Consider the following 912,553-nt stretch of genomic DNA (forward strand, 5'->3'; position numbering starts at 1 on the left):
GCCCTTCAAGAACAGCGCCGCCGGCTTCGAGCGGTGCGAGGCCTGGCTCGAGGGGGTGGCCGAGAGGCCCTCGGACGTCCTCGTCGGCATGGAGGCCACCGGGCACTACTGGATGGCGCTCTACGCCTTCCTGGTCTCGAGGGGCTACTCGGTCGCGGTGATCGACCCCGTGCAGGTGCGCGCCGTGCGCAGGCTGAAGGGGCTCGACAGGGTGAAGAACGACCGCGTGGACGCGGGCCTCATCGCCGAGACGCTGCGCATCGGCCAGTACGACCCGACGAGGCTCGCCACCGACGAGGTCCAGTCGCTGCGCTCGCTCACGCGATACCGGCAGTCGCTCAAGGCCGAGCTCGCCGAGGCGAAGACGCAGTGCCTGTGCCTGCTGGACTCCTACTTCCCGGAGCTCCCCGGGGCGTTCTCCGACGTGTTCGGGGCCGCCGGGCGCGCCGTGCTCTCCAGGAGCCCGCTGCCCTCCGAGCTCGCGCGCAGGCGCACGGACTCGCTGCAGCGCGACATCTCCGAGGCCGCGCGCGGCAGCAGGCGCATGGACGGCAAGGCCGCCGAGCTCAGGGCGCTCGCGAAGGGCTCCGTCGGCATCAGGCTCGGCGAGGCGGCGGCGTCGATGCAGGTGAGGTCGCTCGTGCGCCAGATGGACTTCCTCGACGCGGAGTGCGCCAAGTTCGACGCGCTCATCAGGGAGCTGCTGGAGAGGGTGGAGCCGCTCGTGCTCACCATCCCCGGCGTCTCCTACGCCACCGGCGCCCAGATCGTCGCCGAGATAGGCGACATCTCGCGCTTCCGCAACGCCCCCGCGCTCGTGAGCTACGCCGGGCTGAACTCCGGGGTGAACCAGTCCGGGAAGTTCGACAGCGGGGGCGGGCCCATCACCAAGCACGGGTCGCCCTACCTGAGGAGGGCCCTCTGGCTCGCGGCCAGCAGGGCCCGGCAGTACGACCCGTCCCTGCGCGCCTTCTACGAGAGGAAGCGCGCGGAGGGCAAGTGCCACCGGGTGGCCGTGACCGCCGTGGCGCGCAAGCTATGCCACATCGTGTTCGCGGTGATGCGGGACGGGGTCCCGTACGACCCGGCGAGGCCGGGCAGGGACCCCTCAAAGCATTCGGTATCCGGTTCTCAAGGTGCTGGTTCCGATGAATCTGGAAACGAGAAAAGCTAGCCCTCGGGTCTTGACTTCATATAGCTGGTCTCCCCTTTCTTCGGGAAATCGTGCAAAAGTGCCTGTCCCTTTTGCACTACAGGCTCGCGCGGAGGACCGACACGATCTCGTCGCGCGTGAGCGGGTGGTAGCCGCCCTGCATCACGAGCGTGGAGTCGGCGATGCCCTCGACCATGTCCTCGGTGGCGCCGAGCTCGGAGATGCTCATCACGCAGCCGATCTCGCGCATCCAGGCCTCCATGGCGTCGAGGCCGGCGGCGGCGAGCTCCTCGCTCGTGCGACCCTCCGGCGAGACGCCCCACACGGCGGTCGCAAAGCGCGCGAACTTCTCCACCCCATAGGGCATGACCAGGCGGTAGTACGGCAGCGCCACGGCGGAGAGCGTCATGCCGTGCGTTGCGTCGGTGTGGGCGCCCACGGCCTGGCCGAGCATGTGGACCTCCCAGTCGGTGGACTTTCCGCAGGCCACGAGCGTGTTCAGCGCCCAGGTCGCGCACCACATGATGTTGGAGCGCGCCTCGTAGTCGTGCGCGTCCGCCACGGCGGCACGGCTCGCGGCCACAAGGCTGCGCATGAGGCCCTCGGAGAGATAGTCGCTCGTGTTGTCATCGGTGCCCGAGAAGTACTGCTCGGTGATGTGGTTCATGATGTCGAAGATGCCGGCGACCATCTGGTAGCGCGGGAGCGTGTAGGTGAACTCGGGGTTGAGCACGGCGAAGCGCGGGAACACGCGTGAGTCGGCGAAGACGTGGCCGACCTTCATCTTGGTCGCGTGGTTGGTGATGACCGAGCCACAGTTCATCTCGGACCCGGTGCCCACCATCGTGAGCACGCTGCCCACGGGAATCACCTCGAGATCCGCGGCGGGCTCGTCGAAGTCGACCCAGTACCTCTGCCAGGGGTCCACGTCCTCCGGGAGGTTGGCCGAGACGGCCACGCCCTTCGCGTAGTCGATGCACGAGCCGCCGCCCACGGCGAGGATGAGATCGACGTGGTTCTCGCGCGCGATGCGAACGCCCTCGTAGAGCTTCTCGACCGTGGGGTTGGGCATGACGCCCGCATCCTCGACGACGGTCTTGCCCGCCGCCGCGAGGGCCGCCATGACCTTGTCGTAGACGCCGTTGCGCTTGATGGAGCCACCGCCGTAGACGAGCTGAACCACGGGGCCGAACGAGGCGAGCTCATCGGCGAGCGCGTCCATGGAGTCTGCGCCAAAGATGAGCTTGGTGGGGTTGTGATAGGTGAAGTTGCCGAGCATTGCCTCTCCTCTCGCCGGGTGCGGGGCGGGCGCCCCGTTCTTCTCGCCGTTTAGATTACGCGACGTCACGTAATTTGTAAAGGGTTAAGTGACGTTATTTTTTCTACAAAGCGGTTCTCTGCGCTATACTTCACCTAACGAGACATACGGAGGAGCCATGGCAGAGTTCATTCGCGCGCGCAGCCCCGAGCAGAAGGGGCAGCGCCTCGACCAGATCAAGGGGGCCGTCCGCAGCCAGTTCGCGGAACGCCCCTACCACGAGATCACCCTCACCACGATCGCGGACGAGCTCGGCTGGTCGCGTGCCAACCTCTACAAGTACGTGAGCACCAAGGAGGAGGTCTTCCTGCTGCTCACGCAGGACGAGATGGCGGCCTACTTCGACGCCCTGCTCACCGCGCTCCCCGAGGGCTGCGGGTTCTCTCGCGAGACGGTCGCAGAGGTCTGGGCCGGCATCGCGGGCGCCCACCAGGAGTACTTCCGCCTCGGGGACATCCTCTCCACCATCATCGAGACCAACGTCACGGTGGAGCGACTCTCCGAGTTCAAGCAGGCCTACTACGGTCACGTCGCACGCATGGCCGAGCGCCTCCCGCCCATCCTGGGAATGCGCACGGAGCGCGTCGACGCGCTGCTCATGGCCATCTACTACCACGCCGTGGGATTCGTGAGCGGGTGCTGGAGCAACCCCCTCATCACGCAGGCGCTCGAGCTCGCCGGCATCGAGCGCCCCGCAATCGACTTCCGCGCCGAGATGCGCGACTTCATCGGCATGTGCCTCGGGCACTACTGCGCATAGGCCGCGGGCGGGGGCCGGGCCGTCCCGCGCCTCGGAATCTGGGGCCGTCCCGTGCCTCGGAACCGTGCCGTTCCGAGGCAGTCGCCCTGTTGTATGCAGATTTCGCGAGACGACCCGATACACTCGCCAACGCGCTCGCAAAAGCGCAGGTATGACGTATAGCCTCCGGAGCGATACCCGGCACCGTCCCAAAAACTGCATACAACAGAGCGGCGCCGCCCAATCTTTGCCCGGGCGGCGCCCCCTCAGCAGCCGAAGAGCCCCGCCGCCCGCGCCATGCGGTCGGCAACGCGCACCCCGAAGGGGCAGCGCCCCTCGCACGCGCGGCACGCGACGCAGTCGGCGGCGGTGGCGCCGAGCGCGCGATAGTGCTCGCGCAGCGAGTCCGGCACCTCGTCATAGGCGCTCGCGAGGTCGAAGAACTTGTTCACCGCGGCGATGTCGATCCCCTTGGGGCAGGGGGCGCAGTGGCCGCAGTAGGTGCACTGCCCCACGAAGGCGTGGCGCGGCGCGCCCGCGAGCACGCGCGCGTAGTCCCGCTCGTCGTCCGACGCCGTCTCGTAGGCAACCGCCTCGGCGACGTGCGCCGGCTCGCCGAAGCCCACCATCACGCTCGCCACGGCGGGGCGCGTGAGGGCGTAGTGCAGGCACTGGACCGGCGTGAGCGCCGTGCCGAAGGGCGACTGCGCCGCGTCGAGGAGCCGGCCGCCCATGTAGCCCTTCATGACCGTGATGCCCGTGCCCGTCTCCTCCGCGAGCGCGTAGAGCTCCGCGCGCTCGGGCGTCACGCCGTCCGTCGCCGCCGACTCGCCGCGCTCGTCGAAGTAGGCCTCGAGGTCGTCGGTCGCGGGCATCATGTCAAAGGCGGGGTTCACCGAGAACAGTATCATCTCGATCTCCGGGCTCAGCACCGCGAGACGCGCGACCTCGGGATTGTGCGTCGAGAGGCCCACGTGCCGAATCGTCCCCGCACGGCGCAGCTCGCGCACGTAGCCCATGAAGGGGCTTCCCGCCATGAGCTCCTCGAACTCCGCGGGGCGATCGACGTAGTGAATCATGCCCAGGTCAACGTAGCTGGTGTGGAACCGAGCGAGAAGGTCCTCGAAGGCGGGGCGCACGTGGGCGAGCTCGCGCGTGCGAACGTACTGGCCATCCTGCCAGGTGGACCCCAGGTGCCCCTGGATGACCCACCGCTCGCGACTCCCGTTGGCGGCGAGGGCGTCGCCGAGGTTGGAGCGGCGCGTCGGGTCGGGCATCCAGCAGTCCAGGATGTTGATGCCCGCATCCTCGGCGGCATCCACCACGGCGCGCGCCTGGTCGGGCGTGCCGTCCATCCACTCCCCGCCAAAGCCGATCTCGCTCACCTCGAGCCCCGTGCCGCCCAGCTGCCGATAGCGCATCTCCGCTCCCCTCCTCGCGTCGTGGCCCCATGGTAGCGCAGCCAGGCGTCAGCGGGGGCGCGATGCCCTGTCGGCGGCAGAGACAGCCGCGCTCCCCGCGGGCAGGGCCCCTACTCCCCCTCGCGCGGGGAGCGCCCCAGCCACGCGGCGACCACGGCGACGGCGATCGCCGCAAGGGCGCCCACCGCCCAAGGCGCCACGTGGTCGAAGGCGACACCATAGATGAGCTGGCCCACCGGTGTGGCGAAGTTGGCGAGCATCACCGCGAGCGCCATCACCTTGCCCACCAGCGTTCCGGGCGTTCTCATCTGCAGGTAGGACGTCGCCACGATGGACATGGCCACGCACGCGCCCATGGTGGCGAGAAGGACCACGACGAGCCCCGCATACGTCCCGAGAGCGCCGAGCGGCAGGGCGAGCACCACAGCGCTCGCCGCGATGCCGGCAGCCACGCCCGCGAGCAGGCCCGGCACCCGCGCGATACCCAGGCCTCCGGGGCGCAGCGCCACCACCGCCCCGCCGGCGAGCCCTCCCACCGCGATCGCCCCCTGGAGCGCGCCCATGTGCTGGTTGGTGAGGCCGAGCGACTCGGTCACGACGTAGGGGGCGCCCACGTTGAAGTACGACGAGCCGAAGAGGTTGGCGAGCGTCGCCGCCACGATCACGCGCAGGAAGAAGAGGTGGGACCGCAGGAAGCCGAGCGCCTCGGAGAGGTCGCCGCGGACGGTCTCGAGAGGACCCGCCGTGCGCGCGGGGGGCTCGTAGGGAACGCGGACGAAGGCGGCCGCGAGCGCGGCGGCCACGGCGAAGGAGCCCGCCGACAGGGCGACGATGGGGCCTATCCCCCAGAAGCCGAGCGCCAGCCCGCCCGCGACGGGACCGGCGATGCTCGTGACCATGCCGACCTGGTTGGCCACGGCAACGGCCTGCTCCAGGTGCCGCGGAGACACCACGTGCGGCATCGCGGACTGGACGCACGGCTGGTACAGCGCCTGCACGGCAAAGGCGACCATGAGGACGGCGATGGTGATCGCCACGATGCCCGAGGAGCCCTCGAGCGCGAGGTAGGCAGCCATCACCGCGGCGAGCGTCGCGTCGGCCGCCACCATGACGCCGCGCTTGCGCGTGCGGTCCGCGACGACCCCGCCCACCGGGGCGAGCAGCGTGTAGGGCACGAAGCCCGCCGCCAGCACCCCGCCGTAGAGCGTTCCCGACCCGGTGAGGTTGAGCAGGTGCAGCGGCAGGACGAACTGCAGGATCTCCATGCCGAGGAGCGAGAAGACCTGCGCCGCGAGGATGGCGACGAAGCGCGGGTTGAGCAGGCGGTCGGAGGCGTCGGCCGCGGTGGGTGCCGTTCTCCCCTTCATCGTGGTTCCTTTCATACGTACGGTTGGTATGTATCTTGGCTCGAGAGAAGGCCGCGCGCGGCGGCCCCTCCCCTCACGTATCCTGACGTCGCGCGACGGTTGCCTCAACCAACCGGCGGTTGCATCTCGGGCGCGCAACCGTCGGTCGCGTCGTCCGACGAGGCGTGGTCGCACTCCTCGAGGTGCCCCCAGGCCTCAGCGACCAGACGCGCCCGGTCCACGGAGTCCCACTCGACGACGTCGACGCCCAGGGCGTGCGTCACGGCGAGAAATACCTCCACCCGCCTTGCGAACTCCTCCCGTGACCTGACCGGACCCACCCGGGCTCCACCCTCCTCTGCCTCGAAAAAGCTGCGGTCTCCTTGTTGCTCCCGGCGCTCGCCGTGGCGGCCATCTTCTCTGGGGCGCTCGTGGGCCTCAAGGCCATGGCGTCCGTTGCCGCCACGCCGGTCTTTCTCTCCCTGGCGTCGCTCGTCGTGAAGATTCGCTTTCTGCCTCTCCCTCCTCGGGGCCGAGGCGGAGTAGAGTGGTCGCAGCGGGCCCGACACGCGAGATTGGAGCACCCATGGACGAGGTCCTCGCCTACCTCAAGGCAAACCCCACGTACTTCCTGGCAACCGTCGACGAGGCGGGCAACCCGCAGGTGCGCCCCTTCGGCACCATCGCGAAGTTCGAGGGAAGGCTCTACATCCAGACGGGGCGCGTGAAGAGCGTCTCCTACCAGATGCTCGCGCACCCACGCGTCGCCCTCTGCGCGACGGGGGCGGACGGGACGTGGCTGCGCATCGAGGCCGACGCGGTGCTCGACGACCGGCTCGAGGCGCGCGAGGCCGTCCTCGCCGAGTACCCCGAGCTGAGGCCCATGTACGCCGCGGACGACGGCAACTGCGAGGTCTTCGCCCTCGAGAACGTCACCGCGACGTTCTGCTCGTTCACCGAGGCGCCCTACGTCGTTCGCTGGTAGCCGCGACGACCCGGGCGCGGGCGCGCGCCTACTCCCCCTGCGAGAAGAGCGCCGCCCCCGCGCCCGCCGCGCGCCACGCGGCGACGACCGCCATCCGCTCCCTCGTCGAGGCGGAGAGCGGCTCGGGGAGGGCATCCGGCTCGAACCACCCCACCTCGAGCGACTCGTCGTCCGCCACGCGCGGCTCGGAGCGCCCACCGCGGGCGAGGCGGCACACGAAGGTGAGGTCGAGGTACTGCGTGCGGTCCCCGTTGGCGTAGACCGTGAGGTGCTGGGCCGCCTTCACGCGCACGAGGGCCGTGGGCTCGACGTCAACGCCCGTTTCCTCGGCGACCTCGCGCGCCACCGTGTCGGCGGGCTCCTCCCCGGGCTCGTTGATTCCGCAGACGAGCGCCCACTCTCCCGTGTCGGCGCGCCGGCCCAGCAGGAGGCGCCCCTCGTCGTCCTCGACGTAGGCGCTCACGCCCACGAGCCAGAGCAGGTCGTGGCCGATCTTCTCCCGCAGCCGAACGATGAACTCGGGCGTTGCCATGGCCGCCCCCTACTCGCGGTCGCGGCGGTCGGGGAACTCAACGTGAATCCTCCCGCCGCGCACGAAAAACCAGATGACCAGGAGCACGAGCACCACCGGCAGGAGGCTGAGTGCCCCGGCGATGACGTTCACCACGAACGAGATGACGAGCGCCACCACCATGGCAATGGCAATGAGCGCGAGAAACGCGACGAGCAGCTCGGGCATGGGACCTCCGATCACACGTGTCTGCTGGAAGTATACCCGGGCGCCGCGCGCGGCCCGGGGTCGGCATCAGGCCTCGACGCGACTCCCGACGTGGAGGTAGCCCACGCGCGCGCCAAGCTCGTCGCGCAGCAGCGCGAAGGCGTCCGTGCCGGTGCAGTGGAACGTGAGGTAGCGCGCCCGCCGGGAGGCGAGCTCAGTCGCGAGCGCACGCGTGAGCGCCTCGTCCTCCACCGTGCCGCCACTCGGGTCCATGAGGTGAAAGCCCGCCACCACCGCATCGAGCGGGGCGCCGGCGAGCTCCTCCGCGGCGTCCATGATGTTAAGGATGCCGCCGTGCGAGCAGCCCGAGACCAGCAGGCGCCTCCCCTCCTCGGAGACGAGCAGGCTCTGCTCGTGGCGGAAGCGGTCCGGAACCAGCTCGCCCCCCACCCGCTCCATGAGGCGCGCGTTCGAGCGCGCCGCGGGGTGGTCCCGCCGGCCCGTCGAGAGGAGCGTGAGCCCCGGGGCGACCTCGCGCGTCCCGCGCAGCATGACCACGCGCGGGTCGGCGGCGAGCGCAGGGTCGATCCCGATGGCATGGTGCGCCGCCGGCGTTCCCGACGCATGCTCGTCGAAGGCGCCGTCGCGCACGTAGACGGGCACGTCGCGCCCCGCCTCTGAGCATGCGTCCAGAAACGCCCGAAGCCCGCCGCCGTGGTCGTAGTGCCCGTGCGAGACGACCGCCAGCTCCGCAGAGGTCACGTCTATGCCAAGCGCGCGGGCGTTGGCGAGAAATCCCTCGTCCGGCCCCATGTCAAACAGGACGCGCCTCCCGTCGGCGAGCTCGAGCCACAGGGAGAGCCCGTGCCGGGCCAGCAGGCGGCTCGACGGGGTGCAGTTCTCCATCAGCACCGTGACGCGCATGTGCCTCTCGCCTCCCCGACCGCCGGACACGGCCCCGATGGCCCGTCCCCACCCGATCATCATACGCCCACGGGCAACTCCGCAGCGCTTGCCGACGGCGCGACCGCCCGTCCCGGGGACGGGTATAACGCGGATAGGCGTCGACTTCGGCAAGGAGGCAACCATGTACTTCAAGAACATCCTGGTCCCCTACGACGAGTCCGACCACGCGAAGAGCGCCCTGCACATCGCACTCGGCCTGGCCGGCCCCTACGAGACCGCAACGGTCCACGTGGTGACCGTCATCCCCTCCGCGTCTCTGCCCAACCCCACGCTGCTCGGGGACATCGGCCTCGACACGCCCTATGCCATGGGCGACCCCACCACCTACGAGCGCATCATGGAGTCGACGGTCCAGCGCGCGGTCTCTGACGTCCAGAGCGCCGTCGACGAGTCGCGCGACGACGCGCGGTGCAAGATCGTGGCCGACGCGGTGATCTCAAACTCGCCGCTCGAGGGCATCGTCGACTACGTCACGAGCCGCGACATCGACCTCGTGGTCATGGGCCGTCGCGGCCTGGGCGCCCTGCGCGGCATGCTCGGAAGCGTGAGCTTCGGCGTACTGCGCTCGGTCGACGTGCCCGTTCTCACGGTGAAGTAGCGTGACGGGCGCAACCGTGGACAGACGGGCTCGCCGCACCCCTCGGCGAGCCCGTTTTTCGTCGGGACGCTAGTCCAGGAGCTCGGAGACCCCTCCCTCGACGAGGAGCCCCGCGCGCCGCGTGACCTCCTCGAGCGGGATCGAGCGATCCGAGAGGAACCACCACCGGTAGAGCGAGAAGAGCCCTCCGAGGCCAAACGAGAGGAGCATCTCGAGGTCGTCTCCCGTGAGGGCCCCGCTCGCGAGGCCGCGGTCCACGATCTGCCGCATGAGCGGGCGAGAGAGACGCTCGAAGAGCAGCTCCGAGGGGATGTGCTCGTAGTAGCGCTGCTCGAGGATGAGGTCCTCGCTGAGGTTTCTCATGAGCGCGTCGAAGAAGGCGTGGAGCCGCGCGCGGTCGCCGGGCGGGACGTCGTCGCCGACCGCCTGCTCGACCTCGTCGAGGATCTCCGAGACCGTCTGCTCCGCTATGGCGTCGAGAAGCCCGTCGATGGTCCCAAAGTGCTGGTAGAACGTCTTGCGGTCGACGTCTGCCTCGCGCGCGAGGGCGCTCACGGTGATCTCGTCGAGCTCGTAGCTCATGATGAGCCGCTCGAAGGCCTCGATGATGGCCCTGCGGCTCCTGCGGACGCGCCGATCGACGCCCCGCGCGCTCTTCTCGCCCATCCCGACCCCCGTGTCCCGTCGTCGCGTCCCGTGGCAAGAGTATCTCACGAGCGCGCCGCGCCACAGGCGACGGCGCCGCGGGACCTCGCCCGCCCGTCGCAAGGCCACCGACGCCCCCGCGCGGAGGAGGCGTCGCGACAGCAAGAGGGGGCGAGAGCCGCGCGTCCGGCCCTCGCCCCCCAGGGGGTTCTCGTGCGTGGGTGCTAGGCGATGGGAAGCCTGGGGGCGCCGGAGCGAACGTCGACCTCGGCGCGAGCGAGCGAGAAGCTCTTGTCGCCCTGGTGACGGCGGGCGGCCTGGGACTTGCTTCCGGAGAAGATGTGCGCGAACAGGTTGTTGAGCTTGCGGCCCATGATGTCCTCCCTGAGACGTCGCGCCCCGTGGCGGGTGGCGCATCTGCTTTCCGAGCAAAGAAATCTACTCGAAACAGAAGGGCAAATCTAGAGTGACTAGCATATTATCGACTGATTCACACCAATTACATATTGTGTTCAAATTACGGCAATCTTAGGGTGTGAACGGAAGAAAAACGTCGGCAAGCGGTAGGGCGAATCCGCCCTGACAGGATACGTCCCCAGACCCGCGCCGATCTGTGGAATATGCCGCGAACCGCTCGCTTTCACGGAAGAGACACCTCTGCATTTCCACGTTTGTTGATTTTTCCCAATCTGGGTATAACGACTGGGTACCATTCGAGGCTGTCAGACGGAGGAGACACCCATGACGCTCACCCAGACGGCGGAACGCGCCGCGCTCTACAAGCTCATCGACTACGTGAACGAGGACCCCGAGGCGCGCATCCCCAAGATCATGGACGCGATCGACCGCTACACGCCCAAGGGCGTCTTCCCCACGCAGCGCGAGGCGTTCAGGAGGGCCATCGACAGCCGGAGCAACTGGTACGAGCTCATCCTGAGGGCGTTTCACCTCAACCCCGAGGTCCGCGCTCGGCTGCTCAAGGCCCTCATCGTGGACGCCAACATCCTCGCCTGGCCGGTCCAGGAGAGGGCGCGCGACGCCTACGGATGCAACATCCCGTGGGCGATCCTGCTCGACCCCACGAGCGCCTGCAACCTGCGCTGCACCGGATGCTGGGCGGCGGAGTACGGGCACGCGCTCAACCTCAGCTACGAGGACATCTGCTCGATCGTCGACCAGGGGCGCGCGCTCGGGTGCCACGTCTACATCTACACCGGGGGCGAGCCGCTCGTGCGCAAGGCCGACCTCGTGCGCATCTGCGAGCGCTACCCCGACTGCGTCTTTCTCTGCTTCACCAACGCCACGCTCATCGACGAGGGCTTCTGCCAGGAGATGATCCGCGTGGCCAACTTCGTGCCCGCCATCTCGGCCGAGGGCAACGAGCACACCACGGACGCGCGCCGCGGCACCGGCACCTACGCCAAGATCGAGCGCGCGATGGACCTCCTGCGCGAGCACGGCCTCCCCTTCGGCATCTCCTGCTGCTGGACGCGCGCCAACGCGGACGCCGTCGCCACCGAGGAGAACATGGACTGGATGATCGAGAAGGGCGCGCTGTTCTGCTGGTACTTCCACTTCATGCCCGTCGGCCGCTCGAGCACCCCCGACCTCATGCCCACGCCCGAGCAGCGCGAGCGCATGTACCGCTTCGTGCGCGAGATGCGCGGGGTCAAGCCGATCTTCACGCTCGACTTCCAGAACGACGGCGAGTACGTGGGCGGCTGCATCGCGGGAGGCCGGCGCTACCTGCACATCAACGCCGCGGGAGACGTCGAGCCGTGCGTCTTCATACACTACTCCAACGCCAACATCCATGACGTGAGCCTGCTCGACGCCCTGCGCTCCCCGCTCTTCATGAAGTACTACGAGGCCCAGCCGTTCAACACCAACCACCTGCGCCCCTGCCCCATGCTCGAGAACCCGGACGACCTGCCGCGCATGGTGGCCGAGACGGGAGCCCGCTCCACCGACCTCGTCGAGCAGGAGACGCCCGAGCAGCTGCGCGAGAAGACCGCCCCGGCGGCGGCCGCCTGGGCACCGGTGGCGGAGCGGCTCTGGTCGGACCCCGAGGATCCGGAGCACGCCAAGCGAGGGGACTGGCACGAGGGGCAGGCCGTGACCGACGTCACCCGCCTCGCGCGCGTGGGACGCGACCTCGCGACCGAGCCGGAGCCGCGGCTGTAGGTCTTTCTCGGCCTCGGGTCCTTCTCGGCCTCGGGTCCTTCTCGGCCCTCGCCCTTCTCACAGGCGAGAAGAACGTGCGGGTTGCGGTCGAAATACGGTCCCAATCCGTCCGCAACCAGCACGCACCGAAAGGACGTGCGGATTGCGGTCGGTTCTCGACTAAATTCCGTCCGCAACCCGCACGCAGTTGGAAGGCGCGCCGACCGGTCGCCCTACCCCCAGACGCGACGCCCCTCGGGCGCCTGTCCCGCATGCCACTCGACCGCCAGGTCGAGCCAGCACGCGGCGTGGGCGTTCACGCAATCCGGGTAGCGCGCCGACTCCTCGGTGGCGAGCGACAGCCCGTGTCGGCCCTCGTGGAAGACGTGCAGCTCATGATCGACGCCGTGGGCGGCGAGGGCCTCCGCGTAGACGTAGGCGTTGCGCACCGGCACCGTCGCGTCCGACGCCGTGTGCCAGACGAAGGTGGGCGGCGTCCCCGCGTCAACGAGGCCTTGGGCGCGCCGCAGGGGCGAGCCCTCGGCGCAGAGGCGCGCGGCGTGGGCGGCGTCGGGCGGCCAGCCGGCGCCGAGGTCGATCACCGGGTAGCAGAGCACCTGCCAGTCGACGCGCGCCTCGTCAGCCGTCAGGCCGGCACGAGAGAGAAACGCCTCGTCGCGCGCGAGCGCCTCGTACGTGGCGCAGAGGTGCCCGCCCGCCGAGCAGCCGAGGACGCCCACGTCGCGCGGGTCCACGTGCCAGGCGTCGGCGCGGGCGCGCACGAGCGCCACGGCATGGGCGAGGTCGAGCTGCGGGAGCGGGAGCAGCGGCGCGGCCTCCGACGCGTCGAGCACCGTGTAGTCCAGAACAAAGGCCTGGCACCCCCGAGCGACGAACGCGAGCGCGACGGGCTCGGCCTCGAGGTCCGAGCAGAACTCGTACCCGCCCCCGGGGCACACGACCACCGCCGGCCGCAGGCGCGACGACTGGGCCTCCACGTTGTCGCGCACATAGGCCGTGAGCGCGGGCACGCGGTGCCCGTAGCCGCTCGACGGCAGCTCGACCCTCTCGATGCGCATGACAGCCTCCTCTTTGTGGAAATCGGGGACGGACACCATTTTACAGACGCGGGGAGGGCGAGCACGTCCCGGGACGAGCGGTGACCCGGCACCCCGGGGGCACGGGGCATCCCTCCGGCTCGCGGGCGTATGATGGGAGCGCCCTGAAGATGGTGACGCCCGCCGTGAAAGGGGACCCATGCCCGACACCTCAATCTCGCGCCGCTCCCTCCTGGCGGGCGCCCTGCTCGCCCTCCCCGGCCTCGCCCCGCTTGCGCTCGGGGGCTGCTCCGAGCCCGACCCCGTCTCACCGGGCGAGGAGGACGAGGAGAAGGGCCTCGCCACGCTCGGCGCGCCCGCGACCGTCCCGCTCGCCCACGCGACGCAGTTCTCCCTCGAGTCCTACGAGGGGGGCCACCGGCTCGCGAGCCTCGCAAACGGCGACCGCTTCCTCATCGTCCCCGAGGGCGCCGACGCACCGGCCGACCTGCCCGGGGACGTGGCGGCGATCCGGCTCCCGATCGAGGGCGTCTACCTGGTCTCGACCGCCATGATCTGCCTCGTGGACGCCATCGGCGCGCTCGACGCCGTTGCGGTGTCGTCCGTGCGCGCCGAGGACTCGCCCGTCGAGGACTTCGCCGCGCGGCTCGAGGACGGCCGCATCAGCTACGGGGGCATCTACCGCTCGCCCGACTACGAGCTCGTCGCCGCCACGGGCTGCCCGCTCGCCATCGAGAACACCAACATCGACCACGTCCCCGAGGTTCGCGCGAAGCTCGAGGAGCTCGGCGTGACCGTCCTCATGGAGCAGTCGAGCCGCGAGGGGGACATGCTCGGCAGGCTTGAGTGGATCAAGCTCATGGGGGCGCTCTTCGGCCGCGACGAGGAGGCCGCCGCCGTCTTCGACGACGTCGCGGCGCGCGTCGACGAGGTCTCGCGGGAGGCCCCGACGGGCAGGAGCGTGGCCTTCTTCTACGTCAACGAGGACGGCGCCGCGGTCACGCGCCGCGCGGGCGACTACTTCTGCCAGATGATCGAGGCCGCGGGCGGCGAGTACGTGAGCTTCTCCGAGGAGGGCGCCGCGGACTCCTCCCCCACCACCGTCACGGTGGAGATGGAGGCCTTCTACGCAGGGGCGCGCGACGCCGACGTCATCATCTACAACGGCACGATCGACGACGGCGTGGCCTCCCTCGACGCCCTCGTCAAGAAGAACGAGCTGCTCGCGGACTTCAGGGCGGTGCGCGAGGGACGCGTCTGGGCCTGCGACTCGAACCTCTACCAGCAGATCACCAGCATGGCGGACATCATCGAGGACGTGCGCCGCGCGCTCACCGACTCCGGCGAGCCCACGACCTACGTCTGGAGGCTCGAGTAGCATGGGGGGCGAAGGCGGCCTCGGCACGACGGGGCCTCGCCGCGCGCGGGGCGTGACGAGGGCGGCGGCCTTCGACCTCGTCGTCCTTCTCGCCCTGTGCGCGCTCTTCGCGGCGAGCCTGTGCCTGGGGAGCGTGGACACCGCGCCCGCCGAGGTGGCCCGCATCCTCGCGGCGGGGCCCGCCGACACGGGCACCGCAAGCCAGGTGATCTGGCAGATTCGCCTGCCGCGCGCCGTCGAGGCGCTGCTTCTGGGGGGCGGCCTCTCGCTCTCGGGGTTCCTGCTGCAGACCTTCTTCGCCAACCCCATCGCGGACCCCTTCGTCCTGGGCATATCCTCGGGGGCGAAGCTCGTGGTGGCCGTGGTGATGATCGTGGTGCTGGGCGCGGGACAGGTCATGAGCCCGGCTGCATCCGTGGGGTCGGCGTTCGCCGGGTCGCTCGCCACGATGGGGCTCGTGCTGCTCATCTCGCGGCGCGTGCGCACGCAGAGCATGCTCATCGTCGCCGGCGTGATGGTGGGCTACATCTGCTCGGCCGCCACCAACTTCCTCGTGGCCTTTGCCGACGACCAGAGCATCGTGAACCTCGACAACTGGTCCCGGGGGAGCTTCTCGGGTGCCACCTGGGGCGACGTGGCGATCGTCGCGGTCGCGGTGCTCGCGATGACGACCGCCGTGTTCGCGCTCTCGAAGCCCCTCGGCGCCTTCCAGCTCGGAGAGCCGCACGCCCAGAGCGTGGGCGTCAACGTCACCGGGCTGCGCATGCTCATCGTGGCCGTCTCGAGCCTGCTCTCGGCGTGCGTGGCCGCGTTCGCGGGACCGGTCTCGTTCGTCGGCATCGCGGCGCCCCACCTCGCCAGGCGCGGCGTGGGCTCGTCGCGGCCGATCCTCGTGACGCCCGCGTGCTTCCTCACGGGCGCGGCCTTCTGCTGCGGGTGCGACCTCCTGGCACGCACGCTCTTCTCGCCCGTCGAGCTCTCCGTGAGCGCGGTGACGGCGGTCTTCGGCGCGCCCGTCGTGATCGCCCTCATGCTGCGCGGAAGGGTCCCCCGATGACTGCGAGACCCGTGCTCGAGCTACAGGACCTGGCGGTGGGCCACGGCGCGCGGGCCCTCGTGCGCGACGTCTGCCTCGCCGTGCGCCCCGGACAGATCGTGGCGCTCGTCGGGCCCAACGGGTCCGGCAAGACCACGATCTTGCGCACCGTCGCCGGGCAGCTCCGCGCGCTCGGCGGGACCGTGGAGCTCGTCGGGCGCCCCCTGGGCGACGTCGCGGACCTGGAGCGGGCGCGCACGATGTCGGTCATGCTCACCGGACGGCCGCGCACCGAGCTGCTCACCTGCCGCGACGTGGTCGAGGCGGGGCGCTACCCCTTCACCGGGCGCCTGGGCATCCTCGGCGAGGCGGACCGCGAGGCGGTGCGGGCCGCCATGGAGGCGACGGGTGTCGCGGGGCTCGCCGAGCGCGACTTCGGCCACGTGAGCGACGGCCAGCGCCAGCGGGTCCTGCTCGCCCGCGCGCTCTGCCAGGAGCCGCGCGTGCTGCTGCTCGACGAGCCGACCTCCTACCTCGACGTCCGCTCCCAGCTCGACGTGCTGTCGCTGCTCCGTCGCGAGGCGCGCGAGCGGGGCGTCGCCGTGGTGGCGTCCCTGCACGAGATCGAGCTCGCGCAGAAGGCGGCCGACCACGTCATCTGCATCCGCGACGGCGGCGTCCTCTTCCAGGGGTCGCCCGACGAGGTCTTCACCGAGGGTCGGGTGGCAGAGCTCTACGGCCTCGAGCCGGGGACGTACGACCCCGCGTTCGGCAGCGTCGAGCTCCCGCGGCCCAGCGGCGACCCCGAGGTCTTCGTGGTCGCGGGGGGCGGGACGGGGGCGCCATGCCTCCGCGCGCTCGCCCGTGCCGGCACCCCCTTCGCCGCGGGGGTGCTCCACGAGCACGACGCCGACGGCCTGCTCGCGCGGCGGCTCGCCGTCCGCACGGTGACCGAGCGGGACTTCGAGCCCGTGAGCGCACGGGCGCTCGCCGAGGCGCGCGAGGTCCTTCTCGGCTGCCGCGAGCTCGTCTGCTGCGTCGACGGGTTCGGGACCGGGAACGCCCGCAACGCCGAGCTGCTCGAGTGCGCGCGCGAGGCCGGCATCCCCGTGCGCAGGTGGCGCGACGGCGGGGCGCCGGACCCCTCAATGAGCGGTTGAGGGGCGACGACGGCACGAGCGGTAGACTGGGTCCGTCACATCCCGTCGACGAGGCCCGCCATGAACATCCGACAGCTGAAGTTCTTCTGCCAGACCTCCCTCACGGGGACGTTCTCTGCCACGGCGCGAGACGAGGGCGTCACGGTCCAGGCGGTCTCGAAGTCGATACACGAGCTCGAGGGCGAGGTCGGCGGCCCCCTCTTCGACCGGTCGGCACCGCCTCGTGCGAGAATGAGGGTGTCGCCGACCCCGGGCGAGCGCACAAAGCGGCGCCCGAGGGCGGCCCGGTCGTCAAGCCGTCACACGGAGGCAGCCATGACTCGCATCGCCATCGTCACCGGAGCGTCGTCTGGGCTCGGGGCCGAGCTCGTCCGGCAGCTCGCCGAGGGGACCTTCGGGCCGCTCGACCAGATTTGGACCGTGTCGCGACACGCCAGGCAGACGAGCCCGCTCGTGCGCCCGTTCGCGCTCGACCTCACGGACCCCGCATCGTTCGACGCGCTCGAGGACGCCCTGCGCGAGACGCCCGGGGCCCGCGTCGTCCTTCTCGCCAACAACGCCGGGTTCGGGACCTTCGGGGACTTCGCCGACATGCCGGCGCCCGACAACGCCGCCATGGCCCGCCTGCTCATGCTCGCCCCCGTGGAGCTCACGTATCGGACGCTGCCCTTCATGGGGCCGGGGTCGCGCGTCCTCAACGTCTCGAGCGTAGCCGCCTTCATGCCGCAGCCGCAGCTCGCCACCTACTCGGCGGCCAAGCGGTTCGTGCTCGACTTCTCCCGCGCGCTCGACGCCGAGCTCGGGGACGTCGACATCCACGTGACCGCGCTCTGCCCCCGGTTCATGCGCACGGCGTTTCTCGACCACGCCGGCGCGAACGACGTGGCGGCGCGGATGTCGAGGCTCACCGGCTTCGAGGACGCCGGGCGCGTCGCCGAGCGCGGCCTCGCCGCGGCTCGCGCCGGACGGGCCCTGTGCATCCCGTCGGCGAGCATGCGGGCGCTCTACCTCGCAACCAAGCTGCTGCCCTACCCGCTCGCGCTCGCGGCGGAGCGCGCCCTCATGGGATAGCGCCCGCGCCCGGCAACGGACCCGGGGTCCGCGCGGAAGCAGCGTCGTCAGATTGGAGCCTCCATATGACAGAGAAGGACGTGCGCTGGGGCATCGTCGGCGCCGGGAAAATCGCGCATCGCTTCGCACGGAGCCTCGCGCTCGAGCCGCGCTCCGAGCTCGTGGCGATCAGCTGCCGCTCGTCCGCGCGTGCCGCGGCGTTCGCGGCGCAGCACGGCGTGCCGGAGGAGGGGACCCTCTCCGACGAGGCCCTCGGCGGCGTGGCGGGGTCGGCGCACGCGGCCCTGCTCGCCCGGCCCGACGTCGACGCCGTCTACCTCGCGCTGCCGCACTCCATGCACCTCGAGTGGGCGGTGGCGGCCCTGCGCGCGGGCAAGGCGGTCCTCTGCGAGAAGCCCCTGTGCGCCGACGCGGCGCAGACACGCTCGCTCGTCGACGCGGCGCGCGGCGGCACCACCCTGCTCATGGAGGCCATGAAGACGCGCTTCACCCCGCTCTACCGGCGCGTTCGGGAGCTGGTGGCCGAGGGTGCCATCGGCGGGCTCCTGCGCGTGGAGGCCCTCCTGGAGAATGACATGGGAGACCGCATCGCCCGCGGAGGGGACTACCTGTCCGACCCGGACGGCGGGGGCATCCTGCTGGACTCGGGCATCTACTGCGCCTCGTGGGTCGAGGACTACCTTCCCGGCCCCCTCGGGGTCGTGCGCGCGCGGGCGCGCTGGGACCACGGCGTCGACTGCTTCGTGGACGCCGAGATCGCCTCGGCCGGCGGGGACGGCGCGCCCACCGCGCGCCTCGTCACCGCGGCGGACGAGGGCGGCCCGCGCACGGCGCGCCTCGTCGGGACGACGGGGGAGATCGTCGTGGATGACATGCACCGCCCGCAGCGCGCCCGGCTCGAGCGGGCGGGGGCCGCGCCGGTCGGGCTCGACCTCCCCTACCCCGTCGACGACTTCCACGACGAGATCGAGCACTTCGTGGACCTGCTGCTGGCCGGGCGCGCGGAGTCGGACGTCATGCCGCTCGCGGCGTCGCTGCGCTGCGCCGAGCTGCTCGACGCCGTGCGCCGGGAGATGCTCGCGGGACGGCGCTCCCCGCAGCGCTAGAATCACAGAAAATGCCACAGGAGGGAGCAACCGCCATGAGCGTCAGCCTCGATCGCGTCCGCGTGTTCACCCAGAGCGCCATTCGCCTGGAGGGCGCAGCGGGGACGGTCGCCTACCTCGACCCCTTCTCGCTCACCGACGACGAGGCCGCGCACGACGCGGACTACGTGCTCCTCACGCACGCGCACTACGACCACCTGTCGCCGAGGGACTACGCGCGCGTCGCCGGTGAGCGCACCGTGGTCGTGGCGCCCGCGAGCATGGCGGACGAGGTCCGAGGGCTCGGGGCCGCCGCCACGCACCTCATGGCCGCCGGCGAGAGGCTCGAGCTCCCGGAGCTCGTCGTCGAGGCCGTGCCCGCCTACAACGTGGAGCCCGAGCGCCTGGGCATGCACCCCAGGGACAACGGCTGGCTCGGCTACGTGCTCTCGGTCGACGGAGACCCGACGCGCTACTACGTCGCCGGGGACACGGATCAGAACCGAGACAACGAGACCGTGAGCTGCGACGTCGCGCTCGTGCCCATCGGCGGGACCTACACGATGGACGCCCGGCAGGCCGCCGCCTTCGTGAACGCGCTGCGCCCGCGCCTCGCGGTGCCCACGCACTACGGCAGCATCGTCGGGACGTACGCGGACTTCGACGCCTTCTCCGCCGAGGTCGACCCCGCGATCGCGGTCGCCAGGAAGCTCGAGCGCTGACGCCGCGAGGAACGGCTCAGCCCTCGATGCGGCGGATGCTGGGGACGGCCCAGGTCGCCGCGGCGAGAAGCACCATGGCGGCCCCGGCCCCCACAAACCACGCCGGAGCGCCGACGGCGTCGGCGAAGAGCGACGACGCCGCCAGCCCAAGCGGCAAGGCCCACGACATAATCGCCCCGTAGAGCCCGAAGACGCGACCCAGGTACTCGGGCGGGACCTTCTCCTGCATGAGGGCGACCTGCGGGCCGGAGTAGAGCGGCGAGCTCAGCCCCATCACGAAGCTCGCGCCGAGAAACGCCGCAAAGCCGTCCGAGCCGAGCAGCCCCGCCACGAGCGTCGCCACGCCGTAGAGCGCCGTTGCCGCGACCACGGTGAGGGCGCGGTTCCTGAAGCCGCCCGTCGCCGTGAGCAGCGCCGAGCCCGCGATCATGCCCACCGAGAAGACGATCTCCGCGGTGGCCGCGTCGCCCGTCGTGCCCCCGAAGTGGTCGAGCGTCATGATGGGAAAGAGCGCCGATATGGGCGAGAAGACCAGCGTGAAGGCGAAGCCGCACCAGAGCAGCGCGAAGAGGCCCCTGTATCCCCGCAGCACGCGATAGCCGCCCGCGGTCTCGGCGACCAGCGAGCGCAGCTGGGCGAGCAGCCCGAGGGAGGCCCCGTCACCATCGGGGACGGCCAGCGCGGCGGACGACCCGCCGACGTCGAGCCGCGCCGCCAGCACCGCGGCCGTGGCGAGGAGCGCTCCCCCGACGTCGAGCGCGATCATCGCCGTGAGGCCCCAGAGCGGGTAGATAACCGCGGCGACGGCCGTTCCGAGGATGTAGCCGCCCGACTGGACCGCCTGCGTCACCCCCGCGAGGCGCGTGAGGTGCTCCGCCGGCGCGACGAGCGGCGTGAGCGCCTGGAAAGCCGGGGTGTGGAAGGCGCTCCCGACGGCGCGCGCAAAGAGCGCGACCATGATCACCCACACGGGGAGCGAGCCCGTCAGCGAGACGGCAGCGACGGCGGCGCTCACCGCGGCGATGAGCAGGTCCGCCCCCACGAGCGTCCTGCGCAGCGGGAGTCGGTCGACGACGGTCCCCGCGAAGGTGCCGAAGAGCGCCAGCGGCAGGAAGCCCGCGAGCGACGCCAGCGAGAGCATGCTCGCCGACCCCGTCGTGAGCGTGATGTGCCAGACGAACCCCATCTGCAGGATGGAGCTCGTGAGCACAGAGACGAGCTCGCCGCCCCACACGAGGGCGAGCTTTGCCTGCCAGAGGTCACCGGTCCTTGCGCCCAAGGTGAGGCCATCCCTTCTCGCGTCACGGGCGAACCTGCGCACCCGCCCGCACCAGGTAACGTACAATTTCTTGCGCACTTTGACAGCGGAATAGCGTCCAGGTAAGGAAGGAGGGCACGGCCCGCCCCGGTATGATTCGAGTTGCCTAGACAAGAAACATGCTGGAGGTGGACCATGCCCGATCCCATTGTATCTTTGAACGAGGAGTCGCTGAGGGCCGACCTCGGCGAGCTCGTCAGGAAGACCGTCGAGGACACGCTGAACGGGCTCCTCGAGGAGGAGGCCGGCGACCTCGTGGGCGCCGAGCGCTACGAGCGCACCGCCGACCGCGAGGCCTACCGCGCCGGGCACTACGAGCGGAAGCTCGCGACGACGTCAGGGGAGGTCACCATCCGCATGCCCAAGCTCAAGGGCGTGCGGTTCACGACGGCCATCATCGAGCGCTACCGGCGCCGGGAGACCTCGGTCGAGGAGGCGATGATCGAGATGTACCTCGCCGGGGTCTCCACCAGGCGCATCGAGGACGTGAGCGAGATCCTCTGGGGCTCGAGCGTCTCGGCCTCCACCGTCTCGAACCTCAACGAGAAGGCCTTCGCGTCCGTCGAGGAGTGGCGCAACCGTCCCCTCGAGCGCGCCTACCCCTACGTCTACGTCGACGGCATCTACCTGAAGCGCAGCTGGGGCGGCTCCTACGAGAACGTCGCCGTGATGGTCGCCATCGGCGTGAACGACGACGGCTACCGCGAGGTCATAGGCGCGGCCGAGGGGTTCACCGAGTCGGCCGAGTGCTGGCGGGAGTTCCTCTCGTGGCTCAAGTCGCGCGGGCTGCGCGGGGTACGCATGTTCACGGGGGACAAGGCGGCCGGCATGGTCGGCTCGATCGCCGAGGTGTTCCCGGGGGCCGCCTACCAGAGGTGCACGGTGCACTTCTACCGCAACGTGCTGGCCAGGGTGCCCAAGTCGAAGAGGCCGAAGGTCGCGGCCATGCTCAAGGCCGTCCACGCCATGGAGTCGCGCGAGGCCTCCGAGGCCAAGGCGCTCGAGGTCGCATCCGAGCTGGAGGCGTCGAGGCTCGGGGAGGCCGCGAAGGCCGTGCGCGAGGGGTACGCGGAGACCCTGACCTACACGCGATTCCCGCGCGAGCACTGGCGGAGGATCAGGACCAACAACGCCATCGAGCGGCTCAACCGCGAGATACGCAGGCGAACCCGCGTTGTCGGCACTTTCCCTGACGGGAGGAGCGCGCTCATGCTCGTGACCGCGAGGCTCAAGTACGTCGCCGAGAGCGAGTGGGGCTCCCGCCGCTACCTGGACGTGACGCTGCTGGACGAGTAGCCGCACCGGATGGCGGGCCTATGGGGCTGTCGGAAAGTGCGCAAGAATCTTGACGGTACCCCCGCACCAAGCCGTAGATTCCCAGCCCACATGCCCCGTCAGGAACATTTGACAGGTCGTTGCGCCCATGCGGGGCGCCGTGTCGGCTACCTTTGATGGTACGCCATCTCCTCCCGTGGCACGCGTCGGGGAGCGTCGGCCGGGAGGGGCGTTTGACGTGCGGGGCTGGCGCGAGCGGCTGGTACGGTCCCCTCCCGCGGGTTGACACTATACCCTGACACCATTGTCAGAGCTGCCGAATGGCCCGTCACGGCGACGCCGTGCTGCGCCTTGCCGTCGAGGGGGCCGCCTCGGCGAGGGCGTTTGCGTGGGACGTCGCGTGACCGAGGGCCCCTGACGGGGCGCGCGCAGGGCGCGCCGCCGCGCTGGGGCGACCGCCGGCCGCGCCCGCCCCGGCGGCATCGCGTTATCTCCCGCTCAAATGGGTACGATTGAGCCATTGCAGAGCCGCCCGATGGGAGACCCCATGAACGAAGCCCCCGTACCCGCAGAGAGCCGTCGGATCTCCGTCGTCCTCAAGCTCTACGCCGTCTACTGCCTCGTCACGGCAGCGGCGGTGCTCGCCATAATCGCCATCATAGCCGTGCCGCTCGCCCAATACGGAGCCACCCTCTTCAGGGAGAGCCATGACGTCACGCTCACGATGGGCCTCAGCGTCCTGCAGATCGTCATGCTCGTGGTCGGCGCCGTCGGGTACGTGCTCTTCGGCGTGCTCGTGCTCAGGAACCGCAGGAGACACGTGGCCCAGATCGCCTACGCGCTCATCGGCGTGGGCGTGGTGAACCTGCTGCTGGAGATCATGCTCAACGGCTTTGGTGACAACCTCATCTACGATGGCGTGCGCCTGCTCGTCCTGGTGGTCATCTCGGCGACCATCGACCCCACGCTCGTCACCGAGCGCCGCCTTCAGCGCAAGCTGCGCGACATGGAGACCGAGGAGGCGGCCGAGGAGGGCACGCTCGGTCGTGCCAAGGGAGACCGGGGCTTCATCGAGCTCGACTTCTTCAACCTGTTCTGGGTCTTCGTGGTCTGCAGCGTGCTCGGCCTCGCCATAGAGGTCGTGTACCACATGGTCGTCGTCGACCCGGGAGTCTACCAGGACCGCGCCGGCATGCTCTTCGGCCCGTTCTCGCCCATCTACGGGGTGGGGGCCGTCCTCATGACGGTGGCGCTCAACCGCTTCTACCGCGCCAACCCCATCGTCATCTTCCTGGTGTCCGCGGTGATCGGCGGCCTCTTCGAGGCGTCCGTCTCGTGGTTCATGCAGGTGGGATTCGGCGCCGTCGCCTGGGACTACTCGGGCTCCACGATCTTCGGGCTCTTCCCCGACCCGGTGGCGGTCCTCTTCGCGGGGCGCACCTCGACCCTGTTCATGTGCATGTGGGGCGCCCTGGGCTTCGTGTGGATCAAGCTGTGCCTGCCGTGGCTGCTCAAGCTCATCAACCTCATCCCCTGGCAGGCACGCTACTCCGTCACGACCGTCTGCGCCGCCCTCATGCTCGTGAACGCCGTGATGACGCTCCAGTCGCTCGAGTGCTGGTACCAGCGCGAGAGCGGGCTCGCGCCGAGCTCTCCCGTCGAGGAGTTCTACGCGGAGCACTACGACAACGAGTACATGGCCAACCGCTTCCAGTCCATGACCATCACGCCCGAGAACAGCGCTCGCGCGTAGCCGTCGCGGGGCCGGGCTCCGCGGACAGCGCGGTGCCCGCTGGGCGGACATGCTGGGATGCGACGTGATTTGGTTGCTTGGGTTCAGCGATGTCCGCTCGCTGCCTGAAAGACGGTGCGATTGGGTAATTCCGCCTCGGCCCCAGGGCCGGAAGAGGGCATGATTGGGTAGTTGCCTTCATGCACGTCAACAGTAGAGGGCAATTCTGTCACGAAGCCCGCACGATTGGGTGGCGACCTTTTTTCGCGTCCGTTCCAAGGGACCCAAGAGCACCCAATCGTCCGGCATGCGTGGCATCCAGCCCCCCCCATAGGGCCCCGTGGGCTTCTCGGGTGGATTGAACATAAAAAACGCTACCCAATCGCTGGGAGTTTCGGCAGGCCACCAGAACCCCGGCGCCAGGCCACCGGCGCCGCCGTCAGGCCACCGGGACCCCGGCGCCGCCGTCAGGCCACCGGCGCTTCCGCCCGCGGGCTCACGGGGTCGCGACGCGACGCGTGCGCTCGAGGAGCGCCGCGAGCTCGCGCGGGCTCATGCCGAGCACGTCGGCGACGCGGCGCACGAGCCAGAGGTGCCGCTCGTGGACGAAGGCAATCGACGCGCGGCGCTTGGACGCGGTCGACGCGCGCGCCCGCGACAGCATCCCGATCGTCCCGCCGACCGCGTACTCGAGCTGCGCCACGACCTCGTCCGGCAGCGGCGCGCCGTCCGGGCTCAGCGCCGTCGACCAGAGGCCCAGCATCGCATCGAGGGTCACCTCGTAGACGCTGCTCATCCCGCCGCGGTCGAGCAGCAGGCACACGCGCTCGAGGCTGCGCGAGACCGCGGGGGTCTCGTCCGGGAGCTCCTCCTGCGCGGCGAGCGCCACGAAGGAGTGCCCCGCGCGATCCGAGTTGAGCAGCTCCTGCCGAAGCGCCCACGCGACGAGCGCGTCGATGTCGGGGAAGTGGTAGTAGAACGAGCCCCTGCTCACGCCAGCCGCGTCAATGACGTCCCCCACCCCGACCTCGGTGAGCCGGCGCGACTCGAGGCAGCTCCACAGCGCGTCCGCGAGCCGCGCCCGCATGCGGCCAGCCGCCCGCGAGCCCTCGCGCGACGACGCGCTCATCGCTCGCCCGCCTCGGGCTCGGCGTCGGGGCGCATGTCCATGACGAGCATCTGCAGGCGGTTCTCGATGTTGGCCTGGCTCACGTCGGGGTCGTAGTCGAGCGGGAGCACCTGCGCGTCGGGATAGAGCTCCTTCACCCGCTTGATGATGCCGCGTCCCACCACGTGGTTGGGCAGGCACCCAAAGGGCTGCAGGATCACGAAGTTGCGCACCCCACGCGCCGCCTGCTCCAGGATCTCCGCGGGGATGAGGATGCCCTCGCCCGCGTCGAAGGTGTGATGGATGATCGGGTCGCTCCTCCGGGCGAGCTCGGCCATGCTCGCCGGGCGCTCGTAGAGCGGGCAGCCGCGCGCGAGGCGGTCGGTCAGCGCGAGCGTCGCCTGGAAGATGTCGTCCACGAGGGCGTTCCACGCGCGCTCGCGCGGAGGGATGCCCGCGTGGAACTCGCTCGCCTGGGCGTGCCTGTAGGAGTAGCTCTTACGGATGACGTCGGTCATGCGCGCCTCCACGATCTCGAGGCCGTTGCGCTCGAGATAGCGCTCGATCTCGTGGTTGGCCCCGGGGTGGAAGTTGAGCAGGTACTCCCCGACTATCAGGACGCGCGGCCTCGGCCGGGAGCGGTCGTGCGGCACGCTGGCCAGCAGGTCGAGCCCGCTTCTGAACGCACCCGTCGCGCCGCGCGCGCCGTGCCGCTCGATGGCGGCGACGAGGCCGTCCATGGCCTGGTCGAAGGCCTCGTCGGCGGACCCGCTCACAAGCTCGTAGGGACGCACCCTGCGCAGGACGGCCTCGTAGACGTCAATCATGGGGAGGCCGAGCGCGATGTCCACCGAGGCGCCCACGCCCAGCCTGAAGCCGGGATGCAGGTCGTGGGAGTCCTCGGCGTCGTTGGTGATGATGGGGACCTGCCCGTAGCCCGCGTCGTCGAGCGCCTTGCGCAGGAGGGCGCCGTAGTGCGTGAGGCGGCAGTCGCCCACGTACTTCGCCATCATCACGGCCGTCCGATCCGGGTCGTGGCCGCCGCGCTCGAGCTCGGCGAGCACCTCGCCTATCACGATCTGCGCCGGGAAGCAGATGTCGTTGTGCACGTAGCGCTTGCCGAGGGCGATGGCGCGCTCGCGTCCGAGCTCGAGGGGAACGGCGCGGACGCCCTGCCGGCTCGCCGCCGCTGCCATGAGGCGAGAGAACGCGTGCGAGGTGTTGGGAACGATCACCTCGTAGGTCCGCTCGTCCCCGCGGGCAAACTTGACGGGGTAGGGCTCCGGGAGCTCGCGCGGGGCGACGGGGGCCGAGGCCCGCTCGGACGCGCGGCGCTCGCGCACCGTCTCCACGAAGGAGCGCACGCGGATGCCGAGAGGCCCGGTGGCGTCGGACTCGTCGAGCTTGAGGATGAGCGGGACCTTGTCGCCGATCTCGTGCATGAGGCGGACGACCTCGTCGGAGAGGTAGGCGTCGTGGCCGCAGCCAAAGCTCACGAGCTGCACGTACTCGAGGCGGGGGTCGCGCGCGGCGATGACCGCCGACCCGAGCACGCGCTCGTGGAAGTTGTTCACGACGTCGATGCGGCTACGCGAGAGGTCGACCTCGCGGACGCCCGGCACGGCGTCCGCCGTGAGCACCGGAACGCCCGCGCGCACGAACATCTCGGGGAGCTCGTGGTTGACGAGGGCGTCGTTCTGATACGGGCGCGAGGCGAGAACCACCGCGCAGCCGCCGTCCCTCTCCACCCCGGCGAGCACCTCTTGGCCGCGACGCTCCAGCTCCTCGGTGAACGACCTCTGCGCGGCGGTCGCCTGGCGCACGGCAGAGCGCGCCTGCACGCGCGTGAGGCCCGCCCACGAGCGCAGCCACGCCATGAGCTGCGTCTCGCGGTCGGCGTCGGTGTACCAGTGGAAGAGCGGCGCGTCGAACGGGATGCCCCAGCGCCGCTCGGGGTTGTCGGAGTTCCTCACCACGAGCGGGTAGCCCTTGACCACCGCGCACATGGACTGGCTCGTCCTCGAGGCGTTGTCGGAGGGCACCGTGGTGACCGACGGCATGAGGATGCGGTCGACCCCCTGGTCACGCAGGTCGCGCAGGTGCCCGTGGACGAGCTTGGCGGGGAAGCACACCGTGTCGGACGTGACCGCGGGCAGCCCCCGCTCGAACATCGCGCGCGTGCTGCGGCGCGAGAGCCGCACCCGGTAGCCCGCGGCGCGCAGGAGCGTGGTCCAGAAGGGCGCCCACTCCCAGAGGGAGAGCACGCGCGGCAGGCCGATCACCGGGGCGTCGTCACCGAGGTCGCGCACGGGGGTGACGGGGTACTCGCGGAAGAGCATGCGCTCGCGCTCGGCGAAGAGGTTGGGCACGCGCGCGGTCCGCTCGCGGACCTTGCGCTCGCGGGCGCGAACCTCCGCGTCGCGCGGGTCGCCCACGACCTCGCCGCGCGGGCAGCGGTTGCCCGTCACCCACGACGCGCCGCTCGAGAACGTGATGCGCGTGCGGCTGCAGTGGTTCTGGCAGAAGGGACAGGAGAGACCCGCCTCGGTGTCGTACGAGAAGTCCCTGAGCGCGTCGAAGCCCACGAAGTCGGTGCGCGGAACGTGCCCGGTGGCGCGAAGCCCCTCCTGGGCGTGCTCGCGAACGAGCTGGGCCACGCCAATCGCCCCCATGAGCCCCGCGTGCGGGGAGCGCGTGACGGGACGCCCCACGCGCTGCTCGAAGGCGCGCAGGACGGCGTCGTTCAGAAACGTTCCCCCCTGCACCACGATCTTCTCGCCCAGCGCGTCCATGCTGGGGACGCGCACCACCTTGGTGAAGACGTTCTCGATGATCGAGCGGCACAGGCCGGCCATGATGTCGTCCGGAGACCTTCCGTTTCGCTGCTCAGTCACGATGGAGCTCGTCATGAAGACGGTGCAGCGGCTGCCCAGGTGGGCGGGCGCGTCCGAGCGAAAGGCCGCTTCCGCGATCTTCTCGACCGGGATGCCGAGGGAGCCGGCGAAGGTCTCGAGGAACGAGCCGCAGCCCGAGGAGCAGGCCTCATTCACCACCACGTTGGTAATGATGCCGTGGTCGAGCCAGATGGCCTTCATGTCCTGGCCGCCGATGTCGAGCACGAAGGTGGCGTCCGGGACCACGTCGCGAACGGCACGGGCGTGCGCGACGGTCTCGACCACGTGGTAGTCGGCCCCGAACGCCTTGGCGAACATGAGCTCCCCGTACCCGGTGGTGCCCACTCCCAGGACGTCGAGGCGCTCCCCCGCCGCGCGGTGGCGAGCCTCCAGGTCGCGAAGGGCGCGCGCGGCCACGTCGAGCGGCTGGCCCTCGTTGGACGCGTAGAAGGAGTCGACGAGGGCGCCCCCCTCGTCGACGAGGGCGAACTTGGTGGTCGTCGACCCCGAGTCGATGCCGAGGTAGACCCCGAGGGAGCCGCCCGCGCCCCTCCGGGCGACGGGGTCGGTCGGGACGGCGTGGCGCGCCTCGAAGTCGCGTCGCTCGTCCTCGGTCGAGAAGAACGGCTGGTCCGGCTCCGCCCGCTCAGCGCGCGGGTGTCGGTCGAGCTCCTCGAGCGCGCGCACGGCCTCGCTCACGTCAAGGTCGGTCGGGCGGTCCGAGAAAAGCTGGTCGACGGCGAGCGCAGTGCCGAGCGCCATGATGGTCTCCGCGTGCGCGGGCACGAGCGCCTCGCCCTCGCCGAGCCCCAGACGCTCGGAGAACACGCGCACGAGGGCGGGGTTGAAGGTGAGCGGGCCGCCCTCGAAGACGACCGGAGCGACGATGTCGAGACCCTGGGCGAGGCCGCCGATGGTCTGCTTGGCGATGGCGTGCAGAGAGGAGAGCGCGATGTCCGACTTGGGGACGCCCTGGTTGATGAGCGGTTGGATGTCCGTCTTCGCGTAGACGCCGCAGCGACCCGAGATGTCGTAGACCGTGGACCCGGCGGAGGCGAGCGCGTTGAAGTCGCGCGGCTCGACCTTGAGCAGCGTGGCGATCTCGTCGAGGAAGGCCCCCGTGCCGCCCGCGCACGATCCGTTCATGCGCATGTTGGAGACGCTCAGCTCGCCGGTGCGCGCGTCGCGCTCGAAGAAGACGATCTTGGCGTCCTGGCCGCCCAGCTCGATCGCCGTTCGCGCGTGCGGGTAGAGCTCGCGGACCGCGATGGAGTTGGCCACGACCTCCTGCACGTAGGGCAGGCGCAGGGCCTCGGCGAGCGTGGGGGCGCCCGAGCCGGTGAGGGCGGCGCGGAGGCGCGCGTCCGGGAAGGAGCGCTCGAGCTCGGAGAGGACCCGCGAGGCCGTGAGGGCCTGGCGGGCGCCGTGGCGGACGTAGCGCGAGAAGAGCGTGCGCCCGTCACGGTCCAGGGCCACGACCTTGACCGTCGTGGACCCCACGTCGATGCCGACCCTGAGCTCGCCTGCCGCTGCTGCCATGTGTCACCTGCCCCGTTGCGATTTCGACGTAGGTGAGTGTACCTGCGCAGGCTGATTTTTAGACAGTCTGTCTAAAAATCCACAGTGCCGACGCGTATGTGACAGCGGGGACGGGGGGGCGTGTCACCCCTCCGTCCCCGCTGTCACACGCAGCATTCCCTCAGCGCCCCTCCACGTAGCCCGCCTGCGGGCGGCCAAGCCGGTGCGCCGCCACCAGCACGACGATGCCCAGCACCACGAGCGGCAGACTCAGGAGCTGGCCCATCGTGATGGGCCCGAAGAGGTAGCCGAGCTGGGCGTCGGGCACGCGAACGAACTCGACGAGGAAGCGGAACACGCCGTAGAGCGTGAGGAACCAGCCCATGAAGGTGCCCTGCGGCCGGGGCGGCACGCGCCGCGACAGCGCGTAGAGCACCGCGAAGATCACGAGACCCTCGAGCACGGCCTCGTAGAGCTGGGAGGGGTGGCGGTAGACGCCGCCCCCCGTCTCGAACATGACGCCCCAGGGCAGGTCCGTGGGCTTGCCCCAGAGCTCCCCGTTCACGAAGTTGGCGCAGCGGCCGAAGAAGAGGCCCAGCGGGGCCCCGATGACGCCGAGGTCGCACACCGTGGGGATGGAGATGCGATAGTGGCGGCACACGAGCGCCCCGCCCACGACGGCGCCCACGAGACCGCCGTGGAAGCTCATGCCGCCCTCCCAGGTGGCGAAGATCTCGAGCGGGCTCGACAGCGACTCCCCCGCCCCGTAGACGTAGAAGATCACATAGAACAGGCGGGCGCCTATGATCACGCCAAAGACGACGCCGATCACGATGGAGAAGACGTCGTCGACCGTGAGGCCGAGCTTCCAGCGGCGCGCGGTCCGGTACATGACGACACCCGCGCAGATGAAGCCGAGCAGGTAGGCTATGCCGTACCAGCGCACCGCAATCGGCCCCAGCGTGAAGGCCACCGGGTCGAGGGCGTGGTAGAGCGTATCGAGAAACACGTTCTTCTCGCCGCCCAGGCTAGAACGCGGCGGGCTGGACGCGCGTCACGCCGGGGACGTGCTCCATGAGGATGCGCTCGATGCCCTCGGACATGTCGAGGCTCGAGAGCGGGCACCCGGCGCAGGCGCCCTGCATCTCGAGCGTCACGACGCCGTCGTCGGTGCAGTCGATGAGGGCGACGTCGCCGCCGTCGGCCTGGAGGCTCTGACGGATGACGTCGAGGGTTGCGTCAAGAAGTGCGCGGTCAACTGCCATGAGAGTTCCTTTCGCGATGCCCCGCGCGCTGCGAGGCGTCTTTCGGTCCACAGACCATGTTACCCAATGCCCTGGAAAAGATGCCCGGAAGTGGCCCCGCTCGCGCGCGGGGCGGCCCTGCGCCCGGAGCGGGCGGCCTCGAGCGCGCGGACCGCGCGCTCCACGGCGAGGCGCGTCTCCCGCGCGTCCATGAGCTGGGCGTCGACCAGGAGGCGGGACACGCCGGCGGCCACGAGCTCCGCCGTCTGCGGCGTCGCGTCGAGCGGACGGGAGAAGAAGATGCGCGAGCGCCCGTTGACGTCGGTTCGGACGGGGAGCTCCCGTCCGTCGATGTCGCGCAGCGAGAGCCGGCGGCGGCGCAGCGCGCAACGGCGGCAGTCGTGGACGCAGCGGTCGAGCGCCTGCAGGACGCAGTGCTCGCTCGTCATCACGCGCTCGCGGCCGAAGACGGAGAGCCCCACGGGGACGCTCGCGGCACGGGCGAGCGCGCAGACCTCCTCGAGCGTGAGCTCCGGAGAGAGCCAGACCCCCGCCGCGCCGGCGCCCTCCAGCGCACGCAGGGCGGAGACGTTGTGGACGGGGACGCAGGAGCGCACCTCCGCCAGGGCGCCGCGCTCGACGGCGAGGGCGAGCTCGGAGACGTTGCCCACCGCGACGGGCTCCCCCTCGCGCACCCAGCGGTCGAGGCGCGCGTGATCCGCCTCTCGGCAGACCTCGTCGAGCCAGGCGACCGCGCCGTCGGGCCAGGAGCCCTCCGCGAGCTCGTCCGCCGGGACGTAAACGCGCGTCGCCCCCGCGGCGAGCGCGGCCTCCGCGCACTCGGGCTCGGTCACGAGCGCGCACACCTTGGCGTCCGGGCGCTCGCGGGGGGCCTCGGGAGCGGGGTGTGCGCGGTCGGCCGCGGGTAGGGCACGCGAGGCAAACGGCGCGAGCAGGGCGTCCTCGAGCCCGCGGCACGCCTCGGCGCGCACCGCGTGCACCGCCGAGAACGACATGCCGCACCCGGGGTCGAGCTCGACCTCCCAGCTCACCGGCTCGAACGGGCTCTGGCCCATGCGGCCGACGTGCTCCATGAGGTCCTCGGGGCCGACCGCCCTCGTGCGCGCCGCCTCCACGACGAAGCCCTCCGCCCGCGCGGCCGCGGCGCCGTCCGCGCACTCGAGCTCCACCGAGAAGGGCCGCCCCATGCGAGCCACCACGCGCACGTGCACGGGGCGCCGCCGCACGACGTCCTTGTCGGCCACGCGGGCCGCGCCGTCGAGCGCGCGCTGCGAGCGAATCACGCGGACGAGCGAGCCCTCGGGCATCTCGCGCGCCGCGCGACAGGTGATGGTCCGACCAGCCGCCGCGTCCTCCGACGCGTTGACGGTCAGGAACTGCGTCGGATCGTCGACGGGGCGCACCTCGAGCAGGTCGCCCGCGCCGACCGGGGCATCGAGCGCGATCGAGACGTCCGCCCTCGTGTGGCGGCGCATCCGCGCGCGCCCCCCGTTGCCGCCGCCGCGGCGCACCACGCTGTCCTCGAGCGCGCGCGAGCCCACGACGCGCCCCACGACCTCGCCGCGGTTGTTGGAGCGCTCGTAGCTCATCATGTCGTTGTCGGAGCGGCCCCAGAGGTAGGAGTCGGTGAAGTCGCGGTTGAACGCGCGCTTGAGCCGACGGCGGCGCGCGGCGGCGCGGCCCTCGTCGTCGGCGCCCGCCGCCAGCGCGTCGAGCGCGTCGCGGTAGGACCCCACGACCGAGAGCACGTAGTCGGGGGCCTTCATGCGCCCCTCGATCTTGAGCGAGCCCACGCCCGCGTCGCGCATCTCGGCGAGGTGGTCCACCGTGCAGTAGTCCTTGGGGCACAGCAGGCGCGTCCCGCCCACCCCCCGCATGGTCTCGGGCATGCCGGCAGTTGCCACGCCCGGCACCTCCATGACGCGTCCCCGCTCGTCCACGAGGTCGTAGGGAAGCCGGCACGGCTGGGCGCAGAGCCCCCGGTTGGCGGAGCGCCCGCCCGTCAGCGAGCTCAGGAGACACACGCCCGAGTAGCAGAAGCAGAGCGCCCCGTGACCGAAGCACTCCAGCTCGACGCCCTCCTCGGCGATGCGGGAGATCTCGGCGAGCGAGAGCTCGCGCGAGAGCGTGACGCGCTCGACCCCCCAGACGTCCCGGCACCACGCCACCCCGCGCGCGTCCTGCACGTTCGCCTGCGTGGAGACGTGGGTCTCGATCTCGGGCCAGGTGCCGCGAATCTCCGCCATGAGGCCCCAGTCCTGAATGATGAAGGCGTCGGCGCCGAGCTGCCACGCGCGGCGCACGAGCTCCAGCACGCGCGGCATCTCCTCGGTGGAGACGGCCACGTTGACCGTCACGTAGACGCGCGCGCCCGCGAGGTGCGCGCGCCGGCACGCGGCGGCGAAGGACTCGTCGTCGAAGTTGCGCGCGCCGCGGCGGGCGTTGAAGTCGTTGCCGAGGCCGCAGTAGATGGCGTCCGCCCCAGCCGCGAGCGCGGCGTTGAAGGGCTCGGGCCCGCCCGCGGGCGCCAGCAGCTCGGGCACGCCGTGCGTCTCAAGGAACGTGGGCCTTCCGGACATCGAAACCTCCTTCGCAGACGCTTGGGCAGCGTCAAGAAGAACGTGCGGGTTGCGGACGGATTTGGGCCTCGGAACGTCCGGAACCAGCACGTAGCCAAAGAACGTGCGGGTTGCGGACGGTCCCCGTCCGAAGACCGTCCACAACCCGCACTTACGTCATGCCGCGCGCAGGGGCCGCGCTACACCAGGCGCGCCCAGCGCTTCTTGCCCGACTGGACCGTCGTCCCGGCCGAGAAGAGCGAGGGGTCGACGTTGTAGCACTTGGGCGCAACGGCCTCCCCGTTGATCTTGACGCCCCCGCCGTCCACGAGGCGGCGCGCCTCGCCGGCGGACTTGGCGATGCCCACCTCGACGAGCAGCTTGCCGAGGTAGACCTTGCCCTCGTCGTTGACCTCGGCGACGCTCACGGGGAACTCCGGCATGTCCTCGGGGGCCTCGGCGCGCTTGAACTGCGCGTCGAAGGCCTCGCCCGCCGCGACGCCCGCACCCTCGCCGTGATAGAGGTCGACGATGTTGGCGGCGAGCTCGCGCTTGAGCGCGTAGGGATCGGCGGAGCCGCCCGCGAAGGCGGCGTCGATCTCGTCGAGCTTGCCCATGTCAGCCGTGGAGCACAGGCGCCAGTAGAGCGGCACGAGCTCGTCGGTGATGGACATGACCTTGCCGTACATGTCGGCCGGCTCGTCGGTGAGGCCGACGTAGTTGCCGTAGCTCTTGGACATCTTCTTGTGGCCGTCGGTGCCCACCAGAAGCGGCATCGTGAGGGCGACCTGCGGCTCCATGCCCATGGCGCGCATGAGGTCGCGACCCGCGAGCAGGTTGAAGATCTGGTCGTTGCCGCCCATCTCGAGGTCGGCCTTGACCACGACGGAGTCGTAGGCCTGCAGCACCGGGTAGATGAACTCGTGCAGGGCGATGGACTTGCCCTCGGTGTAGCGGTTGTGGAAGTCCTCGCGCTCGAGGATGCGCGCCACGTTGAACTGGCTCATGAGCTTCAGCATCTCGGCGAGGTTGAGGCCCTTGAGCCAGTCGCCGTTGTGCACGATTGTGGTCCGCTCGGGGTCGAGTACCTTCATGGCCTGCTCGACATAGGTCTGGGCGTTGGCCTCGACCTGCTCCTCGGTGAGCGGCGGGCGGGTGGAGTCGCGGCCGGACGGGTCGCCGATGAGCGCGGTGCCGTTGCCGATGATGAGCGTCACGTTGTGGCCGAGGTCCTGGAACTGGCGCATCTTGCGCAGCGGGACGGCGTGGCCGAGGTGCAGGTCGGGGCTCGTGGGGTCGACGCCCAGCTTGATGTTGAGGGGCGTGCCCTTCTCGAGCTTCTTCTTGAGCTCGTCGAGCGGCACGATCTGCATCGTGCCGGAAGTAATCACCTTGAGTTGCTCGTCAACTGGCAGCACCGATCTCTCCTCCATCTCTCGTGGGGCGGCCTCCGCCGCCGCATAGCGCACCCAAGCATACCGCAGGACGGCGCAAGGCTCGCAGGTCGCTTGCGGAAGTCTGATGCGCGTACACGGTCTCACCACGTCAGGAGCTCCCCGGGAGGAAGAGCCCGGGCGCATCCCTATAATGGGGAAGACTGTGGACGAACGCCCCACGAACAGGAGGACACGATGGGGATCAGAACCCGCAGGGCACGCTCGCACTCGAAGACGCACTTCGTCGGCTTTGGCATCGCGGGCGCGTTCGGATTCATCGCTCTTCTGTGCGTGACGCTCGCGCTCTCGCTCGGCGCGCTCGTCACCACGTGGCTCGAGGACCTTCCCGACTACACCTCGGCCGACGCCTACCTGGTCGCCGAGCCCACGCGCGTCTACGACGCCGACGGCAACGAGATCGCCGCCTACTACCTCCAGAACCGCCGCTCGGTCACGCTCGACGAGATCTCCGACTACGTCCTCAAGGGCGTCGTCGACACCGAGGACAGGCGCTTCTACGAGCACAACGGAGTCGACCCCCAGGGCGTCATGCGCGCCGTCGTCGGCCAGCTCACCGGAAACGACGACGCGGGCGGCGGCTCCACGATCACGCAGCAGCTCGTGCGCAACACCGTGCTCTCGGACGAGCAGTTCGAGCAGTCGCTCAAGCGCAAGGTCCGCGAGGCCTACATCGCCATCCAGATGGAGAAGGTCTACACCAAGGACCAGATCCTCAACATGTACCTCAACACGATCTTCTACGGCAACGGCGCCTGGGGCATCGAGGCCGCGAGCATCACCTACTTCAACAAGCACGCGAGCGAGCTGACGCTCGCCGAGGCAGCGACCCTCGTGGGCCTGCCCAACGCGCCCTCCATGTACGACCCCTTCCTCTACCCCGACGCCTGCAAGGAGCGCCGCAACCTCGTCCTGTCCCGCATGCTCGAGGCGGGCGACATCACACAGGAGGAGTACGACAGCGCCTGCGCCGAGGACATCGTCTTGAACCCCGGCTCGCTCACCGACTCCGTGGGCTCCTACCCCTACTTCACCGACTACGTCCGCAACCTGCTGCTCCAGGACTTCTCGTCCGATACGATCATGCAGGGCGGCCTCAAGGTCTACACCACCCTCGAGCCCGAAAAGCAGCAGGTCGCCGAGCAGGCCGCGGCGGAGCGCGTGGCGGCGATGAGCGACCCTGACGTCGGCGCCGCGCTCGTCTCGATCGACAACTCCAACGGCCACATCGTCGCCATGGTGGGCGGGCAGAACTACGGTTACGACACCGAGGCGGGCCAATACTCCTTCAACCTCGCGCTCGCGCAACGCCAGGCGGGCTCGAGCTTCAAGACCTTTACCCTGCTCGCGGCCATGCTCGACGGCATGAGCCCGACCGTCATGCTCGACTGCAACTCCCCCATCCGCATCAACTCCTCCTGGGAGCCGCACAACTACAACAACAACCAATACGGCTACATCTCGCTCGCCCGCGCCACCGAGCTCTCGTCCAACACCGCCTACGCCCAGGTCATCGAGGCGATCGGCGTCGACAAGCTCGTCGAGACCGCCGCGCTTGTGGGCATCGACTCCCAGATCAAGTACGAGCTCGCCTCCACCCTCGGCGCCTCCGAGGTCACCCCTCTCGAGATGTGCGAGGCCTACTCCACCGTCGCCACGGGCGGCGTGCACAGGAACCCCGTCGCCATCACCAGGATCGAGGACCGCAACGGCAACGTCGTCTACGAGCACCAGGACGACGCCGAGCAGGTCTACGACTCCGCGGTGGGCGAGGACCTCATCGAGGTGCTCGAGGGCGTCTTCGACGCGGGCTACACCACGAGCTACGTCAACGCGTACTTCAACGCCAACCAGCCCGTCGCCGGCAAGACCGGCACCGCCGACGACGCGGCCGACCTCTGGTTCTGCGGGTTCACGCCGCAGCTGACCACCGTCGTGTGGATGGGCAACCGCCTCACCAACGACCCGGTGTACCTCAACGGGGGCTATGCTGGCACCGAGCGCACCGCCCAGCCCATCTGGGTCGAGTACATGAACGCCGTGCTCGAGGGCGTGCCGCGCGAGGAGTTCCCGACCTCCGACCACTCCGCCACCTACAAGCCCAACAGCTCCTGGACCTTCGTGGGCACCTCCTCCCCCGAGACCTACCTCGAGGACGAGGAGGAGGAGACGACCGACGAGGGCACGGACGACACCACCGTCGACGAGCCCACCGTCGACGAGCCCGGCACGGGCGACGGGACGGGCGACGGCACCGGTGACAACACCGGCGACGGCGGCAACACCGGAGGCGGCGGCACCGTCCGACGCCGGGGACGAAAGAGGGCCCGGACGCGCCTCTCCGAGCGGCGTCCGGGCCCCGTGGAAGTGCTATGTCGTGGGCGTTGTCGGAGGCACCGGGTCGGTTCCGCCGCCCCCGCTGGAGTCGCCCNAGGAGTGGTTGTACTGGCGCGACGAGGAGCCCGTGCGCTCGGAGCCCGAGCGCAGCCTTCCGTTGCGATCGTTGTATGCCATGGGACCCCCTGGGACAGGGCACGTGCGTGCGGCGTTTTCCTTATCGCATGATACGCCCGGTTCGCCCCGTGGTTCTTCTCTGCCCGAGGGGGTATTCGGGGAGCGGCGGGGCACCGTCCGACGCCGGGGACGAAAGAGGGCCCGGACGCGCCTCTCCGAGCGGCGTCCGGGCCCCGTGGAAGTGCTATGTCGTGGGCGTTGTCGGAGGCACCGGGTCGGTTCCGCCGCCCCCGCTGGAGTCGCCGACCCGGTGCCTCCGACAACGCCCACGACATAGCACTTCCACGGGGCCCGGACGCCGCTCGGAGAGGCGCGTCCGGGCCCTCTTTCGTCCCCGGCGTCGGACGGTGCCCCGCCGCTCCCCGAATACCCCCTCGGGCAGAGAAGAACCACGGGGCGAACCGGGCGTATCATGCGATAAGGAAAACGCCGCACGCACGTGCCCTGTCCCAGGGGGTCCCATGGCATACAACGATCGCAACGGAAGGCTGCGCTCGGGCTCCGAGCGCACGGGCTCCTCGTCGCGCCAGTACAACCACTCCTCCCGCCCGCCCATCACCCCGCAGGGCTCCTACCACGGCCCGCGCGGCACGCGGCAGCGCGGCGGCGGCCTCAAGGGCCCGGGACGCGGGGGCCCCGGCTACCCGGTTCGAGCGCGCTCCATCAACTTCCAGGGCGGTCGCAACCGCATCCTCGGCGTCGACCGCCGCCTGCTCATCCTGGGCGCGCTGGCCGTCGTGCTCGTGGTCCTTCTCGTCGTGGGCATCTCGAGCTGCGTGAGGGGCTGCTCCTCGAGCCAGGGTTCCGGCGAGACCAACCCCGTCGACGCCCGCGTCGCCTCGGGCGTCTCGGAGGAGCTCACCACCCAGTTCGCGACCGAGCTCGACCGCGGCGAGAGGCTCGCGCAGATCGCCGCCAACGCGAGCAGCTACTCCGACCAGGCGCTGCTCGAGCTCGCCCTCGAGGTTCCCGAGGCCATCGACTTCGTGGCGTCCTACCCCGAGGCCGAGAAGACCGCGCAGCCCTACGACGAGGCCGTCACCCAGGGGAGCGCCCCGCAGCTCTGGTGCTGGGACGCGCGCTGGGGCGCCGTCGACTACGCCGGCCACCCGCTCGCCGTGAGCGGCTCGGGACCCACCGCGGTCTCGATGGCCTACATGGGCCTCACCGGCAGAAACGACCGCTCCCCCGCCGACATCGCCCAGGCGGTGACCGACGCCGGCCTCGCGAGCGGCGACGCCGCCATGTCGGGCGACTACCTCACGAGCGGCTCCGCGGAGCTCGGCCTCACGTGCGAGACCTACACGTCCAACGGCGACAACCTCTCCCAGATGCTCGACTCCGGGGCCTACCTGCTCATCCAGGCCAAGGCCGGCACGCTCACCAGCATGGAGCACTGGGTGCTGCTCGTGACCGAGAACGAGGACGGCACCGTGGTGGTCTACGACCCCACCTCCCCCGACGTGAGCGCCCATCCCTGGGCGCCCGCGACCCTTGCCTCGACGTGCGACACCCTCTACGTGCTGCGCGCCGCGGACGCGGGCACCGAGGGCGACGCCGCCGAGTAGCCCGGCCACACACCTCCACGAAGAGGGGCCCACCCGGTTCCACGAGGGAGCGCTTCGCGAAGCCTCCTCTCGGGAGCCGGGTGGGCCCCTTCGCACGGGAGCCCCGCCGGACCCTCGCGCAGAGGCTTCGCGAAGCGCGCCTCTGCATGAGGTCCGGCGGGGCTCACCGCCGCGCACTGACGTGCCTAGGACAGAATCTCCTTGGACGCGGCCTCGAGCTTGGCGCGCACGGCCTCGGACTCGGCGCGCGTGGCACCCTTCGAGAACAGGTACGCCTTCACCTTGGGCTCGGTGCCGGACGGACGGAAGATGACCTTGTTGTCGTCCTCGAGGCGGAACTCAATGACGTTTGCGGTCGGCAGGACCTGCGGCTCCTCCTTCTGAAGACCGGAGACGCGCGGCATCTCGGGGCCGGTGGCGTAGTCGGTCACGCCGGTGACCTTGTAGCCGGCGATCTCGACGGGCGGGTTGGTGCGCAGCCCGTCCATGATGGCGGCCATCTTGTCGGCGCCGGCGGCACCCGGGAAGGAGGCGTTGACGGTGCCGTTGAGGTAGTAGCCGTACTTCTGGTAGAGGGCGTCCATGGCCTCGTAGAGGTCCATGCCCTTCTCGGCGTAGTAGGAGGCCATCTCGACGCAGAGCATCGTGGCGACGATGGCGTCCTTGTCACGGGCGTGCGTGCCCACGAGATATCCGTAGGACTCCTCGAAGCCCATGAGGAAGCGGTCCTCCTCGCCCTCGTCCTTGAGCTGGTCGATCTGGTCGCCGATGTACTTGAAGCCGGTGAGCACGCGCCTCATCTCGAAGCCCCAGTCGCGCGCGAGGGCGTCGGGCATGGAGGACGAGACGATCGTGGAGACGGCGACCTTGCGGCTCACGTCCTCGCCGCGGTCGCGGGCCATCGTGGCGAGCCAGTCCATGAGCAGGACGCCCATCTCGTTGCCGGAGAGAAGGACGTAGTCGCCGTCGTGCGGGATGGCGGTGCCCATGCGGTCGGCGTCGGGGTCGGTGGCAACGACGAGGTTGGGCTTGACCTCCTCCGCGAGGTTGAGCGCCAGCTCGAGGGCCTCGCGGAACTCGGGGTTGGGATAGGTGCAGGTGGGGAAGTTGCCGTCCGGGTTGGCCTGCTCGGGGACCACGGAGACCTTCTCGACGCCGATCTCCTTGAGGATGCGGGTCACGAGCTCCATGCCGGTGCCGTTGAGCGGGGTGTAGACCACCGAGTAGTCGTCCGACGCCTTGAAGCCGGGGACGGAGACCTTCTTGATGCTGTCGATGAAGGAGTCGAGGACCTCCTCGGGCGTCCACTCGATCAGGCCCTTCTCGACGCCCTCGTCGAAGTCCATGATCTTGACGCCGAACGGGTCGGCCTTGGCGATGTTCGCCGAGATCTCGGCAGCGGCCTCATCGGTGATCTGGCCGCCGTTGTCGTTGTAGACCTTGTAGCCGTTGTAGGGAGCCGGGTTGTGGGAGGCGGTCAGGACGATGCCCGCGGAGGTGTGCAGGTAGCGCACCGCGAAGGAGAGCGTGGGAACGGGCTCGATGCGCGGGTACACGTAGACGTGCACGCCGTTGGCGGCGAGCACGCCGGCGGCGACGCGCTGGAAGTCCTCGCCCTTGTTGCGCGAGTCGCGCGCGAGCGCGAGCGTGGGGTTGTCGTAGTGCGCGTTCAGATAGTCCGCGACGCCCTGGGTGGCCTGGGCGACCACGTAGACGTTCATGCGGTTGGTGCCGACGCCGAGGGTGCCGCGAAGTCCCGCGGTGCCGAAGGCGAGGGTGCGGTAGAAGGCGTCGAAGAGCTTGTCCTCGTTGCCGTCCTTGACGAGCTCGGCGAGCTCGGCGGCGAGGTCGGGATCGGTGACGTTGTCCTGCCAGGTCTTGACCGTGGCCTCGATGCGTGCGTCCATTGCGTGTTCCCCCAATTGCTCTGGGCGCGAGCCGGTGCCCGCGCCATACCCACACGTGTAGGTAGATTCTACGCGCGTGCGCCTCGGGGTCGGGCCTCCCCTACGCGGACGGACGCCGAGCGGCGGCGGGCGGAGCGCCCCGACCTACGCCCGCTCCACGAGGTAGGCGTGGTGAATCTTGCGGTTTCGCGCGAAGTCCTCGGGGATGGTCTCGTCGGTTATGTCGGTGAGGCGCACGCCGGCGCGCCCGAGCTTCTCGACGTCCGGCTTGAAGCCGCGCAGGTTGCACGAGAAGATCGCCGATCCGCCACGCACGAGCAGACGCGAGACGCCGATGATGAGCTCGACGTGATCTCTCTGCACGTCGAACGAGGCCTTGCGCATGCGCGCGGAGTTGGAGAACGTGGGCACGTCGCAGAAGATCAGGTCCCAGCGGTTGCGCGTGTGGCGCTGCTCGCTCACCCAGGCGAGCACGTCCGCCTGCACGAACTCGTGCTCCGGGCCCGTGAAGCCGTTGCGCGCCATGTTGCGCCGCGCCCAGTCGAGCGAGGGGCGGGAGAGGTCCACGGTGGTGGTGAACTTGGCGCCGCCGTCTGCCGCGTAGCAGGTGGCCGTGCCGGTGTAGGCAAACAGGTTGAGGAAGCGCCTGGAGCCCTGGGTCCGCTTCATCATCTCGCGGATGCGCGAGCGCGTCTCGCGGTGGTCGAGGAAGATGCCGCAGTCGTGGCGCGCGTCGAAGTTGACCTCGAAGGTGAGGCCACCCTCATCCACCAGGTGCGCCCCCGCGGGCAGCTCCACGCGCCCCGGACGGTCGCGGCGGGCCCCGCGCGCGGCGCGCTCGGGGGCGCGCCCCTCGTCGGCGTACTGAGAACCGCCGCGGGCGCGCGTGCGAACGCGCACGCTCACGTCGCGCGGTGCGACGCCCAGCGCGCGCGGCGCGATGGCGAGCACGTCGAGCAGCCTGCGGCGGGCGAGCTCCGGGTCCACCCCGCGCGGGGCGGCGTACTCGGAGACCTGCAGCCAGCGCCCCGGGGTCTCGGAGCCCTCGTAGAGCTCGATCGCCACGGCGTAGTCGGGGAGGTCCGCGTCGTAGACGCGGTAGCAGCTCACGTCCTCGCGACGCGCCCACCTCGCGCGCAGGCGCGCGACCTTGGCGAGGCGCCGGGCGAACTGGTCCGACGCCGGCACGAGCACGGGCACGCGCTCGCCGGCGACCTCCACGGTCGCGGGGGGCTCCACGTCCCGACGGGGTGCGTAGACGCGGACCTGTGCCGGGTCGCGCCCCACGATGACCTCGGTCACCTCGGGCTCGGAGCGCAGGGCGGCGTCGAGCGCGGCGGTGCGCGCCAGCGCCGCGACGCGCAGGCCGGCCGCCCCCGACGAGGCGGCGAGCGCGGCGGCCTCGCGGGCGGGGGCGCCGTCGGAGATCCACGAGAGGTCGCAGGTCACCAGGGCCGACGCGGCCGCACGGGCGGCACCGGTCGCCTCGTCGGGCGAGACGACCCTCGGCTCAAGTGCCACCCCGGCGGCGCGCAGGGCCTGGCGGCACGACGCGACCGCCCCGGGGCGATCGTCGGCGACGAGCAGCGAGCACGGCCTTCCCTCGCCCGCGACGGAGCGCGCCCGCGCCTCCTCGAGGAGCGAGAGCCAGGCGGGCTCGTCGTGACCAGCCCACCCCGTGAAGCCCCAGCGCGCCCGCAGCATGCCCGGCGCCCGGTCGAGCGCCTCCCCGGCCGCCTCCACGAGCACGCTGCCCTGCCCGGGCCAGAGCGCCGCGAGCACGGGGCCCTCGGGGCCGGCTCCGTCGCAGACCTCCCGCCAGCCCCCCGCGGCGAGCAGCGCCGCTGCGTAGTCGGGACGCAGCGGCGCGACGCCGTCCGCCCCGCGCGAGTCATAGCCCCTCCGGAAGAGCGGCTCCCCCGCGAGGTCGATCGACACCGTGGCGTGACCGCCCGTGAGGCGGACGTCGACGGTGAGGTCGGGGCGCGCCGTGTCCGTGACGGGGCGGACGCCGCGCTCGGCGACCAGGCGGTCCGAGATGGCGTCCTTGACGCGAAGGGCGACGAACTGGGTGTTCCTGAGCTGGGCGTTGGTGCCATGGGCGTCGACGGCCAGCGTCGCCCCCGCGGCGAGCTGACCCTCCCAGGGGATGGCGGAGACGCCCTCGTAGAGCGCGTCCGCGTCGTGCGCGCCCACGCGCGCGAGCACGACCAGCACGCGCGACGCGAGGCGCGACCACAGGCACGCGCGGTAGGCGTCCTCGATCCGGTCCCCAAACGAGACCTGGCCCGCGAGCGGGCGCACGCGCCCGGAGCCCATGCGCCTCAGCTCGTCGGCCAGCAGTCGCTCGAAGCCCTTGGGGCACGTCGCCACAAACTCCATCGGGTCACCTCTCGCCCGTCGTTTCCCGTCCGGCGAACATTCTCACACGAAACCGCGGGGCTCCCCGCCACTTCCCGGCCTCGCCACTGTTCTTTCGCACGCGCGACGACAGGGCGAGAAGGACCACGGCACCTAGCGCTTCCCGTAGAACTCGTGAACGTCGCGCCCCATCGCGGCGAGCGCGTCCGCGTCGACGTAGGCCATGTGGCCGCAGCCGTAGCGGTACCAGCTCACGCGCCCCTTGAGCTCGTCGGAGAGGAACTGGTGGCTCATGTCGTGCACGACGTTCCACCACGTGGTCGCCGCGTCGTAGCGACCACCGATGATCGCGAGCTTGCAGGTCGGGTTGCGCCGCAGCGCCACGGCGACGTCGAGGGCCATGTTGGGCGTGGCCACGCGCCCCAGGCCCGGCTCCTCGTGGCCCCAGTCCCAGGACGCGTTGACCTTGTCGTAGTTGTTGGAGAGGTAGCGCGCCGGCCCGCGGTAGCCCAGCTCGTCCGCGCAGAAGCGGCGGAACGCCCGCACCCACGCCCCCTCGAGCGCGTCGTCGGCGGCGTCCTCGCCGGCAAGCCACGTGTCGAAGGACTGCATCGGGGAGGGGCCGTCAGACGAGAAGCGCGTGTCGAGGCGCCCGCACACGCGTCCCTCGTCGGCGAGCAGGTGACGCCGGAAGTCGAGCAGGTCGACGCGCAGGCGGCGGGACAGGATGTGCTCGGCGTCCAGCCCGATGAACTCGGACATGCGCCGCGCGACCGCGCGCTCGCGCTCCTCGCCGAGTCGGTCGCCGCGCAGCAGCGCGCCGGCGAGCTCGTCCTCGGCGAAGGCCATGGCACGGTCGAACCACTCGTCCTCGTCCACCCCCGCCCCGGCCTTGCCGAAGAACTGTGCCGTGGCGGCAAAGGTGGGCATCATTCCCAGGTAGTAGAGGTCGTCCCCGGGGTTGATCAGACCCGCGATGTTGAAGACGGCGGAGAGCATGACCACACCCGTGAGCTGCACGCCCCGCTCGCCGAGCAGCCGCATGAGCGCGGCGTTGCGGACGGTGCCGTAGGACTCGCCGTAGAGGTACAGCGGGCTCGACCAGCGACCGTTCTCCGTGAGCCACGCGCAGATGGCGCGCGCGAAGGCGTCGGCGTCGCCGTCGGTGCAGAAGACCTTCTTGGGGTCGGCATCCTCCGCGAGCACCGACCAGCCCGTGCCGAGCGCGTCGAGAAACACCACGTCGGAGTCGACGAGCAGCGTGTGCGGGTTGTCCTCGACGGGGGCGTCGGCGCGCACGTGACGCATGCCGTCGGGCCTCACGCGGCGCGGCCCGATGCCCCCGAAGTTGATGGGCACCGAGCTCGAGCCCGGGCCGCCGTTGTAGGCAAAGGTCACGGGGCGCGCCGGGTCGGGCCGCCCGTCCTCCCCGAGGGCCACGTACGAGAGCGAGAACATCTGCCCGACCAGCGTGCCCGCGTCGTCGCGAACCTCGACGTGGGCGGCACGGGCCTCGTAGTCGATCGGGGCGTCTCCGCCCGACCACGTGAGGCGCGCCGAGGCGCCCTCGGGAACCTCGCGGGCGCGCTGCGCCGACACGACGGCGTAGTCCCTCGTCTGCTCGGGCGCGCCCGTCGTCGCCGCGCCCCTCTCCTCGTCGGCCATCTCTCCCCTTTCGTCCGAATGCCTGTCCAAAGGCCAATTCTACTCTGACGACAAAGTGATAGGCTAGGCTGCTAGGCTCACGGCCGGTCGGGCCGTGCCTCATCTACTGGCTTTCGAGTTTGGAGTGTCATGACAGCGAAAAAGACCGCGCTGGCATCCACCGGACGCAAGGCAAAGAGCGCCGGCATCCCCCTCTCCGCGGCTATGATCCTCGTCACCCTGGGCGTCGTGTACGGAGACATCGGCACGAGCCCCATGTACACCCTCAAGGCGATCATCGCCGGCAACGGCGGCCTCGCCACGATGTCGGAGGACGTCGTCCTGGGCGCGCTCTCCCTCATCATCTGGACCCTCACCCTCATCACCACCGTCAAGTACGTCCTCGTGGCCATGAAGGCCGACAACCACAACGAGGGCGGAATCTTCGCCCTCTTCAGCCTGGTCAAGCGCTGCGGCCGCTGGCTCATCATCCCGGCCATGATCGGCGGCGCCGCGCTTCTCGCCGACGGCATCCTCACCCCCGCCGTCACCGTCACCACGGCCATCGAGGGCCTGAGGACCGTTGACTTCTTCTACGGCGTCATAGGTGACAACCAGCACATCGTCGTGGCCATCGTCATCTGCATCCTGTGCGTGCTCTTCTTCCTCCAGAAGGCCGGCACCTCGAAGATCGGCAAGGCCTTCGGCCCCATCATGACCCTGTGGTTCCTCTTCCTGGCGGTGGCGGGCCTGCCGCACATCTTCGAGAACTTCGGCGTCCTGCGCGCGCTCAACCCCGTGCGCGGCGTCATGTTCCTCTTTGACGGCAACCTCAACGCCGCCGGCGTCATGGTCCTCGGCAACGTCTTCCTCTGCACCACCGGCGCCGAGGCCCTCTACTCGGATATGGGGCACGTCGGAAAGCCCAACATCTATGCCACCTGGCCGTTCGTGAAGGTCTGCCTCATCCTCAACTACCTTGGGCAGGGCGCCTGGATCCTCGCCAGCAACGGCTCCGCCGACCTCGCCGCCATCCCCGACCTCAACCCCTTCTTCCAGATGCTGCCCGAGCAGGTCCGCGTGTTCGCCGTGGTCCTCTCCACCTTCGCGGCCATCATCGCGTCGCAGGCCCTCATCACCGGGTCCTTCTCCATCGTCTCCGAGGCCGTCCGCCTCGACCTCATGCCGCACATGCGCATCAACTACCCGTCGGAGACCAAGGGCCAGATCTACATCCCCATGGTCAACAACGTCATGTGGGTCGCCTGCATCTGCGTGGTGCTGCTCTTCCAGACCTCCGCGCACATGGAGGCCGCCTACGGCCTGGCCATCACCGTGACCATGCTCATGACCACGGTGCTGCTCTTCACGTACCTCTCGCGCATCTGCCACAAGCCCGCGCTCGCCGTCCCGTTCGCGGTCTTCTTCGGCGCCATCGAGTTCATGTTCTTCTTCTCGAGCCTGACGAAGTTCTTCCACGGCGGCTACGTCACCGTGGTCATCGCCGCCGCCATCTTCCTGGTCATGTACGTGTGGCGCCGCGGCACCGCCATCGAGCGCACCCAGACCCTCTACCTGCCCATCAGCAAGTACCTCGACCAGATCTTCGACCTCAGCCACGACGAGGACTACCCGCTGCTCGCCGACAACCTGGTCTTCCTGACCAACGACTCGTCGTTCGACAAGCTCGACCGCGACATCCTCTACTCAATCCTCGACAAGCAGCCCAAGCGCGCCCGCGCCTACTACTTCCTCAACGTGCAGGTGACCGAGGAGCCCTTCACGCACGAGTACATCGTCGAGGACTTCGGCACCGACTTCCTCTTCAAGATCCAGCTCCGCCTGGGCTTCAAGGTCAACCAGCGCGTCAACACCTACCTCTACCAGATCGTCTCGGGCCTCGTGGAGCGCGGCCAGCTCGCCCCGCAGGAGCACAAGTACTCGATCTACCTCGAGCCGAGCGTGGTGGGCGACTTCCGCTTCTGCCTCATCCGCAAGACGCTCTCCCCCGAGACCGAGATCTCCGGCATCAACCGCCGCTGCATGGAGATCAAGTACTTCATCCGCAGCCTGTGCGGCACGCCGGCGCGCTGGTACGGCCTCGAGAACTCGAGCCTCATCTACGAGTACGTCCCGCTCTTCTCGCGCACCAAGCGCCAGCACAAGCTCACCCGCGTCGAGCGGCCCGTGGGCGAGCCCGCGGTCTCGGCGCCCCTCACCACCGCCGAGGCGGAGGCGCGCGAGGAGGAGGACGAGGACATCTTCTCCGTCCGCATGCGCGAGGACCGCGAGCGCTCCGTCGAGGAGGCGAACAAGAACGTCGTCGGCGGCGACACCGCCAGCTTCCGGCCCCTGCGCCTCGACGAGGAGGACGAGGAGGAGGGTCAGGAGTAGCCTCCGCGCGCCCACGCTCACGCAGCAGGGGGAGAAGGACCGGCGAGGTCCTTCTCCCCCTTTTGTTGTCCCTCCATTCGGTGGTGCGTGGCACGTGAGCTGCCAGGAAATGTCAGCCATTGGGTAATGAGGGCCCGTCGCGTCACCGAGAGAAGTCAAATCTGTCGGAAAGCCCGGCGATTGGGTAGTGCTCCCATCCCCCACCGTGTCTCGGGGGCGACAAGAGCACCCAATCGTCTGGCAAACGTGGCACGAGCGGCCCGAATCGGGTCATTCAATGCTGTCCTGGCGGCCTCAACATAAAAAGTGATACCCAATGACAGGGGTTTCGTGAGAAAAAAGCGCGTTGGGAGGACAGGGTATTCCCCGCGCGCAGCCGTCCGCGACCCACGCCGCCGCGCCGACAGACGCCGGCGCGGCGGCGTCTCGCTAGCGCTCGTCTATGGGCACGTAGTCGCCCGAGTTGGGCATGACGGAGTTGTAGGCCGGGCGGATGATGCGACCCGCGCCGTAGAGCTCCTCCATGCGGTGCGCGGTCCAGCCCGCAAGGCGCGCCATCGCGAAGATCGGCGTGTAGAGGTCCTGCGGGATCCCGAGCATGGAGTAGACGAAGCCGGTGTACATGTCGATGTTGGTGCTGATGGGCTTGGTGATGCCGCGGACGTCGCGCATGACCTGGGGGCCGAGCCGCTCGATGCTCGCGATGAGGTCGAGCTTGTCGACCTGCCCCTTCTGCTCGGCGATGCGGCGCGCGAAGCCGCGGATGATCTCGGCGCGCGGGTCGGTCTTGGTGTAGACCGCGTGGCCCAGGCCGTAGAGCAGCCCCGCCCCGTCAAAGGCCTCCTTGCGCAGGATCTTGGCAAGGTAGCCCGCCACCTCGTCGTCGTTCGACCAGTCGCGAACGTGAGCCGCGACGTCCTCGATCATGTCGTTCGCCTTGTAGTTTGCGCCGCCGTGCTTGGGGCCCTTGAGCGAGCCGATGGCCGCGGCGTAGGCCGAGTAGGCGTCCGTGCCCGAGGACGAGAGCACGCGGGTGGTGAAGGTCGAGTTGTTGCCGCCGCCGTGCTCCGCGTGGAGGATGAGCATGACGTCGAGCAGCATGGCCTCCTCGTGCGTGAAGCCCTCGTCGCTCCTGAGGACGTCGAGGACGGTCTCGGCCATCGAGTAGCCCTCGCGCACCGGCGGCACCATGAGCTTGGTGTCGTTCTGCTCGGCGACGTGCGCCGCGTGCGCCACGGCCGCGGTGCGCGGCCAGCGCCCGAGCAGCGAGAGCGCGACGTCGACCTCGTGGGTGGGCGAGGTGTCGTCCGGGTTGGGGTCGAAGGCGTAGAGCAGCAGCGTGGCGCGCTGCAGGACGTTCATGATGGAGTGGCTGTAGGTCGCGCGCGGGAAGAGGCCGAGGTAGCCCTCGGGGAGCTGCTTGCGCGCGTCGACGCGGGCGCGGAAGTCGTCGAGCTCGGCGCGGGTGGGGAGCCGCCCCGAGATGAGCAGGTAGGCGACCTCCTCGTAGCCGAAGCGGTCCTCGGCCTGCGAGGCGCCGATGAGGTCCGCGACGTGGTAGCCGCGGTAGATCAGGTCGCCGTCGTCGGGCACGACGCCGTGGTCGGTCTTGATGTAGCCGTGCACGTTGGAGATGGTGGTGAGGCCCACGAGCACGCCCGACCCGTCGGCGTTGCGCAGGCCGCGCTTGACGTCGTACTTCTGGTAGAGCTCGGGCTCCACCACGTCCACGCGCTCGTAGCCGTGGTAGAGCCCGTCAGAGACCGCAGGGAGGCCGAGCGCGACCGAGGGCATGGGGTAGGCGTCCGCCACATGGTCGAACGCGGGCGTCTCGCGTGGGGTGAGGATGGGCCACCCCGCCCCCTTTGCAATGCGAATCATGGGCTACCTCCTGTGGTCGTGGCCTGCGCGGCCGGGCGCCCCTATTGCTAGAGGCGATACATGTACTTGAAGACCTCCTCGCGCTGCATCATGATCTGGACGCCGAGCGAGCCCGAGAGCTCCTCGAGGCGCTCCTTGAGCTCCGAGAAGCCGGCGCCGCCCAGGTCGACGAGCATCGTCATGGTGAAGATGCCCTGCAGGATGGTCTGCGAGATGTCGAGGATGTTGGCGCTGCGCTCGCTCAGGGCGCCGGCCACCGCCGCGACGATGCCCGGGCGGTCGCTGCCCAGAACGGTGATGATCGCACGCCCCTCGGGGGCGCCCGCCTGTGCCAGGTCCTTCTCTGCCATGTCTCTCCTTGGGTAGATGGCGGTTCGGATATCCTGCCCATTCTACCGACAGCTCAAGCATCCGTCACACCAAGCACATGCAACGGTGGCACAGACGTAACCTCGCGCGGCGGCGCGCCGCGGGGTCAGTTGTCCTCTGTCTCCCCCATGCGCTCCTGGAAGAGCACCGCGACGTCCTCGGGCGTGCAGCCGAGCGCGACGGCGAGCTCCGAGCAGGAGCGCTCGCGCGCCTCCCTGAGGATGCGCTCGTAGGCGACCGGGGGCTTCTTGTTGCGCGCGGAGAGGTCGGCTATGCGCCGGCGGAACGTCTTCACGATCCGCACCGAGTCGAGGCACGAGCCCTGGCGCATCTCCATGCGGTAGTGCTCCTCCTCGAGCGAGTTGTTGCGCGCCCGGAACTCCTCGACGTCGAGCTCGGGGTAGCCCTCGATGATGCGCTCGGCCTCGTCGCGCGTGAGGACGGGGCGCAGGCGCGCCTCGTTCGCAACGGGAAAGCTGATGTGGACCGGGTGGCGAGCGCCAACGGGCAGCAGCCGGTACACCGCCTGGGGACCCTCCGTCACTTCCTCGACCCGACAGACTCCCTGACCGGGATGGACGAGGTACTCCCCAATGGCATACATAGGCCACTCCTTTCACGTTGGCCAAGTATAGCACGCAAATTGGGATTTTTCTGCCGTTTGCGGAAATTATATTGAAACCTTACACGGTCCTCAGTAAGTTAGTGCATTTACCTTTGTGGGAATGTTAGCTAGTCAACAAGCGTAATGCTCGTGATGACGGGCTGGTCCTCGGCTGCCACCAGCCCGCTCTGCTGGTCTGCCACGGGAACGTCCTCGCAGATGGCGTCGACGACCTCCATGCCGGACGTGACGCTCCCGAACGCGGCGTACTGGCCGTCGAGCGAGGACGTGGTCTCCTGCATGATGAAGAACTGCGAGCTCGCGGAGTCGTAGTCGCTCGAGCGGGCCATCGAGATGGTGCCGCGCACGTGGAGCAGTCCGTTGGGAATGCCGTTGTCGGCGAACTCCCCGATAATCGTCGCCTCCGAGCCCCCGGTGCCGTCGCCGGCGGGGTCGCCGCCCTGGATCATGAAGCCGGGCACCACGCGGTGAAACGTCAGGCCGTCATAGAAGCCCTCCTCGACGAGGTGGCAGAAGTTCGAGACGGTGAGCGGCGCCACGTTGGCGTTGAGGGCCACCTCGATGGTGCCGTACCCCTCGACCTCGATGACGGCGTGGTGGATGCCCGAGGCGTACGGGTCGTCGGGGTCGAGCGCGGCGTCTCGGGCCTCGAGCGCCTCGGAGGACGCGTCCTGCGCGGCGTCGTCGGTGCCCTGCTGGGACTCCTGGGAGTCCTGGGAGCCCGTCTGCCCCGCGCCCGAGCACCCCGTGATCGCCACGACGCAGCAGACGAGCACGAGGGCGAGGGCACCGAGGAGGATGCGGGGGAGCTGGCTGGTTCGCTTCATGGGAGATCCTTTCTGACGGAGGGCGCGAGGCGCCGGTCACGCTGAGGCGCGGCGGCGGGCCGCCAGCGTCACCGCGGCGCTCGCGGCGGCCGTGACGAGCGCGGGGACGAGCCACCCGAGGCCGAGGTCGGCCAGTGGGAGGGAATCGAGGGGCAGGGGGAGGCCGGGAGCCAGCGCGTCGCGCGCGCCCGTCACCGCGCTCACGGCAACGGTCACGCCGACGGTCCAGGGCCACACGGGCGCCACGGCGTCGCAGGCGCGGCGCGCGAGGCCCAGGGCGACCAGGACGATAGCGGGCGGGTAGAGCACGCCGAGCAGCGTGGACGAGAAGGCGATGATGGCATCGAGGCCGAGGTTGGAGACGGCGCACGAGAAGACGGCGAAGGCGAGGGCGCAGGCGCGGTACGACACGCCTGGGAGCTCCTGCGAGAAGTACGTCCCGCAGCAGCTGATGAGCCCGATGCAGACGTTCAGGCACGCGAGCAGGAAGATGGCGGCCACCACCACGGTGCCCGCGACGCCGAAGTGCAGGGTCGCAGACGCGGTGATGACGGCGGCCCCGTTGGTCGCGTCGGGCATGGCGGCACTGAGCTCGAGGCCGACGGCGGCAAGCCCGCCGTAGACCGCCACCATGAGGACGCCCGCCACCGCCCCGGCACGGCACACCTCGCGCATGACGCCGCGGTCGTCGGTCACGCCGAGGGAGCGGATGTTGGTGGCGATCACGAGGCCGAAGGTGAGCGACGCGAGCAGGTCCATGGTCTGGTAGCCCGTGAGGAAGCCCTGGGCCGCGGCGTTGCCGTCGTAGGGCGCCACCGGCGCGACGTCCGGCAGGGCGGGCGCGCCGAGCAGCGCGGCGAGCGAGGCCGCCACCACCGCGACGATGAGCAGGATGAGCGCCGGTCCCGTGACGCGGCCGAGCAGGCGGGTCAGGCGGCCCGGGCGCATGGCGAGGACGTACGCCACCGCGAAGAAGGCGACCGAGAAGACCAGTCGCGCCGCCTCGAGGGAAACGCCCCCTCCCAGCAGCGGGGCGAGCATCTCGAAGGCCGTCGACGCCGTGCGCGGGATGGCCAGGCACGGCCCGATCGCCAGGTAGACGAGCGCGACGAAGACGCGCGCGAACGTCGGGTGGACGCGCCCCGCGAGGTCGCGCAGGGTTCCCGCGAGGGCGACCGCCACGATGCCCATGACGGGCAGGCCCACCCCCGCCACGAGGAACCCCGCGAGGGCAGGCGGGCAGGCGCTCGCGGCCTGGACGCCCAGCAGCGGAGGGAGGATGAGGTTCCCCGCGCCGAAGAACATCGAGAAGAGCGTCACGCCGACGGCGAGCGACTGCCGCGGCGCCAGCGCGCCGCGGGCCGCGGGCACAGCGTTCCTATCGCCCTCCCCCATCGCGATCACCGCCTAGGCCGAGCAGCAGGACGTGACCCAGGAGATCAGGTTGGAGGTCGCCGACCCGCTGCGCTCGGCGAGGACGTGGCCCTGCCCCCAGACGGGCGTGTGGGAGACGCTGGCGACGCCGTCGTACTTGCGCAGGGCGAACACGATGTTCGCCGCCGTGCACAGCGGGGCGTCGGTGTCGAACAGGCCCTCGTTGATGCGCCAGTGGGGCGCGACGGAGGCCTGGCCGTAGCCGTCGTAGTGGCCGCTCAGCCAGAACAGCGGGTTCATGAGGGACACGCGCGTCGCCATGTCCGTCTCGAGCGCGTCCACCTTCTCGAGGTCCTCCTGCCAGGCGACCTCCTCCTCGGCGGGCCAGTCGGCGCACGCCGCGTAGGTGTCGAGGTTGGCGTCGATGAGGCCGGCGGCGATGGCGTCGAAGTGCAGGGTCGACTCCTCGCCGATGCCAAAGAGCTGGTTGACGCGCGAGCTGCGGTCAGGGAGGTCGAAGGGCGAGGCGGGCTGCGCGGCGGGGCGCATGCGCGTGACGAAGTCGCGGAGGCTCGAGACGGTGACGCTCATGGAGCGGTGGTTGTAGTTGATCCACCAGGAGTCCGCGTTGAGCGCTGCGAAGTAGCTCTGGGCGCTGTCATAGATCGTCGACTGCACCTGCGCGACGCCCGCGAGCGTCTTGGACGCGTCCTCCTGCGCGGTGGCGTCCCCCGTCGCGGGCGCCTCTCCCGTCCCGTCGGCGGGCGCCTCCGACGCGGGCGTCGACGACGCGACGTCGGCCTCGCGCGTGGCGGCGAGGTTGGGGTCGCCGGGGAAGGTCGGGTCCTCGAGGCGCTGCGGGGTGTAGGCGTAGGGGAACGCCGTGCCCTGCACGAAGGTGGTCGCGGCCTCGTTGACGCAGTCGAGCAGGGCGTCGGCGTACGAGCCCTGGGCGTAGACGCCGGTCTCGGTCTCGTCGAGGGTGAGCTGGGCGTCGTCCGCGTCGCGCAGGTCCATCTCGTTGACCCATGCCCCGTAGGCGGCCGCGAGGTCCTGCGAGAGCAGGCGCGTCCACGAGCCCTCGGCGCGCGTGCCGTCGGTGGCGTACTGGCCCTGGCACCACTCGTAGGCCGCGTCGGCGGTGTCGAACGAGGTGACGGGGCACCACGAGGCGCTGCCCGCGATGGCGTCCGAGACGGCGGCTCCCTCGGCGTCGTGCGTGATCGCCCCGATCGAGGTGAGGTAGGGCTCGAAGAGCTCGGAGTCGCCCGAGGCGCCGAGCACCGCGCTCGCCCCGCCGCCCCCTCCGAAGCCGAACACGAAGACGCGGCTCGCGTCGCAGGGGAGGCGGGAGGCGTTGTAGCGCAGGTAGCGAACAGCCGCCTTGAGGTCCACGACCGGCCACGGGGAGCCGCCCGGGAAGAGCTCGTCGGAGCCCGAGGCGGTGTCGTAGCCCGCCGATCGGCCGCGGAAGCCCGCGTAGACGTAGACGCAGCCGGCGTCCATGTAGGGCCCGAGCCCGTCGAAAGCGTAGGAGGTGGGGCTCGACTGCGCGGCGAGCGAGCCGGTGTTGATGGGCATGAGAACGGGCGCCGTCGCCGCGGTGAAGGCCCCGACCACCGCCTTGTCGTTGACGGTGCAGGTGTAGGTGTCACCGTTCTTCTCGGCGCTGAAGTAGGCGCCGGGCACGAAGACGGCGAGCGACTCGTAGGTGTCGGTCGCGGGCGAGAGGCAGTAGGTCAGGCCGAGCTGGTAGTAGACGTCGTTGTCCTCGTCGTAGCGCCACGCCGACGCGTCGAGCGCCAGAGACTCGAACTCCGAGAGGTCGACGGAGGGGTCCGGGGAGGACGTGTCGTCAGAGGGGGTCTGCGGCGTCTGCCGCGAGGGGACGCAACCGGCGAGCCCGGCGACGGTGCCGGCGGACGCAAGCGCGAGGAACTCTCTTCTTGTGCAGCCCATCGAGCCTCCTAAGCACACGGACGCGCGGGCGACCGCTCGCCGCCCGCGCGTCGCGGAACATCTCAACGCAGCTAGTATTGTACGCGTAGGCACCCCACGGGACCCGGCGGCGCGGCTCGACCATCATAAGCCAACAGCGCCGGGGCGGGCCCGGCGTGCGCGCGCTGCTGACGGACGGCGCGGGCAAGATCGGAGGCGCGGATGTTCTGGCACAGGCGCAGGGAGACGGGCGCGGACGACGCGCCCAGGCCGCTTCCGGACGACGCGCGGCGGCTGCGGCTGCGCTTCGTCGGACAGGTCCAGGGCGTGGGATTCCGGTGGACCTCGATGGGCGTGGCGCGAGACCTCGGCCTCACCGGATGGGTGAGAAACGAGCGCGACGGCTCGGTCAGTGCGGAGATCCAGGGGGAGGCCTCGCACGTCGGGGCGTTCTTCTCGCAGATGCTCGACGCCTATCGGCACCACCCCATCCGCTACACCGTTGACGAGCGCGAGGACATCCCCCTCGTCGAGGGCGAGCGCGACTTCGAGGTTCGCTACTAGGCTCGCCGGGGCCCGTGCCCGCCGGGCCGGCCTCCCGATGTCGCGGGCGGCGCGGGCCCATGTCGCTCGGAGGCGCCAAAAAGTCGAAAAAAGTCTTTGACTCCCCCGTCGAGTTTGGTATAGTAATTCCCGCACCAAATGGCTGGGTAGCTCAGTTGGTAGAGCAGGGGACTGAAAATCCCCGTGTCAGGGGTTCGACTCCCTTCCCCGCCACCAGAACTTTCGCAGGTCGGAGGCCTTGTGCTTCCGGCCTGCTTTTTGTTGGAACGAGCTCGGCGCAGGTCGGGCAAGACGCGCGAGGGGGCGACGCGCTGCCGCCCCCTCGCGCGTGCGCCGGGCCCGTGCCTAGAACGCGCCGCCGCCACCGCCACCGCCGAACCCTCCACCGCCGCCGGAGGAGAAGCCCCCGCCACCGCCCGACCCCATGCTGTCGTCGGACTCGGCGAGCGCCGCGGTCGACACCTCGTGCGCGGCCGCCGCGGAGGCGGCGAGCGCCGCAGCGGGGGTGCGTCCGTCACGCCCGTGCCAGATGAGCCACCCGTACGTGGGCATGAGATAGGGGTCGTCGAGCACCTCGGGCACGCTGACCCTCAGCTGCTCGATCACCTCGTCCGCGACGCCGAGGGCAACGGCCATCACGAGCAGGCGCCTCCAGAGCACCACGTCGGTCGGCACCGCCTCCTCCAGGCGCGTGAAGTCGCGCAGCCAGCGCTCGAGCGCCTCGAGCTCGGCCCTGACCTCTATGGCCTCGGGGCTGAGGTCCCTCATGGTGGACGCCGCCCACATCAGGGCTCCCCCGGCGACGGCGAGCGCGACGGGCGCGCCGAGGACCGCGGCAGGGTGCGCCCCCATGTCCAGGAGCGCGACCAGCGCGATCACGGCGAGCACCCAGTCGGCGATCGCGAGCGCAATGAGCGCGCCCTTGCCCCGAACGTGCTCTCCCGTTCCCGAGAAGCGCTCGAGGCAGGCCCCCTCAACGGCACCCTTCCAGGCGTCGTAGGCGTCCGAGTAGGCCTGGGGGTGCGCCTTGGCGTAGTCCTTGAGCTCGGAGAATAGCACCGCGTCTCCGGCGCCCCCGTCCGCTGCCGCGAACACGAGCTCGAGGGCGCGCCGGTCGATGAGCGCGGACGCCGCGTCGGAGCCGGACGCGTCGACGTCGCGGCGCACCCGAACGAGACGGCAGGTCTCCTCGGCGCGCTCGCCGAGGATGCCGCGACGCGTCGTCCGCTCGCGCTCCAGGCGCACGACCCCGTCATCGGTGAGGTGCATGAGCGTCGCGGAGAGGTCCTTCTCGCCCGCGTCTCCCCCGCCGATCAGCGCCCCGAGGACGGCGGGGTGGTCGGTCGTCGGGACGTCGCGGAAGTAGGTGTCGGCGAAGCGCGGGGTGCACGCGCTCCGGTAGCGGGCGCGGCGCCACAGCGCGACGCCCGCCGACGCCGCGGCGAGGGCGAGGGCCCCACCGACCGCGGCGGCGATGGCGAGGCGCGCCCGGTCCCTGCGAGCGTTCGCCTCGTCGGCCCAGGCCTGCTCCTCCGAGAGCACCTGCGGCAGGCGCTCCCCCGCGGTCGCCTCAAGCCCGCCGACCCAGTCGCGCGGGAAGGTCACGCGCATCTCGGCGAACTCGTCGGTCCCCACGCCCGGGACCGTGAAGACGATCTCGTCCCCCGAGAACTCGACCGACGCGTCGAGCGGGCCGTGCCCCCAGGCGCGCACGCTCTCCCCCGCCGCGAGCGCCGCCCCCTCGGGAACGGGGAGGTGCAGCACGCACGTGACGTCCTGCGACTCGACGTCCCACCCGTCCGAGACGAACTTCCAGTAGAGCTCCGCCACGTCGTCCCAGCGCGTGACCACGCCGGATGCCTCGTAGGAGAGCGTGAACGACGCGCGCTCGTCCTCGTGCGGGGCGTAGAGCTTGACGCGGAGCACGTCACCTTCGACCTCGCTCACCTCGAAGGTCCCGTCAAGGCCAGCCGTCGAGGGCTCGAAGGCGACGAGCGACCCGGGGAGGCCCTCTCCCGCCAAGACGATCCTCACGCTCACGTCGCGCCCGCTCGCCTCGTTGCGGCCCGCGGGGACGTCCCAGTAGACGCCGCTGAAGCTTCCGTCGAAGTCGAACGTGCGGGTCTCCGTCACCGCGAGGACACCGTCCTCGGAGACCGTTGCGTCGATGCGCACGGAGTCTATCTGGTAGTCGCGGGCGAGCGCCCGCGCGGGAAGAGCGAGCATGACCGCGGCCACGAGGAGCAGCGCGGCAACGAGCGGACGGACGGGACGACGGTCGGGCGCACAGGCGGCCATCGGGACCTCCAAGCACGGGGGACGGGCGGTCGTGGCTGCAAGCATAGCAGAGGCCACCCGGGGCCCGACTAGGTGGTCGCGGGAGGGCCGGTCATGACGAGTCGGCACCCGCACACGTCGATGGCGTCGCCGTACGGCACGACGACCCGCCCCGCGACCTCCCTTCCCCGATACGTCGCCGGGTTGGTCGACCCGAGGTCGGCGACCTCCATGCCGTCGGGGGTCGGGAGCAGACGGAGGTGGCGCCTCGAGACGGCGGGCGAGTGAAGGACGACATCGTTGGATGGGTCGCGGCCGAGGGACGACCCGCCCGGCGCGACGGGCGTCCAGAGGCTCGCGAGCGGGGTCATCACGAACATACCGGGCTCCGCCGTCCCGACGCGCTCCACGGGTCCCGCCGCGAGGAGCTCCGCGGTGTCCCCCGCAGGCGCGCCGGCCCCCCGCCCCTCGTGAAGTCGTACAGGCACCCGTAGCAGATGCTCATGTCGGCATAGAGCTCCGCGCCGCAGCGCGGGCACAGCTTGGTCTCGTACCTCATGGTCCCTCCGTCTCTCATGTCGCGCCGACCCCGTCCGCGCTCAGGGCGACCACCCAGAGGTGCTCCCCCTCCTCGACCCACTCCCCCGGGCGCGAGGGGCGCTCGATGACGCACGAGGCGTCGGGGTGGGAGCAGAACCGCCCCGGCTCGACGGAGCGGCAGACGCGCACGACCTCCCCCCGCTCTCCGACGAGGGCGACGTCGATCGGGTAGCGCATGCCAAAGGTGTGGACTGAGCCGCAGCGGACGAGCACGACCGGGGAGGCCTCCGGCCCCGTGCCGAGCAGGCCGCGCATGCGCTCGACCCAGCCGCTCAGCGCCCTGAGCTCCAGGGTCACCCACGGCCGCTCGTCCGAGCGCAGCCTGACCGTCGCCATCTCACATCACCACCCCGGGGCGGTAGCGGTCGACCACGAGCTGCCGCTCGTGGCGCAGCGCGAAGGGGGCCTCGAGCGTGATCCCGGGCATCCTGAGCAGGCGCGGCCAAGGTCGGTAGACGAGCGTGCAGGTGAAGCGGATGAGCAGGGGCGAGGCGGAGAAGATCGCCCGTCCGTCACTCTCCGAGAGCTGCTCGGCGCTCACCTCGACCTCGCAGACTCCCTCCCTCCCGACCGCCTCGGCGAGCGCCTCGCGCACCGAGTCGACCGCGACGACCCTCGTCTGCTCCCCCGAGGGGGCGACGCCATGGGAGATGACGGCGTCGGGTGCCGCCTGGTCGAACGCGGCGCAGGCCTCGATGAAGCCCAGCAGGTTGAGAAGGACGAGGGCGACGACGATGACCACGGGCGTCACCACCGCGAGCTCAACCGTCATCTGCCCGCCCGACCCGCGGGCCAGCTCCGCGGGCCTCATGGCACGACCCCGAGCTCGGAGAGGTCGACCGTGAGCGGGACCGACCGATCGGTCCCGGGAATCGGGAGCTCGGCGATGGTGAGGCGCCAACCCCCGGCCTCGTCGACGAGCGCGTAGCCGAGGGAGGCGGCGAAGTCGCGCGCCGAGGATGCCTCGGGAAGGGACCCCACGAGCTCCCGCACCGTCGAGACCTGCTCGAAGCCGCCCTGGTCGAGAACGTCCTGGGTGTTCACGAGCACCGGCTTTCTCAGGCGCACGTCGACCGGCTCCAGGCCCGTCGCCGCCATGACCTGCTTGAGGCGCCCCTTGAGCCAAGCGCCCACCGTCCCACCGAGGACGCCGTCGAGGTCGTCGAGAAACGCCCCGCCCGCCTCCGCCACGCCCCCATATGCGGAGGAGTATCCCGTGAGCAGGTCGCCCCAGAGCCCCATGACGCCATCGAGCGCCCCGCCGAGGCCGGACCCCTCCTCCGAGACCGCGTCAAAGAAGCTCGAGAGGACGTTGTTCTCGTCGGTCGAGGGGTCGGGGGCGAGCGCAGCGGCGGAGACCGCGGCGCCCTCGGGCAGCTCGGCCGAGGAGAGGAACGCCTCCGTGAGCTCTCCGGGCACGGCGCGCGCCTCCCCGCGCGCCACCACCGCCACGCAGCCCCATGCCCCGGGCGGGCAGAGCGAGGGACGGGCAACGCCAAGCTGCTCGAGGACGCGCGAGAACGCCCCCTCGCCCTCCTCGGCGAGCTCGCGCAGGGCGCTGCGGGCCTCCGCCTCGTCCGCCCGGGCGCGCTCGTAGTCCTCCGACGCCTCGACGATGATGCGCCAGTGGTGCTCGAACCCGTTGGAGATCGACGTGGACGCCGCGGCGACGCGCCCCATGTCCCCGATGTCCATGCGGCACTCCTCGCAGACGGCCACAGACCCGGCGTCGACGGCAGAGAGCGCCGCCGTGCCGGACGCCGGCCCCGTCGCACCCGGACACAGCGTCGAGGAGTGCAGCGTCCTGACCCCGCCCTCGGACGTGCAGGGCCACCTTGAGTCCGTGTAGAGCTCGGTCTCGCGCGCCTGGGCGGCGTTGCTCGGCAGCGGGGGCAGGTCCGCGCTCACGCGCCCGTCCGTCAGCTCGCGATAGGACCCCGACCGAACCCTCTCAAGGGCGTACTCGTAGAACGCCCTCCGGCACGCCGCGTCGGTGATCTCCTCGGCGCTCGAGCCCGTCACGATCGCCGCGGAGAGGCGGGCGGCGTAGTAGTGCCGGGCCCGCTCGAGCGGGGCCCCGAACGTCCACCCTTCCGGGGCGGCGAAGTGGGGGTTCCGGGCGGTCGGCAGGCCCGCCAGCGTCGACGCGCGCTCCCACAGGCAGTACGGGGAGGAGCCGCAGTCCGCCTCCCACCCCCGCTCGAGAGCCTCCCGCGCGCGCCGCCCGGCCTCCTCCATCCTGTCGGAGAGCTCCCCCATCTCGCCGGAGAGCTCGCGGAGACGCTCGTCGTCGAGCTCTGCGCCGAGCGCCGAGAAGTCCGAGCGGGACTCCGCGGGAAACGGGAGGGCGCACCCGCTGTAGGTCATCCCGCCCACCGAGTTCGCCTCGACGCAGGACGCCGAGTTCGCGACGATGAGCAGCGGAAGCGTCGCCTCGAGGCGCTCCAGCCCCTCGGCGGCCCGCTGCGCGAAGGTCCTTCTCGCGTCGAGGATCCTCCCGCCCGCCTGCGATATGCTCGCCCCCGTCGCCGAGAGGCCCGGGACGCACGACACGACGAGCCCCGCGCCGAGCACCACGACGCCCGTGACCCCCATGCTGAGCACGCACGCGTCCACCACCTGCGCCACCGTCGAGAATGACGCGACGACGTTCTGGCCGGCCATCGCGCCCGCGTCCGCCACGCGCTGGACCTCGGCGGAGCGCCCGCCCACCCAGGCCGCGCCCGCCGCGGCAAAGACCAGCGACAGGCTCAGCACGAGCGCCACGGCGATGCCGACCGTCGTGAACCCGCCCTCGTCGTCGCGAAACCGCGAGAGCACGGGCGCGACGCGCGACGCGTCAGTCCCAGACCCCGATCCATTCCGCATACGCTCCCCCAATCCAGTCCGCCCTGACCTCTCGCGTCACCTCGACCCTGAGGCGCACGCCGCCGCCCCCGGGCTCCCCGAGCGCCGCGACGATGGCCCCGAGGATGGGAAGCGGTCGCACCGATCCCTGCACCACCGCCCTGACGCGCCCATCGTCGCCCGGACCCGCCACCTCGACCTCCCATGCCTCCGGGCCGCCCTCGTGGAAGACGGGGACGTCGGGAACCGCAGCGAGGCGACGAAGGGCGAAGGCCCGATGGTCCCCCTCCCCGTCGCGCGTCGTCGCCGCGAGCCTCGTCAGCTCGGCGGCGGTCGCCGCCATCACCGACCTCGTGTAGAGGACGCACGCCGGCTGGGCGAGAAGCGCCACGAGCACGAGGGTCACGGGCACGAGCAGCGCCGCCTCGACGCTCGCCTGGCCGCCCCGGTCGCGGGCCAGCCGCGCCAGCATGCCCTCAGTACCCGACGACGTCCTTGAGCAGCGCCACCGTTCCTGACCCCGAACCGTGCGAAGCCGCCTCGGAGGCGAGGTCGAGCAGTCTGCCGTCCCTCGCCGCGTGCCACAGCGACCCGAGGGCAAGCACCATGGCCATGAACGCCGCGAGGAGCAGCAGGTACTCGAGGGTCGCCTGCCCCCGCTCCGGCTCTCGCCCCCCGTCACGCGACCCGCGAGCGTGGCCGCCTCGCCTCCCCTCTCGCGCCCTCGCTCCGCGAGCTCGCCCTCCCCGCGCGCGACGCCGGCGCCGCGCGCGGCAGTGTTCAGCCCTCTTTCCATCGCGCATCACGCACCTCCCCCAGAGCCCGGGGCGAGCGCCCCCGCCGCCCGGCGGGGGCGCCGCGACCTCACAGCGAGTTGATGCCGCTGGCTATCGCGTCCCAGAGCTCCGACACCCTGTCGCGAAACGCCAGAATCGCGACGATGGCAATGACCACCAGCACGCGCGTGAGTGAGGGATAGCCAACCAACCGATAGTAAAAAAGGGGCACCCCGAAGGGTGCCCCTGTGAATGACCGCGCTCGGCGGAAAGGAGATGAAAGCTCCGGGCGCGGAGCATCACCTAGAGAAGGTTGGCCAGCATGGCAGCGGCCTCGGCTCGGCTGCACGCCGAGTTGGGGAGCAGCTTGCCGTCGCTGCCGCCGATGACGCCCTTCTCGACGGCCCATGCCATGGCGTCCTTGGCCCAATCGGGAACCTCGGCCCAGTCCGGGTAGCCGGTCGGCTCGCCAGCAGGAGCGGGGTTGCCGCGCCAGTTGTGAAGCATGCACGCGAACTCTGCGCGGGTCGCCGCGTCATCCGGGCGGAAGTTGTCCTGCTCGGAGACGATGCCCTTATCGACCGCCCAGCAAAGCGCGGTGTAGTAGTAGGGGCCGGGGGCCACGTCCTCGAAGGGCTCAAGGTAGTCCGTGAGGTCTTCGCGCGAGGCGTTGGCGATGACCACGACGCCCTGGGCGCGGGTGAGCGGGTTGGAAGGGCCGAAGTGCTCGTGGTCGTACCCGTTGATGTAACCCTCCCTGACGCACTCCTCGATGGGTGCGATGTACCAGGAGTCGGGGTCGAGGTCCACGAAACGCTTGAGCACGTCGGGAAGCGGGGTGACCGGCTCGGGCTCGGGCTCAGGCTCGGGCTGGATGGCACCCGTCATCATGTCGTACCAGTACTGAGCCCTCTGGATGTACGCCTCCTTCTGCGAGCCGTAGATCTCGCCAGGGCAGGACGTCGGGCTGATAGCCTTGTGCGGGATGACGTTGACGCCCCACTCTGGGCGGCCGAGGCCGTAGAGGATGCAGTAGCCCGCCACGATGTGGGCACCGACGTCGAGCGCCTGCTCGGTGATCGTGCCGTCGGCCATGTTGGCATGCTCAATATTGATGGACCTCTGGTTCTTATCGAAGTTCCCGAGCGCCCAAGCGGTATCCCTGTCCCAGACTAGCTGGCCGGAGCGGCCGGAGGACTCGACTTGGATGTGGGCCGACGCCTCACGGGTCTGCCACACGCTGTAGCACCCCTCAACGGTCAGGTTGCCAGCGTTGTAGTGGATGCCGACGAATCCGACCGGCTTCCCACCTCGGCCCTCGGAGAAGTGCTTGTCAAGGATAAGGTTAACATCCATGTCGAGGGTCTCGAAATTCATTACTCCTCACCGTCCTTGTACGGCTCCTCGTAGCCGAGCGCGCGGATGGAATCGCCCACGCCTTCGGTGGTGGGGTCGGTCACGACGCCCAGGATGACGAGCACCGCGAAGACGGCATTGACCACATCCAGCAGGCGGTTGCCAAGCTCGCCGAGGTCGATGGTGATGCCGAAGACTGCGGCCACCACCTGCACGAGCAGGAGCACCGCCGGGATGAGGGTGAGCCAGAACTGCTTGTTCTTGATTCGTACCTGCCAGTTAATCATGTCGTTTCCTTCCTACTTGACGATTACGTGATGGATTTCCGTGACGAGCCGGTTGGTGTCCTCCACCGTCTCGCCCATCTTCGCGGAGCCGCTGCGGCTGCCCTCAAGGAGCGCGTTGCTGCGCTCCTGCGTCGCCCGCATGGCGTCGATGGACGTCTTCAGGCCCTCCATGGTCACGGCGTTCCTGCCGTCGATTTCGGCGCGCTCCTTGTTCATCTGGGCCTGCCGCTCCGATTCGGCCGCCTTGCGCTCCTCGCGCTTCTTCTCAAGCTCGATCTGCGCCTCGGCCTTCATCCGCTCGATGGCCTGCTGCGCTTCGAGGTTCTTGCGCCAAGTCGGCAAAATGAAGGCGCACAGCACGGCAACGACGGCGATTCCGACGCCCACGATGAAGAGTGCGAAGGGACCGTAAGGCTCCACCGCCTCGACAAAGGCCGCTCCGGTCTGGTCCATTAGGCGGCCTCCTCAACGAGCTTCCAGTGCTGCGGGTAGGAGTCAGGGCTGTAGCTCGTGTTTTCAAGCGCCTCGTACACCGGTCCGCTTGCGTCCGAGTAGTGCCGCTTCTCGCCCTTGTGGACCATGTTGTACTCGCCGCCGACGTCGTACCAGTTGATGATGCCGTCGGGCGCGATCGTGACCTCGTAGTACTCGCTCTCGGCGGTTCCGGGCGGGTAGATTGCCTGGGACGTGAGATCCTTAGACGTGCGGAAGTAGCGTCCCTGGTACATGAGCGGCTGATTGTGCTTGTACTCCGTGTCGGGCTGCCACTCGGGCCAGTAGTCGCGGAAGGCCACCACCTCGTCGCACGTGGCCTCGGATAGGTCCATCGTCGCGACCTGCGCCTTTGCGAGCGCCTTAAGCTGTGGGTCGGTTCCTCCCTGCTCGGCGATGCCCTTTGCCTCGTCGGCGGTCTGCTTAGCCTCGGTCGCTGCGGCACCTGCCGCCTCGGCGGCCTGCGTCACCTCGCCGATCTTGGCCACGACCTGGGTGATGGTCTGCGCGACGTCGCCCGTGGCAGCGGCGCACCGCAGCGTCACCTGCTTGGTCTCGGCGTCAACACTGGCGCACACCTTGATGAAGTTGACGTACCGCTCGGCAAGGTCTCCGTCATCCGTGGTGATGTCGATTGCCAGCGTGTCCATCTCCAGTGCCTCGTCAGCCGTGCAGTCGAGCACGAGCATGAGCGCACCGTCGCCCTCGACCCAGGTGTCGAGGCACGTGATGCCGTTCGCCTTCATGGCTTGGCCTCCTATTCAGTTGTGTTTTGGCTTGCTATGAGAACGTCTCGTCCACCAGCCAGGTGAGGTCTTCGTCTCCGCGATTCAGGTAGCCCTCCATGGCCGCGCGCACCGGCTCAAGGTCGATTCCCCTCTCGGGGCACCGCTCGGCGAGGGCCCTCACGTTCTTGGCGTGCTTCGCGCTGCGCCGCGACTGCTGCTTGCGCACGACCATGCGCACCGACCCGTCAGGCTGCTTCTCGTAGCGCATCTTGCAGAAGATGAACGGGTGCTCGATGCGGTTGATGTGCGTCTTGCGCGGGTTCGGCACGAGCCGCAGGCGCTTGGCCATGCGGCCGAACTCCTCCCTGGCCGCAATGGCGGCGTCACGGTCCTCGCAGAGCGCAACGCCGTCATCCATGTAGCGGTGATAGCCAACGACGCCGGGAAGAGACTCGATGGCTCGGTCTATGGGCGTCGGGTAGGCACCGGCGAGGAGCTGCGAGACGTGACTGCCAAGCTCTAATCCACCCTGCCATCCGGTCATGACGGCGATTAGCCACCGCATGCGGTCATCGTCGGTGAGCTTGGCCACGAGGGCGTTGAGCAACCTGCGGTCGATGCTGGCGAAGTAATCGTGGAAGTCGAACTGGAAGACCCAGCCATCGACGGGGCAACGCTCCGCGTGCTGCCTCACCCTGTCGTGCGCGTAGGCGAGGCCGCGCCCCACGATGCAGGCGCTGCTGTCCTCGGAGATGTAGTCCTCCACCCTCTCGTACAGATAGTTGTCGCACAGGCACCGCTGCGCCACGCGGTCGCGGAAGTCAACGGGCAGGATGTCGCGCTGCTTGCCCCGCTCCATGATGGTGAACCGCCTCGGCTCCACCGGTCGGTACGTCCCGCTCAGCAGCTCGTCATGGAGCTGCTTGCACTGCGTGAGCGTCCGGTTGGTGAAGCCTTGCGGTTGCCGCTTCCACGTGACGTTCTTGTAGCAGATCTTGGCGGCGTCCATGAGGTTGAACAGGGAGAAGCAGGCGGCGTAGATGTCTTGGTTTTTATCCACGGTGCGGATGGGAAGCGCCCTCCTTCTATCTTCTTACAAAGCAGTCTTCGCCCTTGCGGGTTACTAGGTCAGGATGCCGTCTGTGAGAAGACGGAATCAGGGGCAAACCCCATTGGCGTTCGAGGCGTTGTTGTTGTTGAGCGAGCCGTCCGAGTTCACGTTGCGGAAGTTCGTGGACGAGTTGACGGAGCGCAGCCACCAGTTCGTGGCAGAACCACACCAACCCAGAACGGCCATCAGCATCAGGTCGCTCCCCCGCCTGCCTGCTTCTCCCGCATCCTATTGTACATGCGCTCGAACTCCGCCGCCTTTCGCTCCTCCTCTTTCGGCTGAACGACCTCCTTGTACTTCGCGGTGTCGTTCTTCTTCACGCCGCCGATGAGGCTGCGCTCGCTCGCAATCAGCTCCGCGAACTCGGCGTATACGTTTTCGTTCGGCGCTTTCGGAAGCTTCTTCAGCGCGTCGCGCACGTCGGCGTTGTCAACGTCATGCACGCTCAGGCCGACCTCTGCCAGCTTTGCGTCTAGTCGGTGCAGCTCCTCGTCGTGCAGCTGCTGCGTGACCTCACGCAGTATGTCCAGATAGCTCTCCACGTGCTGCAGGTGCGCCTGCGCCTCGTTAAGGTGCATGCGCCTCTGCTCGAATCCCGCTCGGTCGTTAACGTACGTCTGGTTGGCGGCGTTTACGTGAAAGACCACTTCTTGCGCGTGCTCGAACAACGGGTTGCCCAGCCTGAATGCGTAACGCTTCGGCAGGCCGTTGCTGTAGCGGAACACTTTGGCCGCGAGCTTCCTTGCCGTGGCGATGTACTCCATGGTCGAGGTCTTGCGCTCGCTTTTCGGTACTGACATTTTTCTCCTTGCCCCCCCCCCCCCAAGCCCAAGTATGGGCTTGGGGTGCAGATTATCAGATGCAGAAGCAGGGGCAAACCCCATAGGCGCTCGAGGCGTTGTAGCTGCCGAGCGAGCCGTCCGAGGTCACGCTGCGGAAGTACGCGGACGAGTCGACGGAGCGCAGCCACCAGTACGTGGCAGAACCACCGTTCTTGCGGATGCGGTCACTGTTGCTGTTGAAGATCCCGTACTTGTTCCCCTCGGCATTGCCGCTTGTAAGGCCGACTTCTGTCCAGGAGGGAATCCAGAGCTTGTCGCTCGTTGTTGCCGCGCCGTATCCGCTTGTGTTCTTCTTGGAGACCGACTTGATGACATTGCGAAGCTCTGCAGGGAAGTTGTTGATGAGCGTTCCGTTGAGCCACGAGCGCATCTCGCAACGCTCCCATCCGCCGGATGTCGTGTTGCTTGCGTTCATGCGGTGCGTGCCAACAAGGTCGGTGCAGATGAAGGTGAAGCCCGCCCCATCCATTCCGACGCCCGCGACCTCGAAGCTGTGCGTGCCGTTGCTCGTGATTGCAACGTTTCTCGTCTTTCCCTGGTACGAGGAGAACGCCGAAGGATTGGATTTTGCGACGTCGGCAATCTTGGCGAGCGTTGCCCAGGATTCCGAAGCGAATGTGCTGGCATAGGTTGTAGCCACAAGACTTGCGAACTGCGCCACGGAAGCAAGCGCGGATCGTGCGGCGTCATTATCGAATGCCGCCTTCATCAGCTTGTCCGACTTCTCAAGCATGGGGAACAGCGTGCTCGCATTGGACGGAATCGCTGCGATGAACGTCTCCGTCGCATCTGGCGAACCATCAATAGTTTCGACGGCCTTGTCGGACGCGACCAGGGCTGAAACCGCCACGCTGCTTGAGAACAGCTTGCCTGCGGCATCGTCGTTCTCAAGGATTGCCGTCAGGCACTTCTCCGATTCCGCGACGATTGCCATTGCGGAAGAGGAGGCAACGACCGCGCTGATGGCGGAGCCGTTTGTGACGAGCGTTGCAATCGAGTCGATTCCACCTGAATCGAAGTCGGCGAGTGATGCGAGCGCCTTAGCGAGCCACTTGTCTGATTCCGCAAGAGCGGGCGCAGTCGTTGAGCCTCCCATGACCGCAGCGAGCAGAGTATCGTCGGATACGATCTCCTCTGCTGTGTGCCCAGGGAACACCAGCGGAAACCAGTGCTCGATAGCAAAATCGACGTACGTGCTTCCGAGGATAAGCTCACGCAGTTGCTCGCTGTTGGCGTCCGGGTGGTCGGGATCGTGCCCGAGCACAAGAGCCATGGCGCCTGCATTGCTGCAGAACTCCTGCGCTTGCCCCGGAGTCCCCATAATCTCGCGGAGGCGGTGAACGCCTTTCCGGTAGTTGCCCTTAAGCAGGTAAGCCCAGTTAATGTAGTCGGTAGATTCTGCGCTGATGCTCACTTGTCCCCTCCAAACTCGATTGCGATGCACATGATTCGCGCCGCGTCACCGGAAGCCGAGCCTCCGCCACTGAGCGAGCCGCCCGTGACGAGGCTGACGTTCTGCATGTTCCCGGTGCTTGTCGATTGAGCCGTGTGCACCCAGTAGCTGGCCTTCGTCAGGTTTAGCGACGCAGCCGAATCCTTGACCAGCCGGTACTGAAACTTGGTCGTAGAGACCTGCTGCACCTGGACGCTGTACTCGCCCTCTGCGAGGCACAGAACCTGTGGCGTGCCCTCGAACGGGTCTGGGAACGTGAACGTGTTCCACCCTGACCCGGCATTAGCGAAGCTGTACGTGCGGATGGTCAGGTCTTCCAGCTCACCCGTCGAGCTGCCGCCGCCCTGAATCATGCCGATTAGCTTTATGGGCGTGATGGTCTCGTCGGCAATCTTGTCGCCGGTGACCTCCCCTGGCTTCAGCACGCGGTCAGCCCTGATGACCTTGAGGGCATGCGGCAGGAGCTTCGAGTTGAATAGCTTGTAGATCTCTGTCACGTCAGGCATCCGGCGCGGCCTCCTCCCATGCCAAATCGAACTCCTCTTCCGTGATTCCGAGGGTGTTGAGGTACGTGCCGATGAGCGGGCCAAGCTCGCCGCTAAGGGCCTCCTCGACCGCATCTGCGGCGGCGTTCGCGCGGTCCGTTGCGGCATCAGCCTTGGCCACGGCGTCATCGACCTTCTGGTCGCGCTCTGCCTCGTTGGCGAGGAAGGTGTCATGGCACCACTTCAGCATCTCCTCGATGCGGCTTGCGTAAGCCTCGGCGATGCCGTCACCGTCGGTCTGCGCGTTAGGCAGGATGACGATGGCGAAAGCCTGCGTCGTGGCGTGCGTGGTGGCCTCAATCGTCTCGCCGTCCATGAAGGCGAAGTAGGCGACGGAGCACGTTCCGACCTCCTGCGCGGCCTGCGGGATTACCTCGTAGGTAACGACGTTCCCGCTCGCCTGCGCGCACTTGTCCTCAAGCAGCGCGCCCTTCGGGTGCCGCATGGTGAAGTACGGCGTGACGCCCGAAAGGTCCGCCTCCTCGCCGTGGTCGTAGATGTGGGCCTCGATGACCGTAGCCCTCTTCTCGCCCTGGCGCAGGAAGACCACCTGCTGCTCTTCCGGCTCCTTGGAGAGGTCTAGATACAGCTTGATGGGCTGCACGTCCATTCGGCCACCTCCTCTGCGTGCATCTCGATTTCCTGCGTTGTGATGACGGACCAGCCGCCTGAAAGCTCGACGTATGCCGCCAGGAGCCTTCCGGGCACGGGGACGGCTGGCATGGTCCACGAGACCTCGCTGCCGTCCACCGTGCAGGCCGCCTCGCCGTGGCCGCCGCGCCACATCGCGCGGAAGGTCGCGGTCATGCCTGTGAGGTCTGCCGGGACGCCCTGGTCAACGATCTCTGCGCTCATTGCCACGCCGGACTCGCCGGAGCGGATGTAGACGGGACCGGCGTCCGGCATTGACTTGTCGATGTCTAGGATCATTCGGCCACCACCAGCTCCTTCCCGTCGAGGTAGATCTTTCCGTCCACGACGGAAAGCACGGAGCCGCCGATTGACAGGGCTCCGGTCGTGAGCATCTGGTCGATGCTCGTGACCTTCTGCTCGGCCTCCTGCGCGGCCTGGGCGGCGTTGTTCGCCGCTATCTGCGCCTGCGTAAGCGCGGGCGTGACCGACGTGACCTGCGAGTAGATGCGCGTGAGCACGTCTGGCAGCAGCGATACGATGGTGCCGAACGTGGCGCTCTTGGTGTCGCCGGTCAGAACGTCGCGCTTCATCTCGCCGACGCGCGCCTCAAGGCGCAGCTCGGGGATGAACTCGCGGTCGATGGTCTGGATGACGTCACCCAGCTCGACGCCTCGGAGCTGCAGCGCCATTGCGTCGCTGACCTTGTACTGGACCGATGGAGCGGAGTGCTGCGCCATGTAGGCCCGCGTCGCGTCCTCAAGCTCGTCGGCGTCCTCGATGTTGGCGTCCTCGTACATGCCCACGCTGTGCTTGATGCCGCCGTTTCCGTCCGGCTGGCCCCAACGCTGCTTCTGCTCGTCGGTGCCCTCCACGAAGCACCAGAGGCGGTCCTTCACGCCGTCTGTCTCCGTGTCGAGCGTCTTTCCGTAGCCATAGCAGGCCGTGATGACGTCATCCTTCAGCACGCTCTTCTCGACGCCGCCGATGTCGCGGCCGTACTCGAAGCGCGCCCCTCGGGACTCGCCGCGCTGGTGCACGAGGCTGATTGCCCGCTTGGTGACGCCGCCGTGGGAGACGGTTATCTCGGGCCGGATCTCGCAGCCCCACGTCCCTGCGATCTCAAGCAGCGCCTTGTAGGTGTCCGTCTGGGACAGCGCGAGGTCGTGGCGGCCGAAGTCCTCGACCGTGCCGACCTCCCACGTGGTCTGCTCAAGGATGTGCGTCAGCGCCTCCTCGGCGGTGACGTTGGTCATGACGAATAGCCTGATGTGGTCGTAGCGCAGCCATTGGTGAACGCCCTCGCACTTGTAGCTCATCGTCTGCGAGCCCTCGTGCTCCTGGTCCTGCTCGTTGACCACGTGCTCGTGCCATGTCTCGTCGCGCCACAGGATATGATCTCCCTTTGAAAGCGCGACCGGGACGGTGATGTCCAGCTCGTCCGTGCTGTTGATCTCCTGCGAAAGCGTCGCCTCCGCGATGCCGGTGAGGTCTTGCTGGTAGCGCCCCCAGCGGTCGAAGACCATGAAGCGAAGCCGTCTCATAGCCACATCTCCCGCCACTCTACCTCGAACGGGTAGTCGCACTGCAGCGTGTGCACGCCAGGTGACCACTCGGCGTAATCGTCAAGGGCGTCGAGCATCACAGTGTCATCCCCGACCGTGCAGGCGTGCTGCAGGTTGTCGATGACAACGGGCTCGGTGACCGTCTCGTCCCCGAGCACCCTCATGGTCGCGCCGTCGTTCATGACGGTGAGGTTCGCCGTACCCGCCGTCACCTTGATGATCGGTGCCGTCGGGTAGGAGCCGCCGACGTTGACGCGCAGCGCGGACGTGCCGCCCTGGCTGGAACGACGTCTGACGGCTCCGTACCCGCGAGGGTCGGCGCAGTAGAAGTTGAGCGTGCCGGTTCCGTTCCAGGCGATGCGCTCTAGCTCCGTGGAGCCTTCGAGCACCGCGAGGTTGTACATGTCCGGCGCGTCTGGGAGGACGAGCTTGCACGGGGAGCGGCGGAGCAGGCGGCGCTGCAGCAGCCGCCTCGCCCGCTCGAAGCCCTCGCGCGTGCCAACCTCCTCGAAAGGGCGGTAGAGGCGCACATCGACCTCGATCTCTGCGGCCTCAAGCCGCACGCCGCCGAGGCGCGCCCCGTCGCCCGAAAGGTCATCGGACTTGACGTCCACGTCCGGCATGACGGGGCGGTGGATTCCGTCGATGCGCAGGATGTGGCCGAAGTCGTATCCGTCGTAGATCATTCCGCTCATGCGAGTCCCACCGCCCTCATCTTCCGTTCCTGGTTCCTGTTCATGTCCTTCTGCAGCGCGTCGAGGTCTCGGTCGTCGCGCACGTAGACGTTCCACGTGTCTCCGCCGTAGCTGTAGTAGCCGCCGCCCTCCGCGTACTCGCCCGCCCTCGTAGTGCCGAGGCCGTAGCTGTACCCGCCCGCAGGTGCGAGCGAAAGCGCGCTGGCGGCGTCTATCGCGCCGCTCGTGACGTCCTCCATGGCCTCTGCGGCCATGTAGCCCGTCTTCTCGATGCCGACCGCGAGACCGGCCGACATCATTGCGCCCACCTGGTCGCGCATGACCTTGGAGGGCGATGCCACCGCAGCCTCTGCGCGTGCCGCAGCGATTGCCGCGCGCACGACCGCAGCGGCGGCAGCGGCGATTTCGTTGATCTTGCTCTGGATGCCAGCCGCGATGCCCATGGCGAGCTGCTGGCCCGTGCCATAGAAGGCGTCATAGAAGCTGGCCGCCGTCGCGTTGCCCTGCTCGGACACGGTTGCCACGCTGTCGGTGACTAGCGCCTGGTTGCTGAGCAGTCCCTGCCCCATGTTGGCCACGACGCCCTGCATGGCGGTAGCGGTCTGCTCAAGTACCTCGTCAGACGCGAAGGCGTTGGTCAGGGCCTGCCCGATGGACGTTGCGAAGGTCTCCGCCTGGTCGCCCTCGGCCACCATGGCCATGCTGTCCGTGAGCAGGCCGCCCATGGACTCGGCAAGCTGCTCCTTGCCCGCCTCGATTCCGGCGATGAGGCTGTTCACCACATCGTCACCGGGGCTGAGCGCCTGGAACTGCTCGATTGCCGACTGCTGGCCCTCGATGAGCGCGTCGTTGTAGAGCTGGATGTACTCGCCGATCTCATCCGAGGACTTCTCGGCCATGTCGGCGATTACCTGGCCCCACTGGTCGAAGCCGCCCTCGTAGACCGCCTTGCGGAAAGCCTCCGTGTCGATTCCCTCGGGAATCTTGTTGAAGACCTCAACGAGGTTGTCTGCGTAAGCCTGGGACTCGGCCATGTTGAGCCGGAGGTTCTGCTCCCACTCGTCCAGGCCGGTCTTGCCGTAGGCGGTCATCTGGTCGAAGCCGTTTGCGACGGTGCTGGTGAAGTCCTGCATGCCGCTAACGAAGTCCTCCATGGTGACGTCCATGCCGCGCAGGGAGCTTGCGAAGCTCTCCACGGACACGCCCGCCATCTGGAAGGCGTTGCTCAGGCCGCTGTCGCTGTAGATGGCCTCCTTGACGTCGAGGCAGGTCTCTCGGAAGTCGAGCAGCCAGTCCTTCGGGTCGGTCATATCGAAGCACTGCAGGCTGTTGATGTAGAGCGACCGCTGGTTAAGCTCCTGCTCCCTCTCCGCTCTGGCGAGGTCATCGAAGCTGTCCACCATGGCCTGAACCTGCTCGTCGGTCATGTCGGCCATCTGGGCGAGGGCGTCCTTGTAGTCGTCCCCGCCCTCCATGACGCGCTCCACGAAGTTCTTGGAGTAGCGCACGCCGGTCTTGTTGAAGAGCTTGCCCAGCGTGTCGGACCACGAGGTCGCGGCGTCCATGTCCGTGATGAGGTCGTCCTTCATCTTGTACAGGGACTGCCAGTGCTCCATGTCGCCCACGGAAGCCGTGAGCTTGTCCTGCATGGCGATGAACTCGTTCGCCTCGGAAAGCCACTCGTCGTAGCTCTCCTTCTCGGTGTCGCTGAGGTCGCCCTTGGCGATCTTCTTCTCCCAGTCTGCGCGCTCCTCGGCGATCTCCTGAATCTTGTCCTTGTAGCTGTCGAGGTTGTAGCCTGCGGCCTCAAGAACCTTCATGGAGTCGTAGACCTCGCCCGTCTCGGGCTTGGCGTAGCCGAGCGCCTTGATGTTTGGCATCAGCGCGCCCCAGATGACGTCTCCAAGCTCTGAGGAGACCTGCTGCAGCTCGTGGCTGCGCTCGCGGTACCCCTCGATCATCTTGTCGATGTACGCCTGCATCTCGGCGTCGGCGTCCTCCATGGCACCGGTGGCGGCGTCGCCCATGGAGCCCGCCGCGTCCGCCACGAGGCTCGTGCCGCTGGAAAGTCCGTCGCTGTAGCTGACGGCGGCGTGGTAGCCGTACTCCCATGCGGTGTCGGACACGTGCTGGCCGACCTCTCGGACGGCCTTGACGGGTGCGTCCGCCCCGTCCTCGATGCCCTCGGCGAAGCCCTCCATAAGCGCCTCGCCCGAGTACGTGGTGTAGCCTCGGCCGGACAGAGGGCCCTTCTTCGCGGGCGAGAAGGGGAAGTACGCGCGGATCTGCGACATCCCTGCGGAGACCGCCGCGACGGCCTGGGACATGCCCTGCTGGATGCCGCGCACGAAGCCCTGCATCATCGCGAGGCCGGAACTGTAGAGCGCGCCCGAAAGGCCGCTCAGGATGGATACGATCTGGCTGCGCAGCGTCGCGAAGAGCGCGACCGCCTGCGCGATGCCCTGCTGGATGGCGATGATGAACATCTGCATCGCGAGCACGGACTGCTGGCTCATCTCGCGTGTGAAGATGGCCATGGAGGACTGCACCACTGCCACCAGTGCGGCGAACTGCGCCGTGGTCATGGTCGTGAACATCGTCACCGAGGCGGTGGCGAGGGTCATGGCCGCCACGACCGCCGTGGATGCCGCCGTGAATCCCGTGGCCATGGCGGTCGCGGACACGACCGCCGCCGCGAACGAGACGGCGAGCGCGGCTGCGGCAGCCGCTGCCGTGGTGAACCCGGACGCCGCCTGTGCCGATGCCGACGCCGCCGCAATCAGCGACGGGGCTGCGGACGCCAGGGACGGCGCTGCGGATGCGGCGGCCATGGCCAGGGCGGTGAGCCCAGCGGCCGCCATCGGTGCGGCGGACGCCACCACAGTGATGCCGGTGCCGAGGAGCACCGTGCCTGCGGCTGCTGCCGTGACGCCGGTTGCGGCCGTCGATGCCGCAGTCGCGTAGGCGACGAGCGCCGGTGTGCCAGCGAGCAGGCCGACCGTTGCCGCAGCCGCTGCTGCGGCGAACGCCGCGATTCCTGCCGCCGCCGTGGGGGCGGACTCCGCGATGGTCGGGAGCGCCGCGCCCATTGCCGTGATGCCAGCGGCGGCGATCACGACGCCGGTTGCGAGCAGGATGACCGCAGCGGCGAGCACCGTCATGCCCGCGCCGAGCAGCGTCACGCCTGCTGCCGCCACGGTGACCGCAGCGCCGAAGGCGATGATTCCTGCGGACGCCACGAGGACGCCAGCGCCGAGCACCGCGACGCCAGCACCTGCCACAAGAGCGCCAGCGCCGAGGAGCGCCATGCCTGCGGCGAGCGCGGTCATGGCCGCACCTGCGGACGCGCCTCCCGCCGTGATGGTCGGGAGCGTAGCGCCGAGCATGGCCACGCCAGCGGCGGCGATCATGATTGCCGCGCCGAAGAGCGTGACCGCTGCGGCCGCGACGGTGATTGCCGCCGCCGCAGCCACGACGCCGACGGACGCGGCCGTCATGCCCACGCCGAAGACGGTTGCCGCAGCACCTGCGGCCAGGAGGCCGGGAGACGCCACGAGCGCCGCCGCTCCGAGCGCGGCGAGACCGACCGCTGCCGTGGTGCCGAGCGATGCGATGATGGGTAGCTGCGCGCTCATGAGCGCCATGCCAGCGGCCGCGAGCGTGATGCCCGCGCCGATGACCACGACAGCCGCGCCGAGCACGAGGGCTGCTGCGCCAGCCGCCAGGAGACCGGCGGAAAGCACTAGCACCGCCGCGCCAGCCGCGATGGCACCGGGCGCGAAGGCGAGCATGCCCGCCCCGAGCGCCGCGATTCCGACCGCTGCGGACGCGCCGTAAGTGGCGATCATGGGGAGCTGCGTGGAAAGCAGCGTGATGCCAGCCGTGGCCAGCAGGATGCCAGCACCGACCATGAGCACCGCAGCGCCGAACGCCGCGATGCCGACAGCGCCAGCCGTGAGCGCGGGGCCCACGACGGAGGCACCCGCCGCGAGGCCGACGATTGCCGCCACGAGCGCGACCATGGCGACGGCGGCCATGGGGCCAGCCGCCGCGATCTGGATTGCGGCCTGGGCGAGCACGTACAGCCCCGCCGAGGCCGCGAGGACTCCCACGCCGACGAGCGCGATTGCGGCTCCGAGCGCGAGAATCTGCGGCGCGCTCATGCTCGCAGCGCCGCCGATCTGACCGAGCGCGGTGGTCGCGGGGGCAGCGGCCGAGCCGATGCCGCCGAGCGCGGACTGGAAGGACGTGACGAATCCGACGATGCCCTGAACGACGCGGAAGCCGAGGAACGCCGCCACGAGCCCCGCCACGATGGGCGCGACCTCCGAGGCGTTGTCCTTCAGCCACGCGCAGGCGTCGCCGATTCCCTCGACAATGGGCTTCGCCGCCTCAAGGGCGGCCTTCAGGGCGTCAGCCGCAGCGACTGCGGGGTCGGTGCCCTCGGGGATGCCGAGCAGCGAGCCGACTATGCCGCCCACAGCGCCGCCCACGTCGCTCGCTGCCTGAGCGAGTGTCCCGAAGATCTCGGATGCGGTCTGCACCGCGCCGTTGTCCTGAATCTGCCCGACGAAGGTCTGCACGGCACCTGCAGCGGCGTTGAAGCCGTCCGTGATGCCGGTCTTTATCGTGTTGATAACGCCGACGATGTTCTCGACGCCGACTCCCTCGATGATGGACGCGACGCCCTTGGTGACGGCGTTCGATGCGTTGGCCATCGCCGTGCTGATACCGGCTACGCCGTCCTCCGCCTGCTGCTGGAAGCTCGCGAAGCCCTCGCCACCAACGGTGTCCAGCTCGACAAGCTTGTTGAGGAACTGGTCCATCGTGATGTCGCCGTTCTTCATGGCCTCGTAGAGATCCTGCTGTCCGGCGGTCGCGCCGAGCAGGGACTTGGCCATCTGGTCCATCTGACCGGGCATGGCCGTGCAGATGGAGCGCCATTCCTCAAGCTCGAACTTGCCCTTGCTCACGGACTGGCTGAACTGCTCAAGCGCAGCGTTCTGTACCTCGATGGGCGCTCCGCCCGCGAGAACCGCGTCATTGAAGGCGAGCATGATGTCCGTGGCCTTGCCGACGTCCTGAACGGACGGGACGAGGCGCTGGACGCCGCTCGTCATGCTGTCGAGGGTCGTGGGCAGCCCGCTCAGACGGTCGCTCATCTTCTGGATGGCGGCCGAGGCGTCCTCGGAGCTGTAGCCGAGGTTGGACATGACCTTCGGGAAGTTGCGCATGGTGTCCACGCGCGAGACGGCCTTGTCAACGGACGCGCTCACGACCTCGACTGCCTTGCCGAAGCCCTGGGCGAGTACGTTGCCGACGGCGATTGAGATGGCCGAGCACTTCGACTTGAAGCTGTCCAGGGCGCTCTCGCTGCCCTTAATGCCCTTGTCGAAATTGGAGCCGTCAAAGGTGGCCTTGGCTGAGAGTGTGTAGTCGGCCATCCCAACCACCTCCTGCTATTCAGTTGTTATTCGGTTGTGATCCGCTGCCGCTTCCCGTACTTGCTGGCAAACGCCTTCTTGAGCAGGTCGAACTCACTCTTGGTGACGGGGGGAGCGGAGTGCTCGGGCTGAACCTTCTTCCACAGCTCAAGCAGCTTGCGGCCCTTCTTTCTGAGGACGTTGGCCACGGCCACCTCGGTCGCGTGCTGCATGATCTCGGAGTCGCGCACGGTGCGCGTCTCAAGCTCCTTGCGGACGAAGGAAAGCTGCACGGGCGTTAGCGAGCCGTACTGCTCGGGCGTCCATCCCAAGCGGGCCGCGAAGTACGCGTAGTCGATCTCTCGGCGGAACATCCCCGCCGCGTGCTCCCTCTCGGGGGATAGCTGACCCGCCTTGAAGTACTCGTAGCGGGTCAGCTCCCGGAGGGCCTTTACGCGCTCTGGGTCTTGAAGAAAAAACCGCAGTCGCGGGTCAGGGCCTCGGTGACGGCGGTGAAGACGTCGAGGTAGCCGTTCTCCTCGATGAGCTTCTGGCCCATCTCGCGGCCCTGCTGCGGCGAGACGTAGTTGCCGCCCTCGTGCTTGATGCCGTAGGCCACGAGGTCGCGCAGCTCGCCGAGCGAGAAGGAGCCGCCGTTCTGGGCGAAGGACGCCATGATGGGTCGGTGGCTCTGCTCGTACATGTCGATGCGGGCGAAGATGAACTTGATCTCGTACTTCTTGCCCTCAACCTCGAAAGTCCTGGTGTCTGCCATTGATGGTCTCCTTTCCATCGTTTACTGACTTGTCGCTAGGGCCTAGCCCTCGGAGTCGGTGGTCGTGATGGTGATGGTCGCGGCCGTGATCTCGGGCTCCTCGGCGGCCTCGCGCATCCAGCACGGGCCGGAGCCGGTGAACTCGGCGCTGTAGGTGGTGTTGTCGTCGTTGGGTGCCTCAAGCTCGTCGGAGGTGATGATGGCGAGGCCCTTGCGGATGGGGATGTACTTGACGCCGTTGGAGATGGTCTCGCGCTCGTACATGCCGACGCAGACGTAGGTGCCGTCCTTGAGCGCCTTGATGATGGTCTTGCGGCCCTCGTCGTCGGCCATCCACAGGCCGTCGGTGCTGGCGCTCCAAGACTTGACGCCTGCGGTCACGACCTGCCAGTCGCCGGTGCCGTCCTTGGTGGCGGTCTCGGAGTTCTCGGCCTCGACGGTCCACGTCAGGCCCTGCTGTCCGGCGAGGGCGAGCAGGTTGGTGCAGGTGGCGTCGAGGACGGCGAGGACGATGTTCTTGCCGTGCACGGCCTGGGCGGTCTGCGCGTCGAAGTCGCAGCCGGTGGTCAGGGTGCCGGAAACCTGGGGTTCAGCCATTGCCTTTTCCCTTCTATTCAGTTGTTCGTTCGGATTGCTACTTGCAAAGGAGGCCGTAGCAGACCTCGATGCGATAGCTGAGGATTGCGTGGCCCTCGCCCGACTGGTCGCGGGTCACGGCGCGCAGCCCCATGAAGTCCTGCGTGTTGAGCAGGAAGGGCTTGGGCAGCTCAAGCTCGCTCTCCATGGCCTCCTCGACCTGCTGGACGAGGCGGTACACGGGAGCGGTTGAGAAAGGCTCAACGGGCTCGGAGATGCAGTGGATGAGGACGTTGAACACGTCGAGGCACATGGTCTTGGTGCGCGCGTCCTCTGTGGTCTCGATCTCCGCGCTGAAGAGCGGGGAGGGCTTGTCCTCCGGGAAGTCGTAGCAGGTGATGCCGGTGTGCTCCGTTATGTGGTCGATGAGGCACCCCAGGAACTCCCCGATGCTCATGCGTCGAATCATGTGCCAGCCCTCCTAAGCTCGCGCTTGAGCGCGCTGTGGAGCTTCGGCCCCTGCGCCGCCACGTTCGCGGCCAGATAGTGCTGGCCGGGAACGTAGGACGCCTTGAGGCGCTTGCCGAGCTTCGGCACGAACTGGCCGACGTTCTGGCGGTGGCCGTACTCGACGTGCGGCGCGTACTCCTTGGTGTAGCCCACCTCGGATTCGCCTCCGTCGGGCGTGAAGCCCAGCGAGGCAACCAGCTCGCCGGAATCGACTGGCGTTCCGCCGCGCTTGCCACGGTTGTAGATCTGGCGCATGTTGTCCTGGACAACCTTGTCGAAGTCTGCCTGCGACAGCCTGCGCAGGGCGGCGGCGAGCTGCCTATCGCCCTGCAATGTGATCGTCCCAGCCATCCTTCGTGCACCTCCTCACGTTCACCGCGACCGTCGGCGCCTCGTGGGTCACGCTCTCGACGGAATAGAGGACGCCGCGAACCTTGATGGCCGCGACGCCCTCTAGAAGCTCCGGTTTCGATTTGGTCAGGAATGTGCGCTCGACCATGTTGAAGCGGTTGCCCTCGGTCTCGTCCAGGACTGGCATCCAGGGCGGCGTGCGCACCAGGATGTGCTCCCCCGTCTCCACTAGCTCGAAGACGGGGTTCCTCGTCTCGTCCTTGCCGGTCTGCTCCCGCTTGTATGTGAGCGCGCGGTACCAGCGCATGGGCACCACCTACCTGAAGAAGCGGATGCCGCTGCGCCCTCGGTTCATCGTCCGCTTCAGCGACGCAAGCTCCTCGTCGTACTCGCCGAGGATGTCATCGATGAAGCTGTTCGACACCGACCCGCCCTCCGCTGCCGATTCGGAGGTGCTTCCCTCGAAGCCTCGCAGGCGCAGTGCCTTCACGGCCGCATCGACCACGATGGAGCCGACCATGGCTGGCAGCTCGTCTGCGGTTTCCATGCGGATCGTGATTCTGTCGATGACCGTGCGCAGCATCTCCTCGATGGCGGCGTCGCTCGGAAGCTCCTCGCCGTCGAGGTAGCGCGTCTTGACGCGGGCGCTGAGCGCGCCGACGTCCATTAGCCCTCGCTGTCGTCGGCAGTGGTGACGGTCGCGATGACGTGGCCGTACGGGTTGGGCAGGACGGGGACGAAGAGGCCGCTCGCCTTGGTCCAGGTGGCCACAGGGTCGGGCGTGTCCCACGTGGTGACGGTCACGAACTGGCTCTGGCGCTTGCTGTCGAACGCGCCGCCCTGCTCGCGCTCCTCGGGCGTGACGCCCCAGAGGCCGGTGCCGAGAGTGCCGTCAGCGCCGGTGGCGGTGACCACGAAAGCCTCGTCGGGGAAGAAGTTGCGCTGCTCGACGTAGGGCTCGCCCTTCTCGTTGGTCTTCAGCACGCCGTACTTGTCGGTGTCGGTCACGATGGTGATGCCGAACTGGTCGAAGAAGAGGGCGTTGATCTGGGCCATGGTTGGCAGGATGCCGACGCCGCTGGTGCCGAAGATGGCCTTCTGGATGGTCTGGTTGGCCTTGATTTTCTGGACGATGGCCTTGGAGGTGATGGCGATGTTGGGCGTGGAGCCGTTCTTCTCGGCGGTGTCCACCCAGCCGTTGACGTCGCCCAGGACGTCGGCGGTGGCGTCGCTCCAATCGCCGGAGACGCGGTTCTCGTCGGGGACGTCGTAATCGACCACGAAGTCGAGGCCGTTCTCCTGGATGACCGCCTTGCCCTTGGCGATGGCATCGACCTTGGCCATCTCGGCGCGGGTCACGACCATCTCAGCCATGCGGGCGATGTCATCGAAGACGTAGTTGCGCGTGGAGTCCATGTCCATCGCCATGCCCTGGGTGAGCTTCGCAACGTTCTCGGTGAGGTTGATCTTCTCCTTGATCAGAAGCTCCTCGACGCTGACGCGCTCGAAGGGCACGCGGGACGCGATGTGCGCCTCGGTGTCGTAGGCGTGGACCATGGCCACCTGCGGCAGGTTGCCGTTGGCGCACAGGCGCGTGTACTCCTGCTTGATGTACTGGGTCTTGCGGTCGGGGAAGTAGCGGCTGCCGGTGTAGTTGCGGGCGACCGCGAAGTTCTGGCTAAAGTCCAGAAGCTCCTTCTCGGTGATGAGGCCGGAGAGGGTGTTAGGCATTTTGCTCGCTCCTTTCTGTTAGACGAGGTGGAGGCCCTGCTTGGCGAAGGTCTCCTTCTGCGCAAGCGCCTCACTGGAAACGCGGTCGGCGCGGACGCGGCCAGCGACGACCACGGCCACGGGGTAGGCCGCGTCTGCGGTCATGTCGTAGTCCTCAAGGACGACGCCCTCGACCGGAGCCGTGCTCTTTGCGTAGTAGGTGGCGTCGGGCTGGGGGCTGCTGTCCTCGGAGAGGGTGTACTCCCCGTCGGCAAGCTCGTACCAGCCCTTGGCGCTGGGGTTCTCGCTGCCGGGTTCCGCGACGGGCGTGTAGACGTCGCCGCCGCCGAAGAGCGTGCCCGCCTTGACGATGCCGTCATCGTCGGCCATGTCTGCGGTGGCCTGCTTCGTCTTGGTGACGAGGCCGACCTCGCTCTCAAGGATGTTCAGGCTCTCGCCGAACTGCTCGGAAGTGTAGAAAGGCATTATTCCTTCCCTCCGTTCTGGTTGGCTGTCTTTGTCTGGCTGTACTTCTGTGCGAATGCGGCACCGAAGCTGACCTCGTTGGGCTTCGGGTCGGCCTTGGGGATCTCGCGCTTGAGCTGACGCTGAACCGCCTCGTTGACCGCCTTGGGCCACAGCTCCTTGAGCTGGTCGATGGCCGCGCCGGTCTTGTCGGCGTCCGCGCTCACGAACATCGCGAGCAGGTCATCGCCGAGGTTGATGTCGGCGGCCGCAAGCTCGCGGCGCGCGATTGCGGTCTGCTGCGTGAGGTCGCGCTCCTGCTCAAGCGCCTCCTTCTCGGCGCGGAGCTTCTTGGCCTCGTACTTGGCGCGCTGAAGCTCGGTCATGTTCTCAAGCTTCTGGGCCTCGGTCTGCTTGCCAGCGGCCTCGTCCTCGATCTGCTTGCGAATCTCGCGCTCCATCTTTGCGCGCTCGCGTGCGAGGCGCTTCTGGATGATCTCGTCAAGGTCGTCATCCGTGTACTTGGCCTCGCCGGTCGCGGCGTCTCCGCCCTCGCCGGTAGTGCCTTCGCCCTCGCCGCCGTCACCAGCGGGTTCGGTTCCCTGCGGGTCGATGCCCGTGGGCTCGACGTCGTTGGGGTCGATTCCGAGCTGTGCCTTGGTCATCGGTGTCTCCTTCGCTTCCATAGGGTTTTTCGTGGCCCATGCCTGCACGAGCCGTAGCTTTTTACGTGGTCCACGCCTGCACGCTCCGTGGCTTTTAACGTCGTCAACGCTCGGACGGCATGAAAAAGGCCCCTTGCCGGGGCCGTCTCATTGCTTGGATATGCGCTTCTTCTTCCACTTGAAGTGCCGCTCGATGAGGTAGAGCGATATGTCCTGCACGACGTAGGCAAGCAGCTCCTCGCCGGGGCTCTCCTCGCCGAAGCTCTTCAGGTAGTGGCGCGCCACGTGCACCGACTCATGGGCGAGCAGCGACGCGTCTACTGCGGCGTCGTAGTCTGTGCATGGGGTCATCCACACGAGGTAGATGGTCTCCTCGCTGCCGGGGACGCGGAGGAACGAGGTCGTGGCCTGCCTGCCGACGAGGCTCTTCCAGTCCTCCTCGTATTCCCTGCCCTCAAGCCTGCGAATGGCCTTGCGCGCCTTCTTCTCGGAGTGCACGAGCCTTATCTCAAGCTCGGGAAGCGCGCCGCCGCCTATGACGTCGAACTTCATGCAATCACGTCCTCAAGGGTCAGAACTTCGCCCTCGTGCGTGATGATGGCCTCAAGCTGCTCCTCGTCAATCATGGCCGAGAAGCGGAACTCCTCCTTGCCGTTGTGCTCCACGATGATCGTGGGCACCTTGGTCACGGGGATGAGCGCGTTCGCCTGGGCGAAGCGCGCGTCGTAGCGCGCGTGCACCTCGATTGCGTCAGGGTAGCTCTCGATGAGCGGGTCGATGACGCGCTCCTTGTAGTCCCGGCAAGGCTGGCAGTTCGCGTTGCCGAGGTATACGAGATGTCGCAACTGGCACCTCCTTTCGGCATGAAAAAGGCCCCTTGCGGGGCCTGACTTGGTTATTCGTCCTCTTCCGTCGGATAGAGGCTGTCGAGAACTGCGAACGCTTCGTCCGGAGTTGACATCCTTGCGTCATCGCCGGATACGAGAATCACGAGCGGCGGTCCGGTGCACACGAACTCTCCGGGCGGGATGTCGGCGATTGTCGGCTCGTACACGTCGAACCCATTCCACTCTCCGGCATGCTCGCATCCGTCGTAGCCCTGCGACCTTGCGTACCTCTCGACCTCTCGCAGCGTCATCTCTCCACCCCCCTCATGATCTTGTTCGCGGTGTCGATGTCAATCTCCATGTTATCGACCCGCAGCGCCTTCGGTGCACATGAGTATTTTCTCCCATGCCACGTCTCAGTATACTTCAGGCGCTCAAGATACTCTAGCAGGGCGTTTCTGGTCTCCGTGGTCTTCCTGCCTCGGACGGACCGTTCTCCGTAGATGAGCTTGCGACGCTCGATCTCCTCTGCGGTGTAGACCTTCGTCACGATGTCCTCGCCGCGATACGACCGGTCGCATTGGGGGTCGTACATCACGAGGGTTCCCGAGCTGTCCTTGGATATGCACACGATGTGGCCTATCCTGCTCCGGCCCTTCCAGTTGAACCGGATCTCGTATCGGTTTCCCTTCTCTATGACCTTCTCAAGCCACTTGTAGCACTGCTTCGCCGTCTTGACGGACGTGTCCTGCATGAACTCTGGGCGCTCCCCGGTCTCGGGGTTCTTCCATGCGATTCTCGCGTCGCGCGCAAGCTCGTCCATGCCGCCGTACCGGGACCGGACCTCGACGTCGTAGCCCCTGCGCCGCGCCTCGTACGTAACGACGCACGACTGGCAGTTCGTCTGCCACTCCCTTCCTTCCAGGAAGTGCGGATTCACCCTTCCGCTGTCCGCGTCATCGTGGCTCATCGGCGCTCCCGGATTGATTCCGGCTATCTCGGGCATGGACCTTCCGCGCTCGACCTTCGCGCTCTCCGGCGGCGTCGAGCCGTGACGCGAGGCGTACTCGGCCTCCCATTCCTCGTAGTCGGGAACCTCGATGGTGTAGCCACAGCGGCACCACGGGTGCATGGGCGGGAAGTTCACACCGGGCTCGCGCTCATCGAAGCGCGCCGGGTGCGCAAGCTGCTCGCGCTCAAGCGCCTTGCAGACCTCGCACGCCCTTGCGTCGGCGCACGCCAGCGCGTAGTACTCGTACTCGCTCTGGTGCACCTGCGCCTGCGCCTCGTTGGTGAGGAACGTGCCCTCGGTGAAGACGAGGCGGCGGATGTCGCGCTCGGACACTCCCTCGAACCGCTCCTTGAGCGCCTTGACTGCCTTCTCGTAGGAGTCGCCGCGCGCGACCATCTGCGCGAAGTCATCGTTAAGGTAGGCGGCAAGCTTCTCACGGTTGTTCCAGATCTTTTCGCTGTAGCTCTCGCCCTTGGACCATCGGCGTCCGACGGTCGCGGATACGAGCTGCGAGTCGATGCTGTAGAACTCCTTGCCGAAGCCCATCTCCTCGGCGGTCAGGTTGGCCGACCGCTGGGCGAGCTTCTTGAAGTGCTCGTCAAGCTCCTCCTGCTCGATGGCCCCGATCTCAAGCTGCTGCAAGCGGATGGCCGTCTGGATGCCCTCAAGCCGGTTCAGCTTGTAGATGGACTCGCGCACCGGCATGAGGTCGGCGTACTGCGGGTACTTCTCCGCGAAGTCGTCCATGCGCTCCATGAGCAGCTTGCGGTCGGTGTCGGACAGGTCGTGCAGGAGGTCTCGGTAGCGGATGACGTTCTGCTCGCCGTACTGCTGGTAGTAGGCCGCTATCTCCCGCTCAAGCTGCCGCGCCTGCCTGTCGTAGACCTTGGCGAGGCGCTTGTTAAGGCGCTCCTCGTCGGCCTCCATCTGCGCAAGCAGCTCCTTGCGGCGGCCTGCCCAGTAGTCGGCGTCCCTAGTCATCGGCCCCCGCGAGGATGGCGTCGATCAGCTCGGCCTTGGTGCTGCCTTTGGCCACGTGGATGCCGCTCTGCTCCGCGAGGTCGTAGAGCTGCGGATTGGTCATCTTCTTCAGCGCGGCGCGCTCGTCATCGTCGGCGGCGGGCTTCTCGGCCTCCTTCGGCTCCTCGATGGGCTTTCGCTCGTCAGCGTCGATGGCATGCCTCCCGTCAGTCACGACGAGGAAGCGCGCGTCGGCGTAGCCGTCGGCGAACCTGACCCAGCCGTGCTCGACGGTCTCAGCGTCGTAGTCGCCCGCCGAGATCTGGCGCACGACCTTAGAGCCGGGGACCGGCTCCTTGCGGACGTTGAGCTTCATGCCCTCCTTGTCAGGGCTGTACGTTGCCTTCATCTGTCTCCTCCGTTTCCGTCATGGCCTGCTCAGGCAGGCGGTTGGTCGGGAAGCCCTCCACCACAGAGGACTGAACCCGCTGCTCCTTCTCATCTGCCATGCGCTCGATCTCCTTCTTGGGCTCGTCCACGCACGACAGCAGCCCGAGCAGCGTCTCCTGGGAGACGATGCCGGACAGGGACTGAACGACGCTCGCCTCGGCCTCGACGTCCTGCGGCATGTTGCGGTGCATCGTGATCTCCACCGCCTGCCAGTCATCGCCCTCGAAGGGCTTGTCGGGGTAGTTGGCGAGCAGGCGCAGGCGCTCCTGGATGCCGAGCACGAACTTGCGCTCCTTGTTACGGGCGAGGTTGTTCATCGGCATCATGCGCATCTTGAGCGCCGTGCCCGATGCCGTTGAGAAGGATTCGTCCGTGATGTCGGGCACCATGGAAAGCTTGAAGATGAGGTTTTCCAGGCGAGTGACGAGGTTTTCCTGCGCGGTGTCGGCGTCCGGCTTCTGCAGGAAGTAGACCTTCGGCGCGCCGCCGCCCTCGCCCGAGTCCCACAGGTTGATGAGCTTGTACTCACGGAGATCGGCCTTCCAGTCCTCATCGAGCTTCGTGCCCTCGACCACCATGTAGGCGTCTGAGAAGTACTCGACGTCGTTGGCCTTCTCGGAAAGCACGCGGTTGTAAGCCTCGATGAGGTTCAGAACTCCCTCATAGAGTCCGCGCCGCTCGCCATTCTGCACGAACTGGACGGCGGGCACGTCGCCGAAGTAGTGGTCCTCAGCCTCGCCGATTTCGAGCGTGCCGCTCGCGCTGTCGAAGTGGTAGACCTTCGTGGCGTCCGAGAAGCTGCCGACGATGCGGCTCTCCTCGTCGTATGCGTAGCGCACGAAGTAGATCTTGCGGTGCAGCACGGAGTCATCGAAGACCATGAACGACGTGAGCGGGCTCACCGCGACGCTGCGCGGGCGGCCCTCGTCATCCTGGTAGAACATCTCGTAGCTGACGCCGAACTTCGAGCACATCTTGCTCAGCTCGGCGTCGGTGTCCTCCTGGTGGTTCCGCGCCATGTAGTCGGCCAGGTAGGCGTCCTTCGCGTCCTCCTCGTGCCTCACGTCCACGGGGACGCCGATGAAGTAGCCCTCGAAGGTCTCGGTGATGTCGTATGCCATGTCGGCCGCGAGGCGGTTGTCGGGCTTGTACGGCTCCTTCTTGGGACGCCCGAAGATCTCGTAGTGCGTCTCGTACGCCTCGCCGAGGTACCGCAGGCGCGGCAGGTGGTTCTCGCGGTGGGCGTCGATTAGGCGCTGCAGGAGCGTAGCGTCCATCACCGTCCCGGCAGGGAGCGTGAAGTCGTCGCTTACGGGCTCCTGGCCGAGCTGGTCGTAGTAGAAGCTGTGGAACTCGTGGGTCATGTCACACCCCCTCCTTGAATCCCCTGATCTGCGGGCGCTGGCCGTACGCCCTTATCGCCGATGCCAGCGAGTCGGGCATGTCGTCGTGCTCCGCGTTCTCGTTGTAGTCGAGCACCTGGTTCACAGCCTCCGCGTCGAGCGGGTACGCGTCGCAGTCGAGCAGGCGCAGGCCCGCCCACTCGGCGCGCAGGTAGGTGCTCACCTTGATGAACTTGTTCTGGTTCTCCGTGTAGCCACGGCACGGGTGGCCCATGCGGATGATTCGCTTGCGCAGGTAGCCCTTGTCGGCGTTCTTCTCGCAGAAGATCGTGCCGATGCGAAGCTCCTTGCACAGGCGCAGAATCTCGGGCAGGCAGTCATCGACATGCCTCTCGGGCCAAAGCCTGATGTAGGCGCGCCAGCCGTCCGGCGTCTTGGCGAGCGCCGTGAATGCCGTGCCGTCCTTGCCGCCGTAGGCGGCGTCGATGTGGCCGATGCCGTCGTGCAGCTCGCGCGGGTCGCCGAAGTAGCGCGGCTCCTTGAACATGGCCTCCTCGTCCGCGATGTGCTTGAGCTTGTAGTTCGCGGCGAAGAGCGACACGCTCATGCTGCGCTCTATCTTCGCCAGCTCGTCGCGGTCGATGAGGCCCGTGCTGTAGCAGTCGTACTTGACGATGTTCGGCATGAGCGAGAAGGCATCGTCCTTGTGCCAGGGCGTGCCCGTGTTGAAGATGCGGCCGCCACGGTTCTTGATGTTCTGCAGCTCCTGGTAGATGAGCTTGATTCTGTTGCGCTCGGCCGCGCTCACGCGGTCCTTGATGTTGATGATGTCGTCGGTGAAAACCCGGTCGGCGTGCTTGCCCGTGAGCGAGCCGCCGCAGCCGAGGCCGAGGAGCTGCGCCGCGCCGGAGACGCCAAGAACGAGGTTCGTGCTCACCTCGGTCGTGGTGTCCTTGGTGAGCGCGAGGTCGATGCCGTAGAGCGTCTGGCACATCGAGCGGAAGTAGGCGCTCTTGAGCACGTTGGACGTTGCGGCAAGCACCTCCGCGACGTCCGTGTCCGTCTTGCGCATGAAGATCGTGCGCTGCTCCGGGAACAGCAGGATGATGAGCGCCAGCGAGATAGCGATGCACGTGGTCTTGTAGGAGCCACGGTGCGCCTGCAGCGTCTCGTCATCGTCGCCGAAGACCATGGCTCGAATCCACGCGTCGTGCAGCTCGGTCAGCTTGTCGTAGCCGAGCCTTCTAGCAATCTCTGTCGGGTGGAGGTAGATGAGGTCGATGAGGTCTTGGCGCTCATCGGCCATCTGCCTTCTCCTTGGCGGACGCGATCATCTGCTGGATGTCGCTTGCCGCAGCGGCCACCTCGCCGGACACCTCCACCTTGTCGGCGGGCTTCTCGCCAGCTGTGTCACGGAGGAAGGTGAGCGCCACGACGTCGCCCTCGACGGCCTTCCTGGCCACGGCGAGCACCGCCTTCTGGCCAACGGTTAGGTTAGCCTCCAGCGTCTCGTCCATGGACAGCGCCTCGATGTCGGCGAGCTTTCCCTTACCCGCTGGCATGTCGAGCACGATTCGAGCCATCTCTCGCATGGCCTTGCGCTCCCTGCGCTTGGCAGCGGAAGCCTTGCCCGCCTTTCGCGCGCTCTCTCGTCGTTGCTTCGCCGTTCGGTCGCGCGTCGGCTTGATCAGGTTCTGCTCGTTCGCCACGTCGCTCACCTCCCCCTGTCCATCGGGCTGCCGTGGTTCTCGAAGCACCAGCGGAGGCCGCGCATGCGGCGCTCCTCGGCCACGAGCGCGGCGTTACCGCGCTTTGCCGTGCTGCGCTTCGGCTTGATGCCGAGGGCCTTGCAGAAGGCGCGGCCCACGACTGTGTGAGAGTGGGCAAGCGCGCTTGCCCTGATGTAGTCGAGCGTTACCATGCGCTCACCCCCTGAGTTGTCTAGATCGGCGCGGCGGGACTCGAACCCGCGACACTGCGGCTCTACCGACTGAGCTACATGCGAATATGGCTCCCCCTCGTGGAATCGAACCACGGTCGCCGGAACCAGACTCCGGAGTTCTACCTCTGAACTAAGGGGAAGTGGCAGGCCATGAAGGTGTCGAGCCTCCGTCTGCGGTTTTGGAGACCGCCGCTCTGCCGTTGAGCTAATGGCCTGTGTGGCGGATGGGGAGGGATTCGCACCCCCAAGTGCTTTCGCACAGCCGGTTTTCGGGACCGGTGCCTTTGCTGCTCGGCCACCCATCCGGGGAGGCACCTGCGGGACTTGAACCCGCGACCTTCGGATTAGGAATCCGACGCTCTATCCGCTGAGCTACGATGCCTTCTGGCGGAGGATGCAGGATTTGCACCTGCGGGACGCGTTTGCGCCCTACGGGTTAGCAACCCGCCGCATTCGTCTGCTCTGCCAATCCTCCGTTGCTCCGCCATTGAAGGGCGGGGTTGCGTGTCTCCCGCCCGCGCATGACAGCTTGCGCAGTATCGAGCGCCTTCCCACGAGGCGCATGAAAAATGGCCACCGCGCGTTCGACGCGCAGCGGCCAAGTTCCACCGATATGAAAAAAGGACTTGCGGTGCCCTGCTGCCCCTCAAATCCCTCGTTTACACCATATCAGGAAAGTTTTTACCTTTTGTTACCTTGCGAGGTTCACACATCTTCCACACTTGAAGACGGGCCGTCCTCTCCGATGACGAGCGCCGATTCCGGCATGTCCTGGATGGGCACGAGCGCGAGTCCGTAGCCGCACACGCCCGCCATCTTGGCCATGGTGTCGCAGCGGGGGCTGCTACCTCTCGTTATGCCGTTGCTGACGTAGCTGTCGGGCTTTCCGAGGGCGCGCCCGATCTTGTACATCGGAACGCCAACCCTGTTCCCCGCCTCTTTCAGCGCCTCGTATGCCTCCATGCGACCTCCTTGCTCTCCGCCGCAGTATACACCTTATTGCGTTGCTTGCAGTTGTGTGCAATCCGTGTGCATGTCTACACCTAATTGTGTGTACACCTAATTGTGTGTAATCTGAGGTCATCAGCTTGGCGGCTAATAAGGAGGACACAATGAAGAACACCAGCTCGCATGTGCTTGACGAGGCTCAGGCGCTCCCCGTGTGGGAGTTCATGGCCGACGCAACGCCCGAGAAAATCGGGTACGTCATGTCCTGCTACATCGACAGCCTCATCCAGAAGGGCATGACCGCTGGCGATGCGGCATTCGAGGCCATGAACGTCACGATGGAGGCCATCGCGTCCGCCGCATCCGACGTTACCGGCGAAAGCCCGCTGAGGGCTGGCGCGCTGGCCATCCCCGACACGACCGGGGAGGTCCAGTACGACTTCGAGTACTGCTACAACGAGGACGGAGCTTGGCACACCGTGCTGTTCGAGGATCTTGACGATGCGCGCGACTTCGCCACGGCGGCGCTCTCGCGCAACGAGTCGAACGAGCGGTTCATGAGCTACGCGCGCAGAATCGTCCAGGTGGACACCTGCGACTTCTACGACCACTCGATTCCCCCGACGAAAGTCAGAGTCATCCAGAACCACGAGGACTTGTAGACGAGAGGGGCGGCAACCAGCCGCCCCTCTTCTTGCGTCAGCAGATCTCCCTGATGCTGCCGTCCGGCTCACCCTTCCTGAGCTTGCACACGTCGCAGTGCGTGCAATCGACCTGCACCATCACGCCGAGCCTCGTTCCGTCGAAGGTCGGCGAGATCTCGTTCACGGCGTAATTGAGGTCGAAGTTCCTGCAGTGCTCCGGGCAGCCGTCGAGCGACGTCTGAAGCATGACTTTCACCGCTACTCCTCCTCCCTGCTCAGCAGGATGAACGTAAGGTCGAGGCCCTTCTTCAGGTACTCGTAGACCGTCTTCTTGGCGCAATCCTCGTCGGCCGCCGCCTCCTTGGCGGAAAGTCCCTCGATGTACACCTTGCGCAGCGCCTTGCCCGCCTGCGGGTCGATGCGCTGCACCGCGCTCACGTAGCCCTCGACCTCCTTGAACTGCTCGCTGTAGCCGTCCGCAAGCTCGCCGATCTCATCGATGGCCGAGTCCATGCGCAGCATGGCGTTGAGCATCTTGTCGTGCTGCTCGCCGGAAAAGCTCATCGCGCCGATGCTCGCCGAGATGGACGTGCGCGCGGACTCCGCCCGCTCAAGGCACTCGATGGACGAGTCCATCCTGTCGGCCACCATGTGGAAGCTGCTCAGGAACCTATGCGCGATCTTCTGCTCGCGCGACAGCTTCAGCCTCACGGAACCACCTCCCGTCGAAAACGTATCCGCCGCCCACGTACGGCAACTCCTTGCCAAGCTCCTCGAAAGCCGATACCGGCATGGACTTCCTCCCCGAATCGGCCTTGAAGTCGAGCCACTTCACGATGGGTAGGAGGAACATCCGGTGCGCCCTTCGGTACGTCTCCTTGTCGTAGAACTCCACCGCGAGCATCCCGTGACAACGCTCGCCTATGGCATCGAAGTCCGCCAGCGCCGCCTCCTGGTGCGGCTTGACGTTGCCGTAGTCGAGGCGTGGGCGGTTCGCCGCCTTGCACTCCACGAGATAGGAGTCCTCGCCGGTGACCACGAGGAAATCTGCGTCAGTCTCCTCGCCTATCATGTGTCCGCCGACGAAGCGCACGCTGTCAGGAATGCGGAGCACGTAGGCGTGCGGCTCCATGCACTCGCGGAACTTCTGCTCGAACCGCTTTCCCGCCTTGATTCCGCCGCTCATTTCTCCTCCTCCCATGGCCACTTGCCGGTGATTGCGCGGCTCAGGTAGTTGCACGCCTTGGCAAGGTCTTTCAGCGTCGATTCGTGCGGCTTGTCGCCCGCCCTGTCGAAGTACTTCAGGGCGGTCACTGCGGAGAACGCTCTGCACGGGTCGATTCCATGCTGAATGAGACCCTTCATCACGATCTCCTGCTTGTCGATGGTGTGCTTGCCCTTGTAGTGCTCAGGAGTCACGACGCCACCCCCTAACCCTGTCCTCTACGTAGATTCCGACGCCGAGGACCACGCACAGCGACAGCAGAATCGGAAGGTAGACTGGGGCGAGCACGACGAACAGCGCGGACTTGACCCGCTCGGATGCCCTACTCATCGGCACCAGCCTCCGCCTCGCGCAGCGGCTCGCCATCGACGTCCAGGAGCGGGCAGATGCCATCCGGTGTTCGCAGGTACTCGACGCCTGTCTGGTGGTCAACGACCACGGTCACAGCTTCGAAGTTCGTCTCGTGCTCGGAGAATCTGTCCTGTCCGGTAGAAAGCTGATAGAACTCTGCGGACTTCGGCCACGTGCTGTACTTGGTCGTAGCGAAGTGGCTTCCTCCGTTCCACATCAGGCTGATGACCGCAAACGCTAGTTCAACGACGAGAACGCCTATTCCGAGCTTAATGCCGTCACGGATGCTCATTCGACCACCCCGCACAGCTCTCGGATGCGGCTGCACACAGCCATGAGATCCCTCGCATGCTCCCGTCGAGCCGATTTCCTCTGCCTGCTATGGTCCAGATAGTTCAGCTTCAGCAAGTCGGTTGCCCTGGCATCAAGCTTCTTTGCCAGATACAGCAGCTCCTCGCGGTCGCATGCCAGACTTAGAGCTGCTATTCGGTCGATAGCCTGAGACGGAGTGTGTCCATCCCACTCGGGCGCGCGTTCGAGTTCCGCGCAGTCGAACAGCGCCCAGTAAGGATCAACATCGTAGTGATACGTCGCCTGTCCGTCCGGTGTCTCGACGCCAACGATGAACATCCCGTCGTACATCGTGCCGTCGTGGTGAAGCATAGACTTCCACGCAATCTCTCGGTGGTCTCGCACTATCACGGAGAAGAGCTTCGCGCGATGGTCATAGAGCTCGTCAAACGTGTGGTATCCGTCGCTGGTCTCTCCGGTGATTTTCTCCGGCTCGATGAGGCTGGCTAGGCGGTCCCAGATGCTCGATAACCTATCGGCACGAACGAAGCATGCGAGCGTCGGCTCGGTGTACGGCTGACCCTGCTCTGCTGCCATGCGCAGGTCTGCAGCAATCTCGCGGCGCTCATCACCGGCCACCATGTCGGAAGACATCTACCTCACCCCCGTCGAGCCGTAGCCGTCCGCGCCTCGCTCGCTGTCAGAAAGCTCGGCGCGCTCCACGACCTCACAACGCTCGTAGGGCATGATGACGAGCTGGCAAACCCTGTCACCGGGCGCGACCTCGAAGGGCTTGTCCGTGGTGTTCCACAGCGGGCAAAGAACCTCGCCACGGAAGCCGCTGTCGATGACGCCGACCGCGTTGCGCATGGTGATGCCCCTGCTGCCGAGGCCGCTGCGCGGGAACTCAAGGCCGACGTATCCCTCGGGGATCTCAACGCGCAGGCCGGTGCGAACCATGGCGCTCTTGCCTGCGGGGATCAGGTAGCCCTCCACGGCGCGGAGGTCGAGCCCCGCATCGCCCTCGTGCGCGTACTCCGGTACGTACCCGGCGTCCTCGGTCATGCTCACGTTCAGAATCGTCATTGCTGTCTCCTATCCGTTGATCCACTCGTCAACCGTCTTGTGCGGGATTCCAAGCTGCTCGCAGATGCCGCGCTCGCATCGCGCGCCCTTTGACGTGAAGACTCCGGGAAGCTCCGCAACGCCCTCGTAGCGCGGCTCTCCCTTCCACAGCGAAAGCAGCTCGCGGATGCTCATGCGCATGGCCTGCCGCCAGGGCGTGCCTGCGGGGATCTTCTCGTGCGGTATGGTCGCCTTGTGGCCCGCCGCCTTGAGCCTGTCCCGCGCCTCCTCGAAGGTGTCAACGTTGTCGTTCTCGTGGCCCGATACCGGGCCGATGATGTAGAGCCTCAAAGCCCTCTCCTTCCAATAAAGTTCGGGCATGCCTGCCTGTAGCAGCCAGTCGTTGCTCCGGTAGCGCCGCACTTGCCGCGCGGCTCCGGCTCGTACCCGTTCCAGATCTCGGAGCACTCGCGCTCGTACTCGAAGTCCCTGTCCCAGCGCCCGCACTCGAAGCAGTAGTGGCGGAACTGGGCGAACCTCGGCCTCTTGATGCACCTCACCTCATGGCCTCCTTGTAGAGACGCCTCGCCTCGGCGGTGCTCACGCGCATCGCCCTGGCTATCTCTCCGTAGGTGCACCCCGACTTCTCGCGCATGCGCCAGACGTGGTGGGCGAGCTGTTCCCTCGTGTAGGTGCGCTCCGCGCCGCCGGTCTCTTTCTTCCTGGCCATGTCCGATGCCATGTAGCACTCATCGAAGAAGATGCAGCCCTTGCATTCGCTGATGTCCCACTCGGCTCCGAAGCACTGGGGCATGCCCTCGTATCCGCTCATCTCACGCCTCGTCCGACGCGTAGAGCGCGCGGTACCGCCGGTTGCCGACAATCTGGTCGATGGTCGTGTCCTTGCGGCTTGCCGCGTAGCCGAGGCAGATTCCCTCGTCTTTCGCTATCTGGCGGAGCTGCTTGACGGTCAGCTTTTGCAGGTCTGCGCGCATGGCGTCCCATCTGTCCTCGCTCACTGCTTCGCCCTCCTCTCAGCCTTCGAGATGGCGGAGCGCACCCTGGCGAGTTCCCTGGCAGCTTCCGCCGTCTCCCTGTCTGACCACCCGGCTCCCTCCCAGTTCATCCGCATAAGCTCCTCGTCCGTGACAAGCAGCAGGTTCTCTGGGTCGAAGTTGCGCCTGTTGCCGTCGCAGAAGATGACCTTGCACCCCTCGGGCACGGGCATGCCGTGGTGCTGCTCCCAGACGAGCCTCTGCTTGAGAACCCACTGGTCGTTATGCTTCTCGCGTCGGCACTGCGCGACGTGGACCTCGACGTAACCGTCCACGGTCACGCGCTCCTCGCCGACCTCCCGCGTGTTGTGCGGGATGTTGCCCTTCTTGAAGCGCGTCGCCCTCGTGCGCTCGATGGCCTCCGCGCTCATCCACTCGCTCTGCGGGCGGCCCTTGGTCTCGGACTTGCGTCCCTTCTGGAAGCGTCCGCCGTGGGTGCCTGACTTGATGCCGAACCGTGTCTTGAAGTTGGCTATCTGTCCCTCTGTCAGCTCGATTCCGAACCTTGCAAGGAACTCGGCGCGGATCTCAGGCTCGGTGTGGCCGGGGATGAAGGAGCGCATGAACTCAAACATATCGGGTCGCTTCCGCCACTCGATGACCGTGGTTGTAGGAAGCGCGACCATCAGGCATCGCCCCCGCTGAACATCCTCGGTAGGCGGGCGTTGGCGTCCATGGCCTCGTCCTTCATCTTGAAAGCCTTGAGCGCGACGTTAGCGTTCGCGATGACCTGAGCGGAGACGTTGGCCACGGCCTTCGCGCGGTCGATCTCGTCCCTCAGCTCGTCGCCCTTGAGGTTCTTGTCGCTGAGCCTTTCGAGCTGGGCGAGCAGGTGGGTGTTCAGGTCGCTGCAGACTCCCTTCCCCATCACAGATTCCCCTCGCTGACGCGCCTCTGCAGGCTCTTGACCCTCTCGGCAATGTCCGGGCCGTCGGCGTCAAGCTCCATGACCGCGATCTTCAGGTCGGTGAGCTGCCGCCTGTCCTCTTGGGCACCGAGCGCGACGCGCAGCGCATCGGCGATGGCCTCGTTCCGCTCCCACGCCCTCTGCGAAGAGGGCTTTCCGTTGTCCTGGTACTCGTAGGCCCACTTGGCGGCAAGCTCGTCGTAGTGGTCGATGAGCTTCTTGATCTTGTCCGTCAGGAGCGCCATCACTCATCACCCCCGTAGACGCGGCACTCGGTCACGTGCGTCTTGCGGTAGTCGCTCATGAGCAGCGCGAGAACGGCCTCGCTGCTCGTCATGTCAACCTCGTCGCTGTGCTCCGTGCAGAGACCGTTGCTGAGAGGGCAGACGTTGCAGTTCTCGTAGCCGAAGCACGCAACGCCGACATGGGTGCCTGTGCACGCCCGCTCACGCTCCGCAAGCGTCTCGGCGGCGCGCTCGGGCGTCCCGAAGAGCGCCTGCCAGACGGTCTCCGCAGGCTTGGCGTCATCGTCGTTCTCCCAGTCCCCGATGCCGCTCATCGCGTCCCACAGCTCGGGGGCAGCCTCGTTGATGAAGCTCGCTGCCTCGGTCGGCGTCATTCCGTAGCGGTCCTTCAGGAGGCCGTAGATACCCCATCCGCACGTGACGATCTTGTCGGCCAGGGCGTTGAGCGCCGTGGTGATTCCTGCCTTTATGACGTTCACTTCTCGTCCTTTCCGTTGAGGTCGCGCTCGACCTGGTTGATGAACTCCCGCGCCTCGCGGTCATCGAGCACCTTAATTGCGCGCTCCATGTAGTCGGCCCTATTGACGAACTCGGCGATGAGCATGGTGGCCTTGAGGTTGTTCTGCGGTCCCGGCTTGAACGTCGAGAAGAACGCGACGAACTTCTTCATGCACCCAAGCGCGGTGAGCGCGAGGTCTCGGTAGCTGATCTGCTCGTTCACAGCACGTCTCCGTTCCTGTCGATGTAGGGCATCACGTCGCGCGCGGCACCGAGATGTGCGCTTGCCGCCACGAAGTCGGGCTCGGGGACGCTCATGTCCCTCATCGCCTCGTCAAGCATCTTTCGGGTCTCCTCGATGCGGATGCGGACGACCCTTGCGACGTCCTTCTCGCTCATCCTCTGCAGCTCGCTCATTTCGTCTCCCTTCCGGTCAGGGCAACCTGCTCGGCCAGTCTCTCGGTCTCCTCGATGCACTCCTCGTCGGTGCGGATGGGAACCATGCCAACCATGTCGCCCGCGTGGGCCATGTCGAATCCGACCCACCGCGAATCGTCTGAAAGCTCGTGAAGCTTCCCCAGGAACGTCACGCCTCCGTGGACGTTGATTAGCTCGTCAAGCTCTGATTCCTTCAGGTAGTGCCACGGGTGCTCTTCCGGCAGCATCACGTAGCCGCACGGACACCAGAACGCGCCGTGGCGCAGCGCGCAGCGCATGCCCATGAACCACCACTCACGCACGATCATCAGAGCCTCCCCTCTCGTTCCAGGCTTCCGCAGCCTGCTCGATGAACTTGGTGTCGCGGTCTCGCGTGTTCTGCGAGAAGCATTTGGTCGCGAGCCCGCACTTACGGCACGTCACGTAGGCGATGATTCCGTCTCGCGAATAGCTCTGGATGTTCACCACCATGCGTGCCTCGCCCTTGCAAATTGGGCATCCCTTGAGGTCGTAGTGCATCTAGACCGCCGCCTTCTTGGCAATGGCAATGGCGCGGCGGATGAACTCGTCCTTTTCGATGCCGTTCATGCGGTCATCGCCGTCGGCGACGCCCATGTCGAACCACAGCCGCTCCCAGCTATCGGGAAGCTTCGCAACGAGACGCTTGGCGGGGAGGAGTCGTGTGTCGCATTTGCTCTTGCAGAGAACTGCATCGGTGTCGTGGTCAATCCGCACGACCGTGACCCTCAAGTCGTAGTAGTCGGGATAGAAGACCTCGCACCCCTCAACGATGCGAAATCCGTCCCGCGTATAGACGGGCTTCTCGTGGACGAACCTCGTCGCAGGCCCGTGGACGATACCCTCGTTTACGTTGACGATGATGACGTCCCCAAATACCTCAGAGACGGTTCCCTTAGCATCGGTCGCGAGATCCCAAACCATGTCTCCTGCCGTGGTCTTTGTGCCGTCCGCATCGAGCGTCCACGGACGCCTCACCGCCTCGCCGTAGCGGTAGCGGCGCAGGCCCTTGCGGTGCGAAGAGTTGAAGTAGAAGCCCTTCTTGGTGAAGCAGATGCGCGTGACGCACCTGCAGTCCTCCGTGGCGTCTCCAAGGGCGACGGCCTTGCCGTCCTCGAACATGGGCCAGCTCATGCCCTCGGGAACGGTGCGCTCGCGAACGCCGCGCTGGAACTCGTTGACCTCGTTCTTAGTGATCTCCATTGCTACTCCTCGTACGGGCGCTTTACCTCGCGCCCGCTGTTGTCGATGTACCAAACCCAGGCCGGTGCCCCCGTGTACGGGTCGTGCCGGTAGTTGTAGTGCCAGAACTTGACCTCCATCGCCTCGCGCAGGGGAATCCACCTGGCGGCCCAGCACCTGTCCCACAGCGTGTGGTAGTCGATGCTCGGGTCGAACATCCCCATGAGGGCCGGAGGGCAGGCAGAAAGCCTCGGTGCCGCGTGCCTCCCGTAGAAGTGCTCAAGCTCCCTGGCTCGGTCGAACGCCTCGGCCCTGCCGAACGTCGCGTAGCACTGCTCGACCAATGGCCTGACGCGCCCCTCGTCGCATCCGCGCTCTTCGGTGAGCCATGCGATGCAGCCTTCGAGCGGGCTCTGCTCGACCTCACGCTCCTCCGGAAACAGGTCGAGCACCATCTGGCCCTGAAGCACCTTGCCCATCCGGCTACCTCCAAGGCTCGAAGGTCGTTCCGGTGTTGCGGTCGTGGATGACCCACCTGCCGTAGGCGAAGAGTCCGGGGTCGTGCGGCTCGTACGTCTTGAGCAGGTCGCCGCTCCACCACGCCTCCTGGTAGTCGAGGAACCAGACCCACTCGGGCTGATACCTCGCGCCGCCGTGGAAGAGGTTGTGGCATCCCGTCGTGCCGCTGCCGCACAGGGCGAAGAGCGCGGGCCTCAGCTCCCACTCGCCCTGCGGAGTGCGCAGCGTGAACAGGCCCTTTGAGACCGGCGGCACGTGGTGGACGTTCGTGGCCATCCGGCGGCACACGGCGCACGTCGCGCCATCGTCCATGCGGTGCGTCCTGACGCCCTTCCCTGCGTAGTGCGCGTGAAGGTGAGGCTTGCCGTAAAGCTCGGCAACCTGCAGCGAGAGGCCGCAGAGCTGGCCGCTGTCGGGGACGAAGCTCATTGCAGCCTCCTATCCCCGCCGTCGGTGGCCACCGTCTCGCAAATCCCGGCGAGGCGCGACCCGATGGCCTTGGCGGTCGATTCGTCGCACGCCGCCATGCGCGCCGCCAGCTCGCTGACGCGAAAGTTGCTCGTGATGACCGTGGGCAACATCGCGCCGTCGCGGGCGTTGACGATCGAGTAGAGTCGGGAGACCGTCCACGCCGTCTGCTGCTCCTTGCCGAGGTCATCGAGGATGAGGAACGGCACCTTGGAGTACTTGGCCAGCACGTCGCTCTCGGCGAGGGGCGTGCCGTAGGTGCTCTGAACATCGATGAGCAGATCAACGGCGTTGACCATGCGGACGCGCTTGCCGTGGTAGACGAGGCGGCGAGCGATGGCGCTGGCGAGCGTGGTCTTGAGCGTGCCGTTGTCTCCCCACACGTAGAGCGACTGGCCGCCCTCGACCTTGGCCGCGAGATCCTTGGCCATGGGGTGCGAAGCCTTGTGGTAGCGCCTGGGCACGCCCGCCTGCTCAAGCTTGCGGTAGAAGGCATCCTGCTCGGCCTTGCGCTCGCGCTCGGCCTCGGCGGCCGCCTCCTTCTCGCGGGCCTTGACCGCCTCGGCGCAGTCGCACTCGGCGTATCCGACGAACATCTTGCGCTTGGCCCCGTCCTTGGAGAACGGCATGTCGATGTAGCGGGCCTCAAGCTCCTTCCCGCAGAACTCGCAGGTCTTAGCGGTCGTACTGGGCATATGAACCTCCTCCCATGGGTTTGCAGTCGTTACGGCACCAGTTGCGCACTGTGGCCTTCCAGTCCTTCATCGGCGTCCTGCCAACGCGCCAGCCGTTTGCCGTGTAGTGGTCGATGAATCGCTCGGCGGAGAACCCGGAGAGGTCGAGCCTCTGCTTCGCGCAGTACTCGGAGGCGTAGGCGGCCACCTCTTCGAGGGCGGGGGCGCGGAATCGCGCCCGCTTCTCCCCTGCTTCCTCCTTCCTGATTCCTCTTCCTAATTCCTCTTCCTCTTCGCTTGGCGCTTTGCTTGCCGCGTCGCTTGCGCCGTTGCTTCCTGTTTTGCTTGCCGTTTTGCTTGCCTGTTTGCTTGGCGCTTTGCTTCCGCCGTTGCTTCCAGCTACGATTCGCGCCCTGCTCTTGGCGAGCACCGGCATGACGGACGTGATGACAGCCTCCTGGGCGTCGGTGCGCGGCTCCGGCTCGTCCCCGGTCGCCAGGTAGCGCACGATCATCCCGATGAGCTCGTCGCCCTCGCGCCGGTTGCGGAGCCTGAGCGGCCCCTCGATGAGTGAGTCGAGCACCTGCATGAGCAGTCCTTCCATCTGGGCCGCCCTAGAAGGGGATGTCCTCGTCGTACATGTCGGCAGCGGGCGGCTGCTGCATGGGCTGCTGGGGCATCTGAGGGGCGGGCTGCTGCACCACGGGCGCGGGCTGCGCGGGCATGGCCTGCGGCTGCTGAACGGGCTGCTGGTACGCCTGAGCGGGCTGCTGGTAGCCCTGCTGCGGGTAGGCTGGCTGCTGCGGGTAGGTCGGCTGCTGGTAAGCCTGCTGCGGCTGCTGCATGGGCTGCTGGTAGCCCTGCTGCTGGTTGCTGTGGAAGTTGACCTCGGATGCCGCGACCTCGATCTTGGAGCGGTTCTTGCCCGTCTCCTTGTCCTGCCACGAGCTGTAGGCGAGGCGGCCGTGGACAACGACGAAGGTTCCCTTGGTCATGTACTGGGCGATGCCCTGGGCGCGATTGCCGAACATCACGCAGTCGATGTAATCGGGGCGGTCCTCCCATTCGCCCGTCTGCTGGTTCTTGACGGAGCGGTTGCAGGCCACGCCGAAGCTGAGAACCGGCGTGCCGCTCTGGGTCATGCGAAGCTCGGCGTTGCGGGTGAGGTTTCCGCTGATGACAGCCGTGTTGACGTTACTCGCCATATCCTGTTCCTCCTGAGTTCCAAATCCTCTGAATCTCTGCGTCTACCATGCGGAGGCGCAGCTTGTGCACGTTGATTGCCTCCTGCGAGGTCTTGTAGAGGGCTTCCGCCGCGTCGCGCGCCTGCTTCAGGTCGGCGATGTGCTCCATGCCACGGCAGATGTCGCTCGTGACCGTCACTGGCGTCCCCTTGCGTCGCTCGGCCATGATCTCGACCCGCAGGGCCTTGCGGTACTCGGCCTCGTGCTCGGCGTACTGGAAGCCGCTCTTCCGGCACTCCTCCAAGTCCTCCTCAAGAAGGGCCTCAAGCTCGTCGCGCTTGGCGTAGAGGTCTTGGAGCGTGCCGACCATTACTGGACCACCCTGAACGTGCGGCAGCCGCAGGAGCAGGAGCACTGCTCCATCTGCTCGCGGTTCTGGAACTGCCACTGGGTGCCGCAGGCGGTGCAGGCAGCGATGAACGGGCCGCTCTGCGGGACGCTGTTGTCGTAGCCGTCGCTGTCCTTGGTGTCATCGATGGAGAAGAGGTTGCCCAGGGCGCGCTTCCCCGCGTAGCTCGACGCGGTTCCGGTGATCTGGCTCTCGTCCATGCCCTTCTTGTCCTCCGGCTCGCGCGCCCAGCCGGTTGCCGACACCTTGTCTCCGGTCTCGACGTCGGTGAGGCTGGCGGTGGTCTTCACGTAGACCCAGCCGTCATCGACCTTCACGATGTCATCGTCGCAGGTGAGCAGCAGGCCCTTCTGGTAGCAGAGCGGCTTGGCGGCCTCAAGGATGTCCTCCTTGCTGCGGTACTTGTACTTGCCGAAGGCGTTGTACTGGCCCTTCTCGACCTTCAGCGTCTGCTGGATCTCAAGAAGGCTTTCGAGGATTGCGTTAGCCATTGATTGCCCCCATTCCGTAGGTGCGCTGGCAGACCTCGGCGAGGGTGCCGCGCTTGAAGACGCCGGTCACGCCGACGAGGCCGCAGAGCTTGCCGACCGCCTGCATCTGCTCGGTGGTGGCGGAGTCGATGACCATGACGCACGGCACCGGAGCGTTCGCGGGCGTGGCCTTGGCGAGGCGCACGGCCTCAAGCACCTTCGACTGCAGGGCGGGCTCGAAGCTCTCAAGCTCGTTCGCAATCTGCCAGCCCATGCTCGGCTCGACCGTGACCTGGGCAGGTTGCGGCACGGGGATGGGGGCGGGCTGCACGGGAACGGGCGCGGCGACGGGCTGCGGGGCGCTGACGGCCTCTGCGGGCTGGTAGTCGCAGGGCTGCGGCTCGTCCTCCTGCTGGTAGGACGAAAGCTCGCTCTTCATGGCGTCGAGGCGCTTCTTGTCCTCCGCCAGCTTGTGCGCCCACGCGATGGCCTCGCCGAGGTCGAGCGACTGGAAGAAGCGAAGCTCGGCCTGCTCGCCGAAGTCGCCGAGATCCTGCGCCTTGAGCGCGTCCCAGTCCTTCGCGACCTTGCGGCAGCGGTCCTCAAGCTCCTTCTTGCAGTTCTCCACGTGCGGAGACTTGTTCAGCCACTTGGGGTCCGCGATGGCCTCGTAGGGAACGACGTCCGCGAGAAGCCCAGCGACCTCCTGGTAGTGCTCGCGCAGCGCGTTCTCCTTCTCGCGCTTGCGGGCCTCGTCGGCCTCCTTCTCGACCGCCTGGATTCGCGCGACGGCGCTCTTGATCTTGTCGCGGATGGCGTTGCTGCGGCCCTCGAAGGCGTTGAGCGGGCGCAGGTACTCGTTCTTCACGGCCTTTCGGCGCTCGTCAATCTGCTTGGCCAAGCCGTTCAGGTACTTGCGCGCATCGGCGCAGGCCCTGACGTCCTCGGCGCTGTCCGCCGACGGCTGCCAGCCCTCGTAGTCCTTGAGGATGGAATCGACGTGCGCCTCAAGGGCGTCGAAGTTGGCGCTGATCTGGCCGGGAAGCGTGTGGACGGAGAGGTCTTGCTCGTCCTCCTCGATGACCTCCGCATCGACCTCAAGCGGCTCCTCCTTCTCAAGGAGGGCGATGATGTCGGCCTTCTTCATGCCCTTGTAGACGTTGACCCCGCGCGCCTTGGCCTCGGCCGTGAGCTGCGCGACGGTCATGCTCTTGTAGTCCATTAGCTCACCTCGATGTTCGGCTCGATCTCGGGCAGGTAGCTCACCGGAAGCAGTCCGTGGCAGTCGATGTCCGAGTCTCTGAATCTGATTGGGTCATCCAAGAGCGACGGGTCGAAGAGCACCAGATAGCGGCTGATGCCAGCCCACCACGTGTTGTTGAAGGTGTAAGGCTCGTCCCCGACCTCGATGCTCTGGTCAACACAGAACGCCGCTACGCGGTCTCGCACGCGGCCCTTTCCACCGGTGCGCTGCATGTCCTTGACGAACCCGTAGATCTTGCGGAAAGCAGGCTCGTTCGCCTCCATCCAGCGGTGCACCTTCGATGCCATATCGCGTCCGCTCTCGATGTGTGCCGCGCTGTAGGTGCGCGTCGGCTGGTACGGACTTCTTATCGCCCTCATAGGCCCGCCGCCTGCCTTGCCATGGCAACTGCCCCATCCATGGTCGGAATCACCCAGAGGAAGAGCACCGCGCAGAAGACGAGCGCGGAGACGGTGATTCCCAGGAACAGCCCAGCCTTGAAATCGTTGCTGAGCGCGAAGCGGCTATAATGCTTCGCAGGCACATCGTGCCTGTACTGTCGGGTCTGCGCGGTCTTCTGGCGACCAACCATTTCGGGCCGCGCAGCCCTTTGATTCGTGTGCATCGAGCACCATCCTTTCGATTCCCAGATGCTTGAGGCGTATCGGCGTCTTGGCCACGATTTCCACGTCGGTATTTCCGATGTGGAGTAGCCGTATCCCCGCCTCGAAGACAACCGGGTTTTCAGAACTCGCATTCGTTGTCCTCATTCGTGAACTCACCTTCCGCGCTGCACCATCCGTAGCTGCACCCGCACGGGCACCGCTCCCATTCGTCGCAGTCACGGCATGCGACGATTCGCGGAGGGTCTGGGTCAACCCAGTCCTTGTCATGCAGTCCGAAGCTCACAACCGCCCCTCCTAAACACGTGCTTCTTCCTCTTCCTGGTCCTGGCTGAAGAAATCCGCAGACACACCGAGCGCATTGCAGATGGCTACGTACTCGTCCGCAGTAAGACGTCGGTTGCCGCGAAGAGACTCAGACATGGCAACCTTCGTCATCCCTGCGTTCTTCGCGACAACCGACTGCGTGAAACCCATGCGTTCCATGTATGCGCGGATCCTCTGGTAAATCAAAATCGGTACCTCCTCTCTGTGTACAGGATTGCTGTACACCATAGTACACAGGTGCTGTACATTGTCAAGGAATTATTTACAGGTGTTTTTGTTCTCTGTACAATTGGGAAAGGAGGTGGAGACCATGACAGTACGCAGCAATGTGCTGAAGTCGATACAGGCCCTCATCGATAGAGAGGGAAGCAAGGCGGCGTTCGCGAAAAAGGTAGGGGTTTCCCGCGCCGCAGTAACTAATTGGACTTCCGGTATAAACGCCCCGGATATAGAGACGATTGCAACCATTGCAAGCGCCTATGGCGTCACACTCTCGGCCATCCTGGAAGGAAGAGTCGCCACAGGCGGAAAAGCTGGCGAGGCTTGGGTGAGTGTCCCCTTGTACGGGTCCATCGCTGCTGGTACGCCCATCGAGATGCTTCCCATCGACGCGACGTTCGTAGTCCCTTCTGAGCTGATCGGCAAATTCCCCGATGCGTTCCTGCTGAAGGTCGTTGGCGAGTCGATGAACCGCGTCCTTCCAAACGGGTGCTATGCGTTGATAAACCCGACGAATGAGACGGTTGACGGCAGGGCTTATGCCGTGTGCGTTAATGGATATGACGCAACGATCAAGCGCGTGCGAACCCTTGCCAACGGCATAGAGCTTTACCCCGACAGCACCGACCCGACAATCAAGTCAATGGTCTTCGATTACGCCGACCCGGACGCCGAGACGGTCACGGTTATTGGCGAGGTCGTGTGGTACGTGATTCCGTTCGATTACGTCATCTAGGGGGCAAGGATGAGGCCCATCTCCTGGCACATCGGAAAGGCAATCGGCAAGCTCGTCGGTGGCAAAGCCAACTCAACCGACAGGAAGGCTCCCAATCAGCAGGTAGCTTCGGTCGAGTGGCGTATGGTGAACCCGATTCCGGAGGCAGCTGGCAAGGCGGACTTCGGCGAGATTTGCGGGGTCAACCTTGGAACCTGCCGCTACTTCCTATCGGGCGAAAAGAGGGTTCCGATCCTGACCGGGAGCAAACTCTCGACTGTGATGATCGACTGCGTTGCCCTTTCATCCATCGTTGAAGAGGCGCGTAGGGTCGAGCCGTCCATCCCGTCCAGACTCGACGTCTGGTTCGATGACGCAAAGTTCGCCACCGCCGAGATTGCTGGGAAGACAAAGACCGGCAGATCTCCCAAGTATCCGCTGACGATAAGCGTTGACATCTCGTCTCCGAGGTATGAGCCTGTCGATTACACGGCATGGATTCAAGCGTGCCTGGATGCAGGCCATGAGCTTCCGAAGCCGGAGCAAGGCGATGACTCCCTAATCGCTCACATCAGGTATCTCCCTGATGGAACCGTAGGGGCCGCAGACGTCTACATGTGGTCAGGCGCGTGCGGATACCACGTTGCTGCAGGAGGCGGGGACGGTCAGCTCCACCTCACTATGGTCGAGAGGAAGCTCAGGGATGACAACAACTTCGTTGTGACGTACAGCGTCATACCGGGGAGCGTCGGCGGAGTCACGAAAGACGAGCGCAGGGAAAAGCTCGCTGGATTAGGCGTTGACGTCCGCCAGTTCACGACAGCGAAGGTATCCGATGATGCCGCCTGGGTCATTGAGGAGTTTCTTTCCGGAGTCGGCGTTGACCTTCTCAGTGCACATATCGACTTGGACTTCTCGAATCCGACCAAGAGCGGGAAGGCACCGAAGAACGTTGCGATTGCACAGTTTTCCGCAAGTCCGAAGAAGGGCGCCCCGCTTTCCGGCAAGGTGACCATCGACATCAAGTATCTGAAGGACGGCTCGATGAACATGGCGGACATCGAGTTCGAGCGCAAGGGCATAACGCTCATCATCGCCATAAGGAAGTCTGCTGATGGCTATGCGCCCACATGGGTCTGCATGGAGACGGACGATATGCGAGGGGATCTCTTCTCTTCGCAGACCAGGAACGTTGACGCGAGGAGGGCGATAGCGAAGGCGCTGAAGAGGATGCAGTAAAAGGAAGGCCCCGCCCGACAGCTTGGCGGCAGGTGGGCGAGGCCGGCGTATTGGGCTTCATCGAAGCCCGCTACAGGGGTGATTCTACCATGGCAGGGTACTATCTGATGTACCTGCGCAAGTCTCGCGCAGACGCCGAGAAGGAGAAGTACGGCAAGTACGAGACCCTTGCCGTCCACGAGGAGCAGCTTACGAAGCTCGCACGTCTCGAACACCTGCGGGTGGCAGAGGTATACCGCGAGCTGGTGAGCGGCGAGACCATCGAAGCCCGAACCGAATTCAAGAAGGTCATGGAACGAATAGCGGACGAGGACTGCGAGGGCGTCATCGTCCATGCCATCGACCGTCTGGGACGAGGCGATCCGGTTGAGTATGGCTGGATTCTGTCATGCTTCCGCTTCACGCACACGCTGATCGTCACTCCGGGACGCACCTACGACCCGGACAACGCGAGCGACCTGCAGCAGCTCAAGCTGCAGATGTTCGTGAGCAACATCGAGTTCGACCACATACGCGAGAGGCTTACCGGAGGGTCTTACGCATCTGCGGAGCGAGGAAACTACCTCGGATCGAAGCCTCCATACGGCTACGACAAGGTGGCCGGGAAGAGCGCCATAGTCCCAAACAGCCGCGAGGCACCCGTTGTACGCCGCATTTTCTCGATGGCGGCTGACGGGGCGAACAAGGGGGAAATCGCCCGCTCCCTCAACGACTCCGGCATCCTGACCCGACACGGTAAGCTGTGGTGCTCGTCTCGAATCGGCACGATCATATCCAACCCCGTTTACAAAGGATACGTACGCTATGGCTACAGGCGTCAGAGGGTCGTGAGCCGTGAGGGCATGACGTTCGTCAAGCAGACGAAAGTGAGCCGTGATGGCGAATACGTGTTGACCAAGGGCGTCCACGAGCCGCTTGTGTCTGAGAGGGAATGGAGGCGCGCGCAAGGGGCGTTCGAGGCCGTTCCGGTACAGAGGGACCGCACGATGAAGAACCCGCTCTCAGGACTCATCGTGTGCGGAGACTGCGGGCGCGCGCTCGTGAGGCAGGTTGTGAAGAACAGGTACGGCAGCAAGTACGAGCGTCTGCACCATGCCTACAACTCAGAATGCAGGTGCCGAAGCGCGGATCTAGGGGACATCATCGATGCGCTGTGCGAGGCGCTTGCACAAATTGCCAAGGACGTCGAGCTTGGCGTCAAGTGCTGCGGCGCAGACCCGAACGAACTTGAGTCATTGGAGCGCGCAATCGAGGAGGAGGACCGCAAGCTCGACAAGCTTCTTGAGCTGTACTATGCGGAGGCCATCACCGTCGGCGAGTTCAAGCAACGGCGCGACGCATCGGAAGAGCTTTCCAGGAGGCTGCGCGAGCGGCACGACGATCTTGCCGCCCGCGCAGCCGAACCAGCGGAAATCGTGACCACGACGCGCGGGGCAATACGATTGCTTGCCGATGACTCCGTAAGTGCGGAAGCCAAGAACAGCTTCTTGCGCCGCATCATCGAGCGCATAGACTACTGGCGCGAGGACAGGCGCGGCGGACGCATCAGGCTGGTAGTGCACATGCGCGGCATGGACCCCCCTCAGCCTCCTCCCACACCGTCATGAGGTCGCGCTCCACTGCGCCGAGGACGTATACCGCGAGCATGACGTCGCGCGCGTAGACCTCCGCGCAGTGCTCCTCTAGGATTTCGCGCACATTCTGAACTGCGCAAACGACTGAAGCCAAAGAATCGGTGTTCATTAGCTATCCCTCACTTACCAGCACGCCGACGAGGATCGCGTACTCCGTCGTGCCCTGACCTCCCCTGTCAGCGAGCGTCGCCCCGAGCGCGCGGGCGACCCCCGATCCGCTCTTCCTTCCCATCCCACAGCTCCTCTCTTCCACGGCCCGCAGGCCTAGCCAACCACGAGCGCCGACCCGAGCAGCGGCCCCAAGATCGCAAGGAACATCGCCGGGACGATGAGCGTCCCCAGGGGGACGAGCATCTTGACCGGCACCTTCTCGATTGCCTCCTCGACCTGGGCGCGCTGCTCCTCGCGCATGACCTGGGCCTGTCGCTCGAGCGCCTCGGCGAGCGGGGAGCCGAAGGCGAGCGCCTCCGCGACCACCGTCGCGAAGCGACCGAGGGCCGTCACCCCGAGCTCTTCCGCAAGGAGCGCGAGCGCCTCCTCCCTCGTCCGCGCCCCGATGCGCCAGCTCAGCATCGCCTCGTCGAACGCCCGGGAGAGGTCGTTGCGGTAGCGCTCGCAGTAGAGCTCGAGCGACGAGTCGAAGGAGAGCCCCGCAGAGAGGCCCAGCGTCACGATGTCGAGAAGGACCGGCAGCTCGGAGAGGCACGCTGCCCTCCTTCGGGCGAGCAGCTCGGTGTCGCGCGCCCGGCGCACGGGGGGCAGGGCCGCCACCGCCGCGACAACTACGGAGACGAGACGTGACCGGGACCGGCCGCCGCCCGAGGGCGGCGGGGCGCCGAGCGCAAGGAGGCACGCGGCCCCCGCGAGCGCGCAGACCAGGGCGGCCACCATGGCATCGCCCATCACCCCACCCCCCTCATGATCCTCCTGATGAGCGCGAGCGCCACCCCGTCGAGCCCCATGGCAACCGCCACGCACCCCATGCCCGCAGGCGTCAGCAGCCCCTGCTGGAAGTCCGGCGAGACGAGCGTGAGGGTCCCCACCATGACCACCGGCAGCAGGCACACGATCCTCACCGAGAGCCTGACCTGGGCGGTCCTTACCACGAGCATCCGCTCGAACTCCCCCTGCCGCTCAGCGAGACGAGCTGAGCGGAGCAGGAGGTCGCGCAGCGGGCTGCCGGTCCTGTGCGAGATCACGAGCGCCGCAGCGAGGAGCTGCGAGCCCGGGACGTCGAGCTCGCCGGCGAGCAGGGCGACCGCATCCTCGGTCGAGACCCCGCACCTCAGGCGAAGCGACATCCGAGCGAACACCTCCGCCGCCGGCCCACGCTCGTGCGCCCCCACGTACTCGACCGCCTGCGCGAGCGTCTGCCCCGACGCCATCGCGACGGAGAGCGTCCGATAGATTCCCGGCATCTCGGCGAGCGTCTCCCTGCGCCGGCGCCGCCTGCCCGCCGCGTCTCGCGCGGCGACGAGCGCGCAGAGCGCCGCCCCCACGACGATCGAGGCGAGCGGGGTGAGAAAGAGCAGGCCGGCGAGGGCGGAGGACAGGAGCACCCCCGCGACGAGCGCCGCTGCCGCCGCATCTGGGGCGACCCCCAGCCCCCGCGCGAGCGGGGCGGAACACATCTCGCGGGCGGCGGCGGAGCCCGGACCGGTCGAGAGCACCCAGTCCACGAGCCTCGTGCGGCTCAGCGCGCGCAGGGCGGCGAGCGCCCGACGCGTCGCGAGGCGCGCGACGCGCCCCGCCGCCCCGGGGGGCGTCTCGGACGCGCTCCGCAGGGCGAGGCTCGACGAGACAAGCGCCAGGCAGCACACCGCTAGCGGAAGCAGGCCCTCCATCGCTCCACCTCCCCCGCATCCAGCACCCCGTTGGCGAGCGCCTCACCCACGAAGCGCGGCTCGCAGGCGAGCTCCCACGAGCGTCGTCCCAGGTCAAACGAGACGCACTTCGTCAGCAGCGCTCGCCCTCCCTCCCCGCGCGAGACCTCCGACATCGAGGCGACCACGCGACGCCCGTCCGCGAGGCGCCGCGTGACGACGATGATGTCGACGGCCGTCGCGATCTGCTCCTCTATGAGATCGGTCGGCAGGTCCATGCCAAAGCGCGCCATGAGGATCAGGCGCAGCACCGCCTCCTCCGCGCTGCCGGCGTGCAGCGTCGTGAGCGAGCCGTCGTGGCCGGTGCTGAGCGCGTTGAGCATGTCGATGCACTCCTCCCCGCGCACCTCCCCCACGACGATCCTGTCCGGCCGCATGCGCAGGGCGTTCTTCACCAGGTCCCTGATGCTCACCTCGCCGGACCCCTCTATCGAGGACCCGCGCGCCTCGAGGCGCACCACGTTGGGGTGGGCGTCAAAGCGCAGCTCTGCGGAGTCCTCAATCGTGACGATGCGCTCGCCGAGGGGAATCTCGCAGGACAGGGCGTTGAGCAGGGTCGTCTTTCCCGATCCCGTTCCCCCCGCCACGGCTATGGAGCGGCGCGCGCGAACAGCCCATGACAGCAGCGTCGCGTACCACGGAGCGACCGACGAGAGCTCCACGAGCCTCTCGAGCGTCCTGATCGCATCCGAGAACTTCCTGATGGTGACCGCAGGCCCGTCGATGGCGACGGGGGCCGCCACGGCGTTCACGCGGTCGCCGTTGGCGAGCCTCGCGCTCACGATCGGGCTCGAGCGGTCCAGGCGGCGGCCGAGGGGCGCGAGGATGCGATCCATGACGATCATGATCTGCTCGGGAGAGTCGAAGACGGTCTCCGCCGCAAAGATCTCCCCTCCGCGCTCGTAGAAGAGCGCCTGGCACCCGTTGATCATCACCTCGGTAATCTCGTCATCCTCGAGCAGGCGCTGAATGGGCCCCAGCCCGCACACCTCGTCGAGCACCTGGTCGACCAGGAGCGAGCGCTCGTCGGCGAGCAGCGTCTCGAAGCCCTGCGTGTTGAGGATTGCGTCGAGCGCAACGGCGAGCTCCGTGCGCGCACGGGGCGCATCCTGCTCCGAGAGCATTCTCGCGATGACCGCCAGCCCCATCCTCTCGACGAGAGCCCCCTTGAGACGCTCCCGCGCCGCCCGAAGGTCAACCGCCGCGGGCTCCCCCGCCCCGCGCCCGGCCTCCGCCTCTCGCACCCTCTCGAGAACGGACACCTACCTCACCTCCCTCCGGCGCCCGAAGATCCCCGGACGCCGCCTCGTCGTCGACTCCCCCGCAAGCCGCTCGGCCTCGTCGCACCCGGGCAGACGCCCGAGCTCCGCGAGAACCTGCGCGACCACCGCACCCACCGACTCCGAGAAGGGCGAGTCCAGCTCCGCGAGCTCGAGCGCCCTCCCCTCGGCAAGCAGGTCGCGCACCTCGGCTCCGCCCTCGAACGTGCGAAACACGCGGGCGGCCTCGAGCCCCACCTCGGCGCGACCGAGCAGGAAGTTGGTCCGCTCGCGCGGGTTCGCCCTGTTGTCGAGCCGGGCAACCCTCGTGCGCGCGACCCCCAGGCGCACCGCGAGGCCACTCGTCCGCGCGAGCGCGGCCGTCGTCGCCGGCCCGCCGTCGGAGACGACCAGCAGCCTGTCCGCGAGCTGGGCCACCTGTGCCACAGCGTCCGTGAAGGTCGTCGACGTGTCGACGACCACGAGGTCGCGCTCGAGCGCGAGCATCCGGACGAGCTCCCCCGTCCCCGCCATCGCAAGCTCGGAAGACTCTGGTCGCTCGCACGGCCCGACGACGTCGAGCTCAGCGGTGACGGGAACACAGAGGTGCCCGAGGAGCTCGGGTGTCACCGCAGGCGCGTCCGCGAGGCGCGCGAGGTCGCTTCCCCGCGGAAGGCCGAAGCAGCTGTAGAGGTTTCCGCAGGAGAGGTCCAGGTCGAGCGCGCACACGCGCATTCCCCAGCCCGCCGCCCGTGCCGCCGCAACGGCCGCGACCGCCGTCTTCCCGACCCCGCCGCGTCCGGAGCACACCACGATGACCGGGGCCCGGCCCGCGACGTCCCCCGTCGGCTCGCTCGCGGGCATGCCCGGCGCCGCGAGCGCGTCGGCACGGCGCGGGGGCGGTGGCGGGACCGAACGAGGCGCTCCACCGAGGCGACCCCCATCACCCCGAGGCGCGCCGACGTCCGGTCCCCCGCCCAGGTCGTCGAGGTCGAGGACGTGGTCGACCCCCGCCCGCGCGGCGCGCGAGCGAAGCGACCCCGAGACGCCGCGCGCCGCGAGCGCAACGCAGCGCGCGTTGCCGTCGCGCGCCACCGCCGCGGCGAGGTTCACGTCGGTAACCCCGCCGCGCACCGGACCCGCAACGGCGCCGAGGGCGCCGGGGGCGGCCTCGAGCACCGCGCGCCTCAGGGCGTCCGCGGTCCCGACCGCCTCGACGTCGGGCGCGGGGTCGATCGTTCTTATCGCCCGCTCGACGGATGCGAGCTCCCGCTCGTCGCACAGCACGACCCACTCGCTCATGATGCGTCTCCCTCCCCTTCGCTCCCGGCCCCCGCGGCCTCGTCCGAGGACCCCTCCGCGGGCACGTCGACCGGGGCGGTCGCCCCCGCGTCCTCGCCCGCGACGTCGGGCGCGGGAAGCGCGAGCCGGAGGCTGCCATCGGCCCCCGACGCCAGCACGCTCGGGACGTTCGTCGGCTCGACGGCGAGGGTCACGCTCCCGCGGGAGCCGATCCCGCCCTGTTCGGAGGGGGAGCGCAGCACCTGGACCTCGGGAGCGATCAGGCTGACACCGGTGTCGCTCACCCGATAGGCAACCAGCTCGGTCCCCTCGGCGGCGGACGGCGGCAGGCCCAGGTCGTCAGTGACGGGAACGGCGAGCGCCACGTGCCCAGCGGGGACCTCGACCGCGTCCTCGCTGTCGCGGAAGTTGAGCGAGGTCAGTGGTGCGCCCGGCGCCGCGGGAATGGTCACCTCCTCCCCCTCGACGCTCTCCATGCCCACGATGGCGCCCTCGGGAGCGAGGTCCGCGAGCCAGTCGCGCTCGATGACGTTGCGTCGGTCCACCACCTCGCCCGCCTCGAGGCCGTCGGGGGCCACGAGCAGGCTCACGACCTCCCCGCCGTAGCGCTCGAGCGCCTCGGCTCGCACGCGCTCCGCCTCGTCGCGGACGTGCTGGCCGTATGCGAGGCAGAACGTCGTGGCGAGCAGTGCGCACGCGCCGGAGAGCATGAGCCTGAATCTACGCGTCATGGATACCGTGACCCCCTCTCGTTCCGCCGCCGGGGCGGCTCGGTGTGAGGGGCATTGTCCCCCGGCGATCAGCCGGTCACGGCAACAAGTTCAGAAAGCTCGACACGAGTCTTCCTGAGCGCACGCACGAATCTCCGCAGAATCAAATAAGCGCAGGTTATAAGCTATAAGTCGTATTGATGGACTGCGATCGGCCGCCGTTTCGGCATCGCTTCTCCACATCACATGAGATATGAGAATTTATTTTTGGTCGAGGAGTCGGCAACCATTCCGCCGCAAGCCTCCGGGGCCGGTGGCGGCGACGCCGACACAACCCTACAGCACGACGTCGGGGTCGAGCGAGGCAGCGCTCTCGCGCATCTCCGTCGCAAGCGCCACGTAGCACGTCAGGCGACCCTCCGAGAAGGCGCCCTCGGCCTGTCGCGCGCGGACCTCGCACCCCGGCTCGTGCGTGTGCGTGCAATCGCGGAAGCGGCACATCGTCGCGGCCTCGGATATCTCGGGAAAGACCTTGGCGAGGCCTCGCTCGTGACCCACGATCGGGAGGCTCCTGAGCCCCGGCTCGTCCACGATCACGCCCGCGCCGGGCAGGGAGACCATGCGCCTCGCCACCGTGGTGTGCCGACCCATGTCGTCGACCTCCCGCACGGCACCCGTCTCGAGCACGTCACGCCCCAGCAGCGCGTTGAGCAGCGTCGACTTGCCCGCCCCCGACTCCCCGAGCACGATGGCGACCCTCCCGCGCGGAACGAGCGAGCGCACGGACTCGGTGCCCCACGCGACCCCGAGGCGCTCGGCGCACGCGCGCACGCGGGCCTCCTCGCCCCCGGAGGCGGCCGATGCCGTGAGGACGAGCCCGCACCCCTCGCCGAGGATGTCGCGCACGGCCGCCACGTCCCGCGCCAGCACGTCATCGTCGGCGCGGTCGGCCTTGGTGAGCACCACGGCGACGTCGGACCCGCAGTCGCGCGCGATCACCGCCGAGCGCGCGATGCGGTCGCAGGACACGGGGCGCTCGCCGAGCTGCTGGACCACGAGTACCAGGTCGACGTTCGCCGCGAGGGTCTGCCGCTCCCCGCGCGCCTTGCCGCGCCAGCGCGCGATGTCGCTCTCGCGGGGGAGAATCTCCTCGATGAGGCCCATGTCATGTCCCTGGGGCCGACGGGCGCACACCCAGTCCCCCACGGCGACGCGCGCCTCCTTCCTCCCGGAGAGCCCGCCCTTGGTGAGGCGCGCCGAGAACTCGGCGCGAAAGGTCGCGTCAGCACACAGCACGGCCGGGAAGCCGCGGTCGAGCCGAACGACGCAGCCCATGACGAGCTCGTCGACGGAGGCGCCGGCCTCGACCGCCCGGGAACGGGCGGCGACGTAGGCTCCACGCTGACGGTCGCTCGCGGACAGCTCGTCGAACGTCGGCAGCTCCGTGAGCGCCGAGAGCGCGGGCAGCGCCTCGTCGACGCCGCGCGACCCGTCGACGCCGCGCGCACGGCGCCTCTTTGGAGCCCTCTTTGCCACGGTGCCCTTTCTCCAAGGTAACGGACCACGTCAGTATAGCGTGTCCGCCGCGCGGATCGGGCCGACCAGACGCCCGCGCGACCCGCGAGACGCCCTTCACAGGCACAGCCTCACTGCCCCACGCGGGACCGGCACGCCAAACAGCGCCCGCTCGATGCCCACCCCGTAGCGCGTCGCCCTGAGAAGGCGCCCGTGCAGCTCCTCGACCTTGTCGGGAGGAGCGGGGCCGCACGCCTGCCGCGGAATCGCATTCTCGAAGAGGGCGACGCCCCTCATGAGCTCGTCGTGGTCGACCATTTGGTCGAGCTTTATGGTGTTGATGGTCCACCCCATGTGCTCGAGGGCCTCCCTGCGCCTCAGGTCGCGCGCCGGATCGATGTGAAACAATTTGCTGTCGTACTCCACGCCGCGCCTCTGACCGGGCCATGCGACGTCAACGAAGCAGCTCTGCGTCCCGGCGATTGCCGAGGCGGCGGCATCAAGCCGGACCTCATGGTTGAGCTCGGGCCTGATAAAGGCGAGGCCACCGTAACGCGCCGGAAGATGGAGCTCTGCAACGGAAACGCTCTCCATGGGCGACCGTGAGCCGTCGCACACCCAGCGGACCGCCTCCCGGGCGTGGCTCAGCCCGTACATCCCCACGAGCGCGGCAATGGCCTCATTGATCCGCGCGACGCACGTCAGCGGGGGTCGCTCGTAGTACCCGGAGATCATCTCCGAAAAGTGAGAGTAGCGACCGCACAGCTCGCTGCCGAGCATCACTGATCCGACAAGCGAGGTGCACGCGCACATCTGCATAAAGCACAGCTCCGGACCGACGGAGTAGACGTCGGGAGCGAGCTCGAGCAGCAACCCTCCGGGCATGACCTCGCGTCCGAGCCAGTGGCACCTGACCCCGTCGACCCTCGGGGCCCGTCCGCCCTTCCCGAGCAGCACGTGCAGGGGCGAGCGACGAATGCCGAGCTCGCGGAAGTTCACGGAGCGAATGAAGCGCCCGTCCGTTGAGATCTGCCCGAGCTCGAGGGGCTCTTCGACCGCCGAATACCGTCTGACCTGCGGAGGGACGGACCGAAGCAGCTCCAGGGCAGAATTGTGGGAAAGAAGAACCGGCATAGGACCCCCTCATCCGAAGAAGATGGGGGTCGCCTCGGTGGAACGACTCTACCACAAGGGCGACATCGGTGGCGCAGAGCGCCCTGGCATCGCGGGAACACGATGCGCGTCGCCCGCGGACCGCCTGTCCCGCCGACCTCCCAAACAATCGCGCGCCATCTCGTCACACAGCCGAATCGGCACCATAGTTTCATTTTTCATCTACCACAAAAGTGAGAAGAACTTGGGTATGAGAACGATTTCACACCCGAGTTTGGCCGAGTTGTTGCCAATTTAGTGGTAAATAAAATATCAAATCGAATTTTGGCCGTGGGACAACACCCACTCGTCCCCTCCCACGGGACGACCCAGCCCGCCAGCCAGCCCTCCAGCGAGCCGTGCGCGAACCCCGCCGTTCACGAGAAGACCCCGGCCACCGCAAGGGCGACCGGGGTCGGGCGCATCGGGACGCGCGAAAATCCGTTAGGGGGCATGCCCCCGCGTGGCCCGCTAGTCCTGGTTCTTCTCGACCGCGCGCATGACGGCCTTGTAGACCTCCATGATCGGGATGATCAGGAACGCCAGGCCGATGGCCGTGAGCACGGCCTCGGGGTTGAGCGTCATGAAGCCGAAGATCTCGGCAAGGAAGTCAACCTCGACGGGGATGACGGTGAGCACCACGGCGAGAAGCGCTGCACCCCACAGCCACTTGTTCTGGTGCTTGATCGTGAAGATCGAGGCGCGGCGGCTGCGCATGTTGAAGGAGTGGAAGATCTCCACCATGGAGAGCGTGATGAACGCCATGGTGACTCCCTCGGGGTCGGGCTGGCCGTCGAGCAGCAGGCTCATGTCGATGGCGCCGTTGTGGAAGAACATGCCGGCGAAGAACGAGGCCATCACGAGCACCGTGATAATGACGCCCTGGAAGGCGATGTCGACGCCCATGCCGCCCGCGAAGACGCCGTCGGTCGCCTTGCGCGGCTTGCGCTTCATGATGTCGCCCTCTGCCTCCTCCATGCCGAGCGCAAGCGCGGGCAGGGAGTCGGTGATGAGGTTGATCCAGAGCAGCTGGACCGGCTGGAAGATGGTGAAGCCGATGAGCGTGGCGGTGAAGACCGAGAGCACCTCGGCGATGTTGGCGGAGAGCAGGAACTGGATGACCTTGCGGATGTTGTCGTAGATCCTGCGGCCCTCTTCGCACGCGTTGATGATGGTGGCGAAGTTGTCGTCGGCGAGGACCATGTCCGCCACGTTCTTGGTGACGTCGGTGCCGGTGATGCCCATGCCGACGCCGATGTCGGCGCGCTTGATGGACGGGGCGTCGTTCACGCCGTCGCCGGTCATGGCCACGATCATGCCGCGGCCCTTCCAGGCGTCGACGATGCGCGCCTTGTGCTCGGGCTGGACGCGCGCATAGACGCTGTACTGGGTGACCTGCTCCTTGAAGTCCTCGTCGGAGATCTTGTCGAGCTGGGCGCCGGTGATGGCGTGGCTCGCGTCCTCGCAGATGCCGAGGTTCTTGGCGATCGCCACGGCGGTGTCGATGTGGTCGCCGGTGATCATGACCGGGCGGATGCCGGCCTCCTTGGCCTCGGCGATGGCCGCGGCGACCTCGGGGCGCTCGGGATCGATCATGCCGGAGAGGCCAACGAAGGTGAGGTCGTGCTCGAGCGCCTCGGGGCTGCAGTCGTCGGGCAGGGACTTGTGCATGCGCACGGCGCTGGCGAGCACGCGCAGGGCCTCGCTGGCCATGCCCTTGTTCGCCGCCATGATCTTGTCGCGACGCGCCTCGGTCATGGGCTCGACGGAGCCGTCGGGGTTCATGACCTGGGTGCAGCGGGCGAGCACCACGTCGGGGCCACCCTTGGTGTACTGCTCGAAGGTGCCCTCGGGGGTCTTGACGACGACGGACATCATCTTGCGGCCGGAGTCGAACGGGGCCTCGCCCACGCGCTCGTAGCGCTCGGCGTTCCCGTTCTCGTAGAAGCCGGCCTTGGCGGCGTCGTTGACCAGGGCGCACTCGGTGGGCTCGCCCACGGACTCGCCCTTCTCGGCGTCCCACTTGGCGTCGGAGCACAGCGCCATGGCGCGCACGTGCAGCTCCTCGGGGCCGGCGCACTCGTGCTTGACGACGGTCATCTTGTTCTGGGTGAGCGTGCCGGTCTTGTCCGAGCAGATGATCTGCGTGCAGCCGAGGGTCTCGACGGCGGTCATCTTGCGGATGATGGCCTGGCGCCTGGACATCTTGGTGACGCCCATCGAGAGCACGATCGTGACCACGGCCACGAGACCCTCGGGGATGGCGGCGACAGCCAGCGACACGGCGACCATGAAGGTGTCGAGGATCATGCCGGGGTTCTCGCCGAGCTGGGAGCCGTGACGGATGAGGTCGACGGCGAAGATGATCACGCAGATCGCGAGCACCAGCTTGGTGAGGATGCCCGAGAGCTCGTTGAGCTTGATCTGGAGCGGCGTGAGCTCCTTCTTGGCGGTGGTGAGGGCGTCGGCGATCTTGCCCATCTCGGTCTTCATGCCGGTGCCGACGACGACGGCGCGACCGCGGCCGTAGACCACGGTGGAGCCCATGTAGCACATGTTCTTGCGGTCGCCCAGGGGGACGTCGTCGGTGCCCTCGGCGAGCTCGATCGCCTCCACGTGCTTCTCCACCGGGACGGACTCGCCGGTGAGGGCAGCTTCCTCGATCTTCATCGAGGCGCTCTCGAGGATGCGGCAGTCGGCGGGCACGGAGTCGCCGGCCTCGAGAAGGACGACGTCACCGGGGACGAGCTCAGAGCTCGGCAGGTGGCTCATCTTGCCGTCGCGCACGACCTTGGACTGGGCGGCGCTCATCTCCTGGAGGGCCTCGAGGGCCTGCTCGCTCTTGGCCTCCTGGACCACGCCAAGCACGGAGTTGAGGACAACGACGAACAGGATGATCGCCGCGTCGGCCCACTCGGGCTCGCCCTGCAGGAAGCCGGCGCCGACCGAGATGGCGGCGGCCACGAGCAGCATGATGACCATCGGGTCGCCCATCTGCTCAAAGAAGCGCTTCCAGAGCGGGGTCTTCTCCTCCTTCTCGAGCTCGTTGGGCCCGTACTGGGCCAGGCGCGACGAGGCCTCTCCCGCGCTGAGGCCGCTCTCCTCGTTTGAGGAAAGCTCCCCCAGCACCTCGTCCTTGGACTCTAGGTACTCCTTCATTCAGTTCCCCTCCTGGGAAGTCGGCGCCCGGCAGATTGATGCCCGATCGTAATTCCCCAGGGGAGGGGCAAGGGCCCATCAAGGCTGCCATGCCGGACGCATGGATAAAAACACGACGCATATTCTACCCGACGGCGGACCTACGATTCAGTCTCCCTTCCGTTGTCCCCTCCACATACCGCACGTCTCCGCGAGACGGCGCAGACCAGCCAGGCCGCGGGCACCGTGACCATGAGCGCGGGGTAGAACCACGCCGGGTCAAAGGCGCCGAACAGGGCGCCGCCGATCACGGGCCCAAGCGTCATCCCCACGTCGAAGCCCATGCAGTACGTGCTGTTGGCGAGCCCCACGCTCCCGGGGCCGGCCTCGCGGACTGCCGCGGACTGGCAGACCGAGCACATGACGCCGTAGCCGCCTGCCATGAAGGGGGCCGCGAGCAGCAGCCCGACGGCATCGGTCATGGTGGCGAGAAGGGCGAGCGAGGTCGCCGCGGAGACTCCCGACGCCACGACGAACTCTCGATTATGTGGCTCTGCCATGAACTGATTCCGAATACAAGCCTTTTTCGGCGAGCGCGGCGCTTACAGATAGCTTGCCTGCGCTAAACTTGGGGGCTGTAGATTGTTGGCGTACGTGCGCCTCGCGCACACAGAAAGGACCTCGCGATGAACATTCTCTTCTACGGAACCGCCAGCTACGACAAGGCTTCCTTCACCAAGGAGCTCGCGGACTACCCCGAGATCAAGATTGACTTCACCGAGACCAACCTCACCCCCATGACCGCCGCCCTCGCCCGCGGCTATGACGCCGTCTGCGCCTTCGTCAACGCCGACTGCGGCGCCATGACGCTCGAGATTCTCGCCGGCTTTGGCGTCAAGCTCCTCCTCATGCGTTGCGCCGGCTTCGACGCCGTCAACGTCGCCGTGGCCAAGGACCTTGGCATGAAGGTCACCCGCGTCCCGGCCTACTCGCCTGAGGCAATCGCCGAGCACGCCATGGCGCTTGCCCTCGCCGCCAACCGCCGCATCTGCAAGGGCTACATCCGCGTCCGCGAGAACGACTTCTCCCTCGACGGCCTGGTGGGCGACACGCTCCACGGCAAGACCGCCGGCATCATCGGCACCGGCCGCATCGGCGCCGCCCTCTGCCGCATCTGCAAGGGCTTCGGCATGAAGGTCCTGGGCTCCGACCTCTACCCCAACCAGAAGCTCGTCGACGAGGAGCACGTCGTCGACGAGTACGTCGACTACGACGAGCTCTATCGCCGCTCCGACCTCATCTCGCTGCACGCCTTCCTCAACGAGGAGAGCCGTCACATGATCAACGACGAGTCCATCTCCAAGATGAAGGACGGCGTCATCTTCGTGAACACCGGTCGTGGCGGCCTCGTTGACACCCAGGCGCTCATCCGCGGCATCCTCTCCGGCAAGATCGGCGCCGCGGGCATCGACGTCTACGACGAGGAGGGCCCGAACGTCTACCAGAACCGCGCCGGCCAGGTCATCGACTCCGTCACCGCGCGCCTGTGCTCCTTCCCCAACGTCGTCATGACGAGCCACCAGGCGTTCTTCACCCACGAGGCCCTCGGCGAGATCGCCCGCGTCACCCTCGACAACGCGCGCGCCTTCGCCAACGGCACCGACTTTGTTGACCGCAGCGTCGTCTGCTAGGCACGCTGAACGTAGACCCCATGCGAAGAAAGGGATCTGATGGCATTTAACAAGAAGAAGACCAAGATCGTTTGCACGATGGGACCCGCCACCGAGGACGAGGAGGTGCTGCGCCAGCTCATCCTTCACGGCATGAACGTCGCGCGCTTCAACTTCTCCCACGGCAGCCACGAGTACCACCGCAAGAACATCGAGCGTGTTCGCCGTCTTTCCCAGGAGCTGTCCATCCCCGTCGCCATCATGCTCGACACCAAGGGCCCCGAGGTCCGCACGGGCATGCTCGAGGGCGGCAAGAAGGTCTCGCTCGAGACGGGCAAGACCTGTGTCGTCACCACCGACGATGATGTCATCGGCACCGCCGAGCGCTTCTCGCTCGACTACAAGACCCTTCCTGCCGAGGTCGAGAAGGGCACCGTCATCCTGATCGACGACGGCCTCATCGGCCTCGAGGTCGACCACGTCGAGGGCAACGACATCCACTGCGTCATCACCAACGGCGGCGAGCTCGGCGAGAAGAAGGGCGTCAACTTCCCCAACCTCAACATCAACCTGCCGTCCGTCACCGCCCAGGACCGCGCGGACATCATGTTTGGCTGCGAGCTCGGCATCGACGCCATCGCCGCCTCCTTCATCCGCGACGGCGCCGCGGTCGAGGAGATCCGCAAGATCTGCATCGAGATGGGCACCCCTGACGTCCTCATCTTCCCCAAGATCGAGAGCGCGCTGGGCGTCAAGAACTTCGACGAGATCCTCCACGTGTCCGACGGCTGCATGGTCGCCCGTGGCGACCTGGGCGTCGAGGTTCCCGCCGCGCAGGTCCCGCACATCCAGAAGACCATCATCCGGAAGTGCAAGGAGCACTACAAGCCCGTCATCACGGCCACGCAGATGCTCGACTCCATGCAGCGCAACCCTCGCCCCACGCGCGCCGAGGTCAACGACGTCGCCAACGCCGTCTACGACGGCACGGACTGCGTGATGCTCTCCGGCGAGACCGCTGCCGGCAAGTACCCCATCGACGCCGTCAAGACCATGTCCGAGATCTGCAAGGAGACCGAGAAGTACCTGCCCGAGCGGCGTGAGTACTTCGACCGTGGCGGCGTGCGCAACGTCAACGGCGCGACCGGCTTCGCCGCGCTCGAGATGGCCGACCACGTGGGCGCCAAGTGCATCCTTGCCCCCACCAACTCCGGCCGCTCCGCTCGCCTCATCTCCACCTTCCGTCCGAAGATGCCGCTGTTCGCGACGTCCCCGAACGAGAAGACCATCCGTCGCACCTGCTTCTACTGGGGCGTCTACGCATACCGCACCACCGAGCAGGGCTCGCTCTCGAGCACGCTCTACGACGCGCTGCTCACCGCCAAGCGCAACGGCCTCGTCGACACCGGCGACATCGTGGTCATCACCGCCGGCGACCCGCAGACCTCCCCGCGCCTCGGCGACTACACCACCTCCACCAACGTGGCGATGGTGGCCCAGGTCCAGTAAGGGCGCGCACACGCACGCACGGGCCCCGAGGGACGTCCCCCGGGGCCCTTTCTTGTGTCGCTGGAATCGCTTTCGCCGGGACCGTCGGGCCTAGGCCGAAAGGGTGACCATCTCCGTGGCTGCCGAGACGATGTCCGGGCCGTTGGTGTCGAGGTCGCCGGTGACAAGAAACGGGTCGGCGCCACCGTCCTTCTCGAGGTCGCCCCCCCGGTTGACGTGGAAGCGGTACGAGATCCGGTCCGCGCGGATGACGGACTTCGAGTAGTGCAGCGGATGCCCGTCGGCACGCAGCACGAGCTTGCGCAGCACGAACAGCGGAGCGCCCACCATGCACCTGAGCAGGCGCGCCTCGTCGCCGCGCGTGCTCGACGCCTCGAGGGTGAGGTCCTCCTCGCCAAAGCGGTAGCCGTAGACGCGCGTCACGAGCGAGTAGAACGAGACGTCCTCGCCTATGCGCTCGAGCAGGCCCGGAAACGCCGCCGCGGACACGAAGAGGTCGTCGATGGCGAGGGGGACCTCGCCCTCGAGCACGAGCCTCCTCAGGTAGGTGACGTCGTCGCCCAGAGTGACCCCCAGCCGCTCGGCGATGGACTCGTTGGCGGGTATCTCCTTGCCCTCGATGATCTGGTAGCTGGTCTGCATGCCCTGGCGGGAGAGCTCGTCAAAGCCCCGGTCCCGCCCGCTGCCGATGCCCACCACGTACTTGGGCACTGCCACGAACGTCCCGCGGCCGCGCACCTTTTTGAGCAGCCCCTCCTCCACGAGGTCCTGGACGGCGCGACGCACGGTGATGCGGCTCACCCCGTACTCCTCGCAGAGCTCGGGCTCGGTGGGGATGCGCTCCCCCACCGCGTACTCGCCCGAGATCATCTTCTGCTTGAGTTCGGTCTCCAGCTGGAGATACAGCAGCCCGTTGGTATAGGAGTCGAGCACGAGGTCCTTCTGCTTGGCGGTCACAGGCCCCTCCGGAACAAGGGCGCCCCCGTCCTCAGTCGACCCAAGCCTCGAGCTGCTGATCTGTGGCCAGGACGGAATGGGTGCCGGATACGATATGGTAGCTTCCCTCATCATAACGAATCCCCTGGGCCTTGGCATCATAAACAAGCGGGTGACGGTCGCGCTCGACCTGCGGGTTGAAGCGTGGAATCGCCGAGATGAGCGAGCGGGTGTAGGGGTGCACGGGATGCGAGAAGATCTCGTCGGTGCGCCCAGACTCCACGATGTGGCCGAGGTGCATGACTGCGATGTGGTCGGAGATGTAGCGGACCATCGAGAGGTCGTGGGCGATGAACAGGTACGCCGCGCCCGTCTCCTGCTGGATGTCGCGCATGAGGTTGACGACCTGCGCCTGGATGGACACGTCAAGGGCCGAGATGGCCTCGTCGGCGATGACGAGCTTGGGGTTCATGATAAGCGCCCGCGCCAGGCCTACGCGCTGGCGCTGTCCGCCGGAGAACTGGCTCGGGTAGCGGTTGGCCTGCGACCGAGAGAGGCCCACACGGTCCATCATCTGGTAGACGAGCTCCTCTCGCTCGCGCCGGTCCATGTGCGGCCGATGGGCGTCCAGGCCGGTGGCGATGGTGTCGATGACCTTGCGGTAGGGGTTGAGCGACGCCATGGGATCCTGGAAGACCATGGACATGTTGGTCCGCAGCCGCTGAGCGACCTCCTTGGAGAGCTTGCCGGAGATGTCGTCCCCGTCGAACACGATCGAGCCGGAGGTGATGTCGTCGAGGCGGATGACCGCCCGGCCCGTGGTCGACTTGCCCGAGCCGGACTCGCCGACCAGGCCAAACGTCTCTCCTGGCATGATGTCAAAGGAGACGTCGTCGACGGCCTTCACGACGTTGCCACCCGGGATCTTGAAGTACTGCCTGAGGTTCCTCACGCTCAGGAGCGGACCGCCCTGCTCGACGACGCCCGCGGCGCCCATCTGTGCTGACCTGCTCACCTGGCCTCGCCCCCATCCTGTCTCATCTGGGCAATCCTGCTGCGGAGCTGCGCGGGCATCTCGACCTTCGGCGCGCGCGGGTCGAGCAGCCACGTGGCGGCCCAGTGGTGGTCGTTCACCTCAAAGCGCGGAGGCTCCTTGACGAAGTCGATCTCCAGCGCGAAGGGGTTCCTCGGCGCGAAGGCGTCGCCGACGATCTCGTTGAGCATGTTCGGCGGGTTGCCCTTGATGGTAAAGAGGCGCTCCTCGCGGCTCACGGAGACGGACGGCATCGACGAGAGCAGGCCCCAGGTGTAGGGGTGGCGCGGGTCGAAGAACACGTCCTCGGTGGTGCCCGCCTCGACGATCTTGCCGGCGTACATGACGTTGACGTAGTCGGCCACCTTGGCCACGACGCCGAGGTTGTGCGTGATGAAGATGACCGAGATGCCGAGCTTGCGCTGGAGCTCGATGATGAGGTCGAGGATGCGCGCCTGGATCGTCACGTCGAGGGCCGTCGTGGGCTCGTCGCAGATGAGCAGGTCCGGGTTGCACGACAGCGCGATGGCGATCACCACGCGCTGGCGCATGCCGCCCGAGAGCTGGTGCGGGTAGCTCCTGAGGCGCGCCTCGGGGTCGGTGATGCCCACGAGCTCGAGCAGCTCGACGCAGCGGGCGTGCAGCTTGGCGCCCGCGAAGTCGGTGTGCTCGCGGATGCCCTCGGCGAGCTGGCGCTCGATCGTCATCGTGGGGTCGAGGGAGGTCAGCGGGTCCTGGAAGACCATCGCGATGTGGTTGCCCTTGAGCAGCGACATCTGCTTGTCGGTGAGCCTCATGAGGTCGACGGTGCGCGTGAGGCCGTCGGAGGCGACGAAGGTGAACTCGGCCGACCCCGCCTCCACCACCTCGTTGCGCGTGCGAATGCCCATGACCTGCTTGGCCGTCACGGACTTTCCCGAGCCAGACTCACCCACGATGGCGACCGTCTCGCCGCGATACACGTCGAGGTCGACGCCGCGCACGGCGTGGACGAGGCCGTTGGCCGTCTTGAAGGAGATGCGCAGGTCGCGGATCTTGAGGATTCTCTTGCGTTCGGCTGCCATGGGAATCACCTAGGACCTCTCTGGGTCGAGGGCGTCGCGCAGGCCGTCACCAAACAGGTTGAAGCCCAGCATGAGGACGGCCAGAACCATGACCGGGGCGAGCACCTGGTAGGGGTAAATCATCGCGGCGTTGTAGCCGTCGTTGATCATGGTCCCGAGAGACGCCGTGGGGGCCGGGATACCCAGGCCTATGAAGGCGAGAAACGCCTCGAGGAAGATGGCGTTGGGGATGGAGAACATGAAGGTCACCACCACCTGCGGCATCGTGTTGGGCAAGATCTCCTTGAAGATGATGTCGCGCGCGCTCACCCCGAGCGTCCGCGCCGCGAGCGTGAACTCCTGCGTCTTGCACTTGAGCACCTGCGCGCGCACGATGCGGCTCATGTCGATCCAGCCCGTGATGAACAGCACGATCACGATGTTGGCCAGGCCGGGCTGGAGCACCACGATGAGCAGCGTCGTGATGACGAGCTGCGGGATCGAGCTCAGCACCTCCGTGAAGCGCTGCATCACGATGTCGACCTTACCGCCGAAGTATCCCGAGACCAGGCCGTAGACGATGCCGATGAGCACGCCCACGACAACCGCGATCAGCGCGATGATCAGCGAGATGCGGGTTCCCTCCCACACGCGGGTCCACACGTCGCGCCCCAGGCCGTCCGTGCCAAAGAGGTGGTACTCGTTCGGGATGCCCGCCGCGCCATAGAGGTCCACGCCGTTTTGCGTCCCGTCGCAGATACCGAGCTGCTCGAGCCCGGGGATGCGCGGGGGCAGGTTGGTGATCTGGGAGTTGACGTCCGAGTAGGAGTAGGGGCTCACGATGGGCGCCACGATGGCCACGAGCACGATCAGCGCGATGACCACGAGGCTCACGACCGCGCCCTTGTTGGCGAGAAAGCGGTTGACGGTCTCGCGCGCGTAGGAGTAGTTTGCGTACTCACGCTCGTCGGTGTCGGCGTGCGCGGCGAGGTCGGCGGGTGCAAACAGGGCGTCCTCGCCCACCGTGGGGGCGGCGTTGTGTGTCGTCATGGCTAGTCCTTCCCCCCTGCGATCCTGATGCGGGGGTCGATGACCACGTAAGCAATGTCGACCAGAAGCATCGCGAGGATGAACATTACGCTGTAGATGAAGCTGATGGTGAGCACGACGTTGTAGTCGTTTTGCTGGATGGCCTGGATGTAGAGGCTGCCGAGCCCAGGGATCGAGAAGACCTTCTCCATGACCAAAGATCCGCTCATGAGGCTCACCAGCAGCGGCACGAGCACGGTGATGACGCTGATGAGGGTGTTGCGCAGCGCGTGGCGCAGCACGAGCTTGGTCTTGGAGACTCCCTTCGATGACGCGAGCAGCATGAAGTCCGAGTTCATAATGCTAATCATCTCGGAGCGGGTGTAGCGCTCCACGCTCGCCATGGGAAACATCGCGAGCGCCAGCACGGGCAGCACCGTCGAGATGGTAGGCTCGGTCGAGCTGTAGAGGATCGGGAACAGCTTGAGCTGGAAGCCCAGGAAGTACGAGAGGAACAGCGCGACAACAAACGACGGAAGGCTCACGCCCACGACCGCGATGATCGTGGCGGCGGTGTCCCAGACGGAGCGCTCGCGCAGCGCGGCAACGATGCCCAGGATGACGCCGACCACAGCTCCCAGGATACCCGCCTCGAGGCCGATGGTGAGGGTGAGCGCGATCCTCGGTCCCACCATCTGGGAGATGGGCATGTTGGTCATGATGTTGTACGATACGCCAAAGTCGCCGTGGAGCATGTTCCACACGTAGAGGAAGAAGCGCTCGAGGACGGGCTTGTCGAGACCGTAGTGGGCGCGCAGGGCGGCAACCTGGTCGGGCGTCAGCTTCTCCTCGTTGTTGAACGGGGAGCCCGGCATAAACGAGAGGAGCATGAAGAGGACGAACATGATCACGAAGAGGGTGACCAGGGCGATGGCGACGCGTTTGAGAATGTAGCGCGCCATCGGGCTGAGCCTCGGACCGGTCCTTCCTTCTCCCTTCGCGAGCAGTTTCATGATGGTCCTCCGATCTGTGAGAGGGGTGCCGCGCCCCGGCCTTAGACATGGGAGGAAGAGCCGGGGCGCGACGTGTGGGGAGCTACGCCTTGTCCATGTACTTGCAGAAGTACATGGTTCCCGTGATGTGGTGGCCCATGCCGGTGACCTCCGGCCTCGTCAGGGTGCACAGACCCGTCTGGAAGATGGGGATGCTCACCGCGCGCGTGGAGCAGATCTCGTTGCAGCGCATGAGCTCCTCCCAGCGCGCGTCGGCATTGCCAGCGTCGGTGGAGTTGGCCGTCTCGTAGAGGGCGTCGAACTCCTCGTCGACCCAGCGGGAGTAGTTGGACGGGTGGTCCGACTCGTACATGGCGAGAATGGCCGTCGGGTCGGCATAGTCCGGCCCCCAGCCCCACAGGCAGACGTCGAAGTCGCCGGACTGGGCGCGGTCGGTGCGGCTCTTCTTGGGCGTGGCCTCAAGGTTGATGGTGAGGCCCGGCAGCGCCTTCTGGACGGTGTCCTGGATGTAGGCGCACACGTCCTGTATGAAGTCCTTGTCCTGGTCAAACAGGAGCGTGAACTCGCGGACGTCCGTCTCGGCCTGCGCGGCCTCCCAGTACTGCTGCGCCTGCTCGAGGTCGTAGCCGTTGGGCTGCGGGCTCGCCTCGGCGAAGTCCTCGCCAGCCTCGTTGGCGAAGAGCCCCTTCATGATCATCTGCTGGACAGGCTCGGAGCCGTCCTTGAGGATGGAGTCGCAGATGTCCTCGCGGTTGATGGCGCAGGCGATGGCGCGACGGAAGTTCTCGTTGTTCATGCCCTCGCGGGTGGTGTTCATCATCAGGTAGTAGTTGAACTGGCCGTCCCAGGTGGAGAAGGCCTCGTCGTCCTGGTACTGGGACACGAGGTCGCCCGTGAGCTCCACGTAGTCGACGGTGCCGCTCTCGTAGGCCATGACCGCCTGCTGCGTCTCGGGGATGACCTGGAAGGTGACCGTGTCGAGGGTGACGCTGTCGGCATCCCAGTAGTCCGCGTTCTTGGTGAGGACGAAGGTGTTGGCGGCGCTGTCGTACTGCGTCACCGTGAACGGGCCGTTGTAGATCTGGTCGTCCTTGGTGATGCCGAACATGTCGCCCTTCTCCTCGCGGAACGCACGGTTCACCGGTGCCCACGGCGTGAACGAGAGCAGGTCGAGCATGAAGGGCACGGGGTGCTCGAGCTCGATGACGATGGTCTTCTCGTCGGGCGCGGAGATGCCCAGCTCGGAGATGTCGGCAGAGCCGTCGAGGACGGCGGCGTAGTTCTTGATGGCCGCCATCTCGATCTGGTACTGGAAGTCGGCCACGCCCGAGTCGGCCTGGGCGTTGCGCTGCCAGGAGCAGATGAAGTCGTCGGCCACGACGGGTTCGCCGTTGCTCCACGTAGCGTCGCGCAGCGTGAAGGTCCAGGTGAGCTGGTCGTCGGAGACCTCGTAGGTCTCGCAGGCGGCGGGCTTGATCTCACCCTCTGCGTCCTTCTCGAACAGGCACTCCAGGCCCTGGGAGATGAAGGTCATCGAGACCGTGTCGAGCGCTGCGAGCGGGTCGAGGGTGATTGGGGCGGTGGAGACGGCGATGCCGACGTTCTTGCCGTCGTCGGTCACCGACGCCTGCTCGCCGCCGTTGTCGCACCCGGCGAGGGTGGCGGCGCCGGCGAGCGCGAGGCCGAGGGTCCCGCCCTTCAGGAAGTCGCGTCGAGATACCGTGGGGATTCCGTACTTGAAGTTCATATCTGCCTCCTTGCTTGCCGTTCTCGTTATCTGATCTTGCTCGGGCACCCAAAGGCGCCGTGTACCATGCAGGTGTGGGCAGCGCGCTCCGCGGCAAAGGCCATGGCGACGTCGACGTCGCGGGTGTCGAAGTAGCGAACGAGGAAACCCGCGGCGTAGGAGTCGCCCGCTCCCATCGTGTCTAGGGCCTCGACCGCAACGACGCCCAGCTCGTGCACGCGCTCACCGTCGAGGCAGAGGCTTCCGCGCGCACCCATCGTGACCACGACGAGCGAGCAGCCCAGCCCGCGCACCTCCCGCATGAGCTCCTCCGCCTCCGCGCGCCCCAGGCCCTCGCCCGAGAGAAACGCGATGTCGACGTGCGGGCAGATGCGCGCGAGGTAGGCCTCGTCGCGGCTGGTGGAGAAGTCATAGGACACCGGGACGACCCTGTGGATCTGCGGGAGGAACTCGTCCACACCGGCCTCGTTGGTGGTGTGGCACACGTCGTAGCGCGCCAGCAGCTCGAGGTCCTCGCGCGCGACGCGCATCCGGAGCAGGTGGGCCACCGAGTCGCGCTCCCCGGCGAGGAACACGCGCTCGCCGTCGACCAGGCGCACCCCGGGGCTCGGCGTGGTCCCATGTGCCACGCGGCAGCGCGGGGTGTCGACCCCCTCCTGCGCGAGAACGGAGCGGATGTGCTCGGCACGGTAGTCGTCGCCGAATATGCCCAGGAAGGCGGTCTCCTCGGCGCCGTCACGACGCGCGTTCACGGCAACGTTGACGGCCTGGCCGCCCGGATAGAACACGCCGTCGTCGACGTAGCTGTCGGCCACACAGTCTCCCAGGGAAATAAGGCGCATCTTCTCCTCCAGCGCTGCTTCCGGGGCCCGCGCCCGACGCGCGGGCCCCGGGACGTCTCCTAGTACTCCATCTGCCACATGTAGCGGCGCACCGAGAGGGCGTGGCCGCGGTCGTGCGCGAGCGCCTCGACCATCACGCGGATGACGGCGCCGAGGACCTCGGGGGCGAGGTACTCGCGAACGCGGGCGTCGAGGTCGCCAAAGTCGAAGTCGTTCTCGTCGATGACAAAGAGGCGCTCGGAGAACTTCTGCGCAAACGCCAGGGCGCGCTCGTCGAGGAAGCGGGTGGCGCCGTTGCCCACCGTGATCACGAACGGGACGTCGAAGTCGGTCACCTCGAACGGGCCGTGGAAGTACTCACCGGAGTGGATGCAGTTGGAGTGGATCCACTGCATCTCCATGAACAGGCAGATGGCAAGGGAGTACATCTCGCCGTAGTTGGCGCCGGAGCCCATCGTGTAGATGACGGGGGCGCGCTTGTTGTCGCTGGCAAACTTGGTCGCGACCTCGCGGTACTTCTCGGCGGCGGCGTTCTTGACGTCGGCGAGGCCGTCGATGGCGTCGGCGCCGCTCTGCCAGACGTCGGCGTCGGCGGGATCGAGGACGCGCAGCAGCTCAAACCAGAGCCGCGACATAACCGAGCCGCTCTTGTCGCTGTCCGCGGCCTCGGGGCCGTGGTCATAGTGAATGGGGTACTGGGCGGCCTTCCACAGCGGGGAGTCGACCTCGTTGGAGAAGGCGATGGAGACGGCGCCGGCGTCGGTGGCCTTCTGGGCGGCCGCGACGGTCTCGGGGGTGGTGCCGGAGTGGGAGCAGGTGATGACCACGGACTGGGGGCCAAAGCCCTTGGGCGTGGCGTAGTTGAACTCGTTAGAGGTGTAGATCGCCGCCGGGATGTCAAGCTCGCGGTCGAACATGTACTGAGCGGGCATCATGTTCGCCTGAGAGCCGCCGCACGCGACGAAGTAGACGTTGCTGACCTCCCCCTTCTCGAGACGTTCGGCAACAGCCGCAACAGCCGCCGACACTTGGTCAATGTGCTCCTGCTTCATGTCCAACCCTCTCTCTCGCTGTGTGTACTTGACGTTATATAACGTCATATCCTGAAGATAATCACACATGATCTATCGTCAAGAAGCGACGGGAAAATAGAAACGTTGGGAAACAAAGAGGCCGGTAAACGGAAACATGTGACCCGTCAACGGCTGCTTGGGGGCTAGCGCATCGCGCGTCCTTGTCGACGCTACATCGGGACAGAAAAACGCGCCCGCCCCCAGGGGGGCGGGCGCGCCTGCGCTCCTTTGTTGGGCGGGGCCTGACGGTCCGCCTCGTTGTATGCAGTTTTCGGACAAGACAGGAAGTATCACCTCATCGGTAGCAATTCGCCACCTGCTGTTTTGCCCTCCGGGCACGGGCGATACCCGGCGCCCCCTCAAAAACTGCATACAATGCGAAGTTCCCTACCGCTCGCAGCGCCAGTAGCGCACGGAGTACGGCTTGAGCTCGGATCCGCCGCCAAAGTCGTGCTCCTCGCCCGTGATGAGGTCCACGGCGCGCCCGCACTGGGCGTCGAAGTGCACCGTCGCGGGACTGCCGCTCGCGTTGATTGCCACGATCACGCGCTCCTGCTCGCTTCTCCGCTGGAAGACGAGCTGCTCGGGCTGGCACTGAAGCTGGGTGTAGTCGCCCCACACCAGGGCGTCGCTCTGGGATCGCGCCGAAGCCAGCGCGCAGATCCAGTCGGTGAGCGCGTTCCACTCGGGCGCGTCGAGCGCGGGCCTGATCTCGTGGTCGCCGGGCAGCTGCTCGCCCTCGATGCCCCACTCGGAGCCGTAGTAGACCGCCGGCACGCCGGACATGGCGAAGAGCAGGCCGTACAGCGGCACGAGCTGGTTCTTGTCGTCGAGCTTGGTCGCGATGCGCGGCACGTCATGGTTGTCAACGAAGTCGAGCATGTGACGACCGGTGTAGAGGTCCCACGGGTGGCTACCGCTCTGGCGCTCGAGGGCGTAGGCGATCTCGTGCATGTTGGCGGAGTTCATCGACGACCACAGTCCCTTGTACGCCTCGTAGTTGGTGACCGAGTCGCAGAGGTCCTCCCCCATCCACTGGTTGTAGTCGCCGAACATGGTCTCGCCAACGAGCGGGAACTTCTCGCCCCGCTCCTCGCCGATCTGGTTGGCGAGGGTTCGCAGGGAGCGCAGGTAGCCCTGGTCGAGGCAGTAGGCAACGTCGAGGCGCAGGCCGTCGATGTCAAACTCGCGCACCCAGCCGCGGATGACGTCGGCCAGGTAGTCGTTGAGCTGCTGGTTCCAGTGGTTGAGCTTCACGAGGTTCTGCGCGCCCTCCCAGCAGGTATAGGAGAACCCGTCGTTCCACTGGTTGTTGCCGTTCCAGTCGATCTCGAACCAACCGGCATAGGGGCTCTCTCCGCGACGGGAGAGCACGTCCTGGAAGGCCCAGAAGCCGCGCCCCACGTGGTTGAAGACCCCGTCCAGAAGGACCTTGATGCCGGCGGCGTGGCAGGCGTCCACGACGGCGCGCAGGTCCTCGTTGGTACCCAGGCGGCAGTCGACCTTGGTGTAGTCGCGCGTGTCGTAGCCGTGCGCATCCGACTCGAAGACCGGGTTGAGCAGCAGACAGGTGGCGCCGAGCCGTGCCATGTGGTCAATCCAGCCGTTGTCGACGAGCTGCAGGATGCGGTGCTCGAGCACACCGTCGTTCTCGTACGGGGCACCGGTGAGGCCCAACGGATACACCTGATAGACAAGGGACGGCTCGTACCAGCTCATGGGGGTATCTCCTCTCGTCGACGGCGCGCGGGCACCGGTGTCGGCAGGCCCTCCCCATTCTAGCTGCGCGCCGTTCGCCTATTTTTCTGCTGGCGAGCGGTCGGGGCACGCGATCCGACGCGACGGGGCCGACCGCCCCCCGGGGCGGTCGGCCCGAAACGCCCGATGCGGTGTCGATCAGCGCTCGTAGACGCTGCGACCCCCCACGATCGTGCGCGCGACCTCGTACGACCCGTCGACGAGGACGATGTCCGCCCGCGCCCCCACGGCGATGCGGCCGCGGTCGTTCCAGCCGAACATGCGCGCGGGGTTCTGGGAGAGCGGCTTCGCGGCAAGCTCGACTGGGGCGCCCGTGAACTTCATGAAGTTGCGCAGCGCCGTGGCCTGCGTCAGCGTGGAGCCTGCGCGCACGCCCGTGGAGGCGAGCTTGGCGTCGCCGTCCTCCACCACCACGTCGTTGACGCCGAGCTTGTAGTTGCCGTCGGGCAGACCCGCGGCCATGATGGAGTCGGTGATCCCGAGGATCTTGTCCCAGCCCTTCGCCTTGACGTAGAGGCGCACCGTGCCCGGCACGAGGTGGCGGCCGTCGCAGATGGTCTCCGCGTAGATGTCGCTCTCGAGCGCCACGCCGAAGATGGCGGGCTCGTGCTGGTGGAAGAGGCGCATGGCGTTGCCCACGTGCGTGGCCGCCTTCGCGCCCGCTCGCACGCACTGCCAGGAGAGGTCGTACCCGGCGCCGCTGTGGCCGATCGCGCTCGTGATGCCGAGCTCGGCGAGCTGCGGGATGAGCTCGGGAACGCCGGGAACCTCGGGCGCGAGCGTGGTGTAGAGGATGTGCCCGCCCGCAGCCTCCTGATAGCGGCGGAACAGGTCGACGGACGCCTCGTGCATGAGCAGGTGCTCGGGCATGGCGCCCTTGTACTCGCTCGACAGGCACGGGCCCTCGAGGTGAATGCCGAGAAGCGCGGCGCCGTCGTAGGGGCCGCCCTCGATGACCTGGCGCGCCTGCTCGATGCACCAGAGGGTCTGCTCGGGCGTGTCGGTGAGGATGGAGCAGAGCCACCCGGTGGTGCCCTGGGACGCAAAGAAGCGCCCGATGGCACGCAGGCCCTCGACGTCTGCGGCGTTCACGTCGAAGCCGGCGGCGCCGTGGGTGTGCACGTCAATGAAGCCGGGCAGGGCGAGCAGCCCGCTCGCATCGATGACGGGCAGGTCGCCCGGGTTCTCGAAGGCGGACGAGAGGCGCGTCACGACCCCGTCCTCAACGGTGACGTTGAGCCGCGCGACCTCGTCCCCCACCAGGACGCGCGCCCCGGTGATGTAGCAGCCTGAGAGCATGCTGGCCTCCCTAGTACGCCTGCTGGCGCGCGACGTCGTTCACGTAGATCGCGGCGTCGGGGTGCCCCTGCAGCAGCGTCGCGGGGAACGCCGCGGTGGGCTCGCCGTAGGCAGCGCGGCGCACGACGCCACGGTGCCAGTCGCGGAACACGCCGAGACGGACCTTGCGGGCGCCGAGGATCTCGCGCATGCCGATGGTCACGGCGCGGTGCGGCATGTCCTCGAGGGCGCCGCCGAGGTCGCCGACCGAGTTGGTGGCGCGGGTCTCCGGGTGGATGTCGAGCGCGCGCGTCTCGAGCGCGGCGAACTCCTCGCAGGTCAGCTCGGGCTGCGGCTCGTTGAAGGCGAGGTGCCCGGTGATGCCGATGCCGCCGAAGGCGATGTCGACGCCGCCCAGCTCGTCGATCACGCGCCCGACCCTGGCGGGGTCGTGCGGGTCGGGGAAGACGCGCTGCTCCTCGGGCATGACGAGCTCCGGGTCGATCTTTCCGTAGACGGTGCGGTTCATGAAGCCGCGGAACGACAGCGGGCTCTCCTCGTCGATCCACTCGTCGTCATCGTCGAGGTACTCGTCCATGTTGATAAACCAGCAGTCCCTGAGCGAGATGCGCTGGTCGTTGACCATCTTCACGAAGTAGGGGTAGTGGCCCACGGGCCCCACCGGGCAGATGAAGACGGTCTTCTCGCCGCGGGCGTTGTGCTCGCGAATGGTGCTCACCATCTCGAGCGCCAGGTCGAAGAAGACCTCGGCCGAGTCGTCCGCGATCACGAGCGGGACGCGCGCGTCGCGCCCCAGGTCCTCGGCGGAGATGTGATAGTAGTCCATGCTTCCTCCTTGTCTCGCTTGCGCGAAGCGGCCTCCCCGCGCGGATGGGGAGGGTCACCCTGCTGCGGAGAGGCCGTTGGTCGGGGGTGGTTGAACCCCGTGGAAAGACGCGGTCGGGCGCTACTTGATGGTCTCGTAGAGCTCGTCGGACTCGGTGATGACGTCGGTCAGGACGTAGTCCTCGACGGGCACCTCGGCGTCGATCTGGCCGCCGTCCAGGAAGACCTTCTGCTGGGCCTCGTAGTAGCCGGTGATGACGTCGGTGTGGCCGATGGCGTCGACGGCGCCCTGCCAGTCGCCCTCGCCCGTGGACTGAAGCAGCGTGTCCTCGGGGACGCCGAGCTCGGCGGCGAGAAGCTTGGCGACGTCGTCGATGTGCTCGGCACGGTACACCTTGCCCTTGTCGAGAGCGGCGCCAAAGCGCACGAGGATGTCGTGGTTCTCCTCGGCGTAGTCGGGCAGGCAGACGAAGGAGCCGGGGAAGGCGACCTCGTCGGAGTAGTCGGTGTTGGTGCCGAGAACCAGGTAGTCGTCACCGAGCTGCTCCTCGAGGGTGACCGTGTTGGGCGACCAGGTGGCGGCGGCGTCGATCTGGCCGGAGATGAGGGCGGTGGTCATGCCCGAGACGTCCATCTCGACGGTGCTGATGTCGTCGACGGTCAGGCCGGCGTCGCGCAGCACGTACTGGAGGATGATCTCGGAGGAGGTGCCGGAAGCGACGCCCACCGTCTTGCCGGCGAGGTCGGCGCCGGTCTCGATGCCGTGGGACTTGTTGGCGACGACGCAGTCCGCCTGGGAGAGCTGGTCGAAGGCGAAGATCTTGGCCTGGCCCTGGATGGCGAGGGAGTGGGCGCCGTGGCCGATTTGGGAGATGTCGACGCTGCCGGACTGCATGGCCGTGATCTCGGCGGGGCCGGCCTGGAACTGCTCGGTCTCGACGGTGATGCCGACCTCGTCGAAGTAGCCCTGGTCGATGGCCGAGAAGAGCGTGGCGGCGGAGCCCAGGTTGGGCATGAAGGCGACGTGGAGGGTGACGGGCTCGTACTCGGTCGAGGCGCTGTCGCCCTCGCCCTCGGAGCTGTCTGCGGCGGGCTGCTCGGTGTTGGAGTCGCACCCGGCGAGCACCATGCCGGAGCCCACGACGCCGGCGGCGCCGGCGACCTTGAGGAACGAGCGGCGGGTGAGCTGGTTCATGTCGTGCTTCTTCATTGCGTGTCCTTTCTCGTGGTGGCGAGGCCCTCCTCGCAACCCTCCCGATTCGGGGGACGTCCCCCGCTGATGCCTGTGCTCGGGCGCGCGCCGTCACGCGGCGCTTCGCGCCCTACTTGCGGACGGACAGGTACTCCTGGTAGACCTGGCTCCAGATGTGGTTCTTGAGCTCGAGGAAGCGCGGGCTCATCTTGGTCTCCTGCGTGCGGGGGTACGGGATGTCGATGTCCACGATCTCCTTCACGCGCCCCGGGCGCGCGTACATGATGACCACGCGCTGGGCGAGGATGATGGCCTCCTCGACGTCGTGCGTGATGAAGAAGCAGGTCTTCTGCTCCTTCTCCCACGTCTCGAGCAGCTCGGACTGGAGCTGGGTGCGCGTCTGGGCGTCAAGGGCGCCGAACGGCTCGTCCATGAGGAGGACCTTGGGGTTGACCGCGTAGGCGCGAGCGATGGCGACGCGCTGCTTCATGCCGCCCGAGAGCTCCTTGGGATAGGACTGGACGAAGTCCTGGAGCTCGACGAGCTTGATGTAGCGCAGGGCGATCTCCTCGGCCTCCTTGTCGGACTTGCCCTGGAGCTTGAGGCCAAACTTGACGTTCTCGAGGACCGTGAGCCACGGGAACAGCGCGTACTGCTGGAACACGATGCCGCGGTCGGGACCCGGGCCCGTGACCTCCTGGCCGTCAACGAGCACGCGGCCCTCGGTGGGCTCCTCGAGCCCGCCGATGATGTTCAGGAGCGTGGACTTTCCGCAGCCCGACGGCCCGACGACGCACACGAACTCGTTCTCGTGGATGTCGAAGTTGGCGCCGTTGAGGGCGACCACCTCGCCCTTACGGGTCGTGAACTTCTTGACCACGTTCTCGATGTGCACCTTTACTGCTGAATCGTTTCCTGCCATCCCGTGAACCTCCTCTCAAGGAACCGGACGATCTTCTCGAAGCAGATGCCGATGACGCCGAGCAGGATGATGCCCAGGAGCACGACGTCCATCTGGTAGTAGCCGCTCGCCTGCTGGATCATCATGCCGATGCCCTTGTCGCCGCCGACGATCTCGGACGCCATGAGCGTGGTGAGCGAGGTGGACAGGCCCAGGCGTGCGGCGACGAGGATGAACGGGGTGGAGGCGGGGATGGTGACCTTGAAGAAGATGTCCTTCTGAGTGGCGCCGAGCACGCGCGCCGCCTTGATGAGCGTGACGTCCACGCCCTTGACGCCCTGGTAGATGGTGATGACCATGACCAGGAACGCCGCGATGAAGATGACCGTGATCTTGCTGGTCTGGCCGATGCCGAGGGCGGCGATGATCAGGAAGACGTAGGCCAGCGGCGGGATGTTGCGGATGAACTGGATCCAGGGCTCGACGACGTGGCGGAACGGGTCGTACCACGCCATGAGGAAGGCGACCGGGATCGACACCACGAAGGCTATGCCGAAGCCGGTGAGGACTCGGGAGACCGAGGCCCAGACGTGCTCCCACAGAAGTCCGCTCTCCGCGCGCTCGAGGAAGGCCGCGAGTACCTTCTCGGGAGACGCGAACACCGCGGGCCACGTTCCCGAGGCCGCGAGCCACAGGGCCACGGCGAGCGCCAGGGAGATCAGCGCCCAAGCCCAGCTTGGCACCTTACTCCAGATGGGTACTTTCTTCTCTTTCAATGACGGCCTCCTTAGTTCCATCCCGCCGCCCCCCTCCCCTTCCATGCGCGGAGACGCGACGAGAGCATCCGGCTCGAGCAAGCGGTGCACACAAGAGTTCAAAGCAACAAACGAGGCGAGAAGTACCTGGATGGTTCCGAGCGCTTAATCGTCCGTCACTCAAACGATTAAGTTACTGTCATGAAAACACAGCGACCTCGGAATTCCTAGTGTAAAGTTTCCTTAATGTCCGCTTGTGGCCAATTTGGTACCGCTCAGCACGTAGTACGTCGTTTACCTCGATAAACGGTTGGTTTTTGGAGGTGAGCGCAATTCTCCAAGTTCTTCTCGTCCCAAGCGCCGCGTCATGGTAAACAAGTACTATCTCACTTAAACGTAAAAGTGAGATTGGTGGATGGGAGGCGAGATGGGCAGGCGAACCACGCTCAAAGACGTCGCGAGGGAGGCCGGGGTCACTGCCGCCACCGTCTCTTACGTGATCAACAACACGCCCGGCCAGACCATACGGCCGGAGACGCGGCGGCGCGTGCTCCAGGCGGTCGAGCGGCTCAACTACATGCCCAACGCCCACGCGCGCACGCTGCGAAGCCGTACCATTCCCTGCGTCGGCGTGGTCATCCGCAAGAACCTCGCGGTCCCGCGCTTCAGCCAGATGGCCTACGGCATCCAGACGCGCCTCGAGCTCGACGGCTACAACGTGCTGCTGCTGGGCAACAAGCGCGACTCGCTCGGCCACGCGGACTACGCGAGCGCCTACCTCGCCGGTCGCGTGGGCGGCATCATCTTCATCGGGACCGAGAACGAGGGCCCCGACCGGGACAGCCTCGAGCTCCTCGCCAAGGAGTCGGCACCGCTCGTCGTCTTCGACGGGCAGAGCCCGGCGGACGACCACAGCACCGTCGACCTCGACTACCAGGGCGGCGCCCGCCTCATCACCACGCGCGTGCTCGAGCGCGGGTGCCGGCGCGTGCACTACCTGCGCCCGCAGATCGAGACCGCCCAGGAGCGCCTGCGCGAGCAGGGGGTGCGCGACATCTGCCAGGCCTCGGGAGCGCGGCTCATGGTCCGCGAGATGCCCATCAGCCTCTCGAACCTCGACGTCTGGGACGAGCGCTACTCCGTGGGCAACACGGACGCGGGCATTCACCTCAGCAAGGAGTTCCTCGACGCCATGACCGACCTGCGCTCCGAGGTTCGCCCCGGGGACGCCGTTATCTCCAGCTGGGCGACCTGGACGCACTACTTCCGCAAGGTGGACCATCGCCGCAACATCGTCTACGCCGAGCTCGCCAACAACGGAGAGAGCTGGCTCGCCGCGGACTTCTACACCCGCCTGCCCAACTACGAGGCGGGCATGGCCTGCGCCGACGAGGTGCTCTCGCTCATGCGCGGGGGCGCCCCCTCGGCGCGCACCCTGAGGCTCGCCAATGTCGTTGAGGCCCGCCTCGACGACGTCGAGGCGACCTGAGGGCACAGCCCCGCGAGCGCGGGGCACGCAGTCATGTCAGCGCCCGGGCTGAGCCGGGCACGAACAAGGAGATGGTCACATGGCACTCGTTCCGCTCAAGCCCGTACTGGACGCCGCCCGCCGCGGGGGCTACGCGCAGGGCGCGTTCAACGTCAACGCGGTCTGCCAGGCCAAGGCCGTCATCGAGGTCCACGAGATGCTGCGCAGCGCCGCGATCCTGCAGGGGGCCGACCTCGCCAACGCCTTCATGGGCGGGCGCGCCGACTTTGCCAACGGCACGGTCGAGGACAAGATCGTGGGCGCCAAGAACATCGGCGACGCCGTGAAGAAGTACGGCGAGAAGAGCCCCATCCCGGTGGTCCTGCACCTCGACCACGGCCGCGACATGGAGAGCGTCAAGGCGGCCATCGCCGGCGGCTACACCTCCGTCATGATCGACGGCTCGTCGCTGCCGCTCGAGGAGAACATGGAGCTCACGCGCGAGGTCGTCAAGTACGCCCACCCGCGCGGCGTCTCCGTCGAGGGCGAGCTCGGTGTGCTGGCCGGCGTGGAGGACCACGTCTTCGCCGCGTCGAGCACCTACACCAACCCGCTCACGGCCGTCGAGTTCGTGCGCAACACCAAGGTCGACGCGCTCGCCATCAGCTACGGCACCATGCACGGTCCCTCCAAGGGGAAGGACGTCAAGCTCCGCCGCGAGATCCCGATCGCCATCCGGGAGTGCCTCGCCCACGAGGGGCTCGACTGCGCGCTCGTGAGCCACGGCTCCTCGACCGTCCCCGCCTACATCGTGCGCGAGATCAACGCCCTCGGCGGCAACATCCAGAACGCCTACGGCATCAGCCTCTCTGAGCTCAAGGCCGCCATCCCCGCCGGCATCAACAAGATCAACGTCGACACCGACATCCGCCTCGCCGTCACCCGCAACATGCGCGAGCTCTTCGCCACGCGCCCCGAGCTGCGGGAGAGCCCGTCGATCGGCGGCGTCTACCAGCTGCTGACGGAGCACCCCGAGAACCCCGACCCGCGCGCCTTCCTCCCGCCCGTCTACGACACCGTCATGTACGGCGTGGTCAAGGACGACGACCGCGCGGCGCTCGTCGCCGCCATCGAGGCGGGCGTCAAGGAGGCCGTGGCGACGCTCATCGTCGAGTTCGGCAGCTACGGCCACTACCCCGACGTCGAGCTCGCCACGCTCGACGAGATGGCCGAGCGCTACCAGAAGGCGGGGATCTAGCATGGCGGCCGACGCGCTTCTCGTCGTGCACGGAGGCGGCCCGACCGCCGTCATCAACGCATCGCTCTACGGCGCCGTCGACGAGGCGCTCCGCACGCCCGGCGTGGGGCGCGTGCTGGGGGCCCTGGGGGGCGTGGGCGGCATCACCGAGGGCAGGCTCGTGGACTTCGGGCAGGTCCCCCGCGAGACGCTCGACCTCCTGCCCTTCTCGCCCTCCTCCGCCATCGGCACGAGCCGCAAGCCCCTCGAGGACGAGGACTACCGCCAGATCGCGCGCGCCCTCGGCGAGCAGGGCGTCAGGTGGCTGCTCTGCACGGGCGGCAACGGCACGATGGACACCTGCGGCAGGATATGGCGCGCCTGCGGCGAGGAGGGCGTGCCCATCGACGTGGTGGGCATCCCCAAGACCATGGACAACGACATCGCCGTCACCGACCACGCGCCGGGCTTCGCGAGCGCCGCGCGCTACATGGCGGCCACCGTCTCGGCGATCTGCTGCGACGTGCGGGGGCTCCCCATCCACATCGTAATCGTGGAGGCCATGGGGAGGAACGCCGGATGGGTCACGGCGTCGAGCTGCTTTGCCGACGAGTCCGGGACCGGCGGGCCCGACCTCATCTACCTGCCCGAGCGCCCCTTCGACGAGCGCTCGTTCCTCGACGACGCCCAGCGCCTCATCGACCGGAAGGGCTGCGGCGTGGTCGTGGTGAGCGAGGGCCTGCACACCGCCGACGGGACGCCCGTGGCCCCGCCGCTCATGAGCGTCGGGCGCGCCACCTACTTCGGCGACGTCTCCGCGCACCTCGCTCGGCTCGTGATCTCCGAGCTCGGCTACAAGGCCCGCTCCGAGAAGCCCGGCCTCATCGGGCGCGCCTCCATCGCCTGGCAGAGCCCCGTGGACCGCGAGGAGGCCATCGGCTGCGGCCGGGAGGCGGTGCGCGCCGTGCTGGAGGGCGACTCCGGCACCATGGTCGGCATCGAGCGCGTCTCGACCAGCCCCTACGAGTCCCGCCTCACGCGCATCCCCATCGAGCGGGTCATGCTCGACGAGCGCACCATGCCCGACGAGTTCATCAACGAGCGCGGCAACGGCGTCACCGACGCCTTCAGGACCTGGTGCCGGCCGCTCCTGGGCCCGGCGCTGCCCCGCTTCGCGAGCTTTGCCTGAGCCGCCAGCAGAAGAACAGGAGAACCCATGAAGCACATCTTCCTCAACCTCAAGCGCTTCGACATCACGCCCGAGCGTGGCGGCGTCAACCGCCTGGCCGAGCCCGCGCGCTGGGGCGAGACCGTCGCCTCCTCCATCAGGGGCGTGGCCGAGAAGTACGCGGACGTCGCGGAGTTCGCGGCGTTCCTGCCCGAGGCTCACCTCATCGGCGCCTGCGCGGGCGCCGCGGGGAGCCCGCTCGGCATCGGCTGCCAGGGCGTCCACGTGGCCGACACCGCCCCCGGCGGCAACTTCGGCGCCTTCACCACGCTGCGCACCGGCAACTCCGTTGCCCAGCTCGGCTGCGGCTGGGCGCTCGTCGGCCACTGCGAGGAGCGCATGAACCTGCGCGCCCTCATGGGCGAGACCGGCGCCGACCCGGCCGACGTCGAGCCCGCGATGAGCCGCGTCCTCGCCCGCGAGGTCCGCGCCGCCCAGGCCGCTGGCCTCAAGGTCCTCTTCTGCATGGGCGAGCGCGAGGAGGAGGTCGACGACTGGGAGGCGGTCCTCACCGCACAGGTCACGCAGGGCCTCGACGGCGCCGACCTCGGCGGCGTCCGCATTGCCTACGAGCCCGTCTGGAGCATCGGCCCCGGCAAGACGCCCGCCGACGCGCCCTACATCACCAAGGTCGCCCGCCTCGTCAAGAGCGTCGTCCCCGGCGTCGACGTGGTCTACGGCGGAGGCCTCAAGGCCGACAACGCGGAGATGCTCGCCGGCATCCCCGAGATCGACGGCGGCCTCATCGCGCTCACGCGCTTCACCGGAGAGATCGGCTTCTACCCGGAGGAGTACGCCCAGATCGTCGAGCTCTACCTCAAGTAACGTGCAAAGGGGACAGGCACTTTTGCACGCCCGCCCCACAGAAAGGAAACGACATGCATCTGGACTTTGAGTACGGCAACGGCATGATGGGCGCCGACCTGCCCGACAGCACCGACGTCTTCATCACCGGGGAGACCGTGAAGGACCCCGAGTGCCTGCCCCAGGACTGGGACAGCCTCTACGCGGCCACCCTCGAGAGCATTCGCAACCCCATCGGCATGGAGCCCCTCGCCGACCTCGCCCATCCCGGCGCCAAGGTCGTCATCGTCATCCCCGACATCGTGAAGGGCGGCACGCAGCCCACCTCCCACCGCAAGGTCGCCATCCGCGCCTGCCTCGACGAGCTCTTCGCAAACGGCGTCAGGCACGACGACGTCCTTCTCCTCTTCTCCAACGGCCTGCACCCCCGCACCTCCACCGCGGAGGCCAGGCAGATCCTCGGCGAGGACCTCTACAACGAGTTCGAGGGCACCGGCCAGATCACGAGCCATGACTCCGAGGACTACGACCACCTCGTCGACCTCGGCTACACGGCGCAGGGCGACCACGTCATCATGAACAAGTACGTCTACGACGCGGACATCGCCATCCTCATCGGCCACACCCAGGGCAACCCCTACGGCGGCTACTCGGGCGGCTACAAGCACTGCGCGACCGGCATCACCCACTGGCGCTCCATCGGCGCCCACCACGTGCCGCGCGTCATGAGCCGCCCGGACTTCGTGCCCGTCTCCACCAACTCCCTGATGCGCGACAAGTTCGACCAGCAGGGCATGTTCATGGAAGAGAAGATGGGCAAGAAGTTCTTCTGCTGCGACGCCGTGCTCGACACCTGGAGCCGCCAGATTGCCATCTTCTCCGGCTATGCGGCCGAGATGCAGCCCCTGAGCTGGGCCGTGGCGGACAAGCGCACCTACGTGCACTGGGCCGAGAAGAAGTACGACATCGTGGTCATGGGCATGCCCACCAACTTCCACTACGGCGACGGCATGGGCACCAACCCCATCCAGATGATGCAGGCCGTGTCCGCCCAGGTCATCCGTCACAAGCGCATCCTCTCCGACCACTGCGTCTTCGTGATCGCGAGCTACTGCAACGGCTGGTTCCACGACGAGCGCTGGCCCTACCTGCGCGAGCAGTGGGAGCTCTGGCAGTCCGACAAGATGAACACCCTGGACGAGATGATCAAGTACGGCGAGTACTTCGCCACCAACCAGGAGTACATCCGCAAGTACCGCTTCGCCAACGCCTTCCACCCGTTCCACGGCTTCAGCATGATGACCTGCGGCAACCTCGCCGAGAAGTACCTCAGCGCCACCTACATCGTGGGCGCGCAGAAGCCGGGTATCGCCCGCACCATGGGCCTCAAGACCCGCCCGACCTTCGAGGAGGCCATCGCGGACGCCACGCGCAAGTTCACCGATGGCAACCCCAACATCCTGGCGCTGCCGCACGCGTACAACCGCGCCGTGCCGCACCTCTGCATGAAGGACCCGTCCCAGAACAGCCACTTCCGCGACGACGCGCCTGCGCACCCCTGCGGCTGCTAGGGGCGCGGGATGCTTCGCCTGAACGAGAACCACCTGGGCGCGCGGGTGACCTCCGACGAGGTCTCCCGCGCCTCGGGCGCCCATTCTGACGTGCTCGCCCGCTGCCAGGCCGGCGAGGAGCGCCACGCGGGGTCACTCGGATGGCTCCACGTCGACGACTGGGCCTCCGACGAGCGGCTCGACCGCATCGAGGAGCTCGCAGGGCGCCTGCGCGAGGCGGCGGACACCTTTGCCCTCATTGGCGTCGGCGGCTCCAACAACGCCGCCCGCGCGGCACTCTGCGCGCTGGGGGCGCGCGACGGCTCGCTCGACGGGACGCACCGCGTGGTCTACGCGGGCAACACGCTCTCTGCCTTTGAGCTGCGACGCGTTCTGGAGGACCTCGAGGGGCGCAACGTGGTCATAGACTGCGTGGCCAAGAACTTCGAGACCCTCGAGCCCGGTTCCTCGTTTCGCCTGCTCCGCCAGTGGCTGGTCGGTCGATACGGCCCGGAGGGGGCAGCCCGCCGCATCGTCTGCTGCGGCACGCCCGGCTCTCACCTCGATGACCTCTGCCACGAGCACGGGTACGAGTTCACGACCTTCCCCGAGCCGGTCGGCGGGCGCTACACCGCCCTCACCGAGGTCCACCTGCTGCCGATGGCCTTTGCCGGCGTCGACGTGCGCGCCCTCGTGGCCGGGGCACGCTCCGAGGAGGCGCTCCTGCGCGACCGGACGGCCGACCCGGCGGACAACCCCGCATGGAGATACGCCCTCGTGCGCCGGCTCGCATGGGACGCGGGGCTGCGCGTCGAGCTCCTGAGCTTCTTCGAGCCGCGCTTCCGCTGGTTCTCCAAGTGGTACGAGCAGCTCTTCGGTGAGAGCGAGGGGAAGGACGGCCTCGGCCTCTTCCCCGCCTCCGCCGAGTACTCGGAGGAGCTCCACAGCCTGGGACAGTACGTCCAGGACGGCACGCACCAGCTCATGGAGACCTTCCTCGACGTCATGGAGCCCGGCCCGCTCGACTCGCTCGTCCTTGGCGGCTCGGACATCGACGACCGTTTTGGCTACCTCGACGGATGCGACTTCTGGGAGATCAACAAGGCGAGCTTCACCGCCTCGCGAGCGGCGCACGCCCGCACGCTCCCCTGCCCCACCATCGAGCTCGACCGCGTTGACGAGGAGCACCTCGGGCGGCTCTTCTACTTCTTCATGTTCTCCTGCTACCTCTCGGCCGAGCTCCTCGGGGTCAACCCCTTCGACCAGCCCGGCGTCGAGGCCTATAAGCAGCTCATGTTCAGGACGCTCGGGAGATAGCACGACCCAGAGCGCAGCGGCGCCGGCCGGGTCCCTCGAGACCTGGCCGGCGCCGTTTTACATGGGGCGAGAAGGACCTTGGGTCGCCCACGTACGGGGGGAGGGGCCCCTCGCGGGACCCCTCCCCCATCGGACCTCCCTCGGGGCGGAGACTACTCCCTCAGGCCGGTCCAGTCCTCGAAGCGGGTGTCGCCGACGCGCTCGTAGTCGTGCGCGTTGGTGGCCTCCACCACGTCGAAGAAGGCGTAGTGGCCCCGGCCGAGGTCGACGAACGTCTTGAGCTCGTCGAGGTGCTCGGTGGCCCACACCGTGTCGCAGGAGCGCCACAGCATGCGGTTGGTCACCATGGTGGCCTGGCCGCGGGTGATCGTGTCGTCCGGGCCGAAGCGGCCGGAGCCGTCCTGGTAGCCGTAGATCCAGCCGAAGGAGGTGGCGCCCACGACGTAGTCGCGGTACCAGGCGTCCTCGGGCACGTCGACGTAGGGGTTCTCGCCGTCGAACTCGCCGTTCGAGAACCTCATGGAGATGGCCACGAACTCCGCGCGGGTGATGGCGCGGTTTGGCTCGAAGGTCTCAGGGCTCGTGCCGTTGAGGATCCCGCGGGAGGCGAGCACCCTCACCGGCTCGGCGTAGTAGGCGCCATCCGGGACGTCCTCGAAGGCCACGTCCCTCTCGCCCATCGACTTGTCGAGCAGCAGGTTGTAGAACATCTGCGCGACCTCGGCGCGGGTCATCGGGTTCTCCGGGCCGAAGGTGAACGAGCCGTCGCCGTAGCCGTGGAGGAACGCGATGTGGTCCGAGGCGTTCAGCCAGTCGGAGACGCCGGTCTCGTCGGGGCTCGCCGGGTCGTTGCCCCTCATGAACGTGACGGAGATGGTGTGGTCGGCCCTGACGTCCTCGAAGGTGTAGGAGGAGCCGAGCTGGCGGTAGTCGTGGCCGTCGATGACGACGTTGCCGATCGTGTAGCCCTCGTCGGGCTTGATGGTGAACGTCTTGTCGGCGCCCTCGCGGACGCTCACGGTGCCGGACGGGCTGATGGAGCCGCCCTCGCCAGCAGAGGCCTCGATCTTGTAGTACTTGGTTGCGGTGCCGCCACCGCCGCCCTGGTTGCCGCCGCCGTTGTCATAGTCCCACACGAGCGCGTAGGGCGAGAAGTTACCCTCGGCGACGTGGAACTTAATGCCGTTAGCGGTCTTCTCAAAATCGGTCGCAACATCATCGGTCACGTCGACCAGGGTGGTGTTGGTGATGTCATTGGGATTGAAGCCGGACTTATCGCCATCGCGATGCAGGCCAGAGAAATGGAGAATCTTGAAGTCGGTGCTTTGATCTGTACCCTCGGGATATGCCCAGTAGATGTCTACGCCCTCGCTTGACTTAACCCACGCGTTGCCGTTGTGGTTATCAACGAGGTCAAGGTACCTGATCTCGCTCTTGAAGCCGTCATCAATGTAGTCCTTACCGTCAATCTCCTGCTCGAGGAGCCGGGTGCGGTTGACATCATCATCGATGATACCGTCGAAAAGCAGGGAGATGCCGGTAGTGTCATCCACAACCACATCAGTTTCGTTCAGTGTGTACTCAGTGGTGCTTTCAGCGACGGCAACGGCGCTGCCCTCCCTGAGCTTCTGCTGAGGAGCACTGTTGGTGACATCCGTGAGCGTGGCTGCATTATCGGGCTCATCAACCGCGCGGACCGTCAGCACGCCCTCACCGGTCTCGACGGCGTACCGAGTGCCGTTAGCGTCGGTTGCAGACGGCACGGTATCGCCATCAAAGATGGCTGTGGTGAGCTCGTTGAAGGAGTCCTCGGTGGCCTGGAACTCGTCTTTTGTCACGATCGTACCGTCATCCTTGTACTGAACGCGAACCTCATCGCTCCCTTCAGTGGGCTCAAGGGTGTAGAGGCCGTCCTCCATGGTCTCGGTAACCGTCCAGGTGTTTTCACCGTTGGTGATGGTCATACCATCGGGGTCGACGCCCTCAGGTGCAGTGACGTTGTACATGGGCTCGGGCAGAGAAGCTGCCTCAGCGGCTGTACCATTCCTATCGACAACACCCTCATAACCGCTCTCGCCGCCCTCATAGATGGTCATGTTAGCCGGAGTGACCTTAATGGTGCCGGCGGGCTCAGGATCGGGAGTGTCTGAACCGTCATTGCAGATCACATTAAATGTGACCTTTGCATCATCGGCCACCCAGTCTTTCCCATCGTAAACCAGCGTGACTGTCTTCGTATCCTTCTCGTCGTCGAGGCGATGGGGAACGTTACCGCAGTCACTTTCGAACGTGTTAATAAACTGACCAGAGTAAATCTCTATCGTTGCCGTGTAGTTCGTGCCGTTGCTCCCAATGCCAAGGAAGGCATAGCCGCCCTCGACGTCCGCAACGCCATAGGTAGCGCTCTTCGTGCTGTGCGTGGCCTTATCGTTTACGCAACTTACGTTGACCGCGCCCCTCAGAAGAATCTCGATCTCATCTTCTGACAAGGTAGGTACGTCCACGTCTGATGTATCATCACACATGACCGTAAACTCAATCGGACTGTTATCCTCAACCGTCCAAGCGCCCTTGTCGAAGTCGTAGGCCATCGTTACGGACTTAGCTTCATCCGAGCAGGTATGGAGCACACCAGTATCGATTACGTACTGATATACATATGCCTCGGGGAAAACGGTGAAAGTGTAGTTGAATACACCATCCACGAGGGCCAGGCTGCCGTTCAGGACAACCCCGCCATCCTTTGCCTCATATGTCTTCGGCTCGTGTCCAGACTTTACGTTGTTGCACACGATTTTGACAAGTTCGTTTCCAAAGGCATTGTTAATATCCTCGTAACTCGGAACGTTCACGCAAGTCACGGCGATGTTGACTGTGCTCGGCTCAGAAAGCTTCCAAGCTCCTTCCTCAATATCGTAGAGAAGCTGAACGAGTATTTCAGCAGACTGACTCTTAGCGCGGACGTGAGCGCAACTAACATCATTGCCAAACCGCTCAACGTATTTGTCCGCCTTGATAATGAGGGGGAAGACGTAGCCGTTCGCACCCTCCTTGACTTCACCTGTCGCGTCATAAGAATCAGCAATCAGTCCGTACGGCTGATTTCCATGATTGGCGGCGTCATTGTTGCAGGAGACAGTAATCTTGTCTGCGAAGAGTTCCGAAATCTGCTCTTCCGTCGGCGCATCAGGCCCGGCGTCACACATCACGTTGAGCACGAGCGGAGACTCCCCCTCATCGGGAACCCAGGCAGACCCGTCATGCTTGAATACAATGGTCCTGTCCCCACTATCCAGTGTGTGCCCGTCAGCGATATCCGTATTATAATAGTTAACGTACTCATGCTCATTATTGATGGTTACAGTCATAGAACGAGATGTGCCGCTGCCAGTTACATCTGAAATGGAGAGATCTTCCGCATCCTTGCTCATCGGATACTTTTTATCTCCATGTTCGGCAACCCTGTTGTCACAGGAAACGAGTACCTCTGCACTAATTTCAGCAAAGTCTTCTTCAGTGGTTGGCTTTTCAGCCTGGCGAACCTGGTCAATTTCGAGCGTAGGGTTTGTGAGCGCAGTCTTAACCGACATGGTGATAACGTTGCCAAGATAATAGCCCGACGTTCCCTCACCCTCGTCACCAGATATCATGGTGTTGGTGTGAGCCAGGTCTCCCTGATACCACTTCGACGCCTCATAACCAGGGTCACAAATTGCCGTTATGGTCAATGTCGTATCTATGGGAAGCGTTTGGTCATCAAAATCAAGTGCCGATGAACCATTAGTAACACGATGGGTGTACGTACGCTTCTCTTCCGTTATCGGATCGGTGCCCTCATAGGAGACTGTATACCCCTCTACATGCTCGTAGGGATTATTGTCCTTCAAATGAGGAAGATTTCTCGCCAATACGTTCAAGAAGAAGCTCTCGTCCTCGTCAAATGTATAGAGGTAAACCTTGAGAACGTTTGAGTAGTTCTTTTGCGGGAGCTCGTCATCTCCAAAAAACACCCAGCTGAATTGCTGATTCCAGCCCGCAGAAGAAAGGTCCGCTTCTAAATCATACGACCTCTCCTCACCGTGATAATAAAATCCTGATTCAGGAGTAAAACCAAGATTCCCATGAACTCCTTCGCCATTTGTTCCGCCGTTAATCTTGGGAAGCTGAACTCTGGCAACTGGCTCAGCTTCATCGTTTACATACACTTCGACGGTCATTTTGAAGCCATCGCTATCAGGCATATAGCTGATGGTTCCATAAGGTGTTTGATGGGAACCGCTATTGTCAGCGGTCACGGTCTCCACGGCGAGCGCGGTCTTTGGCGCCACAACAAACGCAAGCGCGAAGAACGCCGCCATGACGACTGTCATGCAGGAGCGCAATCTCTTGCTCATTTCTCTCTCCTCTCTTACTTTTCCCTGGGCGAGGGCTCGTCCTCGCCCTCCTCGTTCTGTCGTGGGGCCTCTCCCCACAGGTCGCTATGTCCAGGCGCAGCGAGCGCGCCAGTGTTGTCTTGCAAACCGGGCATCTGCCCGATCACCGCCCGGTACAAGCTGGAGACCTGCCCCCCGCTCTCGTCGAAGTTCATCTCGGTCTCGATGAGCCCCTCTCGGCGCAGGGAGGCGATGCAGCGGTCGATGGTCTTGACGTTGCGGCCAACGAGGTCGGCGAGCTGACGCTTGGTGCAGCGCACGCCGCCGTTGAGCACCGTCTCCCCTGCGATGAGGTACAGCAGCATCTCCTGCGTCCTCGTGAAGCGATGCTTCTTGGGACCGCGACGATGGGGGTCGCTGCTCACGACGGGGCTTCTCTCGAGGTCGCACAGAAAGTCGACGGACCTCTCGGCGACCGTCGCGACGCCCTTTTCACTTGACATGGAGAAACACCCCCTCGGGGGCGTGCGTGGTCCTGCCGCGCAGTGGGCACCGTCCGGCTCCGGACGCCCCGGGCGTCCGATCGGTCAGAAACGTGTGCGCGCGACAGACCCTCATGACGCACCCCTCCCCGCTGAATCAAAAAGCAGACGTTTTGGAGGGGGTGTGCTTAAATCACAGACTGTCTAGGTATCTGAAGAGAACCTGCAGTTTCTCGTGTGGGCAGACGTAGCGTCAAAGGAGATAAAAACGTCTACCTTTTGTGCCTGCCATGGTCGTTATTATTTCGTAAGCGGGTAATGGGGATCCTGCCTCGGCTACGCGTCGCGCATCCAGCGCAGGAACGTCGCGCGGGAGACGCCGCACATCATCGCCGCCTCAGCCGCAGTCAGCTCGCGCGCGCCGTACGCTCGCCGCGCGTGCTCGAATGCCTCGGGGCGCTCGATGCGCGGGCGGCCAAAGCGCACCCCTCGAGCCCGCGCCGCCGCGATGCCCTCGGCCTGGCGCTGGCGGATGTTGTCGCGCTCCACCTGTGCCACGTAGGAGAGCAGCTGGAGCACGATGTCGGCGATGAGCTCGCCGGTGAGGCCCCCGCGGTCCTCGCGTGTGTCCAGGAGCGGCATGTCGAGCACGACGATGCGCGCCCTGCGCTCCTTGGTGAGGCAGCGCCACTCCTCGATGATGTCCTGGTAGCTCCTGCCGAGCCGGTCGATGCTCTTGATCACGAGCGTGTCGCCCGCGCGCAGGCGCCGGACGAGCCGCTGGTAGCTCGGGCGGCAGAAGTCGCGCCCGCTCGCCTTGTCGCAAAAGATGTCACGCTCGCTGACCCCAAACTCGCGCAGCGCGTCGATCTGGCGGGCAAGGTTCTGGTCGCGCGTCGAGACGCGCGCGTACCCGAAGACGCGCTCCCCCCGAGCGCCCTTCTCGCCCTTGTCGCTCCGCTTCTCCCCCATGGCTTTCCTCTCTGTTCGCTTCCATACAGAAAGGCCCGGACGACTCCGGGCCATAGAGAAAGCCATACCCATGTTTGGCCCGCTATCATGCGGGGGGTGTCTCTATGGTTTTGTCAACCCCTCGAGGAGATTTCGGCATGCCGCGGCGCGCCCGGCGGGCGGGCGCTTTTCCAGGTGGTCCTGAGGGGTCCTAGGCCGCCTGGTAGGGGACCCGGTCGCGCATGATGGCGTAGATCACCTTCAGGCGCTTGCGGGCGACCGCCTTGAGCGCCTTGTTGTGCCGCATGCCGCGCCCCCGGCACTCCTCGTAGTACCTGCCGAACTCGTTCTTCGTCCCGACGAGGGAGTTGCACGAGAATACCAGCAGGTTCTTGAGGGGCTTGCTCCCGCCCCGCTTCGGCCTCGTCGACCTGGCGCTCGTGCCCGACTGGCTGTCGGCGGGCGCGATGCCGCAGTAGCTGGCGAGCTCGTCGTGGCTGCGGAACATCGTCACGTCGACCGAGGCCACGAGCGCGGCGGCTGTCCTGGGGCCGACTCCGGGCACCGTGAGCAGGGCCTCGTAGGTCGCGTCCCCCTCGAGCAGCTCCCCGATGGCCGCGTCGAGGGCGGCGACCTCGGCGTCGCGGGCGAGGACCTGGCCCGCGAGCATGGAGGCGAGCGCCCCCTCGGCGCGGACCTCCGGGCGCGACGCCGCGGAGGCGGAGAGCGCCTCCCAGAACGCGTCCTCCCTGCCGCCGCGCGCGCCGGCGAGCTCGCGGTAGCGCTCCACGCCCGCCGCCGCGCAGCCGTGGGCCGACCCGAGGGCGGCGAGCACCTCGAGCTGCCAGCGCCTGGACGGGTCGAGCGCCGCCTCGAGGGCCGGGTCGGCCTCGAGGAGCACGGCCCGGAGCCTGTTGAGCGACTCGGTGCGCCCCTTCACGCAGAACGCGCGCTGCGACGAGAGCATCCTGAGCGACGCGCGCCTCTCGTCCTCCTCGGGGACCTCGCGCAGCGCCCAGGGCATCCCGAGCGCCGTCCGCGCGATCACCTCCGCGTCCAGCTCGTCGGTCTTGGCCGTCGCCGGGAACATCTCGCGGGCCTGCTTCTCCGCCCTCCCGGGCAGGTCGGCGACGCGCATACCCGCGGCGCGCGCCCTGGCGAGCACGAGCGCGCCGGTGGTGCGCCGCTGGTCGCCGACGGCGAGGGCGCCGGCGCCCGCCTCGGCGAGCACGCGGTCGATCGCCGCGGGCCGGTTGTCGACCCGCTCGCTGAGGACGGCCTCGCCGCCGGCGCCGACGCCGAAGGCCCAGTGGAACGACTTGCCGACGTCGAAGCCGACCACGGCGGCGGGGGCCCTCTTCCTGCGTCTTCCCATGGTGTATCCTCCAATCAGGTCGGCCGGCCCGACTCCGCCGCGGGGTCGACAGCCACATTACCCGGCCGTGGCGCCGCGCGCCCGGCACTTCTCTATCAGTCGTCTCCCGCGGCCCCTCCGCCCCGGTGGCAGCACCCCCCGGGCCCTCGCAGGGCAGGGGAAAAGGGCCATCCGGGGCGGTGGGCCGGCGGCCCCGAGGGGCCTGGCACCATGGTATTTCCCAGATCGGAGAGTGAAAAAAGGAGCCGCCCTCGGGACGGCTCAAACTGTAATGGGGATAACAGAGTGCGACGCGACGGCATCTGCCCCTGGCCCGCGTCAGGCCGACGGTGGCAGGACGCTAGCTGTTGCGAACCCGGCCGCGAAGCTCCCGAACGATGATGCCGTGGGCCTCGTCGCGCGCCGCAGCGAAGAAGTCCGCGGAGAGCAGCTGGTAGTCGGGAGTGCCGCTGACGTGCTCCAGCTGGTTCTTCCGCACGATCTGCTCTGCCGCCTCCACGGCGGCGCGGGCGTCGCGCTCCAGGATGGTGTAGGGTCCGAAGTCGGCGCACTGCCCGAGCAGCGCGTCGTCGACGCGAGGCACGAGTGCGATGTCGAGCGTCCGGCCGAAGAGCGCAAAGTCGCCCTGCTTGCCCACACGTGCCCGCTCGCCGGGGGCAACGCCAATGCGCTCGAGGTAGACACGGGTGTGGGCATTGTAGACGTGGTCGCAGACCAGGTGCGCCCACGCCCCGAGGGTGAGGTCGCTCACATGCTCGTGGCGCGCGACGTAGAAGTCCCAGAACTCGTCCGCACGAGGCAGCGGGATGTGCTCGCGCAGCGCGTGGTGCGTGAGCTTGTAGTCGATGCGGTACGTGGTGTCCGGCACCATGTACCCCACGTAGATGTCGGGCGCGAGGTTGCCCAGGAGAAACGCGTTGACGTCGCGGATGCCGAGGGCCTCGGCCCCCTCCTCGCGAAGGAGCCGCTCGACGTGCGCGGTATGTATGTTCCAGCTCGGCATGTGGGCTATGGTAGCACGTCGGGGACAAGGGGCGCTGACGGAACCCGCGGGGACTCAGGGGGAGGCCTCGAGGCTTCCCCATCTTGCGTCGTCACCTCACGAACGAGCCCCCGGACGCTCCGAAGAGCGCCGGGGGCCCTGTGTGCGGCAACACGCGACGCGCCCGCTCGTCCTTCTCCCTAGGAGCGGACCTCGCCACCAGTGGACTTGCAGACCTTGTTCACGAGGCGCTCGTGGGCCTTCTCGACCTCCTCGGAGGTGAGGGTGCGGTCGGCGGCGCGATACGTGAGCGAGAACGCCATGGACTTCTTGCCCTTGCCCACGCGCTCGTCGTCGCGGTAGACGTCGAAGAGGCGCACGTCGGCGAGCAGCTTGCCGCCCGCGGAGCCGATGCGCTGCAGGAGGGTCTCGCAGGTCACGGACTCGTCGACCACGATGGCCAGGTCGTGCGTAACGCCCGGGAAGGTGGGGACGTCAACGTAGGGGAGCTCGTCGGCCGCGAGGCGGAGCAGCGCCGCCTGCGAGAGCTCGAAGGCCACCACCGGCACGTCGATGCCCATGGCGCGGAGGCCGCGCGGGTGCACGTTGCCCACCCAGCCGAGGACCTGGCCGCCGGCCATGACCTCGGCCGCGCGGCCGGGCTGGAGCCAGGGGTAGGTCTCGGGGTCGGCGACCTTGAAGCGGACCTTTGCGAGGCGCAGGGCGGAGAGCAGGGCCTCGACCACGCCCTTGGCGTCGTAGAAGTCGTACTCGTCGAAGCGCTGGTTCCACGCGTCGTCGGCCCTCCTGCCGGCCATCACGCCGCACACGTAGCTCGGCTCGTCGGGCTGGCTCCTGTTCTCGTGCCCGAAGAAGACGCGGCCGATCTCGTAGAGCGCCACGTTGGGGACGCCGTGGTCGAGGTTGTACGCCACGGAGCGAAGCAGGCCCGGCAGCATGTCGCGGCGCATCTCGGACTGCTCGGCCACGAGCGGGCGGATGATCTTCACCGGCACGCCGCGACCCGTCTCGGGGATGCCCAGGGCGCTGAGGTCCTCGGGGGCTGCGAAGCAGTACGTGGAGGTCTCGGAGAGGCCGCACGCGCGCAGGGTTGCGCCGATCCTGCGGACGCGACGCTGCTCGGGGGTGAGGCCGCCGGCGTGGTTCTTCGCGGCGGGGATGGTGGGCTCGATGTCACCCTCGCCCCACAGGCGCACGACCTCCTCGATGAGGTCGACCTCGCGCGTGAGGTCGGGTCGGTTGGTGGGCGCCGTCACGACGTAGTGCTCGACGTCGTTCTTCTGCACGGAGCAGCCGAGGCGCTCGAGGCGCGAGGTGATGAAGGAGTTGGTGATCGGGGCGCCGGCGAGCGAGCGGGCGCGGTACGGGCGGAAGTCGATCCTCACGGGCTCGTCGTCCTTCTCGCCGGGGTAGACGTCCACGATGCCGGGGCAGACCTCGGCGCCGCAGCACTCGGCGAACAGCGCAGCGGCGATCTCGGCGACGTTGGCGCAGTTGGTGCCGTCCACCTTGCGCTCGTAGCGGATGGAGGCCTCGCTCATGAGGTCGAGGTTGCGGCTCGTCCGGGAGGTGTGGCCGCTCGAGAAGTTGGCGCTCTCGAGCAGGACGTCGGTGGTCTGGTCCGTGATCTCGGAGTCGAGGCCGCCCATGACGCCGGCAAGCGCGATCGGGGTCCTGCCGTCATCGGTGATGAGGCACATGTCGGAGGTCAGCGTGCGCTCCTGGCCGTCGAGGGTCACGAGCTTCTCGCCGTCGGCCGCGGCGCGCACCACGATGTGGCGCTTGCCGTCGCGCTCGGTGAGTTTGCCGAGGTCGAAGGCGTGGAGCGGCTGGCCGGTCAGGTACATCACGTAGTTGGTGACGTCGACGACGTTGTTGATCGAGCGCCCACCGGCGGCTGCCACGCGGCGCGCGAGCCACTCGGGGGAGGGGCCGATCTTGACGCCGCGCACCACGCGGGCGGTGTAGCGGCTGCAGAGCTCCGGGTCGTCGATGGTCACGTCGACGAGGTCGGAGGCGCTGGGGCCGGACTCCTCGGTGACGTGCGGCAGCTCGATGTGGGTGTCCACGTCGAGCATGGCGGAGACCTCGGTGGCGATGCCGGTCATGGAGAGGCAGTCGGGGCGGTTGGGCGTGATCTCGCAGTCGATCACGGTGTCCGACATGCCGAGGTAGTCGGTGAAGTCCATGCCCACCGGCGCGTCCTCGGGCAGGATCATGATGCCCTCGTGGTCGGAGCCGAGGCCGAGCTCGCGGGCGGAGCAGTTCATGCCGCAGGACTCGACGCCGCGCAGCTTGCTCTTCTTGATCTTGAAGTCGCCGGGCAGCACCGCATCGATCATGGCCGTGACGATGTGGTCGCCCTCGTTGAAGTTCTGGGCGCCGCACACGATCTGGAGCGGGACGGGGTTGCCGTCGGCGTCCACGTTCTTGTCGCCGACGCTGACCTGGCAGAGCCACATGTGATCCGAGTCGGGGTGAGGCTTCTTGCTCACGACCTGGGCGGTGACCACGTGCTCGAGGTTGGCGCCGACCTTCTCGACGGCCTCGACCTCGGTGCCGGTGCGGGTGAACTCGGCGACGAGCTCCCTCGGGTCGTCGGGCACGTCCACCATGGACTTGAGCCACTCATATGAGATGCGCATGTTCTTCTCCTCTTTGTGCGCGATTCGTTCCTGGGGGTTGGTCTGCCGGGCTAGAACTGCGACAGGAAGCGCATGTCTCCCGTCATGAGCATGCGCAGGTCGGGCAGGTCGTAGCGCAGGCACGCGATGCGCTCGATGCCCATGCCGAAGGCGAAGCCCGTGTACTTCTCGGGGTCGATGCCGCAGTACTCGAAGACGTTGGGGTCGACCATGCCGGCGCCCATGATCTCGAGCCAGCCGGTCCCCTTGCAGAAGCGGCAGCCCTTCCCCCCGCAGACGCTGCAGGAGACGTCGACCTCGCAGCTGGGCTCGGTGAAGGGGAAGAAGTGCGGGCGGTAGCGCGTGGCGCGGTCCTTGCCGAAGATCTCGCGCAGGAAGTAGTCCATGGTGCCCTTGAAGTCGCCGAAGGTGATGCCCTCGTCCACGACGAGGCCCTCGACCTGCGTGAACTGGGGGAGGTGGTTGGCGTCGGCCGTGTCGGGGCGGAAGACCGTGCCCGGGCAGATCATGTAGATGGGCGGCTTCTGGCGCTCCATCACGTGCACCTGGACGCCGGAGGTCTGGGTGCGCAGGAGCACGTCGGACTCGCCCTGGACGTGGACCTCCTTGCCCTCGGGGGCGTTGTCGACCACGTAGAAGGTGTCCTTGGCCGAGCGGCTGGGATGGTCCTCGGGGGCGTTGAGCGCGGTGAAGTTGTACCAGGTGGTCTCGACGTAGGGACCGTCCTCGACGGTGTAGCCCAGGCCGCAGAAGATGTCCTCGACCTCCTCGCGAATCTGGCTGATGAGGTGCTGGGTGCCCAGGGTGAGCCGGCGGCCGGGCAGCGTGACGTCGCAGGCGTCGGCGGCCATCTTGCGCTCCATGAGCTCCTGGCCGAGCTCCTCCCTGCGCGCCTTGAGGGCCGCCTCGACGTTGCCGCGGACGGTGTTGGCGAGCTGGCCCATCACGGGACGCTCCTCCGGGGCGAGCTTGCCCATCGAGCGCATGATCTGGGTGAGCGAGCCCTTCTTGCCCAGCACGCTCACGCGCAGGGCCTCGAGGGCCTCCGTGCTCTGTGCGGCGGCAAGGCCCTCCGCCACCTGTGCCTCAATCGACTTGAGGTCGTCGGACATCGACATGCGGCTTCTCCTTTCGCAAACAAAAACCGTCCCCGGGCGCGCACGTGCCCAAGGACGGAATGACTTCCGCGGTACCACCTCGGTTGGCGCGAGGGTTGTCTCTCCCGCGCGCCCGCTCTTTGCGCCCCGTTCCGTGGGGCCGACGGCTTCCCTACTGAGCGTGCAAAGGGGACAGGCACTTTCGCACGCTGCGAACGTCGCCCCCCTCGCGCGCGTGCGAAAGTGCCTGTCCCCTTTGCACGCTGCGCCGTTCAGGTCGCGGCTGGTGGAGTGAACTCCGGGCCTCTGCCTTGGAGGGGGCTCTCAGCCGGTGACCCCCATCTCTTGTCCGCTGGCAACGCGACGCCCGAACCTCTCCGTCATAGCCTAACGTGACATGGTAGCACAGTCGGGGCCATGGGGGCAGGCGAGGCGAGGGAGAACAGGGGCGCCTACGCCAGGTGGACTCCGGACCCCGCCGCCGCCTCGAGCCACGCGATGTAGGTGTTGGGGTAGTGGCTCGCGAGCAGGCGGCCCAGGTCGATCTGGGCGCACGCCGCGGCGAGCTGCACGATGCCCGCCGGGGACACCAGCTCGGAGAAGCTCGACGCCCGCTGAGCGATGCCGCGGACGAAGCTCTCGACGACCTCGCGGTCGGCGGGGTCCGCCGCGCACTCGGCGCCCATCGTCTCCGCGTACGACGCCCGCATGGCGTCGAGCAGCTCGGCGAAGTCGGCGTCCCCCTGCTCGGGCAGGCTCACGTCACGTCCGTAGCGCGCGTACCCCCACGCCTCCAGGGGGAGCTGCGGCACGAGGTCGGAGGGGTTGATCACGTTGAAGATGTTGTCATAGGCGCAGGAGCGCGCCTCCGGCGACGACGTGCAGTTGGGTGCGGCAAAGGTGTAGGCGCGCACGTCGCCGGCCGTCGCCAGCGCGCGGCTGCCGTCGGCGACGTCGTCGGCGTAGCTCGCCAGCAGGTTGGCGACCGCGCCGCCGCGACTGTGCCCGCAGAAGAGGTAGGAGCGCTCCACCCCGGGCTCGAGGTCGCTGGCGCGCGCCTCGAGGTCCGCCACGATCTCGCTCGCCGCGATGGTGAAGCCGAGGTGGTCCTCGTCCTCCCCCGCGCCCGCGGCGCCCGTCGCGCCCTCGATCTTGATGTTCGAGAGCCACTCGGAGCCGTACGACCCACGGACGACCACGACGACGAGCTCCTTCTCGGCCCCCGTCCGCGAGGACACGATCCGCTTGGTCGCCAGCGTGTAGGCGACCACGTCCGTTCCGTCCACGACCCCGATGACCTCGTCGAGGATCTCGCTGCGATAGCGGTACGACGCGGTGCACACCTCATCGAATCCGAGCGCGGCGAAGGCGTGCTCCGCATACGCCGGGGAGGTCGACCCCTGCTGGTAGTAGGCGCTCTCGGCGTTGGCCACGGCCGAGAGAACGGCGCAGGTATGGGCAAGCTCGGCGTTGTACGCGCTCGCGTCCTCGAAGAACCAGTCATCGTTCCAGCCGACCCGCGACTCCACGCGATGTCCCTCGCCCGAGAAGAGCGCGGCGTACTCGATGTCCGTCTCGAAGGCGCCCGTTCGCTCGGCGGCGTCGACCTCGGGGGCGCTCACCGCGTTGACGCCGGCGACGCGCTCGAGCCTGCGCGCGTGCAGAACCGCCGCACCCGCAAGCGTGGCGCTGTCGAGCAGCGTCACGGCCACGAGCGCGGCGAGCAGCAGGCTGCGACGCCTCGGGAGTCCGCGATGTCTGCCAAGCCTCCGCATGCAACCTCCGTCCGGGCCCTTTTGACCATGATACCCGGCGGTTTGCCCTTCGCGGGGCAGGAGGCGCAACATGACGAAAGCGTTAGGTGGGGCGGCGAGGGGCCGGGTGAAACGGCTCGCGGCGGGGCGCCTCGCAGGGCACCCCGCCGCGCTCGGGGGGACGGTCCGGTCCGCGCGCCCGTCTAGGCGCGCGAGATCCAGATCGGCGACGCCCAGGCGGTCTGGCCGTCTGCCTGGACGACCTTCACGAACCAGCTCTGCTCGCGCTCCTCGGGACGGACCGCGAAGGAGTCCTCGACCTCGTAGAGGTCGGACGCAAAGCCCTGGTATACCTTGATCTTGTAGGCGTTGTGGTACCACGCGTCACTGCGGTAGTACTCCTCGATGCCCGCGGTCCTGCGCACGAGCTCCTTGGCCTCGTCCTCGAAGACCTCGAGGAAGCTGCCCGCGAGGATCTTCCCGACCGGCCACTCGAAGCGCTCGCCGCAGACCTCCATGGTCACGGTGCCGTCGAGCGGCGCCTGGATCTCGAAGACGTAGCCCTCGGTGCGCATGGAGCTGTCGCGCACCCAGTGCGTTCCGCCGACCTTCTGCGACTTGGCAACAAAGCTGACGCTCTTCTCGTCCACGATCTCGTGACGGTTGTCGAAGCTGCTGAAGACCGGCTCCACGGAGACCACCGAGCCCGTCGTGGAGAGCGTGCCCTCCCAGGTCCTCTCGGTCGCCTCGGGGAAGTACTTGACGTTGGGTCCCCAGCCGAACTCCACGCGGAACTTGAAGCGCACGGTGCCGTCCTCGGACGGCTCGGGCGCGCGCCAGCGGACCACGTGCACGTCATCGAGGTCGCCGTCGCGGTAGAGCTCGATGCGCTCGACCTTGGAGTTGGCGTGCGCGCGAACCTTGAGCTCGACCTCCTCGGCGTCGGTCGTGAAGACCGACCCGAGCGGGTGGCCCTCCGCCTCGGTCCACACGTCGATGCGCGAGCCCGTGAAGCCGAACGTGCGGCGCGAGGTCAGCGCGTCCCAGATGGCGTCCTTGCTGTAGTCGTCCGCCCAGACGCCCGCGCGGCCGTACTTGACCATGGCGGGGACCTCGTGGTTGTCGCCGGAGCAGATGAGGCCGAAGTGCTTGCCGCGCTTGAGCCCGGCAACGACGCTCGTCCCGTCCACGCGCGGGCCCATGTGGATGTGACGCTCCATGGGGATCGAGGTGGCGTCGCGCTCCGAGCTGCCGTGGTGGGAGAAGATCTCGGCCACGGGCGAGAAGGACTCGTCGTGGGTGTCCCAGTTCTTGCCGCGGTTGCCCAGCGAGTACGCGAGGTGGTGCGGGATCCCGATCACGTCCTGGCCGCGGTAGGTCTCGACGAGCTCCTGGTAGCGAGCCGGAAGCTCGATCTCTCCCGACGTCTTGAAGTAGACGTTGTGGTCGCCGTCCTCGCCGGTTCCCTGCCACTCGAAGCCCGGGAAGCAGACGAACCCGTCCTCACGCTCGCGACGCTCCAGGAACGCGAGGATGCGCTGCCACTGCTCGCGCATGAGGTCGCGGTCCATCTCGCGCTCTGTGCCGAAGCCCCCGGGCAGCTCGACCATCTGATAGGGGTAGTAGGCCAGCGTGAAGAAGTCGCTCACGCGCTCGCAGTGCTCGAACCACGCCTCGAGCTCGTCGATCTGGCCGGGGTGGAGGTTGAGGTGGAGGTCGGTGATGTAGCTCTTGTAGTTCATCGCGTTCCTTACATGATTCCGGTGACGACCATGACCGCGGCGAAGATCAAGATGGCGACGATCAGCTTGTTGGCGGACCACCCCTTCTTGGAGACGAGCAGGTAGCTCACGAGCGCGATCACCAGCGGCACGAGGTTGGGCATGATCTTGTCCAGGATCTCCTGGAGGTTGATGACCATGTCGCCGGACGTGTAGGTGAAGGCGATGGGGGCGCTGATGGTGGTCGCCGCCACGCCGCCGATGACGATCAGGCCGACGATGGTGAGGGCGGTGGTGATCTTGTCCTTGAGCTCGACGTTGGTGAGCAGCTTCACCGCGTCGGCGCCGAGGTCGTAGCCCTTGACGAAGAGGAAGTACTTGAGCGGGATGACGATGCCGCACCACAGGGCGAGGAACACGATCGGGCCGAGCGGGTTGCCGCCGGCGGAGAGGCCGATGCCGATGGAGAGCAGGATCGGGTTGATCGTGCCCACCAGGATGGAGTCGCCGATGCCGGCGAAGGGCCCCATGAGGGCGTTCTTGGTGCTCTGGATGATCTCGTCGTCGAAGGACGGGTCGTTGGCCTTCTCCTCCTCGAGGGCCAGGCAGATGCCCGGGATGATGGCGCCGAGCTGCGGCTCGGTGTTGAAGAAGGTCATGTTGCGCTGCAGCGCGCGGGACAGGCCCTCCTTGTCGCCCTCGTAGAGCTTCTCGAGCGAGCCGGAGAGGCTGTGGCAGAAGGGCGTGCCCATCATGCGCTCGTAGTTCTGGGAGGCCAGGCAGAAGAACGCCCAGCGCCATGCGGCCGTGGAGACGTCGCGCTTGCTGAGGTGGACCTCGTGCTTGGCGCCCGTAGCACCGGAATGAGTCTGCTCGGTCATGTTATCGCTCCTCGTAGTTTCCGTCTTCGTCCTCGTAGATCGCGGCCGCCTCGAGCGCGGACGCAGCCTGGGTGCCGTTGCCGTTGTAGCGAGCCATCACGTAGATGAGGGCGAACGCCAGGGCAATGAACACCAGCGAGGTCGTGGTGAGGGAGAAGGACGAGACGAGCACCCAGCCCAGGACGAACAGGGCGATCATCCACTTCTCCTGGACGATCTGGTTGAGCAGGATGGCGAAGCCCAGCGCGGGCAGCATCTTGCCGCCGATGGCAAGCCAGTCGATGACCACCTGCGGCAGGGCCGCGAAGAGGCCCTCGGCGAAGCCCGAGCCGAGGTAGCAGGCCAGGGTCACGATGAAGAAGCGCTCGGCGAACTCGATGAGCTGGCCGCAGAGGTTGGCCACGCGGATGCCGCGGGCGTCGCCGGCGGCGGCGCACTTGTCGGCGCGGTGGGGCCAGATGGCGTTGAAGGTCATCGTGAAGTTGTGAAGCGCAACGCCGAGGGCGCCCACGGGAATGGCCAGCGCGACGGCCATCTCGGAGCTGCCGCCGGCGACGATGGCGAGCGGGATGCCGATGTAGGCCGCGAGGTTGAGGTCAGAGGGAACCGCGCCGCCCGGGGTGATCTGACCGATGAAGATGGCCTGCACGGCAACGCCGCACAGCACGCCCGCCGTGACGTCGCCCAGGATGACGCCGCAGATGAGACCGGCCACGAGGGGGCGTCCGATGCCGTACCAGCCGCCGGTGGTGCCGCAGAGCCAGGGCACCTGGTTTCTGCCCAGGTACGCGAAGAGGCCGATGAGGGCCGCCTGCCAAAGTTCCATGCTTCCTCCTTGCTTACTTGCTGACTATCTCGACGAAGTCGATCTGCGGGTCTGCAGGGACCTGACGCGCCGTGAAGGCGGTGCCCTTCTTGGCGAGGTCGCGCACGACCTGCGCCTCGCGCTCGGTGAGGTTCACGCACTTGACATAGGTCGTCGTGTCCGGGCGGTTGGGAACGTTGCCCAGGTCGACGAGGTCGAAGTGCCAGCCGAGCTCGTCGAGGGCGGCCAGGGTCTCAACGCGCGTCATCACCACGAGCACGCGGTCCCCCGGGTAGGAGCGCTCGTCGGACAGGCGCTCCACTGCCTTCTTGGTCGAGAGGATCGAGAGCTTGACCGAGGCGGGCTTGGCCATCTTGAGGGCCATCTTCTGCGTCTCGTCGCGCACGGCCACGTCGTCGATCACCACGATGCGGGTGGCACCCGTGCGCGGCACCCATGCCGTCGCAACCTGGCCGTGGATGCCGCGCGCGTCAACGCGCACGCCCACGATCTGCTGGGGCTCGTCCGAGGAGACCGAGGGCGCGGCGACCCTGCGGGCGGGCGCATAGGGCTTCTCGGTCCCCGCGGCGAGCGCCTTGACGTCGTGGATGGCCTCGTGGCCGGTCGCGACGATGCCCGCCGCGTCGGCCTCCTCCATGGCGGCGGAGATCACCATGGCGAGGTTCATGCCCGACACCACGCTCACGCGCTCGTCGCTCGCGTAGTGCTCGAGCGCGGCGTTGCAGGGCGAGCCGCCCATGAGGTCGGCGATCACGCGGACCGACTCGCAGCCCGAGAGCTCCTCGTCGAGCGCCGCGAGCTTGCGCTCGAGGTCCTCCTTGCCGTCATCCGGGGAGAGGCACACCGTACGTATGTCCTCACGCTCCCCCACGATCATCTCCACGGAGCCCCTCATTGCCTCGGGCAGCGCTCCGTGGCCCACCAAAACGATTGCGTTCAAGCGGTCCTCCCTCTCTCGTATCCAACACGGCCGCCACGCGGCAGCCGATGGCCCCTAGGCCATGCCCCGCTCGCGCACCGAGAAGTGCTCGCCGAGGCTCTCGTAGTCCGCGGGGTCCTTGGACCCCGCCGCCACGCACTCGCGGCGGTTCACCTTCCACTCGGGGCGGATGCGAATCGGGCCCTCGAGCAGCGGGTCGCCGGTGCGGCGCATGAAGTCGTCGAGCCGCGCGCGCATTTCGTCGAGCACGTCCGCGTAGCGCGGGTCCTCCGCAACGTTGTTAGTCTCGAACGTGTCGTAGGCCAGGTCGTAGAGGCACTCGGCGTCCTTGGTGACGTCGGCGAGGCCGAGGTTCTCCTCGTAGTAGTTCTTCACGATCGACCCGTCGATGTTCGACTGGTTGAGGCGCAGCCAGCCCGTGTCAAAGAAGCGCAGGTACTTGTATCGGGCGGTGCGAACGGAGCGCACGGGCTCGTAGGAGGTGTGGAAGTTGATCTCCGCGTAGACCGCGTCGTCGCCCGGGTCCTGCTCGCCGCGGAAGATGCCCGCGTGGCTGGTACCCTCGAGATAGTCGGGCAGCTCGATGCCGAGCAGGTCAAGGAGGGTCGGCACCACGTCGATGTGCGAGACGAGCCCGTCGAAGCTGCGACCCTGCGCGCGGGAGCCCGGCACGCGCATGGCGAGCAGCACCCCCGTGCCCGCGTCGAGCAGCGTGCACTTCTCGAACGGGTAGGCCAGCCCGTGGTCCGTGGTGAGCACGACGATGGTGTCCTCGTAGCGGCCGCTCTCGCGCAGCGCGTCGAGCACGAACCCGTAGTTGGCGTCGGCCATGGAGACGCTCTTCTTGAAGCACGCGTAGTCGGCGCGCGTCACCTCGTTGTTGGGGATGTTCACCGGCGGCTGGGCGTAGTCGGCGACGCCGGGGTCGGCATCGGGCCACGCCCGGTGCGTCGCGTGCTGGCCAAACGAGACGAAGAACGGGCGCTCCCCGTCATAGGACCTGATCCACTCCGCCAGGCGCTCGGCGTTCCTGCGGTCCCACACCACAAGGTCCTTCTCGGCGTACCCCGCGGCGTCGGCCGTGAGGTCCTCCTCGTAGCCGAGGGCCTCCGGGGCGAGCTGGTGGTCGGTGTAGTAGCCGACCTCGTGCTGGACGCCGCAGAGCACGCTGAGGAAGCCCTCGTGCGCGAGCAGGCGCGCGAGGTGGCGCGACCCGTCGATGTGAAACCCGCGCTGCGCGAGGCCGAGCATGCCGTTCTGGTGCGGGTAGGTGCCCGTGAGCAGGCCCGCGCGACTCGGGGAGCACGTGGGCGCCACGCAGAACGCCTGCTGGAAGAGCATCGCATCCTCACAGAACTCCTGGATGCGGGGAGTCTCGACGGCGTAGCCGTAGGGGGAGATCACGCGTCCCGTGTCATGGGTGTGCAGGTAGAGAACGTTCACGCTGGCTCCTTCGGTCGCGCGGGACGAGATGGTGCACGTTACTCGTCCATGCTAGAGGCCTTGGAACAAATTCCAACACATGAGTGGAACGTGTTCCGCTCAATGGTAGAATTTATTCCGTGAACGTTATGTGAATGCGGAATTAATTTCAGATTAGGGCGCCCCCGGCTCTACGACCGGCCCTCTCCCCCATCGAGCAGGTGCGCGATCTCGTTGAGCAGGCACTCCACGTACATGAACACGATGATCTGGTCCTCGAGGAGACCGGCAGCGTAGTCGCTGCTGATCCAAGGGAGAACCACGGCCTCGGAGGCGCTCTTGATGAAGGGGAGCTTGGGGTTCATCGTCACGAGCAGCACGTCGCAGCCGCGCTCCACGAGCGACGACATGAGCGTTCCGTACGACTTGCTCCCGCGCCCGTTCATGGACATGACGATGCAGAGGTCCCCCGGCCCGAGGATGGTCGAGATGTCGTCCATGACCTGCTCGTCCGAGGTGGTCTGGTTGAAGATGCCAATACGGAAGAGCCGCAGCGAGAGCTGCTTGACGCTCTCGTAGGTGCGGTTGGCGCCCCAGATGCTGATGCGGCGCGCGTTCAGGATGAGGCGCGCGAACCGCGCGAGCTGCGCCTTGTCCAGCCCGTCCGTCGTCTTCCTGAGATAGGCGGAGTAGGCGTTGGCGAGGTTGTCGTGGGACGAGAGCTCCCCGCCCACGTCCGCGCCCTCGTCCGCGTCAGCGCCGTGCGAGAGGAGCTGGCGGTTCATGCAGAAGCGGAACTCCGCGTAGCCGCTGTAACCTATCCGCTGGCACATGCGCATGATGGCGGTCGAGCTGAGGCCCGCCTCGCGGGCCACCGCGGCGATGGTCTTGTTGACCACCGAGGTCGGGTGCTCGATGAAGTAGTGCGCGGCTGCCTCCTCCGAGGGGGTGAAGTCCCCAAGGTGCGCCCTGAGCCGCTCGATCGGTCCGTCTGCCATGTGTCTCCCGCCTCGCTCGTTTCCGAGACGTATCGTCGCACGGCGAGCCGCGTGGCGCAAACGTCGAGACGGAGCCTCTGGCAAAAAAGGGCCGCGAGAAGGACCTCTTTTCGTCAAGGGCTCCTTCTCGGCGCGGAGGGAAGGTCGGCCGCCCCTCTCGAGGGTTTGTCGAGAGGGGCGCGGCCGCAGATCGCGTCGAGCGGAGGGGCTATGCGTCCAGCCCCAGGCGGGCGAACTGGTCGTCCGGCGCCTGCGCCTCGCGCATGGCGCGAACGAGCAGCCCCTCCATCCGGGCGCGCACCGCCTCGTCCTCGACCTCCGTCGTCTGACCGGGGTCGAGCTCCAGGTCGAAGAGGTGGTCTTCGTTCGCGTGCGCCCCACCGTCCTTGACGAGGGCCTCGGGGCCGCTCGGGACGCGATAGACCGGATAGGGCACGCGTGGCAGGAAGCGACCCGCCTCGATCTGGTCGCCCCTGCCCCTGCCGAGCCAGTCGCGAATCGTGGTGAGGCTCGTGGTGTACTCGTGGCACCTGGTCTGGTCGCGCCCCCCGCGGAAGTACGTGTAGCGCCCGTCCGTCACGTTCACCGCGCACCCGAACGTGCCGTAGAGGGCATAGTCGTGAATCGCCTCGCCCCTCTCGGCCACCGCCCTGAGGGAGCGGCCCATGACGGTCTCGGGCACATCGACCCCCTGGTAGTCGAGAATCGTCGGCATGAGGTCGATGTTCTGAGTGAGCTCCGAGCGCACTTCCCCCGCGTGCGCGCCGCCCGGGAAGTGCACGATGAGCGGAATGTTGGCAATCTCGTTGTAGGCGGGCATGTAGTTCTTGCCGATGTACTCGCGCTCGCCGAAGCAGTAGCCGTGGTCGGTCGTGAGGACGATGAGCGCGTCGTCGTACATCCCCGCCTTCTTGAGGTGGTCGATGAAGTCGCCGAAGTGTCGGTCGGTCATCGTGACGAGCGCCTGGTAGCGACGGAGCAGGTGCGCCATGGCGGCATCCGTCTCCTCGTCGCGACGGTGATAGCGCGGCAGCTCGAAGAACGGGCCGTCGTAGTCGTCGCCGTAGAGGTCGAGGTAGTCCCGCGGCACGTTGAAGGGCTCGTGCGGGTCGAAGGTCTCGACCATGAGCATGAAGTCCTCGGCCCCGCGGTTGTCGTCGACCCAGCGCTTTGCCGCCTCGAAGCACTCCACGCTGGAGAACTCCTCCTCGCGCGTAATGCGCGTGCGGTTGCACTGGTACTGGCGCTTGACGTCGCCGAAGTAGCGCTCGGGCTCCCAGGGGTCGTCGATGAGCGATACCCATGGGTCGCTCTCCTGCCCGCGGAAGAACTCGTAGGTGTTGAACTGCTGACAGTAGTTCTCGCCACCGATCCTGAAGTAGTGCGCGTGGTCCGTGATCATGTGGGAGCGCACCCCGCCGCGCTCGAAGAGCACCTTGGGGAGGGTGACGTCACCGATCTCGATTGGCCCCCAGCTGCGCTCCAGGAAGTTGGTTCGCCCGCAGAAGAGGTCGTGGCGGGCCGGCATGCAGGGCATGGACCCCACGAAGTGGCTGTCGAAGCGGCAGGACTCCTCGGCAAAGCGCGAGATGTTGGGCGTCATGCAGCTCGTGGCGGGGTTGTAGCAGCTCAGGAAGTCGCGGCGCAGAGTGTCCATCAGGACGACAATGGTTCTCACGACGCCTCCTACTCATCCTCGTCGAGGCTGTCCGCCTCGAGGTCGTTGACGTAGACGATGGCATCCCGGGCTCCCGCGACCAGCTCGTCGACCCGCTCGGGCGAGAAGGGCTCGGGTCCCGCAAGCGCCACCTCGAGCACGAGCGGCAGGTTCATGCCGCAGATGAGGTGGACGCGCTCGCCCATGTAGGGAAAGAAGCGCTGCGTGACGCTGCCGCCGAGCATGTCCGTGAAGACGAACGTCTCCCCCTCTGGGTCGAGGGAGGCCATGAGCCCGGCCACGCGCTCCGCGAGGTCGTCCTCTGCGGGGTCGACGTAGGCGCAGAGCACGTGAGCGGAGTCGTACCCCGTCACGAAGCGGAGCGTGTCCGCGAGCCCCTGGGCAAGCCGGTCATGCGAGGCGATGACGATGTTTCTCATGCCGCTCCCCTAGCTCAGGATCCCGAACGCCGCGCACACCATGGAGATCACGACGATGATGAGGATGAGAACGCTGATGGAGACCTTATTGCCCTTGACGAGACGGTAGCACACGAACGTCGCGAGCACGGGCAGCAGGAACGGGAAGATCTGGTCGAGGATGGACTGGATCTCCGTCACAGACTCGCCCGCCGTGAAGGTGAGCGGGGTCGTGATCTTGACGACGGAGGGAATGAGCGCCCCGCCCACGACCAGACCCAGAATCGCCAGGGTCTCGGTGAGCATGCTGACCCTGTCGCCGAGCATGCTGATGAGCTTGGTGCCCGAGGTGTAGCCAAACTCGAACATCCAGACGCGGACGAACATGAAGGCGATGTTGAGCGCGAGCCAGATGAGCGTGAGCGAGATGTTGCCCTGCAGCGCGAGGCTCCCCGCGATCGACCCCATGATGGTGGGGTAGAGCACCCAGATGAGCGAGTCGCCGATGCCCGCCATCGGCCCCATGAGGGCGACCTTGAAGCCCTGCACGGCCTCCTTCGCGGCGATGCCGCCCTCGTCCTCGATGCCGAGCGCTGCCCCCAGGACGAGGTTTGCCATCCATGGGTGGGCGTTGAAGTAGTTGAAGTGGTTGTTCAGCGCCTCGACGTACTCGTCGTCGCTCTGGTAGATCTTGCGCAGGGCGGGGCCGAGGGCAAAGACGACCGAACCGGCCTGCTGGTACTGATACGAGAAGGTGTTGACCGCCATGGGCATCCAGCGAAGGGCCGCGCGGCGGAGGTCGGCCTTGGTGAGCTTGGTCTCGTTACTCATCTTCGAGCTCTCCCATCACGGTGTTGTTGGCGGACGAGGCAGACTTGTCGGCGCAGTAGCCCCAGTAGACGAGGCAGACGATCACGCCCACGAGGGCGACGCCGAGCATGGACATGCTGAAGTAGGCGACCAGGACGAAGCCGAGCATGACCGCGGCGAAGAACTTGGACGCCGGCATGTAGGTGAGCAGCAGGGCCACGCCCACGACGGGCAGCATCTTCGAGGCGACGGTGAGTCCGCCGGTGAACCACGCCGGAAGCGCGTTGAGCACGGCGTTGACCATGTCGCCGCCCACGAAGACCGCGATGGCCATGGGGACCGCGGCCGTCAGGAACATGAGGACGGGGCCGCAGAGCAGCGTCGCGTACATCCCCTTGAAGTTGCGGTCGTTAGCGAGCTTCTGGGCGTACTGCACCAGGCCGCCGCACGCGATCTTTGCGAGGACGTCGAACTGGACCATGAGCATGGCGACCGGGATGCCGATGGCAAGGCCCGCCTCCACCCCGCCACCGCTCGTCGCCGCGATGGCGACGGCGACGACGGCGCCGACGCCGTACTCGGGGATGCTCGACCCGCCCACGGAGGCGATGCCCAGGCTCATGAGCTGGAGCGTGCCCCCGATGTAGAGGGCGGTTGCCATATCACCGACGATGAGGCCGGCGAAGACCGACGTGATGACCGGCCAGCGCAGGCCGAAGGTCATCCCGTACTTATCGACGGGGACGAGCCCCGCCAACACGATGAGCGCGATGCTCTGCCACAGTGCGAGTTGCATACGTCATCCTTTCCTCGATGCTACGAGAGCAGGTCGTCAAGGGGCTGGGGTTTCTCGGACAGCAGGTACTGGGCGTAGACCCTGGCCCCGTGGTCCGCGAGGTAGCGCAGGTCGGAGCGCTCGAGAGCGTCGAGCGTGACGCGGCGGTTGACCTCGACGACGTCACCGCCCGCCTCGCGCTGTGCCGTGGCGCCCACGTCCACCTCCTTGATGGGCACCCCCGCCCCCTCAACGAGGGCGCGCAGGGTCCCGGGCTCCCTTGCGATGATGAAGATGCTCTGCCCGGCGTACTTGTTCGCGCGGAAGTTCTCGAGCGCCGTCTCGAGCGAGATGATCGAGATCGCCGTCCCGGCGGGACGCGCGAGACGCATGCTCGACTTGGCTATCTCGTTGCCCGCGGTCTCGTCGTCCACGACCATGATTCGCTGGGCGCCCGTGTGCGGAGCCCACTGCGTGGCGACCACGCCGTGTAACAGGCGGTTGTCGATTCGTGACAGGGCTATGCGCATACCTTCCTCCTCTCCTTGTGACCGTCCCGTACGATCACCTGAGATGAGGGTAGTCAATCCGTTGCAAATAGCCGAAAAATGGTCGGTAAATGGTTATATTTGGTTATTTGCAATTCACGAAACGCCCATTCCGGGTACACTATAGCTAGCTGAAGAACGGGGGTCACATGAGCTACGAAGAGCGCAAGCAGATCATCCTGGGGGAGCTGGCCTTCTGCAACCAGCTGTCCTTTCACGAGATCGAGAAGATCGTGGACGCGGCCCCGACGACCATTCGGCGCGACCTCGCGCGGATGGCCGAGGAGGGCGTCATCGAGCGCTACCACGGCGGCGTCAAAATTGGCAGCGAGGTGGCCGAGTATTCGATGCGGCAGAAGCAGGCCATGCACAGCGAGGAGAAGCGACTGCTCGGCCAGGAGGCGGCGAGGATGCTCGCCCCCAACGAACTCGTTTTCATCGGGGGCGGGTCAACGACCTACAGCATGATCGAGTTCATCGAGGAGGCCAGCATCTCGGTCATCACCAACAGCCTCCCCCACGCCGAGTCCCTCCACCGCCGTGGGATTCGGACGTTTCTGCTCTGCGGTTTCCTGCGCACGCGAACGCGATGCCTGGGCGGCGCGGAGACCGTACGGCTCATGCGCGCGTATCACTTCGACCGCTCGTTCATCGGCGCGGGCGGGATAGGCAGTGACCTGCGGATCCTCTCCGCCGACCAGAGCGAGTACGAAATCAAGGAGGCGGCGCTCGAGCTGAGCCGGCACACCTACGTGCTCGCGGACGCCTCCAAGTTCGGGCTCACCGCCATGTACCACTCGGACTTCCTGAGTCACGAGGGGGCGACGCTCATCACCGACAATCCCACATGCGAGCGGGACGACCGCATCGTCGTCGTGCGCCCCTAGCGACGCGCCAACGCGCCTGCCGCGCTCCGAGCCGCTAGTGCGAGCGGCGCATCTCGCGCACGAACTCGCGCACCTCGTCCGGGTCCGCGCCGGGCAGGTCGAGGTCGCGCGACGAGCCGCGGGCGCCCCAGGTCACGCGCGCGCCTGCCCCTCCCTCGAGCGCGGTGACGCTCACCTCGTCGATGCGCGCCCACGCGCGGCGAACGCCGTCCGCGTAGATCCCGGCACGACCGACCCCCGTGCGCGCGACGAGCATGAGCGCCGCAAATGCCAGCAGCACCGCCCCCACGCCCAGCTGCTCGGGGCCTCGGCCCCCCGCGAAGTAGTTGACGACCGCCGCCCCAACGAAGATCGCGGGCGCAACGAAGCGCGCCGCCGTGCGCGGGACCTCGTAGACGATGCTGCCGTTCTGGTCGATGAGCAGGTAGACGGCATACGCGAGCACGGCGGCCGCGAGCACGCCCATCACGAGCGGAAGACCTCCCGGAATCGAGTCAAGCACGGTGCCTCCAATCCGGCGCACAGCGACGCGCCGAGCCCCCCTGCGCCACGTCGCACGACGCGCTACGCAAGGGCGAACTTGTAGATGTTGTACGCGTTGATGAGGATGATCAGCACCATGAGGCCCATGAAGAGCTTGTCCACGGTCTTGTCGTCGATCTTGGCGTTGACCTTGCGGCCCACGACGCCGCCCAGGATGCCGCAGACCACCATGGCCGCCAGCAGCACCAGGTCGACGCCCTCCGAGCCCCCGGAGAGAAGCGAGCTCGCCGTGCTCGTCGCCTGAGAGAACAGGATGATGTAGAGCGAGCTCGACGCGGCGCGCTTGGTGGCCATCGTGAAGAAGTAGAAGAGCACCACGAGGTTGATGGGGCCGCCGCCGATGCCCAAAAACGAGGAGCACACGCCCAGGGCGAAGCCGATGACCAGGCACGCCACCGCGGACTCGATCTTGAGCGTGGGAATCTTCTCCTTGTAGATCGTGTAGGCCAGGGTCCCCAGCGTGATCGCCAGGAGCAGGCCCGCCTGCACCGCGCCTGCCGTGTTGGGGTCGGGGAAGAGCCCCGCCACCAGCGAGAAGAGCTCCTTTCCGGCAAGGCCGCCCACCGCGGCGCCGATGGCGAGCGGGGTGTCGGTCTTGGGGTCGATCGTCGAGGTGCCGGAGATCTTGGCCTTGAGGACCGAGTAGAGCGTCATCGAGAGGACCGTGCACCCCGAGAGGAAGTTGATCGTGGCCACGTCGGCCACGCCCGTGGCATCGAGAACCGGCTTGATGATGATGCCCCCGCCGATGCCGCAGATGGCCCCGACGGTGCAGGCGAAGAAGCTGACGAGAAGCACGAGCACTTGCATGGGTGACGACCTTCCTCTTGTGGGCTAACGCGCGGCGTGCGGGAGCGGGCCCGTCACGAGTCCGCGGGCTCCTCGCGGTCGGCGGGGACGGCGGACTCGAAGGCGCTCCTCACCTGCTCGAGGTACTCGTTGGCGCGTCGCGTGTCACCCCGGTTCTCGTACTGCACCGAGAGCAGGTAGAGCAGGGTGTTGCGCTCGCCCCCCTTCGCCGATCCCAGCCTCGCCTCCATCTGCTTGATGTAGGCGGAGCTCTTCTCGGCAAAGATCCGATAGGTGCGCTCGCACTCCTCGAGCTGCTCGGCGGGGAGGCCCTCCATGCCGCGAAGCTCGTCGAGCAGCCCCTTGGCGCGGCCGTAGTCCTCCTGCTCCACGAAGAAGTTGAACGCGCGCAGCAGCAGGACCTGACGCTGCTCCGCGGTGGTCCTGAGGGCGAGCATCTCCTCGATGATGCGGCGGGTCTCCTGCTCGTTCTCGAGGCACATCTGCGCGTTGAGACGCATGTAGAGCTGGTTGTACTTGGGGTAGATGAGCTTGATCACGGGGCGGTCGAGCAGGCGCACGCACCCCTCGAAGTCGCCCTGCGAGAAGAGCGTCTGGTACCTCGAGAACACCAGGCGCTTCTGCACCTCGGTGTACACGAGGGAGATGACGCAGATCGCCACCAGGATGATGCCAACCAGCTGCACGTCCATACGTTCCTCCTCATGGGGGCGCCCCGTCCCCGGGGCGCCCGTCCTAGCACTCTAGCACTGCTCGAGCACGACCCGAGGCTTCCTTCCCACGACGAGCCCGCCGTCCTGGACGTAGCCCTCCTCACGGTCGCGCAGCTCCTCTATGAGTATCGCACGGAGCTCGGCCACGCGCTCGGCATACGCCGGGTCCCCGGAGAGGTCGCGCTCCTCGCGCGGGTCCGCGTCGAGGTCGAAGTAGCGCTCGACCCCGCTCTGCGTGAACCAGACGTACTTGTCGTGACTCGTGACGATGTACTGGTTGGACTGCTCGTAGTCGCGCGAGTGCTCGCCGTGGACGTACGCGCGCCCGAGGTCCTTCTCGCCCGTGATCTCCCCCCTGAGCGAGGAGCCGTCCACCCCCTCGGGCACCTCGACGCCCGCGAGGTCGAGCAGGGTGGGCATGACGTCCATGAGGTCGACGACGGCATCGGACGTGCGCGGGCGGGGCCGCCCGCCCGGCAGCACCTTGGACCCGACGCGAACGATGAAGGGCACGTGGGCGCTGCCCTCGTACGGGAGGACCTTGCGGAACGTGCAGTGATCGAAGAGCATCTCGCCGTGGTCCGCCGTGAAGAGCACGATGGTGTTCTCGTAGGTCTCGTCGTTCTCGAGCGAGGTGATGAGGCGGCCGATCTGGTGGTCGATGTGCGTGATGCAGCCGTAGTAGCCCGCCATGGCCTCGTGGCGCAGCGTGGCGTCGCGACAGCCGTGCGGGCTGTCGAGGACCATGCCGTCGCGCTCGGTGGCGTCCTCGTCGTCCCAGTCGCCGCGCGCCGGCTCGCGCAGCTCGCGGTCGAGATAGGGCTGGTAGTAGGCAGCGGGCGCGTCGAAGGGCGGGTGCGGGCGCACGAAGCTCGCCATGAGGAAGAACGGGCGGGTGCGGTCGCGCGTCTCGAGGAAGCGGATCGACTCGTCGACGACCCAGTTGGTGGGGTGCAGGCGCTCCTCGTAGACCCACGGGCGCGCGATCCAGGAGTTGTTCTCGACGCCCGTGCCGTTGACGTCGGCGGCGGGCCCGAGCTCGGCGCGCAGGAAGCGCAGGTAGTCGTCGGAGACGTCCTGGTGCATCCAGTGCGGGAGGTTGGCCTTGCGATAGTGGCCGATGTAGCCGTCGTGCAGGCGCAGGGTCTGGAAGCCGCAGGCCAGGCGGGGCGGGTGCACGTGCATCTTGCCCACGCAGGCGGTCTGGTACCCCGCCTCGGAGAACTCCTCCGCCATCATGTGGTCGTAGCGCCAGGCGATGCCGTCCTGGTAGCCCACGCGCCCGGCGTGGCGCGGCGTCTTGCCGGTGAGCAGCGAGGCGCGGGCCGGGATGCAGCTCGGGCACGCCGAGTAGCCGTTCTCGAAGAACGTTCCCTGCGCCGCGAGGGTGTCGAGATAGGGGGTCTTCACGTCGGGGTGCCCCGCGTACCCAAGGCAGTCCCCGCGGAACTGGTCGCACACGATCAGGACCACGTTGGGACGACGGCTCTCGAGGCAGTCGTCGGTGTCGGTTGCCATGTGTCTCCTTTCCTCAGCGGGCGGGCGCCCCCTCGCGGGGCCCGTTCCGGTCCTATCGGCTCACGAGCATGCGGGCCACGCGCGCGAGGGGCTCGTACGCGTGCTCGAGAAACGCTCGGTAGCCGCAGTAGTCGTCATCGTAGTAGGACGCGTTCAGGCGCTTGCAGTTGCGGTGGCAGATGCCCTCGAAGGGGCAGTCGGAGCATGCGGAGCAGGGCCTCCTCGGCTCGGCGAGAAACGCGCGCATGGGCTCGCAGGTCGCCATGGCCTCGAGGGAGTCCTCGCGCACGTTCCCGCAGCGGTACTCGTCGAGCGCGTAGAAGTCGCAGGGGTAGACGTCGCCGTTGCTCTCGACCACGAACTGCGGGGCGCATCGGCCGAGCATGCCGCAGGCCTGGGGATACTGGCCCAGCGACATCTGCATGATGTTGTCGAAGAGCCCGACCGACATCACGTGCCCTGCGCGGACCTCACGAAGCCACAGGTCGAAGAATGTCCTATAGAACGAGAAGAACGCGCGCGGCGTGAGGGCGTACTCCGCGCCCTCGCCGTCGAAGCCGGCGAGGCACGGGATGAGCTGAACGTAGTCGATCCCCTCGCGCTGATAGAACTTGAACACGCGCTGCGGGTGACGGGCGAGCTGGGCGGAGAGCACCGTGAGGACGTTGAAGTCGACGCCGGCGTCGCGCAGCATCCCCACCGACTCCATGACGCGCGCGTGCGTGCCGCCGAGCGACACGTCGCGGCGCAGGGAGTCGTGCAGCTCGCGGTACGCGTCCACGGAGACGCCCACGAGGAAGCCGTGCTCGCGGAAGAGGGCCGCCCACTCGGGCGTGAGCGTGTGGGCGTTGGTCTGAAGGGCGTAGCTCACGTGCTGGTTGGTGCGCCGCTCGTCGACGTAGTCCGTGAAGGCGCGGAAGAACTCGATTCCCGCGAGCGTGGGCTCGCCGCCCTGGAACGCAAAGGTCACCTGGGCGTCGTCGCCAAGGGCGAGCGCCCGGTCGACGAGCGCGCGCATGGTCCGCTCGCTCATCCGCTCCCTCACCGCGTGCGCGCGATGGTCCGCGACGTCACGGTAGAAGCAGTACGAGCACCGCATGTCGCAGGCGCTCGACGCCGGCTTTATGAGGAAGCTGATGTACTTCATGCGAACCCCCGCGCGAGGGCCCCACCGATGCGGGGCCCTCGCCCATCGTGGTCAAGCTGACACAACAAGTTGACACTACAACCTGACGTCCGTGTCAAGCCCGAGGCGGACGAGCTGCTCCGCGGGGGCGTCGTGCTCGGCGAGGCCGCGCCTCAGCAGCTCGATCATGCGCTCCTCGGCCGCGGCATCGACCCCGACGAGGTCGTGCTCCTGCGCGTAGTCCGCCTGGAGGTCGAAGAGCTTGGTCTCGTGGACCTCCTCGAGGCAGTCCTCGCGCTGGTCGATGTTCGCCGGCTTGGCGCACGGAAAGCGATACACCGGGTAGTCGGTCCACGTGAGGAAGCGGCCCATCTCGATCTTGTCGACGCAGTCGGTGCCCATCTTCTTGCGAATGGTGTGGGGGATCGCCGCGTACTCGTAGCAGGGCTGGTTGCCCGGGACGGGGGCGCGGAAGTAGGTGTAGCGGCCGTCGGTCACGTTGACGGTCATGGCGTGCACGCCATAGAGGCCGTACTCGCGCGTGGACGCCTCGGGGTTGCTCATGAGCGGCATGAGCGAGGTGCCGGTGACCGTGTTGGGGACGGGGCACCCGTGCGCCTCGAGCACCGTCGGCATGAGGTCGATGGCCTGGGTGAGCTGGTGGGCGCGCTCGCCGGCGCGCTCGCCGTTCGGGAACTTCACGATGAGGGGCAGGTGCGCCATCTCGTTGTAGAGGTGCATGTAGTTCTTGCCGAGGTAGTCGCGGCTGCCGAGGAAGTAGCCATGGTCCGTGGTCACGATGACCATGGTCCCCTCGTACATGTCCCGCTCCTTGAGCTTGTCGATCAGCGTGCCGAACCAGTGGTCGGTCATCGTGACGAGCGCCTTGTAGCGACGCTGCACGTAGTCGACGGCCCCCTCCGGGATGTCGGTGTCCGAGACGCGCCGGTAGGGCGGAATCTCGAAGTAGTCGCGGTCGAGCTCACCGGCGCCGCCGTACTCGTCCATGTAGCTGTCGGGCACGTCGAAGGGCTCGTGCGGGTCGAACGCCTCCACCATGAGGAAGAAGTCGTCGTCGCCGGCGTTCTGGTCGATGAAGTCGCACGCGGCGCGGAAGGTCCTCGGAGAGGGCATGTCCTCCTCGTTGGGCCACTTCTCGCGGTTCTTCTGATACTGCTCGCGCACGCGCCCGTAGAACGTCTCGGGCATGTTGTCCGGCTCGTCGATGCGACTCACCCACGGGTCGCCCTCCTGCCCGCGGAAGAGCTCCCAGGTGTTGAAGAGCTGCAGGTAGCCCTCTCCCCCGGTGCGGGCATAGTGGCAGTGGTCCGTCTTGATGCAGGTGTAGACGCCCCCGGCGCGCAGGCGGTCGACGAGCGTCACGTCGAAGGGCTCGATGGGTCCCCAGGGGCGCTCGAGGAAGTTGTAGCGACCACACATGATGTCGCGACGGGCGGGCATGCACGGCGCAGAGCCGATCCAGTGGTTGTCAAAGACGACGGAGTCCTGCGAGAACGCCTCGAGGTTAGGAGTGCGGGCGCTGCGCTCCGGGCAGTAGCACGAGAGCGCGTCGCGGCGCAGGGTGTCCATCAGAACGAGAATGGTCCTCATAGCTCCTCCATGCTCTAGAGCGAAGCGCCCCGCCCAGAGGGGTGGACGGGGCGCCGAGAAAGGGTCCGCTTCCTACGCGAAGATCTTGGGGAAGCCGGGGATGTAGTAGTTCAGGGCGAAGAGCACCAGGCACACGGCGATGATGCCGAGGATGATCTGGGCAGAGTTCTTGCCCTGCCCCTTCTTGAGCAGGCGGTAGCAGATGAAGGTGACGATGATCGGCAGCAGGCACGGCAGGACGGAGTCGAGCTGGGTCTGGAGCACGAGCGGGTCGCCCTCGTCGAAGGCAAACTGGATGGCCGTGGAGAGCTTGACCGTGGTGGCGATCAGGCCGCCGGTGACCATGACGCCGAGGACGTTGGCGGCGTCACCGAGGCGGTCGAAGACCTCGACGCCAAACTTGTCGACGAGCGCCATGCCGGACTCGTAGCCCTTGTGCAGACCGAAGTACTTGAGCGGCCAGTACAGCAGGTTGATGAGCAGGAACATGACGATGGGGCCGATGATGGAGCCGTTGCTCACGCACAGGGAGGCGCCGATGGAGCCGGCAATCGGGAACCACGTGAGGTTGAGCAGCGAGTCGCCGATGCCGGCGAAGGGGCCCATGAGCGAGGTCTTGATCGCGGTGACGGTGTCCTTGTGCTCCTCGTCGGTGTTCTCCTCGACCGCGGTGGCGATGCCGAGGATGAACGGGATGGCGATGGGGTGCGTGTTGAAGTACTCGAGGTAGCGATTCATCGCGTTGACGCGGTCCTCCTTGGGGGCGTCCTTGTAGAGCTCCTCGAGGACCGGAGAGATGCAGTAGGTGAGCGACAGGGACTGCATGCGCTCGTAGTTGTGGGCGAACTGGCAGGCCTGGGTCCTGAGAAGGACCTTGTTGAGCGTCTTCTTAGAGATCTTACCCATTAGAGATCATACTCCTCGTCCTCGTCGCTGGCAGGGGCTGCGACAGCTGCGGTGGCCTGGGACTTCTTGCCGCTCTCGACGACGAAGTCGTAGAAGCCGGCGGCAGCGGCGGCCACGAGGGCGATGCCGATGGTCGGAACCTTGAGGAAGGCCGCGAGCACGAAGCCACAGATGAGGAAGATCCACATGTTCTTCTTCATCATCATGGTGAGCAGCATCGCAAGGCCGACGGCGGGCATCATGCCACCGGCGGTGGAGAAGGCGGAGAGAACCCACGGCACCTGGTTCTGCAGGAAGGCCATGATGTCCTCGACCACGAACGAGCCGACGCCCGTGGCGATGAAGACCGGGATGGCGCGGGTCAGGAAGAAGCTGACGCCGCCGGCCCAGAAGTACTTGTTGATCGACTTGAAGTTGCCGGACTCCGCCGCCTTGTCGGCGCCGTGCAGCCAGGTGATGTTGGTGGTCATCACGAGGATGTTGAGCTGCTGGACGAGGGTGGCGGTGGGGATGCCGATGGCGACGGCCAGGGCGATGGCGCTCGCGGAGTCGCCGCCGGACATGATGCCGAGGGCCGCACCCACGATGGTGCCGGAGATGACGTCAGGCGGCACGTAGGCGCCGATGTTGTTGACGCCGAGCCACATGAGCTCCATCGTGGCGCCGATCATGATGGCGGTGGTCATGTCACCGAGGATGATGCCAACGCCGACCGAGGCGAGCAGCGGCTTCCTGAAGCCGAGGTGCGGGCCAAACTGGTCCCAGGTACAAAGACCGGCCCAGATGGCGAGCAGAAGTGCTTGGAACATTCTTCCTCCTTCTGACTAACTGCGAACGAATGACGTCGCTGTTGCTGACGGCGCCCCCCTCGGCGCCGAAGGTGCCCTAGGCGCCTACTCCCCCGCGTGCGCGCCGCTCAGAAGATCGGCGACGGAGACCTTGGGATCGCGCGTGGTGGGCTGCATCCAGCACTCCACGCCCATCGAGATGAGCTTCTCGAAGGCCGCGCGCTCCTCGGGAGTCACGGACATGTTCTTGTGCAGGCGGGTGCGCTGGTCGTTGAAGCGCATGCCGGAGACGTTGAGGTAGTCGAACGGAAGTCCGTTCTCGTGCATCTTGAGGGCGTCGATGGGGTTGGTGAAGAGCACCATCGTCACCTTCTTGAGCGTCGTCTTCTTGAGGACGTCGATGAACTTGTCGACGCCGAAGACCGAGACCTTGACCTTGGGGACGGCGAGGCCCGCCACGGACTTCTGGACGGGGTCGTTGGCGACCTTGTCGTCGACGATGATGACGGACTCGATGCCCAGGTCGGGAATCCAGGTGGAGGCAAGCTGCCCGTGGATGAGGCGGTCGTCGATGTCAGCGATCTTGAGTGCCATGTTCTTCTCCCTTTCTCTTTCCTTCGTGCGCGTACCGAGGAGCCCGCGCGCGGTCCCTTCCCCGCCGCGGGCGTCATGCCGGGGCTAGAGGTCGAGGTCGTCCTCGTCGTCGTCCGACTTCATCTCGACCTTGATCTCAGCGAGGGTCTGGGCGTGCGCGGCCTCGATGAGCTGGCGAATCTCGTCGGCGCTGCCAGCCTGGTCGCGCGAGAGGAGAAGCTCGATGAGCACCGGGAGGCTGAGTCCCGTGAAGGCCACCATGTCCATGCCCCTGAGCATGCTGCGCGAGATGACGTTGAAGGGGGTCCCGCCGTGGATGTCGCAGATCGTGACGATAAGCTCGCAGTCGGCCTTGAGCTCGTCATAGGCCTGCGCGAACTCCGACTCGAAGGTCTCCGCCGACTTGTCGGCGGTCAGGGCGAGGGCGCGCACGTCCTCCTGGGGGCCAGCAACCATCTCAACGCTGCCGAGCGCCGCCCTCGCAAACTCTCCGTGGCTCGCAACGATCACGCCAACCCTCATGCTGCTCTCCCTTGTTTGTTCGTGAGACGTCCGCTACGAACAGAAACGAGAGGGATTGATAGCGCTAACAATCATCTTTCCCTCTCAAACGCACTGAAATGCGCAGTTGTTTGTTTGTTTCTGTTCGATTGAACTATAGACCTCGATCAGCGCCAACCCAGTCTGATTTGACGATTTGGTGATGCGACCTCACCGAGCGGTCGATTTTCATCGGCAAGCGTCGCTTGCGTGAGCGCCGTGTAAGGAATTCGTCCCGCAACTGCCCCGCTTGCGGATTCGCTTGGCTGTTTCGTCGAAACGCGCACAGAGGCCCACCTATTATGTTCATATGTATGTGTGATGCGATCGCTCCGCGCGCAGACCCTTGGGGCGTGAAGATGCTGAAGAACGAACGACATGACACCATCGTCGAGATGTGCCGCGCCCGCGGCACCGTCACCGTGCGCGAGATCGCCGACATCCTCGGCGTCTCGGACATGACCGTGCGCCGTGACCTCATGGAGCTCTCCGAGGAGGGGCGCATCGTCCGCTTCAGGGGCGGGGCCAAGACCACGGACGCCACGATGGGTCGCTCGCTCATCTGCGAGCCCTCCCACCTCGAGCGCCAGCTCCTCCACATCGACGAGAAGAGCCACATCGCCGAGATCGCCGCGACGCAGGTGCGCGAGGGCGACACCATCTTCCTCGGGTCGAGCACCACCGTCGAGCTCGCCGCGCAGTGCCTGCCGACCGTCCCCCTGCGCATCGTCACGAACAGCCTCCCCATCTTCAACCTCTTTGCCGACGGAGACATCCGAGAGGTCATCCTCATCGGCGGGACCTTCCGCCATCACTCCGGCACCTTCATGGGCCCGCTCGCGGAGGGCGCGCTCGAGTCGCTCGGCTTCGACAAGGCCTTCATCGGGGTCAACGGCATCCAGGACGGCTCGCTCTACACCTCCTACTTCGATGCCGGGAGGCTCTACCAAATCGCGCTCGAGCGAGCAGACGAGCGCTTCGTCCTCGCCGACTGGAGCAAGATGGACATGCGCGGCTTCTACTCGTTCCACGACCTCGACCCGGACGACACCGTCATCACCGACCCCGGCATCAGCGACGAGTACCTCGAGCAGCTGCGCTCGTGCTGCAACGTCTTGCTGTAGGCTCATCCGCAGCCGACGTCGCGCAGAATGGTGCCGGAAGGCGCCCGAAACCGCAACATCCTCGCTTCACATTGTTCGAAAGTGTTCTAAAGTTGTCAGTGGCGTTTGTTCGTATCGCACAGCACGCGAGAAGGGACCGCACTCATGAGAATCGTCATCGGATCTGACGCAGAGGGCATGCCGCTCAAGGAGACCGTCAAGGCCTACCTCCTCGAGCTCGGCCACGAGGTCGTCGACAAGAGCGAGGAGCCTGCCGCAGACTTCGTGGACTCCACGCTAGCCGTCGCCCACGACCTGCTCGAGAACCCCGACAGCCTCGGCTTTGCCTTCGACCTCTACGGAGACGGCTCCTACATGGCAGCCTGCAAGGTCAAGGGCATGGTCGCGTGCGAGTGCTCCGACGAGCGCTCCGCCTTCATGACGCGCCAGCACAACAACGCGCGCCTCATCACGATGGGCTCTGCCGTGGTCGGCGACGCCATCGCCCGCGGCATCGTGCGCGAGTTCCTCTCTGAGCCCTACGCCGGTGGTCGCCACCAGATTCGCGTGGACATGCTGAACAAGATGGCCTAGCGGCCCCGAGTCATCACCTGCGACCAGAGAGGACACATCATGATCATCGCAATCGGCTGCGATCACATCGTCACCAACGAGAAGATGGCCATCTCCGACCACCTCAAGGCGTGCGGCCACACCGTCATCGACTGCGGCACCTACGACCACGCCCGCACCCACTACCCCATCTACGGCAAGGCGGTGGGCGAGAAGGTCGCCTCGGGCGAGGCGGACGCCGGCGTCGTCATGTGCGGCACGGGGGTCGGCATCACCAACTCGGTGAACAAGGTCCCGGGCGCCCGCTGCGCGCTCGTCCGCGACATGTCCACCGCGGTGCACGCACGTGAGTGCCTGAACGCCAACGTCATCGGCTTCGGCGGAAAGATCACCGGCGAGTTCCTCATCGCCGACATCGTCGACGCGTTCCTCGCCGCAAGCTACCAGCCCACGCCCGAGCGCGACGCGCTCGTCGCGAAGATCGACGCCGTCGAGGCCGGATGCGACGCTGCTGCCCAGGCCGACCCGCACTTCTTCGACGAGTTCCTCGAGAAGTGGGACCGCGGCGAGTATCACGACTAGCGAGCCGAGGTTCTTCTCCACGCGCAATTGGCGCCCGGTGGCCGCACGCCGCCGGGCGCCCTTCTGTAGCGACGCCCGGGCACGGCCACGCGTGAGCTAGTACTCCGCCAGGCGGTCCTTGAACCTGTCGAGGAGGCGCTGGTTGAACTCAGGGCCGCCGTCGACGTTGGCGCTCATGAACAGCGGCGGCTGGACGCCGCGCTCGACCAGGATGTCGAGCGACTCCATGACGGCGCAGTCGAGGAGGAGGCACCCGGTGTAGAGCGAGGTGCCGCCCACGCGCGTGGGAATCCCCTCGACCTCGAGCGCCGCGTCGCCGAACGAGGACTTGTTGTCGAGCACCACGTCGGCGCACTCGAAGAGGCGCTTTCCGGTCTTGGAGCGCGAGGTGCCCGCGGCGGAGACCTCGCGCGCCGTCACCGCGATGACCTTCACGCCGGCCTCGCGGGCGTGAAGGGCCAGCTCGACCGGCAGCGGGTTGCGGCCGGAGTTCGAGATCACGACGAGACAGTCCTCGGGGCGCAGGTCGAGCTTGAGCCAGAACTGGTCCCCCACGCCGTCGATCATCTCGTAGATGCCCCATGCCGGCTCGCGCACCACCTTGGTCTGGATGTAGCCGCCTGCGCGCCCGCAGATCTCGAGCGCGTTGGCGTGGCTGTGGCCAGAGCCAAAGGCGCGGATGATGCCTCCCCGCTCGATGGTGTCGGCAAAGATGGTCGCAGCATCGTGGAGCGCGTCCTCCTGGCCGTCGATGACCGTGTCGAGCCTGCGCAGCACCTCCGCCTTGAAACGCTCGGCCGTGCTCGTCATGGTCGCCCCCTACTTGACCTCGACGCCGCCGACGAAGGTGGTCGCGAGCGTCATGTCCGCGTTGAAGACCGTCATGTCGGCGAGCCTGCCCGGCTTGATGAAGCCGAAGCGGTCGTCGATGCGCGCGGAGCGGGCCGCGACCTCGGTGGCCATGCGAATGGCCTGGTCCGCCGTCACGATCTGCCAGTCCACCATGTTCTTGACGCCCTCGGCCAGCGTGAGGACCGAGCCCGCGATGGAGCCGGTGGTGCCGTCCTCGTTCCTGAGGTAGCACAGCCCGCCCTTCATGACCACGGGCAGGCCACCGGACATGTAGTCGCCCTCCGGCATGCCGCCGCAGCCCAGGCAGTCCGTGATCAGCACCGTGTGCTCCCAGCCCTTGGCGTCCACGAGCGCCTTGATGGCGGCGGGCACGACGTGGCGACCGTCACAGATGATTTCGGCGTAGGTGTTCTTGGTGGTCATGGCCGCACCGGTCACGCCGGGGTCGCGGTGGTGAAGCCCGCGCTGCCCGTTGTAGGTGTGCACGAAGCAGCTCGCGCCGGCGTTCACGGCGGCGAGGGTCTGGTCGTAGGTGGCGTCGGAGTGGCCGATGGAGGTCACCACGCCCATCGCGTCGAGCGCCGCGCAGTACGGGCAGGCGCCGTCGCGCTCCGCGGCGAGCGCGCTCTTGACGATGCGGCCGCCTGCCGCCTCCTGCCAGCCCTCGAACACCTCAACGGAGGGGTCGATGAGGTAGGCGGGGTTCTGGGCGCCCACGTGCTTCATCGTGAAGAAGGGGCCCTCGAGGTAGATGCCGCCGATGCGCGCGCCGAGGAAGTCGTCGCCGCGGCTCTCGTCGGCCTTGGCGATCGCGGCGCAGGAGCCCGCGATCTGATCGATCGACTCGGTGAAGGTGGTCGGAAGCCAGCAGGTGGTGCCGCGACGGGCGAGCTCGAGGCTCGAGGCGTTGATGCCCTCCGCCTCGCGGTCGGTGGTGGCGTGGTTGAAGAAGCCGTGGATGTGCGTGTCCACGAGGCCGGGGGCCACGGTGCAGCCCGTGAGGTCGCGGATCTCGCAGTCGGGCTCCTCCGCCGACCAGCTTCCGAAGACGCCGTCGGTCACGGTGAGGTAGCCTCCCTGCATGGTGGCGCCCGGAAGAACGAATCGGTCGGCCCTGATGGCAAAGGTGCTCATGATGAATCTCCTCTGGTCTCGAGCGGTGCGGTGTCTGGTCACACCCAGCGTGTCACATGCACGGACGCCCGCCCGAGCAAACCGTGCGGGCGGGCGTCAAATCTCGGCGACTGAGCGCGGGGTTGACACTATGACCTGACGTCAGCGTCAAGCCTCGAAGGGGTGGATGGTGACGCCCTTGACGACGCGGTTCACGGTGCCGGTGGGGCTCGGCGTGTCGGGCGTGTTGCCCACGCGCACGGAGTTGAGCAGGGAGACGACCTGCGCGACCATGATGAACGGGAGCGCGAGGTAGCCCTCGGGCAGCGCGTCGCGGCCGGAGAAGGTGAACGAGTCGCCCGCGAAGAGCGCTCCGGCGTCCTGCTGGACCGCGATGGTCCTCTGCGCAATCTTGTCGCCGCCGATCTCGTTCAGGATGTCGAGGTCGTACTGACGCGTGTAGGCGTCGTTGTTCACGAAGACGAAGACGAGCGTCTTGTCGTCGACGAAGGACTTCGGTCCGTGGCGATAGCCCATCGAGCTGTCCCAGGAGGTCGCAACGAGGCCATGGGCGAGCTCGAGGATCTTGAGCTGCGCCTCCTGGGCGAGGCCCACGAAGGAGCCGGAGCCGAGGTACGTCACGCGGTTGAAGTCGCCCGCCAGGAAGTCGGCGACCTCGCCCTCGCGCGAGACGACCTCGCGACCCATCTCCGCGATCTGGGAGACCCAGGCGCACTTCTGCTCGAGCGAGGCGGTGTCGAAGATGAGGGTGGAGAGCAGCGTCATGCAGCTGAAGCTGCCGGTCATGGCGAAGCCCTTGTCGTTGGCGCGCGGGATGAGCAGCGTGAGGGCATCGGGATCGCCCGCGGACTCGACGGCGAGCTTGCCCTCGGGCGCGCAGGTGATGTTGAGGAACTTCACGTTCTTGACGTAGGACCGAGCGACCTGCACCGCGGCGAGGGACTCGGGGCTGTTGCCGGAGCGCGCGAACGAGACGAGCAGCGTGGGCTCGTCGGAGTTCAGGAAGTCGCGGGGCGCGGAGACGATGTCGGTCGTGGCAACGGGCTTGAAGTCGTAGAGCGCGAGGTCACCCGCGTGGCGCAGGTACGGCGCGGCCGTGTCGCCCACGTAGTCCGAGGTGCCGGCGCCGGTGAAGACCACGGAGAGGCGACCCTCGCCCATCGCGCGCGCATCGGCGAGAAACGCCTCGATGGCATCGAGGTTGTCCTCGTAGATCTTGAGCGTGTCCTCCCAGAGGTCGGGCTGCTGGGCGATCTCGGCGGTGGTGATGTCGGCGCCGAGGGCCTTGAGCTCCTCCTGGCTCTTGTCAAACATGGGGCCGTCCTTTCTTCGGGTGACGTGAGGGGGACCGTCCCCCTCATCGCTACATACGCTGGTGCAGGACCTTGTACTTGAACTGGTCGGCGCGAGCGACCGAGAGCGTGTACTCGATGATCTCGTTGCTCGTGTTGTACGTGGTGCGGGCGAGGTCGAGCACGGGCGCGTTCTCGGGAATGTCGAGCAGGTGCGCCTCGGCGGGCCGCGCCACGCTCGCGTAGAACTCCTCCTCGGCCACGCGGATCTTCTCGTGGTAGACGCTCTCGATGATCTCGTAGAGCGGCATGCTGTCGAGCAGCGGGCGCTTCAGCGTGAGAAACTTCCGCAGGGGCAGGTAGCTCACCTCGACCATCATGGGGATGCCGTCAGCCGAGCGCAGCCGCTTCAGCTTGAAGAGGCGCTCGCCGAGCGTCACCCCCATGTGCTCCGCGAGGTTCTTGTCGGCGTCGATCTCCGAGAACTCCAGGATGGTGGTGAGCGGAACGCGGCCCATCGCCCTCATCTGGTCCGTGAAGCTGTAGGACTGCATGAGGTTGGTGGCCTGCGTGGAGCGGTCGGCGACGAACGTGCCGCGCCCGTGCTTGCGCACCACCATGCCGAGCCGCTCGAGCTCCTGCAGGGCGAGGCGGACCGTGGTGCGCGAGAGCCCGTAACGCTCCGAGAGCTCGCGCTCCGAGGGCATGAGGTCGCCGGGGCGGTACTCCTGCTCGATCTTCTCGGTCAGGATGTCAATGAGCTGGTCGTAGAGCGGCTGCTTCTTCGTCCGTGCCATCATGCCCCCTCTCATGCTCGACGCCCCCCTGCTCGAATGGGTCCCTACTCGTCCTCGTCGTCGTCCGCGGCGCCGCCGAGCTCCATGTGGCAGACGCCCTCCTTGCCGACCTCGACGGCCTCGGCCACGAGGTCCTCCACGGAGGACTCGGGCGTGCGCGCCATCACGATGTCGATGAGCATGGGCAGGTTGGTGCCGGCGACCACGGAGACGTTGTCCTGCTCGGCGGTGATCATCATGGACTGGTTGAAGGGGGTGCCGCCCATGAGGTCGCAGAAGACGAGCACGCCGTCGGTCTTGGCGCGCATGTCGCGGACGGCCTCGCGAAGCTTGTCGCCGTAGGCACCGGCCTCGGCCTCCTCGAACGGAACGATCTCGAAGGCCTCCTGCGGTCCGGCGATCATGTCGAGCGCGCTCTTGAGTCCGTTCGAGAAGTGCCCGTGGCCGGTAAGGATGAAGCCGATCATTGTGTCCTCCTTCTTGTTGGGCTGGGATGCCCCAGTTGCCAGATGTAGCTGCGATGCAACCAGCGGCGCGGCCATGAGCCCGAGGGCTAGGCCGCCTGCTGGGGGGTGTTCCTCTTGGTGAGCTCCTCGAAGCGGCGTCGGTACTGCTTCGCGTGGGTCTTGTCCCCCTTGTTGGCATACTGCTTCCACAGAAGGTAGCAGAGCTTGCCCTGGAGCCCGGGGTTCTTCTCGGCCTTGAGCAGTTCCTCCATCTGGGGGATGTACTCGTGGCTCTTGGAGAAGACGATGTCATAGGTGAGCTGGCAGTCCTGGACGACCGCACGGTCGGCGGTCTTGCTGCCCTTGAGCTGGGCGAGAAGATCCTTGGCACGGTCCTTCTCGCCGATCTGGGTGAAGTAGTTGAACGCGAGCGCCATCGTCTGGTCGTGGCGCTTCGACGAGCTCCTCATGCGCACAAGGAGCTCGATCATGCGGGTTGCCAGCTCCTCGTTGCCCTGTGCCTGATAGCACTGGAAGCGCAGGAGGTACTGGCGGTACGTGGTCATGGTCACGCGGGCGAGGATCGAGTCGAGGGCCGCCAGCGCCTGGTCATAGTGACCGGTCTGGAAGAAGCCCTCGTACTTTGCCTCGTAGTAGCGCTTCCCCCCCTCGGTGAGGACGAAGTACGCCACGACGAGCACCAGAAACGCGATGACACCAGGTTCCACGACACAACGCCTTTCGTGAGAGAACGGGCGCGCATCTCGGGAGATAGGGCGGGGACCAGAGGTCCCGGGCCGTGAGATGCGCGCCCGCTCGAGCTTCGTTGCTGCCTCGCGGCGCCCGGTGCGGGGCCGGGCGCCGCGAGTGGAGGCAGGGTCCTAGCCCTTGGCGACCCAGCCGAGGCCACCGAGGACGATGCCGATGACCAGCACGATGAAGATCGCCTTGGTCGAGGTCATGCCCTTCTTGCCGAGCAGCCAGTACACAAAGCCAACGAGCGCCGCCGGGATGAGCTTGGGGCAGATCACGTTGAAGATGTGCTGGAGGTCGACGGTGACGCCACCGAGGTCGATCGGGGCGGTGATGACGATGCCCACGTTGGTGGAGACAAGCGCGCCGACCATGAAGACGCCCATGACGGTGGCGGCGTCGGTGATGGCGTTGAGCTTGTCGGACATCGTGGTGACGAGCTTCATGCCCTGGTCGTAGGCGATGTAGGTCTGCTTGCAGCGGAACCAGTCGACCACGATGTTGACGGCGATCCAGATGAAGATGCCGAGCGGGTTGCCCTGCATGGCCATGTTGGCGGCGAGGGCGCCGAAGATCGTGGGCAGAAGCGAGCCGAAGATCGAGTCGCCGATGGAGGCGAGCGGACCCATGAGGCCGGTCTTCAGCGAGGCAACGGTCTCCATGCCGTCGAGGCCGTCGGTCTCCTCGATGGCGAGGTCGATGCCGGTGATGATGGTGTTGAGGAAGTTCGAGGTGTTGAAGAACGGCGAGCACTGGGTGCGGCAGGCGGTCTTCAGGGCCTCGGTGTTGTCCCCGTAGATCTTGCGGAGCTGCGGGAGGATGATCCAGAGATAACCGGAGTGCTGCATGCGCTCGTAGTTCCAGCCAGCCTGGAAGCCAACGAGGTTGCGGCGGTTGATCTGCTGGAAGTCAGCCTTGGTGAGCTTGTAGCCAGTGGTCTTAGAGCTCATCGTCGTCATCTCCCTCCATGCCGGCAGCAACAGCGGGCATAGCGGCCTGAGCCTGGTGCTGCTGGTAGTAGATGTAAGCCAGGGCGAAGCCGATGAGAGCGATCGTCAGCATGGACAGGCTGTTGTAGTCGCCACCAGCGATCTCGGCGCCAGCGGTGCCAGCAACCGTGGCCACGTCGCCAGCGACGCCAGCGATGTTGGTGAAGACGGTGCCGAGCAGGGCGGCGATGACGAAGCCGAGGATCAGGTACGCAACGTGCTTCTTGGCGGGCAGGTAGCGCAGCAGGATGGCGAAGCCAACGGCGGGCAGCATGCCACCGGCGACGGTCAGGCCGGCGCCGAGCCACGCGAAGTCGCCGTTGAGGGCGGTGGTGATGGCCTCAACCAGCGGCTGGCCGAAGGCGAGGGCCAGGAAGACCGGGATCATGCGGGACAGGCACCAGGAGACCGCGCCCATCCAGTAGTGGAAGTTGTACGCGTTCCAGTTCATCTTCTCGACGTCGGCGTCGCAGGCGTGACCCCAGAAGGTGTTGGCCATACGACCGAGGATGTCGGTGTAGACGAGGATCGCGGCCACGGGCACGCCGAGGGCGGCGAGTGCCTGCTCCGGGTCCATGCCGGCGCTCACGGCGAAGGCCGTGGCGATCAGGGTGCCGGAGTTGGCGTCGATGCGGGAGGCGCCGCCGAAGGTGCCGACGCCGAGGATGGTGAGCTGCATGCTACCACCGATGAAGAGACCAGTTGCCAGGTCGCCCATGACGAGGCCGGTGATGAAACCAGAGAACACGGCGGAGCCGGCGCTGGAGTACCAGTGCAGCTCGTCCATGATCTGGAAGCCAGCGTAGAGCGTAAGCAGAAGAATCTGCCACCACTGAATCATGGTTCTTTTCCTCCTTCTAACTTTCTCGAACTTCTCAAACCTTCACGCTATATGACTGCGGCGCATCTCCCCTCACCGCGTAGCGTCCGTGCTCGCCCTAGGCCTTGAAGGGCTCCGGGTTGTTCTGCGGGGTGAGCTGGATGACCATGGGAACGCCCATGGCCTGCAGCTCGTTCAGGGCGTCGACGTCGTCCTGGCCGCAGTTGATGTTGCGGTTGTAGGTCTTGACGATGTTCATCGAGGTGATGTTGCCGAGGATGATCTCGTCGAACTTGACGCCGGCCTTGGCCAGCTTGACGTAGACCTCGGGCTTCTTGACCACGATGAAGAGGCGCTGGGCGTCGTACTTGCCGGCGAGGATGTTGGCCGCGGCCTTCTCGACGGGCAGGACGGAGAGCTTGCAGGTGGCGGGGGTGGCCATGCGCAGGACCTGCTTCTGGGTGGCATCCTCGGCGACCTGGTCGTCGACGACCATGAAGCGGCTCACCTGACGGGCGTTCGCCCAGAGGTTGCCGACCTGGCCGTGAATCAGGCGGAAGTCAACGCGTGCTCCAACGATCATGCTACTCAACTCCTTCTTTCTCCAGGTGGTTGATGAGGGGCGCCGAGCGCAGGGAGATGGTGTCGCTCACGGTCCCCTCCGTCTCAAACAGCACGAGCTCGTTGACGCCGGCACGCGTCATGCCGTGGGGCACGTAGAGCGTGGCGATGGGACCGATCTCCCAGTATCTGCCCACGTTGGCTCCGTTGACAAACGCGACGCCCTTGCCAAAGCCCGTAGTGTCTATATAGGTGTCAGCCGGCTCGTCGAGCGTGAACTCGAAGCGCGAGAAGGACGGCGTGCCCGCCTCCCAGCCAGCGGAGTAGTCGATTGCCGAGACGTCCTCGAGCGACAGGCGCCAGGCCTCCCAGTCGAGCACGAAGTGAAGATCCACGCAGACGCCCGTGCGGATGCCCTTGCGCTGCGTGTCGGCGAGGAGCCTGTGGCCGTAGTTGACGCGACCCATGTTCTCGACGAGGACGTCGAGGCGGTTGGTGGGCTCGGGGAGCGCGTAGCGAATGTCCTCGCCGATGTGCTCCTGGTACTGCGTGGCGACGGGGACCCCGTTGACGAAGACCTGGGCGCGGTCGCGGCCGTCGATGACGCGGATGCGCTCCGGCTCGGCGGTGTCGCGCTCGACCTGGGTGCGATAGAGCACGTAGCCATAGGACTGGCCCATGTCCTCCATGCACTGCGGGTAGAGCGAGCGCACCGGGGCACTGTCGAGGGCAGAGAGGTTCTCGAAGAGCCCGGTCCGCGCCTTGAGCTCGATCTTCTCGGCGGGGACGCTGACGGCGGTCTTGACGAGCGGGTCAGCCGTCCAGTTGCCCGGGAAGAGGTCGCGCACCACGTCGCGAAGCTTGTGCCACTTCTCGGTGGGGTTGCCCTCCTCGTCGAGCGGGGCGTCGTAGTCGTAGGAGGTGACCTGGTGCAGGTCGTGGGTGTGGCGGGCGGAGCACCCATTCATGAAGCCGAAGTTGGTGCCGCCGTGGAACATGTAGAGGCTGATGGACCCGCCGAGCTCCAGCAGCTCGCGCACGCTGTCGGCGAGGTCCTGGGCGTCGCGGCGGATGACGTTCTCGCCCCAGCGGTTGAACCAGCCGTCCCAGAACTCCATGCACATGAGGGGCCAGTTCTTGCCGTGCTCCTCGTGGAACGCCTTGAGCTGGGCGAAGTTCTCGGCGGCGCGGGATCCGAAGTTACCGGTCGCGAGGACGTCGTCGTCGATGAGCGTGCCGGCGCGCAGGCAGCCGCGCCACGGCCCGTCGGAGGTGCACAGGGGCACGTCGACGCCGCGCGAGGTCATGAGGTCGCGGATGGCGCGCAGGTACTCCTTGTCCTCACAGTAGGAGCCGTACTCATTCTCGACCTGCATCATGATGACGTTGCCACCATGGGTGACCTGACGGTCGACCAGGGCCGGCATGAGCGCGTCGTAGTAGCGCGCCACGCACTCGAGGAAGCGCGGGTCGCGCGAGCGCGGGCGCATCGAGCGGTCCTCGAGCAGCCACGCGGGCATTCCGCCGAACTCCCACTCGGCGCAGATGAAGGGAGACGGGCGCACGATGGCCCAGAGGCCGAGCTCTGCCGCCTCGTCGAGGAAGCGCGCGATGGAGAGCGCGCCGGAGAAGTCGAACTCACCGGGACGCGGCTCGTGGAGGTTCCACGGGACATAGGTCTCAACGGTGTTGAAGCCCATGGCCTTGAGGTTGTAGAGGGAGTGGTGCCAGTCACTCGGGTGGACCCGGAAGTAGTGGACGGCCCCGGAGAGAATCCGGAAGGGCTCGCCGTCGAGCAGGAACTGATCACGAATCTCGAAGGTGTGCATCTTGCTCCTTGCTCGCACCAAGACCAACCGACCGATGACGCACGCCACCCCTCGGCGGCCCATTGCGCGTGCTAGCAACTATACACGTTCTCATCACGTTTGTCGCAAAATTGTGAAGATTCGTGTGAGCGGCATGTTTTTGCCGGTAAGCGGTGATTTCCGTTTTCGCAGGTAAATACCGGTGTTTTCTATCATGAATTTCAATAAACGCCAGTACAGGACCCTCGTAACTGGTAGTAACAACTCTATCACCTGTACCACTGGTACATATTCGAGTGAACCTGTCGGCCGATTGCGCCGCCGCCTCCCTCACGACCCCGACGCGACGGGATATGATTACGAAAGCCGTGTGACCGCCGTCCGACACACACCGTCAAGAAGGAGACGCCATGATCTCTACCGTCACGCTCAACACCTCCATCGACAAGGCCTATCAGCTCGCCTGCCCGCTCGTGGACGGCACGGTCATGCGCGTCGCGACCTGCATCGACAACGCCGGCGGCAAGGGGCTCAACGCGGCGCGTGCCGTGGCGACCTGCGGCGAGAAGATCGTGGCCACGGGCTTCGTGGGCGGCAACAACGGCCGGCTGCTCTGCGAGCTGCTCGACAAGGACGGCATCGAGCACGACTTCGTGCAGGTCGCCACCGAGACCCGCTGCTGCATCAACGTGCTCGACCCCGAGGGCGTCTCGACGGAGTTCCTCGAGCCCGGGCGGCCCGTGACGGAGGCCGAGGTCGCAGCGGTGAAGGAGAAGGTCGCCGAGGTCGCGGCCCGCGCCGACGTGGTGACGTTCAACGGGTCCGCCCCGGCAGGCACCGGCGAGGGCATCTACCGCGAGCTCGTGGAGATCGTGCGCGCGGCGGGCAAGCCGGCGATCCTGGACACGTCGGGCAAGCTCCTCGTCGAGAGCCTCGCGGCGCGCCCGACCATGATCAAGCCCAACACCGACGAGATCTGCGCGATCCTGGGCAAGAAGCCCGAGTCCATCGACGAGATCGTGGCCGCCGCGCGCGAGGTGCACGAGAGGCACGGCATCGAGAAGGTCGTGGTGTCGCTCGGCGGCGACGGCTCGGTCATGGCCTGCGCGGAGGGCGTCTTCCGCGGGCGCGCGCCCAAGATCGACGTGGTGAACCCCGTGGGCTCCGGGGACACGATGGTGGGAGCCTTCGCCGTGGCGATGGCGCGCGGCATGGCCGTCGAAGACCAGCTCGCCTATGCGATGGCCTGCGCGAGCGCCAACTGCCTCACGGCGTCGACCGGCCACTTCGACATGTCCGTGGCAGAGGGGCTGCGCGCCCAGACCACCGTGGAGCGCGTCGCGTAGCGTGCAAAGGGGACAGGCACTTTTGCACGGCCGCGGGCGCTGGCGATTGTGTGGCACAAGTTTTATGCCGCTGACTCGAACACCCTGAAACCCCGCCCGGCGAGAAGAACGAGCTGCTAAAACGTTCTTCTCGCCGGGCGATCACTTGCGTCATAGGGCTATAGCAGCTCAGCTACATAAAAGATGTCCCACACAACGGCGGATTCTTGTCGTGAAGACGCGTCGCACGGACGCAGGGAATCGTCCTGCCACACAACCATCGAGTTCAGGGATGCGGTATTGAACTAGTCCATCGAAGGGCGACCAGTTCCCGCCGCGCGCAGCTCGAGGCGGGCCGAGAAGCGCGGCGGCTCGCGCGTGACGTCAACGGAAAAGCGCGCCCCCATGGCCTCGGCGAGCGCGCCCACGACAGCAAGGCCCAGGCCCGAGCCGCGAGCGGTGCGCGACGGGTCTCCCTGGTAGAAGCGGTCGGTCAGGCGCGCGGGGTCGAGCGCAGCGGCAACGTCGGCGTCCACGGGGTTCTCCACCGCAAGCGTCGCGCCCTCCACGCGCACGCGCGGCGAGCCCGACCCGTGCGCAAGGGCGTTGTCCAGCAGGTTCGCCACCACGCGGGCGAGCGCGTCCGGCGCGGCGAGCGCGTCCGCGGCGTCCGCGAGCTCCACCACGGGCTCCCAGCCGCGCGCGGCGAACTCCTCGTAGCGCGCGGCGAGCGCGTCGGCAACGGCGAGCTGCAGGTCGCAGGGCACGAGCTCGGGCTCCCAGGACGGGTCGGCCGCGCGGGCGTAGGCAAAGAGGTCGTCCACGAGCACCCGCATGGCGGCGAGGCGCTCCTCCGCGCCGTCGAGGCAGTGGTCCGCCCGCGCCGCGTCGTCCGCGCGGCGCGCGAGCTGCAGGTAGCCCTGCGCACCGGCGAGCGGGGTCCGCAAGTCATGGCTGAGCGCGGAGAGCTGCTCGCGGAAGCGCTCGTCGTCCGCGCGGCGCGCGAGCTCGCGGTCCCGCGCCGCGTCGAGCGTGCGGTCAATCGCAACAGCAAGCGCGGCCACCTCGCTATCGGCCGACTCCAGGCGCGCGCGGGCGATCGGGGCGGCCTCGTGGTCCTCGAGCATCGCGGTGAGCCGGGCGAGGTCGCGCGTGCGGGCGCGCCCGCGGGCCACGAGCCACGCGAGCGCGCCCAGGGAGGCGAGAAGCGCTATGGCGAGCAGCGCCGTCACGTCACACCGTCCTTCTCGCCAGCAGAAGGCGCGTCAGGCCGAAGAGGGCCGCGAGCCACACGAGCGGGGTCACGAAGGCCGGCACCAGGTCGAGCGGCATGAGGCTGGCTCTCGGCGCAAAGGAGACGCCCGTCGTGAGGCCCTCGGTGGGCATGAGCGCGCCCACGGCGTCGAGGATCCGGGCCTGCTGGAGCGTAACCTCGCCGTCGGGGACCAGGGCGACGATCGCCATGTGGAAGAGCACGTAGAGCACCGCGAGCAGGGCGACCGTGGCAAGCGCGCTCGGGCTCCTCACGAGCGCGCCCACGAAGAACGCGAGCTCGCAGGCAACGAGCACCGTGAGGATGCCGGCCGCCAGGCGCAGTGGCTCGTGCATCTGCGGCGACGCCACGATGCGCGACGCCCCCGGCACGAGCGCCCCGCCGAGCAGGTCGAGCGCCGCCGTGGCCGCAACGAGCGCAATCGCGACCACGGCGACCATCACGAAGCGCGAGGTGGCGTAGCGGGCGCGCCCGCCCTCGGCCTCGCAGGAGCTCCGCAGGGCACGACCGCGCTGGTCGAAGGCCGCGATGCCGGCGGCGGAGAACACGTAGGCGGCGAGCGTGAGCTTGTCGCGCAGGATGGAGTCCTGAAGGCCAAAGCTCACGCTGCCCTGCGCAACCCCCACCAGGGTCCACGCCCAGCGCACCACCACGAGCGCGAGCGCCACCCAGACATAAGGATTGCGGACGAGCAGGTAGAACCCGGAGCGAAGCTGATTCCTCATGATGACGCCCCTTTCAGACGGCCCTTCTCGCCCAGAGGCGACAGGAGAGCGCGGAAGCGACAGCAACGTAGACGAGCGGCAGGGCGACGGAGCGCAGAGGGTCCACCACGGCAAAGCTCTCCACGAGCGGGTAGAGCAGCACCGCGCGCAGGCCGTCGAGCAGCGCACTTCCCAGTTCCTGCGAGAAGAGCTGGGCGACCATGACGGGAAGCATTTGAACGAGAAGCCCGAGGATGCCCGCCGAGACCGCAAGCGAGATGAGGAAGACCCCGCCCATGCCCCGCTCGCGCCGGGAGGCCCAGGTCAGGAGCATGGCGATCGCGGCATACGCCCAGGCTACGAGCACGCGCACGCCAATGACGCCCACGAGCTCCGCCAGCGCGTCGGGGTGCCCCACGTAGACGCCGGGAAAGACGAGCAGCACGGCAGCAACAACCACCGCCCAGAGCATGAGCGCGACCGAGACCACGCCCGCCAGGACCGCGCGCGAGGCCACGTAGCGCAGCCGGCCGCGCGGGGCGAGACAGGCCGCGCGCAGGCCCCCGGACGCAAGGTCATGCGCGACGAGCCCCGCCATCGCGAAGCTCGCCCCAAAGTTGGCAGCGCCCACGGCGCTCGCAAGCACGGACTCGAAGGTGATGGGGCTGACCCCCGGGATGAGGGTCACCAACGCGGAGGCGAGCGGCAGCAGCGCCGTAATGGCCACCGCACCCTTGAGGTACGCGTCGTGAAGCAGCAGGTAGAGCGCTGCGCGAAGCTGGTTTCTCATGAGGACCGCCCCCTCCCGGGAGCGCTCGCGTCGCCGGCCGCGCGCGAGGGCTCGCGCCCGTCGATGATGCGCACGAGCTCGGCCTCGAGATCGGGGGCGCTCACCGAGAGCTCGCTCACGGCAACTCCCGCGGAAAGAAGCGCCTGGGACAGCACGCGGCGGTCCGGCTCGCCGCCGCCCGGCGCCGTCACGCGCAGCGCGCCGTCGGGAAGCACCCGCACCGTGAGGCCCGGGAGCTCCTCGGCGAGCGCCGCCACCGCGCGCTCCGGCGCGTCCACCCGCAGCGTGAGGTAGGTGGCGCAGGCGTCGGCGAGCTCGCCCTCCGTGAGCTCGCGCACGAGGAAGCCTCCGCGCATGATGCCGTAGTGCGTGCAGACGCGCTCCAGATGCGAGAGCACGTGCGAGCTTATGACCACGGTGACGCCGCGCTCGCGGTTGAGCCGGGCGAGAAGGTCGCGCAGGGCCGCCGCGCCCGTGGGGTCGATTCCGTTCAGCGGCTCGTCGAGCAGCAGGATCTCCGGGTCGCCGAGAAGGGCGAGGGCCACGCCGAGTCGCTGGCGCTGGCCGGTGGAGAGGTCGTCGACGTAGGTGCCGCGCGGCCAGAGGACGCGCCGGCGGCCGTCGCCGGCGTCACGGGCACCGAGCCCCACGAGCTCGAGCACCTCTCGGCACGCCGCCTTGGGGTCGGGCAGGCCAAGGATAAGCGCACGGTTCATGAGGTTCTCGAAGGCGTCGAGGCGCCCGTAGACGGCCGGGGCCTCCACGAGCACGCCAAGGCGCGGGTCGGACTCGCCGGGGCGCAGCTGGCGCCCGCCCACGCAGACGGTCCCGCGGTCCTGCGGCGTGAGACCGGACACAAGCTTGAGCAGGGTCGACTTGCCCGCGCCGTTCTTGCCCACGAGGCCATAGACGGAGCCGGCGGGCACGTGCAGGTCCACGTCCAGCACGGCCCGCACGCCGCGGAAGGACTTCGACAGTCCGCTCGTCTCTATGGCGTTGATGCTCATGGGGCCTCCCCTCGCCGTCTTTGTCTCAAGCGTACGCGGGGAGTTTCGAGAAAGGCTTCAGAAAGCTACAAGACTTTGACAAGAACGGGCCTGCGCCCGTGCCCACTCCTACGCCTGCGCGCGGAGCTTGAAGCCGATGCCCCAGACGGTCTGGAGGTAGTCGTCCGTGCCGCTCGCGCGCAGCTTGGCGCGCAGGTTGCTCACGTGCGTGGAGATGGTGCGCTCGTCGGCGAGCGCCTCCTCGTGGCGCACGAGCTCGAAGAGCGCCTGCTTGGTGAAGACGCGGCTCGGCTCGCGCATCAGGGCGGCAAGGATGTCGAACTCGGTGCGCGTGAGGCGCACGGGCGCGCCGTCCACGGCAAAGGAGCGCGCGTCGGGGTCGAGCTCCCAGCGGCCAAAGCGCAGGGCGGCCGGGGCGGCCGGTGTCTCGCGTCCGCGCAGCTGGACCTCCACGCGGGCGAGCAGCTCCTCGAGGTCGAAGGGCTTGACCAGGTAGTCGCTCGCCCCCAGGCGCAGCACGCCCACGCGGTCGGCGAGCGCCCCCTTGGCCGAGGTCACGATCACCGGCGTATCCACGCCCGCGGCGCGCAGGCGCCCGATGAGCTCCTCGCCCGGGACGCCCGGCAGCATGAGATCCAAGATCACGAGGTCGAAGGGAGCGCCCTTTTCGCCCGCGCGCTCCGCGGCGAGAAGGGCCTCGGTACCCGAGAACGCCGGCACGCACGCGTAGCCCTCGTCCCCGAGGAAGGTGCAGACCACCTCGGAGAGCGCGGCGTCGTCCTCGACCACGAGGACGCGGGGGATGTCTCGAAGCTCGTTCATGGGACTAGTATAGGGTCGCGCAGGGAGGGACCTGTACCACTTTGCCCGCCGTCTGGGTGACAGCCCATCTCGGCGCAACGTCACGCGCGGCAAAGTGCCTGATATTTTTTAGAAGAGAGGCCCTCTCGGGAGGGCACCCCTCGCCGGATGCCCTTTTCCCCACCCAGACCTCGGCGAAAATGGAACACCGGCTGAGCCCCTACGCCTTGAACGGCCAGTCGCCCGCCGCCAGCGCCTCGATCGCGGCGGCAACGGCGTCGTCCTCGCAGGCGCCCACGTGCCAGCGCGCGGCCGCAGCGGCCTCCGGCGTCGCGCCCGCGACGGCCACGGAGTGCCCCGCGGCGGAGAACATCGACAGGTCGTTGTCGGCATCCCCGAAGACCACGACGTCCTCGAGCGCCACGCCCAGGCGCTCGGCCATCCAGCGCACCGCGGCGCCCTTGTTCCACCCGCGCGGCATGATGTTGGAGTAGGTGGGCATGGCACGGTCCACGTCGAACTCGGGGACCTCCGCGTTGAGGCGCGCCACGAGCTCGGTCGCCGCGGCCTCGCCGGCACCGGTGAAGACGTTTGCCTTCACCACGGGGAAGTCGGGCAGCTCGCGCGTCACGCGACAGCGCTCGGCGTAGGCGGGGAAGTGCGTCGCCAGCACGTCGAGCTCGCCCTCCACCAGAAGCGGCGTCGCGTCGTCAAAGCAGACGAGCCCCGCGCCAGGGGTCGCGGCGACGATCGTGCGCAGGTGCTCAAGCCCCGCCGGCGCGAGCGTCTGCTCCATGACCTTCTCGCCCCCGAGGTAGACCTGCATGCCGTTGGTGGCGAGCGCCGTGGCGCAGCACGCCGCGTCACCGCCGAAGAACTCGGGAATCCACGCGTAGCCACGCCCGCTCGCCGGCCCCACCCAGATCCCCGCGTCGATTGCCACGTGAAACGCAGCCACCGTGCGCGCAGAGACCTCGCGCCTGCCGCGCGGCAGGATGGTCCCGTCGATGTCCGTGAGAATGAGCCTGACCGACATGAAGCCCCCGTTCGCCCGTTGCGTGTCCCGCCAGCTCAGTATAGGACGCGACAGCCCCGATCCGCCGCGTCGGCCGCGACGATGCCCTCGGGGTCCGCGTCCATGACCACGGCCTCGACCCCCTCGAGCGTGCCGAACCACAGAAGGCCCGGCGCACCGACCTTGCTCCGGTCCATGAGCACGAAGGTCCGCTCGGCGCAGCCCAAATAGGCCCGCTTGAGCTCAGCCATGTCCTGGTTGTTGGTCATGAGGCCACGTCCCGGCACGTAGGAGGTGGGCGTCACGAAGGCCTTGTCCGGGTGCAGCATCTCGAGCGTGCGCATGGCGAGCGGCCCCGCCGTGTAGCGGTGCCCCTTGCGAAGGCTGCCCCCGAGCATGATGACGTCGAGCGAGGGTGCGGAGCGGTCCACGTAGTCGGCGATGGTGAAGTCGTCGGTGACCACCGTGACGCCGTTGCGCCCGGAGATGGCGCGCACGAGCTCGAGCGCGGTGGTGCCCGAGTCGACGAGCACCGAGTCGCCGTCCTCGACGAAGGGGGCCGCGAGCCGCGCGATGGCACGCTTGGCCTCGGCGTTCACGTTGACGCGGCGATCTTGCACCGAGACGGTGAGCGTCTTGGAGAGCGAGACCGCGCCGCCGTGGGTGCGGCGCAGCTTGCCGTCGCGCTCGAGGGCGTCGAGGTCTGCGCGGGCCGTCACGCGGCTCACGCCGAAGGCCTCGGCGAGCTGCGCCACCTGCACCGACGTCGTACGGTCGAGCATGGAGAGGATGGCGGCGCGCCGCTCCTCGGATGACATTACCATGACGTCCGCCCTTCTCGCCCCCAGCGAAGCGCAGGTCCGATTGTGTAGGGTTTGTGGTTCTCTTTCCTTTCCTATAAACAAGATATCGCACTTCTTTTGTTTGCGTTTTGGAAAGCGAGAAGAGACGGCGCGCGCCCACGGACAAAAGAGGCGCGCTCGCGCAGGAACGTCCCCTACCTTTGCTTTCCCTTCTCGCCGCCGCTCGCCGCGGGCGCGGCGCACGCGGCGCCGCCCGGCACGTACAATGGCCTCGTCGTTCAGGTTCAGCGAAGGGAGCTGCCCATGCTCGTCACCACCAAGGAGATGCTGCTCGACGCCCAGGCCGGCCACTACGCCGTCGGCGCGTTCAACGTCGAGAGCCTCGAGTTCGTCATGGCCGTCGTGAAGGCCGCCGAGGAGCTGCGCTCCCCCGTCATCATGCAGACCACGCCGGGCACCGTGAAGTACGCCAACCTCGACTACTTCGCCGCCATGTGCAAGGTCGCCGCCGAGCAGGCCAGCGTGCCCGTGGCCATCCACCTCGACCACGGCGACGGCTTCGACCGCTGCGTCCAGGCCATGAAGGCCGGCTACACCTCCGTCATGATCGACGGCTCCCACGACACCTTCGAGGACAACATCGCGCTGACCGCCTCCGTGACCAAGGTCGCCAAGCCCCTCAACATCCCCGTTGAGGCCGAGCTCGGCAAGGTCGGCGGCAAGGAGGACGACGGCCCGGCCGTGGAGGGCGAGAACCCCTACACCGACCCCGACGAGGCCCGCGAGTTCGTCGAGCGCACCGGCTGCACCTCGCTCGCCATCGGCGTGGGCACCGCGCACGGCGTCTACACCGAGACCCCGCACATCGAGCAGGACGTGGTGCGTGCCATCCGCTCCGTCGTGGACGTGCCCCTCGTGCTCCACGGCACCTCCGGCGTGCCCGACGACCAGGTCGCCGAGGCCGTCAAGAACGGCATCTGCAAGGTGAACTACGCCACCGAGCTGCGCCAGGCCTTCATGCGCGGCTTCATGGGCTTCATGGGCGAGAACCCGGGCACCTTTGACCCCAAGAAGGCCAACAAGCCCGGCATGGAGGAGATCACCAACCTGGTGAAGATCCGTATGACCAACCTCGGCTCGGTCAACAAGGCCTAGTCGAGCGGGAGGACGCGGGCCTCGTCTCGTCGCGCCGGCACGTCACCTGACGACGGCGGGCGACTCGACCCAAAACGAGCGGGCGCGGGCGCACGGAGGTAGGTGCGCCCGCGCCCTTTTTGCCCCGCGTCCGGCCAGACGGGGTGCCGTGCCGCCGCTACGCCGCGGCGGGAAGCTCGTCCTCGTGCGCGAGGGGGTCGTCGACGGGCGCGTCGAGCGACGCGCGCACCTCGAGCCAGCGCTCGTGCGCCCACACGGAGCCGCCCATCCCGAAGGCGGCGAGGGCGTCGTCGAGCGGGAGCCCCAACAGGAAGCGCAGCGACTCGAGGTCGCGGCAGACGCCGTGCGCCTCGATCAGAAAGGCGCGCCACGCCCTGAGGTCACGAAGCTCGGACACGCTGACACTGTGGTTGTTTCCTGCCATCCCTGCTCCTCTCGTTGGGTGCTGACGTGGTCATTTTCCAGCGAGAAGAACAATGTAACTAGGCAGCTTGCTGCCGTTCGATATCTCAATCCTGCCATCTCGAACGGTACTCACGAGGCGTGCAGCCCATGGCGGCCCGGAAGACCTGACCGAAGTGGCTCGCCGTCCCCAGACCGCTCATCTCCCCCACGGCCGCAATGGGGCGCGTGGTATGCGCGAGCATACGGCATGCCTGCTGGATGCGATAGTCGCGCAGGTACTGGGCGGGCGTGACCCCAAGCTCCTCCCTGAAGGTACGGTGGCACTCCCGCTCGCTCGCGAACGCCGCGGCGGCGACGTCCGCGACCGAGATCCGCTCCGCATAGTGACGCCCCACGAAGTCCAGCATCGCCCGCAGACGCTCCTCGCGCGGCCGGGGCATCTCGGCGGGCCCCTCGGAGAGCCGGGGCCGGGCGAGCTCGACGAAGTCCAGCCAGACCTCGGAGAGCTCGTCGCGCAGGCGCAGCTCCCACCCGTCCCCCTCGCCCATCGCGGTCTCGAACGCCCGGTACATGCGGTCGCGAACCCCCGCGCAGTCCCCCTCGCCCGGCGTGACGACCAGCAGCTCGATCGACGTGGCACTGACGAGCGGCTCTACGCAGCGACGCCACACGCGGCTCCCCCGCTCGGCGAGAAACTGCGGGCGAAACAGGTGGATCAGGAGGTTGACGTCAGGGGCCCCGTCCGTCGCGTGCGTCATGTGGAGGACGTTGGCATTGACCATCCCCACGCTCCCCTCGGGCAGCGTCAGCCGCTCGTGCGGGGTGGCGTAGTCGACGGTGCCCTCGAGCACGTAGAAGAGCTCGAGCTCCTGGTGCCAGTGCCAGGGCGCCGTCCGCTCGTGATAGCGGTCGTGCTGGGAGAGCACGGAGAGGTAGGGGAAGTCCTCCGAGATGTCGTCGAGCACCTCCTCGCGACCGCCGGGACGCGTCTCGATGTGGTCGAAGCTGCGCATCTGCGCCCAGAGACAGCCCTGTACGAGCGGCATGATCATCCCCCAAAAAACGAAAAGGGGCCCGACGCTCGGCGCCGGACCCCAGACGTGACGCTATGACCCTGCGCCGGGCGCGGCTAGGCCTCGCTGATGCCGGCGTTGACGAGCTCGGCGACCTTCTCGGCGCTGTCGGCCTCCTGGACGCCCGTGCGGAAGCCCTCGTCCATGAGCTGCACGGCGACCTTGGAGAGCAGCTGGAGGTGCGTGGTGCCGGCCTCGGCCGCGGGGGTCAGGATGGCGATGGCGCAGGTGATGGGGGCGTTGTCCATGGAGGCCCACTCGACGCCCTCGGCGAACTTGACGACGATCATGCCGGCCTTCGTGATGGCCTCGCTCTTGGCGTGGGGGATGGCGAAGCCGCCCGTCATGCCCGTGGTGCCCTCGGCCTCGCGAGCCTTGAAGGCCTCGTAGACGCCGTCGGCGTCAGAGGAGAGGCCCAGCTCGACGGCCTTGTCGGCAAGGAGGCGCAGAGCCTCGTCGACAGAAGCGGCGCTCTGGCCGAAAACGACGTTGGACGCGGGAACGAACTCGCTCATCATGACCCCCTACCTGGACGACCGCGGCCGCCCGTAGCACAGTATCCAAAAACAGGTAGATATTACCACCACTTTCAGGCGTGACGCCGAATTTCCCAACCTCGGGCACCGCCCCGTCAGGCGCCCGCCCCCTGCTCGCAGCGCAGGCGCAGGGCCTCGAAGGCGCAGCCGTACATGGCCGCCTGGTTGCCGAGGCTCGCCGCCTCGATGCGCGCGGCGCGGCAGGGCTTCAGGGTGTAGTGGTCGAAGCGCTCGCGCAGCGTGGGCGCAAACGTGTCGAACGCCCCGGCGACGCCGCCGCCGATGAGGTAGAGCTCCGGGTCGACGATGCAGGAGATCTGGGACATGGCGAGGCCGAGGTAGTCGCACATCTGGTCGACGGCGAACTTGGCGCACTCGTCGCCCTTCGCCAGCGCGCCGAAGACCGACAGCGTGTCGGTGGCGTGCTCGACATGAGCGGGCTCCACGCCGCGCCGCTCGCACTCGGCGAGGTAGGCGTGCACGATGCCCTGTGCGGAGGCGTACTGCTCGAGGCAGCCGCGACGCCCGCAGCCGCACACCCGCGTCTCCTCGCGGTTCACGGTGACGTGCCCGGCCTCGCCCGCCGCGCCAAAGGCGCCGGCGACGAGCCTCCCGTTGGCGATGACGCCGGCGCCCACGCCGGTGCCCACGGCAATGACGACGCAACTCGTGACGCCCTTCGCCGCTCCGACCCACATCTCGCCCAGGGCGGCGGCGTTGGCGTCGTTCACGAAGGCGACCACCGCCTCGGGGAAGGCCTCCTTGAAGGCGGCGACGAAGCCCTTGGGGTCGAGCTCCACGTTGGCGATGATGCCAAGTGTGCCGTCGTCGTCGACGGGGCCGGGGACGTCCAGGCCGCAGGCGATGACGTCGGCGGGAGCGGCGCCGTGATCGGCGAGCAGCTGGGTGATGGCGCTCGTGACCGTGGCAAACGCCTCGGGGCTCACCAGCTCGGGCGTGGGGACCTTGCGGTCCTCGAGCAGCTCCCCATCGGGCGTGAACAGGCCCGCCTTGATGCTCGTTCCGCCAACGTCAATGCCAAGAACCGCCTCCATGGGAGCTCCCTTCGCCGTGCGGGCTCGCCCGCTCTCGTCTGTGCATCACAGGATGATACGTGCCCCCGACGCCGTTGTGGCCATCTTCTGCGCGGGCGGGTCGCGGCGTCGGCGGACGGGTACACTGAGGACACATGACCAAGCGTCCCGAGGAGCACCCATGGCAGAAACGAACCCCGGTCACATCAACGCCGCCCTCTCCAACCCCCGCGCCGACATGGAGGCGCTCGACGCCCTCGAGCGAACGCTCTTCTCGCTGAACTACGCCCTCGGGGAGATCGGGGGGCTCGGCCCCGTGATCGATCCCCCCAAGGCGACCGCCCAGCGCGGCGAGGCGATGGCCGCCCTGCAGCAGATGCTCGTCGAGGCAATCTGCGACCCTGCGGTCGGCCCGCTGCTCGAGCGCCTCGAGGAGCAGCCCGAGCTGCTCGGGGAGACCCGCATGGCGCAGGTCAGGGTCCTCAGGCGCGACCGCGCCTCCCTCGTCGACGTCCCCGCCGAGGAGCAGGCCGCGTTCAGCCGCCTCACCGTCGAGGCCAACGACGTCTGGCGCCGCGCCAAGGCGAGCAACGACTGGGCCTCCTTCGAGCCCTACCTCGACCGCATCGTCGCCGCCATGAGGCACATGGCGGCGTGCAAGAACGCCGAGAAGGACCCGTACGACGTCTGGCTGGGCGAGTTCGAGTGGGGAACGGACCGCGCCTTCTACGACCGGTTCTTCTCGCAGGTGAAGAGCTGCGTGGTCCCGCTCCTGGCCGACTGCGTGGCGAGTCGGCACAAGCCGAGCCGCTCCTGCGTGGAGGGCGTCTTCGACGAGGAGCGCCAGTGGCGCCTCGCCGAGGACCTCGCGCGACTCGAGGGTCTCGACGAGGGCGCCCTCTGGATCGGGCGCACGGAGCACCCGTTCACGTGCGGGCTCAGCCGGGACTTTGTCATCGTGACCGGGCACGCCTACGCCGACGACGTGCTCTCCAACACCTTCTCCATCCTCCACGAGGGCGGCCATGCCCTCTACGAGCAGAACGTCGACGAGGCGTACCGCATGACCTCGCTCGCAAGCGGCACCTCCATGGGCATGCACGAGGCCCAGTCGCGCTTCTTCGAGAACCTCGTGGGCCGCTCGGAGGCATTCGCCGAGCCGCTGCTCGCCGTCCTGCGACGCCACTTCCCGGGACAGTTCGGCCGCGTGACCGCCCATCAGCTCTACCTCGCCGAGAACTGCGCCGAGCCCGGCCTCATCCGCACCGAGGCGGACGAGCTCACCTACCCGCTCCACATCCTCGTTCGCTACGAAATCGAGCAGCTGCTGTTCTCCGGGGAGGCGACGGCGTCCGACGTCCCGCGCCTCTGGGCGGAGAAGTACAGGAGCTACCTCGGCGTCACCGTTCCCGACGACGCCCACGGCGCCCTGCAGGACACCCACTGGTCCGACGGGTCCTTTGGCTACTTCCCCACCTACGCGCTCGGCTCGGCGTTCGGGGCGCAGTTCAAGGCCGCCATGGTCGCGGGCGGAATGGACTTCGACGCCGTGTGCGCCTCGGGCGACCTCACCCCCGTCCGCGACTGGCTGCGCGATCGCATCTGGCGCTGGGGTCGCGCCAAGGACTCCGCCGAGCTCGTCGAGGCGGCGTGCGGCGAGCCGTTCTCGGCCACGTACTACACGGACTACCTCACCGAGAAGTTCTCGGCCATCTACCGGTTGTAGTGCAAAAGGGACAGGCACTTTTGCACGCTTTTGCACGGGGAGTGACATGCGAGCTTTGATTCAGCGCGTGGAGAGCGCGCAGGTTGAGGTGAATGGCTCTGTGGTGGGAAGCTGCGGCGCGGGCTACCTCGTGCTGCTGGGCGTCGCCCCGGCCGATGACGACGCGCTGGCCGAGCGCCTCTGGCGCAAGGTCTCCAGCCTGCGCATATGCGCGGACGAGGAGGGCAGGACAAACCGCTCGCTCCGGGACACCGGTGGCGACGTGCTCGTGGTGAGCCAGTTCACGCTCTATGCAGACGCTCGACGCGGCAACCGACCGTCGTTCACCGGGGCGGCCGCGCCCGAGCTGGCAGAGCGCCTCTACGACCGGTTCTGCGACCTCGCCGAGGCGGAGCTCGGAGCGGGCCGCGTCGGGAGGGGCGTCTTTGGCGCGGACATGCGCGTGAGCCTCGTGAACGACGGGCCCTTCACCGTCATGCTCGACACCTCCGAGCTCGGCTGGGACGCGTCAACCTCGGCTTGAGGCCGGGCGGGCCCGCCCTGCGCCTTGCTATGATTGGACGAGCACGCATCCCCGTCAGAGAGGCCCGCGCATGAAGATCGTCGACGAGTTCAAGGAGTTCATTGCCCGCGGCAACGTGATGGACATGGCCGTCGGCATCATCGTCGGAGGCGCGTTCACCTCCATCGTCAACTCGCTCGTGAACGACATCATCACGCCCGTCATCCAGCTCGTGACGGGAGGCAACTCGCTCGCGCCGAGCCTCGTGATCGCCGGCGTCAACTTTGGCAACTTCATCGGTCAGGTCATCAACTTCCTCATCATCGCGCTCGTGGTGTTTCTCATGATCAAGGGCATCAACACCATGCGCGACAAGATGGAGGCGCTCGCCGGCAGGAAGGCCGAGGGAGACGGCGCCGAGTCCGCGCCCGCCGCCCCAACCTGCCCGTACTGCCTCGAGGAGGTCAAGCCCGGAGCCACCCGCTGCCCGCACTGCGGGGAGCGAATCGAGGCCTAGGCTCGCGACGCCGCCCGGCTGCCGCCACCGCGCGCAAGACGCGAACGGCCCCCGCCCGAGGGCGGGGGCCGGAGCCCAGACGGTTCGTGCGGCACTCCCCTACGGCAGGCGCGAGGTCACGAGCGTCATGTCGCCCTCGAACGCAAGATCGCCGCAGCCTGCGGGCGCCAGGAAGTGCGTGCCCAGGCCGATCTCGTGCTTCACGCCGGCCTCGGAGGCGCACACGGTGCCGGACCCCTCGATCACGCTCACGCACAGGAAGGGCCACGGCTGCGCCACGCTCTTCTCGCCCTCGACGCGCACGCGGTCCACGACGAAGTTGGGGCACTCCATGAGCTCGGTCACGCCATCGACCTCGGGGGCGCTGACCTCGCCGGACGCAGGCGCGACCATGTCGTAGTCCACCACGTCGAGGCTCTGCTGGATATGCAGCTCGCGCGGCTTGCCGTCATCGCCCACGCGGTCGTAGTCGTAGACGCGATAGGTGACGTCGGAGGACTGCTGGGTCTCGAGGATCAGCGTGCCGCCCTGGATGGCGTGCACGGTGCCCGGCTCGATCGGGAAGAAGTCCCCGACGTGGCAGGGCACGAGGTTGAGCATGTCGTCCCAGCGACCCTCGTCGATCATCTGGGCGAGCTCGGCGCGGTCGTGCGCGCGCTGCCCGATCACGATCTTGGTGTCGGGGTCGACGGCCAGCACGTACCAGCACTCGCGCTTTCCGAGGCTGCCGTTCTCGTGCTCGGCGGCATAGGCGTCGTCGGGGTGCACCTGCACGGAGAGGTTGTCCTTGGCGTCGATGATCTTGACCAGCAGCGGGAAGCGGTCGCCCTCGACGCCGCCGAAGAGCTCGCGGTGCTGGTCCCAGAGCTCGGAGAGGTGCAGGCCGTCCCACGCGCCGCCCGAGACGACGCAGTCCCCGTTGGGGTGCGCGCTGATGGCCCAGCACTCGCCGATGGGGCCGTCGGGAATCTCGTAGCCGAACTCAGTCTCGAGCTTGCGGCCTCCCCAGATCTTCTCGTGGAAGATGGGCGTCGGGAAGATGAGGTCGCGCGTGGTGTCAGCCATGGTCGTCCTTCCTGCTCTGGGCTCCTCCTTGGACCCCCACGGGTGGGCGGCCCCCTCACATCTTAGTCGGTTTTCGCGCGATGGCGCGACTCGTCGCGGAGCGGCTCGTCCAGTCGGTGGAAGCGCTCGCAGACGTTCGAGGTGCGCAGGTACTCGTGACCGAAGGGGTCCACGAGGGGAACGAGCCCGTCGACGTCCTCCGCGAAGCGATCCTCGGGGCTCGTGTGGACGTGAGGGTTACCCAGAGTGAAGCCGCGGCTGCACGCCCCCTGGTAGAGACCCGACTCCTCGTTGACGACGAACGACGAGTACGCGCAATCCGAGCAGTGAAAGCCCATGGGGACCCTTTCCTCGCCCGCCCCGCGCCCAACGGCCTCGCGGCCCCGGCGCGCGTGCGGCCCTGCCGATACACCGATATCCAGATGGTACCCCAACGCGAGCGGCCCCATCCCGGCGGCAGATGGCCCCGGCGTGCACGCCGGGCGCGAGACGTGGATACTGCAAGGAGACGTGACGGGAGGCCCATGGACACCATCAGGCGAGAAGAACTTCGGCTTGCGTCCGCCGACGGGCGCTCGACGATTCGCGCGCTCGTGTGGTCGGGCGCCGCCGACGACTGGGCGCCGCGCGCGACCGTCCAGGTCATGCACGGCATGGCCGAGCACGTGGAGCGCTACGAGCGCCTCGCCCGGGTCCTCGTGGCGCACGGCCTCGCGGTGTGCGGGGACGACCACATCGGCCACGGGGCCTCGTGCGAGCCGGCGCGACGCGGCTGCCTGCCGGCGCGCGTCGGCGCCGAGGCGCTCGTCGAGGACGAGCACGCCCTGCGGCTGCGCGTCGCGGAGATTCTGGGCGACGTGCCCCACTTCCTGCTGGGTCACTCGCTCGGCAGCTACATGGCGCGGGTGTACCTCGCGACGCACGGGGAGGGGATCGCGGGGGCCGTCCTCAGCGGCACGGGCACGCTCCCCGTCGCGGTCTCGTGGGCCGGCCACGCGCTCGCCCTGGCCGTCTGCGCCGCGCGGGGCGAGGACCACCGCTCGCGGCTGCTCGACGGCATGGGCGTCGGCGCGTACGCGCGAGCCGTCCCCGGCCCGACGGGCTGCGAGTGGCTCAGCCGCGACGAGGCCAACGTGGCCGCGTACGTCGCCGACGAGCGCTGCGGCTTCCCGTTCTCCGCGGGGGGCTACGCCGCCGTGACCAAGCTCACGGCGCGCGCGTGCTCGCTCAGGTGGGCGCGCCGGGTGCCCCATGACGTCCCGCTGCTCCTCGTGGCGGGCGCGGAGGACCCCGTCGGGGACTGCGGCCGGGGCGTGCGCGCGGCGGCGGAGCTCGCTCGGCGCGCCGGGCAGCGCAACGTGGAGGTGCACATCTACGAGGGGATGCGCCACGAGATATTCAACGAGCGCGAGGGCAGCAGCGTCATGGGCGACGTCTGCTCCTGGCTCTGCGCGCAGCTGGGCGAGAGCCGCGACACGAGGGAGGGACAGTGATGGGAGCGCAACGGTACGTGATAGCCCTCGACCAGGGGACGACCTCCTCGCGAGCGGCGCTCGTCGACCGAGAGGGCCGCATGGTCGACGTCGTGCAGCGGCCCTTCCAGCAGATCTTCCCCCGGCCCGGCTGGGTCGAGCACAACCCGCAGGAGATCCTCTTCTCGCAGCTGGGGAGCTGCGCCGAGCTCATCGCCCGGCACGGCCTGGGCGCGGGCGACGTGGCCGCCATCGGCATCGACGACCAGCGCGAGACCACCATCGTCTGGGACCCCGTGACCGGGACGCCCGTCGCCAACGCCATCGTGTGGCAGTGCCGCCGCACGGCGGAGATGGTCGAGCGGCGCTGCGGCGCCCCGGAGGCGCGCGAGCTCATCCGCTCCAGGACGGGCCTGCTGCCCGACGCGTACTTCTCGGCCAGCAAGATCGCGTGGATACTCGAGAACGTCCCCGGCGCCCGCGAGCGCGCCGAGGCGGGCGAGCTGCTCTTCGGCACCGTGGACACGTGGCTCGTCTGGGTTCTCACGGGTGGGCTCGTCCATGCGACCGACCCCACCAACGCGAGCAGGACGATGCTCTACGACATCCACCGCGGCCGCTGGGACGAGGACCTGCTCGACCTGTTCTCGATTCCCGCGTCGATGATGCCCGAGGTGCGCCCGAGCTCGGGGTTCTTCGGCGAGACGAGCTATCCGGGGCTTCCCGCGGGCATCCCCATCATGGGCGTGGCGGGTGATCAGCAGGCGGCCCTCTTCGGCCAGTGCTGCTTCGAGCCGGGGCAGGCGAAGAACACCTACGGCACCGGCTGCTTCATGCTGCTCAACACCGGCGAGGTCGCTCGCGAGAGCGCGCACGGCCTCGTGACCACCATCGCCGCGACGCCCCCGGGCTCGCCCACGTGCTACGCCCTCGAGGGCTCGGTCTTCGTGGCCGGGGCGCTCGTGCAGTGGCTGCGCGACGAGCTCGGAATCGTGCGCACGGCAGCGGAGACCGAGGCGCTCGCGGCGAGCGTCGCCGACACGGGAGGGGTTCACATCGTCCCCGCCTTCACCGGACTCGGAGCCCCCTGGTGGAGGCCCGACGCGCGCGGCGCCATCCTCGGGCTCACGCGCGGGACCACGCGCGCCCATATCGCACGCGCCGCGCTCGAGGCCATCGCCTACCAGATCAGGGACCTCGCCGACGCCATGTCCGCCGACGCCGGCGGGGCGCTCGACGTGCTCAACGTCGACGGCGGGGCCTCGGCGAACGACTTCCTCATGCAGTTCCAGGCCGACCTGCTCGGCTGCGAGCTGCGACGCCCCGCGAACACCGAGACCACCTCGCTCGGGGCGGCGTTCCTGGCGGGGCTGGCGTCCGGGTTCTGGGGCGGCACCGACGAGCTGCGCGGGCTGCGGGAGAGCGACGACGTCTTCCGCCGTTCCATGGACCCCGCTCGGGTCGAGGAGCTTGTCGCAAACTGGCACGAGGCCGTGGGGCGCGTGCTCTAGGACGTGCCCCCGGCGGCCCCGGCCCTCCAGACGACCTCGCACGCGACGGGGTCGAAGCCGGGTCCCAACCGTTCGGCGCAGAAGTCGACGCACCACTGCCGCGAGAAGCCCGCGCACCCCTCGAACCAGCGGATGCCGTTGGCCGCGGCAAGCTCGTCGGTGTAGTCGGCCAGACGGTAGGTGGTGAGCGCCTCCCCCTTCGCCCGGTGCGTCACGAGCGCCCCGAGCCGGCACTCCGACACACGCGCCCCCTCGGGCGAGAAGGACAGCGTCACCCGTGCCAGGCCGCCCACCATCGCGTCCATGCGGTCCTGACCGGAGACGAAGTTGCCGAGCGACCAGGCGACGGGAACCACGCGACCGTCGGTCGCGGTCAGCGCCTCGAGCGGCTGGAGCACATGCGGGTGCCCGCCCACGATCGCGTCGACACCGGAGTCCGCCAGCACCTGGGCCCAGCGGCGCTGCTCGTCGGAGGGGGCGGGCGCATACTCGTCCCCCCAGTGCGGCACGGCCACGATGGCCTCGGCCCCGGCCTCACGTGCCGCCGCAACGTCGGCGGACACCTGCTCCTCCGAGATCATGCGCACCGCCCAGGGCTCCGGCAGCGGGATGCCGTTGGTGGACGTCGCGTAGTTGAGGACGGCGACGCGACGGCCCCCGCGCTCGACGACCGCCGCCCCGCGCGCCGCCTCGGCGTCGTCCGCCATGCCCGTGACGAGCACGTCGGGGTGTCGCGAGCGCCAGAACGCCAGCTCGGCCCCGATGCCCTCGAGCCCCTTGTCGAGCGCGTGGTTGTTGGCGTGGAGCACCACGTCGAACCCTGCCGCGACCTCCGCGTCGCCCACCTCCTGCGGGCCGTTGAAGCAAGGGTAGCCCGAGAGGCCGAGCCCCTCGCCCCCGAGGACGGTCTCCTGGCTCACGAGCGCGAGGTCTGCCGCGGACACCTCGTCCGCCACCCGCGCGAAGAGGTGCGCGTAGTCGCGGGAGCCGTCCGAGCGCAGGCCGCTCTCCTGCACGCTGGGGTGCAGGAGGACGTCGCCGACCGCAACCAGCACGAGCTCGTCCGCCACCTCGGGCGCCGGGGGGACGCGGTCGCTGACCGCGACCGAGGCTCGCCGGTCGGCCGGAGCGGACTCGCCCGCGCGGGCGCACCCCGCGAGCGCCCCCAGTCCCGCGACCGCGGCTGCCGAGAGAAACGCGCGGCGTGTGATGGTGCGCGCGGGCATGGCGACCCCCTCTCGTGACAAGGCGGCGGGGCGAGCGCGCTGCCCGTCCCGCCGCCCCATTGTCTCACAGCACCGCGATCATCATCTCGTCCCCGTGGGACAGGGGGACGGGGGGAGTGTCACCCCTCCGTCCCCCTGTCCCATCGCCGTTGCGACTAGAAGTCCGCGTTGCCCACGGTGCGCGGGTGCGGGATGACGTCGCGAATGTTGTCGACGCCCGTGAGGTACATGACCATGCGCTCGAAGCCCAGGCCAAAGCCCGCGTGCTGGCAGCCGCCGTAGCGCCTCAGGTCGAGGTAGTACCTGTACTGCTCGGGCTCCATGCCCAGCTCCGCGATACGGCGCTCGAGCACGTCGAGGCGCTCCTCGCGCTGCGAACCGCCCACGATCTCGCCGATGCCCGGGACGAGGCAGTCGACCGCCGCCACGGTCTTGCCGTCGTCATTGAGGCGCATGTAGAACGCCTTGATCTGCGCGGGGTAGTCGGTCACGAAGGTCGGGCGGCGGAAGTGCTCCTCGGTGAGGAAGCGCTCGTGCTCGGTCTGCAGGTCGCAGCCCCACTCCACCGGGTACTCGAAGACGTGGCCGGCGGCACGCGCCTCCTGCAGGATCTCGATCGCCTCGGTGTAGGTGACGTGCGCGAAGTCGGAGGTCGCCACGTGCGTGAGGCGCTCGACCAGGCCCTTGTCCACGAACTTGTTGAAGAACTCCATCTCGTCGGGGCATGCCTCCATCACGTAGGTAATCACGTACTTGAGCATGTCCTCCACGCAGGCCATGTCGCCGGCGAGGTCGCAGAAGGCCATCTCGGGCTCGACCATCCAGAACTCGGCGGCGTGGCGGCGGGTGTTGGAGTTCTCCGCGCGGAAGGTGGGACCGAAGGTGTAGACGTCACCGAAGGCGAGCGCGAAGTTCTCGGCCTGGAGCTGGCCGGAGACGGTGAGGTTGGCGGCGTGGCCGAAGAAGTCCTGGGACCAGTCGACGTGGCCGTCGTCCGTGCGCGGGGGGTTCTCGACGTCGAGGGTGGTCACGCGGAACATCTCGCCCGCGCCCTCGGCGTCGGAGGTGGTGATGATCGGCGTGTTCACGTAGACGAAGCCGCGCTCCTGGAAGAAGCGGTGAATGGCAAAGGCCGCGACGCTGCGCACCCGAAACACCGCGCGGAAGAGGTTGGTGCGGCTGCGGAGGTGCTGCTGGGTGCGCAGGAACTCGCGGGTCTGCCGCTTCTTCTGCATGGGGTAGTCCGGCGCGGAGGGGCCCTCCACCACGATGGTCGTTGCCTGCAGCTCGAAGGGCTGCGGGCGCTCCGGGGTGAGCACGAGGGCACCCGTGACCACGAGCGCCGAGCCCACGCCGGTTGCGGCGATCTCGTCGTAGTTCGCGAGCGCCTCGCGGTTCATGACGACCTGCAGGTCCTTGAAGCAGGAGCCGTCGTTGAGCATGACGAAGCCGAAGTTCTTCATGTCGCGGACTGAGCGGACCCAGCCCGCCACCGTCACGGTGGTGCCACCGAGCTCGTCCATGTCAGCGAAGAGCTGAGAGATGTGGGTGCGTTCCACGGGTACTCCTTTGGTGCGTCGAGGTTCTTCTCGCCTGGTTTGCGCGTCTAACTCTAGCGCAACGCGGGATTCGCCGGAGCGGTCGCCGACGACCATGCGGGGAAGAGCCTGCGTGCAGAGCCGCCGCCCGGATCGAGCAGATTCCGGCGCGCGGACGGCTTCTGTCCACGGGCGCCCGCCCGAGCCGCTAGAATCGTGGGAACACACCGCGGCGCCCCCGAAAGGAGCACACATGGAAGACTACAAGCGCGAATTCATCGAGTTCATGGTCGAGTCAAACGTCCTCAAGTTTGGTGACTTCACGCTCAAGAGCGGGAGAAAGTCCCCCTTCTTCATGAACGCGGGTGCCTACGTGACCGGCTCGCAGCTCAAGCGCCTGGGAGAGTACTACGCCCACGCCATCCACGACAACTTCGGGCTGGACTTCGACGTCCTCTTCGGGCCCGCGTACAAGGGCATCCCCCTGGCCGTGACCACCGCCATCGCCCTCCACGACCTCTACGGCAAGGAGGTCCGCTACTGCTCCGACCGCAAGGAGGAGAAGGACCACGGTGCCGACAAGGGCGGCCTGCTCGGCACCTCGCTCTCCGACGGCGACCGCGTGGTGATGATCGAGGACGTGACCACCTCCGGAAAGTCCATCGATGAGACCTACCCCAAGGTGACGGGAGCCGCGAGCGTCGAGATCAAGGGCCTCATCGTGAGCCTCAACCGCATGGAGGTCGGCAAGGGCGGCAAGGTGACCGCCCAGCAGGAGATCCAGGAGAAGTACGGCTTCCCGGTGGCGAGCATCGTGAGCATGGCCGAGGTCGTCGAGGCGCTCGACGGCACCGTGATCACGCCCGAGCTCAAGTCCGCCATCGACGCCTACTACGAGCAGTACGGCGTGAGGTAGCCCCGCACCCAAAACCATGCCCGCAGCCGCGGGCGAGCGCCCCCGCCCGTCGCCGATGAGGATGGCGGGCGGGGGCGCTCTTCGTGGACGCCCCCGGGCGGCGCGCGGCGCTACTGCGCCACGCTCGTCGCCCACGCGGAGCCCTCGGGCATGTGGGCGTTGCCCGCGGCGACGTCGGCCGGGATGCGCCCGTCCATTGCCATGAGCTCCGAGAGCGTCACGAACTCGTAGCCCTCGGCGGAGAGCTTGTCCAAGATCTTGGGCAGCGCCTCGAGGTCCTGGTCGCGGTTTCCGCCCCCGTCGTGCATGAGGATGATGGCGCCGCTCCACGCCCCCTCGGTGCAGTTGCTCACGATGGTGTCTACGCCGGGCAGCTTCCAGTCCAGGCTGTCGAGGTTCCAGATGACGGAGGCCGAGAAGCTGCCGCCAGAGTTGACCCAGGCCTGCGCGTCGAGCGCACCGTACGGGGGACGGATGACGGAGGTGTCTCCCCCGCCGGCGGCAGAGATCGCGGAGAAGGCGTCCGTGACCTCGGACTGCACCGTCGGGGCATCAACCGCGGTGAGCTGCTTGTGGTTCTGCGTGTGGGAGGCGACCTGCGACCCCTGGTCCCTGATCGCCCTGACCAGGTCCTCCCGGCCCGCCACCTGCGACCCCAGGCAGAAGAAGGTCGCACGGGCGCCATGCTCGCTCAGGATGTCGAGGTAGCGCTGCGTATAGTCGCTCGGGCCGTCGTCAAAGGTGAGCGCAATCACCTTGCGGTCGCCCTCCGGCCGCGGGTTCACGCTCTCGAGCTTGACGTTCTGCCAGGGCTCGGTGACCTCGCCGGGCACGGCCTCGCCCGAGACATCGCCCACCGTGAACATCTGCTTGCCCGGCTTGCCGTACTGGGAGACAAACGTCACCGCGCCGACGCTTGCGGCGGGCTCGAGCTGCGGCTGGACCTCGCGCTCCTCCTCGTGCGACGCCTCGACCACGTCCTCGCCGTCGCCAAAGACGATCTCCTCGTTGCCCTCGGCGCGGAAGTCGCCCGCGCCGCGCTCGTCGAGCTGCGCTCCGTTGACCGTGACGGAGAAGGGACGGCCACCCCCCTCCTCGAGAACGTTTCCTCCCACGGACACGAGGTTGCCCGGCTTGTAGGAGAGCCCCTCGGCCTCGATGATGTCAGCCAGGGTCGCGCTGGCACGCACGTCCGTTCCCGTGCCGTTGACGCTCACGTGCACGGTGCGATTGAGCCACATCCACGCGCCACCGCCCACGATGGCGGCGACCACGAGCAGACCGATGATGGCCGTGAGTCGACCCTCGCGCGTGGGTCGCCTGCGCCGCGGCCTCCCTCGCCGGGTGGGCCGCTGCGCAGCGGGGACGTGCTGGTGCGGGCGCACCTCGCGGGAGTGGGGCTTCAGGTCTCTACGAGAGGTGTTCTTCTCGCTCATTGTGCCGTCCGTTCGCGCGGGGACGGGGGTGTGTATGGGATGCGTTTGCCCCTCCGAGGGAGGGCGTGCCCGCGCACCTCACAGCCTAGCAGTTTGCCGGTCACGCGATGGTGACGTTTGCGTCATGAACCGTACGTGGAGACGCTGCCCGCGGACGCGGGCGGCCCGGCCCCTCAGAGGCGCGTCACGAGCTCGTCGACGGACTTGCGCTCGAGGTGCTTGGGGGCAGGGCCTCCCTCGGGGGCGGGATAGCCCAGCGGGAAGAGCGCCACGAGGTCGTAGGGCGCCATCTCGGGGAAGGCCTCCTTCACCGCAGGCGCGTCGAAGTGCCCCACCCAGGTCGTCCCCAGGCCGAGGTCGTGCGCCGCGAGCATGATGTGCGTCCCCACGATGGAGGCGTCAACGTCGGCGAAGTTGCGTCCGTCGTACTTGCGCACCCACGCCTCGTCAGCGGCCGCTCCCACGACGAGGATCACGCCCGCGCCAAACCCGAAGCGCGTGCAGGCCGAGAGGCGCTCGACCGCCTCGGGGGTCTCCACCACCCAGACGTGCCAGGGCTGCCTGTCGACCGCCGTGGGCGCGGCGACGGCGGCGTCGAGCAGGGCGTCGACCTTCTCTGCCTCGACCGGTCGGTCGGTGAAGGCGCGGCAGGAGTAGCGATCGTGTGCGAGCTGCAGGAAGTCGGTCATGGAAGCCTCCTCGGTCGGGTGGTCACGCCCAGTATACGACGGCACGCGCGCTAGAATTGAGTGCCCACCACCTAAGGAGAGACACATGCCGGACGTGTCAGACGCACCATCCACCCAGACGCTCAGCGAGGGGCCCAACGGAGCGGGCTCGCTGGGACGCCTCATCCCCTGGCCCGATGACGAGACCTATCCCAACATCGGCGCCGAGGAGGCGCTCGACCTCTTCCTGGGATGGGTCGAGTCGCGCGGCATCGAGCTCTGGCCCCATCAGGAGGAGGCCCTGCTCTCGCTGGCGGCAGGCGACCACCTCATCCTGGGGACCCCCACCGGCTCGGGAAAGTCCATGGTCGCCCTGGGCATGTGCTTCATGAGCGTCTGCACCGACCGCCGCGCCTACTACACCGCCCCCATCAAGGCCCTGGTCAGCGAGAAGTTCTTCGACCTCGTGGAACTCTTCGGACGCGACAACGTGGGCATGATCACCGGTGACGCCGCCATCAACGCCGACGCCGCCATCATCTGCTGCACCGCGGAGATCCTGGCGAACCAGGCCCTGCGCGAGGGCGAGGGCTGCGACGTCGGCTGCGTCGCCATGGACGAGTTCCACTTCTACGCCGACCCCGACCGCGGCTGGGCGTGGCAGGTGCCCCTGCTCACCCTCCCCCACGTGCAGTTCCTGCTCATGAGCGCCACGCTCGGCGACACCTCGCGCATCGCCGAGGCGCTCTCCGAGCACACCGGGGGACGCACGGTGGACACCATCGCCGACGCCCCGCGCCCCGTCCCGCTCTCCTACGAGTTCGTTGACACCGCGCTCGAGGGCACGGTCGAGCTGGCCCTGCGCGCCGGGGAGGCACCGCTCTACGTGGTGCACTTCTCGCAGGACGCGGCGCTCACGAGCGCGCAGAGCCTCGCCAGCTACGGAGTCTCCACCAAGGAGCAGCGCGAGGCCATCAAGGAGGCCATCAAGGGGACCCGCTTCACCACCACCTTCGGCAAGACGCTCCAGCGCCTGCTGGGCTGCGGCGTGGGCGTGCACCACGCGGGAATGCTGCCGCGCTACCGCCTCCTGGTGGAGAAGCTCGCCCAGCAGGGGCTGCTGCCGGTGATCTGCGGCACGGACACCCTGGGCGTGGGCATCAACGTGCCCATCCACACCGTGGTGCTCACCGCGCTCTCCAAGTTCGACGGACGCCGGATGCGCCACCTCAACGCGCGTGAGTTCCACCAGATCGTGGGTCGCGCGGGTCGCGCGGGCTTCGACACCGAGGGGCACGTCATCGCCGAGGCGACCGAGTACGACATCGAGAACGCCCGCGCGCTCGCCAAGGCGGGCGGCGACCCAAAGAAAGCGCGCAAAATCAAGACCAAGAAGCCTCCCGAGGGCTTCGTGGGCTGGAACAAGCAGACCTTCGAGCGCCTGGAGGCCGCCGTGCCGGAGCCGCTGCGCCCGCGCATGAAGGTCACGCACTCGATGGTGCTCGCCGAGGTCGAGCAGGGCGGCGACGCCTGGGCGCGCGTCCACGCGCTCGTCGAGGACTCCGCGCAGCCCGTCGAGGAGAAGGCGGCGCTCTCTCAGCGCGCGGACGAGATCTTTGCCACGCTGCTCGACGCGGGCGTGGTCACGCGCACGGAGGGACCCGAGGGGGACGAGTGGTCCACCACCGTCGACCTGCCGGACGACTTCGCCCTCGACCAGCCGCTCTCACCGTTTCTGCTGGCGGCGCTCGAGCTTCTGGACCCGGAGTCCGAGACCTACGCGCTCGACGTCATCTCCATGGCGGAGGCAACGCTCGAGGACCCGTTCCAGATTCTGCGCGCCCAGCAGCGCGCCGCGCGCGACCGCGCCATGAGCGAGATGAAGGCAGAGGGCATCGAGTACGACGAGCGCATGGAGCGCCTGCAGGAGGTCACGTGGCCCAAGCCGCTCGAGGAGCTGCTCGACGCCGCCTTTGCCGAGTACTGCGAGAAGGTCCCCTGGGCCCGCGACTTCGCCCTCTCCCCCAAGTCCATCCTGCGCGACATGGTCGAGACGGCAAGCGACTTCAAGGAGTACGTGGGGCGCTACGGAATCGCGCGCTCCGAGGGTCTGCTCCTGCGCTACCTCTCGGAGGCCTTCCGCGCGCTCGACCGCACCGTGCCGCTCGACAAGCGCGACGAGCGCCTGCGTGACATCATCGCCTGGCTGGGGCTGGTGGTGCGCACGGTCGACTCCTCCCTCGTGGACGAGTGGGCCGCCGCGGGCGAGGGCTCCGCGGAGGGCCTCGACGCCGCGCCGCCCGCACCCGACGAGGTCGTGCGCGACAGGCGCGCCCTCACGCTGCTCGTGCGCAACGCGCTCTTCGCGCGTGTGCGGCTGGCCGCGTTTGGCAACGTCGACGAGCTGGGCAGGATCGACGCAGAGTGGGGGTGGCGCGCGCCGGTGTGGCAGCGCGCCCTCGACCGCTTCCACGAGGAGCACGACGAGATCGTGCTGGACGCAGACGCGCGCTCGGCGGCCTACTACACAATCGACGAGTCCGACGAGAAGGGCGCCCACGTCTGGCACGTGCACCAGGTCTTCCGCGACTCCGACGACGACCGCGACTTCGGCATCTGGGCCGACGTCGACCTCGACGCCACGCAGGACGAGGGGGCGGTCGTGTTCTCGAGCTATCGCGTGGGGTTCGTGGACGACTGAGGTTGTGGGGCGGCGCCGATCACCCGCCCGGGCGGGCGACCGGCGCCGCCCCGTCGGAAACCACGCCGGCCGGCACGCCGCATTCTGCTGTTGTATGCAGTTTTTGAGAGGAGCCGAGGTATCCCGGATCACGCAAGTCGTCTACCTGCCGTTCTGCGGACATAATCCAGCCGCTGCCAGGCCCTCCTCTGAAAACTGCATACAATGGCGCATACGCCCCCAAGGGCCCAGCACCTAGAACAGGCGCGAGTTCCTATCCGTCAGCTGCTCGTAGAGCTTCTCCTGCTCCTTGCGCTCTTCTTTCGTAAAGTTACGACGCTCTATTCCAAATCTTCTCTTTACCATATTCATAAATGTCATAAATTTTTCAAAAGTATCAAGCTGCCCCCATGTGGCCGAAACCGTCTTGACGTCCATCGCCTCAAGGATGTTGCGCCGCGTCTGGGTGTGATCGTAGCGATACTTCCCCGTGTGGAATTCATAGCTGTCGTACTCGACGTTTCCCCGCACCGTCGGAAGATACAGGTCTCCCTCGAAGTAGCGCTCGTTCACAAGGGGACGCAGCTCCTCGTCGATGTCGATTCTCTGGTTTGCCACGACCTGAGGCATGTCCCACCCACCGAGGCATGGTGGCAGCACAAACGCCATCACGAGCAGAACCTCCATGGGAGAAGCTGTGTTTGGGACTATATATCGCAACGCCTCCCGGGCACGCACGAGGCCATGAACCCGAGACAGCTGTCGCAGATATGCCTCCATCTCCTCGGGAGTGGTCAGGGCCGCACGCTTTCCCGCGTAACCCCTCCCCCTGTCTGAGATGGCAAACTTCCCAGTTAGGTGGCAACCCACCTCTACGCACTGCACCAAGCTACGACACGACGCCATTTGAACAAAGGCAAGCTCGGGAGAGCACACGAGGTTCATGCCGGACAGCTGATATAGCGAGCCCTTGGGGAGCTTGGCCCTCCACAGATGGGTCACGACGCTCCGAAGGTTGCGCTGCTCCTCGTGACTTGGCACCAGAACATGAAGGGGGTCGTCTTTGGAGAAGTCGAGCGGAAGGCCCGCCTCCTTTATCTCCCTCATGCTGGCGGACATCAGAGCTATCGACCTCTTCTCCGAGCAGTCCGGAATGCACTCGTCTTCCGTCTTGGTCAGCCAGTAGTGCAGCGCAGACTGATGGCTCAGACAAATCGACATGGCAACCCTCCCTTTCCGTATGGTGGGAGCGGAGGATAGCCAAATGGCTCGGCGCGCGTCTTTCACGTCTATGCACCGTGGCTGCAGGCATTCTATTTGCCCAGCTCAGTGCCTGCGAGCGCCCCGTCGGCTCACCAGGGGGCCGAACGATCTCTCGACGAGCGGTCCGCATTTCGTGACGAACGGACAATGTATGCAGATTTCGGAAAAGGGGTCGGGTATCAGCGGTTCTGTTTCGAAACAATGCCTGCTAGACGGATTGCCCTGTTTGGCATAGTCAACTCCCTTTCCCAAAACTGCATACAACGTCTCGAAGAGGCGAGCGGGCGCCCGATGCCACCATCGAGCGCCCGCAAGTCGGTAATTGATGCGTTATTTTTTTATCCCTCGAACGGTACCACGTGTGCCACCGCCTCGGCGGGCTGGATGCGTGCACCACCGTTGTCGAGGTCGAGCAGGGCATAGCGCCAGTTGCCCATCCCGAGCTCGTGCATGTAGCTGAGCTGGCGCAGGCCGTGACGGGTCTCCATGCGCTCCACGAGGTCGTGATGGTCCTGCTCCTTCATTGCGTAGACCAAGTCGACGCACGCCTGGTCAATCGCAAGGATGTCGGTCGAGGCGAGGATGCCCACGTTGGGCGTGACCACCGGCATGGCCGCCGTGCCCTCGCAGTCGCACGAGACGGACATGTTGCGCATCACGTTCACAAACGTGATCTTCTTGCCAAAGTGGTCGCAGACCGCCTTGGCGGACTCCATCATGCGCTCCATGAACTCCTCGTTCTTGATGTCCCACATGTCGTCGGAGCCGGGAGTGGTGTGAATCTCCTTCTTGCCCACGCGCCCGTCCGCGCAGCCGATGCCGATGTTCTTGGCAGAGCCGCCAAAGCCTCCCTGCGTGTGCCCCTTGAAGTGCGTGAGCACGACGAGTGAGTCGTAGTCGGCCAGGTGCGAGCCCATATGGACCTCGTCGAACCACTTTCCGCCCGCCACGGGGAAGGGGGTGACGCCGTCCTCGTCCAGGATGTCGACGGGAGCGAACGTCCACCCGTTCACCTCGAGCGTACTGCGGTGCTGCTCGGTGGTGTAGCGGTCACCGTCGTAGTACGTGTTGGTCTCCACGATGGAGGCGCCGGGAAGGTCGGATGCCATGAGGTCGGCGACCCACGGGCGCGGGATGATGTTGGGGCCGTGCTGCTCGCCGGTGTGCAGCTTCACGGCGACCCTGCCGTCGATGTTGCCACTCACCTGCTCGAAGGCGCGGCGCAGGCCCTCTGCGGAGAGGTCGCGCGTGAAGTAGACGATCGACTCGTTGCCGGCGCGCTCCGCATAGGGCACGTTGCGCTCGCCGCCGACACCGGGCCGGGGGTTCTTCTCAGCCATAGCTCCTCCTTCGACATAGCATTCTGTGAGGGTTATTGTACGTCTTAGAGACGCAGCGTCGCTTGTCGTTTTTTCGAATGAGCGACCAAGACGCCGCAATGGCGTACCATAGATAACTCGATATTCCGCGCGCCGCAGGAGGAGACCCATGGCCGAGACCGTCGAGCACACCCACAGCGACGACCCCATCTTCCAGCAGGAGCAGGCGCACCTCACCGAGCTCTACGCCAAGCTGCTCCAGATCAGGGACGACATCACCGCCGAGCTCGGGTCCAAGGAGGCCGGCGCGCGCCAGGACCTCATCGACATGAGCGAGGAGGTGCGCCTGGACTTCGGCGGCGCAGACGAGACCATCGAGACCCTCGCCGCCATCGAGGGCCTCAACGCCGTCATCGACGCCTACAACCAGCACCACGACTTTAACGTGGACAAGCTCCGCCGCGTGATGCTGCTGCTCATGCAGCCCTACTTCGCCAAGGTCACGCTCGAGATGCGGCCCGGGCGCCCCCCGCGCGACGTCTACATCGGCGCCGCGGGCATGACCGACGAGCGCAGCCGCCCGCTCGTGGTGGACTGGCGCTCCCCGGTGGCAGAGACCTACTACAACCAGCAGATGGGCCCCACCTCGTACGATGTCGACGGCAAGACCCGCACCGTCAACCTCACCCTGCGCCGCCAGTTCGACATCGTGCGCGACACGCTCAACATGTACTTCGACACCACGGTGGCCATCCAGGACTCCCTGCTGCTCGGCGCCCTCAAGAAGCACCACACCGAGAAGCTGCAGGCCATCACCGCCACCATCCAGCGCGAGCAGAACGAGGTCGTGCGCCACGAGGACGTGCCCGTTCTTCTCGTCAACGGCATCGCGGGGTCGGGCAAGACGTCTGTGCTGCTCCAGCGCATCGCGTTTCTGCTCTATCGCGAGCGCAAGACGCTCGACCCCAGCCAGGTCTGGCTCTTCACGCCCAACGCCGTCTTCGAGAGCTACATCGACACCGTGCTCCCCTCCATGGGAGAGTCCAACCCCCAGACCTTCACCTGGCGCGCGTTCGTGGAGGCGCAGGGCGCCGGCGAGCGCGACCTCGGCGTCGACACCGACCCCGAGCGCCTGCGCCTCATGGAGAAGGCCGCCGACGGGCTCGCGCTCGAGCCGGACGACCTGCGCGAGATCAGGGTGGGCGGCGAGCCCCTCCTCAAGCTCGGCCAGGTCCAGGGCGCCGTCGAGAAGTTCTCGCAGTTCCCCGTGGGCCCGCGCTTCACCGCGCTCGTCAAAGACGAGCTCCACGACCGCCTTGAGCGGCGCTTCTCGCAGATGGCAAAGGACGAGGAGCTCCAGGAGGAAATGCTCGAGATGGACGTCGAGCAGCAGATCGAGGTCTTCGGCGAGACCATCTCCCCCGAGGACGAGGCCGAGACCGCCGAGTACGCGCGCAAGCTCGTGGAGTCGCGCTACGCGGGGGCGCACGACATGATCGAGCGCCTCGAGTGGCTGCGCCTCGACCGAATCGGCATGCGTCTCCTCAGGGCGAGCGCCCTCTCCGCCACGGAGTGGCTCTACCTGCGCCTGCTCTTCACCGGAACGGGCGAGAAGGGCGCACGCTTCGTCATGGTCGACGAGGTGCAGGACTACACCGAGGCGCAGCTGATGGTGCTCGCGCGCCACTTCTCGCGCGCGCACTTCCTGCTGCTCGGCGACGAGCACCAGGCAATCTTCGAGGGGACGGCGAGCTTCGACCGCATCGCCGAGATCTTCCGCGAGAGCCACGGCAGCGTGGACGAGTGCCGCCTGCTCACGAGCTACCGCTCCTCCCCCGAGATCACCGCGCTCTTCACGGGACTGCTGGACAAGCGGGAGCAGCTGCGCCTCACGTCGGTCCAGCGCGCGGGCGTGGAGCCCACCATCCGCGCGTTTGGCGATAAGGACGCGTACCTCGCGGCGCTGCGCGAGGCCGTGGCCGAGCCCGGCGAGGGACTCACCGCCGTTGTCGCCGAGAGCGACGCACGCGTGAGCTGGCTCGCCAAGCAGCTCGGCGATGCGGTGACGGTGCTGGGGAGGGGCGTCGCGCTCCCGGCGACCGGGGTCGTGCTGCTTCCGCTCCGCGTCGCGAAGGGCCTCGAGTTCGACCACGTGATCGTCCCGGACGCGCAGGAGGAGGTCTACCCCGACACGCCGCTCGCGCGCAGGCGCCTCTACACGGCCCTCTCGCGCGCGATGCACCGCGTGACCGTGCTCGCCCAGGGCGAGATGACGCCGCTGCTCGCAGGTCGGTAGGCCGACTGATCGCAGGGCGCGCTTCACCCGTAAGCCCGAGCCTCGCGCACGGTTCAAGGCCAAATACCGTGCGCGAGGCTCGGGCTAGTTCGAAGCTGCCGTGGGTATACTGCGGGAGAAGAGCGAGGAGGCCCCATGTTCAGTCCCTTCCGCAGCGACCAGGGCGCGCCCAAGGCGATCTCCGAGGTCGACTACGCCGACCTCGAGCAGCTTCGCGAGCTCGAGGAGGGCTTCGCCCTCGAGCTCAAGCAGACCTTCTCGCCGAGCGTTCGCCGCAAGATCCCCAAAATCGTGGCGTCGTTCGCCAACTCTCGGGGCGGGTGGCTCGTGATTGGCATCTCCGACGCCGAGAAGGACGTGTGCCCGGTGCCCCGCCCCGCCGCCGACGTCAGTCAGATCGTCGGCGAGCTCTGCCGGCGCCACGTCTCGCCGGCGCCACGCTTCTCGGCACGCTTCCTGCCCGACCCCGCGAACCCCGACCAGGGCGTCATCCTCATCCAGGTCCTCGAGGGGGACTTCCCGCCCTACGTGGCCGACGGCGTCGTTGAGATCCGGGAGGGATCCACGTCCGGCCCCGCCGCGGGAACAGCCCTCGTCGACCTCTACGACAAGGCCACGCGACGACGCCTCGAGGTACGTGCCTTCTGCAAGCGCACCGTCTACTACCCCATGCCCGACGCGCGTCGCAAGGAGCTCCCGCTCTTCGACCTCTACCTCTTCAGGATGGGGCGTCGGTCGGACGAGTCGTTCTCGCGCGAGCGCTCCAACGAGACGGCGGCGGCGATGCGCGAGGCCTTCTCCCAGCGCGGCCTTGCGTGCCGCATCCAGCACGCCCACGACAGCCTCGTCTTTCGCATACCCGCACGCGACGAGACCGTGGTCGCGCACTCCGCGATCGAGCTCTTTCCCGACGAGTCGATGAAGCTCTCCGTTCCCGCCGTCCTGCTCGAGGGGTCCGAGCGAGACCGAGCGCTCGCCACGATGACGCGTCGGGCGCTCTTTCCTCCCGCCACGGGGGCGCGCCTCATCGACGCCGCCGCGACGCTCAGCCGCGTGAAGCGCATGGCCACGCTGCTCGACGCCTACGTGCGCGTCCGCGAGATTTCCTGGACCGAGTACGCCGTAGCCTACGAGCTCGAGAACATGGCGGGCGTGACCCTGTGGTCCGACGACGAGACCTACCTCGCCTACGCCGAGCGCCACGGTGTGCTCTACTGCGCAACGACCGACTGCCTCTCGCGCGTTCGCTACCTGAGCGACGGCGCTCACGACACCTTCCGGGCGCGTCAGTTCGCCGGCAGCCACTTCTTCGAGGCGTGCGGGCTTCCGCTCGGCTCGCCCGACCCCGAGGACAACGCCCTCGTAGACGCGCTTCTGCGCACGTAGGCGTGCAGGGGGCCGTGCAGAGGGGACAGGCACTTTTGCACGCCAAGCGTGCAAAAGTGCCTGTCCCCTCTGCACGGCCCCCTGCACGCCTACTCGTCGCCGGTGTTGCTGTGGCGAACGAGGCGCCGGCGGTAGAGCCAGGTCTCGTGGCGATTGTCCCAGAGCTTGAACGCCTCGGCCACGAGCAGCGGCACCACGGAGAGCCCGAGCGCGCACGCCCAGCTCACCGGCCCGATGGGGGCCAGGCCAAACGCCGCGCCGACCGGCTCCACGAGCACCAGGAGCGAGAAGGCGGCCACGACGCCCGCCGCGCCCCACGCGAGCGGAAGGTTGTCGCGCACCGTGCGACGAAAGACCGAGCCGCGCGTGCGCACGGTGAAGATGTGCAGGATGCTGGTGAAGCCCACCACCAGAAAGCACATCGTCTGACCCGCCACGAGCGACGGCCCCTCCCCGCCCGGCAGCCACGCGAACGCGCCGAGCCAAAACGCAAGGAGACCCACCGCCGCAAAGGCGACCGTCTGCTGGCCGATGGCGCGCGCGATCCCGCCGGCGAAGAAGCTCTCGGTACGCCCGATGGGACGACGCGCCATGATGCGCTCGTCGGAGCGGTCGCGCGCGAGGCTGAGACCGGGGATGCCGTCGCCGAGCACGTTGATGAGCAGCAGCATCACCGGCGTGAGCGGGGTGCCCCAGCCCAGGATCTGCGCGCCCAGCATGATCGCGATCTCCGAGAGGTTGCACGCCAGCAGGAAGTAGATCGTGCGCTTGATGATGGAGAAGACGTTGCGGCCCTCGCGCACGGCCTCGATGATGGTGGCAAAGTTGTCGTCGGTGAGCACCATGTCAGCCGCCGCCTTGGCGACCTCCGTTCCGGAGCGGCCCATGGCAATGCCGACGTCGGCCGCCTTGAGCGCGGGCGCGTCGTTCACGCCGTCGCCGGTCATGGCGACGACCTCGCCCTGCTCCTGCCACGCCTCGACGATGCGGATCTTGTCCTCGGGCGAGACGCGCGCGTAGACCGAGTAGCCGCGCACGTTCTCCACGAGCTCCTCGTCGGACATCGCCGCGAGCTCGCGGCCCGTCACCACGCGACCCGACTCGCCCAGAAGGCCGATCTGCCGCGCGATGGCACCCGCCGTGGCGGCGTGGTCCCCCGTGATCATAACGGTGCGGATACCGGCTCGCCGCGCGGTCGCCACCGCCTCGGCCGCCTCCGGGCGCGGAGGGTCGATGATGCCCACGATGCCCTCGAAGGCGAGGTCGCGCTCGAGTCCCTCGAGCTCGCCGTCTGCCGGGAGCTCATCGACCACGCGGCTTCCGAGCGCCATCACGCGCAGCGCGTCATGCGCAAACTGGTCGTGAACGTGCGCGCGCTCCTCCAGCTCCTCGCGGGTGGCCTCCGCGAAGGGAAGACGGTCCATCGCGCCCTTGCTCAGGACCAGGTAGCGGCCGTCCGGCAGCGCGTGGACGCTCGTCATCATCTTGCGCGCAGACGAGAAGGGCACCTCGCCCACGCGCGGAAGGTCCGCGAGCAGCTCCTCGCGCGTCTCGCCGCCCTCGCGCAGCAGCCGCACGATCGCGGTCTCGGTGGCGTCCCCCACGATCTTCTCGCCGCCCTCTCCGTCGGGCTCGACGCTCGCGTTGCTGGCCAGTGCCAGACGGCGCAGCAGCTCGCGCGCGGCGCCTGTGACCTCCTCGCCATCCCCCACGTGCTCGACCTCGGAACCCGGGACCCAGATCCTGCGCACGGACATGCGGTTCTGCGTGAGGGTTCCCGTCTTGTCGGAGCAGATGACCGAGGTCGACCCTAGCGTCTCAACGGCAGGCAGACGACGGATGAGCGCGTGCTTGCCCACCATGTTGTGCACGCCCTGCGAGAGCGTGAGGGTAACGATGAGCTGCAGCGTCTCGGGCACGGCGGCAACGGCGAGCGACACCGCGGCGAGGACCATGCTCCAGAACTCCTCTCCCTGCTGCAGGCCCGTGGCGAGAAGGGCGGCGGCAGCCAGGGCGGCAATCGCGCTGACCATGCGGCTCACTCGGTTGAGCCTGCGCTGAAGCGGCGTCTGGAGCTTCTGGGCATCGTTGAGGTAGCCCGCGATCTTGCCCATCTCGGTGTTCATGCCGGTGGAGCAGACCACGGCTACGGCGTTGCCCGCCGTGACGAGGCAGCCCGAGAAGACCATGTTGGCGCGGTCCCCGATGGGGGCGTCCTCGTCCACGAGGGCTCGGGCGTCCTTATCGGCGGGCTCGGACTCACCGGTGAGCGAGGACTCGTCCACGGCGAGCCCCGTCGCCTCCACGAGACGGGCGTCGGCCGGGACGAGGTCGCCCGTCTTGAGCAGAACGACGTCCCCCGGCACGACCTCGGCCGTCGGCACCTCCACGCGCGCGCCGCCGCGCAGCACCAGGCAGACGGGGCCGTTGAGGTCGCGCAGCGCCTCGAGGGCGCGCTCGGCGCCGCGCTCCTGCGTGACGGCGAGCGTCACGTTGAGGGCGATCACCGCGAGGATGACCACGGGCTCGAGGTAACCGTGCCCCTCACGGACGGCGAGGGCCAGCGAAAGGCACGCTGCGAGCACCAAGATCAGGTTGGCGACGTCGCGAAACTGCCTCGCGACCATCGAGGCCACGCCCTCGGGGGGCGCCTGGCGGTAGGCGTTCGGCCCGTGCTCCTCCAGGAGGGTGGCGGCACGCTCGGGAGAGAGGCCATGTCCGGCGTCGACGGAGAGCGCCTCGAGGACGCTCTCTGCAGGGGCGTTCCAGTACTTCATGGTTCTCGTTTCTGGTGGGAGGCGGATACGGACGCGTCAATCTGGCGTGTCAGACTCGGCTTACTTAATACCCGAGATTAACGCACGCAACGCACCCCTTCGGCGAGAAACGCCAAATCTCCTTGATTCGCCCGAACCCGTCGCAGCTCAGGCGTGCAAAAGTGCCTGTCCCCTTTGCACGCCCGCGGGTACAATGGTGCCTCAGCCTCACGACCGAAAGGACCCACATGGCCGGCATCAACTACCAGCTCGCACGCTTCGAGGCCTCGTACGGCACCGTGGCGCAGCTCCCGCCCTCCACCACGCCGGAGGTCGCCGTGGCGGGCCGCTCGAACGTGGGCAAGTCGTCGCTGCTCAACAAGCTCTTCAACCGCAAGGGGCTCGTCAAGGTCTCGAGCACGCCCGGCAAGACGGCCAACATCAACTTCTTCGAGGTCGACGGCATTCGCTTCGTGGACCTGCCGGGATACGGCTTCGCCAAGGTGTCCCAGGGCGAGAAGCAGCGCTGGGCGAACCTCATCTCGGGCTACTTTGCCCAGGAGCGCAGCTTCAACCTCGTGATCGCGCTCGTCGACATCCGCCACGACGCCCAGAAGCTCGACCACGAGATGGTGGGGTTCCTCCGCGAGAGCGAGCTGCCCTTCGTGGTGGCGCTCACCAAGGCGGACAAGCTCGGGCGCTCCAAGCAGGCGCAGCAGGCCGCGACCATCGCCCGCCAGCTCGACATCGAGCGCGACCAGGTCGTCGTGACCTCGTCCGAGACCGGCCAGGGCATCGACGAGCTGCGGCGAATCATCGCAGAGGCCTGCCTCTGACGCGACGGCGAGGTCGTGCCCCGCGCTAGAGGGCCAGCACGCCAAGGTGCTCCAGCAGGACCTTGAGGCCAATGAGGATCAGCACGACGCCTCCCACGACACTCGCGGGCTTCTCGTAGCGCGCCCCGAAGTAGTGGCCCACGGCCACGCCGACAAACGAGAGGCAGAACGTGATGACGCCGATAAGGGACACCGAAGCGACGATGTCCACGTTGAGCGCCGCGAACGAGATGCCCGCCGCCAGCGCGTCGATAGAGGTGGCGACCGCCAGCACGAGAAACTCGCGCAGGTCGATGCGGCTCGTGTCCTCCCCCGCGGCGTCATCCGCCTCCTCGTGAAGGGCCTCCCAGAGCATCTTGCCGCCGATGAAGGCGAGAAGGACGAAGGCCACCCAGTGGTCGACAGGCTCGATGAGCCACATGAACTGCGTGCCCAGCGCCCATCCGACGAGCGGCATCAGCCCCTGGAAGCCACCGAAGAAGAGCGCGAGCACCGCGGCCGTGCGCATGTTGAGCTCCCTCATGCCCAGGCCACGGCAAATCGAGACCGCGAAGGCGTCCATCGAGAGCCCCACGGCGATCAGCACCAGCTCGACGATTCCCATCTCGTCCCCTCTCCGCCCGCGCGCGACGGGCACCTCACAAAAAGAGACTCGCGACGAGGGCCCCTCACCCTCGTCGCGAGTCTCGTTGATTAAGGCGCACCAGGCCTCCGGCCAGCGTGTTGATGCACCGCACGCCCTTCTCGGCGTGCCACTACTCCCTCGTGGACGGCAATCATACCACAGGGTGCGCGGGCGGCCTGGTGCCAATGCCGCCGCCTGCGCTACTCGGCGGACTTGAGCGCCCCCACCATGTCGATCCTGTCGAGCGCGCGGTTGGTGATAAGGTTCACGAGCAGCGTGAACACGAACGCGAGCACCGCGGAGATCACATACGTGAGCGGGTCCACCACCACGTCGAAGTACAGCGACGGCATCCGCAGGATCCACGTGAGGCTGCGCGCCAGGGCGTAGCCGATCGGCATGCCGAGCACCACGCCAATGCCCGTGAGGATGAGCGTCTCCTTGTTGATGTAGCTGTAGACCTCGGGCCGCTTGAAGCCGAGCACCTTGAGCGTGGCGAGCTCGCGCTCGCGCTCGGAGATGTTGGTGTTGGAGAGCGTGAAGACCACGGTGAACGAAAGCGCCGCGGCAAGAACGATGACGACGTAGACCACGGTGTTGATGAGCGTGAACGCGCTCGAGAAGTCGCGCACGAGCTTTGCCGTGGACACCACGGAGAGCAGCCGGTCGTCCTGGGTGAGGCGCTCGGACAGCTCGATCTGCTCCTCGTCCGACCCCGCGAGGCTCACGAGCGCGCCGTTCATCTCGCAGGCCTCCCCAAACGCGGCCTCATAGGCGTCCGCGGTCATGAAGAGGGTGTTGCTCAGGTAGTTGAGCGCGATGCCGTCCACGCGCACCGACCCCTCGGCAAGCGTGCTGTCCTGCAGCGCGAGCTCGTCCCCGAGCGAGAAGCCCATGACCTGCTCGGCGTTCTTCGTGATGACGGCGCCGTCCGAGGTGAGTCCCAGCGCCTGACCGGAGTCCCCCGCAAGCGAGACGTAGCCCTCGAGGTCTGACGCCTCGGGCACCACCACGAGCTGGACGGTCTCCTTGTCGTCCCCGTAGCTCACCGTGAGGCTGTCGATGTAGGCGCGCGTGAGGTCCTCGACCCCCGAGTCGGCGCCGAGGTCGGAGAGCACGGCGTCGAGGTCGTCGGAGGAGCTCACGACCATGAGGTCGTAGCGGGTCACGCCGGCGTCGCCGTACTGGCGCGGAGAGAGCGAGAGCACCGTGTCGCGGATGCCGAAGCCGGTGACGAGCAGCGCCACGCAGCCCGCGACGCCGAAGACCGTCATGAGGAAGCGACGCTTGTAGCGGAAAAGGTTGCGGGCGGTGACCTTGTTGAGGAAGCTCAGGCGACCCCACACCGGCGTCACCCGCTCGAGCAGGATGCGCGACCCCGCCTTGGGCGCCTTGGGGCGCATGAGGTCCGCGGGGGACTCGTGCAGCTCGCGCCAGCAGGTGAACAGCGTCGCCCCCACGATGCCGGCGGCAAAGAGCGCAAACGAGAGCAGCGCGCTCGCCGCATCGTAGCCGTACATGAACCCGGGCAGCGCGTACATGGTCGAGAAGATCGTGAAGATGATGGCGGGCAGCACCACGAAGCCGAGCACGTTGCCCGCGACCGCGCCCACGAGGCACGCGGCGAGCGCGTAAAGCGCGTACTTGGAGAGGATGCGACCCCTCGCGTACCCGAGCGCCTTGTAGACGCCGATGAGCCCGCGCTCCTCCTCCACCATGCGCGTCATCGTGGTGAGGCTGATGAGCACCGCCACCACGAAGAACACGATGGGAATCACCGTGCCGATGGCCTCTATCGAGGAGGCGTCGGAGTCGACGCTCGCGTAGCTCGAGAGGCTCGAGCGGTCCTGCACGTACCAGGTCGCGTCGGGGATGTCCTCGACCTCGGCGCGGGCGTCGGCGATCTCGGCGAGTGCGTCGGCTCGCTCGGACTCGAAGGTCGCACGGGCGTCGTCGAGCTCCGCCTGCCCGTCGGCGATCTCGGCGAGGGCCTCGTCGAGCGTTCGCTGGGCGTCGTCGAGCTCCTCGAGCGCGTCGGCACGCTGCCGGTCGAGCTCCGCCTGCCCGTCGGCGAGCTGGGCCCACCCGTCCGCGAGCTCCCGCTCGCTCTGGTCGAGCGTCTCCTGCGCGGACACGAGCTGGTCGTAGGCATCCCGAAGCTCCTGCCAGCCCTGGTCGATGACGGCCTGCTGCTTGGAGAACTCCGCCTCCGCCGCGCTGGTTGCCTGCTCGATGCCGGCCTCGACCTGCGCGAGGCCCGCCTGTGCCTGCGCGAGCCCCGTCGCCGCCTGCACGCGACCGCTCGCGAGCGCGGCGGCACCCTGGTCGCTCGTCGCCCCCGCGGTGCCGACGGCAATGATCCGCTGCAGCCCCTCGCGGGATTCCGTGAGCGCGTCGAGCTGTCCCTGCGCCGCCTCCCGCCCGGCAACGGCCTCGTCGCGCGACGACTCGAGGCCCGACCTCTGGGAGGAGAGCTCCTCGAGCCCGGCGGCCACCTCCTCGCGCTCGGCGAGAAGGGCCTCGAGCTCCGCGCTCTCAAGATCCTCGGCCTGGAGCTCCGCGATCTTCTCGTCAAGCTCCGCAAGCTCACGCTCCGCCTGCTCGATGCCGGCATCTAGCTCCGCCAGACTCTCGTCCAGGACGGCGACCTGCTGGTCGATGAGCTCGATCTGCTGCCGGACCTGCGCCTGTGCCTCCCCGAGCGACTGCGAGACGGGCTCGAGCGCCGCGGCGGCGTCGGAGAGCGCGGAGGAGAAGAGCGCCACGGCCTCCCGCGTCGCCGCCTCGTCCGTCCCGTCGAGCGCCCCGACCGACTCCCAGGCGTCGCGCACGCGCTGCGCCAGGACACCGAGCGCCTCTCCCTCGTCCTCGGGCAGGGACGACGCGGCGGCCTCGATGCCGTCTGCGAGCTGGGCCGCGTTTGCGTCGAGCGAGTCAACGGTCTGGCGCAGCTGCTCGACCGTCGCCGAGAGCTCGTCGCGCTGGGCCTCGAGTGGCGCGATCGTGGTCGCGTGGAACTCCTCCCGCGCCGCGTCGAGCTGCGCCTGGCCGTCCTCGAGCTGCTGGCGGGCCGCCGGCAGCTGCGCGTTGAACTCTGCGATTCCCTCCTCGAGCTCGGCGCGGCCGTCGGCGAGCTGTGACTCGCCGTCCTCGAGCTGGGCCCGACTGTCGTCTATCGTGCGCTGCGCCTCGTCGAGCTGCCTCAGGGCATCTGCGCGCTGCTCGTCGAGCTCGCGCTGGCCGTCCGCCGCCTCGGCGCGCCCGTCGTCGAGCTCCGCCTGACCGTCCGCGATCTCCTGCTCCGCGTCGGAGAGCTCCTCGAGGGCCTCCGCCTCGGCTTCGTCCACCTCGGCGGTGGCATCGGCGCGCAGGTCCTCGCCGCGGGCTCGCTCCCGCTCGGAGCGGGCGTCCTCAACGCTCTGCTTGACCTCGTCGACGATGCCCTCGTACTCCGCCGAGTAGCACAGCGGCTCGGCGGCCCCCTCAACGCTGAGGTAGACCACCGTGTACGCCTCCGCCGTCACGCACTCCGGCAGCACGAAGAACGAGTACTGCGACCCCCCGCTCGAGCGGAACGACATCGTTCCCTCTCCTGCGTTGACGTCCATCGGGTCGAGCACGGTGCCCACGATCGTGTACTCCCCGCGCTCGAACACCTCCGTGGAGCCGGAGTCGAGGGCGGAGAGGCCCTCCTCCGCCTCGTCGTCGGCCTCGTCGTCGGCGCCGTGGAAGCTCACCGTGTCCCCGATCCCCAGCCCCGAGTCCTTGAGGTAGCGAACGGTCACCGCGACCTCGTCGGAGCTCTCGGGTAGGCGACCCTCGATGACGAGCGGCTCGTTCATGCCCGACGGCGAGAGCGCCTTGACGTCGACCTTCTCGGAGACCGTGCCGACCGTCGTGTAGGCGGTCTCGACGTACCCGCCCTCCGCGGCCTCGACCCCGTCGAGCGCGGCGAGCGCGTCCACGTCCTCGTCGGTGAGGCCGAGCGTGGACTGCACGCGCACGTCGAAGAGCCGCTGCGCGTCAAAGAACTCGTCAGCGGAGTTGCGCAGGTCGACGCAGGAGGCGCGCAGGCCCGTGAGCATGGTCACGCCCAGGGCGGTGATCGTGGCGAGCGCCACGAAGCGCTTGAGGCTCCCGCGCACCGTGCGCAGGATGTCGCGCGTGAAGGCGCTGCGCGAGCGCGCGGGACGACCTGCCATGGCTACCACTCGATCTCTGCGATGGGCTTGGGATGCTCGTTCACGGTCATGCTCGTGACCCTGCCGCTCTTGAAGCGGATGAGCCGGTCCGCCATGTCGGCGAGCGCGGCGTTGTGCGTCACGATGATCACGGTGATGCCCTCGTTGCGGCACATGTCCTGCAGCAGCTGGAGGATCTGCTTGCCGGTCTGATAGTCGAGCGCGCCGGTGGGTTCGTCGCACAGCAGCAGCTTGGGGTTCTTCGCCATGGCGCGCGCGATGGAGACGCGCTGCTGCTCGCCACCCGAGAGCTGCGCGGGGAAGTTGTTCAGGCGCTCGGCGAGGCCGACCTTCTCGAGGGTCTCCACCGGATCGAGCGAGTCGGGGCAGATCTGCGTCGCCAGCTCGACGTTCTCGAGCGCCGTGAGGTTGGGCACGAGGTTGTAGAACTGAAAGACGAATCCCACGTCCGCGCGACGGTACAGCACGAGGTCGTTCTCCCCCGCCGAGCTGATGTCGCGCCCGTCCACCACCACGGTGCCCGAGGTGGCGCTGTCCATGCCGCCCAGGACGTTGAGCGCCGTGGTCTTGCCGGCACCCGACGCGCCGAGAATGACGGCGAGCTCGCCACGCTCGACGGTGAAGGTCGCCCCGTCGAGCGCGTTGATCTTGGCTGAGCCCTCGCCATAGGTGCGCACGACGTCCAGGAAGTCGATGTAGGCCATCACTGCTCCGATTGCTCGACAACGTGTTGTCTAATCGAAGTATACTGAGACCGGGGGACGAGAAGAACACGCGCTCGACACGTGGGGCCCAAGTGTCGAGCGTGCAAAAGTGACAGTCACCTTTGCACGACTTTTGCACGGCCCCCGCACGTCCCGAGGAGGAGCCATGAGGAAGCAGCCGCAGGTCACGGAGCAGACGCGCGCCAACCTCCGCCAGGCGTTCTGGGAGCTCTACGTTGAGCGGCCCATCGAGAAGATCTCGGTGCGAGAGATCACGGACCGTGCGGGCTACAACCGCGCGACCTTCTACCTCTACTACCATGATGTCTACGAGCTGCTCGAGGACATCGAGTCGCGCCTGCTCGACGGGCTCTCGCGCCTCGTCAACGAGCGCCTCCTTCAGGGGGAGCGCCTCGACTTCTCGCAGCACATGGGCGTCATCCTGCTGATGGCCCAGGAGTACCGGGGCTACTTCGAGGTGCTTCTGGGGGAGCGCGGGGACCCGACGTTCACCCGGCGCTTCAAGGAGGCGGTCGCGCCCCTGCTCGAGCGCTTCGTGCTGCCCGCCGACGAGCTCACGCCACAGCAGGCCCACGTCCTGCTGGAGTTCTATCTCTCGGGCATCGTGGCGGCGGTGAGCACCTGGCTCTCGGAGCCCGAGCCCATGTCCGTGGAGAGCCTCATCGAGCTCATCGTGCGCGAGGTGCTCTCCTGACGGCCTCGCGGCGGGGACGCGACCCCGCGCCCCCGCCGCCGCGAACCGCTACTCCACGCGGAAGAAGGCGAGCGCGATGGCGTTCGGCCCCACGTGCGTCCCGACCGTGGCGCCCACCGACGTGATCGGAAGGTCCTCCTCGGCCACCTTGCCCTCCCAGATGGCCCGGTTGTCATCGAGGTACTTGCGCAGCAGCTTGTCCGAGAGGCCCGAGTAGCCGATCAGCACCGGCATCGCGAAGTCGATGCCGTTCTTCTCGACCTCCTGGTGAAGCAGGTTGCGCCCGTTCTTGGAGCCGCGGGCCTTGCCCAGCATCACGACCTCGCCGTCGCGGACCCCCACCACCGGCTTGATGGAGAGCAGCTCGCCGATGGTCCCCACGCTCTTGGGGATGCGCCCGCCGCGCTTGAGGTACTCGAGTGTGTCGAGCAGGGCGAGAAGCACCAGGCGCTCGCGCGCGGACTCGACCAACGAGGCGATCTCGGAGGCGCCGCGCCCCTCGTCGACGAGCCGCAGCGCGTACTGAACCAGGATGCCCTGGCCGATCGTGACGTTCTTGCTGTCGACCACGCGCACCTCGGGGTAGTCCGCGGCGGCGGTGACGGCGCTCTGGTAGGTTCCCGAGAGCCCGGACGACAGCGTAATCACCACGGCCTCGTCGCCGGCGGCGCGCACCTGCTCGAAGATCTGCTGGTACTGGAAGGGCGTCGCCTGGCTCGTCTTGGGGAGCTCGTCGCTCTCGATGAGCAGCTCGAAGAAGCGCTCGTTCGTGAGGTCGACGCCGTCGGCGTAGGTGGTCTCGCCAAAGGTGATGGAGAGCGGGAGCACCGTGAGGCGCGGGTCACCCTCCCCGGGGATGTCGAAGCCGGAGTCGGTGATGATGCGAACGGACATGGCTGTTCCCTTCTGTTCGTCCGAGGCGTCTACTCGTCTCGCCCAAACGTCTTGAGCCTCTCGAGGATGTGATTGAGCGAATCGTACATCTGCATGCGCTGACGGGCGGCCAGCTCCCCGCCAGCCTCGTCAAGCACTCGGTGAATGATGTCGTCGAGGGGACGCGCGGCCTCGCGGCCCTTCTCGGTCAGGCGAACGGGCGCGCGATACTTGGACGCCTCCTCGTCATCGGCGTCCCCCACCTCGACGAGGCCGTCCTCCGCGAGGTGGGCGACCGTGCGCGACATGGCGGCGCGGCTCACATCGATCAGGCGCGCGAGCTCGGACCCCGTGAGACCGTCAGGGTACTTGACCAGGTAGTAGAGACACATCACGTCCGAACCGCGAAACCCCAGGCGCCGGGCCTCGGCGGTCTTGATGCGCTGGATCTCCTTGTTCAGGGCGCTGATGATGCCGACGAAGTCCTCGAAGCGCTGTCCGGTCACGCCGGGCCTCCCGTTCCCCCCGCCCGATAGATGTTAACTAATCAACATTATAGGGGGGAGGGGACACCTGGCAGGCACATCACGCGATAAGCACAAGCGTCGGGGGCACGAGCGCCGCCAGTTCCGACCGATTGTTTCAACGAGAAAAACTCTCGCGCGCCATGACCGGGGCGCGCGTATCTTGTCTCCAACACCTTTGGCGCCGCATCGCGGCCGAGCACAGAGAGGAGCGCGCCATGACCAAGACCGCCCGCATCGCTCGCACGTCTCAGAACTGGTGGTGGCGCAACTTCTCCTCACTCGGTCGATGGTGAGCTCACGCGCCACGTCTCAATTCGCGCATGAGGGGCTCCCGGGCGACCGGGGCCCCTTCTTTTTTGCACCTCGCCATCTAACAAGAATCACTCAAGAGCATCACCCCTCTTCCCAGAAAGGAACTCGCCATGTCTGACGCCACCACCTCCGCCGCCCGCACCGTTGCCACCGTCGACCGCGGCAAGCTCGACGTCCAGTCCCTCGTCCTTCTCGCCGTGCTCCTCGCCGCAGGCTTCATCCTCAACTTCACCGTGGGTCGCATGATCTCCAGCATCTCCGGCGGCCTCATCAGCCCCGAGTTCATCATCTCCGCGTTCTGCCTGACCATTCTGGTGGTGCGCCCCAACGTGGGGCAGGCCCTGATCATCGGCCTCATCTCGGCCGCCGTCATCCAGCTCACCACCACCTCGCCGTTCGTCGACTTTGCCGCGGAGGGCATCGCCGCCATGCTCATGGCCCTCATCGTGCGAGCCGGCATGGGGACCCCGGCCAAGCGCCTCGTCCCGCTCGCGGGGTCGTTCGTCACCACCGTGGTCTCCGGCGTGATCTTCATGCTCATCCGCATCGCCATGGTTGGCGCCGCCGCCGAGCTCGCCGCGGCCATGCTGCCCGTGGTGGTGCTCTCCGCCGCCTTCAACGCCGTCCTCGTGAGCGCCCTCTACCTGCCCATCCGCAAGGCGCTCGGCCTGAGCGACTAGCGCGCGGCGCATCGGCTCGGGACGGTGGCCGGACGGCCGGCGTCCCGAGTCGCGCCGACGCCCGACCCGCACGCCCAGAAAGGACCTCCCCCGCCCATGAGCTCGCCCGCCATCATCAGCCTCGAAGACGTCTCGTTCTGCTACGGGGAGCGCGACGAGCGCGCCCTCGACGACGTCTCGCTCAAGATCTTCCCCGGTGAGTTCGTGGGCGTGACCGGCCCCTCGGGCGCCGGCAAGTCTACGCTGGCGGCGGTGCTCTCCGGCGCGGTGCCGCACCACTATCGCGGAAGCCTCTACGGCGCCGCCATCGTTGACGGCCATGACACCTGCGAGGTCAGCCTCACCGACATCGCGCGAACCGTGGGAAGCGTGACGCAGGACATCGACGCGCAGATGGTCGCCTCCGTGGTCGAGGACGAGCTGCTCTTCGGCCTGGAGAACTTCGGCGTCCCCCACGACCAGATCGAGGGACGCCTCTCCGGTGCGCTCGAGACCGTGGGCATCTCCGAGCTGCGCGACCGAGAGATCGCAACGCTCTCCGGCGGGCAGAAGCAGAAGGTGGCCGTCGCCGCGATCTTGGCCCTGCGCCCGCGCGTCCTGGTACTCGACGAGCCCACCGCCGCCCTCGACCCGGCCAGCTCCAAGCTCATCTTCCAGACGCTCTCCCAGCTCAACCGAACCGAGGGCATCACCGTTGTGGTCATCGAGCAGAAGGTGGCGCTGCTCTCCGAGTTCTGCGGTCGCGTCCTCGTGATGGACGGTGGCCGCCTCGCGCTCGACGGCACCCCGCGCGAGGTCTTCGCGCACGGCTCCGAGCTCAGGCGCATGGGCGTAGACAGTCCCCGGGTGGCGCGCGTCTCAAACAGCCTCGCCGAGCACGGCGTCATCGAGCCCGGGCCGCCCTGCCTCAGCGTAGAGGAGGCCGAGGCGCTCATCAGGGGTCTTCTCGCCGGACGGGGGAAGAAGTCCCCGGTCGTGACGAGTCGCTCCGCCCGGGACGACGCCCTGGGCGACGCCCCCTCGCACGCGTCTCCGCACGCGCCCGCGCCGCGCCGCGCCGAGGAGGCAGCCCCTCCCGTGGTTGACCTTCGTGACGTCAGCTTTGCCTACCCCGGGTCCGGCGACGGCGTGTCCCACGTGAACCTCGCGTTTCGTCCCGGAGAGCTCGTGGGCGTGGTCGGCCAGAACGGCGCCGGCAAGACCACCCTCACCAAGCTCCTGAACGGCCTGCTGCGACCCGCGTCCGGCGAGGTGCGCATCGCCGGAATCGACACGAGGGCCGTGCCGGTGAGCCGCATCGCCGCGCACGTCGCCACCCTCTTCCAGAACCCCGACCGACAGCTCTGCAAGGACACCGTGCTCGACGAGGTTGCCTTTGGACTGGAGCTCCAGGGCGTGGACGGCGAGGGGGCGCGTCGAAGGGCCGCCGCCGCGATCGAGCGCTTCGGCCTTCCGGCGGGCGAGTCGCCCTTCTCGCTGTCCCGCGGACAGCGGCAGATGGTGGCGCTCGCCTCCGTGGTGGTGATGGAGCCGCAGGTCGTGCTGCTCGACGAGCCCACGAGCGGCCTGGACTACCGCGAGTGCATGACCGTCATGGAGACGGTGCGTGAGATGGCCGAGCGCGGGTGCGCCGTCATCATGGTCTGCCACGACATGGAGGTCGTCTCGGACTTCGCCGAGCGCGTCGTGGTCATGGCCGGCGGGCGGGTGCTCGCGGACGGACGCGCGGCGGAGGTCTTCTCGCGTCCGGAGGTCATGGAGGCGGCGAGCATCGAGGCGCCGCAGGTGGCGCAGCTCTCGCGCGCGCTGGCCCTGAGCTCGTCCGAGAAGTTCGCCGGCATCAGCCAGGTGTCCGGGATCGTCGACCTTGTTGAGGAGATGGTGCGCCCGTGACGAGCGTCATCGACTACGTGCCCGGAGACACGCTGCTCCATCGGCTGAACCCCGTCACCAAGCTTGCCGTCGCGGTGGCGGTGATCGTGGCGACGCTGCTCGCCGACACCTATCCGCTGCTCGTGGGCCTCATCGCGCTGACGTTGGCGCTCGGCGCGTACGCGGGGGCGCTGAGACGGTTGACGTCACTGCTCAAGGTGCTGGTGCCGCTGGCAGCGATCATGCTCGCGCTCCAGACCGCCGTGGTGCGGACGGGCGCCCCGGTCGCGGCCTGGATCACCGTGGACGGCCTGGTCACGGGCTCCAAGGCGTGCCTGCGACTGCTCGGAGTTGCCATGCCGCTGATCTTGATGCTCTCGGTGACCAAGATGGGCGACCTCGCCAACGCCTGCGTGGAGGTGCTGCACGTGCCGTACCGCTATGCGTTCACGTTCACGACCGCACTGCGATTCGTGCCCGTGTTCTCGCAGGAGATGACCGCCATCATGGAGGCGCAGACCGCCCGGGGCGTCGAGTACGACACCCGCAACCCCTTCCGCAAGCTGCGGCTCATGCTGCCGATGTGCGTGCCGCTGCTGGTGAGCTCCGTCGGCAAGACGGACGCCACGGCGCTCGCCGCCGAGCAGCGCGGCTTCTACCTCCGCACGCGCGAGAGCAGCTATCGGCGCTACCCGCTCGTCGCGCGCGACTGGGCGACGCTCGCGTGCTGCGTCGCCCTCGTCGCGATCGGCGCCGCACTGTAGGGCATCCTGCGCCCGCGGGGCCTGAGGACCCTCGCAGGTGCGGGTTATGGACGGTTTCGGAACCCAGAGTGTCCATAACCCGCACGCGATTCAGGTGAGTGCGGGTTGCGGACGCTTTCGAGCTCCAGAACGACCGCAACCCGCACGCTTATGTCGGGACTCGCCCGCCGGGAACCCCCGCGTCGTCAGTCATCCCAGTCGTCCCAGTCGTCCAGGTCGTCATCGCGGTCGTCGTCGCGGTCGTCGCGGTCGTCATCGCGGTCGTCCCGGTCGTCGCGGTCATCGTAGTCGTCGTCGTGGTCGTCGTCCCAGTCGTCGCGATCGTAGCGGTCGTCGTTCCAGTCGTCCCAGTCGTCGCGACCGTCCCAGTCGTCGTTGCCGTCGATGTCGGCCTCGAGCACCTTGCCGGAGCGCGCGTCGACCTCGTACTCGTACTCCACGCCGTTGGCGGAGAACTCCATCTCGTAGACGCCGTCGTCGAGCTCGTACTCGTGGTCGTTGAACGACGCCTCATTGAGCCCAAGCTGCGCGAGAACGATGTCCTTCGCCGCGTCGAGGCCAATGTAGCCGCGCTCGTCGAGCTGGTCGGGGGCAACGGCAAGCGCGTCCGACGCAAGTCCGAACGTCCCGACCTTCGAGCGAACGTCGTCCTCGATCCCGCGCAGGAAGTCGTCGCCGGGGTAGCTCGAGCCCTGCTCGAGCTTGACCACCACGTTGCGGTCATGCCCGTCAACCGTCTGGTCGAAGTAACCGTCCCGATAGATCTCCTCCACGAGGTCGGAGACCACGTCGCGAGCCTCGCGCCCCTCGTAGCCAGCATAGTCGCTCACGACCCCGCGCCCCTCGTCGTTGACGCCCTCGACCTCGGTGACAAGCCCCTCGTCGTCGTACTCGACCTCGATCTCAGGGTTGACGCTCAGAAGCAACGTTCCCGCCGTCTTGACCGTCTGGTCCTGAGGGGCGGCAACGCTCGCGCTCTGAGCCTGCGGAGAGCTCGACGGGGTGGTGCCGCAGCCGCTCAGCGCCGCCACAAGTGCCGCGCCCGCCATCGCGCCGAGCAGGATGCTCTTCGAGCTCGTGGTCCTCGTAGCCTTCATGGTGTCCTCCTTGATGTGATTGGGCCTCTTCTTGCCGTGCAGTGAGAGGTTGCGCGGGGAACAACCCGAAACCGGGGTAGCGGAGAAAAACTTTTTCGCACGAGGGTCGTCTCGTCCGCTTCCCGGCTCAGGCGCGGGGGAGCCTAGTCGTCATCGCCATCGTCATCGTCGCCATCGTCATCGTCGCCATCGTCATCGTCGTCATCGCTATCGTCGTCATCGCCGTCCTCGTCGTCATCGTCGTCATCGCCGTCGTCGTCGGTCGTCGGAACGGGATGGGGCGCGGGGGAGGTCGTCACGCTCGAATCCTGGGACGTCGCGTCATCACCGAGGTCCTCGGGAGCCACTCCGTCGGCATCGGAATCATCGTCCTCATCGCCCGCAGCGAGCTCGCCCGGACCGACCACGACAACGCGGTGCTCGAGGTGGACCTCAAGCTCGACCACGAGACGGTCCTCGGTCGCCACCTTCCAGTCCTCGTCATCCGACTCAACCGTGACCTCAATCGTCCCGCCGTCGTCGAGGTACCCCTGATCCTCTGCCCTCGTGGCGAGGTCGTCGGAAACCTCGTCGACCGTGCGTCCGTAGTACGAGAAGCCCTCCACGAGCTCGACGCCGTCCTCGTTGTCGCCCGCGAGCCCGACCACGCGATCAAGTCGGTTGACCTCCATGCTCACCTCGGGGTTGATGCGCATGTGCACCGTGCCGACCGGCGTGCCCCACACCACCGCCCCGCCCGCGAGCACCGCGCACACCACCAGCGCCGCGGCAACCCCGGCAACAAGGCGCCCGCGGCCGCGCCGACGCGTCGAGAAGTCAATGACCTCCGTGTCGGGCTCGTCGAGCACGACCACGTCCTCGACGCGCTGTCCCACCTCGTAGCCGAGATTGGGAACCTTCACGAAGCGCCCCTCCTCGTCGAGCGCCACGGCATAGCTCGCGGCGCACTCCATGATCAGGTAGCTCATCGCGCCTCGCCTCCCGATCGTCCCGGCATCCTGCAGAGGTGCCCGCGGATGATCTCGTATCCGTTGGTGTAAGCGACGAGAAGAGCCACGAGGTAGCGGCGGTGGCGCTCGAGCGTCTTGCGCTCCACGCCCGACCCGCGGGCGAGCTCGGCCAGCGGCAGCTTTCCCGTCTGGGCGACGCGGTCGAGAAGGGCCTGGTCGCCGCGGGCATAGGCGAGCGCCCTGCCGCACGCCTCCAGCGTGCGACCCTGCTTCGGGCAGTTCTGCGCCACGTCCGCGAGCCCGATTCCCAGTCCCTCGAGCTGTCGCGCGAACGCGACGATCTCCCGGCGGCTCGCGGAGCGCCCCTCGCTCTCCCCGATCTCGTCGCGCTCGCAGGCAAGGTCGTCCACGAGCGCCCGACCATCGTCTCCCGCACCCCCGCGTGGCTCGTCGAGGGAGTCGACGCCCTCGTGGCGACGCTCGCGACGCCTGAAGTCGACCAGTCGGTTCCTGATGCTCAGCGCGGCCAGGGGCAGAAACGCCCCGCGCCCGCGGTCGTAGGCCAGAACGGCCTCGTGAAACGCGAACATGGCGATTCCCAGCTCGTCGTCTGCGCCCTCGCGCGGGGGCCTGCCCATGAACTTTGCCGTCTCCGACTTGATAAACGGCAGGTAGTCGCGCACCAGGTCGTCCGCGGCGCGGGCGCTGCCCTTTGCCGCGCGAACCCGCGCGAGGAGCTCCTTCTCCCGTCTCATCGTCATCCCTTCGGCGATAGAGTGCGCACGGGCTCGTGCGCTTTCGGGGTGGCGGCAGAAACTGCCAGAACTTTTTTAGGGTATCTGCAGCGGAAGGCGTCCATGTAAGGAATGGGTAAGCGCCCGCCAGCGGCATGCCCCGTCGCGACCACACGGCCGGGCGAGTGCTCGTTTCTGTCCTGCCGCTCTGCCACAATGGTTCCCAAAGATCCCGTTCCGAGGAGAGGCATGGCCACACCGCTCGACATCTTGCAGCACACCTTTGGCTATCCGAGCTTTCGGCCGCACCAAGCCGAGATTGTCGACACCGCGCTCGGCGGGCGCGACGTGCTGGCGGTCATGCCAACCTCCGCAGGCAAGTCGATCTGCTACCAGGTCCCCGCGCTCGCGCTGGCAGAGCGAACGGGCGGCCTCACGCTCGTGGTCTCCCCGCTCATCTCCCTCATGGCGGACCAGGTGGGCGCGCTGCGCCAGATGGGCGTCGCCGCGTCCTGCCTCAACTCCACGCTCAGCGGCGGCGAGCGCGCCGGCGTGCTGCTCGATGTCGCCACGGGGGCGCTCGCTCTGCTCTACGTAGCGCCCGAGCGCCTGGACGACCCCTCCTTCGTCGAGTGCGTCTCCGAGCGCGGCGTCGCGCTGCTCGCCGTGGACGAGGCGCACTGCATCTCTCAGTGGGGCAACGACTTTAGGCCCAGCTACCAGCGCATTATTGACTTTCTGGGAGCCCTTCCCGCCCGACCCCCCGTCATGGCCCTCACCGCCACGGCAACGCGCGCCGTGCGCAAGGACATCTCCTCGGCGCTCGCGCTGCGCGACCCGCTCGTAGTGGTGGCGAGCTTTGACCGCCCCAACCTCTCCTTCTTCGTATCGCGCCCGAGGGGGGCAGCCGAGAAGGACCGCATGCTCGTGTCGTTTGCCAGGCAGCACCTCGAGCGCTCCGGAATCGTCTACTGCTCGAGCCGTCGCGCGGTGGAGGAGGTCTGCGAGCTGCTCTGCGACGAGGGGCTCTCCGCCACGCGCTACCACGCGGGGCTCTCCGCCGAGGAACGCGAGCGCAACCAGGAGGACTTCCTCTACGACCGCCGGCGCGTGATGGTGGCCACCAACGCCTTTGGCATGGGCATCGACAAGTCCAACGTGAGCTACGTGGTTCACTACAACCTGCCGCTCTCGCTCGAGAACTACTACCAGGAGGCCGGGCGCGCCGGGCGCGACGGAACGAAGGCCGACTGCCTTCTGCTCTACTCCCCGGGCGACGTGCACACGGCGGAGTTTCTGCTCTCCCGCACCGAGCCGCGCGAGGACCTCACCCCCGAGCAGCGTGAGACCCTCGCAGAGCGCGATGCCGAGCGCCTGCGCCAGATGGTCTTCTACGCAACCACCACCGAGTGCCTGCGCGCCCACATCCTGCGCTACTTCGGTGAGGAGGCTCCCGCGTACTGCGGGAGCTGCGGCAACTGCCTCACCGACTTCGAGGAGGTCGACGCCATGACCGACGCGCTCAAGATCGTGAGCTGCGTGGCGCGCATCGCCCAGCGCGGACGCAGCGCCGGGGCATCGATGGTCACCGACGTGCTGCGCGGCTCACGCGGCGAGAAGGTCCTGCGCCGCGGCTTCGATACGCTCTCGACCTACGGCATCATGGCGGACGCCTCCGCGTCACACGTTCGCTCCGTCCTCGACGAGCTGGTCTTTCGAGGTGTGCTCGCGCGCACGGGCGGCGACTACCCCACGATCTCGCTCACGTCGGAATCAGGCGCCTTCCTGCGGAGGGACGCCCCCTGGGACGAGCCGTTTATCATCAAGGTCGCCAAGGGGGCTCCGCGCGCCGAGCGCGCCGTCGCGCCCCCGACCAAAACGCGCGCCGCCACGGACGTCTCCGAGCTCGACGAGGCGGGCCAGGCCCTCTACGCTGAGCTCTCCGAGCTGCGCTCCGAGCTCGCCCGCGAGCAGGGCGTCCCGTCCTACTTCATCTTCAACAACGCCACGCTCGTGGACATGTGCGCCAAGAGGCCGCGGACCGTCGATGAGCTGCTCGGCGTCTCGGGCGTGGGCGCCAAGAAGGCCGAGCGTTACGGGGAGCTCTTTCTGGCGCGCATCGCTGAGGCCGCAGACGTCGGCGCGTGAGGTCGGGCGTCATCGAAGGACGTGCGGGTTACGGACGGTTTCCCACCCCAAAGCGTCCGTAACCCGCACTTTAGCCCAACTCGACCGTATAGAGCGGCTTGTACCGCGCGCCGCCGGGGTCCAGGAAGCTCCGGTAGAGCGTGACGGCACGCGCCTCGTCCGGCAACGGGAAGGCAAGGCCCTCCAGAGCCGCCTGCGGCAGGCGGGCGCGACGCGCAATCGTCACGTGAGGCAGGAAGGGCTTCTCGTCAAAGCAAAGGCCGCGGGCGAGAAGCTCCTCGCGCAGGCGCTCCGCAAGGGCCGCGAGCCCCGGGTTCTTCTCGACGCCCAGCCAAAGCGTCGCGTCGCGCCCGCGACCAAAGGTGCCGAGGCCCTCCGCCACGAGCTCCACCGGCCCCGCGCCCGCACAGGCAGCGTCGAGTGCATCCATGGCGCGGCGCGCCTCCGCCTCCCCCACCTCTCCGAGAAACGCCAGCGTGAGGTGATGGTTCCCAGGTCGAACAAAGCGCCCCTCGCAGACGGCCGAGAGGCACCGCGAGAGCGCGGCGACCTCGTCGGCGAACGCCTCCGGCAGCTCGAGCGCGACAAACGACCGCATACAGCCTCCTAGGTCAGCGGGACGTCAGCGGCATCGAGACACGGGACCGGCGAGCGTGCGATGAGGGTCTGGTCTGACGTCACCAGGTAGTCGACGCCGGCACGGCGCGCCGCGGCAATGAGCAGATCGTCCTCGAAGTCACCGTGGCCCCTACGCAGCGAAAACGCCTCCCAGACCTCCGCCGTGCCCATGGGAACGACAAGCGCCAGATGCATGATGTTGTTCAGGCAGGCCCACGCCGCCTCGTCGATCGACGCGGCGACCGAGGAGTCTATCTCGTCACCGTCGGCACGCCGCAGATCCTTGAGCGTCATCCGGAAGAGGAAGAAAAAGTCCTTGAGGACACCCTCGGTCACATAGAGCGCCACGCTCTCCCCCGCCGCAGAAATAACGATGCGCGCCGCCTGGTCGTGGCGAGACCCGCGGTCGAGGTAGTAGTCGAGCCACACGTTGGTGTCCACGAATAGCTTGAGGGGAACGCTCATGCGCAGCCCCTCTCCGTCAGACGCTCCTTCCAAGCGCGGTACCGCAGCTCGTCGTAGTCGAGCCCCTCAGCGGAGAGCGGTCCGCGCTCGGCCACGAGCGCATCAACGAGCCCGAGGGCGTCCGCGCTTTCTCGCAGCAAGAGACGCTCCCGAGAGTCGCCCTCGTCAGGCTCCCCCAGCAGACGAACGACCTCTTCGGGAGAATCGGCAAGCGCCGCCACATGCTCCCAGACGCGCCGCACGGCCTGCGTGGGCGTGAATCCTGCCCGAGCCAGAGCAGCGTCCCCGCGGCGTTTGACGTCTGCGTCTATGCGTACGTTCATCTGCGTCGTTGCCATGATTCCCTCCATGAGCTATACGAGGCTTGTATCAGTATAGCTCGTGGCGACCCAGAGGCGAAGCTTTCCTCAAAACAGAACAAGTGTTGCAGCATTTGTGACGGCCGCGCGAAAAAGGAACTTCTGTCCGGCCGGACGCTCATCATGGTCTCGCGACGGGAACAGGTGTTTGTGAAAGGGGAGCCGTGACGCACGCGTATCTCTGCATTGACCTCAAGTGCTTCTACGCGTCGGTCGAGTGCGTGGACCGCGGGTACGACCCATTCGAGGCGCGCCTCGTCGTCGCGGACCCCTCGCGCGGCGAGAAGACCATCTGCCTGGCCATATCCCCCGCAATGAAGGCGCTCGGCGTGCGCAACCGCTGCCGGGTCTTCGAGATTCCCGACGACATCGACTACGAGATGGCCTGCCCGCGCATGCGGCGCTACATGGAGGTTTCCGCGCAGATCTACGCCCTCTACCTCCGGTACTTCTCGCCGAAGGACATCCACGTGTACTCGGTCGACGAGTGCTTCGTGGACGTGGGGCCCTACCTTGCCCTCTACGGGAGGACGCCGCGCGAGCTGGCCGTCGAGCTCGTCGCGCTCGTGCGCCGCGAGACGGGAATCTGCGCCACGGCGGGCATCGGCCCCAACCTCTTTCTCGCCAAGGTGGCGCTCGACGTCACGGCAAAGCACGCCGCGGACAACATCGGGGAGCTCGACGAGGAGCGCTTCAAGTGCCTCGTCTGGCCGCACCGCCCCATCACCGACATATGGGGCATAGGGCCGGGAATCGCGCGGCGCCTCGCGGCGATGGGGGCGAGCTGCCTGGGCGAGGTTGCGCTGCTCCCCGAGGAGGCGCTCTACGACGAGTTTGGCGTCAACGCGGAGCTGCTCATCGACCATGCCTGGGGAGTCGAGCCCTGCACCATCGAGGAGATCCAGGCGTACCGGCCGCGCGCCCACTCCATCGGAAGCGGCCAGGTGCTCGCGCGGGACTACGAGTTCGAGGAGGCGCGCGTGGTGCTGCGCGAGATGGCGGACGCGCTCGTGCTCGACCTCGTGGACAAGGGCATGGCCTGCGCACACCTCTCCCTGTTCGTGGGCTATGCGCGCGAGCGTCGTCCCTGGGACGGGCAGGGCGCCCCCGAACGGGCGCAGACGTTTACCGGCGAGCACGGCACGCGCGTGGTCGGACGCGCGACGGACGGCGCGGGGGCGTCGCGCAAGCTCCCGGAGGCGACCGACTCGCGCGAGGAGCTCACCGCGCAGCTGCTCGGGCTCTTCTCGGAGACCGTCGACCCAAACCGGGCCGTCAGGCGCGTCAACATTGCCTTTGGCGCGCTCGTGCCGGTGGAGTACGCCGAGCTCTCGCTCTTCACGGACGTGGAGGCGCGGTCCGCCGAGAGGCGCCTCGCCCGGGCCACCAACGCCGTCAAACGGCGCTTCGGGAAGAACGCGCTGGTGCGAGGCATCAGCTACCGGGCCGCGGCAACGGGTCGCGAGAGAAACCAGCAGGTCGGGGGGCATCATGAGTAGCGACGCGGGGGGCGCTCCGGGGGCACGAGGCACGGCCGGCGCAGCCCGGGGCCATACGGACCGCGCGGCGCAGTTCATGCCGTTCGCGGCGCTCACCGGCTTCTACGACCTCGTGCGCGAGCAGGAGCGCACGAGGGAGCCGCGCCGTGAGGTGGGCGAGGAGCGCGCGGAGGAGATCTCCTCCGCGCTCTCGTCCCTGCGCAGGGGTGACCTCGTGCGGGTGACGCACTACGCCGACGACGCCTACGTCACGCGCGAGGGCATCGTCGCCCGCATCGAGACCGACCTTCGGATCCTGCAGGTCGTCCGGACCCGCATCCGCTTCGACGACCTCTGGGAGGTCGTGCGCCTCGATTCGTAGGGTCCCTCACGCCTGCCGGTAGTGAGCGAAGAAGTCGGCGAGGTCGCCCATGGCCTCGCGCAGCACCTCCATGCGCGGCAGATAGACGATCCTAAAGTGGTCGGGCTCCGGCCAATTGAACCCGCCGCCGCGCGTGATGAGGATGTGCTTGTCGTGCAGCAGGTCGAGGGCGAACTGCTCGTCGTCGGTGATGTTGAACTTCTTCACGTCGATCTTGGGGAAGATGTAGAAGGCGGCCTTGGGCTTGACCGCGCTGATGCCGTCGATGGCGTTGAGCGCCTCGTAGACGTAGTTGCGCTGCTCGTAGACGCGCCCGCCCGGCTCCACGTAGCGCTCCACGCTCTGATAGCCCCACAGCGCCGTCTGGACGATGGACTGAGCGGGCACGTTGGAGCACAGGCGCATGTTGGAGAGCATGTTGACGCCGTAGACGAAGTCGCGCATGCAGCGCCTGTTGCCCGAGAGGACCATCCAGCCGATGCGGTAGCCCGCGACCATGTGGGACTTGGAGAGGCCGGAGAAGGTGACACACGGGAGGTCGGGGGCGAGCGACGCGATGGACACGTGCTCGTAGCCGTCCATGCACAGCCGGTCGTAGATCTCGTCCGAGAAGATCATGAGCTGGTGGCGTCGCGCGATCCCCACGATCTGCTCGAGCACCTCGCGCGGGTAGACCGCCCCCGTGGGGTTGTTGGGGTTGATGATGACGATGGCCTTGGTGTTGCTCGTGACCTTGGACTCCATGTCGGCGAGGTCGGGGTTCCAGTCGGCCTGCTCGTCGCAGAGGTAGTGGACGGGAGTGCCTCCGGCGAGCGTGGCGCACGCGGTCCACAGCGGGTAGTCCGGGCTGGGGATGAGAATCTCGTCCCCGTTGTCGAGCAGGGCGTTCATGCAGAGCTGGATGAGCTCCGAGACACCGTTGCCGGTGTAGATCCCGTCCATGCTCACGTTGGGGAGGTGCTTGATCTGCGCGTACTGCATGATGGCCTTGCGCGCGGAGAAGAGGCCGCGCGAGTCGGAGTAGCCCTCGCACTCAGGCAGCTGCTGGCGCATATCGTAGACGACCTCGTCGGGGGTGCGAAAGCCAAACGGCGCGGGGTTGCCGATGTTGAGCTTGAGGATGCGCGTCCCCTCGTCCTCCATGCGCGCAGCCTCGTCGGCGACGGGGCCGCGAACGTCGTAGAGAACGTTGTCGAGCTTGGTGGACTTCTTGAACTCTCGCATGGTGGTGGTCCTTTCGGAAGGGGTGGTCGTAACGTGCGGGCGCGCGGTCTCAGGCCGCGCGGGAGCTCGGCGCGACGCCCCCTCCCCCGTGGAGAGCCATCCCTCGTCGACGCCCAGCACCTCCGCGAGCAGCCGGCGCACGTTCGCCCGGGGCTCGACCTTGCCGCTCACGTACTGGCTGACCTGGCTCTTGCCGAGGTGCTCGCCGCGCTCCGCCGCCAGGCGAATCAGGTCCGACTGCTTGAGGTCCTTCTCGCCCATGGTCGCGCGCAGGCGCTCCGCAAAGGTTCCGTGAGCCATGTCGCCTCCCAAAGGTTCAATTCATGTCACATCCGTGTCGCACAATTGAACCACATGTTTCCGTACAGTTCAATATGAGGCACGTCTTCGAGGATGAAATTGAACTTCAGTAACAGCGCTGCGGCACCAGAGCCATGGTCCGAGCCCAACGCACGGTTCTGCGGCGGATTCCGTGCGCGAGGGTCGGGCCAGCGCGATGGTGGCCGGACACGCTCCGACACCCTCACCGCGTTCATGGCTCTCCCTCGCCTCGGCTGCCCTATCATCTCCTAGTGTGAGCGCAGGAGCCGGCCGGAGGAAACGACATGCCCAGAGAGACCAAGCAGGCCAAGGTTGACCGAGCCGTCGAGGTGTGCCGACGTCTCGACGAGAAGTACGGTCCCGTCGAGTGCTTCCTCGACCATGCCAACCCCTTTAGGCTGACGATCGCCGTCCTGCTCTCCGCCCAGACCACCGACGCGCAGGTCAACAAGGTGACGCCGGCACTCTTCGAGCGCTTTCCCACGCCCGAGGCCATGGCCGCGGCGTCACCCGAGCAGGTCGCGGAGTACATCCACAGCCTCGGCTTCTACAAGTCGAAGGCTCGTCATTGCGTCGAGTGCGCGCAGATGATCGTCTCGGAGTTCGGCGGCGAGGTGCCGCACACGATGGAGGAGCTCACGCGCCTTCCCGGCGTGGGGCGCAAGACGGCCAACATCGTCATGAATGTGGGCTTTGGCATCGTGGAGGGCATCGCCGTCGACACGCACGTCAACCGCATAGCGCACCGACTGGCGCTCTCGCCCAAGACGCACGCGAAGGAGCCGCTCAAGACCGAGCAGGACCTGCTGCGACTGCTGCCGCGCGAGCTGTGGGGGCCCGTCAACCACCAGTGGATCCGTCACGGGCGCGACACCTGCACCGCGCGCGGGCCGAAGTGCGACGGCTGCGTCCTCGAGGACATTTGCCCGAGCGCGCACCGCTGCTAGGGGCGCCGCCGCGCGCGGACCCGAGGCCGCGGATGCGGGCGCCCCGAGCCTCCGCGCAGTCCGGGGCGCCGCGAAACGCGGGGCGCGCTAGACCAGCTTGCCCTTGCAGTGGTCGACCATGTGCTGAATCATCTGGGCGGTCCAGCCGACGTAGTCGCGGCGACGCGCCCTGAGGGAGCCGTCAACGAGCTCGTCGAAGGACACCTTGATCTTGGCGAAGCGCGTGACCTTGGAGACCTCCTCGTGCGTGAGGCAGCTCTCCTCCACCTTGGCGCCGCCCAGGCCCATGAGGATCTTGGGGTTGAACATGACGTGGACCTCGTCCTTGTCATCCTGGAAGGCAATGATGGCCTTGGTGACGCCGATCTGGTTTGCGGCCAGGCAGACCGCATCGTCGATGGAGGCGAGCGTGTCGACGAGGTCGGTCGCCACGGAGGCGTCCTCGGCGGTCGCGGGCTCGCACGGGGTGGAGAGGATGGCGTCGTCGTGCACCAGGTCCTTGATCATGTGGTTCCCTTCGATTGGGGTATGCTGCTCAGGAGATTATAGCGGGGCGGCCGAGAAGGGCGACGATTCGTGTTCAACATCGTGCTCGTGGCGCCGGAGATTCCAGCGAACACGGGGAACATAGGGCGGACCTGCGTGGTCACGGGAACGCGCCTCCACCTCGTTGAGCCGCTCGGGTTCTCGCTCGACGAGAGGTCGCTGCGTCGGGCGGGGCTCGCCTACTGGGAGAGCCTCGACGTCACGGTGCACGAGAGCTGGGACGCCCTTCTCGACGCCGCCGGGGCCGGGGCCCGCCTCCACCTTCTCACCAAGAAGGCCCGACGCACCTACGCCGAGGCGACGTATCGCGACGGCGACTACCTCGTCTTTGGCTGCGAGAGCGTGGGGCTGCCCGAGGAGCTGCTCGCCGCGCACGCACGGTGCTGCGAGCGCATCCCCATGCTTGCGGACGCCTCCTCGCTCGACAACGCCTCCAGCTGGGCGGCGCCGGGCGAGAGGGGCGGCCACGCCGCCCTTCTCGCCCAGGACGTCTGCGGCAACTTCGTGAACCCGGAGGACTACCGCATCAGCGCCCTCAACCTCTCGAACGCGGTCGCCATCGTGCTCTACGAGGCGCTGCGACAGACCGGATTCCCCGGCATGGAGTGAGCGGGTCCGCCGGGGCGTTCCCTAGAGGCGCTGCGACGCTTCAACGATTGCCAGGTAGCGAGGGTCGTCGCCGGCCAGCTCCGCCCACTCGGGGGATGTGGCCCGCTCCGCGAGGCCCCGCCTCACGAGCTCGAGCGCCTCGCTCGTCTGACGCTCCTTGTGCCTGGACCACGCCTCGCTCACCGAGCCCGGGTCGAGCTGGTCGGCGATGCGGTCGAAGAGCGGCATCCGCCCCGCCTCCGCCACGCTCGCACGAGCCTCCGCCAGCGCCTCGACGGCCCGTCCCAGCGCCTCGAGCGCACCGTCCCTCTCGCCCGCGCCCCGAAGGGTCTCGGCGAGCTCCGACTCCATGGTCACCGGGAAGAGCGGGTTTGCCCCCGCCATTCCCAGCGCGTCGTGAACGGCGAGCGCCGCCGCGGCGGCGTCGCGCGCGAACGGCGCCTCCCCGCGCATGCCGACCTCCTGCATGAGGGAGGAGAGCACGAGCCCCGCAGCCTGCAGCCGCCTGGTCTGCAGCAGGCGCACCGCGTCATCGTTGCGCCCGAGACGTCGGTAGCAGGAGGCGAGCAGCATCACCGCCGCCCCTGCGTCCTGCGCCGCGATGATGGACTCGAGCAGCGCCGCCGCACCCTCGCAGTCGCCCGCCTGAAAGAGCGTCGTGGCCTTCTGCTGCCGCGCGAGGGACAGCGTCCGCTGGTCGCAGGCGTGGTCGAGCACGCGATCGAGCAGCGAGAGCGCCTCGTCGGTCAGCTCGTCGGGATCGCAGGCCCGCGCCTCCCCGTCGTCGTGCGGAAGGGACGCCCAGCCAGTGAGCAGCGATGCGAGCATCAGCAGGAGGTTCCAGTCCGAGTAGCGCTCCGCCGCGATCCTGCCCAGCCGGTCGTGCGCCGAGGCGAGGTCGCGCCCGCCCTCCGCGTAGAGCTCCGCGTACAGCTCGCCCGCCTCGGCGTCGCTGAGTCGCGCCCTATACGAGAAGAGCTCGTCGAGCGTGAGCGAGAAGAACGCCGCTATGCGCGGGAGCAGGGTCACGTCGGGGTAGCTCTGCGACAGCTCCCACTTCGAGACGGCCGCCTTCGACACTCCCAGGTGGGTCGCCAGCTCCTCCTGGGTGATTCCCGAGCGCCTCCGCTCGCGCGCAATGACCTGACCGATGTTGATGGTTGTGCCCATGTCCATGTCCGCTCCTTAGACGACGTTGGCTTGGGGCGGCCGCCGGCTCAAGTATCCGTCCTCGCGCCGGAGGCATCAAAGGAGCGCCGGTTGACGTTTTCGCCCCGGGGTCAACCGCACGGGCCCGCCGCCCGCCGGCGCGCCCAGCGGGCGGGAGCGCGGGCGACATTTTTTCTCCTCCCTCTTGCACTGTGTATAGGTGAGTATATACTGTACTTATCGGATATACACTGTATATCCGGGGGGAGGAGCGAAGACGTCCGCGACTCCCCGGCCGCCGAGGGGGACGCCCCGGAGCGGCAAACCCCCGAGGGGACGCCCGAGGGGGCGGGAAGGAAGGAAGAGCGTGGACATCATCATCTCAAACTCGAGCGGCAAGCCCATCTACGAGCAGATCACGGACCAGATCAAAGCCGCGATCGTCAAGGGCGAGCTGGCCGAGGGCGAGCAGCTCCCCTCGATCAGGGCGCTTGCCAACAGCCTGCGCGTGAGCGCGATCACCACCAAGCGCGCCTACGCGGACCTGGAGGCAATCGGCCTCATCGAGACGGTGCAGGGCAAGGGGAGCTTCGTCGCCGGCGGCAACGCCGAGCTCATCCGGGAGGAGCAGCTGCGAGAGGTCGAGGGCCTCATGGCCCGGGCGGTCGAGCGCGGCCGCGCGATGGGCCTCTCGAACGACGAGCTCTCCGAGATGCTCGCCCTGGTACTGGAGTGACTCAGGGGGGCCGCCCCCCTGAGCCAGAAAGGACGTCACCATGAGCGCACTCATCGAGGCACGCGGCCTCACCAAGCACTACGACGGGTTCTCCCTCGAGGGCGTCAGCCTCGCCGTGGAGGAGGGCGAGGTCGTGGGCTTCATCGGCCAGAACGGTGCCGGCAAGTCAACCACCATCAAGGCCCTTCTCGGCCTCATCGGACTCGACGGCGGCGAGGGTCAGGTCCTCGGCACCCCGAGCGACGAGCTCTCCCGCCCCTCCGGCGCCTCCGTCAAGGAGCGCGTGGGCGTGGTCTTTGACACGGTGTCCCTCCCCGGCCACCTGCGCATCTCCGACGTGGGGCGCATCTACCGGAGCGCGTACGCCTCCTGGGACGCGCGCGCCTTCGACCGGCTCACGCACGAGCTCGACCTCGACCCCAGGAAGGCCGTGAAGGACCTCTCGCGCGGCATGGGCATGAAGCTCAGCCTCGCCTGCGCCCTCGCGCACGACCCGCAGGTCCTCATCCTCGACGAGGCAACGGCCGGCCTCGACCCCATGGCGCGCGACGAGGCGCTCGATCGCCTGCGCGACTTCGTGGCCCGACCCGGCCGCGCGATCCTCATGAGCAGCCACATAACGAGCGACCTCGAGCGCATCGCGGACCGCATCGTGTGCATCGACGCAGGCCGCATCGTCTTCGACCTGCCCAAGGACGTCATCACCGACGAGACGGGCATCGCGCGCTGCCGCGTGGCCGACTTCGAGCGCGTTGCCGCGAGCGGCGTCGTGCCCGAGCGCAAGCTGCGCTACCTGCGCCACGACTACGGCATCGACGTGCTCGTGCCCGACCGCTTCGCGTTTGCGGAGATGTTCCCCGACATCCCCTGCGACCGCATGACCATCGACGACTACATGGCTCTCACCCTGAAGGGCGGTGTCCGATAATGAAGCGCGCCTACCTGATCGAACTCACCATCTTCCGCGACTACGGAAAGCAGCTCTTGGCCCTCGGCTTTCTCGTTGCGGTGCTCGTGGGCTGCGGGATGCAGACCGTGCTCGCCGCCCCCTCGATCATTACCTGCATGTTCTTCATGATGGGCGCGATGGGCGCCGCCGCCTACGACGAGCAGAACGACTGGGGGCGCTTCCGCCTCACGCTGCCGCTCTCCCGCCGCGACGTGGTGCTCGGCCGCTACGGCGCCATCGTGACGCTGGGCCTGGGCGGCATGGCGGTGGGGCTGCTCGCCGCACTCGCGATCAGCGCCGTGGCCTCCGCGGTGGAGCTCCCCGGCGAGCTCTCCCAGGCGCTCGCCCTCGACGGGAACACCCTCTCCGCAATGGCGTTCGCGACAACGTTTTGCCTGCTCATCGGCTCGACCGTGGCCTCCGTCGTGACGCCGATCTACTTCCGTCTTGGCCAGACCAAGGCCACGCAGCTCCTGCCCACGATCATCGTGCTGCTCTTCGTCCTTCCCGTGGTCTTCCTCGGCAACAGCGGCCTTCTCGACGGCGCGCTGCCGGGCCTCGAGCAGATTGCGTCCTTCCTCGCCTACATCGAGACGCCCGAAGGGCTGGTCGTGGGGTGCACGGGCATGGTGGCGGCCTCCGCCGTCATCCTCGCCGCCTCCGCCGCGCTCTCCCTGCGCCTCTACGAGACCCGCGAGCTCTAGGTAGACGCGCCATGGACCTGGACCTCACCGTGCTCTTTGTCGTCGTTCTGCTCCTCGTCGTCATCCCGCTGAGAAACGCACGGCGACGGCGCTGAGGGACCCCTCCGCAGGACTGCGTCGAGCGCGGCGAGCCCTGCGGCGAGGCGCTCGGCCACGTGCTGCATGTGGCTGCCGGGACCGAGCGCCACGTCCACCCCGCAGCCCCGCTCGCGCAGGATGCTCGCGCAGGCCGCCAGGTCCTCCTCCACATGGCGAAACGGAAGCCCCGCGCGCTTCTCCTTCTTCCCCACCGAGAAGAACGCGTAGCGTCCGGAGCAGTCCGGCGCGTTCGCGCGCAGCCAGTCGATCCACCCCTCGTACCAAACCGACCCGGAGAGGCACGCGCAGGCCGTAAGGCGCGGCTCGCGCGCGAACGCGTAGAGCGCAAAGAGCCCGCCGAGCGAGTAGCCGCAGACGGCGCAGGACCCGTCTCGCAAGCCAACCTCTCCCACGAGCCTGGCGAGCGTCTCATCCGCGCGACCCCCAAAGTCCTTCTCGCCCGGACGCAGCGCGGGGGCGGGCCACGGCGTGAGGTCGTCGCCCCAGCTTCCCACCGGCACGCGCACGACGTTCGAGGCGATCCCCGCCGCCGCCTCTGCCAGGGGCAGCGGGTGCGTCACCGAGTCGATAACGTAAATGACGGGCGCCCCGGACCCCGCCGACTTGCCCGACATCGCTCCAAGACCGTCGCCCATGCGCTCCTCCCGTCGACTCCTGCGGCCTGCACCACCCCCATGATGACGAAAAGGGGATCCTCCCGCTCTCGCGTCGGGGAAACCGGATGCGAGCGGGGTCGCTCCCCCTTCACCTATAATGGGCAGCCACAGCCATCCTCGCGACGAAAGGCCCCCATGGACATCACACCGCAGGAAGTCGCCGAGACCCTCTCGATGGTCTCCGAGCAGAACCTCGACCTTCGCACCATCACGATGGGCATCTCGCTCGCGGGCTGCGCCGACGAGGACATGGGTCGCATGTGCGACAAGGTCTACGACCGCATCACCCGCACCGCCGAGCACCTCGTCGAGACCGCCGACGACCTTCAGGCGGAGTACGGCATTCCCATCGCCAACAAGCGCGTCTCGGTGACGCCGATCGCGCAGATCGCCGCGGGATGCCCGGACGAGGACCTCTCGCCGCTCGCGCACGCCATGGACCGCGCCGCCGAGTCCCTCGGCATCGACTTCATGGGCGGCTTCTCCGCGCTCGTCCAGAAGGGCATGGGCGCCACCGACCGCCGCCTCATCGCCTCGATTCCCGAGGCGCTCGCCACCACCGAGCGCGTGTGCTCCTCGCTCAACATCGCTTCAACGCGCGCGGGCATCAACATGGACGCCGTGCTGCTCTCCGCCGAGACCATCCTCGAGTGCGCCCAGCGCACCGTCGACATCGACTGCTACGGCGCCGCCAAGTTCGTGGTCTTTGCCAACATGGTCGAGGACTCCCCGTTCATGGCGGGCGCCGTTCACGGCTCCGGCGAGGCCGACGCCGTCATCAACGTGGGCGTCTCCGGCCCCGGCGTCATGGCGGCGGCGCTCGCCGAGCTGCCCGAGTCCGCGAGCCTCATGGACGTGGCCGAGAAGATCAAGCAGACCGCGTTCAAGATCACGCGCGCCGGCGAGCTCATGAGCCGCGAGGCGAGCCGTCGGCTTGGCGTGGAGAAGGGCATCGTGGACCTCTCGCTTGCGCCGACGCCCGCCGCCGGCGACTCCGTGGCCAAGATCCTCGAGATCATCGGCGTGGGCGAGTGCGGCGGCCCCGGCACCACGTGCGCGCTCGCGCTGCTCAACGACGCCGTCAAGAAGGGCGGCGTCATGGCGAGCTCGAGCGTCGGCGGCCTCTCCGGAGCCTTCATCCCCGTCTCCGAGGACGCGGGCATGATCCGCGCGGCCGTTGACGGCGCGCTCACCATCGAGAAGCTCGAGGCCATGACCTGCGTGTGCTCGGTCGGCCTGGACATGATCGCCGTTCCGGGCGACACGAGCGTGGAGGCCATCGCAGGCATCATCGCCGACGAGATGGCCATCGGCGTCATCAACACCAAGACCACCGCGGTGCGCCTCATCCCCGCCATCGGCAAGGCGGAGGGCGACATGCTCGAGTTCGGCGGCCTCTTCGGCTCCGCGCCCGTTATGCCGGTCAACCGCTTCGCGGGCAGCGTCTTCGCCCATCGCGGCGGCCGCTTCCCCGCCCCGCTCAACTCGCTCAAGAACTAGCGCGAAGGTCCGCGCGGCGGGAGGTCCTTCTCGCCGCGGGGCTCTTCTCGCTGCGGGGTCCTTCTCGCCGCCAGAACCTCACAGGTAGTTTGTCTTTCGGAAATCAGCCGACCACGCAACCTGGCCTTTCTTTGGAAATGGTCAAATAGAGAAAGACTGCCTGTGAGGTTTTCCCATCGCCGGGGCACTCTGCAGCCGAGAAGCGCCGCCGAGAGGAGCCCCCGCATCGCTAGGATCTTTCGCGCACGGGCATGAGCTGCATGTAGAGCTTTCTCCTGCGAAGGTCCTGCAGGGGCGTCGTCTCCGCGAGCTCGACGCCCAGCGCATGCGCAACCTGACTCGCAAGCAGCGTCATGCCAGACAGCGTCCTCACGGTCTCCGGGGTCGCCCTTAGCACGCAGTAGCCCAAAGAGGCCAGGATGTTCGCACGCACGGCATCCTGCCCGAGTCGCGCCCCACCAGTCGCCGCATGGAACTCATCGCTGTCATACTCGAGCGCCACCCCCGATCCCATCCCCTCGCCCTGCCAGAGGAAATCAGGCGTCACCACGTCCCTGTCGGACAGGGTCCCCCGAAACTCGGAGACGTCCAGGGCATGGTTTAGCTGCGGATGACCCAGGCCAAAGCCACCGAAGTCAATGGGAAGAGTGAGCATGAGCGCAAGCGACGTCTCCATGGGCGACGCAGACCCCTCAAGCGCAAGCCCGCAGACACGACGGGCGCGGCGCGTGCCCTGAAACTCCCCCACCTCGGCAATGGCGCACACCAGGCTGTCGGCGCTCATTAGGGGACGCACCCGATACGTTACGGGCGCCGCCGCCCCACCAAGCCGATACGTGCCCATGAACTCGCACGCAACCATCGTCGCGGCGACCAGCCGGCGAATACGCTCCCATTCCAGAGGGTGATCGATCACCGGGGAGTCGTCCAGGCCCAGATCGGCAAGCAGGTCTGCCTCCGCGTGCACGGCACTCACGTGGGCATCCAAAAGCGCGTCGAGCTTACCCTGCGCGGAGCACAGCTGAATGACCACTAGCTCGGGGCCGCTCACCAGCAGGCCGGGACAGACCTGCACGAGCGAACGCGCCGGGAGGATGCCGCTCCACACGTGAAAGCGCGCCGCCCGACCGCTGCTGCGCCCCTCCTGCCTGGGGACAATGAGCTCAACCGGACGCCTGCTCGCGCCGAGCTCAACCAGACGCTCCTCGATCCGTCCACCCCGAAAATCGCGCTGGCTCGAAACGCACGAACCGTCCCGCGGCAGAGGCCGGGCGCTCTCCGGCCAGCGGACAAGCCCCTCGACCCCACGGCGCCCCGCGGACAGCAGGCGCAAAACATCGCACGCGGACTCATGGCTCAGAAAGGCCTGCACGTCAGGCACCCCCCTCTCCAGGCCCAAAACCTCACAGGTAGTATGTCTTTCAAAAACACCCGACCCGTTTACCAGGCATTCTTCAATTCAATACACGAAAGAGAAAGACTACCTGTGAGGTTTTCGGGCGACGTGGGCAGAGGATGCCACGGGCGGCGGGGCGAGAAGAGCCGCGCGCCAGCGAGAAGAGCCGCGCGGCGGGAAGTTCTTCTCAGCCCAGGAAGCGAACCTCGGGCTCGAGGCGCACGCCGAACTGTCGCTCGACCTCGTCCTGCACGTGCCCGATCACGGCGCGCACGTCAGCCGCCGTGGCGCCGCCGACGTTGACCACGAAGCCCGCGTGCTTCTTCGAGACCGCGGCACCGCCCACCTGGTAGCCCTGCAGACCGGCGTCCATGATGAGCTTGCCGGCGAAGTGGCCCTCGGGGCGCTTGAAGGTCGAGCCCGCGCTCGGCAGGTCGAGGGGCTGCTTCTCCTCGCGCTGGCGCATGAGGTCGTCCATGGTGGAGCGGATCTTCTCGGGGTCGCCGCGCTGGAGGTCAAACGTCGCCGCCAGGACCACGAGGCCGTCGCTCGCCACGCGGCTGCGGCGATACCCCAGCTCGAGGTCGTCGGCGTCGATGGTGTCGAAGCCGCCGTCCGGCGAGACCACGCGCACGCACTTGAGGACGTCCGCCATGGAGCCGCCGTACGCCCCCGCGTTCATGAAGCACGCCCCGCCCACGGAGCCCGGAATCCCGCACGCGAACTCCAGTCCCGAGAGCCCGAGCTCGCAGGCCATCTCGGATGCCTCGCGCAGGTCGACGCCCGCCTGGCAGGTCATCTCGGTGCCGTCCACGGACACGCCGACGAGGCCGTCGGCGACGGCCACGACCACGCCTCGGTAGCCCTCGTCGGACACCAGCAGGTCCGAGCCGCGCCCCAGGACAAACCGCTCGACGCCCGCCTCGTCGCAGGCGCGCAGCACGTCGCGCACCTCCTCGAAGTCCTCGGGAATCACGTAGAGGTCTGCCGGGCCGCCCACCTCGAAGGTGGTGTGCTCGCTCATCGGCTCCGCCTCGAGCACGTTGTCCTCGCCCACGATCGAGCGCAGGCGCCAGGCAAGGGGTTCTCGGCCGGTATCGCTGTCGGACATGGCTTCCTTTCGATGCTTCGCTGGGCATCGTAAGTATAGCAGCGCCCAGCCGCCCGATTCGTGCTACACTCGCCCTGTCAGTTTCAGGGCGGGGTGAAAGTCCCCACTGGCGGTAACGGGAGGCCGAGGCTCGAGCCTGCCCCCGAAGTCCGCGACCCGCAAAAAAGGCGGCTGACCCGGTGAGAGTCCGGGACCAACGGTCACAGTCCGGATGGAAGAAACGGAGGCCAGACATGGCTATCTCCACCCATGCATCAGGTTCGTCGCACGACACGCACGCCACCACCGCCGGGGGCGCGTGGTCCACGAGGCGCATCGCGACGACCGCGCTCTTCTGCGCGCTCGCGTTCGTGCTCACCTTCGTGGAGATTCCCATCTTCCCGCCCGCACCCTGGCTCATGTACGACCCGTCGGGCATCGTCGCGTTTGTCGCCGCCCTCGCCTTCGGTCCGAGCACGGGCGTCATCGTCGTCGTGCTGCCGTGGGTGCTCAAGACCCTCTTCACGTTCAACGTCTGGGGGCACGTGATGGCCATCGTCGCGGGCCTCGCGCTCTGCGTCCCCGCCGCCCTCGTCGCGCGCCGCGTCAGCGGGACACGCGGACTCGCCCTCGGCATGGTCGTCGGCGCCGCCTGCGCCCTCGCGGCCTGCATCGCGGGCAACATCGTCGTGACGCCGCTCTACACCGCCGTCTCCACGGCCGACGTCATCGCCATGATCGTGCCGATCCTGCTGCCGTTCAACGCGCTCAAGATCGTCATCAACTGCGTCGTGACGGCGCTCATCCAGCGGCCCGTCGCGCAGGTGGTCTCCCGCTAGCGGGGCGGCACATGACCGTCCCGCCCACCCCCATACGCCTCTCCCACGTGAGCCTCGTTTACGAGGGCGGCGTCACCGCCCTCGACGACGTCTCCCTCACGATCGCGCGCGGCGAGCGGGTCTGCGTCCTCGGCGCCAACGGGTCGGGAAAGTCCACGCTCGCCTCGGTCGTCTGCGGTCTGCTCGCCCCGGACGAGGGCGAGGTCGAGCTCGTCGGCGAGCGCGTGTGCTCGGACGGCGCCCCGGACATCGAGGCGTACCGGCGCGCGAGGCGCTCGCTCGGGCTCGTCTTCCAGAACCCCGACGACCAGATCGTCACGAGCGTCGTGGAGGACGACGTTGCGTTCGGCCCCGAGAACCTCGGGGTCCCACGCGACCAGATCGCGGAGCGCGTCGCCCGCGAGCTGCACCGCGTTGCCCTCGACGACTACGCGAAGGCCGATCCCTCCCGCCTCTCGGGCGGGCAGAAGCAGCGCGTCGCCATCGCCGGCGCGCTTGCCATGGAGCCCGCCGTGCTCGTGCTCGACGAGCCGGGCTCGCTCCTCGACGTGCGCGGGCGCTCCGCCATCCTGCGCGTGATGGGGCGCCTCGCCCGGACGGGCACCACGCTCGTCCACGTGACCCACTTCATGGAGGAGGCCGTCGAGGCCGACCGCGTCATCGTGCTCGACCGCGGGCGCATCGTCCTCCAGGGCACGCCCGACGAGGTCTTCACGCACGGCCCCGGGCTCGCCGGGCTCGGCCTCGAGGTCCCCTTCGCCGCGCGCCTCTCCCAGCGCCTCGGCCTCCCCTGGACCTGCGACGAGCGCACCCTCCTCCGTGAATTGGGGCCGGGCCCCGATTCACGGAAGCCCTTTGCGCTCTCTGGATCCGGCACCAAGCGTGTGCGTGAGCCGGGACCGGACCCCGTTTTGCAGGTCGAGCGCGTGTCCTTCTCGTATGACGGGCGGACGCGGGCGCTCGAGGACGTCTCGTTTGCGGTCCCCCGCGGCACCTCGACGGCCATCATCGGCCAGACCGGCTCGGGCAAGTCGACGCTGCTGCGACTGCTCTGCGGGCTCGAGACGCCCGACGCCGGCCGCGTGGTCGTCGGAGGAAACGACACGCGGACCCGCCGCGGGCGCAAGGCCGCGCGCCGGGCCGTGGGATACGTCATGCAGCACCCCGAGCGCCAGCTCTTCGCCGAGTCCGTGGAGAAGGACGTGGCGTTTGGCCCCCGCAACCTTCGCCTCCCCGAGGACGAGGTCGACCGTCGCGTGAACGCCGCCCTCGAGCTCGTCGGGCTCGAGGGGAGGCGCTCGGCGTCCCCGTTCACGCTCTCCGGCGGACAGCGCCGCCTCTGCGCGCTCGCGGGCATCCTCGCGATGGAGCCCGAGGTCCTCATCCTCGACGAGCCGACCGCAGGACTCGACCCGCGGGGCCGCGCCCTGCTCCGGCGCGTCCTCGAGCGCCTGCGCGAGCTCGGCATCACCCTCGTCCAGGTCACGCACTCGATGGAGGACGCCGCGCGCGCCGACCGAGTCGTCGCGCTCGACCAGTCGCGCCTCGTCACCGTCGGCACCCCGCGCGAGGTCTTCTCACGCGACAACGAGGAGCGTCTCTCCCGAGGCGGCCTCGGCATCCCCCGCTCCCTGCGCGTCGCGCGAGAGCTCGAGCGGCGCGGCTGGCCCTCGCTCGGGGACCCCCTCACCACCGACCAGCTCGTCGGCGCCCTGGGCGAGCGCGGCCTCCCCCTCCCTTCCCGCGGAGGTGAGCCCTGATGGCGCTTCGCATCTCGATCGGACAGTACTACGCGGCCGACTCGCCCGTCCACGCGCTCGACGCGCGCGTCAAGCTCTGGTGCGTGCTCGCCACCCTCGTCGCGATCTTCTGCGCGGCGGGGCCGGCCCAGCTCGCGCTCGCGCTCGCCTTCGTCGCCGCGCTGCTCGTCGCGGCGCGCGTTCCGGCCGGCCGCGTCCTGGCCTCGATCAGGCCGCTCATGGTCTTTCTCGCCGTCCTCTCGCTCTTCAACCTGCTCTTCGTGAGGACGGGGGAGGTCGTGGCGTCCCTGGGACCGCTCAGCGTGACCGCGGGGGGCGTCTCGGCCGCGGTGATCTACACGGCGCGCTTCGCCCTCGCACTCGTGACGGGCTCGATCGTCATGCTCACGACCACCCCCACGCAGCTCGCGGACGCCTTCGACCGCATGCTCTCCCCCCTCTCGCGCATCGGCCTGCCCGGCCACGAGATCGCCATGGTCTTCTCGCTCATGATGCGCTTCGTCCCCACCCTCGCCGACGAGGCCTCGGCGATCATCGACGCCCAGTCCCTGCGAGGCGGCGCCTTCGACGAGGGCGGCCCCGTCCGGCGCGTCCGCTCGATCGTCCCCGTGGTGGTGGCCCTGCTCGCCAGCGGCCTGCGCCACGCCGACGGGCTCTCGCGCGCGCTCGACGCCCGCTGCTACGAGGGGGGCTCCGGCAGGACGCACCTCCACGAGCCGAGCATCGGCCCTCGCGAGCTTATCGCCGCGGCGCTGACCGCCGCCTTCGTCGCCCTCCTCGCCCTCCTCGGGGCCCTCGCATAGCGTGCGCCGCGCAACACCACGCGATTAGACCTCCCCAGCCGGGTGAGCGGTCGCGATTTTGCCGTAGAATACAAGGTACGTATACGCTCCTTACGGCACCTCAGGAGGTAGCAGCGCATGGTTTCTCGCATCTATGTGGAGAAGAGGCCCGGATTTGACGGCGAGGCCACGTCCCTCGAGCGCGAGCTGAAGACGCTCCTTGGCATCGGCTCCCTTGACAACCTGCGGCTCATTAACCGCTACGACGTGGAGGGCATCTCGCCCGAGCTCTTCGAGCGCTGCGTGCCCACGGTCTTCTCTGAGCCCCAGACCGACGTCGCCACCACCAGGATGCCCGAGGTCGCCGAGGGGGCCGTCGTCTTTGCCGTGGAGTTTCTCCCGGGTCAGTTCGACCAGCGCGCCGACTCGGCCAGCGAGTGCATTCAACTCATCAGCCAGGGCGAGCGCCCGATCGTGCGCTCCGCGACCGTCTACGTGCTCGAGGGCGCACTGAGCCCCGATGACGTCGCCGCGATCAAGCACTACGTCATCAACCCCGTGGAGGCGCGCGAGGCATCGCTCGACGAGCGCGCGACGCTGCGCCAGGACTACCCCGAGCCCGCGGACGTCGAGGTCCTCGACGGCTTCCTGGAGCTCGGCCAGGACGAGCTCCAGGCCTTCATCGACGAGCGCGGCCTGGCCATGGACCTCGCGGACATCACCTTCTGCCAGAGCTACTTCTCCCACGAGGGCCGCGTTCCCACGATCACCGAGATCAAGATGATCGACACCTACTGGTCAGACCACTGCCGCCACACCACCTTCGGCACGGCGCTCGGGCACATCCAGTTCGACGACCCGGTCGTCCACGAGGCCTTCGAGCGCTACCTCGAGATGCGCCACGAGCTCGGGCGCGACGACAAGCCCGTCTGCCTCATGGACATGGGCACCATCGGCGCCAAGTGGCTGAAGCACACCGGCAGGCTCAAGAACCTCGACGAATCCGAGGAGATCAACGCCTGCACCGTCAAGGCCAAGGTCGACGTCAACGGCACCGACGAGGACTGGCTGTTCCTCTTCAAGAACGAGACCCACAACCACCCCACCGAGATCGAGCCCTTCGGCGGCGCGGCGACCTGCATCGGCGGCGCCATCCGCGACCCGCTCTCGGGCCGCAGCTACGTCTACCAGGCCATGCGCGTGACCGGCGCCGCCGACCCCACCGTCCCGGTCTCCGAGACCATGACGGGCAAGCTCCCGCAGCGCAAGCTCGTGACCACCGCCGCCGCCGGCTACTCGAGCTACGGCAACCAGATCGGCCTCGCCACCGGGCAGGTCAGCGAGCTCTACCACCCCGGCTACGTTGCGAAGCGCATGGAGATCGGGGCCGTCGTGGGCGCCACGCCCGCGAGCCACGTGCGTCGCGAGTGCCCCGCGCCCGGCGACAAGATCGTGCTCCTGGGTGGCCGCACCGGCCGCGACGGCATCGGCGGGGCCACCGGCTCCTCCAAGGCGCACAACGTCGAGTCCCTCGAGAAGGACGGCGCCGAGGTCCAGAAGGGCAACGCGCCCATCGAGCGCAAGCTCCAGCGCCTCTTCCGCCGCGAGGACGCGTGCCGCCTCATCAAGCGCTGCAACGACTTCGGCGCGGGCGGCGTCTCGGTCGCCATCGGCGAGCTCGCCGACGGCCTCGATATCGACCTCGACCTCGTGCCCAAGAAGTACGAGGGCCTCGACGGCACCGAGCTCGCCATCTCCGAGAGCCAGGAGCGCATGGCCGTGGCGCTTGCCGAGAAGGACGTCGACGAGTTCATGCGCTACGCCCACGAGGAGAACCTCGAGGCCACCGTCGTCGCGACCGTCACCGAGGAGCCCCGCCTGCGCATGAGCTGGCGCGGCAGGACCATCGTCGACGTGAGCCGCGAGTTCCTCTCGTCCAACGGCGCCCCCAAGACCACCTCGGTGCGCGTCAAGCAGCCCCAGGAGTTCGAGCACACCTGGGCCGGCTCCACCGTGACGGAGAAGATGCGCTCGCTCGTGACCGACCTCAACGTCGCCTCCAACAAGGGCCTCTCCGAGCGCTTCGACTCCACCATCGGCGCCGCCACGGTCCTCATGCCGTTCGGCGGTCGCACGCAGCTCACGCCGAGCATGGCCATGGTCGCCAAGCTCCCCGTCGACGGGGAGACCACCACGTGCTCCGGCATGGCGTGGGGCTTCAACCCCTACCTCATGAGCGCCAACTGCTTCACCGGCGCCTACCTCTCCGTCGTCGAGTCCGTAAGCCGCATGGTTGCGGCCGGCTTCGAGCACGAGAGCCTCTACCTCACCTTCCAGGAGTACTTCGAGCGCCTGCGCGACGTCCCCTCCCGCTGGGGCAAGCCCACCGCTGCGCTGCTCGGAGCCCTCATGGCCCAGGTCGACCTCGGTATTGCCTCCATCGGCGGCAAGGACTCCATGTCCGGCAGCTTCGAGGACCTCGACGTGCCCCCCACCCTCGTCTCCTTTGCCACGGGCCTCGGCACGGTCGGCCGCGTCACCTCCCCCGAGTTCAAGGGCGCCGGTCACCGCATCCTCGTGGTGGTGCCCGACTACGCCGACGACGGCCTCACGCCCGACCCCGAGGCGCTTCTCGCCGCTTTCTCGCTGGTCGAGGGCATCGTTGCCGACGGTCACGCGCTCGCCGTCTCGACGCCCGGCTACGGTGGCGCCGCGGAGGCCCTCTTCAAGATGTGCGTCGGCAACCGGATCGGACTCGAGGTCGCCCCCGCGTTCGGGTCGGACGCCCTGTTCTGCCCGTCCTACGGCAGCTTCCTCGTCGAGCTCTCCGATGACGCCGAGCTGCCCGTCGCGCCCGAGGGCGTGACGGTCTCCGTTTTCGGCGCGACCACGCAGGACTACCTCCTCACCGTCGCCGGCGAGACCATGGACCTCGCCGAGCTCCAAGAGGCCTGGGAGGGCGCGCTCGAGTCCGTCTTCCCGTACCGCGCGGAGGGCGAGCGGGTCGAGGCCGTGTCCTTCGACCTCGCCGCCGCCGGCAAGAGCCGCCCGGCGCCCTCCGTCCGCGTGGCGCGCCCGCGCGTCGTGATTCCCGTCTTCCCCGGAACCAACTGCGAGTACGACACCGCTCACGCCTTCGAGCGCGCCGGTGCCGTGGCCGACGTCTTCGTGGTCAACAACCTCACGCCCGAGGCCGTGGCCGAGAGCACCCGCGAGCTCGCCCGCCGCATCCGCGAGAGCCAGATCGTCATGATCCCCGGCGGCTTCTCCGGCGGCGACGAGCCCGACGGCTCCGCCAAGTTTATCACGGCCTTCTTCCGCGCCCCCGAGGTCACCGAGGCGGTTCGCGAGCTGCTCCAGGCGCGCGACGGCCTCATGCTCGGCATCTGCAACGGCTTCCAGGCCCTCATTAAGCTGGGGCTCGTGCCCTACGGTGACATCCGCCCGATGGATGACGCCTGCCCCACGCTCACCTTCAACACCATCGGCCGTCACCAGAGCCGCCTCGTGCGCACCCGCGTCGCCTCGACCCTCTCGCCGTGGCTCTCCAAGTGCGAGGTCGGCGACGTCCACAACATCGCGATCTCTCACGGCGAGGGCCGCTTTGTGGCCTCCGACGCCCTGCTCGCGCAGCTGATCGAGAGCGGTCAGGTCGCCACGCAGTACGTGGGCGAGGACGGCGTTCCGAGCATGTCTCTCGACGTCAACCCCAACGGCTCCGTTCTTGCCATCGAGGGCATCACCTCGCCGGACGGCCGCGTCCTCGGCAAGATGGGCCACACCGAGCGCTCCGGCGCCGGGCTCTACAAGAACGTGCCGGGCAACGCGTACCAGCCGCTCATCGAGGGCGGCGTGGCGTACTTCACGGCATAGCCTGACGGCAGGGCTGGCTGCGCCCGAGCTTCTCACCGGCTCACTGGCTTCGCCAGAAGTCGCCGGTCGAGAAGCCCGGGCGCAGCTGCGTGCAGGTCCAGAAGCTTCAACAAAGGGGTCCTCTCGTGAATCATCAGCAGTCCAAGCCCTTTTTGGCTACGACGGCGGGCGTTGTTCTCGCCTGCCTGGCAGCGTGCTTTCTGTGGGGGTCGGCCTTCCCCTGCGTGAAGATCGGCTACGAGCTCTTTGCCGTCGACGCAGCGGACGTGCCGTCCATCCTTGCCTTTGCCGGCACGCGCTTCGTGATCGCGGGCCTCATGGTGGTGGTCGGCATGAGCGTGGCGCGGCGGCGTGCCTTCGTGCCCGAGCGGCGCGACCTGCCGGCCATTGGGGTGCTGTCGCTCTTCCAGACGGTGCTGCAGTACGTGCTCTTCTACGTGGGCCTCGCCAACTGCGCGGGTGTCACGAGCTCCATCCTCGAGGCGAGCAACTCATTTCTCTGTGTGCTGCTGGCGGCGCTCGTCTTTCGCTTCGAGCGGCTCACGCCACGCAAGCTGCTCGGCTGCGCGGTCGGCTTCGCGGGCGTGGTGCTCGTGAACGTCGCGGGAGAGTCGGGCGGCCTCAGCTTCTCGCTCGCGGGCGAGGGCATGGTGCTCGCCTCGACGCTGGCCGCGGCAACCTCGAGCAACCTCGCCAAGCGCTTCTCCGCGAGCCACGACCCGGTGCTGCTCTCCGGCTGGCAGTTCGTGGTCGGCGGGGCCATCATGCTCGCCGTGGGCCTCGCGGCGGGCGGCCACGTGGCCCCGGCCGACGCCGCAAATCCGCTTCCCGCGCTCGCGCTTCTCGGCTACCTGGGCTTCATCTCCGCGGCGGCCTACTCCTTGTGGTCGCTCGCGCTTGCCGCAAATCCCGTCTCGCGCGTAGCGGTCTTCGGCTTCATGAACCCGGTCTTTGGCGTGCTGCTCTCCGCCGTCCTTCTCGGCGAGACGAGCGTGGTGAGCCCTGCGGTCGCCGTCGCCGCCCTCGTGCTCGTGAGCGCGGGTATCGTGGTGGTAAACCGGCCGGAGAGCGGGGCCGTGCAAAAGGGACAGTCACTTTTGCACGCCCTTTTTGCACACCGCACCCCCGTGCAAAAGTGACTGTCCCTTTTGCACGTTGCGCCCCCTGCTGCCGGTCGCCGACACGCGCCTCGTCCCCGGCCGGCCTCCCCTACGATGGTGTCATCCACGACGGAGGGGGTCATCATGAGACGTGCCGGCAGGCTTCTCGGACGCGCGGTCCTTCTCGCCCTGTGCGCCACCCTCGTGGGGTGCGCCCCCTCCTCGACGCTCAGCCTCACGGCGACGGAGCTCACCGCCGACCATGACTTTGTCGAGCGGGCCAGCGTCGACGCGGATGCCAACGCGCTCGCACCCTACGACTTCTCCCTCGAGCTCATGCGCCGGTGCTCGGGCGAGACGGCCGGAAGAAGCGTTCTAGTTTCGCCGCTCTCCGTCCTTTACGCGCTCGCGATGGCGGAAAGCGGCGCGACGGGGCAGACGCTTGCCCAGATGGAGCGGGCGACGGGCATGGGCGCCGACGAGCTCGTCGGCGCGCTCCAGGCATACCTTCAGATCTCGGGCTCGCAAGACAGCCCCGTGTCGCTTGCCAACTCGGTCTGGCTGCGCGACTCCGGTGACCTCAGCGTCGAGGCCAACTTCCTCGAGACGTGCGGAGGCAGGCTCGCGGCCCAGGTCTTCGCGGCACCCTTTGACGACTCCACCGTCACCGACGTCAACGCCTGGGTCGAGGACAGGACCCACGGGATGATTCCCAGCGTGCTCGGGCACCTTTCCGATCAGGCGCAGTTCCTACTAGTGAACGCGCTCGCCTTCGAGGGCGCATGGCTTAACCCCTTTAGCCGAGAGCTCGTCACACAAGAGACGTTCACCCTCGAGGACGGGACAGAGAGGGACGTGGAGATGATGCGCTCGCTCGAGGACACCTACCTCGAGGGCGAGCTCGCCACCGGCTTCTCGAAGCCCTACGAGGGAGGGACCTACCGGTTCGTGGGCCTGCTGCCCAACGAGGGCGTCACCGTGTCGGAGCTGTTGAACAACCTCGACGGGGAGACCCTGCGCGACCTGCTCGTGCCCGTTGAGAGCACCGATGTGGACGTGGGGCTGCCAAAGTTCTCCCTCAGCTATGACATCGAGCTCTCCGGCGCGCTCAGGTCGCTCGGCATGACGGACGCCTTTGACGCGAGCCGGGCCGACTTCTGCGCATGGGCACGTCTGACGCCGGGCCGCTCTTCGTCGGCGGGGTGATCCACAAGACGTTCGTTGAGGTCAGCGAGGAGGGCACGCGGGCAGCGGCGGCAACGGCCGTTGCCATGGACGGGGGCGCGGGCCCGACAGACGAGGAGGAGCCCGAGCTCCGCACGGTCATTCTCGACCGCCCCTTCGTCTACCTCATCATCGACGCGCGCACGGGAACGCCCATCTTCACCGGCACCCTCATGTCCATCGAATAACGCGATCGTGCAAAAGCGTGCAAAAGGGACAGTCACTTTTGCACGATCGGATTATTTTGGCCGACGGTGCGTGAGGTGCCACCCTCCGCAGTACGGGCACTCGTAGACGAAGATCTTCGGCGAGTCCTTGCGGCGCGAGCTCCTCTCCGCGGCCTTTGCCGCCTCCACGCGCGTCTCGTAGCGCCTCTTGCGCCCGCACGCCCTGAACTCCGCCGGGTCCTCACCCGGCCTCATCCGCACCTTCATCACACCTCCCCGCGCAAAAGCGTGCAAAAGGGACAGGCACTTTTGCACGCCCCCGCACGCCCCTCAGGATACGCCAAGATTGAGGGAACGTTTTTCCTGGTCCATGCATGTAACGGGCAGGGAGGTGATGGCGGACGGCCAGTCAGACCAAGGACCAAAGCGAGCGACGAGCACCTGCGCGCGTGGCTTCTGCACGTGGCGATAAACCGCTGCCGCAAACTCTACCGGATGCCCTGGCGCCGCCGCGTGGACGCGCTCGACGAGCGGGCGGAGCCGCCGTCGCCGGGCATGGGAACCGAGGACGTGACGCTCGCCGAGCTCCGGGCGAACCCCGTGTGGCAGGCGCTCTGCCAGCTACCGGAGAAGCTGCGCGAGGCGGCACTGCACGATATCGAGCGTCTGGCGCGCGCCGGGGTCATCCGGAACGCGCGCCATCAGAGCGCCTCCGCCCCCTCGGTCCTCTCGATAGAACGAATGGACGCCTGTGGCCGGACAATGATTCGACAGCAAAAAGGGCGGCCCGCCCGAAGGCAGACCGCCCGTGCAAAAGCGTGCAAAAGTGCCTGTCCCTTTTGCACCCTTGCGCCTAGAGGCGGGCGACTCCGGACTTGCGGGCGGCCTCGGCCACGGCCTCGGCCACGGCCGGCGCCACGCGCTCGTCAAAGGCGCCGGGGATGATGTACTCGGCGCAGCGCTTGTCGTCGTCCACCAGGCCCGCGATGGCGTAGGCGGCAGCCTCCATCATGTCGTCGTTGATGTCGGAGGCGCGCACGTCGAGGGCACCGCGGAAGATGCCCGGGAACGCGAGCACGTTGTTGATCTGGTTGGGGAAGTCGGAGCGGCCCGTGGCGGCCACGGCGGCACCGGCGGCCAGCGCCTCGTCCGGCATGATCTCCGGCACGGGGTTGGCGCAGGCGAAGACGATCGGGTCGGCGGCCATCGTGCGCACCATGTCCTGCGTGAGCACGCCCGGGGCGGACACGCCCACGAAGACGTCGGCGCCGCGCACGGCGTCGGCGAGGCTGCCCTTCACGCCCTCGCGGTTGGTCCACGTGGCGATCTCGGCCTTCTCGGGGTTGAGGCCCTCGCGGCCCTCGTAGATCGCGCCCGTACGGTCGCAGATGATGACGTCCTTCACGCCCATGCGCTGCATGAGCTTGGCGATGGAGATGCCCGCCGCGCCCGCGCCGGAGAAGACCACGCGCACGTCGGAGAGCTCACGCCCGGTGAGGCGGCACGCGTTGATGAGCGCAGCGCAGGTCACAACGGCCGTGCCGTGCTGGTCGTCGTGGAAGACGGGGATGTCGCAGACCTCCTTGAGGCGCCGCTCGATCTCGAAGCAGCGCGGCGCGGAGATGTCCTCGAGGTTGATGCCGCCAAAGCTGCCGGCGATGAGCTCGACGGTGCGCACGATCTCGTCAACGTCCTTGGAGCGCACGCACAGCGGGAACGCGTCCACATCGGCGAAGGTCTTGAACAGGGCGCACTTGCCCTCCATGACGGGCATGCCCGCCTCGGGGCCGATGTCGCCGAGGCCGAGCACGGCGGTGCCGTCCGTGACCACGGCCACGAGGTTGCCGCGGCGCGTGTAGGTGTAGGAGTCATCCACGTTCTCGGAGATCTTGAGGCACGGCTCGGCGACGCCGGGCGTGTAGGCCACGGCCAGCTCCTCGGGCGTGGTGATCGGTGCGCGGGTGACGACCTCGATCTTGCCCTGCCACTCGCGATGCTTGTCGAGCGCGTACTGCTTGGCGTCCTCGGCCATGGAAACTCCCATCTCACGGGGCCGGCCATCGCCGGCCAACTTGGCGATAAGAACCACGTGCAAGTGTACTCATTTTGCCGCGCCTCGGCAGGGCGAGAGGGACCGGGGCCGGCCCTCGCCCCTATGCGAGCGAGATCGCCCCGAGCCAGCCCCATCGGGGCTCCGACGCCACGCCGTAGGCGGAGAGCCACAGCTCGAGTGGAACGCGCCGCACGCGGCCGCCCGCGCAGTCCATGACCACGCCGTCACCCGCGTAGAGCCCCACGTGCCCGTGGACCCACCCGTCCGCGTCAAAGGGGTGTCGCGGGACCGCGACCACCATGCCCACGAGCAGCTCACCCATGTCGGTGAAATGGCAGTAGCCGTCATAGAGCTCGTTCGCATCGCCCGTGACGAGCCCCATCCCGAGGCTCGAGAAGGCGCGCTCGACCCACGCCGCGCACTGGCCCGCGCACGAGGGCGTCGTCGCGCAGGCGCACTCCACGAGCCGCCGCTGAGACCCCCCGGCGTCCATGAGCGCCTGAGGCTCGTGACCAGGCAACACGCCGCGCCATGCGGGGAAGCCATACGTGGTCGCAACCCCATCGGAGGCAAGCAGGCCGCGGGCGCCCAGTGCCGCCAGGAAGCTCTCGCGTGCCTCTCGCCCCATGCTCGCCCCCGTCCCGGACGCGCCCACGCGCCCCACGCCTCGACCACCTCAAAACTCTATCCCACCCGGCCGGCCTCGCGCGCTGGACGTATACTGAATCCTAGGGGAAACACAGGGGGAAGCATCCACACCTCAGCGAAAGGACCTCCATGAGCGAGAAGATCACACCCCAGGACACCTGCGTGCTCGTCACGGGCGGCGCCGGCTTCATCGGCAGCCACACCGTGGTCGAGCTGCTCACGCGCGGCTACCGGGTCGTCGTCGTGGACGACCTCTCCAACGCCTCCGCAAAGGTGATGGACCGCATCGCCACCATCGTGGGGGACGAGGCCGCGGGCAACCTCACCTTCCACGAGGCCGACGTCAACGACCGCAGCGCACTCTCCAAGATCTTCGACGCGCACCGCATCGACCGCGTGATTCACTTCGCGGGCTTCAAGGCCGTGGGCGAGTCCGTGAGCAAGCCCATCGAGTACTACGCCAACAACATCGGCAACACGCTCACTCTCGTCGACGTCATGCGCGAGCACGGCTGCACCTCCATCATCTTCTCGAGCTCGGCCACCGTCTACGGAGACCCCGACTCGCTGCCGCTCACCGAGGAGAGCCCCAAGAAGCCCGCGACCAACCCCTACGGCTGGACCAAGTGGATGATCGAGCAGATTCTGACCGACCTCCACACGGCCGACCCCGCCTGGAACGTCGTGCTGCTGCGCTACTTCAACCCCATCGGCGCGCACCCCTCGGGCCTCATGGGCGAGGACCCCAAGGGCATCCCGAACAACCTCGTGCCCTACGTCGCGCAGACCGCCATCGGCAAGCGCGACGCCGTGCACGTCTTCGGCAACGACTACGACACCCCCGACGGCACCGGCGTGCGCGACTACATCCACGTCTGCGACCTCGCCTCCGGGCACGCCGCCGCGCTCGCCTGGATGAACGGGCGCACCGGGGTCGAGGTCTTCAACCTCGGCACCGGCCGTGGCACCTCGGTCCTCGAGATCATCAACGCCTTCTCCAAGGCATGCGGCCACGAGGTCCCCTACGTCATCGAGGCGCGCCGTCCCGGCGACGTCACGGCAAACTATGCCGACTGCACCAAGGCGCGCGAGCTCATGGGCTGGGAGGCCCGCTACACGATCGAGGACATGTGCCGCGACTCCTGGAACTGGCAGTCCCACAACCCCAACGGCTACGAGGGATAGGCAAGCGAGAAGAACATGGCAGAGCTCTTCGTCGACTACCTCAGGCGCCGCCTCCCGCTCGTCGAGGCGGCACTCGCCGATGCGGCGGCACGCCCCCTCACCCAGGGGGCTCCCGCCGACGACCTCACCAGCTACCTCTACGCCCCCGTCGCGCGCTTCACCGCCTCGGGAGGCAAGCGCGTGAGACCGGTGCTCGCGCTGCTCGGGTCCGAGGCCGTGGGCGGGCGCGCCGAGGACGCGCTCTCGTGCGCCGTCGCCGTCGAGCTCTTCCAGAGCGCGGCGCTCATCCATGACGACATAGCCGACGAGGGCGAGCTGCGCCGCGGGGAGCCGTGCCTGCACCGCGTGGAGGGAACCGGCCTCGCCATCAACGCGGGTGACCTTGCCCTCGCGCAGGTCTTCGAGGTGGTCCTCGCCGACGAGGGGCTCTCACCCGAGCGTAAGGTCCGCGCGCTGAGCGAGATCGTCGCCATGGAGCGGCACACCCTCGAGGGCCAGGCGCTCGACCTCGGCTGGGTCCGCGACCGACGCTGGGACCTCTCGACCGAGGACTACCTCTACATGGTCCGCAGCAAGACCGCCTGGTACTCTGCCGCCGTCCCGCTCTTCGTGGGGGCGCTGGTGGGCGGGGGCAGCGAGCGCGCGGCCCGCGGGCTGCTCGAGCTCGGCCTCACGGCGGGCGTCGCCTTCCAGCTCCAGGACGACCTCCTCAACCTCGTCGGCGACGCCGCGGCGCAGGGCAAGGACTTCCGCTCCGACGTCACGGAGGGCAAGCGCACGCTCGCCGTGGTGTGGGCGCTCGAGCACCTGGGAGACGACGGGCGCGCCGAGCTCATAGCCCTTCTCGACGCCGGCGTCTCCGACGCCCCCAGACTCGAGCGAGCCGTGGAGCTCATCGAGCTCGGCGGCGGTATCGATCGCTGCAGGGCGCTCGCGCGCGAGCTTGCCGACGACGCCCGGGAGCGGGCCGACGCGCTCCTCGAGGCGGGGCTCGTCTCCGCCGAGGCTCGCGACCTGCTCGCCTCTATGGCAGACTTCTTCGTGGAGCGAGCGGGCTAGCCCCGTCCCACCCCGTACACATAAAGGAGAGGCAATGGAACCAATTCAGGAGGGCGCGGCAGGCGCGGCGGTCGAGGACATCCAGGAGCGGCTGCAGTTTCTCGGCTATGCGATCGACGCCGCGGAGACCGCCGGCGCGGCCTTCGGCCGGTCCACGGCAACGGCGGTCGCCCGCTTTCGCCTGGACCACGGCCTCTCCCTGGGCAGCGAGGTCGACGCGCTCACGTGGTCGACGCTCGTCGACGAGTGCTACCAGCTCGGTGACCGCACGCTCTACCTGCGACTGCCCAACTTCCACGGCAACGACGTGAGGCAGCTCCAGGAGCGCCTCAACATCCTCGGGTTCTCCTGTGGGGAGGTCGACGGCGTCTACGGCGTCCACACCGAGGCAGCCGTGAAGCTCTTCCAGGAGAGCATCGGGGTGCTCGCCGACGGCATGGCGTTCCCCGACACCTTTGACGCCATCGAGCGTCTCAAGCACGTCTGGGCGGGCAAGCCCGCCGACGGTCCGCACCCCATGGGGGGCATGGGCTTCGCCCGCGCCGCGAGCGTGCTCGAGCTCGCCCGCATCTCCATCACCGCCGACGACCCCATCTCTCGCAACATCGCCGGCCGCATCTGGAACCTCGCGCACGCCACCGTCGACGACTGCGCGCTCGACCTCGTCGACTCCCCCGCCGACGCCACCACCGGCACGCTCATCGTGCTCTCCACGATGCCGCAGCCGGAGAACTCCGCCTCGGGCATGGGAAGCGTCACCCTGGACGACTTCGACACGCTCCCGCTGCGCCTGCGCACCGCCATCGAGAGCTCGCACGCGACGCCGCGCGCCGCGCGCATCGAGGTCCCCGTGGGCACCGGCACCTTCACCATCGGGGACGCCCAGACCTACGCGGTGCTTCTGCTCGACACCATCTGCGCGGCGTTCGAGGGCCTCGAGCTGTAGCGCGCCCCGCCGCGGGGCGGCGACTTCCTGCTACAATCACACTCGACGGCACAGGGGTATCGTCCAATGGTTAGGACAGTGGTTTTTGGTGCCATCAATGTGGGTTCGAATCCTACTACCCCTGCCATCGCCGTCTCGCGCTATCATGGTTTTGTAAGGGACATCAGTTGCTTGGAGGACCATCCATGCCCATGACCGCGATCATCCTCGCCGCAGGCGAGGGAACGCGCATGAAGTCCCGTCACCCCAAGGTAATGCACAAGCTTCTCGACCGTCCGCTCGTCTCCTGGGTCACGCGCGCAGCGCGCCTCGCCGGAGCCGAGCGGATTGTTGTTGTCGTAGGCCACGGCGCCGACGAGGTGCGGGCTCATCTAGCAGGCGAGAAGGACGTCGAGTGCGTCGAGCAGACCGAGCGGCTGGGCACGGGCCACGCCGTTCGCGTGGCGCTCGAAGGGGCGCGCGTCAACAAGGGCGCGGTGCTCGTCCTGAACGGTGACGGCCCGCTCGTTGAGAGCGAGACCCTCCGTCGCCTGGCCAAGCCCGTCATCGACGACGGCGCCGCCGAGGCCATCCTCACCTGGACGCCCGCCGACCCCTTTGGCTACGGCCGGCTCGAGTTCAACGCCGAGGGCGACGTGACGCGCATCATCGAGCAGAAGGACTGCACGCCCGAGCAGGCCGCGAGCCTCACCGCATGCAACCCCGGCTTCTACGCCTTCGACGGCGCCAAGCTCGCAGCCCACATCGGCGAGCTCTCCACCGCCAACGTCCAGCACGAGTACTACGTCACGGACATGGTGGAGATCCTGCGCGGCCACGGCGAGCGCGTGGCCGCCGTGCGCACCGAGGACGCCGACGAGCTCCTCGGCGTGAACAGCCGCGCCCAGCTCGCCCAGCTCACGGCCATAGCACGCGACCGCATCAACGCGCGCCTCATGGACGAGGGCGTCACCATCGTCGACCCGGCGACCACCTGGGTCGGTCCGGACGTGACCGTGGGACGCGACACCGTTCTTCTCCCCATGACCATGCTCTGGGGGAGCACGACCGTGGGTGAGGAGTGCGTCCTCGGCCCCAACACCCGCCTCACCGACTGCGCCGTGGGCAATCGCGTCTCGCTCGAGGAGACCGTGGGCGTCGACGTGACCATCGACGACGACGTCACCTGCGGTCCGCGCGCCTACCTGCGCGGCGGCGCCCACGTGCTCGAGGGCGCCCACGTGGGGACCCACGTGGAGATCAAGAACTCCACCATCGGCCGCGGCTCCAAGGTGCCCCACCTCTCCTACATCGGAGACTGCACCATGGGCTCTGGGGTGAACATCGGCGGGGGCTCCATCACCTGCAACTACGACGGCGTGCACAAGAACCGGACCGTCATCGGCAACGACGTCTTCGTTGGCTCTGACACCATGATGGTCGCACCCGTCACCATCGGGGACGGCGCGCTCGTGGGCGCCAGCTCCTGCGTCACCAAGGACGTCCCTGCTGACGCGCTCTACCTCGAGCGCGCCGAGCAGCGCATCGTAGAGGGGTACGCCTCCCGGCGACTCGAGAGACTCAAGAGGAGTGAGGACTAGATGTACGAGAACCTGCGCGAGCCCATTGCCATCAAGAAGGAGATAAAGCTCTACTCCGGAACCGGCAACCCCGAGCTTTCCCAGAAGATCGCCGACATCCTGCACCTCGAGCTGCAGGGGCTGAGGATCGAGAAGTTCGCCAACGGTGAGATCTACGCCCGCTTCGACGAGTCCGTCCGCGGCGACGACGTCTTCTTCATCCAGTCGCTCTCGGGCATGAACGTCAACGACCTCCTCATGGAGACCCTCGTCGTCGCAGACGCCGCCAAGCGCGCCTCCGTCTCCAAGTTCACCGCCGTCCTGCCCCACTACTGCTACGCCCGCCAGGACCGCAAGGCCTCCGCGCGCGAGCCCATCACCGCCCGCCTCGTCGCCAACCTCCTCGAGGCCGCCGGCGTCGACCAGGTCATCACCGTCGACCTGCACCAGGGCCAGATCCAGGGCTTCTTCGACGTCCCCGTGACCCACCTCACCGCCCTCTACCTCATTGGCGACTACTTCAAGGAGAAGGACTTCGACTGGGACAACACCGTCGTGGTCTCCCCCGACATGGGTCGCGCCAAGGTCGCCAAGCGCCTCGCCGACTACCTCGGCTGCGAGGTCGCCATCGCCCACAAGAGCCGTCCCAAGCACAACGCGTCCGAGGTCATGGGCATCATCGGCGACATCAAGGGCAAGACCTGCATCGTCAACGACGACATGATCGACACCGCGGGCACCCTCTGCGGCTCCGTCCAGAAGCTCAAGGACATGGGCGCCGGCGACATCTACGTCTCCGCGACGCACGGCATCTTCTCCGGCGCCGCCATCCAGCGCCTGCAGGACGCTCCGCTCGTGGAGTGCGTCGTCACCGACATCATCCCCTGCGAGGCCGCCAACAAGCCCGGCTCCAAGATTAGGTCCATCTCGGTCGCCAACGAGCTCGCCGAGGCGATCAACAGCGTCTACATGCGCACCTCCGTCTCCGAGATCTTCGGTGGCCAGGGCGCCGAGATCTAGCCCGTGAGTCGGGGTCTGGCCCCGACTCGCAGAAGCGCGTGATGTCACGAGTGGGGCCGCCCTTGGGCGGCCCCGTCACTATGAGGAGCGCCATGCCCGCCCAGAAGCCCGCCAAGCCAGGCAACGTCAGAATCGTCTGCGGACTCGGGAACCCCGACGCCGAGTACGCCCGCACCCGTCACAACGCCGGGTTCGCCACCATAGACGCCCTCGCCGCGCGACGCGGCGTCCGCTACTGGAAGTCCGAGGCCGGGGCGCAGGTGGCCTCGATCACCGTGACCGGCGCGGATGGCGAGAAGCGCGAGGTGCTTCTCGCCAAGCCCATGAGCTACATGAACACCTCGGGCGGCCCGCTCTCGAAGCTCGCCCGCGCCCATCACGTGCGCCCGGAGGAGATTCTCGTGGTGCACGACGAGGTCGACCTGGCTGCCGGCGAGGTCAAGCTCAAGCTCGGCGGAGGCCTCAACGCGCACAACGGCCTGCGCTCCATCGCCGACAAGCTCGGCAGCCGAGACTTCGCACGCGTGCAGTTTGGCATCGGCCGCCCGCCCGGACGCATGCAGGTGGCTGACTACGTGCTTCGCGAGCTCAAGGGCACCTTCCTCGAGGACTTCGAGCTCACCGTCGAGCGCGCCGCCGACCTCGTGGAGAGCCTCCTGTAGCCAGGAAGGCTGCTTCAACCTATCCTTTTAGTAATTCAATAGCATTGCTACACAGTTTTTGACATATAGCTCGCGGTTCTCCGGCGCGGCGACCTGCGCTCGCCCGACGCCCCGCCGCCGCCGCCCGCCGCTCTTCTCGCCCGCTCGATACGGAACGCCCCCTCGCTCGGGTACAATGAGGGGTGTTGGAAAGGCCCTGCTCGGGGCCGCCAAACTAGAGGGAATGCAGGAGAGGAGTGCGGTTAATGTACAAGATCCTCGAAAAGACGCAGTTCTCGGAGAAGGTGTTCAAGTTCCGCATAGAGGCGCCCCGGATGGCCAAGCACGCTCACGCTGGCCAGTTCCTCATGGTGCGCGCCAACGAGACGGGCGAGCGCGTCCCGTTCACGCTTGCGGGCTGGAACGCCGAGGAGGGCTGGGTCGAGTTCATCTTCATGGTGATCGGCAAGACCACGGAGATGCTGTCCACCTATCAGGAGGGCGACTCCATCAAGGACGTCACCGGCCCGCTGGGCGTCCCCACCGAGATGGCCGACGGCCCCTGCGCCGTCATCGGCGGCGGCGTCGGCCTGGCCATCGCCTACCCGGTTGCCCGCCACCTGGTCGAGACCGGCCACGAGGTGCACGCCATCATGGGCGCGCGCACCAAGGACCTGCTGCTCCTCGAGGAGCAGTTCCGCGAGCTGCTGCCGGAGGACCACATCCACATCACGACCGATGACGGCTCCTATGGCGAGAAGGGCGTCGTCACCGCACCGCTCGAGCGCCTGCTGCAGGAGAAGGCCGTCAGCCAGGTCTTCTGCGTCGGCCCCGTGCCGATGATGAAGTTCTCCGCCCTCACGGCCGAGAAGTACGGCACGCCGATCACCGCCTCGCTGAACCCCATCATGGTCGACGGCACCGGCATGTGCGGCTGCTGCCGCGTCGAGGTCGACGGTCAGACCAAGTTCGCCTGCGTCGACGGCCCCGACTTCGATGCCACCAAGGTGGACTGGAACGACCTTCGCGCCCGTCAGGCGGCGTATCTCACCGAGGAGGGCCAGTCCCTCAAGGCCTATGAGGAGGCGAACTGCGCATGCCACAGGTAAACGGTCGCTTTGTTCCGGACATGAAGTCCCCGCGCACGCCGGACAACGAGGAGCCGGCAGCCGAGCGCGCACGTGACTTCCGCCCCGTCGACAAGGGCTTCACCAAGGAGATGGCGCTGGCGGAGGCCGAGCGCTGCATGGACTGCAAGAAGCCGTTCTGCGTCGAGGGCTGCCCCGTCAACATCAACATCCCCAAGTTCATCGAGAAGATCCGCGAGGAGAAGTTCGGCGAGGCGCTCGACGTCATCCGCGAGGACTCGATGCTGCCCGCCATCTGCGGCCGCGTCTGCCCGCAGGAGAACCAGTGCGAGGGCAAGTGCATCCGTGGCAAGAAGGGCGACCCCGTCGCCATCGGTCAGCTCGAGCGCTTCCTCGGCGACCAGCCCGAGCTCGCGTCCAAGCCCAAGATGGCCCCCAAGAACGGCAAGAAGGTCGCCGTCGTGGGCTCCGGCCCCTCCGGCATCACCTGCGCCGGCGAGCTCGCCCGCAACGGCTTTGACGTCACCGTCTTCGAGGCCTTCTTCACCGGCGGCGGCGTGCTCGTCTACGGCATCCCCGAGTTCCGTCTGCCCAAGGCGGTCGTGAAGCGCGAGATCGACGGCCTGGAGGAGATGGGCGTCAAGTTCGAGTACAACTCCGTCGTGGGCCGCATCACCGACGCCGACGAGCTCTTTGCCGAGGGCTTCGACGCCATCTACATCGCCACGGGCGCGGGCCTGCCCAAGTTCCTCAACGTTCCCGGCGAGAACCTGCCCAACGTCTTCTTCGCCAACGAGTACCTCACGCGCGTGAACCTCATGAAGGCGAACAGGTTCCCCGAGTACGATACGCCCACCAAGCACGGCAAGAACGTCGTGGTCTTTGGCGGCGGCAACGTGGCCATGGACGCCGTGCGCACCGCCAAGCGCCTGGGCGCCGAGCGCGCGATCATCGCCTACCGCCGCACCGAGGCCGAGATGCCCGCCCGCCGCGCCGAGCTTCACCACGCCAAGGCGGAGGGCGTCGAGGTCATGCCGCTCGTGGCGCCGCTCGAGTTCGTCAAGGGCGAGGACGGCTGCGTCTGCGCCGTTCGCGTGCAGAAGATGGAGCTCGGCGAGCCTGACGCCTCCGGTCGTCGCCGCCCCGTGCCCATCGAGGGCGCCATCGAGGAGATCCCCTGCGACGTGGCTATCTCCGCCATCGGCACCAACGCCAACCCGTTCGCCAAGATGATCGGCGACATCAAGCTCAACAAGTGGGGCTACATCATCGCCGACGAGGACGGCCGCACCTCCGACCCGCGCATCTGGGCCGGCGGCGACATCGTCACCGGCGCGGCCACGGTCATCCTGGCCATGGGCGCCGGCAAGACGGCCGCGGCAAGCATCACCAAGACGCTCGTCGGGTAAATCTGGCGAGAAGAGCCGTCTGACCGCACGGTCGGGCCCCGCCGACTTCCACGCAGGAGTGCGCTTCGCGAAACTTCTGCTTAGGAAGTCGGCGGGGCCTTTATCGTAGGCGACGTCTCGCCGAGCCCCCTCTAGAGACCTTCCCAACCAGGCTGCTCAAGGCGGCGCAGGTGGAAGAGGTAGTCCGCAAGCGCCACGGTCTTCTCGGCGAGGTCCCCCTCGCTGACGCCGCGCTCGACCACCCACTCGCTGAAGAGAAGGTTGCTCGTGGTCTCCATCCGCGCGGTCGTGAGCTCCGCAAGGGCATACGGCTCGAAGATTCCGATGCGCACGCACTCCCCCTCCACGAGATAGGGCGCGTTGCGATCCGTGGGCAGGATGCGATAGAAAGCAAACTCAAGCTCAGAACCATCGACTCCGAGGTTCTCCTCGATGCTGCGGCGCATGCTCCAGATGCTGGTCTGAGAGGCGCTCCCCAGGGGCGCGCTCCACGTCCGCGGAGATGACGTTCTTCTTGATGCGTCCTTCGCCCATGGGCACCTCCTCGCCGCTACTCCAGGGAGATGGTCACGTGGTCGCCGTCCGAGCTGGTGACATCGACGAGCGTGCCCTTCTCGCCGCGGCTGATGGCGCTGGCAAGGAGGTCGAGGTCGACGTTGGCATCGTTGAGGTTCAGATTGACGGTGCCCGGAACCTTGTTTTTGCCGCGCAGCACGAGCGAGGCAAGGCCAAGCGGGACATTGATGTTGACGTCGTCACCGTCGTCACCGTCATGGACCTGGATGTGGAGGGTGTGCGGTCGGCCGTCTCGAGACGGGCCGGGCGCGGGCACGGCGGACACGGGGGCGTATACGGGCTCGGGCTCAACGGGCGCGATGGAGCGCTCGATGGGCTGCACGCCCAGCAGCTGGTCGACGCTCACACCAAACGTGCGGGCAAGCGCGGGCAGCAGCGAGATGTCCGGCGCGCTGAGGTCGTTCTCCCACTTGCTCACAGCCTGGGGCGTCACACCCAGCTCGCCTGCCAGCCGCTCCTGCGTCATGCCGTGCTCGAGGCGCAGGCGCGCGATGCGACGTCCGAGGGTCTCGTTATTCTCGCTCATGGTCGGTCCTTTCCTTGGGGTCCTTCGTGATGGCATCACTGTGACGCCTCCCCCGGTTGAGTTCCACCAACCATTCTGATACCCCATTCTAGCTGCGGGAACAACCACCAGTTGAGCTCGTCGCCACAGTTTAGGAGAAGTGTGAACTCGGATCCCGCCGCGTCGGCCAAGCTACCGTTTTCGTCATGACCCTGACAATTGTGAGACAGGTCTGCAGGTCGGACACAAGCCAGTGCGCTCGCGGCAGCACGCCGGTCCCTATCCCAAGGTCGAGCGCACGCTGCCCGGCCTGAAACAAGTATACTCTATACTTGTCACCGTCTCGGGGAAGGAGACCTTATGCCGCAGCTCTCGCTCTATCTCGACGACGCAACCATGGACAAGCTGAGAAACGACGCCTCCCGCGAGGGGGTGTCCCTCTCGCGCCATGCCGCGCGGCTCATCCAGGTAGACGGCTCTTCTCGCTGGCCGCATGGCTTCTTTGACCTCTACGGCTCAGTCAGCGACTCAACGTTTGTGGAGCCCCCTGAACTTGACTGGACCCTTGACGCCTCGCGCCCGTCGATGTGATCGGAGACCCCATGTTCCATCTGGACACCTGCATCTGCATCGACTTTCTTCGAGGGAGACTTCCCCACACGCTGAACACCCTCAGGACAAGTGACCCAAGGTCCTTCGGCGTTCCCGCCGTCGTCGAAGCGGAGCTTCGCCTGGGCGCCCTCAAGAGTGCATCGCCCGAGAAGAACCTCAGGACGGTTGAGGCCTTCCTCCTGCCCTTCCAGACGGTTCCCTTTGACGTCTCCGCCGCGCGCGAGTATGCGGAAATTCGCTCAGAGCTCGAACGGGCGGGCAAGCTTATCGGGCCAAACGATCTGCTGATAGCGGCGACGGCACGTGCGCACGGCGCCGTCCTCGTAACCCACAACACCAAGGAGTTCTTGAGGGTCCCCCGCCTCCGCCTCGAAGACTGGGACGAGGTCCCCTTTTCCTAGCCCAGCCCCTCACACCGGAAGGTCCTTCACCGCCCGAACTAAACGAGAGGAGGCCCCGGGTTTCCTAAGCAGAGGTTTCGCGAAGCGCACCTCTGCGTGGAAACCCAGGGCCTCCCCGAGTCAGGTTAGTTCAGGCGTTGGGCCTAGTACATGCCACCCTGGCCGCCCTGGGCAGCCGCCGCGGAGATGGCCTCCTCGATGGTGGTGTTCTTGGGCTCGTCGGAGACGGTGGCCTCGGTGATGAGGATGAGCGACGCCACGGAGGCGGCGTTCTGCAGGGTCACGCGAGCGACCTTGACCGGGTCGAGCACGCCCATCTCGATCATGTCGCCGTACTCGCCGGTGGCGGAGTCAAGGCCCTGGCCGGCCGGCAGGCCCTTGATCTTCTCGGCCACGACGGAGCCCTCGAAGCCAGCGTTGTTGGCGATGGTCTTCACGGGCGCCTCGAGCGCCTTGCGAACGATCTCGACGCCGATCTTCTCGTCGGAGTCAACGGTCTCGACGCCGTCGAGCACCTTGGAGGCCTCGAGGAACGCCACGCCGCCGCCGGCGACGATGCCCTCCTCAACGGCCGCGCGGGTCGCCTGCAGGGCGTCCTCGATGCGGTGCTTGATCTCCTTGAGCTCGACCTCGGTGGCCGCGCCGACCTTGATGACGGCCACGCCGCCGGCCAGCTTGGCAAGGCGCTCCTGGAGCTTCTCCTTGTCGAAGTCGGAGGTGGTCACCTCGTACTCGGCCTTGATCTGGGCGATGCGCTCGTCAATGGCGTCCTTGGAGCCGGCGCCGCCCACGATGGTGGTGTCGTCCTTGGAGATCTTGACGGACTTGGCGCGGCCGAGCATCTCGGCGGTGACGTCGGTGAGCTGGACGCCGAGCTCCTTCATGGCGACCTGGCCGCCAGTCAGGATGGCGATGTCCTCGAGCATGCGCTTGCGACGGTCACCGTAGCCGGGGGCCTTGACGGCGCAGACGTTGAGGACGCCGCGGAGCTTGTTGAGGATCAGCGTGGCCAGGGCCTCGCCGTCCACGTCCTCGGCGATGATGAGCAGCGGGGCGCCCTGCTTCTGGACGGCCTCGAGGATCGGCAGGATGTCCTGGATGTTGGAGACCTTCTGGTCGGTCATGAGGATGTACGGGGAGTCGAGCTCGGCCGTCATCGTCTCGTTGTTGGTCGAGAAGTACGGGGAGATGTAGCCCTTGTCGAACTGCATGCCCTCGACGGTGTCGATGTCGATGCCGAAGGTCTGGGACTCCTCGACGGTGATGACGCCGTCCTTGCCCACGACCTCCATGGCGTCAGAGATCTTGGCGCCGATCTCGGGGTCGGAGGCGGAGATGGTGCCGACGGAGGCGATCTGCTGCTTGGTGGAGACCTCCTGCGCGTTGTTGCGCATCTCCTCCACGACAGCGTTCACGGCCTTGTCGACGCCGCGACGGATGGCGATGGGGTTGGCGCCGGCGGCGACGTTGCGAAGGCCCTCGTTGACGATGACCTGGGCGAGGAGCGTGGCGGTGGTGGTGCCGTCACCCACGGCGTCGTTGGTCTTGGTGGCGACCTCCTTCACGAGCTGGGCGCCCATGTTCTCGATGGGGTCCTTGAGCTCGATCTCCTTGGCCACGGAGACGCCGTCGTTGGTGATGGTGGGGGCGCCGTAGGAGCGCTGGAGCGCGACGTAGCGGCCCTTGGGGCCCATGGTCGTGGTCACGGCATCAGCGAGGGTGTTCACGCCCTTGGCGAGCTTGGCGCGAGCGTCGGTGCCAAAAAGAATGTCCTTAGCCATTTCTGCGTTTCCTTTCCGAAAGTGCAAAAGTGACAGTCACTTTTGCACGGTTTTTAGTCCTCGATGACGGCGTAGATGTCGTCGGCGCGGAGCAGCAGGAAGTCCTCGCCGTCGATCTTGACCTCGTTGCCGCCGAACTTGCCGTAGTAGACCTCGTCACCGACGTGCACGTCGATGGCGATGCGCTCGCCCTTGTCGTTCATCTTGCCGGCGCCCACGGCGACGACCTGACCGCGCTGCGGCTTCTCCTGCGCGCCACTGGAGATGTAGAGACCCGTCGAGGTCTTCTCCTCCTTGGGCGCGGGCTTGACGAGGACGCGGTCACCAAGCGGCTTGAGAGTCATGTTCAAGAACCTCCTTCTGGGGCGCCCGTGCGGGCGCGCTTCTGCGATGCTGACGACCAGTGCGTGCACCGCCCTATCCAACGTTCAGAATCATACCCACCCGCGCGGACTTATACCACCTCGCTAGAAAAAATCTTAGTCGAGTCACTTAGATTTTCTGATGCGCATTCGAGTAGGAGGAACGGGCGCGCCGCTTGCCCGCGTTTTTCGCCCGCGGCGGGCTCGGCCACCACGAACCGACAGAGGAACGGGCGCGCCGCTTGCCCGCGTTTTTCGCCGTACGCGGACGGGAGGGCGGGGCGGGGTACGTCGCGCGGCATTCAGGGTACGATAAGCTCACCACACCCCGGACGGGAGGGCGGAGCCATGAGGAATCGCGTCGTGAAAGCCCTGAGAGAGCTCGTCTTCTGCGCGCTCGCCCTGCCCCTCGCGACCGCCCTGGCGGCATGCGCGCCCCAGGCCTGGGAGCCGCCCCCCGGCACCATGCAGAGCGGGTGGCGGGGCTCCTCCATGATTGGCATCAACATGCTCGTGTCCGGCTACACGTGGGACGGCGGCGTCTCCGACGCCGCGGCACCCATGGATGTGGATGAGGGCGTCCCGCGCTTCGAGGTCGAGGGGGCCGAGACGGTGCGCGTGTACTTCTCGCAGGCCGCGACGGACGTGGACGTCGCGCGCTACTCAGCCGATGCCGAGGAGGGCGAGCCCGTGGCCGTGTCCGGAATCACCAGCGACGGCGTCACCCTCGAGGTCGAGCCCGGCTGGCGCTACGCCGTCTCAGCCCAGTTCGAGGACGGGAGCGCAGACTACCTCATCGACGTTGTGTCGGACGGGTCCGCACAGGAGGAGTTCACGAGCACGGCGATGGTCGTCCTCCTGGGCAACGGCAGGCCGCTCTTCATCGATCAGCAGACCGATTCGCCTTACTACCCCACCCTGCCCGCAGACGCGCCCGAGCTCGCGTCAGGAAACATCGTTCGGGTGACCGGCAACGGCATCATGCTCGAGAGCTATCCCGGACAGTATCCCGGCATCACCAAGGTTGAGGTCATCGAGGAGGGCTCGCCCGAGGACGCCGAGAAGTACGCCGAGCTCGCCGCGCAGCTCTGGCAGCCCAAGGACCCCTCCGAGCCGGCAATCGCCACGCTCGAGTACCGCACCGAGGAGGCCTCCGTCTCGCTGCTCCCGCTCGCCAACGCCTGGACGTGGTCCTACGAGCAGAACGGAGAGGCGGTGACTGTCTCCAACGACGCGCCCGCTGCCAACCAGATCGACGTAACCGACCTCCCCGAGGCCACCGCCGGGAAGGCCGTCGAGGTCACCATGACCTTCGACCTGCCGCCGGTCGAGTCGGACGACTCCCGCTGGCCCGAGGTGGTGCGCTACCCCGAGAGCAACCTCGAGGCTGGCGCCGAGGCGGTGGACGCTGCGCTCTCTGGCGGAGCGCTCGAGTTCGCCGTTGAGCCCGGCTGGCGCTATCGGGTCGACGTCGCGTTCGATGCCGGGCAGGTCAGCTACGTCTTCACGGTCGCGTAGCGTGCAAAGGGGACAGTCACTTTTGCACGGCCTTCCCCCTTAGCCCACATTGGCGGCAGGTGGTGCGGACATGAAGCCCACGACATCTCGCGGCATCGCGATAGCAGCGATTCTGGCCCTCTTGGTTGTCACCCTTGTATCCTGCGTGGCGTTCCCACATGATGGCGGGCACGGCCCCGAGGCCAACGTCCCCGGGGCATGGGCGCTGACATCCGGGGAGGACGGCGCCGTCGCGCTCACCCTGGGCAACTACGCCTGGAGCTTCATGGACGGCAGCGAGAGACGCGTCGAGGAGCTTCGGCAGATAGACCCCCAGAAGCGGCGCGTCGACGAGCTGGCCCAGGTGTCGGTTGCCGAGGAACCAACCATCACCGTGCTCTTTGACGAGAGGCCGCTCTGGGCATACGCGCGGAGCTGGGACGAGGAGGAGCTCGCCGTCGGCTCGACAACGGACTCGTCCCTCTTCTGGCGTCTGCGCACGCCGCTCGACACGGTCAGCTCGGTGGGCGACGAGGCCCCCTCGACCTTCGAGGACGGCGCCCTCACGTTTGACGCCGAACCCGGGCGCCGCTATGCGATCAGCACGATCTACGAGCGGGGCTTCTCAGGCAACGACCGCATCGAGTACGTCTTCACCGTGCAAAAGTGACTGTCCCCTTTGCACGCTACAGCGTTTCGAGCTCGGCGAGCCAGAGCGTCGCGCAGGCGTCCGACGGCATGCGCAGGTCACCGCGCGGGCTCACGGCCGCCGAGCCCACCTTGGGTCCGTCGGGCAGGCAGCTGCGCTTGAACTGCTGCGCGAAGTAGCGCCGGTAGAAGACCTTGAGCCAGGAGAGGATCGTCGCATCGTCGTACTTCTCGCCCAGGGCGTAGCGGGCCAGACGGTAGACCTTGCGGGGGCTAGATCCGCGGCGAAGCACCTCGTAGAGGAAGAAGTCGTGCAGCTCGTAGGGGCCCACGAGGTCCTCGGTCCTCTGCGCAATCGTGCCGTCGCCGGTGGCGGGCAGAAGCTCCGGAGAGACCGGTGTGTCAAGCACGTCGAGAAGAACGCGCGCCTCGGCATCGTCCCCGCAGGTGTCGGCCACGTAGCGCACGAGGTGGCGCACGAGCGTCTTGGGCACGCCGGCGTTCACGGCATACATGGACATGTGGTCGCCGTTGTAGGTGGCCCAACCGAGCGCCAGCTCGGAAAGGTCGCCGGTGCCGATGACGAGCCCGCCCTCCTGGTTGGCCACGTCCATGAGAATCTGCGTGCGCTCGCGCGCCTGGGAGTTCTCGTAGGTAACGTCATGGACGGACTCGTCGTGCCCGATGTCCGCGAAGTGCTGGCGCACCGCGGCCGCGATGCCGATCTCGCGCAGCTCCGCGCCAACGGTGCGGGCGAGCTCGCAGGCGTTGTTGTAGGTCCGGTCGGTGGTGCCGAAGCCCGGCATGGTCACCGCGATGACGCCGTCGCGCGGCAGCGCCAGCAGGTCAAAGGCGCGCACGGCCACGAGCAGGGCGAGCGTGGAGTCGAGCCCTCCCGAAAGCCCGATCACCGCGCGGCGCGAGCGCGTGTGCGCGAGGCGCTTGGCGAGGCCGTGAGCCTGGATGGAGAAGACGTCCTCGCAGCGCTCCGCGCGCCGCCCGGCGTCCGAGGGCACGAAGGGGTGCGGGTCGACCCAGCGGGTGAGCGTCGTCTCGCGCGCAGACGCGTCCGCGCCCAGCGAGAACGACGCCACGGCATAGCCGGCCGCCTCGGGAGAGGGCGCGACCTCGAAGGTGGACATGCGCGTGCGCTCCTGGGCGAGCAGGCGCACGTCGACCTCCGAGACGGCGCGGCCGCAGCCGAAGGGCCTGCCCTCCGCGAGCAGGCGACCGTTCTCGGCCACGAGGTCGTGCCCGGAGAAGACGAGGTCCTGCGTGGACTCGCCGGTGCCCGCGCTCGCGTAGACGTAGCCGCAGACGAGGCGGGCGCTCTGGCCGGACACGAGGCTGCGGCGGTAGTCCGCCTTGCCCACAATGGCGTTGGACGCGCTGAGGTTGCAGATCAGCGTGGCGCCGGCCTGCGCGTGGGCAGTGGACGGCGGGTTGGGAACCCAGAGGTCCTCGCAGACCTCTGCCGCCACCACGAGCTCGGGCAGCTCCTCGCAGGCAAAGAGCAGGTTCGTGCCAAAGAGGGTGTCCTGGTTGCCGGCAAACGAGACGAGCGTGGCGTCGGAGGGGCCGGGGACGAAGTGACGACCCTCGTAGAACTCGTTGTAGGTGGGGATGTGCGTCTTGGGCACGAGACCGAGGACCTCGCCGCGGGAGACGGCGGCGGCGCAGTTGTAGAGCTTTCCGCCGGCGCGCACGGGCACGCCCACGAGGATGAGGGCGGGAAGGTCCTCGGTGCGCTCGGCAAACTCGGCGAGGCCCGCCTCGGCGGCGCGGACGAGCGAGTCCTGCCAGAAGAGGTCCTCGCAGGTGTAGCCGGTAATCGCGAGCTCGGGGAGCACGATCACGGCAGCGCCGTCCTTCTCGGCCGCCTCGCGCGCGGCTGCCACGCAGGCCTCCACGTTAAAGGCGACGTCCGCCACGCGCACCTCCGGCGTCACCGCCGCAACCTTGACGAACCCGTCGATCATCCCAGCCTCCTCCGTGCAAAAGGGACAGTCACTTTTGCACGCTACGTCGTTGCCCTCGTGATGGTGCCGCGGCCAATGCCCGTAAGCCTCTCGACCTGCCTCACGGACAGACCCGCCTCCCGCAACTCACAGAGTAGCGCATTGCGCCGAGCCTTCTCCTGGCTCTTAAGCTCCGGTGCCGTCAGCGGCCCCAAAACCTCGCGCGCAACTTCCTCCGCCGCGGAGTCGGCGAGCCTCGGTCGCGCCGGCGGGCGGTAGCGGACGCGCTCGGAAGAGCTGGAGAACCTGGCGAACGCCTCGCGGCCACCGAGCATCTCGAGCAGCAGCCCGGTGTCGGCGTACTCGGAGGCGCCGACGTACTCATGGTAGCTGCTCCACGGATAGTCCGCCGCCGCGCAGATGCCGGCTTTCGCCGGGTTGTTGTGGATGTAGCGCATGGCCTCAAGAAGATAGGATTCGCCCTCGACGGGGCTGCTGTAGAACCGCCCCTGGAACACATGGCCGACGTGGCCCCCTCGCCTGTTGAAGCGCTGGGCGTAGCGAGTGGCGAGGGAGCGCATCAGCTCGCTCAGGCAGTCGCTCGGATCCTCGAGAAGCAGGTGGACGTGATTTGCCATGAGACACCATGCCAGAATGCTTGCACCATGCTTGCGCGCAGCTGCCGCGAACATGTCAAGAAAAGCCAAACGGTCGGCATCGTCCTCAAAGAGGTTCTGCCGACCGTTTGCGTAGAGAACTACGTGGTAAAAGCCAGATTCTGCAACACGTCTTGGCAATCTGGGCATAGCTCCTCCCCTCCCCTTGTTGGTGAGAGATGTTATACCCCTTCAGACCTCCGTCCGGCGTGCAGAAGTGCCTGTCCCTTTTGCACGCTACCCTTCGAGGTAGCGGGCGAGGAACTCGCGGGTGCGCGGGTGCTCGGGCGCCGAGAAGATCTTCTCCGGAGCGCCCTTCTCTGCGATGACGCCCTTGTCCATGAAGACGACCTCGTCGGAGACGTTCTTCGCAAAGGCCATCTCGTGCGTGACCACGACCATCGTCATGCCCTCGGCAGCCAGGCGACGCATGACCTCGAGGACCTCGCCCACGATCTCCGGGTCGAGCGCGCTCGTCGGCTCGTCGAAGAGCATGAGGTCCGGGCTCATGCACAGCGCCCGCGCGATGGCGACGCGCTGCTTCTGGCCGCCGGAGAGGTTGTTGACGTCGGCGTGCGCGAAGTCCGCGAGGCCCACAGAGTCCAGGTGACCCATCGCCACGCGCTCGGCCTCGGCCCTGTCCATCTTCTTGAGCGTCACGGGGGCGAGCGTGCAGTTGTCGAGCACGTTCATGTTGTTGAACAGGTTGAAGCCCTGGAAAACCATGCCGATCTTCTCGCGCAGGCGGTTCACGTCCACGTGCTCGGCGGCGAGGTCCGCCCCGTGGAACCACACGTGGCCGGCGTCGGGCGTCTCGAGCAGGTTGATGCAGCGCAAAAGCGTCGACTTGCCCGACCCCGAGGCGCCGATGATCGTCACCACCTGGCCGGGCATGACGTCGAGGTTGATGTCACGCAGGACCTCGAGGTCGCCGAAGGACTTGCGCAGCCCCTCGATGCGAACCATCGGCTCTGCGGAGGCGCTCGATACGGAAGCGTTTCTCATGATGTCCTACCTCCCCTGGCCCCAGCCGCGACGATGCTTCTTGCCGTCCCGCAGGGGCACGGCGCTGACCTCTTCGGTCTTGACGGGCGTGTCAGACGTGCTGCCCATGACCTCAGCGCTCACGTTGAAGCGGTGCGCAAAGCGCCCGAGCAGCCACGTGGCAACCATCGTGAGGATGAGGTAGGCGACCGTGGAGATGAGCGCCGTCTGGAACTGCTGATAGTAGATGCCCGCCACGGTCGTGGTGGCAAACATCAGGTCGAAGGTGCCGATGACCGAGAGCACCGACGAGTCCTTGATGTTGATGACGAGCTCGTTGGAGAGGCCGGGGATCGCGTACTTGATTCCCTGCGGGAAGACGACCTTGGCCATCGCCTGCCACTGCGACAGGCCCAGGGAGCGCGCCGCCTCGGTCTGACCCTTGTCGACCGACTCGATGCCGCCGCGCAGCACCTCCATCATGTACGCGGTCGAGTTGAGCGTGATGGTCACAAGGCCCGCGAGAAACGTCGTCCAGATGCCGTTGATCTGGGTGGTGGTGAGCGCGGTCATGCGCAGGATGCCAAAGACGCCGTAGTAGATAATCATGGCCTGGACCATCATCGGCGTGCCGCGGACCACCGTGGAGTAGAGCTTGGCAAAGCCCGAGCCAACGACCTTCCAGAAGCGCACGAAGTCATTGTCCGGCCGGTCGATGGTCTGGATGCGTGCGAAGACGAGCAGCAGCGCCAGGAAAAACGCGATCACGGTACCAAAGACCGCCAGCTCGACGGTGGTGACAAGGCCGGTGAAGAACGTGTCACGCCCCTGGTAGAGGATGTAGCACATGCTCTCGAGCATGGGCTCGGGGCGGCGCGGGTCCGCCGAGTTTGCGGCCTCAACGGCAACGCCCCACGCCGACGCCACGCCCATGACCACGCGGTCGACGAAGAGCACGAGCACGATCGCCCAGATCACGTACGAGGCGAGGCGCAGCACGCGACGGACGCCCGAGCGGGCGAAGAGCGCGGACTCGGCGTAGGTCTTCCAGTGCGTGAGCTTGAACAGCAGCGCGACGCCGCTCACCACGAGCCACGCCACGAGCACGTAGTACATCACGAGCTCGACGGTGAACGCGTGGGCGAGGAAGCTCATCGCGGGGCGCGGTGAGCTCGAGAGCAGCATGCCAACGAGGGCGACCACGCTCGTGCCCAGAAGCACGTAGCGATGGTCGTCGAGGAGGAGCGAGGCGACGCGGCCGCGCGTTCTTCTCGGCATCTGCTCGCCGGAGGGAGCGGAGCTCATTTTGTATCTCCTTCGTTTTTCATGCGTGCGGGCGCGCGCCCTCGTCTGCGGCGCGCGCCCCTATCTTACGCGATGTGCAAAAGTGCCTGTCCCCTTTGCACGCTACGCCGGCTGGCGATCCATGCAGTCGTTCCACATCTGCTGGCGCTCGTCCTCGGGGATGGCGTTGATGACCTCGTTGATCTGCTCGAGGATGGCGTCCTGGCCCTTGGCGATGGCCGCGTTGTCCGGCATGACGGAGCCCTCGAACTTGTCCTCCATCTCGAGCTCCACGAAGTTGGGGTAGGTCTCGAGCAGCTTGGGCACCGAGAGCATGGAATAGGTGATGACGTCGCTCGTCCCGGAGGCGAGGCTCTCGACCACGATGGGCACGGTCTCGCCCGGCGTCATGTGGTTGATGTCGGGGATCTGGTCGATGACCGTGTCGTACATGGTGGCCGCCTGGCCCATGACCGAGGCGCCCGCGAGGTCGGCGAAGGTCGTGGCGCCCGCGTAGGGAGAGTCCTGCGTGGTGATCATCACGATGTCGTCGTCGATGTAGGAGTCGGAGAAGTCGGCGGACTGCGCGCGGTCCGGGTCAACGGACATGCCGGCGCAGACGATGTCGATCTGGCCGTTGTTGAGCGCGTCGATCAGGCCGGCAAAGTCGAGCTTCACGGCAACGGGCTCCATGCCCAGGGCCTCGGCGATCATCTTGGCCACCTGCACGTCATAGCCGTCGGCGTAGGCGCCGGAGACGTTCTCGATGGGGATGGTGTACTCGGACTCCTCGGAGACCTGCCAGTTGTAGGGGGCGTAGGCCGCCTCCATGCCCACGCGCAGCGTGGTGCCGTCGCCGAGCGTGGCGGCCTCGGTCGAGGCGTCGTCGGTCGCGTCGGTGGCGTCGTCGGTGGTGGCGTCCTGCGCGGCGGGGCCGCAGCCGGAAAGGACCATCACGCCTCCCATGCCCGCCACGAGGCTCGAGAGCTTGAGGAAGTCGCGGCGAGAGACTCTGTCAGATACGTACACGTGCGGGGTGGCCTTCATGGTGGATCCTTTCCCTGTTTTTTGGTAATCCCCTTCCGTGCGACGCAACCGGAGGGGACCCATTCCCCTCCCCCTTGCAACTTAATGCGAGAAAGTTACGCGCACGGCATGGGAGGATAGCGCGCCGAGCACCGACGCGCGAGCTGATAGTATGCTGAGAAACACCGTCGTAACGGGTGAGCGCGCAAGGGGGACAGGCACTTTTGCACGGTCCCGGGACCGTGCAAAAGTGCCTGTCCCCCTTGCACGCTTCGAGAGGAGACGCTATGGAGCAGGAAGTCTACGACGCCTACGTCGCCATCCTCGAGGAGGAGCTCGTCTGCGCGATGGGCTGCACCGAGCCAATCGCCGTGGCATACTGCGCCGCGCTCGCGCGCGAGGCGCTCGGCACGCTCCCCGAGAGCCTGAGCGTCACCGCCTCCGCCAACATCATCAAGAACGTCAAGAGCGTCGTCGTGCCCAACACGGGCGGGGCGCGCGGCATCGAGGCCGCCGCGGTTGCCGGGGCGCTCGCGGGCAACGCCGACGCCAAGCTCGAGGTGCTTGCCGGCGTGACCGGCGAGCAGGTCAGCGAGATGCGCGAGTATCTCGCCGCGCACGAGGTCGTCGTGACGCCGAGCGAGCGCCCGTGGGTCTTCGACATCCAGGTGCGCGCGGAGGCCGCCGGTCACGCGTCGCTCTGCGAGATCGCGGGGTCCCACACCAACGTCATTCGCATCGAACGCGACGGCGAGGCCCTTCTCGACAGGCCGTTCGAGGAGGGTGTCGAGGACGAGACGAACTGCACGGACCGAGGCTGCCTCTCCATCGAGAAGATCGTGCAGTTTGCCGACGAGGTCGACCTGAACGACGTCAAGCAGGTCCTTGGCCGGCAGATCGCCTGCAACACCGAGATCGCGCACGAGGGGCTGAGGCGCAGCTGGGGAGCCAACGTCGGCAGCGTGCTCCTGGAGGCGTACGGCGACGGCGTGGCCAACCGCGCCAAGGCGTGGGCCGCGGCCGGCTCCGACGCGCGCATGGGCGGCTGCGAGCTGCCGGTGGTCATCAACTCCGGAAGCGGCAACCAGGGCATCACGGCGAGCGTGCCCGTCATCGTGTACGCGCGCGAGCTGGGCTCATCGCACGAGGAGCTGCTGCGCGCGCTCGTGGTGTCAAACCTGGTGACCATCCACCTCAAGACCGGCATCGGGAGGCTCTCCGCCTACTGCGGCGCCACGAGCGCGGGCGCGGGCGCGGCGGCCGGCATCACCTACCTGCACGGCGGGCGCTACAGCGAGGTGGCGCACACCGTGGTGAACGCGCTCGCCATCGACTCGGGCATGGTGTGCGACGGCGCCAAGGCGAGCTGCGCGGCCAAGATCGCGAGCGCGGTCGAGGCGGGCCTTCTGGGCATGCAGATGCAGCAGCGCGGGAGCCAGTTCTACGGCGGCGACGGCATCGTGGTCAAGGGCGTGGAGAACACCATCCGCAACGTGGGCGTGCTCGCGTCGCGCGGCATGCGCGAGACCGACCGGACGATCGTCGAGCTCATGTGCGGCGGCGGGTGCTAGCGTGCAAAAGGGACAGGCACTTTTGCACGGTTTCCGGGAGCCCCGAGCTACGCTTGATCTGAGCGTGCAAAAGTGCCTGTCCCTTACGCACGCTCCCACGTGGGAGGCACCGGCGCGTCCGGCGTGGACCAGGCGCCGAGCGGCGCGTTGGGGTCAGCGTCCAGCGTGAGGGGCGAGAAGGACCCGGCGCGGTAGCTCCTCAGCGCCGCGATGCCGATCATCGCCGCGTTGTCGCCGCAGGCTCGCATCGGCGGCACCGTCACGCGCACGCCGCGCTTCTCGAAGGCCTTGCGGTAGGCCGCGCGCAGGCCCGGATTTGCCGCCACGCCGCCGCCGACGCAGAAGTCGCTCACGCCCGTCTGCTCCACCGCGGTCACGGCCTTGGCAACCTGCACGTCGATGACAGCGGCCTCGAAGCTCGCCGCCAGGTCGGGCAGGTTGATCGCCCGCCCCGCGCGGTTCTCGCCCTCGATGTAGGTAATGACCGCGGTCTTGAGGCCGGAGAGGCTGAAGGAGTAGTCCCCGCTGTGCATCATCGCGCGCGGGAAGTGGATGGCCTTGGGGTTGCCCTGTGCGGAGAGCTTGGAGATCACGGGGCCGCCGGGATATCCCAGCCCGAGCGCCTTGGCCACCTTGTCGAAGGCCTCGCCCACCGCGTCGTCGATGGTGGATCCCAAGATCTCGTAGTCACCCCAGGCGCGCACGTGCACGAGCATGGTGTTGCCGCCGGAGACGAGGCTCGCCACGAAGGGCGGCTGCAGGCCCGGCGTCTCGAAGAGGTTGGCCATGAGGTGGCCCTCAAGGTGGTGCACGGCAATGAGCGGCAGGTCAGCGGCCGCGCAGAGCCCCTTGGCAAAGGCCACGCCCACCACGAGCGCGCCCACGAGCCCCGGGCCGGCCGTCACGCCCACCGCCGCGAGGTCCGCCGGCGTCAGCGTGTCCACGCCGAAGTGCTCGCCGGCGCGCGCAAGCGTCTCCTCGAAGACGCCCACGATCGCCTCGGTGTGCTTGCGGGAGGCGATCTCGGGCACCACGCCGCCAAAGCGCGCGTGGAAGTCGATCTGCGTGGCCACCACGTTGGCGCAGACCACGCCGCTCCCGTCCGTCACGGCCATGGCGGTCTCGTCGCAGGAGGACTCGATGGTGAGGACGAGCGGGCCGGCGGCCGCAATCGCCGCCTCGGCCTCCTCGCTGCGCGGGGCGCACTCGATGGGCCACGGGCGGATGGAGGGCGCGGGCTCGGGGTGGTCGTCGGAGCCGCCCACGGCCTCGGCGGCCAGCGGCAGCGGCGCGCGCAGGATCAGCGCGTCGTGGGCGGGCTCGCCCGCGCCGGCCGGATAGTAGCCGGGGCGGCGACCCTCCTCCACCAGGCCGAGCGCGGCATAGAGCGCACGGGCCGCCGCGTTCTTCTCGTCCACCTCGAGGGAGAGCGTGTGAGCGCCGAGCATCTGCGCGTCGTAGGCCACGCGCGCGACGAGACGACGCGCGATGCCCTCGCGTCGGCGCGCCGCGTCCACGACGACCTCCTCGACCTCGAAGTCCGCCCCGGCGAGCACGCCGCCCGCAAAGCCGATGATCTGGCCCTGGTCGTGTGCGACCCACCAGCTGCGACCGGGCTGCGTGAGCTCCTCGTAGAACATGCGCTCCGTCCACGGCGTGTGGGCCGAGCCCTCGTAGGTCGCGACCTCGAGCGCGGCGACGGCCGTGGTGTCGTTGACGGTCATGGGACGCAGCTGCAGGTGGATGCCAGCAAGGGCGTCATCGACGCCGGTGAGCTCAACCGTTGCCGGCGCCCTGAGCCCCAGGCGGGTGCGCTCGGCCTCCTCGGCGTCGGAGAGGCGCGTGTAGATGGGCAGCACGAGCGCCGGGTCGCCGGACTGTGCAGCGGGCCCGGAAAAGGCGCCGGCCTCCGCGGCGGCGCGCAGCAGCCCCTCGCCCGTTGGATACCACGCCTCCTCATGCGAGAAGCGCGAGAAGCCCGCGGCCTCGAAGCGCGCACGGTACTTGGCCAGACCGTTGCCCGTGAGCGTGAGCTCGGACGCGTCCGCGCGCGCCGCCCAGGCGCTCACGCAGGCATCCGCCTTGACGACGGTCTCGGCGGCGAAGGTGCGGTGCGCGCCAGCGTCGTCGAGCTCGTAGATGCCGGGGTACACCTCGCCGCGCATGGCGTCTCCGGCCACGGCGAGCGTCCCGCGGACGCCGCAGCCCCACGCCGACCAGGCCATCGCGTCGAGCGCGGAGGTGCCGAAGAGCGGACGGCCCAGCCCGCAGGCCAGGCCCTTCGCCGTTGCCACGCCAATCCGCACGCCCGTGAACGAGCCCGGGCCGCGGCCAGTGAGAACAGCGTCGACGTCGGCCATCGAGAGGCCGGCATCTGCGAGCGCCTGACGCACGGTCTCCACAAGCTCGACGTTTGCCCGGCGACGACACAGGTGATCGCGCGCGGCCAGCACGGCAACGGAGCCGTCCGCGGCCACGCGCGCGACGGCGCACGCCAGCATGTCGGTGGAGGTGTCAACGGCAAGGACGGTCTTCTCGACGGGGTTCTTCTCGCTCATGCGCGGCTCTTCTCGCTCGGGTCTTCAACTCGTCTAGTGTAGCGCGACGGGCGCCGCAGAACCCGAGGCGGCTCGTCGCGAGACGGCCCGCCGCTGCCGTGCCCCCCCTGCCCCGCCCCAAGCGCACGCCTCGACACGTCAAAGCGTGCCCGACGCGCGGACTACCCGGGCGACCGCCGCCATGACCCGCGCCGGACGCACGCTCCGGGCCGCAAAACCGTGCCAAACGCGCGGAGTTCCGGGACGGAGCCCGGAGGATCCCCAGGACGGAACCCGCGCGGTCGCCAGGACTGCGCCGCGAGACCCGCCGCGCGAGCCTCACGCGCTCGAGGCGTGCTCGACGCGCACCGCCTCGATAAGCCGAAAGAGCGGCCAGGCGCGGTTGGCCTTGGTGAGCAAGGCCTTGGGGCCGACGACGCAGCCCGCCTCGCGCGATCGCGCCAGAAACTCGCCCACCTGCGCATCGGTGAGGCCGCACAGCAGCAGGAACTCTCCCTCGGGCGCCGGACCCGCGTAGTCGACCGGAGCCGGCCGGAACCCCACGAGTCGCGCAAAGGCGCCCGCCGGGTCCCCGAGACGCTCGTACGTCGCCGTCCTAGCGACCACGCCCATCTCGCGGAGGACGGCACGCACCGCAGCGCCCTTCTCGCCAGACGGGTCAAGCCCCCAGAGCACCGCGCATGCCGCGGGCCCCGAGGGCTTGACCTTCTTCGATCCGGCGGCCTTCTTCTTGGGCCGACCAGCCATTAGCCGAAGTAGCGCTCGAGCAGGCCCTTGAGAGCCTTGCCGTGGCGAGCCTCGTCACGAGCCATCTCGTGAACGGTGTCGTGGATGGCGTCGAGGCCGTTCTTCTTGGCGCAGGCGGCGAGCTCCGTCTTGCCGGCGGTGGCGCCGAACTCGCAGTCGACGCGCCAGGCGAGGTTGGCCTTGGTGTCGGCCTTCATGTTGGGCTCGAGCTCCTCGCCGAGCAGCTCGGCGAACTTGGAAGCGTGCTCGGCCTCCTCGTAGGCGGCCTTCTCCCAGTACAGGCCGATCTCGGGATAGCCCTCGCGGTGGGCGATGCGCGCCATGCAGAGGTACATGCCGACCTCGGAGCACTCGCCGGTGAAGTTGGCCTTGAGCTGCTCAAGGATGTAGGCCTTGTCCTCGTCGGAGATGTCGGCGTTGTCCTTGACGGTCTTGGCGTAGATGCCGTACTCGTGCTCGGCGGCGAGCTTCAGCTCACCCTCGACCTTCTCGAACTGGCTGGCCGGCGCCTTGCAGACGGGGCACTCGGCAGGCGGCTCGGCGCCCTCGTAGATGTAACCGCAGACCTTGCAGACCCACTTGTCCATGGTGACCTCCTGTTGCTGTCGTGGTGTGCGGCGAGGCCCCTCGGCCCCGCCGCCCTCTCCTATGCACACGGCCTAGGCCGTAGATGCCTCGCTTCGCTGGCACGCGGGGCAGACCCCGTCAAACTGCAGCGTGTGGCCGCACACCCGATACCCGGTGGCGCGCTCCGCCCGCTCGTCAATCCCCTCGACCAGCGGGATCATCACGTCATCGACCCGGCCGCAGACGGTGCAGCGCACGTGATAGTGCGCAAACGACCGATGGTCGAAGCGGTCGGCACCGTTGTTGATGCGCACCCGACCGATCGTGCCTTCGTCCGCGAGGCGGTTGAGCGTTCGATAGACGGTTGCGCGGCTGATGCTCGGGTGCTCCGCGTGGACGCCCTCGTAGACGTCATCGGCTGTGGGGTGGTTCGCATGACGCCGCAGCTCGTCCTCGATGATCGATCGCTGGATGGTGTTTCTGCTCGTCATGTCCCCTCCCCTCGCGGCTCGCCCCCTCGTGCTGTCACCACTCTACCATATTGATACAGAGTATCAACTGATAATTTCTACCAATTTATAGAGCGCCGAGAAGTTCCTCGCCCCGCGCGTCATGAGCGACCAGGCGAACCTCGCGCGGGGGCTCCGTCCCGGCCTCCGCCCGGTCGTCGAGGCGCGTCACGAAGACGTCAACGCGCGCGTCCCCCAGCTCCTCGGCGAACTGCTCGCCCCACTCGATGGCGCAGACGCCATCGGCTCCGAGCACGTCGAAGATGCCCGTGTCCTCGAGCTGGTCCGCGTCGTCGAGGCGATAGAGGTCGAAGTGGCACAGGGGCATGTCCGCCCCCTCGTAGACCATCTCGATGGTGAAGGTGGGGCTCGTCACGTCCTCCGTCACGCCCATCCCCGCCGCGATTCCCTTGGTGAGCTGGGTCTTCCCAGCGCCGAGGTCACCGGTCAGCACGAGCACGTCGCCCGGGGCGAGCAGGCGCCCGAGGCGCTCTCCGAGCGCGATCGTCTCGTCGCGGCTCTCCGTCACGAAGCTTCTCTCGCTCACTGCTCCTCCCTCTCCTCCGGGTGCTCCGACAGCCATGCGCCGACCATCCGAAGGTCGTCCTCGAGCAGCGGCTGCCACTCCGAGTGGTAGATGCAGGCAGCGGGGTGAAACGTCGGGCACACCACGAAGTGCCCGGTCTGATAGAGCTGTCCGCGCAGCGACGTCACGCCCTTGTTCGTGCGCAGCACGAACTGCGAGGCGAAGTTGCCGAGGCACACGATGACATCGGGCCAGATCGAGCGAATCTGCTCGCGCAGGAACGGGGAGCACGCCTCGATCTCCTCGGGCCTGGGGTTGCGGTTTCCCGGCGGCCTGCACTTGACGACGTTGGCGATGTAGATCTCGTCACGCGTGAGGCCCGCGCAGGAGAGCAGCGCGTCGAGCTTGTGGCCGGCCGCGCCCACGAACGGTTCCCCCTGGAGGTCCTCGTTTCGGCCGGGCCCCTCGCCCACGAACATGACGCGCGCCCGGGGGTTGCCCACGCCAAAGACGAGATTGGTGCGCGTGGCGCCGAGCGGGCACAGCTGGCAGTCTCCCATGAGGTCACGAATCTCCTGGAGCGCGACCTCGCGGGGCCGCTGGTGCTCGTGACCGGGAATGTGCATGACGGACATGAGGTCGAGCCCCCTTCTTTGCGCGGCGCTGGCGCGGCCGCGCCGACCGGGGCGGGCCGTGGCGGCGCCGTCCCACTCGCTAGGTGTAGATCTTCTCAAGACGCATCCCAAAGTCGCAGACCACCTCGTAGTTAATCGTGTTGCGCAGCGACGCCATCTCGTCCGCCCCGATGCGCTCGTCACCGTCCTCGCCGATGACGGTGACCACGTCGCCGTACTCGACGGGACGGGAGGGCCGGTAGGCTCGCGCGCTGTTCACGTCCACCGCGAACATGAACTGGTCCATGCAGATGTTGCCGACCTGGCGGCAGCGCGCGCCCCCCACGAGCACGTCCATGCTGTTCGAGAGCTCTCGCGCGAGCCCGTCGGCATAGCCGATGGGCACCGTGGCGACCTGAATGTTCTTCTTTGGCACTCGATAGGTGAGGCCGTAGCCGACCCCGTCGCCCACGTTGGGGTAGATCACGCGGACCACGCGACCCCGCACGCTCATGACCGGCTCGAGGTCAATCATCGGGCGGGTCGCGTCGGCGGGGTGCAGGCCGTAGAGCCCGACCCCCACGCGACACATGTCGAAGTGGCACTCGGGGTGCAGGACGGTGCCCGGGGTGTTGTCGCAGTGCACGAGACCCGTGTCGAGCCCCGCCCCGCGCAGCGCCGCCACCACCTCGCGGAAGCGGTTGAGCTGCAGGGCAAAGTCCCAGTCGTCGAGCGTGTCGGCCGTCGCAAAGTGCGTGAAGGTGCCCGCGCACTCGAGGCCGCGGTGGAAGTCGATCGTACGCCGCAGCTCGACGGCGTCCTGGCGCCGCACGCCGATGCGCGTCATGCCCGTGTCGACGGCAAGGTGGTAGCGCGCGACCCTTCCCCTCGCCGCCGCGGCCTCGCCAAGGGCGAGGGCGAAGTCGGCGGTGTAGACCGCCGGCATGAGATCGTGCTCCACGAGGGTCCCCACGCAGTCGACGGGAGGCTCCGAGAGCACGAGAACGGGCCACTCGATGCCCGCCTCGCGCAGCGCGACCCCCTCGGAGACCGTCGCCACGGCGAACTGGCTCGCCCCCGCGGCGTGCATGGTCTTTGCGCAGGGGACGGCGCCATGCCCGTACGCGTCGGCCTTGATGACGCACATCATCTGCACGCCGCGCCCGAGCCGGCGCCTGAACGCCGACGTGTTCCTTCTCAGCGCGGCGAGGTTGACCTCGACCCAGGACCACCTTGTCGCGGGGCTCGTGACCCTGTCCATTGCAGCCTCCCTGCCCGACTAGTCGCGACCAGCCTCATCGGAATACATCACGTGCTCCTCCACGGCGTCCGCGGCGAGGCCGATCACGTCGATGACGTCCGTCGCCATGACCGCGCGCGAGCCGACGCGCTCCGCGGCGAGCGAGCCCGCATAGCCGTGCACCTCGCACACATAGGATGCGAGAAGGGCGAGGTCGGCCTCCTCCCCGGCACGCTGCGCCAGCGCCGACGCCATCATGCCGGCGAGCACGTCGCCGGAGCCCGCCGTCGCGAGCGAAGCGGGGCCGGGCTTGGGCAGGATGGCGCGCTCGACGCTCACGCAGCCCGTTGCCGTCCCCTTGGAGACCACCACGAGCTCGGACCCCCCGTCGGACCACACGATCCTGCGCGCGGCCTCGAGCTGCGCGACGAGCGAGTCGGGCGCCGCGTCCGCGGCCCCGACCAGTCGACCGAGCTCGTGGCGGTGCGGGGTGAGCACGAGGGGCATGCGCCTGCGGGTGATCTCGGGGAAGTCGGGCAGCGACCCGTTGGTGAGGCGCGAGAGGCAGTTGAGGCCGTCGGCGTCGACGACGAGGGGAACGTCGGCCTCGAGCAGCGCCGAGACGATGGAGGCGGTCCCGCCCGTGACGCGCATCCCCGGCCCCACGAGCACGGCGGACGCCCGCTCGGCGAGCCTGAGGACCACGTCGCGCGCCTCCGCCGAGAACGCGCCCTCCGCGTCCTCGGGCAGCGGGACCACGGGTACCTCGAGGAGGTGGGCCTGTGCGGCGTATGCCGCCGATGCGGGGACGGCGAGCGTCACGTAGCCGGCCCCCATGCGCGCCGCCGCGCGCGCCGCCATGACCGCGGCGCCCGGGAAGCGGCGCGAGCCGCCGACCACGAGCACCGAGCCGCGGGTGAACTTGTCGACCGCCTGGCTCGCGGGACGCAGCGCCCCGAGGTAGTCGGCGAGGTCCGTGCGCCACGCGACGGGATCCGCGTCCACCACGAGACGCTCGGTCTGCTCGGCGAGCGGGGCCACGACGATGGCGCCGCAGACGTCGCGCCCGTCGTCGGCGAGGAGGCCCGGCTTGAGCGCAAGCATGGTGACGGTCATGTCCGCGACCGCGCAGTCCTTGGCGGCGTGCCCGGTCTGCGCGGAGAGTCCGCTCGGGACGTCAACGGAGATCACCTGCGCGGAGCAGGCGTTCACGCACTGGATCCAGATGTCGAACGGCGCGCGAACCTCGCCGTGGAAGCCCGTCCCCAGCATGCAGTCGAGCACGACGTCTGAGGTGGCGAGCAGGCACTCGAGCTCGTCGCGCGCGGGGCCGACCACGGGGTCGATGCCTGAACGGACCGCGCTCTGCGCCACCTGCCGCGCAAGGTCGCCCGCGATCTCGTCGGGGCTCACCGGCGTCACCACGGTGACGTTGGCGCCGTGGGTCTTGAGGGCCTCGGCGGCAACCCATCCGTCGCCGCCGTTGTTGCCAAGCCCCGCGAGCACCACGACGTTGTCGACGTCACCGAGCTCGAGCACCTCCTGCGCGGCGGCACAGCCGGCACGGTGCATGAGCTCGGAGACGCTCACCCCCTCGCGGGTGAGGGCCACCTCGACGCACTTGACGTCTTCGATGTTGAGTACGGGCTGCATCTTCTACTCCTTAGCGGATGATTTGCTGACATCGTATGCGGAGAGGCCGTCGAGCTCCGCCTCCTGGACGCGCTCGAGCTCGTCAAGCACCGCCCGCGCCTCCTTGAACGACACGGCGAGGGCGCGCGCGGCGTCGTCGCGCGTCGCGGGCGCGGGGCGCACGTCATCGGTGACGGCCAGGGCGTTCGCCACGGCGACCTCGCGCGTGTGCGAGATGGAGAGCGCGATCTCGCGCACCCCACGCTCTCGCGCAATCTGGGCCGCGCGACCCGTGAGCAGCGCCTGCGGCCTGCCGGCGGCGTCACGGGTGACCGACACGTCCCGCAGGCCCACGCCCCCCGAGAACCCCGTCCCGAGCGCCTTGAGCACCGCCTCGCGCGCCGCGAAGCGCGCGGCGTAGTGCTCGGCCGGCCGGGCACTCGCGTCACAGTAGGCGCGCTCCTCCTCCGTGAACACCCTTCGGACGAAGTTGGGGCGCCGTCGCATCACCTGCTCCATGCGCTCGATCTCGAGCATGTCCACGCCGATTCCCGCAGTTCCCATGGCTACTCCACCGTGACCGACTTGGCTAGGTTGCGGGGCTTGTCCACGTCGCAGCCGCGCAACCGGGCGACGTAGCGCGCGAGCATCTGCAGGTGCACGACCGCGACGATGGGCACGAGCAGCTCGTCGGGAGCGGCCGGTATCCACAGCACGTGCTCCACAAGCGATGCCACCGACTCGTCACCGTCCGTCGCGACGGCGACGCACGTCGCGCCGCGGGCGATGACCTCCTGGATGTTGGAGACCGTCTTGTCGTGCACGCGGTCCTCCGGAACGATGGCCACCACGGGAAACCCGGGCTCGAGCAGCGCGATGGGGCCGTGCTTCATCTCGCCCGCCGGATAGGCCTCCGCATGCAGGTAGCTGATCTCCTTGAGCTTGAGCGCGCCCTCGTAGGCGGTCGTCGCGTTGACGCCACGACCCAGGAACAGGGCCGAGTGGGCGCGGCGGAAGACGGCCGCGGCGCGCTTGTCCTGCCACGAGCGCGAGATGACCTCGCGGATGAGGTCGGGGAGGGCGCACAGGTCGCGGTAGTGGCGCTCGGCCTCCTCATGCCCCATCGCGCCGCGCGCCTCGGCGAGGCGCAGCGCGAGCAGCGCGCTCGCCACCATCTGGGCGGTGTAGGCCTTCGTGGAGGCGACGCACACCTCGGGGCCGGCCTGCACGTAGAGCACGCCGTCGGACTCGCGCGCCGCCGTGGATCCCAAGACGTTGGTGATGGCGAAGACCTTGCAGCCCATCCCCCTCATGCGACGCGCCGCCGTAAGGGTGTCCGCCGTCTCCCCCGACTGCGTGATGACCACGCAGAGGGTGTTCGGCGTCACGAGCACGTCGCGTTCGTAGTTGAACTCAGAGGCGTAGTCGCAGACCACGGGCACGTGCGCCCACGTCTGGATGAGGGTCCGCGCGATGAGGCCCACGTGGTACGAGGTCCCACAGGCGATGAGATAGACGCGGTCGATGGCGGCGAGCTCCTCACGAGAGAGCGCGAGCTCGTCGAGAAGGACCCCGCGACTCCCCATGCGTCCCGTCAGCAGGCGCTCAATGGCCTCGGGCTGCTCGGCGATCTCCTTGGCCATGAAGTCCGCGTAGCCGCCGAGGGTCGCCGCCGACGCGTCCCAGTCTATGTCCATCGAGGAGGGGGCGCCCACCTCGACTCCGTGCTCGTCGAAGACGCTCACGCGCCCGGTCTGCTCGAGCCGGGCCACCTGCCCGTTCTCGAGCTGGATGACGTGGGACGTCACGCTCGCGAGCGGGGTGACGTCGGAGGCGGCATAGGCGCCGTCCGAGGTCGATGCCACGACGAGCGGGGAGCCGTTGCGCGCGCACACGATCTGTCCCGGCGCGTCCGCGCACACCACGGCGAGCGCCCAGGACCCCTCGAGCCGGCCGACCGCGCTCCTGACCGCGCCCACCAGATCGCCGCGCGAGGGGCCCTCCCAGGCGTCCTCGATGAGGTGGGCGATCACCTCGGAGTCAGTCTCGGAGACGAGCTCGTGACCGTTGCGGCGAAGGTAGCCGCGCAGCTCGCGAAAGTTCTCGATGATGCCGTTGTGCACGACGGAGATGCGTCCGGAGCAGTCACGGTGCGGATGGGAGTTTCGTTCGGTCGGGGCGCCGTGGGTCGCCCAGCGCGTGTGCGCGATGCCGGTGGTGCCCACGAGGTTCGCCGTCTCGCAGCGCTCGACGAGAGCGGAGACGCGACCAGCGCACTTGACGCCGTGCAGGGCCCCGTCGGTGCCCACCACCTCGACTCCCGCCGAGTCGTACCCTCGGTACTCGAGGGTCTTGAGCCCCTCGAGGAGGTAGCCCACCGCTTGGTTCGGGCCGGTATAGCCAACGATGCCGCACATGCGGACCTCCTCGAGACTGGTGCGTTTGAGCTGTGCGAAGTCACGTGCCCTGATTGTAGCAGTGCACCCGCGCGGGGCCGGGCGCGGCCCCGCCGAGCCGCGACGCGTCGTAGCGGCTCGGCGGGGCGCCGCGGCCGGGGCCCTAGGCCCGGTGCGGCTCGAGCGCCCTGAGGACGAAGGCGTTCGCCTCGCGGCAGAGCTCCTCGGTGGGCGCCTCGGCGAGCGTCCTGACGAGCGGCTCGGTGCCCGAGGCGCGCACGAGGACGCGCCCGCGGCCGGCGAGGAACTCCTCCGCCTGCCGGGCGGCGGCGAGCACCGCCTCGTCGGACATGGCGGCATCCTTGTCCCCCACGCGAACGTTGACGAGCTCCTGCGGGTAGAGCTTGACCGGGGCGCACAGCTGTGAGAGCGTCTCGCGCTCCGCCCGGATGACCTCCATGACGCGCAGGGACGTCATGATGCCGTCTCCGGTGCACTCGATGTCGCCAAAGATGACGTGCCCCGACTGCTCCCCGCCGAGGCTGTAGCCGTTCTCGCGCATGCAGGCATAGACGTTCTTGTCGCCCACGGCGGTCGTCTCGTAGGAGAGGCGGGCGTCGTCGAAGGCCTTGAACAGCCCGTAGTTGCTCATGACCGTCGGCACCACCGTGCCCGCCGTGAGGCGTCCGTGCTTGTTGAGGTAGACGCCGCAGACGTAGAGGATGAGGTCGCCATCGACCACGTTACCGCGCTCGTCCACCGCGATGCAGCGGTCGGCGTCGCCGTCATAGGCGAACCCGACGTCAAGCCCCTGCTCGACCACGTGGCGGCGCAGGCGGTCGATGTGGGTCGAGCCGCAGTCGACGTTGATGTTGAAGCCGTTGGGGCTGTTGTTGATCACGCGCACGTCGGCGCCGAGGGCGTCGAACACGGGCTTCGCCACGGAGGACGCCGCCCCGTTGGCGCAGTCGAGGCCGACCTTGACGCCCTGGAGGGAGAAGTTCGCGCTCGCGATGAGGTGGGCGATGTAGCGATTGCGGCCCTGCATGTAGTCGACCGTGCAGCCGATGGCGTCACCCGTGGCGAGCGGCACCTCCGTCTTTCCGTCGATGTAGTCCTCGATGAGCTCGAGGACGTCCTCGTCCATCTTGTAGCCCTCGCTGTTGACGAGCTTGATCCCGTTGTCGGTGTAGGGGTTGTGGGACGCGGTGATCATGACTCCGCAGTCAAACGCGCCGTCGACGACCTCGTAGGAGACGCCGGGCGTGGGGATGACGTGAAGCATGTACGCGTCCGCGCCCGAGGCCACGAGACCCGAGACGAGGGCGGACTCGAACATGTAGCTCGAGCGGCGCGTGTCCTTGCCAATGATCACGCGCGCCTTCCTCTGCTGGCGGGCGCCGTAGTACCAGCCGACAAACCGCCCGATCTTGAACGCGTGCTCGACGTTGAGGCCCTCGTTGGCCACTCCGCGGAAGCCGTCGGTGCCAAAGTACTTCATGCGTGTCCCCTTCTCGCGAGTGCGTGTGAGCGGCATACGCATTCATCCTACTCTCGCCCGCATTTCATCGCGCCAGGCGTTACCCATTTACAAAAAAGAACCCGCCGGCGGGGCCGACGGGCTCGAGGGTGCCATGTGGCGAGCGACTAGCGCTTGGAGAACTGCGGGCGCTTGCGGGCCTTCTTGAGGCCGTACTTCTTGCGCTCGACCGCACGCGGGTCACGCGTGAGGTAGCCAGCCTTCTTGAGGTCCTCGCGGTACTCGCCGGCGTCGAGAAGGGCGCGGGCGATGCCGAGGCGCAGCGCGCCGGCCTGGCCGGTGATGCCGCCGCCATCGCACTTGGCGAGAACGTCAAAGCGCTCGGCGGTCTCGGTCACGCGCAGCGGGGCGACAGCGTTGTCGACGAGCTGCTGACGGCCGAAGTACTGCGCGGCCTCGCGGCCGTTCACAACGACCTTGCCGGTGCCGGGGACAAGACGGACGCGGGCGACGGCCTCCTTGCGGCGACCGGTGCCGGTGTAAACAACGGTGTTCTCAGCCATCGGTTAGGCCCTCCAATCGATCTGGACGGGGTTCTGGGCCGTGTGCGGGTGCTCGGGGCCGGCGTAGACCTTGAGCTTGGTGCCCTGCTTGCGGCCGAGGGTGGTCTTGGGGAGCATGCCCTTGATGGCGTGCTCGACGACGCGCTCGGGGTGCTTCTCCATAGCCTCGCGGAAGCTCTCGAGCTTGAGGCCTCCGAGGTAGCCGGAGTAGCGCCAGTACTGCTTGTGGTCGGCCTTGACGCCCGTCAGGACGACCTTGTCGGCGTTGATGACGACCACGAAGTCGCCGGTGTCGGCATTGGGGGTGAACTGCGGCTTGTTCTTGCCACGCAGAATCATGGCAGCCGTGGTGGCAAGGCGGCCGAGCGTGGCGCCCTCAGCGTCGATGAGCACCCACTTGCGCTCGATCTCGCCGGCCTTGGCGAACTGAGTCGACTTCTTCACTTGACTCCTCCTACGTACCTACGTGATGGCGGCTTCTGGACAAACCGCCGCGCTTTTGTATCAGAGATTACGGGGCTCTGTGGAAAAGCTGTAAGAGTATAGCTCATCACTCCCGCGCTGAGCTGGTGAATTTTTCTTCCACAAGCCGTTCAAATGCAGCCGTGCCCCTCGCCCCGCGCCGGGGCCTGCCGAGAAGGGCGTCAGGCCCAAAGGGTCACCTCCTGCGCACCTTCCCCCACGTCCGAGCGCGCAAAGCGGACGCTCACGCGCGGAGCGCCGTGGACGCCGGCCACCATCGAGGCCAGCGCGCGCTCCTCGGTCGGCGCAAAGGTCTCGATCGAGGGAGCCTCCTCGAAGAGCCACACGGCCTCGCCCTCCGCCGGCTCCTCGGCGAGAAACGCCGCGCGGGATGCCACCTCGCGCGCTGCAAGCGCGCGCCCGGCGCAGCGTGCCTCCACGGTCGCGGGGCGTGCCTCCACCCGCGCGCGCATGGTCGTCACCCTGAGCGCGTCGTAGCCCTCGTAGCCGCCCGTCGACGCCTCGGCGAGAAGGACCAGCCGCCCCGGCTCCCGACGCATACGGAAGACGGTCTCGACATGGCCGCCGTAGGAGACGTCGTCCATGAGGCCGTAGCCCTCGACCCACCTCGCGCGGTTCTCGATCGAGGACCCGCCGTCCTCGTAGAGCACGTAGCGGCTCTCGCGGGCGCCGCCGTCCGGGGCGGGGCCCTCCGGCCAGAAGTCAATCACGCGACGCGTCCTGTCGAGCCCGCGCGGGTTCTTCTCGCCGGGCGGCATGGGGTTGTTGTGCGCCTCGTAGCACGGAACGATCGCACCTCCGCGCACGAAGAGGGGCAGCTTCCAGAGCGGCGCGTCAAAGCCGTCGAGCGTCTGCCCGCCAGCGTGGCGCTCCCCGGTGAAGTAGTCGAACCAGACGTCCTTCTCGCCGCCAGGCAGGTAGATACCGTCACGGACGTCGTTGCCGAGCTCGTCCGCGCGCGTGCTTCGCCACACCGGGGCCACGAGCAGGGCGTCACCGAGAAGGAACTCGTAGTTTGCCGCCTCGGGCGCCAGGTCCTCGCAGCCCGCGAGCGCAAGCGGCCGCACCATGGGCAGCCACGCGTCGCCGTTGGCGTCCGAGAGGCCCGCCGCCGCAGCCGCGCAGGTGTAGGCGTAGGGCATGAGCTCGCTCTTGAGCTTGAGGTACATGCGGCAGATGCCCGTGTGGGGATCGCCGTTCGCGTAGGGTAGCTTGGCGTAGGTGCCCCAGCCGTCCATGTCCAGGACGACGGGCGTGAGCGCCTTCCACTGGAAGTCGCGCGTGGCCACGACCGGGTCCCCGCCGAAGATGCCGTCCAGATCCGACGCCACGTTGGGGTTGCCCGACATCCCCTGCCCCAGGTAGGTGGGGATGTGCATGCGGACGTACTCCCAGTCCGTGCCGTCCTGGTCACCAGACCACACCGCGCCAAAGCGCTGCGTGGCGGCCCAACCGTCGAGCGTGAGGACGAAGGGGCGCCGGCGCGCGTCCAGGCTCAGGATGTCGTAGGCCTGCTTGGTGCCGGAGAGGGCGAAGGAGTAGCCCAGGCCCACCCACTCCTCGTCGGTCTTGAGGGCGCTGACCCCGCCGCGCGTGGTCTCGGCGGCGAAGTCACGCAGGTTGTGCCAGGTCACGTCCGGGTTTGCGTCCGGCGTGATCTTGGACTGGGCCCACAGGCCCGTGGCCACGCCGCGCTCCGCCGCGTAGGTGGAGAAGGCGGCGAGGTTGTCGACGTTTGCCGCCACCGCCGCAAGGCGCTCCGGCGAGCTGGCGCCGCCCGCGTCCACGCCGCCCGTCATCTCGTAGCCGTTGTGCCCGTAGCCCGAGCCGTAGCCGTCGTTGGGCAGAAACCAGCCGAGCGGCATGTCGTGGGCGGCGTGCTCGTCGATCACCGCGCGCGCCGAGAACTCGTACGGCGTCTCGCAGGAGAACCCGCCGGCAGACTCGCGGAGCACCTCGTCCGGACCGTTGAGGGACTCGGCGACGCCGCGCCCCGGCAGCACGTAGCCGCGCACGCGCCCGTACTCGTAGCGCACGCGCCCCGCGCCGCCCGCTGGCCCGGAGCCGTGGACGACCCAGGCCTTGCCCTCGGCCGCGGGGCTCCCCGCCACGGTGCCGCGCGCCTCCTCCGCCAGCGGCTCGACAGACCACGCGTCACGGTTGTAGGCGTTGAGGTGCCCCAGGTAGAAGGCGTACTCGGGGAGAAGGACCGGCGCGCCCGTCACGCGGTAGTAGGCACGCAGCACGTCGCGCGCCGTCTCGGCGAGGCCGGCCGCGGGAACGCCGGCGCGCCCCGCCACAAGGAGGTACGCGTCAAAGAGCCCCTCCTGGTGCGTCGCGCGCACGTCCGGACCCGTGGCGGCAAAGTCGTAGACCCCGCGCGCGAAGGTGTTTCTCAGCACGCCGTAGCCCGCGCTCGACCAGAAGAAGGGGCTCGGCGAGGCCACGTCGCCGTCCTGCCACTCGTTGCCGTTGACCGGCGCGCTCACGATTCTCACGATCGAGCCCGCGTGCTCGGCGCGGCCGTTCTGCGTGCCGCCGCCAAAGAACTTCTCGCCGGGGACGCACGCCAGGACCTGCGTGGTTGAGTCCGCGCCCATCTGCAGGGGCGCCGTCTCGCGCAGGGCCACGCGCCCGTTGCGGCGCACGCTCAGCAGTGCGCCCGATCTGCCGAGAAGGACCTCGGTGCCTCCGGCGGCCACCACGAAGGCGCCACCCTCCTCGCACACGCGCACCGCGGGACGCGCGTAGCGCCGCGAATCGTCCGGCTGGGCCGGGATGCGCGCCGCGTGCTCCGGCGAGACGGGCTTCGCGTACGGCGCGAACGCGCCGGCGGGGTCAACCGTGTAGCGCACGACCCCCTCGTCGAGAAACGCGATGCGCCCCTCCACAACACGCGGAGCTGCGGGCGCGCCGCTCTTCTCGCCAGCCGCCCCGCCCCGCTCGAGGGCGGAAAACGTGACGACGGCCACGTTGGGCCGCAGCGGGTCCGGCGCGACCGAGGTCACGCCCGTCAGGGTGATGCCGCTCATGGGTGTCCCCTATTCTGCGCAGAGAAACGCGTCGATCTCCGCCAGGCGCGCCTCGGCCTGACGGCGGCCGGCAACGTAGAGCTTGAGGAGCGGCTCGCCCGAGCGCTCCGAGTTGCTGATGGTCACCGGCTCCTCCGGGGCGATGACGAGGCAGCGCCCCTCGGCCTCGAGCCCCCAGAGGAGCTCGCGCTGGGCGTTGTAGCGCTCGCCGCGCGTGGCAAGCGCCTCGAGGTAGTACGGGTAGGCGTCATAGAGGTGGGACTTCAGCGCAATGGCCTCGCTGCCGGCACCGCGCACGAAGCCACGGTCCTGCGTGAGCACCACGAGGGCGCGCTCCGCCGGGACGTGCCCCTCGACCTCGCGCGCTCCGGGCAGGCCCATCGCCGTCTCGAAGGGGATGGAGTCCGTGGTACCCCCGTCGAGGTAGCGCTTGCCGTCGATCTCCACGATGCGCGAGACCATGGGCAGGGAGGCCGACGCGCGGACGCGGTCGATGTCGTCGGGGAAGCGGTGCACGGGCAGGTAGTCGGGCGTGCCAAAGGTCACGTCGGACACCACCGCGTACATGGGCAGGTCGCTTGCGTTGAAGGTCTCCACGTCGCAGGGATCGATGTGGTTCTGGACCTCGTCATACATGAAGTCCGCGCCCGCCATGTTGCCCGTCGTGGCGAGCGACCACAGAGACATGAAGCGCTTGTCGTCGCGAAAGGCGAGCATGTCACGCATGGTACGGCCAATCTGACGCGAGCGGAAGTTGGACGCGTTGATGGCGCCGGCCGAGACGCCCCACACGCTGGAGAAGTCGTACATCCCGCGCTCCTGGAGCACGTCGAGCACGCCCGCCGTGAACAGGCCCCTGAACCCGCCGCCCTCGAGCACGAGCGCCGGCACGTTGGTCTTCTCGGTTGACATGGTGGCTCCTATCTTTAAGTCGTTGCATCTGAGAGCCGGTTACCGGATGCTTTGGTGCAATGCAGACTCTGGCGGGCAGGGACGCCGACATGGCAGTTGGGGCGCCGCGCGCGACCCCGCAGGGGAGAGTGGCGTCCCGCCCCACCCGGGCATTTCCGCGGATCAGCTGGATGAGGGGCCATGCGCCACCTCGGATCTCTTCTAGGAGGCTGCGGTCCCGGGTGACGCGGGCAGGCGGCCCGCCGCCCTGCGGCGGAGAGGAGGGGCGGACATGGTGTACGCCGGTGTGGACATCGCCAAGGTGGACCACGTGATAGGGGCCGTGGACGAGCGCGGCGAGGAGCAGGGCAAGCGGATGCCCTTCAAGAACAGCGCCGCCGGCTTCGAGCGGTGCGAGGCCTGGCTCGAGGGGGTGGCCGAGAGGCCCTCGGACGTCCTCGTCGGCATGGAGGCCACCGGGCACTACTGGATGGCGCTCTACGCCTTCCTGGTCTCGAGGGGCTACTCGGTCGCGGTGATCGACCCCGTGCAGGTGCGCGCCGTGCGCAGGCTGAAGGGGCTCGACAGGGTGAAGAACGACCGCGTGGACGCGGGCCTCATCGCCGAGACGCTGCGCATCGGCCAGTACGACCCGACGAGGCTCGCCACCGACGAGGTCCAGTCGCTGCGCTCGCTCACGCGATACCGGCAGTCGCTCAAGGCCGAGCTCGCCGAGGCGAAGACGCAGTGCCTGTGCCTGCTGGACTCCTACTTCCCGGAGCTCCCCGGGGCGTTCTCCGACGTGTTCGGGGCCGCCGGGCGCGCCGTGCTCTCCAGGAGCCCGCTGCCCTCCGAGCTCGCGCGCAGGCGCACGGACTCGCTGCAGCGCGACATCTCCGAGGCCGCGCGCGGCAGCAGGCGCATGGACGGCAAGGCCGCCGAGCTCAGGGCGCTCGCGAAGGGCTCCGTCGGCATCAGGCTCGGCGAGGCGGCGGCGTCGATGCAGGTGAGGTCGCTCGTGCGCCAGATGGACTTCCTCGACGCGGAGTGCGCCAAGTTCGACGCGCTCATCAGGGAGCTGCTGGAGAGGGTGGAGCCGCTCGTGCTCACCATCCCCGGCGTCTCCTACGCCACCGGCGCCCAGATCGTCGCCGAGATAGGCGACATCTCGCGCTTCCGCAACGCCCCCGCGCTCGTGAGCTACGCCGGGCTGAACTCCGGGGTGAACCAGTCCGGGAAGTTCGACAGCGGGGGCGGGCCCATCACCAAGCACGGGTCGCCCTACCTGAGGAGGGCCCTCTGGCTCGCGGCCAGCAGGGCCCGGCAGTACGACCCGTCCCTGCGCGCCTTCTACGAGAGGAAGCGCGCGGAGGGCAAGTGCCACCGGGTGGCCGTGACCGCCGTGGCGCGCAAGCTATGCCACATCGTGTTCGCGGTGATGCGGGACGGGGTCCCGTACGACCCGGCGAGGCCGGGCAGGGACCCCTCAAAGCATTCGGTATCCGGTTCTCAAGGTGCTGGTTCCGATGAATCTGGAAACGAGAAAAGCTAGCCCTCGGGTCTTGACTTCATATAGCTGGTCTCCCCTCGTCCGCGTTTTTCTCGGCACATTGTCGCACGGCCGGAGCGCTCGGAGCGAGGTGTGGCGCCCTTCGCCTCGTTTTCATGCAGAATCCTATTGCACTCCATGTAAGCAAGGAGGCAGAGCGGGGCTTTTCGGTTTTTGCGCGCTAGTCACTGGCGACGCGCCCGGCGGAGCCCCCTCACGTATCGGACGAGAGAGATTGCCGAAAGGGCAGTGGAGGTGGCCATCAGCGCCGCCCCTCCAACAAACCACCCGTTCGCAGTATCAAGAATTGATGAGACGTCAACTCGGGTATTCGACCACAGGATGAAGAGGAAGCAGAGGGACGAGAGGAAGAAACTCAGAGCAACAAGCAACATAGAGCGCTCTGACGGCCTCATCACGGCGGCAGCCAAGGCAAAGGCTATCGAGGCGATCCCCAGATACAGGGCAAGAACCATTGTCCAACCTCCGCTTCTCCGGCCGACCCACTTCTCACTCGCTGACGTTCTTCCGCCTAGGCAATCCTCTCGTACGCGCAGCTTAACTCGCGCATCTTCTCCGGAGCCAGATCGATCTCCCCGCCCGCCCAGCACACGACACCGTGAACAATCTCAAAGCGCGAAAAGGTCTCGCCCTCTTCCAAGGGGGCAAAGACGGGCATCTCCAGAAGGGGAGCCTCCCGGGAAAGCAAAGATGACATAAAAAGCCGGGGCCCATTCGGACCCCGGCACATGCGCGCAGGTGGAGGTGCGGAGAATCGAACTCCGGTCCAAAGCAGATCCCTGACAGGTGTCTCCAGGCTCAGTCGCCGGTTGGGTCTCGGAGGCCGCGCACCCGGTGACCCGCGCTTGGCCTCCCAGCCGGTTCGGTCTTAGCGCGCGGCATACCGGCTACGTCCGCGCGCGCATCTCCCTGAAATGACGTCGCCCCGGGAACGGGAGCGATCCCCGGTTTGACGCGCCGCTATCTAATTAAGCAGCGAGAGCCAGCTGAGGCTCGTAAGAGTTGTTGTCGTCAATTCAATTTGACGGTACCCCTGTTTAGCGTGGCGAGGAGACCACGGCCTGCTGCCCATCTCAGACCCACCCTGTCGAAACCAGTCACCCCCGGGTGGAATGGGAAGACTGCCACCATGCGGCTGTCAACGTACGGGCCGCTCACGCGACCGTGGGGTCATTCTACCCGTTTTTCTTGACGTCTAGGCACGGCGCGCAAAAGGGGCGGCCTCCCGCGGGAGACCGCCCCGTGTACCGCTCCTGGCGAGAAGGACTACTCCTCGACGAGCTCGAACATGTCGGGGCCGACGCCGCAGACCTCGCAGACGAAGTCCTCGGGCAGCTCGGGGGTGTCGACGGTGACCTCCCAGCCGCAGACGGTGCAGCGGAACGTGTACTTCTTCTCATCTGCCATGTGGTGCTCCTCTCACTGGTCCAACGATCCTGCCGAGAAATGCTATCACAACGGTGGCGTTTATCGCCCCGCGTTGCGCCGTACGAGTCAGCTCTGGCCGGGGACGAAGGAGGACGCCTTGGGCGGCGTCTTCCCCTTGAGGGTCCCGTGGTAGTACGCGTACGTCATCGGGGGCACGTCCGAGAGATTGCCCGCGTCCGCCACTTCGCCCACAAACGTGAGGTGCGTCCCGACGTCAACGGTTTGCACCACGTTGCACGCCACGTAGGAGCACACGTGCTCGGTGGGGTACGGGTCCCCCGTCGCGGCGCGCTCGCTTGGAATTCCGTCGAACTTGTCCTCGACGGCCGACGTCCTGAAACCGAATCGCCCCACGAACAGCATGTCAGCCGACTCGTCGACGACGGCAAGCGAGAAGTGCCCCGCGCGCTGAATCACGCCACAGGTATGGTTCTCCTTGTTCACGGTCACAGAGACCTGGAGGGGGCTCGCGGTCACCTGAAGCCCGGTGTTGACGAGACAGGCCCCGGGGCGCTCCCCGTCGTCTGCCGCCACCACGTAGAGTCCTGACGAGAACTTGAACAGTGCGGTCGCGTCCATGCCCTTCTCCTCTCCTGGGCCCGAGGCCCGGTCGCGGTCTATCGGCTCATCTCCTTGAGCGCGCGGGCGATCTCGCGGTCGGAGTCGCGTCTCGCCATATCGGCGCGCTTGTCATAGAGCTTCTTGCCGCGGGCCAGCCCGATGGCGAGCTTGACCCGGTTGTGCTCGTCGAAGTAGATCTCGAGCGGAACGAGCGCGAGGCCCTTCTGACGCAGCTTCGCGTCCAGGTAGTCTATCTGGTGGCGGTGCAGCAGCAGGCGCCTCTTGCGGTCCGGGTCCACGTTCCACACGCCCCCGTTGGAGTAGGGGTGGATGTGGACGCCGTGCAGCCACGCCTCGCGGCCGCGGATGAGGCAGAACGCGTCCGTGAGCTGGCAGGCACGCTCGCGCAGGCTCTTGACCTCGGTGCCCGTGAGCTCGATGCCCGCCTCGAAGGTCTCGTCGATGAAGTACTCGTGACGGGCGGAGCGGTTCTTCGCGATGGTGCGCCTGCCCGGCTTGTCCCGCCTGGACGCCGCAGTCTGGCGCAGCACCTTACTCTTTACCATCCGCAACCTCCTCGTCGCTCTGGTGGATGAGCTCGAGCAGCGCCCGCGCCGCGGGCTCGCCCACCAGGTCTCGGGCGCGCAGGGTGAGGCTGGTCGCCACGTCACGAGCGCCGACGGCGGCAGCGTCGCCCGCGCACATGAGCAGGCACACCGCAATCTCGGCGTTGGCGCCGTCGGGCAGCCCCTCCGCGGCGAGGAGCTCCTCCATCTGCGCGTCGTCCACGAGGTCGGGATCTCGCTCAGTGCCCGCAGCCTGCTCGAGCGCCGCGTCGAGCGTGGCGTCCGTGACCCCGAGCGCCCGCGCGGCACGCAGGGCCGCCGCGGCGACGCGGGGCTTGTCGGACGAGGCAAACCACCCGGAGAAGTTTACGAACGCGCGCGCGAGGTGGCGCGCGTCGCTTGCGCGCTCGAAGACGCTGTAAGTGAGCGCGAGGTACTCCTGGACGTCGCCCGACACCCGGAACAGGTCCGCCAGGTTGAGGCGATAGCCACAGTCCATGGGATTCCAGCGAACCGCCTGCTTGAGCGCCTCCATCGCCTCGTCGTAGTCCCCGTCGTGCACGCATGCGAGGGCGAGGTCGTTGTAGAGGCGGTCGAGCGGCTCGCCGACGTCGCGCAGCTCCCGAGGATCGCGCTCGACGCGGCGATACGCAAGCCGCTCGAAGATGGTCGGGAAGCTGAACCACTGGACGTCATCGGTGGTTGGGCAGTTTCTGTCGACGTACTCCTCGGCATCCTCGGCAAGGCGGGCGAGCAGCTCGCGCGCGAGCTCCGCCCGCCCCTGAAGCAGCAGGCCCTCGGCCCGTTCGAGCTCGTCCGTCAGTTCGGTGTGGTCCATCTGTCCTCCCGGCGGCCCCCGCCGCGTACATGATACCTAGACGTTCAGTGTTCCCATTATCGCGCAGCGCTAACGGGTGGACGAGGGGGCGCCCTGCGAACGGTCCGAGGGCGCGAGCGAGAAGTCGATCTGGCCGCGCGCCGGATTCGCCGACGCAACCTCGACGACCACCCGCCTTCCGAGTCGCCAGACCTCGCCGGTCTCCTCCCCCGTGAGCGTCATGCGCCCGTCGTCGAAGGTAAACCACTCGTCGCCGAGCGACCGCACGGGAACGAGGCCCTCGGCGCACGTCTCGTCGAGCGTGACGAACACGCCGTAGCCCGCGCACCCCGAGACTGTCCCCGATGCCCGCTGGCCGACGAGCCCCAGGTAGAGCTCCGCCATCTTAACCCTCTGCGACATCCTGCCCGCGGCGTCGGCGGCGCGCTCCCGCTCCGAGCACGTCCGGCAGAGCTGGGGAAGCGCCGCGGCCTGCCTGCGCATCTCGGGGCCGTCCGGGCGGCCGGCGAGCGCCGCCTTGAGCGCGCGGTGCACGAGCACGTCGGGGTAGCGCCTGATCGGAGAGGTGAAGTGGCAGTACGCGGTCGCCCCGAGCGCATAGTGGCCCTCGTTGAAGGGGAGGTAGACGGCGCGCCGCTGCGCGCGCAGCAAGAGGGCGCTTGCTGCCTGCGCCGCATCCGTCCCACGGGCGCGCTCAAGAACGCCCCTGATCGCAAACGGGCTTCCCGAGAGCAGCTCCGAGGTCGCCGCGCCGTCGAGCAGCCCGAGCTCGCGTAGCGGCTGCACGCACGAGCGCAGGTCCTCCTCGAGAGGAGGCTCGTGAACGCGAAACGCCGCCGGCGCCCCGGAGCGCTCCAGGAGCTGCGCGACGCACTCGTTTGCGAGCAGCATCGCCTCCTCGATGAGCCCGGTCGCCCTCGTCCGGCGGCGGACCGAGACCCCCGTCGGGCGTCCCTCCTCGTCAAGGCGGACCCTTGCCTCGACGCTCTCGAAGTCTATGGCGCCCCGTGAGCGCCGCTCGAGATCTCGAAGCCCGCGGATCTCGTCGAGCGTCTCGAGCATGAGGAAGACACGCTCGACGTCCCCGGGGGCGCAGGGAAGCTCCTCGGGGCGGCTCGCGCCCGAGAGCACGGCGTCGACCGCGTCGTAGTCGAGTCGGGCTGCGGACCGAATCGCCGACGGTGTGGCGCTGAAGCCCCTGACGCGACCGCGCTCGTCAAGACGCATGAGGACGCTCATCGCGAGGCGGTCCTCCCCGGGCACGAGGGAGCACACCTCGTTCGAGAGGCGCTCCGGAAGCATCGGGATGACGCGGTCGACGAGATAGGCGGAACACGTTCTTCTCTTCGCCTCGTTGTCGACGGGCGAGTCCGGGGAGACGTAGTGGGTGACGTCCGCGATGTGGACGTCGAGCTCGTAGCCGCCCCCCTCCAGGCGCCGCGCCCCCACCGCGTCGTCGAAGTCGCGCGCGTCGACCGGGTCGACGGTCACGCAGAGGCGCCCGCGGAGGTCGCGCCTCGACGCATCCGCGACGAGGGCCCGCTCGACGCCGAGCTCGATTGCCGCAGCCTGCTCGAGCACGGAGCGAGAAAAGTCGCCCGGAAGCCCAAACGTCGCGACGACAGACTCGACGTTGAGGTCGACCTCGTCGCGGGCGCCGACGCGCCGCTCTATCGTCACGACCGCCGAGCTTCGGCGCGTCGGGTACTCGCTGATGCGGGCGACGACCACGTCCCCCTCGCTCACGCCCAGCCGAGAGGGGCTCGAATCCTCGGGGACCACGAAGAAGTCCCTGCCCAGGCGGGCGTCGAGCGGCGTCACCGCACCGAGCGGCCCAGCCCAGGAGAAGCTTCCCAGAAACGTCTCGACGGAGCGCTCGATGACCGAGCGGACCACGGCGCGCGGCGCGCGCCCGCGCATCTCGACGAGCGCGACCTCGACCACGTCGCCGTTCATGGCCTCGCGCTGACCGTGCCGGACAAGCTCGAAGTCACCCTCGGCGGTCTCAACGCGCGCAACGCCGGGGAGCGAGACCACGAGCTCCCCCGTCAGCGTCCGCGCGCGCGTGCGCGCCCCGCCCGTCCTTCCTCGCCTGCGGCTGCCATGATGTGCCCTCTTGCGACCCATGTCACCCCATCCAATCGGTTTTCGGCTCCATCATACCCGGCGGAGCATGGTCGCCTCGCGCGCAAAAAAGCCCCCGGGCCGCGCGGGAGGCGATACGCCTCGTTCCGCGCGACCCGGGGGCGGTCGTCTTGGTCTGGCTCGCCTACACCTTGAGGTAGCGCCTCATGGCGATGGCGGAGCCGAACAGGCCGATCACCACGCCGACGCCGAGCAGCCCGGCATACGTGGCGTAGAGAGTCACCTGCGGAATCTCGAACGAGAGGAACGAGAGGCTCTCCTGCAGGCTCGGGAGCAGCGTGTGGACGCCGGCAACGAGCGCGATGATGGCGAGCAGCGCGCCGAGAATGGCCTCGATCGTGCCCTCCATGATGAAGGGCCCGCGAATGAACCCGTTGGACGCACCGACCAGCCTCATGATGCCGATCTCGCGGCGACGGGCCGTGATGGCAAGTCGAATCGTGTTGTTGATGAACACAAACGCGACGAAGGTCAGCAGCGCGACGAGGGCGACGGCAGCGACACGGATGTAGTCGGAGACGCTGAGGAGGCGCTCGACCGTGCCCTGGCCATACTGGACGTCACCGGACGGATTCTCCGGATCATCGCAGATCTCCGCGAAGAGGGGATCCTCCATGATGCGCTGCGCCGTGGCCTCAACCTGCTGGGGGTCGACCATCCTGATCACGAGGGACGCGGGCAGCGGGTTCTCACCGTCGAGCGCGGTCACGGCATCGGCGGCGTTGCGGTTCGACATGGAGGTGCGGAACTCCTCGAGCGCCTCGTCCTTGGTCTTATAGGTCACGGACTCGACGTTGTCCCAGCCCTCAACCTGCGCCTGGTATGCGTCGACCGCGTCCTGGTCCGCATCGTCGGAGAGGAAGGCCTGGATGGTCACCTGATCCTCGACGCCGCCGATCATGCTGTTGAGCACGGCGGAGCCCAGGACGAAGAGGCCGATGATAAACAGCGAGAGGAAGATGGTGACGACGGCGCCGAGCACGGTCGTCCAGTTGCGGCGGAAGTGGTGTCCGCACTCCCTCAGGGAGTATCCGATGTTAGAGGGCGCCATAGTAGCCGTAGCCTCCCCTCTCCTGGTCACGGACGACGTGTCCGGCCTCGAGCGCGATGACGCGCTTGCGCATGGAGTCCACCATCTCACGGTCGTGCGTCGCCATGACGACGGTGGTGCCGGCGCGGTTGATGCGATCGAGCAGCTTCATGATGCCAAGCGAGATGGCCGGGTCGAGGTTGCCCGTCGGCTCGTCGCAGACGAGCAGGGGCGGGCGGTTGACCATGGCGCGCGCCACGGAGACGCGCTGCTGCTCGCCACCGGAGAGCTGATCGGGGAAGTGCTTCATGCGCTCTCCCAGGCCCACCAGTCGGAGCACCTCGGGGACCTGGGCCTTGATGACGGAGCGGGGCTTGCCGATGCACTCGAGGGCAAACGCGACGTTCTCGTAGACCGTCTTGTCCGGGAGCAGCTTGAAGTCCTGGTACACGGTGCCGATCTGACGGCGCAGATACGGGACCTTGCGGTTGCGCATCTTGGTGAGGTCCTGGCCGGCGACGATCACCTGGCCCTTCGAGGCGCGCAGCTCGCGCGTGATCAGGCGCAGGAGGGACGACTTGCCGGATCCGGAGTGTCCGACGACAAAGACGAACTCACCGGGGTAGATGTCGAGGCTGACGTCGTCGAGTGCGGGCTTGTTTGGCTGGGCCGGGTAGATGAGTGTGACGTTTTTGAACGAGACGGTCGGGGTACCGGTGCGCGAGACCGCAGGCGCGTCGTCGCTCGCCAGGGGGGCGAAGACGCTCGTGAAGCCCGGCTGCTCGGTAGGATCCGCGGGCTCGCTGGCGGTCACCACATGAACCTCCTCGAGAGCCTCCATCACGGGCGCCGCTTCAGCGGGCGCCTGGGCGACCTCAGGCTCGTTGAGGGGGGCATCGGTGACGATGGCCTCGGGGGCCGGCGCCTGCGGAGCCACGTCGGCGATGACGTCAAGACGCTCGTCACCCTCCGACCCCTGTCGCTCAGTGCTGCGAAAATGACTGGCCACAGAAGCTCCTTTTCCTTTGCTCAGAACGGACAAATACGCGCTACAGTCTAGCAAAGCCCCAGCTCTCCTCATACGAAGGAGGGCTGGGGCCCATAAATTGCAGAAGCTCCCCACAGGAGCGGAGGGCTAGGCGCGAACGAAGTCCTCGACGACGCGCTCGATGCCCGCGGCATCGAGGCCGAAGTGAGAGAGAAGGACATCGCCGGGGGCAGAGGTGCCAAAGCCCGTCATACCCACGAAGCGCATGGGGGTGGGACACTTCTCGGCAAGGAGCTCGGCCACGGCGGAGCCCATGCCGCCGTAGATCATGTGCTCCTCGCACGTCACCACGCGCCCGGTCTTGGAGGCGCTCGCCACGATCGTCTCCTCGTCGAGCGGCTTCACGGAGTAAACGTCGATGACCTCCGCGGAGATGCCGCGCTCGGAGAGTCGCTCTGCCGCGAGAAGGGCGTGGGCAACCTCGACGCCGCACGCGCAGATCGTGACATCAGAGCCCTCGCGGAGCACGTTTGAGCCGCCGAGCCTGAAGGTCTCGGAGCCATCGTAGACCTCAGGCACCTTGTGGCGCCCCATGCGCACGTAGAACGGCCCGTGAGTCGTCGCCGCAATCCTAACCGCGGCGCGAGAGGCCTGGTAGTCGGCGGGAACGAGCACGCGCATGTTGGGGAGCACGCGCATGAGCGTGATGTCCTCGAGCATCTGGTGGGTGGCGCCGTCCTCGCCCACCGTCACGCCAGCGTGCGTCGGGCAGATCTTCACGTTGAGGCCCGCGTCGCAGACGGTGTTCCTGATCTGGTCGTAGCATCGCCCCGTGCCGAATACGGCGAAGGAGGCGGTGAAGGCGACGCGCCCCGTGAGGGAGAGGCCGGCAGCAACGCCGACCATGTCCTGCTCGGCGATGCCGGCGTCGAAGGCGCGATCGGGATAGGCCGCCGCCAGCTTGCCCGTGGTGGTCGAACCGGCCAGGTCGGCGTCGACGGCGACGACGTTCACGCCCTCGCCCACGAGCTCGACGAGCGTCTCGCCGAAGGCCTCGCGCGTAGCCCTGTTAGCCATTGATGTCCTCCTTCTCGAGCGCGGCGCGCGCGGCGTCCAGCTCGGCGATCGCGGCCGCAGCCTGCTCGGCGTCAGGCGCCACGCCGTGCCAGCCGCACGCATCCTCCATGAAGGAGACGCCCTTGCCCTTGATGGTCTCGCAGATGATGACGGAGGGCCTGCCGGACCCGAGCTCCCCCTTGGCCCAGCGCAGCGCCTCGATGAGGGCGGAGACGTCGTGGCCGCCCACGCGACGCACGTTCCAGCCGAACGAGGCGAACTTCGCGTCGATGTCGCCAAGGGAGCACACGTCGGTCACGTGGCCGTCAATCTGCAGGTTGTTGAGGTCGAGAATCGCGACGAGGTTGTCGAGGCGATGGTGGGAGGCAAACATCATCGCCTCCCAGTTGGACCCCTCCTGCATCTCCCCATCACCGAGGAGACAGTACACGCGGCGCTTCTCGGCCGCCTCGCGATCGTCGATCGAGAGGCCCAGGGCGACGCCCGCAGAAATCGAGAGCCCCTGGCCGAGCGAGCCGGAGCACACCTCGAGCCCGCTCATGGCATGGCAGTCGGGGTGTCCCTGGAGCCTGCTGCCAAGATGGCGAAGCGTCGCGAGCTCTTCGTCAGCGATCCAGCCGAGCTGGTGGAAGACGGCGTAGAGCGCCGGAGCCGCATGCCCCTTCGAGAGGAAGAAGCGGTCGGCGTCGTGATTGTCCGGGTCGCTGGGGTCGTAGCCCATCTCCCCGGAGAAGAACAGGGTGGCCAGGATGTCCGCAGCGGAGAGCGACCCGCCGGGGTGTCCCGACCCGGCCGCCTCGAGCATGCGGATCATATCGTGGCGCATGTCGTTTGCGGTCAGCTCGATTCTGTGGGCCAGGGCGGCCTCGGACGCCGCTATGGTGTTGCTCATGGGACTCCTTGTCTCGACGTTCATCGCACTTCTCCCCCACGCATGTCTCACGATACACGCACGGGACCCCCGTTCGCCATCTCACGGGGCGAATCTTCCTTTTTTACGCGTCGCCCTCAATTTGTCTGAAGCCCTCGCCAAAGACCTCGTGCACCTCGGAGATGATGACGATGGCATCTGGGTCGGCATCGGCCACGATCTGCTTGAGCCTCATGCTCTCGGCCCGGCTCAGGACGCACATGAGGACCGGTCGCGCGGCGCCGCTCCAGACCCCACGTGCCTGCAGCTCGGTGCAGCCGCGGTTGAGGGTATAGAGGATCTCGTTGGCTATCCGCTCGTGCTCCGCCGAGATGATGTACGCGGCGCGCGCCGACCGGGGCCCATCCACCACGGCATCGATGACCTTCCCGCAGATGAACATGGCGACCGCGGCGTAAAGGGCCTGCTCGACCGTGAAGACCGTCGCCGAGAAGGCGATGATGACGCCGTCGACGATGATCACCGCCGTGCCCACGGGCAGCGCGAACTTGCGAGCGACCAGCTGGGAGACAATGTCGGTTCCGCCCGTGTTGCCCCCCGTCCGGAAGACGAGACCGAGCCCGATGCCGGTCACGACGCCTCCCCAGAGCGCACACAGCAGGAGGTCCTTCTCGCCGCTGAGCACGGGAAGCACGGGTGCCAGAAGATCCGTCAGCAGGCCGCACGCAACGATGCCCCCAGCGGTGCGAGCGATGTAGCGCCTGTCGCCGGAGCGGATGACGAGCGCGAGCAGGGCCACGTTCATCACGATGGTCTGAAGGCCGACGGGGAGGTAGAAGCCCGCCGCGTCGGCCATCGCGTAGAAGACCGTCGCGAGGCCCGTCACCCCGCCCGCGGCAAGGCCGTTGGGAATCTCGAACGTGTCCACGCCGACGGCAAAGATGAGCGAGCCCACGACGATGAGCGCGGCGTCGTGGACGACGGTTCGCCAGAACGACCCGCTCACGAGGCCTCCTCGCCCACGACCCACCTGTGATAGCCGACCACGAACGCGTCGAGGTCGCCATCCTTGAGCACCGCGTCGACGTTGCTCGTCTCCACTCCCGTCCTCAGGTCCTTGACGAGCTGGTAGGGATAGAGCACGTAGCTTCTAATCTGATTGCCAAAGCCGATGTCGCGCTTCGGACCACGTAGCTCGTCGAGCTCCTCCGCGCGCCGCTCGAGCTCCATCTCATAGAGACGGCTCCTGAGGACGCCCATTGCGAACGCCTTGTTCTGAAGCTGGCTGCGCTCGTTCTGGCACGTGACGACGATACCGGTGGGCAGGTGGGTGATGCGCACGGCGGAGTCGGTGGTGTTCACTCCCTGCCCGCCGTGGCCGGAGGCGTGGTAGACGTCGATTCGCAGGTCGTTCGGGTCGATCTCCACCTCGATGTCGTCGGGGAGGACCGGAAGGACCTCAACGCCCGCAAAGGTCGTCTGTCGGCGCTTCTTCGCGTCGGTCGGAGAGATGCGCACGAGCCTGTGAACGCCCTGCTCGGCGCGCAGCATGCCGTACGCGTTGCGCCCGCTCACGGTGAACGTCGCGCGGTCGAGGCCGATCGCCTCGCCCGGCTCCGCGTCGTTGACCGTGACGCTCCAGCCGCGGCGGTCGCAGTAGCGCTGGTACATGCGAAAGAGCATCTCGCACCAGTCCTGCGCCTCGAGACCGCCCTGGCCGGGAGTCACCGTCACGATGGCGTCACCGTGGTCGAGCTCGTCGGTGAACCAGCTCGAGAGCTCGAGCTCCGAGAGGTCCGCCTCGAGCGAGCTCACGAGGGAGCCCGCCTCGGCAAGAAGGTCGTCGTCGCCCGTCTCCTGGCCGAGCTCGTAGGCGGCGCGCGCGTCCTCGAGCTTCGAGCGCGCGCCCTCCAGCCCGCTCACGTCATCGCGTGCCGCTGAGAGACACTCCATGGTCGACCGCGCCGCATCTGGGTCGGCCCAGAAGTCGGGGTCCGCGCTCCTCGCCTCAAGCTCTTGGATGACCCCGCGCTTCTCCTCGATGTGAAGGTACCCCTCGACCTCGGTCAGGCGGCTCTCCAGGGCATCGAAGCCCTGTGGCGTGACATCTGCCATCTACAGGTTCCTGCCGTGGCAGTTCTTGAACTTCTTGTTGCTGCCGCACGGGCAGGGATCGTTCCTGCCGACGTTCGCGTAGGGGTCGGGGTCCTCGGACTTTCGATAGGTGAGCGGCTTTCCGGCACCGGGGTTTGCGCCCCTCGCCTCCGTGGCGGCAGCCTGACCGCCCATCGCGATGCGAGCGCCGCGCGTGCCGTCCGTCTCCGCGGGACCCGAGTAGCGCGCGCCGCGAAGCTGGTCGGGGACCTCGTCCACCTGCTCGGACTGGACGACGGGCTTCACGACAACCTCGATGTGCAGGATCATGCGCAGGAAGTCCTCGTACATGGTCGAGACGAGCTCGGAGAACGCCGCGTACGCCTCGCTCTTGTACTCGACGAGAGGATCGCGCTGACCGAAGCCACGCAGCCCGATGCCCGTCTTCAGGTAGTCCATCTCCTGGAGGTACGACATCCACCTCGTGTCGATCACGCGTAGCATCACCTGGGCCGCGAGCGACTGCATGGCCTCGTCGCCCAGCTGACGGGACTTCTCCTCAAAGCACGTGCCGACGAAGTCGACCACGGTCTGGATGACGTCCTCGGGCTCGGGGTCCTCCTCCGCATCGACCGTCGGGATGTCCTTGCGACCCGTGAGCTCGCCAAGCCACAGAGAGAAGCCGCGGGAGTCCCACGCCTCGTCATGGTCCTGGGGGGCAAAGCCGAGGACCTCACGCTGGACCGTGTCGTGCGTGACCTCATCGATGTGGGCCATCAGGTCCTTGCCGTCGAGAATCTTGTTGCGCTCCTCGTAGATGACCTGGCGCTGGGTGTTCATGACGTTGTCGTAGTCGAGAACGTTCTTGCGCATGGCGAAGTTGACCTCCTCGACCTTGCGCTGGGCGCTCTCAACTGCCTTGGTGACCATCTTGGCCTGGATCGGCATGTCGTCGGGCATCTCGTACTTCTGCATCATCGCAGAGATGCGATCCATGCGGTCCCCGCCGAAAAGGCGCATGAGGTCGTCCTCGAGCGAGAGGTAGAACTGCGTCTCGCCCGGATCGCCCTGACGGCCGGAGCGGCCTCGAAGCTGGTTGTCGATGCGGCGGCTCTCGTGTCGCTCGGTGCCGATCACGCACAGACCGCCGGCCTTGAGGACCTCCTCCTTCTCCTCGGCGCACATCGCCTTCGCGCGGGCCAGAGCCTCGTCGAGCTGCTCCTTCGTGGCCTCCTCGGGGTCGATGCCGTCGGCGCGCAGATAGTCGTTCGCGATGAGCTCGGGGTTGCCTCCGAGCAGAATGTCGGTGCCTCGGCCAGCCATGTTGGTCGCGATGGTAACCGCGCCCTTCCGTCCTGCCTGAGCGACAATCTGAGCCTCCCGCTCGTGGTGCTTGGCGTTGAGGACGTTGTGCTTGATGCCACGCTTGTCCAGCAGGCGGGAAAGGCGCTCTGAGTTCTCGATGGAGACGGTGCCCACCAGGACGGGCTGGTTCTTCGCGTGGCGCTCCACCACGTCGTCGGCAACAGCCTTGAACTTGGCGTCGATCGTGCGATAGACGAGGTCGTCGTGATCGATGCGCGCAACGGGCTTGTTGGGCGGGATGACCTGGACGGGAATGTGGTAGACCTCGCGGAACTCGGCGTCCTCGGTCATGGCGGTGCCCGTCATGCCCGAGAGCTTGTCATACATGAGGAAGTAGTTCTGGAGCGTGATGGTCGCGAGGGTCTGGTTCTCCTCGCGGACGATCACGCCCTCCTTGGCCTCGATGGCCTGGTGGAGTCCCTCGGAGTAGCGCCTGCCCTCCATGATGCGACCCGTGAACTCGTCGACGATCTTGACCTCGCCGTCGATGACCACGTACTGCTGATCGCGATGGAACATGTACTCGGCCTTGAGCGCCTGCTGGAGGTGGTTTACAAGCTGACCGGAGACGTCGGCGTAGAGATCGTCAATCCCGAGGGAGCGCTCGACCTTCTCGAGGCCCTCGTCCGTCGTCGCGATGGTGTGCTTTGCCTCGTCCATCGTGAAGTCGACCTCAGGCGTGAGGCCGCGAACAGCACGGGCGAAGTCCTTGTAGGTGCTCGCAGACTTGCTGCCCGCACCAGAGATGATAAGCGGCGTGCGCGCCTCGTCGATCAGGATCGAGTCCGCCTCGTCGACGATGGCGTAGTGATGACCGCGCTGCACACGCATGCTCGCCCGGGTGACCATGTTGTCGCGCAGATAGTCGAAGCCGAACTCGGAGTTGGTGCCGTAGGTGACGTCCGCCTCGTAGGCGGGCTTCTTGAGCTGGGGGCGCATGCCGTTCTGAATCAGTCCGACGGACATCCCCAGGTAGCGATAGATCTGCCCCATCCACTCGCTGTCACGCTTGGCAAGATAGTCGTTGACGGTAACGATGTGGACGCCCTCGCCGGGGATGGCGTTAAGGTATCCCGCCAGCGTTGAGACCAGGGTCTTTCCCTCGCCCGTCTTCATCTCGGCAATCGTTCCGCGGTGAAGCGCGATGGCGCCGATAATCTGAACGTCGAAGTGGCGGAGCCCGATGGTGCGGCGAGAGGCCTCGCGCACAGCGGCAAACGCCTCAGGGAGAAGGTCGTCGAGCGACTCGCCGTTCGCATAGCGCTCGCGGAACGCCGCAGTGCACCCGCGGAGCTCCTCCTCGCTCATGGCGGTGAACTGAGGCTCTATCTCATTCACACGCGCCGTGATGCGCTCAAACTCCTTGAGGTCCTTGTCAGAACCCATCGAAAGCAGTTTGGAGAGAAAGTTAGGCATGTGACTCCCCTGTACGTCCATAGCGGCCCCAATGGCACACTCATGTCCACCACTTTACTCGTTGGTTCCAGGAGGGAAGCTTGGAGGCTGACCTCTCACCAAAAGCGCACTCTCGCACGACGTCGCACAGCGACTATCCCCTGTTCACCTCGCCCCGATCCTCCATGAGGTCGCGCAGCCTCTTCGAGGGCGCAACGCCGAGCGCCTGCCGCAGCCTTCGCTCGTAGCGCCGGTACTGACGCTCCGCCTCCACCGCGCGGCCACTCGCCTTGAGCGACCGCACAAGAACGATGAGCGCATCCTCCCTCAGGTCATCGGCGGCAACCGCGCTGAACGACATCCTCGTTGCCGTCTTCAGTCGACCAAGACGCAACGACGACTCCGCCCCCGACGTCATGGCGTCGGCGTAGAGCTCTCGCAGCTCGTCCCGAACGAGGGCGACATAGCCCGTCGCATCCATCGCCGGCTCGTAAAGGTCCCCAGCGTAGAGCTGCTCTACGCGACGTGCCATGCGAATCGCCTTCTCGTCGCTCTGGGCGTCCGACGCCTCTCGAGCGCACTCGCGAAACTCGTCGACGTCACAGCACACGAGCGACGTGTCCATGGAAATGGTCTTTGAGGCCCGGCCCACGACGAACGGGTCGAGGCTGTCATCAATCTCGGCAATGGCGGCACGAAGGGCGCTCGTCGCCTGATACGCCCTGTTAAACCCAGCAGCGTAGTCGCACCCGGGCCAGAGCTGGTCAACAACCTGATGTCTCTTCGCCGTCATCGCACGACACAGCGCTAGATAGGTCAGCATCGACTTGACGCCCCTCTGCTCGAGCTGCCCGTCAAGAATCCTCACACCGTTGACGGATATCGCAAACCCTCCCAGAAGCGAGATCCTAATCGGAGCACGGTGCGCCGAGGGCCCATCCCGCCAGCTGTCGTCGGACGGCACGCCACGGTCATGCGTCTCTTTCCCGGGCGCGCATCGCGTAAGGTTGGCACGCGCCACCTTGAGCGCCCTCCACCAGGTTACGGGCATGGCCTTTGAGAGAAGGGGCGAGAACTCGCCAATTCCCTCACAGAGCACCACCAACATCCACAGCGCTTCGTGTGGGGGCTCCTCGCACGCGTCGCCCTCTGGGGCGACGCCGTCCATGCTGGAGAGCATTGCACCGCACACAAAGCGCTCGACTACCGCGAGGTCGTCATTGGCCTCCTCGTTCCGCTCGGGGTCCGGCCCCTCTCCGAGGCAGAAGCGCGCGACTGTGCCAAGCAGCCGTACCGCGCGCGCAATGTAATCGAGCCCGGCCCTCGAAGCAATCGCGGAGGCGAGCAGAGACCTGACGTTTGCCCTCGCGAGTGCCCCTGCCCTGAGGTCGAGCACGCACCCCGCCGTCAAGGCGAGCACCTGGACAACAACGTCCCCGACTCTCTCGGCGCGCGACACCGAAGCTGCCACCCGGGCCTGCTTGATGTCGCCCGAGAGCACGCCCTCGAGCATCTCGGCACATTCAACATAGCCAACGAGCCCCTTTGCCCCAGAGGAGCAGAGCAGCCTCTTCGCCGCCTCATACGCGACCTCGTCCGAGGCCTCCCTATCACAGAGCAACAGCCTTGCGATCTCGCCGTCGATCCTCAGAATCGCCATCGAGACCGACGCGGAGCAGTCGCCGTCCTCGGGGTTCGCGACGAGAACCCGGGTTGCCGCCCGAAGCTTGCCGCGAAGCAGGAGGTCCGCCACCTCGCGATGCGCGAGCAGCCTCCGACCCAGCTCGCTCCATCGCTCTCCCGCATACGAGATCAGCGCCGGCTCACCGCGAAGCACGCCACCCGCGTCTATCAGTGCAAGAGCATCGCGTTCCAGCTCATCTGCAAGGGGACCGCGATACGAGATCATTGAAGCGAGCTCATCGCTGCTCGGCGCCTCGCCAAGCAGGGTCCGCGCCGCGCCGGAGAGGAGGCTCTCGTAGGGCGCCTCAGCTCGCTGGACGCCCAAGGCCCGCTCAACCAGGCGAGCGCCTCCGGCATCAACGACGCAGGGCCCCGACCTGAGCAGCTCCCTGAGGGCGTCCCCTCCGTTCGGCAGGGCGCAGACGCGAACAGCCCTGCCGTATTCCCCCCTATCGAGAAGGACTCTCACGCATCCAGCGACAACGTCGGGAAACATGATGCACGTATCCTCCAGCAGAGGGGCCCCGCATGAGAGCAGGTGATCGTCGGCATAGCCAATAGAGGAGAACGAGTCCTCCTGCACGTTGAAGGAAAAGAGGGGCACATCATCCCTAAGCTCACAAAGCAGATCGGCCGAGACGCGCCCGAGGGCGAGCTCGACGTCGCAACGCGACCCCCGTCCAAGCAGCAAAAGGCAGAGCCTCAGGCGCAGCTCCTCGTCGGAGAGGCTTCGACGGAACAGTCCCGACACAACACATCGAAGCGCCTCCTCATAGGCATAACCGAGTTCGGAATCCGAACCAAAGGACGCTGCGTCCTGCCTGAACGCGCGAACAAGCGTAGGAATGCCATGGGTCATCCCCCACGTATTGCACGAGAAGCCCGGCTGAGTCGTAGAGGCAACATTGGCGAAGAGCAAATCGCGAGAACTCAGAACACGACATTCAGGAAGAAGCTCAAGGAGCGCCCGTCCCTCGGGAGCAAGGGAGAAAACCGTCGGAATGCCCGCCTCCCACAAGCGCCTAAGGGAACGCGCCTGCCGGCGAACGAACGACTCGTCAGAAGGAGGAACGTCATCAAAGGCAACGACGGACTGGCGCTCCGCTCTTGCCGCAGACCGGGCCGCCCTAGCCATCGTGCGAGAAGCGGACTCCGCGTCCGACCACTCAAAACCGTGTCGTATGACGACGCGCCCCTTTGCAGCGGAGGCTGCGAGAACTTCAGTGATGAGATCACGCTGACCCATCTCAGGCTCAGCGCACAAAGCGACGAGCATCAGATTGGCTGAAGAGCCAAAGCGTGCCAGCTCAAGAGATGCGAGACTCGGCCCGAGCGTGTCGAGAAAGGTCTCATTTGAAGAATGATTGTTAATGCTATGCGTGCTGAGATCAATGCACCCTTTCATATACATAACCCCCAATCACTAAATCCAACACCAGACGCGCGCAAGAACTAAGTTAGCACGCGATAAGAGGTGTACTTAACCTTTTCCGTGAAAGGCAGTTTTTCGTGGGTTAATGTTTTATGGAAGGTTGGTGACAGGAAGCCGCAAGTGTGCCCCCGCGACGCAGAAATGCCCCTTGTTGGTCAGCGACGTCCTGCTCTCCCACGGACTCGCTCCGCAGTACCATCGGCGCTCGGGGGCTTAACTTCCGGGTTCGGAATGGGACCGGGTGTGCCTCCCCTGCCATGGTCGCTGACCAACAAGGGGCATTCCAGGGGTACGGCCGAGCCGTGCCCTCAGGGCCGCACAGCGTGACGTCCGACGGGCCTCGCGGCCCCCTCGGGATCGCATGTATGAAGAGAAGAGCTCGGCCGATTAGTACCGCTCGACTCAACGCCTCGCAGCGCTTACATCTGCGGCCTATCGAACTCGTGGTCTACGAGTGGCCTTACCGAAGGGAGAACTCATCTCGGGACTGGCTTCCCGCTTAGATGCTTTCAGCGGTTATCCGAACCGGACTCAGCTACCGGGCGATGCCGTTGGTCGACAACCCGTACACCGGAGGTCCGTCCACCCCGGTCCTCTCGTACTAGGGGCAGCCTCCCTCAGTTCTCCTACGCCCACGGAGGATAGGGACCGAACTGTCTCACGACGTTCTGAACCCAGCTCGCGTACCGCTTTAAATGGCGAACAGCCATACCCTTGGGACCTGCTCCAGCCCCAGGATGCGATGAGCCGACATCGAGGTGCCAAACCTTCCCGTCGATGTGGACTCTTGGGGAAGATCAGCCTGTTATCCCCGGAGTACCTTTTATCCGTTGAGCGACGGCCATACCACGCTGAGCCGCCGGATCACTAGAACCTGGTTTCCCATCTGCTCGACCTGTCCGTCTCGCAGTCAAGCCTGCTTATGCTCTTGCACTCAAAGGGACGGTTGCCGACCGTCCTGAGCAGACCTTACGTGGGCCTCCGTTACGTGTTAGGAGGCGACCGCCCCAGTCAAACTACCCACCTGACACGGTCCCCACGCCGGGTGACGGTCGCGGGTTAGGATGCCAGAACGTCGAGGGTGGTATTCCAAGGGCGACTCCCCAGAGACTGGCGTCCCTGGTTCAGCGTCTCCCACCTATCCTCTACACGACGAACCGGCAGCCAATGTCAAGCTGCAGTAAAGGTTCACGGGGTCTTTCCGTCCTTCCGCGGGTAAGTCGCATCTTCACGACTAGTGCAATTTCACCGGGTCCATGGTTGAGACAGCGCCCAAATCGTTACGCCTTTCGTGCAGGTCGGAACTTACCCGACAAGGAATTTCGCTACCTTAGGACCGTTATAGTTACGGCCGCCGTTTACCGGGGCTTGGATTCGCCGCTTCGCTCGCGCTGACGGCTCCTCGTGACCTTCCGGCACCGGGCAGGCGTCAGACCCTATACGTCGTCTTACGACTTCAGCAGAGTCCTGTGTTTTTGATAAACAGTCGCTTGGGCCTATTTACTGTGGCCGCCCTGGGCTCGGGGAGCAAGTCCCTCCACCCGAGGCGGCACCCCTTCTCCCGAAGTTACGGGGCAATTTTGCCGAGTTCCTTAACCATGGTTCTCCCGATCGCCTTGGTATGCTCTACCCACCCACCTGTGTCGGTTTGCGGTACGGGCCCCTGCGGGCTCCCTAGGGGGTTTTCTTGGAAGCATGGGCTCACTGGCTTCGCTCAGTCGCTTCGTCCGGCACCTCAGCCGTCGCGGGCGGCGCGTTTCACTACCGCCCAGCCTACGTGCCATCGCGGGGACGTCCAGAACCCCGTCCAGCTACCCTTCTCCGTCGCCCCATCGGTGATAGCGCCCGTTCGGGGGTGCAGGAATGTCGACCTGCTGTGCATCGGCTACGCCTTCCGGCCTCGCCTTAGCTCCCGACTGACCCTGGGAGGATTAGCCTCGCCCAGGAAACCTTGGGTTTACGGCGGGGGCGTTTTCCACGCCCCTCTCGTTACTCATGCCAGCATTCTCACTTCCGGCCGCTCCACCGCCGGTTGCCCCGACGGCTTCGCCGCGGACGGAAAGCTCCCCTACCACCAGGCTCGCGCCTGGTCCGCCGCTTCGGTGCCGTGCTTAGCCCCGTATATTGTCGGCGCATGTCCACTCGACCAGTGAGCTATTACGCACTCTTTAAATGGGTGGCTGCTTCTAAGCCAACATCCTGGTTGTCTGGGCAGACGCACATCCTTTGCCACTTAGCACGGACTTAGGGACCTTAGCGGGCGGTCTGGGCTGTTTCCCTTTCGAACACACAGCTTAGCCCACATGTTCTGACTCCCGGACTCTGGACCGGCGGTATTCGGAGTTTGATTGGAGTTGGTAGGCGGTGAGGCCCCCGCGTCCATTCAGTGCTCTACCCCCGCAGGTAAACGTCCGAGGCTAGCCCTAAAGCTATTTCGGGGAGAACGAGATATCTCCGGGTTTGATAGGCCTTTCACTCCTATCCACAGGTCATCCCCCCAGTTTTCAACCTAGGTGGGTTCGGCCCTCCACGGGGTCTTACCCCCGCTTCAGCCTGCCCATGGATAGCTCACCCGGCTTCGCGTCTACGGCGCGCGACTGCTCGCCCGGTTGGGACTCGCTTTCGCTGCGGCTCGCTTCGTGGCTTAACCTCGCCACGCACCGTAACTCGCTGGCTCATTCTACAAAAGGCACGCCGTCACGGGCACGAGGCCCGCTCCGACTGCTTGTAGGCAAACGGTTTCAGGTACTATTTCACTCCCCTCCCGGGGTGCTTTTCACCTTTCCCTCACGGTACTGGTCCACTATCGGTCACAGGAGAGTATTTAGGATTGGAGGGTGGACCCCCCAGCTTCCCACCGGGTTTCACGTGTCCGGCGGTACTCAGGAACCACTCGGCGGTCCTCGCGGATTCGCGTACGGGGCTCTAACCCTGTACCGCCGGCCTTCCCATGCCGTTCCGCTTCAGCGAGGTTTTGTAACCGCGCAGTGAGTGGCCCTACAACCCCGGCGGCGCTTGCGCGGCCGCCGGTTTGTCCTAGGTCCCCGTTCGCTCGCCACTACTAGGGGAATCTCGTTTGATTTCTCTTCCTCGGGGTACTTAGATGTTTCAGTTCCCCCGGTTGCCTCCGCCCAGCCTATGTGTTCAGCTGGGGGCGACGGGAAATGACTCCCGCCGGGTTCGCCCATTCGGAGATCCGCGGGTCGAGCGGGCATGTGCCCCTAACCGCGGCTTATCGCAGCTTGTCGCGTCCTTCGTCGGCTTCCTGTGCCAAGGCATCCACCGTTTGCCCTTACCATCTTCTCTTCGTTCGATGGCTCGAACATACACTTGTCGCGCCGGCGCGCTCGCGCGCCCCGGCGACGTCAGATGCGATCTTCTTTGAGGAAAATCTTTCGTCACGCTATGCAGCTCTCAAGGTACGGCCGGGGTGCCCCGGGGACCGGACACTGCGCGCCCCTGGGGGCGCGGCGAAGACTTCAGCGGGATGACGGGGCGTCCGTCATTCGACGTTACCTTCTTGGAAGTGTGTTCTCCCTAGAAAGGAGGTGATCCAGCCGCACCTTCCGGTACGGCTACCTTGTTACGACTTCACCCCCCTTACCAACCACACCTTCGGCGCCTCCCTCACGAGGTTGGGCCGACGACTTCGGGTGCAATCGACTCGGGTGGTGTGACGGGCGGTGTGTACAAGGCCCGGGAACGCATTCACCGCGGCGTGCTGATCCGCGATTACTAGCAACTCCGACTTCATGGAGGCGGGTTGCAGCCTCCAATCCGAACTGGGGCCGGCTTTGGGGATTCGCTCGGCGTCGCCGCCTGGCAGCCCATTGTGCCGGCCATTGTAGCACGTGTGCAGCCCAGGACATAAGGGGCATGATGACTTGACGTCATCCCCGCCTTCCTCCGGCTTGACGCCGGCGGTCTCGCATGGGTGCCCGGCCGAACCGCTGGCAACATGCGACGGGGGTTGCGCTCGTTGCGGGACTTAACCCAACATCTCACGACACGAGCTGACGACAGCCATGCACCACCTGTCTAGGCTCCTCTCGGCCACGGCGTTTCCGCCGCTTCACCTAGATGTCAAGCCCTGGTAAGGTTCTTCGCGTTGCTTCGAATTAAGCCACATGCTCCGCTGCTTGTGCGGGCCCCCGTCAATTCCTTTGAGTTTTAGCCTTGCGGCCGTACTCCCCAGGCGGGACACTTAATGCGTTAGCTGCGGCACGGAGGGAGGGTCCCCCCACACCTAGTGTCCATCGTTTACGGCTAGGACTACCAGGGTATCTAATCCTGTTCGCTCCCCTAGCTTTCGCTCCTCAGCGTCAGTTGTGGCCCAGAAGGCCGCCTTCGCCACCGGTGTTATTCCAAATATCTGCGCATTCCACCGCTACACTTGGAATTCCGCCTTCCCCTACCAAACTCAAGTCCGCCGGTATCGGGAGCGGGCGGGGGTTGAGCCCCCGGATTTGACTCCCGACCTAACGGACCGCCTACGAGCGCTTTACGCCCAATGAATCCGGATAACGCTCGCCCCCTACGTATTACCGCGGCTGCTGGCACGTAGTTAGCCGGGGCTTCTTCTGCAGGTACCGTCAGGTCTCCCCCTCGTCCCTGCTGAAAGCGGTTTACGACCCGAAGGCCTTCATCCCGCACGCGGCGTCGCTGCGTCAGGCTTTCGCCCATTGCGCAAGATTCCCCACTGCTGCCTCCCGTAGGAGTCTGGGCCGTGTCTCAGTCCCAATCTGGCTGGTCGGTCTCTCAACCCAGCTACCCATAATCGCCTTGGTGGGCCGTTACCCCACCAACGAGCTAACAGGCCGCGGGCCCATCCCTCGCCGTCTGGGCTTTCCCGCCGCCCCCATGCGGGGGCCGCGGAGTATCCGGTATTACCCACGGTTTCCCGAGGCTGTCCCGGAGCGAGGGGCAGGTTGCCCACGTGTTACTCAGCCGTTCGCCACTTTATGCACACCCGGAGGTGCTTTAACCGTTCGACTTGCATGTGTTAGGCGCGCCGCCAGCGTTCATCCTGAGCCAGGATCGAACTCTCCGTTCAGTGAGCGCCGGCCGAAGCCGGCGCCGATGCTCTGCTCGGCGGTCCGTCCCGTCTAAGATCCCGCTGATCTCGGATTCGCTGAAATTGACGTCTCTGTGTGTCAGAGATTCGAATTTCGCTGGTCTGTCTTCGTCGATCTCTCGATCGCAGTATCCGGTTCTCAAGGTACCCCCGCGCCGGGCCGCGGCCGTGGCCGCTCCGTCGCGCGGGGAATAACTATACGCACCCCGGGCGCCCGCGCGGGCGAGAAAGTCGCCGTCCACGTTTTCTGCACAATTCGGGGGGGGCGGGTGCTCGACTCGAGGCGCGGCGCATCGTTTTTACGATATGAGTGAGCCCATCCGTGCATTGGCGAGCGGACCGACCAAGCATTGAGGAGCGGCCGGATCTAGAAGGTCGGGCCTGTCCGAGGGGTCCGAAGCCCCTCTCTCCGCACGCTATCAAGCCAGGTCGCCTTGGCGAGGAATTTGCTTGAGGGTGATATGGTGACCACGCCTCCCGAGCGTTTGGAAAGGCGCATCGACGATGAGCGCTAGGGCCCTGCGGGTTGAAGCTGCAAATACGCCCAAATTCAACAGGAGAAACGTTGCAAAGCACGCAAGCACGGAGTGCATGCTGCTTGGGCTTGGCCACATCGACGGGTCGCGCCTGACGATCAATCACAGCGCCAACCTTATAGGCACCTACCCGAGGCAAACATCGTTGCTCCACACGCGCATCGAAGCAGGGGGCAATGAGCGGCTCACTGAGCAGAGAGGTCACGGAGGCGATGCACAGCCACCGGCGCAGAGCATGCCGGGGAACTCGCTAGACAATGCGAATGGGCGAGGCGCACCCCAAGCAGTCCAAGGCTCACAGCATGGCCAAAGCAGGCTACATCAACTTAGCGGTCGAATCACCAGAGGGCCGCCGAACACATAGCTTCCCGCCATTGCTTCGACGCAACCAGCGCTCAGCGCGCCTTCGCGAGAATGTCACAGTGCGCGAGGTGCAGGAAAGCGGGCTCGCATCGACGTCTCTGCCCAGCACTCGCTGTTGGGTGGTCGTCAGGCGCTGCAAACATGCGTCGGAACGAAGGGGCATGGCAGAGACCACCATCGGATTCCTGGGAAGGGCCTCACACCCTGTTGATGCGCAATAAGAAATGGTCCGAATGAGCACCGGTTTCTGAGCAACGCGTGCACCGAAAAATGAGCAGTTTGAGCATGAGGGCCGCGCCCCCTTGGACCAGGGGCGCGGCCCCCGCCGTATGGTTGTCCCGGGCGCGTGCTTTGGCGAGACCGCCCGGGAAGGATGGAGGAGATGACCGTGCCCCTGGATGTGAGAAATGATATACGCTCGATGGATGCGGAGGGGGTGCCGCGGGCCGAGATAGCCCGCAGGCTCCGGCTCAGCCGCAACACCGTCGCCAAGTACGCCGACATGGAGGACCTGTCGCCGGAGCCCCCCGCGCCCGCAGACAGGCCGCACCCGGCGATCGACCCGCACGCCGCCTGGATCGACGGGGTGCTCGAAGCCGACCTGGGCGCCCCGCGCAAGCAGCGCCACACCGCCAAGAGAATCTACGACCGGCTCGTCGAGGAGAGGCGCTACGAGGGCTCCTACTCCGCCGTGCAGCGCCACGTGCGCGAGTGGCGGCTCGCGCGGGCGGCGGGCGCGGGGGACGGCTACCTCGAGCTCGAGTGGGCGCCCGGCACCGCCCAGGCGGACTACGGCAACTTCGAGGCGGTGGTCTCCGGGGAGAGGCTGCGCCTGAAGCTCCTCGTCGTCTGCCTGCCCCACTCGAACGCGCGCTACGCCGTCGCCGGCATGTCCCAGCGCGCCGAGTGCATGTGCGCGGGGCTGGCCGGCGTCTTCGGGTGGATCGGGCGGGCGCCCCGCGAGCTCGTGCTCGACAACGCCACCGAGGCCGGGAGGCGCCTGCGCGGCGAGGTGACCGAATCCCACCTCTTCTCGCTGTTCCGCGCCCACTACCGAATGGGCAGCCGCTACTGCAACCCGTACTCGGGCAACGAGAAGGGGTCGGTGGAGAACGCGGTCGGGTTCATCCGCCGCAACCTGCTCGTCCCCGTGCCCGCGGTCGGCTCGCTCGCCGAGCTGAACGACCTGCTCAGGGACGGATGCGACCGCTTGAACGCCGCCTCGCGGGCGCGGGACGGCCGCCCGACCCCGGAGGTGCTCGCCGAGGACCTGGCCGCCATGCTCGCGCTGCCGTCGTCGCCCTTCGACGCCGTGCGCTGGGCGAGGTGCCGCGCCGACAAGCGCGGCGTGGTGACCATCGACGGCCGGGGCTACCTCGCCGGTCCCGCCTGGCACTCCCGGGAGCTCCTCTGCGGCGTCCGGGCGGACACGGTGGAGATCCTGGCGGACCGCGGGCGGCGGGTCGCGGTGCTCGAGCGCGCGTTCGGCGACGGGCCCGTCGTGCGCAACCCGCTCTCCCTCGTGCCGGCGCTCGTGGCGCGGCCCCGCGCCTTCGGCGAGTCCGTGATCAGGCGCGACATACCCGAGGCCCTCGTCCGGGCAATAGACTCCCTCGATGCGGCCGGCCGCCGCCGCGTGCTCAGGTCGATCGAGCGAGCGGCCGGCCCGTCCGGCTTCGACGCCGCCTGCTCCGCGGCGCAGATGGTGATCGAGGGCGGCCGGATCCCAGACGACGCGACCGTCGACGTGCTGGCCCGCAGGATGGCGGCCGGCGGCCCGGCCGCGGAGGGCGGCGCCGACCTGTCCGTGTACGACGGCTTCCTGAGAGGGGGCGAGGCCCATGCCTGCTAGCGGCGAGCTCGCGCGCAGGATCATGGAGGCGGGCAGGAGGTGCTCGCTCACGACCTCCGTGCTCGGCGAATGGGCGGCGGCGGGCAGTCCGAAGCAGGTCGAGTACCTCGCCTCGTACCTCGAGGCCGAGGCCGCCAGCCGCGGCGCCTCGAAGCGCGCGTCGCTGCTTCGGCGCTGCGGCCTTCCGGCGCCGAAGACCTTCGACGGCTACGACTGGTCGGCGGTGTCGTGGCCGGAGGGGCTCGGCCGGGAGGACCTGCTGTCGCTCGCCTTCCTGGACCGCCGCGAGGACCTGGTGCTGATGGGCGACGTGGGCACGGGCAAGACGCACATGGCGAGCGCGCTGTGCCAGCTCGCGTGCGACAGGCGGCTCGAGGCGCGCTTCTTCACCGCCTCGTCGCTCGTGATGCGCCTGAGGCGCGCCCGCGAGGAGGGCAGGCTCGACCGCGAGATGTCGCAGATCGCGCGGACCCGCCTGCTCGTGATCGACGAGCTGGGGTTCCTGCCGCTCGACGCCGACGGCGCGCGCCTCGTGTTCCAGGTGTTCGCCGACGCCTACGAGAGGCAGAGCGTCGTCATCACCACGAACCTCGAGTTCTCCCGCTGGGGAGGGGTCTTCGGGGACGACCAGATGGCCGCCGCCGTCATCGACCGCGTCGTGCACCACGGCAGGCTCGTCCAGTTCCGCGGCGAGTCGTACCGCGTGAGGCACGCGCTCATGCAGGACGGGTAGGTGCTCAAAAACCACCGCTCAGGCCGCGAGCTCATACTGCTCAATTCCCGATGCACATTCTGCTCAAAACTACTTGACTAAGCACAACACCCGAACTAACTCCCCAAATGAGCAGAGTGCGGCGATACACAAGACAAGGGGAAAGGCTCCTCGTTTTGCAAGGGAGACAGATATCCGACGCCTAGGACGCTCGCAAAGGGCGTAGCTGATCCGCGCAAGCCGTCGCCATCCCCAACGAATCGTTCACATGAGTCGACGGCCGACAAATATGGTGCGTAACGATTACGGACGCAAAAGCATCGTGGAACTAGCCAAACACTCCATGAAGCAGCATACGAAGCATGCGCCAGAACAATCGAAATACTGGCGAACCGCAGAGAGCGCACTACCCCCGCGCGTCTTCGGCAGTGAACTCGCCACAAGAAGCCCGCCCTCACCGTGCCCACACCGGCATCTCAAACGCCAGCGCACAGCGTCAGAGCACGGCGATCCACCACACTCGCGTACATCCTGGACCGCCAAGCGAGTCCCAAGCCCTTTCGCCTTCATAGGTCAGGAAATGCACCAGAGAAAGCTTGGAGGTTTGGGCCGGCACACGCCGACAACATACTCTCACAGAGGATCCGAGATCTGGGGAAGCACTTGCTCAGAAGCTTTGTGCTCAGTAGGCGATCGGGGCCCGGCGAGAGCCGAGCCGCCGCAACGCAAATCTCCACCCAATCCTCGGCGACGGCGCAAGTGTGCCCCCGCGACGCAGAAATGCCCCTTGTTGGTCAGCGACGTCCTGCTCTCCCACGGACTCGCTCCGCAGTACCATCGGCGCTCGGGGGCTTAACTTCCGGGTTCGGAATGGGACCGGGTGTGCCTCCCCTGCCATGGTCGCTGACCAACAAGGGGCATTCCAGGGGTACGGCCGAGCCGTGCCCTCAGGGCCGCACAGCGTGACGTCCGACGGGCCTCGCGGCCCCCTCGGGATCGCATGTATGAAGAGAAGAGCTCGGCCGATTAGTACCGCTCGACTCAACGCCTCGCAGCGCTTACATCTGCGGCCTATCGAACTCGTGGTCTACGAGTGGCCTTACCGAAGGGAGAACTCATCTCGGGACTGGCTTCCCGCTTAGATGCTTTCAGCGGTTATCCGAACCGGACTCAGCTACCGGGCGATGCCGTTGGTCGACAACCCGTACACCGGAGGTCCGTCCACCCCGGTCCTCTCGTACTAGGGGCAGCCTCCCTCAGTTCTCCTACGCCCACGGAGGATAGGGACCGAACTGTCTCACGACGTTCTGAACCCAGCTCGCGTACCGCTTTAAATGGCGAACAGCCATACCCTTGGGACCTGCTCCAGCCCCAGGATGCGATGAGCCGACATCGAGGTGCCAAACCTTCCCGTCGATGTGGACTCTTGGGGAAGATCAGCCTGTTATCCCCGGAGTACCTTTTATCCGTTGAGCGACGGCCATACCACGCTGAGCCGCCGGATCACTAGAACCTGGTTTCCCATCTGCTCGACCTGTCCGTCTCGCAGTCAAGCCTGCTTATGCTCTTGCACTCAAAGGGACGGTTGCCGACCGTCCTGAGCAGACCTTACGTGCGCCTCCGTTACGTTTTAGGAGGCGACCGCCCCAGTCAAACTACCCACCTGACACGGTCCCCACGCCGGGTGACGGTCGCGGGTTAGGATGCCAGAACGTCGAGGGTGGTATTCCAAGGGCGACTCCCCAGAGACTGGCGTCCCTGGTTCAGCGTCTCCCACCTATCCTCTACACGACGAACCGGCAGCCAATGTCAAGCTGCAGTAAAGGTTCACGGGGTCTTTCCGTCCTTCCGCGGGTAAGTCGCATCTTCACGACTAGTGCAATTTCACCGGGTCCATGGTTGAGACAGCGCCCAAATCGTTACGCCTTTCGTGCAGGTCGGAACTTACCCGACAAGGAATTTCGCTACCTTAGGACCGTTATAGTTACGGCCGCCGTTTACCGGGGCTTGGATTCGCCGCTTCGCTCGCGCTGACGGCTCCTCGTGACCTTCCGGCACCGGGCAGGCGTCAGACCCTATACGTCGTCTTACGACTTCAGCAGAGTCCTGTGTTTTTGATAAACAGTCGCTTGGGCCTATTTACTGTGGCCGCCCTGGGCTCGGGGAGCAAGTCCCTCCACCCGAGGCGGCACCCCTTCTCCCGAAGTTACGGGGCAATTTTGCCGAGTTCCTTAACCATGGTTCTCCCGATCGCCTTGGTATGCTCTACCCACCCACCTGTGTCGGTTTGCGGTACGGGCCCCTGCGGGCTCCCTAGGGGGTTTTCTTGGAAGCATGGGCTCACTGGCTTCGCTCAGTCGCTTCGTCCGGCACCTCAGCCGTCGCGGGCGGCGCGTTTCACTACCGCCCAGCCTACGTGCCATCGCGGGGACGTCCAGAACCCCGTCCAGCTACCCTTCTCCGTCGCCCCATCGGTGATAGCGCCCGTTCGGGGGTGCAGGAATGTCGACCTGCTGTGCATCGGCTACGCCTTCCGGCCTCGCCTTAGCTCCCGACTGACCCTGGGAGGATTAGCCTCGCCCAGGAAACCTTGGGTTTACGGCGGGGGCGTTTTCCACGCCCCTCTCGTTACTCATGCCAGCATTCTCACTTCCGGCCGCTCCACCGCCGGTTGCCCCGACGGCTTCGCCGCGGACGGAAAGCTCCCCTACCACCAGGCTCGCGCCTGGTCCGCCGCTTCGGTGCCGTGCTTAGCCCCGTATATTGTCGGCGCATGTCCACTCGACCAGTGAGCTATTACGCACTCTTTAAATGGGTGGCTGCTTCTAAGCCAACATCCTGGTTGTCTGGGCAGACGCACATCCTTTGCCACTTAGCACGGACTTAGGGACCTTAGCGGGCGGTCTGGGCTGTTTCCCTTTCGAACACACAGCTTAGCCCACATGTTCTGACTCCCGGACTCTGGACCGGCGGTATTCGGAGTTTGATTGGAGTTGGTAGGCGGTGAGGCCCCCGCGTCCATTCAGTGCTCTACCCCCGCAGGTAAACGTCCGAGGCTAGCCCTAAAGCTATTTCGGGGAGAACGAGATATCTCCGGGTTTGATAGGCCTTTCACTCCTATCCACAGGTCATCCCCCCAGTTTTCAACCTAGGTGGGTTCGGCCCTCCACGGGGTCTTACCCCCGCTTCAGCCTGCCCATGGATAGCTCACCCGGCTTCGCGTCTACGGCGCGCGACTGCTCGCCCGGTTGGGACTCGCTTTCGCTGCGGCTCGCTTCGTGGCTTAACCTCGCCACGCACCGTAACTCGCTGGCTCATTCTACAAAAGGCACGCCGTCACGGGCACGAGGCCCGCTCCGACTGCTTGTAGGCAAACGGTTTCAGGTACTATTTCACTCCCCTCCCGGGGTGCTTTTCACCTTTCCCTCACGGTACTGGTCCACTATCGGTCACAGGAGAGTATTTAGGATTGGAGGGTGGACCCCCCAGCTTCCCACCGGGTTTCACGTGTCCGGCGGTACTCAGGAACCACTCGGCGGTCCTCGCGGATTCGCGTACGGGGCTCTAACCCTGTACCGCCGGCCTTCCCATGCCGTTCCGCTTCAGCGAGGTTTTGTAACCGCGCAGTGAGTGGCCCTACAACCCCGGCGGCGCTTGCGCGGCCGCCGGTTTGTCCTAGGTCCCCGTTCGCTCGCCACTACTAGGGGAATCTCGTTTGATTTCTCTTCCTCGGGGTACTTAGATGTTTCAGTTCCCCCGGTTGCCTCCGCCCAGCCTATGTGTTCAGCTGGGGGCGACGGGAAATGACTCCCGCCGGGTTCGCCCATTCGGAGATCCGCGGGTCGAGCGGGCATGTGCCCCTAACCGCGGCTTATCGCAGCTTGTCGCGTCCTTCGTCGGCTTCCTGTGCCAAGGCATCCACCGTTTGCCCTTACCATCTTCTCTTCGTTCGATGGCTCGAACATACACTTGTCGCGCCGGCGCGCTCGCGCGCCCCGGCGACGTCAGATGCGATCTTCTTTGAGGAAAATCTTTCGTCACGCTATGCAGCTCTCAAGGTACGGCCGGGGTGCCCCGGGGACCGGACACTGCGCGCCCCTGGGGGCGCGGCGAAGACTTCAGCGGGATGACGGGGCGTCCGTCATTCGACGTTACCTTCTTGGAAGTGTGTTCTCCCTAGAAAGGAGGTGATCCAGCCGCACCTTCCGGTACGGCTACCTTGTTACGACTTCACCCCCCTTACCAACCACACCTTCGGCGCCTCCCTCACGAGGTTGGGCCGACGACTTCGGGTGCAATCGACTCGGGTGGTGTGACGGGCGGTGTGTACAAGGCCCGGGAACGCATTCACCGCGGCGTGCTGATCCGCGATTACTAGCAACTCCGACTTCATGGAGGCGGGTTGCAGCCTCCAATCCGAACTGGGGCCGGCTTTGGGGATTCGCTCGGCGTCGCCGCCTGGCAGCCCATTGTGCCGGCCATTGTAGCACGTGTGCAGCCCAGGACATAAGGGGCATGATGACTTGACGTCATCCCCGCCTTCCTCCGGCTTGACGCCGGCGGTCTCGCATGGGTGCCCGGCCGAACCGCTGGCAACATGCGACGGGGGTTGCGCTCGTTGCGGGACTTAACCCAACATCTCACGACACGAGCTGACGACAGCCATGCACCACCTGTCTAGGCTCCTCTCGGCCACGGCGTTTCCGCCGCTTCACCTAGATGTCAAGCCCTGGTAAGGTTCTTCGCGTTGCTTCGAATTAAGCCACATGCTCCGCTGCTTGTGCGGGCCCCCGTCAATTCCTTTGAGTTTTAGCCTTGCGGCCGTACTCCCCAGGCGGGACACTTAATGCGTTAGCTGCGGCACGGAGGGAGGGTCCCCCCACACCTAGTGTCCATCGTTTACGGCTAGGACTACCAGGGTATCTAATCCTGTTCGCTCCCCTAGCTTTCGCTCCTCAGCGTCAGTTGTGGCCCAGAAGGCCGCCTTCGCCACCGGTGTTCTTCCAAATATCTGCGCATTCCACCGCTACACTTGGAATTCCGCCTTCCCCTACCAAACTCAAGTCCGCCGGTATCGGGAGCGGGCGGGGGTTGAGCCCCCGGATTTGACTCCCGACCTAACGGACCGCCTACGAGCGCTTTACGCCCAATGAATCCGGATAACGCTCGCCCCCTACGTATTACCGCGGCTGCTGGCACGTAGTTAGCCGGGGCTTCTTCTGCAGGTACCGTCAGGTCTCCCCCTCGTCCCTGCTGAAAGCGGTTTACGACCCGAAGGCCTTCATCCCGCACGCGGCGTCGCTGCGTCAGGCTTTCGCCCATTGCGCAAGATTCCCCACTGCTGCCTCCCGTAGGAGTCTGGGCCGTGTCTCAGTCCCAATCTGGCTGGTCGGTCTCTCAACCCAGCTACCCATAATCGCCTTGGTGGGCCGTTACCCCACCAACGAGCTAACAGGCCGCGGGCCCATCCCTCGCCGTCTGGGCTTTCCCGCCGCCCCCATGCGGGGGCCGCGGAGTATCCGGTATTACCCACGGTTTCCCGAGGCTGTCCCGGAGCGAGGGGCAGGTTGCCCACGTGTTACTCAGCCGTTCGCCACTTTATGCACACCCGGAGGTGCTTTAACCGTTCGACTTGCATGTGTTAGGCGCGCCGCCAGCGTTCATCCTGAGCCAGGATCGAACTCTCCGTTCAGTGAGCGCCGGCCGAAGCCGGCGCCGATGCTCTGCTCGGCGGTCCGTCCCGTCTAAGATCCCGCTGATCTCGGATTCGCTGAAATTGACGTCTCTGTGTGTCAGAGATTCGAATTTCGCTGGTCTGTCTTCGTCGATCTCTCGATCGCAGTATCCGGTTCTCAAGGTCCCCCCGCGCCGGGCCGCGGCCGTGGCCGCTCCGTCGCGCGGGGAATAACTATACGCACCCCGGGCGCCCGCGCGGGCGAGAAAGTCGCCGTCCACGTTTTCTGCACAATTCGGGGGCGGGGGGCGGCCTCTTCTTATATATGTGTTCTAGAAGCCCTCGCGCACGAGTTCGCACGCGGCACTAAGCAAGTCGTCTCGGTCACGCGCCGTCGCCGCCTCCGCGTAGACCCTCACGACGGCACTCGTCCTCGAAGGCCTTACAAGCGCCCAGGAGTCATCGTCGAACTGGACCCTGAGGCCGTCCGCGTGCGAGACCTCGATCGGAGCCTTGCCTGCGAGTTTCGCGGGATTCAGGCCGGGGAGCACGTTTCGGAACGCTTGACTCGCCGCAGGGTCGAGGCGAATGTCCCTGCGCGCATAGGACATGCAGCCGATTGCGGACTCGAGCTCGCCCGTCATGGTTGAGAGCGACTTTCCTGACTTTGCGAGCATCTCGACTGCGAGCAGGCATACCAGCAGGCCGTCGCGCTCCTTGAGATGGGAAGGGACGCATACGCCCCCGTACTCCTCCACCCCCATGATCACGTCAGTATCGAGCATCTCACGATAAATCCGAGAGAACCCGACCGGCACCGATGTCGTCTCGCATCCGAGCCGCTCCGCCTCGCGCTCGATGCACGCCGAGCACGTAAGCGTCGTGACCACTCGTCCGTGGGCCCCGTGACCCATCACGAGGTTGCCGAGCACCATGGGCACCAGTACGCGAGCGGGGAGCAGGTTGCCCAGCTCGTCCACTACTGCAGCTCGGTCGGCGTCACCGTCGAGCAGCAGCCCCATATCAGCCTCGTGTGCGACGACTGCCTGCTCGCACGCATCCGCCCAGGGGTCGCGCGGGTCGGGATGAATGCCGCCGAAGTCCTCGCGCTTCTCGACATGAATCTCGATGACCTCGCAGCCGAGCTCCCCGAGCAGCCGGGCCAGGCATGCCGTCCCCGACCCGTACATGGCGTCGACGACGATTCGGGGCCGACGAGCCGCGATCACCCCACGGTCGACGAGACTCGCAAGGTGCTCGAGGTAGGGCCCGACGAGGTCGCACTCCTCGAACGCGCCTCGCTCGCTCGAGGGCTTGAGCGAGATGGCCTGCTCGACCTCGTCCAGGAAGTCCCGCGAGACGGGGCCTCCGTCGAAGCCGCGCACCAGCACTCCTCCGTACTCGCAGGAGCGCTCGCTCGCCGTGAGGATGACCGCGCCGTACGCAGCATCGTCCTGGGCGCATGCCCAGGCCACGGCGGGAGTCGGGCAGGGGGCGTCCGACATCTTGACGACGAGCCCGTATGCAGCGAGGATTCCGGCGACGAGGCGCGCACCATCGGCAGACCCGTGACGCGTGTCGTACCCGACGTAGATCGTCGAATCGGGCGCCGAGTCGGCCCACATGACGCCAAGGGCGTCGGCAACGCGCGCCAGGTTCTCGGAGTCAAAGCCGTCGTCGAAACGCGCGCGCCAGCCGTCGTAGCCGAAGCGAATCATGTCTCCTCTCTTGCTATCCAAGGAGACGCTCGCCCCTCTCGCCCAGGGCCTCGCGGAAGGCCTCGACCTGCGCGGGGTCGTCGAGCGCCATGCGCGCGTTCGTTGCGGCCCAAGCGGCGGGCGTACCGGTGTCGCAGCCCTCGGAGGGGTCAACCACGAGGGCGTACATCTCCTCCTCCGCAAGCAGGCGCTCCATCGCGTCAGTGAGCTGAATCTCGTTGCCCGCGCCGGGCCCCTGAGTTGCCAGCAGGTCCATGATGCGCGGGGAGAGCAGGTAGCGACCCACTATGAAGAGGTGCGAGGGCGCGTCCTCGGGGGCCGGCTTCTCGACGAGGCCCGTAACCTTCCAGACGGCGCCCTCCTGCTCACCGACGGCATCGGTGCCGGGATAGCTCCCGACGCACGTGCCCGCGATGATGCCGTACCGGCTCACCTGGTCCGCCGGAACGGGCGCCACGGCGATGACCGAGGCGCCCCCGTGCTCCCGGGACACCTCTGCCATGCGAACGCACATCTGGCGTCCGGGCACAAAGTAATCGCCTAGAAGAACGAAGAACGGGTCGTCATCGACCTCGCCCGCCGCCTGGAGCACCGCGTGCCCGAGCCCGCGGGCCTCGTCCTGGTACACGAAGGAAACGGGAAGCGTGGACGCAGCGTGCACACGGGCGGCCTCCTCGGCCTTGCCACGTGAGCGCAGCATCGACTCGAAGACGTGGTCGACCGAGAAGTAGGACTCGATCTGCGGCTTCTCGTGCGAGTTGATGATGACGACGCCGTCGACCCCCTCGGGCTCGAGCGCCTCCTCAACGACATACTGGATGACGGGCTTGTCAAGAACCGGCAGCAGCTCCTTGGGGGTGCACTTGGTTGCCGGGAGAAAGCGCGTGCCGAGTCCGGCGGCAGGAATGATTGCCTTCATCTGAGATTCCTTCGCTTCGGTTTTCCAGAGGCCGCCCTCGATGCTCAGCGGCACCCAAAAGATACCCCAACGTCTCGTCCGTCATTCGCCTATACCCGCCAGCGGACGAAGAAGCGCGCCCTCCGTTGCGAAGGGCGCGCCTCGTCACCGTACGTTCACATGGGCCGTCAAGCTACTCGGGAATCCTGAGACCCTGTCGCTCGAGGTAGCCGATGAGCCGTCCCATCGTGTCCTCGGACAGGACGTGCTCCATGAGGCACGCCTCGCGATCGGCAACGTCGGGGTCCACGCCGAGATCCGTCTCGAGGAAGAGTCGCAGCGCCCGGTGCGCGCGCCACACCAGCGCAGCGTAGTCTCGGCCGCGCGAGGTGAGCGTCACCCTGCCGTAGCGGCTCTGCTCGACCATGCCGGTCTCCTTGAGCGTGGAGAGAGCCTTGTTGACGCTCGCCTTCGAAACGCCGAGCTGCTCCGCGACATCGACCGAGCGGACCGTCCCGTCCGCCACCTGATCGTGGAGCGAAAGACGGTAGATTGCCTCGAGGTAGTCCTCGCTCGCCTTGGTCAGGACGTGGTCGTCGTGATTCTCTGCTCCGGGCACGTCGCCTCCTCTCGTCGCGTCGTCGGGAACGACGCTACATGGTGATGTCGTCGTCCTCGTCGGCAACGGTCGTGCGCTCGATGCGCGCGCCGAGCGAGGAAAGCTTCTCGACGAAGCCCTCGTAGCCCCTGTCGATGTGATGAATGTCAGAGACGGTGGTCACACCATCCGCGACGAGGCCCGCCATGACAAGCGCCGCGCCGCCGCGCAGGTCCGGGGATCGAACCTGCGCGCCCGAGAACCCCTCGACGCCGTGAACAATGGCGTGATGGCCCTCGATGACGATGTCCGCACCCATGCGCGAGAGCTCGCTGGCAAACATGAACCGGTTCTCAAAGACGTTCTCGGTGATGACGCAGCTTCCCTTTGCGAGCGCGAGCAGGCACATCGTCTGGGCCTGCATGTCCGTGGGGAAGCCGGGGAACGGCAGCGTCTGAATGTCCGTGGGGGCCAGGGGCCGATCGCGCCAGACGGTGCAGGCGCGTGCCTCACGCTCTACGGAGGCACCCATCTGCTCAAACTTCTTGAGAACGAGGCCGAGATGCGTGGGGTTGAAACCGCGCACCGTCACTGGACTGCCAGTCAGAGCGCCGATGGCCAGGAAGGTGCCCGCCTCGATGCGGTCACCGACGACCTCGTGCGTGACCGGGTGGAGCTCGGACACGCCCTCGACCTCGATGACCGGCGATCCGGCGCCCGACACCTTCGCGCCCATCTCGTTGAGCATATTGGCGAGGTCCACGATCTCCGGCTCGCGCGCCGCATTGTCGATTGTGGTGGTGCCCCGGGCAAAGACCGAGGCCATCATGAGGTTCTCGGTGGCCCCCACGCTCGCAAAGGAGAGCGTGACGGTGTCGCCGACAAGGCCGTGCGGCGCGCTCGCATAGATGTTGCCGTGATCGACCTTGAACTCGACCCCAAGGGCCTCGAGTCCCAGGATGTGCATGTCGATCTTGCGGGCGCCGATGTTGCAGCCCCCCGGCATCGCGACGACCGCCTTGCCGAAACGCGAGAGCAGCGGTCCAAGCACTGCGGTCGAGGCGCGCATCTGGGCCACGAGATGATAGGGGGTCTCCCAGGAGTCAACGCCAGAGGTGTCGATCTTGAGCTCGTGCTCGTTTACGACCTCGATCTTGGCGCCGATGTTCTTGAGCACCTTTCCCATCACGTGGACGTCCGCGATGTTGGGAACGTTCGTGAGCGTGGTGGTACCCGAGGCCATGATGGTCGCTGCCATGAGCTTGAGCGCGGAGTTCTTTGCCCCCTCCACGCGCACCTCGCCCGTGACGTCGTGACCGCCCTCTACCCGTATGACGTCCATGCAACCTCCGTGCTAGTGGGAAGTCGGCGCGGCGCTCCCCGTGACCTGCTTGAGCAGAAGGTTACACCACCTTATCTTCCCTTCATAATAAGCGCGCCTGTGGTCGCCCTCGTCAATCTGGTCGAGGTGCTCGATTGCCTCGTCGCGCGTCTCGCGAACCGTGTCCGGGTCGATGTCATCGGCGCGGCGCGCATGATCGGCGAGGATAATGACCTCGTCGTTGTCGATTTCGGCATAGCCTCCGGAGACGATGACGTCGTACTCGCCGCCGCCTTCCTGGGCGCGGCGGGTGATGCGAACCACGCCGTCGCCCAGGGCCACGATCTCGGAGGCGTGGCCGGGCCACACCCCGAGCTCGCCCGCATAGGTGACGAGCACGAGGCTGGCGACCGCGCCGCGAAAGATCTGGCGATCCGGCCTGACGAACTGACAGATGAGCTCAGCCATGACGCTCCCTAGCCCTTTGCCATCTCCGCGGCGCGGCGACGGACGTCATCGATGCTTCCGGCAAAGCGGAACGCCTGCTCGGGAAGGTCGTCGCACTTCCCGTCGACGATCTCGGCGAAGGAGCGCACCGTGTCGGCGACGCTCACGTACACGCCCGGGTTGCCGGTGAACTTCTCCGCAACGTGGAACGACTGCGAGAGGAACTGCTGAATCTTGCGCGCACGCGCAACAATGTGCTGCTGCTCCTCGGAGAGCTCGTCCATGCCCAGGATGGCGATGATGTCCTGAAGGTCGGAGTACTCCTGGAGGGTCTCCTGGACCGCCATCGCAACGCGGTAGTGCTCCTCGCCCACGATCGACGGGTCGAGCGCGGAGCTCGAGCTCGCAAGCGGGTCAACGGCAGGATAGATGCCGAGGTCGGTGATGGCTCGCGAGAGGACCGTGGTGGCGTCGAGGTGCGTGAACGTCGTCGCCGGGGCGGGGTCCGTAAGGTCGTCTGCAGGGACGTAGACAGCCTGGACCGAGGTGATCGAGCCCTCCTTGGTCGAGGTGATGCGCTCCTGAAGCTCACCCATCTCGGTTGCCAGCGTGGGCTGGTAGCCGACCGCGGACGGCATGCGCCCGAGAAGCGCCGAGACCTCGGAGCCCGCCTGCGAGAAGCGGAAGATGTTGTCAATGAAGAGAAGGACGTCCTGCCCCTGGTCGCGGAAGTACTCGGCAGTCGTGAGGCCGGCGAGCGCGACGCGCATACGAGCTCCGGGCGGCTCGTTCATCTGCCCGTAGACCAGGCACGTCTTGTCGATGACACCGGACTCGGTCATCTCGAGGTAGAGGTCGGTACCCTCGCGCGTCCGCTCGCCGACGCCGGTGAAGACGGAGGTGCCGCCGTGCTGCTGCGCGAGGTTATTGATGAGCTCCTGGATAAGGACCGTCTTGCCGACGCCGGCGCCACCGAAGAGACCCGTCTTACCGCCGCGAACGTACGGCTCGAGAAGGTCAATGGCCTTGATGCCGGTCTCGAAGATCTCGGTCTGCGTGGTGAGCTCGTCGAAGGCGGGAGCAGGGTGGTGAATCGGGTAGAACTGGACGTCGTCGGGACGAGGCTTGCCGTCGACAGGCTCGCCCATGACGTTCCAGACTCGACCCAGCGTCGAGGGGCCGACGGGCATCATCATGGGATGACCGGTGTCGGTGACCGCGAGCCCTCGGGTGAGGCCATCGGTCGACGACATGGCGACCGTGCGGACCACGCCCCCGGGGAGCTGCGACTCGACCTCGAGGACGGTCCTCACGTGACCGACGGGCGTGTCCCCCTCGACGATCAGGGCCGTGTAGACGCTCGGGACCTGCTCGTCAAACTTGACGTCGACGACGGGGCCGACGATGCGGACGACCCGGCCCACGCCAACGCTCTTGTTGAGCTTGTGGTACGCAGCCTCCTCGAGGGCGCTGCGCGGCTCCTGGTTCTTGTCTGCCATTAGTTGTCCTCCAATGCGGACGCGCCGCCGATGATCTCGTTGAGCTCGGTGGTGATGGCGCCCTGACGCTCGCGATTGTAGGTGCGCGCCAGCGCGTCGAGCACCTCCTTGGCGTTGTCGGTCGCGGACTGCATGGCCCGGCGACGAGCGCCGTGCTCCGCTGCGGCGGAGTCGAGCAGCGCATGATAGATGACCGTCCGGAAGTACGCCGGCATGAGCTTGCCGAGCACTTCCTCGGGAGACGGGTCAAACGAGAAGTCCGTGTGCTCGCGCGTCGCGACGCTCGCCAGGGCCTCGCGCTCGCGGGGCTTGTTCGGCATCGTGAGCTGCTCCTTGGTGATGGGGAGAAGCTGCTCTCTGACCTGGTCCTGCTCGACGCGGTTGCGCGCGTGCCAGTAGTAGAGCACCACGCGGTCGATGGCCCCCGTGGAGTAGCCCTCCATGACATAGGAGGCAATGCGGTCCGCCTGATCCATGTTGGGCTCCGACGAGATGCCGATGAAGGACATCACCGGGACGATCTTTCGGTACGTAAAGTACTCGGTGGGCTTGCGTCCGCAGGTGATGACCGACGACTCGACGCCGCGCTCGGCGAGGCGCCTCATCTCGTGCTCGACCGCGCGCTGCTGAACGATGTTGAAGCCGCCGGCGAGGCCCTTGTCCGACGCGATGAGGATGAACAGGACGTGCTTCTCCTCGCCGTGCTTGGCCAGGAGCGGCTGCGAGGAGTCAAAGCCCGCGGCCGCGACGTTGGCGAGCATGCGCGTGATCGCGTCCTTGTAGGGCTCGGCCGCCTCGGCCCGGTCAAGGGCGTGGCGGATGCGAGCCGTGGAGATCATCTCCATCGTGCGCGTAATCTGCATGGTGCTCTTGATCGAGCTCCTGCGCCTCGATATCTCGCGAAGGTTAGCCATCGTCTGCTATCCCCTAGTGGAGCTGTCCTGCGGGCGCGGGCGTCGTGGGCTCCGAGCTGGCCTCGACGTCGGCGCGCTTCTTGTTGGGGTGCTCCTTGAGGAACGCCGCCTTGAAGTGGGCAATGTGGACCTTGAGGCGCTCCTGCGTCTCCTCGCTGAGCTTGCCCTCGACCAGGGAGCTGCGCAGGGCAGGGTGCTTCTCGGCCATGTAGCGCGCGAGCCCGTCACGGAAGAGATTGACGTTCGCGAGGTCGATATCGTCGAGGAAGTCCTCCTTGGCGGCAAAGATCACGATGATCTGGTCGCGCACGTCGAGCGCCGAGTAGCGCTGCTGCTTGAGCATCTCCATCATGTGGGCGCCATGGTTGAGCTGGTACTGCGTCGTGGCGTCGAGGTCGGAGCCGAACTGGGAGAAGGCCTGCTTCTCTCGATAGGCGGCCAGGTCGAGGCGCAGCGTGCCGACCACCTGCTTCATGGCCTTCACCTGGGCGTCGCCGCCCACGCGCGAGACCGAGATGCCCACGTCGACTGCCGGGCGCTGGCCCTGGAAGAAGAGGTTGGACTGCAGGTAGATCTGCCCGTCGGTGATGGAGATCACGTTGGTCGGGATGTAGGCCGAGACGTCGCCCTCCTGGGTCTCGATGATCGGGAGCGCCGTGAGCGAGCCGCCGCCGTTGGCGTCGGAGAGCTTGCAGGCGCGCTCGAGCAGGCGCGAGTGCAGGTAGAAGATGTCGCCGGGGTACGCCTCGCGTCCGGGCGGACGGTGAAGCGTCAGGGACATCTGGCGGTAGGCGACGGCCTGCTTGGAGAGGTCGTCGTAGACGACGAGCACGTGGCCGCCGGGATGGTCCTTGTCGGCAGGGTTGCCGTGCTCGTCGTTGTACATGAAGTACTCGCCGATCGCGGCGCCCGCCATGGGGGCGATGTACTGCATGGGCGCAGAGTCGGCGGCGGTCGCCGCGACGATGACCGTGCGGTCGAGCACGCCGTGCTGCGAGAGGGACTCGCGGATGCCCGCAACCGTGGAGGCCTTCTGGCCGATGGCCACGTAGATGCAGATCATGTTGGTGCCACGCTGGTTGACGATGGCGTCGATGGCAATCGCCGTCTTGCCCGTCTTGCGGTCGCCGATGATGAGCTCGCGCTGGCCGCGGCCGATGGGGACCATCGCGTCGATGGCGAGGAGTCCCGTCTGCACCGGCTCGCACACGGGCTGGCGCTCCATGATGCCCGGGGCCTTGTACTCAATCGGGCGGCGATGCGTGGTGTTGATGGGCCCGAGGCCGTCGATGGGCTGGCCGAGCGGGTTGACCACGCGACCGAGCATGGCGTGCCCGCAGGGGATGTCCATGACGCGGCCGGTCGTCCGGCACTCGTCGCCCTCCTTGATGTCCTCGACGTCACCGAAGAGCACGGCGCCGACCTCGTCGGAGTCGAGGTTCTGCGCAAGGCCGTAGACGTCACGGCCGGTGGCGGAGCTCGTGAACTTGAGGAGCTCGCCGGCCATGGCGGTCTTGAGGCCGGAGACGTGCGCGATGCCGTCGCCAACCTCGGTCACGACGGAGGCCTCCTGGCGATCGACCGTCGCGCTGATCGCGGCGAGGTTCTCGCGAAGGGTCTCCATGATCTTCTCGGAGCTGATGCTCGTCGTCACTTCTCCTCACCTCCAATGAACGAAGCGGAAAGCGTCTTCCTGATGTTTGCGAGCTGAGCGCGCACGGAGGCGTCGTAGCGCTTCCCGCGCACCTCGAGCATGATCCCGCCGATGATGCCGGGATCGACCCGCTCGACGAGGTACACCGGCGACCCAAGGTCCCTCTCGGCCTTGGTACGCACCTTGGCGCGCAGATCGTCGTCCATGGGGACGGCGGTCGTCACTGTCACCGAGACGGTCTTGTCGTGCGCGTCGAGAAGCTCCTTGTAGTGCTTGGCGACCTCGGCGATGAGGTCAAGGTCGTCCTCACGCTGCATGGCGGCGAGCGTCTCGATGACCTCGGGGGAGAACTTCCCGGCATGCTGCCACTGCACGAGGTCGGCGTTGGCGCGTCCCTCGGAGCGGGCGGCCTCGATGAGCGCCCTGGTGTACGCCTCGACCTTCTCGGCGTCAACGTGCCTAGTTGCCATCTGACTTGCCCACTTCCGCGAGGTACTTCTCGGCGAGGCGGCGCTGCTGCTCCTCGCTCAGGCTCTCGCCGATGATCTTGGTCGCGATCTCGACGGAGAGGTCGACGACGGAGCCCGAGAGCTCGATCATGGCCTTGTGGCGCTCGGAGTCGACGGCGCCGCGCGCCTTGGCGATGACGTCGGCGGCCTCGTGCTGGGCCTTGGCGAGGATGCGCGCGCGCTCCTCCTCGGCCTCCTTCTTCGCCTTGGCGACGATGGCCTCGGCCTCGCGGTGCGCCTCGACGATCTTGGCGTCGTACTCGCGAGCCTGGTTGGCCGCCTCGACCTTGGAGCGCTCCGCCTCGTCGAGGTCAGACTGGATCTTGCTCTGGCGCTTCTCCATCATCGTGAGCACGGGCGGCCACACCAGCTTCGAGAGGACCGCCAGGATGATGAGAAAGGCGATGAGCGCGGGCACGAACTCGGCGGGCTTAGGAATCAGGATGTCGGCGCCCACCGCCGACTCCTCGGCGAGCGCCACGACCGGCGTCGCCGCGAGGGCGACGAACCCGGTCGCGAACGCGCCGATGCCGGCGCCGAGCCTACTCGGAGAATTCTTCATGCTGCTTGCCTCCAACTCGCTCGCGCGACAGCCCTACTTGACGATGAGGCTGACGACGAAGCCGATGAGGGCGAGTGCCTCGACGAATGCCGAGCCCAAGATGAAGACCGTGAAGAGACGGCCCTGAACCTCGGGCTGACGAGCCATGCCCTGCGCGACGCCGTTGGCGGCAAGACCGATGCCGATGCCCGCACCGATGACGCCGAGGCCATAACCGATTACTCCGAGAGCTCCCACTGTTCCTCCTTTGACATCCGCCCCTCCAGACCGTGCGGGGGCGAGTTTCAAACCAAACGACTTGACGTGCTATGCGCAGCGGACAAGCGTCCGCGTGCTGCCGATCTAGTGCTCGTCCGCCTCGGCGATCTGGATGTAGATCGCGGAGAGCAGCGCGAAGACGTAGGCCTGGACACAGGCGACGATGATCTCGACGGCATAGATGACGAGCAGGATGCCGACCCACAGGACCGACGCTCCCGCCTGCAGGGCCGTCATGGCAGAGAAGGCCTCGATCATGGGCTCGAAGAAGAGTGCTGCCAGGATGGCGAAGGTGCCCATGACGACGTGACCGGCGAAGAGGTTGCAGAAGAGTCGGACGGCCAGGGTGACGAGCCTCAGGATGGTCGAGAAGACCTCGATGAGCCACACGAGCGCGTTGAGCGGGAACATCACGCCCGCAGGAGCAAGGCTCTTGGCATAGCCGAAGGCGCCGTGCTTCTTGATGCCGCAGATGATGAAGTAGACGAACGAGCACAGCGCGAGCGCCGCCGTCGTGGAGATGGTGCCGGTCCCGGGCTTGCAGCCGGGGATGATGCCCACGATGTTGTTGGCGAGCACCACGAGGAAGATCGTCGCGATGAAGGGGAAGTGGCGCTTCCAGGAGTCGCCGAGCAGGCCCTTGCACATGTCATCGCGCACGAACTCGACGATGTACTCGACGCCGTTCACGAAGACGCCCTGAGGAACGAGGCTCTGCGACTGCTTCTTCTTGAAGACGATGAGCACGACGAGCATCAGGATGACCGCGACCGCAAACCAGAACGAGTACTGCGTGAAGCCGAGCGTGTCGAGGTTGCCGACGATCGGCTGCGACGTAAAGCTCGAGACGAGCTCGTTGACCTCCTCGCCCAGGCTGTCCAGAGGATTGCCCACGCTATGTCCTTTCCCCCCTCGGGTCAGCGCCCGCCCGTGGCGCAGCGCCAGCCCCTCACCGCCTCGACCGCCCAGAAGAGCAGGAACGAGCCGACCATCGCGCAACCGAACTCGAGGAATCCGGCGTTCGTGGCAGTGTACACCACAAGTAGGACGACCGTGAGCGTGAAAAACGACACCCCCACGGCGGCGATCGCGGCGCCAAGGCTGACCTGGGCGCCACCTCTCAGGGCCCGCTCGAAGAGCGCGGCGGGAGCCACGCACCCCACGAGCCCGAAGAGCACGCCGGAGACGATGGCAACTGGAGGCTCCACGTACCCGTCTCCCATCTGCGCGATTTCGAAAACACGACGAGTCTAGTTCAATCGCGCAAAAGGTCAAGGGGGGCGCCGAAGCGCCCCCCATTCGCCATAAACTCAAAATAATGAGGGCCTGAGTTACTTGGTGCCGTAGATTCTGTCGCCCGCGTCGCCGAGGCCGGGAAGGATGTAGGCGTGGTCGTTGAGGCAGCGGTCGAGCGCGCACGTGTAGAGGCGCACGTCGGGGTCGAAGTCGAGCACGGCGCGCACGCCCTCGGGCGCGGAGACGAGCGTGAGGGCGCGGATGTCACGGACCCCCGCCTCGCGCAGGAAGTGAATCGCGGCGGTGAGCGAGCCGCCCGTGGCGAGCATCGGGTCCACGATCAGGCAGGTGCGGCTCTCGATGTCCTCGGGGAACTTGCAGTAGTACTGATGCGGCTCATGGGTCTCGGGGTCGCGATACATGCCGACGTGCCCCACGCGGGCAGACGGAACGAGCTGGAGGATGCCGTCGACCATGCCGAGCCCGGCGCGCAGGATCGGGATGATGGCGACCTTCTTGCCCGAGAGGCGACGGCACGTGGTGGTCTCGAGCGGGGTCTCGACCTCGACGTCCTCGAGCGGGAAGTCACGCATCGCCTCGTAGCCCTCGAAGATGGCGAGCTCGGTCACGAGCTCGCGGAACTGCTTGGTGCCCGTGTCCTTGTCCCTCAGAATAGAGAGCTTGTGCTGGACGAGCGGGTGGTCGATGACGGAGAACCGCCTGGGGTCGAACTCCTCTGCCATGGATCTGTCTTCCTTTCTCCCTCTGGTATGACGTTGCGCCGCGGCCGACTCAGCCGAGCTCTGGGTAGAGCGGGTGGGAATCGAGCAGCTCGCGCACCTCGAGGAGGGCTCGGTCGGCGACGGACCGGTCGGCGATGCGGGCCACGACCTCGCCGATGAGCTCTCCCACGCGCTCGCACTCGACCTCGGAGAACCCACGCGTGGTCACCGCCGCGGAGCCGACGCGAATGCCGCTCGTGACGAACGGAGAGCGACGCTCCCCGGGGATGGTGTTCTTGTTGACGGTGATGCCGACCTCGTCGAGCGCCCTCTCAGCGTCACGGCCCGTCACGTCCACCGGCGTGAGGTCGACGAGGAGCAGGTGGTTGTCCGTGCCGCCGGAGACCAGCCTGAGCCCGCGCGACTCCATGCCTCGACCGAGGGCCCGGGCGTTGGCGAGGACGGCGTCGGCGTACGCGGCGAACTCGGGCCTCAGCGCCTCCCCGAGCGCGACCGCCTTGCCGGCGATCACGTGCTCGAGCGGACCTCCCTGGCTGCCGGGGAACACCGCCGAGTCGAGGCGCCTGGCGAGCTCCGGGTCGTTCGAGAGAATCATCCCGCCGCGAGGGCCGCGCAGCGTCTTGTGCGTCGTCGTGGTGACGACGTCCGCGCAGGGCACGGGAGAGGGATGGCGCCCCGTGGCGACGAGCCCCGCGATGTGGGCCATGTCGACCATGAGAAGGGCGCCCACGCCGCGGGCGATCTCGGCGAAGCGCTCGAAGTCGATGGTGCGGGGGTACGCCGAGGCGCCCGCGATGATGACCTTGGGGCGGCACTCGCGCGCGAGGGCCTCGACGGCGTCATAGTCTATGCGCTCGGTGCGCTCGTCCACCCCGTAGGACACGATGTGGTAGAGGCGCCCCGAGAAGTTGGCGGGCGAGCCGTGCGTGAGGTGCCCACCGTTGTCGAGCGCCATGCCCATGACCGTGTCGCCCGGCTCGGCGAGCGCCGAGAGCGCGGCGTAGTTCGCCTGGGCGCCCGAGTGCGGCTGGACATTGGCGAAGCCCGCCCCGAAGAGACGGCAGGCGCGCTCGCGGGCGAGGTTCTCCACCTCGTCGACCGCCCAGCAGCCGCCGTAGTAGCGCTTGCCCGGCAGCCCCTCGGCGTACTTGTTGGTGAGCGGGGACCCCACCGCCTCCATGACGGCGAGCGACACGAAGTTCTCCGACGCGATGAGCTCGACGGAGGAGCGCTGGCGGCGCAGCTCGTCGCCCATGGCGGAGAAGACCTCGGGATCGGACGCCCTCAGGTTCTCGTACGTCATGCCAAACCCCCTTCATTCGCGAAGCGCCCGCAAGGCGGGCGCTCGGTGCAGGCTAGATTCCGAAGTCCGCGGGCACGCCGGCGAAGCCGGGGTCATCCTCGCGCATGATCTTCTCGACGCGACCGGTGTGACGCCCTCCGCCGAACTCGGTGGTGAGGAAGGCGTCGAGGATCTTCTCGTTGTCCTCGAGCGAGACGAAGCGCCCGGAGAGGCCGATGACGTTGGCGTCGTTGTGCTCGCGCGCGAGCTGCGCGAACTCGACAGTCTGGATGGGGGTGGCGCGAACGCCGGGAACCTTGTCGGCCGCCATGGCGATGCCGAGGCCCGTTCCGCAGATGAGCACGCCGCGCTCGACGTCGCCGCGGGCGACGGCGCGGGCGACCTTGTCCGCGAAGTCGGGGTAGTCGCAGCGCTCGTCGGTCGCGGGGCCCATGTCGACGACCTCGTGCCCCTGTGAGCGGAGATACTCCGCGAGCGGGTCCTTCTGGACGAAGCCGGCGTGATCTGATGCAATGGCGATGCGCATGGTGCTCCCTCTCCTCGCGGTGTCCTGCCTCCTCCTAGGGTAGCACGGCCCCGCGACGAGCGGGGGAGCTCAGCGGGCGAGGCGCGCGACGTCGGCGGCGGAGACCGCCCCCTCGCGCAGGACACGGGGCGCGGGCCCGGTCGCGTCGACGATGGTCGAGGCCACCCCGACGGGCGCGGGACCGGCGTCGAGGACAAGGTCGACGGCGTCGACGATGCCCTCCTCCACGGCAGCCCCGCTCGTCGCCGAGGGCGCGCCGTGGGTGTTCGCGCTCGTCTGGGCAAGCGGGACACCGAGCGAGCGCACCACGCGGCGGCAGAGCTCCGAGTCGGGAACGCGCAGGGCTATGGTCGCCCCGCCCTCGCCGTCCTGCGCGTACTCGGGGGGCACGGCATCGGAGGCACGCACGACGATGGTCAGGGCGCCCGGCCACAGGCGACGGGCGAGACGATGGGCCCAGGCGGGGACCTCGCGCCCGTAACGGTCGAGGTCGCCCTCGTCCGCGACGAACCACGGGAGCGTCTGCGAGCGCTCGCGACGCTTCACGTCGAAGATGCGAGCATGCCCGGGGTTGCCCGGGAGCGCGGCACAGGCGATGCCGTAGACGGAGTCCGTGGGGAGCACGACGACACCCCCGCTCGCGAGCACGGACGCGACGCGGTCCACGACCCCCTGCGCGGGGCTTGCCTGATCGACGGCGACTACCTCGCCCATGACTAGCCCTCCCTCGCGCAGACGAGGACGCGCGGCCTGCGCGTGAGGTCCTCGCGCACCTCGACGGACGCCCATCCGCCCTGTGCCCCGGCGAGCGCGGCGGCATCGTCGAGGGAGCCCTCGTAGAGCTCAACGGCGAGCGTGCCGCCGGGCTCGAGCGCGGTCGCGGAGAGCTCGAGCAGGCGCCGGAACACGTCGAGCCCGTCCGGGCCGCCGTCGAGGGCGAGCTTTGGCTCGTAGTCGACGACCTCGGCGGGGACCTCCTCGCGCAGCACCCTCGTGGGAATGTAGGGCGGGTTGGAAACGAGCACGGAGAAGGACCCCATGAGCGCAGGGTCGACCCCCGACGCAAGGTCGCATTCGACGAGCTCGACGGCATCCTCGAGACCGAGCGCCTCGCGGTTGCGCGCGGCGAGCCTGATGGCGCGATCGGAGAGGTCGGTTGCCGTGACGAGGGTCCCGGGGCGCTCGGAGGCGATCGAGAGGGCAACGCAGCCCGTGCCGGTGCCTACCTCGAGCACCCGCACGGCGCGCTCCCCCACGACATCGCCGCCCCTGCGCGAGACGGCGGCGTCGACGCCCTCGAGGGCGGCGTCCACCAGGACCTCCGTCTCGGGCCGCGGAATGAGCACCCCGCGCTCGCAGCGCAGGACGATGTGCCGGAAGGGCATCTCGCCGGTCACGTACTGAAGGGGCTCGCCCGCGGCACGGCGCTCGATGGCGGCGTGCATGGCCGTCAGCTCGGCCTGCTCGAGCGGCTTGTCAAAGTTAACGTAGAGCTCGACGCGAGAGAGGCCGCACACGTTGGCGAGCAGCCACTCGGCCGAGAGACGCGGGTGCTCGTCGCCCCTGCGCTCAAGATAGCCGCTCGTCCAGTCGAGGACGCGCTTGATCGTCCAGAGTTGCTCCTGTGCCATGGTCTCCCCTCGCCCCGCTCCGGAACCGCATCATAGCCCATGCGGGGCGCGGGCGCCCGCGGCCGGGGCCGCTACACCGCCTGCGCGAGCTTCTCCGCGCGCTCCGCGGCGGCGAGCGCCTCGATCACCGAGGAGAGCGAGTCGCCGAGCAGCACGCCGTTGTAGGTTCCGTTGAAGCCGATGCGGTGGTCGGTCACGCGGTCCTGCGGCTGGTTGTAGGTGCGAATCTTCTCCGAGCGGTTTCCGTGCCCGATCTGGGAGAGGCGCTCGGCGCCCTGCTCGGCCTGCTGGCGCTCGAGCTCCATCTCATAGAGTCGGGCGCGCAGCATCTGCATGCAGACCTCGCGGTTCTGGATCTGGGATCGCTGGTCCTGGGACTGGACCACGGTATTGGTGGGCAGGTGGGTGATGCGCACCGCCGAGTAGGTGGTGTTGACGCACTGGCCGCCGGGGCCGGAGGCGCAGTAGGTGTCGATGCGCAGGTCCGACTGCTCGATCTGGATGTCGATCTCGTCGGCCTCGGGAAGCACCGCCACGGTCGCGGTCGAGGTCTGGATGCGACCCTGGCTCTCGGTCTTGGGGATGCGCTGGACGCGATGGACGCCGGACTCGTACTTGAGCACGGAGTAGACCTTGTCGCCGGAGACCTTGAACTCGATGGTCTTGAATCCGCCCGCCTCGGAGGGGCTCGAGGAGAGCACCTGGATCTTCCAGCCGCGACCCTCGCAGAAGCGCTGGTACATCTTGTACAGGTCGCCCGCGAAGATGGCGGCCTCGTCTCCGCCGACGCCGGCGCGGATCTCGACGATGGTGTCCTTCTCATCGTTGGGGTCGGCCGGAATGAGCAGGAACTTGATGTCCTCCTCGAGGGCCGGGAGCTTGGCCTCGTTTCCGGAGATGTCCTCCTGCAGCATCGCCTTCTCCTCGGCGTCCGCCTCGTGCAGCATCTCCTTGGCCGCCTCGATGTCATCGAGGGCGCCCAAGTACTCACGGGCCTTCGCCACGAGCTCCGCCTGGCTCGCGTGCTCCTTGGCAAGGCGCGCGTACTCCTTGGGGTCGGAGACGACGGCGGGGTCCATGAGCTTCTTCTCGAGCTCCTCGTATGCCTGAATGATCTTGGTGAGCTTGTCTCGCACGGTAGTTCTCCTTATGGGGTCGTGTGGCCGGGCATGCGTGATGGGGGGCGCGGGCCCCGGGCGCAGCTAGAGCATGTCAAACCTCGGATACACGAAGCCTCCTCGGAGCCAGTCGAATTAACCCTCTTATCTTACCCCGAACCAAGAGCCGCGACGGCCGTTCGCGCAAAGTCCACGCGAGCGGCCACGGGCGCGAACCGCACGCGCGTTGTGAGACACTAGGGACGCGAAACAGGGAGGTGCCACGATGCCAGACGAGCTTGAGAGCGGGCGCACGGAGACGGGGGCGACAGCGGGTCCGGAGCGCGGGCAGCTGCCCGACGAGACCCTCGCGGGCGAGACGGCCACGCTCCGAGACGGCACGTCGCACCCCGGCACGACCGAGCGCAGGCCGGCCGTGGGCGAGGCGCCGTCGCGCGCGGGCGAGGACGCAGGGGAGCGAGACGCGGGCGAGACGAGCTCGCGCCCGTCCGCGACCGAGCGGGCCGCAGCGCTCGTCGGGCTCGTCCGGAGGCATCGCGTCGCGGCGGGGCTCACGGCGCTCGCCGTCCTCGCGCTCGTGACGGGCATCGCCCTCGTCATCACCTCGACGCCCGGCCTCCCCTCCCGGGAGCTCGTCGAGCGCGACGCGCGGGAGCTGCTCGCAACCCCTGCGTACGACCCCGGAAGCTTCGGGTGGGACGACATCATCGTGCGGCGCGACGTCGAGGTCCGCTCGGTGAGGCCGGGTGACGGAGAGGGGCGCGCCGTCGCGGACGTGCTCGTCACCTACGAGGGCGAGAGCGTCTCCGCGCGGCAGGCGGCAGAGATCGACTACTCCCGCGTGAACGGCTCCTGGCATGCCGACGGCGAGCCGAGAGACGTCCGCGTCTCCTGGGAGGAGCACGACGGAATCGATCCGGAGAAGCTGTCCTCCGGCAAGGGCGCGCTGCTCGCCCGAGCGGACGGGAAGCTCGCCGCGGAGGGGGACGACGGGGGCACCACGCTCTCGCAGCTCTACGCGACCTCCGACCTGAGCGTCGACTCCTACACCCACGACCCCGAGACCGCGACCTGCTTCGCCGAGCTCACCCTCACGCGCCCCGGAACCTTCGAGACGTACAGCTGCCACATGAGCGTCACCCTCTCCTTCCGCACCTCGAGCGGTCAATGGGAGATCGAGGAGCTCGAGGTCGCCGACGGGGCCAAGGCGAGGAGCCTCGAGCCTCTGACGGGCACCTGGCTGGGAACGTTCGTCAGCCAGGAGACCGACGGCACGAAGTGCCTCGCAGCACGCGAGGAGGGGCTGACGCTCGTGGTGGAGTCCTCCGTCACCGAGGCGGGGGTCACGCAGGTGACGGGGGTCGTCTCCAGCGTCGCGCACTACCACGACCACCCCGCGCAGGACGCGCAGAGCTGCCAGGGGGACCTCTCCTTCTCTGAGGTCCCGCTCACGGCGACGCTCACCGACGACTCCGACGGGGCGCTCGTCCTCGAGGGAACGCTGCCGGAGGACGTGGGCGGGGTGGTCTCCGTCGTCATTCGCCTTGGCGAGAAGGACCGTCCGTCCGCGGCCACGGTGGAGGTGACGACGTCCTACTCGACCACGGGGTCGATCATCTTCATCCCCTACGAGAGGACGATCACCTACACGGACACCTTCAGCCTCTCGCGTGCGACGTAGCATTGCGGCGGGCGTCCGGGCGGGGGCGAATCGGTGCGTGCCCGGCGCCCGCGGCCTAAAACAAGGAGCGCCCCGCACCTCGAAGCGAGGGGCGGGGCGCTCGTGACGCGTGATGCGGGCGCTACTCGGCCTCGGTGGCCTCCGGCTCGGCGGGAGCCTCGGCGGCGGGGGCGGCAGCAGCCTCGGCCTCGGCCTTCTTGGCGTACTCGGCGGCACGCTTGGCCTTCTCGGCGGCCTTGGCCTCCTTGGCGGCCTTCTTGGCAGCGGCCTCCTCAGCAGCCTTGGCGGCACGGGCGGCCTTGGCCTCCTCGGCCTTCTTGAGCTGGGCGGCAGCGGCGCCACCAAACTTGTCGGCGAAGCGCTGGACGCGACCGCCGGTGTCGACGAGCTTCTGCTGGCCGGTATAGAACGGGTGGCACTTGTCGCACAGGTCGACCACGATCTCCTTCTTGGTGGAGCGGGTCTTCCAGGTGTTGCCGCAGGTGCAGCGGACGGTGCACTCCACGTAGTCGGGGTGGATACCTTGCTTCATGGCAGGACTCCTCTTCTTCGGCCCTGGTTTCCGACCAGAGCGGGGGTTCGTCTTGGTTCCGACCAAGACACAATAGCCGTATGACTATATCAGAAAGACTGTGAGGCGTCTGTGAAGATTTGCGCGTAATATGGGGCGAGAAGTACGCGCCGCCGCAGGCGTAAAACCTCGGGGAGGCCCCATGTTTCTTGCCATCGACGTTGGCAACACGCAGTCCACGCTCGGTCTCTTTGACGACGGCGGAACGCTCGTGCACGGCTGGCGCATGTCCACGGACGCCACGGACACCTCCGACATGCTGCACTCCCGCCTCTGGGGCTTCTTCATGAAGGACGGGCTCGAGCTCGGGTGCGTGAGCGAGGCCGGGGTCGCCAGCGTGGTCCCCGCCCTCGAGAGGTCGTGGAGGCGCTGCCTTGGGCAGCACCTCGGTCACGAGCCCCTTGTCGTGAGCGCCGGCAGGGGCTATGGCATGAGGGTCGCCATGCCCGACCCGCGCCAGGTCGGCGCGGACCGCATCGCCAACGCCATCGCGGCGCGCGCGACCTACGGGGCGCCAGTCATCGTGGTGGACTTTGGCACGGCAACCAACATCGACGTCGTCGATGCCGCGGGGGCCTATCGCGGCGGCGCGATCTCGCCGGGCCTCATGCTCTCCGCGAACGCCCTCTTCGCGCGAGCGGCCAAGCTCGCAAGCGTCCCCATCGAGGCGCCGGAGCGCGCGCTTGGCGACGGGACCGAGGCCGCGCTCCAGTCGGGCCTCGTCATCGGTGCGGCGGCCCAGGCCGAGGGGCTCGTGGCCCGCATCCAGGCGGAGCTCGGCGGACCGCGCGCCACGGTGGTGGGAACAGGAGGCCTCGCGCGCACGGTCGCCCGCGCCACGAGCCTCTTCGACGCCATCGACCCGGACCTCACCCTGCGCGGCATCCGCGAGATCTGGCTCTGGGGTCAGGGGCGCGCGTAGAGGCGCCGGGGCCGCCCGCTACACGCGCCTCAGCAGCGCCTGCTCGGGGGCGATCTCCAGCTCCTGGGCGGCGTCCTCGAGGCGCACCGTGGCCCGACCCCACACGTCAACGCCGGCCAGCGCCCCGCGACCGATCACGCGGCCGCCGCGCACGACCTCCACGCGCTCCCCCATGCCGAGAAGCACATCAAAGTAGTCGCCCAAGACGGACGCCAGGGGGCCGGCGGAACCGCGGCCGGCGGCATACGCCCCCTCCCAGGCGCCGATCCCGTCAAGGACCGCCCGCTCGATGGCCGCGGCATCGAGGTTCCTCTCGCCCTCCCACGTGAGGTCGCAGCGAACGAAGACGCCCTCGTCGTCGTAGCCCGCCCGAGCCTCGACGGACACGAGCTCGTCGCCCGCCCCCGTCACCACCTCGTGCGGCCAGGCCACGCGCGCGCCGAGCTCGTGGGCGAGCGCCAGGGCGCACACGTAGGGGACGCCGGTCACGAAGCCCATGGGCACGCTCGGCCGCAGCGTGAGGGAGGTCCCGGCTACTCCCATGCGATCTCCCCCAGGTCGGCGGTCACGTGACCGACGCGCTCCTCGCGCGGGAGCACGCTCACCCCGGCGTGGGCGAGGAAGCGCTCGGGATCGTGCATGAGGTCCTCCATGGGCACGATCACGTAGTCGCGCTCGCCGAGGCGGGGGTGCGGCAGCGTGAGGCGCGAGCCCGCGTGACGCTCTCCCTCGACCCACGCGAGGTCGCAGTCGATGGTGCGCGGGCCGTTTCCGGGCCTCTTCTTGGCGCCGACGGCAGGCGCGGCGGCCTCGGCGGCCTTCTCGCGAATCCTACCGAGCTCGTTTTCCACCTCGAGGAGCTTACCAAGAAGAACGAGCGGGTGGAGCTCGCTTCTGATCTCCGCCACGGCGTTGGCCACCGGCGTGGCGATGCCGTAGGCGGGCTCGGTCTCGTAGGCGTGGCTCACGCTGACCACGCAGGTGAGGGGGATCTCGTCGATGAGCTGCACGGCGCGGGCGAGGTTGCCCACGCGGTTGCCCACGTTGGATCCCAGGCTCACGAAGCCCTGGCGCGCGTCCTTGTGCGAGGCGGCCCAATAGGCGTTGACGGCCTGCGAGACGCCGGCGACGTCATGGACCCGCAGTATGCGGGCGCCGTTCTCGATGGCTGAGATGCAGACGCCCGCCGTCGCCGCGTCGCGGGCGGCGGCGTCGGCCACGCCGGAGACTGCCCCCACGAAGCGCTTGCGCGAGACGGCGCAGGCGAGCGGGTACCCCATCGAGGCCATGGAGCGCGTGGCGCGCTGGATGACCACGTCCTCGTCGGCAAACTTGTCGAAGCCCGCGCCCGGATCCATGCAGATGCGGTCATGGCTCACCCCCGCGCGCATGAGCGTGCGGGCCTGGTCGCCCAGAAACCCCATGACCTGCCGCATGATGGGTGCCTCCTCGGGCAGGGTGAAGCGGCGCTGCGACAGGACGGGGCGCGGCAGCGCGCTGCCGGTGGGACGCGACTCGTCGAGCGTGACCTGGCGGCGCGGGGCGCGCGTGCCCAGGCCGCCTCGGTTCCAGTGCATGACGATGCAGCCGCACGAGGTGTCCGCCGCAACCTCGACCATCTTGGGGTCGGTGAAGCCCGAGACGTCGTTCACGATGGCGGCGCCGAGCCGGACGCACATGCGGGCGACGTCGGCGTGACGCGTGTCCACCGAGACGATCGCGCCGGCGTCGACGAGGGCGCGCACCACCGGCACGATGCGCTCCGCCTCGACCCTCGAGTCGACCGGCGTATGGCCCGGGCGCGTGGACTCACCGCCCACGTCGATGATGTCGGCGCCCTCGTCGAGCATCTCGAGGCCGCGGGCGATGGCGGCCGCATGGTCGAGGTTCTCCCCACCGTCCGAGAAGGAGTCCGGGGTCACGTTGAGGATGCCCATGATGCGCGGGCGCGCGAGCGAAATCTCGAACGCCCCGCAGTGCCAGGTGCCATAGTTCTCTCGAAGCATGACCGCTCCCTCCAGGTTCTTGTCCATCGCTCCATTGTACCCGGTGCGAGACCGTCCGCGCCGCGCGCGGGCTCCGGGCGACGCCCGTCAGAAGTCGAACGCCGCGGCTATGTCGCAGGCGCAGACGAGGTCCGCCCCCGCATCCGCGGGCGTGGGGTCCCGGTTGACGACCACCAACTCCGAACCCCCGTAGTAGTTCACCAGGCCGGCGGCGGGGTAGACGACGAGCGACGTCCCCCCGATGACGAGCAGGTCTGCCGCCGAGATCGCCCTCACGCTGGCGATAAGGACGCGCTCGTCGAGCTGCTCCTCGTAGAGCACGACGTCGGGCTTCACGAGGCCGCCGCACTTCTCGCAACGGGGAACTCCCTCGGTCCCCATGACCCACTCCGCCGAGTAGGTTGCTCCGCAGGCCTGGCAGACGTTGCGATGGACCGACCCGTGGAGCTCTAAGACCTCACGCGACCCCGCCGCCTGGTGGAGCCCGTCGATGTTCTGGGTGACCACGGCGGCGAGATGCCCCTCGCGCTCGAGCTCCGAGAGCCTCAGGTGGGCGCGGTTGGGGCGGGCGGTCAGGCAGACCATCCGCTCGCGATAGAAGTCGAAGAACTCCTCGGTGTGCGCGACAAAGAAGCTGTGGCTGAGCATCGTCTCGGGCGGGTAGGCGAAGCGCTGGTGATAGAGGCCATCGGCGCTGCGGAAGTCGGGGATGCCGCTTGCCGTCGAGACTCCGGCGCCGCCGAAGAACACCGCGCTTCTCGCCCGCGAGAAGCGCTCCGCGAGCTCCCCCGCCGCCTCGGCGGGATCGGTGACGGTACGTGACATGGCTCCCCTTCCCTCGGCGCGACCACGGGGGCGGGCCGCCCCCATAGCAATCGTAGCCCTCGCGGAGCGCTAGGGCCTGGCCGAACCAGCCCCCATATCTGGAGAATCCGTCGGGAAGGGTTCGCGGATGGCGGTTTGGGGAAGAAACAGGCTTATGCGCAATGTGCCTTCGCGCGGCGTCCGGCGAGCGCCGCGCGAACGTGAGGGAGGCAAGCCATGGAGCCACTGTCCAGCAACGTGTTCGACTGCGCCCTCGTCTTCGAGGGGGGCGGGTACCGGGCAAGCTACACCTGCGCGTTCGCCAACGTGCTGCTCGAGCAGGGCATCTACTTCGACTACGTCTGCGGGCTCTCCGCCGGGGCGAGCAACTCCGTCAACTACCTCTCGCGTGACCGCACCCGCGTCCGGGAGGCCTTCATGACCGACGGTGCCGCCAGGGGGCTCGTCGGCATGCGCTCGGTGCTGCGCGGCCGGGGCTACTTCGACGCCGATTCCCTCTACGAGGGGGCGCTCCGCGACGGGACGCTCACGTTCGACTGGGAGACGTTCTCCGCCAACCCCGCGCGCCTGCGCATCCAGGCCTTCGAGCGCGACACCGGCAAGACGGTACGCTTTGGCCGAGAGGACATGACCGACCCCATGCGCATGATCGACCTGGTGCGCACCAGCTCCACCCTGCCCGGCATGATGAAGCCGCTCGCCGTCGACGGACGGGTCCTTCTGGACGGGGGCCTCGGAGCGGGCGCGGGCATCCCCGTGTGCATGGCGGAGGACGACGGCATGGAGCGCTTCCTCTTCGTGGCCACGCGCCCGCGAGGCTACCGCAAGCAGGAGCCGACCGCACGCGAGCGCCGCATGTTCCAGGCCGTCTCCAGGGACTACCCCTATCTCAGGAACGCGCTGCTCACCCGATGGGAGCGCTACAACGCCGCGATCGACCACGTCGAGGAGCTTGCCGCCGAGGGGCGCGCGCTCATCATCTACCCCGACGAGATGCCCGTGGAGAGCTCCACCGTCAACCCCCGCAAGCTCGCGGCGGCCTACGACGCCGGCCACGCCCAGTATCTGCGCGAGCTCCCGCGCATTCGTGAGTTCCTGTTCGGCTCGCCCGACGCCGGGCCGTGCCCGAGCGACCCCGACGAGGGGACGGGCTACATCACGCTGGGATAGGCGTCTGGCTGGTACGCGGCGCAGCGGCTACACTTGGCTGAGCAACCGCCCCGAGAGGAGACTCCCATGCCCGAGCCCAGAGAGCTGCGACTCGTTTCCTGGAACGTCAACGGCCTGCGCGCCGTCATGAAGAAGGACCCGAGCTTCGTCGACGTCGTCGAGGCGACCGACGCCGACGTCTTTGCCATCCAGGAGACCAAGCTCCAGGAGGGGCAGATCGACCTTGACCTGCCCGGCTACCACCAGACGTGGAGCTACGCCGAGCGCAAGGGCTACTCGGGCACCGCCGTCTTCTCCCGCGAGGAGCCCCTGCGAGCGATTCACCACATCGGCGCGCCCGAGGCCGACGACGAGGGGCGCGTGTGCGCGCTCGAGTTCCCCTCCTACTGGTTCGTGGACGTCTACACGCCCAACGCACAGAACGAGCTCGCCCGCATAGACACGCGCCTGGCGTGGGACGAGTGCTACCGCGAGTTCCTCGCCGGGCTCGCGGCGCAGAAGCCCGTGGTCACGTGCGGGGACTTCAACGTCGCCCACAACGAGATCGACCTCAAGAACCCCGGCCCCAACCGAGGCAACGCCGGCTTCTCCGACGAGGAGCGCGCGAGCTTCACCCGGCTCCTCGAGGCGGGCTTCACCGACACCTTCCGCATGCTGCATCCCGACGTCACCGGAGCCTACAGCTGGTGGAGCTACCGCTTCAACGCGCGCAGGAACAACGCCGGCTGGCGCATCGACTACTTCCTCGTCAGCGACGACGTCGCCGACCGCGTGACCGGCGCGTCCATCCTCTCGGAGGTGTACGGTTCGGACCACTGCCCCGTCGAGCTCACGATCAGGCTCTAGGCGCCACGTCCCGGCGGCGGGGTCGGGGCGAGGGACACCTCGGCTAGAGCCCCGAGACGGGGAGGCCGGCGCCCTCCATGGCGGCGAGGAACGCCTCCGCAGACCGGGTCGCGACGAGCTCCTGCGGGAACCCGATCTCCTCGAGCATCGCGAGGGCCCTCGGGGCGCGGCCGACCGCGGAGCAGATGTGCGCGTCGGTGCTCACCGCCACCTGACACCCCAGCTCCGCGCACGCCTCCGCAATGGAGCGGCAGCTCGACCAGGTCCTCCCCTCGCGACGAGCCGTCTCGAGGCTATGCTCATTGATCTCGATGATCTTGCCCAGCCGCGCCGCCTCGCCCACGACCTCCCTGACGTCGAACGGCACGCCGGCGCGACCGGTATGTCCGAGCACGAGGACCTTGGGCTGCCCGAGCGCGGCAAGGTACATCTGCGTGGTCTGCGAGACGGAGGCGCCGTCCGCGAAGCCCTTATAGTGCACGCTCGCGATCACGTAGTCACACGATGCGACGACGCGGTCGTAGAGCGTCGAGGGGGAGCGCGCCGGACGGCCCGTGATGTCCTCCGCGACCTCGATCTCCTGCCCGAAGAGCCCCCCGTCGAGCGAGCGTATGTCGGACTCGGCCCCACGGAGCAGGCGGACCCCCTCCCAGGACCGGGGCCAGACGCGCATGTTGACGAAGTGCTGGTAGTCGCGCAGACTGCCGTGCGAGAGGTCGGTGCCGGGGAAGAGCATGTCGCTGAAGTGGTCCGTCACGCCCAGGAGCTCGAGGCCCGCGTCGCGGGCGGCGAGCACGTTCTCGCGCACCGTCGAGTAGGCGTGGCGCGAGTAGAGCGTGTGCGTATGGACGTCGCAGCGGTTCTGCAGCATGCGTTTCTCCCTCACATGATCCAATGGGGGCCAAGGGGCGCTGCCCCCATGAATCACCTATAGGTCGCGGCGAGCTGCTCCCAGGCGGGCAGGGAGCTCACGATGGTCTCGTAGGAGACGCAGTAGCCCACGCGCACCCAGCCCGGGCAGCCAAACGACGTGGAGGGGACGGGCAGCAGCTCGAAGCCCTTTGCGCGCTCGAAGAACGCCTCGGCATCCGGCTCGAGCGCCTTGACCCACAGGTAGAAGGCACCCTCGGGCTCGATGAACTCATAGCCGATCCGCGCGAGGCCCTCGGTGAGGGCGCGACGGTTGCGCGCGTAGGCCTCGACGTCGCTCGGGCAGTCGACGCAGTCCATGAGCACGCGCTGGAAGAGCGCCGGCGCGCAGACGAAGCCAAGCTTTCGACCAGACCCCGCAACTGCGAGAACGAGCTCGTCGTGCTCGGGGTTGGTGGGCGGCACGAGGACCCACCCGATGCGCTCGCCGGGGAGCGAGAGGCTCTTGGAGTAGCTGTAGCAGACGATGGTGCGGTCGTAGAGCGAGGGCACCCACGGGACCTCCGCGCCATAGGCGATCTCGCGATACGGCTCGTCGGAGACGAGGTAGATCGCGGTTCCGAACCTCCGCTCCGCCTCGTGCAGGGCCTGCGCGAGGGCGGTCAGGTTGGAGCGGGAGTAGACGGATCCCACGGGGTTGTTGGGCGAGTTGACCACCACGGCCTTGGTCCGCTCGGTGAGAGCCGCCGCAAGGGCGTCCACGTCAATCTGGAACGTCCGCTGGTCCGCGAGGACCTCGACGCAGGTGGCGCCCGAGGTCTCGATCCACACGCGGTACTCGGGGAAGTACGGCGCGATCACGACGACCTCGTCGCCGGGATTGACGATGGCGTTGAACGTGATCGAGAGCGACGCCGCCGCGCCGCAGGTCAGGTAGATGTCGCCCGCCTCGGCCGCGGCGTCGCCGAAGCGGCGGCGCAGGCTCGCCGCAACGGCCTCACGAGCGGCGGGAAGGCCCGCAGCAGGGGTGTAGCCGTGCAGCTGGGACGCTGGGAGCGCAAGGCTGCGCTCGATGGAGGCGCGCACGGCGTCGGGTGCGGGGACGGAGGGGTTGCCGAGGGAGAAGTCGTAGACGCGCTCCGCGCCGATCTCGGCCTTACGTGCCGCCGCGTACGCGGAAATCTCTCGGATGGACGACTTCTGGGCACCGTAGGCACGGCTCTTCTCGTTGATGGACATGGCCCTTCCCTCCCGCGGCACGGCCGCTCGCAGCTTGCTGCAGCCATTGTACCCGCGCATGGCAACGCGCTCGGGCAGGCCCGCAAGTTGCGAGCGAAGCGTTCACAGAAGGGCGGTCACCTTGAGGGCGACGTCGAGGAGCCACGCGCCTCTGAGGGGGCGAGGGGGCGCATCGACCCTTCGCCGTCGAGCACCATCCAGCCGATGTCGGTGATGACGTAGGCGTTCGCCGAGCGTCCCCCGTCGTCGCGCGCCGTCTCGTACGCGGAGATGAGACCGGTCCTCGCGAGCGAAGCACACGAGCGGCGAACGGTGACCGTGCTCTTCTTGACGCGGCGTGAGAGCGCCTCCGCCGTGATGACGACGCGCTCGCCCCGGGCGCTCGTGCAGTCGCGCAGGCAGCGAAGGACCGTCCGCTCCGTCTCGTTTATCGAGAAGGAGATCTTGTACTTCACCTTGCGCGCCATCGAGCGGGCTCCTCCCGTCCGCCTTGAGCGGGGCGAAGCGTTTCCGCCCCCGGGGTCGTGCGTTCACGCTAGCACCCGGAAACGTTGCGAGAGCATCTCGCATGGCCTCTGACCTGCAGATTATTTGACCAGTGCAGACAAGTGCGCCGTCAGGGCACCAACCCTGACGGCGCACTTCTCGAACATGCGAGGAAAAGTGATGAATCCCCTCATCACTATTGTGGGCAAGGTGACGTAACCGCTGGTAAAACGTTCACGATTACCACATAACCAATGCCTCTATCAGTTTTCTTGCGCAGGGGCATCGTCGCGCGACGACTCGTTGCGGACGTACTCGTCCCACCTGCCGTCGAGCAGCGCGACGACGGCCTCCCCCTCGACGGTCTCGCGCTCGAGCAGCACGTGCGCCATGGTGACCATCTGCTCGCCGCGCGTCTCGAGCACCTGCCGCGCGCGGTCGTGCCCCTCACGCATGATGCGCTCGACCTCGTCATCAATGCGCTTGGCGGTCTCTGCGGAGTAGTCCTGGTGGTCGGCGTAGTCGCGCCCAAGAAAGACCTCGTGCTGCGCCTCGCCGAAGACCTGCGCTCCGAGCTCCTCGCTCATGCCGTAACGCGTGACCATGGTCCGCGCGAGCTTGGTGGCCCGCTCGAGGTCGTTGGACGCGCCAGTGGTGACGTCGTCGCAGAAGAGCTCCTCGGCCGTGCGCCCCGCGAGCAGCACCGCGATCTGGTCGAGCATGCCGTCGCGCGTCTCGAGGAAGTGGTCCTCCTCAGGAACCTGCATCGTGTAGCCGAGCGCCTGGCCGCGGCTCACGATCGAGATCTTGTGGATGGGGTCCGAGTTCTCGAGGACGTGGCCGACGAGCGCGTGACCGGACTCGTGGTAGGCGATGACGCGGCGCTCTCCCTCGGTGATGACGCGGCTCTTTCGCTCGGGACCCGCCATCACGCGCTCCATAGCCTCCTCAACCTCGTCGCCCCCGATGGTCGGGCGACGGCGACGGGCGGCGAGAAGCGCGGCCTCGTTGACGAGGTTCGCGAGGTCGGCGCCCGTGAACCCCGGCGTGACCCTCGCGAGGCGCGCGAAGTCGACATCGGCTGCCATCGGCTTCCCCTCCGCGTGGACGCGCAGGATCTGCTCGCGCCCGCGCACGTCAGGACGGTCGACCGTCACCCTCCGGTCGAAGCGGCCGGGGCGCAGCAGCGCCGGGTCGAGGATGTCGGGTCGGTTGGTCGCCGCGATCAGGATGACCGAGGAGTTGTCCTCGAAGCCGTCCATCTCGACGAGGAGCTGGTTGAGGGTCTGCTCCCGCTCGTCGTGCCCGCCGCCGAGACCCGCGCCGCGCTGACGGCCGACGGCGTCGATCTCGTCGATGAAGACGATGCAGGGCGCCGCCTCCTTCGCCTGCTTGAAGAGGTCGCGCACGCGCGAGGCGCCCACGCCCACGAACATCTCGACGAAGTCGGATCCGGAGATCGAGAAGAACGGGACGCCCGCCTCCCCGGCGACGGCCTTGGCGAGCAGCGTCTTGCCCGTTCCCGGAGGGCCCACGAGCAGCACGCCGCGAGGTATGCGGGCGCCCATCCTGTGGTAGCGATCGGGGTCGGAGAGGAAGTCGCGCACCTCCTGGAGCTCCTCGACCGCCTCGTCGATGCCCGCCACGTCGGCAAACGTCACCTTGGGACGCTCGGCCTCCGAGGTGAGCGCGCGGGTCTTGGCAAACGACATCGTCTTGTCGTTCTGGTTGGACATGCGGCTCATGTAGTAGACGAAGACCCCGACGAGCAGCAGCGTGGGGACCACCGAGACGAGAACGGTCTCGAGCATGCTCGAGTCACTCGTGTCGATTCTGTAGGTGACCGCGGGGTGGTCGGCCATGAGCTCGGCAAGCGAGTCCGCGCCGACGTAGACGCTCGTGAAGTCGACGAGCTTGGACTCGTCGCCCTTCTCGCCGCCCTCCCTCCAGTACGAGCCCGAGACGCTCCCGTCGTCGGTCTTGTAGGTGACGTTCGCCACGCGATCGTCCTTGAGCGCGGTCACGAACTCGTTGGTCGCGAGGGCGTCGGTCTCGGAGCCGCGACCGAGGCCGCCCGTGCCCGCCGAGAAGATCAGGTAGACGACCAGGGCGACCACGATGAGGGTCGAGATCACAGAGGGGCGGGGGCGTCCGCCGGGCCCCATGGGCGAGATGTCGTTGTTTGGCACGTGCTGCTCCTCGGGTTGCCGCCGCCCCGGCGACCAGCGGCGCACCGGGGCCGTGCGCGGCTAGTGCTTGTAGACCTCGGGCTTGAGGATACCGATGTAGGGAAGGTTGCGGTAGCGCTCGGCGAAGTCAAGGCCGTACCCGACGATGAACTCGTCGGGCACATGGGCGCCCACGTAGCGGGGCTTCACCGCGGGCTCGTTGCCGGGAACGTCCTTCACGAGGAAGGCGGCCACCTCGACAGAGGCGGGGTTGCGCCCCTTGAGCAGGTTGATGAGGTACGAGAGGGTGAGACCCGAGTCGAGGATGTCCTCGATGATGAGGACGTCGCGACCCTCGATCTTGGTGTCGAGGTCCTTGACGATGCGCACGACGCCCGAGCTCTTGAAGCCGTCGCCGTAGCTCGACACGGCCATGAAGTCGATCGCCATGGGACACTCGATGGCGCGCATGATGTCGGCCATGAAGACCACCGCGCCGCGCAGGACGGCGACTACCAGCGGGTTCTTGTCGGCGTAGTCGCGAGTGATCTCCTCCCCCATGCGACCAACGATCTGGCGGATGTCCTCCTCGCCCAGCAGGACCTCCTTGACGTCCGGGTGCAGCTCACCCATTGCGCTCCCCTTTCCTGGCGCCGCGCGACCCCATGCGCCCGGCATGACTGCACACAGCATAGCGCAGGCGGCTACGCTCCGGAAACGAGGGTCAGCTCGAGCAGCCACTCGGTCTGCGGGACGCATCGTGCGCGCTCGTCGGCGCGCACCCCCGCGACCCAGAGAACGGGCCCGGTGGGCGAGGCGTGCACGACGGGCACAAGCGCGCGGTCCGCGCGGGACATGTGCGTCTCGCCGAGGAGGTCAGAGAGCTTCTTTGACTGCCCGTGCATGCCGAGCGGACACAGCAGCTCCCCCGCGCGCGGCGCATCGACCCACAGCCTGCCGCCGCGCGCAGGGTCCACGCCAGCCGCCACGGCGTCGAGCAGCACCGACTCGCCGGACCACTCGAGCGCGTGGGAGCGCGCGTATGCCGGTACGTCCGTGGCACGCGGCGCGCGCAGCACCCGAGCCTCGAGCCCCCTCCCGCCCGGAAGCTCGAGGCGTCCCGGCACCTCGAGCCACGACGCGATGACGCGCGGGTCCGCGGAGCGCGCGCGAATGCTCAGGAGGGCGTGCTCGACGCGGACGTCGACGCCCAGGGGGACCGTGAGCGACCCCTCGCCCGCCGCGACCGCGGCGAGCACGCCCGCGACGTGACGCGCCTCGAGCCGGGCCTCGGGACAGAGCGACAGCACGGCCTCGCGCACCACGCGGCGCGCGATCGCGACCTCCGTCGCCCCGAGACGCGCGGCGTCGAGCACGACAAGGCCGTCGCCGCGCCGACGCGTGAGGTCGCGCAGCGCGCGCGACGCCACCGCGGTCAGGTAGGCGTCCTCGTCGGACAGAATGTCGCAGGTGGTGGCGAGACTCTGGACCACGCGCGGGTTGCGCTCGCGCGCAACGGGCATGACCTCGTGGCGCACGAAGGCCCTGAGGTAGCGCGTGTCGGCGTTGGTGGCGTCCTCGCGCCAGACGATGCCGCGCATCCTGAGGAGGTCGCAGAGCTCGTCGTGCGTTCGGTCGAGAAGGGGGCGCACGATCCGGTTGCGCCGGCGCGGAATCGACGAGAGCCCCGCGGCGCCCGTGCCGCGAATCGCGTTCATGAAGAAGGTCTCCGCGCGGTCGTCCGCCGTGTGCGCGGTGAGGATGCGAGCCGCGGAGCGGGGCGTGCCGAGAGCCGCGGAGAGCTCGTTGGCGAGGCGCGACGCCTCCTCGTAGCGCGCGATCCTCCCCGCGTTCTCGACGTTGCCGTCCCCACGAGCCGCGATCTCGGCGGCATCGATCCTCCTGATGGTGCAGGGAATGCCATATCGCCCGGAGAGGTCGCGCACGAACTCCTCGTCCTCCTCGGCGTCGAGGCCGCGCAGGCCGTGGTTGACGTGCAGCACGTGGAGCCGCTCGCGGGCGATGCGCGCAAGGCCTCGGCCGTCGTCGATGTCGAGGCTCGAGGTCGCCGCGAGCACGAGGAGCGCCGTCGAGTCCGCCCCGCCCGAGACCATGAGCACCACGGGGGCCGACAGACCCTCGTCAGTCCTTCCGCTCGGGCGGTCGAACCGACTTCTGGCAATAGCGTATCGACGCGAGACGCTCGGCATACCACACCCTCCGCAACGGCTACCCTAGGGAACGCGCGCGGGCAGTCCCCGCAACCTGAGTGTACGACACCGAGAGGAGCGCCATGACCCCCAGGATCCACCTGCACGTCCTCGCCAGCGGCTCGAAGGGCAACGCCGCCGTGGTCGAGGGCCCCGGCGGGCTTGTGCTCGTCGACTGCGGCATATCGCGGCGCGCCCTGCTCGAGAGGGCGGGACAGCTCGGGCTGGACATGGGTCGCGTGACCACGGTCCTTCTCACTCACGAGCACTCCGACCACGTGGGCGGCCTCACGGTCTTCTGCAACCACTTCGACGGGGAGCTCGTGACCACCGCGGGAACCGCCGCGGCAAGAGGCTACCTCTCCGCGCTCCCGTTCACGCTGATCGGCCACTCGGACACCTTCGAGGCTGCGGGGATGCTGGTGGAGGTCTTCCCGACCTCGCACGACGTCGCCGATCCCGTGGGGTTTCGGTTCTCGACCGACGACGACGCGCTCGGCTACTGCACCGACACCGGCGGGCTCGGGGCGGAGGCGCTCGAGCGACTCTCGGGCGTCCGCATCCTCGCGCTAGAGTCGAACCATGACGAGCGCATGCTCGCCGGAGGCCCCTACCCCGCGTACCTCAAGCAGCGCGTAGCCGGCCCGACCGGGCACCTCTCCAACGCGCAGGCCACCCGCGCGCTCGGCTCTCTCGTGACCGAGAACACCGAGACGGTGGTGGCCATGCACCTCTCGCAGGAGAACAACCGCCCGAGCGTGTGCGTGCGCACCCTCGCCGAGGCGGTCGGCGCCGTGCCCGTGCAGGGAGAGGACGGGCGGCCTGAGGCGCGCACCCCGGACGGCGGCCTCAGCATCTGCTGCGCCGCCCAGGACTGGCCGCTCAGCGTGTGGTAGTCGCCCGGACACAAAACGGGGCCGGCGCCCGAAGGCGCCGGCCCGACGCGTCGCACGTCACGTTGACGCTATAACCTGACGTCAGTGCCAAGTTAGTCGATGGAGACCTTGGTGACGTTGGTCTTCTCCTGCTGCTTGGGGACGTTCACCGAGAGAACGCCGCCCTCGAGCTTGGCGGAGAGGCCCGCAACAGCGGCGTCCTTGAGGTAGACCCCGCGCGTTGCGCTCCAGTCGGAGGTCTCCTTGTAAAGGTAGTTCCTGCCCTTCTCCTCGTCGGTCTCCTTCTTGTCGACGGAGATGGAGAGGCGTCCCTCGTTGAGCTCGACGTCGATCTCCTCGCGCTTGACGCCCGGAAGCTCGGCGGTGACCACGTACCTGTCGCCCGCGTCCTCAACGTTCATCTTGAAGCTGGCAGCCGTGGACGAGAGCGGCGCGAAGGGCGCGTCGAAGAAGCTGTCCAGCGCGTCAAAGGGCCAGTTGCGAAGAGCGCGAGAATAACGGTCATACGGAATCATGCTTGCCATACCTCATCACTCCCTTGTGACTGCGGCTTGTGCCGCATCTGCTGTACATAGGTACTTGTTCCCCTCGCCGTTCGATTTATACATCTCCGGTCATTTATTCTGAGCGTCATATACTCACCATATCTAAGTCGATATGACTTAGATATGGTGAGATGAACCACATTGCGAGGAGACGGGGCGTGTGCGGGCGAGCCGCCGGGCTCACACGGCATACCTTACGCTTTGTATAGTTTCGCTGACCGGGGCGCCTGCCCAGCGCGCCTGCCCTATCATGGGGTGCAACACTGTTCGCGCCTGCCGTCGGAGACACCATGGACAACGACACCGACCTTGAGCTGACCGACCACGAGGGCATAGAGGGCGAGGCCACGCCCGTCCCCGCGCCGGCACGCGCGCCCTACGTGCGACAGCGCCCGGCGCACCGCAGCGTCGAGCCCATCGACGACCTTGCCGCCGATGAGGAGGAGAGCGCCCCGATCACGCACGACTCGGGGTACACGATACGCGGCGGCGCCCTCTCGGGACGCGCGTACAGGCGCTCGCGCTCCGAGGGCCAGCAGCTCAGGCGCGACCTCCACTACGGGCAGTACCTCGAGATTCCCAAGGGGCGCCGCGACATCTTCGTATCGCGCGAGCGCAAGACGCGCGTCAAGACCTTCATCGCGCTCGTCTTCGTGCTCGCCCTGCTCGCCGTGGTGGTGTACTTCCTCTGGGGCTACATGCAGAGCAACTGGGGCTCCACGAGCTAGCCTCCCCGCGCACGGCGAGCCGCCCGTCCGCGGCTCAGCCCCAGGGGTCCCGCTCGAAGAGCGGCTCAGGCTCGGGGCGACGGTCGGAATAGGGGTCGTACCCGTCGTCGTCCTCGTTCTCGGCCCGAATGAACTCGCTCTCGGAATCCTCCGCGCGACCGCTCGCGTCACGCCCCCGGCCGCCCTCGGCGCCCGGGCGCCGCATCATCGTGTCTTCCATGGCTCCTATCCCGTATACAGGTCGATGTAGGCAATGTAGTCGCAGAGGCTGCCGCCGAAGTCCGAGAGGTCGACCCCCGCGAAGTGAGACTCGGGCGCGGCGAGGGCAACAACCCTGACCTGGCCGTCATAGCCCCCGATGATGACCGACCAGACGTAGCCGCCCTGTCGCCCGACGCCGCAGACGAAGCTGGGCGAGGGCGCCGCGTCGCCCTCGCCGGCAGACGCGACCGGAGCGACGAGGTCCTCGTGGGTGCAGGTGTCCTCGAGCCCCTCGAGACGGCACGCGCGCATCACGGCGCGCAGGCCGTCCTCGTTCATCTCGGATCCTCCCTCGGGCAGCGTCGCGGATGAGAACGCGTAGCGGACACCGCCCACGCCGGCGCCCTGCGCGAGCACGTCGGCTCGCGACGCGTCTCCCCCGTAGTGCCCCGTCTCCGGGTAGTCCGAGAGGCGCAGCAGCTCCCCGCCCGGCCCCTCGTAGCCGGCGTCCGCGTTTCCGGTTGCCACCGACACGCCGCTGAAGAGCGGAGAGAAGCCCTCCTGCGCAAGGTAGCCCGAGAGCGCCCGCGGGGCGACGTCGAAATAGGCAAGGAGGTCGTACGGGTCGCGCGGGTACGTAACGGCAACCTGCAGCTCGACGGACGAGCCGCCTGCGACCTCGGTGCCGACCTCGGGACTCGTCCCCACGACCGTGCCCGACGGCGAGGACGACTCGACGTAGGAGACGGTCGCCGAGAAGCCGCCCTGCGCGAGCAGGTCGCGCGCGGCCGAGAGCTCCATCCCCAGGACGTTGGGGACGGTGAAGGCGCTCGCCACGACGAGCGTCACCCTGTCGGAGGAGAGGAAGGGCTCCCCCTCCCCCGGACTCACCGAGAGCACCGTGTCGGCCGGCTGACCCGAGCTCTCGTACCCGATCTCGATGTTGAGCGCCCCCGCCTCGGAGAGCGCCTGGCGGGCCCGCTCGACGTCGAGCCCGACGACCTCGGGGACCACGCGGCTCGAGGCGACCGAGATTGTGATGCCCGCGGCCGGGTCCACGCGCCGGCCCTCCTCGGGGTCGGAGGCGAGCACGAGGCCGATTCCGTCATCGGCGGCAACGGGCTCGACCTGGACGACGAACCCGAGGTCCTCGAGGGTCTCCGTCGCCTCCTCCTGCCCCATACCGACGACGGCGGGAACGGTCCTGCCTCCCCAGAGCTCACGATCATAGGTGTAGAGCGCGACGAGGGCACCGACGGCGAGAAGGACGACGGCCAGCAGTGCGACCGCCCAGCGCGGAATCCGCCTGCGGCGCTCGGGAAGGCTCTGCACGGGAGAGGGAATCGAGACCGGGGCGCGAGCCGAGGTGAGCTCGTCTGGAGCCGCCGCCTGGAAGTACGGGTCGTCGAGGGCGTCGATTCCGTCGGCGACGTCATCCACCGCGCGGACGACGGCTATCGTCGGCAGGTCGTCAGGGGGCACGGGACGCGCGGGCCCCTCGTCCGCGTCGGGCGCGCTCGAGGCGGCGACGGTGGCGTCGGGGTCGGGAGCGGCGGCGACTGTGGCGTCGGGGTCGGGAGCGGCGGCGACGGTGGCGTCGGGGTCGACGCGCGGCTCGGGGGCGGGCGCCGGGACCCCGTTCTTCTCGTCCTCTCGGTCGCGCCTCATCTCGCCTCCCGTCGTCATGGCCAACTGAGAACCGAGGCTATCGTAGCGTGCTTTCTCGACGACCGGGGCGCCGTCGTCCCAAGCGTCACGAGCGAGCCCCCGAGCGCGTCATGCGAAAAGGGGCCCCGGTCCTCCGGGGCCCCTCTCCATGCCGCCGCGACGCGACGGCGCTACTCCATGGCGTCGGGCTCGATGGGCTCGTCCTCGGGGGCGACGTCGTCGCCCGCCGCGCGGCGCCTCGCGGACGCGGCGTCATCGCGGGCCGCGAAGAGGCGGTCGTCGGACCCGACGTCGACGCGGACCACGTCCCCCTCGCCGAGCGCCCCGTCGATGATGAGGTTGGCGACGCTGTCAACGACCTGCCGCTGGATGAGGCGCTTGAGCGGGCGCGCGCCGTAGACCGGGTCGAGCCCGTCAAGGGCGAGCGACTGCTTTGCGGCTGGCGTGAGCTCGAGCTGGATGCGGTCGCGCTCGAGGCGCTCGCGCACGTCGCGAAGCTGGATGTCCACGATGCGCTCGATGTCCTCGAGGCCGAGGGGATGGAAGACCACCACGTCGTCGATGCGGTTGAGAAACTCCGGCTTGAAGGTCTGCCGCAGCGCGTTGTTGACCGCGCGCTGGACCTCCTCGGGGTCGATCGACGCGTTGGCGCCCGCGATGAACTGGCTGCCGACGTTGGACGTCATGATGATGATCGTGTTCTTGAAGCTCACGACCCTACCCTGCCCGTCGGTGAGCCGCCCGTCGTCGAGCACCTGCAGCAGGATGTTGAAGACGTCGGGATGGGCCTTCTCCATCTCGTCGAGCAGGATGACGCTGTAGGGGCGACGGCGGACCGCCTCGGTGAGCTGGCCACCCTCGTCGTAGCCCACGTATCCCGGGGGCGCGCCGATGAGTCGCTGGACGCTGAACTTCTCCATGTACTCAGACATGTCGATGCGCACGAGCGCGCGCTCATCGTCGAAGAGGTTCTCGGCGAGCGCCTTGGCGAGCTCCGTCTTTCCCACGCCGGTGGGGCCGAGGAAGAAGAAGCTGCCGATGGGGCGATTGGGGTCGGAGAGCCCGGCCCTGCTGCGGCGAACCGCCGCGGCGACGGCCGAGACCGCCTCGTCCTGCCCCACAACGCGCCTGTGGAGCTCCGCCTCGAGGTTCTTGAGCTTGTCCATCTCCCCCTGCATCATCTTGGACACCGGGACGCCCGTCCAGGAGGAGACGACCTCGGCGACCTCCTCGGAGGTAACCTCCTCCTTGAGCAGGCCGCCAGCCTCCTGCTTTGCCGTGAGCGCCGCCTCGGCCTCCTCGTACTCCCGCTGGAGCGCGGGAATCGTGGCGTAGCGCAGCTCGGAGGCGCGGGCGAGGTCTCCGTCTCGCGTCACGCGCTCCATCTCGGCACGGGCCCCCTCGATCTTGGACTTGAGGTCCTGGACGCGGTCGATGGCCCCCTTCTCATTCTCCCAGTTCGCCTTCATGCCGTCGAGCTTCTCGCGCGTGGTGGCGATCTCGCCGCGCAGGGTCTCGAGGCGCTCCTTGCTGGCCTCGTCCTCCTCCTTCATGAGGGCCTGCTCCTCGATCTGCATCTGGGTGAGCTGGCGGTCGACGGCGTCGATGTCCGCGGGCATGGAGTCGAGCTCCATGCGCAGGCGGCTCGCCGCCTCGTCGACCAGGTCGATGGCCTTGTCGGGCAGGAAGCGGTCAGAGATGTAGCGGTTCGAGAGGTCCGCCGCGGAGACCAGGGCGGAGTCCGTGATGCGCACGCGGTGGTGCTGCTCGTAGCGGTCCTTGATGCCGCGCAGGATGGAGATCGTGTCCTCGACGGTGGGCTCTGAGACCATGACGGTCTGGAACCGCCTCGCGAGGGCCGCGTCCTTCTCGATGTACTTGCGGTACTCGTCGAGCGTGGTGGCACCGATGGCGTGGAGCGTGCCGCGCGCGAGGGCCGGCTTGAGGATGTTTCCGGCGTCCATCGAGCCCTCCGTGGCACCCGCGCCCACGATGGTGTGCAGCTCGTCGATGAACAGGATGATGCGCCCGTTCGACTTCTCGACCTCCTTGAGCACGGACTTCAGCCTGTCCTCGAACTCGCCGCGGTACTTGGCGCCCGCGACGAGGGCAGACATGTCGAGCTCCACGAGGTCCTTGTCGCGCAGCGTCGACGGCACGTCCCCGTTGACGATGCGCTGCGCGAGCCCCTCGACGATGGCGGTCTTGCCCACGCCCGGCTCTCCGATGAGCACGGGGTTGTTCTTCGTGCGGCGCGAGAGCACCTGGATGGTGCGGCGAATCTCCTCGACGCGCCCGACGATGGGGTCGAGCTTGCCCTGGCGAGCGAGGTCGGTCACGTTGCGGCCGTACTTCTCGAGCGCCTCGAACTCGGGCTTGGAGTCCTGGCTGGTCACGCGCTCGTCACCGCGCAGGGCGTTATACGCCTCCTCGACGCGCTTCGACGTGACGCCAGCGGCCTTGAGAATCGACCCGGCGTCGGTCTTGTCGTCGGCGAGCGCGCAGAGCAGGTGCTCGGACGTGACGTAGGAGTCGCCCATCTTGCTCGCGAGCTTCTCCGCCGCGTTGCCAACACGCACCGTGGCATCGCCCATTCCCATCTGCCCCGCGTCACCCGACACCTTTGGCTGCCGCGCGATGGCATCGTCGACCTGCGCCTCGATGGACGCCGGGTCGGCGCCCACCCGCTCGATGATGGCGCTCAGGTTGTGCTCTCCGGAACTCAGCAGCGCCTTCAGCACGTGCACGGGCATGAGCTGGCCGGCGTCGGCATCCGTTGCGATGCCCACGGCGGCCTGCAGCGCCTCCTGCGCCGTGACCGCCCACTTGTCTAGCCTCATGGTTGCCCCCTTCGTGGGTCGTTGTTTATCAACGACTATTGTTCCCGCACGAGCTGGGGCGTATACGCAAATCTAAGTGTCTACATGATAGATTATATAAGCGTGAGGAGAAGGGCGGGGCACCCGCAGGCACCCCGCCCCGACGCCTACAGAACGCGGCCGTTTGACGCTATGACCTGGCGGTACCAGTCAAAGCTCTTCTTTTTGCTGCGGGCGAGCGTGCCCCTGCCGCGGTCGTCGCGATCGACGTAGATGAAGCCGTAGCGCTTCTTCATCTCGCCCGTCCCCACCGAGATGAGGTCGATGGGCCCCCACGAGGTGTACCCGATGAGCTCGACGAAGTCGTCGTTGACGGCGCGCTCCATCTGGACGATGTGGCGGCGCAGGAAGTCGATGCGGTAGTCGTCCTCGACGTAGCCGCGCTCGTCGGGCTCGTCCACCGCGCCGAGGCCGTTCTCGACCACGAAGAGCGGGACCTGATAGCGGTCGTAGAGCTCGTTCAGGGCGACGCGCAGGCCCACCGCGTCAATGGGCCAGCCCCAGTCGGTTCGGTCGAGGTAGGGGTTCTTGCGCTCGACGAGCAGGTCGTCACCATTCTCGCTCGACGCCACGGACGAGAAGTAGTAGCTGAAGGCGATGTAGTCGACGGTGCCGGCGGCGAGCGTGGCGGCGTCCTCCTCGCTCACCTCAAACTCGACGCCCAGGCGCCTGAGCTGGGCGCGGCAGAGGTTGGTATAGCGGCCTCGCACCATGACGTCGGTGTAGTAGTAGTTGGGCATCATGTTGAGGCGGCGGGCGATGACGTCCTCGGGGCGACAGGTCTTAGCGTAGGTGGTGGGATACTGCACCATGCAGCCGATCTTGAAGTCAGGGTTGATCTGGTGCCCGAGCGCCACAGCGCGCGCCGAGGCGAGGAACATGTTATGGCTGGCCAGCACCTTGACCTCGTTGGCGTTCTCGTCCTCGGAGAAGATGAGTCCCGCCTGGTTGAACGGCGTGAGCTTGTTCATCGTCTCGTTGACCTCGTTGAAGGTCATCCAGTAGCGCACCTTGTCGCGATAGCGCCTGAAGACCGTCTCGCAGAAGCGCACGAAGAAGTCGATGAGGCGGGGGTTTCTCCACGACCCGTACTCGGTCACGAGCCGAAGCGGCATCTCGTAGTGAGAGAGCGTGATGACGGGCTCGATCCCATGGGCGCGCATCTCATCGAAGACGGCGTCATAGAAGGCGAGCCCCGCCTCGTTGGGCTCGGCGTCGTCCCCGTTCGGGAAGATACGTGCCCAGCTGATCGAGGTGCGCAGGCAGGTAAAGCCCATCTCGGCGAAGAGGGCGACGTCCTCCTTGTAGCGATGGTAGCCGTCGATGCCCTCCTGGTTCGGGTAGTAGACGCCCTCGTGCACGTGGTCGTGAATCTCGCGGGGGACGCCATGGGCGCCCGCGGTCTGCACGTCGGCGATCGAGAGGCCCTTGCCGTCCTCGAGGTAGGCCCCCTCGACCTGGTTGGCGGCGACGGCGCCGCCCCAGAGGAACCCCTCGGGCATGCCCTTGGCGACCGCCGAGCACTCCGAGTCCGTCGCGACGAGCCGGCGCGAGCCGCCCGCCTCGATGGCGGCATCCGCCTCGATTGAAGCGTTCATGGCATCTCCTTGTCCGCCCGCAGTCCGCGGGCCTCGATGGTAGCGAAGTCTGGTGAGGCGCCCCGCGGCAGTACCGCCGCGGGGCGCGGAGGCGGGCGCCGGGGAGGGGCAACCCGCCCGCTGGGGGGAGCTTCCTACGCCTCGATCTTGGCCGCCTCGGCCTGCTCGCGCTCGTACTGCTTGTTGGAGACGAGCACGAAGGGGACGTAGAGCACGAACGCAACGGCAATGACGACAACGACCATGAGCAGGGCCTGCCACTGACCGCTGAAGGCCAGGAACTGCTGCAGGAACATGGGCGCACCGGCGATCGACTCGACGTAGGCGGAGGTCAGGAACCCGGAGGTGATGGCGTAATAGCCGATGTTGCAGGTGACGAGGGGCACCAGCACGAAGGGGAAGAAGAAGGTGGGGTTGAGCATGATGGGAAGGCCGAACACCATCGGCTCGGAGATGCCAAAGAGCAGCGGCACGAAGGAAAGCTTCGTGACCTCGCGGTAGTCGGCTCGCTTGGAGAACGCGAGGATTGCCAGCGCGAGCGAGATGACGATGCCGGATCCGCCCAGGTTCATGAACAGGTGGACGAAGGCGAGGGTGTAGAACTCGGGGGGAAGCGCGCCGGATGCGACGGCGGCGATGTTGGCGGCAAGCGCCGCGGTGCGCACGGGCTTAGCGACGGCGTTCATGGCCATGTGACCGTGAATGCCCATCCACCACAGCAGCTGGGAGAGAACGGTGATGATGCTCACGCCAATCTGCGTGCCGATGGCCTGGTTGAACGGAATCTGAATCACCGTGTAGATGATCGAGTTGATGAACGTCCCCGTGGCGGCATACAGGACGCCCGCGAACACGCCAAAGAGCATGATCGTGATGAAGGCGGGGATGAGCGCGTTGAAGCTGTTGGCAATCATCTCGGGAACGGACTCGGGCAGCTTGATCTTGATGCGCTCGAAGCGCATGAGGCCGTTGAAAATCGCCATCGACCCGATGCCCACGAAGAACGCCAGGAAGAGGGCGGAGGCATCGAGGCTGCCGGCGATGTTCTCGGGGTCGAGCACGGTGATGAAGCAGACCACCGAGATGAGGCCGCAGATGAGCGGCTTCTGCCCGTCCTGCTCGCCAATGGAGTAGGCGACAAGGAACGCGATCCAGAGGGCCATGCAGGAGATGCAGGCGTAATTGACCGTACTGAAGATGTTGGCGTAGTTCGCAAGCCACTCGAATCCCGCGAACTGGGCAAGCCCGCTCGAGGTGGAGCAGAGCATGAGGTTCAGCATGAACGCAAACGAGCCGGTGATGACGATGGGGGTGTAGGTGGTAAACGCCTTCTGAATTGCCACCACGTACTTGTTCCCGTTCATGAAGTCAGCAACGGGAGTCAGGATGCGCTCCATGAGGTCCGTAAATTTGTCAAGCATGGGGTATCACTCCTTTCAGAGCGTCATGGACGTACGATGGGTTGTCTTGATGTGTGCCCGGAGCGTCGGGCTCCGTCAGGCGCTACCTGTCGGCAGCCACGAGCTCCTCGGCCTGCTTGAGCACGGCGGCTCCGTCACAGCGACCATAGGCCATCGGGTTGATGACGGCGACCGGGGCGGCGTCCCCGACCACCTTGGCAAGCCTTCGCTCCATGTGGCGAATCTGGGGACCCAGGAGCAGGACGTCGAAGTTGCCGAGCTCCGACTCCACCTGACCCTGCTCGACTGCCCAGATCTTGTAGTCCTTGCCCTGGCTCTCGGCGGCCTCACGCATCTTGCTTACCACCAGGGACGTCGACATTCCTGCGGCGCATGCCAGCATGATGTTCATGACTCAGCTCCTCTCTCTTCGCGGGGTCGAACCCCGATGCTCCACTCTGGTCGGTCCCGTTACTTTCCCGACTCGATTCGGGCCATGCGCTCGTACATCTCGACCATGCGCTCGGCCACGTCGCTTGCCGTAATCGCCATGCTCAGGTGGTCCTGGGCGTGCACGAGGATGATGTTCACCTCGACGCCCTCACCGTTGGCCTCCCCCTGGATGAGGGAGAGCTGGGTGTCGTGCGCCTCGTGCATCTCCCTCTGAGCCTCCGCGAGATGCTCTCTCGCCGCACCGAAGTCTCCCTCGGCCGCATCGTCAACCGCCATGAGCGCGGCGGACTTGGCGTTGCCCGCGTGCAGGATGATCTGCATGGCGTTCTCGTACTTGCTCTCGTCCATCGTTCCTCCTCTCGTCATGATGCGTGCGTGTTCACCGGTTCACTAGCTCCAGCAGGGTGGTGAAGTCCCGCTGGCTGATCAGCGTCTGAATATCCTCCTTGCTCAGGAGGAGGCGTGAGATCCTGTCGTAGAACCCCTGGAGGTTCTTCTCGGCGCTCGTCGAAATGCTCACGAGAAAGATTGCCTGCACCCAGACCTCGGGCGCCCAGAGGACGGGACTGTCGAGGATTGCCACGGCGACGAACGTGTCGGGCGTGCACGGCCTCGCGGGATGGGGCATGCTCACGTTGTTGCCAAAGGCAGTGGGAGCCGCATCCTCGCGTTCCCAGACGAGCCTCGCGAAGCCCTCCGGGACCTCGCGACGCTCGGCGACGAGGGCGCAGAGGCGATCGATCGCCTCCTTCTTGTCCTGCGCAACAAGATGCGAGAAGAACAGGCGCTCGTCGAAGTAGGACTCGACGCCCTGCGGGCGGGGGCTTACCTCGAGCGCCTCGCGCACGAGGTGGAGGTCCCCCTCGTCAAGGAAGAAGCCGACCTCGCGAACGGGAACGGGGAGCGGGTGCGCCAGGGGCACCGTGGTGAAGACGTAGTCGATGTCCGTGAGGTCGACGGCGTCGACGCCGCCCACGTCGCAGGTCTCGATGCGGTCGAGGTAGGCGCCGAACTCCCTGCGGTAGCGGTTCTCGAGCAGGCGCGCGCTTCCCGCGCCGGAGGCGCAGACGATGAGGATGTTCTTGCGCGACGGGCCGCCCTTCTGGCGCTCGAGGGCAAGCTCGAACGCCAGCGCGACGTAGCCGATCTCCTCGTCGCTGAGCCGAGCGTCGTAAGCATCGGCGAGCACGGCACTCGCCTCGACCGCCATGGTCCAGGCGAGCGGGTAGCGATTCTTGATGTCCGAGAGCAGCGGGTTGTCCATGCGCATGTGGAAGCGCAGGCGCACTGCGAGCGGAGTCACGTGCTGCGCGAGGTTCATGCGCAGCTCGAGGTCGTCGCGAAAGTCGAAGCGAAAGACAGTCCACACGTGCTCGATCATGCGCGCGACGACGTCCCACACCTCGTCCGAAATGACGAGGTCGTTCTCCGGGGCGTCTGCGGAGAAGTACAGGCGCTGCCGTCCGGCCAGGTGGATCGCGATGTAGGCGACCTCCTCCTCGGGAAGCGCCACGCCGAAGCGGGCCTCCACGAGCGCGGCGACATCGCGCGCGACGGAGAACTCGTGCGTGGAGCGAATCCTGTCGAGCTGCTCCTCGGGCATGGGAACATAGCAGCCCTCCCTGATGCGCGCGACGGCCACGGCGATGTGGACGATCAGGTTCTGATGGGCGAGTGCGTTGACCTGGAAGTTGTTGCGACGCGTGGCCTCGCGCACGCACTCGTCGATGACGGTGACGACCTCGCTCGAGGCGAGCGAGGCGTCGGATGCCGCGCTGTGCCCGCTCGCGGCGACGGCGGCGAGGCACAGCCGGCGCTTGAGCTCGGGCCCGGTGACGCGAATGCCGTAGCGCGGACGGCGCTCGAGGACGAGGTCGAATCGCGCGAGGCGGCGCTCGACCTCCTTGAGCTCGTCGCTCACCGTGACGCGGGAGACATAGAGAATCTGCGCGAGGTCGTCGATGGTAATCCAGCCTGTGCGATAGAGCAGGTCGTTCATGAGGTAGGCGACGCGCTGCTCCGAGGTGGTGGGAACGGCCTCCCCCGCATGCGAGCCCTCCGAGCCGCTGCGCCCGAGCAGCTCGTCGATGCGCGAGGGGTCAACGCCCTCGAGGCGATAGACCGATGAGCTGCGCATCTCGATGCGGCCTCGGGAGGAGGACGGGCCGCCCTCGGGGCGAGAGGCGACCATGGGTCGTGCGCCGTCCCCGCCCTGTGCGTCCGTGCGCGCGAGCAGGTCGTTCGCGCGGCTCACATAGGTGCGGACCGTCCGCACGCTCACGTCAAGACGCCGGGCGAGCTCAGCGGGGCTGATCTGCCCCTCGTCACGCAGGATCTCTATGAGCTTGGCGAGCTTTGCGTCCACGACTCCTCCTTCCGTAGCTCAATCCTACGGAATGGCACACGGAGTCTCCACAAAGGGTTTTGCCGTCGCCGCGGAAGGCGCCTCGACGAATGGGGCGCCGCTACTTCTCGTCCTTCTCTCCGGGCGCGCCGCCGAGCAGCAGACGACGCATGACCTGCTCAGGGCTGCAACCGCTGTCATAGCGGGCAAGCGCCGTGATCTTCTCCTGCATGCGGAACTCGTGGACCTCGTCCTCGAGCTCTCGCACGCGACGGCGCAGCTCCTCGAGCTCGTCCTCGCGCTCGAGCATCCGCTCGCGCATGTCGAGGATGCGCACGACGCCCGCGAGGTTGATGCCCTCGTCCGTGAGCTTTGAGATGAGGTTGAGGCGATCGATGTCCGACTGCGAGTAGAGCCGCGTGTTGCCGCGCGAGCGCCCGGGGGTCACGAGGCCCTTCTGCTCGTAGACGCGCAGGGTCTGCGGGTGCATGCCGGTGAGCTCGGCGGCGACGCTGATCATGTAGAGCGGCTTGTTGCGGTCGGACCCGCGGCCCTCGTTATCGCTTCGTGCCATAGCGCATGACCTCCTCGCGATAGTCGCGGGTATCGGCATCGCGCAGGGCCTCGAGGGCCTCGCGCTCCTTCTTGGTGAGCAGGGTGGGGACCTTCACGCGCACCGTCACGTAGAGGGCCCCTCGCGACCCCTTGCGCTTGACGCTCGGCGCCCCGAGGTCGCGGAAGCGGAACGTCTTCCCGTCCTGCGTGCCGGCGGGCACCTTGAGGCGGACCTCGGTGCCGTCGGGCGTGGGCACCTCGACCGTCGCCCCGAGCGACGCCTCGTAGACGCTGATGGGCAGGTCCATGCGCACGTCGGCCCCGTCGCGCTTGAAGACGGGGTGCTCCGCCACGTGCGTGGTGATGACGAGGTCCCCGCGGTCGCCGCCGTTGGTGCCGTACTCGCCGCGCCCGCGATAGCGGAGCTTTCCGCCGTCCACCGCGCCGGCGGGAATCTTGATGGTGAGCGTCTGCTCCTCGCCCGTCGAGGGAACGCGGTAGGTCGCCTTGCGCGTGGCGCCGCGGAAGGCCTCCTCTGCGCTCACGTCAACGGACATGGTGAGGTCGCTGCCCTTGGTCGGGCGGTTCGCCGCGCGGGCGCCCGCCGCGCCGCCGAAGATCGACGAGAAGTCGAAGCCGCCGAACCCGTCGCCACCCCGCATGTTGTTGAAGATGTCAGACCAGTCGCCACCCACGTTCGTGGTGTAGGTATAGCGGCCTCGACCGCCCGACCCACCGAAGTCGGCGCCCGGGATGCCGCCGAACATGAGCATCTGGTCGTACTCGCGGCGCTTCTGCGGGTCGGAGAGCGTGGTGTAGGCCTCGCTGATCTCCTTGAACTTCCCCTCGTCGCCGCCGGCGTCGGGGTGGTACTTGGCGGCGAGCTTGCGGAACGCCTTCTTTATCTCGTCATCGGTGGCGTCGCGCTTGACGCCCAGCACGTCGTAGTAGCTCTTCTTGGTTGCCATTCTGCACGAGCCCCCTTTCGGTATTCGCCTGGGGAGCGTCCCCAGCCGCTGTCACGTCACATGCGCCGCATCGCAGCTCCGGGGCGGGCGTCGCCCCCGATGCCCGGGCACAAAGAACGCGCCCGGGCCTGCGGGTCCGGGCGCCTCGGGCTACTTCGTCTCGGCCTGCTCCGCGGCCTCGCCCTCGCCTGCTGCCGGATCCTCCGTCGGCCGCTTGGGCCCCCCGTAGGTGACCGTCACCATGGCGGTCCGGATGACCTTGTCGCCCATGCGGTAGCCCTTCTGATAGACCTGGGCGACCGTCTCGTCATAGGCGTCCTTGTCCTCCACGCGACCGACCGCCTGGTGCGCGAGGGGCTCGAAGGGCTCCCCCGCCGGGTCGATGGGCTCGACCCCCTCCTTTGCGAGCACGGCAAGCATCTTGGCGTGCACCGCGGAGACGCCGTCAACGAACTGCTTGAGCTGAGCGTTCTCCTCGGTCGCACCGGCGTGCTCGATGGCGCGCTCGATGTCGTCGATCACGGGGAGCAGGTTCGTGACCAGTCCCTCCGCCGCGCGCTCGCGCTCGACGAGGCGCTCTGCCGCGGTGCGGCGACGGTAGTTGTCCCAGTCCGCCTGAAGCCTGACCAGGCGGTCCTTGGCCTCCGCGGCGTCCTTCTTGGCGGACTCGATCTGGTCCTCGACCTCGGACAGCTTCCTCTGCAGCTCGTCGCGCTCGGAGCGAATCCTGTCGGCGTCCGCCGCCAGCTCACGCTCCGCGGCCTCCTCGCCGGCACGGATGGCCGCCTCCACGCGGGCGCGCTCCTCGGCCTCCTCGTCGACCTCCTCGGGCGTCTCGGGGCTCTCGTCGCCGGCCTCCTCGGTCGTCACCTCGTCGGGCTCCACGACCTCGCTCTTCTCGTCCTCAACCTCGATGGGCACCTTCACGTCACCCTCCTCAAACTTCTCAGCGTGCAAAAGTGACTGTCCCTTTTGCACGAGGGGCGACCGCGTGACCGTGGCCGCCCCTGATTGCCATCCGCTATGCGACCGGACCGGAACTAGTTGTTCTTGTCGTCGTCGACGACCTCGTAGTCGGCATCCACGACGTCATCGGAGCCGCCCTGCGTACCGGCGTCGCCCGAGGCGGCCTGGTCCTGCGTCGCGGAGTAGACGACCTCGGCGAGCTTGTGACCGACCTCCTGGAGCTTGTCCCCCGCCGCGCGAATCGCGTCGACATCGGTTCCGTCGAGAGCCTTCTTCGCCTCGGCCACGGCGTCCTCGGCCTGCTTCTTCTGGTCGGCAGGAACCTTGTCGCCGAGGTCCTTGAGGGTCTGCTCGGTGGAGTACGCCAGCGAGTCGACCTGGTTGCGAACCTCGATCTCGTCCTTGTGCTTCTTGTCCTCCTCGGCGTGGGCCTCGGCGTCCTTGACCATGCGGTCGACCTCGTCGTCGGAGAGAGCGGTGGAGCCGGAGATGGTGATCTGCTGGCTCTTGCCGGTCGCCTTGTCCTTGGCGGTGACCTTCACGATGCCGTTGGCGTCGATGTCGAAGGTGACCTCGATCTGAGGCACGCCGCGGCGGGCTGCGGGGATGCCGGTCAGGTTGAACTTGCCGAGAGACTTGTTGTCCGCGGCCATCTCGCGCTCGCCCTGCAGGACGTTGATCTCGACGGACGTCTGGTTGTCGGCGGCCGTGGAGTAGATCTCGGTCTTGGAGGTCGGGATCGTGGTGTTGCGGTCGATCATCTTGGTCATGACGCCGCCCATGGTCTCGACGCCCAGGGAGAGCGGGGTGACGTCGAGCAGCAGGATGCCCGAGACGTCACCGGTGAGGACGCCGCCCTGGACGGCGGCGCCGTCGGCAACGACCTCGTCGGGGTTCACGGACATGTTGGGCTGCTTGCCGGTCATCTGCTTGACGAGCTCCTGGACGGCGGGCATGCGGCTGGAGCCGCCGACGAGGATGACCTCGTTGACCTCGGAGAGCTGCAGGTTGGCGTCGTGCAGGGCCTTGGTGACGGGACCCTTGCAGCGATCGAGCAGGTCACGGGTGATGCGCTCGAACTCGGCGCGGGTCAGCGTGTAGTCGAGGTGCTTGGGGCCAGTGGCGTCGGCGGTGATGAAGGGCAGGTTGATCTGGGCCTGCTGGGCGGAGGAGAGCTCCTTCTTGGCGTTCTCCGCGGCCTCCTTCAGGCGCTGCAGGGCCATCGGGTCCTTGCGCAGGTCGATGCCGTTGTCAGACTGGAACTTGTCGGCCATCCAGTCGATGACGCGCTGGTCCCAGTCGTCGCCGCCGAGGTGGTTGTCGCCGTTGGTGGCGAGGACCTCGACGACGCCGTCGGCGAGGTCGAGCAGGGACACGTCAAAGGTGCCGCCGCCCAGGTCGAAGACGAGCACCTTCTGGTCGATGCCCTTCTTGTCGAGGCCGTAGGCGAGCGCGGCGGCGGTGGGCTCGTTGACGATGCGCTGGACGTTGAGGCCGGCGATCTTGCCGGCGTCCTTGGTGGCCTGGCGCTGGGCGTCGTTGAAGTAGGCCGGGACGGTGATGACCGCGTCGGTGACGGGCTCGCCGAGGTACTTCTCGGCATCCGCCTTCATCTTGGAGAGGATCATGGCGCTGATCTGCTCGGGGGTGAAGTCCTCGCCGGCGATCTCCACGACGGCGCGGCTGCCGGTGCCGCTCTTGACCTTGTACGGAACGGTCTTGAGCTCCGAGCCGACCTCGTCGTAGCGACGACCCATGAAGCGCTTGATCGAGAAGACGGTGTTGGTGGGGTTGGTGACGGCCTGGTTCTTTGCCGCCTTGCCGACGATGCGGTCGCCGTCGGAGCGGAAGCCGACGACGGACGGGGTGGTGCGGTCACCCTCGGCGTTGACGATGATCGTGGGCTCGCCGCCCTCGAGGACCGCCATCGCGGAGTTGGTGGTGCCCAGGTCAATGCCAAGAATCTTGCCCATGGTTGCTCTCCTTTTCCTGCGCGGGGCGTCCGTGGCGACCGCCCCTCTCGCGTGGTTCCTTTGCTCTACGGTGGAGTTTATCCCCCATGCGCTTCGATTCTATACATTATCTAAGTCTCCACATATGAGATTTTTTGACGCGCAGCGTTGAGGGTAGGCCCGCGAGCGTCACCAGAGCCCCGGTGCCGCAGCGTCGTGCCCCCTACAGCAGGCGATGCTCGAATCGGCCGTTCTCGTAGACTCCGTAGCTGGCAGTGCCGTCCTTGGGAATGCCCGCCGAGCCGGGGTTGAAGACCCAAGCGCCGTGCTCCGAGCTCATCTCGCTCACCTTGATGTGCGTGTGCCCGTAGACGATCGCGGAGCGGTCGGGCAGCGCGGGCCATCGGTCGACGCTGTTGTGGTAGCCCGGGCCCCAGACGTGCCCATGCGTGAGGAAGAGGGTGTACGGGCCGCCATCGACGGTCGGGTCCACCAGGATGTTGTGGTCTGCCATGCAGGGAAAGCCCAGGACCATCTGGTCGACCTCGGCCTCGCAGTTGCCGCGGACGGCGATCACACGATCCGCTATGGAGTTGAGCATCTCGATGACGCGCTTGGGGGCATAGTCTGCAGGCAGGTCGTTTCGGGGCCCGTGGTAGAGCAGGTCGCCGAGGAGCACGACGCGGTCGGGCCCCTCGGCCTCGATGGCGGACATGAGGCGGGCGCACGCATCGGCGGCGCCATGGATGTCGGAGGCGATAACGAGCTTCATGGGAGTTCCCTTCGAACGTGTTGGACAACGAGCGCGCGAACCGCGGGCAGCTCGGCGAGCGCGTGGGGCCACCGCTCGACCACGCAGCCCGCGCGCCCGAGCTCGACGCTCAGGTCGACGAGGACGTCGCGACGGGCGTGATGCCCGAGCGACATGAGGAGGGGGCCGAGAAGAACCGTGTCGCCGGGGCGCGTGCTCAGACGACCTGCCAGGCTCGAGGGCGCTCCCACGAGGACGTCCGCCCGACCCGATCGGCGCAGCGCGGCCTCGAGCCGGGCGAACGACGCCTCGCACTCGGCGCCGCGGTGCCCCGCCAGCGCGACGACGCGCCCCGGGCGCGCGGGGAGCGCCCCATCGAGCGCGGAGGCCACGGCCTCAAAATCCCCCTCGCTCGAGAGCAGGGGCGGCGCGAGCCGAAGCTCGTCGAAGCCCGGCGACGCGGCGAGGACGGCGGCGGCGCACTCCCCCTGCAGCCGGCCGTCTGCCACGTGCGTGGTCGCCACGAGGGCGCGGCGGACCCCCGCCGAGCGCAGCTCGGCAAGGACCTCCGGGACCGTCGGCCCGACCGGTCGCCCGCCCGTCCTTGCCCGAATCGTGACGTCGGCGCGCACGGCCGAGGTCAGCTCGTCGACGAGCCGCGCGACGCCCGCGTCGTCGCGCTCTCCCGACAGGCAGCCGGCAATCACCAGCGCGTCAAAATGGTTCAAAAGTGACTGTCCCTTTTCCACGTCAGTGGTGGCAGGCGTGCTCCTCGCCCATGACGGGGAGCGTTCCGGCCGCCGCCATCCGGGCGACGTCGCCCACGCCCGGGGTCTGGTTCTCAAAGTAGACGGTGATCCCGGCCTGAGCGAACCCCATCATCGGCCGCATGCCCATTCCGGCCGCCACGATGGCGTCGATGCCGTTCTGCGCGAGGAGCGCCACGGGGCGCATGCAGCCGCCCTCCTCGTGGGGCGGGTTCTCAATGACGCTGACCTCGCCCACCGTGCCATCCTGCACGTCGACCACGGTGAAGCAGTCGCAGTGGCCGAAGTGGCCGGAGCGCTCGCAGTCGAGCCCGCCCTTGCCGATGGTGGGGATGGCAACCTTCATGAATGCTCCTCTCGTCGCGGGCCGTGCCGGCGGCCCGTGTGCTTTACGCGGCCATTCTCCCACAAATCAACGGGAGCGCCGACGCGGCTCCGGGGCCGCGCGCGGCGACTCCCGGGCTCACGCCCCGACGAGGCCGAGCTCCTCGAGGACCCGGGCGACCCCGTCGTGGTCGTTGTCGGGCGCGAGCAGCGCGGCGCGGTCGCGAAGCTCGGCCGGCGCGTTGCCCATGAGGTAGCCGCGACCCACCGCCTCGAGCATGGGGAGGTCGTTGTAGTGGTCTCCGAAGGCGATGGCGTCGACGGGGTCGAGGCCCCAGAGGTCGCAGAGCGTGCGGACCGCGGCGGCCTTGCTCGTGCCCGCCGGCATGACCTCGATCAGCGTGTCCGACGACACGGCGATGGACAGGTCGGGAAAGCGCTCGCGCAGCCGAAGCTCCACCTCGGGGGTGCGACCGCGCGCGCAGAGGCAGAGAATCTTCTGCACCTCGTCGCGCTCGATCGAGGAGACCGACCCCTCGCGCGCCCGTGCCATCACGATTCGCTCCTCGGCCACCAGGCGCGGGTCGCTCCGGTCGGGGGCGACCCAGTCCTCGAAGGAGTACGCGCTCCAGGTCGCGGGGAGGCGCTCCGCCTCGACAAAGTCCACGATCTCCTGGGCCCGGGCGCGCGAGAAGCCGTGATGGTGAATGACGCGTCGGCTCTCGTCGAGGATGACGCCGCCGCTCTGGGTGACGACGGTGCATGAGATCCCCTGCCCCTCGAGAAGGGGGTAGGTGCCGGTCATCCCGCGCGCCGTCACGATGACGAAGGGCACGCCCGCCTCCTGCACCTCCGCGATCGCGCGCCGCGTCCGCGGCGTGATCCGATGCTCGGAGTTGATGAGCGTGCCGTCGATGTCGCTGAAAACCGCCGTTCTGGGCATGGGTCCCCCGTTTCTCCCGACTGACGCCATGATAGGCCGAGCCCTCGCGCTTCTCGCCGATTGACAGGAAAAACCGCGGCGGGCGAGCCTACCATGGGAGTCACGCACCGCAGGGGGCGGCACATGCCACAAGGAGAGGGGCGCTCATGAGGTACCTGATCGTCGGCGGCGTTGCCGCCGGGACCAAGACCGCGGCAAAGATCAAACGATGCGACCGAGACGCGGAGGTCAAGGTCGTCACCAAGGGCCAGGACATCAGCTATGCGGGATGCGGCCTGCCCTACTACGTGAGCGGGGACATCCCCACGCGCGAGGGGCTCATCGTCAACACGCCGGCGGCCTACGCTGGCCTCACCGGCGTGGAGGTCGAGACCGGCGTGGAGGCGACCGCGCTCGACGCGGCGGCGCACGAGGTGAGCGTTCGGCGCTCCGACGGCACCGTCGGCGTCGAGAAGTACGACCGGCTGATCGTCGCGACGGGCGCCGTGCCCTTCGTTCCCCCCGTGCCGGGCACCGACCTCCCGGGGGTCTTCTGCATGCGCACGCCCGATGATGCCTGCGGCCTGCGCGACTACGTCGAGCGGGAGGCGGCGCGGCGGGCCGTGGTGGTCGGCGCGGGCTTCATCGGCCTCGAGTGCGCCGAGGGGCTGCTGGCGCGCGGGCTCTCTGTCACCGTGGTCGACGCCATGCCGCAGATTCTGCCCAACGTCTTCGACCGGGAGATGTCCGACTTCGCAAAGCGGCAGCTCAAGGCCGCGGGCGTCCGCGTGGTCAACGGAGCCACGCTCACCGGGCTCTCGGGCGAGGGCCGCATCCGGTCCGTCGAGACGAGCGCCGGCTCCTTCCCTGCCGACGTCGTGGTCCTGGCGATCGGCATCAGGCCCGCCACGCGCTGGCTCGAGGGGTCGGGCGTCGAGACCGTCAAGGGCTGCGTGCTCGTGAACGAGTACGGCGCCACCAACCTCCCCGACGTCTACGCCGCCGGCGACTGCGCCGAGGTGCGCAACTTCATCACGGGCGAGCCGCAGTGGAGCGCCATGGGGTCGACGGCCAACATCTGCGGGCGCGCCATCGCCCGCACGCTCACGGGCACGCCCACGGCATACCCCGGCGCGCTCGGCACGGGCGTCGTGCGTCTCCTGCCCACGCTCAACGGCGGGCGCACGGGCCTCACCGAGGAGGCGGCGGTCGCGGCGGGCATGGAGCCGGAGTCCGTCGTCTGCGTGGTCGACGACAAGGCGCACTACTACCCCGGCTCGTCGAGCTTCTTCATCAAGCTCATCGCCTGCCGCAAGACGCACCGGCTGCTCGGCGTTCAGGTCCTCGGCGCGGGCGCGGTGGACAAGGTCGTCGACGTGATGGTCACGGCGCTCTACCAGAAGATGCGCGTCGAGGACCTCGACCTCATGGACCTCTCCTACGCCCCGCCCTTCTCGACCGCCATCCACCCGCTGGTCACGGCCGGATACATCCTCGAAAACAAGCTCTCTGGCGAGCTCGAGAGCTTCTCGCCCGCGCAGTACGCCTCCGGCGAGGCCGCGAGCTACGAGGTGCTCGACGTCCTCCCGGCGCCCACGATTCCCGGGGCGCGCTGGGTGGACCTCACCAAGATCGGCCCGGACGGGATCGAGGGGGTCGCTCGCGACGCAAAGGTCCTTCTCGTCTGCGCCAAGGGCAAGCGCGGCTACTTCGCGCAGAACCGCCTCAAGGCGGCCGGCTACACGGCGACGCGCGTGCTCGAGGGCGGCATCACGTTCAACGAGGTGCGCGTTCCGCGCCGCGACTCCAAGCTGCCCGCAGCCGAGATCAAGCGCCTCAAGGGGCTGGGGTGCCTTCAGGACAAGCGCTACGACGATGTCTTCAACATCCGCGTGATCACGCGCAACGGGAAGATCACCGTGGACGAGCAGCGCGCCGTTGCCGAGGCTGCCGAGCGGTTTGGCTCCGGCGAGGTCACCATGACGACGCGCCTCACGCTGGAGATCCAGGGGGTGCGCTACGAGCAGATCGAGCCGTGCATAGCCTTCCTGCAGGACCACGGCCTGGACGCGGGCGGCACCGGCTCAAAGGTGCGCCCCGTGGTCTCCTGCAAGGGCACCACGTGCCAGTACGGCCTCATCGACACCTTTGAACTCTCCGAGAAGCTTCACGAGCGCTTCTACGTGGGCTATCACGGGGTGGAGCTCCCCCACAAGTTCAAGATCGCCGTGGGCGGCTGTCCCAACATGTGCGTCAAACCCGACCTCAACGACCTGGGCATCGTCGGCCAGCGCGTGCCCCAGATCGACCTTGGCAAGTGCCGCGCGTGCAAGGTCTGCCAGGTCGTGAGGGCCTGCCCCATGGGCGACGCGCAGGTGGGCGCGGACGGGAAGGTCACCATCGACGCCGCCGCGTGCAACCACTGCGGACGCTGCGTGGGCAGCTGCCCGTTCGGGGCCGTCGAAGAGGGGCTCGCCGGCTACAAGGTCTACATCGGCGGGCGCTGGGGCAAGAAGACGGCGCACGGCCGGGCGCTCGACAAGATCTTCACGAGCGAGGACGAGGTCATGGGCGTGGTCGAGCGGGCCATCCTCTTCTTCCGCGACGAAGGCGAGTCGGGCGAGCGCTTCGCCGACACCGTCGCGCGCCTCGGGTTTGACTACGTGCAGGACAAGCTGCTGACGGCCCCGATCGACAAGGAGGCCATCCTGGCCAAGGACGTCACCGGCGGCGCCACCTGCTAGCGTGGAAAAGTGACTGTCACTTTTCCACGGCTGACCGAGCGACGGGCCCGGGCGCACATCAAAGGCGCCCGGGCCCGCTCGACGTCCTTCTCGCCCGGGAGCTCGTCAAATCCTAGACCTCGCCGCTGCCCGCGTTGGGATCGGGGGTGAGGGCCGCCACCGGCGAGAGCAGCACGCGCCCGCGCCCGCGGTAGACGTTGACCAGGCCCTCGCCCGAGACGGCAGAGCCCACGAGCGACTTGCCGCTGCGCTCGACGGTAAAGGCGAGCGACTCGGACCACGCGATCGCGAAGTTACCGTCGACCTTGAGCTCGTCTCCCTCAAGGTCGACGGCAACGAGCTCGCTCGCCGGCACCGGAGACTCGAGCGCCACGACGCCCGCGCCCTCGAGGCCGAGGTTGAACAGCCCCTCGTTGCCCGCGACCATGGCGCTCGGGCGCTTTACCATGATGGCACGGTGCTTGATGTCCGACGTGCACGCCATGAACAGGCCGTCGTTGATCACCATGGTGTCGCCGAGGTCTGCCTGCGGGCTCATGAGCAGGATGTGGCGGTAGGTTGGCTCGCAGACGACCATGCCCGAGCCCACGTACTCCGGCTTGATGGCGGACTCGCCCGTGACCGACCCGCGAATGGCCTTTCCGAAGAAGTCGCCCACGCCCTTCACGCCCGTGGTGGCATTGATGTCACCGGCGGTCCACTGCATGGCGCCCGCCTGCAGCGTCACGCCCATGCGGCCATCGAGCTCGGCCACGAGCTGGCGACGGCGCACGTCCATCTTCGCAGCGAAGTAGGCGGCCTGCGCGCCGAGATAGGGCACCGAGAGGTCGCGCTGCCACTCGATCACCTTGAACGGACCCTTTGCCGCAACGGTCTTGGCGTCATCGTTATCCAGGAAGTTGTAGATGTGCATGCGCATCCCTTCGTCGTGGTGGATGGAGCAAGCGTGCGGCATGGTCGCGGGATGGCGGGCGGCTATTCGGCGGACGGCACGAGGGGCGGACGTCAGGCGCCAGAAGCGCTCACGTCGACCCCAGGGGCGCCGCCGCACCATCCCCGTCACGAAATGGGGCCTGTTCCCCTTTCGCTCGGTGCCCTACGCTTGTCATGTTCTAAACGGTCTCAACTGGGAGGTCACATGAGCGAGAAGAGAACCTCCATCGTCTGGGCACTCCTCGCCGCGGCGCTCTACGCCATCAGCTCGCCGGTCTCCAAGCTCCTTCTGCGGGAGGTTGAGCCCACGATGATGGCCGCCCTTCTCTACCTGGGGGCAGGACTCGGGATGCTCCTTCTGGGCATCGTTCGGCGCCGCCTTGGCCTCGGAGCGTCCGAGCAGCGGCTCACCCGCAGGGACCTCCCCTACACGGTGGGCATGATCGTCCTGGACGTCGCCGCGCCCATCTGCCTGATGATTGGTCTCACCTCAACGACCTCCGCCAACGCGTCCCTGCTCAACAACTTCGAGATCGTCGCCACGTCGCTCATCGCGCGGTACCGTCAAGATTCTTGCGCACTTTCCGACAGCCCCATAGGCCCGCCATCCGGTGCGGCTACTCGTCCAGCAGCGTCACGTCCAGGTAGCGGCGGGAGCCCCACTCGCTCTCGGCGACGTACTTGAGCCTCGCGGTCACGAGCATGAGCGCGCTCCTCCCGTCAGGGAAAGTGCCGACAACGCGGGTTCGCCTGCGTATCTCGCGGTTGAGCCGCTCGATGGCGTTGTTGGTCCTGATCCTCCGCCAGTGCTCGCGCGGGAATCGCGTGTAGGTCAGGGTCTCCGCGTACCCCTCGCGCACGGCCTTCGCGGCCTCCCCGAGCCTCGACGCCTCCAGCTCGGATGCGACCTCGAGCGCCTTGGCCTCGGAGGCCTCGCGCGACTCCATGGCGTGGACGGCCTTGAGCATGGCCGCGACCTTCGGCCTCTTCGACTTGGGCACCCTGGCCAGCACGTTGCGGTAGAAGTGCACCGTGCACCTCTGGTAGGCGGCCCCCGGGAACACCTCGGCGATCGAGCCGACCATGCCGGCCGCCTTGTCCCCCGTGAACATGCGTACCCCGCGCAGCCCGCGCGACTTGAGCCACGAGAGGAACTCCCGCCAGCACTCGGCCGACTCGGTGAACCCCTCGGCCGCGCCTATGACCTCGCGGTAGCCGTCGTCGTTCACGCCGATGGCGACCATCACGGCGACGTTCTCGTAGGAGCCGCCCCAGCTGCGCTTCAGGTAGATGCCGTCGACGTAGACGTAGGGGTAGGCGCGCTCGAGGGGACGGTTGCGCCACTCCTCGACGGACGCGAAGGCCTTCTCGTTGAGGTTCGAGACGGTGGAGGCCGAGACGCTCGAGCCCCAGAGGATCTCGCTCACGTCCTCGATGCGCCTGGTGGAGACCCCGGCGAGGTACATCTCGATCATCGCCTCCTCGACCGAGGTCTCCCGGCGCCGGTAGCGCTCGATGATGGCCGTCGTGAACCGCACGCCCTTGAGCTTGGGCATGCGGATGGTGACCTCCCCTGACGTCGTCGCGAGCTTCCGCTCGTAGTGCCCGGCGCGGTAGGCCTCGCGGTCGGCGGTGCGCTCGTAGCGCTCGGCGCCCACGAGGTCGCCGGCCTCCTCCTCGAGGAGCCCGTTCAGCGTGTCCTCGACGGTCTTCCTGACGAGCTCGCCGAGGTCGGCCCTCAGCGACTCCTCGTTCAAAGATACAATGGGATCGGGCATGGTCCACCTCCAGCATGTTTCTTGTCTAGGCAACTCGAATCATACCGGGGCGGGCCGTGCCCTCCTTCCTTACCTGGACGCTATTCCGCTGTCAAAGTGCGCAAGAAATTGTACGTTACCCATCGCGCTCCTCGTGTTCAGGGAGGCCATCAGTCGCAGGCTGTGGCTCGCCATCGGCCTCATCACCCTCTCGAGCCTCATCCTCTCGTTCGAGGACGCCTCGAGCCTGCGCTTCTCCTCCGGATCTCTGCTGGTGCTTGCCGCCTGCGTCTGCTGGGGGTTCGAGAACAACTGCACGCGCATGATGTCACAGAGCGACCCGCTGGAGATCGTGGTGCTCAAGGGGTTTGGCTCTGGCCTGGGGTCGCTCGCCATAGCCCTGGCGGTGGGCGAGTCGCTCCCGGCGCTCCCCTCCGTGCTCGGGGCGCTCCTGCTGGGATTTCTCGCCTATGGCCTCAGCATCTTCTTCTACGTCTATGCCCAGCGACAGCTGGGGGCCGCAAAGACCAGCGCCTACTATGCAATCGCCCCGTTCATAGGCGTCGGGCTGTCGCTCGTGCTGTTTCACACCTGGCCGGAGCCCTCGTTTTGGGTCGCGCTGGCAATCATGGCGGCGGGAGCGTATCTCGCGGCGGAGTGAGGGCGGGGCGACCGAGGGTCACGCCGCCCTCACGAGACCGTGGCTTCAAACGCAAGCGGCAGGCGTTTGCTGGCGAGAAGGACCGCTAGTCGTAATACCCCCGCACGCCGAACAGGATGCTCTCCATCTTGCCGCCGGGCGCGTAGATTCCAATTCCTACCCCCAGGGCCCTATAAAGAGGCGACGCACAGTACAGCGGATTCAACTGATAGCCCATTGTCCTTCTCACTCAAGGCCAAGCCTCTTCACGCAACCCGGAGATCGCCGAATCTAGACGCTCTCGCCTTCCGCGGAAGCTTCTCGCCAAACAAAGCTAACCTGCACGTCTTCGCCGAGCGCAGCGTAGAAGAGCTGAGTGAGCTGGTTTTCCGCTTCAGTTTGGGCGTCAGCGAGAAGCCCTCCCTCGACAGCCTGCTTTTGGCTCTGCTCGACACACCAACGCTGAAATGCATCGACATCACCTACTTGGATGGGATTAAGGACGTTGTTCCTCTCCTCCAGCACGCCAGACGTCTCCATATCCGGAGTATTGGAGATAATGTACGCAGGATCAAGAGTAATCGTCAAAGAGCCGCCCTGGGCTTCGATTTCCGCAGTCTCGAGATTGACGCCAGCCTTGAGTGTCCCCTCGTAGCGATACCAAAAACTGTTGTCAGTAAACGGAATGTCGAACAGACCAAAGAACGACGCCGAATCACCCTGCTTGTCCACGATGCTGTAGTCCTGAGAGACCGAAACAAGCTCATTCTGCTCAACGATGCGACCAAACACGGTGGACGCGCTCACCTCGATATCGTCCGACGGATTGTAGTTTGAGACAAACAATGTTCCTGCAATACCAAGAGCCAAACCGATTGTGACACAGATAGTACCAATCTTAATTGACTTAACTGTTCCTTTATCAACTTTTATTCCCAATTATCTCACCCTCTCGACAACACTCCGCATTATGACTTTTTGGAGAACACGGCTCGACTATAGCTCACCCTCCCTTTCCCACTTCGACAACGCTGCGGAGAAATGGACCATCGGCACTCGAATTCGTGTCGAGCGCAGCCAGCGCGGATTCTCGCAACGGAGGTGCTCGCCCATGACAGGCACAAGCCGCTCCCGTCTCTGGAAAACCGAGACAGGAGCGGCTAACGTTGGTATCGACGCACCCATTCGCACTGCCTGTGCACTCGACGTGTGTGCGCGAGATCTGATTGAGGTTTAGCGACAGTCCACTATTCGCCAATAAGGCTTACGTATGCGGCAATGTTCCCGCTGTACTCGCTATAGAGCAGCTCAAGGTGATGGGTTCCCTCGGCGTTGTCTGCATAATAAGTAATATCGGTGTCAGCGACGTTCTCAGTAAACCCAGCGTCCTTGCATGCTTCGACGTAGGCGGAGAACCCATCGGGTGTCGAACCCTCGGTATCAAACGAGAATCGGGTTTCCGATTCGTCAACATCCACTACCAGCTCGCCTTCCGGCCGAGGGACACTGGCGCATATTTCGCCTTCGCCCCACAAGTCAGTCTTCGTAACATCGGAGGAAAGGTCGTAGGTTCCCGACTTAAAGTCATAGTATTCCTCATAGATAAGCCCGTCATGCAGATAGCGAATCGTCATGAGATCGGGCTCCATCAACTCATACTGCTCAACGTTGTTGACGTAATACCCGGAAAAATTGAGCGTGGTTTCCTGTGATGCTTCTCCGGGAGACACGATGTGGGTGCTTCTGCAAGTCATTAGTCCGTCGCGGACCTCTTCCTCGGTCATACCCTCTTCAATTAGATAGTCAAACGCAGAGCTGATTTGCTCGGATTCAGCGTCCTCCCTTGGAAGAAGCTCGAGCTCAATCCCAACAATCGCGTAGTCGCTGTTGTTCTCGTAACTAAACATTGCCCGTCGTGTTCCACCATCAACGCCCGGTGAGACGTCGTACGGAACCTGCTCGATTTTTATTGCGTCCTCAGCCGGCTCCGCGCTTGCGTCCTGAGATTGAACGCCTTGGATCTCGTTGCCCGACTGCGAGCTCATGCTAGTTCCTGAGCAAGCCGTCAACGCAATGCCCAGCGCCGCGACCAGCATAATCTGCCAACTCTTTCTCATTATCTTCCTCCTTAACCGAACCGTCTCTTCTGTGGACGTGAGCCCATCCTCAATAGGGGCTGCATTTTTCGCGAGGGCGGATGACGTTGGAAGGTGACCGCCCGCACGCTCTTCTCATCTGCCCCCACGAAAGCGCCCCTACAGCCCGATTTCTGCCAGTCGAGCAGTCACACGACCCAGTGCCTCGGTGTAATAGGCTAGGTCGCCGGCGGAGAGCGAGCCCTCATCTATGGCGTTGGCCCGCTCCGTCATGTCTCCGTAGCGTGTCATCATGTCCACGTATTCCGACAGCATGCTCGACGTTTCTCCTGCATTGCTGTAAGCGACCATAAAGTCGGCATATTCATTCATAAAATTTTCGTAGCTGTCGATAAATTCCCTGAAGTCGCCCGCACCAACATTGATAGAGACAGTCTCGCTCACGTTTTTCTTCACGAGAGCATCGGATTTTTCCCGAGCTCCCCCTCCAGCCTTGTTCTCGCCCGCCGAATCCCCGGCTGGATACCCGGACTCCGGCGCTTTGGTAACGCTCAACGTAATCGACCGCACCGACTGATTGCTGACCAGGTTGCTGTACTCCTTGCCATCGCTGTCCATGCTGTACGTCAGCTTGATGGCCGTGTTCGGCTCAACACTCTGTGAGGTGACCATATATTCGGCAAGCGACGTCTCGTCCTCAGGGTCGATGAACGTCCCGTCATCAGCAACGATGTCAAAGAATACGTAACCGTGTCCATAGGCGTCAGCAAGGCTGCCTGAGAGCGAGTAGTATCCACATTCCGCAAGATTGCGTCCAACGTAGTCACGGACGTAATGCGTGTACTTGTCAGGAGACGACTGGATTGTCGTAAGCTCGGGCGTATCTCCAACCTCACCCGCTTTGCCCACCGAGAGGACAATCTCGTCGATAGTCTGGAAGTTAACGAGGTTATCGTACTCCTCTCCCTCGCTGTCAACTTCAAAGGTATACTTGATCTCCGTGTTGGGGCTGATACTCTGCCCAGTTACCACATACTCCTTGAGCTGTTCTTCGTTGCCCGGATCGATATAGGTACCGTTCGCGGCAACATAAATCACCTTGAGGTTGCCCGCACCGTACGCATCGTGTCGGAAGCCGTCAATTGCCTCGTAGCCAATCGAGGCAGCGTTCATGCCGACATAACTCTTGACATACCATGTGTACTTATCGGGGGACGGCTTAATAGATACGACCTCTTGAGTTTGGACGGGAGCGGGATCGCCCTCTGCAGCTCGGCTGCCCGCTCCGCCGCCGCAGGCACCAAGGGCAAAGACCAAGGCACACGTGCCCAAAACGGATGCCGCACGCTTCATAGTGTCGCCTCCTATTGCGAACTTTGCATCTTTTCCTTGCGCCTGAGCACGAACAGCCACACCGCCGCGGCAACGAGCGCCACGAACGCCACGATGTAGACCGTCGGAGCAATGCCCCAGCCGTGCGTGCTGCTGGGGAGCACGCCGCGGTCCCCGAAGTCCCACACGAGCAGGCGGGACCCCGCGAGGGTGATCACCGCGAGCACCGTCGACCCAATGGGCCTGCCCAGCGCCGCGAGCAGCAGCGTCAGCGCCGAGGCGCCCAGCAGCGCATACGAGATGTACGTATAGAGCTGCCAGGTCCCGCCCATGGAGCCGTACACCTGCGCATACGAGAAGAGCGAGATGTCCTGGGCGTCGGAAACCGTCATACCCGTGGGCTCGTAGAACATCACGTCCGGCGCAAGCGCCACCGCATCACGAAACTCCTGGTCAGCAGACCCCCAGGGCAGGAAGAACGCCGCAACCAAGCCTATGGCGCCGACGACCATCGCCGCTCGCGCCAGAAGGGGCAGCGATGCCCCGCCCCCCTTTTGTTCCGCCATCACGCTCGCTCCCTCCCGCCGCCCCAGGCGGCCTCGTTGCCAGCGGGCTCTTTGCCAAACGCCCGTGAGCCCATTCTGAGAAGGAAGGGGCGCCAGTTCCTCAGTTGGTAGCTGAATTACGCGAGCGGACGCTCCGTGAGACGAGCGTGACCGCACGATCAAGTTCTTCTTGCCCGCGAACGCTCGTCATGTACTCCTTTTTTCCGATTCGTGTATAGCTTGTACATTTTTTTACAGAATTCTCTGTACATCATGTACAGTATTTGCAGTTAGGTCTACAGGAAGGGGTAAGGGACCGTGGTCGAGCTCAAGCGCAAGATGGAGAAGCGCGTCGAAGCGTGGTATGTCTCGGCCGAACGCCGCCCACTGCTCATTCGAGGGGCACGACGCACCGGCAAGACCTTCCTAATCGAGCACGTCGGCACACGCCTTGCGGGCCCCAACTTCGTGAAGCTGGACTTCCGGACCCATCTGGGAACCATACGCTCTCTGTTTGACGGGCCGACCGACGATGTTGACGGCATCGTATCCCGCATCGGAGAGTACAAGCGAACCCGGCTCGACCCCGAAACCGCGCTGATCTTCTTTGACGAGGTGCAGCTTGACGAGCGTGCGCTCAACTCACTGCGCTTCTTTGCCGACTCCAAGTGGCGTGTCATAGCTAGCGGAAGCCTCCTTGGCGTCACAACACGGCAAAGGCACCTCCCCTTCCCGTCGGGCGTAATTCAGGAGGAGCTTCACCCGCTTGATTTTGAGGAGTTCCTCTGGGCGGCCGGCGAGTCCTTCATGGCAGGGTCCATCCGCGAGCACAGCCGGACCCTCGAGCCCTACGTGCTCCACGAGGACGCACTGGCCCTCTACCGCCGCTACCTCACCACGGGAGGCATGCCCCTTCCCGTGCGGCAGTGGTTTGATACGCATGATGAGGCCGAGGTGACCCTACTCCAGCACGAGATCGGCGAGACGTACACGGCGGACATGACCGACCCGGACAACGGAATAAGCGGCGTGTCCGCAAAGCGCATCTGGGACAGCATACCCAGGCAGCTTCTACGCGCCTCGACGAAGAAGTTCAAGTACAGCGACGTGATACGGGGAGGCAGGCGCGGGCGACTGCTTGAGCCGCTTGAGTGGCTCAACGCCGCCGGCATAGTCGCGATTCACGACCTCACGCGCGACACCCGAGCGCCCCTGACGCCCTACAACGACGAGTCGGGCAGCTTCTTCAAGGTGTACGTCTCCGACACCGGCCTCATGTTCAACAAGCTTGGCATCGAGCCGAGCCTCGTGCTCGACCGCACGTTGAGCCCCCTTCTTTCATCGGACTTTCGCGGAGCACTCGCCGAGAACTACGTCATGCAGTCGCTCAAGGCAAACGACCTCAAGACGTTCTACTGGATGCCCGATGAGGGCTCAGGCCGCGGGGAGGTCGACTTTGTCCTCCAGACGAGAAGCGCCGAGGTCATACCGATTGAGGTGAAGTCCGCGCGCAACGTTGGCGCCAAGAGCCTCCGCAAGCTCATGTGCGAGGGGAGCTCTCCCTACGCGATACGCCTCTCGGAGCAGCAGTTTGGCAGGTCGGCGGGAGAGGACGGTACCGAGCTGCGCAGCCTGCCGCTCTATGCGGCGTTTTGCATTGAAGCGGGCGGGCTGGGGTAAGTCGCCGCGCGGCAACGGCGACGCGCTGCCCTACCATGCCAGCGCGTGGACCTCATAGCTCTCATAGTCGGGAACGGCGTGACAGCTCACCTCGAAGGTGGTTGTCGACCCGGGCTCGGGGCGCGAGGCAAAGCCGACGTCGCCAAAGACGATGTTGCCGTCCTCGTCGCGCAGCAGCACCGAGAGCGCCACGTCGCTGCCGATGTCCGATCCGTCATCGCGCTCGCAGGTCACCTCTCCCACGAAGTTGGTCCCGCCCAGGCCATCCGAGACGGGTCGAGCTCCCGAGACGGCGAACGTCGCACTGCGCTCGGCCTCCGACCCCACCTGATAGTCCTCGACGCCGTTGGCGGAAAACTCGACCGTGGCGGGAGGCTGGCCGGGGTTGCCCGCAAGATCGCCCCACCAGATTGTCTCGCCGGCGCCAATGGATGAGAGGACCTGCTCCTGCGAGAAGAGCACGGCGCCCGACTCGTCGCGACCCGTGACGGTGTAGGCCGGGTACTCCACGACCGCGTCGCCGGTGTTGCGCAGCGCGATCCCGTAGTGGACGAACCCCTGGTCGTCCGCCGACCATCCGGACTCCACGACCTCGAGCGAGACGCTCGCCTCGGCGACGGATTCGGGGCTCGTCGAGGCGGGGGCGCCGGACCACGATCCCCGATCGTCGGACTCGGGCGCACCGTCCTTCTCGCCCCGTGACGTCACCTGCCCGCCCGCCGCGTCATCGGTGGCCGCCGGAGCGCCCAGGAGGCCCGCGTCGACGAGCAGCAGCGCGATCGCGGCGAGCAGCGACACGACCGCCGTCGCCGCGAGCGCCATCATGGGCCAGCGCCGACGCGGCGCGGCGTCGACCGTCGGTGAAGCCGTTGCGCGAGGCGCGTCGGAAGCGACGCGTCCCTTCGAAACGGGCTCGCCCCGCAGCGCTGCGGCGAGCTCGGCGGCGCTCTGGTAGCGCGCGCTCGGCTCCATGGCCGTGGCCCGTTGGACGATGACGCGGACCTCAGGGGCCACGACCTCGTCGTCGGTGAGGAGGCGTTCGTACTCGGCCGCCTCGGGCACGTCCGGGAGGGCCCCGGTGAGCAGGTAGCCGAGCACGCGACCGATGGAGTACACGTCGGAGCGCGCATCGGTCTGGGCGAAGCCATGCTGCTCGGGCGAGGCGAAGCCTGGCGTGCCGAGCTGCGTGGTGTCGTGCGTCGCCCCGGCCGTGGTGAGGCGGGCGATGCCGAGGTCGATAAGGTGCGCGCCGTCCGCGGCGACCACCACGTTGCGCGGCGAGATGTCCCGGTGGATGATGCCGCGGGCATGAAGCGCGGCGGCCGCGTCGCAGAGCTGGGCCACGAGCTCGCACGCGCGCCCCTCACCAAGGCGCCCCCGGGTCGCGACGAGCTCCTCGAGGTTCTCGCCCGGCACGTAGTCACAGACCACGACGAACTCGTCCGGCATCTCGTAGGTTGCCACGACGCGCGGGAGGCGAGGGCAGTCGCACTCGCCGAGCAGGGCCCACACCCCGCGGCGCGCGAGCTTGGAGGGTATGCGCTTGCGGACGAACGGCCCCGAGCCGTCCAAGGTGACCAGCTCGGTCGTCCCTCCCGCGCCCGACGCGAGAACGCGCTCGACGCGATATGCGTCATCTATGCCCATGGCATGCATGACCTGCTGGTCGTCCAACCCCTCTACCTCGCTCTTCTCGTGCCTCTTACCATAGTAGAGGTTATATTCAGCTGTGTACTGATTCCTCAGTTAGCAGCTGAATGGAAGGGCGCCTACTTCAGCGGGCCGGTGCCGAGTAGCGTCTTCTCGCCCAGGCGGTAGAGCTCGTCGTCGGCCTGCTCGCGCGTGAGCCCGTGCTCCACGCACCAGATGAGAACGGCGTCGCGACGGTCCTTGGGCCACAGCTCGGCCACGCCGTCCAACCGCAGGAGCCTCTGGGTCTGACGCAGGTCACAGCCCAGCCCGAGGGCCATCATGAGGGCGTTGTCCCGTCCGAGGCGACTCTTGCCGGCAAAGACGTCATAGACGAACGTGCTGTTGAGGCCGGAGGCGCGCACCACGTCCGCGCGCTTGAGGCCCTTCTCGCCGAGAAGGTCGCGCAGGTAGTCGGGCAGCTCGCGGTCGATGGTGAGCCCCTCGTCGAGATAGGCCTCGGGAGTTGCCGCGGCGAGGAGCCGCTCGAGCAGCTCCTCCGTCAGACGTTCCTCAGCCATCACCCTCCCCTCGGTATCGTGGCGCGCCTCGCCCTCTCCGAGAAGGCGAGGCGGCTCCCTAGAACTTGTCGACGTGGCCGGTGGCGCGAGCGCTGCGCTCGCGCAGGTCGGCGATGGCAGCGGGAATCTCGTCCGTGTCATAGGGCGTCATCTGGTAGACCCAGTTGAGCCAGTTGCGGTAGAGCAGGTTGGCGTGCGCGCGCCAGGTGAAGAGGGGCTGCTTCTCGGGGTCGTCGTCGGGGAAGTAGTTCTCCGGGACGCGAATGGGCAGACCCTTGTGGAAGTCTCGCCAGAACTCGTCGGCAAGGGTGTCGCGGCCGTACTCGAAGTGACCGGTCACGTAGACCTCGTGGAAGTCGCGCGTGGCGAGCAGCGAGGGGCCGCTCGTGAAGCCCTCGGAGAGCACGCAGATCTCGGGGTGGTTGGCGAGCTCCGCGGTGTCGATGGCGGCGTGGCGGGAGTGCGGCATGTAGTGGACCTCGTCGAAGCCGTTGGTGAGGAAGCTGTACTCGTCGCACAGGCGCTGCTTGAACACGCCAAAGAGCTTCGAGCCGAGCTGGCGCTTGGGGATGCCGTAGAGGTGCCAGAGCCCTCCGAGCGCCGCCCAGCACAGGTACATCGTCGAGAACACGTGCTCCTGGCTCCAGTCCACGATCTCGCAGAACTCGTCCCAGTAGTCCACCTCGTCGTACTCGAGGTGCTCGACCGGCGCGCCGGTGATGATGAGGCCGTCGTAGTTCTTGTCGCGGAAGGCGTCGAAGGTGTCGTAGAACTTGACCAGGTGGTCCTGGGAGACGTGGGTCGACTCGTGCGTGGAGACGCGCATGAAGTCGCAGCTCACCTGCAGGGGCGACTTGGAGATGAGGCGCAAGATCTGGGTCTCGGTCTCGATCTTGGTGGGCATGAGGTTGAGAATCGCCAGCTTGAGCGGGCGAATCTCCTGGTGGCTGGCGACCTCCTCCTCCAGGGCGAAGATGCGCTCCTGCTGAAGGATCTTCTTGGCGGGCAGGCCGTCAGGGATGTTGATGGGCATGCGGTCTCCGTTTCCGTGGCGTAACTCGTCAAGTATACGGCGGGCGGGCAGGCTCGAGCCACAGAACCGTCACCCATGCTCTATACTTGGCGACATGACTACTTCATTTGCCGAGCTCGGGCTTAACGAGCAGATTCTTGCCGGGGTTGACGCCCTCGGCTTCACCGCGCCGACCCCCGTCCAGGCACAGGCCATACCGGTCGTGCTCGAGGGGCGCGACATCGTCGCCTCCGCGCAGACGGGCACGGGCAAGACCGCGGCGTTCGCGCTGCCGACCCTGCAGCTCGTCTCCGGCGCCAAGGGCAAGGGCCCCCACGCGCTCGTGGTGACGCCCACGCGCGAGCTCGCCGCGCAGATCGAGAGCGTGGTGAGCGTCGTGTGCGAGAAGACCGGCCAGCGCGCGGTCATCGTCATGGGCGGCGCCAAGTTCGACCGTCAGATCAAGGAGCTCGAGCGCGGCTGCGACCTGCTCGTCGCCACCCCGGGACGCCTCATCGACCTCATGGAGCACAAGCACGTGAGCCTCTCCCAGGTGCGCGTGCTCGTCCTCGACGAGGCCGATCGCATGCTCGACATGGGCTTCTGGCCGAGCGTGCGTCGCATCATGCACGCGCTTCCCAAGAGCCACCAGACGCTGCTGTTCTCGGCCACCATTCCCCAGTCCATCAAGTCGACCATCGACGCCCTGCTCAGCGACCCCGTGACCGTGGAGATCTCTCGCGTCGGAGAGACGGCGGACACCGTCGAGGAGCATCTCTGCCCCGTGACCCAGGGCCAGAAGACCGAGCTTCTGCGCGCCCTGCTGGACACCGGCGGCGCCGCGGGCGAGAGGCCCGAGCGCGTCCTCGTGTTCTGCCGCACCAAGCACCGCGTGGACGACGTCTCCAAGACCCTCAAGGCAGGCGGCGTGAAGGTCGACGTCATGCACGCTGACCGGCCGCAGGCCGCCCGTGCGCGCGCCCTCGAGAGGTTTCGCGACGGAAAGGTGCAGGTCCTCGTGGCAACCGACGTGATGAGCCGCGGCATCGACGTCTCGGGCATCGACGCCGTGGTCAACTTCGACGTCCCCATGGACCCGGAGGACTACGTTCACCGCATCGGCCGCACGGGCCGTGCCGGGGCGACGGGCCACGCCTACACCTTCGTGGCGCCCGACGAGATCAGCCCGCTGCGCGAGATCGAGTACTTCACCAAGAAGCTCGTGCCGGTGTGGGACCTCCCCGACTTCACCTACGACGCCGGCCGCATCGTCCCGCAGGCGGACCGCCCGACCAAGCGCTCCACGCGAACGATGTTCGCCGGCTCGCGCAGCCGTGGGCGCGGCTTCGGCGGCGGGCGCTACGGTCGCCACTACTAGCGTGACGTTTTATGACAATTTACCCTGTCACAATTGTCACGCTCCCAGGAGGAGAGTCATGAAGCAAGCACGCCCGTACCCGCGCGCCATCGTCACCCGCAAGGCCGCCCGGTCGCTCGCGTCGGGCCACCCCTGGGTCTTCGAGGGCGAGGTGCTTCGCCTGGAGCCCGCACAGACCGACGGGCGTGACGCGCGGAACGGCGACGTGGTTGACATCTTCGAGGAGAACGGCACCTGGCAGGGAGCCGGCCTCCTCTCCGAGCAGAGCAAGATTCGCGTGCGCATGGTCACGCGCAACGCCAACGACCGCGTTGACGACGCGTTCTGGCGGCGGCGCGCTCAGTGGGCCTGGCAGCATCGGCGCGCGACGATGGGCACCCGCGCGCTCCCGGGCTGCCCGCCCGACACCAACGCCTGCCGCGTGGTCTTCTCCGAGGCCGACGGCTTCCCCGGCCTCGTTGTCGACCGCTACGAGAACGTGCTGGTCACGCAGGTGGGAACCGTGGGCATGGACCGGCTGCGCCCGGTCGTCTACCGCGCGGTCCTGGACGCCCTGTCCGCGGACGGCGAGAAGATCGACGCGATCTTCGAGCGCAACGACTCCCCCGCCCGCGCCAAGGAGGGGCTGCCGCTCGTCAAGGGCTGGTGGGACGGGCTGCCCACCCCGGACTCCCCGCGCGTGCTCGTGCGCGAGAACGGACTCTCCTTCGATCTTGACATCGAGAACAGCCAGAAGACGGGCTTCTTCCTCGACCAGAAGTACAATCGCCGCGCCGTGCGCGAGCTCTCCGCCGGGCGACGCGTGCTCGACTGCTTCTGCCACGTGGGACCCTTCGGGCTCAACGCGGCCGCGGGAGGCGCCGAGCTCGTGCGCTGCGTGGACGTGAGCCATACCGCGATCGAGCTCGCCCACGAGAACGCACGGATCAACGGACTCGACGAGCGCATGGGCTTCACCTGCGCAAACGTGCTCGACTACCTTCCCGAGCTGCGCTCGGACCGCAGCCGCCTGCGCGAGGAGGGCGGTCCCTTCGACCTCATCGTGCTCGACCCGCCGGCATTCACCAAGAGCCGCGGCACCGTCTCGCACGCGGCGCGGGGCTACCGCGAGATCAACTACGAGGCCCTGCGCCTGCTGCCTCGCGGCGGCTACCTCGCCACGTGCAGCTGCTCCCACTTCATGACGCGCGACCTCCTCGCCAAGGCGGTCGCCGAGGCGGCACACCAGGCGGGCGTCCAGCTCAAGCAGGTCGAGGAGCGCCAGCAGGCCCCCGACCACCCCATCCTCTGGGGCTTTCCCGAAAGTCACTACCTCGACTTCTTCGTCTTCCAGGTGGTGTAGCGGCCCCGCGGGACCCGTTTTTTCGCCGGACATGAGCTAAGAACGATGTATCGACCCAAATCGTCCTTAGCTTTTTGGTGAGGACGCTAAGGCCACCTAGTCGTTCTTAGCAGCATTGCTAGAATTCTAAGGACAGTTTGGGGCAACAAATCGTCCTTAGGAGATCCCGTGCTCGACAACTTCCACCCCGGGCGGCAGGGGCGGCTGCGCGAGAACCTGTCTGGAAACCTTGCCTATCGCTCCTTCCTCCCAGCGCCTCTCCAGAGCTGCCTCCCCATCAACCTCGACATACGCACGCAGCGCTCAATCTCCGACTGTCGCGCGCTTCTGGGTGAGATGCAGGGCATGGCGCGGTTTATCCCCAACGTAGGGATGTACCTCACCATGTATGTGCGCAAGGAGGCGCTCCTCTCCTCACAGATTGAGGGTACCCAGTGCACCTTTGACGATGTTCTCGACCCCTCTCTTGGCAAGAAGGCCAGCCGTGACCTGGGTGACGTAGTGAATTACGTAAGGGCCACGGAGCATGCCGTCACCCTCATGGGAACCATGCCCCTCTGCACGCGCCTGCTCCGCAGCGTTCACGCGGTGCTCCTTGATGGGGTGCGCGGGGCAGAAAAGAATCCGGGCGAGCTCCGAAGCTCGCAAAACTGGGTAGGTCCCGCGGGCTGTACGCTCCGAGAGGCGGCCTTCGTTCCCCCCAACGTGGAGGACATGCACCAGACCCTCTCTGACCTCGAAGTATTTCTCAACAACGAGAAGGACCTGGAGCCCGTGGTGAAGGCTGCCCTGGCGCACTATCAGTTTGAGACCGCGCACCCATTCCTTGACGGAAACGGTCGCATGGGGCGCCTTCTCATCACGCTCTCCCTCATGAACGACGGCGTTCTTGATATGCCCATTCTCTATCCCTCCTACGAGCTTAAGCGTCAGAGAATCAGCTACTACGAGTGGCTCATGCGCGTCCGAGAGACCGGCGACTACGAAGGCTGGGTCGCGTTCTTCTGCGACTGTCTGCTCAACAGTGCCCTCGACGCACGAAACTCCATGCGCCGCCTTGCCGACCTGCACTCTTCTTCGGAGAGGGCCCTGATTGCCGCGTCGGGCCGAGGTTCCGCGAATGCCCTCAGGTTGCTTGACCTTCTTGAGGGCAACCCCATTGTCGATGTGGGCTTCGTGGCAAAGAGGCTCTCCCTCAGCACGTCGGGAGCCAACTCCCTCATCGCCACGTTCGAGCGAGCGGGGCTTCTGACCAAACGCGACGCCTCACGAAAGCGCTATCGCGTGTTTACCTACGAGCCCTATCTCACCATCCTACGCGCCGGAGACGAACCGCTTTAGACCCGAGGTGCGCGGACGGCGAAGCGGCCCGCGTCGGTTGCTCCCGACTCAGCGCCCCAACCATGGGCGCTCCCACGCTCCCTGAAGCCCGCCTAAGTGCTAAATTAGCTGCTTGATTGTCTGGCACGACCTCAGGAGTTGTTATGTTCGAGCTCTTTGGAATGTTCGTCCTTGCGCTTGCGCCGATCATCTGGCTGGTCATCGCCCTGTGTGGCCTGCACATGGAGGCCTATCTCGCCAGCCTCGGCGCCCTCGTCGTCGCCGCGGTCTGCGCGGCGCTCGGCTGGGGGATGACCCCCGTCAACATGGCGACCGCCGCCCTCGAGGGCTTTGCCATGGCGATCTGGCCCATCGTGATCGTCATCATCGCCGCCGTGTTCACCTACAACCTCACGGTCCACACCGGCGCCATGGAGACGATCAAGCGCATGCTCTGCTCCGTCTCCGCCGACCGCCGCGTCCTGACGCTGCTCATCGGCTGGTGCTTCGGGGGCTTCCTCGAGGGCATGGCGGGCTTCGGCACCGCCGTCGCCATCCCGGCGAGCATGCTCATGGCCCTCGGCATCTCCCCGGTGACCTCGATTCTTGCCTGCCTCATCGCCAACGGCGTGCCCACCATGTTCGGCTCCATCGGCATCCCCACCACCACGCTCGCCTCCATCACGGGCATCGACGTGGTGCAGCTCGCCACGGTCCAGGCCATCCAGGTCTTCCCGTTCGTCGTGGCCTGCCCCATCCTCATGGTCGCCCTCGTTGGCCACGGGGGCAAGGCGCTCAAGGGAATGCTGCCCATCTCGCTGGTCTCCGGCGTCTCGTTCGCCGCCTGCCTCGTGCTCGCCGGCCACTTCATCGGCGGCGAGCTGCCCGACGTCGTCGCGGCGGTGGTCTCGCTCGTGCTCACGTTCGCCTATGCCCTTCGCATGCACAAGAGCGGCGTCGAGGTTCCCGAGCAGTACCGCCTCGAGGCCGCGGCCGACGACGCCCCGGAGGAGAGCGTCGCCGAGAAGCTGCGCGCCTGGGCGCCGTTCGCGCTGATCTTCGTGGTCCTTCTCGCAACGAGCAAGCTCGTCCCCTTCATCAACGGCCCGCTCTCGGCGATCAAGAGCACCGTCAACATCTATGCGGGCGACCCCACGGCGACCCTTACCTTCTCGTGGGTGAACACCCCGGGCGTGCTGATCTTCATCTGCGGCATCGTCGGCGGCATCATCCAGCGCTGCCCCGCACGCGAGATGGCCTCGGTGCTCGGCGCCACCTGCAAGCAGATGAGCAAGACCATCGTCACCATGCTCGGCGTGCTCGCCTGCGCGAAGATCATGGGCTACTCCGGCATGATCGCGAGCATCTCCGCCTTCTTCGTGGGCACGCTCGGCGGCCTGTACCCCCTCGTGGCACCGCTTCTCGGCGCGCTCGGCACGTTCGTGACCGGCTCCGGCACCTCCAGCGAGGTCCTGTTTGGCAACGTCCAGCTCCACGCCGCGCAGTCGATCGGCGTCAACGAGACCTGGCTCGTCGCCTCCAACTCCCTCGGCGTCTCCGCCGGCAAGATGCTCAGCCCGCAGAACATCGCCATCGGCTGCGCCGCGTGCGGCCTGGTCGGCAAGGACGGCGAGATCCTCGGGAAGATCGCAAAGTACGCCTTCGCCTTCGCCGTCGTCATGGCGATCATCGTCTACGTCGGCTCGCTCGTGCTGGCGTAGCGGAACGCTCGATAGCACCGCGCTCGCGACGCGGCCGGCCGCCCTCCCCGGCGACCGGCCGCGTTCTCATGTGCGGCGCGGGTCAGCGGAGCCACGGGCGAGAAGGGCGGGCGGGACGGGCTACCTCCTCCGGCGGGCGCGGAAGAACTCCCTGAGCGCAGAGGCCGCCTCGTCGGCAAGCACGCCGGGGGTCACCGCGAACTCGTGGTTGAGCCGCGGGTCGTGGCTCACGTCGTAGAGCGTGCCGAGGGCCCCGCCCTTCGGGTCGGGGGCGCCGAAGACGCAGCGGTCGATGCGCGCGTTCACCATGAGCCCGGCGCACATGAGGCAGGGCTCGAGCGTAACGTAGACCGTGCACCCCGTGAGCCGCCAGCGACCGAGCGCGCGCGACGCCGCCACCATGGCCGAGAATTCCGCGTGCGCGGAGGGGTCGGCGTCCGCCTCGCGGCGGTTGTGGGCCCGCGCCACGACCCTCCCGTCGCAGACCACCACGGCACCGATGGGCACCTCGCCCTCACGGGCGGCAAGCTCCGCCTCCTCGAGGGCCATGCGCATGAACAGCTCGTCGGTCTCCGCGTCGCGGCCCGCCTCGTCCGTGTGGGCCTCGTGCCCCTTGCCGCCCCTGGACTCCCCCACCGCTCCTCCTCGGCTTCGTCTGTCTCCCATATGGGGTAGGATACTAGTGCCTGCACGCGGAGGAGTGGCAGAGCGGTTGATTGCAGCGGTCTTGAAAACCGTCGAGCGGGTAACCCCCGTTCCGAGGGTTCGAATCCCTCCTCCTCCGCCATTGCCGCACTCGCGCGCGGAAAGGGAGCGACCCCTTTCCGCGCTCTACTAAGGAGGAGCCATGCCCGCCTGGGTCGTCCCCGCCGTCGCCGTTGCCGTCGTCATCGTTCTCGTGGTGGTCTGGATCCGGATCTACAACGGCATCATCACGGCGGACAACCGCTGCGACAACGCATGGCAGACCATCGACGCCCAGCTCCAGCGCAGAAGCGACCTCATTCCCAACCTCGTCGAGACCGTTCGCGGCTACGCGACGCACGAGTCGTCCACGCTCTCTGCCGTGACGGCGGCTCGTGCCGCCGTCGACGCGGCGGGCAGCCCCGAGGCGAAGATGGAGGCGTCCAACGTCCTCACCGACACGCTGCGCAGCCTCTTTGCCGTGGCCGAGAACTATCCCGACCTCAAGGCGAGCGCCAACTTCCAGCAGCTCCAGACCGAGCTCTCCGACACGGAGAACCGCATCAGCTACGCGCGCATGAGCTTCAACGACATGGTCCTCGAGTACAACAACGCCATCGAGACCTTCCCGGGCAGCCTCGTCGCCGGACGCCGCTTCCGCCCGCGTGCCGGCTTCGAGGCGGCCTCTCCCGAGGCGCGCACGGCTCCCGAGGTGCGCTTCTAGAATCGCCGCGCGGCCCACGGTTTTCTCCTCGCATCGGTACCACACGCCGTCCCGGCAGAGGCCTTCTGCCAGGGCGGCGTTCTGTTGCCCCGTCGAGTGCGCGCTGATTCCCGCGCACTCGTCCCGATTTATGTCCGAACGGACATGAAACCCGTCGAGTGCGCGCCGCGCCCCGGGACTGAGCGCGCACTCGACGGGGTTTGGCGCGCTCGGCGGGACCTCCGCGCACGCAGTGGGGCGTCGCGCGCCCGGCGGGCCTCGCCCGCGCGAGGACGAGGGCCATGCCCGCTCGGCGCCTCGGCCGGCTCATCGCCTCGCCCTGCGCTCAGCCCTCCGCTCGGCCACCCGATGAGCCCACGCGCAGAGCGTCGTGAGCGCCACGGCGTCCGCCAGGGCGAGCGCCGTCCCCACGTAGTTGAAGCCGGGCGTCTTGACCGGGCGGTCGATCGTCGGCTCACCCATCTCGCGCGCAGCCTCGTTGTAGGCGAGGTTCGCCGCGCGGGCGTCCACGATCATGAAGAGCACGTCCTTGGTCGCGCGACGCAGGTCGACGGAGCGCGCGGAGAGGATCTCCCCCTCCGCCCCGTCGTCCGACGCGCCTCCGACGGCGCCGTACGCATACGCCCCGTTGCGGAACACGCCGTCCATGTAGAGGTCGCCTCCCGCGGCGAGGGACTGGTCGGCGCTCATGTATTGCTGGTGGTCGGCATAGTCCGTGATCACGGCGCCCTCGAACCCCCACTCGCCGCGCAGCACCTCCGTGAGCAGGGCGCGGCTTCCCCCGGCCCAGACTGCCCCCACGCGGTTGTACGAGGTCATGATTCCCGAGGCCCCGCTCTTGACGGCGAGCTCGAACGGACGAAGGTAGATCTCGCGGAGGGACTGCTCGGTGAGCCAGGTGTAGAGGGAGTCGCGGTAGGAGTCCTGGTTGTTGACCGCGAAGTGCTTCAGGAGGGTGTAGGTCCCCGCCTCGCGCGCGCCCGCCGTGACCTCGGAGGCCATGACCCCGCAGACAAGCGGGTCCTCGGCATAGTACTCGTAGTTGCGACCGCCGACGGGCGTCCGGTGCACGTTCGCGCAGGGTGCGTAGAGGCCGTCGACGCCCAGCGTCGCCGCCTCGAGACCGAGCTGGCGCCCCACCTCGCGCGCGAGGCGCGCGTTCCAGGTCTGGGCGAGCACGCACGGACTCGGGTAGCCGACGCCGTAGGTCAGCTGGTTGAAGGAGCCCACCTGCGCCGGTCCGTCGACCTCCTTGGTGAGCGGCTTGCCGATTGCGTCGATGGAGCCGGTCGCGAGGTACCCGTGCAGGGTGAGTCGCTCCATGTCGCGCAGGGAGATGCGGTCGAGCACGATCTCCCAGAAGGGGCTCCCGTAGTCCCCGCCCAGCTCCGCGCCGAGCTCCGTGAGCTCCCCGCCCGAGAAGAGCTGCCACGAGGGACTCCACGCAGTCGACGAGGGCTGCACGGCGGCCGCCTCGTCACGGGAGAGCGCGTCGGCGAGCGCCTGCCCCTCGTCGTAGAGGTTGAGCGCGGCGACGGCCGACGTCATCGCACGAAAGGTGGGTCGACCCGAGGGAAACGTCCCGGCGAAGTCTGCGCGGGTGAGGTAGGTGAGGTCGCCCCCCGCGTCGGACCCGTCACTGGAGACGCCGTCGGTCGCGTCGGGCGAGGTGAAGCGGTTCTTTACGACGGACCCCGTGTCGAGGTCCTTCTCGCACGTCACGTCCTGTGGGAGATAGAGCGTCGTCGTGGCCGCGGCGCAGGAAGCGGGCTCGTGGGCGTTTCGCCTGAGCTCGACCACGTACTCGCCGCGCTCGAGCTCGTAGCCCGAGAAGCCGTTCGCATTGACGTCCCGGTAGTCATAGGACGCCACGTCATCGAGGCAGAAGGAGAGGCGGACCTCCTGGCTCTCCCCCGGCTGCAGGAGCCGCGTCTTCTCAAACGCCACGAGAACGCCCGAGGCCTTCTCGATGCCGCCCTCGCGATACGGCGGGGCGCAGTAGAGCTGCACGACGTCTCGTCCGGCAACCGTGCCCGTGTTGGTCACCCGCACCGTGACGGCGAAGGTCGTCTCGCGAGCGACCCACGTGCCCTGCGAGGGCGAGCGCCCCACGACCTCCCACGAGAAGTCCGTGTAGCTGAGCCCGTAGCCGAAGGGGTACTGGACCACGGCGTCGTAGCCCGTGCCGTGCTCGTTGGTCACGTCGTCCCAGAACCCCTCCGCGTCGGCCGTCTCGTACCAGCGGTAGCCGACGTAGATCCCCTCGGCGTAGTCCACGTAGCGCACGGCGTCATAGGGCTCGGTCACGCCAACGTTCACGTTGAGCGTGCCGTCGGCAGGGTAGAGCCCGTTGGCGAGCGCATAGGTCCCCTCGCCTCGCTCGCCCGAGTTCGCCCAGCTCGCCGCGGTCGAGAAGTCGTAGGCATACGTATCGGTGGTGCGTCCCGAGGGGTTGGTGTCACCCCAGAGCGCCGAGACGACCGCACGGGCGCCCACCTCCCCCGTCGGCCCGACGATGAGCGCCGCGTCGACGCCGTCCGTGGTCTCGAGCTCGCCGAGCTCCATCGTGTTGGTGGAGTTGACCAGCACGACCACGTGCTCGTAGGTGGCGCCAACGTAGGCGAGCAGCTCCTCCTCCTCGCGCGAGAGCTCGAGGTAGCCCCTCGTGGCGTCCACGACCACCTCGCCGCCCCGCTCGCGCGCCTTGTGCTGCTCGGGCGGGCAGTCTATGGACTCCCCCGAGACACGGCCGATGACCACGATCGCCGTGTCCGAGAAGTCCCGGGCGCGGGCGAGAAGGTCGGCGGGGTAGCAGGTCTCGTCCGTGACGGACGGCTCGTAGAGTCGGCAGAACTCGGTGTCATGGCTGTTGAGGGCACCCGCCCATCGATAGGCGCGCTCGCCGCAGAAGCCGCGGTACATCTCGGCGAGCTCGGTGTTGTAGGCGACGCCGCGCTCGTCGAGCGCCTCGTAGAGACCCATGACGGAGCCCGTGACCTGCCCCGAACCGGACCCGCTGCCCACCCACTGCGTCGAGGCCCAGCCGAACACGTTGACCCGGTCGGTCGAGGGGGGCAGCGGCAGGGTCCGCCCCTCGTTGCGCACGAGGACGATCCCCTCCGCCTCGACGCGCTCGGCGAGGGCACGGCCGGCCGCCATGGTCGCCTCGCGCTCCTCCGTCGAGACGTTCACGACGTCCGTTCCCAGGTACGACTTGACCGTGTCGCCGAGGAGCGCCATCGCCGCGGTGCCAACGGCGAGCGCCGCGCACACGGCCACGGCGAGCGCTCCCGCGACGACGTGCGCCACCCGGCGCCTGAGCCTGCGACCGTCCACGCGTGCCTCCCCTCTCCTCCTCTCATCATAGGGCGCGGCGGGGCGCGGGGACAGGGCCGCTCCACGGGCTGCCGCCGGCGTCGGTGGACGCCGGACATCTCGCGGGAGCGCTCGCGCCGGGGGCGCATGGGCTACAATGGCCTGTGGCACGTACCCCAAGAGAAAGGTCCGCATGAAACCTCGACCTTACCGTCGATGACCCTGCGGCGCGCTCCCATCGAGGACGCGTCGACGACGCAACCGTGAAGGAGCGCAGATGATCTACCTGTCCCAGCTCTTGGGCAACCCCGTTCTGGATGCCGACGGCGAGAAGGTCGGCACGGTCTCCGACCTCGGCATCGCCACCGGCGAGGTCTTCCCCCGCATCACGAGCCTGGCCTTCATGGGGCCCGGGCGGACGCCCATCATGGTCTCGTGGCGCAAGTTCGTCGACACCTACGACGAGCACGAGGTCCACCTCAAGGTCGTGTCGACCGACCTGCGCTTCTCGTTTCTTCAGCCGGACGAGGTTCTTCTCGCCCGCGACATCCTGAACAAGCAGATCGTGGACACCCACGGGATGCGGGTCGTGCGCGTGAACGACCTCAAGCTCTCCGACACGAGCTCCACGCAGCTTCGCCTGCTCGGCGCCGAGGTCGGCGCGCGCGGACTGCTGCGCAGCCTCCACCCCGCCCTCGAGCGCGTCGCGCTGCGGCTGGCCCGCACCTTCGGGCACCCGCTGCCCGAGAGGATCATCGCGTGGAGCTACATGGACCTCGTGGAGCGCGACCTCTCCAACGTCAAGCTCTCCGTGAGCCACAAGACGCTCGACGACATGCACCCCGCCGACATCGCCGACATCATCGAGCGGCTCGACCCGCGCCTGCGCGGCCAGGTCTTCGCGCAGCTCGATGACGAGCAGCGAGCCGGCGCGATGGCCGAGTTCGACGACGACGCCATGGCGGCGGAGCTCATGGGCAACATGAACGAGACCGACGCCTCGCGCATGCTCTCCGAGATGGACCCCGACGACGCCGCCGAGCTCGTCTCCGAGCTCGACTACGACAAGGCCGAGAAGCTCCTGCGCCTGATGGGCGTCCAGGAGCAGCGCGCCATCCGCCAGCTGCTCGGCTACCGCGAGAACACCGCGGGCCGCATCATGACCTCCGAGGTCGCCACCATCGACGAGGGCGCCACGGTGGCCGACGCGGTCGCGCTCCTGCGCGGGCTCGACGAGGACTTCGAGGCCGTGCGCTACGTCTACCTCACCGACGGGGACGGGCGGCTCTCCGGCGTGGTGACCCTCAACGCCCTCATCGTCGCCGAGGGCGCGACGCGCCTCTCCGAGCTCGCGACGCAGGACCTCGTGACCGCCAGCCCCGAGGACGACCAGGAGGACGTGGCCGAGGACATCGCCAAGTACGACCTGCTCGCCATGCCCGTCGTCAACGACGAGGGGCGCCTGCTCGGCATCGTCACCGTCGACGACGCGCTCGACGTCCTCGAGGAGGAGCATGCCGAGGACCTGCGCGTCGCGGGAGGCGCTGCGGACGGCGAGGACTCCGGGCACGCGAGCGCGCTCATCTGGCTCGTGCGCCGCAACGCGTGGGTCGCCCTCTGGGCGATCGGCGTGCTCGCCCTCGCCTTCGTGGTGGGAGGCAGCCTGGGCCTGGGCGAGACGCTCGTCGCCGCGATTCCGCTCGCGGTGGCGCTCGTGCTCGCGGACGACGCGGTGAGCTACGTCACCAACTTCTTCATCGAGCACGACCCCGACGACGAGGACTCCCCCTCGATGATCGGCTTCACGTTCCGCGGCCTCGGCCTGGGCGTGGCGCTCGGGGCGCTCGTGGCGCTCATCGTGCTCGCACTCGAGAGCGTGATCGCCTCGCCGGCCGTCCCCGCCTCGCTCGACGGCCTCGGGCCGGTGCTCACGACCGGAGGCGCGGCGGCCGCGGCCTCCACGTTCTTCTCGTTTTCCTCCTCGCCCCTCTACCTGGCGGTGCTCCGCAGCCGTGACGAGCGCAACAAGGAGACCTCGGGGTTCACGCTCTCCATGGTCGCGATGCTGCTCGCGGCAGTCGTCTACCTGGTCGCCGTGGTCGCGCTCGCCGCTCCGATGGGGCTGGTGGGCTAGCCGTGGCCGATCGCACGAGGGACAGGGGCGCGTCAGACGAGAGGGACGCGCGGCAGCGGCTCCAGCCGAGGCTCATCCTCGCCGCGATGGGCCCGGGCATGGTCGCGGCGCTCGCGGGCGCCGACGCCGGCGGCGTGGCGACCTACTCGAACGCGGGCGCGCTCTTCGGCTTCCATCAACTCTGGACCGTGCCGGTCATGTGCTTCCTGCTCATAGTCGCGCAGGAGACGGCGGCCCGCATGGGCTGCGTCACGGGCAAGGGGCTCGCCTCGCTCATCCGAGAGCAGTTCGGCGTTCGCCTCTCCGCGCTCGCCATGCTGGCGCTGCTCGTGTCCAACACCACGGTCACGCTCTCGGAGTTCGCGGGCATAGCGTCGGCGCTCGCCCTCTTCGACGTGCCCCCCATCGTCTCGGTCCCCGTCGCGGCGCTCGCCATCTGGCTGCTCACCATGAGCGGCTCGTACCGCCGCATCGAGAAGGTGCTGCTCGCCATCGCCTGCGTCTTCGTGACCTACATCGTCGCCGGCGTGATGGTCGGCCCCGACTGGGGCCAGGCGCTGATCAACACCGTCGTGCCGCACGTCACGCCGACGCCTCAGTACCTCTCGCTGCTCGTGGCGAGCGTGGGCACGGCCATCGCGCCGTGGATGCTCTTCCTGGCGCAGAGCAACGTGGTCGAGAAGAACGCCCATGCCGACGACCTGCCGTACCAGCGGGTCGACACCGTGACGGGTGCCGTCGCGGCGAGCGTCATCTCCTGGTTCATCATCCTCACGACCGGCGCGGTCCTGCATCCTGCCGGCATCTCCGTCAACGGCGCGGAGGACGCCGCGGCCGCGCTCGCGCCGCTCGTGGGGGACTACGCCGAGGCCCTCTTCGGCGCGGGCCTCACCGGGGCGTCCTTCCTTGCGGCGTGCGTGCTGCCGGGCATCACCTCGAGCGCCGTGTGCGAGGCCTTCGGCTGGGAGCGCGGAGCCGACCGGAGCTGGGCCGAGGCCCCCATCTACCGCGGCATCATCACCGCCGTCATCGCCGTCTCGGCCGTCGTGGTGGTGATCCCCAACGTCAACCTCTTCGGGATCATGATGATCGCGCAGGTCATCAACGGCGTGCTGCTGCCCGTCCTGCTCGTCTTCATGGTGCTCATCGCCAGCGACCGGCACGTGATGGGGCGCTACGCCAACAGCCGTCTCTGGAACGCGCTCACCTGGTTCACCATCGTCGCCGTGACGGTCCTCACCGTTATCATGTTCGTTATGCAGGCAATGGGAATGGGTTGACGCTGGCGTCAGCCGCGGAGCGGCGATGAACGGGGACAGGGCGCGCATATGGCTCGACGCAAGGCGTGAGCGGCTCGTTGCCACGCTTCCCACCATCCTGTTCTTCATCGCGCTGCTATGGATCGTGACGCTGTTCTTTGGCTCGGACTACCTGCTGGTGGTCTCGCCCTACACCACCCTCTTCGAGACTCGCCTCACCAAGTACAACCCGCCCGGGCAGTACGCGCGCTTCGCGCTCGTGAGCGCGTTCGTCCTCGTCGCCGCGCGCGTCGCCGTCACCAGCGCCGCGCTGTGCGTGGCCGTCAACCTCTGCGTACCGCTCATCCTGGTGTTCATGCGCTCGTCTCAGCTCAACCCCCGGAGGTACTTCCCCTACACGATGCTCTTCTGCTGGCTCGAGCTCAGGCCGGCAGTGCTCGTGGACGCGTTCTGGACGCAGGCGGCCGTGCTCGCGGCGTGCTGCGCCCTGCTCAGCGCAAGCCTGCTCGTCGCGGGAGCCGCGCGCCATCGCGCCGACGACGCCCGCGACGAGCTCCACGCCTGCGTGCGCAGGCTCGCCGACGCGCTCGACCGCGCCGCCGCGCACGGAGGGAATCCAGACGGGGCGGAGCTCCTCGAGCTGAGGAGCGAGTTCTCCCGGCTCGCCTACACGGCGCGAGAGGACTCCTCGGCCCCGGCGCGCGTGCGGGACCTCCTCGACATGTTCGCCACGCTCGCGCAGAGAACCGCCTATCTGAGCGGCAGCTCGGACTGGACGCGCGAGCATCGGGAGGATCATGCCAGCGTGCTCGCGAGCCTCGCCGACCTCACGCGGCGCATGGACGTGGCCCTGAGGCTCGAGACCGCCGACGCCTGCACCCAGCTGCTTCCCGAGGCGCGGGCGCTGCTCGTCGCGACCCACCTCTCCGAGGAGCGCTTCCGCATCTTCTTCCAGGGCTACCTCAACCTCGTCATCCTCATCCTGCGCACCGCCGCAGACCCGCACCAGCGGCCCTGGCAGCTCACGCCCCGGGGACTCGCCCGCGTGGCGCTCTTCCGAAAGCGCCCGAGCCTCGACTCGTTCGAGATGCGCTTCGCGGTGCGCTGCGGAGCGGTACTCGCCGTGAGCTGCACGACCAACCTGCTCTTTCCGGTCGAGAAGCTCTACTGGTTCGCCCTGCACGCCTTCCTGCTGCTCCAGCCGTTCCCCGAGGAGTCCATGCGGAGGATGCGGACGCGCATGATCGGAACCGTCATCGGATGCCTCTTCGTGCACGCGCTCGCCCTGCTTAACCTGGGGTACGTGGGAATCACCATCCTCGGGACCGTTCTCGTGGCGCCGCTCTACGCGTCGACCCCGGGCTCGGTGACCTCAGCGTTCTTTGCGACCGCCTACGCCGTCACGATGGCGTCGGTCTCGATCGACGACTCCTACGCAACCGGGATGAGGCTCGCGAGCCTCGTGCTCGCCATCCTCACGGTCTCCGTGGTCAACCGCCTCGTCTGCCCCATGTCGGACCGCCGCCTCTTCGTGGCGAACGTCCGTCAGATGATCTCGATGGTCGAGCGCTCGTGGGGCCTCGTCCGCGCGACGCTCGTCGGGCGCGTCGACACCGTGGTCTCGTCCGAGGAGCTCCTTCACTTCCAGATGGTGCACACGCAGGCAGCCCGCTTCGTCGACGCGCTCGGCAGCGATGCCGCGACGGACCGTGAGATCGCGGAGCTCGCGCGCTACCGCAACGCCGCAGAGCGGGCTCTCTTCTGTCTCTGGGAGATCATGGGGGAGCTCGAGCAGCTCGAACTCATGGCACGCCTGCGCGAGGTCCGCCCCGAGGAGCACGGGGTTCTCGGCCAGATCATCGACCTCGCCGAGCACAACTGCGACCCGCTGCGCTTTGGCAGGGACGTCTCCGACGCGCGCGAGCTCGTCTCCCGGCTCTCCGAGCCCGACCTGCGCTACGTCCTCGGCCAGTACATCGAGCGCGCGGGCGAGCTCAGGCGCGCCATCGACGACGCGCAGGGGGCGCTCGTGAGAAAGCCGGCCTACCTTGACGAGGTGCGCGGCTGACGCGCGCCGGAGCGGCGCCGGCGAGCCCCTAGCCCTTGCTCGCCTTGTCGAACTCGTCCTTGAAGCTGCCGAACATCTTTCCGAACGAGCTGAGCTGTCTCCCGGCGGCACGGGCGACCTTGTCGCCGGTCGAGCGCGACGCGCCGGAGGAGGCCTTCTGCTTCGATGCCACCCTCTGACCCGCCCTGGGCGCATCCTGCCGAGGGGCAGCCTCTGCGGCGGGGACATACGTCCTGGGCTCCTCGCGCTCCGGCGTGGGGGCGGAGCGCTCGGGCAGCCCCTCCACGGGCCTGCTCACGCGCACGTCGGCAGCCTCGATGGAAGGTGGCTGCGGAGCCTGCTCGGGCGCGGACGCGTCCGAGATGGCCCGCTTCGCCTTGCCGAGCGCGCGGCCCAGCGCGAAGGAGCCCCTGTCCACCGCCTCGCCGGCGGCGGCCCCCACCTTCTTGCCCACCTCGGCGCCCATCGCCTTTGCGCGGGCGTACCCCTCGCCGGCCGCGCCGGCGATGCCGCCGTCGAGGCCTACGGCTCGGCCGCCGCTGTCGACGACCATGAAGCCGTCACGATAGCCGCGCACCATCTCGGGCGTGATCACGAACGAGCCGATGAGGGCACGCGCCACGCTCCCGTCCGTGGCGAGAAAGCGCTCGACGCGACCGCTCTCCTCCTCAAACTCGGCGTCTGAGACGTATCCGAGCGACATGCCGTCCGTGGTCCTGGCATCCATGCCCGACCAGATGATGCACGCGTCCCAGTCGAGGCCGAGGCGCCGCTGCGCGGCGACGTCGAGACCATCCTCGGGGCGGGTGACCAGGAGGTTCTTCTCGTCGTACCTTCGATAGGAGTCAAGCGCGAGAAACGCGTCCTCGCGCTTGATCATCCCGACGGCGTCGGGTCGCTTGACCATGAGCCCGACGACGCGGCACCCGTCCGGGGAGAAGACGGCGTTGTGCACCTTGCCGAGCCTCTGGTACTTCTCGGTGACGGTGCCGTCCTTTGCCGCCTTGGACTTCTTGAGGACGAGGACGCGCAGGCCCGTGAGGTCGCTGATCCTTGCCACGTGCTAGGCCTCGGGCGTCTCGTCGGCGTCGACGACCTCGACGTGAACGGCGTCGGCGGGGCGCTCGTCGGCGACGGGGGCGTCAGCCATGGCGGAGACGCGGTCGGCGACGGAGCTCACGGCGTCCTGGACCTGGGAGGAGGCACCGGCGACGGCCTCGGAGAGGGAGTCGCGGAGCTGGTCCATGCGCTCGCGGGCGAGGTCGACCTTGGCGCGCAGCTCGTCGGTCTTGGCGTCGACGGCGGGACGCACGTTGTTGAACTTCTCGGTCACGACGTTCGTGCCGCGCTCGTAGGTGTCAACGGCGCTGTCCCACGCGTCGTTCATGGCGTCGGCCGCCATGGCGCGGCTCTCGGCGCCCGAGCGGGGGGCGAGCATGATGCCCGCGACGACGCCAGCGGCTGCGCCGACGATGCTGCCAAAGATGAAGCCGACCGTCTTCTTGTTCATACCATCCTCCTGTCAGTGCTGGCCATTGGGTCGGGCGCACGGGCGCCTTATCGAACGAGGTGCGGACGGGGAACGCCGTCGAGGTCCCAGGCGTCGCCGCCGCGCGGCGCGGGCGGCTCCTGGTCCGCGGCGGGGTCGTCCGCCACCTGAGCGAGAATCGAGGGGTCCGCCTGGGCGACGGGCGAGGCAGGTGCGACGTCCTCGGTGACGAGGTCGCGCGCGGGCTCGGTCGCGGGGGCGTCCCCGTGGTCCGGCGCGACGTCCCCCTCGGGCTCCTGCGCCGGCTCAGCGTCCTGGTCGAGGCTCGCCACGAGGGCGACGAGACCCTCGGCGATGGCGGCGACGTCGGGGCGCGGCTCTCCGCCGCCCGCGTACGCCCACTGGAGAATCCACACCGCGCTGGAGAGCGCGCCGGCGACGAGCACGTCGTCGGGGCACGCGAGGCTGATGCGGTAGGTGCGCTCGGAGAGCTCGACGGTCTGTCCGGAGGAGATGTCCCCGGCCGCGTCGGTCCGGGCGAGCAGCTCGACGGCAACGTGCTCGAGCAGGTGCGCGAGCTCGGTGCTCCCCACGACCTCGCCAAAGCGCGAGGACGCGTCACCGAGGCAGTAGTGGTCGGCGAGCTCGGGCATGAGCTCGAGCACGAGCGCGGTTCCCTCGGGGTCCTCGCTCGTCATGAGCGGCGCGCTCGGGGCAATCTCGACCGTGGCCTCGAGGTTGCGCGGGCCGACGGTCACCTTCCTGATGTCGAAAAGCTGAGCCATCGTCTGGCTCCCCCTCGTCTCGGGCCCGTCCTGGGACAGGCGGCGTATCTCAGACCATTGTAGTGAAAGATCGGGCGATGGCCTAATCCTTCGACGAGTCGGCGCCCTTCTCCCCCTCAGCGTTGTCGTCAGCGTCGGAGGCAACGGGCTCCGGGGCGACGACGCGAATCATCGAGAGGCGCCGGCCGCGCATCGACTGGACGCGGAACTGGTAGCCGTCCTTCTCGATGATGTCACCGGGGTGCGGCAGCTTGTCGGCGAGGTCGGTCACGAACCCGGCGATGGTCTCGTACTCCTCGCTGTCCTCGACGGGCCAGCCGAGGTCGATGGCGTCATCGAGGGAGAAGCGGCCGTCGACGAGCCACTCTCGGTCGGAGAGCTTGGTGAGGTACTTGTTGTCGGGATCGAACTCGTCCTCGATCTCTCCGACGACCTCCTCGACGATGTCCTCGATCGTGATGACGCCCGCCGTGCCGCCGTACTCGTCGACCACGATGACCATCTGGTCGTGACTTGACTGCATCTCGGAGAGCAGGGGGATGATGTCCTTGGTGTCGGGGACGAAGTTCGCCGACCGGACGTGGGCGGCCACCGGGTCGGACGCGCGACCCTCGTCGAGGATGGGGCTGATGATGTCCTTGATGTGAGCGACGCCCACGATGCGGTCGACGGAGTCGTGATAGATCGGGATGCGCGAGTACCCGGTGCGCCGCATGACCGAGAGCACCTCGGTAAGCGTGGAGGTGTCCTCCATCGCCGTCATGTCGACGCGCGGGACCATGACCTCGCGCGCGATGGTGTCACCCATGTCGATGACCTCGTGAATCATCGACTTCTCCTGGTCCGACAGCTCGTCGGCGTCGGTCACCATGTACTTGATCTCCTCCTCGGAGACGCTCTCGCGCTCGTCGGCGGACTTGACGCCCAGGAGGGCCGAGAGGCCGTTGGCCGACTTGGCGGTGATCCACACGAGCGGGCGCGCCACGTGCATGAAGCCGCGGATGGGGCCGGCGACGGACTTGGCGACGGCCTCGGCGTTGGACAGCGCCATGCGCTTGGGCACGAGCTCGCCGGCGACGATGGAGAGGTACGAGACCGCGAGGGTGATGAGGATGGGGGCGAGGGGCTGCGCGATCGAGTCGGGCATGCCGAGACTCATGAACCAGCTTCCGAGCGGGTCGGAGAGGCTGGTGCTCGCGAAGGCGGACGACGCGAAGCCCACGAGGGTGATGGCGACCTGGATGGTGGCGAGGAACTGCTCTGAGTTGGAGGCGAGGTCGAGGGCGCCACGGGCTCTGCGGTCACCGTCCTCCGCCTCGGGCTCAAGAACCGCGCGCTTGGCGCTCACCACGGCGAGCTCCGACATGGAGAAGTAGCCGTTCGCCAGGGTGAGCAGGAAGGTAACCGCAATACTTATCGCTACGTCCATGCGCTCGTGCGCAACCTCCTCGGTCGGGAATCAGATGCGTGCCCGGGTCGGGACGATGGGGCCCGCGGCACAATAGGTTGATTCTAGCAGGTCAGCGGCTCCGCTGCCCACCACAGGGGCAAAGTCCGGGCGCAGACGAGGGGCGCCGCGCGGGCAGGATGCCCGAACGACGCCCCTCGCGTCGGAAGCTACCTAGCCGACGAGCCCTGCCGCGACGTCGCGCGCGGCGCCGAGCTGCTCCTCGCTGGGAATCCAGTTGAGCGCGATGGTCTTCTCGGGCATCTGGAATCCGGCCGCCTCGAGCTCCTTGGCCACGTTGTTCGGGCCGAGCGGCGCCCAGCCGTAGGAGCCGAACGCGAGGCCGATGCGGTTGTCGTTCTTGGGGGAGAGCCCCTTCATGTACGTGAGGAACGCGGACACGGTCGGCAGCATCTGGCTGTTGAGGGTCGGCGAGCCCACGCACACGTACCTGCAGTCGAGGAAGACGTCCATGACGTTGGAGATGTGGTTCTCCTTGAGGTCCATGAGCTGCGCGGGGACCCCCTTCGCCAGGAAGCCGTCGACGAGGGCGCGGGCGATCTTCTCGGTGGAGTGCCACATGGAGTCGTAGACCACGAGCGCGCGCTCGCGGACGGCGCCGGACACGAAGTCCTCCTCGTATGCGCGCAGGATGTCCTCGACGTGGCTGCGCCAGATGACGCCGTGGGCGGGGCAGATCATGTCGAGGGCGTCGGGCCCGAGGCCGCGCACGGCCTTGACCGCCGCGCTCGCCTGGGCGCGATAGGGCTGCACGATGTTGGCGTAGTACTTGCGCGCCTGGTGCATGACCTCGCAGAGGTCGTTCTCGTCGTCGAAGCGCGCCGAGCTGGCGAAGTGCTGGCCGAAGGCGTCGTTGGAGAAGAGGATCTTGTCGTAGGCGTCGTAGGTGACCATGTTGTCCGGCCAGTGCACCATGGGCGTCTGGACGAAGGCGAGCGTGCGCTTGCCGATGCAGAGCGTGTCGCCGGTCTTGACGCCGTTGTAGCCGAGGTCGCCGAAGTGCGCGGTCATGTTCTTGACGCCCTGGGGGGCGGAGCAGTAGATCTGCGCGTTCGGAGCGAGGTCGCGGATGACGCGGGTCGAGCCCGAGTGGTCCATCTCCACGTGGTTGGCGATGATGACGTCGATCTTCGAGGGGTCGATCACCGAGGAGATGCGCTGCAGCAGCTCGTCTTTGAAGGTGATCTTGGCGGTGTCGATGAGCGTGACCTTCTCGTCGAGGATGAGGTAAGCGTTGTAGGTGATGCCGGCCTCGGTGGTGTAGCCGTGGAATTCGCGAGCGTTCCAGTCGAGCGCGCCGACCCAGTAGACGTCGGGCTTGATCTGAACGGCAGAGAGCATGGTGCCTCCTTGCGACGGACAACTGTGACGGGGCTATTGTCGCACATAACGGGCGGCCGACCGGTGCGGTCGACCGCCCGCGTGGGGGGTCAGGATGGCGGGGGCGCGCCGGCGCCTCCCATCACTTCTCGCCGGCGGCGCGGCGGGCGGCGTACTCCTCCGCGAGGCGCTGCTGGATGTCGTGCGGGACCTGCTCGTAGCCGGAGACCTCGAGCTCGAACTCGCCGGTGCCGCGCGAGAGCGAGCGCAGGCGGGTCGCGTAGTCGGTGACCTCGGCGTACGGGATGGTCGCGACGACGGTGGTCTCGCCGGCGGTGGCGCCGGTGCCGGCCTCCATGCCCTCGACGCGCCCGCGGCTCGCCGAGACGTCGCCCATGACGGAGCCCGCGTAGCTCTCGGGGACGGTGATGCGCAGGTGCGCCATCGGCTCGAGCAGGACGGGCTCGGCCTGGCCGACCGCCTTCTGGAAGCCGATGCGGGCAGCGGTCTTGAAGGCCATCTCGTTGGAGTCGACCGGGTGGTAGGAGCCCTCGTAGACGGCGACCTTCACGTCGATCATCGGGTAGCCGGCGAGCACGCCCTCGCGCATGGTCTCCTGGACGCCCTTGTCGATGGCGGGGATGAAGCCGCGCGGGATGTGGCCGCCCACGACCTCGTCGACGAACTCGTAGCCGGCGCCGGGGTTGGGCTCGATGCGCAGCCAGCAGTCTCCGTACTGGCCGGCGCCGCCCGTCTGCTTCTTGTGGCGGCCCTGGGCGGAGGCGACGCGACGGATGGTCTCGCGATACGGGATCTTGAGCGCCACGGTGTGCGCAGTGATGCCCGCGCGGTCCTCGAGCCGGTCGAGAAGGACGCTGACCTGCGCCTCGCCGATGGCGGAGATGACGGTCTGGCCGGTGTCCTCGTCGCGCTCGACCTTGAGGGTCGGGTCGGCGTCCGCGGACTTCTCGAGGAAGGCGTAGAGCTTGCCCTCGGTGCCGCGCGCGTCGGGCTCGATGGCGATGCGGTAGAGCGAGTTGGGGAAGCGGAACTCGGCAGCCTCGACCTTGCCGGTGACGGAGAGCGTGTCGCCGGTCATGGCCTCGAGCTTGGGAACCACGACGATGTCGCCCGCGGCCGCGGACTGCACGTCGGTGGTCTCCTTGCCGCACATCTGGTAGAGGTGCCCGAGGCGCTCGGTCTTGCGCGTGCGCGCGTTGGTGAGCTCGATGCCCGGCGTGATGGTGCCCGCGAGGACCTTGAGGAAGGAGAGGCGGCCGTTCTGCGGGTCGTTGAGGGACTTGAAGGCAAACACGACGGGGCGCTCGTCATCCTCGGAGATGTCGAGCTGCTCGCCGTTGACCAGGGGGATGCGTCCGAAGTCGGCCATCGTGGGGAACCACTCCACGGCGGCGTCCATGAAGGAGATGACGCCCTCCTCGCGCACGCAGCTGCCCGAGAACACGGGCACGAAGACGCGCTCGCGGATGGCCTTGGCGAGAAGGCCCTCGAGCTCGTCCTGGGTGACCTCCTCGCCCTCGAGGTACTTCATCATGATCTCGTCGTCGGCCTCGACAACGAGCTCGGTGAGCTGTGCGCGGGCGGCGTCGGCGGCGTCGGCGAACTCGGCGGGGACGTCCTCGACGACGACCTTGCCGCCCTCGAGGTGGCGGGCCTTCATGTGCACGACGTCGATGACGCCCGAGAAGGCGTCGCCGGAGCCCATCGGGATGGTGACGGCGCCGAGGTTGGTGCCGAAGCGCTCCTGGAGCGTGGCGAACGCCACGTCATAGTCGGCGTCGGGACGGTCGAGGCGGTTGATGAAGAGCGCGCGGGAGAGCGAGAGCTCCTCGGCCGCGTACCACAGGCGGGTGGTGATGGTGCCCGGGCCCGAGGCCGCGTCGACGACGAAGGTCGCCGTCTCGCAGGCGCTCATCGCGGCATAGGCGTCGCCGACGAAGTCGGGGTAGCACGGGGCGTCGAGCACGTTCAGGCGCGTACCCTCCCAGACGATCGGAGCGATGGCGGTCGAGATGGAGAAGCCGCGCTCGCCCTCCTCGCCGTCGTAGTCGAGCGTGGGCTTGGTGCCGGCGTGGCCGCCCAGACGGGTGGTACGACCCGTAAGGTGGAGCATGGCCTCGGCCAGCATGGTCTTGCCCACGCCGCCTTGGCCCACAAGGACCACGTTCTTGACCTTCTCGGTTCCCTTTGCAGCCATGATGCCTCCCTCGGACGGGGTGTGTGCACGATGTGACTCACCTTACCCACGTTTGGGCACGGCGTTGCGCACATATCGGGCAGCGGGCGAGAAGGACGGTGGGGGCGCGAGGGCGTGCGAGGGGGACGGTCACTTCCGCACGGCGCGGGGCACGCCGTGCGGAAGTGACCGTCCCCCTCGCACGCCCTCACTGGTTGTCGTTCTTCTCGCCCTTCTTGGGGAGGCGGCCTGCGCGACGCAGGGCGTCGCGCAGGATCCACTCGACCTGGCCGTTGGCACTTCGCATCTCGTCCGCGGCCCAGCGCTCGACCGCGGCCCAGACCTCCGGGTCTATGCGGAGCGGGTACTGCTTGCGCGCGGCCACGTCATCACCCGCCTACTGGTAGAGGCTGCCGGTGTTGAGCACGGGCTGAGCCTCGGACTCGCCGCAGAGCACGACCATCAGGTTGGAGGCCATGACGGCCTTGCGGTCCTCGTCGAACTCCACGACGCCGCCGTCGGAGAGCTCCTTGAGCGCCATGTCCACCATCGAGACCGCGCCCTCGACGATCTTCTTGCGCGCGGCGATGATCGCCTCGGCCTGCTGGCGGCGGAGCATCGCCTGGGCGATCTCGGGCGCGTAGGCCAGGTGCGTGAGGCGCGCATCGTCCACGGAGACGCCCGCGGGGGAGAGGCGGCGGTCCAGCTCCTCGCGCAGGCTGGCAGAGACCTCCTCTATGTTGGAGCGCAGCGTGATGGACTGGTTGGTGGCGTCATCGTCCTCCATGTGGTCGTAGGCGTAGATGCTCGCCACGTGACGAAGCGCGGTCTCGGTCTGCATGGCCACGAAGCTGGGGTAGTTATCCACGTCGAAGAGGGCCTTGGCGGTGTCGGCGACGTGCCAGACCACCACCGTCGCGATCTCGATCGGGTTGCCCATCTTGTCGTTGACCTTCAGGCGGTCGCCGTTGAGGGTGCGGGCGCGCAGGGACACCTTGGTCGAGAGCGCCTTGGCTGCCGCCGCCTTGACGGAGGGGTTGCCCTCCTCGAGGCTCACGTCAATGGAGGCGCCGCCGTCGGGGGTGCCGAGGCTGTTGCTGTAGAAGGGGTTCGCCCAGTAGAACCCGGACTCGCGGACCGTTCCCACGTAGCTGCCAAAGAGCACGAGCACGCGCGCCTGGCCGGGCTGGAGCGAGAAGAACCCGCAGCTGACGATTATGGCGACGATGAGCAGCACGATGCCGCCGACGAGCAGCGCGGGCCCCGCGACGGGGGCGGGGGCGCCGGACTCCTCTGCGGACGCCAGAATGATGATGCCCTGCACGATGCCCCAGACGGACGCCGCGTAGGCTGCGAGGGTAACGAAGAGCATGGGCCAGCCGGATGCGGCGCGGGCCTGCTTCTCTACGGTCATTGCTGTTCCTTTCATCGGCGCTGCGGCCCCCTGTGGGTCGCGATGCGCTGATGCCATTGTGATATCAGATTGGTCTCTTTGCAAGCGGCAGTTCAGGATTGACCGCTCACCGGCGCCTGAACCGCGGCGACGGGTGGGCGCCGGGCATGAGACAATGGATGACCGGAGCTCGACTTTGGAGGATGCCATGGGATACAGGACCTACACCTGCCCGATCGCACGTGAGTGCGGGGGCTGCGAGTGGCTCGCGGTTCCCTACCCCATACAGCTGCGTCGCAAGCAGGAGCAGGTCGAGGGACTCATTGCGGGGATGGCCGAGAAGGACGGCGCGGAGGTCGAGCCGATCGCCGGCATGGACGACCCCGTGCGCTACCGCCACAAGGCGGCGACTCCGTTCGCGCACGCGCGCGGCGGGCGCGTCGCCTCGGGCTTCTACGCTGCGGGAACGCACCGCATCGTGCCGTGCGAGGAGTGCCTGGTCGAGGATCCGCGCGCGAGGCGTGTGCTGAACGGCGTCGCGCGGGTGGCCGAGCGCCTGCACGTCCCGCCCTACGACGAGGACCGCGGCGTGGGCGTGCTGCGCCACGCGGTCGTGCGCTGCGGCTGGAAGACCGACGACGTGCTGCTCACGCTGGTCACGCGCGTCGAGGAGCTGCGCGACGAGCGGCGACTCGTCCGCGAGCTTCGCGCCGCGTGCCCCGAGGTCACGAGCATCGTCCAGAACGTCAACGACCGCCGCACCAACGCCATTCTCGGGCGACGGTGCAGGACCCTCTTCGGCCCGGGCCTCATGCGCGACCGCCTGCTCGGGTGTGACTTCGAGATCGGTCCGACGAGCTTCTACCAGACCAACCCCGAGCAGACCGAGGTGCTCTATCGGCTCGCGATCGCGGGGGCGTCCGGCGCGCGGCGCGCGCTCGACGCATACTGCGGAACGGGCACGATCGGCATCTGCCTGGCGAGCTCGGAGGACGATGTCGAGATCGTGGGGGTCGAGCAGGTGCGCGGTGCCGTGGCGAGCGCGCGGCGCAACGCCACCGCCAACGGCGTCGACGGGCGCTGCCACTTTGTCGCGGCGGACGCGACGGACTGGATGGCGCGCGAGGGCGCGGCCGAGCGCTTCGACGCGGTGATCATGGACCCGCCGCGCGCCGGCAGCACCCCCGAGTTCCTTGCCGGCGTGGCGGCGCTCGGGCCGGAGCGCGTGGTATACGTCAGCTGCAACGTCGTCACGCAGGCGCGCGACCTCGAGCTGCTGCGCGGGCGCGGCTACCGGCTCGTGCGCGTGACGCCGGTGGACATGTTCCCGCACACCAAGCACGTCGAGACGGTCGCCATCCTCGAGCGGCGCTGACGCACCGGGCACGCGAGGCATCAGACGCGCGGGGAGGGGCCGGACGTCCGGCCCCTCCCCGCGGAGTTGACACTATGACCTGTCGTCTTTGTCAACCCTGACGGTGAGGTCGTCTCGCACGTGCACGCGGCCGGCCGCGAGCAGGGCAACCACCTCAGGATAGAGCTCGTGCTCGATCTGGTGGATATGCTCCTCGAGCTCCTCCACGGTCCACCCCTCCTCGACCGCAAGGGCGCGCTGCGCGATGATGGGGCCCGCGTCGTAGTCGGCGTTGGCAAAGTGGACGGTCACGCCCGTAACCTTGACCCCGCGGTCGTAGGCATCCTGGATGGCGTGGGCGCCGGGGAAGCTCGGCAGCAGCGCGGGGTGCAGGTTCACCACGCGGTTGGGAAACGCCGCCAGGATCGGGTCGTGCACCTTGCGCATGTAACCGGCCATGATCACGTACTCGACGCCCCTGCGGCGCAGCTCCGCGGCGATGATCTCGTCAGCCTTCTCGGGGTCGGCGTAGAGCTCCTTGGAGAGGGTGAGGGTCTGCAGGCCCGCCGCCTCGGCGCGCTTGAGCCCGTAGGCACTCGGGCGCGAGCTCACCACGAGCTCGATCGAGGCGCTCAGGGTCCCGTCGGCAATCCTGTCGATGATGGCCTGCAGGTTGGTGCCGCTGCCGGAGATGAGGACGCCGATCTTGAGCGGCTCCTCGCGCGCGTCCCTATCGCTCATCGTCGTACACCACCTTTCCCTTGGCGCCGGGCTCGCCCGCGACCACGCGGCCGACCGCGAAGGGCGCCAGGCCCTGCGCCTCGAGGGCGGAGCGGACCTCCGCCTCGTCCTCGGCCGCGCAGATGACGGCCATGCCCACGCCCATGTTGAACGTCCGGTAGGCCTCCTCGAGCGTGAGCCCTGCCTCACGGACCATGTAGGCGATCACGGGCGGGACGGGCCACGCGGGGCCCTGCTCTCCGCCGCGGAGCACGAGCGCGTCGAGGCCCTCGGGCATGGCGCGGTCGAGGTTCTCGGTGATGCCGCCGCCGGTGATGTGCGCCATGGCGTGGATGGGGGCGCCGGCGCGCAGGGCGGCGAGGAGCTGCCCGGCGTAGATGGTCGTGGGGCGCATGACGGCGTCGGCGAGCGACTCGCCCCCCAGCTCCTCGAGCGGGGCCTCGAGCTCCTCGACGGTCCTCCCCTCGATGGCGACCTTGCGGACGAGCGAGTAGCCGTTGGAGTGGATGCCGGAGCTCGGCAGTCCGAGAATGACGTCTCCCTCGCGCACGAGCTCGGGACCGATCATCTTGGGGCGGTCGACCACGCCCACCACGAAGCCGGCGAGGTCGTAGTCGCCCTCGGCCATGACGCCGGGGTGCTCGGCCATCTCCCCTCCCACGAGGGCGCACCCGGACTTTCGGCACCCCTCGGCGATGCCGCCGACGATCTTGGCGACGTGCTCGGAGCGAAGCTTGCCGATGGCAACGTAATCGAGGAAGAACAGCGGCTCGGCGCCCATGGGGACGATGTCGTCCACGCACATGGCGACGAGGTCCTCGCCCACGGTCTCGTGGCGGTCGAGCAGCTGCGCGATGGCGAGCTTGGTGCCCACGCCGTCGGTGCCCGAGACCAGGATCGGCTCCTCCATGTCCTTGAGCGCCGCTGCGGAGAAGCACGAGCCGAAGCCGCCCAGACCACCGATGACCTCGGGCCGGCTGGTCGTGGCGACGGCGGCCTTGATCGCGTCGACGGCGCGGGCCCCCTCGGCTGTGTCAACGCCGGCGTCTGCGTAGCTTACGTGCTTGGTGCTGGCCTTCTCGGTCATCTTGCTCCCCTTTCTGGGTGGTCTGGCAAAACGTCGCTGAGGGCCCCTCACTGGGAGAGGAGCCGCTCTGCCTGTTCGATCGGCATCCGGGAGGTCTCCGAGGCGGCGCTCAGGTTCTCCGGCGTGAAGCCGGGCAGGAAGCGCTCCTCCCAGAACTCTCGCGGGATCTCCACGGGATACTCGCCGGTGAAGCACGCCTTGCAGTAGCCGCACGTGCCTTCGGCGCCGCCGGGCACGCAGCTCAGCAGGCCCTCGATGGAGAGGAACCCCACAGAGTCAGCCTCGATGTGCGCGCGGATCTCCGCGAGCGACATCTTCGCGGCGATGAGCTGGTCCTGGCTGCCCGTGTCGATTCCGTAGAAGCACGGCCACGTCACCATAGGCGACGCCGATCGCACGTGCACCTCAGTGGCCCCCGCCGCCTTGAGCATGCGCACGATCTGTCGGCTCGTGGTGCCTCGGACGATGGAGTCATCGACCATCACGAGCCGCTTCCCGCGCACGACGTCGGGCAGGGCGTTGAGCTTGAGCCGCACGCCCATCTGCCTGAGCTCCTGCGTTGGCTGGATGAAGGTGCGCGCGACGTAGCGGTTCTTGATGAGGCCCGTGCCAAAGGGAATCCCCAGCTCCTGGGCGAATCCCTCGGCCGCCGGGGTGCCCGAGTCCGGAACGGAGATCACGAGGTCGGCCTCGACGGGCGTCTCCTGCGCGAGGCGGCGGCCCATGTTGTGACGCATGAGGTAGAAGCTCTCCCCGTCCTTCACGGAGTCGGGGCGCGAGAAGTACACGTGCTCGAAGATGCAGTCCGCGCGGGACGCGGGCTCGCAGCCCCGCTCCGACCGGATGCCGTCGTCGGAGATGCGCACGATCTCGCCGGGCTCGATCTCGCGCACGAAGGTCGCTCCGGAGATGTCGAGGGCACAGGTCTCGCTCGCCACGACCCACCCGTCGTCCCCCAGTCGGCCCAGCACCAGCGGACGGATCCCGTGGGGGTCGCGGAACGCGTAGAGCGCGTTCTCGCGGACGAGCACCATGGCGTACCCGCCCTCGATCATGTGCATCGCGTGCGCGATGCCCGTGCGCAGGCGCCCGGAGTGGCGCGTGAAGTGGCCGATGAGCTTGGCGGCCACCTCGGAGTCGGTGTTTGAGCGGAAGGGTATGCCCATGTCGATGAGCTCGCGCCGCAGCGCGTCAAAGTTCACGAGCGTGCCGTTGTGGGCGAGCGCGATGATGACCTCGTCGATGGTGGAGAGGTGGGGCTGCGCGCTCTCCCAGCCCTTCGCCCCGGCGGTCCCGTAACGGCAGTGGCCGCAGGCGACCTTGCCCGGCATGGCCGAGAGGTCGGCGTCCGTGAAGACCTGCGTCACGAGGCCGAGGTCCTTTCGCACGAGCACGGTCCTGCCGTCGCCCACCGCGATGCCGGCGGACTCCTGGCCGCGGTGCTGCAGGGCCCGCAGCGCGAAGTACGTGATTCTCGCGACGTCGCGCCCCGGTGCCCAGACGCCGAAGACGCCGCACTCCTCGTGAAGGGTGTCGTCGCACATGATGGATCTCGTCTCTCTCAAGTGACCCCCTAGTCGCTCGTCGCCGGGTCGGTCCCGGCGGGCACGGGCACGCAGACGAGCAGCGCCCGTCCCGTGTCGCCGCTTTCGTAGCTGCAGGTGCACAGCGTCAGCACGTTGCTGGCGCCAGCGATGAGCTCGGCCGCGTCGGGACGCCTGGCCTCGGCTCGGGCGAGAAGATCGGTGAGGTAGGAGCGCAGCTCCTCGACCGAGCCGAACGTGAGGCGGCGGGCGTCCGCGTCATCGGCGTCGGTCTCGTACAGCAGCAGCGGCTCCAGCTCGTAGGTCGCCTCCTCCGTCACGTACCAGACGGTGGACACGGCGTCGAACGCCTCTTGGTCGGCCAGGTCGGCAATCGGCTTGAACATGGCGCCGTTGCGCAGGTGGTGGCCATAGACGAGCGTCTGGCCGTCGACCATGCCGGGCGGCGTGTTCTCGTAGTCCATGAACACCTGCCCGCCGAGCGAGTAGCTGTCCTCGACCGAGTTGTTCAGGTACTTCTCGTTGTCCGGCCCCTGGTAGACGGGAAAGTTGACGGTCGTGCCGGGAATCTGCAGCCAACCCACGACCTCGTCGTTCACGGCTCTGAGCGCCTCCCAGTCGACCTGTGGGGGCGTCGCGGCGTTATCCGAGACGTCGGCGTGGCTGGCGAGCTCCTCGTTGATGCGATCCTGCTCGCGATACTGCCACTGGTTGCGGGCCCAGGTGAGCGCTGCGGCGGCGATGAGCGTCACGCCCGCAACGAACAGCAGGATGGAGATGACGCGACCCACGCGCTTGCGCGGGTCGCGGCTGCGGCGTCCCGACAGGTCGTAGGGGTCCGTCTCCACGAAGCTGCGATCTCGGCGGCGCCGGTTGTGCCCGCGACGGCGGGCGGGCGGCTCCGAGACCACGGGGATGTAGGCGGCGTCGCGCCGGTGCGGCAGTCCGGCGGCGTGAGGGTTGCCCTCCGGGGCGTGATACGACTCGTCCCCGCCCCGCCGGGTGTTGAGGTGGGTGCGCGGGTTGCCCCCGAGGCGCGCAGGGGCGCCGCGGTCGTCTCCGGGCTGCTTGAAGTGCGCGGCCATCGCCTGACCCCCGAGCCTCTCGGACTAGGCCTCGGCCATCTGGCGCTTGAGCTCCACGACCTTCTCGCGGTACTCGGGCATGGTCGCGCCAAGGACCTGCGTGGCGTAGATCGCCGCGTTCTTTGCGCCGTTGATGGCCACGCATGCGACGGGCACGCCGGAGGGCATCTGCACCATGGACAGCAGCGAGTCCATGCCGCCGAGGTCGGACGTCTTCATGGGCACGCCGATGATGGGCAGCGGGGTGAACGCCGCCACCACGCCGCCGAGGTGGGCGGCCTTGCCGGCGGCGGCGATGATGACCTTGAGGCCGCGCTCGGCCGCCGTGCCCGCCCACTCGTGGACCTTCTCGGGGTTGCGATGGGCGCTCGCGGTCACGAGCTCATAGGGAACGCCGAGCTCGTCGAGCTGGGCGGTGCACGCCTCCATCGTCGGCATGTCTGACTTGGAACCCATGATGATACCCACGAGCGGCTGGTCTGCCATGATGATCCCCTCTCGTCGCTGCATATGTCGCTCTAGTATAGAACGGACGACCCGGGCGCGCCGCTCAAAAGGCCCACGCGCGCGTGCTATGCTGGCCCCCGTACGCTGGTCCATCAGTCCGCGGACGAAGGAGAATCCCATGAACACTGCCAGCAACCTGCACCTCTACCAACGCAAGGGCGGCTACCTGCCGCGCGTCGCCGCAGTCCACGACCTGTGCGGCTACGGCAAGTGCTCCCTCGGCATCGCCATCCCCGTGCTCTCGGCGGCGGGCATCGACGTCTGTCCGGTCCCGACCTCGCTCTTCTCGGCGCACACGCGCTTCCCGAAGTTCTACATGCATGACACCACGCCCATGCTCGGCGAGTACCTCGACGCCTGGCGCGAGGAGGGCATCGAGCTCGATGGCGTCTACTCGGGGTTCCTGGGGTCGGCCGAGCAGGTCGACGCCATCCTGCGCCTCTATCGGGAGTACCCCGGGGCCCTTCGCATCGTCGACCCGGTGATGGGCGACGGCGGGGCGAAGTACCCCACCTACACCGACGAGATGTGCGAGGCGATGAAGGGGCTCGTCGACGGGGCGGACGTCCTCACGCCCAACCTCACCGAGGCCTCCATCCTCACCGGCATCCCCTATCAGAGTCAGGACGTCGACGAGGCGTACGTCGGTCGCATGATGGACGCCCTGCTCTCGATGGGCGCCAAGTCCGTCGTCCTCAAGGGCATCGTCCATGAGGGCGAGCAGATCATCAGAAACTTCGTGAGCGTCGCCGGGGGAGAGGTCGAGGAGGTGTCGGGCGAGCTTCTCCCCTTCATGCTGCACGGCACGGGGGACCTCTTCGCGTCCGGCCTCACGGCGGCGATTTACGCCGGGGAGAACCTCAACTCGAGCGTCGAGTTCGCATGCGCGCTCGTGCGCCACGCCATGCAGATCACGCCCGACCAGCCCGACTACCAGGTGCGCGGCGTGAGCTTCGAGAGCGTGCTCGGGGACGTGACCGCTCTTCTCTCCTAGGATCGACGCGACCCCTGACGAGACGCGCCCGCGCGGCCCTGATGCCGCGCGGGCGCTACGTTACAGGCAGAAGCCGATGACCACGGCGTCCGGCGTCGCGGGACGATGCCCGTAGCCGATGTCACCGTCAGGGGACACGCACATGAACCAGTTCGCGTTGGTCTGCTCGGGGCTGCGCTCCCACCAGTACTCGCCGCTCGCGAGCGCGATCTGCGGCGCGCCCTCGGCGGAGGTCACGCCCATGTCCGCGAAGAGGCGATACTGGTCACCCTCGCTCTCGTAGACGCCGGCGCGCTTGTTTCCTGCGACGACCTCGCCCACGATCTCGGAGTAGGAGGGCACCCACACGCGGTCGGAGGTCACGACCTGCTCGGTCGAGCCGGAGCCGGCCACGGGGTTGGTCGTCTTGTCCACGGCGACGAGCAGGTCTGCGAGGTCGGTGGGCATGAGGGCCAGCAGGCCCTCGTTCACCCAGGCGCGCAGCGTCGAGCCCTCCCATCCGCCCTCGGTCTGGGCGAGCGCGTTCATGGGCTGCGAACCCACGGAGCCGCGGGCGACGAAGGTGATGCCAGCAGCGCCGGAGCCGTCCGAGCGCTCGTCGTGGCGAAGACCCGCCACGGCCATCGGCACCACGGTCCCGTCGGAGAGCTCGAGGTCCTTGGTGTTGTCCGCGCTGAGGGTCCCGTCCTCGTCACAGAGGTTGTAGTACGCGGCGATGTCGATCGCCGCGGCGTCGTCATCGGCCTCTGCGACGAGCGCCGAGATCTGCGAGAGCTCCTCCCAGGAGTAGTCGGCAAGGGAGGTGCGCACCTCGGGTCCGCCCTCCGCGACGGCAGCGGAGGGACTCTCCTCGTCCTGCCCCTCGTCCTGCCCGTCGACCGGTTCCTCGACCACGTTCGGCTGGACGCTGCGGTCGACGAACGGGCCGAGCCAGCTCGTGGCCACCCAGGCGAGAAACGCAACGACGACCAGCGCCGCGATGACACCGACCGCGATGGTCACATGGCGCCGATTGAGCGACGAGATCGCCGAGGACACGCGTCCCCCCGCCGTCGCCGCGGCGGTCGCGGCAGAGTCGAGGACGCTCGTGCGGTCGGCGACTTCGGGAAGGTCGTCGTGCGCGCGGCGGTCGTCGGGGGCGTCGCCGCTGCGCGGCGCCTCACCCCTCTCCGTCCCGCCATTGCCGTGGCCCCCCTCGTCCTTAGCCGCCTTGCCGCCGCCCTGCGGGGCAGGCTCGTCTTCACTGGCGCGAGGTTCGTCCCACGAGCCGACCGGTGGGGTGTAGACGGAGGCGTGGCGACGAGGGCCCACGAGCGGGTCGGCGCCGACCCTCGCGCGCTCGCCATGTGGGCGAATCCTCGTAGCGCGGGGGGGAGGGGCAACGGGAACGAGCGGGACCGCGCCCAGGCCCATGGGCTCCAGGGGTTCCTCGAGCTTCTTGGGGGCGGGGACCTCCTCGACGGGGGCGCCGCACTCGGGACAGAAGCGAGCCCGCTCGGGAAGCTCCTCGCCGCACTTCATGCACCTCATTGGTCCCCCTCTCACGCAGTCACGCTGCCACGGTAGCATGGACAGAGCCCCGCTGCGAACGAGAGCGTCGGCCAGACCCGCCCAAAGGCATGGTTTGCTGCGTCACGCGCAGGGACGCTCTAGTCGCTCTTCTCGGTGGAGAGAATCTGGACGGGGGTAAACGAGGTCGTGATCTGGTCACGAAGCTCGTCCTGGACGGCGGAGTCGATGCCGGTGATCCTGCACGAGAAGTTGACCCCCGTCTCGGACTGGGTCTTCGTCCAGACGAACGTCATGAACGAGGTGACGTCCCCGGTGGGCTTGAGGAAGCCGAAGAGCGTCGAGCGCTGAATGCTCCCGTCCTCCGCCTCGTGCACGTTCACGTGATAGACCACGGTGTCTATGTTCGGGTTGAGCAGGGCGTTCACGGAGAAGGCCGTTGCCTGGACCTGGGACCCGGCAAAGCACTCGAGCGCGTTCTCCGAGTTCGTGTCAATGACGGTTACCTCGATGCGCCCCGTGTTCTCGTCCGCCTCCTGGACCGAGAAGTCCGTGGGGAACTGCGTGAACCCGTTGCCCCACTCGACGCCGCCTCGCAGCGCGGAGGCGACGGTGCGGACGTTGACGTCCTCGGAGAGGTTAGCGGTGTTGGAGCGTCGGAGGAAGCCGAACGCGACCTGGCCCACCACCACCGCGACGAGGAAGATCGCGACGAACGAAACGGCGGTCTTGGTGATGACCTTGCCGACGTTGGACCCGGAGGGGTCGTCCTCAGAGAGGGGGTCGATGTCGAGCGAGACGCCCTTCTCGCGGCGGTGCGCTCGCTGGCGGCGGGCGCGCTCCTCGTCGGAGTGGCCGGTGTGGTCGACCGTCGCAAACAGGGCCTCGGCCTCGTCAGCGGTGAGGGCACCCTTCTGGATGCGCGCAACCTCGCTTCTCTTAGCCATCTCTCTCTTTCCGTCCGGATGCGTGGCGCGCAGCGATCGGTGTCGCGCGCGGAGGTACAGCAAGTATACGCAATCGCCTCTGATGCGGCACTCGTGCGGCGGGCGCTCAGCGAGCCTTCACAGCGCGCCGAGCGGGCGGGGCCAGGTGGCCCTACGAGCGGAGCGCACCCTCCGCGAACTGCATCTCGTAGTATCGGGCGTACGTGCCGCCGCGGGCGAGGAGCTCCTCGTGGGTCCCTCGCTCCGCGACGCGTCCCCCCTCCATCGTGACAATTTCGTCAGCGTTCTTGATGGTCGAGAGGCGATGCGCGATGACGAGCGTGGTCCGTCCGCGGGAGAGCGTGGAAAGCGACTCCTGGACCGCCTGCTCGGACTCGTTGTCGAGCGCCGAGGTCGCCTCGTCGAAGATGAGGATCGGGGGGTTCTTGAGGAACACGCGCGCGATGGCGACGCGCTGCTTCTGCCCGCCCGAGAGATGGCTCCCGCGCTCTCCGACCTCGGTCTCGTAGCCGTCGGGAAGGCTCTCCACGAAGCGATCGATGTTGGCCTTGCGCGCGGCGTCGCGAATCTGGTCCATCGTGGCGTCGGGGCATCCGTAGGCGATGTTCTCGGCGATGGTCCCGTCAAAGAGGTAGACGTCCTGCTGGACGAGGCCAATGGACTCGCGCAGGCTCCGCTGCGTGACCTCGCGCACGTCCTGCCCGTCGATGGTGATCGAGCCGGCGTCGACGTCGTAGAAGCGCGGAAGCAGCGAGCAGGTCGTGGTCTTGCCCCCGCCCGAGGGCCCCACGAGCGCGATGGTCTCCCCAGGGCGGATGTCGAGCGTGAGCCCGCGGATGACCTCCTCCTCGGCCGTGCCGTCGGCGCGCCTGTACGCGAAGTGGACGTCGCGGTAGCTGATCGCCCCCTCGCTCACGCGGATGTCGGGCGCGTCGGGGGCGTCCTGGATGTCGGGCTGGGCGTCAAGGACTTCGCAGAAGCGCCGGAAGCCCGCGATGGCCTTCTGGAAGGTCTCGGTGAAGTCGAGGATGGAGGTGATCGGCGCGGTGAACAGGGAGATGTAGAGCGCGTAGGTGGCGAGGTCGATCGCCTGCATCTGGCCCTGCGCGATGAGCCAGCCGCCAAAGATCACGACGGCGGTGTTGAGCGCGCCCATCATCACGGCGATGGCTGCCTGGTAGCGGCCCATCGCGCGGTACATCCGCGTCTTGGAGTCGAGGTACGCCGTGTTGGCGCGGCGGAACTTGCCGCGCTCGACGTCCTCGGCCGCGAAGCTCTTGACCACGCGCACGCCGGCGAGCGAGTCCTCGAGGCGGGAGTTGACCCCCGAGATCCTCACGCGGTTCTCGGTGTACACCTCGCGCATGCGCAGGTTTGCGTAGACGTTGTAGGCCACGAGCAGGCACAAGATCACCACGAGCACGCCCGTGAGCGGCGCATTGATGGTGGAGAGGATGATGAAGGAGCCCGTCACCTCGACGATGCCGATGAGGACGAACTCGGGTCCGTGGTGGGCGGCCTCGGATATGTCGAACAGGTCCGACACGAGGCGGCTCATGAGGTCGCCCGACTTGTTGTGGTCAAAGAACGAGAAGCTCATGCGCTCGTAGGCGTCAAAGAGGTCCTCGCGCATGCGGCTCTCCATGCGTGCGCCCATCACGTGCCCCCAGAAGATCACGAAGTAGCGGCAGGCGAAGCGCAGCGCGTACATCCCCACCAGACCCACGGCCAGATATGCCAGCGCGCCCATGATGGCGTCGGGGCCCTGGGTGAAGAGCCCTCCGGTGAGCGACCGGAGGATCTGTGGGAACGCCAGGTCGATGCCCGCGACCGTGATGGCGGCAATGGTGTCGATAACGAAGAGGTGAAGCTGGCCGCGGTAGTACGCGAGGAAGCGCTGAAACATGGGACGGGAACTCCGATCTGTTGGCACGGTCGTCAGGCTATGGCGTCAAGCCCCGCGTCGTCGTGGGACGGACCTCCATGACGGCGCCCCCGCGCGGGGGCGGGGGCGCAGCGAGGCGGGGTGACGGGGAAGGCTACTCGTCCGTCTCCACGAGACGCCTCGAGATGGCATCGCACAGCAGCGCGCCCACGATGGTCTTGGCGTCCTCGATCCGTCCGTCGAGAACGGCGTCCACAAGCTCGCCGACCTCGACGAGGTCGACGTTGATGAACTCGTCGGCGTCGGGGCTCGACTTCGAGAAGCTGAGGCCCGTCGCCATGTAGATGTGGATGAGCTCGTCGCAGAACCCCGCCGAGCTCGCGATGGTGGTCAGGTAGGCGATCTTCTCGGCCTCCATGCCGGTCTCCTCGAGCAGCTCGCGACGGGCGCACTCGAGCGGGTCCTCGCCGGGCGCGAGCTTTCCCGCGGGAATCTCGACCGTCACGCGCCCAAGCGCGGTGCGGTACTGGCGAACCAGGCAGATGCGGCTCTCGTCGGTGAGTGCCACCACGGCGACGGCGCCGGGGTGGCGGACCACGTCGCGGATAGCGTTGCGGCCGTCGGGGAGCTGGACCCTCAGTCGGTCGACGTTGAAGATGCGGCCCGTCCAGGCAACGTCCTCGGTGAGCGGACGCTCGGCGAGAGCCGCGTCGCGCGGGTCGTCGTCGCCGAGCACGAGGTCGCGCTCCTCGGGGGCACCGGAGAGGTGGTCCTGGGTGGCGCGATCGCCGTCATAGCTGAACGCCGCGACGGACTCGCGGATGTCGTCGACAGCATAGTCAAAGTCGACCTGCGTGGGCTCGGTCACGTCGCGCGCGGTCACCTTCTCGTCAGACATGCGTTCCTCCTGTCAGGGCGGGGGCGCCTCGCGCCACCGCTGGGCCGCCTACCGAATCGCGCGCAGGCCGATGTCGCTGCGGTAGGTCTTTCCGTCAAAGTCGATGAGCTCGCATGCCTGGTAGGCGCGGGCGCGGGCCTCCTCGAAGGTCGGGGCGACCGCCGTCACGTCGAGCACGCGGCCCCCGGCGGTCACGAGCGAGCCGTCGGCAGCCACCGCAGTGCCCGCATGGTAGACGGTCACGCCATCAAGCTCCTCGGCTCGGTCGATACCGGTGATGACCTTGCCCTTCTCGTAGTGACCGGGGTAGCCGGCGGAGGTCAGCACCACCGAGACCGCCCAGTCGTCGTCCCACGAGATTGACTCGGGGTCGAGCGTGCCCGCGTCGCACGCGAGAAAGACCTCGACGAGGTCCGCCTTCATGCGCGGAAGCACGACCTGGGTCTCAGGGTCGCCGAAGCGCGCGTTGAACTCGAGGACCTTGGGACCCTCCTCGGTGAGCATGAAACCGCCGTAGAGGCACCCGGAGTAGGTTATGCCCTCGGAGGCGAGCTCCGAGACAACGCGGCGCTCGATCTCGACCATCGCGGCGAGCGCCTCGTCGGAGACCAGGTGAGAGGGCACGGGCGAGTAGACGCCCATGCCACCGGTGTTGGGGCCGAGGTCGCCGTCGAGGGCGCGCTTGTGGTCCTGGGCGGTCGCGAGCGGGACCACCGTCGTGCCGTCGGTGAGGGCGAGCAGCGAGCACTCGGGACCCTCGAGGGTCTCCTCCACCACGACGGTCGCGCCCGCCTCGCCGAAGGCGCCGGAGAAGCACTCGCGGACGCCGGAGAGGGCCTCGTCGAGCGTGGACGCCACGATGACGCCCTTGCCCGCGGCGAGGCCGTCGGCCTTGATCACGATGGGCGCGCCGACCTGACGCACGTAGGCGGCGCAGGCCTCCTCGTCGGTAAAGCTGCGATAGGCGGCCGTGGGGACGCCCGCGCGGGCCATGACCTGCTTGGCGAACTTCTTCGACCCCTCCATCTGCGCGGCGTCGCCGTTGGGACCGAAGCACGCGATTCCCGCGGAGCGGACCGCGTCCGCGACGCCGGCTACGAGCGGGGCCTCGGGACCGATCACCACGAGGCCGATGCCCATCTCCCGCGCCCATCGCGCGACCTCGACCGGGGACTCGACGTCAAGATCGACTGGCTCCGCCATGACGTCCATGCCGCCGTTTCCCGGCGCGACGAAGAGCCGCCCGGCGCGCGGGGACTCGGCGAGCTTGGCGAGGAGCGCGTGCTCGCGACCACCGGAGCCAAGAAGCAGGATGTCAACCTTGGTGCTGCTCATGGGATACCTCCTCAGACGGACCCGCTTGGGTCACAGCTTCCAGCATATGAGTAGCGCGCCTGCTCGGGAATGCCCTCGGGAACGCGCCAATAGTCGCGCGCGGGCGCGAACGCCACGCCCACGGCCCCCGAGCCGACGACCTTCTCGACATCCGCCGTCGCGCGCACCGAACCGAGGCGGCGCGCTTCGAACTCGTTGGTGTCGAGGGGCTTCTCGAGCACCCTGAGCGCACGGCCGTCACCAACCTCGACCGACGCATAGACGAGCGCCCCCTCCTGGGCGGACACGGCGCTCATGGCGTGAGCGAGCCGACCCGTGAGGTCAGAGAGGTCGGAGGATCGCGCGAGCTGCGTGAGCTCGCCGCGCGAGAGCAGGTAGAGCCCGCGCTCGCCCGAGAGCCGCATCCTGAGAGACGCGCCCGCGCGCCCGATCAGGCCGAACCTCGAGCGCCGGCGGGGCCGGCGGGCCATGCGGGCGGACGCGGAGGGAATCACGAGCAGCCGGATGCCCTGCGCGAGGCCCCGCGCGGTCTCGACCGCCTCGTCGAACCCGACGCCGTCCGCCCAGAGGCACATCAGCCGGAAGAGCACCATGCCCGTCCCCGCCGAGGCGGACCCCGAGTCGACGACCCGCACGTCCGCCAGGTCCCTCACGGCCTCCGCGGCCGCGAGGGCGCAGGAGAGCTCGGGCGAGAAGGACGAGCAGGAGTGCACCGACGCGATCTTGGTGTGCCCGCTCGCCACGAGGGAGCGGTACGTCCGCTCGAACTCCTGCGTCAGCGCCTCCTCGTCGACGGTGCCCGACGAGTCGCGCACGACGTCGCCGACGATCGTCGCCCGCGTCCGCTCAAGATAGACCGGGGGCAGGTCGCACCCCCGGTCGCATACGATTGTGAAGTCTCTCTCGAGCACGTGCCGCGCCCGTCGCTAGTGCCAGTAGCGGTCGATGGTCTGCTCGCGGTCCGGCCCCACCGTGATGATGGAGACGCGCACGCCCGCGAGCTGCTCGAGGAAGTCGATGTAGTCCTTCGCCTCGCGCGGGAGCTGGTAGAAGTTGCGAACACCGGAGATGTCGCACTTCCAGCCGGGGAGCGTCTCGTAGACGGGCTTGGCGTGGTAGAAGACGCTCTGGTGCTCCGGGACGGTGTGGTACTCGACGCCGTCGCACTCGTAGGCGACGCAGACCTTGATCTCGTCCAGGCAGCCCAGGACGTCGAGCTTAGTGATGGCGAGGTCGGTGAGGCCGTTCACGCGGGCGGCGTAGTTGACGACGACCGCGTCGTACCAGCCGCAGCGGCGCTTGCGCCCGGTGGTCACGCCGTACTCGTGGCCCACCTCGCCGAGGCGGTCGCCGACCTCGTCAAAGAGCTCGGTGGGGAAGGGGCCGGACCCCACGCGCGTGAGGTAGGCCTTTGCGACGCCGAGGACGCGGTCGATGTTGGTGGGACCCACGCCCGATCCGGTGACGGCGCCGCCGGCGGTGCAGTTGGAGCTCGTCACGAAGGGATAGGTGCCGTGGTCGATGTCGAGCATGGTTGCCTGGGCGCCCTCGAAGAGGATGTTCCTGCCCGCCTCGAGCTGCTCGTTCAGGAAGAGGCTGCTCTCGACGATGTAGGGGCGGATGCGCTCGGCGTAGGGGAGGTAGGTCTCGCAGATCTGCTCGACCGTGTAGGTGGGGAGCTCGTAGACCTTCTCGAGGATGGGGTTGGTGTAGGCGAGCGCGCTCTCGAGCTTCTGGCGGAAGATCTTCTCGTCCAGCATGTCCTGGATGCGAAGGCCGGTGCGGTTCATCTTGTCCATGTAGCAGGGGCCGACGCCGCGCTTGGTGGTGCCGATGAGGTTCTTGCCGAGCTTCTTCTCGTGCGCCCCGTCGAGGTCCTTGTGGTAGGGCATGACGATGTGCGCGTTGCCGGAGATCTTGAGGTGGTCGGCGGAGATGCCCTGCTCGGCGAGCATGTCGATCTCGGACAGCAGGATCTCGGGGTCAACGATGCAGCCGTTGCCGATCACGGGGTAGGTGCCCTCGTACATGACGCCGGAGGGGACCTGGTGGAGCGCGAGCTTCTTGCCGTTCGCGATGACGGTGTGGCCGGCGTTGGCACCGCCGGCGTAGCGGCAGACGACGTCGAAGTCGCCGGAGATGAGGTCGGTGACCTTGCCCTTGCCCTCGTCGCCCCACTGAGTTCCCACGAGCACTGATGCCGACATGTAAGTCCCTCTCGTCGAGTTTCACATACAGAATCTATTATACGGCTGTTGCCGCGGCGTCGGCGCTGACACGAGAGGTTCACGCCGCTAGTCGTGGAAGGTGTCGACCTCCACGAACTTGGTGGACCCGGGCAGGAAGGTCAGGGGCACGTCGGCGAGGGCGCCCGAGCGGTTCTTCGCGATGATGAACGTCGTCTCGTTCATGGCCGGGCGGTCCTCGCGCGCGGCCTCGTCCTCGTTCATCGAGCGGTCGAGCAGGGCGACGACGTCGGCGTCCTGCTCGATGGAGCCGGACTCTCGCAGGTCGGAGAGCTGCGGCCGCTTGCCGGTTCGGTTCTCGACCGTACGGTTGAGCTGAGAGAGGGCCACGACGGGGACGCCGAGGTCCTTTGCCATGATCTTGATGCCGCGGCTCATCTCGGAGACCTCCGTCGCGCGGCTGTCGGAGCGACGCTGGCCGGCGGGCGGCGAGATGAGCTGGAGGTAGTCGATGATCACGAGGCCGAGCTTCTTTCCGTGCAGGATGCGCCGCGCCTTGGCACGAATCTCGGTCACGGTGGTGCCCGGCGTGTCGTCGATCATGATGTCGAGCTGCGAGAGGTCGTTGGTGGCCTGGAGGATCTGCGGCCACTTCTCGTTTCTGATGCGCGCGGAGCGGATCTCCTGAAGGCCGACGCGGGCGTTCGCGGCGAGCAGGCGCTGCCCGATCTCGACCTTGGACATCTCGAGCGAGAACATCGCCACGCTCGCGCCCTCGAATGCCGCGTTGGTCATGAGGTTGAGCGCGAAGGAGGTCTTTCCGACGCCCGGGCGCGCGCCGATGACGATCATCTGGCCCGGCCGCAGGCCGAGCAGGCACTCGTCGATCTTGGGGAAGCCCGTCATGACGCCGAGCGGCCGGTCGTGGTTGGCCGCGTTCGCGCCGAGCTCCTCGTAGAGGTCGGCCATGATCTCCTCGAGCGACTGCTCCCCGGCGTGGACGTCACGGTTGGTCACGTCGAGCAGCATGCGCTCGGCGCGGTCCACGACCTCCTTGGTGTCCTCCGGGGCGTCGTAGGCGAGGGCGGTGATCTGCGCCGAGACGTTGATCATCTTGCGCAGCGTGGTGTCGCGGTGGAGCATCTCCACATGGCGGCGCCATCCCACGAGGGCGAGCGAGTTGTTTCCCAGACCCAGGAGGAAGCTGCGGCCGCCCACCCGCTCGAGTTCGCCGGCGCTCTTGAGGTAGTCGGCGAGCGAGATCGTGTCGACGGGGAGGTTCCTGTCGAACATCTCGCGCATCGCAACGAAGACGGTTCGATTCGAGGGATAGTAGAAGTCGTCCGGCTCGAGGTCGATGAGGCACTCCTGGAGCGCGTCGGTGGACACCATCATCGCGGAGAGCACGGAGGCCTCCGCCTCAGGATCCTGGGGCATGACGGCGTTCTCGTTGGCGGTCATCCGCGTGGGGTTCACTTCGTAGCTGCTGGGCACGGGGTCTCCTTGTGCTGCTCGACGGGGCTCCATTATCGCACGGGCGGAGGCGCGATCTCCCCTCGCCAAAAACCGTCACGATGCGCCCGAACAGCATCACGTGGACCTGTCAAGGGGCTATTTTCTCCTCGAGGGACTCAGGTGCCTCACTGTTAAGAATTGACACCGTCTGAGCGGGCGTTTCTTCCTTTTCGACGTTTTCAACATTTTTTTCTTCTGGGGAAACGTCGAGTTTTCAACACAGTCTGACGCTTGGCAGAGCGCTCGACCACAAGCATCAGTACCTGCACAAATACAGAGCAATGGAACGTTTGCGCAGGTAGATTATGGTATCAGTGCGTCTCGACAAAATGCGCCCCGAGCGGCTCTCGCAGCTCGGGGCGCTTCCTTACAAGTTTCTGACCTGCGGATATTGTAGAAATGCGCAGGTCAAAGAAGGACGTCGAAAACGGTTCGACTACTCCTCGACCTCGGCGGTCTCCTCGGTCTCGGCGGGAGCCTCGACCTCCTCCTCGACGGTCTCCTCCTCGGTCACGCCAACGAGGACGTTGACCACGGCGGTGATCTCGCGATAGAGGTTCACCTCGACGGCGTGCTTGCCGGAGGTCTTGAGGTTGTTGCCGCGGCCGACGCGCTTGCGGTCGACCTCGACGCCGAGCTGAGCCTTGATGGCGTCCGCGATCTGGGCGGGGGTGACGGAGCCGAACAGCTGGCCCTCCTCGCCGATCTTGGCGTCAACGGTCACCGACTTGCCGTCGAGCGCGGCCTTGGTGGCCTCGGCGGCGGCGATGCGCTCGGCCTCGCGCTTCTCGATGTTGTGACGACGCTCCTCGAGCTGCTTGATGTTGCCCGGGGTGGCAGGCTGGGCGATCTTGTTGGGGAACAGGTAGTTCTCCGCAAAGCCCTGAGCGACGTCGACGATGTCGCCCTCGCCGCCCTTGCCCCGAAGCTCACCCAAGAGGATGACTTTCATGGGATACTCCTTCGGTCAGCCGGCCTGAGCCGGCTCATTGTCCTGTGCCTCGGTGTCGCCCCCATCAGGGGCCTCCCCCCGCACAAGATGGCGGAAGTTGGCCCAGACGTCCACGACGCCGACGACGGTCAAAACTACGAACTGCACTTCGAGATAGAGCGCGAGCGCGGCGAGAAGGACCTGGGCCATCGAGCCGAGACCCTTTCCGCGCATCACCCACACGAGCACGGCGAGGCCCTGAGCGGCGAACGCCATCCTGAGCGCCATGGCCACGTTGGCCACCGCGACGAGCGCCCACGACGGGACGGCCGGGACCGTCAGTGCGACGGCGAGCGCCGCTGCCGTCGCAACGAGCGTCGCGACCATCCACAGGGGAAGGTCGAAGGCGTCGAGGCGGGCGGGATGCGCGTCGCCTCGTACGCTCATGGCCGCCATTCTGGCCCCTACACGTCCGCATGTGAACTCGGCAAAGCCGACGGCGACGTAGGCGGATGGCCAGAAGACGCCAATCATCCTCGCCGCGGCGTGCACCTGAGGAGCCGATGCCGCCGAGGTCTCGACGAGGACCTGCTCGTAGGACGCGATGAGCCCCCTCATGGTGTCGACGAGCGTCGTGCCGCTGAGCGCGGCGAACGCTGCGTCGGACCCGGCGTGGAGGGCCGCAACGGCCGCGACGCCCAGACACGCGGCGCCGGGCGTCGACCTCCCCGTACGGGCGAGCACAGCCACGAGGAGCCCCGTGAGGGTCGTGATGGCGGCGCTCACCATGGACGCACCACCTGCGCCGGCGCTCAGAGCGAGCGCGACGCAGAGCGCGACGGCGCCGCCGAGCGCCAGAGCCCTCCTCCCGTCGCGATCGGCGGGGAGGCACAGGCCGTACGCCACGAGGACGGGCGCGAGGAGCGACATCTGGGACGTCGCTATCACGCCGCCGACGGCACACGCGACAAGCGCGTGAGGAAGCCTGCTCGAGGCGTCGCCGCCCCGGTCACCCGCGTTCCGCCCGGCTCCGTCGCGGCCGCCGGGGGAGTGAGCGTCCGCAAGGGAGCGTCCCTTCGCGCCGATCGGCGCGGGCGGACGTCCGTTGTCGGACCAAGGACTCATGGGCGCGCTCTTCTCATGTGCTCCGTGCCCTAGCCGCGGTTGCGGCCGCCGCGGCTGGAGACCACGGGAACGGTGTAGGGCAAGAGCGCCATCTCACGGGCGCGCTTGATGGCAAGCGCGATGTCGTGCTGGTGCTGCGTGCAGGCGCCAGTGACGCGGCGCGGCTTGATCTTGCCGCGGTCGGTCATGTACTTGCGGAGGAGCTGCACATCCTTGTAGTCGATGTACTCGGTCTCCTCCTTGCAGAACTGGCAGTACTTGCGACGCGGCTGGCGCTGAAAATCCTGCTTCTGCTGAGCCATGTCTTGTTGCCTTTCTGTGGGCGGCGATGGAGCCGCCAGTGATTAGAACGGGATGTCCTCGTCGTAGACGTCGGCCGCCGGGGGTGCCTGAACGGGCGCGGGGGCGGGGGTGTAGCCGCCCTGCGGCGCGGCGGGAGCCGCCGCAACCGGGGCGTCGAATGACGAGGCCTGCTGGTAGGGCTGGCCTGCGCCCTGCTGATACGAGCCGCCGCCCTGCTGGCTCCTCTGGCTGAGGAACTCGACCTCGTCGACGACGACCTCGAGCTTGCTGCGCCTCTGTCCGTCCTTGCTCTCCCAGGAGCTGTAGCGAAGCTTGCCCTCGACGGCAACCTTCATCCCCTTTGAGAGGAAGCGCGAGAGCGGGTCGGCGCGGGCACCAAAGACGACGCAGTCGACGTAGTTGGGATAGTCCTCCCACTCGCCGCTCTGCGGGTTGCGACGACGGTCGTTCACGGCGACGCCGAACGAGAGAATCTGCGTCCCGCTTCCGGTGACCCTCATCTCCGGGTCCCTCGTGAGGTTACCCGAGATGTTGACCCTGTTGATGCTCATGGTTCCACTCCCTCTCCGCGGGCCGAAGCCCGCCCTCCATGCCTAGTCCTTGTCGACGCGGCGCACGACCATGTGACGCTTGACAGCGTCGTTGATACGCAGGACGCGGTCGAGCTCGGCGATGTGCGAGGGATCTGCGTGGAAGTTGATGAGGGTGTAGTCACCCTCGGTCAGGTCGTCGACCTCAAAGGCGAGCTTGCGCTTGCCCCAGTCCTCGACGCTGTCGACCTTGCCATCGGCGAGGGCGACCTCGATGCGCTTCATGATGCCGGCGCGGGTCTCCTCGTTGCACGTGGGGTCGACGAAGTACAGCAGTTCATAGGCCTTCATGTGGTTCACCTCCTCTGGGCTAATGGCTCCGGGACATGAAGGTGCGCCCGGAGCAGGAAAGGTTCGGCGAAGCATCATACCACAGTTCTTCTCGCCGTCTGCCTTCCTCCCGCAAATCCCCTGATAAGAGGGTACCCCGCGTGGCTCTCAGCATGCGCGCTCCTTTGTTGCGCCACTCTTTGCCCAGCTCAGGAAGGGCAAGGTGGGTACGCCTACAGCGGCGGGGGCCACCAACGGCGGCCCCCGCACACGTCACCTATTCTCCACGAGACGTCCTTGTCGAGCCTCTCAGGCCTCCCCCGGGGCAACCGGTCCCTCGGTCTCGTCGTCCGAGGAGGGCTCGGGCAGCCCGGGCCCCCCGTCCCCGACGGGCCCATCTTCATCGGGCGCCGGGGCGGGATTCGCGGGGCGCCATGACGCATCCGGGCGACCGGCGTCCGGGTCGCTCGCGAAGTCGGGAAGCGGGTCCTCGTCGCGTCCCCACGCCGCAACGTCGAACTGCCTCATCCACAGGCCGACTGCGGTCTGGGAAAGCAGCAGGAGCACCACGGCGACGAAGCCGTCGAGCAGCGTGAGGAGGACGAGCGCCGGGGCGAGCGACGCGATCATCGAGAACAGCGCCTCGAGTGCGATGGCCGCCTGAACGGCGCCGTCGATCGCAGCGTAGCCGTCGAGGTAGGCCACGACCCACATGAGGCGTGGCACCACGCTCGCGAGGGCAGAAAACGTCACGAGCACCGCGATGAGGCCAGCGACGAGCGAGCCAACGAGCAGCATGGCGGCAACGCGGACGAGGCCGCCCGGGTCGTGCGAGACCATCTTCCAGATGGTGCCGACGCGCAGGCCCGGGACGATGCGCTGATAGATGGCCGAGCGCAGCTGGGCGACCATCACCATGACGGCATAGAAGAACGAGGCCACGATCCACACCGCCCCGACGAGGCCGCCCACGACGGGCAGGGAGGTGGCGATGCCGATGACGATCGCCGAGCAGATGCCCCACACAAGCGCTACGACGAACGCGCGCCAGCCACTCGCGATGCACGCGCCGACGCGCACGTCACGCTGCTTGGGAGCCGCGTTGACGCCCCAGGCGGTCAGTCGGGACCATTCGAGCGCGTACCCGAGCACGCCTAGGACGCCGACGACGGGAACGAGAAGGGCGACCGTCATGACGAGGACGGGTTTGATCCATCCGCGGTCGCGCGTGAGCAGCGCCCACGAGCGTGATAGATAGCGGTCGCGCCGGAAGCCCTCGAGGTCGGAGCTCTGTGCCATGGGAATTCCCTTCGTTGCTGGGGGATGGAGGCCTGTCGCGGCCATCCGTCAGCTCTCTAGCGTACCCTATTGCCCGATTCAGCATTCCACCATGTATATAAAAAAGACCGGTCCGAGGACCGGTCGAGGCAGACGATGGCGGAGGAGGAGGGATTCGAACCCTCGTACCCCCGAAGGGGTAAACGGTTTTCGAGACCGCCGCATTCAACCACTCTGCCACCCCTCCGTAGGGTGACGTGGCCCCTTTCGGGGCCACGGAAAGCTCTGGCGGAGAGTCAGGGATTTGAACCCTGGAGACGCTTTAGGCGCCTACACGATTTCCAATCGTGCTCCTTCGGCCACTCGGACAACTCTCCATGTGATGGTGCAGCGGTCAGTATAGCGTATCCGCACGGGCGATGCGACCACAATCTTAGTTTTTCTTTCTTTGCCCCACCTCGACGCGGGATGAAATGACGCTATTGCTTTTCGCCGGAGTGCGCAACAATGGACGGGCAGTCGCCCAACCAACGAGGAGCAGCCGTGCCGGAATTCTTCACACCCTACAGCCCCGACCTCATGGCGGTCTCGCTCCCCACCTGGGTCGACCTCGCCTCCGTCGTCGTCGGGTCGGCGGGCGGCGTCGTGGTGGCTCGCTCGCGCCATCTCGACGCGGTGGGATTCGTCGGACTCGCCCTCCTGTGCGGCCTGGGAGGCGGCCTCATTCGAGACGTCATGATGCAGGAGGGCAGCGTCTACATGCTCGACTCGCCCTTCGCCATTCCCGCGAGCGTTCTCACCGGGCTCATCGCGTTCTTCTTTCCGCGGCCCATCGACCGAGCCGGCAACCTGCTCGAGTGGCTCGACATCTTTGCCGTCGCGCTCTTCGCCCTCGTCGGCACCGACAAGGCCCTGGTCCACGGGTTCCTGCCCGCCTCCTGCATCCTCATGGGCATCATGACGGGCGTGGGGGGAGGCATGCTGCGCGACGTGTTTCTCGGCGAGGTCCCCCGCATCTTCCAGCGCTCGAACCTCTACGCGCTCTGCGCCCTCGGGGGGTCGGTCGCATACTACCTCGCCGTGGCGTGTGCCTCGATTAACAAGCTCTGGGGAAGCGCCCTGTGCCTCGCGGTGACCATCGGCCTCAGGAGATGGTCGCTGCGCTACAACGTGCAGACCCCCGCCGACATCGACCTCGGGCCGCGGATCGTCGCGCCGATGCGGCGCGCGGCGCGCACGGTTCGCGTGACCAGGTGGCGCGCGGGGAAGTACGAGCGCAGGGGACCGCACGACTCGCCTCGATCCCCGAGGTAGCGCTCGAGCGCGGGCGGGCCCGGACTCGTCGTGAGCCCGGGCCCGCCCACCGTCTGCGACCGTCGGTCGCTACTTCTTGACCTTGCCGGTGCGCACCGCCCACTTGCGGCGCTCGGTCTCGGAGAGAAGACGCTTGCGCATGCGCACGCTCTTGGGCGTGACCTCGACGAGCTCGTCGTCCATGATGTACTCGAGCGCCTCCTCGAGCGTGAAGCTGCGCGGGGGCGTGAGCTGCACCGCGATGTCCGCGGTCGAGGAGCGCTGGTTGCCGAGGCTCTTGGTGCGCGCAATGTTGACGACCATGTCACCCGGCTTGGAGCGCTCGCCGACGAGCATGCCCTCGTAGCACTCGTCACCCGGCGCCACGAAGAGCTGGCCGCGCTCCTGGAGCGTGCCGAGCGCGTAGGCCACCGCCTTCTCGGTGGACATGGAGATCATGGCGCCGTTCTGGCGCACGCCGATCTCCCCGGCGTAGGGGCCGTACTCGAGGAAGGTGTGATAGAAGACCGCCTCGCCGTGCGTGACGTTCAGGATACGGTTCTTGAGGCCCATGATGCCGCGCGTGGGAATCTTGAACTCGAGGTGCGTCTGGGTGGTGCCGGTCTCCATGGAGACCATGGTGCCTCCCGCGTTGCCGAAGACCTCGATGACCTTTCCGGAGTACTCGCCGGGGCACTCCACCACCGCCTGCTCGACGGGCTCGGTCATGGTCCCGTTCTCGTCCTTCTTGAAGAGGACGCGCGGGCGACCGACCTGGAACTCGAATCCCTCTCGGCGCATGGTCTCCATGAGGACGGAGAGGTGCAGGATGCCGCGGCCGGCGACCTCGATGCCGGTCTTGTCGGGGAGCTCCTCGATGCGCATGGTCACGTTGTTCTCGCGCTCGGCCATGAGGCGCTCCTTGAGCTGCCTGCCCCCCACGATGTCGCCCTCGCGCCCGACGAGCGGGGAGGTCGACGCCTCGAAGATGACCGAGAGCGTCGGCGGGTCGATCTCGATGGGCTCGAGCTCGACGGGGTTGTCGGGGTCGGTGTAGACGTCGCCGATGTCGGTCGAGTCGACGCCCACGACCGCGGCGATGTCGCCCGCCTGAGCCTCCTTGCACTCCTTCCGGCCGAGATAGTCGAAGGTGAAGAGCTGCTTGACCTGGCTCATGGCGCGACTGCCGTCGTTTTTCACCACGAGGATCTTGTCACCGTCATGGATGGTTCCCGAGTAGATGTGGCCGATGCCGATTCGACCCACGTACTCGGAGTGGTCGATGGTCACGCACTGCATGGCGAGCGGCCCGTCGACGTCGACGTCGGGTGCGGGGAGGGCGTCGACGATCATGTCGAGCATCGGGAACATGTCCTGGTTTTCATCCTCGGGGTCGAGACGGGCGAAGCCGTTGACCGCGGAGGCGTAGATGACGTGCTCCATGGCGAACTCGAGCTGCTCGTCAGTCGCGCCGAGGTCGGCCATCAGGTCGAGCGAGTCGTTGACCACGGCCTCGGGGCGCGCTCCGTCGCGGTCGATCTTGTTGACCACGATCATGATGGCGAGGTTCGCGTCGATGGCGTGACGCAGCACGAAGCGCGTCTGGGGCATGGGCCCCTCGGCGGCGTCGACGAGCAGCAGCGCGCCGTCTGCCATGCGCAGCACGCGCTCGACCTCGCCTCCGAAGTCAGCGTGACCGGGAGTGTCGATGACGTTGATCTTCACGCCCTTGTACTCGATGGAGATGTTCTTGGCCAGGATGGTGATGCCGCGCTCGCGCTCCTGGTCGTTGGAGTCGAGCACGCGCTCCTGAACCTGCTGGTTCTCGCGAAACGCGTCGGTCGCCTTGAGCATCTGGTCCACGAGCGTGGTCTTGCCGTGGTCGACGTGGGCGATAATGGCGATGTTTCTGATGTTGTCCTGGCGCATGGGTCCCTCTCGCTCTCCTCGTACCGAACTATTCGGCAACCGGTGCATTATACAGCGCAAGCGGGGAACGACGGGTCCTATCCGCAGCTCAGGACGTCTCTATCACGCCTTCTCCAAGCTCCAGGGGACTCCGCGGCCAAAGGCGGCTAGAGGAGCGGCTCCATCTCGCCGGCGGGGGCGGGGTCGGTCCACGTGAAGCGATCCCCCGTGCCCTTGCCGTCGACGAGCGAGTAGGCGGAGTAGGCGCGGTATCCGCGCTCCCCAAACTCGAGGAGCACCGCGTCAGAGTAGCCGCCGCCCTCGACCTCGACGGCGCCCTCGTAGGCTATCGCGTAGCGCACGGCGCCCTCGCTTGCCCGCACGCGCTCACGAGCGCCATCGAGGCAGGCCTCGGGGCCGTCGTCCTCGAACTCAAGGCTCGACACGGCTCCGGCGCCGTCCTGGACGGCCAGGAGGACCTCGAAGGGCTCTCCGGCGGCGAGCAGATCGAGCGCCGCGCCCATGAGCGTGCTCGCGAGCTCGTCGGTCTCTGGGGAGACGCCCTCCCGAAGGGGCTTGTCCTGTGCCATGGCATCCTCTCACGTCAGCGTTTCTGCTGCGATGATACCGCACGCCGCTGAACCTCGACGGCGCCGGGACCCAAAAGGAAGAGCCGGGGCGCACGCGCCCCGGCTCGCTTGACTCTGGTGGAGACAATGGGGTTCGAACCCACGACCTCAGGCTTGCAAAGCCCGCGCTCTCCCAGCTGAGCTATGTCCCCTCATGGTCCTGAAATATAATAATCGCCCCAGCGGCGACTCGGCAAACGCTGGGGCGACTATTGTCAGGAAGTGGTGGGCCTGACAAGGTTCGAACTTGTGACCTCCCGGTTATCAGCCGGACGCTCTGACCAACTGAGCTACAGGCCCAACGCGAGAAGATACTTTACACGGCATGCGCCAATCCGTCAACGACTTTTTTCGATTTCTTTCCGATTGCATGAAGGACGTTCCCTGAGCTGCGCAATTGGGTAGGATATGCGTTCAGAAGAACAGGAGGAGAAACGTGCCACTCAAGAGAATGGACATTTCGAGCGTGGTCGTGGGCGGAGGTCCCGTCGCGTCGCTCGTGATTCTGCGAACCCATGACAGCCGTGACGGCGAGGGCCTCGAGCTGCCCATCCGCATCGGATCCGTCGAGGCCACCGCCATCAGCATGGGCGTGAGGGAGCGGCCGGGCGGGAGACCCATGACGCATGACCTTCTCGCCTCCACCATCTCCATCCTCGGGGGCACGCTCTCCAGCGTCCGCATCATGGCGGTGCAGGGCACCACGTTCTTCGCGCAGCTCGAGCTCGTGAGGGCGGACGGGGAGCGGGTCTACGTCGACGCCCGCCCCTCGGACGCGCTGGCGCTCGCCGTTCGCGAGGACGTCCCGGTGTACGCCGAGGACTCCGTGCTCGAGACGGCGGCGCTTCCCGACTTCCGCGGCGTGGAGCGCAGGGAGGAGGAGCACGAGCTCGAGGAGTTCCACGCCTTCGTCGAGGGCCTGTCCCCGGAGGACTTCAACGTGGCCCACGACGAGAAGGACGAGGAGTAGCACGGTCCGCGGCGGCGGGGCAAACTCGCTGGCACGGACAGAGGCACTGCCTGACATCGAGAAATCGAGGGGAGGCCCCCGGAGATGATCCGGGGGCCTCCCCTCGTTACGATTTCACGGGGCCGCCCGCCCCGAGGCCTACTCCTCCTCTTCGTCGAGCAGGTCTCCCGAGAGCTCCTCGTCGCCGCCGATGTCGACGGACTCGGGCTCGTCGGCGTCCTTGGCCCCGGCGGCCGCAAGGTCGAGCATCCCCTGCGCGTCATCGCGCTTGGGGGCCTTCTTCTTGCGCGCGACCATGCGCGCCACCGCGCTCACGTGGTCCCCCTCGACCATGTTCATGACCTTGACGCCCTGGGTGGAGCGTCCGAGGCGGCTCACGTCGCCGGACTTCACTCGGATGACCACGCCCTCGCTCGAGACGATCATCAGCTCGTGCTGCGGACCGACCACGCGGCAGGCCACGAGGTTGCCCTTCTTGGCAGTCATGGCGATGGTGAACACACCCTGCCCGCCACGCTTGTGCTCCGGGTACTCGGAGACGGGCGTGCGCTTGCCGTAGCCGTTCTCGGTGATGACGAACAGGTCGCCGTTGCCGTTGGTAATCTCCATGCCGAGCATGCGCGCGTCACCCTTGAGCGTGATTCCCCTCACGCCGGAGGTGTTGCGACCCATCGAGCGAACCTCGGACTCGTCAAAGAGGATTGCCTTTCCGTCGGTGGAGACGAGGATGACCTTCTCGCCCGGGCGGACCCTCCTCACGTTGACGAGCTCGTCCCCGGAGCGCAGGTTGATGGCGATGATCCCGTCGCGGCGAGACTTGTCGTACTCGCTCATGGACGTCTTCTTGACCATGCCGTCCTTGGTGGCGAACATCAGGTACTCGTCCGCAGGGAACTCACGCGTGGTGATGACGGCCGTGGGGTGCTCGCCCTCCGCGAGCGCCAGCACGTTGACGATCGCCGAGCCGCGGGCCTGTCGGCTGCCGATGGGCAGCTCGTGGACCTTGAGGCGGTACACCTTGCCGAGGTTGGTGAAGAAGAGGACGTAGTCATGGGTGCTCGCCACGAAGAGGTCCTCGACGAAGTCGTTGTCCTTGAGACTGAGCCCCTGGACGCCCTTCCCGCCGCGCTTCTGGGAGCGGTAGGTCGCCACGGGAATGCGCTTGATGTAGCCGGTGTGGGTGATCGTGACGACCATGTCCTCGTCGGCGATGAGGTCCTCGACGTCGAGGTTCCTCACGGCGCCGCCGATCTCGGTCCGGCGGCGGTCACCGAACTTGCGCGAGATCTCGCGCATCTCCTCCTTGATCACGCCGAGGATCTTCTCCTCGTGCGCGAGCAGGTCCTCGTAGTAGGCGATGGCGCGCCGCAGCCCGTCGAGCTCCTCCTCGATCTTGTCCCGCTCGAGGCCGGTGAGGCGACGGAGGCGCATCTCGAGAATGGCCTGGGTCTGCTCGGGCGAGAAGCCGAAGCGGGCGATGAGCCGCTGGGAGGCCTCGGTATCGGTCTGTGAGGATCGGATGATGTGGATGACCTCGTCGATGTGATCGAGGGCCATGAGGTAGCCCTCGAGAATGTGGGCGCGGGCCTGCGCCTTCTTGAGGTCGTAGCGCGTGCGACGAGTGACCACGTCAACCTGGTGGTCGACGTAGTGGCGCAGGATCTCGCGCAGCGAAAGGCAGCGGGGGACGCCGTCGACGAGGGCGAGGTTGTTGACGCCAAAGGTCGTCTGCAGCGAGGTGAACTTGTAGAGGTTGTTCAGGACGACCTCGGGCACGACGCCCTTCTTGAGCTCGATGACGAGGCGGATGCCCTTGCTCGTGGACTCGTCGCGCATGTCGGAGATGCCCTCGATGCGCTTCTCGTTGACGAGCTGGGCGATCTTCTCCTGAAGGGTCCCCTTGTTCACCTGGTAGGGAATCTCGGTGAAGACGAGGCGGCTGCGGCCGGTCTTGGTGGACTCCACGTGCGCCTTCGCCCGGATGGTGATCGAGCCGCGGCCGGTCTCGTACGCCTGGCGGATGCCGTCGGAGCCCATGATGATGGCGCCGGTGGGGAAGTCGGGACCGGGCATGACCTGCATGAGCTCGTCGACGGTGATGTCGGGGTTGTCGATGAAGGCGCAGGTGGCCTCGATGGCCTCGGAGAGGTTGTGCGGCGGGATGTTGGTGGCCATGCCGACGGCGATGCCCGACGAGCCGTTCACGAGCAGGTTGGGGAAGCGCGCGGGAAGCACGACGGGCTCGGCGAGCGACTCGTCGTAGTTGGGCTGCCAGTTGACGGTGTCCTTCTGGAGGTCGCGCAGGAGCTCCATGGCGGGCTTGGCGAGGCGGCTCTCGGTGTATCGCATGGCCGCCGCGCCGTCGCCGTCGATGTTGCCGAAGTTGCCGTGCCCGTCGATCAGCGGCGTGCGCATGGAGAACCACTGGGCGAGACGGACCATGGTGTCGTAGACGGCGGAGTCTCCGTGCGGGTGGTACTTGCCGATGACCTCGCCGACCGTCCAGGCCGACTTCTTGTGCGGGCGGTTGGGGAAGATGCCCGACTCGTTCATGGCGTAGAGGATGCGGCGGTGGACGGGCTTCAGGCCGTCGCGCACGTCGGGCAGGGCGCGGGCGGTGATGACCGACATCGAGTACTCGATGAAGCTCTGCTTCATCTCCTGCCCGAACTCGCTGACCTGCAGCGACCCTCCGTTGATGTCCGTCTCGCCGGCGTCCTCGCCGCGGTTGTTCGCGCCGAAGCTCTCCTCGAGCTCCTCGTCGTCGACGTCCTCCTCGTCGTCGGGGTCGCCCTCGACGTAGACGTCCGCGCCGTCCTCGCCCTGCTCGGCGCGCGCGAGCAGACGCCTCAGGTCCTCGGGCATCTCCGCGCCGCCGCCGATGCTGCTGTTCTGATCTTCTGCCACGTGTGGCCTTTCTTCTGGGTGTGCAAAGGGGACAGTCCCTTTTGCACATGCTTCTCAGTGTGCAAAAGGGACTGTCCCCTTTGCACACCCTTGTCTACGCGTCGAGGAAGCGGGCGTCGTGCGCGTGCTTCTCGATGTAGTCGCGGCGATACTCGACCTGGTTGCCCATGAGCTCCCGGACGGCGCGGTCTGCCGTCATGGCGTCCTCGATGGTCACGCGCTGCAGGATGCGCGTCTTGGGGTCCATCGTGGTGGAGGCGAGCTGCTTGGGGTCCATCTCGCCGAGGCCCTTGTAGCGCTGGACTGAGTACCCCTTGCGCTTGCGGCCGGACCCCTTGATGGACGCCTGGGACTTGTCCGTGTCGTCCTCCTCGTCGGGGTTGAGGCCGAGGCTGCGGATGGTCTGGCGGAGCAGCTCGTCCTCGGGGGTCTTGCCGTCGGGGTAGACGTAGTGGATCTTGTTGCGCACCTTGACGCCGAAGATCGGCGGGGTGGCGATGTAGACGTAGCCGGCGTCGATGAGGGGGCGCATGTACTTGTAGAAGAACGTCATCAGCAGGATGCGGATGTGAGCGCCGTCGACGTCCGCGTCGGTCATGATGATGATCTTGTGGTAGCGCGCCTTGGAGAGGTCGAAGTCGCCGCCGTCGCCCGCGCCGGTGGTGACGCCGGTGCCGATGGCGGTGATGAGCGACTGGATCGTGTCACTCGAGAAGGCGCGGTGGTCTCCCACGCGCTCGACGTTCAAGATCTTGCCGCGCAGGGGCAGGATTGCCTGGATGTCCCTGCGACGACCGTCCTTCGCCGAGCCGCCGGCGGAGTCGCCCTCCACGATGAAGAGCTCGGTCATCTCGGCGTCGCGCACGGAGCAGTCCGCGAGCTTGCCGGGCAGCGCCGCGCTCTCGAGCAGGCTCTTGCGGCGTGTCGCCTGGCGCGCCTTCTGGGCGGCGAGGCGGCCCTTGGCGGCCTGGCTCGCCTTCTTGAGGATCTCCTTGGCCTGGTTGGGGTGCTCCTCGAGGTACTCGGCGAGGCCCTGAGAGACGATGCGGTTCACGAGGGTGCGCATGTAGGAGCTGCCGAGCTTGGCCTTGGTCTGGCCCTCGAACTGCGGGTCGGGGAGCTTCACCGAGATGACGGCCGTGAGGCCCTCGCGAATGTCGCCGCCCTCGAGGTTGGCGTCCTTCTCCTTGATGATGTTCTGCCGGCGACCGTAGTCGTTGACCACCTTGGTGAGGGCCGTACGGAAGCCCTCGAGGTGCATGCCGCCCTCCTCGGTGTAGATGTCGTTGGCAAAGGACAGGGTCCGCTCCGAGTAGCCGGTGTTCCACTGCATGGCGACCTCGACCTCTCCCATCTGGCTCTCGGGCGCGTCGGCGGCGGAGCGGCCCTCGATGTAGATCGGGCGAGAGAGGCCGGGAAGGATGTCCTTCTCGGTGTTGAGGAACTTGACGAAGTCGATGATGCCGCCCGCGTAGCAGAACTCGTCGGTGCGCGGGACGAGCTCGCGCTCGTCGACGAGGGTGATCTTGAGGTTCTTGTTGAGGAACGCCGTCTCCTGCAGGTGGTTGTAGAGGATGTCGTAGCTGTAGACGGTGGTCTCGAAGATCTCCTCGTCCGGCCAGAAGGTGATCGAGGTGCCCGTGGCCTTGGAGGAGCCGACCTCCTTCATCTTCTGCACGGTCTTGCCGCGCTCGAAGGCCATCTCGTAGACCTTCCCGTCGCGGCGCACCTGCGCCACGAGGCGCTTGGAGAGGGCGTTGACCACCGAGACGCCGACGCCGTGGAGGCCTCCGGAGACCTTGTAGGCGTTGTTGTCGAACTTGCCGCCCGCGTGCAGGATCGTGAGAACGACCTCGAGCGTGGGGATCTTCTTGACGGGGTGCTTCTCGACGGGGATGCCGCGGCCGTTGTCGTCGACGGTGATGGAGTTGTCGGGGTGGACGGTCACCTTGATCTTGGTGCAGAACCCGGCCATGGCCTCGTCGACGGAGTTGTCGACGATCTCCCAGACGAGGTGGTGCAGTCCGGTCTCGGACGTGGTTCCGATGTACATGCCCGGGCGCTTGCGGACCGCCTCGAGACCCTCGAGGATCTTGATCTCGCCCGCTCCGTACTCGTTCTCGTTCTTCCTTGCCACGCGCTATCCTCCTCGCGACGCATCCCGCCCCTCGGGGCCCTGGGATGGGCGTTCTTGTATGGGCCGTGGTCAAAAACGGCCTAGCTGGGCAATGATATCCGTTTGTGAGGCGCTGAGGGGCCGTCTGAGCACGGCTTCACGAATTTAGCTGTTCCGCTGCTCCCCGGTCTCCCACGATTCTCTCATCGCCCGAGAGACGCTGTCGCGCAGCGCGGGCGGGAGCTTGGCGCACATCCGCTCGATCGCTCGCTCGTCCTCCTCCGTGAGCGCGCGGGGCGCGGGGGCCGCCGGTCGCACGGGACGGGACGCCGAGGGTCGCGCCTCGCCCCGTCGGCGCGACTCCCTGAAGACGACCCCCGCGAAGCGCAGGCCCGCGTTCTCGAGGCGCGCGAGGTACACCTCACGATTGGCCGTGAAGTCGGTCACGCGCGCGCGGGAGTCGACGTAGACGACGAGCGTCGGCAGCGTCTGGCGCCCCACCGGATCGCGGACGAAGACGCCAGTGGTGTGGGCGCGCTCGATGTCGCCGTTGACGGCGTACCACGCACGTCCCGCGCTCCACGTGGAACGCACGGCCCCTCCGCGGTCGAGCGACCCGATGAGCGAGGAGAAGACGTCCCCGACGGGCGTCGGGCTGACCTCGCGCCTGAGGAGCTCCTCCTCGAGCTCGCTGCGCGGGCCACGGTGAGCGAGGTCAGCCACCAAAGCTCACCACCTCGGCGGAGTCGAGCAGGTCGGGGGAGAAGTACCCGAGGTTGGTCGTCGTGATCACGGTCTGGATCCCGTCGCGGACAAACGACACCACCGCGTCGCGGCGCGCCGCGTCGAGCTCGCTCATCACGTCGTCGAGGAGCAGCAGGGGCCTCGAGCCGACGAGCTCGCCCGCGAGCTCGACCTCGGCCATCTTGACGGCGAGCGCGACGGTGCGCTGCTGGCCCTGGGAGCCGAAGGCTCGCGCATCGCGGCCCGAGACGAGAAAGCTCACATCGTCGCGGTGCGGGCCGACGCACGTCTGGCGGCGCCTCAGGTCCTCGCCGCGCGAGGAGGCGAGCCGCTCGCGGAACACGTCGCGAAGCTCGTCGCGCGAGAGGGACTCCAGGTGCTCGCCGAGCGTGCAGACGTAGGAGCACGAGAGGCGCTCGCCCCCCGAGACTCGTTCGTAGACGTCCGCGACGCGGGGGGCGAGGCGAGCGAAGAGCCGCAGGCGCGCGTGGAGCAGCGTGGCGCCGCCGAGCGCGACCGAGGCGTCCCACGCCTCGAGGAGCGCCAGGTCGGGAAGGTCGTCCTTGAGCAGCCTGTTGCGCTGCTCGACCGAGCGCAGGTAGGCGGAGAGCACGTTTGCGTACCCGCGGTTCGCCTGTCGGCCGAAGCCGTCGAGCTCGTCTCGGCGCACCGAGGCGCCGCGCTTGACGAGCGCGAGGTCGTCGGGGGTGAAGAGCACCGACATGAGCGCCTCGGGCATGTCGGCCGCCTGGCAGCGCTTGCCGTTGCGCGAGAACTGGCGCCGGGAGGGCGTGACGTCGCAGCGGGCGTCGAGCACGCGCCCGTCGCCCTCGAGCCGCGCGTCGATGCGCGCCGACGACGCCCCCTCGCGCACGAGCTGCGAGGGGGTCGGACGGCGGAACGACTGCCCCGAGGTGAGCAGCTGGAGCGCCTCGACGGTGTTCGTCTTGCCCGCCGCGTTGGGCCCCACGAAGATCGTGGTGCCCCCCGAGAGCTCGACGGAGAGGCGCTCGAAGCTCCGGAAGTCGGCGAGGGCGAGGGAGGTGACGGCGAGGCCCATGGCCTAGAGACGCACCGGCATGAGGAGATAGAGGTAGTTGACCGCGCCGTTGCACTTGAAGATGCCCGGCTGCGTGGAGCCCTGCAGCTCGAGGCGCATCCCCCCGCTGCCGGAGACCGCGTTGACGCAGTCGAACACGTAGTGGTAGTTGAGCGCGATGGCGAGGCTCTGACCCTCGACCTCGCACGCGATGGTCTCCGAGGACTCGCCCTGCTCGGGGGAGCGGGCGGAGAGGCGCACGAGGCCCGCGTCGGCATCGATGTCAAAGCGAACCGAAGCGTTCTGCAGCGCGATCACCGAGACGCGCTTGAGCGCTGCGGAGAACTCCGCCACGTCGACCTCGACGGCGGTGGCGCAGCTCGGCGGCAGGAGCTGCCGGTAGTCCGGGAAGTTTCCCTCAATGCGGCGCGAGACGAACGTCGTATTCCCGAAGGAGAAGACGATCTGGCTCTCCGTGGTCCCGATGGAGAGCGAGTCGGTCATCGAGGGCATGGTGAGCACGTCGTGGAAGACCGTTCCCGGAACGATGGCGCGGAACGCCTCGCCCGCGGGCGCCTCCGCGGAGGAGTCGCAGACGGCCAGGCGGAAGGAATCGGTCGCGACGAGGCGGATGGTGTTGTCCTCGACGGTGAGCAGGATTCCCTGCAGGATGGGACGTGAGGTCTCCTTCGAGGTCACGCGGTAGACCTTGTCGACCATGCTCGAGAGCAGCTCGCTCGGGAGCTCGATCGTGCGGTCGGGCTCGACCTCGGGGAATCCGGACCAGTCCGCGGGGTTGAGCGTGTTCAGGCGGAAGGTCGACTTCTCGCAGGCGATGGTGAGGGTGCGGTCGCTCCCCTCGAAGGTGACCGCCGCGTCCGAGAGCGTCTTGACGATGCTCGTGAGGACCTTGCCCGACACCACGGCCTCTCCGGGCTCCTCGACGTTCGCGGGGATGAGGTGGCGAATCGAGATCGTGAGGTTGTTGGTCTGGAACTCGAGCGTTCCGTCCGCCGCGCGGACGTAGATGCCCGAGAGGATGGGAAGGGTCGAGTTCGCGCCCATGCCCTTGGCCACCACGGCCAGGGCCTTCAGGAGGGAGGATTGGCTGACGGTGAACTTCACGGCGGCGCCCTTTCTCTTCTATCTATATAGATACCTAAGAACAGTAGTAGTAATAAGTGGTGTCGAAAAGTGCAAGAACTCGTCGTTTCAGCAGCTCAGAGCATATGGAGAAGAACCTCGGAGCATCGACGCCCATAATCTGCGATCAACATCGACGCTCGTGTTGAAAACCTTTTCGACATGGTGGCACGGCTTTTCCTCCGTTTCCGACAACCAGTGGACAGGGTTGTCCACATCTCATCGATTGTCCGTGATCGAGTCCTTGATCTGCATGATCTTGTCGTAGAAGGCCTTGTCCTCGCGACGCGCCTCGTCGATCACCGAGATCGAGTGCATGATCGTGGCGTGGCTCCTTCCCCCGAAGTGCTTGCCGATGTCCGCAAGCGTCCGGTCGCAGAGCTCGCGCGACAGCCAGATGGCGACGTGGCGCGCCTCCATGAGGCCCTTGTGGCGCTTGTTGCCCACGAGGCTGGTATGGTCGATGTCGTAGTACTTCTCGACGGCCTTCTGGACGTCCTCGATGGAGACGCTTCGCATCGTGGAGGGCCAGCACTCCTTGGCGATGCCCTCGATCTCCTCCCGGCCGATGCTCGATCCCCGCCCCTCGGCGGCGGTCGCGGCGAAGAGGCACCGCTGGCAGAAGCCCTCTATGACGCGGATGTTGGTGCCGGCCAGCTCCGCCATGTAGCTCATGGCGTCCGGGGGGACCTCCCCCGAGAGCGCGGGCACGTCCTCGCGCTCGGCGTCCTCGCGCATGCGCTCGCAGAAGGCCTCGATGAGCCTGAGCTTGAGCTCGTAGCTTGGAACCTGCACGGGGGTGGTGAAACCGGAGCCCAGGCGGCTCGTCACGCGCTCGTCGAAGCCGTCCTTGCCGAGGCCGAGCTGGGCCGGGGTGCGGTCCGCCGCGAGCACGATCTGCTTGCCGTTTCCGATGAGCTCGTTGAAGGTGTCGAAGAAGAACCCCACCGTTCCGACCTTGCCGACCATCTTCTGGATGTCGTCGATGATGAGGACGTCGATGTCCGCGTAGTTCTGGCGCAGCACCGAGGCAGCTGAGCGCTCGCTGTGCCGCATGGCCTCGGTGTAGTCGGTGATGAAGCTCGAGGCGTCGCGATAGACGCAGAGGCGAGACGGGTCGTTCCGAGCGATGTAGTTCTGGATCGCCCGCAGGAGGTGGGTTTTGCCCAGCCCGCTCTTCCCGTAGATGAACAGGGGGTTGTACGTGCTGTTCATGCCGTTTGCGACCTGAAGCGCGGCCTGGTAGGCGATGTCGTTCTCCTCGCCGCGCACGAATCGCTCGAAGGTGAGCTTCGAGGTGGCGTCCGAGATGTCCTCGACGAGGGGGTTCCTCGCCCTTCGCCTCCGGGCCTCCTCCTCGCGCGCCTCCTCGGTGCGCCGCTCGTCCCAGGTGTCCTCGACGATGCTCCGGGGCACCCGCGCCGCCGCGGTGCCGTCGCCCGTCTCCGCGGTCCAGGCGGCCACCTCCGCGCGCGACATGCTCGACCGAGCGGGCGTAGGTGCGCTCGCCTCGCCCGCCGGGGCGAAGGAGACCTCGAGCCGCATGGGCTCGAAGGCAGCCTGGGTGAGGCACGTCTCGACCGCGGCGGCGTTCTTCGACACCGTCTTGAGCACGAGCCGCATGGGGGTCGTGACCCTGAGCACGCCCCCGTCCATGCTGACGGGCGTGCAGTTGCGCAGCATGGCGAGGACCGACTCGGGGAGCCCCTGCTGGGCGGCGAGAAGGTCGAGCGTGTCCTGCCACAGCGCCTCGGCGTCAGATTCGAGTGATAGTTCCATGAGTCCGCATTCTCGATTGTTGAAAACAGCGTCTCTCAGTATAGCGATGATTGTTGATAACTGACCTAGAGGTGTCTTCCGAGGGCGCGGCCGTATTCGGTGAGTTGATACTTCTGTCCTCCCTTGCGCACCGCCCCCTGCGACGAGAGCGCGGAGAGGGTCCTCGACCACGTCGCCGCCGAGGAGCCAAAGGCCTGCACGAGGTCGGTCGGCCCCGCGGACCCGCGCTCGGAGAGCAGGGAGAGCGCCTGCCTGCCGCGGTCGTCGAGCGAGGCGGCCACCTGGGCGGCGAGCTCCTCTGCCGCGGACGCCGCCGGAGGGGCCTGCAGGGGCGCCGCCTGCGCCTGGGGCCACCCCTGCTGCGGCAGCGGGCCCGTCCCGGGCGCGACCTGCGACGGCCAGGGGGACGCGCCCTGCACCGTCCCGGGCGCGACCTGCGACGGCCAGGGGGACGCGGCCTGCGTCCCGTAGGGCTGCGGGACCGCCTGCGACCAGGGCTGCTGGGGTTGGGGGGAGAAGGGCTGCGGCCACCCCCATGCCGCCTGGGTCTGGGCGCCGACCTGGTTCCAGCCCCACGCCTGGGGACTCGGGACCCCGACCGGGACCTGAGGCTCTTGCTGCTGAGCGATGTTGGCGACGTCGCGGGCCCCCTCGGCGGGCTGGGTCGAGATCGTCACGACGGTGCCGCCCGAGATGTTGTCCTCTATCTCGAGGCTTCCTCCCTTGTCGACCATGTACTGCTGGGCGTATGGCAGCCCCGAGCCCACCCCGCGGATGTAGTGGCGCATCTCCTCCGTCGCCGAGGTCGTTCCGTACTCGAGCGCGCGGTCCTTCTCGCGGATGCCCGGCCCCTGGTCGGAGAAGCGAATGGTGTTTCCGCCGTCGAGGATCGTGATCGTGGGCGCCTGGAAGTACGCGTGGACGAAGTTCTCGACGACCTCGCGTATCACCATGAACGGAATGGTGCCCCCCTGCTCGCGGGCGAGCCTGGTGACCGTTGCCGTGACCTCCTCGAGGAAGCCGCGGACGTCGCGGGGCTCAATCACCACGACGCGCGGAGCCGCCGCCGCGTCGTCGTAGACGGCTATGCGCGCGGGATTGGTGACCTCGAGCGCCCCTGTGCCGCCCGTCCCCTCCCCACCCGTGGGGTCATCCTCGACAAAGGGGTAGAAGTCCCGCGCCATTGCTGCCCACTTTCAACATTCGATGAACACGTGTCGAAAACTTTTCAGTGAGAATCCGATATGGATGAACGATTTCAACAAGCGACAAAAACTTGTCGAAAACTGCGGATATCAGGCTGAAACCCGTGGAAAGAGCATACCATTGCGGCGTTATCTTTCATCCATATGCAAGGATGGATTCTTTCGTGTGCAAGATTCCACAGGCGTGGAACCATCTGGTAATTCGATTCTTTTGAGAAGAATTTGACAGGTAATCCGCAAGACCTTTACAATCTCTGAGCTATTTGCAGGTGATGTCTATACCCACAACCGGGAGGAATAGCTATGAAGCGCACCTACCAGCCCAACAAGCGCAAGCGCGCCACCACGCACGGCTTCCGTGCCCGCATGGCCACCAAGGGCGGCCGCGCCGTCCTGGCCCGTCGTCGTGCCAAGGGCCGCAAGCGTCTCACCGTCTAGCAAGGGCCGATGAAGACCATCAAGTCCAAAAGAGATTTTGAGCGGGTCTTCTCACGCGGGAGGCGCTACAACGAGGGTCTCCTGCGCATACGAGTGGCGACGAGCGACGAGGGCGTCCCGGGGAGGGTCGCCTTCGTCGCTGCTAAGAGACTGGGGAACGCGGTCTTCAGGAACAGGTGCAAGCGCGTCCTGCGCGAGTCGGCGCGGGCGTGCGGGCTCCCCAGGGACGGCTTCGACATCATTCTCTTCTCGACTTCTCGGACGCACGACAGCTCTCCCGAGCAGGTCGCCGCTTCGCTGAGAAGGCTGCTCGACAAGGCGGGGATCTGAGATGGCCGGCGGCGCCCGTGTGGCGCTCTCGGCCATTCGCTTTTACCAGCGACGGGTCTCGCCTCTTTTGGGTGCGCGCTGCATCTACGTCCCCACCTGCTCGGAGTACGCCCGGCAGGCAATCGAGCGCTATGGGCTCGCACGAGGGGCGCTGCTCGCCGCCCGTAGGATTCTCAGGTGTCACCCCCTGCACGAAGGCGGATACGATCCCGTCCCCTAGTGGGGCGGAGCGGAGGAACCATGTGGGACTGGTTTATTAACTTTCTGACGTGGGTGCTTGCGAGCATCCAGGGACTCGTGGGCGACTGGGGCCTCGCGGTCATCATCCTCACGGTCATCATTCGAATCATCCTGACGCCGCTCATGGCGCACTCCACGAAGTCGACGGCGCGCATGCAGGTGATGCAGCCCAAGCTCATGGAGATCCAGGAGCGCTACGCTGACAACCCCGAGCGCCAGGCCGAGGAGATGCGCAAGATCTATGCCGAGATGAAGTTTAACCCCCTCGGCGGCTGCCTCCCCATCTTCCTGCAGATGCCGGTCTTCTTTGGCCTGTTCACGGTTGCCCGTCAGGTTCCGGCCGATGCCTGCTTCTATGGCATCCTGCCCTCCATTGCCCAGTCCGCCCAGGGTGTCTTCGAGGCCGGCGGCCTCGTGCCTGCCCTCCCGTACATCATCTTTGACGTGCTCTTCGGCGTCCTGACGTTCATTCCCATGGTGCTCAACGTCAAGACCCAGCCGGAGGGTCAGCGCAGCCAGACCCTCATCATGGGCGGCGTCATGGCCCTCATGATGCTCTGGTTCGGCTGGGGCGTCCCTGCCGCGGTCCTGCTCTACTATGTCGCCTCCGCCATCTGGCAGGTCGTCCAGCAGCAGGTCATCACCAAGCGCGTCATGGAGAAGGCCAAGGCTGACGCTGAGGCCGCTGCTGCGAACAAGCCCATCGAGGTCGACGTCGTTCGCAAGGAAAAGAAGAGCCGTCCCCATAAGAAGAATTAAGTTTATTAATTTAAATACATTATTAGTATCGTATATATTGGGAGGTTGGTATGGAGGAAGAGATCCTCGAGAGCTCGGAGGAGACGCTGGACGAGTCCGCTCCTCAGGACGAGTTCGCCTCCATCCGAGAGCACTACGAGTCTGGTGTCGCTCTGACGGACGAGGAGACCGACGTGGTCGCCGACCTCGCGGTCGGTTTCCTCAAGGAGATCCTCTCGCTCTTTGGTGAGACCTCCTCATCAATCGATGAGTATGACGGCGAGGATGGTGAGCTCATTCTCGATGTCAACGGCGGCGACCTTGCCGTTCTTATTGGTCGCCACGGGCGCACGCTCGACGCGCTTCAGATGGTTCTCTCCTCGCTGCTGAGCAGCAGGCTCAAGTTCTACTATCCCGTCGTCGTAGATATCGAGGGATACAAGAACCGTCGCAGGAAGAAGATTGAGGAGCTTGCGCTCTCGTCTGCTGCGCGCGCCAAGCGTCGTCATGGTAAGGTCACCCTTGCTCCCATGAATGCCTATGAGCGTCGTCTCGTTCATCTAGCTCTTCGAGATGATGAGGGCGTTGTGACTCACTCCGAGGGTGAGGACCCCGATCGTCACGTGGTTATCACGGCCATCTAGCCGGGCGTACATGGTATGGTCTGGGGAGGATGCTTCGGCGTCCTCCCTCTTTTTTTGTGACAGAATTTCTCGCTTCACTAGTTTTTGTCAGGAGGCCATGTGAGAGACACTTCAGCCGAGCGACTTATCCATGAGATAACAAGTCAGCTTTCACTCTATGGCATCGCGTGCACTGAGCGCCAGGCCAGTTTGCTCGCTCGTCACCTCAGGCTTGTCATAGAGAAGAACAAGGTTATCAATCTCACAAGAATCGTTGATCCCCTTGAGGCAGTGTGTCTTCATATTGTTGACTCGTTGCTCCCGCTCGCATCTGATGTCTTTGTGCTTGGGTCATCGGACTTCTTCCTTGATATGGGAACCGGCGCCGGGTTCCCCGGAATTCCCCTTGGAGTAATGACAGAAGCTCATGGCATGCTTGTCGACTCTGTGGGTAAGAAGGTCGAAGCGGTCGATGAATTCACTTCACGACTTGGGCTATCAAAGCTTCATACCCGTCATGCCCGCCTCGAGGATCTTGCCTGTGAGATGAGGTCAAGTCAGGATATGGTGTGCGCACGTGCCGTTGCGCAAACAAATGTCCTCATTGAGTATGCCACCCCCTTTCTTAAGATGGGCGGGCATCTTGTCATCGAGAAGGGGCGGCCGGCACCTGAGGAAATCGACGCCGCCCTCCATGCGGGTGACATCTGCGGACTGACCCTTGTTTCACGTGAATCCTTTGAACTTCCCCAGCACCTTGGTCACAGAGAAATTCTGTTCTTCGAGAAAGTAAAGCCCTCTCGTATTGCCCTTCCAAGAAAGGTCGGTGAAGCAAAGAGAAGACCCCTTGGAATCGCGTAAGAGACTAGGAACAGATGACATATGAAGTGAATTGTGAATCGCCTCGGGCTCAGGTAATGAGTCCGAGGCGATTGTGTTCTCGATACGGTATGTGATGTTGGAGCGATCTGAGTCATATTGAACGCAACATAATGCCCTGATGTTCCACGTGAAACACGAGCTGAAGGGCTAGTAGTGTATGAATGAGCGAAGTACTCAGAATAATTCAAATGATCAGCACTGCGAAAAGATAAGGCTCTTATTTGATTTGAGGCTATAGATGGACTGCAAAAGAGACTCAAAGCATCCGCACCGTTTCACGTGAAACAAACTGCTGGAATTGTTCGACACGAAAAACTGAAGAAGAATGTCAGTGTTCCACGTGAAACCATCGAATATGATTGAGACAAAGCACATTGCAGTAAATACGGAGGACAAATGAACTATACAGAAGTAAAAAGAGGTCTTCCCCAGAGAAACCCAAGAGTATGTGCCGTAATCAATCAAAAGGGTGGAGTAGGAAAGTCGACTACGGTCGTCAATCTGTCTGCATGTCTTGGTGATGGCAAAAAGAAGGTCCTTGTCATCGACTTTGACCCTCAGGGTAATGCAACAAGTGGATTTGGCGTCGAGAAAGAGAACCTCGAGCAGGATATATACGATGTAATCCTGCATGACGTGCCCATTGAAGAGGTTATTCAAGAGACGTGCGCTTCGAATGTGTTTATCGTTCCCGCAACGATACAGCTGGCAACAGCTGAGATTGAACTTGTGTCGGCAATGGCACGAGAGTCAATTCTCAAAGATGCAATTCAGAGTATTCGCGAGCAGTTTGACTACATATTTATAGATTGTCCCCCTTCACTCGGCTTGTTGACGATAAATGCACTTGTTGCTGCTGACTCGCTCATTATCCCGATTCAGTGCGAATACTACGCACTTGAAGGGGTTGCAAAGCTGCTTGAGTCAATGCAGATGGTCAAAAGAAGGATGAACCCAGAGCTCGAAATCTTTGGTGTCGTAATGACGATGTACGACAGCAGGACGACGCTATCCAAGCAGGTTGTGGATGAAGTTCGTGATTACTTCGGAAAGAAGGTCTTTAAGACAGTAATACCTCGAAACGTAAAGCTTTCTGAGGCACCAAGTCATGGACTTCCCGTATCGATGTACGCACGTGTGAGCAAGGGTGCACTCGCCTATTCAAACCTCGCGAAAGAGGTGGTGATACGTGGCTAAGAAGAGCGGTTTGGGAAGAGGACTCGGTGTTCTTGTTGGAGAAGCCGATGCTGAGACTGCTGGTATGCGTCCAGACTCAACGCTTCCCATTGATGAGATACATCCTAACAAGGGGCAGCCTCGAAAGCGGTTTAAAGAGGATGAGCTCGAGGAGCTCGCAGACTCGATTCGTCAGAACGGCGTGCTTCAACCCCTCCTCGTTCGAAAGGTCGGATCTTCGTACGAGATCGTGGCTGGAGAACGACGCTATCAGGCGGCTCAGAGGGCTGGGCTCAAGGAACTCCCGGTCATTATCAGGGAGATTTCTGATGATGAGGTCTTCAAGCTTGCACTCATTGAGAACCTGCAACGATCTGACCTCAGCCCTCTTGAAGAAGCAAATGGGTATCGTCAGCTCATCAAAGAAAGAGGTTTGACGCAGGAGGAGCTGGCAAAGATTCTCTCAAAGTCACGTTCAACAATTACGAACACACTCCGTCTGCTTGATCTTCCCGAGGAAGTTCAGCGTCTCGTTGAGGAGGGGGAACTGACCGCTGGACACGCGCGAGCTATTCTTGCCGTTCCCTCAGAGGAGGGTCGCATCGCTCTGGCACAGAAGGTAGTGGAAGAGCGACTTTCCGTTCGACAGACAGAAAGTCTCGCGTCGATGTTTTCTGTCAGTGAAGATACATCAGAGCGTCCTCGAAGAGAGCCTCTCCCTCAGTCGTTCAAACGAGCCGCGCGCCAGATTCGTCTTGCCCTCGACACCAATGTCAAGGTCAAGAACGTGCGCGGTAAGAACAAGGTGGAGATTGAGTTCTCCTCAGAGGAAGAGCTCGCTCACATAGTGGATCTTCTCGCCGGACCTGGGTCGTGGTCCTGATGAAGCGCGCTGTCCCCATGATTGTGATCACGGGCTCACTCGTTGGAGCAGGATACGTTCTGTATCGATATATGCTGAGCGATGAGGCAAAAAGCGCGGTTAAGACTGCGGCGCAGAGTATGAAACAGGCGTATGAGAGTGTTTCAGATCTCATGGCACAGGCGTACGGGCACGTAGTGGAGGAAGAGGTGACAGACCACCAGCGCGAGATACGGTCAAAGTGGGATGCTCTAGGAATCTAAAACAGAACATCTGTTCGTATCAATATATACAAAGATGCGGGTCGGGCACATGTCCCGACCCGCATCCGTGAAGAGGGGCTCTGCTACGAGGAGCGTCGTCCGATGACGCGCTGCCTGAGCTGACCACATGCGGCATCAATGTCAGAGCCGCGGGAGTTTCTGACGGTGGCCTCAACACCCACCGCGGCGAGCCGCCTTACGAAGTCCTGAGCACGAAGATCGGTCGACGGTCGGAACTTGGACCCCTCGACCTCGTTGAGCTGGATGAGGTTGACATGCACGAGCGTGCCCTCGCAGAAGTCGCAAAGCGCCTGGAGCTCGGCGTCGGTGTCGTTGACGCCACCAATGAGGGCATACTCATAGGTGGGACGTCGTCCGGTCTTGTTGACGTACTCTCCCATCACGTTGTAGAGGTTGATGAGTGAGTACTTGCGGACACCGGGCATGAGGGCGTTTCTCGTCCGCTGAACGGCCGAGTGGAGCGAAATGGCGAGCGTGAACTGCTCGGGCTCGTTGGCGAAGCGCATGATCTGAGGAATGACGCCGCAGGTTGAGACCGTGAGATGACGCGCGCCGATGCCGGCACCGTCGGGGTCGTTCAGCTTCCTCAGCGCCGCGAGCGTGGCGTCGTAGTTCATGAAGGGCTCCCCCTGCCCCATCATGACGACGCTCGTCACGCGGGAGTTGAAGTCGTCACGAACGTGCATGACCTGCTCGTAGATCTCGGCGGCAGTGAGCGAGCGCGACAGGCCGGCCGCTCCCGTGGCGCAGAATGCACAGCCCATGGCGCAGCCTGCCTGAGTGGAGACGCACACGGAAAGCTTGCTGCGAGAGGGCATGCCCACGCACTCGACGCTGACTCCGTCGGTGAAGCGAAGGAGGTACTTCCTGCTCCCGTCGGAGGAGACCTGTCGTGCCACCTCCACGGCCCCGCCGAGGGTGAGTCGCTCGGCGAGCGCCTCGCGAAGGGACTTCGGGAGGTTGGTCATCTCGTCGAAGGAGCGGGCGTTCTTGGACCAGACCCACTCCTCGACCTGCTTCGCCCTGAAGGAGGGCTGGCCAAGCGAGGCGAGAAGCTCGGCGAGTTCGCCGTGGGTCAGCGTGTGGAGGTCGCGCCGCTGGGCGGCGGGGTTGGCGGCAGCGTCGTTCTTCTCGGTATCGCTCGGCATTTGCAGTCCTCTGTTTGTCATCGAACGTCTAGAGTATTCTTCGGTAAGAAGGGTGACACCCGTGTGTAAGTCTAGCGTACGTACGGGGCGCGACTGCCTGAGGAGCATTTGATGGACAGAGAAGAACTGCTGAGCAAGAGCGTTGTCGTCATCTGTGGCGGGTGGTCGGACGAGCGAGAGATATCGCTGCTCTCGGGAGAGCAGTGTGCCCTGGCGCTCCAGGAGGCGGGATTCGCCCGGGTCGACACGCTCGACCCCGCAGATGACGGATTCGTGAGCTCGCTCTCCTCGGGCGGGTACGACGTCGCCTTTGTCGCCATGCACGGGCGCTACGGTGAGGACGGCTGCATTCAGGGCCTTCTTGAGGTCATGCGCATTCCGTACACCTTCTCGGGCGTGTCGGCGTCCGCTGCGGCGACGGAGAAGGAGATAACCAAGGCGATCTACGCCGCGGCGGGCATCAGGGCGCCGCGCGGTATCGACGTGTCGGCAGGGTGCAGCCTGAGCGACGAGCAGATTGACCGCGTCATCGGCGAGCTCGGGCTTCCGCTCTTCGTGAAGCCTGCGGCGAACGGCTCCTCATACGGAATCACGCGCGTGACGGAGCGCTCCGCACTCAATGGGGCCATTGCCCTTGCGGGGCGCGGTGGGGGGCGCGTGCTCATCGAGGAGTGCGTCGAGGGCACGGAGATCACCGTTCCCGTCATCGGCAACGACGAGCCCCGTGCACTTCCCATCGTGGAGATCGTCACAGGCTCCGAGTTCTATGACCTCAAGGTCAAGTACGAGCCGTCCGCGATGCACCATGTCATCCCCGCGCGGCTCGAGCCTGGAATCTACGCGCGGGCACAGGAGATCGCGGTTCGCGCCCACCGTGCGCTCGGGTGCAGCGGCTGCTCGCGCAGCGACTTCATCGTGAACGCCGAGGGCGAGCCGATCATCCTGGAGACCAACACCATCCCCGGCATGACCTCCGAGAGCCTCCTGCCCGACTCGGCCCGACACGGAGGGATCGAGTTCCCCGAGCTGTGCCGGCGCTTCGTAGAGTACGCGCTCGACCGCGCGAGCCGCTGATGGCCGCGCGCGACACCTCCACCCTCGAGCAGATCATCCTGCCCGGGACGCCCGATGACGTGCGTGCCCGCTACCTGAGCCTCGAGACGAGGGCGCATGGGGAGAGCTTCGGGGCACTCGAGGAGGACGTCGTCGTGCTCGACACCGAGACGACGGGCCTCTCCTTCAGGGACTGCGACCTCATCGAGATCTCGGCGGCGCGCCTCTCGGGGAGGGAGGTCGTCGAGCGCTTCGAGACCTTCGTTCACCCGGGCTACCCGATTCCGCAGGAGATCGTGCGCCTCACGGGCATCACCAACCAGGACGTGGCCGATGCCCCGAGCGCCCGCGAGGCCGTTGCGGAGCTCGCCGAGTTCGTAGCGGGAAGTCCCGTCGTCGCGCACAACGCCACCTTCGACCGCACCTTCATCGAGGCGGTCCCGGGCGGCGCCGACGTCTCGGACGTCTGGATCGACTCTCTCTCGCTCTCACGCATCGCCCTCCCACGCCTGTCGACGCATCGCCTGGCCGACATGGCATCGGCGTTTGGATGCTCCTCGGTCACGCACCGGGCATCAGACGACGTGGATGCCCTGTGTGGGATGTGGCGCATCATGCTCCTCGCGCTCTCCGACCTTCCGGGCGGCCTGCTGTCCCTTCTCTCGTCCATGCACGACGAGGTCGACTGGCCCATGCGCCCGATCTTCTCCTATCTTGCGCAGGTTCGCGACGCCGCCTCGCGGCCCTTCTCGCTCAAGGAGGTTCGCACGTCCCTCGTGCGTCGATGCCCCCATGAGCCCCGTCCCGATGCCGCCGAGCTCGAGCGCGTGAGCGGGCCGGGTGACGACGAGGTGGAGGAGGGCTTCGGTCCCGGGGGCGTCGTCTCGAGGATGTACGAGCGCATGGAGCGGCGTCCCGAGCAGGTGGTCATGGCGCGCGAGGTCGCGGCTGCGCTGAGGAGCTCGACTCATCGTGCGGTCGAGGCGGGGACCGGCGTCGGCAAGTCGATCGCCTACCTGCTCCCCGAGGTGCTCTTCGCCAGGCGCAACAACGTCACGGTGGGCATTGCCACCAAGACGAACGCGCTGACCGACCAGCTCGTCTCGCACGAGCTCCCGGCTCTCGCCGAGGCGATGTCCGGCGACCTGAGCTTCGTGAGCCTCAAGGGATACGACCACTACCCCTGCCTGCACCGCCTCGACCGCTCCGTCACCGAGGAGCTCCCGCTCGCCGCCGTGGCGCATGACGGCAGGTCGGACAACGCCGTGGCCTGTGACATGCTCACGGCCATCGCGGTGACCTACGCGTACTGCTGCCAGTCGCCGGACGGTGACGTCGACGCGCTCGGCATCAGGTGGCGCTACGTGCCGCGACAGATGCTCACGACCACGCCGGGCGAGTGCCTGCGCGCCAGGTGTCCCTACTTCCCCAACGAGTGCCCGCTCCACGGCGCCCGCCGTCGTGCGGCGGCCGCGGACGTCGTTGTCACGAACCACTCGCTGCTGCTGAGAAACGTGACGGCAGACGGGAAGATTCTTCCCCCTATTCGCAACTGGGTCGTCGACGAGGCCCATGGCTTCGAGGCCGAGGCGCGGCGCCAGTGGGCGGTCGAGGTCTCGGGGGACGAGGCCCGCGCCGCATTCGAGCTGCTCGGTGGCGTGCGCACCGGGACGATTCACTCCCTCATGTCCCAGGCGATGGGTCTCGAGGGCTCGACCCTCGCGATCGGCCTGCTCACCAAGGCCGCCGCAACCGCCGCTCGGGCGTCCGTGAGCGTGGCGGACCTCTTCGTGGCCGTCCATGATCTCGCGCCGCTCGCCCGGTCGGACGGGGGGTACGACGCCGTTACGCTCTGGCTCGGCGAGGAGGTGCGGTCCACGGGCGAGTGGGCTGCCGTCCTCGAGGCGGGCCGCGCGGCGGCGGACGTCCTCGGCGAGGCGGTCAGGCAGCTCGCGGAGGCGGCCGAGGCGCTCGCCGCCGAGGCTCCCGCGCTCGGGGCCGACCTCGGGGAGTCGACGCGCTTCCTGCGCGACCTCTGCGCGGGCATCGAGCTCATCTGCGAGGGGAGCGACCAGACGTACGTGTACTCTGCGCAGCTCACGAGGTCCAAGCGAAAGATCGCCACCGAGCGGCTCGTGGCTGAGAAGCTCGACGTTGGGTCCGATCTCGCGACGCGCTGGCTTCCCGAGATGCAGAGCGTGGTCTTTACCTCTGCTACGATTGCCGTCGGGGAGGACTTCTCGCACTTCGACCATGCCGTGGGGCTTGACCTGCTGCCCGAGGGGTCCCATAGGGAGGTGAGGCTCGACTCGAGCTTCGACTTCGACGACCACATGTCAGTCGTCCTCGCCCGCGACCTTCCGGCCCCGAGCGACAGGGCCTACCTGCCCGCGCTCGAGGACCTTCTCTACAGCGTCCACGTTGCCATGGGCGGCTCGGTTCTGACGCTGTTCACCAATAGGCGCGAGATGGAGCGCGTCTACGACGCCCTGCAGCCGCGGCTCGCCGCGGTGGGTCTCGACGTCGCGTGCCAGAGCCGGGGATCCTCCCCGCGCCGCCTCCGCCAGCGCTTCATGGAGGAGAAGACCCTCTCGCTGATGGCCCTGCGCTCCTTCTGGGAGGGGTTCGACGCGACGGGGGACACGCTGCGATGCGTGGTCATACCCAAGCTCCCGTTTGCGAGCCCCAATGACCCGCTCGTCCGCGAGCGGGACCTTCGCGAGGACCGTGCGTGGTGGAGGTACTCGCTGCCCGACGCGGTCATCTCGGTCAAGCAGGCGGCGGGGAGGCTCATCCGGTCCTCCACCGACACGGGTGTGCTTGTGCTCGCGGACTCGCGGGTCGTGACCAAGGGGTACGGCAGGCTCTTCGTGAGCTCGCTTCCCTCGCGAAGCGTTACGCGCCTCGAGAGTGCCAACGTCGGCAGGTTCCTCGGCATGTGGCGCGCGGGGCACGAGCGCTCGTAGCGCCCCTATGGCGTTCGCGCCCGCCCATCGAGGCGCTCGAGCTGCCCGAGCGCATGGGCGCGGACCAGGCCCGTGAGCTCGTCGTCATCGGTTCGCGCGGCGTCGCCGCACGCGGCGAGCATGCGGACGAGCCACGACCCCCCGTAGTAGGGCGTCTCGGCGACGATGGACCCGTCGTCGGAGCGCTCGACGATTCGCAGGTCGTGCCAGGGGAGAAGGTCGAGGAGTCGCGGGTCGAGGAGGCGTATGCGGACGACCCTCGCCCCCCGTGCCCCCCGCTCGCCCTCCCGGGCGGTCGCGTCGCCCTCGTCCCTCGGGGTGCCCTCGAGAGCGACGTCGGACATGCGGTCGAGGCGGAAGGTCCTCTCCCCACCACGGTCGAGGTCCGCTGCGTCCAGGTACCACGCCTCGTGCTCGCAGCGCAGGCGCAGGGGGAGGGCCCGCCGCCGCTCGGCACGCCGAGCGTCGACGCGACGATAGGAGAAGCCGAGGGCGCTGCCCGAGAGAATCGCCTGGGAGCAGGCCGCCACCTGCTCGCGTACGGACCCCGCGCCGGCTCCGAGCGTTCTGCGGACGAGCGCGTCGTCGACGGGAGAGGTCTCGAGGGACGCCTCGAGGGCGTCGCGCAGCTCGTCTGCGCCCGACGTCCCCATCCGGTCGAGCGCTGCGAGCAGGGCGACGGTCTCGGCGCGCGTGAGGCGCAGCCGCCTCCCGCGGACCCCGCGACTCGTGAGCAGCGAGACCCCGTCCTTCTCCTCGATGAGGGGAAGACCGAGCCCGTCGCCGACCGAGGCGGTGAGCACGAGCTCGATGAGCTTCTCGGCGCGCTCGAGGGAAACGCCGAGCTTCGAGGCGACCGCCTGCGCGGTGAGGGCGTCGCCGGCCTCGCTGAGGCTCGCCACCAGTGCGACGAGCTCGCGCGCCTCCCCGAGCGCACCCCCGCCCGCTGCGACCATCTTAGGAGGCATCGCCCAACACCCCCTCGAGGACGTTCCTCCACGCGTCGACGACCTCGGCCGGTCCCAGCGGCACGAGCCCCTCGGCGACTGCCCATCGCGCGGCACCCTCCACGCTGCTCACCTCGACCTCCCACACGAGCCTGCCCCCCTGCCTGAGAAACGACCCGCTCGCTCCGGCGGCGGACCTGAGATCGTCCGCGCGCTCCGCAGGGACCTCGAAGGACGCACGGGTCGACGTGGGTCCGATCTGAAAGGGGAGCCTCCGCCAGTCGAGCACCGAGAACCCCTCGGGGACCTCGCAGGCCACGTCCTCGACGACCTCTGCGCTCACGACGCGTCCCACGCGGTACGTTCTCGTGTTGTTCGGGACGATGCGCCCCTCGTCGTCGAGCAGCCCAGCGACGAGGTAGAGCTCGTCCCTCAGTCCGAAGAAGCCGTACGGCGCGATGCGTCTCGTCGTCGTCTCGCCCCGCGCGTCCGTGTACGTGATGCGCGCGGCGCGAGCGCGAACGAGCGCCTCGCGCAGGGGCGCGAGCGTGCGGGGCTCCTGTCGACTCTCCCGGGAGCCTGCGGTCTCGTCGACGAAGGCGCGCGAGACCTTGGCGAGCGCGATCCTCAGGTCGCCCGACAGCGGAAACTCGGGGTCGGAGAGCAGCGGTTGACAGGCGACCTCGAGGGCCGCGGCCTCGCGCGCCCCGAGCTCGAGGGTCCCCGCGAAGGAGGAGTCCCCCGCCCGCCACGACGACTCCCCCGCGACCTCGCCGGCCTCCTCAACGTGCATGCCACACACGTCGAGCACGGCCCGGTCGCGCGAGAACGCGCGCCTGAAGCTGTCGGGACTCAAGTCAGGGTAGAAGCGCCTCGCCACCTCCGATGACGGGAGGGGCGCCGAGGCGTTCATGAACGCCAGCGCCAGCGAGCAGATTCTTCGTGCTCGCTCGTCGTCACGTGTCGTTCTCACGAGGCCCCCTCTCGACGCAGCCCCTGCCGCCCAGCCCCCTGACCGAGGCATCTGCGTGTTTTTTAACGAATGCAAGTGCCAAGACGTATACTCTCTAGATTGTATGCACGTCAAAGAAATGCCCGCGAGACTCTCTTCAAAAGGACGCCCAACATGGCTATGACACACGACTACTTGGACTACCTCAACCAGAGGGTCGGAATCGCACCCGCCAACAGCCAGGAGGAGCTGCAGGCGGCGCAGACCATCGCCTCGCTCATGGGGCAGCACGACCTCGAGCCGCAGGTTGAGGAGTTCGACGCCCCCGCGATCAGCGGTCTTGTGCCCGCCGTCCTCTCGCTGGTGATGCTCGTCGGCATCGTGATCGCGGGCGTCGGCGTGATGGCGCTCTCCGTCATCGGCCTCCTGCTCGCCCTCGTCCCGACGCTGCTCGCGGTCATGAGGCTCTTCGGCCGTGAGCCGTCCCTCTCCTTCGGCCCGAGCGCCCGGAGCCAGAACGTGGTGGCGGTGCACCGCGCCTGCGGACCGCTCGTGGCAAAGGGCAACCGCCCCATTGTGGTCGTCGCCCACTACGACACGCCGCGCGAGAGCTTCCTCTACTCCTCGCCGATCGCGCCCTACCTCCCCCTCGTCACCAAGGCCGCCGGCCCGTGCTCCTATGTCGTCGCTGTGTGCGCCCTCCTTCAGCTCATGGCCTTCATCCCCTCCGCCGCGCGCGTCGTCCTGTGGGTCGTCGGCATCGTTGCGGCGCTTCCGAGCGTCCTGCTCGCCGTGGGGGCGATCTACGAGCGCGTCTCGGCCTGCACCCTCGGCGCCAACGACAACAAGTCGTCCGTTGCCGCCATGCTGGGCGTGCTCGAGAACGTCCGCCCGAGCGGCCTGGTGCCGACGCCGCGGGAGACCGAGGAGCCGAGTGACGAGAAGGACCTCGGGCAGGGGGACGAGTCTCACGAGGGGCCTGTCGAGGAGGGTGCCGTCGAGGAAGGTGCGCCCGCCTCTCCCGCCGAGACCATCCTCGTGCCCGCGGAGGTCCACGGAACCCGTCATGGGGCGGACGTGCTGAGGGAGCTCGAGATTCTGCCCGCCGACTGCGAGATCGTCTATGACGTCCCGCTCGTTCCCGTCCCCGCGCCGTCCCCCGCCGAGACGGCGGACATGGTGCCCCTCACAGAGCCGAAGCGTCCCATCGACGCGCGCCCCGAGCCCGGCACCGCCCCGATGCAGCCCGTCGCCGCCGACGCGGGGACGACGCGCGACGACCTGCTCTCGACGGGCCAATTCTCGCTCGTCATGGACGAGGGCGGACATGGCGTCGGCCCGAAGGACTCGAGCGGCCTCACTGCCATGAACGAGACCGACGATCTCGACGCCACGCAGCCAACGCCCAAGACGCCCTCCGTCCGTCCCGCGGCCCCCGAGGACCCCGAGTGGGGGAAGGCAACGTATCGCCCGCAGGTGTCCAGCGTCGCCCGGAGGGCGTCGCTCTTTGACCTCCCCGACCCCTCCCTGAACGAGTCGGATGGTCTCGGCGACCCGTCGGCGACCCGCGTGGCCCCCGTCAGCAAGCGCGTCCCCCTGCAGAGGGAGCCCGAGGCTCCGCAGGACGTCGCGCCCGCGCCCCAGGCGCCGGAGCCTGTCGAGACCCTCGCGTCTTCCGAGCACAAGCCCAAGGGGCGTCTCTCCGGGCTTCTTGGCAAGATCAAGGGCGCGGTTGCGTCGCGCGCGCCGCAGTCCTCGGGAGACGGCGGGTCCGAGGGCTGGATCGGGGATGATGACGAGGGCACCTCTGATGACCAGGTCTGGCGCGGCGGTGCCGCGCCGCGAAGCGGCCTCAGGCTCGTGGACGACGAGCAGGACGGGCCGACCGAGGAGGAGCTGCGCGAGGCTGCGCTCTCCCTCGGCGACGACGCCCTCATCGCGCACGACGTGTGGTTCGTCGCGCTGGGCGGCTCCGCGCTCGACCATGCGGGGATGCGCGCCTTCCTCAGGCAGCATCGCCACGACATCCGCGGTGCCTTCATTATCAACCTCAGCTGCGTCGGCGCAGGCGAGCTGAGCCTGCTCACGCGTGAGGGGCTCGCCGCGAGCCGTCGCGCCGACCGACGCCTTGGTCGCACCATCTCGAACGTCGCGCGCGACCTTCACGTTGAGGTCAGCCAGCGCGAGCTCGACTGGTCCTCCACGGACGCTCTCCCCGCCATGCGCTCGTCCATGCGCTCGCTGACGATCATGGGCATGGGGGAGAACGGGCTGCCCGCGCTCTCACGGACCCCGCTCGACGTCGCGGAGAACGTGAGCGGCGACCAGGCGGCCCTCGTCGCCGACATGGTCACCGAGGCCATTCGTCGCGCGTAGGCGCGCTCGCCTCCGATGTGCGCGCTCGAGCGCTCGCCGCGGCGAGCTGAGCGCGACCGGCATGGCCGACCGCGAGCGGGGCTCCCCCGCGCAAAGCGTCCCCTCCCATCAGGCGAGACGTGGGCGCCGCACGTGACGCGTGCGGCGCCCACGTTGCATTCTGAGTCCCTGGGGCTGTGGTCCGTGGCTTCATGTGGCCTCCTTTTGCATGACGTGGGCTCAATACGCTAGCGCCCGGAGCGCTCGCGCCGCTGCCGCCGAGCCCTCGCGGCTCTGCCATGAACCTGCCTCGCGCCTATTTGCGGCGGTCCTCGCGCAGGGAGGGAGGCACAGCACCCCCGTGCGTCACCTGCCCCGCCCTCCAGCGCCGCCGCGGTAGGGCACCATATCTCCACATGATCGATCGGCGCGCGCAGAGCTTCGGGACTGTTGGACGCCTCGGGCCCTGAGCTGGTCCTGCGGTTGCCAGCTCCGTCGGGGAGGGCGCTTCGGGTTGCTCGGTCGTGCGTATAGCATGGACGGCTGCGAAGACAGCTGCCCTCTTGGTCTCGCTGTGGTAGAATCCTCTCGCGCGCGGGCATCGCCAAGTGGTAAGGCATCAGCTTCCCAAGCTGACATTCGCGGGTTCGAGTCCCGTTGCCCGCTCCAGGACGCGCCGGGCCCCGAAAGGGGCCCTTTCTGTGTGTGAGGGTTGCCCCCGTCCCCTCTTGGCTCTCTTCCTGAAAGGACTGCCGTGGCACCGCTTCCCATGACCGACGAGGAGTGCCGTCTCGGAATCGAGGCGCTCTCCGATCAGATCGACCTCTACGCCAGCCTTCTCGTGAAGAAGGGCGTCTCGCTGCAGGAGGGACAGGAGCTCGTCCTCCAGGCGCCCGTCGATGCCGCCGACTTCGCCCGCCGCGTGGTCCGTGTCGCCTATCGAGCGGGTGCGGGCCACGTGACCGTGATCTGGCACGACGACGTCGTGAGCCGCCTCACGTACGAGAGCTGCCCGCTCTCCTTCTTCCAGAGCACCCCCTCGTGGCAGGTCGAGCAGCTCAACTCGCTCGCTGAGGCCGGCGCCGCCTTCCTGTTCCTCGAAGGGGCGGACCCGGCAGCGCTGAGGGGGGTCGACCCCGCCAAGCCCGCCGCTGCCGCAAAGGCCCGCAACACCGAGTGCCGCTCCTTCCGTGACGGCATGGACTTCGGGCACAACACGTGGTGCATCGCCGGTGTGCCCGTCGAGCCCTGGGCGCGCGAGGTGTTTCCCGACGTCTCGCCGCACGAGGCACTCTATAGGCTGTGGGTGCTCGTGCTCGAGGTCGCCCGGGCGGACGGAGAGGACCCCACGAGCGCGTGGGAGACGCACAACGCCTCGTTCGAGAAGACAAAGCGCTTCCTGAACTCGCATCGGTTCGACGCATTGCGCTACGAGGCCGCGAACGGCACCAATCTCACGGTCGGCCTGCCGAAGGGCCACGTCTGGGACGGTGGTGCCGGGCGCACGCGGTCTGGGGTTACCTTCTTCCCCAACATCCCGACCGAGGAGGTCTTCACCTCCCCTGACCGCCTGCGTGCAGACGGCGTCGTCTACTCTGCGCTGCCGCTCGTGCGCTCCGGACAGGTCGTGCGAGACTTCTGGCTGCGCTTCGAGTCCGGGCGCGTCGTCGACTTCGGCGCCGAGCAGGGTCGCGAGGTGCTGCGCCACATCATCGAGACGGACGAGGGCTCGTGTCGGCTCGGTGAGGTGGCCCTCGTCTCGAAGAACACGCCCATCCGACAGAGCGAGACGCTCTTCTTCGACACGCTCTACGACGAGAACGCGAGCTGTCACCTCGCACTCGGCATGGGGTTCCCCGAGTGCCTCGAGGGCGGCGTCAACCTCGGCAAGGACGAGCTCGCGGCGCGCGGGGTCAACCAGAGCAGCACCCACGTCGACTTCATGATCGGCACCGATGACCTCAACGTCTTCGGCGTCTCCGAGGACGGGGTCGAGACTCCCGTCTTCGTGAACGGGCAGTGGGCCTGGGAGTAGCCGCGCGGCGCGTGGTAGAATCGTGCACGCGCGCCGTTAGCTCAGTTGGTAGAGCAGGGGACTTTTAATCCCAAGGTCCAGGGTTCGAGGCCCTGACGGCGCACCATCGTAAAACAGCAGGTCAGAGGCGTTGCGTCTCTGACCTGCTTTTCATGCGCCGCGTTGCGGGCCGAGGGGTCGGCCCGCGGGATGACTCTCTCCGATCTCTCCTACCAGAGGCTGGCAACGGCGGCGGATGCCTCGGATATGGCGTCGACCACGTCGCGCCGCCCCTCGTCGCCGATGCCGCGTGCGTAGCGCATGTACGTCGCGTGACTCCCGTGCACCTGGTAGGTGAGCAGCATGTTGAAGCGCATGTCGCTTTCTAGCTCGGGGCTGGCGGAGAGTATGCGCCGTCGCAGCTCCCGCTCGACGCTCTCTATGAGGGCGTGCTCCTGGCCGCGCGAGAAGAGGACGTCAATCTCGTCAGCGTGCTCAATGAACGCCAGGAAAAGCTCGCGCGTGAAGCGCCGCGGGTCCGCGAGGGGTCCTCCGGTCTCCCCGAGGCCCGATACGATGTCGCTGACGACCGCCTCCTGAAGCTCCCTCGAGAGGTCCACGACGCTGTGGTAGTGCAGGTAGAAGGTCGCCTTGCTGATCTCCGCCCGCTCGCAGAGCTCTCTGACGGTGACCTTCTCGAGCGGGCGTGTGGCACGCATCTCGAGAAACGCCCCTCGTAGCGCGCGACGCGTCTTTCTGGTGCGAAGGTCCATGTTCTTGTCTCCTTGGAGAAAGCGTCAAGTAATGGACGGGTGCGCGGAGGTGTGTATGGTGTCGTCCCCGCGCCGACCCTATATTGATGCTAGTCAAATACTAGACGATAGTAAAGCAACAGAGGGGGACGCGATGAGCACCTGGGACAACGTCGACCTTGCCGCATTCTATGCGGGAACCGATCCCGAGTGCTGGCGCTGGATGGGTGCCCGCCCCCAGGGCGATGGAGTTGACTTTCGCGTGTTCGCGCCGTCTGCGCGTGCCGTGTCCGTCCTGGTGAACGGACGCGAGGTCGGCATGGAGCGGTGCCTCAACGGGGCGTTCCTCGAGGCGCACGTTGTCGGTGCCCGTACGGGGGACTCCTACGAGTACCGGGTGTATCGTCAGGACGGTACGTTCCAGGACCATGCCGACCCCTATGCCCTCGAGTCCGAGCTTCGCCCCGCGCATCGCTCCGTGGTGCGCGACCTCTCGGGATACCGGTTTTGCGACGAGGGATGGATGAGGACGCGCTCGACCTGCGAGGACGCGCCCCTCGGCATCTATGAGCTGCACGCCGGATCGTGGAGGAGGCCCGGTGGCCCCGATGCTGGCGAGGGCTCATGGTACGCCTACGACGAGCTCGCGGCCCCGCTTGCCGAGCACGTGCGCTCGCTCGGCTGCACGCACGTCGAGTTCCTCCCGCTCGCCGAGCACCCCTTTGACGGGAGCTGGGGCTACCAGGTGAGCGGGCCCTTCTCGCCCACGCGTCGATACGGCACTCCCGAGCGGCTCATGGCCCTTGTCGACCAGCTTCACCGCGCGGGGGTCGGGGCGATTCTCGACTTCGTTCCCGTGCACTTTGCCACGGACGCCTGGGCCCTCGCGAACTTTGACGGAACGGCGCTCTACGAGTACCCCAACGACGCCGTGGGCATCTCGGAGTGGGGCAGCCACAACTTCATGCACTCGCGCGGCGAGGTGCGCAGCCTCCTGCTCTCTGCCGCCGACCTGTGGCTCGGCGCCTATCACTTTGACGGGCTGCGGCTCGACGCCGTGAGTCGCATCGCATATTGGCAGGGCGACGAGCGTCGCGGGGTCAACGGTATGGGTGCGGACTTTCTTCGCACGTTCTGTGACGTGCTCCACGACCGCCACCCTGGGTGCATGCTCATCGCCGAGGACTCGAGCAACTTCCCGGGCGTCACGCGGCCCACGAGCGAGGGAGGGCTCGGCTTTGACTACAAGTGGGACCTCGGCTGGATGCACGACACGCTCTCGTACTTCCAGAAGCCCCCGCTCGAGCGCCGCGACGCGGAGGGACTCCTCACGTTCTCGATGATGTACTTCGGCAACGAGCGCTACCTGCTGCCGCTCAGCCACGACGAGGTGGTTCACGGCAAGGCGACGATCGCGCAGAAGATGAACGGCGACTACTGGGGGAAGTTCCCGCAGGCACGCGTCCTCTATCTCTACATGACGGCGCATCCCGGGAAGACCCTCGACTTCATGGGCAACGAGATCGCGCAGCTCCGTGAGTGGGACGAGGCCCGTGAGCAGGACTGGTGCCTGCTCGACTTTCCGGTTCACGACGCGTTTCTGAGGTACCGCCGCGAGCTCGGTGCGCTCTACCGCGCGCACCCGTCGCTCTGGGAGAGGGACTACGGACCCGATGGCTTTGCCTGGCTCGACTGCGCGCAGCTCGCCCCGTGCTGCACCGCGATGCTGAGGAGCTCGCCAACGGAGCGCGTCGCCGTGCTGCTCAACATGGACGACGCTCCCCACGCCTACGAGGTCCCCCTGCCCGAGGACCTCGCGACGGCACGGGCGGAGGTGCTGCTCAACACGGACTGGCAGCGCTTTGGCGGGGACACGCCCGACGGATCTACGACGTGTCACGTGGAACGCGGGGCCATCGTGGCGGACCTCGCACCCCTCTCGGGCGTGATGGTGCTGCTGAGGTAGTTCTCCGTCCGCATCTTCCCGGGCCGTCGGGGAGAATGTTTCAAGAAGGAGTCTCTTCTCGCCGGGACGTCGCGGCTGTCCTATAGTCACGACGTCAGACAGCCGCGGGCCAATAGCCCGCGCCCGCTCAACTACTGAGGAGGCCAACGTTGATGAACGTTTTCGGTGCGCGCGTGCCCGCCGCCCTCCTCCTCATCGCTCGACGCCAGATCCGACGAATCACGCCCGCGACGTCGCGCGCGACGCTCTAGCTTGACGGTTCTTGTCGACAGACCGAGCTCCAGCGCCCCGCGACGTCGGGGCATTTCTGTGGATACCGGTTCATTCACCCGATAGAAGGGAACTCATCATGGCAGAGAAGGAAAAGGTCGTCCTCGCGTACTCCGGTGGTCTGGACACCTCCGTCATCGTCAAGTGGCTGCAGATCGAGAAGAACCTCGACGTCATCGCCATCTGCGGCAACGTGGGCCAGGACGAGAAGGACCTCTCCTGGATCAAGCAGAAGGCCCTCGACATGGGCGCCATCGCCTCCGAGGCCATCGACATGCGCGCCGAGTACGCCGAGAAGATCCTCTCCAAGGCCATCTGGGCCAACGGCAAGTACGAGGGTGTCTACCCGCTGCTCTCCGCGCTCTCGCGCCCGCTGATCTCCAAGCACCTCGTTGACATCGCGCACCAGTACGGCGCCAAGTACATCGCCCACGGCTGCACCGGCAAGGGCAACGACCAGGTGCGCTTCGAGACCTGCATCCGCGCCCTCGACCCCGAGCTCGAGATCATCGCGCCCGTCCGCGAGTGGGACCTCACGACGCGCGACTCCGAGATGGAGTGGGCCGAGGCCAACGGCGTGCCCGTTCCCACCACCAAGAAGAAGCCCTACTCCATCGACGACAACCTCTGGGGCCGCGCGATCGAGTGCGGCGTGCTCGAGGACACCTGGAACAAGCCCCCCGCGGACATCTGGACGATGACCGCCAACCTCGAGGACTGCCCCGCCGAGCCGGAGGAGGTCGTGATCTCGTTCGAGGAGGGCATCCCCACCGCCATCAACGGCGAGAAGATGGACCTGCTCTCCCTCATCATCAAGGCAAACGAGATCGCCGGCCGCAACGGCTACGGCCGCATCGACATGATCGAGGACCGCGTCGTGGGCATCAAGAGCCGCGAGTGCTACGAGTGCCCGGCCGCGCTGCTGCTCATCCAGGCGCACCAGACCCTCGAGCAGCTCTGCCTCGACGCCGAGACGCTCAAGCAGAAGGCCAAGATGGACGTTGAGTGGGCCTCGACCGTCTACCGCGGCCTGTGGTTCTCCCAGAACCGCAACGCCATCGACGCCTACAACGCCTACACGCAGAAGTACGTCACCGGCGACGTGCGCATCATCCTGTGCAAGGGCGGCCTGTTCGTCGACGGCGTGCGCTCGGCGTACAGCCTCTACGACTACAACCTGGCCACCTACGACGAGGGCGACTCCTTCGACCACACGGCGGCCGAGGGCTTCATCGTGCTCCACGGCCTGCAGTCCAAGACCTGGTCCAAGGTCCAGGGTCCCGGCTCCGGCCTCCAGCCCGTGCACTAGGAGACAAGGGACGGTCTCTTCGCATCCCTTCCGCCCGTCGGCCGACAAACCGAGGGCAAACGTTAATCCCCTCTCAAGGTGAGGTTAATCTGGCCCTGAGACCCTGTTCTCAGGGCCAGATCTGGCAACCGACCGAGAGAGGGGATTGCCATGGAGAAGATTGAGCTTGTGGAGACCGTGCGCGAGAAGGCCGGCGTGGGCTATGCGGACGCGAAGGCGGCGCTCGACGCCTGCGGAGACGACATTCTGGACGCACTCGTATGGCTCGAGGAGCGCGGCTACTCGCAGACGGGGACGGCTCGCGCGTCGACCGGCGTGCCGGGCGCGGGCGTCTCGAGCGAGATGCGCGCGGCGCAGGACGCCTACGCGCGCTCGGCGCAGTCGGGACGGCGCGCGGCCGCGGGCTGGCTCTCGCGGATGGCGGCGGCATGCCGGCGCTTCCTGCGCCGCGGCATGGACAGCAGGGTGGTCTCCTACCGCAACGGCGAGAAGTCCGTGCAGCTTCCGCTGCTGCCCACCGTGTTGGGCGAGGCGCTGTGGCTGCTGCTCTCGTCGGCCTCGGCCGGGCGCGCCGTCTACCTGGGTCCGTTCCAGCCCATCTGGTGGATGGCGCTCATCTTACCCCTTATCTGCCTCGTCTACCTGGTCTTCTTCTGTCGGGTAGAGAGGCCGGCCGAGGAGGCGGAGGGGCCTCGCGCGGCGACTCGCGCGACGGCCCCCGCGCCTGCTCCGGTGCCCGTGCCGGCCCCTGCCCCGCGTCCGGTGACCCCGTCGCCCGAGCAGCGTGCGGAGGAGCGCACGGCCCCCGAGCCCGTTGCGCCGACGAGGCCGACCGCGCCGGAGCCCGAGGCCGCCGACGAGCCCGCGTCCTTCTCGCCGGATGACGGGGCCGCGGCCGAGAAGCCCGACGCGGGTGCCGCCGAGGAGTCAAACAATGACTAGGATCCTGCTCGTCGAGGACGAGGAGAAGCTCGCACGCTTCGTCGAGCTCGAGCTCGCGCACGAGGGCTATGAGGTCACGAGGGTCGCGGATGGGCGCTCGGCCGTTGACCGGGCGCTGGACGCGGACTTTGACCTCGTCCTCCTGGACATCCTGCTTCCCCAGCTCAACGGCATGGAGGTCCTGCGGCGCATCCGGCGCGAGAAGGACGTCCCCGTCATCATGCTCACGGCGCGCGACGCGGTGATGGACAAGGTTGCCGGCCTCGACGCCGGCGCGGACGACTATGTGACCAAGCCCTTTGCCATCGAGGAGCTTCTCGCCCGCGTGCGGGTGGCGCTCAAGCGGCACGCCCCCGCCGCGTCGCCCGGGCCCGACGCCTCGGGCGTCCTCGCAGCCTGCGGGGTGACGCTCGACCCCGATCGCCATGTCGTCTCGGTGCGCGACGAGCCCGTGGAGCTCACCAACCGCGAGTTCGAGGTTCTGCGCGCCCTCATGGAGCACCCCGGGCGCGTGCTCACGCGCGTCCAGCTCGCGCAGGAGGCCCTCGGATACGACTACGTGGGGGAGACCAACGTGGTTGACGTGCACATAGCCCACCTGCGCGCCAAGCTCGACGACCGCTTCGGCGTCAAGCTCATCACCACCGTCCGAGGGGTTGGTTACGTTGTCAGAGAAGGCTGAGCCTCCCAGCACCCAGCTCGCGGCGGGTGAGAGGCGCTCCTCCTCGATTGCGTGGAGAATCGCGCTCGGCTTCTGGTGGAGGCGGCTGGTGCGGTGGGTCCTCGTGGACCTGATCGTTCTTCTTGCTGTGTTTGCCGCGCTCTGGGTGGGGTACGCCCGGGACCTCCCGCCCGACGCGCTCGCCTATGGCATCATCCCGGCTGACCACGTGACCTGCGAGCTCTTCTTCAGCACGGATCGCAGCGGGCTCGACGCGCTGGCGCTCGCCGTCAAGGCGGGGCCGACCCCGGCGGGCGACTGGTTCTTCTTCGAGCCTGGCTCCGACCTCATCTCCCTGTGGCCCGTGGGCGCGGCCCTTCTTGTCGTCGAGCTGCTGAGCCTGCTGGGCATCTTCTCGGACGTTCGGCGAATCCGGCGTCGGCTGCAGCCCCTGAACGCGCTTGCCCTGAGCGCGGAGGCGCTCGGGTCCAAGGACATCATGGACGCGAGCAAGATCGAGAGCCTCGAGCAGGCCATCGAGCGAGCGTCAGTCGATTCGCCGCAGGTAAAGACCGGCGTCGACGACCTGGCGAGCATCGAGGTGGCACTCAACGGGCTGCTGCGCCAGATGCAGGAGGCCAAGCTCCAGCAGATTCGCTTCGTCTCCGACGCGAGCCACGAGCTGCGCACGCCGATCGCGGTCATCCAGGGCTACGTGAACATGCTCGACCGCTGGGGCAAGGACGACCGCGCGGTCCTGGAGGAGTCCATCGCCGCGCTCAAGGCCGAGGGCGCGCACATGCAGGAGCTGGTGGAGCAGCTGCTGTTCCTCGCGCGCGGGGACTCGGGGCGCAACACGCTCAATCTCGCGTCCGTGAACCTTACGGCGCTCGTGAGCGAGGTGGCGAGCGAGTCGGCCATGATTGACGCTGACCACGTCTACGAGCTGGGCTTCTCGGACGCCGCCACGAGCGACGATCGCTTCGTCGTGACCTGTGACGCGTCGATGGTCAAGCAGTCGGCGCGCGTGATCGTGCAGAACGCGGCGCGCTACTCGGCGACGGGCACGAGGATCTTGCTGGACGTGGCGGCAGATGTCGACGCCGTCTCCTACTCCGTGCGCGACGAGGGGATGGGCATGTCGCCCGAGGAGGCCACCCACGTCTTCGAGCGCTTCTGGCGCGCCGACGCGGCGCGCGACGCGTCCAAGGAGGGAACGGGCCTGGGGCTGGCCATAGCGCGCTGGATCGTGGAGGAGCACGGCGGCACGATCGACCTCGTCTCGCACGAGGGCGTGGGCACGCGCTTCACCGTGCGGATTCCCCGCGCCTGAGCGCGGCGCCGGTGCATGAGCGCGATTCGTAGGAGCTTGCCGACACGTTTATGGGCGAAAGCGTCGGCATGTTCCTACCGTTTTCCGGTGCCTCCCGTCCACCCTTCAGCGTCACCGCTTTGGTAAGCTAGACGCGGCAAAACGCGAGGAAGGAGCCGAGATGGCACTCTGGGGCGGCAGGTTCGAGAAGGGCGTGGACCAGTTCACGCAGGAGTTTGGCGCGAGCCTCGAGGTCGACAAGAGCATGGCCGCCCAGGACATCGCCGGCAGCCGAGCGCACGCCCGAATGCTCGCCGAGCAGGGCATCATCTCCCCCGAGGATCAGCGTGCCATTGATCAGGGGCTGGCCGATATCGCCGACCAGATCGAGGGCGGCACGTTCGTCTGGGACGTCAACGACGAGGACGTCCACATGGCCGTGGAGGGTGCCCTCACCCGCGCCATCGGCGCGCCCGGCGGACGACTGCACACGGGCCGCTCGCGCAACGACCAGGTCGCGACCGACATTCGCCTGCTCGCAAAGGACCTCTGCGAGCAGCTGCTCACCGGTAACGTCGCCCTGCGCCGGGTCCTCCTCGAGGTGGCGGAGAAGAACCTCGACGTCGTGATGCCCGGCTACACGCACCTCCAGCACGCACAGCCGGTCCTGCTCTCGCATCACTTGCTCGCCTACTTCTGGATGTTCTCGCGCGACTTCACGCGCCTCGTCGCCGCCCGGACCGCCGCGGACGCCAACCCGCTCGGCGCCGCTGCGCTCGCCGGGACCACCTACCCGCTCGACCGCGCCCGCACCACGGAGCTCCTAGGGTTCGCACGCGCGATCCCCAACTCGCTCGACGCCGTCTCCGACCGCGACTACCTGCTCGACCTCGAGTACGCGTGCGCCGTCTCGATGATGCACCTCTCGCGCCTGTGCGAGGAGATCGTGCTGTGGAGCTCCACGGAGTTCGGCTTCATCACGCTCTCCGACAGCTACTCCACCGGCTCCTCGATCATGCCGCAGAAGAAGAACCCCGACTTCGCCGAGCTCACGCGCGGCAAGACCGGTCGCGTGTACGGCGACCTCATGGCGCTGCTCACCACGATGAAGTCGCTCCCGCTGGCCTACAACAAGGACCTCCAGGAGTGCAAGGAGGGCCCGCTCGACGCCGCGCGCACGCTCAGCGACTGCATGGAGATCGCGGCGGGCATGGTCGAGACCATGACCGTGAACGCCGACGTCATGCTTGCCCAGGCGGGCACGGGATTCTCGGCCGCCACGGATGTGGCCGACTACCTCGCCAAGAAGGGCATGCCCTTCCGCGAGGCGCATCGCGTGGTGGGCGAGCTCGTGCTCTATTGCGAGAAGAGCGGCAAGGGCCTCGAGGACCTCACGGCGGAGGAGTTCAAGGCCGCGAGCCCCCTCTTCGAGGAGGACATCGCGCGCGACCTGGATCCGGCGGGCATCGCCAACGCGCGCGTGACCTACGGCGGCACCGGCCGCGACGCCGTGGTGGTCCAGCTCGAGGAGGCCCGCGCGAGCCTGGCCGCGGACGAGGGGGTCGCCCCCCAGGCCTAGCGCTGCGCATCAATCGATATCATGTGCGCTCTCCGTCTGACGCGACCCTCCCAGGGCCTCTCCACGCCCGTGCGGTAGAATCGGTAGGCACACGTCGCGACGCCGAAGGAGCCCTCATGATCGACCGCTACACTCGCCCCGAGATGGGCCACATCTTCTCGCTCGAGAACAAGTACCGCATCTGGCAGGAGATCGAGGTCCTGGCCTGCGAGGCGCACGCCGAGATGGGCAAGATCGGCATCACGCGCGAGGAGGCCGCCTGGATCCGCGAGCACGCTGACTTCAACAAGGACGAGGTCGACGCCATCGAGGCGGTGACCAACCACGACGTCATCGCCTTCCTTACCAACATGGGCGAGTACATCGACCGTGACGTCCCCGAGGGCGAGCCCAAGCCCTCCCGCTGGGTCCACTTTGGCATGACCTCGTCCGACCTGGGCGACACGGCCCTGTGCTACCAGCTCGTCCAGGCGACCGACATCCTCATCGAGGACTGCCGCAAGCTCGGAGAGATCTGCAAGCGCCGCGCCTTCGAGGAGCGCGACACCCTCTGCGTGGGCCGCACGCACGGCATCCACGCCGAGCCGATGACGTTTGGCATGAAGTTCGGCAGCTGGGCATGGGAGCTGCGCCGCGACCTCGACCGCCTCATTGACGCGCGCGCCAACGTCGCCTTTGGCGCCATCTCCGGCGCGGTGGGCACCTACAGCTCCATCGACCCGTTCGTCGAGGAGTACGTCTGCGAGCACCTGGGCCTCGTTCACGATCCGCTGTCCACGCAGGTCATCTCCCGCGACCACCACGCCTACCTCGCCGGCGTCCTGGCAACCACCGCGGCCACGTGCGAGCGCATCGCCACCGAGATTCGCAACCTCCAGAAGACCGACACCCTGGAGGCGGAGGAGCCGTTCAAGAAGGGGCAGAAGGGCAGCTCGGCCATGCCGCACAAGCGCAACCCCATCACGCTCGAGAAGGTCTGCGGCCTCTCCCGCGTGGTCAAGGCCAACGCCCAGGTGGCCTTTGACAACGTGGCCCTCTGGCACGAGCGCGACATCTCGCACAGCTCCGCCGAGCGCGTCGCCCAGGCCGACAGCTTCATCGCGCTCGACCACATGTTCCAGTGCCTCATCCGCATCGTGGACGGCCTCATCCTCTACCCGGCGCAGATGCTCGCCAACCTCAACAAGACGCGCGGGCTGATCTACTCCTCCAAGGTGCTTCTCGCCCTCGTGGAGACCGGCATCACGCGCGAGGAGGCCTACGCCATCGTGCAGGAGAACGCCATGGCCACGTGGCGCGAGGTCCAGCAGTGCGAGCCGGGAACCACCTTCCGTGAGAAGCTCGAGGCCGACCCGCGCTGCACCGTGGCCCCCGACGAGCTCGATCGCATCTTCGACCCCCGCGCCTTCCTCACCCGCGCCGGCGTGGTCTTTGACCGCCTCGAGCAGCTCAACTTCGACTAACCGCGCGCCGTGCAAAAGGGACAGTCACTTTTGCACGCCGGAGACCGACATCAGAGAGCGTGCAAAAGTGACTGTCCCTTTTGCACGGGAGGAGCGGACATGCACTTTGACTACACCCCGCGCGGCGTCTGCTCGCGCGCCATCCACATCGACCTCGCCGATGACGGCTCGACCATCGAGGCCGTCTCCTTCGAGGGCGGCTGCAACGGCAACCTCAAGGCCGTGAGCAAGCTCGTCGCCGGCCATTCCGTCGACGAGATCGTGGGCATCCTCGCCGGCAACACCTGCGGTCCGCGCCCGACCTCCTGCGCCGACCAGCTCTCCCGCGCGCTCGTCGAGGCGGCTGCCGCCGCGCGTCAGGCGTAGGGGCCATGCGCCTGCCCAAGCTCACGCGTCGCACGTTCCTCAAGACCGCTGCCGCGGGGGGCGCCGCGGCAGCGGTCGTCGGCGTGCTCCCCGGCTGCACGCATACGCCTGACGAGGTGGTCGACGCCGACCCCACCGTGGTCGACGCGAGCGAGGCCGAAAGTGCGCTCGAGTCCTTCGAGGAGGGGGAGTCGCCGCTCGTTGCGGAGAGCTCTTGGACGCTTCCCCTGGGCAACGTCCTGCGCCCCTCCGAGGGAACGTGGGCCCCGGTGATTACGGCCGGCTCGTCGGCGACGCCCATGGTCAAGGCATCGGCCCTCTCCCTCGCGTCGGGCCAGCTCCTCGAGGTCGTATCCGCTCCGCTCGGAGCGGCTGCCACGACCGTCATCTATGACGTCCGCTGCTCGGACGAGGTCTACGCATGGGTCGAGCTCGACCTTGTGACCCGCTCCTGGGCGCTCTACGCCTCCGAGTTCGCCGACGGCCAGCTCTCGGGGGAGACCAAGACGCTGTGGGAGGGTACCTCCGACTACGATCCGGCTCCCTTCGCCGTGTCCGGCTCGCGCGTGATCTGGCAGGTCCAGCCATCCACGAGCGGGTCCAAGACGACCGAGCACTCGTTCTGTTACCTCTGGCACGCTGGAGATGCCGACGCGCAGTCGGTGGTCGAGTCCCCGGGGCGCTTCGCCACGGCGCCGACCGTCTCCGGTGGCGCGGCGATTCTCACGCCTCGCGTCCACGACAGCGAGGGCGTCTACTACGGCGCTACCGCCTACTCGCTCTCGGATGACCTCGCGACCCGCATCGACCAGCTCGTCTTCCCAGTGAGCGTGAGGCCGTTCCGCGCCACGCGCGTCGGGGAGCGCTTCCTCGTCTCCGTCGAGGCGAGCTACAGCTCCGGCGGCCTTCTGAGCGGGATGGGTACGTACATGGGCACGTCGTCCGCGGGCTTCGTCAAGCTCGACCGAGAGCCCTCGGAGTGCGGCTGCGGCAAGGGTGACGTGTTCGTCATCAAGAGCAACTCCTCCTATCTCGTTCTTGACCTCGCGGCGCGCACCTACTCCTCGCTCGTCCCCACGGACCGCTCGGTCGACTACGGGGAATTCCCCGCTCGCGTCGGGGAGTGCGACCAGTTCGTCACCTTCTCCACCGTCAAGGACGCCAGCACGGGCTACCCCGCTTCCGTAGCCGTCCGTACCTTCCGCCTGTAAGAGGGAATCCCCCGTGCCTCCGTGGGGTAAACTAATCGTGCTTACGGCCGGCTTCGGCGACGCGATGAGGTTACAGGGAGGCCAACATGGCTTCAGACGAGAAGAAGATTCTGCTTGTTGAGGACGAGAAGGCGATCAGGGACGCCGTCGCCGCCTATCTCGAGCGGGAGAACTACATCGTGCGCGGGGTCGGTGACGGCCAGAGCGCCGTGGAGGAGTTTGAGAAGCATACCTTCGACCTGGTGATTCTCGACCTCATGCTCCCGAAGCTCTCCGGCGAGCGCGTCTGCCGCGCCATCCGTGAGACCTCCAACGTCCCCATCATCATGCTCACCGCCAAGGGCGAGGTCGAGGACCGCATCATCGGCCTCGAGCTCGGGGCGGACGACTACCTGATCAAGCCCTTCTCGCCTCGCGAGCTCGTCGCCCGCGTGCGCGCGCTGCTCAGGCGAGCCCACGCTGAGGCGGAGCCCCAGCTCGAGGTGCTGGACTTCGGCGACCTCGTGATTGACATCTCCGGCCACAAGGTGCTCGTCGAGGGCCGCGAGGTCGACCTTACGGCGTCGGAGTTCAAGCTGCTCACCACGCTCGCGCGCTACCCGGGCCGCGTCTACACGCGCATGGAGCTCGTCGAGAAGGTCCTCGGCTACGACTTCGAGGGGTACGAGCGCACCATCGACTCCCACGTCAAGAACCTGCGCGCCAAGCTCGGCGACGACCCGCGCAACCCGCGATGGCTCTACACCGTCCACGGGGTGGGGTATCGCTTCGAGGCGCCCGAGAAGGCCGCAGAGCCCGCCTCGCGCTAGGCAGCCCGCATGTCCGCGCGCTTTGTGATGGGCGAGGAGCCGCCCTCCGACGAGGACGGCTCGCTGGGTCGCACCTCGCGCAACTCGTGGAACACCATAAAGCCCTCCCCGAAGCGGGGCACCCCGTATGCGACGAGCCTCACCCTGGCGTTCGCGCTCACGGCGATCATGACCGCAGGCGTGCTCGTCGCCGTGCTCGCCGTGGTCTGGGAGGGCCAGTTCATGGCGTACGCGCGCCAGAACATGCAGTCCATCGCCGATTCGGCGGCCGCGAGCATCTCCGAGGCCTACCAGCGCACCGGCAAGCTCGACGAGGCCGCGGCCTCGTCGGGGGCCGCGACGTCGAGTCTCTCCCCGGACATCGTCGTGCAGGTGAGCGACGTTGACGGAAACGTCCTGTACGACGACACCTGGGTGCGTCGAGGGCTCGAGTCGGACGAAGACCCCGCTCCCACCCCCGTCCCCACCGAGCAGGAGGACCTCGTCAGCGCACAGATCGTCAACCGAGCCGGGGAGACCGTCGGCACGGTCAAGCTCTGGGCCATCGGGTCCGAGACGCTCCTCACGAGCAGCGATGCGTCCTTCCGCTCGAACTCCTACGGCGCCATCGCCACGGCCGCGGCCATTGCGGCGATCCTAGCCTGCGTCATCGGCTACTTCGTGTCGAGGAGCATGGCCAAGCCCATCCAGCGCATCACCTCCACCGCCAAGCAGATCAGAAACGGCGACCTTACGGCACGCACCGGGGTGTCCGGTGCCGACGAGATCGGGCAGCTCGGCGAGACCTTCGATGACATGGCGAGCACCATCGAGCGGGACATCAAGCTCGAGCACCGTCTCACCGGCGACGTCGCCCACGAGCTGAGGACCCCGCTCATGGCCATGCAGGCGACCGTCGAGGCCATGCAGGACGGCGTGCTTCCCGCTGACGACGAGCACTTCGAGGTCGTGGCGTCCGAGGTCCGTCGCCTCTCCCGACTGATTGACGCCATGCTCAAGCTCTCCCGCCTCGAGAACGGGTCGACCGAGTTCAACAGCGAGCGCACCGACATCGTCTACCTGGTTCGTGGACTCGTCTCGTCCCAGCACCAGCTGTTCCACGAGCGCGGCCTGCACCTGCGCTTCGTGGACGAGACCCCGCACGGCGAGCTCTACGCCGACGTCGATCCCGACCTGCTTCGCGAGGCCATCGTCAACCTCATGAGCAACGCAATGCGCTACACCAACGCCGGCGGCTGGGTGAAGGTCTCCCTCAGGCAGGACCGCTCCGACGTGCTCATCTCGGTCCAGGACACGGGCATCGGCATCGCCAAGGAGGACATCCCCCAGACCTTCGCGCGCTTCTGGCGCTCTGACGTCAGCCGAGAGCGGGAGTCGGGGGGCCTGGGCGTCGGACTCGCCATCACCAAGGAGATCGTCGACCGTCACAACGGGACGATTCTTGTGGAGTCCGAGCTCGGCAAGGGAACGACGTTCACCCTTCGAATCCCGCAGCGCAGGCCTCGCAAGTCCCAGGAGCGTTAAGGTCGGCGCATCGCGGGCGGTGACGGTATACTAAGAGTTTGACCGCAACGCCGTCGAAGGGAAAACCATGGCCGAGATGGAGCTTCGTCCTGATTCGCATGGCAAGGTGAGGGACATCTACGACTGCGGGGACAGCCTGCTCATGGTGGCGTCCGACCGCATCAGCGCCTATGACTTCATTCTGCCCGATGAGATTCCGCACAAGGGCGAGATCCTGACGCGCATCTCCGCGTTCTGGTTCGAGCGCTTTGCCGACCTCATCCCCAACCACATGATCAGCTGCGACGTCCAGGATCTTCCTGAGGAGTTCAAGCCCTATGCCGACTACCTCTCCGGTCGCTCCATGCTCGTGCGCAAGGCCCAGACCGTGCCCATCGAGTGCATCGTGCGCGGCTATCTCACCGGCTCGGGCAAGAAGACCTACGACGAGGACGGCACCGTCTGCGGCATCAAGCTGCCCGACGGCCTGACCGAGGCGTCCAAGCTCCCCGAGCCCATCTTCACGCCCTCCACGAAGGCAGAGATCGGCGACCACGACGAGAACATCTCCTTCGAGCGCTGCTGCGAGATCGTGGGGACCGACCTCGCGGAGCAGCTCCGCGACGCCTCGCTCGCCATCTACCGCGCAGCGGCTGACTATGCTGCCACGCGCGGCATCATCATCGCGGACACCAAGTTCGAGTTCGGTATCATCGACGGCAGGCTCACCCTCATCGACGAGTGCCTGACGCCCGACTCCAGCCGCTTCTGGCCCGCCGACGGCTACGTCGAGGGCCGCGTCCAGCCGAGCTACGACAAGCAGTACGTGCGTGACTGGCTGCGCGCCAACTGGGATATGACCGGCGAGCCCCCGCGCATCCCCGCCGAGGTCATCGAGGGGACGTCCGCGCGCTACCAGGAGGCGTTCCAGATTATCACCGGCACCGAGTTCAAGCCCGTGAGGGCGTAAGGAGACCAATGTCACTGCGTGATACCATCGAGGGCGCCCGTCGCGAGGCCGAGGGCAATTCCGTCGGCAGGCCCAAGAAGGAGGCGGAGAGCGTCGTCGCCGCGGGTGACGAGGAGCGCAAGGGCTTCTCGCGCAGCTCCGCCGCCAAGGCCAAGCCGAGCCGTGAGGCGGCGGCCTCGGTGCGCGTCGCCACAAAGCCCAAGCAGGGTGGCGCCCCGGGCGGCCCCGCCGAGACCAAGGAGCAGAAGCGCGAGCGAAAGCGTCGCGAGCGCGAGGAGCAGGACTTCCGCAACCGCGCCTATGACATCATCCTGAGGAGCGACCCGGGCTACAAGCAGAGCGAGCGTACCTTCTGGATCATCTTGGGATGCGGCATGGCGTTCGCGATCACCGCGCTCGTCTGCGTCTACCTCTTTGGCCAGGAGCCCGACATGTCCTCGTGGCAGGGCATCCTCTCCGTGGGCTCGCTCGTGGTCGCCTACGCGCTCATCATCGCGAGCTTCTTCTATGACTGGAAGCGCCGCCGCCCGTACCGCAAGGCCGCCGAGGCGCGCGTGCACGGTCTCAGTGACAAGAAGATGCTCGAGCTGCTCGAGCGCGGTCGTGCCGACGAGCTCGCTCGCAAGGGCGAGAAGGGCAAGAAGAAGTAGGCACAAGCGCGACGAGGGTGCTAGAATAGCATTCCATGCCTTCGTAGCTCAGGGGATAGAGCACCGCTCTCCTAAAGCGGGTGTCGGCCGTTCGAATCGGCCCGGGGGCACCAGGGAAATCGCAGGTCGGGGGTTTGCAAGCTGCTCCCGACCTGCTTTTTTATCGTGCGAGAAGGACCTGGGGGACGGACCTCCCCCTGGGGGTGCCGCCGTGCGCCGCGCCGCCCGCCGCTCGGTCTAGAGTCCTCTCAAGCGAAAGGAGGCCGCCTGCGCGACATGGGTGCGCAGGCGGCCTCAGTCAATGGGGCTCGGTCGTGGTGCGGGTCTCGCTAACCCTCCTCGGGCGTATCGGTCGCAGTGTCTCCGTTGCCCGAGCCCTGCTGGCTCTGAGTGGTCAGCACGATGCTCGTTCCCTCGGGCGCGGAGCCCGTCACGGACTGGTCGATGACCTCGCCGTCGTAGGAGCTGCCCGTAGCGAGGGAGACCTGGAAGCCGAGGCTCGTGAGGGTGTTGTAGGCGTTGCTGTACTTCATGCCGATGACCGAGGGAACCGTGACCGGCTCGCTGGGCTCGGGGCCGTTCGAGATGTAGATCGTGACGGTGGAGCCGACGCTGGCCTCCGTGCCCACGCCCGGGTCCACGTCGAAGACCTGCCCCTGCTCGTAGGTGGAGCTGTACTGCCAGCGCGTGCTGATCACGAACTTGCCGTCGCTCTCCGAGAGCGTGGTCTGGGCGTCCTCCCAGTAGGAGCCGATGACGTCGGGAATCGTCGCGGTCGACGCACCCGAGGAGACGTAGTAGGTGATGGTGCTGCCCGCGTTGGCCTTCTCGCCGCCCTTCTTGTCCTGTTCGCAGACCTTGCCGGCCTCGATCTCGTCGCTCTCGCGCTCCCCGCCGTTTCGAGGGAGCAGCCCGCGGTCGGTGAGCGCCTTCTCCGCGTCCTCGGGGGTCATGTTGGTGAGGTCGGGAACCTCGACCTGCTCGACGGGGGCCTCGCCGTTGGAGATGCGGATGTTGATCTTGGTCCCCTCGGGCATCATGCGCGTGGCGTTGGGGCTCTGCTCGTAGATCTGGCCCTCGGGATACTCCGAGGAGTAGCCCTCGCCAACGTCGCCGATGGCAAACCCCTCGCTCTCCACCGCCTGCTGCGCCTCCTCGAGGGTCATGCCGAGGAGGTGGGGGACCTCCTTGTTCTGCGTTCCGGAGCCCAGTACGGTGACGACGGCAAACACCACGAGGCCAATGGCCACGATGGCGCCGAGAACCCCGAGCACGACGTTGCGGCGGTGCCTGCGCTCGCGCGCGGCGCTCTCCTCTGCCGCCTGCTCCGTTGCGCTCTGCGCGCGGTAGCGGTTGGTGCGCTCAACACGCGGCATGGACGCGGTGCCGCCGGTGACGGGCTTGACGCCCGCCCCGCTCTCGATCTTGCTCGTGGGCTGCGCGGGCAGCATGGAGGTGGCGCTGTTGACGGCCTGCATGCGTCCCGCGAGGTAGTCTCGCAGCGTACGGTAGAGCTCGTCGGCGGTCTGGAAGCGCGCCGCGGGGTCCTTCTGCATGCACTTGAGGATGATCGACTCAAGGGAGGGGTCCACGGCGGGGTTGAGCTGGCTGGGCGGCTTGGGCTGCTCGTTGACCTGCTTCAGGGCGACGGTGATGGCGTCGTCGCCCTGGAAGGGAACCTGACCGGTCGCCGCCTCGTACATCACGATGCCGAGCGAGTAGATGTCGGTCGTCGGGCCGAGCTCCTTGCCCTGGGTCTGCTCGGGGGAGACGTAGTGGGCCGTGCCGAGGACAGAGTTGTCCTGGGTGAGGTGGCTGTTCTTCGCCCGCGCGATGCCGAAGTCCATCACCTTGATGTTGCCGTCGGGCTGCACCATGATGTTCTGCGGCTTGATGTCGCGGTGAATGATGTCGTGCCTGTGGGCGACCGAGAGCGCCTGGGCGATCTGCGAGCCGATCTGGGCGACCTTCTTGCAGTCGAGGGCTCCGTGCTTGCGGATGCCGCTCTTGAGGTCGGTTCCGCGCAGGTACTCCATGACGATGTAGTACGTGTCGGCGTCCTTGCCCCAGTCGTAGACGCTCACGATGTAGGGGCTCTGCAGCGCAGCGGCGGCCTGCGCCTCCTGCTTGAAGCGCGCGGCGAACGAGGGGTCGCTCGCGTACTGGGGGAGCATCGTCTTGATGGCCACGGTGCGCCCGAGCACCTCGTCAAGGCCACGATAGACGGTGGCCATGCCGCCAGTGCCGATCTTGTCCTGAACCTGATAGCGTCCGCCGAGAATCATCCCTGGCATCGTGTCTCCTTATCCCGCCGCGGCGCTGCCGCGAGTGTGTTGGTCATGGGTGCGTATGAGCTGTGAGTGTGTTGTGTCTGCGCTGCGTCGTGTTTCGTCTGTTCCCGCCCCCGTCACGTGCCGGCGCCAGATGACTGGACCTGGAGCGCCTGGGCGAGGACCTCGCCGGCGAGACCGGCGGCAAACCCCTCGACGTCCACTCCCTGTCCCTCGACGCAGGCCGAGATGACCAGCGTCGGGTTGTCATACGGCGCGAAGCCGATAAAGAACGAGTTGATGTTGCCGTTCTCCACCTGGGCGGTGCCAGTCTTGCCGGCGACCTGCGTGCCCGAGACCTGGGCGTTGGTCCCGGTGCCATGGTCGACGACGCCGAGCATGGCCTCCTTCAGCTGCTCCGCGGTGTCGGCTGAGATGGCCTGGCCGAGGGACCGCGGACTCGTTCGGGAGGTCACGACCCCCTCGGGAGAGAGCACGTGGTCGATGACGTAGGGGTCCATGGCGACGCCGCCGTTGGCGATGGCCTGGGCGACCACGGCGTTCTGCATGACCGTGGTCTGGGGTCCCGCCGGGCTCTCGTGCTGGCCGACGGGCTGCCCGCAGGCGGCCCATGCCGTCTCCCACTCCGTCATCTCCGAGGGCGTGGGCATGAGCGAGGCGAGGGTGGTGAAGTCCTGGCCGAGCGAGCGGCCGTAGCCGAACGCGTTCGCGTAGCTCACGAGCAGGTCGGGGCCGACCTCGACGCCCAGCTGTCCGAACGCGGTGTTCGACGAGAGGGCGAGCGCCTCCTTGAGCGTCAGGTCACCGTAGTCGTTGTGGTCGTAGTTGATGACCTCGGCCCCGCCGATCTCGAGGGAGGGCCCCGCGTAGTAGACGTCGTCGAGGGTCGCGGTGCCCGAGTCGAGCGCCGCCGCGAGCGTGACCGTCTTGAATGAGGAGCCGGGCGAGTAGAGCGCCTGGGTCGTTCGGTCGAGGAGCTCGGTGCCGCCGCCGCTGATGAGCGAATCGAGCTGGTCGACGGTGTAGGTGGGGCTCGACGCCTTGGCGAGCACCGCGCCCGTCTCGGGGTCGAGGACCACGATGGCGCCGGTGTATCCCTCGAGCGCCTCCTCGGCGGCGCGCTGGATCTGCGAGTTGATGGTGAGCGCGACGGTCGAGCCGGGCTGCTGGATGCCGGCGAGCGAGTAGAGGGTGCTGCGCCAATTGGAGAAGTCCGCGTGCCCGGTGAGCGTCTCGTTCATGGTGGCCTCGACGCCCGAGCTCCCGTACTGGTTCGAGATGTAGCCGACGGTGTGGCGCGCGAGCGTGCCCTGCGGGTAGTTGCGCACGTAGGTGCCGTCCGCCTGCTGCACGCTCTCCGCGAGCGTCATGCCGTCGGCGGTGATAATCGCGCCGCGCTGCACGTAAGCGCTCTTGGCGATCGTGTGGTTGTTCGTCGGGAGGTTGCGCACGCGCTGGGCGTCGACCTCCTGCACGTAGGTGAGGTTGGCGATGAGGACCGCAAAGAGCACGGCGAAGGCGGTGATGAGCTTGGTGAGGCGCTTGCCGAGCGCCACGCGGCCGAGCACCCCCGACTCGGACGTCTGGAGCGAGAAGGACGCGCGCACGTGCGCTCCGTGCACCACCGCCTCCGGGCGCGCGCCGGCAATCCGGCCGGTGAGGGAGAGCACGGGGTCCTCACCGTCCTTCTCGTCCGCGAGACCGCTCAGAATCTCGGACTCGCGTCCCGTTCCCTCGTCGCCGGCGCGCAGCAGAAGGCCCACCATGACGAAGCAGGCGAGCAGCGAGGTGCCGCCCTGGCTCACGAAGGGGAGCGTCACGCCGGTGAGGGGCAGGAGCTTGGTGACGCCCGCGACGATGAGGAACGCCTGGAAGACCAGGGCGCTCGTCAGGCCCACGGCGGCGAAGGCGGAGGTGTCGGAGCGGGCGCGCGCCGCCGTGGCGAGGCCGCGCACGCACAGCAGCAGGTAGAGCATGAGCACGCCCGCACCGCCGAGAAGCCCCGCCTCCTCGCCGATGGCGGAGAAGATGAAGTCGCTCGAGACGATGGGGATGAGCGTAGGCATGCCCTTGCCGATGCCGGTGCCGAAGAGGCCGCCGTCGGCGAGCGAGTAGAGCGACTGCACGATCTGATAGCCGCCGCCGGAGGCGTCCGACCACGGGTCGAGCCACATGTTCACGCGGGTCTGCACGTGGCCGAAGAGCTGGTAGCAGGCGACGCCGGCAACGGCGAGCAGCAGCAGGCTCACCACGACGTAGCTCGCCCGCCCGGTCGCCACGTAGAGCATGATGACGAAGAAGGTGAAGAAGAGCAGGGCGCTGCCGAGGTCGGTCTCGAAGACGACGACGAGCAGGCTGATGCCCCACATGACCAAAAGCGGCAGCAGCATCCGCGGTCTCGGGAGCCTGATCGGGCCGAAGCGGTGCATGGACGCCGAGAGCGCCTCTCGGTTTGCCGCGAGGTAGAACGCGAGGAAGAGCACGATGGCGATCTTGGCGAACTCACCGGGCTGGAAGCCGAAGCTGCCGATGTAGATCCAGAGCTTGGAGCCGTTGCGCTCGGTGCCCACGAGCATGGGGAGCACGAGCAGCACGATGCCCGCGAGGCCGAGCGTGTACTTGTAGCTTGCGAGGCGGTCGAGGTTGCGCACGATGGCGAGCACCGCGACCATCACGCCCACCGAGAGGAACAGCCACACGACCTGGCTCACGGCGGCCTCGGGGGCGAGCCTTGTGAGGAAGGTGATGCCTATGCCCGAGAGGGCAAAGACGATGGGCAGGATGGCGGGGTCGGCGCCCGGCGCGAGGAAGCGTATGGCCACGTGCGCGGCGGCGAAGGCCGCAAACAGGCCGAGCGGGACGCCAAGGGTGGACACGCTGAGCTGCGCGTTGGAGGTGACGACGTACATCGCGTAGAGCAGTATGACGGGCACCGCGGCGAGCAGCAGCAAGAAGAGCTCGGTGTTTCTGCGGGAGAGGCCCCCCTGGGAGCTGACGGGCGTCGGCTCGACGGAGGCGCGGCTGCGTGCCTGAGCGTAGCGCACTCTTCTGGGGCCCATGCTACTCACCGCCGTTCTGTGCGTCATCGGCGCCCGCCCCGGGAGCCTGGGTGGCGGTCGCGTCCTCGGAGCGGACCTCGTCGGCTATCTGGGCCGCGCGCTCCTGCTCCCGGTTGATCTGCTCGTGATAGGAGTTGATCGTTGCGACCGCGGCGTCCTCGTTCTGCACGCGGATGCCCGAGGAGAGCTGGTCCTGGACGGAGGCGGGCAGGTCGGTGACGCTCACGGCGCTCGTCTCCACGAGCTCGTTCAGCGGGATGCCGAAGACGTCCCCCTGGATGCCGCGATAGATGGCGACCGTCCCGTCGTGGATGCCGAGGTACCACTCGCTCCTGATGAAGGCAAAGCTGACGAGCAGCACCATGGCGAGAGCCGCCACGATGACCCCCGACACCCCCGCGGCGCGGTGCACGAGCCGCCTCCGTGCCGCGTCGGCCAGCCCGTCGTTGAGCACGTCCACCACGATGACGGTCACGTTGTCGGAGCCGCCGGCGGTGAGCGCCGCTGCGACGAGGTTGTCGGCCGCCTGCTGGGGCGTGGCGCTCGAGACCGCGAGGGACTCGATCTCGCTGTCGGAGATCATCGACGACAGGCCGTCTGAGCACAGGATGACGCGGTCGCCGTCGTTGACCTCGAGCGAGAAGTGGTCGGCGTACATGTCGGGGTCGGACCCGAGCGCCCGGGTGATGATGGAGCGCGAGGGGTGCGTCCTGGCCTCGTCCGCAGTGATCTGGCCGGAGTCGACGAGCTCCTCGACGTAGGAGTGGTCGTGCGTGATGCGCACGAGGGTCCCGCGATGCAGCACGTAGACACGCGAGTCGCCCACGTGGGCGACGGCCATCTTGTTCTTCTCGATGAGGACGGCACTTGCGGTGCACCCCATGCCGGGCTTGCCGACCCCCTCCTCGGCGCCGCGTATGACGGCGAGGTTTGCCGCCTCGACCGCCGCGCCGAGCAGCACGTCGTCGGCGGTGCCGGGGGCCCTGTCGCCGATGGTCTCCACGGCGATGGAGCTGGCGATCTCGCCGGCCGCGTGGCCGCCCATGCCGTCGGACACCACGAACAGCGGCGTCCGAAGGAGGAACGAGTCCTCATTGTGGCCTCGCACGAGGCCGACGTCGCTTCGGGCGCCCCACGAGATGAACTCGTTGGAGCCGCTCACGGCATCCGCGCCGGCCCTGCCCTCGACGGGCATCTCGGCGCGGCCGGGCGCGTTCGCGGGCTCCTGCGCGGGGGGCATCTGGACGTCGCCGGCCGTCATCCGCGGCTCACCCGCATGATGGTGTCGCCCACCTGGACCTCGTCATCCTCCCTCAGCGTGACGGGCTGATCGATGAGGTGGCCGTTGACCATGGTTCCGTTGGTCGAGCCGAGGTCCTCGAGCACGAGCGCGGGCCCCTGGAGGGTGAAGCGGGCGTGGGACGACGAGACGTAGGGCTCGTCGATGACGATGTCAGAGGAGGGGGAGCGGCCGACGACGACGGGGCCGAGGATGTCGACGTGCAGGCCGCGCAGGGTCTTCTTGCCCTTCTCGACGTCAACCGCCCAGATGGCGGCATCGCGCCGCTGGCCGCGGACCAGGCCGACGCCGGTCCGCATGACCGCGAAGAGGAAGATGTACAGGACCACGACGAGAAGGACGCGTCCCGCGAACAGGACGAGGTCGATCATCGGCGGTTCTCCCTGAACTCGAGGTTGACGAGGCCGAGCGTGATGAGGTCACCGTCCTGCAGCGGGCAGGAGGTGACGTCGACGTCGTTGACGAGGGTGCCGTTGGTCGAGTTGAGGTCGGTGATGCGCCAGCCGGTCCCGTCGAAGGAGAGCTCCGCGTGGCGTCGAGACACGTTGGGGTCGCGCAGGACGATGCTCGCCTGGGAGCGCTCGCGGCCGATGACGGCCGAGGGGCCCTGGGCGGTGAAGGTCCGACCGGTCTGACGGTCGATGAGCAGGCACGACGCGGAGTCGTGCGAGGGAGCCGCGGCATGGGCGGGCCGGCCCGCGGGCTCGGCGGCGCTCGTGACGCGCCTCATGTCGACGAGCGGGACGTTGCGGCGCTGCGTCTGGGGCACGGGCACGGCCGCCGGGGACGCTGCGGGCACCACGACGGGCGCGTCGGCCAGGGGGACCGGCATGGGGGTCGACTCGGATGCGGAGGGCGACGGGGGAGGGGGCCATGACGTCGAACTCCGGGGGGATGACGTCGAGCCCGGCGTCGGTGCCGCCCGCAGAGGTAGTGGCCCTGCGCGGCGCGGGCGCGGCGAAGGCGTCCTGCTCCTCGGCGCGCTGACGGGCAGAGGGCTTGGGAGTGGGCGTCGCGCGACGGTTGACCTGGGCGGCGGCGCCCCCCGTGGTGGAGTTGCCGGCCAGGAAGGCGCGCTCCTCCTCGCGCAGGCGTCCGAGCGTGCGCGCGTCGACGTTCTCGGCGAAGACGGCGAACTTCCCCGACTTCAGGGAGGGGTCGACCATGAAGCGCACGAGCGGGTTGCCCACGAAGGCGTAGCCCTTCTTCTGGGCCTGAGCGGACACGAAGGCCGCGGTCTCGTAGGTGATCTGCTCGTAGAGCGGCCTCATGAGGGAGTCATCCGTGGCCGAGACGAGCACGGTGTAGAGAGCGGGCGCGGTGTCGACGCCGTCGATCTCGTACGTCTCGTTCTCCATCTCGCGCGCGGCGCGCTTGGCGAGCTTTTTGAACGAGAAGGGCTCGGTGTAGCCCTGCGGAGCGGCCCCGAACACAGAGCCGATGCGCCCCTCGAAATCGCTTAGGAAGCTCATACGCTATTCATCGCCTTCCTGGTCCTCGAAGAGCGGGCCTCTCAGGACAGTCGCGGTGCACAGAAGCACGAATAAGAGTACAGCAACGATTATGGCCTCCCAATCGGGAGTGCCCCATATACCGCCATTCTCCATTCTGGCAGCGAGGAGCTCCGAGCCGACGATGCAGCAGAGGCCGAGGGCCTGGCCGCAGACGCCCGCCGCGACGGTTCCCCGCAGCGCGACGGCCGAGGAGACGAGCGCGCAGGCCACCGCGCCCGCCAGCAGCGCGAGCGATGACGGCTCCGACCAGGCCTGTGCGAGCTGGGCCACGGTGGCCTGCGCGGAGAAGCCGCTCGAGGCTGCGGCGTGGAAGAGGGATCCGAGCAGGTAGCCGAACGCCCCCGTCGCGGCAGCGGCGGCGGGGTCGAGGGCGTATCCGGCGAGCGCGCTGCCGGCGGAGGGGGAGGGCAGGCAGCACGGAAGGAGTGCGGCGGCGCTGCCGAGCCGCTCGAGCCGACCGGCCAGCGCCCACCAGAGCGCCGAGGCCACGACCACGAGGGCGGCGACGGGAAACGACGCCGGCGTGGGCGAGACGAGCGCGAGGGCAAGGGAGAGGCCGGCGCAGACGAGCGGCGCGCCCAGGGGCGGCCAGAGCGCGGTCGCGGCGGCGCAGGCGAGCGAGGCCACGGCCACGAACTGCTCCGTCGCGCCCTCGAGGGCCGGCAGCACGAGCCTCAGGGCGGAGAACACGAGAAGCGCCGTGACGCCCCGGGCGATCGCGCCCGCGACATGAGGGCGCGCGAGGTCGACGAGCGACGCTCCGCGCGGGGCTTCGTCGGCCCCGTCGTCGCGCTCCGCCTGCTCGACGAGGTCGCGAAGGGACGACGCCCCCTCGCTCGGGTCACCGAGCCCCGCAATGAGCTCGTCGGCGAAGTCGATGACGTCGGCGGTCCGCCCCGCGGGCTCGACCGCGAGCGCGGCGAGCAGGGTCTGCTCCGTCGCCGCTGCGAGCTCCGGGCAGTCGCGCAGGGCTCGCTGTGCCGCGCCGCGGCGAATCTTGTCGAGGGAGGCGGCGGCAGTGGGCGCCGCGAACGGGTCCGACCCCGTGAGGGCCTGGCACGCGACGACGGCGAGGGAGAACACGTCGGAGCGCTCGTCGACGAGCATGCCCTCTATCTGCTCCGGCGGCATGTAGCCGACCGTGCCGCCCCGCGCGTCGCCGTAGCCGGCGGCGGACGAGAGCGTCGCCATGCCGAAGTCGGCGAGCTTCACCGTTCCCTGGCGGTCGATGAGGATGTTGGTCGGTTTGATGTCGAGGTGGAGCACGCGGTTCTCGTGGGCGTACGCGAGGGCACGCGCCACCGAGTCGACCACGTGCCCGCACTCGGCGGGGGTGAGGCGCCCTCCCTCGACGCGCGCGAGAAGCTCGGCGAGGTTGAGGCCGTCGACGTACTCCATGACGAGGTAGGCATACGTCCCGTCCGACTCGAAGTCGAGCACGGTGACGATGTTGGGGTGGCCGAGCATGCAGGCGGTGCGCGCCTCGGCGAGCGCCTCCTCGGCGGTGGTTCCGCCGCCCGAGAGCAGCGGCATGCGCTTGATCGCGACGCGTCGCTGCAGGCGCAGGTCCCAGCACGTGCAGACCGTGCCGAAGCCGCCGGTGCCCCGGCGGGCGAGCACCCGGTACCTCCCGAGGAGGGTCTCGTCCGGGGCGCGCCGGGCCGTGTCGGGGCCGACCGCGCCTGTCGTGCGTGGCGATTCGCTCACGGCTCCTCCCTTGTTTGAGCTGCGACCGGCCGTGTGGGGTCATTCTACCCCGAAAAAACGCTTGGCATCCGACGGAGGTTGCGCTACGATAATCCAGCACGCGGGCGTGGCGGAATTGGCAGACGCGTACGGTTCAGGTCCGTATGGGGGCAACTCCATGAAGGTTCAAGTCCTTTCGCCCGCACCATGAATGAGAGGGGCCTCGGCAGTGCCGAGGCCCTTTTTTGGCTCGAGCGGATCGAGGCGCCCCGGCGCCGCGGGGCGGGGACTACTCCTCGTCGTCCCCGAAGAGGTCCCAGTCGCCCTCGCCCTTCTCGTGGTTGAAGTAGCGTCGCTTGGTGGTGCGCTCCATCACGAGCGCGATGACGAGGCACAGGACAACGCCTCCGGCGATGAGACACAGAACCCCCGTGCGATCGTTGAAGAGCCACGTGAAGAAGTCTGCGACTGCCTGCATCTGCTGCCTCCCGGGAAGGTGTCGATTCATCCGCACAAGTATATACTTGGATGGCCGCGCGCACGCGCCGGCAAACTGCACGCACCCAAGGCAAGGAGCCAACATGCTCGACATCAAGTTCGTCCGCGAGAACCCCGACCTCGTTGACAGGGCCTGCGAGTCTCGCCAGAACGCGCACTGGGACCGCGACAGGTTCTTCGAGCTTGACGAGGAGCGCCGCTCCGTCATCGCGGAGGTCGAGAAGCTCCAGGCCGAGCGCAACGCCGTCTCCAAGGAGATCGGCCAGCTCATGCGCGAGGGCAAGCGCGACGAGGCGGAGGCGGCCAAGCAGCGCGTGGCCGCCAACAAGGACCGTATCGCGGAGCTCGACCAGCGCCGCGGCGAGGTCGAGGACGCGCTCTTTGCCCTGGTCGCCGCGATTCCCAACATCCCGCACGAGAGCGTGCCCTACGGCAAGGATGACTCGGACAACCCTGAGGTTCGCCGCTGGGGGGTGCCGCGAGAGTTCGACTTCGAGGCCAAGGCGCACTGGGACCTCGGTCCGGACCTCGGCATCATCGACTTCGACCGCGGCGTCAAGATCGCCGGCGCCCGCTTCTACGTGCTCGGCGGCATGGGCGCCCGCCTCGAGCGCGCCCTCATCAGCTTCATGATCGACACCCACGTCAAGGCCGGCTTCAAGGAGTGGTGGCTGCCCGTCATCACCAACCGTGAGACGCTCTTCGGCACGGGCCAGCTGCCCAAGTTCGAGGACGACCTCTACCACGTGAACCCCGACCTCTACCTCATCCCCACCGCCGAGGTCATGCTCACCAACCTCCATCGCGGGGAGGTCCTCGACGCCTCGCAGCTCCCCCTCTGGTACACCGCCTTCACCCCCTGCTTCCGCGAGGAGGCGGGCTCCGCGGGCCGTGACACGCGCGGCATCATCCGCGTCCACCAGTTCGACAAGGTCGAGATGGTCAAGTTCGCCAAGCCCGAGGACTCCATGAACCAGCTCGAGAGCATGGTCGCCGAGGCCGAGGCGGTGCTCCAGGCCCTTGGCCTGCCCTACCACGTGGTGACCCTCTGCACCGGCGACATCGGCTTCTCGGCGGCGAAGTGCTACGACCTCGAGGTCTGGCTGCCCAGCTACAACGCCTACAAGGAGATTTCCTCCTGCTCCAACTGCTGGGACTTCCAGGCTCGCCGGGCCAACATTCGCTACAAGGACCCGTCTGAGTTCAAGGGCACGCGCTACGTGCACACGCTCAACGGCTCGGGCCTTGCGGTCGGGCGCACGATGGCGGCAATCATCGAGAACTACCAGAACCCCGACGGCTCCGTCACCGTGCCCGAGGCGCTCGTGCCCTACATGGGCGGCGTCGAGGTCATCCGCCCCGAGGCTTAGGACGAGGGTTGCATGGGGCCGCCCGCATCGCGCGGGCGGCCTTCTTCGGCACAGAAAAAGAACACACGTTCTGGGAACGTATGTTCTGATATACTCAGGACTACGAAGTCTTGAGAGGGGTGGTCGTGGTGCATGAGTTCGAGACGGCGCGCTTTGAGCACGCGGGTGACGTCAGGAGGATGCTGCTCGTCGAGGAGGGCGAGAAGATCGTGGTGGTCGAGGAGCTCAGCGGCCCCTCGGCGCTCGTGGCGTACGGCAGGGAGGCGCTCACCCTTCGCGCGTCCTTCTCGCCCGAGGCGCTCTCCGCGCTCATCGCGCGGGTTGGCTTTACTGGTGCCGACGCGCTCTGGGGGTACCTGGCCGACGAGCGCCATGACATCGTGGATCTCATGGACCTGTGCGACCGACATGGCATAACCTATGAGTTCCGTTCCGACGCTCAGGATGGGGACGGCCGATCCGCTCCCGCAGAGACGGCCTAGGCCCTTCGAACGTCTATCTCGAAGCTGTTCGACGCTCCGCGGTAGCTCGCGATGGAGTACTCGGCGGGGACCCCCTCCGCGTTTCTCGCCACGGTGTGGAAGAGGAGGAGGGGGTCTCCCGGGTCGACATCAAGAAGCGCCGCGGACGGTCCGTCCGCCCTGATGGCCTCGAGCCGTCTTCGCGCCGACATCACGGGGCTCCCGCAGCGCCCCATCGCGTCGTAGAGGCTCGTTTCGTTGAAGTCGAACTCCTCGAGGCCGGGGTAGAGATCCCGTGGCACGTAGCTCTCAACGAAGACGTTGGGGATGTCGTCGGCGTATCGCAGGCGAACGAGCCGATAGACGGGGTCGTCCGTCGAGATCTCCAGGGAGCTCGCAACGTCCTCGCCCGCATCCTCGCACCTAAAGACGAGTACGTTGGTCCTGGGCATGTGACCGGCGAGGCGCATGGCGTCCTCAAAGCTGGTGATGGTCATCGTGAACGACTGGCTGATCTTCGGGCTCGTGACGATGGTCCCACGTCGACGACGCTTTTCGAGGTAGCCATCGTCCGCAAGGAGCTGGAGCGCCTGTCGCACGGTTGGTCGGCTCACACCATAGATCTCTGCCAGCTCGAGCTCCGAGGGGATCGTCTGCCCCTCGGGGTAGGTGCCGTCCTTTATCTTGGAGAGGAGGTCCTCTCGTATGGATTCGTAGAGCGTCATGGTGGAAAAGTCCTTCGTTTCTTGCTCATAATATGACATAAACATGACATATCGGAGTAATCTTGATAGTATGTTAGCAACATATTGAGCAGGGGGAAAGGAAGGACAACCAATGGCCCGCTACACGCTCAACGACCTCGCGCGTCTCGTCGACCACACCAACTTGCGTCCCGATGCGACCCGCGCGGACATGGAGAGGCTCTGCAACGAGGCAAGGAGCCACCACTTCAGGATGGTTGCCGTCAACTCGGTCCAGTCGCGCCTCTGCGCGGAGCTGCTCGAGGGCACCGACGTTCACGTGGGCGCGGCGATATCCTTTCCGCTCGGGCAGACCACGATTGCCGCCAAGGTCTTCGAGACGCGTGACGCGCTCTCGAACGGCGCCGACGAGATTGACTACGTGGTCAACCTCACCGAGGTCAAGGCGGGCGACTGGGACTACGTTCGAGAGGAGATGAGTCAGGTCGTGGCAGCCTGTCGCGAGGTGGGGGCGGTCTCCAAGGTGATCTTCGAGAACTGCCTGCTCACCCAGGGGGAGAAGCTCAGGCTCTGCGAGATCGCAAGCGAGGTGCTGCCCGACTTCGTCAAGACCTCGACCGGCTTCTCCAGCGGAGGGGCCACCGTCGAGGACGTGCGCCTGATGCGCGGGCATGTTGACCCACGCGTGAAGGTCAAGGCGGCGGGCGGCATCCGGACGGCGGACGCGTTCCTTGACATGGTGCGAGCCGGTGCGGAGCGCATAGGGTGCAGCGCCGGAGTCGCCATCGTCGAGGAGCTCGCCTCCCGAATCGCCGCGTCGGGCACCGATGCGATCGAGCTCTAGGGGGCGGAGATGGGTCCTCTGCTCCTCAGGCCCAACTACATCTCCCCCGTGTGGTCGGGGCCGCGCGTCAACGAGGCGCGCGGCCTTGCGGGGGAGACCCTCTACGGGGAGTCGTTCGACGTCTCCGTGCACGAGGGCCTGGTCAACACCGTCGAGGGTGGCCCCTTCGACGGGGTGCCGCTGGACGAGCTCATCCGCGCGCATCGCACGGAGATCATGGGAGAGCTCGCGGACGACGGCGTCGTGCAGATCATCGTGATGGACGCGGGCGAGAACCTCTCGGTGCAGGTGCACCCGGACGAGGCCTACGCCCGGGCCCACGAGAGCGACCACGAGAAGACCGAGTCCTGGTACATCCTCGCCGCCGACCCCGGCGCCTTCATCTACTGCGGCACCACGACAGACGACGTGGAGGCCCTGCGCGCCGCGGCCGCGGACGACACGCTGGGCGAGAAGTACGGCCGCAGGGTGCCCGTCTCCGAGGGCGACTTCGTCCTCATCCCTGCCGGGACGCTCCACGCCATGGGCAAGGGCGTCTTCGCCCTCGAGGTGGGGAGCCTCGGCTTTAAGACCTATCGGATCTGCGACTGGGGCCGCGGCCGGGAGCTTCATGTGGAGCGGGGCTTCGACGTGCTGCGCACGGAGAGCCGCCCCGAGCCCAACCGGCTGGGTCCGTTTGACCCCGCCGCCGGCCCGGGCGTCCGGCGCGGCGTGACCCACCGGGTCTTCGCCTCCGACGTCATCGACGTGCGCGGGTCGTGGGAGCAGGGCATGGAGGGCCGCTACGAGGTGCTCTCCTGCGTGGCGGGGACCGCCCGCGTGCGCACCGAGGATGGCGCGTGCGAGCTGCCGTTCACCCGCTCGCTGCTCATGCCCGCGAGTGCCGGCTCGTATATCATCGAGGGAACGTGCCGGGTGCTGCGCAGCTACGCCACGCGCCCAGGCGAGGCCGAATAGGAGAGAGACATGAGACGAGTTCTTGTCACGGGCGCACGAGGCTACCTTGCGAGCCTGGCCCAGCTCTACAACGCGGGCCGCTACGAGTTCGTGCGCGTCTCGCACACCGACGTCGACTTCCGGGACCCCGCGGGGGTCGAGCGCTTCTTCGGCGAGGCAGAGTTCGACATCTGCCTGCACATGGCGGCCGACGCCACGACCGCTCACTGCGAGCAGGATCCCGAGGGCACGCATCGCGTGAACACGGAGTCGGCCATCGCCGTCGCGCGGGCGTGCCGCGAGCGCGGCAGGCGCGTCGTGTTCATCTCCACCGAGCAGTGCTTCAACGCCTCGCCGGGCTCCGCGCCCTTCTCGGAGGAGGACGAGCAGGCGTCCACCACGCGCTACGGCCAGCAGAAGATGGAGGCGGACGCCTGGATTCGCGAGAACGTGGACGACTACCTCATCCTGCGCTTCTCGTGGATGTTCGGCCTGGCCCTGCCTGGGGTGCGCCCCTCGCCCAACATCCTCACCAACGTGCTTGGCGCCCTGCGCTCCGGCACGCCCGCGGCCTTCCGCGTGCACGAGCGGCGCAACATGACCTACGCGCAGCGCTTTGCCGGGCAGCTGCCGGAGATCCTGGCCCTGCCGAGCGGGGCCTACCACTTCGCCAGCCAGAACGGGCGCACCACCTACGAGACCGCGCGGCTCGTGGCCGAGCGCCTGGGCTGCCCCAAGGGGGAGGTCGATCGCCTCATCCTCCCGGACGAGAAGACCTACGCGGAGCGCCCGCGAGACTTCCGCCTGGCGTCCGACAAGATCCGTGCCGCCGGTATCGAGCTGGGGACCTTCGAGGAAGACCTCGAACTCTGCCTGCGCGACTTCGGGCTCGCCTCGTAACGGCTGCGGCGCCGGGTTCTTCTCGCCCGGCGCCGCCCCTGAGATTGGGTACCGAGAACGCAAAAGGGGCTCCCGAAGGAGCCCCCAAGTTTGCGTGGTGCGGCGTATAGGATTCGAACCTATGACGCCCTGATTCGTAGTCAGGTCCTCTATCCAGCTGAGGTAACGCCGCGTGCGATTGAGAATAATGCCACGCATCCCCCGTCCCGTCAAGCGAAATTGAAAAATGTGTCCGAATTGTGTGCGCCCTCTGACCGGTTGCCGCGCGCCGGCATCGCTCGTCGGACAGGCACAAGAAAAAGCCCGCCTCGCGATGCGCGGGACGGGCTCGAACAGTCTGGCGGAGAGCTGGGGATTCGAACCCCAGATAGGATTTGCATCCTATACTCGCTTAGCAGGCGAGCACCTTCGGCCTCTCGGTCAGCTCTCCAAGGGTGGTGCCAGAGCATCATACCCCACAACGGCGCAACTCACAACTTCAACGCACGATGCTGGCAAGAAATTCGTCGTCCACGACGATGTCCTCGCGGTGCGCGGCCACCTTCTCCCACGAGAAGGTGCCGACGAGCTCGGCGGGAGTGAGGTCCACCTCGTCATCGATGAGTCCCGCGGCGCGGGCGAGCGCGCCCACGATGCGCTCCGGGGCGACCCCGCGCGAGCGCAGCGCCCCCAGGTCAAGGTCCCGGTCGCGCTTTGCGAGGCGCCTCCCGCCGGGGGCCACGAGCAGGGGCACATGGCCGTAGCACGGGGGCTTCCAACCCAGCAGGCGAGCGAGATAGCTCTGGCGCGCGCAGGAGGGAAGGAGGTCGTGGCCCCGCACCACCTGCGTCACGCCCATGAGGGCGTCGTCGACCACCACGGCGAGCTGGTAGGCGACCACACCGTCGCTGCGCCTGACGAGGAAGTCCCCGCAGTCGCGCGCGAGGACCTCGCGGCGTGGGCCGTACGCGAGGTCGCAAAACTCGATCGTGCCGGCGGGGTCGTCCTCTCCCGGAACGCGCAGGCGCAGCGAGGGAGGGCGAAGCGAGGACCGGCGCTCGACCTCTTCGGGCGGGATCCCCCGGCAGGTTCCCGGGTACACGAGCGCCCCGTCGGATGCGTGCGGCGCCGACGCCGCGCGCAGGTCCGCCCGCGTGCAGAAGCAGGGGTAGAGGAGCCCTAGGTCCTCCAGGCGCTCCAGCGCGCGGGCGTAGACCTCCGAGCGCGCGCTCTGGAAGACGGGCCCCTCGTCCCAGGTGAGCCCAAGCCAGGCGAGGTCGTCGATCAGCGTCTCGGCGACGCCGGGGCGCTGCGCACGGGGGTCGAGGTCTTCGATGCGCAGCACCATCTCCCCGCCACCGGCCCGCGCGGAGAGCCATGCCACAAGCGCGGAGAAGGCGTTGCCCAGGTGCATCCGCCCGGAGGGGGTGGGCGCAAAGCGCCCGCGCAACGGAGCCTCTCCGCTAGAGCTCCTGGTCGTAGACATAGACGTGGAACTCGTCGGTTGCCGGATCGACGCCGGGCCAGTAGGCGCCCGAGAGACGGCTCATCGCGCGCCGCAGGCCCTTGTGCTCGTAGAAGCCAAAGTCGCAGCTGTCGTCCGTGAGCAGGTGGTAGCCCCGCGCGCCCGTCTCCCGCAGCCGGTCAAGGGCGGCAGAGAAGAGCCTCCCGCCGATGCCGAGGCCCTTGGCGTCCGGGGAGACGATGAGCAGCTTGATCGTCGCGTCCGTGCCCGCGCCGCCGGCGGCCAGGTACTCGAGCTCGAGGGCCGCCTCCTCGCGCACGCCGTCCATCTCAACGCGCACGGCCTCCGCGAGCTCGGGGTCCCCCTCGGCCCCGTCGGTCAGCCGCGCCTCGAGCGCGGCCCAGTCCTCGCCGCCGATCCCCTCGCGGTCCCGCTCGGCGAGAAGCACCGCCCCCAGGATCTCGTCCCCGCGCTCCGCCACGAGCGACCACGTGCTCCGGGCAAGGTAGTGCGCGAGCTCGATCTGGCTCGCCGCCCGCTGGGCCCGTGCGGGGAACTCGGGGAGCCAGGTGCGCCCGAGAAGCCCCGCCGCGCGCTCGAAGTCCCCCGGCGCGAAGGCGCGCCACGTCAACTTTTCTGTCTGCGTCATGTTGCCCTCCAGCTGCGGTATCGTAGAGAAGACGGTACAACATGTCGTCGTCAAACCCAAGGAGGGGCCATGGCAGATACTCCCATCAAGCGGGCGCTCGTCTCCGTCACTGACAAGACGGGCGTCGTCGACTTCGTCAAGGCGCTCGAGGACGAGTTCGGCGTCGAGGTCATCTCGACGGGCGGCACCGCTCGCGTGCTCGAGGAGGCGGGCGTCCACGTGGTGCCCATCGAGCAGTACACGGGCTTTCCGGAGATGATGGACGGTCGCGTGAAGACCCTGCACCCCAAGGTGCACGGCGGCCTGCTCGCCCGTCGCGACAACCCGGCCCACATGGCTGAGGCCTCCGAGCACGGCATCGGCATGATCGACCTCGTGTGCGTGAACCTCTACGAGTTCGAGAAGACCGTCGCCAACCCTGAGGTCACCTTCGACGACGCCATCGAGCACATCGACATCGGCGGCCCCTCCATGCTGCGCTCCGCGGCAAAGAACGCCGACTCCGTGACCGTGGTCTCAGATCCCGCCGACTACGACGAGGTTCTCGAGGAGATGCGCGCCAACGAGGGCTGCACCTCGCTCGAGCTGCGTCGCTACCTCCAGCTCAAGGTCTACGAGACCACGGCGAACTACGACGCCGCCATCGCCGTGTGGCTCGCCGATCGCTACGACGAGGAGTTCGCCGACGCCGAGTGCGAGGACGAGCCCGAGCTTCCCGAGGAGATCGGCCTCTATCTCGAGAAGGTCGATGACCTGCGCTACGGCGAGAACCCCCAGCAGAGCGCCGCGGTCTACCGCTTCGCGGACGAGGCGGCGGGCGCCTTCTCCTCCGCCAACCCGCTCGTGGGCGCCGAGCAGGTCCAGGGCAAGCCGCTCTCCTACAACAACTACCTTGACGCTGACGCCGCCTGGAACCTCGTGCGCGAGTTCGACGGTCCGGCCTGCGTGATCCTCAAGCACCAGAACCCCTGCGGCTCCGCCGTTGCCGACGACGTCACGTGCGCCTACGACCGCGCCTTCGCGTGCGACCCCAAGAGCGCCTTCGGCGGCATCATCGCCTGCAACCGCGAGGTCCCCTTCGAGCTGGTGGAGCACGCCTTCGACGAGAACGGCCAGTTCGTGGAGGTCATCATCGCCCCGAGCTACACGCCTGAGGCGCTCGAGCGCATGGCCAAGCGCCCCAACCTGCGCGTGCTTGCCACCGGCGGTGCCGAGGGCCACGCGCGCTACGAGCTGCGCACCGTGGACGGCGGCGTGCTCGTCCAGAACGTCGACGTCGTGGCCGAGGACCCCGAGACCTTCACCTGCCCGACCGAGCGCAAGCCCACGCCCGAGGAGATGGACGAGCTCATGTTCGCGTGGCGCGTCTGCAAGGGCGTGAAGTCCAACGCCATCCTCGTCTCCAAGGGCAAGGCCGGTATCGGCATGGGCCCCGGTCAGCCCAACCGCGTTGACTCCGCGCTTCTCGCCTGCCAGCGCGCCGACGAGGCCTGCGAGCGCATGGGTGTCGAGAAGGGCGGCTACGCCTGCGCGTCCGACGCCTTCTTCCCGTTCCGCGACAACGTGGACGTGCTCGCCGAGCACGGCGTGACCTGCATCATCCAGCCCGGCGGCTCCAAGCGCGACGACGATTCCATCGAGGCCTGCAACGAGCACGGCATCGCGATGGTCTTCACCGGCAACCGCCACTTCCGCCACTAGATCGGACTGACAGCGTGGGGTGCGCCCCGGCGGCCGGACGGCCGCCGGGGCGCACCTTCAGAGGGGGACGCATGAGGGAAGAGAGAGGCCTCCAGATGGAGGGCTTCACGCTGGGGTCGCCGAGCCTGGTGTGCCGGTGGCGCCTTGCGTCGCGGGGGCTTCCGCTGGAGAACCGCCACCTGCGCGCGCTGGGCGGTCGCACGGTGAACGGGGCGCCCGTTCCCACCGCACTCGTCGCGTGGGCGAAGCAGCACATCGAGTGGACGCTCGCCGAGGGGGCGGCGGCTCATCCCGACGGCGTCCTCATGCTGCTCGTGGACGAGCGGGGGAGGGCAGCCATGACGGTGGGGCCCTACGAGCCGCTCTCGCCCACCACCGCCTCGGCGCTCGCCGACCGGGCCCGCCTCGCGTCGCGCGAGGCGGCGCAAACCGGGGTGGCCCCCGAGTCGCTCTGGGTCCTGAGCGGCTCTCGGCTGATCTGGGGGATCGGCCCCGACGAGCGCCCCTCGGGCGCGGCGTCGCTCATGGCGGACCTCGCGAGGACGCTCGGGTTTGCCATGGAGCGTCGCGAGGGCCTCGCGCTGGAGCTGCTCGACGGGACCGTGGAGCGAGACGAGGTCCTCCTGGTTTCCGACGAGCACGGCATCGTCGCCGCGTCAGACGCGCCGACCCGTCGCGCGGAGCGCTTCGTCGAGGGATATCGACGGCTGCTCGACTCGTTCGGGCGGCGCAGGTAGCGTCGCTGGCCTCGCCCCTAGGCGAGGGACATGACCCATACCCCCGCCGCCTCTTGGCAGATGAGGTCGAGGTCCCATGTGCGCATGCTGCGCCCGACGCTGTTGGAGTCGTGAACGAGGGCCTTGCCGTCCGAGCCGAGCCGCTCGATGACGATGAAGTGTCCGATCTCCGTGAAGGTGCCCGGGTTCATGACGCAGACGAGCGGGTTGCCCGCCTCGAGGGCGGAACGGAGGTTGTCGGTCGAGGCGTAGATCATCTGTCCTGAGAGCCCGAGCTGCGCGGCGCCCTCGCTCATGAGCGTCCACGACGTGCCCTCGCCCTCGGTGGCGTATCCGTTGTCGGTGCTGAACTGCGCCATCTGAACGGGGTCGAGGTCGGTGTTGCCGGTGAGGTAGATGTAGACCATCGAGAGCGCCGTCGGCCCGCAGCCGGTCTCGGAGAACGTTCCCCCGGCGTACTCGGCGTCAGCCCACTCCGGGTCGATCTGGTAGAGGTAGGGCATGGAGCCCTTGCGCCACAGCTCGCGCGGGGTGCTCGAGACCGTCGCCTCGTCGGCGCGCGCGATCTGGACCGGCTCGGTCACGCCCTGCTCGTCCTTCTCGCCCGCACAGCCGCTGACGGAGAGCGTCGCCGCGAGGCATGCCGGCACGATGCCCAGCGCAACCGCGGCAATCGCCGCGCGACGTCGTGACGCCATGACCTCGACCTCCCCTCGGAGCTGCCCATAGCGGCGATTCTACCACGCCCTTCGCTCCATCGCCGCTCGTCAGCGCCGCGCGCCCCGGAGCGCGGCCGTGCCGCGCGACCGCACTCCGTGACGAAAAGGCTACGCTCGGCGAAATTGGCGCGAAGGCGCGTGTGGTTTGCGGCGCGCCGGGGGTACACTGTCAGCATGCGTGGGCCTCTGGCCCGACTCAGTCATGCGCCTTGTGAGTGAGAGCTGCCTGGGGCCATGGGGGTCCCCGGGAAAGGTTCGTAAGAAGGAGAGGATATGGCGCGTAAGTTTAAGTCCATGGACGGCAACGAGGCGGCGGCGTACGTCTCGTATGCGTTCACCGAGGTGGCGGGCATCTACCCGATCACCCCGTCCAGCCCCATGGCCGACCATGTCGACCAGTGGGCTGCCCAGGGCATGAAGAACGTCTTCGGCACGCCGGTCAAGGTCGTCGAGATGGAGTCCGAGGCCGGTGCCGCGGGCACCGTTCACGGCTCGCTCGGCGCCGGCGCCCTCACGACGACCTACACGGCGTCGCAGGGCCTGCTCCTGATGATCCCCAACATGTACAAGATCGCCGGCGAGGGCCTTCCGGGCGTCTTCCACGTCTCCGCGCGCACCGTGGCCTCCCACGCCCTCAACATCTTCGGCGACCACTCCGACGTCATGGCCTGCCGCCAGACCGGCTTCGCCATGCTCGCCGAGGGCAACGTCCAGGAGGTCATGGACCTCGCGCCCGTCGCTCACCTCGCCGCCATCGAGGGCAAGGTGCCGTTCCTGAACTTCTTCGACGGCTTCCGCACCTCCCACGAGATCCAGAAGGTCGCGGTCTGGGACTTCGACGACCTCAAGGACATGCTCGACATGGACGCCGTCCAGGCGTTCCGCGATCACGCCCTCAACCCGGAGCACCCGCACGCCCGCGGCTCCCACGAGAACGGCGACATCTTCTTCCAGCACCGCGAGGCCTGCAACGGCGCCTATGACGCCCTGCCCGCCGTGGTCCAGGCGTACATGGACAAGATCAACGAGAAGCTCGGCACGAGCTATCACCTCTTCGACTACTACGGCGCCGCCGACGCGGACCGCGTGGTCGTCTGCATGGGCTCCTTCTGCGACACCCTCGAGGAGGTCATCGACTACCTCAACGCTCACGGCGAGAAGGTCGGCCTCGTGAAGGTCCGCCTGTACCGTCCGTGGTCCGTGGAGGACTTCGTCGCCGCCCTGCCCGAGACCGTCAAGAAGATCGCCGTCCTCGACCGCACCAAGGAGCCCGGCTCCATCGGCGAGCCCCTCTACGAGGACGTCATCACGGCGCTCTACGAGACCGGCAAGACGGGCATCACCGTCGTCGGCGGCCGCTACGGCCTCGGCTCCAAGGACGAGCCGCCCGCGGCAGCCTTCGCCGTCTACAAGGAGCTCGAGGCCGACGAGCCCAAGCGCGAGTTCACCATCGGCATCGAGGACGACGTCACCAACCTGTCGCTCCCCATGGACCCGGACGCCCCCAACACCGCCGATCCCTCCACCATCGAGTGCAAGTTCTGGGGTCTCGGCGGCGACGGCACGGTCGGCGCCAACAAGAACTCCATCAAGATCATCGGCGACCACACCGACAAGTACGTCCAGGCCTACTTCCAGTACGACTCCAAGAAGACCGGCGGCGTTACCATCTCGCACCTGCGCTTTGGTGACTCCCCGATCCGCTCGCCGTACTACATCAACAAGGCCAACTTCGTGGCCTGCCACAACCCGTCCTACATCGTCAAGGGCTTCCCGATGGTCCGCGACGTCAAGCCGGGCGGCACGTTCCTGGTGAACTGCCAGTGGTCCGACGAGGAGTTCGCCTCCCACCTGCCGGCCGTGGCCAAGCGCTACATCGCCAAGAACGGCATCAACGTCTACCTGATCGACGCCATCGACCTCGCCGAGAAGGTCGGCATGGGCAAGCGCACCAACACGGTGCTGCAGTCCGCGTTCTTCTCGCTCGCGCAGGTGCTTCCCGCCGCCGACGCCATTCAGTACATGAAGGACGCCGCCGAGAAGTCCTACGCCAAGAAGGGCCAGAACATCGTCGAGGCCAACTGGAAGGCCATCGACGCCGGCGCCACCGCCTTCCGCAAGTTCGAGGTGCCCGCCGAATGGGCCGACGCCGCCGACGAGAAGGTCGAGCTCACCCTCGAGGGTCGCGAGGCCATCGTCAAGCAGGTCAGGGAGCTCATGGAGCCCATCAACCGCATGGACGGCGACTCCCTGCCCGTCTCCAAGTTCGTCGACGTCGCCGACGGCCAGTGGGAGCTCGGCGCCTCCGCGTACGAGAAGCGCGGCGTCGCCGTCATGGTGCCGCACTGGGACGAGACGAAGTGCATCCAGTGCAACCAGTGCTCCTTCGTGTGCCCGCACGCCACGATCCGCCCGATCGTCATGAATGCCGACGAGCAGGCCGCCGCGCCCGAGAACATGCGTCGCGTCGACCTCACCATCCCCAAGGGCACCGGCTACACCTTCACCATGGCCATCAGCCCGCTCGACTGCATGGGCTGCACCAACTGCGCCAAGGTCTGCCCGAAGGAAGCCCTCACGATGGTTCCGCAGGAGTCCGAGCTCGACCAGGCTCCGGTGTGGGACTACGCCGTCAACAAGGTCTCCGAGAAGAAGGAGCTCGTGGGCGCCAACGTCAAGGCGAGCCAGTACGCCAAGCCCTACCTCGAGTTCTCCGGCTCCTGCGCCGGCTGCGCCGAGACCGCGTACGCGCGCCTCGTCACGCAGGTCTGCGGCGACCGCATGTTCATCTCCAACGCCACCGGCTGCTCCTCGATCTGGGGCAACCCGGCCGCCACGTCGCCGTTCACGGTCAACGCCTGCGGCCACGGCCCGGCGTGGAACAACTCCCTCTTCGAGGACAACGCCGAGCACGGCCTTGGTCTTGCCCTCGGCTATGACGCCGTTCAGGAGAAGGTCGTCGCCGAGACCGAGCAGCTGCTCCAGAGCGACTGCGCGAGCGATGCCCTGAAGGAGGCTGCGACCGCCTGGCTCGAGGCCCGCACCGACACCGAGGCCTCCAAGACCACCGCTGCCGCCTATGTCGCCGAGCTCGAGAAGGCCGACTGCGACACCGCCAAGGCCATCCTCGCCGACAAGGCCTACCTCACCAAGAAGGCCTTCTGGATCTTCGGCGGCGACGGCTGGGCCTACGACATCGGCTTCGGCGGCCTCGACCACGTCCTCGCCTCTGGCAACAACGTGAACGTCTTCGTCTTCGACACCGAGGTCTACTCCAACACCGGCGGCCAGGCCTCCAAGGCCTCCAACATCGGCCAGGTGGCCCAGTTCGCCGCTGCCGGCAAGGTGACCAAGAAGAAGAGCCTCGCCGAGATCGCGATGTCCTACGGCTACGTCTACGTTGCCCAGGTCGCCATGGGCGCCAACATGAACCAGACGCTCAAGGCCATCCACGAGGCCGTGTCCTACGACGGCCCGTCGCTCATCATCGGCTACAGCCCCTGCGAGATGCACTCCATCAAGAAGGGCGGCATGCAGAACTGCCAGGCCGAGATGAAGAAGGCCGTCGAGTGCGGCTACTGGAACCTCTTCCGCTTCAACCCGGCCGCTCCGACCGGCAAGAAGTTCACGCTCGACTCCAAGGAGCCGGCGGGCGGTTACCAGGACTTCCTGATGAACGAGGCTCGCTACGCCTCGCTCACCCGCTCCTTCCCGGAGCGCGCCAAGGAGCTCTTCGCCGAGAACGAGGAGGCCGCCATGGCTCGCTACGCGCACCTGCTCAAGCTCAAGGACCTCTACGCCGACGCGTAGAATCGCCCTGTCGCGCGTGATCGCGTAGGCTGCGGCCCCCGGATGTGTCCGGGGGCCGCACGTGTTTTGCGGCGCGGCCCCGGGGCGCTTCCGGGAACGTGCTGGTTGTGGACGCTATCCGACGCGATTCCGACCGCAGCCAGCACGTGTTTCTAGAGCGTGCGGGATGTGGACGGTTTGGGGTCCAAGACCGACCGTAACCGGCACCTACTTTAGGTGCATGCTGGATGTGGACGGCCTGGCCGAGAAGGTTGGCCGCAAGGCGCGTGTCTTTTGGCGGGCGCGGCGCTAGCGCCGGTCGCGTTCCGCTATGCGCAGGGCCACGTCGTGGGCGAGAACCTCAAGGTCGTCGTCCAGCGCCGCGAGGTCGACGGCGAGCCCGCGGCGCTCGAGGGCCCGTGCGATCAGCCAGTCGGTGACGCCGGGGTTCTTGGGCAGGATGGGTCCGTGTAGGTACGTCCCCACGACGCCGTCGTGAAGCACACCCTCTCCGCCGTCCTCGCCGTTGTTGCCGCTGCCGTGGACCATCGCGCGCCCGAGGGGCTTCTCGCCGGCGCCGAGCACCGTGCGGCCCGCGTGGTTCTCAAATCCCACGATCGGTGCCTCGCAGAGGGGGGAGTCCACGGCGACGTTGCCGATCAGGCGCGTGTTGCCGGCCGTCGTGTCGAGGTCGAGGATGTGAAGCCCCTCGATTCGCTCGGCGCCCATCATGTAGGAGTGGCCCAGCAGCTGGTAGCCGCCGCAGATGGCGAGCAGCACGCCGCCGTCCGCGACGTAGTCGGCGAGCTTCTCGCGCTGGCCCTGGAGCTCGTGGCACACGGCGAGCTGGTCGCGATCGGCGCCGCCGCCGAGCAGCACGACGTCGGCATCGGCGAGGTCGAGCTCGTCGCCCATGAGCACCTGGTCCACGCGGCAGGGGATGCCGCGCCACTCGCATCGCTTGGACAGCGACGCGATGTTGCCGCCGTCGCCGTAGAGGTTCAGCGCGTCAGGGTAGAGGTGCACGATGCGCAGCGGTCGGTCGAGCGCGAGGGGCCGCGGCTCGTCGCGCTCGATCCACGAGACTGACGCAGCGGATTGCGAATCGAGGCCCGTCCCCGATTTGCAGAGCCTCTCGAGTTCGGTCACGACGGGCGGGAACGCAGTGTAGTTGGCCACGACGTGGAGCTTCTCTCCCGCCTCGACGTGGCGCAGCGCCCCCTCCACGCTGTCGATGAGCTCGATGGCGCAGGGGAGCTCAGCGTATTTCACGCGCACGGCCATGTCCTCGCGACGCGTTCCGCCCACGAGAACGCAGCGCAGGTCGGGCAGGTCGCGCAGGCGCTCGAGGTCGATGTCCCAGATCCAGGAGACGTCGTGGCCGTCGGCGTCGTTGTCGTTCAGGAAGAGCGCGAGGTAGCGGCCCTGCTCGGCGCGCACCTGGGCGATCATGCGGTTGAAGCCTGCGGGGTTCTTCGCGAGCATGCTCACGGCCTGGCGCCCGCCGTCGAGCGAGAAGGTCTTGCCTCGCCCGCTGGCCGGCTCGTAGGCGTCGAGCGCACCCTGGAAGCCCGCGGCGTCGCCCCCTCCGAGCAGGCACGCCACGAGGGCGGCCATCACGTTGTAGACCATGTAGAGGCCGTTGTAGCGGGTTCTGACATGGTGCCGAACGACCTTCTCGCCCCGGCGGTCCTCCACGTCGAACTCGTATCCGCCGCAGGTGAGCGTCACGTTCACGGCAGCAAACGCCAGCTCCGGCCGCGCCCACCCGCACTCAGGGCACCGATATGCGCCAAGCTGCCCGTAGTGTACGTACTCGTAGTCCAGCGGGGCGTTGCAGCGCGCGCAGAAGCGGCTGTCGGAGATGCGGTCGGACTCCGTGTCGGTGGGCTCGTCGATGCCGAAGGGCAGCCCCGCGTTGTCCACGCGCGCCGCGATGGAGGCGCACAGCGGGTCGTCGGCGTTGTAGGCGAGGGTGGTCTCGGGAGAGCGGCGCAGCGCCTCGGCGATCACGTCCTGCGTGTGGTCGATTTCTCCGTAGCGGTCGAGCTGGTCGCGGAAGAGGTTGAGAAGGACGAGCCCTTGCGGCCGCAGGCGCGGCAGCACGCGCACGGTGTAGAGCTCGTCGCACTCGAAGCAGCCCGTCCGCGCCCCCGTCCCGCGCGCGGCGATGAGGGCCGCGGCGATGCCGGACTCCATGTTGTTGCCCGCGCGGTTGCACACGACGCCCGTTCCGAGCGCGTCGGCGGCGAGCCCCGTCGTGGTGGTCTTGCCGTTGGTGCCCGTCACGACCACGCTGCGCTCGAGGCCGCGTCCGAGCTCGCCGATGATGCCGGGGTCGAGGCGCAGGGCGACGGCCCCGGGGGCGTTGCCCCCGCCGCGGTGCAGCACGTGCACGGTCCCCCAGTGGGCGAGGTCTCCCGCCAGGCACGCGATTCTCGAACGGGGGTTCATGGCGTCTCCTTTGGCACGGCATCCCGACGCAGCAATACTAGCATGCCCCGCCCAGGGGCCGGCGCCGTGCGCAACTCTGCTAGTATCAGTGCTGTCGTGCCCACGGGGATGCTTCTTTTGGAGTGCTTTCCACCGGGATCCCGCTGGTCGTGGGCTCGTCGCGCGCCGCCGGCGCGCCCAGAAAAGCCCTCCAGCAGAAAGAGAGAACGCCATGGAGCACACAAACACCGCCAGGGTCGGAGCCGCGCCCGTCCGTCGCACCAGAAAGGTCGTCCGCATCGGCATGATAGCCGCGGCCTATGCCGCGCTGACGCTCTTTACCTTCGCCTTCCTGGGGAGCCTCGCCTGGGGGCCCGTGCAGTTCAGGGTGTCCGAGGCCCTCTGCGTGCTCGCGCTGTTCACGGCCGACGCGGTTCCCGGCCTCGCGCTCGGCTGCGCGATTGCCAACCTCGCCAACATCGTCCTGTCCGGCACCGGCATGCTCGGCATGCTCGACGTGGTCTTCGGCACGCTGGCGACGGCGCTCGGGGCGTACTTCACGTGGCGCAACCGCCGCCGCCCGGCCCTCGCGCTGCTCGGCCCGGTGATTGCCAACGCCGTGATCGTCCCGGCGTACCTGCCGCTCATGCTCCAGGGCATCGGCTACTACACCATTCCGTTCACCAACATCGCGCTCGAGGGCGCCTACCCCGCGATGTACGCCTTCGGCCTGCTGGCCACGGGCATCGGCGAGGCCGTCGTCATGTACGTCCTCGGCCTGCCGCTCGCGAGGTCGCTCTCCAGGACGACGCTTCCCAGGCAGCTGGGCGACGACGTCGAGCAGAGGGAGTAGGGGGGTCGCGTGAACCCGGCCATCGTCATTCCGTCCTACTGGGCCGAGGGGGACCAGCCCGGAGCGCTCGGCGAGCGCGGCGTCTACGACTACACGACGCCGATCGACAAGCCGCTGCCCGAGCTCGAGTCGTGCCTCACCTCCCTCGACGGGGTGCGTGGCGTCATCAGGGTCATCGTGCTCGTGGTGGCACCTCCCGAGTGCGAGGAGTCCGCGCGCGCTCGCGTCGAGAGCATCTGTCGCGCGCACCCGCTGCTCTCCACGCTCGTCATCGGCGCGCGCGAGGCGTCCCACATCGAGTGCGCTGTGGGGCGGATGGCCCATCACGTCACCGGCGAGACGGTCTCGCTGCGCGGCTACGGCGCCATCAAGAACATGGGCCTTGCCGTCGCCGCCGTCTTCGGCCACGACGTCGTGGTCTTTCTCGATGACGACGAGGTCGTGCTCGACGAGGACTTTCTCATCAACGCCGTCTTCGGCCTGGGCTCGCTCACTCGCCAGAACCTGAGGATCCTGGCGAAGAGCGGCTTCTTCATCGACGCGCTCGACAGCCCCTACGCCGAGCCCTCCGAGGAGTGGAGCGAGAAGTACTGGTCGAAGGCGGCGGACTTCAACCGGGTGATGGAGCGCGCGCAGACCGCGGGCTCGCGCATCACGCGCTCGAACCACCTGTGCGGGGGCTGCTGCGCGCTGCACGCCGCTGCCTTCTCCCGGGTTCCCTTCGACCCCTACATCACGCGCGGGGAGGACCTCGACTACGTGCTCAACCTGCGCGCCTTCGGCATGGACGCCTGGTTCGACAACGCATGGTTCGTGCGGGCCCAGCCTCCCGAGGAGATGGCCCCGACGCCCTCCATCTTCATGCAGGACGTGCATCGCTGGCTCTACGAGTACCGCAAGCTCGACGCCATCAACGCGCGTCGCGACCTCCGCACGATCACCGCGGAGTCCCTCATGCCCTACCCGGGCAACTGGCTCTCCTCGGGCGTTCGCCGTCGGGTGTTCCAGACGGCGCTGCGTCGCCTGGTCACGGGTCCCGACCGCCTCGCGTACCTGCGCATCCTCACGCGCGGCCGCTACGACGCCGACAGGTTCGCCCTCTCGGCGAGCACGCGCTACCTCTCGTTTGCGATGGTGTGGCCGGGAATCATGACGGCGCTCTGGGAGGACGAGGTGATCCAGGGGGCCATCAGGAAGACCGGCGAGGTCCGCCCGCTGTCGGCGGCCGCCGACGACACGGACCCCGCCTCCGCCGCCCTGCCCGACACGGGGGCCATCCCCCTGGTCGAGGGGGACGAGCGATGAGGGAGCGCCCCGTCATCCCGCGGCGCGTGGTGAGCGCGATGCTCGTCCTGTGCGCCGTCGCGCTCGCCGTCGCGCTCACCTGGAGCATCAGCGACGGCTTCGTGGTCGCGTCCATGCTCGTGGGGTGCGGCCTCGCCGCCGTCATCGTGCTCTCGGGCGCGCTCAGCGTCACGCCCGTCAACACGCGCTCCGAGGCCACGGAGCGCACGCTGCGCGTGGCCGCGAACACCCTGAGCCACCTGCGCGGCGGCCTCACCGTGGACAACGCGCGCGCCATCTGCGCGCTGCTCCTGCCCGAGACGAGCGCCGACGGCATCGCGATCACGGACCGCTCGCGCGTCCTTGCCTACGAGGGCTCCATCAAGACGCGCTTCCTGCCGGGCACCGCAAACGCGAACCCCACGCTCGAGGTGCTCGAGAGCGGTCGGATGGAGACGTTCGTCTCGGTCGACGAGGACAGCCAGGACGTCCGGGGCTTCTCGATGGGCAACCGCCAGGAGGGCCATGCGTTCGGCATCATCGTGCCGCTGCTCGTGCAGGACCGCGCGGTCGGGACGATCAAGTTCTACTATCGTCGCGACCTCGACATCGACCGCACGCAGCTCGCCATCGCCGAGGGCCTCGGGATACTGCTCTCCACGCAGCTCTCCTCCTACGAGCTCGACCGCCAGGCGGAGCTCACGGCGCGCGCCGAGGTCAAGGCGCTCCAGGCGCAGATCAACCCGCACTTCCTCTTCAACACCCTCAACACCATCGCGTCGTTCACGCGCACCAACCCCACGAAGGCCCGCGACCTGCTGCGCGAGTTCTCGACCTTCTATCGCAGGACGCTCGAGAGCTCGGAGAAGACGCTCATCCCGCTCTCGCAGGAGCTCGAGCAGACCCGCCGCTACCTCAAGATCGAGAAGGCGCGCTTCGGCGAGGACCGCATCGTCGAGACCGAGCACGTCGAGGCGGGGTGCGGGGAGCTCGGGGTGCCGTCCTTCCTCGTGCAGCCCATCGTCGAGAACGCCGTGCGCCACGCCATGCGCGACGAGGGTCCGCTTCACGTTGACGTGCAGGTCGCGACGGACGGTGATGATATCCTTATTGCCGTTGCCGACGACGGCCTCGGAATGGACAAGGCGGTGGCGGACCGGCTGCTCGCCGACGCCACCGAGCCGAGGTCGTCCCGCGCCCCCTCGAAGGGGTCCGGAACGGGCATGGCGCTGCGCAACGTCGCGGAGCGCATCGAGCGCTTCTTCGGCACGGGCTCTGGCGTCGAGATCGTGTCGAAGCCGGGCGAGGGCACGTGCGTGACGCTGCGCCTCGCACGCGCGCGGCGCAGGCTTGTCCGTGCAGCGGCACGCGGAAACGAGTAGGCTGTGATGGGTGGTTCCTGCAAGAGCGTGAAGGGATAGTACATGCGCGCGATGATCGTAGACGACGAGGCTCCTGCTCGCTCCGAGCTGAGGTATCTGCTCGAGGAGACGGGCAGGGTCGACGCCATCATGGAGGCCTCGAGCGCCCGCGAGGCGGTGGAGAAGCTGATGGAGGCCAAGGCCGACGTCATGTTCCTCGACATCCAGATGCCCAAGACCTCCGGCATGCAGCTCGCCGAGGCCCTTCATCGCCTCAAGAACCCGCCTGCGATCGTCTTCGTGACCGCGTACAGCGAGTACGCCCTCGAGGCCTTCGAGGTCGATGCGATCGACTACCTGATGAAGCCCGTCGACCCCGAGCGCCTGGGCCAGGCGCTCGACAAGGTCCAGGCCCGCTCCAAGCCCCAGCCGCAGAGCCACTCCTCCGTCGAGCGCATCCCGGTCGTCAAGAGCGGTCGGAAGGTGCTCGTGCCCATCGACCAGATTCGCTACATCGAGGCGAAGGACGACTACTCCTGCATCTACACCGCGGACGACCGCTTCCTCTCCACGATCTCGCTCGCCAAGCTCGAGCAGAAGCTCGCACCGCACGGCTTCTTCCGCGTCCATCGCGGCTACATCGTCAACCTCGAGTACGTCGAGGACGTGGAGGTCATCTCCTCCGGGATCTTGCAGCTGGGCATCAACGGGATCGAGGGCAAGAAGATCTCGGTGTCCCGCCGTCGCGTCGTGGCCCTCAAGCGGGCCCTCGGCCTATAGGGGACGTCGTGGCGACCAGATACGACATCATCTCCGACACCCACGGATACCTCTCACCGGAGCTGCTCGCCGAGCTCGAGGGTGCCGACGTCATCGTGCACGCCGGCGACATCTGCTCGCCCTCTGACTATCGTACGCTCAGCGAGATAGCGCGCGTGCAGCTGTGCCTCGGGAACAACGACTACGCCTATGACTACGGGCCCGCGGTCAAGGACCGCAAGGTCTTCGTGGGCAGCGGGCTCAAGTGGCAGGTCACGCACTATCGCAAGCGCCTGAACCTCACCAAGAGCGACATCGCCATCTTCGGGCACACCCACACGCCGGTCGTCGAGCGCGACGAGTGGACCGGCGTGCTCGTCATGAACCCCGGCAGCCCGACCTACCCCCGGCGGTCCCGGCCCTCGATGGGCCGCATCGTCTGCGAGGCGGGCAACATCCTCGAGGCGAAGATCATCACGCTCGCCTAGGCGCCCGAGCGACGCGCGGCCCCTCGGGGAGGCTACGGTCGCGCGTCCCTGCGCGGGGCGTCAACGGCGACGAAGAGCGGTGCCACCACGCGCGTGTAGAAGGCCAGCCACGCGAGCGAGACGCAGAAGCCGGCGATGACGTCAGAGGCGTAGTGGACGCCCAGGTAGATGCGGCTCACCCCAACGAGCACGATGACGACGGCGAAGAAGGCGCACCACACCACCCGCATCGCGTCTCTGCGGTGGTAGCGCCAGATCATCCATATGAGCAGGCCAAAGAAGGCCATCGCGACCATCGAGTGACCCGAGGGGAAGCTGTAGCCGCTCTCGGCGACGAGTCGGAAGCCCTCGGGGCGCGGCCGCTGCACGATGACCTTGAGCAGCGTGTTGAGGGCGACCACGCACGCGAGGTTGACGGTCACGCACCATCCCGGCGCCTTTCCGGGGGCGAGCGCCGCGATGACGGCGGCCATGACGGCGAGCACCACCACCGAGGCGAGCGAGGTCACCCCCTCCATGACGGGGGTCAGCGCGTCCGAGCGCAGGCGCTCGACGAAAAGCTGGTAGGCCATCGTGTCGAGCCTCATGATCTCGCCCTCCGCGACCTCTCCCAGCAAGGCGAGGAACACGAGGGTGCACACGAGCACGATGACGACGCGGAGGTTCTGGCGGAGAAGACCCAGGGCCCCGTGAGCGATGTCGCGCGGACCCTGGGCGCCGCCGGTCTCGATGTCAGCCATGCCCTAGAGGTTGGCCTCGAGCTCGGAGACGAGCGCAGGCTTGGGCATGTTGCCGACGACGGTGTGGACCGGCTTGCCGTCCTTGAAGAGGATGAGCGTGGGGATGGAGACGATCTTGAACTGCGTGGCGAGCTCGGGCTCCTCGTCGACGTTGCACTTGTAGACGGCGAGCCGATCGGCCATCTCCTGGGAGATCTGGTCGATCACGGGCGCGAGCGCGCGGCACGGGCCGCACCACGACGCCCAGAAGTCAACGAGAACGGGCTTGTCGGAGCCGGAGATGACGGAGCTGAAGTCGGCTGCGGTGATTGCCTTGGCCATGGGGGACCTCCCTGGTCGCGAGTCTCTGCTTGTCAGTGCTTATGCCCGATTTACACTGGTTCAAACGGCCGTCGAGCGATATGTTACACATCTGATAGCACATGGTCGGCGGACGTGCCGGCCGGGGAGGGGGAGGCATGGCATCTGAGCGGGAGGCGCGCCGCCGCGCGTGCCTGGACAAGGCGGCCGCCGAGGTCGACGGGCTCGTCGCGCGCGGGGTGGTCATGGGCGGAAACGCGTTCTCCGCGGTCCTTCTGGTCAAGGGGGAGCTCGCCGAGGGCGAGACGGGCGGCGAGGGGGCGTTCTCGGGCGCAGACGGCACGGCGCTCAGGGCGTCGCTCGCGAAGCTCGGCTACGCTCCCGAGGACTGGGAGTGGCTGCTCTCCGTCGACGCCGGCGGCGAGCCGCTCGACGCGGGGCTCCTCCGCGAGGCCGTCTGCGCGCTCGACCCCGCGACGGTGATCGCCTGCGACGAGGCGGCCGCGAGCGCGCTGCGCGAGGCCTATGCCGACGAGCTGGCCGCGCTCGACGCGCTCGAGGAGGCCATGCTCGTCCCCGGCGCCCTCGCCCGCGTGCTGGGCATGCGCGTCATGAACCTCGGGGGCTTCGCCGCCGCGCTCGGCGACCCGCACGAGAAGCAGGTCATGTGGGCTCGCCTCAAGCGGCTGCCCCCGCTCGGTGAGCCCATCTGAACGATTGGCGTCCGTGCCCTCCGGCGGCGGCCGTCACGCGCTATCCTTAACGTATCTGTTTGCATCTCGGGGAAGGAGCAGCCCATGTCCAGCATCAAGGCCCCTGTCGACGCCACCACCACTCCTGAGTGGGCGGCGCTCCAGGCACATCACGACGAGCTCGTCGCAGGCGGATTCTGCCTCAAGGACGCCTTCGCCTCCGATCCCGAACGCGTGAGCAGGCTCTCCTTCGACATGGATGACCTGCACTTCGACCTCTCGAAGAACCTCGTCGACGAGAAGACCGTCGGGCTCCTCTGCGACCTCGCCCGCGCGGTCGGTCTCGAGGAGCGCCGCGACGCCATGTACGCGGGCGAGCACATCAACACCACCGAGGACCGCGCCGTCCTGCACACGGCGCTGCGTCGTCCCGCGTCGGAGGCCGGAACCGTCTTCGACCGCGACCAGGACTGCGTCGCCGACGTCCGCGCCGAGCTCGAGCGCATGTACGCCTTCGCCGAGCGCGTCCGCTCCGGCGAGTGGAAGGGCGTCACGGGCAAGCGCATCGAGCACCTCGTCTCCATCGGCATCGGCGGCTCCGACCTCGGCCCGGTCATGGTCTACGAGGCGCTCAAGCCCTTCGCCGACGCCGGCATCGACTGCCGCTACATCTCCAACATCGACCCCAACGACATGGCGGAGAAGGTCAAGGGCCTCGACCCCGAGACCACCCTCGTGATCATCGTCTCCAAGACCTTCACCACGCTCGAGACCCTCACCAACGCCCGTGAGGTCAGGGCCTGGATGCTCGAGCAGCTCAGGGCGCAGGGCGCCATCGACGGCTCCGACGAGCAGAACGCCGAGGCGATTCGTCGGCACTTCGTCGCCGTCTCGACCGCCCTCAACCTCGTCGCCGACTTCGGCATCGATCCCGAGAACGCCTTCGGCTTCTGGAGCTGGGTCGGCGGCCGCTACTCCGTGGACTCCGCGGTGGGCCTGTCGCTGATCGTCGTCTTTGGCCCCGAGCGCTTCGAGTGCTTCCTCAGGGGCTTCCATGATCTCGACGAGTACTTCCAGAAGACCCCGCTCGAGAAGAACGTCGTCGCCCTCATGGGCCTTCTCAACGTCTGGTACGTGAACTTCTTCGGCGCGGAGAGCCATGCCGTGCTGCCCTACAACCAGTACCTGCACCGCTTCGCCGCCTACCTCCAGCAGCTCACGATGGAGTCCAACGGCAAGAGCGTGCGCTGGGACGGCAGCCCCGTGACCTCCGCCACCGGCGAGATTTTCTGGGGCGAGCCGGGCACCAACGGGCAGCACGCCTTCTACCAGCTCATCCACCAGGGCACCCGCATGATCCCGGCCGACTTCATCGCCTTCGTGAACACGCCCAACCCCAACAAGGACGGCGACCAGGACGTTCACGAGCTCTTCCTGGGCAACTACCTTGCCCAGACCAAGGCGCTCGCCTTCGGCAAGACGGCCGACGAGGTTCGTGCCGAGGGCACGGCGGAGTGGATGGTTCCGGCTCGCGTCTTCGAGGGCAACCGCCCGACCACCTCGATCTTCGGCGTCGACCTCACGCCGCACGCCCTGGGCGAGCTCATCGCGCTCTACGAGCACATCACCTTCGTCGAGGGCACGGTCTGGGGGATCGACTCCTACGACCAGTGGGGCGTCGAGCTCGGCAAGCAGCTCGCCAAGCAGATCACGCCCGCCTTCCACGACGACGAGGCCCTCGCCGCGCAGGACGCCTCGACGCAGGCGCTCATCCAGTACTATCGCGCCCACCGCAAGTAGCGTGCAATAGGGACAGGCACTTTTGCACGCTTCGGGCCGCCGGGCACTTCTCGCCCGGCGGCCCCTTTTTTGGCGCTCGAACGAAATACCCCACTCTACCTGCGGCGCGCAACCGTCAGGCGCCTTGTGGTTGCCGGCGTTCCGGCCAAAATGCAGCCCACTGGTTGGTGGAGCGCGCCCGTCTGATACCGTAGTCTTGGCGTCGCCGGCACGAAGAAGACGCCCCCGACGCAAAGGACCCACCATGAGTTTCCGCGACAACCTCCAGCACCTGCGCGCCACGCGCAACATGACCCAGGAGCAGCTTGCCATGCTGCTCGGCGTCTCCCGACAGTCCGTCACGAAGTGGGAGGCCGAGAAGAGCTATCCAGAGATGGACAAGCTCCTCAAGCTCTGCCAGATCTTCGAGTGCTCCCTGGACGACCTCGTGCAGGGCGATCTCACCGCCCGCGTGACGGAGACGCGCGCGGCGTCCGTCCCCGCGGGGCCGCCCACCGACGTCTGCGGCTTCGACGAGCATCAGCGCCGCCTCGCGCGCCAGGTCCCCGCGGGGGTGGCTGCGATCTTGGTTGGCTGTGGGCTGGGCTTTCTCGCCGAGGGACGCTTCGCCCTCCTCGGGGCGGACGCGGATGTGCTCACGATTGTCCTCATCCTGCTCGGGGTGCTCGTGGGCCTGGCGTTCTTCATTCCGGCGGGCATGGAGCACGCCGCCTTCGTGAGGGCGCACCCCTACGTCGAGGACTTCTACACGGAGGACGACCGCGTCTCCGCCAGGCGGTCCTTCACGCGCGCGATGGTCGCCGGGATCGCGCTCATCTTCGCGGGCTCCGTGTGCATCATGGTGCTGGGGGACGACCGCGCCACGGAGCGGGAGGGGCTCTGCCTGCTCATGCTGTTCCTTGCGGCGGGCGTGTGGCTCATCGTCCGCTACGGCATGCTGCTCGGCCGCACCAACGTGGCCGAGTACAACCGGAGCGTCGCGGAGGACCTCGAGGTCGAGGAGATCGCGAGCGCTCAGGTCGACGAGGAGGTCCGCGAGGCGCTGCTGGAGAGGAAGCGCTCGGGCGACAGGGTCGCCGCGGTGTGCGGCGTCATCATGATCGTCGCCACGATCGTGGCGTTCATCCTGCTGTTCGCACCGGTCTTCTCGGCGGGGGACCCGTCGAGCTTCAGGCCGGAGGGCACCTCCGCCATGTGGTTCTGGATGTCCTGGGTCGTGGGTGGGCTGCTCTGCGCCATCGTGAGCATTCTCATGGGAGCCTTCGGCAGGAGGGGCTAGCGCCGGTCGCCGCCCTGAGCGCCGCGCTCCCCCCGGCGCTGCGGCATGCGGCGCCCGGAGGCGTATAAAGGAGGAGACGGGCGGTTCCCGACCGAGCCCGTCGCACCCGAGGGGAGCACGCATGTCAAAGGTCATCGTCTTCGGCAGCATGAACATGGACCTGTCCATCGACGCGCCTCGCGTTCCGGTCGCGGGGGAGACCCTCTCCGGATCGGGCTTCCTTGCGAACGCGGGCGGCAAGGGCGCCAACCAGGCGGTGGCGTCCGCACGCCTCGGCGCCCCCACGCACATGATTGCCGCCGTGGGGGAGGACGCCTTCGGCGAGCAGCTGACGGCCGGCCTCGCGGCGGCCGGCGTCGACGTCTCGCGCGTGCGAAGGCTCTCCGGCGCGGGAACCGGCGTGGCGGTCATACTGCGCACGTGCGGCGAGAACCGCATCGTGCTCTCCGCGGGCGCCAATCACGCCCTGAGCGCCGACGAGGTCATCTCCGACCTGCGAGGGCTCGCCGAGCCCGGTGACGTGTTCCTCGCCCAGGGCGAGTGCGACCTCGATGCCACCCTCGTCGCCCTTCGCGTCGCCCACGGGCTCGGGCTCTACACGGTCCTCAACCCGGCCCCGGCACGCCCCCTGCCCGAGGGGCTCTGGGCAAGCGTCGACCTCGTCTGCCTCAACGAGACCGAGTGCGCGGCGCTGTGCGACGTCATGCCGAGCGACGAGGGAAGCTGCCTCGTCGCAGCCAGGCTCCTGCGCTCCCTCGGAGCCGGCGCGGTCGTCATCACGCTCGGCGCCTCCGGCTCGTTCGGGCTCGGCTCGGACGACGCCCCCGTGCGCGTGGCGGCGGTGCCGCCGCGCGCGGTGGCGGACACCACGGGGGCGGGCGACACCTTCATCGGCGCGCTCGTGGCGGGAAGGGTGCGCGGGCTGTCGCTCGGGGAGTCCATGGCATGGGGGTCGGCCGCGGCCTCCCTCGCGGTGAGTCGCGTCGGCGCGCAGCGCGCGATTCCGACTGCCGACGAGGTGGCGGCTCTCGTGGGGGAGGGGTCGCCCGCGGCGCGCCCCCGTCGAGCGGAGGAGGCGTGATGAGCTGCGCCAAGAAGCTGGTCCTCGACCTCGACACGGGCATCGATGACGCCCTGGCGCTCGCCTACGCCCTCGGGAGCCCCGAGGTCGAGCTCGTGGGCGTCGTGACGAGCTACGGCAACGTGGACGTCGACACGGCCGTCGGGAACACCCTCGCCCTGCTCGAGCTCTTCGGCCATCCCGAGGTCCCCGTCTATCGCGGGATCGATCGCCCCCTCGTCTCAGACGGGCCCTTCTCGCCGCCGGCGGGCGTTCGGCGCATCCACGGCGAGAACGGGCTCGGCGGGTGCTGGCCCGGGGGACGGTGCCACGCCGCGCCCCGCGACGCCCTCGACTTCCTCGTGTCGCTGGTCGAGGGCGAGGATGACGTCGTCTACGTGCCCACCGGCCCGCTCACCAACCTTGCTGCGCTGATCGAGCGCGCGCCCGCCTCGGTCGGAGCGCTCTCGCGCGTGACCTTCATGGGAGGGGCGCTCACGGTGCCGGGCAACGTGACAGCGTGCGCCGAGGCGAACGTTCGCAACGACCCCAAGGCCGCCGACGCCGTGCTGCGCTCGGGGCTGCCCACGAGGATGGTCGGGCTCGACGTGACCCATCAGGTGGTCCTCGCTCGCGACCGGACCGCTCGCTGGCGCTCCCTGGGCTGCCCCGCGGGCCGGTTCCTCGCGGACATGACAGACCACTACATTGGCATCTACGAGCGCAACAATCCCGGCATGGGCGGCTGCGCCCTTCACGACCCGCTCGCGGTGGCGGCGGCGCTCGACCCCTCGCTCGTTGGGTGCCTTCCGGCCAACCTGCGCGTGGACCTCGAGGGCGTCACACGGGGCAGGACGGTCTGCGACCCCGAGCGGCTGCGCGACGCCGAGAAGGACTGCGAGGTCGCGCTGACGGTCGACGCGGCGCGCTTCCTCGGGGAGTTCTGCGACCGCGTCGAGCGCGCGCTCGGGTCCTGACCCTGGCGGCCCGGACCTACTTCTGGTCCTCGGGTGCGCGAAGCTCGGTCAGGGCGGAGTAGTCGACGCTCGCCGTCGACGGCTTCATCGGTCCCGGTGCGTACCAGTCCAGCGCGCAGTCGATCCAGGCGTTCCAGAACGGCCACTCGTGCGCGCCGATGTCCGGCTCCCAGTACGTGACGTCAAAGTCGGCGTCGCGCAGGAGCTTCACGAGGTCGCGGTTGTTCTGGCAGAGGTTGTCGTGCAGGCCGCAGGCGGAGTAGAAGCGCGGCCGCGGCAGGTCGGTGCTCTCCCTGAACTTGTTGATGAGGGCAACGTAGTCCTTGTCGGAGCCGATGACCGTGTCGATGTCCCCGAAGAAGCGCTCGTAGTACTTGCGCTTGCGCGGCGAGCGCGACTCCACCGCCTCGAGCACGCGGTCGCGCATGAACGCGCCCGAGAGGATGATGATGTTGCCAAAGCGGTCGGGGCGCAGGAGCCCGTTGATGAGGGCGGTGTAGGCGCCGATGGAGATGCCCGCGAGCGCCGTGTCCTCGCGCTTGGTGGAGAGCGGGAAGAGGCGGCGGGTGAAGTCCACCAGCTCCTCGCTGATGAACTTCCCGTGCCACTCGTTGATCTCGGGCTTGTTGAGGTAGAGCCCGTCCTCGCCGGACGGCATGATGAGGGCGATGTCGCGTGCCTCGGCGGTCTCGACGACGTGCGTCTTGTCGATCCAGTCGTAGTCGCGCCCGAAGAGGCCGTGCAGGAGGTAGACCGTGCGGTACGGCCCGCGCCTCCTCTTAGCGAGCTTGTCGCCATCCATCTTGTCGGCGGGTATGACCGCCGTGAGGATCACGTTGCGCTCGAGGTAGTGGGAGTAGAAGTCGACTCTGAGAAGCGCCATGCTCGATCCCTCCCCAGGTTTGGGATAGACAGCCTTGGGCGATGTCCGCGACCTACCGCACGAGCCAGTTGAGCGCCTCGGGCAGGGCGGAGTTCCAGAAGTCCCAGTCGTGGCCACCGCTCATCTCATGATACGTGACGTCAAGTCCCGTGTCGCGCATGCGGCGGGCAAGGACCCTGTTGGGCTCGGCAAGCGGGTCCTGGTTGCCGCAGGTCATGAAGATGCGCGGACGCGGACGGTCGCAGTAGACGAGGTCGGCCGCGAGGCGTGCCGGGTCCTTGTCGGAGCCGCGCACCTGGTCAAGGTTGCCGAAGGTGTGCTCGAGGAACGGGCGCGAGAGGAAGAACAGCCCGTCCGAGGAGATGAGCTGGTCGAAGCTGTCGATGATCATGGCCGAGGAGAGCGACACGATGGCGCCGAACGTCTCGCAGTACTTGAGGCCGTTGCGCAGCGCCCCGTAGGCCCCCATGGAGATGCCGCCGATGTAGGTGTCCTCGCGGCGCTCCGAGAGGGGGAACATCCTGCGGGCCACCTCCACGAGCTCCTGCCCGACGTAGCGCCCGTAGTAGTTGTGGACCTCCGGCTGATCGAGGTAGAAGGCGTTGTACCCCGACGGCATGACCACGGCGATCCCGTGGCTCTCGGCCCAGCTGCGAATGCGCGTCTCGGAGATCCAGTCGGCGTGGTTTCCGGAGATGCCGTGCAGCAGGAAGAGCGTGCGGTACGGGGCCTGGCGCGGCGGGTAGGGGCGCGACTGCCACGCCCTGAGATCGCGCTCGAGGTCGCCGCCCTCCCGGCGCATGACCGAGTCGGTGGCGTAGGCGTCGCCCTGGTTGTCAAAGGGGAGAATGACCTCGAGGGTCGTGGTGCGCATGAGGCATGAGGAGAAGTAGTCGACGCTGATAAGAGCCATGGGGGCCTCCCTGTGGTCGGGGGAAAGACCCCGACAGTATAGCCGACGCAACGATGCGTGACAGCAGAGACGGGGGGACTGTCACCGCTCCGTCCCCGCTGTCACACGCGCTGGCGGACGGCGGTGTCCCGGAAGCAGAAGTGGTCGGGGCGGTGGCGCGAGCGCGTGCACTCGATGAGAATGCCCTGCGCGTCGAAGGTCTGGCTCGTGATGACGGCGAGGTAGTCGATGTCGCCCAGGTCGAGCAGCTCGCGGTCGCGTCCGGTCGCGCGCTCGACGGTGATGGCCCGCTTGCTCATGGCGATGGAGACCCCCCAGCTCCCCCTCCGCGTAGTCGTAGATCGAGTCGCGAGCGACCTCCTCGGTGATGCCCGGCACCGAGGAGGTGCGGAACAGGTTGAGGTCCAGGATGAGCGCCTCGCCGTCGATGCGGCGCACGCGCTCCACGAAGGTGAGCTCCGCCCCCTCCTCGAAGCCCGTCTGGAACGAGATGTCCGGGGTCGCCACGACCTGCTCGAGCGTCACCACCTCAGTGGTGGCGTTGAGGTGCGTTCGGCGCTCGGCCTCGCGAAACGACTCGATGCCGCCCACCGTGAACGTCGTCCGCTCGGGCTCCCGGTAGACCACGCGCACGCCCTTGCCGTGGACGGGCTGGACGTAGCCCTGGTCGCGCAGGAGCCCGAGCGCTCTTCTCAGCGTGTTGTGCGAGCACCCGAAGGCGGAGGTGAGCTCGGCCTCGGAGGGAAGGAAGGACTGGTAGGGGTAGGCCCCCTCCTCGATGCTGTCGCGGATGTCGCGATAGTTCCGCGACGTCGAGAGTCACAACAACTACCGCATCCTCACCGAGCGCGGCAGCTCTGCGGAGGAGGCGCTGCGCGTCATCAACGAGCGCTCCCGTGACGACGGCCGCACTCCCATGCAGTGGGGGGCGGGGCCAGGGGCGGCCTTCACCACGGGCACGCCCTGGCTCGAGATTCCCGAGAGCCACGCGCTGGTCAACGCAGAGGCGCAGGTGGGCAGCGAGGGCTCGATGTTCGAGTTCTATCGCACCCTCGTGGGCCTGCGCCACGAGATGGACGTCCTCGCGCTGGGCGAGGTCCGCTTCCTCGACGCGGGGGACGCCGCGCCTAAGGTCATCGCCTACGAGCGCACGCTCGGCGATGAGCGCCTCGTCGTGGCGTGCTCGTTCGACGATGCCCCGTGCCGCCTCGCCGACCTCGGGACCGACGGGTGCGAGGTTCTTCTCGGCAACTATGACGACGCGCCCGCGGCGGGGGAGCTGCGGCCGTACGAGGCGGTTGTCTGGAGGGGCTGACGCGCGGCGGCGGGCCGCCTCGAGCTGCGGCCCGCCGCCGCACCCGACTCGCTAGTGGAGGTGTCCCTCGAGGACGCGGATGAGCTCGCGGAAGCGCCCCTCGGAGAGCGCGGAGCGGGGCACGAAGACGTAGCGCCTGCGCCCAAAGCCCGCGACGACGCAGTCGGGTGTGCTCCGGACGCTCCTGAGCTCGGAGAAGGGGAACGTTTCGTGGCTGCCGCCCTCGTCCTCGACGTGCACCGCGTCGTCGCAGACGACCACGTGGACGCTCCCCTCGTAGGCGGAGGGGGAGAGGTTCGTGTCGCGGGCGTAGCGCACGGCCAGCCTGTTCCAGTTGGACGAGACGTAGAGCAGCGCGATCGCGATGAGGAACAGGACGATGAGCACGGCGGTCAGGTCACCGAAGAGCACCGCGGCCGCCACGAGCACGAGCAGCGACGCGAGGTTGACGAAGGTGAACGAGCTCTTGAGGCGCGGCGCGAGCTGCTCGGCGGCTCGGTTGAGGGTCAGCTCGTTCTGTTCGAAGGTCGCCGAGAGGACGACGTTGTCGTAGGCGCCGTCGTCGAAGGCGCCCTTTGCGGCGATGTCCCTGCGGCGCGCGGGTGAGTTCTTGGCCATTGCGGTCTCCTTTTGGGTCGCTTACCCGTCAAATCCTAACCCCGCGTGGAGAATCTGTCGCGCAGATGTGTTTGCCCGGTGAAGGGAGCCGCTCGCCGGAGCGTGGTGCCGCTCGGGTCGCGCATGGGGAATGATACTCACCGTGCAGGGGGCGACGACACGACGAGAAGGGTCGCGTGGCGTCGCACTGTAGAGCTTAAATGCTTGGCAGCTGCCAAAGTGGGGGCCCGGGCGCGCGAGCGCCGGCGGGCCCCTGTCTATGTGCGCGCTCGCCGCCCGTCACTGCGCGAGCAGGCTCTCCGTCTCGAAGGTGAGGCAGTTCACATAGCCGCGATTGGTGAGGCGCAGCTCCGGTACGCAGGCGAGCGACATCACGCCCATCGTCATGAACGGCGAGGGCATGGTGCAGCCCATGCGCTCCCACGCGCCCCTCGCCCGGGCGACCTTCTCGGCCACGACCTCCACGCGCTCGGTGCTCATGAGGCCGCACACGGGCAGCTCCACAAGCGCCAGCACCTCGCCGTCGGCGACGGCGACCTCGCCGCCCCCGCACTCGGCGAGCGTCCGCGCGGCGAGCGCCATGTCATCGTCGTTGTCTCCCATGACGAGGAGGTTGTGCGCGTCGTGGCTGACGGTCTGGGCGAGCGCCCCATGGATGCCGAACCCGGTGACGAAGCCGAAGGCGTGCGTGCCGGCAGCGCCGTGGTGGCGATCGAAGACGGCCACCTTGAGGATGTCGCGGGAGGGGTCGGCGAGCAGGGCCCCTCCGACAACGGGAACCTCGACCACAACGTCGCGCGTGAGCGTGTCTCCGGGCTCGATGGCCATCGCCCGCACGCGCGCGGTGCCGTCGGCGATCCCCGGCGCCGCGACGCGGAAGGTCTCCGCCGTCGGGGCGACGCCGAGGTTCACGGTGTGGGTCATCCAGTCCGGCCACTCGTGGGGAGTGACGTCGAACAGGGCATGGCCGTCCTGTGCCACCAGGTCACCGTCGATGAACACCTTGCGGGCGAAGAAGCCCTCGAGGTCATCGAGAAGGACGATGTCGGCGCACTTCCCCGGCGTGATGGAGCCGAGGTCGTGTGCGAGCCCGAAGTACTCGGCGCAGTTGATCGTGGCCATCTGGATCGCGGTGACGGGGTCGAGCCCCAGCTCGACGGCAGCCCGCAGGACTCGGTCCATGTGTCCCTCGTCGACGAGCGTGTGCGGGTGGTTGTCGTCCGAGCACAGCAGGCAGTGTCGCAGGTCGACGCCGCTCTCCACGAGCTGCGGCAGGTAGCCGGGAAGGTTGAGCCAGGCCGAGCCGTAGCGAAGCTGCACGTACATGCCCAGGCGCAGCTTCGCGAGCACCTCGTCGAAGCTGCCGGACTCGTGGCAGGACGAGACGCCTGCGGCCACGTAGGCGTTGAGCGCCCGGTCGCGGTCGGGAGAGGGGAAGTGCCCCGTCACCACGCGGTCGGCGGCGAGGGTGGCACGCACCTCGCCGATGGCGTTTTCCTCGCAGGACAGTATGCCGGGGAAGTTCATCATCTCCCCGAGGGCGACCACGTCGTCCCAGCCCATGGAGTCTGCGATGTCCGCTGCGGTGACGACGGCGCCAGTGTCCTCCACGCCCGTGACGGCGGGGACGCACGAGGGCGGCGTCATCATGGCCTTGAGCGGGACGCGCCGCGCGTCCTCGAACATCGCGCGCACGCCCCGCATGCCGCGCACGTTGCCGACCTCGTGAGGGTCGCAGAAGATGCCGGTGGTGCCGCGGGGGACGACGGCTCGCGCGTACTCCGACACGCCGACCATGGCGCTCTCCACGTGGATGTGGCTGTCCATGAGGCCGGGCGCTGCGACGAGGCCGGTCGCGTCGACGACGACCGTGTTCTCGCCGATGCAGTGCTCGGCGGTCCTGCCCCCGATGCCGAGGTACGCCACGCGCCCGCACGCGACCGCGATGTCGGTGTCGGGAAGAATCTCGTGGGTGGTCACGCACACGAGGTCCGCGTGACGTATCACCAGGTCGGCGGGGATTTCGCCCTGTGCCACGCGAACGAGCTCGTCGTTGCACTCCCAGAGCGGGGCCTTGCAGAAGGTGTTGCGCATGGTGCCTCCCCATCATCGGCTGCGTTTTGACCAAGGGTAGCGCGCCCGTCGTCGGCCCCGCGTGGCGCTCGGCGGGCGGGTTGCGTGCTGGACGTGGACGGTCTGGATTCCCGGACCGTCCACAACCCGCACGTACTTGAGGCGCGTGCTGGCTCCGGACGGTTTTCGGCCCGAGACCGTCCACAACCCGCACGCATCTGGATGAGGCGCCGGTTCCCGGCTCCCCCTCGGAGGGGGCGCGGACCGCGCGTTCTTCTCGCCTGCGGTGCCATCTGGTATAGTTGCTGCCGAGCGCGTTCAGTGGGGTCGGGTGACGCAACACCTCGAACCTGGTCAGGGCCGGGAGGCAGCAGCCATAAGGGGCCTCTGGCGGGCACCCGGCCCCATTGAGCGCGCTTTCTTGTGGGCCGGGACGCCCGCCTGCCCTCCCAAACCGATTCGCGCCCGGTTGGACGCGCTTGCACGGGGGTGTTCCGTGAGACAATCGTGACCCGATCTGTCGAAGGGACCCCGCATGGACCAGCTTCCCGCCCGGCGCCTTGACCCGCGCATGCTGCGCGTGTGGTACATCAGTGACATCGTTGCGATGGTGGTCGTCGCGGCCCTTGCCGTCGCGGCATGGCTCGTGGTGCGCCACTTCGGGGGAGACGTATTCTGGGTCTATCTCGCGGCGGGCGTCCTCGAGCTCGTCTGCGTCGGCGACCTGCTCATCTCTCCGCGCGTGGAGTACGCCACGTGGCGCTTTGACGTCACGCCCACCGAGGTCGACCTCTACCACGGCGTCTTCGTGAAGAAACGCGTGCTCGTGCCCCTCGTTCGCGTGCAGCACGTGCAGACCAAGCAGGGCCCCATCCTGCGTGCCCACGGCCTCGCCACGGTGACCGTCTCCACCGCCGGGGAGAGCTTCGAGATCCCCGGGCTCGCCGAGGGGGACGCAGGCGAGCTGCGCGACCGCGTCGCCGAGCTCGCGCGCCTTGCCAGGGAGGACACGTGAGCTCGGGTAACGGGCGCCCTCCCTCACCGGGACCCTCCGACGGGACGGCCGACCGCCTCGAGCGCGACCTCGAGCGCCTCGCCGTCCCGCGTCGCTCGCTCTTCGAGGACGGCGGTGACGCCGCGCCCGAGGGGCTTCGCGGCCCGCGTCGCGCCAACCCGCTCTCGGTGCCGGTCGGGGCGGTCCGGATGGCGTCCGGCCTGATCGCGCTGCTCGTGGCGGCGAGCGCCGGGCGCGTGCTCGCGGACGGGCCCGGCGCGCTCGCCGGGGTGCTCGTCGCGACGGCGTGCATCCTCGCGGCGTGCCTCGCGATCAGCCTCGCCGCGTGGCGCGCCCGCACGTGGGAGCTCACGAACGAGGGCGTGAGCCTTCGCTGGGGGCTGGGCTGGGGTCCGTTCGCCCGGCACAGCCTTACGGTCCCCTATGGCCACATCCACACCGTGTCGATGAGATCGTCCCTGTTCGAGCGCGTCTTTGGCCTCATGACACTCGACCTCGACACCGGCGCCGCCGCCTCGGAGGGCGACGCCTCCAAAATCGGCGGCCTGCGCGCCGGCGAGGCCGAGGCCCTTCGCGCTGAGCTCTTCCGCCGACGCGCCGCCTCACTTGCCACGGGCGACGAGGAGGTGTGGCCCGCGGGCGCCCCCTGCCACGACGGGCGTCCCATCGCCACCTTCTCGCTCTCGCGACGCGAGCTCCTGCTCGCCGCGGCGTCGCGGATGAGCGCGGCCAGCCAGGCAGTGGCGCTCACCGTCCTTCTCGCCCGGGGGGTCGAGACGCTCATCGAGTGGGGTCTGCTCGACCTCGTGGGGAGGGGTGACGAGCTGCTGGCGTCCGCCGGCGCGATGCTGGTGCCGATCGTCGCGGGCTTCGTCGTGCTCGTCCTGGCGGCGGGCGCCGTCGTCTCGTTCGCGGTCAACCTCGTGCGCTATGCCGGGTACCGGGTCGAGCGCTATGCGGACCGGGTGGTCGTGGAGCACGGGCTGCTCGCGCGATCGTCGCGCACGCTCGCCGTCGAGCGCGTCCAGTACGTGGTCGTGCGACAGGGGCTCATCCGACAGCTCATGGGCTATGCGGAGGTGCTCGCGGTCGTGGTGGCGGCCCCCGGAGAGTCGGGCGGCGAGCCGTCGGGCAGCGTGCTGCTCCATCCCTTCGTGCGTCTGGCGGACGCGGATGCGTTTCTCGCGGAGGTCCTACCGAGCTACGCGGGGGTCGTCGGCGGTGCGAGCCTGAGCGGCCTCCCCCCGGTCGCGCGCCGGCGCGCCCTCGTCCGCGCCGTGGTCTGGTGGCCGTTCTCGGTCGCGCTCGTCGCGGCCGCGCTCTGGTTCTCCGGCCTCGCCGGCGTGCTCGGCCGGGCGGGGTGGCTGCTGCGTCCGCTGCTCGCCGTGGGCGTCGTCCTGAGCATCGTCGCGCTGGTGGCGCTCGCTACGGATGCGCTGCGCGCATGGGGGGCCGCCCGATACGGCCGCTCCGATGGGGCCCTCGTGCTCGTCACCGGTGGCCTCACGCGCCTGACCGTCGTGGCGCCGCGCGCTCGCCTGCAGCACGCGACCGTCTCTGCCAGCCCCTTTCAGCGTCGTGCGGGGCTGGCGACGCTCACCGTGCGCACGGCCGCCTCGTCCTCCGACGGCCTCAGGATTCGCGACCTTCCGGCCGACGCTGCCGATGAGCTGCTGGGGTGGTTCCGTCCCCGGCGCCCGTAGCGCGGCGCGGCCCGAAGCGCTCGACGCCGGCCCGCAGAGAAGAACTCGTGGGCCTGGGTGTCCGCTTTCGAGCGCGGGTATACTGATGGTTCGTACGTTCCGTCGAGCCGGAGGTCACATGGAATCGCTCTACACCAAGTACCGCCCGCAGACCTTCGAGCAGGTCGTCGGCCAGGCTCACGTGGTCGAGACTCTCAAGCGCGCCGTGCTCGAGGGACGCACCAGCCACGCCTACCTCTTCTGCGGCCCGCGCGGCACGGGCAAGACGACGATGGCGCGCATCCTGGCCAAGGCCCTCATGTGCGAGCGCGGCCCCGCGGCGCTGCCCGACGGAACCTGCGAGCAGTGCCGGCTCATCGCCTCCGGAGAGCATCCCGACGTCATCGAGCTCGACGCGGCGTCGCGAACGGGCGTCGACAACGTCCGCGAGGAGATCATCTCGCGCGTGAGCTACGCCCCCGCCATGGGGCGCTGCAAGGTGTACATCATCGACGAGGTGCACATGCTCACGACGGCCGCGTTCAACGCGCTGCTCAAGACCCTCGAGGAGCCGCCCGAGCACGTCGTCTTCATCATGTGCACCACCGACCCGCAGAAGATTCTCGCCACGATTCTCAGCCGCGTCCAGCGCTTCGACTTCCATGCCATCGGAAACGACGAGATGCAGGCGCACCTTGCCTACGTGTGCCGTCAGGAGGGCTTCACGTATGACGAGGCGGCCCTCGAGCTGATCGTGCGCCATGCCCGCGGCGGCATGCGCGACGCGCTCACCTCGCTCGAGCAGCTCTCCGTCTTCGGGTCGGGCGGCATCGACCTCGCGTCGGCGACCGACTTCCTCGGCGAGGTGTCGGGCTCGGTGCTCGGCAAGCTCTCGCGTGCGATGGCGCACCGAGACGTCGGCGCCCTCTTCTCCGAGGTGGGCGCCCTCGCCGATGCGGGTCGCGACCTCCTTCAGCTCGCCCGAGAGCTCTCTGCGCACGTGCGCGACGTCTACGTCGTGGCGGCGGTCCCGAGCGCCGACGACGTGGTCGCCGCGCGTGGGGACGAGCTCGAGGCCCTGCGTGCCGAGGCCGCGGCATATGGCTCGGTCGACCGCCTCGCGCGGGTGCTCTCCATCCTCGGCGACGCTTCCGGGGAGATGCGCACGGCCACCAACCAGCGTCTCGTCCTCGAGGTTGCCCTCACCAAGATCGCCCGCCCCGCAGCTGACCTCACGCTCGACTCGCTCGCGGAGCGCGTTGCCGACCTCGAGCGACAGGTGGCCATCCTCGCCGCGCCTCGCCCGGCGGCGGGGCCGGCGGCCGATGCGGACCACGGGCAGGCGCCCGCGCCGATCGAGGTCCCCAGCGTCAAAAAGACGGCTCCCGAGCCCACGAGACCTCTCTACATCTCGTATGCCGTCTTCTGCTTGAAAAAAAAAAAAAATCTCCATATCCACCATCCCGTCCTCTTATCCTACACCACCTTCCATTTCTATCCTCCCTCGTACACTATGCACACACTCACCACACTACATCACAACCATCTGATCACCTACACCGTCCGGGGCGGTCGCGGCGCCCCGAGGGGGCGGCCACGCCAACGGAAACCTGCAGCGGCTCTGGAAGCAGGTCGTCGACCAGCTCGTGGCGCAGGTCCCGGCCAAGGGCTCTCTGCTCCTCTCTTCGACGGCGGTCTCCGACGACGGGGAGAGGCTCATGGTGTCGCTTCCCAAGGGCTCGCACTTCGCGGCGCGCATGCTCGAGCGCTCCGACGTGCGCGCGAGCGTCGATCCGGTCGTCGCCGCGGCCTTCGGCCCGCGCCAGGTGGTCTACGTCGAGTCGAGCCTGGCAGGCGCGGAGATCGCCCGCGCGGGCAGGGCGCCCGCCCCGGCGTCGCGGCCTGCCCCGCAGCCGACCACGGCGCCGCGGCCCGCTCAGCAGCCGGCTCCGGCCCCCGCGGCCACGGCCCCGCAGCCGGCTCCCGCGTCGCCAGCCTACCCGATGCCCTGGGACGAGCCACCCGCCCCCGCCCCGGCCGCTGACGACGTCGTCCCTTACGACGATGCCGACGCGGCGGTCTATGAGGAGGTCTTCGAGCCCGACGTCCCCCTCGCCGCCGAGCGACCCGCGGCGCCCCGACCTGCCGCGCCCGCCGCGCCGGACCCGGTCCCGGTGGGCGGTGCGCCCGTCCCCGCCGGGGCGTCTCCCGACGCGGGCGAGGAGGGCGGTGCCTCGCCGCGGGCGATGGGGGAGGGCCCCGGGGGCGGCGTCGAGCAGCAGGAGCTCACCCCCGAGTTCGCGAGCATCGCCTCCATGCTGGCGGACGCCTTCGGGCAGCCGCTCTCGATGAGCGTCGAGACCGCCGTGTCGACGTCTGACGAGGACGCGGCGGAGGAGCTCTCGTATGATGAGGGACCGGAACTCGACGAGGGCTACACCGATGACCCCGTCGACGACGAGGACGACGAGGACTAGACACACCGACCGAAAGGAACATGATGGCCAGGGGATACAACATGGGCGGCATGAACCGCAACCAGATGATGGCGCAGGCTCGCAAGATGCAGGAGCAGCTCATCGCCGTGCAGCAGAAGGTCGCCTCCACCGAGGTCAGCGCGAGCGCCGGCGGCGGCGCCGTCAAGGTCAGCGCGACGGGCGCGATGCGTCTCACCTCGCTCACCATCGACCCCGAGGCGCTCGATCCCGAGGACGTCGAGATGCTGCAGGACATGATCCTTGCCGCGGTCAACGACGCGCTCGAGTCCGCCGAGCAGATGGCGAGCCAGCAGATGGGCGCCGTGACGGGCGGCCTCAACATCCCGGGGCTCTTCTAGGTCGGGCGCCGGATGGATGCAGCCATCAACGACGGCCGCGCGCTCCAGCGCCTGCTCGACGAGCTGGGAAGGCTTCCCGGCATAGGCCCCAAGTCGGCGCAGCGAATCGCCTATCACCTGCTCGAGGCGGACGTCGAGGAGGCGCGACGCCTCGCGCACGCGATTCTCGAGGTCAAGCAGCAGGTGCACTTCTGCCCCGTCTGCTTCTCGTACGCCACGCGCGACACCTGCGACGTGTGCGCCGACCAGTCGCGCGACCGCTCGTCGATCTGCGTCGTCTCCGAGCCGCGCGACGTGGGGGCCATCGAGCGGACGGGCAGCTACCACGGTCTCTACCACGTGCTCGGCGGCGTTATCAGCCCTATGGACAAGGTGGGTCCCGAGCAGCTTCACGTTCGCGAGCTGCTCGCGCGCCTCTCGGACGGCGAGGTGAGTGAGGTCATCCTCGCCACCAACCCCGACGTCGAGGGGGAGACCACGGCGACCTACCTCGCGCGCGTCATCCGTCCGCTCGGGGTGAGGACGTCTCGGCTCGCGAGCGGGCTGCCGGTCGGCGGTGACCTGGAGTACGCTGACGAGGTGACCCTCGGCCGTGCCATCGAGGAGCGCCGGGAGCTGTAGCCCGGCACGAAGGGAGAAGCGCTCATGGCAAACGACAGGGAACGTCGTCCCGCCCACGCCGCGGGACACATGGCGGGAGCCCGGCGCGCCCGGGCGGCGTCTCGGCCCTCGAGCGGCGGCGATGAGATCTCGACCATCGGCGCGGGGCAGGGTGCCCGCGTGACCACGCGCGACAACGCCTCCGAGGCGGCGCGGCGCGCTCGCGGCAACACCGAGAAGCGCTATCTCGAGCGCCACCCCGAGGCGCGGTCGACCGTTGCCGCCTCGCGTCGGCGCGGCGGGAGCGTGGTCTTTCTCGTCGTGGCGTCGATCCTCGCGCTCGCCATCCTCTTTGTGATGGGGAGCTGCGTCATGGGGATCCTCTTCCCGGCGGAAGACGACGGCGGCGCGACCCCCACCCAGACCCTGCGCCCGACCGAGCAGGAGCAGCAGTACATCGACGAGCAGGCCGCGCGCGACTCCGCCAGCGAGCAGGTGGGCGTCGGCGAGGCGGTGGAGTACGGCGGGCGGAGCTACGCGCTCGCGCAGCAGGAGGACGGTGCGTGGGGCCTCGTGCTCACCCGCTCGTCGGGTACCACGGAGACCCTCTTCACCGTCGAGGGCACCCCGGCGGCGCTCGCCCGCGTTGGCGCGACGCTGATCGTGCCCGAGAACCTCGACGGGTCGTGGGACGTCGTCTGCTACGTCATCGACGGTCACTCCGACGCGTCCCTTCTCGTGGGCTCCGACGGCGCTGCCGCCGGAGGGGAGGGGCAGATCGCATCGATCGAGCTCTCCGGCGACGTGCTTCGCGTGACGGACTCGGCCGGATCTACGCACGAGTTCACCGTCGCCTAGTCGCCATTGACGTCGACCCATTGTCAAACGCGTCATCTAGCTGCGGATATATGGATGGGAGCCGAATCGGGAAACTTTTTTCAAATTCCCTCTTGCGCGAGGGGCACGAGGTATGTAAGAATACTCCTCGCGCAAGGCGAACGGGGTGTTAGCTCAGCTGGTTAGAGCGCCGGCCTGTCACGTCGGAGGTCGAGGGTTCGAGTCCCTTACATCCCGCCATTGCACTGTCTGAGGGGCCCTTCGGGGCCCCTTTCTCATATCGGTCGCCACTCGAGGCGCCGCCGCTTGCGGCCACACGGAGTCCTTACGCGACCAAATGCACATCTTGCGGTATCATATCTCCGTACGATTCCTGCGGTGACGGGACGCCCATGGAGCCCACCTCTGATCGGCAGACGCGCAGGGTGGCGGTTTTTGACTTTGACGGCACCTCCATCAGGGGGCAGTCGGGGTCGCTGTTCACCCGATACCTCATGCGTCGCGGCATCATGTCGCCCGGACGCCTGTGTCGGCTCGCCTGGTGGGGGGTCCGCTACAAGCTCCACCTTCCCTACCGTCAGGCCGAGGCGCGCGAGCTTGTGTTCGGGTCGCTCGCCGGCAAGACGCCGGACGAGGTCGAAGCCATCATGCGGGACTTCCATGACGGAGTGCTCGCTCCGCTCTACCGCCCCGAGGCGCTCGCCGAGGTTGCCCGTTGCCACGAGGAGGGCCTCGTCGTCCTCATCGTCTCGGCCACCTTCGAGGGGATTGCCCGCTGCGCCGCGGAGGCGATGGGGGCCGACGGCTACGCCGCGACTCGCATGGCGCTCGACGAGCAGGGGCGCTGCACCTGCCGGGTCGAGGGGCCCGTGGTCGCCGGGGCCGAGAAGTACCGTGCGGCGCAGGCGTGGTGCGATGCGCACCTGGGGCGCGGGGGCTGGGTGATCGAGCGCGCCTACGGCGACCATCACACCGACGTCGACCTGCTCGCGCGCGCCCGCCACCCGTATGCGGTCTGCCCAGGCAAGACGCTCGTCATCGCGGCGCGGAGGAACGGCTGGCCGATCCTGGACTGGGATCTCTAGCACGGCGCGGGGAGGGGACATGGACATTTCGAGAAAGACCGATTACGCGCTGCGCATGCTCGCGGCGCTCGTCGAGGACCCGAGGGGCGTCGTCTCCGTGCGCACCGCGGCGCGCGACAACGGCGTGCCCTACTCGTTCGCGCGCTCGATCCAGCACGACCTGGCGGTGGCGGGCATCGTCGAGAACACGCGCGGCGCGAACGGGGGGATGAGGCTCTCGGTCGACCCCAAGCAGACCACGCTGCTGCAGCTCGTCGAGGCGGTGCAGGGCCCGGTCGCGATCTCGTGCTGCGCCGACCCCGCGGGCGACGGGGTCGCGTGCCCCAACCGCGAGCGGTGCCACTTCTCGCCGGTGTGGTGCAACGCGGAGCTGCTCCTTCGCGTGTTCTTCTCGCGCGTGACCCTGTACCAGCTGGTCTGCGAGGGGCTCTCCCCGGTCTTCACGGGCGACTTCGAGCTCGTGGGCGAGGACGAGGCCCGCTCCGCGCGCCATCGCGAGGGGGCTCGATGAGCGGTCTTGCGGATGGTGCGCTCGGGGAGTTTCGTGCCCGGGTGCTCGAGCGCGGCCGCGAGCTCTATCGAGACCTGCCATGGCGGCGCACGCGCGACCCGTATGCCGTCTGGGTCTCGGAGGTCATGCTCCAGCAGACGCAGACCACGCGGGTGGACGGTCGCTGGCAGCGGTGGCTCGAGCGGTTTCCGACCGTGGAGGCGCTGGCGGCGGCGGACGCGGCCGACGTCCTCGACGAGTGGCAGGGGCTCGGCTACAACCGACGCGCGCTCTCGCTGGCGCGAGCCGCTGCGGCGGTCTGCGAGCGAGGGGGGGCCGTGCCCTCCGACGCCGCCGAGCTCGAGGCGCTCCCGGGCATCGGGCCGGCGACGGCGGCGGGAATCCGCGCCTTCGCCTTCGACCTGCCCGGGGTCTACCTCGAGACCAACGTGCGCGCGGTCCTTCTCCACGAGCTCTACCCCGGGGCGGAGGGGGTGCCCGACCGCGAGCTCGTCCCCGTGGTGCGCGCCACGTGCCCTCCCGATGCGAGCGACCCCTCCGACGACCCGCGCACGTGGTACTACGCGCTGCTCGACTACGGCGCCTACCTCAAGCGCACGGTGCCCAACCCGAGCCGCCGCTCGAGCGGGCACGTGCGGCAGTCGCGCTTCGAGGGGTCGCACCGCCAGAAGCGCGCCGAGGCGCTGCGCGTCCTGCTCGCCCACCGAGGGGAGGGTGCCGCTGGGGCGACGTTCGAGGAGTTTTTCGAGGCGCTCGCACAGGAGGAGGCCCGGGCGGGTAGAAGTGCCCTAGGCGCCCCCGACGCGCTCGCGCTGCTCGAGGAGCTCGCCGCCGAGGGTTTCTGTCGCCACGAGAATGGAATATGGCGTATCTAATGATACAATATACTAATATCGGGCAGCGGGCCCGGTAGCATACGCGTCCCACGGGGACGGGAGAGGAGTTTCCATGTCAGTTGAGTTCGAGAGCTCGCAGACCAAGAAGAACCTCGAGGCCGCCTTTGCCGGCGAGTCCCAGGCCACCAACAAGTACGCCTACTACGCGAGCAAGGCCAAGAAGGAGGGCTACGTCCAGATCTCCGACATCTTCACGGAGACCTCCGGCAACGAGCGCGAGCACGCCAAGCTCTGGTTCAAGTACCTCCACGGCGGCGAGGTGCCCGACACCCTGACCAACATCCGCGACGCCGCCGCCGGCGAGAACTACGAGTGGACCGACATGTACAAGGGCTTCGCCGAGACCGCCGAGGCCGAGGGCTTCACCGAGATCGCGGCCAAGTTCCGCATGGTCGGGGAGATCGAGAAGCACCACGAGGAGCGCTACCTCAAGCTGGCCGAGCGCGTCGAGAAGGGCGAGGTCTTCGCCCGCGAGGGCGTCAAGGTCTGGAAGTGCCTGAACTGCGGGCACCTGCACGTGGGCGCCGAGGCCCCGAAGGTCTGCCCGGTCTGCAACCACCCGCAGGCCTACTTCGAGGAGCAGAAGATCAACTACTAGGCCATCGCGCAGCGGCCTCACGGCCGTGCGGACGTGACCGCCGACGCCCCGGACCTCGTGCCCGGGGCGTCGTTTTGCCGGCGCCTCGGGCGGTCGTCCCGCGTCTCGCCCGATCTTCTCGCCGTCAGGGCTCGCGCACTCGCGGTTTTTTCGTGGACATGACGTTGACTGAACGTTCACAATGGGTGTTGTTCTGCGCGTGCGCCCAGCACGGCGCGGAGCGCCCCGAACGGGGGACATGGCGCACCTGACCTTCGAGGAGTGAGACATGGAAGCTCTCGACAGCACGCTCTACCTGAGCAACGACGACCTGTTCCTGTTCGCTCGTGGCGAGTGGTATCGCAGCTACGAGAAGATGGGGGCCCATCCCGCCAGGACCGAGGACGGCACGAGCGGGTTCCACTTCGCCGTGTGGGCCCCGAACGTCCAGAGCGTCCACGTCATCGGCGACTTCAACGGGTGGGACGAGACCGCCACGCCGCTCGAGCAGACCGAGACCGGCGGTGTCTGGGAGGGCTTTGTCCCCGGCATCGAGAACGAGTGCCTCTACAAGTACCTGATCGTGACCGCCGCGGGCGAGAAGCTCTACAAGGCGGACCCCTACGGCTTCTACGCCGAGAAGGTCCCGGGGACCGCGTCTCGCACCTTTGACATCGACGGCTACGAGTGGGGCGACGCCGACTACATGAAGGCGCGCGCCGAGCGCAACATGTTCAAGGAGCCGTTCAACATCTTCGAGGTGCACCTGGGCAGCTGGCGCCGCCACGGCGACGAGCCCCAGGGCGAGCCGCGGCCCGACGGGACCTACCCCGGACCCGGCGACCCCTTCCCCGCGCAGCGCGGCGTCGTCTATTCCTACGACGACCTCGCCCGCGAGCTCGTGACCTACGCCAAGGAGATGGGCTACTCCCACATCGAGATCATGCCCGTCAACGAGCACCCCTTCGACGGGTCGTGGGGCTACCAGCCGACGGGCTACTACGCGGCCACGTCGCGCTACGGCGACCCCAAGCAGTTCATGCACCTCATCGACGCCTGCCACGAGGCCGGCATCGGCGTGATCCTCGACTGGGTCCCCGGGGGCTTCTGCGCCAACGCCGAGGGCCTCGCGACCTTCAACGGCGAGATGCTCTACGAGCACAAGATCCACCCCAACTGGAACACGCACCAGTTCGACTACTCCCGCGGCGAGGTCCGCAGCTTCCTCGTCTCCAACGCGCTCTTCTGGGCTGAGCGCTTCCATGCCGACGGCATCCGCATGGACGGAGTCTCGAGCATGCTCTACATGAACTTCGGCATCGACGACCCCGGACAGAAGCGCTTCAACGAGAAGGGCACCGAGGAGGACCTCGACGCCTCGGCCTTCATCCGCCAGACCAACGCGGCGATGGGCAAGTTCTACCCCGACGTCATGATGATCGCCGAGGAGTCCACCGCGTGGCCGCTCGTGACCTACCCGCCCGAGAACGGCGGCCTGGGCTTCCACTTCAAGTGGGACATGGGCTGGATGAACGACACCCTGCACTACATGCAGACCGACTTCCCCTGGCGTCCTGGCAACCACCGCATGCTCACGTTCTCGACGATGTACCAGTTCAACGAGAACTTCATCCTGCCGCTCAGCCATGATGAGGTGGTCAACGGCAAGTGCTCTCTCATCACCCGCATGCCGGGCGACTACTGGCGCCAGTTCGCGGGCATGAGGGCGCTGGCCTTCTACCAGATGACGCACGCGGGCGGCAAGCTCAACTTCATGGGCAACGAGATCGCGCAGTTCATCGAGTGGCGCTACTACGAGGCCATCCAGTACTTCCTGGCGGAGCAGTACGAGACCCACCGCCACCAGCAGACCTTCGTCCGCGAGCTCAACCGCTTCTACAACGAGCACCCCGCCCTGTGGGCGCGCGCGTTCGAGCCGGAGGGCTTCGAGTGGATCGACGCGGACAACGCCGACCAGTCGATCGTCACCTTCATCCGCAGGGGTGACAAGCCCGGCGACGAGCTCGTCATTCTCATCAACTTCGACGTCAACGCCCGCGAGGACTTCCGGATGGGCGTTCCGGAGTGGGGCGTCTACCAGGAGCTCTTCAACTCCGACGAGGAGCGCTTCGGCGGCTCGGGCGTCATCAACACCGGCAAGATCAAGTGCCAGGACGAGCCGTGGAACGGTCGCGAGCAGTCCATCGTCGTGCGCGTCCCGCCGCTGGGCGGCATGATCCTCAAGCGCACCGGCGCGCTGCGTCGTCCGGCCAAGAAGGTCGCCAAGGCCGCCTCCTCCAAGGCCGCCACGACCAAGAAGGCGGGTGAGGCCAAGAAGGCCCCCGCCAAGAAGACGGCCCCGGGCGCCAAGCGCCCGGCAGCCAAGAAGCCCGCGGCCAAGAAGAAGCCCGCGGAGGAGTAAGCTTTTACGCGGGGCCGTCCGAACGGGCGGCCCCGATGCGGGCGGGAGCACGACGGCTCGCCCACGTGCGGCAGCGCTGCACGCCCCGTTCTTGTCGCCAACCAGAGGGAGCAGCATTGACTACCAAGATCTTTGAGAACGAGCAGGACTTCGTCGAGCAGTACCGCGAGGAGTGCGTCTCTCGCTACGGCACCCCCTTCGAGGAGCTGCCCGAGCAGGAGCGCTACTACGCCCTCGCCGAGCTCATCGCCAACAAGGGCCGCGCAATCTTCCCGGAGTCGCACGACAAGGAGGACAAGAAGGTCTACTACTTCTCCCTCGAGTTCCTCCTCGGGCCCCTGCTCGACAACTACCTGATCAACTTCGGCATCCGCGACCTGGTCGCGAGCGGCATCAAGTCCATGGGCGCCGACCTCGACGCCATCTGCCGCCAGGAGGTCGACCCGGGCCTCGGCAACGGCGGCCTCGGCCGTCTGGCCGCGTGCTTCCTCGACTCGATGGCGCACGAGGGAATCGCCGGCTACGGCAACGGCATGCGCTACCGCTACGGCCTGTTCCGCCAGTACATCGAGGGCGGCCGTCAGGTCGAGCGCACCGACAACTGGCTCGCCAACGGCTTCCCCTGGGAGACCCGCAAGGACGGCAGCTCCGTGCTCGTCCGCTTTGGCGGGCAGGTCGTCCGCCACGAGGAGAACGGCAAGTTCTGGTTCACCCAGGAGGGCGGCGAGATCGTCCGCGCCGTGCCCTACGACGTGCCCATCATCGGCTACGGTGGCAAGGTCGTGAACAAGCTGCGCCTGTGGTCCGCCGAGCCCTACACCGAGGACTTCGACCTCGACGCGTTCAACGCCGGCGACTACGCGCGCGCCAACAAGTTCCGCTCCGACGTCGAGGCGATCTCCACGATCCTCTATCCCAACGACGCCGGCGAGCACGGCCGGATGCTGCGCCTGAAGCAGGAGTACCTCTTCGTCTCCGCCGGCCTGCAGACGATCCTGCGCACCTACGAGCGCGAGTTCGGCCCCGACTGGGAGCACCTCGGCGAGCACGTGTCCATTCACACCAACGACACGCACCCCGCCATGTGCGGCCCCGAGCTCATGCGCCTGCTCGTGGACGAGAAGGGCGTGGACTTCGACCTCGCGTACCGCGTCTGCAAGGAGACCATCTCCTTCACCAACCACACCGTCATGCCCGAGGCGCTCGAGAAGTGGCCGATCAACACGTTCCGCAACCTCCTGCCGCGCCTCTACATGTTCATCGACGAGGTCGACCGCCGCTATCGCGACAGCCTCGCCAACCACCTCTCGCCCAACGAGGGCAACTGGACCAACGTCCTGCAGAACACCGCGATCCTGTGGGACGGCCAGGTCCGCATGGCCAACCTCTCGATCATCTTCTCCCACTCGGTGAACGGCGTCTCGGCGCTCCACACCAAGATCCTCGAGGACAGCGTGTTCCATGAGTTCTATGAGCTCGTGCCGCACCGCTTCAACAACAAGACCAACGGCGTGACGCACCGTCGCTTCCTGTGCGAGGCGAACCCGCCCTATGCCAAGCTCATCACCGACGCCATCGGCGACGGCTGGATGGACGACGCCATGGAGCTCGAGAAGCTCGTGCCCTTCGAGGAGGACGCCAGCTTCCTCGACGGCATGGAGGCCGCCAAGAAGGCCGACAAGGAGCGCCTGGCCGCCTACGTCAAGGAGGTGTCCGGCGTCGAGCTCGACGTCAACTCGGTCTTTGACGTGCAGGTCAAGCGCTTCCACGCGTATAAGCGCCAGCTCCTGAACGTCTTCAAGATCCTCGAGATCTACAACCGCATCGTCTCGGACCCGAGCTACAGCCCGCGCCCGACCTCGTTCATCTTCTCCGGCAAGGCGGCGCAGAGCTACACCTTCGCCAAGGAGGTCATCCGCCTGATCAACTCCGTGGCGGACGTCATCGACAACGACCCGCGCGCCAACGACAAGATCAAGGTCGCCTTCGTGCCCAACTTCGCGGTCTCCAACGCGCAGCTCATCTACTCCGCGGCCGAGATCTCCGAGCAGATCAGCGTCGCCGGCGCCGAGGCGTCGGGAACCTCGAACATGAAGCTCATGATGAACGCCGCCATCACCCTCGGCACCCTCGACGGGTCCAACGTCGAAATCTCCGAGCTCGTGGGCCCCGAAAACATCAAGATCTTCGGCCTGCACGCCGACGAGGTCGAGGCCCTGCGCGCTTCCGGTCGCTACTACGCCTGGGACCAGTACAACGCCGACCGCGACCACCTCGGGCGCATCGTCGACATGCTCACCGACGGCACCCTCGCGCGCCTCTCGGGCAACTTCGACAGCATCCGCGACTACCTCATGGTGGACAACGACCCCGACCTCGTGCTTCGCGACTTCCACGCCTACGTCCAGGCGTGGGACGAGCTGACGGGCGCCTACGGCGACCGTCGCGCCTGGAACAAGGCGGCGCTCCACAATACCGCCAAGGCCGGATACTTCTCTTCTGACCGAACAATCCGTGAGTACATGGCTGACATCTGGCACATTTAGGTGTACGTGTTGGGGGGCCTGACGGCCCCCCGTACAAGGCTGTGAAAGGAGTGGGGGTATGAGCAAGAAAGAGTGCATCGCAATGCTCCTGGCGGGTGGTCAGGGTAGCAGGCTCGGTGCGCTGACGAGCAACGTCGCTAAGCCGGCGGTCTCGTTCGGTGGCAAGTTCCGCATCATCGACTTTGCGCTTTCCAACTGCGCGAACTCCGGAATCACGACGGTGGGCGTGCTCACGCAGTACCGTCCGTACCTGCTGCACAGCTACATCGGTACCGGCGAGGCCTGGAACCTCGACGAGCGCGGCGGTGGCGTCGCCATCCTGCCCCCGTTTGCCACCCAGACGGGCGGCGCGTGGTACGAGGGCACGGCGGACGCCGTGACCCAGAACCTCGGCTACATCGAGACCAACGACCCCGAGTACGTGCTCATCCTCTCGGGCGACCAGCTCTACCGCATGGACTATGACGACATGCTGGAGACGCACAAGAAGAACAACGCAGACCTCACGATCGCGGTCATGCCCGTGCCCTGGGAGGAGGCCTCCCGCTTCGGCATCCTGACCGCCGACCCTGACGGCCGCATCACCAAGTTCTCCGAGAAGCCCAAGAAGCCCGACTCGAACCTCGCCTCCATGGGCATCTACATCTTCAACGCGGACCTGCTCGTCGAGACCCTCAAGGAGGACGCGCTCGACCAGACCTCCGCGCACGACTTCGGCGGCAACATCATCCCGAAGCTGCTTGCCGACGACCGTCGCCTCTACACCTACGAGTTCAACGGCTTCTGGCGTGACGTCGGCACCATCTCGAGCTACCACGAGACGAGCATGGACCTGCTCGGCCCCAACCCCGCCTTCGACATCTTCAGCACCACCTTCCCGATCATGAGCAACGCCTCGACGCGCCCGCCCGCGTTCGTGGGCAAGGACGCCACGATCGACGACTGCCTCATCGCCAACGGCTGCCAGGTCTACGGCACCGTCAAGCACTCCATCGTCTCGACCGACGCCTACATCGGCGAGCGCGCGACGGTCGTCGACTCGGTCCTGCTGCCGGGCGCGCGGGTCAAGGACGGCGCCAACGTGGTGCGCGCCATCCTCGGTGAGAACTCCGTTGTCGAGGAGAACGTGAGCGTCGGAAGCGTTGACACCGCCAAGGACACCGCCGTCATCGGCAACGACGTCGTTGTCGGGAAGGGGGAGAACTAACCATGGAGAAGGTCATCGGCCTTATCACCTGCAACTACTCCGCCAAGGAGTCGAGCCCGCTCAACGAGAGCCGCCCGATGGCGTCGCTGCCCTACTTCGGCCGCTACCGCCTCGTTGACTTCGCGCTGTCCAACTTCGTGAACTGCGGCATCCGCACCGTGGGCATGGTCATGCCGTACAACTACCGCTCGATCATCGACCACGTGGGATCCGGCAAGGACTGGGACCTCGACCGCAAGAACGGCGGCCTGTTCATCCTGCCCGGCTCCGCCTTCGGCACCTCCCGCACCGGCGCGCGCTTCCTGCTGCGCGACCTCGTGCACAACAAGGCCTACTTCACGCGCAGCACCTCCGACGCCGTGTTCTTCTCGACGGCCAACTTCGTGTACAACATCGACCTTGACAAGGTCTACGAGGCCCACAAGGCCTCCGGCGCTGACATCACCGTCCTCACGAAGACGGCGTCCGAGAAGGATCCCGATGTCACCGCCTTTGACGTCGAGGACGGCCGCGTCTGCGGCGTCCACCATGGCGCCGCCTTCGGCGAGACCATGTTCCTCGACTGCTTCGTGATCAACCGCTCGCTGCTGCTCGACATGTTCGACTGGTATGCCGCCACGGACTACCTGGACCTCTTCGAGGCCATGGCGGGCGACTTCGGTCGCGTGAACATCCGCACCTACGACTTCGACGGCTACGTCGCCCCGATCTTCAACAAGCGCTCCTACTTCCGCGCCAACATGGACCTGCTCGACCCGCGCATCATCGCGGAGCTCTTCGTCGAGGACCGCTTCATCAAGACCAAGACCCACGACACGCCGCCCGCCAAGTTCGAGGTCGGCAGCCACGTCTGCCACTCCGCCGTTGCCTCCGGCGACCGCATCTACGGCAACGTCAGCGACTCGATCCTGGGCCGCAACGTCATCGTGGAGGCCGGCGCCACGGTGCGCAACTCCATCGTGATGCAGGGCTGCGTCGTGAAGAGCGGCGCTCGCGTGGAGAACGCCATCGTCGACCGCGGCAACGTCGTTCCTGCGGGCACCGAGCTCAGGGGCACCCCCGAGGACGTGCTCATCAAGGAAAAGGCTCGCGACTAGGAACGGGGCGATCGACGTGTCCACAACAGCCAAGCGCAGGAAGCTCCGGGTGCTCTTCGCCTCCTCCGAGGCCGTCCCGTTTGCCAAGACGGGCGGCCTGGGGGACGTCGCGGGCTCCCTTCCGCGCGCCCTCAAGCACGCCGGCGCGCGCGTGGCGGTCATCCTGCCCAAGTACGCCAGCATTCCCCAGGAGTACAAGGACCAGATGAAGCACGTGGCCGACTTCTACGTGCCGCTCGCCTGGCGCAACGAGTACTGCGGCATCGAGAAGCTCGCGCTCCAGGACCTCGACTTCTACTTCATCGACAACGAGGCCTACTTCAAGCGTGACGCCCTCTACGGCTACTTCGACGACGGCGAGCGCTTCGCGTTCTTCTCGAAGGCCATCTGCGAGGCCATCGCCAAGGTGCCGGAGCTCGAGTGCGACGTCCTGCACTGCAACGACTGGCAGACGGCCATGTGCTGCGTCTTCCTGCGCGAGTTCTACCAGCAGGTCCCGCAGTGCGTCAACGTGAAGACGGTCTTCACCGTCCACAACGTGAAGTTCCAGGGGCAGTACAGCGACAAGGTCCTCGAGGAGGTGCTGGGCCTCGCCCACATCCCCGCCGCTCGCGACCAGCTCTACTGCGACCGCGACTCCATCAACTACATGAAGGGCGCCCTCTGCTACGCGGACTACCTCACCACGGTCAGCCCGAGCTATGCCTACGAGCTGCAGATGCCCTTCTACGGCGAGGGTCTCGACGGCATCTTCCGCCGTCGCTCCGACGTCCTGCGCGGCATTCTGAACGGCATCGACCAGGGCATCTGGAACCCCTCGACCGACCCGATGATCGCGGCGAACTACTCCGCCAAGGACCTCGAGAACAAGGCGGAGTGCAAGCGCGCCCTCCAGGAGGAGCTCGGCCTCGCGCAGGATCCCACGCGCCCGCTCGTCGTCTCCATCGGTCGCCTCACCGATCAGAAGGGCCTCGGCCTCGTCCGCTACGCGATGGACCACCTCATGCAGCGAGGCGTCCAGGTGGCGATTCTCGGCACCGGCGACAAGGACCACGAGGATGCGTTCCGCTACTTCGACGCCAAGTACGGCAGCCAGATGTGCGCGCGCATCGCCTTCGACAACGCTCTCTCGCACCGCATGTACGCCGGCGGCGACATCCTCATCATGCCGTCCGAGTTCGAGCCGTGCGGCCTGTCCCAGATGATCGCCATGCGCTACGGCACCCTTCCGCTCGTGCGCGAGACCGGCGGCCTGCGTGACTCGGTCACCCCGTACAACAAGTACACCGGGGAGGGCACGGGCTTCTCGTTTGCCAACATGAACGCCGACGAGATGGCGGACACGCTGCTCGGCGCATGCGAGATCTTCTGGACGGACAAGGACGCGTGGACTAAGCTCATGCTCCAGGCCATGGACGCCGACTTCAGCTGGCGTCGCGCGGCCAACGACTACATGGACATCTACCACGGCCTCCACCCGGAGATCATCCGGTACAACAAAAGAAGAGATAGGTAACGCTTGAAAGCTCGTCACGTAACATCCGAGCCCGAGTACAGAAGTCCTTTCGGTGCCGTCCAGCTGGGCGGCACCGTCATGCTGAGCATCGACGTGTGGGGCGACGACGTCGTCTTCTGCACGCTGCGCGTGTGGACCGATGCCCGCGGCGAGGAGCTCATCGAGATGCACGGCGCCAACAGGGGAGACTGCCTGCGGTTCTCTGCCAGCTACAAGCCTGCGGAGACCGGCGTCGTGTGGTACAGCTTCGACATCGAGGCGCGCGACGGCGCCGTCTGGCGCTACGGCGCGCGCGAGGGGTGGACCACCGGGGAGGGCGCCTTCGCCTACGGCGACCCGCCGTCGTTTCAGATCACGGTCTACAAGGCGCGCGCGACGCAGCCGCGCTGGTACCGCGAGGGCGTCGTCTACCAGATCTTCCCCGACCGCTTCGCCCGGGGCGAGGACTGGCGCGAGCGCGTCGACGACTCGTTTGCCATTCGACGCAAGGGCGGCCCTGCGCGAGAGCTGGTCGAGGACTGGGACACGCCGCCCACCTACCGCAGGACCGAGGACGGCGGAATTGCGTGCTGGGACTTCTACGGGGGGACGCTCGAGGGCATCCGCGAGCGCCTCGACTATCTCGAGGACCTGGGCGTGACGGTGCTCTACCTCAACCCGATCTTCGAGGCGGCGAGCAACCACCGCTACGACACGGCGGACTACCTCCGCATCGACCCGATGCTCGGCGACGAGCGGAGCTTCAGGGAGCTCGCCGTCGACGCGGCCGAGCGCGGCATCTCGATCATCCTGGACGGCGTCTTCAACCACTGCGGCGCCGACTCGCGCTACTTCAACCGCTTCGGAACCTACCGCGAGCCGGGTGCCTGGCAGGGAGAGCAGTCGCCGTGCCGAGACTGGTTCACCTTCAACGACGACGGGACCTACGCCGGCTGGTGGGGGGACCAGAACCTCCCGAGCTTCCGTCCCGACTGCGAGGGTCTCCACGAGCTCGTCTGCGGGCGCAAGGGCGTCATCCGGAGCTGGTTGCGCTCGGGTGCGCGGGGCTGGCGCCTCGACGTCGCCGACGAGCTCACCGATGACTTCATCGCGCAGATCAAGCGCGCCCTGCTCGCCGAGAAGCCCGACGGCGTGCTGATCGGCGAGGTCTGGGAGGACGCCTCCAACAAGCTCGCCTACGGCAAGCTCCGCCAGTACTTCGAGGGGGCCGAGCTCGACGGCACGATGAACTACCCGCTGCGGACCGGCCTCCTCGCCTTCGTGCGGGGCGAGATCGGCGCCTCCGAGCTCGCGGCCCGCCTCGAGCAGCTGCGCGAGAACTATCCGCCCGACAACTTCTACTCCTCGCTCAACCTCGTGGGGAGCCATGACCGCGAGCGCCTCTTCACGGTGCTCGGTGGCGCGCCCGATCCCGACTCCGTCCCCGAGGCCGAGCGCGCCGGCTACCGCCTCACCGAGGACCAGGCGGGGCTTGCCATGTCGCGCCTGTGGCTCGTGGCGCTCCTGCAGATGACGCTGCCGGGCGTGCCGTGCGTCTACTACGGCGACGAGCGCGGTGTCGAGGGCTTCCGCGACCCGTACAACCGCGCTCCCTTCCCGTGGGACGGCGGCCGCAGGGACTGCACGAGCATCTACCGCAACGCGATCGCGGTTCGCAGGACCCTGCCGGTCTTCGTCGACGGCGAGTTCGAGCCCTTCTCGTCCGGCGAGGAGGTCTTCGGATTCTGGCGCCGCGGCGAGGACGAGGCGGTCTGCGTTCTCGCGAACGCCAGCCTCTCCAATGCGCACACGGTCAAGGTCCCCATGGTGGGCGACGCCGTGTCCGACGTCATCTCGGGGCAGGTGCCCAAGGTCACGGGCGGGCAGGCCGAGGTCTTCCTGTGGCCGCTCGGCACCGCGGTGCTCCACTTCCACCGTCGCGCTCGCCTGCAGCAGCCCCTCGAGCGCGGCATGGGCGTGCTGTGCCACGTGACGTCGATCCCCAACGGGGGAAGGCCGGGCACGCTCGGCGCCCCGGCGCGCCGCTTCGTGGACTGGCTCGCGGACAACGGCCAGACCTACTGGCAGGTGCTCCCGGTCAACCCCACGGACGAGTACGGCTCCCCGTACGCGGGGGTCTCGGCGTTCGCCGGCAACACCGCGCTGCTCGAGGACGGCGAGGAGGAGACCCTCAAGCGCCTCGAGAAGGTCGGCGCCTCGGAGGACTACCTCGAGTTCTGCAACGAGAACGACTACTGGCTGAAGCCCTACTGCGTCTTCTGCGCCATCAAGGAGCTCCTCGACGGCGCCCCGTGGCAGAGCTGGCCGGCGCGCTACCGTCGTTACAGCCCGAGCCACATGCGCAATCCCCGCATCGCGGTGGCGGCCGAGAATCACCGGCGGCTCCAGTACGAGTTCGACCGCGAGTGGAGCGAGCTTCACGAGTACGCGCGCTCGCGCGGCGTGCAGATCATCGGCGACATGCCGATGTACGTCTCGGGCGACTCTTCCGACGTGTGGAGCGAGCCGGACATCTTCGACCTGGACGAGTCGGGGCACGCGCGCCGCGTCGCGGGCGCTCCGGGCGACGCGTTCGCACCCGAGGGCCAGGTGTGGGGCAACCCGACGTATCGCTGGGACATCCTGCGGGAGCAGAACTTCGGCTGGTGGCTGCGTCGGTTCAGCCGCGCGCTCGCGCTCTATGACTACGTGCGCCTCGACCACTTCATCGGGTTCTCGTCGTACTTCTCGATTCCCTCGGGCAAGTCGGCGAGCGAGGGGGCGTACGCGTTCGGTCCGGGGATGGAGCTCTTCGAGGTGGCGCACCGCCAGTTCGGGCCGCTGCCCTTCATTGCCGAGGACCTCGGCGCCATCACTCCGGCGGTCCGCGAGCTCGTGTGCGCCACGGGCATCCCGGGCATGGACATCGTGCAGTTCTTTGATGGGGACGTGCGCGAGGGGTACGTGCCGCGCCCGGAGACGCTGACCTATACGGGCACCCACGACAACCAGACGCTCGTTGGGTTCTGCGAGTCGCGCTTCGGCGTCGCGGGCGACGAGGCAGTCGAGCTGGCGGACGAGATCGCCCGAAGGGTGCTCGCGTCAGACGCTGACGTCGCCATCATGCCGCTTCAGGACGTGCTCCAGCTCGACGACGACGCTCGCATGAACGTGCCCGGCCGCGCCGGCGGCTGGGGTTGGCAGGCGCGAAGGGAGGACATCGACGCAGCCGCGGCGCGTCTGTCCGAGCTGGCGCGCGAGAGCGGCCGCTCGCTGCGGTAGCCCTGACGCACCGCCCGCCGCCCGGGTCTTCCGTCGCGGCGGGCGGCGCCCGGAGTGCGTCTGGCCCGCTCGCTGCGCCGTCCGCGCACTCCTGAATGCCCGTGCGACGCTCAATGTCCGCGCGCCGCTCAATGTCCGCGCACCGTTTTACTTTTCTCGACCGTTGCGTGCGCAGACCCGTGCGTGCATAGAAAGTCGCGCTCGTATGCAGCCTTCGGCGCGCGGAACCCTCACGACCACGCTTTCCAGGCTCTCCGTTGACCGTGCGCGCATAGTTCTTCTCGGCCGTTGCGCAACGCGGCCTGAGAGCGCTTTGTTTTTCTCGCCCGTTGCATCCTCGCCTTGAGGGGTTCGTCCATCTTGCGTCCACGCTCGCAAAACGGGCGGCAATTTCTATGCGTCCACGACGCAATCTACGCAACGGCCAAGAAGAACTATGCGCTCGATGTTCCCCGGTCGATCAAGAGCGAGAGGCACGTTGACGTGGTTGCGCGGTTCGCGCTACGGACGCGAATTCGTAAGCACGCTTTGCGACAAACCGCTGGCCTTGTTGACTTCCGGTACGGCGTGCCGTCGCCGCCGGCGGTGAGCGGCGTCGTTCCGGGCGCGAGCGGAGATAAAATATGAAATACTTATGGAGAGATAAACTGGTAATAGTCAGTTTATCTGGCATAACGCCATCGACGTCAGCCGCAGAAATGTTCGCGTCAGCCACGTGCAAGCGCCCCGTGAACGGTGACGTCGGGTGCGTTGTATCGTGTGCCGCATGGACATCGTCATCTCACATATCACGGCACTGGAGGCGATGCGCAGGTGGGACCTGCGGGGTCGCTTTGCGAGGGGAGAGCGCTGCGGGCTCTGCGTTCCGTCGAGCGTTGGAGATCCGGGCGAGCTCTTCTTGCCTGGGTCGCTGCTGGGGAGCTTTGAGCCTCCGATAAACGCCCTGGTATCAAATCGGGGCGCCCTCACGCGAAGGCCCGGCATCGTCACCCACCTGCAGAGCGGCCCGCTTCCCGAAGGCTCGGCGGTGCGTCTCTCGGACGGCGTGCTCTGCAGCTCGCCCGAGCTCCTTGCCGTGCAGATGGCTCCGCAGCTCACGATGCTGGGGCTGGTTTGCCTGCTATCGGAGCTCATGGGACTCTATGCCGTGAGCCCCGGGTCGGAGGACGGGATGTTCCAGCGCGACGTGCCCCTCACCACGCCCAATCGCGTGCGCGACTACCTCGGGAGGCTCGGCGCGCGTCCGGGAACGCGCATGGTTCGCGAGGCGCTGAAGCGCGCGTGCGTGGGGTCGGGCTCGCCCCGGGAGACCAAGCTCGCGCTGCGACTCGGTCTCAAGCCGGCCCTGGGCGGCCATCACCTCAACGTTCTCTCGATGAACGAGCCGATCAAGGTCCGGCGCATTCACGACGGCATGAGCGAAGGCGTGCGCAAGCCCGACATCCTCATCGCCTCGCCTGACGGAAGCAGGGTCGTTGCCCTCGAGTATCTGGGGGAGCGTCACAACGAGCCCAGGCGCCTCGTTCAGGACGCGACGAGGAGTAACGAGCTCAAGGGCATGGGGATAGGGGAGTATCAGATGCGCAAGGAGCACTATGGGGACATCGACTATTTTGACGGGCTGGTCGGCGTCATACGCAGGGAGCTCGGCTACCCGCGGGTAGGCGTGAGCGGCAAGGATGCGAGAAAACGTCGGGGTCTGAGGATCGCGCTTCTCAGGGACCTCGACGCGCTCGACGACTGCTACCGGTATCGCCCGCGGGATGAGGGGGAGCTGCCGCCGGGCGATTGCGCGCGCATCGGGGCGGCCGAGGCTGGGGAGCGGGTCCCCATTGAGGCCTACGGGCTGGCGTAGAGACTGGTGCCGAAGAGCTCGCGCCCACGGGAAGGCGCCTGCGCGGTGTGCCGCTTAGCTTCTCTTTGCCGTTGCGTGGAAACGGGATGGAATGCTTAGGAATGTGCGCGCGTATGAGAGGGAGGGGGGTTGCGGCGCCTGAGAAATCAAAGCCGTTCCAGCGATTGAGGTGCGGATGCTTAGGTTTCTTCTCTCGTTGCGCGCAAAGATCGTTCTTCTCGGTCCCATGAACCTGTCGTGGTGCAGACGCGCGCGAGTTTCTATGCACCGCCGCGCCCCCGCGCGCAACGGTCGAGAAGAACTATGCGCCCGCGCCCCGCGCCCCGCGCCCCGCGCGAAGAACCTGTGTGCGTCCCGCGCGGCAGCTACAATAGCCGAGAAGAACCGACCGTCGCGCACCGACCCCTCACCGGGGCCGGCGCGTTTCCATGTAGCTCTACGTGCGAAGGAAGCCCATGCTCATCGATCGCGTCTCTCGTCAGCTGCTCTCTGCCCCCGAGCTCGCGCCGCTCATGCGCGAGCTCGCCGCCGGGCGCGACGCGACGCTTGCCGTCGCGCAGTCAGCCCGCCCCCTCGCCCTTGCGGCGCTCTGGGCGCGCGACCCGCGACCGTGCCTCTTCGTGGTGTCGGGCGAGGAGGCGGCCGACCGCGCCGCCCGCGCGCTCGCAGCGTGGCTCGGGCAGGACGTGGTGTGTCGGTACCCCGAGCGCAGGGACCGGCCGTGGGCTGACGCGGCCCCCGACGACGCGGCGATCGGCGCGCGCTGTCGCGCCGTCGCACGTCTCGCGGAGGGCGAGGACTGCGTCGTGGTCACATCCGCGCACGCCCTGCTGCGCCGCGTGCCGCCGCGGGGGAGCGGCTACTTTGCCTCGAGCGCGTTCGCGGTGGGCGAGGAGGTCCCCTTCGAGGACGTCCCCCTGCTGCTCGTGGGGATGGGCTACACCGACGCGGGGGACGCTGACGCGCCCGGGACCTTTCACGTGCACGGGGACGCCGTCGACGTGTTCCCCGCCCAGGCCACGAGCCCGGTTCGAATCGAGTTCTTCGGGGACGAGATCGACCGCGTGCGTCGCATGGTGCCCTCAACGGGGCAGACCATCGGCGAGCTGAGGTCGGTGACGGTCTGCCCCTGTCGCGAGCTCGCCCTCACGGACGAGACCGTTGCCCGCGCCGAGCGCGCCCTCTACCGGCGCGCGCAGGAGAGCTCCCGGGTGGCCGCTGACCTCGAGCTCATTTCTCAGCGCGCCGCGGCACCCTCGCTGGAGCGCTACCTCCCCGAGCTCTACGGCTCCACCGCCTCGCCGCTCGAGCACATGAGCGAGCGCACCCTCGTGGTGCTCGCCGAGCCCCGCGCGCTCTTCGACGACTGCATGCGCGCCTATGACGAGGTCTCGTCCGCGGCCGCCTCGGCACGCGTCCCGCTCGAGGGCCTCTACACCTCTCCTCGCGAGCTCGACTTCGGGGGCCAGCAGCGCCTCTCGCTCTCCTCCATGCTGCGCGCTGGGGCGGGCACGCTCACCGCGGAGCTCGCGGTGCGTCAGCCGCAGATCGCGGGATCCGACTCCAAGCTCCTCGGTCGCGTGCGACAGCTCGTCGCCGACCGCGCCGCGATCATCTTCGCGGTTCCCGACCGCGCCGCGCGCGAGGCGCTTGAGCTGCGCTTCACCGACGAGTCCATCCCGGTGGTGGAGTCGCTCGGAACTGCCGCCGAGAACAACGACCCGCAGGTCCCGCCCCTCGAGCGCGGGCGCGTCACGTTCACCGACGCCCCGGTCCCGGCGGGCATCGTGGTGCCCACCGCGGGCCTTGCGATCTTCTCGGTGTCCGACCTCGCCTCCCGCACGGCGCGGACCCGGCGCCGCGCCCGTCGCGTCGACCCCACGAGCGTGACCTTCCCCTTCAAGCCCGGTGACTACGTCGTCCACGCCACGCACGGCATCGCGCTCTTCTCGGAGATCGTGCGCCAGGAGGTGGCCGGGCGCGAGCGCGACTACTTCCTGCTCGAGTACGCCGGGGGAGACAAGCTCTTCGTCCCGCTCGAGCAGGTCGACCGCATCACGCGCTACGTTGGCCCGGACGGCGCCTCCCCGCGCCTCACGCGCCTCAACACCGCCGACTGGTCGCGCGCGACGGGCAAGGCGCGGCGCTCCGCCAAGAAGCTCGCCTTCGACCTCGTCGACCTCTACACGCGCCGCTCGTCGGTGCCTGGGTATGCGTTCTCGCAGGACACGCCCGCTCAGGAGGAGATGGAGTCGAGCTTCCCCTACGAGGTCACGCCCGACCAGCGCTCGGCGATCGCCGAGATCAAGGCGGACATGGAGGCGCGTCGCCCGATGGACCGCCTGCTCTGCGGCGACGTCGGCTTCGGCAAGACCGAGGTCGCGCTGCGCGCGGCGTTCAAGTGCTGCCAGGACGCCAAGCAGGTGATGGTGCTCTGTCCCACGACCATCCTGGCGCAGCAGCACTTCGAGACGTTCTTCTCGCGCTTCGCCCCGTTCGACCTCCGGGTCGCCGTGCTCAGCCGCTTCGTGACGCCGGCCCGCCAGCGCAAGGCGCTCGAGGGCTTCGCCGACGGCTCGGTCGACGTGCTCATCGGCACCCACCGACTGCTCTCCGCTGACGTCAACCCCTACGACCTGGGGCTTGTCATCATCGACGAGGAGCAGCGCTTCGGCGTGCAGCACAAGGAGCAGCTCAAGAACATGCGCGAGCAGGTGGACGTGCTCACCCTCTCCGCGACGCCCATTCCGCGGACCATGCAGATGGCCATGAGCGGGGTGCGCGACATGAGCCTCATCATGACCCCGCCGCCCGGGCGCCTTCCGGTCAAGGTCACGGTGGGGGAGTGGGACCCGGACGTGGTCTCGGCCGCCATCCGTGAGGAGCTCGCGCGCAAGGGGCAGGTCTACTACGTGTCCAATCGCGTGCACACCATCGACGAGGCGACGGCGCGCGTGATGGAGGCGGCTCCGGAGGCCCGCGTGGGCGTGGCGCACGGCAAGATGAGCGCGCGAGAGGTCGAGGACGTCATGCTGCGCTTCCAGGAGCATGAGATCGACGTCCTGGTGGCCACCACGATCATCGAGAGCGGAATCGACAACCCGCACACCAACACGCTCATCATCGAGGACTCGCAGCGCCTGGGGCTGGCCCAGCTCTACCAGCTCAAGGGTCGCGTGGGTCGCGGGCGCACCCAGGCATACGCCTACTTCATGTTCCCCGCCGAGCTGCCGCTCACCCCCGAGGCGACCGACCGCCTCACGGCCATCAACGAGTACCAGGACCTGGGCAGCGGCATGAAGATCGCCATGCGCGACCTCGAGATCCGCGGAGCGGGCTCGCTCATGGGCGCCGAGCAGCACGGCAACCTCAGCAGCGTGGGCTTTGACCTCTTCACGCAGATGCTCGGCGAGGCCGTGGCGGAGGCGCGCGGGGAGACCCGCGAGGTCGAGCAGGCCGAGGTCACGATCAACCTCCCGGCCGACTTCTTCCTGGCGGAGGAGTATCTGCCCGACGTGGACAAGCGCGTGCTCGCCTACCGCCGCCTCGCCGCGGCCGTCGACCTCGCCGAGGTCGACGCGCTCCAGGAGGAGTGCGAGAGGGACTACGGCGCGCTGCCCCTGGCCGGGCGCAACCTCTTCGACCGCGCCCGCGTGAGGATTCGCGCGCAGCGACTGGGCTGCACGAGCGTCTCGCTCGCAAACGGGCGCCTGGTCTATCAGGGTCTCGAAGTGGCGCGCCCGGTGGCGCTCAAGCTCAAGGAGCGCGGCGCCCTGGTGTACCCCAAGACCCACAAGGTCGCCTACCCGTTCCACCGAAGCGCGGAGGAGGTCATGCCGGCCGCGCTCGGCGTGCTCGAGCAGGTCGGCGGCGGCGACGAGCTCGACGAGTGACAATTAGGACAGGTTAAATTGTCACGCGGCCCCATCGCCCCGCCTTCCGGCCATGAACTCGCGTACGTCTGCAACACGCGTACGTCTGTACTTTAAGTGCCGAAGCCGCAGGGCGAGAAGAACGGCCGATTCGTCTACCTGCGCAAACGCGAGACCCCTAGTCCGGGCGCGCGATTAAAGTACAGACGTGAGAGAGTTCGGGGGACGGGGGCAGCGGCGCGGGTGAAAGTGGGACAGATACCCCGGAGGTTTCCGTCCCACGCGAGTTCGGGGGACGGGGACGGGAGCAGCGGCGCGGTCGCACCACGCCGCCGCCCCGCCCGCACTACACCCACCTAAAGCCGCGACCGGTGATCTCCGACGTGGTGACGTATGTGATGAAGGCGTTCTCGTCCAGGCTGCGGACGTAGCGCTGCAGCCGCAGCGCCTCGGCGCGCGTGAGGACGGTCATGATCTGCGCCACGCGCCGCCCCGAGTACGCCCCGTAGCCGTAGCTCACCGTCGCGGTGCGGCTGAGCTCGCGCACGATGTACTCCTCCACGCGCGCGGGCTGCCGGCAGATGACGGTGCACACCTTGTGGCACTTGAGGTCCTCGAGGACGCCGTTCACGATGACGGTCTGCAGCACCAGGCCCACGATGCAGTAGACGCCCACGCGCGCCCCGTAGAGCGCGACGCCCGAGGCGGCCACCACGGCGTTGGCCGCCGCCACGGCGTGCCCCACCGGCAGGCTCGTGTGCCGGGTGAGCGCCATGACCAAAATCTCCGTCCCGCCGGTCGAGGAGCCGGCGTTGTAGGCGACTGCGTTTCCCAGGGCGATGAGAAGGACCGTGCAGCAGAGGTCCATCCACATGTCCCCCGTGAGCGACCCCGTCACGGGCATGATCGCCTGGAGAATCGAGGTGTAGGCCGGAATGGCGATGGACGCCACCACGCTCCAGATGACGGCCTTCCGCTCCACGAGGAGCAGGCCAACTGCCACAAGGGCCGCGTTGACGAGCCATAGCGATGCGTCGTTGGGAAGCGCCGGCACGAGCGTGGAGAGCACGATTGAGAAGCCCGAGGCGCCGCCGATGGCAAAGTTGTTGGGCGCCTGGAACGCCACGTAGGCAAAGGCGCAGAGCAGGGCGCCCACGTTGAGCGACACCACGAGCCGTACGAGGCTCGGCTGGTCGCGCTTGCGGAGCTTGCGCAGGCTGGCCTCTTCCTCGTCCTCGCTGACCAGCGCCTCGCCCTGGAGCACGGCATGCCCCTCGTAGGCGGGCGCCGCGTGGTCGGGGTCCACCCGCGCCTCCGCGAGCTCCTCCTCGTTCGCCGTTCTTCTCGGTTCTGACGCCCTTCTTCTCGCGCCTCTCATGACCTCTTCTCTCAAGACGTGCTGTCGCCATATAACGTCATAGATGACTATGATGAAAATACTATACCTGCCGAACGCCCGGAACTGAAGTCATTCAGAATGGCATCCGCGCCACTCACCCGGAAATAACGACCGCCCACACCCTGCCTACAAGAAATGCTGACAAATAGGTATGAGACGTATATGATGACTAATACCAAAAGAGAACAGGGGTCGAATCCGGAGTCGGCCCCGTTCTACCGGGGCTGCTCTGCACCCCACTGAAAAGAAGGAAAGGAGACGGTAATGAATCAGCTCTACGCGGCTATAGTCGTGGGCCTGGTCGGAGTCATCTGCATCATGGACTCGCGCATGCTGGGCCGCCTCAGCGTCGAGCGTCCGCTCATCGGCGCCACCATGGTCGGCATCGTCCTGGGCGACGTTCCCACCGCTCTGGCGGCGGGCGCCACGCTCGAGCTCATGAGCATCGGCCTCATCAACGTTGGCGCCGCCATGATTCCCGACATGAACATGGGCTCGATCGTGGCAACGGCGTTCGTCATTCTCACGGGCGCGGGCCCGGAGGCCGCACTTACGATCGCGGTCCCGGTCGCCGTCCTCGGTCAGGCGCTCGGCCTCGCCATCCGCATGGTGCTCGCGGCCTTTAGCCACAAGACCGATGCCCTTATCGACCAGGGCAAGTTTAAGCAAGCGCTTCACCTGCACATCATTTGGGGCAACGTGCTCTACGCCCTGATGTACTTCGTGCCTATCTTCATCGCCATCTATGCCGGCACCGACCTCGTCCAGCAGATCGTCAACGCGATTCCCGCCTGGGTGACCAACGGCCTCACGCTCGCCGGCAACGTCCTCACCGCCCTCGGAATGGCGCTGCTGCTCAACATCATGCTCACCAAGAGCATGACGATCTTCTTCCTGATGGGCTTCTTCGGCGCTGCCTTCTTGGGCCTCAATGTGACCGCCATGGCCGTGTTCGCCGTTCTTCTCGCCCTGCTGCTCGTGGGCCTGAAGTTCCGCGACTCCGGCAGCGGCCAGCTTGCCGCGCAGGCTTCCGACGATTATGACCCGCTCGAGGACGACGACTAACAGAGAGGAGCCACTCACATGACGCAGGACATTCAGGGCGCCGCTCCCGAGGTCAAGGAGCTCAAGAGCCTCGAGCCGCAGCCCGTTTCAGAGAAGAAGCGCCTCTGGCAGTTCTTCTGGCGCACCTGGGCGATCCAGGCCTCCTGGAACTACGAGGGCCAGATGAACCTTGGCTTCCTCTACAGCATCGCCCCCACGCTCGACCGCATCTACGCCGATGAATCTGACCCGGAGATTCTCGAGCGCAAGAAGGAAGCCTACCACCGCCACACCGCCCTCTATAACATCACGCAGCAGCTCAACAGCTTTGTCCTGGGCATCGCCGCGTCCATGGAGGAGGAGTACGGCAGGAACCCCAAGGAGTTCAACCCCGAGGTCATCAACAACCTCAAGGTCTCCCTGATGGGCCCGCTCTCCGGCATCGGCGACTCCCTGCTCGAGGGAACGCTGCGTATCATCTCCTTTGGCCTCGGTGCCTCGCTCGCGGCGCAGGGATCGATTCTCGGCCCCATCCTCGCGCTGCTCATCTCGGGCATTCCCAAGGCGCTCATCACGTGGTTTGGCGGCAAGCTCGGCTACACCCTGGGCACCGACTACGTGAAGCAGCTTCAGGGCGGCATCATGGACAAGGTCATGTACGTCGCAGGCGTCGTGGGCCTGATGACCGTCGGCGCGATGATTGCGACCATGGTCGGCATCACCACCCCGCTGCAGTTCCAGGATGGCGCGCTTGTGCTCCAGGACGTTCTCGACGGCATCTTCCCCTCGATGATTCCGTTTGCGATCGCCATGCTCTTCTACTGGCTGCTCAAGAAGAAGGTCAGCCTGGGCGTGCTGCTCCTCGGCGGCATCGTCGTCAGCCTCATCTGCAGCTTCTTCGGCATCCTCGCGTAGCAAAGACGTTCCTCCTTCTTGGGGCCCCGGCCTTTGCCGGGGCCCTTTTCGCGGCGCGCCCATCCCCCTCGGCGCGAAAAAAAGACGGGCGGCCTCGTTTGGGGCCGCCCGTCTTGCTTGCGCGGGAGCGAGTTTCTTAACGCGCGCTCTCGATCTGCTCGTATGCCGCGCGATAGGCGCGCATGGAGCGCGCGTCGGCTCCCATGGGGTCGGTGAGCGTGAGGGAGTCCGTGCACTCCACGGACAGGACGCCCTGGTATCCGTTGCGCTCAAAGGTCCTGATGTCCTCGGCGATGTCGCGCTCTCCGTCGCCCAGCGCAAGGTGGAGCGAGCGGGGGCCGCAGTCGACAAAGTGGGCGTGAATGACGTCGCCCCCAAACGTGTCGAAGTAGTCCTGGATGGTGTCGCCCGCGTCCACCATGGCGCCGATGTCGAGGCAGACCTTGAGAGCCGGCTCGTCCACCATGTCGAGAAGGACGCGAAGGTTCGCCGCGGAGTTGGCGATGAGGGACTCGGGCTTCCTCAGGGCCTCGATCGCAAGGTTGATGCCCTTCTCGCCTGCGTAGGCGGCGATGCGGCGGAGCATGGCGGCGCTGCGCTCGCGCGCCGTCTCCACGGGCTCGCTGTAGTAGGCCCAGCCGCTCGTCACGAGCACCTGGCTGGCTCCCACTGCGGAGGCAACGTCGACCGCCCTCGTGAAGTAGGCGTAGACGCGCTCCTGAATGGCGGGGTCTTTAGCTGCCATGTTGTGCGGCTTGGGGTTGGTCTGCTCTGGGCAGATGCCCATGATGCGCACGCCGTACTTCTCGGAAAGGGACGTGAGCCGCTCGACGGGGTCGTTTTGACGGTAGTCCATGAAGAAGTGCTGCGGAGCCGTCCAGAGCTCGACGCACGAGTAGCCGAGCTTGCTCACGGAGGAGAAGAACTCCTCGAGCTCATAGAACATGTAGTGGTGGTTCATCGAGGCGATCTCGATGCGTTGCCGAGAAGGCATGGCCCCTCCTAACGTCGTCGGTGGATAGTATTATCATACGTCACAGACGTTATATACAATTAGAGAAATGCAGACGCGTTGGAGACTCGGTTGAGCCAATGCCCGCGAACGGTAGGAATGCGGCCGCAGGCGGTTTAACTCAAGAATCTCTAGACCATGATGTATATAACGTCTATGATGACAGTAACAGATACGAAGAGCTGACAGATTGGAGGAGCGATGAACCAGATTGTTCTTGCATCGCACGGCGGCCTCGCCGATGGGGCCCGCGACACCCTGGACATGATCGTCGGAGACGTCTCCAACGTCCACACGATCTCTCTCGCCCGTGACGATAAGGACCAGATCGAGGACCGCGCGCTTGCCCTCATCGACTCCTTCGATCCCTCGGACGCCGTCTACGTCCTTACGGATATGCTGGGGAGCAGCGTCAACAACCAGATGGTCTCCCTGCAGGCAAAGCGTCCCGAGGTCACCGTCATCTCCGGCATGAACCTGCCCCTGATCCTCGAGATCGCCCTTTCCGAAGAGCCGCTGTCCGAGGCGGCCCTCGCCGAGGTCATCGAGCAGAGCAGGGCGGGAATCCAGAACATTGCCGCGCTCATGAGGGCGACGGCGCAGCAGGAAGAGGAGGACGACCTATGATCAAGCTCGTGAGGCTGGACTATCGCCTCATCCACGGCCAGATTCTGGCGGCGTGGGTGAATCACCTGAGCGCCCAGCGCATCATCCTGGTGGACGACGCCGCCGCGAACGACGAGATGAAGTCCGCGACGCTCAAGCTCGCCAAGCCCGCAGGTATTCGCCTGAACATCTTCACCGTCGAGAAGACCATTGCCAAGATGCCCAAGATCCTCGAGCTCAACGAGAACATCATGATGGTCTTTGGCACCACCGCGGCACTCGTCGCAGTCTGCAAGGCGTGCCCGGCGATTCGCGAGGTTCAGTATGGCGCGACCTTCAACAAGGACGGTTCGAAGCAGGTCGACGAGAGCGTCTTCCTCGACGAGTCCGAGCAGGCCGACACCCGCGAGCTCCTGGCGATGGGCGTGAAGATCTACAGCCAGCAGACCCCGTCCAAGCGCAAGCTCGACATCACAGCGGTTTAGCGCCAAGGCCAACCCAACAGCGTCTCCATCGCGTCAAGAGCCGTTATAAGCGCACGGCTGGCGGAGCTGTGCGCAAAAAACGAGAGAAAGGGAAGAACATGTACGAGATCGACCTCAACCAGCCCAAGCAGATCGTCGCCGACGTCCTGGCCAACCACCAGATCGACTCCGTTGCCTTCGTCGGCTGCGGCGCCTCGATGTCCGAGCTCTACCCGGCCAAGTACTTCCTCGCCAACAACACCAAGACGCTCAACGTCCAGATCTTCACGGCCAACGAGTTCAACTACGATACGCCCGCCTGGCTCGGCCCCAACACCTTCGTGATCACCTGCTCGCTCGGCGGCGGCACCCCCGAGACCGTCGAGGCCAACAAGGTCGCCAAGGCCGCCGGCGCCCCCGTCGTGGCCATCACCCACGCCGCCGGCTCCGCGCTCACCAAGGGCGTCGACCACGTGATCGTCCACGGCTTCGAGGCCAACTACGCCGCCAAGACCGAGAAGATGGGCTACGCCATCGCCGTCGCGCTGGAGATCCTGCAGCAGGTCGAGGGCTATGACCACTACGACGAGATGGTCCAGGGCTTCGCGCACGTCTTCGAGTGCGCCGAGAACGCCGCCCAGTCCGTGGGCAAGGTCGCCGAGGCCTGGGCCCAGGAGCACAAGGACGACGACTGCATCCACTTCCTCGCCTCCGGCGCGAGCGAGAAGGTCGCCTACTCCACCTCCATGTTCCTCATGATGGAGATGCAGTGGATCAACTCCGGCAACTTCAACTCCGGCGAGTTCTTCCACGGCCCCTTCGAGCTCACGGACGACAAGCACAACTTCGTGCTGTTCATGGCCGACGGCGCCACCCGCAAGATGGACGCCCGCGCCCTCACTTTCCTGCAGCGCTTCAACGCGCGCTACGTCGTCATCGACGCCAAGGACTTCGGCCTGTCCGGTGCGGTGCCCGCCTCTGTGGCCACCTACTTCAACCCGATCGTCCACACCGCGGTCATGCGCGTCTTCGCCGAGCACCTCGCCGCCGCCCGCCAGCACCCGCTGACCAAGCGTCGCTACATGTGGAAGCTCGAGTACTAGTCTTCGCACGCCGCTTGGCTCTGCGGCCGGCAGCTTGATGAGGGGCGGGCGTGCGAGCGCCTGCCCCTCTTGGCGTATCGGCCAGATAACGCGCACGGCGTGCAGTCTGCCAAAAAAACCAACTGGGCGTATAGGAAATCAAAACAAACCGTGCGCGTTAATCGTGTGATCTCAGGAAAAGGAAGGGGAAAAGGACGTGATCAAGGCGGCTCTCTTTGATATGGACGGCGTGCTGGCGTTTACCGAGGGGTTCTACACCAACAGGAGGCTCGCCTACCTTGCCGAGCACGGCATCGTCTTTGACGAGGTGCCCGATTGGACGGGGTCCAACGACAACGAGGTCTGGGAGTCGAGCGTCCCCGATCCGGAGCGGCGAGAGCGCTTGCGCGCCGGGTACAAGGTCTACGCGGACGAGCATCCGACCCCTTGGCACGAGCTTGCCAACGATCAGGCCCATCTCACGCTCTCCCTCCTGAGCGGCATGGGCGTAAAGGTCGGGATTTGCTCCTCGTCGTGGCGGACGCTCATCGAGGAGCTCGTCGACCAGCTTGAGCTGAGGGGCTTCGTCGACTTCATCATCAGCGGCGCGGAGTGCCTCGAGTACAAGCCCGAGCCCGATATCTATCTGACCGCGATGGAGCGCCTCGGCGTGCGTCCCGAGCAGACGGTAGTGGTTGAGGACTCCCCCATTGGCATCAAGGCGGGAAAGGCTGCCGGAGCCTTCGTATGCGCGCTGCGGCAGCCTGCCGGGGTGTCGCTTGAGCAGGGAGCCGCCGACCTGGTTGTCGACGAGCTCGTCGAGGTGGCGGAGCTCGTCCGCAGCGCAAACGGGCTCGCGCGCCTGGGGGCTTAGTCTGCGGTCTCGCGGCAAAGTATCGGTCATAAGAAGTCGTATGGCATATTATAGATGTCGACGTTTTAAGATACCCTACGGGGAACCGAGGGAGCAGGGATGAACGGAACCAACTCCACACCGCTGTACCAGCAGATCTACGAGGACATAAAGAGCCTCATCAAGTCAGGCACCTATAAGGCGGGCGACAGGATTCCGTCGGAGTCTGAGCTCAGCCAGGAGTATTCCGTGAGCCGCATCACGGTTCGCCGCGCGATCGAGGACCTTTGCGCTGACGGCTATCTGAGCAAGAGGCAGGGCAGGGGGACGTTCGTCGGCGCCTCTCGTCTCTACCGAAGGCTCTCCCAGTCGCGCGAGGTGAGGTCCTTCTCGTCCATGTGCGCGGAGATCGGAGCTCGGCAGGGGGCGAAGCTGCTCGATCGCCAGATTGTGCCGGCGCGGCCTGCGGAGCTCGAGTTCTTCTCCCTGGAGGAGGGGGCGCTCCTGCTCTATATTCACCGCACCCGCACTGCCGACGACGTTCCGGTGCTCGATGAGAACGTCTTCATCCCCTATGACTGGGCGCGCGACCTCTTTACGATGCCGCTTGAGAACCGCTCCATCTTCGACGCCATCTACGAGGTGATGGGGCGACGTCCGGCGACGAGCACGGTCTGGACCATCAGCGCCGTCCGCGCGACGACCGAGCAGTCCGCGAATCTGGCCATCTCGGCGGGAGACCCCCTCATTCACTCGGCGAACTACTACGTTGATGCCGAGGGCGCGCCCGTCTGCATCGGCAGGGACTACTTTGTCGGCAGTAGGTACGAGCTGAGCCTGTAGCGTCATGTGCGCTGTCGCCGCGGGTCGTGTGGCAGCCTTAGGCGCGCTGCAATCAGCCGAGAAGAACCCGGCGTCTGTCAATTGGCGCGACCTGCGGGCGGAGGCTCTTCTCGGCATCCGGCCGCAGGTCAGCCCGGGGTCGCATGCGCCTAGGCGCTCAGCGGCTCCCCGTACTCCCTGTACATGGCGGCGGAGGTGACGACCCACTGCTTGCCGAACTTCCTCGCGTCGACGCCGGCGACGATCTTTCCGTATGAGACCGCCTTACGAAGTGTGGATTCTCTGAGTCCCCAGAGGTCGCTCGCGTCGGCGAACGACATTAGCCCGTCGAACTCCGTCGTTATGGACTCGCCGTGCTCCCAGATTTCGTCGCAGGAGAGGTCGAGGTCATCATTCCATGAGATGCCGTATCCACCGGTGTCGACCTCGACGTCCTCGAACAGGTGCCCCCTCTTGAGCTCTTGGAAGGCGGCGAATCTCTCGGTGAGCGGCGTCGCATCGTAGAGCTTGGTCGTCCCGTTGGCAAACAGTACGCGCAGGCGGAGGCCGGGAAGGGGCGTCACGTCCTTGATTTTGTGAAACATAGGCGTGCTCCAATCCCTCGATTTACCACAGAATATCACGATACCGTGACATAATCAGGGGGTTCTTTTCGGGCGATGTGATTCGGGCACACAAGGGCAGCGTTGTTCCCAAAATTAGTGGGTGCTCTTTGTCGATATGCCAATTGGGGACTGTCCCCAATTGGCACCGACCACGAGCTGGCGTACGTCTGCAACTCGCGTACGTCTGTACTTTAAGTGCCGAAGCCGCAGGGCGAGAAGAACGGGCGATTCGTCTACCTGCGCAAACGCGAGACCCCCACTCCGGCCGCGCGATTAAAGTACAGACATACGCGAGTTCGGTGGACGGGGCGGGGACGGGGCAGTGGCGCGGTCGAACCACGCTGGCCCCCTCGCGCTACAATCGGGCGAGAAGAACCTGCCCTGCAGCAGAAGGAGCCGCGCATGTCCCAGATCGCAGACCGCGTCGACGCCGAGAACGCCGCGCGTCCGGGCGCGCCGACCACGCACCCCGAGTTCGACCGCCTCGTCCGCACGATGTGGCGCCTGCGCCAGCCCGACGGCTGTCCGTGGGACCGCGAGCAGACGCACCGCTCCATCACCAAGAACATGGTCGAGGAGGCCTACGAGGCCGTGGAGGCCATCGAGGCGGGGGACGACGCCCACCTCGTCGAGGAGCTCGGCGACGTCCTGGAGCAGGTGGTGCTCCACGCCCAGATTGCCGCCGACGAGGGGCGCTTCACGATCGACGACGTGGTGCGCGGCCTCAACGAGAAGCTTGTCCGTCGCCACCCCCACGTCTTTGGCGAGCACGCCGCGGCGGGCGACGGCGGCGAGGTCCAGGACATCTGGGACGAGGTCAAGGCCGCCGAGCGCGCGGCCTCGGGCGCAGGGGAGCGCTCGTACGGCCTTCTCGACAGCGTGCCCGCGAGCCTTCCCGCCCTCATGCAGTGCCAGAAGATCTCGAAGCGCGCCGCGAAGGCGGGGTTCGAGTGGGAGGACGTCGACGGCGTGTGGGCCAAGGTCGCTGAGGAGCGCGCCGAGTTCGAGCGCGAGCAGCCCGGCTCCCCCGAGCGCGCCGCCGAGTTTGGCGACCTGCTCTTCGCCCTCGTGAACGTGGCGCGCTGGGAGGGAGTCGACGCCGAGGAGGCGCTCGCCCACGCCAACCGCAAGTTCAGGAGGCGCTGGCGCGCGATGGAGGAGGCCGCCTCCCGGGACGGCGCCGAGCTCGGGTCCCTCTCGACCGAGCGCCTCAACGAGCTCTGGGACCGTGCAAAGGAAGAGGAGCCTCGCTGAAGAGGCGCCGCGGCCGTCGGCCGTCTGGTATAACGGGAGATGAGCGGCCATCGGCCGCCGCCCCTGCCGGAATCCAGCGAGAAACGAACCCGTGGCATGAGCGAGAGAACCATAGTGACCCCCGCACGGGGGAGGGAGGGCCGGCCTCGCCCCGAGCGGGCCGCCTCGTCGCGCCGCCGGCCCGCGGCGACCGGAGGTGCGACGCCCCGCCGCCCACGGGCGACCGAGGCGGCCGCCCGCGGCGCGCGAACCGCGACGGAGAGGCTCGCGGGGGCAGTTAGCTGGGCGATGGGTGCCCGCAGGCTGCTCGTCTGCGTGGGCGTCGCGCTCGTCGTGCTCGTCGCGCTCTATGGTCCCGCGCGCGACCTCTACTGCGCGTGGAGGCTCCAGGATGGCAAGCAGGAGACGCTCGACGGCCTCAACCAGAGCATCGACGAGTACCAGCAGGACATCGACCGCCTCCAGACCCGCGAGGGCATCGAGGACGAGGCCCGCAAGCGCGGGTACGTGAGCGAGGGCGAGACCGGCGTCATCGCCGAGGGGCTCCCCGAGGACCAGGAGGCCGAGGAGGCGCCCGCGGAGCTCCCGTGGTACCTTGCGGTGGGTGACTTCGTCTTTCAGTACAAGGAGCAGTGATGCCGCATGCCGCGCGTTGCCTGCATTGACATCGGGACCGTGACCGCCCGTCTGGCCGTCGCGGACGTCGAGGGCGGGCGCGTGCTGCGCCTCGCCAAGCACTCCGAGATCTGCAACCTCGGGGAGGGGGTCGACGCCACCGGGCGCCTTGCGCAGGGGGCCATGGAGCGGGTGTTCGCCTGCGTGCAGGGGTACGTCGAGTCCGCTCGCGAGGCCGGGGCCGTGGCGGCCTGCTGCACCATGACGAGCGCCGCACGCGACGCCGAGAACTCGTGGGAGCTGGGCGCGGCCCTCGACTCCCTCGGTCTCGACCCGCTCGTGATTCCCGGCGAGGTCGAGGGTGCCCTGACGTTTCTGGGGGTCGCGCGCGACTTCCCCGGCACGCGGATCCTCGTCGCGGACAACGGGGGAGGCTCGACGGAGCTCGCCCTCGGGTCGCTGCTTCCCGACGGCCGCCTCGACCTGAGCTTCGTTCGCTCCGTCGACGTAGGGTGCCGCCGCCTCACCGAGAAGTACCTCTCGTCGGCCGCCCCTCCTGCGGCGGCCGACCTCGGCGCCGCGCACGACTTCGCGGCGGCGCCCTTCGCCGAGGCGGTCGAGGCGGGCGGCCTCGCCGCGGCGGGCACGCGCGGCGCGACCGACGGCGCCCCGGAGCGACTCGTGGTGTGTGGCGGCACGGTGACGAGCCTCGTCGCCATCAGCCTCGCCCTCGAGCCGTACGACTCCTCGCGCGTCCACCTTGCGTCGCTCACGCGCTCTCAGGTCGACGAGCTCGAGGCGCGCCTCGCGTCGATGGGGGTCGAGGAGCGCGCGGCGCTTCCGGGCCTCCAGGCCAAGCGCGCCCCCGTCATCCTGGGCGGGGCGGTCGCCATTTCCGAGCTCATGCGCCAGACCGGCTTCGAGCGCCTGCAGGCGAGCGAGTCCGACCTGCTCTTCGGGCTTGCCACGACCGCCGCGGCGGCGCTCACGGGCGAGGACTCCCCCGTGACGTGGAAGCCGACGATGCGCCCGCTGCGCTAGGATGTTTCTGTCGCGCGTGGGGGCGTGGCGGAATTGGCATACGCAGGAGACTTAAAATCTTCGGCCGAAAGGATTGTGGGTTCGAGTCCCACCGCCCCTACCATGCGCGCCTCGGAGCTGCGGGCCCGTCTGGTATACTCGACTGCGTCACACGCGTCCCCATCGTCTAGTGGCCTAGGACATCGCCCTTTCAAGGCGACGACACGGGTTCGACTCCCGTTGGGGGCACCAACGCTCGACCGTGCGAACCCGTGAGGGGATCACCCTCGCGGGTTCGTCTGTGTGGACGGCGCGTGTCACGGGCGATGGTGCGGCTCCACGCCCGTCGCGGCGGGCGGCGCGGCCCCCGTTGCGACCCCGCGACCCGCCACGTTCTGGGAAGGGCCCGTTTTTTCCAAAACCCCCGGCGATTGGGTATCGATCTTGATGTTCGGCGGCCCCGCGAGGCCCGGGAAGCCTTCCGAGGCGCTCAGATCGTCAAGCATTGCGGATGATTGGGTGCTCGGTGGGGGCCAGGGGCGAGAAGGACGGCGATGCCGGTACCCAATCATTGCGGCATCCTGACAAATCCGGGCCTCCGGCCGACGCCCGGGGCGCCGAGTACCCAAAGAGGGCCCGTGCTGACATGTGGGCGGCTGCCGGCTACCCAACGGCGTCGATTCCGTGCACCCCCGCAGGCCTCGGGGGCGCCGCGGGCCTCGGGGGCGCCGTCCCGCACCCGCGCCCGCAACCCCACGCGCCGTGTGCGGCGCGACCCGCTACCAGTCCAGCCCGCGCCCCTGCGCGAAGCGGGCGGCGGACGCCACGAGCCACTCCTGGTCCTGGCACCAGGGTATGAGGTCGGGGGTGTCGGCGATGATGGGCTCCGCCTCCCGAACGGCAAAGGTGCACTCGTCGAAGCTGCGGACGGGGGCGTCGGGGCGGTCGGGCAGATAGGGCTCGACGAGGGTTGGCCGCAGCAGCGCGTAGGCCCCGCCCTCGCAGAGCTCGTCGTAGCCGCGCAGGGCCCTGCGCGCCGCGTTCATCCGGTCGAGCTTGAAGAGCAGGATGACGCGCGCGAGGTGCGACCAGGCGTCCTCTCGGTGCGAGAAGCGCGCGTCGAGCTCGTTGAGGCCGGCCTCGTCCTCGAGCCTGGCGCAGGCGAGCGCGAGGGTGTGACGTGCGCCGGGCTCGTCGTTGGGCGCCGCGTCGATGACCGAGCCCGCGCAGGCCCGGGCCATTCGGGCGTGCGCGCCGTCGAGGCATGCCCGTGCGATGGCCGCGCGCAGGCGCAGGCGCGGACGGGAGAGGACGTCTGCCCAGGCGTCGCCCGTTGGGAGCTCCCGATCGGCGGCCTCACGCTCGAGGTCGAGCAGGCGCTCGAGGAGCGGGTCGGGGTCGAGGTCGAGCGCGAGCGCCTCGATCAGGCGCGCGTCGAGGCACCCCCCGTCGATCGATGCCGCCTGCGCGCAGCTCGCCGCGAGCGCGGCGAGTCGCTTGCCGCGCTCGCGCTGGTACGCGTCATCGTCGAGGAGGTCGTCGTCGCGCAGGCTCGCCCGATAGGCATCGAGCGCGCGAGCCACCTCGAGCAGGGCCTGCTCGGCGGGGTCGTCGACAAAGGCCCGCGGGTCGGCCCTCACGGCTATGAGCAGCTCCCTGTAGGCGTCGGCAGAGAGCGGGCCGATCTTCTCGTTTCGGCGCATGGCGCACCGCTCCACCAGCTCGTCCCAGGCGTTCACGGGCGCTGCACCCCCTCCTGCCGGGAGACCCTGGCGGCCTCGCGGGCGGCGTCCGGGCTGATGCGGGAGACCTCGCCGGCCACCCACGAGCCGAGCGCCCCCCGCCCCGCGCGGTCGTTGCCCTCCTGTAGAAGTACGATGCCCTCGCTGATGGCGAGGATGAGCTCGTCCTCGGAGCCGGCGGACACGCGCAGGCGCGCGAACTCCCCGTCGGGCAGCTCCGCCTGCCGGATGAGCGCGAGGGCTCCCGACGGGTAGGCGTCGAGGAGCCGGGCGAGCCCCCTGCGCGCAGCTCCGAGGTCGAGGCGCCTGTGGGCGAGGGCGACCTTGGCGAGGAGCAGCCACGCGTCGTCGGGGCCTCGCAGCGGCGAGATGAGTGCGTAGCGCCGCTCGAGCGCCGCGAGCCCGGGCTCGTCCTCGAGCTTGGCGAGGGCGTAGGCAAGGGTGAAGCGCACGTCGGAGGTGTCGCGCGGGTCGCTCGAAAGGAGCGCCTCGGCCGCCTCGGCGGCGGCGTGGTTGTGACCGCAGATCAGGGCCTCCTCGGCGAGGGAGGCCATCCAGCGCCAGTAGGGGCGCATCGCGATGTCCGCCGCCAGGGCCCTCCGCTCGCCGTCGAAGGACGCCGCCTGCTCCGCGCGCGCCCGTTCGCAGGAGGCGCGCACCTGGTCGGCGCCATCCGCGAGAAAGCGGTAGCGCGCCTCGAGCGAGGGGGTCTCGGACGAGGAGAGCATGCGCCGCGCGTCGTGGCAGGAGGGGTCGAGGGAGAGCGCCTCGCCGAGTAGGTCGCGCCCGCGGCGGATGAGGTCCTGGGCCTGCTCGTCGGAGGCGAACGGAAGCTGGTAGTCGATGGCCTCGGTGGCGAGCACCACGAGGTGGAAGGCACGGTCCGCGTCGGTCTGCGGAAGCCCGTCGCGGTCCTGCGCGAATCGCCGCGCGAAGCCAGCGTAGGCTCGCGTGGCCGCGCCCGGGTCGCCGGCGTCGAGCTCCCGGGCGAACCGCAGGCTCAGCCGCTGGTAGTCCTCTCGCTGTGGGTTGTGGGCCATCGATGCTCCTCTCCGTTCCCTAATGGTAGCAAGTGCGTCCCTCGCGGGCCCCGCAAAACTGGGCGCCCCTCGGCCGGCGCCTCTCCCGCACGGGAGCGCCGCCCGCCGCGCCGCCTCCGGAAAACAGCGATTGTTGCGGGGGCGTTTCTGCTATGCTGTGTCCGACTTGAGTCATGGAGTTTTGATGGCCCAGGAGAGGTACTTCTCGTTCGGTAAAAACGAGGGGGATGCCCTCGTTTGCAATCCGTCGCGGGGGCGACGGCAAAGGAATTGGAGGAGTGTTATGGGACGTTTCACCAACCCGCGTGACCTGTACTTCGGCGAGGGCGCCCGCCACGAGGTCAAGAACCTCAAGGGCGAGCGCGCCATCATCGTCACCGGCGGCGGCTCCATGCGCCGCGGCGGCTTCCTGCAGGACGTCGAGTCCGACCTCAAGGCCGCCGGCTTCGAGGTCTCCATCTTCGAGGGCGTCGAGTCCGACCCGTCCGTCGAGACCGTGATGCGCGGCGCCAAGGCGATGGAGGAGTTCCAGCCCGACTGGATCGTCGCCATCGGCGGCGGCTCCCCCATTGACGCCGCCAAGGCCATGTGGCTCTTCTACGAGTACCCCGACGAGACCTTCGAGCAGGCCATCGTCCCGTTCTCCTTCCCCGAGCTGCGCACCAAGGCCAAGTTCTGCGCCATCGCCTCCACCTCCGGCACGGCCACCGAGGTCACGGCCTTCTCCGTCATCACCGACTACGAGAAGGGCATCAAGTACCCGCTCGCCGACTTCAACATCACGCCCGACGTCGCCATCGTCGACCCCGAGCTCACCTACACCATGCCGCAGAAGCTCTGCGCCCACACCGGCATGGACGCTCTGACCCACGCCATCGAGGCCTACGTCTCCACCGCGGGCTCCATGTTCACCGACGCCAACGCGCTCCACGCCATCCGCGAGATCGTCGAGTGGCTGCCCAAGTCCTACACCGGTGACAAGGAGGCCCGTCAGCACATGCACGAGGCCCAGTGCATCGCCGGCATCGCCTTCTCCTCGGGCCTTCTGGGCATCGTGCACTCCATGGCGCACAAGACCGGCGCCGCCTTCACCGGCGACCACATCATCCACGGCTGCGCCAACGCCATGTACCTCGGCAAGGTCATCCAGTTCAACGCCAAGGACGAGCGTGCCAAGAGCCGCTACGCCTACATCGCCAAGGAGGTTCTGCACCTCGCCGGCGAGACCGAGGACGAGCTCGTTGCCTCCCTCGTGCAGGAGATCCGCGACCTCAACGACAAGCTGGACATCCCGCAGGGCATCAAGAACTACGGCAAGGGCGGCGTGAAGGCCGACGAGTCCATCATCGACTACGCCGAGTTCGAGGAGAAGAAGTCCCGCATCGCCGTCGACGCCATCGGCGACGCCTGCACCGGCTCCAACCCGCGCCAGCCCACGCCCGAGGAGATGGAGAAGCTCCTCGAGTGCGTGTACAACGACGTCGACGTCGACTTCTAGTCCGCGCCCGCTAGAGCGCAGACAGGGCCGGGACCCTAGGGTCCCGGCCCTTCTTCGTGGCGCGCGAGTCTCGTGCGGGCCCCTGCGCGGGCCGCTAGGGAACGAGCTGGATCTTCTCTGCACCCTCCCGGCTCGTCTCGCGATAGAGGACGAACTTGCGGCCGATGACCTGCACGATCTCCGCGCGGCAGCGCTGCGCGAGCTCCTCGGCGGCCTCGCGCACGTCGAGGTTGGAGGTGTCGAGCACGGAGCACTTGATGAGCTCGTGCGCCTCGAGCGCCTTGTCCGCCTGGTCGACGGTGCCCTCGTTGACGTCCGCCTTGCCGATGATGACGACGGAGTCGAGATGGTGGGCCAGGCTGCGGAGCTGCCTGATCTGCTTGCCCTTGAGCGTCATGCGCGTCCTTCCTTCCGGGCGGTGGTCCGCCCCGTTTGTCCGAGTGGCACTCCACGATACCCAAAGCGCGCCGCCCGTCGGCGCTGGCGTCGGCGTCTCCCAAGAATGCGCAACACGGGCGCGCCCGCGCTCGCTAGAATTGGTCGCGGAAAACCGACGACGGGAGGGTGCTGGCCAGATGACGGAAGAGAAGAACGGTGCGGTCGCCTTCTTTGACGTGGACGGGACGCTGGTGTGGCATGACCCCGAGCGGCTCCGGAGGGGCGAGAACCTCTCTGAGGACGCCCCGACCGCAGCGGTCTACGAGGCGTTTCGTCGCATGCGTGACGCGGGGCACCTCACCTTTGTGTGCACCGGCAGGCCGACGTCGCTCATCCCGGAGGCGATTCGCGCGCTCGAGCCCACGGGCCTCATCGCGGCGGCGGGCGCGTACGTCCGGGTGGGCGATGATGTCGTCCGCGACGAGCGCATTCCCGCGGAGCTCGCCCTCGAGGTGGCTCGCCGCTGCGAGGAGGCGGGCGTCGACGTCAACCTCGAGAGCAACGAGCGCAGCGTCGAGCTCCTGCCCTCCGGCAAGCCCGCGCACTTCCCGAGCTCGCTGCTGCTGCGCCGCGCCGACGAGCTCGCCGAGGTGCTGGGCGAGATGTCCTTCTCGAAGTTCTGCGTGAACGGTTACGGGCTCGACGACCTCGCCCCGCTCCTTCCGTTCCTGCGCGAGCACTTCACGGTCGCTGACCTGCAGGGAGGGACCTTCGAGTTCTCCCTGTGCGGCGTGGACAAGGGCACGGGGATCGAGGCGGCGCTCGCGCACCTCGGTCACGGCCGCGACCGCACGTTTGCCTTCGGCGACTCGGAGAACGACCTTCCCATGCTCGACGCCGTCGAGACCTTCGTGGCAATGGGCAATGCGCTCCCGGCCGTCCTCGAGCGGGCCGACTACGTTACCCTCTCGGCGGAGGACGACGGCGTGCCCGCGGCGCTCGAGCGCTTCGGGCTCATCTAGGCGCCGCCCTCAGTACTCAGGCGGCTCGGTCCAGCTGAAGCTCTCGCGCACGGCCGCCTGAAAGGCGTCGGCACATGCCGCGCCGGGAGATCCCAGCAGCACGAGCAGGGTCCTTCTCGCCCGCGCATAGCCCCGGGCCACGGCCCGTCCGATCTCCGCGACGTCGTCCACGACCTCGACGACGAAGTCTCCGAAGTCGCTCCGGGCCGCCTCGACGGCTCGTCGGCGGTCCGTGGCCTCGGCGCTCTCCTCAATGAGCGCGCAGACGTGGTGCTCGGGCGGGAAGAGCAGCTCGCCATGACCCGTGACCCCCGTGCGCAGGAGGCCGTCGCGCACCTCCTCCATGGGGGTGCCCAGGAGCTCGAGCGCCGCGATGGCGGCGAGCGCGGGCCCCACATTGAAGGCGCCCGGCAGGGGGAGGGCAACCGACTCGACCCACGTGGGCGTGTGGGCGACAAACTGCAGGTAGCCATACCCGGAAATCACGCGCGACGCCCCCACGTCGGCGAGGAAGCTCCTCGACGAGAAGCTGAGGCCGCGCTCGCCCGCGCGCACGGTGCCCGACCCGCCCTCCCCGAGGACGCAGGTCAGCTGCGCGCCATCGGGCGCCGCCGCCCCGCTCGGGGGCTCGACGATGACATGGGAGAGCCCCGCGGACTCGGCCTGGGCGAGGTGCTCGCCCAGGCGCCCGAGCTCGGCCTCGGCGGAGGCGCCGCGCCGCCACTCGACCCCGTCGTAGAGCTCGCGCGCCCCGACGATGCCCACGCGCTCGTAGGGCGCCCGTCCCTCGAGGGCGCAGCGCAGGGCGGTCGAGATGACCGCGCGGTCGTGGTCGCCCGCGAGGACGCAGATGACGGTGGGGGACGCCATCTCAGGCCGTTGCGCCCGGTGTCCCCGTGACGGCAGCCGAACGTGCGTCGTGGGCCTCGACGCCGCGCCGGGCGAGCTCGCAGTCGGAGGCGCAGGGGACGAACCCCTCGCGGGTGTGCTGGTAGGTCTCGTGCCCCTTCGCGAGCAGCAGCACCACGCTGCGCCTGCCCTCGGCCAGCTCGAAGGCCCGTCGCGCGGCGGCCTCTCGGTCGATCACGACCTCGTGTGGGAAGCCCGCGGGCAGCGCGCGCTCCATCTCGCGGCAGATGTCGAGCGGGTCCTCGGTCCACGGGTCGTCGGAGGTGAGGACGACGTAGTCGGAGAAGCGCGCCGCGATCTCGGGGAGGTCCCGGCGTCGCTCGGGGGCCTTGCCCCCCACGGCCCCGAAGACCGAGATCACCTGTGCGCCGGAGAAGGCACCCGAGACGGCGGAGAGCAGCGACTCGAAGGCGAGGCGGTTGTGCGCGTAGTCAACGATGGCGGTGAGCTGCCGGTCGCGCGAGCGGTAGAACTCCATGCGGCCCGGGACGCGCGCGGCGGCGAGGCCGGCGACGATGTCGTCGGGCCCGATGCCGAGCAGGTGGGCGGCGAGCGCTGCGGCGAGCGCGTTGGAGACGCTGAAGTCTCCCGGGAAGGGGAGGGAGACGGCGCGCTCCCAGCCGTCGAGGTGCAGCGTGAAGGAGACGCCCTCCTCGGACGCCGCGAGGCCGTCGGCCCAGGCATCCGCCTCGGGGCGGCCTATGCCGAAGGTGAGCGCGCGTCGCGCGCGGGACGCCTCAGCGAGGACGCGGTCGACGTGGTCGGAGTCCAGGTTCACCACTGCCGTCTCGCACTGCGAGAAGATCTTGAGCTTGGAGGCAAAGTAGTCCTCGAAGTCCGCGTGCTCGACGGGTGAGATGTGGTCGAGCCCGATGTTGAGGAAGCAGGCGACGTCGAGCCCGACCCCGTAGGTGCGGTCGTACTTGAGCGCCTGGCTCGAGACCTCCATGACCAGGGCGGAGAGGCGCGAGTCGCGGGCGCTCGCGAGGTGTCGCCACAGGTCGGGCGCCTCGGGCGTGGTGTTTCTCGACGGCTCGTCCGCCGTGCCGTCGTAGGTCTCCACCGTTCCGATCATGCCGCAGGAGCGCTCCCCGCGCGCCGCGTCAACGATGGCGCGCAGCATGTAGGCGGTGGTCGTCTTGCCCTTGGTGCCGGTGATGCCGACGATGGGCAGGTCCCGGTCGGGGTGGCCGAAGGCCTCCGCCGACACGAGCGCCATGGCCCGCCTGAGCTCGGTGGTCGCGAGGGCGGGCACGCCCGGGGCGGCCTGTGCGAGCTCGTCCGAGCGCGCCGCGTCGCAGAGGTAGGCTGACGCCCCGGACGCGACGGCACCGGCGAGGAACTCCGGGCGGAAGGCGGCCCCCTTGCAGACGAAGAGGTCCCCGGGCCGGACGGAGCGCGAGTCGCAGGAGGCCCCCGAGACGGCGACGTCGGCGCCCGGGGTGACGGATGCGAGGATGCCCGCGTCGTCGAGGGTGCGCGCGAGCGCTGTGAGCGTAGTCGTTTCCATGCCCCCAGTATAGGCCGCGCGGGAGCGGTCCGTCGCGGGCCGTATGGTAAACTTCATGCGTCCGGGCGATTGGCGCAGCGGCTAGCGCAGGTGCCTTACACGCACAAGGTCGGCGGTTCGAACCCGTCATCGCCCACCAGCCCACACCTGGCCCCCGCACGCACGTGGCGGGGGCCTCTTTGCAGGGAGGTCCCATGGCAGACGCCGCCCTCGTGCGCTCGCTCGGCCGCGCGGCCGGCGAGATGCGACCCGTCACGCTCACCCCCGGGGTGATGAAGAACGCCGACGGCTCGTGCCTCGCCGAGTTCGGCGACACGCGCGTGCTCTGCTCCGCCACGATCGAGCAGGGGGTTCCCGCCTGGCGCAAGGGGACGCACGCGGGATGGGTGACGGCGGAGTACGCCATGCTGCCCGCGGCGACCTCGCGCCGCACCCCGCGGGAGTACCGCGGCCGCAAGGGGCGCTCCATGGAGATCGAGCGCCTCATAGGGCGCAGCCTGCGTGCCGTCACGCGCCTCGATCGCCTGGGGGAGGTCACGATTACCCTCGACTGCGACGTGATCCAGGCCGACGGCGGCACGCGGACCGCGTCGGTGACGGGGGCCTGGGTGGCGCTCCACGGCGCGCTCTGGACGCTCGTCGAGCGCGGCCAGCTGCCGCGCCTGCCGCTCACGGGCCAGGTGGCGGCGGTGTCGGCGGGCTTTGTGGACGGACGGGCCCTGCTCGACCTCGACTACCCCGAGGACAGCCGGGCCGAGGTCGACCTCAACCTCGTGTGCACGGGCGACGGCCGCATCGTCGAGGTCCAGGGGACCGGCGAGCGCTCCACGCTCGATCGCTCCCAGCTCGACGAGCTTCTCGACCTGGGTCAGGCGGGCATCGCCCATCTGGTCGAGCTGCAGTCCGCCGCGACCGGGTACCGGCGGTAGGATTCCGATCCCGCCACGGAGCGTCCCGGCGCGCGGCCGCAGGTGGCGCGCGCGGCCGTTTTGGGTGAAAATTGCCACGCACGAAGGCGAGCTTTGCGTCGCGGGGCCTGGTGCCACGGGCCCCTTTGCGCGCGGACGGGAGGGTCGGCACATGGCCAAGATCAACATCAGCGAGCTCGATCCAAAGAGGACCGTGGTCGTGGCGACGGGCAACGCGCACAAGGTCGTGGAGATCGAGGCGATTCTTTCCCCCGCCATGCCGGGGGTGCGCTTTGTCGCCCTCGGAGAGCTCGGCGACTATCCCGACCCCGTCGAGGACGGGAGCACCTTCGCTGACAACGCCCTGATCAAGGCTCGTGCCGCACAGGCCGAGACGGGCCTCTCCATGGCGGTCGCCGACGACTCGGGGCTCGTCGTGGACGCGCTCGACGGCGCGCCCGGGATCTTCTCGGCCCGCTGGGCGGGGGAGCACGGCAACGACGCCGCCAACAACGAGAAGCTCATGCGCGAGATGGCGGAGGTCCCCGGCGACCGGCGCACGGCGCGCTTCCACTCGTCGGTGGTACTCGTGCGCGGCGACGAGGTCCTGTGCGGCGACGGTGACTGCGAGGGGACGGTGGGACGCGAGCCGCGCGGTGAGCACGGCTTCGGCTACGATCCGCTGTTCCTCCCGAGCGAGACCCCGGGCAGGACCATGGCCGAGCTCACGCTGGACGAGAAGAACCAGATCTCGCACCGCTTCCACGCCCTGGAGGACCTCGCGCGCAAGCTGTAGCCGCCCCTGGCCGCGGAGCATGCCCGTCCCGCGCCGTTTTTCTGCCGCTCGCCCGAAATCGTTGCGTTACACGTTGGAAATGGTGCAAGATTGGGAGCTGTCCGGGACGGCGTGCCCCGGGTCGCCGTGGACGGGCAGGGGCCTCGACGCGGCGAGTCCTTCTCATAGGTTTTGGCGGCCTCGCCCTGGTGGTCGCAGTCACATTGGCCGCGGCCGATGGGGCCGCACGACGGGCGCAGGTCCCGTCGGTCTATGGAAAGGATGCATCATGAGGATCGTTCGCGCCAAGGACTACGAGGACATGAGCCGCAAGGCCGGCGACATCATCGCCGCCCAGGTCATCACCAAGCCCGACTGCGTGCTCGGACTCGCCACCGGCTCCACGCCCATCGGCGCCTACAAGCGCCTCGTTGAGGGCTACGAGGCCGGGGACCTCGACTTCTCCCAGGTCAAGACCTACAACCTCGACGAGTATCGCGGCCTGCCCGGCGATCACGACCAGAGCTACCGCTACTTCATGAACACGAACCTCTTCGACCACGTGAACATCGACAAGGCCAACACGCACGTGCCTGACGGCCTGGCCGAGGACTACGAGGCCGCCTGCGCCGCCTACGACGAGGCCGTCGCCGCCGCCGGCAACCAGGACCTGCAGCTCCTGGGCATCGGCAACAACGGTCACATCGGCTTCAACGAGCCGGGCGACGCCTTCGTCAGGGGCACCCACTGCGTCGACCTGACCGAGTCGACCATCCAGGCGAACAGCCGCCTGTTCGACAGCATCGACGACGTCCCGCGTCAGGCCTTCACCATGGGCATCGGCACGATCATGGCCGCCAGGACGATCCTCGTGATGGCAAACGGCGAGGTCAAGGCCCAGGCCGTCCACGACATGATCTACGGCCCGATCACCCCCGCCTGCCAGGCGTCCATCCTGCAGCTGCACCCCAACGTCGTGCTCGTGGCCGACGAGGCGGCGCTCTCCCTCTGCTAGCAGGGGTCGCGGCGCTGCCGCAATGATGTGACAGGGGGACGGAGGGGTGACAAACCCCCCGTCCCCCTGTCGCGTCTAGAGGACCGTGATCCCCTTGGGGTAGCTGTTGAGGACCTCGCAGCCGTCGTCGGTGACGATGACCAGGTCCTCGATGCGCACCCCCATGTCCCCGGGCAGGTAGATGCCCGGCTCGATCGAGAAGCACTGCCCCGGCCGGACCGGCTCGTCATGGGTTGCGCTCACGTCGCCGGGCTCGTGGTCGACGAGGCCGATCTGATGGCCCAGGCGGTGCGTGAAGGCGGCGCCCCATCCGGCGTCCTCGATGACGCGCCGCGCGGCGAGGTCGATCTGGGCAAACGTCACACCCGGCCTCACGAGCTCCTCTGCCGCCTCGTTGGCCCTGCGCACGGCGTCGTAGACGGCGCGCTGGTGCTCGGTGGGCTGGGCGGTGAAGAAGGTGCGCGTCATGTCCGAGCAGTACCAGTCCCGTCGGCACCCCACGTCGAACAGGACCATGTCCCCCCGTGCGAGCGGAGTGTCGTCCGGCTCGTGGTGCGGGTCCGCGGCGTGGTCGCCGAAGCTCACGATGGGGGTGAAGGAGTGCCCCTCCGCGCCGAGCCGACGATACTCACCGAGCAGCCCGTCGGCGATCTGCCGCTCGGTCACGCCCTCGCGCACCTGGTCGACGAGCCACGCCATGGCCAGGTCGTTCGTGGCGGACGCGGCGCGCATGAGCTCGCGCTCGCGGGCGTCCTTGATCGAGCGGGCGTCGTCCACGGCACCGGACGCCAGGACGAACGAGCTCGCCGCCCCGGCCTCCATGAGCGGGACGAGCCAGCGGGCGGGGAGCTCCTTGTCGACGCCGAGCGGCAGCGATCGGTCCGTGCGCTCGGCGACGAGCTCGACGGGGTCGTCCGTGTCCGAGAAGCTCACGACGTGCGCCCCGCAGGAGCCGGGGTCGGGGAAGAGCTGGTTTGCGAAGAGGGTGGGCTCGCCCTCGACGCCCACGAGCAGCCCGAGGAAGCGCTCGTAGGGCTCGGTGTGGTAGCCGCAGAGCCACCAGATGGAGAGCGGGTCGACGATCAGGGCCTGCCTGATGCCCCTGCTCGCAAGGTTCGTCCTGACTCGTGCAAGGCGCTGCTCGTCCATGTGGCCTCCTGGGGGTCGGTTTCGCATGCTGCGGGCAGTGTAGCACCGCGTGCCGCGCGCCTTGCGGGGCCCGCGTGGTCTTATCATGACCGCAATCATTTTCTGGTGCGTTTGCGTGGTCGAGCAATATAATGGAGTTTCCCGCTTTCTGGACATTCTCGCCCATGCGGCGTGTGGAGGTTCATATGGAGAACGACATTCCTCCCGTCAACCGGGTCGATGAGATTCGCGAGGTGCTTCGAGGCCTTGAGGGCAAGCGTCTCAAGGTGAGGGCCAACATGGGTCGCTCGAGGATCGTCGAGCGCAGCGGCACCCTTGTGCACGCGCATCCCTCCCTGTTCATCGTCGAGGTCGAGGAGCGTCGCGGGCGCACGGCGCGCCAGTCCTACCAGTACGTCGACGTGCTTACCGGTACGGTCGAGCTCTTTGACATCGAGACCGGCGAGCGCCTCTTCGACTTCGTCGAGGCTCCCGCGGAGTAGCCGGCGCATGGAGACGGTCGTCTCGACCCCCTGCAAGGTCAACGTCCACCTCGGCGTCCACGCGCAGCGCGACGAGCGCGGGTATCACCGCGTCGACTCGGCGATGCTGCCCGTGGCCCTATGCGACGTCGTGCGCGTGGAGGATGCCGACGAGCTCTCCGTGTCCTTCTCGCCCTCCCTGGGGGTTCCCGTTGATCGGACCGGCGTCTGGCGCGCCGCGACGCTTTTTGCCGACGCTCTCGGCCGCGCGCCGCGCGTGAGGGTCTCCGTCGAGGCACGCATTCCCGAGAGCGCGGGGCTCGGCGGATCCTCCGCCGACGCCGGGGCGACGCTTCGGGCGCTCGCGCTCCGCTGGGGCGTGAGTCCGCTCGACCCGCGCGTCCTCGCCGTCGCGCGTCGCGTGGGGGCCGACGTCGCCTTCTTCTTGGACCCGCGGCCCTCGCTCTTTGCCGGAGCGGGGGACGTTCGCGTGCGCTCCTTCCCTGACCTCGAGCTTCCGCTCGCCCTCGTCATGCCCCGCGCCGAGGGGGGCTCGACCGTCGAGGCCTACGCCGAGTTCGACCGCTCCGGGACGCCCCCGGTCGACGCGGGCCCGATCTGCGACGCGCTGGCCTCGCACGACGCGGCGGAGATCGCGGCGCGGCTCCACAACAACCTTGCCCCCGCGGCCCGCGCGCTCTGCCCGGAGGCCGGCGTCGTCGAGAGGTGGCTGCGCGATCTGCCCGGGGTGCTCGGGGCGCAGATCACGGGGTCGGGGACCTGCTCGTTCGCCATCTGCGAGAGCCAGGGGGCCGCCGACGACGTGGCGAGGCGGGCGGCCGAGTTCGGCTGGCGCGCGTGGTCGACAAAAACTGTTGGACTTGCCGGGGAAGTCTGCTAAAATACTCCCTCGCTACGGGTTGTGGCTCAGCTTGGTAGAGCGCTCGGTTCGGGACCGAGAGGTCGCTGGTTCGAATCCAGTCAACCCGACCATGATCGCACGGGGTCGAGGGCAGGCGCTCTCGGCCCCTTTTCATATGAGCTGAACATTGCCAAGAGAGAGGCGAAGCCGGCCCGCCCCCTCCGGAGCTGACGAGGGCGGTGGGCCCACCTGTCTTCGCCCGCGTGCGGCGCCGCCCGGCCGAGCTGCCGGTCGGCCGGGCTGCCGGTCGACCGAGCTGCCGGGTGGCCGAGCATGCCATATCGTCCAGACTGCCATATGACACAGAACGGGGTCCCGGAGGGGGCGGAACCGTGCCTCTAGGCATGCTCGGACCGCCCCCGCGTCGCGCCAGCGGGCCTTGCGCCCCCGGTCGGCGGCACGGCAGGCAGACGCCCTGCCCGCGGGGCCGCCATGGTGGGAGGGCCCTACGTTCAGCTCACATCGTTTTTCGTGCCGCTGCCCCCGTCGCGCAGCTAGCCCTCGCGCCTGACGGTTGCCAGCATGTGGCGCGGCACCGCGTGGAGGGCGCAGCTGCCGATCACGGTCCCGGCCGCCCGCTTGGCCTCGCTGCTCGCGTTGCTCGTCGCGTAGGCGTGGTCAAAGCGCTCGAGCATGGCGAGGTCATTGCCGCCGTCGCCGTAGACCGCAACCTCGTCCTCGGCGATGCCGAGGTGGTCCGCCAGCCAGGCGAGCGACTCCCCCTTGTTGACGCTCACCTCGGTGAGCTCGAACAGGTCGCCGTCGAACGAGGCGTTGACGAGCGCCCCGGCGTGCTCGCGGACGAATGCGTCGACCTCGGCCTTGAGCCCGGCGTCGAGCGCCCTGCAGTTGACCTTGCAGACCTGGTGCCCCAGAACCTGAGCGTCGGTCTGGTCAAAGGCGAAGGAGTCGTTGCGGACTCGCGCCCTGCGGGCGACGAGCCGTCCCAGGATGCCCGCGGGCGCGACGTAGCTGGCCTCCTGCTGGTCGCGAGAGCCGCGCACGAAGGTCCCCTCGGGGGCGATGCAGACGAAGCACGCCGTCGGAAAGGCCCCCAGCAGCTCCTCGAGGACCGCGGGGTCGATGGCGACGCTTCGGATCAGCCTGCCCCCGGGAGCATAGACGAACGCGCCGTTGGCGCTCACCACCTCGAGGGGGAGGTCGCCGAAGCCGAGCTCGGCGGCGGTGCTCGACCATCGGCCGGTGGCCAGGGCGACGTGACGCCCGGCGTCGACCACGCGGCGCAGGCGACGCGTGATGCCGCGGTCAGTCTCGTGCAGCGGGTTGTAGAGCGTTCCGTCGAGGTCGCTCGCAAAGAGCCTGATCAGGGTCCCCACCTCCGATGCCGTCTTCGCTAGGAAGTATAGCCTCACGCGCCTATCATGGGGTTGTCCGTGGGCGTCGGCGAGGGGAGACCAGCTATATGAAGTCAAGACCCGAGGGCTAGCTTTTCTCGTTTCCAGATTCATCGGAACCAGCACCTTGAGAACCGGATACCGAATGCTTTGAGGGGTCCCTGCCCGGCCTCGCCGGGTCGTACGGGACCCCGTCCCGCATCACCGCGAACACGATGTGGCATAGCTTGCGCGCCACGGCGGTCACGGCCACCCGGTGGCACTTGCCCTCCGCGCGCTTCCTCTCGTAGAAGGCGCGCGGGGACGGGTCGTACTGCCGGGCCCTGCTGGCCGCGAGCCAGAGGGCCCTCCTCAGGTAGGGCGACCCGTGCTTGGTGATGGGCCCGCCCCCGCTGTCGAACTTCCCGGACTGGTTCACCCCGGAGTTCAGCCCGGCGTAGCTCACGAGCGCGGGGGCGTTGCGGAAGCGCGAGATGTCGCCTATCTCGGCGACGATCTGGGCGCCGGTGGCGTAGGAGACGCCGGGGATGGTGAGCACGAGCGGCTCCACCCTCTCCAGCAGCTCCCTGATGAGCGCGTCGAACTTGGCGCACTCCGCGTCGAGGAAGTCCATCTGGCGCACGAGCGACCTCACCTGCATCGACGCCGCCGCCTCGCCGAGCCTGATGCCGACGGAGCCCTTCGCGAGCGCCCTGAGCTCGGCGGCCTTGCCGTCCATGCGCCTGCTGCCGCGCGCGGCCTCGGAGATGTCGCGCTGCAGCGAGTCCGTGCGCCTGCGCGCGAGCTCGGAGGGCAGCGGGCTCCTGGAGAGCACGGCGCGCCCGGCGGCCCCGAACACGTCGGAGAACGCCCCGGGGAGCTCCGGGAAGTAGGAGTCCAGCAGGCACAGGCACTGCGTCTTCGCCTCGGCGAGCTCGGCCTTGAGCGACTGCCGGTATCGCGTGAGCGAGCGCAGCGACTGGACCTCGTCGGTGGCGAGCCTCGTCGGGTCGTACTGGCCGATGCGCAGCGTCTCGGCGATGAGGCCCGCGTCCACGCGGTCGTTCTTCACCCTGTCGAGCCCCTTCAGCCTGCGCACGGCGCGCACCTGCACGGGGTCGATCACCGCGACCGAGTAGCCCCTCGAGACCAGGAAGGCGTAGAGCGCCATCCAGTAGTGCCCGGTGGCCTCCATGCCGACGAGGACGTCCGAGGGCCTCTCGGCCACCCCCTCGAGCCAGGCCTCGCACCGCTCGAAGCCGGCGGCGCTGTTCTTGAAGGGCATCCGCTTGCCCTGCTCCTCGCCGCGCTCGTCCACGGCCCCTATCACGTGGTCCACCTTGGCGATGTCCACACCGGCGTACACCATGTCCGCCCCTCCTCTCCGCCGCAGGGCGGCGGGCCGCCTGCCCGCGTCACCCGGGACCGCAGCCTCCTAGAAGAGATCCGAGGTGGCGCATGGCCCCTCATCCAGCTGATCCGCGGAAATGCCCGGGTGGGGCGGGACGCCACTCTCCCCTGCGGGGTCGCGCGCGGCGCCCCAACTGCCATGTCGGCGTCCCTGCCCGCCAGAGTCTGCATTGCACCAAAGCATCCGGTAACCGGCTCTCAGATGCAACGACTTAAAGATAGGAGTGCCATGGGTCGGGTGAGTCTCGAGGAGGTCGCTCGCGACATGAACGTCATCGCGGGGTTCGTGGGCACGCGCGACGTCGACGCGCTCGTTCCGAGCGAGCTCGAGCGCGTCATCGGGGAGCCGCGCGCGGATGTGATGGCGCTCTTCGGTGGCTCGATCATCGCCGGGGCCGACGTGCTCGCCGACGCGATGCGCGCCGGGGCGGCGCGAACCTACGTCATCGTGGGCGGGGCCGGCCACACCACCGAGACGCTGCGCGCGCGGGTGCGCGAGCTCTGCCCGGACCTCGGCGTCGCCGATGACGCCACCGAGGCGGAGGTCTTCTCGGCGTACGTCGAGAGGCGCCACGGCCTCGCCGCCGACCTGCTCGAGACCCGCTCCACCAACTGCGGCAACAACATCACCTACCTGCGGGACCTCCTCGCAGAGCGCGGCGTGCCGTGTCGGAGCATCGTCCTTGCCCAGGACGCCACGATGCAGCGGCGAATGGCGGCGGGCGCAGAGCTCGAGATGCCCGGGGTCCGCGTCGTGAGCTACGCGACCTACCGCGTGGACGTCGTGGTACGCGACGGCGGCCTTGCCTTTGACCGCGAGCCGCTCGGCATGTGGGACATGCATCGCTACCGGGAGCTTCTCATGGGCGAGATTCCGCGCCTCACCGACGACGAGCGCGGGTACGGGCCGCGCGGCGCCGGCTTCATCGCCCACGTCGAGGTGCCGGACGGGGTGCGTGCCGCATGGGGGCGCCTGCGCGCGCTCGACCCGGGCTCCGTGCGGCGTGCCAATCCGGCCTTCGCCTCGTGAGGGGGCCGACGATGCGGGAGACTCCCAGGTTCGTCTTTGCGTCCGACTCGCTCAAGGGCACGCTGGGCTCGGAGGATGCCGCGCGCCTTCTGGAGGGAGCGGCCCGTCGGTACTTTCCGGGCTGCGCGTGCTCCTTCGTTCCCATAGCCGACGGGGGCGAGGGCACGGTCTCGGCGCTCGTTGCGGCGTGCGGCGGCGAGCTGCGGCGCGCTCGCGTCTCGGACCCGCTCGGCCGTCCCGTGGACGCGGCCTACGGCGTGCTCCCGGGCAACCGCGCCGTCATCGAGATGGCGGCGGCCTCGGGCCTGCCGCTGCTCGCCCCGGGCGAGAGGAACCCGCTGCTCGCGACCACCTACGGGACGGGCGAGCTCATCCGCGCCGCCCTCGACGGCGGTGCCCGCGACGTGACGCTCGCCATCGGGGGCAGCGCGACCAACGATGGCGGCGCCGGCTGCATGAGGGCGCTCGGGGCACGCTTTCTGGACGAGGACGGCCGCGAGCTCCCGGGCCGCGGGGCCGACCTCGCGCGCGTGGCGTCGATCGACCTCTCGGGGCTTGACCCGCGCGTCGCGCGCGCGGAGTTTCACCTCATGTGCGACGTGGACAACCCGCTCGTGGGCCCGCTCGGGGCGAGCGTCGTCTACGGCCCCCAGAAGGGGGCGACGCCCGCCATGGTCTCGGAGCTCGACGCGGGCATGAGGGGCTACGCCCGCGCGCTCGCCGCGACCTTCGGGCGCGACTTCGACGTGCCCGGCGCCGGGGCCGCCGGAGGGCTCGGCGCGGCGGCCATGGCGTTTCTCGGCGCCCGGGCGCAGGGAGGGGCGGAGCGCGTGCTCGAGCTCGTTGGGTTCGACGGCCTGCTCGAGGGGGCCGACCTCTGCGTGACGGGGGAGGGCCACTTTGACGGCCAGACCGCGAGGGGCAAGGTCGTCTCGGCGGTGGCGGCGGCGTGCGAGCGCGCCGGGGTGCCGTGCGTCGCCGTGGTCGGCGGCATGAGCGCGGGGGTCGCGGGCGTCCCGGGACTCGCCGCGCTGGTGCCCGCGGCGATCGACGCCATGCCGCTCGAGGAGGCGCTGGGCCGAGCCGAGGAGCTCTACGCGCTCGCGGCCGAGAGGCTCTTCTCGCTGCTCGCGCTCGGCGCACGGCTGGGGTAGCCGGCAGGCCCGCTACCTCGCGCCTACGGCGCCCTCGGGCAGCCTCAGGGCGCCGCTGGTGGCGACGACCACGTTGTTGCCGGGCTTCTGCGGCTCGTCGGGCCACTCCGGGACGTGCGCCACGCGGGAGAACTCCCGGCCAAAGGCCCCCTCGACCTCATGCAGGGTTCGCGAGCGGGGCCCCTCGCAGGCGCAGCGGACGTTGGCGAGGTAGATGCCGCCCTCGGCGAGGTGCTCGCGGATGACGCGCGCCCCCTCCCCCGTGGCGAGCGGCCCGAGCGGCCGCTTGCCGGAGAAGGCGTCGTTGACGATCACGTCGTAGGGCTCGTCGGAGGCGCGCAGGAAGGCCCAGGCGTCGTCGTTCACGAGGCGAAGCCGCCCGTCCCTCTCTGCCCCCGTCCTCTCGAGGCACTCGTCGAGGAAGAACCGCTCTTTGGCCAGCGCCGTGATGGCGGGGTCCACCTCGACCACGTCCACGCGCGCCCCGGGCACGTACGCGGCCAGGTACTTGGGCAGCGAGTAGCCGCCCCCGCCCATCACCATCACGCGCAGCGGGCGCTCGCGCGTCGCCGCGAGCCCCTCGATCACCTCGGCCATGACGCGGTGATAGACGCACGCCAGCTCGAAGCGCAGGGCCTCGGGAACGTAGCTCACCGACTGGAACGTCCCGTTGACGTTGAGCAGGCGCACGGGCGTGCCGTCGGCGTCCTCCGAGTCGAAGACGAGCGTGAGCCCGAACCTGGTCCTGCGAAGCTCCACGCCGCGCCGTCGCAGCAGCCACGGCATGGCGGCGAGCAGCGCCGTGCAGGCGGCCGTCAGGACAAGAAGGGCGATGACGATCTCTCTCAAGGGTCCTCCGTTCCGTGCGCGGCGGCACTTCTCGCGTTTAGAGATTGTGAGTAGCGCATGACGTCGGTTATACTAGCTGATGCTGTATTGGGCCTCTGGCCCGCTTCACACATCGCACCGGAAGGACATCCCACCATGATTCTTGGCCTTGGCCCGCTCGAGCTCGTCGTCATCCTCCTCGTCGTTCTCGTCATCTTCGGGCCCAAGAACCTCCCGAAGATCGGCTCCGCCCTCGGCAAGACCGTGAAGAACGTCCGCGAGGGCATGGATGAGGGCAAGGAGGACAAGGAGTCCGAGGGCCCCGTCGAGTCCCACGACGATGACGCCGTCGAGGTCATCGAGGACGATGACGACGCCGACGCCCCCGAGGCCGACGGCCGCTTCTGCCCCAAGTGCGGAGCCAAGAACGACCCCGACGCGGGTTTCTGCTCCAAGTGCGGCGCCAAGCTCAACTAGCGGCAAGCGGCAGGTAGGGAGCAGCACATGGACAGCACGAAGAAGATCGAGCTCACCCCCGAGGGCCGTCAGCGCCTCGTCGACGAGCTGGCATATCGCGAGGGCGAGAAGCACGACGAGATCGTCGAGCGCATCAAGGAGGCCCGCGGCTTCGGCGACCTCTCGGAGAACTCCGAGTACGACGCGGCAAAGGAGGAGGAGGCCCGCAACGCCTCCCGCATCAACGAGATTCGCCAGATTCTCTCCGTTGCCACCGTCGTGGAGGCGGGCTCCGGGCACGACCTGACCGTCTCCATCGGCACCACGGTCGACCTGCTCGACGAGAAGGGCGCCACCACGAGCTTCACGATCGTGGGCACGACCGAGACCAACTCGCTCGAGCACAAGATCTCGAACGAGTCCCCGGTGGGCAGCGCCCTGGTCGGTCACAGGGAGGGCGACCAGATCGAGGTCGTCGCCCCGTCCGGAAGGGTGCGGAAGTACACCATCACGGCCATCAGCCGCTAGGCTCGTCGTCCGGCGTAAGTGAAGCAAGGCGCCCCGTGTCTGCAACGTCGCAGGTGCGGGGCGCATGCGTGAGATGTGAGGAGATACCATGGCCACCGAGAAGAACGCGCAGGTCGCCGCGACGACCGATGAGCGAACGATGCGTCGGGCCCGTCGCCAGGCGCTCATGGACGCGGGCATCAACCCGTACCCCATCGCCTCCGAGGTGACGGCGCACGCAGCCGAGCTCGAGGGGCGCTACGCCGAGCTCGAGGACGGGACGGACACCGAGGACGTGGTGAGCGTCGCGGGCCGGATTCGCGCGCTTCGCAAGCAGGGCAAGGCGGCCTTCATCGTGCTCGAGGACGTCTCTGGGTCCATCCAGCTCTTCTGCCGCCACGACGTCCTCGGCGACGACGGCTGGTCGCTCATCTCCAACCTCGACCTCGGCGACATCATCGGCGCCACCGGCACCGTCATGCGCACCCGTCGCGGCCAGCTCTCGATCTCCCCGAGCTCGCTCACCATGCTCTCCAAGTCCCTGCGCCCGCTTCCCGAGAAGTTCCACGGCCTCACCGACCGCGAGGTCCGCTACCGCCAGCGCTACGTGGACCTCATCATGAACCCCGAGGTCCGCGACGTCTTCCGCAAGCGCAGCCAGATCGTGAGCCTCATCCGTCGCTTCATGGAGGCGGACGGCTACATGGAGGTCGAGACGCCGATGATGCACGCCATCCTCGGCGGGGCCAACGCCAAGCCGTTCGTCACGCACTTCAACGCGCTCGATCGCGACTTCTACCTGCGCATCGCCACCGAGCTTCCGCTCAAGCGCCTCATCGTGGGCGGCCTCGAGCGCGTCTTCGAGATCGGTCGCAACTTCCGCAACGAGGGCATGGACCTCACGCACAACCCGGAGTTCACCTCGATGGAGGCCTACTGCGCCTACGGTGACCTCTCCACGATGAAGCGCCTCTCCCAGGACCTCTTCAAGATGATCGCGCGCGAGGTCTGCGGTTGCGAGGAGGGCCACGAGGTCATCACCTACCAGGGACAGCGGATCGACATGTCCGGCACCTGGGCCAGCCGCCCGCTCTCCGAGATCGTCTCCGAGTGCGTGGGCGAGACCGTGGGCATGGACACCCCCATCGAGCACCTGCGCGAGCTCTGCGAGGCCCGGGGCATCGAGGTCCAGCCGAGCTGGGGCGCCGGCAAGCTGCTCTTCGAGCTCTACGACGAGCTGGGCGAGAAGACCATCGTCAATCCCACCTTCGTGTGCGACTACCCCGAGGAGGTCAGCCCCCTCTCCAAGCGCAAGGCCGAGGACCCGCGCCTGACCGACCGCTTCGAGCTGGTCATCGCCGGCCACGAGTACGCCAACGCCTTCTCCGAGCTCAACGACCCCGTCGACCAGGCCGGCCGCTTCGCCGAGCAGGTGGCGGCCAAGGGCATGGGCGACGACGAGGCCATGGGCTACGACTACGACTACGTGCGCGCCCTCGAGTACGGCATGCCCCCCGCGGGTGGCATCGGCTACGGCATCGACCGCATGGTGATGCTCTTCTGCGACCAGCCGGCCATCCGCGACGTGCTGCTCTTCCCGGCCATGAAGCCGGAGACCGTCACGCGCGCGGACATCGAGGCGCAGGTCGCGGGTGTGGTGACGGACAACGAGGCGGCGTCGGTCGACGCGATCGCCGAGGACTCGGGCAAGGTCACGGCGGCGATGGCGGAGGGGTCCGAAGCGCTTGCGGCGGGCATCACGCGCGACGCTGCGCTCGCGCTTCTCGCCGAGCACAACAGCGAGCCGTTCCACATCGAGCACGGCGAGACCGTCGGCGGCGTGATGCGCCAGTTCGCGCTCGAGATCGACCCCGACAACGCTGACTTCTGGGAGGTCGTGGGCATCCTGCACGACCTCGACTGGGAGGAGCACGGCGACGACCCCGTGGGCCACACCACCTATGCCGCCGAGCTCATCCGCGACGCCGGCGGCTCCGAGGCGCTCGTGCGCGCCGTGCAGTCGCACAACTCGGACAACAACCCCGACCTTCCGTCCCCCGAGCTCCCCATGGAGAAGGTCCTCTTTGCCGTGGACGAGCTCACGGGCCTCATTGGGGCGGCGGTCATCATGCGCCCGAGCAAGTCGGTCATGGACTTCGAGGTGAAGTCGCTCAAGAAGAAGTTCAAGGACAAGCGCTTCGCCGCCGGGTGCGACCGCGACGTCATTCGCAAGGGCGCCGACCTCTGCGGCTGGGAGCTCGACGAGCTCTTCTCGCGCACCATCGACGCCATGAAGGCGATCGCGCCCGATCGCGACACCTTCGGGAGGTAGGGACGCGCGGCCTCGGCCGCGGAAACGCTCGTCTGCAGATCGTCTGCGCCCGGGTCGCGCCTGGGGCGCAGACGATTTGCGTATGGCCGGGGCCGGCTTTGGACCCCGAGGCGCCGCACCGATGAAAAACGCGACGTCACTTATGATGTTTGCGCAGGATGCGCGCTGGGTACAAACTATACCTGCGAGACCAACGAGGGAGGGGCATCCCCATGTTCGAGAAGTTCACCGACAAGGCCCGCAAGGTCATGAGCCTCGCCCAGGACGAGGCCCGTGGTCTCGGGCAGATGTACGTGGGCACGGAGCACCTGCTCCTGGCCCTCATAAGGGAGGGCGAGGGCGTTGCCGCGCAGGCGCTCGCCAAGCTCGACGTCACCTACGACGAGACGCTCGCCACGGTGCGCGGCCTTACGGCCAGCGACAGCGAGCCGGTCCCGGGCGGCCACATCCCCTTCACGCCGCGCGCCAAGCGCGTGCTCGAGGGCGCCTACCGCGAGACCATGACGCACGGCCAGACCTACATCGCGACCGAGCACCTGCTGCTCGGCATCGTTGCGGAGGGCAACGGCCGGGCGATGGACGCCCTGCGCCAGATGGGCGTATCGGGCGATGCCGTGCGCAACGCCGTCGCCGAGCTCGCCGCGAAGCAGCCCGAGCAGCCCCAGAGGGAAGCCACCGCCGACGTGCGCATGGCCGGCTTCGGCGGCCAGGGGCCGCAGCAGGGCGGCGAGGAGGGCTCGGTGCTCGAGCAGTACGGGCGCAACCTCACCAAGCTCGCGGCCGACGGAGGGCTCGACCCCGTGATTGGCCGCGACCGCGAGATCGAGCGCGTCATGCAGGTCCTGGCGCGCCGGCAGAAGAACAATCCGCTCATCCTCGGCGACCCGGGGGTGGGCAAGACCGCCATCGTGGAGGGCCTCGCCCAGCTCATCGCCTCGGGCAACGTGCCCGACATCCTGCGCGGCAAGCAGATCTGGACGCTCGACCTGGCGAGCCTCGTCGCCGGCTCCAAGTACCGCGGCGAGTTCGAGGAGCGGATGAAGAAGGTGGTCCGCGAGCTCGAGGAGTCCAAGGAGGACATCCTCTTCATCGACGAGATCCACACCGTCATCGGTGCCGGCTCGGCCGAGGGCTCGATCGATGCCGCCTCCATCCTGAAGCCGCCCCTCTCGCGCGGGGAGATCCAGGTCATCGGCGCCACCACGGCGGAGGAGTTCCGCAAGCACATCGAGAAGGACTCCGCGTTCGAGCGTCGCTTCCAGCCCGTCAACATCGGGGAGCCCAGCCCCGAGGACACCGTCCGGATCATCGAGGGGCTCAAGGACCGCTACGAGAAGCACCACCACGTCCGCTACACCGACGCCGCCGTCCGCGCCGCGGTGACCCTCTCGAGCCGCTACGTGCAGGACCGCTTCCTTCCGGACAAGGCCATCGACGTCCTCGACGAGGCGGGGGCGCGCACGCGCGTCCACAAGATGGCGCTGCCGCCCGAGATCGCCCAGACCGACGCCGACCTCGCTCGCGTTCGCGACGAGAAGTCCGCGGCCGCGGCCGCCCAGGAGTTCGAGGAGGCCGCCCGCCTGCGCGACGAGGAGAAGGCGCTCGTCGCTCGTCGCGACGAGCTCGAGGCCGCCTGGCGCGACGAGCTCGCCGCAAACGTGGTCACCGTCGACGAGGATGACATCGCCGACGTGGTCTCGTCCATGACGGGCGTTCCCGTCTCGAGCCTCACGGAGGCCGAGGCCTCCAAGCTCCTGCGCTGCGAGGACGTGCTGCACCAGCGCGTCGTCGGCCAGGACGAGGCCGTCACCAAGGTGGCAAGGGCCATTCGCCGCAGTCGCTCCCCGCTCAAGGACCCGCGCCGCCCCGGCGGCTCGTTCATCTTCCTCGGCCCCTCGGGCGTGGGCAAGACCGAGCTCGCCAAGGCGCTCGCCGAGTTCCTCTTCGGCTCCGAGGACGCGCTCATATCGTTCGACATGTCCGAGTTCATGGAGAAGCACACCGTCTCCAAGCTCGTGGGCGCCCCTCCCGGCTACGTGGGCTACGACGAGGGCGGCGAGCTCACCAAGGCAGTCCGCCGCAGGCCCTACTCCGTCGTGCTGTTCGACGAGGTCGAGAAGGCCCACCCCGACGTCTTCAACGTCCTTCTCCAGATCCTGGAGGAGGGCCGCCTCACCGACGGCCAGGGGCGTCACGTCGACTTCTCCAACACCGTCATCATCATGACGTCCAACATCGGCGCGCGCGACATCGCCCAGACGACCACGATGGGCTTCTCGGCGCAGGGTGCCGGCGGCCTCTCGGACAAGGAGATCACCTCCCGCGTGATGTCCGAGCTCAAGAAGCACTTCCGACCGGAGTTCCTCAACCGCGTGGACGAGGTCGTGGTCTTCAAGTCGCTCACGTCCGAGCAGCTGCGCGGCATCGTGGAGCTCATGGTCGCCGACCTGCGCGAGCGCCTCATCGCCCAGGGCATGTCCATCGAGCTCACCGATGCCGCCCGCGACCTCGTGGCCAGGGAGGGGGCAGATCCCGTCTACGGCGCCAGGCCGCTTCGCCGCGCCATCCAGACGCTCATCGAGGACCCGCTCTCGGAGGAGCTCCTGCAGGGCCTCTGGCGCAAGGGCGAGATTATTCGCGTTGACGAGGGGGACGGCAGGCTCGTCTTCGAGCACGCCGTGGGCGAGATTCCGGCGCCCCGGCGCCGCGAGCACATGGCCGCCCCCGACCTCGCGCCGCTGCCCGAGCCGTCCCGGGGTTCGGCGGGCGCCGGCGGACTGCTCGCCTCGGGGGAGTAGCGTCGCCATCCCCCCCCACGTTGCCCGGGGGTTAACGTCCGCGGGAGAGTGGGTGGAGGCCTCGCGCGCCGCGGTGCTCGCGATATACTCAAGACAACAGAGGGGGGCCGGCCCGGAGGCGGGCCGGCCCGCGCGAGAAGGGTCGCCATGGACGCCTCCGAGCTTGAAAGCGGTGCCGCGGAGCGCGAGCAGCGTCTCCAGGACGCCGTAAGGAACACCGCACCGGGCACGCCGCTGCGCGTGGCCCTCGACATGATCCTCGCCGGGCACCTCGGCGCGCTCATCTGCGTCGGCGACACGGAGAACGTGCTCGCCGCGGGCGACGACGGCTTCAAGCTCGACGTCTCGTTCACCGCCAACCGACTCTTCGAGCTCTGCAAGATGGACGGTGCCGTGGTCGTCGACCGCGACTTCACCAAGATCCTGCGCGCGAACTATCACCTCAACCCCGACCCGTCGCTCCCCACGTCAGAGACGGGGACGCGCCACCGCACCGCGGCGCGCATGAGCCTGCTCACCAAGGCGATGGTGGTGTCGGTGTCCTCGCGCCGCTCGGTGATCAACGTCTACGTGGACGGCAAGGGCTTTCAGGTGCGCAGCGTGAGCGACTTGCTCACCACCGTCAACCAGCTCACCGTCGCCATGCAGAACACGCGCTCCCAGCTCGACCGCAACCTGCTGCGCCTCACGAGCCTCGAGCTCGACAACATGGTCACGCTCGGCGACCTCACCGACCTCTTCTACCTCTTTGAGACGCTGCTCACGGCCGGCCAGGAACTCGACAACTGCATCGTCCAGCTCGGCCGCGAGGGCAAGATCGCCCAGATGCAGCGCGACGAGAACCTCGCCGGCGTCGACGAGGCGTACACCCTCATGATTCGCGACTATGCGGCCGACTCCTCCGAGGAAACGGCGCGCGGGGTGCGCCGCCGCCTGCACGACACCGTCAACACGCAGCTGCGCTCGGCCAAGACCGTGGCAAAGATCCTGGGCTTCACCGACGAGCTCGGGGAGGACAGCGTCATGACCCCGCTCGGCCTGCGCACGCTCTCCCGCGTTCCCGTGGTGCGCGAGGGCATGGCCGACAAGATCGTCGACGAGTACGGCTCGCTCCAGGAGGTGCTCGAGGCGGTTGACGACGACCCCTCCCGCCTCGGTGAGATCGGTGTCAAGAACCCCGACGTCCTCGCCAACAGCCTGCACCGCATGTGGGGAAAGGGCGAGTGATGGGCGGCCCGTCTCCTTGCCCCTGCGCGCGTCCCGAGCGCGTCGGGTCGTGCGAGCGCAAGGCGGACACGAGCGCCGTCATCGTCGCCGGGGGGACGGGGGAGCGCTTCGGCGACCCGCGCGGCAAGCAGTTCGTGAGCCTCTGCGGCCTGCCGCTCATGTGCTGGTCGATCGTCGCGTTCGATCGCGCGAGCTCCGTGGCGGACATCGTGGTCGTCTGTGCCCCCGACCGCGTGCGCGAGGTCGAGCGCGACGTGCTCGGGCGCCTCTCACTCAAGAAGCCGGTGAGCATCGCGCCCTCTGGCGCCACGCGACAGGCCTCGGTGCTTTCCGGTCTGAGTGCGGTCCCCGCCCGGCGCGAGCTCGTGGCGGTGCACGACGCCGCGCGCCCGCTCGTCGAGACCGAGATGGTGGAGCGCGTCATAGCGGCCGTCCGCGAGGACCCCGCGCTTGCCGGCGCCATCCTCGCCAGCCGCTCGATCGACACGCTCAAGCTCGTCGAGGGCGACACCATCGTTGCCACCCCCGACCGCTCGTTCTACTGGGCGGCACAGACCCCGCAGGTCTTTCGGCGCCGCGTCCTGCTCGCTGCGCACAAGGCCGCGGCGCGCGAGGAGTACCAGGGCACGGACGACTCGTCGCTCGTCGAGCGCATCGGAGGGCGCGTGCGCTGCGTGGAGTGCCCGCGCGACAACATCAAGATCACCGTTCCGGAGGACCTCGCCGTCGCCGAGGCGACCCTCGAGCGGAGATTGCTGACGTAGGCCCTGCCGCTCGCGTGCCAAGGAGGGGACTCACATGCTGCGCATAGGACACGGCTTTGACGTTCACGCGTTCGCCGAGGGAAGGCGGCTCGTGCTGGGCGGCGTTTGCGTGCCGTTCGAGCGGGGACTTGCCGGCCACTCGGACGCCGACGTGGTGGCGCATGCGCTCATGGATGCGGTCCTGGGGGCGCTGCGCGCGGGCGACATCGGAAAGCTCTTCCCGGACACCGACCCGAGGTACGAGGGCGCTGACTCGCTCGGTCTCATGCGCGAGGTCGCGGCGCTGGCGCGCGAGCGCGGCTGGCGCGTGGCGGACGCGGACGTGACCATCGCGGCGCAGGCGCCCAAGCTGGCGCCGTATCGCGACGAGATGCGCGCGCGGATGGCCGCCGCGCTCGGCGTGCCGGTGGACAGCGTGGGCGTGAAGGCAACCACCACCGAGCGGCTCGGCTTCGTGGGCCGCGAGGAGGGCATCGCCGCCTGGGCCGTGTGCCTGCTCGACGACGGCCGCTCCGTCGGCGGGGGAGAGGCCCGCTAGCGTCGCCCGGGGCCGCCCTCGCGCGCCCTTTCCCGGCGCGTCCCGCGGCGTATACTGGTCAGAACGTTTCGGACCGTATACGCCAAGGAGCACGCATGCTCGTCTACAACAGCCAGACGCACAAGAAGGAGGAGCTCGTCCCCCTCGAGGAGGGCAAGATCCGCATGTACGTCTGCGGACCCACCGTCTACGACCAGATTCACATCGGCAACGCGCGCACGTTCCTCGCGTTCGACGTGATTCGCCGCTACCTGATGTACAAGGGCTACCAGGTTACGTTCGCGCAGAACCTCACGGACGTGGACGACAAGATCATCAACCGGGCCAACGAGACTGGTCGCACCGCCGCCGAGGTCGCCGAGGAGTGCTCTGCGGCCTTCATCGAGCAGATGCACCGCTTCGGCGTGCTCGACCCGGACATCCGCCCGCGCGCCACGCACGAGATCGAGGCGATGCAGGAGATGATCCAGACCCTCATCGAGCGCGGTCACGCCTATCCCGTGCCCTCCGGCGACGTGTACTTCTCCGTGCGCTCCGACGCCAGCTACGGCGTCCTGTCCGGGCGCGACCTCGACCAGATGCGCGCGGGTGAGCGCGTGGAGGTCAACAGCGAGAAGCGCGACCCGTTCGACTTCGCCCTCTGGAAGGCGGCGAAGCCGGGCGAGCCGAGCTGGCCCTCCCCTTGGGGCGACGGCCGCCCCGGCTGGCACACCGAGTGCTGCGCCATGATCCACCGCTACCTGGGGACCCCCATCGACATCCACGGCGGCGGCGCCGACCTCATCTTCCCGCACCACGAGAACGAGACCGCCCAGGCGATGTGCGCCTGGGACGCGGCGCTTGCGAAGACGTGGATGCACACGGGCATGCTGCGCGTCGACGGCGAGAAGATGTCCAAGAGCCTCGGGAACTTCTACACGCTCAAGGAGGTGCTCGACAAGTATCCCGCGGACGCGGTGCGCCTGCTCATGCTGCAGACCCACTACCGGGCCCCGCTCGACTTCTCCTTCGAGCGCCTCGAGGGCGTCGCGGGAACGCTCGAGCGCCTCGAGACCTGCGCCCGAAACCTTCGCTGGGCCGCCGAGCGCTCGCCCCAGGACGGCGAGCTCAACGAGGCCGACCGCGCGCTCGGGAGGCGAATCGACGAGGCTCGGGCCGAGTTCTGCCGACAGATGGACGACGACTTCAACACCGCCGGCGGCCTTGCCGCGATCTTCTCGCTCGTGACCGCGGCGAACACCTACCTCGCCGATGCCGCGGACGACACCTCGACCGCGGTGTGCCTGCGCGCCGCGGACATGATCTGCGAGCTCGCCGACGTCATGGGAATCGAACTCTCCCGCTCCGCCGGCGACGAGGACCTGCCGTCCGAGCTCGTCGGCCTTGCGCGCGAGCAGGCGGGCTACGAGGGCTCGTCCGCGTCCGAGGCGGCCGAGGCGCTTCTGCGCGCGCGTCAGGAGGCCCGCGCGCAGAAGCGCTGGGCCGTCGCCGACGCCATCCGAGACGGAATCACGGGACTCGGGCTCGTGGTCGAGGACACCGCCTCGGGCGCCCGGCTCCACCGCAAGGAGTAGCTCCCATGGCAAAGAACCAGTCACGCACGCCCGGTCGCGACGTCCGAGGCGGAAAGGGGAGGGGGCAGCGCCCCACGGCGGGGCGCCCCTCCCGACAGCCCGCGGGAAGGGGGGCGCGCGGCGAGAAGGGTCGCGGCCCCGCCGCCCGCCCGGGGACGCCCCGTCGCGATGCGCGCGACCGCAGCGACCTCATTGAGGGCAGGCGCGCCGTCGAGGAGGCGCTGTCCTGCGGGATGCCGCTGCGCTCCGCGCTCGTGCAGGAGCGCTCCGGCGAGCGGGACCAGGCGCTTGAGCGCATCGCGGCGCAGCTCGAGGACGCCGGGGTCCCGGTCGAGCGCGTCCCGCGCGCGCGGCTGGACGCGCTCTCGAGCCACGGCGCCCACCAGGGCGTCGTCGTGCGCACGAGGCCCTTTGAGTACGCGGCGCTCGCGGACGTCATCGCTGCCGCGGGGGACGGCGACGCCCTGGTGGTCGTGCTCGACCACGTGACTGACCAGGGCAACTTCGGCGCCATCGTGCGCACGGCCGAGGTCGTGGGCGCAGCCGGGGTGGTGGTCGCCAAGGCGCGCGCCGCGTCGGTTGGCGTGGGCGCGTACAAGACGTCGGCGGGGGCGGTCATGCACCTGCCCATCGCCCAGGTCTCCAACCTCGCCTGCGCCATCGAGGAGCTCCAGGCCGCCGGGTTCTGGGCATGCGCCGCGACGGAGCACGCGGAGCAGGACGTGTGGCACGCGCCGCTCGCGGGGCGGCTCGCGCTCGTCATGGGCTCGGAGGGGGAGGGCATCTCCCGTCTCGTGTCCGAGAGGTGCGACTTCGCGTGCCGCCTTCCCCAGCGCGGTCGCGTGGAGTCGCTCAACGTCGCGCAGGCGACGACCGTCCTCTGCTACGAGTGGATGAGGCGCACGGTGTCGGAGGCGGGGCCGGATGCCTAGCCGCGCCTCCCGGGAGCTGCTCGTCGTCGATGGCTACAACGTGATCTACAAGTCGCCGCGCTACCTTGCCCGCATGGACGAGAGCGAGGGGGGAGACCCCTTCGAGCAGGCGCGTGACCTGCTCGTTGCCGACGTGGCGGCATACGCCAAGGGGCGCTACGAGCCCGTCATCGTGTTCGACGCGGCGGGAAACGTCTCGCCCGAGCGCCCCGACCTCTCAAGGGCTGGCGTGCGCATGATCTTCTCGGCACCGGGGGAGTCCGCCGACACGGTGATCGAGCGGCTCGTCACGGAGGCGCGGCTTGCCCCGCATGCGGTGACGGTCGTCACCTCCGACCGGACGATCCGGGCGACGGTGGGCGGCGTCCCGGTCACGCGCATCTCGAGCGACGTGCTCGTCGCCGACGTCAACCAGCTCACCGAGGAGTATCGGAGGGCGAACGACGAGCGCCAGACCCAGCACATGCGCCTGGAGGACCGAATCGACCCCGAGGCGCGTGAGAGGCTCTGGAGGATGCTACGCCCGTGAGGGGCGGCCGCGAGTCTGACCGGGCCTGTTCCCGAGAGGGGGAAATCCGGTATGATGGTGAGGAGCGCCGGTATGGCTCAATGGCAGAGCAACGGTTTTGTAAACCGTGGGTTGTGGGTTCGACTCCCTCTACCGGCTCCAGGAAATTTTTTCGAGGCCGTGGCCCGCATGGGTCGCGGCCTCGCTGCAAATATCGGCTAAACAGCTACGTTGACCTGCGGTTGTGTGCGGTTCGTGATTATGGATACGCCCGGCTGGGTGGTAGCGTTGACAAGTCTATCCGCGCGGCGTAATCTGTTTCCCGCCTTGTGGGGGAGAACGAGCTCCGCAGGCGGCTGAAAACGGAATGGGGATGTGGCACAGCGGCAACTGCGGCGGACTGTAAATCCGCTCCCTCTGGGTTCCTTGGTTCGAGTCCAAGCATCCCCACCATCTGCCCGTGTAGCTCAGTCGGTAGAGCACTTCGTTGGTAACGAAGAGGTCACCGGTTCAAATCCGGTCGCGGGCTCCATTCCATTTTTCAGCGGCAAGGCACCATGCCGGTGTAGCTCAGTTGGTTAGAGCACGCGGCTCATACCCGCGATGTCACTGGTTCGAGTCCAGTCACCGGTACCAGAGTTCTTAGCGGCGCTACGGCGCCGCTTAGCATAAGAACGAAGTAAGTCTATGGGATGGCCGACAGGTTGGTTCCAGAAGGAGGATGGCAATGGCCAAGGAGAAGTTCGATCGCTCTAAGCCCCACGTAAACATCGGTACGATTGGTCACGTCGACCACGGCAAGACCACCACGACCGCCGCTATCACCAAGGTCCTCTCCGAGACCGAGGGCTGCAAGGCCGACTACACCGCCTTCGAGAACATCGACAAGGCTCCCGAGGAGCGTCAGCGCGGCATCACCATCAACGTCGCCCACATCGAGTACGAGACCTGGGAGCGTCACTACGCTCACGTTGACTGCCCGGGCCACGCTGACTACATCAAGAACATGATTTCCGGTGCGGCTCAGATGGACGGCGCCATCCTCGTCATCGCCGCCACCGACGGCCCCATGGCCCAGACCCGCGAGCACATCCTGCTCGCCCGTCAGGTCGGCGTCCCCTACATCATCGTCTTCCTGAACAAGTGCGACATGGTTGACGACGAGGAGCTCATCGACCTCGTCGAGATGGAGACCCGCGACCTCCTCACCGAGTACGACTTCCCCGGCGACGACCTGCCGATCATCCGCGGCTCCGCCCTCGGCGCCCTCAACGGCGAGCAGAAGTGGGTTGACTCCATCATCGAGCTCATGCACGCCGTCGACTCCTACATCCCGACCCCGCCGCGTGACAACGACAAGCCCTTCCTGATGGCCATCGAGGACGTCATGACCATCTCCGGCCGCGGCACCGTTGCCACCGGTCGTGTCGAGCGCGGCGAGCTCAAGCTCAACGACCCCGTTGAGATCGTCGGCATCCGCGAGAAGCAGACCTCCGTCGCCACCGGCATCGAGATGTTCCGCAAGACCATGGACTTCTGCGAGGCTGGCGACAACGTCGGCATCCTCCTGCGCGGCATCAAGCGCGAGGACATCGAGCGCGGCCAGGTCATCTGCAAGCCCGGCTCCGTCCAGCCGCACCAGAAGTTCACCGGCGAGATCTACGTCCTCACCAAGGAGGAGGGTGGCCGCCACACCCCGTTCTTCGCTGGCTACCGTCCGCAGTTCTACTTCCGCACCACGGACGTGACCGGTGACATCTCCGAGCTCACCGACACCAACGGCAACAAGGTCGAGATGGCCATGCCGGGCGACCACATCACGGTCACCTGCGAGCTCATCCACCCGATTGCCATGGAGCAGGGCCTCAAGTTCGCTATCCGCGAGGGTGGCCACACCGTCGGCGACGGCCGTGTCTCCACGATTCTTGACTAACTTCTCACGAAGCTAGCTTTGGACCCGGCGTCCTCGGACGCCGGGTCTTTTTTGCGCGCGCAAGCGCGGAAGAGATTTGCGGATTATGTGACGAACGCCGACAATCTCGTTGTGAGTTGACAGCTCTGGCGTACCGATGGTATCGTTTGCCATCGCGTCACGTTCGAGGGAAACTCCCTCCAACGAGAAGTTCTTCAGGAGGATCAATGCGTACTCTAGTTACCCTCGCGTGCACCGAGTGCAAGCGCCGCAACTACACCACGGACAAGAACAAGTCCAACAACCCCGATCGCATGGAGTTGAAGAAGTACTGCCCGTGGTGCCGTAAGCACACGCTTCACAGGGAGACCCGCTAACCAAGGTGGGTTTTCATTACAGGCCAGTAGCTCCAATGGTAGAGCGGCGGTCTCCAAAACCGTTTGTTGAGGGTTCGAGTCCTTCCTGGCCTGCCAGATTTCACCACCGGCTTTCCCTTCGGGGTTAGCCGGTTTCCATGTAAGTACCGCTTTCGAGGGAGTCGAGGGATGGCTAACAAGGACCGAAACAAGAGGAGCGCCCGCAAGGCGCGCGCAGAGGAGCGCGCCCGCGTCGAGGCTGCCCAGGCCGCCTCTGCCCCCGCCTCGACTAAGAAGGCGGACGACAAGGCTGCCAAGAAGTCCGAGAAGCAGGCCGAGAAGATGCCCGAGAAGAAGGCTGATCCCAACAAGAAGCCCGGGCTCTTCGGTCGCCTCCGCAACTACCTTGGTGACGTGCGCTCCGAGATGCGTCGCGTCGTGTGGCCCTCCCGCGAGGAGCTCAAGACCTACTCTGTCGCGATCATCATCATGCTGATCGTCTTCGGTCTCGTCATCTGGCTCGTCGACTCCGGCGTGGTCGCCGCGCTCATCGCCTTTACTGGCCTGAGGGGGTAGAAATGGCAAAGCGTTGGTACGTGATTCACACCTACTCCGGCTACGAGAACAAGGTCAAGGCTGACCTTGAGCACCGAATCGAGACCTATGGCCTCGAGGACAAGGTCGTGGACATCCAGATCCCGACCGAGGAGGTCACCGAGATCAAGGACGGCGGCAAGCGCGAGACCAAGGAGTCCAAGGTCTTCCCGAGCTACGTTCTCGTTCGCATGGAGGTCGACGACAACACGTGGGCCGTCGTGCGCAACACCCCGGGCGTGACGGGCTTCGTTGGACTCGACGGCAAGCCCACCCCGCTTCGTCGCGACGAGTTTGACAAGATCATGCGTCGCTCCGGCGGTCGCGGCACCTCTGTCGCAACTCCCAAGCGCACCTCGACCAACATCGAGGTCGGTCAGGCGGTCAAGGTCCTCTCCGGCCCGCTCGCCGACTTCGACGGCCAGGTCTCGGAGGTCATGCCCGAGTCCGGCAAGGTCAAGGTCATGCTCACGATCTTTGGCCGTGAGACTCCCGTCGAGCTCACGCTCGACCAGATCTCGGTCATCGGCTAGGAGATTCCGCCTGCCCGGTATCGGTGAGGATTGCTTCTCGGGCCGGCGCTTTCATAGATTGTTCAGTCACGGTTCCACAAGGAGACAACCATGGCCAAGAAGCAGGTTACGCACTTCATCAAGCTCCAGATTCCCGCTGGCGCCGCCAACCCCGCGCCTCCCGTCGGCCCCGCCCTCGGTGCCGCCCAGGTCAACATCATGCAGTTCTGCCAGGCGTTCAACGCCGCCACGCAGGACAAGGCCGGTGACATCATCCCCGTCGAGATCACGGTCTACGAGGATCGCACCTTCGACTTCGTCTGCAAGACCCCTCCCGCGGCCCAGCTCATCAAGAAGGAGCTCGGTCTCAAGAGCGGCTCTGGCGTTCCTCAGCGCGACAAGGTCGGCCAGCTCACCCAGGAGCAGCTCACCAAGATCGCCGAGATCAAGATGCCGGACCTCAACGCCAACGACATCGAGGCCGCCAAGAAGATCGTGGCCGGCACCGCCCGCTCCATGGGCGTCACCATCGCCGAGTAGTGTTTCGTGCGTGCAAAGGGGACAGTCCCTTTTGCACGCTTCCATCGTGCAAAAGGGACTGTCCCCTTTGCACATACGATGTGGGAGGGCCGACGGCCCGCTGACCACAGGAGGTAGCACATGCCTAAGCACGGAAAGAAGTACCAGGAGGCCGCGACCAAGGTCGACCGCTCCAAGCTCTACTCCCCGAAGGAGGCCATGACGCTCGCCAAGGAGCTCTCCGTGGCCAAGTTCGACGAGACCGTCGAGGTCGCCGTTCGCCTCGGCGTTGACACCCGCAAGGCCGACCAGAACGTCCGCGGCTCCATCTCCCTGCCCAACGGCACCGGCAAGTCCGTCCGCGTCGCCGTCTTCGCCGAGGGCGAGAAGGCCCGTGAGGCCGAGGCCGCTGGCGCCGACGTCATCGGTTCCGACGACCTCGTCGCCCAGGTGCAGGCCGGCGAGCTGAACTTCGACGCCGCCATCGCGACGCCCAACATGATGGGCAAGGTCGGTCGCCTCGGCAAGATCCTCGGCCCCCGCGGCCTCATGCCCAACCCCAAGCTCGGCACCGTCACCATGGACGTCGCCAAGATGGTCGGCGAGCTCAAGGCCGGCCGCGTCGAGTACCGCGCCGACCGCTACGGCATCTGCCACGTCCCCATGGGCAAGGTCTCCTTTGACGTCGAGAAGCTCGTCGAGAACTACGGCGCGCTCCTGACCGAGCTGATTCGCGTGAAGCCCTCGAGCGCCAAGGGCAAGTACGTCAAGTCCGTCGTCATCTCCACCACGATGGGCCCTGGCATCAAGGTCGACACCACCAAGACGCGCAACTTTATGGAGGACTAGTTCTTCTCGCGTCATTTTTGCCTGACTGCTTGACGGGCGTCTTGCGTCGTGACACACTGTCACACGCGAGACGCCCGTCTCGCACACGTCGCACGTCCGCTGCCAGAGACAGCCGGTGCCGAGAGGCTTAATGGGGTTACCCCGCCTGCCGAGGTGGTCTGAGAGTTGCATTCTCGAAGACCCCGTCTTGGCTTGCCGAGCGGGGTCTTCTCATGCGGAAGGCCCGCCTGCCGCGGCTCGTGCCCGATCCGCATCAGAGGAGGTGTACTGAACATGCCGTCCAAGTCCAATGTCGCTATGCTCGAGAAGGTCGCCAGCTCTCTGGAGTCCTCCCAGGGCCTCTTCGTCGTCGACTACCGTGGCCTCTCCGTTAAGGAGACCCAGCAGGTCCGTCGCGCGCTGCGTGAGGCCGGGGCCGAGATGAAGGTGTACAAGAACAACATCGTCAAGATCGCCCTCGAGAACGCCGGGATGCCCAACATCGACGAGATGCTCGCCGGTACCTGCGCCTACATCTTCTTCGAGAAGGACCCCGTCGATGCCGCCAAGGTCATCAAGGAGCAGTCCGAGAAGCTGAAGAAGATGGCGTTCGTCGGCGCCATCGCCGATGGCAAGGCTCTCTCCGCCGAGGAGGCCAAGGCCTACGCTGACCTGCCCAACCGCGATCAGCTCATGGGTATGCTCGCTGGTCTCATCAGCGGCTTCGCTCGCGACATCGCCGTGTGCGTCAAGGAGGTCCCTGCTGGCCTCGCTCGCACCGTCAACGCCGTCTCCGAGAAGAAGCAGGCTGCCTAGCTTCACCGCGGCCTCGCCGCACCACCTGGGGCGCAGGGCGCCCCGCAACCGCAAAGACAATCCGCGCCTGCGCGCGGGATCGAAAGGAAACCAAAAATGGCTAAGCTTACCACTGAGGAGATCATTGACGCCCTCAAGGAGATGACCCTTCTCGAGGCCTCCGAGCTCGTTCACGCGATCGAGGACACCTTCGGCGTCTCCGCCGCCGCCCCCGTTGCCGCCGTTGCCGCCGCTCCGGCTGCCGCTGCCGCCGAGGAGGAGGAGAAGACCAACTTCGACGTCGTCCTCGAGTCCTTCGGTGACAACAAGATTGCCGTCATCAAGGTCGTCCGTGCCCTCACCAGCCTCGGCCTGAAGGAGGCCAAGGAGGTCGTCGAGGGTGCCCCCAAGGCCGTCCTCGAGGGCGCCAAGAAGGACGACGCCGAGGCCGCCAAGAAGCAGCTCGAGGAGGCCGGCGCCGTCGTCACCCTCAAGTAACTTCGTTACCCAGGGTCACGCGCATCGCGCACCTTCAGGGGGTCGGGCATACGCCTGGCCCCCTTTATTTTGAGCCGGACATGGCCGGACATGGTCAAAGGGCAAAATCGGCCCAATCGCTCGCGGTGCAGCCGCGACCGGTCGGGCCTGCCAATGGTAACGTACAATTTCTTGCGCACTTTGACAGCGGAATAGCGTCCAGATAGGAAGGAGGGCACGGCCCGCCCCGGTATGATTCGAGTTGCCTAGACAAGAAACATGCTGGAGGTAGACCATGCCCGAGCCAATCGTAACATTCAACGAGGAGAGCCTGAAGACCGACCTTCGCGAGCTCGTCAGGAGTACCGTCGAGGAGATGCTGAACGGCCTCCTGGACGAGGAGGCCGACGACCTCGTGGGCGCCGAGCGCTACGAGCGGACGGCGGGGCGCGAGGCGTACCGCGCCGGCCACTACGAGCGAAAGCTCACGACGACGTCCGGCGAGGTCACGATCCGCATGCCCAAGCTCAAGGGCATGCGGTTCACCACGGCGATCATCGAGCGCTACCGGCGCCGCGAGACGAGCGTCGAGGAGGCCTTGATAGAGATGTACCTCGCGGGCGTCTCCACCAGGCGCATCGAGGACGTCTCCGAGATCCTCTGGGGCTCGAGCGTCTCGGCGTCGACCGTCTCCAACCTCAACGAGAAGGCGTTCGCGTCGGTCGAGGAGTGGCGCAACAGGCCGCTCGACCGGGCGTACCCCTACGTCTACGTCGACGGGATATACCTCAAGAGATCCTGGGGCGGGAGCTACGAGAACGTGGCCGTGATGGTGGCCATAGGCGTGAACGACGACGGCTTCCGCGAGGTCATCGGTGCCGCCGAGGGGTTCACGGAGTCGGCGGAGTGCTGGCGGGAGTTCCTCTCGTGGCTCAAGTCGCGCGGGCTGCGCGGCGTGAGGATGTTCACCGGCGACAAGGCGGCCGGCATGGTCGGCTCCATCGCGGAGGTCTTCCCCGGCGCGGCCTACCAGCGCTGCACCGTGCACTTCTACCGCAACGTGCTCTCGAAGGTTCCGAAATCGAAGAGGCCGAGGGTCGCCGCCATGCTCAAGGCCATCCACGCCATGGAGTCCCGCGAGGCTGCCGAGGCCAAGGCCCTCGAGGTCGCATCCGAGCTCGAGAAATCCAAGCTCAAGGAGGCGGCCAAGGTCGTGCGCGACGGATACGCCGAGACCCTGACCTACACGAGGTTCCCGCGCGAGCACTGGCGGCGCATACGCACCAACAACGCCATCGAGAGGCTGAACCGCGAGATCCGGCGCAGGACGAGGGTCGTGGGCACCTTTCCCGACGGCAACTCGGCCCTCATGCTCGTGACCGCCAGGCTCAAGTACGTGGCCGAGAGCGAGTGGGGCTCTCGTCGCTACCTGGACGTGACTCTGCTGGAGGGGTAGCCGCACCGGACGGCGGGCCTATGGGGCTGTCGGAAAGTGCGCAAGAATCTTGACGGTACCCTGCCAATCCTCACGCGGCTGCGGCGCCGCTCGGGCGGGCTGCCGCTTGGGCGGGCTGCCGGTTGGTCGAGCATGCCATATCGCCCAGACTGCCATATGGCACGGAACGGGGTCCCGGAGGGGGCGGAACCGTGCCCCCAGGCATGCTCGCGCCGCCCCCCCGCGTCGCGTCGGTCGGCCTTGCGCTCCCGGTTGGCGGCGCGTCCGCTGTCGTCCGGCCCACGGGGCCGTGACGGCGGAAGGAACCAACGTTCAGCTCATATCGTCTTTGTGCCGCTGGGGGACGTCTCTCGTAAGGTCGAAGCGGCTCGCATCATGGAGCGTCACCGAACCTTCACACCCGGAGATGCCAAGCTGAAGCGTTTTAGCAGGTAAAAGAGCTGAGCGAAATTTCATACTCGAAAACGAGGGTCAAGTCAAGACTTTTCATTGACCACCCGAGAGGCTTTCGGTAGATTATTACGTTGCGACAATTGCCGCCTTCCACCCTTTTTGAAGGAGGAAAAGCCTGGTGTCTACCGCAAAGACTGCTCTTACCAAACCACAGGGCACGACCGGACGCAAGACCTTTAGCAAGATTGCTCCGGCAATGGAGCTTCCGAACCTGATCTCCGTACAGAAGGAGTCGTTCGAGCGCTTCATGGGCGAGGGCCTCGCCGAGTCCTTCGCCGAGTTCTCCCCGATCGAGAACTCTGCTCACACCCTCCAGGTCACCTTTGGAGATCACCAGTTCGGCGATCCCGCGCACACCATCGCGGAGTGCCGGGCCAAGGACATCTCCTACCAGGCGCCCCTCTTCGTTGACGTGCGCTTTGTCAACAAGGAGACCGGCGAGATCAAGGAGCAGCTCGTCTTCATGGGCGACTTCCCGCTCATGACCGAGCGCGGCACCTTCGTCATCAACGGCACCGAGCGCGTCGTGGTTTCGCAGCTCGTCCGTTCTCCCGGCGTGTACTTTGCCTCCGAGATGGACAACGGCGTTCGCGTCCACAAGGCCCAGTTCATCCCCGCGCGCGGCGCGTGGCTCGAGTTCAAGGTCGACAAGCGCGGTCACCTCGTGGTCTCCATTGACCGCAAGCGCCGCCAGTCCGCCACGATGTTCCTGCGCGCCCTCGGGATCGCCGAGACCGACGACGAGATTCTCTCGCTGCTCGGCGACTCCGACGTCGTCCGCAACACGCTTGAGCGCGACGTTGCCACCACGCGCGAGGACGCCCTGCTCGAGATCTACCGCCGCCAGCGTCCCGGCGAGCCGCCTACCGTCGACTCCGCCCGCTCGCTCATCGACGGCCTCTACTTCAACGAGCAGCGCTACGACCTTGCTCGCGTTGGTCGCTACAAGGTCAACAAGAAGCTCGGCATCGACGTCGACTCCGGCGCGCGCGTGCTCACCCAGGAGGACATCGTCGAGGCCCTGCGCTACCTGCTCGCCCTGCACGCCGGGGACCCGAGCAAGCGCCTCGATGACATCGACCACTTCGGCAACCGTCGCGTTCGTACCGTGGGCGAGCTCGTGCAGAACCAGTTCCGCATCGGCATGAGCCGCATGGAGCGCGTCGTCCGCGAGCGCATGGCCTCCCAGGACGTCGACGACATCACGCCGCAGTCGCTCATCAACATTCGCCCGATCGTGGCCGCGATCAAGGAGTTCTTCGGCTCCTCCCAGCTCTCGCAGTTCATGGACCAGGCCAACCCGCTCGCCGGCCTCACCCACAAGCGCCGCCTCTCGGCGCTCGGCCCCGGCGGCCTTGCCGGCCACAAGTCCGGCTCCAGCCGCCGCACCAACGTGCCGACGGCCGTCCGCGACGTCCACAACTCCCACTACTCCCGCATGTGCCCGATCGAGACGCCCGAGGGACCCAACATCGGCCTCATCGGCTCGCTCGCGCTCTACGCCCACGTCAACGAGTACGGCTTCATCGAGTCGCCCTACCGTCGCGTTGAGAACGGCGTGGTCACCGACAAGATCGACTGGATGACGGCCGACGAGGAGGAGGCGCACAACATCGCCCCCGCCAACACGCCGTTCGACCCCGAGACCGGTCGGTTCGTCGACGTCGACTCCAAGGGCAACATCACGCACCCCGAGCGAATCATCGCCCGCACGCGCGACTTCGACGGCTCCTTCGGCGCCCCCGCCCAGGTGAGCGTCGAGGACGTCGACTACATGGACGTCTCGCCCCGACAGCTGCTGTCGGTCGCCGCCAACCTCATCCCGTTCCTCGAGCACGACGACGCGAAGCGCACCCTCATGGGCGCGAACATGCAGCGTCAGGCCGTGCCCCTGATTCGCACGAGCGCCCCGTACGTGGGCACCGGCATGGAGGAGCGCGCCGCGCTCGACTCCGGCGAGCTCATCTGCGCCGCCCACGCCGGCACCGTCTCCGAGGTCGACGCCGCCCACGTGGTCGTCTACTCCGACGAGTACGGCTCGGAGCGCTACGACCTCCCCAAGTATCAGCGCTCGAACCAGTCCACCTGCATCAACCACCGCCCGATCGTCCGTGCGGGCGACCACGTCGAGAAGGGCCAGCCGCTCGCCGACGGCACCTCGATCGACAACACCGAGCTCGCCCTCGGCACCAACCTCACCGTGGCCTACATGCCGTGGGAGGGCTTCAACTACGAGGACGGCATCATCGTGTCCGAGCGCGTCGTGCAGGAGGACCTGCTGACCTCGGTCAACATCTCCCGTCACGAGATCGACGCCCGCGACACAAAGCTCGGACCCGAGGAGATTACCCGCGAGATCCCCAACCTCTCCGAGGACATGCTCGCAAATCTCGATGACGACGGCATCATCCGCATCGGCGCCGAGGTCGGCCCCGGTGACATCCTTGTGGGTAAGGTCACGCCCAAGGGCGAGACGGCCCTCACCGCCGAGGAGCGCCTGCTGCGCGCCATCTTCGGCGCCAAGGCCCACGACGTCCGCGACACCTCGCTCAAGATGCCGCACGGCTCCTACGGCCGCGTCGTCGACGTCGTCCGCTTCAGCCGCGAGGCTGGCGACGACCTCCCGCCCGGCGTCAACGAGCTCGTCCGCGTCTTCGTCGCGCAGCGTCGCAAGATTCAGCAGGGCGACAAGATCGCCGGCCGCCACGGCAACAAGGGCGTCGTCTGCAATGTCCTGCCGGTCGAGGACATGCCCTACATGGCCGACGGCACGCCTGTCGACGTCCTGCTCGACCCGCTCGGCGTCCCCTCTCGTATGAACGTGGGCCAGCTCCTCGAGTGCCACCTCGGCTGGGGCGCCGCGCACGGCTGGGACGACGAGTCCGCCGAGTCCGACCGCTACGTCCCGGGCCCCATCCGCGTGGCGACGCCCGTCTTTGACGGCGCCACCGACGAGGAGGTCGCGGAGCTGCTGCGCCGCTGCAACATCAACCTCATGAACAAGGCCCGCCTCGACTACGGCGACCACATGCGCGAGGAGTTCGTCCCGCAGCTCAACGAGCTCGGCAAGACCACGCTCTACGACGGCCGCACCGGCGAGGCGTTCAAGAGCCCCATCACCGTCGGCACGAGCTACATCCTCAAGCTCGGCCACATGGTCGACGACAAGATCCACGCCCGCTCGACCGGCCCGTACAGCCTCGTCACGCAGCAGCCCCTGGGCGGCAAGGCCCAGTTCGGCGGCCAGCGATTCGGCGAGATGGAGGTCTGGGCCCTCTACGCCTACGGCGCGGCCAACGTCCTCCAGGAGATTCTCACGGTCAAGTCCGACGACACGAGCGGTCGCGTGAAGACCTACGAGTCCATCGTGAAGGGCGAGAACGTCCCCGCGGCTGGCATCCCCGAGTCGTTCAAGGTGCTCGTCAAGGAGATTCGCTCGCTCGCGCTCGACATCGAGCCGATCTCCTACCGCAAGCGCGCCGAGCGCGCGGCCTCCGACGAGGCAGCCGTCGCCGAGAGCGCCGTGGACGTCTTCGCCGACATGCCCTCCGTCGACAGCCTCGTCGACGACCTTGCCAGTGACCTCGAGAACTCTGACGCCGCCCTCGTCGGCGACGCTCCGAGCGATAAGGAGTAGCGACTGTGGCAGATTTCGATACCACCGACTTCGACGCCATCAAGATCTCGCTCGCCTCTGCCGACCGCATCCGCAGATGGTCGTGCGGCGAGGTCAAGAAGCCCGAGACCATCAACTACCGCACGCTCAAGCCCGAGAAGGACGGCCTGTTCTGCGAGAAGATCTTCGGACCGCAGAAGGACTGGGAGTGCGCCTGCGGCAAGTACAAGGGCATCCGCTTCCGCGGCATCGTCTGCGAGCGCTGCGGCGTCGAGGTGACCACGGCCAAGGTGCGCCGCGAGCGCATGGGTCACATCGAGCTCGCGGCCCCCGTGAGCCACATCTGGTACTTCAAGAGCCCCACGAGCTTCCCTCTCGCGCGCCTGCTCGACATCAAGAGCAAGGACCTCGAGAAGGTGCTCTACTTCGCGAGTTACATCATCACGCACGTCGACGTTGAGGCTCGCGAGGCGGACGCCGACGACCTCAAGGAGGAGCTCGCCGCCGACCTCGAGGAGCTCGACGCCGAGCGCGACGAGCAGATCGAGCGCCTGAAGGAGCAGGGCGAGCCGTCCGCCGACGAGTTCGGCGACGTCGAGCCGCTCTCCGCCGACGAGATTCGCGCCGGAATCGCCGACCTCGAGGAGGAGTACGAGGAGGAGAAGGCGCTGCGTCGCGACGCCTACGAGAAGTTCATGCAGCTCGAGGAGCGTGAGCTCATCTCCGACGAGGGGCTCTTCTCCGAGCTCAAGCGCTACTACGGCATCTACTTCAAGGGCGGCATGGGCGCCGAGGCCGTGCGCGAGCTGCTCCGCGGCATCGACCTCGAGTCCGAGGCCCAGAGCCTGCGCCAGATCATCGCCTCCGACGACGCCCAGAAGCAGAAGCGCGAGAAGGCCATCAAGCGCCTCGAGATCGTCGACGCCTTCCTCAAGGGCGGCAACGACCCGGCCAACATGATTCTCGACGTCATTCCGGTCATCCCGCCCGACCTGCGCCCGATGGTGCAGCTCGACGGCGGTCGCTTCGCGGCGTCCGACCTCAACGACCTCTACCGTCGCGTCATCAACCGCAACAACCGACTCAAGCGCCTGCTCGACCTCGACGCTCCCGCGATCATCGTCAACAACGAGAAGCGCATGCTGCAGGAGTCCGTCGACGCGCTCTTCGACAACGGCCGTCGCGGCCGTCCCGTCACCGGGCGCGGCGGTCGCCCGCTCAAGTCCCTCGCCGAGGCCCTCAAGGGCAAGCAGGGCCGCTTCCGCCAGAACCTGCTGGGCAAGCGCGTCGACTACTCCGGCCGCTCGGTCATCGTCGTCGACCCCAAGCTCAAGCTGCACCAGTGCGGCCTGCCCACGCAGATGGCGCTCGAGCTCTTCAAGCCGTTCGTGATGCGTCGCCTGGTCGAGCTCGGCAAGGTCGAGAACATCAAGGGCGCCAAGCGCGCCATCGACCGCCAGATGCCGGCCGTGTGGGACGTGCTCTCCGAGGTCGTCAAGGACCGCCTGGTCCTTCTCAACCGCGCACCCACCCTGCACCGTCTGTCCATCCAGGCGTTCGAGCCGGTGCTCGTTGAGGGCAAGGCGATTCACCTGCACCCGCTCGTGTGCGCCCCCTTCAACGCAGACTTCGACGGCGACCAGATGTCCGTGCACGTGCCGCTCTCCACGCAGGCCCAGACCGAGGCGCGCGTGCTGATGCTGTCGTCCAACAACCTGCGCAGCCCCGCGTCGGGCAAGGTGCTCACCGTTCCCTCCCAGGACATGGTCTTCGGCGCCTACTTCCTGACCACCGAGCAGGGCGCGCGCAGCGAGGAGACCCCGGTCTTCTCCGACTTCGACGACGCCCTCCTCGCCATTGACATGAACGGCGAGCTCGGCATCCAGCAGCCCGTCATCGTGCGCGTCTCCGCCGCCGACGCCAATGTCGAGCAGGATGGTCGCAAGATCTTCCGCGTGCTCACGGGCAAGGGGACCTTCGAGGACTTCGACGTGACCGAGCGCTCGGCGCGCTTCGAGACCACGCCCGGCCGCATCATCTTCAACCGCCAGTGCCTGCCCGCCGACTACCCCTTCATCAACTACAAGATGGTGAAGAGCGACATCAGCGCGCTGGTCAACGACTGCTGCGACCGCTACACCACGGCCGAGGTCGAGCCGATCCTCGACGCGATCAAGGAGACCGGCTTCCACTACGCCACCATCGCGGGCCTGACGGTCTCCGTCTGGGACGCCACGATTCCCGAGGACAAGCCCCAGCTGCTCGAGGAGGCGCAGGAGCGCGTCGACGAGATCAACGAGTACTACGAGGACGGCTTCCTCTCCGAGGTGGAGCGTCACACCGAGGTCGTCAACGCCTGGACCGAGTGCACCGACCTGCTCGCTACCGAGATGCTCGCGGGCTTTGCCGAGGACAACCCCATCTACATGATGGCCGACTCCGGCGCCCGTGGCTCCAAGACGCAGCTCCGTCAGCTCGCCGGCATGCGAGGCCTCATGGCCGACATGTCCGGTGACACGATCGACCTTCCGATCAAGGCCAACTTCCGTGAGGGCCTCGAGCCGCTCGAGTACTTCATCTCGACCTACGGCGCCCGCAAGGGCCTCGTCGACACGGCGTCGCACACCTCCGACTCCGGCTACCTGACCCGCCGACTCGTCGACGTCGCCCAGGACGTCATCGTGCGCGAGGAGGACTGCGGCACCGACGAGGGCGTCACCTACCCGCTCATCAAGCCGGGCCAGAGCGAGGTCGACACCGACCTCATCGGCCGCTGCGCCCTGAACGACATCTGCGACCCCGCCACCGGCGAGGTGCTCATCGCACGGGACGCCTACGTCGAGTCCAAGGACCAGCTTGAGATGCTCGTCGAGCGCGGCCTCAAGAAGATCGAGCTCAGGGCGCTTTTGACCTGCAAGTCCAAGTACGGCGTCTGCCAGAAGTGCTACGGCTGGGACCTCTCCACCCGTCGTCCGGTCAACATCGGCACGGCCGTTGGCATCATCGCCGCGCAGTCCATCGGCGAGCCGGGCACCCAGCTCACGATGCGTACCATTCACTCCGGCGGCGTCGCGGGCGCCGACGACATCACGCAGGGCCTCCCCACGGTCGCCCGCATGTTCGACGTTGTCGGTAACGTCAACGAGAAGATCCTTGGTCGCGAGGCGGACCTTGCGCCCGTCTCCGGTCTGCTGCGCATCACGCCCGAGCAGACCGAGTACCTGCTGCGCATCTACGACACCGAGGACGCCTCGCGCATCGTCGACGAGTGGCGCGTGCCCGCGTCCGTGCGCTTCATGCCGGGCGTCGAGGATGGCGTCGAGGTTCGTGCCGGCGACCAGATCACCCGCGGCTTCGTGAACTTCCGCAAGCTGCGCAAGCTCACCGACATCGAGTCGACGATGCACACCTTCGTCGAGTCCGTCAAGGACGTCTACACCTCGCAGGGCGTGGACCTCAACGACAAGCACATCGAGGTCATCGCGCGCCAGATGCTGCGCCGCGTCCAGGTCACCAACCCGGGCGACTCGCAGTACCTGCTCGGCCAGTACGTCGACCGCTACGTCTTCGCCGACGCGGTCCGCGACATCGCCCTCGCCGGCGGCACGCCGCCCGAGGCGGAGCCGGTCATCCTCGGCACCCTCAAGGTGGCGAGCTCCATCGACTCCTGGCTGTCCAGCGCGTCGTTCATCCGCACGGCCGGCGTCCTCACCGAGGCCGCCATCGAGGGCGACGTCGACCACCTGCTCGACCTCAAGTCAAACGTCATCGTGGGCAAGCAGATTCCCGCGGGTACCGGCCTCTCGGCCTACCACGACGTCAAGCTCACCTACCACGGGACCGAGATCGACGGCCCCACGTCCCCGCTCGCCAAGAGCCTGCCCGAGTGGGCGCCCGACGAGCTCAAGGGCATCGAGGAGCAGCTTCCCAAGCAGCTGGACTGGGTGGGCGACGACTACGGCTTCGGCGGCGTCTACTCCAAGAACGGTCGCACGCTCTCCAGCGAGGACGCGAAGCTTTACCTCTTCGACGACCTCGGCGTCTCGCAGCGCTGGACCAACAAGTTCAGCGAGGTGGGCATCGAGACCGTGGGTGACCTCATCGGCAAGACCGAGGACGACCTGCTGCGCATCGACGGCATCGGCGCCAAGGCGATCGAGGAGCTCCGTGACGGCCTCGAGGCGCGCGGCCTGCTCTACATCCTCGAGCCCGATGACTCCGAGGCGGACAGCGAGGACCTCTCCCAGCTCCTGAACATGGTCTTCTCGCCCGACGCCGACGCCGACATCATGCTCGGCACGGCGGCGCCCTCCACGCACCACTTCGATGACGACGAGCTCATCGGCGGCTCCGACTCGCCGGCCGGCGACTCTGACATCATCAACGAGGACCTCGGGTCCCTCGACGACCTGCTCTCCCAGGTCGTTCGTCAGGAGGCCGAGCACGAGGAGTAGCGCTCCCGTCCTCCGCTGAATCCGATCGGGCGCCGGTTCCGCACTTCGCGGGGCCGGCGCCCTCTTGTTTCTCCCGTGTCCAGTGACGGGGGTCCGCCCACCCGGGCCGCGGGCGCTACGTGTCCGACGCCGGCCTCAGGGAGGCCTGCTCGGCGGTGAGGGACATGCGCCCCGAGGGGGTCTCCAGCACGGCACGCCCCCAGGGGTCCACGTCGACGAGCGTTCCCCGTGCAAGCTCGGCGCCGCTCTCCGGATCGCGTGCCACGACGGCGGCACTCATCCAGGCGAGCCGGGCGAGGTAGTCCTCGCGCACGCCGTCGAGCGGTCGGTCGCCGTCGGCCGCAGACCAGGCGTCCACTCGCGCCACGATGTGGTCGCGCAGCGCCGCGGCGAGCCCTCCGACGTCGGTCCCCGCGTCTGCGGAGGCCGCGGGAGCGAGCTCGGCGAGGGAAACGGCAGCGAGGTCGCGCGGGGCGGCGGAGACGTTGACGCCGATGCCGCAGACGGCGAAGGCGTCGCCCGCCGTGCCCCGCACCGCCTCGACGAGGATGCCGGCAAGCTTGCGCTTGCGTGCCAGGATGTCGTTGGGCCACTTGAGCAGGGGCTCGCGGGAGGGGGCGAGCGCGCGCAGGGCGTCGAGCGCCCCGACCCCGCAGGCCGCGGCGAGGCCCGGCAGCCGCGCGGGGGTGACACGCGGGCGCAGCACCACGGAGAGGTAGACGTTGCCGCGCGGAGACTCCCAGGCGTGTCCGCGACGCCCACGACCTGCGGTTTGTTTGCGCGCTGCCACTGCGGCGCCGTGCGGTGCCCCAGCGAGTCCGAGGGTGCGCGCGACGTCGTTGGTGGAGCCGACGGCGTCGAGAACGGTGATTGGTGGGAGCGTCATCGCGGCCCTTTCCTGCGGTATCCGGTCGGGTGGACGGGGCGACTCAATTGTAGGGAAGGCGCGCCCGTGTCCCGCCTGCTGCCGCCCACCGTCACTTTTGCGCCCGTGCACGTTTCCGATGTGGAGGAGTCGTGGCAAAATTGAGAAGCTGAACAATGTCGTGGCTTGGTCCTCCGCACTTTGACTAGCCTACCAAGAAGATGTTGACGGGTTAACATTGCGTGGACCGCGGCAACCGGATGACAGGGGGGCAAGAAGGTGGGATTTCGCATTCTTGGTACGGGCTCGGCGCTCCCGGAGCGCTCCGTGACCAACGATGACCTCTCCGAGTTCCTGGACACCTCCGACGAGTGGATCTTCCCGCGCACGGGCATCAGGAGCCGCGGAATCTGCACGACCGAGACGCTCGACGAGCTCGCCGTGACGGCGTGTCGCCGTGCGCTCGAGGCGGCGGGCGTCTCCGCGGGGGAGCTTGACCTCATCATCTGCTCCACCACGAGCGGGGACCACCTCATCCCGGCGGAGGCCTGCGCCGTCGCCGAGCTCATCGGCGCGTCCTGCCCGGCCTTCGACCTCTCCGCCGCGTGCGCGGGCTTCGTCTTCGCCCTCGACGTCGCGGACGGCTACCTTGCCCGCGGGCGCGGCGAGCGCGTGCTCGTGGTGGCGGCCGAGAAGATGAGCCGGCTCGTCGACTGGTCCGACCGCGCGACCTGCGTCCTGTTCGGGGACGGCGCTGCCGCGGCGGTGCTCGGCCCCGACGGCGAGAACCCCCTCGCGCTGCGCCTCACGACCGAGCCATCCGTTGACATCCTTCACGTTCCCGGAGTCGCCGGAAGCTCCCCCTACGACGCGACCGAACGCCCCGCCAGTGTGCTCGCGATGGAGGGGCGTCGCGTCTTCAAGTTCGGCGTGAACGCCATCTGCGACTCCGTCCAGGCGCTCTGCGAGCAGGCGGGCGTCGCGGTCGACGACATCGACCACTTCGTGTTTCACCAGGCCAACGAGCGCATCCTCTCCTCGGCGGTGCAGCGGCTCGGCATCGACAACGCCAAGGTGGCGCGCGCGCTTGAGGAGACGGGCAACATCTCGAGCGCGTGCATCCCGCTCGCGCTCGACCGGCTCGCGCGCGCGGGCGAGCTCAAGGGGGGACAGCTCGTCGTCCTCGTCGGCTTCGGGGCGGGCCTCGACACGGGGGCGTGCCTCCTTCGCTGGGACCGACCCGGCGACTAGGGGCGCTTCGCGCGAGCGCACCACAACAGTCCATCGGCGCGCCCGACCGGGCGCACGGAGATAAGGAGAAAGAACCATGGCAGATCAGAGCACCTTCGACCGCGTGTGCGCCATCGTCCGCGAGCAGGGCGGCCTCGACGACGTCGAGCTGACCGCCGACACCACGCTCGCCGAGGTCGGCCTGGACAGCCTGGCGACCGTCGAGGCCGTCATGGCCTGCGAGGACGAGTTCGGCATCGAGATCGACGCCGAGTCCAACCCCACCACGATCGGCGAGTTCGTCGACATGGTCGACGCCCTTCTGGAGAACTAGTCATGCTGCGCACCCCCATCTGCGACCTCCTCGGTATCGAGAAGCCCGTCTTCCAGGGCGGGATGGCCTGGATCGCCGACGCCTCCCTCGCCTCCGCTGTGTCGGAGGCCGGCGGCCTGGGCATCATCGCGGCCATGAACGCGAACGCCGACTGGCTGCGCGACCAGATCCACGAGCTCAGGAGCAAGACGGACAAGCCCTTCGGCGTGAACGTGATGCTCATGAGCCCGTTTGCCGACGAGGTTGCCCAGGTCGTCATTGACGAGCACGTTCCCGTGGTCGTCACCGGCGCCGGCAACCCGACCAAGTACATGAAGGCGTGGAACGCGGCCGGCATCAAGGTCATTCCCGTGGTCGCCTCCGTCGCAATGGCCAAGCTCGTGGCTCGCGCCGGCGCCGTCGCCGTCGTCGCCGAGGGCACAGAGTCTGGCGGCCACATCGGCGAGACCACGACCATGGCCCTCGTGCCGCAGGTCGTCGACGCCGTGAAGATCCCCGTGATCGCCGCCGGCGGCATCGCCGACGGCCGCGGCGTGGCCGCCGCCCTCATGCTCGGCGCCGTGGGCGTCCAGGTGGGGACGCGCTTCCTCGTTGCCGACGAATGCACCGTGTCCGACCAGTACAAGGACATGGTTCTCAAGGCCAACGACATCTCCACCCGCGCCACCGGTCGCTCCACCGGCCACCCCGTCCGCGCCCTCAAGAACCCCTTCTCCAACGCCTACTTCAAGATGGAGTCCGAGGGCGCCTCGGTCGACGAGCTCAACGCCTTTGGCACGGGCGCGCTGCGCAAGGCGGCCAAGGAGGGCGACTACGAGCACGGCTCGTTCCTCTGCGGCCAGATCGCCGGCATGGTGAAGGAGCGCCAGAGCGCCCTCGAGATCGTGGACGACCTCGTGAACGGCGCCGAGAAGGTCCTGGCGGGGGCGAGCCAATGGGTAAGGTAGCGTTCCTCTTCGCAGGCCAGGGCGCCCAGCACCCTGGCATGTGCGCGGACCTCATCGAGTCCGAGCCCGCTGCCCGCGCCGTCTTCGAGGCGGCCGACGCCGTGCGTCCCGGCACCACCGACCAGTGCCTCTCCGGCACCAAGGAGGAGCTGGCGCAGACCATCAACACCCAGCCGTGCGTCTTTGCCGCCGACCTTGCCGCCGCCCGCGCCCTCGAGGCGCGCGGCGTGCGTCCGGACGTGGTGGCGGGCTTCTCGCTGGGCGAGGTCGCCGCGCTCACATATGCCGGCGCCTACACCGACGAGCGCGGCTTCGAGCTTGTGTGCCACCGCGCCGAGCTCATGGCGGACGCAGCCGAGAAGAACCCCGGGGCGATGCGTGCCGTGGTGAAGCTCGACGCCGCCACCGTGGAGCGCCTGGCCGCCGAGGCGGGCGACGCTTGGCCCGTGAACTACAACAGCCCCCTGCAGACCGTCGTGGCCGGTACGGAAGAGGCCTGCGAGAGGCTCGACGCGCTCGTGAAGGAGGCGAGGGGCCGCGCGATGAAGGTGGCCGTCTCGGGTGCCTTCCACAGCCCGTTCATGGCTGAGGCCGAGCGTGGGCTCGCCGCCTACCTCGCGGACGGCCACGCTCCTGCCGAGCCCGCAGTCCCCGTTCTTGCCAACCGCACCGCCGAGGCATACCCGGCCGACGAGGATGCCCGCGTGGCGCTTCTCGCCAGCCAGGTGGCCAACCCCGTGCAGTGGGTCCGCACCCTCGAGGCCATGGCGGCCATGGGCGTGGACACCTTCGTCGAGGTGGGTCCTGGAAAGACGCTCACGGGCCTCGTGACCCGCACGCTCGAGAACGTCACGGCGCTGCCGTGCGAGACCGTCGAGCAGCTCGAGGCGGTTCTCGCCGCGCTCGCCGACGCCAAGGAGGAATAGATGGCCGAGAAGACCGGAACCCTTGAGCGTGACGCCGGCCGTCGCGTCGCCCTCGTGACGGGCGCCTCCCGCGGCATCGGGCGCGCCGTCGCCGAGGGGCTTGCTGCCGACGGCTTTGACCTCGCGCTCGTCTACGCCGGAAACGAGGCTGCGGCAGCGGAGACCGTCGCCGCCTGCGAGGCCGCCGGCGCCACCGCGCGCACCTACCGCTGCGACGTCTCGGACGCCGAGGCCGTCAAGGCCATGGCGGACGCGGTTCTCGCCGACTTTGGCTCCGTGTGGGCGCTCGTCAACAACGCGGGCGTCACGCGCGACGGCCTGCTCGTCAGGATGTCCGACGAGGACTTCGCCCGCGTCATAGACGTGAACCTCAAGGGCGCGTTCCACACCATCCGCGCCCTCTCCCGTACCCTCATGCGGCAGCGCGGGGGCCGCGTCGTGAACATGGCCTCGGTCGTCGGTCTCATGGGCAACGCGGGGCAGGCGAACTACGCCGCCTCCAAGGCGGGGCTCATCGGCCTCACCAAGTCCGTCGCGCGCGAGCTCGCGCCGCGCGGGGTGACGGTGAACGCCATCGCCCCCGGCTTCGTCGAGACGGACATGACGGCCGTGCTCTCCGACGCCGTGCGCGAGAACTACGAGAAGCAGATTCCGCTCGGGCGCCTCGCGGCGGCCGACGAGGTTGCCGCCGTCGCGCGCTTCCTCGTGAGCGACGCCGCCTCATACGTGACCGGCGAGGTCATCCGCGTCGACGGCGGCATGGCGATGTAGCTGGTACGCGTGCAAAAGGGACAGTCACTTTTGCACGCGCACATGACGGACGTGCAAAAGTGACTGTCCCTTTTGCACGCGTTGGGAGTTGAGATGGAACACAGGGTTGCAATCACCGGCATCGGCGCCGTGACGCCGCTTGGCAACACTGCCCGGGAGACGTGGGACGGCATGGTGTCCGGCCGCTGCGGCATCGGCCCCATCACCCACTTCGATACCGAGGCCTTCAAGGTCAAGGTGGCCGCCGAGGTCAAGGGCTTCGACGCCGCGGCGCTGCTCGGCAAGCAGGAGGCCGCCCACCAGGACCCGTACGCGCAGTATGCCCTCGTCGCGTCGGACGAGGCCATGGCGGACTCCGGCCTGGACGCTGAGGGGGCGATTGACCACGAGCGCCTCGGCGTGTACGTCGGCTCGGGCGTGGGCGGAATCCAGTCCTACACCGACAACGTGCACACCATCGACGCGCGGGGCCCGAGGCGGGCGTCGCCGTTCATGATCACGATGATGATCTCCAACATGGCGACGGGTGCGATCGCCATCCGCCACAAGGCGCTCGGCCCCACCCTTCCCGTGGTCACCGCCTGCGCCACCTCGGCGCACGCGGTGGGCGAGGCCTTCCGCGCCATCAAGCACGGCTATGCCGACGCCATCCTCGCCGGCGGCGCCGAGGCTGCCATCATGCCCGACTCCATTGCGGGCTTCACGAGCTGTCGCGCCCTCACGACCAACCCCGACCCCGCAACCGCGTGCCGCCCCTTCGACGCGGACCGGGACGGCTTTGTCATGGGCGAGGGCGCCTGCGTGCTCGTGCTCGAGGAGTGGGACCATGCCGTGGCACGCGGGGCGCACATCTATGCCGAGGTCGTGGGCTACGGCAACACCGATGACGCGCACCACATCACGAGCCCCGATCCCGAGGCCGCCGGCATCACCCGCGCCATTCGTCTCGCCGTCGAGGAGGGTGGCGTGAGACCCGAGGAGGGGCTCTACATCAACGCGCACGGCACCTCGACCAAGCTCAACGACGCGTCCGAGACGCTCGGCTTCAAGCAGGCCCTGGGCGAGGAGGCCGCCCGCGCAGCGCACGTCTCCTCCACCAAGTCCATGACCGGCCACATGATCGGCGCCACGGGTGCCGTCGAGGCCATGGCCTGCGCGCTCGCCCTCGAGAACGGCGTCGTGCCGCCCACAATCAACTACCGCACGCCGGACCCGGCGTGCGATCTCGACTACACGCCCAACGAGGCGGTGGAGTGCCAGCTCACCTGGGCGCTCTCCACCAACCTCGGATTCGGAGGACACAACGCCGCCCTGGCGCTGCGTGCCGTGGAGAGGAGCTAGCTCATGGACGCTTCCAAGATCGCCCAGGTCGCTGACATCATGACGAGCCGTGGCCTCACGCGCGTGCGCGTGGAGGAGCCGGACGGCTCTGCCATCGAGCTGGAGTGCGGCCCCGTCGCGCCGGCCCCCGAGCCTGTCGCGGCGTCGGACGACGCGCCGCTCGACATGTCCCACACCACCGCCGTGCGCGCGCCGATGGTGGGCGTCTTCTACGCCGCCCCCGCTCCGGGCGCCGAGCCCTTCGTGCACGTCGGCTCGAAGGTCAAGAAGGGCGAGACCCTCTGCGTCATCGAGGCCATGAAGGTCATGAACGAGGTCACGGCCGAGGCCGACGGCGAGATCGTTGACATCTGCGTGCATGACGGCGACCTCGTCGAGTACGGTTGCTGCCTCATGAAGATCTACTAGGGGGGCAGACATGAACAGGGAAGAGCTCAAGAGCCTGCTTCCGCACCGAGAGCCCATGCTGCTCCTCGACGAGGCCGAGGTCGTGGACGGGGAGGCCCACGGCAAGATCACCATTACCGGGGACGAGTTCTTCGTCCAGGGCCACTTTCCGGGGAACCCCATCGTCCCCGGCGTCATCCAGTGCGAGATGCTGGCGCAGAACTGCTGTGTCCTGCTCGCCAACGATCTCGCGGCGAAGGGGGCCACGCCCTTCTACACGAGCCTCGACAAGGTGCGCTTCAAGCACCCCGTGCGCCCCGGCGACACGATCGAGCTCACGTGCCGCATCACCAAGAGTCGCGGGCCCTTCCGCTTCGCCACGGGCGAGGCGCGCGTGAACGGGGAGCTCTGCTGCCAGGCGGAGATGTCGTTCGCGCTCATGTAGTGACAACGCCGGCCGTGCAAAGGGGACAGTCACTTTTGCACGGCCGGCGCCGAGCGTGCAAAAGTGACTGTCCCCTTTGCACGCAACCCGGGGAGGCAAGATGTTCGACAAGATTCTCATTGCGAACCGCGGGGAGATCGCGGTTCGCGTGATACGCGCGTGCAAGGAGATGGGCGTCAGAACCGTTGCGGTCTACTCGACGGCGGACGCCGAGGCGCTCCACGTCGCCCTCGCCGACGAGGCCTACTGCATCGGAGGCCCTCGCCCCGCGGACTCCTACCTCAACGAGGACGCCATCCTCACCGTGGCGCTCAAGTCCGGCGCCAAGGCGATTCACCCGGGCTACGGGTTCTTCTCGGAGAACGCGCACTTCGCCCGCGAGTGCCAGGAGTGCGGCCTCGTCTTCGTGGGCCCCTCGGCCGAGGTCATCGAGCGCATGGGCGACAAGGACGCCGCGCGTCGGACCGCCCGCTCGGCGGGCGTGCCGATCGTCCCCGGCTGCGACCTCCTCACGAGCCCCGAGGAGGCCGTGGCCGAGGCCGAGCGAATCGGCTGCCCCGTCCTCATCAAGGCCCGCTCGGGCGGCGGCGGTCGCGGCATCCGCAAGGTCGAGCGCGCGGAGGACGCCGCGCGGGCGTTCACCGAGGCGCGCGCGGAGGCCGAGGCCGCATTCGGCGACGGCGAGTGCTACATGGAGAAGTTCGTCTCGCCCGCCCACCACGTCGAGGTCCAGGTGCTGGCGGACGCGCACGGAAACGTGGTGTCGCTCGGCGAGCGCGAGTGCTCCGTCCAGCGCCGCAACCAGAAGCTCATCGAGGAGAGCCCCGCCCCGTGCCTGGATGCGCATCCCGGCGTGCGCGAGCGCATGCACAAGGCCGCGCGAGACCTCACGCGCGCCGTCGGCTACGTGGGCGTGGGCACGATCGAGTTCCTCTTTGCCGACGACGGTCAGTTCTACTTCATGGAGATGAACACCCGGCTGCAGGTCGAGCACCCCGTCACGGAGTTCGTGAGCGGCGTCGACCTCGTCAAGTGGCAGCTTCGCGTGGCGGCCGGCCGGGAGCTGCCCTTCTCCCAGGACGACATCTCCATTGCCAACCACGCCATCGAGTGCCGAATCAACGCGGAGACGCCCGAGTTCCTGCCGTCGTGCGGCGAGGTCACCATGCTGCACGTGCCCGGCGGCCCGCTCGTGCGCTTCGACTCGGCGCTCTACGTGGGTGCCGTCGTGCCGCCGTACTACGACTCGCTGCTCGGCAAGCTCATCGTGTGCTCCTCGACGCGCGAGGAGGCCATCCGAAAGATGCGCTCCGCCCTGGGCGAGCTCGTGATCGAGGGCGTGGCGGAGAACAGCGAGCTGCACCTCGACATCCTCTCCAACCCCGAGTTCGTCTCGGGGAACTACCACACCAACCTGATGGAGCACCTCTATGAGCAGTAGGAGAGAGAAGAGCGTCAACGCGCTCGAGGGGCCGGTGACCGACGTCGCTGCCGAGTTCCCCGAGCGCCACGTCCTCGTCAAGTGCCCGGGATGCCGGCGCGTCATCGACCAGACCAAGCTCCGGGACAACCTCGACGTGTGTCCTCGCTGCGGCCACCACCTGCGCCTGTCCGGCAGGAAGCGCATGCGCGTCACGGTTGACGCGGGGACGTTCGAGGAGTGGGACCGCGACCTCGCCGCAACGGACTTCCTCGAGTTCCCCGGCTACCCCGAGAAGCTCGAGGCGGCGCGCGAGAAGAGCCACGAGGCGGATGCGGTGGTCTGCGGCCGCGGCCTCGTGGGAGGGCACGACTGTGCCCTGTTCTTCATGAACGCCGACTTCATGATGGGCTCGATGGGCTCGGTCGTGGGCGAGAAGATCTGCCGCGTCTTCGAGCGCGCCACCGAGCTCGGCCTTCCCGTCGTGGGATTCACCGTCTCCGGCGGCGCCCGCATGCAGGAGGGCACGACCTCGCTCATGCAGATGGCCAAGGTCTCCGCCGCCGTCAGGCGTCACTCCGAGGCGGGGCTGTTCTACGTGACCGTCCTCACCGACCCCACCACCGGCGGCGTCACCGCGAGCTTTGCCATGGAGGGTGACGTCATCATCGCCGAGCCCGGCGCGCTCGTGGGCTTTGCCGGTCCGCGCGTCATCGAGCAGACCACCCACAAGCGCCTCCCCGCCGGCTTCCAGCGCGCCGAGTTCCTGCTCGAGCACGGGTTCTGCGACCTCATCGTCACGCGCGGCGACATGGTGGCGACCCTCTCCGAGCTGCTTGCCCTGCACGAGGGCGTCGCGCCGGCGACGGGCGCGCCGCACGCCCTCTCCCATGAGGAGCCGCGGGGCCGCAGGTCCTCTCGCGCGCGCCGCGCGCCGGAGCCCGAGACCGCCTACGACATCGTCAAGCTCACGCGATCCACTGACCGGGCGACGTCGCTCGAGCTCATCGAGCGATCGCTCGACGGCTTCGTCGAGCTGCACGGGGACCGCCTCTTCGCCGACGACGCGGCGGTCGTGGCGGGCATCGGGTGGAAGGGCGACCGCGTGATGACCGTCGTGGCCATCGAGCGCGGGAGCTCCACCAAGGAGCGCGTGCGCAGGAACTTCGGCATGGCGCACCCCGAGGGCTACCGAAAGGCGCAGCGCCTCATGCGGCAGGCCGAGAAGTTCCACCGTCCCGTTCTCTGCCTCGTGGACACCTCTGGGGCCTACTGCGGGATCGGGGCGGAGGAGCGCGGGCAGGGCGAGGCCATCGCGTCGAGCCTCGTGGAGATGAGCGGCCTGTCCACCCCCATCGTGAGCGTCGTGGTGGGGGAGGGCGGCTCGGGCGGCGCCCTGGCGCTCGCCGTCGCCGACCGCGTCCTCATGCTCGGGAGCGCCGCGTACTCCGTGGTGAGCCCCGAGGGGTGCGCATCGATCATCTGGAAGGACGCCAAGCGGGCCGACGAGGCCGCCGAGGCGCTGCGCATCACGGCCCCGGACCTCGCGAGGCTCGGTATCATTGACGGCGTGGTGCCCGACTTCGGGCTCACGCACGCCGAGATTGCCCACGACCTCATGCGCGAGGTCGAGCTCGCACTCGACGAGCTCGACGGGCTCTCGTCGGACGAGCTCGTGTCGAGGCGATACGACAAGTTCCGTGCAATGGGAGGCGACCGCATATGCTCTCGATAGTCTCTGACTCCACCTGCGGCCTCACGCGCGAGGAGGCCGCCGAGCTGGGCGTCGACGTCGTGCCGATGTCCTACTCCATCGACTCGTCGCTGCGCAGCGAGGGCTTTGTCGGCGAGAACGGCGACTACGCCGAGCTGCTCGACTCGGGACACCACATCGCCACGCAGGCGGTGCGGACGTCGACCTTCGAGGCGGTCTTTCGCCGTCACCTCGACGAGGGCGACGACGTGCTGTGCGTCACCATCTCCTCGCGCCTCTCGGGCGCCTATCGCAGCGCCGAGGACGCCGCGTCGCTCGTGCAGAGCCCGCGCCTGGCGGTGCTCGACTCATGGGTGACGGCGGGGGCGCTCGAGTTCCTGCTGCGTCGTGCCCGCGCCCTCGCCGACGGCGGTTGCTCGCTCGACGAGATCGTGGACGACCTGACCGAGCTGCGGGGCGGCACGCGCATCGTCTTCAGCGTCCCCGACATGGAGGCGCTCTCGCGCAGCGGCCGTCTCGGCGCGATCAGGAGGGCGGTGGCGACCAAGCTCAACCGCTACCCCGTGATGGAGCTTCAGGAGGGCGGCATCGTCAAGCTCTCGGACGGGCGCGGCGCGCGCGGCATGGCGGCGGAGATGGTCGACCGAGTTCCCGGCGAGACCTCCGACCTCGTGATCTCCCACTTCGGTCCGCGCGGCGACGAGGCGCGTGAGGTCTTCCTCGCGGCGCGCACGCGCTTCCCCGAGGCGAGGATTCGCGTCAAGGACGGCGGCCCGGTGCTTGCGGAGCACCTCGGCGTCGGTGCCGTGGGGCTCGCCTGGGCGTAGGCGTCCCGGGAGCACGCCCCATGCGCGTTCGGGGGCGATGGCCCGATGAGTTCGGACGGGCGTACTTCTCGCCGAAGCGCGAGGGTGCGCCCGTCTGCGTTTGCGCGGCCTCGCGTGAAGGAGCCGTGGAGGATGGATACGCCCGGGTCCGTGGCGTTTTGACAACAGGTGCCCGTGGGCGTAGAGTTCATCGTCGCGTCAATCCGGGGCAGAGGTGCTGCTCGGCCCTTGAATACGAGAAAAGAGCACGTCGATAGTATAGAAGGAGAGAGCTTTGCCTACTATCAACCAGCTGGTTCGCAACGGGCGCGTGAGCGTCAAGTCGAAGTCCAAGAACGCCGCCCTGCAGCACAACCCCCAGAAGCGCGGCGTCTGCACCCGCGTCTTCACCACCACCCCGAAGAAGCCGAACTCGGCCCTGCGCAAGGTCGCCCGTGTTCGCCTCGTCAACGGCATCGAGGTCACGGCCTACATCCCCGGTGAGGGCCACAACCTCCAGGAGCACTCCATCGTCCTGATCCGCGGCGGCCGCGTGCGCGACCTCCCCGGCGTCCGCTACAAGATCATCCGCGGTGCCTATGACTGCGCCGCCGTCCAGAACCGCCAGAAGGCCCGTTCTCGCTACGGCACCAAGCGCCCCAAGTAGTCACACCGCGTAAACGTACCTAAGATCTGAGGAGATAGAACATGCCGCGTCGTGCATCCAAGACCCACCGCCGCGAGGTTCAGCCGGACGCCGTCTACAACAACCGTCTCGTCTCGCAGCTCATCAACAAGGTCCTTCTTGACGGCAAGAAGGCCACTGCCGAGCGCATCGTCTACGGTGCCTTCGACATCGTGGCCGAGAAGTCCGGCGAGGACGCCCTCGCCGTCTTCAAGAAGGCCATGGACAACATCCGCCCGACCCTCGAGGTCAAGCCCAAGCGTGTCGGTGGCGCCACCTACCAGGTGCCCATGGAGGTCAACTCCCGTCGTGCCACGCAGCTCGCCATTCGCTGGATGGTCAACTTCTCGCGCGCCCGCAAGGAGAAGACCATGGCCGAGCGCCTCGCCAACGAGATCCTCGACGCCTCCAACGGCGTCGGCGCGTCCGTGAAGCGTCGCGAGGACCTCTTCAAGATGGCCGAGGCCAACCGCGCCTTCTCTCACTACCGCTTCTAGTTCGCTGATCCGAGGAGAAGCTACCTATGGCAAAGGTTAAGTACCAGCTCAAGGACATGCGCAACATCGGCATCATGGCGCACATCGATGCCGGCAAGACCACCACGACCGAGCGCATCCTCTACTACACGGGCAAGACCCACAAGATCGGCGAGGTTCACGACGGCGCTGCGACCATGGACTGGATGGTCCAGGAGCAGGAGCGCGGCGTGACCATCACCTCCGCGGCCACCACGTGCTTCTGGAAGGACCACGTCATCCAGATCATCGACACCCCGGGCCACGTTGACTTCACCTCCGAGGTCGAGCGCTGCCTGCGCGTCCTCGACGGCGCGGTCGCGGTCTTCGACGCCGTCGCTGGCGTCCAGCCGCAGTCCGAGACCGTCTGGCGTCAGGCCACCACGTACGGCGTTCCCCGCATCGCCTTCATCAACAAGTTCGACCGCGTGGGCGCCGACTTCTTCCACGCCATCGAGACCATGAAGGACCGCCTGCACGCCAACGCCGTCGCGGCCCAGATTCCCATGGGCGCCGAGTCCAACTTCTGGGGTCTCGTCGACCTGGTCACCATGACCGCGTGGGACTTCAAGGAGGACTCCAAGGGCATGATCTACCCGGAGCCCATGGACTCCATCCCCGAGGAGTTCGTCGACCTCGCGCAGGAGAAGCGCGAGGAGCTGCTCGACGCCGCCTCCAACTTCTCCGACGAGATCATGGAGGCCGTCCTCGAGGAGCAGGAGGTTCCCGTCGACACCCTGAAGGCCGCTCTTCGCAAGGGCGTCATCGACGGCGAGCTCAACCTCGTCTTTGTTGGCTCCGCGTACAAGAACAAGGGCATCCAGGAGCTCCTCGACGCCGTCGTCGACTACCTCCCGAGCCCGCTTGACGTCACCGAGATCGACGGCACGAACCTCAAGGGCGAGCCCGAGGTCCGTCACGCTGACGTCAAGGAGCCCTTCTCCGCCCTCGCCTTCAAGATCATGACCGACCCGTACGTGGGCAAGCTCACCTACATCCGCGTCTACTCTGGTCAGGCCGAGGCCGGTTCCTACGTCTACAACTCGGTCAAGGACAACCGCGAGCGCCTGGGCCGCATCCTCGAGATGAACGCCAACGACCGCGTTGACCGCGAGGAGTGCTCCGCCGGTGACATCGTCGCCTGCGTCGGTCTCAAGAACACCACCACCGGTGAGACTCTCTGCGACGAGAAGCACCCCATCATCCTCGAGTCCATCGAGTTCGCCACCCCGGTCATCTCCGTCGCGGTCGAGCCCAAGACCAAGGCCGAGCAGGACAAGATGTCCGTTGGCCTCGCCAAGCTCGCCGAGGAGGACCCGACCTTCCAGGTCCACACCGATCACGAGACCGGCCAGACCATCATCTCCGGCATGGGCGAGCTGCACCTCGAGATCATCGTCGACCGCCTGCGCCGCGAGTTCAAGGTCGACTGCAACGTGGGCAAGCCGCAGGTTGCCTACCGCGAGACCGCCGGCAAGGCCGTCATGCACGCCGAGGGCAAGTTCGTCCGCCAGTCCGGTGGTCGCGGCCAGTACGGCCACGCGGTCATCGACATGGAGCCCAACGAGGAGGGCAAGGGCTACGAGTTCGAGAACGCCATCGTCGGTGGCGTCATCCCGAAGGAGTACATCCCCTCGATCGACAAGGGCATCCAGGAGGCGCTCGAGAGCGGCGTCATCGCTGGCTACCCGGTCGTCGACATCAAGGTGAAGCTCATCGACGGCTCCTACCACGAGGTCGACTCCTCTGAGGCCGCCTTCAAGATCGCCGGCTCCATGGCCATCAAGGACGCCCTCAAGAAGTCCGATCCCGTCCTGCTCGAGCCCATCGAGGAGGTCGAGGTCGAGACCCCCGAGCAGTACATGGGTGACGTCATGGGCAACCTCTCCAGCCGCCGCGGCAAGATCGAGGGCATGGAGGACCGTCGCGACACCAAGGTCATTCGCGCCAAGGTGCCCCTGGGCGAGATGTTCGGCTACGCCACCGACCTCCGCTCCCAGACGCAGGGCCGTGCGAGCTACACCATGCAGTTCGACTCCTACGAGCCCGTCCCGAAGAACATTCGCGACGAGATCGTCGCCAAGAACGGCGGAAGCGCTTCTTAAGTCAACGACCACGAGCCCTAGCTCATTTGGAGGTACACAGTGTCAAGCCAGAAGATCAGGATTCGCCTCAAGGGCTACGACCACGAGGTCGTTGATCAGTCCGCGAAGCTCATCGTCGACACCGCCCAGAAGACCGGTGCCCGCGTGTCCGGCCCCATCCCCCTGCCCACCGAGCGCAACCTCTACACGGTCATCCGCTCGCCGCACAAGGACAAGGACTCCCGCGAGCAGTTCGAGATGCGCACCCACAAGCGCCTCATTGACATCCTCGATCCCTCGCCCTCCACGGTCGACTCGCTCATGCGCCTCGACCTTCCCGCGGGCGTTGACATCGAGATCAAGCTCTAAGGCCACTCGCCTGTAGCAACCTGGGAGCCCCCGGGCTTGCACGCGGAAGCGCACGTACGTGAAGCTTCCGCTTGGCAAGCCAGGGGGCTCTTGCTGTCGGTCGGTGGGGCACGACCGTCTGGACGGGCCTGTTGCCAACTCGAAACCTTGGGACGCTACCATGGCGAGAAGAACGGTGACGTTGGGGGGCTGCCATGAACATCGTGTGCCTTGACCTCGAGGGCGTGCTCGTGCCCGAGATCTGGATCGCCTTTGCCGAGGAGTCGGGGATCCCGGAGCTTCGGCGCACCACGCGCGACGAGCCGGACTACGACAGGCTCATGGCCTACCGGCTCGCCATCCTGCGAGAGCGGGGCCTCGGTCTCCCCCAGATACAGGACGTCATCTCGCGCATCGAGCCCCTGCCCGGGGCGCGCGCCTTCCTGGACGCTCTGCGCGAGCGCACGCAGGTGGTCATCATCAGCGACACCTTCGAGGAGTTCGCGCGCCCGCTCATGGCCAAGCTCGGTTGGCCAACCCTTCTCTGCAACTCGCTCGACGTGGCGCCGGACGGCGAGATTCTCGGTCACCTGATGCGGTGCGAGAACTCCAAGCTCACGACCGTGCGAGCCCTCCAGTCCTGCGGGTTCGAGACAATTGCCGCAGGGGACTCGTTCAACGACCTTGCGATGATTCAGGCCAGCAAGGCCGGATTCCTCTTTAGGGCGCCCGCGTCGATCAGGGCGGCAAATCCCGAGCTACCTGCCCTTGAGACCTATGACGAGCTCCTGCGCGCCATCGTGGGGGCGCTCTAGGGCGGTCTGTGGCCCGACGACATCGCCTTCTCCTGCGCGGCCGCGAGCGAGACGAGGCCCTCGAGTGGGCGTATCATGGTCCGGCGAGAAGGGAGGGGCCATGGCAACGCTCTATCTTCTGAGACATGGTCAGACCGAGTTTAACCTTCAGCACCGCGTGCAGGGACACTGCGACTCCCCGCTCACCGAGCTTGGGGTGCGGCAGGCGCATGCCGCTGGTACCTGGCTCGCGGCGCGGCGCGTGAGGTTCGACCGGATATTCTCGTCCCCCCTCGGACGGGCGCTTGCGACGGCTGAGGTGGCGCGGGGGGAGCTTCTCGCCGCGGGGCTTCCGGAGCCTGAGGTCGAGACGGCCGAGGGGCTCGTCGAGCGCAGCTACGGCCCCTTCGAGGGCGGTCCCGCCGCAGACGTCCCCGCCGAGCTCTGGGATCCCGGAGAGGCGCTCGTGCCCTATGGCGGGGAGGGGAGCGTCGCGCTGCGTCGCCGCATCGTGGCAACCCTCAGCGACCTGATGCTCGCCTCCGGGTCCGGCAACGTGCTTGCCGTGAGCCACGGCTCGGCGACCCTGCAGTTCAAGCGCGCATGGGGGCACCTCGCTCGCTGCCCGCAGGACGTGAGGCTCGGCAATTGCTGCGTGCTCGTCTACGAGTTCGATTGCTCTTCTCGGCAGTTTTCCTGCGAGGAGATCGTCAACCAGGACCTCTGAGGGGAGCGTGCAAAGGGGACAGTCACTTTCGCACGGGCGGAACGCGCCGTGCGAAAGTGACTGTCCCCTTTGCACGCCTTTGCAGGCAATGGATACGCCCGGCGGCGCGGCAAATCGAGCCCCAGCTCAGACCCCACAAATCTTTTGCGGAGACATTGTGAATTCCCAGATGGCCGTGTAGACTAGACAGGCTGCGCAAAAGGGGATTGCTGTGTCAAGCCCCGGTAAGGGCAGCAGATACAGGACGTGGTCCGCTGGGGAGGGGCAAAGGGTGCCCCAAGGTCCCATGACCACCGAGGGTTAGGAAAGAGCATGGTCAGCATGATCCTTGGCCGCAAGCTTGGGATGACGCAGATCTGGGACGAGAACGACAACGTCGTGCCCGTCACCGTCATCCAGGCTGGCCCCTGCACCGTCTCGCAGGTCAAGACGAAGGCGACCGACGGCTACGACGCCGTCCAGATCGGCTTCGGAGACATCTCCGCCAAGCACGTCAACAAGCCCATGGCCGGCCACTTCGCCAAGCAGGGCGTCGAGCCGATGCGCTACCTGCGCGAGGTTCGCGTCGAGAACGGCGAGGAGCACCACACCGGCGACGTCGTGACCGTCGCTGACTTTGCTGAGGTCAAGGCCGTCGACGTCATCGGCACCTCCAAGGGCAAGGGCTTCCAGGGCACTGTCAAGCGCTGGAACTTCTCCCGCGGCCCCATGACCCACGGCTCGCGCAACCAGCGCCGCCCCGGTTCCATCGGCCAGTGCGCCTACCCCGCGCGCGTTCGCAAGGGCCTGCACATGTACGGCCACATGGGCGACGCTCGCGTGACGGTCAAGAACCTCAAGCTCGTTCGCGTTGACGCCGAGCAGAACCTCATGCTCGTCAAGGGCGCTGTCCCCGGCGGCAAGAACGCTCTCGTCCAGATCCGCATGGCCTAAGTGCCAGGAATACTCTTAGGCTAACAAGGAGGACAGAATGTCCAAGTACGCTATCAAGAACGCTGAGGGGGCTCAGGTCGCCGAGGCCGAGCTCGCCGACGGCGTCTTCGGCATCGAGCCGAACATCCCCGTCATCCACCAGGTCGTGGTCTGCCAGGACAGCTGCGCTCGCCAGGGCACCCACTCCGTCAAGAACCGCCACGAGGTCTCCGGCGGCGGCGTCAAGCCGTATCGCCAGAAGGGCACCGGTCGCGCCCGTCAGGGCTCCATCCGTGCCGGCCAGTGGACCGGCGGCGGCGTGATCTTCGGGCCCACCCCGCGCAGCCACGCCAAGCGCATCAACAACAAGATGGTCAAGCTTGCCATGCGCTCCGTCCTCTCCGGCAAGGTTGCCGACGGCGAGCTCGTGCTCGTTGACAGCCTCTCCTTCGAGAAGCCGTCGACCAAGCAGGCCATCGCCCTTCTCGCCGCCCTCGGCGTCTCCGAGAAGCGCGTGACCGTCGTTGTCCCCGACGATGACGTCAACACCTACCTCTCGTTCCGCAACATCCAGCGCGTGAACATCATCGGCGTCTCCGAGGCCTCCACCCGCACCCTCATCGACAACGGTGCCCTCATCATGACCCCCGACATCGCGAAGAAGCTCGAGGAGGTGCTCGCGTAATGAACTCCGTCTACAACGTGATCGTTCGCCCGATCGTCTCCGAGCGTTCCTTCGACCTCATGGAGCAGGGCAAGTACACCTTCGAGGTGGCCAAGAACGCCCCCAAGGAGGAGATCGCCGCTGCCGTCGAGAAGCTGTTCGGCGTGCACGTGGTGAAGGTCAACACCATGAACGTCTCCGGCAAGAAGAAGCGCGTCCGCTACCAGACCCCTGGCACCACGCGCTCCTGGAAGAAGGCCGTCGTGACCCTCGCCGCCGGCGAGACGATCGAGATCTTCGGCAACCAGCAGGCCGCCGAGTAGCCCATGGCACCCCGCCCGCGCTTCCGAAAGGAAGCCGGGCTTTCATGCCGCGCACGATGGATACGCGCGGTACCGTGGTAAATCCGGTGTCGCCCGCCACTCCCTGAGCGGGTTGGCCAACGGAAAAGAAGGGAAAGGTTTCAATGGCAGTCAAGCACCTCAAGCCCACGAGCGCCGGCAGGCGTTTCCAGACGGTCTCGGACTTCTCTGAGATCACCTGCACCACGCCCGAGAAGTCGCTTCTCGAGCCCCTGCCCAAGAAGGCCGGCCGCAACAACAACGGTCGCATCACCACCCGTCACCAGGGCGGCGGCCACAAGCGCCAGTATCGTCGCATCGACTTCAAGCGCCGCAAGGACGACGTCCCTGCCAAGGTCGCCACGATCGAGTACGATCCCAACCGCTCTGCCCGCATCGCCCTGCTGCACTATGTCGACGGCGCCAAGGCCTACATCCTGTGCCCCGAGGGCCTGCACGTCGGCGACGTCGTCCTGTCCGGCACCAAGGATGTCGACATCAAGCCCGGCAACTGCATGCCGCTCTCCGAGATCCCGGTCGGCACCCTCGTCCACGCCGTCGAGTTCCAGCCCGGCAAGGGCGCTGCCATGGCTCGCGCTGCCGGCACCTCGGTCCAGCTCATGGGCAAGGACAACGGCTACGCGATCCTGCGCATGCCCTCCTCCGAGCTTCGTCGCGTCCTGCTGACCTGCCGCGCCACCATCGGCGAGGTCGGCAACGCCGAGCACTCCAACATCGTGGTCGGCAAGGCCGGTCGCAGCCGCTGGGCCGGCGTCCGCCCGACCGTCCGTGGTACGGTCATGAACCCGGTCGACCACCCGCACGGCGGCGGCGAGGGCAAGAACCACACCTCCGGCCGTCCGTCCGTCACGCCTTGGGGCAAGCCGACGAAGGGTTACAAGACCCGCGACCCGAAGAAGGGCTCCAACCGTCTGATCATCCGTCGTCGCAAGTCCAAGTAGTCGACACACGAGTAGTAGGAGATAGAAAGCATGAGCAGAAGTCTCAAGAAGGGCCCGTTCGTGGAGACTCGCCTCCTCGCGCGTGTCGCCGCCCAGAACGAGGCCGGCACCAAGGAGGTCATCAAGACCTGGTCGCGTTCCTCGACCATCTTCCCCGAGATGGTGGGTCACACGATCGCCGTTCACGACGGTCGCAAGCACGTGCCCGTGTACGTCACCGAGTCCATGGTCGGGCACAAGCTGGGCGAGTTCGCCCCCACCCGCACCTTCCGTGGTCACAAGGAAAAGTAGGGGGTAGGGAGTTAACATGCCTCAGAACACCAACACCAACGAGGTCCGCGCGACGGCCAAGTACGTTCGCGTCGCCCCGCGCAAGGCTCGCGCCGTCGTCTCTCTGATCCGCAACCTCCCGGTCGAGAAGGCCCTCGAGGTCCTGCAGTTCTCGACCCGCGCCGCCTCCGTTGACGTGGCCAAGGTCCTGCGCTCCGCGATCGCCAACGCCGAGAACAACAACGGCCTGCGCGGTGACACCCTGTACGTGAAGCTCGCCTACGTCGACGAGGGCCCCACGCTCAAGCGCATCCGTCCTCGCGCCAAGGGCTCCGCTTCCCGCATCAACAAGCGCATGAGCCACATCACCGTCGTCGTCGCTCCGCGAAAGGAGGCGTAAGCGAGCATGGGTCACAAGGTTCAGCCTACCGGCTTCCGTCTCGGCATCACCGAGGAGTGGCGTTCCCGCTGGTACGCCGATAAGAACTACGCCGAGAACCTCGGCAACGATCTTGCCATCCGCTCCTACCTCGAGAAGCGTCTCGCCAAGGCCGCCCTCTCCCGCGTCGACATCGAGCGCGCCGGCGACAAGGTGAAGGTCACCATCTACACCGCTCGCCCGGGCATCGTCATCGGCAAGAAGGGCGCCGACATCGACGTTCTGCGCTCCGACCTCGAGAAGGTCGCCGGCGTCTCCAAGGGCCAGGTCGCCGTTGACGTCATCGAGGTCAAGCGCCCCGAGCTCGACGCCAACCTCGTCGCCCAGTCCGTCGCCGAGCAGCTCGAGCAGCGCGTCGCGTTCCGTCGCGCCATGCGCAAGGCCGTCCAGTCCGCCCGCAAGGCCGGCGCCAAGGGCATCCGTATCCAGTGCTCCGGCCGCCTCAACGGCGCCGAGATGGGTCGTCGTGAGTGGTACCGCGAGGGTCGTGTGCCCCTGCACACCCTTCGTGCCGTGATCGACTACGGTCAGGCCACCGCTCGCACCACCATGGGTGCCTGCGGCATCAAGGTTTGGGTCTACTTCGGCGAGAAGCTCCCCGGCCAGCCCACGCCCCGTCCGGCGCTTGAGGGCTCCAGCCGTCCCCGTCGTGGTCGCAACGAGAGGAGGAACCGCTAATGCTCGCACCTAAGCGCGTTCTTCACCGCAAGGTTCAGCGCGGCTCCATGAAGGGCCACGCCAAGGGCAACACCGAGCTGCACTTTGGCAGCTACGGCATCCAGGCCCTCGAGGCTCACTGGATCACCAACCGCCAGATCGAGGCCTGCCGTGTCGCCATGACGCGTTACATGAAGCGTGGCGGCAAGGTCTGGATCACCATCTTCCCCGACAAGCCCATCACCAAGAAGCCGGCCGAGACCCGCATGGGTTCCGGCAAGGGCAACCCGGAGGAGTGGGTGGCCGTCGTCAAGCCGGGCCGCATCATGTTCGAGATCGACGGCGTCGCCGACGAGATCGCGCGTGAGGCTCTCCGTCTCGCTCAGCACAAGCTGCCCATCAAGACCAAGATCGTCACCCGCACCGAGCAGGACGGGGAGGAATAGTCAATGAAGTACACCGACATCAAGGCCATGAGCGACGAGGAGCTCGCCAAGAAGCTTGAGGAGGGCCGTGCCGAGCTCTTCAACCTCCGCTTCCAGATGGCCACGAGCCAGCTTGACAACACGGCTCGCGTGAAGACCGTCAAGAAGGGCATCGCGCGCGTTCTCACCGAGCAGCGCGCCCGTCAGATCGCCGCGGAGAAGTCCGCTGCGCAGAACTAGATCGCAGGAGAATGACTATGGCTGAGACCACTAGGAACGCGCGCAAGGTCGTCACCGGGACGGTCGTCTCCATCTCTGGCGACAAGTCCATCACGGTCAAGATCGACTACCGCAAGCGTCACCCCAAGTACGGCAAGATGATGACCATCTCGAAGAAGCTCCACGCTCATGACGAGAACAACGAGTGCGGCCTCGGCGACACCGTTACCGTCATGGAGACCCGCCCGCTGTCCAAGACCAAGCGTTGGCGTCTCGTGGAGATCGTCGAGCGCGCCAAGTAAGTATCAGTGACGAGCCTTCCCATGTGCGCCGCACGTTAGGGCGCACCTCTGGGCGGGCACACGTTCGGAGGAACACCAATGATTCAGATGGAGACCATGCTCAACGTCGCTGACAACAGCGGCGCCCGACGCGTTAAGTGCGTCAAGGTCCTCGGTGGCTCCAAGCGTCGCTACGCCGGCCTGGCCGACGTCATCATCGGCGCCGTGCAGGAGGCCACGCCGGGCGGACAGGTGAAGAAGGGCGACATCGTGCGTTGCGTCATCGTCCGCACCGTCAAGGAGACCCGCCGCAAGGACGGCAGCTACATCAAGTTCGACAACAACGCCTGCGTCCTGGTCAACAAGGACGGCGAGCCCAAGGGCACCCGTATCTTCGGGCCCGTTGCCCGCGAGCTCCGCGACCACAAGTACATGAAGATCGTCTCGCTCGCGCCTGAGACGCTCTAGGGAGTGAGGACGAATGGCTAAGATGCATGTGAAGAGCGGCGACAAGGTCGTCGTGCTCTCCGGTAAGGACAAGGGCAAGGAGGGCACCATCCTCCGTGCCAAGCCCGCCGAGGGCAAGGTGCTCGTCGAGGGCGTCGCCGTCGCCAAGAAGGCCGTGCGCCCCAACGCCCAGAACCAGCAGGGCGGCATCATCGAGCAGGAGGCCTTCATTGACGCCTCCAACGTCATGGTCATCTGCCCGAGCTGCGGCAAGCCCACCCGCACCGGCCACGACGTGAATGACGAGGGCAAGAAGGTCCGCGTCTGCAAGAAGTGCGGCGCCAAGTTCTAGGACCTCGGATCTAGCGCGTGTTCGGGTCCCGACGCTCACAGAGCGCCGGGACCCGTTTCTTTTGCTCGTCTTGGCTGATGCCTTGCGTCGTGGCGAGTTTGTCAACCTAATGTGTGCATACCGCGATGTGGCGAATCTGCTGGAATTTCTGTGGACGAAGGCATAAACTGTTTCCTTGCGTCTGTAGGTAGGGACCTTTGTGCCTCGGGCGCTCGACACAGGCTCCCGGCTCGCCGCGCCGGGAGGTACGAGGTTGGAAACCCCGTGCTGAGAACCCCAAGAGTTTAAGGAGTGAACATGGCAGACAAGTACGTCCCCCGTCTCAAGGAGCAGTATTTCGCCACGGTGCGTGACGAGCTCCAGAAGCAGTTCAACTACACCAACGTCCACCAGATTCCCAAGATCGAGAAGATCGTGGTGAACATGGGCGTCGGCGAGGCCGCCACGGACGCCAAGGCCATCGACGGCGCCGTTGCCGACCTGCGCGCCATCACCGGCCAGCAGCCGCTCGTGACCCACGCCCGCAAGTCCATCGCCACCTTCCACCTGCGTGCCGGCATGCCCATCGGCGCCAAGGTCACCCTTCGCGGGGACCGCATGTGGGAGTTCTTCGATCGCCTCATCTCCATTGCCATCCCGCGCATCCGCGACTTCCGCGGTATCTCCCCGAAGAGCTTCGACGGCCGTGGCAACTTCTCCATGGGCGTCACCGAGCAGCTCATCTTCCCGGAGATCGACTTTGACAAGATCGACCACACCCGCGGCATGGACATCACCATCGTGACCACCGCTCAGACCGACGAGGAGGGCAAGGCGCTTCTCAAGGCCTTCCACTTCCCGTTCAAGGCTGAGTAGGTCAATAATCAAAGGCTGCCCCGCCGAGGCGGGGCGACTGGAATGAACTGAAGGAGGATTTGTGGCTAAGACATCGATGATCGTCAAGGCTCAGCGCGAGCCGAAGTTCTCGACGCGCAAGCAGTACCGTTGCCAGCGTTGTGGGCGTCCCCACTCCGTCTATCGCAAGTTCGGCCTCTGCCGCGTCTGCTTCCGCGAGCTTGCGAGCAAGGGCGAGCTTCCTGGCGTCCGCAAGGCGAGCTGGTAGGACGCAGCTGGGGCTCTCGCGTCTAGGCGCCTGCGCCACGGGTGCAGACGAACCGGACACGCAGGTTCATCATTACCGAAGGAGAAGGATCCATGAAGATTACTGATCCCATTTCTGACATGCTGACGCGCATCCGCAACGCGAACGCAGCCAACAAGCCGGAGGTCTCCATGCCTTCGACGAAGGTGCTCGTCGAGGTTGCCCGCGTCATCTGTGAGGAGGGCTACATCGCGGGTTACGAGGTCGAGGACACGACCCCGCAGAAGACCCTGCACGTGACCCTCAAGTACGGCGCGCGCCACGCCAAGGTCATCCGTGGCATCCGCCGCATTTCCAAGCCGGGCCTTCGCATCTACTCCACCGCGGACAAGCTTCCGCGCGTGCTCGGTGGCCTCGGCACCGCCGTTATCTCCACCTCCAAGGGCATGATGTGCGACCGCGACGCCCGCAAGCAGGGCATCGGCGGCGAGGTCATCGCCTACATCTGGTAACTCTCGGCAGGAATGAAAGGAGACAACCGTGTCTCGAATTGGTAAGCAGCCTGTCCAGGTTCCCGCCGGAGTCACTGTGACAGTTGATGGCACCACCGTTACCGTCAAGGGCGGCAAGGGCGAGCTCACCCGCACCTTCTCCGACCTCATCAAGATCGAGAAGGAGGGCGAGGAGCTCCACGTCGTCCGCGTCGACGACAGCACCGCCTCCAACGCGCAGCAGGGCCTCACCCGCACGCTTCTCCACAACATGGTGGTCGGCGTCTCCGAGGGCTTCGAGAAGAAGCTCGAGCTGACCGGCGTCGGTTACCGCGCCGCGCTCAAGGGCAAGGATCTCGACCTCTCCCTTGGCTACTCCCACCCCGTGATCTACGTCGCTCCCGAGAACATCACGTTCGAGGTGCCCGACAACACCCACATCAACGTCAAGGGCATCTCCAAGGAGCAGGTCGGCCAGGTCGCCGCTGAGATTCGCATGAAGCGTCCTCCCGAGCCGTACAAGGGCAAGGGCATCCACTACGTCGGCGAGCACATCCGCAGGAAGCTCGGTAAGGCCGCCAAGTAGCTGAGTGTGAGAAAAGACCATTACCCCGTCAGGTAATGGCACGTCTAAGGAGAAGGAATGAACAAGCAGCAGGCGAAGAAGGCCGGCCTGAAGCGCCGCGAGCGCCGCGTCCGCGCCAAGATCTTCGGCACCGCTGAGCGTCCGCGCCTCAGCGTGCACCGCACCAACGCCAACATCTACGCTCAGGTCATTGACGATGCCGACGGCAAGACCATCTGCTCCGCCTCGACCCTCGACCCCGAGTTCCGCGCCACGGGCAAGCTCGGCTCCAACAAGGACGCCGCCACCTTCGTGGGCGAGCTCGTCGGGAAGCGCGCCGTGGAGAAGGGCGTCACCGAGGTCACCTTCGACCGCGGTGGCCGCATCTATCACGGCCGTGTCAAGGCTCTGGCAGACGGTGCCCGCAGCGCGGGCCTGAAGTTCTAGGAGGATTCAATGGCACGAGATCGTAAGCGCCAGCAGGACACGGATCTTCAGGAGCGCGTCGTCTACATCCACCGTGTCTCCAAGACCGTCAAGGGCGGTCGCCGCATGTCCCTCGTCGCCCTCGTCGCCGTCGGTGACGGCAAGGGCAACGTCGGCCTCGGCATGGGCAAGTCCGCCGAGGTGCCCCTGGCCATCCAGAAGGGCATCGAGGACGCCAAGAAGAACATGTTCAAGGTGCCCGTCACCGAGCACGGCACCATTCCGCACACCGTCGAGGGCCACTATGGCGCCGGCCGCGTTCTGATCAAGCCGGCCATCGAGGGTACCGGCGTCATCGCCGGCGGCCCCGTGCGTCCGCTCTTCGAGCTCGCGGGCATCACCAACGTGCTCTCCAAGTCTCTTGGCACCAACAACGCCATGAACATCATCAAGGCTGCCGCCGAGGGCCTCAAGGAGCTCTCGAGCCCCGAGCAGACCGCCGAGCGCCGCGGCATCACCGTTGGCGAGATGTTCTGCGGGAAGGAGAACTAACGATGGCTCAGTCCCTCAAGATCAAGCTCGTTCGCAGCGCCGTCGCCTCCGTCAAGAAGGACCAGACGGCCACCTGCCGCGCCCTTGGCCTCCGCAAGATCGGCGACGAGGTCGAGCAGCCCGACAACCCGAGCATTCGTGGAATGATCTTCAAGGTCAAGCACCTTGTCACCGTGGAAGAGAACTAGGAGTCACTCATGCAGCTCAACGATCTGCGTCCCGCTGAGGGCTCGCGCAAGAACCGCAAGCGCATCGGTCGCGGTAACTCGTCCGGCCACGGCACCACCGCTGGCCGCGGCAGCAAGGGTCAGCTGTCCCGCTCCGGCGGCGGCAAGGGCAAGGGCTTCGAGGGTGGCCAGCAGCCGCTCGCGATGCGCCTCCCCAAGCTCCCCGGCTTCATCAACCACAACCGCGTCGAGTACGCTCCGGTCAACGTCTCCCGTCTTGAGACGCTGTTCGCCGACGGTGACGTGGTGGACGCCGAGTCCCTGGTTGCCAAGGGCGTTCTGAAGCACAACTATATTCCCGTGAAGGTCCTCGGCGACGGCGAGCTGACCAAGAAGCTCACCGTCAAGGTGGACAAGGTCTCCGCCTCCGCTCAGGCTAAGATCGAGGCGGCCGGAGGAAAGGTCGAGCAGGCGTGCTAAAGGGAATCGCCAATGCGTTTCGCATTCCGGAGCTTCGGCAGAAGCTGCTCCTGACGGCGGGCATTCTCCTGCTCTACCGTTTCGGTGCGTATCTGCCCGTTCCGGGTGCGCCGTTCCAGGACCTGCTTGGTGCCTACCAGGCGGGACTCTCCTCGAGCGGTGCCATGGCCGTGCTCAACCTCTTCTCGGGTGGCGCGCTTTCCCGCATGTCCGTGTTCAGCCTCGGAATCATGCCCTACATCACCTCGCAGATCATCCTGCAGCTGATGCAGGCGGTGATTCCGTCCCTTGGCGAGCTCGCAAAGGAGGGCGAGGCCGGTCAGCGCAAGATCACGCAGTACACGCGCTACCTCACGATCGGCCTCGCCCTGCTCAACGCCGTCGGCTACCTGTTCCTCTTCAGGAGCTACGGCGTGAGCCTCGCCAACGCCGGCGCGCCCGAGATTCTGATGGACATCGTGGTCGTCTTCACGATGGTCGTCGGCGCCATGATCATCATGTGGCTCGGTGAGATCATCACCCAGCGTGGCGTGGGCAACGGCATGTCCCTCATCATCTTCGCGAACATCATGTCCGGCCTCCCGACCTCGCTCATCAGCTCGGTCACCTCAGCCGGCAACATCGTGCTGACCGTGGTGACGCTCGTCGTCATCATCGCCATCATCCCGATCATCGTCTATGTTGAGCGCGGTCAGCGTCGCATCCCGATTCAGTACGCGAAGCGCGTCGTCGGCAGGAGGATGATGGGTGGTCAGAGCACCTATCTCCCGATCAAGGTGAACACCGCCGGTGTCGTTCCGATCATCTTCGCCTCCGCGATTCTCTACCTGCCCGCGCAGCTTGCCGTCTTCTTCCCGACGGTCGACTGGGTGCAGGCCGTCGCGAACGCGCTCTCCTCGGGCTGGATCAACTGGGTGCTCTCGATCGTCCTCATCGTCGCCTTTGCCTACTTCTACTCCTCGATGGTCTTCAATCCCGCAGAGACCGCCGACCAGCTGAGGAAGCAGGGGGGCTTCATCCCCGGCGTCCGCCCGGGCGCTGCGACCGCGGCCTACATCAAGAGCACGATCGACCACATCACGCTTCCCGGCGCGCTGTTCATGGCCGTCCTCGCCGTTGTTCCGACGATTATCTTCTGGTTCACCGGCAACCCGCTCATCCAGGCCTTTGGCGGCACGTCGATCCTCATCATGGTGAGCGTTGCCATGGACACCCTCTCGTCTATCGAGAGCCAGCTCAAGATGCACAATTACGACGGCTTCTTCAAGTAGCGGTCGTTAAGGGATGTGAATCAAGACGAGGGAAAGGCGGTTGGCATCATGAATATCGTGCTACTCGGAGGCCCCGGCGCTGGTAAGGGGACGCAGGCCCAGAAGCTTGTGGAGGAGTTCGGCTTTGCCCACATCTCCACGGGCGACCTGCTTCGCGCCGCCATCAAGGAGGGGTCGAAGCTTGGCAAGAAGGCCAAGGGGTACATGGATGCCGGCCAGCTCGTTCCCGATGACCTCGTCATCGACCTCGTCAAGGAGCGTCTCGAGGCCGACGACGCGCAGGGCGGCTTCATTCTCGACGGCTTTCCGCGCAACACCGCGCAGGCCGTCGCGCTTGACTCCGAGCTCTCCATCATGGAGCGCACGCTCGATGCCGCCCTGCTCGTCTCGGTCGACCCTGACGTCATCGTCAAGCGCCTGAGCTCCCGCCGGACCTGCCGCTCCTGCGGCTACACGGCTCCTGCTGGAACCGAGACCTGCCCGCGCTGCGGCGGCGAGATGTATCAGCGCGACGATGACAAGCCCGAGACCATCCAGCATCGCCTGGACGTGTATGCCACCCAGACCGCGCCGCTGGTCGAGTACTACAAGGGACACTCGATTCTTAAGGAGGTTGACGGAGACCGCCCCGTTGACAATGTGTACGCGGACGTCAAGGCGCTCCTGAACCTATGATCAACATCAAGTCACCCGTTGAGATCGAGCAGATGAAGGCCGCCGGGGCGCTGTCCAAGGCGGCCCTTCGTCGTGCCGGGGCGCTGATTCGACCCGGCGTCACCACCAAGGAGATCGACCAGGTCGTGGAGGGCTTCATTCGCCTCCATGGCGCCGTCCCCACCTTCAAGGGGTATGGCGGCTTCCCCGCGAGCATCTGCTCCTCCGTCAACGAGCAGGTCGTTCACGGCATCCCCTCGCCCTCGACGGTTCTCCAGGACGGGGACATCATCTCCATCGACACCGGGGCGACCTATCAGGGTTGGGTCGGTGACAACGCCTGGACGTTCTATGTTGGCGAGCCGAGCGAGGAGTACCGTGCGCTGTGCGAGTGCACGCGCGACTGCCTCAAGGCGGGCATCGAGCAGGCCGTTCCGGGCAACCACCTCGGCGATATCGGGGCTGCGGTGCAGGAGCTTGCCGAGTCCAATGGGTACGGCGTCGTACGCGACTATGTCGGCCACGGCGTCGGTCGCGTGATGCACGAGGACCCCGAGGTCCGCAACTACGGCAAGCGGGGGAGGGGCGTCCGCCTCCAGGCCGGCATGGTCATCGCCATCGAGCCCATGATCACCCTCGGAACCTACCAGTGCATGACGCTCGCGAACGGGTGGACCGTCGTGACGCGTGACGGCAAGCCTGCCGCGCACTATGAGAACACGGTCGCCATCACCGAGGATGGCCCGGTGATTCTCACCCAGGACGAGCAGGGTCCCTGGTGTCCCATGCAGGGTGGCGCCGAGCAGTAGACCCTCTTCACGTGTCAGTCAGGGGCGTCGGAGAGCGTCGTCAACCGCGAGGCGGTTGGCTGCGTGGTCTGACGCCCCTGTTGTCTGCGCTTGTGTGCGAATGATGCAGCATGGACGTCCGTGTGAAGTTTAGGTATGATTATTGGTCGCTGTGGCAGCGTTGAGAGGGAAGAACATTGAGCAAGCAAGATGCCATCGAGCTTGAGGGCAAGGTCGTCGAGCCTCTGCCCAATGCCATGTTCAACGTGGAGCTCGAGAACGGCAAGACCATTCTCTGCACCATCTCCGGCAAGATTCGGATGAACTATATCCGCATCCTTCCGGGCGACAGGGTCGTCGTCGAGATCTCGCCGTACGACCTCACGAGGGGCCGAATCACCTACCGCTACAAGTAGGGGTCCTTCTCAGCTTTGGATATTCACGCCAGCGGCTGGGCGATGACATAGGTTCGTATCAGCACGATCAGAAAGGCAGACGCATGAAGGTACGTCCTTCGGTCAAGAAGATGTGCGACAAGTGCAAGATCATTCGTCGCCACGGCAAGGTCTACGTCATTTGCGAGAACCCGCGCCACAAGCAGCGTCAGGGCTAAGGAAGGAGCTTCAAGTTGGCCCGTATTAACGGCGTCGACCTGCCGCGCGAGAAGCGCGTCGAGGTCGGACTCACCTACATCTACGGCATCGGCCAGACCAGCGCCACCAAGATCTGCGCTGAGACCGGTGTTAACCCGGACACCCGCGTCAAGGATCTGACCGAGGATGAGGTCACCAAGATCCGTGACTACATTGACGCCAACTTCACCACCGAGGGCGACCTTCGCCGCGAGGTGAGGCAGAACACCGCCCGCCTGATGGAGATCGGCTGCTATCGCGGCCTCCGTCACCGCAAGGGCCTCCCCGTCCACGGTCAGCGCACCCACACCAACGCTCGCACCCGCAAGGGCAAGAAGCGTCAGATCGGTGCCAAGAAGAGGGGCTAGGGAGTAGACAATGCCGCAGAAGAAGAACGCTCGCACCACGCGTATCCGCCGCTCCGAGCGCAAGAACATCGCCGTGGGCCAGGCCCACATCAAGAGCACGTTCAACAACACGATCGTCTCGATCACCGACCCCCAGGGCAACGTGATCTCCTGGCAGTCCGGCGGCACCGTCGGCTTCAAGGGCTCCCGTAAGTCCACGCCGTTCGCCGCTCAGCTCGCCGCTGAGGCCGCTGCCAAGGCGGCCATGGAGCACGGCCTGCACAAGGTCTCCGTCTTCGTCAAGGGCCCCGGCTCTGGCCGCGAGACGGCGATCCGCTCCCTCCAGGCCGCCGGCCTCGAGGTTTCGGGCATCCAGGACAAGACCCCCATCGCGCACAACGGTTGCCGTCTGAGCAAGCGTCGCCGCGTGTAGCTAGGAGGAATATCAATGGCTATCGATAGGACCCCGGTCCTCAAGAGGTGCCGTCAGCTCGGCATCGACCCCGTTGTGATGGGCATCAACAAGACCTCGAACCGCGAGCCGAAGCGTCGTCGTCGCCAGGAGAGCGAGTACGGCATCCAGCTCCGCGAGAAGCAGAAGGCCAAGTTCATCTACGGCGTTCTCGAGAAGCAGTTCCGTGGCTACTACAACAGGGCCATGAAGCTCGAGGGCATCACCGGCGACAACCTGATGACCCTCCTCGAGTGCCGTCTCGACAACGTCGTCTTCCGCCTTGGCTTCGCCCGCACGCGCAAGGAGGCCCGTCAGACCGTCCGTCACGGCCACATCACCGTGAACGGCAAGCGTGTTGACATCCCCTCCTACCAGGTCAAGTCCGGCGACGTCGTCGCCGTTGCCGAGAAGGCCCGCGACCTGCTCCCCATCAAGGAGGCCCTCATCTCCTCCGAGCACATGGCCGTTCCCGCCTGGCTCGAGGTTGACATCGAGAAGCTCAAGGGCACGGTCCTCCAGCTGCCGACGCGCGATCAGATCGACCTCGACATCGACGCGCAGCTGATCGTCGAGCTTTACTCCAAGTAAGCCCGACTAGTTTTGGAGGTAGCAATGTCCGAATTCATCCGACCCCAGGTGTCGGTCGAGGAGATCAACGATCACCTTGCGCGCGTGAGCGCAGAGCCGCTGGAGCGCGGCTATGGCGACACGCTCGGCAACTCGCTGCGCAGGGTCCTGCTGTCCTCGCTCTCTGGTGCAGCGGTCGAGGCCATCCAGATCGATGGCGTTCAGCACGAGTTCACGACGGTCGATGGCGTCTATGAGGACGTCACCGACATCGTTCTCAACGTGAAGGGGCTCGTGTTCCGCTCTATGGGCACCGGCGACGAGGCCGAGGCGAGCATCTCCGTCGACGGCCCCATGACGGTCACCGGCGGCGACTTCGCCGTCCCCGCTGAGTTCGAGCTTGTGAATCCCGACCACGTTATCTGCACCCTCGGGGCCGGTGCGCACCTCACCATGAAGATGCGCATCGGCGTCGGTCGAGGCTACGTGTCCGGTGAGGACAACGAGCGTGAGAGCGATCCGATCGGCATCATTCACGTCGACTCGCTCTACTCGCCCGTGCGTCGCTGCGCGAAGGCCGTCGAGGCCTGCCGCGTCGGCCGCCACACCGACTACGACCGTCTCGTGCTCGAGATTGAGACCAACGGCTCGATCTCCCCGCGCGACGCCATCGTCGAGGCCGCCAACATCATCAATCAGCACATGACGGCCTTCATGAGCCTCGCCGACGAGAACGAGCCCGTCGAGGACGCCTCCATCTTCTCGACGGGTGCCGTCGAGGACAACGTCGAGCTCGACAAGCAGATCGAGGACCTCGACCTCTCCGTGAGGTCGTACAACTGCCTCAAGCGTGCCGGCATTCACTCGGTTCGCCAGCTCGTGGAGTTCTCCGAGAACGACCTTCTCAACATCAGAAACTTTGGCGTCAAGTCCATCGAGGAAGTCAAGGACAAGCTCGAGACCATGGGCCTGTCCCTCAAGGCCTAGGCGCAGCCGGATTTAGGAGAAGCAAGAAATGCGACACAACAAGAAGAGGGGCATGAAGCTCGGCACCGACGCCAGCCACACCAAGGCGATGAAGAAGAGCCTCATCCGCGCCCTGTTTGAGAATGACCGCATCAAGACCCTCGACCAGCGCGCCAAGGCCATCCGCCCTGACGTCGACAAGGTCATCACCTGGGCCAAGAAGGGCGACATCGCCAGCCGTCGCCTTGCCATCGCCAAGGTGGGCGACAAGGAGCTCGTCCGCGAGGTCTTCGAGAAGGCCGCGCAGGGCATGTGGGCCGACCGCAACGGCGGCTACACCCGCATCATGAAGCTCGGCCCCCGCAAAGGCGACGCCGCTGAGGTCGTGATCATGGAGCTCGTCACCGAGCCCGTCTCGCCCAAGGCTGCCCCCAAGGTGACCAAGGTCGAGGCTGCTCCCGTTGAGGAGCCCAAGACCGAGGAGACCGCTGAGTAGCGAGTTCCTCGCATCGCACGCTTGGGCCCTGGCATGTGCCGGGGCCCTTTTTCTGTACGGATGGCATTGGGGGGAGGGGACGGCGTGATCGTCGTGACCGATGCGACACACCGCTACGGTAGCGTGGAGGCGCTGCGTGGAGTATCGCTTCTCGTCGCCCCGGGGCAACGCGTCGTCATCCTCGGGACCAACGGGTCCGGCAAGTCGACGCTGGCGCGACTGCTCAACGGGAGCCTCCTTCCAAGCAGCGGCAGCGTCGAGGTCGACGGCGTTTCCTCGTCGCCCGAGACGACGAGGCGCTTGGCAGAGCTCGTGGGGTACGTGCGTCAGGACCCTAGGAACCAGATCGTGAGCCCGGTCGTGTCGGACGAGGTCGCCTTCGGCCCACGCAACCTTGGCCTCTCTCGTCCCGACGTGCTCTCGCGCGTGGACGAGGCGCTTGAGGTCTGCGGCATCTCTCACCTGCGACACCATATGACCACGGAGCTCTCGGGGGGACAGCAGCAGCTGCTCGCCCTTGCGGGGGTGCTCGCCATGCGTCCGCGCTATCTCGTGCTTGACGAGGCGTGCTCGCAGCTCGACGAGGCGACGCGGCGCCGCGTGCGGGCCATCGTGCGCGACTGTCGCGAGCGCGGGGTTGGCGTGGTCGAGGTGGCCCACTTCGCCGAGGACGTGGCAGGGGCCGATCGCGTCCTCGTGCTCGAGCGGGGGCGCCTCGCCTGGGAGGGCGAGCCGGGCGGGTTTTTCCTCAGCCCCGGCGCGCTCTCGAGCTCCGGGCTTCGTGACGACCCGCTTTCGCCCGTCCTCTCGTCCCTTGCCGCCTCTGGCTGTGACCTTACGGAGCCGCTGGACGAGAAGGACGTCGTGCAAAGACTTGGGGTGAGCGGCGCACCGAGCGACCGGCTCACCGCACCGTCGCCGGCGGCGGATGAGGCCGACGAGGCGCCTGCTGCGCACGAGCTCTGCCTGCGGGACGCCTCGCTGAGTTACGGGGACACGGCCGCCCTCGTTCGCGCGAACCTCTCGGCAACGGGCGTCACGCTGCTGCTGGGCGCCTCAGGGTCGGGCAAGTCGACCGCGGCGCGCCTGCTCTCGGGGGTTCTCGCGCCCGACGATGGCAGCGCGGAGCTTGACGGGGGGCGCGTGCGGGCCGGGCGCATCGGCCTCGCGTTCCAGCGCCCCGAGGACCAGCTCTTCTCCGACACCGTCATCGACGACATCGCCTACGGCCCTCGCATGGCCGGACACGGGGACGAGGCCACGCGCGCGGAGGCCATCGACGCCGCGCGGAGGCTGGGCGTCGGGTCCGACGTGCTCGGCCGCTCGCCCTTCGAGCTCTCCGGCGGGCAGATGCGCCGGGTGGCGCTCGCAGGGGTGATCGCCGCCGGGCCGAGCGCGTACGTCTTCGACGAGCCGACGGCGGGGCTCGACGCGCCCTCGCGGCGCGAGGTACGGGAGCTCGTCTCCGACCTTGCTGCCGGGGGCGCCCCCGTCGTGGTGATAACCCATGACGCGGCGGAGTGGATTGACGTGGCGCGCCGCGTCGTGTTTCTCGCGGGGGGTCGCGTGACGGGCGACCTGCGAGCGTCCGAGGTTCGGGCGAACCCCGCCCCCTTCGAGGCGGCGGGGATGCTTGCCCCGCTCATGGTGAGGCTCCGTGCAGCGGGGAGAGGGGGCGAGGCAGATGCGTAGCCCGGTCGCGCTCGGCGCGTACGTGCCCGCCCGAACGCTTGTCCACGCCATCGACGCGCGCGCAAAGCTCGTCCTTCTCGTCATCGCTACGGTGGCGTCGTTTGCGTCCCCCGCGCCGGTTGGCCTGGCCGTTGCCGCCGCGGGTCTCGTCGTCGCGCTCGTGGCGAGCAGGACCTCGCCCCGTGCCGTCCTGCGCGGCCTGCGCCCGGCGGCGCTGCTCCTCGCGGTCTCGGTCCTCGGTAACGCGGTGGTGCTCGTGGGGCAGCCCGGCATCTCGCTCGCGGGGCTCTCGCGCAGCGTCACGGTGGTGCTGAGGGTCGCGCTCGTGGTGGGCTTCGCGCTGGTCTTCTCGTCCACCACGCCGCAGCCCGCGATCGCGGACGCCCTGGCGGCGCTCATGGCCCCGCTCTCGCGCGTGGGGGTTCCGGTGACGTCAATCGCCATGTCCGCCTCCATCGCCCTGCGGTTCATTCCGATCACGGGGGAGGAGCTCCATCGCATCCGCTCCGCCCAGCGGGCGCGCGGGGCTCGATTTGACGAGGGGGGCGTCCGCGAGCGCCTGGCGGTGTGGCGGCAGGTGCTCGTGCCGCTCGTGGTGGCGCTCTTCCGACGCTCGGACGAGCTCGCGCGCGCCATGACGGACCGGTGCTACGCGGGGGAGCAGACGACGCTTCTCGGACCGCTCCCCCCGCGCGACCGTGCGCTCGTGGCCGTCGGGGTCGCGTGGGCCGTGGTCTGCGCGCTGTTCTGAGCGACGTACCGCCATCCCCTATCATGGGGAGGAGGATAAGAAAGGATTTCCCATGCCCGATGGTGCCACCCTCGTCGTGAAGCACGGCTACCGCGGAGCGGGCTTCTGCGGCTTTGCCGAGCAGCCCGGAGCGCGGACGGTCGCCGGTGAGCTGCGCCGTGCGCTCGAGACCGCGCTGCGTCGTCCTGTGGAGCTCACTTGCGCGGGGCGTACCGACGCCGGGGTGCACGCGCTCTCGCAGTACGTGAGCGTTCCGGTGACGGAGGGCGAGGCGGGGCTGCCCGGCACGCGGCTCATGCGCAGCCTTGTGGCGCTCACCCCCGACGACCTCTCGGTGCGGGCGCTCCTCAGGGCGCCTGCGGGCTTCTCCGCCCGCTTCGACGCCGTGAGCCGAAGCTACCGGTATCGGATCGCCGACTCGGACGCGCGTCCGGTCCTGGCGTGGGACCACGCATGGTGGTATCGCGGGCGGCTCGACGCGGGCGCCATGGGGGAAGCCGCTCGATGCCTCGTGGGCGAGCACGACTTCAGGAGCTTCTGCAAGGCGTCGTCGGCCGTCGACAAGCCGACCTGCCGCTTCGTCGAGTCCCTCGAGGTGACGCGCGTGGTGGAGGCGGGCGAGGAGCTCGTGGCGATTGACGTCACGGGTAACGCGTTTCTCCACAACATGGTGCGCACCATCGCGGGGACGCTCGTTGAGGTGGGGCGCGGCCACCGTGACCCACGGTGGGTGGGTGACGTGCTCGCCGCCCGCGACCGGACGGCCGCGGGCCCCTGCGCCCCCGCGAAAGGCCTGACCTTCGTCGGGGTAAAATACCCTGAGCTAACTTTGACCCCCTGGGAGTGACCGGGGGACCCTCGGGAGGACCTGACGTGGAGCTTCTTCTTCACGTCCTGGAGCACAGCCTCTGGGACACGCTGCGGCTCGTGCCGTTTTTGTTTGTGACCTACCTCGCCATGGAGGCGCTCGAGCACTCCGCGGCGGACCGCGTGCAGCGCATCGTGGAGCGCTCCGGAAAGGCGGGGCCCGTGGCGGGGGCGCTTCTCGGCGCGCTGCCGCAGTGCGGGTTCTCCGCCATGGCGGCGACGCTGTACGCGGGCCGCGTGGTCAGCGCGGGCACGCTCGTCGCCGTGATTCTCTCGACCTCCGACGAGATGGTCCCCGTCTTCGTGGCGCACCAGGAGCCCGTCGGACGTCTGCTGGCCATCATGGCCGCAAAGGTCGCCGTCGCAGTCGTCGTGGGCTTTGTCGTGGACGCGCTGCTGCGCCTTGCCCGGCGCTCCGGCGACGGGCGCGCCCACATCCACGAGCTGTGCGAGCGCGCGCACTGCCACTGCGACGACGAGCACGACGACCACGGTCACGACCACGGCCACGGGCGCCTCGCGATCGTCCGCTCCGCGCTCGTCCACACCGCGCAGGTCGGTGCATGGATCCTCGTGGTGACGTTTGCGTTCGGCCTCGTGATCGAGCTGGTGGGCACCGACGCCCTCGCGGCGCTGCTCGCCAACCACCCGGTTCGGGCGACGTTCGTCTCCGCGCTGGTCGGCCTCATCCCCAACTGCGGGGCGAGCGTCGCCATCACGGAGCTCTATCTCGAGGGCGTGCTGACAACGGGCCCGATGCTCGCCGGTCTGCTGTCATCGGGTGGCGTGGGCCTCCTCGTGCTGTGGCGCACCAACCCGGACGCTCGCGAGAGCGCGCTCGTCACGGCCTTCGTCTACGCGATCTCCGTCGCGCTTGGACTTTTGGCGGGGTCCTTGGGTATTCTGTTCTAGAGCAACGGAGCCGAGGGCGCGAGGGGGTACGGCCATGGCCAGGAAGCGAGAGAGGTTCGACCGCACCGACGTGCCGCGCGAGAGCCCGCGCCGCAACCTCGTCGGCGCCATCGTGAGCGTCGCCGCGCTCCTCGTGGCGGCGGCCGTGGTCGCGTTCTTCTGGTGGCGCATGAACCTCGAGCGGGTCCTCGAGGTCACGGAGCTCGAGGACGCGCTCGCCTATCCGAGCTCCGCGAGCGTGGTCGACGGGATGGGGTACGCGGTGTCGCCCGACGACATCGAGACCACCCTGCTGCTCGAGGTCGATGACATCGACGCCCAGACGCCCAACCTCGTGTGGGCGCGTGTCCTGGCGGTCAATCACACGAGCGGCACCGCCGCGGTGGCGGGCGTGCCCGTGACCGTCAAGATTGACTTCGACGACCCGGCTGCCCTGGGGGACGTCTGCGTGCGCTCGGGTGCGGCGGCGTGCGCGGAGCTGCTCTCGGAGGCGGCGGGGGTGCCGTTCGACCACGTCATCGTCTCCGAGGGGGACGTGCTCCCGGGAATCGGGGCGCTCTCCGGGTCGGGGATCATCGACCTTCCGACGCAGGCCTCCGAGCTGGTGTCGAGCCTGCGCACCGACATGAGCGACGAGGAGGTCCTCGCGCTGGCGGACGACGTCGCGGCAACGGGCGCGGCTGCCGCGGACGCCCCCGAGGTGGCGCCCGTTCCCGAGACCGTGACCGATGAGACGGGGGCGACGACGGAGACGGGCTCGTGGCTCGTCGACGGCACCCAGCTGGCGCTGACGCTCGGCCTGCTCGTGACGGCCGCCTAGGGCGCTCGAGCCCGCGTCGCGGCAACGTTTTAGGGCCTGCCCCGCAGTTGGATGCCGGCTCGTCCCACTGTGCTCATTTTGCCGAGGCGCGCCCGTGACGTTTCAGCTTTACGTGCGCGCTGATACCCTAGGTATCATGATTTCGCACGGTGCCTAGCAAGCGGGGGGACGCGGGGCGGTGTCGCACTACACGCCAACAAACCCAACGGTCTCGGTGCTCATGGCGGTCCATGACGCCGGGGCGACCGTGCGTCGCTGCGTCGAGAGCCTGCAGGGCCAGACGCTTGCCAACTTCGAGCTCGTGGCGGTGGACGCGGGGTCGGATGACGACACGCTCCGCCAGCTCGAGGCCCTTGCCGAGCGCGACATGCGCGTGCGCGTGGTCCAGGCGGGTCCCTGCAGTCGCCCCGAAGCGCTCAACCTCTCGCTCGAGCGCGCCCGCGGGCGCTACGTGCTCGTTATGGACTCGCGCGGCTGGGCGGAGCGCACCATGCTCCAGGGCCTCGTCGACCTCGCCTCCGAGGGCTCCCTCGAGCTCGCGATGGGCGGCTTCGCGGTCTCCCTGCTCACCGGGGGCGGTCGCTCCGCGTCGATGGAGGCGGCGGGGGAGGATGCGCTCTTCCCGACGCAGCACGACTTTCGCGCCGCCGCATGGGGCCCCTTCGCGTCCGGTCAGATGCTCTCCTCGTGCGCCAAGCTCTTCCTGCGCGAGTACCTGGTGGACCACGAGGTGCGGTTCTCCGCGGGGGGCGGCTTCGACCACGCCTTCGTGATTTCCGCGCTCGCGGACGTGGAGCGCGTGGGGGCGCTCGGGGGAGTGTGCTGCCACGTGGGGCGCCGCCTCGCCCCCTTTCTCGGGAGCGACGCGGCGATGGGCGGCTATCGTCGGCTCGAGGAGGAGCACGACGCGCTTCTCGCCCTCTACCGGCACTGGGGGCTCGAGGGGGACGCGGCCAGCATGGACATGCTGCAGAGCCGCTACGTCGAGCGTTTGCTGGGGTGCATCGAGGGCGTGTGCGGCAAGATGAGCCGCCTGCCGTCCGCGGAGCAGCGTCGCATCGTCGCCACGATGATCGAGACGGACCGAGCCCAGGTGGCGGCGAGCGTCGCCCACCCGCGGGGCAGCGCCGCCCGAGCCATGCTCGCGCCCATCCGCTCGAAGAACGCCGCGCTCGTCTGCGTGCAGACGAGGCTGCTCTCGTTCGTCTCTCCGGGAATCGCCCGAGTGACGCCCGACCTCTTCGCGTAGCCCCGGCGCCCGCGCGGCCCCGCGGCGTCGCCTTTGCCTAGACGAGCGTCGACCCCAGGCCCTCGACCGCGCTCGCGAGCTCTGTCGTCACCCGGTTGGTGACGATGCCGTCGAAGTCCCCCACGTGCGCGTACACGTAGCTCCCGCCCGCGCCGAACTTGTGCTCGTCGACCATGAGCAGGCAGTGGGACGAGTTCGCCATGGCGAGCTGCTTGACCTGCGCGTCATCCCAGAGATAGGTGGTCACCTCGCCTGACTCCACGTCAACGCCCAGCCCGCCGAGGAAGGCACGGTCAAAGCGCAGGGGACGCAGGCAGGCGAGCGTCATCGAGCCCATGAAGCCGTCGAGCTCGGTGTTGACGCTCCCGCCCGTCCCCAGGACCTCGAGGGCGGGGTTGCGCGCGAGCACGCGCAGGATCCCCATCATCGTCGAGACCACCGAGACGTGCTTCGTCCCGGAGGACAAGAGCTCGGCGAGCGCGAGGTTGGTGGTGGAGACGTCAAGGAAGATCGTCTCCCCGGGCTCGATCATATCGAAGGCCTTCTCGGCCACGAGGCGCTTCTCCGCGCTGCGGGCGCCCACGCGCTTGATGACGCTGCGCTCCGGGGGGCTCGAGACGCTCACGGCGCCACCGTAGACCTTTCTCAGGGCGCCCGCAGCCTCGAGCTGCCTGAGATCTTTCCTGATGCAGTCCTCGGTCACGTCAAAGCGTCGGGCGAGCCCGGTCACCGTGACGCGTCCCTCGGCGGAGACGAGGCGGGCGATCTCCTCCTGACGCTCCCTGAGAAACATTGAGACTCCTTCTCACTGCGATGAACTCGTACAAAACAATACCTCATGGATCGCTTGGCCAGGGCTCTGAGACGGCCTCCCAGCCTCAATGGGAGAAAAACAATAGAAATCGATAAGAACTCGACTATAGTGAGCTGAAAATGGGATATACTGGGCCCACTCACGACAGAAGGAGAATGCCATGCTCACGCCTCGCACCGCGCGCATAAAGGAGAGCCTCTTCGCCCGTCCGCGCCAGATCTCGCTCGAGCGCGCGCTGCTCTATCGCGAGAGCTACCAGCAGACTGAGGGACAGTCCCCGGTCATGCGCCGCGCACGGGCGTTCGCGCACGTGCTGGAGTGCCACCAGATCGTGATCGACGGGGACGACCTCCTGGTCGGCAACCGAACGCCCACTCCGCGCGCGGGCGTGCTCTCCCCGGAGATGTCCCCCTACTGGATCATGGACGAGCTCGACGCCTTCCCGGTGCGACCGCAGGACACCTTCGAGGTATCCGAGGAGGACAAGCGCACGTATCGCGAGGTCCTCTACCCCTTCTGGGCGGGCCGGAGCCTCAACGACTGGTACACCGCCCATCGACCTGAGGACGTGGCGGCGGCGGAGAGGGACCGCGTGTTCGCGGTGGCCCAGACGGACAAGGGGCAGGGTCACATCATCGCCGACGTTCCCGAGGTGCTCGGCCGGGGCCTGGGGGACCTGCTGTCCGAGGTCGAGCGCCTCCGCGACGCTGACCCCGGGAATGACTTCCTGCGCGCCGGCGCCCTCTGCGTGGACGCCCTCATTGGCTACGTCCGACGCTACGAGCGCATCGTGCGCGACGCGGCGGCCGGTCGCGAGCCCGCCGACGAGCACGCCACGGTGACGCTGCCCGCCACGCCCGAGCGCGCCGCGGAGCTGGCGCGCCTGGCCGACGTGCTGGGCCACGTTGCCACCGAGCCCTGCCGCGACCTCTACGACGCGCTCCAGATGACGTGGCTTGTGTGCGTGGCGCTGCAGCACGAGTCCAACGCGAGCTCGATCTCGCTGGGACGCATGGACCAGTACCTGCTGCCGTACTACCGCGCGAGCGTGGCGGCCGGAGTCGGCGACGCCGAGGTTCGCGAGCTGCTCCAGTGCTTCTACCTCAAGACCAACACCGTGGTCTTCGTGCGCTCCACCGAGAGCGCCCGCTTCTTCGCGGGCTTCCCCACGGGCTACAACCTCGTGGTGGGGGGCGTGGACGCCGACGGCGCCGATGCCGCCAACGAGCTCTCCGAGCTGCTGCTCGACCTTCAGAGGGACACACGCCTGCCCCAGCCCAACCTCAGCGTGCGCGTGCACGCGGGTTCGCCCGAGACGCTGCTGCGCAAGGCCGCCGAGATCATCCGGCTGGGCGACGGCCTGCCCCAGTGCTTCAACGACGAGGTCAACGTCGAGTCGTTCGCGCGCCGGGGCGTGAGCCTCGCCGACGCGCGCGACTACGCCGTAGTGGGCTGCGTGGAGCTCTCCATCCCTGGCAGGATGTACGGCCTGCACGACATCTGCATGTTCAACATGATGCGCTGCCTCGAGCTCACGATGCGCGAGCACCCCGAGGGCTTCGCGTCCTTCGACGCGCTCGAGCGCGAGGTGGAGCGCACGATCGACCACTACGTCGGGCTCATGGTGCGCGGGTGCAACGTCTGCGACGAGGCCCATCGCGAGACCTCGCCCACCCCGCTGCTCTCCGTGCTCGTGCACGACTCGCTCGAGCGCGGCGCGGACATCACCTCGGGCGGCGCTCGCTACAACCCCTCGGGCGTGCAGGGCGTGGGGACCGCGAACCTCGCCGACTCGCTCTACGTGGTCAAGAAGGCGGTCTTCGAGGAGGGGGCGCTCACGTGGTCCGAGCTGCTCGCGATGCTCGAGCGCGACTGGGGCGGCGAGGGCGACGAGGTCTGGCGGCAGCGCTTCATCAACCGCTACGCCAAGTACGGCAACGACGTCGACGAGGTCGACCAGATTGGCAGGCGCTTCCTCGCGCACTACGGCGAGGAGGTCGAGAAGTACGAGAACCCGCGCGGCGGGCGCTTCCAGCCGGGCAGCTACACCGTCTCGGCCCACATCCCGCTCGGCGCCGCGGTGGGGGCCACGCCCGACGGGCGCCGTGCCGGCGAGCAGCTCGCCGACGGCGGCCTCTCCCCGATGGTCGGGCGCGACAAGAGCGGGCCGACGGCGAGCCTGCTCTCCGTCTCGAAGCTCGAGAACGTGCTCGACACCAACGGGTCGCTGCTCAACGTGAAGTTCTCGCCCTCGACGCTCGAGGGGGAGGCGGGCCTCTCGCGCCTCGTCGCCTACCTGCGCAGCTTCTGCCGGCTGGGCATCCAGCACATCCAGTTCAACGTCGTCGACCGCGCCACGCTGATCGACGCGCAGGAGCACCCCGAGAACCACCGCGACCTCGTGGTGCGCGTCGCCGGCTACTCGGCGATGTTCGTCGAGCTGGCGCGCCCCATCCAGGACGACATCATCAACCGCACCGAGCATCGGCTCTGACAATGATGACAATGGTGTCAGGGCATAGTGTCAACTCCGGCTGTGTCGCCACGGCCACGGTCACCAACGTCCAGCGCTTCTCGCTGCACGACGGCGGGGGCATCCGAACGGTGGTCTTTCTCAAGGGATGTCCCTTCCGCTGCCCGTGGTGCTGCAACCCCGAGAACCTCTCCACCGAGCCGGAGGTCTCCTTCAAGGAGCGCCTCTGCATCCGCTGCTCGCGCCGGGATGGGTCGGCGCTCTGCGCCACGCCCCCCGAGCAGTGCCCCACGGGGGCCAAGGAGCTGCTCGGACGGGTGCGCGACGTCGACGACCTCGTGGCGGAGGCGGCGCGCGACCGCGCGTTCTTCGAGGAGAGCGGCGGGGGTGTCACCGTGTCCGGCGGAGAGTGCCTGATGCGCCAGGACTTTCTCCTCGCATTTCTGGACGCCTGCCACGGGGAGGGGCTCCGCACGGCCGTGGAGACCACGCTCGCGCTGCCGCTCGATGATCCCGCGCACCTCGTTCGCGCCTGCGACGCCCTGCTCGTCGACTTCAAGATCGCGGACCGGGCGCGCAGCCTCGAGGTGACCGGGATCGACCCGGACCTGCGCGACGCGAACGTGCGCTCCGTCCGCGCGCTCGGCGCCCACGTGGTGGCGCGCATGCCGATCATCCCCGGCTTCACCGATGACGACGCCTGCGTGGCCGCGAACGTCGAGAAGATTGTGGGGCTGGGGCTCGAGCGCGTTGACGTGCTTCCCTTCCACCAGCTCGGCGAGGGCAAGTACGACTCGGTTGGCAGGGATTACGCCCTGCGCGGCGTGCCGCAGCTCTCCGACGCTGACGTCGCGGGCGTGGTCGAGCGCTGCGAGCGCGCGGGTCTCACGGTGGTCGTGCACGGCGAGTAGCCCCGCGGTCGCGAGCGGGCGGCACCCGCGGCGCGCCGCCGCCGACTCCGCTAGACGCGGCCCCCGCGACGCCTGCTGCGCAGGGTCTCGAGCGTGAAGCCGATCCCGCCCGTGCGAACGCGGTAGAGCGCCTCCCGCCCGAGGTGGGCGCAGCGCGCGAGCCTCCCTCCGCGGGGCTCGGGAATGCCGCGGACCTCGGCGAACAGGCGCCTGCCGGCGGCTCCGATGGCGGGGCAGCCGAACACGACCTCCTCGCTCAGCCGCTCCATCGAGCTTGTCAGGAGCTCGCGCACGCCCGGGGCGTCGATGCCGGCGCCGCGCACCGTGATGAGGGCGTAGTTGATGCCACGGACAGCGAGCGCCTCGATGACGCGCTCGTCGGTGACGCCCGTGAGCGCCGCGGCGTCCATCATGTCGTTCCAGCGCTCGAGCGGCACGAGCGGGGAGCGCCCGGCGAAGGACTCCGCCTCGTCGAGGTCGCGCTCGCGGTAGCGATACCCGCAGGCGTCGGTGTAGACGATGCGGTCCGTGCCGCAGAGCGACCGCACGAGGAAGGGGTTGTCCGCCCAGCCCGCACCGGGTATCTCCAGGAAGCGGACGTCGCGCTCCGCGAGGTAGCCCCGGCGGTAGAGCGCGGACCAGATGGCGGGGTGGTGGAGCATGAGCTCGATGCCGTCCCCCACGGCGAATGGCTGGCGCGGCGGCCGGACCCGTCCCCGGTACGGGCACGGGACGCAGCGCTCTCCGCCGTCGGGTCCCGGCAGGACGCGCCAGTAGGGCGCCTTCACCACGTCGACCGAGCCCGCCCCGCCGTAGGCGGCCGCGCAGGCGAGCAGGCCCTCGATCCAGTCGGGGTCGACCGTGTCGTCCGGCTCAACGATGGCGACCCACGTTCCCCGTGCGATGGCGATGCCGCGGTTGCAGGAGGCGCCGTAGCCCTCGTTGGGCTTCTCGACCAGCACGTAGCGCGCGTCGCGGGCGGCGTGGGCGCGGGCGATGGCGGCGGAGCCGTCGGTGGGGCCGTCGTTGACGCAGATGATCTCGAGCTCGCGATGCGTCTGTGCCTCCACGCTTGCGAGACACGCGTCGAGGGTCGCCTCGACGTTGTAGATGGGGAGCACGACGGAGACGAGGTCGTGCTCGGTGGATGGTGCGGTGCTCATGTGACCCCTGCCTTCGCGCGTGCGGACGTACCCTATACTATACGGCGGTGCCGCCCGGCACCGCGACCGACGTTCGAGAGGAGCGAGATGACGCGCGTCGCCCTCGTCATCGTGACCTTCAAGCGCCAGGTGCTTCTCGGCGGGCTGCTGGAGTCGATCCTGGGGCTCACCGTCGCACCGTGGCGCGTGGTCGTGGTGGACAACGAGAACTCCCCCCAGACGGCCGAAATCGTGCGGGGCTTCGAGGCGCGCGCGCACGAGCGCTGGGGCCAGACCGACGACGACCCGGACGCCGAGGGCGGCACCGGCCGCGTCGTCTACGACCCCATGCCGACCAATACCGGGGGCTCCGGAGGGTTCTCCGAGGGCGTGCGCCGTGCCCACGACCTGGGGGCCGAGTGGTTCTGGGTCATGGACGACGACGTCGCGGTGCTGCCCGAGGCGCTCGAGGTGCTGGGCCGCTGGAGCGGCGAGGCGGATGCCATCATGGGCCAGCGACGCGACTTTGACGGCGGCCACTTCTTCTGGCAGCACCGCTTCTGGCCGTCCCTCGCGATCTACAACCCGCTCTCGCGCGACGGCTGGCGCGAGGGGGAGCGCTACAAGCTGGCAAACGCGCTGTGCTTCGAGGGAGGGTTCTTCTCGCGCCGGGTGGTCGACCGGGTCGGCCTGCCCGACCCCCGCTTCTTCATCTACCTCGACGACGCGCTCTACGGCTACCTGGCGAGCAAGGTCTGCGACGTCTACTACGTGCCCGACTACGTGCTGAGTCGCCGGCGCGAGGTCGCCAACAAGGGCATCGGCTCGGTGAGGCAGCTCAACTCAACGTCGGACATGACGCGCTACTACATCACGCGCAACCGCGGCTACCTCGCGCGCTACTTCATGCTGTACGGAGACTACAGCGCGCCGGGGTTTGCCCTCGGCACGCTGCTCACCTTTGCCAAGGAGGTCATTCGCCTGGTCATGGTGGACCGCGGAAGCCTGAGGAGCGGCATGGCGCGCCTGGTGGCGGGCCAGCGCGACGCCCGCAAGATCTTGCGCGACCCCGCATGGGAGCCCATGGAGCCCCTGGCGTGACGCGCCCTCGACGCCGGCCCCCGCGGACGCGGCGCCACGGCGGCCCCAAGGCGTACAATGACAGACTGCGAGAAGGACGTTGAGAGGGGAGAGGCCGTGGCGGAGAAGCGCGACTTCCTTGATGACCTGATTGACCTGCAGAGCGACTGGCGCGCTCTCTCCGACATGCCGGCCAACGTGGTGAACTCGCTCGTGGAGGACCCCGAGAACCGCAAGGTCTTCAATCCGGCCGACTACAAGGAGAAGCCCTTCGCCAACTCGAACCGCTGCCTGCGCGTGGCGTCGGGGCGCGAGGACGTGTGCTCGCGCTGCCTCGACGCCTGCCCCGTCGCGGCCGTTACCATCCGCAACAAGTCCGTGCGCATCGAGGACGACTGTCGCAAGTGCGGCCTGTGCGCCGCGGTGTGCCCCACCGAGGCGATCACGACGCGCCGCCACACGCCCCGGCAGGTCTACGACCAGATCGCCCGCGCGGCGTCTGCCTACGAGCAGTGCTACGTGACCTGCACGCGCGCCCTCAAGCGCATCCCCAAGGGCAACGAGGTCGTGCTGGCGTGCGTGGGCGCCGTGCCGCGCGACCTGTGGTTCTCGCTCATGGCGGACTACGGCAACATCAGCGTCTACCTCCCCGTGGGCATCTGCGACCGCTGTCGCACCACCACCGGGGAGGAGGCCTACTCCGACGCCATCGCGACCGCCGAGGAGTGGGCGGACGCGTCGATGGGCCTCGAGGCGGACGAGCGGGACATGACCCACGAGTACACCCGCGCCTACAAGCGCAGCCAGTTCGTGAGCGGTGCGCTGCACTCCGCCGAGCGGCTCGTCACGCGCACCAACCCGGCGCTCGCGGGCGCCCAGGCCGTGGCGAGGAAGATCTCCGACCACTCCAAGCGCCTCGACCAGATCACGCGCGAGCTCGAGTCCGCCGTGGGCGGCAAGACGTCCTCCAACCGGCAGCGCTACCTCACGCAGGGGCGCAAGCTCATGATGGGCGCGCTGCAGCACGACCCGGGTCTCGCCGAATTCGTCAGGCTCGAGGCCCCCGTCTGCGACTCGAGCCTCTGCACCATGTGCGGCGACTGCGCGCAGGTGTGCACCACCCACGCGATCGACGTGGACAAGCGCGGCAACGTGTCCGTGAAGCCCGCGTATTGCGTGAGCTGCGGCGCGTGCGTGACGGTGTGCGAGGACGGCGCCCTCTCCATGGAGCCCATGGACGTGAGCGAGCTCGTGGTGCCCGACAAGGCCGCCGAGGAGATCGCGCGCAAGAAGGCGCAGGCCAAGGCCAAGGCGGCGGAGTACATGGAGAAGGGCAAGGAGCAGCTCGGTCGCGTGGCCGACGTCCTCGAGAAGCTCGACGACGAGTAACCTGTGAATCGGGGACGGCCCCCGGTTCACGGACGGGCGGCTCCGGCGCGCGCCGCCCCAGAGCAACGTAAGGAGAAGAACGTGTCGCTTTCCATTGGCATCGTGGGACTGCCCAACGTGGGCAAGTCGACCCTGTTCACTGCGCTCACGCGCAAGGGCGGGCTTGCCGCCAACTATCCCTTTGCGACGATTGACCCCAACGTGGGCATCGTCGACGTGCCGGACGAGCGGCTGGCGAAGCTCGCCGAGATCGTCCACCCGGGCCGGATCGTTCCCGCCACGGTGGAGTTCGTTGACATCGCGGGCCTGGTGAAGGGCGCCAACGAGGGCGAGGGCCTCGGAAACCAGTTCCTCGCCAACATCCGCGAGACCGATGCCATCTGCGAGGTCGTGCGCTACTTCAGCGACCCCAACGTCATGCGCGAGGTCGGGCGCGTGGGCGAGTTCGTGGACCCGGCGGGCGACGCCGAGACGATCATGACCGAGCTCATCCTCGCCGACATCCAGTCGCTCGAGAAGCAGCTTCCCAAGCTCGAGAAGGACGCCAAGCGCGACAAGGAGCTCGCGGTCAGGGCGGACGTCGCAAGGCGGCTGCTCGCGTGGCTCAACGACGGAAAGCGCGCCGCGACCATGGAGATGACCGACGAGGAGCGCGCCGAGGCCAAGGGGCTCTTCCTCCTCACCATGAAGCCGCTGCTCTACGTGGCCAACGTCGACGAGGACCAGCTCGGCGAGCCGCTCGACCCCATCGACGGCGTCACCCCGATCCCCATCTGCGCCAAGGTCGAGGCCGAGCTCTCCGAGCTCGATCCGGAGGAGGCCGCCGAGTACCTCTCTGACCTCGGTCTCGAGAAGAGCGGCCTCGAGACGCTCGCCCAGGCGGCATACCGCCTGCTCGGCCTGCAGAGCTACTTCACCGCCGGTGAGATGGAGGTCAAGGCCTGGACCGTGCGCATCGGGGCGAAGGCCCCCGAGGCCGCGGGCGTCATCCACTCCGACTTCGAGCGCGGCTTCATCAAGGCGGAGGTTGCGAGCTACGAGGACTACGTCGAGCTCGGGGGAGAGGCCGGCTGCAAGAACGCCGGGAAGCTCCGCATCGAGGGCAAGGACTACGTGGTCCAGGACGGCGACGTCATGCACTTCCGCTTCAACGTGTAGGGCGCGCGCGAGACGCCAAGAACGCGGCCCCGGCGTCGCTCGCGGAGGAATGTCCCGAAGGACCCTCGCGAGCGGCGCCGGGGCCGTGACGTTGTCGCTCTGCGCGCTCTGGTGGGTCGCTAGCTCGTCTGGTCCGTGCCCAGGACCACGATGACGTCGTAGGAGGTGGTGTACGAGCCGTCGTTCTTCTCGATGCTCGAGCTCGACACGCCGAGGGTCTCGGCGACGCCGAGCGCCGAGGCGAGGGAGTCGTCGTTGTAGTAGATCTTGGTGGCCGTGAGGCCGGTCTCGTTGGCGTTGCCCGCCGCGGCCTCGAAGCCGGCATCGGTCAGGGTGTTGGCGGTGTCTCCGGCCAGGCCCGCGACGCCCGTGGCGTTGAGGACGCTCACCGAGCCCGTGAAGGAGGCCTCGACGCCTCCCGTCGCCGAGCCGTCCTCGCTGTCGGAGATGTTGGAGCCGGTGCCGATGGAGCCCGCGATGCCCGCGGTGAAGTCCTGGCTTGCGTCGGAGTAGGGGGACTCTCCCGCGTCGACGCGCGCCATCATCTCCTCCCAGGCGGCGTCGTCGGGGATCTCGTACCAGACGCTGTTGATGTACTCGGAGTTGGTGGGGGTCTGGCCCGAGTACATGTTGTTGTCGGTGTCGAACCCGCGGAACTGCCCGACGAGGCCGAGGATGTCGGTGACGCTGAAGTCGGTCGTGACGCTGTTGGCGAGCTCGGAGACGGTGGTCGCCATGGTGGCGAGGTCGAGCTGCAGCACCTTCTTGACGATGGCGCCGATCACCATGCGCTGGTTGGCGGCGCGGTAGAAGTCGCCTCCGCCGTACTCGTCGTAGGCGTGGCGTGCGCGGCACAGGCCGAGCGCCTGGCTGCCGTCGAGCGTCTGCGTGCCCGCGGGGAGGTCGATGTTGGCATAGCTGTCGTGAATCTCGACGGGCAGCGTCACCTCGATGCCGCCGATGGTGTCGACGATCGAGGTGAGCTGCTCGAAGTCCACCTCGGCGTAGTGGGAGATGCTGACGTCCGCGAAGTCCGAGACCACCTCGGTCATGTAGGCGGCGCCGCCGAGGGCGTAGGCGTCGTTGATCTTGCGCTCGCCGTTCTCGCCCATGTCGACGAGCGTGTCGCGTGGAATCGAGACGAGCGTGACGCGCTGCGCGGGCGCGTCGATGCGGGCGAGGATGATGGAGTCGGCGCGGAAGTTCGAGGTGTCGGACCCCCACTCCTCGGAGCGGCCCTCGCTCTTGTCGACGCCCAGCAGGAGCATGTAGAAGGGCTGCTGGGGCTCCACGGCGACGAGCTGGCGGCGCAGGTCGTCGTTGACGATGCTCTCGTCCGAGAGGCGGCTGTTGAGGTCGGTGAGCCACAGGCCGAGCGCGGTTCCCGCGCCGGCGAGCACGACGAGGACGGAGACGAGGACGATGCGCAGCGCGCGACCGACGCCCTTCTTCGTGCGCCGCCGCTTATAGGCGTCGATGCCCTCCGAGCGCGAGGGCGCCTGGTGGGACGCCGCGTCCGACGCGCCGCTTCGCCGGGTCGTGCGAGGCTCTGCGGAGCGGCCCTGGCGGGCGTGGCTCCCCTCCCCGTAGCGGCTCTCGGAGAGACGCGCGTGCTCAGCGCTTGTCATGCGTTTATGGGTTTTTTTACTGGCCACGTCGGACCTCTCTGTCGTTGGGAGGCGCAATGCCCCGCGAGCAGCGTGTATGTAGCTGCAGCATCATACGAAAAGGAAGTGTAAGGAGCATGAAGGAGCGCACGTTCCGTCCCCGTCTTATGAAAATGTAATAATGGTACGAGTTCATGGGCGCAGCTGCGTCGACGAGAAGACCGGAGGTTATATGAGCGAGGCCACACCCAAGCAGTTCGTAGCGGTTCTTGACTTTGGCGCCCAGTACGGGCAGCTGATCGCGCGGCGCGTGCGCGACCTGCACGTCTACTCAGAGATCGTGCCGTGTGACATCCCCGCCGACGAGCTTGCTGCGATGGGCCCCTCAGCGATCATCCTCTCCGGCGGGCCCGCGAGCGTCTATGCCGAGGACGCCCCCAAGATCGACCCGGGCGTGCTCGAGCTGGGGGTTCCCGTCCTGGGCTTCTGCTACGGCCATCAGATTATGGCCGTCACGCTGGGCGGCGAGGTCGCCCACTCCGAGGTGGGCGAGTACGGTCCGGCAAAGATCGAGCGCGTTCCCGAGTCTGCGCTGTTCAACGCCACGCCGCTTCAGCAGACGGTGTGGATGAGCCACCGCGACGCCGTGAGCCGCGCCCCCGAGGGGTTCGTCGTGACCTCGCACACCGACGTGTGCCCTGTTGCGTCCATGGAGTGTCCTTCTCGCAAGCTCTACTCCACGCAGTTCCACCCGGAGGTTCGCCACACCGAGCACGGCGAGCAGCTGCTCAGGAACTTCCTCTTTGACATCTGCGGCCTCGAGGCCAGCTGGACGATGGATAACATCATCGGCGAGTTGGTCGCCCAGATTCGCGCTCAGGTTGGTGACAAGAAGGTCATCCTGGCGCTCTCCGGCGGCGTGGACTCGAGCGTGGTTGCCGCGCTCGTGCACCGTGCGGTGGGCGACCAGCTCACGTGCGTGTTCGTGAACCACGGGATGCTCCGCAAGGGCGAGCCCGAGATGGTGGAGGAGGTCTTCCGCGGCCAGTTCCAGGTGCCGCTCGTGCACGTCCATGCCGAGGAGCGCTACGCCGAGCTTCTCGCCGGTGTGACCGACCCGGAGGAGAAGCGTCGCCGCATCGGCACCGAGTTCTGGAAGGTCTTCTTTGACGAGGCCCAGAAGATCGGCGACGTGGAGCTGCTGGCCCAGGGCACCATCTACCCCGACATCATCGAGAGCGGGGCGAGAAAGACCGGCGGCAAGGCAGCCACGATCAAGAGCCACCACAACCTGATCCCGTTCCCCGAGGGCGTGCACTTTGACCTCATCGAGCCGCTCGACCACTTCTTCAAGGACGAGGTGCGCGAGCTGGGCGTGGCGCTTGGGCTGCCGGCGAGCATGGTGTACCGCCAGCCGTTCCCGGGCCCGGGTCTGGCCATCCGCATCATCGGCGAGGTGACGCCGGAGAAGCTGGCGATTCTCAAGGACGCCGACGCCATCGTGCGCGAGGAGCTCGACGCCTACAACGAGCGCCTGTTCCAGGCTACGGGCGAGCGCAACTCCGAGCACAGTTGCTGGCAGTACTTCGCCGTGCTGCCCGACATCAAGAGCGTGGGCGTGATGGGCGACGAGCGCACCTACGCGCGCCCCGTGATCGTGCGCGCGGTTGAGTCGAGCGATGCGATGACAGCGGACTGGGCGAAGCTGCCCTACGACGTGATCGGGAAGATCTCGAGCAGGATCGTGGCGGAGGTTCCCGGCGTGAACCGCGTGGTGTACGACGTCACGCCCAAGCCGCCGGCGACGATCGAGTGGGAATAGAAAATTCGGCAGTTATGGGGGTATAAATCGTCAACTCTGCTAGAAATACCCCGATAAACACGATATTTGCTATACTGGCTCCAGTCGAGAGATTGGGGCTAGTATGCGTTTGTTCGAGCGCGAGGACTACCTCGAGAAGATCCGCGGGTTCTACCACGACGACGGCGTGATCAAGGTCCTCACCGGGGTCCGCCGGTGCGGCAAGTCGTGTCTCATGCAGACCATTGCTGAGGAGCTCAGGGCCACGGGGGTGCGGGAGGACCACATCATCTACCTCGACCTCGACCGGTACGGCTTCCGCTCGGTGAAGACGCCGGACCAGCTCGAGGCGCTGATCGAGCCCGCGCTCAAGGTTAACGGCATGAAGTACCTCTTCATCGACGAGGTGCAGAACGTCGAGGGCTTCGAGGAGGTGGTGAACGAGTTCCGGGCCGAGGGAGGATTCTCCATCTTCATCACCGGCTCGAACTCCTACCTGCTCTCCGGTGAGCTCGCCACCAAGCTGACGGGGCGTTACGTCGAGTTCGAGGTGCAGACGCTCAGCTTCAAGGAGTACCGCGAGATGAGGCGTTTCCTCGGGCAGGCGGTCGACCCCAACCCCGTGGCCGAGCTCGACCGCTACATCCTCGAGGGCGGCTTCCCCAAGGCGCTCGACTACCCCAAGATGGCGGACAAGCGCGCCTACGTGAGCTCCGTCATCAAGGAGATCTTCGAGAAGGATATCCGCAGGCGCGTGAAGGTGAAGAACGTCTCTGTCTTCAACCAGGTGCGCGACTACGTCATCAACAACTTCGGTGCGACGACCTCGCTGACGAACATCCAGTCCGACCTCGAACGGCAGGGCGTCCGCATCAAGCGAGAGACGCTCAACCGCTACCTTCAGATACTCGAGGATGCCAAGATCATCAGCAAGTGCGCACGCTTCGACATGAAGTCACGCAAGTCGCTCAAGGGCGAGCAGAAGTACTACCTCGCTGACCTGAGCTTCTACTTCGCGCTCAACACGGATAACCGCATCAACTACGGGCCCGTGCTGGAGAACATCGTCTACTGCTACGCGAGGAGCCTGGGTTACGAGGTGAGCGTGGGGCGCATCGGCAGGCTCGAGTGCGACTTCGTCGTGCGCTCGCCCGAGATGGAGTACGCCTACGTGCAGGTGGCGATGACCATCATGAACGACCGCTCGACCGAGGACCGCGAGTACCGCCCGCTCGAGCAGATACGGGACAACTGGCCCAAGTTCGTCATCACGCGCAGCGACCCCATCCAGCATCGCAGTGGCATCGTGCACGAGAACGTGACGGAGCTGATTGGGAAGGGGCGGACGTTCGGGTTGGCGTGGGTGAGCGTTTCAGCGGGAGCAGACTACTAGGAAGTCGCTCTCACCTATTCTGTCCTACTCTTACTCGCTCCAATCGCTTTACTGAGTCGCATGACGTGAGGCCGATCTGCGGTTTTCTATTCTGATGATGGCCAGGTTGTTTGTTGACTGCCTTTAGCCAACCTCGTTTACTCGGACCCACTCTTATCCACTCGGTCTGAAGGGCTGAGTGGATAAGAGCTTCTGGATGCAGCAAGAAAAATGCGGTCGAAGGCGCAGGCGCCCACAACCGCTAAAAATCCCTTTGGCTTTTTATGGAAAGCAATGATATCACGTTGGCGGGCACATTGCAGATTATGGGTCGCATCAAGTTGCTGTTGGCCGGGGGCTCACGTGACCTTCCCGGCCAACAGCAGCTTGATGCCGACCGCCCATGAAGATGTGCTTCTGTCTGACCGGTATGGTAGCGTTACATAGACGGGAATTAAGGTTGAGGTGATTTGTTGTGCCGAGGAGCCCTTTAACAGAACTCGACAACGTTAACAGCGCGATGGAGCGCTACCTTGCTTCAGGTTCTCCTAGGGCCGAGACGGCGCAAGATTGCCTTGTTAACATTAGAAACCTTGTGGAGCATCTCGCCATGGCGCTGGCTCATGGAAAGTTATGAAGTCAAGAACTAAGTCGCCGCACCTGCGCGCAGGCGTTCCAGCATCGAACGGGCTTTGAGCGAGAACCGGCCGAGCCGCCTCGCGGCATCGCTTGCAGCGCGCTTGACATCACGCGGAACGGGTCCATAATGAGCCTTGAAAATCTCAGCGGATTTTTCTGGATGCCGTCACCTTTTCGCCGCTCGCCTGCCTCTGGCAGACGGGCGGCTTTTCTGTACCGACGGCCCCAGCGAGAGAAGGGACATGCCATGACGAACGATCTTCTCGACCTCATCAAAACGCGCCGCAGCGTGCGCGCCTACAAGGCAGATCCCGTGCCCGCCGACCTGCTCGACGCTGTGCTCGAGGCGGGCACCTTCGCGCCCACCGGTGGCGGCCATCAGTCTCCGGTGATCGTGGCGGTGACCGACCCCGGGGCCCGCGAGCGCCTGCGTCGGCTCAACGCCGCCGTCATGGGCAGGGACACCGACCCGTACTACGACGCTCCGGTCATCGTGGTCGTGCTCGCCGACGGCGGGCGCGGCACCTTCGTGGAGGACGGCTCCTGCGTGCTGGAGAACCTCATGCTCGCGGCGCACGCCCTGGGGCTCTCCAGCTGCTGGATCCACCGCGAGCGCGAGATCTTCGACGGCGCTGAGGGCAAGGCGCTCCTCAGGGAGTGGGGCCTGCCCGAGACGCTGCGCGGCGTGGGTGCGATCGCCTTGGGATACGCCGCGGGACCCGAGGGCGCGGCCGCCCCGCGCAAGGACGGTTATATCGTGCGCATCTAGCAGGTATCGGTCATGCCGGAGGCGCCTGCCCTCCTCGGGGGATGCAAGCTGCTCGGAAGCCGCCGACCGATAGAGGTGTTGAGTTCATTTTTGAGTTCAACTTGGGTGCCCTGAAATCACCTGATTCCGGTGAGAATGGGGAGACGACCGTTACATCATGTGGACGAGAGGCCATGGAAAGGAGCGATTTGATCGCGAGTGGGAATAGTTGAGGCTCTTCGCGAGGGAGGCCGAGAGCGGTCCCCCTCGTTTTTTCTCGTGTCTTTTCGTTCATGTCGTTGTTGTGATTTCGTGTGGTATTCGCAAGACAATTGCCAGGTCTACCTGCGGAAATAATGGGTCTTGCCATGTTGCTTTCGGCATAGACGTCTCTAGTATGCGAGGCACGCGCTCGCCAGCGCGGCGCCGTCCAATCCCGAGAAGTTCGACCCGACGAGAGCCGAGACGATGGGCCCCGCTCCGATGCCGGAGGTCATCACCGCTGCAAGGGTTACCACCGCAGTCCCGCACTATGAATTGCGGCACTGTGCGGTAGATGAGGTGCTGCAATTAGTTGCCCTCCTCGTCGACCGCCTCTATCGTGCGAGACGTTGCGTCAGCGGTTTCGAAACTTTAATATTATGGTTGTTTCGAAACCGGTGTGATTGGAACTCGTATGCCTTGGGTCGAGCGCGCATCGTACCTCGAGCGACTCCGCTCCGTGGAGGGGACAGGCGACATCAAGGTCATAACCGGCGTTCGCCGCTCGGGCAAGTCCGAGCTTATGAAGGCGTTCTCCGCTGAGCTCAAGAAGCGGGACCCCTTGTCAAACAGCCTCTACATCGATCTGCTCGACCTCGACAACGAAGAGCTCCTCGAATATCACGCTCTGCACGACAGGATTGCCAAATCCCACAAGGATGGTGTGCGAAACCGTCTATTCATCGATGAGGTGCAACGGTGCGAGGGCTTCGAGAGGGCAATCAACAGCATTCATGCCCGGGGAGGGTGGGACATCTACCTCACCGGGTCGAACGCGTTCCTTCTGAGTTCCGACCTTGCCACGCTCTTCACCGGCAGGCACCGCGAGATCCACGTGCTGCCGTTCAGCTTCGGCGAGTTCCGCGCATACTTCGGCGAACAGGGGGCCATCGACGAAGAGCTGGACCGCTACATCGAGCGCGGGGGCCTCGCTGGATCCTATGAGTATCGTGACATGGCAGAGTCATACGGCTACATCAGGGACGTCTACAGGACCATCCTCACGCGAGATCTCGTACAGAAGTTCCGTCTGCCCGACACGCTGGTGCTCGAGCGGCTCGCCGAGTACATGATGGACAACACCGGAAACCTCAACTCGCCGAACAGCATCGCCAACACCCTCGACGCAAACAAAGTGTCGACCAACCACGTCACGGTTGGGCGCTACATCTCGCACCTGAGGGACGCCTTCGTCTTCTACGAGGCCAAGCGTTATGACATCAAGGGCAAGAAGTACCTGAGCACGCAGGCGAAGCACTACGTGTGCGACACGGGTATGCGCTACGCGGTGCTCGGCACGCGCAACATGGATTGGGGCCGCATGTACGAGAACTCGGTGTTCTTGGAGCTCATTCGCCGCGGATACGAGACCTACGTGGGAAAGCTCTACCAGAAGGAGGTCGACTTCGTCGTCAAGCGAGGGTCGGAGCAGGTCTACATTCAGGTGAGCGATAACGTAGACGCACCCGAGACGCTCGAGCGCGAGCTCGCTCCTCTGCGTGCGATACGAGATGCCTACCCCAAGGTTCTTATCGCGAGGACACGACACGACGACTACACGATTGACGGCATCAGGGTGCTCGATCTGGCCCGTTGGCTCATCGGGGAACAGGGATTCTAATATCGGGGGGGCTCCTGCGCCATGATTCGCAAGGGGCGTGAATCCATCTTGAGTGCATGTGGAATAGGGTAAGTATGGTGGTAAACGGCGAAGCAGAAGATGAAGCGGCCCTCTCACCTGCGCCGACAATTACTGAGTGGGAATAGATAATTAGGAAGCTATGGGGGGGTATAAATCATCATTTTGACAATAATGCCCTGATAAACGCGATATTTGCTATGCCGGTCCCGGTCGAGAGGCTGGGGCTGGCATGCGTTTGTTTGGGCGGTTGGACTAGCTCGAGCGGATTTGCTCCCTCGGCCACTATGGCGTCGCGATCGATGCGTCCGCCGGTATTTTTCGGTGCGGCACGTCGTGCCTCATGCAGGCAATCATGGGGCTCGATGCTGGGGCGCCGCGGGGCGAGCGCTTCCTCAGGCGCTCCTTCGGCCCCGTTCCTGCGGCAGAAGGCCGAGCTGGGCAGATGATAAAATGGATTCGTCTGATCACCGCTGGCGAGTGTCGGCACCTCACGTTTTGGAGGGGGCCATGGACCACGATTTCTACGAGTGGGCGTCCGAGGCCCCGATGCGCACGCCCGACGGCTTTTCAGAGGCTGCGACTGCGGCGGGGGTTGCCGCCTCGGTTGCGGAGCGAAACGAGATGCTTGTCTGTGTCAACGATAATTTGCCCTGATTCACAATCCGTCCGGGACACCTTCACGACGGGGAAATCCCCAGCTTCACGATTCCGCTACGACGACCGCATCAGTGCGTGTCGGAGCCTGTAGCTTTCGCCCTCGAAGACGACGAGCTGCCCGTGGTGCGCGACCCGGTCGATGATCGCGGCTGCCATCTGGTCGTCGGTCAGCACCGCTCCCCACCTGGAGAAGTCCACGTTGGTCGTTATGGCCAGCGACCGCCTCTCGTAGCTCGCGTCGATCACCTGGAAGAGGAGGCGCGCGCCGTCCCGGTCGACCGGGACGTAGCCGAACTCGTCGAGCAGGATCAGGTCGGTCCTCTCCAGGGACCTCATGAGCTTTCTCGCCGTGCCGTCCCTCTTCGCCTCCGAGAGGAGCGTCACCAGCTCCGTCGTCGTGAAGTAGCGCACCCTCATTCCCATGGAGCACGCGACCGTCCCCATCGCGACGAGCATGTGCGTCTTCCCGGTCCCGACCGGGCCGAACAGGACGAGGTTCTGAGCCTTCCTCACGAACGCGCACGTCGTCACGTCCTCCCGGGACAGCCTGGGCGGCAGCCTCACCGCCGACCAGTCGTACCCCTCGAAGGTCTTCGGGACCGGGAAGTTCGCGCGCTTGAGCAGGCGCCTCCTCCTGTTCGAGTCGCGGAAGGCGAGCTCGGCCTCCAGCATCCTGGAGATCGCCCCCTTCTCGACGTCCGAGCAGTTCTCCACGACGTCGCCCATGGTGTGGTTGGAGAGCATCACGGCCCTCCCGCAGGCCCTGAGCCTGGCGTCCGAGGCGGAGTCCGCCACGCTACACCGCCTCCTTCCCGAGGAACGCGCGGTCGTACTCGGAGAGGTCCGGTCCCGGGTCGGGCCCGGAGACGCCGGAGAGCAGCCTCAGGGAGAGGACGCGGAGGTCGCTGCGGCTGAAGTCGCCGCCACGCCTCACGAGCTCGAGCTACGACTCGCCCGCGCCTCCGATCCCCCCCCCCCCGGCGACCTCCGAGAGCATCGTCACGCACCTCGACAGCGACGCCCTGTCGAGCCCGTCCAGGTCCTCGACCACCCCGGCGGGCAGCGCCGAGCGCACGCGGGACTCGCGCCAGGCCCCAGGCCGCCGGCCAAGGAGCCCGAGCTCCGCCACGGGGTCGACGTCGACCGTGACGCCCCCGCCGAACCTCCTGCGGTACCTGGCGACGAGCTCGCCCGTCCCCTGGCTGACGATCGTCACCTCGTGGGCGCCGAGACCGACCGCGACGTCGGCGCCCGCGAGCTCGGGCCCGGCGCCGTAGGAGTGGGTGCCCACGGTGACCTCGCCCCACTTGTCGCACGGTCTCACGAGCCAGGTCACGCAGGAGAACGGCCTGGAGGGCAGGGGGCGGAGGGCGGCGCGGTCCGACTCGAAGAGCTCGCCCCACGTGCCGTCCCTCCTCCAGTGTCCCCTCTCACCGAAGCCGTCTGCCACCCCGAGGAGGGACTCGTCGTACTCCCGCAGGTCGCCGACGCGGGGGACGGGGACGAATACGTTGGAGCGCACGAAGGCGACCTTGCGCTCGACGTGACCCTTCTCGTGCCCCGCGTCGGGGCTGCAGAACCTCGCCTCGAAGCCGTAGTGGAGCCTGAACCTGCGGAAGAGCTCGGCCTCCCTCACCTCGTCGAGGACCCGGCGCCCCGCCCCGGTCGCGTTGTCGAACACGACGACGGGAGGGACTCCCCCTATGTGGCGAAAGACGTCGGCGAGGCCCTGACACACGCACTCCGACGTGCACCCTCGGAACACCTGGAACCACGACATGCTGGAGTGCGGGAACGAGACCACGAGGAACAGCATCCGCTCCCTGCCGTCCGCGGTGTCGAAGTCGGCCTCGCCGAAGTCGGCCTGCGCGGTTCCGGGGGACCACTCGAGGTCGAGGAAGCCCTCGGGGGCTCGGCCCCTCATCTCGAGCTTCCTGTCGTGGACGTACTTCTGGACCAGGGTGTACCCGCCGTCGTAGCCGGCGCGGCGGAGCTCGGCGAGGATCTTCCTCGCGGTGTGGCGCTGCTTCCTCCAGACGTGCCTGTCGGCCTCCAGTATGGAGTCGATCGTCGGCTTGTACGGATCCAGCTTCGACGGCCCCGGGACGACGCCGGCGGGAGGCTCGGGCGAGAAGTCGACCTCGTCGAGGAACTTTCTGACCGTCTTCCTGTCGTGCCCCGTCCTACGGGCTATCTCGGATATGCAGTACCCCTCCGACCACAGCCTTCGTATATCATCGATTTGCGGCATGTCCAGCATCCTCTCCACGACCCCTCTCCTCATCGCTGGCTTGGACCCCAACGACTCGAGGGTAGGTCGTCTCTAGGTTGTTCGGCATGCCGTCACTAACAAACTGGGGAATTCCCCGCCGTGATTCCGGGGCAGAGCCCCTGTGAATCCGGCCATTTATAGGCTATCTCAGACACGAGATGCTGGCCTATGCGCTTCAGGCCTTCGGACGTGGCCACGCCCAGCTGCTCGGACGCATTCTCTCTGGTTATGAAAAGGCGAAGAGGCTGCAGATTCGCGGGATGATCGCCTATGCGATGGTTGCCGCGCTGGCCCTAGTTGTTGTCCTGGCGCTTCCGCTTTCCATGGATGCGGAGCTTAGGGTTATCGTTTGGCTCTCGTTTGCCGGGCTGCTCTTCATTCCGTTCATTCCTCTGTGGATTCTGCTCTGCAACCATGTTCTCGCACCTGACTGGAATACCTATGCGACGTGGTATCGCCGTCGTGATCGCAAGGGGCTTGGCTTCGAGGATCCCTATCGCGCCATGGGCATGACGCGTTCGTAGCGAGAGCGATAAAAAGAAGCCGTGCTTGCGGTCTCGTGCCACGTAGACGAGGGCGCGTTGGGTCCATTTTCCGCTTGCGAGGCAGGGGTGGAGTTCCGCCTGTTTTTCTCCAAAAATGGCTAAACAACGGCCTTGTTTTCGCCAATCGATGCGAAAACAAGGCCGTGTCTGGGAGCGTGCAAAAGTGCCTGTCCCCTTTGCACGCTAGATTGCCTTGAACTCCCTGAGGATTTTCTCGATGTCCGTCCCCTTGATCTTCTTGAGCGCCTCCTTGAGCGCAAAGCGCTCGACCAGTCCGAGCTTCATGTCGGTGATCGGCTTGCCGTCACGCAGCTTCACGCTCGCCATGAGCAGGTCGCGCACGTCAAAGACGCTGCCCCACACCTCGGGCACGCCGCGGTCAACGTCGCAGAGCGTGTAGACGGCCTCCATGCCCGTGCGCATGGAGTACTCCGTGGTGAAGATGGTGTCGCGCGGCGTCTCGGCGAACTGGCCGATGAAGGCAAAGTTGACCGCGCCGTCGGGCACCACGTCGGGGCGGTCGCCCGCCGCCCGCGGCATGAAGAACGCCGTGATGTAGGGCATCATGACGGGCACCGTGTTGGCATGGTTCGCGGCGAGCTCGGCGATGCGGTCCTCCGGGACGCCCATGTGGTAGAGCCACTCCTGGCAGATCTCCTCGCCCGTGCAGTCGCGCATGGGCTTTTTCACGTAGTTGCCGGGCTCGTCGGGGAAGAGGCCGTACACCCAGACGCACAGTTCGTTCTTGGGCTGGTCGCGGAACTGCTGCTGGCGGTTGAGCGTCCAGCTCATGAGCCAGTTGGAGTCGGTGCAGGTCACGATGCCGCCGGTGACCACGTGGCCGGTGAAGGGGTCGCGCTTGCAGATCGCCTGGATGTAGGGCGGTATCTCCCCGTCGAGGGTCGTGACCGTGGCGCTCATCCACTTGGTCTTCTCGGGGTCGCCGCAGAAGGTGTCGGGACGGCCGAAGCTGGGGTCCTGTGCCGCAATGCGGCGCCACATGTCCCAGCCGCCGCCGGGGGCGAGCTCGGGCCTCCACGCGGCGGGTCTGTCCTGCGCCCCCATGGTGGAGTTTTCGACGCAGCCGCCGTTGGTGATGAAGACGAGGTCGTCCTCGGTGAGGTCAATGACCGCGGTCGCATCGGTCCCCGCATCGTCGCCTGCTGCCGTCCGGCTCAGCACGATGCGCGTCGCGACCTTCTTCGCGGGCGAGCTGTGGGGGTTGCGCGGAAGGGCCTCCTGCTGGATGCGCTGAATGGTGTCCTGGCCGGTGCCGGTGCGCGGGCGTACCGGGCCTGAGCCGCCTCCGATGGAGAACCTGATGTCCTCGACCTTCGTGTTGAAGTGGAACTGAACGCCCGCGGCCTTGAGGTACTCGACGAGGGGCAAGATCATCGACTCGTACTGGTTGTACCTGGTGAAGCGCAGGGCCGAGAAGTCCGGCAGCCCGGCGATGTGGTGGATGTAGCGCTTGATGTAGAGCTTCATCTCGAGCGCGGAGTGCCAGTTCTCGAACGCAAACATGGTGCGCCAGTACATCCAGAAGTTGGAGGAGAGCACCTCATCGTCAAAGAAGTCGGTGATGGGTCGGTCGTAGAGCTTCTCGTCGGGCGTGAAGAAGAGCTCCATGATCTCCATGGCCGCCTTGTCCGAGAGGCCGAACTTCCCGGCGCACCCTGCGTCCTGCCCGCGGTTCTTCGTCGCACGGCAGAGCGAGTAGTTGGGATCCTCCTTGTTGAGCCAGTAGTACTCGTCCAGGACGGACACCCCAGGCGTCTCGATGGAGGGGATGGAGCGGAACAGGTCCCACATCACCTCGAAGTGGTTGTCCATCTCGCGGCCGCCGCGCATGACGTAGCCAAGGCCGGGGATGTCGAGGCCGTCGCACGCGCCGCCGGGCACGCCGTCCTTCTCGAAGATGTGAATGTTCTTGCCTGGCATCTGGGCGTCGCGTACGAGATAGCACGCGGCGGAGAGCGCCGCCAAGCCCGTGCCCACGATGTAGGCGCTCTTGTGCTCGATGCCCGCGGGCTTCCTCGGGCGAGCGAACGCTTCGTAGTTGCCGCTTGAGTAGTACATGGCCGCACCTTTCCTACGTGCGCACCGGGCGTGTCCGATGCGTCTGATTCCATGGTGGGACCTCGACGGGGGGCACACCATGAGCAGGGCGGCGCTTCTGTAAGGTTTCTTATCAATGTGGCCGGATTGTACAGACGGGCGAGAAGAACGGGCGAGGCCCGCGCCGCGTCCCTTACGGCGCGGCGGGTCCCTCCGGCACGCTGCCCTCGCTCCCGGCGACGTAGCCGCCGGGGACCTCGAGCCGGTCGAGCGCGGTCTCGATGGCGCCATCCGAGATGGTGGCGACCCTCTGCACCAGCTGCTGCGGGTCGTCGCGCATGTCTCGGGCGATCCAGTCCAGGACCGTCCCGATGAGCGCGTGGGCGAAGAAGCGCGCGATGAAGTCCCTGTCCTGCTCGCGCACGTGCCTCCGTGCCGCATGCTCGTCCACCACGTCCTTCACCAGGTCGCTCACCACGGGGACGAGAAACCGCTCCACCTGCTCGCGGCTCATGTCGTGGTAGACGCTCGTGATGAAGGGCTTGTTCTCGCGTAGGGCGAGAAACGTGTCAAGAAGGCCGGTCTGCCAGGTGCCCGCGGTCTTGTTGCCGGCGATGGCCCGCGCGGCGTCCTCAGCGCACGCCCATTCGACCAGGTCGTAGATGTCCTGGAAGTGATAGTAGAACGTCATGCGGCTGATGCCGCAGTCGTCGGTGATGTCTGCGATGGTGATCTTGCCCAGGGGCTTTACGAGCAGGAGGCGCTTGAGCGACTCCTCGAGCGCGCGCTTGGTGAGCTTGCTTGACATGTGCCCTCCCGGTGGTCGTTTCTCTTCGTATACCCTTGCGCACGAGGGGGATTCGCGGACAGCGACGGTGGCGCCCAACTTCGCTCACGTCTCACGTCACGGGTCTGCTCTGGTACATGTCTCGCACGAACGCTGAGGCGCTGCTGCCGAGGAGCGCCCTCCCAACCTAGTTCAGCAGCCAATCAACGAGGTTGCGCTGCTCAATGCCGTTATGGTCCGTCGTGCCGATGCGGTCCAGGGTGAGCAACGTCTTGGGGTAGGAGTCTCCCAGCAGCTCGAGCGGACGCAGCTCGCGACGCAGCGTCGCCTCGTCCAGTACGGACAGCGCGACCTGATAGTAGTGCGGCCTGCCCTCGCGCTCGGCAACGAAGTCGATCTCCAAATCTCCCACGCGCCCTACGCGCACCGTGTGGTAGCGCCGCAGCAGCTCTAGGTACACGACGTTTTCCACACGATGTCCGAGGTCGCTGCCGTCGCGTCCGAGCAGCAGATGCCTGAAGCCAAGGTCGCCGAGGTAGTACTTGCCCCCCTGCTGTCGCAGGCGCCGACCCTTGGCATCGTAGGGATCGGCCTTGAAGATGAGGTAGCACTCCATGAGCGCGTTGAGATACTCGCCGACGGTGGTTGGGGAGACTTTTGAGCCGTTGGCCGTCAGCGTGTCCGCGACCGTTTTGAGCGAGAAGCGATTTCCCACGTTATCGGCGAGAAAGGCGAGAAGCGCGCGCAGGACGGGCATGCTGATGCGGGGGTGCCGCGTCGCCACGTCTTTGACGAGGACGGTGTTGAGCACGCCGTCAAGGTACTCGGACACGTCCTCGGTGGGCAGTAGGGAGGCGTACGGCATGCCCCCCAGCGAGAGATAGCGGTTGAGCAGCTCGGTATCGTCCGCGCCGTCCGCAAAGGCGGCGCGGGCGCCACGATACTCCGCGAACGAGAGCGGCAGGAGTCGGAACTCAACATAACGGCCGGTAAGCAGCGTGGCAAGCTCGCTCGAGAGCAGATCGGAGTTCGATCCGGTGACGTAGACGTCGCAGTCTTCGCGTGCGTACAGCGCGTCGATTGCTCGCTCAAAGCCCTTGACGCGCTGGGGCTCGTCGATAAACACGTAGCAACTCGGGGAGCTGATGCGGGCGACGGCGTAATCGTAGAGCTCCTGCGGCGTGGTGGGGGCGGCAAAGCCCAGGCGCTCAAGATCAACCGAGACGATTGACTCCTCGTTCACGCCGGATTCGACAAGGGCTCGCTGGGCCAGCTTGAGCGCGGTTGACTTACCGCAGCGCCTCAGGCCGGTCACCACTTTGATGACGTCACGGTCCTTCCAGCGGAGAAGCCATTCGGTTGCCTGGGGGCGTGGGACGATGATTGGCTGGTTTGTCATGAGCGAGTCCAATCTGTCCAACCAAATGGATAAGCTAAGGAAACATCCTAATTCTATCCATTTATCTAGACGAATATCTGTAGATTGGTAAATCTATCCAACAAACTGGAAGTGGCGTGTCGCCCATAATCGCGCAGCGCATCGTGTTGACCGAGCGGTCATTGTTGCTCATGAGGCCGCGCGTGCTTTCACCTGCTCAGGTACCCTTCCATATCCGGGTCAACGGGGTAGCCTTGTTCTCGAAAGCCCAGGGAAAGCGAGGCTCCATGTCAGGCAGGTTCGAGCGCTTCGAGAGTCTTTCCGAGGACCGCAGGAGCGCCGTCGTTGACGCGGCGGTCGAGGTATTCGGCGACGAGGACTACGCCCGTGCGTCCACGGCGGACATAGCGAGGCGCGCGGGTGTGTCGAAGAGTCAGCTCTTCTTCTACTTCAAGAACAAAAGGGACCTCTACCTCTACGTCCTCACAGCGGTCATCAGGCGCGTGGCTGACGCGGTGGTCGACGAGCGCTGGTACCAGATTGACGACTTCTTCGAGATCATGCGCTACGCCGCGACTCGGAAGGCAGACCTCGTCGAGCTGAGCCCTCGCATCATGGGCTTCTTCGTTCGCGCGTTCTATCCCGGGCACAAAGACGTCTCCGGGGTGCTCGACGCCTTCATGACAGATGCCGTGCCGATCATGGTGGGGACGTACCTGGGCCATGTGCGCTGGGAGCGCTTCCGGGAGGACGTCGACCCCATGCGGGTGGTGCGCATGCTCGTGTGGTGCGGGGACGGCTATCTGCACGAGCGGCTGCGCGGCGGAGGGACGTTCGATATGGGGGAGATGCTCTCGGAGTTTCTCGTCTGGCTCGACTGGCTCAAGAGGGCCACGTACAGGGAGGAGTACCTATGACAGCGGGCAAAGCGGGGGCCGCGATCAGCGTGCGGGGGCTTACGAAGGACTATGGGCGAGGTCGCGGCGTCTTCGGCGCCGACCTGTCGGTCGCCTCGGGCGAGGTGCTTGGGTTTCTCGGTCCCAACGGGGCTGGGAAGACGGTGACGATGCGCAATCTCATGGGGTTCGTGAGGCCGCAGTCGGGGACTGTTGAGGTCCTCGGGCACGACTGCTTCCGGGATCGCCCATGGGTGCAGGCTCGTCTGGGCTACCTGCCCGGGGAGAACGCGTGCATGCAGGAGATGTCTGCGCGGTCCTTCCTCGACCTCATGGCGGGAATGCGGGGCATGCGCGACCGCTCACGTATGCTGGAGCTCGCTGACGCCTTCGGTCTGGACCTCGGCGCGCGGATCGGCGGGATGTCCAAGGGCAATCGGCAGAAGGTCGCGATTGTGGCGGCGTTCATGGCCCGTCCGGACGTGCTCCTGCTTGACGAGCCGACGAGTGGTCTCGATCCGCTCATGCAGGAACGCTTCCTCGACCTCGTTGCTGAGGAGCGGGCGCGCGGCGCCGCCGTCCTTCTCTCCTCGCACATCTTCGAGGAGATCGGGCGCGCGTGCGACCGAGTGGCGTTCATCCGCGCGGGACGTGTTGTCATGACTTGCACCATGGACGAGGCGCGCTCGATGCGGGGCCGCGGCTATACGGTCGAGTTCTCGAGCGCGCGGGAGCGCTCGCGCTGGGAGCACGCCCACGGCGCCGAGCCAGCGGAGGGGGATGCCCGCGGCGTCGAGCTCAGCGACGTGCGCGACGTGAACGCTCTCATCCGCGAGCTTTCCCTCTACGACGTTGCCTCGGTCACGTCCCGCGAACAGACTCTCGAGGAGCTGTTCCTTCACCTGTACGAGGGCGCTGAGCCCTCGTGGCAAAGCTAGGGGGTTCTGATGATCCTTCCTCTCTTCAGGCACGAGCTGCGCTCCTGTCTTCTTCCGACCGCAATTATCGCCGCGGTGGTGATCCTCTATGCCTGCGTCATCATCGGCATGTACGATCCCGCGCTCGGCGAGTCGCTTGCCCTCATGCGCGACGCCATGCCTGAGCTCTTCGCCGCCTTCGGCATGGCAGACCAGGGAACGACGCTTTTGGAGTTCGTCGTCAACTATCTGCATGGCTTTTTGCTCGTGGTGTTTCCCCTCGTTCTCGCGGCGGTGCTCGCCAACCGTCTCGTGGTCCGTCACGTCGAGCGCGGAAGCATTGCCTACCTGCTCGCGCAGCCCGTGGGGCGCGCGAGGCTCATTGCCTCGCAGGCGGGCGTTCTCATCTTCTGCCTCGTCCTTCTCGCCACGGTGCTCACGGTGTTCGAGCTGGCTGCGGCATACATCATGTTCCCCGGCGAGCTTGTCGCCTCCGATCTCGTCGTCATCAACGTAGCCACGTTCTGCCTGTGGGTGTTCCTCTCCGGCGTGTGCTGGGCAGGCGCTTGTGCCCTGCCGAACGTCCCCGCCGCGAGGTGGGTGGGCGTTGCCGTGTGCGCGCTCTTCGTCCTCGTTCAGATGCTCTCGGGGGTGGGCGACGAGCTTGCCTGGCTCGCCGACGTCACGCCCCTCTCGCTTCTCGACCCGCTCGGGGTCGCCTCGGGGGAGTTCGGCGCCCTTGCGGGCGCGACCGCGCTCGGCGTCTCGGGTGCCGCGCTCTTCGTCCTCGGGGCCGCCGTCTTCACGCGGCGCGACCTGAGCGTGTAAGGGCCGACTTGGGGAGGGGCCACTCGACCGATTAATTCCACGGGCGCCCCCGCGCCTTCCCCGGAGCTTCGCCAGGGAAGGCCGGTCAGCCCAGCGAGAGCGTGCGCACGCGGACGGGGTCGAGGCTTCGCTGTGTCGCGCGGGCGTAGGGGATCTGCGGGTAGCCAAACCCCACGACCATGCCCACGTAGTGGTCCTCGGGAATCCCGAGGAGCGCGCGGACGTCCGGCATGAGCGCGAGAACGTCCAGGGGAAAGGTCATCATCACGGCGCCGAGCCCACGAGACGCGCACAGCAGCTCGAAGTACGTCCCCGCGATGATGACGTCCTGGACGGGCTCGCCCGCCCCCAGCGGGGCGTGGGGCACCAGGATGTGCGGGGCTCCGCAGAAGAGCATGTCGGGACGGACGGTCTGCTCCCAGCGCCTCATGTCCCCATAGCTCTTCTCGTCGTAGCCCCTCGGGTAGACGCCCTCGTCCGCCAGGCGCTCCCTCACGGTCGTCCCCCTCAGTCGGTCCGCGCCTCCTCCGTGGCGTCGGCTCCCGCTGCGGCTCCGCTGTGCTCGCAGAGCCCGAGCTGGTCCTCGGGCAGGCGGTGGGCGCGGCCCTGGAGGCGGATCATCTCGAAGCCCTCGGTGAGGCCCGTGACCGCGACGCGCCCGTCCTCGACGAGCTGTCGGTAGAACTCCTTGCCGCGCGCCGTGCAGAAGATCGCCGCTCCGGGCTCGGCCAGCATGATGTCGATGATGCGGGCCTGCGGGGCGCCGCTCTCGTCGACCGTGGCAAACGAGACGTCGCGGATCTGGCGCAAAAGCTCGATGCACGACTGCGCGGAAACGCATTCGCTGCTCATGGGTACCTCCGATGACGTGGTGATTGTTCGGTGAGCCCATCATCTGGAAAGCGGTGTCCAATGAGAAGTAAGCACTTTAAAGTGCGGTAGGAACCTTGTGGTAACCAACGCGAGCATCATGCCTGCGGGCAACATGAGCGAGCTTGCCGTGGACTCCTGGATGAGCATGGCCACCGTGCTGACCGCGGGTCCCATCCGTAGGCGCGAAACGACAGTTTAGGTACGAAAAGTGTCGGCCAGCGCCTACGGCTGGGATTCTGTAGGCGCCCGCCGACACTTCTGGCGAGAAAAACGTCGTTTCGCGCCTACACCTAGTCACGCACGCCCGCGACTCGACGAAGCTGCTCTGCGCCACGGAGCCGTCCGCGGGGTGCGACATGTTTGACTTGGGAAGTCTGGTGGCGGCCCCGCGCGGGGGACTCGCCGAGACGCAGCTGGGACGCCTTGCGCGCGCCCTCAACGAGGCGGACGCGGTCGTCGTCGGCGCGGGCGCGGGCCTCTCGACGGCCGCGGGGCTCACGTATGACGGGCCGCGGTTCGAGGCGATCTTTGGCGACTTCATCGAGAAGTACCGCTTTCAGGACATGTACTCCGGGGGGCTTCTGCCCGTTTGGCTCCTTCGAGGAGCGCTGGGCGTACTGGAGCCGCTACATCTGGTGCAACCGCTACGTGAAGGCCCCGGGCACCGCCTACGACGATCTGCTCTCCCTCGTGCGCGACAAGGACCACTTCGTGCTCACCACCAACGTGGACCACCAGTTCCAGTTGGCGGGCTTTGACGGGCGACGCCTCTTCTACACCCAGGGCGACTACGGCCTCTTGCAGTGCAGCGTGCCCTGTCACAGGCAGACCTACGACAACGAGCACCTGGTCAGGGACATGATCGAGGCACAGGGCTACGTGATTGCCGCCGATGGCGCGCTCACGCTGCTGGAGGGCGCGCGCCCGGCCATGAGCGTGCCGTCGGAGCTCGTCCCGCGCTGCCCGGTGTGCGGCCGGCCCATGGCCATGAACCTTCGCTCGGACGACACCTTCGTGGAGGACGAGGGCTGGTACGCCGCTGCGGCGCGCTACCAGGACTTCCGGCGGCGCCACCAGCGCGGGCGCGTGCTCTATTCACCCCTACGCCGCAGGCGGGGTTAGTATGCGTGTCGTTGCCGTCCCAGCGATTCGTGTGCAGTTCCCTATGCCTGAATTCGGAATTATGAGTCTACAATATTCGGATTCCTGGGGTAGAATTCTTCGTATTCTGGGTTCGCATCATTCGGATTCTTGGATGCAAGGGGTGATGTTCCATGCCAGACGGCCCCGGGGTTGCCTATCGATCACAAAAGCCTGCACGGTACCGGCGACGTATCGTTGATGCTCAGATTTCTCGCTATCTGAAGCTCTTTGGTGCGATTGAAGTTTCGGGCACCAAGTGGTGCGGGAAGACATGGTCTTCGCTCGCTCAGGCGGAAAGCGTCACGTATGCGGATCGCGGCGGCAACCTCGATGCGGTCAGGGCCGATCCTTCGTTTGCGCTTGCGGGCGAGCAGCCTCACGTCATTGATGAGTGGCAGCGCTGCCCCGCCGTCTGGGATACGGTTCGGCATGCCATCGATGATGCTGGGGGAACGCGTGGGATGTGGATTCTCACGGGCTCTTCGACGCCGCAAAAAGACAAGGTCTCGCATAGCGGGGCGGGGCGCATCGGTCGGATTCGCATGCATCCCATGACGCTCCAGGAGTCGCGGGAGTCTACGGGTGCGGTGAGCCTCCGCGGCTTGTTCGATGGCGCGTTCTCTCCTGGCGCTTGCGCTGCTGACATACGAGGCTTGGCGCACGTGGTTTGCCGGGGCGGCTGGCCCGAGGCAGTTGATATGTCCGCGGAAGATGCGCAGGTGATTGTGCGCTCCTATCTCACCCAAGTTTTTGAGCAGGGCATCCCCCGCATGGGTGGGGACCACCGTGTTGCAGAGCGGTTGTGTCGCTCGCTGGCGCGAAGCGTCGGACAGTCCGTCTCCAACGTCACGCTTGCGCAGGATGGCTTTGGTCACGCTGCAAAAGCTGAAGTTTCCGACTCGGAGCGTCGCGAGGTTTCGCGCCACCTGGCGCTGCTCTCCGATGTGTATCTTGTTGACGAGATCGAGGGCTGGGTGCCCGCCTCGCGCTCTCCGAAGCGCATGCGCGTGAGCCCCAAGCGCTACTTTGCCGACCCATCTATCGCTGCGGCGCTTCTCGGCATGGGTCCAGAGCGACTGTTGCAGGATTGGCAGACGTTCGGCATGGTGTTCGAGAATCTTGTCATGCGGGATTTGCAGGTCTATGCAGAGGCGCATCCGCTTGCGTCGGCGCGCCCGGTGCGCTACTACCATGACGACTCTGGTCTTGAGGCCGATGCGATCATTGAGCTTGCTGATGGTCGCTGGGCGGCGTGCGAGGTGAAGCTTAGCCACGACAAGGTGGCGGATGCGGCGCGCAGCCTGACCAGGCTCCGGGACAAGCTGCTCCGCGACGAGCGACGGCGCGTCGACCCTCCGGCATTTCTCGCCGTTATCGTTGGCGCTGGTGAGGCGGCCTATCGCCGCCCCGACGGGGTGTACGTTGTTCCCATCCGTATGCTCGGGGAGTAGGTGCTTCCGGCGAGCTGCATTGCACGTCCAGCCATAGGCTCGGCCGCATAGGCCATGACGGCCTTCTCCTCTGGCGTGAGGCGGTCGGCCCGCTTAGTCGGCACCGCTCCTCTTATGAACCGTTTGACGAGCGAGAAGGGCAGGACGCCGCGCAGCGCCTTGAACCTCCGCTGTCTCTTGAACATGACCATAGGGTTCCGGTGCCCCGCCTCGCCCATGCCGCCGGAGAGCGAGCAGGTCGCGCACGCTCTGCGCACCGTGGCCGCCCCCCGCCCATCCCGCAGACGAATCGACCGCCGAGGCGGGGGCGCCGGTGCGCCGTTTCCAGAGCCCGAATGGATTGACCACAGGGGCGGCGGGGCACGCTAAACCTTGTCCGGGGGGCGTCCATTCCAACTATCGCCGGGGCTCCCTCCTGTGACGGAGCGCTCCTCGGATGCTTGCCTTTGCTGCGTCCTGTCCCCTTTGCACGCCCCCCGCACGCCCGCCTTTGCGCGCTTCGGGTATCCTAGGGAACCTTGCACTATCGCACCCACGCACCCGACCGAGGGAGCCACACATGGACATCATCGCCACGCTCGCCGACGAGCTCGGCCTCAAGCCGGAAGCCGTCGAGGCCGCCGTCAAGCTCATCGACGAGGGCAACACCATCCCCTTCATCGCGCGCTACCGCAAGGAGGCCACGGGCGGCATGGACGACGTCGCCCTGCGCGCGCTCGACGAGCGCCTCGCCTACCTGCGCAACCTCGAGCAGCGCAAGGCGGACGTCCTGCTGCTCATCGAGGCGCAGGGCAAGCTCACGCCCGAGCTCGAGGAGCAGATTCGCTCCGCCACGGTCATGCAGCGCGTCGAGGACCTCTACAAGCCCTATCGCAAGAAGCGCATGACGCGCGCGCAGAAGGCGCGCGAGGCGGGGCTCGAGCCGCTTGCCAACATGATCTTCATGCAGGTTGCCACCAAGGGATCGGCGCTCGACGCCGCGGCGCCCTTCGTGACGCCCGAGGCGGCGGAGGCCGGGTTCGACACGCCTGAGAAGGCCCTCGCCGGCGCAGCTGACATCGTGGCAGAGACGGTGGCGGAGGACGCCGAGAACGTCGCCGACCTGCGCGCCTTCACCGAGAACACGGCCGACATCGTCTCCGTTGCCGTGAACCCCGACGAGAAGACCCCCTACGAGCCCTACTACGACTTCGCCGAGCCCGCGCACAAGATCCCCAACCACCGCGTGCTGGCGATCGACCGCGGCGAGCGCGAGGAGAAGCTGCGCGTTCGCGTTCGCGTCGACGCGGATGCCGCCGTGGCGCGCCTGGGAAGCCGCTGGCCGCGCCGCCAGGGCGTCTTCGCGCCCGTCTTGGACGCGGCGATCGCGGACGGCTACAAGCGCCTCATGGCCCCCTCCCTCGAGCGCGAGGTGCGCGCCAGGCTCACGGTCCGCGCGCAGACCGATGCCATCAACGTCTTTGCGAAGAATCTCGAGAGCCTGCTGTCCGCGCGCCCGGTGCGCGGCGCCCGCGTGATCGCACTCGACCCGGGGTACCGAACGGGATGCAAGGTGGCGGTGCTCGACGAGTACGGCACGCTGCTCGACCACGGCGTGGTCTACCCGACCAAGCCGCGCCACGACGTTGCGGGCACCAAGCGCGAGCTCGCGCGCCTCGTGGCCAAGCACAAGATCAACACCATCGTCATAGGCAACGGCACCGCCAGCCGCGAGACCGAGGAGGTCGTCTCCGAGTTCATCGCCGAGCAGGCGCCCGACCTGCGCTACACCATCGTCAACGAGGCCGGCGCCTCGGTCTATTCGGCCTCGGAGCTCGCGAGCCGGGAGTACCCCGACCTCGACGTCACCACGCGCGGCGCCATGAGCCTGGGCCGCCGCCTGCAGGACCCGCTCGCCGAGCTCGTGAAGATCCCGCCCCAGTCCATCGGCGTGGGCCAGTACCAGCACGACCTCGACCAGGCCGAGCTCTCCCGCGCGCTCGGCAACGTGGTCGAGGACGTGGTCAACCGCGTGGGCGTGAACGTGAACACGGCGAGCGCGAGCCTGCTCGGATACGTCTCGGGCATCACGGCCACCGTCGCGCGCAACATCGTGACCTACCGAGAGGAGCACGGCGCCTTCAAGGATCGTCGCGAGCTCAAGAAGGTCCCCCAGCTCGGTCCCAAGGCCTTCCTCAACGCTGCCGGCTTTCTGCGCATCGTGGGCGGCGCCAACCCGCTCGACGCCACGGCGGTGCACCCGGAGAGCTATCCGGTTGCCACCGCGCTGCTCGAGCGCGCGGGCGTGGGGGCCGAGGAGCTCACCCGCGGCGGGGTCCCGGACATCGCGCAGCGCGTGGGCAGCGTGGCGACGCTCGCCGGCGAGCTCGACTGCGGCGTCATGACGCTCATCGACATCGTCGCCGAGCTCGAGAAGCCCGGTCGCGACCCGCGTGACGACGCGCCCGAGGTGGTCTTCAGCCGTGCGGCGCTCTCCATCGACGACCTCGAGGCGGGCATGGAGCTCACGGGCACCGTGCGCAACGTGGTGGACTTCGGCGCCTTCGTCGACGTGGGCGTGCACCAGGACGGTCTCGTGCACATCTCCAAGATGGCCAAGCGCTTCGTCAAGCACCCCAGCGACGTGGTGGCCGTGGGCGACACGGTGCGCGTGTGGGTGGAGAAGGTCGACCGCGACCGCGGCAAGATCTCGCTCACCATGGTCCCGGGGAAGTAGGCGAGCGCCGGGCCGGGGCCGCCTCGCGTCCGCGGCGGCCCCGGCCCTCCTCAAAGTCTCCGCTTGCGCCGGGTCGCGCGACCCGGTACACCTCTATGGGGCAAGCTCGAACGAGGGGGTCTGATGTTGACGATACTGCTGATGTGCGCCGGGGTGCTCATAGGGAAGCTCCTGTTCCCCGAGCGCTGGGCGGGCGCAAACGGCCGCCTCCAGGTGGTCCTGACCGTCCTGCTCATCTTCACGATGGGCGTGTCCATAGGCAGAAACGACGACCTGCTGCGCAACCTGACCTCCATCGGCCTCGACAGCGCGCTCTTCTGCGTGATTCCCATGGCGGCCTCGGTGGCGCTCGTCTACCTGGTGGCGCGCCGCGCCTTCGCCGCGAAGGAGGGGGAGTAGCCGTGGTGTTTCTCGCCCTCGCGGCCCTTCTCGCCGGCATCGCGTGCGGCCTGCTCGGAGGGGACCTCCCCGCCGTCGACGCCCTGCTCGCCTCGAGCGACCTGGTCCTCAACCTCCTCATGTTCTCGGTGGGCGTGAGCATCGGGCTGCAGCGGGGCATCGCCCGCAAGATCGCCCAGTACAACCTGCGCGCGCTCGTCATCCCCCTGGGCGTGACCATCGGATCGGTCGCGGGCGGCGTGGTCTGCTCGCTGGTGACGGGCTACCCGCTCGCCGAGAGCGCCTCCATCGCCGGGTGCATGGGCTGGTACAGCCTGGGCGGCGTCACCATAGGCGCGCTTTCGGGCGGCATGTATGGGGGAGTGGCGTTTCTCAGCAACCTCATGCGCGAGATGCTCTCGTTCTTCTGCATCCCGCTGCTCGCGCGCCACCTCAGCCCCGCCGCCTGCATCGCAGCCGCCGGCGCCACGAGCGAGGACACCACGCTTCCCATGATGATGAAGTACACGAGCGAGGAGGACGTGGTGCTGTCGGTCCTGAACGGCGCCATCTGCTCGGCGTTCGTGCCCGTGCTCATTCCCCTCTGCTACCAGCTCTTCGGCGCCTAGGCTACCCGTCGGACGGCTCGCTCGCCGGCAAAGCGCCCCCGGCCGCCAGAATCCCGCTCCGGCCGGCCCTTCCCGGAACTACAATTCCTTTCAGATTGGAAACGTTTCCAATCCAATGGAACGCAGCAGGGAAGGAGCACCATGAGCAGCTGGCTTGACGACGCCGTCTTCTACGAGATCTACCCCCAGAGCTTCAACGACACGAACGCCGACGGCATCGGCGACCTGCCGGGCATCGTCGAGAAGCTCGACTACGTCCGCGAGCTGGGCTGCAACGCCATCTGGATCAACCCGTGCTTCGAGTCGCCCTTCGGCGACGCGGGCTACGACGTGGCGGACTACTGCCAGGTGGCGCCGCGCTACGGGACCAACGACGACCTCGTGCACCTGTTCGAGGAGGCCCACGCGCGCGACATGCATGTCCTTCTTGACCTCGTCCCCGGGCACACCTCCATCGAGCACCCCTGGTTCAGGGAGTCGTGCCGCGCCGAGAAGAACGAGTTCTCCGGGCGCTACGTCTGGACCGACGACGTCTGGACGCCCGTGGGCGACGTTCCCGGCGTCAACGGGGTGCTGCGTGGCATCGCCGAGCGCAACGGCGCGGTGGCGGTGAACTTCTTCGCCTTCCAGCCGGCGCTCAACTACGGCTTCTACCGCGTGACGGAGCCCTGGCAGAGCGCCATGGACTCGGCTGAGGCGCTCGCGACGCGCCAGGCGATGAAGGACGTCATGGCCTTCTGGCTCGAGCGCGGCTGCGACGGCTTCCGCGTGGACATGGCGGGCTCGCTCGTGAAGGACGATCCCGAGCAGGAGGGCACGATCGCCCTGTGGCAGGACATGCGGGCGTTCCTCGACGAGCGCTATCCCGCCGCGGTGCTCATCTCCGAGTGGGGGGAGCCGGACAAGACCATCCGCGCGGGCTTCCACATGGACTTCCTGCTGCAGTTTGGCACCTCGCACTACATGGACCTCTTCCGCTGCGAGCACCCGTGGTTCGCGCGCGAGGGCGCGGGCGACGCGAGCGAGTTCGTGGCGACCTACCGGCGCAACATGGAGCTCACTGACGGGCGCGGCCTCATGTGCATCCCCTCGGGCAACCACGACATGGACCGCCTGCGCAAGTTCCTCGACCCGCAGGAGATGAAGATGGCCTTTGCCTTCATCATGTCCATGCCGGGCTGCCCCTTCGTCTATGCGGGCGACGAGATCGGCATGCGCCACCTTGACGTGACCTCGGTCGAGGGCGGCTACCAGCGCACCGGCGCTCGCTCGCCCATGCAGTGGGACGCGTCCGAGCCCAACTTCGGCTTCTCGGACGCCCCCGCCGACGCCCTCTACGTCCGTCAGGACGCCGCGGCGGACGCCCCGACGGTCGCCGCCGAGATGGCCGACGAGTCCTCGCTGTGGAGCGAGCTGCGCCGCCTGATCGCGCTGCGCCGAGCGACGCCGGCCCTCGGCGTGAGCGCCGCGGTCGAGTTCGTGTACTGCGAGAAGAACGCGTACCCGCTCGTCTACCTGCGCTCCGACCGCGAGGAGGGCGGCCAGCGCGTGCTCTGCGCGCTCAACCCGTCGGCGAGCCCGGTGGAGGTGCCGTGCGAGCTCGCGGCATCGCGCACGATCTACGAGCTGGGGGCTCCGTGCGAGCTTTCGGGCGGCGTGCTGCGCATGCCCGGGGAGAGCGCGGTGTTCATCGAGCTGGTGTAGCGGCCGTCGGGCGCGCCGCCGCCGACGCCGCGCGGCGCGGCGCGCCCGACGCTACGCCTCCGATGCCTGGGGGCGGGGGATGAAGCGCGTGGAGAGCAGGAACAGCGCGCTGATCGCGAGGCTCGTGTACGCGCCGATGACGTCGATGAGCAGCTTGCACGCGACGGCGCCCGCGCAGAACGAGGCGACGAGGGCCGCGTAGCGCGCCGACCGGTGCAGCTCGTGGCGATCGCCGCGGAACACCCCGTCGTAGAGGGTCTCGCCGAACGAGCGCAGGTTGCCCGTGCAGAACACGCTCGCGTAGGCCGAGCGCGTGCCGAACGTCCTGAAGTTCTCGTACGAGATGGCGGCGAAGAACGAGATGGCGCTGTTGACCAGGAGGTCGGGCGCGAGGGCGGGGACGAGGGCCACCGCTGCGAAGGCGACTGCCTCGAAGAGGGCGACCGTGCGCTGCATGCGATAGCTGTCCCCGTCGTGCACGCGCACGAGAACGTGCCGAGAGAGCATGATGCCGGCCACGAAGGCGACGATCGAGACGAGGTAGTGCAGCACGCCGAGCCACGCCCCCTCGGCAAGGTTCACGCAGAGAAGGACGATGTTGCCGGTCTGCCCCGTGGCAAAGACGTGCCCGTGCAGCAGGTACGAGTAGGCGTCCATGAAGCCGCCCGCGCAGATGACCGTGAGCCCGAGCCTCACGGGCACCTTGGTCCTTGTCGTCGCCTGCTCCATGCGCCGCCCCCTCCGTCGCGTCTCGTTCGGGCCGGGTGCCATCCTAGACCATTGCGGTCGGGGGCCTCCGTCATTTCAAAAGCACGACACATGGCCGGGAGCGGCGGGGGCCCGGCGGACGCCGGGCCCAGAGACCTACCTCGCGCTCCTCCGGAGCCGTCGCGACACGGCGACGGCGACGAGGATCAGGAGCGCTCCCGCGGTGGCGATGAGCGCCGGTGCGCGCGTGGCGTCCCCGGTGTGGGGGAGCTCGTCGCGGGTGGACGGTCGGTCCTGCTCGGGCGCGGGGGAGCCCGTGCCTTCGGAGGCGACGCCGCCGTCGCCCGTCACGGAGTCACCGGCGTCCGCGTCGGGAACCGCGTCCTGATCGGAGCCGTCGCCCACGGGCCCCTCCTCGGGCGTCGGGCCGTCGCCGGGCGTCTCCGGGGAGCCGTCGCTGCCCGTGTCGCCGTCGGCGTCGGGGGCCTCGGGGTCGCCGCCTCCCGTACCGGGGTCGTCCACGCCCTCCTCGGGGTCGCTGCCACCCGTCCCGGGGTCGTCCGACCCGTCCGATTCTCCGCCCGTCCCGGGGTCGTCGGGCAGGCCGGCATCGGGGGCGTCCGGCTCCTCGGGACCTTCGGGCAGCTCGGGTTCCTCCTCCCCACCGCCCGGCTGCTCGGGCTCGTCGGGGTCGGGCGTCTCCGGCGTGCCGTCCGGCTGCTCAGGCTCGTCGGGATCCGGCGAATCCGGAACCTCGGGTCCCTCCGGCTCCTCTGGGCCGATCGGGCCATTCTCCCCGGCGGCGAGGCTCGGGTTGAGGCGCACGTCGTAGGCGATGACCGAGAGCTCGGCGGGGTCGAGGTCCTCGGCCGCCTCGTAGGTGAACGAGCCGTCGCGCGAGAACCCCACGAGCGCGTCGCCGCGATAGAGCTCGTAGGCGGTGGTGCCCCGGGCCAGCTCGTCCGTGGCCATGCTGGCGCTCACTCGCGCGACGCCCCCCTCGACCTCGACGTCCACGACGGGCGCCACGCCCTCTCCCGCCGCCTGCGCGTAGGCGCGCGCCCCGTTGACGATGGCGGCGTCGGTGTCGAGCGAGAAGTACGCCACCTTGCGGGGCATCGAGGGATAGCGCGAGCAGAACTCGAGCACCTCGGGCGCGAGGTCCCGCTCGCCCAGCCCGTACAGGTACTCGGCGAAGTCGTAGCCGGTCCCCATGGTGAAGGCGACGGCCATGCGGTTGTACTTCACGCCCCTCGTCGCGTGCGAGGCAAGCTCCTCGATGGTCCTCACGGCCTGCGGGTCGCTCCGCAGGATGCGCAGGGTCGCGCCGTAGGCGCCGTAGCGCCCCACGTCGGCCGCCACTCCCTCGGAGTAGGGGCTCGCCTCGAAGTCGTAGCCGGAGTAGTCCCAGTCGTCGAAGAAGTGCAGCCCGTTCCACCATGCGGTGACGTGCGTCCAGATGTAGACGCCCCAGGAGTCGCCGTTGTACCAGTCGGGGACGTAGCTGGGGTCGGCGGCCTGCCGCGCGAGCTCCTCGTCGCGCATCCGGGTGGCCCGCATGGCGTTCTCGTGGTAGTGGGCGGCGGGCCTGAAGGTGCCGCCCGTCCTTCTCGCCTCCTCGATGCCGCCGTGGCGCGAGCCGGCGATGGAGTAGAGGTTGTTGGTCTCCTCCGCCACGGCGATGACGTTGTTGTCGAGCATGTGGCCGTACTCGTGCGACATGCCCCACCCGTACATGTCGTCGCCCGAGAGGAAGCTCGCCGCCGAGTGCTCGGGCATGTGGAAGTAGCGGCCGTAGGCGTACATGGTGGACGGGTTCGAGACGGTGCGGGTGAAGGCGGTGTGAACGCGCGCCGTGGTGATCGCGTTCGGGCCGGATTCCTCGCTCGCGTCAAAGCCGTCGAAGGCCCAGTAGAACTCGAGGCGGTCCTGGATTGCCCTGTTGGAGCGCTCGACGTAGGCGACGGCCTCCTCCTCGTTCGAGATCGTCGCGTAGGCGCGCGCCATCGCGGTGGCGCTGATGGCGAACTGGGCGTGTCCCTCGTCGCCCATCTGGATGAGCGTCATGTCCGCGGCCTCGCCGCGCCCGACCCGCTCGGCGTGCGCCCTGACGTCCTGGACGTAGGACCAGAATCGCTCGGGGCGGGCGGGGTCGTGCTCGTAGAAGGGGTGCTCGCCGAGGCTCGACCCCAGGATGGGGACGGACCCGGGGTCGGCCGCGTCGGCGGACTCCACGCGGACGCGCGCCTCGTTGGAGGTGGAGTCGTTGCGCAGGTAGAGCATGTACGCGTTCGCCTTGCCGGTGAGGTCCACGGTGACGCGGTTCTCGCCGTTGGCGAGCCTCGTCTTCTGCCCCAGGTTGAGCGAGGGGTAGCTGTTGGTGTCGGTCACGCCCACCTGGCGCCAGGCCACCGAGAGCTTGGAGGGGTCCTCCGCCTCGACGTGCACCACGATTTCGTTGACGCGTCCGGGGACGAGGTAGAGCCCGGTGGCGTCGAGGTTGTCGAACTGGTAGCCCTGGTTGGTGCGGCGCGCCTCGGCGCTCGGGTCGCCCAGCTGGGACGCCGAGATCACGCTCGCCTCGAGCACGTCGCGGTTGGCCTCGAGATAGGTCCTGTAGCGCTCGATTCGCTCGAGCTGACCGAGGCGCGCGCGACGCTCCGGCGTGTCGATGCCGCCGAAGTGGCGCTCGATGGCGTCGCGCGCGTCCTCGATCGCGCCCGGGGCGAGAAGGTCGGGAACGAGGTCGAGGGCAAGGCCGTCGACGAAGGGGCGGTCGAGGACGTCAAAGAGGGCGCCGACCTCCTCGGGCGCGACGACGATCGAGGTCCCGCCCGGCCGGTCAAGGCCCACCGAGACGATCGGTCGGGACTCGGCGTCGCCCGTGAAGGAGACGCGCTCGAGGGCCGAGCGCGCCGCCTCGGGCGAGGCGCAGCTCGCCACGACCCTTCCCGCCTGCCAGGTTCCCGAGAGGGCGATCTCGATGGGATCGTCGGTGCTGTGCGCGGTGAGCGCGCCCGAGACGCGCAGGCTCGCCCCGTCCGCGAGGTTGACGCGGTCGGAGCCCTCGAGACGTGCGGCGCCGCCCAGCGAGAGCGACCCGCCCGCGTCGACGCGGACGCCATAGGTGTTGTTGGGGCTGTTGTCGCCGACGGTGCCGCCCTCGAGCTCGAGCGAGCCCCCAGAGAGCACGTGCACCACGCCGTCTGAGGAGACGTTGGAGGAGTTGCCGGCGATGGTGCCGCCCGTCATGCGGACTGAGCCCTTGGTCCACACGATGGACTGGGAGTAGCTCACGCGGTTGCCGGTGATGGAGCCGGAGCGCATCTCGAACGAGCTCCCCGCCTCGACGGCGACGGCGGCGTTCTTCATGGCGAAGCCGTCGCGAATCTCACCGCCGTCGAGGATGAAGGACCCGGAGCGCACGTAGACGGCGCCCCACGGCTTCCAGGAGCAGAGGGCGTCCTCGATGGCGGCGCCGTCGCGCATGGTGAGGGACGAGCGGCCGTTGAGGGTGACGACGGCCTCGTCGGAGTCGGCGTCGGCGCCGTCGAGGGTGAGCCGCGCCCCGGCTCCCGCGTCCGCCTCGAGCACGAGGCTCGAGCCGCCGTCGAGCCTCACCATACCGGCGACCTTGCCGCCGCTCGTGGGGAAGCCCTCGCCGCGCGAGATCGTGCAGGGTGCCGTTGCGCGCAGGGTGACGGAGCGCCCGTCGAGGAGCTGGAGGGGCGCCGAGAGCGCCTGATCTGCCGAGACCTCGATGACGTCGCCGTCGAGCGCGGCGGCGAACGCCTCGACGATCCCGGGCTGCTCGATGCGCTCGCCTCCGCGGACTATGGCGACCGTGGCGCCCGCGGGTGGCTGCGGCGCGTCGGCGCCGTCGTCTGCGGGCGCCTCCGGGGCGACGCCCCCCGCCGCCTCCTCGTCGAGGGGCGCCCCGTCGGCGGCGGGTGCCCCCTCGTCCGCCTCGGTCGGGGTCGTCCCCCCGAGGCTCGCTCTCTCGTGGGCGGTCTCCTCCAGGGTGGTCGCCGCGCTGGCGCCGACGGGCGCCAAGCTCGCGCAGAGGATGGTCCCAACAACTGCCGGGGCTACTCTTCTGTGGAGCATGTCCTTCCTTTCTTTGGTCTCGCCCCGCCAGGGGCGGTGCCCGTGCGGGCCCGTTGCTGCCAGGCGGGTTATACCCGTGGGCCGCGATCGTTGAAGGCGCCTCAAGTTTGACTCCACCAACTCTGCTCGAACCTTGGCGCGACCCCGCGGCTCGACTCGGCGGCGGCGACGTGGCATGCTAGGGCGGAGTCGCCGATAGGGCACCCGTCGAGAGGAGGGCCCATGGGTCCCACAGAGCATCGAGCCTCCCGCGTCGCGCTGCGCGAGCTCCCCGAGCCGCCGCGCGACTGCCCCGAGGCCCCCGTGCCCCTGGCAGACGAGACCGTCTCCGCCCGTCGGGACGCGGTGCTCGCCGCGATGGCGCGTCGCGGCCTCGACGCGCTCGTGGTCTATGCCGACCTCGAGCACGGAGGCAACTTCGAGTACCTCGTGGGCTTCCTCCCGCGCTTCGAGGAGGCGCTGCTCGTGCTCCATGCCGACGGCTCGACGCACCTCGTCCTCGGCAACGAGAACCTGAACAAGGCGGACAAGGCCCGCATAGCGGCGGAGCCCGTCCATGCGCCGCACTTCTCGCTGCCCAACCAGCCCATGGAGGCTGCCCGCCCCTTCCGTGACATCCTGTCGCAGACCGGGGTCGCCGGGAGGCGCGTCGGCGTCGCCGGCTGGAAGCTCTTCACCTCGCGCGTCGAGGACAACGCTCGTCTCTTCGATGTTCCCGCCTATATCTACCAGGCGCTCGTCGACCTGTGCGGGGAGGGTCGCGTGGTGAGCGCGACGGAGCTGTTCATCGGTCGGGACGGCGTGCGACGCACCTGCAACGCCAACGAGGTGGCGCACTACGAGTTCGGGGCGGCGCTGGCGAGCGACTGCGTTCTCGATGCGATGGACGCGCTCGCCCCGGGCGTGAGCGAGATGGAGGTCGCCGACCGCCTCGTGCGCCGCGGCCAGCCGCAGAGCGTGGTGACCATCTGCGCCTTCGGCCCGCGCTTCGTGAAGGCCAACATGTACCCCACGGCCAAGCGCCTCGAGGTGGGGGAGAGCGTCTCGCTGACCGTCGGGTACCGCGGCGGCCTCTCCTCGCGCGCGGGCTATGCCGTCCGCACGGCCGAGGAGCTTCCCGAGGGCAGGGGCGACTATGTCGAGGCGCTCGCGGCGCCCTACTTCTCGGCGCTCGTCTCCTGGCTCGAGGGCGTACGGGTGGGCATGACGGGAGGGGAGCTCTGGCGGCTCGTGGAGGACGCGCTCCCGAGGGCGCGCTTCGGCTGGACGCTCTGCCCGGGGCACCTCACCGCCGAGGAGGAGTGGCTCTGCTCGCCGGTCTACGAGGGCTCGACCGAGCCCCTCGAGTCGGGGATGCTCTTCCAGACCGACGTCATCCCGTCGCTTCCCGGCTACGCCGGCGTGAGCGCCGAGAGCACCTGCGCGCTCGCCGACGCCCGCCTGCGCGACGAGCTCGCCTCGCGCTACCCCGAGCTCTGGGAGCGCGTCGCGCGGCGTCGCGCCTATGTCGAGGGACAGCTCGGCATCGACCTCTCGCCCGACGTGCTCCCCCTGTGCGGGACCCTCGCCTACCTGCGACCGTACCTGCTCTCGAGGAGTGCGCTGGCGGTGGTGCGGCCGTGACGCCCGGGCTCCCGGAGGGTCTCGAGCTGAGGCGGGGGCCCACGGGCCTGACGCTCTTGGGCGACGGCATGGAGCTCGCTGCCGACCTCTCGCGCATGCTGCCCCGCCTGCGACCGGACCGCCTTGGTCGGGAGCTGCTCGTGCGCGCCGCCCGCGTTCGCGGCGTCGAGCGGCCGCGGGCGGTGGACGCCACGGCGGGGCTGGGGGAGGACTCGCTGCTCCTGGCGGCTGCGGGCTTTTCGGTCACTATGTTCGAGAAGGACCCCGTCATCGCCGCCCTTCTGCGCGACGCGCTCGAGCGCGCCGCGGGGGACCCGGCGCTCACCGCCGTCGTCGCGCGGATGGAGCTCGTCGAGGCGGACAGCGTCGCCGCCCTGCGGTCGTGGCCCGAGCCGCCCGACGTGGTGTTTCTCGACCCCATGTTCCCGGAGCGCACCAAGAGCGCCGCGGTGAAGAAGAAGTTCCAGCTGCTGCACCGCCTCGAGCGTCCCTGCGAGGACGAGCGCGAGCTCCTGGACGCGGCGCTCGCGGCGGGCCCGCGCAAGGTCGTGATCAAGCGTCCGCCCAAGGGACCCTGGCTCGCGGGCGTCAGGCCGAGCTACTCGCTCGCCGGCAAGGCGGTCCGCTACGACGTCATCGCAGTGTGACAGCGGGGACGGGGGACTGTCACCGCTCCGTCCCCGCTGTCACACTGTCGCGCACGACGACCCCTCCCCGCGCCGGTCACGATAGAATGGGGTCACCGATTCCCGTTCAAAGGAGCCACGCATGGAGCTTCCCAACAAGCGCCCGGACGACATGGCGCGCATCACCACTCCCGAGCTGGCGCAGGCCTTCATCGACGAGCAGGTCGAGGCCGTGCGCGCCCAGGTCGGCGAGAAGAACGTCCTTCTCGCCCTCTCCGGCGGCGTCGACTCCAGCGTGGTCGCCGCGCTGCTCATCAAGGCCATCGGCAGGCAGCTCATCTGCGTGCACGTGAACCATGGCCTCATGCGCAAGGGCGAGTCCGAGCAGGTGGTCGACGTCTTCAAGAACCAGATGGACGCCAACCTGGTCTACGTGGACGCCACCGACCGCTTCCTCGACCTGCTCGCCGGCGTGGCCGAGCCCGAGCGCAAGCGCAAGATCATCGGAGCCGAGTTCATCCGCGTCTTCGAGGAGGAGGCCCGCAAGGTCGCGGGCGAGGTCGACTTCCTCGCCCAGGGCACCATCTATCCCGACATCGTCGAGTCCGACGGCGTGAAGGCCCACCACAACGTGGGCGGCCTGCCCGACGACCTGCAGTTCGAGCTCGTCGAGCCGGTGCGCCTGCTCTACAAGGACGAGGTTCGCGTGGTGGGTCGTGCGCTCGGGCTTCCCGAGTCCATGGTCGAGCGCCAGCCCTTCCCGGGCCCGGGCCTGGGCGTGCGCTGCCTCGGCGCGATCACGCGCGACCGCCTGGAGGCGCTGCGCGAGGCCGACGCAATCCTGCGCGAGGAGTTCGCCGAGGCGGGCCTCGCCGGCAAGGTGTGGCAGTACTTCGTCGTGGTTCCGGACATGCGCGCCACCGGCGTGCGCGACGGCAAGCGCGCCTACGACTGGCCTGCCATCATCCGCGCCGTCAACACCGTCGACGCCATGACCGCGACCGTGCCCGAGCTCGACTGGGCGCTGCTCAAGAAGATCACCGACCGCATCCTGGCCGAGGTGCCGGGCATCTGCCGCGTGGCCTACGATCTCACGCCCAAGCCCGTGGGAACGATCGAGTGGGAGTGATTCGCCCCTCAAAACGGTTCGCAACGGTCTAAGTCAGAAACCAACATTTCCGCAGGTAAGAAAGGGTTTTTCTCCGAAGGAGGAAAACCCTTTCTCTCACTTCAAAACGCTCCGTTCGGGATGATTCTTCCACGAATTCTTCCATGGAAGAGGGCTCTGGGAAGGCAGGGATAAGGTTAAAACCAATCAATACGGAAACGGAGGAGCCCATGCTGAGCGAGAGGGAACTTAAGGAAATGATGGAACTCGAGGACTACGCGCACTTCCGCGCGGAGCTCGTCGAGATCTCACCGCAGAGCTTCGACATCTACGAGCTCAAGGAGATCCTCGGCGACATGATCAGAAGCAAAGTTGCCATGGAGGACAACATGAGGGATAGCTTCGCGGAACTCAGCGAGGTCGAGCAGACGCAGCTCCTCGACATGCTCGGGGAGAGCGGCTACAAGGACCGCGACTGGTGGTACCGGATGCTCATGGACGGCCCCAGGCACCGGACGTTCCCGACCATCTAGGCGCCGGCGCCCCCGCATCCAAGCAACGGGATGCGGGGGCGTCCTTGTGTAGGCCTTCGTGAAGCGACGGAACGCTACGGATCGAGCCTGCCCGCGAGCCAGAGCAGCGGCACGAGCGGCAGCGCGCCCAGGCACAGCAGAACGGCGAGCGCCGTGGCCACGCCCCAGCGGGCGTCCTCGCGCGTCACGACAGGATCTCGTTCACGCGCGCCTGCACGGCGCCGTAGAGCGACCCCAGGCGGCGCTTGCGCTCCGCGCCGTTTCCGTAGTCGCCGCGGATGACGGCGCGCGCCAGAGCGTCGACGTCCGCGCCGCCGGACGACCCGCCGGAGCCCCCGGCGCCCAGCATCTCGTTCACGCGCGCCTGGACCTCCGCGTAGCGGTCGCCCAGCGCGGCCCTCCGCGCCTTCCCGTTGCCGAACTCGCCCGCGATCACCCTGCGGGCGAGGTCGTCCACGTCATCGGCCGCCGGCGCCTGGGCCGCGCCCCCGCCGGAGCCGCCCGCCAGGATGCGGTTCACCTCCGCCTGCACCTCGTCGTAGCGGCTCCCCAGCGCCGCGCGGCGCGCGTCCCCGTTGCCGAACTCGCCCGCGATGACGCGCCGCGCGAGCTCCGCGACCGTGCCGCTGGGCGCTGCCTCAGTCGTCCCGCCGGAGGAGCCTCCGCCCGTGATGCGCGCCTTCAGCGCCGCCCACTTGGACGCCGCCACGTAGGGCGCCGGGCAGAGCTTGCCCGTCACGTCGTAGTGGCGGATCACCCCGGATGCCCCGATGCCGTACTTGGCCATGAGCCTCCTCACGAGCCAGCCCAGCTTCTCGACCTCGGTCGCGCTGAAGTCCTCGCCGGCCGAGACGACCTCGATGCCGATCGCGCGGCAGTTCATCTGCCAGTCACCGGCGTGCCAGGCGGTGTCGCCCTCGGCCACGCTCTGGTAGATCTCCGGCGTGATGTCGTCGACGAAGTAGTGCGCAGACGCGCCCTGCACCTCGTTCCGCGCGAAGTACGTCGCGTTGTTCCGCGCGGAGGCGAGCGTCGCCGTGAAGTGCACCACGATGCGGTCGACCGCGCGCGAGCGCCCGCGCGTCATGTGGTCGCTCCCGCACTGCTTGAAGAGGATGCTATACGCCATCGGGCACCTCCTCGAAGCCGCCGTCCTCGCCCTCGTCGGGCTCCCAGCCGTCGGGCGCGGCCGCCTCGACGCCCTCGCAGCGCAGCGCCTCCCAGCGCTCCTCCTCGCTCGCGAACTCGCGCTCGTCACTCATCGCAACCACCGCCCGACGGCAGCGCCGCGCCGAGCTCCGCCATCACGGGCGACAGCACGGCCATCACGAGCGCCACCACGATCGCTCGCCACTCGGGCTCCAGCACCGCGCAGCCCACGAGCATGTCCACGTTCGCCACGACCACGCCGAGCACGCCCTGCACGATCGTTCTCGCCAGGCGCCACGGCCACTCGTTGGATGTCAGGAAAGCCTCCATCATTGCCCCTTCCTCAGGTTGTCGATCTCCGCCTTCACGACGGCGACGTCCTGCTCCAGGGCGTAGGTGCGCTCGACGAGGCAGTTGTGCCTCTCGACCTGGCGCGTCAGGTTGTCGATCTTGACCTCCATGACCGCGCGGCTGCGCGAGTTGGACACGAGCACCCCGGCGAGGGTGAGCACCCCCGTCACGAGCGCCGCGACGACCGACTCCATGCGCGCCTCCTCCCCGGACGGGAACGCCCCGCCCCTCGGGAGAAGTGTCCGACGCGGTCACAAACGGGCCTGTCTAACTGCGGATACGTTGCGAAGCGTCGCGTTTCGTCAGTTCACAAAACACTTCACAAGCAGAACGACAGGGTCTTGCGCAGACATCCAACGGGTACAATCGCGCCAACGAGAATTGCACACACATAATGAAGTGCGATGAGAAGCGAGGTGACTTATGGAGAAAAACGAGCAGGCGGTGTCCAAGGAAGATCAAGGGCAGCCGATAGAAGAGTGCTGCGAAGAGGCTCCCAATGAAGAAAAAGAACTGACCGTTATCGATAAAGCGAAGAACGCTCTTGCGACAGGCAAGGAACGTGTTATTGAGTTTTGGGACGGTAACAAGCACTGGATAGTGCCTGTAGCAGGCGCGGCAGCCGCAGCTGTTGCAGCAATCGTAAAACAGGCGATGGACAATGATGAGCTGAAGCAAGAGAACCGACGACTCAGCGGAGAAGTTGATGATCTTCGTCAGGAAAACCAGGCGCTCAACGACGAGAACGACTACGTGACCGGCAGACTTATCGCCTCGTATGAGCGTCATGCCGAGAAGGACGCCTGGATGGATGCGGTGGCATCTGATGACTTGAGGAGGGGCGGGTCGCTCGGTGGTCAGGTCCTTCGGAGCAAACGGGATTATATCCAGGAGCAAGAAGGACTCTAAAGGGGAATCTGTTGGCACGATTTCCCCGCCCCTCGCGCCGCCCGCACGGTGGGCTCGTCCCGAGTTTCCTCCGGCGGCGCGTCCACCCCTCCGGCACATGCGGCGCAGGCGCCGCACGCGCCGGAGGGGTGCCTTTTAGGAGCTCTTCGCGGTGAGGTAGCCGGCGCCGCCCACGCCGTCGATCCTCATGTACTGGTAGCCCGCGCGCGAGCTCGCGTAGGTCGTGCCCGCGCCGCCCACGAGCGAGGAGCACTGGTAGAACGTCTGGAAGCCGGAGACGCCGGAGGACGGCAGCGCCCAGTCGGCGTCCGCCCAGATCGTCACGAGCGACCCGCACCCTCCGAAGGTGTAGGCGAGGTCCTCGAGCGAGGACGGGTCGAGCCCGGAGAGGTCGATCTCGGTGAGCCCCTCGCAGCTGTTGAAGGTGTGCTGCATCTCGCGCACGCCGCAGAGGTTCCCCATCCCCGTCACGTCGGTGATCGACTGGTGTCCGTAGAACCAGTAGTTCGTGTTCACGTGGTCGTAGGTCGCCATGTCGGCGGCGATCTCCACCGCCTCCACGTCGTGCCGGTGGTCGTACCAGGGCTGGTAGCCGACGGAGTTGTACCGTGCGTTGGCGCACAGGCGCCCTGACGACACGAGCTCCCGCCCCGCCTCGGGCTCGGCCGCTGCCGTCAGCACGAGCTCTCCGTCGGCGTAGAGGAAGCACCGGAACCACTCGCGCTGGTCGCTCGCGGGGTCGGTCAGCACGCCGTCCACCCCGTAGTTGAGCTCGTTGTGGTTGTCCATCTGCTCGGGAACGTAGCCTTGCCCGCCCACGAGCCTGCTGCACCCGCTGAACATGAGCGACCCGCTCGTGGCGGACGAGGTGAACCCGTCCGCCCAGATCGTCTCGAGCGAGGCGCAGCTCACGAACATCTGGTTCATGCTGGTCGCTCCGGAGAGCTCCTCGAAGCCCTCCACCTCCACGAGGTTCTCGAACCCGTGGAAGAGGTAGCTCGCGTTGGCGAGCCCGCCCTCGGAGAAGTCGCCGTCGAACACGACGCGCGTCACGGAGAGCTTGACGTCGTCCCAGGGCCGCGCGCCGGCGGAGCCGTAGCCCGCGGGGTCCACCTCCCAGGCGTCCAGGATCACCGCGCCGGGCACGTCGGAGGAGCGCCCGTCGCGGTAGTTGAACTCGAGCGTGCCGTCCGCGAGCAGGATCGCGCGCATCTTCACGCCCACGTCCCATGCGAGCGCGAGTATCGCCGGCGCCATCTCGGAGGGCTTGTAGGTCTCCGAGAGCCCGTTCTGCGCGCGGATGGCGTCCGCGATGCCGTCGAACACGGAGTCCGAGATCACGCCCGTTCCCGTACCGGCGAGCGCCTGGAGCGGCGTCCCCGCCTTGGTGCCGTCGAGCGCGAGCACCGCCGCCGCCATCTCCGAGGGCTGGTAGGTGCCCGTGCCGCCGTTCTGGGCGCGGATCGCGTTGGCGATGTCGGTGAGCACCGACCTCTGGATCGTCCCCACGGCCATCAGAACTCCACCCCGCTCAGGTCGTCCAGGGCGGCGATCGCCTGGTCGACGTACTGCTTCGTCGCGTAGGCCGAGAGGTCGGGCGTCGCGCCCGGCGTCCCGTCCTCGCCGTCTTGCCCGGGCGCTCCCTGCGGCCCCTGCTCGCCCGTCTCGCCCTTGAGGCCGGAGAAGGCGAACGCGAACGTGCGCGCCCCCGGCGTGCCGCCGAGCGTCACGGTCACCGACGGCGTTCCCGTGGAGGCGTCCACCGTGGCGGTCGCGCCCGTGATCTCGGCGTCCGCGCCGTCCTGCCCGTCGGCCCCCGGCGCGCCGTCGGCGCCGTCCTCTCCGCGCAGGGCATCCAGCTGCTCGGAGGTGAAGTCGGCGAAGGTGAAGGCGTCGCCCTTCGGGCCGCGCAGGTCCGCCGAGCTCGTGCCGCTCGCGCTCGTCACGGTGAGCACGGAGCCCGACCACGAGTGGGTGCAGCTGACGCCGTCGGCCCCGTCCGCGCCCGGCGCGCCGTCCTGACCGTCCTCGCCGTCGGCGCCCGGAGGCCCCTGCACGCCCTGCGGGCCGCGCAGCGTCTCCAGCTGCTCCGGGGTGAAGTCCGAGTAGGCGAACGCCTCGCCGGGCTCTCCCTGCGGGCCCGGCGGCCCCTGGGTTCCCTGCGGTCCGCGAAGCGCCTCGAGCTGTTCGGTGGTGAAGTCGGAGTATGTGAACGGGTCGCCCCTGTCGCCCTTCTCGCCGCGAAGCGCCTCGACCTCGTCCTCCGTGAGGTCGTCGAACGTCATCTTGTCGCCCTTGGGGCCCCGGAGCGCCTCCAGCTGCTCGGCGGTAAAGTCGGCGTACTCGAAGGGGTCACCCTTGTCGCCCCTCTCGCCGTCGTCGCCCTTGTCTCCCTTGGGGCCGTGAGTCAGCGTCGCCGTGGTGGTGCCCGTCGCGTCCGTGACCGTCACCACCGCGCCCGCCTCGGTCTGCTCGACCTTGGCCGTGGGGCTCACGCCGTCGGCGCCGTCCTCGCCGTCGGTCCCCGGCAGGCCGTCCGCGCCGTCGAAGTCGCCGCGCGCGGCCGCCTCCAGCAGCTCGTCCTTCGCCTGCGTCGCGGCAGCGGCGGCAGCGTTGGCGGCGGCGACCGCGCCGGAGGCGCCCTGCGCCGCCTCGACCGCCTGCCCCGCCGTGGCCACCGCGCCCTGGGCCGTCGTGACGGCATCCTGCGCCTTGGCCACGGCGTCGGCGATGACGCCGTCCGCGTCCTCGAACTTCTTGAGGGCGTCGAGGAAGAGCGAGTATCCGTCCGAGCCCCCGCCCTCGCCGCCGACGAGCGCCGGCCCCACCAGCACCGTGAAGGAGAGCGACGAGAGCGCCCGCTCGTCCCAGGAGACCATGACCTGCGCGTCGACGGTGCCCTCGGCGCGCGCCATCGCGGCGGGCCAGTAGACCCTGAACTTGCCGGCCTCGGCGTCGACCTCCTCGAGGGGCTCGCAGCCGCGCACGCGCAGCTCGCGGTGGCGCCACAGGAGGTAGAGCGAGGCGTCCGCGAGGTCGACCGCCTCTCCGCCGCGCGTCACCGAGAGCGCGATCCCGCGCCCCTCCGCGTCGGCGGGCGAGGCGACGAACGGCCCCGCGAAGGGCGCGTCGCACTCGTCCCAGACGACCTCGCGCAGCCCGTCTCCGTCCAGCGGGAACGTGATCGTATCGCCCATGTCAGAACTCCCTCTCGCCCAGGTCCTCGTAGGACGCCACCGTGTCGGAGGCGGCCGCAGCCGCCTCCTCGACCGCCGTCACGCGCGCGGCCACGTCCGCCGAGGCCGCCCACGTCGTGCGCTCGACCGCGCCCAGCGTGAGCCGCACCGCGGGCGCGCCCTCGCCGAGCTCGCGAACGCGCCGCACGCAGCGGGCGCGCAGGTGCCACTCGGGCGAGCGCGACGAGTCGATGACGGCCACGTCGTCGCCCAGCCGCACGCCCGCGCCGCCGTCCACCGCCGCGACGTCCACCTCGTAGGAGACGCGCGGCTCGCACGCCGCCGCGAGCGCCGCGGTCGTCAGCGCCTTGAGCTCCGCCGCGTCCTCGCAGTCCGGGAACACCACGTGCCCGAACCGGTGCGCCTTCCCGCCCGCGCCGTCGGGCCGCCCCCACGTCATGCGCGCGGCCTCGTCGCCCACCCAGTTCACGTCGTTGTTCACGGAGCCGAAGGTCAGCCGCCGCGTGAACCCGCCCGTGGCCACGCCCTGCTCGTCGTAGATGGGGAGGCCCTTCCCGTACCCGTAGAGCGCCGTGAAGACCTCGTCCTCGAGCACCGTGCGCGTGCACGCCGCGAGCGTCTTGCCGTAGGAGAAGCGCGCGCCCCGCCACTCGCCGCGCCGTGTCGGGAGGTTCACCGTCCGCGAGGCCACGCGCCCGTCGGCCACGGCGATCACCGCCTCGGCCTCGCCGCCCCACACCTCCTCGACGCGCCTGAGCGCAGCGAGGGCGTTCACGTGGTAGAGGAGGCACCCGCGCGCCGCGCCGCCGACGCCCACCTCGCCCGCGGACCAGCGCGTCACCCCGAGCACCGAGGAGAGCGCCTGCGCTGCCGTCTTGCTCACGAGCTGTATCTCCTCGACGAAGTCGCCCAGGAGCTCGCAGAGCGACGACTCCGCGTAGACGTGTGCGGGACCGCCCAGCGGCTCGTCGGTGCGCACCACCACGTGCTCGCGCCACACGCCGTCCGTCGGGTCGCGCCACAGCAGCCGCTCGCCCTTCTCGGGGGCGGAGAGGCAGTCGAACTCGATCGTGTCCTCGCCGCCTAGCTCCTCGGTGTGCGTCACCGCGCCCACGGCGGGCAGGATCCCCAGCCGCGCGTCGAAGCGGTCGAAGAGGTAGAGCGTCGGCACCATCAGAGCCACCTCTCCACCCACTCGACGGTGTGCGCCGAGCACCCGGAGAAGGCCAGGGTGTGAGAGCCGGGGGCAAGCGAGAAGAACGTGCTCTCCACGGCCACGTCGGCGGAGGCGTCGGCACCGTCCACCGTCACGGCCTCGGCGGCGAAGTCCATCACCACCACGCCGCCGGCGGAGAACTCGCACTCCACGAGCACGTAGCGCCCCAGGCCGTCCGTCACCTTCACCGACGACCCCGCCAGCGCCGTCATCTCCACCACCGGCCACGTCGCCCACGTGCCGCCGACCGTGAACGTGCTAGCCGCGCTCGACTTCCCCTCACCGTAGGCCACCGGGTCGAAGCACGTGAACGCCAGCTCGCAGCTGCCGTCCTCGAAGAGCGAGTCCCAGTCGGAGGCGTCCGTCACCACGGCGTCGTGCCACGAGAGCCCCGGCTCGCCGGGCAGCTCGAGCTCGGCGCCCGAGGGCGCCGCGAGCCACCCGTACAGCGCGTGCCGGATCTCGGACCTCTCCTGGGCGGTAAGCGCTATGCCCGCGTCGAGGAAGAGCCGCACGCGCAGGACGCGCGGCGGCAGCTCGCACCCCAGCAGCGCCGCGCCCGGCCGCCCCGGCACCGCGAGCGCCCGTGGCGAGAGCGCGTGTCCCGCCGGCTCCACCAGCTCCGCCGTCACGTACTCCGAGAGGTCGTGCCCGTTGTACACGATGGAGCTCACAGTCGCCCCCGCGCCCGCCCGTAGGCCGTCGCGCGGCGCTGCTGCTCGCGCCCCATGCGGTCGGTCTCCGCCGAGCCCGACCGCTGCTCGCGCGACCCCTGGGCCGCACGCTGCAGCGGGTTGCTCTTGCGAACCACGTCGCGGTCGTCGACGCCGCGCCCGGCCCTAACCCTGTCCGCCAAAGTCGATCACCACCGTCAGAATCAGCGTGAACCCCCAGAGCCAGCGCCCGGAGCCGTCTCGGCCGCGAGGCGCGGAGCCCCCGGTGTCCGCGGCCGCCACCCTGCACCGCCATCCGTCGCCCGCGCCCGTCCAGGAGTCCCGGCGCAGGTCGCGCTCCACCGCGCGGCAGGTCGCCTCCGCGTCGCGCGCGGCCTCGCAGCACACCAGCACGTCCACGGGCACCCGCCCGCGCTCCGCGCCGTCCGCGAGCCTCGCCTCGCGCTGCCAGGCGCCCTGCGTCAGCACGATCGGCTCGCAGCAGAGGCGCGCCGGCGGCGGCGAGCAGAACGCGTTGCCGTAGCCCAGCGCCCGCAGGAGCGTCGCCACCGCGCCGGCGACCCCGCCGCCCTCGGCGTCCCAGTCGGTCGGCGCGTGCGCGCCGAGCGCGTCAGAACGGGACATCAGCCCACCTCCAGCTCCCAGTGGTGCACCTGGCCGCGCACCACGCAGCACCGCCGGCAGGCCCTGACCAGCATCGACGGCCCCGCGCCGATCAGCACGCGCGCCCCGGCCGGCACCTCGAGGGCGCCCTCGCTGTTCACCGCGTCCACGAACACGGTCCCGTGCCCCGCGTCGGCCGAGCGGTGCGCGTCGGAGACGACCCCCTCCGCGCGCTCGAACCTCACGTGGCGCACGAGGCGGCTCTCGCCGCGCCCGCCGCCCTCCGCGGGCAGGAACACCAGCATGTCGTCGGGCAGGAGCCTCTTGGGTATCGGCCTCAGGTACCTCATCGGCGCACCCCCGAGAAGCAGAGGCCCGTCCCCGCGAGCTCCGCGAGCGCGGCCTCCCGCGCCACCACCGAGCCGGTCGTGCCCTCGTCGCGGTAGTTGGTCACCGAGAAGGACCCGACGGAGAAGCCTCCCACGCGCCCCTCGCCGTACTCGGCGAAGGCGTCGGCCGCCGCGCAGACGGCGCGCCGCCACGCGTCCGCGACGCCCTCGTCCCATCGGGGGTCGGGCTCGCGCCGCCCGGTCAGGCCGCCCACGCACCGCACCGCCGCCGGCAGCGCCTCCGCGAACGCCTCGGCGGCGAGCGCCCCGCCGTACCCGTCGAGGTAGAAGTCGTAGGAGACGGGCGCGGGGCCGCAGCCGGCCGCGCCCGTCAGCCCCTCGCTCACGCCAGCGGCGCGCAGGAGACGTGCACGCCGTCCAGCTTGTTGTCCAGCAGCTCAACGATGCCGTACTTGCGGTACTTCATCATGTAGCTGTCCAGGTTCTCCAGTTCGTCGGGCGAGAAGACCCTCGAGGCCACGTGCTTGTCGAACTTGATGACCGCCGAGCGCTCCACCACCATGAAGTTGATCGGCGCGCCCGCGCCCACGAGCTCGTAATAGCTGGAGAGGCTTCCCGATGCCGGGCTCGAGACGGGCGTGTACTGCTCGCCGCTCTTCGTGTAGTAGGTCTTGCCCGAGACCACGGAGGTGTCCTCCGTGAGCTGATAGGTCCCCTCGGCGCGAGAGTACCCGAACTGGTCCTCCTCGCCGGAGTTGAGCGCGATCGCGCTGTAGAAGCGCGTCTGCGGCACCTCCACGATGCGGGAGAAGCGCTCGAGCACGCGGTTCGAGCGCGCCGGGTTCGCCAGCGAGAAGTCGTCCAGCACGCCCTTGAGCGTCGGCGTGATGAAGAGGATGCGGCTCCCGGTCGTCACCTCCGCCTCGTCCATCGCGTTCGTCGCCGCGCGGAGCGCCGTCAGCACGTCCTCGGCCTCGGCGTCGGAGAAGTCCTCCACGGCGGGCGTCACGCCCGTATGCCCCGCGATCTCGGAGAACGTGAAGGCGTCGGCCTCCGGCGCCACCTGCGTGCGCTGGAGCTCGGAGCCCGCCGCCACGAAGCAGTCGAGGACGCCCGCCTCCTCCACGTCCATGACGTCGGCGAGCAGCTTGATGCCGCGGTCGTAGTTGAACGTCTTGGTCTCGAACTCGTAGGTGATCGAGCCCGTCTTGTAGCCCACGTTGCGAGTGTAGTCGCCGAGCCCCGTCACCTCGATCTTCGGGACCATGATCTCCTTGGCGTTGCGCCCGGCGCGCGCCATGCGGCGGGGGCTGTTCAGGCACGTCGAGCACGCGGCCCTCTTGTAGACCTCGTCCAGGATGCTCGTGTAGTTCTTGGTGGATGCGATGGAGTTCGCCATGTCCTATTCCTCCTCGTCGTCGATGCCGGCGATCTTGCGCCAGCGGCTCATCTGCGTGGACTCGTCGGCCCCGGCGGCGCCGGCGCTCGGGAGCCCCGTCGCGCCGGTCGGCGCCGGGGCGGGGGACGCCGAGAAGAGCCAGGGCTCCGCGGCCTTCAGCTTCTCTATGTCGCCGTCGTGGTCGGGCAGGAGCGCGCGGGCGGCCTTGACGTTGCGCGCCCCGGCGAGCTGAAGCTCGAAGCCTACGCGCTCCTCGTCGCCCTTCCGGCGCAGCTCGTCCATCTCGGCGCGCAGCTTCTCCGCGCCCTCGGCGGTCTTCGCGGCCTCCGCGATCTCGCCCTCGAGCTCCGCGATGCGGGCGTCGCGCTCCGCGAGCGCCGCCTCGTAGTCCGCGCGCGCCTTGGCGGCGCCGTCGTCGGCCACGGGGGGCGCGGCGGCGCCATCGTCCCCGCTCACCTGCGACGGCGCGCCCTGCGGCTCCTGCGCCGCGCTCTCGCCGACCTGTCTCGCCTCGTCCTGCAAGCCATCCATCTGCCCGTCCTTCCGGTAAGGCGGGCAAGAAGCCCGCACCCAAACGATGGGTACAGGCTATGGGCGTGTCACAAGTGGCCCATGGGCCCCCTTGGCTCGTCGGCTCGATACCATCTCAAAAAAGTTCGACGAACGTCGAATAGTACGACACACATCGAACAATCGGGGGTATACTCCGTAGCAAGAGGTCCATGGCGAGGGGAGGCGAGATGGTCGGTGACGGGTTCAAGGCGCTCTCGGATCCCACGCGCCGCCGCATCCTCGAGCTCCTCGGCGAGCGGGATATGACGGCGGGTGAGATCGGCGAGCACTTCCCCCAGAACAAGGCGACGCTCTCGCACCACCTCGAGGTCCTGCGCGAGGCGGGTCTCGTGGAGGCGGAGCGCCGGGGCAGGAACGTCCTCTACCGGCTGGACACCACCGTCCTGCAGGGCCTCATCTCATGGTTCCTCGGGCTCACGGAAACGGAGGCAACGGATGAAGGTTGAGCTTGGGCGCGGGGAGCGCGCCTTCTGGGTCGTCCTGTTCGCGGCGGTGATTGTCCACCTCGCGGCGTACGCGCTGCTGGCCTACCCCGCCATGCCCCAGACGGTGCCCACGCACTGGGGCGCCGACGGCGCGGTCGACGGCTGGGGCGACAAGGCGGGCACGCTCCTCATGGCGGCCGTGCCGCTCGTCCTCGCGCTCGTCATGCTCGCCGTGCCGCGCCTCGACCCAAAGGGCCGCAACTTCGAGCGTTTCCGCGGCGTCTACCTGGGCATGAGCGCCGCGCTCACCCTGTTCATGGTCGCCGTCGCGTGGATGACGCCGCTCACCGCCCTCGGCCTCGTGCCCGAGGGCGGCTCGCTCGTCTCGACGATAATCCTCCTCGCGCTCGGCGCCCTCACGATTGCGCTCGGCAACTACCTGCCGCGCGTCAAGCCCAACTACACCTTCGGCATCCGCACGCCCTGGACGCTCGCGAGCGAGGACAACTGGCGCCGCACGCACCGCTTCGCCGGACCCGTCTTCGTGGTCGCGGGCGCGGCGATGCTCGTCGCCGCCCTGCTCTCGGTCGTGGCGCCCGAGGCGTCGTTCTGGGTCGGCATGGCGGCGGTCCTGCTCGCGACCCTCGTCGTGGGCGTCTACAGCTTCCTCGTCTGGCGCCGCGAGGGCCGCTAGGGAGAACGTTAGGAGGGAGGCCGCGATGGGCGAGAAGGACGAGCGGCCGGAGCGGGTGCTCCCCGGCCGGAGCGACCCGTGGTTCATAGCGGTCATGGTGATTGTGGCGGGCGGTTTATCCGCGGCGTGTATCGCGTGCTTCGCGGGCGCGGGACCCTCGTCCCCGTGGGGCTGGCTCGCGCTCCTGCCCGTCCCGGCCCTTGTTGCCCTGGCCGCCCTGCCCGTCCGCAGCAACCGCGTCGAGCTCTACGAAGACCGCCTCGTCGTCGTGTACGCCGGGACGCGCACGTCGATCCCCTACGCCCACGTGAGGGGCGTCCGGCGCACCAGGACGCTCTGGGCCGGCACTGCCAACTCGCTCGACCGCGTCTACATCGAGGCGCCCTATGACGGCGACGCCATCGTCTCGGTGACCGACAACGACGCCCTCGTGGACGAGCTGGAGCGCAGGTGCGGCCTTGGGCCCGGCGCCTGACGCCCCTAAAGGAGGAGGAGAGGATGGACGTTCCGCACTGGCCCTACTGGAAGAAGAACTCCCTCGGCGGCACGCAGGTCTGGTACGCGGACTGGGGCGACCGCCCCTTCGACGCGCCCGACATGGGCGAGAGGGACGAGGAGGCCGTGCACGAGCTCAAGAGGCTGGCGGAGAGGTACGGCTCCGGCAGGAAGGACCCGGAGCGCGATTCGCGCGGCTAGGACGTGACCGACCCGTTGCAGCGCCTGATGGCGAGGAGGATGACCGGTATCGGGAACTCTATGCCGCAGGTGACCGCCGGGGCGCTCATGTCAGGCGGGCAGAGTAATAGGTCACTCCCCAAAGATGGGTACAGACCATGGGCGTGTCGCAAAGCTTGACGCCGGGATAATGGAGGGAAGAACGAGGGCGAGAGGAGGCAGCGATGTGCGTGAGGATGTGCCCGCTCACGGTTGAGGAGGCGCAGGCGGTGCTGGACGCGCGCGCCACTCCCGGCACGCACGCGATCCGCTACATAGAGCGCCCGGACCCCCTGCGCGACGCCCGCCCCGGTAGCCTCGTTCCCGTGTACGTTCCAAAGGACGATGGACTTGCCGTAGCTCGCCTCACATGGGGCTTCCCGCTCGACGGAAAGCCCAACGCCGTCTTCAACACGCGCATCGAGTCCGCCCTCGAGCAGCTGCGCCTGGGCAGGCGCGGCATGTGGGCGAAGGCCATAGCGGAAGGCCGCTGCCTCGTGCCCGTGCGCGCCTTCTACGAGGGGCACATGACCGAGAAGGTCGAGAGCGAGAGGACCGGCAGGCCGGTTCGCCGGCAGTACCTGTTCCGGCTTCCCGGCGCCAGGGCGTTCCTGCTCGCCGCCGTGCGCGAGGGCGACCGGTTCTCGATCGTCACCACCAGGCCGAACGCCAGCGTGTCGCCCGTCCACGACCGCATGCCACTCGTTCTCGGGCACGGGGAGTCGGGCGTGTGGCTCGGACCGGACTTTCCAACACTAGGGAGGCGAGACGGCATTTCGCTTATTTCAAGACCGGAGCCCTAGCGCCCAAGAGATTAAAACGGGATATACCAGTCGTTTCGGTCAAGTATGGTTCTAATTCGACTAGCCAAACGTTTCCTGAGAGACTCGCGACCCGCTTCGTTGTTTTCATACACGAGCACGCGGTGATGCTTGACGTCAAAGGGGACGTCATCGATGGACTGAGAGACTGGGATGACTTCCTTTCCCAAGGCGTGCGCGACACCGGTCTCGTACATTACGTTGGGGTTCTTGCCCGAGAAATCGACGATCACGATACACGCCGTCCGTATCAGATTCATTATGTCATCGATGAGGATGGATTCCTCCCAGACGTCATCCGCAGCCTTCAGCGTCAAGTGGTTCTCTCGGCATGCCCGGGCCATGGCGTTTCTGACGTCATCGAATTGTGGGGTGAATGGAATCATCACCGCAGCCATCGAGATGTCGAGTTTTGAAGCGGCGGATGTTGGGTTCATGGGCCCTCCGTTCGTGCCTTCGGGATGTGATTGGTCTCCGGCGCTCTTGTCGGCAAGCATCTTCTCAACCAGTGCCAGTGAGTCGGGGTCCTTGCTGTAGAGCTGCCCAATGACGGAAGCGACACATGACGGATAGTCTTCGTCCCCAAAATAGAGGCTCCTCAGGAGCCTGTCGTGGCCAGTGATGATCGTGCCGTAATTCCCTAGGTACATGGCAAGAAGCTGCCAATCGCCGTTGTCGAAGGTGTCTATGACCCTCCTTACGACTCGATCGATAAGCTCAACACGCCTCATGTCAATCATTGGTGCCCCCAAGATCGTCTCATCGGACTCATTCAGTCAACCGGCAGCCCGCGAATTATCAGTCTTCCCTCAAGCAGAAGCTTGTGCATGAGGTTCTTGCCATGATCTGAGTTGTCCATGGTTGCCCCATATGCAACCAGCAGGTTGTTGATCGAGTTTGCGAGCTTCGAGCGCCGCTCGTTGTTGATCCTCTCCGAGTTATCTGAACTGTCCAGCGGGAAATAGAAGACGAGCACAGTCTCACTCTCGTAAAGATCAACGCCGTCGAATATTGACTGGAAGTAGGAGTAGTCTGCCCTGCCGAGCGAGTGCCCGTAGAACTTAATGACGTCGGTCGCATCCTGAAGGTTTGAGCTGTTTGCAGTGCTTATCAGACCACCAGTCCTCGACCCGCCACGCAGCATGAGACGGTACGTCTTGGTGAACGGGACTGCGACGGGGTTGTCCATGCAGTCCTTGCCGTCTATGCCGAATATGATGTCTTCCCCAAGCTTTCCGTGGATGTTGACGAACACGCCGTCGTCGCCCTTGTCGAAGTGGTCTTCGGCAACGCTCGTGTAGTTGAAGCTCAGAACGGAAGTCGACACATAGAAGTCCTCGTCGCTCTGCTTGCCGTCCTCAACAATCATCCGGCAGAGGTTCCTACATTCCCCGACATACTCGTTGTTGTCGTCAATCTCCTTGGATAGATGGGCACCGAAAGCCCGCTCGAGCCTTCCCAGATCTCGTTTAAGCAGCTTGACGAAAAACTCTGGAGTGCATTGCTCGTCGGAGAGCTCGGGGTTGATTGTTAGGACGTAGCGAGCGATGTTGCAAAAGAGATGGGTTCTGTCATCCTCTTCGCCCGCAAGGCGTCTGCCGCCTTCGCGCCACACGGTGCATGTCATCCCGTCAGTGAACAGGTCCGCGCGCTTCACTGCCTTAAGCGCGCCCCAGAACAACGACGTCTTGGAGTTTTGGTCAGAGTAGGAGAGAATCCACCTCTCCATTTCGCCTTCGACGTCGCACCACGCGTCATCTATGTTCGCCTCGAGAATAAAGTCCCAAAGGGTCAGGTCGGAGTCTTCTAATACACTCTCCCAAGCTGCCCTGCTGTAACTTTCGATGCCAGCAATCACCTCGAATCGGGGCTTGAAGAAGTCGCCGAATCTCGAGTGGAGCCCGCACTGGAGGTCGAAGCCGTTCCCCAGGATGATGAGCTGCTGCCAGCTGGACTTCGGATATGAAGAGAGCTCACGATACATAGAAGAATGGTCAGGAATCGTGTAGTTTGGGGTCATGCCCTCAAATGCTCCGCCCAGATCATAATCGGGTAGCTTTAGCGCAGAAGCATCAAAAGCCTTCGTCACCTCGTCCGTCAGAGAAGACGGGAACGAGCTGGACAGAGATCCGAAGTCTGTGCCCGCAAGAGCGTCTCGGATAGGGTCAGTTACCGAGCTGGCGATGTCTGCCAGCTTTGACGCCTGGCCAATCGCCGAACTGTCAAATTGAGGAATGTGGGAGACGACTCCCTTCGTCGCGTCAGCCGTGCGCCCCTGCCCTTCGCCTAGCTGATCCAAGCTGCCCCCTTATCCCAAAATCTCGCTACCGAACTCCGCCAGTGTGAACGCGTTGTCCGCGTCCGGCGCCTCGTGCTCGAACACCATGAAGTACCGGAATCCGATGCCGGCCATGTCGGCCCACCTCGTTCCCAGGCTCAGTTTGCGCTTGGCGTCGTCGCCCAGGTGCTCGCCCTTCGTCTCGATGGCCATGAGGACGCCGTCGTCGCGCAAAGCGAGGAAGTCCGGGTAGTGGTTGACAAACCCGTTGATGCTGAACTCCCCGGGCTTGCGCTCCACCACGCGGTGCCACCACCTCACGCGTCGGTTGTTCGCGAGCAGGTCCACCATCTTTCGCTCGAGGCCGTCAACGCGCCCGTCCTCGGCCTCGTAGAGCGCCCCGTCGTAGGCAGTCATAGGGGTTGCCTGCACGAACGACTCGGGGAACCGGTACGCCGGCTCGAGCCGCACGTCACCCCGCGAGAGGAGCTTTCCGAAGCGGTCCTCGCAGAAGTCGTCGGCGAGCCCGCGCACGGCGTCCGTGACGGCGCGTGCGACGCCGCCCACGCTGTGGAGGCACGCGTCCACGACGGGCGAGTCCATGTCGTCCACCACGCGGGCGATGTAGCCCGTGAGCTGGGCGCTCCCGAAGGTGTTCTTGAACTGAGAAGACATCGCCTGGAGGACGAGCGCCTTCAGGCTCTCGCGCTTGCCCTCGTCGGACATGTTGGCGAAGAGCATCGCCATGTTCTTCCTGACGTCGTCCTCGAGCCAGCGGATGCGGTACTCGTCGGAGTCCGAGGCGAGGTCGACCTCGCGCGCCTCGGAGAACGTGTCGGAGTCGACCTTCACGTCCTCGATGCCGTACTTGGACAGCCTGAAGTCGGCAAGAAGGTCCTCGCGGTCGAGCGGCTTCCAGGTCACGTCATCGGTGAACAGGCCACCGTCCACGCGGATCGTGAACCGCGGGACGACGAGCTCCCTCGCCGAGTCTGCGACCGCCTCGCGCATGCGGTACACGTTGGATCCCCCTCCCAGGCCGCCGAGCGGGGTGCCGGCGCCGCCCGAGCCGGCCTCCTCCTCGAAGCGCTCCTCGACGTGCTCGGAGGTGCCGATGATGTCGTCCACGGACGCGGACCCAGTGCCGGCGGCAGCGCCGTCGGGCGCGATCAGGTCGAGCCCGTCGAGGTCGAGGTCGTCCCCCTCGCCGCCCTCGGGGCCGCCTGCCGGCTCGCTCGGGAAGTCATTCTGGTCCTGACGCGCGGGCGTCGCGGGCGCGGTCCCCGCGACCTCCACGTCCTCCCGGGAGAAGCCCACGCCGTTGAGGCCGTCCACCACCTGCGTGAGGGTCGCATCGAAGTCCGCCGAGGCCGTGAGCACGTAGGCGATGTTGAGGCTGCGCGCCCCCGCGCGAGCCGCGTGGGGCTGCCTCAGCACGCGGCCCACGATCTGCTCCACGCTCACCTGCGAGCTCTTGTTGGCCACGGTGGCAAGCACGTAGGCGAAGGGGCAGTCCCAGCCCTCAGCGAGCGCCTCCACGGTGATGATGAAGCGTATCGGACACTCGCGGCTCATGAGGTCGGCGCCGCCAATCTCGTCCACGTCGCCCGTCCGCACGGCTATCTGCTCGGCAGGTATGCCGCCCTCGACGAGCTTGTCCTTGAGCCTCTGGTAGGTCTCGGCTCCCTCGGCGCCGCGCCGCTCGGCCTGGAAGAGCACGATGGGGCGGATGTAGCGCCCGGTCCTCTTCTCGTCCTGCTCGGCGATGGCCTCCAGCCTGCGCTGGAGTGTGACGGCGTCGGCGATGGTCGTCCGCTTGTCCGGGCGGCGGTACACCACCACGGGCAGCTTCACCATCTCCTCGCGCTTGAGCTGGCGCGCGGTCGCCTGGGCGATGACGTTCGCGCCCCTGGCCGGCGTCGCCGTGAGCTCGAGCACGAAGCGCGGGTTCAGGTTGCGCAGCATGTCGAGCGAGAGCTTCGAGCGCGCGTGGTGGCTCTCGTCCACGACGACGATCGGGTTCGTGCCCGCGAGCGCGGTGATGAGCGCGGTGTCGTCCGCGCCCTCCACGTCCACGGCGGTGCCTGCGTCTCGCTGGTATGCGGTGAGCCCGGCGAGCGCCGAGTTCTCCGCGTAGGCGCGCCTCCCATCCCTGTTCTTGAACGAGTCGTAGGAGAGCACGAAGAGCGTGAGCTGCTCGCCGACGGTCGACGCGGTGAACGAGCGGCCGCGCAGGCCGTCCTCCTTGTCGAGCACCTCAACGCGCCCGCCGAAGTCGCGGTCGAGCGCCATGCGCAGGAAGTGCTCGGGGTTGCGGAAGTTGCGGAGCGTCTGCGACAGGATCTCGCGCCTCGGCACGAGCCACACCACGACGTTGGCGGCCGAGGGCAGCGCCTCGGTCAGCACGCGCACGGCGCTCGCGCCGATGAAGGTCTTGCCGCCGCCCGTGGGCACCTTGACGCACACCTTCGGCGCTCCGCCGAGGTCGTCGCGGTAGCGCTCGACGCCGCCCTGACCGGGCGTGAGGCCGACCGCGTTCATGAAGACGCCGTAGGCCGTCGCCGCGTCCCTGGTCATCGCGTACGTCCGCGCGAAGCGGCCGACCTCTTTGAGCACGTCCTTCTGGTACTGCTTCAGCTCCATGATCAGATCCTCACTATCTGGTCGGGCACGCGCCTGAAGACGACGCCCATCTCGTCCAGGCGCTCGGGCGCGATGGCGCAGCGGTCGGCGAAGATCACGGTCGGCGACCCCTTGCGCGGCAGACCCCGCAGGAGGTCGTAGGTGAGCGTCGTCTCCTCCCCGGGCTCCCAGGTGAGGTAGTAGACCGCCTGGGCGTGCTCGCCGAGGAGGTAGGGGTGCTCGTCCGTGAGGTCCTCGTAGGGCGCGCGGGTCTCGGTCGCCCAGACGTAGCGGGCGAGGTCCGCGCGCGTGACGTCCGGGCTCAGCGTCCCGTCTCCCTGGAAGAGCGCGGGGCCGAGCTCGTAGTAGGAGAAGCCCGAGTCGACGCCCTCGGCAGCGTTGTTCCCCTCGCCGTAACCCGAGATGACGCGACGAACACGCTCGGCGGTAACGGTATCTGCGTAGTCATCGAACTCTACAAGGATGAAGCGCCGGCTCCCGCCGTCCTCGGCGTTCTTGCGGAGAACGGCCTCGGCGGTTGTGCCAGATCCCGCAAAGGAGTCGAGAACCAGGGAATCACCGGAGGTCGCAATGTGTAAGATTCGCTCAATCAGGCGCGGCGGCTTGGGCGTGTCGAACACCACCTTCCCATCGAAGATTCTCCTGAGTAGCCGCGACGCTTCGCCCGTGTGGCCGGTCTCCTCATGAGTCCAAAAGTTCGTGACCGGTCGGCCCGCGACGGAGCTCAGGTACGCCTTGCGATAGAGGACTCCCTTACCCTTGCTGGAGAAGAAGAACTCCGGAAGGACGCCGCTCTCATAGACGTTAAGGGCACGACTCCGAGCCTCCTCAAGAGGCAAGTTCAGCGTAATTGCGGGAACACCAACCTTAACGTCGCCTGGCGAAAGGTTGCACACTTCAGCACGCGCTTCTGCGTCGTCGATTTCTTCAAGCTTATATGGGCACCATTCGTTCATAGAGGCGAGCATCTGAGGCTGCCCCAGACTCCAGTGACGACCCTTCGGCGGATAAGCCATCTTTCCAGTAACCGGATTCTGAATGGCATAGACCATTCCTTGATGCGCGACGGAGTCTGGTGCGCTAGCAACAATGCTACGCCATGCCCCGCGCGGGTCGTTATCAGCATTCGAGAAACGAGCGTCCATCTCTTCAGTACGGGGGAGCTTGTTCGGCTGCCACTGCGGAGAAGCGCCGTAGACCAAAATATGCTCTACCTCCGAAGCGACTCCCTTTACGTCGTTGCGCATGGAGTATGTTCTCTGCCAAGAGATGTTCGCCACAAAGCAGGAGGGGCTGAAAATCTCGTCACAAATAAGCTTGAGGTTGGCCTCCTCGTTGTCGTCGATGCTGATGAAGATGGCGCCCGTCGAAGCGAGCAGCTTCCGTAGCAGCTGGAGCCTCGGGTACATCATGCACAGCCACTTGTCGTGGCGGCTGAAGTCCTCGCCCTCCTTGCCCACGACCTGCCCGAGCCATTTCCTGATGCGAGGGTCGTTGACGTTGTCGTTGTAGACCCAGCCCTCGTTGCCGGTGTTGTACGGCGGATCGATATAGATGCAGTCGACCTTACCCTCGTACTCGGGCAGCAGCGCCTTCAGCGCCTCGAGGTTGTCGCCGTGGATGACCATGTTCCCGCAGTCCGAGCCGTGACTGTCCAGCACGCCCTTCTCCGGCACGCGTTCGAGCACGCGGTACGGGACGTCGCGGTGGTGGTTGACCACCTTCTCCTTGCCCATCCAGTTGAGAGTCGGCATTGACGCACATCCAATCCGGCACAAGCCGTGACGGTTAACAACACAATGCAACCATTATCCCACAGGGACCAGACATGTTGAAAAGTCAGGGCCGAGCAAGGCGAGAAGAACGAGAAGAACACCGGCTCGTCAACGAGTCCGATTTGAACGACCCGAGACGAGCCCATTGCCGTAGCGACCATCCGGATGCAGCCCAACCCAACTCGAGTTTTGCCCGCCGCCACCCCGGGGTGTCGCCACCGCCGTCCGCTGCCCATCGAGGGCTGTCCGCAGCCCGCCCGCCTCCGCTCCGTTGCGCGCACGGCTCGGGCCCGCCCCCGCCCCGCCCGCTCCGGCTGTGTATTGCGCCGCGGCTCGCTCCAGCCGGCTGCGCCCTCGCATCGCGCCCGGCTCGGTCCGGCCGGCTGCGCCGTCCGCCCCTCGCGGCGGGCGCATGCTTCGGGCTCCGCCGTCTGTCGCTCGCACCGCGCGCATACACAGCCTCCGCGTCCGGTGCGGCCTGACGTCGGTCAACCTTCGCGAGGGGCGGGTCGGTCCCTCGCGGCGGCGCGCACTCCGCTAAGGCAGTCGGGCTGCTGCGCCGTCTCGCTCGCCCGCTGCCGGCAGTGTCGTCACCCCAGCCCGGCGGCGGGCGTCCCGGCGCGAGGCCCGTGCCCGAGCGCGACGTGGCCGTTGCCGAGGCCGCCTCCGGCAACCGCGCTGCGCGCGGTCCGGCTCCGCCGGTCCCGGTCGCGGCCGCGCCCTCAGCGGTCGCCGGCCCTCCGCCAGGCGCCCGCCTCGTCGTCCCAGGCGAGCTCGACGCCGCCGGCGAGCTCCTCGAGCCTCGCGAGCGCGACCCCGAGCCACTCGACCAGATCGTCGCAGGGTCCCATCGCCCAGTGGGTGATGTAGCGGCACTGCGAGAAGCACGCGTCCCCGAGCGTCTGCACGTCGTCGATGCGGGCGAGCTCGCGCCCGAGGCCGCGCACGTCGTGCAGGGCGAGGCCGTAGCGCTCCTCGTACGAGTGCCCGCAGTCCATCCTGAAGCCGAGCCCCCAGAAGCGCCCCGCCCAGTCGAACCTATCGAGCGCGGCAGCGCCCTGCTCCTCGATCCTCTCCCTGAGCTCGCGCGCGAACCGCGCGACGTCGCGTCCCTCCACGGCACCCTCCCTTCCTCGCCCGAGACGATTGTCCCACAAGGGACGACGAGAGGGACGACACTTCGCAACAGTACGTCTGACCTGCGCATCGTTTTCGACAGACGATAAGGAATTGTCGATAAGGGCGAGGCGAGAAGCACGTCGAGAAGAACGAGAAGGGCAATGTCTCGCCGCCCACCCGGCACCGCCGCCACCGGCCGCTGCCCGCCTAGGGTCGAGCGCGCCGTGACCGCCGCCGCTGCGTCGCGCGCACGGGGCGTCCGTGCCGCCGTCGTGCGCGCGGGGGTCAGCCTCACGGCCGCGCCCCGCTCCGGTCGCGCCTTCGCCGCCGGCTCGGGCCAGCCCGCTGCGCGGTCTGCCCTCGCCAGGGGACTCAGCCGCTTCCCTCCGCTCTCGCGCGGCCTGCAGCGGCCGATGCGGGCGCGCACGCCGTCGTCACGCCCGCCCGGCGGCGCGCGACGCAGCGGCGGCGGCCCCGGCGCTGGCGAATCCGGCTCGCCCGCGGCCGGCGTCGCCGGTGCCCGACCGGGCGGCTGTCCTCGCGGTCGCCTCGTCCTCGCCACGCCACTTTGCCCGGTACTCCCACGGCTCGAGGAGCCCCGCCGCCACCTCGTCCATGTCCTGGCGCTTCTCGGCCGTCGTGTCCGTGATGATGCTGTCGTCGAACGTCACCCTGATCCCGCCCTCGTCGGGCAGCCCCACGCCGAGCCGCCGCTCCACCGCGAGCAGCGCCCGGCAGATCCCTGCGATCGCGCCCTCCAGCGCATGCTCGTGTCTCCTGATGTTGCGCATCAGCGCCGAGTTGTCGGCCGACACCTCCGTGGCCGTCTTCACGTACCCCACGTTCTCGAGGTCGAAGTAGTTGATGCCGAAGCCGCACAGGTCGCCGAGCGTCTGCAGGGCGACCCTGAACGCCCGCGCCTGCGCCTCGGTGCGCAGCGCTGGCGCGAACTCCTGAATGGTGTCCTCGGTCGACATCACCTTGCGGAACACCGTGCAGTCGCCCTTGCCGAACGGGATCGACACGCGCCCGCCCTTGCCGTCGCGCTCGACGTCGAACATCACGTCCGACAGGAACACCCGCATCTTGCCGTTGTCGATCTCCGACATCATGGCGTCGTAGCACAGGTCGACCGCCTGGATCGCGTCCACCGCGTCCGCGAACACGCTCTGCCCGTAGGGCGACATGTCCACCCGCGTGTTGTCGACGGCAGGCTTCACGATGGCGAACGTGGGCCACACCGAGCCCGTGTCGTACACCGGGCACACGCCCTCCGGCTCGACGCGGTTCCCGTCCCGGTCGAAGCACGCCGTCACGATCCGGTACGTGCCCTCGCTTTCATCGTCAGTCAGGCGAGAAGGACCCGCCGCCGAAGCCCCTCCGGATGATTCGCTTGGCGAGAAGAACGCGTCGGCAGCACCCTTCAGGTGCAGCTGCACCTGGTCGATGGCACGTCCCCTCCAGAACGCCCGCGTCACGAACGCGCACTCGGTGACGCCCTCCTCGTCCCACGTGAGCGGCACCACCATCCGCGCGTCGTATCTCCTCACGCGCACCTCGCCCGCGCCGGCGTCCACCCAGAGCGCCCACGCGCCCGTCCCCAGGCCGAACGCCCGCACCACGCATTCCTGCGCCGAGGCGAGAAAGCCGGTCCGCGCCATCCACGCCGCGAGCCAGTCCGTGCACGCCTGGTCGCCGCACGCCACCTGCGTCCGGTCGTTCAGCAGCAGCGACCCCCACTCCCGGCACACCCGCATCGCCGGGTGGATCGAACGCCGATGCACCTCGTACACCCGCCCCACGCCGTCCGTGTCGCGGTAGTCGTAGAAGTCCCCGAGCGCCCGCATCCACCGATCCCACGCCCGGATGTGAGGCTCCATGTCCTCCAACGGCAACGAGAACCCCAGCCCCCGCAGCCACTCCCTCACATGCTCCGGCACCCAGTACTCGTCATCCAGCCCCTGCACAGCGCACCTCCCGCCTCGTCCGAACACGCCCATTGAACCCGCCCGTCACAAAGGCCGAGGGCAAAGAGCGCCTGGCGAGAAGAACGTCCCGCTAGTTGTCGTTGTATCCGTGCCTCCGCGTGTCGAGGCAGTCCTTCCACCACGACTCCCGCTCCAGCACCTTCTGGGGGTCGTAGCTCATGCCGAAGTACTCCAGGAGCGTGAACACGAAGTACCTCCTGAAGTACGCCTCGCCTCTCTCCTCGTAGAGCCTGCGCAGCTTCTCGTTGCCCCCGTGCTTGGTGTCGAGGTAGTTCCCCCAGCGCTGGGCCACGCCGCCCTCTCCGGTCGCGGAGCCGACGTAGAGCCTGCCGGTGTTCGTGTCCGTGAGGCAGTAGACACCGGTCACGCTCTCCAGCGCGTCGTGGTACGAGGGCATGATCTCGCGCCTGAATATCCTGTCCAGCTTGCCGAACGACAGGCGCACCCGGTCGTACCCCTGGAACGTCTCACCGCTGTACATCGCCGGCAGGACCTCCTTGACCGTCGCCTCGCCGAGGAACTTGTCGAGCCTGAAGACATAGAGCGAGAACTTGTTGCCCTTGTGGAGGTTGATGACGAGCCGCCCGAACAGCGGCGCGTAGTCCTCGAGTATCCTCACCGTTGCGTACCCGTTCTCGGCGCCGTACTCCGGCGTCTCTAGGATCTCGGCGGCGGACACGAACAGCCACTCGTCGCTGCGGTAGAGGCGCATGAAGCTGAACACCCAGTTGCCCTCTTTGAAGTTCCTTCGGTCGGCCCTGTACCAGGTCCAGTACGAGCACCTCTTGGCCAGGCCTGCCGCCCGCTCGCTCTCCGGACGGTCGAGCCAACGGTCGATAAACGGCTCCCTGGTCCTCCCGTCCTTCATGTTCAGCTCGATCTTGCTGTTGTCAATCTGCTCCTCGGTGAGGTTGAGGATGCTGTTCAGGGGGATACCCATGGCGCACCTGTTCACGTAGCCGCACTGTTTCTTTTTTCAATTCTAGGCGAGAAGAACCTAGGCGAGAAGAACGTCCGCGTCGCTAGCCCCTCAGCACGTCGTCCATCATCGCGTAGCGCACCGCGTCGATGCTGTGGTCGTTGCCGTCCGGGATGTCGTCGAGCCACGTGCCGTCGCGGTCGCGCTCGTACTCCTTGAGCCGGAACTCCTCGTAGGCGAGCGGCGCCCGCTCCGGGTCGATGCAGATCTCGCGCAGCCCCGCCAGCCACTCGTAGGAGAGCCGCCGCATGTTGCTCTTCCGCGCCGGCCGCACGCGCAGCCCCGCCTCCCGGCGCCACACCGCCATCGACTGCTTGCCGTCCGGCGTGTCGTCGCACCAGATCAGCTCGTCGTGGAGGTAGGCGTCCTCGCCGGGCTCGTCCGCGTAGGTGAGCGCCCCCACGACGAGCGCCGCCGTCTCGGAGGGTGTCTTCCTGTTCGCCGACAGCTCGCCGAAGATGGTGAGCCTCCGCTCCCCGGGCTCCCAGCCGCAGCGCACGAACCGCCAGGGGTCGGGGAACCAGCCCCAGTCCACGCCGTTTCGCGTGCGCGAGAAGCCCCGGCACGCCGCGTCGGACAGGCGCACCGAGACCACGTTGTTGAACACGCTGCCGCCGGTCCCCGTAACCTCGCCCAGGTACTCGCTTCTCCACGCCTGCTCGTCGACCTCGCGCAGGTACTCGGCCTCCTCCACGAAGGGGCCGCCCAGCCACTCCGGGTGGCTCTCGACGACGTCGAGGTAGCTCGACTGCCGCACGAGCGTGTCCGAGCGCCGCTCGCGCTCCAGCTTCTCGCGGTTCACCCAGGACCACAGCGTCCTCGGCGGGTTGTAGCTGTAGAAGATCCAGAAGTCCTCGCCGCCGCGCCTGAGCGAGTTCAGGATCGAGCGAACCGCGTCGATCCCGTCGAACTGGTCGAGCTCCTCGAACCACGTGACGGCGCAGTACCCGCGCGTGAACTTCACGCCCTTGAGCTTCAAGGGGTCGTCGGCGCCACGGAACACGATGCGCTGCCCCGTGGGCAGGTACGTGATCTCCATCGGCGAGATGCGGGCGCGGAACCACCGCTCGAGCCCCAGCTCCGCGATCGCCCACGTCACCTGCTGGAACACCGAGTCGCGCAGCGTGTTGCTGAACCGCCGCACCACCACCGCGTTCGCCTCCGGCCGCGCCAGGAGGAGAAGGACGACGCACACGCTGATGAACGAGCTCTTCGTGGAGCCTCTGCCCCCGTGCAGCCAGTAGTGCGTGTGGCCGTGCGCCATCACGTCGCCGAGAACGTCGTGGAAGGCCGGGATCACGAGCGAGGAGGCGTCAACCATCGGCGCCGCCCCCGTCGAGGCCGGGCAGCCTCTCCTGCACCGGCTGGGCAACGACGCCGAGCACGATCCTGGGCGCCGCGCCCTCGCGGCCCTCGTCGGTCTTGCGCTCCGCCTTGCCGAACTCGTCGGGGTACTTGCGCTCGAGGAGCCATGCCGCCGCCGTCCAGTACTGGTTTCTCGCCAGCGCCGCCGAGCGGATCGTGGTGAGCAGCGTCCGCTTGAACGCACTCTCCTCCTTTTTTAGCCCCTCGCTTAACGCGCGCTGCAGCCTGTTCTTGGGGTCGCCGATCCACCTATAGAAAGTGCTCTCGTGGATGCCCAGCGCGCAGATGATGTCGCCGTTGGAGAGGCCGTCCGCCTTGAGCGCAATGGCCTCGTCCACCATCTCCTGCGTCAGCTTCGGACGCCTCGCCATGCAATCACCCCCGTGAAAGTCGATAGAACCTCTCACGGTGGATTGTCCGGGTGCGTCACAAGAAGTGTTATAGAATCGATAGGTGCCTTTTGCTTGTATGCGCCATGATGGAGTTCGGCGCCTGCCTCTTAGACCTTTTTCTGGAGGGAGGCCTCATGGGTAGTGTCTTACTGTCGAACGTTCTTTCTTTGGTGGCGACTTGGCTAGGCGGCGGCGCGTCGTCCCATCATGGTTATACAAGGCTGATGCCAACCGGGTAACACCCGGGCGCCGCCACCATTTCAGCCCTTCCTCTCCCGCCGCCCCTTGAGCCCGTACTTCCTGCACAGGCGGCTGTTCCGCTGCCGCATCATGTCCCGCTCGCGCCGCACCTTCTCGAGCTCGGCGGACTCCTCCGCGCGCGCCCGCTCGCGCTCGAGCTGCTCGTTGAAGGCGCGCTCCTGCTCCAGGTGGTAGCGCTCGGTGCACAGCGGGCACATCCCGGTCTGCCGGTTGATCTTCACGCCCACGGCCCCGCACTCGGGGCACACCGTCTGCACGGCGAGCGAGCAGTGGATCCGCGACGCGCGCATCTCCACGGCGCGCGCGGAGTGGGCGACGCCGCAGCGCCGCTCGATCTCGGCGGCCGCGTAGGCCGCGCCCCGGAAGCTCACCTCGCGCAGGACGTCGTCCTGCTCCTCGGTCCACCAGCTCACCGCGCGCACCTCCCTCCGCGTCTCATGCCGCTACCCGGGTGCGTCTCGTCCCCGGTCAAGACGGCGAACAGCCCGCCTACCAGCGAGGACGCCGCCCGTCTCAACGTCTCGACCGAAACCGCGCCCAAGGCCCCCGCCCGCGCGTGCGCGCGCCCGCGCCCGCCCGCGCGCGACGTCCCCCCATGTCTCGTCCCCGTCAAGACGTCGAGACGGGAGGAGGGGACGCGCACCCTCACCAGCCGCCAGGGGCGTCTCGACCCGTGTCTCAGCATGGCCCGCCCCCTTGAGACGGCGCCACCGCAGGCGGCGCCCCCGCCGAGCGCTCGAGCATGGCCTCCAGCGCCGCGTTGTCCACGCACACGCAGTACACCCGCGAGTCGCCGAAGCGCTTCTGCCGCGTGAACCCGCGCCCGGAGCCCGGCAGCAGCACGCCCTCGTCGGCCATGCGCCTGAGCGTCTTCTGCCGGTCGAAGTTGGCGCCCGCGAGCGCCTGGTCGAGCACGGACGAGAAGACCCACCAGCAGAAGCCGGGGCGGTCCCGGTACTGCTCCACGGAGCCCCAGCGCTCGAGCCGGTCCATCTCCGCCGAGCTCTCGAAGTGCAGGCGGTTGCGCACCAGCCACTCGGCCACGAACTGTATGGCCTTCACGTCGGTGTCGCCGCCGTCCGCGCCCGTGGCGTTCACGAGCGCCCAGCGCGCCATCAGCATCGCGCCCTCCAGGCACGCCGCCCAGTCGCTGCCCGGCGCGAACACGTAGAACTGCGCGAGGGCGTCCGCGAGCGCGAGCAGCGCCACGTTGTCGGCCTGCGGGTGCCCGCCGGCGGCGGCGCACACGGCGTCGCGCACGGAGGAGAACTGCCCCGCGTAGAAGGCCGCGTCGTTTCGCCGGAGGGCCGCCACGTATGCCCGCCCCGCGGTTCCGTGCTGCGCGGAGACGAGGTGGTGCATGGCCTGGGCGGCGCGCACGTCCTCGAAGGGCTCGGCGCAGAGCTCGAGGGTGCGGTTCGCCGCGCCCTGCTGCGTGGAGGAGCCCACGATGGGGATCTCGCCGGTGGCGATCGTGAGGCAGCGCCACGAGCCCGCCCGCATCATCGTCCGGTCGCTGTTCAGCGCGCCGCGCTCGTGCCCGAGCGAGAGCGAGTAGAGCAGGTCCTCCACGACCTGCCGCTTGCCCGCCTGGCCGCCCACGGCGCCCTTGCTCTGCAGCTCGTCGATGATCACGGGTATGTCGTGCAGGAGCGCCGCCGCGCGCACGATGCTCTTGGGCGTGTCCGCGAAGGTGCGGAAGTAGCTGTCCGCGCCCTCGGTGGGGTCGCCCCACACGCTGCCCGCGGCCTTGAGGGTCGGCGTCTTGCCGGAGCGCGAGCGCCCCCAGAGGTAGACGATGAAGGTCTGGACACCGAGAAGGGACACCAGCGGGGAGGCGAAGCTCGCCGCCAGGACGCAGCGGAACGCCATGGAGGCGGCGCGCGCCGGCGCCACGCCCTCCACCCACGCCGCGAGCGTGCCCGCGGGCTCCATGAAGGGGCGCGCCTTCACCGCCTCGTCCGGGCTGGGGTCGAAGCGCACGCCGCCCCCGCCCAGGTCGTAGGGCATGAAGGCGGAGAGAGGGCCGTCCGCCCACCCCAGGTGCACGACGCTCCTCGCGCGGGGCCTCGCCCAGCCGAAGCGGCGCTCCACGTCGGTCAGGTAGCGCACGACGTCCTTGGCGTTGGCCGAGGAGACGTTGGCGCCCAGCGGCGCGAGCGCGCCGATCACCTTGCTCTGGTTGAGCAGCACCTCGCGGTCGAGAGCCCGCTCGCGGGTTCCGCCGGGGACCGTCACGCGCACGAGGGCGCGCACGTCGCCGGTGTCCACGTCCACGAGGTCGGCCGCCACCCAGGGCGCCGTCGAGGTGACCGAGCGCGCCAGCTCCCCGTCGCGCCCGCGGACCCAGAGGCGCCCGCGCGCGTCCACGAACCACCCCTCCACCGAGGGCGCCGTCTCGAAGTCCGGCGCCTCCTCGTCGGGGGAGCCCCCTCCGTCCGTGTCGGGCGCAGCGGTCGAACACATGTTCTTGTCACTGGCGCGAGAAGGACGCACGGGGCGAGAGGGACGGTCGGCCCGCCCCTCCCTCGGCCGGTAGAACTCCGTGCAGCCCTCTATCGCCCGCTCTATCGTCTGCGCGCCGTACGTGGTGCCGCCCCGGCGGCTGTCCCACTTGTCGCGCATGAGGCCGCTTGCGCGGAAGATCCGGTCCATGCGGGCGGCGTCGCCGGCGCACCAGAAGGCGAGGTGCGAGCACAGAGCCATGTCTGCCGCCGATCGGTCGCCTCCCTGCGCCGAGCAGTCGCCGGCCATGAGGGCGCGGATCGCGTCGCCGCTGCGGGAGGCGTACATGCGCCCCAGCAGGGCCTCGTCGTCCATGGAAGCGTCGGGGCCGCGCGTCGCTGCCGCCGACAGCGTCGGCTGCGCGGCGGCCCGCTCCGGCTCGATCCAGGTGCGGTACGCCCTCTCCACCACGTCGGGGTTCGAGGCGAGGGAGGCGCGACCCTCGAAGACGTCCCCCGTCACGGTGAAGTAGCGGTCGTGGTCGTACATCTCCACCACGCGCCCGCCGGGCTGCCCCTTCCTCGAGCGCTGGGCCCAGTCGGGCTTCGCGCCCCGGAAGATCAGGTGCAGCCCGTCGCCCGAGGGCGAGACCTCCGTGTAGGTGCCCGCCTCGTCCACCACCCAGCGGTACACGGGGTCGAGGGCGCCGCCCTCGATCACGTGGTCGAGGTCGAGCCCCGTGAAGGCGCGGTCGGGCCCGAACACGAACCCCACGCCGTCGCAGCGCCAGCGGCCCACGGCCGCCACCGCATCCTCGAAGGTCGCCCAGGTCGCAGGGTCGGTGCTCTTGGCCATGCGCCCGGTACGGGCGTCCACGGGCAGCTTCGTCGCCCTGCCGTTCCGCTCCTCGCGCCGCCAGCACACCCAGCGTGCCTCGGCCTTGAGCTCCACAGGGACGCGTGCCAGCGCGTCGGCGAGGGAGCCCGCCCCGCGTGGGCTACTCGCGGCCCTCTCCGTCATCCGAGGCCCCCTTCTTCGCGTTCTTGAAGATCACGTCGCGGCAGATCCGCCAGCGACCGTTCACCTTGTCGGCGGGTATCCGCCCCTCGCGTATGCCGCGGGTGATGGATCCCTCGTGCTCGCCCGTCACGTCGGCGAGCTGCTTGGGGGTCATGAAGTACGGCAGCTCCTCGAAACTCATCTCTCGCTCCCTCTCATCCGATTTGCCTCTGGACCGCACGCTCGGCTCCGCCCCTTCTGTCACGAAGTGGCACGTTTCGTCGCCGTGCAGCGGTAGAATATCACAGGATTTGTCAGCAAATGAGATTCTTTGCAAGATATGAGGTAGAATAAGCCTATGAGATTGAATGGCTTGTCAACAAGTGATATAATCTGTTGCGAAGCGTAACAAGGATTCGGAGGGCGACAAGGGCCTCCCTCCACAGGACGAACACATCCGAGAAAGGCGGAGGGCATGGCGAGCAACCTCCTGGAGCTGCGTAAGGCGGCGGGCTACAAGAACTCCAACGATTTCGCGCTGGCGCACAAGATGTCCGTCTCCACCTACGCGCGCTACGAGTCCAACCCCGACAAGATCCCCATGGGCGCGGCCCGGCAGCTCGCGGACATCTTCGGCACCACCATCGACGCCATCGTCGACCGCGAGGCCCCCGACCCCGCGTGCATGCGCGGGGAGGTGCAGCTCGAGTACGACGGGCTCACGCCAGAGGCGAGGGCGCTCGCCGACGAGCTCCGCGAGTTCGTGCTCATGAAGGACGCCAAGATCCGCGAGCGCAAGCGCCGCGAGGAGGAGCGCCCCTACGAGGCGCTCTGCTACCAGTACGAGCGCCAGATGCTCGCGGAGATGGGCGAGGGCGCCGCCTTCGGCGAGCTCGTCGCGTTCGACAGCGCCGAGGCGGCGCGCGCCGCCTTCGAGTCCTTCCTCCGGGAGCAGGCGGCGAAGAAGCGCGGCGAGCACCCCCTCAAGGCGCAGGAGGTCGTCGACAACAGGACCATCGAGAAGATCATGGCGGCATACGACCGCACCCACGGCGAGTTCGAGCTCGACGGCATGCGCGTGCTGTGGGGCTCCGCCGACCACGGCGTCGTGGTCGAGTACGACTCCGGGGCGAGCGCGAGGGGCGGTGATGCGGAGGAGTAGAGGCTCAAAAGCAGGTGGGCCCGCGGGAGCTGGCACTCCCACGGGCCCGGCGTCCGGTCCAGAGGCAAATCCAGAAGGGACGGTGACAAGTATATGTCACTAACCGCAACCTCCCAAACCCCCTACAAGGCCATCAGCGGCAAAAGAACACTCCAGCGCCTGCGCCGCGAGGCGGGCTACCGCTCCGCGAAGGAGTTCGCCGAGGCGCTCGGCATCCCCGGCTCCACCTACGCTCGCTACGAGCGCGCCGGCGACGGCGCCGACTGCGGCATCCCGCTGCCGGCGGCGTGGCAGATCGCGGACAAGCTTGGCTGCTCCATCGACCTCGTCATCGGCCGCGAGAACATCGACGCGCCCGAGCCCGAGGGAATCCAGCCCCGCTACGACGCCCTCAGCCCCGAGGGCCGCGCCCTCGTGGACAGCTACCTCTCCTACGTGGAGCTCGGCGAGCGCGCCGCCCGCTCCCAGGGAAGGCGGTGAGCGCCATGACCAAGGACGAGAAGAACCTCAGCGTCGTGTCCTTCTCCCTCACGGACGGCTCCGGCGCGGAAATCCCCGCCGTCGCCCTCGTCGCCGCGCCCGGCGAGGCCCTGCGCCTCGACGAGCCCTGGCAGCGCGAGCTCGCCCGCGACCTCGAGTGGCACTACCGCCCGCCCTACGTCGTAGTCGGGGACGGTGAGTAGCATGGCCAAGGTGACCGGCGAGGGCTCCATCATCCAGATGGAGAAGGACAAGCCAAAGTCCAAGTGCCGCAAGTGGCAGCTCCGCGTGCCCATCGGGCTCAACCCGCGCACGGGGAAGTACCAGCAGAAGACGCGCGTGGTCGAGGGGACCTTCACCAAGGCAAAGGCCGACCTGCGCGAGTTCATCAAGGAGATCGAGCACGACGAGGTGCAGGGCCGCACGTCCTACACCTTCGAGGAGTACTGCATGCGCTACCTCGAGATCCGCGCCGCCAAGAAGGAGGTCGCCCCCACCACGCAGGTGCGGCAGGAGTGGCAGTTCAGGGCCGCCATCCGCCACATCGGGAAGGTCAACCTAGCCGCCGTCACGCCCACCATGCTCGACGACATGTACATCGCGATGCTTAAGGGCGACACGCTTTCCGGAAGACCTTCGAGCGGATCCTACGTCAACCAGATTCACGACAACATAACGCTCGTGTTCGAACACGCCATCAAGGAAGGGATCCTCGTGAAGAACCCGTGCGACGCAGCCAACCCGCCCAAGATGGACACGCGCGAGAAGCGTGCCATGAAGCCCGAGCAGATCCAGGAGCTCATCGAGGGGCTCGACCCCGAGGTGCCGCGCGAGTGCGCCTATCTCGTCGCCATCACGATGGGGCTCAGGCGCGGTGAGGTCTGCGGCCTGTCATGGAAGGACATCGACTTCGAGAACGGGATCGTCGACGTGAGCCACAGCTTCGACGGGCTCGGCAACCTCAAGGAGACCAAGACCAAGGCCGGCATGCGCCTGCTACCCCTGCCCGAGGTGACGCGCGAGGCGCTGCTCAGACAGAAGGCCGCCCAGGCAGAGCAGTTCGCGAAGACGAACCAGTGGCGCAAGCCGGAGGAGGGCTACCTGGAGCAGACCGAGGAGACCCCCGTCATCGCCACGCACTACGGCGAACGCGTGACGCCTGGCTCCCTCAGCCGCTGGTGGTCGATCGACCGCGAGCGCTTCGGGCTCGACGGCTGGAGCTTCCACGAGCTGAGGCACTCCTACCTCACCCTGCTCGCGCTCAACGGCGTGCACCCGAAGGTCATGCAGGAGCTCGCGGGCCATTACAGCTCCCAGATCACGATGGACATCTATACGCACGTTAACCTCGACGCAAAGAAGGAGGCGGTGGCCGCGGTGTCGAAGGTGTTCTGAGTCGGGGAGGGACGCGTCTCTCCATCCTGAGAACCAGCGTCCCGATTCTTCCAAGATTCTTCCATGCAAGCCCGCAAGAAATCTGACAACCGAATCAACAAAGCCCTGACCTGCCCAAACGGAGCTGCGAAATTCAAGCTCAACCAACTGCTAGTATCGAGTGGGAGTGATTTTCCCCTCAAAGCGGTTCGCAACGGTCTGAACCAGAAAGCAACATAATCGCAGGTCAGAAAGGGTTTCTTCGAAGTTCGAGGGAACCCTTTCTCTCACTCCAAAACGCTCCGTTCGGGATTATTCGTGCCGGAATTCGTACCAGCTCAGGAAGCGAAAAGCGCCAAGGCTGGGGGGGGACAAACGAGCTGCGACATCCAGGCAATGAAGGAACTGGAAGACTGCGCGCACTTCCGCGCGGGCCTCGTCGAGTACTCGCCGGAAAGCTTCGCCGCAGAGGAGCTCAGAGAAATACTCGATGACATGATCCGCGCACGCTTTGGGCTCGACGGCTGGAGCTTCCACGAGCTCGGGCACTCCCATCTCACGCCGCTCGCCCTGAACGGCGTGCGCCCCAAGGTCATGTGGGAGCTCGCCGGCCACTACAGCCCCCAGACCACCATGGACATCTACACCCACGTGAACATGGACGCCAAGAAGGAGGCGGTGGCCGCCGTGAGCAGGGTGTTCTGACCATGGAGGGCGGGCGCCGACCCTCGACGCCGGTGCCCGCCCGTGGTATAAAGTAGATGGCTTTCCCCAATAGGGAGGGTTTCCAAGTGCCGGGGACGTTTTCCCCGGCTTTCGTTTTTTATAGGGGCATCAATGAGCGAGCTGAGCCTGTTCCTCGACGAGTCGGGGAGCGACAGCCTCCGCGACACCTTATAGCTAGACGGAAAGGGGTCATGGAAAGCCATGGCCCCTTTCCTCTTTTCGCGCGGGCGCCCCGCTCCTGGGCTGCCTGACGAGGGCGGGCGAGAAGTACCGGCCCTCGCCATGTTGGCGTAGCGCTCCGGTCGCGCGAACCCGGCGGCGAGGTCCAGCCTCAGCCCGACGATCGACACCTCGATCGTTACCGTTGACGCCCCTCGTGGGCGGTGACCCTGAGAATCTTGTCGTGCTGGCCCTCTGGCCCGAGCCCCACGCACGAAATGGTGTCGCAAGCCGTGCGCGGGACTCGGGTGAACGTCGGGCGCGCCGCACCCCCAACGGTCGTATATTGTTAAACTGAGCTAACTTGACGGTGGCAATCCGCGCGGGGGGGGGTGCGCCGGGTCGTCGCCCACGGGACTTTGGAGGCGGTTATGGTCGACTACCTGATTGCGGGCGCCGTTCTTGTGCTCGCGGTGCTCGTTCTTGCTCGACAGGCGCTGCGCATCCGGCGCGGCGGGGGCTGCGGGTGCGAGGGAGGCGGGTCGAGCTGCGCCGCGCCGCGCCGGGTGCGCCGCCGGTCGGCCGACGCGTCCCGCTATCCGCACTCACTCGAGCTGCGGGTGGCCGGCATGCACTGCGAGGGCTGCGTGCGCCGCGTCGAGGATGCCCTCGGCACGCTCGACGGCGTTGCCGCCGAGGCCAAGCTGCCCGATGCGGTCGTCGTTCGCGGAAGCCGCCCGATTGACGCCGCCGCGTGCGAGCGAGCCCTGCGCGCCGCGGGATACGAGGTCGTCGAGGTGCGGTCCTAGGGGCCGTCCCTCTCCGAAGATGCGAATCCGCCCCGATTTCTGGGCCGTCGCGTTACCTGCCGGCGGGGAGGGTACGAGAGGACTATCTACTTCCGATTGCCCGGGTCGCGAGCCCGGGTGGGAAGGGGGTCCTCCCCCATGTGCACCGGCATCCGCTTCACCGGCTCCGACGGCTCCATGTACTTTGGCCGCAACCTCGACTGGACCCAGGGCTACGGCGAGCGCGTGGTGGTGACGCCTCCTGCCGCGCGGGTGCCGGCCGCCTTCCCGCGTCCCGGGGAGCCGGAGCGCGGGCACGCGGTCATTGGCATGGGCATCGTCGTGGGTGGCGTGCCGCTCTACTTTGACTGCGGGAACGACGCCGGGCTCGCCGTGGCGGGTCTCAACTTCCCCCAGAGCGCACGCTACGCGACCGCTCCCGAGCCCGGGCGCACGAACGTGGCGGCCTACGAGTTCCCGTACTGGGTCGCGCGCAACTTCTCCTCGCTCGATGAGGTGCGCGCCGCGCTCGGCGGGGTCCGCGTGGTCGCGCGTCCGGTGAACGACCGGCTTCCCGTCGCGAACCTCCACTGGCTCGTCGGTGACGCCACGGGCAGCGTGGTGGTGGAGTGCCTGGAGGACGGCCTGCGCGTCTGGGAGGACGACGTCGACGTGCTCACCAACGAGCCGGACTTCGGCTGGCAGCGCACGAACCTGCGCTCCTACCTGACGCTGAGCGAGAACGAGCCCGAGCCCGCGTCGTGGGGGCGCGCCCGCCTCGCGCCGTTCGGGTCGGGCATGGGCATGCGGGGCATGCCGGGGGACTACTCCGGCCCCTCCCGCTTCGTGAAGGCCGCCTTCGTGAACGCACGCTACCCCGTCCAGGATGGCGAGCGCGCAAACGTCACGCGGCTCTTCCGCACGCTCGGCTCGGTCGCCGTTCCGGACGGCTGCGCGCGCACCCCGGACGGCGCCTTCGAGCGCACCCTCTACACGAGCTGCTTCTCCGCCGCGACGCTCACCTACTACCACGCCGCCTATGACGACCTCTCCGTCAGCGCCTACCCGCTCGCCTCGTGCGACCTGGGAGGGTCCGAGCCCCTCGTCCTGACGGCCTGACCCGGCTTGACGGTATGACCTGACGAGATTGTCACCTTGCGCCAGGCGCTCGGGGACATTCCCGTCGCCTGTGAGAAGGCGTGGTCGAAGGCCGAGGGGCTCGGGTAGCCGAGAAGAACGGCGACGTCGGCGACGCCGAGCGCGCGGTCGCGCAGGAGCTCACAGGCCCGCTCCGCCCGCAGGCGCCGTCCGAAGGCCCCCACGCTCTCCCCGGTCTCGCGCTTGAACGCCGCGCAGAGGCGCGACCGGCTCACGTAGAGGCGGTCGGCGAGCTCCCCGATCCCCGTCGGTGCCTCGCCGGAGCCCACGGCGAGCTCGATGGCGTCGCGGGCTCGCCGCACGAGGTCCCCCTCGCCCGTCGCCGTCCCTCCCGCACGGCTCGCGGCGAGCGACGCCGCCATGGCATCGACCGTTGCCCTGAGCGCGAGCTCGCCGCCCGCCTCGCGGGGAGGGCGCTCCGGCACGGCAGCGAGCGCCCGCGCGATGGCAAGCCGCTCGTCACGCGATGAGACGTCACCGAACGACGAGAAGACCCCGCTGAACTCGCCGGGGTAGCGACGGTCGAGTTCGTCGAAGAACTCCGGGAGCACGATGATGGAGCGCGAGCGATAGGGGCGTCCCGCGAGGAGGCTGCTGACGTGCTCCCGTGGCGCGCGCTCGACGAACGTGGCGAGCTCCCCACCCCCGCCTGCGCCGGGGCCGAGGGGTCGGATCGGCAGCCCGCACGTTCGCGAGCAGCGAAGCGCGTCGTCGCCGAGCGCGCACGCGCAGGCATAGGGCCCGGTCGACGCCTCGCGCAGCTCCATGTCCGCGCGCGGGGTGACGTCGTGGTGCAGCACGAGGCAGTGCGGGGTCGGCGCCGAGAGCCACATCGTGCCTTCGGCGGCGTCGCCCACGGCTCTCCCCACCCAGATCGCTCCGCACCGCTCGAGGCGCATCTCGAGCTGGACCGCCTGCGGCACGAAGAGCGCGGCGAGCTCGCGTGGTATGTCTCCCACCCCGCCCATGTTGCGGATGCGTCCGTCCTTCTTGCGGTATCGTCTCCGATTAGTTAGCCAACGTGAACAATAGGCAATCGCCATGATACGGTGCGTCAGGTCGTCAATCAAGTCCTCGTTGCGTGAGGAGGAGCGATGTCTGATTCGCCCGCACCGCGGCGGGAGGGCGGCGCCGTCGGGCGCCTGCTCGCCTTTGCCGGTGAGCGGCGGAGGCTCACCTATCTGGGGTGCGCCCTCTCTGCCGTGTCCATGCTGATCTCCTTTGGCCCATACGTCTGCATCTGGTTTGCCGCACGCGACCTGATCGCCGTCGCCCCGGACTGGTCCCGTGCCTCGACGATCTCCACGTACGGATGGTGGGCGCTCGGCTTCGCCGTGGCATCAATAGCTCTTTACTTCGCCGGCCTCATGTGTACGCACCTTGCCGCCTTCCGCTGCGCCTCCAACATGCGCAAGCGCTCCGTCGGCCACCTCATGCACGCGAGCCTGGGGTACTTCGACACGCACGCGAGCGGGGCTCTGCGCCGCGTGGTGGACGGCTGCGCGGCGGAGACCGAGGGGCTGCTCGCGCACAAGCTTCCGGACACGGCGGGCTCCGTGGCGATGATCGTGGGCATGCTCGCCCTGTTCTTCGTCTTTGACTGGAGGCTGGGCGTCGCGTGCCTCGTGCCCGTGGCGGTGTCGCTCGCCTGCATGTTCTACATGATGGGAGGGCGCGGCATGGACTTCATGACGCGCTACATGGAGTCGCTCGTAAAGATGAACAAGACCGGCACCGAGTACGTGCGCGGCATTCCCGTCGTCAAGGTCTTCCAGCAGACGGTCTTCTCGTTCAGGGCCTTCCACGACTCCATCGAGGAGTTCACGCGCCTCGCGCAGGACTATGCCGTGAAGTGGTGCCAGACGCCGCAGTCGCTCTCGCTCACCGTCATCAGCGCCGCCGCGGTCTTCCTCGTCCCGGTTGCGCTGCTCGTCGTCCCCGGCGAGGCTGACCTCGCGCGCCTCGCGGCGAACTTCGCGTTCTACGCGATCTTCTCCGCCGTCATCCCCACGGCCATGACGCGCGTGATGTTCATGTCGGAGGCGTTCCAGTCCGCGGCGGACGCTGTGAGCCGCGTGGAGGAGGTGCTCGCCGCCCCCGTTATTGAGGCTCCGGCCTCCCCGTGCTCGCCGCGCGACAACTCCATCCGCTTCGAGGACGTGTCCTTCTCCTACGAGGGCGCCGAGGCGCCGGCGCTCGACCACGTCTCCTTCGAGGTTCCGGCGGGTGCCACCGTGGCGCTCGTGGGGCCCTCGGGCGGCGGCAAGACCACGGCGGCGAGCCTCGTGCCGCGCTTCTGGGACGCGAGTGCGGGGCGCGTCCTCGTTGGCGGCGTGGACGTGCGCGACGTGGACCCCGCGGAGCTCATGGGTCGCGTGGCCTTCGTCTTCCAGGCCAACCGGCTCTTCTCGCAGTCGATACTCGAGAACGTGCGCGCGGCGCGGCCGGATGCGACGCGCGAGGAGGTGATGGCCGCGCTCGAGGCCGCGCAGTGCGGCGACATCGTCGAGAAGCTGCCCGACGGCGTGGACAGCGTCTATGGAGCAGGCGGGACCCACCTCTCCGGAGGGGAGGTCCAGCGGCTCATGCTGGCCCGCGCCATCCTCAAGGACGCGCCGATCGTGGTGCTCGACGAGGCAACGGCCTTCGCCGACCCCGAGAACGAGGTCAAGATCCAGGCCGCCTTCAGGCGCCTCGCCCGTGGGCGGGACGGCGCGCCGCGCACGGTGCTCATGGTTGCCCACCGGCTCTCCACGGTGAGAAACGCCGACAAGATCGTGGTGCTCGACCGGGGTCGCGTGGCCGAGCAGGGCACGCACGACGAGCTCCTCTCCGCGGGCGGCCTCTACGCTCGCATGTGGGCCGACTACGAGCGCGCCGTGAGCTGGAGGATTTCGAGCGTCGAAGGGGGAGTGGCATAGATGTCGATCAAGGAGAAGTACGCGCTCACCGACGAGGGCGTAAGGAACGTGCGCCTCGGCGCGTTCTGGACCACCGTCACCAACCTCGTGGTCTTTGCGGGCGTGGGGCTTGCCTACCTCGTCATGAGCGCGCTCGTGGCGCGGCTCGTGGGGGGACCGGTCGAGCTGGGGCCGTGGGGCGCGCTCGGCTTCGACCCCCTCTCCGTGCCGGTTGCGGGCTGGCTCGCGGCGCTCGTTGCGTACCTCGTCGTCCTCTTCGTGTGCGAGCGACTCCAGTACTACTACCAGTACGGCGTCATCTACAAGGAGAGCGGTCGGCAGCGCATCGCCCTCGCGGAGCGTCTGCGGAAGCTCCCCCTCTCGTTCTTCGGTCGGCGCGACCTCGCGGACCTCACCGAGACGCTCATGACTGACGTCAAGACGACGGAGCACGCCTACAGCCACGTTCTCCCCGAGCTCTACGGTGCCTATGCGACCATGGTCATCGCGTTCGTGTGCCTCCTGTGCTTTGACTGGCGCCTGGCGGTGGCGTCCATGTGGTCCGGTCCGGTGGCTCTGGCCCTGCTCTTTGGGGTGCGCTCCAGGCTCCAGCCGCTCATGCGAAGGACCCGCATGGCGGGGCTCGAGGCGTCCGAGCGCATCCAGGAGGCACTCGAGTGCGTGCGCGAGGTGCGCGCGACCAACCAGGAGGGGCGCTACCTCGAGCGCATCTACGAGAGCGTCGATGCCGCGGAGCGGCGTGCCACGCGCGCGGAGATCGCGACCGGCATCTGCGTGAACGGGGCCCAGATCGTGCTGCGCCTGGGCCTCGCCACCACGCTGCTGGCGGGCGCCGCCCTCGTGATCGACGGCAGCTGCGACTTCCTTGCGCTCTTCTGCTTCCTTCTGGTGGTGAGCCGCATCTACGCCCCCTTCGACCAGGCGCTCATGCTCATCGCCGAGCTCTTCTCGGCACGGACCGCAGCCGGTCGCATGAAGGGCTTCTTCGAGGAGCCGCTGGCAGAGGGCGGAGAGGCGTATGAGCCCGTCGGCCACGACGTGACCTTCGAGCACGTGTCCTTCTCCTACGAGAGGGATGGCGAGAAGGTCCTGGACGACGTGTCCTTCACCGCTCGCGAGGGCGAGGTGACGGCACTCGTGGGACCGTCGGGTTCGGGAAAGTCCACCTGCGCGCGCCTTGCCGCCAGGCTCTGGGACGCGAGCTCGGGGCGCGTCGCCGTGGGCGGCGTGGACGTCTCGACCGTCGACCCGGAGGTGCTGCTGCGTGACTTCTCCGTGGTGTTCCAGGACGTGACGCTGTTCGACGACACCGTGATGGGCAACATCCGCCTGGGTCGACGCGGCGCCACCGACGAGGAGGTGCTCGCCGCGGCGCGCGCCGCCAACTGCGACGAGTTCGTCTCGCGCATGCCCGAGGGCTACCAGACGATGATCGGCGAGAACGGTGCGCGCCTCTCCGGCGGGGAGCGCCAGCGCATCTCCATTGCACGTGCGCTGCTCAAGGGGGCTCCGATCGTGCTGCTCGACGAGGCCACGGCATCGCTCGACGTGGAAAACGAGACCGAGGTGCAGGCGGCGCTGAGCCGACTTCTCGCCGGCAGGACGGTCATCGTGATCGCGCACCGCATGCGGACCGTGGAGAGCGCGGACCACGTCGTGGTGCTCGACCGCGGCCGCGTGGCAGAGCAGGGAGCGCCCGTCGCGCTCATGGCGGCCGACGGCCTCTTCGCCCGCATGGTGCGCCTTCAGCGCGAGAGCGCCGACTGGACGATCTGACGCCGCCACGTGCGCCGAGGCGGAGCCATCGACGTTCTTCTCGCCCGGGCCCGGCTTGACAGTATGATCTGGCGAGATTGTCAACCGCGCGGGCAAGGTGACCAAGGAGTCACGTGACGGGCGACCCCCCTCGCCGGTAGGATGGCGCGAGGGGGGTGGTCGCATGGGCGAGACCGTTCTTGTCGTCGAGGACGACGCTGACATCGTGGAGCTCCTCGAGCTCTACCTCACGGGGAGCGGCTACGAGGTCGTCTCGGCGCGAGACGGCGTCGCCGCGCTCGAGGCCCTGCGCGAGCGCCCGGTCGACGTGGCGCTCGTCGATATCATGATGCCGCGCATGAGCGGCTACGACTTCATCAAGGAGCTCCGGGCGACGAGCACGGTGCCCGTGATCATCGTCTCCGCGCGCACCCAGCCCGCCGACAAGATCGTGGGGCTCGACGCCGGGGCGGACGGGTTCATTGCCAAGCCGTTCGATCCGCTCGAGGTCACGGCCTATATCCGGGCCGTGCTGCGGCGCTCCTCGCTCCCCGCGCCTGCCGTCGGCGGTGTCGCGACCCCGGACGAGGGAGCGGTCGTCTCCGTGGGGGAGCTCACCTTCGACACCAGGCGCCTCGTGCTCGCGCGCGACGGCGTGCCGGTCGCGCTCACCGCGGCCGAGCTCAAGATCATGGCAAAGCTCATGGCGTCGCCCGGACGCGTCTTCTCCAAGGACCAGCTCTACGCCTGCGTGAACGGCGAGCCCGCGCCGGGCGGGGCGGGCAGCGTGATGATGCACATCTCGAACATCCGCGCCAAGCTCGAGGACGACCCGCAGCGCCCTCGCTTCATCAAGACCGTCCGCGGACTGGGGTACGTGCTCGATGGCTCGTGAGGGGGGCGCCGACCGCGGCTCGCTGCGCTCGGCCGCCCGCGCCCTGAGGGGCAGCCTCGCGATGCGCTGCCTCGCGCTCCTCGGCGTCTACGCGCTCGTGCTCGCAGGACTGCTCGGTGGCATGGGAGCGCTCGTCGACGGGCTCTTCGACGGCGCCTTCCCCTCGATGGGGACGGTTCTCGAGTACGAGGGCGAGCTTGCCGACGACCGCTTCGGCGCGCTTGCCACGAGCAGGCTCTCCAACGCGCTCATCGTCGTCTTCGACGCCGACGGAAGGTGCCTCTACGCCTCGAGCGAGCGGGCCGCCGAGAGGGTCAGCGCGGCCGACCTCGCCATCATCGGGAGCTACGCCGGCTCGTCGTACGAGGTCTTCGAGGAGGCGGGAGAGGACGGGGAGGTGCGCTACCGCGTCATGCTCTGCGCCTACGACGGCGCGGGGGGAACGGCGAGGAGGGTGGTGGACTGGTGCGTGCTCGACGCTGACCTCAAGGTGGTGGAGGGCACGCTCTTCTCGGGCCGAGAGCGGCTCACCCGTCGCGAGTTCGGCCTCATTCGCGGGCTCTACGGAGCGCGCATGGACATCTCGCGGCTCGACTACGCGACCTCGTCCGGCGAGTCGCGCACCCTCGTGCTCGCGACGCCGCTCGTGACGGAGGAGGCCTACGCCAGGATCGCGGACGCGGCGAGCCGGGCGTGGCTGCTCGCGGTCCCCGCGGCGCTGGCGATAACCGCCGTCGCGGCGCTGCTCATGGCGCGCCTCGTGCGACGCTCGGCGCGCCCGCTCGACCGGGCCATCGCGGCGTGCGGCGAGCCGGGCGTCGCGCCCGAGCTCCCCGACGCCCGATCCGCCGGGGTGCCAACCGAGCTCGTCCCCATATACGAGGGGTTCTCCGACCTCATGGCCCGCCTGCGCTCGGCGCGCGACGACCAGGCGCGCATGGTCGCGAGCCTCTCGCACGACCTCAAGACGCCGCTGACCGTGATGCGCGGCTACGCGCAGGCGTTCTGCGAGGGGCGGGTGCCGCCGGAGCGCGAGGGCGCCTACCACCGCGTCATCCTCGAGCGCGCCGTCGCGGCGGCGGAGCTGCTCGAGGAGCTCTCGGGCTACGCCCGCACGGAGCACCCGGACTTCGCGCCCGAGCTCGTGGCATCCGACGCGCGCGAGCTCGTGGCGGGCACCGTCGCGGCGGCGCGGCCGCTCGCCGACCAGGCGGGGTGCGCCCTCGAGGTGGACCTCGGCCTGCGTCCGCTGCCGGTCCTCGCCGACGCCCGGCTCTTCCGCCGGATGCTTCTCAACCTCGTGGAGAACGCCGTCACCCACAACCCGCCCGGAACGCGCGTCCGCGTCTCGTGCGCCCCCGGTCCCCGGGCGCGCACGTGCGAGGTCTCGGTCGCCGACACCGGCGAGGGCGTGTCGCCCGAGGTCGCGGACCGCATCTTCGACCCCTTCGTGACGAGGGACGCCGCGCGCCCGTCGGGCGGGGGCACGGGGCTCGGCCTCGCCATCGTGCGGCGCGCGGCGGAGCTCATGGGTGGCTCGGTGCTGCTGCGCGAGCGTCCCGCCGCGCCCTGGGCCACGGAGTTCGCGGTCACGCTGCCGCTCGCGCGCGAGTCGGCATCAGCGAACGCTGAGGGTCGCGCCTGACCCTCAGCAAGCCTTGAGCAAATCCTCACGTCCGCCTGAGGGCGCCCCCGTAGGCTGGGGGATACGCATCGGACGGACAGGGAGGAACACATGGCCGAGACCATCTTCGGCTGCGGGCACAAGGCGACCTACGCCCACACCGCGCTCGCCTTTCTCGAGCGGGGCGCACGGTCCCACCCGGAGCGCGTCGCCGTGGTAGACGAGCGCGGCGAGCGCACCTACGGCGAGCTCTACGAGCGGAGCCGGCGGGTCGCGAGCGGCCTGCTCGAGCGCGGGCTGGGCGGCGGGCCGCTGATCGTGTGCATGGAGAAGAACGCGGAGGCCCTGGAGGCCTTCTTCGGGGCGCTCATGGCGGGTGGCTTCTACGTCCCGGTCGACCCGGGCGCGCCCTCGGGCCGCGCCGCGCGCTGCCTCGAGCGCCTCGGGCGGCCCCCGGTCGTCTGCGACGAGGGAGGCCTCGAGGCCGCGCGGGCGCTCTTTCCCGACGCGCTGGCGCTCACGCCGGGAGAGCTGGGGCGGTCCGCGCCCGATGACGGCGCGCTCGAGCGCGCCGCGCGCGACATCGTGCCCTCCGACGTCGCCTACGTGCTCTTCACCTCCGGCTCCACGGGCGAGCCCAAGGGGGTCGCGGTGAGCCACGCGGCGGTCCTCGAGTTCGTCTCGACCTTCGTGGGGACCTTCGGCCTGCGCCCCGACGACGTGGTCGGCAACCAGGCGCCGCTCGACTTCGACGTCTCGGTCAAGGACGTCTACGGCGCGCTCGCGGCGGGGGCCCGCGTGGTCCTGCTGCCCCGACGGCTCTTCTCGGCGCCCGCGCGCCTCGTCGCGGAGCTCGAGGAGCGCAGGGTCACGGTCCTCGTGTGGGCCGCGGCGGCGCTCTGCCTGGTGAGCGGCCTGCGCGCGCTCGACGGGGCGGCGCTCTCGCTCGTGCGCCTGGTCATGTTCAGCGGGGAGGTCATGCCCGCGGAGCACCTGCGCCGCTGGATGAGGCGGCTGCCCGGGGCGACCTTCGTGAACCTCTACGGTCCCACCGAGGTCACCTGCAACTGCCTCTACCACGTGGTCGACCGCGGCCGGGACTACCGGGGCGGGGTGCCGCTCGGCAGGCCCCTCCCCGGCCGCCGCGTGCTGCTGCTCGACGGACGGGGGCGTCCGGTGTCCGAGCCTGGGAGGGTGGGCGAGATCTACGTTGGCGGGACCGCCATCGCGCGCGGCTACTACGCCGACCCGGCGCGGACGCGCGACGCCTTCGTCCAGAGCCCGCTCGTGAGCGAGCTGCCCGAGACGCTCTACCGGACGGGGGACCTCGCGCTGGCGGGGGAGGACGGCGAGCTGTTCTTCTGCGGCAGGAGAGACAACCAGGTCAAGATCCAGGGGCATCGCATCGAGCTCGAGGAGGTGGACGCGGCCTTCGAGCGCCAGGAGGGCGTCGATCGCTGCCGCTGCGCCCTTGACGAGCGGACGGGGCGTATCTGCGCCTTCTTCGAGGGGAGCGCGGGCCCCGACGAGCTCAGGCGCGCCGTCGCCCTCCTCGTGCCCGGCCCGGCGGTGCCGGCCGTAATCGAGCGCGTGGAGTCGATGCCCCTGCTCGGGAACGGCAAGGTTGACCGCGCGGCGCTTCTCGAGGACCGTCGCGCCCGGCGCGGGCGCGCGTGCGAGAGGGGAGGCGGGCGTCGTGATGACTGACCGTGAGCTCCTTGGCCTCGCAGAGGGGTTCGGGACGCCGCTCTACGCGTTCGACGAGCGCGAGCTCGCCCCGCGCGCGGCGCGCCTGCGCTCCGCGCTCCCCGACGGGGTCGAGCTCTGCTATGCCGTCAAGGCCAACACCTTCGTGACCGGCGCGCTCGCCCCGCACGTCTCGCGCCTCGAGGCCTGCTCCCCGGGGGAGCAGCGCATCTGTCGCGCCCTGGGCGTCCCCGCCGGCAAGGTCGTGATCTCGGGCGTCAGCAAGGACCGCGAGTCCCTCGACGCCGCGATCGCCGCGCCGGAGCTTCCCGCGGCGGTGACCGTCGAGTCACCCGCGCAGCTCGAGCTCGTGCGAGGCATCGCGCGGGGGTGGGGCCGGCGCGTGCCGGTGCTCCTGCGCCTCTCGAGCGGCAACCAGTTCGGCGTCGACCGCGAGGAGCTCGTGCTGCTCGCGCGAGCGGCGGCCCGCGACCCCGCCCTTGAGCTGCGCGGCGTGCAGCTCTTCACGGGAACGCAGAAGAGGTCGCCCGCGCGCCTGCGGCGCGAGGTGGCGGCGCTCGACGCGCTCATGGTCGAGCTCGCGGGCGTCTGCGGGCGCGAGCTGCCCGAGGTCGAGTACGGGCCGGGGCTGCCGGTCGCCTACTTCGAGGGCGAGGAGGCGGACGAGGGCGCGCTGCTCGCCGCCCTGGCCGAGTCGATCTTGGGCATGGCGTGCGGCGCCCGCGTCATCCTCGAGCTCGGGCGGAGCCTCGTCGCGGGATGCGGCACCTACCTCACGCGCGTGACGGACGCCAAGGTGGTGGCGGGCGAGCGCTACGCCATCGCGGACGGTGGCATTCACCAGCTCGTCTACTACGGGCAGTCCCTGGCCATGCGCCGGCCCCCGGTGCGCCTCCTGCGGGGCGGCGCGGGCGAGAAGGACGGCGCGGCCGAGGAGCTCGGCTGGAACGTGTGCGGGTCGCTGTGCACCGTCAACGACATCCTGGTCAAGCGGCTCCCCCTCGCCGGGCTCTCCGCGGGGTCGGTCCTGGCGTTCGACCTCGCCGGCGCCTACTGCGCCACGGAGGGCGCCGCGCTCTTCCTGAGCCGCGACCTTCCGCGCGTGGTGCTCGTCGGCAGGGACGGGGCGCCCGCGCTCGTGCGCGAGGGGGTGCGCACCGACCAGCTCAACATGCCCGTCGCCGTGCGCGGCTGACGGGGGACTCAATCTGAAAGGACGTGGCATGGACGCAATTCTGGACATTCTCGACGAGCTCAGGCCCGGCGCGGCGTTTGCCGGGCGCACCGACCTCGTGGACAGCCGCGAGCTCGACTCGCTCACCATCATCGCGCTCGTCGCCGAGCTCGAGGACGTCTTCGACGTCGTCGTCCCCGCGGTGGAGATCGTCCCCGAGAACTTCAACTCGCCCGAGGGCATCTGGGCCCTCGTCTGCCGCCTGCGCGCGCAGGACCTCTAGGGGAGCATCGTGACCTCGTACTTCTCGCCGTCGTTTCTGGCGGTCTTCCTGCCCGTCGCGGTGCTCGCCTACCAGGCCGTACCGAGGAGGGCCCGCTGGGCGGTGCTCCTCGCGGCGAGCTACGCCTTCTTCTGGGCGCTGAGCGGGTGGCTCGTCGTCTTTGTGGTCGCCTCGACGGCGATCGTGTGGGGCGTCGGACGTGCCCTGGGGGCCGAGTCCTCCCGTCGCGCGCTCGCCCTCGCCGAGCCGGGAGCGGACCGTCGGGCGGTGCGCCAGCGCTGGCAGGGACGGATGCGCCTCACGCTCGCCGCGGGCGTCGTCGCCAACCTCGCGATCCTCTGGGCGCTCAAGTACGCCGGGCCGCTCGCGTCGTTCGCGGCGTCGCTCGGGGTGAGCGTCGGCGAACCGCCCTCGGTGGGGCTCCCCATCGGCATCTCGTTCTACACGCTCCAGGCCGTGTCGTATCTCGTGGACGTCTACCGGGGCGCCGTCGTCGCCGACGCGAACCCCGCCCGACTCGCCCTGTTCCTCGCGTTCTTCCCGCAGATCATGGAGGGGCCGATCTGTCGCTACGCGCAGACGGCGCAGGCCCTCTGGGAGGGGTCGCCCGTCACGGCGCGCGGGCTCTTCTCGGGGAGCGCGCGCATGCTCTGGGGGCTGGCGAAGCGCATGGTGGTGGCGGACCGCCTGAACTCGTTCGTGCGCCCGGTCTTCGATGACCCCGCCGCGTACGACGGATGCGTGATCGCGGTGGCGGCGGTCCTCTACACCCTGCAGCTCTACTGCGACTTCTCGGGGACGATGGACCTCGCCGTCGGCATGGGGCGCATCTTTGGCGTGGGCCTGCCGGAGAACTTCCGCCAGCCGTTCTTCTCGCGCACCGCCGCGGAGTTCTGGCAGCGCTGGCACGTGACGCTCGGCGCGTGGCTCAAGGACTACGTCTTCTACCCGGTCTCCCTGAGCGCCCCCGTCAGGCGGCTCACGGGGGCGGCCCGCCGCGCGCTTGGCGGCCGCGTGGGGCCGGCGGTGGCGAGCGGGGTGGCCCTGCTCGCCGTGTGGCTGGCGAACGGCCTCTGGCACGGGGCCGGAACGCAGTACCTGCTCTTCGGGCTGTACTACTTTGCGGTCATCTGGCTCGGGGCGCTCGTCGCGCCGGCGTCCGAGGCGCTCTGCGCGCGCCTGGGCGTGAGCCGCGACGGCGCGCTCTGGCGCGGCCTGCAGCATGCGAGGACCCTGGTCGTGGTGCTCGTCGGGGAGCTCATCTTCCGCTCGGCGAGCGCCGCGCAGGGCGTGGAGCTGCTCGGGCGCGCCGCGCTCGGGTTTCGCGCCGCGTCGCTCGCGGACGGAACGGTGCTCGCCGTCGGCATGGACGCGGCGGACTTCGCGGCGGTCGCCGTCTTCGCCGCGCTGCTGCTCGTGGTCGGAGCGCTCAGGGAGCGCGGCGCGCGCCCGCTCGACGCCGTCTGGCGGCGGGGTCCGGTGGCGCGCGGGGCGCTGTGCTGCGCGCTGCTCGTTGGCGTGGTGGTCTTTGGGGCCTACGGCGCGGGATACGTTCCCGTCGACCCCATGTACGCGTCGTTCTAGCGGCGCGGACCGGAGGGACAGGAGGATATCGTGGGGAATCGGCTCGTGCGGGCGTCGCGCTCGCTTCTCGAGGCGGCGCTTGCCGTGGCGGCGACGATCGCGGTCCTCGCCGCGCTCTCGCACGTGTTCGTGCCGAAGAACAACCAGGCGGAGTTCGGGCAGCGCGACGAGCGCGTCTACGGCGTGCTGGGGCAGCCGGAGGGAAGCGTCGAGGTGCTCTTCCTCGGGGACTCCGAGGCGTACACGTCCTTCTCGCCGCTGCAGCTCTGGGACGAGCGGGGCATCACCTCCTACGTGCTGGGCACGTCCGGGCAGAAGCTCTGCTACACGCGCTCGCTGCTGGGGCGGGCGCTCGAGCGGCAGCGGCCGCGCGTGGTCGTGCTCGAGACCAACTGCCTGTTCAGGAGCTTCTCGGTGGGGGAGGCCCTCGTGCGGCTGGCGCAGGACGCGCTGCCCGTGCTCGAGTACCACGACCGGTGGAAGTCGCTCCGGCCCGAGGACGTCCTCGGCACGGTGCGCGCCACCTGGACCGACGAGGCGCGCGGGTTCGTGGGGAAGGAGGGGGCGGTGCCCGCCGACGCCTCCTCGCACATGGCGCCGAGCGACGAGGTCGCGGGGCTCCCGTGGCTGAGCCGGGTCTACCTGGACGACATCGCGCGGACGTGCGAGCGGGCGGGGGCGCGGCTCGTGCTCGTGAGCACGCCGAGCACGAGGAACTGGAGCACGGCGCGCCACAGCCGCATGGAGCGGGTCGCCTCGGAGCTGGGCGTCGACTACGTCGACCTCAACGTGGGGAAGGATCGCGTGGAGATCGACTGGTCGCGGGACACCTATGACGGCGGGGACCACCTCAACGTGGACGGCGCGCGGAAGGTCACGTCCGCCGTCGGCGCGCTGCTCGCGCGGGTGTGACAGGGGGACGGGGGGACTGTCACCGCTCCGTCCCCGCCGTCACGCCCCTCCGTGGCGCGTATACTCTCGTGAAACGCCTGGAAGGGGGTCCGCATGGTCACCTATCGCATGGAACTGGACGAGGAGAAGCGCCGCGCGGCGATCGAGGTCGCCCTCGAGAGCCCCGACAACGTGCGGCGCCGCAAGATCGGCGGCCGCGTCCTGGTGGCCCTGGGGGTGCTGCTGGCGCTGGAGTCGCTGCTGCTGCTCGCGATGCGCGGGCCGAGCGGGCCGAGGATCGCGCTGCTCCTCCTGGGCGCGGTGGCGCTCGGGTTCGGCGTGCGCGCGCGGGCGTGGCAGCGCTTCGTCATGCGTCGCGCGGAGCGACTCCTCGACAAGTCCCTGCGCTCCGGCGTGGCGTCGTACTCCTTCGACGACGACGGCGTCACGATTGACTCCCGGCTCGGGCACAGCCTGTGCTTCTGGCCCTCCTTCCGAGAGTGGGGCACCAAGGGCCCCTACCTCTACCTCAGGCGCGCCGACAACCGGCTCGTCCTCGTGGAGAGGGGTGCGCTCTCGCAAGACGAGCTCGCTGAGCTGCTGCGACTGCTCGAGGCCCACGTCGGCCCGGGCAGAGGGGGCGACGCCGCGTGACCGACGAGCAGCTCGACCTGGCCGTCGCCGGGCGCTCGCTCGCGGGCGGGGGGAGGACCCGCCACGCCGCGGAGGGCGCGCACGACCCCACCTCCACGCCCTGCTCCGTGCTCGACGAGCTCCTGGGCCCGCTTGACCTCAGCGGGGACTCCCACCTGCTCGACGTGGGGTGCGGGGAGGGACGCGTGCTCGCGTACTTCGTGGGCGCGGGGCTGCCCGGCCGCGTCACGGGAGTCGAGCTGGATCGGGGTCTCGCCGAGCGCGCCGCGGCATGGTCGGCGCGCTACGACAACGTGCGCGTGGTGGCGGGCAGCGCGCTCGAGCTGCCGCTCGGCGAGTTCACGCACGTCTACCTGTTCAACCCGTTCGACACCCCGGTGCTCGAGGCGTTTCTCGACCGCCTCGAGCGCGAGGCGCGCGCCCCCGTGACGCTCGTGCACATGTCCGACAACGGGGAGTGGCCCGCCTACCTGGGGCGCGCTGGCTGGGAGCTGCTGCGCGAGGGCTTCCTCGAGCTTCCGGGCGAGAAGGGCGACTGCCCGCAGCACTTCTCGGTGCGTCGCTACATCGGTGGGACATCGGGGACGGAGCGGTGACAGCCCCCCGTCCCTTGTCCCACCGTTATGCGCGCCACTCGCGCAGCAGCGCGCGGTAGCGTGCGGCGTAGCGGCTGCCGCGCTGCCAGATGAGCGAGAAGTCGTGCTCGAGTGCGAGCCCCTCGGGCGTGACGTCGGCCAGCTCCCCGGCGGCGAGCTCGGCCTCCACGGCGACGCGGTAGAGAAAGCTCACGCCCACGCCGGCGGCGACGCACGCCTTGATCGCGGGGATGCTCGCGACCTCGACCGTGTCCGCGAAGTCGCTCACGGAGAGCCCGCGCGCCGCCAGGTGGCGCTCAAGAATCTCCCGGGTCCCGGACCCGGGCTCGCGCAGCACGAGGCGGCGCCCGAGGAGCGCGTCGATGCCGAGCGGGCCCTCCCCGGCCGCCGCCACGGCGACGAAGCGCTCCCTCGAGAAGACCTCGCTCTCGAACGCCTCTCTATCGAAGGAGCCCTCCACCAGCGCGAGGTCGATCTCGCCGCGGTCGATGAGGGCGACGAGCTCCGCGGTGTTGCCTGCGCGCATGCAGACGCGCTCGGCGGGGTGGCGCAGGAGGTGCGCGGGCAGAATGCGCGGGGCAACGTAGTCGGCGACGGTGCGCGTGCAGCCCAGGCGCAGCGGGGCCCGCCCGCCCTCCCGCCGGCGCGCCTCGAGCTCCGCGCGCAGGCGACGCTCTGCTCTACCGCGCGCAGGCGACGCTCGTCGTTTTCCGCTGCGTCGAGCGCGCGGTAGAGCAGCTCCCCCTCCTCGGTGGGTTCCACGCCGCGCCCGGCCTTGGTGAACAGCGCGCAGCCGTAGTGACGCTCGAGCTGCCGCACGTGCTGCGAGACCGCCGGCTGGGTGACGTGCAGCTGCTCGGCGGCGCGCGTGAAGCTGCCGGTGCGGCAGACGGTCAGGAACGTGTGCGTGCGATAGTCGAGCATCGCCGTTCTTCTCGCTTTCTTGCCCACAAGAACTTATGGGTCCATAAGCAACTACTAAAAAGTGATTATAACTGCTGGTAGTAGCCTCTTCTAAGAGAAGAAGGCGAGAGGGGCAGGTGCATGGAGCTCATCAAGAACTTTGGGAAGCTGTGGCGGGGCGTGCTGTTTGCGCTGGTCGTCGCCGTGCCGGCGTGGCTTCTGGGCAAGCGGTTCGAGGTCGTGGGAGGGCCGGTCTTCGCCATCCTGATCGGCATGGCGCTCGCGCTCGTGGTTCCGGGCGAGAAGGGCGAGCCGCTTGCGGCCGGCGTCAGGTTCACGTCCAAGAAGGTGCTGCAGTGGGCGGTCATCCTGCTGGGGTTCGGCCTCAACCTCTCGCAGATCGCGCGGGTGGGCGCGACGTCGCTGCCCATCATCGTCTCGACGATCGCCACCTCGCTCGTGGTGTCCTTCGCGCTGTGCCGCGCGCTCAAGATCCCGGGCAAGATCTCCACGCTCGTGGGCGTGGGCTCCTCGATCTGCGGCGGCTCCGCCATCGCGGCGACCGCGCCCGTGATCGACGCGGACGACGAGGAGATCGCCCAGGCCATCAGCGTCATCTTTCTCTTCAATGTGATCGCGGCGCTCGTGTTCCCCACGCTCGGCGGGGCGCTCGGCCTCTCGAACGAGGGCTTCGGCCTCTTTGCGGGCACGGCGGTGAACGACACGTCCTCGGTCACCGCCGCGGCGGCCGCCTGGGACGGCATGCACCCCGGCGCCAACACGCTCGACTCCGCGACCATCGTGAAGCTCACCCGCACGCTCGCCATCATCCCCATCACGCTGGGGCTCGCACTCTGGCAGGCGCGCCTCGCCAGGAGGGCCGCCGCTGCCGGGGAGGGCGCCGGTCAGGCCGCCGGCAGCTTCGACCTCAGGAAGATCTTCCCGTTTTTCATCGTGTTCTTTGTGCTGGCGAGCGTCGCGACCACGGCCCTCTCGCTTCCTGCGGGCGTCACGGCGCCGATCAAGGAGCTGTCGAAGTTCCTCATCGTCATGGCGATGGCGGCGATCGGCTTCAACACCAACGTGGTGAGGCTCGTGCGCACGGGCGGAAAGCCGATTCTCATGGGCCTGGCGTGCTGGGTCGCCATCGCGTGCGTGAGCCTGGGGATGCAGCACGTCCTCGGCATCTGGTAGTGGGACACCGGGGACGTAGCACCTGTCACCGCTCCGTCCCCGGCGTTACACGTCCTACCACACGGCCCAGGCGCGCAGCTCCTCTGCGCTCGGAGTTCCGTTGAGCAGCCTGCCCTCGACCACCTTCGCCCCCGGCGCGAGCGAGGCCATGCGCTCCGGGGCGCGCCCGAGTCCGCTGCCGCCGCTCGTGGCAAACGGGACGATGGTCTTTCCGGAGAGGTCGTAGCTCTCGAGGAACGTGTCGACAATGCGGGGCTCAACGTACCACCAGATGGGGAACCCCAGGTAGATGGTGTCGTAGGCGTCCATGTTGGCCACGCGGCCCACGATGCCGGGGCGACAGGACTCGTCTGCCATCTCAATCGAGCTGCGGCTGGACTTGTCCCGCCAGTCCAGGTCGGCGGCGGAGTAGGGCAGGTCGGGGACGATCTCGAAGGCGTCTGCCCCGATGGCCTGCGCCAGCCCGTGGGCAACGCGTCCCGTGGTGCCGGTGGCCGAGAAGTACGCGACGAGGGTGCTCATGGCGCTTCCTTTCCGCAGGAGGTCCTTCTCGCTCCTGCTGGGTAGAGTTGGTGACGCTTCGTCATCAATAGTACCCATGCGAAAAGATAGATAACGCGGCGTTACCAGTGTGACGTGGTCCCGCCGACCCTCATGTGACAGCGGGGACGGAGCGGTGACAGTCCCCCCCCCGTCCCCGCTGTCCCAAGCGGCTAGAGCGTCATGAAGTACAGCGCGACGTTGCTCGCGAGCGACAGCACGGGCGCCAGGAAGCACAGCAGGGCGCCGGTGATCGAGCAGAGCATGCCGATCGCCGTGGTGAGGCTCTTGCGGTAGTCGGCCTTCTTGGCCTTTCGGGCGAGCACGATGCCGGCGATGCCCGCGAAGCCGCCCACGACCTGGAGCCAGATGAACGGTGTGAAGGCGGTCGCGAGCGAGAGCACGCCAAGAACGATGGACACGATGTCCACGGGACCTCCCGAGAGAAGCGCCTGCAGTGACAAAGCCAATCATACGACACGAGTCCCGGTCGAGTGGGTGGTCGCGTCGGCGGGGGTGCCGGCGATCGGGTCGGGGCGACTCCGGGCGCGGCTTGCGGCTACGTCGGCATGGCGAGAAGGACGTTGAGGTAGAACACGTCGCTCTCGACCCCGGCGTGCAGGGATCCCCCGTAGCGCTCCGCGATCTGGCGCATCGAGCGCATGCCGAAGCCATGGTTCTCGCGGTCGTTCTTGGTCGTCTCGGGCAGCCCTCCCTCGGGGATGCGCGGCACGTGCGCACAGCAGTTCTCGACGCTCACGGCGACCATCCGACCGCGCCGCTGCACCGACACGGCAATCGCGCGCCGCTCGGCGTCCGTCACGTCGCGAACTGTCTCGATGTTCTCGCGCGAGAGGCGGTACTGGCGCTCGCGCTCGGCGAGCAGGCGCTCGGTCTCGGCGCGCTCGTTGTCGGCGCGCTCGTTGTCGGCGTGCTTGGCGTGGAGGAGCTCGTACTCGGCGGACAGCACGAATGCGCAGACGAGGGGGTGCACCAGTCTCAGGAGCACCAGGTAGCGGAAGGGCGCCCCCACGAGACAGAGCGCCTTGATGATGACGTCGAGCCCGATGACCACGATCACGACCACGGCGAACATGGCAACCATGACGCGGTTCTCGACGTCGATGAGTCCGCCCAACGGCCCCGCGCCCTCGCCCCGTCTTGCGCATGTGCCGGGCGAGAAGAACCTCAGGATGACGGTTCGCCCGCAGCGTCCTTTGCTACCCGGTGAGGCCGCCGATCACGTTTGCGAGCGCGATGACCACGCCCACGATCGACTCGCCCCCGAGCACGCCGGACGCCACGACGACCCCGCGCTCCTCGGCGTCGTCGCCCCGCTCGCCGCGGCGCGCGGACGCGCGATCGTAGACCCACTTGACGAGGCCGCCGAGCGCCGCCGTGGCGGACATGTAGAACGGCAGGTAGACGCCGAGGCCGAACATCATCGCGGGAAGGCCCGCGCAGTAGAGGGCGACGCCGCCGATGAGGCCCGCCACGAAGGCCGGGACGCTCGGGATGCCCGAGACCATCGTGGCCACGACGCTCGCCTGGGTCGAGACGAACATCTTGCCCAGGCCGAAGGCGTCGGTCCCGTAGGCGCCCACGAGCACGCAGAGCACGCCCACGGCCACCACGGTGCCCAGCAGCGCCCCGATCGACTGGCCCACCCACATGGCGCGCGGGCTCGAGCCGATGATCGCGCCGGTCTTGAAGTCGCTCATGACGTCGCCGGCGAGGCCGCACGCCACGGCGACCACGCCCGCGACGTAGAAGAGCTGCACCTGGGAGACGTTGGCAAAGGCCGCAACGGCCAGCAGCACGATGAGGCCGAAGATCTCCATGGGGTCGATGCCGGTCTGCCCCACGGACTGCGCGCTCATGATGGTGGTCACGAAGGAGAGCGCCACCACGACCACCGCGACGAGCGGTCCCATGCCGAGGCCGATGCACACGAGCAGCGCCGCGGCCGCCACCATGAGGGCGAGCACGCCGGCGTCCAGCCGACGCGCGCGGCTCTTCTCGCCGGCCAGCGTCCCGCGCCCGCGGAGCAGCCCCGCAGCGTGCGGCAGGATGTCCCTCACCACGACGCCCACGCCCGAGCCCATCATGAGGCCCATGCCGAGGCTGGAGACGATGCCCTGCGCCGTGGCGACGTCCCAGAGGCCGGCGGCCGACCCCCCCGTGATGATGCCGAAGTTGCCGAAGAGCGCCCCGACGAACCACGTCGCCACGCTCGCGCCGCCCGCGAGGAAGCCCACCGCGAGCATCTGCGGCGAGTTGTAGACGCCGAAGCTCACCCCGGGGACGGGCAGCTGCAGCAGCAGCGAGGGCATGAGGCCCAGCGCGTCGCGCGCCACGCACCAGAGGCCTGCCAGCCCCATGGAGCCGAACAGGCGTCGCCCGGTGCTGCCGCCCGTCTTGGTCGCGAGCAGCGTCTGTGCGGCGGCGGTGCCGATGGGGTACTCGAGGTCGGACTCCTCGACGAAGCGCCTGCGGATGGCTGCGGTGCACACGAGCCCCAGCAGCGTGCCCGAGAGGGCGACGAGGAGCATCTCGACCCAGCTGACGCTGTCGGCGAGCCCGAGCATCCAGATGCCCGGGATGGTGAAGGCGAGGCCGCCCGCCACCATGGAGCCGGCCGACATCACGATCTGGGTGACGTTGGCCTCGTTGAGGCTGCGGTGCCCGAAGGCGCGCAGCAGGAAGAGGGCGACGATGGAGGTGAAGATGGTGGGCCACGGCAGCGCGCCCAGCCTGAGGGCGGTGTAGACCGAGGACGCCGTGATGATGACGCAGCCGATGCACCCGATGGCAATGCCCACGGGGCTCAGCTGCTCGCGCCACGAGGCGCGCGAGCCAGCAGTGCTCATGTGTTCTCCTTCGAATATCCGCTCCCCCTTGGCGGGGAGTCGGGTTTCTGTGGACGCGCACAGTATGGCAGACCCGCCCCCGCTGCGCCAGGCGTCGGGCCGGGGTGGGGTAGAATGGGGGACGGTTGTCGGCGCGGGTCTCGCTCGCTGGGTCGCGCCTCCGAAGTGAGGTGAGCCCCATGGAAACTCTGACTGAGGTCCTTAAGCTGGTCGGCGCGCTCGTCGGCCCGGTTAACGGAGTCCTGACGTTCCTGTCCAAAGCGAGCAGGTCCAACGACGAACATGAGAGGGGCCGCTAGTCCAGCGAGCTAGCGGCCCTCTCCACTCTCATTCGGCGCGACCCAGCTCCCACAGCGGGCGCTGCCGTCAACCACGGTATACCCATCCTCCGACACCTTTGCCGGGTCAGGGACTTCTTTTTTGGAGGGCGCATGGCGCAGGGCAAGAACGCGGGCGAGAAGAACGTGCTGGCCGTTGACGTGGGCAACACCCACACGCGCCTGGGGCTCTTCTCTGCTGCGGGCGAGCTGGCCGGCACCTGCGAGCTCACCACGCCGGAGCGGCTGACGGCGGACGAGGCGCGCATGCAGCTCGGCCAGGCCGTCACGATGATGGGGGAGGGGCGTCCCGACGAGGCGATACTCGCCTGCGTGGTGCCCTCGCTCACCGACGTTTGGCTCCGGGCGCTCGCGGCGACGTGCGCGGGGCGGCCGCTCGTGGTGGGCCCGGGCCTCAGGACCGGGGTGCGCATGCGCTACGACGATCCCTCCGAGGTGGGGGCCGACCGCGTGGCCGACGTCGTGGCGGCGCGCGAGGGGTACGGTGCCCCGGTCGTGGTCGTCGACCTCGGCACGACGACGAACTTCGAGGTCGTGGACGACTCGGGCGCCTTCGTGGGCGGCATCATCGCACCCGGCGTCGCGCTGGGCGCGCGCTCCCTCGCCGAGACCGCCGCGCGCCTCCCCATGATCGAGCTGCGGGCGCCGTCGTCCGTGGTCGGCCGCAACACGCGCGCGGCGATGCAGTCGGGCGTGGTGCTCGGCGAGGTTGCGCGCATCGACGGCCTGCTCGACGCCATCGCCGGCGAGCTCGGCTGCGAGCCGCCCGTCGTCATGACCGGTGACGGCGCCGACGCGGTGGCTGCGCTGCTGCGCCACGACGCGCGCGTGGACGATACCCTCACGCTGCGGGGGCTCCACCAGCTCTGGCTGGCCAACCAGCGCTGAGTGCAAAGGTGACGTGCAAAAGGGACAGGCACCTTTGCACGCTTTTCCACTGAGAACCGAGCGTTTCCCGAGGGGTTCCTCTGGGGTGGTGCCACGGCGGACAACCAGTGCGAGGGGAGGGTGCCACGCTTGCCTGTGATGACGCCCACTGCTACCCGAGCCGCGAAGCCATCGACCTCTACCATCATTGTGTGAAGAACCCGTACGTGGCCGAGAACGGCCTGGGTGCGCGCGACGTGGTCGAGGCAGACGGGAGCATCGACGACGACCGCATTGAGTACCTGCGCGCACATCGAGGCCATGCGCGATGCCGTTGAGCGGAACGGCATGGGCGTCTTTGACTATACGAGCTGGGCGCCGATCGACCCGGTGAGCGCAGGCAGGGGCGGGTCCTGAGCGAAAGGGGTAGAGGGCCAACCGTACACACCTCCCGTTTCCTGCGCGAATTCGCCCCGGAAACGGGAGGTGTGTACGGTCGTCGTTCTGGCAGATTCCATCCTTGGTTGAGCCGCCCGTTCCGCCGGCCCCGCGCCCCTAGCCGCACATCGCGTCAACGAGAGCGTGCAAAGGTGCCTGTCCCTTTTGCACGCCTACGCCACGTCCCCGCACATCGCGTCGTGCGCCGCGTCGAGCGCGTCGATGAGCGGCGTGAGCCCGTCGAGGTCGGCGGGGAGGTCCGTCATGACCGCGAGCACGTACGGCCCACAGTCCGAGAAGACCACGCCGGCGTCGTTGGTCGAGGCGAGGTCGTTCTCGTCCGCCGGGAACCAGCCCGCCTTGCTCCAGACCTCGCACTCGTCGCGCAGCGTCTCGCCGATGGGCGTGACGACGGTCCGCGAGAGGTAGCCGACGAGCTCGTCGGCGCCCGCCTCGCCCGAGGTGCCGAAGCGATAGATCTCCTGCCAGCACGCGGCGAGCTCGCCCGCCGAGATGTCGGGGTAGTAGTGGTCGACCGCGTTTCGGCCGGCTCCGGGCGCGCCGTGCTCGGAGAGCCACGTCGCGAAGGGCGCGAGGCGGAAGGTCTTGATGAGCGCCTCGTAGTCCTCGTTCGACGAGTCGACCAGGCAGCGCTCCATCGTCGCCGCCATCCCGCCCGACCCGCCGTTCGCCTCGCACGCCATCGCGCAGTAGAGCGCCTTGGCGGAGCTGGCGGGATAGAGCTGCTCGTCGGCGTTGTAGGAGAGGGCTCGGCCCGTCTGGAGGTCGAGCAGGGAGACTCCCACGGTGTGCCCTCGGTCGCGCAGGGCGGCAATCTCGGCGTCCACCCGCGCGAACTCCTCCGTGGCGAGGAACCCCTCGGGCGCCGTGACGCTCACGCCGGAGGCGCTGGTCTCGGTGACGACGGGGCCGCCGGCGTCGAAGGCCGCTTCCTCCGGCTCGGGCTCCGGCTCCGGCTCGGGCTCGGTGTCCCCCTCGGGCGCGACGCGGTCGGTGACCTCGACGCTCTCGGCGGCCTCCTGCCGCCCCGCCCCCTCCTCCGGCTGCGGCACGAAGGCCCCCTGCGAGAAGGCGATAGCCCCCGCCGCCAGCGCGGCGACGGCCGATGCGCACACGACGATGACCCTGGCTCTCACGGCGACCTCCCCACGACGCTCCCATTCTCCCATGGTCGCCGTCGAGTCGCACGTCCTTGTCGCCGGAGGGTCGCATGAGCGCCGCTAGTACCCGGGAATCGTCGTCGTGCCGTCGTGGAGCAGCTCCGTGCTGCCGCCGCAGAGCGCGCCGTGCGCGGCGTTGAGGGCGTCCACGAGGGGAAGGAGCCCGCGCAGGTCGGAGTTCATGTCCGTCATGACCACGATCGCGTACGCCCGCAGTCCGAGAAGACCACGCCCGCGTCGTTGGTCGAGGTGAGGTCGTACTCGTCGGTCGGGTACCAGCCGGGCTTGGCCCAGACCTCGCACTCGTCTCGCAGGAGGGCGCCGAGGGCCGTGTAGTTGGTTGCCGCGAGCGCATCCACGAGCTCGTCGGCCCCGGCCTCCCCCGAGGTGCCGAAGCGCTAGGTCTCCTCCCAGACCGCGGCGAGCTCGTTCGCCGAGATGTCCGGGTAGCCGTACTCGAGCGCCTGGACCGAGGCTTCCTCCGCTCCGACCTCCTCCAGCCACGCCCCGAAGGCCTCGAGCCCAAAGGCCTCCCGAAGCGCCGTGTACGCCTCGTTCGACGAGTTGACCAGGCAGCTCTCAAGGGCGCCGGCGAGCTCGCCCGCGCCGCCGAACTCCTCGCAGACCATCGCGCAGTACGCGGCCTTGATGGCGCTCGCCGGATAGAGCGCCTCGTCGGCGTTGTAGGCGAGCTCGTAGCCGCTCTCCAGGTCGCGGACGACGATGCCCAGGGTCACGTCCTGCTCCTCGAGCTCGGCGATCTGCTCCTCGAGGTACGCGTACGCCTCCGTCTCGAGAAACTCCGTGGGGCCGGTCACGGAGAGCCCACTCTCGGTGACGGTGGTCTCGACCTCCTCGGCGGCCACGTCGGGGGCTCCGTCCCCCTCGGTCGCACTGGCCTGGGCGGCCTCCTCCCCGCCGCCGCCCCGGTGACGAGGGACGCCCCCGCCCACAGGGCCGCGCAGGCGAGAAGGGCCACGAGCGCGAGCGCCGTCGCGGCGCGCCTCGTCCGTCGCCTTCTCCCATGGTCGTTCTCGCATGGTGCCCCCTCGTGGTCGCTCCGATTATCCGCCCCGTTGCCGCGCGAGGGGACAAGGCCCCTTTCAGGGGCCGCATACCTCCCGCTTCGTCGACAAATCTCAGCGCCGGCTGAAAGCCGCGCGCCGGGGGCGCCGCGCGTCTTGGGTCCCGCCCGTGCCGTGGAGAACTTGTGCCACGACCCGCCTCGGCTTGTTTCTGCACAGGTTGTGCAATACTACGCAGGCTGTGCAGAAACGTCGAAGGGAGCCTTCCCCACATGCAGGAATGCGTGCTCAGCACCGATCGTCGGAGCGTCCGCACCAGGCTCGCCCTGCGCCGCGCCCTTGCCGAGGAGATCGCATCGACCGGCGACCTCTCCCGCGTCACCGTCACCGCGGTGACCGAACGGGCCGGCGTCACGCGCCGCACGTTCTACTCTCACTTCCGTGACATCCCCGACCTCGTTCGGCAGATCGAGGACGAGACGCTCGAGGAGCTCCGCGCCCCGCTCGCGCGCCTCGCCGCGTGCCACCTCGACGACCTCCGCCGCGCCCTCGACCACGGCGAGCCGGCGCCCGGTGCGGAGGCCCTGCTCTCGGCCGTGCGCGACCGCGGCGGCTACCTGCGCCCGCTGCTCGGCAAGGGCGGCGACCCGGCCTTCGCGGAGCGCGTCAAGGCCCTCGCGCACGACGTCATCGGCATGCGCGCGCTCGACGGCCTCGACCTCCGGGCGCTGGGCCCCCTCTTCGACTACTACCTCACGTTTGCCATCTCGGCCGAGGTCGGCGTGCTGCTGCGCTGGCTCGAGGGCGGCATGCGCGAGAGCGTTCCCACCATGGCGCGCCTCATGACCGCGCTCATGTTCGTGCGCCCCGGAGACCTCTACGACAACCCGATCAACCTCGACATCCCCAGCTTTGCGCTGGCCGCCATGTGCTCCAAGGAGGACAACTGATGAGCAAGACCGCCGCATCCATCCAGGCCGAGAGGGCCGCCCTCGCCACCAAGCCGTTCGAGCTGCGCCAGGTCGGCGCCGAGCTCTCCCCGGTGCGACCGACCGACTTCTCCCACGCGCACCTGCGCCTCGGCATCGACGTGGGCTCCACCACCGTCAAGCTCGCCGTCATCGACGACAACGACAACCTCGTCTACGCCAACTACGAGCGCCACCACACCGACATCCGCGCCACGGCAAAGGAGCTCTTCGCCCGCGCCCGCGCCGTCATCGGCGCCGCCCCCATGCGCGTCTCCATCACCGGGTCCGGCGGCATGCTGCTCGCCAACTGGCTCGACCTCGAGTTCGTCCAGGAGGTCATCGCCTCCAAGCGCGCCGTCGAGACGCTCATCCCGCAGACGGACTGCGCAATCGAGCTCGGTGGCGAGGACGCCAAGATCATTTACTTCGACAACGGCATCGAGCAGCGCATGAACGGCACCTGCGCCGGTGGCACGGGCGCCTTCATCGACCAGATGGCGAGCCTGCTCCACACGGACGCCGCCGGCCTGAACGAGCTCGCAAAGGGCGCCACGCAGATTCACCCCATCGCGAGCCGCTGCGGCGTCTTCGCCAAGTCCGACGTCCAGCCGCTGCTCAACGAGGGCGCCCGCCCGGAGGACGTGGCCGCCTCGATCTTCCAGGCCGTGGCCAACCAGACCGTCTCGGGCCTGGCGTGCGGCCACCCCATCCGCGGGCACGTGGCGTTTCTCGGCGGCCCGCTGCAGTACCTCTCCGAGCTGCGCCACCGCTTCTACGTCACGCTCAACCTCGATGACGAGCACATCATCGTTCCCGACAACGCCCACCTCTTCGTGGCGACGGGCGCGGCGCTCGCCGGCGAGTCGAGCAAGTACGTGACCTTCGACGAGGCCATCCAGCTGCTCGAGAACCTCCACGACACCCAGGGCTCCGAGGTCGCCCGCCTCGAGCCGCTCTTCGAGAGCGAGGAAGACTACCGGGAGTTCAAGGAGCGCCACGACAAGCAGGTGGTTCCCAAGGGCGAGCTCGCCAGCTACCGCGGTCGCGTCTTCATCGGCATCGACGCCGGCTCCACCACGATGAAGGCTGCCGTGGTGGGCGAGGGCGGAGAGCTGCTCTACACCTGGTACGGCAACAACAACGGCGACGTCCTCGGCACTGCCCGCACCATCATGGACGACATCTACGACAAGATGCCCGCCGGCTGCACGATCGGCCACGTCACCACCACCGGCTACGGCGAGCAGATCCTCATCGAGGCCCTGCGCGCCGACTCCGGCGAGATCGAGACCGTCGCCCACCTGCGCGGCGCCAAGGCGTTCGTCCCCGGCGTCGAGTTCATCCTCGACATCGGCGGGCAGGACATGAAGTGCCTGCAGGTGAAAGACGGCGTCATCGAGCACATCATGCTCAACGAGGCGTGCTCCTCGGGCTGCGGCTCGTTCATCGAGAGCTTCGCCGTGTCCATGGACATGACCGTGCAGGAGTTCGCGCAGGCGGCCGTGCGCGCCACGAGCCCCGTCGACCTCGGCAGCCGCTGCACCGTCTTCATGAACTCCCGCGTCAAGCAGGCGCAGAAGGAGGGCGCGACCATCGGCGACGTCGCGGCGGGCCTCAGCTACTCCGTTATCAAGAACGCCCTGTTCAAGGTCATCAAGCTGCGCGACTTCGACGAGATCGGGAAGTACTGCGTGGTCCAGGGCGGCACCTTCATGTCCGACGCCACCCTGCGCGCCTTCGAGCTGCTCACCGGGCGCGACGTCATCCGCCCGGACATCGCGGGCACCATGGGCGCCTACGGCGCCGCCCTTCTCGCCCGCGACCGCGCCGGCGCGAGCGGTACCTCCACGCTGCTCAGCCGCGAGGAGATCGACGGCCTCCAGGTCAGGCACACCAACGTCCACTGCGGCCGCTGCTCCAACAACTGCCTGCTCACGATCAACGACTTCGGCGGCGGCCGTCGCTTCATCACCGGCAACCGCTGCGAGAAGGGCGCGGGCGGCTCCAAGGCGCGGAAGAACGACGCGCCCAACCTCTTCGACTTCAAGAACAAGCTGCTCTTCGATCGCCCGGTGCTCTCGCCCGACGAGGCCCCGCGCGGCACGGTGGGCATCCCGCGCGCGCTCAACATGTACGAGAACTACCCGTTCTGGCACGCGTTCTTCACCAAGCTGGGCTTCTCGGTCGTGCTCTCCGACCAGACCTCCGCTGCCACCTATGACGCCGGCATCGAGTCCATGCCCTCCGAGTCGGTGTGCTACCCGGCGAAGCTCAGCCACGGCCACGTCATGAACCTGCTCGCCAAGGACCCGGACTTCATCTGGATGCCCTGCATCCGCTGGGAGCGCCAGGAGGACGACGGCGCCACCAACCACTACAACTGCCCGATCGTCATGAGCTACCCGCAGGCGCTCGGCCTCAACGTCGACGAGCTGGGGGAGGGCTCCAAGGTCGAGTACCTCTCGCCCTTCATTCCCTACGACAAGAAGAAGGAGCTCAAGCGCCGCCTCTACGAGGTACTCGTCGAGCAGCGCGAGAGGGACGCCAAGGCGGGCCGCGGCCGCGTGCGCGGCTCCCACGTCACCCGCGCCGAGATCGACGAGGCGGTCAACGTCGCCTGGGAGGCCGACCTCGCGTTCAAGGACGCCATGCACCGCGCCGGCGACGAGGCCCTGCGCTGGATCGAGGAGCACGACGCCCACGGCATCGTGCTCGCCGGGCGCCCCTACCACAACGACCCCGAGATCAACCACGCCATCCCCTCCCTCGTCCACTCCTTCGGCTTCGCCGTGCTCACCGAGGACTCCGTCGCGCACAAGATGAGGCCCGAGCGGCCGATCCGCGTGGTCGACCAGTGGATGTTCCACAGCCGCCTCTACCGCGCGGCCCGCTTCGTGGCAAGCCGCAACGACCTCGACCTCATCCAGCTCTTCTCGTTTGGCTGCGGGCTCGACGCCCTCACCACCGACCAGGTCCAGGAGATCCTCGAGGCCTCCGGCAAGATCTACACCGTCCTCAAGATCGACCAGGTGTCCAACCTCGGCGCCGCCCGCATTCGCATTCGCTCCCTCATGGCCGCCCTCTCCGAGCAGCGCGAGGAGCTCCGCCGCGCCGCGAGCCAGGGCAGGGTCCACGAGGTCGAGCCCGTGGGCGTCCACGAGGCCGACGGCTCGCTCGAGCGCGCCCGCAAGACGCCCGAGGGCGCCGTGCCGGTCTATCGCGAGGCCGCCAGCGCCGCCTTCGAGAAGGTCCGCTACACCGAGGACATGCAGAAGGCCGGCTACACCATCCTCGTGCCGCAGATGGCCCCGATTCACTTTGACCTGCTCGAGGTCCTTCTCAAGTCCTCCGGCTACAACGTGGTGCTGCTGCCCTCCGTCGACCAGGGCGCCGTGGAGGCGGGCCTCAAGTACGTCAACAACGACATCTGCTACCCGTCCATCCTGGTGACGGGGCAGATCATGGAGGCCGTGCTCTCCGGCAAGTACGACCTCTCGCGCACCGCGGTCATCATCACGCAGACCGGCGGCGGCTGCCGCGCCACCAACTACATCGCGCTCATCCGCAAGGCGCTGCGCGACTCCGGTCACCCCGAGGTCCCGGTGATCTCGCTCACCGCGGCGTCCGGCCTCGACGAGAAGAACCCGGGCTTCTCCATCCTCAAGCCCGAGCTCCTGGTCAAGGCGGTCTACGCCCTGCTCTACGGCGACCTCATCATGCAGCTCCTCTACCGCTGCCGCCCCTACGAGGCGCAGCCCGGCGCCGCCGACGAGCTCTACGACCGCATGATGGCCGAGGCAAAGGGCTTCATCGCCTCCTCCACGGCCTCGCGCGGGCGCTTCTATGAGCTCTGCCAGCGCACCATCGACGCCTTCGAGGCGCTCCCGCTCGAGAACGACCGCTCCAAGCCGCGCGTGGGCGTGGTGGGCGAGATCCTCGTGAAGTTCCACCCCACGGCGAACAACCAGGTGGTCAAGGTCATCGAGCAGGAGGGCTGCGAGGCCAACGTGCCGGGGCTCGTCGACTTCTTCCTCTTCGGCATGACCAACGCGATCAACACCAACAGGGAGCTGGGCACCAAGGCGACGAGCCGGCTCACCCACATGGCGGGCATCAAGCTCATCGAGGGCTTCCGCGAGCCGATCAACCGCATGCTCAAGAAGACCGAGCGCTTCCAGCCCTACCCGGACATCTTCGAGCTCGCCGCCAAGGCCGAGCAGGTGCTCTCGCTGTGCAACACGATGGGCGAGGGCTGGCTGCTCACGGCCGAGATGGTGGACCTCATCGAGTGCGGCACGCCCAACATCGTCTGCTGCTCCCCGTTTGCGTGCCTGCCCAACCACGTGGTCGGCAAGTCCGTCATCAAGCGCCTGCGGCAGATGCACCCCGAGAGCAACATCGTGGCCGTCGACTACGACCCCGGTGCGTCCGAGGTCAACCAGCTCAACCGCATCAAGCTCATGATCTCCGTGGCGAAGGAGAACTACCGCGCCAACCGAGAGGGCGGCTTCCACCTCGAGAACCCGGCCGACCCGGTGACCAACGACGCCGTGGCGCCCTACACGGGCAGCACGCGCTTCGATGACTCCGTGGCGACGGGCGGCGGCTCGGCCTGCGGCGTGCACGGTCACGGCGGCGGCATCGAGCTCACGCCCGAGCAGCTCGCCCAGATCGAGGAGGCCAAGCGAAGGGCTGGCGTCAGCAAGTAGGGGAGGGGCATCGGCCCGTCCGGTCTCGCCCGCGTCCCGGCATCGCCCGGGGCGCGGGCGTCGCTCGTTTGGGCCCCCGGGCACGCGTGCGGGTTATGGACGCCTTCCGGCCCGAAACCGTCTGCAACCCGCACCAACCCGAAGCGCGTGCGTGCCGCGGACGCCTTCCGGCCCGAAACCGACTGCAACCCGCACCTTCCCGAAACGCGTGCGGGACGCGGACGCTTTCCGGCCCGAAACCGTCCATAACACGCACCAACCCGAAACGCGTGCGGGACGCGGACGCCTTCCGGCCCGAAACCGTCTGCAACCCGCACCAACCCGAAACGCGTGCGTGCCGCGGACGCTTTCCGGCCCGAAACCGTCCATAACCCGCACGCGCTATCATGGGAGCCTGGAAGGAGGGGGCGCTGTGGTCAGACTGGTCTTCATCGACATGGACGACACGTTCGTGGGCCCCGACAAGACCATCCCGCGAGATAACCTCCGCATCCTCGACGTCGCCGCCGAGCGCGGGGTCCAGTTCGTCCCCTGCACCGGCCGCAGCCTGCGGGGCGTCCCCCGCGAGCTCGTCACCCACCCGTCCGTGCGCCACGCCGTCTGCGGCGGGGGAGCGCTCGTCTACGACGTCCGCTCGGGCGAGATCATCCGCGAGGTCCCCATTGCCAAGGAGCTCGTCCGCTCGCTCTACGAGGACGTCCGCGACCAGCGGGTCACCTTCGACCTCTTCACGCCCGAGGGGGTCTTCGCCTCGCGCGAGCACCTGCCGCTCTACAACCAGATCGAGATGACCGAGGCAACGCGTCGCATGGTGGTCTCCCAGCGCACCTTCGTCGAATGCGACACCGAGGAGCTCATCGAGCGCACCCCCACGATCTGCCGCGTCAACGTCCTGTTTGGGGACGAGCGCGGCCGCAGGGTGACGTGGGACGCCGTCGAGGCGCGCCCCGAGCTCTTCGGTGCCTCGTCGATCCCGATGAACGTCGAGGTCACGAGTGCGGAGGCGACCAAGGGGACGGCGCTCGTGTGGCTCTGCGAGCGCCTGGGCGTCGACGTTGCCGACACCGTCGCCTTTGGCGACTCGGGAAACGACGTCGCCATGCTCGACGTTGCGGGCGACGCGGTTGCCATGGAGAACGCGTCGCCTGAGGTCAAGGCGCACGCCCGTCACGTGGCGCCGCGCTGCGAGCTGGCCGGCGTGGCACGCTATCTCGAGCCGCTTCTCGTCTGAGGCCGCCCGCGGGCCAGCCTACAGCATCACCCAGGGCAGCCGCGACTCGGGCACGATGATGCCGAGAAGGACGATGAGCGTGACGGCGATGATCGCGCCGAGCACGAACTGCATGATGGTGTTGCCGGTGTTGCGGCCCGCCTTGCGCTTGAGGACGAAGGCGGTCTGCGAGCCGTCGGCGGCCTCGAGCGCGTCGCGGAACGCCTTGGCTCGCAGCGCGCGCGGGCTGCGGCGCTGCCAGACGAGGGCGAGCAGCCCGACGACGAGGATGGCCTCGGTGACGCGCACGGCGATCTCGAGCCCGCCGGGGTCGGTGTGGGAGAGGGCGACGAGCACGAGCGCGCATGCCGCGGTGACCACCGAGATGACGCCCATGACGGCCGTCTCGTAGGTGTCCGTGCCCTCGATGACCTTGACCATGAGCTCCTCGTCCCCCTCGATGAGGCGGCCGATCTTCACCTTGAGGGCCATGGCGAGCGCGAGGAGCTGCTCCTGGGCGGGGAACTCCCTGCCGCTCTCCCACGCGGCGACGCTCTCCTGGCTCACGCCGGCCCTCTCGGCCAGCTTGGCTTGCGACCAGCCGCGTCCCTCGCGCAGCTTGGCGAGCGTGGACCCAAACTCCATGTCTGCTCCTGTCGTAGGCGCTCCCGATGGCGGCATTCTCGCGCAAAAGTATGGAGAAAATAAGGAGAATTGTTTCGTTAAAGCTAATAATATGCAAGATAGCTGAAAAAATATCCAATTCAAAATGGAGAAGAACAACAGGAGGGTGCGTCGGGCCCTTATATGGGTCCTCCTCACCCATCATACCAAAGATTGCAAACAACACAAATAATCTGCTGGTAACAGGCCTGAAAATGTGTTGCATTCTGAGCGAATTAACGAAAGAGGCGACATCTGAGGTTCTTCTCTGTGGTATTTCAGACGATGAGTCCATATGCAAAAAATGTGTAGAACGGCTCAATTTTGAAAGAAGAATATGCAGACATAGAATCAGGGCGACGTAAGCGGACAGAGGAGGCAGGCATGAGCGAGCTCGTTCTTCCCAAGGTGACCGTCATCCTTCGCGGCTACGAGACCAAGCAGGTCCTGAGCGTCGTGGAGCAGCTGGTGGGCACGAGGGTCAACTCCATTGAGGTGGCAAGCAACTCCCCGCACGCGATGGAGTCCATCGCGGCGGCGCGCAGGGAGTTCGGCACGGAGGTCCACGTGGGCGCCGGAACGGTGAAGAACACCGAGATCGCCCGTCGCGCCATCGACGCGGGCGCCGAGTTCATGCTCTCGCCGATCATGTTCACTCCCGAGATCTTCTCGCTCGCCCGCGAGGCGGGCGTCATCACCGTCCCCGCCGCCTTCAGCCCCACCGAGATCCAGCAGATGATTGACATGGGCGCCGACATCGTGAAGGTCTTCCCCGCCGGCCAGCTCGGCCCCGACTACATCAAGGCCGTCCAGGCCCCGCTCGGGAAGCTCCCCCTCATGGTCGTGGGCGGCGTGAACGTCGACAACGTCCAGTCCTACTTCGACAAGGGCGCCACCTATGCCGGCATTGGCTCGGGCATATTCGACCCGGCTGACATCGAGGCATGCGACGCGGCCAACCTCGCCGCCTCCGTCAGGAGGCTCGAGGAGAGCGTCGTCTGGTAGGCGGCCGCACCCGCGGTCGCGCAGCAAGCAAGAGAAGGAGAGAAGAGCATGGCAGATCTGAGCTTCGATAGCTCGCTCGTCGTCCGCATCGACGAGGAGGGCCTTTCCTGCGAGGACGTCGAGCGCCGCCTGGCGGCCGTCCTCGAGGGCCAGGGTTACGTGAAGGACACCTACGCCCAGGCCATCGTGGACCGTGAGGCGAACTTTCCCACCGCGCTCGACATGGGCGGCCTGAACGTGGCCATCCCGCACTGCGACGTCGTGAACGTGAACAAGGCCGCCATGTGCATGGGCGTCCTCGCTCACCCCGTCGACTGGCACAAGATGGACGAGCCCGACGAGACGTGCAAGGTCTCCGTCGTGTGCATGCTCGCCCTCACCGAGGCCCACGCCCACCTCGAGATGCTCCAGAAGGTGATTGCCTTCGTCCAGGACCAGGAGCTCGTCGGCAAGGTCATCGCGGCCAAGGACGCCGACGAGGTCTTCTCGCTCGCCGGGGCGCTGCTCGTCTAGCACCCCTCCCACCATGGTCAGCGGCGCGCCGCAGGGGCGCGCTGAGAGCTCCTTAGAGAGGAAGGAACAAAAATGGCAAAGCGTGTTCTCGTGGCCTGTGGAAACGGCGTCGCCACCTCCACCGTCGTGGCTGCCAAGATCAAGGACTACTGCGCCGATCACGGCGTGGCCATCCAGGTCACCCAGTGCAAGATGCTCGAGCTCCACGACAAGGCCAACGACTACGACCTCGTGGTCACCTCCGGCAAGTTCAAGGACGCCGACGTCAAGACCCCGATCATCATGGCGATTGCGCTTTTGACCGGCATCAACGAGCAGGCGACGCTCGACAAGATCGTCGAGGCGCTCAAGGACTAGCGGCTCCGCGGGCCGTCCGCCGGCGCGCCGCGGGCCTCGCGGCGCGTCTCTCGACCGTACCAAGCGTAAGAAAGGAAAGGCATGGACGCATTCCTCGAGACAGTCAGCACTGTCTTCCAGGCGCTCATCAACGCGGGCGCCTACGTCATGCTGCCGATCATCATCACGATCATCGGCCTCGTGTTCCGCATGAACATCGGCAAGGCGTTCAAGAGCGGCATCACCATCACCTGCGGCTTCGTGGGCATCAACCTGCTCGTGAACCTGCTCAAGTCCGCGGTCTCTCCGGCCGCGAGCGCCATGGTCGCCAACTTCGGCCTCAACCTCGACGTCACCGACGTGGGCTGGGGCGCCATCTCGTCGGTCACCTGGGCCTCCCCGATCGTCGCCTTCCTGGTCTTCGAGATCCTCGGCATCAACATCCTCATGCTGGTCCTCAAGCTCACCAAGACGATGGACGTCGACATCTGGAACTATCACCACATGATGATCGCCGGCATCCTGGTCTTCTTCGTGACCAACAACATCGTCTGGGCCCTCGTCGCCACGGCCTTCACCGCCGTCATGACGCTCAAGTTCGCCGACCGGACGTCTCCTTTGATCGAGCACTTCTTCGGCATCCCTGACGTCACGCTCCCGACGATCTCCTACACGTCCTCGATCATCGTCGCCGCCCCGCTCAACTGGGTGATCGACCGCATCCCCGGCCTCAACAAGGTCAACGTCTCGATCAAGGGCGTCCAGAAGTACCTCGGCATCTTCGGTGACCCGATGATGCTCGGCCTGATCCTGGGCTGCGCCATGGGTGCGCTCGCCCTCATGCCCATCGACCAGATCTTCCTCACGGGCGTCAACGTCGCCGCGGTCATGGTGCTCATGCCCAAGATGACCGCCATGTTCGTCGAGGGCCTCATGCCCATCTCCGACGGCGCCCAGAAGTTCACGACCAAGCACTTCGGCGGCCAGTCGCTCTCCATCGGCCTCGACGCCGCGGTCGTCGTGGGCAACCCCGAGGTCATCACCACGGCCCTCATCATGATCCCGGTCACGATCCTGCTCGCCTTCGTCCTGCCGGGCAACCGCATGATGCCGCTCGCGGACCTCTCCGTCGTCACCTTCCGCGTGGCCCTCGTCGTGGCCCTGTGCCGCGGCAACGTGTTCCGCTCGATCCTCATCTCCATCCCCGTGATGGCCGCGATCCTGTACGCCGGCACCTTCGCCGCCCCGTACCTCACGGACCTGGCCACCTCCACCGGCCTGACCTTCGACGGCCAGATCGCCTCCATGGCCGGCCCGTCGCTCACGCAGACCGCGATCGTCTTCTGGACCTGCATCTCCGAGAACGCGATCATCCTCGTTCCGGTTGCCGTCGTCATCTTCGTCGCCGTCTGGTTCCTCGTCGAGAAGAAGATCGGCATGGAGAAGATCGAGGCCTACGCCGCAGAGTACGAGGAGATGGAGTAGTCGCCCATCTCGTTTGAGGTGGCGGGTGCCGTCGACCGGCGGCGCCCGCCACATACCCAGAGGGGGAAACCATGGAACGTGCAATCGACAAGCTGGAGCCCTTCCAGCGCGCTATCTCAAAGGCTCACCTCGCGGCCGCCGGCGTTGCCGTGGACTCGCTCGAGAACCCCGACAAGCCCCTCATCGCCATCGCCAACAGCTGGAACGAGGTCTGCCCGGGCCACGAGCCGCTCAAGAAGCTGGCCGAGGAGGTCAAGAAGGGCGTGCTCGAGGCCGGCGGAGAGCCGATCGAGTTCAACACCATCGGCATGTGCGACGGCATCGCGCAGGGCCACGCGGGCATGCGCTACTGCCTGCCGCACCGCGAGATCATCGCGGACTCCTGCGAGGCCATGATCGTGGGCGAGGGCTGCTTCGACGGCGTGGTCTACCTCGGCAGCTGCGACAAGATCATCCCCGCCATGCTCATGGCCGCCGCCCGCATCGACCTGCCCGCGGCGCTGGTGACCTGCGGCCCGTGCTACGACGAGATCAAGCCCTCCGAGTCCAAGGCCCTCCGCGCCCGCTTCCTCGCCGGCGAGGCCACCGAGCGCGACGTCATCGAGGGGACCCTGCGCTACTACACCGGCCCGGGCGTCTGCCCGTTCCTGGGCACCGCGAACACCATGGGCTGCCTCACCGAGGGCCTCGGCATGATGCTGCCCAACGGCGCGCTGTGGCCCTCGTCCACGAGCCAGCGCCGCTTCTCCGCCCGCCAGACCGGCGCGGCGGTGGTCGACCTCGTGCGCCGCGGCATCAAGCCGTCCGACATCATGACCCAGGCCGCGATCGACAACACGGTCAAGCTGCTCGCCTCGATCGGCGGCTCGCTCAACGCGCTCATCCACCTTCCGGCGCTCGCCGCCGAGCTGGGGCTCGAGTGCACGTGGGCGCAGGTCGCGGAGATCACGTCAAAGACGCCCGTCATCTGCAACGTGGTGCCCAACGGCGACATCTCCTGCGTGAACCTGTACAAGGCCGGCGGCATCCCCGCCGTCCTCCAGACCATCTCGGGCGACCTGGACACCTCGGTCATGACGGTCACGGGCAAGACGCTCGCCGAGAACCTTGAGACCTCGGTGCTGCGCTGCGACCGCTCGGTCATCCGCACCCAGGATGACCCCGCGTCGGTGGCCAACGGCATCCAGGTGCTCTACGGCAACCTGGCCCCCGAGGGCGCGCTCGTCAAGACGAGCGCCGTCCCCGCCGAGCAGCACGTCTGGAGCGGCACCGCGATGGTTTTCGACTCCGAGGAGGAGGCCTTCGAGGCCTACAACGCCCACGCCATCAAGCCGGGCACGGGCGTGATCATCCGCTACGAGGGCCCCAAGGGCGGCCCCGGCATGAAGGAGCTCCACCGCGTCACCGAGATCATGAAGGGCATCCCCGACTCCGCCGTCATCACCGACGGGCGCTTCTCCGGCGCCTCGGGCGGCCTCTCGGTGGGCTACCTGTGCCCCGAGGCCTTCGACGGGGCGCCCATCGCCCTCGTCGAGAACGGCGACAAGATCAACATCGACCTCACCAAGAACCTCATCGAGGTCGAGGTCAGCGACGAGGAGCTCGCCCGCCGCAAGCAGGGCTGGAAGCCCGTCATCCACGAGAACGGCGGCCACCTGCTGGCCCGCTATGCCAAGCAGGTGAGCTCGGCGAAGACGGGGGCGGTCATCGGGTAGGCCGACCGTCGTCACCGTCCGGGCCGGGCGGCGCCCTGGGAGATGGCGTCGCCCGGCCCCGCCGTTTGTTTGCGCTGCCCGGACTCCGCCGCGTCCGCGGGCGCGCGGCGTCGGCCAAAGGGTAAAATACCCTCCGGACGGTGCGCATTATGGGAAAGGGACACGACGTGTCGGATTCGTTTATTGTCGCGTCGTGTGCGGCGACGTTTGGCATCTTTGACACCGGCGCGGTCGAGCGGCTCGAGGCTGCGGGCTGCACGGTTCGCGTCAACCCGTACGGCCGCCCGCTCTCCGCCGACGAGATCGTCGAGCACGCGTACGACAGTGACGCCATCGTGCTCGGCAACGACTACCTGGACGCCGCGACCATGGACAGGCTTCCCAGGCTGAGGCTCGTCGCGCGCCACGGCGCGGGCTTCGACGGCATCGACTTCGCCGCCGCGGTGCGGCGCGGAATCACGATCACCAACACTCCCGGAGCCAACCGCGAGGAGACGGCGGACCTCACCTTCGCGCTCATCCTCGACCTGGCGCGCATGATCACCCAGACCGTGACGCAGCTCAAGTCGGGGATGTGGAACAAGATTCCGGGGAGGAGCCTCTACGGCAAGACCATCGGGATCATCGGCGTGGGCGCCATCGGCATGGCCGTCGCGGCGCGCGCCATGGGCTTCGGGATGGACATCCTGGGCTACGACATCGTCCAGCGCCCCGAGGCCTCGCGCTACGGGCTGCTCTACACGAGCCTCGACGAGCTGCTCGAGAAGTCGGACGTCGTGACCATCCACGCGCCCCTCACCTCCGCCACGCGCAACATGCTGGGCGCGCGCGAGTTCCGTCGCATGAAGGAGGGGGCGCTGCTCGTCAACACGGCGCGCGCCGGCATCGTGCGGGAGTCGGCGCTCGAGCGGGCGCTGCTCTCGGGCAGCCTGGGGGGCTACGCCGTCGACGTGTACGAGCGCGAGCCGCCGACGCTTCCCAAGGTCTACGAGATGCCCAACGTCCTCACTACCCCGCACATCGGCTCGGCGACGCTCGAGGCCAACCGGCGCATGGGCGACGTGGTGGCCGACAACATCATCGCCTTCAAGGACGGCAAGGAGCCGCCCAACCGCGTGACGTTTGCGGACCGGGTGCGCTTCTCGTGACCCAGGGGGCGAGCGACCTAAGGAGACGCAGTGGTTAAGCTCGTGTTCGTCGACATGGACGGGACCTTCCTCGACTCCGAGAAGGCCATCTCGCCCGAGAACGCGTCCGCGCTCGACGCGGCGGCCTCCCTGGGGGTCATGTTCGTCCCCTGCACCGGGCGCAACCTCGCGGGCCTGCCGGCCGAGCTGCTCCGCCACCCCAGCGTGCGCTACGCCGTCTGCGCAAACGGCGCCGTCGTGGCCGACGTCGCCACCGGGAGGACCCTGCGCGAGGTGACCATCGAGAAGGACCTGGTGCTCGACCTCTACCAAAGGCTGCGCGACCGCCCGATCACCTTCGACCTCTTCGCCGACGGGACCGTCTACACGCAGCGCGAGCGCTACCCGCTGATCGACCGCCTCGAGCTCAGCGACGCCACCAAGGAGTTCGTCCGCGGGGTGCGGACCGTGTACGACGGGAGTCTCGAGGACCAGCTCGCGCGCATCGGGGACGTGTGCCGGCTGAACGTCTTCTACTGGCGCGACGAGGACCGCGACGCGGTCTGCGAGCTCGTCGACTCCGAGCCCGCCCTCAGGCGCGCCTCGTCGCTGCCCTGCAACATCGAGATCACCGACCGATCCGCGCACAAGGGCGCGGGGCTGCGCTGGCTCTGCGACCACCTGGGAGTCTCGGCGGGGGAGTGCATCGCCTTCGGCGACGGCGACAACGACCGCACGATGCTCGAGGCCGCGGGGGACGGCGTGGCCATGGGCAACGCGACCCCCGAGGTCAAGGCCGTCGCCGACCACCTGACCTCCTCCTGCGACGAGTCGGGCGTGGGGCGCTACCTCGCGCCGGTCTTCGCCGCGATCGCCGGGCAGGTCGCCTCGGGGCCGCGCTAGCCGCTCGCCGCGAGGGCGGTGACGAGGCCCCTGACCTCGTCCGCGCCGGCAGGGGAGTCGGTCGCCACGAACACGGTGTCGCTGCCGGCGACCGTGCCGAGCACGTGCGCGAGGCGCGCCTCGTCGACGGCGCGCGCCACGCTCGGGGCGGTGTCGGGCTGGGTGAGCACCACCACGAGGCTCTGCCCCGGGGCGCTTCTCGCCTCCACCACGAACTCCGAGAGCACGAGCTGCAGGTTGAGGTCCTCCTCGAGGACGTAGAGCCCGCCCGCGAGCTTCCGGAGGTGCATCTCGGAGACGTCGCGCGAGACGGTGGACTGCGTGCAGGCGAACCCCCGCTCGGCGAGCGCCTCCACGAGCTCCCCCTGCGTGCGGACCGACTGCCCGCGCACGATCGAGCGAATCGCCTCCTGTCGTTCGTTGCTGCGCCTCATGCTCGCCTCCCGTCGCCCTGCACAGAAGCATACGCAAAACGGCCGCCGCCCGGGGCGGGGTCGGCGTGAAGTTACGGCGCGCTGACGCGGCGCGGGCGCCCCTGCGCTAGACTAGCAGGCGTGAAAAGCCGCGACCTCCTGGGAGAACCCATGTCAGACGTCCTCGAGCGCTTCATGCGCTACGTTCAGGTTGACTCTCCGTCCGACCCCGGCAACGACGGGGTCACGCCCTCGACGCCCTGCCAGCACGACATGGCGCGCGTGCTCGCGGACGACCTCGCCGCCATCGGGTGCCGGGACGTGACGGCGGACGAGCACGCCTACGTCACGGGCGTCCTGGACGCCTCCGCCGGCGCCGAGGGGCTCCCCGCGCTCGTGCTCTGCGCCCACATCGACTCGTCGCCCGACGCGCCCGCCCATGGGGTTCGCCCGCACGTGGTCCGCTACGAGGGCGGCCCGCTCGTCGCGGGCGTCGTGGACGGCGAGCCGGTCGAGACCACGCCCGACCAGGTCCCCGACCTCGCGGGGCTCGTCGGCCAGGACATCGTCTGCTCCGACGGCACCACGCTGCTCTCCGCCGACGACAAGGCGGGCGTCGCCGAGATCATGGCCCTTCTCGCCCGCCTCGCCGCGAACCCGGACCTGCCGCACCCGCGGCTCGTCGCGGCGTTCGTCCCCGACGAGGAGATCGGGCACGGCGCGAGCCTGCTCGACGTCGAGGCGCTCGGCGCGTGCGGCGGCTACACCGTGGACGGCGGCGCCCTCGGCGAGATCAACTACGAGTGCTTCTCGGCGAGCGAGGCCACCGTCACCGTGCGCGGCGTCATGGTGCACCCCGGGTCGGCGAAGGGCGTCATGGTCAACGCCATCACCGTGGCGTCCGAGTTCCAGCAGATGATTCCCGCGGCGGAGCGCCCCGAGCACACCTCCGGCCGCGAGGGCTTCTACCACCCGACCGACATCGAGGGCACCGCGGCCGAGCTCACGCTGACCTACATCCTGCGCGACTTCGACGCCTCGTCCTTCTCGCGTCGCGAGCGGACCATGCTCGACGTTGCCTCCTTCCTCAACGACCGCTACGGCGAGGGCACCGTCAGCGTGTCTTTGCGCCCGCAGTACCGCAACATGGCCGAGAGGTTCGGCCCCGACGACCGTCGCCTCATCGACTTTGCGCTCGAGGCCAACCGCGAGGCGGGCATCGAGCCGGTGGCGGTCCCGGCGCGCGGCGGCACGGACGGCGCGCAGCTGACGTTTCGCGGGCTGCCCTGTCCCAACCTCGCGACGGGGGCCTACAACGCGCACTCCGTCCGCGAGTTCGTGCCCGTCTCGGGCCTCGAGCGGATGGTGGACGTGCTCGAGCGGCTCGTCGCCAAGTTCGCCGAGCCGGCGGCGGGCGAGAAGGACGAGTAGGCCGTGGCACACCCCCTCCTCCTGGTCATCCCCGCCGTCGCGCTGCCCGCGCTCGCCCTCTTCGTCGAGCGCGCGGGCAGGGTGCGCATCTCGGAGCGGCACCACAGCCACCACGACACCTACGTGGTGCCGGTGTCCTTCACGCGCTCGCTGGTCATCGCCATGGCGTTCATGGGGTGCCTCGGCATCGTGCTCGCCGTCGCCTGCGCCATGGTGGAGTTCTTCCCCACCCCCGACGACGTGCTCGTCTTCTTTGACTCGTTCATCGCCACGGCGTTTCTGATGTGGTGGGTCATCCGTCGCTACAAGGTCTCCGTGTTCAGCGACCACCTGGTCGTCACCCCGTTCTTCGGCTCGCACGTGCTCGTGCTCTACGACGAGATCGACCTGCTCGAGTGGGCGGGCACGCGCAAGGGGTCGGGCTACCGCGACCTCGTGATCTGGGCCGGGGGGCACGGCACCGTGCGCATCTCGGGCATGGTGGACGTGGAGCAGATTCTCATGGCAATCGATCGCTTCGACGCGCTGCCGCGCGTGAAGGGAGGCATCCTCTCGTGATAAAGCTCGTCCTCTCGGACATGGACAACACCCTCATCCCCATGGGCAACGCGCGCGTGGGGGAGCGCACCGTCGCGGCCATCCACGAGCTGATGGACGCGGGCGTGCGCTTCGGGCCCGCCACCGGGCGCGACTACTTCGAGCTGCTGCGCTTCTTCGGGATGGACGACAGCTGCCTGCAGACGGGCATCCTCTCCAACGGCAAGCGCGTGCGCGTCGACGGCACCTACGTGCGCACCGTCCTCATCCCGCGCGACGCGCTCGTCAAGATCGACGAGGCGCTCCGTCCCGAGCCGGGGATGTTCCTCGTGTGCTACCCCGAGGACACCAACCTGCTCAACCCCGCCTACGGCGTGGGCACCACCGCGGAGGAGCTCGCCGTCTTCGAGAAGCGCACGCGCTTCACGGGCGCGGTCGTCGACGAGGTGCCCGACGAGCCCTTCATCGCGGCGACGATCGCCTGCCCCGGCCCGCCCGAGCGCATGGACCGCTGCCGCGCCATCGTCTCGGAGGCGGCGCCCGAGCTGCGCATCGTCTCCCCGGTGCCGGAGTGGTTCGACATCATGCCGCAGGGCGTCTCCAAGGCCTCGGGCCTGGAGCCCCTGCTCGAGGCGCTCGGCATCACGCTCGACGAGGTGGCGGTCTTCGGGGACGCGGAGAACGACCTCGAGATCCTGCGCATGGTCCGCCACTCCGTCGCCGTCGCGAACGCGACCGACGAGGTGCTCGAGACCGCCAGGTACCGCGTGGGGCCCGTCTCGGAGGAGGGCGTCGCCGACGCGCTGCTCGAGATTGCCCGCACCGGCGAACTTGACATTGGTGTCAGGGCATAGTGTCAACTTGACATTGGTGTCAGGGCAAAGTGTCAACCGCGCCAGCCGCACGGTCGGCTCCGACAGTCTCAGGAGGCCAGCATGATCAAGCTCATCGCATCTGACATGGACGGGACGCTGCTCGACGACGACTCGAGGGTCCCCGAGGAGACCTTCGAGCTCATCCACGCCCTGCACGAGAGGGGCGTGCGCTTCGTGGCGAGCTCTGGGCGGCGCTACGAGACGCTGCGCTGGTTCTTCGGGCCGGTCGCCGACGAGATGGACTACGTCGCCTCGCTCGGGACGCAGGTCTACGCTGACGGGCGCCTGCTCGACCGCGAGGTCTTCTCGACCCTCTCGGTGCAGAGGCTCTTCGAGACCACGCAGATGTTCGACTGCATCCACCTGGCGCTCTACGACGCCACCCACACCTACCTCCTCAACGACCAGAGCTCCTACCTGCGCGAGCTCGACAAGGACCTCCCCAACGCCGAGCGCGTCTTCGACCCGCCCTCGCCCGACGTGAGCATCATCAAGGCGGCCGTGTGCTGCGAGCTGCCCGAGCAGATCATGGACATGGCCTACGTGCTCGAGCGCGAGCTCTCCGACTGGTTCACGTTCCTGCCGAGCGGCTCGCGCTGGATCGACGTGGTGCCGCGCCACGTGAACAAGGCCACGGGCCTCGAGCAGGTGCTGCGCTACTGGGGCATCGACCGCAGCGAGGTCGTCGCCTTCGGCGACTCGATGAACGACTACGCCATGCTGCGCTACGTGGGGCACCCCTACGTCATGGAGAACGCGCGCTACGCCGTGCGCCAGATCGGCCAGCGCGTCATCGGTCGCAACTCCGACCACGCCGTGCAGCGCGCCATGCGCGAGATCCTGGAGGGCCTGTAGGGGAGGGCGGCTACGCCCCGCGCTTCTCGCGCATGCGAAGGAAGTGCTGGTAGGCGCCGATGAGGTTCGCCTCGTTGAAGAACCGGCAGGTCACGATCTCGGCCTCGGGGAAGGCGTAGTTGAGCTCGGCGTTGAAGCGTCGGTGCGCGTCGCGCACGCCCTCGACGAAGAGCGGGTTTCTGCTGATGCCGCCTCCCAGGCAGATGCGCTCGGGGTCGAGCCAGCACTGGATGTTGTGGATCTGGATGGCGATGTCGTCGCACACCTCGCCGAACACGCGCGCCGTCTCCTCGTCGCCCTGCTCAAGCCACGCGAAGAGCTCGCGACCGTTGCACTCCTCGATTCCCTTCGCCTCCGCGAGGCGGCGGCACATGCCCGTCGTGGAGCAGGCGGTCGACCACGCCCCGTCTTCGCGCAGCTCGCTGTCCCTTCGGGGCGTCGAGAAGTACATCATCGACGCCTCGCCGGAGTAGAGGTGGGACCCCTTGAAGAGCTCCCCGTTCACGACGGCCCCGCCGCCGATGCCCGTGCCAAAGGTGAGCACGACGCCGTTTCGCACGCCGCTCAGGTTGCCGACGGCGAGCTCGGCCATGGTGGAGCAGCGCGCGTCGTTCTCCACCTCGACGGGAAGGCCGAAGCGGCGCTCCCACTCGGTGACGTCGGCGTCGTAGTTGTACATGAGCGCCCCGCCGGTGTGGAGGTAGCGCGCGTCGACGTCCACGACTCCCGGGACGGAGAGCGCCACGCCCTCGACGGGTCCGAGCTCCGCGATGACGCGCTCGAGCGTGGCGAGGAAGGGCTCCCGGTCGAGCGACTCGGTGTCCGGCGTGGGCACCTCGCCCTGGAGCTGGAGCTCGGTCCCCTCCATGGCGCAGTACTTGATCGCGGTTCCGCCCACGTCAAAAACGGCGAGCCTGGTCATGTGCGCTCCTTCCCGAGCGGGTGTTGACTGCTGCACCTGCCATCCTAGCGCAGCCGACGACGGTTGATGACAATGGTGCCTAGGTCTTTTGTCATGATGACAATGGTGCCTCATGATGACAATGGTGCCAGGGCATTTTGTCATGTGGTTCCGTCGGCGGATGCGTCGACGCCGCGGGCGCGCGCCGCGCCGCCGCTTGACAGCGAGCTCGGGTGTTTGCAACCCTGTGGTCGCTGGGGGAGGCGCGGCCGGGAGGGGCTTCGTGGGTGCTGGCATGAACTATTCCATCGTTGCCGTGGGCAAGCTCAAGGAGCGCTTCTGGGCAGAGGCCTGCGCGGAGTACGTCAAGCGGCTGGGAGCCTACGCAAAGGTCCGCGTCACCGAGGTGGCGGACGTCGACCCGGCGCGCGCGGGCGGCGTCGAGGGCTCGCGCGGCAGGGAGGGCAGGTCGATCCTCTCGGCCGTCTCCCCGCGCTCGCACGTGATCCTCCTCGCGATCGAGGGGACGGAGCGCTCGAGCGAGGGCCTCTCGCGCCGCCTCGACGAGCTCGCGCTCCACGGCAGGGGCGACGTCACGTTTGTCATCGGCGGCTCCGACGGCGTCTCCGACGAGGTCCGCGCCCGGGCGGACGAGACGCTCTCGTTTGGCCCCATCACCCTGCCGCACAACCTTGCGCGCGTGGTCCTGCTGGAGCAGCTCTACCGGGCCTGCAAGATCTCGCGCGGCGAGAAGTACCACAAGTGACCGACTGAAACTGGCGTCGGTTGACGCGAGCGCGGCCCGTCGGCCCGAGCGGGCCGCGTCCGAGCCCGCGGCCCAGCCGACCAGGCCGGGTGCGGACCCTCCCCGTTCGCGCCGCCGCAGGCCGACGGTTGCGCCTCACCCTCGCGCCGAAACGGAGCGTCTAGCAAAAAAACGCCCTCAACGGGGCGACGTTTCGCAAGTTGCTCCGTTTCGGCGACCATGCCGTCCTCGCCAGCCGGCCCCGGGGCGGCCGCCCCGCGGGCTTGACACTATGACCTGACACCAGCGTCACGTTCGCAGCAGCGCGAGGATGTCGTCGCGCGTGAGCGACGCGGAGCGGACGCCCTCGCCGGAGAGCAGCCCCTCGGCGAGCTCTCGCTTGGACTCCTGCATGGCGACGATGCGCTCCTCGATGGTGTCCGCGCAGATGAGCTTGTAGACGGTGACGTCGCGCTCCTGCCCGATGCGATGTGCGCGGTCGGTGGCCTGGTTCTGCGCGGCGAGGTTCCACCACGGGTCGTAGTGGATCACCACGTCGGCCGCGGTGAGGTTGAGGCCCACGCCGCCGGCGCGCAGCGAGACGAGAAACACCGGGGCCTCGTGCGACTGGAAGCGCGCGACCAGGCGCCGCCGCTCCTCCCTGCTGGTGGAGCCGGTGAGCGTGAGGTGGTCGACCCCGAGCGCCCGAAGCCGTCGCGAGATGATCTCGAGCATGGAGGTGAACTGCGAGAACAGCAGGACGCGGTGCCCTCCGTCCAGCGCCCCGCTCACGAGCTCGAGGCACGTCTCGAGCTTGGCGCTTCCGCCGCCGTAGTCCTCGAAGCAGAGGGCCGGGTCGCAGCAGATCTGCCGCAGCCGGGTGAGCTCCGAGAGCACCTGGAGCTTCGTGCGCCTGAACTCGTCGGGCTCCTCGCGTGCGATCTGCCGCGCCAGCCGGTCCTGCGTTGCGCCATAGAGCTTCTCCTGCTCCCCGGACATGCGCGCCACCACCACGCTCTCGGTTTTCTCCGGCAGGTCGCTCAGGACGTCCGTCTTGAGGCGCCGCAGGATGAACGGGGAGACCAGGAGGCGGAGCCGCTCGGTCGCGCGCCGCTCGCCCGCCTCGACGGGACCCTCGTACTCCTTGGCAAACGCGTCGCGCCCGCCGAGCAGGCCGGGCATGAGGAAGTCGAAGATGCTCCAGAGCTCGGAGGTGCGGTTCTCGATGGGGGTGCCGGTGAGCGCCAGGCGCACGTCCGACGGAAGCCTCTTGGCGGCGCGCGCCACCTGCGTGAGCGGATTCTTGATGTACTGGGCCTCGTCGAGGACGACGCGCGCGAACCGCAGGCGCTCGTACTCCTCAACGTCGCGGCGCATGAGGTCGTAGGAGGTCACGAGGACGTCGTGGCCGGGCGCGGAGGCTATGGTCGCGCGCCGCGCCGCCTTGGTGCCGAGCACGGCGACGGTGTCGAGGTCCGGAGCAAAGCGGTCGAGCTCGCTCATCCAGTTGTAGACGAGCGACGCGGGGCAGACCACGAGCGTGGTGCCGCTGCCCGTGCCGTCGCCGCCCGGGCCGCCGTCTGACCCGCGGACGCCCGAACCGTCGCGACCCGCCGGTCCTTCTCTGCGGGGCGCGCCCTCCTTGAGGGCAAGCAGGTGCGCGATCACCTGGAGCGTCTTGCCGAGGCCCATGTCGTCCGCGAGGATGCCGCCGAACCCGAACCGCTCGAGCGTCTGCAGCCAGCGGAACCCGTCGCGCTGATAGGGGCGCAGCACCCCGGCCAGGCGCTCGGGCACCTCGAAGTCCGCGTCGGCAAAGGTGTCGAAGTCGCGCACGATGGCGCGAACCCCGTCGTTTCTGCGCAGGTCCAGCCCGGCCGAGCGCTTGGCGAGCGCGTCGACGAAGAGCGCGCGGCTGGCCGGCAGCCCGCTCACGCCCTCCGCGAGCTCGGCGTCGCCCACGCCCAGCCCCTCGGCGAGGTCGACCGCGGCCGACGCGCTTTCCCCCATGCGCATGATGTCGCCGCTGGACAGTCGCACGAAGCGCTGGCGCCGCCGGTAGGCCGCGAGGTACGCCTCGATGTCGCGCGTCGAGAGCCCGCTCGCGTCGAGGCGCACGTCGAGCAGCCCGCTTCTTGCCGTCGCGCGCACGGAGAGCTGCGGGCTCGCGTGCACCCTGACCGACCTGAGCCGCTCGGAGAGAAGAACCTCGCCCAGCTCGCCCAGCCGCGCGAGCCCGCGCGTGAGGAGGTCGAAGAGCAGCTCGTCGTCCGCCTCGTCAAAGCACGGGAGGTCGCCTGCGCCCGGGTCGCCCCCGGGGAAGAGCTCCTCCACGACGTCCATGACGTGGTACTCCGCGACGAGGTCGCGCGTGGGCTCGTCCGGCGCGGGGCCCGCGATGGCGGACGGGCCGTAGAGCGCGTGCTCCCACGTGCCGTACGCGACGGTCGCGTCGCAGCTCACGAGCCCGTCCTCGCAGCCGACCCTGAAGGAGAACGCCGCCTCGGGGGGCGTCAGCTCGTCGAGGCCCTCGGGCGCCGAGAGCTCGCTCACATCGCGCAGCGTCGGGAGCACGTCGCGGCAGAATGCCGGCATGTCCGCGGAAGAGACGTGCATGGGCCTCTCGGAGGAAAGGATCTGGGCGAGCAGGGCGCCTCCCCGAGCGGCGAGGTCCCCCGAACAGCGCACGGCACGGCTCTCGTCGAGGACGTAGAGGCCGCGCTCGGACGAAAACGGGTACCACCGCCCCAGGACGCGCAGGTCAAAGCCCCCGTCCGACGCGGTTTCGAGCGCGGTGCGGATCTGCGGGTCGTCAGTCGTCACCTCGAGGTGCCGTATGGCCCCACGCGTGCCGTACGGCCCGTCGTTTGCCTGGAACAGCACCGTGCGCCCCTGGAGCGCGTCGAGCACCGCGACGACGTCCCCGTCCGCGAGCGGGAGCTCCTTGATCTCGGCGCCCCTGCCCGCCTCGCGATACCTCCAGCGGGAGCGGTAGAGCGCCCGCTGGCTGGCCACCACGCGGGAGAGGACCTCGAGGACGGCGCGCGACGACTCCGTGAACGCGCTCGGGACGTGCGCGAAGGAGAGGCGCTTGCCGTAGCCCACCGTCTCGCCCCGCTGATAGGCGTCGACGAGCGAGGCGATGTTCTTGACCACGTAGGCGACGGCGCCGCGGCGCACGCGCAGCTTGACGCACCAGGTGGTGCCCTCGAGGTAGAGGCCGTCCTGCGCGGGAAGGATGGTCACCTCGAGCTCGACGGGCCCCTCGTCCGCCCCCTCGGCGAGCTCGCGGCGCAGGCGAGCCTCCTCGGCGTCGCGGATGCGCCGGGTCGTGACGTCCTGCATGAGGCTGAGGATTTGCGGGCTCGTGGGGAGGCCGCGGGCTCGGTCGCGCGCGGGACCGGCGGCGCCGTCCCGAGGGCCTGGGAGGGGTGCCGCCCAAGCCGGGGCGCCCGGGGAGCGGCCACCCGTGGCGAGCGCCGGCCCGCCTGACGCCGGGCCCTCTCCCCTGCGGGAGAGGTAGTCGAGCACGGCGGCGATCTCGTGCTTGCACATGCCCGGATAGCCCTGCGCCGCCGGGCACGTGCACCCGTAGTCGAGTATCTCCGCGTCGTTGAGGTCAAGAAGAACGCGGACGCGGTAGGCGTCCCCGCGAGAGCCGCGGACCACGGCGGAGAGCGAGAGCGTCGCCCCCAGCGCACCGGTGTCCTCGTCGGCGTCGGCGACGGAGCCGTTGCGCGCGAGCGCGAGTCCGCGCTCGTACGTCGACGAGAGGGCCGCCTCCTCCTGGAGGCGCTCGACCAGTAGCTCCGTGCCCATCCCCACCTCCCTGCCAATTGTGACAATGGTGCCAGGGTATAGTGTCAACCTGACAATGGTGACAGGGTATAGTGTCAACCTCGCCGCTCCCGTTGTCCATTGCCGACGCGCCTCCCATTCCCACGCGCTCCGCCGCGCCCGCGGTATACTCGCCGAGAAGAGCGCGAGAAGCGCGCGGGAACCACCGCCAGTCTCGAGAAGGGAGCCCCCTATGAGATTTGTTCTGACCGGCGACTCCGACTGCCCGATCGCGCGCATCGCCCTCTCGCAGGGCGAGTCGGTGCGGACCGAGAGCGGGAGCATGGTGTACTCGCGCGGGGTCGAGATCTCCGGCGGGCTCAACTCCAGGAAGAAGGGGCTCGGCGGCGTCCTGGGCGCCATCGGTCGCAGCATCACGAGCGGGGAGTCGATGTTTGTCACCACGGCGACCGGCACCGCCTCGGGCGCGGAGATCGCCGTGGCGCCGTCGATTCCGGGAAAGATCGTCGAGCTCGCGGTCGACGGGGCGCATCAGTACCGTCTGAACACCGGGGCGTTTCTCGCCTGCGACGAGGGCGTCGACTACACGATGGTGAGCCAGGGCATCTCCAGGGCGCTCTTCGGGAACACCGGTGGCCTGTTCGTGATGGAGGTGCACGGCGAGGGGTCGCTTCTGGTCTCCGCGTTCGGCGACGTGCTGCCACTGGACGTCGTGCCCGCAGAGCCGCTGGTCGTGGACAACGAGCACGTGGTCGCGTGGGACAGCGACCTCGAGTACCACATCGAGGTCGCGAGCGGCATGTTCGGCTTCACGACGGGGGAGGGCCTGGTCAACACCTTCACCGGCAGCGGTCGCGTGTACGTTCAGACCCGCAGCCTGGCAAACCTCGCGCAGGCGATGCACCCGTACCTGCCGTCGGCGTCGAACTAGCTTTTGTGCGCCCATAGTTTGTTTACGCCGACCATTCGGCCGATTGTCGGTGACGCTCGACCTGTTTCCGGGTAAAGAAAAGCCCGGAGGCCACATGACCTCCGGGCTGCAAGTTTATGGTCGCGGGGGCAGGATTTGAAGCTACGACCTTCGGGTTATGAGCCCGACGCGACAGTGCCTGATTTGAAGATTCGACAAGTGGATAGCGGACTCTGCGCTACGGTGCAAGCTTTAGGCCTCTTCTGTTCCTCGTCCGCCTGAGCTTTTTCAAGATGTAGAATACTGTGGAAGTTACTCAAGATACTTGGGAAGTTACTGTGTAAGTCCGACTTCCTAAGTTCCACAGTAGCTCAAGTTGAGTCATCTGGCTGGAACAGTGTTCGCGAAGCCATTGGAGATGAGATATGCCGGCTATAACAAGTGACGAGGAGCTGGCCCGCGCAATAGACCGCATGAGGGCGGCGGGCACAGACGTCGCAGAGTACGAGCTCAAGGCATCAGTTGACGATCTGCCCAAAAGTACCGCGGAGACAATGTCGGCGTTCGCAAACACTGCAGGCGGGACGATAATCTTGGGCGTGCGCGAGTCTCGCGGGTTCCACCCGGCAAAGGGGTTCGTTCCAAAGACCATTCAAGCCAAGTGCGCGCAGACGGCTCGCGAAGAGGTTTCACCGTCCATTGCGTCCGATATTCGCGTCCTGATGTTTGAGGACGCGCCCGTGGTCGTTGCGAACATCCCTGAGGCATCCGCCAGACAGAAACCCTGCTACGTCCGAAGGCTAGGTCAGCGCAACGGCTCGTACATCCGCACCGGAGACGGTGACCATAAGATGACGCCGTACGAGATAGACCGCTTTATCGAAAATCAGCTCAGGAGCGCACGAAACGACGTTGCGATAGTGCACGAGGCAACTATTGACGACCTCGACGCCGAGCTTCTCTCCAGCTGGCTGGCAGCGGAACGCAGCTCCTCGTTTGGGAGGGCGGATGCGGTCGACGATTGCACGCTGCTTGCCAACCGTCGGGTGATTGCCGTCGATGAGGACGGGACGCTTCGGCCTACGCTCGCGGGACTCATGGCGCTCGGAAACTATCCCCAAAAGTACTTCCCAAGGCTGAACGTAGTGTTCTCATGCTACCCGCAAAGCGAGAAGGGCACCCTGTCGCCGCAGGGGAAACGGTTCGAAGACATCGCCAATCTCGATGGACCCATACCCCAGATGATCGTTGACGCTCTGCGGGCGGTCTCTCGCAACATCAAGCACGGGGCCATCGTCAAGGGCGCTCTCAGGGAGGACGTTCCCGATTATCCGCTCGATGCCGTACGTGAGGCCGTGGCGAACGCGCTCATGCATCGGGACTACTCTTTCGATGGCCAGGGCGAGCCCGTTATGATTGACCTTTACCCGGACCGTCTTGAGATAAGCAACCCGGGCGGGCTCTATGGATCGCTCACGGTTGACCAGCTCGGACAACGGGGCGGGACTGCGTCGCGAAACCAGGCCTTGTCGCGAATACTCGAAGAGGTCCCGTACACCGACATAGATGGTCGGCGCGGGCACGTCGTCGAGAACCGGGGTACGGGGTATCCCATCATCCGCAATGCGCTCGCCGATGCCCTCATGGACAAGCCCATCATAGACAACGGGCTCGATGGGTTCCGAATCATCTTCCGACACCGCAGCATGACAGAGCAGGAGAGTACGAGTTACACCAGGGGCAACGTCCGTGAGGCGGTCCTCGACTTCATCTCGGAGAGGGAGAGCGTGAGCACCTCCGAGATTGCACGTGCGGCCGGAGTTTCTAACAAGACGGCGCGCGGCTACATCAACGAACTCATTAACGAGGGCATCGTGGAAGGTCTTGGCTCTCAGAACAGTCCCAAGAGGAGATATCGCCTGGCGGGCAAAAGGGGCTGACCATAACGGTTGAGGGCGGCGGCTACTGTGGAAGTTACTTAGGAAGTCCGCTTCCACACTTCCACAGTAGCCCCGACATTCCCCCTGCGGCCGAACTGCGTGTCAAGCCGCTTGCCGCGTGGTTGCCCTCGGTTTACACGGTCTACAAAACAAACCGGGCGAGAATTCACCCGCAATTCGCCCGCAAAACCGCTCGACACGAAAAAGCCCGGAGGCCGTACGACCTCCGGGCTGCAAGTTTATGGTCGCGGGGGCAGGATTTGAACCTACGACCTTCGGGTTATGAGCCCGACGAGCTACCAGACTGCTCCACCCCGCAATGGGTGCACCTCGTGCGTGCAAGAAGTAACTATAGCGAGAAGAACCTCCCCATGCAACTCCTTCCTCACGTTGTGAACGCGTCTCCACATTTCCGTCCCCGCATTTTCCGCATTTCCGCCCCCACGCTCCTTCCCGCGCCGCCGTGAAACGCTGATCGACCCTGGAGCTCGGCAGCAGGCCTGCGACAGACCTGCGGCAGGCCTGCAAGAAATACGTGGTTGTGAGTATTTCGGAATCTCGTGCAGCCCGAGACGGCAGAATCCGCAACGAACCCGCAATTGTGTGCAAAGGGCGTCCCGTGGTCAACGCCGCTGGAGGCGTTTCCCCCGTCTCGGGCAACATGCACACGCGTTCCCTGCGAGTTTTACCTGCTTGTGTGCAGCATTCCTAGCGTGCCCCGCTCTCGCTCTGCCTCCCAACATCAAACTTGTTGCACACAATCGGCGTTTTGATTTTCGTCCGACAATGGTGACCCCCAATCCAATCATCGGCCCCGGCGCGCGCGATGACCGCGCGCCCGTCCTCCCGTCTCCGCGCGCCCCGCACCCCGCGCGCCCTGCGCCCCGCACCCAGGACGCCGCCCAGTCCCGGACCTCACGCCCGCCCGACCCCTCGCCCGGCCCACACCAACCGCTCGCTGATTCCCCCGACCTCGCAAAACACTTGCGAAAACCCTCACACCTACCATGAGCCTAAGGTCCCTGAAAACCAGAGATGGGGTGGTCACATGAACCAAAGCGTCATGTTCACCGCGCACACGCAGCGCCGTATCACCGCGCGCACGCAGCGCCACGTCGCTACGCGCACAACGCTCATGACCCGGGGTGGGGGAGCGCTCACCGTCCTGGCGGCGCTCCTCATGTCGCTCGCGCTCGTCCTCGCGCCCGTGACGCCCGCCCACGCAACTCCCGCCACAGCTCCGGCCGACACCGACGTCACCACCCTCGCGCCAACCACCAATACCGACGTCACCACCCTCGCCGAGCCCGGCACCTACGCCGAAGGCTCCGCCGGCTTCTTCCGCAGCATCGGCGCCACCGCTGCCGCCAACGCAATCGCCGCCGCGCCCAACAACTCGATCGTCGGCCCCTACCAGAACATCGACCCCGCGGACGACCAGAGCGCCTTCAACCTCGACAACATGCTTGCCTCCCTCAGCATCATCGAGCGCTGCAACCAGATCCGCGCCGAGGAGGGCCTCCCCGCGCTGCTCGTCGACCCCTACCTCATGGCGGTCGGCCAGATCAACGCCAACTACTCGAGCGTCGTGACGGGCCACTCCCAGGCCTACAACGTCGGCGAGAACGTCGCCTGGGGCTACCCCAACGGCGCCTCCGCCTTCGAAGGCTGGTACACCGCCGAGAAGAACCTCTGGCTCTCCGACTCCTGCGCCGAGCCGCGCGCCTGGTTCAACCAGCAGCTCGCCTCCGGCCAGTCGTTCAACTCCGTCCTGAATGCGCTCTCGAGGGCCTACCCTAGCGTCTACCACGAGGTCGGCCATTACCTCAACATCATCAACCCCGAATACGGGGTGACCGGCGCTGCCCAGACGGAGCGCAAGAACACCTACGAGCAGGCCTTCTACTTCAGCGGCTCCACTGACGACGCCTATGACCTTGCCTACTTCCAGCAGCTCTTCAACGACTACTACACCCAGGTGACGGGCAAGGAGCCCGGCACCGACGACCCGGACGCTTCGGCCCACCTCGTCTCCATCGTGCAGCCCGAGCACGCGCGCATCGAGGTCTACAACAACGTTGGCGCTGACTTCGACGGCACCTTCCCGCCCGGCCACACGGTTGCCGGCGAGGTCGCCGTCGACGAGGGCTACGAGCTCAAGGACCTCGTCATCGAGGGCCCCATGGAGTACGTCTACGCTCCCTACGACAACGTGCCCAACACCTGGGTCTTCCGCTTTGCGATGCCCGCCAATGCGGTCACCATCTCCGCCGAGATTGTCCCCGCCGGCCAGGGCGGCCTGGACCCCGATCCCGACCCCGTGCCCGGCACGTTCTCTGACGTCCTGTCCAATGCCTGGTACTACGACGCCGTCGAATACGTTGCCGAGCAGGGCATCATGAACGGCCAGGGCACCGGCGAGACCTTCGGCCCCCTCGATCCGCTCGGACGCTCCGCGCTCGCGCAGCTCCTCTACAACATGGCGGACAACCCCGAGGGCGCGCCCAACCCGGGCTACGCTGACTCACGCCCCACTGACTGGTACTACAAGGCCGTCTCCTGGGCCGCCGAGACCGGATCCATGATCGGCTACAACGCAACGACCTTCGGTCCCTCCGATGCCGTCACGCGCGAGCAGCTCGTCACCGTGATCTGGCGCCTCGAGGGTCAGCCCGCCTCAACCACGAGCCTCGACTCCTACCCCGACGCCGGCTCCGTCTCCACGTACGCGGCCGACGCCATGGCCTGGGCCGTCGGCGAGGGCATCATCTCCGGCTCCGGCGGCCACCTCGATCCCGGCAAAGCCGTCGACCGCTGCACCGCCGCCACCATCATCGCCCGCTGGCATGGCGGCGTCGAGTAATCGAGAGCCGGGCCAGCCAGTCTCAACGTATCAGGCCCCAGAACAACCTGCCCCGAACACCCGCGCCCGTCGCACCCAAGCGGCGGGCGCACCCATCTCGCGCCGGCGCCCGCCCCCGACCGACGAGCGCCCGCGACGGCCCTCCGGCCCGTTAGGGCGATCCAGCTGGTGCGGTGTACCACTTTCAGACAGGTCTGGGTAGCAAACGACCTTCCCCAAGCCCAGCAGTTCGCCCGGCGAGCACAAAGCCGCAGGAAACGCTCCGACGAAGGATGGTCGCACGCGTGGTTTCCGACGGGATGCTACCCAGACCTGCCACAAAACGGTACAGCCCCCGCCCCGGGGTGTCCCAAGCCTTGCGAGGCACGCCCTCTCCGCCCGACCCCCTCACGGCCAAAGCGAGAAGAACCTCGCGCCGGCGGCCGCCCACCCCGCTGCACGACCTGCCGACCGCTCGCGGACCACATCGCATTTGCGCAAAGAATTCCGAGGTCACGAACCTATCATGGCGCCAAAGTTCCCTGAAAACAGGAGATGGGGTGGTTCCATGAACGGAAGCGTCACGCTCGCCACGCGCACGTCGCGCAGGACCCGGGGCGGGGGAGCGCTCGCCCTGATCGCGGCGATCTTCATGTCGCTCGCGGTCGTCCTCGCGCCCGCGGCTCCCGCCTATGCCGCAGGGCTCGGGGTGAGCACGGTCTCGCAGCAGAGCATCATGAGCTACGCGGATGCCCATGGCATAGACAAGGACCTGCTCGGCTGGAAAAGCGCAACCTACGCCGTGGAGCCAAATTACACTACGGCTCCTTATTCCCTCGGCTCCCTGTCCCAGCAGTCGCTCAATGACGCGCTTGAGGTCGTGAACTTCGCGCGCTACGTCGCTGGAATCCCCTCAAACGTGACGCTTGATGCGCACTATAACGAGCTCTGCCAGGCGGCCTCCTTGGTCAACTGTCTCAACGGATCGCTTTCGCACGCGCCCGAAAAGCCAGCGGACCTAAGCGACGCGCTCTACAATATGGGCGCGCAGGGCGCCAGTAGCTCCAACATCGCCATGGGCTATCCGAGCCCCGCCGCTGCCGTTCTGGGGTTCCTTTCTGACAGCGATGCGTCGAACATCGATCGCGTTGGCCACCGTAGGTGGGTTCTCAACCCGTCTATGGACAAGACGGGCTTCGGCATGGTGGGAAGGTACTCGGCGATGTACGCCTTCGGACGAGGAGCATCCTCCGACTCGTACTCCAACGTCTCGTGGCCGGCGCAGAACATGCCCGTTGAGCTCTTTGATTCCGGAGATGCGTGGAGCCTCTCAACGGGCGATACTATTTCCAACGACAGCTCGGTCTCTGTTGTCCTCACCCGCCAGAGCGACGGAAGAACGTGGCGGATGGGCGCCGGAGGAAGTGACGGCGTTCTCTACGTCGACAATGGCAACTACGGCTCGCCCGGGTGCATCATCTTCCGTCCAAATGATCTGTCCGGATATAACGCGGGAGACAAGTTCTCCGTGAGCGTCAACGTCGGCAACGGTCAGACGGTCGAGTACGAGGTCAGTTTCTTCTCACTCTTCTCTCAGCCCTCGGAGCCCACGCAGCCCCAGAAGCAGACCCAGACCATCAGCGGCCAGAGCTCCTATCGCGTCACGCTCAACGAGCAGCCCGGCTTCCAGCTGGATGCCCAGGCGCTCGGCGGTGCGCAGCTGAGTTATGCGTCAAGCAACCAGAACGTCGCCACCGTAGACGCAAGGGGCTACGTCACCGTTCGCGGTGCGGGTAGCGCAACCATCACCATCACTGCGGCGGAGACCGAGGAGTACGCCTCTGCCACCAAGACCGTGCAGGTCACCGTTGCCGAGGACGATGCCCATCACCAGATCAGCCTCTCCAACCAGACCCCTCGCTATGGCAGCGCCAGGATTGAGGGCGGAAACACCGACGTGCCCGCGGGCGAAAGGGTCTACATCATCGTCGAGCCAAACGACGGATACAAGCTCGATCGCATCTATGCGGTAAACCAGAAGAACAACACGCTTGTGTACGTGTGGACGCACAGCGACACACGCTACTCGGTGATAATGTCCGCCGCTGATGTCGTCGTGACAGTCTCGTTTGCCCCCACGGGCGAGGATCCGGACGACCAGGCTCCCTCCTTCACCGACATCGCCCCCGGAACCTGGTACTACGACGCCGTCATGTGGGTCGCCGAGCAGGGCATCATGAACGGCCAGGGCAGCGGCGAGTCCTTTGGCCCCACCGACACCCTCGTCCGCGGCGCGCTCGCGCAGCTCCTCTACAACATGGAGGGTCGCCCCGCGGGCGCCCCCGACCCGGGCTACGCCGACGCGCACCCTGGCGACTGGTGGTACGACGCCGTGGCGTGGTGCGCCGAGGCCGGCGCCATGACCGGCTACAACGACGCCGCGTTCGGCCCCTCCGACGCCGTCACGCGCGAGCAGCTCGTCACCGTGATCTGGCGCCTCGAGGGCCAGCCCGCGTCCACGACGAGCCTTGACGTCTACCCCGACGCCTCCTCCGTCAGCCCCTACGCCCGCGAGGCCATGGCCTGGGCCGTCGGCGAGGGCATCATCTCCGGCTCCGGCGGCCACCTCGATCCCGGCAAAGCCGTAAACCGTGCCACCGCCGCGACCATCATCGCCCGCTGGCAGGGCGGCGTCGACTGATCCGGCCGACCCGGTGACCCGTTAGTCCGCACAGAGTATTGGGACAGCCCCCTGCGCCCGCCGCTTCCCCCCAAGCGGCGGGCGCACCCCTTTCAGCCTGATTCAAGAAGAGCCCCACGTCACCTCCACGCATCCCGCCGCCTGCCGACCCATTCGCGGACTCCGCCTGCCCCCTCGGCCGCGCCCCTACGCTATCCGCATGCGCAGTCACAGAGAAAGGAGCGCACATGGATCTGAAGCTCAAGGACAAGGTCGTTCTCATCACCGGCTCGACGGGCGGCATCGGCGCGGCCATAACGAGGGCCTTCGCGGCGGAGGGCGCCAAGCTCGCCATCTCGTCGACGCGCCAGGAGAAGCTCGACGCGCTCATCCCCACCCTCGGGGTCGACGAGGACCACGTCTGGGGCTTCGTGATGGACGCCACCCAGGAGGACCAGGTCAAGGCCTTCGTGGAGGGTGCCGCGGAGCACTACGGGACCATCGACGTCGCCATTCCCAACGCTGGCTACGAGGGCAAGGTCGCCCCGATCCAGGACGTCGACTTCGAGGAGGTCCAGAAGGTCTACTCCCTGAACGTCTTTAGCCCCATGTTCGTCATGAAGTACGCGGTGCCCTACATGCTCAGGCAGAAGTCGGGGTCGATCGTGGTCATCGCGTCCGCAGGCTCCTACACCCCCGCGGCGACCATGAGCACGTACTGCTCCTCCAAGTACGCGGTGGCGGGCCTCACCAAGTGCGTGGCCAACGAGGTCGGCGCCGAGGGCGTCCACGTCAACTACATCTGCCCCGGTCCGGTGGCCACGGACATGATGCTGCGCATCGAGCGGGACACCTTCGGTCCCGACATGCCCCACGAGGAGGCCGAGAAGCTCATGGCGGCCACGGCGCTCGACAAGCGCTACTGCAGGCCCGAGGAGGTGGCCTACGCGGCGCTCTACCTCGCCTCCGAGGTCTCGGCGCACACCACCGGAATGCCGCTGCACCTCGACTCCATCGTGATGGGCTAGGGGAGAGCTGACCCCACGATCCGAGTCGAGCCAGGCGAAGCGATGCGGCGGGCGCCACGCGGCGTCCGCCGCATTACATATATATAAAGATGTGGCCCCTAACGAGCGGCATAGTTAGCCATCCGCTCCTTCGCCGCCTCGGCGATCGCCGCCGCGACCCACTCCTCGTTCTCGCGGCGCTCCCGCCCCGCGTTCCTGAACCTCCTGCCCGGGCCCTGCGCCGAGAACGTCGAGGAGAGCAGGTCGGCCCTCGGCACGTGACCGCGCGCGGCCTCCCCCAGCAGCTCCGAGGCGATCCCGGGCCCTCCCGGGGCGCGGTGCGAGTACCTCCAGCAGAACTCGTCCACGAAGCCCTGCGTCCGCGTCCTCGAGAGCCCGTGGTAGGTCCCCTGGGCGTAAGCGCGCAGGTTGGAGATCACCTTGTGCGCCAGGCGCAGCCACGTCCCCGGCGCCCCGCCCGAGGGCGACCTGCCGGCCTCGGCGCGCGGCCACGACGCGACCGCGCAGCCTATGGGCAGGAAGCCGTCGAAGCGCACGCGGGCGAGCACGCTGACGCGGGCGCGGAGGAACTCCCGGTAGGAGCCCGCCGTCACGTCGGAGGCGACCCTGACCGAGCAGCGGCCCGGGCCGCGCGGGCCGGGGGCCTCGACGGCGACGAGCAGGGGCACCTTCTCGCAGCCGCGGCCCACCCTCCCGGCGACCGTCGCCCCGAGGTACATCTCGTCGACCTCGACGGTGCCGTCAAGCCGCTTGAACGGACTCCGATCTGGCCATGGCGCCGCGGAGGCGCAGCAGCACGTAGCCGGCGGTGCGCTCGGAGACCCCGAGGTGCCTCGCGAGCTCGATCGCGGAGACCCCGCGCTTGGAGTGCGTCATCAGGTAGGCGGCGAGGAACCACTTGACCAGCGGCAGCTTGGTGCCCCTCATCGCGGTGCCCGCCGTGACGGAGAACTGCCTGGAGCAGCGCGTGCACTGCCACTTGCGCGCCCGGCCCCTGACCCGGGCGCACCTGGCGTGCCCGCAGGAGGGGCAGCGGAACCCCTCCGGGAACATCCTGCGCAGCAGCTCCTCCTCGCAGGCCTCCTCGGTGCCGAAGCGCGCCATCCAGTCGACCAGCGTCCCGTCCCCGCCGTTCGCCGCCGCCACGTCCCTGCCCGTCATGCTCGCCATCGCGACCTCCCCACGCCGTCGTGCCCTGCGCCGCGAGCGTACTCCGGCGACCGGACAGAAACCCTGGGACTATGCTTCTCGTTAGGGGCCACATATAAAGATTCAGAAACACAAGACGCACAGGTAGGCGAGAAGGACCCGGGGCGGAAAGCCTCAGCTTGTGTTCAGCGATGGGGGGAACCTGAGGAGGCGGCCTCCCATACCGACCCCCTGAATGGATGCGAGAGCACGGGGTAAAAGCAGGTGACAGAGAAGAACCTCGGCCCGGTGACAAAATCGACAGGCACAGCTTGGCCGATAGATGTGCTAGATTGGGTTTGCGCAAAAACCTGAATATCGTGGGATCGAATGGGCTTGTGGGGAGACGCAGAGCGCCCCAAAGTTTCCAATCTCCTAGAAAAATTGGATTTGCGCGTGACTCGCTTAGATACAAGTGATAGTATGCCTCAAGGATGCAGACTCATTGCCTGCGCGCTTTGCCGTCTCAAAGTTGCGAGCAAGGCGGCAAAGTAGGATAATGTCGCCTGTGTCCAAGGTTTCTAGATTGTCTTTTGAAAGGAGACAACACATGACAGCTTGCACCAACAACGGGGGGAGCAGGGCCCGTCGCGCCGTCACCGCGGCGCTCGTCGGCGTCCTCTCCGTCGGCGCGGCCCCCATGGTCGCGCTGGCGACCGGCGCCGCCCCGGCGTCCGGCGACGTCACGACGATGTCGGTGTCCCCTAAGAGCGCCTGGGAAAACGGCAAGGTGACCTACGCCTACGACAACGACGGCTACGTCATCACCGACCCCGAGGGCTACGAGTTCGAGTACGACGGCCGCGAGCACCACATCCTGCCGCAGCTCGTCATGCCCGAGGGCGCCACCAACCCTGTCGCCGTCGATGACTCCAAGGTGTACTTTACCGATGCCGACGGGGATCCTGTTGCCAAGGAGCTCATCGAGAACGTCGGGACCTATCATGTAGTCATCCCCGCAAACGCCATTATGGACAGCGACGCCAATTACGAGGGCAACCTCGTGATGGAGTTCAGCATCGTCGGCAAGTCCCTCGAGGGCGCGACGATCTACGAGGGCGACGACGTGACCGACTCCTCCTTCACCTACACCGGTGAGGCACTCGATTTCGGCTTCGCTGTTGATGGCGTGCGTTACGGCGCTGACGGTAGAAGCCTTTCGGGTCTGCATGCCCAGGCGTTTGAGGTCATTTGGGTTGACGCAGCGACTGGAGCGGTTCTCCCGGCTGCTCCCCAGAACGCCGGTTCATATCAGGCTGTCCTCAGGGGCACCGGCGACTATGCGGGATCCAAGGAGACCATCGACTTTACCATCGCGCAGCTCGACCTCTCCTCCGCCGATATCTTCATCCCTGACGTCAGCCAGTGGGGCGAGTCTTGGACCGGGCTTCCGGACGAGGCTTACGTCAACGGCGTCATGATGGGCAATGACAAGATTGCTATCAACTGGCCTGACGGCGAGTCTGGCAACATCATGGAGCACAACACGTATGAAGTTGCGGTGTCTCCTGCTGAGGGTAACGAGAATATCACCGGGCTCGGAACCGCGAGCTTCAGGACCGTCGACACCGTTGTTGACGCCAATCAGATTATGTACGGCACTGATGTGCTCGATGGCAAGGAGCTTGAGGTTGTCAGAACCAAGACAAACTCCTATTTCGATTTTGCTAAGATCTCCTGCCTTGTTCCCGGAGCTTACGACCACGCTGACATCACCATCACCGACGCCGACGGCAACGAGGTCGCGCCCCAGGATGTCAACTCTAAGGCTGGTACATACACCCTCGTGTTCGATTTCGTGGATGACTATGCTTTTGGCCTCAAGGAGCCCGTCAGCATGACCATCAAGGTCATGGAGGACGACCTCTGGACCGCCGCCGACCTCACCTACACCTGGAACGGCGACGTGGTCGCGGGCACCATCCACCCGACCTACGACGGCGAGGACGTCCTTCCCGAGATCGGCATCGACGTCAAGTCGCACGACAAGACGCTCGTGCAGGGCGAGGACTACGACGTCGTCGTGAAGAACTCCCTCGACCAGGAGGTCGACCAGATCGTCGACGCCGGCACCTACACCGTGACCGTCGTGAGCGACACCTATGACATCCGCGTCAGCCACGGAGACTGGAGCGGCACCACGCTGCGCGTCGACGTCCAGCCCATGCAGCTCGATAACCTGAAGATCGGCTCCGAGCAGATGGCCGACTTCGGCGACAAGGGCTCCTACATCCCCTACACCGGCGAGGACGCGAGCTACTACTTCTACTACACCGATGACAAGGGCAACGAGGTCAGGCTCCCCGAGGGCGTTGTCGAGGTCGACCACTTCTTCTACGATGCCGACTTCACTGACCTCTCCCTCATCGGGACTTGGTGGGGCGACTGGAAGTCTGCGGGCTGGGAGGACGTCGACTCGATCAACGCCGTCGGCCAGTACGTGCCGTCCGTGAAGATCGTGAACGACAACTACCTGTGGGTTCCCGACATCACCGGCACCGTCGTTGACCACAACTGGTTCCGTGACTTCTCCGTCGCCAAGATCGACGTCCGCTCCGAGCGCGTCTTCACCGACGTGTCCGACACCGACTGGTTCGCCCAGGAGGTCTTCCAGGCCAACGAGCAGGGCTACATCGGCGGCGTCGGCGGCACCACGATGTTCGCGCCGCTCTCCAACCTCACCCGCGCCGACATGGCGTGCGTGCTCTACCGCATGGCCGGCGGCGAGATCAACACCGACCAGGAGGGCATGACCAACGAGGAGCTCGGCTACATCTCCAGCTTCTCCGACGTCGACCAGAACGCCTACTACGCCAAGGCCGTCGCCTGGGCGACCAAGATGGGCATCACCAGGGGCTACGGCGACACCTTCGGCTCCGCCCGCTACATCACCACCGAGGAGTTCGTGACCATGCTCGCCCGCTACGCGGCGATCTGCGGCACCGACACCTCCGTCGACACCGACGAGGTCCTCTCCGGCGTCGCCGACGGCGACCAGGTCAGCTCCTACGCCCGCGACGCCGTCGCCTGGGCCGTCTCCGAGGGCTACATCGCCAAGGACGGCAACCTGATCGACCCGCAGGGCACCGTGTACCGCGCCCGCGCCGTCGTCATCGCCGTCCGCTACCAGCCCGAGCAGCTCAGCGGGGACGACGTCCTCGTTGACAACCCCGGTCTGACCGACCAGGACGCGAACCGCGACAACTAGTCGCGGCCGCTCGTTCGCGAAAGGCGGGCCGCCACTCGGCGGCCCGCACGATGTGAGCGCCTCATTTCCGGCGGGGGCTCCGGCCCCCGCCCTCCCCGGCAGCAGGCCTGCCGGACCGCACCCGGCTGGGCGCCGTCCGACGAGCCTTTGGGCAGAGCAAGCTGTCGTGCGTGAAGGCGAAGTGGCGAGGCTGGGCCCTCCCCCGGGGCTCGCAACGGAGGGGGAGGGCGAGCCGTTCGGGCCGCCAAACAACCGGATTAAGACAGGTCGAGGCCCCCGGGGAATCCCCCGGGGGCCTCGATTCGTTGCGTCTCTATTCTCTCTGCGCAAATCGGCGCCGCATTCTAGGCATTGCCTCAGGAGTACCGTCTACGGGGCCTTGTCAAATCAACTCAAAGCGCCGCTCGGCCTCCCCCTCTCGTTGCGAGCCCCAGGGGGAGGCCTCGCGCCTCGCCGATCAGCCTTCTCGCACGACAGCTTGCATTACCAGGAAGGCCTGTGGGGGACGGCTCAACAAGTCATCCCCGGCTGACCCTCCCGGGCGCCCCGGCCGCTGCCGGGGCGCCACGGAAAAGCGTTAGCGAGATTACGACAATCTTTACTCGACAGAGCCGACGATGGTCGCCTTCTCGGGCTGGTAGCGCACGGCGATGGTCACCGCGCGGCCGCGGGAGACGGAGCCCTGCGGGACGAGCGAGTTGCCGTCCTTGCCCACGTACTCGCTCTCGACGGCCCAGGCCATCGCCTCGCGGGCGTAGCCGGAGACCTGGTCGCCGTCGGGCGTGCCGGCGAGCACCGCGTCGACGTCGTCGACGGAGGTGTCGGTGCCGCAGATCGCCGCGTAGCGGGCGAGCATGGTCACGAACTCCTCGGTGGACACGGCGCGCTCGGTGCCGAAGGTGTCGCCGTAGCCGTTCGCGACGCCGGCCTTGACGGCCCAGGCGACGGCCTTGGCGTAGTAGGCGTTCGGGTCGACGTCCTCGAAGTCGGAGATGTACGCCTTGTCGGCGTTGCTCACGCCCTCGGAGTCGACCGAGCCGCCGGCCATGCGGTAGAGCACGCAGACCATGTCGGCACGGGAGATCGACTGGTCGGGCCCGAACATGTTGGACCCGCCGAGGCCGACGATGTAGCCCTCGCTCACCGCGGTGTAGATGGGCTGCGCGTAGTAGGAGGTGTTCGGGACGTCGACGAAGACCTTGACCTTGTCGGTGACGGTGAAGCCCTTGGAGTCGTTGTTGTCCCACACGAGAGCGCTGGTGAACACGTTCTTCGTGTCGGCCGGGTCAATCTGGAAGGCGACGCTGTAGCGGCCGACCTTGTTGATGGTCTCGGGGCGAGAGGAGCTGCCGTTGAAGGCGCCCTCGAGGTCAGCGTCGTAGCCGAAGGTCAGGTCATAGAGTGCTGCGTCGAGGGTGCTCCAGACGGGCTTGCCGTCCTCGTCGGTCGTGTAGGCAACCTCGATGACAGGGGTGATGTCCTGCCCCGTGTAGGGGATGAACATGTGCTCGACCTCGTACGCGCCGCTGCCGGTCGTGTAGGTGATTGCCGTCGGGAACGTGACCCTCGTGTTGGCAGAGGTCAGCTCGAGAGGATCAATCCGGATGTCGATGGACTCAACGCCGTTCACGCTGCCACCGAGCTCGTAGGTGTCGCTGGAGACGGTCACGGTGTAGGTATCGACGTCGACTGCGGATTCCACAACGTCGCCCTTGGAGTTCTTGATGGTGACCTTGTAGTCGGTGCCCTCCTTGAGCGCGTTGCCCTTGGAGTCGGTGACCTGAATGCCGAGACGGGAGGCGTAGTCAGCAGCATCGTAGTTGACGTTAACAGAACCCTGCTTGACGTCGCCGTCATACGTGAAGATGACGTTGGCGCTCCCGATCGTGCCCTGCTTGACCGTGACGTTGAAGATGAGCGCGGAGCGGTCGACGTTCCAGCCGAGCTTGCTGGGGACCGCCTCGACGACGACCTTGTAGGTGCCCTTGGCGCCGAAGGCGGACACCTCCTTGCCCTCGGCGTCGTAGATCTTGTAGGAGATCTGGTCGGCCGCGAGCTCGCCGGTGGTGCCGGGGTCGGTGATGTCGGCGTAGGTGCCACCGAACTTCGAGAAGTCGAGGGACTTCAGGGTGCCGTTCGCGAGGTCGTCCTTCGCGGCGCTGGCGTCGACGGTGATGTTGCCGCCGGTGAACGACTTGCCGTCATAGGTCCAGGTGACGCTGGACGCGCTGGCGTTGATGCGGTTGAACTTGATGGTGGCAGTGCCCTCGACAAGGTCGGAGACCTTGAAGTTGTTCTGCCCGTTCACGCCGTTGACGGTTGCGCCGTCCTTGACGGAGAGGGTGTAGGTGTACTCGCCGAGGCCGGAGGTCTCCCACGTCGTGCCGGAGATGGCGAAGTCGAGGATGGCGTCGGTAGCCACGCCGCCGAGCTTGTCGTCCATGACAATCTGGTTCTGGTTGTAGAGGTCGCTGAAGGTGGGGGCGGTGTTGCCCTTGACGTCAGCGATGGTGAGGCCGAGCGTGGAGAGGTTCAGCTTGCCGACGGTGACGTCGTACTTGACCTGCTCGCCGTCATAGGCGTTGGCACCCGTGATGACGACCTCATACGTGCCCGGGAGGATCTCGGAGTGCTTAAGGTCTCCGGTGGCCTGGTTCTTGGCGTAGACGGCGAAGTCGGCGCTGGTGACGACCTTGTCGTTGAGGACGATCTTGAGGTCGTCCCAATCCTGGCCGGACTCCCAGGTAAGCTCGTCGGAGTAGCCGATGACGTTGCCCATAAGGTCCTTGAGCTCCTTCATGACCTTGGCGCCGTCGAGCGCGTCGGCGGTGACGGAGAACTTGACCGCGGGGACGTTGTAGGACTCGCCGGCGTCGTAGCTCACGCCAGTGAGGTTCTGGATCACGGCGATGTAGTCACCAGTGGTAAGGTTGGCGAACGTCTGGTCGGTGAGCCACTGGTACCACTCGCCGTTGAACTTGACGCTAGTCGTCTCGTCAACCGCGCCGGTGACCTTCTTGTAGTAATAGGTCGAGCCGCTGTACGCAGCGGAGTCGGTGTCGACGCCGCCGGGCTTGACAGAGGTGATGACGATGGTGCTGTTGTGGGACTGCACGTCGCTCATGGAGAGGGAGACGGGGCCGTTGCCCTTGTAGTCCCTGATGCCGACCTTGTAGCCGTCAACCGTGCCCGCCATGATGGCTTCGTTGGTGCTGGCGGCCTGGAGCTGGACCTCGCCAGAGGGCGCGCCGGTGGCCAGCGCGACCATCGGGGCCGCGCCGACGGAGAGGACGCCGACGAGCGCCGCGGTGACGGCGCGACGGGCCCTGCTCCCCCCGTTGTTGGTGCAAGCTGTCATGTGTTGTCTCCTTTTAAGTGGGGATGGGGAGACGATGGAGAATCGCAGCAGCTTGCGCCCACATGTCGCGTGCTGGGGTTTCGAGCCAGCCTAAAGCCCGGTTCGTGGCATTGCAGAACTAACGGCGGAGAGCGAGCGCTCCTCAAGCCAAGAGTCCGAAAGAGAACCCTTCGCGTAGCGCAGATAGGTTCCTGCCGTCATGCGGACGAGCGTTGCCGCGAAGAATCTCTCCCAGCTCAGGTACTCGCGGCTGTCGACGAAGTCCTCCGGGGACCTCATGATTGCCGGGAGCTCGTCATCTCTTACGAGCCCAGAACTCAGGAGCAGCCACTCAAAAGACTCAGGTAGGTAAAGCTGTACGCTGCGCTCGCGGCATACGTGGTGAACACGCTCCATCTCGGACCCAAAGGCGGCGCCGTCCGCTATGACGAGGAGGTGCTCCACATGCGATTCCATGATCTTGCGGTAGACGTTGCCCCTGCCACCAGCGGAAACGCATCTAGCACCCGATCGCTTGGAAAGGGCCGAAAAGAACCTGAAGCCTGAGCCCGAGTCCTCCACAATGACCTCCTCGGGGATGGGTGCGTCGTTGGTGGGAATGGTGCTGTAGATTCTCTTAGCGGAGGTGAAGTAACGCTTTGCGTCTCGGTAGCGCTGGGAGCTCCGCACGCTCGTCGTGTTTTTGAGGCGATATACCTCCTCGACGCTGTACGGCAGGCAATCAAGGCGCTCACGCGTGGCGATGACGTAGTAGTTGTCGCTCCCCTCAATGGCGTCCCTGAAGTCCCTCGAGGATACCCATTCATTGCCTTCGTCGATGAAAACAACGTACCCGGAGATACCCTCGAGGTCCCTTTTCCACCTCGCCCCCGAGAGAACCGTGCACGGAACGTCACACCTGAGCTCAACGCCGCTCGCCGTGCCCTGGGCCTCGAAGTCTGAGATCATTTCGATGAGGGTAGTCTTGCCCGTTGCACTATCCCCGCGGAGTATCGTAATGTTGCGCCTCACGGACAGCGTGAACTGGACGCGGTTGTTGCGCACAACGATATCGTGCCGCCCCCTCACGACATGCCTCCGTCAAGGAGGGGGGCGGCCTCCAGTGCGAGTTCTCTCATGGTGTGGACCACCGCGCCGGTGTTGAGCACCTTTACCGTGAACTTCCTGCCCCCAAAGTCCATGATGTGGCGGAGGTTCACGGTGACGTCCCCCTCGCGTCCCATCTTGAGAATCCAGCGAGCACAGTTGTCCCCGCAGGTCGAGGCGTTGAAGACCAGCTCTGGGAAGTTGCGTATGAGCAGGAGCGTCTTCACGCCGCCCGAGAGCTCGTATGGCGAGACCGGTCCGAGGACGCGGGAGACGACCAGGCGCCCGGAGAGCACCTCGGCGCGGTCCACCCCCTTGATCATCTCCTTGGCGAGCGGGTCATCGAGCCAGCCCTCCTGGAAGGTGTTCCTGAAGTACATCGCCGTATTGTAGATGGCGCCCTCCATGGGGCCAAACCAGACGCTGAGCACGAGTGAACCTCCCCCACGGCATCCCTGTCGGAAATTGTAGCCCACTCTGAGGGGAATCACCCCGCGCCCCGCCCCTAGTGCTGCATCAGCGTGACGTCAACGCCCGTCCAGCCGCAGTCTATCGAGGCGCACGCAAGAATCGCGAGGCCCGCCACGGCAAAGGCCGCGAGCAGACACGCGCACGCAACCCTACCCGCGCGCGAGCCCTCCTCGCGCGGCGCGGCGCCGAGCGCCATAGCCATGGCGAGCGGCGGCAGCAGGTAGATCACGTAGCGCCCCTGCGGCTGGTAGTCCGTCGCCAGCGAGTAGTAGAGGGAGAGCGCAACGGTCACCACGCACCCCAGCGCCACGGCGCCGGTGAGCACGCGGCCGCCCCAGCCGGAAAGCGCACGCTCCCGCGCCCCGCGCGCCAGAAAGGCGCCGGCCAGCGTGCACGCGAGCACGGTGTAGGAGAGGTAGGCCAAAAACGGCAGCAGGTAGCTCATGTACCCAAAGACGCCGATGAACGATCTCCACGTGCTCGTCACGTACTCGGTCTCCAGCAGCATCGAGGCAAGGCCCTCCGTATAGGGCTGCTGCAGGACCTGGCCCCCGGCGTCGAGCCACTGCTGGTAGCGCTCGTGGAAGGTGGACATGCCCAGCAGGTCTCCGTAGCGCACGACGTTCAGGGCAAAGAACGGCAGCACGCAGACGGCGGCCGGGATGGCGGCGGTGAGGAAGAGCCGCGCCTTCTCACGCCCGGGCGCCCTCATGCGCACGAGGCTCCAGACAAAGGTCCCCACGCCCGCGAGGATGAAGCCGTAGGCGTTCCAGTACCCCAGCGCCGCCACGATGACGCCTGCGGAGAGCGCAGCCCTGGCGCCCGCCCCCCAGCCGTCCATGAGGCCGGAGACCAGGGAGTAGATGATGAGGCAGACGCCCGCCAGCGCCACGATCTCGTTGTTCATGTAGGCGCTCAGGAACGCGTACTGCGGCCACAGGCCCATGAGCACGATGGCGCCCGCCCCGGCAAGGCGCACGTCCAGGCGCATCCTGCGAGCCACGCGCTCCGCCGCGAGCGAGGCAAACGTCAGCGCCACCACGCTCAGGCACACGCTCGCCATTCTCCCCGCCTCAAAGCACGCGTTCTCCGAGAATCCCAGCAGCTCCGCCACCTTCATGAAGAACGCGCTCAGGTAGGCGCCCAGCGCCTGCGGGTAGAAGGCGTAGGACCAGTTGCCCAGGAAGTAGATGACCTCGGGGTCGTAGCCAGAGGGGAAGAGGTTGCCCGCGGCTATTGCCCGGGGCACGAGCGAGCGCATGCTCTCGTCGGGGCCGCCCGCCATCGTGCCCACGCCCAGGTGCGCGGCCATCCACGTGTAGAGGAGCGCCAGGCACGCCAGCAGCGCCACGCGCGCCTGCCAGGGGAGCCCCCTGCCCATGTCCCCTCTCTCCGTGCCGGCCGTCGCGACCGCAGCGTGCCTTGCCGCCATGCAGAACCTCCCGTAGCTCGCGCCAGAAGCGGCGCGCTCGTCTCCTTCAGGAAGAGTATAGCCGCCCCCTCGGGCAAGCCCGCTAGGCCCTCCTGGCGTGCCTCCCGCGGACGTTGAGCCTCGGAGCCGGGTCCACGGCCGCCGCGTGGGCGGAGAACCACAGCGTGAGCGGCACCTCCGCCATGATGGGCAGCATGTAGCGCAGGTACCCGTTCACCGGGGAGACAAAGCAGATCGCGAGCATCACCAGCGAGGGAGCCGCCACCACGAGCTGGCGCGCCCTGCCGGAGCGCAGGGTGTGGACGCACGCCAGCAGCAGCGCCCAGGTGTAGACACCGCAGTGGCCCAGCCACCCGAGCACGGGGATCCCCTGGAAGGCGTTGCACGCGGAAATCACCACAGCGCGGGCGCCCTCGGGCATGACGTAGGCGACCTCAAAGTCGTCGGGCACGCCGGGCAGGGGGCCGTAGGCGTAGAAGCGGTAGTCCCACGTGTCGTGCGGGCAGGACGTGTCCACGTGGAGGTAGCCGTAGAGGCCGTTCAGGAAGGCGTCGAGGTAGACCCCCGGGTGGCGAAGGCCCATCGACGCCCAGGCGGCAAGGTACGCCCCCAGGTCGTCGTCCGTCCCGTGGTAGGTGACCTTCACGGCGTCGCTCTTGTTGCCGTCGTAGGACTCCGCTATGGCGTCGTAGTCCAGCACGGCCGATATGGCGTCGCGCTCCCACGGCTCCACGTCGGTCGGCGCCTCCCTGAGGTAGCGTGCCGTCATCTGGAAGAGCGCCCCGAGCGACTCCTGCCTGCCGGCCGGCGCCACGCCCATCGCGGGCAGCAGGGCGGCCGACACCGCGAGGTAGACCGCGAGCGCCCCCGCCGCCGCGCCGGCAACGAGCGCGCGGGAGCGCCAGCCGCGCATGGCCACCACCACGACCGGCAGGCAGAGCGCCACCACGAAGGCGCCGTTGTGCCGCGTCACGCAGAGGGCGACCCCCAGTGCCAGGAGCCCCGCCGCCTGGGCGGGCGAGACCTCCCCCTCGCGCCGGCAGCGCTCCCACGACTCCGCGAGCAGCGTCACGTACAGGCACAGCAGCGACGCAAAGAGCGTGTCCTTGAGGAAGGCCTGCGCGTAGGCGCCCCACGCCGGCGTCAGGGCAAAGAAGGCGGTGGCCGCAACGAGCGCCGCCCTCGGGGCGCCCATCCGGCGCATGGAGCGCACGGAGAGCGAGAGCGCCGCCGCCTGCACGAGCGTCTGCAGCGCCACCCATAGGAAGATCCCGAGGTTGTCCGACCCCAGGCGCCGCCCCACGTCGAAGACCGAGCCCATGAGGAGGGTCATGAGGTAGGGGTGGTGGTTGGTCTTGGGGAGGAACCCGTAGAAGACGTCCATCTGGTTGGTACCGTCAAAGGTGAACGACCCCGGCAGGAACGTGACCAGGTACGGCAGCCACGCAACCACGAGCAGGGCCATGACCGCGGGGGTCGGAAGGAAGCGCGCCTCGGAGGGAGCGTCGCCCTCGCGCAGCCGCGGGGCCGGGCGGTCCATGAGCCAGAATGCGAGCCGCACGAGCAGCGCCAGCGCAATGGCCCCAACAACAAGAAGGACGACGTTCAGCGCGAGGTCCGCCGGGGACGCGTAGATTGCGCGGAACGTCCCGTGGTCGCGGTAGGCGCGACCCAGCACCTGGAAGGCGGAGAGGAGGGCGCCCAGGCCCAGGGACCACCCGTCCGGCCCCACCTCGAGCCTGCGGCAGAGCAGTACCCCCGCCGCGGCGATAAGGACGTATGCCACCAGATCCGCCATTCGCACCCCCAGAGCAATCGTTCACACGCGCACGATTATCTCACGGGCGGAATCGAACACGTGGGTTCGGAAGCCATGCCAGAACACCAAGCCTTCTTTTCATGGTCCCACCTGAGACCTAATGCGGTGCGGTCAAGAACAGGAGCAATCCATTCGGCGATCGCCTGTTCGGCGCCGGAGACATCGCATAGCCCCTCCGGAAATCCGCATTCTCTAGCCATGGAATTAAAGGCCTCGAAGCCGGACGTCTTCCAGCTGTCAGGAACTCTGAAAAGATTTATCTCTCCCATGTGACGAAGAAGGATCTCCCGAGAAAGCCTCTCGGAAAGGATGCTCGCATCAATCTCATCCCAGAGCATTGAGGCAACTAGATCAACGAGATCCTTTACGCGGGAGGAGGGGCGTCCTCCGTACATCTGCATTGTTGCGCAGACCTTGTCCGCCACCCTCTCCTCGATAAGCTGAACGGCATAGTCGAATGTTATTAGCCCGTCTATATCGAGCCTGCTCGCCGGTGAGACAAGTTCATAGCTCTCCGGAGGAGTCTCATCGACAACAAGGTCAACGTTTATCCGATTAAGCGGTCTTACGCCGCCAAGGATCGGGATGAATTCGACTGCGTAGCCCGTGCGGTACTCCTGAGAGACTGGAATGGGCGTAGCGCCAGCAAAGCGGAATTCTATGAAGTCATGCAAGTCCTTCGACGCGAGGCGCTTCAACTCCTCAAGGGCCTCGTCGACTTGAGTCATCCTGCCAACAAGATCGATGTCACGGCTTTCGCGGGACACAAGTCGCCTTGCTAGTTGACTTTGCCCTCCCTTCAAGACGAAAGACGGCTCGTCCTCGCTAAACACCCTGCAAAGTAGCCTGTCGAGATAGAAGCTTTCAACCGCCCTCCCGGTATCGCGCTGGGACTTCCTGGCAGCGGCATTAACCCTTTGGGTCAAGGATCTGTAGCCTGTTGCTATCAAGAGCCTTCGCCTCCATCCTCATTTTCTATCAGCGCTCGCACCGCTCTCCCGAACGGCGCTAATTACGGGTCCTATCGTCTTCAGGACTTCGTTCATCCTCTCGATCACCCCGGAATCAAAAAGAGGGGCGATCGTTTTTTGACAGCTCTCAATCACCTGCAGCATTGCCGGAGATATACACGCAGCTTCCTTCCACTCGTCCAGGCGCTCACCATCAACGGCCCTCATCGACGAGACGAGAGACTGCGCGCTACCAAAGAGATGTTCGTCGATGCCCGCCCGTGGAATTGCTTGCACGGCGGCGCTCAGATTGTCGATCATCTCTGAACTGGGAAGGCTGCGGGAAGCTTCTTGGGCAGCTGAAATGACCGAAAGATTCTCCGAAACAATACTCGTCAGGCGCCTCCACTCCTCAGAGGATTCCAGCGCAGCCGTAAGGTTACTTAGTGATTTGCTCACGAGAGGCACGGTGGCGTTGCGGTCTATGAGGCTGGACGCCATGATGTCACCCGAATCGTACCCATGCCGCTTGGAAAGAGGCTCAAGCAGGATAGCCAGCCTCCTTCTGTCGAGCACATGACCCTTCGAAGCCATATCAGCAATGGCATCGTCCACCAGGCTCGGATCCTCGTTCGTTCTCAGGAGATCGGCAATCATTCGCTCCGGTCGAACGACGGGAATTCCCATCTCGAACGAAACGTCCGAAACATTTATTGTGTCGCGAACAAGCTCCATGTCACGCCTTGTCGATCGCTTGCCGCTCATCACAACAAAGCAGTACGGAGACTCGTAAAGGTCTCCGTACCCGTAGAGCCTCGCAGCTGTCCGACCGGTTGCAACTGCGTCAAGGCGGTTCTCTACAACCCGCTCCCTTACGTACTTCTTGGGGTATAGCGACATCCATGCCGCCTTGAGCATGGCGTGGTCCGTTTCGCTACCAGAAGTGACTTGGTAGACGCCGTAGCACATGGGCTCCAGCCTTCCATCGGACACCATTCGGCTAAGCTGTGTCCTGCTGCTGCCCACGCGAATTGCCTGGGCAGCAGTAATCAGCCCCCACTGCTCCGATGCGAGCTCCTCGAGTCTACGTATGTTGCCAAGTCTACTCATGGCATAATTGTACACATATTTGTAAATAAATTCGCCTCAACATCAGAACATAGGAAATACTCGAAAGTGCCCCAACGTCAAAACCGGCTCTGCCGCCTCTCTCAACCTCCCAAATTAGGACTCTTTTAAAAGGAGACAACACATGACAGCTTGCACCAACAACGGGGGGAGCAGGGTCCGTCGCGCCGTCACCGCGGCGCTCGTCGGCGTCCTCTCCGTCGGCGCGGCCCCCATGGTCGCGCTGGCGACCGGCGCCGCCCCGGCGTCCGGCGACGTGATCCTCCAGGCCGACACCAGCAACACGGTCTGGAACGGCACCGTAACCTATGAGGGCGAGGACACCTACGTCTACAACGGAGACCCCCAGGGTATGGTGGCGGTCAGCATCAAGCCCTTCGGCGGGGCTGAGCCGGAGGACCTCGAGTACCATCCCGCCGGCGCTGCAACCGAGAACGGGTCGTACTACTACTTCTACGTGAAGATCGACACCTCGAGCTCGACCGTGTGGGAGAGCCTTGACGGCGAGCCGGTCAAGTACGAGAACGCCGACGGTCGTCAGGTCAACCTGAAGGGCGAGTGCGTTAACAAGCCGACCGATCCCGGCGAGTACGCCGTGGTCGTCGGCCTTAAGAACGGCGGATGGGAGCTCAACAAGAGCGCCGAGCGCTTCGTCATCACCTCGCGCTCGCTCGAGGGCGCCCAGATCGTCGAGGACGAGAACGTGGACGACACCGAGTTCATGTGGAACGGCACCCTGAACGGCAGGACCGTCTCCGAGCTCAAGAAGCACATGAACGTCTCGCTCGACGGCGTCATCCTCGACGAGGGGGAGGACTACGACGACATCGAGTTCTACGAGAAGGGCGCCACTACCCCCCTCAGCAGGACTGACCAGCTCGAGCCCGGCGTCACCTACACCGCAAAGATTGTCGGCAAGGGCGCTTACGATTGGGGCAACGCGGAGACCCTCGATTTCACGCTCCAGCCGCTCGACCTCGATGAGGCAACCGTCACCGGCAAGGTTGGGACCGTCGTTCTCAGCAACGCCAGCGAGATTTTCGACGTCGTGGACTCCATCAACGGCGTGACGGTCCAGGACGGCGGCGGCGACGGCGTCATCGGCGACAAGTACTTCGGTGTCTCCTTCGAGAAGAGCCCCTCGGATGACGGCATCGCAGGAGATACCGGCCGCTACACCTTCACGGTCGTTCCGACAAAGGAGGCCACAGACAAGGGCTGGGTCACCGGCTCCAAGACGGTCGAGGCCATCTACGCGGACCACGTCGTGAACATCGTGAACGCCTCGGACGCTGACGGTGATGGCGTCTACTACTACGACCTCACCAACGAGGATGCCGAGCCGTTTGATGTTGAGGATGTCACCGCGACCACCGATAACGGATACAGCGTTGACGAGGATGACGTGAGCCATGTCGTCACGGCGGAGGATGGTTCGGTTGCCACCGACGCCGACCTTGCCAAGGGCGGCACCTGGTATGTGACCTACAGCGTCTATTACCGTGACAGCAACGGCAGCCTCATCGCCGGCAACAAGACCTACAAGGTCGTGAACTCCTACGACGACATCACCGATGAGCACGTCTACGTCACCCTCGACGGAAAGAACGTCGAGGGCTCTACCGAGGTGACCTACGACGGGTCCGACTGGGCGGACAAGCTCAAGGTCATGGTTGCCAAGAACGACGTGACCCTTGCCGAGGGCACCGACTACACGGTCGCCATCAAGGACGAGGACGGCAAGACCGTCGACTCCGTCGTCGACGCCGGGGAGTACACCGTCGTCGTGAAGGGTATCACCTTCACGAACTCCATCAGCTTCACCATCGAGGTCAAGCCCGCCGTTGTCGAGTGGCTCTTCCCGAACTACAACGTCGTGACCGACGACACCCTTGAGAGCGGCAAGTACGCCGGCTTCTTCGCCTACACGGGCGACGTCATCGACGCCACCTACACCTGCGTCGACGACAAGGGCAAGGTCATCGAGGTCCCCGCGAGCGCCTTCACCATCACCTACACCCTCGACGGCAAGAAGGCCGAGCTCAAGGAGGCTGGCGAGTACCTCGGGACCATCAAGGACACCACCGTCAACGACAACTGGCAGGTCGGCAACAAGTTCGGTGTCCAGAAGATTGTCGTCTCCAAGGACAAGGTCTTCGCCGACGTCAAGAGCAGCGACTTCTTCGCGCAGGCCATCTACACCGCGAGCGCACAGGGCTACATCGGCGGCATCGGCGGCACCAACCTCTTCGCCCCGATGAACCAGCTCACCCGCGCCGACATGGCGTGCGTCCTCTACCGCATGGCCGGCGGCGAGATCAGCGCCTCCCTTGAGGACCTGACCAACGAGAACATCGCGACGATCTCGCAGTTCTCCGACGTCGACCCGCACGCCTACTACGCCAAGGCGGTCGCCTGGTGCGTCGAGATGGGCGTCGCCAACGGCTACGGCGACACCTTCGGCTCCGCCCGCAGCATCTCCACCGAGGAGTTCGTGACCATGCTCGCCCGCTACGCGGCCAAGATGGGCGACGACACCTCCGTCGACACCGACGCGGTGCTCGCAGCCACGCCCGACGGCGACCAGGTCTCCGGCTACGCCCGCGACGCCGTCGCCTGGGCCGTGGAGAACGGCTACATCGCCAAGGGCGGCAACCTCATCGCCCCGCAGGAGAGCGTCGCCCGCTGGCGCACGGTCATGATCGCCGTGGACTACCAGCCCGAGCAGCTCCACGTCATCGGCAACCCCGACGCCACCAAGCCCGGCACCGGGGAGGATGCCAGCAAGTAGGCATCTAGCGTCGACCCGCTAGGGGCGGGGGCCTCGGCCCCCGCCCCCTCAGAGGGCCCGCCGGTGCCCGCTCGGCAGAGCGGTCACCGACGAGCCTTACTGGCAGGGCAAGCTGTCGAGAGCGAAGGCGAAGTGGCGAGGCTGGGCCCTCCCCCGGGGCTCGCAACGGAGGGGGAGGGCGAGCCGTTCGGGCTGCGGAAAATCGGATTGAGATGCAGCGAGTCCCCCGGGGGATCCCCCGGGGGACTCGCTTCGTTGCGCCAGCTGATCGGCGGCGGATACGACGCCGCCCCCTCCCCCGCTGCGAGCCGGGGGAGGGGGCGGCCGCCTCGCCACTCGGCCCGTTCCTCACCTTGACAGCTTGCTCTCGGGTGGGCCCGCGGGGGAGCTCTCGTGGAGAGCGCCCCGGCGGGGCCGCCCGCCCGGGCGGGGGCCGGAGCCCCCGCCGCGGGTCGCGCGGGCAAGACTACTTGTCCTCGGCGTTGTTGCCCTGGTCGAGGATGGTGTCGAGCTGCTCGGGCTGGTAGTCGACGGCGATCTTGATCGCGCGGGCGCGGTAGATGGTGCCCTGCGGGTCGATCAGGTTGCCGTCCTTGGCGATGTAGCCCTCGGAGACGGCCCACGCCACGGCGTCGCGGGCGTAGGAGCTGACCTCGTCGCCGTCGGCGACCGCGCCGAGCACGGCGTCGGTGTCGGCGGAGGTGTCGGTGCCCATCTTGGCCGCGTAGCGGGCGAGCATCGTCACGAACTCCTCGGTGGAGATGGCGCGCTCGGTTCCGAAGGTGTCGCCGTAGCCGCGCACGATGCCCATCTTGGTCGCCCAGGCGACGGCCTTGGCGTAGTAGGCGTTCGGGTCGACGTCCTCGAACTGGGAGATGTAGGAGATCTCCTCGTTGGTCATGCCCTCCTGGACGGTGCCGATGGAGCCGCCGGCCATGCGGTAGAGCACGCAGGCGAAGTCGGCGCGGGTGATGTTGTTCATCGGGGCGAAGAAGTTGGTGCCGCCCACGCCGCCGATGTAGCCCTGCTGCTTGGCGATGCCGACCTCCTCGGCGTACCACGCGTCGTTGGGCACGTCGACGAAGGAGGAGGCATCGGTGACCTCGATGATGCCTGCGAACGAGGGGCCACCGGTAAAGTTGTCGGCGTCAAGGGAGATGCCGGTGATGGCGTACTGGCCCTTGGCCTCCAGGGCGACGCCGGCCGCGAGCCCGTCGCCCTGCTTGTCGTAGGTGACCTCGAACTGGTCGGCCGGGACCGTGTAGGTCTCGCCGTCGTCGCCGATGAACTCAAACTCGGGGGCAATAACGTCGTCCGTGAAGGAGTAGTAGTACGTGGTGCCCTGGACGGCGAAGGCGTTGGAGGGCGTGGCGGTCTTGAGCTCGCGCTTGCCAATCTCGATGAAGTACTGCCCGACCTCGTCGAAGGTGACGCCCTTGACGGTCACGCGGTAGTCGCCGGCGTCAACGATCTCGTCGGTCTCGACCCACTTGCCGGTGACGTCCTGCTTGGCGATGGAGACGGTGTAGTCGGTGCCCTCCTCGAAGGTCTTGCCGCCGCGGGTCACCTTGACGGAGAGCTTGGACGAGAGGTCCGTGCCGTTGTAGTCGGTGCCCGTGTTCTTTGCACCCTGCTCGATGTTGCGGCCGTCGAAGGAGACCTGCATGTCGTCGGCCTCGACGACGCCGTTGGTGTTGTAGACGGTGAAGGAGTAGAGGTAGACGTAGCGCTGGCCGTCAACCTTCTTGTTCACGGTCACGGTGACGTCCCACCTGCCGGCCTTGGTGAGGTCCTCGACGGTGCCGCCCTCGACGGAGACGTCGAAATCGACATCCTCCCCGTTGGCCTTCGCCTCGAGCTCGTCGACGTCGAAGTACGCGGGCTTCGCCTCGGTCAGGTCGACCACGTAGGCGCTCGTGCCGTCGGCAAGGAGCTCGCTCTCTGCCGTGAACCAGCTCTTGAGGTCAGGATTGCCATCATACCCGACCGTCGCGAAATCGTCGCCGACGAGCACGGTCACGGTCGCCTCGCCGGTGACGTAGTCGCCGTACTGGTCGTCGTGGTCGCTCGAGGAGATGGTGTAGGTGTAGACGCCGTCCTCGGGGCTGCTCACCTTGGCGGAGAGACGCGTCCAGTCAAGGGAGGTAACCCCGTTGATAGAGCTGATGATTGCACTGAGGTTGTTAGTCAGGGGGGCGGTTCCGGTGTCGATGGCCCCAACGCTCACGATGGACGCGCCGGTAAGGTTGAGCTGGCCGAAGGTGAAGCTGAGGGTCTTCTTGACGCCCGCGTAGGCGTTCTCGCCGACGACCTCGACGTTGTAGGTCTTCCCGGGGACAAGAGCGGTGCCATGCCCGGCAATGTCAACGTTCGAGCCCTCCTCGGTGACCTTCCCAAAGCTGTAGTCCCACTCCGTGGAAAGGTGGTCGGAGTCGCCGTGCTTGACGAGGGCAACGCCGTCAATCGAGACGCCCATCTTAGAGAGGATGTCATCAACGCTGGCGGTCGCTCCGTCGTACGCGAAGGTGGTGTCCTCGACGTCGCCGTTGTCGAACAGCTGCGCCTCGTCGAACGAGCCGTTCACGACGGTGAAGGTGTCGGCCTTGGAGACGTAGTAGTCGAAGCCGCTGGTAGCAGCGCTGTAGTGGCCGACGACGACGGCGTAGAGGCCGGTCTGCTGGGTCGGGTCCGCGACGACGGTTCCCCTGACGATGACGTCGTCGCCGTCGTCGTCATCATAGGTGACCTCGCCGTTGACGACGTCAGTCCCATTGTTGTCGATGAGTACGTAAGCGTAGTAGTAGTGATCGTCCTGGAGGCTGATCGAGCCGTCGTTCTGCTCCAGGTCGGTGATGGGGTCGACGTTGTTGTCGGGGACGACCTTGGTCGGCACGAGGTAGTCGCCGCTCTTGTAGAGGAAGCTGTCGCCGGGCTCGCCGCCCTTGTACTCGACCTTGGCGTTCTCGAACGGAACGTTCTCGCCGGCCTGGAGGCTCACGTCGCCGGACGCCGGGGCGGCGCCGGTCGCCAGCGCGACCATGGGGGCCGCGCCGACGGAGAGGACGCCGACGAGCGCCGCGGTGACGGCGCGACGGGCCCTGCTCCCCCCGTTGTTGGTGCAAGCTGTCATGTGTTGTCTCCTTTATGGGGGAAGGGGGAGGAGACACGGCGCGTGTGTGTCCTCCTGTCCTCCTCGGACCTGCTCCGCCTCCTGGAGTCCACGCCCCAGGGGCTGACGTCGGCCGACGTCATGGGCCTGTTCGGCGTCTCGGAGAGGGTCGCCCAGGGCAGGCTCCGCAAGCTCCTCGCGCCCGGCACGGGGGTCGAGAGGACCCGGGAGGGACGGTCCTTCAGGTGCCGCCTGACATGCTGACGCCGAACGCTTCGCCGAATGCCCGAACGATTCGCTCGAGCGCCGAACGGCTGCGCCCGGCCCGAAGCCCGCCCGGCCCCGCCTCGCGTCATGTGAAAAAGATGCACCCCGTGCAAATCTTTCACATGTTGCGCCGGCAGGGCGGCTGCTTCGCTTATCATGTGAAAAACTCGCACCATATGCAGATCTTTCACATTGGGGGGCACCGTGATCGTCAGGCAGAAGTACCTCGACCAGCTCCTGCGGTTCCGCGACCGCGACCTCGTCAAGGTGGTCACTGGGGTGCGCCGCTGCGGCAAGTCCACGCTGCTGGACATGGCCCGCGAGGCGCTCGCGGCGGAGGGCGTGCCCCGGGAGAGGCTGCTCACCTTCAGGATGGAGTCGATGGAGTTCGACGGCATCGGCGACTACCGCGACCTCTACGCCATCGTCCGGGAGCGCGCCGAGGGGGTGGAGCGCCCCTACCTGTTCTTCGACGAGCTCCAGCAGGTCGAGGGCTGGGAGCGCGCGATCAACTCCCTCAGGGTGGACATGCCCTGTGACATCTACGTCACCGGCTCGAACGCGTTCCTGCTCTCGAGCGAGCTGGCGACCTACCTGTCGGGCCGCTACGTGGAGGTGGGGATGCTGCCGCTCACCTTCGCAGAGTACCTGGACTTCCGCGGGGCGGAGTGGTTCGGGGCGGACGGGCCGCGCGCGGACCTGGTCGCGCTCCCGGACGGGGGGTACGGGTCGCTCCAGGCCATGCTCGACCAGTACCGCCGCTTCGGGGGCATGCCGTTCCTCGCGCTCTCGGAGCCGGACGTCGCGTCCCACCGCGCCTACATGTCCTCGCTCTACGACACCGTGATCGTGCGCGACATCCTCGAGCGCGACCGCAGGCGCGGCAGGCGACAGGTCACCAACGCCGACCTGCTGCGCCGCCTGTGCGCCTTCCTCGCGGACAACGTGGGCAACGAGAGCTCCGTGAACTCCATCGCGGGGACCATCCGGGCGGAGGGGTCGCGCGTCGCGAACGACACGGTGGACGCCTACATGGGGGCGCTGCGCGAGGCCTACCTCTTCTACCGCGCCAAGCGCTACGACATACGCGGAAGGGAGCTGCTCAAGACGGGGGGCAAGCACTACCTCGTGGACGTAGGCCTGAGGAGCTTCCTGCAGGGCTACCGGGACGCCGACCAGGGGCGCGTCTTCGAGAACGTGGTCTACCTCCAGCTGCTCTACGACGGCTACTCCGTGTCCGTGGGCAGGCTCCGCGCCGGCGAGGTCGACTTCGTGGCGACGAGGGGCGACGAGCGCCTCTACCTCCAGGTCACCGAGGACATGACCGACCCCGCGACCATGGAGCGCGAGCTGGCGCCGCTCAGGGCGGTGCGCGACTCCTACCCCAAGGCCGTCGTCGTCATGCGCGGGAGCTACCCGACCGACGTCGACGGCATCAGGATCGTCCCCGCGGCGGACTTCCTGCTCCATCGCAGACGGTAGCGGGGGGCCGACAGCGAGGCCTAGTCCCCCGGAGGCAGCCCGAGGGCAGATCTGACGAAGAGGTCGACGTCGGTCATGGGAGACGTCGTCCCGTCCCTCCGGTTGCGATCCCTCACCCTGCCCGCGTTCCTCAGCGCGGCGTCGAGCCTGTCCGCGAGCCCGGGGCCGACGGGCCTCTTGTTGTCCCGGCTGTACGACGGCATGAACTCCCTCAGGTCCCTTATGACCTCCTCGGCGCTTCCGTACTCGCGAGTGGTGTACCGATAGTGGAGGAGCAGCCAGTACTCGAAGCACGGGTCGCTCATCGCCACCCGTATCCCCTCCTTCCGAGCGAGGGCGATCGCCTCCCCGATGCCGGCCTGAGGATGCACCGCCCCCTCGGTGTCGAAGAGGACCCACCATTCGTCCACCAAGGGCTGGCTGCCGCTTCTGGCGGCGCGCGCGTTCTCGCACCGCTCCCTTACCGCCGCCCTGACGAGCCCGAGCGGGTTGGATTTTCCCGCCCTGACGTACCTCAGCGCCCCGGACGGCACCCCGCGCATCAGGCGAACCCGCTCAACGTACTCCGGCTCCGTGACCGTACCCTCGGAGACGAAGGCGACGACTCTCCCCGGGCTTCTGCGCGCGGCTCGGCGTCGAAGGCTCGACCTCGCCATCCTACTTCCCCTCCCGCGCGGGCGCGAAGCGCCGCGGGACCACGGGGACGGCGGAGTACCGGCCAGCAAGATAGCCCTGCTCAAGCGCCTCCCCCTTGCGGGGACCATAGTCGGTGAGCGGGACCACCTCCGTGGACCCATCGCGCTTGTCGACGAGCCACACCTGGTCGCGCCTCAGGAGGTCGTCGCTCAGGGGGCGCGTGTTGTGGGCGCTGAACAGGAGCTGGGCGTCGTTCGGGTTCGAGTCGGGGTCCTGGAAGCTCCGGATGAGGGCTGACAGGAGGGTGGGGTGCAGGGAGGCGTCAAGCTCGTCGACCACCATCGTCGCCCCGCCCTCGAGGGCGACGGCGACGAAGCCGCTCAGGTCGAAGATCCGATTGGTGCCGTCCGACTCCCTCCCCATGTCAAATGTCGCCATGTCGCCCCGTGGCCCCCTGTGGCCGAACACAACCGACTTCATCGTGTCGGGCACCATGTCGACAGGGATGCTTGCCGACCGCGCTATGGCGACCCTGTCGTCCTCCCCGATCTCCCTTCTCTCGACGGAGACGTCGGAGATGCCCAGGTCCGCCGACCTCACCATCTCGCGGATGAACGATCTGGCGAAGTCGGACCCCCTGTTCCCGTCGATTATTTCCCCGGAGAACGGGAAGTCGTTGCTCCCGCTCGGCCCCCTGTTCAGGTACACGAGCCCGTCCCTGAACCATTCGTGCACGGGAGCGATGGCGTCGTGCGACCTGAGGTTCTGGTAGTTCGCCAGGAAGGAGAGAAGCGGGACGTTGTCGTTGAGGAGCTGGAGGGCGGCCTTGGGGACGGAGACGTGCGTCGACCCCTGAACCCCCCTCGGGCCGCGCCGGAACCAGAGCTGCTCCTTTCCCTTGGGATATGCGCGGAGGTCCTCCCCGGTGATCGCGTAGGCGGTGTGGGAGAGCTCGTAGCGGTAGCGGACCCCCCGCGCGACGAACTCGACGAGGTAGCGAGTCGGCCTCTTGGGGCTGTCGCGGTCGAGGGCGAACGGGGCGTGGGGCAGGGGCGCGCTGGGCCCCTTGCCGTAGGAGCCGAGGATGAGCTCCCGGAGGTTGCGAATGGCGCCCAGCAGCGTCGACTTACCCGCGGCGTTTGGGCCGTACACGGCGAGGCACCTCAGATAGCTTAGCCCGGAGAGGCCGGGGAGGGACCTCTCGATCAGCCCTCCGTCCCCGTCCTTGAGGCGAGAAGCAACGAAGGATATCTCCTGATAGTCCCTTATGGACCCGTAGTTCTCCACCCCAAATCGTATGAGCATCGCTGCCTCCTTCGCATCCATCTCATTCAATCTTAGTTCGATATTCGCGAGAATTGTTCGAAAAGTGACTTGAGTGGAGCAATTATTCGCGCAATCGGAACATGCTCATCCATTCCCCGGGATGCGGAGCTTGTTCGATCCGGCGGTTGCGCCCAGTCGACCAACGTGCATGGGCTCCGCCGGCTGGGGCGCCTCGTCGCGCCGCCCCAGTCCCCTTCCCCCTTAAAAGGAGACAACACATGACAGCTTGCACCAACAACGGGGGGAGCAGGGCCCGTCGCGCCGTCACCGCGGCGCTCGTCGGCGTCCTCTCCGTCGGCGCGGCCCCCATGGTCGCGCTGGCGACCGGCGCCGCCCCGGCGTCCGGCGACGTGAGCCTCCAGGTCGCCACCGACCCCTCCTCCGTCGAGGACGGCACCATCGTCAGGTTCGAGGGCTCCCGCCAGGAGGGCGACACCTTCGTCGCCAACGGCAAGGGCCAGGGCCTTATCCCGACCAAGGTCCAGCCCTTCGGCACCACCGACATCAACTCCCGTGTTAACGTTGTCGACTGGGTCGTCTACAAGCTCTCCGACTCCACCGGCAACCTCTCGACCAGCGCAACCGACGCCACCAAGGGCCGCACGATCGACGGCAAGGCGTTCTACTACGAGACGAAGCTCAGCGCTGAGACCCTTCCTACTGAGGTCGGCGAGTACGCGGTCTTCGCTAACGTGATGGTCGGCTCCACCAAGGTCTATGTCAGCGAGGGCGCCACGTTCTCCATCGAGGCTGCCAAGCTCTCCGATGCGACCCTCTACCAGGTGAACGCGTCCGACACCGACGACCTCTCGGACACCACCTACACCTTCAACACGGGTAACTGGCAGCTCACCAACAGGGCTACCTCTGACCTTGGCAACGTTGCGGGCTTCAACCGCCTCGCCCTCAAGGTCGGCAACACCCAGCTCGACATGAGCCAGTTCACCTTCGACTACTACACGAAGGCCGGCAAGCAGGTTGCGGGCAACGACATCGTGAACGCCGGCGACTACTACGTCATCGTCTCCGGTATCTCCACCGGTGACTACAAGACCCAGAAGCAGCGCTTCGACTTCACCATCGCCCCGTACGACGTCGCGCAGGCGAACATCGTGGCAGAGGACAAGGTGTGGAGCGTCACTGGCGGCGACACCACCAAGACCACGCTCGCGACCATCGATGGCGTGCCGTACGGCAGCAGCTGGCTGAGCCCCTTCATCTCGCTCGACTACCCGAACGTCGCGACGACGACCGGCCCCGCCTCCGTCACCGTCAACGTGAACGCTTCCGCGCTCAAGGATCCGTCCGGCAGGTTTGACTACACGGGCTCCATCATCAACTCCCAGGTGGTCAATTACAACGTCGTCAGCGCCATCGCGACTACGGATGCCTTCTACGGCACGACCAACTTCTCAGCCAAGACGATCGCGACGGACTACTCCGACGAGGAGACCGAGGTCTTCGACGCTTCCAAGGTGTCGGTGTCCTACACCAACCCGAAGGACGGCAAGAAGGTCGACACCGACGCCTACACCCTGCGCGTCGTCAACACCGTGACCAACGAGGTCGGCGGCGTCGAGATGCTCGCCAACTCCGGCTCCTACACGGTGGAGGCCGTCCTCGACTCCGAGGCCCTCGACTACGCAGTCGCCGGTCGCAGCGCCCAGATGAAGGTCACCGTCACCAAGGGCGCCATCGCCTCCACAGACGTCGCGTTCGCCTGGAACGATGACATCGTGACCACGGGCGCCATCTCCGACCAGTACGTCCCCGGCCGCGACCTTCTCGACGAGATCACCGTCACCGTCAGGACCGACAACGGTGTCGTGCCCTCCTCCGACTACGAGGTCGTCGTCACCGACGCCAAGGGCGACCAGGTCGACGAGATCGTCGAGCCCGGCACCTACCGCGTCCAGGTCGTCGCCGACGGCTACACCATCAGCGAGACCGACAGCCGCCTGAGCGTCACCGTCGCCAAGCGCAACCTCGCCGCCACGGGCCTCCAGGTCCGCGCCAAGAACACCCTCAACTGGGAGTCCGACGACAACAACAACGGCAACATCGACAGCTCCGAGATTCACCGCGCCCTCGTCTACACAGGCGATGTCCTCACCCCGTCCTACGAGTGGTCGCTCGACGGCAAGACCTGGTACGACCTGCCCGCCGACGAGGTTACCCTCACCTACTTCAAGAAGGGCGACACCAAGGAGGTCGACCTCAAGAACGTCGGGTACTACGACGTCCTCGTCGAGGCCAAGGGCGGCTCCGCTCACTACACCAACGAGAAGAGCGGCGTCGAGGTCGAGGTGACCGACCGCAGGGTCTTCGCCGACGTCCCGAGCGACGCCTTCTACGCGCAGAGCGTGTACCAGGCCGCCGACCAGGGCTACATCGGCGGCATCGGCGGCACCAACCTCTTCGCCCCGATGAACAGCATCACCCGCGCCGACGTGGCGTGCGTGCTCTACCGCATGGCCGGCGGCTCGATTGAGTCCAGCAAGGAAGACCTGACCAACGAGCAAATTGCCACGATCTCCAGGTTCATCGACGTCGACAAGAACGCGTACTATGCCCGCGCCGTCGCGTGGGGCGTCGAGATGGGCATCATGAACGGCTACGGCGACACGTTCGGCTCCGCCCGCAACATCACGACCGAGGAGTTCGTGACCATGCTCGCCCGCTACGCGGAGAAGATGGGCACCGACACCGCCGTCGACACCGACGCCGTGCTCGCCTCCGTCTCCGACGGCGACGAGGTCTCCGGCTACGCCCGCGATGCCGTCGCCTGGGCCGTCTCCGAGGGCTACATCGCCAAGGGCGGCAACTCCATCGCCCCGCAGGAGAACGTGGCCCGCTGGCGCACGGTCATGATCGCCGTGGACTTCCAGCCGACCCAGCTGGACGTCATCACCGACAACCCCAACGCGGACACTCCCGGCACCACTGAGTAAGTTTTAGCTAGGACCCGCTAGGGGCGGGGGCCTCGCGCCCCCGCCCCCTCAGAGGGCCCGCCGGTGCCCGCTCGACGCCGAGCGGTCACCGACGAGCCTTACTGGCAGAGCAAGCTGTCGCGTGAGAAGGCTGATCGGCGAGGCGCGAGGCCTCCCCCTGGGGCTCGCAACGAGAGGGGGAGGCCGAGCCGCGCGAGCTCCGACATCTAAAGACGAAGGCCCGGAGACAAGGTCTCCGGGCCTTCTTGCACTCTCTGAACACGACGCCGCCCCCTCCCCCCGTTGCGAGCCCCGGGGAGGGGGCGGCCGCCTCGCCACTCGGCCAATCCGCACCTTCGACAGCTTGCTTGCAGGTAGGCCTGTCGGAGCGTTCTTGTTAAAGAGCGCTCCGGCAGAGCCGCCCGCGTGCCCGGGGGCGGGGGTACCGCCCCCGGGCGACTGGAGCTAGGAGCTGGGCCGCAGCCTACTTCTTCTCGGGGTCGAGGTTCGGGTTGTCGGCGAGGTCGCCGTCCAGCTGCTCGGGCTGGAAGTCGACGACCACCTTGACGGCGCGGGCGCGGTAGATGGTGCCCTGCGGGTCGATCAGGTTGCCGCCCTTGGCGAGGTACTCGTTCTCCACGGCCCAGGCGACGGCGTCGCGGGCGTAGGAGCTGACCTTGTCGCCGTCGGCGACGCCGGCCAGGACCTCGTCGGTGTCGACGGAGGTGTCGACGCCGGTCAGCTTGGCGTAGCGGGCGAGCATGGTGGCGAACTCCTCGGTCGTGATGGTGCGCGCGGAGCCGAAGGTGTCGCCGTAGCCGCGGGTGATGCCCATCTCGGTCGCCCACGCGACGGCCTTGGCGTAGTAGGCGTTCTTGTCGACGTCGGTGAACTGGGAGATGGTCTCCACGTTCTCGTCGGTCAGGTCCTCCTGGCTAGCGGTGATCTTGCCGCCGACCATGCGGTAGAGGACGCAGGCGAAGTCGGCGCGGGTGAGGTCGTTCATCGGGGCGAAGAGGTTGGTGCCGCCGATGCCGCCGATGTAGCCCTGCTGGTTGGCGACGTAGACCTCCTCGGCGTACCAGGCGTCGGCCGGGACGTCGGCGAAGACGGTGGCCTTGCGCACCTCGATGTTGCTCTTGGTGACGGTGGTCGGCTCGAAGTTGCCCTTCGCGTCGGACACGATCATGGTGACAGTGTAGGTGCCGGGCTCCTTGAGCTCCGCATCCTTGCCGTCAAGGGTGTAGGAGACGGTGTAGACGTCGGTCGGGAGCGTGGCCCAGACGTCATCCTTGGTGTTGGCCTTGCCGTCCTTACCGGTGGAGACCATCCACTCGTAGCCGGGGTTCTGGATGTCGCCGGTGTAGGGCAGGAAGACGTGCTCGTCGTTGAACGTGCCGAGGACGCGTACCGTGTTCGGGAGAAGCGTCACAGGGTCAACCTTGAAGGTCGCGACAGCGCCCTTGTTGATCTTGTAGGTGTCGCTCTCGACGGAGATCGTGTAGATCCCCTGGTCGACGATGGAGTCGACAGCCTTGCCGTCCTTGGTCACGATGACGGTGTAGTCCTCGCCCTCGGTGAGCAGGTTCTTGTTGGAGTCGTAAACGGTGACCTTGATGTCGTCGAGGAAGTCCTCACCGTTGTACTGGTTGCCGGTGAAGGAGTTCGCGGTGACGCCGTTGTAGGTGACGAGCATGGTCGCGTTCTGGACGACGCCGGAGACAACGGTGTAGGTCACGGTGTTGGAAGAGCCGCCATAGACGTGCTCGGCAGCCTCGGCGTCGACCTTAACGGTAACCACCCAAGTGCCGGGGGTGTTGATAAGGGAGGTGTCGTTGGAGACCACGCCGGTCGCCTTGTTCATGACCTCGACGGTCAGGTACTCGGCAGGCACCTTCTTGCCGTCGTTGGTGGTCGCGTTGAGCTTGGAGGCATCGAACACGAAGTGGTTCTCGTTGGACAGGTTGATGGTCCTGTCGGCGAGCGCCTGGTTGCCGTACTTGAAGCCGGTAGCGTCAACGACGTGGTCGACGACGTCGATGGTCGCCTTCGCCTCGTTGGCGATGGAGGCCTTGACCTTGTCAGAGACAGCCTCGCTGTCGGTCACCTTAACGGTGTAGTTGTAGGTGCCCTTCTCGAGGGCGACGCCGTCCTCGGCAACAACGTCAAACGCAGAGAAATCAGCGCCGTCCCAGCCCTCGACGGAGCTGATGGTCGCCTCGTGACCGTTGTTATCGAACTTAATGGCGCTGCCGTTGAGCTTGACGACGGTCTTGGAGAGGTCGAACTGCTCAATCTTGAAGGAGACCTTCGCGCTGGAGTTGGCATAGGTGCTCACGCCGGTGATGACGGCGGTGTAGTCGCCGGCGAACTCGGGAGTCACCTCCTGGCCCTTGGCGTCGTAGCACTTGACGGTGTAGTCGGTGCCATAGGTAAGGGGCTTGCCGTCGAGAGCCACGCCGAGGTCGTTCTCGTAGAACGTCTGGCGCGAGCCGGTGTAGTTGAAGGTCGTGTCGGAGACGTCGTTTGCATCGCTGGCGTTCACGTCAAAGATGGTGGCGTCCTTGAGGGAGCCGTTGACGATCTTGACAGGGAGGTAAATCTTACCGCCCGCATAGGCGGGATCGGTAGAGCTGATGACGGCGGCATAGTTGTCCGCGGAAGCGGTAGTGATGTCAACGGTGCCGCTGACCTCGTTTGCGGTGACCTTGCCGTCCTCGTTAGAGTCACTCCAGTTGGCGAAGCTGACGGTGAGGCCAGAGGTGACAGGGGTACCGGAGCCGGTCACGACGCGCGTAACCTTGAGCTGGTTCTCAGCGTTGCCCGCGACGAACTCGATGTTGTCGAGGTCGAGCTTGACGTTGTTCTGGTCGTACGCGTCGACGACGTGGCCGAGGCTGAAGTCCTGGCCCGCAGTCGCCTGGAGCTGGACCTCGCCAGAAGGCGCGCCGGTCGCCAGCGCGACCATGGGGGCCGCGCCGACGGAGAGGACGCCGACGAGCGCCGCGGTGACGGCGCGACGGGCCCTGCTCCCCCCGTTGTTGGTGCAAGCTGTCATGTGTTGTCTCCTTTTAAGGGGGATGCAGTTCAGTCTCGTTGCAGTCCCCCTTTGGTGAAATCGTTGCCGTCTGGCTCTGCCGCCCGTGCGGTCATTCGACACGCCGTCACATTGGGCTAGGATTGTCCAATGGATGGTCTTCATCGTCGAGAGTGAGCAAGAGATGCCGTTTCTGGATGAGCTGGGCGAACTCCGCGAGTCCCAACGCCTCGAGTTCAAGGAGGCCTCGTCTGGGCTTCCGGAGGACATCTGGGAGACATACTCCGCCTTCGCAAACACCGAGGGCGGCAGGATAGTCCTCGGCATCGCCGAGGACCGCTCGACTGGAGAGTTCTCCCCCGTCGGGGTGCCCGACGGCGCTTCGCTCGTCTCCGACTTCTGGAACACCGCCCGAAACGAAACTCGCGTCGAGCGCGACGTCATGCTTCCCGATGGGGCCGGCGTCGAGCGGGACGCGGGGATGGAGTTCGTAGTCATCGACGTCCCGCGCGCCGAGAGGGGCGACAAGCCCGTCAGGGTGCGCGACCGCCGGAGGAAGGCCTTCCTCGCCTGGGTCCGCAGGGGTTCGGGGGACTTCGAGGCGTCCGACGCCGACCTCAGGCAGATGTCCTACGACAGCCAGCCGAGGGCGGACCGGAGCCCGCTCGAGGAGTTCGGCCTTGACGCCCTGTGCGCCGAGACGGTGAAGAGGTACCGCGCCATCTTTGCGGAGAGGAAGAGGCGGAGCCCCTGGATCGCGGAGAGCAACGATGACTTCCTCTATCACGTCGGCGCCGTGGCGAGGGGAAGGGACGGGGAGCTGCACCCGACGATGGCGGGGCTGCTCGCCTTCGGGCACGAGTACGAGATTACCAACCTCATCCCGCAGTACCTCCTCGACTATCGGGAGGAGAGGTCCGAGGACCTCAGGTGGGACGACAGGGTGGTGTCCCAGAGCGGCGACTGGAGCGGGAACCTCGTCGACTTCTACCTCACGGTGACCGGCAGGCTCCTGAACCGCCTCGACGCCCCGTTCTCTACCGATCGCACCGGGACGCGGCACGGCTCCGAGAACCCCGTCACAGAGTCGGCGAACGAGGCCCTCGCCAACGCGCTCGTCCACGCGTACTACGGTTCCTCGGCCTCGGTCCGCGTCGTTCTTCGCCCCGGCTCCCTCGAGGTCTCCAACACGGGGTCGTTCCTGGTGGACAAGGACGTCGCCATAGCGGGCGGGACCTCCGAGACGCGCAACCCCACCCTCATGAGAATCTTCAGCTTCATCGGCGCGAGCGACCGCGCGGGAAGTGGCATGCAGGAGATCTGGGAGACTTGGGCGCGGAGCTTCGGCACGGAGCCCCAGCTCGAGGAGACGCACTCCCCGTCCTCCGTCAGGGTCACCCTTCCCCTTGTCATCCCCGCCCGACCCGCGACGACCGCGGCATCATCGCCCGAGAAACTGCTCCGCCTGCTCGAGGAGACGCCCGGGGGCCTGACGTCCGCAGACGTTCAGAGGCTGCTCGGGGTGTCGGAGAGGGTCGCCCAGGCCAGGCTCAGGGAGCTGCTCTCTCTCGACGGGAGGGTCACCAGGTCAAGGGACGGCCACTCCCTCAGATATCGGCTGGGGGACTAGCCCCGGGGCGTTCGCGAAAATCGCGAAGCGTTCGCGAAAAGCCCGAAGGTTTCGCGAAAAACGCGAAGCGTTCGCGAAAGGCCCGAAGGTTTCGCGAAAAACGCGAAGCGTTCGCGAAAACCGCGACGCGGCACTGGGCGGCATCGTCTTGGCAGTGGTCCGTCAACTCCCCCTCCGCCGTTGCTTGATGGGGTGATGTCAGCGAAAACTTACACGTCGGGCGCAATGAGGAAATGCCAACTGGCCTTTTCTCGTCTCCGCGGACTCTGATGTAAGTTTTCGATGGTCAAAAGTTACACGAGCGCTCAGGGGCGAGGTCGTCGGAACCCTTCGCTACCGATCGGGCCAAATCGTTGCGTCTATGGCTCCGAAGGGAATGGGCGAGCGAGAGGCAATGAGCCCCATGTCGAGAGATCTGATCAGGGGCCTCGCCTTCGAGCCCTCGTGATAGGCGTTGCGGACGGAGACCATCCTGTGGAGCGCCTTCATCTTGGATTTCCCCTTGCCACCCGAGGGGACAGTCATGTCGGGAGAGAGCCTGAGGAGGGCGAGGACTCCATCGGCTGTGTTTGACCGTCTCCGCTTTGCGGGTTTGAGCGCGGCGGAGTTTCGGGAATGAGGGCTGCTCCATCCCCCTTAAAAGGAGACAACACATGACAGCTTGCACCAACAACGGGGGGAGCAGGGCCCGTCGCGCCGTCACCGCGGCGCTCGTCGGCGTCCTCTCCGTCGGCGCGGCCCCCATGGTCGCGCTGGCGACCGGCGCCGCCCCGGCGTCCGGCGACGTGAGCCTCCAGGCTTCGCTCGAGCCCGACCAGGTTGCCCAGTCCAAGGTGACCGAGGCGCGCGACAACACCGACCACAGGGTCGACCTCACCAAGGACATCGTTTTCACCTATGACAGGCGCGCCCACTTTGTCACCCCTGTGACCCTTGAGCACCCGGTAACTGGGGACGTTGCCGACGTCCAGAAGAGCGGCTATACCGTCAAGTACTTCAAGGTTGTCAGCTCCGGCGGCTACCTGCTCGGGAACGGTGAGCGCGTCGAGTTTGTCAGCTACGACGGTAACGACATCGTGAACGTTGGAGACTACTACGCCGTCGTGACCACGAACGCAGCGGACTCTGCCGCAGGCTCCAACGCGTTCGTCAAGTTCTCCATCGTCGACGCCACCTTCGAGGACGCCTACGTCTGCGACGGGAATGACAAGGACGACAAGGTCATCGAGTACGACGGCACCGGCATGAAGTTCGGCGACGGCGACCTCAGCATCGTGGTCAACGGGAGCGTCTTCGACTACGCCACGGACTACACCCTACAGGTCCTCAAGGCAGGCACCGGCGAGCACCTCAGCAATGGCGCGAAGGATGCCGGCAACTACGTCGTCCGCCTCACGCACAGGACGTCCGGAAAGACCGTCGACATCCCCTTCACCGTCTCTCAGCTGAACCTCGACGACGCCAAGATTGTCGTCACCGACGACTACGCCACCAGCGGGACCACCCTGCCCGGCGCCCCCACCACCGTGGGCGACGCTGCCTGGGGCGACATTATGAGTGAGGTCGACTGGACCTTTGTCGGTGATACCAACGGAAACAAGGACGTCGCGCCTGCCTATGCCGCCAAGGGCGCCTACACCTACACGGTTAGCGTCAAGGATCCCGACAACAAGAACATCACCGGCTCTCAGGAGGTCACGGTCGTCCGGTACCAGAACCCCGCTAACATCCGCTACGACCGCGACAACATCGCTGACGGCGATACCATCCGCAACTTTGACCCGTCCCTCGTCGACGCGATGGACGCCAACGGCAACAAGCTCGGGGTGAGCATCGCCTACACCAAGAACGGGAAGGTCGTCGACGCCTCCGAGACCTCCAAGCCCGGCAGCTACCAGGCCATCATCACCGCGCTCGATGACACCTACACCTACGGCGGGCGCGTTACCGTCGACTTCACCGTGAGCGCCACCCTCATCCGCGTCGAGGAGGTCTATGCCTCCTACAAGGGCGAGACCATCAAGAACGACGCGATTGCCGACATCTACAGCGGCTCCGACCTTATGGAGAACTTCTCCGTTAAGGCGATCGACGAGGACGACAACGAGGTCCCCTCTGACGCGATCGTTGCGGTCGTGACCGACGAGGATGGCAAGGAGGTCGAGACCGTCACCGAGGCGGGCTCGTACACCATCTCGCTCAAGGCCGCCGATGACTCCAAGTACGTCCTCGAGGGCGACGAGGACGAGATTGCCTTCACCGTTAGCCCCGTCGAGATCGAGTACGGCTGGTTCACCGACAACAACGGCACCCCTTGGTTCCCCTGGGACGACACCTCGGGCTACGGCCAGACTGGGGGCAACGCCACCGTCCGCCTGACTGGAACGATGGGCTATGGCGACCAGGCGGACACGGCCTACCTCTACACCGGGGAGGCCATCACCCCGAGCTTCGACTACGACCTGACCAAGGCCATCTGGGGCTATGACAAGTCTGAGGACTGGCACTCACTCCCCGCTGACACCTATGAGATCGAGTACCAGAAGAAGGACGACAAGGGCGCCTGGGTGGACGTCGAGGAGTGCGTCGAGGCCGGGGACTACAAGGCGGTTCTCAAGGACGCCGTCATCGGTGACAGCTACGATGTGGACGTCACCGTCGAGTTCCAGATCTCTGACACCAAGGTCTTCGTCGACGTCCCCAACGACGAGTGGTACTCCAAGGCGGTCTACAAGGCCAACGAGCTCGGCTACATCGGCGGCATCGGCGGCACCAACATGTTCGCGCCGATGGCGAACATCTCCCGCGCCGACGTCGCGTGCGTGCTCTACCGCATGGCCGGCGGCAAGATCAACGCCTCCGAGGAGGGCATGACCAACGAGGAGCTCACCTTCATCTCTGACTTCTCCGACGTCGACCCGAACGCCTACTACGCCAAGGCCGTGTCCTGGTGCGTGAAGATGGGCATCGTGAACGGCTACGGCGACACCTTCGGCTCCGCCCGCAGCATCACCACCGAGGAGTTCGCGACCATGCTCGCGCGCTACGCTGCGGTCTGCGGCACCGACACCTCCGTCGACACGGACGCCGTGCTCGGCGCGGTCGCCGACGGCGACAAGGTCTCCGGCTACGCCCGCGACGCAGTGGCGTGGGCCGTCTCCAAGGGCTACGTGGCCTCCAACGGCAACCTGATCGACCCGCAGGGCACCGTGTACCGCGCCCGCGCCGTCGTCATCGCCGTGCGCTACCAGCCCGAGGCGCTCGACGAGGTCCTCGTCGACAACCCGAACCTCGACAAGTAGTCGCAGGGCTCTCTGCACCAAGCCCCGGGGGCGGGCTCCCCGCCCCCGGGCCCTCAGAGGGCCCGCCGGTGCCCGCTCGAAGAGCGGTCACCGACGAGCCTTACTGGCAGGGCAAGCTGTCGAGAGCGAAGGCGAAGTGGCGAGGCTGGGCCCTCCCCCGGGGCTCGCAACGGAGGGGGAGGGCGAGCCGTTCGGGCCGCGGAAAACGGATTGAGATGCAGCGAGGCCCCCGGGGATCCCCCGGGGGCCTCGTCTCGTTATGACCTCTTGCAAAGCTCGGCGGAACGACGCCGCCCCCTCCCCCGCTGCGAGCCGGGGGAGGGGGCGGCCGCCTCGCCACTCGGCCCGTTCCTCACCTTGACAGCTTGCTCTCGGGTGGGCCCGCGGGGGAGCTCTCGTGGAGAGCGCCCCGGCGGGGCCGCCCGCCCGGGCGGGAGGGGCCCCGGAGGGCCCCTCCACGGGCGTCACCGCTAGAGGATGACGTGGAGCTGCTCGGGCTGGTAGCGCACGGCGATGGTCACCACGCGGGCGCGGTAGACGCTGCCCTGCGGGTCGATCAGGTTGCCGTTGGAGGCCACGTAGCCGTTCTCCACGGCCCAGGCGACGGCGTCGCGGGCGTAGGAGCTGACCTTGTCGCCGTCGGCGACGCCGGCGAGCACCGCGTCGGTGTCGACGGAGGTGTCGTCGCCCATCTTGGCGGCGTAGCGGGCGAGCATGGTGGCGAACTCCTCGGTGGACACGTCGCGCTCGGTGCCGAAGGTGTCACCGTAGCCGCGGACGATGCCGGCCCTGGTCGCCCAGGCGACGGCCTTGGCGTAGTAGGCGTGCTGGTCGACGTCGGAGAAGCCGGAGACGTAGGAGCTCTCCTCCTCGGAGAGGCCCTCGTTGACGACGGTGCCGCCGGCCATGCGGTAGAGCACGCAGACCACGTCGGCGCGGGTCATGCTGTTCATCGGGGCGAAGAAGTTGGAGCCGTTGAGGCCCACGATGTAGTTCTGCTGCTTCGCGGTCGCGACGGCCTCGGCGTACCAGGCGTCGTTGGGCACGTCGACGAAGGAGGAGGCGGTGGTCACGACGATCTTGGACGGAGCGGTCGAGCGGTAGCCGGACGGCTGGACCGTGGAGAGGCTGCTGCCCTTGAAGTTCGTGGAGCTGGCCTTCACGTTGACGCTTCCGCCCTTGAAGGTGTACTCGCCCTCGCCCTTGAGGGTCGCGTCCTTGCCGCCGCTCTGGTAGCTCACCTCGTACTCGTCCGCGGCGAGCGTCCACTCGTTGCCGTCGGCGTCGTAGAAGGTGTACTCGGGGACGATCTCCTCGCCGGTGTAGGCGTAGTAGTACACGTTGCGATAGGCCGAGCCATCGTAGACGACCTCGCTCGCGAAGGCGTCGCTCGGGGCGAGCTTGGTGAGGGTGCGCTTGTCGACCACGAAGTCGTAGGTGTTCGTGTCGAGGGAGAAGCTCTTGCCCTTGATGGTCACGGTGTAATTGCCATGGTCAACGACCTTGTCGACCACGACGGTCTTGCCGGTCTGGTCCTTGGTGGACACCTCGACGGTGTAGTCCTCGCCCTCGACGAGGGTCTCGTCGCCCGCCTTGACGGTGACGGAGAGCTTGCCAAGCAGGTCCTCGCCGGTGTAGGTGTCCTTGATCGGGGTTCCGGACGGGACGAGCTCGCCGTCGTAGGAGACGAAGACGTTGGCGTCGTCGGAGAGCACGTTATTGTTGGTAACGGTGATGGACACGGCGTCGACCCAGCGCTGCCCGTCGACCTTGTCGTTGGCGACGGCGGTCACGATCCACTCGCCGCGGTCGTCGAGGTTCTCGACGGATGCAGAGGCGCCGGTCTTCGCGTTCTGGACGGTGTAGGTGAACGTGACGTCCTTGGAGCCGGTGGTCGCCGTGAGCTTCGTGATGTCGAACGGCTTCTGGGAGGCGTCCGTCATGTCGTAGGTGTAGGTGTAGTCGCCCGCGGTGCCGCCCCACTGGCCGCCCGCCGTGATGGAGGCTCCGCTGTAGAGGAAGCTGGCCGGCTTCTGACCAACGGCGACCTGGACGGTCGCGGCGCCGGTGACGAGGTTGTCGCCCTTCTTGTCGGAGTCGCTCTGGCTGATGGTGTAGGTGTACACGCCGTTGGCGTCGGGGCCGGAGACGCTCACGCTGAAGCGGCTGGAGTTGAGATCGTCCTTGTCGACGCCGTTGAGCTCCTTGACGACGTTCTTGACGTCACCGGTCTCGGGGGCGGAGCCGACCTTGGCTCCGACGCTCACGACGCTGACATTGTCAAGGTTGAGCTGGCCGAAAGTGAACTCGAAGGAGGCCTTGACGCCGTTAACGCCGAAGTCGTTTCCCTTGCCAGTAATGTCGAGGACGTAGGTCTTCCCGACCTCAAGCAGGTCGTTCTTGCCGCTGAGCTCGACGTTCTTGCCCTTCTCGTGGAAGCTGTCCACGGTGTAATCGGTTCCCTTTTCGAGCTCGACGCCGTCAAGGGCAACACCGAGGCGATCGAAGACATTCTTGGCCTGCGCGGACCCATTCTCGCCAGTGAACTCAAAGGTGGAGTCGTTGACGTCGCCGTCGTCGACGAGCGTGGCGCCCTCGAGGCCGCCGTTCACGACAGTGAAGGTGTCGGCGATCGAGCGGCAGACGAAGGTGCTGGCGGAGGTTGCCTTATAGACGACGACCGCATAGGTACCGGGCTCGACGGGGGTGGCGTCACTCGCAACGTAGCCCTTGATTCTGAGCGTTACCCTCTTGCCATCCTCGTTGATGTATTCGATCTTGTTGCCGTCGGAGTCGGAGGGCTCATTGTTGCCGGCAGACTGGTCGACGATCGCATAGGCGTAGTAGTAGTCTCCCGCGGTCAAACCGGAAAAGCTCGTGTTGTAGTTGAACGTCTCCTCCTGCGGCTTGGTGGCACCGAAATCGGTGAACGACTCGGGCTCCAGGCCCTGGAAGCGCTGGTTGTAGACGAAGCTCTGGCCGCTCTCGCCGTTGGAGTACTGGACGGTGCCCTCCCTGAAGGCGTTGTCTGAGGTCGCCATCACCTGGACGTCGCCGGACGCCGGGGCGGCGCCGGTCGCCAGCGCGACCATGGGGGCCGCGCCGACGGAGAGGACGCCGACGAGCGCCGCGGTGACGGCGCGACGGGCCCTGCTCCCCCCGTTGTTGGTGCAAGCTGTCATGTGTTGTCTCCTTTCATCAAAGAGACAGCACGACGGGCTTGCCTTGGGACGGCGCGTGCGCTTGGTCGGCGATGCACGCGCGGGCGCGAGGTTTTTCTCGATGGGGGAGGGGCGTCTGCGTCAGGTCATGGTTTCAGCCCGTGGGGTTGACGCCATGACCTGACGCTAGTGTCAACCAGCCCGCGGGGTTGACGCCATGACCTGACGCCAGTGTCAACTAGAGGACGTCGGCCTCGATGGCGTTCATCATGATCTGGGCCATCACGGCGCGGCTCACACTTGCCTGCGGGTCGAGGATGCGCGAGCCGTCCGCCTGGGACGCGCCTGCGATGACGCCCTCGGAGAGCGCCCACTGCGCCGCCTCGACGGCCCACTCGCTCGTGGAGGCGTGGTCGGGCATCTGCTCGAAGAGGCTCGGATCCACGTCCTGAGCCCCTCCCTGGCTGCGCACGTAGCGCCAGAGCACCGTCATGAGCTGCTCTCGGGTGATGGGCTGGCTCACGCCGAAGGTGCTCTGGTCGTCGCGCGGGGCGTCGAAGATGCCCTCGGCGACGCACCAGTTGACGGCCTCGGCGTAGTAGGCGTCCTGGTCCACGTCGGCAAACCCGCAGTCGGGCGCGTCCTCGCCGTTGCCGAGGTAGTTGTAGAGCAGCTGCGCGGCGTCCTGGCGGCCGAGGTCGGCCGAGGTCCCGAAGGCGCCGGACATGCCGCCCTGCCCGTTCATGATGCCCATGCGGTCGACGTAGACCACGGCGTCGTAGGGCCACTCTCCCTCGGTGACGTCGTTGAAGCGGTTGACGTGGCGCATGAGGTAGGTCACGGCCGCGTCGGCGTCGAGCGCCCCGTGGCTCCCGCTGACGACGCCGTCCTCGTCGGGCTGCGTGCGGTCGTTGGTGGCGTTCTCGACGGGCGCGGCGGTGGCGTAGAGGGCCTCGCAGATCTCGTCGACGGTCGCGGTGGGCTCGGCGTAGCACATGAGGGCGATGGTGCCCGAGACCATGGGGGCCGAGAGCGACGTCCCGGAGTAGGCGCTGGAGTAGTTGCCGCCCGCGACCTCGCTGTAGCTGGTGTGGGTCGACCAGATGCTCCTGCCCGGAGCGCTGATGTCCTTCTGGGCGTTGTAGTCCGACCAGGCGATGTTGGTGCCGTCGGGCTCGAGCGCGGTCACGCTCACGCACTCCTCGAAGTCGCTCGGGTAGAGGGCGGCCACGTAGGGGTCGGTGTAGTTGCCGTTGCCCCCGGAGCACACGGTGACGATGCCCTCCTGGTAGGCGCGGCGGATCCAGTCGTGCAGGAGCTCGTCCTGCTGGGCGTCCTCGCTGTCGTAGTCGTCGGTGACGTAGCGGCCGAGGCTGAGGTTGAACACGCGGACGTTGAGCTCGTCGACGTCGACGCTCTCGAAGACGTACTCGTAGGCGCGGGCGAGCGTGGCGGTGTCCGTGGTCGACGAGCCGTCGGGGATGACCTTCACCGGCAGGACGTTGGCGTTCATGGAGGCGCCCGCGAGGCCCGTCCCGTTGTTCGCCACGGCGGCCGCGATGCCGGCGACGAGCGTGCCGTGGCCCACGTGGTCGGAGGTCCCCGTCTGCTCGGCCGTGACGGAGAGCGGCTGGCCGCCCTCGTCGACGTTGTTGGTGACGTCCCAGGCGTACTCCTCGAGCAGGTTGCCCTCGAGGTCCTCGTGGTCGAGCTTGACGCCGGAGTCCAGCGTGACGATGGTCACGGCGTTGTTTGCCTGGGCATGGTCCCAGGCGTCGTCGAGGTTGGTGCTGTAGACCCAGTACTGGTTGGGTTCCGAGCCGCTCTGCCTCACGAGCAGGAAGGGGTCGGCCTGGTCGAGTGCGCGGGCAAGCGGGGCGACGGACTCCTCGCCGGGGGCCCCGGCCGCGGACGAGGGGGACGTGTCCTCGCGGACGGGCTCGATGAGGTGGTAGACGTAGTTGAGCTGCGCGTGGGTCACGCCGTCGAGGCCGCGGACGGCCTCGAGCGCCTGCTCGTCGGTCTGGCCCTCGGCCGGGACGGCCTCGTAGGTCCGCTCGTCGTCGGTCTGGCTCACGAGGCCGGTGACGGTGACGCCCGCGTCGTCGAGCGTGGAGGTCGCGTCCGCGAGCAGGGAGACCTCGCTCATGGAGGGCTGCTCGAGCGTGACGAGGATGCCGTTGGAGACGGCCTCGTCCGCGAGGGCAGGCGCGGGCGCGCCGGAGAGCGCCGCGGCGAGGGCGAGGGGGAGGGCGCAGGCGAGCGCGCGGGCGCGCGAGATGCGAGGCTTGCTCATGGGGTTCCTCCTGCGAGGTTCTTCTCGGCGTGTCATGTCCGCGCGCGTGGGGCGGGACGCACCCATTGTAGGTCTCCGCGGGTCCGGAGTGGCGCGTTGTCCGGCGACGGCGATGGTGGGGAGTTGGTACGGCCGGGGCTGCGCGTGCGGGCCGACGGGTGCGGTTGCCTATACTGGACACGTTGGTCCGACCGATCTGAGGGGCAGTCATGGGAGATTCGACGCGCGCGCTGTGCTGCATCGTGCCGTGCTACAACGAGGAGGCGTCGCTTCCGGCCCTGTTCGACGCCCTGGCCGAGGTGTCCCCGGCGCTGGGGCGCGAGTTTGGGCTCACGGTGGGCTGCGTGCTCGTGGACGACGGCTCCCGGGACCGCACGCTCGAGCTGCTGCGCGCCCAGAACGCCGTCGACCCCAACTGCCACTACGTCTCGTTCACGCGCAACTTCGGCAAGGAGGCGGGGCTGCTCGCCGGCATGGCGGAGGCGCTGCGCCTCTTCCCCGGGGAGGACGACCTCTTCGTGATCATGGACGCCGACCTGCAGGACCCGCCGTCGCTGCTCGTCGACATGGTCCGCGCGCTCGACGAGGGCGGCGACGACGTGGACGTCGCGGCGACCTATCGCAAGAGCCGCGCGGGCGAGCCACCCATCAGGAGCGCCTTCTCGCACCTGTTCTACCGCCTCATGAACTCCATCTCGGACGTGAGCATGCGCGACGGGGCGCGCGACTTCCGCGTCATGCGCCGGCGCGTGGTGCAGACCGTCGTCGACCTGCCCGAGCGCGTGCGGTTCTCGAAGGGCCTGCTCATGTGGGGCGGCTTCCGCACGGAGTGGATCGGCTACGAGAACGTCGAGCGCGCCGCGGGCGAGAGCAAGTGGAACTTCTGGGGGCTCATGCGCTACGCCATCGACGGCATCGTCGCGTTCTCGGTGGCGCCGCTCGAGCTGATCTCCGTGGGCGGGCTCGTGGTGTTCCTGCTCTCGCTGGTGTTTTTGCTCTTCATCTTCGTGCGGGCGCTGCTCTTTGGCGACCCGGTCGCGGGCTGGCCCTCGCTCGTGTGCCTGATCACGCTGCTCTCGGGCCTGCAGCTGCTCGGGCTGGGCGTGGTGGGGCTCTACCTGTCGAAGATCTACGCCGAGACGAAGCGCCGCCCGCTGTACGTGATCCGCGAGGAGCGGTAGCGCGGGCGCGGGGCCGCGGGGCCGCCTGCGAGGCCGGGCCCCGCTACAGGTCCTCTGCGGTGAGGATTTCCTGCGGGATGAGCAGGGCGTGCTCGATGACGGCCCTCAGGTAGGCCGCCTCGCCCTTCTTGAGCTCCCCCTCGAGCAGCTCCAGGCCGCGGATCGCGACGCCGCCCTGGTCGGTGGGCTCGTTGTCGAGCGGGTCGGGGAAGCGCTCCATCGCGCGCCGCAGCATGAGCCGATAGGCCGCAACGAAGGGCTGCACGTCGAAGTGCCCGACGGCGACCTCGCCGAGCTTGTCGAGGATCGAGAGTCCCGCGCGGTCGATGTCGCCCCAGTAGAGCACGGTCGTGTCCTGCGCGCTGAGCGTCGCCACGAGGTCGGGGAGCTTGTGCGGGTCGTCGACGAGGTACCCGTTGCCAAAGACCACGCCGTGCACGCGCTCGCCGAAGATGCGCTTGCGACCCTCGAGGTACATGGCGTTTCTCATGTTGACCCACGGGTCGAGGTTCTCGGAGACCACGATGCGCATGTGACGGTGCTGGCGCGGGATGTGGTGCAGCAGCTCGAGCTTGACCTGCGGGCGGGGGCTCACGATGTCCGAGAGGCCCATGAGGTGCAGGAGCTTGCGCCCCTCGGCCTCGAGCGCGAGGAACTTCTCGTCCCCGAAGACTCGGTACGAGAGCTCGCGCAGGCTGAGGGTGCCGTCGCCGAGGCTCGGCCTGCCGGCGATGGCGTCGCTGAGCGAGCGCAGCTCCCGCTCGTAGATGACGTAGGCGTCAGGGGTGCTGAGCAGCCAGCCGTTGATCCACAGGCGCGGGTCGAGGTCGATGATCTTTCGGCGGACGTCCTCGAGCTCGGGGGTCTGCTTGCGAACGGTGTCCAGGCGCGAGAGGGTGCGCGCGTCGCGGCGCGCGGGCGGCTTGGGGCGCTCGGCGCGGGCGATGGCGCGCTGCTCGTCGGGGCGGGCGTCGGCGGGGGCGTGCCGTCGCGCGGGGGCGTCGGCCGTCGTGGGGGCGTCGGCCGCGCCGTTCTTCTCGCTGCCCGCGTCCTCATCCGAAAAGGCCGAAATTGTACGGATGGGGGTGCGATTGGGTAGCAACTTTGATGTTCGGGGAGGGGGCGGCTGAGGTGCCTCTCGAAGCGTGGCGGGAATGAATTGCTTTCGTAAAGTAGAGGTTTATCGATGAGATGGTAATAGGCCCGCCGTGGGGGCGGGGCCGGGCGTCTACATCAAAATCGATACACAATCGTTGGGGGTTCTGGCGAAATCTGGCCTGTGCGGGCGCGAGGGTGCCGGCGACTCATGGGAGCCGGGCGAAATCGGGCGCCCCCGCGGGCCCCGTGGCTCCCACGCGCGGAGGGGCCACCCTCGCGTTGTCCTGCCCACACTCCCGGCTAGTCGCCGAAGAAGGTCGTCATGGGGTCCCAGTCGCCCGCATGGGCGAGTCGGCGTGTCTCCTGGTCGCGCTCCGCGATGCGAAGCTCCTCGCCGTCCCCGCAGATGACGAGGGTCGCTCCCGGCGCGCGGCCGTCGAAGGCCAGCTCGTCGAGCGGGAGGCGGCCGCGCTCGTCGAGGTCGATGAGGTCGCCCTCGATCGAGAGGCGGTCGAACTCTTCGTCGAAGGTGGCGGGGAAGGCGTCACCGGGCGCGGCCTCGTCGCCGGGGAGGTTCCACGCGGGCCCGACGAGCTGCTGCTCGTCTGTGATGAGCCGAGCGAGGATGCCGGCGCGGCGAGACTCCCCCACGCAGCCGAGATAGCTCCCGAACTCGTCGGATCGCCTCGTGACGTACGCCCTGCGGTCGCCCTCGAGAAGGTGCCCGGGGACCGCGACCGAGAGGTCGTCGAGGACGGTCGCCTCGCCCGAGCCCAGGAGGAGGCCGGTCGGTCCGCCGTCGTCGCGGGCGAGCTCGGACAGGAGCGCGTGGGCGGCCCTCGGCTCCTCCTCGTAGTCGTCGTATCCGTAGAGTGCGGGTCCGGGCCAGGCGGCGCCCACCCCGGCGAGGTCGAGCTTCGGCCGCTCGAGCCCGAGCGCCCATGCCATGACCCGCTGGCCGAGCCGGGAGAAGGGGAGTATCCACGAGCCGTCGTACGAGGCCTCCGCCGGGAGGTCGGCTGGGGCGTCGTCGAGCCCCGGCGTGCGCGAGGCGAGCCCGTCGAGCGTGACGCCGATCCTCCTGGCGGCGTCCCCCTGAGAGATTCGCCACGTGGCGACGGCGTCGTCGACGTCGCGGAAGTCGTGGTGGCCGATGGTCGCGGCGCTCAGGTCGTCGATGGCGCGGCCCGCGGCGAGCAGGAGGCGACGGTAGAGCTCGAGGATCGCGACGAGCGCATGCGTGCCGTCGATGCCACGCAGCATGTCGTCGAGGCCGAGGCGCCGGGCGAGCCGGGGCCTCGACGCAAGGGCCTCGACGGCGTCCGCCGCCCGCCCCCACGTCTCGAGGGCGCGGGCCCGGTCTTCCGTCACGGCCCCGTCCTCGCCCACGGCGTGCTCGGCCAGGGCGAGCGGCATGCCGAGCGAGAGCAGCGCGCGCCCGTCATCCCGGGCGAGCTCGTCGAGCCTCCTGCGGACGGACGACTCGGTGGCCTCGTCGAGCGCGACGAGCTCCCGTCCGTCGGTCGTGCGATACGCGCGCGCCGCCGCGAAGAGCGTCTGGCGGAGCATGACGAAGCGCCTGTCGCTCATCGGACCCGGCTCGGCGCGATCGAGGAGGAAGCTTGCGAGCTCCCCGATCTTGTCGGGGCGGATGAGGAGCGGCCTCGTGCGGCCGAGGTCCCTCCACGCCGCCAGGCCCTCGAGGTCGTCCGGTACGAGGTCCCCGGGCCGGTAGGACGTGATGCCGATCGATGACCAGATGCTCATGGCTTCCCCCGATCCGCGGGCGCTCGGCTCCAAATCTCCTACAGCCTCACGTCTGCCGGCGCGGGCTGCTGCTCGCAGAACAGCTCGACGGGAGTCCTTCTGCCGTCACCGTACAGCCGCTCAACTGCCTCGGGACACAGGTCGCGCAGCAGCCGAATGGCGTTGGAGACCGCCGAGAGGGGAGAGAGTTCCGCCTCGGCAGGGTCGAACAGCCGCTCGGCATGTGCCGCCCGGTTCCTCACGTGGAGGATCCCGTTCAGCGAGAGTTGGAGTTCCCTCCTCCTTGTTCCCTTCGGCCATGCGCGGTAGAGGCACGTCCTCCATATCGCTGCCTCGCGGGAGCGGTCGGTGAGGTGAACCCAGAACCCAAGCGTGAGGCTCGCTACGAGTGCGCCGTGCGGGAACTCCCGCGGAAGCCCAGCGGCGGCGGCGTCGATGATGCGCCGATTCGTGTAGTTCGCGTCCAGCTCCCTGTGCCCCGATCTCCTCATGAGGGGGACGCGCGCCGGGGAGTCGTCGTCGAGGAGCCAGTCACCCTCCCAGCACTCGCCCATCACGCGGTCGTAGGCGTTGCGCAGCGCGATTTCGAAATGGCAGATGTCGCGCATGACCACCTGTGCGAGGGAGGCATTCCATTCGTAGAGGTCCAGTGCCCGTTCGGCGTCGCCGTCGCAAGCGGCGAGATAGGGCGCAAAGCGCTCGGGCGAGAGCCACCGCTCCGCCCACGCGCGCGTCCCGTCGCCCTCGGAGGGGCATTTCCGATTCTCGTTGATGGTGCTCTCAGGCTCTTCGCGCATCGAAGACTCCCTATAAACAAATCGAGGCCCGGTGACTTGAATCAGAGGTCATTCCCGGGCCCATCGATCCATATCATACCTGCTTTCGCGGGTTACAACAAGAGGGCTCGGGAAGTGCGCATCACGTCACCAGCCCCTTCGCTCACGCCGTCCTTTGAGACCGCACTCCACGTGTGGTCGGCTGTAATGTCCCGCTCCCGCCACTTCGTGAGCGCGCGGAAATCGCCCCTGAAAACGCCTCAGAGCAACCCCAAGAACGATTCGTACCGGATTCGTACCAAGTTGAAACTCGCTGAAAGGAGGCCAAAAGAAACGAGCCTTCTACCTGCGCATTCATTCGTCCTTTTGAACCCAATGCAGTCTTACGTCATTAGCTGGCAGCTAATGAACTCGAGGAGGGGACGGTCTAGTCTTTCAGCCAACAGCGTCCGCACCGAGAGAAACGTAGGTGATTACCATGAGGAAGTCCCAGGAAATCGGCCGTTCCGTCGTCTCCGTAGCGCTGGCGTGCGCCGTCATGGCGTGCCCTGTCGCGTTGGTCGGATGCAACGACGATGCGGGGGAGCAGGGGGCGGTTGCGACAACGGGGGAGCAGCCTGCCGAGGAGCAGCCCGCCGAGGAGCAGCCTGTTGAGGAAGTTCAGTCCGAATATGACGTCACAATTGACGGCGCGACCGTTACGACCGACTACGAGGGTGCTCCCGCAATGATCGTGGACTATTCATTCACCAACAACTCTGATGAGGCCACCTCATTTGCTGTCGCGTGCTCCCAGAAGGCGTTCCAGAACGGGGTTCAGCTCGAGACTGCCATCGTGACCGAGGACCTTGGGAACGGCTACCTCGCAGAGATTAAGCCCGGAGCCACCACCACCGCTCGGATGGCATACAGCCTGACCGACCAGTCCGATGTCACGGTCGAGGTCTCGGAGCTCATCTCGCTTGACGATACCCTTCTTGCCCAGGCGACCTTCCCTGCGGCCTAGGCCTCTAGCCTCTGCTATTCTTGCGACACGAGGGAGGTGACGCCATGGCGGAGCGACTGACCGAGGAGCTGCTCGACGAGCTGCTCAGCGCGTCCGACCTCGACGGGTACCTCGAGCGCGAGCAGCCCGGCTCGCGCACCCTTGCCGAGTACCTCAACCAGCTGCTCGCCGAGAAGGGCCTCGAGCGCTCGCGCGTGGTGCGCATGGCGGACCTCAACGACACCTTCGGATACCAGATCTTCAAGGGAACTCGCCACCCCAGCCGCGACAAGGTCCTCCAGATAGCCTTTGCGATGGCGCTCACCCTGCGCGAGACCAACCGGGCCCTCACGGCCGCCGGGGTGAGCGAGCTCTACTGCAAGGACCGTCGCGACGCGATCATCATCTTCTGCCTGGACCGGGGCTGCTCGCTTCAGAAGGTCAACGAGGAGCTCTACCGCTTCGGGGAGCGCACGATCTGCTAGCGGGGCGGGGGAGGCGGCCTGCCCCCTCGCTCCGGACGGACTCCTCTCGGCGGGGTCGGCGCGGTGGCGCTGGCCCCGCTCTGCTAGGATGAGCGCATGGAAACCGAAGACGAACTCGCCAGCTATCTTGACGCACTCGAGCGCGACGCCTGCTACCACGTGGACGCCGTGCTCAAGGAGGGCGCGTTCGAGACCACCGAGCGCGTCTCCTTCGTGGGTGAGAACGGCTCTGCGCTGGGGCCGTTTGTCCGCAAGCGCATCGGAGGCGAGTCCGGGCTGGGTGGCGCCTACGAGGAGGTCTTCTCGGCGCAGCGTCGCGGCGTGCGGCTTGCGCACCTGCCGCGGCTGGTGGAGTGCCACCGTCGCGACGGCGACCTCGTGTTGGTGATGGAGTACGTCCCCGGAGAGACGCTCGGGGACTGCGTGGAGGCGTGCCTCTCGCGGGAGGAGCGTCTCGGGCTCGTGCGGCGCACGTTCCCGGACCTCTGCGATGCTGTGTCCGAGCTGCACGAGCGCCTCGACCCGCCTGTCATCCACCGCGACCTCAAGCCTGGCAACGTCATCGTGTCTCCGGGCGGCGTCACCCTCATCGACCTGGGAATCGCCCGCGCTTACCGCGATGGTGCCGAGCAGGACACCACCCACTTTGGCACGCGCGCCTACGCCCCGCCCGAGCAGTTCGGCTTTGGGCAGACCGGCGTCACGAGCGACGTCTACGCCCTGGGCATGCTGCTCTTCTTCTGCGTGACCGGACACGAGCCCGTGCAGGCTGACCGCGAGCGCGGCTTTGCGGGCGACGGGGTGCCGGAGGGGCTGCGTGCCGTGGTGCGTCGCGCGACCGAGCTCGACCCGTTGGCACGCTACGCGAGCGTGCGCGAGCTTCGCGATGCCGTGCTCGGCGCCCTTGGGGGCGAGAGCAGGGAGGCGGCGCCCGCTGCGCCCGAGCTCGCCCCTCCCACCTTTGGACGAGACGAGTATGCGACGAGTCGGTCTTCTCGGCCGTCCCTCTCGGAGCGCCTGCCGTCGTGGATGGGGGCTGTCCGAAACGTTGCGGTCCTGTCGGTGACGGCGCTTCTTCTTGTTGGTTGCGTCGGGGCGTTTGCCAACCCGACGCCGCAAAACGCCGCCTATCCCGTGTGGTACCTTGCTTCGAGCTACCTCGTCTGCCTTCCGGCGATGATCGTGATCGGCTGCTACCTGCTCATGGACCGTCGTCTCCTGCGCGCTCGGGTACCCGCTCTGGCGCGGCTGGATGCGGGTCGGGAGCGGAGGCTCGGCCTGCGCTCCCTCGGCGTCGTCTTTCTCGTATACCTCGTCCTGACCGTGCTCGAGCAGGCCGTCTAGCAAGTTTCTTGGCAGGTCATCTGGCAAGCTTGGGGACTCGTGCCACCCGGGCTATCGGAAAAGAATGGCGATTTCTTTCCGATAGGTTGGCTTCGGAGAGGGGCTATCGGAAAAAACGGACGAGAGTTTTCCGATGGGGCCGCCTTGCCGAAGGGCTAGCTCAGCTCGCGGACGCACGCCTCGAGCGCCTCTGCGTCGTGGCCGGGCTCGCGGGTGAAGTGGAACGAGCGCATGCCCGCGACCTCTGCGCCGATGCAGTTGTCGAGGTTGTCGTCCACGAAGAGGCACTCGGCCGGGTCGAGGTCGTAGCGCGTGCAGAGCAGCTGGTAGACAGCTGGGTCGGGCTTCATGAGGCGCTCCATGGCCGAGACGAGGTAGCCGTCGAGGTGGGGGAGCGCGGGCGCGTGCCCGAGCTGCTCCATGATGCGCGTGGAGGCGTTTGAGAGCAGGTAGATGCCGTAGCCCTCGTTGTGCAGGCGGATGGCGAGGTCGTTGGTTGCCTCAATCGGTGCGGAGTGCTCGGGCCAGTGGAGGATGCACTCGTGGAGGCTCGCGTGAAGGCGCTCGGGGAGGTGGTGCTCCGCGTAGCGCCTCATGGTCTCGTGGGAGATGGTGCCCGAGTCGAGCAGCGACCACATGGTGGTGCCGAAGAGCGCGTCGTTGAGCAGCCTCGCGTCCTCCGGCGTCTGCGTGAAGAGGCTCGCAAAGTAGGGCCCGTCGAAGTTCATGAGCACGCCGCCCATGTCAAAGACGACGTTTCTGATGGGCTTGCTGCTGGTCATGGCGCCTCCTCGGTCGCGACTGCTGGGGAGAGTATAGCGCGGGGAGAGGCGTGTGGTCCGGGGATTGGGCGCCTGCGTTCTGAGGTTGCGCGACAGCTTGACGGCGATGCTCGGGCGTTGTGGTGATTGATCGGATCACGGGGCGCAACCTCTCCGGACCTGAGATCGATCCAGACTGGAAGATGGGCTCGAGACAGGGAGGATAGGAATGATGAGCAGGTCGGAGGGTGCGTGGGTGATCTGTCAGCGGTCTGTCGAGGCGCCGATTCAGCTCGTCAGGGTGTTCGAGTCGTGGCAGTCCACGGACGAGGACGACCTCGTTGACGGGTGCGTGCCTATGGACGGCAGCATTCAGGCATTCTGTGAGACGGGGCGGGAGTGGTACGAGCGGTACGGGGGCTTGTTCACGGGCCACTCGTCGGTCGAGAGCTTTGTCATCGACGTGTTCTGCTTCGATCCCTTGCGCGGGTGCTGGCACGTCGCGAAGGGAGATACGCCGCAGGTGCTCTGGCCCGTCTCCATGGACGACTATCACGAGCTTGCTGACATGGAACGCGATTGGTGCGAGGCGCTGGCGCGCATCCTGGCGGAGGTTCCCCGGGCGGTGAGGGGACGCACCATCCTGCGCGTACCCAGCGAGTTGAGGCCCCAGTTCGTGCGGTGGTGCAGGGCCGTCGTGAGGAGCGGCGGGCTTGATGAGTGCCTCATCCGGGGGACGCGATCGTTTCGTGAGGTCGTAAGGAGCTGTGCGGACGAGCGCGCCTGGGGCGGCTGCCGCGAGGAGAGCTTCGCGGGAGGTTCTAGGCGACACGAAAGCGGTCCTCGCGTCTGACCTTCTCGAAATTGATAACGAGGAGATCCTCGTTGGGCGCGGGCCTGGGACGTGGGGGGCTCGCGGAGCCGATCGACGGCGTTCTCCGAGCGGCCCCGCACCCTCTTCGTGCTGTTGGCGGTCTTTGATATCCTGGGCTCAGCGAGACGCGGTGAGGGGTGGGGTTGCATGGAGGAATCCTATTTTTCGAGCGCTGACCTATCGGTCGAATATGACGCTCGCGTCGAGATGGAGCGAGCGCTCGTGACGGGGTTCATCGATGCGTCCGAGGAGTCGAGGGAGCGGTACCGGCCGAGCCTCATTGCCAACGACGAGAGTACGGGCATGAACCTCATGTCGGTGATAAAGAATCAGCTCTCAACCTGCACGAGCTTCGATGTCTGCGTCGCGTTCGTGGCTAACAGCGGTCTGCAGCCGCTGGTTGAGGTGCTGTCGGAGTTGCGGAGGAGAGGTATCCGCGGACGGTTTCTCACCTCAACGTATCTGGGCTTCAACTCCCCGGACGCCTACAGCAAGCTGCTCGAGTACGACAACATAGAGGTGAGGGTCTACCAGGGCAGCCTGCACGCGAAGGGGTACGTGTTCGATCACGGCGAGACGAGTACCGTGATCATCGGCAGCTCGAACCTGACCCAGACGGCGCTCACGTGCAATCGGGAGTGGAACGTGATGTTTCGCTCGTTCGGCGCCGGCAAGATGCTTCGGTCGCTTCGCGACGAGTTCGAGGCGGTCTGGAACGATCTCCAGACCGCCGCGCTCTCCTCGAGCTGGATTGAGGAGTATCGACTGAGTTGGCGCCCGCCCGCAACGCCGCGCGTTCGGCCGTTCGTTTTCCAGGGCGGGAAAGCGGGCGTTGTCGCGTCGGGCATTCGGCCCAACAGGATGCAGAGGCTCGCTCTCCAGGCGCTCGCGAAGATCCATGAGAGACGGGAGACCCGGGCGCTTCTCATCTCCGCAACGGGAACGGGAAAGACCTATCTCTCGGCGTTTGACATCGCTGCGACAAAGCCTCATCGCGTCCTCTTCCTGGCGCATCGTCGTCGAATTCTTGAGGCGTCGCTCAGCAGCTTCCGAAGGTTGCTCGGCAGCGACTATGCCTATGGGATCTACGATCCTGGTCGCGATGCCAGCCAGATCAGTTGCCTGTTTGCCATGAGCTCGACGATCGTCCGACACCTGGAGGCTTTTGAGCCAGATGAGTTCGACTACATCGTCGTGGACGAGGCGCACAGGACGGGGTCTGCCGGCTACCAGAGGGTGCTCGGGTACTTCTCTCCGAAGTTTTGTCTGGGTATGACGGCAACGCCCAACAGAACGGACGGGTATGACGTATTCGCTCTGTTCAACCACGTAATCGCGTTTCAGATAACGCTGCAGGATGCCCTTGCCAACGACATGCTGGCGCCGTTCCACTACTTTGGTATCGCCGACCTGAAGATTGACGACAACGATGTGGACGACCCCTCGCTCTTCGGGCGCTTGACCTCGGACGAGCGCGTCAGGCACGTCATAGACAAGATCGAGGAGTACACCGTCGTAAAGAGCGAGCGTAGGGGGCTTATCTTCTGCAACCGCAACGACGAGGCAGCGGAACTCTCCGGTCGCTTCAACGAATATGGATATCGAACGTGCGCGTTGAGCGGAGAAAGCTCGGATGAGGAGCGGGCCAGGGCCATCTCTCGCTTGGAGCGGGGAGAGCTCGAGTACATCTTTACGGTCGACATCTTCAACGAGGGCGTGGACATTCCCAGCCTGAACCAAATCATCATGCTGAGGAGGACCGAGTCCGCCATCGTGTTCGTGCAGCAGCTCGGGCGAGGTCTGAGAAAGAGCAGCGGCAAGGACTACACCCTCGTGCTCGACTTCATCGGAAACTACCAGAAGAACTTCCTCGTTCCCGTTGCCCTGACGGGAGACAGGACATACAACAAGGACACCCTGAGGGCCCTGGTAAAAGAGGGCAGCAGTGCGATCCCCGGCTGCTCGACGGTCAGCTTCGACCGGATCGCGGAGGCGCGAATCTACGAGGCGATAGATGGCGGAAACTTCAGCTCGGTGAGGCTGCTGAAGGATGAGTACATGTCACTCAAGCAGGTGCTCGGGAGGATCCCGATGCTGGCTGACTTCGATGAGAACAAGTCCGTGGACCCGCTGCGCCTGTTCCGGAAGTTTGGCTCATACCATGCGTTCCTCTCGAGGCACGACCCGGATTACACCGTTGAGTTCTCCGACCGAAAAGAGCGGGCCCTGAGGTTCTTGTCCCAGAAGCTTGGGAGCGGAAAGCAGCTAGAGGACCTTTTGCTGATGAAGGGGCTTATTGCCGGATCCATCGATGCTCGCGACGAGGAGGCGCGGCGCAGCTATAGCTCGGTTGCGCTCGAGCGGTCGCGTGCGGCTGCTGTGGGGCTGCTATCCGGAAGGTTCTCCGGTGCGGAGGCAGCGGTTTCTCTTATTGTGGCTGGGGACGCTGACGGTGCGGCGAGGCTCTCGCCCGAGTTCGCCGCCGACCTCGAGGACGACGAGTTCCGTCGCCAAGTTCTTGAGCTGGTCCAGTTTGGCCTCACCCGCCACTACCAGCAGTATGGGACCCCGTACAGGGATACGAACCTCGTGCTCAATGCAAAGTACACCTATGAGGAGATCTGCTATCTGCTGAACTGGAAGAAGAACGTCAACGGGCAGAATATCGGTGGATACAAGTATGACGAAGAGACGAACACCTTCCCCGTGTTCATCAACTACGAGAAGGCTCCCGACATATCTGAGAGCACGAGATACGAGGATCGATTCGTCTCGGAACGGGAGCTCATCGCCATCTCCAAGCAGCCGCGCTACCTCACCTCGCCGGAGATCGTTCGGCTCAAGGAGCACGGGAAGAACGGCATGCGGGTCTTCCTGTTCGTCCGCAAGAACAAAAACGATGGCGAGGGCAGCAAGGAGTTCTATTTCCTCGGTGAGATGGTTCCGACGGGAAGCTACATTCCCATCGTCATGCAAGGGGCCAACAAGCCAGCTGTCGAGATATCCTACGAGCTGCTCGATCCGGTCCGACGAGACTTGTATGAGTACCTGACGAGCAACGTCGTCACGGTCGAGGCGGCCGAGGCTCAGGGGTGAAGTAGCGGGGAAAGCGCGTTCACGACCTTTACGTCTGCGGGAAGCCAGTCCACGTCCCAAAGATGGGCATAGTCGAGCCACCTGAGGTTCTCGTGCTCCGAGTCATTGATGGCTCCGCCCGCAATCTCGCAGGTGAAGCAGTCCATGAGGAGGTGGAACGTCTCATAGTCGTGCTCGACGGTGCACAGGTGGGCAAGGTTGTCGACCCTTACGCCGAGCTCCTCGCGGATCTCGCGCGTGCAGGCCTCGGTGCCGGACTCTCCGGGTTCCAGCTTCCCGCCGGGAAACTCCCAGCCGTCCTTGAACTCTCCGTATCCGCGCTGTGCGGCGAGAACCTTCCCGTCATTGAGAATGATCGCCGCCGCCACATGAACCGTCTTCATGATGTGTCACTCCTTAGTCGCCGAATGACAGTATACGCATGACGGAGGAAGTGCCCCTCAGGGAACGCGCCTGTTGCTCGGCTGTTGGCCGCGATGGGGCTGCATTCTGCACTGCGGCAGGGACTGCTTGTCAGATTCGTCGGAGCAATCGACAAATCGGACCAGGGGCCATCTACGATCGCCGACTGCGCACACCTTCCATTTTTGGGGGCTATTCGCAGCAAAAAGTGAGGGTGTGTACGGTCGACGCTAGTACAGGGCATACGGAGGGCACGATCGATGCGCTTCTCGGACTGCCCCGCCGCCCCCACGCGTGCGTGCTACACTTTCCCCATGGTAACGATGGGAGGAAACACCATGGCTGACGTGCTCTTTGTTGAGTATCCCAAGTGCAGCACCTGCAGGCGGGCCAAGGCATGGCTGGACGCGCATGGCGTGAGCTACGTAGACCGTCACATCGTCGAGGACAACCCCACGACAGATGAGCTCTCCGCGTGGCAGGCGCGCTCGGGGCTGCCCGTGCGCCGCTTCTTCAACACGAGCGGCCGACTCTATCGCGAGCGGGGCATCAAGGCGATGCTCGACGCGGGCCTGTCGGACGCCGAGGCGTTCGCGCTGCTCGCCGAGGACGGCATGCTCGTCAAGCGCCCCATCGTGGTGGGGGAGGACTTCGTGCTCGTGGGCTTCAGGGAGCCGGAATGGGAGGCCGCGCTATGCTAGACCTGACTCGCGAGTTCTGCGCCGAGAACATGGAACACGTGCCGGCGGCGGTGGCCGCGGGCGCCGCGCGCATCGAGCTCTGCGACAACCTCGCCGTGGGCGGCACCACGCCCAGCTACGGCGTCATCCGAGCCGCGGTTGCGTTCGCGCGGGAGCGCGGCGTCGACGTGATGTGCATGGTGCGCCCGCGCGGCGGCAGCTTCGAGCACACCGCCGAGGAGGCCGCCATGATGCGCGACGACCTCGTCATGGCCAAGAGCCTCGGCGTGACCGGCGTGGTCTTTGGCTGCCTCAAGGACGGCCGCCTGGACCGCGAGCTCACCTCCGAGCTGGTCCGCCTTGCGCACGAGGACGTGCCCGAGGCCCCCGGCCGCGTGGCCGTGACCTTCCACATGGCCTTCGACGCGCTTGCGCCCGAGGACCAGCTCGAGGCAATCGACTGGCTGGCCGGACTCGGCGTCGAGCGCATCCTCACGCACGGCGGCGCGGCGGGCACGCCCATCGCGGGCAACCTCGACCGCCTGCGCGCCTTCGTCGAGCGCGCCGCCGGACGCATCATCATCCTGCCGGGCGGCGGGATCAGCTGGGAGAACGCCGAGGACGTCGCCTCCGCGCTCGGCGTCCGCGAGGTCCACGGCACAAAGATCGTGAGGCTTGCCTAGCATGCCCCGTGGCCGTCAGGCGCGCGGGTTCGCCCGGGTCGCACCCGAGCTGGGCGAGCACATGGACCTCGAGGTTCTTCTCGCCAAGATGGCGGAGGGCGACGACCTCGTCCGGGGGACGGCGCTCGTCGGCGCCGAGATCTCCGACGTCTCGGCCCGCGGCACCTCGTTCGAGAGCGTCGTCTTTCGCGGGTGCGTCTTCGAGGGGGTCGACCTCTCGAACTGCACCTTCACCGATGTGCTCTTCTCGGGCTGTCGCCTCATGCGGTGCAAGATGGAGCGAACGTGGCTCAACAGGGTCGACTTCCGCTCGTGCTCGGCTCCGGGGATGAGCTTTCTCAAGGGTCGGCTCACGGGCGTGAGCATGGTCGACAGCCAGTTCAGCTACTGCGACTTCTCGGAGGCGAGCGTCAGCAGCCTGCGGGCGAGCTCCACGAGCCTCGTCGAGTCCAACGTCTACTCGACGAGGCTCAGCCGCGTCGAGCTTGACGGCTGCGACCTCACGAGGTCCACGGTCTTTCGTGCGAGCCTCGCCGGCGTCGATCTCTCGACCTGCGACATCACGGGAATTCGGGTCTCGAGCGACTTCCACGAGCTGCGAGGAGCCATCGTGGGCGAGGAGCAGGCCGTGCAGCTCGCGACCCTGCTGGGCATCAGGATAAAGGAGGAGGAAGCATGGCTCTCCTAGATGAGGACGCCTCCCTCGAGGAGGTCCAGGCGGTCTTTAGGAACGACCACTTTGCCACGGACGCGTGCGGCTGCCGCGTGGTCGAGGCCTCGCGCGGGCACGCGGTCACCGAGTTCGACATCACCCCGGGGCACCGCAACGAAAAGGGCGGCGTGATGGGCGGGGCCATCTTCACGGTGGCCGACCTCGCGTTTGCCGTGGCGTCGAACGTGGGCGAGCCTGTGACGGTCTCCGTGAGCAGCTCGATTGAGTTCATGAGCGCCGCCAAGGGCACGAAGCTCATCGCGACCGCGGACGTCGACAAGAACGGTCGCACGCTCGGCTTCTACACCTGTCTGGTGACCGACGAGCTGGGTACGCCGGTGGCTCGCGTCACGCAGACGTGCATGCACCTCGGCTGAGGGGCGCGCGGCTGACGTGGGGCGGCCCTGACGCGCCCGATTGCCTCCGTATGGAAAGGCCGACCGCACACACCCTTCATCTTGGCCCCGTGGGACCACCTGAAGTTGAAGGTGTGCGCGGTCGGGTGGAGTAGGGTCGGGGCTCCGGTTCCGGAACGGCGGGCCGGCGGTGCCCGCGAGGGAGGAGGTCAGCGCCGACGTGCGGATCGGAGCTCAAAGCGTGCGCTTGGCGCGGGCCTTCTCGCGGCAAGGGCGATAGCCCGTCCCTTGCGCACGGTTCTGCTGGAGATTCCGTGCGTTTGGGGCGGGCTATCTTCTGGAGCGTGCGTTTGGGGCGGGCTGGGGAATGCGGCGTCGCCCGCCGCCTCAGTGCTCCCTAGGGCAGCGGCGGGAGCTGCTCGGGCATGTCACCCACGAGCGGGCGCACGTAGCGCAGCAGCTCCTCGGTGACGCCCATCCCGTCCTCGGTGATCCACTCTGCGGGGACGTGGCGCACCTGGTTGGCAACGGAGAGCACGTCGATGAGCTTGGTGCGGACCTCGTACGGGTCGTCCGCCACGCGCTCGAGCGCGCACATCTTGACCGTCTCGCCGTCGAGCGCGGCGCGGGTGCTCGTGCCGCCGAGCATGTACGCCTCGTTAAGGTCGGTGCGGCTCACGACCTGGCTCGCGCAGCGCTGCAGCGTCGAGAGCTCCACGGCGCGCGTCTTGCAGCCCAGGCGCTCCTTCGTGACCGAGGCGAGGTAGCGCCCCGTGCCGGAGAGCGTGGCCAGGTGGCCGAACTCGTCGACGCCTGCGCCGGGGGCGGCGAGCTCGGCGTAGAGTCGCCCGTCGGGGGTTCGCACGCCCTCGCTCACGCCCACCACCACGGTGTTCTTGCTCTTGAGCAGGCCGGCAAGCCGCTCCATGAGCACGTCCTCCACGAGCGGGACCTCGGGCAGCAGCACGAGGTCGGGGTTGGCGAGCGCCGAGGACGCGGCGAGCCAGCCGGCGTCGCGCCCCATGATCTCGACGAAGGTGACGCTCTTGAGGTCGTAGACGTCGGCATCGAGGGCGAGCTCGGCCGTGGAGGTGGCCACGAGGCGCGCCGCGCTGCCGAAGCCGGGGGTGTGGTCGGTGCCCACGAGGTCGTTGTCGATGGTCTTGGGGATGCCGATGAAGCGGATCTCGCTCCCGACGGAGCGGCCGTAGTCGCCGAGCTTGGCGATGGTGTCCATGGAGTCGTTGCCGCCGATGTAGAGGACGCAGTCGGCGCCCGCCTCGGCAAACCGACGGAAGAGGTCCTGGTAGAACGGCTCGTTCTCGGCGGGCTGGGGGAGCTTGAAGCGACAGCTGCCGAGCCAGCTCGCGGGGGTCTGCTTGAGCAGGGAGAGGCTCCGGGCGTCGGGCAGCACCTCGTCGAGGTCGACGGTCCTCCCGGCGAGGAAGCCCTGGATACCGTACCGCATGCCCGTGACGCGCGCCCCCACCGAGCGCGCCGCGGCCACCACGCCGGCAAGGCTCGCGTTGATTGCGGCCGTGGGTCCGCCCGACTGTCCCACCAGCACGGTCTTCTCGCTCATTGAGACGCTCCCTTCGTAGGATTCCGGTCCCTAGAGCATAGCGCATGGCGGGTTCGGGTCGATTCGCTCGGGGGCGAGAGGGGCGACGGCCCCGGTGGCGCGGCGGCGCGAGGGGATCGGCCCCGCGCCACCGGCCACCTCACCGGGGCGGGCGCGGACGCGCGCCCCGGCGAGGTGACGGCCCCCGCTCTGCCGCTCTACGCGAGGTTGTAGAAGGCCGCCTTCTGGAGGTATGAGGCGGAGGAGCCGAGCTCGTCCTCGATGCGCAGGAGCTGGTTGTACTTTGCCACGCGGTCGGTGCGGGCCGGGGCGCCGGTCTTGATCTGGCCGGCGTTCACGGCGACGGCGAGGTCGGCGATCGTGGTGTCCTCGGTCTCACCGGAGCGATGGGAGACCACGGCGGTGTAGCCTGCGCGCTTCGCCGTCTCGATGGCGTCGAGGGTCTCCGTCAGGCTGCCGATCTGGTTGACCTTGATGAGGATGGCGTTGGCGGCGCCGAGCTCGATGCCGCGGCGCAGGCGCTCGGTGTTGGTGACGAAGAGGTCGTCGCCCACGAGCTGGACCTTCTTGCCCAGGCGCTCGGTGAGCTTGACCCAGCCGTCCCAGTCCTCCTCGGCGAGGCCGTCCTCGATGGAGATGATCGGGTACCTCTCGACGAGCTCGGCCCAGTAGTCGACCATCTCGTCGGACGTGAGCGTGCGGCCCTCGCCCTTGAGCTCGTAGAGGCCGGTCTGCTTGTTGTAGCACTCGGAGGTGGCGGGGTCCATGGCGAACATGAAGTCCTCGCCCGGCCTGAAGCCTGCGGCCTCGACGGCCTCCATCAGGTAGACGAAGGGCTCGGCGTTGGTCTTGAGGTCGGGGGCGAAGCCGCCCTCGTCGCCCACGCCGGTGGAGAGGCCCGCCTTCTTGAGGGTGTCCTTGAGGGTGTGGTAGACCTGCGCGCACCACCGCAGTCCGGTCGCGAAGTCGGGCGCGCCGACCGGCATGATCATGAACTCCTGGAAGTCGACGTTGTTGTCGGCGTGGACGCCCCCGTTCAGGATGTTCATCATCGGGACGGGCAGGGTGTGGGCGTTGGGCCCGCCGAGGTACGCGTAGAGGGGGAGACCGGCGGAGGCCGCCGCGGCGCGGGCGATGGCCAGCGAGCAGCCGAGGATGGCGTTGGCGCCGAGGCGGCCCTTGTTGGGCGTGCCGTCGGCGGCGATCATCGCCTCGTCGGCGCCGCGCTGGTCGGTGGCCTCGCGACCCACGAGGACGTCCGCGAGCTCGCCGTTGACGTGCGCCACGGCCTGGGAGACGCCCTTGCCGAGATAGCGGTCCTTGTCCCCGTCGCGCAGCTCGACGGCCTCGAACTCGCCGGTCGACGCCCCGGAGGGCACGATGGCGCGGCCGAACGAGCCGTCCTCGAGCGTGACCTCGACCTCGACGGTGGGGTTGCCGCGGGAGTCGAGGACCTCGCGACCGTAGACCTTGGTGATTGTGCTCATGGTGACTGCCTTTCTGTTTGATGAGGCTAACTCTTACCAGTTAAGTATACCCAAGTAAACTTGTTCTAGACCGGGAATGTGACAGCGGGGACGGAGCGGTGACAGGTGCTACGTCCCCGGTGTCCCATCGGCGTCCCACGGGTTGTGCGATTTCGGAAAGGTTGCAGATGCCGTCCCATGGTTCTTCTCGGCATATATACTTGTGCGGTTACTGGGAGCGGAGGGCTGCTTGGGGGGCGGCGCCGCAGGACGGGGAGGTACGCATGGGAGCGTTCTTTGGCGCGGTCTCGCATCGTGACGTCGCACTCGACGTGTTCTTTGGCGTCGACTACCACTCGCACTTGGGCACGCGCCGCGCGGGCATGGTGTCGTGCCGCCCGGGCGGGGGGTTCAACCGCCAGATCCACTCCATCGAGAACACGCCCTTCCGCACCAAGTTCGAGCACGACCTGCCCGAGCTCTCGGGCACCTGCGCCATGGGCTGCATCTCGGACGCCGACCCTCAGCCGCTGCTCGTGCGCTCCCACCTGGGCGTCTACGCGATCTCCACGGTGGGTGCCGTCGCCAACGTGGACGAGCTCGTCGAGCGCTTCGAGAGGGACGGCCACCAGTTCATGGCCACGAGCTCGGGCGCGGTGAACATAAACGAGCTCATCGCGGCGCTCATCAACACGCAGGGCAGCATCGTCGACGGCATCCGCTACGCCCAGGACCAGATCGAGGGGTCGCTCACCCTGCTCATCATGACGGAGGGCGGCGAGCTCATCGCCGCGCGCGACAAGATGGGCCGCCTGCCCGTCCTCATCGGGCGCGACGACGACGGCTACTGCGTGACCTTCGAGTCGTTTGCCTACGGCAAGCTCGGGTACGTGGACGAGTACGAGCTCGGGTCCGCGGAGATCGTCAAGATTTGCGCCGACGGCTACGAGACCCTCTCCCCGGCGAGCGACGAGATGCGCATCTGCGCCTTCCTCTGGGTCTACTACGGCTACCCCAACTCCACCTACGAGGGCGTCAACGTCGAGGTCATGCGCTACCGCAACGGCGCCATCATGGCCCGCGAGGAGCGCGCCCACGGCTTGCTCCCCGAGGTCGACTGCGTCGCCGGCATGCCCGACTCGGGACTTCCGCACGGCATCGGCTACGCAAACGAGTCCGGCGTGCCGCTCGCGCGTCCGTTCGTGAAGTACACCCCCACCTGGCCGCGCTCGTTCATGCCGGCTAACCAGGAGGTGCGCAACCGCGTCGCCAAGATGAAGCAGATCCCGGTGCCCGAGCTCATCCGCGACAAGCGCCTGCTGCTCGTCGACGACTCCATCGTCCGCGGCACCCAGATGCGCGAGACGATCGACTTCCTGCGCGACACGGGCGCCGCTGAGGTCCACATGCGCTCCGCGTGCCCGCCGATCATGTACGGCTGCAAGTACCTCTCGTTCTCGCGCAGCCGCTCCGAGTACGAGCTCATTGCCCGGCGCAAGGTCCGCGAGCTCGAGGGCGACGAGGGCGAGAAGCACCTCGACGAGTACGCGGACGGTCGCAGCGAGCGCAGCCGGTGCCTCCTGCGCTCCATCTGCGAGGAGATGGGCTTCGACTCGCTCGAGTACCAGACGCTCGACGGCATGCTCGAGGCCATCGGCATCGACCGCAAGAAGGTCTGCACCTACTGCTGGAACGGCAGGGAGTAGCTGGGACAGGGGGACGGGGGCTTGTCAGCGCTCCGTCCCCCTGTCACATTCTGGTCAGCAGTTGCCCACGTAGACGTGGGCGAGGTGGGCCCGCGCCACCTCGGCGAGCCGGCGGACGTCCGCGACGGGCGTGGGCGGGCGGTCCGTCATGCGCCAGCGCGGGAAGAAGCGCGTGACGTGGTAGGCGACCTCCTCGCGGCCCCTCCCGCCGTCGAGCCCGGCGAGCCAGCGCGCGATGGCGTCTATCTCGCCCTCGGAGTCGTTCAGCCCAGGCACCACGAGGGTGGTCACCTCAAGGTGGCAGCGCGGGTCCTGCGCGAGCCGCTCGATCGTGCGGCGCACGGCCCCGAACGAGCCCGGTGCCCCGCCGCACGTCGCGTAGAGGTCGTCCGAGAAGCCCTTGAGGTCGATGTTCGCCGCGTCGAGAAGCCCGTCGAGCCCCTCCAGCGCCGCCTCGCCCGCGCACCCGTTGGACACGAGGACGCTCGCGAGGCCCTCGTCGCGCGCGAGCCGCGCGCAGTCGCGGACGTACTCCCAGCACACGAGCGGCTCGTTGTAGGTGTGGGCGATGCCCGTGACGCGCGGGTCCCGCCGTCGCGCCTCGACGGCGAGCGCGACCAGCTCGTCGGGCGCCACCTCGCGCCACCCCACGTCCTTCTCGCCCGCCTGCGAGATCTCGAAGTTCTGGCAGAAGGGGCAGGAGAGGTTGCATCCGTAGCCGCCGACGGAGAGCACGAGCGTGCCCGGGCGCCAGCGGGCGAGCGGCTTCTTCTCGACCGGGTCGAGCGCGAGCGAGGTCAGGCGGCCGTAGCCGGCTGCGACCACGCGACCGCCCGCGCCGCGCCGCGCGCGGCATGCGCCGAGCGCGCCCGGGGCGAGGCGGCAGCGACGGGGGCAGGCGTCGCAGACGGCGGTCTCGCCCCCGGCGGTCTCGCCCCCGGCCCGCGCGCCCGGCTCGTCGGCGCTCACCTGTGACGCTCCACGACGAAGCGCTCCAGGCGCACGCCCGGCTCGTCGAGGTCGATGCCACCCTTGCGCGCCGCGATGCGCAGCTGCTCGTCGACCGTGTCCACGCCGTCGAGGTCCGGCAGGAGGATCCCGCGCCGCCCGCGGCTCGCGCTCACGATGACGCCGTAGCGACGGCAGTCGAGCTGCTCCGGCCCGTCGACGGGCTCCGGCTCTCCGAGGACGTCCACGTCGTAGACGAGCTCGGGCAGCTCGTCCTCGCGGACGGGCGAGAAGCGCGGGTCGTGGCAGCCCGCCGAGACTGCGTTCTCGACGATCTCCTCGGCGAGGTTCGCACGTGTTGGCGCGATAGTGCCGATGCACCCCCTGAGCTGGCCGTTCTTTGTAATTGAGACAAAGGCGCCCGCACGGCGGGAGAGCAGCTCGCCCGGCAGGTCCCCCGGGAGCCGCGCCATGCGGCCTCCGCCTCGCACGCGGTGCTCGAGCGAGGCGCGGGCGAGGGCGACGAGAGGGTCCTCGTCCCGGCGCCTGCGAGCCATGTCGTCTGCATGCCAGCGCTCGTAGGCCTCGTCGAGGGCGCGCTCGGGGGCGGAGCCCGCCGGGCCCGTGGGGGAGAGGACGGCGACGCCGTACCCCACGCCGAAGGGCCCCTCGTGCGAGAGCAGCTCGGCCGTGACGGGCGTGCGGTCGAGGGCGCCGGCCATGATTTGGAACGAGCGCAGCCCGCACTCCGCGGCGCGCTCGCAGAGGCCGGGATCGGCCGTGAGCAGGGGGAGGAGGTCTCCGGAGCCGAGCGCCTCGCAGGCGAGCTCGTCGAAGGCGGGGCCGTCGGGGGAGTAGCCGTAGGGGCCGTCGGGGGAGAGCTTGTGCGAGAGGTCGCCGGAGGCGACGTAGGCCACGCGCCTCTCCAGGCGCTCCGCCGCGCGCTGGACGAGCTGCCCCATGCGGTAGTGCTCGAGCGGCGAGAGGCCCGAGATGCCCATGCGCACCACGCGGTAGGGCGCGGGCTCCCGCCCCGCCTCGCGAAGCTCGGCGTAGGCCTCCTGGAGGAAGTGGAGCGGAACGAGGACGCCCCAGTCGAGGTCGTGCTCGCGCTCGCCGCGGGTTCCCGCGGGCAGGCCCTCCTCGCGCGCGAGGCGCTCGAGCTCGGCGACGAGCTCCTCGTCGTATGTGACGCGCGACCCGTCCGCCGGGTCACCGAACTGCGCGAACGTCCCGCGCGCCCCGCTGCCCGGAGCGATGTGCAGGTAGTCGAGGTACATGGCCGTATGGGGGCTCGACACGACGACGGTCTCGGGCTCGAGCGCCGCGATGCGCCGCGCGACCTCCCGGTAGGCGTCCACGGTCGCCTGGACCTCGCGCTCGCGGCCATGTCCCACGCCGGGCACGATCAGCGGTGGGTGAGGAACTGCGACGGCAATGACGACGGGCATGCGACCACCTCCGGGTGACAATCGCGTCAGGTTCACCTGCCACCGTACCCCGCTTGATACCATGTGGCCACGCCGAGCGGGCAAACTGTCGACTTTTGGTCGCGGAAGGAGCGTGGGGGGGCATGACGGCTGCGCTGATGGCTACAGGAGCGGTTCTCGCGGCGTACGGCGTGCTTATGGCGCTGCTGTATCCCGCGGGAGGGTTCTTCCTGGTGTGGATCGCGCTGGGCGCGGCGCTCGTGGTCGCCGCGCGCGTGGAGCGCGCGCGGGTCGCGGTGTGCGCCGTCCTTGCGGCGTGCGCGCTCGTGGCGGGCGCCCTCTGCGCGCTCATCGGGTCGGCGGCCGCGTCGACGCCGCCGGCGGGGCTGGACAGCCTGGTGGTTCTGGGGGCCGGGCTGCGCGCGGACGGCTACCCGACCGAGACGCTGCGCTACCGCCTGGACGCCGCCCTCGACTACCTGGACCGGAACCCCGAGACCGCCTGCGTCGTCTCGGGCGGGCAGGGTCCCGGCGAGCCGGTGGCGGAGGCGGACGCCATGGCGGACTACCTCGTCGCGCACGGCCTGGACGAGGGGCGCGTAACCAGGGAGGACCGATCGACCACCACGGCCGAGAACGTCCGCAACTCCGCGGGGCTCCTGGGGCGGGACGCCTCGGTCGCCATCGTGACCAACGACTTCCACCTCTACCGGGCCCTTCGCATAGCAGAGAAGAACGGTCTTCCCGGCGCGTTTGGCCTGGCGGCACCCACCAACCCGCTCTACCTGCCCCAGGCGACGCTGCGCGAGTGCGCGGCCCTCGTGAAGGACTTCCTTGTGGGCAATCTGTAGGGCGCGGGCGCCCCTCCCGGACCATCGAGAGGGGCGCCCGCGCTCAGGTGTCGCTTCTGCCTACGCCGCCTCGGCGTCGAGGGTCTCGCGGATGGCGAGGATGAACTCGCGCGTCCCGAGCGTCTGCGGGTCGGGCAGGCTCGTGATGCGCGCGAGGTCGCCGGTCATCCTGCCCGCCTCGATGGTGTGGATCGTGGCGGCCTCGAGGCGCCCCGCGAAGTCCACGAGCTCGGGCAGCTCGTCGAGCTCGCCGCGCTTGCGCAGCGCGCCGGTCCACGCGAAGATCGTGGCGACGGAGTTGGTGGAGGTGGACTCGCCCCTCAGGTGCTTGTAGTAGTGGCGCTGGACGGTGCCGTGCGCCGCCTCGTACTCGAAGTAGCCGTGCGGGCTCACGAGCACGCTCGTCATCATGGCGAGGCTTCCGAAGGCCGAGGAGAGCATGTCGCTCATGACGTCGCCGTCGTAGTTCTTGCACGCCCAGATGAAGCCGCCCTCGGACTTGACCACGCGCGCCACCGCGTCGTCGATGAGGGTGTAGAAGTACTCGATGCCTGCCGCCTCGAACTTCTCGCGGTACTCCGTCTCGTAGATGTCGGCGAAGACGTCCTTGAAGCGGTGGTCATAGGTCTTGGAGATGGTGTCCTTGGTGGCGAACCACAGGTCCTGGCCCGTGGAGAGCGCGTACTCGAAGCAGCTGCGCGCGAAGCTCTCGATGGAGGAGTCGAGGTTGTGCTGACCCTGCACGACGCCGGGCCCGTCGAAGACGTGGACGAGCTCGCGTCGCTCGGTGCCGTCCTCGGCGGTGTAGACGAGCTCGACCCTGCCGGGGCCGTCGATGCGCATCTCGGAGTTCTTGTACACGTCGCCATAGGCGTGGCGCGCGATGGTGATGGGCTTCTTCCAGCAGCTGACCACGGGGTCGATGCCCTTGACCACGATAGGGGAGCGGAACACCGTGCCGTCAAGGATGGCGCGGATGGTCCCGTTGGGGCTCTTCCACATCTTCTTGAGGCCGTACTCCTCGACGCGCTGCGCGTTGGGGGTGATGGTCGCGCACTTGACGGCCACGCCCAGGCGCTTGGTGGCCTCGGCGGAGTCGACGGTGACCTGGTCGTCGGTCTTGTCGCGGTTCTCGAGGCCGAGGTCGTAGTACTCGGTCTTGAGGTCGACGTACGGGCAGATGAGCTCGTCCTTGATGATCTGCCAGATGATGCGGGTCATCTCGTCGCCGTCCATCTCGACGAGCGGGGTCTTCATCTCGATCTTGGCCATGATGCCTCCGATAGTGACGCGTGGCGTTCGGTCCGGGACGAATGTAGCATGCCGCCGCGACGCCGCGCGTGGCCCCGGGCAAGTTGAGACGCGCTCGACACAGTGCGCCGCCTCTGGCGCCGACCTCCCCGGCCGCCCCCTGCGGCGCGCTAGCCGATCGCCTCGCGAAGCCAGGCGGGCTGGTCGGAGCTCAGCACGCGCGCGCAGGCGTAGGCGTCCGCGAGCTCGAGCGTCGCCGCGGGCTCGTACCCGTCGGCGGTGACGCGCAGGGCGAGGGCGCGTCCGTCGCTCGGCACGAGCAGGCGCACCTCGTCGGCGATCGGGTCGTAGGCGGCGGTGGCGACGCGCGGGTTTCTCCTGACCTCGTCGAGCGACGAGAAGGACGGTGCGGGCAGCGAGGGGTCGAGCGTCATCTGGGCGAGCGAGGCCACGTAGGCCACCGGGCGGACCGCCTCGCCCGCCCTGAAGCCCTCGAGCTGCCAGGGGATGTCGCCCGTCCCCCTCGCGAGGTCCGCGCTGATGGGCTCGCCGTCGGCGGTGACGAGGCCGGTGTCGAAGCGCGCCGTCGCGCCGTCGGGCGAGACGCAGAGCGCCCCCTCGGCCCGGACGCGCGCGAAGGTCATGACGAGGTAGTCGCCGAGGATGCGGTTGCCCTCGCCCCACGCCTCTGGGCGCGCGAGGCTGGCGAGCCGCTCGAGCGCCTCGTCGCGGGAGCCGAGCGAGACCGTCTGCGCGAAGTCGCGCTCCGGGTCGGAGGCCTCGCCCGGGCGCAGGAACGCCGCCCACGGGCCGCTCGGGTCGGCGACGCCAAGCCCCTCGAGGCCGACCTCGTCCGGCGCCCCGGCGTCGACTTCGGTGAGCGCCCATCGCTTGCCGGCCACCGCCCGCGCCGAGCGGCGGAGCGTCACGCGGACCGGCGTGACGCCGTCCGCCTGCAGGTAGCGCAGGGCGAAGGTCACGTTGCTCCGCGTCCCCTCGAGCGCGCCGGTGGAGCGTGCCACGCGGAAGTCCTCCTCGAGCGTTGCCATGGGGTCGACGTCGTCGGGGAGCACCTGGTAGAGGACGCTCAGCTGCTCGCTCGAGCAGCGAACGTCCGCGTGGAAGTCCTGTGGCAGGTCGGACTGGGCGCGGGCCGCCACCGCAGCGGTGGTCGCCGGCGCTGCGGCGCCCCTCCCCTCGGGCTCGGCGGGGGCGGGGGCCTCCGGCTCGGGCTCGGGGACGTAGGTGATGGTGAAGGTGATGGGGGGCACGTGCTCGGGCTCGCGCTCTGCCGGGGCAGCGACGGCGGGCTCGGGCGCGGGTTCCGGCTCCGGCGCGGGCTCCGGCTCCGGCTCGACCTTGGGTTCGATGTGGCGGGGCTTCACGGGTTTGACGAGCTTGCCCTTGGCGCGCTTCCAGGGCTTCCCGCCCGCGGCGGGCTTCTTCTCGGACGCGCTGGAGAGCCGCTCGAGCGCGCGGTCGTACTCCTCGTTGGCGAGGACCGTCGCGTAGACGTAGCCCTTCTTGAAGACGGTGAGCTTGACGAACTCGCCCAGCTGCTCGCAGAGCTCGCGCATGGTCTCGCATCCTAGGTCGGCCGGCACGAGCCCGTCCTCGGCGAGCGCCTCCTCGACGCGCGGCATGAGGGTCTGTCGCCCGATCCCGAGGGAGCGCGAGAGAAGCCGGTACAGGTACAGGCGGTTGCCGGGGGTGATCTTGGGCATGGTCTCTCCTTGGGACGAGCGCGCGGGGCTGTGCCCCGGAGGCGCGAAGCTGCGAATCATCTACGTTACTACCCAATTGTGAAGCGCGCGAGCGCGACCGCCGCCGGCTCGCCGTCCCCGACCGCCCGGGCGGGAGCCGTCCCGGCACACAACGGCTAGCTCCTTCTGAGGGCCCGGTTGCGAAGGTTGGCGACCGTTGCCTGCATGCCGTGCGGCGCGTAGGCGAGCCCCTCGAGCGACTCGAGGTCGTGCGGCAGGTACGCCGCGAGCGAGAGCTCGGCCGTCTGGACGGGGTGCTCGGGCGCGGGACCGGGAACGGCGCTCAGCGCGAGCACGCGGGCGCCCTGCGCCCCCAGGCGCTCCTCGTACTCGCTCGACGGGTCGTCCGGGCGCTCCGCACGGGCGTCGCGACTCTGCCAGACGAGCTCGTAGCCGGCCATCGGGACCTGCGTGAGCATGAAGTCGAAGAGCGGCTGGCTGTCGGTTCGCAGGCAGACCTGGGCGCCCTCGGCAAGAACGTCGCGGAAGTCCATGAGGCGCTCCATGCACGCCATGCGCAGGTGCGCGTCGCGCTTGCGCGGAAACGGCGTGGGGAAGTTGAGGTGGATGCGCCCGAGCTCGCCCGGCGAGAAGTACTCGCGGACGCGCGTGCCCGTTCCCGGGACCACGACCACGTTGGGCAGCCCGCTCTCGGTGACGCGCTGGGCCGCGTAGGCGACGCAGATCGGCTCGGAGTCCATGGCGACGAAGAGCACGTCGGGCTCGCGGCGCGCCGCCTCGACCGCAAAGGCGCCCTTGCCGCAGCCGAGGTCGAGGCGGACCTCGCGGAAGCGAGAGGGGCCGCCCTCCCGCGCGCCGATCCAGGGGAGACACCCCTGCGCCCAGCGGCCGCGCCAGCGGGCGGGCTCCGGCTCGATGACGCGGGAGTAGCGCTCGAGGCGCTCCTCGAGCACGAAGTTCTTCGGAAGCCGGGCGTGCATCCCGTGCATGGGTCTCCTTCGTCCGTGGTCGGTGCGGGGCGGCGGCGTGGCCGTCGCGGGCGGCTACAGCAGGTCGTCGAGGGTGGCTCCGTAGGAGGGCAGGAACTCGCGGACGAAGTCTGCGACCTCGGGGAGCTCGGCGGCCATCTCGTCCACGGCCGCGCGGCAGGTGCGCTCGGCGCTCGCGAACTCCGCGTTGCCCGAGCGGGCCTCGTCGACGCACTTGATGAGCGCGGAGATCTTGTCCGCCGCCTTGACCAGCAGCCGCAGGTACCGCTCGTCCTCCGAGGCGTCCTCGGAGGGCCAGAAGACGTCGGCGAACGCGGGCCGGAGGTCGGCGGGCAGGGTGTCGAGCAGGCGCTCCTCGGCGCTGCGCTCCACGGCCCTGTAGGCGTCCCGGATCCTGCCGTCGTGATACTTCACCGGCGTCGGCATGTCGCCCGTGATGATCTCCGAGGCGTCATGGTAGATGGCGACGAGGGCGGCGCGCTCGGCGTCGAGGGAGCGGCCGTGCCGGACGTTGCCGATCACGCACAGCATGTGCGCGATCGCGGCGACCTCCAGCGAGTGCTCGGAGAGGTTCTCCGGGCGGGAGCTCCTCATGAGCGCCCAGCGCTCGATGTACTTCATGCGGGAGAGAAGCGCGAGGAAGTGCGACTCTTGAGATCCTGCCATGGCGACTCCTAGTGATCGGCTCTGACGCGGCACATGATACGCCGCCCGCCGGACAGAGGCCCGACGGGCGGTGGGCTGTGAATCGGGGCGCGTCCCCAATTAACGGAAGGGGACCTAGTCCTGGTCCTCCTGGATGCTCTGGAGCGTTGCCATGAGCGCGGGGATGACCTGCTTCTTGCGGCTCACGACGCCCGGGAGCTTGGCCATGCCGTCGTGCGGCTCGGCGTCGAAGGCGCGGGCGATGATGTCCTCGGCGCCCTCCCCGTACCACAGGACCTCGCTCGAGGAGGTCTTGACGTCGGTGAAGAGGTAGAAGACGAGCGGCAGCTCCTCGAGCGCCGCGGCCTCCTTGAGGTAGGGCCCCACGAGCTCCTCCGCCGCCTTGCGGCTGCGCTCGGTCATGTAGGTGCCCTGGCCGACGCCAAACTTGACGTTGCCGCGGCTGAAGATCTTGAAGTCCCCTCCGAAGACCTCCTCGGCGGTGCGGCCGGTGAGGTCGGCGCCCGCCTCGAACATCTCGTCGGCGTAGGTGTCGATGTCGACGCCCGCGATCTTCGCGAGCGCCTGGGCGGTGTCGCGGTCGATCTGGGTGCAGGTGGGAGAGCGGAAGGCGAGCGTGTCCGAGAGGATGGCGGAGAGCATGAGCCCCGCGATGTCCTCGGGGATCTCCACGTTGTTCTCGCGGTACATCATGTACACGATGGTGCAGGTGCAGCCCACCGGCATGTTGCGGAAGTACGCCGGCCCCTCGGTCTCGATCGAGCCGATGCGGTGGTGGTCGATGATTTCCATGATCTCGGCCTGCTCGAGGCCCTCGACGGACTGCGAGCGCTCGTTGTGGTCGACGAGGATGACGTGCTTCTTCTTTGCCGTGAGCAGGTTGGGGGAGCTAATGAGGCCCACGTACTTGCTGCTCTCGTCGATGACGGGGAAGAAGCGGTGGCGCGAGCGCGCCATCATCTTGCGGGCGTCGTCGATGGCGGTGTTGACGCTCACCTTGAGGATGCCCTCGGAGAGCATCTTGGCGCGGACGGGAATCGACATCGAGATGAGTCGCGCGGCCGCGTAGGTGTCGTAGGGGGTGGTGATGATCGAGCAGCCGTGGCGCTCGGCCGAGGCGACGACCTTGCTCGAGACGTGCGCGCTGCAGCAGATGACGAGGCACTGCGCCTCGCACTCGACGGCGAACTGCTGGGTCTCGTAGCGGTTGGTCACGAGCACGATGTCGCCGGGCTTGACGGTGTCCTCCATCATCTCGGGCGTGGTGCCCACGCACACGTTGCCGCCGCTCACGCGGGCGGTGGGGTCGCCGAGGATCATCTCGCCGTTGAGCGTGTCGATGATGTTGGCGTAGCAGGTGTCGGACTCGCCGATGACGCCCATGTCGAAGACGTCCATGTTGGCGTTGGCGATGTCCTTGACGGCGATGAGGCCCTCGAGGTTGTTGTCCTCGTCGGTGACGCAGAGGGTGTCGACCTTGGTGTCGCGCATGAGGTTCCACGCCGAGAAGAGGCTCATCTCGCCGTCGATGCCCCCCTGTCGCTGAATCTCGGTGTCCTTGACCTGCGGGGTGACCGAGGTGATGAGCTCGGGCTCCTCGAAGCCGAAGTGCTTGAGGATGAAGGCGGTCTCGCGGTTGATGGCGCCGGCGCGGCGCGCCTGGTAGATGTCGGTGTGCTCGACCTGGTTCTTGAGGTGTGCGTATGCGATGGCCGAGCAGATGCTGTCCGTGTCCGGATGCAGGTGCCCGATGACGTTGACCTTGCGAATACCCTCTGGCATGACGTTCCTTCCCCCTGGTGCTTTCGTTACCTGATTGTGCCACGTGCCCGGGGGCAATTGATAGCCGTTCTGCGCAAAAGGCGGGATTCCTACCGCGTGAGCGTGGGGCTGGGAAGACGTTGCGGCCGCCTGCGGCGGCCGCTGTGCCACTTTGCGTGGGGTCTGGGTGGCCGGCGGGCCGGATGGCGGGTCCGTTTGGCGGTGCTCGTGACAAAAGGCCTGTTGGGCCTCACGCCGCGCCGCGCCGTCCGAGCGACCGGCACCGGGGCGGCACCCAGACGGGGGGCAAAGTGGAACACCGCGCGGCGTGGGCCGCCCCGGGGAGCGGCGAGCGCCTCTCAGGGCCGGGGCATCGGGGCGAGCTCCGTCCGCTGAGTCGTTCTTGAGAGGGCCGATGCCTGTTTTCGGCACATCTCTCGGCTCAGGTGAAAGTGATTTCTATCTTGTTGTATCTTAGATATGGCGACCCCCATCGACAACGTAAGGAATTGACACGTCGGAGGGGGAGCTATGCGAATCTGCGTTTCTCATGGGACGGCGCTTCACTACTGGCTGAGAATGCCCAACCTCAAGAGCGCGGGCGAGCGGCCGTCTCGGGCTCGCTCCATCCCCAAGCGTCTGCCGGGTGCCGAGGAGGTCGGGGCGCTCGGAAGGGGCCTCGGCTTCTACATGCCAGAGGGGTGCGAGCGCATTGACCTCTTGGTCTCGCGCCAGAGCGGCCGTCACCAGGCGGCCGGGGTCTCCGCGCATCTCTGCAGCGCCCGACTTCCCGCGGGGTCGTTCGTGCCGTGCGTCATCTTTGGGCACGAGGTCTACATGAGCTCCCCCGAGCTCGTCTTTCTTCAGATGGCGGAGGAGCTTCAGCTGGACCAGCTGGCCTATGTCGGCTTCGCGCTCTGCTCGACCTTCCGGCTCGATGATCTGGAGGCGGGCGGATGCGTTCATCGGGAGGGGAGCGACGTCGCGCTCACCTCGGTGGCTCGGATTCGCGCGTATCTCAACCAGCTGCCCCGGGGGACCCGCAACAGAGGGCTCGCGCTGCGCGCGCTCGACTTCGTCCGGGACGGGGCGAGGTCGCCACGCGAGGCGGGAATTGCGGTGACGCTGCTCCTTCCGCTGCGCCGAGGCGGGGAGGGATATGAGTCCGTGGCCATGAATCAGGAGACTCGCATTTTTGACGGGATAGATTCCAGGGGCGAGGCTCGCTGGGTGACCCGCATCCCGGACATCCTCGTGGAGGCTCGCGGAAGGAAGGGCGAGGCGCGCAAGGTGGGCGTCGACTATGATGCGGACTCGACGCACTCGGACTCCCTGCGCGTCGTCTCGGATACGGACCGGCGCAACCTCGTGGCCGCGGCAGGAACGTTCACGCACATCTCGCTCTGTACCGCCCAGACGACTGACTACACGACGTATCGTCGAGAGCTCGACAGAATTCGCCGCGCGCTCGGCAGAAGGCCGTACCCGCGCGTGGCGAAGGACTCCGACTCCCCGAGCGATCAGGAGATTCTGAAGCGTGCGGAGAGTCGCAGGTTCGAGCTCTGGAATCGCATGCTGGGGGAGGAGACGTACGAGCTGTAGCGTCTCGGGCCGGGCGCCCAGGGGAGCCGTGGAGTCGTGCTGGCAGCCGCGGTATGCCCGTCGGGGCGGGACGCGGGATGCGGTGTTCCACTTTGGCTGAGGTGTGGGTGGCTCCGGAGGGGACTTTTGCTCGCGCCGCCCCGGCGGGCACCGTCGCCCCAGTTGGAGTCGCTTTCGTGTCCGCGACTTACGGTGACTCCCGCTCCCGTGCCACCCAGAAGGGAGAAATGGTGGCACAGGGGTGCGTGTCGCCCGCCCCGGTCGCATGGCAGGCGGTTTACCGTATGATTGAGACGTGGCACGACGCGCCGGGGGCGCAGCGGGCCCGCAGCTGCCGACACGCGCCTGCCTGGATGCGGCGCGCCTAGCGGCAGTTCAACAAACCCCTGCTCAGGAAAGGCGAAAACCCCATGGCAGAGTTCGTGTACCAGCTCATCCGCGCCCGCAAGGCCGTCCACGACAAGATCATCCTCGACGACGTCACGGTGGGCGTCTACCCCGGCGCCAAGATCGGTGTGGTGGGCCCCAACGGCGCCGGCAAGTCGACGCTGCTCAAGGTCATGGCCGGCCTCGAGGACGTCTCCAACGGCGAGGCCATGCTCTCCCCGGGCTACACCGTGGGCATCCTGCAGCAGGAGCCGCCGCTCGACGAGGACAAGACCGTTCGCGAGAACATCGAGCAGGCATTCGCCGACCTGCTCGCCAAGATCGAGCGCTTCAACCAGGTGAGCGCCGAGATGGCCGACCCCGACGCCGACTTCGACGCCCTCATGGCCGAGATGGGCCAGCTCCAGGACGAGATCGACGCCGCCAACGGCTGGGACCTCGACTCCCAGCTCTCGCAGGCGATGGACGCGCTTCAGTGCCCCGACCCCGACGCGCCCGTCTCCATCCTCTCCGGCGGCGAGCGTCGCCGCGTCGCCCTGTGCCGCCTGCTGCTCGAGGCCCCCGACCTGCTGCTGCTCGACGAGCCCACCAACCACCTCGACGCCGAGTCGGTGCTCTGGCTCGAGCAGTTCCTCCACCGCTATCCCGGCGCCGTCATGGCGGTCACGCACGACCGCTACTTCCTCGACGACGTGGCCGAGTGGATCTGCGAGGTCGACCGAGGCCAGCTCTACCCCTACGAGGGCAACTACTCCACCTACCTCGAGAAGAAGGCCGCACGCCTCGAGGCCCAGAGCCAGCAGGACGCGCGTCGCGCCAAGAAGATGAAGTCCGAGCTCGAGTGGGTGCGCTCCAGCCCCAAGGCGCGCCAGGCCAAGAACCGCGCCCGCCTCGAGCGCTACGAGCAGATGGAGGCCGAGGCCCGCGCCTCCAAGCGCGTCGACTTCACCGACATCCACATCCCCGTGGGCCCGCGCCTGGGCGCCAAGGTCCTCGAGGCGGAGCACCTCTGCAAGAGCTTCGGCGACCGCGTGCTCATCGACGACCTCAGCTTCTCCCTGCCGCGCAACGGCATCGTGGGCGTGATCGGCCCCAACGGCGTGGGCAAGTCCACTCTGTTCAAGATGATCGTGGGGCAGGAGAGCCCGACGTCGGGCACGCTCGAGGTGGGCGAGTCCGTCAAGCTCTCCTACGTGGACCAGATGCGCGCGGGCATCGACGCCGAGAAGAGCCTCTGGGAGGTCGTCTCCGACGGCAACGACTACATCCGCGTGGGCGAGACCGAGATCCCGAGCCGCGCCTATGTGGCGGCCTTCGGCTTCAAGGGCTCTGACCAGCAGAAGCGCGCCGGCGTGCTCTCCGGCGGCGAGCGCAACCGACTGAACCTCGCGCTCACGCTCAAGCAGGGCGGCAACCTCCTGCTGCTCGACGAGCCGACCAACGACCTCGACGTCGAGACCCTGGAGTCGCTCGAGGAGGCGCTCGAGGAGTTCCCCGGCTGCTCCGTGGTGATCTCCCACGACCGCTGGTTCCTCGATCGCGTGGCCACGCACATCCTGGCCTGGGAGGGCGACGACGAGAACCCCGGCCGCTGGCACTGGTTCGAGGGCAACTTCGAGGCCTACCAGGCCGACCGCGAGCGTCGCCTCGGCGCGGAGGCCTCCAAGCCGCACCGCCTGCACCGCAAGCTCACGCGCGACTAGGCGGCGCTTCCGTGGCGTAGCACTCGATTCGGCGGCGGGCCTTCGGGTCCGCCGCCTTTTCATAAGGGTCTTCAACCCTATGCCGCGCATCCTTCGCGCGGCATGGAAATCCACCCGCTCAGCGGGTGGACCCCACCTTTGCTGCGCAACAAAGCACCCTCCCCCTCTAGCATGGCGATTGCTCGGGTCGCCAGCCCCGAGGGGAAGGCGGTTGCCGTGGCCCAGGAGGCCAACAGCCTCGCCCGCACGAAGCGGCTCCGCGAGTACCACATCGTGTTCGCGCCAAAGCATGGGCGAAAGGCCATCTACAACGAGTGCCGCAGGGACCTGGCGCAGATCTTTCGGGACCTGTGCCGCTGGAAGGGGGTCGAGATAACAGGGGGGCACCTGATGCCCGACCACGCGCGCATGCCGGCCGGCATCCCGCCCAAGACCGGCGTGTCGAGCCTCGTGGGCTGCCTTAAGGGGAAGAGCTCGCTGCTCATGTTCGACCGGCACGCGAACCTCAGGCACGAGTTCGGGAACAGGAAGTTCTGGGCGGAGGGCCACTGCGTCCCCGCCGTCGGCCCCGACGAGGCGACGATCGCGAAGCACGTCCGGGAGCAGGGGCGCGCCGACATCGCCCAGGACAGGCTGAGCGCCAGGGAGTACGAGGACCCCTTCGCGAGGGGGCCGCAGGGTAGGTAGGCGCGCCGCCGGTTCGACCGGCCCGTCACGAGCCGAGGGGCTATCGGGCATGGACGCCAGTTCAGGCCAGGGGCTCGGGCCCCTGGCCTGGGACCCTTAGGGTTATACCCTAAGAGCAGACCACCCGCTTTGCGGGTGGTTCTGATTTGGGTTTTGCCGCAACAGAGCGGCTCTTTGGGACGCCCTGGCATGTTGTGTGCAGTTTTTTGGCGACCCCTTCAGTAGCGGGCAGGGATCCAGCTGTGAAAGTGCTGGTAGAGACGTCGAACAAAATGACGATACTCGGGCCCTCTTCCAAAAACTGCCTACAAATCCAATTTCTCCCTCACTCAGCCTTCTTACTGAGTCTATTTCGATAACTGTAGAATCACTCTTGATATATAATTCGATATCTATAGAATCAGATTCAGCAGGACAGCGTGAGAAAGGAAAAGAGATGGGCGAGTCCCTGAGGGAGTGGCTCGACGACCGTGTGGGGCGCAGTGCGGGTTGCGAGCGGGCGCTGCGCGAGGACGGTCGCGACGACGAGGCGACGCTTGAGCGCATTCGCGGAAACGTCTTTGACATCGCGCGCACCGTGCTCGGCGTGGCGGCGCGCCAGGACGAGGACGGCGCCGCCCGTGCGTTTTTCACCGGGCGGATGGGTCGGCTGCACGGCGAGTGGAGCGCTGCGCGGGAGCGCGCGCTCGAGCACGGTGACGAGGGGAGCGCCCACGTGGAGCAGGTCAAGCTCGAGGTCCTCTCCGAGGTGCTCCGCGCGACGGACGACCTGTGGGTCGTCTGATGGGCGAGGACGAGCTTGTCGCGCTGCTCAAGTGCCTGGCGGATCGCTCCCGCCTGCGCATCGTCCGCGCGCTCGCGGCCGAGGACCTCTACGTCGAGCTGCTCTCCGAGCGCCTTGCGCTGGCGCCGTCCACGGTGTCGTTTCACCTGAGGAAGCTTGCGGAGGTGGGGATCGTGAGCTCGTACCGCACCCAGTACTACGTGATGTATGAGCTCAACCGGGCGAAGCTCGATCACAATCTGCTCGCGCTCGTGAGCGCGCCTGTTGGCGACGAGGTCGAGCAGGAGCGCCGCGAGGAGGCCTATCGACAGCGCGTGATTGACTCGTTCTTCGAGTACGGGCGCCTTACGGCCATCCCGCGCCAGCGCAAGAAGAAGCGTATCGTGCTCGAAGTCGCCGCCGAGCACTTCGAGCCAGGGCGCCTCTATGTGGAGCGCGAGGTCAACGACGTACTCTCGGCCATTAACGATGACGTGTGCACCCTCCGGCGAGATCTCGTGGGGGAGGGGCTGCTGGCGCGCGACGCCCGGGGCTACTGGCGCCCAGTACCCGGCCCGGACGAGCCGCTATCCTGACGCCGCACGTGGGCACTGCCCGTACTTCCGGAGCGCGCTTTGCAACGCATTTGTCGCCTGACAATTTCCTGAAACATTCTCGTCATAGAACGTCCACAACCAGTTAGAATTAAGGGGCGCCCTTCTCGGGCGTCCCTTTTTTGTGACGAGCGGCGCCGGCGCCCGGCGCCAGAGCGATGGGAGCATCCATGAACACGGACGGCATCAGGACGCGCAAGGCGGTCATCATCGGCGCGGGGCGCGTGGGCAGCCACGTGGCGCTCTGCCTCATGTTCCAGCACCTCGTGAACGAGATCGTCTTCGTTGACGTCAACGCCGAGGCGGCGCGCGCCCAAGCGCTCGACCTCGACGACCTCGCCTCCGGCCTCGGCGACTCCTTCACCATCCGCGTGGGCGACTACGCCGACTGCGCTGACGCCCACTTCGTGATTCTCACCGCCGGCCGCAGCCGCCGTCCGGGCGAGACGCGCCTGCAGATGCTCGACGGCACCATCAAGGTGCTCGACGGAATCGTCGGTCCGCTCAAGGAGTCCGGCTTCCACGGCATCCTCATCAGCGTCTCCAACCCGGCCGACATCGTGGTCGAGTACCTCTACCGCAAGCTCGACCTGCCGCGCAACCAGGTCTTTGGCACGGGCACCTCGCTCGACTCCGCGCGCCTGCGCCGCGTCCTCTCCGAGACCATCGACGTGTCCAGCCGCCAGATCCAGGCCTTCTGCATGGGCGAGCACGGCGACTCGATGTTCATCCCCACGTCGCGCATCTCCGTCGAGGGCATCGGCCTGCGCGAGTACCTCTCCCTGCGCGACGACGTGGTCGACTCCATCGACTTCGAGGACATCATGCGCCGCGTGCGCGAGTCCGGCGCGGCCATCATCGCCGGCAAGGGCTGCACCGAGTTCGGCATCGCGTCGGTGGTGGCGGCGCTCGTGACCTCCATCCTGCACAACGAGAAGCGCGTGGTGCCGCTCTCCGCCCACCTCGACGGGGAGTACGGCGAGTCCGGGATCTCCGCGGGCGTCCCGTGCGTCATCGGCAGCACTGGCGTCGACTCGGTGCTCGAGATCGACCTCTCCTACGACGAGCGTCGCGCGATGCGCAAGTCCTGCTCGGTCATCCGCGACTACTGCGAGAAGGTCATGCCCGCCGAGGAGTAGCGGCTCGGCGCGGGGGCGCGACAGGAACCTCAGAGAGCTCGGGACGGGTTCGGCCAAGGCCGGGCCCGTCCCGTTTTTCGCTGGCGCGTCCCTCCTGGAGGGCGCGTCCCCCTTTTCTGACCGAACCGTAATCTTGCGGTTGACCGGGGGGGGGGTGTCTCTATGGTTTTGTCAACCCCTCGACTCCTCAAATCGAGCCATGCTGACGCCGGCCCCCCGAGGGGCCTAGCCCCCTGAATGTCGGCCCCCGCTAGCCCTCCCGGTACGGGACCCTGTCGCGCATCACCGCAAAGATGACCTTCAGGCGCTTGCGGGCAACCGCCTTGAGGGCCTTGTTGTGACGCATGCCCCGGGCCCGGCACTCGGCGTAGTACCTCCCGAAGCGCCCCTTGGTGCCCACGAGGGAGGTGCAGGAGTAGACGAGCAGGTTCTTGAGGGCCCTGTTGCCGCCCCGAGACGGAGAGGTCGAGTTGAGGGACGTGCCCGACTGCCTGTTGCAGGGCGCGAGCCCCGTGTAGGCGGCGAGCTCGTCGTGGCTCCGGAACAGCGACGCGTCCACGAGCGTCACGAGCGCCGCCGCGGTCCTGGGCCCCACGCCCGGCACCGTGAGCAGCGCCTCGTACGTCTCGTCGCCGGCCAGCGAGTCGGAGATGAGCCCGTCGAGCCTCGCCGCCTCGCCGCCGTCGGAGAGAATCCTGGCGGCCAGGGAGCGCACGAGCTCGGACTCCGCGGCGAGCTCGGGCCTGCCGGAGGACGCCGACGCGACCGCCGCGGCCCAGAGGCGGTCGGAGGCTTCCCTGCGCGCGCCGCAGGAGCGCTCGGCGACCGACCGGAACCTCCTGAGCCCGGCGGCCCTGATGCCGAAGGCGCCGCCGAGCTCAGCGAGGACGGCGAGTTGCCAGCGGCTCGACGGGTCGACGGCGGCCTCGAAGGCGGGGTCCGCCTCGAGGAGCACCGCGCGCAGCCTGTTGGCCGCCTTGGTGCGCGAGCGCACCGCGAAGTCGCGCTGCGAGGCGAGCATCCTGAGCGCGGTCGTGGCGGGCGCCTCCTCGGCGACCTCGCGCAACGTCCAGGGCATCCCCATCGCCGTGCGGGCGATGACCTCGGCGTCGATCTCGTCGGTCTTCGCCGTCGCCGGGAACATGTCGCGGGCCTTCTTCATGGCGATCCCCGGCAGGTAGAACACCGGGTTGCCCGCGGCCCTGGCGCGGGCGACGACGAGCGCGCCGATGTTCCTCTTCTGGTCGACCACGACCCTGGCCCCCGGCCCGGCGTCGGCGAGCGCGCGGTCGATCTCGCCCGGGCGGTTGGCGACCTCCCTGTTGAACAGCGCGGCGCCGTCCGGGGCCACGGCGCAGGCGCGGTGGGACGACTTCCCGACGTCGAAGCCGACGACCGCCGCCGAGGCCTTCTCCTTCTTTCCCATGGTGTATCCTTTCCGCAAGTTGGCTGACCGCGGACCGCGGGCGCGACAACCACATTACGGAGCCGTGGGCACCCCCCGGCATGTCTCTATCAGTCGCCGACCGCGGCGACCCGTCCCCGGCGGCAACACCCCCCCGGGCCTTCGCGAGAGGCAGGGCGACAGGGCCGTCCGGGGCGGTCGGCCAGCGGCCCCTCGGGGCCGGTTCCAATCGTATTTCTCTTCCCCTGGAAAACAAAAGGAGCCGACCCGAGGGCCGGCTCAAACTGTAATGGGTTCTCATGGCGTAGAATGGCGCGCGTGATCGTATTGCCCCCAGAGACGGGAGACCCATGATCAGGATTGACCACGTATCCAAGTCCTACGACGGCGGGGCCTCGAAGGCTGTGAGCGACCTCACCCTCGAGATTCGGTCGGGTGAGATCTTCGGCCTGCTCGGCCCCAACGGCGCCGGCAAGTCGACGCTGCTCAACATGCTCGCCGGCGTGCTCGCCCCGACCTCCGGCACGATCGAGCTCGATGGCGTGAGCGTCGTCGACGACCCGCTCGCCGCCAAGCGCAACCTCTGCTTCGTGGGCGACTCGCCCGACCACCTGCTGCGCCTCAAGGGCCACGAGTTCCTGCGCTTCATCGCCGACGTCTACGAGGTGCCCGATGACGTGCGCGGCCCGCGCATCGCCGAGCTCGCGCGCGAGTACGGCATGGAGGGCGAGCTCGACAACCAGATCCAGTCGTACTCCCACGGCATGCGCCAGAAGATGATGATCATGGGCGCGCTCCTGCCCGACCCGGCGATCTGGATCCTCGACGAGCCCATGACCGGACTCGACCCCAAGGCGTCGTGGCTGCTCAAGCAGTCCATGCGCCGCCACGCGGACGCGGGCAAGACCGTGCTCTTCTCCACGCACGTGCTCGACGTGGCCGAGAAGGTCGTCGACCGCGTGGGCGTGATCGCGCACGGCGAGCTGCTCTTCGTGGGCACGGTCGACGAGATGCGCGAGCACTTCAGGTCCAACGGCTCGCTCGAGGAGATGTTCCTCGAGCTCACCTCGGAGGACTCGCCGTTCGCGTCCGGCAGCGGCGCGGAGCAGGCTGACGAGAGGGACGGCGCGGCCGCGCCGGGGGCCCGCTGATGGCCCGCGCGGCGAGCCAGGCCTTCTCCTGGCGTCAGTTTCGCGTGATGCTGCGCGTGATCAGGAAGGGCGAGCAGCGCCTGGACGAGACGGGCATGGGTCTGGGCGGCGAGACGGGCGAGAAGCGCTCCGGCTTCTGGGGCTCGCTCGGCGCGGGCGCGCGCAAGGTGGCGATGGGCTTCCTGTTCGCGCTGCTCGCGACCGTCTTCTTCATGATGGGCGTGATGTTTGGCGAGGCAGGCGTCACGCCGTACCTGGCGTTTAGCCTGTGTGTCATCTCCCTCGTGGGGTTCACGGTGCTCACGGGCCTCTACCAGGCCGTGAACATCCTCTACTTCGTGCGGGACCTCGGCTACTACCTCACGCTGCCGGTCTCGGCCACCACGATCATGTGGGCCAAGCTCGCCCACTTTCTGGGGATGTCCCTGCTCGGCGACCTGATTCTCCTGCCCATCGGCCTGGGGTGCCTGTTCGCCGTTGGCGCGGCGCCGGGCGTGTGGGTCGCCATGACGCTCGCCTTTGCCCTGGCGGCGCTTGCCGTCAACCTGGCGCTCGTGATCGTGTGCGTGCCGCTCATGCGCTTCTCGCGCTTGGCTCACGACAAGGACCTCTTCTCGCGCGTCTTCGGCGGCCTGGTCGTGGTGCTCGCGCTGGCCGTCGGCGTGGGGAGCCAGTTCGTCCTCCAGGGGGACGGCATGGCGTCGCTCGCGACGGGCGCCGGCGAGGTGCTCTCGGGCGGCGTGCCCGCCATCGTGATGGGCGTGCTGTGCCCGCCGTCGCTCTTTGCTCGCGCGGTCGTCGGGGGCGACCTGCTCGGCACGCTCGGGGGCCTGCTCGCCATGGCCGCGAGCGTCGTCGTCTACTCGCTCATCCTCTCCCTGGTCGCGCGTCGCTGGTACTTCGAGGGCGTGCAGGCGCTCCAGGGCGCGGGCGGTCGTCGCGGTCGTCGCGTCGAGGGGTCCGAGCTCTCGCGGGCCACGCGCGCCCGCGGCGTCTTCGCGGCCAACCTCAGCCGCGACTGGAAGATGCTCGTGCGCGTCCCCGTCTTCTTCAACCAGTTCGTCCTGAGCTCGCTGCTCATGCCGCTCTACTTCATCGCCATCTTCGCGGTGAGCGGCGTGATGGGCGTCTCCCAGGCGTCCGAGGCGGGGGTCGACCCCGCCACGCTGCTCGAGATGGTTCGCTCGCTCACGGCGCAGCTCGGCTTCGAGAGCCCGATGCTCGTGTGGTGCGCCGTGGGCGTGCTCGTCTTCGGCCTGTTCCTGGGCTTCTCGTCCTACTCGTTCACGATGGGCGTCTCCCGCGACGGCGAGGACTTCTTCTTCATGCGCGGGCTGCCCATGAACTGGAGTGCGTACCTCGCGGCGAAGTTCGTCTCGCCGTTCGCGCTCTCCACGGCGCCGATGCTCGTGCTGATCGTGGTCGCGCTCGTGGTGCTGGGCGTGCCCTTCGCGCCGGGAGTCTACCTCGTGGCGGTCTACCTGGGCGCCACGGCGACGCTGGGCCTGCTCTCCCTGGGGCTCGGCGCACGCTTCCCGCGCCTCACTTGGGACAACGAGGCTCAGCTCGTCAAGGGCGGCGGAGCCACGCTCATGGTCTTCGCGGGGCTCGTCGTGGGCGCCGCCGTGATGGCGCTGCCCGCGCTCGCGCTTCTGGGCTGCACGGTCTGGGGCGTGCTCGAGGCCCCGGCGGCGCTTGCCTCCGCGCTCACGATCTTCGTGGCGGAGGGCGCGGTGCTTGTCTGGTGGGTGCTCGGGCCCTGCGCGCGAAGCCTCTCCCGCCGAGAGCGCTAATGTGACAATCTACCCATAGCTGTCATCTCGTATCCCGTTTCAAAGGAGGGCGCGCATGGAGGTCGGTGTTCCGGGCGAGGGGCTGGAGCCCCCGCGGTCACCGGAGCCCCAAAAGCCTCGCTCCGGCGCCGGTCACGCGGCGAGGTGGGTGCTCGCGGCCGTGGGCGCTGGCTGCGCCTACCTGCTCGCTCAGATCGTCGCCCTCGTCGCGCTGAATCTCGCGCTGCCGTCGACGGACATCGACCTGCTGACCCTCGTTGTCACTATGGCGAGCCTCGCCCTTGCGGCGTTCTGGTGGCGCCGCCTCAGGCCGCAGGCGCGCCTGCGGCCTGAGGCGGCCCGTCCTTCTCGTCCGGGGCGTCGCGTCCTCCTTGCCTGCACGCTGCTCGTGTTGGGGTTTGTGCTGCAGGTGGTGATTGGCGCTGCGGTATCGCTGGTGCTGCCGCTCTTTCCCGAGGTGCTCGAGTTCTACCTCGAGCTCATGGAGCTTGCGGGCGTCTCGGGGCCGACGGACCTCGTGACGTTCGTTGACCTGGCGATGCTGACCCCCGCCGCCGAGGAGCTCATCTGTCGCGGCGTCATCTTTGAGTTCTGTCTGCGCGCGACCTGCCCGGAGCCGCGTCTCGCGGCACGTGGCGACGTTCCGCCCGCCCGCTTCTGGGTGGCCAACGTCGCCCAGGCGCTTGTCTTTGCGCTCATGCACCTCAACATCATCCAGGGAGCCTACGCGTTTGTCCTAGGTCTGCTGCTCGGGTGGCTCGTGCGACGCACGGGAAGGCTGCGCGCCGGCGTCCTTCTCCACATGGCAATCAACGGGTCATCGGAGCTCGTGGGGGGCCTGTACCCGCTGCTGGGCGACGCTCTCGTGCCCACCCTCGTGGTCGGCGGCCTGGCTTCCGCCGCGCTGGTGTGGGTCGCCGCGCATCTCACCGCCGAGCGCCGCGACGGCGCCGGCACGGTATAGTGTCACCACTGACGCGCCCGAGAAAGGAACCCGATGTCCGCACAAGGTCCAGACTTCAAGGAGCTCTTCGAGCAGCTGCGCCGCGAGGGCGCGTCCCGGGGGTCCGCCGCCTCGGCCTCCTCCCTGATCGAGAGCCTCGCCAAGTGGAGCCGTCGCGCGCTGATCGTCGCCGCGATCGTGCTCGTGGTGGCGCTCGCGGCGGGCTACTGGTGGTTCCACCCCGCGCTCAACCTGGGAAGCCCCCAGGTGTGGACGTGGGTCTGCGGCATCTGCCTCGTGGTTATTCTCGCCCTGGCCGTGGCGGCGGCCCGCAGCGTGCGCCGCGCTCCCGTCCTCAAGAAGCTCATGCTGCTGCCCGCCGCCGTCATCGCGGCGTTCCTGGTGGGCCTGCTGCTCTCCCAGCCCTTCGTCCCCGGCAACGCCGAGCGCTACGCGACCGTGCTCCAGACCACCGACGGCGACTTCGCGACGGACATCCAGCAGGTCGACTACGCCGACGTCCCGGTGATCGACCGCGACTCCGCGATCCTTCTCGGCAACCGCGCGATGGGGTCCATCCCCGAGTACGTGAGCCAGTTCGAGATCGCGGACACCTACAGCCAGATCAACTACAACGGCCGTCCGGTGCGCGTGAGCCCGCTCGCCTACGCCGACCTCTTCAAGTGGTTCTCCAACCGCGAGGGCGGCATCCCCGCCTACGTGCTCGTCGACATGGTGACCCAGGAGGCCGAGGTCGTGCGCCTTGAGCAGCCGATCCTCTACTCGGACTCCGAGCCGCTGCTGCGCAACGTCGATCGCCACGTTCAGCTCTCCTACCCCACCTACATGTTCGACCAGAAGTCCTTCGAGCTCGACGATGAGGGCACCCCCTGGTGGGTCTACCCGGTCCAGCGCAAGACCATCGGCCTCTTCGGGGGCACGACCATCGCGCGCGTGGTGCTCGTGAACGCCTGCACGGGAGAGACGCTCGACTACGCCGTTGAGGAGTGCCCCACCTGGGTGGACCGCGCCTATCCCGCGGACCTCCTCATCGAGCAGTACAACTGGAGCGGGGCCTACGCGGGCGGCTGGCTCAACTCGTGGCTCGGCCAGGAGGGCGTGGTTCGAACCACGAGCGGCACCAACGGCGAGCTGGGCTACAACTACCTCGCGCAGGGCGAGGACATCTACCTCTACACGGGGGTGAGCTCGGTCACGGCCGACAACTCCAACGTGGGCTTCATCCTGGTGAACCAGCGCACCGGCGACTCTCGCTACTACGCGCTCAGCCAGGGCGGTGCGACGGAGGACTCCGCGATGGCCTCGGCGGAGGGCCAGGTGCAGCACCTCGGCTACCAGGCCACCTACCCGCTGCTGCTCAACGTGGCCGGTCAGCCCACCTACTTCATGGCGCTCAAGGACGCGGCGGGGCTCGTCAAGATGTACGCGATGATCAACGTCGAGCAGTACCAGAGCGTGGCGACGGGGTCGACGGTGGAGGAGTGCCAGGAGGCCTACCTCGGGATGCTCGCCGCCGACGGCCTGCTCGCCGAGGAGGACGCCGCGGCGGCGGCGTCGACGCGCGAGGTCGCGGGGACCATCGCCCGCGTGGCGCAGGCCGTGATCGACGGCAACTCGCACTTCTACGTGACGCTCGAGGGCGACGCCACCATCTACGACTTCGCGCTGCCCGGGCTCGTGGAGATCGTGACGTACCAGGCGGGAGAGCGGATCGCGTTCAGGGCGGCCGAGAAGGACGAGGGCTCTGCCACGGCAACGGTGACCGAGCTGCTCGATCCCGTGGCGAGCGAATAGGGCGTTGCGACGAGCCGGGGGCGCATGCCCCCGGCCGCGCTCACCGTGACGTTCGGTCGCAGTTGATGGGCTCGTAGAAGAGGCGCGCCACCTCTGCGGGGTCGCGGGTCTGCCCGAGGGCCCACATAGTCTTGGCGACGAGCGCCTCGGTGGACATGTCGTCCCCCTTGAGGATGCCCGCCTTCTGGGCGTAGGCGTGCCCGACCTCGTAGACGCCCAGGTCGAGCCCCTCCTCGGGCACCTGGGTGGTCACCACGAGCGTGCGCCCGGAGTCCACCCAGTCAAAGATCGCCTCCCGGTAGGACCCGTCGTGGTCGGGGATGCCGCCGATCCCGAAGGTCTCGAGGATGATGGCGTCGTAGTCGCGCCTGAGCAGGTCGAAGATGCTCGCTGGCAGCTCGGGGGTGAGCTTGAGCACGATGACGCGCTCGTCGAGGGTGTCGGAGAAGCAGGGGGCCCGACCGTCCTTCTCGACGAGCGGCGAGCCGGCGGGACGGACGATGCGGTTGCCGCGGATGTAGGCGAGCGAGGGGAAGTTCATGCTCGTGAAGGCGTTGAAGCTCATGGTGCGCTGCTTGTGCGCGCGCGTCCCGCAGATGACCTTGCCCCCGAAGACCACGCTGACGTCGCGGCTCGCCTCGTCGCAGGCGTAGAGCACGCTGTGGTAGATGTTGAGCTTGGCGTCCGTGAAGGGGTTTGCCATGGGCTGCTGGGAGCCCGTGAGCACGATGGGCTTCTCGCTTCCCCTGACGAGGTAGGAGAGGGCCGCGGCGGTGTAGGCCATCGTGTCGGTGCCGTGGAGGATGACGAAGCCGTCGTAGTCGTCGTACGCTTCGCGGACGCAGCGGGCGATCTCGAGCCAGTCGCGTGGGCGCATGTTGGTGCTGTCGATGTTCATGGGCTGGGTGAAGTCGAGCTCGCAGAGGGTGTCGAGCAGCGGCACCTGGCGCGCGAGCTCCGGCCCCGTCATGGTGGGGGCGAGGCCCGAGCCGTCCTCGGTGGACGCGATGGTGCCCCCCGTGGCTATGAGGAGGATGCGCCTCATGCGCGCTCGCCCCCCAGCAGGAAGCGCTCGATTGCCTCGGCGACGCCGTCGTGGTCGTTGTCGGCCACCACGACGTCGGCCGCGGCGAGGACCGACTCGTTGGCGTTGCCCATGGCGACGGCCAGTCCCGCGGCCGCGAGCATGGGCAGGTCGTTGTCGGCGTCCCCGAGCGCGACGGTGGCCTCGTGCGGGACGCCGAGGAGGTCGGCCAGGGCGAGCAGGCCCGATCCCTTGGTGACTCCGGCGGGCGAGAGCTCGAGGCTCGCCTCCTCCGAGTAGGCGAGCTCGAGGGGCAGCCCCTCGACGAGGTGGCGCGCCCGGTCGCGCTCGCGCGGGTCAGCGAAGTGGTAGATGAACTTCTGGACCGAGGTCGTCGGGTCGAGCAGGGTCGCGAGGACGTCGTCGACGGGGGTGGCGGTCGCCTCGTAGAGCCCCGCGTAGATGCCCATCAGGTAGTGGTCCATCCGTGCGAGCTGGTCGGTCTGGCAGAACATCTCGGAACCCGAGAAGACGTCGAGCATGGCGTCCACCTCGCCCACGGCCGCCACCACGCGCTCGATGGTCTCGTGGTCGAACGCCTCGGCGGAGAGCACGCGGTGCTCGGCGAGGTCGTAGAGGATCGTCCCGTTGCAGCAGATCGCGTGGCGCACGCCCTCGTACGCGGCGCGGTCGAGCTCGATCATCTTGGGGCTGCGGCCGGAGCAGATGGCCACGCTCCTGCCCGCGGCCATGGCGCGCGCGACGGCGGAGGTCGAGGAGGGCAGCACCCGCTTGTCCGAGGTGAGCAGGGTGCCGTCCATGTCAATGGCGATGAGCTGGTAGTTCACGGGGTTCCTTTCTTCTCTGTCCGCCTTCGGGCACGCTCAGCCCAGCAGGAAGCGGCGGATTGCCTCGGCGACGCCGTCGTGGTCGTTGTCGGCCACCACGACGTCGGCCGCGGCGCGAACCGACTCGTTGGCGTTGCCCATGGCGACGGCAAGGCCCGCGGCCGCGAGCATGGGCAGGTCGTTGTCTGCGTCGCCCACGGCGATCGTCCGCTGCGCGGGGACGCCGAGGAGGTCGGCCAGGGCGCGCAGGCCGGTCCCCTTGTCGACGCCGGCGGGGGAGAGCTCGAGGCTCGCCTCCTCGAAGTCGGTGAGGCCGAGCGGCAGGTCCGCGAGCAGCTCGCGGACGCGCTCGCGGGCGGAGACGTCACGGAAGTGGACGTTGAGCTTCTGGACGGCAAACGCGGGGTCGCAGATCTGCTCGCGGAGGTCCTCCCCGCGCGTGCCCGCGGCGCGATACTCCGAGACGTAGACTCCGAGGCCGAAGGAGGGCATGCGCTCGAGCGCGTCCCGCTCGTAGAGGAACCCGTCCCCGTGGAAGACCTCGAAGAGGCTGTCAGTGCCGGCGCACGCCTCCACCGCGCGCAGGACGCAGTCATGGGGGAGGCCGGACTCCTCGAGCACGCGACGCTCGGCGAGATCGTAGAGGGCGGTCCCGCTGCCGCAGATGGCGTATCGGACGTCGCCGAGGTCGCTTCGGCTGAGCTCGACCATCGCGGGGCAGCGCCCCGAGCAGATGGCGACGTCCCTGCCCGCCGCGGCGGCCTCGCGCACCGCCGCGGAGACGTCCGGGCGCACGCGCTTGCCGCTGTCGAGCAGGGTGCCGTCCATGTCGAGGGCAATGAGCTGGTAGTCCACCGTCGCTCCTTTCATGTTTGCAGGTGAAAGGATACCGCGGTCGGCCCCGAAGGTCCCCCGGAAGCGCGATGGGCCGCAGCCGACCGCGCACACCTTCAGAATCCACCCAAATTTGCCCCTCAAGCGTGAGGGTGTGCGCGGTCGGCAAAGCGACGTTGCTGGTCTCGTCCCGTGCGCGAGGCCTCGTTTTCCGTCCCGCGCTCGAAAAGAAACAAACAAAAGATGTAACAGATTCTTGACTGATTTTTACAAATAAAGTATAGCAATACTATGATTACGATTACCGACATAACGGCCATGAGGCTCTGGGCCCACGAGGGGCTGCTCGACCGTCTGGGCAACCCGTGCTCCGCACAGGGCCTGAGCTGGAGCGCCGCATCGGCGCGCGAGGTGTGGCAGAGCGGCCTCGAGGAGCTTGGCATCAGGGCGACGAAGGCCGATCCCGTTCACGTCCTCGTCGACGCTCCGAACGCCAGGCTGCGCTCGGAGCGGGTGAGGTCGCACGTGTGGTCGGGTCGCGTCCCCGCGGGCTCGCTCTTCCTGCTCGCGCCCGGCGTGCTCATCACCTCCCCGGCATTCTGCTGCCTGCTCGCCGGCGCCCGAGCGAGCCTGCCGCGCGTGGCGGCTCGCGTGATGGAGTGCCTGGGACGCTACGGGACGTCAGAGGGCCCCCGAGGGTTCCTGGACCGCAGGCCCCTGATCACGAGGGACGAGCTCCTCTCGTACTTGGACGGCGCGCGTTCGTGTCCGGGTGCGAACAAGGTGCGTCGCGCGCTCAAGAGGTCAATCGACCCGACCCGCTCCCCGCTGGAGACCAGGGTCGCGCTGACCCTCACGCTTCCCGCGAGGCTGGGTGGGTACGGCTTGCCGTTGCCCGAGGCAAACTACGTGATCGTCCCCTCTGCGCGGGACGTTTCCGTCAGTCAGTTCGCTCGCTACGAGGTCGACCTCTGCTGGCCGAGCAGAAGGACGCTCGTCGAGGTGGACAGCTACCAGTTCCATTTGGGCCCGGAGCAGCTGGACGCCGACGCGAAGAAGCGCAACTCGCTGAAGAGCATGGGCTGGAAGGTCACCTCGGTCACGTCGGGCCAGCTGGCGGGGGACGCGCTCGAGGTGCTTGCCCGCCAGGTGGCGCGCGACCTCGGCACGAGGCTCTCGGAGCCGAGCCCGGAGCGAAGGGACTGGCTCGTCAGCGAGCTTGCATAGCGAGCGACCGCGCACACCCTCCCTCTTGCGGCCACTTTCGTCGCGGAGGTGGAGGGTGTGCGCGGTCGCCTCAGGCAGCGAGCGCCCCGGTGACGGGCAATCAGCGGTGATAGTAGCCCCGGCGCTCGTACTTGGGCTCGCAGCAGACGTTGATCCCCAGGTTGCGGTAGGTGTCCTTATCCTGGTCGGAGATGATGACCGAGAAGTACGCATCGCAGCCGGCGAGCTGCTCGAGCGCGTCGACGACGGCCTCGGCCTGATCGCTCGTGGCGGAGGAGAGGGAGAGCGCGATGAGCATCTCGTCCGAGTGCAGGCGCGGGTTGCGGCTGCGCAGGTGCTCGGTCTTGAGGTGGCAGATCGGGACGAGCGCCTCGGAGCTCACGACGTAGGTCTGCTTGGGGATGCCGGCCATGTGCTTGGCGGCGTTGAGCAGAAGCGACGCGGCGGCGCCCATGAGGTCTGAGGTCTTGCCGGTCACGAGCTCGCCGTCGGGCAGGACCATCGCCGCGGCCGGACCGCCGGTGTCCTCCTCCTTGGAGAGCGCCGCCTGGTGGGCGGGGGAGTAGTCGCTCGTGACGTCGACCTGGCTCATGAGCAGCTCGATCTTGGCGAGCGCCCCCTCGCCCTCCCCGGTGCGCCGCAGCTCCTCGGCGGCGGCGAAGTAGCGGCGCACGATCTCGTGCTTCGCCGCCTCGCGGCAGACCTCGTCGTCAGAGACGCACAGCCCCACCATGTTGACGCCCATGTCGGTGGGGGACTGGTAGGGGCTCTCGCCAGCGATCTTCTCCATCATCGCCTTGAGGACGGGGAAGGTCTCGACGTCGCGGTTGTAGTTGACGGTGACGTCGCCGTACGCCTCGAGGTGCCAGGGGTCGATGATGTTGCGATCGTCGAGGTCGGCCGTGGCGGCCTCGTAGGCGACGTTCACGGGGTGCTTGAGCGGCAGGTTCCACACCGGGAACGTCTCGAACTTGGCGTAGCCCGCCGTGACGCCGCGCTTGTTCTCGTGGTAGAGCTGGCTGAGGCAGGTCGCGAGCTTGCCCGAGCCGGGGCCGGGGGCCGTGACCACCACGAGCGGGTGGGTGGTCTCGATGTAGTCGTTCTTGCCGAAGCCCTCGTCAGAGACGATGTGGTTGACGTCGGAGGGGTAGCCGTCGATGAGGTAGTGGCGCCACGAGCGGACCCCCATCGACTCGAGCCTGCGCTGGAAGGCGACGGCGTGCGGCTGGCCCGTGAAGTGCGTGATGCAGATGCCGCCCACGTAGAGCCCGCGCGCGCGGAACGAGTCCATGAGGCGCAGCGCGTCCTCCTCGTAGGTGATGCCGATGTCGGAGCGGCGCTTGGCGTTCTCGATGTTGTCCGCGTTGATGACGATGATGGCCTCGACGTCGTCCTTGAGGCTCTCGAGCATGCGGATCTTTGAGTCCGGCTCGAAGCCCGGCAGCACACGGCTCGCGTGGTAGTCGTCGAAAAGCTTGCCGCCGAACTCGAGGTAGAGCTTGCCACCGAACTGCCCTATGCGCTCGCGGATCTTCTCCGCCTGGAGGGAGATGTACTTGTCGTTGTCGAATCCGATGCGCATGGGCGGGGGTCCTCTCTGTACGAAGTTCCAACCTGACAGGTTATCATGCCGCCCGAGCCGCGCGCGGGGAAATCAGGCGACAAAAAAGAAGTACAGGAGGTCCACGACGGTCCCGAGCGCGAGGAAGCTGACCGCGGCGACGCTGACGGCGGCCCCCCACGGCATGCCGACCTCGTGCCAGAACATGCGGAACGTGTCGTCCTCGTGCGGGGTGGTGCCGGCGTCCGGTCGGTCGCGCCCGGAGACGAGCAGGCCGCAGCCCCCCGTCACGAGCGCGAGCGCGCCCACGAGCAGAAGGAGCTTGCGCGCCCAGTCGAGTCCCGTCTGCCAGCTCAGCCCATGGGAGAGAAACGCGAAGACAAACGCCACGGCCGCGAGGGCGAGCGCCGCGAGGGCGCCGAAGCGCAGCACCCTGCCCGTGCGGCGCACCATGTCTCGAACCTTGTCAGCCATGCGTCTCCCTTCGTCTCGTTGCAGTATTCTCGCGCCAAGCGTCCCGGCGCGCAACGTCGAGCGCCGGGGGAGTCCGGGAGGGAGAGGTTTCCGTATCGTGTCGCCCTTACCGCAAGGAAACACAGCCTGTGGCCAAAAGCGCTAAAATGGCTGATGCACAATCGGGGACCGTACCAAAACAAGCATCGCTTGGGGGATCATATGGATATGAAGAACGTCGTGTGTGGAAGCGCCATCCTTGGCAAGGACATGCACGTAAACGTATACGGCACCAAGGGCCTGCCCGTCGTCATGTTCCCGACGCTGGCGGCCGCGCCCGAGAGCCTCGAGGAGGCGGGCGTCATCGACGAGCTGGCCGAGTACCTTGACTCCGGCACGATCCAGCTCTTCTGCACCGAGACCATCGACTCCGAGTCCTGGGCCTCCGACGCCGAGGCGGCGGAGCGCGCCCAGCGCCAGGAGACCTTCTACCACTACGTCGTCGACGAGCTCGTTCCGCTGGTCCACAAGGTGAGCGGCTCCGACGCGCGCCCGCTCGCGATGGGCTGCGACATGGGCGCCACCCACGCCGCCATCGCGCTGCTGCGCCGCCCGGACCTCTTCCAGGGCTGCGTCTGCCTCTCCGGCAGCTATGACGCCCGTCGCTACTTCGGCGAGTGGATGGACGCCACCCTCTACGACAACACGCCCTGCGCGTTCCTGCCGCAGATGCCCGCCGACCACCCCTACGTCGCCGTCTACAACCAGCGCCAGCTGCTGTTCTGCACCGGCCAGGAGGCCTCCGAGGCCGACTCGCTGCGCTGCACGCGCGAGATGGACGCCAACCTCGCCCGCCTGGGCGTCGAGGCCTGGTGCGACTACTGGGGCGGCGACGTGACGCACGGCTGGTACTGGTGGAAGAAGCAGCTGCGCTACTTCCTGCCCATCGTGCTCGCCGACGTCGAGAAGACCACCGCGGCCGAGAAGCCGGTGAAGAAGCGTGCCGCGACCACGCGCAAGAAGGCCGCCACGACCAAGAAGCCCGCCGCCAAGAAGCCGGCGGCGACCAAGGCGGCGACGAAGACCGCTGACGCGCCCGCCGCGCCCCAGAAGGACGTGAAGGCCGAGAAGGACGTGAAGGCCGACGCCCCCGCCGCGAAGAAGCCCGCCGCCAGGAAGACGGCCGCGACCAAGGCTGCCGCAAAGCCCGAGTCGACGGTCGCCGCCGAGGACGTCTCTGCCAAGGCTCCCGCCAAGAAGACGCCCGCCAAGGCTGCGGCTGCAAAGCCCGCCACCAGGAAGCCGGCCGCGACTAAGGCCGCTGCCAAGTCCGAGGAGGCGGCCAAGCCCGCCGCGAAGCCCGCCGTCGCAAAGGCGGCCAAGGCTGCTGACGAGAAGGTCGCTGCCGCGCCCGCCAAGGCGGCCAAGGCTGCCGCGCCCGCCAAGGCCGAGAAGCCGGCCGCGCCCGCGAAGGCCGAGAAGCCGGCCGCGCCCGCGAAGCCGACCAAGGCTGCCGCGCCCGCGAAGGCCGAGAAGCCGGCCGCGCCCGCGAAGGCCGAGAAGCCGGCCGCGCCCGCGAAGGCCGAGAAGCCGGCCGCGCCCGCGAAGCCGACCAAGGCTGCCGCGCCCGCGAAGGCGACCTCCAAGCGCGCCCCGAAGGGCGGCGCGAGCGCGTAGCGCGATGAACGTCATCTTTGTCTCGCCCCAGTTCCCGAGCGTCTACTGGCAGTTCTGCGCGGCCCTGCGGCGCAACGGCGCCGTCGCGCTCGGCATCGGCGACACCCCGTGGGAGGCCCTCGCCGAGGAGGTGAGGGCCTCCCTCGACGAGTACTACTGGGTCGGCGACCTCGAGGACTACGACCAGGTCTATCGAGCCGTCGCGTACTTCTCGTACCGATACGGCAAGCCCGACTGGATCGAGTCGAACAACGAGCACTGGCTCTCGCTGGACGCGCGCCTGAGGGAGGACTTCAACGTCGCCCGTGGGCCGCGGCCCGGTGAGGTGGAGCGCTGGCAGAGCAAGGCCCGGCAGAAGCCGCTGTACGCCGCCGCGGGGGTTCCGACGGCGCGCCAGACCATGCTCACGACGTTCGACGAGACGCGCTGGTTCATCGGGGAGATGGGCCACTACCCCGTGTTCGCCAAGCCCGAGGTTGGCGTGGGCGCCTGTGGGACGCGCATCCTGCGCTCGGACGACGACCTGCGCGCGCTGCTCCGTGACTGCGGCGCGGGCGGCGACGGGGGAGACCCGCCCGTCCCCTACGTGGTCGAGCAGCTCGTCGAGGGGGACCTCTGCTCCTGGGACGCCGTGCTCGACAGCGGCGGGGAGCCGCTCTTCGAGAACCAGGAGGAGTTCCCGCCCTCGATGGCCGACGTCGTGCACGGCGGTCTCGACATGAGCTACCGCTCCTGCCCGAGGGTCGACCCCAGGCTCTCGGAGCTCGGCCGAAGGACGGCGCGCGCGTTCGGCCTCGCGAGCCGCTTCGTGCACATGGAGTTCTTCCGGCTGAGGTCCGACCGACCGGGCCTCGGTGCCGCCGGCGACTACGTGGGCCTCGAGGTCAACGTGCGGCCCCCGGGCGGGTCGACGCCCGAGATGATGAACTACGCGCACGCGACCAACGTCTACCAGGTCTGGGCGGACATGGTCTGCTTCGACGAGCGACGCACGGAGCCGGACGGCACGGACGCCTACTGCGTCTACGCGAGCCGTCGCGACGCCCACCGCTACGCGCACGGGCACGACGAGGTGCTCGCGCGCTGGGGGGCGGCGGTCGTCTCGTGCGGGCGCGTGCCGGACGCGCTCTCGGACGACCTGGGCAACTATCAGTACACGGCGCGACTCGCCACGAGCGAGGAGGCCGACGAGTTCGTGGCGTACGTGCATGAGCGTGAGGGGGACTGCCATGGTGATCAGGCGGGCGTGCGAGAGGGATCTGGCGGGGGTTCACCGACTGCTGGGCCAGGTGCTTGAGGTCCATGCGGCGGGCAGGCCCGACCTGTTCCGCTCCGGCACGCGCAAGTACTCCGACGAGGAGCTGCTCGCGATGTTTCTGGACGACGCGCGCCCGGTCTTCGTTGCGGTGGACCCCGATGACGGCGAGCGTGTGCTCGGTCACGCCTTCTGCGAGGTGCAGGACCTCCGGGGCAGCAACAACATGCAGCCCATCCTGAGCGTCTACGTGGATGACATCTGCGTCGACGAGGCGTGCCGGGGCCGTCACGTGGGGACCGCGCTCTATCGTCACGTCATCGACTACGCCCGCGAGCTGGGCTGCCACAACGTGACGCTCAACGTCTGGGAGTGCAACCCGGGTGCCCGCGCCTTCTACGAGGCCATGGGAATGTCGGTCCAGAAGACCTGTCTCGAGCAGGTGCTCTAGGGGAGCGCGTCGGGCGCGTCCATGTCCGCTCCCGCCGAGGGCCCCGACCCCGCCTGTGACGCGGGGGTCAGCCCTCCTCGATCCAGGTCTCGCCGGTGCGGTCGGTGAGGCAGACCACGTCCCCGACGAGCGGGCAGGCGCGCGTGCGCACGACCTGCGCCGGGTTGCCGACCACGGTGACGTTGGCGGGCACGTCGCGCACCACGACCGAGCCCGCGCCGACGCGGGCGCCGTCGCCCACCGTGATGGCTCCGAGCACGATGGAGCCCGCGCCGATCATCACGTTGCTGCCGAGGGTGGGGTGGCGCTTGCCCCCGTGCTTGCCCGTCATGCCGAGCGTGGTGCCCTGGTACATGAGGCAGTCGTCGCCGATGACGGCCGTGCCGCCGATGACGACGCCGATGCCGTGGTCGATGACGAAGCGCCTGCCGATTCTGGCGGCGGGGTGGATGTCCGCCCCGTAGCGGATGCGCGTGCGCTTGGCGAGCCTGAGCGCGAGCGTCCGGTGGCCGCGCTCGTAGAGCCAGTGCTGGATGCGGTAGTCGCGCACGATGCGATAGCCCACCGAGAAGCGCGTGACGTCCGAGACGGAGTCCGCGGAGGGGTCGCGCTCGAAGGCGGCCCGCGCGTCCTCGCGCATCAGCTCGCGCAGGGTGGGCGCGCGTCCCGTCCGCCCGAGGTCGACCTCCCTGCCGCCGGCGCCGCCCGTGGCGCTCCCCGTGACGACGCCGCCCATCAGAGCCCCATCGAGAGATAGCGCTCGCCCGTGTCCGGCAGCACGCAGACGATGGTCCCGCCCGCGAGGTCCGGGCGGCTTGCGAGCTCGAGCGCGGCCGCGGCCGCGGCGCCCGAGGAGACGCCCACGAGCAGCCCCAGCTCACGGGCCAGGCGCCGCGTCGTCTCGAGCGCGTCGGCGGAGGTCACGGGCACGATCTCGTCGACGAGGGAGCGGTCGAAGTTGCCGGGAACGAAGTTGGCGCCGATCCCCTGGATCGCGTGCGGGCCCGCCGCGCCCCCGGCGAGGACCTGTGACTCGGCGGGCTCTACCGCGACGGCGCGCAGCCCCGGGTTCTTCTCCTTGAGGAAGCGCGCCGATCCGCAGAGCGTGCCCCCCGTGCCCACGCCCGCGACGAGCGCGTCCACGGAGCCGTCGGTGTCCGCCCAGATCTCGGGTCCGGTGGTGAGGTAGTGCGCCCGCGGGTTGGCGGGGTTGTCGAACTGCCCGGCGATGATCGAGTTGGGCGTCGCGGCCGCCAGCTCCTCGGCGCGCCCCACGGCCCCCGCCATGCCCTCGGAGCCGGGCGTGAGCACGACCTCGGCGCCATAGGCTGCCGCGAGCGCGCGTCGCTCGACGCTCATGGTGTCGGGCATGGTGAGGACGAGGTGGTACCCGCGCGCGGCGGCGACCATTGCGAGCCCCACTCCGGTGTTGCCGCTCGTGGGCTCGATGATGGTGCCCCCGGGGGCGAGCCTCCCGTCGCGCTCCGCCGCGTCCACCATGGCCCGCGCCACGCGGTCCTTGGCCGACCCGCCCGGGTTGGCCGCCTCGAGCTTGCCCAGGACGCGGGTCCCGGCGGAGCGCCCGCCCGCGTCGACGAGCGCGGTGAGCTCGACGAGCGGCGTGGCGCCGATCAGGTCCTCGACGGTGCGTGCGACGCGCATGGTGCCTCCCATGTCCGGCGTTGCTGTGTGTGGAAAGCGTGCCACCGATAAACCCACCCTGCAAGTAGGAATTACGGCGCGGAAACAATGCGGAGGGCGGACGGCGCGGCCGTCGCGCGAGGCGCCTAGTACAGCGGCAGGTCGCCGGTGAGCGGGTCGATCAGCTCGGCGGGAAGCGGCTCGAAGGCCAGGCACGTGTAGGTGGGCTCGCCATGGAACTCCGTGTGACCCGCGTCGCGCACGAGCGCCACGGCAAACCCGAGCCCGCGCCCGCGCTCGGCGAGGTCGAGCAGCTCCTCCTCGGAGTCCACGTACACGCAGACCTTGGCCACGCCCGCGTCGAACCAGTCCGTGAGCGGCGTGCGGTCGTCGTCCTCGTGATAGAGCCACGCCCAGCCGTCGCCCGCCTGGACGTCGGCCCCGCGGCCCTCGCGCGCGATCGCCATGAGGACGGCCTCGACGCACGCGTGCCCTGCCTGCGCGGCGATCTTGCCCTTGCGCATCTTGAGGTCGCGGCGCATGACGATCATCTGCTTCGACTTGTAGCTGCTGGACGGCATGGCGTTCCTTTCTGGGCGCGAGGGGACTGCCCCTCGCGTCACTGGCGGGACGAGACGTAGGAGTCGTCGATGGTTATCTTGCAGACCGCTCGCGGGTAGCGCTCGCGCACGAGCGCCCCGATCCTCTCTCGCAGCTCGGGCGCGGCGAGGGCGCAGTCGGCGGGGCGCACGCAGTCGAAGATGACGTTGGTGTGGGTGGGCCCGGGCACGCAGCGCAGGTCGTGGATCGAGAGCCGCTCGTCGATGCCCTTGACCGCGACGTCGATCCAGTGGCGCATGTCGCGCACCTGGGGGTCGTTGGTGACGATGGGGTCGAAGTGCAGCGTCATCACGAGGCCCTCGTCCGTCTTGAAGTCCTGCTCGATGTTGTCGAGCAGGTCGTGCTGCTCGAGCGCGTCGCCCTCGGCGGCCATCTCCACGTGCGCGCTCGCGAACTGCCGACCGGGACCGTAGTCGTGCACCATGAGGTCGTGCGTCCCGAGCACGCCGGGATAGCTCATGATCTTGGCGCGGATGTGCTCGACGTAGGCGGGGTCGGGCACGGTGCCCAGAAGCGGGCTCACCGCCTCCCTGACCAGCTCGACGCCGCTCCAGCAGATGAACGCGCCGACGGCAAGGCCCGCCCAGCCGTCGAGGTCGAAGCCGGTGAGCTGCGAGACCACGGCGGAAGCGAGAACCGCCGCAGACGAGATCACGTCGTTTCGGGAGTCGACGGCGGTCGCCTCGAGGGTCTCGGACGAGATGGCCCGCCCCAGCCGGCGGTTGAACGAGGACATCCAGAGCTTCACGAGCATCGAGCCCACGAGGACCGCAACCACGGCGGGGCCGAACTCGGTGGGCTCGGGGTGGAGGATCTTCTCGACGGACGAGAGGACGAGGTTGATGCCGATGGCGCACACCAGCACCGCCACGACGAGGCCGGCGAGGTACTCGTAGCGACCGTGACCGTAGGGGTGCTCGACGTCGGCGGGGCGGCTCGCGAGCTTGAAGCCGAGCAGGCTCACCACGTTGCTCGACGCGTCAGAGAGGTTGTTCACGGCGTCGGCCACGATCGAGACCGACCCCGCCAGCAGGCCCACGGCGCCCTTGCCGAGGCACAGGACGACGTTGCAGAGGATGCAGGTGACACTCGCGACGAGGCCGTAGCGCGTGCGCACCGCGTGGTCGGACACGTTGTCCGCGTCCCTCACAAACGTCCTCACGATCCAGTCAGTCATGATCCCTCCCCATGCGTGCGAGCAGAGGAGAAGTATACGCGCACTCAGGCCAGGCGGATGGCCCTGAGCAGGGGGATCCTCACGATTCTGTCAACAAGCAGGAGGACGGCGAGAAGGACCAGGGCAAGCGACGTCCCCACGACGAGGAAGAGGTCCTGGCCGCGGTCGAGCGCGAGCTGGCAGGCCTGGTCGACGACGGGGCGCCACAGCGGCGAGAAGATCGACTGCATGATGTAGAACCCCAGGACGCTGGGGGAGAGCGCGCAGACGAGGCGGGCCCCGGCACCGCGTCGGGCGTCGGAGGCGGGGGCGGGCTCCTGCCCCGCGTCGCTCCCGGCGGCTCGCCGCGGCCGCGCGGCGCAGGCCACGGCGGCCACGGCGAGCGCAAAGGAGAGCAGCGAGGTCGACTTGAAGGAGAGCGCCTCCACGAGCCGCAGGTCGCCCGTGACGGCGGCGTAGCCCTCCGCCGCCAGGGCGCAGGCGACGGTCGCCGCGAGCGCGACGGGCGCGCGCGAGAGGTCGGCGCGCGAGAGGAGCCCACCCACGAGGAAGGCGTCGAGGTAGGTCGCCGCGCTCATGAGCTTTCGCCACTCGAGCAGCCCGCGCACGTCGCTTCCGGGTGAGACGAAGGCGATGTATGCGTTCACGGCAAAGACCGCCACGGTCAGGGCGCCCACGAGCGCGCCCACGCGAGGCGTCCGTCGCCAGACCCAGCCGATGAGGGGGCACGCGGCCACGACGGCAAGGTAGACCCAGATGAACTCGAGCCCGCCCACGAGCCAGGCGGACTGGACGAGCGAGACCCCGTCGAGCGGCGTGACCCAGGCGCTCATGGCGAGGGCGAGCGCTGCGTAGAGCGCCACGGAGCACAGGATGGAGAGGGCCCTCCTCAGCGTCCGGGCGGCATGGTCGCGCCAGTAGCCGCGCTCGCTGGAGGCGTCGGCGGCGCGCGGGACGAGGAACATCCCCGAGATGAGGAAGAAGACGTTGTTGCCGAAGGCGCCGAGCAGGCTCACCGCCCCGAGCGCGAGCGTGACGTGCGGGGCGGGGGCCCACCAGCCGATTCGCGCGGTGTCGAGCCACTGGGGGAGGACGTGGAAGAGCGAGATGCCCGCAATGGCCACGAGCCGGAGCGCCTCGATGCGCGGGTCTCGCGTGCCGCGTCGCGTCGCGTCGTGCGGTTCTGTGCGCGTTCTCATGCGATCCTCTCGACGGGGCGTCCGCCCAGTATAGCGCTGACGGTTGGGCTCCCCCAACCTGCCACGAACCTCACATGCGCGCAACAATGCTGAATCATCGCAGCTCAAGGCACCCGTCTCGTACGACTGCGGGCGATCGGGGGGAGGCTGCGCGCCCGTCTTGCCCCGTCGCGCGACCTAGAATCGGGCGCGAGGGGGGCCTTCGACCCATGGGGAGGTACAGATGGACGGTGCTGACGCGGCCCGCGCCCTGCTCTTCGCGGCGCTCGTGGCGGCGCTCGCCGCGGCGTCGGCGAGCGACCTGGCGCGCAGGGTGATTCCCAACGCGTGCTCGGCGACGGTCGCGGTCACGGGGGCGCTCGCCTCCGCGGTCGCGGGCGGTCTCGGAGCGTCGCTCGCGGGGGCGGCGACGGTGCTCGCCGTCATGCTCCTCGCCGCCGCAGCCTCCGTGCGCGCCCGCGGGGAGCCGGGGGTGGGAGGGGGCGACGTCAAGCCGGTGCCTGGGCTGGGCCGGTCGGGGGCCTCGCCGTGGTGGCGCTCTCCTGCGCCCTGGGCTCGGCGTGGTGGCTCGCGCGCCGTGCCGCGGCGCGCGCGTCGGCGGCCCCGGGCGGCGTTCGCGCGGGCGCGTCCCGGGGCGTCGCGCCCTCGCGCGGGGAGGCGTCGCGAGAGGACGCGGGCATACCGCTCGCACCCTTCGCGGCGGTCTCGGGAATTGGAATCGTTCTCGTCTTTTCGCAGGTCGGAGGTTTGAATCCTCCCGTGGCATAAAGCCTACCGTCTGCGACTTTCTTGAGGTCGCCCCCGTCGCGCGCGCGATATACGTATGTGGAGTCGCGCGTCGGAACCCCCAACGCCTGGCGTGCGGCTTGTATCGGGCACGGCGGCCCCCGACCGTCGCGCCTGCATCCTCCCGGCGGGCCCGCGCGGGCTCTATGGGGCGCGCGGATGTCGCGTGCCCGCGCGCGGCCCGCCTTTTTGGTGCGCGCTCCTGCGCGACGTCGTTCGCGCGCCGGGCGGCGGGCGCGTAAGATGGCACAAAGCCACGAGGGAGGAGCCGCCCATGAGGATCACCGACAAGCTCGCCGCCCGACAGACCTTCTCGTTCGAGATCTTCCCGCCCAAGGGGGAGCTCCCGCTCGAGACCGCCTACGACATCGCGTCCCAGATGGTGCGGGACCGCCCCGACTGGATCTCGGTCACCTACTCGGCGGGCGGGACGGGCAACTCCGCCCACACCGTGCCCATCGCCGCCCAGCTCGAGCGCGACCTCGGCGTGACCGCGCTCGCGCACCTCACCTGCCTCGGCTCGACGCGCGCCGACGTGGACGCCTACGTCGCGTCTCTCGCGTCCGCGGGGGTCGAGAACGTGCTCGCCCTGCGCGGCGACCGCGCGCCCGGGCGCGAGGCCAAAGACTTCGAGCACGCCTCGGACCTCATCGCCTACCTGCGCTCGTCCGGCGCGGACCTCTGCGTGGGCGCCGCGTGCTACCCCGAGGGCCACGTCGAGTCGCCGACGGAGGAGGAGAGCTTCCGCTCGCTCTACCTCAAGCAGGAGGCCGGCGCCGACTACCTCGTCTCCCAGCTCTTCTTCGACAACGAGGACTTCTACCGCTTCCGCGAGAAGTGCCTGCGCCATCGCGTGCGCCTCCCCATCGTCGCCGGCATCATGCCGTTCACGAGCGTGAAGCAGATCCAGCGCATGGCCTTCACCTGCGGGGCGTCCATTCCCGCCAAGGTGGTCAAGCGCCTCGTCCTCGCCGGCGACGACCCGGCGGACCAGGCGCGCGCCGGCGTCGAGTATGCCTGCGAGCAGCTCGCCGACCTCGCG

824 protein-coding genes, 29 tRNA genes, 6 rRNA genes, 2 other RNA genes, 6 pseudogenes and 1 riboswitch (2 of these 868 only partly in view) are annotated in these 912,553 nt (G+C 67.6%); of the genes and pseudogenes, 382 read left to right on the plus strand and 485 right to left on the minus strand.

Annotation, left to right across the window (positions count from 1 at the left end):
* Positions 1-1,174: the 3' portion of an IS110 family RNA-guided transposase gene (locus tag BQ7106_RS05245; protein ID WP_072372501.1), read on the plus strand. The gene continues 86 nt to the left of window position 1, outside the view; only the last 1,174 of its 1,260 coding nucleotides appear in the window; its start codon lies off the left edge, out of view; it ends in the stop codon at positions 1,172-1,174.
* 76 nt (positions 1,175-1,250) lie between these two features.
* Here the strand turns inward: BQ7106_RS05245 and BQ7106_RS05250 are convergent, their stop codons facing one another.
* Complete coding sequence (locus BQ7106_RS05250) at positions 1,251-2,432, minus strand: iron-containing alcohol dehydrogenase (RefSeq protein WP_072372504.1); 1,182 nt, start codon at positions 2,430-2,432, stop codon at positions 1,251-1,253.
* A 157-nt stretch (positions 2,433-2,589) separates the two neighbouring features.
* On the opposite strand from BQ7106_RS05250, the gene BQ7106_RS05255 reads away from it, so the two are divergent.
* A complete protein-coding gene (locus BQ7106_RS05255) occupies positions 2,590-3,231 on the plus strand; it encodes a TetR/AcrR family transcriptional regulator (protein WP_072372507.1) in 642 nt (213 codons plus the stop codon).
* A 245-nt stretch (positions 3,232-3,476) separates the two neighbouring features.
* Here the strand turns inward: BQ7106_RS05255 and BQ7106_RS05260 are convergent, their stop codons facing one another.
* The 3 genes from BQ7106_RS05260 to BQ7106_RS11000 all read right to left on the minus strand — a co-directional run bounded on the left by BQ7106_RS05260 (position 3,477) and on the right by BQ7106_RS11000 (position 6,279).
* Positions 3,477-4,631 (minus strand): aldo/keto reductase, encoded by a 1,155-nt coding sequence (locus BQ7106_RS05260; protein WP_072372510.1) that lies wholly within the window; start codon positions 4,629-4,631, stop codon positions 3,477-3,479.
* Between the two features lie 110 nt (positions 4,632-4,741).
* Complete coding sequence (locus BQ7106_RS05265) at positions 4,742-5,998, minus strand: MFS transporter (protein ID WP_072372513.1); 1,257 nt, start codon at positions 5,996-5,998, stop codon at positions 4,742-4,744.
* A gap of 104 nt (positions 5,999-6,102) precedes the next feature.
* Complete coding sequence (locus BQ7106_RS11000) at positions 6,103-6,279, minus strand: hypothetical protein (RefSeq protein ID WP_159431268.1); 177 nt, start codon at positions 6,277-6,279, stop codon at positions 6,103-6,105.
* A 284-nt stretch (positions 6,280-6,563) separates the two neighbouring features.
* Between BQ7106_RS11000 and BQ7106_RS05275 the strand changes: the two genes are divergently transcribed.
* Entirely contained in the window at positions 6,564-6,962 is a 399-nt protein-coding gene (locus BQ7106_RS05275; protein ID WP_072372520.1) for a pyridoxamine 5'-phosphate oxidase family protein, read from the plus strand.
* Between the two features lie 28 nt (positions 6,963-6,990).
* On the opposite strand, the gene BQ7106_RS05280 is transcribed toward BQ7106_RS05275, so the two are convergent.
* The 3 genes from BQ7106_RS05280 to BQ7106_RS05290 all read right to left on the minus strand — a co-directional run bounded on the left by BQ7106_RS05280 (position 6,991) and on the right by BQ7106_RS05290 (position 8,604).
* The gene (locus tag BQ7106_RS05280) at positions 6,991-7,494 is read right to left on the minus strand and encodes an NUDIX hydrolase (protein WP_072372523.1); all 504 of its coding nucleotides are present in this window, start codon (positions 7,492-7,494) and stop codon (positions 6,991-6,993) included.
* 9 nt (positions 7,495-7,503) lie between these two features.
* Entirely contained in the window at positions 7,504-7,701 is a 198-nt protein-coding gene (locus tag BQ7106_RS05285; RefSeq protein WP_072372526.1) for a hypothetical protein, read from the minus strand.
* A gap of 66 nt (positions 7,702-7,767) precedes the next feature.
* Positions 7,768-8,604, minus strand: a complete 837-nt coding sequence (locus BQ7106_RS05290; RefSeq protein ID WP_072372529.1) for an MBL fold metallo-hydrolase — start codon at positions 8,602-8,604, stop codon at positions 7,768-7,770.
* A gap of 163 nt (positions 8,605-8,767) precedes the next feature.
* Here BQ7106_RS05290 and BQ7106_RS05295 point away from each other — a divergent pair, with 163 nt between their 5' ends.
* On the plus strand, positions 8,768-9,244 hold the full coding sequence (locus BQ7106_RS05295; RefSeq protein ID WP_072372533.1) for a universal stress protein: 477 nt from the start codon (positions 8,768-8,770) through the stop codon (positions 9,242-9,244).
* 69 nt (positions 9,245-9,313) lie between these two features.
* Here BQ7106_RS05295 and BQ7106_RS10825 read toward each other — a convergent pair whose 3' ends face one another.
* Both BQ7106_RS10825 and BQ7106_RS11005 read right to left on the minus strand, forming a co-directional pair.
* A complete protein-coding gene (locus BQ7106_RS10825) occupies positions 9,314-9,910 on the minus strand; it encodes a TetR/AcrR family transcriptional regulator (protein WP_072372536.1) in 597 nt (198 codons plus the stop codon).
* 203 nt (positions 9,911-10,113) lie between these two features.
* Positions 10,114-10,263 (minus strand): hypothetical protein, encoded by a 150-nt coding sequence (locus BQ7106_RS11005; RefSeq protein WP_159431269.1) that lies wholly within the window; start codon positions 10,261-10,263, stop codon positions 10,114-10,116.
* Positions 10,264-10,630: 367 nt separating this feature from the next.
* Between BQ7106_RS11005 and BQ7106_RS05305 the strand changes: the two genes are divergently transcribed.
* A complete protein-coding gene (locus BQ7106_RS05305; protein WP_072372539.1) occupies positions 10,631-12,073 on the plus strand; it encodes a radical SAM/SPASM domain-containing protein in 1,443 nt (480 codons plus the stop codon).
* 212 nt (positions 12,074-12,285) lie between these two features.
* On the opposite strand, the gene BQ7106_RS05310 is transcribed toward BQ7106_RS05305, so the two are convergent.
* Positions 12,286-13,131 carry an alpha/beta hydrolase gene (locus BQ7106_RS05310; protein ID WP_072372542.1) on the minus strand — a complete coding sequence of 282 codons (846 nt, stop codon included), beginning with the start codon at positions 13,129-13,131 and terminating at the stop codon, positions 12,286-12,288.
* Between the two features lie 178 nt (positions 13,132-13,309).
* Here BQ7106_RS05310 and BQ7106_RS05315 point away from each other — a divergent pair, with 178 nt between their 5' ends.
* From BQ7106_RS05315 to BQ7106_RS05345, 7 genes and pseudogenes are all read left to right on the plus strand, one after another.
* Complete coding sequence (locus BQ7106_RS05315) at positions 13,310-14,488, plus strand: ABC transporter substrate-binding protein (protein WP_072372545.1); 1,179 nt, start codon at positions 13,310-13,312, stop codon at positions 14,486-14,488.
* A 1-nt stretch (position 14,489) separates the two neighbouring features.
* Positions 14,490-15,545, plus strand: coding sequence for a FecCD family ABC transporter permease (locus BQ7106_RS05320; RefSeq protein ID WP_083526926.1), 1,056 nt, complete (start codon positions 14,490-14,492; stop codon positions 15,543-15,545).
* An 11-nt stretch (positions 15,546-15,556) separates the two neighbouring features.
* Positions 15,557-16,684 carry an ABC transporter ATP-binding protein gene (locus BQ7106_RS05325; protein ID WP_159431270.1) on the plus strand — a complete coding sequence of 376 codons (1,128 nt, stop codon included), beginning with the start codon at positions 15,557-15,559 and terminating at the stop codon, positions 16,682-16,684.
* Positions 16,685-16,744: 60 nt separating this feature from the next.
* Positions 16,745-16,921 (plus strand): annotated as a pseudogene (locus BQ7106_RS11170) (LysR family transcriptional regulator); the annotation flags it as partial.
* A 78-nt stretch (positions 16,922-16,999) separates the two neighbouring features.
* Entirely contained in the window at positions 17,000-17,755 is a 756-nt protein-coding gene (locus tag BQ7106_RS05335; protein WP_072375343.1) for an SDR family NAD(P)-dependent oxidoreductase, read from the plus strand.
* Between the two features lie 65 nt (positions 17,756-17,820).
* A complete protein-coding gene (locus tag BQ7106_RS05340) occupies positions 17,821-18,861 on the plus strand; it encodes a Gfo/Idh/MocA family protein (RefSeq protein ID WP_072372551.1) in 1,041 nt (346 codons plus the stop codon).
* A gap of 35 nt (positions 18,862-18,896) precedes the next feature.
* Positions 18,897-19,562, plus strand: coding sequence for an MBL fold metallo-hydrolase (locus tag BQ7106_RS05345; RefSeq protein WP_072372554.1), 666 nt, complete (start codon positions 18,897-18,899; stop codon positions 19,560-19,562).
* A gap of 16 nt (positions 19,563-19,578) precedes the next feature.
* On the opposite strand, the gene BQ7106_RS05350 is transcribed toward BQ7106_RS05345, so the two are convergent.
* Entirely contained in the window at positions 19,579-20,841 is a 1,263-nt protein-coding gene (locus tag BQ7106_RS05350; protein ID WP_072372557.1) for an MFS transporter, read from the minus strand.
* Positions 20,842-21,015: 174 nt separating this feature from the next.
* Between BQ7106_RS05350 and BQ7106_RS05355 the strand changes: the two genes are divergently transcribed.
* On the plus strand, positions 21,016-22,176 hold the full coding sequence (locus BQ7106_RS05355; RefSeq protein WP_072372560.1) for an IS256 family transposase: 1,161 nt from the start codon (positions 21,016-21,018) through the stop codon (positions 22,174-22,176).
* Positions 22,177-22,702: 526 nt separating this feature from the next.
* Positions 22,703-23,908 carry a putative ABC transporter permease gene (locus BQ7106_RS05360; RefSeq protein WP_240307444.1) on the plus strand — a complete coding sequence of 402 codons (1,206 nt, stop codon included), beginning with the start codon at positions 22,703-22,705 and terminating at the stop codon, positions 23,906-23,908.
* A 475-nt stretch (positions 23,909-24,383) separates the two neighbouring features.
* Here the strand turns inward: BQ7106_RS05360 and BQ7106_RS05365 are convergent, their stop codons facing one another.
* From BQ7106_RS05365 to tyrS, 6 genes are all read right to left on the minus strand, one after another.
* Entirely contained in the window at positions 24,384-25,016 is a 633-nt protein-coding gene (locus BQ7106_RS05365; protein ID WP_072372566.1) for a TetR/AcrR family transcriptional regulator, read from the minus strand.
* Entirely contained in the window at positions 25,013-29,428 is a 4,416-nt protein-coding gene (locus BQ7106_RS05370) for an acyl-CoA dehydratase activase (protein ID WP_072372569.1), read from the minus strand. The genes BQ7106_RS05365 and BQ7106_RS05370 overlap by 4 nt, the downstream gene beginning before the upstream one ends.
* A 160-nt stretch (positions 29,429-29,588) precedes the next feature.
* Positions 29,589-30,416 carry a prolipoprotein diacylglyceryl transferase gene (lgt, locus tag BQ7106_RS05375; protein WP_072372572.1) on the minus strand — a complete coding sequence of 276 codons (828 nt, stop codon included), beginning with the start codon at positions 30,414-30,416 and terminating at the stop codon, positions 29,589-29,591.
* A gap of 19 nt (positions 30,417-30,435) precedes the next feature.
* Positions 30,436-30,672, minus strand: coding sequence for a NifU family protein (locus tag BQ7106_RS05380; RefSeq protein WP_072372575.1), 237 nt, complete (start codon positions 30,670-30,672; stop codon positions 30,436-30,438).
* A 59-nt stretch (positions 30,673-30,731) separates the two neighbouring features.
* Positions 30,732-33,251 carry a U32 family peptidase gene (locus BQ7106_RS05385; protein WP_072372578.1) on the minus strand — a complete coding sequence of 840 codons (2,520 nt, stop codon included), beginning with the start codon at positions 33,249-33,251 and terminating at the stop codon, positions 30,732-30,734.
* Positions 33,252-33,430: 179 nt separating this feature from the next.
* Positions 33,431-34,648 carry a tyrosine--tRNA ligase gene (gene tyrS / locus BQ7106_RS05390; RefSeq protein WP_072375346.1) on the minus strand — a complete coding sequence of 406 codons (1,218 nt, stop codon included), beginning with the start codon at positions 34,646-34,648 and terminating at the stop codon, positions 33,431-33,433.
* A 213-nt stretch (positions 34,649-34,861) separates the two neighbouring features.
* Here tyrS and BQ7106_RS05395 point away from each other — a divergent pair, with 213 nt between their 5' ends.
* Both BQ7106_RS05395 and BQ7106_RS05400 read left to right on the plus strand, forming a co-directional pair.
* Entirely contained in the window at positions 34,862-37,249 is a 2,388-nt protein-coding gene (locus tag BQ7106_RS05395) for a transglycosylase domain-containing protein (protein ID WP_072372582.1), read from the plus strand.
* A 410-nt stretch (positions 37,250-37,659) separates the two neighbouring features.
* The gene (locus tag BQ7106_RS05400; RefSeq protein ID WP_240307445.1) at positions 37,660-38,766 is read left to right on the plus strand and encodes a hypothetical protein; all 1,107 of its coding nucleotides are present in this window, start codon (positions 37,660-37,662) and stop codon (positions 38,764-38,766) included.
* A gap of 185 nt (positions 38,767-38,951) precedes the next feature.
* On the opposite strand, the gene BQ7106_RS05405 is transcribed toward BQ7106_RS05400, so the two are convergent.
* The 3 genes from BQ7106_RS05405 to BQ7106_RS05415 all read right to left on the minus strand — a co-directional run bounded on the left by BQ7106_RS05405 (position 38,952) and on the right by BQ7106_RS05415 (position 44,699).
* Positions 38,952-40,673, minus strand: a complete 1,722-nt coding sequence (locus BQ7106_RS05405; RefSeq protein ID WP_072372587.1) for a phospho-sugar mutase — start codon at positions 40,671-40,673, stop codon at positions 38,952-38,954.
* Positions 40,674-40,817: 144 nt separating this feature from the next.
* The gene (gene rlmKL / locus BQ7106_RS05410) at positions 40,818-43,055 is read right to left on the minus strand and encodes a bifunctional 23S rRNA (guanine(2069)-N(7))-methyltransferase RlmK/23S rRNA (guanine(2445)-N(2))-methyltransferase RlmL (RefSeq protein WP_072372590.1); all 2,238 of its coding nucleotides are present in this window, start codon (positions 43,053-43,055) and stop codon (positions 40,818-40,820) included.
* 132 nt (positions 43,056-43,187) lie between these two features.
* On the minus strand, positions 43,188-44,699 hold the full coding sequence (locus BQ7106_RS05415) for a S10 family peptidase (RefSeq protein ID WP_072372593.1): 1,512 nt from the start codon (positions 44,697-44,699) through the stop codon (positions 43,188-43,190).
* A 129-nt stretch (positions 44,700-44,828) separates the two neighbouring features.
* Between BQ7106_RS05415 and BQ7106_RS05420 the strand changes: the two genes are divergently transcribed.
* Positions 44,829-47,072: a KUP/HAK/KT family potassium transporter gene (locus BQ7106_RS05420; RefSeq protein WP_072372596.1), complete on the plus strand. Its 2,244-nt coding sequence runs from the start codon at positions 44,829-44,831 to the stop codon at positions 47,070-47,072.
* Between the two features lie 429 nt (positions 47,073-47,501).
* Here the strand turns inward: BQ7106_RS05420 and BQ7106_RS05425 are convergent, their stop codons facing one another.
* The 6 genes from BQ7106_RS05425 to BQ7106_RS05450 form a co-directional block, all read right to left on the minus strand.
* Complete coding sequence (locus tag BQ7106_RS05425) at positions 47,502-48,953, minus strand: citrate synthase (protein ID WP_205407678.1); 1,452 nt, start codon at positions 48,951-48,953, stop codon at positions 47,502-47,504.
* A gap of 47 nt (positions 48,954-49,000) precedes the next feature.
* Positions 49,001-49,303 (minus strand): ACT domain-containing protein, encoded by a 303-nt coding sequence (locus BQ7106_RS05430; protein WP_072372599.1) that lies wholly within the window; start codon positions 49,301-49,303, stop codon positions 49,001-49,003.
* 125 nt (positions 49,304-49,428) lie between these two features.
* A complete protein-coding gene (locus BQ7106_RS05435; RefSeq protein WP_072372602.1) occupies positions 49,429-49,926 on the minus strand; it encodes a CarD family transcriptional regulator in 498 nt (165 codons plus the stop codon).
* A 128-nt stretch (positions 49,927-50,054) separates the two neighbouring features.
* Positions 50,055-50,774 carry a peptidylprolyl isomerase gene (locus BQ7106_RS05440; protein WP_072372605.1) on the minus strand — a complete coding sequence of 240 codons (720 nt, stop codon included), beginning with the start codon at positions 50,772-50,774 and terminating at the stop codon, positions 50,055-50,057.
* Between the two features lie 36 nt (positions 50,775-50,810).
* Positions 50,811-52,169, minus strand: a complete 1,359-nt coding sequence (gene brnQ / locus BQ7106_RS05445) for a branched-chain amino acid transport system II carrier protein (RefSeq protein WP_072372608.1) — start codon at positions 52,167-52,169, stop codon at positions 50,811-50,813.
* Positions 52,170-52,181: 12 nt separating this feature from the next.
* The gene (locus tag BQ7106_RS05450; RefSeq protein ID WP_072372611.1) at positions 52,182-54,107 is read right to left on the minus strand and encodes a subtype A tannase; all 1,926 of its coding nucleotides are present in this window, start codon (positions 54,105-54,107) and stop codon (positions 52,182-52,184) included.
* A 201-nt stretch (positions 54,108-54,308) separates the two neighbouring features.
* Between BQ7106_RS05450 and BQ7106_RS05455 the strand changes: the two genes are divergently transcribed.
* Positions 54,309-54,650, plus strand: coding sequence for an acylphosphatase (locus BQ7106_RS05455; protein ID WP_083526928.1), 342 nt, complete (start codon positions 54,309-54,311; stop codon positions 54,648-54,650).
* 140 nt (positions 54,651-54,790) lie between these two features.
* Positions 54,791-54,866: transfer RNA gene (locus tag BQ7106_RS05460), tRNA-Phe, on the plus strand.
* 129 nt (positions 54,867-54,995) lie between these two features.
* Here BQ7106_RS05460 and BQ7106_RS05465 read toward each other — a convergent pair.
* The 47 genes from BQ7106_RS05465 to BQ7106_RS05685 form a co-directional block, all read right to left on the minus strand.
* Positions 54,996-56,948 carry a DUF2207 domain-containing protein gene (locus BQ7106_RS05465; protein ID WP_072372614.1) on the minus strand — a complete coding sequence of 651 codons (1,953 nt, stop codon included), beginning with the start codon at positions 56,946-56,948 and terminating at the stop codon, positions 54,996-54,998.
* Between the two features lie 68 nt (positions 56,949-57,016).
* Positions 57,017-57,307 carry an FHA domain-containing protein gene (locus tag BQ7106_RS05470; protein ID WP_072372617.1) on the minus strand — a complete coding sequence of 97 codons (291 nt, stop codon included), beginning with the start codon at positions 57,305-57,307 and terminating at the stop codon, positions 57,017-57,019.
* A 193-nt stretch (positions 57,308-57,500) separates the two neighbouring features.
* Positions 57,501-57,863, minus strand: a complete 363-nt coding sequence (locus BQ7106_RS05475; RefSeq protein WP_072372620.1) for a DUF192 domain-containing protein — start codon at positions 57,861-57,863, stop codon at positions 57,501-57,503.
* A 1-nt stretch (position 57,864) separates the two neighbouring features.
* Positions 57,865-58,338, minus strand: coding sequence for a hypothetical protein (locus BQ7106_RS05480; protein WP_129583806.1), 474 nt, complete (start codon positions 58,336-58,338; stop codon positions 57,865-57,867).
* Positions 58,335-60,395, minus strand: a complete 2,061-nt coding sequence (locus BQ7106_RS05485) for a hypothetical protein (protein ID WP_083526929.1) — start codon at positions 60,393-60,395, stop codon at positions 58,335-58,337. The genes BQ7106_RS05480 and BQ7106_RS05485 overlap by 4 nt, the downstream gene beginning before the upstream one ends.
* Positions 60,367-60,846 (minus strand): pilus assembly protein, encoded by a 480-nt coding sequence (locus BQ7106_RS05490; protein ID WP_072372626.1) that lies wholly within the window; start codon positions 60,844-60,846, stop codon positions 60,367-60,369. Before BQ7106_RS05490 ends, BQ7106_RS05485 begins: the two co-directional genes overlap by 29 nt.
* A gap of 4 nt (positions 60,847-60,850) precedes the next feature.
* Positions 60,851-61,177 (minus strand): hypothetical protein, encoded by a 327-nt coding sequence (locus BQ7106_RS05495; protein ID WP_072372629.1) that lies wholly within the window; start codon positions 61,175-61,177, stop codon positions 60,851-60,853.
* 61 nt (positions 61,178-61,238) lie between these two features.
* Positions 61,239-61,382: a hypothetical protein gene (locus BQ7106_RS11010; RefSeq protein ID WP_159431271.1), complete on the minus strand. Its 144-nt coding sequence runs from the start codon at positions 61,380-61,382 to the stop codon at positions 61,239-61,241.
* A gap of 71 nt (positions 61,383-61,453) precedes the next feature.
* Positions 61,454-62,527 carry an S-layer homology domain-containing protein gene (locus BQ7106_RS05500; protein WP_072372634.1) on the minus strand — a complete coding sequence of 358 codons (1,074 nt, stop codon included), beginning with the start codon at positions 62,525-62,527 and terminating at the stop codon, positions 61,454-61,456.
* Entirely contained in the window at positions 62,527-62,793 is a 267-nt protein-coding gene (locus BQ7106_RS05505) for a phage holin (protein ID WP_072372637.1), read from the minus strand. The genes BQ7106_RS05500 and BQ7106_RS05505 overlap by 1 nt, the downstream gene beginning before the upstream one ends.
* A gap of 12 nt (positions 62,794-62,805) precedes the next feature.
* Positions 62,806-63,246: a hypothetical protein gene (locus BQ7106_RS05510; RefSeq protein ID WP_072372640.1), complete on the minus strand. Its 441-nt coding sequence runs from the start codon at positions 63,244-63,246 to the stop codon at positions 62,806-62,808.
* Positions 63,246-64,031, minus strand: a complete 786-nt coding sequence (locus BQ7106_RS05515; RefSeq protein WP_072372643.1) for a hypothetical protein — start codon at positions 64,029-64,031, stop codon at positions 63,246-63,248. The genes BQ7106_RS05510 and BQ7106_RS05515 overlap by 1 nt, the downstream gene beginning before the upstream one ends.
* Positions 64,032-64,065: 34 nt before the next feature.
* Positions 64,066-65,073, minus strand: coding sequence for an RNA-directed DNA polymerase (locus BQ7106_RS05520; protein WP_072372647.1), 1,008 nt, complete (start codon positions 65,071-65,073; stop codon positions 64,066-64,068).
* Between the two features lie 96 nt (positions 65,074-65,169).
* Positions 65,170-65,316, minus strand: a complete 147-nt coding sequence (locus BQ7106_RS11015; protein WP_159431272.1) for a DUF6273 domain-containing protein — start codon at positions 65,314-65,316, stop codon at positions 65,170-65,172.
* The gene (locus BQ7106_RS05525; protein ID WP_072372650.1) at positions 65,316-65,924 is read right to left on the minus strand and encodes a hypothetical protein; all 609 of its coding nucleotides are present in this window, start codon (positions 65,922-65,924) and stop codon (positions 65,316-65,318) included. Before BQ7106_RS05525 ends, BQ7106_RS11015 begins: the two co-directional genes overlap by 1 nt.
* A 55-nt stretch (positions 65,925-65,979) precedes the next feature.
* Positions 65,980-67,380 carry a DUF6273 domain-containing protein gene (locus tag BQ7106_RS05530; RefSeq protein WP_072372653.1) on the minus strand — a complete coding sequence of 467 codons (1,401 nt, stop codon included), beginning with the start codon at positions 67,378-67,380 and terminating at the stop codon, positions 65,980-65,982.
* A complete protein-coding gene (locus tag BQ7106_RS05535) occupies positions 67,377-67,925 on the minus strand; it encodes an H-type lectin domain-containing protein (protein WP_072372656.1) in 549 nt (182 codons plus the stop codon). Before BQ7106_RS05535 ends, BQ7106_RS05530 begins: the two co-directional genes overlap by 4 nt.
* On the minus strand, positions 67,918-68,574 hold the full coding sequence (locus tag BQ7106_RS05540) for a BppU family phage baseplate upper protein (RefSeq protein ID WP_072372659.1): 657 nt from the start codon (positions 68,572-68,574) through the stop codon (positions 67,918-67,920). The genes BQ7106_RS05535 and BQ7106_RS05540 overlap by 8 nt, the downstream gene beginning before the upstream one ends.
* The gene (locus tag BQ7106_RS05545; RefSeq protein WP_072372662.1) at positions 68,544-68,894 is read right to left on the minus strand and encodes a hypothetical protein; all 351 of its coding nucleotides are present in this window, start codon (positions 68,892-68,894) and stop codon (positions 68,544-68,546) included. Before BQ7106_RS05545 ends, BQ7106_RS05540 begins: the two co-directional genes overlap by 31 nt.
* Positions 68,891-70,138 (minus strand): phage tail spike protein, encoded by a 1,248-nt coding sequence (locus BQ7106_RS05550; RefSeq protein ID WP_072372665.1) that lies wholly within the window; start codon positions 70,136-70,138, stop codon positions 68,891-68,893. Before BQ7106_RS05550 ends, BQ7106_RS05545 begins: the two co-directional genes overlap by 4 nt.
* Positions 70,135-70,854 carry a distal tail protein Dit gene (locus BQ7106_RS05555; protein ID WP_083526930.1) on the minus strand — a complete coding sequence of 240 codons (720 nt, stop codon included), beginning with the start codon at positions 70,852-70,854 and terminating at the stop codon, positions 70,135-70,137. Before BQ7106_RS05555 ends, BQ7106_RS05550 begins: the two co-directional genes overlap by 4 nt.
* Entirely contained in the window at positions 70,851-76,298 is a 5,448-nt protein-coding gene (locus tag BQ7106_RS05560) for a tape measure protein (protein ID WP_072372671.1), read from the minus strand. Before BQ7106_RS05560 ends, BQ7106_RS05555 begins: the two co-directional genes overlap by 4 nt.
* A 26-nt stretch (positions 76,299-76,324) precedes the next feature.
* Positions 76,325-76,651: a hypothetical protein gene (locus BQ7106_RS05565; RefSeq protein ID WP_072372675.1), complete on the minus strand. Its 327-nt coding sequence runs from the start codon at positions 76,649-76,651 to the stop codon at positions 76,325-76,327.
* 77 nt (positions 76,652-76,728) lie between these two features.
* A complete protein-coding gene (locus tag BQ7106_RS05570; RefSeq protein ID WP_072372678.1) occupies positions 76,729-77,052 on the minus strand; it encodes a hypothetical protein in 324 nt (107 codons plus the stop codon).
* 42 nt (positions 77,053-77,094) lie between these two features.
* Positions 77,095-77,649 (minus strand): phage major tail protein, TP901-1 family, encoded by a 555-nt coding sequence (locus tag BQ7106_RS05575; RefSeq protein WP_072372681.1) that lies wholly within the window; start codon positions 77,647-77,649, stop codon positions 77,095-77,097.
* Positions 77,650-77,686: 37 nt separating this feature from the next.
* Entirely contained in the window at positions 77,687-78,097 is a 411-nt protein-coding gene (locus tag BQ7106_RS05580) for a DUF5072 family protein (RefSeq protein ID WP_072372684.1), read from the minus strand.
* Complete coding sequence (locus tag BQ7106_RS05585; RefSeq protein ID WP_205407679.1) at positions 78,094-78,471, minus strand: HK97 gp10 family phage protein; 378 nt, start codon at positions 78,469-78,471, stop codon at positions 78,094-78,096. Before BQ7106_RS05585 ends, BQ7106_RS05580 begins: the two co-directional genes overlap by 4 nt.
* Entirely contained in the window at positions 78,458-78,796 is a 339-nt protein-coding gene (locus BQ7106_RS05590; RefSeq protein ID WP_072372691.1) for a hypothetical protein, read from the minus strand. The genes BQ7106_RS05585 and BQ7106_RS05590 overlap by 14 nt, the downstream gene beginning before the upstream one ends.
* A gap of 9 nt (positions 78,797-78,805) precedes the next feature.
* Positions 78,806-79,156, minus strand: a complete 351-nt coding sequence (locus BQ7106_RS05595; RefSeq protein WP_072372694.1) for a hypothetical protein — start codon at positions 79,154-79,156, stop codon at positions 78,806-78,808.
* Positions 79,156-80,220, minus strand: a complete 1,065-nt coding sequence (locus BQ7106_RS05600) for a major capsid protein (protein WP_072372697.1) — start codon at positions 80,218-80,220, stop codon at positions 79,156-79,158. The genes BQ7106_RS05595 and BQ7106_RS05600 overlap by 1 nt, the downstream gene beginning before the upstream one ends.
* An 18-nt stretch (positions 80,221-80,238) precedes the next feature.
* A complete protein-coding gene (locus tag BQ7106_RS05605) occupies positions 80,239-80,685 on the minus strand; it encodes a hypothetical protein (RefSeq protein WP_072372701.1) in 447 nt (148 codons plus the stop codon).
* Positions 80,685-81,329: a DUF4355 domain-containing protein gene (locus tag BQ7106_RS05610; RefSeq protein ID WP_072372705.1), complete on the minus strand. Its 645-nt coding sequence runs from the start codon at positions 81,327-81,329 to the stop codon at positions 80,685-80,687. Before BQ7106_RS05610 ends, BQ7106_RS05605 begins: the two co-directional genes overlap by 1 nt.
* Positions 81,330-81,476: 147 nt before the next feature.
* A complete protein-coding gene (locus tag BQ7106_RS05615) occupies positions 81,477-81,881 on the minus strand; it encodes a hypothetical protein (protein ID WP_072372708.1) in 405 nt (134 codons plus the stop codon).
* Positions 81,878-82,174: a thioredoxin family protein gene (locus BQ7106_RS05620; protein ID WP_072372711.1), complete on the minus strand. Its 297-nt coding sequence runs from the start codon at positions 82,172-82,174 to the stop codon at positions 81,878-81,880. Before BQ7106_RS05620 ends, BQ7106_RS05615 begins: the two co-directional genes overlap by 4 nt.
* A 50-nt stretch (positions 82,175-82,224) precedes the next feature.
* Entirely contained in the window at positions 82,225-82,467 is a 243-nt protein-coding gene (locus tag BQ7106_RS05625; RefSeq protein ID WP_072372713.1) for a hypothetical protein, read from the minus strand.
* Positions 82,464-84,149 (minus strand): minor capsid protein, encoded by a 1,686-nt coding sequence (locus tag BQ7106_RS05630; RefSeq protein ID WP_083526932.1) that lies wholly within the window; start codon positions 84,147-84,149, stop codon positions 82,464-82,466. The genes BQ7106_RS05625 and BQ7106_RS05630 overlap by 4 nt, the downstream gene beginning before the upstream one ends.
* On the minus strand, positions 84,142-84,537 hold the full coding sequence (locus BQ7106_RS05635; protein WP_072372718.1) for a Rho termination factor N-terminal domain-containing protein: 396 nt from the start codon (positions 84,535-84,537) through the stop codon (positions 84,142-84,144). Before BQ7106_RS05635 ends, BQ7106_RS05630 begins: the two co-directional genes overlap by 8 nt.
* Positions 84,515-85,942 (minus strand): phage portal protein, encoded by a 1,428-nt coding sequence (locus BQ7106_RS05640; RefSeq protein ID WP_083526933.1) that lies wholly within the window; start codon positions 85,940-85,942, stop codon positions 84,515-84,517. Before BQ7106_RS05640 ends, BQ7106_RS05635 begins: the two co-directional genes overlap by 23 nt.
* A gap of 1 nt (position 85,943) precedes the next feature.
* Complete coding sequence (locus tag BQ7106_RS05645; protein WP_072372721.1) at positions 85,944-87,227, minus strand: hypothetical protein; 1,284 nt, start codon at positions 87,225-87,227, stop codon at positions 85,944-85,946.
* Complete coding sequence (locus BQ7106_RS05650; RefSeq protein WP_072372724.1) at positions 87,217-87,630, minus strand: hypothetical protein; 414 nt, start codon at positions 87,628-87,630, stop codon at positions 87,217-87,219. The genes BQ7106_RS05645 and BQ7106_RS05650 overlap by 11 nt, the downstream gene beginning before the upstream one ends.
* 5 nt (positions 87,631-87,635) lie before the next feature.
* Positions 87,636-87,842 (minus strand): hypothetical protein, encoded by a 207-nt coding sequence (locus BQ7106_RS05655; protein WP_072372727.1) that lies wholly within the window; start codon positions 87,840-87,842, stop codon positions 87,636-87,638.
* An 87-nt stretch (positions 87,843-87,929) separates the two neighbouring features.
* Positions 87,930-88,003 (minus strand) — tRNA-Gln (locus BQ7106_RS05660).
* Position 88,004: 1 nt separating this feature from the next.
* Positions 88,005-88,078, minus strand: a tRNA-Trp gene (locus BQ7106_RS05665).
* Between the two features lie 3 nt (positions 88,079-88,081).
* Positions 88,082-88,168 (minus strand) — tRNA-Ser (locus tag BQ7106_RS05670).
* A 4-nt stretch (positions 88,169-88,172) separates the two neighbouring features.
* Positions 88,173-88,245 (minus strand) — tRNA-Arg (locus tag BQ7106_RS05675).
* Between the two features lie 3 nt (positions 88,246-88,248).
* A tRNA-Ser gene (locus tag BQ7106_RS05680) sits at positions 88,249-88,338 on the minus strand.
* Between the two features lie 230 nt (positions 88,339-88,568).
* Complete coding sequence (locus tag BQ7106_RS05685; protein ID WP_072372730.1) at positions 88,569-88,826, minus strand: hypothetical protein; 258 nt, start codon at positions 88,824-88,826, stop codon at positions 88,569-88,571.
* A gap of 149 nt (positions 88,827-88,975) precedes the next feature.
* Between BQ7106_RS05685 and BQ7106_RS05690 the strand changes: the two genes are divergently transcribed.
* Positions 88,976-89,473: a hypothetical protein gene (locus BQ7106_RS05690; RefSeq protein ID WP_072372733.1), complete on the plus strand. Its 498-nt coding sequence runs from the start codon at positions 88,976-88,978 to the stop codon at positions 89,471-89,473.
* 37 nt (positions 89,474-89,510) lie between these two features.
* Here BQ7106_RS05690 and BQ7106_RS05695 read toward each other — a convergent pair whose 3' ends face one another.
* The 31 genes from BQ7106_RS05695 to BQ7106_RS05845 form a co-directional block, all read right to left on the minus strand.
* Positions 89,511-89,711 (minus strand): hypothetical protein, encoded by a 201-nt coding sequence (locus BQ7106_RS05695; RefSeq protein WP_072372736.1) that lies wholly within the window; start codon positions 89,709-89,711, stop codon positions 89,511-89,513.
* A 2-nt stretch (positions 89,712-89,713) separates the two neighbouring features.
* The gene (locus BQ7106_RS05700; RefSeq protein WP_072372739.1) at positions 89,714-90,166 is read right to left on the minus strand and encodes a hypothetical protein; all 453 of its coding nucleotides are present in this window, start codon (positions 90,164-90,166) and stop codon (positions 89,714-89,716) included.
* The gene (locus tag BQ7106_RS05705) at positions 90,126-90,641 is read right to left on the minus strand and encodes a PDDEXK family nuclease (RefSeq protein WP_072372742.1); all 516 of its coding nucleotides are present in this window, start codon (positions 90,639-90,641) and stop codon (positions 90,126-90,128) included. The genes BQ7106_RS05700 and BQ7106_RS05705 overlap by 41 nt, the downstream gene beginning before the upstream one ends.
* Positions 90,638-90,874, minus strand: a complete 237-nt coding sequence (locus BQ7106_RS05710) for a DUF3310 domain-containing protein (RefSeq protein ID WP_072372747.1) — start codon at positions 90,872-90,874, stop codon at positions 90,638-90,640. Before BQ7106_RS05710 ends, BQ7106_RS05705 begins: the two co-directional genes overlap by 4 nt.
* A gap of 128 nt (positions 90,875-91,002) precedes the next feature.
* Positions 91,003-91,323 carry a DUF6440 family protein gene (locus BQ7106_RS05715; RefSeq protein WP_072372750.1) on the minus strand — a complete coding sequence of 107 codons (321 nt, stop codon included), beginning with the start codon at positions 91,321-91,323 and terminating at the stop codon, positions 91,003-91,005.
* The gene (locus BQ7106_RS05720; RefSeq protein ID WP_072372753.1) at positions 91,320-91,976 is read right to left on the minus strand and encodes a WDGH domain-containing protein; all 657 of its coding nucleotides are present in this window, start codon (positions 91,974-91,976) and stop codon (positions 91,320-91,322) included. Before BQ7106_RS05720 ends, BQ7106_RS05715 begins: the two co-directional genes overlap by 4 nt.
* Complete coding sequence (dut, locus tag BQ7106_RS05725; protein ID WP_072372756.1) at positions 91,977-92,408, minus strand: dUTP diphosphatase; 432 nt, start codon at positions 92,406-92,408, stop codon at positions 91,977-91,979.
* Positions 92,409-92,417: 9 nt separating this feature from the next.
* Positions 92,418-92,738: a DUF4406 domain-containing protein gene (locus BQ7106_RS05730; RefSeq protein WP_072372759.1), complete on the minus strand. Its 321-nt coding sequence runs from the start codon at positions 92,736-92,738 to the stop codon at positions 92,418-92,420.
* Positions 92,735-92,947 carry a hypothetical protein gene (locus BQ7106_RS10830; RefSeq protein ID WP_072372762.1) on the minus strand — a complete coding sequence of 71 codons (213 nt, stop codon included), beginning with the start codon at positions 92,945-92,947 and terminating at the stop codon, positions 92,735-92,737. The genes BQ7106_RS05730 and BQ7106_RS10830 overlap by 4 nt, the downstream gene beginning before the upstream one ends.
* Complete coding sequence (locus tag BQ7106_RS05740) at positions 92,944-93,219, minus strand: hypothetical protein (RefSeq protein ID WP_072372765.1); 276 nt, start codon at positions 93,217-93,219, stop codon at positions 92,944-92,946. Before BQ7106_RS05740 ends, BQ7106_RS10830 begins: the two co-directional genes overlap by 4 nt.
* A 1-nt stretch (position 93,220) precedes the next feature.
* Positions 93,221-93,406, minus strand: a complete 186-nt coding sequence (locus BQ7106_RS05745; RefSeq protein ID WP_072372769.1) for a Rho termination factor N-terminal domain-containing protein — start codon at positions 93,404-93,406, stop codon at positions 93,221-93,223.
* Complete coding sequence (locus BQ7106_RS05750) at positions 93,403-94,017, minus strand: HNH endonuclease signature motif containing protein (RefSeq protein ID WP_072372772.1); 615 nt, start codon at positions 94,015-94,017, stop codon at positions 93,403-93,405. The genes BQ7106_RS05745 and BQ7106_RS05750 overlap by 4 nt, the downstream gene beginning before the upstream one ends.
* 50 nt (positions 94,018-94,067) lie before the next feature.
* A complete protein-coding gene (locus BQ7106_RS05755) occupies positions 94,068-94,310 on the minus strand; it encodes a hypothetical protein (RefSeq protein WP_072372775.1) in 243 nt (80 codons plus the stop codon).
* Entirely contained in the window at positions 94,310-94,594 is a 285-nt protein-coding gene (locus BQ7106_RS05760) for a hypothetical protein (protein ID WP_072372780.1), read from the minus strand. The genes BQ7106_RS05755 and BQ7106_RS05760 overlap by 1 nt, the downstream gene beginning before the upstream one ends.
* Positions 94,594-95,073 carry a hypothetical protein gene (locus tag BQ7106_RS05765; RefSeq protein WP_072372784.1) on the minus strand — a complete coding sequence of 160 codons (480 nt, stop codon included), beginning with the start codon at positions 95,071-95,073 and terminating at the stop codon, positions 94,594-94,596. Before BQ7106_RS05765 ends, BQ7106_RS05760 begins: the two co-directional genes overlap by 1 nt.
* Positions 95,070-95,315, minus strand: a complete 246-nt coding sequence (locus BQ7106_RS05770; protein WP_072372788.1) for a hypothetical protein — start codon at positions 95,313-95,315, stop codon at positions 95,070-95,072. The genes BQ7106_RS05765 and BQ7106_RS05770 overlap by 4 nt, the downstream gene beginning before the upstream one ends.
* Entirely contained in the window at positions 95,312-95,509 is a 198-nt protein-coding gene (locus tag BQ7106_RS05775; protein WP_072372791.1) for a hypothetical protein, read from the minus strand. Before BQ7106_RS05775 ends, BQ7106_RS05770 begins: the two co-directional genes overlap by 4 nt.
* Positions 95,506-95,838, minus strand: a complete 333-nt coding sequence (locus tag BQ7106_RS05780) for a hypothetical protein (RefSeq protein ID WP_072372795.1) — start codon at positions 95,836-95,838, stop codon at positions 95,506-95,508. The genes BQ7106_RS05775 and BQ7106_RS05780 overlap by 4 nt, the downstream gene beginning before the upstream one ends.
* The gene (locus BQ7106_RS05785) at positions 95,825-96,049 is read right to left on the minus strand and encodes a Lar family restriction alleviation protein (RefSeq protein WP_072372798.1); all 225 of its coding nucleotides are present in this window, start codon (positions 96,047-96,049) and stop codon (positions 95,825-95,827) included. Before BQ7106_RS05785 ends, BQ7106_RS05780 begins: the two co-directional genes overlap by 14 nt.
* A complete protein-coding gene (locus BQ7106_RS05790; RefSeq protein WP_072372801.1) occupies positions 96,050-96,751 on the minus strand; it encodes a hypothetical protein in 702 nt (233 codons plus the stop codon).
* A 2-nt stretch (positions 96,752-96,753) separates the two neighbouring features.
* Positions 96,754-97,209 (minus strand): hypothetical protein, encoded by a 456-nt coding sequence (locus BQ7106_RS05795; RefSeq protein ID WP_072372806.1) that lies wholly within the window; start codon positions 97,207-97,209, stop codon positions 96,754-96,756.
* 4 nt (positions 97,210-97,213) lie between these two features.
* On the minus strand, positions 97,214-97,678 hold the full coding sequence (locus BQ7106_RS05800; protein WP_072372810.1) for a hypothetical protein: 465 nt from the start codon (positions 97,676-97,678) through the stop codon (positions 97,214-97,216).
* Complete coding sequence (locus BQ7106_RS05805; RefSeq protein WP_072372814.1) at positions 97,675-98,412, minus strand: ATP-binding protein; 738 nt, start codon at positions 98,410-98,412, stop codon at positions 97,675-97,677. The genes BQ7106_RS05800 and BQ7106_RS05805 overlap by 4 nt, the downstream gene beginning before the upstream one ends.
* Positions 98,393-98,980 (minus strand): hypothetical protein, encoded by a 588-nt coding sequence (locus BQ7106_RS05810; protein WP_072372817.1) that lies wholly within the window; start codon positions 98,978-98,980, stop codon positions 98,393-98,395. Before BQ7106_RS05810 ends, BQ7106_RS05805 begins: the two co-directional genes overlap by 20 nt.
* Positions 98,981-99,005: 25 nt before the next feature.
* Positions 99,006-99,596, minus strand: coding sequence for a single-stranded DNA-binding protein (locus tag BQ7106_RS05815; protein ID WP_072372820.1), 591 nt, complete (start codon positions 99,594-99,596; stop codon positions 99,006-99,008).
* A complete protein-coding gene (locus BQ7106_RS05820; RefSeq protein ID WP_072372823.1) occupies positions 99,586-99,945 on the minus strand; it encodes a hypothetical protein in 360 nt (119 codons plus the stop codon). The genes BQ7106_RS05815 and BQ7106_RS05820 overlap by 11 nt, the downstream gene beginning before the upstream one ends.
* Positions 99,945-100,475, minus strand: coding sequence for an ERF family protein (locus tag BQ7106_RS05825; protein ID WP_072372826.1), 531 nt, complete (start codon positions 100,473-100,475; stop codon positions 99,945-99,947). Before BQ7106_RS05825 ends, BQ7106_RS05820 begins: the two co-directional genes overlap by 1 nt.
* On the minus strand, positions 100,468-101,676 hold the full coding sequence (locus BQ7106_RS05830) for a DUF1351 domain-containing protein (protein WP_072372830.1): 1,209 nt from the start codon (positions 101,674-101,676) through the stop codon (positions 100,468-100,470). The genes BQ7106_RS05825 and BQ7106_RS05830 overlap by 8 nt, the downstream gene beginning before the upstream one ends.
* Positions 101,676-102,005 (minus strand): hypothetical protein, encoded by a 330-nt coding sequence (locus tag BQ7106_RS05835; protein WP_072372832.1) that lies wholly within the window; start codon positions 102,003-102,005, stop codon positions 101,676-101,678. Before BQ7106_RS05835 ends, BQ7106_RS05830 begins: the two co-directional genes overlap by 1 nt.
* 68 nt (positions 102,006-102,073) lie before the next feature.
* A complete protein-coding gene (locus tag BQ7106_RS05840) occupies positions 102,074-102,322 on the minus strand; it encodes a hypothetical protein (protein ID WP_072372836.1) in 249 nt (82 codons plus the stop codon).
* A 295-nt stretch (positions 102,323-102,617) separates the two neighbouring features.
* Positions 102,618-102,875: a helix-turn-helix domain-containing protein gene (locus BQ7106_RS05845; protein WP_083526936.1), complete on the minus strand. Its 258-nt coding sequence runs from the start codon at positions 102,873-102,875 to the stop codon at positions 102,618-102,620.
* Between the two features lie 82 nt (positions 102,876-102,957).
* Between BQ7106_RS05845 and BQ7106_RS05850 the strand changes: the two genes are divergently transcribed.
* From BQ7106_RS05850 to BQ7106_RS05860, 3 genes are all read left to right on the plus strand, one after another.
* Positions 102,958-103,602: a LexA family protein gene (locus BQ7106_RS05850; protein ID WP_072372842.1), complete on the plus strand. Its 645-nt coding sequence runs from the start codon at positions 102,958-102,960 to the stop codon at positions 103,600-103,602.
* 9 nt (positions 103,603-103,611) lie between these two features.
* On the plus strand, positions 103,612-104,820 hold the full coding sequence (locus BQ7106_RS05855; RefSeq protein ID WP_072372845.1) for a hypothetical protein: 1,209 nt from the start codon (positions 103,612-103,614) through the stop codon (positions 104,818-104,820).
* An 89-nt stretch (positions 104,821-104,909) separates the two neighbouring features.
* Positions 104,910-106,427, plus strand: a complete 1,518-nt coding sequence (locus BQ7106_RS05860) for a recombinase family protein (RefSeq protein ID WP_129583807.1) — start codon at positions 104,910-104,912, stop codon at positions 106,425-106,427.
* 291 nt (positions 106,428-106,718) lie between these two features.
* On the opposite strand, the gene BQ7106_RS05865 is transcribed toward BQ7106_RS05860, so the two are convergent.
* From BQ7106_RS05865 to BQ7106_RS05905, 9 genes are all read right to left on the minus strand, one after another.
* On the minus strand, positions 106,719-107,357 hold the full coding sequence (locus tag BQ7106_RS05865) for a type II secretion system F family protein (RefSeq protein WP_240307446.1): 639 nt from the start codon (positions 107,355-107,357) through the stop codon (positions 106,719-106,721).
* Positions 107,357-108,298 carry a type II secretion system F family protein gene (locus BQ7106_RS05870; RefSeq protein ID WP_072372851.1) on the minus strand — a complete coding sequence of 314 codons (942 nt, stop codon included), beginning with the start codon at positions 108,296-108,298 and terminating at the stop codon, positions 107,357-107,359. The genes BQ7106_RS05865 and BQ7106_RS05870 overlap by 1 nt, the downstream gene beginning before the upstream one ends.
* A complete protein-coding gene (locus BQ7106_RS05875; RefSeq protein WP_072372856.1) occupies positions 108,277-109,599 on the minus strand; it encodes a TadA family conjugal transfer-associated ATPase in 1,323 nt (440 codons plus the stop codon). The genes BQ7106_RS05870 and BQ7106_RS05875 overlap by 22 nt, the downstream gene beginning before the upstream one ends.
* Positions 109,600-110,898: a MinD/ParA family ATP-binding protein gene (locus tag BQ7106_RS05880; protein WP_072372859.1), complete on the minus strand. Its 1,299-nt coding sequence runs from the start codon at positions 110,896-110,898 to the stop codon at positions 109,600-109,602. It abuts the gene before it with no gap.
* A complete protein-coding gene (locus tag BQ7106_RS05885) occupies positions 110,895-111,629 on the minus strand; it encodes a CpaB family protein (protein ID WP_072372862.1) in 735 nt (244 codons plus the stop codon). The genes BQ7106_RS05880 and BQ7106_RS05885 overlap by 4 nt, the downstream gene beginning before the upstream one ends.
* A gap of 315 nt (positions 111,630-111,944) precedes the next feature.
* On the minus strand, positions 111,945-113,144 hold the full coding sequence (rsgA, locus tag BQ7106_RS05890; RefSeq protein WP_072372865.1) for a GTPase RsgA: 1,200 nt from the start codon (positions 113,142-113,144) through the stop codon (positions 111,945-111,947).
* A 96-nt stretch (positions 113,145-113,240) separates the two neighbouring features.
* A complete protein-coding gene (locus tag BQ7106_RS05895) occupies positions 113,241-114,257 on the minus strand; it encodes a hypothetical protein (protein ID WP_072372868.1) in 1,017 nt (338 codons plus the stop codon).
* A 489-nt stretch (positions 114,258-114,746) separates the two neighbouring features.
* Positions 114,747-117,434, minus strand: coding sequence for a cation-translocating P-type ATPase (locus tag BQ7106_RS05900; protein WP_072372871.1), 2,688 nt, complete (start codon positions 117,432-117,434; stop codon positions 114,747-114,749).
* A 140-nt stretch (positions 117,435-117,574) separates the two neighbouring features.
* Positions 117,575-117,973: an MFS transporter gene (locus BQ7106_RS05905; protein ID WP_129583808.1), complete on the minus strand. Its 399-nt coding sequence runs from the start codon at positions 117,971-117,973 to the stop codon at positions 117,575-117,577.
* Between the two features lie 126 nt (positions 117,974-118,099).
* On the opposite strand from BQ7106_RS05905, the gene BQ7106_RS05910 reads away from it, so the two are divergent.
* Positions 118,100-119,104: a 2-hydroxyacid dehydrogenase gene (locus BQ7106_RS05910; protein ID WP_072372878.1), complete on the plus strand. Its 1,005-nt coding sequence runs from the start codon at positions 118,100-118,102 to the stop codon at positions 119,102-119,104.
* A 39-nt stretch (positions 119,105-119,143) separates the two neighbouring features.
* Positions 119,144-120,592 (plus strand): pyruvate kinase, encoded by a 1,449-nt coding sequence (pyk, locus tag BQ7106_RS05915; protein ID WP_072372881.1) that lies wholly within the window; start codon positions 119,144-119,146, stop codon positions 120,590-120,592.
* A 90-nt stretch (positions 120,593-120,682) separates the two neighbouring features.
* Here the strand turns inward: pyk and BQ7106_RS05920 are convergent, their stop codons facing one another.
* The 14 genes from BQ7106_RS05920 to BQ7106_RS05985 form a co-directional block, all read right to left on the minus strand.
* On the minus strand, positions 120,683-121,549 hold the full coding sequence (locus BQ7106_RS05920) for a GntR family transcriptional regulator (protein WP_072372885.1): 867 nt from the start codon (positions 121,547-121,549) through the stop codon (positions 120,683-120,685).
* A 31-nt stretch (positions 121,550-121,580) separates the two neighbouring features.
* A complete protein-coding gene (locus tag BQ7106_RS05925; protein ID WP_205407680.1) occupies positions 121,581-122,543 on the minus strand; it encodes an ABC transporter ATP-binding protein in 963 nt (320 codons plus the stop codon).
* Positions 122,540-123,625: an ABC transporter ATP-binding protein gene (locus BQ7106_RS05930; protein WP_072375368.1), complete on the minus strand. Its 1,086-nt coding sequence runs from the start codon at positions 123,623-123,625 to the stop codon at positions 122,540-122,542. The genes BQ7106_RS05925 and BQ7106_RS05930 overlap by 4 nt, the downstream gene beginning before the upstream one ends.
* A 9-nt stretch (positions 123,626-123,634) precedes the next feature.
* Positions 123,635-124,654: an ABC transporter permease gene (locus BQ7106_RS05935; protein WP_072372891.1), complete on the minus strand. Its 1,020-nt coding sequence runs from the start codon at positions 124,652-124,654 to the stop codon at positions 123,635-123,637.
* 2 nt (positions 124,655-124,656) lie between these two features.
* The gene (locus BQ7106_RS05940; protein WP_205407681.1) at positions 124,657-125,646 is read right to left on the minus strand and encodes an ABC transporter permease; all 990 of its coding nucleotides are present in this window, start codon (positions 125,644-125,646) and stop codon (positions 124,657-124,659) included.
* A gap of 82 nt (positions 125,647-125,728) precedes the next feature.
* Positions 125,729-127,393, minus strand: coding sequence for a peptide ABC transporter substrate-binding protein (locus BQ7106_RS05945; protein WP_072372897.1), 1,665 nt, complete (start codon positions 127,391-127,393; stop codon positions 125,729-125,731).
* 26 nt (positions 127,394-127,419) lie between these two features.
* Entirely contained in the window at positions 127,420-128,208 is a 789-nt protein-coding gene (locus tag BQ7106_RS05950; protein ID WP_159431274.1) for a PfkB family carbohydrate kinase, read from the minus strand.
* Positions 128,209-128,294: 86 nt separating this feature from the next.
* The gene (locus BQ7106_RS05955) at positions 128,295-129,287 is read right to left on the minus strand and encodes an SIS domain-containing protein (protein WP_072372903.1); all 993 of its coding nucleotides are present in this window, start codon (positions 129,285-129,287) and stop codon (positions 128,295-128,297) included.
* Between the two features lie 408 nt (positions 129,288-129,695).
* Positions 129,696-131,027, minus strand: coding sequence for an alpha-amylase family glycosyl hydrolase (locus BQ7106_RS05960; protein ID WP_072372906.1), 1,332 nt, complete (start codon positions 131,025-131,027; stop codon positions 129,696-129,698).
* A 177-nt stretch (positions 131,028-131,204) separates the two neighbouring features.
* Positions 131,205-132,365 carry an N-acetylglucosamine-6-phosphate deacetylase gene (nagA, locus tag BQ7106_RS05965; RefSeq protein WP_072372909.1) on the minus strand — a complete coding sequence of 387 codons (1,161 nt, stop codon included), beginning with the start codon at positions 132,363-132,365 and terminating at the stop codon, positions 131,205-131,207.
* A gap of 10 nt (positions 132,366-132,375) precedes the next feature.
* Positions 132,376-133,191 (minus strand): sugar phosphate isomerase family, encoded by an 816-nt coding sequence (locus tag BQ7106_RS05970; protein WP_072372912.1) that lies wholly within the window; start codon positions 133,189-133,191, stop codon positions 132,376-132,378.
* A gap of 120 nt (positions 133,192-133,311) precedes the next feature.
* A complete protein-coding gene (locus tag BQ7106_RS05975; protein WP_083526938.1) occupies positions 133,312-134,400 on the minus strand; it encodes a substrate-binding domain-containing protein in 1,089 nt (362 codons plus the stop codon).
* 112 nt (positions 134,401-134,512) lie between these two features.
* Positions 134,513-135,304, minus strand: a complete 792-nt coding sequence (locus tag BQ7106_RS05980) for an ABC transporter ATP-binding protein (RefSeq protein WP_072372915.1) — start codon at positions 135,302-135,304, stop codon at positions 134,513-134,515.
* Complete coding sequence (locus BQ7106_RS05985; RefSeq protein ID WP_240307447.1) at positions 135,280-136,026, minus strand: ABC transporter permease; 747 nt, start codon at positions 136,024-136,026, stop codon at positions 135,280-135,282. Before BQ7106_RS05985 ends, BQ7106_RS05980 begins: the two co-directional genes overlap by 25 nt.
* 439 nt (positions 136,027-136,465) lie before the next feature.
* Between BQ7106_RS05985 and BQ7106_RS05990 the strand changes: the two genes are divergently transcribed.
* The 6 genes from BQ7106_RS05990 (at position 136,466) to BQ7106_RS06015 (ending at position 143,642) form a co-directional block, all read left to right on the plus strand.
* A complete protein-coding gene (locus BQ7106_RS05990; RefSeq protein ID WP_072372921.1) occupies positions 136,466-137,527 on the plus strand; it encodes a LacI family DNA-binding transcriptional regulator in 1,062 nt (353 codons plus the stop codon).
* Between the two features lie 79 nt (positions 137,528-137,606).
* Positions 137,607-138,764 carry a class II fructose-bisphosphate aldolase gene (locus BQ7106_RS05995; RefSeq protein ID WP_072372924.1) on the plus strand — a complete coding sequence of 386 codons (1,158 nt, stop codon included), beginning with the start codon at positions 137,607-137,609 and terminating at the stop codon, positions 138,762-138,764.
* A gap of 1 nt (position 138,765) precedes the next feature.
* Positions 138,766-139,932 carry a diphosphate--fructose-6-phosphate 1-phosphotransferase gene (locus BQ7106_RS06000; RefSeq protein WP_072372927.1) on the plus strand — a complete coding sequence of 389 codons (1,167 nt, stop codon included), beginning with the start codon at positions 138,766-138,768 and terminating at the stop codon, positions 139,930-139,932.
* Positions 139,933-139,959: 27 nt separating this feature from the next.
* Entirely contained in the window at positions 139,960-140,796 is an 837-nt protein-coding gene (locus tag BQ7106_RS06005; protein ID WP_072372930.1) for a triose-phosphate isomerase, read from the plus strand.
* Between the two features lie 53 nt (positions 140,797-140,849).
* A complete protein-coding gene (locus BQ7106_RS06010) occupies positions 140,850-142,346 on the plus strand; it encodes a lactate racemase domain-containing protein (protein ID WP_072372933.1) in 1,497 nt (498 codons plus the stop codon).
* Between the two features lie 9 nt (positions 142,347-142,355).
* The gene (locus BQ7106_RS06015) at positions 142,356-143,642 is read left to right on the plus strand and encodes a glucose-6-phosphate isomerase (RefSeq protein WP_072372936.1); all 1,287 of its coding nucleotides are present in this window, start codon (positions 142,356-142,358) and stop codon (positions 143,640-143,642) included.
* A 152-nt stretch (positions 143,643-143,794) separates the two neighbouring features.
* Here the strand turns inward: BQ7106_RS06015 and BQ7106_RS10835 are convergent, their stop codons facing one another.
* The 19 genes from BQ7106_RS10835 to BQ7106_RS06110 form a co-directional block, all read right to left on the minus strand.
* A complete protein-coding gene (locus BQ7106_RS10835) occupies positions 143,795-148,036 on the minus strand; it encodes an S-layer homology domain-containing protein (protein WP_129583809.1) in 4,242 nt (1,413 codons plus the stop codon).
* A 14-nt stretch (positions 148,037-148,050) separates the two neighbouring features.
* On the minus strand, positions 148,051-148,518 hold the full coding sequence (locus BQ7106_RS06025; protein ID WP_072372940.1) for a helix-turn-helix domain-containing protein: 468 nt from the start codon (positions 148,516-148,518) through the stop codon (positions 148,051-148,053).
* 315 nt (positions 148,519-148,833) lie between these two features.
* Positions 148,834-149,469: a recombinase family protein gene (locus BQ7106_RS06030; protein WP_072372942.1), complete on the minus strand. Its 636-nt coding sequence runs from the start codon at positions 149,467-149,469 to the stop codon at positions 148,834-148,836.
* 190 nt (positions 149,470-149,659) lie between these two features.
* On the minus strand, positions 149,660-150,823 hold the full coding sequence (locus BQ7106_RS06035) for an IS110 family RNA-guided transposase (protein WP_072372944.1): 1,164 nt from the start codon (positions 150,821-150,823) through the stop codon (positions 149,660-149,662).
* A 340-nt stretch (positions 150,824-151,163) separates the two neighbouring features.
* Complete coding sequence (locus BQ7106_RS06040) at positions 151,164-151,826, minus strand: hypothetical protein (RefSeq protein WP_072372946.1); 663 nt, start codon at positions 151,824-151,826, stop codon at positions 151,164-151,166.
* Positions 151,827-152,005: 179 nt separating this feature from the next.
* Positions 152,006-154,471, minus strand: coding sequence for a phenylalanine--tRNA ligase subunit beta (pheT, locus tag BQ7106_RS06045; RefSeq protein ID WP_072372948.1), 2,466 nt, complete (start codon positions 154,469-154,471; stop codon positions 152,006-152,008).
* Between the two features lie 50 nt (positions 154,472-154,521).
* Complete coding sequence (pheS, locus tag BQ7106_RS06050) at positions 154,522-155,589, minus strand: phenylalanine--tRNA ligase subunit alpha (RefSeq protein ID WP_072372950.1); 1,068 nt, start codon at positions 155,587-155,589, stop codon at positions 154,522-154,524.
* A gap of 431 nt (positions 155,590-156,020) precedes the next feature.
* Positions 156,021-157,343 carry a lipase family protein gene (locus BQ7106_RS06055; protein WP_072372963.1) on the minus strand — a complete coding sequence of 441 codons (1,323 nt, stop codon included), beginning with the start codon at positions 157,341-157,343 and terminating at the stop codon, positions 156,021-156,023.
* Between the two features lie 182 nt (positions 157,344-157,525).
* Positions 157,526-159,064 (minus strand): DUF3604 domain-containing protein, encoded by a 1,539-nt coding sequence (locus tag BQ7106_RS06060; RefSeq protein ID WP_072372966.1) that lies wholly within the window; start codon positions 159,062-159,064, stop codon positions 157,526-157,528.
* Positions 159,065-159,072: 8 nt separating this feature from the next.
* The gene (locus tag BQ7106_RS06065; protein ID WP_072372969.1) at positions 159,073-159,924 is read right to left on the minus strand and encodes a PTS system mannose/fructose/sorbose family transporter subunit IID; all 852 of its coding nucleotides are present in this window, start codon (positions 159,922-159,924) and stop codon (positions 159,073-159,075) included.
* A gap of 1 nt (position 159,925) precedes the next feature.
* On the minus strand, positions 159,926-160,750 hold the full coding sequence (locus BQ7106_RS06070) for a PTS mannose/fructose/sorbose/N-acetylgalactosamine transporter subunit IIC (RefSeq protein WP_072372972.1): 825 nt from the start codon (positions 160,748-160,750) through the stop codon (positions 159,926-159,928).
* A gap of 13 nt (positions 160,751-160,763) precedes the next feature.
* Entirely contained in the window at positions 160,764-161,690 is a 927-nt protein-coding gene (locus tag BQ7106_RS06075) for a PTS sugar transporter subunit IIAB (protein ID WP_072372975.1), read from the minus strand.
* A gap of 54 nt (positions 161,691-161,744) precedes the next feature.
* The gene (locus BQ7106_RS06080; protein ID WP_072372978.1) at positions 161,745-163,133 is read right to left on the minus strand and encodes a sulfatase family protein; all 1,389 of its coding nucleotides are present in this window, start codon (positions 163,131-163,133) and stop codon (positions 161,745-161,747) included.
* Positions 163,134-163,303: 170 nt separating this feature from the next.
* A complete protein-coding gene (locus BQ7106_RS06085) occupies positions 163,304-164,110 on the minus strand; it encodes a MurR/RpiR family transcriptional regulator (protein WP_072372982.1) in 807 nt (268 codons plus the stop codon).
* 208 nt (positions 164,111-164,318) lie between these two features.
* Positions 164,319-165,788 carry a sulfatase gene (locus BQ7106_RS06090; protein ID WP_072372985.1) on the minus strand — a complete coding sequence of 490 codons (1,470 nt, stop codon included), beginning with the start codon at positions 165,786-165,788 and terminating at the stop codon, positions 164,319-164,321.
* An 8-nt stretch (positions 165,789-165,796) separates the two neighbouring features.
* On the minus strand, positions 165,797-166,207 hold the full coding sequence (locus BQ7106_RS06095; RefSeq protein ID WP_072372988.1) for a PTS sugar transporter subunit IIA: 411 nt from the start codon (positions 166,205-166,207) through the stop codon (positions 165,797-165,799).
* 9 nt (positions 166,208-166,216) lie between these two features.
* The gene (locus BQ7106_RS06100; RefSeq protein ID WP_072372991.1) at positions 166,217-167,017 is read right to left on the minus strand and encodes a PTS system mannose/fructose/sorbose family transporter subunit IID; all 801 of its coding nucleotides are present in this window, start codon (positions 167,015-167,017) and stop codon (positions 166,217-166,219) included.
* Complete coding sequence (locus BQ7106_RS06105) at positions 167,010-167,792, minus strand: PTS mannose/fructose/sorbose/N-acetylgalactosamine transporter subunit IIC (RefSeq protein ID WP_072372994.1); 783 nt, start codon at positions 167,790-167,792, stop codon at positions 167,010-167,012. Before BQ7106_RS06105 ends, BQ7106_RS06100 begins: the two co-directional genes overlap by 8 nt.
* A gap of 20 nt (positions 167,793-167,812) precedes the next feature.
* Positions 167,813-168,301, minus strand: coding sequence for a PTS sugar transporter subunit IIB (locus BQ7106_RS06110; protein WP_072372997.1), 489 nt, complete (start codon positions 168,299-168,301; stop codon positions 167,813-167,815).
* Positions 168,302-168,468: 167 nt separating this feature from the next.
* Here BQ7106_RS06110 and BQ7106_RS06115 point away from each other — a divergent pair, with 167 nt between their 5' ends.
* Complete coding sequence (locus BQ7106_RS06115; RefSeq protein ID WP_072373000.1) at positions 168,469-169,206, plus strand: DeoR/GlpR family DNA-binding transcription regulator; 738 nt, start codon at positions 168,469-168,471, stop codon at positions 169,204-169,206.
* Between the two features lie 34 nt (positions 169,207-169,240).
* On the opposite strand, the gene BQ7106_RS06120 is transcribed toward BQ7106_RS06115, so the two are convergent.
* The 10 genes from BQ7106_RS06120 to BQ7106_RS06165 all read right to left on the minus strand — a co-directional run bounded on the left by BQ7106_RS06120 (position 169,241) and on the right by BQ7106_RS06165 (position 178,337).
* Complete coding sequence (locus BQ7106_RS06120; RefSeq protein WP_129583810.1) at positions 169,241-169,708, minus strand: hypothetical protein; 468 nt, start codon at positions 169,706-169,708, stop codon at positions 169,241-169,243.
* Between the two features lie 62 nt (positions 169,709-169,770).
* Complete coding sequence (locus BQ7106_RS06125) at positions 169,771-170,559, minus strand: sulfite exporter TauE/SafE family protein (RefSeq protein WP_072373006.1); 789 nt, start codon at positions 170,557-170,559, stop codon at positions 169,771-169,773.
* Positions 170,560-170,612: 53 nt separating this feature from the next.
* On the minus strand, positions 170,613-171,251 hold the full coding sequence (locus tag BQ7106_RS06130) for a hypothetical protein (RefSeq protein WP_072373010.1): 639 nt from the start codon (positions 171,249-171,251) through the stop codon (positions 170,613-170,615).
* A gap of 51 nt (positions 171,252-171,302) precedes the next feature.
* Positions 171,303-172,790 (minus strand): arylsulfatase, encoded by a 1,488-nt coding sequence (locus tag BQ7106_RS06135; protein ID WP_072373013.1) that lies wholly within the window; start codon positions 172,788-172,790, stop codon positions 171,303-171,305.
* A 52-nt stretch (positions 172,791-172,842) separates the two neighbouring features.
* Positions 172,843-173,937: a radical SAM/SPASM domain-containing protein gene (locus BQ7106_RS06140; RefSeq protein ID WP_072373016.1), complete on the minus strand. Its 1,095-nt coding sequence runs from the start codon at positions 173,935-173,937 to the stop codon at positions 172,843-172,845.
* Between the two features lie 75 nt (positions 173,938-174,012).
* Complete coding sequence (locus BQ7106_RS06145; RefSeq protein WP_072373020.1) at positions 174,013-175,527, minus strand: sulfatase-like hydrolase/transferase; 1,515 nt, start codon at positions 175,525-175,527, stop codon at positions 174,013-174,015.
* A 72-nt stretch (positions 175,528-175,599) separates the two neighbouring features.
* Positions 175,600-176,433: a PTS system mannose/fructose/sorbose family transporter subunit IID gene (locus BQ7106_RS06150; protein ID WP_072373023.1), complete on the minus strand. Its 834-nt coding sequence runs from the start codon at positions 176,431-176,433 to the stop codon at positions 175,600-175,602.
* Positions 176,433-177,242 (minus strand): PTS mannose/fructose/sorbose/N-acetylgalactosamine transporter subunit IIC, encoded by an 810-nt coding sequence (locus BQ7106_RS06155; RefSeq protein WP_072373028.1) that lies wholly within the window; start codon positions 177,240-177,242, stop codon positions 176,433-176,435. Before BQ7106_RS06155 ends, BQ7106_RS06150 begins: the two co-directional genes overlap by 1 nt.
* Before the next feature lie 84 nt (positions 177,243-177,326).
* Positions 177,327-177,815 (minus strand): PTS sugar transporter subunit IIB, encoded by a 489-nt coding sequence (locus tag BQ7106_RS06160; protein WP_072373032.1) that lies wholly within the window; start codon positions 177,813-177,815, stop codon positions 177,327-177,329.
* An 84-nt stretch (positions 177,816-177,899) separates the two neighbouring features.
* Positions 177,900-178,337, minus strand: a complete 438-nt coding sequence (locus tag BQ7106_RS06165) for a PTS sugar transporter subunit IIA (protein WP_072373036.1) — start codon at positions 178,335-178,337, stop codon at positions 177,900-177,902.
* Between the two features lie 377 nt (positions 178,338-178,714).
* Here BQ7106_RS06165 and BQ7106_RS06170 point away from each other — a divergent pair, with 377 nt between their 5' ends.
* The 3 genes from BQ7106_RS06170 (at position 178,715) to lacB (ending at position 180,613) form a co-directional block, all read left to right on the plus strand.
* The gene (locus BQ7106_RS06170; protein WP_072375374.1) at positions 178,715-179,479 is read left to right on the plus strand and encodes a DeoR/GlpR family DNA-binding transcription regulator; all 765 of its coding nucleotides are present in this window, start codon (positions 178,715-178,717) and stop codon (positions 179,477-179,479) included.
* A gap of 144 nt (positions 179,480-179,623) precedes the next feature.
* A complete protein-coding gene (gene lacA / locus BQ7106_RS06175) occupies positions 179,624-180,052 on the plus strand; it encodes a galactose-6-phosphate isomerase subunit LacA (protein WP_072373039.1) in 429 nt (142 codons plus the stop codon).
* Between the two features lie 39 nt (positions 180,053-180,091).
* Positions 180,092-180,613, plus strand: coding sequence for a galactose-6-phosphate isomerase subunit LacB (gene lacB / locus BQ7106_RS06180; protein WP_072373042.1), 522 nt, complete (start codon positions 180,092-180,094; stop codon positions 180,611-180,613).
* Positions 180,614-180,709: 96 nt separating this feature from the next.
* Here lacB and BQ7106_RS06185 read toward each other — a convergent pair whose 3' ends face one another.
* The 10 genes from BQ7106_RS06185 to BQ7106_RS06230 all read right to left on the minus strand — a co-directional run bounded on the left by BQ7106_RS06185 (position 180,710) and on the right by BQ7106_RS06230 (position 190,086).
* Positions 180,710-181,423, minus strand: a complete 714-nt coding sequence (locus tag BQ7106_RS06185; protein ID WP_072373045.1) for an SIS domain-containing protein — start codon at positions 181,421-181,423, stop codon at positions 180,710-180,712.
* 9 nt (positions 181,424-181,432) lie between these two features.
* A complete protein-coding gene (gene nagA / locus BQ7106_RS06190) occupies positions 181,433-182,599 on the minus strand; it encodes an N-acetylglucosamine-6-phosphate deacetylase (protein WP_072373048.1) in 1,167 nt (388 codons plus the stop codon).
* Positions 182,600-182,746: 147 nt separating this feature from the next.
* Positions 182,747-183,913, minus strand: coding sequence for an AgaS family sugar isomerase (locus BQ7106_RS06195; protein WP_072373052.1), 1,167 nt, complete (start codon positions 183,911-183,913; stop codon positions 182,747-182,749).
* Between the two features lie 49 nt (positions 183,914-183,962).
* The gene (locus BQ7106_RS06200) at positions 183,963-184,691 is read right to left on the minus strand and encodes a GntR family transcriptional regulator (protein WP_072373055.1); all 729 of its coding nucleotides are present in this window, start codon (positions 184,689-184,691) and stop codon (positions 183,963-183,965) included.
* 41 nt (positions 184,692-184,732) lie between these two features.
* A complete protein-coding gene (locus tag BQ7106_RS06205; RefSeq protein ID WP_072373058.1) occupies positions 184,733-185,155 on the minus strand; it encodes a PTS sugar transporter subunit IIA in 423 nt (140 codons plus the stop codon).
* Positions 185,156-185,241: 86 nt separating this feature from the next.
* Positions 185,242-185,862 (minus strand): hypothetical protein, encoded by a 621-nt coding sequence (locus BQ7106_RS06210; RefSeq protein WP_072373061.1) that lies wholly within the window; start codon positions 185,860-185,862, stop codon positions 185,242-185,244.
* A 153-nt stretch (positions 185,863-186,015) separates the two neighbouring features.
* Complete coding sequence (locus BQ7106_RS06215; RefSeq protein ID WP_072373064.1) at positions 186,016-186,846, minus strand: PTS system mannose/fructose/sorbose family transporter subunit IID; 831 nt, start codon at positions 186,844-186,846, stop codon at positions 186,016-186,018.
* Positions 186,827-187,717 (minus strand): PTS mannose/fructose/sorbose/N-acetylgalactosamine transporter subunit IIC, encoded by an 891-nt coding sequence (locus BQ7106_RS06220; RefSeq protein WP_072373068.1) that lies wholly within the window; start codon positions 187,715-187,717, stop codon positions 186,827-186,829. The genes BQ7106_RS06215 and BQ7106_RS06220 overlap by 20 nt, the downstream gene beginning before the upstream one ends.
* 97 nt (positions 187,718-187,814) lie before the next feature.
* Positions 187,815-188,279, minus strand: a complete 465-nt coding sequence (locus BQ7106_RS06225) for a PTS sugar transporter subunit IIB (RefSeq protein WP_072373072.1) — start codon at positions 188,277-188,279, stop codon at positions 187,815-187,817.
* 1 nt (position 188,280) lies between these two features.
* Positions 188,281-190,086, minus strand: a complete 1,806-nt coding sequence (locus BQ7106_RS06230; RefSeq protein WP_072373075.1) for a glycoside hydrolase family 35 protein — start codon at positions 190,084-190,086, stop codon at positions 188,281-188,283.
* Positions 190,087-190,475: 389 nt separating this feature from the next.
* Here BQ7106_RS06230 and BQ7106_RS06235 point away from each other — a divergent pair, with 389 nt between their 5' ends.
* Complete coding sequence (locus BQ7106_RS06235) at positions 190,476-191,411, plus strand: 1-phosphofructokinase family hexose kinase (protein WP_072373078.1); 936 nt, start codon at positions 190,476-190,478, stop codon at positions 191,409-191,411.
* Positions 191,412-191,695: 284 nt separating this feature from the next.
* On the opposite strand, the gene BQ7106_RS06240 is transcribed toward BQ7106_RS06235, so the two are convergent.
* From BQ7106_RS06240 to BQ7106_RS06270, 7 genes are all read right to left on the minus strand, one after another.
* Complete coding sequence (locus BQ7106_RS06240) at positions 191,696-192,622, minus strand: sensor histidine kinase (RefSeq protein WP_072373081.1); 927 nt, start codon at positions 192,620-192,622, stop codon at positions 191,696-191,698.
* Between the two features lies 1 nt (position 192,623).
* Complete coding sequence (locus BQ7106_RS06245) at positions 192,624-193,388, minus strand: hypothetical protein (RefSeq protein WP_072373084.1); 765 nt, start codon at positions 193,386-193,388, stop codon at positions 192,624-192,626.
* A 13-nt stretch (positions 193,389-193,401) separates the two neighbouring features.
* Complete coding sequence (locus tag BQ7106_RS06250; protein WP_072373087.1) at positions 193,402-194,157, minus strand: hypothetical protein; 756 nt, start codon at positions 194,155-194,157, stop codon at positions 193,402-193,404.
* On the minus strand, positions 194,154-195,164 hold the full coding sequence (locus tag BQ7106_RS06255; protein ID WP_083526943.1) for an ATP-binding cassette domain-containing protein: 1,011 nt from the start codon (positions 195,162-195,164) through the stop codon (positions 194,154-194,156). The genes BQ7106_RS06250 and BQ7106_RS06255 overlap by 4 nt, the downstream gene beginning before the upstream one ends.
* Before the next feature lie 108 nt (positions 195,165-195,272).
* Positions 195,273-195,986 (minus strand): response regulator transcription factor, encoded by a 714-nt coding sequence (locus BQ7106_RS06260; RefSeq protein ID WP_072373090.1) that lies wholly within the window; start codon positions 195,984-195,986, stop codon positions 195,273-195,275.
* Between the two features lie 199 nt (positions 195,987-196,185).
* Entirely contained in the window at positions 196,186-197,001 is an 816-nt protein-coding gene (locus BQ7106_RS06265) for an HAD family hydrolase (protein ID WP_072373095.1), read from the minus strand.
* 35 nt (positions 197,002-197,036) lie between these two features.
* Positions 197,037-197,804 (minus strand): DeoR/GlpR family DNA-binding transcription regulator, encoded by a 768-nt coding sequence (locus tag BQ7106_RS06270; protein ID WP_072373098.1) that lies wholly within the window; start codon positions 197,802-197,804, stop codon positions 197,037-197,039.
* A gap of 282 nt (positions 197,805-198,086) precedes the next feature.
* On the opposite strand from BQ7106_RS06270, the gene BQ7106_RS06275 reads away from it, so the two are divergent.
* The gene (locus BQ7106_RS06275) at positions 198,087-198,938 is read left to right on the plus strand and encodes a class II fructose-bisphosphate aldolase (protein WP_072373101.1); all 852 of its coding nucleotides are present in this window, start codon (positions 198,087-198,089) and stop codon (positions 198,936-198,938) included.
* 157 nt (positions 198,939-199,095) lie between these two features.
* Here BQ7106_RS06275 and BQ7106_RS06280 read toward each other — a convergent pair whose 3' ends face one another.
* The 4 genes from BQ7106_RS06280 to BQ7106_RS06295 form a co-directional block, all read right to left on the minus strand.
* Positions 199,096-199,362 (minus strand): hypothetical protein, encoded by a 267-nt coding sequence (locus BQ7106_RS06280; protein WP_072373104.1) that lies wholly within the window; start codon positions 199,360-199,362, stop codon positions 199,096-199,098.
* A gap of 85 nt (positions 199,363-199,447) precedes the next feature.
* Positions 199,448-200,389 (minus strand): AraC family transcriptional regulator, encoded by a 942-nt coding sequence (locus tag BQ7106_RS06285; RefSeq protein ID WP_159431275.1) that lies wholly within the window; start codon positions 200,387-200,389, stop codon positions 199,448-199,450.
* 83 nt (positions 200,390-200,472) lie between these two features.
* Positions 200,473-200,931, minus strand: coding sequence for a PTS sugar transporter subunit IIA (locus BQ7106_RS06290; RefSeq protein ID WP_072375385.1), 459 nt, complete (start codon positions 200,929-200,931; stop codon positions 200,473-200,475).
* Between the two features lie 116 nt (positions 200,932-201,047).
* Complete coding sequence (locus BQ7106_RS06295) at positions 201,048-202,007, minus strand: ROK family protein (RefSeq protein WP_072373107.1); 960 nt, start codon at positions 202,005-202,007, stop codon at positions 201,048-201,050.
* A 160-nt stretch (positions 202,008-202,167) separates the two neighbouring features.
* Here BQ7106_RS06295 and BQ7106_RS06300 point away from each other — a divergent pair, with 160 nt between their 5' ends.
* The 3 genes from BQ7106_RS06300 to mscL all read left to right on the plus strand — a co-directional run bounded on the left by BQ7106_RS06300 (position 202,168) and on the right by mscL (position 204,731).
* Positions 202,168-203,712, plus strand: coding sequence for a carboxypeptidase M32 (locus BQ7106_RS06300; RefSeq protein ID WP_072373111.1), 1,545 nt, complete (start codon positions 202,168-202,170; stop codon positions 203,710-203,712).
* Positions 203,713-203,758: 46 nt separating this feature from the next.
* On the plus strand, positions 203,759-204,235 hold the full coding sequence (gene dtd / locus BQ7106_RS06305) for a D-aminoacyl-tRNA deacylase (protein WP_072373114.1): 477 nt from the start codon (positions 203,759-203,761) through the stop codon (positions 204,233-204,235).
* Positions 204,236-204,305: 70 nt separating this feature from the next.
* Entirely contained in the window at positions 204,306-204,731 is a 426-nt protein-coding gene (gene mscL, locus BQ7106_RS06310; RefSeq protein WP_072373117.1) for a large conductance mechanosensitive channel protein MscL, read from the plus strand.
* A gap of 99 nt (positions 204,732-204,830) precedes the next feature.
* On the opposite strand, the gene BQ7106_RS06315 is transcribed toward mscL, so the two are convergent.
* Both BQ7106_RS06315 and BQ7106_RS06320 read right to left on the minus strand, forming a co-directional pair.
* Positions 204,831-205,796 (minus strand): type I phosphomannose isomerase catalytic subunit, encoded by a 966-nt coding sequence (locus BQ7106_RS06315; protein WP_072373120.1) that lies wholly within the window; start codon positions 205,794-205,796, stop codon positions 204,831-204,833.
* A 62-nt stretch (positions 205,797-205,858) separates the two neighbouring features.
* A complete protein-coding gene (locus BQ7106_RS06320; RefSeq protein ID WP_072373123.1) occupies positions 205,859-206,134 on the minus strand; it encodes a hypothetical protein in 276 nt (91 codons plus the stop codon).
* Positions 206,135-206,320: 186 nt separating this feature from the next.
* Between BQ7106_RS06320 and BQ7106_RS06325 the strand changes: the two genes are divergently transcribed.
* Both BQ7106_RS06325 and glpK read left to right on the plus strand, forming a co-directional pair.
* A complete protein-coding gene (locus tag BQ7106_RS06325; protein ID WP_072373126.1) occupies positions 206,321-207,289 on the plus strand; it encodes an alpha/beta fold hydrolase in 969 nt (322 codons plus the stop codon).
* On the plus strand, positions 207,289-208,779 hold the full coding sequence (glpK, locus tag BQ7106_RS06330; protein ID WP_072373129.1) for a glycerol kinase GlpK: 1,491 nt from the start codon (positions 207,289-207,291) through the stop codon (positions 208,777-208,779). The genes BQ7106_RS06325 and glpK overlap by 1 nt, the downstream gene beginning before the upstream one ends.
* On the opposite strand, the gene BQ7106_RS06335 is transcribed toward glpK, so the two are convergent.
* Together BQ7106_RS06335 and asnS are read right to left on the minus strand one after the other, a co-directional pair.
* Entirely contained in the window at positions 208,776-210,005 is a 1,230-nt protein-coding gene (locus BQ7106_RS06335) for a CapA family protein (protein ID WP_072373132.1), read from the minus strand. The two genes, glpK and BQ7106_RS06335, sit on opposite strands and share 4 nt — an antisense overlap.
* A gap of 155 nt (positions 210,006-210,160) precedes the next feature.
* Complete coding sequence (gene asnS / locus BQ7106_RS06340; protein ID WP_072373135.1) at positions 210,161-211,564, minus strand: asparagine--tRNA ligase; 1,404 nt, start codon at positions 211,562-211,564, stop codon at positions 210,161-210,163.
* A gap of 232 nt (positions 211,565-211,796) precedes the next feature.
* Between asnS and pyrE the strand changes: the two genes are divergently transcribed.
* On the plus strand, positions 211,797-212,459 hold the full coding sequence (gene pyrE, locus BQ7106_RS06345) for an orotate phosphoribosyltransferase (protein WP_072373138.1): 663 nt from the start codon (positions 211,797-211,799) through the stop codon (positions 212,457-212,459).
* A gap of 110 nt (positions 212,460-212,569) precedes the next feature.
* On the opposite strand, the gene BQ7106_RS06350 is transcribed toward pyrE, so the two are convergent.
* Entirely contained in the window at positions 212,570-213,895 is a 1,326-nt protein-coding gene (locus BQ7106_RS06350; RefSeq protein ID WP_083526946.1) for a polysaccharide deacetylase family protein, read from the minus strand.
* A gap of 173 nt (positions 213,896-214,068) precedes the next feature.
* Complete coding sequence (locus BQ7106_RS06355; RefSeq protein WP_072373141.1) at positions 214,069-214,584, minus strand: nitroreductase family protein; 516 nt, start codon at positions 214,582-214,584, stop codon at positions 214,069-214,071.
* A gap of 85 nt (positions 214,585-214,669) precedes the next feature.
* Here BQ7106_RS06355 and BQ7106_RS06360 point away from each other — a divergent pair, with 85 nt between their 5' ends.
* Complete coding sequence (locus tag BQ7106_RS06360; RefSeq protein WP_083526947.1) at positions 214,670-217,264, plus strand: DEAD/DEAH box helicase; 2,595 nt, start codon at positions 214,670-214,672, stop codon at positions 217,262-217,264.
* Positions 217,265-217,498: 234 nt separating this feature from the next.
* On the opposite strand, the gene BQ7106_RS06365 is transcribed toward BQ7106_RS06360, so the two are convergent.
* Together BQ7106_RS06365 and BQ7106_RS06370 are read right to left on the minus strand one after the other, a co-directional pair.
* A complete protein-coding gene (locus tag BQ7106_RS06365) occupies positions 217,499-218,464 on the minus strand; it encodes a hypothetical protein (protein ID WP_072373144.1) in 966 nt (321 codons plus the stop codon).
* A 380-nt stretch (positions 218,465-218,844) separates the two neighbouring features.
* On the minus strand, positions 218,845-219,846 hold the full coding sequence (locus BQ7106_RS06370; RefSeq protein WP_072373147.1) for a DUF362 domain-containing protein: 1,002 nt from the start codon (positions 219,844-219,846) through the stop codon (positions 218,845-218,847).
* A gap of 148 nt (positions 219,847-219,994) precedes the next feature.
* Between BQ7106_RS06370 and BQ7106_RS06375 the strand changes: the two genes are divergently transcribed.
* Both BQ7106_RS06375 and BQ7106_RS06380 read left to right on the plus strand, forming a co-directional pair.
* A complete protein-coding gene (locus BQ7106_RS06375) occupies positions 219,995-222,121 on the plus strand; it encodes a HelD family protein (RefSeq protein ID WP_072373150.1) in 2,127 nt (708 codons plus the stop codon).
* 135 nt (positions 222,122-222,256) lie between these two features.
* On the plus strand, positions 222,257-223,507 hold the full coding sequence (locus BQ7106_RS06380; protein WP_072373153.1) for an ATP-binding protein: 1,251 nt from the start codon (positions 222,257-222,259) through the stop codon (positions 223,505-223,507).
* Positions 223,508-223,596: 89 nt separating this feature from the next.
* Here BQ7106_RS06380 and BQ7106_RS06385 read toward each other — a convergent pair whose 3' ends face one another.
* On the minus strand, positions 223,597-226,284 hold the full coding sequence (locus tag BQ7106_RS06385; protein WP_072373156.1) for a cation-translocating P-type ATPase: 2,688 nt from the start codon (positions 226,282-226,284) through the stop codon (positions 223,597-223,599).
* Positions 226,285-226,511: 227 nt separating this feature from the next.
* Here BQ7106_RS06385 and yihA point away from each other — a divergent pair, with 227 nt between their 5' ends.
* Positions 226,512-227,099 (plus strand): ribosome biogenesis GTP-binding protein YihA/YsxC, encoded by a 588-nt coding sequence (gene yihA / locus BQ7106_RS06390; protein ID WP_072373159.1) that lies wholly within the window; start codon positions 226,512-226,514, stop codon positions 227,097-227,099.
* A gap of 25 nt (positions 227,100-227,124) precedes the next feature.
* Here the strand turns inward: yihA and BQ7106_RS06395 are convergent, their stop codons facing one another.
* The 3 genes from BQ7106_RS06395 to BQ7106_RS06405 form a co-directional block, all read right to left on the minus strand.
* Entirely contained in the window at positions 227,125-227,703 is a 579-nt protein-coding gene (locus BQ7106_RS06395) for a manganese efflux pump MntP (RefSeq protein ID WP_072373162.1), read from the minus strand.
* A gap of 221 nt (positions 227,704-227,924) precedes the next feature.
* Positions 227,925-231,926 carry an FtsX-like permease family protein gene (locus BQ7106_RS06400; protein WP_072373165.1) on the minus strand — a complete coding sequence of 1,334 codons (4,002 nt, stop codon included), beginning with the start codon at positions 231,924-231,926 and terminating at the stop codon, positions 227,925-227,927.
* Between the two features lie 2 nt (positions 231,927-231,928).
* Positions 231,929-232,630: an ABC transporter ATP-binding protein gene (locus BQ7106_RS06405; RefSeq protein WP_072373168.1), complete on the minus strand. Its 702-nt coding sequence runs from the start codon at positions 232,628-232,630 to the stop codon at positions 231,929-231,931.
* A 166-nt stretch (positions 232,631-232,796) separates the two neighbouring features.
* Here BQ7106_RS06405 and BQ7106_RS06410 point away from each other — a divergent pair, with 166 nt between their 5' ends.
* Entirely contained in the window at positions 232,797-233,345 is a 549-nt protein-coding gene (locus BQ7106_RS06410; protein WP_072373171.1) for a TetR/AcrR family transcriptional regulator, read from the plus strand.
* A gap of 48 nt (positions 233,346-233,393) precedes the next feature.
* Here the strand turns inward: BQ7106_RS06410 and BQ7106_RS06415 are convergent, their stop codons facing one another.
* Both BQ7106_RS06415 and BQ7106_RS06420 read right to left on the minus strand, forming a co-directional pair.
* Positions 233,394-234,239: a DegV family protein gene (locus BQ7106_RS06415; protein ID WP_072373174.1), complete on the minus strand. Its 846-nt coding sequence runs from the start codon at positions 234,237-234,239 to the stop codon at positions 233,394-233,396.
* A 29-nt stretch (positions 234,240-234,268) separates the two neighbouring features.
* Entirely contained in the window at positions 234,269-234,724 is a 456-nt protein-coding gene (locus BQ7106_RS06420) for a MarR family winged helix-turn-helix transcriptional regulator (RefSeq protein ID WP_072373177.1), read from the minus strand.
* Between the two features lie 443 nt (positions 234,725-235,167).
* On the opposite strand from BQ7106_RS06420, the gene BQ7106_RS06425 reads away from it, so the two are divergent.
* The 4 genes and pseudogenes from BQ7106_RS06425 (at position 235,168) to BQ7106_RS06435 (ending at position 238,373) form a co-directional block, all read left to right on the plus strand.
* Positions 235,168-235,737 carry a hypothetical protein gene (locus tag BQ7106_RS06425; RefSeq protein ID WP_072373181.1) on the plus strand — a complete coding sequence of 190 codons (570 nt, stop codon included), beginning with the start codon at positions 235,168-235,170 and terminating at the stop codon, positions 235,735-235,737.
* A gap of 96 nt (positions 235,738-235,833) precedes the next feature.
* A pseudogene (locus tag BQ7106_RS11440) lies at positions 235,834-236,550 on the plus strand (energy-coupling factor ABC transporter ATP-binding protein); the annotation flags it as partial.
* A gap of 12 nt (positions 236,551-236,562) precedes the next feature.
* The gene (locus tag BQ7106_RS11445; protein WP_420855286.1) at positions 236,563-237,630 is read left to right on the plus strand and encodes an energy-coupling factor ABC transporter ATP-binding protein; all 1,068 of its coding nucleotides are present in this window, start codon (positions 236,563-236,565) and stop codon (positions 237,628-237,630) included.
* The gene (locus BQ7106_RS06435) at positions 237,627-238,373 is read left to right on the plus strand and encodes an energy-coupling factor transporter transmembrane component T family protein (protein ID WP_072373188.1); all 747 of its coding nucleotides are present in this window, start codon (positions 237,627-237,629) and stop codon (positions 238,371-238,373) included. The genes BQ7106_RS11445 and BQ7106_RS06435 overlap by 4 nt, the downstream gene beginning before the upstream one ends.
* 185 nt (positions 238,374-238,558) lie before the next feature.
* Here BQ7106_RS06435 and BQ7106_RS10655 read toward each other — a convergent pair whose 3' ends face one another.
* The 3 genes from BQ7106_RS10655 to BQ7106_RS06450 form a co-directional block, all read right to left on the minus strand.
* Positions 238,559-239,470 (minus strand): PepSY domain-containing protein, encoded by a 912-nt coding sequence (locus tag BQ7106_RS10655; RefSeq protein ID WP_129583812.1) that lies wholly within the window; start codon positions 239,468-239,470, stop codon positions 238,559-238,561.
* A 143-nt stretch (positions 239,471-239,613) separates the two neighbouring features.
* Entirely contained in the window at positions 239,614-240,438 is an 825-nt protein-coding gene (locus tag BQ7106_RS11175) for an anti-sigma-I factor RsgI family protein (RefSeq protein ID WP_072373191.1), read from the minus strand.
* Positions 240,435-241,175 carry a sigma factor gene (locus BQ7106_RS06450; protein ID WP_072373194.1) on the minus strand — a complete coding sequence of 247 codons (741 nt, stop codon included), beginning with the start codon at positions 241,173-241,175 and terminating at the stop codon, positions 240,435-240,437. Before BQ7106_RS06450 ends, BQ7106_RS11175 begins: the two co-directional genes overlap by 4 nt.
* A gap of 228 nt (positions 241,176-241,403) precedes the next feature.
* Here BQ7106_RS06450 and recQ point away from each other — a divergent pair, with 228 nt between their 5' ends.
* Entirely contained in the window at positions 241,404-243,302 is a 1,899-nt protein-coding gene (gene recQ / locus BQ7106_RS06455; protein ID WP_072373197.1) for a DNA helicase RecQ, read from the plus strand.
* Between the two features lie 70 nt (positions 243,303-243,372).
* Here recQ and thpR read toward each other — a convergent pair whose 3' ends face one another.
* From thpR to BQ7106_RS06470, 3 genes are read right to left on the minus strand one after another with little or no spacing between them, the layout of a single operon-like run.
* Positions 243,373-243,900, minus strand: a complete 528-nt coding sequence (gene thpR / locus BQ7106_RS06460) for an RNA 2',3'-cyclic phosphodiesterase (RefSeq protein WP_072373200.1) — start codon at positions 243,898-243,900, stop codon at positions 243,373-243,375.
* 8 nt (positions 243,901-243,908) lie between these two features.
* Entirely contained in the window at positions 243,909-244,385 is a 477-nt protein-coding gene (locus tag BQ7106_RS06465) for a type II toxin-antitoxin system VapC family toxin (RefSeq protein WP_072373203.1), read from the minus strand.
* Positions 244,382-244,723: a type II toxin-antitoxin system RelB/DinJ family antitoxin gene (locus tag BQ7106_RS06470; RefSeq protein WP_072373206.1), complete on the minus strand. Its 342-nt coding sequence runs from the start codon at positions 244,721-244,723 to the stop codon at positions 244,382-244,384. The genes BQ7106_RS06465 and BQ7106_RS06470 overlap by 4 nt, the downstream gene beginning before the upstream one ends.
* Positions 244,724-244,908: 185 nt before the next feature.
* Here BQ7106_RS06470 and BQ7106_RS06475 point away from each other — a divergent pair, with 185 nt between their 5' ends.
* Positions 244,909-246,243, plus strand: coding sequence for a Y-family DNA polymerase (locus BQ7106_RS06475; RefSeq protein WP_072373210.1), 1,335 nt, complete (start codon positions 244,909-244,911; stop codon positions 246,241-246,243).
* Positions 246,236-246,604, plus strand: a complete 369-nt coding sequence (locus BQ7106_RS06480; RefSeq protein WP_072373213.1) for a hypothetical protein — start codon at positions 246,236-246,238, stop codon at positions 246,602-246,604. Before BQ7106_RS06475 ends, BQ7106_RS06480 begins: the two co-directional genes overlap by 8 nt.
* Positions 246,605-246,610: 6 nt before the next feature.
* On the opposite strand, the gene BQ7106_RS06485 is transcribed toward BQ7106_RS06480, so the two are convergent.
* A complete protein-coding gene (locus BQ7106_RS06485; RefSeq protein ID WP_072373216.1) occupies positions 246,611-248,128 on the minus strand; it encodes an aminotransferase class I/II-fold pyridoxal phosphate-dependent enzyme in 1,518 nt (505 codons plus the stop codon).
* A 305-nt stretch (positions 248,129-248,433) separates the two neighbouring features.
* On the opposite strand from BQ7106_RS06485, the gene nth reads away from it, so the two are divergent.
* The gene (nth, locus tag BQ7106_RS06490) at positions 248,434-249,096 is read left to right on the plus strand and encodes an endonuclease III (protein ID WP_072373219.1); all 663 of its coding nucleotides are present in this window, start codon (positions 248,434-248,436) and stop codon (positions 249,094-249,096) included.
* 87 nt (positions 249,097-249,183) lie between these two features.
* On the opposite strand, the gene BQ7106_RS06495 is transcribed toward nth, so the two are convergent.
* On the minus strand, positions 249,184-249,603 hold the full coding sequence (locus BQ7106_RS06495) for a peptide deformylase (protein ID WP_072373222.1): 420 nt from the start codon (positions 249,601-249,603) through the stop codon (positions 249,184-249,186).
* 69 nt (positions 249,604-249,672) lie between these two features.
* Here BQ7106_RS06495 and BQ7106_RS06500 point away from each other — a divergent pair, with 69 nt between their 5' ends.
* Positions 249,673-250,251 (plus strand): TrmH family RNA methyltransferase, encoded by a 579-nt coding sequence (locus BQ7106_RS06500; RefSeq protein WP_072373225.1) that lies wholly within the window; start codon positions 249,673-249,675, stop codon positions 250,249-250,251.
* A gap of 21 nt (positions 250,252-250,272) precedes the next feature.
* On the opposite strand, the gene BQ7106_RS06505 is transcribed toward BQ7106_RS06500, so the two are convergent.
* The gene (locus tag BQ7106_RS06505) at positions 250,273-251,427 is read right to left on the minus strand and encodes a helix-turn-helix domain-containing protein (RefSeq protein ID WP_240307449.1); all 1,155 of its coding nucleotides are present in this window, start codon (positions 251,425-251,427) and stop codon (positions 250,273-250,275) included.
* 340 nt (positions 251,428-251,767) lie between these two features.
* Here BQ7106_RS06505 and BQ7106_RS06510 point away from each other — a divergent pair, with 340 nt between their 5' ends.
* From BQ7106_RS06510 to BQ7106_RS06520, 3 genes are read left to right on the plus strand one after another with little or no spacing between them, the layout of a single operon-like run.
* Positions 251,768-252,136 carry a GntR family transcriptional regulator gene (locus tag BQ7106_RS06510; protein WP_072373228.1) on the plus strand — a complete coding sequence of 123 codons (369 nt, stop codon included), beginning with the start codon at positions 251,768-251,770 and terminating at the stop codon, positions 252,134-252,136.
* Between the two features lie 40 nt (positions 252,137-252,176).
* Positions 252,177-253,064, plus strand: coding sequence for an ABC transporter ATP-binding protein (locus BQ7106_RS06515; protein WP_072373231.1), 888 nt, complete (start codon positions 252,177-252,179; stop codon positions 253,062-253,064).
* Positions 253,064-253,789, plus strand: a complete 726-nt coding sequence (locus BQ7106_RS06520; RefSeq protein ID WP_072373234.1) for an ABC-2 transporter permease — start codon at positions 253,064-253,066, stop codon at positions 253,787-253,789. Before BQ7106_RS06515 ends, BQ7106_RS06520 begins: the two co-directional genes overlap by 1 nt.
* On the opposite strand, the gene BQ7106_RS06525 is transcribed toward BQ7106_RS06520, so the two are convergent.
* Positions 253,786-254,523: an alpha/beta hydrolase gene (locus BQ7106_RS06525; RefSeq protein ID WP_072373238.1), complete on the minus strand. Its 738-nt coding sequence runs from the start codon at positions 254,521-254,523 to the stop codon at positions 253,786-253,788. The two genes, BQ7106_RS06520 and BQ7106_RS06525, sit on opposite strands and share 4 nt — an antisense overlap.
* Positions 254,524-254,679: 156 nt before the next feature.
* On the opposite strand from BQ7106_RS06525, the gene BQ7106_RS06530 reads away from it, so the two are divergent.
* Positions 254,680-256,044, plus strand: a complete 1,365-nt coding sequence (locus BQ7106_RS06530) for a PFL family protein (RefSeq protein WP_072373241.1) — start codon at positions 254,680-254,682, stop codon at positions 256,042-256,044.
* A gap of 229 nt (positions 256,045-256,273) precedes the next feature.
* Here BQ7106_RS06530 and BQ7106_RS06535 read toward each other — a convergent pair whose 3' ends face one another.
* Both BQ7106_RS06535 and murB read right to left on the minus strand, forming a co-directional pair.
* A complete protein-coding gene (locus BQ7106_RS06535) occupies positions 256,274-257,425 on the minus strand; it encodes a hypothetical protein (protein ID WP_072373245.1) in 1,152 nt (383 codons plus the stop codon).
* A gap of 202 nt (positions 257,426-257,627) precedes the next feature.
* Positions 257,628-258,551: a UDP-N-acetylmuramate dehydrogenase gene (murB, locus tag BQ7106_RS06540; RefSeq protein ID WP_072373249.1), complete on the minus strand. Its 924-nt coding sequence runs from the start codon at positions 258,549-258,551 to the stop codon at positions 257,628-257,630.
* Positions 258,552-258,626: 75 nt separating this feature from the next.
* Positions 258,627-258,778: riboswitch (FMN riboswitch) on the plus strand.
* 6 nt (positions 258,779-258,784) lie between these two features.
* Here murB and BQ7106_RS06545 point away from each other — a divergent pair.
* The 7 genes from BQ7106_RS06545 to BQ7106_RS11360 all read left to right on the plus strand — a co-directional run bounded on the left by BQ7106_RS06545 (position 258,785) and on the right by BQ7106_RS11360 (position 268,296).
* Positions 258,785-259,369, plus strand: a complete 585-nt coding sequence (locus BQ7106_RS06545) for an ECF transporter S component (protein ID WP_072373252.1) — start codon at positions 258,785-258,787, stop codon at positions 259,367-259,369.
* An 11-nt stretch (positions 259,370-259,380) separates the two neighbouring features.
* Positions 259,381-261,129, plus strand: a complete 1,749-nt coding sequence (locus tag BQ7106_RS06550) for an ABC transporter ATP-binding protein (protein ID WP_072373255.1) — start codon at positions 259,381-259,383, stop codon at positions 261,127-261,129.
* Entirely contained in the window at positions 261,129-261,932 is an 804-nt protein-coding gene (locus tag BQ7106_RS06555) for an energy-coupling factor transporter transmembrane component T family protein (protein ID WP_072373259.1), read from the plus strand. The genes BQ7106_RS06550 and BQ7106_RS06555 overlap by 1 nt, the downstream gene beginning before the upstream one ends.
* 117 nt (positions 261,933-262,049) lie before the next feature.
* Positions 262,050-265,784, plus strand: a complete 3,735-nt coding sequence (locus BQ7106_RS06560; protein WP_072373262.1) for a phosphoribosylformylglycinamidine synthase — start codon at positions 262,050-262,052, stop codon at positions 265,782-265,784.
* 125 nt (positions 265,785-265,909) lie between these two features.
* Positions 265,910-266,923 (plus strand): DMT family transporter, encoded by a 1,014-nt coding sequence (locus BQ7106_RS06565; protein ID WP_072373265.1) that lies wholly within the window; start codon positions 265,910-265,912, stop codon positions 266,921-266,923.
* Between the two features lie 105 nt (positions 266,924-267,028).
* Positions 267,029-268,090 (plus strand): serpin family protein, encoded by a 1,062-nt coding sequence (locus tag BQ7106_RS06570; protein ID WP_072373268.1) that lies wholly within the window; start codon positions 267,029-267,031, stop codon positions 268,088-268,090.
* Positions 268,048-268,296: a serpin family protein gene (locus tag BQ7106_RS11360; RefSeq protein ID WP_072373271.1), complete on the plus strand. Its 249-nt coding sequence runs from the start codon at positions 268,048-268,050 to the stop codon at positions 268,294-268,296. The genes BQ7106_RS06570 and BQ7106_RS11360 overlap by 43 nt, the downstream gene beginning before the upstream one ends.
* A 51-nt stretch (positions 268,297-268,347) precedes the next feature.
* On the opposite strand, the gene BQ7106_RS06580 is transcribed toward BQ7106_RS11360, so the two are convergent.
* The 3 genes from BQ7106_RS06580 to BQ7106_RS06590 form a co-directional block, all read right to left on the minus strand.
* Positions 268,348-268,542: a hypothetical protein gene (locus tag BQ7106_RS06580; RefSeq protein ID WP_072373274.1), complete on the minus strand. Its 195-nt coding sequence runs from the start codon at positions 268,540-268,542 to the stop codon at positions 268,348-268,350.
* 586 nt (positions 268,543-269,128) lie between these two features.
* The gene (locus BQ7106_RS06585; RefSeq protein WP_072373277.1) at positions 269,129-270,307 is read right to left on the minus strand and encodes a malic enzyme-like NAD(P)-binding protein; all 1,179 of its coding nucleotides are present in this window, start codon (positions 270,305-270,307) and stop codon (positions 269,129-269,131) included.
* A 121-nt stretch (positions 270,308-270,428) separates the two neighbouring features.
* Positions 270,429-270,956, minus strand: coding sequence for a hypothetical protein (locus tag BQ7106_RS06590; RefSeq protein ID WP_129583814.1), 528 nt, complete (start codon positions 270,954-270,956; stop codon positions 270,429-270,431).
* 149 nt (positions 270,957-271,105) lie between these two features.
* Here BQ7106_RS06590 and galE point away from each other — a divergent pair, with 149 nt between their 5' ends.
* The 9 genes from galE (at position 271,106) to gltA (ending at position 279,883) form a co-directional block, all read left to right on the plus strand.
* Positions 271,106-272,161 carry a UDP-glucose 4-epimerase GalE gene (gene galE, locus BQ7106_RS06595; protein ID WP_072373283.1) on the plus strand — a complete coding sequence of 352 codons (1,056 nt, stop codon included), beginning with the start codon at positions 271,106-271,108 and terminating at the stop codon, positions 272,159-272,161.
* A 15-nt stretch (positions 272,162-272,176) separates the two neighbouring features.
* The gene (locus BQ7106_RS06600; protein WP_072373286.1) at positions 272,177-273,220 is read left to right on the plus strand and encodes a polyprenyl synthetase family protein; all 1,044 of its coding nucleotides are present in this window, start codon (positions 272,177-272,179) and stop codon (positions 273,218-273,220) included.
* Positions 273,221-273,254: 34 nt separating this feature from the next.
* The gene (locus tag BQ7106_RS06605; protein ID WP_072373289.1) at positions 273,255-274,166 is read left to right on the plus strand and encodes a peptidoglycan-binding domain-containing protein; all 912 of its coding nucleotides are present in this window, start codon (positions 273,255-273,257) and stop codon (positions 274,164-274,166) included.
* A 52-nt stretch (positions 274,167-274,218) separates the two neighbouring features.
* Positions 274,219-274,293: transfer RNA gene (locus BQ7106_RS06610), tRNA-Gln, on the plus strand.
* A gap of 58 nt (positions 274,294-274,351) precedes the next feature.
* Positions 274,352-275,746 carry a bifunctional UDP-N-acetylglucosamine diphosphorylase/glucosamine-1-phosphate N-acetyltransferase GlmU gene (gene glmU / locus BQ7106_RS06615; protein ID WP_072373292.1) on the plus strand — a complete coding sequence of 465 codons (1,395 nt, stop codon included), beginning with the start codon at positions 274,352-274,354 and terminating at the stop codon, positions 275,744-275,746.
* The gene (locus BQ7106_RS06620; protein WP_072373295.1) at positions 275,747-276,745 is read left to right on the plus strand and encodes a ribose-phosphate diphosphokinase; all 999 of its coding nucleotides are present in this window, start codon (positions 275,747-275,749) and stop codon (positions 276,743-276,745) included.
* 92 nt (positions 276,746-276,837) lie between these two features.
* Complete coding sequence (pth, locus tag BQ7106_RS06625) at positions 276,838-277,407, plus strand: aminoacyl-tRNA hydrolase (RefSeq protein ID WP_240307451.1); 570 nt, start codon at positions 276,838-276,840, stop codon at positions 277,405-277,407.
* Between the two features lie 245 nt (positions 277,408-277,652).
* The gene (locus tag BQ7106_RS06630) at positions 277,653-278,495 is read left to right on the plus strand and encodes a sulfide/dihydroorotate dehydrogenase-like FAD/NAD-binding protein (RefSeq protein ID WP_072373299.1); all 843 of its coding nucleotides are present in this window, start codon (positions 277,653-277,655) and stop codon (positions 278,493-278,495) included.
* Positions 278,483-279,883: an NADPH-dependent glutamate synthase gene (gene gltA / locus BQ7106_RS06635; RefSeq protein WP_072373301.1), complete on the plus strand. Its 1,401-nt coding sequence runs from the start codon at positions 278,483-278,485 to the stop codon at positions 279,881-279,883. The genes BQ7106_RS06630 and gltA overlap by 13 nt, the downstream gene beginning before the upstream one ends.
* A 131-nt stretch (positions 279,884-280,014) precedes the next feature.
* Here gltA and BQ7106_RS06640 read toward each other — a convergent pair whose 3' ends face one another.
* Both BQ7106_RS06640 and BQ7106_RS06645 read right to left on the minus strand, forming a co-directional pair.
* The gene (locus BQ7106_RS06640) at positions 280,015-280,329 is read right to left on the minus strand and encodes a hypothetical protein (RefSeq protein WP_072373303.1); all 315 of its coding nucleotides are present in this window, start codon (positions 280,327-280,329) and stop codon (positions 280,015-280,017) included.
* 104 nt (positions 280,330-280,433) lie between these two features.
* A complete protein-coding gene (locus BQ7106_RS06645; RefSeq protein WP_072373305.1) occupies positions 280,434-280,985 on the minus strand; it encodes a helix-turn-helix domain-containing protein in 552 nt (183 codons plus the stop codon).
* 339 nt (positions 280,986-281,324) lie between these two features.
* Here BQ7106_RS06645 and BQ7106_RS06650 point away from each other — a divergent pair, with 339 nt between their 5' ends.
* Positions 281,325-281,555: an antitoxin gene (locus BQ7106_RS06650; RefSeq protein WP_072373307.1), complete on the plus strand. Its 231-nt coding sequence runs from the start codon at positions 281,325-281,327 to the stop codon at positions 281,553-281,555.
* 11 nt (positions 281,556-281,566) lie between these two features.
* Positions 281,567-281,977, plus strand: coding sequence for a type II toxin-antitoxin system VapC family toxin (locus BQ7106_RS06655; RefSeq protein WP_072373310.1), 411 nt, complete (start codon positions 281,567-281,569; stop codon positions 281,975-281,977).
* A 143-nt stretch (positions 281,978-282,120) separates the two neighbouring features.
* Here BQ7106_RS06655 and groL read toward each other — a convergent pair whose 3' ends face one another.
* Positions 282,121-283,758, minus strand: a complete 1,638-nt coding sequence (gene groL, locus BQ7106_RS06660; RefSeq protein WP_072373313.1) for a chaperonin GroEL — start codon at positions 283,756-283,758, stop codon at positions 282,121-282,123.
* Positions 283,759-283,811: 53 nt separating this feature from the next.
* The gene (locus BQ7106_RS06665; protein WP_072373316.1) at positions 283,812-284,102 is read right to left on the minus strand and encodes a co-chaperone GroES; all 291 of its coding nucleotides are present in this window, start codon (positions 284,100-284,102) and stop codon (positions 283,812-283,814) included.
* 381 nt (positions 284,103-284,483) lie between these two features.
* On the opposite strand from BQ7106_RS06665, the gene BQ7106_RS06670 reads away from it, so the two are divergent.
* Together BQ7106_RS06670 and BQ7106_RS06675 are read left to right on the plus strand one after the other, a co-directional pair.
* Entirely contained in the window at positions 284,484-285,638 is a 1,155-nt protein-coding gene (locus tag BQ7106_RS06670; protein WP_129583815.1) for a hypothetical protein, read from the plus strand.
* A gap of 70 nt (positions 285,639-285,708) precedes the next feature.
* Positions 285,709-286,287 carry a hypothetical protein gene (locus tag BQ7106_RS06675; protein WP_129583816.1) on the plus strand — a complete coding sequence of 193 codons (579 nt, stop codon included), beginning with the start codon at positions 285,709-285,711 and terminating at the stop codon, positions 286,285-286,287.
* Between the two features lie 16 nt (positions 286,288-286,303).
* Here BQ7106_RS06675 and BQ7106_RS06680 read toward each other — a convergent pair whose 3' ends face one another.
* The 5 genes from BQ7106_RS06680 to BQ7106_RS06700 form a co-directional block, all read right to left on the minus strand.
* On the minus strand, positions 286,304-288,244 hold the full coding sequence (locus tag BQ7106_RS06680; protein ID WP_072373325.1) for an NAD(+) synthase: 1,941 nt from the start codon (positions 288,242-288,244) through the stop codon (positions 286,304-286,306).
* Positions 288,245-288,285: 41 nt separating this feature from the next.
* Positions 288,286-289,029, minus strand: coding sequence for an REP-associated tyrosine transposase (locus BQ7106_RS06685; RefSeq protein ID WP_072373329.1), 744 nt, complete (start codon positions 289,027-289,029; stop codon positions 288,286-288,288).
* Between the two features lie 87 nt (positions 289,030-289,116).
* A complete protein-coding gene (locus BQ7106_RS06690; RefSeq protein ID WP_273397081.1) occupies positions 289,117-289,884 on the minus strand; it encodes an amino acid ABC transporter ATP-binding protein in 768 nt (255 codons plus the stop codon).
* A gap of 6 nt (positions 289,885-289,890) precedes the next feature.
* Positions 289,891-291,168 (minus strand): amino acid ABC transporter permease, encoded by a 1,278-nt coding sequence (locus tag BQ7106_RS06695; protein WP_072373332.1) that lies wholly within the window; start codon positions 291,166-291,168, stop codon positions 289,891-289,893.
* A gap of 102 nt (positions 291,169-291,270) precedes the next feature.
* Positions 291,271-292,194: a transporter substrate-binding domain-containing protein gene (locus tag BQ7106_RS06700; RefSeq protein ID WP_083526950.1), complete on the minus strand. Its 924-nt coding sequence runs from the start codon at positions 292,192-292,194 to the stop codon at positions 291,271-291,273.
* A gap of 266 nt (positions 292,195-292,460) precedes the next feature.
* Between BQ7106_RS06700 and BQ7106_RS06705 the strand changes: the two genes are divergently transcribed.
* Positions 292,461-293,744: an L-cysteine desulfidase family protein gene (locus BQ7106_RS06705; protein WP_072373335.1), complete on the plus strand. Its 1,284-nt coding sequence runs from the start codon at positions 292,461-292,463 to the stop codon at positions 293,742-293,744.
* Positions 293,745-293,827: 83 nt separating this feature from the next.
* Here BQ7106_RS06705 and tsaD read toward each other — a convergent pair whose 3' ends face one another.
* The 15 genes from tsaD to BQ7106_RS06780 all read right to left on the minus strand — a co-directional run bounded on the left by tsaD (position 293,828) and on the right by BQ7106_RS06780 (position 311,003).
* Positions 293,828-296,302: a tRNA (adenosine(37)-N6)-threonylcarbamoyltransferase complex transferase subunit TsaD gene (tsaD, locus tag BQ7106_RS06710; RefSeq protein WP_072373338.1), complete on the minus strand. Its 2,475-nt coding sequence runs from the start codon at positions 296,300-296,302 to the stop codon at positions 293,828-293,830.
* 318 nt (positions 296,303-296,620) lie between these two features.
* Positions 296,621-297,049, minus strand: a complete 429-nt coding sequence (locus tag BQ7106_RS06715; protein WP_072373341.1) for a DUF3783 domain-containing protein — start codon at positions 297,047-297,049, stop codon at positions 296,621-296,623.
* Complete coding sequence (locus tag BQ7106_RS06720; protein ID WP_072373344.1) at positions 297,049-297,636, minus strand: rubredoxin-like domain-containing protein; 588 nt, start codon at positions 297,634-297,636, stop codon at positions 297,049-297,051. The genes BQ7106_RS06715 and BQ7106_RS06720 overlap by 1 nt, the downstream gene beginning before the upstream one ends.
* A 72-nt stretch (positions 297,637-297,708) precedes the next feature.
* Entirely contained in the window at positions 297,709-298,107 is a 399-nt protein-coding gene (locus BQ7106_RS06725; RefSeq protein WP_072373347.1) for a Fur family transcriptional regulator, read from the minus strand.
* A gap of 85 nt (positions 298,108-298,192) precedes the next feature.
* On the minus strand, positions 298,193-298,708 hold the full coding sequence (gene tsaE, locus BQ7106_RS06730) for a tRNA (adenosine(37)-N6)-threonylcarbamoyltransferase complex ATPase subunit type 1 TsaE (RefSeq protein ID WP_072373350.1): 516 nt from the start codon (positions 298,706-298,708) through the stop codon (positions 298,193-298,195).
* The gene (locus BQ7106_RS06735; RefSeq protein ID WP_072373353.1) at positions 298,669-299,286 is read right to left on the minus strand and encodes a uracil-DNA glycosylase; all 618 of its coding nucleotides are present in this window, start codon (positions 299,284-299,286) and stop codon (positions 298,669-298,671) included. The genes tsaE and BQ7106_RS06735 overlap by 40 nt, the downstream gene beginning before the upstream one ends.
* Positions 299,287-299,365: 79 nt before the next feature.
* Positions 299,366-300,526 carry an alanine racemase gene (gene alr / locus BQ7106_RS06740; RefSeq protein WP_072373355.1) on the minus strand — a complete coding sequence of 387 codons (1,161 nt, stop codon included), beginning with the start codon at positions 300,524-300,526 and terminating at the stop codon, positions 299,366-299,368.
* Positions 300,527-300,544: 18 nt separating this feature from the next.
* A complete protein-coding gene (locus BQ7106_RS06745) occupies positions 300,545-302,158 on the minus strand; it encodes a bifunctional ADP-dependent NAD(P)H-hydrate dehydratase/NAD(P)H-hydrate epimerase (RefSeq protein ID WP_072373360.1) in 1,614 nt (537 codons plus the stop codon).
* 3 nt (positions 302,159-302,161) lie between these two features.
* The gene (acpS, locus tag BQ7106_RS06750; protein ID WP_072373363.1) at positions 302,162-302,701 is read right to left on the minus strand and encodes a holo-ACP synthase; all 540 of its coding nucleotides are present in this window, start codon (positions 302,699-302,701) and stop codon (positions 302,162-302,164) included.
* Positions 302,702-302,703: 2 nt separating this feature from the next.
* On the minus strand, positions 302,704-304,554 hold the full coding sequence (glmS, locus tag BQ7106_RS06755) for a glutamine--fructose-6-phosphate transaminase (isomerizing) (RefSeq protein ID WP_072373367.1): 1,851 nt from the start codon (positions 304,552-304,554) through the stop codon (positions 302,704-302,706).
* A gap of 142 nt (positions 304,555-304,696) precedes the next feature.
* Complete coding sequence (glmM, locus tag BQ7106_RS06760) at positions 304,697-306,034, minus strand: phosphoglucosamine mutase (RefSeq protein ID WP_072373370.1); 1,338 nt, start codon at positions 306,032-306,034, stop codon at positions 304,697-304,699.
* Between the two features lie 146 nt (positions 306,035-306,180).
* On the minus strand, positions 306,181-306,576 hold the full coding sequence (rpsI, locus tag BQ7106_RS06765; protein ID WP_072373373.1) for a 30S ribosomal protein S9: 396 nt from the start codon (positions 306,574-306,576) through the stop codon (positions 306,181-306,183).
* Positions 306,577-306,579: 3 nt separating this feature from the next.
* Positions 306,580-307,020, minus strand: coding sequence for a 50S ribosomal protein L13 (rplM, locus tag BQ7106_RS06770; protein WP_072373376.1), 441 nt, complete (start codon positions 307,018-307,020; stop codon positions 306,580-306,582).
* Positions 307,021-307,220: 200 nt separating this feature from the next.
* Complete coding sequence (locus tag BQ7106_RS06775) at positions 307,221-310,091, minus strand: TIM-barrel domain-containing protein (protein ID WP_072373379.1); 2,871 nt, start codon at positions 310,089-310,091, stop codon at positions 307,221-307,223.
* A gap of 9 nt (positions 310,092-310,100) precedes the next feature.
* On the minus strand, positions 310,101-311,003 hold the full coding sequence (locus BQ7106_RS06780) for a patatin-like phospholipase family protein (protein ID WP_072373382.1): 903 nt from the start codon (positions 311,001-311,003) through the stop codon (positions 310,101-310,103).
* Positions 311,004-311,274: 271 nt separating this feature from the next.
* Between BQ7106_RS06780 and BQ7106_RS06785 the strand changes: the two genes are divergently transcribed.
* The gene (locus BQ7106_RS06785; protein ID WP_072372501.1) at positions 311,275-312,534 is read left to right on the plus strand and encodes an IS110 family RNA-guided transposase; all 1,260 of its coding nucleotides are present in this window, start codon (positions 311,275-311,277) and stop codon (positions 312,532-312,534) included.
* Positions 312,535-312,716: 182 nt separating this feature from the next.
* On the opposite strand, the gene BQ7106_RS06790 is transcribed toward BQ7106_RS06785, so the two are convergent.
* The 18 genes from BQ7106_RS06790 to BQ7106_RS06875 all read right to left on the minus strand — a co-directional run bounded on the left by BQ7106_RS06790 (position 312,717) and on the right by BQ7106_RS06875 (position 335,078).
* Complete coding sequence (locus BQ7106_RS06790; RefSeq protein ID WP_072373385.1) at positions 312,717-313,007, minus strand: hypothetical protein; 291 nt, start codon at positions 313,005-313,007, stop codon at positions 312,717-312,719.
* 281 nt (positions 313,008-313,288) lie between these two features.
* Positions 313,289-313,657, minus strand: a transfer-messenger RNA (tmRNA) gene (gene ssrA / locus BQ7106_RS06795).
* 161 nt (positions 313,658-313,818) lie between these two features.
* Positions 313,819-313,959 (minus strand): rubredoxin, encoded by a 141-nt coding sequence (locus BQ7106_RS06800; protein ID WP_072373388.1) that lies wholly within the window; start codon positions 313,957-313,959, stop codon positions 313,819-313,821.
* A gap of 87 nt (positions 313,960-314,046) precedes the next feature.
* A complete protein-coding gene (locus BQ7106_RS06805) occupies positions 314,047-314,559 on the minus strand; it encodes a flavin reductase family protein (RefSeq protein ID WP_072373391.1) in 513 nt (170 codons plus the stop codon).
* 38 nt (positions 314,560-314,597) lie between these two features.
* Complete coding sequence (gene smpB, locus BQ7106_RS06810; protein WP_072373394.1) at positions 314,598-315,107, minus strand: SsrA-binding protein SmpB; 510 nt, start codon at positions 315,105-315,107, stop codon at positions 314,598-314,600.
* A complete protein-coding gene (locus BQ7106_RS06815; RefSeq protein ID WP_072373397.1) occupies positions 315,094-315,945 on the minus strand; it encodes a tetratricopeptide repeat protein in 852 nt (283 codons plus the stop codon). Before BQ7106_RS06815 ends, smpB begins: the two co-directional genes overlap by 14 nt.
* A 69-nt stretch (positions 315,946-316,014) precedes the next feature.
* On the minus strand, positions 316,015-318,072 hold the full coding sequence (locus BQ7106_RS06820) for a ribonuclease R family protein (protein WP_072373399.1): 2,058 nt from the start codon (positions 318,070-318,072) through the stop codon (positions 316,015-316,017).
* Between the two features lie 142 nt (positions 318,073-318,214).
* Positions 318,215-319,141 (minus strand): permease-like cell division protein FtsX, encoded by a 927-nt coding sequence (ftsX, locus tag BQ7106_RS06825; protein WP_072373402.1) that lies wholly within the window; start codon positions 319,139-319,141, stop codon positions 318,215-318,217.
* Positions 319,128-320,129 carry a cell division ATP-binding protein FtsE gene (ftsE, locus tag BQ7106_RS06830; RefSeq protein WP_072373405.1) on the minus strand — a complete coding sequence of 334 codons (1,002 nt, stop codon included), beginning with the start codon at positions 320,127-320,129 and terminating at the stop codon, positions 319,128-319,130. Before ftsE ends, ftsX begins: the two co-directional genes overlap by 14 nt.
* 126 nt (positions 320,130-320,255) lie before the next feature.
* On the minus strand, positions 320,256-321,185 hold the full coding sequence (locus tag BQ7106_RS06835; RefSeq protein WP_072373409.1) for a transketolase family protein: 930 nt from the start codon (positions 321,183-321,185) through the stop codon (positions 320,256-320,258).
* The gene (locus tag BQ7106_RS06840) at positions 321,178-322,077 is read right to left on the minus strand and encodes a transketolase (RefSeq protein WP_072375407.1); all 900 of its coding nucleotides are present in this window, start codon (positions 322,075-322,077) and stop codon (positions 321,178-321,180) included. Before BQ7106_RS06840 ends, BQ7106_RS06835 begins: the two co-directional genes overlap by 8 nt.
* A gap of 103 nt (positions 322,078-322,180) precedes the next feature.
* Positions 322,181-323,062 (minus strand): YitT family protein, encoded by an 882-nt coding sequence (locus BQ7106_RS06845; protein ID WP_205407682.1) that lies wholly within the window; start codon positions 323,060-323,062, stop codon positions 322,181-322,183.
* Positions 323,059-324,171 (minus strand): peptide chain release factor 2, encoded by a 1,113-nt coding sequence (gene prfB, locus BQ7106_RS06850; protein ID WP_072373415.1) that lies wholly within the window; start codon positions 324,169-324,171, stop codon positions 323,059-323,061. Before prfB ends, BQ7106_RS06845 begins: the two co-directional genes overlap by 4 nt.
* The gene (gene secA, locus BQ7106_RS06855; protein ID WP_072373418.1) at positions 324,172-326,931 is read right to left on the minus strand and encodes a preprotein translocase subunit SecA; all 2,760 of its coding nucleotides are present in this window, start codon (positions 326,929-326,931) and stop codon (positions 324,172-324,174) included. It abuts the gene before it with no gap.
* A 133-nt stretch (positions 326,932-327,064) separates the two neighbouring features.
* Positions 327,065-329,452, minus strand: a complete 2,388-nt coding sequence (locus BQ7106_RS06860) for an AfsR/SARP family transcriptional regulator (protein WP_159431277.1) — start codon at positions 329,450-329,452, stop codon at positions 327,065-327,067.
* A gap of 726 nt (positions 329,453-330,178) precedes the next feature.
* Positions 330,179-330,294 (minus strand): 5S ribosomal RNA (gene rrf / locus BQ7106_RS06865).
* A gap of 98 nt (positions 330,295-330,392) precedes the next feature.
* A 23S ribosomal RNA gene (locus BQ7106_RS06870) occupies positions 330,393-333,331 on the minus strand.
* 235 nt (positions 333,332-333,566) lie between these two features.
* Positions 333,567-335,078: ribosomal RNA gene (locus BQ7106_RS06875) — 16S ribosomal RNA — on the minus strand.
* The 16S, 23S and 5S rRNA genes sit together here, the layout of an rRNA operon.
* A 1,302-nt stretch (positions 335,079-336,380) precedes the next feature.
* Here BQ7106_RS06875 and istA (BQ7106_RS06880) point away from each other — a divergent pair.
* Entirely contained in the window at positions 336,381-337,850 is a 1,470-nt protein-coding gene (gene istA, locus BQ7106_RS06880) for an IS21 family transposase (protein ID WP_072375410.1), read from the plus strand.
* Complete coding sequence (istB, locus tag BQ7106_RS06885; RefSeq protein ID WP_083526953.1) at positions 337,840-338,583, plus strand: IS21-like element helper ATPase IstB; 744 nt, start codon at positions 337,840-337,842, stop codon at positions 338,581-338,583. The genes istA (BQ7106_RS06880) and istB (BQ7106_RS06885) overlap by 11 nt, the downstream gene beginning before the upstream one ends.
* A gap of 771 nt (positions 338,584-339,354) precedes the next feature.
* Here istB (BQ7106_RS06885) and rrf (BQ7106_RS06890) read toward each other — a convergent pair.
* The 22 genes from rrf (BQ7106_RS06890) to prfA form a co-directional block, all read right to left on the minus strand.
* Positions 339,355-339,470 (minus strand): 5S ribosomal RNA (gene rrf / locus BQ7106_RS06890).
* A 98-nt stretch (positions 339,471-339,568) separates the two neighbouring features.
* Positions 339,569-342,507: ribosomal RNA gene (locus tag BQ7106_RS06895) — 23S ribosomal RNA — on the minus strand.
* Positions 342,508-342,742: 235 nt separating this feature from the next.
* Positions 342,743-344,254, minus strand: a 16S ribosomal RNA gene (locus tag BQ7106_RS06900).
* A gap of 314 nt (positions 344,255-344,568) precedes the next feature.
* Entirely contained in the window at positions 344,569-345,975 is a 1,407-nt protein-coding gene (locus BQ7106_RS06905; protein WP_240307453.1) for a phosphohexomutase domain-containing protein, read from the minus strand.
* Positions 345,968-346,873 (minus strand): UTP--glucose-1-phosphate uridylyltransferase, encoded by a 906-nt coding sequence (locus BQ7106_RS06910; RefSeq protein WP_072373429.1) that lies wholly within the window; start codon positions 346,871-346,873, stop codon positions 345,968-345,970. Before BQ7106_RS06910 ends, BQ7106_RS06905 begins: the two co-directional genes overlap by 8 nt.
* 172 nt (positions 346,874-347,045) lie before the next feature.
* A complete protein-coding gene (locus BQ7106_RS06915) occupies positions 347,046-347,471 on the minus strand; it encodes a metal-dependent transcriptional regulator (RefSeq protein WP_072373432.1) in 426 nt (141 codons plus the stop codon).
* A 34-nt stretch (positions 347,472-347,505) separates the two neighbouring features.
* Positions 347,506-348,792, minus strand: a complete 1,287-nt coding sequence (gene murA, locus BQ7106_RS06920; protein ID WP_072373436.1) for a UDP-N-acetylglucosamine 1-carboxyvinyltransferase — start codon at positions 348,790-348,792, stop codon at positions 347,506-347,508.
* A gap of 12 nt (positions 348,793-348,804) precedes the next feature.
* Positions 348,805-349,239 carry an ATP synthase F1 subunit epsilon gene (gene atpC, locus BQ7106_RS06925; protein WP_072373439.1) on the minus strand — a complete coding sequence of 145 codons (435 nt, stop codon included), beginning with the start codon at positions 349,237-349,239 and terminating at the stop codon, positions 348,805-348,807.
* An 8-nt stretch (positions 349,240-349,247) separates the two neighbouring features.
* Positions 349,248-350,717, minus strand: a complete 1,470-nt coding sequence (gene atpD / locus BQ7106_RS06930; RefSeq protein ID WP_072373443.1) for a F0F1 ATP synthase subunit beta — start codon at positions 350,715-350,717, stop codon at positions 349,248-349,250.
* On the minus strand, positions 350,717-351,631 hold the full coding sequence (gene atpG, locus BQ7106_RS06935; RefSeq protein WP_072373447.1) for an ATP synthase F1 subunit gamma: 915 nt from the start codon (positions 351,629-351,631) through the stop codon (positions 350,717-350,719). Before atpG ends, atpD begins: the two co-directional genes overlap by 1 nt.
* Positions 351,632-351,644: 13 nt before the next feature.
* Positions 351,645-353,285, minus strand: a complete 1,641-nt coding sequence (gene atpA / locus BQ7106_RS06940; protein ID WP_072373450.1) for a F0F1 ATP synthase subunit alpha — start codon at positions 353,283-353,285, stop codon at positions 351,645-351,647.
* Positions 353,282-353,755: a F0F1 ATP synthase subunit delta gene (locus BQ7106_RS06945; RefSeq protein ID WP_072373454.1), complete on the minus strand. Its 474-nt coding sequence runs from the start codon at positions 353,753-353,755 to the stop codon at positions 353,282-353,284. Before BQ7106_RS06945 ends, atpA begins: the two co-directional genes overlap by 4 nt.
* The gene (gene atpF, locus BQ7106_RS06950) at positions 353,745-354,356 is read right to left on the minus strand and encodes a F0F1 ATP synthase subunit B (protein ID WP_072373457.1); all 612 of its coding nucleotides are present in this window, start codon (positions 354,354-354,356) and stop codon (positions 353,745-353,747) included. Before atpF ends, BQ7106_RS06945 begins: the two co-directional genes overlap by 11 nt.
* Before the next feature lie 33 nt (positions 354,357-354,389).
* Positions 354,390-354,593 (minus strand): ATP synthase F0 subunit C, encoded by a 204-nt coding sequence (gene atpE, locus BQ7106_RS06955; RefSeq protein WP_072373460.1) that lies wholly within the window; start codon positions 354,591-354,593, stop codon positions 354,390-354,392.
* A 105-nt stretch (positions 354,594-354,698) separates the two neighbouring features.
* Positions 354,699-355,508: a F0F1 ATP synthase subunit A gene (gene atpB, locus BQ7106_RS06960; RefSeq protein WP_240307454.1), complete on the minus strand. Its 810-nt coding sequence runs from the start codon at positions 355,506-355,508 to the stop codon at positions 354,699-354,701.
* A gap of 23 nt (positions 355,509-355,531) precedes the next feature.
* Positions 355,532-355,822: a hypothetical protein gene (locus BQ7106_RS11290; protein ID WP_072373463.1), complete on the minus strand. Its 291-nt coding sequence runs from the start codon at positions 355,820-355,822 to the stop codon at positions 355,532-355,534.
* Positions 355,823-355,945: 123 nt separating this feature from the next.
* Positions 355,946-356,593 carry a uracil phosphoribosyltransferase gene (upp, locus tag BQ7106_RS06970; protein WP_072373466.1) on the minus strand — a complete coding sequence of 216 codons (648 nt, stop codon included), beginning with the start codon at positions 356,591-356,593 and terminating at the stop codon, positions 355,946-355,948.
* Positions 356,594-356,642: 49 nt separating this feature from the next.
* On the minus strand, positions 356,643-357,896 hold the full coding sequence (glyA, locus tag BQ7106_RS06975; protein ID WP_072373469.1) for a serine hydroxymethyltransferase: 1,254 nt from the start codon (positions 357,894-357,896) through the stop codon (positions 356,643-356,645).
* A gap of 52 nt (positions 357,897-357,948) precedes the next feature.
* Positions 357,949-358,422: a ribose 5-phosphate isomerase B gene (gene rpiB, locus BQ7106_RS06980; protein ID WP_072373472.1), complete on the minus strand. Its 474-nt coding sequence runs from the start codon at positions 358,420-358,422 to the stop codon at positions 357,949-357,951.
* Between the two features lie 69 nt (positions 358,423-358,491).
* Positions 358,492-359,136 (minus strand): L-threonylcarbamoyladenylate synthase, encoded by a 645-nt coding sequence (locus tag BQ7106_RS11080; RefSeq protein ID WP_072373475.1) that lies wholly within the window; start codon positions 359,134-359,136, stop codon positions 358,492-358,494.
* 2 nt (positions 359,137-359,138) lie between these two features.
* A complete protein-coding gene (prmC, locus tag BQ7106_RS11085; protein ID WP_072373477.1) occupies positions 359,139-360,053 on the minus strand; it encodes a peptide chain release factor N(5)-glutamine methyltransferase in 915 nt (304 codons plus the stop codon).
* Between the two features lie 71 nt (positions 360,054-360,124).
* Positions 360,125-361,189: a peptide chain release factor 1 gene (gene prfA, locus BQ7106_RS06995; protein WP_072373479.1), complete on the minus strand. Its 1,065-nt coding sequence runs from the start codon at positions 361,187-361,189 to the stop codon at positions 360,125-360,127.
* 247 nt (positions 361,190-361,436) lie between these two features.
* On the opposite strand from prfA, the gene BQ7106_RS07000 reads away from it, so the two are divergent.
* Entirely contained in the window at positions 361,437-362,852 is a 1,416-nt protein-coding gene (locus BQ7106_RS07000) for a hypothetical protein (RefSeq protein WP_072373482.1), read from the plus strand.
* 121 nt (positions 362,853-362,973) lie between these two features.
* Here the strand turns inward: BQ7106_RS07000 and rpmE are convergent, their stop codons facing one another.
* On the minus strand, positions 362,974-363,384 hold the full coding sequence (rpmE, locus tag BQ7106_RS07005; RefSeq protein WP_072373485.1) for a 50S ribosomal protein L31: 411 nt from the start codon (positions 363,382-363,384) through the stop codon (positions 362,974-362,976).
* Positions 363,385-363,565: 181 nt separating this feature from the next.
* Here rpmE and BQ7106_RS07010 point away from each other — a divergent pair, with 181 nt between their 5' ends.
* On the plus strand, positions 363,566-364,345 hold the full coding sequence (locus BQ7106_RS07010; RefSeq protein WP_072373488.1) for a type III pantothenate kinase: 780 nt from the start codon (positions 363,566-363,568) through the stop codon (positions 364,343-364,345).
* An 18-nt stretch (positions 364,346-364,363) separates the two neighbouring features.
* On the opposite strand, the gene BQ7106_RS07015 is transcribed toward BQ7106_RS07010, so the two are convergent.
* From BQ7106_RS07015 to BQ7106_RS07025, 3 genes are all read right to left on the minus strand, one after another.
* On the minus strand, positions 364,364-364,888 hold the full coding sequence (locus tag BQ7106_RS07015; RefSeq protein ID WP_072373491.1) for a hypothetical protein: 525 nt from the start codon (positions 364,886-364,888) through the stop codon (positions 364,364-364,366).
* Entirely contained in the window at positions 364,879-366,351 is a 1,473-nt protein-coding gene (gene folP, locus BQ7106_RS07020) for a dihydropteroate synthase (RefSeq protein WP_072375420.1), read from the minus strand. Before folP ends, BQ7106_RS07015 begins: the two co-directional genes overlap by 10 nt.
* A gap of 87 nt (positions 366,352-366,438) precedes the next feature.
* Positions 366,439-367,176, minus strand: a complete 738-nt coding sequence (locus tag BQ7106_RS07025) for an NAD-dependent protein deacylase (RefSeq protein ID WP_072373494.1) — start codon at positions 367,174-367,176, stop codon at positions 366,439-366,441.
* Positions 367,177-367,392: 216 nt separating this feature from the next.
* On the opposite strand from BQ7106_RS07025, the gene BQ7106_RS07030 reads away from it, so the two are divergent.
* Positions 367,393-368,346, plus strand: a complete 954-nt coding sequence (locus tag BQ7106_RS07030; RefSeq protein WP_072373497.1) for a patatin-like phospholipase family protein — start codon at positions 367,393-367,395, stop codon at positions 368,344-368,346.
* Between the two features lie 66 nt (positions 368,347-368,412).
* Positions 368,413-369,192 carry an exodeoxyribonuclease III gene (locus tag BQ7106_RS07035; protein WP_072373501.1) on the plus strand — a complete coding sequence of 260 codons (780 nt, stop codon included), beginning with the start codon at positions 368,413-368,415 and terminating at the stop codon, positions 369,190-369,192.
* 43 nt (positions 369,193-369,235) lie between these two features.
* Here BQ7106_RS07035 and BQ7106_RS07040 read toward each other — a convergent pair whose 3' ends face one another.
* The 6 genes from BQ7106_RS07040 to tilS all read right to left on the minus strand — a co-directional run bounded on the left by BQ7106_RS07040 (position 369,236) and on the right by tilS (position 376,069).
* Positions 369,236-370,063 carry a phosphatase gene (locus BQ7106_RS07040; RefSeq protein WP_072373504.1) on the minus strand — a complete coding sequence of 276 codons (828 nt, stop codon included), beginning with the start codon at positions 370,061-370,063 and terminating at the stop codon, positions 369,236-369,238.
* Positions 370,064-370,116: 53 nt separating this feature from the next.
* Positions 370,117-371,301, minus strand: coding sequence for a pyridoxal phosphate-dependent aminotransferase (locus BQ7106_RS07045; protein WP_072373507.1), 1,185 nt, complete (start codon positions 371,299-371,301; stop codon positions 370,117-370,119).
* A 116-nt stretch (positions 371,302-371,417) separates the two neighbouring features.
* The gene (locus BQ7106_RS07050; protein ID WP_072373513.1) at positions 371,418-371,768 is read right to left on the minus strand and encodes a hypothetical protein; all 351 of its coding nucleotides are present in this window, start codon (positions 371,766-371,768) and stop codon (positions 371,418-371,420) included.
* A 282-nt stretch (positions 371,769-372,050) separates the two neighbouring features.
* Complete coding sequence (ftsH, locus tag BQ7106_RS07055; protein ID WP_072375423.1) at positions 372,051-373,952, minus strand: ATP-dependent zinc metalloprotease FtsH; 1,902 nt, start codon at positions 373,950-373,952, stop codon at positions 372,051-372,053.
* 84 nt (positions 373,953-374,036) lie between these two features.
* The gene (hpt, locus tag BQ7106_RS07060; RefSeq protein WP_072373516.1) at positions 374,037-374,588 is read right to left on the minus strand and encodes a hypoxanthine phosphoribosyltransferase; all 552 of its coding nucleotides are present in this window, start codon (positions 374,586-374,588) and stop codon (positions 374,037-374,039) included.
* Positions 374,589-374,659: 71 nt separating this feature from the next.
* The gene (tilS, locus tag BQ7106_RS07065) at positions 374,660-376,069 is read right to left on the minus strand and encodes a tRNA lysidine(34) synthetase TilS (RefSeq protein ID WP_338064455.1); all 1,410 of its coding nucleotides are present in this window, start codon (positions 376,067-376,069) and stop codon (positions 374,660-374,662) included.
* A gap of 179 nt (positions 376,070-376,248) precedes the next feature.
* Here tilS and BQ7106_RS07070 point away from each other — a divergent pair, with 179 nt between their 5' ends.
* Entirely contained in the window at positions 376,249-377,061 is an 813-nt protein-coding gene (locus BQ7106_RS07070) for an MBL fold metallo-hydrolase (RefSeq protein ID WP_072373524.1), read from the plus strand.
* Positions 377,062-377,153: 92 nt separating this feature from the next.
* Here BQ7106_RS07070 and BQ7106_RS07075 read toward each other — a convergent pair whose 3' ends face one another.
* Positions 377,154-377,585, minus strand: coding sequence for an Hsp20/alpha crystallin family protein (locus BQ7106_RS07075; protein WP_072373528.1), 432 nt, complete (start codon positions 377,583-377,585; stop codon positions 377,154-377,156).
* A gap of 311 nt (positions 377,586-377,896) precedes the next feature.
* Between BQ7106_RS07075 and BQ7106_RS07080 the strand changes: the two genes are divergently transcribed.
* The gene (locus BQ7106_RS07080) at positions 377,897-378,334 is read left to right on the plus strand and encodes a hypothetical protein (protein ID WP_072373530.1); all 438 of its coding nucleotides are present in this window, start codon (positions 377,897-377,899) and stop codon (positions 378,332-378,334) included.
* Positions 378,335-378,368: 34 nt separating this feature from the next.
* On the opposite strand, the gene BQ7106_RS10845 is transcribed toward BQ7106_RS07080, so the two are convergent.
* The 16 genes from BQ7106_RS10845 to BQ7106_RS07155 form a co-directional block, all read right to left on the minus strand.
* Positions 378,369-378,554, minus strand: a complete 186-nt coding sequence (locus BQ7106_RS10845) for a hypothetical protein (RefSeq protein WP_129583820.1) — start codon at positions 378,552-378,554, stop codon at positions 378,369-378,371.
* A 5-nt stretch (positions 378,555-378,559) separates the two neighbouring features.
* A complete protein-coding gene (locus BQ7106_RS07085; RefSeq protein WP_072373532.1) occupies positions 378,560-380,203 on the minus strand; it encodes a PASTA domain-containing protein in 1,644 nt (547 codons plus the stop codon).
* Positions 380,204-380,373: 170 nt separating this feature from the next.
* Complete coding sequence (gene clpB / locus BQ7106_RS07090) at positions 380,374-383,043, minus strand: ATP-dependent chaperone ClpB (RefSeq protein WP_072373534.1); 2,670 nt, start codon at positions 383,041-383,043, stop codon at positions 380,374-380,376.
* A gap of 146 nt (positions 383,044-383,189) precedes the next feature.
* Positions 383,190-384,680 carry a 6-phospho-beta-glucosidase gene (locus BQ7106_RS07095; RefSeq protein ID WP_338064447.1) on the minus strand — a complete coding sequence of 497 codons (1,491 nt, stop codon included), beginning with the start codon at positions 384,678-384,680 and terminating at the stop codon, positions 383,190-383,192.
* 134 nt (positions 384,681-384,814) lie between these two features.
* A complete protein-coding gene (locus tag BQ7106_RS07100; protein WP_072373537.1) occupies positions 384,815-386,101 on the minus strand; it encodes a PTS sugar transporter subunit IIC in 1,287 nt (428 codons plus the stop codon).
* Between the two features lie 82 nt (positions 386,102-386,183).
* Positions 386,184-386,492, minus strand: a complete 309-nt coding sequence (locus tag BQ7106_RS07105; RefSeq protein WP_072373539.1) for a PTS sugar transporter subunit IIB — start codon at positions 386,490-386,492, stop codon at positions 386,184-386,186.
* 59 nt (positions 386,493-386,551) lie between these two features.
* The gene (locus tag BQ7106_RS07110; protein WP_072373544.1) at positions 386,552-386,881 is read right to left on the minus strand and encodes a PTS lactose/cellobiose transporter subunit IIA; all 330 of its coding nucleotides are present in this window, start codon (positions 386,879-386,881) and stop codon (positions 386,552-386,554) included.
* Between the two features lie 31 nt (positions 386,882-386,912).
* On the minus strand, positions 386,913-388,898 hold the full coding sequence (locus tag BQ7106_RS07115; protein ID WP_083526955.1) for a BglG family transcription antiterminator: 1,986 nt from the start codon (positions 388,896-388,898) through the stop codon (positions 386,913-386,915).
* A 100-nt stretch (positions 388,899-388,998) separates the two neighbouring features.
* Positions 388,999-389,451: a heat shock protein transcriptional repressor HspR gene (locus BQ7106_RS07120; protein ID WP_072373547.1), complete on the minus strand. Its 453-nt coding sequence runs from the start codon at positions 389,449-389,451 to the stop codon at positions 388,999-389,001.
* Positions 389,435-390,400 (minus strand): DnaJ C-terminal domain-containing protein, encoded by a 966-nt coding sequence (locus tag BQ7106_RS07125; protein WP_072373549.1) that lies wholly within the window; start codon positions 390,398-390,400, stop codon positions 389,435-389,437. Before BQ7106_RS07125 ends, BQ7106_RS07120 begins: the two co-directional genes overlap by 17 nt.
* A gap of 150 nt (positions 390,401-390,550) precedes the next feature.
* Entirely contained in the window at positions 390,551-391,327 is a 777-nt protein-coding gene (locus BQ7106_RS07130; RefSeq protein WP_083527039.1) for a nucleotide exchange factor GrpE, read from the minus strand.
* A 113-nt stretch (positions 391,328-391,440) separates the two neighbouring features.
* Complete coding sequence (gene dnaK, locus BQ7106_RS07135) at positions 391,441-393,339, minus strand: molecular chaperone DnaK (protein WP_072373552.1); 1,899 nt, start codon at positions 393,337-393,339, stop codon at positions 391,441-391,443.
* Positions 393,340-393,541: 202 nt separating this feature from the next.
* A complete protein-coding gene (yfcE, locus tag BQ7106_RS07140; protein ID WP_072373555.1) occupies positions 393,542-394,090 on the minus strand; it encodes a phosphodiesterase in 549 nt (182 codons plus the stop codon).
* On the minus strand, positions 394,087-394,797 hold the full coding sequence (locus BQ7106_RS07145; RefSeq protein WP_072373558.1) for a sirohydrochlorin cobaltochelatase: 711 nt from the start codon (positions 394,795-394,797) through the stop codon (positions 394,087-394,089). Before BQ7106_RS07145 ends, yfcE begins: the two co-directional genes overlap by 4 nt.
* Positions 394,798-394,819: 22 nt before the next feature.
* Positions 394,820-395,182: a NifB/NifX family molybdenum-iron cluster-binding protein gene (locus BQ7106_RS07150; protein ID WP_072373559.1), complete on the minus strand. Its 363-nt coding sequence runs from the start codon at positions 395,180-395,182 to the stop codon at positions 394,820-394,822.
* Between the two features lie 117 nt (positions 395,183-395,299).
* Entirely contained in the window at positions 395,300-396,103 is an 804-nt protein-coding gene (locus BQ7106_RS07155) for a Cof-type HAD-IIB family hydrolase (RefSeq protein ID WP_072373560.1), read from the minus strand.
* 146 nt (positions 396,104-396,249) lie between these two features.
* Between BQ7106_RS07155 and BQ7106_RS07160 the strand changes: the two genes are divergently transcribed.
* Positions 396,250-398,826, plus strand: a complete 2,577-nt coding sequence (locus BQ7106_RS07160) for an FAD-dependent oxidoreductase (RefSeq protein WP_072373561.1) — start codon at positions 396,250-396,252, stop codon at positions 398,824-398,826.
* A gap of 112 nt (positions 398,827-398,938) precedes the next feature.
* Here the strand turns inward: BQ7106_RS07160 and BQ7106_RS07165 are convergent, their stop codons facing one another.
* Complete coding sequence (locus BQ7106_RS07165) at positions 398,939-399,739, minus strand: AIM24 family protein (RefSeq protein ID WP_240307455.1); 801 nt, start codon at positions 399,737-399,739, stop codon at positions 398,939-398,941.
* 225 nt (positions 399,740-399,964) lie between these two features.
* On the opposite strand from BQ7106_RS07165, the gene BQ7106_RS07170 reads away from it, so the two are divergent.
* The gene (locus BQ7106_RS07170; RefSeq protein ID WP_072373565.1) at positions 399,965-400,444 is read left to right on the plus strand and encodes an EamA family transporter; all 480 of its coding nucleotides are present in this window, start codon (positions 399,965-399,967) and stop codon (positions 400,442-400,444) included.
* Here the strand turns inward: BQ7106_RS07170 and BQ7106_RS07175 are convergent.
* Positions 400,377-401,537: an IS256 family transposase gene (locus BQ7106_RS07175; RefSeq protein WP_072372560.1), complete on the minus strand. Its 1,161-nt coding sequence runs from the start codon at positions 401,535-401,537 to the stop codon at positions 400,377-400,379. The genes BQ7106_RS07170 and BQ7106_RS07175 overlap by 68 nt on opposite strands.
* Positions 401,538-401,670: 133 nt before the next feature.
* On the opposite strand from BQ7106_RS07175, the gene BQ7106_RS07180 reads away from it, so the two are divergent.
* Complete coding sequence (locus BQ7106_RS07180) at positions 401,671-402,177, plus strand: DMT family transporter (protein ID WP_072373568.1); 507 nt, start codon at positions 401,671-401,673, stop codon at positions 402,175-402,177.
* A gap of 270 nt (positions 402,178-402,447) precedes the next feature.
* Here BQ7106_RS07180 and BQ7106_RS07185 read toward each other — a convergent pair whose 3' ends face one another.
* The 4 genes from BQ7106_RS07185 to BQ7106_RS07200 all read right to left on the minus strand — a co-directional run bounded on the left by BQ7106_RS07185 (position 402,448) and on the right by BQ7106_RS07200 (position 406,150).
* The gene (locus BQ7106_RS07185; RefSeq protein ID WP_083526959.1) at positions 402,448-403,095 is read right to left on the minus strand and encodes a DUF4230 domain-containing protein; all 648 of its coding nucleotides are present in this window, start codon (positions 403,093-403,095) and stop codon (positions 402,448-402,450) included.
* A gap of 308 nt (positions 403,096-403,403) precedes the next feature.
* On the minus strand, positions 403,404-404,273 hold the full coding sequence (locus BQ7106_RS07190) for a DUF6591 domain-containing protein (protein WP_072373574.1): 870 nt from the start codon (positions 404,271-404,273) through the stop codon (positions 403,404-403,406).
* Between the two features lie 138 nt (positions 404,274-404,411).
* The gene (locus BQ7106_RS07195) at positions 404,412-405,605 is read right to left on the minus strand and encodes a DUF6591 domain-containing protein (protein WP_129583821.1); all 1,194 of its coding nucleotides are present in this window, start codon (positions 405,603-405,605) and stop codon (positions 404,412-404,414) included.
* An 11-nt stretch (positions 405,606-405,616) separates the two neighbouring features.
* On the minus strand, positions 405,617-406,150 hold the full coding sequence (locus BQ7106_RS07200) for a hypothetical protein (RefSeq protein WP_072373581.1): 534 nt from the start codon (positions 406,148-406,150) through the stop codon (positions 405,617-405,619).
* 297 nt (positions 406,151-406,447) lie between these two features.
* Here BQ7106_RS07200 and BQ7106_RS07205 point away from each other — a divergent pair, with 297 nt between their 5' ends.
* Positions 406,448-407,809 (plus strand): ATP-binding protein, encoded by a 1,362-nt coding sequence (locus BQ7106_RS07205; protein WP_240307456.1) that lies wholly within the window; start codon positions 406,448-406,450, stop codon positions 407,807-407,809.
* Positions 407,810-407,839: 30 nt separating this feature from the next.
* Here BQ7106_RS07205 and BQ7106_RS07210 read toward each other — a convergent pair whose 3' ends face one another.
* The 3 genes from BQ7106_RS07210 to BQ7106_RS07220 all read right to left on the minus strand — a co-directional run bounded on the left by BQ7106_RS07210 (position 407,840) and on the right by BQ7106_RS07220 (position 411,052).
* Complete coding sequence (locus BQ7106_RS07210) at positions 407,840-409,483, minus strand: serine/threonine protein kinase (RefSeq protein WP_072373585.1); 1,644 nt, start codon at positions 409,481-409,483, stop codon at positions 407,840-407,842.
* 95 nt (positions 409,484-409,578) lie between these two features.
* Complete coding sequence (locus BQ7106_RS07215) at positions 409,579-410,019, minus strand: helix-turn-helix transcriptional regulator (RefSeq protein WP_072373588.1); 441 nt, start codon at positions 410,017-410,019, stop codon at positions 409,579-409,581.
* A 58-nt stretch (positions 410,020-410,077) separates the two neighbouring features.
* Positions 410,078-411,052 (minus strand): homoserine O-succinyltransferase, encoded by a 975-nt coding sequence (locus tag BQ7106_RS07220; protein ID WP_072373591.1) that lies wholly within the window; start codon positions 411,050-411,052, stop codon positions 410,078-410,080.
* 94 nt (positions 411,053-411,146) lie between these two features.
* Between BQ7106_RS07220 and BQ7106_RS07225 the strand changes: the two genes are divergently transcribed.
* The 4 genes from BQ7106_RS07225 to BQ7106_RS07240 all read left to right on the plus strand — a co-directional run bounded on the left by BQ7106_RS07225 (position 411,147) and on the right by BQ7106_RS07240 (position 416,792).
* Positions 411,147-412,409 (plus strand): DEAD/DEAH box helicase, encoded by a 1,263-nt coding sequence (locus tag BQ7106_RS07225; RefSeq protein WP_072373594.1) that lies wholly within the window; start codon positions 411,147-411,149, stop codon positions 412,407-412,409.
* Between the two features lie 58 nt (positions 412,410-412,467).
* Complete coding sequence (locus BQ7106_RS07230) at positions 412,468-413,751, plus strand: class I SAM-dependent rRNA methyltransferase (protein ID WP_072373597.1); 1,284 nt, start codon at positions 412,468-412,470, stop codon at positions 413,749-413,751.
* Positions 413,752-413,919: 168 nt separating this feature from the next.
* On the plus strand, positions 413,920-415,092 hold the full coding sequence (locus BQ7106_RS07235) for a Fic family protein (RefSeq protein ID WP_072373600.1): 1,173 nt from the start codon (positions 413,920-413,922) through the stop codon (positions 415,090-415,092).
* A gap of 143 nt (positions 415,093-415,235) precedes the next feature.
* Positions 415,236-416,792, plus strand: coding sequence for an L-lactate permease (locus tag BQ7106_RS07240; protein ID WP_072373603.1), 1,557 nt, complete (start codon positions 415,236-415,238; stop codon positions 416,790-416,792).
* A gap of 120 nt (positions 416,793-416,912) precedes the next feature.
* Here the strand turns inward: BQ7106_RS07240 and tadA are convergent, their stop codons facing one another.
* Positions 416,913-417,428, minus strand: a complete 516-nt coding sequence (gene tadA / locus BQ7106_RS07245; protein ID WP_072373606.1) for a tRNA adenosine(34) deaminase TadA — start codon at positions 417,426-417,428, stop codon at positions 416,913-416,915.
* Positions 417,429-417,486: 58 nt separating this feature from the next.
* On the opposite strand from tadA, the gene BQ7106_RS07250 reads away from it, so the two are divergent.
* Positions 417,487-417,579: transfer RNA gene (locus BQ7106_RS07250), tRNA-Ser, on the plus strand.
* A gap of 60 nt (positions 417,580-417,639) precedes the next feature.
* Positions 417,640-418,200, plus strand: coding sequence for a LemA family protein (locus tag BQ7106_RS07255; RefSeq protein ID WP_072373609.1), 561 nt, complete (start codon positions 417,640-417,642; stop codon positions 418,198-418,200).
* A gap of 306 nt (positions 418,201-418,506) precedes the next feature.
* Here BQ7106_RS07255 and BQ7106_RS07260 read toward each other — a convergent pair whose 3' ends face one another.
* On the minus strand, positions 418,507-421,536 hold the full coding sequence (locus tag BQ7106_RS07260; RefSeq protein WP_072373612.1) for a beta-glucosidase: 3,030 nt from the start codon (positions 421,534-421,536) through the stop codon (positions 418,507-418,509).
* Between the two features lie 256 nt (positions 421,537-421,792).
* Between BQ7106_RS07260 and BQ7106_RS07265 the strand changes: the two genes are divergently transcribed.
* The 3 genes from BQ7106_RS07265 to BQ7106_RS07275 all read left to right on the plus strand — a co-directional run bounded on the left by BQ7106_RS07265 (position 421,793) and on the right by BQ7106_RS07275 (position 426,976).
* A complete protein-coding gene (locus BQ7106_RS07265) occupies positions 421,793-423,649 on the plus strand; it encodes a magnesium transporter (protein WP_072373615.1) in 1,857 nt (618 codons plus the stop codon).
* A gap of 86 nt (positions 423,650-423,735) precedes the next feature.
* Positions 423,736-424,929: an Nramp family divalent metal transporter gene (locus BQ7106_RS07270; RefSeq protein WP_083527040.1), complete on the plus strand. Its 1,194-nt coding sequence runs from the start codon at positions 423,736-423,738 to the stop codon at positions 424,927-424,929.
* A gap of 25 nt (positions 424,930-424,954) precedes the next feature.
* The gene (locus tag BQ7106_RS07275; RefSeq protein ID WP_072373621.1) at positions 424,955-426,976 is read left to right on the plus strand and encodes an FUSC family protein; all 2,022 of its coding nucleotides are present in this window, start codon (positions 424,955-424,957) and stop codon (positions 426,974-426,976) included.
* Between the two features lie 28 nt (positions 426,977-427,004).
* Here BQ7106_RS07275 and BQ7106_RS07280 read toward each other — a convergent pair whose 3' ends face one another.
* From BQ7106_RS07280 to BQ7106_RS07315, 8 genes are all read right to left on the minus strand, one after another.
* Positions 427,005-428,036 (minus strand): hypothetical protein, encoded by a 1,032-nt coding sequence (locus tag BQ7106_RS07280; protein ID WP_072373624.1) that lies wholly within the window; start codon positions 428,034-428,036, stop codon positions 427,005-427,007.
* Between the two features lie 3 nt (positions 428,037-428,039).
* Positions 428,040-428,486: a YtxH domain-containing protein gene (locus BQ7106_RS07285; RefSeq protein WP_072373627.1), complete on the minus strand. Its 447-nt coding sequence runs from the start codon at positions 428,484-428,486 to the stop codon at positions 428,040-428,042.
* Between the two features lie 47 nt (positions 428,487-428,533).
* On the minus strand, positions 428,534-429,250 hold the full coding sequence (locus tag BQ7106_RS07290) for a cyanophycin synthetase family protein (protein ID WP_072373630.1): 717 nt from the start codon (positions 429,248-429,250) through the stop codon (positions 428,534-428,536).
* A gap of 82 nt (positions 429,251-429,332) precedes the next feature.
* Positions 429,333-430,679, minus strand: coding sequence for a hemolysin family protein (locus tag BQ7106_RS07295; protein WP_072373633.1), 1,347 nt, complete (start codon positions 430,677-430,679; stop codon positions 429,333-429,335).
* Between the two features lie 192 nt (positions 430,680-430,871).
* Complete coding sequence (locus tag BQ7106_RS07300) at positions 430,872-432,059, minus strand: FprA family A-type flavoprotein (RefSeq protein ID WP_072373636.1); 1,188 nt, start codon at positions 432,057-432,059, stop codon at positions 430,872-430,874.
* A gap of 121 nt (positions 432,060-432,180) precedes the next feature.
* A complete protein-coding gene (locus BQ7106_RS07305; protein WP_072373639.1) occupies positions 432,181-434,256 on the minus strand; it encodes an elongation factor G in 2,076 nt (691 codons plus the stop codon).
* A 187-nt stretch (positions 434,257-434,443) separates the two neighbouring features.
* Positions 434,444-434,620 carry a type II toxin-antitoxin system antitoxin gene (locus BQ7106_RS07310; protein ID WP_072373642.1) on the minus strand — a complete coding sequence of 59 codons (177 nt, stop codon included), beginning with the start codon at positions 434,618-434,620 and terminating at the stop codon, positions 434,444-434,446.
* Positions 434,621-434,632: 12 nt separating this feature from the next.
* Positions 434,633-435,649 (minus strand): SPFH domain-containing protein, encoded by a 1,017-nt coding sequence (locus BQ7106_RS07315; RefSeq protein ID WP_072373645.1) that lies wholly within the window; start codon positions 435,647-435,649, stop codon positions 434,633-434,635.
* A 187-nt stretch (positions 435,650-435,836) separates the two neighbouring features.
* Between BQ7106_RS07315 and rlmD the strand changes: the two genes are divergently transcribed.
* A complete protein-coding gene (gene rlmD / locus BQ7106_RS07320) occupies positions 435,837-437,003 on the plus strand; it encodes a 23S rRNA (uracil(1939)-C(5))-methyltransferase RlmD (RefSeq protein WP_129583822.1) in 1,167 nt (388 codons plus the stop codon).
* Between the two features lie 72 nt (positions 437,004-437,075).
* Here the strand turns inward: rlmD and purN are convergent, their stop codons facing one another.
* The 5 genes from purN to purE are packed head-to-tail and all read right to left on the minus strand — an operon-like array spanning position 437,076 to position 441,925.
* Complete coding sequence (gene purN, locus BQ7106_RS07325; protein ID WP_072373652.1) at positions 437,076-437,723, minus strand: phosphoribosylglycinamide formyltransferase; 648 nt, start codon at positions 437,721-437,723, stop codon at positions 437,076-437,078.
* On the minus strand, positions 437,713-438,810 hold the full coding sequence (purM, locus tag BQ7106_RS07330) for a phosphoribosylformylglycinamidine cyclo-ligase (RefSeq protein WP_072373655.1): 1,098 nt from the start codon (positions 438,808-438,810) through the stop codon (positions 437,713-437,715). The genes purN and purM overlap by 11 nt, the downstream gene beginning before the upstream one ends.
* Before the next feature lie 47 nt (positions 438,811-438,857).
* Positions 438,858-440,354, minus strand: a complete 1,497-nt coding sequence (purF, locus tag BQ7106_RS07335; protein ID WP_072373658.1) for an amidophosphoribosyltransferase — start codon at positions 440,352-440,354, stop codon at positions 438,858-438,860.
* 29 nt (positions 440,355-440,383) lie between these two features.
* Entirely contained in the window at positions 440,384-441,439 is a 1,056-nt protein-coding gene (locus BQ7106_RS07340; protein ID WP_072373661.1) for a class B sortase, read from the minus strand.
* A gap of 24 nt (positions 441,440-441,463) precedes the next feature.
* A complete protein-coding gene (purE, locus tag BQ7106_RS07345) occupies positions 441,464-441,925 on the minus strand; it encodes a 5-(carboxyamino)imidazole ribonucleotide mutase (protein WP_072373664.1) in 462 nt (153 codons plus the stop codon).
* Between the two features lie 139 nt (positions 441,926-442,064).
* Here purE and BQ7106_RS07350 point away from each other — a divergent pair, with 139 nt between their 5' ends.
* Positions 442,065-442,940, plus strand: a complete 876-nt coding sequence (locus tag BQ7106_RS07350; protein WP_072373667.1) for a pyridoxamine kinase — start codon at positions 442,065-442,067, stop codon at positions 442,938-442,940.
* 60 nt (positions 442,941-443,000) lie between these two features.
* Here the strand turns inward: BQ7106_RS07350 and BQ7106_RS07355 are convergent, their stop codons facing one another.
* The 16 genes from BQ7106_RS07355 to BQ7106_RS07430 all read right to left on the minus strand — a co-directional run bounded on the left by BQ7106_RS07355 (position 443,001) and on the right by BQ7106_RS07430 (position 458,089).
* A complete protein-coding gene (locus tag BQ7106_RS07355) occupies positions 443,001-444,470 on the minus strand; it encodes a DUF6273 domain-containing protein (RefSeq protein ID WP_072373670.1) in 1,470 nt (489 codons plus the stop codon).
* A gap of 119 nt (positions 444,471-444,589) precedes the next feature.
* Complete coding sequence (locus BQ7106_RS07360; protein WP_072373673.1) at positions 444,590-445,396, minus strand: hypothetical protein; 807 nt, start codon at positions 445,394-445,396, stop codon at positions 444,590-444,592.
* 151 nt (positions 445,397-445,547) lie between these two features.
* Positions 445,548-447,302 (minus strand): ABC transporter ATP-binding protein, encoded by a 1,755-nt coding sequence (locus tag BQ7106_RS07365; protein ID WP_072373676.1) that lies wholly within the window; start codon positions 447,300-447,302, stop codon positions 445,548-445,550.
* Between the two features lie 133 nt (positions 447,303-447,435).
* Complete coding sequence (locus BQ7106_RS07370; RefSeq protein WP_083526963.1) at positions 447,436-448,179, minus strand: NUDIX domain-containing protein; 744 nt, start codon at positions 448,177-448,179, stop codon at positions 447,436-447,438.
* A 48-nt stretch (positions 448,180-448,227) separates the two neighbouring features.
* Complete coding sequence (gene purD, locus BQ7106_RS07375) at positions 448,228-449,514, minus strand: phosphoribosylamine--glycine ligase (RefSeq protein WP_072373679.1); 1,287 nt, start codon at positions 449,512-449,514, stop codon at positions 448,228-448,230.
* 11 nt (positions 449,515-449,525) lie between these two features.
* On the minus strand, positions 449,526-450,425 hold the full coding sequence (locus BQ7106_RS07380) for a DegV family protein (protein ID WP_072373682.1): 900 nt from the start codon (positions 450,423-450,425) through the stop codon (positions 449,526-449,528).
* Positions 450,426-450,440: 15 nt separating this feature from the next.
* On the minus strand, positions 450,441-451,721 hold the full coding sequence (locus tag BQ7106_RS07385; RefSeq protein ID WP_072373685.1) for an adenylosuccinate synthase: 1,281 nt from the start codon (positions 451,719-451,721) through the stop codon (positions 450,441-450,443).
* An 87-nt stretch (positions 451,722-451,808) separates the two neighbouring features.
* On the minus strand, positions 451,809-453,161 hold the full coding sequence (gene dnaB, locus BQ7106_RS07390; protein WP_072375442.1) for a replicative DNA helicase: 1,353 nt from the start codon (positions 453,159-453,161) through the stop codon (positions 451,809-451,811).
* A gap of 490 nt (positions 453,162-453,651) precedes the next feature.
* Positions 453,652-454,167 (minus strand): 50S ribosomal protein L9, encoded by a 516-nt coding sequence (rplI, locus tag BQ7106_RS07395; protein ID WP_072373688.1) that lies wholly within the window; start codon positions 454,165-454,167, stop codon positions 453,652-453,654.
* A 15-nt stretch (positions 454,168-454,182) separates the two neighbouring features.
* Positions 454,183-455,076 (minus strand): hypothetical protein, encoded by an 894-nt coding sequence (locus BQ7106_RS07400; protein ID WP_129583823.1) that lies wholly within the window; start codon positions 455,074-455,076, stop codon positions 454,183-454,185.
* Between the two features lie 224 nt (positions 455,077-455,300).
* Complete coding sequence (gene rpsR / locus BQ7106_RS07405) at positions 455,301-455,573, minus strand: 30S ribosomal protein S18 (protein ID WP_072373695.1); 273 nt, start codon at positions 455,571-455,573, stop codon at positions 455,301-455,303.
* 42 nt (positions 455,574-455,615) lie between these two features.
* Positions 455,616-456,125, minus strand: a complete 510-nt coding sequence (locus tag BQ7106_RS07410; protein WP_072373699.1) for a single-stranded DNA-binding protein — start codon at positions 456,123-456,125, stop codon at positions 455,616-455,618.
* Positions 456,126-456,167: 42 nt separating this feature from the next.
* Positions 456,168-456,455 (minus strand): 30S ribosomal protein S6, encoded by a 288-nt coding sequence (gene rpsF, locus BQ7106_RS07415; protein ID WP_072373702.1) that lies wholly within the window; start codon positions 456,453-456,455, stop codon positions 456,168-456,170.
* 288 nt (positions 456,456-456,743) lie between these two features.
* Positions 456,744-457,733 (minus strand): DUF4013 domain-containing protein, encoded by a 990-nt coding sequence (locus tag BQ7106_RS07420; protein WP_072373706.1) that lies wholly within the window; start codon positions 457,731-457,733, stop codon positions 456,744-456,746.
* A gap of 136 nt (positions 457,734-457,869) precedes the next feature.
* A tRNA-Ser gene (locus BQ7106_RS07425) sits at positions 457,870-457,959 on the minus strand.
* 39 nt (positions 457,960-457,998) lie between these two features.
* Positions 457,999-458,089: transfer RNA gene (locus BQ7106_RS07430), tRNA-Ser, on the minus strand.
* 166 nt (positions 458,090-458,255) lie between these two features.
* Between BQ7106_RS07430 and BQ7106_RS07435 the strand changes: the two genes are divergently transcribed.
* Positions 458,256-459,026 (plus strand): trimeric intracellular cation channel family protein, encoded by a 771-nt coding sequence (locus BQ7106_RS07435; protein WP_072373709.1) that lies wholly within the window; start codon positions 458,256-458,258, stop codon positions 459,024-459,026.
* 69 nt (positions 459,027-459,095) lie between these two features.
* Here BQ7106_RS07435 and typA read toward each other — a convergent pair whose 3' ends face one another.
* From typA to BQ7106_RS07455, 4 genes are all read right to left on the minus strand, one after another.
* Complete coding sequence (typA, locus tag BQ7106_RS07440; RefSeq protein WP_072373712.1) at positions 459,096-460,934, minus strand: translational GTPase TypA; 1,839 nt, start codon at positions 460,932-460,934, stop codon at positions 459,096-459,098.
* A 146-nt stretch (positions 460,935-461,080) separates the two neighbouring features.
* Positions 461,081-461,503, minus strand: coding sequence for a hypothetical protein (locus tag BQ7106_RS07445; RefSeq protein ID WP_072373715.1), 423 nt, complete (start codon positions 461,501-461,503; stop codon positions 461,081-461,083).
* A gap of 115 nt (positions 461,504-461,618) precedes the next feature.
* Positions 461,619-461,694: transfer RNA gene (locus tag BQ7106_RS07450), tRNA-Ala, on the minus strand.
* Between the two features lie 71 nt (positions 461,695-461,765).
* Positions 461,766-461,842: transfer RNA gene (locus BQ7106_RS07455), tRNA-Ile, on the minus strand.
* Between the two features lie 136 nt (positions 461,843-461,978).
* On the opposite strand from BQ7106_RS07455, the gene BQ7106_RS07460 reads away from it, so the two are divergent.
* Positions 461,979-462,512, plus strand: coding sequence for a bifunctional nuclease family protein (locus BQ7106_RS07460; RefSeq protein WP_240307458.1), 534 nt, complete (start codon positions 461,979-461,981; stop codon positions 462,510-462,512).
* A 138-nt stretch (positions 462,513-462,650) separates the two neighbouring features.
* Here BQ7106_RS07460 and gyrA read toward each other — a convergent pair whose 3' ends face one another.
* The 7 genes from gyrA to BQ7106_RS07495 all read right to left on the minus strand — a co-directional run bounded on the left by gyrA (position 462,651) and on the right by BQ7106_RS07495 (position 473,424).
* A complete protein-coding gene (gene gyrA / locus BQ7106_RS07465; protein WP_072375446.1) occupies positions 462,651-465,377 on the minus strand; it encodes a DNA gyrase subunit A in 2,727 nt (908 codons plus the stop codon).
* 136 nt (positions 465,378-465,513) lie between these two features.
* Positions 465,514-467,556, minus strand: a complete 2,043-nt coding sequence (gene gyrB / locus BQ7106_RS07470; protein WP_072373721.1) for a DNA topoisomerase (ATP-hydrolyzing) subunit B — start codon at positions 467,554-467,556, stop codon at positions 465,514-465,516.
* Between the two features lie 144 nt (positions 467,557-467,700).
* On the minus strand, positions 467,701-468,258 hold the full coding sequence (locus BQ7106_RS07475; protein WP_072373724.1) for a hypothetical protein: 558 nt from the start codon (positions 468,256-468,258) through the stop codon (positions 467,701-467,703).
* Positions 468,251-469,339, minus strand: coding sequence for a DNA replication/repair protein RecF (gene recF / locus BQ7106_RS07480; RefSeq protein WP_072373727.1), 1,089 nt, complete (start codon positions 469,337-469,339; stop codon positions 468,251-468,253). The genes BQ7106_RS07475 and recF overlap by 8 nt, the downstream gene beginning before the upstream one ends.
* A 3-nt stretch (positions 469,340-469,342) precedes the next feature.
* Positions 469,343-470,443 (minus strand): DNA polymerase III subunit beta, encoded by a 1,101-nt coding sequence (gene dnaN, locus BQ7106_RS07485; RefSeq protein ID WP_072373730.1) that lies wholly within the window; start codon positions 470,441-470,443, stop codon positions 469,343-469,345.
* Between the two features lie 237 nt (positions 470,444-470,680).
* Positions 470,681-472,240, minus strand: coding sequence for a DnaA ATPase domain-containing protein (locus BQ7106_RS07490; protein ID WP_072373733.1), 1,560 nt, complete (start codon positions 472,238-472,240; stop codon positions 470,681-470,683).
* Positions 472,241-472,305: 65 nt separating this feature from the next.
* A complete protein-coding gene (locus tag BQ7106_RS07495; protein ID WP_072373736.1) occupies positions 472,306-473,424 on the minus strand; it encodes an ATP-binding protein in 1,119 nt (372 codons plus the stop codon).
* 324 nt (positions 473,425-473,748) lie between these two features.
* Between BQ7106_RS07495 and rpmH the strand changes: the two genes are divergently transcribed.
* The 8 genes from rpmH (at position 473,749) to BQ7106_RS07535 (ending at position 478,755) form a co-directional block, all read left to right on the plus strand.
* A complete protein-coding gene (gene rpmH, locus BQ7106_RS07500; protein ID WP_072373740.1) occupies positions 473,749-473,883 on the plus strand; it encodes a 50S ribosomal protein L34 in 135 nt (44 codons plus the stop codon).
* A 9-nt stretch (positions 473,884-473,892) separates the two neighbouring features.
* Positions 473,893-474,213, plus strand: a complete 321-nt coding sequence (gene rnpA, locus BQ7106_RS07505; RefSeq protein WP_072373743.1) for a ribonuclease P protein component — start codon at positions 473,893-473,895, stop codon at positions 474,211-474,213.
* 1 nt (position 474,214) lies between these two features.
* Positions 474,215-474,433: a membrane protein insertion efficiency factor YidD gene (gene yidD / locus BQ7106_RS07510; protein WP_072373746.1), complete on the plus strand. Its 219-nt coding sequence runs from the start codon at positions 474,215-474,217 to the stop codon at positions 474,431-474,433.
* 20 nt (positions 474,434-474,453) lie between these two features.
* A complete protein-coding gene (locus BQ7106_RS07515) occupies positions 474,454-475,212 on the plus strand; it encodes a YidC/Oxa1 family membrane protein insertase (protein ID WP_072373749.1) in 759 nt (252 codons plus the stop codon).
* A gap of 50 nt (positions 475,213-475,262) precedes the next feature.
* Positions 475,263-475,835 carry a Jag family protein gene (locus tag BQ7106_RS07520; protein WP_072373752.1) on the plus strand — a complete coding sequence of 191 codons (573 nt, stop codon included), beginning with the start codon at positions 475,263-475,265 and terminating at the stop codon, positions 475,833-475,835.
* Between the two features lie 99 nt (positions 475,836-475,934).
* Complete coding sequence (gene rsmG, locus BQ7106_RS07525; protein WP_072373755.1) at positions 475,935-476,675, plus strand: 16S rRNA (guanine(527)-N(7))-methyltransferase RsmG; 741 nt, start codon at positions 475,935-475,937, stop codon at positions 476,673-476,675.
* Between the two features lie 417 nt (positions 476,676-477,092).
* Complete coding sequence (locus BQ7106_RS07530; RefSeq protein ID WP_072373758.1) at positions 477,093-477,893, plus strand: ParA family protein; 801 nt, start codon at positions 477,093-477,095, stop codon at positions 477,891-477,893.
* Positions 477,886-478,755, plus strand: coding sequence for a ParB/RepB/Spo0J family partition protein (locus BQ7106_RS07535; RefSeq protein WP_072373761.1), 870 nt, complete (start codon positions 477,886-477,888; stop codon positions 478,753-478,755). The genes BQ7106_RS07530 and BQ7106_RS07535 overlap by 8 nt, the downstream gene beginning before the upstream one ends.
* Positions 478,756-479,080: 325 nt before the next feature.
* Here the strand turns inward: BQ7106_RS07535 and rlmN are convergent, their stop codons facing one another.
* Positions 479,081-480,166, minus strand: a complete 1,086-nt coding sequence (gene rlmN / locus BQ7106_RS07540) for a dual-specificity RNA methyltransferase RlmN (RefSeq protein ID WP_072373764.1) — start codon at positions 480,164-480,166, stop codon at positions 479,081-479,083.
* 111 nt (positions 480,167-480,277) lie between these two features.
* Here rlmN and BQ7106_RS07545 point away from each other — a divergent pair, with 111 nt between their 5' ends.
* Both BQ7106_RS07545 and BQ7106_RS07550 read left to right on the plus strand, forming a co-directional pair.
* The gene (locus tag BQ7106_RS07545; protein WP_072373768.1) at positions 480,278-481,240 is read left to right on the plus strand and encodes a D-alanine--D-alanine ligase family protein; all 963 of its coding nucleotides are present in this window, start codon (positions 480,278-480,280) and stop codon (positions 481,238-481,240) included.
* Positions 481,240-484,185, plus strand: a complete 2,946-nt coding sequence (locus BQ7106_RS07550) for a helicase C-terminal domain-containing protein (RefSeq protein ID WP_072373772.1) — start codon at positions 481,240-481,242, stop codon at positions 484,183-484,185. Before BQ7106_RS07545 ends, BQ7106_RS07550 begins: the two co-directional genes overlap by 1 nt.
* Before the next feature lie 5 nt (positions 484,186-484,190).
* Here the strand turns inward: BQ7106_RS07550 and BQ7106_RS07555 are convergent, their stop codons facing one another.
* Entirely contained in the window at positions 484,191-485,153 is a 963-nt protein-coding gene (locus BQ7106_RS07555; RefSeq protein WP_083526966.1) for a WYL domain-containing transcriptional regulator, read from the minus strand.
* Complete coding sequence (locus tag BQ7106_RS10850) at positions 485,143-486,105, minus strand: helix-turn-helix transcriptional regulator (RefSeq protein ID WP_159431278.1); 963 nt, start codon at positions 486,103-486,105, stop codon at positions 485,143-485,145. The genes BQ7106_RS07555 and BQ7106_RS10850 overlap by 11 nt, the downstream gene beginning before the upstream one ends.
* Before the next feature lie 153 nt (positions 486,106-486,258).
* Between BQ7106_RS10850 and BQ7106_RS10855 the strand changes: the two genes are divergently transcribed.
* From BQ7106_RS10855 to BQ7106_RS07580, 4 genes are all read left to right on the plus strand, one after another.
* Positions 486,259-488,460 (plus strand): hypothetical protein, encoded by a 2,202-nt coding sequence (locus tag BQ7106_RS10855; protein ID WP_129583825.1) that lies wholly within the window; start codon positions 486,259-486,261, stop codon positions 488,458-488,460.
* A gap of 573 nt (positions 488,461-489,033) precedes the next feature.
* Positions 489,034-489,108 (plus strand) — tRNA-Gly (locus BQ7106_RS07570).
* Positions 489,109-489,193: 85 nt separating this feature from the next.
* On the plus strand, positions 489,194-490,474 hold the full coding sequence (locus BQ7106_RS07575) for an aminopeptidase (RefSeq protein WP_240307459.1): 1,281 nt from the start codon (positions 489,194-489,196) through the stop codon (positions 490,472-490,474).
* Positions 490,475-490,504: 30 nt separating this feature from the next.
* Positions 490,505-490,580, plus strand: a tRNA-Lys gene (locus tag BQ7106_RS07580).
* Positions 490,581-490,683: 103 nt separating this feature from the next.
* On the opposite strand, the gene BQ7106_RS07585 is transcribed toward BQ7106_RS07580, so the two are convergent.
* Positions 490,684-491,226: a TetR/AcrR family transcriptional regulator gene (locus BQ7106_RS07585; protein ID WP_072373787.1), complete on the minus strand. Its 543-nt coding sequence runs from the start codon at positions 491,224-491,226 to the stop codon at positions 490,684-490,686.
* A 133-nt stretch (positions 491,227-491,359) separates the two neighbouring features.
* On the opposite strand from BQ7106_RS07585, the gene glgB (BQ7106_RS07590) reads away from it, so the two are divergent.
* From glgB (BQ7106_RS07590) to BQ7106_RS07655, 14 genes are all read left to right on the plus strand, one after another.
* The gene (gene glgB / locus BQ7106_RS07590) at positions 491,360-493,171 is read left to right on the plus strand and encodes a 1,4-alpha-glucan branching protein GlgB (RefSeq protein ID WP_072373790.1); all 1,812 of its coding nucleotides are present in this window, start codon (positions 491,360-491,362) and stop codon (positions 493,169-493,171) included.
* Between the two features lie 349 nt (positions 493,172-493,520).
* Positions 493,521-494,750, plus strand: a complete 1,230-nt coding sequence (locus BQ7106_RS07595) for an argininosuccinate synthase (protein WP_072373794.1) — start codon at positions 493,521-493,523, stop codon at positions 494,748-494,750.
* A 150-nt stretch (positions 494,751-494,900) separates the two neighbouring features.
* Positions 494,901-495,692: a UBA domain-containing protein gene (locus BQ7106_RS07600; protein WP_072373797.1), complete on the plus strand. Its 792-nt coding sequence runs from the start codon at positions 494,901-494,903 to the stop codon at positions 495,690-495,692.
* Positions 495,685-496,374, plus strand: coding sequence for a response regulator transcription factor (locus BQ7106_RS07605; RefSeq protein WP_072373800.1), 690 nt, complete (start codon positions 495,685-495,687; stop codon positions 496,372-496,374). The genes BQ7106_RS07600 and BQ7106_RS07605 overlap by 8 nt, the downstream gene beginning before the upstream one ends.
* Positions 496,358-497,686 (plus strand): sensor histidine kinase, encoded by a 1,329-nt coding sequence (locus BQ7106_RS07610; protein ID WP_072373803.1) that lies wholly within the window; start codon positions 496,358-496,360, stop codon positions 497,684-497,686. The genes BQ7106_RS07605 and BQ7106_RS07610 overlap by 17 nt, the downstream gene beginning before the upstream one ends.
* Before the next feature lie 160 nt (positions 497,687-497,846).
* Positions 497,847-499,244 carry an argininosuccinate lyase gene (gene argH, locus BQ7106_RS07615; protein WP_072373806.1) on the plus strand — a complete coding sequence of 466 codons (1,398 nt, stop codon included), beginning with the start codon at positions 497,847-497,849 and terminating at the stop codon, positions 499,242-499,244.
* A 116-nt stretch (positions 499,245-499,360) separates the two neighbouring features.
* Positions 499,361-500,707 carry an adenylosuccinate lyase gene (purB, locus tag BQ7106_RS07620; RefSeq protein ID WP_072373809.1) on the plus strand — a complete coding sequence of 449 codons (1,347 nt, stop codon included), beginning with the start codon at positions 499,361-499,363 and terminating at the stop codon, positions 500,705-500,707.
* Between the two features lie 99 nt (positions 500,708-500,806).
* A complete protein-coding gene (locus BQ7106_RS07625; protein ID WP_072373812.1) occupies positions 500,807-501,073 on the plus strand; it encodes a TIGR03905 family TSCPD domain-containing protein in 267 nt (88 codons plus the stop codon).
* Between the two features lie 5 nt (positions 501,074-501,078).
* Positions 501,079-502,284: a twin-arginine translocation signal domain-containing protein gene (locus tag BQ7106_RS07630; protein ID WP_072373815.1), complete on the plus strand. Its 1,206-nt coding sequence runs from the start codon at positions 501,079-501,081 to the stop codon at positions 502,282-502,284.
* Positions 502,285-502,370: 86 nt separating this feature from the next.
* Positions 502,371-503,093: a response regulator transcription factor gene (locus BQ7106_RS07635; RefSeq protein ID WP_072373818.1), complete on the plus strand. Its 723-nt coding sequence runs from the start codon at positions 502,371-502,373 to the stop codon at positions 503,091-503,093.
* A gap of 9 nt (positions 503,094-503,102) precedes the next feature.
* Positions 503,103-504,617 carry a sensor histidine kinase gene (locus BQ7106_RS07640; protein ID WP_083526967.1) on the plus strand — a complete coding sequence of 505 codons (1,515 nt, stop codon included), beginning with the start codon at positions 503,103-503,105 and terminating at the stop codon, positions 504,615-504,617.
* A 67-nt stretch (positions 504,618-504,684) separates the two neighbouring features.
* Positions 504,685-505,566: a phosphoribosylaminoimidazolesuccinocarboxamide synthase gene (locus BQ7106_RS07645; protein WP_205407684.1), complete on the plus strand. Its 882-nt coding sequence runs from the start codon at positions 504,685-504,687 to the stop codon at positions 505,564-505,566.
* 8 nt (positions 505,567-505,574) lie between these two features.
* Positions 505,575-506,216 (plus strand): cytochrome b family protein, encoded by a 642-nt coding sequence (locus BQ7106_RS07650; RefSeq protein WP_072373821.1) that lies wholly within the window; start codon positions 505,575-505,577, stop codon positions 506,214-506,216.
* A gap of 37 nt (positions 506,217-506,253) precedes the next feature.
* Positions 506,254-506,329: transfer RNA gene (locus BQ7106_RS07655), tRNA-Arg, on the plus strand.
* A 216-nt stretch (positions 506,330-506,545) separates the two neighbouring features.
* Here BQ7106_RS07655 and pknB read toward each other — a convergent pair.
* From pknB to BQ7106_RS07685, 7 genes and pseudogenes are all read right to left on the minus strand, one after another.
* A complete protein-coding gene (gene pknB / locus BQ7106_RS07660) occupies positions 506,546-508,510 on the minus strand; it encodes a Stk1 family PASTA domain-containing Ser/Thr kinase (RefSeq protein WP_072373823.1) in 1,965 nt (654 codons plus the stop codon).
* Positions 508,511-508,623: 113 nt separating this feature from the next.
* Positions 508,624-511,566, minus strand: a complete 2,943-nt coding sequence (locus tag BQ7106_RS07665) for an FtsW/RodA/SpoVE family cell cycle protein (RefSeq protein WP_083526968.1) — start codon at positions 511,564-511,566, stop codon at positions 508,624-508,626.
* Position 511,567: 1 nt separating this feature from the next.
* Positions 511,568-512,827: a Stp1/IreP family PP2C-type Ser/Thr phosphatase gene (locus tag BQ7106_RS07670; RefSeq protein WP_072373826.1), complete on the minus strand. Its 1,260-nt coding sequence runs from the start codon at positions 512,825-512,827 to the stop codon at positions 511,568-511,570.
* The gene (locus tag BQ7106_RS07675; RefSeq protein WP_072373829.1) at positions 512,824-513,237 is read right to left on the minus strand and encodes an FHA domain-containing protein; all 414 of its coding nucleotides are present in this window, start codon (positions 513,235-513,237) and stop codon (positions 512,824-512,826) included. Before BQ7106_RS07675 ends, BQ7106_RS07670 begins: the two co-directional genes overlap by 4 nt.
* Positions 513,234-513,698 carry an FHA domain-containing protein gene (locus tag BQ7106_RS11295; RefSeq protein ID WP_240307460.1) on the minus strand — a complete coding sequence of 155 codons (465 nt, stop codon included), beginning with the start codon at positions 513,696-513,698 and terminating at the stop codon, positions 513,234-513,236. The genes BQ7106_RS07675 and BQ7106_RS11295 overlap by 4 nt, the downstream gene beginning before the upstream one ends.
* A gap of 355 nt (positions 513,699-514,053) precedes the next feature.
* Positions 514,054-514,338: pseudogene (locus BQ7106_RS11300) on the minus strand (FhaA domain-containing protein); the annotation flags it as partial.
* A gap of 3 nt (positions 514,339-514,341) precedes the next feature.
* Positions 514,342-516,087, minus strand: a complete 1,746-nt coding sequence (locus BQ7106_RS07685) for a serine/threonine-protein kinase (RefSeq protein WP_072373832.1) — start codon at positions 516,085-516,087, stop codon at positions 514,342-514,344.
* A gap of 100 nt (positions 516,088-516,187) precedes the next feature.
* Here BQ7106_RS07685 and BQ7106_RS07690 point away from each other — a divergent pair.
* A tRNA-Leu gene (locus BQ7106_RS07690) sits at positions 516,188-516,274 on the plus strand.
* A gap of 81 nt (positions 516,275-516,355) precedes the next feature.
* Here BQ7106_RS07690 and BQ7106_RS07695 read toward each other — a convergent pair.
* Entirely contained in the window at positions 516,356-516,544 is a 189-nt protein-coding gene (locus BQ7106_RS07695) for a DUF6724 family protein (protein ID WP_072373835.1), read from the minus strand.
* A 103-nt stretch (positions 516,545-516,647) separates the two neighbouring features.
* Between BQ7106_RS07695 and serS the strand changes: the two genes are divergently transcribed.
* Both serS and BQ7106_RS07705 read left to right on the plus strand, forming a co-directional pair.
* Positions 516,648-517,934 carry a serine--tRNA ligase gene (gene serS, locus BQ7106_RS07700; protein WP_072373839.1) on the plus strand — a complete coding sequence of 429 codons (1,287 nt, stop codon included), beginning with the start codon at positions 516,648-516,650 and terminating at the stop codon, positions 517,932-517,934.
* A gap of 125 nt (positions 517,935-518,059) precedes the next feature.
* Positions 518,060-518,416, plus strand: coding sequence for a hypothetical protein (locus BQ7106_RS07705; RefSeq protein ID WP_072373842.1), 357 nt, complete (start codon positions 518,060-518,062; stop codon positions 518,414-518,416).
* On the opposite strand, the gene BQ7106_RS07710 is transcribed toward BQ7106_RS07705, so the two are convergent.
* The gene (locus BQ7106_RS07710; protein WP_072373845.1) at positions 518,413-519,120 is read right to left on the minus strand and encodes a GntR family transcriptional regulator; all 708 of its coding nucleotides are present in this window, start codon (positions 519,118-519,120) and stop codon (positions 518,413-518,415) included. The genes BQ7106_RS07705 and BQ7106_RS07710 overlap by 4 nt on opposite strands.
* A gap of 112 nt (positions 519,121-519,232) precedes the next feature.
* Here BQ7106_RS07710 and deoC point away from each other — a divergent pair, with 112 nt between their 5' ends.
* From deoC to BQ7106_RS07725, 3 genes are read left to right on the plus strand one after another with little or no spacing between them, the layout of a single operon-like run.
* On the plus strand, positions 519,233-519,943 hold the full coding sequence (deoC, locus tag BQ7106_RS07715) for a deoxyribose-phosphate aldolase (protein WP_072373848.1): 711 nt from the start codon (positions 519,233-519,235) through the stop codon (positions 519,941-519,943).
* 9 nt (positions 519,944-519,952) lie between these two features.
* Entirely contained in the window at positions 519,953-520,900 is a 948-nt protein-coding gene (locus BQ7106_RS07720; RefSeq protein ID WP_072373851.1) for a class I mannose-6-phosphate isomerase, read from the plus strand.
* Positions 520,901-520,909: 9 nt separating this feature from the next.
* On the plus strand, positions 520,910-521,779 hold the full coding sequence (locus BQ7106_RS07725) for an SDR family oxidoreductase (protein ID WP_072373854.1): 870 nt from the start codon (positions 520,910-520,912) through the stop codon (positions 521,777-521,779).
* A gap of 95 nt (positions 521,780-521,874) precedes the next feature.
* Here the strand turns inward: BQ7106_RS07725 and BQ7106_RS07730 are convergent.
* The 4 genes from BQ7106_RS07730 to BQ7106_RS07745 form a co-directional block, all read right to left on the minus strand.
* Positions 521,875-521,951, minus strand: a tRNA-Arg gene (locus tag BQ7106_RS07730).
* 166 nt (positions 521,952-522,117) lie between these two features.
* A tRNA-Ser gene (locus tag BQ7106_RS07735) sits at positions 522,118-522,209 on the minus strand.
* Positions 522,210-522,257: 48 nt separating this feature from the next.
* Positions 522,258-523,208: a tRNA glutamyl-Q(34) synthetase GluQRS gene (gene gluQRS, locus BQ7106_RS07740; protein ID WP_420855283.1), complete on the minus strand. Its 951-nt coding sequence runs from the start codon at positions 523,206-523,208 to the stop codon at positions 522,258-522,260.
* A 13-nt stretch (positions 523,209-523,221) separates the two neighbouring features.
* Positions 523,222-523,872, minus strand: coding sequence for a GNAT family N-acetyltransferase (locus BQ7106_RS07745; RefSeq protein ID WP_072373860.1), 651 nt, complete (start codon positions 523,870-523,872; stop codon positions 523,222-523,224).
* Positions 523,873-523,941: 69 nt separating this feature from the next.
* On the opposite strand from BQ7106_RS07745, the gene purH reads away from it, so the two are divergent.
* Both purH and BQ7106_RS07755 read left to right on the plus strand, forming a co-directional pair.
* Positions 523,942-525,573, plus strand: a complete 1,632-nt coding sequence (purH, locus tag BQ7106_RS07750; RefSeq protein WP_072373863.1) for a bifunctional phosphoribosylaminoimidazolecarboxamide formyltransferase/IMP cyclohydrolase — start codon at positions 523,942-523,944, stop codon at positions 525,571-525,573.
* A 71-nt stretch (positions 525,574-525,644) separates the two neighbouring features.
* The gene (locus tag BQ7106_RS07755; RefSeq protein ID WP_072373867.1) at positions 525,645-526,310 is read left to right on the plus strand and encodes a hypothetical protein; all 666 of its coding nucleotides are present in this window, start codon (positions 525,645-525,647) and stop codon (positions 526,308-526,310) included.
* 17 nt (positions 526,311-526,327) lie between these two features.
* On the opposite strand, the gene BQ7106_RS07760 is transcribed toward BQ7106_RS07755, so the two are convergent.
* A complete protein-coding gene (locus tag BQ7106_RS07760; protein WP_240307461.1) occupies positions 526,328-527,008 on the minus strand; it encodes a C39 family peptidase in 681 nt (226 codons plus the stop codon).
* A 294-nt stretch (positions 527,009-527,302) separates the two neighbouring features.
* On the opposite strand from BQ7106_RS07760, the gene nifJ reads away from it, so the two are divergent.
* Entirely contained in the window at positions 527,303-530,839 is a 3,537-nt protein-coding gene (gene nifJ / locus BQ7106_RS07765; protein ID WP_072373871.1) for a pyruvate:ferredoxin (flavodoxin) oxidoreductase, read from the plus strand.
* Between the two features lie 288 nt (positions 530,840-531,127).
* Here the strand turns inward: nifJ and BQ7106_RS10860 are convergent, their stop codons facing one another.
* Positions 531,128-533,272: a MurT ligase domain-containing protein gene (locus BQ7106_RS10860; protein ID WP_072373874.1), complete on the minus strand. Its 2,145-nt coding sequence runs from the start codon at positions 533,270-533,272 to the stop codon at positions 531,128-531,130.
* 283 nt (positions 533,273-533,555) lie between these two features.
* On the opposite strand from BQ7106_RS10860, the gene BQ7106_RS07775 reads away from it, so the two are divergent.
* The 5 genes from BQ7106_RS07775 to BQ7106_RS07795 are packed head-to-tail and all read left to right on the plus strand — an operon-like array spanning position 533,556 to position 537,996.
* A complete protein-coding gene (locus BQ7106_RS07775; RefSeq protein ID WP_083527044.1) occupies positions 533,556-534,104 on the plus strand; it encodes a QueT transporter family protein in 549 nt (182 codons plus the stop codon).
* Between the two features lie 9 nt (positions 534,105-534,113).
* Complete coding sequence (locus BQ7106_RS07780) at positions 534,114-535,409, plus strand: hypothetical protein (protein ID WP_072373880.1); 1,296 nt, start codon at positions 534,114-534,116, stop codon at positions 535,407-535,409.
* On the plus strand, positions 535,406-536,770 hold the full coding sequence (locus tag BQ7106_RS07785; protein ID WP_072373883.1) for a sensor histidine kinase: 1,365 nt from the start codon (positions 535,406-535,408) through the stop codon (positions 536,768-536,770). The genes BQ7106_RS07780 and BQ7106_RS07785 overlap by 4 nt, the downstream gene beginning before the upstream one ends.
* A gap of 42 nt (positions 536,771-536,812) precedes the next feature.
* On the plus strand, positions 536,813-537,529 hold the full coding sequence (locus tag BQ7106_RS07790; RefSeq protein ID WP_072373886.1) for a LytR/AlgR family response regulator transcription factor: 717 nt from the start codon (positions 536,813-536,815) through the stop codon (positions 537,527-537,529).
* A gap of 8 nt (positions 537,530-537,537) precedes the next feature.
* The gene (locus BQ7106_RS07795) at positions 537,538-537,996 is read left to right on the plus strand and encodes a YfcE family phosphodiesterase (RefSeq protein ID WP_072373889.1); all 459 of its coding nucleotides are present in this window, start codon (positions 537,538-537,540) and stop codon (positions 537,994-537,996) included.
* 32 nt (positions 537,997-538,028) lie between these two features.
* Here the strand turns inward: BQ7106_RS07795 and BQ7106_RS07800 are convergent, their stop codons facing one another.
* Both BQ7106_RS07800 and trxA read right to left on the minus strand, forming a co-directional pair.
* Entirely contained in the window at positions 538,029-538,736 is a 708-nt protein-coding gene (locus BQ7106_RS07800) for a phosphatase PAP2 family protein (RefSeq protein ID WP_072373892.1), read from the minus strand.
* 3 nt (positions 538,737-538,739) lie between these two features.
* Complete coding sequence (gene trxA / locus BQ7106_RS07805) at positions 538,740-539,057, minus strand: thioredoxin (RefSeq protein WP_072373894.1); 318 nt, start codon at positions 539,055-539,057, stop codon at positions 538,740-538,742.
* A 137-nt stretch (positions 539,058-539,194) separates the two neighbouring features.
* Here trxA and BQ7106_RS07810 point away from each other — a divergent pair, with 137 nt between their 5' ends.
* The 5 genes from BQ7106_RS07810 (at position 539,195) to BQ7106_RS07830 (ending at position 544,844) form a co-directional block, all read left to right on the plus strand.
* Entirely contained in the window at positions 539,195-539,749 is a 555-nt protein-coding gene (locus BQ7106_RS07810) for a hypothetical protein (RefSeq protein WP_072373897.1), read from the plus strand.
* A gap of 84 nt (positions 539,750-539,833) precedes the next feature.
* Complete coding sequence (gene pgi / locus BQ7106_RS07815; protein ID WP_072373900.1) at positions 539,834-541,528, plus strand: glucose-6-phosphate isomerase; 1,695 nt, start codon at positions 539,834-539,836, stop codon at positions 541,526-541,528.
* 244 nt (positions 541,529-541,772) lie between these two features.
* A complete protein-coding gene (locus tag BQ7106_RS07820) occupies positions 541,773-542,807 on the plus strand; it encodes a helix-turn-helix transcriptional regulator (RefSeq protein ID WP_072373904.1) in 1,035 nt (344 codons plus the stop codon).
* Between the two features lie 121 nt (positions 542,808-542,928).
* On the plus strand, positions 542,929-543,888 hold the full coding sequence (locus BQ7106_RS07825; RefSeq protein ID WP_072373907.1) for a ribokinase: 960 nt from the start codon (positions 542,929-542,931) through the stop codon (positions 543,886-543,888).
* Positions 543,888-544,844, plus strand: coding sequence for a nucleoside hydrolase (locus BQ7106_RS07830; protein ID WP_072373910.1), 957 nt, complete (start codon positions 543,888-543,890; stop codon positions 544,842-544,844). The genes BQ7106_RS07825 and BQ7106_RS07830 overlap by 1 nt, the downstream gene beginning before the upstream one ends.
* A gap of 16 nt (positions 544,845-544,860) precedes the next feature.
* Here the strand turns inward: BQ7106_RS07830 and BQ7106_RS07835 are convergent, their stop codons facing one another.
* The 4 genes and pseudogenes from BQ7106_RS07835 to BQ7106_RS11310 form a co-directional block, all read right to left on the minus strand.
* The gene (locus tag BQ7106_RS07835) at positions 544,861-545,727 is read right to left on the minus strand and encodes an alpha/beta hydrolase (protein ID WP_072373914.1); all 867 of its coding nucleotides are present in this window, start codon (positions 545,725-545,727) and stop codon (positions 544,861-544,863) included.
* Positions 545,728-545,779: 52 nt separating this feature from the next.
* Entirely contained in the window at positions 545,780-546,640 is an 861-nt protein-coding gene (locus tag BQ7106_RS07840; RefSeq protein WP_072373917.1) for an alpha/beta hydrolase, read from the minus strand.
* A 101-nt stretch (positions 546,641-546,741) separates the two neighbouring features.
* Complete coding sequence (locus BQ7106_RS11305; protein WP_240307462.1) at positions 546,742-546,939, minus strand: UTRA domain-containing protein; 198 nt, start codon at positions 546,937-546,939, stop codon at positions 546,742-546,744.
* A gap of 73 nt (positions 546,940-547,012) precedes the next feature.
* Positions 547,013-547,432 (minus strand): annotated as a pseudogene (locus BQ7106_RS11310) (GntR family transcriptional regulator); the annotation flags it as partial.
* Between the two features lie 43 nt (positions 547,433-547,475).
* Between BQ7106_RS11310 and BQ7106_RS07850 the strand changes: the two are divergent.
* Positions 547,476-547,955 carry an alpha-amylase family glycosyl hydrolase gene (locus BQ7106_RS07850; protein WP_129583827.1) on the plus strand — a complete coding sequence of 160 codons (480 nt, stop codon included), beginning with the start codon at positions 547,476-547,478 and terminating at the stop codon, positions 547,953-547,955.
* Positions 547,956-548,006: 51 nt separating this feature from the next.
* Here BQ7106_RS07850 and BQ7106_RS07855 read toward each other — a convergent pair whose 3' ends face one another.
* Positions 548,007-548,573: a YcxB family protein gene (locus tag BQ7106_RS07855; protein WP_072373923.1), complete on the minus strand. Its 567-nt coding sequence runs from the start codon at positions 548,571-548,573 to the stop codon at positions 548,007-548,009.
* Between the two features lie 279 nt (positions 548,574-548,852).
* Positions 548,853-550,667, minus strand: coding sequence for an adenine deaminase (locus BQ7106_RS07860; RefSeq protein WP_072373926.1), 1,815 nt, complete (start codon positions 550,665-550,667; stop codon positions 548,853-548,855).
* Positions 550,668-550,966: 299 nt separating this feature from the next.
* On the opposite strand from BQ7106_RS07860, the gene ffs reads away from it, so the two are divergent.
* From ffs to mfd, 20 genes are all read left to right on the plus strand, one after another.
* Positions 550,967-551,058: signal recognition particle sRNA small type (ffs, locus tag BQ7106_RS07865), an RNA gene on the plus strand.
* A 123-nt stretch (positions 551,059-551,181) separates the two neighbouring features.
* Positions 551,182-551,661 (plus strand): PH domain-containing protein, encoded by a 480-nt coding sequence (locus tag BQ7106_RS07870; protein ID WP_072373929.1) that lies wholly within the window; start codon positions 551,182-551,184, stop codon positions 551,659-551,661.
* Positions 551,658-553,364 (plus strand): PH domain-containing protein, encoded by a 1,707-nt coding sequence (locus tag BQ7106_RS07875; RefSeq protein WP_072373933.1) that lies wholly within the window; start codon positions 551,658-551,660, stop codon positions 553,362-553,364. Before BQ7106_RS07870 ends, BQ7106_RS07875 begins: the two co-directional genes overlap by 4 nt.
* Positions 553,365-555,346: 1,982 nt before the next feature.
* The gene (locus tag BQ7106_RS07885; protein WP_072373936.1) at positions 555,347-555,820 is read left to right on the plus strand and encodes a hypothetical protein; all 474 of its coding nucleotides are present in this window, start codon (positions 555,347-555,349) and stop codon (positions 555,818-555,820) included.
* 20 nt (positions 555,821-555,840) lie between these two features.
* On the plus strand, positions 555,841-556,179 hold the full coding sequence (locus BQ7106_RS07890) for a YbaB/EbfC family nucleoid-associated protein (protein ID WP_240307463.1): 339 nt from the start codon (positions 555,841-555,843) through the stop codon (positions 556,177-556,179).
* A gap of 12 nt (positions 556,180-556,191) precedes the next feature.
* The gene (gene recR, locus BQ7106_RS07895) at positions 556,192-556,800 is read left to right on the plus strand and encodes a recombination mediator RecR (RefSeq protein WP_072373939.1); all 609 of its coding nucleotides are present in this window, start codon (positions 556,192-556,194) and stop codon (positions 556,798-556,800) included.
* Between the two features lie 24 nt (positions 556,801-556,824).
* Positions 556,825-557,637 carry a hypothetical protein gene (locus tag BQ7106_RS07900; protein ID WP_072373942.1) on the plus strand — a complete coding sequence of 271 codons (813 nt, stop codon included), beginning with the start codon at positions 556,825-556,827 and terminating at the stop codon, positions 557,635-557,637.
* Positions 557,638-557,779: 142 nt separating this feature from the next.
* Positions 557,780-557,856 (plus strand) — tRNA-Asp (locus tag BQ7106_RS07905).
* Between the two features lie 152 nt (positions 557,857-558,008).
* Positions 558,009-558,701, plus strand: a complete 693-nt coding sequence (locus tag BQ7106_RS07910; RefSeq protein WP_072373944.1) for an HAD family hydrolase — start codon at positions 558,009-558,011, stop codon at positions 558,699-558,701.
* Between the two features lie 19 nt (positions 558,702-558,720).
* On the plus strand, positions 558,721-559,212 hold the full coding sequence (locus BQ7106_RS07915) for an RrF2 family transcriptional regulator (RefSeq protein ID WP_072373946.1): 492 nt from the start codon (positions 558,721-558,723) through the stop codon (positions 559,210-559,212).
* Positions 559,209-560,087, plus strand: a complete 879-nt coding sequence (locus tag BQ7106_RS07920; RefSeq protein ID WP_072373948.1) for an HhH-GPD family protein — start codon at positions 559,209-559,211, stop codon at positions 560,085-560,087. The genes BQ7106_RS07915 and BQ7106_RS07920 overlap by 4 nt, the downstream gene beginning before the upstream one ends.
* A gap of 73 nt (positions 560,088-560,160) precedes the next feature.
* Entirely contained in the window at positions 560,161-560,706 is a 546-nt protein-coding gene (gene rbr / locus BQ7106_RS07925; protein WP_072373950.1) for a rubrerythrin, read from the plus strand.
* Positions 560,707-560,974: 268 nt separating this feature from the next.
* Positions 560,975-563,107 carry a 1,4-alpha-glucan branching protein GlgB gene (gene glgB / locus BQ7106_RS07930; RefSeq protein WP_072373952.1) on the plus strand — a complete coding sequence of 711 codons (2,133 nt, stop codon included), beginning with the start codon at positions 560,975-560,977 and terminating at the stop codon, positions 563,105-563,107.
* A gap of 116 nt (positions 563,108-563,223) precedes the next feature.
* Positions 563,224-565,653 carry a glycogen/starch/alpha-glucan phosphorylase gene (locus BQ7106_RS07935; RefSeq protein ID WP_072373954.1) on the plus strand — a complete coding sequence of 810 codons (2,430 nt, stop codon included), beginning with the start codon at positions 563,224-563,226 and terminating at the stop codon, positions 565,651-565,653.
* Between the two features lie 58 nt (positions 565,654-565,711).
* Complete coding sequence (locus tag BQ7106_RS07940; RefSeq protein WP_072373959.1) at positions 565,712-566,860, plus strand: glucose-1-phosphate adenylyltransferase; 1,149 nt, start codon at positions 565,712-565,714, stop codon at positions 566,858-566,860.
* Positions 566,861-566,862: 2 nt separating this feature from the next.
* Entirely contained in the window at positions 566,863-567,957 is a 1,095-nt protein-coding gene (gene glgD, locus BQ7106_RS07945) for a glucose-1-phosphate adenylyltransferase subunit GlgD (protein ID WP_072373962.1), read from the plus strand.
* A gap of 16 nt (positions 567,958-567,973) precedes the next feature.
* Positions 567,974-569,473 (plus strand): glycogen synthase GlgA, encoded by a 1,500-nt coding sequence (gene glgA, locus BQ7106_RS07950; protein ID WP_072373965.1) that lies wholly within the window; start codon positions 567,974-567,976, stop codon positions 569,471-569,473.
* 3 nt (positions 569,474-569,476) lie between these two features.
* On the plus strand, positions 569,477-572,734 hold the full coding sequence (locus BQ7106_RS07955) for a 4-alpha-glucanotransferase (RefSeq protein ID WP_072373968.1): 3,258 nt from the start codon (positions 569,477-569,479) through the stop codon (positions 572,732-572,734).
* 766 nt (positions 572,735-573,500) lie between these two features.
* Positions 573,501-574,589, plus strand: a complete 1,089-nt coding sequence (locus BQ7106_RS07960; RefSeq protein ID WP_129583828.1) for a hypothetical protein — start codon at positions 573,501-573,503, stop codon at positions 574,587-574,589.
* Between the two features lie 455 nt (positions 574,590-575,044).
* Positions 575,045-578,482 carry a transcription-repair coupling factor gene (gene mfd / locus BQ7106_RS07965; protein ID WP_072373974.1) on the plus strand — a complete coding sequence of 1,146 codons (3,438 nt, stop codon included), beginning with the start codon at positions 575,045-575,047 and terminating at the stop codon, positions 578,480-578,482.
* Between the two features lie 325 nt (positions 578,483-578,807).
* On the opposite strand, the gene BQ7106_RS07970 is transcribed toward mfd, so the two are convergent.
* Complete coding sequence (locus BQ7106_RS07970; protein ID WP_083526973.1) at positions 578,808-579,839, minus strand: YitT family protein; 1,032 nt, start codon at positions 579,837-579,839, stop codon at positions 578,808-578,810.
* 285 nt (positions 579,840-580,124) lie between these two features.
* Here BQ7106_RS07970 and BQ7106_RS07975 point away from each other — a divergent pair, with 285 nt between their 5' ends.
* Positions 580,125-580,925, plus strand: a complete 801-nt coding sequence (locus tag BQ7106_RS07975; protein WP_072373977.1) for a PTS mannose/fructose/sorbose/N-acetylgalactosamine transporter subunit IIC — start codon at positions 580,125-580,127, stop codon at positions 580,923-580,925.
* A gap of 18 nt (positions 580,926-580,943) precedes the next feature.
* The gene (locus BQ7106_RS07980; RefSeq protein WP_072373980.1) at positions 580,944-581,819 is read left to right on the plus strand and encodes a PTS system mannose/fructose/sorbose family transporter subunit IID; all 876 of its coding nucleotides are present in this window, start codon (positions 580,944-580,946) and stop codon (positions 581,817-581,819) included.
* Positions 581,820-581,955: 136 nt separating this feature from the next.
* On the opposite strand, the gene BQ7106_RS07985 is transcribed toward BQ7106_RS07980, so the two are convergent.
* Positions 581,956-582,813 (minus strand): sugar phosphate isomerase/epimerase family protein, encoded by an 858-nt coding sequence (locus tag BQ7106_RS07985; protein ID WP_072373983.1) that lies wholly within the window; start codon positions 582,811-582,813, stop codon positions 581,956-581,958.
* 219 nt (positions 582,814-583,032) lie between these two features.
* Here BQ7106_RS07985 and BQ7106_RS11315 point away from each other — a divergent pair, with 219 nt between their 5' ends.
* The 5 genes from BQ7106_RS11315 (at position 583,033) to BQ7106_RS08010 (ending at position 586,679) form a co-directional block, all read left to right on the plus strand.
* Positions 583,033-583,458: a PTS sugar transporter subunit IIA gene (locus BQ7106_RS11315; RefSeq protein WP_072373988.1), complete on the plus strand. Its 426-nt coding sequence runs from the start codon at positions 583,033-583,035 to the stop codon at positions 583,456-583,458.
* Positions 583,455-583,922: a PTS sugar transporter subunit IIB gene (locus tag BQ7106_RS11320; protein WP_072373991.1), complete on the plus strand. Its 468-nt coding sequence runs from the start codon at positions 583,455-583,457 to the stop codon at positions 583,920-583,922. Before BQ7106_RS11315 ends, BQ7106_RS11320 begins: the two co-directional genes overlap by 4 nt.
* Before the next feature lie 98 nt (positions 583,923-584,020).
* Positions 584,021-585,004 (plus strand): SIS domain-containing protein, encoded by a 984-nt coding sequence (locus BQ7106_RS08000; protein ID WP_072373994.1) that lies wholly within the window; start codon positions 584,021-584,023, stop codon positions 585,002-585,004.
* 196 nt (positions 585,005-585,200) lie between these two features.
* Positions 585,201-585,857 carry an HAD family hydrolase gene (locus BQ7106_RS08005; RefSeq protein ID WP_072373997.1) on the plus strand — a complete coding sequence of 219 codons (657 nt, stop codon included), beginning with the start codon at positions 585,201-585,203 and terminating at the stop codon, positions 585,855-585,857.
* A 99-nt stretch (positions 585,858-585,956) separates the two neighbouring features.
* Positions 585,957-586,679 carry a GntR family transcriptional regulator gene (locus BQ7106_RS08010; protein WP_072374000.1) on the plus strand — a complete coding sequence of 241 codons (723 nt, stop codon included), beginning with the start codon at positions 585,957-585,959 and terminating at the stop codon, positions 586,677-586,679.
* A gap of 149 nt (positions 586,680-586,828) precedes the next feature.
* Here the strand turns inward: BQ7106_RS08010 and BQ7106_RS08015 are convergent, their stop codons facing one another.
* Positions 586,829-587,263, minus strand: a complete 435-nt coding sequence (locus BQ7106_RS08015; protein WP_072374003.1) for a DUF2442 domain-containing protein — start codon at positions 587,261-587,263, stop codon at positions 586,829-586,831.
* A 423-nt stretch (positions 587,264-587,686) separates the two neighbouring features.
* Between BQ7106_RS08015 and mazG the strand changes: the two genes are divergently transcribed.
* From mazG to BQ7106_RS08040, 5 genes are all read left to right on the plus strand, one after another.
* Positions 587,687-588,538: a nucleoside triphosphate pyrophosphohydrolase gene (mazG, locus tag BQ7106_RS08020; protein WP_072374006.1), complete on the plus strand. Its 852-nt coding sequence runs from the start codon at positions 587,687-587,689 to the stop codon at positions 588,536-588,538.
* Between the two features lie 96 nt (positions 588,539-588,634).
* Positions 588,635-589,174 carry a hypothetical protein gene (locus BQ7106_RS10865; RefSeq protein ID WP_129583829.1) on the plus strand — a complete coding sequence of 180 codons (540 nt, stop codon included), beginning with the start codon at positions 588,635-588,637 and terminating at the stop codon, positions 589,172-589,174.
* A 6-nt stretch (positions 589,175-589,180) separates the two neighbouring features.
* Positions 589,181-590,194 carry a Ppx/GppA phosphatase family protein gene (locus tag BQ7106_RS08030; RefSeq protein WP_072374012.1) on the plus strand — a complete coding sequence of 338 codons (1,014 nt, stop codon included), beginning with the start codon at positions 589,181-589,183 and terminating at the stop codon, positions 590,192-590,194.
* A gap of 18 nt (positions 590,195-590,212) precedes the next feature.
* Positions 590,213-590,297: transfer RNA gene (locus tag BQ7106_RS08035), tRNA-Leu, on the plus strand.
* A 52-nt stretch (positions 590,298-590,349) separates the two neighbouring features.
* Positions 590,350-590,425, plus strand: a tRNA-Glu gene (locus BQ7106_RS08040).
* A gap of 527 nt (positions 590,426-590,952) precedes the next feature.
* Here BQ7106_RS08040 and BQ7106_RS08045 read toward each other — a convergent pair.
* Together BQ7106_RS08045 and BQ7106_RS08050 are read right to left on the minus strand one after the other, a co-directional pair.
* The gene (locus BQ7106_RS08045; RefSeq protein WP_072374015.1) at positions 590,953-591,912 is read right to left on the minus strand and encodes a hypothetical protein; all 960 of its coding nucleotides are present in this window, start codon (positions 591,910-591,912) and stop codon (positions 590,953-590,955) included.
* A complete protein-coding gene (locus BQ7106_RS08050; protein WP_072374019.1) occupies positions 591,909-592,955 on the minus strand; it encodes a response regulator receiver protein in 1,047 nt (348 codons plus the stop codon). Before BQ7106_RS08050 ends, BQ7106_RS08045 begins: the two co-directional genes overlap by 4 nt.
* A gap of 283 nt (positions 592,956-593,238) precedes the next feature.
* On the opposite strand from BQ7106_RS08050, the gene BQ7106_RS08055 reads away from it, so the two are divergent.
* Positions 593,239-594,453, plus strand: coding sequence for an iron-containing alcohol dehydrogenase (locus BQ7106_RS08055; protein WP_072374022.1), 1,215 nt, complete (start codon positions 593,239-593,241; stop codon positions 594,451-594,453).
* A gap of 94 nt (positions 594,454-594,547) precedes the next feature.
* Here BQ7106_RS08055 and yhbY read toward each other — a convergent pair whose 3' ends face one another.
* Positions 594,548-594,850 carry a ribosome assembly RNA-binding protein YhbY gene (gene yhbY, locus BQ7106_RS08060; RefSeq protein ID WP_072374026.1) on the minus strand — a complete coding sequence of 101 codons (303 nt, stop codon included), beginning with the start codon at positions 594,848-594,850 and terminating at the stop codon, positions 594,548-594,550.
* 178 nt (positions 594,851-595,028) lie between these two features.
* Here yhbY and BQ7106_RS08065 point away from each other — a divergent pair, with 178 nt between their 5' ends.
* Entirely contained in the window at positions 595,029-595,853 is an 825-nt protein-coding gene (locus BQ7106_RS08065) for an HAD family hydrolase (RefSeq protein WP_072374029.1), read from the plus strand.
* A gap of 9 nt (positions 595,854-595,862) precedes the next feature.
* On the opposite strand, the gene BQ7106_RS08070 is transcribed toward BQ7106_RS08065, so the two are convergent.
* Entirely contained in the window at positions 595,863-596,723 is an 861-nt protein-coding gene (locus tag BQ7106_RS08070) for a hypothetical protein (protein WP_072374032.1), read from the minus strand.
* Between the two features lies 1 nt (position 596,724).
* Complete coding sequence (locus BQ7106_RS08075) at positions 596,725-598,272, minus strand: Mur ligase family protein (RefSeq protein WP_072374035.1); 1,548 nt, start codon at positions 598,270-598,272, stop codon at positions 596,725-596,727.
* Between the two features lie 63 nt (positions 598,273-598,335).
* Between BQ7106_RS08075 and BQ7106_RS08080 the strand changes: the two genes are divergently transcribed.
* The 4 genes from BQ7106_RS08080 (at position 598,336) to nagB (ending at position 600,970) form a co-directional block, all read left to right on the plus strand.
* Positions 598,336-598,411, plus strand: a tRNA-Val gene (locus BQ7106_RS08080).
* A gap of 55 nt (positions 598,412-598,466) precedes the next feature.
* On the plus strand, positions 598,467-599,201 hold the full coding sequence (gene rph, locus BQ7106_RS08085; RefSeq protein ID WP_072374037.1) for a ribonuclease PH: 735 nt from the start codon (positions 598,467-598,469) through the stop codon (positions 599,199-599,201).
* A 151-nt stretch (positions 599,202-599,352) separates the two neighbouring features.
* A complete protein-coding gene (gene rdgB / locus BQ7106_RS08090) occupies positions 599,353-599,976 on the plus strand; it encodes an RdgB/HAM1 family non-canonical purine NTP pyrophosphatase (RefSeq protein WP_072374039.1) in 624 nt (207 codons plus the stop codon).
* Between the two features lie 268 nt (positions 599,977-600,244).
* Positions 600,245-600,970, plus strand: a complete 726-nt coding sequence (gene nagB / locus BQ7106_RS08095) for a glucosamine-6-phosphate deaminase (protein ID WP_072374043.1) — start codon at positions 600,245-600,247, stop codon at positions 600,968-600,970.
* Positions 600,971-601,045: 75 nt separating this feature from the next.
* Here nagB and BQ7106_RS08100 read toward each other — a convergent pair whose 3' ends face one another.
* The gene (locus BQ7106_RS08100) at positions 601,046-602,119 is read right to left on the minus strand and encodes a M24 family metallopeptidase (RefSeq protein WP_072374046.1); all 1,074 of its coding nucleotides are present in this window, start codon (positions 602,117-602,119) and stop codon (positions 601,046-601,048) included.
* Positions 602,120-602,304: 185 nt separating this feature from the next.
* Here BQ7106_RS08100 and BQ7106_RS08105 point away from each other — a divergent pair, with 185 nt between their 5' ends.
* The 3 genes from BQ7106_RS08105 (at position 602,305) to BQ7106_RS08115 (ending at position 603,573) form a co-directional block, all read left to right on the plus strand.
* Positions 602,305-602,601 carry a Veg family protein gene (locus BQ7106_RS08105; RefSeq protein WP_072374048.1) on the plus strand — a complete coding sequence of 99 codons (297 nt, stop codon included), beginning with the start codon at positions 602,305-602,307 and terminating at the stop codon, positions 602,599-602,601.
* Positions 602,602-602,608: 7 nt separating this feature from the next.
* Positions 602,609-603,481: a 4-(cytidine 5'-diphospho)-2-C-methyl-D-erythritol kinase gene (locus BQ7106_RS08110; RefSeq protein ID WP_083526976.1), complete on the plus strand. Its 873-nt coding sequence runs from the start codon at positions 602,609-602,611 to the stop codon at positions 603,479-603,481.
* A gap of 15 nt (positions 603,482-603,496) precedes the next feature.
* Positions 603,497-603,573 (plus strand) — tRNA-Pro (locus tag BQ7106_RS08115).
* A 423-nt stretch (positions 603,574-603,996) separates the two neighbouring features.
* Here the strand turns inward: BQ7106_RS08115 and BQ7106_RS08120 are convergent.
* Positions 603,997-604,875 (minus strand): HAD family hydrolase, encoded by an 879-nt coding sequence (locus tag BQ7106_RS08120; protein WP_240307464.1) that lies wholly within the window; start codon positions 604,873-604,875, stop codon positions 603,997-603,999.
* Positions 604,876-604,945: 70 nt separating this feature from the next.
* On the minus strand, positions 604,946-606,205 hold the full coding sequence (locus tag BQ7106_RS08125; RefSeq protein ID WP_072374051.1) for an IS110 family RNA-guided transposase: 1,260 nt from the start codon (positions 606,203-606,205) through the stop codon (positions 604,946-604,948).
* A 270-nt stretch (positions 606,206-606,475) separates the two neighbouring features.
* Between BQ7106_RS08125 and BQ7106_RS08130 the strand changes: the two genes are divergently transcribed.
* Entirely contained in the window at positions 606,476-607,276 is an 801-nt protein-coding gene (locus BQ7106_RS08130) for an ElyC/SanA/YdcF family protein (protein WP_072374054.1), read from the plus strand.
* Positions 607,277-607,287: 11 nt separating this feature from the next.
* Positions 607,288-608,430 carry a glycerate kinase gene (locus BQ7106_RS08135; protein WP_072374057.1) on the plus strand — a complete coding sequence of 381 codons (1,143 nt, stop codon included), beginning with the start codon at positions 607,288-607,290 and terminating at the stop codon, positions 608,428-608,430.
* A 12-nt stretch (positions 608,431-608,442) separates the two neighbouring features.
* Here BQ7106_RS08135 and BQ7106_RS08140 read toward each other — a convergent pair whose 3' ends face one another.
* Entirely contained in the window at positions 608,443-609,279 is an 837-nt protein-coding gene (locus BQ7106_RS08140) for a spermidine synthase (RefSeq protein ID WP_072374059.1), read from the minus strand.
* Between the two features lie 135 nt (positions 609,280-609,414).
* On the opposite strand from BQ7106_RS08140, the gene tatA reads away from it, so the two are divergent.
* The 26 genes from tatA to BQ7106_RS08270 all read left to right on the plus strand — a co-directional run bounded on the left by tatA (position 609,415) and on the right by BQ7106_RS08270 (position 636,866).
* A complete protein-coding gene (gene tatA, locus BQ7106_RS08145) occupies positions 609,415-609,735 on the plus strand; it encodes a twin-arginine translocase TatA/TatE family subunit (RefSeq protein WP_072374061.1) in 321 nt (106 codons plus the stop codon).
* 27 nt (positions 609,736-609,762) lie between these two features.
* Entirely contained in the window at positions 609,763-610,242 is a 480-nt protein-coding gene (gene greA / locus BQ7106_RS08150) for a transcription elongation factor GreA (protein ID WP_072374064.1), read from the plus strand.
* 88 nt (positions 610,243-610,330) lie between these two features.
* Positions 610,331-612,553, plus strand: a complete 2,223-nt coding sequence (gene lysS, locus BQ7106_RS08155) for a lysine--tRNA ligase (RefSeq protein WP_072374066.1) — start codon at positions 610,331-610,333, stop codon at positions 612,551-612,553.
* 212 nt (positions 612,554-612,765) lie between these two features.
* A complete protein-coding gene (locus tag BQ7106_RS08160) occupies positions 612,766-615,351 on the plus strand; it encodes an ATP-dependent Clp protease ATP-binding subunit (protein ID WP_072374068.1) in 2,586 nt (861 codons plus the stop codon).
* A 147-nt stretch (positions 615,352-615,498) separates the two neighbouring features.
* Positions 615,499-616,578: a DNA integrity scanning diadenylate cyclase DisA gene (gene disA / locus BQ7106_RS08165; protein WP_072374070.1), complete on the plus strand. Its 1,080-nt coding sequence runs from the start codon at positions 615,499-615,501 to the stop codon at positions 616,576-616,578.
* Complete coding sequence (ispD, locus tag BQ7106_RS08170) at positions 616,578-617,342, plus strand: 2-C-methyl-D-erythritol 4-phosphate cytidylyltransferase (protein WP_083526977.1); 765 nt, start codon at positions 616,578-616,580, stop codon at positions 617,340-617,342. Before disA ends, ispD begins: the two co-directional genes overlap by 1 nt.
* A 34-nt stretch (positions 617,343-617,376) precedes the next feature.
* Positions 617,377-617,880, plus strand: a complete 504-nt coding sequence (gene ispF, locus BQ7106_RS08175) for a 2-C-methyl-D-erythritol 2,4-cyclodiphosphate synthase (protein ID WP_072374072.1) — start codon at positions 617,377-617,379, stop codon at positions 617,878-617,880.
* Positions 617,881-617,975: 95 nt separating this feature from the next.
* Positions 617,976-619,454 (plus strand): cysteine--tRNA ligase, encoded by a 1,479-nt coding sequence (cysS, locus tag BQ7106_RS08180; RefSeq protein ID WP_072374074.1) that lies wholly within the window; start codon positions 617,976-617,978, stop codon positions 619,452-619,454.
* Positions 619,455-619,459: 5 nt separating this feature from the next.
* The gene (gene rlmB, locus BQ7106_RS08185) at positions 619,460-620,386 is read left to right on the plus strand and encodes a 23S rRNA (guanosine(2251)-2'-O)-methyltransferase RlmB (RefSeq protein WP_072374076.1); all 927 of its coding nucleotides are present in this window, start codon (positions 619,460-619,462) and stop codon (positions 620,384-620,386) included.
* On the plus strand, positions 620,379-620,915 hold the full coding sequence (locus BQ7106_RS08190; protein WP_072374078.1) for an NYN domain-containing protein: 537 nt from the start codon (positions 620,379-620,381) through the stop codon (positions 620,913-620,915). The genes rlmB and BQ7106_RS08190 overlap by 8 nt, the downstream gene beginning before the upstream one ends.
* A 66-nt stretch (positions 620,916-620,981) precedes the next feature.
* A tRNA-Thr gene (locus BQ7106_RS08195) sits at positions 620,982-621,056 on the plus strand.
* A 207-nt stretch (positions 621,057-621,263) separates the two neighbouring features.
* Positions 621,264-621,347: transfer RNA gene (locus BQ7106_RS08200), tRNA-Tyr, on the plus strand.
* 3 nt (positions 621,348-621,350) lie between these two features.
* Positions 621,351-621,426 (plus strand) — tRNA-Thr (locus tag BQ7106_RS08205).
* Positions 621,427-621,453: 27 nt separating this feature from the next.
* Positions 621,454-621,530 (plus strand) — tRNA-Met (locus BQ7106_RS08210).
* Between the two features lie 91 nt (positions 621,531-621,621).
* Positions 621,622-622,827, plus strand: coding sequence for an elongation factor Tu (gene tuf, locus BQ7106_RS08215; RefSeq protein WP_072374080.1), 1,206 nt, complete (start codon positions 621,622-621,624; stop codon positions 622,825-622,827).
* A 206-nt stretch (positions 622,828-623,033) separates the two neighbouring features.
* A complete protein-coding gene (rpmG, locus tag BQ7106_RS08220) occupies positions 623,034-623,183 on the plus strand; it encodes a 50S ribosomal protein L33 (protein ID WP_072374082.1) in 150 nt (49 codons plus the stop codon).
* Between the two features lie 20 nt (positions 623,184-623,203).
* A tRNA-Trp gene (locus BQ7106_RS08225) sits at positions 623,204-623,279 on the plus strand.
* A 72-nt stretch (positions 623,280-623,351) separates the two neighbouring features.
* Complete coding sequence (secE, locus tag BQ7106_RS08230; RefSeq protein ID WP_072374084.1) at positions 623,352-623,738, plus strand: preprotein translocase subunit SecE; 387 nt, start codon at positions 623,352-623,354, stop codon at positions 623,736-623,738.
* Positions 623,739-623,740: 2 nt separating this feature from the next.
* Entirely contained in the window at positions 623,741-624,289 is a 549-nt protein-coding gene (gene nusG / locus BQ7106_RS08235) for a transcription termination/antitermination protein NusG (protein ID WP_072374086.1), read from the plus strand.
* A gap of 90 nt (positions 624,290-624,379) precedes the next feature.
* Entirely contained in the window at positions 624,380-624,808 is a 429-nt protein-coding gene (gene rplK, locus BQ7106_RS08240; protein ID WP_072374089.1) for a 50S ribosomal protein L11, read from the plus strand.
* Between the two features lie 120 nt (positions 624,809-624,928).
* The gene (gene rplA / locus BQ7106_RS08245) at positions 624,929-625,636 is read left to right on the plus strand and encodes a 50S ribosomal protein L1 (RefSeq protein ID WP_072374091.1); all 708 of its coding nucleotides are present in this window, start codon (positions 624,929-624,931) and stop codon (positions 625,634-625,636) included.
* 273 nt (positions 625,637-625,909) lie between these two features.
* Entirely contained in the window at positions 625,910-626,431 is a 522-nt protein-coding gene (rplJ, locus tag BQ7106_RS08250) for a 50S ribosomal protein L10 (RefSeq protein WP_072374093.1), read from the plus strand.
* Between the two features lie 96 nt (positions 626,432-626,527).
* The gene (gene rplL, locus BQ7106_RS08255; RefSeq protein ID WP_072374095.1) at positions 626,528-626,908 is read left to right on the plus strand and encodes a 50S ribosomal protein L7/L12; all 381 of its coding nucleotides are present in this window, start codon (positions 626,528-626,530) and stop codon (positions 626,906-626,908) included.
* Positions 626,909-627,182: 274 nt separating this feature from the next.
* Positions 627,183-628,343 carry an IS256 family transposase gene (locus BQ7106_RS08260; protein WP_072374097.1) on the plus strand — a complete coding sequence of 387 codons (1,161 nt, stop codon included), beginning with the start codon at positions 627,183-627,185 and terminating at the stop codon, positions 628,341-628,343.
* A 649-nt stretch (positions 628,344-628,992) separates the two neighbouring features.
* Positions 628,993-632,433, plus strand: coding sequence for a DNA-directed RNA polymerase subunit beta (rpoB, locus tag BQ7106_RS08265; protein ID WP_240307465.1), 3,441 nt, complete (start codon positions 628,993-628,995; stop codon positions 632,431-632,433).
* Positions 632,434-632,438: 5 nt separating this feature from the next.
* Complete coding sequence (locus BQ7106_RS08270; protein WP_072374102.1) at positions 632,439-636,866, plus strand: DNA-directed RNA polymerase subunit beta'; 4,428 nt, start codon at positions 632,439-632,441, stop codon at positions 636,864-636,866.
* 115 nt (positions 636,867-636,981) lie between these two features.
* On the opposite strand, the gene BQ7106_RS08275 is transcribed toward BQ7106_RS08270, so the two are convergent.
* The gene (locus BQ7106_RS08275; protein WP_072374105.1) at positions 636,982-637,752 is read right to left on the minus strand and encodes a biotin--[acetyl-CoA-carboxylase] ligase; all 771 of its coding nucleotides are present in this window, start codon (positions 637,750-637,752) and stop codon (positions 636,982-636,984) included.
* 258 nt (positions 637,753-638,010) lie between these two features.
* Here BQ7106_RS08275 and BQ7106_RS08280 point away from each other — a divergent pair, with 258 nt between their 5' ends.
* The 53 genes from BQ7106_RS08280 to BQ7106_RS08540 all read left to right on the plus strand — a co-directional run bounded on the left by BQ7106_RS08280 (position 638,011) and on the right by BQ7106_RS08540 (position 675,402).
* Positions 638,011-638,982, plus strand: coding sequence for a beta-ketoacyl-ACP synthase III (locus BQ7106_RS08280; RefSeq protein ID WP_072374108.1), 972 nt, complete (start codon positions 638,011-638,013; stop codon positions 638,980-638,982).
* Positions 638,983-639,058: 76 nt separating this feature from the next.
* Complete coding sequence (locus BQ7106_RS08285) at positions 639,059-639,295, plus strand: acyl carrier protein (protein ID WP_072374111.1); 237 nt, start codon at positions 639,059-639,061, stop codon at positions 639,293-639,295.
* A 2-nt stretch (positions 639,296-639,297) separates the two neighbouring features.
* Positions 639,298-640,242 carry an enoyl-[acyl-carrier-protein] reductase FabK gene (fabK, locus tag BQ7106_RS08290; RefSeq protein WP_072374114.1) on the plus strand — a complete coding sequence of 315 codons (945 nt, stop codon included), beginning with the start codon at positions 639,298-639,300 and terminating at the stop codon, positions 640,240-640,242.
* Positions 640,230-641,168 carry an ACP S-malonyltransferase gene (locus tag BQ7106_RS08295; protein ID WP_072374117.1) on the plus strand — a complete coding sequence of 313 codons (939 nt, stop codon included), beginning with the start codon at positions 640,230-640,232 and terminating at the stop codon, positions 641,166-641,168. The genes fabK and BQ7106_RS08295 overlap by 13 nt, the downstream gene beginning before the upstream one ends.
* Entirely contained in the window at positions 641,169-641,939 is a 771-nt protein-coding gene (fabG, locus tag BQ7106_RS08300; RefSeq protein ID WP_072374120.1) for a 3-oxoacyl-[acyl-carrier-protein] reductase, read from the plus strand.
* 93 nt (positions 641,940-642,032) lie between these two features.
* A complete protein-coding gene (fabF, locus tag BQ7106_RS08305) occupies positions 642,033-643,280 on the plus strand; it encodes a beta-ketoacyl-ACP synthase II (protein ID WP_072374124.1) in 1,248 nt (415 codons plus the stop codon).
* 3 nt (positions 643,281-643,283) lie between these two features.
* Positions 643,284-643,688: an acetyl-CoA carboxylase biotin carboxyl carrier protein gene (accB, locus tag BQ7106_RS08310; protein ID WP_072374127.1), complete on the plus strand. Its 405-nt coding sequence runs from the start codon at positions 643,284-643,286 to the stop codon at positions 643,686-643,688.
* A 10-nt stretch (positions 643,689-643,698) separates the two neighbouring features.
* Entirely contained in the window at positions 643,699-644,112 is a 414-nt protein-coding gene (gene fabZ / locus BQ7106_RS08315; RefSeq protein ID WP_072374130.1) for a 3-hydroxyacyl-ACP dehydratase FabZ, read from the plus strand.
* Between the two features lie 100 nt (positions 644,113-644,212).
* The gene (gene accC, locus BQ7106_RS08320; protein WP_072374133.1) at positions 644,213-645,553 is read left to right on the plus strand and encodes an acetyl-CoA carboxylase biotin carboxylase subunit; all 1,341 of its coding nucleotides are present in this window, start codon (positions 644,213-644,215) and stop codon (positions 645,551-645,553) included.
* Positions 645,543-647,267: an acetyl-CoA carboxylase, carboxyltransferase subunit beta gene (accD, locus tag BQ7106_RS08325; RefSeq protein ID WP_072374136.1), complete on the plus strand. Its 1,725-nt coding sequence runs from the start codon at positions 645,543-645,545 to the stop codon at positions 647,265-647,267. Before accC ends, accD begins: the two co-directional genes overlap by 11 nt.
* Positions 647,255-648,073, plus strand: a complete 819-nt coding sequence (locus tag BQ7106_RS08330; protein WP_072374139.1) for a DegV family protein — start codon at positions 647,255-647,257, stop codon at positions 648,071-648,073. Before accD ends, BQ7106_RS08330 begins: the two co-directional genes overlap by 13 nt.
* Positions 648,074-648,347: 274 nt before the next feature.
* Entirely contained in the window at positions 648,348-648,719 is a 372-nt protein-coding gene (gene rpsL / locus BQ7106_RS08335; RefSeq protein ID WP_072374142.1) for a 30S ribosomal protein S12, read from the plus strand.
* Positions 648,720-648,760: 41 nt separating this feature from the next.
* A complete protein-coding gene (gene rpsG / locus BQ7106_RS08340) occupies positions 648,761-649,234 on the plus strand; it encodes a 30S ribosomal protein S7 (RefSeq protein ID WP_072374145.1) in 474 nt (157 codons plus the stop codon).
* A 26-nt stretch (positions 649,235-649,260) separates the two neighbouring features.
* A complete protein-coding gene (gene fusA / locus BQ7106_RS08345; protein WP_072374148.1) occupies positions 649,261-651,357 on the plus strand; it encodes an elongation factor G in 2,097 nt (698 codons plus the stop codon).
* A gap of 39 nt (positions 651,358-651,396) precedes the next feature.
* The gene (gene rpsJ, locus BQ7106_RS08350; protein WP_072374151.1) at positions 651,397-651,705 is read left to right on the plus strand and encodes a 30S ribosomal protein S10; all 309 of its coding nucleotides are present in this window, start codon (positions 651,397-651,399) and stop codon (positions 651,703-651,705) included.
* 194 nt (positions 651,706-651,899) lie between these two features.
* Positions 651,900-652,499 (plus strand): bifunctional phosphoserine phosphatase/homoserine phosphotransferase ThrH, encoded by a 600-nt coding sequence (gene thrH / locus BQ7106_RS08355; RefSeq protein ID WP_072374154.1) that lies wholly within the window; start codon positions 651,900-651,902, stop codon positions 652,497-652,499.
* 100 nt (positions 652,500-652,599) lie between these two features.
* Positions 652,600-653,205 carry a histidine phosphatase family protein gene (locus tag BQ7106_RS08360; protein ID WP_072374157.1) on the plus strand — a complete coding sequence of 202 codons (606 nt, stop codon included), beginning with the start codon at positions 652,600-652,602 and terminating at the stop codon, positions 653,203-653,205.
* Between the two features lie 312 nt (positions 653,206-653,517).
* Positions 653,518-654,138: a 50S ribosomal protein L3 gene (gene rplC, locus BQ7106_RS08365; protein ID WP_072374160.1), complete on the plus strand. Its 621-nt coding sequence runs from the start codon at positions 653,518-653,520 to the stop codon at positions 654,136-654,138.
* Positions 654,139-654,175: 37 nt separating this feature from the next.
* On the plus strand, positions 654,176-654,802 hold the full coding sequence (rplD, locus tag BQ7106_RS08370; RefSeq protein ID WP_072374163.1) for a 50S ribosomal protein L4: 627 nt from the start codon (positions 654,176-654,178) through the stop codon (positions 654,800-654,802).
* Positions 654,802-655,104 (plus strand): 50S ribosomal protein L23, encoded by a 303-nt coding sequence (rplW, locus tag BQ7106_RS08375; RefSeq protein WP_072374167.1) that lies wholly within the window; start codon positions 654,802-654,804, stop codon positions 655,102-655,104. Before rplD ends, rplW begins: the two co-directional genes overlap by 1 nt.
* Before the next feature lie 143 nt (positions 655,105-655,247).
* Positions 655,248-656,084: a 50S ribosomal protein L2 gene (rplB, locus tag BQ7106_RS08380; RefSeq protein ID WP_072374170.1), complete on the plus strand. Its 837-nt coding sequence runs from the start codon at positions 655,248-655,250 to the stop codon at positions 656,082-656,084.
* A gap of 30 nt (positions 656,085-656,114) precedes the next feature.
* Positions 656,115-656,375 carry a 30S ribosomal protein S19 gene (rpsS, locus tag BQ7106_RS08385; protein WP_072374173.1) on the plus strand — a complete coding sequence of 87 codons (261 nt, stop codon included), beginning with the start codon at positions 656,115-656,117 and terminating at the stop codon, positions 656,373-656,375.
* Between the two features lie 16 nt (positions 656,376-656,391).
* Complete coding sequence (rplV, locus tag BQ7106_RS08390; RefSeq protein ID WP_072374176.1) at positions 656,392-656,754, plus strand: 50S ribosomal protein L22; 363 nt, start codon at positions 656,392-656,394, stop codon at positions 656,752-656,754.
* A 6-nt stretch (positions 656,755-656,760) separates the two neighbouring features.
* On the plus strand, positions 656,761-657,471 hold the full coding sequence (gene rpsC / locus BQ7106_RS08395; RefSeq protein ID WP_072374179.1) for a 30S ribosomal protein S3: 711 nt from the start codon (positions 656,761-656,763) through the stop codon (positions 657,469-657,471).
* Positions 657,471-657,896 carry a 50S ribosomal protein L16 gene (gene rplP, locus BQ7106_RS08400; RefSeq protein WP_072374182.1) on the plus strand — a complete coding sequence of 142 codons (426 nt, stop codon included), beginning with the start codon at positions 657,471-657,473 and terminating at the stop codon, positions 657,894-657,896. The genes rpsC and rplP overlap by 1 nt, the downstream gene beginning before the upstream one ends.
* A gap of 3 nt (positions 657,897-657,899) precedes the next feature.
* Complete coding sequence (rpmC, locus tag BQ7106_RS08405) at positions 657,900-658,115, plus strand: 50S ribosomal protein L29 (RefSeq protein WP_072374185.1); 216 nt, start codon at positions 657,900-657,902, stop codon at positions 658,113-658,115.
* Positions 658,116-658,132: 17 nt separating this feature from the next.
* Positions 658,133-658,396 carry a 30S ribosomal protein S17 gene (rpsQ, locus tag BQ7106_RS08410; protein ID WP_072374188.1) on the plus strand — a complete coding sequence of 88 codons (264 nt, stop codon included), beginning with the start codon at positions 658,133-658,135 and terminating at the stop codon, positions 658,394-658,396.
* Between the two features lie 78 nt (positions 658,397-658,474).
* Positions 658,475-658,843: a 50S ribosomal protein L14 gene (rplN, locus tag BQ7106_RS08415; protein ID WP_072374191.1), complete on the plus strand. Its 369-nt coding sequence runs from the start codon at positions 658,475-658,477 to the stop codon at positions 658,841-658,843.
* 13 nt (positions 658,844-658,856) lie between these two features.
* The gene (rplX, locus tag BQ7106_RS08420) at positions 658,857-659,174 is read left to right on the plus strand and encodes a 50S ribosomal protein L24 (protein ID WP_072374194.1); all 318 of its coding nucleotides are present in this window, start codon (positions 658,857-658,859) and stop codon (positions 659,172-659,174) included.
* Positions 659,175-659,471: 297 nt separating this feature from the next.
* Positions 659,472-660,029: a 50S ribosomal protein L5 gene (rplE, locus tag BQ7106_RS08425; protein ID WP_072375478.1), complete on the plus strand. Its 558-nt coding sequence runs from the start codon at positions 659,472-659,474 to the stop codon at positions 660,027-660,029.
* Positions 660,030-660,090: 61 nt separating this feature from the next.
* Complete coding sequence (locus BQ7106_RS08430) at positions 660,091-660,276, plus strand: type Z 30S ribosomal protein S14 (RefSeq protein ID WP_072374197.1); 186 nt, start codon at positions 660,091-660,093, stop codon at positions 660,274-660,276.
* A gap of 92 nt (positions 660,277-660,368) precedes the next feature.
* Complete coding sequence (rpsH, locus tag BQ7106_RS08435; RefSeq protein ID WP_072374200.1) at positions 660,369-660,767, plus strand: 30S ribosomal protein S8; 399 nt, start codon at positions 660,369-660,371, stop codon at positions 660,765-660,767.
* A 28-nt stretch (positions 660,768-660,795) separates the two neighbouring features.
* Positions 660,796-661,332, plus strand: a complete 537-nt coding sequence (gene rplF, locus BQ7106_RS08440; RefSeq protein ID WP_072374203.1) for a 50S ribosomal protein L6 — start codon at positions 660,796-660,798, stop codon at positions 661,330-661,332.
* A gap of 57 nt (positions 661,333-661,389) precedes the next feature.
* Complete coding sequence (rplR, locus tag BQ7106_RS08445; RefSeq protein WP_072374206.1) at positions 661,390-661,758, plus strand: 50S ribosomal protein L18; 369 nt, start codon at positions 661,390-661,392, stop codon at positions 661,756-661,758.
* Between the two features lie 9 nt (positions 661,759-661,767).
* Complete coding sequence (gene rpsE / locus BQ7106_RS08450) at positions 661,768-662,289, plus strand: 30S ribosomal protein S5 (RefSeq protein WP_072374210.1); 522 nt, start codon at positions 661,768-661,770, stop codon at positions 662,287-662,289.
* Between the two features lie 2 nt (positions 662,290-662,291).
* A complete protein-coding gene (gene rpmD, locus BQ7106_RS08455; protein WP_072374213.1) occupies positions 662,292-662,477 on the plus strand; it encodes a 50S ribosomal protein L30 in 186 nt (61 codons plus the stop codon).
* Positions 662,478-662,486: 9 nt separating this feature from the next.
* Complete coding sequence (rplO, locus tag BQ7106_RS08460; RefSeq protein ID WP_072374216.1) at positions 662,487-662,936, plus strand: 50S ribosomal protein L15; 450 nt, start codon at positions 662,487-662,489, stop codon at positions 662,934-662,936.
* On the plus strand, positions 662,930-664,207 hold the full coding sequence (gene secY / locus BQ7106_RS08465; protein WP_072374219.1) for a preprotein translocase subunit SecY: 1,278 nt from the start codon (positions 662,930-662,932) through the stop codon (positions 664,205-664,207). Before rplO ends, secY begins: the two co-directional genes overlap by 7 nt.
* Positions 664,208-664,255: 48 nt before the next feature.
* Complete coding sequence (locus BQ7106_RS08470; protein WP_072374222.1) at positions 664,256-664,882, plus strand: adenylate kinase; 627 nt, start codon at positions 664,256-664,258, stop codon at positions 664,880-664,882.
* On the plus strand, positions 664,879-665,670 hold the full coding sequence (map, locus tag BQ7106_RS08475; protein ID WP_072374225.1) for a type I methionyl aminopeptidase: 792 nt from the start codon (positions 664,879-664,881) through the stop codon (positions 665,668-665,670). The genes BQ7106_RS08470 and map overlap by 4 nt, the downstream gene beginning before the upstream one ends.
* Positions 665,671-665,846: 176 nt before the next feature.
* Positions 665,847-666,065 (plus strand): translation initiation factor IF-1, encoded by a 219-nt coding sequence (infA, locus tag BQ7106_RS08480; protein WP_072374229.1) that lies wholly within the window; start codon positions 665,847-665,849, stop codon positions 666,063-666,065.
* Between the two features lie 83 nt (positions 666,066-666,148).
* Entirely contained in the window at positions 666,149-666,262 is a 114-nt protein-coding gene (gene rpmJ, locus BQ7106_RS08485) for a 50S ribosomal protein L36 (protein WP_013252436.1), read from the plus strand.
* 15 nt (positions 666,263-666,277) lie between these two features.
* The gene (rpsM, locus tag BQ7106_RS08490; protein WP_072374232.1) at positions 666,278-666,649 is read left to right on the plus strand and encodes a 30S ribosomal protein S13; all 372 of its coding nucleotides are present in this window, start codon (positions 666,278-666,280) and stop codon (positions 666,647-666,649) included.
* 10 nt (positions 666,650-666,659) lie between these two features.
* On the plus strand, positions 666,660-667,061 hold the full coding sequence (rpsK, locus tag BQ7106_RS08495; RefSeq protein WP_072374235.1) for a 30S ribosomal protein S11: 402 nt from the start codon (positions 666,660-666,662) through the stop codon (positions 667,059-667,061).
* Between the two features lie 15 nt (positions 667,062-667,076).
* Positions 667,077-667,670: a 30S ribosomal protein S4 gene (gene rpsD, locus BQ7106_RS08500; protein WP_072374238.1), complete on the plus strand. Its 594-nt coding sequence runs from the start codon at positions 667,077-667,079 to the stop codon at positions 667,668-667,670.
* A gap of 24 nt (positions 667,671-667,694) precedes the next feature.
* The gene (locus BQ7106_RS08505; protein WP_072374241.1) at positions 667,695-668,636 is read left to right on the plus strand and encodes a DNA-directed RNA polymerase subunit alpha; all 942 of its coding nucleotides are present in this window, start codon (positions 667,695-667,697) and stop codon (positions 668,634-668,636) included.
* Positions 668,637-668,664: 28 nt separating this feature from the next.
* Entirely contained in the window at positions 668,665-669,111 is a 447-nt protein-coding gene (rplQ, locus tag BQ7106_RS08510; protein ID WP_072374244.1) for a 50S ribosomal protein L17, read from the plus strand.
* Positions 669,112-669,195: 84 nt separating this feature from the next.
* Positions 669,196-670,803, plus strand: coding sequence for an ABC transporter ATP-binding protein (locus BQ7106_RS08515; RefSeq protein ID WP_072374247.1), 1,608 nt, complete (start codon positions 669,196-669,198; stop codon positions 670,801-670,803).
* Positions 670,796-671,554, plus strand: coding sequence for an energy-coupling factor transporter transmembrane component T family protein (locus BQ7106_RS08520; RefSeq protein WP_072374249.1), 759 nt, complete (start codon positions 670,796-670,798; stop codon positions 671,552-671,554). The genes BQ7106_RS08515 and BQ7106_RS08520 overlap by 8 nt, the downstream gene beginning before the upstream one ends.
* A gap of 52 nt (positions 671,555-671,606) precedes the next feature.
* Positions 671,607-672,401 carry a tRNA pseudouridine(38-40) synthase TruA gene (gene truA, locus BQ7106_RS08525; protein WP_072374252.1) on the plus strand — a complete coding sequence of 265 codons (795 nt, stop codon included), beginning with the start codon at positions 671,607-671,609 and terminating at the stop codon, positions 672,399-672,401.
* Between the two features lie 26 nt (positions 672,402-672,427).
* Positions 672,428-673,333 carry a putative manganese transporter gene (locus BQ7106_RS08530; RefSeq protein ID WP_072374255.1) on the plus strand — a complete coding sequence of 302 codons (906 nt, stop codon included), beginning with the start codon at positions 672,428-672,430 and terminating at the stop codon, positions 673,331-673,333.
* Positions 673,334-673,367: 34 nt separating this feature from the next.
* Positions 673,368-674,153: a hypothetical protein gene (locus BQ7106_RS08535; protein WP_072374259.1), complete on the plus strand. Its 786-nt coding sequence runs from the start codon at positions 673,368-673,370 to the stop codon at positions 674,151-674,153.
* A 220-nt stretch (positions 674,154-674,373) separates the two neighbouring features.
* Positions 674,374-675,402, plus strand: a complete 1,029-nt coding sequence (locus tag BQ7106_RS08540) for a glycosyltransferase family 2 protein (RefSeq protein WP_072375480.1) — start codon at positions 674,374-674,376, stop codon at positions 675,400-675,402.
* Positions 675,403-675,439: 37 nt separating this feature from the next.
* Here the strand turns inward: BQ7106_RS08540 and BQ7106_RS08545 are convergent, their stop codons facing one another.
* Positions 675,440-676,195, minus strand: coding sequence for a DeoR/GlpR family DNA-binding transcription regulator (locus BQ7106_RS08545; protein ID WP_072374262.1), 756 nt, complete (start codon positions 676,193-676,195; stop codon positions 675,440-675,442).
* A 181-nt stretch (positions 676,196-676,376) separates the two neighbouring features.
* Here BQ7106_RS08545 and BQ7106_RS08550 point away from each other — a divergent pair, with 181 nt between their 5' ends.
* Both BQ7106_RS08550 and BQ7106_RS08555 read left to right on the plus strand, forming a co-directional pair.
* Complete coding sequence (locus BQ7106_RS08550; protein WP_072374264.1) at positions 676,377-678,710, plus strand: formate C-acetyltransferase/glycerol dehydratase family glycyl radical enzyme; 2,334 nt, start codon at positions 676,377-676,379, stop codon at positions 678,708-678,710.
* 11 nt (positions 678,711-678,721) lie between these two features.
* Positions 678,722-679,600: a radical SAM protein gene (locus BQ7106_RS08555; protein WP_420855284.1), complete on the plus strand. Its 879-nt coding sequence runs from the start codon at positions 678,722-678,724 to the stop codon at positions 679,598-679,600.
* A 50-nt stretch (positions 679,601-679,650) separates the two neighbouring features.
* Here the strand turns inward: BQ7106_RS08555 and BQ7106_RS08560 are convergent, their stop codons facing one another.
* Positions 679,651-680,763 (minus strand): glycosyltransferase family 2 protein, encoded by a 1,113-nt coding sequence (locus BQ7106_RS08560; RefSeq protein WP_072374267.1) that lies wholly within the window; start codon positions 680,761-680,763, stop codon positions 679,651-679,653.
* An 87-nt stretch (positions 680,764-680,850) separates the two neighbouring features.
* Between BQ7106_RS08560 and BQ7106_RS08565 the strand changes: the two genes are divergently transcribed.
* From BQ7106_RS08565 to ychF, 3 genes are all read left to right on the plus strand, one after another.
* Entirely contained in the window at positions 680,851-681,843 is a 993-nt protein-coding gene (locus BQ7106_RS08565; protein WP_083526981.1) for a glycosyltransferase, read from the plus strand.
* Between the two features lie 57 nt (positions 681,844-681,900).
* On the plus strand, positions 681,901-683,211 hold the full coding sequence (locus tag BQ7106_RS08570; RefSeq protein ID WP_240307467.1) for a 4Fe-4S binding protein: 1,311 nt from the start codon (positions 681,901-681,903) through the stop codon (positions 683,209-683,211).
* An 81-nt stretch (positions 683,212-683,292) separates the two neighbouring features.
* On the plus strand, positions 683,293-684,369 hold the full coding sequence (ychF, locus tag BQ7106_RS08575) for a redox-regulated ATPase YchF (RefSeq protein WP_072374270.1): 1,077 nt from the start codon (positions 683,293-683,295) through the stop codon (positions 684,367-684,369).
* A 119-nt stretch (positions 684,370-684,488) separates the two neighbouring features.
* Here ychF and BQ7106_RS08580 read toward each other — a convergent pair whose 3' ends face one another.
* On the minus strand, positions 684,489-685,997 hold the full coding sequence (locus BQ7106_RS08580) for an LCP family protein (protein WP_072374274.1): 1,509 nt from the start codon (positions 685,995-685,997) through the stop codon (positions 684,489-684,491).
* 211 nt (positions 685,998-686,208) lie between these two features.
* Here BQ7106_RS08580 and guaA (BQ7106_RS08585) point away from each other — a divergent pair, with 211 nt between their 5' ends.
* The 3 genes from guaA (BQ7106_RS08585) to BQ7106_RS08595 all read left to right on the plus strand — a co-directional run bounded on the left by guaA (BQ7106_RS08585) (position 686,209) and on the right by BQ7106_RS08595 (position 690,557).
* A complete protein-coding gene (gene guaA / locus BQ7106_RS08585; RefSeq protein WP_072374277.1) occupies positions 686,209-687,798 on the plus strand; it encodes a glutamine-hydrolyzing GMP synthase in 1,590 nt (529 codons plus the stop codon).
* 103 nt (positions 687,799-687,901) lie between these two features.
* Positions 687,902-689,170 (plus strand): ATP-binding protein, encoded by a 1,269-nt coding sequence (locus BQ7106_RS08590; protein ID WP_072374280.1) that lies wholly within the window; start codon positions 687,902-687,904, stop codon positions 689,168-689,170.
* A gap of 865 nt (positions 689,171-690,035) precedes the next feature.
* Positions 690,036-690,557 carry a nitroreductase gene (locus tag BQ7106_RS08595; protein ID WP_072374283.1) on the plus strand — a complete coding sequence of 174 codons (522 nt, stop codon included), beginning with the start codon at positions 690,036-690,038 and terminating at the stop codon, positions 690,555-690,557.
* 371 nt (positions 690,558-690,928) lie between these two features.
* On the opposite strand, the gene BQ7106_RS11365 is transcribed toward BQ7106_RS08595, so the two are convergent.
* Positions 690,929-691,054 carry a hypothetical protein gene (locus BQ7106_RS11365; RefSeq protein ID WP_275886721.1) on the minus strand — a complete coding sequence of 42 codons (126 nt, stop codon included), beginning with the start codon at positions 691,052-691,054 and terminating at the stop codon, positions 690,929-690,931.
* 158 nt (positions 691,055-691,212) lie between these two features.
* On the opposite strand from BQ7106_RS11365, the gene BQ7106_RS08600 reads away from it, so the two are divergent.
* Positions 691,213-692,418, plus strand: a complete 1,206-nt coding sequence (locus BQ7106_RS08600) for an ATP-binding protein (protein ID WP_072374286.1) — start codon at positions 691,213-691,215, stop codon at positions 692,416-692,418.
* A 732-nt stretch (positions 692,419-693,150) separates the two neighbouring features.
* On the opposite strand, the gene istB (BQ7106_RS08605) is transcribed toward BQ7106_RS08600, so the two are convergent.
* The 3 genes from istB (BQ7106_RS08605) to istA (BQ7106_RS08610) are packed head-to-tail and all read right to left on the minus strand — an operon-like array spanning position 693,151 to position 695,356.
* Positions 693,151-693,891, minus strand: a complete 741-nt coding sequence (istB, locus tag BQ7106_RS08605; RefSeq protein WP_240307468.1) for an IS21-like element helper ATPase IstB — start codon at positions 693,889-693,891, stop codon at positions 693,151-693,153.
* A 1-nt stretch (position 693,892) separates the two neighbouring features.
* Positions 693,893-694,030 carry a hypothetical protein gene (locus BQ7106_RS11025; RefSeq protein WP_159431279.1) on the minus strand — a complete coding sequence of 46 codons (138 nt, stop codon included), beginning with the start codon at positions 694,028-694,030 and terminating at the stop codon, positions 693,893-693,895.
* Between the two features lie 9 nt (positions 694,031-694,039).
* Entirely contained in the window at positions 694,040-695,356 is a 1,317-nt protein-coding gene (gene istA, locus BQ7106_RS08610; RefSeq protein WP_240307491.1) for an IS21 family transposase, read from the minus strand.
* A 170-nt stretch (positions 695,357-695,526) separates the two neighbouring features.
* Here istA (BQ7106_RS08610) and BQ7106_RS08615 point away from each other — a divergent pair, with 170 nt between their 5' ends.
* On the plus strand, positions 695,527-695,892 hold the full coding sequence (locus BQ7106_RS08615) for a hypothetical protein (RefSeq protein WP_072374289.1): 366 nt from the start codon (positions 695,527-695,529) through the stop codon (positions 695,890-695,892).
* A gap of 204 nt (positions 695,893-696,096) precedes the next feature.
* Here BQ7106_RS08615 and BQ7106_RS08620 read toward each other — a convergent pair whose 3' ends face one another.
* From BQ7106_RS08620 to BQ7106_RS08630, 3 genes are all read right to left on the minus strand, one after another.
* Positions 696,097-697,992 carry an oleate hydratase gene (locus BQ7106_RS08620; RefSeq protein WP_072374293.1) on the minus strand — a complete coding sequence of 632 codons (1,896 nt, stop codon included), beginning with the start codon at positions 697,990-697,992 and terminating at the stop codon, positions 696,097-696,099.
* Positions 697,993-698,164: 172 nt separating this feature from the next.
* Positions 698,165-698,779 (minus strand): TetR-like C-terminal domain-containing protein, encoded by a 615-nt coding sequence (locus BQ7106_RS08625; RefSeq protein WP_072374296.1) that lies wholly within the window; start codon positions 698,777-698,779, stop codon positions 698,165-698,167.
* Between the two features lie 166 nt (positions 698,780-698,945).
* Positions 698,946-700,157: an ATP-binding protein gene (locus BQ7106_RS08630; protein ID WP_083527046.1), complete on the minus strand. Its 1,212-nt coding sequence runs from the start codon at positions 700,155-700,157 to the stop codon at positions 698,946-698,948.
* Between the two features lie 266 nt (positions 700,158-700,423).
* Between BQ7106_RS08630 and BQ7106_RS08635 the strand changes: the two genes are divergently transcribed.
* From BQ7106_RS08635 to BQ7106_RS08645, 3 genes are read left to right on the plus strand one after another with little or no spacing between them, the layout of a single operon-like run.
* A complete protein-coding gene (locus BQ7106_RS08635; protein WP_072374299.1) occupies positions 700,424-701,053 on the plus strand; it encodes a TetR/AcrR family transcriptional regulator in 630 nt (209 codons plus the stop codon).
* Positions 701,050-701,970: an ABC transporter ATP-binding protein gene (locus tag BQ7106_RS08640; RefSeq protein ID WP_072374302.1), complete on the plus strand. Its 921-nt coding sequence runs from the start codon at positions 701,050-701,052 to the stop codon at positions 701,968-701,970. Before BQ7106_RS08635 ends, BQ7106_RS08640 begins: the two co-directional genes overlap by 4 nt.
* Before the next feature lie 9 nt (positions 701,971-701,979).
* Positions 701,980-702,777 carry an ABC transporter permease subunit gene (locus BQ7106_RS08645; protein WP_072374305.1) on the plus strand — a complete coding sequence of 266 codons (798 nt, stop codon included), beginning with the start codon at positions 701,980-701,982 and terminating at the stop codon, positions 702,775-702,777.
* A gap of 85 nt (positions 702,778-702,862) precedes the next feature.
* Here BQ7106_RS08645 and BQ7106_RS08650 read toward each other — a convergent pair whose 3' ends face one another.
* Together BQ7106_RS08650 and BQ7106_RS08655 are read right to left on the minus strand one after the other, a co-directional pair.
* Complete coding sequence (locus BQ7106_RS08650; protein ID WP_072374308.1) at positions 702,863-703,273, minus strand: nitroreductase family protein; 411 nt, start codon at positions 703,271-703,273, stop codon at positions 702,863-702,865.
* An 11-nt stretch (positions 703,274-703,284) separates the two neighbouring features.
* Positions 703,285-703,629 (minus strand): pyridoxamine 5'-phosphate oxidase family protein, encoded by a 345-nt coding sequence (locus BQ7106_RS08655; RefSeq protein WP_072374310.1) that lies wholly within the window; start codon positions 703,627-703,629, stop codon positions 703,285-703,287.
* Between the two features lie 549 nt (positions 703,630-704,178).
* Between BQ7106_RS08655 and BQ7106_RS08660 the strand changes: the two genes are divergently transcribed.
* The 6 genes from BQ7106_RS08660 to BQ7106_RS08685 all read left to right on the plus strand — a co-directional run bounded on the left by BQ7106_RS08660 (position 704,179) and on the right by BQ7106_RS08685 (position 711,671).
* A complete protein-coding gene (locus BQ7106_RS08660; protein WP_129583832.1) occupies positions 704,179-704,772 on the plus strand; it encodes an SIR2 family NAD-dependent protein deacylase in 594 nt (197 codons plus the stop codon).
* Between the two features lie 152 nt (positions 704,773-704,924).
* The gene (locus BQ7106_RS08665; protein ID WP_072374316.1) at positions 704,925-706,244 is read left to right on the plus strand and encodes an ATP-binding protein; all 1,320 of its coding nucleotides are present in this window, start codon (positions 704,925-704,927) and stop codon (positions 706,242-706,244) included.
* A 559-nt stretch (positions 706,245-706,803) separates the two neighbouring features.
* Positions 706,804-708,960 (plus strand): Tex family protein, encoded by a 2,157-nt coding sequence (locus BQ7106_RS08670; protein ID WP_072374319.1) that lies wholly within the window; start codon positions 706,804-706,806, stop codon positions 708,958-708,960.
* 123 nt (positions 708,961-709,083) lie between these two features.
* Positions 709,084-709,359, plus strand: a complete 276-nt coding sequence (locus tag BQ7106_RS11185) for a LysO family transporter (RefSeq protein ID WP_072374322.1) — start codon at positions 709,084-709,086, stop codon at positions 709,357-709,359.
* Positions 709,360-709,361: 2 nt separating this feature from the next.
* Entirely contained in the window at positions 709,362-709,967 is a 606-nt protein-coding gene (locus tag BQ7106_RS08680; RefSeq protein WP_072374325.1) for a LysO family transporter, read from the plus strand.
* A 141-nt stretch (positions 709,968-710,108) separates the two neighbouring features.
* A complete protein-coding gene (locus BQ7106_RS08685) occupies positions 710,109-711,671 on the plus strand; it encodes an alpha-amylase family glycosyl hydrolase (protein WP_072374328.1) in 1,563 nt (520 codons plus the stop codon).
* A gap of 51 nt (positions 711,672-711,722) precedes the next feature.
* Here the strand turns inward: BQ7106_RS08685 and BQ7106_RS08690 are convergent, their stop codons facing one another.
* The gene (locus BQ7106_RS08690; protein ID WP_072374331.1) at positions 711,723-712,400 is read right to left on the minus strand and encodes a YoaK family protein; all 678 of its coding nucleotides are present in this window, start codon (positions 712,398-712,400) and stop codon (positions 711,723-711,725) included.
* 135 nt (positions 712,401-712,535) lie between these two features.
* Positions 712,536-716,486, minus strand: a complete 3,951-nt coding sequence (locus BQ7106_RS08695) for a M60 family metallopeptidase (protein ID WP_072374334.1) — start codon at positions 716,484-716,486, stop codon at positions 712,536-712,538.
* Between the two features lie 222 nt (positions 716,487-716,708).
* Here BQ7106_RS08695 and BQ7106_RS08700 point away from each other — a divergent pair, with 222 nt between their 5' ends.
* From BQ7106_RS08700 to BQ7106_RS08715, 4 genes are all read left to right on the plus strand, one after another.
* Positions 716,709-718,109: a M24 family metallopeptidase gene (locus BQ7106_RS08700; protein WP_072374337.1), complete on the plus strand. Its 1,401-nt coding sequence runs from the start codon at positions 716,709-716,711 to the stop codon at positions 718,107-718,109.
* On the plus strand, positions 718,106-718,756 hold the full coding sequence (locus tag BQ7106_RS08705) for a class I SAM-dependent methyltransferase (RefSeq protein WP_240307469.1): 651 nt from the start codon (positions 718,106-718,108) through the stop codon (positions 718,754-718,756). The genes BQ7106_RS08700 and BQ7106_RS08705 overlap by 4 nt, the downstream gene beginning before the upstream one ends.
* Before the next feature lie 121 nt (positions 718,757-718,877).
* Positions 718,878-719,864, plus strand: a complete 987-nt coding sequence (gene guaA / locus BQ7106_RS08710) for a glutamine-hydrolyzing GMP synthase (RefSeq protein ID WP_072374340.1) — start codon at positions 718,878-718,880, stop codon at positions 719,862-719,864.
* 209 nt (positions 719,865-720,073) lie between these two features.
* The gene (locus tag BQ7106_RS08715) at positions 720,074-720,376 is read left to right on the plus strand and encodes a hypothetical protein (RefSeq protein WP_072374343.1); all 303 of its coding nucleotides are present in this window, start codon (positions 720,074-720,076) and stop codon (positions 720,374-720,376) included.
* A gap of 184 nt (positions 720,377-720,560) precedes the next feature.
* Here BQ7106_RS08715 and BQ7106_RS08720 read toward each other — a convergent pair whose 3' ends face one another.
* Genes BQ7106_RS08720 through BQ7106_RS08730 form a run of 4 tightly spaced genes read right to left on the minus strand, consistent with a single transcriptional unit; the run spans position 720,561 to position 722,070 of the window.
* Complete coding sequence (locus BQ7106_RS08720) at positions 720,561-721,505, minus strand: N-acetylmuramoyl-L-alanine amidase (RefSeq protein ID WP_072374346.1); 945 nt, start codon at positions 721,503-721,505, stop codon at positions 720,561-720,563.
* Complete coding sequence (locus BQ7106_RS11030) at positions 721,495-721,638, minus strand: hypothetical protein (RefSeq protein WP_159431280.1); 144 nt, start codon at positions 721,636-721,638, stop codon at positions 721,495-721,497. Before BQ7106_RS11030 ends, BQ7106_RS08720 begins: the two co-directional genes overlap by 11 nt.
* Complete coding sequence (locus tag BQ7106_RS08725; RefSeq protein ID WP_072374350.1) at positions 721,631-721,855, minus strand: alanine racemase; 225 nt, start codon at positions 721,853-721,855, stop codon at positions 721,631-721,633. The genes BQ7106_RS11030 and BQ7106_RS08725 overlap by 8 nt, the downstream gene beginning before the upstream one ends.
* Positions 721,855-722,070: a hypothetical protein gene (locus tag BQ7106_RS08730; RefSeq protein ID WP_072374353.1), complete on the minus strand. Its 216-nt coding sequence runs from the start codon at positions 722,068-722,070 to the stop codon at positions 721,855-721,857. The genes BQ7106_RS08725 and BQ7106_RS08730 overlap by 1 nt, the downstream gene beginning before the upstream one ends.
* A gap of 229 nt (positions 722,071-722,299) precedes the next feature.
* Between BQ7106_RS08730 and BQ7106_RS10875 the strand changes: the two genes are divergently transcribed.
* Positions 722,300-722,785, plus strand: coding sequence for a hypothetical protein (locus BQ7106_RS10875; RefSeq protein ID WP_129583834.1), 486 nt, complete (start codon positions 722,300-722,302; stop codon positions 722,783-722,785).
* 135 nt (positions 722,786-722,920) lie between these two features.
* Here the strand turns inward: BQ7106_RS10875 and BQ7106_RS08740 are convergent, their stop codons facing one another.
* The 10 genes from BQ7106_RS08740 to BQ7106_RS08785 are packed head-to-tail and all read right to left on the minus strand — an operon-like array spanning position 722,921 to position 730,755.
* A complete protein-coding gene (locus BQ7106_RS08740; RefSeq protein WP_072374360.1) occupies positions 722,921-724,300 on the minus strand; it encodes a leucine-rich repeat domain-containing protein in 1,380 nt (459 codons plus the stop codon).
* Positions 724,300-725,982: a collagen-like domain-containing protein gene (locus BQ7106_RS08745; RefSeq protein ID WP_072374363.1), complete on the minus strand. Its 1,683-nt coding sequence runs from the start codon at positions 725,980-725,982 to the stop codon at positions 724,300-724,302. The genes BQ7106_RS08740 and BQ7106_RS08745 overlap by 1 nt, the downstream gene beginning before the upstream one ends.
* A gap of 1 nt (position 725,983) precedes the next feature.
* On the minus strand, positions 725,984-727,156 hold the full coding sequence (locus BQ7106_RS08750) for a phage tail spike protein (protein WP_072374366.1): 1,173 nt from the start codon (positions 727,154-727,156) through the stop codon (positions 725,984-725,986).
* Entirely contained in the window at positions 727,156-727,872 is a 717-nt protein-coding gene (locus tag BQ7106_RS08755) for a distal tail protein Dit (protein ID WP_240307470.1), read from the minus strand. Before BQ7106_RS08755 ends, BQ7106_RS08750 begins: the two co-directional genes overlap by 1 nt.
* A complete protein-coding gene (locus BQ7106_RS08760) occupies positions 727,869-728,054 on the minus strand; it encodes a hypothetical protein (protein ID WP_072374369.1) in 186 nt (61 codons plus the stop codon). The genes BQ7106_RS08755 and BQ7106_RS08760 overlap by 4 nt, the downstream gene beginning before the upstream one ends.
* On the minus strand, positions 728,038-728,496 hold the full coding sequence (locus tag BQ7106_RS08765) for a hypothetical protein (RefSeq protein WP_083526986.1): 459 nt from the start codon (positions 728,494-728,496) through the stop codon (positions 728,038-728,040). The genes BQ7106_RS08760 and BQ7106_RS08765 overlap by 17 nt, the downstream gene beginning before the upstream one ends.
* The gene (locus tag BQ7106_RS08770) at positions 728,496-728,825 is read right to left on the minus strand and encodes a putative minor capsid protein (protein ID WP_072374372.1); all 330 of its coding nucleotides are present in this window, start codon (positions 728,823-728,825) and stop codon (positions 728,496-728,498) included. Before BQ7106_RS08770 ends, BQ7106_RS08765 begins: the two co-directional genes overlap by 1 nt.
* Entirely contained in the window at positions 728,822-729,211 is a 390-nt protein-coding gene (locus BQ7106_RS08775) for a hypothetical protein (protein ID WP_240307471.1), read from the minus strand. Before BQ7106_RS08775 ends, BQ7106_RS08770 begins: the two co-directional genes overlap by 4 nt.
* On the minus strand, positions 729,208-730,224 hold the full coding sequence (locus tag BQ7106_RS08780) for a hypothetical protein (protein ID WP_072374375.1): 1,017 nt from the start codon (positions 730,222-730,224) through the stop codon (positions 729,208-729,210). Before BQ7106_RS08780 ends, BQ7106_RS08775 begins: the two co-directional genes overlap by 4 nt.
* Positions 730,225-730,227: 3 nt before the next feature.
* The gene (locus BQ7106_RS08785; RefSeq protein WP_072374379.1) at positions 730,228-730,755 is read right to left on the minus strand and encodes a nucleotide exchange factor GrpE; all 528 of its coding nucleotides are present in this window, start codon (positions 730,753-730,755) and stop codon (positions 730,228-730,230) included.
* A 191-nt stretch (positions 730,756-730,946) separates the two neighbouring features.
* Here BQ7106_RS08785 and BQ7106_RS08790 point away from each other — a divergent pair, with 191 nt between their 5' ends.
* The 5 genes from BQ7106_RS08790 to BQ7106_RS08810 all read left to right on the plus strand — a co-directional run bounded on the left by BQ7106_RS08790 (position 730,947) and on the right by BQ7106_RS08810 (position 733,433).
* On the plus strand, positions 730,947-731,243 hold the full coding sequence (locus tag BQ7106_RS08790) for an autorepressor SdpR family transcription factor (RefSeq protein WP_240307472.1): 297 nt from the start codon (positions 730,947-730,949) through the stop codon (positions 731,241-731,243).
* Complete coding sequence (locus BQ7106_RS08795; RefSeq protein ID WP_072374382.1) at positions 731,233-731,916, plus strand: SdpI family protein; 684 nt, start codon at positions 731,233-731,235, stop codon at positions 731,914-731,916. The genes BQ7106_RS08790 and BQ7106_RS08795 overlap by 11 nt, the downstream gene beginning before the upstream one ends.
* A 25-nt stretch (positions 731,917-731,941) precedes the next feature.
* On the plus strand, positions 731,942-732,391 hold the full coding sequence (locus BQ7106_RS08800) for a PH domain-containing protein (RefSeq protein ID WP_072374385.1): 450 nt from the start codon (positions 731,942-731,944) through the stop codon (positions 732,389-732,391).
* A gap of 23 nt (positions 732,392-732,414) precedes the next feature.
* Positions 732,415-732,612 (plus strand): hypothetical protein, encoded by a 198-nt coding sequence (locus tag BQ7106_RS08805; RefSeq protein ID WP_072374388.1) that lies wholly within the window; start codon positions 732,415-732,417, stop codon positions 732,610-732,612.
* Positions 732,613-732,815: 203 nt separating this feature from the next.
* The gene (locus BQ7106_RS08810; protein WP_072374391.1) at positions 732,816-733,433 is read left to right on the plus strand and encodes an SOS response-associated peptidase family protein; all 618 of its coding nucleotides are present in this window, start codon (positions 732,816-732,818) and stop codon (positions 733,431-733,433) included.
* 11 nt (positions 733,434-733,444) lie between these two features.
* On the opposite strand, the gene BQ7106_RS08815 is transcribed toward BQ7106_RS08810, so the two are convergent.
* From BQ7106_RS08815 to BQ7106_RS08875, 12 genes are all read right to left on the minus strand, one after another.
* Positions 733,445-734,191: a hypothetical protein gene (locus tag BQ7106_RS08815; RefSeq protein ID WP_083526987.1), complete on the minus strand. Its 747-nt coding sequence runs from the start codon at positions 734,189-734,191 to the stop codon at positions 733,445-733,447.
* Positions 734,192-734,223: 32 nt separating this feature from the next.
* Positions 734,224-735,750, minus strand: coding sequence for an AbiH family protein (locus BQ7106_RS08820; RefSeq protein ID WP_129583835.1), 1,527 nt, complete (start codon positions 735,748-735,750; stop codon positions 734,224-734,226).
* A gap of 9 nt (positions 735,751-735,759) precedes the next feature.
* The gene (locus tag BQ7106_RS08825) at positions 735,760-738,372 is read right to left on the minus strand and encodes a DEAD/DEAH box helicase (protein ID WP_072374398.1); all 2,613 of its coding nucleotides are present in this window, start codon (positions 738,370-738,372) and stop codon (positions 735,760-735,762) included.
* Positions 738,373-738,374: 2 nt separating this feature from the next.
* On the minus strand, positions 738,375-740,126 hold the full coding sequence (locus BQ7106_RS08830; RefSeq protein ID WP_072374401.1) for a site-specific DNA-methyltransferase: 1,752 nt from the start codon (positions 740,124-740,126) through the stop codon (positions 738,375-738,377).
* Between the two features lie 743 nt (positions 740,127-740,869).
* Entirely contained in the window at positions 740,870-741,265 is a 396-nt protein-coding gene (locus BQ7106_RS08835; RefSeq protein WP_072374404.1) for a hypothetical protein, read from the minus strand.
* 435 nt (positions 741,266-741,700) lie between these two features.
* Positions 741,701-743,146 (minus strand): hypothetical protein, encoded by a 1,446-nt coding sequence (locus tag BQ7106_RS08840; protein ID WP_240307473.1) that lies wholly within the window; start codon positions 743,144-743,146, stop codon positions 741,701-741,703.
* A 178-nt stretch (positions 743,147-743,324) separates the two neighbouring features.
* Complete coding sequence (locus tag BQ7106_RS08845; RefSeq protein ID WP_129583836.1) at positions 743,325-744,194, minus strand: GIY-YIG nuclease family protein; 870 nt, start codon at positions 744,192-744,194, stop codon at positions 743,325-743,327.
* Positions 744,195-744,276: 82 nt separating this feature from the next.
* Positions 744,277-745,554 carry a PBSX family phage terminase large subunit gene (locus tag BQ7106_RS08855; protein WP_072374413.1) on the minus strand — a complete coding sequence of 426 codons (1,278 nt, stop codon included), beginning with the start codon at positions 745,552-745,554 and terminating at the stop codon, positions 744,277-744,279.
* On the minus strand, positions 745,547-745,969 hold the full coding sequence (locus BQ7106_RS08860; RefSeq protein ID WP_072374416.1) for a hypothetical protein: 423 nt from the start codon (positions 745,967-745,969) through the stop codon (positions 745,547-745,549). Before BQ7106_RS08860 ends, BQ7106_RS08855 begins: the two co-directional genes overlap by 8 nt.
* Before the next feature lie 281 nt (positions 745,970-746,250).
* Complete coding sequence (locus BQ7106_RS08865) at positions 746,251-746,664, minus strand: hypothetical protein (protein ID WP_072374419.1); 414 nt, start codon at positions 746,662-746,664, stop codon at positions 746,251-746,253.
* A 265-nt stretch (positions 746,665-746,929) separates the two neighbouring features.
* A complete protein-coding gene (locus BQ7106_RS08870; RefSeq protein ID WP_072374422.1) occupies positions 746,930-749,716 on the minus strand; it encodes a phage NrS-1 polymerase family protein in 2,787 nt (928 codons plus the stop codon).
* Complete coding sequence (locus BQ7106_RS08875; protein ID WP_072374425.1) at positions 749,694-749,897, minus strand: helix-turn-helix domain-containing protein; 204 nt, start codon at positions 749,895-749,897, stop codon at positions 749,694-749,696. The genes BQ7106_RS08870 and BQ7106_RS08875 overlap by 23 nt, the downstream gene beginning before the upstream one ends.
* 273 nt (positions 749,898-750,170) lie before the next feature.
* Here BQ7106_RS08875 and BQ7106_RS08880 point away from each other — a divergent pair, with 273 nt between their 5' ends.
* The 7 genes from BQ7106_RS08880 (at position 750,171) to bsh (ending at position 755,503) form a co-directional block, all read left to right on the plus strand.
* Positions 750,171-750,857 carry a helix-turn-helix transcriptional regulator gene (locus BQ7106_RS08880; RefSeq protein WP_072374428.1) on the plus strand — a complete coding sequence of 229 codons (687 nt, stop codon included), beginning with the start codon at positions 750,171-750,173 and terminating at the stop codon, positions 750,855-750,857.
* 93 nt (positions 750,858-750,950) lie between these two features.
* Positions 750,951-751,337: a helix-turn-helix domain-containing protein gene (locus BQ7106_RS08885; protein ID WP_072374431.1), complete on the plus strand. Its 387-nt coding sequence runs from the start codon at positions 750,951-750,953 to the stop codon at positions 751,335-751,337.
* Positions 751,334-751,540, plus strand: coding sequence for a hypothetical protein (locus BQ7106_RS08890; RefSeq protein WP_129583837.1), 207 nt, complete (start codon positions 751,334-751,336; stop codon positions 751,538-751,540). Before BQ7106_RS08885 ends, BQ7106_RS08890 begins: the two co-directional genes overlap by 4 nt.
* Before the next feature lies 1 nt (position 751,541).
* Positions 751,542-752,732 (plus strand): tyrosine-type recombinase/integrase, encoded by a 1,191-nt coding sequence (locus tag BQ7106_RS08895; protein WP_205407685.1) that lies wholly within the window; start codon positions 751,542-751,544, stop codon positions 752,730-752,732.
* Positions 752,733-753,107: 375 nt separating this feature from the next.
* Positions 753,108-753,416, plus strand: coding sequence for a tyrosine-type recombinase/integrase (locus BQ7106_RS08900; RefSeq protein ID WP_072374437.1), 309 nt, complete (start codon positions 753,108-753,110; stop codon positions 753,414-753,416).
* A 611-nt stretch (positions 753,417-754,027) separates the two neighbouring features.
* Positions 754,028-754,405, plus strand: a complete 378-nt coding sequence (locus tag BQ7106_RS08905) for a heavy-metal-associated domain-containing protein (RefSeq protein ID WP_072374441.1) — start codon at positions 754,028-754,030, stop codon at positions 754,403-754,405.
* A gap of 138 nt (positions 754,406-754,543) precedes the next feature.
* On the plus strand, positions 754,544-755,503 hold the full coding sequence (bsh, locus tag BQ7106_RS08910) for a choloylglycine hydrolase (protein WP_072374444.1): 960 nt from the start codon (positions 754,544-754,546) through the stop codon (positions 755,501-755,503).
* Here the strand turns inward: bsh and BQ7106_RS08915 are convergent.
* Complete coding sequence (locus BQ7106_RS08915; protein ID WP_240307474.1) at positions 755,446-756,612, minus strand: helix-turn-helix domain-containing protein; 1,167 nt, start codon at positions 756,610-756,612, stop codon at positions 755,446-755,448. The genes bsh and BQ7106_RS08915 overlap by 58 nt on opposite strands.
* A gap of 24 nt (positions 756,613-756,636) precedes the next feature.
* On the opposite strand from BQ7106_RS08915, the gene BQ7106_RS08920 reads away from it, so the two are divergent.
* From BQ7106_RS08920 to BQ7106_RS08970, 11 genes are all read left to right on the plus strand, one after another.
* The gene (locus BQ7106_RS08920) at positions 756,637-758,463 is read left to right on the plus strand and encodes an ABC transporter ATP-binding protein (protein ID WP_072374450.1); all 1,827 of its coding nucleotides are present in this window, start codon (positions 756,637-756,639) and stop codon (positions 758,461-758,463) included.
* Positions 758,464-760,239: an ABC transporter ATP-binding protein gene (locus BQ7106_RS08925; protein WP_072374453.1), complete on the plus strand. Its 1,776-nt coding sequence runs from the start codon at positions 758,464-758,466 to the stop codon at positions 760,237-760,239. It abuts the gene before it with no gap.
* Between the two features lie 163 nt (positions 760,240-760,402).
* Positions 760,403-761,113 carry a response regulator transcription factor gene (locus BQ7106_RS08930; RefSeq protein WP_072374457.1) on the plus strand — a complete coding sequence of 237 codons (711 nt, stop codon included), beginning with the start codon at positions 760,403-760,405 and terminating at the stop codon, positions 761,111-761,113.
* A complete protein-coding gene (locus BQ7106_RS08935) occupies positions 761,103-762,758 on the plus strand; it encodes a sensor histidine kinase (RefSeq protein WP_072374461.1) in 1,656 nt (551 codons plus the stop codon). Before BQ7106_RS08930 ends, BQ7106_RS08935 begins: the two co-directional genes overlap by 11 nt.
* A gap of 90 nt (positions 762,759-762,848) precedes the next feature.
* Positions 762,849-764,444 carry an amino acid adenylation domain-containing protein gene (locus tag BQ7106_RS08940; protein ID WP_072374464.1) on the plus strand — a complete coding sequence of 532 codons (1,596 nt, stop codon included), beginning with the start codon at positions 762,849-762,851 and terminating at the stop codon, positions 764,442-764,444.
* The gene (locus BQ7106_RS08945) at positions 764,437-765,639 is read left to right on the plus strand and encodes an alanine racemase (RefSeq protein WP_072375522.1); all 1,203 of its coding nucleotides are present in this window, start codon (positions 764,437-764,439) and stop codon (positions 765,637-765,639) included. The genes BQ7106_RS08940 and BQ7106_RS08945 overlap by 8 nt, the downstream gene beginning before the upstream one ends.
* Positions 765,640-765,667: 28 nt before the next feature.
* Positions 765,668-765,901 carry a phosphopantetheine-binding protein gene (locus BQ7106_RS08950; protein WP_072374467.1) on the plus strand — a complete coding sequence of 78 codons (234 nt, stop codon included), beginning with the start codon at positions 765,668-765,670 and terminating at the stop codon, positions 765,899-765,901.
* A 9-nt stretch (positions 765,902-765,910) separates the two neighbouring features.
* Positions 765,911-767,485, plus strand: coding sequence for an MBOAT family O-acyltransferase (locus tag BQ7106_RS08955; protein WP_072374470.1), 1,575 nt, complete (start codon positions 765,911-765,913; stop codon positions 767,483-767,485).
* Between the two features lie 30 nt (positions 767,486-767,515).
* Positions 767,516-768,397: an SGNH/GDSL hydrolase family protein gene (locus BQ7106_RS08960; protein WP_072374474.1), complete on the plus strand. Its 882-nt coding sequence runs from the start codon at positions 767,516-767,518 to the stop codon at positions 768,395-768,397.
* A gap of 93 nt (positions 768,398-768,490) precedes the next feature.
* Positions 768,491-769,030: a YcxB family protein gene (locus BQ7106_RS08965; RefSeq protein ID WP_072374477.1), complete on the plus strand. Its 540-nt coding sequence runs from the start codon at positions 768,491-768,493 to the stop codon at positions 769,028-769,030.
* Positions 769,027-769,626 carry a class I SAM-dependent methyltransferase gene (locus BQ7106_RS08970; RefSeq protein ID WP_072374480.1) on the plus strand — a complete coding sequence of 200 codons (600 nt, stop codon included), beginning with the start codon at positions 769,027-769,029 and terminating at the stop codon, positions 769,624-769,626. The genes BQ7106_RS08965 and BQ7106_RS08970 overlap by 4 nt, the downstream gene beginning before the upstream one ends.
* Before the next feature lie 25 nt (positions 769,627-769,651).
* On the opposite strand, the gene BQ7106_RS08975 is transcribed toward BQ7106_RS08970, so the two are convergent.
* Both BQ7106_RS08975 and BQ7106_RS11370 read right to left on the minus strand, forming a co-directional pair.
* On the minus strand, positions 769,652-770,419 hold the full coding sequence (locus BQ7106_RS08975) for a LysR substrate-binding domain-containing protein (protein ID WP_338064456.1): 768 nt from the start codon (positions 770,417-770,419) through the stop codon (positions 769,652-769,654).
* 5 nt (positions 770,420-770,424) lie between these two features.
* Positions 770,425-770,550: pseudogene (locus tag BQ7106_RS11370) on the minus strand (LysR family transcriptional regulator); the annotation flags it as partial.
* A gap of 120 nt (positions 770,551-770,670) precedes the next feature.
* Here BQ7106_RS11370 and BQ7106_RS08980 point away from each other — a divergent pair.
* Positions 770,671-771,723 (plus strand): YeiH family protein, encoded by a 1,053-nt coding sequence (locus tag BQ7106_RS08980; protein WP_072374483.1) that lies wholly within the window; start codon positions 770,671-770,673, stop codon positions 771,721-771,723.
* A gap of 54 nt (positions 771,724-771,777) precedes the next feature.
* Here BQ7106_RS08980 and BQ7106_RS08985 read toward each other — a convergent pair whose 3' ends face one another.
* From BQ7106_RS08985 to BQ7106_RS09000, 4 genes are all read right to left on the minus strand, one after another.
* Positions 771,778-772,245 carry a flavodoxin gene (locus BQ7106_RS08985; protein ID WP_072374486.1) on the minus strand — a complete coding sequence of 156 codons (468 nt, stop codon included), beginning with the start codon at positions 772,243-772,245 and terminating at the stop codon, positions 771,778-771,780.
* Positions 772,246-772,436: 191 nt separating this feature from the next.
* Complete coding sequence (locus tag BQ7106_RS08990) at positions 772,437-772,694, minus strand: hypothetical protein (RefSeq protein ID WP_072374489.1); 258 nt, start codon at positions 772,692-772,694, stop codon at positions 772,437-772,439.
* Positions 772,695-772,822: 128 nt separating this feature from the next.
* The gene (locus BQ7106_RS08995) at positions 772,823-773,401 is read right to left on the minus strand and encodes a GHKL domain-containing protein (RefSeq protein WP_072374492.1); all 579 of its coding nucleotides are present in this window, start codon (positions 773,399-773,401) and stop codon (positions 772,823-772,825) included.
* An 82-nt stretch (positions 773,402-773,483) separates the two neighbouring features.
* The gene (locus BQ7106_RS09000) at positions 773,484-775,133 is read right to left on the minus strand and encodes an OPT/YSL family transporter (RefSeq protein ID WP_072374495.1); all 1,650 of its coding nucleotides are present in this window, start codon (positions 775,131-775,133) and stop codon (positions 773,484-773,486) included.
* 431 nt (positions 775,134-775,564) lie between these two features.
* Between BQ7106_RS09000 and BQ7106_RS09005 the strand changes: the two genes are divergently transcribed.
* Positions 775,565-776,359, plus strand: coding sequence for a type III pantothenate kinase (locus tag BQ7106_RS09005; protein ID WP_072374498.1), 795 nt, complete (start codon positions 775,565-775,567; stop codon positions 776,357-776,359).
* Positions 776,360-776,949: 590 nt separating this feature from the next.
* Here the strand turns inward: BQ7106_RS09005 and BQ7106_RS09010 are convergent.
* The 4 genes from BQ7106_RS09010 to BQ7106_RS09015 all read right to left on the minus strand — a co-directional run bounded on the left by BQ7106_RS09010 (position 776,950) and on the right by BQ7106_RS09015 (position 778,997).
* A complete protein-coding gene (locus BQ7106_RS09010; protein ID WP_072374501.1) occupies positions 776,950-777,933 on the minus strand; it encodes a serine hydrolase in 984 nt (327 codons plus the stop codon).
* Between the two features lie 84 nt (positions 777,934-778,017).
* Positions 778,018-778,149 (minus strand): hypothetical protein, encoded by a 132-nt coding sequence (locus BQ7106_RS11375; RefSeq protein WP_275886722.1) that lies wholly within the window; start codon positions 778,147-778,149, stop codon positions 778,018-778,020.
* A complete protein-coding gene (locus BQ7106_RS11035; RefSeq protein ID WP_159431281.1) occupies positions 778,146-778,316 on the minus strand; it encodes a hypothetical protein in 171 nt (56 codons plus the stop codon). The genes BQ7106_RS11375 and BQ7106_RS11035 overlap by 4 nt, the downstream gene beginning before the upstream one ends.
* Before the next feature lie 39 nt (positions 778,317-778,355).
* Positions 778,356-778,997 (minus strand): serine hydrolase, encoded by a 642-nt coding sequence (locus BQ7106_RS09015; protein WP_129583839.1) that lies wholly within the window; start codon positions 778,995-778,997, stop codon positions 778,356-778,358.
* A gap of 257 nt (positions 778,998-779,254) precedes the next feature.
* On the opposite strand from BQ7106_RS09015, the gene BQ7106_RS09020 reads away from it, so the two are divergent.
* The 3 genes from BQ7106_RS09020 (at position 779,255) to BQ7106_RS11040 (ending at position 785,893) form a co-directional block, all read left to right on the plus strand.
* Entirely contained in the window at positions 779,255-779,932 is a 678-nt protein-coding gene (locus BQ7106_RS09020) for a TetR/AcrR family transcriptional regulator (RefSeq protein WP_072374507.1), read from the plus strand.
* The gene (locus BQ7106_RS09025; protein WP_072374509.1) at positions 779,932-784,662 is read left to right on the plus strand and encodes a 2-hydroxyacyl-CoA dehydratase; all 4,731 of its coding nucleotides are present in this window, start codon (positions 779,932-779,934) and stop codon (positions 784,660-784,662) included. Before BQ7106_RS09020 ends, BQ7106_RS09025 begins: the two co-directional genes overlap by 1 nt.
* A gap of 412 nt (positions 784,663-785,074) precedes the next feature.
* Positions 785,075-785,893, plus strand: coding sequence for an HAD family hydrolase (locus BQ7106_RS11040; protein ID WP_072374512.1), 819 nt, complete (start codon positions 785,075-785,077; stop codon positions 785,891-785,893).
* A gap of 18 nt (positions 785,894-785,911) precedes the next feature.
* On the opposite strand, the gene BQ7106_RS09035 is transcribed toward BQ7106_RS11040, so the two are convergent.
* Entirely contained in the window at positions 785,912-786,517 is a 606-nt protein-coding gene (locus BQ7106_RS09035; RefSeq protein WP_072374514.1) for a helix-turn-helix domain-containing protein, read from the minus strand.
* Between the two features lie 402 nt (positions 786,518-786,919).
* Here BQ7106_RS09035 and BQ7106_RS09040 point away from each other — a divergent pair, with 402 nt between their 5' ends.
* The 7 genes from BQ7106_RS09040 (at position 786,920) to BQ7106_RS09070 (ending at position 793,619) form a co-directional block, all read left to right on the plus strand.
* A complete protein-coding gene (locus BQ7106_RS09040; protein ID WP_072374516.1) occupies positions 786,920-787,540 on the plus strand; it encodes a bifunctional 4-hydroxy-2-oxoglutarate aldolase/2-dehydro-3-deoxy-phosphogluconate aldolase in 621 nt (206 codons plus the stop codon).
* Positions 787,541-787,588: 48 nt separating this feature from the next.
* A complete protein-coding gene (locus BQ7106_RS09045) occupies positions 787,589-788,053 on the plus strand; it encodes a PTS sugar transporter subunit IIA (protein ID WP_072374518.1) in 465 nt (154 codons plus the stop codon).
* 72 nt (positions 788,054-788,125) lie between these two features.
* Positions 788,126-788,410, plus strand: coding sequence for a PTS sugar transporter subunit IIB (locus BQ7106_RS09050; RefSeq protein WP_072374520.1), 285 nt, complete (start codon positions 788,126-788,128; stop codon positions 788,408-788,410).
* Between the two features lie 81 nt (positions 788,411-788,491).
* Positions 788,492-789,874, plus strand: a complete 1,383-nt coding sequence (locus BQ7106_RS09055) for a PTS galactitol transporter subunit IIC (RefSeq protein ID WP_072374522.1) — start codon at positions 788,492-788,494, stop codon at positions 789,872-789,874.
* 71 nt (positions 789,875-789,945) lie between these two features.
* Positions 789,946-791,589 carry a dihydroxy-acid dehydratase gene (gene ilvD / locus BQ7106_RS09060; protein WP_072374524.1) on the plus strand — a complete coding sequence of 548 codons (1,644 nt, stop codon included), beginning with the start codon at positions 789,946-789,948 and terminating at the stop codon, positions 791,587-791,589.
* Between the two features lie 167 nt (positions 791,590-791,756).
* Entirely contained in the window at positions 791,757-792,737 is a 981-nt protein-coding gene (locus BQ7106_RS09065; RefSeq protein WP_083526990.1) for a phosphoglycerate dehydrogenase, read from the plus strand.
* 30 nt (positions 792,738-792,767) lie between these two features.
* The gene (locus tag BQ7106_RS09070) at positions 792,768-793,619 is read left to right on the plus strand and encodes a Cof-type HAD-IIB family hydrolase (protein WP_083526991.1); all 852 of its coding nucleotides are present in this window, start codon (positions 792,768-792,770) and stop codon (positions 793,617-793,619) included.
* Here BQ7106_RS09070 and BQ7106_RS09075 read toward each other — a convergent pair.
* Complete coding sequence (locus BQ7106_RS09075; RefSeq protein WP_072374532.1) at positions 793,616-794,053, minus strand: arginine repressor; 438 nt, start codon at positions 794,051-794,053, stop codon at positions 793,616-793,618. The two genes, BQ7106_RS09070 and BQ7106_RS09075, sit on opposite strands and share 4 nt — an antisense overlap.
* Before the next feature lie 150 nt (positions 794,054-794,203).
* On the opposite strand from BQ7106_RS09075, the gene pepT reads away from it, so the two are divergent.
* The 4 genes from pepT to BQ7106_RS09095 all read left to right on the plus strand — a co-directional run bounded on the left by pepT (position 794,204) and on the right by BQ7106_RS09095 (position 797,730).
* Positions 794,204-795,463, plus strand: coding sequence for a peptidase T (gene pepT, locus BQ7106_RS09080; protein ID WP_072374535.1), 1,260 nt, complete (start codon positions 794,204-794,206; stop codon positions 795,461-795,463).
* A 3-nt stretch (positions 795,464-795,466) separates the two neighbouring features.
* Positions 795,467-796,021, plus strand: coding sequence for a hypothetical protein (locus BQ7106_RS09085; protein WP_072374538.1), 555 nt, complete (start codon positions 795,467-795,469; stop codon positions 796,019-796,021).
* The gene (locus BQ7106_RS09090; RefSeq protein WP_072374541.1) at positions 796,018-796,854 is read left to right on the plus strand and encodes an HAD family hydrolase; all 837 of its coding nucleotides are present in this window, start codon (positions 796,018-796,020) and stop codon (positions 796,852-796,854) included. The genes BQ7106_RS09085 and BQ7106_RS09090 overlap by 4 nt, the downstream gene beginning before the upstream one ends.
* An 81-nt stretch (positions 796,855-796,935) precedes the next feature.
* Positions 796,936-797,730, plus strand: a complete 795-nt coding sequence (locus BQ7106_RS09095) for an HAD family hydrolase (RefSeq protein WP_072374545.1) — start codon at positions 796,936-796,938, stop codon at positions 797,728-797,730.
* A gap of 10 nt (positions 797,731-797,740) precedes the next feature.
* Here BQ7106_RS09095 and BQ7106_RS09100 read toward each other — a convergent pair whose 3' ends face one another.
* Entirely contained in the window at positions 797,741-798,652 is a 912-nt protein-coding gene (locus BQ7106_RS09100) for an ROK family protein (RefSeq protein ID WP_072374548.1), read from the minus strand.
* Between the two features lie 274 nt (positions 798,653-798,926).
* On the opposite strand from BQ7106_RS09100, the gene rlmH reads away from it, so the two are divergent.
* Positions 798,927-799,397 carry a 23S rRNA (pseudouridine(1915)-N(3))-methyltransferase RlmH gene (gene rlmH / locus BQ7106_RS09105; RefSeq protein WP_072374551.1) on the plus strand — a complete coding sequence of 157 codons (471 nt, stop codon included), beginning with the start codon at positions 798,927-798,929 and terminating at the stop codon, positions 799,395-799,397.
* Between the two features lie 288 nt (positions 799,398-799,685).
* Here the strand turns inward: rlmH and BQ7106_RS09110 are convergent, their stop codons facing one another.
* On the minus strand, positions 799,686-803,195 hold the full coding sequence (locus tag BQ7106_RS09110; protein ID WP_072374554.1) for a DEAD/DEAH box helicase: 3,510 nt from the start codon (positions 803,193-803,195) through the stop codon (positions 799,686-799,688).
* Between the two features lie 211 nt (positions 803,196-803,406).
* On the opposite strand from BQ7106_RS09110, the gene BQ7106_RS09115 reads away from it, so the two are divergent.
* Together BQ7106_RS09115 and BQ7106_RS09120 are read left to right on the plus strand one after the other, a co-directional pair.
* On the plus strand, positions 803,407-804,105 hold the full coding sequence (locus BQ7106_RS09115; RefSeq protein WP_072374557.1) for a TIGR00266 family protein: 699 nt from the start codon (positions 803,407-803,409) through the stop codon (positions 804,103-804,105).
* A gap of 404 nt (positions 804,106-804,509) precedes the next feature.
* Positions 804,510-806,024 carry an ATP-binding protein gene (locus BQ7106_RS09120; RefSeq protein ID WP_072374560.1) on the plus strand — a complete coding sequence of 505 codons (1,515 nt, stop codon included), beginning with the start codon at positions 804,510-804,512 and terminating at the stop codon, positions 806,022-806,024.
* A gap of 242 nt (positions 806,025-806,266) precedes the next feature.
* Here the strand turns inward: BQ7106_RS09120 and BQ7106_RS09125 are convergent.
* Positions 806,267-806,343: transfer RNA gene (locus BQ7106_RS09125), tRNA-Met, on the minus strand.
* Between the two features lie 729 nt (positions 806,344-807,072).
* On the opposite strand from BQ7106_RS09125, the gene BQ7106_RS09130 reads away from it, so the two are divergent.
* The 3 genes from BQ7106_RS09130 to BQ7106_RS09140 all read left to right on the plus strand — a co-directional run bounded on the left by BQ7106_RS09130 (position 807,073) and on the right by BQ7106_RS09140 (position 812,574).
* Positions 807,073-808,887, plus strand: coding sequence for a CAP and S-layer homology domain-containing protein (locus BQ7106_RS09130; RefSeq protein WP_072374563.1), 1,815 nt, complete (start codon positions 807,073-807,075; stop codon positions 808,885-808,887).
* Between the two features lie 547 nt (positions 808,888-809,434).
* Positions 809,435-811,567 (plus strand): S-layer homology domain-containing protein, encoded by a 2,133-nt coding sequence (locus BQ7106_RS09135; RefSeq protein ID WP_072374566.1) that lies wholly within the window; start codon positions 809,435-809,437, stop codon positions 811,565-811,567.
* A gap of 227 nt (positions 811,568-811,794) precedes the next feature.
* On the plus strand, positions 811,795-812,574 hold the full coding sequence (locus BQ7106_RS09140; RefSeq protein ID WP_072374569.1) for an SDR family NAD(P)-dependent oxidoreductase: 780 nt from the start codon (positions 811,795-811,797) through the stop codon (positions 812,572-812,574).
* A 98-nt stretch (positions 812,575-812,672) separates the two neighbouring features.
* Here the strand turns inward: BQ7106_RS09140 and BQ7106_RS09145 are convergent, their stop codons facing one another.
* Positions 812,673-813,293 carry a transposase gene (locus tag BQ7106_RS09145; RefSeq protein ID WP_072369829.1) on the minus strand — a complete coding sequence of 207 codons (621 nt, stop codon included), beginning with the start codon at positions 813,291-813,293 and terminating at the stop codon, positions 812,673-812,675.
* 22 nt (positions 813,294-813,315) lie between these two features.
* On the minus strand, positions 813,316-813,744 hold the full coding sequence (locus BQ7106_RS09150; RefSeq protein WP_072369833.1) for a transposase: 429 nt from the start codon (positions 813,742-813,744) through the stop codon (positions 813,316-813,318).
* Between the two features lie 568 nt (positions 813,745-814,312).
* Here BQ7106_RS09150 and BQ7106_RS09155 point away from each other — a divergent pair.
* Complete coding sequence (locus BQ7106_RS09155; protein ID WP_072374572.1) at positions 814,313-816,970, plus strand: S-layer homology domain-containing protein; 2,658 nt, start codon at positions 814,313-814,315, stop codon at positions 816,968-816,970.
* A 598-nt stretch (positions 816,971-817,568) separates the two neighbouring features.
* Here BQ7106_RS09155 and BQ7106_RS09160 read toward each other — a convergent pair.
* The 8 genes and pseudogenes from BQ7106_RS09160 to BQ7106_RS11455 all read right to left on the minus strand — a co-directional run.
* A complete protein-coding gene (locus tag BQ7106_RS09160) occupies positions 817,569-820,328 on the minus strand; it encodes an S-layer homology domain-containing protein (protein WP_072374576.1) in 2,760 nt (919 codons plus the stop codon).
* Between the two features lie 90 nt (positions 820,329-820,418).
* Entirely contained in the window at positions 820,419-821,396 is a 978-nt protein-coding gene (locus tag BQ7106_RS09165; RefSeq protein ID WP_072374579.1) for a hypothetical protein, read from the minus strand.
* Entirely contained in the window at positions 821,393-821,845 is a 453-nt protein-coding gene (locus BQ7106_RS09170) for a DUF4869 domain-containing protein (protein WP_072374581.1), read from the minus strand. Before BQ7106_RS09170 ends, BQ7106_RS09165 begins: the two co-directional genes overlap by 4 nt.
* Before the next feature lie 74 nt (positions 821,846-821,919).
* A complete protein-coding gene (locus BQ7106_RS09175) occupies positions 821,920-823,266 on the minus strand; it encodes a glycosyltransferase family protein (RefSeq protein ID WP_159431282.1) in 1,347 nt (448 codons plus the stop codon).
* Positions 823,267-823,399: 133 nt separating this feature from the next.
* The gene (locus BQ7106_RS09180; protein ID WP_072374587.1) at positions 823,400-825,115 is read right to left on the minus strand and encodes a DUF6020 family protein; all 1,716 of its coding nucleotides are present in this window, start codon (positions 825,113-825,115) and stop codon (positions 823,400-823,402) included.
* 35 nt (positions 825,116-825,150) lie between these two features.
* Positions 825,151-826,086 carry a nucleotidyl transferase AbiEii/AbiGii toxin family protein gene (locus BQ7106_RS09185; protein ID WP_083526997.1) on the minus strand — a complete coding sequence of 312 codons (936 nt, stop codon included), beginning with the start codon at positions 826,084-826,086 and terminating at the stop codon, positions 825,151-825,153.
* A gap of 18 nt (positions 826,087-826,104) precedes the next feature.
* Positions 826,105-827,004, minus strand: a complete 900-nt coding sequence (locus tag BQ7106_RS09190) for a hypothetical protein (RefSeq protein WP_240307475.1) — start codon at positions 827,002-827,004, stop codon at positions 826,105-826,107.
* Between the two features lie 36 nt (positions 827,005-827,040).
* Positions 827,041-827,196 (minus strand): annotated as a pseudogene (locus tag BQ7106_RS11455) (type IV toxin-antitoxin system AbiEi family antitoxin domain-containing protein); the annotation flags it as partial.
* Positions 827,197-827,338: 142 nt separating this feature from the next.
* Here BQ7106_RS11455 and BQ7106_RS09195 point away from each other — a divergent pair.
* Positions 827,339-830,005 carry an S-layer homology domain-containing protein gene (locus tag BQ7106_RS09195; protein ID WP_072374593.1) on the plus strand — a complete coding sequence of 889 codons (2,667 nt, stop codon included), beginning with the start codon at positions 827,339-827,341 and terminating at the stop codon, positions 830,003-830,005.
* Between the two features lie 466 nt (positions 830,006-830,471).
* On the opposite strand, the gene BQ7106_RS09200 is transcribed toward BQ7106_RS09195, so the two are convergent.
* On the minus strand, positions 830,472-833,135 hold the full coding sequence (locus BQ7106_RS09200) for an S-layer homology domain-containing protein (RefSeq protein ID WP_072374596.1): 2,664 nt from the start codon (positions 833,133-833,135) through the stop codon (positions 830,472-830,474).
* A 42-nt stretch (positions 833,136-833,177) separates the two neighbouring features.
* On the opposite strand from BQ7106_RS09200, the gene BQ7106_RS09205 reads away from it, so the two are divergent.
* Positions 833,178-833,378 (plus strand): hypothetical protein, encoded by a 201-nt coding sequence (locus BQ7106_RS09205; RefSeq protein WP_072374599.1) that lies wholly within the window; start codon positions 833,178-833,180, stop codon positions 833,376-833,378.
* 207 nt (positions 833,379-833,585) lie between these two features.
* Positions 833,586-834,863 (plus strand): ATP-binding protein, encoded by a 1,278-nt coding sequence (locus BQ7106_RS09210; protein ID WP_072374602.1) that lies wholly within the window; start codon positions 833,586-833,588, stop codon positions 834,861-834,863.
* A gap of 20 nt (positions 834,864-834,883) precedes the next feature.
* Here BQ7106_RS09210 and BQ7106_RS09215 read toward each other — a convergent pair whose 3' ends face one another.
* Together BQ7106_RS09215 and BQ7106_RS09220 are read right to left on the minus strand one after the other, a co-directional pair.
* Complete coding sequence (locus BQ7106_RS09215) at positions 834,884-835,519, minus strand: RloB family protein (protein ID WP_072374606.1); 636 nt, start codon at positions 835,517-835,519, stop codon at positions 834,884-834,886.
* A 1-nt stretch (position 835,520) separates the two neighbouring features.
* Entirely contained in the window at positions 835,521-836,804 is a 1,284-nt protein-coding gene (locus BQ7106_RS09220) for an AAA family ATPase (RefSeq protein ID WP_072374609.1), read from the minus strand.
* 239 nt (positions 836,805-837,043) lie between these two features.
* Here BQ7106_RS09220 and BQ7106_RS09225 point away from each other — a divergent pair, with 239 nt between their 5' ends.
* Positions 837,044-839,776 carry an S-layer homology domain-containing protein gene (locus tag BQ7106_RS09225; RefSeq protein WP_072374614.1) on the plus strand — a complete coding sequence of 911 codons (2,733 nt, stop codon included), beginning with the start codon at positions 837,044-837,046 and terminating at the stop codon, positions 839,774-839,776.
* Between the two features lie 463 nt (positions 839,777-840,239).
* On the opposite strand, the gene BQ7106_RS09230 is transcribed toward BQ7106_RS09225, so the two are convergent.
* Positions 840,240-842,813, minus strand: a complete 2,574-nt coding sequence (locus BQ7106_RS09230) for an S-layer homology domain-containing protein (RefSeq protein WP_072374616.1) — start codon at positions 842,811-842,813, stop codon at positions 840,240-840,242.
* A 133-nt stretch (positions 842,814-842,946) separates the two neighbouring features.
* Between BQ7106_RS09230 and BQ7106_RS09235 the strand changes: the two genes are divergently transcribed.
* Positions 842,947-844,422 carry an ATP-binding protein gene (locus tag BQ7106_RS09235; RefSeq protein ID WP_072374619.1) on the plus strand — a complete coding sequence of 492 codons (1,476 nt, stop codon included), beginning with the start codon at positions 842,947-842,949 and terminating at the stop codon, positions 844,420-844,422.
* Between the two features lie 653 nt (positions 844,423-845,075).
* Positions 845,076-847,724: an S-layer homology domain-containing protein gene (locus BQ7106_RS09240; RefSeq protein WP_072374622.1), complete on the plus strand. Its 2,649-nt coding sequence runs from the start codon at positions 845,076-845,078 to the stop codon at positions 847,722-847,724.
* 470 nt (positions 847,725-848,194) lie between these two features.
* Here the strand turns inward: BQ7106_RS09240 and BQ7106_RS09245 are convergent, their stop codons facing one another.
* Both BQ7106_RS09245 and BQ7106_RS09250 read right to left on the minus strand, forming a co-directional pair.
* Positions 848,195-850,906, minus strand: a complete 2,712-nt coding sequence (locus BQ7106_RS09245; protein WP_072374626.1) for an S-layer homology domain-containing protein — start codon at positions 850,904-850,906, stop codon at positions 848,195-848,197.
* 217 nt (positions 850,907-851,123) lie between these two features.
* Positions 851,124-853,181 carry a S8 family peptidase gene (locus BQ7106_RS09250; protein ID WP_072374629.1) on the minus strand — a complete coding sequence of 686 codons (2,058 nt, stop codon included), beginning with the start codon at positions 853,179-853,181 and terminating at the stop codon, positions 851,124-851,126.
* Positions 853,182-853,390: 209 nt separating this feature from the next.
* On the opposite strand from BQ7106_RS09250, the gene BQ7106_RS09255 reads away from it, so the two are divergent.
* A complete protein-coding gene (locus BQ7106_RS09255; protein WP_072374632.1) occupies positions 853,391-854,362 on the plus strand; it encodes a glycosyltransferase family 2 protein in 972 nt (323 codons plus the stop codon).
* Between the two features lie 43 nt (positions 854,363-854,405).
* Here the strand turns inward: BQ7106_RS09255 and BQ7106_RS09260 are convergent, their stop codons facing one another.
* The 3 genes from BQ7106_RS09260 to BQ7106_RS09270 form a co-directional block, all read right to left on the minus strand.
* Positions 854,406-855,464: a Wadjet anti-phage system protein JetD domain-containing protein gene (locus BQ7106_RS09260; protein ID WP_240307476.1), complete on the minus strand. Its 1,059-nt coding sequence runs from the start codon at positions 855,462-855,464 to the stop codon at positions 854,406-854,408.
* Between the two features lie 296 nt (positions 855,465-855,760).
* Positions 855,761-857,227, minus strand: a complete 1,467-nt coding sequence (locus BQ7106_RS09265) for a hypothetical protein (RefSeq protein WP_072374635.1) — start codon at positions 857,225-857,227, stop codon at positions 855,761-855,763.
* Positions 857,228-857,265: 38 nt separating this feature from the next.
* Positions 857,266-858,024: an Abi family protein gene (locus BQ7106_RS09270; RefSeq protein ID WP_083527001.1), complete on the minus strand. Its 759-nt coding sequence runs from the start codon at positions 858,022-858,024 to the stop codon at positions 857,266-857,268.
* A 457-nt stretch (positions 858,025-858,481) separates the two neighbouring features.
* Here BQ7106_RS09270 and BQ7106_RS09275 point away from each other — a divergent pair, with 457 nt between their 5' ends.
* From BQ7106_RS09275 to BQ7106_RS09285, 3 genes are all read left to right on the plus strand, one after another.
* Positions 858,482-859,009: a DUF5067 domain-containing protein gene (locus BQ7106_RS09275; protein ID WP_240307492.1), complete on the plus strand. Its 528-nt coding sequence runs from the start codon at positions 858,482-858,484 to the stop codon at positions 859,007-859,009.
* A gap of 44 nt (positions 859,010-859,053) precedes the next feature.
* On the plus strand, positions 859,054-859,473 hold the full coding sequence (locus BQ7106_RS09280; protein WP_072374641.1) for a transcriptional regulator: 420 nt from the start codon (positions 859,054-859,056) through the stop codon (positions 859,471-859,473).
* A 96-nt stretch (positions 859,474-859,569) separates the two neighbouring features.
* Positions 859,570-860,817, plus strand: a complete 1,248-nt coding sequence (locus BQ7106_RS09285) for a serine/threonine protein kinase (protein WP_072374644.1) — start codon at positions 859,570-859,572, stop codon at positions 860,815-860,817.
* Positions 860,818-860,972: 155 nt separating this feature from the next.
* On the opposite strand, the gene BQ7106_RS09290 is transcribed toward BQ7106_RS09285, so the two are convergent.
* Complete coding sequence (locus BQ7106_RS09290; protein WP_072374647.1) at positions 860,973-861,599, minus strand: HAD family hydrolase; 627 nt, start codon at positions 861,597-861,599, stop codon at positions 860,973-860,975.
* 208 nt (positions 861,600-861,807) lie between these two features.
* On the opposite strand from BQ7106_RS09290, the gene BQ7106_RS09295 reads away from it, so the two are divergent.
* Entirely contained in the window at positions 861,808-862,431 is a 624-nt protein-coding gene (locus BQ7106_RS09295; RefSeq protein ID WP_072374650.1) for a hypothetical protein, read from the plus strand.
* A gap of 168 nt (positions 862,432-862,599) precedes the next feature.
* Positions 862,600-865,548, plus strand: a complete 2,949-nt coding sequence (locus BQ7106_RS09300; protein ID WP_072375536.1) for a DEAD/DEAH box helicase — start codon at positions 862,600-862,602, stop codon at positions 865,546-865,548.
* Here BQ7106_RS09300 and BQ7106_RS09305 read toward each other — a convergent pair.
* Entirely contained in the window at positions 865,539-865,931 is a 393-nt protein-coding gene (locus BQ7106_RS09305) for a (deoxy)nucleoside triphosphate pyrophosphohydrolase (RefSeq protein WP_072374652.1), read from the minus strand. The genes BQ7106_RS09300 and BQ7106_RS09305 overlap by 10 nt on opposite strands.
* Before the next feature lie 357 nt (positions 865,932-866,288).
* Here BQ7106_RS09305 and BQ7106_RS09310 point away from each other — a divergent pair, with 357 nt between their 5' ends.
* From BQ7106_RS09310 to BQ7106_RS09325, 4 genes are read left to right on the plus strand one after another with little or no spacing between them, the layout of a single operon-like run.
* Positions 866,289-866,651, plus strand: a complete 363-nt coding sequence (locus BQ7106_RS09310) for an arsenate reductase family protein (protein ID WP_072374655.1) — start codon at positions 866,289-866,291, stop codon at positions 866,649-866,651.
* Entirely contained in the window at positions 866,645-867,313 is a 669-nt protein-coding gene (locus BQ7106_RS09315; RefSeq protein ID WP_083527003.1) for a copper homeostasis protein CutC, read from the plus strand. The genes BQ7106_RS09310 and BQ7106_RS09315 overlap by 7 nt, the downstream gene beginning before the upstream one ends.
* A 1-nt stretch (position 867,314) precedes the next feature.
* On the plus strand, positions 867,315-868,001 hold the full coding sequence (locus tag BQ7106_RS09320) for a pentapeptide repeat-containing protein (RefSeq protein WP_072374658.1): 687 nt from the start codon (positions 867,315-867,317) through the stop codon (positions 867,999-868,001).
* Entirely contained in the window at positions 867,989-868,402 is a 414-nt protein-coding gene (locus tag BQ7106_RS09325; RefSeq protein WP_072374661.1) for a PaaI family thioesterase, read from the plus strand. Before BQ7106_RS09320 ends, BQ7106_RS09325 begins: the two co-directional genes overlap by 13 nt.
* 376 nt (positions 868,403-868,778) lie before the next feature.
* Here BQ7106_RS09325 and BQ7106_RS09330 read toward each other — a convergent pair whose 3' ends face one another.
* On the minus strand, positions 868,779-869,963 hold the full coding sequence (locus BQ7106_RS09330) for a diphosphate--fructose-6-phosphate 1-phosphotransferase (protein ID WP_072374663.1): 1,185 nt from the start codon (positions 869,961-869,963) through the stop codon (positions 868,779-868,781).
* A 197-nt stretch (positions 869,964-870,160) separates the two neighbouring features.
* Positions 870,161-871,450 (minus strand): phosphopyruvate hydratase, encoded by a 1,290-nt coding sequence (gene eno, locus BQ7106_RS09335; RefSeq protein ID WP_072374665.1) that lies wholly within the window; start codon positions 871,448-871,450, stop codon positions 870,161-870,163.
* A gap of 263 nt (positions 871,451-871,713) precedes the next feature.
* Between eno and BQ7106_RS09340 the strand changes: the two genes are divergently transcribed.
* Entirely contained in the window at positions 871,714-873,135 is a 1,422-nt protein-coding gene (locus tag BQ7106_RS09340) for an amidophosphoribosyltransferase (RefSeq protein WP_072374667.1), read from the plus strand.
* 54 nt (positions 873,136-873,189) lie between these two features.
* Here the strand turns inward: BQ7106_RS09340 and amrS are convergent, their stop codons facing one another.
* Positions 873,190-874,104, minus strand: a complete 915-nt coding sequence (amrS, locus tag BQ7106_RS09345) for an AmmeMemoRadiSam system radical SAM enzyme (protein ID WP_072374669.1) — start codon at positions 874,102-874,104, stop codon at positions 873,190-873,192.
* Positions 874,101-875,534, minus strand: coding sequence for an AmmeMemoRadiSam system protein A (amrA, locus tag BQ7106_RS09350; protein ID WP_072374673.1), 1,434 nt, complete (start codon positions 875,532-875,534; stop codon positions 874,101-874,103). The genes amrS and amrA overlap by 4 nt, the downstream gene beginning before the upstream one ends.
* 122 nt (positions 875,535-875,656) lie before the next feature.
* On the opposite strand from amrA, the gene BQ7106_RS09355 reads away from it, so the two are divergent.
* Positions 875,657-876,364 carry a YdcF family protein gene (locus BQ7106_RS09355; protein WP_072374675.1) on the plus strand — a complete coding sequence of 236 codons (708 nt, stop codon included), beginning with the start codon at positions 875,657-875,659 and terminating at the stop codon, positions 876,362-876,364.
* 60 nt (positions 876,365-876,424) lie between these two features.
* Here the strand turns inward: BQ7106_RS09355 and BQ7106_RS09360 are convergent, their stop codons facing one another.
* The 5 genes from BQ7106_RS09360 to BQ7106_RS09380 form a co-directional block, all read right to left on the minus strand.
* Positions 876,425-877,636 (minus strand): NADP-dependent isocitrate dehydrogenase, encoded by a 1,212-nt coding sequence (locus BQ7106_RS09360; protein ID WP_072374678.1) that lies wholly within the window; start codon positions 877,634-877,636, stop codon positions 876,425-876,427.
* A 149-nt stretch (positions 877,637-877,785) separates the two neighbouring features.
* On the minus strand, positions 877,786-879,339 hold the full coding sequence (locus tag BQ7106_RS09365) for a DUF3825 domain-containing protein (RefSeq protein WP_072374680.1): 1,554 nt from the start codon (positions 879,337-879,339) through the stop codon (positions 877,786-877,788).
* A gap of 155 nt (positions 879,340-879,494) precedes the next feature.
* Positions 879,495-880,328 carry a tRNA (guanine(46)-N(7))-methyltransferase TrmB gene (trmB, locus tag BQ7106_RS09370; protein ID WP_072374683.1) on the minus strand — a complete coding sequence of 278 codons (834 nt, stop codon included), beginning with the start codon at positions 880,326-880,328 and terminating at the stop codon, positions 879,495-879,497.
* Between the two features lie 54 nt (positions 880,329-880,382).
* On the minus strand, positions 880,383-880,994 hold the full coding sequence (yfbR, locus tag BQ7106_RS09375; RefSeq protein WP_072374686.1) for a 5'-deoxynucleotidase: 612 nt from the start codon (positions 880,992-880,994) through the stop codon (positions 880,383-880,385).
* A 114-nt stretch (positions 880,995-881,108) separates the two neighbouring features.
* The gene (locus BQ7106_RS09380) at positions 881,109-882,776 is read right to left on the minus strand and encodes a putative manganese-dependent inorganic diphosphatase (RefSeq protein WP_072374689.1); all 1,668 of its coding nucleotides are present in this window, start codon (positions 882,774-882,776) and stop codon (positions 881,109-881,111) included.
* A 510-nt stretch (positions 882,777-883,286) separates the two neighbouring features.
* Here BQ7106_RS09380 and BQ7106_RS09385 point away from each other — a divergent pair.
* From BQ7106_RS09385 to BQ7106_RS09410, 6 genes are all read left to right on the plus strand, one after another.
* Entirely contained in the window at positions 883,287-884,357 is a 1,071-nt protein-coding gene (locus BQ7106_RS09385) for a hypothetical protein (protein WP_072374691.1), read from the plus strand.
* A gap of 410 nt (positions 884,358-884,767) precedes the next feature.
* On the plus strand, positions 884,768-886,447 hold the full coding sequence (gene ettA, locus BQ7106_RS09390; protein ID WP_072374694.1) for an energy-dependent translational throttle protein EttA: 1,680 nt from the start codon (positions 884,768-884,770) through the stop codon (positions 886,445-886,447).
* A 216-nt stretch (positions 886,448-886,663) separates the two neighbouring features.
* Positions 886,664-887,134, plus strand: coding sequence for an IS200/IS605 family transposase (gene tnpA, locus BQ7106_RS09395; RefSeq protein ID WP_072374698.1), 471 nt, complete (start codon positions 886,664-886,666; stop codon positions 887,132-887,134).
* A 436-nt stretch (positions 887,135-887,570) separates the two neighbouring features.
* Positions 887,571-887,918 carry a hypothetical protein gene (locus BQ7106_RS09400; RefSeq protein WP_072374701.1) on the plus strand — a complete coding sequence of 116 codons (348 nt, stop codon included), beginning with the start codon at positions 887,571-887,573 and terminating at the stop codon, positions 887,916-887,918.
* On the plus strand, positions 887,906-888,493 hold the full coding sequence (locus BQ7106_RS09405; protein WP_205407688.1) for a DUF2087 domain-containing protein: 588 nt from the start codon (positions 887,906-887,908) through the stop codon (positions 888,491-888,493). The genes BQ7106_RS09400 and BQ7106_RS09405 overlap by 13 nt, the downstream gene beginning before the upstream one ends.
* 188 nt (positions 888,494-888,681) lie before the next feature.
* Complete coding sequence (locus tag BQ7106_RS09410; protein ID WP_072374708.1) at positions 888,682-889,650, plus strand: L-lactate dehydrogenase; 969 nt, start codon at positions 888,682-888,684, stop codon at positions 889,648-889,650.
* A gap of 250 nt (positions 889,651-889,900) precedes the next feature.
* Here the strand turns inward: BQ7106_RS09410 and BQ7106_RS09415 are convergent, their stop codons facing one another.
* Positions 889,901-891,076 carry an IS110 family RNA-guided transposase gene (locus BQ7106_RS09415; RefSeq protein ID WP_072374712.1) on the minus strand — a complete coding sequence of 392 codons (1,176 nt, stop codon included), beginning with the start codon at positions 891,074-891,076 and terminating at the stop codon, positions 889,901-889,903.
* Positions 891,077-891,405: 329 nt separating this feature from the next.
* Between BQ7106_RS09415 and BQ7106_RS09420 the strand changes: the two genes are divergently transcribed.
* From BQ7106_RS09420 to BQ7106_RS09435, 4 genes are read left to right on the plus strand one after another with little or no spacing between them, the layout of a single operon-like run.
* Entirely contained in the window at positions 891,406-892,206 is an 801-nt protein-coding gene (locus BQ7106_RS09420; RefSeq protein ID WP_072374717.1) for an ABC transporter ATP-binding protein, read from the plus strand.
* Positions 892,206-893,999, plus strand: coding sequence for a putative ABC transporter permease subunit (locus BQ7106_RS09425; protein WP_072374721.1), 1,794 nt, complete (start codon positions 892,206-892,208; stop codon positions 893,997-893,999). The genes BQ7106_RS09420 and BQ7106_RS09425 overlap by 1 nt, the downstream gene beginning before the upstream one ends.
* 55 nt (positions 894,000-894,054) lie before the next feature.
* Positions 894,055-894,963 (plus strand): CPBP family intramembrane glutamic endopeptidase, encoded by a 909-nt coding sequence (locus BQ7106_RS09430; RefSeq protein WP_072374724.1) that lies wholly within the window; start codon positions 894,055-894,057, stop codon positions 894,961-894,963.
* 33 nt (positions 894,964-894,996) lie between these two features.
* A complete protein-coding gene (locus tag BQ7106_RS09435) occupies positions 894,997-896,757 on the plus strand; it encodes a Tat pathway signal sequence (protein ID WP_240307477.1) in 1,761 nt (586 codons plus the stop codon).
* 40 nt (positions 896,758-896,797) lie between these two features.
* Here BQ7106_RS09435 and BQ7106_RS09440 read toward each other — a convergent pair whose 3' ends face one another.
* The 3 genes from BQ7106_RS09440 to BQ7106_RS09450 are packed head-to-tail and all read right to left on the minus strand — an operon-like array spanning position 896,798 to position 899,484.
* Positions 896,798-897,802 (minus strand): asparaginase, encoded by a 1,005-nt coding sequence (locus BQ7106_RS09440; RefSeq protein ID WP_072374728.1) that lies wholly within the window; start codon positions 897,800-897,802, stop codon positions 896,798-896,800.
* The gene (locus BQ7106_RS09445; RefSeq protein ID WP_083527005.1) at positions 897,799-898,629 is read right to left on the minus strand and encodes a Cof-type HAD-IIB family hydrolase; all 831 of its coding nucleotides are present in this window, start codon (positions 898,627-898,629) and stop codon (positions 897,799-897,801) included. The genes BQ7106_RS09440 and BQ7106_RS09445 overlap by 4 nt, the downstream gene beginning before the upstream one ends.
* A 36-nt stretch (positions 898,630-898,665) precedes the next feature.
* A complete protein-coding gene (locus BQ7106_RS09450; RefSeq protein WP_159431283.1) occupies positions 898,666-899,484 on the minus strand; it encodes a Cof-type HAD-IIB family hydrolase in 819 nt (272 codons plus the stop codon).
* 270 nt (positions 899,485-899,754) lie between these two features.
* On the opposite strand from BQ7106_RS09450, the gene BQ7106_RS09455 reads away from it, so the two are divergent.
* Positions 899,755-900,690: a PDDEXK family nuclease gene (locus tag BQ7106_RS09455; RefSeq protein WP_072374734.1), complete on the plus strand. Its 936-nt coding sequence runs from the start codon at positions 899,755-899,757 to the stop codon at positions 900,688-900,690.
* A gap of 100 nt (positions 900,691-900,790) precedes the next feature.
* On the opposite strand, the gene BQ7106_RS09460 is transcribed toward BQ7106_RS09455, so the two are convergent.
* Together BQ7106_RS09460 and BQ7106_RS09465 are read right to left on the minus strand one after the other, a co-directional pair.
* The gene (locus BQ7106_RS09460) at positions 900,791-902,272 is read right to left on the minus strand and encodes a DUF1846 domain-containing protein (protein ID WP_072374737.1); all 1,482 of its coding nucleotides are present in this window, start codon (positions 902,270-902,272) and stop codon (positions 900,791-900,793) included.
* Positions 902,273-902,344: 72 nt separating this feature from the next.
* Positions 902,345-902,725 (minus strand): hypothetical protein, encoded by a 381-nt coding sequence (locus tag BQ7106_RS09465; RefSeq protein WP_072374740.1) that lies wholly within the window; start codon positions 902,723-902,725, stop codon positions 902,345-902,347.
* A gap of 201 nt (positions 902,726-902,926) precedes the next feature.
* Here BQ7106_RS09465 and BQ7106_RS11195 point away from each other — a divergent pair, with 201 nt between their 5' ends.
* From BQ7106_RS11195 to BQ7106_RS09485, 3 genes are read left to right on the plus strand one after another with little or no spacing between them, the layout of a single operon-like run.
* On the plus strand, positions 902,927-904,381 hold the full coding sequence (locus BQ7106_RS11195) for an esterase family protein (protein WP_205407689.1): 1,455 nt from the start codon (positions 902,927-902,929) through the stop codon (positions 904,379-904,381).
* A 4-nt stretch (positions 904,382-904,385) separates the two neighbouring features.
* The gene (locus tag BQ7106_RS09480; RefSeq protein ID WP_072374744.1) at positions 904,386-905,678 is read left to right on the plus strand and encodes an ATP-grasp domain-containing protein; all 1,293 of its coding nucleotides are present in this window, start codon (positions 904,386-904,388) and stop codon (positions 905,676-905,678) included.
* Positions 905,611-906,087 (plus strand): GNAT family N-acetyltransferase, encoded by a 477-nt coding sequence (locus tag BQ7106_RS09485; RefSeq protein ID WP_072374747.1) that lies wholly within the window; start codon positions 905,611-905,613, stop codon positions 906,085-906,087. The genes BQ7106_RS09480 and BQ7106_RS09485 overlap by 68 nt, the downstream gene beginning before the upstream one ends.
* A 67-nt stretch (positions 906,088-906,154) precedes the next feature.
* Here the strand turns inward: BQ7106_RS09485 and epsC are convergent, their stop codons facing one another.
* The 5 genes from epsC to BQ7106_RS09510 all read right to left on the minus strand — a co-directional run bounded on the left by epsC (position 906,155) and on the right by BQ7106_RS09510 (position 910,725).
* A complete protein-coding gene (epsC, locus tag BQ7106_RS09490) occupies positions 906,155-906,823 on the minus strand; it encodes a serine O-acetyltransferase EpsC (protein WP_072374751.1) in 669 nt (222 codons plus the stop codon).
* Complete coding sequence (gene cysK / locus BQ7106_RS09495; RefSeq protein ID WP_072374755.1) at positions 906,823-907,749, minus strand: cysteine synthase A; 927 nt, start codon at positions 907,747-907,749, stop codon at positions 906,823-906,825. The genes epsC and cysK overlap by 1 nt, the downstream gene beginning before the upstream one ends.
* A 125-nt stretch (positions 907,750-907,874) precedes the next feature.
* A complete protein-coding gene (gene pth2 / locus BQ7106_RS09500) occupies positions 907,875-908,309 on the minus strand; it encodes an aminoacyl-tRNA hydrolase (RefSeq protein ID WP_072374758.1) in 435 nt (144 codons plus the stop codon).
* A gap of 38 nt (positions 908,310-908,347) precedes the next feature.
* Positions 908,348-909,526, minus strand: coding sequence for a cation diffusion facilitator family transporter (locus BQ7106_RS09505; RefSeq protein WP_072374761.1), 1,179 nt, complete (start codon positions 909,524-909,526; stop codon positions 908,348-908,350).
* Between the two features lie 44 nt (positions 909,527-909,570).
* A complete protein-coding gene (locus BQ7106_RS09510) occupies positions 909,571-910,725 on the minus strand; it encodes an acyltransferase family protein (RefSeq protein ID WP_072374764.1) in 1,155 nt (384 codons plus the stop codon).
* Positions 910,726-910,948: 223 nt separating this feature from the next.
* On the opposite strand from BQ7106_RS09510, the gene BQ7106_RS11460 reads away from it, so the two are divergent.
* Positions 910,949-911,476: a prepilin peptidase gene (locus BQ7106_RS11460; protein ID WP_072374767.1), complete on the plus strand. Its 528-nt coding sequence runs from the start codon at positions 910,949-910,951 to the stop codon at positions 911,474-911,476.
* A gap of 309 nt (positions 911,477-911,785) precedes the next feature.
* Positions 911,786-912,553: the 5' portion of a methylenetetrahydrofolate reductase gene (locus tag BQ7106_RS09520; protein WP_072374771.1), read on the plus strand. The gene runs 102 nt beyond the window's last position; only the first 768 of its 870 coding nucleotides appear in the window; the start codon lies at positions 911,786-911,788; its stop codon lies beyond the right edge, outside the window.

This window comes from Thermophilibacter mediterraneus (assembly GCF_900119385.1).
Taxonomy (GTDB): Bacteria; Actinomycetota; Coriobacteriia; order Coriobacteriales; family Atopobiaceae; genus Thermophilibacter; species Thermophilibacter mediterraneus.

Coding starts and splice junctions, on each gene's coding strand:
- BQ7106_RS07230 (WP_072373597.1), top strand. CDS start 412,468: ATGAAGCAAGCACGCCCGTACCCGCGCGCCATCGTCACCCGCAAGGCC.
- BQ7106_RS09130 (WP_072374563.1), top strand. CDS start 807,073: ATGAACCAAAGCGTCATGTTCACCGCGCACACGCAGCGCCGTATCACC.
- BQ7106_RS08745 (WP_072374363.1), bottom strand. CDS start 725,982: ATGGGCGATACGATCACGTTCCCGCTGGACGGAGACGGGCTGCGCGAG.
- rpmG (WP_072374082.1), top strand. CDS start 623,034: ATGCGTACTCTAGTTACCCTCGCGTGCACCGAGTGCAAGCGCCGCAAC.
- BQ7106_RS05740 (WP_072372765.1), bottom strand. CDS start 93,219: ATGAGCGGATACGAGGGCATGCCCCAGTGCTTCGGAGCCGAGTGGGAC.
- BQ7106_RS09410 (WP_072374708.1), top strand. CDS start 888,682: ATGAACACGGACGGCATCAGGACGCGCAAGGCGGTCATCATCGGCGCG.
- BQ7106_RS08050 (WP_072374019.1), bottom strand. CDS start 592,955: ATGGCCCACAACCCACAGCGAGAGGACTACCAGCGGCTGAGCCTGCGG.
- ispF (WP_072374072.1), top strand. CDS start 617,377: ATGCTGCGCATAGGACACGGCTTTGACGTTCACGCGTTCGCCGAGGGA.
- BQ7106_RS05795 (WP_072372806.1), bottom strand. CDS start 97,209: ATGGGCAAGGTGCTTCAGGGCCAGATGGTGCTCGACCTGTTTCCGGAG.
- BQ7106_RS06105 (WP_072372994.1), bottom strand. CDS start 167,792: ATGCAACTCGCACTGTGGCAGAGCATCGCGCTCATCGTGTTGGCGGGG.
- BQ7106_RS08590 (WP_072374280.1), top strand. CDS start 687,902: ATGCGTTTGTTCGAGCGCGAGGACTACCTCGAGAAGATCCGCGGGTTC.
- BQ7106_RS10845 (WP_129583820.1), bottom strand. CDS start 378,554: ATGGAAGACACGATGATGCGGCGCCCGGGCGCCGAGGGCGGCCGGGGG.
- BQ7106_RS07860 (WP_072373926.1), bottom strand. CDS start 550,667: ATGCGCAACACCTTCTGCAAGGCCCCGCTCTGGGAGTGCAACGACGAG.
- rplE (WP_072375478.1), top strand. CDS start 659,472: ATGGCAGACAAGTACGTCCCCCGTCTCAAGGAGCAGTATTTCGCCACG.
- glgB (WP_072373952.1), top strand. CDS start 560,975: ATGGAAGCTCTCGACAGCACGCTCTACCTGAGCAACGACGACCTGTTC.
- BQ7106_RS07410 (WP_072373699.1), bottom strand. CDS start 456,125: ATGAGCATCAACAGGGTCAACATCTCGGGTAACCTCACGAGGGACCCG.
- rpsC (WP_072374179.1), top strand. CDS start 656,761: ATGGGTCACAAGGTTCAGCCTACCGGCTTCCGTCTCGGCATCACCGAG.
- BQ7106_RS06000 (WP_072372927.1), top strand. CDS start 138,766: ATGGCGGCCGACGCGCTTCTCGTCGTGCACGGAGGCGGCCCGACCGCC.
- rpsQ (WP_072374188.1), top strand. CDS start 658,133: ATGGCTGAGACCACTAGGAACGCGCGCAAGGTCGTCACCGGGACGGTC.
- BQ7106_RS09220 (WP_072374609.1), bottom strand. CDS start 836,804: ATGCTCATACGATTTGGGGTGGAGAACTACGGGTCCATAAGGGACTAT.
- BQ7106_RS05385 (WP_072372578.1), bottom strand. CDS start 33,251: ATGTCCGGAAGGCCCACGTTCCTTGAGACGCACGGCGTGCCCGAGCTG.
- BQ7106_RS07830 (WP_072373910.1), top strand. CDS start 543,888: ATGAGCTGCGCCAAGAAGCTGGTCCTCGACCTCGACACGGGCATCGAT.
- BQ7106_RS06465 (WP_072373203.1), bottom strand. CDS start 244,385: ATGAGCGTTCCCCTCAAGCTATTCGTGGACACCAACGTGTGGCTCGAC.
- BQ7106_RS08920 (WP_072374450.1), top strand. CDS start 756,637: ATGTCTGATTCGCCCGCACCGCGGCGGGAGGGCGGCGCCGTCGGGCGC.
- rplX (WP_072374194.1), top strand. CDS start 658,857: ATGGCTAAGATGCATGTGAAGAGCGGCGACAAGGTCGTCGTGCTCTCC.
- BQ7106_RS07555 (WP_083526966.1), bottom strand. CDS start 485,153: ATGCCTCCTAAGATGGTCGCAGCGGGCGGGGGTGCGCTCGGGGAGGCG.
- BQ7106_RS09435 (WP_240307477.1), top strand. CDS start 894,997: ATGTCCGCACAAGGTCCAGACTTCAAGGAGCTCTTCGAGCAGCTGCGC.
- BQ7106_RS11005 (WP_159431269.1), bottom strand. CDS start 10,263: ATGGGCCGCAAGCTCAACAACCTGTTCGCGCACATCTTCTCCGGAAGC.
- BQ7106_RS07710 (WP_072373845.1), bottom strand. CDS start 519,120: ATGACGCTCTACGAATCCATACGAGAGGACCTCCTCTCCAAGATAAAG.
- BQ7106_RS05485 (WP_083526929.1), bottom strand. CDS start 60,395: ATGCGGAATGGATCGGGGTCTGGGACTGACGCGTCGCGCGTCGCGCCC.
- BQ7106_RS05575 (WP_072372681.1), bottom strand. CDS start 77,649: ATGGCTGAACCCCAGGTTTCCGGCACCCTGACCACCGGCTGCGACTTC.
- tsaE (WP_072373350.1), bottom strand. CDS start 298,708: ATGGCTGTCGGAGCACCCGGAGGAGAGGGAGGAGCAGTGAGCGAGAGA.
- BQ7106_RS06285 (WP_159431275.1), bottom strand. CDS start 200,389: ATGCCGCTCGTACAGGGCTGTCTCTGGGCGCAGATGCGCAGCTTCGAC.
- BQ7106_RS10875 (WP_129583834.1), top strand. CDS start 722,300: ATGGAGAAAAACGAGCAGGCGGTGTCCAAGGAAGATCAAGGGCAGCCG.
- BQ7106_RS06320 (WP_072373123.1), bottom strand. CDS start 206,134: ATGGGCTTTCACTGCTCGGATTGCGCGTACTCGTCGTTCGTCGTCAAC.
- BQ7106_RS05955 (WP_072372903.1), bottom strand. CDS start 129,287: ATGAAGCAGGAGCACATTGACCAAGTGTCGGCGGCTGTTGCGGCTGTT.
- BQ7106_RS05610 (WP_072372705.1), bottom strand. CDS start 81,329: ATGACCAAGGCACAGCTCGGAATCGACCCCAACGACGTCGAGCCCACG.
- BQ7106_RS09280 (WP_072374641.1), top strand. CDS start 859,054: ATGGCGGAGCGACTGACCGAGGAGCTGCTCGACGAGCTGCTCAGCGCG.
- BQ7106_RS08055 (WP_072374022.1), top strand. CDS start 593,239: ATGGGACGTTTCACCAACCCGCGTGACCTGTACTTCGGCGAGGGCGCC.
- BQ7106_RS07080 (WP_072373530.1), top strand. CDS start 377,897: ATGGACAACGACACCGACCTTGAGCTGACCGACCACGAGGGCATAGAG.
- BQ7106_RS05400 (WP_240307445.1), top strand. CDS start 37,660: ATGGCATACAACGATCGCAACGGAAGGCTGCGCTCGGGCTCCGAGCGC.
- BQ7106_RS07855 (WP_072373923.1), bottom strand. CDS start 548,573: ATGGCCAAGAACTCACCCGCGCGCCGCAGGGACATCGCCGCAAAGGGC.
- BQ7106_RS07940 (WP_072373959.1), top strand. CDS start 565,712: ATGAGCAAGAAAGAGTGCATCGCAATGCTCCTGGCGGGTGGTCAGGGT.
- tuf (WP_072374080.1), top strand. CDS start 621,622: ATGGCCAAGGAGAAGTTCGATCGCTCTAAGCCCCACGTAAACATCGGT.
- glmM (WP_072373370.1), bottom strand. CDS start 306,034: ATGAAGTACTTTGGCACCGACGGCTTCCGCGGAGTGGCCAACGAGGGC.
- BQ7106_RS06205 (WP_072373058.1), bottom strand. CDS start 185,155: ATGATCGGCTTCATCCTTACCGGCCACGGGCACTTCTCGAACGGACTC.
- BQ7106_RS06505 (WP_240307449.1), bottom strand. CDS start 251,427: ATGGACATGGGCACAACCATCAACATCGGTCAGGTCATTGCGCGCGAG.
- BQ7106_RS05515 (WP_072372643.1), bottom strand. CDS start 64,031: ATGAAGGCGAACGGCATCACGTGCCTCGACACCTGGGTCGAGGGCGAC.
- BQ7106_RS07195 (WP_129583821.1), bottom strand. CDS start 405,605: ATGAAGCGTGCGGCATCCGTTTTGGGCACGTGTGCCTTGGTCTTTGCC.
- amrA (WP_072374673.1), bottom strand. CDS start 875,534: ATGCCCGTCGTCATTGCCGTCGCAGTTCCTCACCCACCGCTGATCGTG.
- BQ7106_RS09015 (WP_129583839.1), bottom strand. CDS start 778,997: ATGCGAGAACGACCATGGGAGAAGGCGACGGACGAGGCGCGCCGCGAC.
- BQ7106_RS05785 (WP_072372798.1), bottom strand. CDS start 96,049: ATGCACTACGACCTCAAGGGATGCCCAATTTGCAAGGGCGAGGCACGC.
- BQ7106_RS09075 (WP_072374532.1), bottom strand. CDS start 794,053: ATGAGGCGCAGCAACGAACGACAGGAGGCGATTCGCTCGATCGTGCGC.
- BQ7106_RS07150 (WP_072373559.1), bottom strand. CDS start 395,182: ATGAAGGTTGCCATCCCCACCATCGGCAAGGGCGGGCTCGACTGCGAG.
- BQ7106_RS07800 (WP_072373892.1), bottom strand. CDS start 538,736: ATGGCTGACATCGAGACCGGCGGCGCCCAGGGTCCGCGCGACATCGCT.
- BQ7106_RS05525 (WP_072372650.1), bottom strand. CDS start 65,924: ATGTCAGTACCGAAAAGCGAGCGCAAGACCTCGACCATGGAGTACATC.
- BQ7106_RS05625 (WP_072372713.1), bottom strand. CDS start 82,467: ATGACGCTGCGAGAGGTCGAGAGGTACGCAAGGTCGCAGGGCTACGAC.
- rplN (WP_072374191.1), top strand. CDS start 658,475: ATGATTCAGATGGAGACCATGCTCAACGTCGCTGACAACAGCGGCGCC.
- BQ7106_RS06295 (WP_072373107.1), bottom strand. CDS start 202,007: ATGGAGGCGGTTCTTGGCATTGACGTTGGCGGAACGAGCATCAAGGCG.
- BQ7106_RS08505 (WP_072374241.1), top strand. CDS start 667,695: ATGTCCGAATTCATCCGACCCCAGGTGTCGGTCGAGGAGATCAACGAT.
- hpt (WP_072373516.1), bottom strand. CDS start 374,588: ATGGGTGAGCTGCACCCGGACGTCAAGGAGGTCCTGCTGGGCGAGGAG.
- nagA (WP_072372909.1), bottom strand. CDS start 132,365: ATGCTCTCAGGCTGCTACATCACCGGGGCGCGCGTCCTGGTGGGGGAC.
- BQ7106_RS11315 (WP_072373988.1), top strand. CDS start 583,033: ATGAACCAGATTGTTCTTGCATCGCACGGCGGCCTCGCCGATGGGGCC.
- BQ7106_RS07490 (WP_072373733.1), bottom strand. CDS start 472,240: ATGGAACTATCACTCGAATCTGACGCCGAGGCGCTGTGGCAGGACACG.
- BQ7106_RS05845 (WP_083526936.1), bottom strand. CDS start 102,875: ATGGTGTACAGCAATCCTGTACACAGAGAGGAGGTACCGATTTTGATT.
- atpC (WP_072373439.1), bottom strand. CDS start 349,239: ATGGCTGAGCTCATCTGTCAGTTCGTCAGGCCGGATCGCCAGATCTTT.
- BQ7106_RS05290 (WP_072372529.1), bottom strand. CDS start 8,604: ATGCGCGTCACGGTGCTGATGGAGAACTGCACCCCGTCGAGCCGCCTG.
- BQ7106_RS07915 (WP_072373946.1), top strand. CDS start 558,721: ATGGACATTTCGAGAAAGACCGATTACGCGCTGCGCATGCTCGCGGCG.
- BQ7106_RS06700 (WP_083526950.1), bottom strand. CDS start 292,194: ATGAAGGCCACCCCGCACGTGTACGTATCTGACAGAGTCTCTCGCCGC.
- BQ7106_RS06530 (WP_072373241.1), top strand. CDS start 254,680: ATGGACATCACACCGCAGGAAGTCGCCGAGACCCTCTCGATGGTCTCC.
- BQ7106_RS06605 (WP_072373289.1), top strand. CDS start 273,255: ATGGAACCAATTCAGGAGGGCGCGGCAGGCGCGGCGGTCGAGGACATC.
- lysS (WP_072374066.1), top strand. CDS start 610,331: ATGGCCACCGAGAAGAACGCGCAGGTCGCCGCGACGACCGATGAGCGA.
- BQ7106_RS07760 (WP_240307461.1), bottom strand. CDS start 527,008: ATGGCGTCACGACGTCGCGCGGCGATTGCCGCGGTTGCGCTGGGCATC.
- BQ7106_RS07650 (WP_072373821.1), top strand. CDS start 505,575: ATGTCACTGCGTGATACCATCGAGGGCGCCCGTCGCGAGGCCGAGGGC.
- rph (WP_072374037.1), top strand. CDS start 598,467: ATGGCAGACGCCGCCCTCGTGCGCTCGCTCGGCCGCGCGGCCGGCGAG.
- rpmH (WP_072373740.1), top strand. CDS start 473,749: ATGAAGCGCACCTACCAGCCCAACAAGCGCAAGCGCGCCACCACGCAC.
- BQ7106_RS08810 (WP_072374391.1), top strand. CDS start 732,816: ATGTGCGTGAGGATGTGCCCGCTCACGGTTGAGGAGGCGCAGGCGGTG.
- BQ7106_RS06515 (WP_072373231.1), top strand. CDS start 252,177: ATGAGCGCACTCATCGAGGCACGCGGCCTCACCAAGCACTACGACGGG.
- BQ7106_RS08520 (WP_072374249.1), top strand. CDS start 670,796: ATGCGTAGCCCGGTCGCGCTCGGCGCGTACGTGCCCGCCCGAACGCTT.
- BQ7106_RS05970 (WP_072372912.1), bottom strand. CDS start 133,191: ATGGACTACTATCACATCTCCGCCGAGGACCTGGGGCGCGACGCGCGC.
- BQ7106_RS07640 (WP_083526967.1), top strand. CDS start 503,103: ATGTCCGCGCGCTTTGTGATGGGCGAGGAGCCGCCCTCCGACGAGGAC.
- BQ7106_RS06280 (WP_072373104.1), bottom strand. CDS start 199,362: ATGGCAGGAAACAACCACAGTGTCAGCGTGTCCGAGCTTCGTGACCTC.
- BQ7106_RS08855 (WP_072374413.1), bottom strand. CDS start 745,554: ATGGTTGACGCCTCCTCGCTCGTGATCCCGGCCTTCCACGACGTTCTC.
- BQ7106_RS08965 (WP_072374477.1), top strand. CDS start 768,491: ATGGTCACCTATCGCATGGAACTGGACGAGGAGAAGCGCCGCGCGGCG.
- rbr (WP_072373950.1), top strand. CDS start 560,161: ATGTCAGTTGAGTTCGAGAGCTCGCAGACCAAGAAGAACCTCGAGGCC.
- BQ7106_RS05720 (WP_072372753.1), bottom strand. CDS start 91,976: ATGTCTTCCGACATGGTGGCCGGTGATGAGCGCCGCGAGATTGCTGCA.
- BQ7106_RS05865 (WP_240307446.1), bottom strand. CDS start 107,357: ATGGGCGATGCCATGGTGGCCGCCCTGGTCTGCGCGCTCGCGGGGGCC.
- BQ7106_RS07985 (WP_072373983.1), bottom strand. CDS start 582,813: ATGCCTTCTCGGCAACGCATCGAGATCGCCTCGATGAACCACCACTAC.
- purE (WP_072373664.1), bottom strand. CDS start 441,925: ATGGCAGACCAGCCGCTCGTGGGTATCATCATGGGTTCCAAGTCAGAC.
- BQ7106_RS08740 (WP_072374360.1), bottom strand. CDS start 724,300: ATGGCCGTGGGGACGATCCAGAGGTCGGTGCTCACCGACATCGCCAAC.
- BQ7106_RS08470 (WP_072374222.1), top strand. CDS start 664,256: ATGAATATCGTGCTACTCGGAGGCCCCGGCGCTGGTAAGGGGACGCAG.
- BQ7106_RS06395 (WP_072373162.1), bottom strand. CDS start 227,703: ATGGGAATCGTCGAGCTGGTGCTGATCGCCGTGGGGCTCTCGATGGAC.
- BQ7106_RS05775 (WP_072372791.1), bottom strand. CDS start 95,509: ATGAGCGAGCTGCAGAGGATGAGCGAGAAGGACGTCGCAAGGGTCGTC.
- BQ7106_RS11445 (WP_420855286.1), top strand. CDS start 236,563: ATGGGCGTAGACAGTCCCCGGGTGGCGCGCGTCTCAAACAGCCTCGCC.
- BQ7106_RS07885 (WP_072373936.1), top strand. CDS start 555,347: ATGCCCTGGGACGAGCCACCCGCCCCCGCCCCGGCCGCTGACGACGTC.
- BQ7106_RS07600 (WP_072373797.1), top strand. CDS start 494,901: ATGGAGAAGATTGAGCTTGTGGAGACCGTGCGCGAGAAGGCCGGCGTG.
- BQ7106_RS08615 (WP_072374289.1), top strand. CDS start 695,527: ATGCTGGCCTATGCGCTTCAGGCCTTCGGACGTGGCCACGCCCAGCTG.
- BQ7106_RS08160 (WP_072374068.1), top strand. CDS start 612,766: ATGTTCGAGAAGTTCACCGACAAGGCCCGCAAGGTCATGAGCCTCGCC.
- BQ7106_RS05405 (WP_072372587.1), bottom strand. CDS start 40,673: ATGGACGCACGCATCGAGGCCACGGTCAAGACCTGGCAGGACAACGTC.
- BQ7106_RS05780 (WP_072372795.1), bottom strand. CDS start 95,838: ATGATCGTGCGTGAGTGGTGGTTCATGGGCATGCGCTGCGCGCTGCGC.
- BQ7106_RS05685 (WP_072372730.1), bottom strand. CDS start 88,826: ATGGAGGCATACGAGGCGCTGAAAGAGGCGGGGAACAGGGTTGGCGTT.
- BQ7106_RS08805 (WP_072374388.1), top strand. CDS start 732,415: ATGGACGTTCCGCACTGGCCCTACTGGAAGAAGAACTCCCTCGGCGGC.
- BQ7106_RS09330 (WP_072374663.1), bottom strand. CDS start 869,963: ATGAGCGAGAAGACCGTGCTGGTGGGACAGTCGGGCGGACCCACGGCC.
- BQ7106_RS07270 (WP_083527040.1), top strand. CDS start 423,736: ATGGGCCCGGGCATGGTCGCGGCGCTCGCGGGCGCCGACGCCGGCGGC.
- BQ7106_RS06665 (WP_072373316.1), bottom strand. CDS start 284,102: ATGACTCTCAAGCCGCTTGGTGACCGCGTCCTCGTCAAGCCCGCGCCC.
- BQ7106_RS06545 (WP_072373252.1), top strand. CDS start 258,785: ATGGCTATCTCCACCCATGCATCAGGTTCGTCGCACGACACGCACGCC.
- yhbY (WP_072374026.1), bottom strand. CDS start 594,850: ATGACGCTCAAGGGCAAGCAGATCAGGCAGCTCCGCAGCCTGGCCCAC.
- lacB (WP_072373042.1), top strand. CDS start 180,092: ATGATCATCGCAATCGGCTGCGATCACATCGTCACCAACGAGAAGATG.
- BQ7106_RS06355 (WP_072373141.1), bottom strand. CDS start 214,584: ATGACCGACTTCCTGCAGCTCGCACACGATCGCTACTCCTGCCGCGCC.
- BQ7106_RS09510 (WP_072374764.1), bottom strand. CDS start 910,725: ATGAGAACGCGCACAGAACCGCACGACGCGACGCGACGCGGCACGCGA.
- accC (WP_072374133.1), top strand. CDS start 644,213: ATGTTCGACAAGATTCTCATTGCGAACCGCGGGGAGATCGCGGTTCGC.
- BQ7106_RS09315 (WP_083527003.1), top strand. CDS start 866,645: ATGCTAGACCTGACTCGCGAGTTCTGCGCCGAGAACATGGAACACGTG.
- upp (WP_072373466.1), bottom strand. CDS start 356,593: ATGGCAGAGGAGTTCGACCCCAGGCGGTTCTCCGTCATCGACCACCCG.
- BQ7106_RS06585 (WP_072373277.1), bottom strand. CDS start 270,307: ATGGCCGAGGACGCCAAGCAGTACGCGCTCGACAAGCATCGCGAGTGG.
- rplP (WP_072374182.1), top strand. CDS start 657,471: ATGCTCGCACCTAAGCGCGTTCTTCACCGCAAGGTTCAGCGCGGCTCC.
- BQ7106_RS05750 (WP_072372772.1), bottom strand. CDS start 94,017: ATGTTTGAGTTCATGCGCTCCTTCATCCCCGGCCACACCGAGCCTGAG.
- BQ7106_RS09460 (WP_072374737.1), bottom strand. CDS start 902,272: ATGCGCATCGGATTCGACAACGACAAGTACATCTCCCTCCAGGCGGAG.
- BQ7106_RS06135 (WP_072373013.1), bottom strand. CDS start 172,790: ATGGCAACCGACACCGACGACTGCCTCGAGAGCCGTCGTCCCAACGTG.
- BQ7106_RS09305 (WP_072374652.1), bottom strand. CDS start 865,931: ATGAAGACGGTTCATGTGGCGGCGGCGATCATTCTCAATGACGGGAAG.
- BQ7106_RS06365 (WP_072373144.1), bottom strand. CDS start 218,464: ATGTCGATTTGTCTGAGCCATCAGTCTGCGCTGCACTACTGGCTGACC.
- BQ7106_RS08070 (WP_072374032.1), bottom strand. CDS start 596,723: ATGGCGTCCCCCACCGTCATCTGCGTCCTCGCGGGCGACCACGACCGC.
- BQ7106_RS07670 (WP_072373826.1), bottom strand. CDS start 512,827: ATGACGGCCGGCGACGTCCAGATGCCCCCCGCGCAGGAGCCCGCGAAC.
- BQ7106_RS06525 (WP_072373238.1), bottom strand. CDS start 254,523: ATGGGCGACGGTCTTGGAGCGATGTCGGGCAAGTCGGCGGGGTCCGGG.
- BQ7106_RS07255 (WP_072373609.1), top strand. CDS start 417,640: ATGCCCGCCTGGGTCGTCCCCGCCGTCGCCGTTGCCGTCGTCATCGTT.
- BQ7106_RS08580 (WP_072374274.1), bottom strand. CDS start 685,997: ATGACAAGCGCTGAGCACGCGCGTCTCTCCGAGAGCCGCTACGGGGAG.
- BQ7106_RS09455 (WP_072374734.1), top strand. CDS start 899,755: ATGATTACGATTACCGACATAACGGCCATGAGGCTCTGGGCCCACGAG.
- BQ7106_RS08790 (WP_240307472.1), top strand. CDS start 730,947: ATGGCGAGGGGAGGCGAGATGGTCGGTGACGGGTTCAAGGCGCTCTCG.
- pepT (WP_072374535.1), top strand. CDS start 794,204: ATGTCAGACGTCCTCGAGCGCTTCATGCGCTACGTTCAGGTTGACTCT.
- BQ7106_RS05830 (WP_072372830.1), bottom strand. CDS start 101,676: ATGGACTACAAGAGCATGACCGTCGCGCAGCTCACGGCCGAGGCCAAG.
- BQ7106_RS06065 (WP_072372969.1), bottom strand. CDS start 159,924: ATGACCGAGCAGACTCATTCCGGTGCTACGGGCGCCAAGCACGAGGTC.
- BQ7106_RS08665 (WP_072374316.1), top strand. CDS start 704,925: ATGCCAGACGGCCCCGGGGTTGCCTATCGATCACAAAAGCCTGCACGG.
- pheS (WP_072372950.1), bottom strand. CDS start 155,589: ATGTCGATGTCCGACGACCTCAAGTCGATTGAGGCACAGGTGGCGGAG.
- BQ7106_RS07910 (WP_072373944.1), top strand. CDS start 558,009: ATGGAGCCCACCTCTGATCGGCAGACGCGCAGGGTGGCGGTTTTTGAC.
- BQ7106_RS06290 (WP_072375385.1), bottom strand. CDS start 200,931: ATGAGCGAGTTCGTTCCCGCGTCCAACGTCGTTTTCGGCCAGAGCGCC.
- BQ7106_RS06685 (WP_072373329.1), bottom strand. CDS start 289,029: ATGCCCAGATTGCCAAGACGTGTTGCAGAATCTGGCTTTTACCACGTA.
- BQ7106_RS09160 (WP_072374576.1), bottom strand. CDS start 820,328: ATGACAGCTTGCACCAACAACGGGGGGAGCAGGGCCCGTCGCGCCGTC.
- BQ7106_RS05365 (WP_072372566.1), bottom strand. CDS start 25,016: ATGAGCGCGTCGTCGCGCGAGGGCTCGCGGGCGGCTGGCCGCATGCGG.
- brnQ (WP_072372608.1), bottom strand. CDS start 52,169: ATGGGGGAGGGCGATAGGAACGCTGTGCCCGCGGCCCGCGGCGCGCTG.
- galE (WP_072373283.1), top strand. CDS start 271,106: ATGAGCGAGAAGATCACACCCCAGGACACCTGCGTGCTCGTCACGGGC.
- BQ7106_RS06005 (WP_072372930.1), top strand. CDS start 139,960: ATGAAGCACATCTTCCTCAACCTCAAGCGCTTCGACATCACGCCCGAG.
- BQ7106_RS06570 (WP_072373268.1), top strand. CDS start 267,029: ATGAGACGTGCCGGCAGGCTTCTCGGACGCGCGGTCCTTCTCGCCCTG.
- rplC (WP_072374160.1), top strand. CDS start 653,518: ATGGTCAGCATGATCCTTGGCCGCAAGCTTGGGATGACGCAGATCTGG.
- BQ7106_RS09310 (WP_072374655.1), top strand. CDS start 866,289: ATGGCTGACGTGCTCTTTGTTGAGTATCCCAAGTGCAGCACCTGCAGG.
- pth2 (WP_072374758.1), bottom strand. CDS start 908,309: ATGCCGTCCAGCAGCTACAAGTCGAAGCAGATGATCGTCATGCGCCGC.
- BQ7106_RS06115 (WP_072373000.1), top strand. CDS start 168,469: ATGAGCTACGAAGAGCGCAAGCAGATCATCCTGGGGGAGCTGGCCTTC.
- BQ7106_RS09245 (WP_072374626.1), bottom strand. CDS start 850,906: ATGACAGCTTGCACCAACAACGGGGGGAGCAGGGCCCGTCGCGCCGTC.
- BQ7106_RS10835 (WP_129583809.1), bottom strand. CDS start 148,036: ATGAGCAAGAGATTGCGCTCCTGCATGACAGTCGTCATGGCGGCGTTC.
- BQ7106_RS05600 (WP_072372697.1), bottom strand. CDS start 80,220: ATGCCTAACACCCTCTCCGGCCTCATCACCGAGAAGGAGCTTCTGGAC.
- disA (WP_072374070.1), top strand. CDS start 615,499: ATGGACGCCTCCGAGCTTGAAAGCGGTGCCGCGGAGCGCGAGCAGCGT.
- BQ7106_RS06375 (WP_072373150.1), top strand. CDS start 219,995: ATGGCCGAGACCGTCGAGCACACCCACAGCGACGACCCCATCTTCCAG.
- BQ7106_RS08360 (WP_072374157.1), top strand. CDS start 652,600: ATGGCAACGCTCTATCTTCTGAGACATGGTCAGACCGAGTTTAACCTT.
- BQ7106_RS05705 (WP_072372742.1), bottom strand. CDS start 90,641: ATGAGCGGCGGAATCAAGGCGGGAAAGCGGTTCGAGCAGAAGTTCCGC.
- rpsK (WP_072374235.1), top strand. CDS start 666,660: ATGCCGCAGAAGAAGAACGCTCGCACCACGCGTATCCGCCGCTCCGAG.
- epsC (WP_072374751.1), bottom strand. CDS start 906,823: ATGGGCGGCGTCGTCACGGGGAGCGCCACGGGCGGCGCCGGCGGCAGG.
- BQ7106_RS09300 (WP_072375536.1), top strand. CDS start 862,600: ATGGAGGAATCCTATTTTTCGAGCGCTGACCTATCGGTCGAATATGAC.
- BQ7106_RS09380 (WP_072374689.1), bottom strand. CDS start 882,776: ATGCCAGAGGGTATTCGCAAGGTCAACGTCATCGGGCACCTGCATCCG.
- BQ7106_RS05640 (WP_083526933.1), bottom strand. CDS start 85,942: ATGACCCACGAGTTCCACAGCTTCTACTACGACCAGCTCGGCCAGGAG.
- glpK (WP_072373129.1), top strand. CDS start 207,289: ATGGGAGCGCAACGGTACGTGATAGCCCTCGACCAGGGGACGACCTCC.
- BQ7106_RS05820 (WP_072372823.1), bottom strand. CDS start 99,945: ATGGTCGGCACGCTCCAAGACCTCTACGCCAAGCGCGACGAGCTTGAG.
- BQ7106_RS07835 (WP_072373914.1), bottom strand. CDS start 545,727: ATGGCGCTTCTCAGAGTCGACTTCTACTCCCACTACCTCGAGCGCAAC.
- BQ7106_RS07200 (WP_072373581.1), bottom strand. CDS start 406,150: ATGGCGGAACAAAAGGGGGGCGGGGCATCGCTGCCCCTTCTGGCGCGA.
- BQ7106_RS10655 (WP_129583812.1), bottom strand. CDS start 239,470: ATGAAGGCTACGAGGACCACGAGCTCGAAGAGCATCCTGCTCGGCGCG.
- BQ7106_RS07695 (WP_072373835.1), bottom strand. CDS start 516,544: ATGCAGGCAGTCGCAGACTTCTTCACGTGGCTCTTCAACGATCGCACG.
- BQ7106_RS06820 (WP_072373399.1), bottom strand. CDS start 318,072: ATGGGTCGCAAGAGGGCACATCATGGCAGCCGCAGGCGAGGAAGGACG.
- BQ7106_RS06485 (WP_072373216.1), bottom strand. CDS start 248,128: ATGGCTCACGGAACCTTTGCGGAGCGCCTGCGCGCGACCATGGGCGAG.
- rlmKL (WP_072372590.1), bottom strand. CDS start 43,055: ATGGAGTTTGTGGCGACGTGCCCCAAGGGCTTCGAGCGACTGCTGGCC.
- BQ7106_RS06125 (WP_072373006.1), bottom strand. CDS start 170,559: ATGCAAGTGCTCGTGCTTCTCGTCAGCTTCTTCGCCTGCACCGTCGGG.
- BQ7106_RS08845 (WP_129583836.1), bottom strand. CDS start 744,194: ATGGGTATCCCCCTGAACAGCATCCTCAACCTCACCGAGGAGCAGATT.
- BQ7106_RS09505 (WP_072374761.1), bottom strand. CDS start 909,526: ATGACTGACTGGATCGTGAGGACGTTTGTGAGGGACGCGGACAACGTG.
- BQ7106_RS09035 (WP_072374514.1), bottom strand. CDS start 786,517: ATGGAGTTTGGGTCCACGCTCGCCAAGCTGCGCGAGGGACGCGGCTGG.
- rpmE (WP_072373485.1), bottom strand. CDS start 363,384: ATGAAGCAAGGTATCCACCCCGACTACGTGGAGTGCACCGTCCGCTGC.
- BQ7106_RS05280 (WP_072372523.1), bottom strand. CDS start 7,494: ATGGCAACGCCCGAGTTCATCGTTCGGCTGCGGGAGAAGATCGGCCAC.
- BQ7106_RS05815 (WP_072372820.1), bottom strand. CDS start 99,596: ATGGCGAGTAACGTCAACACGGCTGTCATCAGCGGAAACCTCACCCGC.
- BQ7106_RS06085 (WP_072372982.1), bottom strand. CDS start 164,110: ATGGCAGACGGACCGATCGAGCGGCTCAGGGCGCACCTTGGGGACTTC.
- BQ7106_RS09180 (WP_072374587.1), bottom strand. CDS start 825,115: ATGGCGGATCTGGTGGCATACGTCCTTATCGCCGCGGCGGGGGTACTG.
- BQ7106_RS09365 (WP_072374680.1), bottom strand. CDS start 879,339: ATGCCCAAGATCACCCCCGGCAACCGCCTGTACCTGTACCGGCTTCTC.
- BQ7106_RS05420 (WP_072372596.1), top strand. CDS start 44,829: ATGACAGCGAAAAAGACCGCGCTGGCATCCACCGGACGCAAGGCAAAG.
- BQ7106_RS06555 (WP_072373259.1), top strand. CDS start 261,129: ATGGCGCTTCGCATCTCGATCGGACAGTACTACGCGGCCGACTCGCCC.
- mscL (WP_072373117.1), top strand. CDS start 204,306: ATGAAGATCGTCGACGAGTTCAAGGAGTTCATTGCCCGCGGCAACGTG.
- BQ7106_RS06315 (WP_072373120.1), bottom strand. CDS start 205,796: ATGGCTGACACCACGCGCGACCTCATCTTCCCGACGCCCATCTTCCAC.
- BQ7106_RS07265 (WP_072373615.1), top strand. CDS start 421,793: ATGATCTACCTGTCCCAGCTCTTGGGCAACCCCGTTCTGGATGCCGAC.
- prmC (WP_072373477.1), bottom strand. CDS start 360,053: ATGGCACAGGAGCAACTCTGGACGATCAAGCGCGTCCTCGACTGGACG.
- BQ7106_RS06415 (WP_072373174.1), bottom strand. CDS start 234,239: ATGTCCGTTCGCATCATCACCGACTCCGGCTTCGACATCCCCGGGGAG.
- BQ7106_RS08620 (WP_072374293.1), bottom strand. CDS start 697,992: ATGTACTACTCAAGCGGCAACTACGAAGCGTTCGCTCGCCCGAGGAAG.
- BQ7106_RS08655 (WP_072374310.1), bottom strand. CDS start 703,629: ATGAGCAGCGAATGCGTTTCCGCGCAGTCGTGCATCGAGCTTTTGCGC.
- BQ7106_RS07595 (WP_072373794.1), top strand. CDS start 493,521: ATGGCAGAGAAGGAAAAGGTCGTCCTCGCGTACTCCGGTGGTCTGGAC.
- BQ7106_RS06145 (WP_072373020.1), bottom strand. CDS start 175,527: ATGAGGACCATTCTCGTTCTGATGGACACCCTGCGCCGCGACGCGCTC.
- BQ7106_RS09465 (WP_072374740.1), bottom strand. CDS start 902,725: ATGGCTGACAAGGTTCGAGACATGGTGCGCCGCACGGGCAGGGTGCTG.
- deoC (WP_072373848.1), top strand. CDS start 519,233: ATGGCCCGCTACACGCTCAACGACCTCGCGCGTCTCGTCGACCACACC.
- rpsF (WP_072373702.1), bottom strand. CDS start 456,455: ATGAAGGCCTATGAACTGCTGTACTTCGTCGACCCCACGTGCAACGAG.
- fabZ (WP_072374130.1), top strand. CDS start 643,699: ATGAACAGGGAAGAGCTCAAGAGCCTGCTTCCGCACCGAGAGCCCATG.
- purH (WP_072373863.1), top strand. CDS start 523,942: ATGGCAGATACTCCCATCAAGCGGGCGCTCGTCTCCGTCACTGACAAG.
- rdgB (WP_072374039.1), top strand. CDS start 599,353: ATGGCCAAGATCAACATCAGCGAGCTCGATCCAAAGAGGACCGTGGTC.
- BQ7106_RS08950 (WP_072374467.1), top strand. CDS start 765,668: ATGGACGCAATTCTGGACATTCTCGACGAGCTCAGGCCCGGCGCGGCG.
- BQ7106_RS07870 (WP_072373929.1), top strand. CDS start 551,182: ATGGACCAGCTTCCCGCCCGGCGCCTTGACCCGCGCATGCTGCGCGTG.
- BQ7106_RS05910 (WP_072372878.1), top strand. CDS start 118,100: ATGAACATTCTCTTCTACGGAACCGCCAGCTACGACAAGGCTTCCTTC.
- thrH (WP_072374154.1), top strand. CDS start 651,900: ATGAACATCGTGTGCCTTGACCTCGAGGGCGTGCTCGTGCCCGAGATC.
- BQ7106_RS05715 (WP_072372750.1), bottom strand. CDS start 91,323: ATGAGCATCCGTGACGGCATTAAGCTCGGAATAGGCGTTCTCGTCGTT.
- BQ7106_RS07045 (WP_072373507.1), bottom strand. CDS start 371,301: ATGTCCATCAACGAGAAGAGCCGTGCCTACGGTGCCCAGAAGTCGTCC.
- BQ7106_RS05870 (WP_072372851.1), bottom strand. CDS start 108,298: ATGGAGGGCCTGCTTCCGCTAGCGGTGTGCTGCCTGGCGCTTGTCTCG.
- BQ7106_RS07495 (WP_072373736.1), bottom strand. CDS start 473,424: ATGGCGCGGGACTTCTACCCCTTTGTCGAGGATGACCCCACGGGTGGG.
- BQ7106_RS07095 (WP_338064447.1), bottom strand. CDS start 384,680: ATGAACGCTTCAATCGAGGCGGATGCCGCCATCGAGGCGGGCGGCTCG.
- BQ7106_RS05500 (WP_072372634.1), bottom strand. CDS start 62,527: ATGAATTTCGAGACCCTCGACATGGATGTTAACCTTATCCTTGACAAG.
- gltA (WP_072373301.1), top strand. CDS start 278,483: ATGCCACAGGTAAACGGTCGCTTTGTTCCGGACATGAAGTCCCCGCGC.
- BQ7106_RS11195 (WP_205407689.1), top strand. CDS start 902,927: ATGGATATGAAGAACGTCGTGTGTGGAAGCGCCATCCTTGGCAAGGAC.
- BQ7106_RS05945 (WP_072372897.1), bottom strand. CDS start 127,393: ATGAACTTCAAGTACGGAATCCCCACGGTATCTCGACGCGACTTCCTG.
- BQ7106_RS11305 (WP_240307462.1), bottom strand. CDS start 546,939: ATGAGCAAGCGGGCCATCACCGTCGAGCGCGCGACCGGACGCGACCGC.
- purD (WP_072373679.1), bottom strand. CDS start 449,514: ATGAGCAGCACCAAGGTTGACATCCTGCTTCTTGGCTCCGGTGGTCGC.
- BQ7106_RS07385 (WP_072373685.1), bottom strand. CDS start 451,721: ATGTCGGCATCAGTGCTCGTGGGAACTCAGTGGGGCGACGAGGGCAAG.
- nifJ (WP_072373871.1), top strand. CDS start 527,303: ATGGCGCGTAAGTTTAAGTCCATGGACGGCAACGAGGCGGCGGCGTAC.
- rpsG (WP_072374145.1), top strand. CDS start 648,761: ATGCCGCGTCGTGCATCCAAGACCCACCGCCGCGAGGTTCAGCCGGAC.
- BQ7106_RS06265 (WP_072373095.1), bottom strand. CDS start 197,001: ATGTCGGTCAGGCTCATTCTCACGGACATCGACGGGACCATCCTGCCG.
- glyA (WP_072373469.1), bottom strand. CDS start 357,896: ATGACGTACGAGAACCTGAGGGCGTCCGATCCCGAGGTCTTCTCCGCC.
- BQ7106_RS06600 (WP_072373286.1), top strand. CDS start 272,177: ATGGCAGAGCTCTTCGTCGACTACCTCAGGCGCCGCCTCCCGCTCGTC.
- BQ7106_RS08785 (WP_072374379.1), bottom strand. CDS start 730,755: ATGGATGGCTTGCAGGACGAGGCGAGACAGGTCGGCGAGAGCGCGGCG.
- BQ7106_RS05990 (WP_072372921.1), top strand. CDS start 136,466: ATGGGCAGGCGAACCACGCTCAAAGACGTCGCGAGGGAGGCCGGGGTC.
- BQ7106_RS05690 (WP_072372733.1), top strand. CDS start 88,976: ATGAAGAACACCAGCTCGCATGTGCTTGACGAGGCTCAGGCGCTCCCC.
- BQ7106_RS06805 (WP_072373391.1), bottom strand. CDS start 314,559: ATGGACGCGACCGCACTGTTCAAGTTCTCGTCAGGACTCTACGTGGTG.
- BQ7106_RS06160 (WP_072373032.1), bottom strand. CDS start 177,815: ATGGCACTCAAGATCGCTGACATCGACGACCGCCTCATCCACGGGCAG.
- BQ7106_RS07025 (WP_072373494.1), bottom strand. CDS start 367,176: ATGTCACGTACCGTCACCGATCCCGCCGAGGCGGCGGGGGAGCTCGCG.
- BQ7106_RS07105 (WP_072373539.1), bottom strand. CDS start 386,492: ATGAACATCATGCTGGCATGCGCCGCAGGAATGTCGACGTCCCTGGTG.
- dtd (WP_072373114.1), top strand. CDS start 203,759: ATGCGAGCTTTGATTCAGCGCGTGGAGAGCGCGCAGGTTGAGGTGAAT.
- BQ7106_RS07120 (WP_072373547.1), bottom strand. CDS start 389,451: ATGGCACGAAGCGATAACGAGGGCCGCGGGTCCGACCGCAACAAGCCG.
- BQ7106_RS05465 (WP_072372614.1), bottom strand. CDS start 56,948: ATGGCCGCCTGTGCGCCCGACCGTCGTCCCGTCCGTCCGCTCGTTGCC.
- BQ7106_RS09290 (WP_072374647.1), bottom strand. CDS start 861,599: ATGACCAGCAGCAAGCCCATCAGAAACGTCGTCTTTGACATGGGCGGC.
- BQ7106_RS11320 (WP_072373991.1), top strand. CDS start 583,455: ATGATCAAGCTCGTGAGGCTGGACTATCGCCTCATCCACGGCCAGATT.
- BQ7106_RS06225 (WP_072373072.1), bottom strand. CDS start 188,279: ATGATCGTTGGAGCACGCGTTGACTTCCGCCTGATTCACGGCCAGGTC.
- BQ7106_RS09320 (WP_072374658.1), top strand. CDS start 867,315: ATGCCCCGTGGCCGTCAGGCGCGCGGGTTCGCCCGGGTCGCACCCGAG.
- BQ7106_RS06495 (WP_072373222.1), bottom strand. CDS start 249,603: ATGATCAAGGACCTGGTGCACGACGACGCCATCCTCTCCACCCCGTGC.
- BQ7106_RS05835 (WP_072372832.1), bottom strand. CDS start 102,005: ATGGCATCGAAGGTGCACCGCTGGATGGAGGCGAACGAGCCTGCTTTC.
- BQ7106_RS08125 (WP_072374051.1), bottom strand. CDS start 606,205: ATGGTGTACGCCGGTGTGGACATCGCCAAGGTGGACCACGTGATAGGG.
- BQ7106_RS09325 (WP_072374661.1), top strand. CDS start 867,989: ATGGCTCTCCTAGATGAGGACGCCTCCCTCGAGGAGGTCCAGGCGGTC.
- BQ7106_RS09270 (WP_083527001.1), bottom strand. CDS start 858,024: ATGCGCGAAGAGCCTGAGAGCACCATCAACGAGAATCGGAAATGCCCC.
- BQ7106_RS07630 (WP_072373815.1), top strand. CDS start 501,079: ATGCGCCTGCCCAAGCTCACGCGTCGCACGTTCCTCAAGACCGCTGCC.
- BQ7106_RS06335 (WP_072373132.1), bottom strand. CDS start 210,005: ATGCCCGCGCGCACCATCACACGCCGCGCGTTTCTCTCGGCAGCCGCG.
- nagB (WP_072374043.1), top strand. CDS start 600,245: ATGAGGATCGTTCGCGCCAAGGACTACGAGGACATGAGCCGCAAGGCC.
- BQ7106_RS08900 (WP_072374437.1), top strand. CDS start 753,108: ATGAAGGAACTGGAAGACTGCGCGCACTTCCGCGCGGGCCTCGTCGAG.
- yidD (WP_072373746.1), top strand. CDS start 474,215: ATGGCCGGCGGCGCCCGTGTGGCGCTCTCGGCCATTCGCTTTTACCAG.
- BQ7106_RS08030 (WP_072374012.1), top strand. CDS start 589,181: ATGCCGCGCGTTGCCTGCATTGACATCGGGACCGTGACCGCCCGTCTG.
- bsh (WP_072374444.1), top strand. CDS start 754,544: ATGTGCACCGGCATCCGCTTCACCGGCTCCGACGGCTCCATGTACTTT.
- yihA (WP_072373159.1), top strand. CDS start 226,512: ATGGCCGGCATCAACTACCAGCTCGCACGCTTCGAGGCCTCGTACGGC.
- BQ7106_RS07585 (WP_072373787.1), bottom strand. CDS start 491,226: ATGGACCTTCGCACCAGAAAGACGCGTCGCGCGCTACGAGGGGCGTTT.
- BQ7106_RS05975 (WP_083526938.1), bottom strand. CDS start 134,400: ATGAAGAAGCACGACATGAACCAGCTCACCCGCCGCTCGTTCCTCAAG.
- BQ7106_RS09250 (WP_072374629.1), bottom strand. CDS start 853,181: ATGAGCAAGCCTCGCATCTCGCGCGCCCGCGCGCTCGCCTGCGCCCTC.
- BQ7106_RS05900 (WP_072372871.1), bottom strand. CDS start 117,434: ATGAAGGAGTACCTAGAGTCCAAGGACGAGGTGCTGGGGGAGCTTTCC.
- glgD (WP_072373962.1), top strand. CDS start 566,863: ATGGAGAAGGTCATCGGCCTTATCACCTGCAACTACTCCGCCAAGGAG.
- BQ7106_RS06010 (WP_072372933.1), top strand. CDS start 140,850: ATGCATCTGGACTTTGAGTACGGCAACGGCATGATGGGCGCCGACCTG.
- glmS (WP_072373367.1), bottom strand. CDS start 304,554: ATGTGCGGCATCGTTGGCTATACCGGCCCGAACCAAGCGGTGGGCTAC.
- BQ7106_RS06640 (WP_072373303.1), bottom strand. CDS start 280,329: ATGCGCCGCAGCATCGAGGAGAACCTCGGAGTCGATGGTTCTGAGCTT.
- BQ7106_RS05340 (WP_072372551.1), top strand. CDS start 17,821: ATGACAGAGAAGGACGTGCGCTGGGGCATCGTCGGCGCCGGGAAAATC.
- BQ7106_RS06580 (WP_072373274.1), bottom strand. CDS start 268,542: ATGAAGGTGCGGATGAGGCCGGGTGAGGACCCGGCGGAGTTCAGGGCG.
- BQ7106_RS08630 (WP_083527046.1), bottom strand. CDS start 700,157: ATGACAAACCAGCCAATCATCGTCCCACGCCCCCAGGCAACCGAATGG.
- ettA (WP_072374694.1), top strand. CDS start 884,768: ATGGCAGAGTTCGTGTACCAGCTCATCCGCGCCCGCAAGGCCGTCCAC.
- BQ7106_RS06560 (WP_072373262.1), top strand. CDS start 262,050: ATGGTTTCTCGCATCTATGTGGAGAAGAGGCCCGGATTTGACGGCGAG.
- nagA (WP_072373048.1), bottom strand. CDS start 182,599: ATGAGCACCTTTGCCATCAGGGCCGACCGATTCGTTCTTCCGGGCGCC.
- BQ7106_RS07970 (WP_083526973.1), bottom strand. CDS start 579,839: ATGAGAGGCGCGAGAAGAAGGGCGTCAGAACCGAGAAGAACGGCGAAC.
- pyrE (WP_072373138.1), top strand. CDS start 211,797: ATGGAAGACTACAAGCGCGAATTCATCGAGTTCATGGTCGAGTCAAAC.
- BQ7106_RS06620 (WP_072373295.1), top strand. CDS start 275,747: ATGTACGAGAACCTGCGCGAGCCCATTGCCATCAAGAAGGAGATAAAG.
- BQ7106_RS06715 (WP_072373341.1), bottom strand. CDS start 297,049: ATGGCTGGTCGGCCCAAGAAGAAGGCCGCCGGATCGAAGAAGGTCAAG.
- BQ7106_RS09155 (WP_072374572.1), top strand. CDS start 814,313: ATGACAGCTTGCACCAACAACGGGGGGAGCAGGGCCCGTCGCGCCGTC.
- BQ7106_RS05860 (WP_129583807.1), top strand. CDS start 104,910: ATGGCAGGGTACTATCTGATGTACCTGCGCAAGTCTCGCGCAGACGCC.
- BQ7106_RS05550 (WP_072372665.1), bottom strand. CDS start 70,138: ATGAGACGGCTTCGCTTCATGGTCTTCGACCGCTGGGGGCGCTACCAG.
- BQ7106_RS09190 (WP_240307475.1), bottom strand. CDS start 827,004: ATGCTCAAGGCGGCATGGATGTCGCTATACCCCAAGAAGTACGTAAGG.
- BQ7106_RS05475 (WP_072372620.1), bottom strand. CDS start 57,863: ATGGCGACGGTCAGGCTGCGCTCGGACGAGCGGCCGTGGGTGACCCTG.
- BQ7106_RS08720 (WP_072374346.1), bottom strand. CDS start 721,505: ATGGCGTATAGCATCCTCTTCAAGCAGTGCGGGAGCGACCACATGACG.
- BQ7106_RS07175 (WP_072372560.1), bottom strand. CDS start 401,537: ATGCCCGATCCCATTGTATCTTTGAACGAGGAGTCGCTGAGGGCCGAC.
- fusA (WP_072374148.1), top strand. CDS start 649,261: ATGGCAAAGGTTAAGTACCAGCTCAAGGACATGCGCAACATCGGCATC.
- BQ7106_RS05635 (WP_072372718.1), bottom strand. CDS start 84,537: ATGAAGGCAACGTACAGCCCTGACAAGGAGGGCATGAAGCTCAACGTC.
- rpoB (WP_240307465.1), top strand. CDS start 628,993: ATGGAGCTTCCGAACCTGATCTCCGTACAGAAGGAGTCGTTCGAGCGC.
- typA (WP_072373712.1), bottom strand. CDS start 460,934: ATGCGCCAGGACAACATCAGAAACATCGCCATTATCGCCCACGTCGAC.
- recR (WP_072373939.1), top strand. CDS start 556,192: ATGGATGCAGCCATCAACGACGGCCGCGCGCTCCAGCGCCTGCTCGAC.
- rplV (WP_072374176.1), top strand. CDS start 656,392: ATGCCTCAGAACACCAACACCAACGAGGTCCGCGCGACGGCCAAGTAC.
- BQ7106_RS06735 (WP_072373353.1), bottom strand. CDS start 299,286: ATGTCCGTCATGCACATTCCCGGTCACGAGCACCAGCGGCCCCGCGAG.
- dnaK (WP_072373552.1), bottom strand. CDS start 393,339: ATGGGCAAGATTCTTGGCATTGACCTGGGCACCACCAACTCCGCGATG.
- guaA (WP_072374277.1), top strand. CDS start 686,209: ATGAGCGAGGCCACACCCAAGCAGTTCGTAGCGGTTCTTGACTTTGGC.
- BQ7106_RS06385 (WP_072373156.1), bottom strand. CDS start 226,284: ATGAAGTACTGGAACGCCCCTGCAGAGAGCGTCCTCGAGGCGCTCTCC.
- BQ7106_RS07190 (WP_072373574.1), bottom strand. CDS start 404,273: ATGAGAAAGAGTTGGCAGATTATGCTGGTCGCGGCGCTGGGCATTGCG.
- istA (WP_072375410.1), top strand. CDS start 336,381: ATGACCGTGCCCCTGGATGTGAGAAATGATATACGCTCGATGGATGCG.
- BQ7106_RS08625 (WP_072374296.1), bottom strand. CDS start 698,779: ATGTCAAGCAAGCTCACCAAGCGCGCGCTCGAGGAGTCGCTCAAGCGC.
- BQ7106_RS06400 (WP_072373165.1), bottom strand. CDS start 231,926: ATGGCAGGTCGTCCCGCGCGCTCGCGCAGCGCCTTCACGCGCGACATC.
- BQ7106_RS07825 (WP_072373907.1), top strand. CDS start 542,929: ATGTCAAAGGTCATCGTCTTCGGCAGCATGAACATGGACCTGTCCATC.
- smpB (WP_072373394.1), bottom strand. CDS start 315,107: ATGGTAAAGAGTAAGGTGCTGCGCCAGACTGCGGCGTCCAGGCGGGAC.
- BQ7106_RS07530 (WP_072373758.1), top strand. CDS start 477,093: ATGAACTATACAGAAGTAAAAAGAGGTCTTCCCCAGAGAAACCCAAGA.
- BQ7106_RS09215 (WP_072374606.1), bottom strand. CDS start 835,519: ATGGCGAGGTCGAGCCTTCGACGCCGAGCCGCGCGCAGAAGCCCGGGG.
- BQ7106_RS06425 (WP_072373181.1), top strand. CDS start 235,168: ATGTCTGACGCCACCACCTCCGCCGCCCGCACCGTTGCCACCGTCGAC.
- BQ7106_RS07155 (WP_072373560.1), bottom strand. CDS start 396,103: ATGCCCAGAACGGCGGTTTTCAGCGACATCGACGGCACGCTCATCAAC.
- BQ7106_RS05905 (WP_129583808.1), bottom strand. CDS start 117,973: ATGGCAGAGCCACATAATCGAGAGTTCGTCGTGGCGTCGGGAGTCTCC.
- BQ7106_RS06780 (WP_072373382.1), bottom strand. CDS start 311,003: ATGTCAACCGAGAAGACCAACGTGCCGGCGCTCGTGCTCGAGGGCGGC.
- rplA (WP_072374091.1), top strand. CDS start 624,929: ATGCCTAAGCACGGAAAGAAGTACCAGGAGGCCGCGACCAAGGTCGAC.
- BQ7106_RS06260 (WP_072373090.1), bottom strand. CDS start 195,986: ATGAACGAGCTTCGAGACATCCCCCGCGTCCTCGTGGTCGAGGACGAC.
- BQ7106_RS07745 (WP_072373860.1), bottom strand. CDS start 523,872: ATGACGCAGACAGAAAAGTTGACGTGGCGCGCCTTCGCGCCGGGGGAC.
- BQ7106_RS11030 (WP_159431280.1), bottom strand. CDS start 721,638: ATGAGTGACGAGCGCGAGTTCGCGAGCGAGGAGGAGCGCTGGGAGGCG.
- rlmB (WP_072374076.1), top strand. CDS start 619,460: ATGGCAAAGAACCAGTCACGCACGCCCGGTCGCGACGTCCGAGGCGGA.
- BQ7106_RS08940 (WP_072374464.1), top strand. CDS start 762,849: ATGGCCGAGACCATCTTCGGCTGCGGGCACAAGGCGACCTACGCCCAC.
- atpF (WP_072373457.1), bottom strand. CDS start 354,356: ATGAAGAATTCTCCGAGTAGGCTCGGCGCCGGCATCGGCGCGTTCGCG.
- BQ7106_RS07160 (WP_072373561.1), top strand. CDS start 396,250: ATGAGGTACCTGATCGTCGGCGGCGTTGCCGCCGGGACCAAGACCGCG.
- BQ7106_RS05345 (WP_072372554.1), top strand. CDS start 18,897: ATGAGCGTCAGCCTCGATCGCGTCCGCGTGTTCACCCAGAGCGCCATT.
- BQ7106_RS07075 (WP_072373528.1), bottom strand. CDS start 377,585: ATGGCAAGCATGATTCCGTATGACCGTTATTCTCGCGCTCTTCGCAAC.
- BQ7106_RS07125 (WP_072373549.1), bottom strand. CDS start 390,400: ATGGCAACCAAGAAGAGCTACTACGACGTGCTGGGCGTCAAGCGCGAC.
- BQ7106_RS05800 (WP_072372810.1), bottom strand. CDS start 97,678: ATGAGCTTCGTCCCCGACAGCGGCCAGCTCTGCGGCCTCTCGCTGCAG.
- BQ7106_RS05355 (WP_072372560.1), top strand. CDS start 21,016: ATGCCCGATCCCATTGTATCTTTGAACGAGGAGTCGCTGAGGGCCGAC.
- BQ7106_RS05755 (WP_072372775.1), bottom strand. CDS start 94,310: ATGGGGAAGGGAGTCTGCAGCGACCTGAACACCCACCTGCTCGCCCAG.
- purM (WP_072373655.1), bottom strand. CDS start 438,810: ATGACCGAGAAGGCCAGCACCAAGCACGTAAGCTACGCAGACGCCGGC.
- mazG (WP_072374006.1), top strand. CDS start 587,687: ATGTCCCAGATCGCAGACCGCGTCGACGCCGAGAACGCCGCGCGTCCG.
- BQ7106_RS06480 (WP_072373213.1), top strand. CDS start 246,236: ATGAGTAGCGACGCGGGGGGCGCTCCGGGGGCACGAGGCACGGCCGGC.
- BQ7106_RS05605 (WP_072372701.1), bottom strand. CDS start 80,685: ATGCCTTTCTACACTTCCGAGCAGTTCGGCGAGAGCCTGAACATCCTT.
- BQ7106_RS06325 (WP_072373126.1), top strand. CDS start 206,321: ATGGACACCATCAGGCGAGAAGAACTTCGGCTTGCGTCCGCCGACGGG.
- BQ7106_RS08795 (WP_072374382.1), top strand. CDS start 731,233: ATGAAGGTTGAGCTTGGGCGCGGGGAGCGCGCCTTCTGGGTCGTCCTG.
- BQ7106_RS07820 (WP_072373904.1), top strand. CDS start 541,773: ATGAGTTTCCGCGACAACCTCCAGCACCTGCGCGCCACGCGCAACATG.
- BQ7106_RS06945 (WP_072373454.1), bottom strand. CDS start 353,755: ATGGCAACTAGGCACGTTGACGCCGAGAAGGTCGAGGCGTACACCAGG.
- BQ7106_RS09045 (WP_072374518.1), top strand. CDS start 787,589: ATGGCAGATCTGAGCTTCGATAGCTCGCTCGTCGTCCGCATCGACGAG.
- BQ7106_RS06410 (WP_072373171.1), top strand. CDS start 232,797: ATGAGGAAGCAGCCGCAGGTCACGGAGCAGACGCGCGCCAACCTCCGC.
- BQ7106_RS05790 (WP_072372801.1), bottom strand. CDS start 96,751: ATGGAGATCACTAAGAACGAGGTCAACGAGTTCCAGCGCGGCGTTCGC.
- BQ7106_RS05940 (WP_205407681.1), bottom strand. CDS start 125,646: ATGAAACTGCTCGCGAAGGGAGAAGGAAGGACCGGTCCGAGGCTCAGC.
- BQ7106_RS05480 (WP_129583806.1), bottom strand. CDS start 58,338: ATGAGGCCCGCGGAGCTGGCCCGCGGGTCGGGCGGGCAGATGACGGTT.
- BQ7106_RS08100 (WP_072374046.1), bottom strand. CDS start 602,119: ATGGACGAGCAGCGCCTTGCACGAGTCAGGACGAACCTTGCGAGCAGG.
- atpD (WP_072373443.1), bottom strand. CDS start 350,717: ATGGCAGACAAGAACCAGGAGCCGCGCAGCGCCCTCGAGGAGGCTGCG.
- argH (WP_072373806.1), top strand. CDS start 497,847: ATGGCACTCTGGGGCGGCAGGTTCGAGAAGGGCGTGGACCAGTTCACG.
- BQ7106_RS09120 (WP_072374560.1), top strand. CDS start 804,510: ATGCCGGCTATAACAAGTGACGAGGAGCTGGCCCGCGCAATAGACCGC.
- BQ7106_RS05855 (WP_072372845.1), top strand. CDS start 103,612: ATGAGGCCCATCTCCTGGCACATCGGAAAGGCAATCGGCAAGCTCGTC.
- rpsS (WP_072374173.1), top strand. CDS start 656,115: ATGAGCAGAAGTCTCAAGAAGGGCCCGTTCGTGGAGACTCGCCTCCTC.
- BQ7106_RS06720 (WP_072373344.1), bottom strand. CDS start 297,636: ATGGACAAGTGGGTCTGCAAGGTCTGCGGTTACATCTACGAGGGCGCC.
- BQ7106_RS05645 (WP_072372721.1), bottom strand. CDS start 87,227: ATGGCCGATGAGCGCCAAGACCTCATCGACCTCATCTACCTCCACCCG.
- BQ7106_RS06550 (WP_072373255.1), top strand. CDS start 259,381: ATGACCGTCCCGCCCACCCCCATACGCCTCTCCCACGTGAGCCTCGTT.
- BQ7106_RS06645 (WP_072373305.1), bottom strand. CDS start 280,985: ATGAGCGAGAATAACGAGACCCTCGGACGTCGCATCGCGCGCCTGCGC.
- BQ7106_RS05930 (WP_072375368.1), bottom strand. CDS start 123,625: ATGGCAGCCGAACGCAAGAGAATCCTCAAGATCCGCGACCTGCGCATC.
- BQ7106_RS06040 (WP_072372946.1), bottom strand. CDS start 151,826: ATGCCGAGCTGGAACATACATACCGCGCACGTCGAGCGGCTCCTTCGC.
- BQ7106_RS06155 (WP_072373028.1), bottom strand. CDS start 177,242: ATGTTCCAAGCACTTCTGCTCGCCATCTGGGCCGGTCTTTGTACCTGG.
- BQ7106_RS05760 (WP_072372780.1), bottom strand. CDS start 94,594: ATGGCGCTCCTGACGGACAAGATCAAGAAGCTCATCGACCACTACGAC.
- tatA (WP_072374061.1), top strand. CDS start 609,415: ATGATTCTTGGCCTTGGCCCGCTCGAGCTCGTCGTCATCCTCCTCGTC.
- BQ7106_RS09485 (WP_072374747.1), top strand. CDS start 905,611: ATGGTGATCAGGCGGGCGTGCGAGAGGGATCTGGCGGGGGTTCACCGA.
- BQ7106_RS08840 (WP_240307473.1), bottom strand. CDS start 743,146: ATGGAGCCTCACATCCGGGCGTGGGATCGGTGGATGCGGGCGCTCGGG.
- BQ7106_RS08800 (WP_072374385.1), top strand. CDS start 731,942: ATGGGCGAGAAGGACGAGCGGCCGGAGCGGGTGCTCCCCGGCCGGAGC.
- mfd (WP_072373974.1), top strand. CDS start 575,045: ATGCTCATCGATCGCGTCTCTCGTCAGCTGCTCTCTGCCCCCGAGCTC.
- BQ7106_RS09135 (WP_072374566.1), top strand. CDS start 809,435: ATGAACGGAAGCGTCACGCTCGCCACGCGCACGTCGCGCAGGACCCGG.
- recQ (WP_072373197.1), top strand. CDS start 241,404: ATGGCCACACCGCTCGACATCTTGCAGCACACCTTTGGCTATCCGAGC.
- BQ7106_RS08000 (WP_072373994.1), top strand. CDS start 584,021: ATGTACGAGATCGACCTCAACCAGCCCAAGCAGATCGTCGCCGACGTC.
- truA (WP_072374252.1), top strand. CDS start 671,607: ATGCCCGATGGTGCCACCCTCGTCGTGAAGCACGGCTACCGCGGAGCG.
- rpmC (WP_072374185.1), top strand. CDS start 657,900: ATGAAGTACACCGACATCAAGGCCATGAGCGACGAGGAGCTCGCCAAG.
- BQ7106_RS05455 (WP_083526928.1), top strand. CDS start 54,309: ATGTTCTGGCACAGGCGCAGGGAGACGGGCGCGGACGACGCGCCCAGG.
- BQ7106_RS06705 (WP_072373335.1), top strand. CDS start 292,461: ATGGAGCAGGAAGTCTACGACGCCTACGTCGCCATCCTCGAGGAGGAG.
- BQ7106_RS06655 (WP_072373310.1), top strand. CDS start 281,567: ATGTTCCATCTGGACACCTGCATCTGCATCGACTTTCTTCGAGGGAGA.
- BQ7106_RS06235 (WP_072373078.1), top strand. CDS start 190,476: ATGATCTCTACCGTCACGCTCAACACCTCCATCGACAAGGCCTATCAG.
- BQ7106_RS08130 (WP_072374054.1), top strand. CDS start 606,476: ATGGGTCGGGTGAGTCTCGAGGAGGTCGCTCGCGACATGAACGTCATC.
- BQ7106_RS05285 (WP_072372526.1), bottom strand. CDS start 7,701: ATGCCCGAGCTGCTCGTCGCGTTTCTCGCGCTCATTGCCATTGCCATG.
- BQ7106_RS05540 (WP_072372659.1), bottom strand. CDS start 68,574: ATGGACGTGCAGCCCATCAAGCTGTATCTAGACCTCTCCAAGGAGCCG.
- BQ7106_RS06195 (WP_072373052.1), bottom strand. CDS start 183,913: ATGTTTGACAAGAGCCAGGAGGAGCTCAAGGCCCTCGGCGCCGACATC.
- BQ7106_RS08985 (WP_072374486.1), bottom strand. CDS start 772,245: ATGAGCACCCTCGTCGCGTACTTCTCGGCCACCGGCACCACGGGACGC.
- BQ7106_RS09415 (WP_072374712.1), bottom strand. CDS start 891,076: ATGGGAAAGAAGGAGAAGGCCTCGGCGGCGGTCGTCGGCTTCGACGTC.
- trmB (WP_072374683.1), bottom strand. CDS start 880,328: ATGCACGGGATGCACGCCCGGCTTCCGAAGAACTTCGTGCTCGAGGAG.
- BQ7106_RS08690 (WP_072374331.1), bottom strand. CDS start 712,400: ATGGAGCAGGCGACGACAAGGACCAAGGTGCCCGTGAGGCTCGGGCTC.
- BQ7106_RS08880 (WP_072374428.1), top strand. CDS start 750,171: ATGGCGAGCAACCTCCTGGAGCTGCGTAAGGCGGCGGGCTACAAGAAC.
- BQ7106_RS06745 (WP_072373360.1), bottom strand. CDS start 302,158: ATGCAGCCCGTACTCAACATCGAAGACGTCAAGTGCGTCGAGGTGGCC.
- murA (WP_072373436.1), bottom strand. CDS start 348,792: ATGGACGTCATACGGGTAGAGGGCGGTCACGACGTCACGGGCGAGGTG.
- BQ7106_RS05360 (WP_240307444.1), top strand. CDS start 22,703: ATGAACGAAGCCCCCGTACCCGCAGAGAGCCGTCGGATCTCCGTCGTC.
- BQ7106_RS09000 (WP_072374495.1), bottom strand. CDS start 775,133: ATGAGCACTGCTGGCTCGCGCGCCTCGTGGCGCGAGCAGCTGAGCCCC.
- BQ7106_RS09400 (WP_072374701.1), top strand. CDS start 887,571: ATGGGCGAGTCCCTGAGGGAGTGGCTCGACGACCGTGTGGGGCGCAGT.
- BQ7106_RS07050 (WP_072373513.1), bottom strand. CDS start 371,768: ATGGCGCGCAAGGTGAAGTACAAGATCTCCTTCTCGATAAACGAGACG.
- BQ7106_RS05440 (WP_072372605.1), bottom strand. CDS start 50,774: ATGAAGCGAACCAGCCAGCTCCCCCGCATCCTCCTCGGTGCCCTCGCC.
- acpS (WP_072373363.1), bottom strand. CDS start 302,701: ATGGGAACTGCGGGAATCGGCGTGGACATGCTCGAGATCGAGCGCATG.
- BQ7106_RS06520 (WP_072373234.1), top strand. CDS start 253,064: ATGAAGCGCGCCTACCTGATCGAACTCACCATCTTCCGCGACTACGGA.
- BQ7106_RS05310 (WP_072372542.1), bottom strand. CDS start 13,131: ATGCGCATCGAGAGGGTCGAGCTGCCGTCGAGCGGCTACGGGCACCGC.
- BQ7106_RS08555 (WP_420855284.1), top strand. CDS start 678,722: ATGGTGTCAGGGCATAGTGTCAACTCCGGCTGTGTCGCCACGGCCACG.
- BQ7106_RS06380 (WP_072373153.1), top strand. CDS start 222,257: ATGTTCAGTCCCTTCCGCAGCGACCAGGGCGCGCCCAAGGCGATCTCC.
- BQ7106_RS07070 (WP_072373524.1), top strand. CDS start 376,249: ATGACCCCCAGGATCCACCTGCACGTCCTCGCCAGCGGCTCGAAGGGC.
- BQ7106_RS06695 (WP_072373332.1), bottom strand. CDS start 291,168: ATGAGCTCCGCTCCCTCCGGCGAGCAGATGCCGAGAAGAACGCGCGGC.
- BQ7106_RS08750 (WP_072374366.1), bottom strand. CDS start 727,156: ATGGTGCCGACGCTCTACCTCTTCGACCGCTTCGACGCGCGGCTGGGG.
- BQ7106_RS05250 (WP_072372504.1), bottom strand. CDS start 2,432: ATGCTCGGCAACTTCACCTATCACAACCCCACCAAGCTCATCTTTGGC.
- rplR (WP_072374206.1), top strand. CDS start 661,390: ATGAACAAGCAGCAGGCGAAGAAGGCCGGCCTGAAGCGCCGCGAGCGC.
- secE (WP_072374084.1), top strand. CDS start 623,352: ATGGCTAACAAGGACCGAAACAAGAGGAGCGCCCGCAAGGCGCGCGCA.
- BQ7106_RS11080 (WP_072373475.1), bottom strand. CDS start 359,136: ATGGGCGAGGTAGTCGCCGTCGATCAGGCAAGCCCCGCGCAGGGGGTC.
- BQ7106_RS09110 (WP_072374554.1), bottom strand. CDS start 803,195: ATGGGCACGGAGCTACTGGTCGAGCGCCTCCAGGAGGAGGCGGCCCTC.
- BQ7106_RS07085 (WP_072373532.1), bottom strand. CDS start 380,203: ATGAGGCGCGACCGAGAGGACGAGAAGAACGGGGTCCCGGCGCCCGCC.
- BQ7106_RS05885 (WP_072372862.1), bottom strand. CDS start 111,629: ATGACGCGTAGATTCAGGCTCATGCTCTCCGGCGCGTGCGCACTGCTC.
- BQ7106_RS08770 (WP_072374372.1), bottom strand. CDS start 728,825: ATGAGGTACCTGAGGCCGATACCCAAGAGGCTCCTGCCCGACGACATG.
- BQ7106_RS08815 (WP_083526987.1), bottom strand. CDS start 734,191: ATGATTGACATGAGGCGTGTTGAGCTTATCGATCGAGTCGTAAGGAGG.
- thpR (WP_072373200.1), bottom strand. CDS start 243,900: ATGCGGTCGTTTGTCGCGCTCGAGCTGCCGGAGGCGTTCGCCGACGAG.
- BQ7106_RS05495 (WP_072372629.1), bottom strand. CDS start 61,177: ATGCGCGATGGAAAGAGGGCTGAACACTGCCGCGCGCGGCGCCGGCGT.
- folP (WP_072375420.1), bottom strand. CDS start 366,351: ATGCTTCGAGAGAACTATGGCACCTGGCACTGCGGGGCGTTCGAGATT.
- fabK (WP_072374114.1), top strand. CDS start 639,298: ATGCTGCGCACCCCCATCTGCGACCTCCTCGGTATCGAGAAGCCCGTC.
- BQ7106_RS06170 (WP_072375374.1), top strand. CDS start 178,715: ATGCTGAAGAACGAACGACATGACACCATCGTCGAGATGTGCCGCGCC.
- BQ7106_RS08545 (WP_072374262.1), bottom strand. CDS start 676,195: ATGTTTCTCAGGGAGCGTCAGGAGGAGATCGCCCGCCTCGTCTCCGCC.
- BQ7106_RS06060 (WP_072372966.1), bottom strand. CDS start 159,064: ATGAACTACAAGAGCTACATCACCGACCTCCACCTCAACCTCCACCCC.
- BQ7106_RS07340 (WP_072373661.1), bottom strand. CDS start 441,439: ATGGCCGCGCACTTCAAGCAGCCCGGAGACGACCGCGGCGCCCCTGCG.
- BQ7106_RS09425 (WP_072374721.1), top strand. CDS start 892,206: ATGGCCCGCGCGGCGAGCCAGGCCTTCTCCTGGCGTCAGTTTCGCGTG.
- BQ7106_RS08930 (WP_072374457.1), top strand. CDS start 760,403: ATGGGCGAGACCGTTCTTGTCGTCGAGGACGACGCTGACATCGTGGAG.
- pgi (WP_072373900.1), top strand. CDS start 539,834: ATGTCCAGCATCAAGGCCCCTGTCGACGCCACCACCACTCCTGAGTGG.
- BQ7106_RS06590 (WP_129583814.1), bottom strand. CDS start 270,956: ATGGGGCGAGAGGCACGCGAGAGCTTCCTGGCGGCACTGGGCGCCCGC.
- BQ7106_RS09360 (WP_072374678.1), bottom strand. CDS start 877,636: ATGGCCAAGATCGAGATGAAGACCCCGCTCGTCGAGATGGACGGCGAC.
- BQ7106_RS09200 (WP_072374596.1), bottom strand. CDS start 833,135: ATGACAGCTTGCACCAACAACGGGGGGAGCAGGGCCCGTCGCGCCGTC.
- accD (WP_072374136.1), top strand. CDS start 645,543: ATGAGCAGTAGGAGAGAGAAGAGCGTCAACGCGCTCGAGGGGCCGGTG.
- BQ7106_RS05580 (WP_072372684.1), bottom strand. CDS start 78,097: ATGATTCGACGCATGAGCATCGGGGAGTTCCTGGGGTGCCTCATCGAC.
- BQ7106_RS09055 (WP_072374522.1), top strand. CDS start 788,492: ATGGACGCATTCCTCGAGACAGTCAGCACTGTCTTCCAGGCGCTCATC.
- BQ7106_RS07110 (WP_072373544.1), bottom strand. CDS start 386,881: ATGGACGAGAGCAAGTACGAGAACGCCATGCAGATCATCCTGCACGCG.
- BQ7106_RS06360 (WP_083526947.1), top strand. CDS start 214,670: ATGCCGGACGTGTCAGACGCACCATCCACCCAGACGCTCAGCGAGGGG.
- BQ7106_RS05315 (WP_072372545.1), top strand. CDS start 13,310: ATGCCCGACACCTCAATCTCGCGCCGCTCCCTCCTGGCGGGCGCCCTG.
- rlmN (WP_072373764.1), bottom strand. CDS start 480,166: ATGCCGAGCGATACCGAGAAGAACGACGCTGCCGCCAACCCCGCCGCC.
- BQ7106_RS06250 (WP_072373087.1), bottom strand. CDS start 194,157: ATGAGAAACCAGCTTCGCGCAGCGCTCTACCTGCTGCTTCACGACGCG.
- BQ7106_RS05850 (WP_072372842.1), top strand. CDS start 102,958: ATGACAGTACGCAGCAATGTGCTGAAGTCGATACAGGCCCTCATCGAT.
- rpmJ (WP_013252436.1), top strand. CDS start 666,149: ATGAAGGTACGTCCTTCGGTCAAGAAGATGTGCGACAAGTGCAAGATC.
- BQ7106_RS07605 (WP_072373800.1), top strand. CDS start 495,685: ATGACTAGGATCCTGCTCGTCGAGGACGAGGAGAAGCTCGCACGCTTC.
- BQ7106_RS05335 (WP_072375343.1), top strand. CDS start 17,000: ATGACTCGCATCGCCATCGTCACCGGAGCGTCGTCTGGGCTCGGGGCC.
- BQ7106_RS09115 (WP_072374557.1), top strand. CDS start 803,407: ATGAGATTTGTTCTGACCGGCGACTCCGACTGCCCGATCGCGCGCATC.
- BQ7106_RS07015 (WP_072373491.1), bottom strand. CDS start 364,888: ATGGGAGTAGCCGGGACCTCCCTCACGCTGCGGCCGAGCGTGCCCATG.
- ispD (WP_083526977.1), top strand. CDS start 616,578: ATGGGCGGCCCGTCTCCTTGCCCCTGCGCGCGTCCCGAGCGCGTCGGG.
- purN (WP_072373652.1), bottom strand. CDS start 437,723: ATGAGCGATAGGGACGCGCGCGAGGAGCCGCTCAAGATCGGCGTCCTC.
- BQ7106_RS06100 (WP_072372991.1), bottom strand. CDS start 167,017: ATGAGTAACGAGACCAAGCTCACCAAGGCCGACCTCCGCCGCGCGGCC.
- BQ7106_RS06275 (WP_072373101.1), top strand. CDS start 198,087: ATGCTCGTCACCACCAAGGAGATGCTGCTCGACGCCCAGGCCGGCCAC.
- BQ7106_RS05305 (WP_072372539.1), top strand. CDS start 10,631: ATGACGCTCACCCAGACGGCGGAACGCGCCGCGCTCTACAAGCTCATC.
- BQ7106_RS08895 (WP_205407685.1), top strand. CDS start 751,542: ATGGCCAAGGTGACCGGCGAGGGCTCCATCATCCAGATGGAGAAGGAC.
- BQ7106_RS09285 (WP_072374644.1), top strand. CDS start 859,570: ATGGAAACCGAAGACGAACTCGCCAGCTATCTTGACGCACTCGAGCGC.
- map (WP_072374225.1), top strand. CDS start 664,879: ATGATCAACATCAAGTCACCCGTTGAGATCGAGCAGATGAAGGCCGCC.
- BQ7106_RS06450 (WP_072373194.1), bottom strand. CDS start 241,175: ATGAGACGGGAGAAGGAGCTCCTCGCGCGGGTTCGCGCGGCAAAGGGC.
- tsaD (WP_072373338.1), bottom strand. CDS start 296,302: ATGAGCGAGAAGAACCCCGTCGAGAAGACCGTCCTTGCCGTTGACACC.
- BQ7106_RS07000 (WP_072373482.1), top strand. CDS start 361,437: ATGCCAGACGAGCTTGAGAGCGGGCGCACGGAGACGGGGGCGACAGCG.
- BQ7106_RS05535 (WP_072372656.1), bottom strand. CDS start 67,925: ATGCCTGACGTGACAGAGATCTACAAGCTATTCAACTCGAAGCTCCTG.
- BQ7106_RS10825 (WP_072372536.1), bottom strand. CDS start 9,910: ATGGGCGAGAAGAGCGCGCGGGGCGTCGATCGGCGCGTCCGCAGGAGC.
- murB (WP_072373249.1), bottom strand. CDS start 258,551: ATGTCCGACAGCGATACCGGCCGAGAACCCCTTGCCTGGCGCCTGCGC.
- BQ7106_RS06470 (WP_072373206.1), bottom strand. CDS start 244,723: ATGGCAACGACGCAGATGAACGTACGCATAGACGCAGACGTCAAACGC.
- rpsH (WP_072374200.1), top strand. CDS start 660,369: ATGAAGATTACTGATCCCATTTCTGACATGCTGACGCGCATCCGCAAC.
- rplJ (WP_072374093.1), top strand. CDS start 625,910: ATGCCGTCCAAGTCCAATGTCGCTATGCTCGAGAAGGTCGCCAGCTCT.
- BQ7106_RS07170 (WP_072373565.1), top strand. CDS start 399,965: ATGAGCGAGAAGAGAACCTCCATCGTCTGGGCACTCCTCGCCGCGGCG.
- pth (WP_240307451.1), top strand. CDS start 276,838: ATGCCCGCCCAGAAGCCCGCCAAGCCAGGCAACGTCAGAATCGTCTGC.
- BQ7106_RS05490 (WP_072372626.1), bottom strand. CDS start 60,846: ATGCTGGCGCGGCTGGCCCGCGACCGGGGCGGCCAGGCGAGCGTCGAG.
- rpsE (WP_072374210.1), top strand. CDS start 661,768: ATGGCACGAGATCGTAAGCGCCAGCAGGACACGGATCTTCAGGAGCGC.
- BQ7106_RS08825 (WP_072374398.1), bottom strand. CDS start 738,372: ATGGAGCTGAAGCAGTACCAGAAGGACGTGCTCAAAGAGGTCGGCCGC.
- BQ7106_RS08730 (WP_072374353.1), bottom strand. CDS start 722,070: ATGGAGTCGGTCGTCGCGGCGCTCGTGACGGGGGTGCTCACCCTCGCC.
- BQ7106_RS11175 (WP_072373191.1), bottom strand. CDS start 240,438: ATGAGCTACCTGATCATGGAGTGCGCCGCGAGCTATGCCGTGGCGCTC.
- purF (WP_072373658.1), bottom strand. CDS start 440,354: ATGTGCGACGACACCCTTCACGAGGAGTGCGGCGTCTTCGGCGTCTGG.
- BQ7106_RS08870 (WP_072374422.1), bottom strand. CDS start 749,716: ATGACGGAGAGGGCCGCGAGTAGCCCACGCGGGGCGGGCTCCCTCGCC.
- BQ7106_RS07400 (WP_129583823.1), bottom strand. CDS start 455,076: ATGTCGCTCCTCGCGCCCGTCCTCGTGGCGTACGGCCTGTGCCTCCCC.
- purB (WP_072373809.1), top strand. CDS start 499,361: ATGATCGACCGCTACACTCGCCCCGAGATGGGCCACATCTTCTCGCTC.
- BQ7106_RS09385 (WP_072374691.1), top strand. CDS start 883,287: ATGCGAATCTGCGTTTCTCATGGGACGGCGCTTCACTACTGGCTGAGA.
- BQ7106_RS07305 (WP_072373639.1), bottom strand. CDS start 434,256: ATGGCTGCAAAGGGAACCGAGAAGGTCAAGAACGTGGTCCTTGTGGGC.
- rpsD (WP_072374238.1), top strand. CDS start 667,077: ATGGCTATCGATAGGACCCCGGTCCTCAAGAGGTGCCGTCAGCTCGGC.
- BQ7106_RS05275 (WP_072372520.1), top strand. CDS start 6,564: ATGGACGAGGTCCTCGCCTACCTCAAGGCAAACCCCACGTACTTCCTG.
- BQ7106_RS07550 (WP_072373772.1), top strand. CDS start 481,240: ATGGCCGCGCGCGACACCTCCACCCTCGAGCAGATCATCCTGCCCGGG.
- BQ7106_RS09020 (WP_072374507.1), top strand. CDS start 779,255: ATGCAGGAATGCGTGCTCAGCACCGATCGTCGGAGCGTCCGCACCAGG.
- BQ7106_RS08875 (WP_072374425.1), bottom strand. CDS start 749,897: ATGAGTTTCGAGGAGCTGCCGTACTTCATGACCCCCAAGCAGCTCGCC.
- fabG (WP_072374120.1), top strand. CDS start 641,169: ATGGCCGAGAAGACCGGAACCCTTGAGCGTGACGCCGGCCGTCGCGTC.
- glmU (WP_072373292.1), top strand. CDS start 274,352: ATGCCCATGACCGCGATCATCCTCGCCGCAGGCGAGGGAACGCGCATG.
- BQ7106_RS08780 (WP_072374375.1), bottom strand. CDS start 730,224: ATGGCGAACTCCATCGCATCCACCAAGAACTACACGAGCATCCTGGAC.
- BQ7106_RS05470 (WP_072372617.1), bottom strand. CDS start 57,307: ATGTTCGTGATGACCCCGCTCGCGAGCCTCTGGACGCCCGTCGCGCCG.
- BQ7106_RS07350 (WP_072373667.1), top strand. CDS start 442,065: ATGAACACTGCCAGCAACCTGCACCTCTACCAACGCAAGGGCGGCTAC.
- BQ7106_RS05425 (WP_205407678.1), bottom strand. CDS start 48,953: ATGATTCGCATTGCAAAGGGGGCGGGGTGGCCCATCCTCACCCCACGC.
- greA (WP_072374064.1), top strand. CDS start 609,763: ATGGACAGCACGAAGAAGATCGAGCTCACCCCCGAGGGCCGTCAGCGC.
- BQ7106_RS08645 (WP_072374305.1), top strand. CDS start 701,980: ATGATCCTTCCTCTCTTCAGGCACGAGCTGCGCTCCTGTCTTCTTCCG.
- BQ7106_RS08105 (WP_072374048.1), top strand. CDS start 602,305: ATGGAGAACGACATTCCTCCCGTCAACCGGGTCGATGAGATTCGCGAG.
- BQ7106_RS05435 (WP_072372602.1), bottom strand. CDS start 49,926: ATGTATGCCATTGGGGAGTACCTCGTCCATCCCGGTCAGGGAGTCTGT.
- BQ7106_RS05995 (WP_072372924.1), top strand. CDS start 137,607: ATGGCACTCGTTCCGCTCAAGCCCGTACTGGACGCCGCCCGCCGCGGG.
- BQ7106_RS06300 (WP_072373111.1), top strand. CDS start 202,168: ATGGCAGAAACGAACCCCGGTCACATCAACGCCGCCCTCTCCAACCCC.
- BQ7106_RS06680 (WP_072373325.1), bottom strand. CDS start 288,244: ATGATCGACGGGTTCGTCAAGGTTGCGGCGGTGACGCCGGAGGTGCGC.
- BQ7106_RS06140 (WP_072373016.1), bottom strand. CDS start 173,937: ATGAAGTACATCAGCTTCCTCATAAAGCCGGCGTCGAGCGCCTGCGAC.
- BQ7106_RS05595 (WP_072372694.1), bottom strand. CDS start 79,156: ATGGACGTCGGCGCGCTCAGCGCCCGCGTCAAGACGCGCTACCTCGAC.
- BQ7106_RS06650 (WP_072373307.1), top strand. CDS start 281,325: ATGCCGCAGCTCTCGCTCTATCTCGACGACGCAACCATGGACAAGCTG.
- BQ7106_RS10855 (WP_129583825.1), top strand. CDS start 486,259: ATGGCTATGACACACGACTACTTGGACTACCTCAACCAGAGGGTCGGA.
- BQ7106_RS05895 (WP_072372868.1), bottom strand. CDS start 114,257: ATGCCGGTTCTTCTTTCCCACAATTCTGCCCTGGAGCTGCTTCGGTCC.
- BQ7106_RS09145 (WP_072369829.1), bottom strand. CDS start 813,293: ATGTACCTCGGGGCGACGGTCGCCGGGAGGGTGGGCCGCGGCTGCGAG.
- BQ7106_RS07755 (WP_072373867.1), top strand. CDS start 525,645: ATGAGGGAAGAGAGAGGCCTCCAGATGGAGGGCTTCACGCTGGGGTCG.
- BQ7106_RS08980 (WP_072374483.1), top strand. CDS start 770,671: ATGGAGCTCATCAAGAACTTTGGGAAGCTGTGGCGGGGCGTGCTGTTT.
- BQ7106_RS08685 (WP_072374328.1), top strand. CDS start 710,109: ATGAGCAGCTGGCTTGACGACGCCGTCTTCTACGAGATCTACCCCCAG.
- BQ7106_RS06055 (WP_072372963.1), bottom strand. CDS start 157,343: ATGCGGAGGCTTGGCAGACATCGCGGACTCCCGAGGCGTCGCAGCCTG.
- gyrA (WP_072375446.1), bottom strand. CDS start 465,377: ATGCCCGAGGACCTGAGGCGTCTGCTCGCGCGCGCCGAGCAGGGCGAG.
- BQ7106_RS06675 (WP_129583816.1), top strand. CDS start 285,709: ATGAAGCCCACGACATCTCGCGGCATCGCGATAGCAGCGATTCTGGCC.
- BQ7106_RS07275 (WP_072373621.1), top strand. CDS start 424,955: ATGAACGGGGACAGGGCGCGCATATGGCTCGACGCAAGGCGTGAGCGG.
- BQ7106_RS08640 (WP_072374302.1), top strand. CDS start 701,050: ATGACAGCGGGCAAAGCGGGGGCCGCGATCAGCGTGCGGGGGCTTACG.
- BQ7106_RS05880 (WP_072372859.1), bottom strand. CDS start 110,898: ATGAGCGAGTGGGTCGTGCTGTGCGACGAGCGGGAGCTCGCATCCGTC.
- BQ7106_RS05960 (WP_072372906.1), bottom strand. CDS start 131,027: ATGAGCTGGTACGAGCCGTCCCTTGTCTATCAGGTGTATCCGTTGGGC.
- BQ7106_RS11185 (WP_072374322.1), top strand. CDS start 709,084: ATGTTGACGATACTGCTGATGTGCGCCGGGGTGCTCATAGGGAAGCTC.
- BQ7106_RS09225 (WP_072374614.1), top strand. CDS start 837,044: ATGACAGCTTGCACCAACAACGGGGGGAGCAGGGCCCGTCGCGCCGTC.
- BQ7106_RS06255 (WP_083526943.1), bottom strand. CDS start 195,164: ATGAGCATCAACGCCATAGAGACGAGCGGACTGTCGAAGTCCTTCCGC.
- BQ7106_RS05555 (WP_083526930.1), bottom strand. CDS start 70,854: ATGAGCGGAATGATCTACGACGGATACGACTTCGGCCACATCCTGCGC.
- rlmD (WP_129583822.1), top strand. CDS start 435,837: ATGGGATACAGGACCTACACCTGCCCGATCGCACGTGAGTGCGGGGGC.
- BQ7106_RS05295 (WP_072372533.1), top strand. CDS start 8,768: ATGTACTTCAAGAACATCCTGGTCCCCTACGACGAGTCCGACCACGCG.
- BQ7106_RS05510 (WP_072372640.1), bottom strand. CDS start 63,246: ATGGACCAGACCGGAGCGGCCTTTGTCGAGGCGGTGGAGCCTTACGGT.
- BQ7106_RS05590 (WP_072372691.1), bottom strand. CDS start 78,796: ATGCGCTGGTACCGCGCGCTCACATACAAGCGGGAGCAGACCGGCAAG.
- BQ7106_RS09140 (WP_072374569.1), top strand. CDS start 811,795: ATGGATCTGAAGCTCAAGGACAAGGTCGTTCTCATCACCGGCTCGACG.
- pyk (WP_072372881.1), top strand. CDS start 119,144: ATGGCATTTAACAAGAAGAAGACCAAGATCGTTTGCACGATGGGACCC.
- BQ7106_RS11360 (WP_072373271.1), top strand. CDS start 268,048: ATGGGCACGTCTGACGCCGGGCCGCTCTTCGTCGGCGGGGTGATCCAC.
- istA (WP_240307491.1), bottom strand. CDS start 695,356: ATGCTGGACATGCCGCAAATCGATGATATACGAAGGCTGTGGTCGGAG.
- nusG (WP_072374086.1), top strand. CDS start 623,741: ATGGCAAAGCGTTGGTACGTGATTCACACCTACTCCGGCTACGAGAAC.
- BQ7106_RS08260 (WP_072374097.1), top strand. CDS start 627,183: ATGCCCGAGCCAATCGTAACATTCAACGAGGAGAGCCTGAAGACCGAC.
- BQ7106_RS07980 (WP_072373980.1), top strand. CDS start 580,944: ATGACGCAGGACATTCAGGGCGCCGCTCCCGAGGTCAAGGAGCTCAAG.
- BQ7106_RS08600 (WP_072374286.1), top strand. CDS start 691,213: ATGCCTTGGGTCGAGCGCGCATCGTACCTCGAGCGACTCCGCTCCGTG.
- BQ7106_RS06405 (WP_072373168.1), bottom strand. CDS start 232,630: ATGGCCTACATCGACTTCCTGGACGTCGTGCGCACCTATGGCGAGGGC.
- BQ7106_RS05380 (WP_072372575.1), bottom strand. CDS start 30,672: ATGGCAGTTGACCGCGCACTTCTTGACGCAACCCTCGACGTCATCCGT.
- BQ7106_RS09420 (WP_072374717.1), top strand. CDS start 891,406: ATGATCAGGATTGACCACGTATCCAAGTCCTACGACGGCGGGGCCTCG.
- BQ7106_RS07295 (WP_072373633.1), bottom strand. CDS start 430,679: ATGGACGTAGCGATAAGTATTGCGGTTACCTTCCTGCTCACCCTGGCG.
- rplQ (WP_072374244.1), top strand. CDS start 668,665: ATGCGACACAACAAGAAGAGGGGCATGAAGCTCGGCACCGACGCCAGC.
- BQ7106_RS08275 (WP_072374105.1), bottom strand. CDS start 637,752: ATGACGCTCCCACCAATCACCGTTCTCGACGCCGTCGGCTCCACCAAC.
- BQ7106_RS06185 (WP_072373045.1), bottom strand. CDS start 181,423: ATGACGAGCACGGCCGAGCGTTTCAAGGCGGAGGTGCTGCGCAGGCTC.
- fabF (WP_072374124.1), top strand. CDS start 642,033: ATGGAACACAGGGTTGCAATCACCGGCATCGGCGCCGTGACGCCGCTT.
- BQ7106_RS07900 (WP_072373942.1), top strand. CDS start 556,825: ATGGCAAACGACAGGGAACGTCGTCCCGCCCACGCCGCGGGACACATG.
- BQ7106_RS08010 (WP_072374000.1), top strand. CDS start 585,957: ATGAACGGAACCAACTCCACACCGCTGTACCAGCAGATCTACGAGGAC.
- BQ7106_RS08935 (WP_072374461.1), top strand. CDS start 761,103: ATGGCTCGTGAGGGGGGCGCCGACCGCGGCTCGCTGCGCTCGGCCGCC.
- BQ7106_RS05545 (WP_072372662.1), bottom strand. CDS start 68,894: ATGATCCTAGACATCGACAAGTCAATGCCGGACGCCGGTCCCGTCTAC.
- BQ7106_RS06800 (WP_072373388.1), bottom strand. CDS start 313,959: ATGGCAGATGAGAAGAAGTACACGTTCCGCTGCACCGTCTGCGGCTGG.
- BQ7106_RS08670 (WP_072374319.1), top strand. CDS start 706,804: ATGGACATCATCGCCACGCTCGCCGACGAGCTCGGCCTCAAGCCGGAA.
- BQ7106_RS09355 (WP_072374675.1), top strand. CDS start 875,657: ATGACGGCTGCGCTGATGGCTACAGGAGCGGTTCTCGCGGCGTACGGC.
- BQ7106_RS06025 (WP_072372940.1), bottom strand. CDS start 148,518: ATGTCAAGTGAAAAGGGCGTCGCGACGGTCGCCGAGAGGTCCGTCGAC.
- BQ7106_RS08110 (WP_083526976.1), top strand. CDS start 602,609: ATGGAGACGGTCGTCTCGACCCCCTGCAAGGTCAACGTCCACCTCGGC.
- nth (WP_072373219.1), top strand. CDS start 248,434: ATGCCCAGAGAGACCAAGCAGGCCAAGGTTGACCGAGCCGTCGAGGTG.
- BQ7106_RS06350 (WP_083526946.1), bottom strand. CDS start 213,895: ATGAGCGAGAAGAACACCTCTCGTAGAGACCTGAAGCCCCACTCCCGC.
- BQ7106_RS06130 (WP_072373010.1), bottom strand. CDS start 171,251: ATGGACGTGCAGCTGGTTGGCATCATCCTGGTGGCGATCTGCGTCATC.
- BQ7106_RS05415 (WP_072372593.1), bottom strand. CDS start 44,699: ATGGCCGACGAGGAGAGGGGCGCGGCGACGACGGGCGCGCCCGAGCAG.
- BQ7106_RS08925 (WP_072374453.1), top strand. CDS start 758,464: ATGTCGATCAAGGAGAAGTACGCGCTCACCGACGAGGGCGTAAGGAAC.
- BQ7106_RS05430 (WP_072372599.1), bottom strand. CDS start 49,303: ATGGCAGAGAAGGACCTGGCACAGGCGGGCGCCCCCGAGGGGCGTGCG.
- BQ7106_RS06015 (WP_072372936.1), top strand. CDS start 142,356: ATGCTTCGCCTGAACGAGAACCACCTGGGCGCGCGGGTGACCTCCGAC.
- BQ7106_RS07785 (WP_072373883.1), top strand. CDS start 535,406: ATGAGGGAGCGCCCCGTCATCCCGCGGCGCGTGGTGAGCGCGATGCTC.
- BQ7106_RS06230 (WP_072373075.1), bottom strand. CDS start 190,086: ATGCACACCTTCGAGATTCGTGATCAGTTCCTGCTCGACGGCGAGCCC.
- BQ7106_RS07665 (WP_083526968.1), bottom strand. CDS start 511,566: ATGGGCCCCAGAAGAGTGCGCTACGCTCAGGCACGCAGCCGCGCCTCC.
- BQ7106_RS07165 (WP_240307455.1), bottom strand. CDS start 399,739: ATGCACATCTACAACTTCCTGGATAACGATGACGCCAAGACCGTTGCG.
- BQ7106_RS06215 (WP_072373064.1), bottom strand. CDS start 186,846: ATGACGACGATGAGCTCTAAGACCACTGGCTACAAGCTCACCAAGGCT.
- BQ7106_RS08595 (WP_072374283.1), top strand. CDS start 690,036: ATGACGAACGATCTTCTCGACCTCATCAAAACGCGCCGCAGCGTGCGC.
- BQ7106_RS11015 (WP_159431272.1), bottom strand. CDS start 65,316: ATGCTGATGGCCGTTCTGGGTTGGTGTGGTTCTGCCACGAACTGGTGG.
- BQ7106_RS08725 (WP_072374350.1), bottom strand. CDS start 721,855: ATGGAGGCTTTCCTGACATCCAACGAGTGGCCGTGGCGCCTGGCGAGA.
- BQ7106_RS05260 (WP_072372510.1), bottom strand. CDS start 4,631: ATGCGCTATCGGCAGCTGGGCGGCACGGGGCTCGAGGTGAGCGAGATC.
- BQ7106_RS07365 (WP_072373676.1), bottom strand. CDS start 447,302: ATGTTTCAGCGCTTCCTCGCGTACTACCGCGGCCAGCTTCACCTCTTC.
- BQ7106_RS07960 (WP_129583828.1), top strand. CDS start 573,501: ATGGACATCGTCATCTCACATATCACGGCACTGGAGGCGATGCGCAGG.
- BQ7106_RS08715 (WP_072374343.1), top strand. CDS start 720,074: ATGCTGAGCGAGAGGGAACTTAAGGAAATGATGGAACTCGAGGACTAC.
- BQ7106_RS06910 (WP_072373429.1), bottom strand. CDS start 346,873: ATGAAGGCAATCATTCCTGCCGCCGGACTCGGCACGCGCTTTCTCCCG.
- BQ7106_RS11375 (WP_275886722.1), bottom strand. CDS start 778,149: ATGACGGACATGAACTCCGACCTGCGCGGGCTCCTTCCCCTCGTGGAC.
- BQ7106_RS08700 (WP_072374337.1), top strand. CDS start 716,709: ATGGGTCCCACAGAGCATCGAGCCTCCCGCGTCGCGCTGCGCGAGCTC.
- BQ7106_RS06370 (WP_072373147.1), bottom strand. CDS start 219,846: ATGGCTGAGAAGAACCCCCGGCCCGGTGTCGGCGGCGAGCGCAACGTG.
- ilvD (WP_072374524.1), top strand. CDS start 789,946: ATGGAACGTGCAATCGACAAGCTGGAGCCCTTCCAGCGCGCTATCTCA.
- groL (WP_072373313.1), bottom strand. CDS start 283,758: ATGGCTAAGGACATTCTTTTTGGCACCGACGCTCGCGCCAAGCTCGCC.
- pheT (WP_072372948.1), bottom strand. CDS start 154,471: ATGCGCATCTCATATGAGTGGCTCAAGTCCATGGTGGACGTGCCCGAC.
- BQ7106_RS07890 (WP_240307463.1), top strand. CDS start 555,841: ATGATGGCCAGGGGATACAACATGGGCGGCATGAACCGCAACCAGATG.
- BQ7106_RS05560 (WP_072372671.1), bottom strand. CDS start 76,298: ATGGCCGACTACACACTCTCAGCCAAGGCCACCTTTGACGGCTCCAAT.
- BQ7106_RS06840 (WP_072375407.1), bottom strand. CDS start 322,077: ATGAGCAACACCATAGCGGCGTCCGAGGCCGCCCTGGCCCACAGAATC.
- rpiB (WP_072373472.1), bottom strand. CDS start 358,422: ATGCGCATCGCCATTGCATCAGATCACGCCGGCTTCGTCCAGAAGGAC.
- rplL (WP_072374095.1), top strand. CDS start 626,528: ATGGCTAAGCTTACCACTGAGGAGATCATTGACGCCCTCAAGGAGATG.
- BQ7106_RS07010 (WP_072373488.1), top strand. CDS start 363,566: ATGTTTCTTGCCATCGACGTTGGCAACACGCAGTCCACGCTCGGTCTC.
- rplI (WP_072373688.1), bottom strand. CDS start 454,167: ATGAAAGTCATCCTCTTGGGTGAGCTTCGGGGCAAGGGCGGCGAGGGC.
- BQ7106_RS07240 (WP_072373603.1), top strand. CDS start 415,236: ATGTTCGAGCTCTTTGGAATGTTCGTCCTTGCGCTTGCGCCGATCATC.
- prfB (WP_072373415.1), bottom strand. CDS start 324,171: ATGGCAGATGTCACGCCACAGGGCTTCGATGCCCTGGAGAGCCGCCTG.
- BQ7106_RS08905 (WP_072374441.1), top strand. CDS start 754,028: ATGGTCGACTACCTGATTGCGGGCGCCGTTCTTGTGCTCGCGGTGCTC.
- BQ7106_RS06030 (WP_072372942.1), bottom strand. CDS start 149,469: ATGGGGGAGAAGCGGAGCGACAAGGGCGAGAAGGGCGCTCGGGGGGAG.
- BQ7106_RS08635 (WP_072374299.1), top strand. CDS start 700,424: ATGTCAGGCAGGTTCGAGCGCTTCGAGAGTCTTTCCGAGGACCGCAGG.
- ftsX (WP_072373402.1), bottom strand. CDS start 319,141: ATGGCGCCCTCTAACATCGGATACTCCCTGAGGGAGTGCGGACACCAC.
- BQ7106_RS09430 (WP_072374724.1), top strand. CDS start 894,055: ATGGAGGTCGGTGTTCCGGGCGAGGGGCTGGAGCCCCCGCGGTCACCG.
- BQ7106_RS08830 (WP_072374401.1), bottom strand. CDS start 740,126: ATGCCGACTCTCAACTGGATGGGCAAGGAGAAGGTGGTCAACCACCAC.
- BQ7106_RS07040 (WP_072373504.1), bottom strand. CDS start 370,063: ATGCTGCAGAACCGCTGCGACGTCCATACGCACACGCTCTACTCGCGC.
- BQ7106_RS06165 (WP_072373036.1), bottom strand. CDS start 178,337: ATGAGGGTTGGCGTGATCGTTGCGAGCCACGGAGAGTTTGCGAGGGCG.
- BQ7106_RS07035 (WP_072373501.1), top strand. CDS start 368,413: ATGCCCGAGCCCAGAGAGCTGCGACTCGTTTCCTGGAACGTCAACGGC.
- rplW (WP_072374167.1), top strand. CDS start 654,802: ATGAACTCCGTCTACAACGTGATCGTTCGCCCGATCGTCTCCGAGCGT.
- BQ7106_RS09050 (WP_072374520.1), top strand. CDS start 788,126: ATGGCAAAGCGTGTTCTCGTGGCCTGTGGAAACGGCGTCGCCACCTCC.
- BQ7106_RS05630 (WP_083526932.1), bottom strand. CDS start 84,149: ATGACTAGGGACGCCGACTACTGGGCAGGCCGCCGCAAGGAGCTGCTT.
- BQ7106_RS07225 (WP_072373594.1), top strand. CDS start 411,147: ATGACTACTTCATTTGCCGAGCTCGGGCTTAACGAGCAGATTCTTGCC.
- BQ7106_RS06630 (WP_072373299.1), top strand. CDS start 277,653: ATGTACAAGATCCTCGAAAAGACGCAGTTCTCGGAGAAGGTGTTCAAG.
- guaA (WP_072374340.1), top strand. CDS start 718,878: ATGGAGCTTCCCAACAAGCGCCCGGACGACATGGCGCGCATCACCACT.
- BQ7106_RS08135 (WP_072374057.1), top strand. CDS start 607,288: ATGCGGGAGACTCCCAGGTTCGTCTTTGCGTCCGACTCGCTCAAGGGC.
- BQ7106_RS07315 (WP_072373645.1), bottom strand. CDS start 435,649: ATGACCGTAGAGAAGCAGGCCCGCGCCGCATCCGGCTGGCCCATGCTC.
- BQ7106_RS06835 (WP_072373409.1), bottom strand. CDS start 321,185: ATGGCTAACAGGGCTACGCGCGAGGCCTTCGGCGAGACGCTCGTCGAG.
- BQ7106_RS09255 (WP_072374632.1), top strand. CDS start 853,391: ATGGGAGATTCGACGCGCGCGCTGTGCTGCATCGTGCCGTGCTACAAC.
- BQ7106_RS07545 (WP_072373768.1), top strand. CDS start 480,278: ATGGACAGAGAAGAACTGCTGAGCAAGAGCGTTGTCGTCATCTGTGGC.
- BQ7106_RS07030 (WP_072373497.1), top strand. CDS start 367,393: ATGGAGCCACTGTCCAGCAACGTGTTCGACTGCGCCCTCGTCTTCGAG.
- BQ7106_RS08945 (WP_072375522.1), top strand. CDS start 764,437: ATGACTGACCGTGAGCTCCTTGGCCTCGCAGAGGGGTTCGGGACGCCG.
- BQ7106_RS05265 (WP_072372513.1), bottom strand. CDS start 5,998: ATGAAGGGGAGAACGGCACCCACCGCGGCCGACGCCTCCGACCGCCTG.
- BQ7106_RS05505 (WP_072372637.1), bottom strand. CDS start 62,793: ATGATTAACTGGCAGGTACGAATCAAGAACAAGCAGTTCTGGCTCACC.
- BQ7106_RS07840 (WP_072373917.1), bottom strand. CDS start 546,640: ATGGCTCTTATCAGCGTCGACTACTTCTCCTCATGCCTCATGCGCACC.
- dut (WP_072372756.1), bottom strand. CDS start 92,408: ATGACGATTCTGAACGTGAGCATGACCGAGGACGCCGGGTACGTACCG.
- BQ7106_RS11295 (WP_240307460.1), bottom strand. CDS start 513,698: ATGCCGGTCCCCCTGGCCGACGCGCCCGTCGTGGTGCCCGCAGCGTCC.
- BQ7106_RS06860 (WP_159431277.1), bottom strand. CDS start 329,452: ATGACCCATGGCATTCCTACGCTTGTTCGCGCGTTCAGGCAGGACGCA.
- BQ7106_RS06200 (WP_072373055.1), bottom strand. CDS start 184,691: ATGATGGCACGGACGAAGAAGCAGCCGCTCTACGACCAGCTCATTGAC.
- BQ7106_RS08295 (WP_072374117.1), top strand. CDS start 640,230: ATGGGTAAGGTAGCGTTCCTCTTCGCAGGCCAGGGCGCCCAGCACCCT.
- BQ7106_RS05450 (WP_072372611.1), bottom strand. CDS start 54,107: ATGGGCTGCACAAGAAGAGAGTTCCTCGCGCTTGCGTCCGCCGGCACC.
- rplK (WP_072374089.1), top strand. CDS start 624,380: ATGGCCAAGAAGCAGGTTACGCACTTCATCAAGCTCCAGATTCCCGCT.
- BQ7106_RS09195 (WP_072374593.1), top strand. CDS start 827,339: ATGACAGCTTGCACCAACAACGGGGGGAGCAGGGTCCGTCGCGCCGTC.
- rplO (WP_072374216.1), top strand. CDS start 662,487: ATGCAGCTCAACGATCTGCGTCCCGCTGAGGGCTCGCGCAAGAACCGC.
- BQ7106_RS07355 (WP_072373670.1), bottom strand. CDS start 444,470: ATGAGGTGCATGAAGTGCGGCGAGGAGCTTCCCGAGCGGGCTCGCTTC.
- BQ7106_RS07635 (WP_072373818.1), top strand. CDS start 502,371: ATGGCTTCAGACGAGAAGAAGATTCTGCTTGTTGAGGACGAGAAGGCG.
- BQ7106_RS07975 (WP_072373977.1), top strand. CDS start 580,125: ATGAATCAGCTCTACGCGGCTATAGTCGTGGGCCTGGTCGGAGTCATC.
- BQ7106_RS06095 (WP_072372988.1), bottom strand. CDS start 166,207: ATGAGAAACATCGTCATCGCCTCGCATGACCGGCTTGCCCAGGGGCTC.
- BQ7106_RS08540 (WP_072375480.1), top strand. CDS start 674,374: ATGGCGGTCCATGACGCCGGGGCGACCGTGCGTCGCTGCGTCGAGAGC.
- cysS (WP_072374074.1), top strand. CDS start 617,976: ATGCTCGTCTACAACAGCCAGACGCACAAGAAGGAGGAGCTCGTCCCC.
- BQ7106_RS05810 (WP_072372817.1), bottom strand. CDS start 98,980: ATGCAGGTGCTCGACTCACTCATCGAGGGGCCGCTCAGGCTCCGCAAC.
- BQ7106_RS05825 (WP_072372826.1), bottom strand. CDS start 100,475: ATGGCTAACGCAATCCTCGAAAGCCTTCTTGAGATCCAGCAGACGCTG.
- BQ7106_RS08015 (WP_072374003.1), bottom strand. CDS start 587,263: ATGTTTCACAAAATCAAGGACGTGACGCCCCTTCCCGGCCTCCGCCTG.
- BQ7106_RS08285 (WP_072374111.1), top strand. CDS start 639,059: ATGGCAGATCAGAGCACCTTCGACCGCGTGTGCGCCATCGTCCGCGAG.
- BQ7106_RS08565 (WP_083526981.1), top strand. CDS start 680,851: ATGACGCGCGTCGCCCTCGTCATCGTGACCTTCAAGCGCCAGGTGCTT.
- BQ7106_RS08560 (WP_072374267.1), bottom strand. CDS start 680,763: ATGAGCACCGCACCATCCACCGAGCACGACCTCGTCTCCGTCGTGCTC.
- pknB (WP_072373823.1), bottom strand. CDS start 508,510: ATGCCAGGGATGATTCTCGGCGGACGCTATCAGGTTCAGGACAAGATC.
- BQ7106_RS09150 (WP_072369833.1), bottom strand. CDS start 813,744: ATGGCGAGCATGACGGGCAGGGACGTGGCGGCGGCGAACGGCGGGGAC.
- BQ7106_RS08550 (WP_072374264.1), top strand. CDS start 676,377: ATGCTCACGCCTCGCACCGCGCGCATAAAGGAGAGCCTCTTCGCCCGT.
- BQ7106_RS07675 (WP_072373829.1), bottom strand. CDS start 513,237: ATGATCGACCTCGTCCTGTTCGCGGGACGCGTCCTTCTCGTCGTGGTC.
- BQ7106_RS07220 (WP_072373591.1), bottom strand. CDS start 411,052: ATGCCCATCAACATCCCTGACGGCCTGCCCGCCAAGAAGATCCTTCAG.
- BQ7106_RS05370 (WP_072372569.1), bottom strand. CDS start 29,428: ATGGCAGCAGCGGCAGGCGAGCTCAGGGTCGGCATCGACGTGGGGTCC.
- BQ7106_RS05565 (WP_072372675.1), bottom strand. CDS start 76,651: ATGTTCCGCCGAGAGATCGACTACGCGTACTTCGCGGCCCGCTTGGGA.
- BQ7106_RS06150 (WP_072373023.1), bottom strand. CDS start 176,433: ATGGGTAAGATCTCTAAGAAGACGCTCAACAAGGTCCTTCTCAGGACC.
- cysK (WP_072374755.1), bottom strand. CDS start 907,749: ATGCGCGTCGCACGCACCGTCGAGGACCTGATCGGCGCCACGCCGCTC.
- BQ7106_RS06775 (WP_072373379.1), bottom strand. CDS start 310,091: ATGAGCGGCATCACCCTGACGGGCGTGACCTCGGTCGCGCCGGACCCG.
- ftsH (WP_072375423.1), bottom strand. CDS start 373,952: ATGGGGCCCGGCGGACGCCCCCGCCCCTCTGTGATCTCGACCCTCATC.
- BQ7106_RS06725 (WP_072373347.1), bottom strand. CDS start 298,107: ATGACGAGCAGAAACACCATCCAGCGATCGATCATCGAGGACGAGCTG.
- BQ7106_RS05840 (WP_072372836.1), bottom strand. CDS start 102,322: ATGCACACGAATCAAAGGGCTGCGCGGCCCGAAATGGTTGGTCGCCAG.
- BQ7106_RS09480 (WP_072374744.1), top strand. CDS start 904,386: ATGAACGTCATCTTTGTCTCGCCCCAGTTCCCGAGCGTCTACTGGCAG.
- BQ7106_RS07370 (WP_083526963.1), bottom strand. CDS start 448,179: ATGTCTGACGAGAAGGTGACCGCGCGCGACGTGACCGAGCCCACGCAG.
- glgB (WP_072373790.1), top strand. CDS start 491,360: ATGAGCACCTGGGACAACGTCGACCTTGCCGCATTCTATGCGGGAACC.
- BQ7106_RS08695 (WP_072374334.1), bottom strand. CDS start 716,486: ATGCTCCACAGAAGAGTAGCCCCGGCAGTTGTTGGGACCATCCTCTGC.
- BQ7106_RS07775 (WP_083527044.1), top strand. CDS start 533,556: ATGATAGCCGCGGCCTATGCCGCGCTGACGCTCTTTACCTTCGCCTTC.
- BQ7106_RS07445 (WP_072373715.1), bottom strand. CDS start 461,503: ATGGCACAGGACAAGCCCCTTCGGGAGGGCGTCTCCCCAGAGACCGAC.
- BQ7106_RS05935 (WP_072372891.1), bottom strand. CDS start 124,654: ATGACGACACACAACGCCGCCCCCACGGTGGGCGAGGACGCCCTGTTT.
- BQ7106_RS06815 (WP_072373397.1), bottom strand. CDS start 315,945: ATGGACCACACCGAACTGACGGACGAGCTCGAACGGGCCGAGGGCCTG.
- BQ7106_RS07300 (WP_072373636.1), bottom strand. CDS start 432,059: ATGCTCTCTGCCGTTCAGATCAAGCCCGACGTCTACTGGGTCGGCGCG.
- BQ7106_RS06245 (WP_072373084.1), bottom strand. CDS start 193,388: ATGAGGAATCAGCTTCGCTCCGGGTTCTACCTGCTCGTCCGCAATCCT.
- BQ7106_RS07515 (WP_072373749.1), top strand. CDS start 474,454: ATGTGGGACTGGTTTATTAACTTTCTGACGTGGGTGCTTGCGAGCATC.
- BQ7106_RS05980 (WP_072372915.1), bottom strand. CDS start 135,304: ATGGCAGGAAACGATTCAGCAGTAAAGGTGCACATCGAGAACGTGGTC.
- BQ7106_RS08535 (WP_072374259.1), top strand. CDS start 673,368: ATGGCCAGGAAGCGAGAGAGGTTCGACCGCACCGACGTGCCGCGCGAG.
- accB (WP_072374127.1), top strand. CDS start 643,284: ATGGACGCTTCCAAGATCGCCCAGGTCGCTGACATCATGACGAGCCGT.
- lacA (WP_072373039.1), top strand. CDS start 179,624: ATGAGAATCGTCATCGGATCTGACGCAGAGGGCATGCCGCTCAAGGAG.
- BQ7106_RS07100 (WP_072373537.1), bottom strand. CDS start 386,101: ATGCTTGACAAATTTACGGACCTCATGGAGCGCATCCTGACTCCCGTT.
- BQ7106_RS08065 (WP_072374029.1), top strand. CDS start 595,029: ATGACGGAAGAGAAGAACGGTGCGGTCGCCTTCTTTGACGTGGACGGG.
- BQ7106_RS09440 (WP_072374728.1), bottom strand. CDS start 897,802: ATGAGGCGCATCCTCCTCATAGCCACGGGGGGCACCATCGCGTCCACC.
- BQ7106_RS09235 (WP_072374619.1), top strand. CDS start 842,947: ATGGTCTTCATCGTCGAGAGTGAGCAAGAGATGCCGTTTCTGGATGAG.
- BQ7106_RS09275 (WP_240307492.1), top strand. CDS start 858,482: ATGAGGAAGTCCCAGGAAATCGGCCGTTCCGTCGTCTCCGTAGCGCTG.
- BQ7106_RS07720 (WP_072373851.1), top strand. CDS start 519,953: ATGGGTCCTCTGCTCCTCAGGCCCAACTACATCTCCCCCGTGTGGTCG.
- BQ7106_RS08860 (WP_072374416.1), bottom strand. CDS start 745,969: ATGGCGAGGCGTCCGAAGCTGACGCAGGAGATGGTGGACGAGGCCATT.
- rlmH (WP_072374551.1), top strand. CDS start 798,927: ATGAACTATTCCATCGTTGCCGTGGGCAAGCTCAAGGAGCGCTTCTGG.
- BQ7106_RS08885 (WP_072374431.1), top strand. CDS start 750,951: ATGTCACTAACCGCAACCTCCCAAACCCCCTACAAGGCCATCAGCGGC.
- rpsI (WP_072373373.1), bottom strand. CDS start 306,576: ATGGCTGAGAACACCGTTGTTTACACCGGCACCGGTCGCCGCAAGGAG.
- BQ7106_RS05255 (WP_072372507.1), top strand. CDS start 2,590: ATGGCAGAGTTCATTCGCGCGCGCAGCCCCGAGCAGAAGGGGCAGCGC.
- rplD (WP_072374163.1), top strand. CDS start 654,176: ATGTCCAAGTACGCTATCAAGAACGCTGAGGGGGCTCAGGTCGCCGAG.
- BQ7106_RS06070 (WP_072372972.1), bottom strand. CDS start 160,750: ATGGAACTTTGGCAGGCGGCCCTCATCGGCCTCTTCGCGTACCTGGGC.
- alr (WP_072373355.1), bottom strand. CDS start 300,526: ATGGACAGGGTCACGAGCCCCGCGACAAGGTGGTCCTGGGTCGAGGTC.
- BQ7106_RS09295 (WP_072374650.1), top strand. CDS start 861,808: ATGATGAGCAGGTCGGAGGGTGCGTGGGTGATCTGTCAGCGGTCTGTC.
- recF (WP_072373727.1), bottom strand. CDS start 469,339: ATGGGCCTCGCCGTCACCTCCCTCGCCCTCGCCGACTTCCGGAGCTTC.
- BQ7106_RS09100 (WP_072374548.1), bottom strand. CDS start 798,652: ATGACCAGGCTCGCCGTTTTTGACGTGGGCGGAACCGCGATCAAGTAC.
- clpB (WP_072373534.1), bottom strand. CDS start 383,043: ATGAGGCTAGACAAGTGGGCGGTCACGGCGCAGGAGGCGCTGCAGGCC.
- BQ7106_RS06785 (WP_072372501.1), top strand. CDS start 311,275: ATGGTGTACGCCGGTGTGGACATCGCCAAGGTGGACCACGTGATAGGG.
- BQ7106_RS07285 (WP_072373627.1), bottom strand. CDS start 428,486: ATGAACAAGAAGACGGTCGGCTTCATCTTTGGCAGCATCGTCGGCGCA.
- BQ7106_RS09040 (WP_072374516.1), top strand. CDS start 786,920: ATGAGCGAGCTCGTTCTTCCCAAGGTGACCGTCATCCTTCGCGGCTAC.
- BQ7106_RS07810 (WP_072373897.1), top strand. CDS start 539,195: ATGGCATCTGAGCGGGAGGCGCGCCGCCGCGCGTGCCTGGACAAGGCG.
- eno (WP_072374665.1), bottom strand. CDS start 871,450: ATGAGCACAATCACCAAGGTCTACGGTCGCGAGGTCCTCGACTCCCGC.
- BQ7106_RS09025 (WP_072374509.1), top strand. CDS start 779,932: ATGAGCAAGACCGCCGCATCCATCCAGGCCGAGAGGGCCGCCCTCGCC.
- yfbR (WP_072374686.1), bottom strand. CDS start 880,994: ATGGCAGGATCTCAAGAGTCGCACTTCCTCGCGCTTCTCTCCCGCATG.
- BQ7106_RS09340 (WP_072374667.1), top strand. CDS start 871,714: ATGGGAGCGTTCTTTGGCGCGGTCTCGCATCGTGACGTCGCACTCGAC.
- rpsR (WP_072373695.1), bottom strand. CDS start 455,573: ATGGCTCAGCAGAAGCAGGATTTTCAGCGCCAGCCGCGTCGCAAGTAC.
- rplB (WP_072374170.1), top strand. CDS start 655,248: ATGGCAGTCAAGCACCTCAAGCCCACGAGCGCCGGCAGGCGTTTCCAG.
- BQ7106_RS10860 (WP_072373874.1), bottom strand. CDS start 533,272: ATGAACCCCCGTTCGAGAATCGCGTGCCTGGCGGGAGACCTCGCCCAC.
- BQ7106_RS07215 (WP_072373588.1), bottom strand. CDS start 410,019: ATGGCTGAGGAACGTCTGACGGAGGAGCTGCTCGAGCGGCTCCTCGCC.
- BQ7106_RS07290 (WP_072373630.1), bottom strand. CDS start 429,250: ATGGCTCAGCTTTTCGACATCAGGAAGGTGACCGTCGGCCCGCGCAAC.
- BQ7106_RS07625 (WP_072373812.1), top strand. CDS start 500,807: ATGCACTTTGACTACACCCCGCGCGGCGTCTGCTCGCGCGCCATCCAC.
- BQ7106_RS07520 (WP_072373752.1), top strand. CDS start 475,263: ATGGAGGAAGAGATCCTCGAGAGCTCGGAGGAGACGCTGGACGAGTCC.
- BQ7106_RS06790 (WP_072373385.1), bottom strand. CDS start 313,007: ATGGTTCTTGCCCTGTATCTGGGGATCGCCTCGATAGCCTTTGCCTTG.
- BQ7106_RS08075 (WP_072374035.1), bottom strand. CDS start 598,272: ATGGAAACGACTACGCTCACAGCGCTCGCGCGCACCCTCGACGACGCG.
- istB (WP_083526953.1), top strand. CDS start 337,840: ATGCCTGCTAGCGGCGAGCTCGCGCGCAGGATCATGGAGGCGGGCAGG.
- BQ7106_RS10865 (WP_129583829.1), top strand. CDS start 588,635: ATGAGCGAGAGAACCATAGTGACCCCCGCACGGGGGAGGGAGGGCCGG.
- BQ7106_RS05320 (WP_083526926.1), top strand. CDS start 14,490: ATGGGGGGCGAAGGCGGCCTCGGCACGACGGGGCCTCGCCGCGCGCGG.
- BQ7106_RS07920 (WP_072373948.1), top strand. CDS start 559,209: ATGAGCGGTCTTGCGGATGGTGCGCTCGGGGAGTTTCGTGCCCGGGTG.
- yfcE (WP_072373555.1), bottom strand. CDS start 394,090: ATGAAGCTCGTTATCGCCTCCGACATCCATGGCGCCGCCGATGCGTGC.
- BQ7106_RS07790 (WP_072373886.1), top strand. CDS start 536,813: ATGCGCGCGATGATCGTAGACGACGAGGCTCCTGCTCGCTCCGAGCTG.
- BQ7106_RS07420 (WP_072373706.1), bottom strand. CDS start 457,733: ATGGCACAGAGCTCCGACCTCGAGGGCTTCCGGCGCGACCGCTATCTA.
- rpmD (WP_072374213.1), top strand. CDS start 662,292: ATGGCTCAGTCCCTCAAGATCAAGCTCGTTCGCAGCGCCGTCGCCTCC.
- BQ7106_RS09095 (WP_072374545.1), top strand. CDS start 796,936: ATGATCAAGCTCATCGCATCTGACATGGACGGGACGCTGCTCGACGAC.
- BQ7106_RS07725 (WP_072373854.1), top strand. CDS start 520,910: ATGAGACGAGTTCTTGTCACGGGCGCACGAGGCTACCTTGCGAGCCTG.
- BQ7106_RS08570 (WP_240307467.1), top strand. CDS start 681,901: ATGACAGACTGCGAGAAGGACGTTGAGAGGGGAGAGGCCGTGGCGGAG.
- BQ7106_RS09230 (WP_072374616.1), bottom strand. CDS start 842,813: ATGACAGCTTGCACCAACAACGGGGGGAGCAGGGCCCGTCGCGCCGTC.
- BQ7106_RS11460 (WP_072374767.1), top strand. CDS start 910,949: ATGGACGGTGCTGACGCGGCCCGCGCCCTGCTCTTCGCGGCGCTCGTG.
- atpG (WP_072373447.1), bottom strand. CDS start 351,631: ATGGCTAACCTTCGCGAGATATCGAGGCGCAGGAGCTCGATCAAGAGC.
- BQ7106_RS08330 (WP_072374139.1), top strand. CDS start 647,255: ATGCTCTCGATAGTCTCTGACTCCACCTGCGGCCTCACGCGCGAGGAG.
- BQ7106_RS09265 (WP_072374635.1), bottom strand. CDS start 857,227: ATGAGCATCTGGTCATCGATCGGCATCACGTCCTACCGGCCCGGGGAC.
- BQ7106_RS09175 (WP_159431282.1), bottom strand. CDS start 823,266: ATGGGCAGGGGGCTCCCCTGGCAGGCGCGCGTGGCGCTGCTGGCGTGC.
- BQ7106_RS06270 (WP_072373098.1), bottom strand. CDS start 197,804: ATGGTAATGTCATCCGAGGAGCGGCGCGCCGCCATCCTCTCCATGCTC.
- tilS (WP_338064455.1), bottom strand. CDS start 376,069: ATGGTCTCGGGCGGGGCGGACTCGACGGCGCTCCTCGTGCTCGCGGCG.
- BQ7106_RS09005 (WP_072374498.1), top strand. CDS start 775,565: ATGGCGCAGGGCAAGAACGCGGGCGAGAAGAACGTGCTGGCCGTTGAC.
- BQ7106_RS06035 (WP_072372944.1), bottom strand. CDS start 150,823: ATGGGAAGACGCAGGAAGAGGGCCCCCGCCGCCGTGGTCGGCTTCGAC.
- BQ7106_RS07360 (WP_072373673.1), bottom strand. CDS start 445,396: ATGGCTAAGAGAAGCGAGGTTGCGCGCATCCAGAAGGGTGCCCTCACC.
- BQ7106_RS09240 (WP_072374622.1), top strand. CDS start 845,076: ATGACAGCTTGCACCAACAACGGGGGGAGCAGGGCCCGTCGCGCCGTC.
- BQ7106_RS06110 (WP_072372997.1), bottom strand. CDS start 168,301: ATGCGCATAGCCCTGTCACGAATCGACAACCGCCTGTTACACGGCGTG.
- dnaB (WP_072375442.1), bottom strand. CDS start 453,161: ATGACCGCCAACGAGAACGCCGTCATGCCCCAGGATCCTGAGGCGGAG.
- BQ7106_RS08190 (WP_072374078.1), top strand. CDS start 620,379: ATGCCTAGCCGCGCCTCCCGGGAGCTGCTCGTCGTCGATGGCTACAAC.
- BQ7106_RS06690 (WP_273397081.1), bottom strand. CDS start 289,884: ATGAGAAACGCTTCCGTATCGAGCGCCTCCGCAGAGCCGATGGTTCGC.
- BQ7106_RS06220 (WP_072373068.1), bottom strand. CDS start 187,717: ATGATTCAGTGGTGGCAGATTCTTCTGCTTACGCTCTACGCTGGCTTC.
- BQ7106_RS05570 (WP_072372678.1), bottom strand. CDS start 77,052: ATGGCAGACACCAGGACTTTCGAGGTTGAGGGCAAGAAGTACGAGATC.
- BQ7106_RS07645 (WP_205407684.1), top strand. CDS start 504,685: ATGGCCGAGATGGAGCTTCGTCCTGATTCGCATGGCAAGGTGAGGGAC.
- BQ7106_RS08765 (WP_083526986.1), bottom strand. CDS start 728,496: ATGTCCCGTTCTGACGCGCTCGGCGCGCACGCGCCGACCGACTGGGAC.
- BQ7106_RS05615 (WP_072372708.1), bottom strand. CDS start 81,881: ATGAAGTTCGACGTCATAGGCGGCGGCGCGCTTCCCGAGCTTGAGATA.
- rnpA (WP_072373743.1), top strand. CDS start 473,893: ATGAAGACCATCAAGTCCAAAAGAGATTTTGAGCGGGTCTTCTCACGC.
- BQ7106_RS05805 (WP_072372814.1), bottom strand. CDS start 98,412: ATGCCCAGTACGACCGCTAAGACCTGCGAGTTCTGCGGGAAGGAGCTT.
- serS (WP_072373839.1), top strand. CDS start 516,648: ATGCTCGACATCAAGTTCGTCCGCGAGAACCCCGACCTCGTTGACAGG.
- BQ7106_RS05655 (WP_072372727.1), bottom strand. CDS start 87,842: ATGGTAACGCTCGACTACATCAGGGCAAGCGCGCTTGCCCACTCTCAC.
- secA (WP_072373418.1), bottom strand. CDS start 326,931: ATGCCTAACTTTCTCTCCAAACTGCTTTCGATGGGTTCTGACAAGGAC.
- trxA (WP_072373894.1), bottom strand. CDS start 539,057: ATGGCCAAGGCAATCACCGCAGCCGACTTCAGCTCCGTCATCTCCGGC.